The sequence below is a fragment of the Pseudomonas sp. G7(2022) genome (assembly GCF_052660475.1).
Genome location: NZ_CP109659.1, coordinates 344,584 through 1,267,329, shown reverse-complemented (window position 1 = coordinate 1,267,329; position 922,746 = coordinate 344,584). Strand labels below are relative to the sequence as shown.

Annotated in this window: 799 protein-coding genes, 8 tRNA genes, 3 rRNA genes, 1 other RNA gene, 8 pseudogenes and 1 riboswitch (2 of these 820 cut by a window edge); of the genes and pseudogenes, 385 read left to right on the top strand and 434 right to left on the bottom strand. The window is 60.8% G+C overall.

Annotated elements, in window-relative coordinates; all coding sequences use genetic code 11:
• Positions 1-617 carry the 5' portion of a 30S ribosomal protein S2 gene (rpsB, locus tag NE357_RS05600; protein WP_003222119.1) on the bottom strand. The gene continues 121 nt to the left of window position 1, outside the view, so the window shows 617 of its 738 coding nt (coding positions 1-617); it begins with the start codon at positions 615-617; its stop codon lies beyond the left edge, outside the window.
• 373 nt (positions 618-990) lie between these two features.
• On the opposite strand from rpsB, the gene map reads away from it, so the two are divergent.
• The 5 genes from map to NE357_RS05575 all read left to right on the top strand — a co-directional run bounded on the left by map (position 991) and on the right by NE357_RS05575 (position 7,593).
• Positions 991-1,773, top strand: a complete 783-nt coding sequence (map, locus tag NE357_RS05595) for a type I methionyl aminopeptidase (RefSeq protein ID WP_169429060.1) — start codon at positions 991-993, stop codon at positions 1,771-1,773.
• A 40-nt stretch (positions 1,774-1,813) separates the two neighbouring features.
• Positions 1,814-4,516, top strand: a complete 2,703-nt coding sequence (locus tag NE357_RS05590) for a [protein-PII] uridylyltransferase (RefSeq protein ID WP_169429059.1) — start codon at positions 1,814-1,816, stop codon at positions 4,514-4,516.
• Between the two features lie 43 nt (positions 4,517-4,559).
• The gene (dapC, locus tag NE357_RS05585; protein ID WP_085712836.1) at positions 4,560-5,759 is read left to right on the top strand and encodes a succinyldiaminopimelate transaminase; all 1,200 of its coding nucleotides are present in this window, start codon (positions 4,560-4,562) and stop codon (positions 5,757-5,759) included.
• A gap of 168 nt (positions 5,760-5,927) precedes the next feature.
• Positions 5,928-6,659: a M12 family metallopeptidase gene (locus NE357_RS05580; RefSeq protein WP_169429058.1), complete on the top strand. Its 732-nt coding sequence runs from the start codon at positions 5,928-5,930 to the stop codon at positions 6,657-6,659.
• A gap of 343 nt (positions 6,660-7,002) precedes the next feature.
• Positions 7,003-7,593: a hypothetical protein gene (locus NE357_RS05575; protein WP_349306014.1), complete on the top strand. Its 591-nt coding sequence runs from the start codon at positions 7,003-7,005 to the stop codon at positions 7,591-7,593.
• 23 nt (positions 7,594-7,616) lie between these two features.
• Here the strand turns inward: NE357_RS05575 and NE357_RS05570 are convergent, their stop codons facing one another.
• Complete coding sequence (locus NE357_RS05570; protein WP_169429056.1) at positions 7,617-9,248, bottom strand: Na+/H+ antiporter; 1,632 nt, start codon at positions 9,246-9,248, stop codon at positions 7,617-7,619.
• A gap of 237 nt (positions 9,249-9,485) precedes the next feature.
• On the opposite strand from NE357_RS05570, the gene NE357_RS05565 reads away from it, so the two are divergent.
• The 4 genes from NE357_RS05565 to NE357_RS05550 all read left to right on the top strand — a co-directional run bounded on the left by NE357_RS05565 (position 9,486) and on the right by NE357_RS05550 (position 12,615).
• On the top strand, positions 9,486-9,794 hold the full coding sequence (locus NE357_RS05565) for an arsenate reductase (protein WP_042607053.1): 309 nt from the start codon (positions 9,486-9,488) through the stop codon (positions 9,792-9,794).
• 31 nt (positions 9,795-9,825) lie between these two features.
• A complete protein-coding gene (gene dapD, locus NE357_RS05560) occupies positions 9,826-10,860 on the top strand; it encodes a 2,3,4,5-tetrahydropyridine-2,6-dicarboxylate N-succinyltransferase (RefSeq protein ID WP_169429055.1) in 1,035 nt (344 codons plus the stop codon).
• Between the two features lie 148 nt (positions 10,861-11,008).
• A complete protein-coding gene (locus tag NE357_RS05555) occupies positions 11,009-12,214 on the top strand; it encodes an aminotransferase class V-fold PLP-dependent enzyme (protein WP_169429054.1) in 1,206 nt (401 codons plus the stop codon).
• Positions 12,211-12,615 carry a SufE family protein gene (locus tag NE357_RS05550; protein WP_169429053.1) on the top strand — a complete coding sequence of 135 codons (405 nt, stop codon included), beginning with the start codon at positions 12,211-12,213 and terminating at the stop codon, positions 12,613-12,615. The genes NE357_RS05555 and NE357_RS05550 overlap by 4 nt, the downstream gene beginning before the upstream one ends.
• 31 nt (positions 12,616-12,646) lie before the next feature.
• On the opposite strand, the gene tcdA is transcribed toward NE357_RS05550, so the two are convergent.
• Positions 12,647-13,459: a tRNA cyclic N6-threonylcarbamoyladenosine(37) synthase TcdA gene (gene tcdA / locus NE357_RS05545; RefSeq protein WP_169429052.1), complete on the bottom strand. Its 813-nt coding sequence runs from the start codon at positions 13,457-13,459 to the stop codon at positions 12,647-12,649.
• A gap of 273 nt (positions 13,460-13,732) precedes the next feature.
• On the opposite strand from tcdA, the gene NE357_RS05540 reads away from it, so the two are divergent.
• From NE357_RS05540 to NE357_RS05525, 4 genes are all read left to right on the top strand, one after another.
• The gene (locus NE357_RS05540) at positions 13,733-16,324 is read left to right on the top strand and encodes a glycosyltransferase (RefSeq protein WP_169429051.1); all 2,592 of its coding nucleotides are present in this window, start codon (positions 13,733-13,735) and stop codon (positions 16,322-16,324) included.
• A 98-nt stretch (positions 16,325-16,422) separates the two neighbouring features.
• Positions 16,423-17,574 carry a succinyl-diaminopimelate desuccinylase gene (gene dapE / locus NE357_RS05535; RefSeq protein ID WP_169429050.1) on the top strand — a complete coding sequence of 384 codons (1,152 nt, stop codon included), beginning with the start codon at positions 16,423-16,425 and terminating at the stop codon, positions 17,572-17,574.
• Positions 17,574-18,383 (top strand): putative RNA methyltransferase, encoded by an 810-nt coding sequence (locus NE357_RS05530; protein WP_169429049.1) that lies wholly within the window; start codon positions 17,574-17,576, stop codon positions 18,381-18,383. The genes dapE and NE357_RS05530 overlap by 1 nt, the downstream gene beginning before the upstream one ends.
• A gap of 76 nt (positions 18,384-18,459) precedes the next feature.
• Positions 18,460-18,837: a hypothetical protein gene (locus tag NE357_RS05525; RefSeq protein WP_169429048.1), complete on the top strand. Its 378-nt coding sequence runs from the start codon at positions 18,460-18,462 to the stop codon at positions 18,835-18,837.
• A gap of 153 nt (positions 18,838-18,990) precedes the next feature.
• On the opposite strand, the gene NE357_RS05520 is transcribed toward NE357_RS05525, so the two are convergent.
• Positions 18,991-19,200, bottom strand: a complete 210-nt coding sequence (locus tag NE357_RS05520; RefSeq protein WP_007954750.1) for a cold shock domain-containing protein — start codon at positions 19,198-19,200, stop codon at positions 18,991-18,993.
• A gap of 237 nt (positions 19,201-19,437) precedes the next feature.
• On the opposite strand from NE357_RS05520, the gene plsB reads away from it, so the two are divergent.
• The 4 genes from plsB (at position 19,438) to NE357_RS05500 (ending at position 23,871) form a co-directional block, all read left to right on the top strand.
• The gene (gene plsB / locus NE357_RS05515) at positions 19,438-21,936 is read left to right on the top strand and encodes a glycerol-3-phosphate 1-O-acyltransferase PlsB (protein WP_169429047.1); all 2,499 of its coding nucleotides are present in this window, start codon (positions 19,438-19,440) and stop codon (positions 21,934-21,936) included.
• 91 nt (positions 21,937-22,027) lie between these two features.
• Positions 22,028-22,714, top strand: a complete 687-nt coding sequence (locus tag NE357_RS05510) for a hypothetical protein (RefSeq protein WP_169429046.1) — start codon at positions 22,028-22,030, stop codon at positions 22,712-22,714.
• Between the two features lie 45 nt (positions 22,715-22,759).
• Positions 22,760-23,158, top strand: coding sequence for a YbaY family lipoprotein (locus NE357_RS05505; RefSeq protein ID WP_169429045.1), 399 nt, complete (start codon positions 22,760-22,762; stop codon positions 23,156-23,158).
• 23 nt (positions 23,159-23,181) lie between these two features.
• Positions 23,182-23,871, top strand: coding sequence for a DUF4197 domain-containing protein (locus NE357_RS05500; protein ID WP_169429044.1), 690 nt, complete (start codon positions 23,182-23,184; stop codon positions 23,869-23,871).
• On the opposite strand, the gene NE357_RS05495 is transcribed toward NE357_RS05500, so the two are convergent.
• The 3 genes from NE357_RS05495 to NE357_RS05485 form a co-directional block, all read right to left on the bottom strand.
• Positions 23,868-25,259: a Fic family protein gene (locus tag NE357_RS05495; protein ID WP_169429043.1), complete on the bottom strand. Its 1,392-nt coding sequence runs from the start codon at positions 25,257-25,259 to the stop codon at positions 23,868-23,870. The two genes, NE357_RS05500 and NE357_RS05495, sit on opposite strands and share 4 nt — an antisense overlap.
• Positions 25,260-25,749: 490 nt before the next feature.
• Positions 25,750-28,818: an efflux RND transporter permease subunit gene (locus NE357_RS05490; protein WP_169429042.1), complete on the bottom strand. Its 3,069-nt coding sequence runs from the start codon at positions 28,816-28,818 to the stop codon at positions 25,750-25,752.
• Between the two features lie 6 nt (positions 28,819-28,824).
• Positions 28,825-29,925: an efflux RND transporter periplasmic adaptor subunit gene (locus tag NE357_RS05485; protein ID WP_169429041.1), complete on the bottom strand. Its 1,101-nt coding sequence runs from the start codon at positions 29,923-29,925 to the stop codon at positions 28,825-28,827.
• Between the two features lie 94 nt (positions 29,926-30,019).
• On the opposite strand from NE357_RS05485, the gene NE357_RS05480 reads away from it, so the two are divergent.
• Complete coding sequence (locus NE357_RS05480) at positions 30,020-30,655, top strand: TetR/AcrR family transcriptional regulator (protein WP_169429040.1); 636 nt, start codon at positions 30,020-30,022, stop codon at positions 30,653-30,655.
• Positions 30,656-30,760: 105 nt separating this feature from the next.
• Here NE357_RS05480 and NE357_RS05475 read toward each other — a convergent pair whose 3' ends face one another.
• Complete coding sequence (locus tag NE357_RS05475; RefSeq protein WP_243433395.1) at positions 30,761-31,543, bottom strand: class I SAM-dependent methyltransferase; 783 nt, start codon at positions 31,541-31,543, stop codon at positions 30,761-30,763.
• A 93-nt stretch (positions 31,544-31,636) separates the two neighbouring features.
• Between NE357_RS05475 and NE357_RS05470 the strand changes: the two genes are divergently transcribed.
• On the top strand, positions 31,637-32,251 hold the full coding sequence (locus NE357_RS05470) for an energy transducer TonB (protein WP_169429039.1): 615 nt from the start codon (positions 31,637-31,639) through the stop codon (positions 32,249-32,251).
• A gap of 12 nt (positions 32,252-32,263) precedes the next feature.
• Here the strand turns inward: NE357_RS05470 and NE357_RS05465 are convergent, their stop codons facing one another.
• The 6 genes from NE357_RS05465 to ppc form a co-directional block, all read right to left on the bottom strand.
• The gene (locus NE357_RS05465) at positions 32,264-33,100 is read right to left on the bottom strand and encodes an isocitrate lyase/PEP mutase family protein (RefSeq protein ID WP_169429038.1); all 837 of its coding nucleotides are present in this window, start codon (positions 33,098-33,100) and stop codon (positions 32,264-32,266) included.
• A gap of 29 nt (positions 33,101-33,129) precedes the next feature.
• Positions 33,130-33,990, bottom strand: coding sequence for a DUF72 domain-containing protein (locus NE357_RS05460; protein WP_169429037.1), 861 nt, complete (start codon positions 33,988-33,990; stop codon positions 33,130-33,132).
• On the bottom strand, positions 33,990-34,298 hold the full coding sequence (locus tag NE357_RS05455) for a hypothetical protein (protein ID WP_169429036.1): 309 nt from the start codon (positions 34,296-34,298) through the stop codon (positions 33,990-33,992). The genes NE357_RS05460 and NE357_RS05455 overlap by 1 nt, the downstream gene beginning before the upstream one ends.
• A gap of 172 nt (positions 34,299-34,470) precedes the next feature.
• Positions 34,471-35,145: a tRNA (adenosine(37)-N6)-threonylcarbamoyltransferase complex dimerization subunit type 1 TsaB gene (gene tsaB / locus NE357_RS05450; protein ID WP_169429035.1), complete on the bottom strand. Its 675-nt coding sequence runs from the start codon at positions 35,143-35,145 to the stop codon at positions 34,471-34,473.
• A gap of 94 nt (positions 35,146-35,239) precedes the next feature.
• Positions 35,240-35,890 (bottom strand): adenylate kinase, encoded by a 651-nt coding sequence (gene adk, locus NE357_RS05445; protein ID WP_007954716.1) that lies wholly within the window; start codon positions 35,888-35,890, stop codon positions 35,240-35,242.
• 300 nt (positions 35,891-36,190) lie between these two features.
• Positions 36,191-38,821, bottom strand: coding sequence for a phosphoenolpyruvate carboxylase (gene ppc / locus NE357_RS05440; RefSeq protein ID WP_169429034.1), 2,631 nt, complete (start codon positions 38,819-38,821; stop codon positions 36,191-36,193).
• Between the two features lie 214 nt (positions 38,822-39,035).
• Between ppc and NE357_RS05435 the strand changes: the two genes are divergently transcribed.
• The 3 genes from NE357_RS05435 to NE357_RS05425 all read left to right on the top strand — a co-directional run bounded on the left by NE357_RS05435 (position 39,036) and on the right by NE357_RS05425 (position 40,995).
• The gene (locus tag NE357_RS05435; protein ID WP_169429033.1) at positions 39,036-39,380 is read left to right on the top strand and encodes a pilin assembly protein; all 345 of its coding nucleotides are present in this window, start codon (positions 39,036-39,038) and stop codon (positions 39,378-39,380) included.
• 366 nt (positions 39,381-39,746) lie between these two features.
• On the top strand, positions 39,747-40,151 hold the full coding sequence (locus NE357_RS05430; protein ID WP_085697302.1) for a DUF4398 domain-containing protein: 405 nt from the start codon (positions 39,747-39,749) through the stop codon (positions 40,149-40,151).
• A 55-nt stretch (positions 40,152-40,206) separates the two neighbouring features.
• Positions 40,207-40,995: an OmpA family protein gene (locus tag NE357_RS05425; protein ID WP_169429032.1), complete on the top strand. Its 789-nt coding sequence runs from the start codon at positions 40,207-40,209 to the stop codon at positions 40,993-40,995.
• 65 nt (positions 40,996-41,060) lie between these two features.
• On the opposite strand, the gene NE357_RS05420 is transcribed toward NE357_RS05425, so the two are convergent.
• The 7 genes from NE357_RS05420 to prfB form a co-directional block, all read right to left on the bottom strand.
• Positions 41,061-41,390 (bottom strand): hypothetical protein, encoded by a 330-nt coding sequence (locus tag NE357_RS05420; RefSeq protein ID WP_119427141.1) that lies wholly within the window; start codon positions 41,388-41,390, stop codon positions 41,061-41,063.
• The gene (locus NE357_RS05415; protein ID WP_169429031.1) at positions 41,387-42,292 is read right to left on the bottom strand and encodes an alpha/beta hydrolase; all 906 of its coding nucleotides are present in this window, start codon (positions 42,290-42,292) and stop codon (positions 41,387-41,389) included. Before NE357_RS05415 ends, NE357_RS05420 begins: the two co-directional genes overlap by 4 nt.
• A gap of 58 nt (positions 42,293-42,350) precedes the next feature.
• Entirely contained in the window at positions 42,351-43,628 is a 1,278-nt protein-coding gene (locus tag NE357_RS05410; RefSeq protein WP_169429030.1) for a flavohemoglobin expression-modulating QEGLA motif protein, read from the bottom strand.
• A gap of 33 nt (positions 43,629-43,661) precedes the next feature.
• Positions 43,662-44,216 carry a hypothetical protein gene (locus tag NE357_RS05405; protein WP_169429029.1) on the bottom strand — a complete coding sequence of 185 codons (555 nt, stop codon included), beginning with the start codon at positions 44,214-44,216 and terminating at the stop codon, positions 43,662-43,664.
• Positions 44,217-44,271: 55 nt separating this feature from the next.
• Positions 44,272-44,976 (bottom strand): TetR/AcrR family transcriptional regulator, encoded by a 705-nt coding sequence (locus tag NE357_RS05400; protein ID WP_169432599.1) that lies wholly within the window; start codon positions 44,974-44,976, stop codon positions 44,272-44,274.
• 118 nt (positions 44,977-45,094) lie between these two features.
• Positions 45,095-46,597: a lysine--tRNA ligase gene (lysS, locus tag NE357_RS05395; RefSeq protein ID WP_169429028.1), complete on the bottom strand. Its 1,503-nt coding sequence runs from the start codon at positions 46,595-46,597 to the stop codon at positions 45,095-45,097.
• 68 nt (positions 46,598-46,665) lie between these two features.
• Positions 46,666-47,761 (bottom strand): peptide chain release factor 2 gene (gene prfB, locus NE357_RS05390; RefSeq protein ID WP_102621447.1). Its coding sequence is split into 2 segments (ribosomal slippage): positions 46,666-47,688 and positions 47,690-47,761, totalling 1,095 coding nucleotides; the frame shifts between segments, so codons are not numbered across the junction.
• Between the two features lie 107 nt (positions 47,762-47,868).
• Here prfB and NE357_RS05385 point away from each other — a divergent pair.
• Positions 47,869-47,973, top strand: a pseudogene (locus tag NE357_RS05385) (metal ABC transporter ATP-binding protein); the annotation flags it as partial.
• 13 nt (positions 47,974-47,986) lie between these two features.
• Here the strand turns inward: NE357_RS05385 and NE357_RS05380 are convergent.
• The 8 genes from NE357_RS05380 to NE357_RS05345 form a co-directional block, all read right to left on the bottom strand.
• The gene (locus tag NE357_RS05380; protein WP_169429027.1) at positions 47,987-48,988 is read right to left on the bottom strand and encodes a response regulator; all 1,002 of its coding nucleotides are present in this window, start codon (positions 48,986-48,988) and stop codon (positions 47,987-47,989) included.
• Between the two features lie 48 nt (positions 48,989-49,036).
• Positions 49,037-50,047 (bottom strand): chemotaxis response regulator protein-glutamate methylesterase, encoded by a 1,011-nt coding sequence (locus NE357_RS05375; protein WP_169429026.1) that lies wholly within the window; start codon positions 50,045-50,047, stop codon positions 49,037-49,039.
• Positions 50,044-52,338 carry a hybrid sensor histidine kinase/response regulator gene (locus tag NE357_RS05370; protein ID WP_169429025.1) on the bottom strand — a complete coding sequence of 765 codons (2,295 nt, stop codon included), beginning with the start codon at positions 52,336-52,338 and terminating at the stop codon, positions 50,044-50,046. The genes NE357_RS05375 and NE357_RS05370 overlap by 4 nt, the downstream gene beginning before the upstream one ends.
• Positions 52,335-53,018 (bottom strand): chemotaxis protein CheW, encoded by a 684-nt coding sequence (locus tag NE357_RS05365; RefSeq protein ID WP_169429024.1) that lies wholly within the window; start codon positions 53,016-53,018, stop codon positions 52,335-52,337. The genes NE357_RS05370 and NE357_RS05365 overlap by 4 nt, the downstream gene beginning before the upstream one ends.
• Positions 53,015-54,292 (bottom strand): CheR family methyltransferase, encoded by a 1,278-nt coding sequence (locus NE357_RS05360; RefSeq protein WP_169429023.1) that lies wholly within the window; start codon positions 54,290-54,292, stop codon positions 53,015-53,017. Before NE357_RS05360 ends, NE357_RS05365 begins: the two co-directional genes overlap by 4 nt.
• Positions 54,289-54,825, bottom strand: coding sequence for a chemotaxis protein CheW (locus tag NE357_RS05355; protein WP_169429022.1), 537 nt, complete (start codon positions 54,823-54,825; stop codon positions 54,289-54,291). The genes NE357_RS05360 and NE357_RS05355 overlap by 4 nt, the downstream gene beginning before the upstream one ends.
• Complete coding sequence (locus NE357_RS05350) at positions 54,825-56,447, bottom strand: methyl-accepting chemotaxis protein (protein ID WP_169429021.1); 1,623 nt, start codon at positions 56,445-56,447, stop codon at positions 54,825-54,827. Before NE357_RS05350 ends, NE357_RS05355 begins: the two co-directional genes overlap by 1 nt.
• A 304-nt stretch (positions 56,448-56,751) precedes the next feature.
• Positions 56,752-57,474: a tellurite resistance TerB family protein gene (locus tag NE357_RS05345; RefSeq protein ID WP_169429020.1), complete on the bottom strand. Its 723-nt coding sequence runs from the start codon at positions 57,472-57,474 to the stop codon at positions 56,752-56,754.
• A 176-nt stretch (positions 57,475-57,650) separates the two neighbouring features.
• Between NE357_RS05345 and NE357_RS05340 the strand changes: the two genes are divergently transcribed.
• The 8 genes from NE357_RS05340 (at position 57,651) to NE357_RS05305 (ending at position 67,680) form a co-directional block, all read left to right on the top strand.
• Positions 57,651-58,565: a LysR family transcriptional regulator gene (locus tag NE357_RS05340; protein WP_007954670.1), complete on the top strand. Its 915-nt coding sequence runs from the start codon at positions 57,651-57,653 to the stop codon at positions 58,563-58,565.
• A gap of 102 nt (positions 58,566-58,667) precedes the next feature.
• Positions 58,668-60,155: a gamma-aminobutyraldehyde dehydrogenase gene (locus NE357_RS05335; RefSeq protein WP_169429019.1), complete on the top strand. Its 1,488-nt coding sequence runs from the start codon at positions 58,668-58,670 to the stop codon at positions 60,153-60,155.
• A gap of 82 nt (positions 60,156-60,237) precedes the next feature.
• Entirely contained in the window at positions 60,238-61,389 is a 1,152-nt protein-coding gene (ydcS, locus tag NE357_RS05330; protein ID WP_169429018.1) for a putative ABC transporter substrate-binding protein YdcS, read from the top strand.
• A 291-nt stretch (positions 61,390-61,680) separates the two neighbouring features.
• Positions 61,681-62,718: an ABC transporter ATP-binding protein gene (locus NE357_RS05325; protein ID WP_074691239.1), complete on the top strand. Its 1,038-nt coding sequence runs from the start codon at positions 61,681-61,683 to the stop codon at positions 62,716-62,718.
• Between the two features lies 1 nt (position 62,719).
• Positions 62,720-63,655, top strand: a complete 936-nt coding sequence (locus NE357_RS05320) for an ABC transporter permease (RefSeq protein ID WP_169429017.1) — start codon at positions 62,720-62,722, stop codon at positions 63,653-63,655.
• Complete coding sequence (locus NE357_RS05315) at positions 63,645-64,454, top strand: ABC transporter permease (protein WP_102688605.1); 810 nt, start codon at positions 63,645-63,647, stop codon at positions 64,452-64,454. Before NE357_RS05320 ends, NE357_RS05315 begins: the two co-directional genes overlap by 11 nt.
• A gap of 171 nt (positions 64,455-64,625) precedes the next feature.
• Entirely contained in the window at positions 64,626-66,050 is a 1,425-nt protein-coding gene (locus NE357_RS05310; RefSeq protein ID WP_169429016.1) for a gamma-aminobutyraldehyde dehydrogenase, read from the top strand.
• A 145-nt stretch (positions 66,051-66,195) separates the two neighbouring features.
• Entirely contained in the window at positions 66,196-67,680 is a 1,485-nt protein-coding gene (locus NE357_RS05305; RefSeq protein ID WP_169429015.1) for an APC family permease, read from the top strand.
• On the opposite strand, the gene NE357_RS05300 is transcribed toward NE357_RS05305, so the two are convergent.
• Positions 67,670-67,849 (bottom strand): hypothetical protein, encoded by a 180-nt coding sequence (locus NE357_RS05300; protein ID WP_249314378.1) that lies wholly within the window; start codon positions 67,847-67,849, stop codon positions 67,670-67,672. The two genes, NE357_RS05305 and NE357_RS05300, sit on opposite strands and share 11 nt — an antisense overlap.
• Before the next feature lie 447 nt (positions 67,850-68,296).
• Here NE357_RS05300 and NE357_RS05295 point away from each other — a divergent pair, with 447 nt between their 5' ends.
• The 3 genes from NE357_RS05295 (at position 68,297) to NE357_RS05285 (ending at position 69,524) form a co-directional block, all read left to right on the top strand.
• Positions 68,297-68,803: a BRO-N domain-containing protein gene (locus tag NE357_RS05295; RefSeq protein ID WP_169429013.1), complete on the top strand. Its 507-nt coding sequence runs from the start codon at positions 68,297-68,299 to the stop codon at positions 68,801-68,803.
• A gap of 204 nt (positions 68,804-69,007) precedes the next feature.
• Positions 69,008-69,256: a CopG family ribbon-helix-helix protein gene (locus NE357_RS05290; RefSeq protein ID WP_039769579.1), complete on the top strand. Its 249-nt coding sequence runs from the start codon at positions 69,008-69,010 to the stop codon at positions 69,254-69,256.
• A complete protein-coding gene (locus tag NE357_RS05285) occupies positions 69,234-69,524 on the top strand; it encodes a type II toxin-antitoxin system RelE/ParE family toxin (RefSeq protein ID WP_074691233.1) in 291 nt (96 codons plus the stop codon). Before NE357_RS05290 ends, NE357_RS05285 begins: the two co-directional genes overlap by 23 nt.
• A 36-nt stretch (positions 69,525-69,560) precedes the next feature.
• Here the strand turns inward: NE357_RS05285 and NE357_RS05280 are convergent, their stop codons facing one another.
• Entirely contained in the window at positions 69,561-69,746 is a 186-nt protein-coding gene (locus NE357_RS05280) for a hypothetical protein (RefSeq protein ID WP_007954656.1), read from the bottom strand.
• A 403-nt stretch (positions 69,747-70,149) separates the two neighbouring features.
• Between NE357_RS05280 and NE357_RS05275 the strand changes: the two genes are divergently transcribed.
• The gene (locus NE357_RS05275) at positions 70,150-71,778 is read left to right on the top strand and encodes a glucan biosynthesis protein D (RefSeq protein ID WP_169429012.1); all 1,629 of its coding nucleotides are present in this window, start codon (positions 70,150-70,152) and stop codon (positions 71,776-71,778) included.
• A 72-nt stretch (positions 71,779-71,850) separates the two neighbouring features.
• Here NE357_RS05275 and NE357_RS05270 read toward each other — a convergent pair whose 3' ends face one another.
• The 4 genes from NE357_RS05270 to NE357_RS05255 form a co-directional block, all read right to left on the bottom strand.
• The gene (locus NE357_RS05270; RefSeq protein ID WP_169429011.1) at positions 71,851-72,384 is read right to left on the bottom strand and encodes a GNAT family N-acetyltransferase; all 534 of its coding nucleotides are present in this window, start codon (positions 72,382-72,384) and stop codon (positions 71,851-71,853) included.
• A 92-nt stretch (positions 72,385-72,476) separates the two neighbouring features.
• Positions 72,477-73,583 (bottom strand): NADH:flavin oxidoreductase/NADH oxidase, encoded by a 1,107-nt coding sequence (locus NE357_RS05265; RefSeq protein ID WP_169429010.1) that lies wholly within the window; start codon positions 73,581-73,583, stop codon positions 72,477-72,479.
• 216 nt (positions 73,584-73,799) lie between these two features.
• Positions 73,800-75,509 carry a single-stranded-DNA-specific exonuclease RecJ gene (gene recJ / locus NE357_RS05260; protein WP_169429009.1) on the bottom strand — a complete coding sequence of 570 codons (1,710 nt, stop codon included), beginning with the start codon at positions 75,507-75,509 and terminating at the stop codon, positions 73,800-73,802.
• A 54-nt stretch (positions 75,510-75,563) separates the two neighbouring features.
• Entirely contained in the window at positions 75,564-76,106 is a 543-nt protein-coding gene (locus NE357_RS05255; protein WP_011332624.1) for a YaeQ family protein, read from the bottom strand.
• 146 nt (positions 76,107-76,252) lie between these two features.
• Between NE357_RS05255 and NE357_RS05250 the strand changes: the two genes are divergently transcribed.
• Both NE357_RS05250 and NE357_RS05245 read left to right on the top strand, forming a co-directional pair.
• On the top strand, positions 76,253-77,452 hold the full coding sequence (locus NE357_RS05250) for a CaiB/BaiF CoA transferase family protein (RefSeq protein WP_169429008.1): 1,200 nt from the start codon (positions 76,253-76,255) through the stop codon (positions 77,450-77,452).
• 13 nt (positions 77,453-77,465) lie between these two features.
• On the top strand, positions 77,466-78,359 hold the full coding sequence (locus NE357_RS05245) for a TIGR02285 family protein (RefSeq protein WP_169429007.1): 894 nt from the start codon (positions 77,466-77,468) through the stop codon (positions 78,357-78,359).
• A gap of 174 nt (positions 78,360-78,533) precedes the next feature.
• Here the strand turns inward: NE357_RS05245 and NE357_RS05240 are convergent, their stop codons facing one another.
• From NE357_RS05240 to ffh, 13 genes are all read right to left on the bottom strand, one after another.
• Positions 78,534-78,815, bottom strand: coding sequence for a DUF3509 domain-containing protein (locus NE357_RS05240; RefSeq protein ID WP_169429006.1), 282 nt, complete (start codon positions 78,813-78,815; stop codon positions 78,534-78,536).
• Between the two features lie 164 nt (positions 78,816-78,979).
• Positions 78,980-79,387, bottom strand: coding sequence for a DNA-binding protein (locus NE357_RS05235; RefSeq protein ID WP_169429005.1), 408 nt, complete (start codon positions 79,385-79,387; stop codon positions 78,980-78,982).
• A gap of 118 nt (positions 79,388-79,505) precedes the next feature.
• Positions 79,506-80,876 carry a transporter substrate-binding domain-containing protein gene (locus tag NE357_RS05230; RefSeq protein WP_169432598.1) on the bottom strand — a complete coding sequence of 457 codons (1,371 nt, stop codon included), beginning with the start codon at positions 80,874-80,876 and terminating at the stop codon, positions 79,506-79,508.
• A 119-nt stretch (positions 80,877-80,995) separates the two neighbouring features.
• On the bottom strand, positions 80,996-82,405 hold the full coding sequence (gene thrC / locus NE357_RS05225; RefSeq protein ID WP_169429004.1) for a threonine synthase: 1,410 nt from the start codon (positions 82,403-82,405) through the stop codon (positions 80,996-80,998).
• Between the two features lie 66 nt (positions 82,406-82,471).
• Entirely contained in the window at positions 82,472-83,776 is a 1,305-nt protein-coding gene (locus NE357_RS05220; protein WP_011332618.1) for a homoserine dehydrogenase, read from the bottom strand.
• Between the two features lie 131 nt (positions 83,777-83,907).
• On the bottom strand, positions 83,908-84,639 hold the full coding sequence (gene dsbC / locus NE357_RS05215) for a bifunctional protein-disulfide isomerase/oxidoreductase DsbC (protein WP_169429003.1): 732 nt from the start codon (positions 84,637-84,639) through the stop codon (positions 83,908-83,910).
• 143 nt (positions 84,640-84,782) lie between these two features.
• Positions 84,783-85,679, bottom strand: coding sequence for a site-specific tyrosine recombinase XerD (xerD, locus tag NE357_RS05210; RefSeq protein ID WP_169429002.1), 897 nt, complete (start codon positions 85,677-85,679; stop codon positions 84,783-84,785).
• Between the two features lie 61 nt (positions 85,680-85,740).
• Entirely contained in the window at positions 85,741-86,154 is a 414-nt protein-coding gene (locus NE357_RS05205; protein ID WP_169429001.1) for an acyl-CoA thioesterase, read from the bottom strand.
• A 91-nt stretch (positions 86,155-86,245) separates the two neighbouring features.
• Positions 86,246-86,596 (bottom strand): 50S ribosomal protein L19, encoded by a 351-nt coding sequence (gene rplS, locus NE357_RS05200; RefSeq protein WP_009047143.1) that lies wholly within the window; start codon positions 86,594-86,596, stop codon positions 86,246-86,248.
• Between the two features lie 45 nt (positions 86,597-86,641).
• Entirely contained in the window at positions 86,642-87,352 is a 711-nt protein-coding gene (gene trmD, locus NE357_RS05195; protein WP_240789116.1) for a tRNA (guanosine(37)-N1)-methyltransferase TrmD, read from the bottom strand.
• Positions 87,353-87,396: 44 nt separating this feature from the next.
• Positions 87,397-87,933 carry a ribosome maturation factor RimM gene (gene rimM, locus NE357_RS05190; protein WP_085711646.1) on the bottom strand — a complete coding sequence of 179 codons (537 nt, stop codon included), beginning with the start codon at positions 87,931-87,933 and terminating at the stop codon, positions 87,397-87,399.
• Between the two features lie 5 nt (positions 87,934-87,938).
• Positions 87,939-88,190 (bottom strand): 30S ribosomal protein S16, encoded by a 252-nt coding sequence (rpsP, locus tag NE357_RS05185; RefSeq protein WP_003185073.1) that lies wholly within the window; start codon positions 88,188-88,190, stop codon positions 87,939-87,941.
• 248 nt (positions 88,191-88,438) lie between these two features.
• Entirely contained in the window at positions 88,439-89,815 is a 1,377-nt protein-coding gene (gene ffh / locus NE357_RS05180; RefSeq protein WP_169429000.1) for a signal recognition particle protein, read from the bottom strand.
• 209 nt (positions 89,816-90,024) lie between these two features.
• Between ffh and NE357_RS05175 the strand changes: the two genes are divergently transcribed.
• The 3 genes from NE357_RS05175 to NE357_RS05165 all read left to right on the top strand — a co-directional run bounded on the left by NE357_RS05175 (position 90,025) and on the right by NE357_RS05165 (position 93,642).
• Positions 90,025-90,837, top strand: coding sequence for a cytochrome C assembly family protein (locus NE357_RS05175; protein ID WP_169428999.1), 813 nt, complete (start codon positions 90,025-90,027; stop codon positions 90,835-90,837).
• Between the two features lie 12 nt (positions 90,838-90,849).
• The gene (locus NE357_RS05170) at positions 90,850-92,091 is read left to right on the top strand and encodes an HlyC/CorC family transporter (protein WP_169428998.1); all 1,242 of its coding nucleotides are present in this window, start codon (positions 90,850-90,852) and stop codon (positions 92,089-92,091) included.
• Positions 92,092-92,325: 234 nt separating this feature from the next.
• A complete protein-coding gene (locus tag NE357_RS05165; protein ID WP_169428997.1) occupies positions 92,326-93,642 on the top strand; it encodes an MFS transporter in 1,317 nt (438 codons plus the stop codon).
• Positions 93,643-93,689: 47 nt separating this feature from the next.
• Here the strand turns inward: NE357_RS05165 and purT are convergent, their stop codons facing one another.
• The 5 genes from purT to NE357_RS05140 form a co-directional block, all read right to left on the bottom strand.
• Complete coding sequence (purT, locus tag NE357_RS05160; RefSeq protein WP_024011715.1) at positions 93,690-94,871, bottom strand: formate-dependent phosphoribosylglycinamide formyltransferase; 1,182 nt, start codon at positions 94,869-94,871, stop codon at positions 93,690-93,692.
• Between the two features lie 100 nt (positions 94,872-94,971).
• The gene (locus NE357_RS05155) at positions 94,972-95,439 is read right to left on the bottom strand and encodes a preQ0 transporter (protein WP_169428996.1); all 468 of its coding nucleotides are present in this window, start codon (positions 95,437-95,439) and stop codon (positions 94,972-94,974) included.
• Between the two features lie 64 nt (positions 95,440-95,503).
• Entirely contained in the window at positions 95,504-95,719 is a 216-nt protein-coding gene (locus tag NE357_RS05150; RefSeq protein ID WP_169428995.1) for a DUF1289 domain-containing protein, read from the bottom strand.
• Positions 95,716-96,240, bottom strand: coding sequence for a gamma carbonic anhydrase family protein (locus tag NE357_RS05145; protein WP_007954617.1), 525 nt, complete (start codon positions 96,238-96,240; stop codon positions 95,716-95,718). Before NE357_RS05145 ends, NE357_RS05150 begins: the two co-directional genes overlap by 4 nt.
• A gap of 47 nt (positions 96,241-96,287) precedes the next feature.
• Positions 96,288-96,887 carry a CoA pyrophosphatase gene (locus NE357_RS05140; RefSeq protein WP_169428994.1) on the bottom strand — a complete coding sequence of 200 codons (600 nt, stop codon included), beginning with the start codon at positions 96,885-96,887 and terminating at the stop codon, positions 96,288-96,290.
• A gap of 147 nt (positions 96,888-97,034) precedes the next feature.
• Between NE357_RS05140 and NE357_RS05135 the strand changes: the two genes are divergently transcribed.
• From NE357_RS05135 to nagE, 7 genes are all read left to right on the top strand, one after another.
• Positions 97,035-97,586 (top strand): NUDIX hydrolase, encoded by a 552-nt coding sequence (locus tag NE357_RS05135; RefSeq protein WP_169428993.1) that lies wholly within the window; start codon positions 97,035-97,037, stop codon positions 97,584-97,586.
• A gap of 101 nt (positions 97,587-97,687) precedes the next feature.
• Positions 97,688-98,203, top strand: a complete 516-nt coding sequence (locus NE357_RS05130; protein ID WP_169428992.1) for a L,D-transpeptidase family protein — start codon at positions 97,688-97,690, stop codon at positions 98,201-98,203.
• A gap of 330 nt (positions 98,204-98,533) precedes the next feature.
• The gene (locus NE357_RS05125; protein ID WP_007954613.1) at positions 98,534-99,265 is read left to right on the top strand and encodes a GntR family transcriptional regulator; all 732 of its coding nucleotides are present in this window, start codon (positions 98,534-98,536) and stop codon (positions 99,263-99,265) included.
• 30 nt (positions 99,266-99,295) lie between these two features.
• A complete protein-coding gene (gene nagA, locus NE357_RS05120; protein WP_169428990.1) occupies positions 99,296-100,402 on the top strand; it encodes an N-acetylglucosamine-6-phosphate deacetylase in 1,107 nt (368 codons plus the stop codon).
• On the top strand, positions 100,395-101,405 hold the full coding sequence (locus tag NE357_RS05115; protein WP_169432597.1) for an SIS domain-containing protein: 1,011 nt from the start codon (positions 100,395-100,397) through the stop codon (positions 101,403-101,405). The genes nagA and NE357_RS05115 overlap by 8 nt, the downstream gene beginning before the upstream one ends.
• Before the next feature lie 36 nt (positions 101,406-101,441).
• Positions 101,442-103,955 carry a phosphoenolpyruvate--protein phosphotransferase gene (gene ptsP, locus NE357_RS05110; protein ID WP_169428989.1) on the top strand — a complete coding sequence of 838 codons (2,514 nt, stop codon included), beginning with the start codon at positions 101,442-101,444 and terminating at the stop codon, positions 103,953-103,955.
• Between the two features lie 23 nt (positions 103,956-103,978).
• Entirely contained in the window at positions 103,979-105,694 is a 1,716-nt protein-coding gene (nagE, locus tag NE357_RS05105) for an N-acetylglucosamine-specific PTS transporter subunit IIBC (RefSeq protein WP_169428988.1), read from the top strand.
• 652 nt (positions 105,695-106,346) lie between these two features.
• Here nagE and NE357_RS05100 read toward each other — a convergent pair.
• Positions 106,347-106,658: a Nif3-like dinuclear metal center hexameric protein gene (locus tag NE357_RS05100; protein WP_169428987.1), complete on the bottom strand. Its 312-nt coding sequence runs from the start codon at positions 106,656-106,658 to the stop codon at positions 106,347-106,349.
• Positions 106,659-106,663: 5 nt separating this feature from the next.
• Positions 106,664-110,560, bottom strand: a complete 3,897-nt coding sequence (gene purL / locus NE357_RS05095; RefSeq protein ID WP_169428986.1) for a phosphoribosylformylglycinamidine synthase — start codon at positions 110,558-110,560, stop codon at positions 106,664-106,666.
• A 285-nt stretch (positions 110,561-110,845) separates the two neighbouring features.
• On the opposite strand from purL, the gene mltF reads away from it, so the two are divergent.
• On the top strand, positions 110,846-112,306 hold the full coding sequence (gene mltF / locus NE357_RS05090; RefSeq protein ID WP_169428985.1) for a membrane-bound lytic murein transglycosylase MltF: 1,461 nt from the start codon (positions 110,846-110,848) through the stop codon (positions 112,304-112,306).
• 33 nt (positions 112,307-112,339) lie between these two features.
• Here the strand turns inward: mltF and pdxJ are convergent, their stop codons facing one another.
• The 8 genes from pdxJ to lptF all read right to left on the bottom strand — a co-directional run bounded on the left by pdxJ (position 112,340) and on the right by lptF (position 120,766).
• Positions 112,340-113,083 carry a pyridoxine 5'-phosphate synthase gene (gene pdxJ / locus NE357_RS05085; RefSeq protein ID WP_169428984.1) on the bottom strand — a complete coding sequence of 248 codons (744 nt, stop codon included), beginning with the start codon at positions 113,081-113,083 and terminating at the stop codon, positions 112,340-112,342.
• Between the two features lie 47 nt (positions 113,084-113,130).
• A complete protein-coding gene (gene recO, locus NE357_RS05080) occupies positions 113,131-113,820 on the bottom strand; it encodes a DNA repair protein RecO (RefSeq protein ID WP_169428983.1) in 690 nt (229 codons plus the stop codon).
• Between the two features lie 171 nt (positions 113,821-113,991).
• A complete protein-coding gene (era, locus tag NE357_RS05075; protein WP_011332590.1) occupies positions 113,992-114,894 on the bottom strand; it encodes a GTPase Era in 903 nt (300 codons plus the stop codon).
• On the bottom strand, positions 114,887-115,576 hold the full coding sequence (rnc, locus tag NE357_RS05070) for a ribonuclease III (RefSeq protein WP_169428982.1): 690 nt from the start codon (positions 115,574-115,576) through the stop codon (positions 114,887-114,889). Before rnc ends, era begins: the two co-directional genes overlap by 8 nt.
• Before the next feature lie 181 nt (positions 115,577-115,757).
• Entirely contained in the window at positions 115,758-116,612 is an 855-nt protein-coding gene (gene lepB, locus NE357_RS05065; RefSeq protein WP_169428981.1) for a signal peptidase I, read from the bottom strand.
• Positions 116,613-116,621: 9 nt separating this feature from the next.
• Positions 116,622-118,418 carry a translation elongation factor 4 gene (gene lepA / locus NE357_RS05060; protein WP_085608162.1) on the bottom strand — a complete coding sequence of 599 codons (1,797 nt, stop codon included), beginning with the start codon at positions 118,416-118,418 and terminating at the stop codon, positions 116,622-116,624.
• A 172-nt stretch (positions 118,419-118,590) separates the two neighbouring features.
• A complete protein-coding gene (gene lptG, locus NE357_RS05055; protein WP_169428980.1) occupies positions 118,591-119,652 on the bottom strand; it encodes an LPS export ABC transporter permease LptG in 1,062 nt (353 codons plus the stop codon).
• Positions 119,645-120,766, bottom strand: coding sequence for an LPS export ABC transporter permease LptF (gene lptF, locus NE357_RS05050; protein ID WP_169428979.1), 1,122 nt, complete (start codon positions 120,764-120,766; stop codon positions 119,645-119,647). The genes lptG and lptF overlap by 8 nt, the downstream gene beginning before the upstream one ends.
• A gap of 309 nt (positions 120,767-121,075) precedes the next feature.
• Here lptF and NE357_RS05045 point away from each other — a divergent pair, with 309 nt between their 5' ends.
• From NE357_RS05045 to rlmF, 5 genes are all read left to right on the top strand, one after another.
• Positions 121,076-122,566, top strand: a complete 1,491-nt coding sequence (locus tag NE357_RS05045) for a leucyl aminopeptidase (protein ID WP_169428978.1) — start codon at positions 121,076-121,078, stop codon at positions 122,564-122,566.
• A 60-nt stretch (positions 122,567-122,626) separates the two neighbouring features.
• Positions 122,627-123,055 carry a DNA polymerase III subunit chi gene (locus NE357_RS05040; protein WP_169428977.1) on the top strand — a complete coding sequence of 143 codons (429 nt, stop codon included), beginning with the start codon at positions 122,627-122,629 and terminating at the stop codon, positions 123,053-123,055.
• Between the two features lie 8 nt (positions 123,056-123,063).
• Positions 123,064-123,459 (top strand): DNA polymerase III subunit chi, encoded by a 396-nt coding sequence (locus tag NE357_RS05035; RefSeq protein WP_169428976.1) that lies wholly within the window; start codon positions 123,064-123,066, stop codon positions 123,457-123,459.
• Between the two features lie 199 nt (positions 123,460-123,658).
• A complete protein-coding gene (locus tag NE357_RS05030; RefSeq protein ID WP_085697239.1) occupies positions 123,659-126,505 on the top strand; it encodes a valine--tRNA ligase in 2,847 nt (948 codons plus the stop codon).
• Between the two features lie 133 nt (positions 126,506-126,638).
• Positions 126,639-127,661: a 23S rRNA (adenine(1618)-N(6))-methyltransferase RlmF gene (gene rlmF, locus NE357_RS05025; RefSeq protein WP_085747006.1), complete on the top strand. Its 1,023-nt coding sequence runs from the start codon at positions 126,639-126,641 to the stop codon at positions 127,659-127,661.
• A 127-nt stretch (positions 127,662-127,788) separates the two neighbouring features.
• Here the strand turns inward: rlmF and NE357_RS05020 are convergent, their stop codons facing one another.
• The gene (locus NE357_RS05020; RefSeq protein ID WP_003221909.1) at positions 127,789-128,070 is read right to left on the bottom strand and encodes an HU family DNA-binding protein; all 282 of its coding nucleotides are present in this window, start codon (positions 128,068-128,070) and stop codon (positions 127,789-127,791) included.
• A 396-nt stretch (positions 128,071-128,466) separates the two neighbouring features.
• Between NE357_RS05020 and yejK the strand changes: the two genes are divergently transcribed.
• Positions 128,467-129,471: a nucleoid-associated protein YejK gene (gene yejK / locus NE357_RS05015; RefSeq protein ID WP_169428975.1), complete on the top strand. Its 1,005-nt coding sequence runs from the start codon at positions 128,467-128,469 to the stop codon at positions 129,469-129,471.
• A complete protein-coding gene (locus tag NE357_RS05010) occupies positions 129,471-129,821 on the top strand; it encodes a glutaredoxin family protein (RefSeq protein ID WP_007957354.1) in 351 nt (116 codons plus the stop codon). Before yejK ends, NE357_RS05010 begins: the two co-directional genes overlap by 1 nt.
• 31 nt (positions 129,822-129,852) lie before the next feature.
• On the opposite strand, the gene NE357_RS05005 is transcribed toward NE357_RS05010, so the two are convergent.
• From NE357_RS05005 to NE357_RS04965, 9 genes are all read right to left on the bottom strand, one after another.
• Positions 129,853-130,788 carry a glutathione S-transferase family protein gene (locus NE357_RS05005; RefSeq protein ID WP_169428974.1) on the bottom strand — a complete coding sequence of 312 codons (936 nt, stop codon included), beginning with the start codon at positions 130,786-130,788 and terminating at the stop codon, positions 129,853-129,855.
• A gap of 723 nt (positions 130,789-131,511) precedes the next feature.
• Positions 131,512-131,814 (bottom strand): GIY-YIG nuclease family protein, encoded by a 303-nt coding sequence (locus NE357_RS05000; RefSeq protein WP_169428973.1) that lies wholly within the window; start codon positions 131,812-131,814, stop codon positions 131,512-131,514.
• 39 nt (positions 131,815-131,853) lie between these two features.
• Complete coding sequence (locus NE357_RS04995; RefSeq protein ID WP_169428972.1) at positions 131,854-132,327, bottom strand: nuclear transport factor 2 family protein; 474 nt, start codon at positions 132,325-132,327, stop codon at positions 131,854-131,856.
• A 100-nt stretch (positions 132,328-132,427) separates the two neighbouring features.
• Positions 132,428-133,732, bottom strand: a complete 1,305-nt coding sequence (locus NE357_RS04990) for a CynX/NimT family MFS transporter (protein ID WP_169428971.1) — start codon at positions 133,730-133,732, stop codon at positions 132,428-132,430.
• A complete protein-coding gene (locus tag NE357_RS04985) occupies positions 133,722-134,381 on the bottom strand; it encodes a FadR/GntR family transcriptional regulator (RefSeq protein WP_169428970.1) in 660 nt (219 codons plus the stop codon). Before NE357_RS04985 ends, NE357_RS04990 begins: the two co-directional genes overlap by 11 nt.
• Positions 134,382-134,518: 137 nt before the next feature.
• Positions 134,519-135,283 (bottom strand): amino acid ABC transporter ATP-binding protein, encoded by a 765-nt coding sequence (locus tag NE357_RS04980; RefSeq protein ID WP_003221897.1) that lies wholly within the window; start codon positions 135,281-135,283, stop codon positions 134,519-134,521.
• An 11-nt stretch (positions 135,284-135,294) separates the two neighbouring features.
• Complete coding sequence (locus NE357_RS04975; RefSeq protein WP_169428969.1) at positions 135,295-136,392, bottom strand: amino acid ABC transporter permease; 1,098 nt, start codon at positions 136,390-136,392, stop codon at positions 135,295-135,297.
• A gap of 10 nt (positions 136,393-136,402) precedes the next feature.
• Positions 136,403-137,584, bottom strand: a complete 1,182-nt coding sequence (locus NE357_RS04970; RefSeq protein WP_169428968.1) for an amino acid ABC transporter permease — start codon at positions 137,582-137,584, stop codon at positions 136,403-136,405.
• A 65-nt stretch (positions 137,585-137,649) separates the two neighbouring features.
• A complete protein-coding gene (locus NE357_RS04965) occupies positions 137,650-138,681 on the bottom strand; it encodes an amino acid ABC transporter substrate-binding protein (protein ID WP_085729714.1) in 1,032 nt (343 codons plus the stop codon).
• A 467-nt stretch (positions 138,682-139,148) separates the two neighbouring features.
• On the opposite strand from NE357_RS04965, the gene NE357_RS04960 reads away from it, so the two are divergent.
• The 5 genes from NE357_RS04960 to NE357_RS04940 all read left to right on the top strand — a co-directional run bounded on the left by NE357_RS04960 (position 139,149) and on the right by NE357_RS04940 (position 144,340).
• The gene (locus NE357_RS04960; protein ID WP_169428967.1) at positions 139,149-139,805 is read left to right on the top strand and encodes an alpha/beta hydrolase; all 657 of its coding nucleotides are present in this window, start codon (positions 139,149-139,151) and stop codon (positions 139,803-139,805) included.
• Positions 139,806-139,915: 110 nt separating this feature from the next.
• A complete protein-coding gene (gene rhlB, locus NE357_RS04955) occupies positions 139,916-141,394 on the top strand; it encodes an ATP-dependent RNA helicase RhlB (RefSeq protein ID WP_169428966.1) in 1,479 nt (492 codons plus the stop codon).
• Positions 141,395-141,518: 124 nt separating this feature from the next.
• Complete coding sequence (locus NE357_RS04950) at positions 141,519-142,463, top strand: ornithine cyclodeaminase family protein (protein ID WP_169428965.1); 945 nt, start codon at positions 141,519-141,521, stop codon at positions 142,461-142,463.
• A 14-nt stretch (positions 142,464-142,477) separates the two neighbouring features.
• The gene (locus NE357_RS04945) at positions 142,478-143,605 is read left to right on the top strand and encodes an NAD(P)/FAD-dependent oxidoreductase (protein WP_169428964.1); all 1,128 of its coding nucleotides are present in this window, start codon (positions 142,478-142,480) and stop codon (positions 143,603-143,605) included.
• Positions 143,606-143,698: 93 nt separating this feature from the next.
• Complete coding sequence (locus NE357_RS04940) at positions 143,699-144,340, top strand: helix-turn-helix transcriptional regulator (protein ID WP_169428963.1); 642 nt, start codon at positions 143,699-143,701, stop codon at positions 144,338-144,340.
• 37 nt (positions 144,341-144,377) lie between these two features.
• Here the strand turns inward: NE357_RS04940 and NE357_RS04935 are convergent, their stop codons facing one another.
• From NE357_RS04935 to NE357_RS04910, 6 genes are all read right to left on the bottom strand, one after another.
• Complete coding sequence (locus NE357_RS04935) at positions 144,378-145,154, bottom strand: ABC transporter substrate-binding protein (RefSeq protein ID WP_169428962.1); 777 nt, start codon at positions 145,152-145,154, stop codon at positions 144,378-144,380.
• Positions 145,155-145,433: 279 nt separating this feature from the next.
• On the bottom strand, positions 145,434-145,886 hold the full coding sequence (gene moaE / locus NE357_RS04930; RefSeq protein WP_169428961.1) for a molybdopterin synthase catalytic subunit MoaE: 453 nt from the start codon (positions 145,884-145,886) through the stop codon (positions 145,434-145,436).
• A 3-nt stretch (positions 145,887-145,889) separates the two neighbouring features.
• Positions 145,890-146,132, bottom strand: coding sequence for a molybdopterin converting factor subunit 1 (moaD, locus tag NE357_RS04925; RefSeq protein WP_114881486.1), 243 nt, complete (start codon positions 146,130-146,132; stop codon positions 145,890-145,892).
• A complete protein-coding gene (moaC, locus tag NE357_RS04920; protein ID WP_007957321.1) occupies positions 146,129-146,602 on the bottom strand; it encodes a cyclic pyranopterin monophosphate synthase MoaC in 474 nt (157 codons plus the stop codon). Before moaC ends, moaD begins: the two co-directional genes overlap by 4 nt.
• A gap of 102 nt (positions 146,603-146,704) precedes the next feature.
• Positions 146,705-148,099: a PhoH family protein gene (locus NE357_RS04915; RefSeq protein WP_085729706.1), complete on the bottom strand. Its 1,395-nt coding sequence runs from the start codon at positions 148,097-148,099 to the stop codon at positions 146,705-146,707.
• A 349-nt stretch (positions 148,100-148,448) separates the two neighbouring features.
• Positions 148,449-149,525, bottom strand: coding sequence for a polysaccharide deacetylase family protein (locus tag NE357_RS04910; RefSeq protein WP_169432596.1), 1,077 nt, complete (start codon positions 149,523-149,525; stop codon positions 148,449-148,451).
• 186 nt (positions 149,526-149,711) lie between these two features.
• Here NE357_RS04910 and yaaA point away from each other — a divergent pair, with 186 nt between their 5' ends.
• The 13 genes from yaaA (at position 149,712) to NE357_RS04845 (ending at position 167,987) form a co-directional block, all read left to right on the top strand.
• On the top strand, positions 149,712-150,491 hold the full coding sequence (yaaA, locus tag NE357_RS04905) for a peroxide stress protein YaaA (protein WP_169428960.1): 780 nt from the start codon (positions 149,712-149,714) through the stop codon (positions 150,489-150,491).
• Positions 150,492-151,302: 811 nt separating this feature from the next.
• Positions 151,303-152,619: a nucleotide sugar dehydrogenase gene (locus tag NE357_RS04900; RefSeq protein WP_169428959.1), complete on the top strand. Its 1,317-nt coding sequence runs from the start codon at positions 151,303-151,305 to the stop codon at positions 152,617-152,619.
• Positions 152,620-152,702: 83 nt separating this feature from the next.
• A complete protein-coding gene (alg8, locus tag NE357_RS04895) occupies positions 152,703-154,184 on the top strand; it encodes a mannuronan synthase (protein WP_169428958.1) in 1,482 nt (493 codons plus the stop codon).
• A gap of 35 nt (positions 154,185-154,219) precedes the next feature.
• Entirely contained in the window at positions 154,220-155,389 is a 1,170-nt protein-coding gene (locus NE357_RS04890; protein WP_169428957.1) for an alginate biosynthesis protein Alg44, read from the top strand.
• A 15-nt stretch (positions 155,390-155,404) separates the two neighbouring features.
• Positions 155,405-156,910 carry an alginate biosynthesis TPR repeat lipoprotein AlgK gene (gene algK / locus NE357_RS04885; protein WP_169428956.1) on the top strand — a complete coding sequence of 502 codons (1,506 nt, stop codon included), beginning with the start codon at positions 155,405-155,407 and terminating at the stop codon, positions 156,908-156,910.
• A complete protein-coding gene (locus tag NE357_RS04880) occupies positions 156,907-158,388 on the top strand; it encodes an alginate export family protein (RefSeq protein ID WP_169428955.1) in 1,482 nt (493 codons plus the stop codon). The genes algK and NE357_RS04880 overlap by 4 nt, the downstream gene beginning before the upstream one ends.
• Positions 158,389-158,414: 26 nt before the next feature.
• Positions 158,415-160,001, top strand: a complete 1,587-nt coding sequence (gene algG, locus NE357_RS04875) for a mannuronan 5-epimerase AlgG (RefSeq protein ID WP_169428954.1) — start codon at positions 158,415-158,417, stop codon at positions 159,999-160,001.
• Positions 160,002-160,011: 10 nt separating this feature from the next.
• Entirely contained in the window at positions 160,012-161,463 is a 1,452-nt protein-coding gene (locus NE357_RS04870; RefSeq protein ID WP_169428953.1) for an alginate O-acetyltransferase, read from the top strand.
• An 8-nt stretch (positions 161,464-161,471) separates the two neighbouring features.
• Positions 161,472-162,596: a mannuronate-specific alginate lyase gene (locus tag NE357_RS04865; protein WP_169428952.1), complete on the top strand. Its 1,125-nt coding sequence runs from the start codon at positions 161,472-161,474 to the stop codon at positions 162,594-162,596.
• Positions 162,597-162,957: 361 nt separating this feature from the next.
• Positions 162,958-164,523, top strand: a complete 1,566-nt coding sequence (locus NE357_RS04860) for an MBOAT family O-acyltransferase (RefSeq protein WP_169428951.1) — start codon at positions 162,958-162,960, stop codon at positions 164,521-164,523.
• Positions 164,524-164,533: 10 nt separating this feature from the next.
• Positions 164,534-165,709, top strand: a complete 1,176-nt coding sequence (locus tag NE357_RS04855) for an alginate O-acetyltransferase (protein WP_169428950.1) — start codon at positions 164,534-164,536, stop codon at positions 165,707-165,709.
• A gap of 14 nt (positions 165,710-165,723) precedes the next feature.
• A complete protein-coding gene (locus tag NE357_RS04850; RefSeq protein ID WP_085608134.1) occupies positions 165,724-166,380 on the top strand; it encodes an alginate O-acetyltransferase AlgF in 657 nt (218 codons plus the stop codon).
• A gap of 155 nt (positions 166,381-166,535) precedes the next feature.
• Entirely contained in the window at positions 166,536-167,987 is a 1,452-nt protein-coding gene (locus NE357_RS04845; RefSeq protein ID WP_169428949.1) for a mannose-1-phosphate guanylyltransferase/mannose-6-phosphate isomerase, read from the top strand.
• A gap of 76 nt (positions 167,988-168,063) precedes the next feature.
• On the opposite strand, the gene NE357_RS04840 is transcribed toward NE357_RS04845, so the two are convergent.
• Positions 168,064-170,883 carry an RHS repeat domain-containing protein gene (locus NE357_RS04840; RefSeq protein ID WP_249314376.1) on the bottom strand — a complete coding sequence of 940 codons (2,820 nt, stop codon included), beginning with the start codon at positions 170,881-170,883 and terminating at the stop codon, positions 168,064-168,066.
• Positions 170,884-171,066: 183 nt separating this feature from the next.
• Between NE357_RS04840 and NE357_RS04835 the strand changes: the two genes are divergently transcribed.
• Together NE357_RS04835 and NE357_RS04830 are read left to right on the top strand one after the other, a co-directional pair.
• Entirely contained in the window at positions 171,067-171,531 is a 465-nt protein-coding gene (locus tag NE357_RS04835) for a multidrug transporter (protein ID WP_169428948.1), read from the top strand.
• 36 nt (positions 171,532-171,567) lie between these two features.
• Complete coding sequence (locus NE357_RS04830) at positions 171,568-172,392, top strand: SDR family oxidoreductase (RefSeq protein WP_169428947.1); 825 nt, start codon at positions 171,568-171,570, stop codon at positions 172,390-172,392.
• A gap of 100 nt (positions 172,393-172,492) precedes the next feature.
• Here NE357_RS04830 and NE357_RS04825 read toward each other — a convergent pair whose 3' ends face one another.
• Positions 172,493-173,374 carry a LysR family transcriptional regulator gene (locus NE357_RS04825; RefSeq protein WP_169428946.1) on the bottom strand — a complete coding sequence of 294 codons (882 nt, stop codon included), beginning with the start codon at positions 173,372-173,374 and terminating at the stop codon, positions 172,493-172,495.
• 109 nt (positions 173,375-173,483) lie between these two features.
• On the opposite strand from NE357_RS04825, the gene NE357_RS04820 reads away from it, so the two are divergent.
• Positions 173,484-174,854 carry an MFS transporter gene (locus NE357_RS04820; protein WP_169428945.1) on the top strand — a complete coding sequence of 457 codons (1,371 nt, stop codon included), beginning with the start codon at positions 173,484-173,486 and terminating at the stop codon, positions 174,852-174,854.
• Positions 174,851-175,249 (top strand): DUF4440 domain-containing protein, encoded by a 399-nt coding sequence (locus NE357_RS04815; protein WP_169428944.1) that lies wholly within the window; start codon positions 174,851-174,853, stop codon positions 175,247-175,249. The genes NE357_RS04820 and NE357_RS04815 overlap by 4 nt, the downstream gene beginning before the upstream one ends.
• A gap of 43 nt (positions 175,250-175,292) precedes the next feature.
• On the opposite strand, the gene NE357_RS04810 is transcribed toward NE357_RS04815, so the two are convergent.
• The 4 genes from NE357_RS04810 to NE357_RS04795 form a co-directional block, all read right to left on the bottom strand.
• On the bottom strand, positions 175,293-176,156 hold the full coding sequence (locus NE357_RS04810; RefSeq protein WP_085746982.1) for an efflux RND transporter periplasmic adaptor subunit: 864 nt from the start codon (positions 176,154-176,156) through the stop codon (positions 175,293-175,295).
• 17 nt (positions 176,157-176,173) lie between these two features.
• Positions 176,174-176,374 carry a DUF1656 domain-containing protein gene (locus NE357_RS04805; RefSeq protein ID WP_003221811.1) on the bottom strand — a complete coding sequence of 67 codons (201 nt, stop codon included), beginning with the start codon at positions 176,372-176,374 and terminating at the stop codon, positions 176,174-176,176.
• The gene (locus tag NE357_RS04800) at positions 176,364-178,556 is read right to left on the bottom strand and encodes an FUSC family protein (protein ID WP_169428943.1); all 2,193 of its coding nucleotides are present in this window, start codon (positions 178,554-178,556) and stop codon (positions 176,364-176,366) included. Before NE357_RS04800 ends, NE357_RS04805 begins: the two co-directional genes overlap by 11 nt.
• A 139-nt stretch (positions 178,557-178,695) precedes the next feature.
• Positions 178,696-180,195, bottom strand: a complete 1,500-nt coding sequence (locus tag NE357_RS04795) for an efflux transporter outer membrane subunit (protein ID WP_169428942.1) — start codon at positions 180,193-180,195, stop codon at positions 178,696-178,698.
• Positions 180,196-180,377: 182 nt separating this feature from the next.
• Here NE357_RS04795 and NE357_RS04790 point away from each other — a divergent pair, with 182 nt between their 5' ends.
• From NE357_RS04790 to NE357_RS04775, 4 genes are all read left to right on the top strand, one after another.
• On the top strand, positions 180,378-181,346 hold the full coding sequence (locus NE357_RS04790; protein ID WP_169428941.1) for a LysR family transcriptional regulator: 969 nt from the start codon (positions 180,378-180,380) through the stop codon (positions 181,344-181,346).
• A gap of 141 nt (positions 181,347-181,487) precedes the next feature.
• A complete protein-coding gene (locus NE357_RS04785) occupies positions 181,488-181,946 on the top strand; it encodes a hypothetical protein (RefSeq protein WP_169428940.1) in 459 nt (152 codons plus the stop codon).
• Between the two features lie 117 nt (positions 181,947-182,063).
• Complete coding sequence (locus NE357_RS04780; protein ID WP_169428939.1) at positions 182,064-183,038, top strand: 2-hydroxyacid dehydrogenase; 975 nt, start codon at positions 182,064-182,066, stop codon at positions 183,036-183,038.
• Positions 183,039-183,173: 135 nt separating this feature from the next.
• On the top strand, positions 183,174-183,683 hold the full coding sequence (locus NE357_RS04775) for a DUF2165 family protein (protein ID WP_169428938.1): 510 nt from the start codon (positions 183,174-183,176) through the stop codon (positions 183,681-183,683).
• Positions 183,684-183,703: 20 nt separating this feature from the next.
• Here NE357_RS04775 and NE357_RS04770 read toward each other — a convergent pair whose 3' ends face one another.
• Positions 183,704-184,606, bottom strand: coding sequence for a DMT family transporter (locus NE357_RS04770; protein ID WP_169428937.1), 903 nt, complete (start codon positions 184,604-184,606; stop codon positions 183,704-183,706).
• Positions 184,607-184,837: 231 nt separating this feature from the next.
• The gene (locus NE357_RS04765; RefSeq protein WP_169428936.1) at positions 184,838-185,317 is read right to left on the bottom strand and encodes a hypothetical protein; all 480 of its coding nucleotides are present in this window, start codon (positions 185,315-185,317) and stop codon (positions 184,838-184,840) included.
• Positions 185,318-185,537: 220 nt separating this feature from the next.
• Here NE357_RS04765 and NE357_RS04760 point away from each other — a divergent pair, with 220 nt between their 5' ends.
• A complete protein-coding gene (locus NE357_RS04760) occupies positions 185,538-186,413 on the top strand; it encodes a helix-turn-helix domain-containing protein (protein WP_169428935.1) in 876 nt (291 codons plus the stop codon).
• On the opposite strand, the gene NE357_RS04755 is transcribed toward NE357_RS04760, so the two are convergent.
• From NE357_RS04755 to NE357_RS04740, 4 genes are all read right to left on the bottom strand, one after another.
• Positions 186,414-188,843: a TonB-dependent siderophore receptor gene (locus NE357_RS04755; RefSeq protein WP_169428934.1), complete on the bottom strand. Its 2,430-nt coding sequence runs from the start codon at positions 188,841-188,843 to the stop codon at positions 186,414-186,416.
• A gap of 207 nt (positions 188,844-189,050) precedes the next feature.
• Positions 189,051-190,040: a FecR family protein gene (locus NE357_RS04750; protein WP_169428932.1), complete on the bottom strand. Its 990-nt coding sequence runs from the start codon at positions 190,038-190,040 to the stop codon at positions 189,051-189,053.
• Positions 190,037-190,603, bottom strand: coding sequence for an RNA polymerase sigma factor (locus tag NE357_RS04745; RefSeq protein ID WP_119426751.1), 567 nt, complete (start codon positions 190,601-190,603; stop codon positions 190,037-190,039). Before NE357_RS04745 ends, NE357_RS04750 begins: the two co-directional genes overlap by 4 nt.
• A gap of 66 nt (positions 190,604-190,669) precedes the next feature.
• A complete protein-coding gene (locus tag NE357_RS04740) occupies positions 190,670-190,975 on the bottom strand; it encodes a DUF3649 domain-containing protein (protein WP_169428931.1) in 306 nt (101 codons plus the stop codon).
• 174 nt (positions 190,976-191,149) lie between these two features.
• Here NE357_RS04740 and NE357_RS04735 point away from each other — a divergent pair, with 174 nt between their 5' ends.
• From NE357_RS04735 to fecA, 3 genes are all read left to right on the top strand, one after another.
• Positions 191,150-191,638: a sigma-70 family RNA polymerase sigma factor gene (locus tag NE357_RS04735; protein WP_169432595.1), complete on the top strand. Its 489-nt coding sequence runs from the start codon at positions 191,150-191,152 to the stop codon at positions 191,636-191,638.
• Entirely contained in the window at positions 191,635-192,564 is a 930-nt protein-coding gene (locus NE357_RS04730; protein WP_169428930.1) for a DUF4880 domain-containing protein, read from the top strand. Before NE357_RS04735 ends, NE357_RS04730 begins: the two co-directional genes overlap by 4 nt.
• Before the next feature lie 135 nt (positions 192,565-192,699).
• Positions 192,700-195,033, top strand: coding sequence for a TonB-dependent Fe(3+) dicitrate receptor FecA (gene fecA, locus NE357_RS04725; RefSeq protein ID WP_169428928.1), 2,334 nt, complete (start codon positions 192,700-192,702; stop codon positions 195,031-195,033).
• A gap of 70 nt (positions 195,034-195,103) precedes the next feature.
• On the opposite strand, the gene NE357_RS04720 is transcribed toward fecA, so the two are convergent.
• Positions 195,104-195,511 carry an HPF/RaiA family ribosome-associated protein gene (locus NE357_RS04720; protein WP_011332524.1) on the bottom strand — a complete coding sequence of 136 codons (408 nt, stop codon included), beginning with the start codon at positions 195,509-195,511 and terminating at the stop codon, positions 195,104-195,106.
• 200 nt (positions 195,512-195,711) lie between these two features.
• Positions 195,712-196,659: a LysR substrate-binding domain-containing protein gene (locus tag NE357_RS04715; protein ID WP_169428927.1), complete on the bottom strand. Its 948-nt coding sequence runs from the start codon at positions 196,657-196,659 to the stop codon at positions 195,712-195,714.
• Positions 196,660-196,794: 135 nt separating this feature from the next.
• Here NE357_RS04715 and NE357_RS04710 point away from each other — a divergent pair, with 135 nt between their 5' ends.
• The 3 genes from NE357_RS04710 to NE357_RS04700 all read left to right on the top strand — a co-directional run bounded on the left by NE357_RS04710 (position 196,795) and on the right by NE357_RS04700 (position 200,053).
• Positions 196,795-198,171 carry an L-serine ammonia-lyase gene (locus NE357_RS04710; protein WP_169428926.1) on the top strand — a complete coding sequence of 459 codons (1,377 nt, stop codon included), beginning with the start codon at positions 196,795-196,797 and terminating at the stop codon, positions 198,169-198,171.
• A 63-nt stretch (positions 198,172-198,234) separates the two neighbouring features.
• Positions 198,235-199,536, top strand: coding sequence for an HAAAP family serine/threonine permease (locus tag NE357_RS04705; RefSeq protein WP_169428925.1), 1,302 nt, complete (start codon positions 198,235-198,237; stop codon positions 199,534-199,536).
• 199 nt (positions 199,537-199,735) lie between these two features.
• Complete coding sequence (locus NE357_RS04700) at positions 199,736-200,053, top strand: DUF3509 domain-containing protein (RefSeq protein WP_169428924.1); 318 nt, start codon at positions 199,736-199,738, stop codon at positions 200,051-200,053.
• Here the strand turns inward: NE357_RS04700 and NE357_RS04695 are convergent.
• A complete protein-coding gene (locus tag NE357_RS04695; RefSeq protein WP_003221775.1) occupies positions 200,050-200,550 on the bottom strand; it encodes a phosphate-starvation-inducible protein PsiE in 501 nt (166 codons plus the stop codon). The genes NE357_RS04700 and NE357_RS04695 overlap by 4 nt on opposite strands.
• Before the next feature lie 293 nt (positions 200,551-200,843).
• Here NE357_RS04695 and NE357_RS04690 point away from each other — a divergent pair.
• Positions 200,844-201,101: pseudogene (locus NE357_RS04690) on the top strand (YebG family protein); the annotation flags it as partial.
• Positions 201,102-201,268: 167 nt separating this feature from the next.
• Here the strand turns inward: NE357_RS04690 and NE357_RS04685 are convergent.
• A complete protein-coding gene (locus NE357_RS04685) occupies positions 201,269-202,288 on the bottom strand; it encodes a Leu/Phe/Val dehydrogenase (RefSeq protein ID WP_169428922.1) in 1,020 nt (339 codons plus the stop codon).
• A 184-nt stretch (positions 202,289-202,472) separates the two neighbouring features.
• Between NE357_RS04685 and NE357_RS04680 the strand changes: the two genes are divergently transcribed.
• Positions 202,473-203,276 carry a SirB1 family protein gene (locus NE357_RS04680; RefSeq protein ID WP_169428920.1) on the top strand — a complete coding sequence of 268 codons (804 nt, stop codon included), beginning with the start codon at positions 202,473-202,475 and terminating at the stop codon, positions 203,274-203,276.
• On the opposite strand, the gene NE357_RS04675 is transcribed toward NE357_RS04680, so the two are convergent.
• The 4 genes from NE357_RS04675 to hmgA form a co-directional block, all read right to left on the bottom strand.
• Positions 203,200-204,597, bottom strand: a complete 1,398-nt coding sequence (locus NE357_RS04675; RefSeq protein ID WP_169428918.1) for an MFS transporter — start codon at positions 204,595-204,597, stop codon at positions 203,200-203,202. The two genes, NE357_RS04680 and NE357_RS04675, sit on opposite strands and share 77 nt — an antisense overlap.
• A gap of 144 nt (positions 204,598-204,741) precedes the next feature.
• On the bottom strand, positions 204,742-205,377 hold the full coding sequence (gene maiA / locus NE357_RS04670) for a maleylacetoacetate isomerase (RefSeq protein ID WP_169428917.1): 636 nt from the start codon (positions 205,375-205,377) through the stop codon (positions 204,742-204,744).
• 12 nt (positions 205,378-205,389) lie between these two features.
• Positions 205,390-206,694, bottom strand: coding sequence for a fumarylacetoacetase (gene fahA / locus NE357_RS04665; protein WP_169428916.1), 1,305 nt, complete (start codon positions 206,692-206,694; stop codon positions 205,390-205,392).
• Between the two features lie 3 nt (positions 206,695-206,697).
• Positions 206,698-207,993 (bottom strand): homogentisate 1,2-dioxygenase, encoded by a 1,296-nt coding sequence (hmgA, locus tag NE357_RS04660; protein ID WP_169428915.1) that lies wholly within the window; start codon positions 207,991-207,993, stop codon positions 206,698-206,700.
• A 163-nt stretch (positions 207,994-208,156) separates the two neighbouring features.
• On the opposite strand from hmgA, the gene NE357_RS04655 reads away from it, so the two are divergent.
• Entirely contained in the window at positions 208,157-208,942 is a 786-nt protein-coding gene (locus tag NE357_RS04655; protein WP_169428914.1) for an IclR family transcriptional regulator, read from the top strand.
• A gap of 23 nt (positions 208,943-208,965) precedes the next feature.
• Here NE357_RS04655 and NE357_RS04650 read toward each other — a convergent pair whose 3' ends face one another.
• The 10 genes from NE357_RS04650 to NE357_RS04605 all read right to left on the bottom strand — a co-directional run bounded on the left by NE357_RS04650 (position 208,966) and on the right by NE357_RS04605 (position 222,892).
• Entirely contained in the window at positions 208,966-212,397 is a 3,432-nt protein-coding gene (locus NE357_RS04650; protein ID WP_169428913.1) for a hypothetical protein, read from the bottom strand.
• 142 nt (positions 212,398-212,539) lie between these two features.
• Complete coding sequence (locus NE357_RS04645) at positions 212,540-215,092, bottom strand: helix-turn-helix transcriptional regulator (protein WP_169428912.1); 2,553 nt, start codon at positions 215,090-215,092, stop codon at positions 212,540-212,542.
• A 139-nt stretch (positions 215,093-215,231) separates the two neighbouring features.
• Complete coding sequence (locus NE357_RS04640) at positions 215,232-216,599, bottom strand: DUF1329 domain-containing protein (RefSeq protein WP_423815169.1); 1,368 nt, start codon at positions 216,597-216,599, stop codon at positions 215,232-215,234.
• Between the two features lie 23 nt (positions 216,600-216,622).
• Complete coding sequence (locus tag NE357_RS04635; protein WP_169428910.1) at positions 216,623-218,416, bottom strand: DUF1302 domain-containing protein; 1,794 nt, start codon at positions 218,414-218,416, stop codon at positions 216,623-216,625.
• Positions 218,417-218,647: 231 nt separating this feature from the next.
• A complete protein-coding gene (locus NE357_RS04630) occupies positions 218,648-218,887 on the bottom strand; it encodes a hypothetical protein (RefSeq protein WP_169428909.1) in 240 nt (79 codons plus the stop codon).
• A 62-nt stretch (positions 218,888-218,949) separates the two neighbouring features.
• On the bottom strand, positions 218,950-219,861 hold the full coding sequence (locus NE357_RS04625) for an SDR family oxidoreductase (protein WP_169428908.1): 912 nt from the start codon (positions 219,859-219,861) through the stop codon (positions 218,950-218,952).
• A 152-nt stretch (positions 219,862-220,013) separates the two neighbouring features.
• Entirely contained in the window at positions 220,014-220,916 is a 903-nt protein-coding gene (locus NE357_RS04620) for an alpha/beta fold hydrolase (protein ID WP_169428907.1), read from the bottom strand.
• Positions 220,916-221,698 (bottom strand): class II aldolase/adducin family protein, encoded by a 783-nt coding sequence (locus NE357_RS04615; protein ID WP_169428906.1) that lies wholly within the window; start codon positions 221,696-221,698, stop codon positions 220,916-220,918. Before NE357_RS04615 ends, NE357_RS04620 begins: the two co-directional genes overlap by 1 nt.
• A 131-nt stretch (positions 221,699-221,829) precedes the next feature.
• Positions 221,830-222,516 carry an LrgB family protein gene (locus NE357_RS04610; RefSeq protein WP_169428905.1) on the bottom strand — a complete coding sequence of 229 codons (687 nt, stop codon included), beginning with the start codon at positions 222,514-222,516 and terminating at the stop codon, positions 221,830-221,832.
• Entirely contained in the window at positions 222,506-222,892 is a 387-nt protein-coding gene (locus NE357_RS04605) for a CidA/LrgA family protein (RefSeq protein ID WP_169428904.1), read from the bottom strand. The genes NE357_RS04610 and NE357_RS04605 overlap by 11 nt, the downstream gene beginning before the upstream one ends.
• Before the next feature lie 96 nt (positions 222,893-222,988).
• Here NE357_RS04605 and NE357_RS04600 point away from each other — a divergent pair, with 96 nt between their 5' ends.
• The gene (locus tag NE357_RS04600; protein WP_169428903.1) at positions 222,989-223,876 is read left to right on the top strand and encodes a LysR family transcriptional regulator; all 888 of its coding nucleotides are present in this window, start codon (positions 222,989-222,991) and stop codon (positions 223,874-223,876) included.
• Here the strand turns inward: NE357_RS04600 and NE357_RS04595 are convergent.
• Complete coding sequence (locus NE357_RS04595; RefSeq protein WP_169428902.1) at positions 223,866-224,321, bottom strand: flavodoxin; 456 nt, start codon at positions 224,319-224,321, stop codon at positions 223,866-223,868. The two genes, NE357_RS04600 and NE357_RS04595, sit on opposite strands and share 11 nt — an antisense overlap.
• A gap of 153 nt (positions 224,322-224,474) precedes the next feature.
• Here NE357_RS04595 and NE357_RS04590 point away from each other — a divergent pair, with 153 nt between their 5' ends.
• On the top strand, positions 224,475-224,951 hold the full coding sequence (locus tag NE357_RS04590) for a PAS domain-containing protein (RefSeq protein WP_169428901.1): 477 nt from the start codon (positions 224,475-224,477) through the stop codon (positions 224,949-224,951).
• Between the two features lie 54 nt (positions 224,952-225,005).
• Positions 225,006-225,611 (top strand): hypothetical protein, encoded by a 606-nt coding sequence (locus NE357_RS04585; RefSeq protein ID WP_169428900.1) that lies wholly within the window; start codon positions 225,006-225,008, stop codon positions 225,609-225,611.
• 3 nt (positions 225,612-225,614) lie between these two features.
• Here the strand turns inward: NE357_RS04585 and NE357_RS04580 are convergent, their stop codons facing one another.
• Positions 225,615-226,574 (bottom strand): MerR family transcriptional regulator, encoded by a 960-nt coding sequence (locus tag NE357_RS04580; RefSeq protein WP_169428899.1) that lies wholly within the window; start codon positions 226,572-226,574, stop codon positions 225,615-225,617.
• Positions 226,575-226,787: 213 nt separating this feature from the next.
• On the opposite strand from NE357_RS04580, the gene NE357_RS04575 reads away from it, so the two are divergent.
• The 6 genes from NE357_RS04575 to NE357_RS04550 all read left to right on the top strand — a co-directional run bounded on the left by NE357_RS04575 (position 226,788) and on the right by NE357_RS04550 (position 229,775).
• Positions 226,788-227,357, top strand: a complete 570-nt coding sequence (locus NE357_RS04575) for an antibiotic biosynthesis monooxygenase (RefSeq protein WP_169428898.1) — start codon at positions 226,788-226,790, stop codon at positions 227,355-227,357.
• A 56-nt stretch (positions 227,358-227,413) separates the two neighbouring features.
• Complete coding sequence (folM, locus tag NE357_RS04570) at positions 227,414-228,124, top strand: dihydromonapterin reductase (RefSeq protein WP_169428897.1); 711 nt, start codon at positions 227,414-227,416, stop codon at positions 228,122-228,124.
• 22 nt (positions 228,125-228,146) lie between these two features.
• The gene (folE, locus tag NE357_RS04565; RefSeq protein ID WP_169428896.1) at positions 228,147-228,707 is read left to right on the top strand and encodes a GTP cyclohydrolase I FolE; all 561 of its coding nucleotides are present in this window, start codon (positions 228,147-228,149) and stop codon (positions 228,705-228,707) included.
• Complete coding sequence (gene folX / locus NE357_RS04560; protein WP_007957207.1) at positions 228,708-229,079, top strand: dihydroneopterin triphosphate 2'-epimerase; 372 nt, start codon at positions 228,708-228,710, stop codon at positions 229,077-229,079.
• 68 nt (positions 229,080-229,147) lie between these two features.
• Positions 229,148-229,444: a DUF1244 domain-containing protein gene (locus tag NE357_RS04555; RefSeq protein ID WP_169428895.1), complete on the top strand. Its 297-nt coding sequence runs from the start codon at positions 229,148-229,150 to the stop codon at positions 229,442-229,444.
• Positions 229,437-229,775 carry a HopJ type III effector protein gene (locus NE357_RS04550; protein WP_169428894.1) on the top strand — a complete coding sequence of 113 codons (339 nt, stop codon included), beginning with the start codon at positions 229,437-229,439 and terminating at the stop codon, positions 229,773-229,775. The genes NE357_RS04555 and NE357_RS04550 overlap by 8 nt, the downstream gene beginning before the upstream one ends.
• A 63-nt stretch (positions 229,776-229,838) precedes the next feature.
• Here the strand turns inward: NE357_RS04550 and trxB are convergent, their stop codons facing one another.
• Complete coding sequence (trxB, locus tag NE357_RS04545; RefSeq protein ID WP_039769336.1) at positions 229,839-230,801, bottom strand: thioredoxin-disulfide reductase; 963 nt, start codon at positions 230,799-230,801, stop codon at positions 229,839-229,841.
• A 310-nt stretch (positions 230,802-231,111) separates the two neighbouring features.
• Between trxB and cysZ the strand changes: the two genes are divergently transcribed.
• Both cysZ and NE357_RS04535 read left to right on the top strand, forming a co-directional pair.
• Positions 231,112-231,864, top strand: coding sequence for a sulfate transporter CysZ (cysZ, locus tag NE357_RS04540; protein WP_169428893.1), 753 nt, complete (start codon positions 231,112-231,114; stop codon positions 231,862-231,864).
• 42 nt (positions 231,865-231,906) lie between these two features.
• Entirely contained in the window at positions 231,907-233,127 is a 1,221-nt protein-coding gene (locus NE357_RS04535; RefSeq protein ID WP_169428892.1) for a glycosyltransferase family 4 protein, read from the top strand.
• Here the strand turns inward: NE357_RS04535 and NE357_RS04530 are convergent.
• The 3 genes from NE357_RS04530 to NE357_RS04520 all read right to left on the bottom strand — a co-directional run bounded on the left by NE357_RS04530 (position 233,096) and on the right by NE357_RS04520 (position 235,447).
• Positions 233,096-234,199 carry an NADH:flavin oxidoreductase gene (locus NE357_RS04530; protein WP_169428891.1) on the bottom strand — a complete coding sequence of 368 codons (1,104 nt, stop codon included), beginning with the start codon at positions 234,197-234,199 and terminating at the stop codon, positions 233,096-233,098. The genes NE357_RS04535 and NE357_RS04530 overlap by 32 nt on opposite strands.
• Before the next feature lie 157 nt (positions 234,200-234,356).
• On the bottom strand, positions 234,357-234,839 hold the full coding sequence (locus tag NE357_RS04525; protein ID WP_007959082.1) for a glutathione peroxidase: 483 nt from the start codon (positions 234,837-234,839) through the stop codon (positions 234,357-234,359).
• Positions 234,840-234,961: 122 nt separating this feature from the next.
• The gene (locus NE357_RS04520; RefSeq protein WP_169428890.1) at positions 234,962-235,447 is read right to left on the bottom strand and encodes an FKBP-type peptidyl-prolyl cis-trans isomerase; all 486 of its coding nucleotides are present in this window, start codon (positions 235,445-235,447) and stop codon (positions 234,962-234,964) included.
• Here NE357_RS04520 and NE357_RS04515 point away from each other — a divergent pair.
• The 3 genes from NE357_RS04515 to NE357_RS04505 all read left to right on the top strand — a co-directional run bounded on the left by NE357_RS04515 (position 235,416) and on the right by NE357_RS04505 (position 238,813).
• Positions 235,416-235,742 (top strand): DUF3565 domain-containing protein, encoded by a 327-nt coding sequence (locus NE357_RS04515; RefSeq protein ID WP_169428889.1) that lies wholly within the window; start codon positions 235,416-235,418, stop codon positions 235,740-235,742. The genes NE357_RS04520 and NE357_RS04515 overlap by 32 nt on opposite strands.
• A 61-nt stretch (positions 235,743-235,803) precedes the next feature.
• Complete coding sequence (gene pta, locus NE357_RS04510; protein ID WP_169428888.1) at positions 235,804-237,903, top strand: phosphate acetyltransferase; 2,100 nt, start codon at positions 235,804-235,806, stop codon at positions 237,901-237,903.
• A gap of 4 nt (positions 237,904-237,907) precedes the next feature.
• Positions 237,908-238,813, top strand: coding sequence for an acyltransferase (locus NE357_RS04505; protein ID WP_169428887.1), 906 nt, complete (start codon positions 237,908-237,910; stop codon positions 238,811-238,813).
• 557 nt (positions 238,814-239,370) lie between these two features.
• Here NE357_RS04505 and cysN read toward each other — a convergent pair.
• The 3 genes from cysN to NE357_RS04490 form a co-directional block, all read right to left on the bottom strand.
• Positions 239,371-241,269: a sulfate adenylyltransferase subunit CysN gene (gene cysN / locus NE357_RS04500; RefSeq protein ID WP_169428886.1), complete on the bottom strand. Its 1,899-nt coding sequence runs from the start codon at positions 241,267-241,269 to the stop codon at positions 239,371-239,373.
• Between the two features lie 9 nt (positions 241,270-241,278).
• A complete protein-coding gene (cysD, locus tag NE357_RS04495) occupies positions 241,279-242,196 on the bottom strand; it encodes a sulfate adenylyltransferase subunit CysD (RefSeq protein ID WP_119426713.1) in 918 nt (305 codons plus the stop codon).
• 159 nt (positions 242,197-242,355) lie between these two features.
• Positions 242,356-243,114 (bottom strand): Nif3-like dinuclear metal center hexameric protein, encoded by a 759-nt coding sequence (locus NE357_RS04490; protein ID WP_169428885.1) that lies wholly within the window; start codon positions 243,112-243,114, stop codon positions 242,356-242,358.
• 103 nt (positions 243,115-243,217) lie between these two features.
• Here NE357_RS04490 and algW point away from each other — a divergent pair, with 103 nt between their 5' ends.
• Both algW and NE357_RS04480 read left to right on the top strand, forming a co-directional pair.
• Positions 243,218-244,375, top strand: coding sequence for a Do family serine endopeptidase AlgW (gene algW, locus NE357_RS04485; protein WP_169428884.1), 1,158 nt, complete (start codon positions 243,218-243,220; stop codon positions 244,373-244,375).
• Positions 244,376-244,614: 239 nt separating this feature from the next.
• Positions 244,615-245,040, top strand: a complete 426-nt coding sequence (locus tag NE357_RS04480) for a hypothetical protein (RefSeq protein ID WP_169428883.1) — start codon at positions 244,615-244,617, stop codon at positions 245,038-245,040.
• 83 nt (positions 245,041-245,123) lie between these two features.
• Here the strand turns inward: NE357_RS04480 and hisC are convergent, their stop codons facing one another.
• The 10 genes from hisC to NE357_RS04430 all read right to left on the bottom strand — a co-directional run bounded on the left by hisC (position 245,124) and on the right by NE357_RS04430 (position 253,076).
• Complete coding sequence (gene hisC / locus NE357_RS04475; protein WP_169428882.1) at positions 245,124-246,176, bottom strand: histidinol-phosphate transaminase; 1,053 nt, start codon at positions 246,174-246,176, stop codon at positions 245,124-245,126.
• Between the two features lie 2 nt (positions 246,177-246,178).
• Entirely contained in the window at positions 246,179-247,504 is a 1,326-nt protein-coding gene (gene hisD / locus NE357_RS04470) for a histidinol dehydrogenase (protein WP_169428881.1), read from the bottom strand.
• A gap of 125 nt (positions 247,505-247,629) precedes the next feature.
• Positions 247,630-248,265, bottom strand: a complete 636-nt coding sequence (gene hisG / locus NE357_RS04465) for an ATP phosphoribosyltransferase (protein WP_085746934.1) — start codon at positions 248,263-248,265, stop codon at positions 247,630-247,632.
• Positions 248,266-248,392: 127 nt separating this feature from the next.
• Positions 248,393-249,658: a UDP-N-acetylglucosamine 1-carboxyvinyltransferase gene (gene murA / locus NE357_RS04460; RefSeq protein WP_169428880.1), complete on the bottom strand. Its 1,266-nt coding sequence runs from the start codon at positions 249,656-249,658 to the stop codon at positions 248,393-248,395.
• Between the two features lie 22 nt (positions 249,659-249,680).
• Positions 249,681-249,920 (bottom strand): BolA family protein, encoded by a 240-nt coding sequence (locus NE357_RS04455; protein ID WP_169428879.1) that lies wholly within the window; start codon positions 249,918-249,920, stop codon positions 249,681-249,683.
• Positions 249,921-250,035: 115 nt separating this feature from the next.
• On the bottom strand, positions 250,036-250,341 hold the full coding sequence (locus NE357_RS04450; protein WP_169428878.1) for an STAS domain-containing protein: 306 nt from the start codon (positions 250,339-250,341) through the stop codon (positions 250,036-250,038).
• Entirely contained in the window at positions 250,338-250,988 is a 651-nt protein-coding gene (locus tag NE357_RS04445) for an MlaC/ttg2D family ABC transporter substrate-binding protein (RefSeq protein WP_169428877.1), read from the bottom strand. The genes NE357_RS04450 and NE357_RS04445 overlap by 4 nt, the downstream gene beginning before the upstream one ends.
• Positions 250,989-250,999: 11 nt before the next feature.
• The gene (gene mlaD / locus NE357_RS04440) at positions 251,000-251,467 is read right to left on the bottom strand and encodes an outer membrane lipid asymmetry maintenance protein MlaD (protein ID WP_169428876.1); all 468 of its coding nucleotides are present in this window, start codon (positions 251,465-251,467) and stop codon (positions 251,000-251,002) included.
• Complete coding sequence (gene mlaE, locus NE357_RS04435) at positions 251,467-252,264, bottom strand: lipid asymmetry maintenance ABC transporter permease subunit MlaE (protein ID WP_169428875.1); 798 nt, start codon at positions 252,262-252,264, stop codon at positions 251,467-251,469. The genes mlaD and mlaE overlap by 1 nt, the downstream gene beginning before the upstream one ends.
• The gene (locus NE357_RS04430) at positions 252,264-253,076 is read right to left on the bottom strand and encodes an ATP-binding cassette domain-containing protein (protein WP_169428874.1); all 813 of its coding nucleotides are present in this window, start codon (positions 253,074-253,076) and stop codon (positions 252,264-252,266) included. The genes mlaE and NE357_RS04430 overlap by 1 nt, the downstream gene beginning before the upstream one ends.
• Positions 253,077-253,352: 276 nt before the next feature.
• On the opposite strand from NE357_RS04430, the gene NE357_RS04425 reads away from it, so the two are divergent.
• The 10 genes from NE357_RS04425 to NE357_RS04380 all read left to right on the top strand — a co-directional run bounded on the left by NE357_RS04425 (position 253,353) and on the right by NE357_RS04380 (position 260,379).
• Positions 253,353-254,327: a KpsF/GutQ family sugar-phosphate isomerase gene (locus tag NE357_RS04425; protein WP_169428873.1), complete on the top strand. Its 975-nt coding sequence runs from the start codon at positions 253,353-253,355 to the stop codon at positions 254,325-254,327.
• Positions 254,328-254,852, top strand: a complete 525-nt coding sequence (locus NE357_RS04420) for a KdsC family phosphatase (protein ID WP_007953567.1) — start codon at positions 254,328-254,330, stop codon at positions 254,850-254,852.
• Positions 254,853-254,860: 8 nt separating this feature from the next.
• Positions 254,861-255,433: an LPS export ABC transporter periplasmic protein LptC gene (lptC, locus tag NE357_RS04415; protein ID WP_169428872.1), complete on the top strand. Its 573-nt coding sequence runs from the start codon at positions 254,861-254,863 to the stop codon at positions 255,431-255,433.
• A complete protein-coding gene (gene lptA / locus NE357_RS04410) occupies positions 255,420-255,965 on the top strand; it encodes a lipopolysaccharide transport periplasmic protein LptA (RefSeq protein WP_169428871.1) in 546 nt (181 codons plus the stop codon). The genes lptC and lptA overlap by 14 nt, the downstream gene beginning before the upstream one ends.
• Positions 255,965-256,690 (top strand): LPS export ABC transporter ATP-binding protein, encoded by a 726-nt coding sequence (gene lptB, locus NE357_RS04405; RefSeq protein WP_007953572.1) that lies wholly within the window; start codon positions 255,965-255,967, stop codon positions 256,688-256,690. The genes lptA and lptB overlap by 1 nt, the downstream gene beginning before the upstream one ends.
• A 186-nt stretch (positions 256,691-256,876) precedes the next feature.
• Positions 256,877-258,370, top strand: a complete 1,494-nt coding sequence (locus tag NE357_RS04400; RefSeq protein ID WP_169428870.1) for an RNA polymerase factor sigma-54 — start codon at positions 256,877-256,879, stop codon at positions 258,368-258,370.
• 73 nt (positions 258,371-258,443) lie between these two features.
• The gene (gene hpf / locus NE357_RS04395) at positions 258,444-258,752 is read left to right on the top strand and encodes a ribosome hibernation-promoting factor, HPF/YfiA family (protein ID WP_007953578.1); all 309 of its coding nucleotides are present in this window, start codon (positions 258,444-258,446) and stop codon (positions 258,750-258,752) included.
• 11 nt (positions 258,753-258,763) lie between these two features.
• Positions 258,764-259,228, top strand: a complete 465-nt coding sequence (gene ptsN, locus NE357_RS04390) for a PTS IIA-like nitrogen regulatory protein PtsN (protein ID WP_169428869.1) — start codon at positions 258,764-258,766, stop codon at positions 259,226-259,228.
• A 2-nt stretch (positions 259,229-259,230) separates the two neighbouring features.
• A complete protein-coding gene (rapZ, locus tag NE357_RS04385; RefSeq protein WP_169428868.1) occupies positions 259,231-260,088 on the top strand; it encodes an RNase adapter RapZ in 858 nt (285 codons plus the stop codon).
• Positions 260,089-260,103: 15 nt separating this feature from the next.
• On the top strand, positions 260,104-260,379 hold the full coding sequence (locus NE357_RS04380; protein ID WP_169428867.1) for an HPr family phosphocarrier protein: 276 nt from the start codon (positions 260,104-260,106) through the stop codon (positions 260,377-260,379).
• Positions 260,380-260,416: 37 nt separating this feature from the next.
• Here NE357_RS04380 and NE357_RS04375 read toward each other — a convergent pair whose 3' ends face one another.
• From NE357_RS04375 to pmbA, 6 genes are all read right to left on the bottom strand, one after another.
• Positions 260,417-261,310, bottom strand: a complete 894-nt coding sequence (locus NE357_RS04375) for a ZIP family metal transporter (protein WP_169428866.1) — start codon at positions 261,308-261,310, stop codon at positions 260,417-260,419.
• A 29-nt stretch (positions 261,311-261,339) separates the two neighbouring features.
• The gene (locus tag NE357_RS04370; RefSeq protein WP_169432594.1) at positions 261,340-261,951 is read right to left on the bottom strand and encodes a superoxide dismutase; all 612 of its coding nucleotides are present in this window, start codon (positions 261,949-261,951) and stop codon (positions 261,340-261,342) included.
• Position 261,952: 1 nt separating this feature from the next.
• Positions 261,953-262,393 carry a hypothetical protein gene (locus NE357_RS04365; RefSeq protein WP_169428865.1) on the bottom strand — a complete coding sequence of 147 codons (441 nt, stop codon included), beginning with the start codon at positions 262,391-262,393 and terminating at the stop codon, positions 261,953-261,955.
• Positions 262,394-262,420: 27 nt separating this feature from the next.
• The gene (locus tag NE357_RS04360) at positions 262,421-263,797 is read right to left on the bottom strand and encodes a class II fumarate hydratase (RefSeq protein WP_169428864.1); all 1,377 of its coding nucleotides are present in this window, start codon (positions 263,795-263,797) and stop codon (positions 262,421-262,423) included.
• On the bottom strand, positions 263,778-264,185 hold the full coding sequence (locus NE357_RS04355) for a FagA protein (RefSeq protein WP_169428863.1): 408 nt from the start codon (positions 264,183-264,185) through the stop codon (positions 263,778-263,780). Before NE357_RS04355 ends, NE357_RS04360 begins: the two co-directional genes overlap by 20 nt.
• A gap of 161 nt (positions 264,186-264,346) precedes the next feature.
• Positions 264,347-265,693: a metalloprotease PmbA gene (pmbA, locus tag NE357_RS04350; protein ID WP_432760319.1), complete on the bottom strand. Its 1,347-nt coding sequence runs from the start codon at positions 265,691-265,693 to the stop codon at positions 264,347-264,349.
• A gap of 108 nt (positions 265,694-265,801) precedes the next feature.
• Between pmbA and yjgA the strand changes: the two genes are divergently transcribed.
• Entirely contained in the window at positions 265,802-266,326 is a 525-nt protein-coding gene (gene yjgA, locus NE357_RS04345; RefSeq protein WP_007953598.1) for a ribosome biogenesis factor YjgA, read from the top strand.
• Between the two features lie 51 nt (positions 266,327-266,377).
• Here yjgA and tldD read toward each other — a convergent pair whose 3' ends face one another.
• The 8 genes from tldD to mreB form a co-directional block, all read right to left on the bottom strand.
• Positions 266,378-267,820, bottom strand: coding sequence for a metalloprotease TldD (tldD, locus tag NE357_RS04340; protein WP_085711794.1), 1,443 nt, complete (start codon positions 267,818-267,820; stop codon positions 266,378-266,380).
• 5 nt (positions 267,821-267,825) lie between these two features.
• Positions 267,826-268,686, bottom strand: a complete 861-nt coding sequence (locus NE357_RS04335; protein WP_169428861.1) for a carbon-nitrogen hydrolase family protein — start codon at positions 268,684-268,686, stop codon at positions 267,826-267,828.
• A gap of 58 nt (positions 268,687-268,744) precedes the next feature.
• The gene (locus NE357_RS04330; protein WP_169428860.1) at positions 268,745-272,548 is read right to left on the bottom strand and encodes a YhdP family protein; all 3,804 of its coding nucleotides are present in this window, start codon (positions 272,546-272,548) and stop codon (positions 268,745-268,747) included.
• Positions 272,549-272,623: 75 nt separating this feature from the next.
• The gene (rng, locus tag NE357_RS04325; RefSeq protein ID WP_169428859.1) at positions 272,624-274,081 is read right to left on the bottom strand and encodes a ribonuclease G; all 1,458 of its coding nucleotides are present in this window, start codon (positions 274,079-274,081) and stop codon (positions 272,624-272,626) included.
• 58 nt (positions 274,082-274,139) lie between these two features.
• On the bottom strand, positions 274,140-274,736 hold the full coding sequence (locus NE357_RS04320; RefSeq protein WP_169428858.1) for a Maf family protein: 597 nt from the start codon (positions 274,734-274,736) through the stop codon (positions 274,140-274,142).
• Positions 274,737-274,799: 63 nt separating this feature from the next.
• Positions 274,800-275,291 (bottom strand): rod shape-determining protein MreD, encoded by a 492-nt coding sequence (gene mreD / locus NE357_RS04315; RefSeq protein WP_065260837.1) that lies wholly within the window; start codon positions 275,289-275,291, stop codon positions 274,800-274,802.
• Positions 275,291-276,391 carry a rod shape-determining protein MreC gene (gene mreC / locus NE357_RS04310; protein WP_249314374.1) on the bottom strand — a complete coding sequence of 367 codons (1,101 nt, stop codon included), beginning with the start codon at positions 276,389-276,391 and terminating at the stop codon, positions 275,291-275,293. Before mreC ends, mreD begins: the two co-directional genes overlap by 1 nt.
• A gap of 177 nt (positions 276,392-276,568) precedes the next feature.
• The gene (gene mreB / locus NE357_RS04305) at positions 276,569-277,606 is read right to left on the bottom strand and encodes a rod shape-determining protein MreB (RefSeq protein ID WP_002555108.1); all 1,038 of its coding nucleotides are present in this window, start codon (positions 277,604-277,606) and stop codon (positions 276,569-276,571) included.
• A 211-nt stretch (positions 277,607-277,817) separates the two neighbouring features.
• Here mreB and gatC point away from each other — a divergent pair, with 211 nt between their 5' ends.
• From gatC to NE357_RS04275, 6 genes are all read left to right on the top strand, one after another.
• Entirely contained in the window at positions 277,818-278,105 is a 288-nt protein-coding gene (gene gatC / locus NE357_RS04300) for an Asp-tRNA(Asn)/Glu-tRNA(Gln) amidotransferase subunit GatC (protein WP_169428857.1), read from the top strand.
• Positions 278,106-278,121: 16 nt separating this feature from the next.
• On the top strand, positions 278,122-279,573 hold the full coding sequence (gatA, locus tag NE357_RS04295; RefSeq protein WP_169428856.1) for an Asp-tRNA(Asn)/Glu-tRNA(Gln) amidotransferase subunit GatA: 1,452 nt from the start codon (positions 278,122-278,124) through the stop codon (positions 279,571-279,573).
• Between the two features lie 10 nt (positions 279,574-279,583).
• Positions 279,584-281,029, top strand: coding sequence for an Asp-tRNA(Asn)/Glu-tRNA(Gln) amidotransferase subunit GatB (gatB, locus tag NE357_RS04290; protein ID WP_169428855.1), 1,446 nt, complete (start codon positions 279,584-279,586; stop codon positions 281,027-281,029).
• Between the two features lie 164 nt (positions 281,030-281,193).
• Positions 281,194-281,568 carry a septal ring lytic transglycosylase RlpA family protein gene (locus NE357_RS04285; RefSeq protein ID WP_169428854.1) on the top strand — a complete coding sequence of 125 codons (375 nt, stop codon included), beginning with the start codon at positions 281,194-281,196 and terminating at the stop codon, positions 281,566-281,568.
• Positions 281,569-281,614: 46 nt separating this feature from the next.
• Positions 281,615-282,676: a calcium/sodium antiporter gene (locus NE357_RS04280; protein WP_169428853.1), complete on the top strand. Its 1,062-nt coding sequence runs from the start codon at positions 281,615-281,617 to the stop codon at positions 282,674-282,676.
• Entirely contained in the window at positions 282,673-283,053 is a 381-nt protein-coding gene (locus NE357_RS04275; protein WP_169428852.1) for a carboxymuconolactone decarboxylase family protein, read from the top strand. The genes NE357_RS04280 and NE357_RS04275 overlap by 4 nt, the downstream gene beginning before the upstream one ends.
• A gap of 117 nt (positions 283,054-283,170) precedes the next feature.
• Here NE357_RS04275 and NE357_RS04270 read toward each other — a convergent pair whose 3' ends face one another.
• From NE357_RS04270 to kdgD, 5 genes are all read right to left on the bottom strand, one after another.
• On the bottom strand, positions 283,171-284,112 hold the full coding sequence (locus tag NE357_RS04270) for an AEC family transporter (RefSeq protein ID WP_169428851.1): 942 nt from the start codon (positions 284,110-284,112) through the stop codon (positions 283,171-283,173).
• Between the two features lie 332 nt (positions 284,113-284,444).
• Positions 284,445-285,998: a galactarate dehydratase gene (garD, locus tag NE357_RS04265; RefSeq protein ID WP_169428850.1), complete on the bottom strand. Its 1,554-nt coding sequence runs from the start codon at positions 285,996-285,998 to the stop codon at positions 284,445-284,447.
• An 11-nt stretch (positions 285,999-286,009) separates the two neighbouring features.
• Positions 286,010-287,374, bottom strand: coding sequence for an MFS transporter (locus NE357_RS04260; RefSeq protein ID WP_169428849.1), 1,365 nt, complete (start codon positions 287,372-287,374; stop codon positions 286,010-286,012).
• Between the two features lie 98 nt (positions 287,375-287,472).
• Positions 287,473-288,912 (bottom strand): aldehyde dehydrogenase family protein, encoded by a 1,440-nt coding sequence (locus NE357_RS04255; RefSeq protein WP_169428848.1) that lies wholly within the window; start codon positions 288,910-288,912, stop codon positions 287,473-287,475.
• Positions 288,913-288,973: 61 nt separating this feature from the next.
• Entirely contained in the window at positions 288,974-289,885 is a 912-nt protein-coding gene (gene kdgD / locus NE357_RS04250) for a 5-dehydro-4-deoxyglucarate dehydratase (protein WP_169428847.1), read from the bottom strand.
• Positions 289,886-290,119: 234 nt separating this feature from the next.
• Between kdgD and NE357_RS04245 the strand changes: the two genes are divergently transcribed.
• From NE357_RS04245 to NE357_RS04230, 4 genes are all read left to right on the top strand, one after another.
• Positions 290,120-291,418 carry a phospholipase gene (locus NE357_RS04245; protein ID WP_169428846.1) on the top strand — a complete coding sequence of 433 codons (1,299 nt, stop codon included), beginning with the start codon at positions 290,120-290,122 and terminating at the stop codon, positions 291,416-291,418.
• Between the two features lie 11 nt (positions 291,419-291,429).
• Positions 291,430-291,621, top strand: a complete 192-nt coding sequence (locus NE357_RS04240) for a hypothetical protein (protein WP_169428845.1) — start codon at positions 291,430-291,432, stop codon at positions 291,619-291,621.
• Between the two features lie 102 nt (positions 291,622-291,723).
• Positions 291,724-292,098: a hypothetical protein gene (locus tag NE357_RS04235; RefSeq protein ID WP_169428844.1), complete on the top strand. Its 375-nt coding sequence runs from the start codon at positions 291,724-291,726 to the stop codon at positions 292,096-292,098.
• A gap of 136 nt (positions 292,099-292,234) precedes the next feature.
• Positions 292,235-292,606 carry a hypothetical protein gene (locus tag NE357_RS04230; RefSeq protein ID WP_169428843.1) on the top strand — a complete coding sequence of 124 codons (372 nt, stop codon included), beginning with the start codon at positions 292,235-292,237 and terminating at the stop codon, positions 292,604-292,606.
• A 22-nt stretch (positions 292,607-292,628) separates the two neighbouring features.
• Here NE357_RS04230 and NE357_RS04225 read toward each other — a convergent pair whose 3' ends face one another.
• The 4 genes from NE357_RS04225 to NE357_RS04210 form a co-directional block, all read right to left on the bottom strand.
• Positions 292,629-293,375 (bottom strand): FadR/GntR family transcriptional regulator, encoded by a 747-nt coding sequence (locus tag NE357_RS04225; protein ID WP_169428842.1) that lies wholly within the window; start codon positions 293,373-293,375, stop codon positions 292,629-292,631.
• Between the two features lie 104 nt (positions 293,376-293,479).
• Entirely contained in the window at positions 293,480-295,207 is a 1,728-nt protein-coding gene (locus NE357_RS04220) for an ABC transporter ATP-binding protein/permease (protein WP_169428841.1), read from the bottom strand.
• 96 nt (positions 295,208-295,303) lie between these two features.
• Positions 295,304-295,864 carry a response regulator transcription factor gene (locus tag NE357_RS04215; protein WP_003221630.1) on the bottom strand — a complete coding sequence of 187 codons (561 nt, stop codon included), beginning with the start codon at positions 295,862-295,864 and terminating at the stop codon, positions 295,304-295,306.
• Positions 295,857-297,119 carry an ATP-binding protein gene (locus NE357_RS04210; RefSeq protein ID WP_169428840.1) on the bottom strand — a complete coding sequence of 421 codons (1,263 nt, stop codon included), beginning with the start codon at positions 297,117-297,119 and terminating at the stop codon, positions 295,857-295,859. Before NE357_RS04210 ends, NE357_RS04215 begins: the two co-directional genes overlap by 8 nt.
• 226 nt (positions 297,120-297,345) lie before the next feature.
• On the opposite strand from NE357_RS04210, the gene NE357_RS04205 reads away from it, so the two are divergent.
• Positions 297,346-298,062 (top strand): SIMPL domain-containing protein, encoded by a 717-nt coding sequence (locus tag NE357_RS04205; RefSeq protein ID WP_085729587.1) that lies wholly within the window; start codon positions 297,346-297,348, stop codon positions 298,060-298,062.
• Between the two features lie 167 nt (positions 298,063-298,229).
• Here the strand turns inward: NE357_RS04205 and NE357_RS04200 are convergent, their stop codons facing one another.
• Positions 298,230-298,589 carry a DUF6124 family protein gene (locus NE357_RS04200; protein ID WP_169428839.1) on the bottom strand — a complete coding sequence of 120 codons (360 nt, stop codon included), beginning with the start codon at positions 298,587-298,589 and terminating at the stop codon, positions 298,230-298,232.
• A gap of 919 nt (positions 298,590-299,508) precedes the next feature.
• Here NE357_RS04200 and NE357_RS04195 point away from each other — a divergent pair.
• From NE357_RS04195 to NE357_RS04155, 9 genes are all read left to right on the top strand, one after another.
• Positions 299,509-301,110: an ABC transporter substrate-binding protein gene (locus NE357_RS04195; RefSeq protein WP_169428838.1), complete on the top strand. Its 1,602-nt coding sequence runs from the start codon at positions 299,509-299,511 to the stop codon at positions 301,108-301,110.
• Between the two features lie 260 nt (positions 301,111-301,370).
• Positions 301,371-302,993 carry an ABC transporter substrate-binding protein gene (locus tag NE357_RS04190; protein WP_169428837.1) on the top strand — a complete coding sequence of 541 codons (1,623 nt, stop codon included), beginning with the start codon at positions 301,371-301,373 and terminating at the stop codon, positions 302,991-302,993.
• Positions 302,994-303,289: 296 nt separating this feature from the next.
• A complete protein-coding gene (locus NE357_RS04185; protein WP_169428836.1) occupies positions 303,290-304,888 on the top strand; it encodes an ABC transporter substrate-binding protein in 1,599 nt (532 codons plus the stop codon).
• Between the two features lie 178 nt (positions 304,889-305,066).
• Positions 305,067-306,479 (top strand): OprD family porin, encoded by a 1,413-nt coding sequence (locus NE357_RS04180; protein ID WP_169428835.1) that lies wholly within the window; start codon positions 305,067-305,069, stop codon positions 306,477-306,479.
• A 78-nt stretch (positions 306,480-306,557) separates the two neighbouring features.
• Positions 306,558-308,153 carry an ABC transporter substrate-binding protein gene (locus NE357_RS04175; RefSeq protein ID WP_169428834.1) on the top strand — a complete coding sequence of 532 codons (1,596 nt, stop codon included), beginning with the start codon at positions 306,558-306,560 and terminating at the stop codon, positions 308,151-308,153.
• 74 nt (positions 308,154-308,227) lie between these two features.
• On the top strand, positions 308,228-309,238 hold the full coding sequence (locus tag NE357_RS04170; RefSeq protein ID WP_007953665.1) for an ABC transporter permease subunit: 1,011 nt from the start codon (positions 308,228-308,230) through the stop codon (positions 309,236-309,238).
• Between the two features lie 11 nt (positions 309,239-309,249).
• Positions 309,250-310,176, top strand: coding sequence for an ABC transporter permease subunit (locus tag NE357_RS04165; RefSeq protein ID WP_115076533.1), 927 nt, complete (start codon positions 309,250-309,252; stop codon positions 310,174-310,176).
• A gap of 10 nt (positions 310,177-310,186) precedes the next feature.
• Positions 310,187-311,155: an ABC transporter ATP-binding protein gene (locus NE357_RS04160; RefSeq protein ID WP_169428833.1), complete on the top strand. Its 969-nt coding sequence runs from the start codon at positions 310,187-310,189 to the stop codon at positions 311,153-311,155.
• Positions 311,155-312,135, top strand: coding sequence for a peptide ABC transporter ATP-binding protein (locus NE357_RS04155; protein WP_169428832.1), 981 nt, complete (start codon positions 311,155-311,157; stop codon positions 312,133-312,135). The genes NE357_RS04160 and NE357_RS04155 overlap by 1 nt, the downstream gene beginning before the upstream one ends.
• Positions 312,136-312,243: 108 nt before the next feature.
• Here NE357_RS04155 and NE357_RS04150 read toward each other — a convergent pair whose 3' ends face one another.
• The 5 genes from NE357_RS04150 to NE357_RS04130 form a co-directional block, all read right to left on the bottom strand.
• Complete coding sequence (locus tag NE357_RS04150) at positions 312,244-312,459, bottom strand: hypothetical protein (protein WP_249314372.1); 216 nt, start codon at positions 312,457-312,459, stop codon at positions 312,244-312,246.
• A gap of 220 nt (positions 312,460-312,679) precedes the next feature.
• Positions 312,680-313,102, bottom strand: a complete 423-nt coding sequence (locus NE357_RS04145) for a hypothetical protein (RefSeq protein ID WP_169428831.1) — start codon at positions 313,100-313,102, stop codon at positions 312,680-312,682.
• A gap of 330 nt (positions 313,103-313,432) precedes the next feature.
• Complete coding sequence (locus NE357_RS04140) at positions 313,433-313,693, bottom strand: hypothetical protein (RefSeq protein ID WP_169428830.1); 261 nt, start codon at positions 313,691-313,693, stop codon at positions 313,433-313,435.
• Between the two features lie 160 nt (positions 313,694-313,853).
• The gene (locus NE357_RS04135) at positions 313,854-315,062 is read right to left on the bottom strand and encodes an MFS transporter (RefSeq protein ID WP_169428829.1); all 1,209 of its coding nucleotides are present in this window, start codon (positions 315,060-315,062) and stop codon (positions 313,854-313,856) included.
• A gap of 129 nt (positions 315,063-315,191) precedes the next feature.
• Positions 315,192-316,775 carry a peptide chain release factor 3 gene (locus NE357_RS04130; RefSeq protein WP_011332431.1) on the bottom strand — a complete coding sequence of 528 codons (1,584 nt, stop codon included), beginning with the start codon at positions 316,773-316,775 and terminating at the stop codon, positions 315,192-315,194.
• A gap of 357 nt (positions 316,776-317,132) precedes the next feature.
• Between NE357_RS04130 and NE357_RS04125 the strand changes: the two genes are divergently transcribed.
• The 5 genes from NE357_RS04125 (at position 317,133) to NE357_RS04105 (ending at position 322,311) form a co-directional block, all read left to right on the top strand.
• Positions 317,133-317,822, top strand: a complete 690-nt coding sequence (locus NE357_RS04125; protein WP_169432591.1) for an ABC transporter permease — start codon at positions 317,133-317,135, stop codon at positions 317,820-317,822.
• A gap of 21 nt (positions 317,823-317,843) precedes the next feature.
• Entirely contained in the window at positions 317,844-318,737 is an 894-nt protein-coding gene (locus NE357_RS04120; protein WP_169428828.1) for a glycine betaine ABC transporter substrate-binding protein, read from the top strand.
• A gap of 13 nt (positions 318,738-318,750) precedes the next feature.
• On the top strand, positions 318,751-319,404 hold the full coding sequence (locus tag NE357_RS04115; RefSeq protein WP_085729571.1) for an ABC transporter permease: 654 nt from the start codon (positions 318,751-318,753) through the stop codon (positions 319,402-319,404).
• A complete protein-coding gene (locus NE357_RS04110; RefSeq protein WP_169428827.1) occupies positions 319,401-320,555 on the top strand; it encodes an osmoprotectant ABC transporter ATP-binding protein OsmV in 1,155 nt (384 codons plus the stop codon). The genes NE357_RS04115 and NE357_RS04110 overlap by 4 nt, the downstream gene beginning before the upstream one ends.
• Positions 320,556-321,147: 592 nt before the next feature.
• Complete coding sequence (locus tag NE357_RS04105; protein WP_039769212.1) at positions 321,148-322,311, top strand: type III PLP-dependent enzyme; 1,164 nt, start codon at positions 321,148-321,150, stop codon at positions 322,309-322,311.
• Between the two features lie 43 nt (positions 322,312-322,354).
• Here the strand turns inward: NE357_RS04105 and NE357_RS04100 are convergent, their stop codons facing one another.
• The 4 genes from NE357_RS04100 to NE357_RS04085 all read right to left on the bottom strand — a co-directional run bounded on the left by NE357_RS04100 (position 322,355) and on the right by NE357_RS04085 (position 327,172).
• Positions 322,355-323,233 carry a hypothetical protein gene (locus NE357_RS04100; RefSeq protein WP_169428826.1) on the bottom strand — a complete coding sequence of 293 codons (879 nt, stop codon included), beginning with the start codon at positions 323,231-323,233 and terminating at the stop codon, positions 322,355-322,357.
• A 45-nt stretch (positions 323,234-323,278) separates the two neighbouring features.
• Positions 323,279-325,498: an alpha-xenorhabdolysin family binary toxin subunit A gene (locus NE357_RS04095; RefSeq protein WP_169428825.1), complete on the bottom strand. Its 2,220-nt coding sequence runs from the start codon at positions 325,496-325,498 to the stop codon at positions 323,279-323,281.
• A gap of 234 nt (positions 325,499-325,732) precedes the next feature.
• On the bottom strand, positions 325,733-326,491 hold the full coding sequence (locus NE357_RS04090) for a tetratricopeptide repeat protein (RefSeq protein WP_249314370.1): 759 nt from the start codon (positions 326,489-326,491) through the stop codon (positions 325,733-325,735).
• A complete protein-coding gene (locus NE357_RS04085) occupies positions 326,492-327,172 on the bottom strand; it encodes a Fe2+-dependent dioxygenase (RefSeq protein ID WP_011332426.1) in 681 nt (226 codons plus the stop codon).
• Between the two features lie 207 nt (positions 327,173-327,379).
• Here NE357_RS04085 and NE357_RS04080 point away from each other — a divergent pair, with 207 nt between their 5' ends.
• Together NE357_RS04080 and NE357_RS04075 are read left to right on the top strand one after the other, a co-directional pair.
• Positions 327,380-329,701 carry a TonB-dependent receptor gene (locus NE357_RS04080; RefSeq protein WP_169428824.1) on the top strand — a complete coding sequence of 774 codons (2,322 nt, stop codon included), beginning with the start codon at positions 327,380-327,382 and terminating at the stop codon, positions 329,699-329,701.
• A 132-nt stretch (positions 329,702-329,833) separates the two neighbouring features.
• On the top strand, positions 329,834-332,362 hold the full coding sequence (locus NE357_RS04075; protein ID WP_169428823.1) for a PepSY domain-containing protein: 2,529 nt from the start codon (positions 329,834-329,836) through the stop codon (positions 332,360-332,362).
• Between the two features lie 54 nt (positions 332,363-332,416).
• On the opposite strand, the gene NE357_RS04070 is transcribed toward NE357_RS04075, so the two are convergent.
• Genes NE357_RS04070 through ptsP (NE357_RS04055) form a run of 4 tightly spaced genes read right to left on the bottom strand, consistent with a single transcriptional unit; the run spans position 332,417 to position 339,565 of the window.
• Positions 332,417-333,958, bottom strand: a complete 1,542-nt coding sequence (locus NE357_RS04070) for an alkaline phosphatase D family protein (protein ID WP_169428822.1) — start codon at positions 333,956-333,958, stop codon at positions 332,417-332,419.
• 59 nt (positions 333,959-334,017) lie between these two features.
• A complete protein-coding gene (locus NE357_RS04065; RefSeq protein ID WP_169428821.1) occupies positions 334,018-335,751 on the bottom strand; it encodes a PTS fructose-like transporter subunit IIB in 1,734 nt (577 codons plus the stop codon).
• Between the two features lie 11 nt (positions 335,752-335,762).
• Positions 335,763-336,704, bottom strand: a complete 942-nt coding sequence (gene pfkB / locus NE357_RS04060; RefSeq protein ID WP_169428820.1) for a 1-phosphofructokinase — start codon at positions 336,702-336,704, stop codon at positions 335,763-335,765.
• On the bottom strand, positions 336,704-339,565 hold the full coding sequence (gene ptsP / locus NE357_RS04055; protein ID WP_169428819.1) for a phosphoenolpyruvate--protein phosphotransferase: 2,862 nt from the start codon (positions 339,563-339,565) through the stop codon (positions 336,704-336,706). The genes pfkB and ptsP (NE357_RS04055) overlap by 1 nt, the downstream gene beginning before the upstream one ends.
• 306 nt (positions 339,566-339,871) lie before the next feature.
• On the opposite strand from ptsP (NE357_RS04055), the gene cra reads away from it, so the two are divergent.
• Positions 339,872-340,867, top strand: coding sequence for a catabolite repressor/activator (gene cra, locus NE357_RS04050; protein WP_169428818.1), 996 nt, complete (start codon positions 339,872-339,874; stop codon positions 340,865-340,867).
• Between the two features lie 3 nt (positions 340,868-340,870).
• Positions 340,871-341,647, top strand: coding sequence for a TatD family hydrolase (locus NE357_RS04045; RefSeq protein WP_169428817.1), 777 nt, complete (start codon positions 340,871-340,873; stop codon positions 341,645-341,647).
• Here NE357_RS04045 and NE357_RS04040 read toward each other — a convergent pair whose 3' ends face one another.
• From NE357_RS04040 to NE357_RS04020, 5 genes are all read right to left on the bottom strand, one after another.
• Positions 341,648-342,037: a hypothetical protein gene (locus tag NE357_RS04040; protein WP_169428816.1), complete on the bottom strand. Its 390-nt coding sequence runs from the start codon at positions 342,035-342,037 to the stop codon at positions 341,648-341,650.
• A gap of 153 nt (positions 342,038-342,190) precedes the next feature.
• A complete protein-coding gene (locus tag NE357_RS04035; protein ID WP_432760323.1) occupies positions 342,191-342,895 on the bottom strand; it encodes a methyl-accepting chemotaxis protein in 705 nt (234 codons plus the stop codon).
• A gap of 1,510 nt (positions 342,896-344,405) precedes the next feature.
• A complete protein-coding gene (gene ampE, locus NE357_RS04030) occupies positions 344,406-345,242 on the bottom strand; it encodes a regulatory signaling modulator protein AmpE (RefSeq protein ID WP_169428814.1) in 837 nt (278 codons plus the stop codon).
• A complete protein-coding gene (ampD, locus tag NE357_RS04025) occupies positions 345,239-345,799 on the bottom strand; it encodes a 1,6-anhydro-N-acetylmuramyl-L-alanine amidase AmpD (protein ID WP_169428813.1) in 561 nt (186 codons plus the stop codon). The genes ampE and ampD overlap by 4 nt, the downstream gene beginning before the upstream one ends.
• A gap of 64 nt (positions 345,800-345,863) precedes the next feature.
• A complete protein-coding gene (locus NE357_RS04020; RefSeq protein WP_169428812.1) occupies positions 345,864-348,050 on the bottom strand; it encodes a DUF1631 domain-containing protein in 2,187 nt (728 codons plus the stop codon).
• Between the two features lie 253 nt (positions 348,051-348,303).
• Between NE357_RS04020 and nadC the strand changes: the two genes are divergently transcribed.
• Positions 348,304-349,152 carry a carboxylating nicotinate-nucleotide diphosphorylase gene (gene nadC / locus NE357_RS04015; RefSeq protein WP_169428811.1) on the top strand — a complete coding sequence of 283 codons (849 nt, stop codon included), beginning with the start codon at positions 348,304-348,306 and terminating at the stop codon, positions 349,150-349,152.
• 51 nt (positions 349,153-349,203) lie between these two features.
• On the opposite strand, the gene NE357_RS04010 is transcribed toward nadC, so the two are convergent.
• Positions 349,204-349,503: a DUF6388 family protein gene (locus tag NE357_RS04010; RefSeq protein WP_085685841.1), complete on the bottom strand. Its 300-nt coding sequence runs from the start codon at positions 349,501-349,503 to the stop codon at positions 349,204-349,206.
• A gap of 276 nt (positions 349,504-349,779) precedes the next feature.
• Here NE357_RS04010 and NE357_RS04005 point away from each other — a divergent pair, with 276 nt between their 5' ends.
• Complete coding sequence (locus NE357_RS04005; protein WP_169428810.1) at positions 349,780-350,283, top strand: hypothetical protein; 504 nt, start codon at positions 349,780-349,782, stop codon at positions 350,281-350,283.
• Positions 350,284-350,290: 7 nt separating this feature from the next.
• Here the strand turns inward: NE357_RS04005 and NE357_RS04000 are convergent.
• From NE357_RS04000 to rlmE, 16 genes are all read right to left on the bottom strand, one after another.
• Positions 350,291-350,366: transfer RNA gene (locus tag NE357_RS04000), tRNA-Thr, on the bottom strand.
• Positions 350,367-350,492: 126 nt separating this feature from the next.
• Entirely contained in the window at positions 350,493-352,598 is a 2,106-nt protein-coding gene (gene pnp, locus NE357_RS03995) for a polyribonucleotide nucleotidyltransferase (RefSeq protein WP_007953735.1), read from the bottom strand.
• A gap of 193 nt (positions 352,599-352,791) precedes the next feature.
• On the bottom strand, positions 352,792-353,061 hold the full coding sequence (rpsO, locus tag NE357_RS03990; protein ID WP_085698397.1) for a 30S ribosomal protein S15: 270 nt from the start codon (positions 353,059-353,061) through the stop codon (positions 352,792-352,794).
• Between the two features lie 115 nt (positions 353,062-353,176).
• On the bottom strand, positions 353,177-354,094 hold the full coding sequence (truB, locus tag NE357_RS03985) for a tRNA pseudouridine(55) synthase TruB (protein WP_007953739.1): 918 nt from the start codon (positions 354,092-354,094) through the stop codon (positions 353,177-353,179).
• 4 nt (positions 354,095-354,098) lie between these two features.
• Complete coding sequence (rbfA, locus tag NE357_RS03980; protein ID WP_085698395.1) at positions 354,099-354,497, bottom strand: 30S ribosome-binding factor RbfA; 399 nt, start codon at positions 354,495-354,497, stop codon at positions 354,099-354,101.
• A gap of 160 nt (positions 354,498-354,657) precedes the next feature.
• Positions 354,658-357,174, bottom strand: a complete 2,517-nt coding sequence (gene infB, locus NE357_RS03975) for a translation initiation factor IF-2 (protein WP_169428809.1) — start codon at positions 357,172-357,174, stop codon at positions 354,658-354,660.
• A 27-nt stretch (positions 357,175-357,201) separates the two neighbouring features.
• Entirely contained in the window at positions 357,202-358,683 is a 1,482-nt protein-coding gene (gene nusA / locus NE357_RS03970) for a transcription termination factor NusA (protein ID WP_169428808.1), read from the bottom strand.
• 47 nt (positions 358,684-358,730) lie between these two features.
• Positions 358,731-359,189 (bottom strand): ribosome maturation factor RimP, encoded by a 459-nt coding sequence (gene rimP, locus NE357_RS03965; protein WP_039769696.1) that lies wholly within the window; start codon positions 359,187-359,189, stop codon positions 358,731-358,733.
• A 138-nt stretch (positions 359,190-359,327) separates the two neighbouring features.
• Positions 359,328-359,404, bottom strand: a tRNA-Met gene (locus NE357_RS03960).
• A gap of 97 nt (positions 359,405-359,501) precedes the next feature.
• Positions 359,502-359,587, bottom strand: a tRNA-Leu gene (locus tag NE357_RS03955).
• Between the two features lie 22 nt (positions 359,588-359,609).
• Positions 359,610-359,993 carry a preprotein translocase subunit SecG gene (secG, locus tag NE357_RS03950; RefSeq protein ID WP_011332406.1) on the bottom strand — a complete coding sequence of 128 codons (384 nt, stop codon included), beginning with the start codon at positions 359,991-359,993 and terminating at the stop codon, positions 359,610-359,612.
• A gap of 4 nt (positions 359,994-359,997) precedes the next feature.
• Entirely contained in the window at positions 359,998-360,753 is a 756-nt protein-coding gene (gene tpiA, locus NE357_RS03945; RefSeq protein WP_003221542.1) for a triose-phosphate isomerase, read from the bottom strand.
• 65 nt (positions 360,754-360,818) lie between these two features.
• Positions 360,819-362,156 (bottom strand): phosphoglucosamine mutase, encoded by a 1,338-nt coding sequence (glmM, locus tag NE357_RS03940; RefSeq protein ID WP_169428807.1) that lies wholly within the window; start codon positions 362,154-362,156, stop codon positions 360,819-360,821.
• A gap of 16 nt (positions 362,157-362,172) precedes the next feature.
• The gene (gene folP / locus NE357_RS03935) at positions 362,173-363,024 is read right to left on the bottom strand and encodes a dihydropteroate synthase (RefSeq protein ID WP_169428806.1); all 852 of its coding nucleotides are present in this window, start codon (positions 363,022-363,024) and stop codon (positions 362,173-362,175) included.
• 8 nt (positions 363,025-363,032) lie between these two features.
• Complete coding sequence (gene ftsH / locus NE357_RS03930) at positions 363,033-364,937, bottom strand: ATP-dependent zinc metalloprotease FtsH (RefSeq protein ID WP_169428805.1); 1,905 nt, start codon at positions 364,935-364,937, stop codon at positions 363,033-363,035.
• 202 nt (positions 364,938-365,139) lie between these two features.
• On the bottom strand, positions 365,140-365,769 hold the full coding sequence (rlmE, locus tag NE357_RS03925) for a 23S rRNA (uridine(2552)-2'-O)-methyltransferase RlmE (protein ID WP_169428804.1): 630 nt from the start codon (positions 365,767-365,769) through the stop codon (positions 365,140-365,142).
• A gap of 101 nt (positions 365,770-365,870) precedes the next feature.
• Between rlmE and NE357_RS03920 the strand changes: the two genes are divergently transcribed.
• A complete protein-coding gene (locus tag NE357_RS03920; RefSeq protein ID WP_085698388.1) occupies positions 365,871-366,179 on the top strand; it encodes a YhbY family RNA-binding protein in 309 nt (102 codons plus the stop codon).
• Positions 366,180-366,188: 9 nt separating this feature from the next.
• Here the strand turns inward: NE357_RS03920 and NE357_RS03915 are convergent, their stop codons facing one another.
• The 8 genes from NE357_RS03915 to grpE all read right to left on the bottom strand — a co-directional run bounded on the left by NE357_RS03915 (position 366,189) and on the right by grpE (position 376,661).
• The gene (locus NE357_RS03915; RefSeq protein ID WP_169428803.1) at positions 366,189-366,593 is read right to left on the bottom strand and encodes an MFS transporter; all 405 of its coding nucleotides are present in this window, start codon (positions 366,591-366,593) and stop codon (positions 366,189-366,191) included.
• Between the two features lie 28 nt (positions 366,594-366,621).
• Positions 366,622-367,098: a transcription elongation factor GreA gene (gene greA / locus NE357_RS03910; RefSeq protein ID WP_085729545.1), complete on the bottom strand. Its 477-nt coding sequence runs from the start codon at positions 367,096-367,098 to the stop codon at positions 366,622-366,624.
• Positions 367,095-370,316 (bottom strand): carbamoyl-phosphate synthase large subunit, encoded by a 3,222-nt coding sequence (gene carB, locus NE357_RS03905; RefSeq protein WP_085711853.1) that lies wholly within the window; start codon positions 370,314-370,316, stop codon positions 367,095-367,097. Before carB ends, greA begins: the two co-directional genes overlap by 4 nt.
• Before the next feature lie 126 nt (positions 370,317-370,442).
• A complete protein-coding gene (gene carA / locus NE357_RS03900; protein ID WP_169428802.1) occupies positions 370,443-371,579 on the bottom strand; it encodes a glutamine-hydrolyzing carbamoyl-phosphate synthase small subunit in 1,137 nt (378 codons plus the stop codon).
• A 256-nt stretch (positions 371,580-371,835) separates the two neighbouring features.
• Positions 371,836-372,642, bottom strand: a complete 807-nt coding sequence (gene dapB / locus NE357_RS03895; protein WP_169428801.1) for a 4-hydroxy-tetrahydrodipicolinate reductase — start codon at positions 372,640-372,642, stop codon at positions 371,836-371,838.
• A gap of 9 nt (positions 372,643-372,651) precedes the next feature.
• Complete coding sequence (gene dnaJ, locus NE357_RS03890) at positions 372,652-373,776, bottom strand: molecular chaperone DnaJ (protein ID WP_169428800.1); 1,125 nt, start codon at positions 373,774-373,776, stop codon at positions 372,652-372,654.
• A 296-nt stretch (positions 373,777-374,072) separates the two neighbouring features.
• Complete coding sequence (gene dnaK, locus NE357_RS03885) at positions 374,073-375,989, bottom strand: molecular chaperone DnaK (RefSeq protein ID WP_169428799.1); 1,917 nt, start codon at positions 375,987-375,989, stop codon at positions 374,073-374,075.
• Between the two features lie 102 nt (positions 375,990-376,091).
• A complete protein-coding gene (gene grpE / locus NE357_RS03880) occupies positions 376,092-376,661 on the bottom strand; it encodes a nucleotide exchange factor GrpE (protein WP_169428798.1) in 570 nt (189 codons plus the stop codon).
• Positions 376,662-376,901: 240 nt separating this feature from the next.
• Here grpE and recN point away from each other — a divergent pair, with 240 nt between their 5' ends.
• Complete coding sequence (gene recN, locus NE357_RS03875; protein WP_169428797.1) at positions 376,902-378,575, top strand: DNA repair protein RecN; 1,674 nt, start codon at positions 376,902-376,904, stop codon at positions 378,573-378,575.
• A gap of 75 nt (positions 378,576-378,650) precedes the next feature.
• Here the strand turns inward: recN and fur are convergent, their stop codons facing one another.
• Positions 378,651-379,055, bottom strand: a complete 405-nt coding sequence (gene fur / locus NE357_RS03870; protein WP_039769149.1) for a ferric iron uptake transcriptional regulator — start codon at positions 379,053-379,055, stop codon at positions 378,651-378,653.
• A gap of 97 nt (positions 379,056-379,152) precedes the next feature.
• Here fur and NE357_RS03865 point away from each other — a divergent pair, with 97 nt between their 5' ends.
• Complete coding sequence (locus NE357_RS03865; protein ID WP_169428796.1) at positions 379,153-379,680, top strand: outer membrane protein assembly factor BamE; 528 nt, start codon at positions 379,153-379,155, stop codon at positions 379,678-379,680.
• A gap of 61 nt (positions 379,681-379,741) precedes the next feature.
• On the opposite strand, the gene NE357_RS03860 is transcribed toward NE357_RS03865, so the two are convergent.
• The 3 genes from NE357_RS03860 to NE357_RS03850 are packed head-to-tail and all read right to left on the bottom strand — an operon-like array spanning position 379,742 to position 381,894.
• The gene (locus NE357_RS03860; protein WP_169428795.1) at positions 379,742-380,056 is read right to left on the bottom strand and encodes an RnfH family protein; all 315 of its coding nucleotides are present in this window, start codon (positions 380,054-380,056) and stop codon (positions 379,742-379,744) included.
• Positions 380,049-380,483 (bottom strand): type II toxin-antitoxin system RatA family toxin, encoded by a 435-nt coding sequence (locus tag NE357_RS03855; RefSeq protein ID WP_003221509.1) that lies wholly within the window; start codon positions 380,481-380,483, stop codon positions 380,049-380,051. The genes NE357_RS03860 and NE357_RS03855 overlap by 8 nt, the downstream gene beginning before the upstream one ends.
• Positions 380,484-380,490: 7 nt before the next feature.
• Positions 380,491-381,894, bottom strand: coding sequence for a sodium-dependent transporter (locus tag NE357_RS03850; protein ID WP_039769144.1), 1,404 nt, complete (start codon positions 381,892-381,894; stop codon positions 380,491-380,493).
• Between the two features lie 119 nt (positions 381,895-382,013).
• Between NE357_RS03850 and smpB the strand changes: the two genes are divergently transcribed.
• Positions 382,014-382,496 carry an SsrA-binding protein SmpB gene (gene smpB, locus NE357_RS03845; RefSeq protein WP_007953781.1) on the top strand — a complete coding sequence of 161 codons (483 nt, stop codon included), beginning with the start codon at positions 382,014-382,016 and terminating at the stop codon, positions 382,494-382,496.
• A 50-nt stretch (positions 382,497-382,546) separates the two neighbouring features.
• Here the strand turns inward: smpB and NE357_RS03840 are convergent, their stop codons facing one another.
• Positions 382,547-383,314 carry an FCD domain-containing protein gene (locus NE357_RS03840; protein WP_169428794.1) on the bottom strand — a complete coding sequence of 256 codons (768 nt, stop codon included), beginning with the start codon at positions 383,312-383,314 and terminating at the stop codon, positions 382,547-382,549.
• Positions 383,315-383,575: 261 nt separating this feature from the next.
• Between NE357_RS03840 and NE357_RS03835 the strand changes: the two genes are divergently transcribed.
• The 19 genes from NE357_RS03835 to NE357_RS03745 all read left to right on the top strand — a co-directional run bounded on the left by NE357_RS03835 (position 383,576) and on the right by NE357_RS03745 (position 402,981).
• The gene (locus NE357_RS03835) at positions 383,576-385,270 is read left to right on the top strand and encodes a lactate permease LctP family transporter (RefSeq protein ID WP_169428793.1); all 1,695 of its coding nucleotides are present in this window, start codon (positions 383,576-383,578) and stop codon (positions 385,268-385,270) included.
• A 151-nt stretch (positions 385,271-385,421) separates the two neighbouring features.
• Positions 385,422-386,246 carry a (Fe-S)-binding protein gene (locus tag NE357_RS03830; RefSeq protein ID WP_065259955.1) on the top strand — a complete coding sequence of 275 codons (825 nt, stop codon included), beginning with the start codon at positions 385,422-385,424 and terminating at the stop codon, positions 386,244-386,246.
• Complete coding sequence (locus NE357_RS03825; protein WP_169428792.1) at positions 386,243-387,697, top strand: LutB/LldF family L-lactate oxidation iron-sulfur protein; 1,455 nt, start codon at positions 386,243-386,245, stop codon at positions 387,695-387,697. Before NE357_RS03830 ends, NE357_RS03825 begins: the two co-directional genes overlap by 4 nt.
• The gene (locus NE357_RS03820) at positions 387,697-388,368 is read left to right on the top strand and encodes a LutC/YkgG family protein (protein ID WP_102687340.1); all 672 of its coding nucleotides are present in this window, start codon (positions 387,697-387,699) and stop codon (positions 388,366-388,368) included. Before NE357_RS03825 ends, NE357_RS03820 begins: the two co-directional genes overlap by 1 nt.
• Complete coding sequence (locus NE357_RS03815) at positions 388,365-391,187, top strand: FAD-binding and (Fe-S)-binding domain-containing protein (RefSeq protein ID WP_169428791.1); 2,823 nt, start codon at positions 388,365-388,367, stop codon at positions 391,185-391,187. Before NE357_RS03820 ends, NE357_RS03815 begins: the two co-directional genes overlap by 4 nt.
• A gap of 130 nt (positions 391,188-391,317) precedes the next feature.
• Positions 391,318-391,596: a hypothetical protein gene (locus NE357_RS03810; protein ID WP_085711868.1), complete on the top strand. Its 279-nt coding sequence runs from the start codon at positions 391,318-391,320 to the stop codon at positions 391,594-391,596.
• A gap of 95 nt (positions 391,597-391,691) precedes the next feature.
• Positions 391,692-392,081: a transfer-messenger RNA gene (gene ssrA / locus NE357_RS03805) on the top strand.
• Positions 392,082-392,148: 67 nt separating this feature from the next.
• The gene (locus tag NE357_RS03800) at positions 392,149-392,631 is read left to right on the top strand and encodes an isochorismatase family protein (protein WP_169428790.1); all 483 of its coding nucleotides are present in this window, start codon (positions 392,149-392,151) and stop codon (positions 392,629-392,631) included.
• Positions 392,632-392,955: 324 nt separating this feature from the next.
• On the top strand, positions 392,956-393,249 hold the full coding sequence (locus NE357_RS03795) for a transposase (protein WP_169428789.1): 294 nt from the start codon (positions 392,956-392,958) through the stop codon (positions 393,247-393,249).
• Positions 393,246-394,109, top strand: coding sequence for an IS3 family transposase (locus tag NE357_RS03790; RefSeq protein WP_169428788.1), 864 nt, complete (start codon positions 393,246-393,248; stop codon positions 394,107-394,109). Before NE357_RS03795 ends, NE357_RS03790 begins: the two co-directional genes overlap by 4 nt.
• Before the next feature lie 306 nt (positions 394,110-394,415).
• Positions 394,416-394,649, top strand: a complete 234-nt coding sequence (locus NE357_RS03785; RefSeq protein WP_169428787.1) for a hypothetical protein — start codon at positions 394,416-394,418, stop codon at positions 394,647-394,649.
• Positions 394,650-394,718: 69 nt separating this feature from the next.
• Positions 394,719-394,958 carry a hypothetical protein gene (locus NE357_RS03780; RefSeq protein ID WP_169428786.1) on the top strand — a complete coding sequence of 80 codons (240 nt, stop codon included), beginning with the start codon at positions 394,719-394,721 and terminating at the stop codon, positions 394,956-394,958.
• A 60-nt stretch (positions 394,959-395,018) separates the two neighbouring features.
• On the top strand, positions 395,019-395,396 hold the full coding sequence (locus NE357_RS03775) for a hypothetical protein (protein ID WP_169428785.1): 378 nt from the start codon (positions 395,019-395,021) through the stop codon (positions 395,394-395,396).
• Between the two features lie 270 nt (positions 395,397-395,666).
• Positions 395,667-396,683 carry a hypothetical protein gene (locus NE357_RS03770; RefSeq protein ID WP_169428784.1) on the top strand — a complete coding sequence of 339 codons (1,017 nt, stop codon included), beginning with the start codon at positions 395,667-395,669 and terminating at the stop codon, positions 396,681-396,683.
• Between the two features lie 842 nt (positions 396,684-397,525).
• Positions 397,526-397,909, top strand: coding sequence for a nucleotide pyrophosphohydrolase (locus tag NE357_RS03765; protein ID WP_169428783.1), 384 nt, complete (start codon positions 397,526-397,528; stop codon positions 397,907-397,909).
• 24 nt (positions 397,910-397,933) lie between these two features.
• Entirely contained in the window at positions 397,934-399,802 is a 1,869-nt protein-coding gene (locus tag NE357_RS03760; RefSeq protein ID WP_169428782.1) for a DUF2075 domain-containing protein, read from the top strand.
• A 475-nt stretch (positions 399,803-400,277) separates the two neighbouring features.
• Complete coding sequence (locus NE357_RS03755; RefSeq protein ID WP_169428781.1) at positions 400,278-400,643, top strand: DUF6124 family protein; 366 nt, start codon at positions 400,278-400,280, stop codon at positions 400,641-400,643.
• Between the two features lie 238 nt (positions 400,644-400,881).
• A complete protein-coding gene (rimJ, locus tag NE357_RS03750; protein ID WP_169428780.1) occupies positions 400,882-401,469 on the top strand; it encodes a ribosomal protein S5-alanine N-acetyltransferase in 588 nt (195 codons plus the stop codon).
• Between the two features lie 30 nt (positions 401,470-401,499).
• Positions 401,500-402,981 carry an ArnT family glycosyltransferase gene (locus NE357_RS03745; RefSeq protein WP_432760318.1) on the top strand — a complete coding sequence of 494 codons (1,482 nt, stop codon included), beginning with the start codon at positions 401,500-401,502 and terminating at the stop codon, positions 402,979-402,981.
• Between the two features lie 64 nt (positions 402,982-403,045).
• On the opposite strand, the gene NE357_RS03740 is transcribed toward NE357_RS03745, so the two are convergent.
• Together NE357_RS03740 and NE357_RS03735 are read right to left on the bottom strand one after the other, a co-directional pair.
• A complete protein-coding gene (locus tag NE357_RS03740) occupies positions 403,046-403,867 on the bottom strand; it encodes a phosphatase PAP2 family protein (RefSeq protein ID WP_169428779.1) in 822 nt (273 codons plus the stop codon).
• A complete protein-coding gene (locus NE357_RS03735) occupies positions 403,864-404,535 on the bottom strand; it encodes a lipopolysaccharide core heptose(II)-phosphate phosphatase PmrG (protein WP_169428778.1) in 672 nt (223 codons plus the stop codon). Before NE357_RS03735 ends, NE357_RS03740 begins: the two co-directional genes overlap by 4 nt.
• Before the next feature lie 255 nt (positions 404,536-404,790).
• On the opposite strand from NE357_RS03735, the pseudogene NE357_RS03730 reads away from it, so the two are divergent.
• Together NE357_RS03730 and NE357_RS03725 are read left to right on the top strand one after the other, a co-directional pair.
• Positions 404,791-405,804: pseudogene (locus tag NE357_RS03730) on the top strand (methyl-accepting chemotaxis protein); the annotation flags it as partial.
• Positions 405,805-405,846: 42 nt separating this feature from the next.
• Positions 405,847-406,710 carry a methyl-accepting chemotaxis protein gene (locus NE357_RS03725; protein WP_423815275.1) on the top strand — a complete coding sequence of 288 codons (864 nt, stop codon included), beginning with the start codon at positions 405,847-405,849 and terminating at the stop codon, positions 406,708-406,710.
• Between the two features lie 131 nt (positions 406,711-406,841).
• Here NE357_RS03725 and NE357_RS03720 read toward each other — a convergent pair whose 3' ends face one another.
• The 6 genes from NE357_RS03720 to NE357_RS03695 form a co-directional block, all read right to left on the bottom strand.
• The gene (locus NE357_RS03720; RefSeq protein ID WP_169428776.1) at positions 406,842-408,215 is read right to left on the bottom strand and encodes a DUF1329 domain-containing protein; all 1,374 of its coding nucleotides are present in this window, start codon (positions 408,213-408,215) and stop codon (positions 406,842-406,844) included.
• A 160-nt stretch (positions 408,216-408,375) separates the two neighbouring features.
• A complete protein-coding gene (locus tag NE357_RS03715; RefSeq protein ID WP_169428775.1) occupies positions 408,376-410,334 on the bottom strand; it encodes a DUF1302 domain-containing protein in 1,959 nt (652 codons plus the stop codon).
• Positions 410,335-410,379: 45 nt separating this feature from the next.
• Positions 410,380-411,666, bottom strand: coding sequence for a phospholipase (locus NE357_RS03710; protein WP_169428774.1), 1,287 nt, complete (start codon positions 411,664-411,666; stop codon positions 410,380-410,382).
• Positions 411,667-411,907: 241 nt separating this feature from the next.
• Positions 411,908-413,476 carry an FGGY-family carbohydrate kinase gene (locus tag NE357_RS03705; RefSeq protein ID WP_169428773.1) on the bottom strand — a complete coding sequence of 523 codons (1,569 nt, stop codon included), beginning with the start codon at positions 413,474-413,476 and terminating at the stop codon, positions 411,908-411,910.
• 20 nt (positions 413,477-413,496) lie between these two features.
• On the bottom strand, positions 413,497-415,092 hold the full coding sequence (locus NE357_RS03700) for a glycerol-3-phosphate dehydrogenase/oxidase (protein ID WP_169428772.1): 1,596 nt from the start codon (positions 415,090-415,092) through the stop codon (positions 413,497-413,499).
• 5 nt (positions 415,093-415,097) lie between these two features.
• Positions 415,098-416,693: an FAD-binding oxidoreductase gene (locus NE357_RS03695; RefSeq protein ID WP_169428771.1), complete on the bottom strand. Its 1,596-nt coding sequence runs from the start codon at positions 416,691-416,693 to the stop codon at positions 415,098-415,100.
• A 211-nt stretch (positions 416,694-416,904) separates the two neighbouring features.
• On the opposite strand from NE357_RS03695, the gene gliR reads away from it, so the two are divergent.
• Positions 416,905-417,936, top strand: coding sequence for an AraC family transcriptional regulator GliR (gene gliR / locus NE357_RS03690; RefSeq protein WP_169428770.1), 1,032 nt, complete (start codon positions 416,905-416,907; stop codon positions 417,934-417,936).
• Between the two features lie 525 nt (positions 417,937-418,461).
• Entirely contained in the window at positions 418,462-419,604 is a 1,143-nt protein-coding gene (locus NE357_RS03685; protein WP_169428712.1) for an IS481 family transposase, read from the top strand.
• Positions 419,605-419,688: 84 nt separating this feature from the next.
• Here NE357_RS03685 and NE357_RS03680 read toward each other — a convergent pair whose 3' ends face one another.
• The 9 genes from NE357_RS03680 to NE357_RS03640 form a co-directional block, all read right to left on the bottom strand.
• On the bottom strand, positions 419,689-420,057 hold the full coding sequence (locus tag NE357_RS03680; protein ID WP_169428769.1) for a glyoxalase superfamily protein: 369 nt from the start codon (positions 420,055-420,057) through the stop codon (positions 419,689-419,691).
• A 118-nt stretch (positions 420,058-420,175) separates the two neighbouring features.
• A complete protein-coding gene (locus tag NE357_RS03675; protein WP_169428768.1) occupies positions 420,176-421,633 on the bottom strand; it encodes an N-acyl-D-amino-acid deacylase family protein in 1,458 nt (485 codons plus the stop codon).
• 25 nt (positions 421,634-421,658) lie between these two features.
• Positions 421,659-422,297 (bottom strand): YdcF family protein, encoded by a 639-nt coding sequence (locus NE357_RS03670; protein ID WP_169428767.1) that lies wholly within the window; start codon positions 422,295-422,297, stop codon positions 421,659-421,661.
• Positions 422,294-423,001: an HAD family hydrolase gene (locus NE357_RS03665; RefSeq protein WP_169428766.1), complete on the bottom strand. Its 708-nt coding sequence runs from the start codon at positions 422,999-423,001 to the stop codon at positions 422,294-422,296. The genes NE357_RS03670 and NE357_RS03665 overlap by 4 nt, the downstream gene beginning before the upstream one ends.
• Entirely contained in the window at positions 422,967-424,142 is a 1,176-nt protein-coding gene (locus NE357_RS03660) for an MFS transporter (RefSeq protein WP_169428765.1), read from the bottom strand. Before NE357_RS03660 ends, NE357_RS03665 begins: the two co-directional genes overlap by 35 nt.
• Before the next feature lie 64 nt (positions 424,143-424,206).
• Positions 424,207-425,928 (bottom strand): carbamoyltransferase family protein, encoded by a 1,722-nt coding sequence (locus NE357_RS03655; RefSeq protein WP_169428764.1) that lies wholly within the window; start codon positions 425,926-425,928, stop codon positions 424,207-424,209.
• Positions 425,929-426,344: 416 nt separating this feature from the next.
• Positions 426,345-427,238 (bottom strand): NAD-dependent epimerase/dehydratase family protein, encoded by an 894-nt coding sequence (locus NE357_RS03650; RefSeq protein ID WP_169428763.1) that lies wholly within the window; start codon positions 427,236-427,238, stop codon positions 426,345-426,347.
• 103 nt (positions 427,239-427,341) lie between these two features.
• Positions 427,342-428,253 carry a LysR family transcriptional regulator gene (locus NE357_RS03645; protein ID WP_169428762.1) on the bottom strand — a complete coding sequence of 304 codons (912 nt, stop codon included), beginning with the start codon at positions 428,251-428,253 and terminating at the stop codon, positions 427,342-427,344.
• A gap of 58 nt (positions 428,254-428,311) precedes the next feature.
• Entirely contained in the window at positions 428,312-428,902 is a 591-nt protein-coding gene (locus NE357_RS03640) for an NAD(P)H-dependent oxidoreductase (RefSeq protein ID WP_119428084.1), read from the bottom strand.
• Between the two features lie 207 nt (positions 428,903-429,109).
• On the opposite strand from NE357_RS03640, the gene NE357_RS03635 reads away from it, so the two are divergent.
• A complete protein-coding gene (locus NE357_RS03635; RefSeq protein WP_169428761.1) occupies positions 429,110-429,424 on the top strand; it encodes a putative quinol monooxygenase in 315 nt (104 codons plus the stop codon).
• On the opposite strand, the gene NE357_RS03630 is transcribed toward NE357_RS03635, so the two are convergent.
• Positions 429,414-430,178, bottom strand: coding sequence for a sulfite exporter TauE/SafE family protein (locus tag NE357_RS03630; protein ID WP_169428760.1), 765 nt, complete (start codon positions 430,176-430,178; stop codon positions 429,414-429,416). The genes NE357_RS03635 and NE357_RS03630 overlap by 11 nt on opposite strands.
• A 141-nt stretch (positions 430,179-430,319) precedes the next feature.
• Between NE357_RS03630 and NE357_RS03625 the strand changes: the two genes are divergently transcribed.
• From NE357_RS03625 to NE357_RS03615, 3 genes are all read left to right on the top strand, one after another.
• Entirely contained in the window at positions 430,320-431,207 is an 888-nt protein-coding gene (locus NE357_RS03625; RefSeq protein ID WP_169428759.1) for a LysR family transcriptional regulator, read from the top strand.
• Between the two features lie 166 nt (positions 431,208-431,373).
• The gene (locus NE357_RS03620) at positions 431,374-431,883 is read left to right on the top strand and encodes a flavin reductase (RefSeq protein ID WP_007953834.1); all 510 of its coding nucleotides are present in this window, start codon (positions 431,374-431,376) and stop codon (positions 431,881-431,883) included.
• 59 nt (positions 431,884-431,942) lie between these two features.
• Complete coding sequence (locus NE357_RS03615) at positions 431,943-432,218, top strand: helix-turn-helix domain-containing protein (RefSeq protein ID WP_169428758.1); 276 nt, start codon at positions 431,943-431,945, stop codon at positions 432,216-432,218.
• Positions 432,219-432,269: 51 nt separating this feature from the next.
• Here NE357_RS03615 and NE357_RS03610 read toward each other — a convergent pair whose 3' ends face one another.
• From NE357_RS03610 to NE357_RS03580, 7 genes are all read right to left on the bottom strand, one after another.
• On the bottom strand, positions 432,270-432,827 hold the full coding sequence (locus NE357_RS03610; RefSeq protein WP_169428757.1) for a chorismate--pyruvate lyase family protein: 558 nt from the start codon (positions 432,825-432,827) through the stop codon (positions 432,270-432,272).
• 78 nt (positions 432,828-432,905) lie between these two features.
• Positions 432,906-433,271 carry an ArsR/SmtB family transcription factor gene (locus NE357_RS03605; RefSeq protein WP_169428756.1) on the bottom strand — a complete coding sequence of 122 codons (366 nt, stop codon included), beginning with the start codon at positions 433,269-433,271 and terminating at the stop codon, positions 432,906-432,908.
• A 129-nt stretch (positions 433,272-433,400) separates the two neighbouring features.
• The gene (locus tag NE357_RS03600) at positions 433,401-434,852 is read right to left on the bottom strand and encodes an efflux transporter outer membrane subunit (protein ID WP_169428755.1); all 1,452 of its coding nucleotides are present in this window, start codon (positions 434,850-434,852) and stop codon (positions 433,401-433,403) included.
• A 9-nt stretch (positions 434,853-434,861) separates the two neighbouring features.
• On the bottom strand, positions 434,862-437,939 hold the full coding sequence (locus NE357_RS03595) for a MexW/MexI family multidrug efflux RND transporter permease subunit (protein ID WP_169428754.1): 3,078 nt from the start codon (positions 437,937-437,939) through the stop codon (positions 434,862-434,864).
• Positions 437,936-439,036 carry an efflux RND transporter periplasmic adaptor subunit gene (locus NE357_RS03590; RefSeq protein WP_169428753.1) on the bottom strand — a complete coding sequence of 367 codons (1,101 nt, stop codon included), beginning with the start codon at positions 439,034-439,036 and terminating at the stop codon, positions 437,936-437,938. The genes NE357_RS03595 and NE357_RS03590 overlap by 4 nt, the downstream gene beginning before the upstream one ends.
• A gap of 134 nt (positions 439,037-439,170) precedes the next feature.
• Positions 439,171-440,328, bottom strand: a complete 1,158-nt coding sequence (locus NE357_RS03585; protein ID WP_169428752.1) for an oxidoreductase — start codon at positions 440,326-440,328, stop codon at positions 439,171-439,173.
• A 227-nt stretch (positions 440,329-440,555) separates the two neighbouring features.
• Positions 440,556-441,431 carry an NAD(P)-dependent oxidoreductase gene (locus NE357_RS03580; RefSeq protein ID WP_169428751.1) on the bottom strand — a complete coding sequence of 292 codons (876 nt, stop codon included), beginning with the start codon at positions 441,429-441,431 and terminating at the stop codon, positions 440,556-440,558.
• A 155-nt stretch (positions 441,432-441,586) separates the two neighbouring features.
• Between NE357_RS03580 and NE357_RS03575 the strand changes: the two genes are divergently transcribed.
• Entirely contained in the window at positions 441,587-442,723 is a 1,137-nt protein-coding gene (locus NE357_RS03575) for an LLM class flavin-dependent oxidoreductase (RefSeq protein WP_169428750.1), read from the top strand.
• A 98-nt stretch (positions 442,724-442,821) separates the two neighbouring features.
• Here the strand turns inward: NE357_RS03575 and rfbA are convergent, their stop codons facing one another.
• From rfbA to NE357_RS03550, 5 genes are read right to left on the bottom strand one after another with little or no spacing between them, the layout of a single operon-like run.
• Entirely contained in the window at positions 442,822-443,745 is a 924-nt protein-coding gene (gene rfbA / locus NE357_RS03570) for a glucose-1-phosphate thymidylyltransferase RfbA (RefSeq protein WP_169428749.1), read from the bottom strand.
• Between the two features lie 42 nt (positions 443,746-443,787).
• Positions 443,788-444,870 carry a dTDP-glucose 4,6-dehydratase gene (gene rfbB / locus NE357_RS03565; protein WP_169428748.1) on the bottom strand — a complete coding sequence of 361 codons (1,083 nt, stop codon included), beginning with the start codon at positions 444,868-444,870 and terminating at the stop codon, positions 443,788-443,790.
• Positions 444,871-444,924: 54 nt separating this feature from the next.
• Positions 444,925-447,102 (bottom strand): prenyltransferase/squalene oxidase repeat-containing protein, encoded by a 2,178-nt coding sequence (locus NE357_RS03560; RefSeq protein WP_169428747.1) that lies wholly within the window; start codon positions 447,100-447,102, stop codon positions 444,925-444,927.
• A 22-nt stretch (positions 447,103-447,124) separates the two neighbouring features.
• A complete protein-coding gene (locus NE357_RS03555; RefSeq protein ID WP_169428746.1) occupies positions 447,125-448,375 on the bottom strand; it encodes a hypothetical protein in 1,251 nt (416 codons plus the stop codon).
• Positions 448,372-449,289, bottom strand: a complete 918-nt coding sequence (locus NE357_RS03550) for an acyltransferase (RefSeq protein ID WP_249314368.1) — start codon at positions 449,287-449,289, stop codon at positions 448,372-448,374. The genes NE357_RS03555 and NE357_RS03550 overlap by 4 nt, the downstream gene beginning before the upstream one ends.
• A gap of 624 nt (positions 449,290-449,913) precedes the next feature.
• Here NE357_RS03550 and NE357_RS03545 point away from each other — a divergent pair.
• On the top strand, positions 449,914-450,258 hold the full coding sequence (locus NE357_RS03545; RefSeq protein WP_007953863.1) for a cupin domain-containing protein: 345 nt from the start codon (positions 449,914-449,916) through the stop codon (positions 450,256-450,258).
• A gap of 94 nt (positions 450,259-450,352) precedes the next feature.
• On the opposite strand, the gene mmsB is transcribed toward NE357_RS03545, so the two are convergent.
• Together mmsB and NE357_RS03535 are read right to left on the bottom strand one after the other, a co-directional pair.
• Positions 450,353-451,240 carry a 3-hydroxyisobutyrate dehydrogenase gene (mmsB, locus tag NE357_RS03540; protein ID WP_169428744.1) on the bottom strand — a complete coding sequence of 296 codons (888 nt, stop codon included), beginning with the start codon at positions 451,238-451,240 and terminating at the stop codon, positions 450,353-450,355.
• A gap of 9 nt (positions 451,241-451,249) precedes the next feature.
• Positions 451,250-452,776, bottom strand: coding sequence for a CoA-acylating methylmalonate-semialdehyde dehydrogenase (locus tag NE357_RS03535; RefSeq protein WP_169428743.1), 1,527 nt, complete (start codon positions 452,774-452,776; stop codon positions 451,250-451,252).
• Positions 452,777-452,924: 148 nt separating this feature from the next.
• Here NE357_RS03535 and NE357_RS03530 point away from each other — a divergent pair, with 148 nt between their 5' ends.
• Complete coding sequence (locus tag NE357_RS03530) at positions 452,925-453,872, top strand: LysR family transcriptional regulator (RefSeq protein ID WP_169428742.1); 948 nt, start codon at positions 452,925-452,927, stop codon at positions 453,870-453,872.
• Here NE357_RS03530 and NE357_RS03525 read toward each other — a convergent pair.
• From NE357_RS03525 to NE357_RS03465, 13 genes are all read right to left on the bottom strand, one after another.
• Positions 453,869-454,369: an OmpA family protein gene (locus NE357_RS03525; protein WP_432760317.1), complete on the bottom strand. Its 501-nt coding sequence runs from the start codon at positions 454,367-454,369 to the stop codon at positions 453,869-453,871. The genes NE357_RS03530 and NE357_RS03525 overlap by 4 nt on opposite strands.
• Complete coding sequence (locus NE357_RS03520) at positions 454,369-455,637, bottom strand: diguanylate cyclase domain-containing protein (protein ID WP_169428740.1); 1,269 nt, start codon at positions 455,635-455,637, stop codon at positions 454,369-454,371. Before NE357_RS03520 ends, NE357_RS03525 begins: the two co-directional genes overlap by 1 nt.
• Complete coding sequence (locus NE357_RS03515) at positions 455,634-456,209, bottom strand: YfiR family protein (protein ID WP_169428739.1); 576 nt, start codon at positions 456,207-456,209, stop codon at positions 455,634-455,636. The genes NE357_RS03520 and NE357_RS03515 overlap by 4 nt, the downstream gene beginning before the upstream one ends.
• A 118-nt stretch (positions 456,210-456,327) precedes the next feature.
• Positions 456,328-458,436 (bottom strand): exodeoxyribonuclease V subunit alpha, encoded by a 2,109-nt coding sequence (gene recD, locus NE357_RS03510; RefSeq protein WP_169428738.1) that lies wholly within the window; start codon positions 458,434-458,436, stop codon positions 456,328-456,330.
• Complete coding sequence (gene recB / locus NE357_RS03505; protein WP_169428737.1) at positions 458,433-462,122, bottom strand: exodeoxyribonuclease V subunit beta; 3,690 nt, start codon at positions 462,120-462,122, stop codon at positions 458,433-458,435. Before recB ends, recD begins: the two co-directional genes overlap by 4 nt.
• Complete coding sequence (recC, locus tag NE357_RS03500) at positions 462,119-465,571, bottom strand: exodeoxyribonuclease V subunit gamma (protein WP_169428736.1); 3,453 nt, start codon at positions 465,569-465,571, stop codon at positions 462,119-462,121. The genes recB and recC overlap by 4 nt, the downstream gene beginning before the upstream one ends.
• 153 nt (positions 465,572-465,724) lie before the next feature.
• Positions 465,725-465,840, bottom strand: a 5S ribosomal RNA gene (gene rrf / locus NE357_RS03495).
• A gap of 165 nt (positions 465,841-466,005) precedes the next feature.
• Positions 466,006-468,898 (bottom strand): 23S ribosomal RNA (locus tag NE357_RS03490).
• A 247-nt stretch (positions 468,899-469,145) separates the two neighbouring features.
• A tRNA-Ala gene (locus tag NE357_RS03485) sits at positions 469,146-469,221 on the bottom strand.
• Positions 469,222-469,251: 30 nt separating this feature from the next.
• Positions 469,252-469,328: transfer RNA gene (locus NE357_RS03480), tRNA-Ile, on the bottom strand.
• Positions 469,329-469,409: 81 nt separating this feature from the next.
• Positions 469,410-470,946 (bottom strand): 16S ribosomal RNA (locus NE357_RS03475).
• The 16S, 23S and 5S rRNA genes sit together here with 2 tRNA genes alongside, the layout of an rRNA operon.
• A 633-nt stretch (positions 470,947-471,579) precedes the next feature.
• Complete coding sequence (locus NE357_RS03470; RefSeq protein ID WP_169428735.1) at positions 471,580-473,073, bottom strand: CoA-acylating methylmalonate-semialdehyde dehydrogenase; 1,494 nt, start codon at positions 473,071-473,073, stop codon at positions 471,580-471,582.
• A 76-nt stretch (positions 473,074-473,149) separates the two neighbouring features.
• The gene (locus NE357_RS03465; protein WP_127796838.1) at positions 473,150-474,499 is read right to left on the bottom strand and encodes an aspartate aminotransferase family protein; all 1,350 of its coding nucleotides are present in this window, start codon (positions 474,497-474,499) and stop codon (positions 473,150-473,152) included.
• A gap of 139 nt (positions 474,500-474,638) precedes the next feature.
• Here NE357_RS03465 and NE357_RS03460 point away from each other — a divergent pair, with 139 nt between their 5' ends.
• From NE357_RS03460 to NE357_RS03435, 6 genes are all read left to right on the top strand, one after another.
• A complete protein-coding gene (locus NE357_RS03460) occupies positions 474,639-475,559 on the top strand; it encodes a LysR family transcriptional regulator (RefSeq protein ID WP_007958517.1) in 921 nt (306 codons plus the stop codon).
• Between the two features lie 94 nt (positions 475,560-475,653).
• The gene (locus NE357_RS03455; RefSeq protein WP_169428734.1) at positions 475,654-476,304 is read left to right on the top strand and encodes a TetR/AcrR family transcriptional regulator; all 651 of its coding nucleotides are present in this window, start codon (positions 475,654-475,656) and stop codon (positions 476,302-476,304) included.
• Positions 476,305-476,312: 8 nt separating this feature from the next.
• The gene (locus NE357_RS03450; RefSeq protein WP_169428733.1) at positions 476,313-476,894 is read left to right on the top strand and encodes an IMPACT family protein; all 582 of its coding nucleotides are present in this window, start codon (positions 476,313-476,315) and stop codon (positions 476,892-476,894) included.
• 537 nt (positions 476,895-477,431) lie between these two features.
• Positions 477,432-478,982, top strand: a complete 1,551-nt coding sequence (locus NE357_RS03445) for an ABC transporter ATP-binding protein (protein WP_169428732.1) — start codon at positions 477,432-477,434, stop codon at positions 478,980-478,982.
• A gap of 12 nt (positions 478,983-478,994) precedes the next feature.
• Complete coding sequence (locus tag NE357_RS03440; protein ID WP_169428731.1) at positions 478,995-480,101, top strand: ABC transporter permease; 1,107 nt, start codon at positions 478,995-478,997, stop codon at positions 480,099-480,101.
• Positions 480,101-481,027 (top strand): ABC transporter permease, encoded by a 927-nt coding sequence (locus tag NE357_RS03435; RefSeq protein WP_169428730.1) that lies wholly within the window; start codon positions 480,101-480,103, stop codon positions 481,025-481,027. The genes NE357_RS03440 and NE357_RS03435 overlap by 1 nt, the downstream gene beginning before the upstream one ends.
• Here the strand turns inward: NE357_RS03435 and NE357_RS03430 are convergent.
• Entirely contained in the window at positions 481,024-481,440 is a 417-nt protein-coding gene (locus NE357_RS03430; protein ID WP_169428729.1) for a hypothetical protein, read from the bottom strand. The genes NE357_RS03435 and NE357_RS03430 overlap by 4 nt on opposite strands.
• 83 nt (positions 481,441-481,523) lie before the next feature.
• On the opposite strand from NE357_RS03430, the gene NE357_RS03425 reads away from it, so the two are divergent.
• The 3 genes from NE357_RS03425 to NE357_RS03415 all read left to right on the top strand — a co-directional run bounded on the left by NE357_RS03425 (position 481,524) and on the right by NE357_RS03415 (position 484,139).
• On the top strand, positions 481,524-481,874 hold the full coding sequence (locus NE357_RS03425; RefSeq protein WP_169428728.1) for a MerR family transcriptional regulator: 351 nt from the start codon (positions 481,524-481,526) through the stop codon (positions 481,872-481,874).
• A gap of 36 nt (positions 481,875-481,910) precedes the next feature.
• The gene (locus NE357_RS03420; protein ID WP_169432588.1) at positions 481,911-482,597 is read left to right on the top strand and encodes an SDR family oxidoreductase; all 687 of its coding nucleotides are present in this window, start codon (positions 481,911-481,913) and stop codon (positions 482,595-482,597) included.
• 183 nt (positions 482,598-482,780) lie between these two features.
• Entirely contained in the window at positions 482,781-484,139 is a 1,359-nt protein-coding gene (locus NE357_RS03415) for an 8-oxoguanine deaminase (RefSeq protein WP_169428727.1), read from the top strand.
• Positions 484,140-484,199: 60 nt separating this feature from the next.
• On the opposite strand, the gene NE357_RS03410 is transcribed toward NE357_RS03415, so the two are convergent.
• Positions 484,200-485,291, bottom strand: coding sequence for a calcium:proton antiporter (locus NE357_RS03410; protein ID WP_169428726.1), 1,092 nt, complete (start codon positions 485,289-485,291; stop codon positions 484,200-484,202).
• A gap of 286 nt (positions 485,292-485,577) precedes the next feature.
• Between NE357_RS03410 and NE357_RS03405 the strand changes: the two genes are divergently transcribed.
• The 3 genes from NE357_RS03405 to NE357_RS03395 all read left to right on the top strand — a co-directional run bounded on the left by NE357_RS03405 (position 485,578) and on the right by NE357_RS03395 (position 488,782).
• Positions 485,578-486,651, top strand: a complete 1,074-nt coding sequence (locus NE357_RS03405; RefSeq protein WP_169428725.1) for a BMP family ABC transporter substrate-binding protein — start codon at positions 485,578-485,580, stop codon at positions 486,649-486,651.
• A 131-nt stretch (positions 486,652-486,782) separates the two neighbouring features.
• Positions 486,783-487,748 (top strand): isopenicillin N synthase family dioxygenase, encoded by a 966-nt coding sequence (locus NE357_RS03400; RefSeq protein ID WP_169428724.1) that lies wholly within the window; start codon positions 486,783-486,785, stop codon positions 487,746-487,748.
• Between the two features lie 80 nt (positions 487,749-487,828).
• The gene (locus NE357_RS03395; RefSeq protein ID WP_007958502.1) at positions 487,829-488,782 is read left to right on the top strand and encodes an adenosine deaminase; all 954 of its coding nucleotides are present in this window, start codon (positions 487,829-487,831) and stop codon (positions 488,780-488,782) included.
• Between the two features lie 49 nt (positions 488,783-488,831).
• Here the strand turns inward: NE357_RS03395 and NE357_RS03390 are convergent, their stop codons facing one another.
• From NE357_RS03390 to NE357_RS03380, 3 genes are all read right to left on the bottom strand, one after another.
• Complete coding sequence (locus NE357_RS03390) at positions 488,832-490,211, bottom strand: MFS transporter (protein ID WP_169428723.1); 1,380 nt, start codon at positions 490,209-490,211, stop codon at positions 488,832-488,834.
• A 126-nt stretch (positions 490,212-490,337) separates the two neighbouring features.
• Complete coding sequence (locus NE357_RS03385; RefSeq protein WP_169428722.1) at positions 490,338-491,072, bottom strand: ArsR/SmtB family transcription factor; 735 nt, start codon at positions 491,070-491,072, stop codon at positions 490,338-490,340.
• Positions 491,073-491,379: 307 nt separating this feature from the next.
• Entirely contained in the window at positions 491,380-492,309 is a 930-nt protein-coding gene (locus NE357_RS03380) for a LysR family transcriptional regulator (protein WP_169428721.1), read from the bottom strand.
• A gap of 117 nt (positions 492,310-492,426) precedes the next feature.
• Here NE357_RS03380 and NE357_RS03375 point away from each other — a divergent pair, with 117 nt between their 5' ends.
• From NE357_RS03375 to NE357_RS03365, 3 genes are all read left to right on the top strand, one after another.
• A complete protein-coding gene (locus NE357_RS03375; protein ID WP_169428720.1) occupies positions 492,427-492,720 on the top strand; it encodes a putative quinol monooxygenase in 294 nt (97 codons plus the stop codon).
• 32 nt (positions 492,721-492,752) lie between these two features.
• Complete coding sequence (locus NE357_RS03370) at positions 492,753-493,766, top strand: zinc-binding alcohol dehydrogenase family protein (protein WP_169428719.1); 1,014 nt, start codon at positions 492,753-492,755, stop codon at positions 493,764-493,766.
• Positions 493,767-493,931: 165 nt separating this feature from the next.
• Entirely contained in the window at positions 493,932-494,105 is a 174-nt protein-coding gene (locus NE357_RS03365; RefSeq protein ID WP_169428718.1) for a hypothetical protein, read from the top strand.
• A gap of 8 nt (positions 494,106-494,113) precedes the next feature.
• On the opposite strand, the gene NE357_RS03360 is transcribed toward NE357_RS03365, so the two are convergent.
• Positions 494,114-495,319, bottom strand: a complete 1,206-nt coding sequence (locus NE357_RS03360) for a multidrug effflux MFS transporter (RefSeq protein ID WP_169428717.1) — start codon at positions 495,317-495,319, stop codon at positions 494,114-494,116.
• A 105-nt stretch (positions 495,320-495,424) separates the two neighbouring features.
• Positions 495,425-495,622, bottom strand: a complete 198-nt coding sequence (locus NE357_RS03355; RefSeq protein WP_085700947.1) for a heavy-metal-associated domain-containing protein — start codon at positions 495,620-495,622, stop codon at positions 495,425-495,427.
• Positions 495,623-495,770: 148 nt separating this feature from the next.
• On the opposite strand from NE357_RS03355, the gene NE357_RS03350 reads away from it, so the two are divergent.
• The 3 genes from NE357_RS03350 (at position 495,771) to cueR (ending at position 499,066) form a co-directional block, all read left to right on the top strand.
• Positions 495,771-496,154 (top strand): hypothetical protein, encoded by a 384-nt coding sequence (locus NE357_RS03350; protein WP_169428716.1) that lies wholly within the window; start codon positions 495,771-495,773, stop codon positions 496,152-496,154.
• Between the two features lie 111 nt (positions 496,155-496,265).
• A complete protein-coding gene (locus NE357_RS03345; RefSeq protein WP_169428715.1) occupies positions 496,266-498,656 on the top strand; it encodes a heavy metal translocating P-type ATPase in 2,391 nt (796 codons plus the stop codon).
• Positions 498,653-499,066: a Cu(I)-responsive transcriptional regulator gene (gene cueR / locus NE357_RS03340; RefSeq protein WP_007958485.1), complete on the top strand. Its 414-nt coding sequence runs from the start codon at positions 498,653-498,655 to the stop codon at positions 499,064-499,066. Before NE357_RS03345 ends, cueR begins: the two co-directional genes overlap by 4 nt.
• Here cueR and NE357_RS03335 read toward each other — a convergent pair.
• Both NE357_RS03335 and NE357_RS03330 read right to left on the bottom strand, forming a co-directional pair.
• Positions 499,020-500,237, bottom strand: coding sequence for an MFS transporter (locus tag NE357_RS03335; protein WP_169428714.1), 1,218 nt, complete (start codon positions 500,235-500,237; stop codon positions 499,020-499,022). The genes cueR and NE357_RS03335 overlap by 47 nt on opposite strands.
• Before the next feature lie 56 nt (positions 500,238-500,293).
• The gene (locus NE357_RS03330; RefSeq protein ID WP_011332300.1) at positions 500,294-501,190 is read right to left on the bottom strand and encodes a PA4780 family RIO1-like protein kinase; all 897 of its coding nucleotides are present in this window, start codon (positions 501,188-501,190) and stop codon (positions 500,294-500,296) included.
• 444 nt (positions 501,191-501,634) lie between these two features.
• Between NE357_RS03330 and NE357_RS03325 the strand changes: the two are divergent.
• Positions 501,635-502,675, top strand: a pseudogene (locus NE357_RS03325) (cache domain-containing protein); the annotation flags it as partial.
• A 138-nt stretch (positions 502,676-502,813) separates the two neighbouring features.
• Entirely contained in the window at positions 502,814-503,581 is a 768-nt protein-coding gene (locus NE357_RS03320) for a methyl-accepting chemotaxis protein (RefSeq protein ID WP_371850984.1), read from the top strand.
• Between the two features lie 98 nt (positions 503,582-503,679).
• Here the strand turns inward: NE357_RS03320 and NE357_RS03315 are convergent, their stop codons facing one another.
• A complete protein-coding gene (locus NE357_RS03315) occupies positions 503,680-504,822 on the bottom strand; it encodes an IS481 family transposase (protein WP_169428712.1) in 1,143 nt (380 codons plus the stop codon).
• A gap of 266 nt (positions 504,823-505,088) precedes the next feature.
• Positions 505,089-506,366 carry an acetyl-CoA C-acetyltransferase gene (locus NE357_RS03310; protein WP_169428711.1) on the bottom strand — a complete coding sequence of 426 codons (1,278 nt, stop codon included), beginning with the start codon at positions 506,364-506,366 and terminating at the stop codon, positions 505,089-505,091.
• 177 nt (positions 506,367-506,543) lie between these two features.
• Here NE357_RS03310 and NE357_RS03305 point away from each other — a divergent pair, with 177 nt between their 5' ends.
• The 4 genes from NE357_RS03305 (at position 506,544) to NE357_RS03290 (ending at position 512,561) form a co-directional block, all read left to right on the top strand.
• Positions 506,544-507,896 carry a 3-oxoacyl-ACP reductase gene (locus NE357_RS03305; RefSeq protein ID WP_169428710.1) on the top strand — a complete coding sequence of 451 codons (1,353 nt, stop codon included), beginning with the start codon at positions 506,544-506,546 and terminating at the stop codon, positions 507,894-507,896.
• A gap of 2 nt (positions 507,897-507,898) precedes the next feature.
• On the top strand, positions 507,899-508,753 hold the full coding sequence (locus NE357_RS03300; RefSeq protein WP_169428709.1) for a MaoC family dehydratase: 855 nt from the start codon (positions 507,899-507,901) through the stop codon (positions 508,751-508,753).
• A 348-nt stretch (positions 508,754-509,101) separates the two neighbouring features.
• Positions 509,102-510,757, top strand: a complete 1,656-nt coding sequence (locus tag NE357_RS03295; RefSeq protein ID WP_169428708.1) for a collagen-like triple helix repeat-containing protein — start codon at positions 509,102-509,104, stop codon at positions 510,755-510,757.
• A 133-nt stretch (positions 510,758-510,890) separates the two neighbouring features.
• On the top strand, positions 510,891-512,561 hold the full coding sequence (locus NE357_RS03290; protein WP_169428707.1) for a ShlB/FhaC/HecB family hemolysin secretion/activation protein: 1,671 nt from the start codon (positions 510,891-510,893) through the stop codon (positions 512,559-512,561).
• Here the strand turns inward: NE357_RS03290 and NE357_RS03285 are convergent.
• The 3 genes from NE357_RS03285 to NE357_RS03275 form a co-directional block, all read right to left on the bottom strand.
• A complete protein-coding gene (locus NE357_RS03285; protein ID WP_169428706.1) occupies positions 512,552-512,974 on the bottom strand; it encodes a response regulator in 423 nt (140 codons plus the stop codon). The two genes, NE357_RS03290 and NE357_RS03285, sit on opposite strands and share 10 nt — an antisense overlap.
• Before the next feature lie 63 nt (positions 512,975-513,037).
• Positions 513,038-513,250, bottom strand: coding sequence for a Flp family type IVb pilin (locus NE357_RS03280; protein WP_169428705.1), 213 nt, complete (start codon positions 513,248-513,250; stop codon positions 513,038-513,040).
• A 116-nt stretch (positions 513,251-513,366) separates the two neighbouring features.
• A complete protein-coding gene (locus tag NE357_RS03275) occupies positions 513,367-513,576 on the bottom strand; it encodes a Flp family type IVb pilin (RefSeq protein WP_169428704.1) in 210 nt (69 codons plus the stop codon).
• Positions 513,577-513,907: 331 nt separating this feature from the next.
• On the opposite strand from NE357_RS03275, the gene cpaB reads away from it, so the two are divergent.
• From cpaB to NE357_RS03235, 8 genes are read left to right on the top strand one after another with little or no spacing between them, the layout of a single operon-like run.
• The gene (gene cpaB / locus NE357_RS03270) at positions 513,908-514,849 is read left to right on the top strand and encodes a Flp pilus assembly protein CpaB (protein WP_169428703.1); all 942 of its coding nucleotides are present in this window, start codon (positions 513,908-513,910) and stop codon (positions 514,847-514,849) included.
• 20 nt (positions 514,850-514,869) lie between these two features.
• A complete protein-coding gene (locus NE357_RS03265) occupies positions 514,870-516,093 on the top strand; it encodes a type II and III secretion system protein family protein (RefSeq protein ID WP_169428702.1) in 1,224 nt (407 codons plus the stop codon).
• Entirely contained in the window at positions 516,090-517,280 is a 1,191-nt protein-coding gene (locus NE357_RS03260) for a pilus assembly protein (protein WP_169428701.1), read from the top strand. Before NE357_RS03265 ends, NE357_RS03260 begins: the two co-directional genes overlap by 4 nt.
• Positions 517,277-518,545: a CpaF family protein gene (locus NE357_RS03255; RefSeq protein ID WP_169428700.1), complete on the top strand. Its 1,269-nt coding sequence runs from the start codon at positions 517,277-517,279 to the stop codon at positions 518,543-518,545. The genes NE357_RS03260 and NE357_RS03255 overlap by 4 nt, the downstream gene beginning before the upstream one ends.
• A gap of 18 nt (positions 518,546-518,563) precedes the next feature.
• Entirely contained in the window at positions 518,564-519,448 is an 885-nt protein-coding gene (locus NE357_RS03250; RefSeq protein WP_169428699.1) for a type II secretion system F family protein, read from the top strand.
• A gap of 1 nt (position 519,449) precedes the next feature.
• Complete coding sequence (locus tag NE357_RS03245) at positions 519,450-520,334, top strand: type II secretion system F family protein (protein ID WP_169428698.1); 885 nt, start codon at positions 519,450-519,452, stop codon at positions 520,332-520,334.
• Between the two features lie 15 nt (positions 520,335-520,349).
• Complete coding sequence (locus NE357_RS03240) at positions 520,350-521,072, top strand: tetratricopeptide repeat protein (protein WP_169428697.1); 723 nt, start codon at positions 520,350-520,352, stop codon at positions 521,070-521,072.
• 16 nt (positions 521,073-521,088) lie between these two features.
• Positions 521,089-521,361 carry a DUF3613 domain-containing protein gene (locus NE357_RS03235; RefSeq protein WP_169428696.1) on the top strand — a complete coding sequence of 91 codons (273 nt, stop codon included), beginning with the start codon at positions 521,089-521,091 and terminating at the stop codon, positions 521,359-521,361.
• Positions 521,362-521,411: 50 nt separating this feature from the next.
• On the opposite strand, the gene NE357_RS03230 is transcribed toward NE357_RS03235, so the two are convergent.
• Both NE357_RS03230 and NE357_RS03225 read right to left on the bottom strand, forming a co-directional pair.
• A complete protein-coding gene (locus tag NE357_RS03230) occupies positions 521,412-522,188 on the bottom strand; it encodes a response regulator transcription factor (protein ID WP_283241397.1) in 777 nt (258 codons plus the stop codon).
• A gap of 124 nt (positions 522,189-522,312) precedes the next feature.
• A complete protein-coding gene (locus tag NE357_RS03225; protein WP_169428694.1) occupies positions 522,313-522,783 on the bottom strand; it encodes an A24 family peptidase in 471 nt (156 codons plus the stop codon).
• A 75-nt stretch (positions 522,784-522,858) separates the two neighbouring features.
• Here NE357_RS03225 and NE357_RS03220 point away from each other — a divergent pair, with 75 nt between their 5' ends.
• Both NE357_RS03220 and NE357_RS03215 read left to right on the top strand, forming a co-directional pair.
• Positions 522,859-523,305: a TadE/TadG family type IV pilus assembly protein gene (locus tag NE357_RS03220; protein WP_169428693.1), complete on the top strand. Its 447-nt coding sequence runs from the start codon at positions 522,859-522,861 to the stop codon at positions 523,303-523,305.
• Positions 523,302-526,052, top strand: a complete 2,751-nt coding sequence (locus tag NE357_RS03215) for a PAS domain-containing sensor histidine kinase (protein WP_169428692.1) — start codon at positions 523,302-523,304, stop codon at positions 526,050-526,052. The genes NE357_RS03220 and NE357_RS03215 overlap by 4 nt, the downstream gene beginning before the upstream one ends.
• Here the strand turns inward: NE357_RS03215 and NE357_RS03210 are convergent.
• From NE357_RS03210 to NE357_RS03190, 5 genes are all read right to left on the bottom strand, one after another.
• Positions 526,049-528,037, bottom strand: coding sequence for a pilus assembly protein TadG-related protein (locus NE357_RS03210; RefSeq protein WP_169428691.1), 1,989 nt, complete (start codon positions 528,035-528,037; stop codon positions 526,049-526,051). The two genes, NE357_RS03215 and NE357_RS03210, sit on opposite strands and share 4 nt — an antisense overlap.
• Positions 528,038-528,183: 146 nt before the next feature.
• A complete protein-coding gene (locus tag NE357_RS03205) occupies positions 528,184-528,741 on the bottom strand; it encodes a DUF4136 domain-containing protein (RefSeq protein WP_169428690.1) in 558 nt (185 codons plus the stop codon).
• A 54-nt stretch (positions 528,742-528,795) separates the two neighbouring features.
• Positions 528,796-529,407 carry a DUF4136 domain-containing protein gene (locus NE357_RS03200; RefSeq protein WP_085732749.1) on the bottom strand — a complete coding sequence of 204 codons (612 nt, stop codon included), beginning with the start codon at positions 529,405-529,407 and terminating at the stop codon, positions 528,796-528,798.
• Between the two features lie 12 nt (positions 529,408-529,419).
• Positions 529,420-530,169: a methyltransferase gene (locus tag NE357_RS03195; protein WP_169428689.1), complete on the bottom strand. Its 750-nt coding sequence runs from the start codon at positions 530,167-530,169 to the stop codon at positions 529,420-529,422.
• Entirely contained in the window at positions 530,169-530,471 is a 303-nt protein-coding gene (locus NE357_RS03190) for a MazG-like family protein (RefSeq protein ID WP_169428688.1), read from the bottom strand. The genes NE357_RS03195 and NE357_RS03190 overlap by 1 nt, the downstream gene beginning before the upstream one ends.
• 145 nt (positions 530,472-530,616) lie before the next feature.
• On the opposite strand from NE357_RS03190, the gene NE357_RS03185 reads away from it, so the two are divergent.
• Positions 530,617-530,910 (top strand): hypothetical protein, encoded by a 294-nt coding sequence (locus NE357_RS03185; protein WP_085711241.1) that lies wholly within the window; start codon positions 530,617-530,619, stop codon positions 530,908-530,910.
• 37 nt (positions 530,911-530,947) lie between these two features.
• On the top strand, positions 530,948-532,297 hold the full coding sequence (locus tag NE357_RS03180) for an MATE family efflux transporter (RefSeq protein WP_169428687.1): 1,350 nt from the start codon (positions 530,948-530,950) through the stop codon (positions 532,295-532,297).
• Between the two features lie 67 nt (positions 532,298-532,364).
• Here NE357_RS03180 and NE357_RS03175 read toward each other — a convergent pair whose 3' ends face one another.
• The 6 genes from NE357_RS03175 to NE357_RS03150 form a co-directional block, all read right to left on the bottom strand.
• The gene (locus tag NE357_RS03175) at positions 532,365-533,159 is read right to left on the bottom strand and encodes a DUF4123 domain-containing protein (protein WP_169428686.1); all 795 of its coding nucleotides are present in this window, start codon (positions 533,157-533,159) and stop codon (positions 532,365-532,367) included.
• A complete protein-coding gene (locus NE357_RS03170) occupies positions 533,156-534,499 on the bottom strand; it encodes a type VI secretion system Vgr family protein (RefSeq protein ID WP_169428685.1) in 1,344 nt (447 codons plus the stop codon). The genes NE357_RS03175 and NE357_RS03170 overlap by 4 nt, the downstream gene beginning before the upstream one ends.
• A gap of 232 nt (positions 534,500-534,731) precedes the next feature.
• Entirely contained in the window at positions 534,732-536,645 is a 1,914-nt protein-coding gene (gene speA, locus NE357_RS03165; RefSeq protein ID WP_127796803.1) for an arginine decarboxylase, read from the bottom strand.
• Positions 536,646-536,864: 219 nt separating this feature from the next.
• On the bottom strand, positions 536,865-537,236 hold the full coding sequence (locus NE357_RS03160; protein WP_085732741.1) for a translation initiation factor Sui1: 372 nt from the start codon (positions 537,234-537,236) through the stop codon (positions 536,865-536,867).
• A 186-nt stretch (positions 537,237-537,422) separates the two neighbouring features.
• Entirely contained in the window at positions 537,423-537,980 is a 558-nt protein-coding gene (locus NE357_RS03155) for an NUDIX hydrolase (RefSeq protein WP_169428684.1), read from the bottom strand.
• Positions 537,981-537,983: 3 nt separating this feature from the next.
• Positions 537,984-539,051: a DUF2333 family protein gene (locus NE357_RS03150; RefSeq protein ID WP_169428683.1), complete on the bottom strand. Its 1,068-nt coding sequence runs from the start codon at positions 539,049-539,051 to the stop codon at positions 537,984-537,986.
• 416 nt (positions 539,052-539,467) lie between these two features.
• On the opposite strand from NE357_RS03150, the gene gcbA reads away from it, so the two are divergent.
• From gcbA to NE357_RS03085, 13 genes are all read left to right on the top strand, one after another.
• A complete protein-coding gene (gene gcbA / locus NE357_RS03145; RefSeq protein WP_085711233.1) occupies positions 539,468-541,138 on the top strand; it encodes a diguanylate cyclase GcbA in 1,671 nt (556 codons plus the stop codon).
• A 51-nt stretch (positions 541,139-541,189) separates the two neighbouring features.
• Positions 541,190-543,136 (top strand): methyl-accepting chemotaxis protein, encoded by a 1,947-nt coding sequence (locus NE357_RS03140; RefSeq protein ID WP_169428682.1) that lies wholly within the window; start codon positions 541,190-541,192, stop codon positions 543,134-543,136.
• 175 nt (positions 543,137-543,311) lie between these two features.
• A complete protein-coding gene (gene aroQ, locus NE357_RS03135) occupies positions 543,312-543,767 on the top strand; it encodes a type II 3-dehydroquinate dehydratase (RefSeq protein ID WP_169428681.1) in 456 nt (151 codons plus the stop codon).
• A gap of 24 nt (positions 543,768-543,791) precedes the next feature.
• Positions 543,792-544,259: an acetyl-CoA carboxylase biotin carboxyl carrier protein gene (gene accB, locus NE357_RS03130; RefSeq protein WP_007951023.1), complete on the top strand. Its 468-nt coding sequence runs from the start codon at positions 543,792-543,794 to the stop codon at positions 544,257-544,259.
• Between the two features lie 17 nt (positions 544,260-544,276).
• Positions 544,277-545,635 (top strand): acetyl-CoA carboxylase biotin carboxylase subunit, encoded by a 1,359-nt coding sequence (gene accC, locus NE357_RS03125; protein WP_011332264.1) that lies wholly within the window; start codon positions 544,277-544,279, stop codon positions 545,633-545,635.
• A 166-nt stretch (positions 545,636-545,801) separates the two neighbouring features.
• Positions 545,802-546,680: a 50S ribosomal protein L11 methyltransferase gene (gene prmA / locus NE357_RS03120; protein WP_085732735.1), complete on the top strand. Its 879-nt coding sequence runs from the start codon at positions 545,802-545,804 to the stop codon at positions 546,678-546,680.
• Positions 546,681-546,710: 30 nt separating this feature from the next.
• Complete coding sequence (locus NE357_RS03115) at positions 546,711-547,982, top strand: DUF3426 domain-containing protein (RefSeq protein ID WP_169428680.1); 1,272 nt, start codon at positions 546,711-546,713, stop codon at positions 547,980-547,982.
• A 185-nt stretch (positions 547,983-548,167) separates the two neighbouring features.
• Entirely contained in the window at positions 548,168-549,178 is a 1,011-nt protein-coding gene (gene dusB / locus NE357_RS03110) for a tRNA dihydrouridine synthase DusB (RefSeq protein ID WP_085732733.1), read from the top strand.
• Positions 549,175-549,495: a DNA-binding transcriptional regulator Fis gene (fis, locus tag NE357_RS03105; RefSeq protein ID WP_003186237.1), complete on the top strand. Its 321-nt coding sequence runs from the start codon at positions 549,175-549,177 to the stop codon at positions 549,493-549,495. The genes dusB and fis overlap by 4 nt, the downstream gene beginning before the upstream one ends.
• An 82-nt stretch (positions 549,496-549,577) precedes the next feature.
• Positions 549,578-551,185, top strand: coding sequence for a bifunctional phosphoribosylaminoimidazolecarboxamide formyltransferase/IMP cyclohydrolase (gene purH, locus NE357_RS03100; RefSeq protein ID WP_169428679.1), 1,608 nt, complete (start codon positions 549,578-549,580; stop codon positions 551,183-551,185).
• 147 nt (positions 551,186-551,332) lie between these two features.
• Entirely contained in the window at positions 551,333-552,625 is a 1,293-nt protein-coding gene (purD, locus tag NE357_RS03095; protein ID WP_169428678.1) for a phosphoribosylamine--glycine ligase, read from the top strand.
• 102 nt (positions 552,626-552,727) lie between these two features.
• Positions 552,728-555,505, top strand: a complete 2,778-nt coding sequence (locus tag NE357_RS03090) for a hybrid sensor histidine kinase/response regulator (protein WP_169428677.1) — start codon at positions 552,728-552,730, stop codon at positions 555,503-555,505.
• A 97-nt stretch (positions 555,506-555,602) separates the two neighbouring features.
• The gene (locus NE357_RS03085; protein WP_119429392.1) at positions 555,603-556,196 is read left to right on the top strand and encodes a MarC family protein; all 594 of its coding nucleotides are present in this window, start codon (positions 555,603-555,605) and stop codon (positions 556,194-556,196) included.
• Between the two features lie 52 nt (positions 556,197-556,248).
• Here the strand turns inward: NE357_RS03085 and cobJ are convergent, their stop codons facing one another.
• From cobJ to cobG, 4 genes are read right to left on the bottom strand one after another with little or no spacing between them, the layout of a single operon-like run.
• On the bottom strand, positions 556,249-557,952 hold the full coding sequence (gene cobJ, locus NE357_RS03080; protein ID WP_169428676.1) for a precorrin-3B C(17)-methyltransferase: 1,704 nt from the start codon (positions 557,950-557,952) through the stop codon (positions 556,249-556,251).
• Positions 557,952-558,686: a precorrin-2 C(20)-methyltransferase gene (locus tag NE357_RS03075; RefSeq protein WP_372238685.1), complete on the bottom strand. Its 735-nt coding sequence runs from the start codon at positions 558,684-558,686 to the stop codon at positions 557,952-557,954. The genes cobJ and NE357_RS03075 overlap by 1 nt, the downstream gene beginning before the upstream one ends.
• A complete protein-coding gene (locus NE357_RS03070) occupies positions 558,683-559,309 on the bottom strand; it encodes a precorrin-8X methylmutase (RefSeq protein WP_085609238.1) in 627 nt (208 codons plus the stop codon). The genes NE357_RS03075 and NE357_RS03070 overlap by 4 nt, the downstream gene beginning before the upstream one ends.
• Positions 559,302-560,600 (bottom strand): precorrin-3B synthase, encoded by a 1,299-nt coding sequence (gene cobG / locus NE357_RS03065; protein WP_169428675.1) that lies wholly within the window; start codon positions 560,598-560,600, stop codon positions 559,302-559,304. The genes NE357_RS03070 and cobG overlap by 8 nt, the downstream gene beginning before the upstream one ends.
• A 144-nt stretch (positions 560,601-560,744) precedes the next feature.
• On the opposite strand from cobG, the gene cbiE reads away from it, so the two are divergent.
• The 25 genes from cbiE (at position 560,745) to ureC (ending at position 585,286) form a co-directional block, all read left to right on the top strand.
• Positions 560,745-561,956: a precorrin-6y C5,15-methyltransferase (decarboxylating) subunit CbiE gene (gene cbiE, locus NE357_RS03060; RefSeq protein ID WP_169428674.1), complete on the top strand. Its 1,212-nt coding sequence runs from the start codon at positions 560,745-560,747 to the stop codon at positions 561,954-561,956.
• On the top strand, positions 561,949-563,046 hold the full coding sequence (locus NE357_RS03055; RefSeq protein ID WP_169428673.1) for a cobalt-precorrin-5B (C(1))-methyltransferase: 1,098 nt from the start codon (positions 561,949-561,951) through the stop codon (positions 563,044-563,046). Before cbiE ends, NE357_RS03055 begins: the two co-directional genes overlap by 8 nt.
• The gene (locus NE357_RS03050) at positions 563,043-563,771 is read left to right on the top strand and encodes a cobalt-precorrin-6A reductase (RefSeq protein ID WP_169428672.1); all 729 of its coding nucleotides are present in this window, start codon (positions 563,043-563,045) and stop codon (positions 563,769-563,771) included. Before NE357_RS03055 ends, NE357_RS03050 begins: the two co-directional genes overlap by 4 nt.
• A gap of 191 nt (positions 563,772-563,962) precedes the next feature.
• Positions 563,963-564,265: a type II toxin-antitoxin system RelE/ParE family toxin gene (locus tag NE357_RS03045; protein ID WP_085611238.1), complete on the top strand. Its 303-nt coding sequence runs from the start codon at positions 563,963-563,965 to the stop codon at positions 564,263-564,265.
• Between the two features lie 3 nt (positions 564,266-564,268).
• Positions 564,269-564,559, top strand: a complete 291-nt coding sequence (locus NE357_RS03040; protein ID WP_085609233.1) for an addiction module antidote protein — start codon at positions 564,269-564,271, stop codon at positions 564,557-564,559.
• A 97-nt stretch (positions 564,560-564,656) separates the two neighbouring features.
• The gene (locus NE357_RS03035) at positions 564,657-565,058 is read left to right on the top strand and encodes a DUF2946 domain-containing protein (protein WP_169428671.1); all 402 of its coding nucleotides are present in this window, start codon (positions 564,657-564,659) and stop codon (positions 565,056-565,058) included.
• A 48-nt stretch (positions 565,059-565,106) separates the two neighbouring features.
• Positions 565,107-565,586 carry a copper chaperone PCu(A)C gene (locus tag NE357_RS03030; protein WP_169428670.1) on the top strand — a complete coding sequence of 160 codons (480 nt, stop codon included), beginning with the start codon at positions 565,107-565,109 and terminating at the stop codon, positions 565,584-565,586.
• A gap of 21 nt (positions 565,587-565,607) precedes the next feature.
• A complete protein-coding gene (locus NE357_RS03025; protein ID WP_169428669.1) occupies positions 565,608-566,054 on the top strand; it encodes a DUF2946 domain-containing protein in 447 nt (148 codons plus the stop codon).
• 84 nt (positions 566,055-566,138) lie between these two features.
• The gene (locus NE357_RS03020) at positions 566,139-568,259 is read left to right on the top strand and encodes a TonB-dependent copper receptor (protein ID WP_169428668.1); all 2,121 of its coding nucleotides are present in this window, start codon (positions 566,139-566,141) and stop codon (positions 568,257-568,259) included.
• An 80-nt stretch (positions 568,260-568,339) separates the two neighbouring features.
• Positions 568,340-569,719 (top strand): PepSY-associated TM helix domain-containing protein, encoded by a 1,380-nt coding sequence (locus tag NE357_RS03015; protein WP_169428667.1) that lies wholly within the window; start codon positions 568,340-568,342, stop codon positions 569,717-569,719.
• Between the two features lie 162 nt (positions 569,720-569,881).
• Positions 569,882-572,008 carry a TonB-dependent receptor gene (locus NE357_RS03010; RefSeq protein WP_169428666.1) on the top strand — a complete coding sequence of 709 codons (2,127 nt, stop codon included), beginning with the start codon at positions 569,882-569,884 and terminating at the stop codon, positions 572,006-572,008.
• Between the two features lie 12 nt (positions 572,009-572,020).
• Positions 572,021-572,809 (top strand): ABC transporter ATP-binding protein, encoded by a 789-nt coding sequence (locus NE357_RS03005; protein ID WP_169428665.1) that lies wholly within the window; start codon positions 572,021-572,023, stop codon positions 572,807-572,809.
• Positions 572,806-573,753 (top strand): ABC transporter substrate-binding protein, encoded by a 948-nt coding sequence (locus NE357_RS03000; protein WP_169428664.1) that lies wholly within the window; start codon positions 572,806-572,808, stop codon positions 573,751-573,753. Before NE357_RS03005 ends, NE357_RS03000 begins: the two co-directional genes overlap by 4 nt.
• On the top strand, positions 573,750-574,760 hold the full coding sequence (locus tag NE357_RS02995) for a FecCD family ABC transporter permease (RefSeq protein ID WP_169428663.1): 1,011 nt from the start codon (positions 573,750-573,752) through the stop codon (positions 574,758-574,760). Before NE357_RS03000 ends, NE357_RS02995 begins: the two co-directional genes overlap by 4 nt.
• Before the next feature lie 205 nt (positions 574,761-574,965).
• Entirely contained in the window at positions 574,966-576,231 is a 1,266-nt protein-coding gene (gene urtA / locus NE357_RS02990; protein ID WP_169428662.1) for an urea ABC transporter substrate-binding protein, read from the top strand.
• A 215-nt stretch (positions 576,232-576,446) separates the two neighbouring features.
• Positions 576,447-577,949, top strand: a complete 1,503-nt coding sequence (gene urtB, locus NE357_RS02985; protein WP_169428661.1) for an urea ABC transporter permease subunit UrtB — start codon at positions 576,447-576,449, stop codon at positions 577,947-577,949.
• On the top strand, positions 577,949-579,028 hold the full coding sequence (gene urtC / locus NE357_RS02980) for an urea ABC transporter permease subunit UrtC (protein WP_169428660.1): 1,080 nt from the start codon (positions 577,949-577,951) through the stop codon (positions 579,026-579,028). Before urtB ends, urtC begins: the two co-directional genes overlap by 1 nt.
• Positions 579,025-579,894 carry an urea ABC transporter ATP-binding protein UrtD gene (gene urtD / locus NE357_RS02975; RefSeq protein WP_085746541.1) on the top strand — a complete coding sequence of 290 codons (870 nt, stop codon included), beginning with the start codon at positions 579,025-579,027 and terminating at the stop codon, positions 579,892-579,894. The genes urtC and urtD overlap by 4 nt, the downstream gene beginning before the upstream one ends.
• 45 nt (positions 579,895-579,939) lie before the next feature.
• Entirely contained in the window at positions 579,940-580,638 is a 699-nt protein-coding gene (gene urtE, locus NE357_RS02970) for an urea ABC transporter ATP-binding subunit UrtE (RefSeq protein ID WP_169428659.1), read from the top strand.
• A gap of 43 nt (positions 580,639-580,681) precedes the next feature.
• A complete protein-coding gene (locus tag NE357_RS02965) occupies positions 580,682-581,521 on the top strand; it encodes an urease accessory protein UreD (RefSeq protein WP_169428658.1) in 840 nt (279 codons plus the stop codon).
• A gap of 225 nt (positions 581,522-581,746) precedes the next feature.
• On the top strand, positions 581,747-582,049 hold the full coding sequence (gene ureA / locus NE357_RS02960) for an urease subunit gamma (protein ID WP_039766748.1): 303 nt from the start codon (positions 581,747-581,749) through the stop codon (positions 582,047-582,049).
• Between the two features lie 9 nt (positions 582,050-582,058).
• A complete protein-coding gene (locus NE357_RS02955; protein ID WP_169428657.1) occupies positions 582,059-582,592 on the top strand; it encodes a GNAT family N-acetyltransferase in 534 nt (177 codons plus the stop codon).
• 5 nt (positions 582,593-582,597) lie between these two features.
• The gene (locus NE357_RS02950) at positions 582,598-583,131 is read left to right on the top strand and encodes a GNAT family N-acetyltransferase (RefSeq protein WP_169428656.1); all 534 of its coding nucleotides are present in this window, start codon (positions 582,598-582,600) and stop codon (positions 583,129-583,131) included.
• Positions 583,131-583,436 carry an urease subunit beta gene (locus NE357_RS02945; protein ID WP_007915947.1) on the top strand — a complete coding sequence of 102 codons (306 nt, stop codon included), beginning with the start codon at positions 583,131-583,133 and terminating at the stop codon, positions 583,434-583,436. The genes NE357_RS02950 and NE357_RS02945 overlap by 1 nt, the downstream gene beginning before the upstream one ends.
• Positions 583,437-583,585: 149 nt before the next feature.
• On the top strand, positions 583,586-585,286 hold the full coding sequence (gene ureC / locus NE357_RS02940; RefSeq protein ID WP_169428655.1) for an urease subunit alpha: 1,701 nt from the start codon (positions 583,586-583,588) through the stop codon (positions 585,284-585,286).
• 33 nt (positions 585,287-585,319) lie between these two features.
• Here ureC and NE357_RS02935 read toward each other — a convergent pair whose 3' ends face one another.
• Complete coding sequence (locus NE357_RS02935) at positions 585,320-592,366, bottom strand: NEL-type E3 ubiquitin ligase domain-containing protein (RefSeq protein WP_169428654.1); 7,047 nt, start codon at positions 592,364-592,366, stop codon at positions 585,320-585,322.
• 179 nt (positions 592,367-592,545) lie between these two features.
• Between NE357_RS02935 and NE357_RS02930 the strand changes: the two genes are divergently transcribed.
• Positions 592,546-593,673: a sensor histidine kinase gene (locus NE357_RS02930; RefSeq protein WP_169428653.1), complete on the top strand. Its 1,128-nt coding sequence runs from the start codon at positions 592,546-592,548 to the stop codon at positions 593,671-593,673.
• 5 nt (positions 593,674-593,678) lie between these two features.
• Here NE357_RS02930 and NE357_RS02925 read toward each other — a convergent pair whose 3' ends face one another.
• Both NE357_RS02925 and NE357_RS02920 read right to left on the bottom strand, forming a co-directional pair.
• Positions 593,679-593,984, bottom strand: a complete 306-nt coding sequence (locus NE357_RS02925) for a chaperone modulator CbpM (protein WP_169428652.1) — start codon at positions 593,982-593,984, stop codon at positions 593,679-593,681.
• Between the two features lie 23 nt (positions 593,985-594,007).
• The gene (locus NE357_RS02920; protein WP_169428651.1) at positions 594,008-594,958 is read right to left on the bottom strand and encodes a DnaJ C-terminal domain-containing protein; all 951 of its coding nucleotides are present in this window, start codon (positions 594,956-594,958) and stop codon (positions 594,008-594,010) included.
• A 293-nt stretch (positions 594,959-595,251) separates the two neighbouring features.
• Here NE357_RS02920 and NE357_RS02915 point away from each other — a divergent pair, with 293 nt between their 5' ends.
• The gene (locus tag NE357_RS02915) at positions 595,252-596,526 is read left to right on the top strand and encodes an Hsp70 family protein (protein ID WP_169428650.1); all 1,275 of its coding nucleotides are present in this window, start codon (positions 595,252-595,254) and stop codon (positions 596,524-596,526) included.
• Between the two features lie 113 nt (positions 596,527-596,639).
• Here the strand turns inward: NE357_RS02915 and NE357_RS02910 are convergent, their stop codons facing one another.
• The 3 genes from NE357_RS02910 to NE357_RS02900 form a co-directional block, all read right to left on the bottom strand.
• A complete protein-coding gene (locus NE357_RS02910) occupies positions 596,640-597,653 on the bottom strand; it encodes an AI-2E family transporter (protein WP_169428649.1) in 1,014 nt (337 codons plus the stop codon).
• A 336-nt stretch (positions 597,654-597,989) separates the two neighbouring features.
• Positions 597,990-598,295, bottom strand: coding sequence for a PsiF family protein (locus tag NE357_RS02905; protein WP_169428648.1), 306 nt, complete (start codon positions 598,293-598,295; stop codon positions 597,990-597,992).
• Between the two features lie 63 nt (positions 598,296-598,358).
• Positions 598,359-599,153 carry an AraC family transcriptional regulator gene (locus NE357_RS02900; RefSeq protein ID WP_169428647.1) on the bottom strand — a complete coding sequence of 265 codons (795 nt, stop codon included), beginning with the start codon at positions 599,151-599,153 and terminating at the stop codon, positions 598,359-598,361.
• 98 nt (positions 599,154-599,251) lie between these two features.
• Here NE357_RS02900 and NE357_RS02895 point away from each other — a divergent pair, with 98 nt between their 5' ends.
• Positions 599,252-600,145, top strand: a complete 894-nt coding sequence (locus NE357_RS02895; RefSeq protein WP_169428646.1) for a DMT family transporter — start codon at positions 599,252-599,254, stop codon at positions 600,143-600,145.
• Here NE357_RS02895 and NE357_RS02890 read toward each other — a convergent pair.
• From NE357_RS02890 to NE357_RS02880, 3 genes are all read right to left on the bottom strand, one after another.
• Entirely contained in the window at positions 600,142-601,032 is an 891-nt protein-coding gene (locus NE357_RS02890; protein ID WP_169428645.1) for an esterase/lipase family protein, read from the bottom strand. The genes NE357_RS02895 and NE357_RS02890 overlap by 4 nt on opposite strands.
• Positions 601,033-601,123: 91 nt before the next feature.
• Positions 601,124-601,429 carry a DMT family transporter gene (locus NE357_RS02885; RefSeq protein WP_007950617.1) on the bottom strand — a complete coding sequence of 102 codons (306 nt, stop codon included), beginning with the start codon at positions 601,427-601,429 and terminating at the stop codon, positions 601,124-601,126.
• Positions 601,430-602,068: an FMN-dependent NADH-azoreductase gene (locus tag NE357_RS02880; RefSeq protein WP_169428644.1), complete on the bottom strand. Its 639-nt coding sequence runs from the start codon at positions 602,066-602,068 to the stop codon at positions 601,430-601,432.
• Between the two features lie 119 nt (positions 602,069-602,187).
• Here NE357_RS02880 and NE357_RS02875 point away from each other — a divergent pair, with 119 nt between their 5' ends.
• Both NE357_RS02875 and NE357_RS02870 read left to right on the top strand, forming a co-directional pair.
• Complete coding sequence (locus tag NE357_RS02875) at positions 602,188-603,090, top strand: LysR substrate-binding domain-containing protein (RefSeq protein WP_169428643.1); 903 nt, start codon at positions 602,188-602,190, stop codon at positions 603,088-603,090.
• 98 nt (positions 603,091-603,188) lie between these two features.
• Positions 603,189-603,719 carry a ferritin-like domain-containing protein gene (locus NE357_RS02870; protein ID WP_064379129.1) on the top strand — a complete coding sequence of 177 codons (531 nt, stop codon included), beginning with the start codon at positions 603,189-603,191 and terminating at the stop codon, positions 603,717-603,719.
• 111 nt (positions 603,720-603,830) lie between these two features.
• On the opposite strand, the gene NE357_RS02865 is transcribed toward NE357_RS02870, so the two are convergent.
• Positions 603,831-605,906, bottom strand: a complete 2,076-nt coding sequence (locus NE357_RS02865) for an AsmA family protein (RefSeq protein ID WP_169428642.1) — start codon at positions 605,904-605,906, stop codon at positions 603,831-603,833.
• 380 nt (positions 605,907-606,286) lie between these two features.
• On the opposite strand from NE357_RS02865, the gene NE357_RS02860 reads away from it, so the two are divergent.
• From NE357_RS02860 to NE357_RS02830, 7 genes are all read left to right on the top strand, one after another.
• Positions 606,287-606,751: a hypothetical protein gene (locus NE357_RS02860; RefSeq protein ID WP_169428641.1), complete on the top strand. Its 465-nt coding sequence runs from the start codon at positions 606,287-606,289 to the stop codon at positions 606,749-606,751.
• A 185-nt stretch (positions 606,752-606,936) separates the two neighbouring features.
• Positions 606,937-607,569: a TetR family transcriptional regulator gene (locus NE357_RS02855; RefSeq protein WP_007950628.1), complete on the top strand. Its 633-nt coding sequence runs from the start codon at positions 606,937-606,939 to the stop codon at positions 607,567-607,569.
• A 303-nt stretch (positions 607,570-607,872) separates the two neighbouring features.
• The gene (gene ureE / locus NE357_RS02850; RefSeq protein ID WP_169428640.1) at positions 607,873-608,373 is read left to right on the top strand and encodes an urease accessory protein UreE; all 501 of its coding nucleotides are present in this window, start codon (positions 607,873-607,875) and stop codon (positions 608,371-608,373) included.
• Positions 608,370-609,044: an urease accessory protein UreF gene (locus NE357_RS02845; RefSeq protein WP_169428639.1), complete on the top strand. Its 675-nt coding sequence runs from the start codon at positions 608,370-608,372 to the stop codon at positions 609,042-609,044. Before ureE ends, NE357_RS02845 begins: the two co-directional genes overlap by 4 nt.
• A gap of 23 nt (positions 609,045-609,067) precedes the next feature.
• Positions 609,068-609,682, top strand: a complete 615-nt coding sequence (ureG, locus tag NE357_RS02840) for an urease accessory protein UreG (protein ID WP_007950645.1) — start codon at positions 609,068-609,070, stop codon at positions 609,680-609,682.
• A 27-nt stretch (positions 609,683-609,709) separates the two neighbouring features.
• Positions 609,710-610,282, top strand: coding sequence for a HupE/UreJ family protein (locus tag NE357_RS02835; RefSeq protein WP_064379124.1), 573 nt, complete (start codon positions 609,710-609,712; stop codon positions 610,280-610,282).
• 213 nt (positions 610,283-610,495) lie between these two features.
• The gene (locus NE357_RS02830; RefSeq protein ID WP_169428638.1) at positions 610,496-611,623 is read left to right on the top strand and encodes an AGE family epimerase/isomerase; all 1,128 of its coding nucleotides are present in this window, start codon (positions 610,496-610,498) and stop codon (positions 611,621-611,623) included.
• An 82-nt stretch (positions 611,624-611,705) separates the two neighbouring features.
• Here NE357_RS02830 and NE357_RS02825 read toward each other — a convergent pair whose 3' ends face one another.
• The 9 genes from NE357_RS02825 to amaB form a co-directional block, all read right to left on the bottom strand.
• Positions 611,706-612,611 carry a cation diffusion facilitator family transporter gene (locus NE357_RS02825; RefSeq protein ID WP_169428637.1) on the bottom strand — a complete coding sequence of 302 codons (906 nt, stop codon included), beginning with the start codon at positions 612,609-612,611 and terminating at the stop codon, positions 611,706-611,708.
• Between the two features lie 129 nt (positions 612,612-612,740).
• Positions 612,741-613,505 (bottom strand): SDR family oxidoreductase, encoded by a 765-nt coding sequence (locus tag NE357_RS02820; RefSeq protein ID WP_169428636.1) that lies wholly within the window; start codon positions 613,503-613,505, stop codon positions 612,741-612,743.
• 757 nt (positions 613,506-614,262) lie between these two features.
• Entirely contained in the window at positions 614,263-614,979 is a 717-nt protein-coding gene (locus NE357_RS02815) for an ABC transporter ATP-binding protein (protein WP_007950655.1), read from the bottom strand.
• Entirely contained in the window at positions 614,976-615,848 is an 873-nt protein-coding gene (locus NE357_RS02810) for an ATP-binding cassette domain-containing protein (RefSeq protein WP_169428635.1), read from the bottom strand. Before NE357_RS02810 ends, NE357_RS02815 begins: the two co-directional genes overlap by 4 nt.
• Complete coding sequence (livM, locus tag NE357_RS02805; protein ID WP_169428634.1) at positions 615,845-617,146, bottom strand: high-affinity branched-chain amino acid ABC transporter permease LivM; 1,302 nt, start codon at positions 617,144-617,146, stop codon at positions 615,845-615,847. The genes NE357_RS02810 and livM overlap by 4 nt, the downstream gene beginning before the upstream one ends.
• A gap of 3 nt (positions 617,147-617,149) precedes the next feature.
• Positions 617,150-618,064, bottom strand: coding sequence for an ABC transporter permease subunit (locus tag NE357_RS02800; RefSeq protein ID WP_007950661.1), 915 nt, complete (start codon positions 618,062-618,064; stop codon positions 617,150-617,152).
• Between the two features lie 242 nt (positions 618,065-618,306).
• On the bottom strand, positions 618,307-619,440 hold the full coding sequence (locus tag NE357_RS02795; RefSeq protein ID WP_169428633.1) for an ABC transporter substrate-binding protein: 1,134 nt from the start codon (positions 619,438-619,440) through the stop codon (positions 618,307-618,309).
• 364 nt (positions 619,441-619,804) lie between these two features.
• Positions 619,805-621,088, bottom strand: coding sequence for an L-pipecolate oxidase (amaA, locus tag NE357_RS02790; RefSeq protein WP_169428632.1), 1,284 nt, complete (start codon positions 621,086-621,088; stop codon positions 619,805-619,807).
• 170 nt (positions 621,089-621,258) lie between these two features.
• Complete coding sequence (amaB, locus tag NE357_RS02785; protein ID WP_169428631.1) at positions 621,259-622,749, bottom strand: L-piperidine-6-carboxylate dehydrogenase; 1,491 nt, start codon at positions 622,747-622,749, stop codon at positions 621,259-621,261.
• A gap of 161 nt (positions 622,750-622,910) precedes the next feature.
• Between amaB and NE357_RS02780 the strand changes: the two genes are divergently transcribed.
• From NE357_RS02780 to nadE, 3 genes are all read left to right on the top strand, one after another.
• Positions 622,911-623,816 carry a LysR family transcriptional regulator gene (locus NE357_RS02780; RefSeq protein ID WP_169428630.1) on the top strand — a complete coding sequence of 302 codons (906 nt, stop codon included), beginning with the start codon at positions 622,911-622,913 and terminating at the stop codon, positions 623,814-623,816.
• A gap of 107 nt (positions 623,817-623,923) precedes the next feature.
• The gene (gene pncB, locus NE357_RS02775; protein WP_169428629.1) at positions 623,924-625,147 is read left to right on the top strand and encodes a nicotinate phosphoribosyltransferase; all 1,224 of its coding nucleotides are present in this window, start codon (positions 623,924-623,926) and stop codon (positions 625,145-625,147) included.
• 4 nt (positions 625,148-625,151) lie between these two features.
• Positions 625,152-625,979, top strand: coding sequence for an ammonia-dependent NAD(+) synthetase (gene nadE / locus NE357_RS02770; RefSeq protein ID WP_169428628.1), 828 nt, complete (start codon positions 625,152-625,154; stop codon positions 625,977-625,979).
• A 54-nt stretch (positions 625,980-626,033) separates the two neighbouring features.
• On the opposite strand, the gene azu is transcribed toward nadE, so the two are convergent.
• On the bottom strand, positions 626,034-626,480 hold the full coding sequence (azu, locus tag NE357_RS02765; RefSeq protein ID WP_065258792.1) for an azurin: 447 nt from the start codon (positions 626,478-626,480) through the stop codon (positions 626,034-626,036).
• 339 nt (positions 626,481-626,819) lie between these two features.
• Here azu and NE357_RS02760 point away from each other — a divergent pair, with 339 nt between their 5' ends.
• Both NE357_RS02760 and NE357_RS02755 read left to right on the top strand, forming a co-directional pair.
• A complete protein-coding gene (locus NE357_RS02760) occupies positions 626,820-627,407 on the top strand; it encodes an LOG family protein (RefSeq protein ID WP_169428627.1) in 588 nt (195 codons plus the stop codon).
• A 68-nt stretch (positions 627,408-627,475) separates the two neighbouring features.
• A complete protein-coding gene (locus NE357_RS02755; RefSeq protein ID WP_169428626.1) occupies positions 627,476-627,664 on the top strand; it encodes a hypothetical protein in 189 nt (62 codons plus the stop codon).
• Between the two features lie 118 nt (positions 627,665-627,782).
• Here the strand turns inward: NE357_RS02755 and NE357_RS02750 are convergent, their stop codons facing one another.
• The 4 genes from NE357_RS02750 to NE357_RS02735 form a co-directional block, all read right to left on the bottom strand.
• On the bottom strand, positions 627,783-628,676 hold the full coding sequence (locus tag NE357_RS02750; RefSeq protein WP_169428625.1) for a transglutaminase family protein: 894 nt from the start codon (positions 628,674-628,676) through the stop codon (positions 627,783-627,785).
• The gene (locus NE357_RS02745; RefSeq protein WP_169428624.1) at positions 628,676-631,162 is read right to left on the bottom strand and encodes a circularly permuted type 2 ATP-grasp protein; all 2,487 of its coding nucleotides are present in this window, start codon (positions 631,160-631,162) and stop codon (positions 628,676-628,678) included. Before NE357_RS02745 ends, NE357_RS02750 begins: the two co-directional genes overlap by 1 nt.
• An 88-nt stretch (positions 631,163-631,250) precedes the next feature.
• Positions 631,251-634,526, bottom strand: coding sequence for a transglutaminase family protein (locus NE357_RS02740; RefSeq protein WP_169428623.1), 3,276 nt, complete (start codon positions 634,524-634,526; stop codon positions 631,251-631,253).
• Positions 634,527-634,737: 211 nt separating this feature from the next.
• Positions 634,738-637,050: a YgiQ family radical SAM protein gene (locus NE357_RS02735; RefSeq protein WP_169428622.1), complete on the bottom strand. Its 2,313-nt coding sequence runs from the start codon at positions 637,048-637,050 to the stop codon at positions 634,738-634,740.
• A gap of 161 nt (positions 637,051-637,211) precedes the next feature.
• Between NE357_RS02735 and NE357_RS02730 the strand changes: the two genes are divergently transcribed.
• Positions 637,212-639,791 carry a hypothetical protein gene (locus NE357_RS02730; RefSeq protein WP_169428621.1) on the top strand — a complete coding sequence of 860 codons (2,580 nt, stop codon included), beginning with the start codon at positions 637,212-637,214 and terminating at the stop codon, positions 639,789-639,791.
• A gap of 9 nt (positions 639,792-639,800) precedes the next feature.
• Here NE357_RS02730 and dnaB read toward each other — a convergent pair whose 3' ends face one another.
• From dnaB to rnr, 7 genes are all read right to left on the bottom strand, one after another.
• The gene (dnaB, locus tag NE357_RS02725; RefSeq protein WP_085711165.1) at positions 639,801-641,198 is read right to left on the bottom strand and encodes a replicative DNA helicase; all 1,398 of its coding nucleotides are present in this window, start codon (positions 641,196-641,198) and stop codon (positions 639,801-639,803) included.
• Positions 641,199-641,317: 119 nt separating this feature from the next.
• Positions 641,318-641,764, bottom strand: a complete 447-nt coding sequence (gene rplI, locus NE357_RS02720) for a 50S ribosomal protein L9 (RefSeq protein WP_169428620.1) — start codon at positions 641,762-641,764, stop codon at positions 641,318-641,320.
• Positions 641,765-641,783: 19 nt separating this feature from the next.
• Positions 641,784-642,674, bottom strand: a complete 891-nt coding sequence (locus NE357_RS02715; RefSeq protein WP_169428619.1) for a hypothetical protein — start codon at positions 642,672-642,674, stop codon at positions 641,784-641,786.
• 37 nt (positions 642,675-642,711) lie between these two features.
• A complete protein-coding gene (gene rpsR / locus NE357_RS02710) occupies positions 642,712-642,942 on the bottom strand; it encodes a 30S ribosomal protein S18 (protein ID WP_002551829.1) in 231 nt (76 codons plus the stop codon).
• A 28-nt stretch (positions 642,943-642,970) separates the two neighbouring features.
• Positions 642,971-643,399, bottom strand: a complete 429-nt coding sequence (gene rpsF, locus NE357_RS02705; RefSeq protein ID WP_007950702.1) for a 30S ribosomal protein S6 — start codon at positions 643,397-643,399, stop codon at positions 642,971-642,973.
• A gap of 319 nt (positions 643,400-643,718) precedes the next feature.
• A complete protein-coding gene (gene rlmB / locus NE357_RS02700) occupies positions 643,719-644,486 on the bottom strand; it encodes a 23S rRNA (guanosine(2251)-2'-O)-methyltransferase RlmB (RefSeq protein ID WP_169428618.1) in 768 nt (255 codons plus the stop codon).
• Positions 644,483-647,113: a ribonuclease R gene (gene rnr / locus NE357_RS02695; protein ID WP_169428617.1), complete on the bottom strand. Its 2,631-nt coding sequence runs from the start codon at positions 647,111-647,113 to the stop codon at positions 644,483-644,485. The genes rlmB and rnr overlap by 4 nt, the downstream gene beginning before the upstream one ends.
• 225 nt (positions 647,114-647,338) lie before the next feature.
• On the opposite strand from rnr, the gene NE357_RS02690 reads away from it, so the two are divergent.
• The 4 genes from NE357_RS02690 (at position 647,339) to NE357_RS02675 (ending at position 650,462) form a co-directional block, all read left to right on the top strand.
• Positions 647,339-647,425, top strand: a tRNA-Leu gene (locus NE357_RS02690).
• 181 nt (positions 647,426-647,606) lie between these two features.
• Positions 647,607-647,693 (top strand) — tRNA-Leu (locus tag NE357_RS02685).
• A 193-nt stretch (positions 647,694-647,886) separates the two neighbouring features.
• A complete protein-coding gene (locus NE357_RS02680) occupies positions 647,887-648,897 on the top strand; it encodes an extracellular solute-binding protein (RefSeq protein ID WP_169428616.1) in 1,011 nt (336 codons plus the stop codon).
• Positions 648,897-650,462 carry an ABC transporter permease gene (locus NE357_RS02675; RefSeq protein WP_169428615.1) on the top strand — a complete coding sequence of 522 codons (1,566 nt, stop codon included), beginning with the start codon at positions 648,897-648,899 and terminating at the stop codon, positions 650,460-650,462. Before NE357_RS02680 ends, NE357_RS02675 begins: the two co-directional genes overlap by 1 nt.
• Positions 650,463-650,501: 39 nt before the next feature.
• On the opposite strand, the gene NE357_RS02670 is transcribed toward NE357_RS02675, so the two are convergent.
• The 12 genes from NE357_RS02670 to NE357_RS02615 form a co-directional block, all read right to left on the bottom strand.
• Positions 650,502-652,436, bottom strand: coding sequence for a methyl-accepting chemotaxis protein (locus NE357_RS02670; protein WP_169428614.1), 1,935 nt, complete (start codon positions 652,434-652,436; stop codon positions 650,502-650,504).
• Positions 652,437-652,576: 140 nt separating this feature from the next.
• Positions 652,577-653,866, bottom strand: a complete 1,290-nt coding sequence (locus tag NE357_RS02665) for an adenylosuccinate synthase (RefSeq protein WP_169428613.1) — start codon at positions 653,864-653,866, stop codon at positions 652,577-652,579.
• Positions 653,867-653,920: 54 nt separating this feature from the next.
• Complete coding sequence (locus tag NE357_RS02660; protein WP_169428612.1) at positions 653,921-655,108, bottom strand: ATP phosphoribosyltransferase regulatory subunit; 1,188 nt, start codon at positions 655,106-655,108, stop codon at positions 653,921-653,923.
• 313 nt (positions 655,109-655,421) lie between these two features.
• Positions 655,422-656,291 (bottom strand): protease modulator HflC, encoded by an 870-nt coding sequence (gene hflC / locus NE357_RS02655; protein WP_169428611.1) that lies wholly within the window; start codon positions 656,289-656,291, stop codon positions 655,422-655,424.
• A complete protein-coding gene (gene hflK, locus NE357_RS02650) occupies positions 656,291-657,460 on the bottom strand; it encodes an FtsH protease activity modulator HflK (RefSeq protein ID WP_169428610.1) in 1,170 nt (389 codons plus the stop codon). The genes hflC and hflK overlap by 1 nt, the downstream gene beginning before the upstream one ends.
• 96 nt (positions 657,461-657,556) lie before the next feature.
• Positions 657,557-658,858, bottom strand: a complete 1,302-nt coding sequence (gene hflX / locus NE357_RS02645; RefSeq protein ID WP_169428609.1) for a ribosome rescue GTPase HflX — start codon at positions 658,856-658,858, stop codon at positions 657,557-657,559.
• Positions 658,859-658,870: 12 nt separating this feature from the next.
• Positions 658,871-659,131, bottom strand: coding sequence for an RNA chaperone Hfq (gene hfq / locus NE357_RS02640; protein ID WP_007902656.1), 261 nt, complete (start codon positions 659,129-659,131; stop codon positions 658,871-658,873).
• 93 nt (positions 659,132-659,224) lie between these two features.
• Entirely contained in the window at positions 659,225-660,196 is a 972-nt protein-coding gene (gene miaA / locus NE357_RS02635; protein WP_169428608.1) for a tRNA (adenosine(37)-N6)-dimethylallyltransferase MiaA, read from the bottom strand.
• On the bottom strand, positions 660,196-662,103 hold the full coding sequence (mutL, locus tag NE357_RS02630) for a DNA mismatch repair endonuclease MutL (protein WP_169428607.1): 1,908 nt from the start codon (positions 662,101-662,103) through the stop codon (positions 660,196-660,198). The genes miaA and mutL overlap by 1 nt, the downstream gene beginning before the upstream one ends.
• A complete protein-coding gene (locus NE357_RS02625) occupies positions 662,100-663,488 on the bottom strand; it encodes an N-acetylmuramoyl-L-alanine amidase (RefSeq protein WP_423815208.1) in 1,389 nt (462 codons plus the stop codon). The genes mutL and NE357_RS02625 overlap by 4 nt, the downstream gene beginning before the upstream one ends.
• Positions 663,489-663,539: 51 nt before the next feature.
• Complete coding sequence (gene tsaE, locus NE357_RS02620; protein ID WP_169428605.1) at positions 663,540-664,010, bottom strand: tRNA (adenosine(37)-N6)-threonylcarbamoyltransferase complex ATPase subunit type 1 TsaE; 471 nt, start codon at positions 664,008-664,010, stop codon at positions 663,540-663,542.
• The gene (locus NE357_RS02615) at positions 663,998-665,497 is read right to left on the bottom strand and encodes an NAD(P)H-hydrate dehydratase (RefSeq protein ID WP_169428604.1); all 1,500 of its coding nucleotides are present in this window, start codon (positions 665,495-665,497) and stop codon (positions 663,998-664,000) included. Before NE357_RS02615 ends, tsaE begins: the two co-directional genes overlap by 13 nt.
• 63 nt (positions 665,498-665,560) lie before the next feature.
• Here NE357_RS02615 and queG point away from each other — a divergent pair, with 63 nt between their 5' ends.
• Entirely contained in the window at positions 665,561-666,661 is a 1,101-nt protein-coding gene (gene queG, locus NE357_RS02610) for a tRNA epoxyqueuosine(34) reductase QueG (RefSeq protein ID WP_169428603.1), read from the top strand.
• Between the two features lie 58 nt (positions 666,662-666,719).
• Here queG and NE357_RS02605 read toward each other — a convergent pair whose 3' ends face one another.
• From NE357_RS02605 to orn, 6 genes are all read right to left on the bottom strand, one after another.
• Positions 666,720-671,453, bottom strand: a complete 4,734-nt coding sequence (locus tag NE357_RS02605; RefSeq protein ID WP_169428602.1) for an RHS repeat domain-containing protein — start codon at positions 671,451-671,453, stop codon at positions 666,720-666,722.
• A gap of 81 nt (positions 671,454-671,534) precedes the next feature.
• A complete protein-coding gene (locus NE357_RS02600; protein ID WP_169428601.1) occupies positions 671,535-672,521 on the bottom strand; it encodes a hypothetical protein in 987 nt (328 codons plus the stop codon).
• 347 nt (positions 672,522-672,868) lie between these two features.
• A complete protein-coding gene (locus NE357_RS02595) occupies positions 672,869-675,379 on the bottom strand; it encodes a leucine-rich repeat domain-containing protein (RefSeq protein WP_169428600.1) in 2,511 nt (836 codons plus the stop codon).
• A gap of 187 nt (positions 675,380-675,566) precedes the next feature.
• The gene (locus NE357_RS02590) at positions 675,567-676,598 is read right to left on the bottom strand and encodes a hypothetical protein (RefSeq protein WP_169428599.1); all 1,032 of its coding nucleotides are present in this window, start codon (positions 676,596-676,598) and stop codon (positions 675,567-675,569) included.
• Between the two features lie 173 nt (positions 676,599-676,771).
• A complete protein-coding gene (locus NE357_RS02585; protein ID WP_064379088.1) occupies positions 676,772-677,383 on the bottom strand; it encodes a trimeric intracellular cation channel family protein in 612 nt (203 codons plus the stop codon).
• 83 nt (positions 677,384-677,466) lie between these two features.
• Positions 677,467-678,009 (bottom strand): oligoribonuclease, encoded by a 543-nt coding sequence (gene orn / locus NE357_RS02580; protein WP_064593092.1) that lies wholly within the window; start codon positions 678,007-678,009, stop codon positions 677,467-677,469.
• 107 nt (positions 678,010-678,116) lie between these two features.
• Between orn and rsgA the strand changes: the two genes are divergently transcribed.
• Positions 678,117-679,148, top strand: coding sequence for a small ribosomal subunit biogenesis GTPase RsgA (gene rsgA / locus NE357_RS02575; protein WP_169428598.1), 1,032 nt, complete (start codon positions 678,117-678,119; stop codon positions 679,146-679,148).
• 56 nt (positions 679,149-679,204) lie between these two features.
• Here the strand turns inward: rsgA and motB are convergent, their stop codons facing one another.
• Positions 679,205-680,281: a flagellar motor protein MotB gene (gene motB, locus NE357_RS02570; RefSeq protein WP_169428597.1), complete on the bottom strand. Its 1,077-nt coding sequence runs from the start codon at positions 680,279-680,281 to the stop codon at positions 679,205-679,207.
• 3 nt (positions 680,282-680,284) lie between these two features.
• Positions 680,285-681,136 (bottom strand): flagellar motor stator protein MotA, encoded by an 852-nt coding sequence (gene motA / locus NE357_RS02565; RefSeq protein ID WP_169428596.1) that lies wholly within the window; start codon positions 681,134-681,136, stop codon positions 680,285-680,287.
• A gap of 167 nt (positions 681,137-681,303) precedes the next feature.
• Here motA and NE357_RS02560 point away from each other — a divergent pair, with 167 nt between their 5' ends.
• Genes NE357_RS02560 through asd form a run of 3 tightly spaced genes read left to right on the top strand, consistent with a single transcriptional unit; the run spans position 681,304 to position 684,576 of the window.
• Complete coding sequence (locus NE357_RS02560) at positions 681,304-682,842, top strand: HDOD domain-containing protein (protein WP_169428595.1); 1,539 nt, start codon at positions 681,304-681,306, stop codon at positions 682,840-682,842.
• A gap of 39 nt (positions 682,843-682,881) precedes the next feature.
• Positions 682,882-683,697: a rhodanese-like domain-containing protein gene (locus tag NE357_RS02555; protein ID WP_169428594.1), complete on the top strand. Its 816-nt coding sequence runs from the start codon at positions 682,882-682,884 to the stop codon at positions 683,695-683,697.
• 18 nt (positions 683,698-683,715) lie between these two features.
• A complete protein-coding gene (gene asd / locus NE357_RS02550) occupies positions 683,716-684,576 on the top strand; it encodes an archaetidylserine decarboxylase (RefSeq protein WP_169428593.1) in 861 nt (286 codons plus the stop codon).
• A gap of 60 nt (positions 684,577-684,636) precedes the next feature.
• Here the strand turns inward: asd and NE357_RS02545 are convergent, their stop codons facing one another.
• Positions 684,637-685,038 (bottom strand): lectin OAA family protein, encoded by a 402-nt coding sequence (locus NE357_RS02545; protein WP_169428592.1) that lies wholly within the window; start codon positions 685,036-685,038, stop codon positions 684,637-684,639.
• Between the two features lie 222 nt (positions 685,039-685,260).
• On the opposite strand from NE357_RS02545, the gene NE357_RS02540 reads away from it, so the two are divergent.
• Positions 685,261-687,015, top strand: coding sequence for a molecular chaperone (locus NE357_RS02540; RefSeq protein ID WP_169428591.1), 1,755 nt, complete (start codon positions 685,261-685,263; stop codon positions 687,013-687,015).
• A gap of 117 nt (positions 687,016-687,132) precedes the next feature.
• On the opposite strand, the gene serB is transcribed toward NE357_RS02540, so the two are convergent.
• A complete protein-coding gene (gene serB, locus NE357_RS02535) occupies positions 687,133-688,347 on the bottom strand; it encodes a phosphoserine phosphatase SerB (protein ID WP_169428590.1) in 1,215 nt (404 codons plus the stop codon).
• 134 nt (positions 688,348-688,481) lie between these two features.
• Here serB and NE357_RS02530 point away from each other — a divergent pair, with 134 nt between their 5' ends.
• Positions 688,482-689,996, top strand: a complete 1,515-nt coding sequence (locus NE357_RS02530) for an AhpA/YtjB family protein (protein ID WP_169428589.1) — start codon at positions 688,482-688,484, stop codon at positions 689,994-689,996.
• A gap of 372 nt (positions 689,997-690,368) precedes the next feature.
• Here the strand turns inward: NE357_RS02530 and NE357_RS02525 are convergent, their stop codons facing one another.
• The 9 genes from NE357_RS02525 to NE357_RS02485 all read right to left on the bottom strand — a co-directional run bounded on the left by NE357_RS02525 (position 690,369) and on the right by NE357_RS02485 (position 699,749).
• On the bottom strand, positions 690,369-691,079 hold the full coding sequence (locus tag NE357_RS02525) for a PqiC family protein (RefSeq protein ID WP_169428588.1): 711 nt from the start codon (positions 691,077-691,079) through the stop codon (positions 690,369-690,371).
• Positions 691,080-691,310: 231 nt separating this feature from the next.
• Positions 691,311-693,575: a DNA topoisomerase IV subunit A gene (gene parC, locus NE357_RS02520; RefSeq protein ID WP_169428587.1), complete on the bottom strand. Its 2,265-nt coding sequence runs from the start codon at positions 693,573-693,575 to the stop codon at positions 691,311-691,313.
• Between the two features lie 7 nt (positions 693,576-693,582).
• Positions 693,583-694,107: a retropepsin-like aspartic protease family protein gene (locus tag NE357_RS02515; protein ID WP_169428586.1), complete on the bottom strand. Its 525-nt coding sequence runs from the start codon at positions 694,105-694,107 to the stop codon at positions 693,583-693,585.
• Entirely contained in the window at positions 694,104-695,093 is a 990-nt protein-coding gene (locus NE357_RS02510) for an esterase-like activity of phytase family protein (RefSeq protein WP_169428585.1), read from the bottom strand. Before NE357_RS02510 ends, NE357_RS02515 begins: the two co-directional genes overlap by 4 nt.
• A complete protein-coding gene (parE, locus tag NE357_RS02505) occupies positions 695,093-697,000 on the bottom strand; it encodes a DNA topoisomerase IV subunit B (protein WP_169428584.1) in 1,908 nt (635 codons plus the stop codon). The genes NE357_RS02510 and parE overlap by 1 nt, the downstream gene beginning before the upstream one ends.
• Positions 697,001-697,050: 50 nt before the next feature.
• Positions 697,051-697,659 carry a YqiA/YcfP family alpha/beta fold hydrolase gene (locus NE357_RS02500; protein ID WP_169428583.1) on the bottom strand — a complete coding sequence of 203 codons (609 nt, stop codon included), beginning with the start codon at positions 697,657-697,659 and terminating at the stop codon, positions 697,051-697,053.
• A 96-nt stretch (positions 697,660-697,755) separates the two neighbouring features.
• Positions 697,756-698,571 (bottom strand): 3',5'-cyclic-AMP phosphodiesterase, encoded by an 816-nt coding sequence (cpdA, locus tag NE357_RS02495; RefSeq protein WP_169428582.1) that lies wholly within the window; start codon positions 698,569-698,571, stop codon positions 697,756-697,758.
• Between the two features lie 117 nt (positions 698,572-698,688).
• Complete coding sequence (locus NE357_RS02490) at positions 698,689-699,141, bottom strand: DUF1249 domain-containing protein (RefSeq protein WP_169428581.1); 453 nt, start codon at positions 699,139-699,141, stop codon at positions 698,689-698,691.
• Positions 699,132-699,749: an NUDIX domain-containing protein gene (locus NE357_RS02485; protein ID WP_169428580.1), complete on the bottom strand. Its 618-nt coding sequence runs from the start codon at positions 699,747-699,749 to the stop codon at positions 699,132-699,134. Before NE357_RS02485 ends, NE357_RS02490 begins: the two co-directional genes overlap by 10 nt.
• A gap of 229 nt (positions 699,750-699,978) precedes the next feature.
• Here NE357_RS02485 and NE357_RS02480 point away from each other — a divergent pair, with 229 nt between their 5' ends.
• Positions 699,979-700,725 carry an RsiV family protein gene (locus NE357_RS02480; protein WP_169428579.1) on the top strand — a complete coding sequence of 249 codons (747 nt, stop codon included), beginning with the start codon at positions 699,979-699,981 and terminating at the stop codon, positions 700,723-700,725.
• Here NE357_RS02480 and cytX read toward each other — a convergent pair.
• Positions 700,694-701,986, bottom strand: coding sequence for a putative hydroxymethylpyrimidine transporter CytX (cytX, locus tag NE357_RS02475; RefSeq protein WP_169428578.1), 1,293 nt, complete (start codon positions 701,984-701,986; stop codon positions 700,694-700,696). The two genes, NE357_RS02480 and cytX, sit on opposite strands and share 32 nt — an antisense overlap.
• A gap of 114 nt (positions 701,987-702,100) precedes the next feature.
• On the bottom strand, positions 702,101-703,990 hold the full coding sequence (gene thiC / locus NE357_RS02470) for a phosphomethylpyrimidine synthase ThiC (protein WP_085711132.1): 1,890 nt from the start codon (positions 703,988-703,990) through the stop codon (positions 702,101-702,103).
• Between the two features lie 147 nt (positions 703,991-704,137).
• A riboswitch (TPP riboswitch) is annotated at positions 704,138-704,243 on the bottom strand.
• Positions 704,244-704,449: 206 nt separating this feature from the next.
• Between thiC and NE357_RS02465 the strand changes: the two genes are divergently transcribed.
• On the top strand, positions 704,450-705,883 hold the full coding sequence (locus tag NE357_RS02465; RefSeq protein ID WP_169428577.1) for a TolC family outer membrane protein: 1,434 nt from the start codon (positions 704,450-704,452) through the stop codon (positions 705,881-705,883).
• 31 nt (positions 705,884-705,914) lie between these two features.
• Here NE357_RS02465 and waaA read toward each other — a convergent pair whose 3' ends face one another.
• Both waaA and NE357_RS02455 read right to left on the bottom strand, forming a co-directional pair.
• Positions 705,915-707,195, bottom strand: a complete 1,281-nt coding sequence (gene waaA, locus NE357_RS02460; protein ID WP_169428576.1) for a lipid IV(A) 3-deoxy-D-manno-octulosonic acid transferase — start codon at positions 707,193-707,195, stop codon at positions 705,915-705,917.
• An 11-nt stretch (positions 707,196-707,206) separates the two neighbouring features.
• Positions 707,207-708,109: a LysR family transcriptional regulator gene (locus tag NE357_RS02455; RefSeq protein WP_169428575.1), complete on the bottom strand. Its 903-nt coding sequence runs from the start codon at positions 708,107-708,109 to the stop codon at positions 707,207-707,209.
• A gap of 103 nt (positions 708,110-708,212) precedes the next feature.
• Here NE357_RS02455 and NE357_RS02450 point away from each other — a divergent pair, with 103 nt between their 5' ends.
• The 4 genes from NE357_RS02450 to NE357_RS02435 all read left to right on the top strand — a co-directional run bounded on the left by NE357_RS02450 (position 708,213) and on the right by NE357_RS02435 (position 711,734).
• Positions 708,213-708,545, top strand: a complete 333-nt coding sequence (locus NE357_RS02450) for a DMT family transporter (protein WP_085732637.1) — start codon at positions 708,213-708,215, stop codon at positions 708,543-708,545.
• A gap of 204 nt (positions 708,546-708,749) precedes the next feature.
• The gene (locus NE357_RS02445; protein ID WP_169428574.1) at positions 708,750-709,925 is read left to right on the top strand and encodes an NAD(P)/FAD-dependent oxidoreductase; all 1,176 of its coding nucleotides are present in this window, start codon (positions 708,750-708,752) and stop codon (positions 709,923-709,925) included.
• Positions 709,922-710,734 (top strand): aldo/keto reductase, encoded by an 813-nt coding sequence (locus tag NE357_RS02440; protein ID WP_169428573.1) that lies wholly within the window; start codon positions 709,922-709,924, stop codon positions 710,732-710,734. Before NE357_RS02445 ends, NE357_RS02440 begins: the two co-directional genes overlap by 4 nt.
• A 31-nt stretch (positions 710,735-710,765) precedes the next feature.
• Positions 710,766-711,734, top strand: coding sequence for a metal ABC transporter ATPase (locus NE357_RS02435; RefSeq protein ID WP_169428572.1), 969 nt, complete (start codon positions 710,766-710,768; stop codon positions 711,732-711,734).
• A gap of 66 nt (positions 711,735-711,800) precedes the next feature.
• Here the strand turns inward: NE357_RS02435 and hldE are convergent, their stop codons facing one another.
• The 3 genes from hldE to msbA all read right to left on the bottom strand — a co-directional run bounded on the left by hldE (position 711,801) and on the right by msbA (position 716,055).
• Positions 711,801-713,225 (bottom strand): bifunctional D-glycero-beta-D-manno-heptose-7-phosphate kinase/D-glycero-beta-D-manno-heptose 1-phosphate adenylyltransferase HldE, encoded by a 1,425-nt coding sequence (hldE, locus tag NE357_RS02430; RefSeq protein ID WP_169428571.1) that lies wholly within the window; start codon positions 713,223-713,225, stop codon positions 711,801-711,803.
• 158 nt (positions 713,226-713,383) lie between these two features.
• Complete coding sequence (locus NE357_RS02425; RefSeq protein ID WP_169428570.1) at positions 713,384-714,088, bottom strand: sulfotransferase family 2 domain-containing protein; 705 nt, start codon at positions 714,086-714,088, stop codon at positions 713,384-713,386.
• Positions 714,089-714,252: 164 nt separating this feature from the next.
• The gene (gene msbA / locus NE357_RS02420) at positions 714,253-716,055 is read right to left on the bottom strand and encodes a lipid A export permease/ATP-binding protein MsbA (protein ID WP_169428569.1); all 1,803 of its coding nucleotides are present in this window, start codon (positions 716,053-716,055) and stop codon (positions 714,253-714,255) included.
• 154 nt (positions 716,056-716,209) lie between these two features.
• Here msbA and NE357_RS02415 point away from each other — a divergent pair, with 154 nt between their 5' ends.
• Together NE357_RS02415 and NE357_RS02410 are read left to right on the top strand one after the other, a co-directional pair.
• On the top strand, positions 716,210-718,075 hold the full coding sequence (locus NE357_RS02415; protein ID WP_169428568.1) for a bifunctional O-antigen ligase/aminoglycoside phosphotransferase family protein: 1,866 nt from the start codon (positions 716,210-716,212) through the stop codon (positions 718,073-718,075).
• Entirely contained in the window at positions 718,075-719,292 is a 1,218-nt protein-coding gene (locus NE357_RS02410) for an acyltransferase family protein (RefSeq protein WP_169428567.1), read from the top strand. The genes NE357_RS02415 and NE357_RS02410 overlap by 1 nt, the downstream gene beginning before the upstream one ends.
• 18 nt (positions 719,293-719,310) lie before the next feature.
• On the opposite strand, the gene NE357_RS02405 is transcribed toward NE357_RS02410, so the two are convergent.
• From NE357_RS02405 to NE357_RS02325, 17 genes are all read right to left on the bottom strand, one after another.
• The gene (locus tag NE357_RS02405) at positions 719,311-720,195 is read right to left on the bottom strand and encodes a glycosyltransferase (RefSeq protein ID WP_169432586.1); all 885 of its coding nucleotides are present in this window, start codon (positions 720,193-720,195) and stop codon (positions 719,311-719,313) included.
• A 14-nt stretch (positions 720,196-720,209) separates the two neighbouring features.
• The gene (locus tag NE357_RS02400; protein WP_169428566.1) at positions 720,210-721,364 is read right to left on the bottom strand and encodes a glycosyltransferase; all 1,155 of its coding nucleotides are present in this window, start codon (positions 721,362-721,364) and stop codon (positions 720,210-720,212) included.
• Complete coding sequence (locus NE357_RS02395; RefSeq protein ID WP_169428565.1) at positions 721,361-722,806, bottom strand: PIG-L family deacetylase; 1,446 nt, start codon at positions 722,804-722,806, stop codon at positions 721,361-721,363. Before NE357_RS02395 ends, NE357_RS02400 begins: the two co-directional genes overlap by 4 nt.
• Positions 722,807-722,814: 8 nt before the next feature.
• Positions 722,815-723,711, bottom strand: a complete 897-nt coding sequence (locus tag NE357_RS02390; protein WP_169428564.1) for an antimicrobial resistance protein Mig-14 — start codon at positions 723,709-723,711, stop codon at positions 722,815-722,817.
• Complete coding sequence (locus NE357_RS02385; RefSeq protein ID WP_169428563.1) at positions 723,711-724,841, bottom strand: glycosyltransferase; 1,131 nt, start codon at positions 724,839-724,841, stop codon at positions 723,711-723,713. Before NE357_RS02385 ends, NE357_RS02390 begins: the two co-directional genes overlap by 1 nt.
• Positions 724,825-726,582: a carbamoyltransferase family protein gene (locus NE357_RS02380; protein WP_007952261.1), complete on the bottom strand. Its 1,758-nt coding sequence runs from the start codon at positions 726,580-726,582 to the stop codon at positions 724,825-724,827. Before NE357_RS02380 ends, NE357_RS02385 begins: the two co-directional genes overlap by 17 nt.
• A gap of 225 nt (positions 726,583-726,807) precedes the next feature.
• Positions 726,808-727,626 (bottom strand): DUF3800 domain-containing protein, encoded by an 819-nt coding sequence (locus NE357_RS02375; RefSeq protein ID WP_432760316.1) that lies wholly within the window; start codon positions 727,624-727,626, stop codon positions 726,808-726,810.
• Complete coding sequence (locus NE357_RS02370; protein WP_169428561.1) at positions 727,605-727,940, bottom strand: YceK/YidQ family lipoprotein; 336 nt, start codon at positions 727,938-727,940, stop codon at positions 727,605-727,607. Before NE357_RS02370 ends, NE357_RS02375 begins: the two co-directional genes overlap by 22 nt.
• Positions 727,941-728,099: 159 nt before the next feature.
• Positions 728,100-729,551: a lipopolysaccharide kinase InaA family protein gene (locus NE357_RS02365; RefSeq protein WP_169428560.1), complete on the bottom strand. Its 1,452-nt coding sequence runs from the start codon at positions 729,549-729,551 to the stop codon at positions 728,100-728,102.
• Entirely contained in the window at positions 729,551-730,303 is a 753-nt protein-coding gene (locus NE357_RS02360) for a lipopolysaccharide kinase InaA family protein (protein ID WP_169428559.1), read from the bottom strand. The genes NE357_RS02365 and NE357_RS02360 overlap by 1 nt, the downstream gene beginning before the upstream one ends.
• The gene (locus NE357_RS02355; protein ID WP_169428558.1) at positions 730,300-731,034 is read right to left on the bottom strand and encodes a lipopolysaccharide kinase InaA family protein; all 735 of its coding nucleotides are present in this window, start codon (positions 731,032-731,034) and stop codon (positions 730,300-730,302) included. The genes NE357_RS02360 and NE357_RS02355 overlap by 4 nt, the downstream gene beginning before the upstream one ends.
• Positions 731,034-731,840: a lipopolysaccharide core heptose(I) kinase RfaP gene (gene rfaP / locus NE357_RS02350; protein WP_169428557.1), complete on the bottom strand. Its 807-nt coding sequence runs from the start codon at positions 731,838-731,840 to the stop codon at positions 731,034-731,036. Before rfaP ends, NE357_RS02355 begins: the two co-directional genes overlap by 1 nt.
• Positions 731,841-732,962 carry a glycosyltransferase family 4 protein gene (locus NE357_RS02345; RefSeq protein ID WP_169428556.1) on the bottom strand — a complete coding sequence of 374 codons (1,122 nt, stop codon included), beginning with the start codon at positions 732,960-732,962 and terminating at the stop codon, positions 731,841-731,843.
• Complete coding sequence (gene waaC / locus NE357_RS02340; protein ID WP_169428555.1) at positions 732,962-734,023, bottom strand: lipopolysaccharide heptosyltransferase I; 1,062 nt, start codon at positions 734,021-734,023, stop codon at positions 732,962-732,964. Before waaC ends, NE357_RS02345 begins: the two co-directional genes overlap by 1 nt.
• Position 734,024: 1 nt before the next feature.
• The gene (waaF, locus tag NE357_RS02335; RefSeq protein ID WP_039766536.1) at positions 734,025-735,059 is read right to left on the bottom strand and encodes a lipopolysaccharide heptosyltransferase II; all 1,035 of its coding nucleotides are present in this window, start codon (positions 735,057-735,059) and stop codon (positions 734,025-734,027) included.
• 51 nt (positions 735,060-735,110) lie between these two features.
• A complete protein-coding gene (gene glnE / locus NE357_RS02330) occupies positions 735,111-738,050 on the bottom strand; it encodes a bifunctional [glutamate--ammonia ligase]-adenylyl-L-tyrosine phosphorylase/[glutamate--ammonia-ligase] adenylyltransferase (RefSeq protein WP_169428554.1) in 2,940 nt (979 codons plus the stop codon).
• Complete coding sequence (locus NE357_RS02325) at positions 738,047-738,172, bottom strand: hypothetical protein (RefSeq protein WP_255261909.1); 126 nt, start codon at positions 738,170-738,172, stop codon at positions 738,047-738,049. Before NE357_RS02325 ends, glnE begins: the two co-directional genes overlap by 4 nt.
• A 262-nt stretch (positions 738,173-738,434) precedes the next feature.
• Here NE357_RS02325 and aceE point away from each other — a divergent pair, with 262 nt between their 5' ends.
• From aceE to msrA, 5 genes are all read left to right on the top strand, one after another.
• Positions 738,435-741,080 carry a pyruvate dehydrogenase (acetyl-transferring), homodimeric type gene (aceE, locus tag NE357_RS02320; RefSeq protein ID WP_169428553.1) on the top strand — a complete coding sequence of 882 codons (2,646 nt, stop codon included), beginning with the start codon at positions 738,435-738,437 and terminating at the stop codon, positions 741,078-741,080.
• Between the two features lie 11 nt (positions 741,081-741,091).
• Complete coding sequence (gene aceF / locus NE357_RS02315; protein WP_169428552.1) at positions 741,092-743,053, top strand: dihydrolipoyllysine-residue acetyltransferase; 1,962 nt, start codon at positions 741,092-741,094, stop codon at positions 743,051-743,053.
• 278 nt (positions 743,054-743,331) lie between these two features.
• Positions 743,332-744,729, top strand: a complete 1,398-nt coding sequence (locus tag NE357_RS02310) for an alkaline phosphatase D family protein (protein WP_169432585.1) — start codon at positions 743,332-743,334, stop codon at positions 744,727-744,729.
• A gap of 239 nt (positions 744,730-744,968) precedes the next feature.
• A complete protein-coding gene (locus tag NE357_RS02305; RefSeq protein WP_169428551.1) occupies positions 744,969-747,665 on the top strand; it encodes a putative bifunctional diguanylate cyclase/phosphodiesterase in 2,697 nt (898 codons plus the stop codon).
• Between the two features lie 105 nt (positions 747,666-747,770).
• Entirely contained in the window at positions 747,771-748,436 is a 666-nt protein-coding gene (msrA, locus tag NE357_RS02300) for a peptide-methionine (S)-S-oxide reductase MsrA (protein WP_169428550.1), read from the top strand.
• 49 nt (positions 748,437-748,485) lie between these two features.
• Here msrA and NE357_RS02295 read toward each other — a convergent pair whose 3' ends face one another.
• On the bottom strand, positions 748,486-749,325 hold the full coding sequence (locus NE357_RS02295) for a 23S rRNA (adenine(2030)-N(6))-methyltransferase RlmJ (RefSeq protein ID WP_085746455.1): 840 nt from the start codon (positions 749,323-749,325) through the stop codon (positions 748,486-748,488).
• Between the two features lie 232 nt (positions 749,326-749,557).
• Here NE357_RS02295 and NE357_RS02290 point away from each other — a divergent pair, with 232 nt between their 5' ends.
• Genes NE357_RS02290 through NE357_RS02280 form a run of 3 tightly spaced genes read left to right on the top strand, consistent with a single transcriptional unit; the run spans position 749,558 to position 751,127 of the window.
• On the top strand, positions 749,558-750,142 hold the full coding sequence (locus NE357_RS02290) for a PAAR domain-containing protein (RefSeq protein WP_127796711.1): 585 nt from the start codon (positions 749,558-749,560) through the stop codon (positions 750,140-750,142).
• Positions 750,142-750,714 carry a type VI secretion system amidase effector protein Tae4 gene (locus NE357_RS02285; RefSeq protein ID WP_127796710.1) on the top strand — a complete coding sequence of 191 codons (573 nt, stop codon included), beginning with the start codon at positions 750,142-750,144 and terminating at the stop codon, positions 750,712-750,714. The genes NE357_RS02290 and NE357_RS02285 overlap by 1 nt, the downstream gene beginning before the upstream one ends.
• Positions 750,711-751,127: a hypothetical protein gene (locus NE357_RS02280; protein WP_169428549.1), complete on the top strand. Its 417-nt coding sequence runs from the start codon at positions 750,711-750,713 to the stop codon at positions 751,125-751,127. The genes NE357_RS02285 and NE357_RS02280 overlap by 4 nt, the downstream gene beginning before the upstream one ends.
• Positions 751,128-751,304: 177 nt before the next feature.
• On the opposite strand, the gene NE357_RS02275 is transcribed toward NE357_RS02280, so the two are convergent.
• The 5 genes from NE357_RS02275 to putP all read right to left on the bottom strand — a co-directional run bounded on the left by NE357_RS02275 (position 751,305) and on the right by putP (position 757,783).
• Positions 751,305-752,447 carry an IS481 family transposase gene (locus NE357_RS02275; protein ID WP_445576624.1) on the bottom strand — a complete coding sequence of 381 codons (1,143 nt, stop codon included), beginning with the start codon at positions 752,445-752,447 and terminating at the stop codon, positions 751,305-751,307.
• A 274-nt stretch (positions 752,448-752,721) separates the two neighbouring features.
• Positions 752,722-753,039 (bottom strand): hypothetical protein, encoded by a 318-nt coding sequence (locus tag NE357_RS02270; protein WP_102716942.1) that lies wholly within the window; start codon positions 753,037-753,039, stop codon positions 752,722-752,724.
• A gap of 318 nt (positions 753,040-753,357) precedes the next feature.
• Positions 753,358-754,065 carry a DUF4123 domain-containing protein gene (locus tag NE357_RS02265; RefSeq protein WP_169428548.1) on the bottom strand — a complete coding sequence of 236 codons (708 nt, stop codon included), beginning with the start codon at positions 754,063-754,065 and terminating at the stop codon, positions 753,358-753,360.
• Positions 754,055-756,070 carry a type VI secretion system Vgr family protein gene (locus tag NE357_RS02260; protein ID WP_169428547.1) on the bottom strand — a complete coding sequence of 672 codons (2,016 nt, stop codon included), beginning with the start codon at positions 756,068-756,070 and terminating at the stop codon, positions 754,055-754,057. The genes NE357_RS02265 and NE357_RS02260 overlap by 11 nt, the downstream gene beginning before the upstream one ends.
• Positions 756,071-756,298: 228 nt before the next feature.
• Positions 756,299-757,783: a sodium/proline symporter PutP gene (gene putP, locus NE357_RS02255; protein ID WP_169428546.1), complete on the bottom strand. Its 1,485-nt coding sequence runs from the start codon at positions 757,781-757,783 to the stop codon at positions 756,299-756,301.
• 458 nt (positions 757,784-758,241) lie between these two features.
• On the opposite strand from putP, the gene putA reads away from it, so the two are divergent.
• Both putA and NE357_RS02245 read left to right on the top strand, forming a co-directional pair.
• Entirely contained in the window at positions 758,242-762,195 is a 3,954-nt protein-coding gene (gene putA, locus NE357_RS02250) for a trifunctional transcriptional regulator/proline dehydrogenase/L-glutamate gamma-semialdehyde dehydrogenase (protein WP_169428545.1), read from the top strand.
• Between the two features lie 143 nt (positions 762,196-762,338).
• Positions 762,339-764,141: an acyl-CoA dehydrogenase gene (locus NE357_RS02245; protein WP_169428544.1), complete on the top strand. Its 1,803-nt coding sequence runs from the start codon at positions 762,339-762,341 to the stop codon at positions 764,139-764,141.
• A 215-nt stretch (positions 764,142-764,356) separates the two neighbouring features.
• Here NE357_RS02245 and NE357_RS02240 read toward each other — a convergent pair whose 3' ends face one another.
• The 3 genes from NE357_RS02240 to NE357_RS02230 all read right to left on the bottom strand — a co-directional run bounded on the left by NE357_RS02240 (position 764,357) and on the right by NE357_RS02230 (position 766,923).
• Entirely contained in the window at positions 764,357-766,294 is a 1,938-nt protein-coding gene (locus NE357_RS02240; RefSeq protein WP_169428543.1) for a methyl-accepting chemotaxis protein, read from the bottom strand.
• A gap of 99 nt (positions 766,295-766,393) precedes the next feature.
• Entirely contained in the window at positions 766,394-766,696 is a 303-nt protein-coding gene (locus NE357_RS02235; RefSeq protein WP_064592966.1) for a cell division protein ZapA, read from the bottom strand.
• Entirely contained in the window at positions 766,693-766,923 is a 231-nt protein-coding gene (locus NE357_RS02230; RefSeq protein ID WP_169428542.1) for a cell division protein ZapB, read from the bottom strand. Before NE357_RS02230 ends, NE357_RS02235 begins: the two co-directional genes overlap by 4 nt.
• 252 nt (positions 766,924-767,175) lie before the next feature.
• Between NE357_RS02230 and NE357_RS02225 the strand changes: the two are divergent.
• The 7 genes and pseudogenes from NE357_RS02225 to trxC all read left to right on the top strand — a co-directional run.
• A pseudogene (locus tag NE357_RS02225) lies at positions 767,176-767,925 on the top strand (MCP four helix bundle domain-containing protein); the annotation flags it as partial.
• Positions 767,926-767,955: 30 nt separating this feature from the next.
• Positions 767,956-768,828, top strand: a complete 873-nt coding sequence (locus NE357_RS02220) for a methyl-accepting chemotaxis protein (protein WP_371850982.1) — start codon at positions 767,956-767,958, stop codon at positions 768,826-768,828.
• A 261-nt stretch (positions 768,829-769,089) separates the two neighbouring features.
• Positions 769,090-770,232, top strand: coding sequence for an IS481 family transposase (locus tag NE357_RS02215; protein WP_445576624.1), 1,143 nt, complete (start codon positions 769,090-769,092; stop codon positions 770,230-770,232).
• Positions 770,233-770,449: 217 nt separating this feature from the next.
• Positions 770,450-772,192, top strand: coding sequence for a potassium/proton antiporter (locus NE357_RS02210; protein WP_065259501.1), 1,743 nt, complete (start codon positions 770,450-770,452; stop codon positions 772,190-772,192).
• A gap of 34 nt (positions 772,193-772,226) precedes the next feature.
• A complete protein-coding gene (mscK, locus tag NE357_RS02205; RefSeq protein ID WP_169428540.1) occupies positions 772,227-775,580 on the top strand; it encodes a mechanosensitive channel MscK in 3,354 nt (1,117 codons plus the stop codon).
• Positions 775,581-775,628: 48 nt separating this feature from the next.
• Positions 775,629-777,092 (top strand): protein adenylyltransferase SelO, encoded by a 1,464-nt coding sequence (gene selO / locus NE357_RS02200; protein ID WP_169428539.1) that lies wholly within the window; start codon positions 775,629-775,631, stop codon positions 777,090-777,092.
• 81 nt (positions 777,093-777,173) lie between these two features.
• Entirely contained in the window at positions 777,174-777,608 is a 435-nt protein-coding gene (trxC, locus tag NE357_RS02195) for a thioredoxin TrxC (protein WP_169428538.1), read from the top strand.
• A gap of 41 nt (positions 777,609-777,649) precedes the next feature.
• On the opposite strand, the gene NE357_RS02190 is transcribed toward trxC, so the two are convergent.
• Positions 777,650-778,420 (bottom strand): ParA family protein, encoded by a 771-nt coding sequence (locus tag NE357_RS02190; RefSeq protein ID WP_169428537.1) that lies wholly within the window; start codon positions 778,418-778,420, stop codon positions 777,650-777,652.
• Between the two features lie 369 nt (positions 778,421-778,789).
• On the opposite strand from NE357_RS02190, the gene NE357_RS02185 reads away from it, so the two are divergent.
• Genes NE357_RS02185 through NE357_RS02085 form a run of 21 tightly spaced genes read left to right on the top strand, consistent with a single transcriptional unit; the run spans position 778,790 to position 797,225 of the window.
• Complete coding sequence (locus NE357_RS02185) at positions 778,790-779,515, top strand: beta-ketoacyl synthase chain length factor (RefSeq protein WP_169428536.1); 726 nt, start codon at positions 778,790-778,792, stop codon at positions 779,513-779,515.
• Entirely contained in the window at positions 779,491-780,300 is an 810-nt protein-coding gene (locus NE357_RS02180) for a lysophospholipid acyltransferase family protein (protein ID WP_169428535.1), read from the top strand. The genes NE357_RS02185 and NE357_RS02180 overlap by 25 nt, the downstream gene beginning before the upstream one ends.
• Complete coding sequence (locus NE357_RS02175; RefSeq protein ID WP_169428534.1) at positions 780,281-780,541, top strand: phosphopantetheine-binding protein; 261 nt, start codon at positions 780,281-780,283, stop codon at positions 780,539-780,541. Before NE357_RS02180 ends, NE357_RS02175 begins: the two co-directional genes overlap by 20 nt.
• Positions 780,542-780,550: 9 nt before the next feature.
• A complete protein-coding gene (locus tag NE357_RS02170; RefSeq protein ID WP_007947135.1) occupies positions 780,551-780,805 on the top strand; it encodes an acyl carrier protein in 255 nt (84 codons plus the stop codon).
• Positions 780,802-781,347 (top strand): COG4648 family protein, encoded by a 546-nt coding sequence (locus NE357_RS02165; RefSeq protein WP_169428533.1) that lies wholly within the window; start codon positions 780,802-780,804, stop codon positions 781,345-781,347. The genes NE357_RS02170 and NE357_RS02165 overlap by 4 nt, the downstream gene beginning before the upstream one ends.
• Complete coding sequence (locus tag NE357_RS02160) at positions 781,344-783,023, top strand: acyl-CoA synthetase family protein (RefSeq protein WP_169428532.1); 1,680 nt, start codon at positions 781,344-781,346, stop codon at positions 783,021-783,023. The genes NE357_RS02165 and NE357_RS02160 overlap by 4 nt, the downstream gene beginning before the upstream one ends.
• Complete coding sequence (locus tag NE357_RS02155; protein ID WP_169428531.1) at positions 783,016-783,750, top strand: glycosyltransferase family 2 protein; 735 nt, start codon at positions 783,016-783,018, stop codon at positions 783,748-783,750. The genes NE357_RS02160 and NE357_RS02155 overlap by 8 nt, the downstream gene beginning before the upstream one ends.
• A complete protein-coding gene (locus NE357_RS02150; RefSeq protein ID WP_169428530.1) occupies positions 783,747-784,694 on the top strand; it encodes an LpxL/LpxP family acyltransferase in 948 nt (315 codons plus the stop codon). The genes NE357_RS02155 and NE357_RS02150 overlap by 4 nt, the downstream gene beginning before the upstream one ends.
• Positions 784,675-786,219 carry an HAL/PAL/TAL family ammonia-lyase gene (locus NE357_RS02145; protein WP_169428529.1) on the top strand — a complete coding sequence of 515 codons (1,545 nt, stop codon included), beginning with the start codon at positions 784,675-784,677 and terminating at the stop codon, positions 786,217-786,219. Before NE357_RS02150 ends, NE357_RS02145 begins: the two co-directional genes overlap by 20 nt.
• Positions 786,212-786,637, top strand: coding sequence for an acyl-CoA thioesterase (locus NE357_RS02140; protein WP_169428528.1), 426 nt, complete (start codon positions 786,212-786,214; stop codon positions 786,635-786,637). The genes NE357_RS02145 and NE357_RS02140 overlap by 8 nt, the downstream gene beginning before the upstream one ends.
• Complete coding sequence (locus NE357_RS02135; RefSeq protein WP_169428527.1) at positions 786,634-787,236, top strand: outer membrane lipoprotein carrier protein LolA; 603 nt, start codon at positions 786,634-786,636, stop codon at positions 787,234-787,236. The genes NE357_RS02140 and NE357_RS02135 overlap by 4 nt, the downstream gene beginning before the upstream one ends.
• The gene (locus tag NE357_RS02130; RefSeq protein WP_169428526.1) at positions 787,220-789,559 is read left to right on the top strand and encodes an MMPL family transporter; all 2,340 of its coding nucleotides are present in this window, start codon (positions 787,220-787,222) and stop codon (positions 789,557-789,559) included. Before NE357_RS02135 ends, NE357_RS02130 begins: the two co-directional genes overlap by 17 nt.
• Entirely contained in the window at positions 789,556-790,716 is a 1,161-nt protein-coding gene (locus NE357_RS02125; RefSeq protein WP_169428525.1) for a sodium:proton antiporter, read from the top strand. The genes NE357_RS02130 and NE357_RS02125 overlap by 4 nt, the downstream gene beginning before the upstream one ends.
• Positions 790,703-791,950, top strand: coding sequence for an NAD(P)/FAD-dependent oxidoreductase (locus NE357_RS02120; protein WP_169428524.1), 1,248 nt, complete (start codon positions 790,703-790,705; stop codon positions 791,948-791,950). The genes NE357_RS02125 and NE357_RS02120 overlap by 14 nt, the downstream gene beginning before the upstream one ends.
• Positions 791,947-792,672: a class I SAM-dependent methyltransferase gene (locus NE357_RS02115; protein WP_169428523.1), complete on the top strand. Its 726-nt coding sequence runs from the start codon at positions 791,947-791,949 to the stop codon at positions 792,670-792,672. The genes NE357_RS02120 and NE357_RS02115 overlap by 4 nt, the downstream gene beginning before the upstream one ends.
• Positions 792,672-793,154 (top strand): hypothetical protein, encoded by a 483-nt coding sequence (locus tag NE357_RS02110; RefSeq protein WP_169428522.1) that lies wholly within the window; start codon positions 792,672-792,674, stop codon positions 793,152-793,154. The genes NE357_RS02115 and NE357_RS02110 overlap by 1 nt, the downstream gene beginning before the upstream one ends.
• Positions 793,151-794,347 carry a beta-ketoacyl-[acyl-carrier-protein] synthase family protein gene (locus NE357_RS02105; protein ID WP_169428521.1) on the top strand — a complete coding sequence of 399 codons (1,197 nt, stop codon included), beginning with the start codon at positions 793,151-793,153 and terminating at the stop codon, positions 794,345-794,347. The genes NE357_RS02110 and NE357_RS02105 overlap by 4 nt, the downstream gene beginning before the upstream one ends.
• On the top strand, positions 794,344-794,808 hold the full coding sequence (locus NE357_RS02100; RefSeq protein ID WP_169428520.1) for a hotdog family protein: 465 nt from the start codon (positions 794,344-794,346) through the stop codon (positions 794,806-794,808). Before NE357_RS02105 ends, NE357_RS02100 begins: the two co-directional genes overlap by 4 nt.
• Positions 794,801-795,529 (top strand): 3-oxoacyl-ACP reductase FabG, encoded by a 729-nt coding sequence (fabG, locus tag NE357_RS02095; protein WP_169428519.1) that lies wholly within the window; start codon positions 794,801-794,803, stop codon positions 795,527-795,529. Before NE357_RS02100 ends, fabG begins: the two co-directional genes overlap by 8 nt.
• Complete coding sequence (locus tag NE357_RS02090) at positions 795,529-796,764, top strand: beta-ketoacyl-ACP synthase (protein ID WP_169428518.1); 1,236 nt, start codon at positions 795,529-795,531, stop codon at positions 796,762-796,764. The genes fabG and NE357_RS02090 overlap by 1 nt, the downstream gene beginning before the upstream one ends.
• 20 nt (positions 796,765-796,784) lie before the next feature.
• Positions 796,785-797,225 (top strand): excinuclease, encoded by a 441-nt coding sequence (locus NE357_RS02085; protein ID WP_169428517.1) that lies wholly within the window; start codon positions 796,785-796,787, stop codon positions 797,223-797,225.
• Between the two features lie 48 nt (positions 797,226-797,273).
• On the opposite strand, the pseudogene NE357_RS02080 reads toward NE357_RS02085, so the two are convergent.
• Positions 797,274-797,366 (bottom strand): annotated as a pseudogene (locus tag NE357_RS02080) (helix-turn-helix domain-containing transcriptional regulator); the annotation flags it as partial.
• Between the two features lie 55 nt (positions 797,367-797,421).
• Between NE357_RS02080 and NE357_RS02075 the strand changes: the two are divergent.
• Positions 797,422-797,859, top strand: a complete 438-nt coding sequence (locus NE357_RS02075; protein WP_169428516.1) for an excinuclease — start codon at positions 797,422-797,424, stop codon at positions 797,857-797,859.
• Here the strand turns inward: NE357_RS02075 and NE357_RS02070 are convergent, their stop codons facing one another.
• Positions 797,860-798,756, bottom strand: a complete 897-nt coding sequence (locus NE357_RS02070) for a LysR family transcriptional regulator (RefSeq protein WP_169428515.1) — start codon at positions 798,754-798,756, stop codon at positions 797,860-797,862.
• A gap of 118 nt (positions 798,757-798,874) precedes the next feature.
• Here NE357_RS02070 and NE357_RS02065 point away from each other — a divergent pair, with 118 nt between their 5' ends.
• Positions 798,875-800,149 (top strand): MFS transporter, encoded by a 1,275-nt coding sequence (locus NE357_RS02065; RefSeq protein ID WP_169428514.1) that lies wholly within the window; start codon positions 798,875-798,877, stop codon positions 800,147-800,149.
• 70 nt (positions 800,150-800,219) lie between these two features.
• On the opposite strand, the gene hemE is transcribed toward NE357_RS02065, so the two are convergent.
• The 11 genes from hemE to NE357_RS02010 form a co-directional block, all read right to left on the bottom strand.
• Positions 800,220-801,287, bottom strand: coding sequence for a uroporphyrinogen decarboxylase (hemE, locus tag NE357_RS02060; RefSeq protein ID WP_169428513.1), 1,068 nt, complete (start codon positions 801,285-801,287; stop codon positions 800,220-800,222).
• Positions 801,288-801,540: 253 nt separating this feature from the next.
• The gene (locus tag NE357_RS02055) at positions 801,541-802,959 is read right to left on the bottom strand and encodes an FAD-dependent oxidoreductase (protein WP_169428512.1); all 1,419 of its coding nucleotides are present in this window, start codon (positions 802,957-802,959) and stop codon (positions 801,541-801,543) included.
• Positions 802,960-802,992: 33 nt separating this feature from the next.
• Positions 802,993-807,438, bottom strand: coding sequence for a glutamate synthase large subunit (gene gltB, locus NE357_RS02050; RefSeq protein WP_169428511.1), 4,446 nt, complete (start codon positions 807,436-807,438; stop codon positions 802,993-802,995).
• 350 nt (positions 807,439-807,788) lie between these two features.
• The gene (locus NE357_RS02045; protein ID WP_169428510.1) at positions 807,789-809,384 is read right to left on the bottom strand and encodes an AAA family ATPase; all 1,596 of its coding nucleotides are present in this window, start codon (positions 809,382-809,384) and stop codon (positions 807,789-807,791) included.
• A 10-nt stretch (positions 809,385-809,394) separates the two neighbouring features.
• Positions 809,395-810,495, bottom strand: coding sequence for a 3-dehydroquinate synthase (gene aroB / locus NE357_RS02040; protein WP_169428509.1), 1,101 nt, complete (start codon positions 810,493-810,495; stop codon positions 809,395-809,397).
• Positions 810,496-810,637: 142 nt separating this feature from the next.
• Positions 810,638-811,156: a shikimate kinase AroK gene (aroK, locus tag NE357_RS02035; RefSeq protein ID WP_011332081.1), complete on the bottom strand. Its 519-nt coding sequence runs from the start codon at positions 811,154-811,156 to the stop codon at positions 810,638-810,640.
• Positions 811,157-811,160: 4 nt separating this feature from the next.
• Entirely contained in the window at positions 811,161-813,239 is a 2,079-nt protein-coding gene (pilQ, locus tag NE357_RS02030) for a type IV pilus secretin PilQ (protein WP_169428508.1), read from the bottom strand.
• Between the two features lie 13 nt (positions 813,240-813,252).
• Positions 813,253-813,777 (bottom strand): pilus assembly protein PilP, encoded by a 525-nt coding sequence (locus NE357_RS02025; RefSeq protein WP_169428507.1) that lies wholly within the window; start codon positions 813,775-813,777, stop codon positions 813,253-813,255.
• Positions 813,774-814,397 (bottom strand): type 4a pilus biogenesis protein PilO, encoded by a 624-nt coding sequence (gene pilO / locus NE357_RS02020; protein ID WP_169428506.1) that lies wholly within the window; start codon positions 814,395-814,397, stop codon positions 813,774-813,776. Before pilO ends, NE357_RS02025 begins: the two co-directional genes overlap by 4 nt.
• Positions 814,394-814,960 (bottom strand): PilN domain-containing protein, encoded by a 567-nt coding sequence (locus NE357_RS02015; RefSeq protein WP_169428505.1) that lies wholly within the window; start codon positions 814,958-814,960, stop codon positions 814,394-814,396. The genes pilO and NE357_RS02015 overlap by 4 nt, the downstream gene beginning before the upstream one ends.
• A complete protein-coding gene (locus NE357_RS02010) occupies positions 814,960-816,024 on the bottom strand; it encodes a pilus assembly protein PilM (RefSeq protein WP_169428504.1) in 1,065 nt (354 codons plus the stop codon). The genes NE357_RS02015 and NE357_RS02010 overlap by 1 nt, the downstream gene beginning before the upstream one ends.
• Positions 816,025-816,243: 219 nt before the next feature.
• Here NE357_RS02010 and NE357_RS02005 point away from each other — a divergent pair, with 219 nt between their 5' ends.
• A complete protein-coding gene (locus tag NE357_RS02005; RefSeq protein WP_423815192.1) occupies positions 816,244-818,688 on the top strand; it encodes a penicillin-binding protein 1A in 2,445 nt (814 codons plus the stop codon).
• Positions 818,689-818,926: 238 nt separating this feature from the next.
• Here NE357_RS02005 and NE357_RS02000 read toward each other — a convergent pair whose 3' ends face one another.
• The 3 genes from NE357_RS02000 to rpmE all read right to left on the bottom strand — a co-directional run bounded on the left by NE357_RS02000 (position 818,927) and on the right by rpmE (position 821,422).
• The gene (locus NE357_RS02000) at positions 818,927-820,195 is read right to left on the bottom strand and encodes a malic enzyme-like NAD(P)-binding protein (protein ID WP_169428502.1); all 1,269 of its coding nucleotides are present in this window, start codon (positions 820,193-820,195) and stop codon (positions 818,927-818,929) included.
• Between the two features lie 184 nt (positions 820,196-820,379).
• Positions 820,380-821,162 (bottom strand): thermonuclease family protein, encoded by a 783-nt coding sequence (locus tag NE357_RS01995; protein ID WP_169428501.1) that lies wholly within the window; start codon positions 821,160-821,162, stop codon positions 820,380-820,382.
• Between the two features lie 41 nt (positions 821,163-821,203).
• A complete protein-coding gene (gene rpmE / locus NE357_RS01990; protein ID WP_007952398.1) occupies positions 821,204-821,422 on the bottom strand; it encodes a 50S ribosomal protein L31 in 219 nt (72 codons plus the stop codon).
• Between the two features lie 301 nt (positions 821,423-821,723).
• Between rpmE and NE357_RS01985 the strand changes: the two genes are divergently transcribed.
• From NE357_RS01985 to NE357_RS01940, 10 genes are all read left to right on the top strand, one after another.
• Complete coding sequence (locus NE357_RS01985; protein WP_169428500.1) at positions 821,724-823,943, top strand: primosomal protein N'; 2,220 nt, start codon at positions 821,724-821,726, stop codon at positions 823,941-823,943.
• Between the two features lie 142 nt (positions 823,944-824,085).
• Entirely contained in the window at positions 824,086-825,822 is a 1,737-nt protein-coding gene (gene argS / locus NE357_RS01980; protein ID WP_169428499.1) for an arginine--tRNA ligase, read from the top strand.
• Position 825,823: 1 nt separating this feature from the next.
• The gene (locus tag NE357_RS01975) at positions 825,824-826,540 is read left to right on the top strand and encodes an SPOR domain-containing protein (RefSeq protein ID WP_085732564.1); all 717 of its coding nucleotides are present in this window, start codon (positions 825,824-825,826) and stop codon (positions 826,538-826,540) included.
• Between the two features lie 259 nt (positions 826,541-826,799).
• Complete coding sequence (gene hslV, locus NE357_RS01970; protein WP_003220875.1) at positions 826,800-827,336, top strand: ATP-dependent protease subunit HslV; 537 nt, start codon at positions 826,800-826,802, stop codon at positions 827,334-827,336.
• A 49-nt stretch (positions 827,337-827,385) separates the two neighbouring features.
• A complete protein-coding gene (hslU, locus tag NE357_RS01965) occupies positions 827,386-828,723 on the top strand; it encodes an ATP-dependent protease ATPase subunit HslU (protein WP_169428498.1) in 1,338 nt (445 codons plus the stop codon).
• A 76-nt stretch (positions 828,724-828,799) separates the two neighbouring features.
• Entirely contained in the window at positions 828,800-829,177 is a 378-nt protein-coding gene (locus tag NE357_RS01960) for a gamma-butyrobetaine hydroxylase-like domain-containing protein (protein WP_085711048.1), read from the top strand.
• A 257-nt stretch (positions 829,178-829,434) separates the two neighbouring features.
• Entirely contained in the window at positions 829,435-831,114 is a 1,680-nt protein-coding gene (gene phaC, locus NE357_RS01955) for a class II poly(R)-hydroxyalkanoic acid synthase (protein ID WP_169428497.1), read from the top strand.
• Positions 831,115-831,269: 155 nt separating this feature from the next.
• Positions 831,270-832,124 carry a poly(3-hydroxyalkanoate) depolymerase gene (phaZ, locus tag NE357_RS01950; protein WP_169428496.1) on the top strand — a complete coding sequence of 285 codons (855 nt, stop codon included), beginning with the start codon at positions 831,270-831,272 and terminating at the stop codon, positions 832,122-832,124.
• A gap of 150 nt (positions 832,125-832,274) precedes the next feature.
• On the top strand, positions 832,275-833,957 hold the full coding sequence (phaC, locus tag NE357_RS01945; protein ID WP_169428495.1) for a class II poly(R)-hydroxyalkanoic acid synthase: 1,683 nt from the start codon (positions 832,275-832,277) through the stop codon (positions 833,955-833,957).
• Positions 833,958-833,985: 28 nt separating this feature from the next.
• Positions 833,986-834,606 (top strand): TetR/AcrR family transcriptional regulator, encoded by a 621-nt coding sequence (locus tag NE357_RS01940; RefSeq protein ID WP_065259453.1) that lies wholly within the window; start codon positions 833,986-833,988, stop codon positions 834,604-834,606.
• 70 nt (positions 834,607-834,676) lie between these two features.
• On the opposite strand, the gene NE357_RS01935 is transcribed toward NE357_RS01940, so the two are convergent.
• From NE357_RS01935 to NE357_RS01925, 3 genes are all read right to left on the bottom strand, one after another.
• Positions 834,677-835,543: a phasin family protein gene (locus NE357_RS01935; RefSeq protein ID WP_169428494.1), complete on the bottom strand. Its 867-nt coding sequence runs from the start codon at positions 835,541-835,543 to the stop codon at positions 834,677-834,679.
• Between the two features lie 10 nt (positions 835,544-835,553).
• Positions 835,554-835,976, bottom strand: coding sequence for a phasin family protein (locus tag NE357_RS01930; protein WP_039772451.1), 423 nt, complete (start codon positions 835,974-835,976; stop codon positions 835,554-835,556).
• A gap of 179 nt (positions 835,977-836,155) precedes the next feature.
• Positions 836,156-836,431, bottom strand: a complete 276-nt coding sequence (locus NE357_RS01925) for a polyhydroxyalkanoic acid system family protein (protein WP_119429545.1) — start codon at positions 836,429-836,431, stop codon at positions 836,156-836,158.
• Positions 836,432-836,596: 165 nt separating this feature from the next.
• On the opposite strand from NE357_RS01925, the gene ubiE reads away from it, so the two are divergent.
• The 11 genes and pseudogenes from ubiE to NE357_RS01870 all read left to right on the top strand — a co-directional run bounded on the left by ubiE (position 836,597) and on the right by NE357_RS01870 (position 844,685).
• The gene (ubiE, locus tag NE357_RS01920; protein ID WP_007961779.1) at positions 836,597-837,367 is read left to right on the top strand and encodes a bifunctional demethylmenaquinone methyltransferase/2-methoxy-6-polyprenyl-1,4-benzoquinol methylase UbiE; all 771 of its coding nucleotides are present in this window, start codon (positions 836,597-836,599) and stop codon (positions 837,365-837,367) included.
• Complete coding sequence (locus NE357_RS01915) at positions 837,367-837,990, top strand: ubiquinone biosynthesis accessory factor UbiJ (RefSeq protein WP_169428493.1); 624 nt, start codon at positions 837,367-837,369, stop codon at positions 837,988-837,990. Before ubiE ends, NE357_RS01915 begins: the two co-directional genes overlap by 1 nt.
• The gene (gene ubiB, locus NE357_RS01910) at positions 837,987-839,591 is read left to right on the top strand and encodes a ubiquinone biosynthesis regulatory protein kinase UbiB (protein WP_169428492.1); all 1,605 of its coding nucleotides are present in this window, start codon (positions 837,987-837,989) and stop codon (positions 839,589-839,591) included. The genes NE357_RS01915 and ubiB overlap by 4 nt, the downstream gene beginning before the upstream one ends.
• Positions 839,592-839,671: 80 nt before the next feature.
• Positions 839,672-840,073, top strand: coding sequence for a phosphoribosyl-AMP cyclohydrolase (gene hisI, locus NE357_RS01905; RefSeq protein ID WP_007909357.1), 402 nt, complete (start codon positions 839,672-839,674; stop codon positions 840,071-840,073).
• A complete protein-coding gene (locus NE357_RS01900) occupies positions 840,066-840,398 on the top strand; it encodes a phosphoribosyl-ATP diphosphatase (RefSeq protein WP_003220849.1) in 333 nt (110 codons plus the stop codon). Before hisI ends, NE357_RS01900 begins: the two co-directional genes overlap by 8 nt.
• A gap of 25 nt (positions 840,399-840,423) precedes the next feature.
• Positions 840,424-840,702, top strand: coding sequence for a twin-arginine translocase TatA/TatE family subunit (locus NE357_RS01895; RefSeq protein ID WP_007952423.1), 279 nt, complete (start codon positions 840,424-840,426; stop codon positions 840,700-840,702).
• A gap of 10 nt (positions 840,703-840,712) precedes the next feature.
• Positions 840,713-841,174 (top strand): Sec-independent protein translocase protein TatB, encoded by a 462-nt coding sequence (tatB, locus tag NE357_RS01890; RefSeq protein WP_169428491.1) that lies wholly within the window; start codon positions 840,713-840,715, stop codon positions 841,172-841,174.
• A complete protein-coding gene (gene tatC / locus NE357_RS01885; RefSeq protein ID WP_065261773.1) occupies positions 841,171-841,959 on the top strand; it encodes a twin-arginine translocase subunit TatC in 789 nt (262 codons plus the stop codon). Before tatB ends, tatC begins: the two co-directional genes overlap by 4 nt.
• Positions 841,956-842,663 (top strand): 16S rRNA (uracil(1498)-N(3))-methyltransferase, encoded by a 708-nt coding sequence (locus tag NE357_RS01880; RefSeq protein ID WP_169428490.1) that lies wholly within the window; start codon positions 841,956-841,958, stop codon positions 842,661-842,663. Before tatC ends, NE357_RS01880 begins: the two co-directional genes overlap by 4 nt.
• A gap of 105 nt (positions 842,664-842,768) precedes the next feature.
• Positions 842,769-843,782: pseudogene (locus NE357_RS01875) on the top strand (methyl-accepting chemotaxis protein); the annotation flags it as partial.
• Positions 843,783-843,812: 30 nt separating this feature from the next.
• Positions 843,813-844,685: a methyl-accepting chemotaxis protein gene (locus tag NE357_RS01870; RefSeq protein ID WP_423815191.1), complete on the top strand. Its 873-nt coding sequence runs from the start codon at positions 843,813-843,815 to the stop codon at positions 844,683-844,685.
• A gap of 54 nt (positions 844,686-844,739) precedes the next feature.
• Here the strand turns inward: NE357_RS01870 and NE357_RS01865 are convergent, their stop codons facing one another.
• The 20 genes from NE357_RS01865 to hutC all read right to left on the bottom strand — a co-directional run bounded on the left by NE357_RS01865 (position 844,740) and on the right by hutC (position 868,947).
• Positions 844,740-845,474 carry an amino acid ABC transporter ATP-binding protein gene (locus tag NE357_RS01865; RefSeq protein ID WP_169428488.1) on the bottom strand — a complete coding sequence of 245 codons (735 nt, stop codon included), beginning with the start codon at positions 845,472-845,474 and terminating at the stop codon, positions 844,740-844,742.
• Entirely contained in the window at positions 845,467-846,426 is a 960-nt protein-coding gene (locus NE357_RS01860; protein ID WP_169428487.1) for an amino acid ABC transporter permease, read from the bottom strand. The genes NE357_RS01865 and NE357_RS01860 overlap by 8 nt, the downstream gene beginning before the upstream one ends.
• Before the next feature lie 148 nt (positions 846,427-846,574).
• Entirely contained in the window at positions 846,575-847,372 is a 798-nt protein-coding gene (locus tag NE357_RS01855; RefSeq protein WP_169428486.1) for a transporter substrate-binding domain-containing protein, read from the bottom strand.
• Positions 847,373-847,580: 208 nt separating this feature from the next.
• A complete protein-coding gene (gene mdoH, locus NE357_RS01850) occupies positions 847,581-850,151 on the bottom strand; it encodes a glucans biosynthesis glucosyltransferase MdoH (protein ID WP_169428485.1) in 2,571 nt (856 codons plus the stop codon).
• Positions 850,144-851,958: a glucan biosynthesis protein G gene (locus tag NE357_RS01845; RefSeq protein WP_169428484.1), complete on the bottom strand. Its 1,815-nt coding sequence runs from the start codon at positions 851,956-851,958 to the stop codon at positions 850,144-850,146. Before NE357_RS01845 ends, mdoH begins: the two co-directional genes overlap by 8 nt.
• 322 nt (positions 851,959-852,280) lie before the next feature.
• A complete protein-coding gene (dtd, locus tag NE357_RS01840) occupies positions 852,281-852,718 on the bottom strand; it encodes a D-aminoacyl-tRNA deacylase (RefSeq protein ID WP_169428483.1) in 438 nt (145 codons plus the stop codon).
• Positions 852,715-853,686, bottom strand: a complete 972-nt coding sequence (pip, locus tag NE357_RS01835; RefSeq protein WP_169428482.1) for a prolyl aminopeptidase — start codon at positions 853,684-853,686, stop codon at positions 852,715-852,717. The genes dtd and pip overlap by 4 nt, the downstream gene beginning before the upstream one ends.
• Positions 853,687-853,790: 104 nt before the next feature.
• Positions 853,791-854,708 (bottom strand): alpha/beta hydrolase, encoded by a 918-nt coding sequence (locus NE357_RS01830; RefSeq protein WP_169428481.1) that lies wholly within the window; start codon positions 854,706-854,708, stop codon positions 853,791-853,793.
• Positions 854,708-855,655, bottom strand: coding sequence for a choline ABC transporter substrate-binding protein (locus NE357_RS01825; RefSeq protein ID WP_041475116.1), 948 nt, complete (start codon positions 855,653-855,655; stop codon positions 854,708-854,710). The genes NE357_RS01830 and NE357_RS01825 overlap by 1 nt, the downstream gene beginning before the upstream one ends.
• A 196-nt stretch (positions 855,656-855,851) precedes the next feature.
• Positions 855,852-856,655, bottom strand: a complete 804-nt coding sequence (gene hutG, locus NE357_RS01820) for an N-formylglutamate deformylase (RefSeq protein WP_169428480.1) — start codon at positions 856,653-856,655, stop codon at positions 855,852-855,854.
• 10 nt (positions 856,656-856,665) lie between these two features.
• Positions 856,666-857,871 (bottom strand): imidazolonepropionase, encoded by a 1,206-nt coding sequence (gene hutI, locus NE357_RS01815; protein WP_169428479.1) that lies wholly within the window; start codon positions 857,869-857,871, stop codon positions 856,666-856,668.
• A gap of 99 nt (positions 857,872-857,970) precedes the next feature.
• Entirely contained in the window at positions 857,971-859,503 is a 1,533-nt protein-coding gene (gene hutH, locus NE357_RS01810; RefSeq protein WP_169428478.1) for a histidine ammonia-lyase, read from the bottom strand.
• Between the two features lie 116 nt (positions 859,504-859,619).
• Complete coding sequence (gene hutH, locus NE357_RS01805) at positions 859,620-861,143, bottom strand: histidine ammonia-lyase (protein WP_169428477.1); 1,524 nt, start codon at positions 861,141-861,143, stop codon at positions 859,620-859,622.
• Positions 861,144-861,210: 67 nt separating this feature from the next.
• A complete protein-coding gene (locus NE357_RS01800) occupies positions 861,211-862,041 on the bottom strand; it encodes a quaternary amine ABC transporter ATP-binding protein (protein ID WP_169428476.1) in 831 nt (276 codons plus the stop codon).
• On the bottom strand, positions 862,038-862,889 hold the full coding sequence (locus tag NE357_RS01795; protein ID WP_085711027.1) for an ABC transporter permease: 852 nt from the start codon (positions 862,887-862,889) through the stop codon (positions 862,038-862,040). The genes NE357_RS01800 and NE357_RS01795 overlap by 4 nt, the downstream gene beginning before the upstream one ends.
• Positions 862,890-862,959: 70 nt before the next feature.
• A complete protein-coding gene (locus tag NE357_RS01790; protein ID WP_169428475.1) occupies positions 862,960-863,928 on the bottom strand; it encodes an ABC transporter substrate-binding protein in 969 nt (322 codons plus the stop codon).
• 71 nt (positions 863,929-863,999) lie between these two features.
• Complete coding sequence (locus tag NE357_RS01785; RefSeq protein ID WP_169428474.1) at positions 864,000-865,472, bottom strand: purine-cytosine permease family protein; 1,473 nt, start codon at positions 865,470-865,472, stop codon at positions 864,000-864,002.
• 81 nt (positions 865,473-865,553) lie between these two features.
• Complete coding sequence (hutU, locus tag NE357_RS01780) at positions 865,554-867,251, bottom strand: urocanate hydratase (RefSeq protein ID WP_169428473.1); 1,698 nt, start codon at positions 867,249-867,251, stop codon at positions 865,554-865,556.
• A 419-nt stretch (positions 867,252-867,670) separates the two neighbouring features.
• Positions 867,671-868,240: a HutD/Ves family protein gene (locus NE357_RS01775; protein ID WP_169428472.1), complete on the bottom strand. Its 570-nt coding sequence runs from the start codon at positions 868,238-868,240 to the stop codon at positions 867,671-867,673.
• The gene (gene hutC, locus NE357_RS01770) at positions 868,237-868,947 is read right to left on the bottom strand and encodes a histidine utilization repressor (RefSeq protein WP_162803449.1); all 711 of its coding nucleotides are present in this window, start codon (positions 868,945-868,947) and stop codon (positions 868,237-868,239) included. The genes NE357_RS01775 and hutC overlap by 4 nt, the downstream gene beginning before the upstream one ends.
• A gap of 145 nt (positions 868,948-869,092) precedes the next feature.
• On the opposite strand from hutC, the gene NE357_RS01765 reads away from it, so the two are divergent.
• Positions 869,093-870,457, top strand: coding sequence for a formimidoylglutamate deiminase (locus NE357_RS01765; RefSeq protein WP_169428471.1), 1,365 nt, complete (start codon positions 869,093-869,095; stop codon positions 870,455-870,457).
• A gap of 48 nt (positions 870,458-870,505) precedes the next feature.
• On the opposite strand, the gene NE357_RS01760 is transcribed toward NE357_RS01765, so the two are convergent.
• The 3 genes from NE357_RS01760 to NE357_RS01750 all read right to left on the bottom strand — a co-directional run bounded on the left by NE357_RS01760 (position 870,506) and on the right by NE357_RS01750 (position 871,657).
• On the bottom strand, positions 870,506-871,075 hold the full coding sequence (locus tag NE357_RS01760; protein WP_169428470.1) for a lipocalin family protein: 570 nt from the start codon (positions 871,073-871,075) through the stop codon (positions 870,506-870,508).
• Between the two features lie 31 nt (positions 871,076-871,106).
• Positions 871,107-871,361, bottom strand: a complete 255-nt coding sequence (locus NE357_RS01755; protein WP_007952486.1) for a hypothetical protein — start codon at positions 871,359-871,361, stop codon at positions 871,107-871,109.
• 131 nt (positions 871,362-871,492) lie between these two features.
• Positions 871,493-871,657: a hypothetical protein gene (locus NE357_RS01750; protein WP_169428469.1), complete on the bottom strand. Its 165-nt coding sequence runs from the start codon at positions 871,655-871,657 to the stop codon at positions 871,493-871,495.
• Here NE357_RS01750 and NE357_RS01745 point away from each other — a divergent pair.
• Together NE357_RS01745 and NE357_RS01740 are read left to right on the top strand one after the other, a co-directional pair.
• Positions 871,644-872,630, top strand: a pseudogene (locus NE357_RS01745) (cache domain-containing protein); the annotation flags it as partial. The gene NE357_RS01750 and the pseudogene NE357_RS01745 sit on opposite strands and share 14 nt — an antisense overlap.
• A gap of 141 nt (positions 872,631-872,771) precedes the next feature.
• On the top strand, positions 872,772-873,536 hold the full coding sequence (locus NE357_RS01740) for a methyl-accepting chemotaxis protein (protein ID WP_371320915.1): 765 nt from the start codon (positions 872,772-872,774) through the stop codon (positions 873,534-873,536).
• Positions 873,537-873,752: 216 nt separating this feature from the next.
• Here NE357_RS01740 and NE357_RS01735 read toward each other — a convergent pair whose 3' ends face one another.
• From NE357_RS01735 to NE357_RS01715, 5 genes are all read right to left on the bottom strand, one after another.
• Positions 873,753-874,355, bottom strand: a complete 603-nt coding sequence (locus NE357_RS01735; protein ID WP_169428467.1) for a DUF924 family protein — start codon at positions 874,353-874,355, stop codon at positions 873,753-873,755.
• Between the two features lie 3 nt (positions 874,356-874,358).
• The gene (locus NE357_RS01730) at positions 874,359-875,369 is read right to left on the bottom strand and encodes a class 1 fructose-bisphosphatase (RefSeq protein ID WP_065261556.1); all 1,011 of its coding nucleotides are present in this window, start codon (positions 875,367-875,369) and stop codon (positions 874,359-874,361) included.
• Between the two features lie 195 nt (positions 875,370-875,564).
• Complete coding sequence (locus NE357_RS01725; RefSeq protein WP_169428466.1) at positions 875,565-876,929, bottom strand: DUF3999 domain-containing protein; 1,365 nt, start codon at positions 876,927-876,929, stop codon at positions 875,565-875,567.
• Complete coding sequence (locus NE357_RS01720; protein WP_169428465.1) at positions 876,926-880,519, bottom strand: DUF2339 domain-containing protein; 3,594 nt, start codon at positions 880,517-880,519, stop codon at positions 876,926-876,928. The genes NE357_RS01725 and NE357_RS01720 overlap by 4 nt, the downstream gene beginning before the upstream one ends.
• A gap of 102 nt (positions 880,520-880,621) precedes the next feature.
• On the bottom strand, positions 880,622-883,072 hold the full coding sequence (locus NE357_RS01715; RefSeq protein ID WP_169428464.1) for a glycogen/starch/alpha-glucan phosphorylase: 2,451 nt from the start codon (positions 883,070-883,072) through the stop codon (positions 880,622-880,624).
• A gap of 259 nt (positions 883,073-883,331) precedes the next feature.
• Here NE357_RS01715 and NE357_RS01710 point away from each other — a divergent pair, with 259 nt between their 5' ends.
• Positions 883,332-883,769 (top strand): YkgJ family cysteine cluster protein, encoded by a 438-nt coding sequence (locus tag NE357_RS01710; RefSeq protein WP_007961740.1) that lies wholly within the window; start codon positions 883,332-883,334, stop codon positions 883,767-883,769.
• 217 nt (positions 883,770-883,986) lie between these two features.
• On the opposite strand, the gene typA is transcribed toward NE357_RS01710, so the two are convergent.
• Together typA and thiI are read right to left on the bottom strand one after the other, a co-directional pair.
• Positions 883,987-885,807: a translational GTPase TypA gene (typA, locus tag NE357_RS01705; protein WP_169428463.1), complete on the bottom strand. Its 1,821-nt coding sequence runs from the start codon at positions 885,805-885,807 to the stop codon at positions 883,987-883,989.
• 139 nt (positions 885,808-885,946) lie between these two features.
• On the bottom strand, positions 885,947-887,401 hold the full coding sequence (gene thiI, locus NE357_RS01700; RefSeq protein ID WP_085712783.1) for a tRNA uracil 4-sulfurtransferase ThiI: 1,455 nt from the start codon (positions 887,399-887,401) through the stop codon (positions 885,947-885,949).
• Between the two features lie 328 nt (positions 887,402-887,729).
• Here thiI and glnA point away from each other — a divergent pair, with 328 nt between their 5' ends.
• The 6 genes from glnA (at position 887,730) to ntrC (ending at position 893,645) form a co-directional block, all read left to right on the top strand.
• Complete coding sequence (gene glnA, locus NE357_RS01695) at positions 887,730-889,136, top strand: glutamate--ammonia ligase (RefSeq protein ID WP_169428462.1); 1,407 nt, start codon at positions 887,730-887,732, stop codon at positions 889,134-889,136.
• Positions 889,137-889,317: 181 nt separating this feature from the next.
• The gene (locus NE357_RS01690) at positions 889,318-889,740 is read left to right on the top strand and encodes a cupin domain-containing protein (RefSeq protein ID WP_169428461.1); all 423 of its coding nucleotides are present in this window, start codon (positions 889,318-889,320) and stop codon (positions 889,738-889,740) included.
• A 25-nt stretch (positions 889,741-889,765) separates the two neighbouring features.
• Positions 889,766-890,275, top strand: a complete 510-nt coding sequence (locus NE357_RS01685) for a DUF4124 domain-containing protein (protein WP_169428460.1) — start codon at positions 889,766-889,768, stop codon at positions 890,273-890,275.
• Positions 890,272-890,895 (top strand): DUF4124 domain-containing protein, encoded by a 624-nt coding sequence (locus NE357_RS01680; RefSeq protein WP_169428459.1) that lies wholly within the window; start codon positions 890,272-890,274, stop codon positions 890,893-890,895. The genes NE357_RS01685 and NE357_RS01680 overlap by 4 nt, the downstream gene beginning before the upstream one ends.
• A gap of 231 nt (positions 890,896-891,126) precedes the next feature.
• Positions 891,127-892,212 (top strand): nitrogen regulation protein NR(II), encoded by a 1,086-nt coding sequence (gene glnL / locus NE357_RS01675; protein WP_096821967.1) that lies wholly within the window; start codon positions 891,127-891,129, stop codon positions 892,210-892,212.
• Positions 892,209-893,645, top strand: coding sequence for a nitrogen regulation protein NR(I) (ntrC, locus tag NE357_RS01670; RefSeq protein ID WP_056852210.1), 1,437 nt, complete (start codon positions 892,209-892,211; stop codon positions 893,643-893,645). The genes glnL and ntrC overlap by 4 nt, the downstream gene beginning before the upstream one ends.
• Positions 893,646-894,068: 423 nt before the next feature.
• Here ntrC and NE357_RS01665 read toward each other — a convergent pair whose 3' ends face one another.
• On the bottom strand, positions 894,069-894,509 hold the full coding sequence (locus tag NE357_RS01665) for a hypothetical protein (protein ID WP_169428458.1): 441 nt from the start codon (positions 894,507-894,509) through the stop codon (positions 894,069-894,071).
• Here NE357_RS01665 and NE357_RS01660 point away from each other — a divergent pair.
• On the top strand, positions 894,508-894,963 hold the full coding sequence (locus NE357_RS01660) for a tRNA (cytidine(34)-2'-O)-methyltransferase (RefSeq protein ID WP_041071426.1): 456 nt from the start codon (positions 894,508-894,510) through the stop codon (positions 894,961-894,963). The two genes, NE357_RS01665 and NE357_RS01660, sit on opposite strands and share 2 nt — an antisense overlap.
• Before the next feature lie 123 nt (positions 894,964-895,086).
• On the opposite strand, the gene secB is transcribed toward NE357_RS01660, so the two are convergent.
• From secB to NE357_RS01645, 3 genes are read right to left on the bottom strand one after another with little or no spacing between them, the layout of a single operon-like run.
• Positions 895,087-895,572 (bottom strand): protein-export chaperone SecB, encoded by a 486-nt coding sequence (gene secB / locus NE357_RS01655; protein ID WP_169428457.1) that lies wholly within the window; start codon positions 895,570-895,572, stop codon positions 895,087-895,089.
• Positions 895,573-895,625: 53 nt separating this feature from the next.
• Complete coding sequence (gene grxC, locus NE357_RS01650; protein ID WP_169428456.1) at positions 895,626-895,880, bottom strand: glutaredoxin 3; 255 nt, start codon at positions 895,878-895,880, stop codon at positions 895,626-895,628.
• A gap of 1 nt (position 895,881) precedes the next feature.
• The gene (locus NE357_RS01645) at positions 895,882-896,295 is read right to left on the bottom strand and encodes a rhodanese-like domain-containing protein (RefSeq protein WP_169428455.1); all 414 of its coding nucleotides are present in this window, start codon (positions 896,293-896,295) and stop codon (positions 895,882-895,884) included.
• 153 nt (positions 896,296-896,448) lie between these two features.
• Between NE357_RS01645 and gpmI the strand changes: the two genes are divergently transcribed.
• From gpmI to NE357_RS01620, 5 genes are all read left to right on the top strand, one after another.
• Positions 896,449-897,975: a 2,3-bisphosphoglycerate-independent phosphoglycerate mutase gene (gene gpmI, locus NE357_RS01640; RefSeq protein ID WP_169428454.1), complete on the top strand. Its 1,527-nt coding sequence runs from the start codon at positions 896,449-896,451 to the stop codon at positions 897,973-897,975.
• Positions 897,976-898,111: 136 nt separating this feature from the next.
• Positions 898,112-899,416, top strand: coding sequence for a murein hydrolase activator EnvC family protein (locus tag NE357_RS01635; RefSeq protein WP_169428453.1), 1,305 nt, complete (start codon positions 898,112-898,114; stop codon positions 899,414-899,416).
• A 34-nt stretch (positions 899,417-899,450) separates the two neighbouring features.
• Complete coding sequence (locus NE357_RS01630; RefSeq protein ID WP_085712771.1) at positions 899,451-900,770, top strand: S41 family peptidase; 1,320 nt, start codon at positions 899,451-899,453, stop codon at positions 900,768-900,770.
• Between the two features lie 2 nt (positions 900,771-900,772).
• Positions 900,773-901,549, top strand: coding sequence for a divergent polysaccharide deacetylase family protein (locus NE357_RS01625; RefSeq protein ID WP_169428451.1), 777 nt, complete (start codon positions 900,773-900,775; stop codon positions 901,547-901,549).
• A gap of 118 nt (positions 901,550-901,667) precedes the next feature.
• Complete coding sequence (locus NE357_RS01620) at positions 901,668-903,056, top strand: Vps62-related protein (RefSeq protein WP_169428450.1); 1,389 nt, start codon at positions 901,668-901,670, stop codon at positions 903,054-903,056.
• Here NE357_RS01620 and NE357_RS01615 read toward each other — a convergent pair.
• From NE357_RS01615 to NE357_RS01585, 7 genes are all read right to left on the bottom strand, one after another.
• Positions 903,037-903,792, bottom strand: coding sequence for a substrate-binding periplasmic protein (locus tag NE357_RS01615; protein WP_169428449.1), 756 nt, complete (start codon positions 903,790-903,792; stop codon positions 903,037-903,039). The two genes, NE357_RS01620 and NE357_RS01615, sit on opposite strands and share 20 nt — an antisense overlap.
• 217 nt (positions 903,793-904,009) lie before the next feature.
• Positions 904,010-904,780 carry an imidazole glycerol phosphate synthase subunit HisF gene (gene hisF, locus NE357_RS01610; RefSeq protein WP_007897430.1) on the bottom strand — a complete coding sequence of 257 codons (771 nt, stop codon included), beginning with the start codon at positions 904,778-904,780 and terminating at the stop codon, positions 904,010-904,012.
• A 9-nt stretch (positions 904,781-904,789) separates the two neighbouring features.
• A complete protein-coding gene (gene hisA / locus NE357_RS01605) occupies positions 904,790-905,527 on the bottom strand; it encodes a 1-(5-phosphoribosyl)-5-[(5-phosphoribosylamino)methylideneamino]imidazole-4-carboxamide isomerase (RefSeq protein WP_169428448.1) in 738 nt (245 codons plus the stop codon).
• 42 nt (positions 905,528-905,569) lie between these two features.
• Positions 905,570-905,827 (bottom strand): DUF2164 domain-containing protein, encoded by a 258-nt coding sequence (locus tag NE357_RS01600; protein ID WP_169428447.1) that lies wholly within the window; start codon positions 905,825-905,827, stop codon positions 905,570-905,572.
• Entirely contained in the window at positions 905,828-906,466 is a 639-nt protein-coding gene (gene hisH, locus NE357_RS01595) for an imidazole glycerol phosphate synthase subunit HisH (RefSeq protein ID WP_114881092.1), read from the bottom strand.
• Positions 906,466-907,059, bottom strand: a complete 594-nt coding sequence (gene hisB, locus NE357_RS01590) for an imidazoleglycerol-phosphate dehydratase HisB (RefSeq protein ID WP_085712764.1) — start codon at positions 907,057-907,059, stop codon at positions 906,466-906,468. Before hisB ends, hisH begins: the two co-directional genes overlap by 1 nt.
• Before the next feature lie 291 nt (positions 907,060-907,350).
• Positions 907,351-909,015 (bottom strand): OFA family MFS transporter, encoded by a 1,665-nt coding sequence (locus tag NE357_RS01585; protein WP_169428446.1) that lies wholly within the window; start codon positions 909,013-909,015, stop codon positions 907,351-907,353.
• Positions 909,016-909,369: 354 nt separating this feature from the next.
• Between NE357_RS01585 and NE357_RS01580 the strand changes: the two genes are divergently transcribed.
• The 4 genes from NE357_RS01580 (at position 909,370) to NE357_RS01565 (ending at position 913,101) form a co-directional block, all read left to right on the top strand.
• Entirely contained in the window at positions 909,370-911,601 is a 2,232-nt protein-coding gene (locus NE357_RS01580; RefSeq protein WP_169428445.1) for an AsmA family protein, read from the top strand.
• Entirely contained in the window at positions 911,598-912,665 is a 1,068-nt protein-coding gene (gene mutY, locus NE357_RS01575) for an A/G-specific adenine glycosylase (protein ID WP_119428651.1), read from the top strand. The genes NE357_RS01580 and mutY overlap by 4 nt, the downstream gene beginning before the upstream one ends.
• A complete protein-coding gene (locus NE357_RS01570) occupies positions 912,662-912,934 on the top strand; it encodes an oxidative damage protection protein (protein WP_085712761.1) in 273 nt (90 codons plus the stop codon). The genes mutY and NE357_RS01570 overlap by 4 nt, the downstream gene beginning before the upstream one ends.
• Positions 912,935-913,025: 91 nt before the next feature.
• A tRNA-Phe gene (locus NE357_RS01565) sits at positions 913,026-913,101 on the top strand.
• Positions 913,102-913,220: 119 nt separating this feature from the next.
• Here the strand turns inward: NE357_RS01565 and NE357_RS01560 are convergent.
• Complete coding sequence (locus NE357_RS01560) at positions 913,221-913,670, bottom strand: carboxypeptidase regulatory-like domain-containing protein (RefSeq protein WP_169428444.1); 450 nt, start codon at positions 913,668-913,670, stop codon at positions 913,221-913,223.
• Between the two features lie 264 nt (positions 913,671-913,934).
• Here NE357_RS01560 and NE357_RS01555 point away from each other — a divergent pair, with 264 nt between their 5' ends.
• Genes NE357_RS01555 through NE357_RS01545 form a run of 3 tightly spaced genes read left to right on the top strand, consistent with a single transcriptional unit; the run spans position 913,935 to position 915,780 of the window.
• A complete protein-coding gene (locus NE357_RS01555; RefSeq protein ID WP_169428443.1) occupies positions 913,935-914,876 on the top strand; it encodes an alpha/beta hydrolase family protein in 942 nt (313 codons plus the stop codon).
• Positions 914,877-914,907: 31 nt separating this feature from the next.
• A complete protein-coding gene (locus tag NE357_RS01550) occupies positions 914,908-915,321 on the top strand; it encodes a hypothetical protein (protein WP_169428442.1) in 414 nt (137 codons plus the stop codon).
• A gap of 6 nt (positions 915,322-915,327) precedes the next feature.
• Entirely contained in the window at positions 915,328-915,780 is a 453-nt protein-coding gene (locus NE357_RS01545) for a hypothetical protein (protein WP_169428441.1), read from the top strand.
• Between the two features lie 70 nt (positions 915,781-915,850).
• Here the strand turns inward: NE357_RS01545 and gabP are convergent, their stop codons facing one another.
• The gene (gene gabP, locus NE357_RS01540) at positions 915,851-917,242 is read right to left on the bottom strand and encodes a GABA permease (RefSeq protein ID WP_169428440.1); all 1,392 of its coding nucleotides are present in this window, start codon (positions 917,240-917,242) and stop codon (positions 915,851-915,853) included.
• A 552-nt stretch (positions 917,243-917,794) separates the two neighbouring features.
• On the opposite strand from gabP, the gene NE357_RS01535 reads away from it, so the two are divergent.
• The 6 genes from NE357_RS01535 to NE357_RS01510 form a co-directional block, all read left to right on the top strand.
• Entirely contained in the window at positions 917,795-918,568 is a 774-nt protein-coding gene (locus tag NE357_RS01535; RefSeq protein WP_027922189.1) for an ABC transporter ATP-binding protein, read from the top strand.
• 13 nt (positions 918,569-918,581) lie between these two features.
• Positions 918,582-919,331 (top strand): ABC transporter substrate-binding protein, encoded by a 750-nt coding sequence (locus NE357_RS01530; protein ID WP_169428439.1) that lies wholly within the window; start codon positions 918,582-918,584, stop codon positions 919,329-919,331.
• Positions 919,332-919,409: 78 nt separating this feature from the next.
• Positions 919,410-920,105, top strand: a complete 696-nt coding sequence (locus NE357_RS01525) for an ABC transporter permease (RefSeq protein ID WP_169428438.1) — start codon at positions 919,410-919,412, stop codon at positions 920,103-920,105.
• Positions 920,102-920,791, top strand: coding sequence for an ABC transporter permease (locus NE357_RS01520; protein ID WP_169428437.1), 690 nt, complete (start codon positions 920,102-920,104; stop codon positions 920,789-920,791). Before NE357_RS01525 ends, NE357_RS01520 begins: the two co-directional genes overlap by 4 nt.
• Complete coding sequence (locus tag NE357_RS01515; protein WP_169428436.1) at positions 920,772-922,007, top strand: methyltransferase; 1,236 nt, start codon at positions 920,772-920,774, stop codon at positions 922,005-922,007. The genes NE357_RS01520 and NE357_RS01515 overlap by 20 nt, the downstream gene beginning before the upstream one ends.
• 342 nt (positions 922,008-922,349) lie before the next feature.
• A protein-coding gene (locus tag NE357_RS01510) for an FkbM family methyltransferase (RefSeq protein ID WP_169428435.1) crosses the window boundary here: on the top strand, positions 922,350-922,746 show its 5' end (the start). The gene runs 419 nt beyond the window's last position; 397 of the gene's 816 nt are visible here — the first part of the coding sequence; its start codon is at positions 922,350-922,352; its stop codon lies off the right edge, out of view.

The window sequence follows — 922,746 nt, the reverse complement described above, 5'->3', positions numbered from 1 at the left end:
GCGTCATCGTTGCCTGGGATGATGTAGTCAACGCCTTCCGGGCTGCTGTTGGTATCGACAACGCCGATGACCGGGATGCCCAGCTTGTTGGCTTCGGTGATCGCGATGCGCTCGTGGTCAACGTCGATCACGAACAGTGCGTCTGGCAGACCGCCCATGTCCTTGATGCCGCCCAGGGAGCGATCCAGCTTCTCAAGATCACGGGAGCGCATCAGCGCTTCTTTCTTGGTCAGCTTGGCGAAAGTACCGTCTTCGGCTTGTACTTCAAGGTCACGCAGACGCTTGATGGAAGCACGGATGGTCTTGAAGTTGGTCAGCATGCCGCCCAACCAGCGGTGATCGACGTACGGCGAACCGCAACGTGCTGCTTCTTCAGCAACGATCTTGCCAGCGGAACGCTTGGTGCCGACGAACAGAATCTTGTTTTTGCCCTGGGCCAGACGCTCTACGAAAGTCAGAGCTTCGTTGAACATTGGCAGGGTTTTTTCAAGGTTGATGATGTGAATCTTGTTACGCGCGCCGAAAATGTACTTGCCCATTTTCGGATTCCAGTAACGGGTTTGGTGACCGAAGTGCACACCGGCCTTCAGCATATCGCGCATGTTGACTTGGGACATGATAGTTCCTTGATAAGTCGGGTTGGGCCTCCACGTATCCCAATGACCAACCCCCGATCCGAGGATCAAAGGCACCCAGGCCATCGTGTCGACACGTGTGTGGGTTAATGCTCCCGGAGCTATCCCCGGAAAGCGGCGCATTTTATACCACAGCAAGGCCGCAAACGGAACCCGGAATCTTTAATCCCGTCAGGGACATGGATGCCGCCCCCTTGGAATCGGCCTTGCGCGCACTATTGTATAGAGAGAAGCGATGCACGCAGGCGCGGATTTGCGCCTTTGGTCTGTTAGAATCGCGTTTTTCAGGGCTGCCAGGCAAAAACCGCCGCCCTGTCCGTATCAGCAAGCGCCGCCGAGCGCAGAGAGAGCCTGTATGACCGTCACCCTCAAAACTCCCGAGGACATCGCTGGCATGCGTGTCGCCGGCCAACTGGCCGCCGATGTGCTGGAAATGATTGCCGAACACGTCAAGCCGGGCGTGACCACCGATGAGCTGAACCGGATCTGCCACGACTACATCGTCGACGTGCAGAAAGCCATCCCTGCCCCGCTCAACTACAAGGGCTATCCGAAGTCGATCTGCACGTCGATCAACCATGTGGTCTGCCACGGCATCCCGAATGACAAGCCGCTGAAAAACGGCGACACCCTGAACATCGATGTCACGGTGATCAAGGATGGCTACCACGGCGACACCAGCCGCATGTTCCACGTCGGCACCGTACCGGTCTGGGCCGAGCGCCTGTCCCAGGTCACCCAGGAATGCATGTACAAGGCGATCGAAATCGTCAAACCCGGCTGCCGCCTCGGCGACATCGGCGAGATCATCCAGAAGCATGCTGAAAAGAACGGCTTCTCCGTGGTGCGCGAGTTCTGCGGTCACGGCATCGGCAAGGTGTTCCACGAAGAGCCGCAGATCCTGCACTACGGCCGTGCGGGCACGGGCATGGAACTGAAGGCCGGCATGACCTTCACCATCGAACCGATGATCAACCAGGGCAAGGCCGACACCAAGGTGCTGGGCGACGGCTGGACCGCGATCACCAAGGACCGCAAGCTGTCGGCACAGTGGGAGCATACTTTGCTTGTCACTGACACCGGCTACGAGATCTTCACCCTGCGCAGCGACGACACGATCCCGCGCGTATCGGCCTGATCCCGACACTGCTCCCAGCCTATAGAAGGAAAGCCAATCAATGCCGCAGGTGGATCCCGAACTCTTCGACCGCGGCCAGTTCCAGGCTGAACTGGCCCTGAAAGCGAGCCCTATCGCCGCGTTCAAGAAGGCGATCCGCCAGGCCCGTGAAGTGCTCGACGCACGTTTTCGTGCCGGCCGCGATATCCGGCGACTGATCGAAGACCGGGCATGGTTCGTCGACAACATCCTGCAAAAGGCCTGGGACCAGTTCGACTGGAGCGAAGACGCCGACATCGCGCTGGTCGCGGTCGGCGGCTACGGTCGCGGCGAACTGCACCCCTATTCCGACATCGACCTGCTGATCCTGCTGGACAGCGCCGATCACGAAATCTTCCGCGATTCCATCGAACGTTTTCTGACACTGCTGTGGGACATCGGCCTGGAAGTCGGTCAGAGCGTTCGGTCGGTCGACGAATGCGCCGAAGAGGCGCGTGCCGACCTGACGGTCGTCACCAACCTGATGGAAAGCCGCACCATCTGCGGCCCCGAGCGTTTGCGTCAGCGCATGCTCGACGTCACCAGCACCGCCCACATGTGGCCGAGCAAGGAATTCTTCCTGGCCAAGCGTGCCGAACAGAAGGCCCGTCACCACAAGTACAACGATACCGAATACAACCTGGAACCCAACGTCAAAGGCTCGCCCGGTGGTTTGCGGGATATCCAGACGATCCTTTGGGTCGCCCGTCGCCAGTACGGCACCCTGAACCTGCGCGCCCTGGCCGGCGAAGGCTTCCTGGTCGAGAGTGAAAACGCCCTGCTGGCGTCGTCCCAGGAATTCCTGTGGAAAGTGCGCTACGCCCTGCACATGCTGGCCGGCCGCTCAGAAGATCGCCTGCTGTTCGATCATCAGCGCACCATCGCCGGGCTGCTGGGGTTTGAAGGCGACGACGCCAAACAGGCCGTCGAAAACTTCATGCAACAGTATTTCCGCGTCGTGATGAGCATTGCCCAGCTCAGCGACCTGATCATCCAGCACTTCGAGGAAGTCATCCTCGCCCCGGAAGACGAAGCGCCGCCGCAGCCGATCAACTCACGTTTCCAGCTGCACGACGGCTACATCGAGGCACGCAACGACAATGTGTTCCGCCGCACGCCGTTCGCCATGCTCGAGATCTTCGTGCTGATGGCCCAGCAGCCGGAGATCAAAGGTGTGCGCGCCGACACCATTCGTCTGTTGCGGGAAAACCGTCACCTGATCGACGACAACTTCCGCAACGACATCCGCAACACCAGCCTGTTCATCGAGCTGTTCAAGTGCAAGATCGGCATCCACCGCAACCTGCGGCGGATGAACCGCTACGGCATTCTCGGGCGCTACCTGCCGGAATTCGGTTTCATCGTCGGGCAGATGCAGCACGACCTGTTCCACATCTATACGGTCGATGCGCATACGCTGAATCTGATCAAGCACCTGCGCAAGTTGCAGTACACCCAGGTGTCGGAGAAATTCCCGCTGGCCGCCAAGCTCATGGCCAAACTGCCGAAACCCGAGCTCATCTACATGGCGGGCCTGTATCACGACATCGGCAAGGGCCGGCATGGCGATCACTCGGAGATCGGCGCGGTCGATGCCGAGGCGTTCTGCCAGCGCCACCAACTGCCGGTGTGGGACAGCCGCCTGATTGTCTGGCTGGTGCAGAACCACCTGGTGATGTCGACCACCGCCCAGCGCAAGGACTTGTCGGACCCGCAGGTGATCCATGACTTCGCCCTGGCGGTCGGTGATGAGACTCGTCTGGATTACCTGTACGTGCTGACCGTGGCCGACATCAACGCGACCAACCCGACCCTGTGGAACTCCTGGCGCGCCAGCCTGCTGCGCCAGCTCTACACCGAGACCAAGCGCGCCCTGCGCCGCGGCCTGGAAAACCCGGTGGATCGCGAAGAGCAGATCCGCCAGACCCAGAGCGCAGCGCTGGATATTCTGGTGCGCGGCGGCACCGATCCGGACGACGTCGAGCAATTGTGGGCGCAACTGGGCGATGACTATTTCCTGCGCCATACCGCCGGCGATGTGGCCTGGCACAGCGATGCGATTCTCCAGCAGCCGGCCGACGGCGGGCCGCTGGTGCTGATCAAGGAAACCACCCAGCGCGAATTCGAGGGCGGTACGCAGATCTTCATCTATGCCCCGGACCAGCACGATTTCTTTGCCGTGACCGTGGCCGCGATGGACCAGCTCAACCTGAACATTCACGACGCCCGGGTCATCACCTCCAGCAGCCAGTTCACCCTCGACACCTATATCGTGCTCGACACCGATGGCGATTCGATCGGCGACAATCCACTGCGGATCAAGCAGATCCGCGACGGTCTGACCGAAGCTCTGCGCAACCCTGACGACTACCCGACGATCATCCAGCGCCGGGTGCCGCGCCAGCTCAAGCACTTTGCCTTTGCGCCGCAGGTGACGATCCACAACGACGCCCAGCGTCCGGTGACGGTGCTCGAACTCACCGCCCCCGATCGTCCGGGCCTGCTGGCACGGATCGGCGGGATTTTCCTGGAGTTCGACCTGTCGCTGCAGAACGCCAAGATCGCCACGCTGGGCGAGCGGGTGGAAGACGTGTTCTTCATCACCGACGCCCACAATCAGCCGCTGTCCGACCCGCTGCTGTGCAGCCGTTTGCAGGATGCCATCGTCGAGCAGCTCAGCGTCAATCAGGAACCCGATATCAACCTGTCGCGCATCAGCATTTGACTGAGCGCCCGGATTCAACCGCTTTGCACGAGATCCCGCACCGATGAACAACGCTCTGACCCAGTTGCAGCCCTACCCGTTCGAAAAGCTCCGCGCCCTGCTCGGCAGCGTCACGCCGAACCCGGACAAGCGCCCGATCGCGCTGTCCATCGGCGAGCCGAAACACCGCTCGCCAAGCTTTGTCGCCGAGGCGCTGGCGAACAATCTGGATCAGATGGCGGTGTACCCGACCACCCTTGGCATTCCGGCCCTGCGCGAAGCCATTGCCGCCTGGTGCGAACGTCGCTTCAACGTGCCGAGCGGCTGGATCGACCCGGCGCGCAACGTGCTGCCGGTCAACGGCACCCGTGAAGCGCTGTTCGCTTTCACCCAGACCGTGGTCAACCGCGGCGACGATGCATTGGTGGTCAGCCCGAACCCGTTCTATCAGATCTACGAAGGCGCAGCGTTCCTCGCCGGTGCCAAACCGCACTACTTGCCATGCCTGGACGAGAACGGCTTCAACCCGGACTTCGACGCGGTTTCGCCGGACATCTGGAAGCGCTGCCAGATCCTGTTCCTGTGCTCGCCGGGCAACCCGACCGGCGCGCTGATTCCGGTCGACGTGCTGAAAAAACTGATCGCCCTGGCCGACGAATACGACTTTGTGATCGCCGCCGACGAGTGCTACAGCGAGCTGTACTTCGACGAGCAGACCCCGCCGCCGGGCCTGCTCAGCGCTTGCGCCGAACTGGGTCGCAAGGACTTCAAGCGCTGCGTGGTGTTCCACAGCCTGTCCAAGCGTTCGAACCTGCCGGGCCTGCGCTCCGGTTTTGTTGCCGGCGATGCCGACATCCTCAAGGGCTTCCTGCTGTATCGCACCTACCACGGCTGCGCGATGCCGGTTCAGACGCAACTGGCCAGTGTTGCCGCATGGAACGACGAAGTGCATGTACGTGCCAACCGTGCGCTGTATCGGGAGAAGTTCGATGCCGTGCTGGCGATCCTCAGCCCCGTGATGGATGTACAGCGTCCGGATGGCAGCTTCTACCTGTGGCCAAACGTGCAAGGTGATGACGCAGCATTCTGCCGTGATCTGTTTGCCGAGGAACATGTAACTGTGGTGCCGGGTTCGTACCTGTCCCGGGATGTCGACGGGGTCAACCCCGGTGCAGGCCGCGTGCGCATGGCGCTGGTCGCGCCGCTGGCGGAGTGTGTGGAAGCGGCCGAACGCATCCGCGATTTCGTCCTGCGTCACAAGTAATGGCTGAACGTCCGTGCCGGGCAATCCGGCACGGGCACTTCATACATCAGGTTACAGATCCTCCAACTATTTACTCCACTTCCCTGTCGGCCAGACGTTAGTCTTGAACCGCGCACAATCGCGCGCTCAACTGCATTCAAAACTTTAAACTTCAAGGAAGAAGTCGACATGGACACTCTATTGGATTGCCAGCTCGTTCAGTGGCCCGATGATCAAGCCGCCTACACCGCAGCCATCAATGAAAACCCCGCCAATGCCGGTACAAGTTCCGGTACTCGACGTAAACGCTCCATCGTTCACTATTCAAAACTCTGGGCCAACGGGCGAACCCTGAAAGTGGCTTTCATGGATTCACCGGATGCCGACCACAAACAAAAGATTATCGCGGCTGCCAGCCAATGGTTACCGTACATCAACCTTAAATTTGAATTTGTCGATGATTTGAAAGGCGACATCCGGATCGCAACAAAAAACAATAACAACAGCTCGATGCTGGGCACTGACGCCTTGTTGATCCACCCCGACCACCCCACCATGAATCTTGGAGTGAAGCCGCAGCACGAAGACTTCGAGGTCATCGTGATCCACGAATTCGGCCACGCACTGGGCGCGATGCATGAGCACCAGCACCCCAGGGCCAATATTCCGTGGGATAAGCCAAAAGTATACGAGTTCTATAAAACCCGTGAAATGAATCCCCTGACCGAAGAACAGGTGGACAGGAATCTGTTCGCATCTTTCGACACACTGGACGCGATCTACACTTCCTACGATCGAAAATCGATCATGCATCATCCTGTGGCAAATACATTGACTGTGGGCAACTGGGAAATACCGATCAATCGACGAATCAGTAAAAAAGACAAACGGCTCATGCGACTGCTTTACCCGAAACAATAAAAACACCTGTAGTACATCGTTCGCGAGGTGCAACACCTCGCGAACTTTCAACATCACGAAATACCCTTCAACTTCATTCATTCCGCACTCTACATTAACTTATGGCCGCCCCTGCCTTCCGGCTCAACCTGCCCGGAATAAACAGCAGCCCACTGAATCAATATAAGTACGGATAGATAACATGAACGCCACAACACTTTGCCTGACAGAAAAACCGGTGTCTTTCCACCGCGCCCATGAAGTTGCCATCGCCGAAAATCCTGCCAATGCAGGAAACTCGGTATCCGCTCGTAAAAAACGAGCCGTCGGGAAACACACTTACTTCTGGGCGCCAGGCCGGAGCTTGCGTATCGCCTTCCTGAGTGGGGATCAAGCATTCAAGGACGCCGTCAAAGCCGCGGCCAACAACTGGCTGCCCCATATCAACCTGACGTTCAATTTTGTAGAGGGTGAGTCAGGGGATATCCGTATCAGCAGCGAACCCGGCATTTACTGGTCGATGATCGGAACCAACGCGCTGCTGATCGACGAAGGCCCGACCATGCGGCTGTCGCCTGACTTGCGCACCCCGGCATTTTTCGCCGCCAATGTCATGCACGAGTTCGGACATGCGCTGGGGGCCGAACATGAGCACCTTCATCCGGCGTCAAACATTCCGTGGAACAAGCCTGCGGTTTACGCCGCGCACGGGGTGGCCGAAGACGCCGATGAGGGCGATTACGCACGTCGATCTGTCGATGAACGCTACTTCAACCTGCTCGACGCCAGCGATTTCGACTACACGCCTTACGATCCGAAGTCGATCATGCATTACGCCGTGCGCCAGAACTGGACCCTTGGCGACTTCAAGATTGATCTGAATCTGGTGCTCAGCGACAAGGACAAGGCGTTCATGGCGAAGGCCTATCCGTTCCCTGCGGCACAAACGGCGTAACCGCATGGGACAGGTCGACGCGATTATTTGACCTGCCCCAGATTCGCCTCACTCAAATCCAGCTCCCCCAACACTTCACGCAACACGTCATCGCCAATCTGGTGCTGACGACTCAGGCTGTACAACTCAAGGCGTTGCGCGCGCAGCGCTTTGAGGCGCAAACGGCGTTCGAGCAGATCCATCTGGAATGCCAGCGCCTGAGCTTCGGCCGAATCGTTGAACACCTCCAGTTGATGGCGATACTCGGACATGATCCGCGCCTTGAGCTCCGCCGACAACGCCGCTTGCGCAGCGTCCTGCGGGGTGACCTCTTCGATCTCCAGCGCATGAATCGCCGCTTCGGCGGTCTTGCGCCAGGCGTCGTGGACTTCCTGGCGGCGCTTGTCGTCGGGGCTTTTCTGGATTCCGCGCAGCAGCAACGGCAAGGCGATGCAGGCTGCCACCAGCGACATCAGGATCACCCCGGCGGCGATGAAGATCAGCAGATCACGTTCCGGAAAGGCCTCGCTGCCCATCAGCATCGGCACCGACATCACGCCCGCCAGGGTGACTGCACCGCGCACCCCGCCGACGGTCAGCAGCCAGCAGGAACGAGCGGTCGGCACCTGCGTCAGCTCGCCCTTGCCGCGTAACCGTCGCAACAGCACCGACAGACGCCAGATGCTTTGGACCCAGATGAAGCGAAGCAGCACCAGCGCCAGGAAAATAGCCATCACGTCGAGGCAGCGGTAAAGCAGCGTCGGCCACAACGACGTTTCGTGGCTGACCACCGCTTTGATGATGTCCGGCAATTGCAGGCCGAGCAGCAGGAAGATCAATCCGTTGAAGGCAAACTCCAGCAGCGACCACACGCTGCGATTGAGCAGGCGGGTGCTGGTCTGGCGCGGCAGCAGATCAAGCCAGCTCTGCATCATCCCCGCTGCCACCGCCGAGAGAATGCCCGAGGCGCCGAGTCGCTCGGCCAATACGTAAGCGGCAAACGGCAGCAGCAACATGAACACCACATGAGTGGCGGGATCGTCCCAGCCCCGGGCGATCATCCAGGCGCGCAAGCGGCCCACCAGCCAGCTCAGTGCAACACCGACCGCCAGCCCGCCAACCGCCACCAGCACAAACGTCAGGCTCGCATTGGCCAGCGAGAATGCACCGGTGACCGCCGCCGCCAGCGCGAACTTGAAGGTCACCAGACCCGATGCATCATTCATCAACGCTTCGCCTTGCAGCATGTGCATCAACGGTGTCGGCAAGCGGTTCTGCGAAATCGCCGACACAGCCACGGCGTCGGTCGGCGACAGTACCGCCGCCAGCGCGAACGCCACCGGCAATGGAATCGTCGGCAGCAGCCAGTGAATGAAATAGCCGGCACCGACCACGGTGAACAGCACCAGCCCGACCGCCAGCGTCAGCACCGGCCCGCGCAGACGCCACAATTCGCGTTTGGGCATGCGCCAGCCATCAGAGAACAACAGCGGCGGCAGGAACAGAAACAGGAACAGTTCGGGATCCAGAGCCACATGCAGGCCAAGAGTCGGCCAGGCCAGCAAGGCTCCGGCGGCGATCTGCACCAATGGCAGCGGCAACGGGATGACCCGTCCGACCAGACGCGAGACGCTGACCAGCATCAGCAGGATCAGGACGGTATAAGCGGTTTGCATAAAGCGGAAATCCCGGACAATCGACAGCGTTGAACTGCCATATTAGCCGCTTAGGCTCTGCGTGACCGTTGCACCTATGTCGCAGCCCCCGTCCGGGAAATCAACCTCGGCCGCCGCGAAACGGTTTGGTCATGGCATAATCCGACACCATTTTTTTTCAGCACCTGTAAAGGGGGCGATTCCTTGACCGTTTCAAGCAAAACGTTGCACCTTTTCGGCATCAAAGCCTGCGACACCATGAAGAAGGCGCGCACCTGGCTCGATGAACACGCTGTCAGCTACGACTTCCACGATTACAAGACTGCCGGCATTGATCGCGAGCACCTGACCCAATGGTGCGACGAGCATGGCTGGCAAACGGTGTTGAACCGTGCGGGCACGACCTTTCGCAAACTCGACGACGAACGCAAAGCCGATCTCGACCAGTCGAAAGCCATCGAACTGATGCTCGCTCAACCCTCGATGATCAAGCGCCCGGTGCTCGATCTCGGTGACCGAACCCTGATTGGCTTCAAGCCAGATATCTACGCGGCCGCCCTCAAGTAAGCAGCCCGTCACTTTTTGTAGAGGTATTCACATGTCCAACTCTCTGTTCAGTATCGCCTTCGGCGTCGGCACCCAGAACCGTCAAGGGGCGTGGCTTGAAGTGTTCTACGCCCAGCCGCTGTTGAATCCTTCGGCCGAACTCGTCGCCGCTGTTGCACCGATCCTCGGCTACACCGAAGGCAACCAGGCCATCACCTTCACCACCGCACAAGCCGCCCAACTGGCTGAAGCCGTGAAAGGCATCGATGCGGTACAGGGCAAGTTGCTGACCCGTCTGGCCGAAAGCCACAAGCCGCTGGTCGCCACCCTGCTGGCCGAAGACGCGCAACTGACTTCGACCCCTGAGGCGTACCTCAAACTGCACCTGCTGTCCCATCGTCTGGTCAAGCCTCACGGCGTAAGCCTGGCCGGGATCTTCCCGCTGCTGCCGAACGTGGCCTGGACCAGCCAGGGCGCCATCGACCTGAGCGAACTGGCCGAGCTGCAACTCGAAGCCCGTCTGCGCGGCGAGCTGCTGGAAGTGTTCTCGGTGGACAAGTTCCCGAAAATGACCGACTACGTGGTACCGGCCGGCGTGCGTATCGCTGACGCCGCACGTCTGCGTCTGGGCGCCTATGTGGGCGAAGGCACCACCGTGATGCACGAAGGTTTCGTCAACTTCAACGCCGGCACCGAAGGTCCGGGCATGATCGAAGGCCGCGTCTCCGCTGGCGTGTTTGTCGGCAAGGGTTCGGACCTGGGCGGCGGTTGCTCGACCATGGGCACCCTGTCGGGTGGCGGCAACATCGTGATCAAGGTTGGCGAAGGCTGCCTGATCGGCGCCAACGCCGGTATCGGTATCCCGTTGGGCGACCGCAACACCGTCGAGTCGGGCCTGTACGTGACGGCCGGCACCAAGGTGGCTCTGCTGGACGAGCACAACAACCTGGTCAAAGTGGTCAAGGCCCGTGAACTGGCCGGCCAGACTGACCTGCTGTTCCGTCGCAATTCGGAAACCGGTGCCGTGGAATGCAAGACCCACAAATCGGCGATCGAACTGAACGAAGCGCTGCACGCTCACAACTAAGCGCCGCTGTGACCTCCAGTGGGAGCGGGCTTGCTCGCGAAGACGGTGTGTCAGTCACCCTTGATTTCGACTGACACGACGCATTCGCGAGCAAGCCCGCTCCCACAAGGTTCGGTGTATATCCGCCCAAGTTCACAGGGCTGAACAGATGATGATTCCCTCCCCCTGGCGCGCCGACTTCCCGGCCATCGCCGCCCTGCAACGGCAAGACCAGACCTATCTGGACAACGCCGCCACCACGCAAAAACCCCAGGCTCTGCTCGACGCGCTGGCGCATTACTACGCCAATGGCGCGGCCAACGTGCACCGTGCCCAGCACCTGCCCGGCGCCCACGCCACGCAGGCGTTCGAGGACAGTCGCCTGAAGGTTGCCCAGTGGCTGAATGCCGGTGACAGCGGGCAGATCATCTTCACCCACGGCGCCACCAGTGCGCTGAATCTGCTGGCCTATGGCCTGGAACCTCTTTTCCATCCGGGCGATGAAATTGTCATCAGCGCCCTGGAGCATCACGCCAATCTGCTGCCGTGGCAGCAACTGGCACAACGTCGCGACCTGAAACTGGTGATACTGCCGCTGTACGATGACGGCGTGATCGACCTCGCTGCTGCCGTTCACCTGATCGGCCCGCGCACCCGCTTGCTGGCGGTCAGCCAGTTGTCCAACGTGCTTGGCGCGTGGCAACCGTTGCCGGCCCTGCTGGCGATGGCCAAGGCACAAAATGCGTTGACCGTCGTCGATGGCGCTCAAGGCGTGGTCCACGGCCGGCATGACGTGCAGGCACTGGGTTGCGACTTTTACGTGTTTTCCAGCCACAAACTGTACGGCCCCGATGGCCTCGGCGTGCTGTTCGGGCGCAACAGCGCACTTGAGCAACTGCGGCCGTGGCAGTTCGGCGGCGAAATGGTACTGGAAGCCAATTATCACGAATCCCGTTTCCGCCCTGCTCCACTGGGTTTCGAAGCGGGCACGCCGCCGATTGCCAGCGTGATCGGCCTCGGTGCGACCCTCGACTATCTGGCCGGTCTGGATCAGGACGCGGTGGCCGCCCACGAAGCGGCGCTGCACGATTACCTGTTGCGTGGTCTCGCCGCCCGCAACGGCATTCGTCTGTTGGGCAAACCGCAACTGGCGCTGGCCAGTTTTGTCGTCGAAGGCGTACACAACGCCGATCTCGCGCACTTGCTGACCGAACAGGGCATCGCTGTACGTGCCGGGCACCACTGCGCGATGCCGCTGCTCAAGCGATTCGAACTGGCCGGGGCGATTCGCGTGTCGCTGGCGCTGTACAACGATTCCGAAGATCTGGAGCGTTTCTTTGAAGCGCTGGATCAGGCGCTGGAGCTATTGCGATGAGCCTGCCGGTCGAGGCCGCCGAAGCGCTGCAAACGTTTCAGAACGCCGCGGGCTGGGAACAGCGGGCGCGGCTGTTGATGCAGTTGGGTGATCGCCTGCCGCCGTTGAGCGATGCGGACAAATGCGAGGCCAACCGTGTGCACGGCTGTGAAAGTCAGGTGTGGCTGGTTGGCGAATTGCGCGACGGTCACTGGCAGTTCGCGGCGAGCAGCGATGCGCGGATGATTCGCGGATTGGTGGCGTTGCTGCTGTTGCGGGTCAACGGCTTGTCTGCCGCTGAGTTGCAGCAAATCGATCTGCCGGACTGGTTCAATCAACTGGGGCTGTCGCGGCAGTTGTCGCCGTCGCGCAGCAACGGCTTGAATGCCGTGCTGCAGCGGATGAACGAGCTGGCGCAGTAAAAGGGCTGCTGCGCAGCCCTGGGCTTCACGCCTAAGACTTGACCCGATCCGCCGGGCGCCGAACACCCGCCACAATCTTGTCCACGGCCTTGGTCGCCGCGACCATGCCGAATGTCGCCGTCACCATCATCACCGCGCCAAACCCGCCGGCGCAGTCCAGCTTCACGCCATCGCCGACAAAACTCTTCTGCAGGCAGATGCTGCCGTCCGGTTTCGGGTAACGCAATTGTTCGGTGGAGAACACGCACGGCACGCTGTAGTGACGGGTCACAGTGCGCGAGAAGCCGTAATCGCGACGCAGAGTGGAGCGCACTTTCGAGGCCAGAGGATCATTGAAAGTACGGTTGAGGTCGCAGACCTGAATCAGCGTCGGATCGATCTGCCCGCCGGCGCCGCCGGTGGTGATGATCTGGATCTTGCGGCGCTTGCACCAGGCGATCAGCGCGGCTTTTGCGTTGACGGCGTCAATGCAGTCGATCACGCAGTCGATGTTCGGCGTGATGTATTCGGCCATGGTGTCGCGGGTGACGAAGTCCGCCACCGCGTGCACCTTGCAGTCCGGGTTGATCCCGCGCAGACGCTCGGCCATCACCTCGACCTTGGGCTTGCCGACGGTGCTGTCCAGCGCGTGCAACTGGCGGTTGGCGTTGCTGACGCAGACGTCGTCGAGGTCGAACAGCGAAATCTCGCCGACCCCGCAACGGGCCATGGCTTCCGCCGCCCAGGAACCGACGCCGCCAACGCCGACAATCGCCACATGGGCTGCACGCAGGCGCTCGAGGCCCTCGATTCCATACAAACGGGCGATGCCTGCAAACCGCGGATCTTCTGTACTCATGACCATTACCCCAAAAACCGGCGCGCATTATAGGGCCGTCGGCGGCCAAGAGCACCTTTGCGCTATGAACGGCGAACCTGCCTGCTTTAATTAAAGCTGCACGTAACAAAGATTTGCCTTACATGCTGAAACGAAAGAACTTAAGTCGGGTTGGATTGCCCAACGTCCGGCATTTCCCTGTCTGTTGTAGGACTCGGCGAACTGCCGGTGTAGGATGCGCGCCCTCAGGCGTCAACCAGCCGACCCTTCGTTCCACAGACCTTGGAACCCGACACAGCTATGTCATCGCGTAAATTTGGACTCAACCTGGTGGTGGTTCTGGCAATCGCCGCCCTGTTCACCGGTTTCTGGGCGCTGATCAACCGCCCCGTCTCCGCGCCGAACTGGCCGGAGCAGATCTCCGGTTTCTCCTATTCACCGTTCCAGCAAGGACAGTTCCCGCAGAAGGATCAGTATCCGTCCGACGATGAAATGCGCCGCGACCTGGAGATCATGAGCAAGCTGACGGACAACATCCGCATCTACTCGGTCGACGGCTCCCTGCAGGACATCCCGAAACTGGCCGAAGAATTCGGCCTGCGCGTGACGCTGGGGATCTGGATCAGCCCTGACCAGGAGCGCAACGAGCGGGAAATCACCCGCGCCATCGAACTGGCCAACACTTCGCGCAGTGTGGTTCGCGTAGTGGTCGGTAACGAAGCGATCTTCCGCAAGGAAATCACTGCCCAGGAACTCAGCGTGCTGCTCGACCGCGTGCGCGCGGCCGTGAAAGTACCGGTGACCACCTCCGAACAGTGGCACGTCTGGGAAGAGCACCCGGAGCTGGCCAAGCACGTCGACCTGATCGCCGCGCACGTTCTGCCTTACTGGGAATTCATTCCAGTGGACAAGGCCGGGCAGTTCGTTTTCGACCGCGCCCGCGACCTGAAAAAGATGTTCCCGAAAAAGCCGCTGCTGCTGTCCGAAGTGGGCTGGCCGAGCAACGGCCGCATGCGCGGTGGTGCCGATGCTTCGCCGGCGGATCAGGCCATCTACCTGCGCACGCTGGTCAACAAACTCAACCGTCAGGGCTTCAACTACTTCGTGATCGAAGCGTTTGACCAGCCGTGGAAGGCCAGCGACGAAGGTTCGGTCGGCGCCTACTGGGGCGTGTTCAACGCCGCGCGCCAGCAGAAATTCAACTTCGAAGGCCCGGTGGTGGCGATCCCGCAATGGCGCGTGCTGGCCATTGGCTCGGTAGTGCTGGCGCTGTTGTCGCTGACCCTGCTGATGATCGACGGCTCGGCCCTGCGCCAGCGCGGTCGTACCTTCCTGACCTTTATCGCGTTCCTGTGTGGTTCGGTGCTGGTGTGGATCGGTTACGACTACAGCCAGCAATACAGCACGTGGTTCAGCCTGACGGTGGGTTTCCTACTGGCGCTCGGTGCGCTCGGGGTATTCATCGTGTTGCTGACCGAGGCTCACGAACTGGCCGAGGCGGTGTGGATTCACAAGCGTCGCCGTGAATTCCTGCCGGTGGTCGGCGACTCGAACTACCGCCCGAAGGTCTCGATTCACGTGCCTTGCTACAACGAGCCGCCGGAGATGGTCAAACAGACCCTCGACGCCCTGGCCAACCTCGACTATCCGGACTTCGAAGTCCTGATCATCGACAATAACACCAAGGACCCGGCGGTCTGGGAACCGGTGCGCGACTACTGCGAAACCCTCGGTCCACGCTTCAAGTTCTTCCACGTCTCGCCCCTGGCCGGTTTCAAGGGCGGCGCGCTGAACTACCTGATCCCGCACACCGCCAAGGACGCCGAAGTGATCGCGGTGATCGACTCCGACTACTGCGTGCACCCCAACTGGCTCAAACACATGGTGCCGCACTTCGCCGATCCGAAAATCGCCGTGGTGCAGTCGCCGCAGGATTACCGCGATCAGAACGAAAGCACCTTCAAGAAGCTCTGCTACGCCGAATACAAAGGCTTCTTCCACATCGGCATGGTCACCCGCAACGACCGCGACGCGATCATCCAGCACGGCACCATGACCATGACCCGTCGCTCGGTTCTGGAAGAACTGGGCTGGGCCGACTGGTGCATCTGTGAAGACGCCGAACTCGGACTTCGCGTGTTCGAGAAAGGCCTGTCGGCTGCGTATTACCACGACAGTTACGGCAAGGGTCTGATGCCGGACACCTTCATCGACTTCAAGAAGCAGCGTTTCCGCTGGGCCTACGGTGCGATCCAGATCATCAAGCGTCACACCCGCAGCCTGCTGCGCGGCAAGGACACCGAGCTGACTCGCGGCCAGCGTTACCACTTCCTCGCGGGCTGGCTGCCGTGGGTCGCGGACGGCATGAACATCTTCTTCACCGTTGGCGCGCTGTTGTGGTCGGCGGCGATGATCATCGTGCCGCAACGGGTCGATCCGCCGCTGCTGATCTTTGCGATCCCGCCGCTGGCGCTGTTCGTGTTCAAGGTCGGCAAGATCATCTTCCTCTACCGTCGCGCCGTGGGCGTGAACCTCAAGGATGCATTCTGCGCGGCACTGGCCGGTCTGGCGTTGTCGCACACCATCGCCAAAGCGGTGCTGTACGGCTTCTTCACCAGCAGCATTCCGTTCTTCCGCACCCCGAAAAACGCCGACAACCATGGCTTCTGGGTGGCGATTTCCGAGGCCCGGGAAGAGCTGTTCATCATGCTGCTGTTATGGGGCGCGGCGCTGGGGATCTTCCTGGTGCAGGGCATTCCGAGCAACGACATGCGCTTCTGGGTGGCCATGTTGCTGGTGCAGTCGCTGCCGTACGTAGCGGCGCTGATCATGGCGTTCCTGTCGTCGCTGCCAAAACCTTCGGCGACGCCTGAACCGGCACCTGTCGTCTAATTCCTCGACCAAGCACTAAACGGCGGCCAATGGTCGCCGTTTTGCTTTAAGATAACCGCCATTTTGCGCGCCTTGCCCCCCAGCTTTCGGAGTTTTCCATGACGGCCCACGCCGACCTTTCGCCGACCCTCCAACTCGCCATCGACCTGATCCGCCGTCCGTCCGTGACGCCGGTCGACGCCGATTGCCAGAAGCAGATGATGCAGCGCCTGGGCGATGCCGGTTTCCAGCTGGAACCGATGCGCATCGAAGATGTGGATAACTTCTGGGCGACTCACGGCAAAGGCGACGGCCCGGTCCTGTGCTTCGCCGGCCACACCGACGTGGTGCCGACCGGCCCGGTGACCGCCTGGCAGATCGACCCGTTCAACGCGGTGATCGACGAGCACGGCATGCTCTGCGGGCGCGGCGCGGCGGACATGAAAGGCAGCCTGGCCTCGATGACTGTGGCGGCCGAGCGCTTCGTCGCCGATTACCCGGATCACAAGGGCAAGGTCGCGTTCCTGATCACCAGCGACGAAGAAGGCCCGGCCCATCACGGCACCAAGGCCGTGGTCGAGCGTCTGGCCGCCCGTAACGAGCGTCTGGACTGGTGCATCGTCGGCGAACCGTCGAGCACCACGCTGGTGGGCGACGTGGTGAAGAACGGTCGCCGCGGCTCCCTCGGCGCCAAACTGACTGTGCGCGGCGTGCAGGGACACGTGGCCTATCCGCACCTGGCGAAGAACCCGATCCACCTCGCTGCCCCGGCTCTGGCCGAACTGGCCGCCGAGCACTGGGATCACGGCAACGATTTCTTCCCGCCGACCAGTTTCCAGATTTCCAACGTCAATTCCGGCACCGGCGCGACCAACGTGATTCCGGGCGATCTGGTGGCGTTGTTCAACTTCCGTTTCTCCACCGAATCGACGGTTGAAGGCCTGCAGAAACGCGTGGCCGACATTCTCGACAAGCACGGCCTGGACTGGCACATCGACTGGGCGCTGTCCGGTCTGCCGTTCCTCACCGAGCCAGGCGCGCTGCTCGACGCGGTGTCGTCGAGCATCAAGGACATCACCGGTCGCGAGACCAAAGCGTCCACCAGCGGCGGTACCTCCGACGGTCGTTTCATCGCGACCATGGGCACTCAGGTTGTTGAACTGGGCCCGGTCAACGCGACCATCCACCAGGTCAACGAGCGCGTGCTGGCGGCCGATCTCGACGTACTGACCGAGATTTACTACCAGACTCTGATCAAGTTGCTTGCCTGATGCTCGCGTGCCCGATCTGCAGTGAACCGCTGAACGCGGTGGACAACGGCGTGGTCTGCCCCGCCGGCCACCGCTTCGACCGCGCGCGCCAGGGTTACCTGAACCTGTTGCCGGTGCAGCACAAGAACAGCCGCGACCCTGGCGACAATCAGGCGATGGTCGAGGCCCGCCGCGACTTTTTGAACGCCGGGCATTACGCCCCGGTGGCCAAGCGCCTGGCGGAGCTGGCGGCGGGTTATGCGCCGGCGCGCTGGGTCGATATCGGTTGTGGCGAGGGTTACTACACCGCGCAGATCGCCGAGGCCTTGCCGGACGCCGACGGCTACGCGCTGGACATCTCGAAGGAAGCGGTCAAGCGCGCCTGCAAACGCAATCCGGCGCTGACCTGGTTGATTGCGAGCATGGCCCGGGTGCCACTGGCCTCCGGCAGCTGCCAGTTTCTGGCCAGCGTTTTCAGTCCGCTGGATTGGGAAGAAGCCAAGCGCCTGCTCAGTGTCGGCGGCGGCCTGATGAAAGTCGGCCCGACCAGCGGCCACCTGATGGAACTGCGCGAACGCCTGTACGACGAAGTGCGCGAATACACCGACGACAAGCATCTGGCGCTGGTGCCGGAAGGCATGGCGCTGGCCCACAGTGAAACGCTGGAATTCAAACTGACGCTGGACAAGCCCGAGGATCGCGCCAACCTGCTGGCGATGACACCTCACGGCTGGCGCGCCAGTGCCGAACGCCGCAGGGCAGTGATCGAGCAGGCCGAGCCGTTCGTGACCACCGTGTCGATGCGCTACGATTATTTCGTTCTTCAATAACTTTTGGACTCGGGCAAGTAGCCCGGGGCCGGCTAAATCCGCGAATGGATTTTTCAGACCCGCAGTGAGGACATCCATGCGCCAACCGGACATCGAGATTTACCTGAAAGACGCCGACGTCGACCACAAGGCCATTTCCACCTGGTTGGGCGCAGCCCTTGGCCCGTGCAGCGACTGGGTACAAAAAGGCCAGACCTGGAAGTGCAAGGCCGGCAACATCCCGGTGACCTGGCTGCCGAAAGCCGTGGGCAAGTGGAACAGCCTGTACCTGGAAAGCGACCAGACGCCATGGGACGACGACATCGCTTGCGCCCGCGCCGCCTTTGCCGCGCTGAACGTTGAGGTGCGCTGCGCGCCGGGGACGTGGGTCGAGGAAGAAGGTGAGGAAACGGCGGATCGCTGGATTCGGATCAGCGCCGATGGTGAAGAAGAGATCACCTGGAAAACTGCGTAAAACCGGCGACACAGAACCAATGTGAGAGCGGGCTTGCTCGCGAATGCGATGTACCAGTCGATATCAATGCTGACTGACACACCGCATTCGCGAGCAAGTCGAAGCGTCGAACCGCCGCTCCCACAATGATTTTTGGTGTTCTGAAGATTTGCGTTACAAGCCTACAACGTCTTCAGCCTGCAAGCCCTTCTGCCCTTCCACCACCGCGTATTCAACCTGCTGACCCTCGGTCAGCGAACGGTGGCCTTCACCGCGGATCGCGCGGTAGTGCACGAATACGTCCACCCCGTCTTCGCGCTGAATGAAGCCGTAGCCCTTGGCGTCGTTGAACCACTTCACGTTGCCGGTTTCACGTGTTGCCATCTGTTCATACTCCTTTTTTATTATTGAACAGGCTTTTCGCAGGAAAGCCTTTGAGGAACGTCAGCCTGCGTCCGACGTCCATAAAAGGGCCCCGGCGACAGATCGCCGAGTATATGACAGGCGGCAAAACTCTCAACAGGAGATTACTTCGCCGCTTTTTTGCCGATTTTCGAGTAATCCGGCAAACTGTCGCCCTCCCGAGCAAACGCTCGGTTTATCCACTCACGCAGAAGCCGTATGACCCGTTCCCCGTTCCGCCGTCTTGTGTTTGGCACCTTGCGCCGACTGTTGTATCTCTGGGTTCGCTCCGAGACGATCAACCAGTCGTCGTTCACCCTCAACCTCGACCGCAGTCGTCCGGTGTTCTACGTCCTGCAAAACCCATCGCTGACCGATCTGGCGGTGGTCGATACCGAATGCACCAAGGCCGGACTGCCGCGCCCGGTGCTGCCGGTGTCAGTCGGAAATCTGTTGGAGCCGGCGGCGTTCTTCTACCTGACGCCGGACCCGGACTGGCTCGGTCGCCAGGACAAGCGCGGTGCGCCGCCGACCCTGACTCGCTTGGTCAGCGCGCTCACCCAGAACGCCGCCGAAGACGCACAGATCATTCCGGTCAGCGTGTTCTGGGGCCAGTCGCCTGACAGCGAAAACAGCCCGTGGAAGCTGCTGTTCGCCGACAGCTGGGCGGTCACCGGGCGTCTGCGTCGCCTGTTGAGCGTGATTGTCCTCGGGCGCAAGACCCGCGTGCAGTTTTCCGCGCCTATCCACCTGCGCGAACTGATCGAGCACAACAAGGGCCACGAGCGCACCGTGCGCATGGCCCAGCGGATCCTGCGGGTGCACTTTCGCAACCTCAAGGCTGCCGTGATCGGACCGGACATTTCCCACCGCCGCAACCTGGTCAAAGGCCTGCTCAACCAGCCACTGGTCAAGCAAGCGATCCTCGACGAAGCCGAACGCGAAAACATCTCCCTGGAAAAAGCCAAGGCCCAGGCCCTGCGCTACGGCAACGAAATTGCCTCGGACTACACCTACACCGCAATCCGTTTTCTGGAAGTGGTACTGAGCTGGTTCTGGAACAAGATCTACGACGGGATCAAGGTCAACCACATCGAAGGCGTGCAGAAGGTCGCCCAGGGTCACGAAGTGATCTACGTGCCGTGCCACCGCAGCCACATCGACTATCTGCTGCTGTCCTACTTGCTGTTCCGCAACGGCCTGACCCCGCCGCACATCGCCGCCGGGATCAACCTCAACATGCCGGTGATCGGCAGTCTGCTGCGCCGTGGCGGGGCGTTTTTCATGCGCCGCACGTTCAAGGGCAATCCGCTGTACACCTCGGTGTTCAACGAATACCTGCACACGCTGTTCACCAAAGGTTTCCCGGTCGAGTACTTCGTCGAAGGCGGTCGCTCCCGCACCGGGCGTATGCTGCAACCGAAAACCGGGATGCTCGCGATCACCATGCGCAGCTTCCTGCGGTCGTCGCGGATGCCGATCGTGTTCGTGCCGGTGTACATCGGTTATGAGCGCGTGCTCGAAGGCCGCACCTACCTCGGCGAACTGCGCGGCGCGAGCAAGAAGAAGGAATCGATCTTCGACATCTTCAAAGTCATCGGCGCGCTCAAGCAGCGCTTCGGCCAGGTGGCGGTGAACTTCGGCGAGCCAATCAAACTGGCGGAATTCCTCGACAGCGAACAGCCGGGCTGGCGCCAGCAGGAACTGGGCCCGCAGTTCAAACCGGCCTGGCTCAACGAAACCACCAATCGCCTGGGCGAAAAAGTCGCGCAGCATCTGAACGAAGCGGCGGCGATCAACCCGGTCAACCTGGTGGCGCTGGCGTTGCTGTCGACCACCCGCCTGGCACTCGATGACCGGGCCATGGCGCGGGTGCTGGATCTGTACCTGGCGCTGCTGCGCAAGGTTCCGTACTCGCCGCACACCACCTTGCCGGAAGGCGATGGCCGGGCGCTGATCGAGCATGTGAAGGACATGGACCTGCTGTCCGAGCAGAACGATGCGCTGGGCAAGATTCTGTATCTGGACGAGCAGAACGCCGTCCTGATGACCTACTACCGCAACAACGTGCTGCACATCTTTGCCCTGCCGGCGTTGCTGGCGAGTTTCTTCCAGAGCACTTCGCGCATGAGCCGCGAGCAGATCCTGCGCTACACCCGCGCACTGTATCCGTACCTGCAATCGGAGCTGTTCATCCGCTGGACCCTGGACGAACTGGATGCGGTGATCGATCAGTGGCTGGAAGCGTTCGTCGAACAGGGTCTGCTGCGTTTCGAGAAAGACGTCTACCTGCGCCCGGCACCGAGCTCACGACATTTCGTGCTGCTGACCCTGCTGTCGAAAAGCATCGCCCAGACCCTGCAACGCTTCTACATGACCGTATCGTTGCTGCTCAATGCCGGGCAGAACAGCATCAGCGCCGAAGAACTGGAAGACCTGTGCACGGTCATGGCCCAGCGCCTGTCGATCCTGCATGGCCTCAACGCCCCGGAATTCTTCGACAAGAGCCTGTTCCGCCACTTCATCCAGACCCTGCTCGACCTCGACGTGCTGCGTCGCGACGAAGCCGGCAAATTGAGCTATCACGAACTGCTCGGCGAACTGGCCGAAGGTGCAGCGAAACGGGTACTGCCGGCGGAGATTCGATTGTCGATCCGTCAGGTAGCGTTGCATCGTAGTGAAGATGCAGCGGAAACGGCATCCACCCCGCCCCGCTGAAACTTGAAGACAACTAACCGGCGGACCGGATCGTTTTCCGGTTAGTTGTTTTATGAATTAATGGGCTCTTTTAATCGATAAGGAAATCGATATGAGCCAGTTGAATGAATCCCCCCATACCATCAATGTAACGTTCAGTCTTCCACCCGACTTCAACGCCCCTCTCGACGGAAACAATGAAACCGTCGTCGATGTTCAACTGATCAATACACGGCAAACGACAAGCGTCAAACACTGGAGATATCCTTCCATCGTCGACGGTCAGTGGAACTTCCGGTTTCCCCACCGACTCACTGATGTCAGCGTTAAATATCGTGTCACCGTCCAGCTCTTTCACAACGGACAACCCTTGCTGCTGGAGCAGGAACATTTCGTCATTGTTCATCAGGCACCCCACCGTCAGACGCTGCATTTGAGTCCGATCGGTTACTTGTATGTTGAAGTGCAGGAACCCGAAATGATTCCACCCGAACAGGCAATCACTATCAGCCTGCATGAAAAAGAAAGTCCCGATGTCGAACTGGCGCGCGTTTCTCACGATGAGGAAACTGCCATTTCGTTTTATCTTAAATATGATCCAGCGCATGTTGTGCCGGGCAAACGGTATGCACTGACGGGGATAGAAAACAGGTATCACCAACGGCTGTCCGTATTTCCTGAAGCTATCGAACTTGTACCCGCGACACGTCCGCCCCAATCGCGCCTGTTGCGGGCAATCGAGCAGTGGCTGAATGAACCGTTACGTTTGTTCACTGACTCGTTATCCAAAATCCGCTAGATTTCCTTGGGCACCCCTCTGGCGCCCAAGTCTTTTGAGGTCCCCATGAAAAAACTTTCTCTTCTCGCCGCCGCCACCGTGTTGAGTGCTTGCCAGTCCACCACTCCAAGCGGCAAAGCGAGCCTCGACGGCGAAGTGTTCTACCTGCAACGCATCGCCCTGCCGCCAAGCGCGACCTTGAGTGTGAGCCTTCAGGACGTTTCGCTGGCCGATGCGCCCGCGGTAGTGCTCGACGAACAGAAAGGCCCGATCAAGGGACAAGTGCCGCTGCCGTTCCATTTGAGCTACGATCGGACCCAGGTCAAACCCGGCCACCGCTACTCGGTCAGCGCACGCATCGAGGTCAACGGCGAGTTGATGTTCATCACCACCGAAAACCATGCCGTGCAGCTTGATGGCAAGGATCCTCAGCCGCTGAAAGTCCGCGTCGACGCCGCCCGCTAAATCTTTTGAACAAGGAAGCTTTCATGCTCCGCCCTACCCTACGCTTCGCCGGCCTGTGCGCGGGCCTGATGATCTCCGCCAGCGCACTGGCCCTGTCCCTCGGCGACCTGTCGCAAGGCGACGCCACCGGCGGCCTCAAGGATGCCCTGACCCAAGGCGCGCAACTGGCCGTCAAACAACTCGGCACCCCGGGCGGCTTCAGCAACAACCCGGACGTGAAAATCGAACTGCCGGGCAAACTCGGCAAAGTCGCCGGCAAGATGAAAGCGTTCGGCATGGGCGCCCAGGTCGACGAACTGGAAACCGCCATGAACAAGGCCGCGGAAACCGCCGTGACCCAGGCCCAGCCGATCCTCGTCGACGCCGTGAAGAAAATGAGCGTGGCCGACGCCAAAGGCATCCTCAGCGGCGGTAACGACTCCGCCACCCAATACCTGGACAAATCCAGCCGCGAACAGATCCGCGCGAGGTTTCTGCCGATCGTCAAACAGGCGACCGACAAGGTAGGCGTGGCGCAGAAGTACAACGCGTTCGCCGGCCAGGCTGCGACGTTGGGCGTGGTCGACTCCAAGAGCGCCAACATCGAAAGCTACGTGACCGAACAAGCACTGAACGGCCTGTTCGAGATGATCGGCAAACAGGAAGAAACCATCCGCAAGAACCCGGCCGCTGCAGCGACCAGTCTGGCGAAGAAGGTGTTTGGCAGCCTCTAGGCCAACGCTGCACGGGAGCGAGACAACTCGCTCCCGTCCTTCAACACACTGGCTGGACTGCGTAAAAAGAACACCCACTCGCTGCCCATTTTCCTTTTCTCGAAGACCTGCAACTCGACCAGCCCGTTTAACGCTGACATCGCGGTGCTGCAAGAACAACCCAAGTGTTCACTCACGTTGCTCGCCGTAAACTCCTTCGCCACTCCGCTCTTGGCCACCTGATACAGCGCCCGCTGCCTTTGCGTCAGCCGCTCGAAAAAAACCGACGCCATCAGCCAGCGCTCAAAGTCTTCCGTGTACGCCAGGCTTTTGCGGTAGACATCCGTGAAGCGACTGACTGCACGCTGAATCACCGAACACTGAAACTCGATGAAATACGTCAGATCCAGCTCATCGGCCTCGCTATGCAAATACGACCGCCCGTACTTCACCGGCGCATTGCGCAGCAAAGGACTGATCGCAATGTAGCGAAATGCCGAAAATTCGTGCTTGAACATGAACCAGTAGAACAACGCCCTCGCAACCCGTCCGTTGCCATCGCGAAACGGATGTTCGTAGCCCAGAGAAAAATGCAGCGTGATCGCCTTGATCAACGGGTGCAGGAAGTCCTTTTCCTGAGGTGAGCCGAGTGGCTGATTGATCCAGCGTACGAGTCTCTGCAAACGCATCACCACTCCGACAGCGGGCGGCGGTGTATGCACCGTGTTGCCCTCGCCATCCTGTACCACCACTTCATCGTTCGTCCTGAAAAAACCGGGACTGTATTGCTCGTCATTGATCCCCTCGACGCCCACCCGATGCATTGCCGCGATCAAGTCGACACTCAAGGGTTGGTAACGGTTTTCCCAGGCGAAATTCATCATCCTGTAATTGCCCATGACCATGCGCTCATCCGGCGTGCGCGGCTGCCGTTGATACTTGAGCATGTCCTTGGCAACTCGCGTGGTCGTTGCCGCACCTTCCAACTGGCTGCTGGCGATCACTTCGTCTTCGATCAGATCATTGAGCAAATAACTGAAATGCGACCGTTCGCCGATCTGCCCGGTCATGCATTCCAGCGAAGCGGAAGTCGTCTGCAGATCGACGGCCGAAAGGGTTTTCCGGGCCGAGGGTGTCAGCAAATACTTGCCCCACTGCGGCGGCTCACCCAATGGCAGGAGATTGATGTACTGCGCAGCCCTCGCCCTCTTCACCAGCGCCCAACACAAACGAGCGTCCAGCCCCGGCGCCCAGCGATGGCGCAAATCCTCGAAAGGCAAATAACGCCCCCGATCATCGAGGGGCTTGAGCAGCGCCAGATAATCCACCAGATGCTGCTTGTGCGGCGCCCGCGCCAACAAGTCGAACACCGGATCGGACCGTCCTTTCAATACCGGCGGCTTCTTCACAAAAAACCTCCCGATCACTCATAAAAACAGAGAACCGAGTACAACACCCCAGACCGGACCGCCTCAATATCAGAGAATTCTGAAAAAGCTGTAGGAGCCCCCACAGCATGTGGCGCAGCCGCCCCACTCAACACAATGAGCGTTAGCTCGAGTAAAGCTTTTGACGTACCGGCCCCGTTGAGAGGCTGAGTGGAGGGATTTATCCGGGGGTGGGCGCGAAGCGCCGTTTGGCGAAGCCAAACACATCGAGAGGAGGTGCAGCGAAGCAAACCGTAGGCGATGCCCCCGGATGAATCCCGGAGCGAAGGAACACCGAGCCAAAGCGAGGTGCCGAACGCCGGGGCCCAGCGTTTTTGGTTACTTTTTTGGCGTTTGAAAAAAGTGACTCGCCGTAAGGGCGAAACCGCCAGCGGCAACACCCGAAGCAACGGATATTCACAAAAAGCACCCAGAGCATGGCCGGCCCAAAGGCCGCCACGCTCAAACAAAATCAAACCTCCTTGCGAACCCGGAACCAAGCCGCATACAACGCCGGCAAAAACAAAAGCGTCAGAGCAGTCGCCACAATCAACCCCCCCATGATCGCCACCGCCATCGGCCCGAAAAACACACTGCGTGACAGCGGAATCATCGCCAGCACCGCCGCCAGTGCCGTCAACACAATCGGCCGGAACCGACGCACGGTCGCCTCGATGATCGCCTGCCAGGGCTTGAGCCCCGCCGCAATATCCTGCTCGATCTGATCCACCAGAATCACCGAGTTGCGCATGATCATCCCCGACAGCGCGATGGTCCCGAGCATCGCCACAAACCCGAACGGCTGACGGAACACCAGCAGAAACAGCGTCACCCCGATCAACCCCAGCGGCGCCGTCAGAAACACCATCGCCGTGCGCGAGAAACTGCGCAGCTGCACCATCAGCAACGTCAGCACCACGACAATGAACATCGGCACCCCGGCGTTCACCGACTTCTGCCCCCGCTCCGAATCCTCCACCGTACCGCCGACATCCAGCAGATAACCGTCCGGCAATTCGGCGCGGATCGGATCAAGCGTCGGCATGATCTGCTTCACCAGCGTCGCCGGTTGCTCCTTGCCATAGATATCTGCGCGCACGGTTACGTTCGGCAGACGATTGCGGTGCCAGATGATGCCTTCCTCGAAGCCATATTCCAGCGTCGCAATCTGCGACAGCGCAACGCTGCGACCGTTATCGGTCGGCACCGCCAGACTCGGTAGCAGCGACAGTTCGGTGCGCTCATGCACGGTGCCGCGCAGGAGGATTTCGATCAGCTCGTTATCTTCGCGGTACTGGCTGACGCTGGAACCGGTCAGCGAACTCTGGAGGAACTTCGCCAGATTCGCCGTGCTCACCCCCAGGGCCCGGGCGCGATCCTGATCGATGTTCAGGTACACGACCTTGCTCGGCTCTTCCCAGTCCAGATGCACGTTCACCACATGCGGGTTCTCGCGCACCTTGGCCGCGACCTTGCGCGCCAGAGCCCGGACCTCCTCAATGTGCTCGCCGGTGACGCGGAACTGCACCGGATAGCCAACCGGAGGACCGTTCTCCAGCCGCGTGACCCGCGAGCGCAGGGCCGGGAACTGCTCGTTCAAGGTGTCGATCAGCCACGTGCGCAGCGCTTCGCGCTCCTCGATGGTTTTCGCCAACACCACGAACTGGGCGAAGCTCGCCGCCGGCAGTTGCTGATCCAGCGGCAGGTAGAAACGTGGCGATCCGGTGCCGACGTAGGCCACGTAATTGTCGATGCCGGCATGATCCTTGAGCATCGCTTCCAGCCGTTTGACCTCGGCGGTGGTGTTGGCCAGCGAAGCGCCTTCGGCAAGCTTCAGATCGACCATCAATTCCAGTCGCCCGGAAGCCGGGAAGAACTGCTGCGGCACGAACCGGAACAACGCCACCGAAGCCACGAACAGCAGCACAGTGAGCACGATCACGGTTTTGCGCCGACGTACGCACCACTCCACCAGACGCCGTACCCGTTGGTAGAACGGCGTGCCGTAAGGATCGGTCTGGCCGTCAGCCGTGCCGTGTTTGGCCGCGTGAATTTTCGCCAGATCCGGCAGGAGCTTTTCCCCCAGATACGGCACGAACACCACCGCTGCTACCCAGGATGCGAGCAAGGCGATGGTCACCACTTGGAAGATCGAGCGGGTGTATTCGCCGGTACCGGATTGCGCCGTGGCGATCGGCAGGAAGCCTGCGGCAGTGATCAGCGTACCGGTAAGCATCGGAAACGCAGTGCTGGTCCAGGCGTAACTGGCCGCCTTGATCCGGTCGAAGCCCTGCTCCATTTTGATCGCCATCATTTCCACGGCGATGATCGCGTCATCCACCAGCAAGCCCAGTGCGAGCACCAGCGCGCCGAGGGAAATCTTGTGCAGGCCGATGCCGAGGTAATACATGCAGGCGAACGTCATCGCCAGCACCAGCGGAATGGTCAGCGCCACCACCATGCCGGTGCGCACGCCGAGGGAGAAGAAGCTCACCAGCAACACGATAGCCAACGCTTCGACCAGCACCTGGACGAATTCGCCGACACCGGTTTTCACTGCCGCCGGCTGGTCGGAGACCTTGCGCAATTGCATGCCGGCCGGCAGGTTCTTCTGGATCCGGGCGAATTCGATTTCCAGAGCCTTGCCCAGCACCAGAATGTCGCCGCCGTCCTTCATCGCCACCGCAAGACCGATGGCGTCTTCGCCCATGAAGCGCATGCGCGGCGCCGGAGGATCGTTGAAACCACGCCGCACGTCAGCAACATCGGAGATGCGGAACGTACGATCACCGACCCGGATCGGGAAGTTCTTGATTTCGTCGACTGTCTGAAAATTCCCCGAAACCCGTAGCTGCAAACGCTCGCTGCCGGTTTCGAAGAAGCCGGCAGTGGACACCGCGTTCTGTTCCTCCAGCGCCTGCTGCACCGCTGCCAGCGGCAAGCCGAGCGTGGCGAGTTTGACGTTGGACAGTTCGACCCAGATTTTCTCGTCCTGCAAACCGAGCAGGTCGACCTTGCCCACGTCCTTGACCCGTTGCAGCTGGATCTGGATGCGGTCGGCGTAGTCCTTGAGCACCGCGTAGTCAAAACCGTCGCCGGTCAGCGCATAGATATTGCCGAAGGTGGTGCCGAACTCATCGTTGAAAAACGGCCCCTGAATCCCCGGTGGCAAGGTCTGGCGAATGTCGCTGACTTTCTTGCGCACCTGATACCAGAGATCCGGAATCTCCACCGAATGCATGGAGTCGCGGGCAATGAAGGTGACCTGGGATTCACCGGGGCGCGAGAACGAAACAATCCGCTCGTACTCGCCGGTTTCCATCAGCTTCTTTTCGATGCGCTCGGTGACCTGACGGGAGACTTCCTGCGCCGTAGCGCCGGGCCAACGGGTCTGGATGACCATGGCCTTGAAGGTGAACGGCGGGTCTTCGCTCTGGCCGAGCTTGGTGTAGGACAAGGCGCCGACAATCGCCAGCAGAAGCATCAGGAACAGTACGATCTGGCGATTACGCAACGCCCATTCGGAAAGGTTGAAGCGCATCGGGACTTACTCCTTGTCCGCCAGATTGACCACGCGGTTGGAACGATCTACCGGACGCACCTGCTGCCCTTCCAGCAGCACATGCACGCCGGCGGCCACCACCCAGTCGCTGGCGTTGAGGCCTTCGAGCACCGGCACGGTTTTCTCACCGAACGGGCCGACGCGCACCGGCGTCTTTTTCAGGGTGTTGTTGGCGCTGACGACCCAGACGTAGGTCGCGCCGTTTTCGGCCGTCAGCGCCGAAAGCGGTACCGACAGCGGGATGACATCGGCGGTCTGCACGAAGACCCTGGCGCTCTGGCCCAGTTCCGCCGGGACTTTGCCGGCGGTGAATGAAATGCGCGCAGCGAAGGTGCGGGATTTCGGATCGGCGGCCGGCGACAGCTCGCGGATCTGCCCGGCAAAGCGCTGGTTCTGTTGAGTCCACAGCTCCACCGAAACCGGCTGGCCGACCTTGAAGCGGCCGAAGCTTTGCTCCGGCAGGCTGATCAGCACTTCACGTTCACCATCGGTGGCGAGGGTGAAAACGGTCTGCCCGGCGGCGACCACTTGCCCGACTTCCACCGAACGCTTGGCCACCACGCCATCCTGGGGCGCACGCAGCACGGCGTAACTGGCCTGATTGGTCGAGACGTTGAATTCGGCTTTGATCTGTTTGAGGCGGGCTTCGCCGGAACGGTAGAGATTCTCGGCGTTGTCATAGGCCGAGCGGCTGACCATCTGCCGTTCCATCAGGGTCTTGTAACGATCACGCTCGGCACGCACCAGATTCAGATTGGCTTCGGCGGCGGTGACCTGGGCGCGGGTGGCTTCCAGTTGCAGGCGTACGTCTTGCGGATCAAGTTCGGCCAAGGGCTGATCGGCCTTCACCCGCTGGCCTTCCTCGACCAGTCGTCGGCTGACTTTGCCACCGATGCGGAACGCCAGATCGGGCTCGTAACGAGCGCGAACCTCGCCCGGATAGCTTTCCATCGCCTGCGCCGAAGGCTCTGGCTGTACCACCATGGCCGGTCGCACGCTGACTGGCGTCACCTCTTCCTTGCCACATGCCGACAATAAAAACACCAGACTGACTGGCACCGCAAAGGACAACGCATGGCGGAACATGGTGAAGGACCTTTCGCTAAGGAGGCTTGGAATAATTATACTGGCCGGTATGTTATTAATAGCAAACTCACCAGTCCAGTATTAAAAGCGAAGAATGTCGAACAATCTTTCCACTCCAAACGGCCCCGGCCGCCCGAAGGATCCGGCCAAGCGCCAGGCAATTCTCGAAGCGGCGAAAATCCTGTTCCTCAGTCACGGCTACGCCAACACCAGCATGGATGCGGTGGCCGCCGAAGCTGGCGTGTCAAAGCTGACGGTCTACAGCCATTTCAATGACAAGGAGACGCTGTTCTCCGCCGCCGTGGTGGCCAAATGCGAGGAGCAGTTGCCGCCGCTGTTCTTCGAATTGCCGGACGGCATCGCGGTGGAAAATGTGTTGCTGAACATTGCGCGAGGCTTTCATCACCTGATCAACAGCGATGAGTCGGTGAACCTGCATCGCCTGATCATGGCCTTGGGCAGTCAGGATCCCAACCTGTCACTGATCTTCTTCGAGGCCGGCCCTCAGCGCATGGTGCAGGGGATGGAACGTTTGCTGCGGCGGATTCACGAAACCGGCGTGCTGAGCATCGACAACCCGCACAACGCCGCCGAGCACTTCTTCTGCCTGATCAAGGGCGCGGGTAATTTCCGCCTGTTGTACGGCTGCGGTGAGCCGCTGACCGGCGAGGCGGCGGAAAGTCATGTGCAGGAAGTGGTCGGGCTGTTCATGCGGGCGTATCGCCCCTAGAAATTTGGAGTTTGGACTGGCCCCATCGCGAGCAAGCCCGCTCCCACATTTGAAATGCATTCCAATGTGGGAGCGGGCTTGCTCGCGAAGGGCAACAACTCGGCCTCAGGCCTTGAGCGCTTTCTTCGGATAGATATCGTAGCGGCTGGATTTGCCATCCAGCGCATGGCTCGGTTTCGGCCCTTCGATGCACGGCGCCTTGCGCGGGCGCTTGACCACCACCCGGTGCGTGGCCAGTGCCAACGCCGCTTCCAGCAAGGCCGGGGCATCCGGATCGTCGCCCACCAACGGACGGAACAGGCGCATTTCCTTCTTAACCAGCGCAGTTTTCTCACGATGCGGGAACATCGGGTCGAGGTAGATCACCTGCGGCGGCTCGCCCTCCCAATTGCGCATCACGTCGATGGAGTTGCCCTTGAGCAGCTTCATCCGCGCCACGATCGGCGCCACATCGAAGTCTTCCGCCGCTCGGGCCAGACCATCCTCCAGCAAGGCACCGATCAGCGGCTGACGCTCGATCAGGCTCATCTCGCAGCCGAGACTGGCCAGCACGAACGCATCCTTGCCCAGCCCCGCCGTGGCATCCAGCACCCGCGGACGCACGCCCTGGGCGATACCGACAGCCTTGGCGATCATCTGACCACTGCCACCGCCATACAACCGACGATGGGCCGCGCCACCCTCGACAAAGTCCACCCGCACCGGCCCCGGGGCATCCGGCCCCAGCTGTTGCAACTGCAAGCCCTGCTCGCCAACCTGCAAGGCGAATTCGCCGTCGGCCACCTGCAACGGCAGATTCAGGCGCTCGGCCCACTGCTCGGCCTGCGCTTCGAACGCCGGGCCGAGAGCCTGGACATGGATGCGGCAGGCCGCGGGTTGCTCAATCATGGAAAACACGCTCAAAAAAGTTAAGGATCGGCAAAAACCGCCGATAACCCAATCAACGCGCATTTTGCCAGAGCTGAGCGTCGACCGAAAAAAATGTCAGGCATTCTTCCCACATCGATTGGCTACATTTCGCCCAAAGGCGATTTCAGCCGTCATAACACTCAAGCATTGGGCGGCATCAGCCACCTGTGGCAGGATTTCTTCGCCCAGGCACTGACCGAACAATCGAGTGATGTGGTGCCGGCCTGTGGCACCTTCCCACCGGTCGATCTTGAAAGCCCTGAAGAACCCACCATCGGCAGCGAGCTGCACGCCCACATCATCGACCAGCGCGAATGCGATGTGGTGGAAACCGAGGTGCGTCCGCCGGAGCCGCTGTTCCTGCCGATCGCCGAAATCGACATGACACTGGCCGAGCCGTACCCTCCGTTCCCGCCGGAAGAAATCAAGACTCAGCAAAAGCAGCAGGATTTCGACAGCAGCTGGGTTCGTCCGGTCGTGATCAACAACGGCCAGCCGATTCCGGAACCGGGCCCTGCCCCGCAGAAAAAACCGCTGTACCTGCCGATTGCCGAGTTCGATCTGGATCTGCTGCAGCCTTACCCGCCGTTCCCGCCGGAAGCCATCGTCGAGCAGCAGAAAGCCCTGGACTTCGATAACGGCTGGGTGCGCCCGATCGTTCAGCAGAACCTGCGCATCGCCGCCTGATTGCTCCCTGCTTCAGCCCTTGAAAAACTGATTGGCTTTCGCGTACGACATCGACCGCGAGGTGAAACCGAACGTGCCCGACTGCTGGATTTCCTCGGCAGCCCGGAAAAACTCGCCGAACGCCGCCAGTGCCAGCGCCGAACCGGTGCTGATGCGCTTCACGCCCATTTCTTCCAACTGCTGCACGGTGAGTTTCAAGCCGCCGGACATCAACACATTGACCGGTTTCGGCGCCACTGCGCGTACCACCGCCAACACCTCTTCAGCCGTCCTCAGACCTGGAGCATAAAGCACATCGGCGCCTGCTTCGGCGAACGCCTGCAAGCGGCGAATGGTGTCGTTGATATCCGGATTGCCGTGCAGGTAGTTTTCCGCACGAGCCGTCAGCGTGAAGGGAAACGGCAACGTGCGCACTGCGCTGACGGCGGCTTCGATCCGCGCCACAGCGTGGTCGAAGCAGTAGATCGGCGCATCCGGGCGACCGGTGGCATCCTCGATGGAACCGCCCACTGCGCCCGCTTCGGCCGCTCGCAAGAGGCTTTGTGCGGACTCGGCCGGAGCGTCGGCAAAACCGTTTTCCAGATCCACTGCCACCGGTAAATCCGTGGCAGCGGCAATCGCCCGAACGTTGTTCAAGGTTTCTTCGAGGCCAAGTGCACCATCGGGCTTGCCCTGGGAAAACGCATAACCGGCACTGGTGGTCGCCAGCGCCTGGTATCCCAGACTGGCGAGCATCTTCGCCGAACCTGCGTCCCACGGATTGGGAATCACGAAAATCCCGGCACGCTCATGCAGGGCTTTGAAGGTCTCGGCTTTACGGAGTTGTTCTTTGCGGGCTTGGGCATCCATCGGCAGGCTCCTGGGCAGAAAAAACCGCCTCAGAGCAGGCCAAGTTGTTCCGCGGCGGGTTCTCTGTATAGCTCAGGCAGGGGTGGCAAGCCAGGCAAACGTTGCATCAGCTGTGCGTGAAAACGCTGCGCGAGCCTGGCCGCCAGAATGTTATCGGCGGTGTGCAGGAAGATGTACGGCGTACGGCCCTCTTCGATCCACTCGGCGATTTTCGCCACCCACGGCACCAGGAAGGGATCGTTGGCCTCAAGCTCGGGATGGCCGATGAAGCGCACCTGCGGGAACTGCGTGAACGCTGCCGGGCGCGTTGGTACTCGAGGTTTTTTCGATTGGGCGTGGATCACCGAAGACTCGGTGGACAGGCAACTGAACAACGCGCGCGGATCAAGGCAGATGCGCTCCACGCCGCGATCCAGCAGCAGGCGATTGAGCAGGCGTTCACTCTCACCCTTGGCGAAGAACTGCTCATGGCGCACTTCCACCGCCAGCGGTCGATCAAACGCGTCGATGAAGGCTGCCAATTCGGGGAGTCGTTGAGGGGTGAAGCTTTTCGACAGTTGCAGCCACAGCGGCGATACGCGTTCGCCGAGCGGGTTGAGCAATTGAATGAAGGTTTCGGCGGCGGTCAGTTGATCGCGCAAGTCACCGCCGTGGCTGATGTCACCGGGGAATTTGGCGGTGAAGCGAAAGTGTTCGGGCATGACCTCGGCCCAACGCTGCACAGTAGCGGGCGATGGGCTGGCGTAGAAGGTCGTATTGCCTTCCACGGCGTTGAACACTTGCGAATACAGACCGAGGAAATCGGAGGTCTTGGCGTCTACCGGATACAGATACTCGCGCCAGGCGTTTTCACTCCAGGACGGGCAGCCGAGGTAGTAAGGCAGATCCATCAGATGTACAGATCGAGGCCCAGCACATCTGCATCCCAATCGACAAAACCGGCGGTGCTCAGGTAGCTGGCCAGGGCCATGGCCACGCTTTTCTTCATCGCACGGTGATAAATCATGTCTTGTTGGCGGGCGGGCAGATTGCTCAGGCGATGCGCTGCGTTTTTGGCAGCACGGGCGGCCAGTTGCGCCTCGGTGGGGAATTCCAGCTCGCCGTCGATATCGTCGACGGACTCATCCAGCGCCGGATTGCCTTTGCGAGGCTTGCGCTTGATGGGGTAGGACTGAGTGGAAACGCCGTCTATACGCATAAAGTCATGCTCGGTATCGATGATGGCAATTTAGCGGCACCTGACCGACTTAGCAAATCGCCGAGTGATAACTAGAACACATAAAAGACAAAAGGTTTAAAGCGCGGGGTTAGAAACGGACGATTGGCAGGAACGGGAGAACCCTGTGGCGAATGCCACAGGGTGAACGGCCTCAGCGGGCTTTCGGGGTGGCCACTTTATCGCGCAGGTAAACCGGCTGGGCGTCGTCTGCCGGGATCGACTCACCGCGCTCCCAGGCAAATCGCGCCAGGGTCAGCAGGTCTTCGGCATGAGGCAGCATGCCCGCGTCGGTACCGGTCAGGCTCACAGCGATGCGCTCGCCATAGCCCCAACCCGTGCCGGCACCGAACCAATCGCCGGTAGCATCGTCTGCAAGTGCGGCCGCTTCCGGCGGCAACACCGCCTCGGTGCCCACCAGACGCATCTCCCCGGCGGTCTCGCGATAGCAGCCCCAATACACTTCATCCATCCGCGCATCGATGGCGGCTGCGACCTGGCTCACGCCGTGTTCGCGATAAGCACGCTGCGCCAGCACCGCCAGATTCGACACCGGCAACACCGGGCGATCCAGCGCAAAAGCCAGGCCCTGCACCACACCGATGGCGATCCGCACACCGGTGAACGCGCCCGGGCCGCGACCAAAGGCAATCGCGTCCACCGCTTGCAGCGTGGTGCCGGCGTCGGCCAGCAGTTGCTGGATCATCGGCAGCAGTTTCTGCGCGTGCAGGCGCGGGATCACCTCGTAATGGCTCGTGACCTTGCCGTCATGCAGCAAGGCAACGGAGCAAGCTTCAGTCGCGGTGTCCAGGGCCAGCAAGGTGCTCATCGATGTGTCCGTAAATCAGGTGGGGAAAAAGTGCGCCAGTATAAACAACTACGGCCCGCAAGCGGGCCGTGGATGATGCAGCGGATCAGGTTTTTCAGCTCAGCGCTTCAAGCACCTTGGCAGTGATCGCTTCAACCGAACCGACGCCAGGGATATGGCTGTACTTCGGCTTGCCACCGTTTTTGGCGGACAGGTTCTGGTAGAACTCCACCAGCGGCTTGGTCTGCGAGTGGTAGACCGACAGACGATGACGCACGGTTTCTTCGGTGTCGTCCTTGCGCTGTACCAGCTCTTCGCCGGTGATGTCGTCTTTACCGGCAATCTTCGGCGGGTTGTAGACGATGTGGTAAACGCGGCCGCTGGCCTCGTGAACGCGACGACCGGCGATACGTTGAACGATTTCTTCGTCTTCAACGGCGATTTCGACCACGGCGTCCAGCTCGACACCGGCAGTCACCAGCGCTTCAGCCTGAGGAATGGTGCGCGGGAAGCCATCGAACAGGAAACCCTTGGCGCAATCGGCTTGAGCGATACGGTCCTTGACCAGCGCGATGATCAGGTCATCCGACACCAGGCCGCCGGCATCCATGATGCTCTTGGCCTTGATGCCCAGTTCGGTGCCGGCCTTGACCGCAGCACGCAGCATGTCGCCGGTGGAGATTTGCGGAATGCCGAACTTCTCGGTGATGAACTTAGCCTGAGTACCTTTACCGGCCCCGGGAGCTCCCAGCAGAATGACGCGCATTAGATGTGCTCCTCAATTTTTTTATAAAAAGCTTTTGCAAAACAACGGATTCGCCTCATGGGGCGAAATCCTGGAAATAGGGTCGTGACCGCCCAAACGGCCAGAGGCTGACCAAGATACACAGCAGGCTGCGCCCACACAAGACGCCAAAAGTCGGAGAAACCCGCGCCTGCCGCGACCTTGCGACGCGGTTCCCCAAGTCGCAACCCCATCATTAACTGTCGCCTGACCGCATTTTTCCCACGCTCGATAAACAGCACCCGACACGAACCCCGGGTGCCTCGCCCCACGCAGAAAACCTTAGCCGGTATTTCGCAAACCGGCGGCAATCCCCGCCACAGACACCAGCAACGCCTGTTCTACCGGGCTGCCCTGCTCGACATTCTGCTGCCGCGAACGTGCCAGCAGTTCAGCCTGCAATAGATGCAGCGGGTCGAGATAGGTGTTGCGCAGACGGATGAATTCCAGGGTGTCCGGGCTATGTGCCAGCAGCTGCGACTGACCGGTCAGGCCGAGGACCACGGAACACGCCTGCGACAATAGGTCGCGTAAGTGCGCACCCAAAGGCAGCAAGTCCGACTCCACCAGACGCTCGTCGTAGGACAGTGCAATGTCGGCGTCAGCCTTGGCCAGCACCATCTCCAGCATGTCGATGCGGGTGCGGAAAAACGGCCACTGCTCGCGCATCTGCCCCAGCAATTCGCCTTCGCCACGCTCCAGCGCCTTGCTCAGCGCCGTTTCCCAGCCGAGCCACGCTGGCAGCATCAAGCGTGTCTGGGTCCAGCCGAAGATCCACGGAATCGCCCGCAGGCTTTCGATCCCGCCAGCGCGGCGCTTGGCCGGACGGCTGCCCAACGGCAGACGTCCCAGCTCCTGCTCCGGCGTCGACTGACGGAAATACTCGACGAACTGTGGATTCTCCCGCACCACGGCGCGGTAAGCGGCGACACCGTCGGCGGCCAATTCGTCCATCAGATGACGCCACTCCGGCGTCGGTGGCGGCGGTGGCAACAGGGTCGCTTCGAGCACCGCCGCCAGATACAGATTGAGGTTTTGTTCGGCGATGTCCGGCAGGCCGAATTTGAATCGAATCATTTCCCCCTGCTCGGTGGTGCGGAAACGCCCGGCCACCGAACCCGGCGGTTGCGACAAAATCGCCGCGTGCGCCGGGCCGCCGCCACGGCCTACGGTGCCACCGCGACCGTGGAACAGCAGCAGTTCGACTTGCTGCTCACGGCAGATTTCCACCAGCCGCTCTTGGGCACGGTATTGCGCCCAGGCCGCCGCGGTGGTGCCGGCGTCCTTGGCCGAGTCGGAATAACCGATCATCACTTCCTGCGGGCCTTGCAGGCGCGCGCGGTAACCCGGCAACAGCAACAGGCGTTCGATAACAGGTCCTGCGTTGTCGAGGTCTGCCAGGGTTTCGAACAGCGGCACCACGCGCATCGGCCGCAGTACGCCGGACTCTTTCAGCAGCAATTGCACCGCCAGCACATCGGAAGCGGCACCGGCCATGGAGATCACGTAAGAGCCCAGCGAAGCGCCCGGCGCAGCGGCGATTTCCTTGCAGGTGGCGAGCACTTCGGCGGTGTCGGCCGAGGGTTTGAAATGCGCCGGCAGCAACGGTCGACGGTTTTGCAGTTCGCGGGTCAGGAAGCCGATGCGCTGTTCTTCGTCCCACTCCTCGTATTTGCCGAGGCCGAGGTAATCGGTGATTTCAGTCATGGCCGCACTGTGTCGCGACGAGTCCTGACGCACATCGAGGCGCACCAGGAACAGGCCGAACGTCACGGCCCGACGCAGGCAATCGAGCAACGGCCCGTCGGCGATCACGCCCATGCCGCACTCGTGCAGCGAGTTGAAACACAGCTCCAGCGGATCGAGCAGATCGCGATTGTTGTGCAGCACATCGGCAGGCGCCGGGGTGGTCGCCGTCAAAGATGCATGGGCCCAGTTGCGCGTGGCGCGCAGACGTTCGCGTAATTGCTTGAGCACCGCCCGATACGGCTCGGCACTGTCGCCGGCCCGGGCCTTGAGCGCGTCGCTGGCCTGCTGCATCGACAGTTCGGCGGCGAGATGATCGACATCGCGCAGGTACAGATCCGCTGCCATCCAGCGTGCGAGCAGCAAAACTTCGCGAGTCACCGCAGCCGTCACGTTCGGGTTGCCGTCGCGGTCGCCGCCCATCCACGAGGCGAAACGGATCGGCGCAGCTTCCAGCGGCAAGCGCAAACCGGTGGCCGCAAACAGCGCCTGATCGGCCTTGCGCATGTGATTGGGAATCGCCTGCCACAGCGAATGCTCGATCACCGCAAAACCCCACTTGGCTTCGTCCACCGGAGTCGGTCGGGTGCGGCGGATTTCTTCGGTGTGCCAGGCTTCGGCGATCAAGCGTTGCAGGGTGTTGTGGATCTGCTCGCGCTCGGCACTGGTCAGGTCGCGGTGATCCTGAGCGGCCAGTTGCGCGGCAATCGCGTCGTACTTCTGGATCAGCGTGCGCCGGGCCACCTCGGTCGGGTGCGCGGTGAGCACCAGTTCGATTTCCAGCCGCGCCAGTTGCCGGGCAAGAGATTCGGCGCTGTGCCCTTCGTTGCGCAGGCGGGCGAGCAGTTCCGGCAGTACGCGGGACTCGAACGGCGCGGCCTGGGTCTCTTCGCGGCGATGGATGAGCTGGTACTGCTCGGCGATGTTCGCCAGGTTGAGAAACTGGTTGAAGGCCCGCGCCACCGGCAGCAGTTCGTCTTCGCTCAATTGATTGAGGCTGGCGCTCAGTTCGGCGTCCATCGACCCGCGCCGGTCGGCCTTGGCGCCCTTGCGGATCTGCTCGATCTTGTCGAGAAAAGCCTCGCCGTACTGGTCACGAATGGTGTTGCCCAACAGCTCACCGAGCAGGTGAACGTCTTCGCGCAAGCGTGCATCAATATCGGTCATCAGCATCTCTCCAGCAGTAATCGGTGACGGATCGCAAGTGAGTGGATGAACAGAGAGTGCCGCTCTGCAACGCTTCTTACAAGCAGACGACGAAGGGACTTTAAACCTTGAGGGTTGAAGCTAGTCTCAAGAGTAAGCCCCACAACGGCTTGCCGCCGGCTGACGGCGGACACTCACCCAGACCTGCCACGAGCAGGTGCGACATGAGGTCATTATGAAAATCCGTGAACTCGCCCAGCATTGGGAAGAAACCGCCAAGGGTCGCCTGACCGACACCGGCTACACGATTCATCTGGATGTGGAAGCTGCCGCACGGCTGGCAGCGATTACCGAGATGTACCCCAAACGGCATGCCGAAGAACTGCTCGGCGAACTGATCGGCGCCGCCCTCGAAGAGTTCGAAGCGAGTCTGCCGTATGTGAAAGGCCCGACTGTGGTCGCGACCGACGAAGAAGGCGATCCGCTGTATGAAGACGTTGGCCCGACCCCGCGTTTTCTCGCGTTGTCGCGGCGGCATTTGCAGGACTTGTCGGCCGCTGCAGGAAAGCAGAAACACTGATTTTCGGACATCACAAAAACGGTGGGAGCGGGCTTGCCCGCGATGGCGTCAATGGGGTCACAGCCATGTTGAATTTGACGGCCTGATCGCTGGCAAGCCAGCTCCCACATGCACTGTTTCCCCCTCCGGCTCTCTGCCATTTCTGCCCGCGCGTACCTCTGAAAAACGCCAAAGTTCCCGGTTTAGAGCCTTGTCCATTCGGTCAGAATATTTTTTGGCGATAAGCCATCTTTTCTGAACTTTTGAAAAATGCCTTCGGTCGGAACAGGTAACCACGCCTGGAACGAGCGTTTCAAAACGCACTTGCACATGACGGTTGCGGCTCCGCTACCAGGATGGATTTCGAAGCTTCCAAGGAGTTAACCAATGGAGTTGAAGACCATGAAGACCCAAACCTCGTTCTCCCACCTGCGCGGTCTGAAACTGGCCGCCCTGGCCATCGGCACCAGCTTCGTGCTGGCCGGTTGCGCCGGCAATCCACCGACCGAGCAGTACGCCGTGACTCAATCGGCGGTCAACAGCGCAGTCAGTGCCGGCGGTACCGAATTCGCCGCCGTGGAAATGAAGCAGGCACAGGACAAGCTCAAACAAGCCGAAATTGCCATGCACGACAAAAAGTATGACGAGGCCCGTACCCTCGCCGAGCAAGCCGAGTGGGACGCCCGTGTTGCCGAACGCAAGGCCCAGGCGATGAAGGCCGAACAGGCGGTGAAGGACTCCCAGAAAGGTGTTCAGGAACTGCGTCAGGAAAGTCAGCGCACCGTGCAGTAAGCGCGCATCCCGACCGCAAGGCTGAATCTCTTATCGATAGAAAGGACGAACGATTATGCGTAAACAACTGATGATCCCCGCTCTCCTGGCCGCAAGCGTTGCCCTGGCTGCCTGCTCGACGCCGCCGAACCCGAACCTGGAACAGGCACGCACCAACTACGCCGGCCTGCAGGCCAACCCGCAGGCGAGCAAAGTCGCGGCGCTGGAAACCAAGGACGCCAGTGATTACCTGGACAAGGCCGACAAGGCTTATCTGGACAAGGAAGACCAGCACAAGGTCGACCAGCTGGCCTATCTGACCAACCAGCGCGTGGAAGTGGCGAAGCAGACCATCGCCCTGCGCACCGCTGAAGCCAATCTGAAGAACGCCGCCGCCCAACGTGCCCAGGCCCGTCTGGACGCTCGCGATCAGCAGATCAAGCAGCTGCAGGACAGCCTAAACGCCAAGCAGACCGATCGCGGTACGCTGGTGACCTTCGGTGACGTGCTGTTCGCCACCAACAAGGCCGATCTGAAATCCAGCGGTCTGGTGAACATCAACAAACTGGCGCAGTTCCTCCAGGAAAACCCGGACCGCAAAGTGATCGTCGAAGGCTATACCGACAGCACCGGCTCGGCGAGCTACAACCAGTCGCTGTCCGAGCGTCGCGCGACATCGGTACAGGTTGCACTGATCAAAATGGGCGTCGATCCTTCGCGCATCGTGGTGCAGGGTTATGGCAAGGAATATCCGGTCGCGGATAACGGCAGCGTCTCGGGCCGTGCGATGAACCGTCGGGTGGAAGTGACCATTTCCAACGACAACCAGCCAGTGGTGCCGCGTTCGGCAGTAAGCTCGAACTAAGCGTCACACCGTAACGAAAAAGCCCCGCCTGAGTTGATCAGGCGGGGCTTTTGTTTGCCGCAGGTTTACTCTTCCAGCTTCTGCGGCGTCTCCTGCCCCATGCAGCGCACTGCCTTTTTCTGCGCGTTGATGAGCACCCCGGTCAGGCCTTTCTGTTCGGTGTCGAACAGCACCAGCACACCATCGATGCATTGCGCCACTTGCGGCGCCGGGTCCAGGGAGACCTTGTAGTCTTCGCCGGGAATGGTCTTGAGCATGGTGAATTCGTTGAGCAGCAATGCATCCTCGGGTTTGGCGAAGTGCAGGTAGCCGTAGTACCACAGGGCGCCGACGGTGCCGAGGATGCTGCAGATACCGGTGATGATCAGCGGGATGGCGTTGCGTTCTTCACTCATTGCGGACTCTCGTTTTCAGAATTCGGGGGTTGCGGGTAATTCGGGACTTCGCCGAGGCGGCGCAGTCCGTTGAAATGCTCGGGATCGTCGAGATAACGCAGCATGACCTGACGCCACACCGGGTCGCCGAAAGTCTGCACGTGCCCACCGCGAGTCAATTGCAGGACCCGGGGCGGCGGCGCAGCCTGATACAGACGAATGCCATTGGAAAGCGGCACCAGCGGATCGTCGATACTGTGGAAGATCAGTTTCGGCACGCCTTTGAGCTGCGGCATCGAATGGATTGCGCTGTCGCTGTCCGGCACCAGCCACGACAGCGGCACCTGGAATGGCCACGTCATCCACGATGTACTCAGAGCGTATTGGCCAACACTGCGGTAACTGGCCGGAACCCCGTCGAGCACAAAAGCCTTGAGCTGTTTTTGTCTTTCCGGATGTTGCACCAGCCAATGCACTGCCATCGAACCACCAAGACTTTGACCGAGCAGAATCAGTGGCTTGCCTTTGACCTCCGGCGCCTTGTCCAGCCAGGCAAAGGCAGCGTCGATGTCCTGATAGATCGCCGGCAGACTCGGCTCGCCCTCGGACAGACCGTAACCACGATAGTCCACCAGCAGCACCTGATAGCCGTTTTTCGGCAACCACCAGCTGCCGCCCAGGTGCATCGGCAGATTGCCGCCGTTACCGTGCAGATGCAGCACCGTGCCCTTGACCTCGACCCCGGGTTTGGCCGGCAGCCACCAGGCGTTCAGCTTGAGGCCATCGGCGGTGGTCAGGGTGACGGTGCGGTATTCGAGTCTGGCCTTTTCCGGGGTGAAGATCTGACCGGGCTCGGGATAAAACAGCAAGGAGCTGCAACCGCCGAGGGTCAGGAGCAGGCAAAGGATGCCGAGGATTCTCATCCGGTGAAACCTCGCAAGGTTCGGACTCCCGCGCGCCGCGCGGGAATGATCAATGGGCCTACAGGATGTTGGAGTAATCCGCCTCGATCCGGTCCAGGCTCAAGTGATTGAGGAAGTTGGAGAAGCACATCCACGCCGACAACGCATTCATGTCGCGGAACTGGTCCGGCAGGTACTTGGGCGGTACCACCAGGCCTTCGTCCACCAGTTGACGCAGGGTTCGCATGTCTTCCAGTGTGGTCTTGCCACAGAACAACAGCGGGATCTGCTCGAGCTTGCCTTTACGCACGGCCAACTGAATGTAGTTGTAAACCATGATAAAGCCCTTGAGGTAGGACAAGTCTTTGGTGAATGGCAGACCGGTCGGCGTCGATCCGCGGAAAACACGGCTGGCGTTGCCATAGCTTTCCGCCATTTCGAAGCCCTGCTCGCGGAAGAACTCGAAAATCTGCAGGAAGTCCGCCCCCTCCTCCACCATGTGAATGGCGCGGGTGCGGTTGGTCAGTTTGCGCAGGCGGCTCGGGTAAGAGGCGAAGGTGATGATTTCCATCAGGATCGCCAGGCCTTCCTGAGTCACCGTCGACGAGGGCGGGCCCTTGGACAGGAAGGTGCAGATCGGCTGGTTCAAGCCGTTGAGCGTGGTGCCGACGTGCACCAGGCCTTCGTGGACTTCCAGTGCCCGCACGTCGCGGTCGTTGAACATCGCGTCGGTGCGGATCTTGATGTAGTCGGCGCCCGCGGCCGCATCGGCGACGATCCCGTCGGACTCGAACACGCGGATGGTTTCCTCGGCCTCGCCGAACACCTTGTTCAGGCGGGTTTGCAACAGATGCACGGCGTCCTTGGCGGTAAGGGTCTTCGGTTCGTCCTTCAGGTCGCCACGACCATCGATGTTGTTCAGGTAGTCCGACATCATCAAACCGAGGTCGGCCAGCGTCGGGTCGCCGGCGTGGAACGCATCGGACGCGGCGCCGTACAGTTCCTGGGAAATCAGGCCGAAATCCTCGGTGCCGCGCGCTTCGAGCATGCGCACTACCATCCGGTATTCCTTGCACATGCGCCGCATGATCTGGCCGACCGGGTTGAACTGGCCGAGCTGGCGGGTGATGTCCCGTTCGATGTTCTGGAATTCCAGCTTGACCTTGCTCGAATCGAAGGACAGCGGCCGGTTGAGGTAGTAGTCGCGATCCACCGCCGGCAATTCCTTGCCCTTGGCCTTGAGGAACCCCTTGCGGATGTTCTCGTCCCACTTGACCGCGTCGAGCACGCGGATCGGCGTCTGCGCCAGCACTATGCGATCGGACAGCGTGCGTATCGTCTGCTGGTAATCGTCCACCCGAAACTCCTGTAGAAAACGTGACGAACTGAATTATTTGGCTTTGGCCTGATGCTGATAGCGCGCCGCTTCGACGAAAACGTCGGTATTGGCCGGGTCGTCGAGGTAAGCAAAGACCTTTTCAAGCGGGCTGTCGACCTGCACGCCGTCGCCGTCATCGGTCTGGAAGCCCTGGCCGTCGAGGGCTTTCTGGGCGATGGCCTGGTTGATCTGTTCGAGGTCGAGGTTGTAGATCACCAGTTCGCGCTTGTCGGTGATCTCGAAACCGGCGATGGTGAATTGCCCGCCATACTGCGCCGGCACCTTCGCCGACAGGTACCAGCGGCTTCCGTGGCGCGACACCGTGAACGGATAGGCTTCACGCTCATGGGGTCTGGCCTTGAAGTACGCCACCGCCTGATAGCGATCGTTGCCCAGGCGCGTCAGTTCAAGATTCATCGGCTCGCCCCAGGCGTTGGTGCTCGACCATTGGCCGAGCAGGCCTTTGGGCGCCGGCTCACGGGCGGGCAGCGGCTCCTTGAAGGTCACCAGACAACCGCTGAGCAGCAGGAACGACAGCGCGATCAACGCGCCACGCCAGGCTTTCATTCAACACTCCCTAGAACCTGAAACACCTTCCCCTGTGGGAGACCTCCATCGGCTTTCAGACCGACGCGAGTACCAGGTGCATATAGCGCGTCAGAATACCGAGCATGTCCTCTTCGGCCAAAGGCTCGGCGTCGTTGAGCAGGCCCTGATATTCCATCCGTCCGATAATCGCCGTCAACACCTTGGCATCCTGCTGCGGCTCGCGCGAGCCCAATACCTGGAACAACTGGCAGGTGCCCTGCAACAGAATCTGCTGATGGGAACGCACCAGTTCCGCCAGACGCGGGTTGAGCAGCGCTTCCTGACGGAACGCCTGCTCGGCCATCAAATGCTCACGACGATTGACCAGTTGCCGGTGCACGTAATCGGCCATCAATCGGGCGATATCGTCGGCCAGCTGCGAACGCGACTCCAGACTGCCGTCACCGCTGACCACCATCTCGCGCAGCAGGCCTTCGTTGTTGATCCACAGCTTGGCCATGTAAGCCGCGCTGCGTTCGACGTACTGGGCGAAGGTATCGGTGAGCAGGTCATCGATGTCCTTGAAGTAATACGTGGTGGCCGACAGCGGCACACCGGCCTCGGCGGCCACCGCCCGGTGGCGCACGGCCCGCACGCCATCGCGCACGACAATGCGCATCGCCGCATCCAGAATATCCTGCCGACGCTGCTCGCTGCCCTGTCGGCTGGCCTTGCGGCCCTGGTACTGAACACTTTCAGCGACCGCAGTGGCGATTCCCGCTGCACCCTCTTGAGCCATTGCACCGATCACGACAGGACTTCCTCTGTTGTTTTTTTCAAAAGTAACCATTTGATACGTTTGTACCAGACAGGCAATAAAAAGCCGCCCATTTCAGGCGGCTTTTTTATTGAAACACTTACGCTTGCGGCCGCATGTGCGGGAACAGGATCACGTCGCGGATCGACGGCGAGTTGGTCAGCAACATCACCAGACGGTCGATACCGATACCTTCACCGGCCGTTGGCGGCATGCCGTACTCCAGCGCGCGAACGAAGTCGGCGTCGTAGTGCATGGCTTCGTCGTCGCCGGCGTCCTTGTCGGCCACCTGGGCCATGAAGCGCTCGGCCTGGTCTTCCGCGTCGTTCAACTCGGAGTAGGCGTTGGCGATTTCACGGCCGCCGATGAACAGCTCGAAGCGGTCGGTGACGTTCGGGTTGTCGTCGTTGCGACGGGCCAGCGGCGACACTTCGAACGGGTACTGAGTGATGAAGTGCGGCTGTTCCAGCTTGTGCTCGACCAGCTCTTCGAAAATCATCACCTGCAGCTTGCCCAGACCTTCGAAGCCCAGCACCTTGGCGCCGGCCTTCTTGGCGATGGCGCGCGCCTTGTCGATGTCGTTCAGGTCATCGGCGGTCAGCTCAGGGTTGTACTTGAGGATCGAGTCGAACACCGACAGGCGCACGAACGGCTCGCCGAAGTGGAACACCTTGTCGCCGTACGGCACGTCGGTGCTGCCCAGAACCAGCTGCGCCAGTTCACGGAACAGTTCTTCGGTCAGGTCCATGTTGTCTTCGTAGTCGGCGTAAGCCTGGTAGAACTCCAACATGGTGAATTCAGGGTTGTGACGAGTCGAAACGCCTTCGTTGCGGAAGTTGCGGTTGATCTCGAACACTTTTTCGAAACCGCCAACCACCAGACGCTTGAGGTACAGCTCCGGCGCGATACGCAGGAACATTTCCATGTCCAGCGCGTTGTGGTGGGTTTCGAACGGCTTGGCCGCGGCGCCGCCAGGAATGGTCTGCAGCATCGGCGTTTCGACTTCGAGGAAGTCGCGCTTCATCAGGAAGCTGCGGATGTGCGCGATCACTTGCGAACGCACGCGGAAGGTCTGGCGCACGTCTTCGTTGACGATCAGGTCAACGTAGCGCTGACGGTAGCGCTGTTCGGTGTCAGTCAGGCCGTGGTGCTTGTCCGGCAGCGGGCGCAGGGATTTGGTCAGCAGGCGCACGCTGGTCATCTCGACGTACAGGTCGCCCTTGCCGGAACGGGCCAGGGTGCCTTCGGCAGCAATGATGTCGCCCATGTCCCAGGTTTTTACAGCAGCCAGGGTTTCTTCGGACAGGGTCTTGCGGTTGACGTAGACCTGAATGCGACCGGTCATGTCCTGGATCACCATGAACGAGCCACGGTTGAGCATGATGCGACCTGCAACCTTGACCGGGATCGCAGCCTCTGCCAGCTCTTCCTTGGTCTTGTCCGCGTACTGTTTCTGCAGTGCATCGCAGTAGTTGTCGCGGCGGAAGTCGTTCGGGAAGGCATTGCCCTTGGCGCGCTCGGCAGCAAGCTTTTCCTTGCGCAGGGCGATCAGGGAGTTTTCTTCCTGTTGCAGGGCTTGCGAATCGAGTTGTTGGTCGCTCATGTCTTTAAATTTTCCATCACAGGTTCGTTGCCCCCGCCGGTGACGGGGGACTTGAGGTCGGGTGAAGCTTACAGCCCCGATTTCAGGCTGGCTTCCAGGTATTCGTCGATATCGCCGTCGAGTACCTTGTCGCAGTCACTGCGTTCGATGTTGGTACGCAGATCCTTGATCCGCGACGCATCGAGCACGTACGAACGGATCTGGTGACCCCAGCCGATGTCCGACTTGGTGTCTTCCAGGGCCTGGGACGCGGCGTTGCGCTTCTGCATTTCCTGCTCGTACAACTTGGCCCGCAGCATTTTCATGGCGGTGTCCTTGTTGGCGTGCTGGGAACGTTCGTTCTGGCAGCTGACCACGGTGTTGGTCGGTACGTGGGTGATACGTACGGCCGAGTCGGTGGTGTTTACGTGCTGACCACCGGCACCGGAGGAACGATAGGTGTCGATCCGCAGGTCTGCCGGGTTGATTTCGATTTCCACCTTGTCGTCGATCTCTGGCGAGACGAAAACCGCGGAGAACGAGGTGTGACGACGGTTGCCGGAGTCGAACGGGCTCTTGCGCACCAGACGGTGCACGCCGATCTCGGTGCGCAGCCAGCCAAAGGCGTATTCGCCCTTGATGTGCACGGTAGCGCCCTTGATCCCGGCGACTTCACCGGCCGACAGCTCCATGATGGTCGCGTCGAAACCGCGTTTGTCGGCCCAGCGCAGGTACATGCGCAGCAGGATGTTGGCCCAGTCCTGGGCTTCGGTGCCGCCGGAACCGGCCTGGATGTCCAGGTAGGCGTTGTTCGGGTCCATCTCGTGGCTGAACATACGGCGGAATTCGAGCTTGGACAGGGACTCTTCGAGACCTTGAAGAACTTCGACGACGTCGTTGACCGCGCCCTCGTCGTTCTCTTCAACGGCCATGTCCAGCAGCTCGCGGCAATCGGCCAGGCCACCGTTCAGTTCATCGAGGGTATCGACGATCTGCGCCAGCGCAGCGCGCTCGCGGCCCAGTTCCTGGGCGTATTCAGGTTTGTTCCAGACTGCAGGATCTTCAAGCTCGCGATTGACTTCGATCAGACGCTCATGCTTTTGATCGTAGTCAAAGATACCCCCGAATAGTTTCGGAGCGCTCGGACAGGTCCTTGATGGTGTTCAGGATCGGGTTGATTTCCATGACGGGCAGCACTCGTTGGCGAACTTTTGAAAGCCGGCGAGTATAACGTAATCAAGCTGTCACGGCAGCCCGTCTGGCGGCTGTTAAGGCGATTCACTTGACATGGCCTGACACAGATCCCCGTGGGAGCGGGCTTGCTCGCGAAGGCGGAGTATCAATCGACATCATTGCTGAATGATCCACCGCATTCGCGAGCAAGCCCGCTCCCACAAGGGTATCGCGTACCTATTCGATGCCGACCTGATTGCGCCCGTTGTTCTTGGCCAGGTACAGGCCACGGTCCGCCGCCGAGATCAGCAACCGGCAGTCGCTGCCCGACTCCGGCACCATCGTCGCCAGGCCGATGCTGATGGTCAGGCTCGACCCTTCGACCGGAGCATTGTGCGGAATCTTCAGCGCCGCCACGGTCTGGCGCAGCTTCTCCGCCACCAGCCGCGCCCCGCCCGGCGAGGTGTTGGGCAGCACCAGCGCAAACTCTTCGCCGCCATAACGCGCCGGCAAGTCGGACGGCCGGGCACTGGCCTCGCGGATCGCCGTGGCGACCTTGCGCAAGGCTTCGTCGCCTTCGACGTGACCGAAGGTGTCGTTGTAGGACTTGAAGTAATCGACGTCGATCATCAGCAACGACAACTGGCTCTGGTCACGCAGCGAGCGGCGCCATTCCAGCTCCAGGTATTCGTCGAAATGCCGGCGGTTGGACAGCCCGGTCAGCCCGTCTGAGTTCATCAGCCGCTGCAGCACCAGATTGGTGTCGAGCAATTGCTGCTGGCTGACCCGCAAGGCGCGATAGGCCGCGTCCCGCTGCAGCAGGGTCATGTAGGAGCGCGAGTGATAACGGATGCGCGCCACCAGCTCGATGTTGTCCGGCAGCTTCACCAGATAATCATTGGCCCCGGCGGAGAACGCTGCGCTCTTGATCAGCGGGTCTTCCTTGGTCGACAGGACAATGATCGGAATGTCTTTGGTCGCCGGATGGTTGCGGTATTCACGCACCAGACTCAGGCCGTCAAGGCCCGGCATCACCAGATCCTGCAGGATCACGGTCGGCTTGATCCGCACCGCGTGGGCCACGGCAAGATGCGGGTCGGAGCAGAAGTGAAAGTCGATGTTCTCTTCATTCGACAGCCCGCGGCGCACGGCTTCGCCGATCATCGCCTGATCGTCCACCAACAACACCATGGCGGCGTTCTCGTCGGTTTTGATGTCATCGATCTGTAAGTCATTCATGGGCGGTCACCTGAGTGCTGCGGGGGCCAGGATTGCGGATGGATGTGTTCATTTGGGGAAAATCTCCAGCAATCGTGGCGCTATCTTTTCCAGTGGACGGATTTCTACGGCTGCATCGATGGCCGCGGCGGCCTTGGGCATGCCGTACACCGCACTGCTTTGCTGATCCTGCGCGATGGTCAGGTAGCCCTGTTGACGCATGAGCTTAAGCCCTTGCGCCCCGTCGCGTCCCATTCCGGTCAACAAAACCCCTACTGCGTCACCGTTCCAGTAATTGGCGACGCTTTCGAAAAACACGTCGATCGAGGGGCGGTAGATTTCGTTGACCGGCTCGGCGGTGTAGGCCAGCGTGCCGTTCTTGAGCAACCTGATGTGGTGATTGGTGCCGGCCAGCAGCACCGCGCCGGCCTGCGGTGGCTCGCCCTCCCGTGCCAGGCGCACGTCGAGGCCACTGGCACTGGCCAGCCATTCGGCCATGCCGGCGGCGAAAACCTGGTCGACATGCTGCACCAGTACGATCGCTGCCGAAAAGTTGCGCGGCAGGCCTTTGAGCAAGACCTCCAGCGCCGCCGGGCCGCCTGCGGACGAGCCGATCGCCACCAGCCGCTGGCACGATGCCGAACTGCGTGGCGTGGTCTGGGCCGGGCGCGAGCGAGCGGTTTTCTCGCCGATCAGCCAGCCGATATTAAGGATCTTGCGCAGCAGCGGTGCCGCCGCCTGCTGAGCGTTGCCGGCGCCGAGGGCCGGGGTGTCGACTACGTCCAGCGCACCGTGGCCCATGGCTTCGAACACCCGGTGCACGTTCTGCTGGCGGTCGACCGTGACGATGACAATCGCGCAGGGCGTCTCGGCCATGATGCGCCGGGTGGCCTCGACGCCGTCCATCACCGGCATGATCAGGTCCATCAGGATCAGGTCCGGGGTGTTTTCCGCGCACAGGCGCACCGCTTCGGCGCCGTTGCTGGCGACCCACACCACTTGATGCGCCGGCTCGAAAGCCAGCGCCCGGCGCAGGGCCTCCACCGCCATAGGCATGTCGTTGACGATTGCGATCTTCATGCCCGCGCTCCTCCGATGAGCTCAACCACTGCGTCGAGCAGTGCATCGTCATGAAAGCTGGCCTTGGCCAGATAATAGTCCGCCCCGGCATCCAGTCCACGGCGCCTGTCTTCTTCGCGATCCTTGTAAGACACCACCATCACCGGCAGCGATTGCAGGCGATTGTCGCGACGCAGCAGCGTCACCAGTTCGATGCCGTCCATGCGCGGCATGTCGATGTCAGTGATCAGCAGATCGAAATCCTCGGAGCGCAAGGCGTTCCAGCCGTCCATGCCGTCGACCGCAACGGCCACGTCATAGCCGCGATTGAGCAGCAGTTTGCGTTGCAATTCACGCACGGTGAGCGAGTCGTCGACCACCAAAATCCGTTTGCGCGCCGCCTCTGCGGCCTGATTGCCATGGCGGGCGATTCGCTCCAGACGCCCGGTGTTCAGCAACTTGTCCACCGAGCGCAGCATGTCTTCGACATCGACGATCAACACCACCGAACCATCGTCGAGCAACGCCCCGGCGGAAATGTCCTGCACCTTGCCCAGCCGCTCGTCCAGCGGCAACACCACCAGCGTGCGCTCGCCGATGAAACGCTCCACCGCCACACCGTAGATCGCCTCGCGCTCGCGGATCACCACGACTTTCAGGGTATCGCCGCTGTTCTGACTGGCCGGACGCTGCAGCAACTGGCTGGCCGCGACCAGCCCGACATGCCGCCCCTCGTGCCAGAAGTGCTGGCGGCCTTCGACCTGCACGATGTCCTCCGGCGCCAGATCGCACATGCGTTCGATGTGCGCCAGCGGGAACGCATAAGCCTCCTCGCCAACTTCCACCACCAGGCTGCGCACCACAGACAGGGTCAGCGGTACTTCGAGATGGAAGCGACTGCCCTCGCCCGCCGTCTGCTCCAGCACCACCGCACCGCGCAACTGGCGAACCATGTGCTGAACGGCATCGAGGCCGACGCCACGACCGGACACTTCGGTGACCTTGTCCCGCAGACTGAAACCCGGCAGGAACAGGAAGGTCAGCAGCTCTTCTTCGCTCAACTGGGCGGCCGTTTCCGCCGGCGACAGCTGGCGCTCGACGATGCTGCGACGGACCTTTTCCAGATCGACACCATTGCCGTCATCGCTCAATTCCAGCACCAGCAGACCGGCCTGATGCGAGGCGCGCAGACGGATCAGGCCTTCTTCGGGCTTGCCTTTGAGCAGGCGTTCTTCCGGGGTTTCGATGCCGTGATCCACTGCGTTGCGCAGCAGATGCGTCAGCGGTGCTTCGAGTTTTTCCAGCACATCACGGTCGACCTGAGTCTTCTCGCCCTCGATCTCAAGGCGCACTTGCTTGCCAAGACTGCGACCGAGGTCGCGCACCATCCGCACCTGACCGGACAACACATCGGCGAACGGCCGCATGCGGCAGGCCAGCGCGGTGTCATAGAGCACTTGCGCTCGCTGGCTGGCCTGCCAGGCGAACTCGTCGAGCTCGGCGTTTTTCTCTGCCAGCAGTTGCTGAGATTCGGCGAGCAGGCGCCGCGCATCTTCCAGCGCTTCTTGAGCTTCAAGGCTAAGGGCATGTTCCTTGAGATGCACATTGAGACTTTCCAGCGCCCGCAGGCCGTTGTTCTGCATGCGTTTGAGGCGCTGCATGGTGGCCAGGTGCGGCTTGAGGCGCTGGGTTTCCACCAGGGATTTGCTCGACAGATCGAGCAGGCTGTTCAGGCGTTCGGCGGTGACCCGCAGCACCCGCTCGCCGCCCTCCGTGGTGCGTTTGCTCTTGCGCGGCGCGGGTTCCGGCTCGGCAACCTCGACCGGGATGTCAACCGGCGCGGGCTCAACCATCGGCGGTGGCTGAAGTTGCAACTCGGCCATTGATGGCGCACTCGGAGCGGCAGGCACCACGGCTGGTGCCGTCGGATCGAGCAAACCGCCCATCAACGCTACGTAAGCCTCGATATCCGCCGGTTGCGGGCCGTTGGCCGGGGTGGCGATGCGCATCAGCAGGTCGGTACCCTGCAACAGCGCGTCGATATGCTCCGGGCGCAGGAACAACCGCCCTTCCTGGGCGCTGACCAGACAATCTTCCATCACGTGGGCGACGCTGACGCCACTGTCGATGCCGACAATCCGCGCCGCACCTTTCAAGGAGTGCGCAGCACGCATGCAGGACTCGAGCTGATCGGCCTGGGTCGGATTGCGCTCCAGCGCCAGGAGCCCGGCACTCAGCACTTGAGTCTGTGCTTCGGCTTCCAGGCTGAACAGCTCGAGCAGAGAGGCGTCGCGCATTTGCTCGGGGGTCATGTGAGGCTCCGGGTCACGGCGGACAGCAACTGTTCTTCATCCAGCCAGCGCAGGCTGCGGCCTTTGAAGGGCAACACGCCTCGGGTGTATTTGGCACTGGCCTGCGCACCGGATCGGGATGCGGCGTCAAGAATGCGTTCGTCGATGGCGTGAATGCCGTCGACTTCATCCACCGGCACCACCACCGGCCCGCCATTGGCAGCAATGATCAACATGCGCGGCATGATCCGCGCCCCAGTGGGCGCCGCGGCGTTGCTGTCCAGGCCCAACAGTTCGACCAGCGACAGGCACGCCACCAGCGCCCCGCGCACGTTCGCTACACCGAGCAAGGCCCGGGAGCGCTGGTGCGGCAGCGAGTGAATCGCCTGCAACGGCGCGACCTCCACCAGGCTGCGGGTGGCCAGGCCGAGCCATTCTTCGCCGAGGCGGAACATCAGCAACGAACGTGTTTTCAGCTCGGTTTCAACCTGGGTCGCCACCGGGTCGCGCTCATCCTGCTGCAGCGCATAACGGTCAAGCAGGCGCGTGGCCGCGGCGGAATACACCGAGCAATTGCGGCAATGGATGTGTTCTTCCAACAGCGGGCAGGACTTGTCGCCGTGAATGCCGATGCGGTTCCAGCAATCGTCGATGGCCCGGGCGTCTTCGTGGGTGACGTTCAAGGTGTCGGACGGGATCATCGTTTACGCTCACTGTCGGCGGTGCGACCGCTGCGGGCGGCGCGCTCCTGCAATCGTCGGGCACCGGCCGTGTCACCCTGGGCCTGCAGCAACCCGGCCAGGTGCATCAAGGCTTCGGCGTGTTGCGGTTCGAGGTACAAAGCCTTGCGGTAATAACCCTGGGCTTCGAGAGCGCTGCCGGCGACGTCACTGAGCAGGCCAAGCCAGTAGAACACCTGGGCCACCGGCTCATGGCTGCGCAAAAACTGTTCGCATGCAGCGCGGGCTTCGGCGCTTTTGCCTTCGTTGGCCAAAGCGGCGATGTTGGCCAGCAGGGTCGCCGCGTCGGGGGTCGGGCTTTTGGCGGTGGCAGGCAGTGGCGTCACAGCGGCAAATGGACGACTGCGTACCGGTGGCGGCGGCGTGCTGCGCACGGGCTGGCGCACGGGCAACGGAGGCGCAATCGCAACCGGCATCGGCAGCGGTTCGGGTTGCGGGTCGCTGTCGCGACTGAACGCAAAGGACTGTGGAATCCCGATCGAACGCATACCCAGTCGCCCGAGCAGACTGCCCTCGGCGGGGCCGATAAACAACACGCCGTCGACATGGGTCAGGCGTTTGAGCACGGCGAATACCTGTTGCTGGGTCGGCTGATCGAAATAGATCAACAGGTTGCGGCAGAACACGAAATCGAACGGCGGTTCGTTGACCAGCAACGAGGGATCGAGCACGTTGCCCACTTGAAGGCGCACCTGCTCGCGGACAATTTCATTCACCCGATAACCCTCGTCATCGGCGGAAAAGTGCCGCTCGCGAAAATCCAGCTCCTGGCCGCGAAACGAGTTCCTGCCGTACAGCGCCCGCCGCGCCTTGTCCACCGACAAAGGGCTGACGTCCATGCCATCGACCTTGAACTGATGGGGTTTGAGGCCCGCATCGAGCAACGCCATGGCAATCGAATAGGGTTCTTCACCGGTGGAACACGGCAGGCTGAGGATGCGCAGCGCCCGCATGTTGTTCAGCTCGGCCAGGCGTTTGCGGGCCAGTTTGCCCAGGGTGGCGAAGGATTCCGGGTAACGGAAAAACCAGGTCTCCGGGACGATCACCGCTTCGATCAGCGCCTGCTGTTCGTCCCGCGAGACTTGCAGGGTCTGCCAGTACTCGTTGGCATTCACCGTTTGCGACAGGGTGATGCGCTGGCGCACGGCCCGCTCGATGATCGCCGGGCCGACCGAAGCGACATCGAGGCCGATGCGTTCCTTGAGGAAGTCGAAGAAGCGCTGGTCGCTGCTCATGGCTGCTCCTCAAGTCGCTGTGGGTCCAGCGGCGGCGTCGGAAACAGCAGCGTGCGCACCGACTCGTCCAGCAAGTCGTTGACCCGCACCCATTGCACCAGCCCTTGGGCGTCTTCACGCACCGGGCCGAGGTATGGCGCCTGACGATTGTCGAGGCCGTACGGCTGAAAATCATCCGCGTTGCAGCGCAAGGTATCGGTGGCCTGTTCGAGGATCAGGCCTAGCCATTGCGAGGGCTGCGAGTCATCCGCGCGGTAATGCACCAGCACCAGTCGCGTGCTGGTACGCGCCTCGGCAGGATGGCCGAATGTCAGGGCACTGAGGTCGATCACCGGCACCACCGTGCCGCGATAGGCGAACACCCCCGCCACCCAGTGCGGCGCCCGGGCAATCGGCTTCAACGGCAGGCGCGGCAGCACTTCGGCCACTTCCGTGGCGCGCAAGGCGTAGCGTTCGCTGCCGATGCGAAACAGCAGGAACAACGCCTGCTTCGCCACCGGGGCAGCGCTGCGTTTGGCGGTGATTTCGCTCATCAGACTTTGAATCGCGAAACGCCGCTGCGCAGGCCTACGGCCACCTGGCTCAGTTCGTCGATGGCGAAACTGGCCTGACGCAACGACTCGACGGTCTGGCTGCTGGCATCACCCAGTTGCACCAGCGCATGGTTGATCTGCTCGGCTCCGGTGGCCTGGGCCTGCATGCCCTCGTTGACCATCAACACCCGCGGCGCCAGCGCCTGTACCTGATGGATGATCTGCGACAGCTGCTCGCCGACCTGCTGCACTTCGGCCATGCCACGGCGCACTTCCTCGGAGAACTTGTCCATTCCCATCACCCCGGCGGAAACCGCCGACTGGATCTCACGGACCATCTGTTCGATGTCGTAAGTGGCCACGGCGGTCTGATCCGCCAGACGCCGCACTTCGGTGGCGACCACGGCGAAACCACGGCCATACTCGCCGGCCTTTTCCGCTTCGATCGCGGCGTTCAGGGACAGCAGGTTGGTCTGATCGGCGACCTTGACGATAGTCACGACCACCTGATTGATGTTGCCGGCCTTCTCGTTGAGGATCGCCAGTTTGGCGTTCACCAGATCCGCCGCGCCCATCACCGAGTGCATGGTGTCCTCCATGCGCGCCAGGCCTTGCTGCCCGGAACCGGCCAGCACCGAGGCCTGATCGGCGGCGGTGGAAACTTCGGTCATGGTGCGCACCAGGTCGCGTGAGGTTGCCGCGATCTCGCGGGACGTCGCGCCGATTTCAGTCGTGGTCGCCGCGGTTTCGGTAGCCGTCGCCTGTTGCTGCTTGGAAGTGGCGGCGATCTCGGTCACCGAGGTGGTGACCTGCACCGACGAGCGCTGGGCCTGGGACACCAGCGAGGTGAGCTCGGTCATCATGTCGTTGAAGCCGGTTTCCACCGCGCCGAACTCGTCCTTGCGCTCAAGGTTCAAGCGGCTGCTCAGATCGCCCGTGCGCATGATGTCGAGGATCTGCACGATGCGGTTCATTGGCGCCATGATTGCGCGCATCAGCAACAGACCGCAGAAACCGGCGGCCAGCACGGCCACCAGCAGCGAGACGAACATGCTGACCTTGGCTGCCGCCACGGCTTCGTCGATGTTGGCCATGGCCTTGTCGGCGACTTTCTTGTTCTCGCCAATGATGTCGTTGAGCTTCATCCGGCCCGAGTACCAGGTCGGTGTCAGTTGTTCGTGGAACAGCTTTACAGCGTCGGCTTCGAGATTGCGCTTGTGCAGATCCAGTACCGCATCCTGAGTTTTCAGGTAGGCGTCGTGATATTTCTCGAACGCCGCGAATTCCAGCTTGTCCTCGTCCGTGACCACCGTGCCACGGTAATTGGCCATCTGCTCCTGAAGACGAGACTCGAAGGCTTTGTAATCGGCCGCATCTTCGCTGCTGACGCCCTGCCCTTCCTTGAGCCCCAGCAGTTCCTGGGTCTGCAGGTAACTGTCGACCCACGCGCCGCGGATCATCGAGCTGTAATAGACGCCGGGAATCGCGTCGTCACGAACGCTGTTTTCACTGGCTTCGATCTTCAGCAGCCGCGAATACGAGACGACCACCATCAGCAGCATGATGGCGATAATCACCGCAAAGCTCGCCAAAATGCGTTGGCGCAACGTCCAGTTCTTCACAGTCAGTCCTCGGGGCGGGTCGAAATGCGGGGGAGTATAGCTGAGGGCGGTGTTTCATTTATAAGACGGTTTGCCGCGCTCAGGCCTTCCGAGTAAACGGGGTGGGCTCTGGACAGGGACTTTCAAGGAATCGGAGGGTGGCGTGCCAGTGACGCAATGGCAAAAAGGGGCGATGGATTGGCCATTTCCGCTGCAGACGATCTGCCGATACCGTAACGCGCCCTCGCCGGCGATTTTTCAGCCACAACGAAAGAACCCGCCATCCTGTGCGGGATCGCGGGTTCTGATATCGCTGACAGCGGTTTTACTGGGTAGCTACACGGACCTGCTTCTCAAGCTCCACCTTCAACCCCGGCTCCAGCTTCAACTGCCGCGCCAGTTCATCCAGATAGCTCTTCTCCATGAAGTTCTCCTCATCCACCATCATCACGCTCGCCACGTACATCTCGGCGGCCATCTCCGGCGTGCTTGCCGCGCGGGCGACATCGGTGGGGTCGAGGGGCTTATTGAGTTCGGCGTGGAGCCAGTGCTTGAGTTCCTGATCGTTGTCGAGTTTGGTGAATTCGCCTTCGATCAGTTGGCGTTCACGGTCGTCGATGTGGCCGTCGGCCTTGGCGGCGGCGACCAGGGCTCTGAGGATGGCCTGGCTGTGTTGTTCGACTTGCGCCGGTGGCAGGCGGTCGAGGGTCTGCGGTTCGTTTTGCGGGGCGGTGCCTTTCTGGGCGTTCCAGTTGCCATAGGCTTTGTAGGCGATCACGCCCAGCGCGGCGAGGCCGCCGTAAATGGCGACTTTACCGCCAACCTTGCGGGCCTTTTTACTGCCCAGCAGCAGGCCCATGGCGCCGGCCGCCAGGGCACCGCCGCCGGCGCCTGACAGCAAACCGCCGAGTGCGCCATGACTGGAAGATCCGCCCAGCAAGCCGCCCAAACCGCCGGCAGCCGGTTTGTTCTGCGCCCCGCCCGCCTTGTTCTGCAGCAGTTCCTGGCCGGACTTGAGGAGTTGATCGAGCAATCCACGGGTGTTCATGTTCCGCCTCCAAACAGGGGTTATCCGGATCAATAAGGCCCTCAGCCTAGTTCGAAAGTGCCCGCCACTTGGGTGCGAGTGTGCTTCCAGATGTTGCCTGGCCCCCAGCAGCCCTTCGCGAAAATAGATATACACTCGAGGCAATCTATAAAAACCGCCCACCGGGTAAACCTTCCATGATGACCTTGCGTCAGATCCGCCATTTCATCGCTGTGGCCGAGACCGGCTCGATCTCCGCCGCCGCGCAAACCGCTTTCATTTCCCAATCGACCCTGACCCTGGCCATCCAGCAACTGGAGGAAGAAATCGGCGTCAGCCTGTTCAATCGCCACGCCAAGGGCATGACGCTGACGCATCAGGGCCACCAATTCCTGCGCCAGGCACACCTGATTCTGGCCACCGTGGACAACGCCAAACGCAGCCTGCAACAGAGCACCGACCAGGTCGCCGGGCAGTTGATCGTCGGCGTGACCAGTCTGGTGGCCGGTTATTACCTGGCGGATTTGCTCACCCGTTTCCAGCGTGCCTACCCCAATGTCGAGATCCGGGTGATGGAGGACGAACGGCCGTACATCGAGCATCTGCTGGTCAGCGGCGAAATCGATGTCGGCGTGCTGATCCTCTCCAACCTCGAAGACCGCCACGCCTTGCAGACCGAAGTGCTGACCCACTCGCCGCACCGTTTGTGGCTGCCGGCCCAGCACCCGCTGCTGGAACACGACAGCATCAACCTCGCCGATGTCGCCCGGGAGCCGTTGATTCAACTGAACGTCGACGAGATGGATCGCAACGCCCAACGCCTTTGGCGCGGCGCCGGGCTGCAACCGAAGATCACCCTCAGAACCGCTTCCACCGAGGCGGTGCGAAGTCTGGTCGCAGCCGGCCTGGGCGTATCGATCCAACCGGACATGACCTACCGACCGTGGTCGCTGGAAGGCGACATCATCGAAGCGCGGCCGATTGCCGACCTCAACCAGACCCTCGACGTCGGTCTGGCCTGGCGTCGCGGCACGGCGCGACCGGCGCTGGTCGATCCTTTCCTGACCGTGGCCCGCGAACAGCCCCACGGCGGACGCAAGCCATCTATTTAATCGAATGCCACCTTCAGTATTTAGAATTTGTCGACCCCGGAGCCGCGCACTAGTCTTGCTGCATCGATAAGACGGTCGGCTCCCGGATCCACGGGAGCAAAGATGACCACACAAGAAAAGAGATCCCGGAAAATGGCTGGCGCGCAGACCCCCATGCACACCGCGTTGCTGATCGACGGCGAACTGGTCGCAGGCCAGGGTTTTGTCGAACCGATCCTCAACCCGGCCACCGGCGAAGTCCTGACCCAGATTGCCGAAGCCAGCACCGAGCAAGTCGAAGCCGCCATCCTCGCCGCCCACCGCGCCTTTGCCGAGTGGTCGCGCACCACCCCGCAACAACGCTCGAATTTCCTGCTGGAAATCGCCAACGCCGTCGAAAAACACGCCGATCACCTCGCCCGCCTCGAAGCCTTGAACTGCGGCAAGCCGCTGCACCTGGCGCGGCAGGACGATTTGACCGCCACCGTCGATGTGTTTCGTTTCTTTGCCGGCGCCGTGCGTTGCCAGACCGGTCAACTCAGCGGCGAATACGTGCCGGGCTACACCAGCATGGTGCGTCGCGATCCGATTGGCGTCGTCGCGTCGATTGCGCCGTGGAACTACCCGATCATGATGGCCGCGTGGAAGATCGCCCCGGCCCTCGCTGCCGGCAATACGCTGGTGTTCAAACCGTCCGAACACACGCCGCTGTCGATTCTGGCGCTGGCGCCAGCGCTGGCCGAGATCCTGCCGCGTGGGGTGATCAACATCGTCTGCGGTGGCGGTGAAGGCGTTGGCAGTCACTTGGTCGGGCATCCGAAAGTGCGCATGGTGTCGCTGACCGGCGATATCGTCACCGGCCAGAAAATCCTCCAGGCCGCCGCCAAAACCCTCAAACGCACGCACCTTGAACTCGGCGGCAAGGCCCCGGTGATCGTCTGCAACGATGCCGATCTCAAAGCCGTGGTCGAAGGCGTGCGCACTTATGGCTATTACAACGCCGGGCAGGACTGCACGGCGGCTTGCCGGATCTACGCCCAGGCCGGGATTCACGACAAATTGGTCGCCGAGCTCGGTGCGGCGGTCAGCAGCCTGCGCTTCGCCGGCAAACGCGACGCCGACAACGAGATCGGCCCGCTGATCAGCACCCGTCAGCGCGACCGCGTGGCCAGTTTCGTCGAACGCGCCCTCGGTCAGCCGCACATCGAGCGGGTGACCGGTGCAGCGGTGCACTCCGGCGCCGGGTTCTTCTATCAGCCAACGCTGCTGGCCGGTTGCAAACAGAGCGATGAAATCGTCCAGCGCGAAGTGTTCGGCCCGGTGGTCACCGTGACCCGCTTCGATGAACTCGCGCAGGCAGTGGACTGGGCCAATGACTCCGAATACGGCCTCGCCTCGTCGGTCTGGACCCAGAACCTGGACAAGGCGATGCAGGTCGCCGCACGGCTGCAATACGGCTGCACCTGGATCAACAGCCATTTCATGCTGGTCAGCGAAATGCCCCACGGCGGGCTGAAACGCTCCGGTTACGGCAAAGACTTATCCAGCGATTCGCTACAGGACTACAGCGTGGTGCGGCACATCATGGCCCGCCACGGCCAGCATCTCTGACTACGCTAATAACAAGCCGACCACGGCATGCTTCACCGCGTTCACAACTGCCCCGACCATAATTTAAAGAAGAGGGTTCACCATGTTCGTGCACAAGACCGCACTGCTCAGTGCAATCACCACGGCCCTGCTGGCCAGCGCCAGCCTGCAAGCCGCCGAGCCGCTGAAAGCCGTCGGCGCCGGCGAAGGCCAGCTGGATATCGTCGCCTGGCCCGGCTACATCGAACGCGGTGAAAGCGATAAGGCCTACGACTGGGTGACCGGTTTCGAGAAGGAAACCGGCTGCAAGGTGAATGTGAAAACCGCCGCTACCTCCGACGAAATGGTCAGCCTGATGGCCAAGGGCGGCTACGACCTGGTGACGGCGTCGGGCGATGCCTCGCTGCGGTTGATCGTCGGCAAGCGTGTGCAACCGATCAACACCGCGTTGATCCCGAACTGGAAAACCCTCGACCCGCGCCTGAAAGACGCGCCGTGGTACGTGGTCAACAAGCAAACCTACGGCACCCCCTACCAGTGGGGCCCGAACGTGCTGATGTACAACACCAACGTGTTCAAGACCGCGCCGACCAGCTGGAGCGTGGTGTTCGACGCGCAGAACCTGCCTGACGGCAAGCCGAACAAGGGCCGCGTGCAGGCCTACGACGGCCCGATCTACATCGCCGATGCGGCGCTCTATCTGAAGTCCACCAAGCCTGAGCTGGGGATCAAGGATCCGTACCAACTCACTGAAGATCAGTACAAGGCGGTGCTGGAACTGTTGCGCGCCCAGCAGAAGTTGATCCACCGCTACTGGCACGACACCACCGTGCAGATGAGCGACTTCAAGAACGAAGGGGTGGTCGCGTCCAGCGCCTGGCCGTATCAGGTCAACGGCCTGATCAACGAGAAACAACCGATTGCTTCGACCGTGCCGAAAGAAGGCGCCACCGGTTGGGCCGACACCACCATGCTGCACGCCGAGGCCAAGCACCCGAACTGCGCGTACAAGTGGATGGACTGGTCGCTGCAGCCGAAAGTCCAGGGTGACGTGGCGGCCTGGTTCGGCTCGTTGCCGGCGGTTCCGGCGGCTTGCCAGGGCAGTGAATTGCTCGGAGCTGAAGGCTGCAAGACCAACGGGTTTGATCAGTTCGACAAGATCGCTTTCTGGAAAACCCCGCAGGCTGAGGGTGGGAAGTTTGTGCCGTATAGCCGGTGGACGCAGGACTACATTGCGATTATGGGCGGTCGCTGATCTCGAATTCACCTCGGTCGAGCTCCCTTTCCCCCTCTCCCCCTTGGGGGCGGTCCGACGTTTCGGGAGGGCTGGGGTGAGGGGTGGTTTTTGACGTTGTCTTGATTCAGCGAAACCGCTGCCCTCACCCCCCGCCCTCTCCCGGAGGGAGAGGGCGCTAAAAGCAGATCGCGGCGTATCGACCAGATGAGTTAGCCAAAAAACATCGCATACACCGCCAAACGATCCAGTTTTTTCAGAAGTCCAGGCAGGGCCGCTGCGACGGCCCTCGCCTTTTCGGAGCACCGCACCATGACGCTTGCAGTCCAGTTCACCAACGTTTCCCGGCAGTTCGGCGAGGTGAAGGCCGTTGACCGGGTTTCCATCGATATCCAGGACGGCGAGTTCTTTTCCATGCTCGGCCCCTCCGGTTCGGGCAAGACCACGTGCCTGCGCCTGATCGCCGGGTTTGAGCAACCGAGCGCGGGCTCGATCCGCATTCACGGTGCCGAAGCCGCCGGTCTGCCGCCCTATCAACGCGACGTCAACACCGTGTTTCAGGATTACGCGCTGTTCCCGCACATGAACGTGCTGGACAACGTCGCGTACGGTTTGAAAGTCAAAGGCGTAAACAAAACCGAACGCCACAAACGCGCCGAAGAAGCCTTGGACATGGTCGCCCTCGGCGGTTACGGCGCCCGTAAACCGGTGCAATTGTCCGGCGGTCAGCGCCAACGTGTCGCCCTCGCCCGCGCTTTGGTCAATCGCCCACGAGTGCTGTTGCTCGACGAACCGTTGGGCGCCCTCGACCTGAAGCTGCGCGAACAGATGCAAAGCGAGCTGAAGAAGCTGCAACGCCAGCTCGGCATCACCTTCATCTTCGTCACCCACGACCAGACTGAAGCGCTATCGATGTCCGACCGCGTGGCCGTTTTCAACAAGGGGCGCATCGAGCAGGTCGACACCCCGCGCAATCTGTACATGAAACCCACCACCACCTTCGTCGCCGAATTCGTCGGCACTTCGAACGTGATTCGCGGCGATCTGGCGCGTCAGCTCAGCGGTCATCCGCAGCCGTTTTCGATCCGCCCGGAACACGTGCGTTTCGCCGAAGGCCCGCTGGCCAGTCACGAGATCGAAGTCAGCGGCCTGCTTCACGACATTCAATATCAGGGCAGCGCCACGCGCTATGAACTGACCCTGGAAAACGGCCAGACCCTGAGCATCAGCCAGGCCAACAATCAATGGATCGACAGCAGCGCGCAGCACCAGACCGGTCAGCGAATCAGCGCACGCTGGGCGCGGGAAGCGATGATTCCGTTGCACGACACCGTTGCGAGCGGGGTGTGACATGACCACCCTCGCCCTCCCTCAATCGGCGCCGTTGCGCAGGTTTTCCAACCTGCTGTATCGCAAGCCGAACCTGTACCTGTCGATGCTGCTGGTGCCGCCATTGTTGTGGTTCGGCGCGATTTATCTGGGCTCATTGCTGGTGCTGTTGTGGCAAGGTTTCTACACCTTCGACGACTTCACCATGGCGGTCACGCCGGACCTGACCCTGGCCAATTTCGCCGCGCTGTTTCAGCCATCGAATTTCGACATCATCCTGCGCACCCTGAGCATGGCCATCGTGGTGTCGATCGCCAGCGCCATCGTCGCGTTCCCGATTGCCTACTACATGGCGCGCTACACCACCGGCAAGACCAAGGCGTTTTTCTACATCGCGGTGATGATGCCGATGTGGGCCAGTTACATCGTCAAGGCCTACGCCTGGACGCTGCTGCTGGCCAAGGGCGGCGTGGCGCAGTGGTTCGTTCAGCACCTGGGGCTGGAGCCGGTGCTGCAGTTCATTCTGGGGATTCCCGGGGTCGGCGGCAGCACCTTGTCGACCTCGCATCTGGGCCGGTTCATGGTGTTTGTCTACATCTGGCTGCCGTTCATGATCCTGCCGATCCAGGCCTCGCTGGAGCGTCTGCCGCCATCGTTGCTGCAAGCCTCCGCCGACCTCGGGGCCAAGCCGCGCCAGACCTTCATGCAGGTGATTCTGCCGCTGTCGGTGCCGGGGATTGCCGCAGGTTCCATCTTCACGTTTTCGCTGACCTTGGGCGACTTCATCGTGCCGCAACTGGTGGGCCCGCCGGGCTACTTCGTCGGCAGCATGGTTTACGCGCAGCAAGGCGCAATCGGCAACATGCCGATGGCTGCGGCGTTCACGCTGGTGCCGATCGTGCTGATCGCCATTTACCTGTCCATCGTCAAACGACTGGGGGCCTTCGATGCACTCTGAGCGCGCTTCATTGGGCTTGCGTATCGCAGCCTGGGGCGGGTTGGTGTTTCTGCACTTCCCGATCCTGATCATCTTCCTCTACGCCTTCAACACCGAAGACGCGGCGTTCAGCTTTCCACCGAAGGGCTTCACCCTGCACTGGTTCAGCGTGGCGTTTTCCCGGCCGGACGTGCTGGAAGCGATCAAGCTGTCGTTGCAGATCGCGGCCATCGCCACGCTGATCGCGATGGTGCTCGGCACCCTCGCTTCCGCTGCGCTCTATCGCCGGGACTTCTTCGGCAAACAGGGCATTTCGCTGATGCTGATCCTGCCCATCGCGCTGCCGGGGATCATCACCGGGATCGCGCTGCTGGCGACCTTCAAGACGCTGGGCATTGAGCCTGGGATGTTCACCATCATCGTCGGCCACGCGACCTTCTGCGTGGTGATCGTCTACAACAATGTCATCGCCCGTTTGCGCCGCACCTCGCACAGCCTGATCGAGGCGTCGATGGATCTCGGCGCCGACGGCTGGCAGACCTTCCGCTACATCATCCTGCCGAACCTCGGCTCGGCGTTGCTCGCCGGCGGCATGCTCGCGTTCGCGCTGTCGTTCGACGAAATCATCGTCACCACCTTCACCGCCGGCCATGAACGCACCTTGCCGCTGTGGTTGCTCAACCAGTTGAGCCGCCCACGGGACGTGCCGGTGACCAACGTCGTGGCGATGCTCGTGATGCTGGTGACCATGCTGCCGATCCTCGGCGCCTACTACCTGACCCGGGGTGGCGAGAGCGTGGCCGGCAGCGGTGGGAAGTAACCGAATAACTGAAGAAACCGGATCGAAATGTGGGAGCGGGCTTGCTCGCGAAGAGGCAATCAAATTCAGCATTGATGTCGGCTGACCCACCGCTTTCGCGAGCAAGCCCGCTCCCACAATGGAACCCGGTTTCTTCAGAAAAATAACAATTGCTTCGAAGAGGACAATCAAATGCAAACCAAACTCTTGATCAACGGCCAACTGGTCAACGGCGAAGGCCCGGCGCAACCGGTGCTCAACCCGGCGCGCGGTGACGTGCTGGTGGAAATCAACGAAGCCACCGAAGCCCAGGTCGATGCCGCCGTGCGCGCCGCCGACAGTGCCTTCGCCGAATGGTCGCAGACCACGCCGAAAGACCGTTCGCTGTTGCTGCTCAAACTCGCCGACGCCATCGAAGCCCACGGCGAAGAACTGGCCAAACTGGAATCGGACAACTGCGGCAAACCCTACAGCGCTGCGCTGAACGACGAGATCCCAGCGATTGCCGACGTGTTCCGTTTCTTCGCCGGTGCCAGCCGTTGCATGAGTGGTTCGGCCGGTGGCGAATACTTGCCCGGCCACACCTCGATGATCCGCCGCGACCCGGTGGGCGTGATCGCCTCCATCGCGCCGTGGAACTACCCGCTGATGATGGTCGCCTGGAAAATCGCCCCGGCCCTCGCCGCCGGCAATACCGTGGTGCTCAAGCCGTCAGAACAAACCCCGCTGACCGCGTTGCGTCTGGCTGAACTGGCGTCGGATATTTTCCCGGCCGGCGTACTCAATCTGGTGTTCGGGCGTGGGCCGAGCGTGGGCAGTCCGCTGGTGACCCATCCGAAAGTGCGCATGGTGTCGCTGACCGGCTCCATCGCCACCGGTTCGAACATCATTTCCAGCACCGCCGACAGCGTCAAACGCATGCACATGGAATTGGGCGGCAAGGCGCCGGTGATCATCTTCGACGACGCCGACATTGATGCGGCGGTCGAAGGCATTCGCACCTTCGGCTTCTACAACGCTGGCCAGGACTGCACCGCGGCGTGCCGGATCTACGCCCAGCAAGGCATCTACGACAAGTTCGTGGAGAAACTTGGCGCAGCGGTCAGCAGCATCAAGTACGGCTTGCAGGATGATCCGTCGACCGAACTGGGGCCGCTGATCACCGCCCAGCATCGCGACCGGGTGGCCGGGTTTGTCGAACGCGCCGTGGCGCAACCGCACATTCGCTTGATCACTGGCGGCAAGGCTGTCGACGGCAACGGTTTCTTCTTCGAGCCGACCGTTCTGGCCGACGCCCAGCAGGACGACGAAATCGTCCGCCGCGAAGTGTTCGGGCCGGTGGTGTCGGTGACCAAATTCACCGATGAGGCTCAGGCGCTGGAGTGGGCCAACGATTCGGACTACGGCCTGGCGTCCTCGGTGTGGACGGCGGATGTAGGACGTGCGCATCGACTGTCCGCGCGGTTGCAGTACGGCTGCACCTGGGTGAACACGCACTTCATGCTTGTCAGCGAAATGCCCCACGGCGGTCAGAAACTGTCCGGCTACGGCAAGGATATGTCCATGTATGGGCTAGAGGACTACACCACGGTTCGGCATGTGATGTTCAAACACTAAAAGCATCCCCCGGCTTCAAGGCAGAAACCGGTCATCCGCAATACCAGGCATTCAAAACAATAACTACCGATCCGGGCGGCGCTCACCAAGCCCCGCCACGGTTTCGGCCATCCGAAATCTGCCGATTTCACGGAGCAAACACACAATGAGTGCATCACCCGATCTCTCTGCCGTCATTGCCGACAGCGATGCCGAACAACTGCGACGACTGGGCTACACCTCCAACTTCAACCGCAGCATGAGCCTGTGGGAAAACTTCGCGTTGGGCTTCACGTATCTGTCACCGGTCGTAGGGGTTTATACCCTGTTCGGCCTGTGCCTGGCCGCCGGCGGGCCTCCGATGTTCTGGGCCTATTTGCTGGTCGGCTGCGGGCAATTGCTGGTGTGCCTGATCTTCGGCGAAGTGGTGTCGCAGTTCCCGATTTCCGGTGGTGTTTATCCTTGGGCACGTCGCTTGGTGGGCAAGAAATGGGCGTGGATGGTCGGCTGGATCTACTCCATCGCCCTGTGCGTGACCATCGCCGCCGTGGCGGTCGGCGCCGGCCCGTACCTCGCGGCCATGTTGGGTTTTGAGCCGAGTAACAACACCAATATCGTCATCGCCCTGGTGCTGACGCTGTTCGCCACACTGGTGAACCTCAGCGGCACCAAAATGCTGGCGCGGATCGCCATGTTCGGCTTTCTCTGCGAACTGGTGGGCGCGGTAATCGTCGGCGTGTACCTGCTGATTTTCGAGCGTCACCAGCCGATCAGTGTGCTGTTCAACACTTTCGACATCAGCGTCGACGGCTCCTACCTGCCGGCCTTCCTCACTGCGTCGCTGGCCGGGATGTTTCTCTACTACGGCTTCGAAGCCTGCGGCGACGTGGCCGAAGAAACCCCGAATCCGAGCGCAAAAATCCCGGTGGCCATGCGCATGACCATCTACATCGGCGGCATCGCGGCGATGTTCGCCTGCCTCGCGCTGATCCTTGCCGTGCCGGACATGCAGGCGGTGATCAACGGCACCGACAAGGACCCGGTCACCACCATCCTCAACAACGCCTTCGGTCCGATCGGTTCGAAAGTGGTGATGGGCGTGGTAATGATTTCCTTCATCTCCTGCGTCATCAGCCTGCAAGCGGCGGCGAGTCGTCTGCTGTATTCCTACGCCCGCGATGAAATGGTGATCGGCAGCCGACTGCTGAAAAAGATTTCTCCTACGACCCAGGTTCCAGTTGCCGCGCTGTTCGTGTCCGGCGTCCTGCCCGGCCTGATCATCGCCCTCGGCTTCTTCCTGCAAGACGCCGTAGCGACCATCGTCAGCTTCGCCGCCATCGGCATCTACCTCGCATTCCAGATGATCGTCCTCGCCGCCCTGTACGCCCGCAGCAAAGGCTGGAAACCGAACGGCAAATTCACCCTCGGCGCCTGGGGCTGGCCGGTGAACATCGGCGCGCTGGTGTACGGCGTCGGCGCAATCATCAACATGGCCTGGCCACGCACACCCGATGCGGCGTGGTACATCAACTACGCGATGGTGCTGAGTACGGCGATCGTGATTGGTCTGGGGCTGGTTTACATGTGGATTGGCAAGCCGTATGACCATGGGAAGGCGCCGGCTGGGGATGCGTGGAAAGTTAGTCGCTGATACGAATAGCCCCGGAATCGTTGTTTGATTCCGGGGCTTGATCGGCATCGTCTCCGCGAAGCAAAACCATCAAATCGTCGGTACCCCATTTGATATCCGCTTTTCCGCGCACCTTGTCGAAACAATCTTCAGGATCTTTCGGACGGCTGTCCTTGCTGTGTTTGTTCAATGGTCTGCTCCACGTCACCGCAGTAATCGCTTTCAGGTGCATAGATATAGGAAATTCACGGGGAGAAGTGGAGCTTTCGTAAGCTCACGGCAAATACAGGAAACTCCTACAGATCCGCCCTTCTTGAAATAGCTGCAATTCCTACAACATCCGTCGGCAGAGTAGACTTGGCGCCGCTAGCGCCTGACCGATAGGCTTTATCCCGTCGCTGCCCAATCAGCGGCCCGGGGTCGAAGCCGGAAATCTGTCAAAACGGTGCTTGCGTGCCCCCATTGAACTGCGGCTGCTTTGCAACTTCAGTTCTGCGTTATGGCGGGCCGTGTGGCGCGGGCCTTCCGGCTTTTCCGTTTCGACAGGAAGTAACCCGACTTCGAACGCCACTCGGTTCGCCACCCAACTTTTCGAAGAGTTGGTGGCGACTTTCCTACTCGAAACGGAAGTCATCTCATGCCAGCACCTACTCACAATCCGAAGACTGAATATTTCACTCCCACCGTCTTCACCCGCCACAACCGCTTCCTCCACGCCCTCCTGCTCGATCATCAAGCCTGGTTCTGCGCACAGGATCTCGGCCGCATGATGGGCCATCCCTTGAACCTACGCGTCACGCTCAAACTCGACCCTGACCAACGCCGCACCGTCCGGCTGCGCAAGTACGGCAAAGTTGTCGATACGCCGATGGTCAGTGAATCCGGCATGTATGCGCTGCTGGTTCACCATTTCATCCCGGAAAACCGCAACCTGCGCCAATGGCTGAGTAATGAAGTCATTCCCATCCTGCGGGAAACCAGCTCAGCAATAGCGGAAAACTGTCCGAGCCTGAGCTCGATGCATTGGGCGGGCGTCACCGTGCCGCTGCTCCACTGGCAACAACAGGCTTGGGTGAAATGGCGTGATGTGCCTGAATTGGTGCAAGTACAGCAGCCGTATCCAGCGCCTCGCTCTTGCGGCTGACTCTGAAAGCCAGTGGATTTGCCCCAGCGGCGATTAGGTCGCCGGGGCATCAACCAAGCATTTAGCAACACATCCCGTCTTCCAGCCTCGTTCAAGTCCACTAGAGTTTTCCTCAACCTCGCACTCTGACTGGTTGACGCCGATGTTATTGCGGCCTAGGGTGTCTACGTCGTTTACAGCGTATACACACGCAGGAGATCTTCCATGGCCTCGCCCGTTTTATCCTTCCGCGTCGAAGAATTGCTCGCTCAACAATTGGATCAATTGGCCGCGGCCACTGACCGAGACCGCCAGTACCATCTCAAGCGTGCGTTGGTTAGATATGTGGAAGCGGAGTCTTGGCATCTGCAAGCCATCAGCGAGGGGATTGCTGATGCCGATGCTGGAAATCTTACCGATCTGGATGCCGTGAAGGCTAAGTGGGCAAAACGTGCCGAACGTAGTACTGACTGAACGAGCTGAAAACGATCTCGAAACAATTTTTGAGTATTACCAAGGCATCTTGGGTGCCAATCCAGCGTTTGGTGTCGTGAACTCCATTCTTGGAGCGTTTGATCAATTGAAGCAATTTCCGGGTTCAGGCCGGCCTTCAGTCGTACCGGATATACGTGAACTGGTGCTGACCCGTTATCCGTTCATTGCGCCATATCGCCTGGAGGATGGCCAGATCCAGGTCTTGAGAATTCTGCACCAGCGCGCAGAACAACCAGAAAATTGGTAAACCAGCCGTAGCAAGTACGGCTGGCTGTTCACCTCCCTAGAACCGCGAAACACTCCTCATCGCATCCACCAGATACCGCATCGCAATCCGGTCGCTTTCCGACAACTCGCGGTAACGCTCCACCAGTTTCAGTTCGTCAGGACTGAGCCGGCGTCTTCGCCGGACGTTGGTGAGGCAGGGAAAGATGCCCAACATTTCGGTGATGCCTTGTCCTTTTGTCATGGACGATGTCCTTTTCCAGTACGTCAGAAATTTTCGAAAACCGCATCGCCCTGCTCCTTTAAGCAGCGATTTGAGCCCTGCCGGTCGGATGGGTCGTGACCGGCGATACCCATAGAATAGAAATTAAATCGGCGCTGAAAAGCTGTTTTTAGAGTAATTAGTCGAAAAAAGCAGTTATGCCCTGTAAATCAGAAAAGGCTGTGGGATAAGTAACCGTAACGTCTTGTTTCATTGAGACGCTGTCGCCGTGCTATCAATGATTTTTGCAAAATCGGCGAACCGATTAAGCTAGCGGGCATCTGTTACTAGTCCGTAGCGTTTGGCCGAAGGCTTGTCCGAACCGTAATTTCTGATCCAGTACGTGCCAGGAACGGCGCGGGATTGTCCACGACAGGTTGTATTTATGCACCGCAGGAATTTGCTCAAAGCGTCCATGGCCATTGCGGCCTATACCGGTCTTTCGGCCACGGGCCTGCTGGCCTCCCGCGCCTGGGCCGCCTCTGGCGGTGCCGCCGACGGTGAAGCCCAGGCCTTCGACTTCGAAACGCTGAAGCGCCAAGCCAAACAACTGGCCGGCAGCGCGTATCAGGACACCAAACAGGTGCTGCCGCCGACCCTGGCGACCATGACCCCGCAGAATTTCAATGCGATCCGCTACGACGGCGAGCATTCGCTGTGGAAAGAGAACAAGGGTCAGCTCGATGTGCAGTTCTTCCACGTCGGCATGGGTTTCCGCCAACCGGTGCGCATGTACAGCGTCGATCCCAAGACTCGCACAGCCCGCGAGGTGCACTTCCGCCCTCAACTGTTCAACTATGAAAACACTTCGGTCGACACCCAGCAGCTCAAGGGCGACCTGGGTTTTGCCGGCTTCAAGCTGTTCAAGGCGCCGGAGCTGGATCGCCATGACGTGGTGTCCTTCCTCGGCGCCAGCTATTTCCGTGCGGTGGATGCCACTGGCCAATATGGCCTCTCCGCCCGTGGTCTGGCCATCGACACCTACGCCAAGAAGCGCGAAGAATTCCCTGACTTCACCAAATTCTGGTTCGAGACCCCGGATCAGAACGCGACCCGCTTCGTGGTCTACGCCCTGCTCGACTCGCCGAGCGCGACCGGCGCCTATCGCTTCGACATCGATTGCCAGGCCGAACGCGTGGTGATGGAGGTCGACGCCCACGTCAACGCCCGTACCGCCATCGAACAACTGGGCATCGCGCCGATGACCAGCATGTTCAGCTGCGGCACCCACGAGCGCCGGATGTGCGACACCATCCACCCGCAGATCCATGACTCGGATCGCCTGGCCATGTGGCGCGGCAACGGCGAGTGGATCTGCCGTCCGCTGAACAACCCGGCAACCCTGCAATTCAACGCCTTCGCCGACACCGATCCGAAAGGTTTCGGACTGGTGCAGACCGACCACGAATTCGCCAACTACCAGGACACCGTCGACTGGTACAGCAAGCGCCCAAGCCTGTGGGTAGAACCTACAACCGCGTGGGGCGAAGGCTCCATCGATCTGCTGGAAATTCCTACAACCGGCGAAACCCTCGACAACATCGTTGCGTTCTGGACGCCGAAAAAACCGGTGGCTGCCGGTGACTCGCTGAACTACGGCTACAAGCTCTATTGGAGCGCCTTGCCGCCGGTCGGCACGCCCCTGGCGCGAGTGCATGCCACCCGTTCCGGCATGGGTGGATTCGTCGAAGGCTGGGCTCCGGGCGAGCATTACCCGCCGGTCTGGGCCCGTCGCTTTGCTGTGGACTTCACCGGTGGAGGGCTGGATCGCCTGCCACAGGGCACCGGGATCGAGCCGGTGGTCACCTGCTCCAACGGCAAGGTGCAGGATTTCAGCGTGCTGGTGCTGGATGACATCAAGGGTTACCGGATCCTGTTCGACTGGTACCCGACCAATGACAGCGTCGAGCCGGTTGAACTGCGTCTGTTCATCCGCACCAACGACCGCACGCTGAGCGAGACCTGGTTGTACCAGTACTTCCCGCCGGCGCCGGACAAGCGCAAGTACCCTTGATGTTTTGAGGCGCCTGCCCGGGCTTGCTCGCGAAAGCGTCAGAATATTCAACATCGGATTGAAGGCACTGCGTCAGGTCAGTGGGCAATACAGATGAATGTCTTTGGGCTCTTGATCAAACAACTCAGGATCCGGGTGATCAACCAACCGGCAGCCCTGGCGCTGATAGAACTCCACGGTATTGCGCGACTCGGTCGCCGAGACATACAACGCCTCGGCGCCGATCTTCCGGCCATGGGCGCAGGCCAAGGCGAACAACCGCCCGCCCAATCCCTGCCCGCGCCAGGCACGGCTGATGTGCAGGAACTTCAACTGCCGCATCATAAGGCCCTGATTGTGAATAACCCGGTTATCCACAACCACTGCCGCCACCAGTGTCTCACCATCGAAAAGTCCGTGTAGCCACCCGCCGCTGCGCCAGCATTTTTCCAATACCCGCGCATTTTCCTCAGCTTCCCCTTCGGGCCATCCGCGCATGTCAAAACGCGCCGGATACAGAACCAGCTCACCGTTTTCCACGCGATAGCACTCCTCAACCAACTCACTGCGGTCGATCAGCGCCAGCAGCGGCAAATCCGATTCAGTCAGCGCTCGTTCGATCAACATTGCGGCTCATTCCTTTGCAATTTCCGGATAGCGGGCAAGAAAAAACCCGCCGTTTCAATGGCGGGTTTTATAGGCGTTGCGACAGGTCGGAATCAATCCCGCAGATCAGACTCGTGAATCGGCTGATCCCGATGGGTCGCACGTTGATACTGCGCCGGCCACACGGCTTTGCGCCCGCCCAGGTCATCGTCGGCATGCAATGGCCAATACGGATCACGCAGCAGCTCACGGGCGAGGAAGATGATATCGGCCTGGCAGGTTCTCAGGATGTGCTCGGCCTGAGCCGGCTCGGTAATCATTCCCACGGTGCCGGTGGCGATGCCTGACTCCTTGCGCACCCGCTCGGCAAAACGCGTTTGATAACCCGGCCCCACGGGGATTTCCGCGTTGACCGCCGTACCGCCCGAAGACACGTCGATCAAATCAGCCCCCAAGGCTTTCAGGCGTCGCGCCAGCTCCACGGTTTCATCCGGATTCCAGCCGTCCTCGACCCAATCGGTAGCCGACAAACGCACAAACACCGGCAGTTCCTCAGGCCACACCGCGCGCACCGCCTCGGTCACTTGCAGCACGAGACGAATGCGGTTTTCAAACGAGCCGCCGTACTGATCACGACGCTGATTACTCAGCGGCGAAAGAAACTGATGCAGCAGATAACCGTGCGCCGCATGCACCTCGACCACACTGAAACCGGCAGTCAGCGCTCGTTTGGCCGCTGCCACGAAGTCCTGAATGACCTGAGCGATCTGCCCCTCATCCAGTTGTTTCGGTTGCGTGTGTTGCGGGTCAAAGGCAATCGGCGACGGCCCGACCGGCGTCCAGCCACCGTCCTCCGGTTTGACGCTGCCATGTTTGCCGATCCACGGCCGGTGGGTGCTGGCCTTGCGCCCGGCGTGGGCCAGTTGAATGCCGGCCACTGCGCCCTGTGCGTTGATGAAACGGGTGATGCGTTGCAGCGGTGCGATCTGTTCGTCGTTCCACAGGCCCAGGTCTTCGGCGGTGATCCGCCCGTCGGCCGTGATCGCCGTGGCTTCGGTAAAGACCAGACCTGCGCCCCCTACTGCACGGCTGCCGAGGTGCACCAGATGCCAGTCGTTGGCCAGGCCATCGACGCTGGAGTACTGGCACATGGGCGACACGGCGATGCGGTTGGGCAAGGTCAGTTGGCGAAGGGTAAAGGGTTCAAGCAGCAGACTCATGGGGCACCTCTCAAATCAGTGGGCAGGCTCCAGGGTTCTGTTTGAAAAGTCGACGAGTGACAGGAAAAAGGTACAGCACCCGCCCCCGCGGGCAAAAAATTCGACAAGACGTCACAAGGCCAATCAAGCAGTGCTTAGAGCCTAGTCGACATCCGGGGATGAGGGAGGGTTCAGAGTGATTCTGTGTGTGTGTAAGTCCGCTTGCTCGCGAAGGGATCAACGCGGTTCGATGTGGGCAATCATCAGTTGCACGGTTTCATTGCCGCGAAACTCGTTGAGATCGAGTTTGTAGGCCAGTTCGACCCATTTGATCGTCGGGTTCGGCCAGATATCGCGATCAATCCCGAAGGCGATGCCATCAAGCTTTACCGAACCACACTCGGTCTTCAGCACCACTTTGAGGTGCCGCTCACCCACTACGCGCTGCTCGACCAACTGGAACACGCCGTGAAACAGCGGCTCCGGAAAATGCTGGCCCCACGGCCCGGCATGACGCAGGGCGCGAGCCAGCTCCAGATGAAATTCCTCGACTGCCAGCGTGCCGTCCGACAGCAGACGCCCGGTCAAATCTTCTTCGCGAAGCTGCCTGCGCACCTCGGCATCGAAAGCCTCGGCAAACAACGGAAAATGCTCCTGCGGCAAGGTCAGACCGGCCGCCATCGCGTGGCCGCCGTACTTGCTGATCAGGTCCGGATGCTGCGCTGCCACCACGCTCAATGCATCGCGAATATGAAAGCCCTGCACCGAACGCCCCGAGCCCTTGAGCAAACCGTCGCCGGCATCGGCGAAGGCGATGGTCGGGCGGAAATAACGCTCTTTCATCCGCGACGCCAGAATGCCGATGACACCCTGGTGCCATTCCGGGTCGAACAGGCAGAGACCGAACGGCATTGACTCGACCGGCAAGTCCTTGAGCTGGGCCAGCGCCTCACGCTGCATGCCCTGTTCGATGGATTTGCGATCCTGGTTCATGCCGTCCAGTTGCGCGGCCATTTCCCGGGCCAGCACAGCGTCGTGGGTCAGCAGGCATTCGATGCCCAGGCTCATGTCATCCAGACGCCCTGCCGCGTTCAGGCGCGGGCCGACGATAAAGCCAAGATCTGTGGAAGTAATCCGCGAAGCCTCGCGCTTGGCCACTTCAAGGATCGCCTTGATCCCCGGCCGCGCACGTCCGGCGCGAATCCGCTCCAGGCCCTGGTGCACCAGAATCCGGTTGTTGGCATCCAGCGGCACCACGTCGGCAACGCTGCCCAGCGCCACCAGATCCAGCAGTTCGCCGATGTTCGGTTGAGGCTTGCTCTCGTACCAGCCGAGGCTGCGCAGGCGTGCGCGCAAGGCCATCAACACATAGAAAATCACCCCGACCCCGGCCAGCGCCTTGCTCGGAAACTCGCAACCGGGCTGGTTCGGATTGACCAGTGCATCGGCTTGCGGCAATTCATCGCCGGGCAAGTGGTGGTCGGTAATCAAGACCTTCAAACCGTGACGTTTCGCTGCAGCAACGCCTTCGACGCTGGAAATACCGTTGTCGACGGTGATCAACAGTTGCGGCTCGCGGGTCATCGCGACTTCGACAATTTCCGGGGTCAGACCGTAGCCGTATTCGAAGCGGTTAGGCACCAGATAATCGACGTGCGCTGCGCCCAACAGGCGCAAGCCGAGCACGCCGACGGTGCTGGCCGTCGCGCCATCGGCGTCGAAGTCACCGACAATCAGGATCCGCTGACGCTGCTCCAGCGCCGTCACCAGCAGGTCCACCGCCGCATCGATCCCTTTGAGCTGCTGGAACGGAATCAACCGCGCCAGGCTCTTATCCAGCTCTGCCTCGGACTGCACGCCTCGCGCCGCGTACAGGCGGGTCAGCAGCGGTGGCAGGTCACCGAGAAACGGCAGAGTGGCAGGCAACGGGCGAGGATCGATACGCATGGGGTGACAGGAACTTCTCTTGAATACGTGGGATTTTTCGGGAGTAACGCGGACTTAACCGCGCTCGCCTTGCAGCCAGGTGAGCTGGACTTCGTGCTGGCCACGGTCGTCGGTGACGAAGATCGTGCCTTCGCTGATCATCACGTCCCACTTGATGACGCGGGGCATGTCCTTGGCCAGGGTTTCCAGCACTTCCTGCGGAACAGCGGCGATGTTGACGTTCTTCAGGTTTTTGATCGCCGGGATCACCTTGCCTTCCCAGACGCGCAGGCTGCCGTAGGCCAGCAGGCTGGTGCGTTCGGTGCGACGGGAGCACCAGGTCAGACGATCAGCGTCAGGCTGTCCGACTTCGATCCAGTGCAGGACACGGTCGTCCAGGCTCTTTTCCCACAACGCAGGTTCGTCCACGTCCGACAGACCACGACCGAACGACAGTTGCTCGTTGTACCAGAGCGCGTAGGCCAACAGGCGTACGGTCATGCGCTCTTCGGTTTCCGAAGGGTGACGGGCGATGGTCTGCTTCACGTTCTCGTAGACGCTGCGGTCGAGATCGGTGAGGTTCAGTTCGAATTTGTAGGTAGTGGACGGCTGGGCCATGAACGGGCTTCTTGATACGAGGAAAGTCGGCAAGTCTAACCGATGCTGTAGGCAATCCACGAATTGATGGCGATCAACCTTACGCGACTGACAGCCGGCTATGTTAAAACGCTGTATCCGCTCAGCCTTGTCCTACAGGATCTCGCATGCCGTTCGCCAACAAACCGCTCAGCGGTCTGAAAGTCATTGAATTGGGTACTTTGATTGCCGGGCCGTTTGCCTCGCGCATTTGCGGCGAGTTCGGTGCCGAAGTGATCAAGATCGAATCGCCGGACGGCGGCGATCCGCTGCGCAAGTGGCGCAAGCTCTATGAAGGCACTTCGTTGTGGTGGTTCGTCCAGGCGCGCAACAAAAAGTCCCTGACGCTGAACCTCAAACACCCCGACGGTCTGGCGATCCTGAAAAAACTGCTGGGTGAAGCCGACATCCTGATCGAGAACTTCCGCCCCGGCGTGCTGGAAAAACTCGGCCTGAGTTGGGAAACCCTGCATGCGCTGAATCCGAAACTGGTGATGGTGCGCCTGTCCGGGTTCGGCCAGACCGGGCCGATGAAGGATCAGCCTGGGTTCGGCGCGGTCGGCGAATCCATGGGCGGCCTGCGCTATATCACTGGTTTCGAGGACCGGCCACCGGTGCGCACCGGAATTTCCATCGGCGATTCGATTGCGGCTTTGTGGGGTGTGATCGGCGCATTGATGGCTTTGCGTCATCGCGAGGTCAACGGCGGCCTCGGCCAGGTGGTCGATGTGGCACTGTACGAAGCGATCTTCGCCATGATGGAAAGCATGGTGCCGGAGTTCGATGTGTTCGGCTTCATTCGCGAGCGCACCGGCAACATCATGCCGGGCATCACGCCCTCCTCGATCCACACCAGCGCCGACGGCAAACATGTGCAGATCGGCGCCAACGGCGATGCGATCTTCAAGCGTTTCATGTTGATCATCGGCCGTGAGGATCTGGCCAATGATCCGACGCTGGCCAGCAATGACGGGCGCGACACCCGCCGCGACGAGCTGTACGGCGTGATCGACCGCTGGGTCAATTCGCTGCCGCTGCAAACCGTGCAGGACCTGCTGAACCAGGCCGAAGTGCCGGCCAGCCGGATCTTCAGCGCCGAAGACATGTTCAACGATCCGCAGTACCTGGCCCGGGAAATGTTCCTGCACGCCAAACTGCCGGACGGCAAACCTTTCAAGATGCCCGGCATCGTGCCGAAACTCTCTGAAACACCCGGCACGTCCGAATGGGTCGGACCGCAGCTCGGTGAACACAATGCGCAGGTACTCCACGATCTTGGCTACGACGAGAAGCAGATCGCCCGGCTGCGCGAAGACGGAGCCATCTGAGCTGAAGCGCCTGATGCCCTCGGCCTCGAACCGCGCCCACCATTGGTGGACCTGGCGGTTGTTCGGCCTGCTGTTCCTGCTGGTGCTGCCGGCGTGGGCGCAGGCCAAACCGACGTTGATCTGGCTGCTGCGCGACCTGCCGCCGCTGACGATCTTCGAAGGCCCGAAAAAGGGTTTGGGCGTTATCGATCAATTGATGCCGATGCTGATTGCCGGCATGCCGCAATACGAACACACCTTGATGCGAGTCAATCGCGCCCGTGGCATTCAAATGCTGCATGAACATCCCTTCGCCTGCGATCCGTCGCTGGTCTGGAACAAGGAACGGGCACAGTGGATCGCCTTCTCCATTCCCGCGTTTCGCGCGGTCAGCAATGGGCTGGTGGTGCGTCAGAGAGATCGCGAAGTGCTGGAGCCGTTTCTGGTCGACGATGAAGTCGACCTGTCGGCATTTCTGGCCAACGGCAAACGAAAAGTCGGCGTGGTAGCCGAGCGCAGCTATGGCGAGTACATCGATGCATTGCTGCGTCAGGCGCCGAATGGCGCGTTGACACCCCATTACGGTAACGACGCACTCAGCAGCCTGTTGTCGATGCAGCGCCTGGGGCGTTTACAGGTGGTCCTGGGTTACTGGCCGGAAATCCGTTATCAGGCGCGGCAGGCCGAGATAGCCGAGGACGAGTTGCTGTTTTTTCCGATTCGCGGCACGGACAAGTACCTGTCCGGCCATGTCGGCTGTACCGACACTACGGCGGGTCGACAGGCGATCACTGAGATCAATCAACTGTTGCGCTCCCTGCCCCACGAGCATCTTGACCGGCTCTACGCCGACTGGCTTGACCCCGAGAGGCGTCAGGACTATCTGGAACAGGCGCGGATTTTCTTCCAGCAACAAGCCGCGCAGTGAAATCCGGGCAAAAAGAAACCCCGAGAAGTGGGGAGACGACTCGGGGTTAAACGTGGTCTGTATCAAAGACCCGTAGCAGCAAGCGACAAGCACCGGAGCACAATGCTTGCTCCTGCTGTTACGGGTTCTGACTGATCTGGGTGCAGGAAGGTTCCCACAAAATATAAATCAGTTTCAGAGGGTCGGGTGCTTGTCGCGGGCTGCGTTTCGCAACGCGGCGATGACACAGGGTTCCAGCCGGCCTTCGGCAATCAGGATGTCACGGTGCAAGCCGTCAACCACATCCGTGAGTTGGCGTTTGTCGTTCAATTGCGCCTGATTGAATTCTCGCTCCACCACGATCGCGCCGCTGCCGTTCTTCAAGGTCACCAGGCATTCGCCGTGGCGCCCCCGAGGGGTCAACGTCACCTGATACGGGCTCAGAGCCTCACCGAGCAATAGACTGATACTTTCCATCTCGATCTCCACTCAATAGTCCGAAAACACAGTGTCTGGGGCGTATTCACAGTAAATGACCACCGCCCCGAGAGGAAAGTTCTACCAGCCGCCGGCCTCTCCCGGAGCGTCACCGGCCTATCGGAGCATGCAGGTTGAAGATGACAGAAAAAATAACCAGGGGCTCAGGCGTCGACGGAGTGCCGGGGAAGCGCCATGTAAGTATCCAGCAGTGACCTCATCAATACCGCCGAGACCGGCGTGTGCAGGCAGCCAAGCAAGGTGATCCGCTGCTCGCCCAGCAAGGTTTCCAGATCCTCCAGCAGACTGGGTGCCACGGCGCCCAGCAGAATCATCGCCCGCGCGTCCTGCCGGTCGGCCAGATACCGGATCAGCGCTAACCCGTCACCGCTCTGCAATTGTGGATTGCACAGGGTGATGTCGACGGCCCCGCGACGCTCCAATGAGCGCTTTGCCGAACCCAGCGACGGCGCCGTCAACACATCGTAGATACCGATGGCGTTGAGCATCTGGTGCAACGCCATCAGCTGGAACGGATTGGGTTCTAGAATCAGGATCTTGAGCGAGCGCATGGGACGACCTCTGGAGCGACAATCGCGGATTCACGCCGCAGTGGCCTGTCACTCTAGGGCAGTCGTCCTAAGCCTCCCATCAGAAAAGGAATCGCGGCTTATAGGACTTTTCCCATCTTCAATGCAGACATCGACACCCGCTCTCTTTCCGCCGCTGGGTGATGTCCGTCCAGCCTCCGAGCAGGCCACGCAACTTTCCATCGGCGCTGTAAAACGGCACCGTCCACTGATAGATCTGACGAGGCCCGCCCTTGAACAACAGCTGCCGCTTGCTGAAGCGCGTTTTACGGGTGCCCAGCTGCGCCATGAATTCGTCGTGCAGCATCAATGCCGTGGCCTGTGGAAGCGCATCGAACTCGAACAACATCCGGCCCTTCACCTGCTCCTGCCGGACCGACAGCGCATCTTCATAACTACGGTTGGACATGATCAACCGGCCCTGCAGATCACGAACGAACACGGGGTCAGGCATCGCATCGATCAATGCATGTTGAAAGGCCAGTTGATCACCCAGATCCTGCTCGACCGCGCGTCGCTGTTTTATTTCAGCCGCCAGCCGGCGGTTCCACAGCAAGGGCAATAGTCCGAACAAGCCGAGCCCGCCCATCGCCCAGCACCCCCACTTGATCAGGAGCGAGCCGATCGAAGGTGCCGGCGCAGGAGAAACGCCGTCCAGCCATTTCAGGCGCATGGCACGCAGCTCTGCCGCGGAGAAAGCGCCCAATGCCTTATTGAGGATGCTCACCAGCTCAGGCAGCCCTTTGCGTACCGCCAGATGATCGGCCTCCCACTTGCCCTCCACGAGCCCCCCGACCCTGAGCAGGCCGGAGGGAAACAGCTGAGCGCCGATCTCGTTCTCGATGGTGGCGTAGGCCTCGCCACTCTCGACCAGCGCCCGCGCCTCGGCATAGGTCTTGACCGAACGGATCTGGATCAAAGGGTAGTCGCGTCGAATGCTGTCCTCCAGCGCATGGCGGGCTGGCAACACCAGCACCCGCCTGGCAAGCGCTTCGAGCGACTGTATCGCCGGTTCGCCCGAATGACCGACGAACACCCAGCCGGCACCGCCGAACGCGTGACTGAAATCCAGAAACGCCTTGCGTTCTTCGTTCATTGCCAGCGTCGTACTGATGTCGGCCTCGCCACTCTGGAGCCGTTCCAGCATGTGATCGGTGGAAAACGACTCCTGATGGACGAACTGCAGTCCGGTCATGGCGCTGATGTGTTTGAGCACATCGTTGTTCAAACCGCTCCACTGGCCATGTTCGTCCTGAAACAGATACAACGGGTATTGCACCGACGCGACGGTCACCCGGGGGTTATCCCGAATCCACTGACGCTCACGCTCATCCAGCTCGATGAGCTGAACCGTCTCCACCGCATCGGCATGCTTCGCCAGATGGGCTGCTTCGGTCCATTGCGACAACCCGAAGCCCCCCAATAAAAACAACCAGCACAGGGCTGGTTTCAATCCTGAAAAAAACCGCATTGCCACATCCTTCGTCATCGACTCGCCCGTCCTTCGTGGGCGAAACGCGCGCAGTGTGGCATGCAAAAACAAGAAAGCCCGTCAGGAGACGGGCTTCAAAATGTGACAGCTTTGCGAGCTTAAAGAGGCTTGCCGCGGTTGCCATGCTGGCTGACAAAGGCCTGCACGGCTTTGAGCTCGTTCGGCAACACAGTGCAGCGCTCTTCTCTCTCAAACAAATCAGAAAGATGTGCAGGTAGTTCGAGAGCTTTTCCTACACCGGCTTTCTCCACTGCGTCCGGGAACTTGACCGGATGCGCCGTGCCCAGAATCACCATCGGGATGTCCAGGCTGCGGCGGCATTCGCGGGCGGCTTTCACGCCGATGGCGGTGTGTGGATCCAGCACCTCACCGGTCTGCTCGTAGACTTCGGCGATGGTTTCGCAGGTTTGCGCATCGTCGACGGCCAGCGAATCGAACAGCTTGCGTGCTTCGGTCCAGCGTTCCTGTTCGACGCTGAAACCGCCGCCCTGTTTGAACGAATCCATCAGACCGGCAATCGCCGCGCCGTTGCGACCGTGCAGGTCGAACAGCAGGCGTTCGAAGTTGGACGAGACCATGATGTCCATCGATGGCGACAGCGTGGCGTGCAGGGTTTCCTTGACGTACTGGTTGCCGCTCATGAAGCGGTGCAGGATGTCGTTGCGGTTGGTGGCGACAATCAGTTGATTGATCGGCAGGCCCATGTTGCGCGCCAGGTAGCCGGCGAAGATATCGCCGAAGTTGCCGGTCGGCACAGAGAACGACACCGAACGCGCCGGGCCACCCAATTGCAGGGCTGCGTGGAAGTAGTAAACGATCTGCGCCATGATCCGCGCCCAGTTGATCGAGTTCACTGCAACCAGACGGGTGCCCTTGAGGAAGCTCTGGTCGGCGAAGCTGGCCTTGACCATTTCCTGGCAGTCGTCGAAGTTGCCTTCAATGGCAATGTTGTGGATGTTCTCACCGACAATGGTGGTCATCTGCCGACGCTGCACTTCGGACACACGGTTGTGCGGGTGCAGGATGAAGATGTCGACGTTTTCGCAGTGCTTGCAGCCTTCGATGGCGGCCGAACCGGTGTCACCGGAGGTGGCACCGACGATCACCACGCGCTCGCCGCGCTTTTCCAGCACGTAGTCGAGCAGACGGCCGAGCAGTTGCAGGGCAAAGTCCTTGAACGCCAGGGTCGGGCCGTGGAACAGCTCCAGCACCCATTCGTTGCCGTTCAGCTGACGCAGCGGCGCAACGGCGTTGTGCGAAAACACACCGTAGGTCTCTTCAAGAATCTTTTTGAAATCGGCGTCAGGAATGCTGCCGGTGACGAACGGGCGCATGACGCGAAAAGCCAGCTCGTGATACGGCAGGCCGGCCCAGGAAGCGATTTCTTCCTGGGTGAAACGTGGCAGGTTTTCCGGGACGTACAGACCGCCGTCGGTGGCGAGACCGGCCAGCAGGACGTCTTCGAAATTCAGGGCCGGTGCCTGGCCGCGGGTACTGATGTAACGCATGACTGACTCCAATGGACAGTGTTCACGACACCGGCCCCGCTGGCGGGGCCGGTGAAGGAGATCGGCTTAGTTCAAGTGCTCGACGCGGATCCGCACAACCGGACCGACCACACCCGCCAGCGCTTCGAGGGCGGCGATCGCATCGTTGATGTGCTGTTCCAGCACGCGGTGGGTCAGCAGGATCATCGGCACCAGGCCGTCGTGTTCCTCGACTTCCTTCTGCATGATCGACTCGATGTTGATGCCGCGCTCCGAGAGGATGCTCGCCACCTGAGCGAGTACGCCCGGGTGGTCCTTGGCCTGAATGCGCAGGTAGTAGGCGCTTTCGCAGGCTTCGATCGGCAGAATCGGATGGGCCGACAGCGAGTCCGGCTGGAAGGCCAGGTGCGGCACGCGGTTTTCCGGATCGCTGGTCATGGCGCGAACCACGTCCACCAGATCGGCGATCACCGACGAAGCGGTCGGCTCCATGCCGGCGCCAGCGCCGTAGAACAGGGTCGAACCGGCAGCGTCACCGTTGACCATCACCGCGTTCATCACGCCGTTGACGTTGGCGATCAGACGATCGGCCGGGATCAGCGTCGGGTGTACGCGCAACTCGATGCCGGCCGCCGTGCTGCGTGCCACGCCCAGGTGCTTGATGCGGTAACCCAGCGCTTCGGCATAGTTCACGTCGGCGGTAGTCAGCTTGGTGATGCCTTCGGTGTAGGCCTTGTCGAACTGCAGCGGGACACCGAATGCGATGGACGCCAGGATTGTCAGCTTGTGCGCGGCGTCGATGCCTTCGACATCGAAGGTCGGATCGGCTTCGGCGTAGCCCAGCGCTTGCGCCTCGGCCAGTACGTCCTCGAAGGTGCGACCCTTCTCGCGCATTTCGGTGAGGATGAAGTTGCCGGTGCCGTTGATGATGCCGGCGACCCAGTTGATACGGTTGGCAGACAGGCCTTCACGGATCGCCTTGATCACCGGAATGCCGCCGGCTACCGCCGCTTCGAATGCCACGATCACGCCTTTCTCGCGGGCCTTGGCGAAAATTTCATTACCGTGAACGGCAATCAGAGCCTTGTTCGCGGTGACCACATGCTTGCCATTCTCGATGGCCTTGAGTACCAGCTCGCGGGCAACGGTGTAGCCGCCCATCAGCTCTATGACGATGTCGATCTCAGGGTTCGTGGCCACTTCGAAGACATCGTTGGTAATCGCAATACCGGTCGTCTGGAACTGAGGCTTTGGCGTGCGCATGGCAATTTGTGCCACTTCGATTCCACGCCCGGCACGACGAGCAATTTCCTCGGCGTTACGCTGAAGTACGTTGAAGGTACCGCCACCGACGGTCCCTAACCCACAGATGCCTACTTTGACCGGTTTCACTGTGAACTCCCCATAAAACGGCCGACGCGAGGCCGGCCGTGAAAACAACCGCGCAATCGCGGCTCTCTATTGATGGCCCGGCCATGTTGCCGCCGGGCCACGCTCGTCACGCCTGCGCGTGACGATGCGAATTACTTCGCGCCCAGCGCCAGTTTGGCGACTTGTGGCGCAGGCTGGTAGCCCGGAATGACTTGTCCGTCAGCCAAAACGATGGCCGGCGTGCCGTTCACGCCAATCGACTGACCGAGGGCGAACTGCCTGGAAACCGGGTTATCGCACTTGGCGGCCTTGATTTCCTTGCCATCGACCATTTTGTCCATGGCGGCTTTCTTGTCTTTCGAGCACCACACGGCTTGCAGCTGTTCGTCACCCGGCGAGCCCAGCCCCTGACGCGGGAACGCCACGTAACGCACTTCGATGCCGCGCTTGTTCAGCTCCGGCACTTCGGCGTGCAACTTGTGGCAATACGGGCACGTAGTGTCGGTGAATACGGTGATGTGCGACTTGGTTTCACCCACGGCCGGATAGACGACGGTCTCGGCGACCGGAATCCCGTTGATCAGTTTGGAAATGCCCAGTCGTTCGGTTTTCTCGGTCAGGTTGACCGGTTTGCCGTCCTTGAGCTGGAACATGTTGCCCTGAACGATGTACTGGCCATCGGCGCTGGCGTAGAGCACACGGCTGCCCTTGAGCTTGACTTCGTAAAGGCCCGGCAGCGGGCTGGCGGTGATGGTGTCCACCGGAACGTCGAGCTGGAGGTTTTCCAGGCTCTGGCGGATGGCTTTGTCAGCCGCGTCATCGGCGACGGCAAAGGTGCTGACCAACGCAATGGCTGCGGCGGCGAAAATCTGGGTCAGACGCATGAGAACTCCTGAAGGCGGACAAATGGAACGATCAGAACGCCCGTGCCGGAACACCGGGTCATAACCGTCCATCGTGCAAACCGGCAAAGCCTACCACATAAGGCTCGCGTGACCGAATGCGCCTGTCGCAAGACAGAATGCGCTCAGCCTCGCGGGTGATGTTTGGCATGCAGATCCTGCAACCGCGCCCGGGCGACGTGAGTGTAGATCTGTGTGGTCGACAGGTCGCTGTGACCCAGCAACATCTGCACCACCCGCAAGTCGGCGCCATGGTTGAGCAAGTGTGTGGCAAACGCGTGACGCAGAGTATGCGGCGACAGCGACTTGCCGATCCCGGCGACCTTGGCCTGATGCTTGATGCGGTGCCAGAAGGTCTGGCGAGTCATCTGTTCGCCGCGCTGGCTGGGAAACAACACATCGCTGGGACGCCCGCCGAGCAGCTCGCCGCGGCCATCGCGCAGGTAACGCTCAACCCAGACAATCGCTTCCTCGCCCATCGGCACCAGCCGTTCCTTGCTGCCCTTGCCCATCACCCGCAACACGCCCTGACGCAGATTGACCTGTTCCAGGGTCAGGCTGATCAGCTCGGTCACGCGCAGGCCGCAGGCATAAAGGACTTCGAGCATGGCGCGGTCACGCTGGCCGATGGCTTCACTCAGGTCTGGAGCCTTGAGCAACGCTTCGACGTCGGCTTCCGAAAGTGATTTGGGCAATGGCCGACCGAGTTGCGGCATATCCACGCGCAAGGTCGGATCGACCGAAATCAGTTTTTCCCGCAACAGGTAGCGATAAAAGCCACGCACACCGGAGAGGAATCGCGCGGTGGAACGGGGTTTGTAGTTTTGTTCCAGACGCCAGGCCAGGTGATCGAGGATCAACTCACGACCGGCGTTGATCAGCTCGAGATTTTTCTCCTGCAGCCAGCCGTTGAACAATGCGAGATCACTGCGATAGGCGTCGCGAGTATTGTCGGAAAGACCTTTTTCCAACCATAAGGCGTCGAGAAACTGGTCAATCAGCGGGTGGTCGATGGCGGACATAAAAGCTCAGGCAAGACAGGGAGGCGGACAGTCTTTCATAGCCCGCCCACTCACGAAACCGTCAGGCGGCAAAACCTGGCAACACCGGCACCGGGCGCTTGTCGTCATCAATCGCGACGAAGCTGAACTGCCCGTGAATCGCCTTTTCGCGACCATCGCAGCTCATGCTTTCAACGAAGACCTCCACCTCGACCTTGAGGCTGGTATTACCGACTTTAATCACTCGACCGACCAGTTCGACGATGGAACCGGCAGCAATCGCGTGATTGAAGTCGATGCGATCGGTCGACACCGTCACCAGCGGCAAACGGCAAAACCGTGTGGCAGTGATGAAGGACACTTCGTCCATCCAGGCCAGCGCAGTGCCGCCGAACAGGGTGTTGTGGTGGTTGGTCGTCGGCGGGAAAACAGCCTTGGTCACGCGGGTCACCGAGAGTTCGGTACGGCGTTCGATTTCTTGCTCGCGAGATGTCATGGGTACGGCCTGAAGCAATCATGCAGTGGATAAATGGCGGACAACAAAAAAGCAGCCCGTAGGCTGCTTTTTTCTGCATCGGAAGCTGGACTTAAGCCAGTTTTTCCTTGATGCGAGCTGCTTTACCCGACAGGTCGCGCAGGTAGTACAGCTTGGCTTTACGTACGTCACCGCGACGTTTGACAGCCATGCTGTCGATCTGCGGGGAGTAGGTCTGGAAAGTGCGTTCTACGCCAACACCGTTGGAGATTTTACGAACGGTGAACGCACTGTTCACGCCGCGGTTACGCTTGGCGATTACAACGCCTTCGAACGCTTGCAGACGGGAACGATCGCCTTCCTTCACTTTCACCTGAACGACAATGGTGTCGCCTGGGGCAAAGGCAGGGATTTCTTTGGTCATCTGCTCTGCTTCGAGTGCAAGGATGATTTTGTTGGTCATGCTGTGCTCCTAAGGTAAATCGTCTGATCTACCATCGATACGTTGTTAACTATCGTCCCGCTCGCGGATGTATTCCTCGAGCAGCTTCTTCTCTTCTCCAGAAAGCGAGCGGCTTTCCAGAAGATCGGCGCGTCGTTCATAGGTCCGACCAAGGGACTGCTGTAAACGCCAACGCCGGATGTGTGCGTGATTGCCACTTAGCAATACGTCGGGAACACGCTGATCCGCATACACCTCCGGTCGTGTGTAGTGCGGGCAATCCAGCAAACCATCCGTAAAGGAATCTTCCTCCGCGGAGTCCGCATGCCCTAAAGCTCCGGGCAGCAGTCGTGTAACCGCATCTATCAGGACCATCGCCGGCAGCTCGCCGCCAGACAGGACATAGTCCCCAATCGACCACTCTTCATCGACATGAGCATCAATAAATCGCTCGTCAATGCCTTCATAGCGACCGGCAATCAGGATCAATGCATCCGATTTCGCCAGTTCGCGTACCGCCGACTGAGTCAGTTGACGGCCTTGGGGGGACAGGTAAATCACCTTCGCCGCCTCCCCGGCTGCTGCCTTGGCCTGAACCAGAGCATCTTCCAGGGGCTTGATCTTCATCACCATGCCCGGACCACCGCCAAACGGGCGATCGTCCACAGTGTGATGCCGATCCGTCGTGTAATCCCGCGGATTCCAACAGGTCAGCTGCAAGAGCCCCTGTTTGACCGCTCGACTGGTGATGCCGTAGTCGCCGATGGCGGAAAACATCTCGGGAAACAAACTGATCACTTCTACGCGCAAGTTAGCCACGCTTAGAAGTCCGCGTCCCAATCCACCTTCATCTCGCCCGCTGCGAGGTCGACTGCCAACACGCATTGCTCCGTATAGGGCAACAGGCGTTCGCGATCATCCAGGCTGCCAGCGCAAGGCTTGACTACCATTACATCATTGGCGCCGGTTTCCAGAAGATGATCGATTTTCCCGAGCAGTTGCCCAAGCGTATCGATGACCTTCAGACCTTCCAGCTGGTACCAGTAGTACTCGCCTTCGGTCAATTCAGCGAACAGGCTGCGCGGCACGCAGATCTCGTAACCGGCCAGAAGACGAGCTTCTTCACGATCATCAAGACCCTTGAGCTTTGCGACCAGGAACTTGTCGCTCCCGCGTCCACTGACCAGCTCGACCTGTTTGACATTGCCTTCGCGCTTTAGCGTCCAGGTTTTGTACTGCAACAGGTTTTCAGTCGGATCAGTAAAGGAATAAACCTTCACTTCGCCGCGAACGCCGTGAACAGAATAAATTTTGCCAATAACGATCAAATCATCGGCAACAGCAGGCGTCGCGTTCATATTGCTCAGGCCGCAGCCTTAGCCGATTCCTTCAGCAACTGAGCAACACGCTCAGATGGCTGTGCACCAACGCTCAGCCAGTAGGCTACGCGCTCTTGGTTCACGGACAGACGAATTTCCTGACCACGGGCAACAGGGTTGAAGAAACCAACCTGTTCTTTGTGGGAACCGTCACGCGGGTTGCGGGAGTCGGTTACGGTCAGGTGGTAAAACGGGCGCTTTTTGGAGCCGCCAAGGGCAAGACGGATTGTTAGCATGTGAACATCGTTCCTGTAGTCGGTGCTGCAAATCTAAATGCACAGCGGGCATGGGTGCCCGAAAGGCCGCATATTCTAAGGAATATCCGGACTTTTGCAAATGACTTTTTCCGGCGCCTATGGCATGCCGTGCTGATTTGCGGTAGAGCCGTCAATGAAAACGGCCTGTCAGCTCCCGCCGAATGCGGGTTTGCTGTGAATCCCGCCTCCATGCGGGACTGCGCCGGTACGACGACCGGCGAGTTCTTTTACAGTTTCGGCATGCCGCCGCCGGGCAACATTCCGCCCATGCCGCGCATCATTTTCGCCATTCCGCCCTTGGCGGAGAACTTCTTCATCATTTTCTGCATCTGCTTGTGCTGCTTGATCAAGCGACCGATGTCCTGCACTTGGGTGCCGGAACCCATGGCAATCCGACGCTTGCGCGAACCGCTGATCAGCTCAGGGTCGCGGCGCTCGGCCGGGGTCATGGAGTTGATGATGGCTTCCATCTGCTTGAACTGCTTTTCTGCCGCGCTCTGGGCGTTGCCCATCTGCGACAGGTTGACGCCGCCGATGCTCGGCAGCTTGTCCATGAGCCCGCCGAGGCCGCCCATGTTCTTCATCTGTTGCAGCTGATCGCGGAAGTCTTCGAGGTCGAAGCCCTTGCCCTTCTTCAGCTTCTTGGCCAGTTTGTCGGCCTTGTCCTTGTCGAGGGTCGCTTCAGCCTGCTCGATCAGGCTGAGCACGTCGCCCATGCCGAGGATCCGCGAGGCGATCCGCTCAGGATGGAACGGATCGAGCGCTTCGCTCTTCTCGCCCATACCAATGAACTTGATCGGCTTGCCGGTGATCGCGCGAACGGACAGCGCAGCACCGCCACGGGCATCACCGTCGACCTTGGTCAGGATCACGCCGGTCAGCGGCAGTGCATCGCCGAAGGCCTTGGCCGTGTTGGCGGCGTCCTGACCGGTCATGGCATCGACCACGAACAGGGTTTCGACCGGGTTGATCGCGGCGTGCAGCGCCTTGATCTCGCCCATCATCTCTTCGTCGATGTGCAGACGACCGGCGGTATCGACGATGACCACGTCGATGAATTTCAGTTTTGCTTCTTTAATAGCCGCATTGGCGATGTCGACCGGCTTCTGGCTCAGGTCGGACGGGAAAAACGTCACGCCAATGTCGTTGGCCAGGGTTTCCAGCTGTTTGATAGCGGCAGGACGATAGATGTCCGCCGACACGACCATGACCGACTTCTTCTTGCGCTCTTTAAGGAAGCGCGCCAGTTTGCCGGCGGTGGTGGTTTTACCCGCGCCCTGCAGACCGGCCATCAGGATGACGGCGGGCGGCACGGCACTCAGGTTCAAGTCTTCGTTGGCCGCGCCCATCAGGCTTTCGAGTTCGGCCTGGACGATCTTCACGAACGCCTGGCCCGGCGTCAGGCTGCGCGACACCTCGGTGCCGACAGCGCGTTCCTTGACCGAGCTGACGAAGTCCTTGACCACCGGCAGGGCGACATCGGCCTCAAGCAACGCCATGCGCACTTCGCGCAAGGTGTCTTTAATGTTGTCTTCAGTCAGTTTCGCCTTGCCGGTGACATGGCGCAGCGTCTGCGAGAGACGGTCGGTTAAGTTTTCAAACATTGCGCGATCCTTTCAGGCCCTGTGTAGACCGGGATAATGGCGGCCCGGACCGAAATCAACATGTACTCGGCGAGCCTGCGGCGTGGGCAGGTCGCGGATTATAGCGAAGACTGCGTCTGGCGGACACCTCGCTGTCAGCTTGCCGGTCTTTCGTGCGACGACTGTTCTATGCCAAACTCAGCCCCTTTCGGGCTTGCCTAACAGGATTTATGCTCCCCTTGTCACCGAGTTTGCTGACCACCCTCGCCGCCGCCCTTCTCTATGCCGCTGCGACCCTCTATCAGGGCACCCGTCTGGCCACCGGTGCCAAGGCCAACAAGCGCCTGCTGGTCTCGCTTGGCGTCCTCGCCGTGCTGGCCCACAGCGCCAGCCTGCTCACTCATCTGTTGACGCCGATCGGTCTGGGCCTGGACTTCTTCAGTGCTTCGAGCCTGATTGCCGCGGCAGTCATCGCCCTGACCCTACTGGCCTGCTCGCGGATCCCGGTGGAAAACCTGCTGGTCCTGCTGTTCCCGCTGGGGGCGGTCACGGTGTTGCTGGCGCAGTTCGCGCCGACCGGTACCGTGCAGATCATCGACGAAGAGCCGGGCATCCTCGCGCATATCCTGCTGTCGATTCTTGCCTACGGCATGTTCACCATCGCCGTGTTCCAGGCCTTGCTGCTGCTGGTGCAGGATCACCAGCTCAAGAACAAGCACCCGTCCGGGCTGATCAAGAACTTTCCGCCGCTGCAGACCATGGAAAGCCTGCTGTTCGGTTTCCTGTGGGCCGGCTGGACACTGCTGTCGCTGTCGCTGATTTCCGGCTGGCTGTTCGTCGAGAACCTGTTTGCCCAGCATCTTGTGCACAAAACTCTGCTGGCCTGCCTGGCCTGGGTCGTGTTCAGCGTGCTGTTGTGGGGCCGCAATCGCCTCGGCTGGCGCGGCCACAAGGCGATCCGCTGGACCCTCGCCGGTTTCTGCCTGCTGATGTTGGCGTATTTCGGCAGCAAACTGGTCCGTGAATACATTCTGCACATCTGACGGGCGGCATAAATGGACGGTTTGCCCATAGGGCCGATGCTCGCGGTATTTGTCCTGCTGATTCTCTGGTCGGGGTTGTTTACCGCCGTGGAAGTTGCGCAACAGCATCTGCTGGCACAACGTACTGCTTCGCGTGCGAGCGACAAACCGCTGGCGAAGCTCGGTTTTCCCCTCGACAGCCTGATCCTGTGCAACACCCTGTGTCGAGCCCTCGCCGTGGTACTTGCCACGCTGCTGGCGATTTTCCTTTGTGAAGAGAACGGCCCCTGGGCAGCCACTCTGGGCGCCGGCGCCGTATTGCTGGTGTTTGCCGACTACTTCCCGCGCACTCTCGCACAACGCTATCCGGATGCCGTGCTGTCATTCGGCAACACGTTGCTGGCAGTACCGCTGAAAGTGATCTATCCGCTTGCATGGCTGTTCAGCGGCATCAGCAGCTTGCTGATGCGCCCACTGGTGCGCAAGCCTCAGGTCGTGCAGCAGAGCGAAGACGACGTCCCGCCTGAGCGCCATGACGACCCGGAACATCCGTCTCGACCGCACCCGGTTTCCGGCATCCACGCGCTGGACAACATCACGGTCAACGACATCCTGGTGCCCCGCAGTGACGTCGACGGCATCAATCTCGATGACCCCATCGAAGAAATCATTGAGCAGTTGCGCCACAACAAGCGCACCCGCCTACCGGTCTTCCACAGTGACATCAACCAGGTCGAGGCGATCCTCAACACTCGGCAATTCCGTCATTTGCTGGACGATCACAGCCTGACCCGGGAAGCGCTGCTGGCCGCCAGCTACGAGCCGTATTTCGTACCGGAAAGCACTCCGCTGCAACTGCAACTGCTGAATTTCCACAAGCAACAGCGGCGTCTGGGCATGGTGGTGGACGAGTACGGCGAAGTGCTGGGGATTGTCACGCTGGAAGACATTCTCGAAGAGATCGTCGGTGAATTCGAAAGCGAGCACAGCCTCGACAATCCGCACATCCACCCGCAGGCCGATGGACGCATGGTGATCGACGGCGCCGCCTCGATCCGCGAGCTGAACAAATGCCTGGGCTGGCACCTGCCCAGCGATGGCCCCAGGACCCTCAATGGCCTGGTGACCGAAGCGCTGGAAACCATTCCGGAAAGCGCAGTCTGCCTGAAGATCGGGCGTTATCGCCTGGAGATTCTGGAAACGGAGGAGAACCGCGTGAGCAAAGTGCTCATCTGGCACACCAGCTCGGCACCGGCGCTCGCACCTGCCCGCTAGTTCTCCGCTTGTTCAATCGTTAGCCACCTTCCTATAATCAGGGCGCTTACCCAAGCCCCGCCGCCCCCGTGCTTACCCCGCACCTGACAGGTTCCGGCCGGTTCATTGCCGTTTTACGCAGCACACCGACGACTGTTCCTACCTGAAACAGCGCTCGCGCCCTATCCCACATCCCCGGGTAGTCGACCATAATAATTCGCTCCAATGGAGCTCATGACTGTCAGGGATCACCGCATGACGACCAGTACCGCTTACCGCGACTCCGCGCCGGCCCAACCGGCCAACTCTGCCACCCGGGTGGCCACCGCGAGCTTCATCGGCACGGCTATCGAGTTTTATGACTTCTACGTCTACGCCACTGCCGCAGCACTGGTGATCGGGCCCGTGTTCTTTCCGCAGACATCCGGCACCGCACAGATGCTCTCGGCATTCCTCACCTTCGGCATCGCCTTTCTCGCCCGTCCACTGGGTTCCGCGCTGTTCGGCCACTTCGGCGACCGCATCGGGCGCAAGTCGACTCTCGTGGCCTCGCTGTTGCTGATGGGCGTCTGCACCACGCTGATCGGCGTACTGCCGGGTTACGACAGCATTGGGGCGTGGGCGCCGATCCTGCTGTGTGTGCTGCGCTTCGGTCAGGGTCTCGGATTGGGCGGTGAATGGGGCGGCGCGGCGCTGCTGGCCACCGAAAACGCGCCGAAAGGCAAACGGGCATGGTTCGGCATGTTCCCGCAGCTCGGTCCTGCGATCGGCTTTCTGGCGGCCAACGGCCTGTTCCTGACCCTCGCCATGACCCTTGATGATGAACAGTTTCGCAGTTGGGGCTGGCGGATTCCGTTCTTGCTCAGTGCGGTGCTGGTGATGGTCGGGCTGTACGTGCGCCTCAAGCTTCACGAAACCCCGGTGTTCGCCAACGCCATCGCCCGTCAGGAGCGGGTGAAAGTACCGCTGGTCGAGCTGTTCAGCCAGTACTGGGCACCGACGCTCTTGGGCGCAGCCGCCATGGTGGTTTGCTACGCACTGTTCTATATCTCGACCGTGTTTTCCCTGAGCTACGGCGTGTCGACGCTGGGCTACAGCCGCGAGACATTCCTCGGACTGCTGTGTTTCGCGGTGTTGTTCATGGCGGCCGCCACGCCATTGTCGGCCTGGGCCAGTGATCGTTACGGGCGCAAACCCGTATTGATCGTCGGCGGTGTACTGGCGATTCTTTCCGGTTTTCTGATGGAGCCGTTGCTGACGCAGGGGTCGACCTGGGGCGTGGCGCTGTTCCTGTGCATCGAGCTGTTCCTGATGGGGGTGACGTTCGCCCCGATGGGCGCGCTCCTGCCGGAACTGTTTCCGACGCACGTCCGTTATACCGGTGCATCGGCGGCCTACAACCTCGGCGGGATTGTCGGGGCCTCGGCGGCGCCGTTTTTCGCGCAGAAGCTGGTGGCGATGGGTGGTTTGAGTTACGTCGGCGGGTATGTGTCTGCGGCCGCGGTGCTCAGCTTGATCGCTGTGCTGTGCCTGAAGGAAACGCGCAATAACGATTTGAATCAGGTGTCGTAAAGGCTCTGATCGCTCCCGCCCGACGCGGGAGCGATCAGCTTGCGAGGTTACAGCTCTACAACGACCGCCTGAGAAGCACGGGTCGCCTTGGCGCGAGCCGCTTCAATCGACTCGTCACGCGCCAGGGCCACGCCCATGCGACGCTGGCCGTTGACCTCAGGTTTGCCGAACAGGCGCAACGCGGTATCCGGTTCGCTCAGTGCTGCGCCGAGGTTGGCGAATGCCGTCTGGGTCGACTGACCTTCTACCAGAATCACCGCCGAAGCCGATGGACCGAACTGACGGATCAGCGGCACTGGCAAGCCAAGGATTGCCCGGGCGTGCAGGGCGAACTGTGACAGGTCCTGGGAAATCAGGGTCACCAGACCGGTGTCATGCGGACGCGGCGACACTTCGCTGAACCATACCTGATCGCCCTTGATGAACAGCTCGACGCCGAACAGACCACGGCCGCCCAACGCCTCGGTCACCGCTTTGGCAACGCGCTCGGACTCAGCCAGAGCAATCGGGCTCATGGCCTGTGGCTGCCAGGACTCCTGGTAGTCGCCCTTCTCCTGGCGGTGGCCGACCGGAGCACAGAACGTGGTACCGCCGATATGTCGAACGGTCAGCAGAGTGATTTCGTAGTCGAAATCGATGAAGCCTTCGATGATCACGCGACCTTTGCCGGCGCGACCGCCCTCTTGGGCGTAATCCCAGGCTTTCTGCACGTCATCGGCGCTGCGCAGCAGGCTCTGGCCCTTGCCCGACGAACTCATCACCGGTTTTACGACGCATGGGAAACCCAGGTCCTGAACGGCCTTGCTGTAATCCTCGAAGGTGTCGGCGAAGTGGTACGGCGAAGTCGGCAGGTCCAGCTCTTCGGCGGCCAGGCGACGGATGCCTTCGCGGTTCATGGTCAGTTGAGCGGCGCGAGCGGTCGGGATCACGGTGAAGCCTTCGGCTTCCAGCTCCACCAGGGTGGCAGTGGCGATGGCTTCGATTTCCGGCACGATGAAATGCGGTTTCTCGGCTTCGATCACTGCACGCAGGGCGGCGCCGTCGAGCATGTTGATCACGTGGCTGCGATGAGCAACCTGCATGGCCGGCGCATTGGCGTAACGGTCAACGGCGATCACTTCAACGCCCAGGCGTTGCAGCTCGATCACCACTTCCTTGCCCAACTCACCACAGCCACACAGCAATACGCGGGTCGCGGTCGGCGACAATGGAGTTCCGATACGGGTCATCTCAGGTCCTCAAAGAAGCGGATCATCGAGGAAAGCAACGCCAGACGCGCTTTCCATGGGGAGAAAACGCGGCATTTTACATGAACCTGAGGGTTTGGCTTCAGCCGGCGACAGCCTGTTTGCGCTCGCGCCAGGTCATGATCAGCCAGACAGCGGTGACACCGGCAAACTTCGAGGCCAGGGCAGTGATGAGCACTGGCGGCGTCAGCAGGTCGATCATGCCGAAGAAAATGAAGGTGTCGAGGGGAATGCTCAGCGCCGAGCTGATCCACAACCGGTCGCGCAGCGGGCGCTTGGTGATGGTGAACACCAGCCAGTCAATGCACTCGGAGACCGCGAACGCCGTGGCACTGGCCAACGCAATCGACGGATCGGACGTGACATAGGACAGCACCAGCGCCGCCAGCATCGCCACAATCGCGCCGTGGCCAAAACGGATCTGCACCATGTCGCGCAGCACGAACACCAGCCCGCCCCAGGCCGACCAGATGATGTCCAGGTGGGGCGCGGTGGAGAAGGCGAAGTTGATCAGCACGACGCTGCTGATGTAGGCGATGAGGAAGAGCATGGGCGTGACCTGTCAATTTGGCGCACAGGTTACTTCAGCCCTTCGATGACGCCAATCAAATCGGTTATTGCCCTGGCGTTTTGCCGATCATCCAGACCAGGCCGCTGGCCTTCGCCCGCTCATGACAGAGCCCGAGCACCACGCGCCGCTCGTCGTTGGTCATGCGGCTCCAGCGAGTAATTTCCTCGACCGTACGCTGGCAACCGGTGCAAATGTCATCCTCGTCCAGCGCACAAATGCTCACGCACGGCGAAGCGACGGGTCTTTCGGGGGGCGTCATTCTTCCTGCTCAACCAGATCGCGCGCATAGCGCTGGGAGTTATGCACATAGTGCGCGGCGCTGGCTTCGAGCATCTTCTTCTGCGGCTCGGTCAGTTCGCGCACCACCTTGCCCGGAGAGCCCATCACCAGCGAACCATCGGGAATTTCCTTGCCTTCGCCGATCAGCGAGTTGGCACCGATGATGCAGTTTTTGCCGATCTTCGCGCCATTGAGGATGACGGCGTTGATGCCGATCAGACTGTAGTCGCCGACCGTGCAGCCGTGGAGCATCGCGTTGTGGCCGATGGTCACGCCAGTGCCGATGGTCAGCGGATAGCCCATGTCGGTGTGCATCACCGTGCCGTCCTGGACGTTGCTGTTCTTGCCGATCAGGATCAATTCGTTGTCGCCGCGCAGCACGGCGTTGAACCAGACGTTGGCGCCCTCCTCCAGCTTGACCTTGCCCACCAGTACGGCATTGGGGGCGACCCAGCTCTGCGGATGGGTTTCGACGCGGGCGTCGCCCAAGCGGTATTTCATCTTGTTTTCCTCAGGGCTCACGATGGCTGGCCATTCGAGCGATGGCTTCAGGTATTGGTAAAGCTTTTGGGCGGCTGGTGCAGGCTGATTCTGGCGTCATAGAGCAGGTTGATCAACTCGACGATCATGATCGCCGTCAGCCCCCAGATCTTGTATTCGCCGTAACGATAGCTCGGCACGTACCAACTGCGACCCTGATAGTCGATGCGGTGGGTGTGTTCGCGCGGATCCTTGCGGAAGAATTCCAGCGGCACGCTGAACACCGCTGCGATCTCGGCATCGTTGGCCAGGTATTCGACGAAATCGGGAATCACCCCGACATACGGCGTGACCTTGATGCCATGCAGGGAGATCAGCGGACTGAGCGGGCCAATCACTTCGACCAGGCCGGGCGGCAGGCCGATTTCCTCTTCGGCTTCACGCAGGGCGGTGAAGATCAGATCGGGGTCTTCCGGGTCTCGTCTGCCACCGGGAAAGGCGACTTCGCCACCGTGGGTCGAGAGCCCGCTGGCGCGCAAGGTCAGGACAAGCTCCGGTTCGTCACTGCGAGTAATCGGCACCAGGACGGCGGCCTCGGGGAAACGCGTGTCGGTCTCCAGCGTGCGCGGCGTGTGATTGCTTACCCGGTGCAGTAGCTCGTCCAGCATAAGTGTTCTCGATCTGTGCCTTACCCTGCATCATGCACCAATCATTGCGACCGCCCAAGCCCCGGACAGGCGTCATGTCGCGAAACGACAACTTGCCGACAGCCACCGCTGCACGCCAAGATAGGCGCAGCATTCAGGAACCCCAGCATGAAATTTTGCAGCCAGTGCGGCAACCCGGTGACCCAGCGCATTCCCGAAGGCGATTCGCGGCTGCGATTTGTCTGCGACAGCTGTCAGACCATTCACTACCAGAACCCCAATATCGTGGCCGGGTGTGTGGCGACCTGGGGCAGCAAGGTTCTGCTCTGCCGCCGCGCCATCGAACCGCGCCTCGGCTACTGGACCCTGCCCGCCGGCTTCATGGAGAACGGCGAGACCATCGAGCAGGCCGCCATCCGGGAAACCGCCGAGGAAGCCTGCGCCCGGGTGCGCAACCTGAGCATCTACACCCTGATCGATGTGCCACATATCAGTCAGGTGCATGTGTTCTTCCGCGCCGAGCTTGCAGACCTGGATTTTGCCGCCGGCCCCGAGAGCCTCGAAGTACAACTGTTCGACGAAGCGCAGATTCCATGGAACGAGCTGGCTTTCCGCACGGTGGGGCGTACCTTAGAATGCTTCTTCGCTGACCGCCGTGCCGAGGTCTACCCGGTTCGCTCCGAGTCGACTCCGCCGCTCGCCAAGCCAGTCATCACTTGATCTCGCCGGCGCCCGGCCGATACACAAAGCGCGGGGCTGCAACAGCGTCTGCATGACATCTATAAATAAAGTATCGGCTTCATTCCTGGGGAATCGTTTCAATGCGCTGGTTGCTTGCCCTGTTCTGCCTGTCGTTCGTTTCGGTATCGCAAGCGTCTTTCGTGACCACCGTGACACCCTCCAATACACCATTGATCGAAAAAGTACTGGTGCTCAAATCGGCTCATCAACTGCAGTTGATCGCCGACGGCAAGCCCATCAAGACCTATCGCATTTCTCTGGGCAAGGGCGCAAAGAAAGGTCCGAAACTGATTGAAGGCGACAAACGCACACCTGAAGGCTTCTATTGGATCGACTGGCGCAAGACCAGCGACAAATTCAATCTGTCGATGCACATTTCCTACCCGAACATTTCCGACTCCGCCCGCGCCCGCCGGGAAGGCGTCGAACCTGGCGGGATGATCATGATCCACGGCACGCCGGATTCGGAAGAAACACCTGAAGACCTGTTCCACACACTGGACTGGACTGATGGCTGTGTCGCCATGCGCAATGTCGACATGCGCGAAGTGTGGAACCTGGTGCCGGACGGCACGATGGTCGAAATCCGCCCGTGATTCTGTAACCTGGTCACCTGCTCTCTCGTGGCCGCGACGCGGCCCTTTCCCCTGACCACTGGTCGCCCGCAAAAAATAAATGAAAAAGATCGCAGCCTGCGACAACGTCTGAACGGTGATACCACTTTCACCGGCCAGAACTGCCGCAGACTGCGATCTTTTGCTTTCCAGAGCCCATCTCTAATACCACTTGAAACCACCCGCCCTCAAACACCCGATTCCAAAGGACTACAGGACTTTCCGCCGCGTTGACATGGTATTCAAGTGGTATTAGTTTTCGCCCGACAACCGAGCGACAACAATCCTATATCAGCGCCGGAAATGCCTTACATGAACGACCTCCACGCCCTACGTCCCGACGACTCCCAGCCGACGCCGCTGTACCTGCAACTGGCGCGCAATCTGGAAGCGGCGATCCACGCCGGCCAGTGGAAAGCCGAACAGGCGATGCCGTCGGAGCGCAATCTCAGCGAAATGCTGGGGATTTCCCGAGTCACCGCGCGCAAGGCACTGGAGGTTCTGCTCGATCAAGGTTTGATCCGCCGCCTGCAAGGTTCCGGCACCTTCATCACCCCACGCCTTGAACAACCGCTGTCGCGCCTGTCGGGTTTCAGCGAAATGCTCCGTCTCAAGGGCTTCGTGCCCAGCTCGCAATGGCTTGAGCGGGAAATCACCCTGCCAACCCACGAAGAACTGATTCGCCTCGGTCTGTCGCCGAACGACAAGGTTGCGCGCATGAAACGCCTGCGCAAAGCCGACGACACGGTGATGGCCATCGAGATGAGCACCCTGCCCGCCTCGATCATGCCCAAGCCACAAGTGGTGGGCGATTCCCTCTACGAACACCTCGACAGCATCGGTAAACCGATCGTGCGCGCCTTGCAGCACATTCAAGCCATCAACGCCTCGGACGAGTTTGCCGCGCTGGTCGGCATCGCCCCCGGCACCGCGATGCTGCTGATGACCCGGGTCGGCTACCTGGAAGACAACACGCCGATCGAAGTCACCGACACCTATTGCCGCAACGACTACTACGACTTTGTTGCAGAGCTTCGCCGCTGATCAGCAGCCAGGCCAAACGAGAGAAGCGAAATGTCCGAAGACAACATCCTCACCGCTGACGGCTGGGTTCGCGGCCGGCTGATCCACGAACACGGCAGAGTCGTGTCCATCGAAGGCGTGCCGTGCGATCCGGCGGATAACGACCTGCCTTACCTGCTGCCGGGTTTCATCGACCTGCACGTTCACGGCGGTGGCGGCAAAGACATCATGGAAGGCGCCAGCGCCTTCGCGACCATCACCAAGACCCACGTGCGCTTCGGCACCACCTCGCTGCTGGCCACCACCATGACCGCGCCGAGTGCCGAGATTGCCAGCGTGCTCAAGGATGTCGGCGAGTTCTGCGAGCAGCGTCCGAAAGGCGCCGCCCGAGTTCTCGGGGTTCACCTCGAAGGCCCGTACATCAATCCCGGCAAACTCGGCGCCCAGCCGAACTTCGCCCACACCGCGCTGATGGCCGAAGTCGAAGACTATCTGGCACTGGCGCCGATCCGGGTGATCACCATTGCCCCGGAAATCGCCGGCCACGATGGCTTGATTCGTGAACTGAGCGGCCGTGGCATCCGCATGCAGATCGGCCACACCCTCGGCAGTTACGAGGAAGGCGTCGCCGCCCTCGAAGCCGGCGCCACCAGTTTCACCCATTTGTACAACGCCATGAGCCCGCTGCATCACCGCGAGCCGGGCATCGTCGGCGCGGCGCTGGCCCACGCCAAATTCGCCGAGCTGATCCCGGATCTGCTGCATGTGCACCCCGGCGCGATCCGCGTGGCCCTGCGCTCGATTCCGTGCCTGTACTGCGTCACCGACTCGACCGCCGCCGCCGGCATGCCCGATGGCGAGTACAAGCTCGGCAGCCATACCGTCACCAAATGCCTGGGTGGTGTGCGCCTGCCGGACGGCACGCTGGCCGGCAGCACCCTGACCATGGATCAGGCTTTGCGCAATCTGGTGAAGATCGGCCTGCCGATCGCCGAGGCCTCGCAACGTCTTTCGCAATTCCCCGCCGACTACCTCGGCATCACCGAACGCGGGCGCCTGCAACCCGGCGCCTGGGCCGACTGCGTGCGGCTGGATCGCTCACTCACACTGACCGCCGTCATGGTCGAAGGAGAAGACATTGACTTCAAAAATGCTTGAGGAGGCGCTGTCCTCGTTCGAGGCCGTGCAAGCCCAACTGCAACAGCTCGATGGCTCGATGATCGAGATCGCCGGGCGCCTGCGCCGTCAGCCGCCACAAGTGGCGATGACCGTTGCCCGTGGCAGCTCCGATCACGCGGCGAGCTACTTCGCCTACCTGACCATGCAGCAACTAGGCATTCCGGTGGCGTCGCTGCCGATGTCGGTGGTGACCATGCAACAGGCGCCGCTGAAGGTCAGCGGTCAGGTCGCGTTCGCGTTTTCCCAGTCGGGCCAGAGCCCGGATCTGGTCAACAGCCTGCGCCTGCTGCGCAAACGCGGCGCCTTGAGCGTGTCGATGGTCAACGCCGCCGATTCGCCGCTGGAAGCCGCGTGTGAATTCAGCCTGCCATTGCTGGCCGGTACCGAAAGCAGCGTCGCCGCGACCAAGAGTTTCATCGCCACCCTCAGCGCCAGCGCCCGTCTGATCGCCCACTGGAAAGAAGACAGCGAATTGCTGGAAGCGCATAACGCCCTGCCTGAAGGCTTGCGTGATGCTGCGAAACAGGACTGGAGCCCGGCCATCGACGCCCTGCGCAATTGCGAGCGGTTGATGGTGATCGGCCGTGGCGCCGGTTTTGCCATCGCCCAGGAAGCCGCGCTGAAATTCAAGGAAACCTCGGCGATCCAGGCCGAAGCGTTCAGCAGCGCCGAAGTCCGTCACGGCCCCATGGCGCTGATCGACGAAAACTACCCTTTGCTGGTGTTCGCCCCGCGCGGCGCCGAGCAGGCCGGTCTGCTGAGCCTGGCGGCGGAAATGCGTCAGCGTGGTGCCCGTGTATTGCTGGCGGCGCCGGACGATGTGCTCGAACGCGACCTGACCCTGAGCCGTGCCGAACACCCGGCTCTCGACCCGATCCTGGCGATCCAGAGTTTCTACGTGATGGCCGCCAACCTGGCCGTGGCCCGTGGCATGGACCCGGATCAGCCGCGCCACCTGAGCAAAGTCACCCGTACGCACTGAGTGCGAACCGAACGTTTTTCCTGATGAGACCGAGCCATGCACAACAACAATAAAGAGCTGACTTTAAGCGCCCCGCTCAGCGGCCCGGTGCTCACGCTCGCCAAAGTCCCGGACGCGGTGTTCGCCAGCGGCGCCATGGGCGACGGCATTGCCATCGATCCGCTGAACGACACGTTGTACTCGCCCTGCGCCGGTGTGGTGATCCACGTCGCCCGCACCGGGCATGCACTGACCGTGCGCGCCGACAACGGCGCCGAGTTGTTGCTGCACCTGGGCCTGGACACGGTGGAGTTGCAGGGTGAAGGCTTCTCGATGCTGGTCAAGGAAGGCGCGCGGGTCAGCAATGGCCAGCCGCTGCTGCGCTATGACCTGGACAAGGTCGGCCGCCAGTGCAAAAGCCTGGTCAGCCTGCTGATCCTGACCAACAGCCAGGATTTCCAGGCGCGCCCCATCACCCTGAAAACGGTGAAGGTGGGCGAGCCGCTGCTGCACATCGTCGCTCGTCACAATGCCGCGGCAAATACAGAAGAACTCGGCGGCCCGCAAGTTCACGGTCACGTGCAGGTCGCCCATCGCGGCGGTCTGCATGCACGCCCGGCGGCGTTAATCCGCCAGACCGCGCAAGGGTTCAAGAGCCAGTCGCAGCTGCATTTCGCCGGCAAGTCGGCGCCGTGCAACAGCCTCATCGGTTTGATGGGCCTGGCAATTGGCGAACAGGACGAAGTGCAGGTCAGTTGCCAGGGTCCGGACGCACAGGCTGCGTTGCAGGCCTTGCTCACTGCACTGGCCACCGCCCTGCCGGAGGATCATCACGCCGCCGCACCGATTGCTGCCGCCCCACGCAATCGTCCGGTCGAGGCTGGCGTGTTGTACGGTGTTTGCGCCGCACCGGGTCTGGTGGGCGGGCCGCTGTTTCGCTTGAACGCGATCAACCTGCCGGCGGACGCTGGCAATCATCAGCCCGAACAACAATTGCAGATCCTCGACACGGCGCTGAATCAGGTTCGCAGCGAAATCGACAGCACCCTCGCCCAGGCGAAAAAACAGCGCAATGCCGACGAAGAAGCGATCTTTGCTGCGCACCTCGCGTTGCTGGAAGACCCGGCCCTGCTCGACGCCGCCCGGCAATCGATTGAAACCGGCACGGCGGCGACCCACGCCTGGAGCCAGTCCATCGATGCGCAATGCGAAGTGCTGCAAAATACCGGCAGCCCGCTGCTGGCCGAGCGCGCCAACGATCTGCGCGACTTGAAACAACGGGTGCTGCGCGCCCTGCTTGGTGAAGCCTGGCATTACGACGTGCCGGCCGGCGCCATCGTCGCCGCTCACGAACTGACGCCCTCGGACCTGTTGCAACTGAGCGCACAAGGCGTCGCCGGCTTGTGCATGGCCGAGGGTGGCGCGACTTCCCACGTGGCGATTCTGGCCCGGGGCAAAGGCCTGCCGTGCATGGTCGCACTGGGCTCGGCGCTGCTCGATCAGGCGCAAGGTCAATCGGTGGTGCTCGATGCCGACGGTGGCCGCCTCGAACTGACGCCGAATGCCGAGCGTCTGGCCGAAGTCCGGCAGGCGCAGATCGACCGCCAACAACGACGCAACGCCCAGCAAGCCCAGGCCCATCTGCCGGCGGAAACCCGCAACGGCGTGGCCATCGAAGTGGTCGCCAACGTCGCCTCCAGCCACGAAGCGGCGGATGCATTTGCCAACGGCGCTGACGGCGTCGGCCTGTTGCGCACCGAATTTCTGTTCGTCGATCGCAACACCGCGCCGGATGTCGAAGAGCAACGCGCCGCCTATCAAGCCGTGATCGATGCGATGGGCGACAAGTCGGTGATCATCCGCACCATCGACGTCGGCGGCGACAAACAACTCGATTACCTGCCGCTGCCCGTGGAGGCCAACCCGGTGCTCGGCCTGCGCGGCATTCGCCTGGCCCAGGCACGCCCGGAAATCCTCGACCAGCAACTGCGCGCCCTGCTGCAGGTCAGCCCGTTGCAGCGCTGCCGGATCCTGCTGCCGATGGTCACCGAAGTGGACGAACTGCTGCACATCCGCCAACGGGTCGATGCGCTGTGCCTGGAACTGGGCATCAGCCAACGTCCGGAAATCGGCGTGATGATCGAAGTCCCGGCCGCCGCGCTACAAGCCGAACAACTGGCCGAGCACGCCGACTTCCTGTCCATCGGCACCAACGATCTGTCGCAATACACCCTGGCCATGGACCGCGACCACGCCGGCCTCGCCGCACGGGTCGATGCCTTGCACCCGGCGCTGCTGCGCCTGATCGCCATGACTTGCGAAGGCGCGGCGGTGCATAAACGCTGGGTCGGCGTGTGCGGCGCCCTCGCCTCGGATCCGCTGGCGACGCCGGTGTTGATCGGCCTGGGCGTGACCGAACTGTCGGTGAGCCCGGTACAGATCGGCGAAATCAAGGATCGCGTGCGCCAGCTGCACGAAGCCGAATGCCAACGCCTCGCCCGGGACTTGCTCAAGCTGAGCAGCGCCGCTGCGGTGCGTCATGCCTGTCATCAACATTGGCCTCTGCGCTAACAAAAACAACAAGGACAAACGCCATGTACCAACTCTTCATCGAAGGCCTGCAACGCCTCGGCCGGGCACTGATGCTGCCGATCGCGATCCTGCCGATCGCCGGCCTGCTGCTGCGCCTGGGCGACACCGACCTGCTGAACATCGCGATCATCCACGACGCCGGTCAGGTGATCTTCGCCAACCTGGCGATGATCTTCGCCATCGGCATCGCCGTCGGTTTCGCCAAGGACAACAACGGCACCGCCGGCCTCGCCGGGGTGATCGGTTACCTGGTGATGATCTCCACCCTCAAGGTGCTCGATTCGACCATCAACATGGGCATGCTCGCCGGGATCGTCAGCGGCCTGATGGCCGGCGCGCTGTACAACCGCTTCAAAGACATCAAGCTGCCGGAGTACCTGGCATTCTTCGGCGGCCGGCGCTTCGTCCCCATCGTCACCGGTTTCAGCGCGGTCGGCCTGGGCGTACTGTTCGGTTACATCTGGCCGCCGATCCAGCACGGCATCAACAGCTTCGGCACCCTGCTGATGGAAAGCGGCAGCTTCGGCGCGTTCGTCTTCGGCGTGTTCAACCGCCTGCTGATCGTCACCGGCCTGCACCACATCCTCAACAACATGGCGTGGTTCGTGTTCGGCAACTTCACCGACCCGACCACCGGCGCGCTGGTGACCGGTGACCTGTCCCGCTACTTCGCCGGCGACCCGAAAGGCGGCCAGTTCATGACCGGCATGTTCCCGGTCATGATCTTCGGCCTCCCCGCCGCCTGCCTGGCGATGTACCGCAACGCCCTGCCGGAGCGCCGCAAAGTCATGGGCGGGATCTTCCTGTCGATGGCGCTGACGGCGTTCCTCACCGGGGTGACCGAACCGATCGAATTTGCCTTCATGTTCCTCGCACCGCTGCTGTATCTGGTGCATGCGCTGCTGACCGGACTGTCGATGGCAATCACCAACGCATTGAACATCCACTTGGGCTTCACCTTCTCTGGAGGCTTCATCGACATGGTGCTGGGTTGGGGACGTTCCACCAACGGCTGGCTCGTCGTGCCGGTGGGCCTGGCGTATGCCGTCATCTACTACGCGGTGTTCGATTTCTGTATCCGCCGCTTCAACCTGAAAACCCCGGGACGCGAAGACGTCGCCACCGCCGACAAAGCGGTCCTGACCGAAAACGAACGCGCCAGCGCTTACATCAAGGCACTCGGCGGCGCGGAAAATCTGCTCACCGTCGGCGCGTGCACTACGCGTCTGCGACTGGAAATGGTCGATCGCAACAAGGCCTCCGATGCGGACTTGAAAGCACTGGGCGCTATGGCGGTTGTGCGCCCGGGCAAGGGCGGCAGTTTGCAGGTTGTTGTGGGGCCGATGGCCGACAGCATTGCCGATGAGATTCGACTGGCGATGCCGGCGTTGGGCCGAGCCGCAGTGACGGCTCCTGTCGCCGTCGTCGAACCCAGCGAGCCCGTCGCAGTCACCGCACCGCAAGCTCAACAATGGTTGAGCGCTCTGGGCGGCAGCGACAATGTGCTGCAACTCGACTGCATCGCCATGAGCCGGATTCGCCTGCAACTGGCCGATGGCAAGGCGCTCTCGGAAAGCCGGTTGAAAGAGCTTGGATGTCTGGGCGTGAGCGCGCTGGAAGATGGCGTGTGGCACTTGCTGGTGGGTGAGCGGGCGCAGAGTCTGAGTGCGGCGATTGAGGGGTTGGTCAATCGGAGTGAGGTGAGTGCAAAGGTTTAGGGTGACCTCTGAATCGATGGGTGGGGGGGATTCGATGCATCTTTGTACGGTCGCAGAATTCCCCTCACCCTAACCCTCTCCCGGAGGGAGAGGAGACTGACCGCGTTGTTTGGGAGAGGTACGCCGACGTGAAAAACCGAGGTGAACTCGGGTTTGAAACACATGCAACTCGACTCGTGCTTCCTCTGCCTCCTTTGCTTCCTCCCCTTCTTCTGCTCCTGCTCCTGCTCCTGCTTCAACTTCCGCTTCTGCTTTCGCTCCCCACCACTCAACACGATGAGCGTTAGCTCGAGTAAAGCTTTTGACGTGCCGGCCCCATCGGCAGGCTGAGTGGAGGGATTTATCCGGGGGTGGGAGCGCAGCGACCGTGCGGCGCAGCCGCATGCATCGAGAGGAGGTGCAGCGAAGCAAACCGTAGGCGATGCCCCCCGGATGAATCCCGGAACGAAGGAACACCGAGCCACAGCGAGGTGCCGAACGCAGGGGCAAGCCTTTTTGGTTACTTTTGAGGCGTTTGTCAAAAGTGACCCGCCGTAAGGGCGGAACCATAAGCCGCAACACCCGAAGAAACGGATATTCACCCAACCCCAAAAACCAAAAAACCCGCTGAAATCACTCTCAGCGGGTTTCCCGTTTCAGCAGCCAAGGAAGATCAAAAATCCTCCAGCCGCCAAACCTCATAAGCCGGCGTCTCGTAAGGATGGCTAGCCTTCAAAGCCGCCACCACCCCACGAATCAACTCATCGCCAACAACAAGCTCGACCTTCCACTCCTCGACCCGCTCAACCCGCCCCGCCTCGCCAATGAACGGCTGACTACCGTCCAGAGGCCGAAACTGACCCGTACCAAGCACCTGCCACGCACAGTGGTCATAGTCACCGATCCGCCCACCACCGGCAGCGAATAGAGCGTCCTTGACCACCTCGACATGACTGTCGGGAACAAAAAACGCGAGCTTGTACACAGCCCTTAGTTCACCCACACACGAGCATTACGGAACATGCGCATCCAAGGAGCGTCTTCGTTCCAGTCTTCCGAACGCCACGAGTTCTGCACGGCACGGAAAACACGCTCCGGGTGCGGCATCATGATTGTCACGCGACCGTCGCGGCTGGTGAGGCCGGTGATCCCGCGCGGCGAACCGTTCGGGTTGGCCGGGTAGGCTTCGGTGACCTTGCCGTGGTTGTCGACGAATCGCATCGCCACACAACCGGACAGATCGGCTTCAAGCAGTGCCTCTTCGCTTTCGAATTCGGCATGGCCTTCACCGTGAGCGATGGCGATCGGCATGCGCGAACCGGCCATGCCCTGCAGGAAGATCGAGTTCGACTCCTGGATCTGCACCATCGCCACGCGCGCCTCGAACTGCTCGGAGCGGTTGCGCACGAAGTGCGGCCAGAACTCGCTGCCCGGGATCAGCTCGTGCAGGTTGGACATCATCTGGCAACCGTTGCACACGCCGAGCGTGAAGCTGTCGTTACGCTCGAAGAAGCCCTGGAACGCATCGCGGGCACGGCTGTTGAACAGTGCGGACTTGGCCCAGCCTTCACCGGCGCCGAGAACGTCGCCGTAGGAGAAACCACCGCAGGCCACCAGACCTTTGAACTCGTTCAGGTCGACACGGCCGGCCAGAATGTCGCTCATGTGCACGTCGATCGCATTGAAACCGGCGCGGTCGAATGCGGCCGCCATCTCCACCTGACCGTTGACGCCCTGCTCACGCAGCACGGCAACCTGTGGGCGGATGCCTTTCTTGATGTAAGGCGCGGCGATGTCCTGGTTGACGTCGTAGCTCAGCTTGACGCTCAGGCCCGGGTTGTCTTCCTCCAGCAGCGCATCGAACTCTTGCTCGGCGCAGTCGGCGTTGTCGCGCAGACGCTGGATCTGGTAGCTGGTCTCGGCCCACTGGCGTTGCAGCAGACGACGCTGGCCTTCGAACACGGTGTCACCGTTGAAGGTGATGTTGATCTGGCCGTTGTTGATCGGCTGACCGATCACGGAAACGCAGTCGCCCAGACCGGCCGCGCTGAATTGCGCGAGGATGTCCGGGGTGGCGTCCTGACGAACCTGGATCACCGCACCCAGTTCTTCGTTGAACAGGATCGCGGCGATTTCAGCGGAGCTTTCGGCAACGCTGTCCAGGTTCAGGCTCAGACCACAGTGGCCGGCGAAGGCCATTTCCACCACGGAGGTCAGCAGACCACCGTCGGAACGGTCGTGGTACGCCAGCAGGTGACCATCGGCGTTGAGGCCCTGGATCACCGCGAAGAACGCTTTCAGGTCTTCGGCGTCGTCGACGTCCGGCGCCTGCTTGCCGAGCTTGCCGTGAACCTGGGCCAGGATCGAGGCGCCCATGCGGTTCTGGCCGCGACCGAGGTCGATCAGGATCAGATCGGTGGTGCCCTTGTCCATGCGCAGTTCCGGGGTCAGGGTCTGACGGATGTCAGCCACTGGCGCGAAACCGGTCACGATCAGGGACATCGGCGAGGTGACGGTCTTGTCTTCGCCGTTGTCGTTCCAGCGGGTGGCCATGGACATGGAGTCCTTGCCCACCGGAATGGTCAGGCCCAGCTCGGGGCACAGTTCCATGCCGACCGCTTTCACGGTGTCGTACAGGCGCGCGTCTTCACCCGGGTGGCCGGCAGCGGACATCCAGTTCGCCGACAGTTTGATGTCGGAGAGCTTGTTGATGCGCGAGGCGGCGATGTTGGTCAGGGTTTCGCCGATGGCCATGCGGCCCGACGCCGGAGCGTCCAGCAGCGCCAGCGGAGTGCGCTCGCCCATCGCCATCGCTTCACCGGTGTAGACGTCGAAGCTGGTGGCGGTGACGGCCACGTCGGCCACCGGAACCTGCCAAGGGCCGACCATCTGGTCACGGGCCACGAGGCCTGTGATGGTGCGGTCGCCGATGGTGATCAGGAAGCTTTTGCTTGCCACGGCCGGGTGGTGCAGAACGCGTTCGATGCTTTCGCCGATGTCGAGGTTCGACGGATCGAAGTCATCGCCCAGCTCGGCTTCGCGAACCACCGAACGGTGCATGCGCGGCGCCTTGCCCAGCAACACTTCCAGTGGCATGTCCACCGGGTTGTTGCCGAAGTGGCTGTCAGTCACGGTCAGTTGCGGTTCGGCGGTCGCTTCACCGACAACGGCGAACGGGCAACGCTCACGTTCGCAGATCGCCTTGAAGCGCTCGAAGTCGGCCGGGCCGACGGCCAGAACGTAACGCTCCTGGGATTCGTTGGACCAGATTTCGTGCGGGGCCATGCCCGGCTCGTCGTTTGGAATGTTGCGCAGTTCGAAACGGCCACCGCGGTCGCCGTCGTTGACCAGTTCCGGGAAGGCGTTGGACAGACCGCCCGCCCCCACGTCGTGGATGAAGCTGATCGGGTTCTTGTCGCCCAGTTGCCAGCAACGGTCGATGACTTCCTGGCAGCGACGTTCCATTTCAGGGTTTTCACGCTGAACGGAAGCGAAGTCCAGATCCGCCGAGCTGGTGCCGGTGGCCATGGAGGAAGCAGCGCCGCCGCCCAGACCGATCAGCATTGCCGGGCCACCGAGCACGATCAGCTTGGAGCCGACGACGATCTCGCCTTTCTTGACGTGTTCTTCACGGATGTTGCCCATGCCGCCAGCGAGCATGATCGGCTTGTGGTAACCACGAACTTCATCACCATGCGGGGTGCTGATCGATTGTTCGAAGGTACGGAAGTAACCGGTCAGGGCCGGACGACCGAACTCGTTGTTGAACGCGGCGCCGCCCAGCGGGCCTTCGATCATGATGTCCAGCGCGTTGACGATGCGCTCGGGCTTGCCGTACGGCACTTCCCAAGGCTGTTCGAAGCCAGGGATCTGCAGGTTCGACACGGTGAAACCGGTCAGGCCGGCTTTCGGTTTGGCGCCACGGCCGGTTGCGCCTTCGTCGCGGATCTCGCCACCGGAACCGGTGGACGCGCCCGGGAACGGAGCGATCGCGGTCGGGTGGTTGTGGGTTTCGACCTTCATCAGGATGTGCACCGGCTCCTGCACCGCGCCGTACTGGCGGGTTTCCGGATCCGGGAAGAAGCGGCCGGCGACGTTGCCGACGATCACCGAAGCGTTGTCCTTGTAAGCGGACAGCACGCCTTCGCTGTGCATCTGATAGGTGTTCTTGATCATGCCGAACAGGCTTTTTTCCTGGCTCTCGCCGTCAATATCCCAACTGGCGTTGAAGATCTTGTGGCGGCAGTGCTCGGAGTTGGCCTGGGCGAACATCATCAGTTCGATGTCGTGCGGGTTGCGCTTGAGACCGTTGAAGGCGTTGACCAGATAGTCGATCTCGTCTTCGGCCAGGGCCAGGCCCAGCTCGACGTTGGCCTTCTCCAGCGCAGCGCGACCACCGCCGAGGATGTCGATGGCGGTCAGCGGCTTCGGCTCGGCGTGGCTGAACAGACCGGCAGCCTGTTCGAGGTTGCCCAGAACGATCTGGGTCATGCGGTCATGCAGTACGTCGGCGATCTGCTGCGCTTCGGTTTCGCTGAACTGACCGGCCACATAAAACGCGATGCCGCGCTCCAGGCGCTGGATCTTGCTCAGGCCGCAGTTGCGGGCGATGTCGCTGGCCTTGCTCGACCATGGCGAGATGGTGCCGAAACGTGGCAACACCAGGAACAGACGACCGCTCGGCTCTTGAACCGGAACGCTTGGACCGTACTTCAGAAGGCGCGCAAGCACCTGCTGTTCGTCGCCGGTCAGGACGCCGGTGACTTCGGCGAAGTGAGCGAATTCAGCATACAGGCCACTGACAGCTGGAACCTTCTGGCTCAGTTGCTCAAGGAGTTTGCTGTGGCGAAAGGCAGAAAGGGCAGGAGCGCCGCGCAGGATCAACATCTTCGGGACAGCCTCGGGAAGGGGTGTGCTTTGAGGCCGTGCATTCTAGCCTAAACCGACCTCAACATCACCCGAAACGCTACGCACGGTTGCACTCGGACCTCAATCTGTGTTTCTGCCTCTGAAGTCAGATTTCGAGCTTGCGCAAAGGCAGCTTATTTTTTCTGTCACAAAACGCTCTGCGGCCCCGTTCCTGTGGGGTTGCGGGTGCTTTTTCGATCGCTAGCAGACAACCCCTCCACTGTCGAGATATGGCGCCCGTTGCGCTTTGCGTATACTGCGCACATGTTTTCCCCAACGGCTTTGCGTCCGCGGTACGCCAAATGGCTGATCGCTACCGGACTCTTCCTGATGCTCAGTGGCTGTGTTGATAAACCCAACACCCTCGAGCGCGTAAAGGAGGATGGTGTGCTGCGGGTGATCACCCGTAACAGCCCCGCCACCTACTTTCAGGATCGCAGCGGCGAGACCGGCTTCGAATACGAGCTGGTGAAGCGCTTCGCCGACGATTTGGGGGTGGAACTCAAAATCGAGACCGCCGACAACCTCGACGACCTGTTCGATCAGATCGGCAAACCCAACGGCCCGGTGCTGGCCGCCGCTGGCCTGGTCAGCAGCGAACAGCGCAAGAAACAGGTACGGTTCTCCCATTCCTACCTCGAAGTCACCCCGCAGATCATCTATCGCAACGGCCAGTCGCGGCCGACCGACGCCAGTGAGCTGGTCGGCAAGAAAATCATGGTGCTCAAGGGCAGCACCCACGCCGAACAGCTCGCCGAGCTGAAACAGAAATATCCCGGGATTGAATACGAAGAGTCCGACGCCGTTGAAGTGGTCGACCTGCTGCGCATGGTCGATGAGGGCCAGATCGACCTGACTCTGGTCGATTCCAACGAAGTGGCGATGAACCAGGTTTACTTCACCAACATCCGCGTCGCCTTCGACCTTGGCGATGCGCGCAGCCAGAGCTGGGCGGTGGCCTCTGGCGAAGACAACAGCCTGCTCAACGAGATCAACAGTTATCTGGACAAGGTGCAGAAAAACGGCACCCTGCAACGCCTGAAAGACCGCTACTACGGCCACGTCGACGTCCTCGGCTACATGGGCGCCACGACCTTCGCCCAGCATTTGCAGCAGCGCCTGCCCAAGTACGAACAGCACTTCAAGACCTACGCCAAGAAAGAGAAAGTCGACTGGCGCCTGCTCGCGGCCATCGGTTATCAGGAATCGCTGTGGCAACCGGCCGTCACTTCGAAGACCGGCGTGCGCGGCCTGATGATGCTGACCCAGAACACTGCACAGGCCATGGGTGTGTCCAACCGCCTCGATCCGAAGCAGAGCATCATGGGCGGCGCCAAGTACCTGGCCTACATGAAGGATCAACTGGATGACTCGATCCAGGAACCGGATCGTACGTGGTTTGCACTGGCTGCCTACAACGTGGGCAGCGGTCACTTGGATGACGCGCGCAAACTGGCGTCCCGGGAAGGCCTGAATCCGGACAAGTGGCTGGATGTGAAGAAGATGCTGCCGCGCCTGTCGCAGAAGCAGTGGTACAGCAAGACCCGCTACGGCTACGCCCGGGGCGGCGAACCGGTGCATTTCGTGGCGAACATCCGCCGCTACTACGACATCCTGACCTGGGTGACCCAGCCGCAGCTTGAGGGCGATCAGGTCGCCGAAGGCAATCTGCATGTGCCGGGGATCGACAAATCCAAACCGGCGCAGGAAAACCCGCCGCTGTAGTCCACCCCCGCCCACATTATCTTGTGTAGATGTTCAGACCTTTGCCGCCGCCAGGATCAACGCCTTCATCTCCGACACTGCCGACTTGAAGCCGACGAACAACGCATGCGCCACCAGCGCGTGACCGATGTTCAGTTCGTTGATGCCCTTGATCGCCGCCACGGCTTCAACGTTGTGATAGTGCAGACCGTGACCGGCATTGACGATCAGGCCCTGGGCCAGACCGAATGCCACGCCATCCGCCACGCGCTTCAGCTCCTGGGCCACTTCGGTCGGCGTCTCGGCATCGGCATAACGCCCGGTGTGCAGCTCGATGGCCGGCGCACCCACACGTTTAGAGGCAGCGATCTGCCGCTCGTCAGCATCGATGAACAGCGATACTTCGCTGCCGATCTTCGACAGACGCTCCACCGCTGCCTTGATCCGCTCCTCCTGCCCCGCCACGTCCAGACCGCCTTCGGTGGTCAGTTCCTGACGCGTCTCCGGCACCAGACAGATATGGGCCGGACGAATACGCTCGGCAAACACCATCATTTCTTCGGTGACGCCCATTTCGAAGTTCATGCGGGTTTGCAGCACATCCTTGAGCAGCAGCACATCGCGCTCCTGAATGTGGCGACGGTCCTCACGCAGGTGCACGGTGATGCCGTCGGCGCCCGCCTCTTCCGCGTCCAGCGCAGCCTTGACCGGATCCGGGTAGCGCGTGCCACGGGCCTGACGCAGGGTGGCGACGTGGTCGATGTTCACGCCAAGAAGAATGCGATTGCTGGTGGTCACGGATGCGCTCCTGAAGGGAAAGATTCGGCGCACAGCATACGGTGAGATCAGGGCTTGCGAAACAGCTCGCGACTGACAAGGGGACGACCGCCCAAATGCACGGCCAGCGCTTGTCGCATCAGACGCTTGGCGGCAGACAGTGCGCCCGGTGCCGACCAGTCCGCTTCAGCCATGGCCAGCAGCTCGGTGCCGTTGAACAGGCCGGGTTGCAGCAGGTAGACCCGCTCGAGTCCGGCATCCACCTGCAAGCGATAGAGACCGTCCGCAGCAAGGGGCTCGTCGTTGATGTCGGTGTTCAGGGAGAAGCCATAACCGAGGTCGTCGAGCAGACGCCATTCGAAGGAACGCAGCAGAGGCTCCAGTGGCCGGCCTTCAGCCAAAGCCAGCAAGGTGGCAGCGTAATGATCGAATACCGCAGGATGCGGGTCTTCGGCTGGCAGCAGGCGTATCAGCAACTCGTTGAGATAGAGACCGCTGAACAATGCCTCGCCGACCATCCATGTCGCGTTTCCAATACTCTCCATGCGCCCGACATTCTTCAACTCACCTTTGCCGCGCAATTCCACTTCCAGCGGCACGAATGGCCGCGCCAGTGTCCCGGCCTTGCCCCGCGCGCTGCGCAACACCGCCCGCAGCCGACCTTGCGGCGTGAGGAAATCCACCAAGGCGCTGGTTTCGCGATAGGCGCGGGAGTGCAGGACGTAGGCGGGTTGGGCGGGAGGCGGGGTTTGCGACATTGAGTTCTCGATGAAGAAACGCAGTTTTGTAAACAACCCAAAACCAAATGCGGGAGCGGGCTTGCTCGCGAATGCGGTGAATCAGTCAAAGTATAGGCCGACTGACACTGCGCATTCGCGAGCAAGCCCGCTCCCACAGGGGTTTTCTGGCGTATCAGAAAACCGAGATTTTTACAGGTCGCCGTAACCCAGCGAACGCAGCGCACGCTCGTCGTCGGACCAGCCGCCCTTCACCTTGACCCACAGGTTGAGCATGATCTTGGAGTCGAACAGCAGCTCCATGTCCTTGCGCGCCTCGGTGCCGATGCGCTTGATGCGCTCGCCCTTGTCACCAATGATGATTTTCTTCTGGCCGTCACGCTCGACGAGGATCAGCGCATGGATGTGCAGCGTCGCACCCTGCTGCTTGAATTCTTCGATTTCCACGGTGATCTGGTACGGCAGCTCGGCGCCGAGCTGGCGCATGATCTTCTCGCGTACCAGTTCGGCGGCGAGGAAGCGGCTGCTGCGGTCGGTGATCTGGTCTTCCGGGAAGAAGTGATCGTTCTCCGGCAGATGGTCGGCGATGACCTTTTCCAGCGCGTCGAGGTTGTGACCCTGTTGCGCCGAGATCGGAATGATCTGCGCATTCGGCAGCTGTTCCTGCAACCAGGACAGGTGCGGCATCAGCTCGGCCTTGTCCTCGATGCGATCGGTCTTGTTCAGCGCGACGATCAGCGGACCGGTCACGTACTGCACGCGTTCCAGGACCATCTGGTCTTCTTCGGTCCACTTGGTGCGGTCGACCACGAAGATCACCACGTCAACGTCTTTCAACGCCGCCGAAGCCGTCTTGTTCATGTAGCGGTTCAGGGCCTTTTCGCCGCCCTTGTGCATGCCGGGGGTGTCGACGTAGATCGCTTGCACGTCGCCCTCGGTCTTGATCCCGAGCATGTTGTGACGGGTGGTCTGCGGCTTGCGCGAGGTGATCGCGAGCTTCTGGCCGAGGATGTGGTTCAGCAGCGTGGACTTGCCCACGTTCGGACGGCCGACGATGGCAACGTAGCCACAGCGAGTTGCGTTTGTATCAGTCATTGCCATTCTCCACACCCAGGGCAATCAGTGCTGCGGCGGCCGCTACCTGTTCGGCAATGCGACGGCTCACACCCTGACCCCGGCTTTTTTCATTCAAAAGGACAACTTCGCACTCGACGAAGAAGGTACGGCAGTGCGGTTCGCCCTGGATATCCACGACTTCGTAGCGTGGCAGCTCACAACCGCGCGATTGCAGGAATTCCTGCAGTCGGGTCTTCGGATCCTTGTTGGTATCGACCAGCGTCAGGCCTTCGAACTCGCCAGCCAGCCAGGCCAGGACGCGCTCGCGGGCGACTTCCATACCGGCATCGAGGTAGATCGCGCCGATCAGTGCTTCCAGGGCATCGGCCAGAATCGATTCGCGACGGAAACCGCCGCTTTTCAACTCACCCGAGCCCAGGCGCAGGTATTCGCCCAAATCGAAACCACGGGCCAGCACGGCCAAAGTCTCGCCTTTCACCAGACGCGCACGCAAACGCGACAACTGACCTTCACGGGCCAGCGGGAAGCGGTCGAACAGGGCTTCACCGGCAACGAAGTTGAGGATCGCATCGCCGAGAAACTCCAGACGCTCGTTGTTGCGTCCGGCAAAGCTGCGGTGCGTGAGGGCCAGGACCATCAGTTCCTGGTCCTTGAAGGTGTAACCGAGCTGGCGCTCGAGACGGCTTAAAGAAACGCTCACGGTTTACCCACGCTGAGTTCGTGGCTGGATTCCACTGCCATCGCCGGGATGCGGCGCAGGCCTGGGACAATTAACGCTGTGTTCAAAAATGACGTCCTGAATATCGTGGCTTCATGCCCTGGATCGATTGTGCCGACACCAGAAATGCATTCGGCGCTGTGGTCAACAGCGCCGTGATTGTTTACTTGATCAGGCCGACCCGCGAGAAATTCGGCAGGTGGCTGAGTTTCGGTTCCGGCCAGCTCATCCAGACCGCAAAGGCCTTGCCGACGATGTTCTGGTCGGGAACCATGCCCAGCAGATCCTTGGGAATGTTCGGATCATCCCAGTAGCGACTGTCGTTCGAGTTGTCGCGGTTGTCGCCCATCATGAAGTAGTGCCCGGCCGGCACGGTCCAGGTGTGGTCCGGCGTGGCGCGGTAGCGGCTCATTTCCTTGCGGATCAGGTGCTCGGCGGCGCCGAGTTTTTCCTTGTAGAGTTCCGCACTGCCGAGAGTGCCCGGCTCGGAGCCGACCAGTTGCTCGGCAATCGACTCGCCATTGACGAACAGACGCTTGTCGGCGGTGTAACGCACCGTGTCGCCCGGCAGACCGACCACGCGCTTGATGTAGTTGACGTTCGGGTCGCTCGGGTAGCGGAACACCATCACATCGCCGCGTTGCGGATCACCGACTTCGATGATTTTCCTGTCGATCACCGGCAGACGGATCCCGTAAGAAAACTTGTTCACCAGAATGAAGTCGCCGACGTCCAGGGTCGGTTTCATCGAGCCGGATGGAATCTGGAACGGTTCCACCAGGAACGAACGCAGCACCAGCACAATGAACAGCACCGGAAAGAACGACTTGCCGTATTCGACCAGCAGCGGTTCCTTGTTCAGTTTCTCCACCACCAGCACATCCGGCTGGCTGACGCTGCCCTGATAGGAAGCGATGGCGGCGCGCCGACGCGGTGCCAGGATCAACAGATCGAGCAACGCCAACAGGCCGCAGACGAACACGGCGATAACCAGCAACAGCGGGAAATTTAGTGACATAGGACCTGACTATTCCAACCTGAGCACAGCAAGGAAGGCTTCTTGTGGAATTTCCACGTTGCCGACCTGCTTCATGCGTTTCTTACCGGCCTTTTGCTTCTCGAGCAGTTTCTTCTTACGACTGACGTCACCGCCGTAGCATTTGGCCAATACGTTCTTTCTGAGCGCCTTGACGGTTGTCCGGGCAACGATCTGACCGCCAATGGCAGCCTGGATCGCCACGTCGAACATCTGACGAGGAATCAGTTCTTTCATCTTCTCGGTCAGCTGGCGACCTTTGAAGTGCGAGTTGTCACGGTGCACGATCAACGCCAGGGCATCGACCTTGTCGCCGTTGATCAGCACGTCCAGTTTCACCAGATTAGCCGATTGGTAACGATCGAAATGGTAGTCCAGCGAAGCATAGCCGCGGCTGGTGGATTTCAGACGGTCGAAGAAGTCCAGGACCACTTCGTTCATCGGCAGGTCATAGGTCACCTGGACCTGGTTGCCAAGGAACAGCATGTCGACCTGAACACCGCGTTTTTCGATGCACAGGGTGATGACGTTACCCAGGTGCTCCTGCGGTACCAGGATGTTGGCACGCACGATTGGCTCGCGCATGTCTTCGATCGCGGACACGTCCGGAAGCTTCGACGGGTTGTCGACGTAAATCGTTTCACCGGTTTTCAGCACCAGTTCGAAGATTACGGTCGGCGCCGTGGTGATCAGGTCCAGGTCGTATTCACGCTCCAGGCGCTCCTGGATGATCTCCATGTGCAGCATGCCGAGGAAGCCGCAACGGAAGCCGAAGCCCAGTGCGTCGGAGCTTTCCGGGGTGTATTGCAGCGACGAGTCGTTCAGGGTCAGTTTCTGCAGTGCTTCGCGAAAATCCTCGAAGTCGTCGGAGCTGACCGGGAACAGGCCGGCATAAACCTGTGGCTGAATGCGTTTGAAACCTGGCAGCACCGGGACATCCGGGGTGGAGCTCAGGGTCAGGGTGTCACCGACCGGCGCACCGTGAATATCCTTGATGCTGGCGATGATGAAGCCCACTTCGCCGGCCTTCAGGTCCGCGGTGGCGGTGTGTTTCGGGTTGAACACGCCGACGCTGTCGACCAGGTGCACCTTGCCGGTGGACTTCACCAGGATCTTGTCGCCCTTTTTCACGCGGCCATGACGCACGCGCACCAGAGAGACAACGCCCAGGTAGTTGTCGAACCAGGAGTCGATGATCAACGCTTGCAGCGGATCTTCAATGTTGCCGGTCGGCGCAGGAATGGTTGCGACCAGACGCTCAAGCACTTCGTCGACACCCAGGCCGGTCTTGGCGCTGCAGGTGACGGCGTCGGTGGCATCGATGCCGATGATCTTCTCGATCTCGTCCTTGACGCGGTCAGGCTCGGCCTGCGGCAGGTCGATCTTGTTCAGGACCGGCATGACCTCCAGGCCCTGCTCGATGGCGGTGTAGCAGTTGGCCACGGACTGGGCTTCTACGCCCTGACCGGCGTCAACCACCAGCAAGGCACCTTCACACGCGGCCAGGGAACGGCTGACTTCATAGGTAAAGTCGACGTGACCCGGGGTGTCAATGAAGTTCAGCTGGTAGGTAACGCCGTCTTTGGCTTTGTAATAGAGGGTAACGCTGTGGGCCTTGATGGTGATCCCGCGTTCGCGCTCCAGATCCATGGAATCCAGTACCTGGGCTTCCATTTCACGCTCGGCCAGACCACCGCACATCTGGATGAAACGGTCAGCCAGCGTCGACTTGCCATGGTCAATGTGGGCGATGATGGAGAAATTGCGGATATGACTCAAATCACTCACGGATCAACACTCAAAAAGGCTGCAGGCTTGGCCCGCCGAAAAATAGCCGGGAATTGTACCTGATACACGGCGCAAGCGTCACGTTCGCCTGTCACCCGGATTGCATGCAAAAACGCCCCGGTCTGGCGACCGGGGCGTTTTCAAAGCTAAAGCGTGGGTGAAACCTTGTTCATCAACCGGCTCGACGCAGTAACCAGACACCCGCCAGGGCACAGACGCCTGCCGGCACCAGCACCGCGAACAGTGGCGAGAAGCCGAACACCAGGCTGGATGGACCGAGCAGATCCTGGACGATGCGGAAGGTGAACCCCACCAGCACACCGGTGAACACTCGCTGACCGAGGGTCACCGAACGCAGCGGCCCGAAAATGAAGGAGATCGCCATCAGCACCAGAGCGGCGGTCACCAGCGGCTGCAACACCTTGACCCAAAAAGCCAGCCAGTAACGGCCATTGCTCAGTCCCTGATCCGCCAGGTAGTGGATGTAACCCCACAGACCGGTGATCGATAGCGCCTCCGGCGCCATGACCACGGTATTGAGCAGTTGCGGACTGATGGAAACATCCCAGTCCTCGGTCGGCGTGTTGACGACTTCGGTGCTGCGCTCATGGAACAGCGTGGTGGTGACATCGGTAAGCTGCCAGCGGGTGCCATCGAATTCGGCGCGCTTGGCAAAGCTCGAACTCAGCAGATGACGCTCCTTGTCGAAGTGATAGCGAGTCACGCCATACAACAGCCCATCGGGTTGAACGGCGTTGATGTGGATGAACTCGTCGCCCTGACGGTGCCACATACCGTGTTTGGCGCTCTGCGCGTCGCCGCTGCCCTGGGCAAGCGAGCGATTGGCCTGCGCCATGCTCTCGGTGGCCGGCGCAACATATTCGCCGATCAGTACGCCGGCCAGCATCAGCACCAGCATCGGCTTCATGACCGCCCAGACGATACGCCCGATGGACACACCGGCGGCGCGCATCACGGTCAGTTCGCTGCTGCTTGCCAGACTGCCGAGACCGATCAGACAGCCGATCAGCGCCGCCATCGGCAGCATGTCGTAGAGCCGGCGCGGCGCGGTCAGCAGTACGAAGCTCAGCACGTCGACCAGCGTGTAGGTTTCGCTGACGTCGCTCATCTCGTCGATAAAGGCAAACAGGGTGGCCAGGCCAAGAATGATCGCCAGTACCGCGATGATCGCGATGAATACGCTGCTGCCGATATAGCGGTCGAGTTTAACCACGGGCCACCTCCAGCGCAGCGCTGCGACGACTGGCCAGCTTCAGGCGCAGCGGCTCCCAGTACAGCAGGCCGATACCGATGGCCAGGAAGATCGCATGCACCCACCACAGACCCAGGCTCGCCGGGATCTTGCCTTTTTCGAGGGCGCCGCGAGCGGCAATCAGGATGGTCAGGTAAGCCATATAAAGAAGAATCGCCGGCAACAACTTGAGGAAGCGCCCCTGGCGCGGATTGACCCGCGACAGCGGCACCGCCATCAGGGTCACGATAAATACCAGCAGCGGCAGCGACAGACGCCATTGCAGTTCGGTTTTTGCGCGGATGTCGTCGCTGGCCATCAGGGCCGACGTCGGCATGGCGTCACGGTCGGTGACTTCCTCGCTGACATCCGGCTTGGGCAGCAGTACGCCATAGGTTTCGTAATGGATGGCGCGATAGTTGGCCAGCCCAGGGCTGCCGTCATAACGGTAGCCGTTGTGCAGGATCAGGTAGCGGTTGCCGTCGGGGCGGATTTCCTGCCGGCCCTTTTCAGCCACCAGCACGGAAATCCCGCGATCGGCCTGATTGGCACCGAGGTTTTTCTGCGAGATGAACACGCTGCCCAGGTTGACCCGGTCGTCGCTCAAGGTTTCGGTGTAGGTCACCCGGGTGCCATCGCGCAATGCCTGGAAGCGGCCCGGCTCCAGGGTATCGAACTCGGTCAGCGCATCCTGCTTGTTCAGCAGCAGCTGGAACTGGTTGGCACCTTGCGGGGCCAGGCTCAGGCTCAGCCATGCCACCACCAGCGCCACCAGGGTGGCGGGAAACAGGGTCATGCGGAACAGGCGCTGCTGGCTCATGCCAGTGGCCGACAGCACGGTCATTTCGCTTTCCAGGTACAAACGGCCGTACGCCAGAAGGATCCCGAGGAACAGGCCCAATGGCAGGATCAACTGCATGAAGCCCGGCAGACGGTAGCCCATGATCAGGAACAGCGATCCCGGATCGAGCTGGCCCGCGGCGGCCTGGGCAAGGTATTTGATGAAGCGACCGCTCATGATGATGACCAGCAGCACGGCACTTACCGCACTCAGGGTCAACAGGACTTCGCGGGACAGATAACGGAAGACGATCAAACCAGACACTCCAGGGTTGTCAGGCTAAGGCGGCCAAACAAGCAAACGTCTCGACGGGCCCGCAGGGCAGAGCCGTCGAAAAAAGATGCGGCATTATCCTGTGATTGAGGGCGCCTGTCACTGCGCACACTCACCCAAGCGTGCAATCCGTTGAAGATCGTACAACCGAGGGTTGTCAGGCGCAGGGAGCGAGGTTCAAACTGCGGCCCTTGTCGCAGGCGCTGGCCTGCGCCTCTTCTCTCTATATAAGCAGGCGACGGCGGACACGTCGAACGCCTGCGTGTTGACCATTCATTCAGGGATCCGGACATGGAACTGGTTGTAAAAAGCGTTAGCCCAGAAACGTTGAAAACCGCCACCCTGGTGGTTGCCGTCGGCGAAGGCCGCAAACTCGGCGTCGCCGCCAAACAGGTCGACGAACTGAGCGGCGGCGCCATCAGCGCGGTGCTCAAGCGTGGCGACCTGGCCGGCAAGGTCGGCCAGAGCCTGTTGCTGCACAGCCTGCCGAACCTGAAAGCCGAACGCGTGCTGCTGGTCGGCGTGGGCAAGGATGAAGAGTTGGGCGACCGCCCGTTCCGCAAGATCGTCGCCGGCATCCTCAACACCCTTAAAGGCCTGGGCGGCAGTGACGCCGTACTGGCACTCGATGAAATCATCGTCAAGAACCGCGACAGCTACGGCAAGACCCGCCTGCTGGCCGAAACCCTGGTCGACGGCGAATACACCTTCGACCAGTTCAAGAGCCAGAAAGCCGAACCGCGTGCCCTGAAGAAAATCACCCTGCTGACCATCAAGGCCGCTCAGGCCGAAGTGCAACGCGCCGTGAACCACGCCACCGCGATCTCTAACGGCATGGCATTCACCCGCAACCTGGGCAACCTGCCGCCGAACATTTGCCACCCGACGTTCCTCGGCGAGCAAGCCAAGAACCTCGGCAAAGAGTTCAAGGATCTGAAAGTCGAAGTCCTCGACGAGAAGAAGATCAAATCCCTGGGGATGGGTTCGTTCTACGCCGTCGGCCAGGGCAGCGCCCAGCCGCCGCGCCTGATCGTCATGCAATACAACGGCGGCAAGAAATCCGAGAAGCCGTACGCGCTGGTTGGTAAAGGCATCACTTTCGACACCGGGGGCATCAGCCTGAAGCCGGGCGCCGGCATGGACGAAATGAAGTACGACATGGGTGGCGCCGCCAGCGTGTTCGGTACCCTGCGCGCCGTGCTGGAACTGAAACTGCCGATCAACCTGGTGTGCATCCTGGCCTGCGCCGAGAACATGCCGAGCGGCACCGCTTCGCGTCCGGGCGACATCGTGACCACCATGAGCGGCCAGACCGTGGAAATCCTCAACACCGACGCCGAAGGCCGTCTGGTGCTGTGCGATGCCCTGACCTACTCCGAGCGCTTCAAGCCGCAAGCGGTGATCGACATCGCCACCCTGACCGGTGCCTGTGTCGTAGCCCTGGGTGCTCACACCTCCGGCCTGCTGGGCAACAACGACGAACTGATCGAGCAACTGCTGAGCGCCGGCAAGGCTGCCGACGACCGCGCCTGGCAACTGCCGCTGTTCGATGAGTATCAAGAGCAGCTGGACAGCCCGTTCGCCGACATCGCCAACATTGGCGGGCCGAAGGCCGGCACCATCACTGCTGCGTGCTTCCTGTCGCGCTTCACCAAGAACCTGAACTGGGCGCACCTGGACATCGCGGGCACCGCGTGGACCAGCGGCGGCAAGGACAAGGGCGCCACCGGCCGTCCGGTTCCCCTGCTGACCCAGTACCTGCTGGATCGCGCCAAGGCCTGAAACCGATGACTGCGAGCGGCGTCTCTTTAGAGGGGCGCCGCTCGCAGCTCAGGAACCGCAATGACCAAAGTCGACTTTTATATCCTGCCCAGTGCCAATCCCTCGGCGCGTCTGGATTTTGCCTGCAAGCTCACAGAGAAGGCCTGGCGGATGGGCCACCGCATCTACCTGCACTGCAGCGATGCGGCCCAGCGTGATGACCTCGATGCGCGACTGTGGTCCTTCAAGGGCGAAACCTTTGTGCCCCACGGCCCTGCCGAAAATGAACCGGATGGTTTGATCGTGCTTGGACTGGGTGACGACTGCGGCCAGCATCAGGATTTGCTCGTCAACCTGGACCTGAAAGTCCCGGCCTTCGCCAACAAGTTCGCCCGGGTGGCGGAAGTGGTGGTGGAAGATCCGGCGATCCGTTCGGCGGCGCGGGAGAGTTTCCGTTTCTACCGGGAACAGGGCTATCCTCTGCAAGACCACCGTTTACAGCGACTCTGAGTACGCCGATGGACACTCCAAAACCGCTGCAAAAACCCGCGCACCTGCTGGATGACCTCGAGTCGATCCGCCAGCTGCTCGGTGATGACAATCTGCAACCGCCACTGCTGACCGACACGGTCGATGAGGGCGAGCAGGAACAGATTCCGATGCTGTTCGACACGATCGACAACGCACCACAAGCTGTCGAACCGACTCCCGCCCCTGTCGCGAAGCCCGCCACTGCGACCGCCGCGCCTGCGGATAAAGGCCCCGACACCCTGCTGCACCTGGACAGCGAACTGCGCGCCGCCGCACAACTGATCATGCAGGACGTGATCGACGACTTCGCACCGCACATCGAAACCGAAATCAAACGTCGCCTCGAGGCGCGGATGGAACGGCTTCTAGCCCAGTACGAATAATTCCCCGGTCTCCTGCAGGAGCTGGCCTGCCAGCGATAGCATCACCGCGCCTTTCCTGAAAAACCGCGGAGCGTGCATCGCCGGCAGGCCGGCTCCCACATTTAAGTCTCCACCCGGCCCGCCCCGCTCGCCCTGCGCCCCATGCCCCGCTATACTTCCCGGCTTTTCCTGAATAAATGCCAATAGGGTCCCGCCGCGCATGGATAAGACCTACCAGCCGCACGCCATTGAAACTTCCTGGTACAACACCTGGGAGTCCGAGAACTACTTCGCCCCGCAAGGCGCGGGCGACTCCTACACCATCATGATCCCGCCGCCGAACGTCACCGGCAGCCTGCACATGGGTCACGGCTTCAACAACGCGATCATGGACGCCCTGATCCGTTTCCGTCGCATGCAGGGTCGCAACACCCTGTGGCAGCCGGGCACCGACCACGCCGGTATCGCCACGCAGATGCTGGTGGAGCGTCAACTCGAAGCCCAGGGCCAGAACCGCCACGATCTGGGCCGGGAAAAATTCCTCGAGAAAGTCTGGGAATGGAAGGATCAATCCGGCGGCAACATCAGCCGTCAGATCCGCCGCCTCGGTTCGTCCGTGGACTGGAGCCGCGAGCGCTTCACCATGGACGACGGCCTCTCGGAAGCCGTTAAAGAAGCGTTCGTGCGCCTGCACGAAGACGGTCTGATCTATCGCGGCAAGCGTCTGGTCAACTGGGACACCAAGCTGCACACGGCGATTTCCGACCTCGAAGTGGAAAACCACGACGAGAAAGGTTTCCTGTGGAACCTGAAGTACCCGCTGGCCGACGGCGCGAAAACCGCTGAAGGCAACGATTTCCTGATCGTCGCGACCACCCGTCCGGAAACCATGCTCGGCGACTCCGCCGTCGCGGTAAACCCGAACGACGAGCGTTACAAAGCCCTGATCGGCAAGTTTGTCGAGCTGCCGCTGGTCGGCCGCCGCATCCCGATCATCGCCGACGATTACTGCGATCCTGAATTCGGCACCGGCTGCGTGAAAATCACCCCGGCCCACGACTTCAACGACTACGAAGTCGGCAAGCGCCACAACCTGCCGCTGCTGAACATTTTCGACAAGAACGCCAACGTGCTGCCGGCAGCGCAAGTGTTCAACCTCGACGGCACGCTGAACGACAGCATCGACGGCAAGATTCCGGCCGAGTACGCCGGTCTCGAGCGTTTCGAAGCGCGCAAGCAGATCGTGGCTGCGTTCGACGCCGCCGGCCTGCTGGTCAGCGTCGACGATCACAACCTGAAAGTGCCGAAAGGCGACCGCTCCGGCACCGTCATTGAGCCGTGGCTGACCGACCAGTGGTACGTGTCCACCAAGCCGCTGGCCGAGCCTGCGATTGCTGCCGTTGAAGACGGTCGCATCCAGTTCGTGCCGAAGCAGTACGAAAACATGTACTTCTCGTGGATGCGCGACATCCAGGACTGGTGCATCAGCCGTCAGCTGTGGTGGGGCCACCGCATCCCGGCCTGGTACGACGAGTCGGGCAAGGTCTACGTCGGTCGCGACGAAGCCGAAGTACGCGCCAAGCACAACCTCGGCCCGGACGTTGCGCTGCAACAGGACAACGACGTGCTCGACACCTGGTTCAGTTCGGGCCTGTGGACCTTCTCCACCCTGGGCTGGCCGGAAAAAACCGAGTTCCTGAAAAAATTCCACTCCACCGACGTGCTGGTCACCGGTTTCGACATCATTTTCTTCTGGGTTGCCCGGATGATCATGCTGACCATGCACCTGATCAAGAACGAGGACGGCACGCCGCAGGTTCCATTCAAGACCGTTTACGTGCACGGTCTGGTGCGTGATGGCCAGGGCCAGAAGATGTCCAAGTCCAAGGGCAACGTCCTGGACCCGCTGGACATCATCGACGGTATCGAGCTCGAAACCCTGGTGCAGAAACGCACTTCCGGTCTGATGCAGCCGAAACTGGCGAAGAAGATCGAGAAGCAGACCCGCGAAGAGTTCGCCGACGGCATCGCCAGCTACGGCACCGACGCCCTGCGCTTCACCTTCTGCTCCCTGGCGTCCACCGGTCGCGACATCAAGTTCGACATGGGCCGCGTCGAAGGCTATCGCAACTTCTGCAACAAGATCTGGAACGCCGCGCGTTATGTTCTGGACAAGGGCGAAGACTGCGGCCAGAACGGCGAAGCCTACGAGCTGTCGCTGGCGGATCGCTGGATCATCTCGCAACTGCAACGCACCGAAGCCGAAGTGACCCGTCAACTGGATCAGTTCCGTTTCGACCTGGCGGCGCAAGCGCTGTACGAGTTCATCTGGAACCAGTACTGCGACTGGTACCTGGAACTGTCCAAGCCTGTGCTGTGGGACGAAAACGCGCCGGTCGAGCGTCAGCGCGGCACTCGCCGCACGCTGGTTCGCGTACTGGAAGTGGCGCTGCGTCTGGCGCATCCATTCATGCCGTTCATCACTGAAGAAATCTGGCAGCGCATCGCGCCACTGGCCGGCATTCAGGGCAAGACGATCATGCTGCAACCTTGGCCGGTGGCCAACGAAGAGCGCATCGATCCGGCAGCCGAAGACGACATTGAATGGCTCAAGGGCCTGATGCTCGGCACCCGTAACATCCGTGGCGAAATGAACATCGGCCCGGGCAAACCGCTGCCGATCTACCTGAAAAACGTCACTGCTGAAGACCAGCGTCGCCTGACCGAGAACGAAGCGCTGCTGAAGAAGCTGGCGCGTCTGGAATCGATCACCGTGCTGGCGGCCGGCGAAGAAGCACCGCTGTCCGCCACCGCACTGGTTGGCGAGATGGAAGTGCTGGTGCCGATGGCCGGCCTGATCGACAAGAACGCCGAACTGGCGCGTCTGGACAAGGAAATCCTGCGCCTGCAGGGCGAAGTCCAGCGGGTTGGCGGCAAGCTGTCCAACGCCGGTTTCGTTGACAAGGCCCCGGCCGAGGTCATCGAGAAGGAACGCGCCAAACTGGCCGAAGCCGAACAGGCTCTGGCCAAGCTGGCCGAGCAGCACGCGCGGATTGCCAGCCTGTAACGGCAAATCGCACTGAAAATGGGAGGCCCGCAACGGCCTCCCTTTTTTGTGCCCGGCACTTTTCCGGCCAACAACACGGCTCCCTGTGGGACAATAGCCGCCACTTTCAGCCCTACCCGAATCGACCACGCCCATGAACGCCCCACGTACACCGAAACCTGCGCGCAAGAAGCCTGACTCCGCCACCCCGGCCAAGCCCGTGGCGCCGCGTAAAGAGGCCAGCCTGCACCCGCGCAATCGCCATCAGGGTCGTTACGACTTCCCGGCGCTGATCAAGACCACGCCGGAACTGGCGAAGTTCGTGATCACCAACCCGTACGGCAAGGAAAGCATCGACTTCGCCAGTCCCGATGCGGTGCGTGTGTTCAACCGGGCGCTGCTCAAGTCGTTCTACGGTATCCAGCATTGGGATATTCCGGCCGACTATCTGTGCCCGCCGGTGCCGGGCCGCGCCGACTACATCCACTTCCTGGCTGACCTCTTGGCCAGCAACAACGACGGTGTGGTTCCGCGCGGCGCCATCGTCAACGTGCTGGATATCGGCATGGGCGCCAACTGCGTGTATCCGCTGATCGGCAACAGCGAATATCGCTGGCACTTCCTCGGCTCGGAGATCGATCCGACCGCCGTGGCCGCCGCCAGGGCCATCGTCCAGTCCAACGACCTGAACAAGGTCATCCAGCTGCGCCAGCAGGAGAACCGCAAGCACATCCTGATCGGCCTGCTGGAGCCCGGCGAGCGCTTCGACCTGACCATGTGCAATCCGCCGTTCCACGCGTCGATGGAAGAGGCCACCAAGGGCAGTGAGCGTAAATGGCGAGCTTTGGGCAAGGCTGACCCGAAACGCAAACTGCCGGTGCTGAACTTCGGCGGTCAGTCAGCCGAATTGTGGTGTGAAGGCGGCGAAGCGCGCTTCGTGACGCAATTGATCGCCGAAAGTGCGAACTTTGCGCACAAGGTGTTGTGGTTCAGCACCCTGGTCTCGAAAGCCTCGAACCTGCCCGCCATCGAAACCGCGCTGAAAAAGGCCGGCGCGCTGGAAAGCCAGGTGGTGGAAATGTCCCAGGGGCAGAAGCAGAGCCGCTTCGTCGCCTGGACCTTCCAGACCAAGTCCGAGCAGCAGATCTGGCGGCGCGAACGCTGGGTTCGCAAGTAATACGTTTCAACCGGGGCGGCGCGTGATCGCAAAGCAGCCGCCGCTACTGCTGAAACACAAACAGCAGGCATAAAAAAACCGTGCCCGGATCAATCCGGCGCACGGTTTTTTTTTGTATCGCTGCGTCTTACTTGTTCACAGCGTCGGTCAGGCCTTTGGCCACAACCAGCTTGATCACTTTCTTGGCAGGGATTTCGATGGCAGCGCCAGTCGATGGGTTACGGCCAGTGCGGGCAGGACGCTCGGTCACTTTCAGCTTGCCGATACCTGGCAAGGTGATTTCGCCGCCGTTTTCCAGCTGATCGGCAACGATTTGGCCCAGTTGGTCCAGAGCGTTACGCGCGGTGGTTTTCGGCGCGTCGATAGCTTCAGCGATGTCGGCGATCAGTTGGTCTTTAGTAAGAGCCATGTAGTGTTCCTTCCCTATCAAATTCATATGGATTGCAGAGTGCAGTGTCAGCCATCGAGCCCGATCTTCTGGATCTGGCACCCTCGGCGATAACCACGACGAGTCGGGGTTATAGATGCCGAAATCAGGGTTTGGTTCGACCTGACAAATGCTGAATGCACGCTTAACGCAGTGACTACGCGTAAGACCGGGCAAAACTAGCACAGAGACAAGGAAATATCCGCCTCTAGCTAGCCAAATGGTCAGGTTTATTGCGCTAAATCGGTAAATAAATGCATAAGCGCTGCCCCATGACCCCGAATTGCCCTTCACCCCGCGCCAAAACCAGTGGTTGCGGTACACTGAGCGCTTTTTCGGGGGAGCCCGCCCTCCTCCCTTTCACTTGCCGAGAAGCCCATGCCGATCCGTCATTGCATCGTCCACCTGATCGACAAAAAACCCGATGGCACACCCGCCGTCCTGCACGCCCGTGACTCCGAACTGGCTGAATCCGCCGCCATCGAGAACATGCTCGCCGACCTCAACGAGAGCTATAACGCCAAACAGGGCAAAGCCTGGGGGTTGTTTCATCCAGAGTCCGGCGCGTTCCCGTTCAGCGGCTGGCTGAAGGAATACATGGAAGGCGGCAAGGACTTCACCGCGTTCAGCAAAATCGCGGTCGAGCACCTGCAAAAGCTGATGGAAGAATCGAACCTGTCCGTCGGCGGCCATGTGCTGTTCGCCCATTACCAGCAAGGCATGACCGATTACCTGGCCATCGCCCTGCTGCACCACAGCGAAGGCGTGGCGGTGACCGATGAGCTGGACGTGACCCCGTCGCGCCACCTCGACCTCGGTCAACTGCACCTGGCGGCGCGGATCAACGTTTCCGAGTGGCAGAACAACAAGCAGTCCAAGCAGTACATCTCGTTCATCAAGGGCAAGAACGGCAAGAAGGTCTCGGAATATTTCCGTGACTTCATCGGCTGCCAGGAAGGCGTCGACGGCCCGGGCGAGACCCGCACGTTGCTCAAGGCCTTCAGCGACTTCGTCGAGAGCGAAGATCTGCCGGAAGACTCCGCCCGCGAGAAGACCAAGGCCCTGGTCGACTACGCCAGCAGCCAGGCCAAGCTCGGCGAACCGATGGGCCTGGAAGAACTGTCGGAGCTGATCGACGAAGAACGCCCGAAAGCCTTCTACGATCACATCCGCAACAAGGATTACGGCCTGTCGCCGGAGATCCCGGCGGATAAACGCACGCTCAACCAGTTCCGCCGCTTCACCGGTCGCGCCGAAGGCCTGTCGATCAGCTTCGAAGCGCACCTGCTGGGCTCGAAGATCGAATACGACGAAGAAGCCGGGACGCTGGTCATCAAGGGCCTGCCGACCTCGCTCACCGATCAGCTGAAGCGTCGCAACTGATGCTCGGCAATGTGCTGAAAAAGGTTCTGCTGGTTCTGCTGGTGGTTGTGGTCTATCAGAACTGGGGCAAGATCGAGCGGGTGTTCAACCCGTCGCAGATGGCGTCCGAGCAGGTTCGCGCCAATGCCCATGTCGTGCTGTACGCCACGGACTGGTGCGGCTACTGCAAGCAGACCAAACGCTTTCTCGATCAGAAAGGCATTCCGTTCAAGGAATTCGACATCGAGAAGGACGCCGAGGCGCGCAAGGCCTACGAAGCGCTGGGCGGACGCGGGATCCCGCTGATCGACGTCAATGGCACGTTGATTCGCGGGTTTGATCCGGACGAGATTCTCGCGGCACTGAAATGAACGAGGGAGCCAATCGGCTCCCTCGGTTGTTTCAGCGTTTCTCGATACGGAAACCGAAGCGCGGGAAGTGCACATGCACTAAACCGCCACGTTCGTCTTCACGGCGCAGGATCAGCTCTTCACGACCGGCAAACACCAGCTCACCGGCGACCGGGTCAACACCGTAGTCTGTCGCTGCGATCAGCACCTGCTGACCTGCCACGAACCCGTTCGGATCAGTGAATGCTTCGTCCGGCAACGCCGCCGGCGTCGAACTGCGCGCGATTTCCAGTGCTTCCTCCGAGCTCATCTCGCTGGCCGCGCCATGGCCAAAACCGAGCACACGCCCCAGCCACGCCGACACCGCCGGATAAGCATCCACCAAGGGCGCCGTCACGTGCGTGGCCTTGAGGAACCACAGTGGATGAGCCATGGCGAAGTCGGCAATCGACGGCTCGCCAAACAGGAAGTCACCGTCTTCACGCTGCAACTGCTGCTCCAGACGCGTCATGAAGGTCGGCCAATTGTGCCTGGCCTGCTCGGCCGACAGCCTGGTCGCGCTGCCACCGCTGAACAGTCCGGCACGATCGGCGAGGAAGGCCTTGATCGCTTCCGGCGGCAACTTGCCGAAACGCACCGCCACCGACTCCGGCTGGAACACCAGGCTCACCGCGTGCTGGAACACCACCGAATCGGACCAGGCGGCGAAACTGGCGGCGATCATTTCCTGACCTTCCGGGAAGAACGAAGGTTGGGCCTTTTCCTGCTCGAGGCGACGGGCGATCAGCGCGGTATCGCAATAGATGTCGGCGCCGATCTGCAGCACGGGCGTCTTGCGGTAGCCACCGGTCAGGGCCGTCAGATCCGGCTTCGGCATCACCGGCGAGATGTGCACCGAACGCCAGGACAAGCCCTTGAAACCCAACAGCAACCGGGCCTTTTCGGCGAATGGAGAGGTCGGGTAATGATGCAGAATCAACTCGGACATGCTCGGCTCCGCCGTACAGAAAGTGAGCCCGCAGCTTAGCGCGCAATTCGTTCGCGGCCTACGGATCCGGCTGATGGGAAATGATCAGTCAGGTTGATAAGGCACTAAAAAACCGCCTCAGCCAAGGCTGAGACGGCTTCCCACATCAATGACCCTACATCAGGTCATCGAAGTGATCTCGCAGGAACTCGTAAAAGCGAAACGCTTTGAACGACCTCCATACGAGGCTCAGAGTACGTAGCAAAAGCTTCATACGTTTTGGCCTCCGGTTGGGGGCCAAACCTCCAGCGCGCTTACCGGACCACGTACGCCTTCGGAATACACGCTAGTGTGTCCATTGAGGCGGCCGGTTGTGACACCCTCTGAAATATCATTCCGGCGCGGGAGCAACCCCGTGTCAGAGGGCATGAAACCTTTAAGCCCATCGGCCAGACCTCATAGTTGCACTGTCATGCGAGCGGACAGATCGTAATCGGGTTTCTCATCCGACGTTTAAACAAATGAATCAAAATCGCATTTTTCTGAAAAATGTTTTTAGGCTTGCTCGATTGCATAAAGCCGAATAATCTTCGTCCACGCTAGTGTGTCCATTGAGATGCAGTAAACCCGGCCGCAAACCGGCGTTTACAGAAAAAAACCGCCCCGCAAAGGCGGTTTTTTTTCGCCTGTCGTTTGCCTGAGGCAGCGCTTCTACATGCGGGGACTTCTACCGTTCGCACCGGATCAATCAGGCCGATAAGACGCCACCAGACATTCCTTCGCACTTTTCCTGAGCTTCTTGATCAACCGCTCCTGACGCAACGCATCACTCTTGTCGCGGCAACGCTCGGTATAGACCAGCGCCATCGCCGGGCTCGAGAGAAAGAATCGTGCGCCCTTGCCGCTCTGGTGCTTGGCGAAACGGCGCACGGGATCATCGCTGATCCCGCAGTACAGCGAGCCGTTGGCGGCGCGTACGAGGTAGACGAACCAGGATTTGCTCACTGGAACGTCGGCATCGAGAGGATTTTCGCTGAGGCGGGTCACGGGACAATTCAGGCGTAAGGAAAACAGGCCGCGATCTTATCAGCGACTCGCCTGAAATGCCTTCAGCCCTTTCAGCGCCTGGGCGCGGACGGCGTTGCGCACCAGCGGCGTCCAGCCCAGCAGCAGGCCCTTGAAGCCCAGCGCCTGACGCGACCAGCGCCACAGGTCGAAGCGGTCGTGGTGTTCACAGATCTTGCCGTCACGGAAGACGAAGCGTGCCTGGATGTCGTTGATCACGACGTTGCCGGTCTGGCTGAACAGGTAGGTCGCCACCCAGTGGGCACCGCCGCTGCGCTCGTCGGCGCGGACGTTGTCGAAGGTCAGGGAAAAGTCTTTGGCCCGGGTGGTGAGCATGCGCCACATGTCGCCGGCATCACGACCGCGCAGCTCGCCAAAGGCCGGATCGCTGAACACCACGTCGTCGGTGTAGCAGGCGGCCATGGCCTCGGCGTCGAGGCGCTGGAAAGCCTGGTAGAAACGGGTGATCAGGGCGCTGTGGGCTTCTTCACTCATGGGCAATCTCCAGGAAAGGTACAGATTGCCAGCACGATAATCTGCAAACGCCCGAAACACTATCGGCATTCGCTTTCCGAATACCGACAGTGTGTGCGTATCAGACCTTTTCGCTGACCACCTGCACGTACAACGCACGCCCGGCACCGAGGCCGGCGAGGATTGCACCCGCACCAATGATGCCGAAAATCCAGCCCACGGCGTTCCAGCCACCGGTCCAGTCATGCACCACGCCGACCGCGAACGGCCCCATCGACGCGAGGGTGTAACCAAAGCCCTGGGACATGCTCGACAGGTTCGCCGCTACGTGGGAATCCCGCGAGCGCAAGACGATCAGGGTCAACGCCAGGCTGAACGTACCGCCCTGCCCCAGGCCCAGCAGGATCGCCCAGCCCCACAGGCCTTCGATCGGCGCATAGAGGCAACCGAACAGGCCGCCGAGGGTCAGCGCCATCACTATCACGATCGCCAGACGCTGATCCTTGCCGCGCGTGGCCAGCCACGGCGCCGCCAGGGAGCTGGCGAGCTGGATGATCACCGAACCGGACAGCACAAGGCCTGCCTGTGTCGGCGTCAGCCCACGACCGATGAGGATCGACGGCAACCAGCCAAACACGATGTAGGCCAGCGACGATTGCAGGCCCATGTACAAAGTCACTTGCCACGCCAGCGGATCACGCAGCAGACCGCGGACCCGATAGGCAACGTTGTGCGCGCCGTGCTTCTGGCCGATCTGCGGCAGCCAGAACACCGCCGCAACCAGCGCCGGAATCACCCAGAAGCCCAGGCCCATGGCCCAGCTGTGGTCGAAGTGTTCGCTCAACGGCACGCTGGAACCCGCCGCCATTGCGGCACCCAGGCACAGAGCCATGGTGTAGACACCGGTCATGGTTCCGGCGTGTCTGGCGAAGTCGCGCTTGACGATGCCCGGCAGCAAGACGCCGATGATGCCGATACTCGCGCCACCCAGCACGCTGCCGGCGAACAGACCGATTTCGCCGAAGTTGCTGCGCAGGATGATGCCGCCGGCCAGTGTCAGCAGAATCCCCAGCACCACCCGCTCGGCACCGAAACGTCGCGCCAGCACCGGAGCCAGCGGAGCGAACAGACCGAGGCACAACACTGGCAACGTCGTCAGCAACCCCGCCTGCGCGGCGGACAAGCCAAGGCTTTTCGACACGTCACTGAGCAGCGGCGCCATGCTCGACAGCGCCGGACGCAGGTTCAACGCCACCAGAATCAGCCCCAGCAGCAACAGCCACGGGCGACGTACCAATGGATGACTTTGCTGCACCTGCTCGTCATCGGCCTCGGCGTCGATCAACAACTCTTCGAGCTCGGCCTTGCGAACGGGGGCTGGGGAGGCTTCTGGGCGGGACATGGGTTTCTCGGTTTCAAGGTTCATTAATCAACTGCCTCGACAGGGCTTTGGCCCGCTCCGGATCGCGCTGCTCGACGGCCTCAAGCAAGGCGACGTGCAAATCGAAGACTTCCTGTCGACGGGGGACGATGTTCAGGGTCTGGCGCAGTTGCGCGCCGACGATGCTGGAGAAATAGCGATACAGCTCGCTGAGGGTCGGGTTGTGCGCGGCGTCCACCAGACGGCGGTGGAACACCAGGTCACAGGCGATGTAGCTGTCGAGATCACCGTGATAGTGGCTGCCGGCAACGCCAAGTGCCTCGCGAAGGCCCGCCAGATCCTCATCGGTGCGACGCAACGCCGCCAGACCGATGGCCTCGACTTCAAGGATGTGCCGGGTTTCCCGGGCCTGATCCAGCGAGCACTTGGACAGCGCCTTGAGCGTGTCCATCGGGTCCACCACCGCCCGCAGATAGCTGCCGTCACCCTGGCGGATTTCGATCAGCCCGGAGAACGCCAGCACCCGCATGGCTTCACGCACGGTGTTGCGGCTGATGCCGAGCTCGACGCACAGCTCGGGTTCGGTCGGCAGGCGCTGACCGACCTGCCAGGTGCCGTCGGTGATGCGCTGGCGCAATAGATCCAGGGCCTGATCGACCAGGGATCGTTTGATCAATAAAGAGTTTTCAGACATGGAATTCGACCTGTCATCCAATCATGGGATGAATTTGCTGACAGGGTAGTCAGATTCTTCAAACAGGGCAATCGGTAAAATCCGGGCAAAAATAAACCCGGAACTGTGTCCGGGTTTATTTCAAGGCCTGAATCGGATCAATGCAGAATCTGACTCAGGAACAACTTGGTCCGATCATTCTGCGGATTGTCGAAGAAGTCGTTCGGTGCCGCCTGCTCGACGATTTCACCCTTGTCCATGAAGATCACACGGTTGGCCACTGTGCGGGCGAAGCCCATTTCGTGGGTCACGCAGAGCATGGTCATGCCGTCTTCGGCCAGTCCGATCATGGTGTCGAGCACCTCTTTCACCATTTCCGGGTCAAGTGCCGAGGTCGGTTCGTCGAACAGCATGATTTTCGGTTTCATGCACAGCGCGCGGGCAATCGCCACACGCTGCTGCTGGCCGCCGGACAGTTGCCCCGGGAACTTGTGCGCCTGCTCCGGAATGCGTACGCGTTCCAGGTAGTGCATGGCGATTTCTTCGGCCTTGCGCTTGGGCATCTTGCGCACCCACATCGGTGCCAGGGTGCAGTTCTGCAGAATGGTCAGGTGCGGGAACAGGTTGAAATGCTGGAACACCATGCCGACTTCACGACGGATCGCTTCGATCTGCTTGAGGTCGTTGGTCAGCTCCACGCCGTCGACCACGATGCGGCCCTGCTGGTGCTCTTCCAGACGGTTGAGGCAGCGGATGGTGGTGGACTTGCCGGAACCCGACGGGCCGCACAGCACGATACGCTCGCCCTGCTTGACGTTGAGGTTGATGTCTTTCAGCACGTGGAACTGGCCGTACCACTTGTTCACGCCCTGCATCTGAATGATGCCTTCAGGGCCCACTGGCTTTTTGATTGCTTCGCTCATCGAAAAAACTCCTAACGCTTGTGGCCAGTGTCGAGCTTGCGTTCCAGATGCATGGAATAGCGCGACATGCCAAAACAGAAAATCCAGAACACCAGGGCGGCGAACACGTAGCCTTCGGTGGCCATGCCCAGCCATTTCGGATCGGCAGCGGCTTGCTTGACGCTGTTGAGCAGGTCAAAGAGGCCGATGATGATCACCAGGCTGGTGTCCTTGAACAGCGCGATGAAGGTGTTGACGATGCCGGGAATCACCAGTTTCAGGGCTTGCGGCAGAATCACCAGGCCCATGGCGCGCCAGTAACCGAGGCCCATCGCGGCCGCGGCTTCGTACTGACCTTTGGGGATCGCTTGCAGACCGCCGCGCACCACTTCGGCGACGTAGGCTGACTGGAACAGGATCACGCCGATCAGTGCCCGCAGCAGCTTGTCGAAGTTCATGCCTTCGGGCAGGAACAGCGGCAGCATCACCGAAGACATGAACAGCACGGTGATCAGCGGCACGCCACGCCAGAACTCGATGAACGTCACGCAGACCACACGAATGGCCGGCATGTTCGAACGGCGCCCCAGGGCCAGCATGATCCCCAGCGGCAGCGCGCCGGCGATACCGACGGTGGCGATCACCAGGGTCAGCATCAGGCCGCCCCACTGGCTGGTGGCAACGGCGCTCAGGCCGAACACGCCGCCATGCAGCAGGCACCACGCAACGATCGGATAGATCACCAGAAAGCTCAGCCCGTACACCGCTTTACGCGGCACGCGTTTGATGAACAGCGGGGCCACACCGATGACCGCCAGCCACACGGTCAGGTCCACGCGCCAGCGCAGATCTGCCGGGTAGTAGCCGTACATGAACTGGCCGAAACGCTGCTCGATGAACACCCAGCAGGCGCCCGCCTTGGTGCAGTCGGCGCGGGTGGTGCCGACCCAGTTGGCATCGAAGATCGCCCAACTGAGCAGCGGCGGAACCACCAGGTAGATCAGATAGAACGCAAACAGGGTCAGCAGGGTGTTGAGCCAGCTGGAGAACATGTTCGCGCGTATCCACGCCATCGGGCCGAAGACCTTGGCCGGCGGTGGCATGTCGGGTTTGAATGTATGAGTACTCATGCGCTATTCCTTACCGCTCGATCAGCGCAATGCGCTTGTTGTACCAGTTCATCAGCAGGGAAATGCTGATACTGATCGCCAGGTACACGCTCATGGTGATGGCAATGACTTCGATCGCCTGACCGGTCTGGTTCAGCACGGTGCCGGCGAACAGCGAAACCATTTCCGGATAACCGATACCGGCCGCCAGCGAGGAGTTCTTCGCCAGGTTCAGGTATTGGCTGGTCAGCGGTGGAATGATCACGCGCAGCGCTTGCGGAATGATCACCTTGCGCAGGGTCGGACCGTTGCGCAGACCGAGCGAACGGGCCGCTTCGGTCTGGCCGTGGCTGACCGACTTGATCCCCGAACGCACGATTTCGGCGATGAACGCCGCGGTGTACACGGTCAGGGCCAGGGTCAGGGCCAGCAGCTCCGGAATCAGCACCCAGCCGCCGACGAAGTTGAAGCCTTGCAGCTTCGGCATTTCCCAATGCAGCGGCGCGCCGAAGATCAGCGCACATAGCGCCGGGATCACCAGGAATATCGCCAGGCCGACCCAGAACTTGTGGAACGGCTCGCCGGTTTCCTCAAAGCGCTTGTTGGCCCAGCGGCTCATCAGCACGATGGCAACGATCGCCACCACAATGCTGACCACGAATGCCCAGAAGCCGTCGGCCATTTGCGCGGCCGGCATGTTCAGGCCACGGCTGCTGACGAAGAAGGTGTCGCCGAAGTTGTGGCTGTTGCGCGGCCCCGGCATGGTCAGGAACACCGCGAAATACCAGAACAGGATTTGCAGCAGCGGCGGAATGTTGCGGAAGACTTCCACATACACGGTCGCCAGTTTGCTGATGATCCAGTTCGGCGACAGCCGCGCCACACCGATGATGAAGCCCAGCAGGGTCGCCAGGATCACGCCGATGAAAGTCACCAGCAAGGTGTTGAGCAGACCGATCACGAACACGCGGGCATAGCTGTCCGCTTCGGTGTAGGAGATCAGGTGTTGAGCGATGCCGAACCCGGCACTGCGCTCCAGAAAGCTGAACCCGGACGTGATGCCCCGGTGCTGCAGGTTGGTCTGGGTGTTGTCGAACAGATACCAGCCCATGGCGACCACCGCCACGACGGTGATGATCTGAAATAGCCACGCACGCACACGCGGATCGCTGAGGCTGAACCTCTGCTTTGGTGCGCCGATTGAATTTTGCATGAAGTGCCCCGCAAGAAATGGAACAGAACATCACCCGGCGGTTGGCCCGCCGGGTGATAGAACCATTAGCGCACTGGTGGTGCGTACTGAATGCCGCCGTTGTTCCACAGCGCGTTCAGGCCACGGTCGATTTCCAGCGGAGTGCTCTTGCCGAGGTTTTTCTCGAAGATTTCGCCGTAGTTACCCACCTGGGAAACGATTTTCACGACCCAGTCCTTCGGCAGTTTCAGGTCCTTGCCGTACTCGCCGTCGGCACCCAGCAGACGGGCAACGTCCGGGTTCTTGGTGGACTTGGCTTCTTCGAGTACGTTTTTCGAAGTGATGCCGGCTTCTTCAGCGTTGAGCAGCGCGTAGCCGACCCAGCGCACGATGGCCAGCCACTCGTCGTCGCCGTTACGCACGACCGGGCCCAGAGGTTCCTTGGAAATGGTTTCCGGCAGAACCACGTAATCCTTCGGCGAAGCCAGCTTGCTGCGCTGGGCGAACAGCTGGGACTTGTCGGAGGTCAGCACGTCGCAACGACCGGATTCCAGCGACTTGGCGCTTTCATCGGAAGTATCGAAAGTGATCGGGGTGTACTTCAGGCCGTTGGCGCGGAAGTAGTCGGAGACGTTCAGCTCGGTGGTGGTACCGGCTTGAATGCAGATGGTCGCGCCATCCAGTTCTTTGGCACTTTTCACGCCCAGCTTGTTGTTGGCCAGGAAGCCCACGCCGTCGTAGTAAGTGATGAAGCCAGGGAATTTCAGGCCCATGCCCGCGTCACGGGAGCTGGTCATGGTGGTGTTGCGCGACAGAATGTCGATCTCGCCGGACTGCAGCGCGGTGAAGCGCTCCTTGGCGTTCAACTGACTGAACTTGACCTTGGTCGCATCGCCGAACACGGCAGCGGCCACGGCACGGCAGACGTCGGCGTCGATGCCGAGAATCTTGCCGGTCGAATCCGGTACGGAGAAGCCTGGCAGACCGTCGCTCACGCCACACTGCACGAAACCTTTCTTCTGTACCGCATCCAGGGTTGCACCCGCCTGAGCGAACCCGCTGACACCCAGTACTGCAGCAGCAGTCACGATCGCCAGCGTGGATTTCAACATCTTCATTCAAACCTCCAGTTTTGCTCTTGTTGTGTCGGAGCTTGAGTCCAGTCGCACCCTTTTGAGGCGTTGTCGACCCGTGTTGGCTTTTTTTGGGGTCAACCGACGCAGGACCTTCGCTATGAGTCTAGTAGGAGACAATCCACATCATGGACAACTCACTTCTCACCAGTCGGCCGAACGGGCGGTAGCCCTTTCACATTCGCTAAGCCCGTTGCGGCCATTGGCGAACATCCATCACCGGATTCTTTGCTATCCCGTCGCCGGGCGTTCACTGATAGTGTTACCGCCAGGCGCGAGATCGATTGCACGACTTCCTCATAGCAAAGCCCGTACCACACCGCTCGCTGAAGCGATTGAGCGACAGGTCAATAGCAAAACTTGCAGCCTTGCGACATCTTCTTAACGGATCAACCGGGCGCGCACCCCAATCACGCACTTAATGAGAGCGCCCGCACATTTTTGGAGCAGCCATGACCGAGCCCTTGATTCTTCAGCCTGTAAAGGCAGCCGACGCCTGCGTGATCTGGCTGCACGGCCTCGGCGCCGACCGCTATGACTTTCTGCCGGTAGCCGAGGCCTTGCAGGAAAGCCTGCTGAGCACGCGCTTCGTTTTGCCCCAGGCACCGACCCGCCCGGTGACCATAAATGGCGGATATGCCATGCCGAGCTGGTACGACATCAAGGCCATGAGCCCGGCCCGGGCCATCGACCGCGATGAGCTGGAAGCGTCCGCCGATCACGTCATCGAATTGATCGAACAGCAGCGCGCCAGCGGAATAGACGCTTCGCGGATTTTCCTGGCCGGTTTTTCCCAGGGCGGCGCCGTGGTCTACCACACTGCATTTCTGAAATGGCAGGGGCCGTTGGGGGGCGTGCTGGCGTTGTCGACCTACGCGCCGACATTCAGCGACGAACTGGAGTTGTCCGCCAGCCAGCAGCGGATTCCGGTGCTATCGCTGCACGGCCAGTTCGACAACGTGGTGCAAAACTCCATGGGCCGTACGGCGTATGAGTATCTGAAAGCCCATGGTGTCACCGTGACATGGCAGGAATACCCAATGGAGCACGAAGTGTTACCCGAAGAAATTCGCGACATCGGCGTGTGGCTGAGCGAACGCCTGCGCTGATCGTTCGCAGCTCGATTTTCCGGTGGTCGGGCCCCTTTGATCATCCCACTACGCCGCGCCCGTTTCTTGCATTACACTGGCCGGCGTACATTCCTTAACCAATTGATGAGATGACCGTGCTCAAAGCACTCAAGAAGATGTTCGGAAAAAGCGAGGCTGAGCAGCTCGCGCCAACTCCCAGTGCGCCGTCGCACGCCCCCGGCCATCGCAGCGATGCCAGACCGGCGGACCGCCAGGCTCCCGTAGCCACACCGAAACGCGAACCGGCACCCGCTGCTGTTTCAGCTCCCGCTCCAGAAAGCACCCGCAGCGAAACACCAAAACCGGCCAGACCACGCCGCGAGCCGAAGCCCAAGGCGCCGGTCATTCCCTGGAAACTCGAAGATTTCGTCGTCGAGCCCCAGGAAGGCAAGACCCGTTTCCACGATTTCAAGCTCGCCCCGGAACTGATGCACGCCATCCACGACCTGGGTTTCCCGTATTGCACGCCGATCCAGGCCCAGGTGCTGGGTTATACCCTCGCCGGCAAAGACGCCATCGGCCGCGCCCAGACCGGCACCGGCAAGACCGCCGCGTTCCTGATCTCGATCATCACCCAGCTGTTGCAGACCCCGCCGCCGAAAGAGCGCTACATGGGCGAGCCACGGGCGCTGATCATCGCGCCGACCCGTGAGCTGGTGGTGCAGATCGCCAAGGACGCCGCCGACCTGACCAAGTACACCGGCCTCAACGTCATGACGTTCGTCGGCGGGATGGACTTCGACAAGCAGCTCAAGCACCTCGAAGCGCGCCATTGCGACATCCTCGTCGCCACCCCGGGCCGTCTGCTCGACTTCAACCAGCGCGGCGACGTGCATCTGGACATGGTCGAAGTGATGGTGCTCGACGAAGCCGACCGCATGCTCGACATGGGCTTCATCCCGCAGGTACGGCAGATCATTCGCCAGACCCCGCCGAAGAGCGAACGCCAGACCCTGCTGTTCTCCGCGACCTTCACCGATGACGTGATGAACCTCGCCAAACAGTGGACCACCGACCCTGCCATCGTCGAAATCGAGGTCACCAACGTGGCCAACGAAAACGTCGAACAGCACATTTATGCGGTGGCCAGTGCCGACAAGTACAAACTGCTCTTCAACCTGGTCAACGACAACGGCTGGGAGCGGGTCATCGTGTTCGCCAACCGCAAGGACGAAGTGCGCCGCATCGAAGAACGTCTGGTGCGCGACGGCATCAATGCCGCGCAACTGTCCGGCGACGTGCCGCAGCACAAGCGGATCAAGACGCTGGAAGGCTTCCGCGAAGGCAAGATCCGGGTACTGGTCGCCACCGACGTGGCCGGTCGCGGCATCCACATCGACGGCATCAGCCACGTGATCAACTTCACCCTGCCGGAAGTCCCGGACGACTACGTGCACCGCATCGGCCGTACCGGTCGCGCCGGCGCTGATGGCGTATCGATCAGCTTCGCCGGTGAAGACGACTCCTATCAGTTGCCGTCCATCGAAGAAAAACTCGGTCGCAAGATCAGCTGTGAAACGCCGCCGACCCATCTGTTGCGGGCGGTTGAGCGCAAGCGTCCACAGTAAGCGACGCTATAAAGAGAAGCGCAGCCGGCAACGGACTGCGCTTTTTTTTCGCCCGGATATTGTTCAACAAAACTAAAAGTCCATAATGGACAAATTAGTTTAGAAACAACCTCCGGAGTCCGACATGTCCAGTACGCCTTACGTGATTGACCAAACCCAGGCTCGCGAGCTGTTGGCCCGGATCGATGTGCCGCAGATCCTGCGCAAGCTGTTCCGCGATCTGGCGGCCGGGCATGCGGTGCAACCGGCGCAGCAACTGGTGGAATTTCCCCAGGGCGCCGGGGACTTCATCAACTATCTCGGCGTGCTGGCGGAAGATGGCGTGTACGGGGTCAAGACTTCGCCGTATATCGTTCGCGAACAAGGCCCGCTGGTGACGGCATGGACGCTGCTGATGTCGATGCAGACCGGTCAGCCGCTGCTGCTCTGCGATGCCGGCGAGCTGACCACCGCCCGCACCGCGGCAACCACAGCTGTCGCCGTCGATGCCCTGGCCCCGTTGAACGCAAAACGCCTGGCGATCATCGGCAGCGGCAAGGTCGCCCAGGCGCACCTGCATTACGTCAAGACATTGCGCGACTGGCAGAGCATCCGCGTGTACTCGCCCACCCTGAGCGAAGACCCGAAAACCGCCAGCCTGCTGCAAGCCCTCGATCCACGGGTGAGCATCGCCGACAGCCGCGAAGCCGCCATCGCCGAAGCCGACGTCATCATGCTCTGCACCTCCTCCGCAGGACCTGTGATCGACCCGGCAACCTTGAGCAAACCGGCGCTGATCACCTCGATCAGCACCAACGCACCACGCGCTCACGAAGTGCCGCCGCAAAGCCTCAACGACATGCAGGTGTTCTGCGACTATCGTCTGACCACGCCGGGTTCGGCAGGTGAAATGCTGATCGCCAGCGAACGGCATGGCTGGGACAGCAGCGCGATCATCGGTGACCTGGCGGATCTGCTCAGCGAAAAAGTGCAGCGTCCCGATTACAACCGTCACGTATTTTTCCGCTCCATCGGTCTGGGCCTGGAAGACATAGCCCTGGCCAACGCCGTCTATCAATTGCAGCGCTGACACCGGAGATTTTCATGAGTCATGCAGATTTCATCATCATCGGCGGCGGGATTGCCGGCGCGTCCACCGGTTTCTGGCTGTCGCAGCACGGCACGGTCGTGGTGCTGGAACGCGAATCGCACCCGGCCTATCACTCCACCGGGCGCTCGGCTGCGCTGTTCACCGCGGCTTACGGCACGCCGCAGGTTCGGGCGCTGACCCAGGCCAGTCGGGCGTTTTTCGATCACCCGCCCAGCGGCTTCTGTGAACACCCGCTGCTGACTCCACGCGGCGAAATGACCGTGGACTTCACCGGCGATGCCGCCGAGCTGAACAATCAATACCTCAGCGCCAAGGCCACGGTGCCGCAGATGCAACTGCTCAGCGCGGAAGAAGCCTGCGCCCGGCTGCCGATCCTGCGTCGGGAAAAGGTCCACGGTGCGATCTATGACCCCACCGCCAGCGACATCGACACCGACGCCCTGCACCAAGGCTATCTGCGCGGTATCCGTCGCAACAACGGGCAAGTCCTGACCGACTGCGAGGTGCTCGGGCTGAACCGTGATGCCGACAGCATCTGGCAAGTGCAAACCAACGGCCAGACCTTCAGCGCTCCCGTCGTGATCAACGCAGCAGGCGCCTGGGCCGACAAAATCGGTGCCCTCGCGGGTGCCCGGCCGCTGGGCCTGCAACCGAAACGCCGCGCCGCGTTCATCTTCGCCGGCCCCGAAGGCGTGGACATTCATCACTGGCCGATGCTGGTCAGCCTCGACGAATCGTTCTACATGAAGCCTGACGCCGGGATGTTCCTCGGCTCGCCGGCCAACGCCGATCCGGTCGAACCACATGACGTGCAACCCGAAGAACTCGACATCGCCATGGGCATCTACCAGATCGAAGAAGCGACGACCCTGACCATCCGCCGCCCGACCCGCACTTGGGCCGGCCTGCGCAGTTTCGTCGCCGATGGCGATTTGTTGTCCGGATTCGATCCGCAGGTGCCGGGGCTGTTCTGGGTCGCGGCCCAGGGTGGCTACGGTATTCAGACCTCACCGGCCATGGGCATGGCCAGCGCGGCGCTGGTACGCGGTGAATCGTTGCCGGAGCACCTCAAGCAGTTCGGCCTGGACGCCGCCATGCTCGCCCCTGCCCGCCTGGCCTGAGCCCTTGCCCGGATGACGCGCCCAACGGATTGCGGCACACTCGCAACGCCCCCGGATCACGGGGGCGTTGACGTTGCCTGGAGCTCCACAGTTATGACCGCCCCCGAATTATCTTCCGAGCTGAATGACGCCGCGCTGGATAACTACCACGCCATCGCCGACGCCATCGCCACCCTGTTCTTTCCCCACGCCGAAGTGGTGCTGCATGACCTGCGCACACAGAAGGTCGACTACATCGCCAACAACCTGTCGAAGCGGGTGATCGGCGATGAATCGTCGCTGGAAGACATGCTCAGCGACGACGTCAGCGAACGAAACATCGGCCCGTACGAAAAGCTCAACTGGGACGGCCAGAAGATTCGCAGTCTGAGTACCGTGCTGCGCGACAGTGAAGGGCGTCCGCTGGCGGTGCTTTGCATCAACCTGAATATTTCGCTGTTCGAGAACGCCAAGGCTGCACTGGACCTCTTCCTCTCGCCGAGCAAGCTGATCCCGCAACCGGACTCGCTGTTTCGCGATGACTGGCAGGAGCGGATCAACACTTTCCTGCACGCCTGGCTGCGCGAGCGGCAACTGAGCCTGAATCTGCTGACCCGCGACCACAAACGTGAACTGGTGCTGGCGCTGCACGCCGAGGGGGCGTTCAAGGGCAAGAGTGCCTCGAACTATGTGGCCAATGTGCTGAACATGGGGCGGGCGACGGTGTACAAGCATTTGAAGGAATTGAAGGGCTGAAACCGTGCAGCCTGCGAAGGCTGCACGGTTTTCAACATCAGTCGCCGTAGATGTCCGACTTGAAGTACTTCTCGGAAATCTTCTGGTATTCGCCACTGGCACGAATGCCGTCGATGGCGGTATTCAACTGGCTGACCAGTTCGGTGTTGCCCTTGCGCACCGCGATCCCGGCGCCCTCGCCCACGTACTTCGGATCCTTCAGCTCAGGCCCGACAAAGGCGTAACCCTTGCCACGCGGCATCGACAGGAAGTCGTTCAGCGGGATGGTGTCGGCGAAGATCGCGTCGAGACGCCCGGCCGCCAGGTCCATGTAGATTTCTTCGTTGTTGCCATAGCGTTTGACGTTGATGCCCTTGGGCTCGAACACCTCGGTGGCGTAACGGTCGGTGGTGGTCGCACGCTGCACGCCGACGGTCTTGCCCTTGAGGCTGGCGTACTGGTCATCGACGCTCGCGCCTTCCTTCATCACCAGCCGCGATGAGGTGAAATAGTACTTGTGGGTGAAGTCCACGGACTTCTTGCGATCCTCGTTGATGGTCATGGACGACAGCGCCATGTCGATTTTCTTCACTTTCAGGGAAGGAATCAGACCGTCGAACTCGCCCTCGACCCACACGCACTTGACCTGCATCTGCGCGCACAGGGCATTGCCGATGTCGTAGTCGAAACCGACGATTTCACCCTTGTCGGTTTTCGAAGCGAAGGGTGGATAGGCCGCTTCGATACCGATGCGCAGGGTTTTCTCGGCTGCAAACACGCTGCTGCACGCCAACAGGCTCAGCGCCAGACCGGTGATGAGGGGGAGTTTCTTCATGTTCGTTCTCTCGCGGGTTGTTGTTGGTTTGGCAAGACAGAAGAAAAAGCTGAAACAGGGAAAAGACCTTTTGTACTTTTAAATCCATACTGGACTTTTACGTACAAACCGTCAATTGGGCAAAAGAGATTGCTTCCTGCTGTTGGTCAGGTGGGCAATCCATAGCATTTTCGGTGTTGCGGATGGCGCCTTCGCGAGCAAGCCCGCTCCCACATTGGAATGCATTTCCCTGTGGGAGCGGGCTTGCTCGCGAAGCGGGCCGGGAGTACAGCGCGAAATCTACTGCTTCCAGCGATCCGCCGCCGCATGATCGCTGTCACGCCCTTCAACCCAGCGCGGGCCGTCGCTGGTGTTCTCTTTCTTCCAGAACGGCGCGCGGGTCTTCAGGTAATCCATGACAAAGGCGCAGGCGTCGAATGCCGCCTGACGGTGGGCACTGGCGGCGCCGACGAACACGATCGGTTCGCCCGGCTCCAGCGCGCCGATGCGGTGTAACACTTCCAGCTTCAACAACGGCCAGCGCTGCTCGGCCTCCATGGCGATCTTGCCGAGGGCCTTTTCGGTCATGCCCGGATAGTGCTCAAGGAACATCCCGGCGACATCGAGGCCATCGTTGAAGTCGCGTACGTAACCGACAAAGCTCACCACCGCGCCGACGCCGACATTGGCCGCGTGCATCGCGTTGACTTCAGCGCCGGGATCGAACGCCGTGGACTGCACCCGAATCGCCATGGTTCAGCCTCCGGTCACAGTGGGGAAAAACGCCACTTCATCGCCATCGACCACCGGTTCGTCGAGCTGGCAAAGGTCTTCGTTGCGCGCGCACATCAGGTTCTGTTCGCTCAGCACCTCGGCGCCGTCACGCTTGGCGAGCAAGGCGCGTACGTCTTCCACCGTCGCAAAATCGCCCTCGACCTTCACCGAATCCACACCCAGGGCCTCGCGGTAACGGGCAAAAAACTTCACGGTCAGGTTCATGGCTGCTCCGCCTGGAAGTGCCCGCTCTTGCCGCCGACTTTCTCCAGCAGGCGCACGCTTTCGATGGTCATGCCGCGATCCACGGCCTTGCACATGTCGTAGATCGTCAGCGCGGCGACACTGGCGGCAGTCAGCGCTTCCATCTCGACACCGGTCTGCCCGGACAGCTTGCAACGGGCCACGATGCGCACCGCGTCGTCGCCTTCCGCACTGAGTTCAACCTTGACGCCAGTGAGCATCAGCGGATGGCACAGGGGAATCAGGTCACTGGTTTTCTTCGCCGCCTGAATGCCGGCGATGCGCGCCACGGCGAACACGTCGCCCTTGGGATGGCCGCCGCTGACGATCATCTGCAGGGTGTCGGGCAGCATGCGCACCAGGGCTTGGGCCGTCGCCTCGCGGAACGTCACGGCTTTTTCGGTGACGTCGACCATGTTGGCGCGACCTTGGGAATCGAGATGAGTCAGCACGGGATTACTCCTGATCAGGAGCGTCGATTGTAAACCTGGGGGTCAGAATTGCGCACATAAAAAACCGGGCGACGTCGCCGTCGCCCGGTTCCATTTGGCGGGTTACAGATGGGATTCGGCGTATTCGGCCAGAATCGAACGCGGCACCCCTTGCAGGGTGATGTGCACACCGTTGGGGAAATCCTTGAAACGTTCGGTCAGGTAGGTCAGCCCGGAACTGGTCGCGGACAGGTATGGGGTGTCGATCTGTGCCAGGTTGCCCAGGCACACCACTTTGGAACCGGCGCCGGCCCGGGTAATGATGGTTTTCATCTGGTGCGGCGTGAGGTTCTGGCATTCGTCGATCAGGATCAGGCTCTGCTGGAAGCTGCGACCGCGAATGTAGTTGAGCGATTTGAACTGCAACGGCACTTTGCTGAGGATGTAGTCGACGCTGCCATGGGTGTTTTCGTCATCCATGTGCAAGGCTTCGAGGTTGTCGGTAATGGCGCCCAGCCAGGGCTCCATTTTTTCCGCTTCGGTGCCGGGCAGGAAGCCGATTTCCTGGTCCAGGCCCTGTACGCTGCGGGTGGCGATGATACGGCGATAACGCTTGCTGACCATGGTCTGCTCGATCGCAGCCGCCAGCGCCAGGATGGTCTTGCCGGAACCGGCGGCGCCGGACAGGTTGACCAGGTGAATGTCCGGGTCGAGCAAGGCGTACAGCGCCAGGCTCTGATAGATGTCACGCGGCTTGAGGCCCCAGGCTTCCTGATGCAACAGCGGTTCCTGGTGCAGATCCAGAATCAGCAGGCGGTCTTCTTCGATCTCCTTGATCCAGCCGACGAAGCCTTGCTCATCGATGATGAACTCGTTGATGTGCACGGCCGGCAGGTTGTCGATCAACTGCACCTGGTGCCAGGTGCGGCCATGGTCCTGACGGGTTTCGACCTTGCTCACGCGGTCCCAGAAGGAGCCGGTCATGTTGTGATAACCGTTGGGCAGCAGGGACACGTCATCGACCAGTTGGTCGGTGCTGTAGTCCTCGGCGTCGATCCCGCAGGCGCGCGCCTTGAGACGCATATTGATGTCTTTGGTGACCAGCACCACCGGTTTTTTCGGATCGCGGGTGTGCAGATCGATCAACTGATTGATGATTTTGTTGTCGTTCAGGTGCTCGGGCAGAATCAGGTTCGATTCGGCCTGTTTGCTCATCAGAATTGACAGCAAGCCCTTCGGCCCGCTCTTGCCGCGCTGGATCGGTACCCCTTGCTCGACGTCTTCGGGCGAGGCATCGCCCAACGTCTTGTCGATCAGCCGGATCGCCTGACGGCATTCGGCGGCCACGCTGTGATGCCCGCTCTTGAGCTTGTCCAGCTCTTCAAGCACGGTCATCGGAATCGCGACGTGGTGTTCTTCGAAATTCAGCAGGGCATTCGGATCGTGAATCAGTACGTTGGTATCGAGTACATAAAGGATTGGCTGGTTGGAAGAAGGGCTACGTCCGTGATCATCCATACTCGGTCACCTTTGTGGGAGCCATTCGACGCAATACCTGGGCGGTGCTGCGCCTCGAAGTGACTGCCGAATCCACCTGCACAACTTTTGTCGGAATAGCAGGTGAACTGCACACAAAATGGGTCTTGGAAGACGCCACCTGTGTTGCAGGTTTCGGCGGTCTGACTTCGTAATACTCCAAAACCCGTGACAGAAAAAAGCACTTTGACGCTTTTTTGAAGTTTATTTTGCAAAGTGACGAAAAGCCCTTGGCGGACCGCCCTGCCCCCGTTAGAGTCGGAAGTCCGCCTGCATCGAATTTTGCAAAAAATTCACCCCAAGCCCAATGTTTCCGGGCTCTTGCCGTTTGTCAGCGAAAAGCGTCCTGACAGTCTTCCCAGCCGATGCCGCTTTGCGCGGTCTGCGTGATCAGCCACGGCAACGCGGTCTTCACCGCATCCTGCTTCATGTTGAAATTGATCACCCCGTGCCGCCACAGCAGCATCAGGGTCAGCACCCGCTGCGCGCTCGGATTGCCCTTGAGCTTGCCGGCACCGTCCTGTGCATCGATGTCCCAGAGCGCCACTTGCAGGCCCTGATTGTGAAAGAAACTGCCCGCATCGCTGCGACGCTGGCCTTCTGGCGGTCGGAACAGCGGCACGTAGTTCTCCGGCAACTTGCTCTTGACCAGATCGGCACTGCGCCGCACCGAGTCCTGCCAGTCCTGCCAGTGGCTGTGGGAGCGGAATTCCCAGCCTTGCACGCCGACGCACTGCCTGGAAAACGCCACTTGCAGACTGCTCACCGAACGCTCGTTCAACCGCGCCTGAATGTCTTTGCCCAACATGAAGAACGTTCCACTCATGTTCGATTTGCGCAGGTATTCGGCGAGCCATTCAGTGTTGTCCGGCATCAGGTTGGCGGCACTGTCGAAGCTCAACAGGAACAACCGGTCATGCATCTCGTCGCCATTACGCTCGTAGTCACCAAAATGATCGACTTCGCTGGTGGTCTGCGGTGACAGCGCCGCCTTGCGCAGCAGTTCATCCAGGTACTGCTGATGGAAGATCCGGCTCGGCTCGGCCCACTTGGTGTAATAGCTTTCATCGCTGACCACAAACTTGGCCGCCTGCTCGCGCAGGGTCGGCAGATCTTCGACGAGGAAGCAGAAGGAAGCGTCCTGATCGCAGCTCTGCTGGGCGTAGTTGTAGCTGGTCAGCAAACGCTGCCACAGACGCTCGCGCAGGCTGTTGATTGCGTCCAGGTTAACCGTGCGCAGCCCCAGACGCTGGGCCAGCGCGGCCTCATCCAGCGCTTCGCTGCCCAGCAGGCCCCGGGCGAACATCAGGACTTCCGCCCGAGAGGCGACGTCGAACAGGGTCGGGTTGTCGAGTTTCTCCGGCCAGGTGCTGCGATCCAGCGTGGCGATATCGCCCGGTGCCGCCATGGCCCCGACGCTCAACAGCCACGCGGTGAAAAAAAGAACAATGCGCAAAGGGTGTCTCCATAACAAAACCCGCGCGGCACTATAGCCGATCCGGCTCGTAAACCGCCGATCACCTATGGACGCGATAGCTGGAGTCATGCGCCCCAACCCCCTAGAATCGCCCCCACGATTAAAGGAGACGACTTCATGCTGATGGTGATTTCCCCCGCCAAGACCCTCGATTATGAAACACCGCCGGCGACCCAGCGCTTCACCCAGCCGCAATACCTTGACCATTCCCAGGAGCTGATCCAGCAGTTGCGCGAACTGAGCCCGGCGCAGATCAGCGAACTGATGCACGTCTCCGACAAGATCGGCGGCCTGAACGCCGCGCGTTTCGGCAGCTGGACACCGGCGTTCACGCCGGAAAACGCCAAGCAGGCGCTTCTGGCCTTCAAGGGCGACGTCTACACCGGGCTCGACGCCCAGAGCTTCAGCGAAGCCGATTTCGACTACGCGCAACAGCACCTGCGCATGCTCTCCGGCCTTTACGGCCTGCTGCGCCCGCTCGATCTGATGCAGCCGTATCGCCTGGAAATGGGCACCAGACTGGCCAACGCCCGGGGCAAGGACTTGTACGCCTTCTGGGGCACACGCATCAGCGAATGGCTGAACGAAGCGCTGGCCGATCAGGGCGACGACGTGCTGTTGAACCTGGCGTCCAACGAGTACTTCTCGGCGGTCAAGCGCACGGCCCTGAACGCGCGGATCATCAACACCGAGTTCAAGGACCTGAAGAACGGCCAGTACAAGATCATCAGCTTCTACGCCAAGAAAGCCCGAGGCCTGATGAGCCGTTTCGTGATCCAGGAACGCATCAACGATCCGGCGGCCCTCAAACAGTTCGATGTGCAGGGTTATCGCTACAGCGCCGAACAGTCCAAACCGGACAATCTGGTGTTCCTGCGCGACTACGCACCGGAATAAAGCATGCACTTCTGCACGACTCTTTATAGAGAGAGTCGTGCACCTCGCACGACGTCAAAAAAACCTCCCTCCTTTTCGCCGACTTATTGGCGCCATAAAAACAGCACCCTCATTTCTATCTTTTCTTTCACTCGACAGATGTCATTTTTTTCAGTAGTGGCACCTGATTTTTTTCAGAGTAGTGGCACAAAACCATCTAACGCGATTATCTGCCTATTAATAAAGGGCGAAATGGAAAGTGCTATCAATATGAGAGCAGTGCCATCTTTCTCAATATTTCAAGAAATTTCAGAATTCGCGATGGGCGGACTGGAACTATGTCCAAATGCATAGCTCATACCACCGGTAACGATTATCGCCGAGCTTGTACGAGATAACTTACTCAGAGACTGAAACCATGTAACCAAGTTGTCACAGCAACTTGCCTGCATGGATAACAACTCTGGACAACTATCGAAGGACAGGAGATACGCACCATCAATATCCCCTACAAGGCCAAGGCCGCGCCCTTATAAACGTGCTCGCCTGAGCACCCAACCGCCCGATCTACAGGCCTGCGCCTGGCATCGGGCGCGCAAAACGAGATTGCACAAGAGTCCTCTTGCCAGAGGATCAGCTGCATAACGGGGCACGTCACAACAACAAGGCCTGGTTGCGCACATCTTGAGTGCACTTATTTAGACACTCGAAACTTAGTATGCCTGCACACGGCATTGTGACGCCTGCAAGTCACACTTTCGAGTGCACTAAAACCGCTGAACACCATTAACTCCGGCCCTCTAACGGCCTGATATATACAGAGGTAATTGCGATGCGCATCAGCATATTTGGTTTGGGTTACGTCGGCGCAGTGTGTGCCGGTTGCCTGTCTGCACGGGGCCATGACGTGGTTGGCGTCGATGTTGCCAAAGACAAGATCGACATGATCAACGCTGGCAAATCCCCCATTGTCGAACCGGGCCTGGGCGAGTTGCTGGCGCAAGGGATCGAGACCGGTCGTCTGCGCGGCACGACCAACTTCGCCGAAGCGATTCGTGACACCGACCTGTCGATGATCTGCGTCGGCACGCCGAGCAAGAAGAACGGCGACCTGGAGCTGAACTACATCGAAGCGGTGTGCCGCGAGATCGGTTTTGTCCTGCGTGAAAAATCCACCCGCCACACCATCGTGGTGCGCAGCACCGTGCTGCCGGGCACCGTGGCAAACGTTGTCATCCCGATCCTCGAAGACTGCTCCGGCAAGAAGGCCGGCGTCGATTTCGGCGTGGCGGTCAACCCTGAGTTCCTGCGTGAGTCCACCGCGATCGCCGACTACGACCTGCCACCGATGACCGTCATCGGCGAGTTCGACAAGGCCTCGGGTGACGTTCTGCAATCGCTGTACGAAGAACTCGACGCACCGATCATCCGCAAGGACATCGCCGTCGCCGAGATGATCAAGTACACCTGCAACGTCTGGCACGCGACCAAAGTGACCTTCGCCAACGAGATCGGCAACATCGCCAAAGCGGTGGGCGTCGATGGCCGTGAAGTGATGGACGTGGTCTGCCAGGACAAGACCCTCAACCTGTCCCAGTACTACATGCGTCCGGGCTTCGCTTTCGGCGGTTCGTGCCTGCCCAAAGACGTGCGCGCCCTGACCTACCGCGCCGGCTCCCTGGACGTCGAAGCGCCGCTGCTCAACTCGCTGATGCGCAGCAACGAATCGCAAGTGCAGAACGCCTTCGACATCGTTGAAAGCCATGACAAACGCAAAGTCGCCCTGCTGGGCCTGAGCTTCAAGGCCGGCACCGACGACCTGCGCGAAAGCCCGCTGGTGGAATTGGCCGAGATGCTGATCGGCAAGGGTTACGACCTGAGCATCTACGACAGCAACGTCCAGTACGCCCGTGTCCACGGCGCGAACAAGGATTACATCGAGTCGAAGATCCCCCACGTGTCGTCCCTGCTCAATGCGGACTTCGATTCGGTGATCGACAACTCCGACGTGATCATCCTCGGCAACCGCGACGAGAAGTTCCGCGCCCTGGCCGAAGAAGCGCCGCACGGCAAGCAGGTGATCGACCTGGTGGGCTTCATGTCCAAGGCCACCAGTGCCGGTAGCCGCACCGAAGGGATCTGCTGGTAACGCAGCAGCAAGCCTCGAGCTTCAGGCCGCACGCCGTGAATCGGCGGGCGGCTTGAAGCCCCCATCACCTTCGGATGACGGTCATGTCCAAGCTCACACATTTTTTTCTGCAATCCGCCGGCTGGCTTTTGTTTCTGAGCCTGCTGATGGGCCTGGCCCTGATGCTGCCCGTGTCCACATTCGACTCCGAGTCGAAGGACTTCATTTTCCTGATTGGCGCCGTGGGTATCTGGCGCTACTCGATGGGTGCCACGCACTTTGTGCGCGGCATGATTTTTCTCTACATCGTCTACCCGCACCTGCGCCGCAAGGTTCGCAAGCTGGGTAAGGCGGCGGACCCGTCCCATGTGTTTCTGATGGTCACCAGTTTTCGCATCGACGCGTTGACCACCGCGCAGGTCTACAGCTCGGTGATCCGCGAAGCCATCGACTGCGAACTGCCGACCACCGTGGTCTGCTCCATCGTCGAAATGTCCGACGAGCTGCTGGTCAAGGCGCTGTGGGCACGGATGAATCCACCGGACCGGGTCAAACTCGACTTCGTGCGCATTCCCGGCACCGGCAAACGCGATGGCCTGGCTTATGGCTTCCGTGCGATCTCCCGTCACCTGCCGGACGACCGCGCCGTGGTTGCCGTTATCGACGGCGACACCGTGCTCGGCGAAGGCGTGGTACGCAAGACCGTGCCGTGGTTCCAGATGTTCGGCAACGTCGGCGGCCTGACCACCAACGAATTCTGCGAAGTGCGCGGCGGCTACATCATGAGCGAGTGGCACAAGCTGCGTTTCGCCCAGCGCCACATCAACATGTGCTCGATGGCCCTGTCCAAGCGCGTGCTGACCATGACCGGCCGGATGTCGGTGTTCCGTGCTTCCGTGGTCACCAACCCGGACTTCATCGCCGACGTCGAAAGCGACTCGCTGCAACACTGGCGCCTGGGTCGTTTCAAGTTCCTGACCGGCGACGACAAGTCGAGCTGGTTCAGCCTGATGCGCCTGGGCTACGACACCTTCTACGTGCCGGACGCCGCGATCAACACCGTTGAACACCCACCGGAAAAGAGCTTCATCAAGGCCAGTCGCAAACTGATGTTCCGCTGGTACGGCAACAACCTGCGGCAGAACTCCCGGGCGCTGGGCCTGGGTGTGAAACGCCTCGGCGCCTTTACCTCGGTGGTGCTGTTCGACCAGCGCGTATCGATGTGGACCTCGCTGCTCGGCCTGACCGTAGCGATCATCGCCAGCTTCAAGTACGGCGGCGCGTTCATCCTCGCGTACCTGCTGTGGATCGGCATCACCCGCCTGATTCTGACGCTGCTGCTGTCGTGCTCCGGCCACCGTATCGGCCCGGCCTACCCGGTGATTCTCTATTACAACCAGATCGTCGGCGCGCTGGTGAAGATCTACGTGTTCTTCCGCCTCGACCAACAATCCTGGACTCGCCAGCCCACTTCCCTGACCCGTGATCTCGCCAGCTTTCAACGTTGGTTCAACACCTGGTCGTCTCGGACCATGACCTTCTCCGCCGGCAGCATTTTCGTCGCCGTGCTGCTGATGATGGTCTGACCTGCCCCTCTTGAATTAACAAGGAAATCGCCCCCATGAATACCGCCGTCAACGTCAACGTAGTGCATGAATCCGAAGCCCAGCGTCAGCACGCCCGAGTGAAAATCCCGGCCAAACTGCGATTCTTCGGCCCTGACCGCACACCGGTCGAAGCGCGGGTCATCGACCTGTCCGCCGGTGGTCTGGCGTTCAACGCCGGGCAACTGCCACTGACCGTCGGCCAGGTGTACAAGGCGCGCCTGCAATTCGTCATCGACAACCTCGGCATCGCCATGGATGTTGAACTGCAAGTGCGTTCCTACGACCGCCAGACCGGCCGCGCCGGCTGCCAGTTCCAGAACCTCGAACCGCAGGACATTTCCACCCTGCGCCACCTGATCACTTCGCACCTGGCCGGCGACATCGTCACCATCGGCGAAGTGCTGGCAACCCTGCAGCGCGACAACTTCACCAAGGCGCGCAAGGCCAAGGACGGCGGCCACGGCATGACCCCGTTCGGGCGTCTGAAAGCCGTGACCTTCAGTGCCGGTATCTTCGCGATCGGCCTCGTGGCGGCGGGTTTCGTTTTCAAATCGGTGTACAGCATGTACTTCGTCAGCCACGCGCAGGCCGGCCTGGTCAGCGTGCCGGGGATGAACATCACCATGCCTCGCGACGGCACCGTGCAGAGCCTGGTGAAGTCCGACGGCGTCGCCGCCAAGGGCGCACCGCTGGCGACTTTCAGCACCAGCATGCTCGACGTGCTCAAGGGCCATCTGGATGAAGACCAGTTGCAACCGGCCAAGGTTGAAGAACTGTTCGGCAAGCAAATGACCGGCACCCTCACCTCGCCGTGCGATTGCACCGTGGCTCAGCAACTGGTGGCTGACGGTCAATACGCGAGCAAGGGCGATGTGATCTTCACCCTGGTACCGCGCAACACCCAGGCCACCGTCGATGCACGCTTCTCCTATCGCCAGTTCGCCGACGTGCGCCCGGGTACACCCGTGAGCTTCCAGATCGCCGGCGAAGACAAGACCCGCACCGGCAAGATCATCGGCAGCACCAGCCTGAAAAGCGCTGACCTGTCCTCCGATATCCGCGTGCAGATCCAGCCGGACGAGCCGCTGGACAGCACCTTTGCCGGCCGTCCGGTGGAAGTGAACAGCGACCGTGGCCCGAACCTGAACTGGCTGATCGACAAAGCCATGGCTGCCGGTCTTTAAGTCGAGGACATGCCTGTGACTACTCCTACTCTTTTGAACACGCCGCAGCCCTTGTGGGAGCGGGCTTGCTCGCGAATGCGGTTCAACATTCAGAATCAGTGTGGGCTGACACACCGCCTTCGCGAGCAAGCCCGCTCCCACATGGGTCCTCTGTGTGCAGTTGCATTAGCAGTGTCTCTGGCCGGTTGCGCCGGCCTGCCCGACCAGCGTCTGGCCAACGAAGCGCTCAAGCGCGGTGACACCGCGACCGCCGCGCAGAACTACCGTGCACTGGCCGACCTGGGTTACAGCGAAGCCCAGGTCGGCCTCGCCGACATCCAGGTCGACAGCCGCGACCCGGAACAGATGAAACAGGCCGAAGCCACCTACCGCGCCGCCGCCAGTGTTTCGCCGCGCGCCCAGGCCCGACTCGGTCGCTTGCTGGTGGCCAAGCCCGGCTCCACCGAGGCGGAGCATCACGAGGCCGAAACCCTGCTGAAGAAAGCCGCCGCCAGTGGCGAAGGCAACACGCTGATCCCGCTCGCGATGCTGTACCTGCAATACCCGCACAGTTTCCCGAACATCAACGCCCAGCAGCAGATCGACCAGTGGCGCAAGTCGGGCTATCCGGAAGCGGGCCTGGCGCAGGTGCTGCTGTATCGCACCCAGGGCACTTACGACCAACATCTGGATGACGTGGAAAAGATCTGCAAGGCCGCGCTCCACACCACCGACATCTGCTACGTCGAACTGGCCACGGTCTATCAGAAACGCGCCCAGCCAGACCAGCAAGCCGAACTGATCAAGCAAATGCAGGCCGCTTACAGCCGTGGCAGCGTCACGGCCCAGCGTGTGGACTCCGTTGCCCGTGTGCTCGCCGATTCGACCCTCGGCAAGACCGACGAAAAGACTGCACAGGCGCTGCTCGAGCCGATCGCTCCGGGCTACCCGGCATCGTGGGTGACGCTGGCGCAATTGCTCTACGACTTCCCGGAACTGGGCGACGTCGATCAGATGATGAAGTACCTGGACAACGGCCGCGCCGCCGACCAGCCCCGTGCCGAACTGTTGCTGGGCAAGCTCTACTACGAAGGCAAACTGGTACCGGCCGACGCGAAAGTCGCCGAGGAACATTTCCAGAAAGCCGTTGGCCGCGAAGTCGCCGCCGACTACTACCTGGGCCAGATCTACCGCCGTGGCTACCTGGGCAAGGTCTATCCGCAGAAGGCCCTCGACCACCTGCTGACTGCTGCGCGCAACGGCCAGAACAGCGCCGACTTCGCCATCGCCCAGCTGTTCTCCCAGGGCAAGGGCACCAAACCCGATCCGCTCAACGCCTATGTGTTCAGCCAATTGGCCAAGGCGCAGAACACTCCGCAAGCCGATGAGCTGGCGACCACCCTCGCGGCGCAATTGCCCCCCGAGCGCCTGGCCGAAGCCCAGCGCCTGTTGCAACAGGAACAGGCCAGCCGTGGCGCCCTGAACCCGAACGCAATGCAACTGCACGCCCTGCAAGAAGAAGACGGCGAGGAAAAATTATGAAGTTGAATCCATTCGTGAAGGCCGGCATTGGCCTTTCGTTCGCGCTGATCTGGTCTTGCCCGACACTGGCCGCGATGACCGAAACCAAGAACTTCGGCCTCGAAGTGAAGATCACCGGCCAGTCCGAAGACGACCGCGACCTCGGCACCGCCCCGGGTGGCGACGTCAACGGTGTGGGCCTGGATCTGCGCCCCTGGGTCTACGGCGAAAGCGGCGCCTGGAGCGCCTACGCCATGGGGCAGGCCGTGACCTCGACCGACATCATCGAGACCGACACCCTGCAACAGTCCGACGGCGCCGAAACCACCGACAACGGCGACCGCAAGACCAAGAAAAACTACCTGGCGATGCGCGAGTTCTGGGTCGGCTACAGCGGCCTGACGCCCTACCCCGGCGAGATCCTCAAGTTCGGTCGCCAGCGCCTGCGCAACGACGACGGCCAGTGGCGCGACACCAATATCGAAGCGCTGAACTGGACCTTCGACACCACCCTGCTGCGTGCCAATGCCGGTGTCGCCGAGCGCTTCAGCGAATACCGCACCGATCTGAAAGAGCTGGCACCGAAAGACAAGGATCGCCTGCACGCCTACGCCGATGCGGCGTATCAGTGGACACCGGGCAACTGGGTCGGCATACGCGGCCACCACACCCACGATGACGGCAAACTCGATTACGCCGAACCGGGCGTGCCCCGCGACACCCTCGACAAAACCCAGAACGGCGACATCAGCTGGCTCGGTCTGACCGCCGACAGCGACGCCTACAACTGGCGCAACACCAACACCGTCAACTACTGGGGCAGCATCACCGGCATGAGCGGTGACCGCGACACGGTCAACCCGCTGAACGCCGACGGTACCCGCCCGGCACAGGCCAAGCGCAGCGAAGACATCAACGGCTGGGCCACCGACATCGGCGTGCGCCTGCGCCTCGATCCGCAGTGGCAGGTCGGTGCGGCCTATGCCCGCGCCAGTGCCGATTACCAACAGAACGGCCTGGAAAGCAACCGCTCGAACTACACCGGCACCCGCTCGCGGGTGCACCGTTTCGGCGAGGCTTTCCGTGGCGAAATGAACAACATGCAGACCGCCACCCTGTTCGGTTCCTGGATGCTCAACGACCAGTACGACGCCAGCCTGATCTACCACAAGTTCTGGCGCGTGGACGGCAACAAACCGGTGGGCAGCAACGGCATCAACGCCGTGGAAAACAACACCGACGACGTGACCGGCGCGATCCTTTCCAGCACCTCCCTGCCACTGCAGGACGGCAACAAGGATCTGGGCCAGGAAATGGATCTGGTGGTCACCAAGTACTTCAAGCAGGGCCTGCTGCCGGCGGCGCTGAGCCAGTCGATCGACGAGCCTTCGGCGCTGGTGCGTTTGCGTGGCGGTGTGTTCAAGCCGGGTGATGCCTATGGCAGCCAGGTCGATTCGTACATGCACCGCGCGTTCATCGACGTGATCTGGCGCTTCTGATGCAAACCGCGAAGGGAGTGCCCGACATGAACAACCCAAGGAAAGGCTCGCTCAGCCTGTTGGCCGGCGCCCTGTTGCTGGCCTCGACTGGCGCCTTCGCCACGGTCGAACCGGCGGCCCCTCAGCCAGGCAAGCCGGTCACCATCGCCAAGGAACTGCAACAGGCCAAGACCTACACCGTCAGCAGCGCCCCGACCGAGGCGCTGGAACTGGCCAAGCCGAAACTGCCCGACCTCTCCGGCTTCACCGCCGAGGCCGCTGCCGCGAAAATCGTGCGCAGCAAACCGGGCAAGATCAGCGTGCGCCGGATGATGCAGGAAGACGCCCTGAAGGACTTCATCGGCGGCGACAACAAGATGGCCGAATGGGTGGTGCGTCAGCACGGCATCCCGCAGGCGATCTTCGTCGACGACGGCTACATGAACCTGAAGGACCTGGCGCAGAAACTGCCCAAGCAGTACTTCAGTGAAACCTCGCCGGGCGTGTATCTGGCGAAATTGCCCATCGTGGTGGGCCGCAAAGGCATTCTCGACATCGACGGCCAGACCCAGGAACTGCGCCTGTCGCAAGAGGCCGGTTCGTTTCTGGTCAACGACGGTCAGTTGTTTGTGCGTGACACCAAAGTCACTGGCTGGCGCGAGAAGGACAACGGCCCGGCGACCTTCCGTTCGCCGAAGGAATTCCGCCCGTTTCTGCTGGCCTGGGGCGGCACCGAGACTTACATCGTCAACAGCAAGATGGCCAGCTTCGGCTACGCCAACAGTAAGTCGTACGGGGTGAGTATTTCCCAGTACACGCCGAACATGGCCAAGGTGCTCAAGCGTCCCGAGCCGACCGGCTGGATCGTCGGTTCCGAGTTCTCGGACATGTGGTACGGCTTCTACTGCTACGAGACCCGCGACTTTGTGGTCAAGGGCAACACCTACAAGGACAACATCGTCTACGGCATCGACCCCCACGACCGTTCCCACGGCCTGATCATTGCCGAGAACACCGTCCATGGGACGAAGAAGAAGCACGGGATCATCATTTCCCGTGAGGTGAACGACAGCTTCATCTTCAACAACAAGAGTTTCGACAACCACCTCTCGGGACTGGTGATCGACCGTAACAGCGTGAACAACATCGTCGCCTACAACGAGATCTACAAGAACCACACCGACGGCATCACGCTTTACGAGTCCGCCGACAACCTGCTGTGGGGCAACAAGGTCATCAGCAACAAGCGCCACGGCATCCGCATTCGTAACAGCGTGAACATCCGCCTTTACGAAAACATCGCCATGGCCAACGGCCTGACCGGTGTCTACGGCCACATCAAGGACCTGACCGATACCGACCGCGACATCAAGCTCGACCCGTTCGACGCCCAGGTTTCGCTGATCGTGGTCGGCGGAGAACTGGCGGCCAACGGCAGCGGCCCGATGGCCATCGACTCGCCGCTGAGCGTCGAGTTGTACCGCGTGTCGATGCTGGCGCCGACCAAATCCAGCGGCATCAGCTTCAACGGCGTCCTGGGTGACCGTCAGGATGAAATTCTCGACCTGCTGGTGCGCCAGCAGAAAGCCGTGCTGATCGACCCTGTCGAACGCCAGACCGAAATGCGGGACTGAGGATAATTTTATGCACCCACACCTGATCAAATTACTCAGCCTGTCGGCCCTGACCGTAGGCATTCTGGCGGCCAGCAACGGCGTGCGCGCGGATGAAGTCCAGCCGCCGAAGTTCACGGCCGAACCCTGCTGCAGCCTGTGCCCCGCCGCCCATGACGCGAAGAACTACACCACGCGCTATCAGCAGAACTTCACCACACTGGTGCAGGCCCAGGGCGATTGGTTGTTCCGGACCCAGGAAGACCTGCGCACCGAGTTCAACACCACCCCGGCCGGCTACAAACGCCTGCAACAGCTGCACGATGCGTTCAAGGCCAAAGGCGTCGAACTGGTGATCGTCTACCAGCCGACCCGTGGCCTGGTGAACCGCAACAAGCTCAATCCGGCAGAAAAAGCCGCGTTCGATTACGAGAAGGCGCTGGGCAACTACAAGACCATGCTCGGCCGTTTCGCCCAAATGGGTTACGTGGTGCCGGACCTGTCGCCGCTGACCAACGAATCGCTGCCGGACACCCTGCCCGCACACGATTTCTACTTCCGCGGTGACCAGCACTGGACGCCGTACGGTGCGCAGCGCACGGCAAAAATCGTCGCCGAGAAGGTCAAGCAGATCCCGGCCTTCGCCGACATTCCCAAGCGTGAGTTCGAGACCAAACGCTCCGGGCGCATGGGCAAGACCGGCACCCTGCACAACATGGCCGGGCAACTGTGCGGCACCAGTTACGCGATCCAGTACATGGATCAGTTCACCACCGAGCCGAAAGGTGAAGCCGGTGACGGCGATCTGTTCGGCGATTCCGGCAACCCGCAGATCACCCTCGTAGGGACCTCCCACAGCGGCAAGAACTACAACTTCGCAGGCTTCCTCGAAGAAGCCATCGGCGCCGACATCCTCAACGTTGCCTTCCCCGGCGGCGGTCTGGAAGGTTCGATGCTGCAGTACCTGGGCAGCGACGAATTCCAGAAGACGCCGCCGAAAATCCTTATCTGGGAATTCTCGCCGCTGTATCGCCTCGACCAGGAAACCATCTACCGCCAGATGATGGCGCTGCTGGATAACGGTTGCGAAGGCAAGGAAACCCAAATGTCCGCCAGCACCACGCTCAAGCCCGGCGGCAAACAGGAACTGCTGGTCAACAGCAAGAACCTGAACCTGCAGAACAGCGGCCATCAGGTCGACATCCGCTTCGCCGACACCTCGGTGAAAAAACTGCAAGCCACCCTCTGGTACATGAACGGTCGCCACGAGGACATCAAGATCGAGAAACCGGAAACCTCCGACACCGACGGTCGTTTCGCCTTTGAGTTGCGCACGGACGAAGACTGGGCCTCGCAGAACCTGCTGGCCGTCGAAGTCCAGGGCCCGGATGCGGGCACCGCGCCACAGAAAGTCGAAGCGAAAATCTGCAAACGCAACGTATTCCCGGGTGCTGGGCAACAAACCGCTCAGGTCGGGCAATGAGGTCTGCCATGCGAAACCGAACGATCAAACACCTGCTTGCGCCTTCCCTGCTGACACTGGCGATGTTCGCCGGGGCCACTCAGGCCGCCGCGCCATTGCGTCCGCCTCAGGGCTACTTCGCCGCTGTGGATAAATTCAAGACCGGCGACAAGAGCGAAGGCTGCGACGCGATGCCGGCGCCCTACACCGGCCCGCTGCAATTTCGCAGCAAATACGAAGGCTCGGACAAGGCTCGCGCGACGCTGAACGTGCAATCGGAAAAAGCCTTCCGCGACACCACCAAAGACATCACCACGCTGGAGCGCGGCACCGCCAAACGGGTGATGCAGTTCATGCGCGACGGTCGTCCGGAACAGCTCGATTGCACGCTCAACTGGTTGACGGCGTGGGCCAAGGCCGACGCGTTGATGTCCAAGGACTTCAACCACACCGGCAAGTCGATGCGCAAATGGGCGCTGGGCAGCATGGCCTCTTCGTACATTCGCCTGAAGTTTTCGGACTCGCATCCACTGGCGCAGCACCAGCAGGAAGCGCAGGTGATCGAAGCCTGGTTCAGCAAAATGGCCGATCAGGTGGTCAGCGACTGGGACAACCTGCCGCTGGAAAAAACCAACAACCATTCGTACTGGGCGGCGTGGTCAGTGATGGCGACGTCCATCGCCACCAACCGCCGCGACCTGTTCGATTGGGCGGTCAAGGAATACAAGGTCGGCGTCAACCAGATCGATGCCGACGGTTACCTGCCCAACGAACTCAAGCGCCAGCAACGCGCCCTCGCCTACCACAACTACGCCCTGCCGCCGCTGGCGATGATCGCCAGTTTTGCCCAGGTCAACGGTGTCGATCTGCGTCAGGAAAACAACGGCGCGCTGAAGCGTCTGGGTGACCGGGTGCTGGCCGGGGTGAAAGACCCGGATCAGTTCGAGAAGAAGAACGGCAAAGAGCAGGACATGACCGATCTGAAAGAGGACATGAAATTCGCCTGGCTCGAACCGTTCTGCACCCTCTACACCTGTTCGCCGGATGTGCTGGAGAAGAAGCACGGGATGCAGCCGTTCAAGACCTTCCGACTGGGTGGCGACCTGACCAAGGTCTACGACCCGTCCCATGAAAAGGGCAACAAGGGATCGTGAAAAGCGAAAGGCAAAAGCCCCTCACCCTAGCCCTCCCGAAACGTCGGACCGCCCGGAGGGAGAGGGGACTGACCGAGGTGCTTTTGAGAGATCCGCCGACCTGAGCTACCGAGTGGTTCTCAGGTTTTGAAAGCGATCGAAACAAGGGGCCATTGGCTGCAATAGGAAAGACCGAGCCGATCTCAATTTTGGCAACAACTGAGATCAGGCTCCCTCTCCCTCCGGGAGAGGGCGGGGGTGAGGGCTGCGGTCGCAAGGCCACCCACACCCTCGAAGAAACACCGTTTCACCCCTCCAACACCACGGGGGGGTTGGGGGGGCTTTGGCCCTTGACTGTTGGTTCAAACATGGAGAGATCGGGATGGTATTTTCATCCAACGTGTTCCTGTTTCTGTTCTTGCCGATCTTTCTCGGCTTGTACTACCTGAGCGGGCAACGCTATCGCAACCTGCTGCTGTTGATCGCCAGCTACGTGTTCTATGCGTGGTGGCGGGTGGACTTCCTGGCGCTGTTCGCCGGCGTCACCCTGTGGAACTACTGGATCGGCCTGAAAGTCGGTGCCGCCGGCGTGCGCAGCAAACCGGCCCAGCGCTGGCTGTTGCTCGGCGTGGCGGTGGACCTGTGCATCCTCGGCTACTTCAAGTACGCCAACTTCGGCGTGGACAGCATCAACGCGATCATGACCTCGTTCGGTCTCGAGCCGTTCATCCTGACCCATGTGCTGCTGCCGATCGGTATCTCGTTCTACATCTTCGAGTCGATCAGCTACATCATCGACGTCTATCGCGGCGACACCCCGGCCACCCGCAACCTGATCGACTTCGCGGCGTTCGTGGCGATCTTCCCGCACCTGATCGCAGGTCCCGTGCTGCGCTTTCGTGACCTGGCCGACCAGTTCAACAACCGCACCCACACCCTCGACAAATTCTCCGAGGGCTGCACGCGGTTCATGCAGGGTTTCATCAAAAAGGTCTTCATCGCCGACACCCTGGCCGTGGTAGCCGACCATTGCTTCGCCCTGCAAAACCCGACCACGGGCGATGCCTGGCTCGGTGCGCTGGCGTACACCGCGCAGCTGTATTTCGACTTCTCCGGTTACAGCGACATGGCCATCGGCCTGGGCCTGATGATGGGTTTCCGCTTCATGGAAAACTTCAAGCAGCCGTACATCAGCCAGTCGATCACCGAGTTCTGGCGCCGCTGGCACATCAGCCTGTCGACCTGGCTGCGTGACTACCTCTACATCACCCTCGGCGGCAACCGCAAAGGCACGCTGATGACCTATCGCAACCTGTTCCTGACCATGCTGCTCGGTGGTCTGTGGCACGGCGCGAACATCACCTACATCGTCTGGGGTGCCTGGCACGGCATGTGGCTGGCGATCGAAAAAATGCTCGGCCTCAACACCGCGCCGCGCAGCCTCAACCCGATCCGCTGGGCGCTGACATTCCTGTTGGTCGTCATGGGCTGGGTGATCTTCCGCGCCGAGAACCTGCACGTCGCCGGCCGCATGTATGGCGCGATGTTCAGTTTCGGCGACTGGTCGCTCTCGGAACTCAACCGCGCCAGCCTGACCGGTCTGCAAGTGGCGACCCTGGTGGTGGCTTACGTGACCCTGGCGTTCTTCGGTCTGCGTGATCTGTACACCAACCAGCCACCGGTGAAGACCAAACCTGCGGTCAACGTCGAAAGCGACGGCCCTGCCGGTGCGCAACCAGGCCTGATCAAGGCAGCGCCTGGCGAAAACCCGGCAAGCATCCACGAGCCTGGCTACACCGTCGGCGTCGAAGCCCAGGTGCAACCGGCGTACTGGACGGCGGACTGGTCGCGCTACGTGATGCGCGGGCTGATCCTGCTGCTGTTCATCGCCTCGATTTTCAAACTCTCGGCGCAAAGCTTCTCGCCGTTCCTTTACTTCCAGTTCTGAGGGATCTGACATGACCCGCTCATTACGCATCTTCTATGTCGCACTGTTTCTGGTGACCCTGCTGGTGCTCGGTCTGTGGTCGGTGCGCAGCTTCTTCGGCTTCAGTACCAACGCCGACGCGACGGTGCTCAACGGCCGCTGGACCAAAGCCGTGGAAACCCACTACGACGATGAATTCCCGATCAAGCGACTGGGCACCAACCTCTGGGCCGCGCTGGATTTCAAACTGTTCAACGAAGGTCGTCCGGGCGTGGTGCTCGGTCGCGATCAGTGGTTGTACAGCGATGAGGAATTCAACCCGATCGTCAACGAAGAGCTGAACCTGCAAGGCAACTACGCGCTGGTCGAAGGCGTGCGCCAGACCCTGAAAGAGAAAGGCGTGAAACTGGTGATGGCGATCGTGCCGGCCAAGGTTCGCCTGTACCCGGAACACCTGGGTGAAGTGAAACCGGCGAGCATCCACGCCAACCTCTATCAGGACTTCCACGCCCGTGTCGCGGCGGACAAGATCCTCGCCCCCGACCTGCTCGGCCCGCTGCAAACGGCCAAGCAGAACGGTCAGCAAGTGTTCCTGCGCACCGACACCCACTGGACCCCGGAAGGCGCGGAAATCGCCGCCAACACCCTGGCCAAAACCATCGCCGACAAGTTCCCGCTCAGCGGCGAGCCGCAGCGTTTCGTCACCACGCCGGCGGAGAAGGTCACGCACAAGGGCGACCTGCGTCTGTTCCTGCCGCTGGATCCGCTGTTCGAAAACCTGATGCCGGCCAAAGAGCCGCTGCAAAAGCGCAATACCGTGGCCGCCACCGAGCAGCCTGCCGGTGACGACGCGCTGTTCGCCAACAGCGAAGTGCCGGTCGCGCTGATCGGCACCAGCTACAGCGCCAACCCCAACTGGAACTTCGTCGGTGCGCTCAAGCAAGCGCTGCACAGCGACGTCGTCAACTACGCAGAAGACGGCCACGGCCCGATCCTGCCGATGCTCAGCTACCTGAAAAGCGATGACTTCAAGAACAGCCCGCCACAGGTGCTGATCTGGGAGTTTCCTGAACGATATCTGCCTGTGAACAACGAAATCGGCGACGCCGACCCGCAGTGGGTCGCAGAGCTTAAACAAGCCGGCGCGCGCCAACAAAACGTAGCTGTAAACACTAAATCCGAGACGCCCGATCGGGCGCAAAACTGAAAGAGAGGTCCACCATGACTTTCACTACAACTCCTCGTCGTCTCGCCAAACGCTTCGCTCTGGTCGCGGGTCTGAGCGTGCTGTCGGTCCAGGCTTTCGCCGGTGGCGACGCTGCGCTGTACGGCCCGACTGCACCGAAAGGCTCGACCTTCGTACGGGTCTACAACGCCAGCAACGCTGAAGTCAGCGCCACTGTCGGCAGCACCAACCTGAGCGACGTTGCGCCACTGGCCAGCAGCGACTTCAGCTTCATGCCGGGTGGTGACTACAGCGCCAAGGTCGGCAGCCAGACCCTGCCGGTCAAACTCGCCGGTGACCACTACTACACCCTGGTCAACAACGCCTCCGGCGCGCCGCAACTGATCGAAGAACCGCCGTTCAAGAACAAGCAGAAATCCCTGGTGCGCGTGCAGAACCTCAGCGACAAGCCGCTGACCCTGAAGACCGCCGACGGCAAGACCGACGTGGTGCCGAACGTGGCCGCCAAGGGCCGTGGCGAGCGTGAAATCAACCCGGTGAAAGTCAGCCTGGCGCTGTACGAGGGCGACAAGAAAGTCGGCGATGTGAAGCCGGTCGCCCTGGAGCGCGGTGAAGCTGCGGTGCTGTACGTCACCGGCAACGGCAGCAACCTGTCGCCAGTCTGGGTGAAACGCCCGGTGTCGACTCGCTAACAAATTTTCCTGAACTGACGCAGTTCCCCCTGTGGGAGCGGGCTTGCTCGCGAAAGCGGTCTGACATTCAACATTGATGTCACTGAAACACCGCCTTCGGGAGCAAGCCCCCTCCCACAAAAGCCCAAACAAATCGATTTTATGGAGTAAACAATATGATTCCGGTGATCTTGTCAGGTGGTAGCGGTTCACGTCTTTGGCCGCTTTCGCGCAAGCAGTTTCCCAAGCAGTTCCTCGCCCTGACCGGCGAACACACGCTGTTCCAGCAAACCCTCGAGCGTCTGGTGTTCGAAGGCATGGACACCCCGATCGTGGTCTGCAACAAGGATCACCGCTTCATCGTCAACGAGCAGTTGGCCAGCCGCAATCTGGAATGCCAGCGCATCCTGATGGAACCGTTCGGCCGCAACACCGCGCCGGCCGTGGCGCTGACCGCGATGATGCTGGTCAATGAAGGTCGCGACGAACTGATGCTGGTACTGCCGGCCGACCACGTCCTCGAAGACCAGAAAGCCCTGCAACGCGCCCTCGCCCTGGCCACCGTCGCCGCTGAAAATGGCGAGATGGTGCTGTTCGGCGTGCCGGCCACCAAACCGGAAACCGGTTACGGCTACATCAAGTCCACCGGTGATTCGCTGCTGCCCGAAGGCGTGAGCCGCGTCTCGCACTTCGTGGAAAAACCCGACGTCAAACGCGCTACCGAGTTCGTCGAGTCCGGCGGTTACTACTGGAACAGCGGCATGTTCCTGTTCCGCGCCAGCCGCTTCCTCGAAGAACTGAAAAAGCACGATCCGGACATCTACGACACCTGCCTGCTGACCCTCGAGCGCAGCCAGCAGGATGCCGACACCGTCACACTGGACGAAGCCACCTTCGCCTGCTGCCCGGACAACTCCATCGACTACTCCGTGATGGAAAAAACCCAGCGCGCCTGCGTGGTGCCGCTGACCGCCGGCTGGAGCGATGTCGGTTGCTGGTCGTCGCTGTGGGAAGTCAACGAGAAGGACGCCAATGGCAACGTCAGCAAGGGCGATGTGGTGATCCAGGACAGCAAGAACTGCATGATCCACGGCAACGGCAAACTGGTGTCAGTGATCGGCCTGGAGAACATCGTGGTGGTCGAAACCAAGGACGCCATGATGATTGCCCACAAGGACAAGGTTCAGGGCGTCAAGCAGATGGTCAACACGCTCAACGAGCAGGGCCGCAGCGAAACCCAGAACCACTGCGAAGTCTACCGTCCGTGGGGCTCCTACGACTCGGTGGACATGGGCGGGCGCTTCCAGGTCAAGCACATCTCGGTCAAGCCGGGCGCATGCCTGTCGCTGCAGATGCACCACCACCGCGCCGAACACTGGATCGTGGTCAGCGGCACTGCCGAAGTGACCTGCGACGAGAACGTGTTCCTGCTCACTGAAAACCAGTCGACCTACATCCCGATCGCCTCGGTGCATCGCCTGCGCAACCCGGGCAAGATCCCGCTGGAAATCATCGAAGTGCAGTCGGGCTCGTATCTGGGCGAAGACGATATCGAGCGCTTCGAAGACATCTACGGTCGCTCCACTCCGATCGAACGCGGCGTGTCGGTGAAAACCATCGCGCAGTAAGCGTTGCGCAAAACAAGAAGCCCCCGTCCAGCCCGCTGCGTCCCCTATCCGCAGCGGGTTGGGCGGGGGCTTTTTTTCAGCCCGTCTTGCGCCTGTCACTCGGAATGACTGCCCGGCTCATGGTTTTCCTGATACGTGTCTGTGGATAAACCGAAACCGATGCATTGGTTTTCTTGAAAAAGCCGGTGCTGCCAGGGCTGTAACGCTCGATTCCGCTGGAGCCTTGAATGGTCTGATAATGGATGTTCCATTGCTGCTGTTTGCGGTCGTACTTCATGAAAGCGAAACCGGTCGTGAGGTTTTCCTGACGGCCCTGATCATCCGGTGCATAACCGTAATCCTGATATTCCATGGCGGCGGCCTGCCCCATTCCGTGGCCTTCGGAGAGATCGTTGTATTGGGCATTTTCCTTTCCGCCTTCCACATGCCGGACACGAAGCACGTTGTCGTTGAGTTGATCCACCGTCAGTGAGCAACCGCTGAAACCGGGGGTAAATACATAGTCCGGCTGAGTGCCTGTCGGATGCAGCGGAATATCGACATAACCACCCTGAGGCGCCCAATAACCGGATACCGCGTTGTTCTGGTCAGGGATCTCGCCATTGGGAATATCGACGATCCGCAAAGCATTGAATTCCCCACTGCCAGCACCGGAATAAGTCATGCGATCCACACTGAAAATAAACTCTGCGCCACCGTTACGGCGGCTCAACTGCGAGACGGTTTCGTTCGAGTAACGTCCGGGAGCGGGGTCCAGCAGTTGGGTACTGACTTCAATCCTGCCCAGCTCACCAACCTCCAGCGCCTTTCGGATGTTGCCAGAGCTGCCTGTAGCGGGCACTCCGCGCCGAGGTGCGCCGCTTTTCACCTCCAGAGCCCCGGCCATCATTCGATCAGCCCCCGTCGCGATAACAGGTTGCCACAATCCGTTGGCCAGCCTTCTACGCGTGACCGCCCCCTCGTCATCGGTGAAGGTGAGCGGATTGTTGCGAACCATTCGGTAGAGGTTGGCACCGTCGCCATGACCGGCAGGGTCCGCACTGGACCAGCGTTGCAGCCATGGGATGTAGTAACGCAGACCAAAGTAGTCGAACCCGGAGGCATCGCGCTCCTTGCCCGAGTAACGAACGAATTTGCAGCTGAATTCGCCGTCCCGCCATGCGCTGGTACCGAAAGGGTGAAACCTTTCGCGGTTGATCATCGCACCGTCAGCGGCGGTTTCCAGACAGACCGAACCCAGATGATCGACATGTTGGTATCGATACCGATTGTTGATTCCCGAAGGTGGCGGGCTTTCCCAATGCTGTACTTGAGCGTTGTCGGCAATGATGACCTGCAACCGTTCGCCGGTGCCGTTGTCGGTGCGCAATTCCAGTCCAGGTAAATAGCGCACATCGGAAACCAGGGTGCGGGCGTTGGTTCGTAATGAGCGGATTTTGCGTACTCGTTGACTGCCAGACGCGTAGAGATAGACCTCTTGGTCGTTGAGCCGGGAGGCACGCTCCACCGGACTGACCGATTGCAGTTGGTTGCGCAGGTTCCAGTTCAGTATCCGCCCCGGTTCCAGCTGCAACAGGTTGCCTCTGCGGTCGTATGCGGCTTCGATTTGAGCGTCGTCGGGAGGTGCGTCGTCATAAGGCAGAGCGCGGTTGCTGTAACTCGCCGGTTGCAGTTTGCGCCCATGACTTTGTGCGCCTGCATGAGTCAGCCTGCGCAGGTTGCCGGAGGGATCATAATCGTAAGTCTGCTGATAGTTACTGACAGCCGCCGGATCGACGCGCCCCATCGAATGTGGGCCCTGACTGGCACTCCCGGCTTCCCAGCCGGACGCCATGATCAACTGATAAAGACTGTCATAGACAAAGCGGCTGACCGGCTCGATGCGCTGGTTGGCGAAGTAACGGATCGGCAGCGCCTTGTCTTCGATACTCAGGACATTGCCAGTCCTGTCGTATCCATAATGCAAGTGTTGCAGCACTCCACCGTGAGTGTCTTCGTCCCGACGGACCATCAGGCGACCGTCTTCGGGCCGATATACGCGGGTGGTCTGCACACCGTTGCCAGCGGTTTCCTGCTCGATACTGCCATAAGCGTTGTAGTGAATATCGCTGATCAGGATCTGTTCAGGCTCACCCTTCAACTGCAAGCGACGCTCGCGCAAGCGGCCATCGACGGTCAGCGCGAATGTATGTCGGTTGTCTCGGGCGTCCGTCTGCTCCAGTACATCGCCGAGCGCACCATGGCGCCACCGCGATGTCGCACCGGCGCCGGGTTCCAGCAGCCGCAGACGATCCGCTTCCAGCTCCGGCCAGTCGGGTGTCAGCGGATCCAGAGTGAAATGGCGGGTGTCTTCGGTGCACTGACCGCTGATTGCAAACCCGTTGAACAGTACGCTGCCCGCCGGATGGTCATGACGAATCAGCTGACCGTACTGGTTTCGCGACTGATCCCCACTGCCGGGACGACCGTAGGTCATGCGCTCGACACAACGCCGAGGCTCGCTTGCCCCTTGTTCGAACATAGCGACCGGTCGCAGCAGGTCATCGTGTTCGATCTGGCGGCGAGTCTGGCGGCTGTCCCAACTGAACACCGTTTGCGCGGCGAGTCCCTTGAGCTCGATTTGCGTGCCGGCATCGACGCTGTCCGAACGAATCGCCGTGGCGTCCAGAGCAAACAGCTGCGCCAGGTTGGCCGGTGTCAGCGGGTCGCCGGTCTGTGACAGCCAAAGCCGCGGATCCCACTGCTTCACCGCACGCCCCGCGAGGTCATGAAGGACGCGGTTGATCCGTGGCTCGACCGGGCCGCCCTCGATGACCCGACAATAGTCGACCGTGCGGACCGTCAGACCGCGCGGGTCGACTGCAGACATCCTCGGCGTATTGATGTGCAAACTCATGGAGCGCGCTCCCCGCGCGACCGGCATGTCTTTCTGCCTCGGGCATCTGAGCAAGCTCAGCGCTCGTTCGGCCACTGTCAGAAATTACAGTTCCGACCAACGGCACCTTCGCTCAATCCGTGAATGTCCATTCCCGCGCCCCTTCGGTAGGATGGTCATCACGAGTTCAAGGAGCGTTCGAACATGTTCATCGGCGTCTTGCTGGTCATCACCTGGCTGATCCTGCTGTTGCGCTACCCGGCCAAGGCCTTGCCGGTGTCGATGGCTGCCGCTGTGGGCCTCGGGCTGGTGGCGATGTGGGTGGTGTGGCTGGACAACCGCGAGGTCAAGCAACTGGCGCGCCTTGAACTGCGCATCGTCTATGCCCCCGAACAATGCCCTGCCGACCGGCCGCTGCTGCTCAAGATGAACAACGGCAACGACGTGCCGCTGACTGAACTGCGCTGGCGCATCGCAGCGTACGCGCCGGGCGACACCGTGAACCTGGCCGACAATCAGTACGCCGCCCCACGCTATCGCGGCCCAGGCGAATTGCAGGCCGGCGGCAATTGGGAAGACTGTTTGCCGCTGCCACCGCTGCGACCCGGTTATCGCCCTCAAACCCTGGAGTTTCGCGCCGAGCGATTGCAGGGTAGTTTCTCCGACTGATCCCCTCCCCCCACACTTTTGCACAAGGAATGCGCCATGCCCGTTGCGTTGATTACCGGTTGTTCCAGCGGCATCGGCCGCGCGCTCGCCGATGCCTTCAAAAGCGCCGGGTACGAGGTCTGGGCCAGTGCACGCAAGGCTGAAGATGTCGCGGCGCTCAGCGCAGCCGGGTTCACGGCGGTGCAGCTCGACGTCAATGACAACGCAGCGCTGGAACAACTCGCCGAGCGGATCAACCAGCAACACGGCGGCCTCGACGTGCTGATCAACAATGCCGGTTACGGCGCCATGGGCCCGCTGCTCGACGGCGGTGTTGCGGCCATGCAGCGCCAGTTCGAAACCAACGTGTTTTCGATTGTCGGCGTGACCCGCGCGCTGTTCCCGGTGCTGCGCCGGGCCAAGGGCCTGGTGGTGAATGTCGGCAGTGTTTCCGGGGTGCTGGTCACGCCATTTGCCGGCGCCTATTGCGCGTCGAAAGCGGCGGTGCATGCGCTGAGTGATGCGTTGCGCATGGAGCTGGCGCCGTTCGGCATTCGCGTGATGGAAGTGCAGCCGGGGGCGATTCAATCGAGCTTCGCCAAGAATGCCGGGCATGAGGCCGAACAACTGATCAACGAACAATCGCCGTGGTTTCCGTTACGCGAAGGCATTCGGGCGCGGGCCAAGGCCTCGCAGGACAAACCGACCCCGGCCAGCGACTTCGCCGCCGAGTTGCTCAAGGCTGTGCAGCAGAGCAAGCCACCGCGACTGATCCGCATCGGCAATGGCAGCCGGGCATTGCCGTTGCTGGCGACTTTGCTGCCGAAAGGGTTGCTGGAATTAACGTTGATGAAGCGCTTCGGCTTACGCGCAAAGCTCTGAGACCGAGTTGACGCTTTCGCGAGCAAGCCCGCTCCCACAGGGGAATGCATTCCAAATGTGGGAGCGGGCTTGCTCGCGAAGAGGCCAGGCCAGCCAACACTCAGCCCCAGCCCTTCATGAAATCAATGAACGCCCGCACCTTCAGCGGCAGGTGCCGGGTGTCCGGGTACAGTGCGTAAACGCCTTGCTGGGCGAAGCGGTAATCCGGCAACAAGCGCTGTAATCGCCCGGCGTCGAGGTCTTCCTGAATCAGCCATTGCGGCAAAATCGCCACGCCTTGCCCGGTCAGTGCAAAGGCGCGCAGGGTCGCCGAGTTGTCGGCGACGATGGCGGTGGTTCCCGGTTTTGGCTGATAGATATGCTCGGTGCCGGCCGGGTCGCTGACCGTCATTTCCGGCACTCGCCCATGCCCCAGCGTCGGCATCGACTCCAGCACCGCCAGCGTATCGACCGGCACAAATCGCTCGACCAGCCCCGACGCCGCCACGGCAAATACCTCGAACGTCGACAACTGCACTGCCCGCAGATTGGAGTCGTGCATGCGGCCCAGGCGGATCGCCATGTCAAAGCGTTCGGAGATCAGATCGGCATGGGTCGAAGATGTGGACAAGTGAATGTTCAGTTGCGGCTGCTGCTGACGAAACACTTCCAGCGCCGGCACCACCTGAGCCAGCGCGAACTCCACGGTCGTGGTGATGCGCAGGGTGCCCTTGAGCTGCGAGTGCTCTGAACGTGCTTCCTCGATCGCAAGCCGCGCTTCGTCCAGCGTGCGCAGGCAGCGCCGATAAAAACGTTCGCCGGCATCGGTCAGGGCCAGTTGCCGGGTGTTGCGGGTGAGCAAGGTGACGCCCAACTCTTCTTCCAAGCGCTTGAGGTTGAAGCTCACCACCGCCCGCGTTTGCCCCAACGTGTCGGCAGCGGCGGTCAGCGAGCCGGCCTCGACCACGGCTTTGAAGGTATCGAATCGATCCAGGCTGACCATGTTCACAGCGCTCCCTGTCAAAATAATTTTGACAAACTAGCAGCCAAACCAGCGTATTTCTATTGCCATCAGCGCACTACCCTGCACGCCTCATCACAGGAAAGCTGCCATGGCCTATCGCTCGAAAGTCGCGCTGGTGTATCTGATGGGGTTCGCCCTCGACCTGCTGAACATGTTCGCCGCCAGCATTGCCTACCCGGACATTGCCGCACAGCTGCACGCCTCGGTAACGCAACTGGCCTGGATCACCAACGCCTACATGCTCGGGCTGACGCTGATCATTCCGTTGAGCGTGTGGCTGGCTGCACGGGTGGGCGAGCGGCGGCTGATCCTCGGTTCGCTTTTGCTGTTCGGGATCGCCTCCGGACTCATCGCTCAGGCGAGCTCGATTGAAAGCCTGATCGGCTGGCGACTGCTGCAAGGACTGGGTGGCGGGTTGCTGCTTCCGGTCGGTCAGGCCTTGGCCTATCGAGAGTTTCCGACGACACAACGCGCGCACTTCACCGGTGTGGTTTTGCTGGTGACGTTGATGGTGCCGGCCCTGTCGCCGGCGGCGGGTGGCTTGATCGTCGAGGCGTTGTCGTGGCGCTGGATTTTCTACCTGAACATGCCGGTGGCACTTTTCGCTTTCGGTCTGGGCCTGCTCTGGTTGAAAGCGGATCAGGCAACAAGCACACGCCCGACACTGGACGCTCGCGGCCTGCTGCTGGCCGTTTCCGCGCTGAGTCTGTTGTTGATTGCCGTGAGTCTCGCGAGTGCGCCCGCAACCCGACATCTCGCGGGCGGTGTGCTGCTGCTCAGCGTCATCACCTTGTGGATCTACCTGCGAGATGGCTGGAACAGACCGGGTGCAGTCCTTGATCTGCAATTGATCAAGAACCCGTCATTGCGCCTGGCGATGCTGATCTATCTGTTTGTGCCCGGCATCTTTACCGGCACCAACATGATTGCCGTGTTGTATCTGCACGACCTCGGTTTCGGTGCAGCGCAAACCGGGGCGCTGATGCTGGCCTGGGCGGCGGCCTCGGGCGTGGCGATCATGCTTGGCAAACGCAGCTTCAACCGGACCGGTCCCAGGCCGTTGCTGATTGTCGGCATGCTGCTGCAATGCCTTGGCATCGTCGTGCTGATGCAGATCGATCAACCCGCCAGCGGCCCGTTGATCCTCGCCTATGCCCTGATGGGATTGGGCGGCAGTCTGTGCAGCGTCACCGCGCAGACCCTGGCATTTGTCGGCATCACGCCGGAAAAAATGGGCCACTCCAGCGCCCTGTGGAACATCAACCGCCAGCTCGGTTTCTGCCTCGGCGCAGCGCTGCTCAGTTCATTGCTGGGTGCCTTGGGTGCCAACGGATTCAAGTACTGCTTTCTCGCCGCTGCACTGCTCACGCTGTTGCCGATGGCCGCCGTACTGCGTTTCGACTCGACAAAAGTGCTAGCCCTTCTGCGCTCACCTCACCTTCAGGAAAAATCCACATGACTGACTACACCGACTATTTTGACGAAGTGATCCGGGCCCATGAGGCCATCGAACGATGGTTTGCCGTGGAGGAAGAAGAGGCAACGCTTGAACGATTGCTGGCGCGTTTTTCGCCACGGTTTTCCATGGTGACGCCGCTGGGGCGCGTGCTGGATTTCGAGGCCTTGCGTGCGCTGTTTCAAACGGTGGGCGGCAAGAGGAGCGGGTTCAGGATCGAGCTCGACGAGCTTCGCGGGATTGCTTTGCATGAACGCGGCGCGACGGTGAGTTATCGCGAACAGCAGACCGATGCGAGCGGATTGCACACGGATCGACGTTCAACTGTGGTGTTTGAAAAAACCGAATCCGGACGGGTGATCTGGCGGCATCTGCACGAAACGTTTTGCCAGGACTGACACCGTCGGTTATGGCGAGGAAGCCTGCTCCCTCGCCAAAGGATTACTCGGCAGCGTCCTGCTTCACCACCACCGTGCAGGTAATCCCCGCCGCCAGCAGCACACCCTCCGGCACTTCATCGATGTGAATCCGCACCGGTACCCGTTGCGCCAGGCGCACCCAGTTGAAGGTCGGGTTCACATCGGCGATCAGCTCGCGGCTTTCCGGGTTGTCGCGGTCGTAGATGCCGCGGGAAATGCTCTCCACGTGGCCCTTGAGGACTTCGCCGCTCATCAGTTGCATGTCGGCTTTGTCGCCGACGCGCACGTGAGGTAGTTTGGTTTCTTCGAAGAAGCCGTAGACCCAGAACGAATTCATGTCGACCACGGCCATTTTCGCTTCGCCGATACGGGCGTAGTCGCCGCGATGGACATTGAGGTTGGTCACGTAGCCGTCCACCGCCGCCCGCACTTCGGTGCGTTTGAGGTTGAGTTCGGCGGCTTCCAGTTGCGCCTGGGCCTGTTGGTAATCGGCCAGTGCGGAGTCGGCGATGTTGCTGGCGTCGTCGCGGTTTTCCTTGGAGATCACCAGGTTGTCGAGGTCAGCGCGGCGGTGAGCGTTGACCTTGCGCATCTCCCACGTGGCCTTGCGCGAAGCCACCAGCGACTGCGCCTGTTTCACCGCCAGGCGATAGTGTTCGGGGTCGATCTGCATCAGCAGATCACCTTTTTTCACCAACTGGTTGTCACGTACCGGCACGTCCACCACTTCACCGGTGACGTCAGCGGCGACGTTGATGATGTCGGCGCGCACCCGGCCGTCGCGGGTCCACGGGGTGTTCATGTAGTGCTCCCACAACGTACGGCCGATCCACAACGCCAGGGCCAGCACCAGCAGGGTCGCGAGCAGGCTGAAAAACTTTTTCATCGGGACAATTCTCAGACTCAACGGTAGACGGTCAGCGCCATCGCGCCGAACAGACAGGTAAACAGGCTCAGGCGCAGCAGCGCCGGGTGCCAGAAGAAGCGGTACAGATCGAACCCCGAAAGGAACCGGTCCAGCGCCCAGGCCAGTGCCGCGGCGACGAAAAACATCAAGGTCATGGTCGGCATGTACACGCCGTGGAAGGCGATTTCACGAGGCATGGGCAAGTCCTTCGGGCTTGGCGACGGCATAGGCAGCAAGGGGTGATTGCGGGTCGAGCAACGAGGTGCGGATGAAGTGCAGATAGCTTTTCACCCGCCGCAGCGCCGAGGTATCGAAGTGCGGGGCGAACGGTTCATCGGTAGCGGCGACCCGGCTGATCGCGTGATCGACGGCGACCAGGGCGCGCTCCAGATTGCTTGAATTCGGTTGCAGGAACAGCCGCACCAGCGAGCGCCCCATGACCCGGATTGCCTGCCGCCACGGTTGCGATTCGGCATACGCCGGGTGCACCGGCAGGATCGCCTGTTCCTTGCGCAACTCGATGATCGCGTGACCGACTTCCAGCACCACGAACATCCAGCGCAGCAGGTTTTTCTGCACCTGCGGCTGACCGGCCGCCAGGCCGTAAGCCTGATGCATCAAGTCGCGGGTACGGCTTTCGAAACTCGACGCCAGGCCCTTGAGTTTGCCGCTGATCGCGTACACCACTTGCCCGCGCAGATCCTGCTCCAGGCGTCGCCACAACCAGCGGCTGTTCGGCGGCAGAATGATTGCGCCCGCCGCCGCGCAGACCAGCATGCCCATGACCATGGCGATGTAGTCGTTGATGAAGGTGTACGGGTTGTAGATCGTCAGGTTGTCCGGCACCGAACCGGTGCTGAAGAAGATCAGCAGACCGAGACCGACACCGGCGTATTGCGGTCGCGAAGCGAGGAACGAGCCGAGCACGATCACCGGTGCGAGCATCACACACAGCAACGGGAAACCATCGATCCACGGGAAGATGAAAAACATCTCGACGAAGCCGATCAACGCCCCGAGGAATGTGCCGCAGGCCATCTGGAACGCCATGCGTTTCGGGTTCGGCGTGGCGGCGGACAGGCCCACGGTGGCAGCGGCGATCAGGGTCATGGTCGCGCCGCTCGGCCACGCGGTGGCGACCCAGTAACTGCCGAGTACGACGAGGATAAACGCGGCTCGAATCCCTGAAGCCGCGGCCGCCCACCAACTGGTTTGCGGGGTGAACGGTTCGTCCCAGCGTTCGCGCTCGTGGCTGTGATCGGCCAGCGAGGCGTGGGTCTGTGCATAACCGTGCAGGTCATCGACGAAGCGATAGAGCAATTCGTACGCGGTGTGGAAATCCAGCAGCTCGGCGTCGCTCGGATCGCTCTCTTGGAAGGCCGCCCGCAGACTGCGCACCCGCGCCGGCAACCCTTCCTTGTAAGCGGTCAGCGCCGTTACCAGACGCGCCGCATCCGGGCTGGTCAGGGCGCGGCCGCTGAAGCCGTCGAGCACTTCGGCCAGATCCTGCAGACCCGGTTTGATCGCTGCCTCCACATGGTCGGCACCGTTGCGGCGCAGGCGTTCGAGCAACTGATGCAAGGCGTTGAAACGGGTGGTGATACCCATGAATTCGCTGTTCAGGCGACTGAGCCGACCGTTACGGCGACGCATGTGCGGGTCTTCAAACACGGTCACGCTGCGCAGCCCTTCCAGCCCCACCGCTTCAGCGATGAAGCGCACGTTGCTGGCCTCGAACGCCTCCGGTTTGCTGCGCCCGCGCAAGCCGTCGGTGACGAACAACGCGAACACACCGAAGCGCTGATACAAGGCGTTGCGCATGGCTGCGCTGGCGGTCTGCGGCAGGATCGCGGCGCTGACCAGGGTTGAGCAGAGAATCCCCAACGAAATTTCCAGCACCCGCCACACCGCCGCCATGAACGCGCCGTCAGGATGCGCCAGTGCCGGCAGGCCGACCATCGCGGCGGTGTACCCGGCCAGCACAAAACCGTAGGCGCGGAAGTTGCGGCAACGAGCGGCGCCGGCCGAGCAGATCCCGACCCAGATCGCCAGCGAGCCGAGGAACAGTTCAGTGTTCTGGGCGAACAAGGAAATCAGCGTGACCATCATCGCCGACCCGGCCAGAGTGCCGAGGAAGCGATAGAAACTCTTGGCGAACACCTGGCCGCTCTGCGGCTGCATGACGATGAACACGGTGATCATCGCCGTGCGCGGCTGCGGCAGCTCCAGGCGCATCGCCAGCCACAGGGTCAGGAATGCGGCGATCAACACCTTGAAGATGTAGACCCAGGTCACGCCGTCGCTGCGTGCCCAGTCGAAGAAACCCCGGCGCCATTCCAGGGAGTAGAGCCAGCGCAAAGGTGCGGGCAGGTGAGTCATTTGGTCTTGCTCAAAAAGTCAGTCGAACCGGAGAAACTGTGGGAGCGGGCTTGCTCGCGAATGCGCTGTGTCAGACAACAAATGGGCTGTCTGACACTCCCTCTTCGCGAGCAAGCCCGCTCCCACAGGGGTTGTGTGTTCAACGCAGGAGGGCCGGGGTTTTCGGTGCGGCGGTCTGCTCAAAAGTCGGGACGTCTTTACCCGCACCAAGGCCGCCGCCCAATGCCGTCACCAGTTCCGCATGGGCACTCAAGCGCGCCGCCTGCACCTGCTGCTGCACTTGCTGCTGCTTGAACAGCAGGGTCTGCGCATTGAGCACGTTGAGGTAATCGGTGAGCCCGCGCTGGTAGGCGATCATTGCGATGTCGTAAGTCTTCTGCGCCGTAGCCACCGATTCGGCGGCGAACGTCTGCTGCTTGTCCATCGACTCGCGGCGGATCAACTGATCCGAGATGTTCTTCAGCGCATTGACCAGGGTCTGGTTGTAATGCGCCACGGCGATGTCATAACCCGCTGACGCTTCACCGAGTTCGGCACGCAGTCGACCACCGTCAAAGATCGGCAGCGAGATCGCCGGCCCGACGTTGTAGTTGAGCTTCTTGCCGGTCAGAAACTCCAGCGCCCCGCCACCGGTGGCCATGTAGCCGAGGCTGCCGACCAGATCGACGTTGGGGTAGAACCCGGCGTGCGCCACATCGATCCCGCGAGCCTGCGCCGCCACTTGCCAGCGACTGGCGACCACGTCCGGACGCTGGCCGAGCAGTTCGGCAGGCAGTGCCGACGGTAACTTCAGCGCCGCACCGAGGGACAGGGTCGGCCGTTGCAACTGCGCGCCAGCGCCCGGCCCTTTGCCGGCCAGTGCAGCGATCTGGTTGCGGCTCAGGGCGATTTCTTCGTCCAGCGCATCCAGTTGCCGATGGGTTTCCGGCAGCGGGGTTTCGGCCTGGCTGACTTCGAAGTGGGTGCCGATCCCGCCGTCCAGACGTTTCTGTGCCAGCTCGAGAATCTGCTGTTGCTGCTTGAGCGTCGCCGCGACGATGTCGCGCTGGGCGTAGTGCAGTGACAGTTCGATGTAGGCGCGCACGATGTTGTTCTGCAATTCGAGCTGCGCCTGACGCGCCTCGGCAGCGCTCATGTGCGCCAGATCGACGGCCCGCTCGGTGCTGTTGCTTTCACGGCCCCAGAGGTCGAGGGCGTAACTGAAACCCAGCGCGGCGTTGTTGTCCCAGGTGGTGCTGTTGGCCAGCTCACCGGGACCGTAGAACTGGTCGGTCGGCCAGTTGTGGCGCTTGAGGGTCGACTCGCCATTGATCTGCAACGACTCGGCGGCTTCGGCGACACCGGCCATGGATCTCGCCTGACGCACTCGCGCGGCGGCCATCGCCATCGTCGGGCTGCCTTGCACGGCCAGGTCGATCCAGCGGTTGAGTTGCGGGTCGCCATAGGCCTGCCACCATTGGGCGGTGGGCCAGTTTGCGTCACGGGCGGCGTGGGCGATGGCCTCGTCGGTGGCCAGTTCATTGGCCTCCAGAGCCTTGCCCTGCGGAGCAATGCCTCCGGTTCCGATGCAGCCGCTGAGACCTAACGAAATAGCCAGAACACTGAGCGATAAAAGCGCTCTGTTGATGCGACGCGGCACTGCTGCGAATTCCTGAGGTGGGGGATGTTTCGAGGTGTGCGCAATTCTAGGGGGCGCCCTGAACGGCGATAAGCTGGGTTTTCTGCGAATCTTTGTTACGGTTAACGAGATAATCCCTTGGTCGGGGGTCTCAGCCCCTGAAACTTCGTGTCACAATTTGCCATCTCCCTTGAGAGCACCCCATGGACACTTTGCAAAACATGCGCGCCTTCAGTTGTGTGGCCGAAGCGGGCAGCTTCACCGCCGCGGCCGTGCAACTCGACACCACCACCGCCAACGTCTCGCGCGCGGTCTCCAACCTTGAGGCCCACCTGCAAACCCGCCTGCTGAACCGCACGACCCGGCGCATCGCCCTCACCGAAGCCGGCAAGCGCTACCTGCTGCGCTGCGAGCAGATCCTCGCCTACGTCGAAGAGGCCGAAGCCGAAGCCAGCGAGGCCCACGCCCGCCCGGCCGGACAATTGAAAGTGCACACCATGACCGGCATCGGCCAGCACTTCGTGATCGACGCCATCGCCCGCTATCGCAAGACCCACCCGGACGTGACCTTCGACCTGACCATGGCCAACCGCGTGCCGGACCTGCTCGACGAAGGCTACGACGTGTCCATCGTCCTGGCCCGCGAACTGCCGGATTCGGGTTTCGTTTCGCAACGCCTGGGCATCACCTACAGCATCGTCTGCGCCTCCCCGGCCTATGTGAAGGCAAACGGCTGCGCACAAAAACCCAGTGACCTGCTGAACCACGCCTGCCTGCGCCTGGTGAGCCCGGTGATCCCCCTGGAAAAATGGGCTTTCGACGGCCCTGAAGGCCAGGAAATGGTCACCATCAACAGCTCCCCCTTCCTGGTGAACTCCGCCGACGCGATGAAAACCGCGATCACCAGCGGCATGGGGGTGGGTGTGTTGCCGGTGTATGCGGCGATCGAAGGCTTGCGCAACGGCACACTGGTGCGAGTGATGCCGAACTACCGCTCGCAAGAGCTGAACCTGTATGCGATCTACCCCTCGCGGCAATATCTGGATGCGAAGATCAAGACGTGGGTTGAGTACTTGCGTGGTTCGTTGCCGGAGATTCTGGCGGGGCATCAGGCGGAATTGGCGGCTTATGAAATGAGTGGGAGTATCGCGGGGGTGCGGGTGGCCAACTGATTCATGGCCACACGATATGAAATGGTAGCCCGACTATAGCAATTTGTTCTGAAAAACTGTCATTTATGACAGTGGTCAAAAAACTCCTTCGAATTAAAGCTCTGTGACGTCAGTTCACAGTTCATTCGAAGGAGCACTACCATGTTCGCTGATATCAAAACAGTTGCAGACGTTGGCACACTTGACGCCAAGATTCATGGTTTCAAGTTTCCCGATTTCGAAGGTCGCGTCACGTTCTTCTTCGATGGCAGTTCCATTGGGGGAATTTACTTAATTTCCAAGCAGGAAATCAGCGATACCGAATGGAATGAATTCAGCCTCGTGGTATCTCCGGACATCCAAGCTAAACGCTATGAGCTGCCCAACGCTGCCGTTCCTATCGTCCCTAACTTTCGAGAAGTGTGGATTGATGAGCACGGTGAAACGTACAGCAGGAACTACGTGACCGACCAGAAATCAGGACATTTCACTGTCGAAAAAATTGATATCAAAACAGGTGAATTCAAAGCAGAGTTCAACGTCGGTATTCGGGATGAAGGCAAACGCCATCAGGCAGTTGGCAAAATCAATGTCACTGGATGGAGTGAGGTAAAAAATTAATACCGCAATCGCAGCGCCTTGCTGCCGCCCTAAGGGGTAGGCAGCGAGGTACTCGCCTAACCCTCGACAAGAATGTTAGCTTGCTTGGCATCCAGCCGCCCGACGAGCTCTCCTTCAATGAAAAAAACCGTCCTCGCCTTCAGCCGCATCACCCCCCCCATGATCGAACGCCTGCAACAGGACTTCGACGTCATCGTCCCCAACCCGAAAAACGGCGACATCAACGCCCAGTTCAACGAAGCCCTGCCCCACGCCCACGGTCTGATCGGCGTCGGTCGCAAACTCGGCAAGGCCCAACTGGAAAATGCCGCAAAACTTGAAGTCGTCTCCAGCGTCTCCGTCGGCTACGACAACTACGACCTCGCCTACTTCAACGAACGCGGGATCATGCTCACCAACACCCCGGACGTCCTCACCGAAAGCACCGCCGACCTGGCCTTCGCCCTGATCATGAGCAGCGCCCGCCGCGTCGCCGAACTGGACGCCTGGACCAAGGCCGGCCAGTGGCAAGCCAGCGTCGGCGCACCACTGTTCGGCTGCGACGTACACGGCAAGACCCTGGGCATCGTCGGCATGGGCAATATCGGCGCGGCCGTCGCCCGTCGCGGACGCTTCGGCTTCAACATGCCGATTATCTACAGCGGCAACAGCCGCAAGACCGAACAGGAACAGGAACTCGGCGCACAATTTCGCAGCCTTGACCAACTGCTGGCTGAAGCCGACTTCGTCTGCCTGGTCGTGCCACTCAGCGACAAGACCCGCCACCTGATCAGCCATCGCGAACTGGCACTGATGAAGCCGAGCGCCATTCTGGTGAACATTTCCCGTGGCCCGGTGGTCGACGAGCCAGCCTTGATCGAAGCGTTGCAGAACAACCGCATACGCGGCGCCGGTCTCGACGTCTACGAAAAAGAGCCGCTGGCCGAGTCGCCGCTGTTCCAGCTGAAAAATGCAGTGACCTTGCCGCACATCGGCTCGGCGACCAATGAAACCCGCGAAGCCATGGCCAACCGTGCACTGGCCAATCTGCGCAGCGCCCTGCTTGGCGAACGGCCGCAGGATCTGGTCAATCCGCAAGTCTGGCGCGGATAATAAATCGGGCAAGTACTGTGCAGTACTTGCCCGATCACTGATCTGACGCACATAACTTGCAATTGAACTGAATAACTGACCAGTTCCTTCCGCTATAGAATCTCCAAAAATTAAAACTTTCTGGAGACATTAACCTTGAGAAACCTCGGCACCGACCAACTCATCCGCTACAGCAAAGTCATCTTGATGGCTTACATCAGTTTTTTCGGCATTCTAGTGATGTACAGCAACTTCACCGACTATCCATCAAACTATGAATATGTCGGGCACATCCTCAGCATGGACACCACTCAGATCAACGAAAACATACGACATCGGGCAATTACCTCGCCCATGCTGCACCACCGTATTTACTGGTTGATCATTACCCTTGAAGTGATTTACACCATTTGTTGCCTGCTGGGCACTTACCACCTTTATCGAAAAATCAACGAATCGGCAGACGCCTTCCACGAAGCCAAGAAACTCTCGATCATTGGTTTGATGATCGCCATGTTTGTTTATTATGTCGGTCTGCAAACCATTGGCGTTGAATGGTTCGACATGGATACTTCACAAACATGGAATGCCAAGGACTGGGCCCGACACATTGTCGACTTTATATTTCCATTATTGATTTACATCGCCATAAAAATTGAGCGCTGAATATCCGGCGCCCAATAACCTCAGGCCAGTTTGCCTTGAGTCGGCCGTATCGGTGCGCGGGGTTTGCGGAACACCAACACATTGCCCAACATCACCAGCACCAACCCCGCCAACGCCGGCGCCGTCCATTGGTAGCCCTCGGCAAATGCCGAAACATTAAGCGCCACGACCGGGAACAGCACCGTGCAATAGGCTGCGCGCTCCGGCCCCATGCGACCGACCAGGGTCAGGTAAGCGGTGAAGCCGATCACCGAACCGGGGATGACCAGGTACAGCAGCGCACCGATGTAGCGCGACGTCCATTCCATTTCGAACGGAATGCCTTTGATCAGGCACCACACCGACAGCATCGCCGCGCCGTAGGCCATGCCCCAGGCATTGGTGGTCAACGGTTTGAGGCCGGCCTTCTGTTGCAGGCTGGAGAGCATGTTGCCCGCCGAGAAACACAAAGTGCCGCAAAGCGCCAGACCGAGGCCGAGCAAGGTTTGCGGACTGGCGTGATGCCCGGCCAGTTCCGGCCAGAACAACAGGCCCAGTCCGCCCAGCCCCAGCGCCCCGCCCATCAGCACATTGCGCGCGATGCGTTGACCGAAGAACACCCGTGCATTCAGCGCGTTCCACAAGGTCGCGGTGGAAAACACCACCGCCACCAGACCGCTGGGAATCCATTGGCTGGCAGTCAGGAAGCACATGAAGTTGACGCAGAACAGGCACAAGCCCTGCGCCACGCAGATCAGATGCCCGCGCCGGTTCATCGGTTGCAGACGACGGCTGAGCAGCAACAGCGCAAACAGCACCAGCGCGGCAAGGCCGAAGCGATAGACGATTGACACCGGAATCGCCACCACGCCCAGTTGCCACTTCAGGGCAATCCAGGTGGTGCCCCAGATCAGCACGGTCAACAAATACAACGACAGGTTCATGGCAGACACTCCTCGATTGGGTTTCAGTGTCTGCTGAGGACGAGCTTTCACGCTTGCAAAAAATTGCTCTTTTTAACTACCCGCACGGCACGAAGTATTCAAGACTGCGGGGATGTGAGAACAGGCGGTGAGTCTCAACGAGAACATCACCAGAAAGCCCGGTACCAATACAATTTGCGCAACAACGTTGCAGACCGACTGGATCTGCAACGTTCTGGGCCATCCGAAAAACTATACTTTCCACGTATAACCTTCAAAACCATCGACAGTGGGGCCGGAATAATCGAGTGTGTAAAACATAGACAACCAACCAATGCTGTCCCACTGACTATCACGAATTGAGTAATCGAACTGACCGTCACTCACGTTGATTTCATCCACAAATCGACCATCCTGATTGAAAATCTGGACAACTGCGTTGAACGTGGAAATCAATTTGCATCTGATGCGCAGAATTCGCTCCTCCGATTTCAGGGTAACCTTCATTTGTGCGCGCACACCTTCGGACATGGAGTCACCAGAAAACTCAAGCACATTGCCTAGGAATCCAGCGTCAGTTTCCGTCGGTGTAGCACTACGACAGTTCAATGGAACATCTGCAGTTCCCCATGTCGTTTTTAGTTCAATATCAAAATGGGCAAGCTTGAGGGTCTGATGCCGGCCTGGAGTAACGCCTTCAAATCCTTCCTCCCACAATTTTTCTTCCGCCATGACGTTTCACCTTTTAGACTTGGGTCGTGAGCACACATCTAATACTTATTCACCACATCTACCAACTGTCAGTTCTAACAGTCTTAAAGAACTAAACGCACTTAAAAACCAACCGTTGATACTTTTTTCATGACTTGCGAAAACTTGCGGTTTTTAAGAGGCACTGGCTGGCAGCGCGAATTCTGCGGAGTAGGATGCAAGGCGTTGAAGAGAACCGATCATGGCCGCCATCGATACCCTGCAAGTCTTTCAAGCCCTCAACAGCTCGCCCAATGCACGCCTTGTGCACAGCGCCGAGTTGGGTGACGGCTTGTCCGCGGCCTTGTGGACCAATCACCACGACGCCCAGGAATACGAAGCGCCGAGTCATCACACCCTTTCCTGCTACATCGCCGGCGGCACCGGCACCTTCCGTCGTGGCGAGCCCGGCAACAAGGGCGGTCCGGACAAGCTGTGCATCCTGCCCGCCGATCACGAATCAGGTTGGGTCATCAACGGTGATATTCGCCTGGCTCACCTGTACTTCAGCGCCGAACAATTTGCCTTGGGTTGCGTCACGCTGCTGGATCGCGAGCCTCGGGAAATGCAGCTGCGCGAACAGACTTTCCTCGAAGATCCGCAACAGGCCCACCGGTTTCGCCAGTTGCTGACCCTGAACTGGGACGAACCCGGCGAGCGTCTGCTGACCAGCAGCCTGGCCCACGAACTGATCAGCCACACCCTGCTGAGTCAGGTCGGCGTACGTCAGGGTTTGCGCCTCAAGGGTGGACTGGCGCCGCATCAACGTCGGCAACTGGTGGAGTTCATCGACAGCCAGTTGGCAGAGCCGATCAGCCTTGGCCAATTGGCGGGGTTGTGTGCGCTGTCGGAATACCACTTTGCGCGGATGTTCCGGGTGAGCTTCGGCCTGCCGCCGCATCAGTATGTGCTGGCACGGCGCTTGAACCGGGCGCGGGAGTTGTTGCGGGGCACGGCGTTGCCGTTGGGGGAGATTGCCTTGGCATGCGGATTTGCCAGTGCCAGCCACTTCACCAACCGCTTTCGCCAGGTGCTGGGTGGAACGCCCGGCGAGTATCGCCAGGCGTTTTTGCGCTGATCAGAACTCCAGCGTGCTGGACAACGAAATCTGCCGCGAATCGCCCATCGACACGAAGAACCGGCTGGCCGCCGAGGTGTAATAGGTGCGGTCGAACAAGTTCTTCACGTTAAGCTGAAACTTGACCTTCTGCCCTTCCACTTTGGTGTCGTAGGTGGCGAACGCGTCGGCCACGGTGTAGCTCGGCAGTTCGAAATCATTCACCGCGTTACCCGCTCGCTCGCCGACATACCGCGCGCCGGCGCCGACACGCAGTTGATCACCGCCGATCACGCTGCCGAAGTCATAGACCGCCGACAGCGAGCCGGTGTTCTTCGCCACGTTTTGCAGCTTGTTGCCTTTGTAGTCCGGGTCTTCGGTGACCTCGGCGTCGGTGTAGGCGTAGCTGCCGATCATGCTCCAGCGGTCGCTGAGCTGGCCGGTCAGGTCCACTTCCAGACCGCGGGAACGTACTTCACCGGCGGCGCTGTAGATCGTGGTCGGACCTTCGGCATTGGCCACCAGCACGTTGCGTTTCTTGATGTCGAACAGCGCGATGTTGCCGGTGACGCGGCCCGGAATGTCGAGGCGTGCGCCCAGCTCCCAGGACTTGGCTTCTTCCGGAGCGATGCTGCCGTCGAGCACGGTGCTGCTGCCGCTGAGCGGAGCGATGGTCGAGTTCGGTTTGAACGACTCGGTGTAGCTGCCGTAGAACGACAACGCGTCGGTATAGCGATACACCAGACCGGCACGCGGCACCCACTTCTGCCCGTTGCTGTCGGTGTTGGCCTTGAACGGCACGCCTTTGCCGGCGTACTGGTCGTACTCCTGGAACCGCCCGCCGGCCACCAGAATCCACTGGTCGTTGAGGTGGATCGAGTCCTGCAGGAACACCGAATCACTGCGCAGCAGATCGGTCTGCGCGCTGTCCGCCGGGCTGACGGTGGTACCTTCGACTTCGCGGCCATAGACCGGATTGACGTAACTGAAGGTGCTCAGGCTTTTCTGGCGGATCAGGTCGGCACGGTAGATCTTGCGGTACTCGTCGTCGACGCCGAACACCAGGTCATGCTGCATGCCCAGCACCTTGACCTTGCCTTCGAGGCTGGCAGTGGTGAAACGGTCGGTACTGATCGCGCCCTGGGTGCCGTCCATGCTGCGGGTCAGGGTGCCTTTTTTGGTGTCGATGGCGGTTACGCGGACCTGGCTGGCGTCATAGGTTTCGCGGTTCCAGCTGTAGCCGAAATGGGCTTTCCAGTCATCGTTGAGTTCGTGGTCGGCCTCGAAGTGGTAGAGGTCCGAACGCCCTTCCATGTCGTTGAATTTCTCGTCGAGACGTTCGTTGCGCGAAATGTCCAACGGATGGTTGGTGCGTGGATCGATCAGCGTGCCACGGTCGAACGGCGTCAGGAATTCCCGATGCTCATACGCGAACAACAGCTTGGTGCGCTCGCCGTACCAGGCCAGCGACGGCGCGATCAGCGATTCACGGTGCGTACCGAAGTTGCGCCAGTAATCCTCGTCCTCGTGATCCAGCACCATGCGATAGGCCAGGCCGGAATCACCCAGCGCACCGGTGCTGTCGAACGAACCGCCGCTGCCGTTCTTGCCGTCGCCGTAAGTCGAGCCCCGCAGGGTCAGGGCGTTGTACTGCTCAAGTTCGGGTTTCTTGCTGACCATGTTGACCACGCCGCCCGGGTCCTGAATCCCGTACAGCAGCGAGGCCGGGCCCTTGAGCACTTCGACGCGATCCACGGTGGCGTTCATGCCACGGCCCTGCACTACCGGCATGCCGTCGCGCATGATCGAGCCGTTGCGGTTATCGCCGAAGCCACGGGTCATCACCGAATCCTGGGTGCTGCCCAAGGTGTTGCCCTGGGTGATGCCGCTGACGTTGGCCAGGGCGTCATCGAGATTGCGCGGCGCCTGGTCGCGAATGACCTGGGTCGGGATCACGTTGACGGTCTGCGGGATTTCCTGAAGCGAAGCGGAGGAGCGCATCACCGAACTGGTTTCCGGTGGCTGGTAACTCAGCGGCTGATTTTCCATCGAGGTGATAGTGGTCGCACCGAGGTTCAGTGCGCCCTCGATGGGCTGCGGTTCGAGCATCAACGTATGACTGTCGGTGCGACGGAAGGTCAGGCCGGAACCGCTGAGCAGACGTTGCAGCGCCTGTTCGGCACTCATCTGGCCATTGATTGCCGGCGCGTCGAGGCCGTAAGGCGCTTCGACGGTGTAGACCACGCTCTGACCGGTCACGCGACTGAAATCGCTCAAGGCCTGCGGCAGCGGTTTGGCGGTCAGGGAAAAACTGAATTGTTTCTGAGGCTGGCTGCTGTTGCTTTCAGCGGCTTGCGCCACGCTCATCGGCAGTAATGCCAACGCCGCAAAACTCAGCGCCGAGGCGCCGAACCACTGTTTGACCGAACCCGATTTTGCCCTGGACTTCATTGCTCATGACCTGTGTAGAACCGCAACGGATGCGAATGACTCGCAGTTTCAGTCACTACACGGATGGCATCGGGATTTACCTCACCACAAAATTGAAAATATTTTCAGAATGAGATTTTGTCAGTGCCGACGCCTTCGCGAGCAAGCTCGCTCTCACCCTGAAATGCACTTCCCTGTGCGAGCTTGCTCACGAAAGGGCCAGTGAGATCAGCGAAGAATTATCAGATTTCCCGGCAATTGATGCTGCTCGAATCCCAACACCCCTTGCAGCGAGTTCAGCACCGCTTGCGGGTCCTTGCTCGGAAAGCTGCCGCTGACTTTGCGTGCGCCCAGTTCGTCGTTGAGCAACACGATCCGTCCGGGAAAATAGCGCCGCAGATCCTGCACCACATCGGCCAGTGTCGACTTGTAGTAAGTCAGCCAGCCCTGACGCCAGGCCAGTTGCGCTTCGCTATCCACGGCGTGCAGTTTTTGCGCCGAACCTTCGCCATACGCAACCTGTTGGCCAGCAGTGAGAATCTGTTGTTCGGCGTCTCTTGCCGCCGTCACACCGACGCGTCCGGACAACACGGTGACCTGAGCCCCACGAGGTTGCAGGCGTACTTCGAACTGAGTACCGAGCACCCGCGCCTGGCCCCTCTCGGCCTCGACCACGAACGACTCGCCGGTGTGAGTCACGCTGAAAAATCCGGCGCCGCGGCGCAATTGCACATGCCGCTCGCCGTGACTGAAATCCACGGCGATAGCGCTGTCGGCGTCCAGCGTCACCTGCGATTGATCGGCCAGGATCACGGTGCGGATTTCGCCGGGAGCCGAAACATAATCGGCGCCCAGATCATCGACCCAACGCTGCGGCTGCCAACCGGTGCCGAGGCTGATCATCAGCAACAGACAGGCCGCCATGGCCAGTCCACCGGCCCAGCGTCGAAGGGGCGTACGGCGCGGTCGGTTCATCGCATTGAGCAATCCCTGCAACGCCAGAGCGTCTTCATCGGCCAGAGTACGCGCCGGCCCTTCGCTCAACTCCCAGATGACCTGCGCCTGGGCGTATGCCTCGGCATGCGCGGGATCGGCATGCAGCCATTGACTGAAGGTCAGTTGATCACCGGTGCTGGGGCGGTCATGCAACAGGCTCAGCCAGGCAAAAGCCGCCTGCTCCTGAGCGGGCGTCGGGGTGACGCGGTCAGTGTGGTTCACGGTGCTTTCCCTGGCAGGCGTGGCGCGGGTTCGCGCAGGCTGGCCTTGCAGGCCTCGAGGGCGCGCATCATATGTTTTTCCACGGCGCTTTGGGACAGGCCCATGGCCTTGGCGATCTCGGCGTACTTGCGCCCGTGGATGCGATTGAGCAAAAAGATCTGCCGCGTGCGCTCGGGCAAGGCGCGCAACGCTGCTTCGACGTGGCGCAGATCATTACCCGCTTCGAGCGCGGCCTGTGGCTCGCTGGCGCTACTGTCGGGTTCGTCCGGTTGCCAGCCTTCATTGACCCGAACCCGCGTGCCTTCACTGCGCAAGTGGTCGATCGCAATGTTGCCGGCGCAGCGCAGAAGATAAGTGCTGAGCTCTTCCACCTGAACGAGCGGCCGGCGCCAGAAACGCAGGAACAGATCCTGCACCAGATCCGCTGCCGTCGCCCTGCAACCGACGCGCCGGTTCACCAGCGCTTCCATTTGCGAACGTTGGGACAGAAACACCTGCAGAAAGTGCGCGCGGGCGCCGTGGGGCTCGTCGTCGCGGGACTCGGGCGGATGGCTGATCAGCATCTCAGTTCAAGAACCCTGCGACAGTGAGCGGTAGTGGGCCGGTCATTGCCTGCCTTGAATCCTCTTTCATGCGTAACCCAGCCCCCGAGCAGCGCCGGAGATCGTCGCCAGAATCACACTCGGCACCAGCAGCCCGACCCACGCGGCCCACGCGCTGCGGCAGGCGAAACACCAGAGCACGGCCACCAGGTAAACCAGAAACGAAACGGTCATCCCGGTAACGACTGCTTCGGCGCGGTTCAGCGGTAACCACAGGGTCAGCGTGACACTGGCCAGCGCCGCGACCAGATAGCCGCCAAACACCGCCGCGAGCACCCGCGACGTGACAGCCAGACGATAGGACATGGGAAGTGCGGCGAGTTTGGCTTTCATGTTTCGACCCTGAAACGGTTAACGCCCGGCCAACAGCCAGACGACAGGCAAACAATATTAATGATAAATATTCTCATACGCAAAAGAGTCTGATTGCCGGCACTTACGCGCAGCCCTACAATGCGAACCATTCTTGTTCTCTAACGCATCCTGCATGCGCCCGGAGTGATGCCGTTGTCGTCCGCCCATCCTGTCGAATCGCTCTACCAGGCCCATCACAGCTGGCTCACCGGCTGGCTGCGGCGCAAACTCGGCTGCCCGGACAGCGCCGCCGATCTGGCCCAGGACACCTTCATCCGCGTCCTGACCGCCCGCGAGCCGCCGGTGATCATCGAACCCCGTGCGTTCCTCACCACTCTGGCCAAGCGCGTGCTGTTCAACCATTACCGCCGTCAGGACCTGGAGCGCGCCTACCTCGACACCCTCGCGCAGATGCCGGAAATGGTCGCACCTTCGGAAGAGGAGAAAGCGATCATCCTGCAATCCCTGATGGAGCTGGATCAGTTGCTCGACGGTCTTTCGCGCGTCGTCAAACGCGCATTTCTGCTGGCACAAGTGGATGGCCTGACCTATCCACAGATCGCCGCTGAACTGGGTATCTCCGTGGCCACGGTCAAACGTCATCTGAATAAAGCGGCGATGCGCTGCTATTTCGCCCGGTGAACCCGCCGATGGATTTTTCCGCGCAGGTCGCCGAGCAGGCGGTGCACTGGTTGCTGGAAATGCAGCAGGGCCCATTGAATCCGCGCCAGCAACAAGCCTGGCAACAATGGATCAACGCCCACAGCGAACACCGCCGTGCGTGGGAACACATTCAGCGGGTCAATTCGCGGCTGCGCGGATTGTCGTCGCCACTGGCCCACGCCGCGTTGAATGCGCCGAAATCCGCCAGCCGGCGTCAGGCGCTGAAGTTGTTGCTGATTCTCGGCGCCGGCTCGGCGGTCACCTGGGGAATGCGCAAGCACAATCCGTTGCCGTCGCTGCTGGCCGATTACCGCAGCCCGGTCGGTCAGCGACGCAAGATATCGCTCGGCGCGGACGGTCAATTGCAGCTCAACACCGCGAGTGCGGCGGATGTCCGGGGCGATGGTCTGATTCGCTTGCTCGAAGGCGAAATGCTGCTGACCGCCACACAATCCTTCGAAGTACAAACCGCCCAGGGCCTTCTGAAAACCCAGGGCGCGCGAATAAACGTGCGGCAGTTTGCCGACCGCACGCAGGTTGCGCTGTTTGAAGGTCGGGTCGAATTGAATGCGCAAGGTCGCGCGCCGATGCTGCTGCCGGTCGCCCGACAACTGAGTTTCAGCTCCACCGACGTCAGTGCGGCAAAACCGCTGGACGCCAACAGCGGCGCCTGGGCCGACGGCATGCTGGTGGCCGCGCACATGCGCCTTGGCGACTTCCTCGACGAACTGGGTCGCTACCGTCGCGGGCAGCTCAATTGCGATGTGAAAGTGGCTGACCTGCTGATATCAGGGACTTATCCACTGGACGACAGCGAGCGGATTCTCGACCTGCTGGCAATCAGCCTGCCAGTGAACGTGAAGCGTTTTACTCGCTATTGGGTGACGGTCGAAGCCAGAGCCTGATCGCTCCCACGCTCTGCGTGGGAGCTCAACCCCGGGGGCTCCGCGTCCCCTGTAAAAATAAATGAGCCGTTTTTCAGATCTGGTGTGACAGAGAAGGAAAGCCCCCTTGATTCAACCTTCTCAGGACCGTCCTCCATGCACCCCACCCGCCTCACGCCGTTGGCCCGAACCCTGCGCAACCTCGTCCTCGGCGCCAGCCTGAGCTTCAGCGCCCTGCCCCTCGCGCAGGCCGCTGAAACCAAGGCTTATCACATCGCCCCGTCATCGCTGGAAAACGCCCTTAACCAGTTCGGTCGTGAGGCCGGTGTGCTGATCTCGTTCGGCTCGCAAGTCACCCGCGGCGTGCAGAGCCGCGGCCTGGAAGGCAGCTATACCGCGGAACAAGGCCTGAACGCGCTGCTCGAAGGCACCGGCCTGCGGGCCCGGGCCGAAGGCGGCAACGCTTTCAGCCTGCAACCGTCGAGCGATACGGCGCTCGAGCTGGACACTTCGACAGTGGTTGGCGACTGGCTCGGTGAAGCCGAACAGGTCAACGTTTTCGAGCACCCCGGCGCCCGTGACGTGATCCGTCGCGAAGAATTCGAACGCCAGGGCGCGACCCAGGCCCGCGATGTGCTCAACCGCATTCCCGGGGTCAATGCCCCGGAAAACAACGGCACCGGCAGCCACGACATGGCGCTGAACTTCGGCATTCGCGGCCTCAACCCGCGCCTGGCTGCACGCTCGACGGTATTGATGGACGGCATTCCGGTGCCGTTCGCGCCTTACGGCCAGCCGCAGTTGTCCTTCGCACCGATCAGCATGGGCAACATGGATGCGGTGGACGTGGTGCGTGGCGGCGGTGCCGTGCGTTACGGCCCGCAGAACGTCGGCGGCGTGGTCAACTTCGTAACCCGGGCGATCCCTGACGAGCCGACCGTCAAGGGCGGCTTCCAGACTGAAACCAGTCCATCGTCCAGCCATGACGGCTTCAAGACCAGCGCCAACCTGCTGGCCGGCGGCACCAATGCCAATGGTCTGGGCGGCGCGTTGCTGTACTCCGGCACGCGCGGTGGCGACTGGCGTGAACACAGCGACACGGAAATCGACGACCTGATCCTCAAGGGCAAATACCAGCTCGACGAAGCCAACAGCTTCAACGCCATGGCCCAGTATTACGAAGGCAAGGCCGACATGCCCGGCGGCCTGAATGTCGCCGACTACGATGCCGACCCGTACCAGTCTACCCGGCCAAAAGACCAGTTCTGGGGCCGTCGCACGATGTTCAATGTCGGCTATCGCTACCAGGAAGATCGCCGCGAATTCACCGCCAACACCTTCTTTACCAAGACCCTGCGCAGCGGTTATCTGGATCAGGGCACGTTCCTGTCGCTGTCGCCACGTGAATACTGGGTTCGCGGTCTGGAAACCCGATTCGCCCAAGGCTTCGACCTTGGCCCGACCGCCCATGAAGTCGGCGTCGGCTATCGCTATATCAACGAGGCCGGTCACGAGTTGCGCTATCGCACCCCGATCGCCAGCAACGAATACCCGACCACCAACAGCCGCAACGACCGTGACACTCGCGGCGGCACCGAGGCCAATGCGTTCTTCGTCGATGACCGCATCGACATCGGCAAGTGGACGATCACCCCGGGCGTGCGCTACGAAATGATCGAGTCGCAGCAGACCAACAACCTGACCAACGTCAAATACAAGGGCGACTACAACACCGCGCTGCCGGCGTTGAACGTGCTGTATCACCTGACCGACAGCTGGAACCTGTACGCCAACACCGAGGGCTCCTTCGGCAGCGTGCAATACAGCCAGATGCCCAACCGCGTCAGCAGCGGCGAAGTGAAACCGGAGAAGGCCCGCACGTGGGAAGTCGGCACCCGCTACGACAACGGTGCACTGCGAGCGGAGATCGGCGCGTTCCTGATCAACTTCGACAACCAGTACGAAAGCAACCAGACCAACGATTCGGTGATCGCCCGTGGCGAAACCCGGCATCAGGGCATCGAAACCAGCGTCAACTACGCTCTCGACGACTTGAGCCCGGCGCTGGCCGGCTTCGATGTCTACGCCACTTACGCCTATGTCGACGCAACCATCCGTGAAGATGGGCCGAACAAGGGCAATCGTGTGCCGTTCTCGTCGAAACACAAAGGCACGATCGGCGTCGGTTACACCGAAGGGCCGTGGAAACTGAACCTGGACAGCAGCTTCCAGAGCGACCAGTTCGCCGACAACGCCAACACCTCGAAAGAAAGCGCCGACGGCAGCACCGGCAAGATCCCCGGCTACATGCTGTTCAGCAGCCGTGCCGGTTATGACTTCGGCCCGCAGCTGTCGGACCTGAACGTGGCGGTGGGGGTGAAAAACATCTTCAACACGCAATACTTCACCCGCTCGTTCGATGACAACAACAAGGGCAAGTATGTCGGTGAGCCGCGCACGGTGTACGTGCAGACCTCCGTGGCTTTCTGATCCTGCTGAAAACAGAAAGGGCCTGCAATTGCAGGCCCTTTCTCATTGGGTGGCTTGGAAAATCAGCGCATCAACTGTTGATCGCTGCCTGTTCGTTCTCGTCAAACTCTTCCGCCAATAGCTTGTCATTGGCCTTGCTTGTGAATGGCACCACAGCGGCTCGCGGTTTGCCGCGCAGTTTGCCAAACAGGTGCTCCAGCGCGTGCTCCAGTTTTTCGGCTGCACCATCGATCGCCTGTTCCAGCGAATCGGCTTTGTGGGTGACGGAAATCGGTTGATGGCCTTTCGGCCGCGCTTCCAGTTGGCAGCGCAGGTCATGGGGACCCGGCTTGTCACCGTTCTCGTCGCTCAGATGGACTTCGACACGGGTCAGGTCTTCCTCATAACGGTCGAGCGTGCTCTCAATTGTGGTGCGTACCCACTCCTCCAGTCGTTTGCTGCTTTGAATATGGTTGTCGCTGTTGACTTGGATTTGCATAGTTCATCCCTTATTTCAGCTAGCTCGCAAGAGGCCTGGAACAGGATTTCGTGACCTCTTGATTACAACAATCGGCCCGCTTGACGAACATTTCAACCCCTGAAAAAAGATAAATATTCATACGCAAAAAAAGCCGGACAACCGAGTAAAGCGCTGGTAAGGTCGGGAGTTGGGTCGCCCCGGCACCCCGTAAAATCTGCTCACAATTGGCCATCACGCAGCGGGTGAAGGCTGCGAAAAATTCCCGCCTCCTCCACCAGCCAATCATGCACCGCCCGCACACCCGGATGGCTCAACGCCCCCGGCGCATAAAGCAAGACATAGCGCTTGTGATTGGGCACTGAAATCCCGAATGGCACGATCAACGTCCCCCGCTCCAGCTCGTCGTTGAGCAACGTGCGCCGGGCAATCGCCACGCCCATACCGGCAATCGCCGCTTCGATGGTCAAGTGGTTGCGATTGAACGTGTGCCCGCGCCGCACATCGGCGCCCTCGAAACCGATGGCATTCAGATAAAACTCCCACTCCGCGTATTCATAGCTGCCGCGCCAGGCGGTGATGTCGTGCAGCAGCGGGAAATGCACCAGATCCGCCGGCCCGTGCAGCGGCGGCCGCCCACGCAGCAGGCCCGGCGCGCACACCGGAAAAATCTGCTCGTCGAGCAAGGCTGTGGATAACAGGCCCGGATAACTGCCGTCATTCAAGTCGATGGCCAGGTCGAAGTCCCCTTCATGCAACGGCACGCTGCTGTCCTCGGCCACCAGTCGCAACTGGATGTCCGGGTAACGCTGTTGCAGGCGCGGCAAACGCGGGGTCAGCCATTTGCTGAGGAACGACGGAATCGAACGCACCCGCAGAATCCCGCTGATCATTCCCGCATCCAGGCGCCGCAATTCTGCATCGATGCTGCCGTAGGCCTCATTCACCGTGATCGCCAGTCGCTGCCCTTCCGCGCTCAACTCCACGCCCCTGGCGCGGCGGTGAAACAAGCGAAACCCCAGCCGCTCTTCCAGCTGTCGGATTTGCTGACTCACCGCCCCCGGCGTGATGTGCAGTTCCTCGGCACAGCGAGTGAATGACAAGTGCCGTGCGGCACAGGAAAACACCTGCAGCCAGACGTAAGTCTGGGCATGCAATTGACGGCTCATGGTTTAGTCCTGCTAAAGGCTTACTTAGGAAGTTTCGTTAGTCACGTTGAAGCGAGGTAGGCAGTATCGCCGACATTGCGCTTGTCCTACAAAAAATGGCAGCGATTCCTACTCCATCGCTTGTAAGGGTTTAGCATGGCTATCAGTGTTTTCGATCTATTCAAAGTCGGCATCGGCCCGTCCAGTTCCCACACCGTCGGCCCGATGCGCGCCGCCGCGACCTTCGCCCAGGCGCTGATCGACCAGCATTTGCTGAACGATGTGCAGCGGGTGGAAATCCGTTTGTACGGCTCGCTTTCGGCCACCGGCGTCGGCCATGCCACTGACCGCGCGACGGTCATGGGTTTGATGGGCGAATGGCCGGACAGCATCGATCCGTCGACCATCGAGCCTCGCATCCAGCAACTGCGCGAGACCGGCCAACTGTCTCTGGCCGGTAAACGCTCGATTGCCTTCAACTGGCAGCACGATCTCCTGCTGCTGGACGAGAGCCTGCCCTACCACCCGAACGCCATGTCGCTGACAGCCTTTGGCGCATCCGGCCAACTGTTCGAGCAGACGTACTACTCCGTCGGCGGCGGTTTCATCATCGAAGCGGCCGAAGCCGAATCCGGTGTAGCGCCGGCCAGCGACGTCGAGTTGCCCTACGAATTCTCCAGCGCCGTCGAACTGCTGGCGCTGTGCAAGCAGCACAACCTGCGGGTTTCCGAACTGATGATGGCCAACGAACGGGCCTGGCGTAGCGACGCCGAGATCCGTCAGGGCCTGCTGCACATCTGGTCGGTAATGCGCGAATGCGTCGAGCAAGGCCTGCGTCACGAAGGCGTCCTGCCCGGCGGTCTGAATGTTCCGCGTCGTGCAGCAAAATTGCACCGCAGCCTGTTGGAAATCGGCAAGCCGAACGTCATCAGTTCGACCCTGTCGGCGATGGAGTGGGTCAACCTGTTCGCCCTCGCCGTCAACGAAGAAAACGCCGCCGGCGGGCGCATGGTCACTGCACCGACCAACGGCGCCGCCGGGATCATTCCGGCCGTCCTGCACTACTACATGAAATTCAATCCGGATGCGTCGGACGATGACGTGGTTGCGTTCTTTCTGGGCGCTGCCGCCGTCGGCATTCTGTGCAAGAAAAACGCTTCGATCTCCGGCGCCGAAGTCGGCTGTCAGGGCGAAGTCGGTTCCGCTTGTGCGATGGCCGCTGCGGGTCTGGCCGATGTGCTTGGCGCCACACCGGAGCAGCTGGAAAACGCCGCCGAAATCGGTCTGGAACACAACCTCGGCCTGACCTGCGATCCCGTCGGCGGCCTCGTGCAAGTGCCTTGCATCGAGCGCAACGCCATCGCGGCGGTGAAGGCGATCAACGCCACGCAAATGGCCTTGCGCGGCGACGGCAAACATTTCATCTCCCTCGACCGGGTGATCCGCACCATGCGCGATACCGGCGCCGACATGCATGACAAATACAAAGAGACTTCACGGGGCGGCCTGGCCGTGAGCTGGGTGGAGTGCTGAGGAGCGCTCCCCGACCGCCCGTAACACGTGAGCCCGAGCAATAATAAAAACGAGGCAAAAACGATGACCGATGTACGCACACCTGCTGCCGAAAATCCTGCTGTAGACCGCACACGCAATAACGAAACCGCCCACAAGGGCTGGAGCAAATTCGACACCACCTGGATGCTCGGCCTGTACGGCACGGCCATCGGTGCCGGCACCTTGTTCCTGCCGATCAACGCCGGTGTCGGCGGCTTCTGGCCGTTGCTGATCCTGGCGTTGCTGGCGTTCCCGATGACCTTCTTCGCGCACCGGGGCCTGACCCGCTTCGTGCTGTCGGGCCGTTCCGGTGACATCACCGAAGTGGTGGAAGAACACTTCGGCATCGGTGCCGGCAAACTGATCACGTTGCTGTATTTCTTCGCGATCTTCCCGATCCTGCTGGTGTACAGCGTGGCGCTGACCAACACCCTGAGCAGCTTCCTCGAACATCAGCTGCACATCGTCCCGCCGCCGCGCGCGGTGCTGTCTCTGGTGCTGATCCTCGGGCTGATGACCATCGTCCGTTGCGGTCAGAGCGTGATCGTCAAAGCCATGAGCGTGCTGGTGTACCCGTTCGTCGCCGCGTTGCTGTTGCTCGGCATCAGCCTGATTCCGAACTGGAACGGCGCATTCTTCGCCAGCGCCCAGGAAGCCATGCCGATGTCGGTGTTCCTCAAGACCCTGTGGCTGGCCATCCCGGTGATGGTGTTCTCCTTCAACCATTCGCCGATCATCTCCGCCTTCGCCGTCGAGCAAAAACAACGCTACGGCGATCAGGCCGAACGCAAGAGCAGCGGCATCCTCGCCATGGCTCACGGCATGATGGTGGTAACCGTGATGTTCTTCTGCTTCAGTTGCGTGCTGGCGCTGTCGCCGGCGGATCTGGCAGCAGCCAAGGCACAGAACATTTCTATCCTGTCGTACCTGGCCAACCACTTCCAGACCCCGGTCATCGCTTACGCCGCGCCATTGATTGCGCTGGTGGCAATCACCAAATCCTTCCTCGGCCACTACATCGGCGCCAGCGAAGGCTTCCAGGGCATGATCGTCAAAAGCCTGCGCAGCCGTGGCCGGGTGATGTCGGCGAGCTGGCTGAACCGTGCGACCGCACTGTTCATGATCCTCAGCTGCTGGGCCGTGGCGACCTTCAATCCGAGCATTCTCGGCATGATCGAAACCCTCGGCGGGCCGGTGATTGCCTGTCTGCTGTTCCTGATGCCGATGTACGCGATCCGCCGCGTGCCGGCCTTGCGCCAGTATTCGGGCCAGGCGTCCAACGTGTTCGTGGTGCTGATCGGCCTGATTGCACTGTCAGCGATCATCTACTCGGTTCTGCCCTGAAACGGGCCGCAAACCAAGAAGGCGAGCCATGGGCTCGCCTTCTTTTTGGCTGGTTTCATTGTTCGACAATATTCCCGGCATGTCCCTTGCTACATCGCTGAAGGAGACAGGACCACGGAAGGGCCGATGGTCAGTTTTGGCGAACCAACCCGATCAAGGCCGGTCAACAACTGCACGTTCAATCAGGCGGTGACGCATCATGGACAATCCTTTTCAGATCATTACCGATGCCTTCGCGCCGGACTATCAGATCAACCTGAGCATTCAGGGCCTCGACGGCAGCATCATGCTGACCCTCTCCAATGGCGGCCGGATCGTCGCCAAACGGATGATCAGCGCCGAACAACGCAACGACCCCAAGCGCCTCAAGCGCCTGGTGCAAAGCATTCAGTTCGGCATCGCCATCGAACAGGGCCACAGCGCCATGGCGATCCTTGAAGCCATGACCCGCGGCGACGGAATCACCCCGCCACCGCGCCAGATCAAGGCCCGGCACCCGTCATCGATCGGCCTTTAAAGCTCGCCCTTCTCGATCTCGGGGTGTTCACCGGAACCCGCCCCGAGCTTGCGTTGCGGCTTCTCGATTTTCACCGAAGGGAATTGCGACGAGGCGTAACGCACCACCAGAATCGAGAACGCCAGCAACAGAATCCCGCCGCACAGGTAGATGATGCCCATGTCCGGCGGGTTGTGGTGCGAGACGTTGGAGATCAGCAGGCGCGTCAGTGCGGTGATCGCCACGTAGATCAGGAAGCGCACCGGCATGTGGTTGGTCTTGAAGTAAATCCCGACCATCGCCCCCAGTTCCAGATAGATGAACAGCAACAGAATGTCATCGATCTTGATGTGCCCTTCCTCGAGCATCCCGAGAAATTCCATCACCGCCGCCCACGCGGTCACCGCACCGATGGCGAACAGCGCCAGGTAATGGAAGGTCTCGACGAACAGATTGCCCAGGGACTCGGCCAGTTGATGCACGTTTTGCCGCAGTTTCTCGGCCCAGTTGATTTTCACGATGAAGATTCCTTAGCCCGGTTCGAGCGGATGTTGCGTGCTGGACGTGACAGTTATTGCGCACGTACGCAGATGCATGCAGAAAAGAGGCCACGCCATCATGGCGAGCCCCCGCGAAACCCGCGCCGTGGCGTTTGGTCGCACCTGCACGCAGGCACCGGGCTGACAAACTCCGAATCCGGTCTACATTAAAAAGCCACTACCCAAAGCGCAGGGATTCGCTTATCCTTTTCGCTGTATATAGATACAGTAGTCGCAAAGACAACTTAATGTGAAGGCATGTGAGGTGGTGAATGGCCGTCGAAGTGGTATACCGCAGCAGCCGAGATCTGGAGCGCTTGTTCATGGATAAAGCCGAAGCTGACCGTCATGACAAAATGCTCGAACTGGCCGAACTGTTGGCCGAAGTGCTGGAAAAAGCCGTTCCTTCGTTGAGCGAGCAGCAAGTGGAAGAAGTCGGGATCTTCATGGCGAAGAACCGCGATGTATTTGCCCGGGCGTTCAAGAGCCAGCCCGATGCCCTGTCGGAACTGATCAACGCACCGGCTGCACCGGTTGTGGCAACCGAGCCGGCAGACGTGGCTGAACCGGTAGAAGCGCCAGCCAAACCCGCCAAGACGGCGAAGGCTGCGAAGTAATCGGCATCTGAATTGAAGCCTCTGAATTGAATGGCCCCTGAGTTGAAAGACTCAGGGGCTTTTTCATGTCCGGACAAACCTCAGCGGTACAACACCTTCTCCGCCAGTTCATCCGCTACCCTCGCTGGCGAGCGCTTTTCCGCCTGGGCGTGGGCAAACACTTCGGTCAGCCGCGAACTGATCTTCGACAGGTGGGCGGTGATCGTGGTCAGCTCTTCGCCCCGGTGCTTGAGGGAAACGTAGATCAGCCCACCGGCATTGATCACGTAATCCGGCGCATACAGAATGCCGCGCCGCTCCAGTTGATCGGCGACGTCCAGATGCGTCAGCTGATTGTTGGCCGATCCCGCCACCGCCGAACAGCGCAACTGTGTGACAGTGTGGCTGTTGAGCACACCGCCCAGACCGCACGGTGCGAGGATGTCGCACGGCGTACTGAGTAAGGCGTCGTTGGCGATCGGGTGGGCGTTGAGCTGTTCCATCGCCAGTTGCACTTTGCCGTGATCAATGTCGCTGACCAGCAGTTCGGCACCGGCGGCGTGCAGCTGTTCAGCGAGGGCATAACCCACATTGCCCAGCCCCTGAATCGCCACGCGCAAGCCTTCAAGGTTGTCGCTGCCCAGCCGCGCCATGGCGGTGGCGCGTATTCCGGTGAACACCCCCATTGCCGCATGGGGCGCCGGGTCGCCAGCGGATGTGGTGCTGGTGACATGTTGGGTCTGCTGGGCGATGCAATCCATGTCCGCCACCGAGGTGCCGCTGTCGATGGCGGTGATGTAGCGCCCGTCGAGCTGATCGATGCAACGGCCGAAGGCTTCGAACAGGGCGGCGCGGTTTTCCACATGGGGCGGCCGCACGATCACGGCGACACCACCGCCCTGGGCCAGACCGGCCAACGCAGCCTTGTAGCTCATGCCCTGGGCCAGGCGTACGGCGTCCTCGACCGCGGATTCGTCGTTCGGGTAGGCAAGATAACGACACCCGCCCAGGGCTGGCCCCAGGCGACTGTTATGGATGGCAATGACCGCCTTCAATCCGGACACCGGATCAACGCTAAGGTGCAGCGATTCCAGGCGAGTGCTTTGCATGAGAGCGAACATCGGCAGGCTCCCGAATCACTTCTGGTAGTCGCCAGTATAGGCTTGCGCCCAAAAATTGCTGAAGCGCACGGGAATAAGGCCCGACAGCGACCAATGCGTTGCGGCATAACCCGATGGCAGAGCGGCGCGATACTGGACGAATGACAGAGACGGGGCTAAAACGAGGCATTCTCCGGAGATTTTGATGAGTCCGCGCCAACGTTTTTTCGACTGTCTGCACCGTTCACCGCCTGCGCTGCTGGAGGCAGCGTTGTGGATGGCCGCCGAACACGATAAACATGTCGAGCCCCAAGCACTGTTGCAGGACTTCATCGAGCTGCAACAACGGGTCAGCTACGGCTTGCCGCTGTTGCCGGTCAGCGAGCTGGCGCAACCGTTGCTTCGACGCATGGTAGAACTGGGATTCGCGCAGGACGATTTTGTGCCGCTGCGCCCGCAGGCTGCGATGGTCAACAAGGTGTTGCACACTCGACGCGGCCAACCGCTGGCTCTGGCGCTGATTGCTCTTGAGCTGGCCCGAGGCCTGGAGATTCCGCTGGTGGGTGTGAACTTCCCCGGGCATTTCCTGCTGAAGGTTCCCGGCGCCGATCACTTGCTCGATCCGTGCGGTGGACGGCGCCTGTATCCGAACGATTGCCGCGAACTGCTGCATCGCCAATACGGCCACCAGATGCAACTCAATGCCGACCACCTGCTGACCGCCACACCGCTGCAGATGCTGCAGCGCCTGTCGCGCAATCTGCGCCAGCTGCACGTCACCCACGATGACTTCATCGCGGCGCTGATCGATGCCGAGCGCGTGCTCGAACTGGGCAATGCCAATGCCGCCGACTATCTGGCCCGGGCCAGTCTGTATCAGCGCCTCGACTGCCCGAACGCCGAGCGCTTCGATCTGGAGCACGCGCTACTGCTCAGTGACGATCCGATTCAGCGGCTTCGCCTGACGGAACGGCTGGGTCATCTGCCGCCCAATTCGGTGGTGCACTGACTGACGCCGCTGAAGGCGAACGCACCTGAATGATCAACAACGCCGCAATCACCGCCGGGATCGCGCAGAAGAAGAAAATCTGCTGCACCGGAATGTGCATCGCCAGCAACAGACTGCCGAACAATGGTCCGAGAATCGACCCGAAGCGCCCTACTCCCAAGGCCCAACCGGTGCCAGTAGCGCGCACGTGTGCCGGATAGAAGTTGCTGGCGAAGGCATTGAGCGTCAGTTGCCCGCCAATGATGCAAAACCCCGCCGCAAACACACAGGCCACCAGATAACGCGGATTGTCGTGGTTCAGGCCCAGCAGGATCGTGCACACCGCCGCGCCGGCCAGCACAGCGGACAGCAGGCGCACCTTGCTCTTCAGCCGGTCGGCGAACCACGCCATGCAGATCGCGCCCAGCGTGCCGGCGAACAGGAACATCGACGTCACCAGATTCGCTTCATTGAGCTTCAGGCCACTTTCCAGCAGCAGCGACGGCAGCCAGCTGATCATGAAATACAGCAGGATCAGGCTGACGAAAAACGTCGACCAGATCAGCAAGGTCGGGCGTGCGTAACCATTGCGGAACAACTCCACCACAGTCAACTTGCTGCCCTGCTCGCGTTCGTTCTGCTCGACCGATGCTGCAGGGGGTTGCCAGCCCGGCAGCATCCGCGCGGTGACCTTGCGCAGGCGCGCATAGGGCGGCGCATCCCGCAGCAGTCGCGGCAAGGATTCCGGCAGCATCCACCAGAGAAACGGGAACAACAGCAGCGGTGTAACACCGCCGGCGAGGAACACCGCTTGCCAGCCGAATCGGTCGATAAAACCCGCCGCGACAAAACCACCCGCCGCACCGCCGAAAGAGAAGCCGCAGGCCGCCAGCGTCACCATCAGCGTACGCAAGCGCGGCGGTGAATATTCCGACATCAACGCCATGGCGCTGGGCATCGCACCACCCATGCCGATGCCGCAGATGAAGCGCGCGATCATCAGGGTGTTCAGGGAATCGGCGAACACCATCAGCACGGTGAGGCTGGCGTAGATCAGCACGCAGGCGAGCAGAATCCGCCGCACGCCGAAGCGGTCGGCCAGTGGCGTCACGGCGAGCGAACCGAGGGTCAGCCCCAGCAGGTTGGCGCTGAAGACCGGACCGAACGCGGATTTTTCCAGGCCCCAGTCCTGCGCCAGCGCCGGCACCACGTAACCGAGCACCTGGGCGTCATAGCCGTCGGTGACCAGCAGCAAGGCGAGCAGGATCAGGAGCAACCACTGAAAGCGGGACACAGGACGGGCGTCGAGTGCCGCCCGAAAGCTGGCAATCTGGTTGTGCATCGCAAGGTACCTGTTTTGTTTTTATGATTTTTGGTGCCGCAACGAAAGCCTTGTGGGAGCGAGCCTGCTCGCGATGACGGCGGCACATCCACGATCGATGTGACAGAGATACCGCTATCGCGAGCAGGCTCGCTCCCACAGGGGTTACGGGGTGTCCGGCTGATTCGCCGGATGCGCCGCAATGAACGCCGGATGTTCAGCGGCCAACGCGGCCACCCGACGAATCCGTGGATACGACTCCAGCGAAACGTTGAACCGTTCGGCCGCGTACAGCTGTGGAATCAGGTACACGTCCGCCACGCACGGCCACTCACCGAAACAGAAGCCGCTGTCACCGATCAACTGCTCCACCGTCGCCAGCCCCTGACTGATCCAGTGGCCGATCCACTCGTTCACCTGCGCCTCGTCGTGGCCCAAACCGCGCAGGCGATTGAGCACACTGACGTTGTGCAGCGGATGCACGTCGCAGCCGATCACCGCCGCCACACCACGCACCCGGGCGCGGGCAACGAGGTCTTCGGGGAGCAACGGCACCTGTGGATAACGTTCTTCCAGGTACTCGATGATCGCCGGCGACTGAATCAGCAACTTGCCTTCGTCAGTGCGCAGCGCCGGCACCCGGCCCTGGGGATTGATCGCCAGGTACGCCGGTTGCCGATGCTCGCCACCGGGCGGTGCAATCAGGTTGACCGGCAACGCCTGATAGTCGAGGCCCTTGAGTGCCAGCGCGATCCGCACCCGGTACGACGAGGTGGAACGGTAGTAGGTGTAGAGGTCCATGAGCCGCTCCCGTCAGCGTGCCGCCAGCACAGTGCCCCGGCATTCGCCGAAGCCGATTGAGGCAAAACCCTCGCGGGCGCAGCGGGCGCGCAGGATGATTTCGTCGCCGTCTTCAAGGAATTTGCGCACTTCACCGGACGCCAGTTCGATCGGCTTTTTGCCGCCCTCGGTGATTTCCAGCAGGCTGCCGAACTGACCGTTTTCCGGCCCGGACAAGGTGCCCGAACCGAACAGGTCACCGGCTTGCAACTGGCAGCCGTTGACGCTGTGGTGCGCGACCATTTGCGCGACAGTCCAGTACATGTAGCGGGTGTTGCTCAAGGTCAGGCGATGGGCCGGCAGGTTCTGCTCGCGCATTTTCTCGGTGAGCAGCAGCACCTCCAGCTCGATGTCGAAGGCTCCGCCATCCTGATCGCGCTTGTCGAGCAGGTACGGCAACGGCTGCGGATCACCTTGCGGACGCGCCGGTTGCGCGGTACGGAATGGCGCCAGCGCTTCGGCGGTCACCACCCACGGCGAAACACTGGTGATGAAACTCTTGGACAGGAACGGGCCGAGCGGCTGGTATTCCCAGGCCTGGATATCACGGGCCGACCAGTCGTTGAGCAGGCAGAAACCGGCGATGTGTTCAGCGGCGTCACCAATGGCGATCGGCTCGCCCATCTCGTTGCCCTGACCGATCCAGATCCCCAGTTCCAATTCATAGTCCAGTCGAGCGCACGGACCGAAGGTCGGCTCGGTCGCACCGGCCGGCAGGGTCTGGCCTTTCGGACGGCGTACGTCGGTACCCGACGCGCGCACAGTGGAGGCGCGACCGTGGTAACCGATCGGCACGTGTTTGTAGTTCGGCAGCAGCGGGTTGTCCGGGCGGAACAGTTTGCCGACGTTCTGCGCGTGTTCGATGCCGACGTAGAAGTCGGTGTAGTCGCTGATGCGCGCCGGCAGGTGCAGCTGGCAATCGGCGGCCAGCGGCAGCAGTTTCGCGCCCTGGGCCTCGATGTTGCCGCGGTGGGTGCTGCCTTCGCTGAACAGTTCCAGCAGGCGCTCGCGCAGGGCAACGCGGGCGTCGCGGCCGAGCTCGAAGAAGGCGTTCAACTGGCCGCTGCGCATGGCTTCGACGGCACTGCGCGCGACGCCGTCGAACAGCCCGGCCTCCAGCGCCACTTGCAGATCGAAGATGTGCTCACCAATCGCCACGCCCGCGCGCGGCGCCGAGCCGTTGAGGCTGAATACGCCCAGCGGCAGGTTCTGCAGCGGGAAATCGGTGTGGCCGTTGGCCGAAGCGACCCAACTGCGGGTGATGGAATTCTGAGTCATGGATTATCTCCGGGTCGGGTCGAACGTGGCGGGCAGCGTGGCCCAGCAGGCGTCGTAAGTGGATTGCAATTGCGGACATTCGAGGGCGAAGCGGCTTGGGCGCAACACCTGGCTGGTCTCGAACATGAAGGCCATGGTGTTGTCGATCTTCGCTGGTTTCAGCTCCGCGTTAATGGCTCTGGTGCAGGTCTCGCCGTCCGGACCATGGGCGCTCATGCAGCTGTGCAGGGACGCGCCGCCAGGCACGAAACCTTCCGCTTTGGCGTCGTACTCGCCCTGGATCAGGCCCATGAATTCGTTCATCAGGTTGCGATGGAACCACGGCGGACGGAAGGTGTTCTCGGCCACCATCCAGCGCGGCGGGAAGATCACGAAGTCGAGGTTGGCCAGACCGTGGACGCTGGTCGGCGAGGTCAGCACGGTGAAGATCGACGGATCCGGGTGGTCGAAGCTGACGGTGCCGATGGTGTTGAAGCGGCGCAGGTCATATTTGTACGGCACGTTGTTGCCGTGCCAGGCGACCACGTTCAGCGGCGAGTGATTGAGTTCGGTGCCCCACAACTGGCCGAGGAATTTCTGCACCAGGGTGGTCGGTTGTTGCAGGTTTTCATAGGCGGCGACCGGGGTCAGGAAGTCCCGCGGATTGGCCAGGCCGTTGCTGCCGATCGGCCCCAGATCCGGAAGACGCAACGGCGCGCCATGGTTCTCGGCGACGTAACCGCGCGCTTGCGAATCGAGCAGTTCGACGCGGAATTTCAGGCCCCGTGGCAGCACGGCGATTTCCAGCGGCGCCACTTCCAGCACACCCAGTTCGGTGGCGATGCGCAGGCGACCCAGTTGCGGCACCAGCAGCAGCTCGCCGTCGGCGTTGAAAAATACCCGCTCCATCGAACGGTTGGCGCAGTAGTGATAGATGCTGATGCCAGCGGGTTTGTCGGCGCCGGAGTTGGCGGCCATGCTCACCAGACCGTCGATGAAATCGGTCGGTTCGGCCGGAATGTCCAACGGGTTCCAGCGCAGGCGATTGGGGGTCACTTCACCCAACGGGCCGCCCGCCAGTTGCCGCTCCAGCTTGACGAATGCCGGGTGATTGGCCGACGGCTGGATCCGGTACATCCACGTACGCCGCGCTTCGCTGCGGGTCATGGTGAACGCGGTGCCGGAGAACAGTTCGGTGTACAGACCGTAAGGGGCTTTCTGCGGGGAGTTCTGGCCGACAGGCAGTGCGCCGGGCAACGCTTCGGAGCTGAATTCGTTGCCGAAACCGGACTGGTAAGCCAGGGCTGAATCGAGGTTCATGGAGCCTCCTGAACAGGGAGTCGGCATGGCCGGACGCTCTGGATCAGAGGTCTTGGCACGCCGGGGTTATTTTTATCGTAATTCAATTACGCATAACGTAATTTGCTCGCTATCGAGCGTCAAGCTATAAAGACGCCCATTCGTTCCGGGACACGGCAGCACCATGGAAAAAACCAGCGACAGCAACGGCAAACAGAAAGTCCGCTCCGCCGAAGTCGGCACCGACATCCTCAAGGCCCTGGCCGAGTTGTCGCCGTCCACTTCGCTGTCGCGTCTGGCCGAACATGTGCAGATGCCGGCGAGCAAGGTTCACCGTTATCTGCAGGCGTTGATCGCCAGCGGTTTCGCCGAACAGAACACCGCCACCAACCACTACGGCCTCGGCCGTGAAGCGCTGCGCGTGGGCCTGGCCGCACTCAACAGTATGGACGTGCTGAAAGTCGCCGCCCTGCCGCTGGCCGAGTTGCGCGACGAACTCAACGAAACCTGTTTCCTGGCGGTGTGGGGCAATCAGGGCGCGACCGTGGTGCACATCGAACCGGCGGTGCGCGCGGTGACGGTGGTGACGCAACTGGGCTCGGTGTTGCCGCTGCTCAGCTCATCCACCGGACTGGTTTTCGGCGCGTACTTGCCGCATCGGGAAACCGATGAATTGCGCGAACAGGAAATCGCCAGCGGCGGCCATCCGCTGGCGGACGAAAAAGCCTATGCGGCGTTGTGCGAACAGATCCGCGAACGCGGTCTGCATCATGTCCACGGTTTGCTGATGCCCGGCGTCGACGCATTGTCGGCACCGGTGTTCAACGCCCTCGGGCAGGTCGCTGCGGTATTGACCATCGTCGGCCCGACGTCGCTGTTTCACGCCGACGAAAACGGCCCGGCGGCGCAGCGGTTGCTGGCGGCGACACGGGCCGTGAGTTGGCGAATGGGCCATGAGCCCCAAGCCTGAACGCTTGAGGCTCGATCGCTTTATCAGTGCACTGTGGTCTGACTGCTGCGACTCTGATTATCCTTCATCAATTGCTCGATGATTTCGACCAGACGCTTTTCTCCCAGCGTCTGCCCCGTGGCCTTGGACATCCAGCCCACCACAGTCCTGGCATCCTTGCCCAGGTCAAACAAGGTCTTTTGAGCAGGCGTGACCTTGACCGGCTTGCCGGCTGCTGCTGCTTTTCCAAGACTCACCAGTCCGATCAGCGCGGATTTTCCATGATCAAGGGCGGCCGAGTAATTACCCAGATCATACGCTCTGGCACCGTCGTAAAGGCTCTTGAATACCTCCACGGCGGTGACGGCGACGCCGATCGGAGGAATCACCAGACTGATGATGTTGGCGGCAAAAATCACATTGTCATACACCAGACCGGCTATCACCTCATTCAGGCTTGTGGTCCGTGCATCGATGTCGCTCAGAACGCGATAGATCCTGTCGTCATGAAGCGTAGCAAAGCCCAGCATCCGCAGAGGGCCTTCCGGTTGAGGAGGAGCGACGGTGTTGACCGTGGCAACCAGATTGTCGAAGTAATCATTCACAACCTTTTGTTCTTCAATCTTCACCCGCGCGATGTAGTAATCCCGGAACGGCCCGTAGCGGAAACGAATGGAACCGACAAATTCCTCGACCGGACGGAAAGCCACATCGTCAGGCGCGTTCGGCGTGTAAAGATAGTCATAGAATTTTCCATAAATGGAAATCCGGAAAATATAGACACCTTCGACAATTCGACGGCTTTGCAAGCGGAGCTTGTAGATCCCTTCGTTTGTATTCGATGCAAACGGAGAAGCGTCATTGCCTGCAGTCTGGCTCAGGTTGTCGACCAGGCGTTGAATCCCTTTGAAAACTTCCGTGGAAAGTTGCCCGGAGAAATACTGATGACAGGCGTCGTAGTGCATCTCACAGCGGATTTTCGTGGCATGCACCGCCCGCTTGAACTCATAGCCCGGGTGTTTGCGATCCAGGTAATCGTTTCGTAAAAACCGGGTGTAGTGGTCCCCGGGACGCAAGGTTTTCGACCAACTGGAAAGATCCCTGATATCCAGTTTTTCAATCGACGGATGCCCACCCGTCACGTAGAACTTCGGATTGTCATCGATCGACCGGCCCGGCGTCGCCGGCACTTCAAAGTAACGGCCTTCAATCAGCACAGTGGTCAAATCCAGATGGAAATCGTCGGTCTGAATCATGATTTTGTCGGGATCGACCTGAACCTTCTGGCCCCGAGTCAATAACAATTCTTCAATCCGCTGCTTGACCAGATCACGGGAAAACTGCTCGAAAGTCGGATAGCCGTTCTCCCGGGAGTCCACCATCGACAATGCTTTGAGTTCAGTACTGAGGCGGGCGTATCTTTGCCGCGCCTGTGACCCGACAAAGGAGTAGGTAACCGGCGCCAACGCTCGGACACGGGCGACCTCACCCGCGTAAGCCACTTCACTATGACTGAACAACGGCTCACCGGCATTCAACGCCATGAGTCCCGGCACCGAATCCAATTCATACATGTAGTGTAACGGGGTAGCGCCTCCCCCCCTCAATACACCGACAGTGGCCAGTTCGTCAGGCGGGATCAACGATTCGGCATAAGCACGATTATCGGACAGCATGGACTCCATCCAACGATTGAACTGGTAGATGTCGGCGAATTTCACATAGTCGAACTGGCCGTCGGGCATCTTCATCAGCGCATAACGAGTTGCTGCTGTGCGCGGCGTGAACAACAGTACGTTTTGCAATACCGATGGCCGGTATTTCAGTTTCACTCCCCGTATTTCCACGGAGGGATCACCTTCCAGGGTGCGTTTGATCAACGCAACATCTGCTGCATTGAAACGTGCAGAATGTTGAGCAACGAACAGTGCAAACTCCGCCTGACTATGCAGATAGTTGAAATAAGCCTCGCGAAACTCCTGCGGAGTACTGGAAGGCAAGGATCTGCTGAATTCCACACGCAGATCCCGGTTGGCCAGCCAACCCTCCAGTTTGGCAACGGTCAACCCACTGTCCGCCGGGGCACCTTCGATACGCAGGGTCGCGCGATTGTCTGCATCATGCAGGCCGATCACGATGAACTCGGTCAGCGTGCGAATATCTTCCTGCTTGATCGTACGTCCGCCGACTTCTATCTGGTACAGGCTATGGACCTTGATTGCATCCGGGTCAAGCCGCATTCCCAAAGCGCTGTCACACCACAGACCGAAACGCTCCACGACAAAGTCGTGCAGCGAAAACAGCCGATCGGATACCTGGGCATATTCGAACTCATACCCCTCTTTCGAAGCCTCAAGGAATTCGTAAGTATTGCGTATCGACTCACCGGCCGATTTTAACCAGTCTGGCCACTCCAGGCGCTTGACCAATATGCGCAGCGCCCTGATCCGCTGGTACAGGTCAGAGTGCATCGCAAAAACCTGATGAATATTGTCCAGTTCGCGGACAAATCCCTCTTCGCGTGGCTCACCGGATCTGATTCGCGCAGCAAATTGTGCCTCCTGATCCTTGAGCCGGCTGCCCACACAGTGCGAGAACACGCTGACCGACAATGCCGGATACCTGATTGCATCGGGAGCAACAGCCAGTCGGCTGCACATTGCTGCATGCAGGTCGGCACTGCTGGAGAAATATTCAAAACCGTTGGCCGGCGTGTAAAGGAACCAGCCGTAAGCATCGCCGGATAACTTGATTTCGGAAGTTGTGTTGTTCGAATAGGGCATGACAAAAGCGGATACCATATCCCGCTCAATGCCAGACGCCTGACGGAGACTGATTTTGTAGCCCCCGGATAACTTCGCCTTCAGCAACTCGCTGGCGCGCAGAGCCTGGAAGCTTTTAAGCGAACCCGCCACTTCCGTCAAAGCCAACTCGGCCTGCAATGCTTCGGCAAAGGCAACTTCCAACAATGCCTTTTGAGTTGTCGATTCCCCGGATTCGCTGCGGGCCGGGCTGTGCCAGTATTGACGAAGTGCACTCGCCTGATCAGTTGCCACCTCCTGCAACGCCTGAATCAAAACATCCTCGACATCTGAAATTTTGATATTGTCGACTTTCAAGCGCGCATCTGTTGTACCCGGACGCAAATAGACAAAATCAAGACCCTGTACATAAGAGGTATAAGTACCGCGCCCCAGACAATCAAAAAAAACATCAAGTATCGAACCGGACGGCCTGTTCTCGACTTCATGCGGGGCATCACCGACATTGATATAAAGCCCCTCTACATCAATAGACTTTCCCCGTCGCTCGAATCGCTCCGAGAGCTTTTTCCGTAAAACATCCCTCAAGGATGGAGAACGCTCCAGCATCGCTCTCAACTCATCCCCCGCACGCTGCACATTTTCCAGCGCTACCCGACCATCCGCACTTTTCAGAACAGCACCGGCCATTAAAGTTTTAAACATCATACCCATTGGACACATCCTGTAGGTTCGTCAACGCGGAAACGGCTTCATGCCACTTCCTTTACAGGACCAACAATTACTCATTTGATTTAAAAGCGGAAGACACTGGTTATTTCAATATATCTGAACAGTAACACCCAGCCTTAATCACTCAACACAAATTCAGCAACTTTGCCCTGGCCACCGCCTGAGTTCGGCGTTCAACCCCCAACTTCCCATGTATGCGTCGAACATGAGTTTTAACCGTATGCAATGAAATGAACAACTTCTCGGCAATTTGCTGATTGGAATCGCCGGACGCAATCAACTCCAGAACTTTAAGTTCTCGCTGACTGAGGGGATTGAGCGGTGTACTTTGTTCTTCCACATGTACCGCTGTTTCAGCAACACGCCAGTGCGAGGGAATCTCCGTGCATCGGGCGTATAGCTCGGCCAACATTTGCTGCAGGTTGCAACGCTTGATGATCTGGCAGCCCTGTTCGAAGAACTTTCTGGCCTGTGCCGGCTCGCCGAGGACCAGCGCCACTTCGGTCAGCGTCAACAGCAACTCGGCCTCCAGTCTGGTCAGACCGCGAGCCTGAGCCGACGCCAGCAAGGTACCCAGCCGAATCAGAGGCGCTTGCATTTGATCCAATCGGGTCTCGGCCAGAACCAGCAGACATTCGATACGTGGAATCAGCTCCAGCGTCGCCGGCGGTGCCTGCCGAGCACGTGGGCCACGATAATGTCTGAGCACCCGGCTCAACGCCTCGTGAGCCAGTTCGGGTCGCCCTTGTTGCAACCAGAATTGGCTGCTGACCTGCAACAGGACACCGCGATAAACCGTGTCCGGAATCTGTCGCTGTTGCATCAATCGTTCGGCGTCCCGCAGTCGCATGAAGGCTTGAGCGTAATCCCCCTGATTGGCGGCCAGTTGCGCCTGTCCGATAAAGCCGTAAAGCACGCGCTTGTCAAAGCTTCGCAGGCAGTCGTCGAGCCCTTGTTGAAAGAGCTCGGCCGCCCGCCCCTGTTGCCCCATGCTCAGTGCCAGCTGCCCCCGGCGCAGGGCGATACGCCCCAGCAGCGGCGTCGGTCGCTCGACGGACGAAGCGAGCATTTCGCAAAGATTGGCCAGCAATGCTTCGGCGCGAGCCGACGCCCCTCGCTGTTCCAGCAATTGGGCGTGATCAAGTTCCAGCAACGCCTCGAACAGCAATGAGCCCTCTGCCCGGGCCAGACACAGCGCTTCACGATTGATCGAATGCGCCAACTCCAGCTCACCGCACAGCAACGCCTGTTGTGTACGTCCCGAGAGGCACAGCAGACGCGCAGTCCAGGCCTTCGGCGACAGATCGCTCAAGGCTTGTTCAAAGTGATCACGCGCCTCCTCCATCCGCCCTTGAAGATGCAACAGCCAGCCTTGCTGAGCCTGCCAGCGCGCGATCAATTGCCGTTGCTGGCCAGCCGACGGTGGCGGCAAAAAACGCGACAGTTGCCCGATGCAATCCGCCGCCTGCGCAAATCGTCCGGCGAACAACAGCGCTGCCGTGATCAACCCGACCAGCTGTGCCGAACTGAGCAACAGCTCCTCGCCGCGTTGTTCATAGAGACGCAGTAACAGCACGACGGTCTGCTCCTCGAACAGATGCTCGAAACTGAAGTGTTGCAACAGGCTCACCGCGACCTCGTACTCCTCGGCCAGCAACGCCTGCTCAAAGGCGCATTTCCAATGCTGTCCGGCGGCAAACCACTGACAGGCCCGGCGATGCCAGGAGCGTCCGGCCGGCCAGGGTTCATCACGCATCAAGCGCGACAGTGGAGCACATACCTGCAACCAGTCCGGAGATTGATGCCAGGGTTCGATGAAACACCCGAGGGTTTGCAGACTGCGCATCCATTGCGCCCCGTCCCCGGCACCGAACAGGTGATCGCACAGGCTGGCATTGAAGCGCGGCAAATGCGCCAGCACCCGCCAGGCTTCGGCCAGTTCCGGACTCAGGCTGCTGAACAGTTCGTGTTGCAGGTAGTCCAGCAAAGTGTCCATGCGCTGCTGCGGCCAGGTCTTTTGCGACCAGTCGCATTTTTGCATCATCAGCATCCGCACTCCGGCGCACCAGCCTGCGCTGCGCTGATGAATACGAGCAGCCACGCTGTCGGCCTGGGCTGGCGGCAAGTGATGCAACACTTGGGCGATCTCGCTCTGGGTCAACGCCAGCGTTGCGCCTTCACATTCGTACAGTGCGTCATCAAGCAGCAGGCGCGGCCAGTTGCAGGGTGGACGGCGCCGCGTACCGATCCACCACGTCAGGGCAGGACTGCTGACCGCCAGCAGCCGGTCGAGCAATGCGTCCAGCGCCGGCTGCGGATTGCGGCAGTAATCGTCGATAAACACCCAGGTTGCAGAGGACCGCCGTGCCACCTCATGAAGCAGCGACGCTTCATCCGCGACCGCCAGCCCGATCGCGCGCCCGAGCCGCTCGCAGAACTCACCGACGTTCAGAGAGGCACCTGCCATCGGTAACCAGCAGACCGTGCAATTGACCGGCGCCTGCAGCAGGCATTCGGTGAGCAGCGCAGTCTTGCCACTGCCGGGAGGCGCGCAGATCAATCGGACCCGGGCCATTGACTCGAGCAACACCTCGCAAAGGCGCGGACGCGGCAAATGATGGGGAGACAGTCTCGGGAAAAAATCCGGTCGATCCAGACAGGGGGTCATGGCGGTCATCGGCTGCGCCTTTTTATCGTTGTACGCTCACCCTAGCCCTCTCCCCGACGCTTGTTGACGAGTATTCAGTACGTTGATTGCGACCCATAAAAAAGGCGACCGCACGGTCGCCTTTTGTCTTGCCGGTGCATCGAAAACCCTAGCGCACGCCCTCGGCACGCAGGGCTGAAGGCGTGAAATCGGCGACCTTGGCTTCGAAGCCGAATTCGAAGCTGTGCTTCTCCTCGTTTTTCATTCCGAGGGCGATGTAGCGACCGGCGATGATGTCGTAGAGCGCTTCCAGCGTGTAGGCCTGAGTCTGGTGATCGTAGTAGTACTGGGCATGCCCTTCGGCGACCCGCCACAGCTGCCCGCGACCGTCGTAGTGATCGGCCAGCGCCACTTGCCAGCTGTCCTCGTCGAGGTACATGTGGCGCTTGGCGTAGATGTGCCGTTCGCTCGGCTTGACCGTGCCGATCACCTCCCAGACCCGGTGCAATTCATAACGGGTCAGATCCTGATTGATGTGCCCGGCCTTGACGATGTCGTCGTACTTGAGCTTCGGCGAATCGAGCTTGTAGCTGTTGTACGGAATGTACATTTCCTTTTTGCCGATCAGCTTCCAGTCATAACGGTCCGGTGCGCCGGAGAACATGTCGAAGTTATCCGAAGTCCGCAGGCCATCGGCGGCGGTACCAGGTCCGTCATACGCCACTTGAGGCGCACGGCGAACCCGACGCTGGCCGGCGTTGTAAATCCACGCCAGACGCGGTTCCTTCACCTGGTCGAGGGTTTCGTGCACCAGCAGCACGTTGCCGGCCAGACGTGCGGGGGCGGTCACCGACTGTTTGAAGAAGGTCAGTACGTTGGCCGCCTGCTGCGGGTCCAGGTCCTTCATCAACTGCGGCACGGCGATCTCTTCCTCGAAGCGGATCGGCGTGTAGCTGCCATTGGTCTGCGGTGTCACCTGAGTGATGATCCGTCGCAGATTGCCACCGTGATAACGCGTGATGTGGTTCCACAACACCTCGACGCCGTTCTTCGGAATCGGGAAGGCGTAGTAGCGATTGCCGGTGAAATTGGCCAGGCCGTTGCCGTCATTGATCGTGGTGACGTTCAACGCGCTGCGCTTGGCCGATTCGTAGATTTCCGGTGGAACGGCGACGGTGCGGTGTGTGGGGTAGACCGGAATTTTGTAGGTTTGCGGATAGCGTTTGAACATCGCCACCTGTCCCTCGGACAGCTTGTCCTTGTACTGATCGACGTTGGCGGCGGTGATGGTGAACAGCGGCTTTTCATTGGCGAACGGGTCAGCCAGAAAGCCCTTGCTGTCCACCGCCCCGGCATTCTTCGGAATGCCGCCGGTCCAGGCCGGAATCGAGCCATCGGCGTTACCGGCCTTCTCGGCGCCGAGTGGCGTCAGGCTGGTGCCGAGCTTGTCGGCCTCTTGCGGCGACACCGCCGCAATCACGTTGGCAGCCAGCAGGCTCAGGGCCAGGACACCGCATTGCAGAATCATCTTGCGCATGGATTTCATCCTTCTCGGGCAGATCAGAAGTTCACGCCGAAGCTCAGGGCCACGAAGTCACGGTCAGTGAGAACGTTGTAATCGCCGCCAAAAAAATCGGTGTAACTGAGGCTGGCGGTGTAGGTGTTGCGGTAGTCGGCATCGACGCCGACGCTGATGGCCTTGGCGCCTTCGTTGAACAAACCGTTGGGCCCGTAACCGGAGACGTCGTGGGACCAGGACAGGTTGGGCTTGAGGTTGATCCCGCCGATCACGTTGGCGTAGTCGAGGATGGCCCGGGCGCGATAGCCCCACGAAGTCGAAGTAACGAAGCCGCCGGTGTCACCACCGAAACCGTACTGGCCGTACACCGAGTCGCGGCCGTAACGCAGCTTGCTGCGCGACTCCAGTCCGCCGACCCGCACCACCGCAGCCTCGCCGACCACGGTCAGGCGTTCGGCGCCCAGCACCTGATCGAAGAAGTGCGTGAGGGTGCTCTGCAGTTGCGTCACTTCCTTGCGCCGATAGCCTTTGTTGTCGGCGCCTGGCGACGTGGTCAGCGGCGACGCCGCGCCGCCGGCGATCGGATTGAGCAAGGCCAGGGTCAGGTCGTTGGTGTTGACCTGCACCGGAGCATTGGGCCGGTAGCTGAGTTCGCCGGTCCACGCGGTGCCGGTGGGCAGTGTGGTGGCGAAACTCGCGCCATACAGACGGATGTCTTCCGGGTATTCGAGGTAGTACTGACCGCGCCCGAGCATCACGCTTTGCGCCAGCCCGGACCCGCTGCCGGGTGCAAGGCGATTGGCGGTACTGACCATCCCCGGGAGTGCCGCCAGGGTCGACAACCCGGCTGTGGTGGTGCCGACCGTGGGCGTACGGCTGTGGTAATTGATGAAGTACAGGCCATATTCGGTATCGTCGCCGAGCCAGCGCAACGCCGTACCCCATTGCCCGGAATCCCGCGCATCTCGGTCACCGCCACGGGGCACGACCACGCCTTCGCGAGTGACCTGGATGGGTTGCCCGAAGGCAGCGGCCAACGGCGCCAGCGGTGCAATCGCGGGACTGCCGACGGTGTAACCGTTGTTGCAACCGTCCGCCGCCACGTCGACACCGAAGAAGGTGCCGCAGTTGTCGAGAACGGTCTGGTCCCATTCCAGTTGATAGAAGCCCTCGACCGAGAGTTTGTCCGTCAGGCTTTGGGAGCCGAACAGCATGTTCACCGGAATCAGGCCTTCCTTGATCTCCGCGCCGGGCCGGCGAAATGCCGAGACGTCGATCGGGTTGATGCTGTTGATCGAGTTGCCGATGAAGGTGCTTTCGCCCCAGCTCACCACCTGCTTGCCGGCGCGCACGGTGCCCGGCAGATCGGCGATGGAGTAGTTGTGATAGACGAACGCATCGAGAATCTGCCCGCCGGAAGACTTGGCGCCCTCCTTGCGGCCCTTGTCGCTGATGGGTTTGAACTCGCGGTCTTCGTCCTTGAGTTCGAAGTCGTACCAGTATTTGCCGCGCACGAACACACCGGTGTCACCGTACTTGAGTTCAAGGTCGTGAATGCCTTTGAAGATCTTGGAAAAGGTCTCGCCCTTCTTGAAGTTCAAGCGCCCGTCATCACCGGTCGAAGACTGGCCCTTACCGCCATTGACCGTGCCGACCAGCGACTTGTCCGCATCACGCATGCCCCAGCTCGCGCCGACCGAGAGTGATGAGTCGAACGTGCCTTCGATTTCGCCGATGTTGAAATCGACCGCATGGGCCTGGGCGCAACAGCCCAAGGCGACCGCAGCCGCCAGTGCCTGCGGTTTGAAGATGGCGCGCATTGTTGTTTTTGTCATGCGTCTTCCCCGGTGAGTGACAGAAGGCCTCACCCTACTGCCGCCACACGGGGACGATAAGCGCACCAAGGAGGTATTCGCGCTGTCGCTCGAAAGGATGAATCGCCGCCTGCAGCAAGGCTTTGCGCCGCCCATGAGCCGGCTGGATGACCTGCGATCAATGGAACGCATGATGGCGCCACTGCACCCGCACACTGTTACATGCCCGGTAACAGTGCATGTCCGGAATCGCTATTTTTCCTTGGGCCCCGGACGCTTATTCTGAGCGGGCTTTAACGGCACGGCGCCGCGAAGCACGAAGTCCACGACCGAGTCGTCGGCAACCGATTTCTGATGGATTGAAGCGTTTTTCGCTCCATCGCCCAGGTGTTCACTGACGTTGATTTGTAGCTCCTTGATCCAACGTCTTACCTTGGCCGCTGCGTTTGCAGCGGCCTTTTTTATGGGCGGTGTTTTTTGCAGGAACGCCAAGGCGGGGATATTCGGCGGGAACGGCAGGACTCGGACGAGTCCTGCCAGACGACTCAAAGGCGTCAGAGCGAATGTTTCTGCAGATTCGCCATCATTTCTTTCAGCGCTTCGATATTGTCCTTCGGATGCGCCGCCCCTTCGAAATCACAAATCTGCTGCCAGTGCGCCGCGACATCTTCCGGTGAAAACCCCACCCGTGGATCGAACCCGGCGCCCAGACTGCGCTCCCAGCGCACCTTGCCCATCCAGCCGCCGCCGACTTCGAACAGGCCCGAGGTTTCCTGGCATTGCTCGCTGGCCAGATACACCACCAGCGGGCTGACCAGTTCCGGTTTGAGTTGCTCGAACACTTGCGGCGGGATCAGGCCTTCGGTCATGCGCGTGCCGCCGGTGGGAGCGATGGCGTTGACCAGGATGTTGTTCTTGCGACCTTCGATGGCCAGGGTGCGGGTCAGGCCGTAAAGACCGAGTTTGGCCATGCCGTAGTTGGACTGGCCGAAGTTGCCGTAGATGCCCGAGGTCGATGCGGTGAAGATCACTCGCCCGTAGTTTTGCTCACGCAGGTGCGGCCATGCGGCGCGCGTCACCTTGTAGGCGCCTTCGACGTGGACGCGATAGACCAGATCCCAGTCGGCGTCTTCCATTTTGTGGAAGGTCTTGTCGCGCAGGATCCCGGCGTTGTTGACCACCACATCGACGCGGCCGAACACATCGAGAGCGTTCTGCACCAGTTTGTCGCCGTCGGTCACCGAGTCATGGTTGGCTTCGGCAATGCCGCCGGCCTCGCGAATTTCCGCCACCACGCGGTCGGCGGCCGAAGCGTTGGCGCCTTCGCCCTGGGTCGAGCCGCCAAGGTCGTTGACCAGCACCCTGGCGCCCTGCTTGGCGAACAGCAAGGCATGAGCGCGCCCCAGGCCACCACCGGCTCCGGTGACGATCACGACTTTATCTTCGAAACGCACAGACTCATTCATCGGGGCAACTCCAGCAGGCCTGAGGGACAGTGTCCCCGAGTGTCAGGCACGACGCGCTCGGTCACAACGAACACGGCTGGGGCTGAATGGTGCGCGATAAGGCTGGGGGATGATGAAAACGTGCCGAGGCGCCAGGCGCCTGCGGCACTCACTCAAGAGCACGCCACCTTGCGCGGCGGCAACACGAAGTGATCGCGAAATTCGAGGTAGTGCTTGAGCACCTGCACCGGCGCTTCACTTTGCGGGTAATGACCGATGCCGGGCAACAGCACGGTGTCCGCGTCGGGTATCAACTCGCAATAACGCTCGACCATGTGCGCGCCGGAGATCGGATCGACCTCGCCATCGATCACCCGCAACGGCACCTCGCCGCGCTGCATCGCCGCGACCCAACGATCACGCTGCACCCTGCGTTCGGGAATGTAGGTGATCAGCTTGTGCATGATTCGCGGCCCGCGGTTGCACTCGATCAGGCTCCAGAAATCATCCATTTCACTTTCACTGGGCCGGGTGTCCGGACCGAAGATCTGCCGGAAGCTTTTCACCAGCGCATCGCGGGTAAACGCGCGGCCGATCATCCAGCCCAACGGGCTGAGCAACAGTTTTTGCGCCAGCAGTGGCCGATGGGTTTCCGGGAACAGCCCGCCATTGAGGAACACGCAACTGGCGACGTCGATCTTCTCTTCGTAATGCCGGGCCAGCAGCTCCTGGGCAACGCTGTCGCCGTAATCGTGGGCCAGAATGTGCACCGGTTGTTCGACCTGCAGATGCGCCAGCAAGGCCTGTTGCAGATCGGCCTGCTCCAGCAGGCTGTAGGTGTGGTTCAGCGGTTTGGCCGAGTCGCCGAAGCCGAGCATGTCGCAGGCGATTACCCGAAAGCGCTGGGCCAGCGGCTGCCACAGGTAATGCCAGTCCCAACTGGCCGTCGGAAAGCCATGGATCAACAGCAGGGGTTCGCCCTGCCCGGCCGTCCAGTAGCGGATCGGCTGACCATGGAAGACAAACGTCTGGCCGCGTTTGCGCCAGACACTCAGAGGGATCTCGGCGAGAGGCATTAGAGTCTATACCCCGGGTCTTGTTTATCGAGTTTGCGCAGCAGCGCCGGCCAGGCCAGCGCGCCACCCATGCCTTGAGCACTTTTGGTGACGCCGGCGATCATCGCCTTGGCGCCTGCCAGTATCTGCGGTTCGATGGCGATCAGTTCGGCACCGCCGGTCTGCGCCATGACCTGGATGTCGCAGGCGCGCTGAAAGGTGAACATCATCAGGAACGTGTCGGCGATGGTGCCGCCACAGGTCAGCAGACCGTGGTTGTGCAACATCAGAAAATTGCAGTCACCAAGATCGGCCTGCAACCGCGCTTTCTCTTCATGATTCAGGGCCACACCTTCATACGCATGAAAGGCCAGGCTCGAGAGCACGAACAACGATTGCTGACTGATCGGCAACACGCCCTGCTTCTGCGCCGACACCGCGACACCGGAGGCGGTGTGGGTATGCAGCACGCAGGCTACGTCGTGCCGCACTTCGTGCACGGCGCTGTGGATGGTGTAGCCGGCGGGATTGATTTCGTAAGGGCTGTCCATGAGTTTGTTGCCGGCCTGGTCGACCTTCACCAGGCTCGAGGCCGTGATCTCATGGAACATCATTCCGAACGGGTTGATCAGGAAATCTTCGGTGCCGGGCACCTTGGCGGAAATGTGGGTGAAGATCAAATCGTCCCAGCCATGCAGGGCGACCAGTCGATAGCAGGCGGCCAGATCGACCCGGGTCTGCCACTCCGCGGCACTGACCTGGTCTTTGACACTCAAGGAAGAAGAGACGGGGGCTACGCTCACTGTATGCACCTCTGTTTTTGTTTTTTTCGGCAGGTGTCAGCAGTCTAGTCAGCCCCGGGGTTTCGCGTAGTTGCATTGGCAGCCAGCTTGATGACTGTGCGAGTCAGCGGCGCAAACCGCTTGGATCCATGTCAAAGCAACGACGCCAACAATGGGGCGGCGAACAGATTGAGCAGTCCGGTGAGCACCATGACCAGCCCTGCAACCGAGCCTTCTTCGCCACCCACTTCATGGGCGCGACTGACGCCCGCGCCATGGGCGCCGACACCAAACAACGCGCCACGTGCCAGGGCGCTGCGCAGTGGCAGCCATTTGAGCAGCACCCCGCCCAGCATCGCGCCGAACACCCCGGTGACCATCACGAACACCGCTGTCAGCTCGGGTACGCCACCCAGGTCCTGCGCCAGCGGCATGGCAAACGGCGTGGTGATCGAGCGCGGCACCAGCGACAGCGTCACCGAGCTGTCCAGCGCCAAAGCTCTGGCCAGACCGAACGAGGTGGCAATCGATGCAACACTGCCGGCCAGCATGCCCAGCAGCAACGCCGACCAGTGCCGGACCAGCAACCGTCGCTGTTGCCAGATCGGCACTGCAAACGCGACGGTGACCGGGCCGAGTACCAGCATCAGCCAGTGGGTGTTGCTGGAGTACTCGGCATAAGCCGTGTGCATCGGCACTGCGAGCGCCAACAGCAAGGCGGGGACCAGAATCAGCGGCGACAGCACGTAACGCCCGGTACGGCGATACAGCCAGCGACTGAGCAGGTAGGCCAGCAAGGTGAACGCCAGCCAGAACATCGGCATCAGTTCAAGCTTCATGGGACCGCCTCAGGCGCACGGCCAGTTCAACGGTGAACGCCGTCACCAGCATCACCATCAGCGTGCTCGCCGCGATCACCAGCAGAATCCGCCAGCCGTCATCACGCAGCAAGGCGCCGTAATCCAGCAGGCTCATCAGCGCCGGAATGAAGAACAGCAGCATCTCGGCCATCAACAGTCCTGCGCCCATTTGCAGCGCCGCCGGCTTGATCCAGCCGAACGCAAAAGCCAACAGCAGCAACGCCATGCCGATCACGCCGCCGGGGATCGGCCATGCCAGCCATGCGGCCAACTGGCAGCCGAGCAGATAGAGACCCAGTAGCATGGCCAGTTCGGCCAGCAGGCGAGAGAGATATTTGAGGGTCGTGGCTTTCATAGGTGGGCTCCTTGTCAGGTGCCTATTTTACGAACCCGACTGCCATCTCCGAAGCGAATTGTTAGACTCAAAGCCATTCCAATCAGGAATCAGGCCATGGAATTCAAACAGCTCAAAAGCTTCGTCGAAGTCATGCATCAGGGCGGTTTCACCCAAGCCGCGAAAACTTTGCACATCAGTCAGTCCGCCGTGAGCAAGCAGATCGCCCAGCTCGAACAGAGCCTCGGCACGCCGCTGCTCGATCGCCTGGGCTCGCAGATACGCCTGACCGCCGCCGGCAGTGTGGTGCTGCAACGGGCCGAAGGCATGCTGCGCCTGCGTGATGAATTGCTCACGGAACTGGACGATCTCAGCCATCTGGCACGTGGCGAGTTGCGTCTGGGTTTGCCCTTGCTGGGCAGCGATGCGTTGTTTGCCGGGTTGTTCGCCGAGTACCGACGGCGATACCCGAACATCAGCGTGCAGTTGCTTGAAGGCGGCAGCCGTAATATCGAACAGGCGGTGCTCAGTGGGGAGCTGGAGTTGGGTGGCAGCCTGCTGCCGAAAGATCCGCAGTTCGACTTTCAGCCGTTCTGTGATGAACCGCTGGATGCGCTGCTTCCGGTGGATCACCCGCTGGCGGCAAAAGGCGAAATCGGTCTGGAGGAACTGGCCGATACCCCGTTCCTTTTATATCAGCGCAGTTTCGTGCTCAACGATCGTTTGCTTCAGGCGTGCCAGCAGATGGGCTTCACTCCGAAAGAAGGTGGCCGCAGCGGTCAGGCGGATTTTCTCGCGGCACTGGTTGCCGCCGGGCAAGGCGTGGTGCTGCTGCCCCGCGTGGTGGCCCGCGGTCTGGTGCGGCCAGGCGTGGTGCGCCTGACCTTGAACGCGCCGGACTATTTGCGCTGGGACATCGCCTTCATCTGGCGCCGGGGCGCCTATCTGTCGAAGGCTGCGCAGGCCTGGCTCGCACTGTTGCGCGAGCGTGGGATCAGCCCTTGAGGGTGGCGATCAACTGTTCCAGCCAAGGCTCGGCGTCGGTTTCCGGAGTGACGCTTTCACTGGCGTCGATGCGCAGCATGTCCTGCACTTCCCGTACGCCCAGTTCGCCGAACAATTCACGCATCTGCTCACCGCCGCCGCAAAAGGTGTCGCCGTAACTGGCGTCACCCAAGGCGATCACTGCGCCAGGCAGACCACGCCAGGCAGCGGGCAACTGATCACGGAGGGTCGAGTACAGGGGTTGCAGGTTGTCCGGCAACTCGCCCATGCCCGTAGTCGAAGTCACGGCGAGCAAGGCGTCAGGGCCAAAGGCCTGGAGATCGGCGAGGCTGGCGCGCGAGTTGTAGAAGGTTTCAAAACCGGCGGCTTTCAGCAGGCTTTGCGCGTGGCGAGCGACTTCTTCGGCCGTGCCGTACACCGAGCCGGAGAGGATGGCGACTTTCATCAATCTGATCCTGAAACTGAAAAAAAGAGCGGCGATAGTAACAGCCGCCGCTGCAATGTTGCGATTGGCTCTCGATACGCATTGATGGCCTGTAGACAGCGCCGATTGATCTTCTAGAATGCCAGACACCGACAACCTTGACGGGATTCAAAGATGATCAATGCCAGCCTCCTGCAAATGGTGATCAATGCGTCGAACGACGGAATTGTGGTGGCCGAGCGAGAAGGCAAGGAAGACAACATCCTGATTTACGTGAACCCGGCTTTCGAGCGCCTGACGGGCTACACCAGCGAGGAAATCCTCTATCAGGATTGCCGTTTTCTGCAGGCCGGAGACCGGGACCAGGAAAATCTGTCGCTGATTCGCGAAGCTTTGCACAGCAACGGTTCGTGTCGGGAAATCATTCGTAACTATCGCAAGGACGGCACACCGTTCTGGAACGAACTGTCGCTGTCGACGGTAAAAAACGCTGATGACGGACAGACATACTTTGTTGGCGTGCAGAAGGATGTCACCGTTCAGGTAAAGGCGCAGCAGCGGGTTGCACAGCTGGAGGCCCAGGTCACGGCACTCGAAGCCGAGCTTGCCGCCCTGAAAGCGACGAACGGCGCAAACAAAACTGCGAACTAAGTGTCAGTAACTACAATCACCAATGACTTTGTAATTATTTATTTCGAGCTAGCCATGCAACGCGACGCCCTCCTGACCCAGGATGAGCTGGATTTCATCCAGACCATGCAACACAACCCGCAACTCAATGTGCGGGATGCGACGTCGAGCCTGTTGGTCAATGGTGGTTCGCAGATCCGTGACCTGCTCACGCGACTGGCGGCCCACGAACAGATCACCATCCAGGCCAGTTTCGAAAACCAGCAGATGACTTTTCCGTTGCATCTGGTGGAAGACGAATTCCACGCGCTGCATCTGCGTCTGGGCGTACCAAGCATCTATGAAGACGGGCCGATGGTGCGCCCGTGGCGTCTGACCCTGGAAGAACCGGTAGCCCTGGAGAATGCCAAAGGGCAACCGGGCATGTTGTGGGTTCACGAGGTTTCGCACAAAGGCGTATTGCTGGAAATGCGCAACAAGACCAAACCGCCCCGGCATTTTGCCCTGTGGTTCAGCCCTTCAGGCTATGAGCGGATTTCCCTGCGCGGCACTTTCGAACGGGAAACCGAAAGCGGTTTCTTCGCCTACGATTTGAGCCAGAGTGATGCCGACGAAACCGAACGTCTGCGCCAGTTCATCCTGCAACAGCATCGTCTTACCCACCCTGCCCTGCACGCCTGAGTCTCAGGTATCCAGCGTGCCTGCGAGGAACTGATTCATGCGCTGACGCATGGTCGATCCTTCATTGCCCAGACAGCCCACCGATGATCCGGCCAGGCTGTCCTGCGCCAGATCGGCGGCATCGCCCGCCAGCATCAACTGACAATCAAGACTCAAGGCCAGACGATTCAGACGTCGTGGCAGCTCTGCGGTCGGCGCGTGATTGGAAAACAGCACCAGCGCCTCGGGCCTGGTCTTTTCGCACACCAGCGTCAGCTCATCGAACGGCTGGCCGGTGGTGAGCACTCGAACACCTGCGTCATTGCCGCTGAGAAACAGCGCCGCCACCAGCAATTCAAGCTCACGACACTGACCGGCCAGCGCGCTGACGATCACTTTGCGCGGTTGCGAGCCGCGCAACACAACGATGCGCTGCAGCACCTTCGCTCTCAGAAAACCATCGAAGAACAGCCACTCACTGGTCTGCCCGAATGCGTCCTGACGCTGAAGCATTTGCAGCCACAGCGGCATCAGGATGTCCTGAAATACCACGGGCAAGGCATAGGAGGAGAAAATCTGGCCGTAGACCTGGTCGAGCAACTGATCGTCGAATGAGCTGATTGCCTGCCGAACCTGCTCCTGCCACTGAACGTAGTCCGCCTGTACCAGGTCATCGGGGATGAGATGGGACAGCACTTTCATCGGTTCGGTCTTGGCCAGGATCTTGCCGACCTTGCTCACCGCCACACCACGATCAATCCAGTCGACGATACTGCGAACACGCTCGATATCGGTCATCGAATACAACCGATGCCCACTTTCGGTGCGTGTTGGCTGGATCAAACCATAGCGCCGTTCCCATGCGCGCAACGTGACAGGGTTGACCCCGGTCAGACGCGCCACTTCACGTATCGGGAAAAGTTCTTCGCGCTCCAGCGCAACAGATAACGGCGAAGCAGGACGAACTTCTGTAATGACAGGCATTGGGGCGGACACTTCCTTGGTGGCGAAGTTGGATCCCATTCTACCCCGGATGCACCTCCCCGGTTCAACCGACGAAATGGGACGAAAGTCTCTGGTTTTGTCACGATAATCAGGAATAATCCTTGCTTGTCGAAAAGCGCAGCCCTCTACCCCGGCGCTGCGTGAGGCGAAGTTCCTACCCGGAGCGACGCAAATGCAATACGGAGATACACAATGTCTACTTCCCCCGTCACGCTGATGGTTGCACGTCGCGTCGCCGATGGCCGCTATCAGGACCTGATCGCCTGGCTGCGCGAAGGCGAACAACTGGCCACCGATTTTCCCGGCTATCTCGGGTCCGGCGTCCTGGCTCCGCCTCCCGGCGATAATGAATTCCAGATCATTTTCCGCTTTGTCGACGAACAGACTCTGCATGCCTGGGAGCATTCTGCATCGCGCACCGCGTGGCTGTCCCGTGGCAGTGATCTGTTCGCCCATCCGAAGGAACATCGGGTCAGCGGCATCGAGGGCTGGTTCGGCGCAGCAGGTATCCGCCCACCGCGCTGGAAACAGGCCGTGGCGATCTGGCTGGCGTTCTTTCCGGTGTCGCTGCTGTTCAACTTCGTACTGGGCCCGCTGCTCGGTGAAATGAGCCTGCTGCCTCGCGTGTTCGCCAGCACGCTGTGCCTGACCCCCCTGATGGTCTACTTCTTCATCCCGCTGTCGACGCGTCTGCTGGCCGGCTGGCTCAACAGCGCCCCGGCCCGTCCACTGCCTGGCGCGGCATCCACGCAAAATCGCTGAAACCATCGCTCGCGTCGCTGTTATAGTTTTTGCTCAGACTTCGACGCGAGCCGTTCATGACCACTTCCGCCGCTCCCATTCTTATCACTGGCGCCGGCCAGCGCGTCGGGCTGCATTGTGCGCAGCGTTTGCTGGAGGACGGCCACCGCGTCATCTTCACTTACCGCAACGAACGTCCGGGCGTGAAGATGCTGAGGGATCTGGGCGCCATCGCCTTGTTCGCGGACTTTTCCAGTGAAGCCTCCATCCTGGCGTTTATCGCCGAACTGAAAACCCACACCGACAGCCTGCGGGCCATCGTCCACAACGCCTCCGAATGGCTGGCGGAAAACGAGGACGGTGAAGCCGCAGCCTTCACCCGCATGTTCAACATCCACATGCTGGCGCCGTACCTGATCAATCTGCATTGCGCCAATCTGCTGCAACGTTCGAGCCCCGCCGACATCATCCACATCAGCGACGACGTCACGCGCAAGGGCAGCAGCAGACACATCGGTTACTGCGCCAGCAAGGCCGGGCTCGACAGCCTCACGCTATCCTTCGCTGCGCGCTACGCCCCATCAATCAAGGTCAACGGCATTGCCCCGGCCCTGCTATTGTTCAATCCCGATGATGACGCAGCGTACCGCGCCAAGGCGCTGGCCAAGTCCGCGCTGGGCATCGAGCCCGGCAGCGAAGTGATCTATCAGAGCCTGCGCTACCTGCTCGACAACCCCTACGTGACCGGCACCACCCTGACCGTCAACGGCGGGCGACACGTCAAGTAATACGCCCCCGCGAGGATGCTCCATGAGCCGTTCACTGCCCGAAAACTACCGCGAGATCCTGATCGGCCTCGGTGAAGATCCCGACCGCGAAGGCTTGCTCGACACACCGGTGCGCGCGGCCAAGGCCATGCAGTATCTGTGTCACGGCTATGGGCAAAGTGTCGACGAGATCGTCAATGGTGCACTGTTCGCTTCCGACAGCGACGAGATGATCATCGTCGCCGACATCGAGTTGTACTCGTTGTGCGAACATCACCTGCTGCCCTTCATCGGTAAGGCCCATGTGGCTTATATTCCGACAGGCAAGGTACTGGGACTGTCGAAGATCGCGCGTCTGGTGGACATGTTCGCCCGCCGCCTGCAGATCCAGGAAAACCTCACCCGGCAGATCGCCGAGGCGGTCCAGCAAGTCACCGATGCCGCCGGTGTCGCGGTGGTGATCGAAGCCCGGCACATGTGCATGATGATGCGCGGTGTCGAGAAACAGAATTCGACCATGAACACCTCGGTCATGCTCGGCGCCTTCCGCGAGTCGAGCAACACCCGCCAGGAGTTCCTGCAATTGATTGGACGGAGCAAGTAAATGCCACAACTTCAACCGGGAATGGCGCGCATCCGGGTCAAGGATCTGCGCCTGCGCACCTTTATCGGGATCAACGAGGACGAAATCCTCAACAAGCAGGATGTGCTGATCAATCTGACCATCCTGTACGCCGCGCAGGAAGCGGTGCGTGACAACGACATCGACCACGCGCTGAACTACCGCACCATCACCAAGGCGATCATCGCCCATGTGGAGGGCAATCGCTTCGCGCTGCTCGAACGCCTGACCCAGGAACTGCTGGATCTGGTAATGGCCAATGAATCGGTGCTCTACGCCGAGGTCGAGGTTGACAAGCCTCACGCGTTGCGTTTTGCCGAGTCGGTGTCGATCACCCTCGCCGCCAGCCGCTGAGTGCGTCTGGCGCTCCGGGCGTCAGACTTTTATCATCCGCGCCACGATTTGACTGCACAGAGCCCATCATGACCGAGCAACAACGCCTCGAACTCGAAGCCGCCGCCTTCCGCCGGCTGGTCGCCCACCTGGACAGCCGCAAGGACGTGCAGAACATCGACCTGATGAACCTTTCCGGGTTCTGTCGCAACTGCCTGTCCAAGTGGTACAAGGCTGCCGCCGACGAGCGCCAGATCGAGGTCAGCCTCGACGAAGCTCGCGAAGTGGTTTACGGCATGCCGTACGCCGAGTGGAAAGCCCAATATCAGCAAGAAGCCAGCGCCGAACAACAAGCGGCGTTCGCCAAAGGAAAACCCAATGAGTGATCTGAACACCCTGCGCACCAGCCTCAAGAGCGGCGAACACGTTTTTGCCGACACCCTGTCCTTCATCGCCGCCGGTTACGACTACCAGCCTCAGGCGTTCAACAACGGCGGTGTGGAAAACGCGGCCGGGCAGAACGAAGGCTCGTGCAAGACCCTGGGTCTGGCGCTGTTGGAAGGCCTGAGCGATGAGGAAGCGCTGCTGGCGTTCGGCGAACACTACCGCTCGGTCGTGGCAACGCCTGAAGGCAGCGATCACGGCAATATCCGCGCCTTGATCGCCCACGGTCTGGCAGGCGTGAAATTCACCGCGCAGCCGCTGACCCGCCGCTGATTTAGAGCGAATCGCAGGCATGAAAAAACCGGCCAATTGGCCGGTTTTTTCATGCCTGCGTTCTTAGAACGAAGCGTTCTGCAAACCGTCCAGGTAACGCTCGGTGTCCAGTGCCGCCATGCAGCCGGCGCCGGCCGAGGTGATGGCCTGACGGTAAACGTGGTCGGCCACGTCACCGGCAGCGAAGATGCCTTCGACGCTGGTCGCGGTGGCGTTGCCTTCACGGCCGCCCTGAACGACGAGGTAGCCGTCCTTCAGCTCCAACTGACCTTCGAACAGCGAGGTGTTCGGGGTATGGCCGATGGCGATGAACACGCCGTCGACCTTGATTTCGTCGAAGCTGCCGTCGTTGTTCTTCAGACGCGCACCGGTCACGCCCATGTTGTCGCCCAGCACTTCGTCCAGGGTCGCGTTCAGTTTCAGCTCGATCTTGCCTTCGGCCACACGGGCGTTGAGCTTGTCGATCAGGATCTTCTCGGCGCGGAAGGTTTCGCGACGGTGGATCAGGGTGACCTTGCTGGCGATGTTGGCCAGGTACAGGGCTTCTTCGACAGCGGTGTTACCGCCACCGACTACAGCTACCGGCTTGTTGCGATAGAAGAAACCGTCGCAGGTCGCGCAGGCCGAAACGCCTTTGCCCATGAACGCTTCTTCCGACGGCAGGCCCAGGTAACGAGCGCTGGCGCCAGTGGCGATGATCAGCGCGTCGCAGGTGTAGGTGCCGCTGTCGCCGGTCAGGCTGTATGGCTTGGAAGCGAAGTCCACGGCGTTGATGTGATCGAAGACGATCTCGGTTTCAAAACGCTCGGCGTGCTCGCGCATGCGCTCCATCAGCACCGGACCGGTCAGACCGTGGACGTCGCCCGGCCAGTTGTCGACTTCGGTGGTGGTGGTCAGTTGACCGCCGGCCTGCATGCCGGTGATCAGCAGCGGCTTGAGGTTGGCACGGGCAGCGTAGACAGCAGCGCTGTAACCGGCAGGGCCGGAACCGAGGATGATCACTCGCGAATGACGGACTTCAGACATGAACCTGCTCCTGTTGACCGGCCAAGACACCTGGCCGGACGCCGGACTGCCGGCGGGAATAAAAAAGGACTGTGGATAACCTTGGGGAAGGCGTGAGCTCGACAGTCCTGTAAAAAGTTGGGTGCAGCGTATCGAGGGGGGCAAGATTAAGGAAATACGGTTTAACAATCCAGCTCATAGGTGGTCTCTATGCCGACACACTGACGAGATGGACGTCTTTGTTACAGTGAATGTCGATCCCGCTGCTGCGCTTTCACAGGTTGTGCAAAGTCGGTAAGGTCGGCGCGTTTTCCCTTGCTCGGAGCACCTTATGCCCGCCCCTGTTCTGTCCGGCCCGCAATACCTGCGCGAAGGCCTCAAACTGGTCTTGAGCCCGGGCCTGCGCCTGTTCGTGCTGCTGCCGCTGGCCATCAACCTGGTGCTGTTCGTCGGATTGATCTATTTCGCCGGACACCAGTTCAGCCTGTGGGTCGACTCCCTGATGCCATCGCTCCCCGACTGGCTGAGCTTTCTGAGCTACATCCTGTGGCCGCTGTTCGTGGTGCTGGTGGCGTTGATGGTGTTCTTCACCTTCACCCTGCTGGCCAACGTCATCGCGGCGCCGTTCAACGGCTTCCTCGCGGAAAAGGTTGAAGTGGTGGTGCGCGGCACCGACGACTTCCCGGCCTTCAGCTGGGGCGAACTGATCGCCATGATCCCGCGCACCCTGGCCCGGGAAATGCGCAAGCTCGGTTACTTCCTGCCCCGGGCGATCGGCCTGTTCATCCTGTCGTTCATCCCGATGGTGAACATTATCGCCGCGCCGCTGTGGCTGCTGTTCGGCGTATGGATGATGGCGATCCAGTACATCGACTACCCGGCCGACAACCACAAACTGGGCTGGAATGAGATGCTCGCCTGGCTGCGCCAGAAGCGCTGGCAGAGCATGAGCTTCGGCGGGATCGTCTACCTGGCGCTGCTGATTCCGGTGGTCAACATCCTGATGATGCCTGCCGCCGTGGCCGGAGCGACGTTGTTCTGGGTGCGCGAACGCGGGGCCGAAAATCTTGTGACGCAACGCTGAGTCCGCGTCACAAATCCATCATCCGAACGTCACAAGCGCGACATGGCCTCAGCCGACACTGAGGCCATGACGACAGCTCTACATATCACCCTGATCAGCGAAACCTTCCCACCGGAAATCAACGGGGTGGCCAATACCCTTGGCCGCTTGTGCGACGGTTTGCGCGCACGCGGGCATCGGGTGGAACTGGTGCGGCCGCGTCAAGGTGACGATCCGCAGCGCAGTGAAGACGATGCGCTGCTGTTGTGCCGGGGCTGGCCGTTGCCGGGCTATCCGGGATTGCAGTGGGGTCAGTCGTCGATGCACAAGTTGCTGCGACGCTGGACTCGCCAACGCCCGGACGTGCTCTACATCGCCACCGAAGGCCCCCTCGGGTTGTCTGCACTGCGAGCCGCACGCCGCCTGGGTATTGCCGTGGTCAGCGGCTTCCACACCAATTTTCAGCAGTACACCAACCAGTACGGCCTCGGCTTGCTGACGCGTTTGCTGACCCACTATCTGCGCTGGTTTCACAATCGTTCGGCCCTGACCCTGGTGCCGAGCGTCAGCCAGCGCCTGGAGCTGGAGCGGCGGCATTTCGATCGTCTGGCACTGCTGTCCCGAGGGGTCGACAGCCAGTTGTTTCACCCGACCAAACGGCTGAACGCTTTGCGCGAGCAATGGGGACTGAACGAGCAGGACATTGCGGTGATTCATGTCGGACGCCTTGCCCCCGAAAAAAATCTTGCCCTGCTCAAACGTTGCTTCGACAAACTCGCCGGCGCGTACCCGCAACGTAATCTGAAACTGATCATCGTCGGTGACGGACCGCAGCGCGCAGCCCTGGAAAAGGAATTGCCCAACGCGATTTTCTGCGGCTCGCAACGCGGCGAAGCATTGGCGGCGCACTATGCGTCCGGTGATCTGTTCCTGTTTCCGAGCATGACCGAAACCTTCGGCAACGTCGTGCTGGAGGCACTGGCTTCAGGCCTTGGCGTGGTGGCCTACGATCAGGCAGCGGCGGCACAACATATCCGCCATGGCTACAACGGCGTGCTGGCGATGCCGGGGGATGAAGAAGCGTTTTGCGATGCAGCGCAGTGGCTGCTTGAAGAGGATGAAACCTTGCGTTGCGTCAGGTTGAACGCCCGCCAGCATGCCAGTCGCCAAGGCTGGGCGGCGATCATCGAGCAGTTTGAAAACCATCTGCAGGGAGCTTGCCGCGACCTGCGCGACAAGCCCCCCACTGCGATCAAACCAGCGTCATCAACGCCTCACGGCTGAATGGCAGAATGTCCTGCTCGCGGCCTTCGCGCACTTTCTGCGCCCAGTCCGGATCCACCAGCAGCGCACGCCCCACTGCCACCAGATCGAACTCATCGTTGTTCAGACGCTCCAGCAGTTTTTCCAGACTGGCCGGTTGTGCCACCTTGTCGGTGTTGACCATGAACTGCAGGAACTCGCCATCGAGGCCGACGCTGCCAACGGTGATGGTCGGTTTACCGGTCAGTTTGCGGGTCCAGCCGGCCAGGTTCAGTTCGGAACCATCGAATTCCGGCTCCCAGAAACGGCGCGTCGAGCAGTGGAAAATATCCACACCGGCGTCGGACAATGGCTGGAGAAACTCGCCCAACGCCTCCGGGGTCTGCACCAGACGTGCGGTGTAGTCCTGCTGCTTCCACTGGGAGAAGCGGAAGATGATCGGGAAACCTTCGCCAACAGCTGCGCGTACAGCCTGAATCAGCTCGATGGCAAAACGCGAACGGTTGGCCAGGCTGCCGCCGTATTCGTCGGTGCGCTGGTTGCTGCCTTCCCAGAAGAACTGGTCGATCAGGTAACCGTGGGCGCCGTGGATTTCCACGCCGTCCATGCCGATGCTCTTGGCATCTTTGGCAGCCTGGGCGAAGGCTGCGATCACGTCCTGAATATCCTGCTTCGTCATGCCGTGCACCACGACCTGACCGTCCTTGAGTTTTTTCGACGGGCCGTAACCCGGCACGCTCGCGTCCGGCTCGGTGCCCAGACGGCGCACATTGCCGACGTGCCACAGCTGCGGAACGATCTTGCCGCCTTCGGCATGCACCGCGTCGACGACTTTCTTCCAGCCGGCCAGTGCCGCTTCACCGAAAAACTGCGGCACATTCGGGTAACCATTGGAGGCTTGATGGCCAACGGTGGTGCCCTCGGTGATGATCAGGCCGACGCCCGCTGCCGCGCGACGACGGTAGTACTCGATCACTTTGGAATTGGGTACGCCGCCCGGAGAGAACGAACGGGTCATCGGCGCCATGACCACGCGGGTCGGCAGTTCGAGGGCACCGAGCTGGAACGGTTTGAACAGGGCTTGCACGGGCATGGGAGGCTCCACGAAAAATTGATCGACGGGCATGCGATTCATATGACGACGATAATATGCGGAGTTTCAACCCATCGATAGCACTATTGATCTGAATGATTAAGGGTCAAAAGGCAGGCGAAAAAAATCGCAGCTCGAGGGCTGCGATTTTTGTGTTTCAGCTCAGGGCTTTTTCGATCGCCGTGATCACCGAAGGATCATCCGGCGCCGTGCGCGGCGAGAAGCGCGCCAGCACGCGACCGTCCTTGCCGAGCAGGAATTTCTCGAAATTCCAGGTGATGTCACCGGGAAATTCGGCCCCCTCGCCCGCCAGCAGCCGGTACAGCTGATGGCGATCGTGACCGTTGACTTCGAGCTTTTTCGACAACGGAAAACTCACGCCATAGTTGAGGCTGCAGAATTCCTGAATCTCCTGCTCGCTGCCCGGTTCCTGACCGGCAAACTGGTTGCACGGCAGGCCCAGCACACTGAAACCTTTGCCCTTGTATTGCTGATAGAGGTTTTCCAGCGCCGCGTACTGTGGGGTCAAGCCGCATTTGGAGGCGACGTTGACCACCAGCACGACTTGGCCCTTGAAGGGTGCCAGCGGTAGCTCCTGACCATCCAGGGCTGTCAACTTAAGGTCGTGAAAAGCACTCATGACGAACTCCAGATTCCCGTGTTCTACTCGAAACAGCCACTTGGCGAGACCACCAAGGACAGCCGCGGACTAAAAAGGCGCCCTCGGGCGCCTCTCCAGTTCTCTGAGCTTAGCGCAGAAAATCAGTGGTGATGGCCACCTTCGCCATGGACGTGACCATGAGCGACTTCTTCCTGGCTGGCGTCACGGATGGCAACGACCTTCACTTTGAAGTTCAGGCGCTGACCGGCCAAAGGGTGGTTGCCGTCGACGGTGACGTCGTCGCCGTCCAGATCACGGATGGTGACGATCTGCATCTGACCGTCCGGCGCCGACGCGTGGAACTGCATGCCGACTTCCAGTTCGTCGACACCTTCGAACATGCTGCGGCTCAGGGTGCTGACCAGTTCGGCCGAGTACTCGCCGTAGGCATCTTCCGGCTCGACGGAAACTTCCAGATCGTTGCCGACTTCCTTGCCTTCCAGGGCTTTTTCAAGGCCCGGGATGATGTTGCCTGCGCCATGCAGGTAAACCAGCGGAGCGCCGCCGGCGGAGCTGTCGATGACCTCACCAGCGTCGTTGGTCAGGGTATAGTCGATGGAGACAGCCTTATTGGCGGCGATCAGCATGGGGCGAGACCTTTTGCATAAGAATATAGAAAGGCCAAGTTTAGCGAAGCAATCGCTCGAAAGCGACCACAACCCTGACAAACGGGACTCGACGATTACAGGCTTCCATCAGGACGAGGACGGTCACTGGGTGGCCGAGCTCTCCTGCGGCCACACCCAGCATCTGCGCCACCAACCACCCTGGCAGTCGCGGGCATGGGTGCTGGACGCAACGCAACGTATTGAAAAAATAGGCCAACCCTTTGCTTGCGGTTGGTGCGCTCAAGGCTCGGTTAGCGCTAACCTTGACGCCTGAAAAACCGGTGGAAGGCCAGCCATAGGCCCACGCCCTTGCCATGCACCCTTAGAGAATCCGCATGCAAACTTTTTTTATCGCGCCCACCGATTTTGGTGTGGGTCTGACCTCCATCAGCCTCGGGCTGGTGCGTACGCTGGAACGGGCCGGGCTGAAAGTCGGCTTCTTCAAACCGATTGCCCAGCCCCATCCAGGCGACACCGGCCCCGAGCGCTCCACCGAACTGGTGGCCCGCACCCATGGCCTGAAACCGCCGCAGCCACTGGGCCTGGCCCATGTCGAGCGGATGCTTGGCGACGGACAACTCGACGAGTTGCTCGAAGAAATCATCGCTCTCTACCAACAGGCTGCCGTCGGCAAGGACGTACTGGTCGTCGAAGGTATGGTGCCGACCCGCAGCGCCAGCTATGCCGCGCGGGTCAACCTGCACCTGGCCAAGAGCCTGGACGCCGAAGTGATTCTGGTCTCGGCGCCGGAAAACGAAGTGCTCACCGAACTGTCCGGCCGCGTCGAGTTGCAGGCGCAACTGTTCGGTGGGCCGAAAGACCCGAAAGTCCTCGGCGTGATCCTCAACAAGGTCAAGACCGACGAGAGCATGGACGCCTTCGCCGCGCGTCTGAAAGAGCATTCGCCGTTGCTGCGCACGGGGGATTTCCGTCTGCTCGGCTGCATCCCGTTCCAGCCGGAACTTAACGCTCCGCGCACCCGCGACGTCGCCGACCTGATGGGCGCCCAGGTGCTCAACGCCGGCGACTACGAAACCCGGCGCATGACCAAGACCATCATTTGCGCACGCACCATGCGCAACACCGTGGACCTGCTCAAGCCCGGCGTGCTGGTGGTGACCCCCGGCGATCGCGACGACATCATCCTCGCGGTCAGCCTCGCGGCCATCAACGGCGTGCCGCTGGCCGGCCTGCTGCTGACCAGCGATACCCTGCCGGATCCGCGCATCATGGACTTGTGCCGTGGCGCGTTGCAGGCCGGTCTGCCGGTGCTGTCGGTGAGCACCGGCTCCTACGACACCGCCAACCTGCTCAACGGCCTGAACAAGGAAATCCCCGTCGATGACCGCGAGCGGGCGGAAATCATCACCGATTTCGTCGCCAGTCATCTGGATGCCAACTGGCTGCATCAGCGCTGCGGTACGCCGCGAGAAATGCGCCTGTCGCCAGCCGTGTTCCGCTATCAATTGATTCAACGCGCGCAGGCCGCCAACAAACGCATCGTCCTGCCCGAAGGCAGCGAGCCGTTCACCGTGCAAGCGGCGGCGATCTGTCAGGAACGCGGGATTGCCCGTTGCGTGCTGTTGGCCAAACCGGCAGACGTCGAAGCCGTCGCCCGGGCCCAGGGCATCGTGCTGCCGCCGGGGCTGGAAATTCTCGATCCGGATCTGATCCGCGAGCGCTACGTCGAGCCGATGGTCGCCTTGCGCAAGAGCAAAAGCCTCAATGCGCCGATGGCCGAGCAGCAACTGGAAGACACCGTGGTGATCGGCACCATGATGCTGGCGCTGGATGAGGTCGACGGACTGGTCTCCGGCATCATCAACACCACCGCCAATACCATCCGCCCGGCGCTTCAACTGATCAAGACCGCGCCGGGCTGCACGCTGGTGTCGTCGGTGTTCTTCATGCTCTTCCCGGAGGAAGTGCTGGTCTACGGCGACTGCGTGATGAACCCGCACCCGAGCGCCGCCGAACTGGCCGAGATCGCCCTGCAAAGCGCCGACTCGGCCGCCGCGTTCGGCATCACCCCGCGTGTGGCAATGATCAGCTATTCCAGCGGCGAATCGGCCACCGGCGAGGAAGTCGAGAAAGTCCGCGAAGCCACCCTGCTCGCCCACGAACAACAGCACTCGCTGCTGATCGACGGGCCGTTGCAGTACGACGCCGCCGCCAACGAAACCGTGGCCCGGCAACTGGCACCGAACAGCCAGGTGGCCGGTCGCGCCACGGTGTTCGTATTCCCCGACCTGAACACCGGCAACACCACCCACAAAGCCGTGCAACGCAGCGCCGATTGCGTCAGCCTCGGCCCGATGCTGCAAGGCCTGCGCAAACCGGTGAACGATCTGCCGCGCGGCGCGCAGGTCGACGACATCGTCTACACCATTGCCCTGACCGCGATTCAGGCTGCCAACCGACCTCTGGATATCTGACCCGATGCTGGCTTTTCTCCCTGCCCCCCTGCGCGGCGTGATCGCCGCGCTGCTGTTGGCGCTGAACACGATCCTGCTGTGCTCGTTCCTGTTCCTCGTGGCACTGATCAAAGTGCTGCCGTTCGACCTCGCACGCCGCGCTTCGCGCTGGCTGATGAGCCACACCCACGAAGCCTGGATCAGCAACAACAAAGGCTGGATGAACCTGGTGCGCCGCACCCGCTGGCACCTCAGCGGCCTGCAAGGCCTGGACTACCAGCACTCGTACCTGATCACCAGTAACCATCAAAGCTGGGTCGACATTCTGGTGTTGCAATACGTGCTCAACCGGCGCATCCAGCCGCTGAAGTTCTTTCTCAAGCAGGAACTGATCTGGGTGCCGGTGATCGGTCTGGCGTGGTGGACGCTGGGCTTTCCGTTCATGAAGCGCTATTCAAAAGCCTATCTGGCAAAACACCCGGAAAAGAAAGGCAAAGACCTGGAAACCACCCGCAAGACCTGTGCGAAATTCCGCGACAACCCGGTAGGCATCTTCAACTTTGTCGAAGGCACACGCTTCACCGAAGGCAAGCACGCGCAGCAGCAATCACCGTTCAAATACCTGCTCAAACCCAAGGCAGGCGGCATTGCGTTCGTGCTCGATGCCATGGGTGAACAACTGGAGTCGATCGTCAACGTGACCATCCACTATCCGGGTGGACGTCCAGGTTTCTGGGATCTTCTGTGCGGCAACGTGCGGGACGTGGTTGTGCATTTTGAAGAATTGAATATCCCGCCACAGTTCATCGGCAAGAACTACGACCAGGACGGCGAATACCGCCTGCAATTCCAGGGCTGGATCAATCAGCTGTGGCAGGACAAGGATGCGTTGCTTGCACAGATGCACCGCGAATATCCCAACCGACGCTGATCCCCCTGTGGGAACACCTGAAAGAAATTGATCGCCTGTCAGGCCGCCATCGCCAGCAGGCTGGCTCCCACAGGAAAACAGTTCGCTTTTAGCTTTTAGCTTCCCACCACTCACCACAATGAGCGTTAGCTCGAGTACCGCTTTTGACGTGCCGGCCCCTTCGGCCGGCTGAGTGGAGGGATTCATCCGGGGGAGGGAGCGCAGCGACCGTGCGGCGCAGCCGCATGCATCGAGAGGAGGTGCAGCGAAGCAAACCGTAGGCGATGCCCCCGGATGAATCCCGGAACGAAGGAACACCGAGCCAAAGCGAGGTGCCGAACGCAGGGGCCAAGCCTTTTGCTTACTTTTCGGCGTTTGGAAAAGTGAGCCGCTGTAAGAGCGGAACCGCCAGCGGCAACACCCGCAGAAACGGATATTCACCCAAAACTCCAAGAGCCTGATCGGCCCAAAGGCCGTCATCGCTAGCAGGCTAGCTCCCACAATCGACCGAATTGGCCCGAAATAAAAAGCCCGCCGATAATCACTCACCGGCGGGCTTTTTCATTCTCAGCGAACGCTTAAATCGCGGCACGCTTGCGCAGCAGATCCAGCACTTGCTTGACGCTTTCATCCAGCGACAACGATTGGGTGTCGATCACCAGATCAGCATCCAGCGGCACGTCATACGGGAAGGATTCGCCCGGGATGTTGTCGCCACCGGCAGCATACAGCCCCTGCGGATCACGTTCGGCACACACGGCCGGCGAAGCCTGGACGTAGACCGTCAGCAGACGTTCCTTGCCGATCAGATCCCTGGCCTTCTCGCGACCTTCCGCACTCGGCGCCACGAATGCTGCCAGCGTCAGCAGACCGGCTTCGTTGAACTGACGGGCAACGTGCGCCGCACGGCTCCAGTTTTCGGTGCGACCTGCGCGATCCTGTGGCAAGCCTTTGTTCAGGTCATGACGCAGATTTTGACCATCCAGCACGAACACCGCACGGCCCATGTCGAACAGTTTGCGCTCGACCGCATAGGCCAACGTGCTCTTGCCCGCGCCCGACAGACCGCTGAACAGCACGGTGGCCGGCTGCTGGCCGAAACGCTGGGCGCGTTCTTCGGTGGCTACATGGGCCAGTTTGCCGTGGTGCGTGGCAGCGCCATGGGTCACCGGCTGGGCGACGATCATGCCGGCGCCGACGGTGCCGTTGGTCAAACGGTCGATGACGATGAACGCGCCAGTGGTGCGGTTGCTGTCGTAACCGTCGAGGGCGATCGGTGCGTCGAGCGCGATCTTGACCTTGCCGATTTCGTTGAGCTGCAACGCACTCGCCGGGCCTTCTTCGAGGGTGTTGACGTCGACCTTGTTGACGATGCTGGCGATGGAGCCCGGCACGTAACTGGTGGCACGTTTGATGTCGTACTTCTTGCCCGGCAGCATCGGCTCTTCAGCCATCCACACCAGCATCGCTTCGAAGCTGTCGGTGACCGGTGGCACGTTGTCGGCATGCACCAGCAGGTCGCCACGGGAGATGTCGATTTCGTCTTCCATGGTCAGTGTCACGGCCTGACCCGGGCCTGCATGCTCCAGCTCACCTTCGAAGGTAACGATGGATTTCACGCGGCTGCTCTTGCCCGACGGCAAGACCACGACTTCGTCACCCTTGTGCACGATGCCGCTGGCCAGGGTGCCGGCGAAACCACGGAAGTTCAGGTTCGGGCGGTTGACGTACTGCACCGGGAAACGCAGATCGGTGAAGTTGCGGTCGCCCGCCACTTCCACGGTCTCGAGGATTTCCATCAGCGACTGGCCGGTGTACCACGGCGAGCGCTCGGACTTGTTCACCACGTTGTCGCCCTTGAGAGCGGACATCGGCACGAAGTGCATGCTGGTCGGCTTCATCTTCAAGCCTTCGGCGAACTTCAGGTAGTCGGCCTTGATCGACTCGAAAACGCCCTGGTCGAAGCCTTTGAGGTCCATCTTGTTGATGGCGACAACGATGTGCTTGATGCCCAGCAACGAGGCGATGAAGCTGTGGCGACGGGTCTGGGTCTGCACGCCGTAGCGGGCGTCGACCAGAATGATCGCCAGGTCACAGGTGGACGCACCGGTGGCCATGTTGCGGGTGTACTGCTCATGGCCTGGGGTGTCGGCGATGATGAATTTGCGCTTGGCGGTGGAGAAATAGCGGTAGGCGACATCAATGGTGATGCCCTGCTCACGCTCGGCCTGCAGGCCGTCGACCAGCAACGCCAGGTCGATGTCGTCGCCGGTGGTGCCGACTTTCTTCGAGTCACGGGTAATCGCTTCGAGGTGATCTTCGTAGATCATCTTCGAGTCGTGCAGCAGGCGCCCGATCAGGGTGCTCTTGCCGTCGTCGACGTTACCGCAGGTCAAAAAGCGCAGCAGCTCTTTACGTTCGTGCTGGCCCAGGTAGGCGAGGATGTCCTCGCTGATCAAATCAGATGCGTGCGACATGACAGCCCCTTAGAAATAGCCTTGACGTTTCTTGTCTTCCATCGAGCCTGCGCCATCGTGGTCGATGACACGGCCCTGGCGCTCGGAAGTTCGCGTCAGGAGCATTTCCTGAATGATGTCCGTCAGGCTTTCGGCCTCGGACTCCACCGCGCCCGTCAACGGGTAGCAGCCAAGGGTACGGAAACGCACTTTCTTTTTGACGATGCGCGCCTTGTCCTCGTCGGACAGGTGCTCGAGGATGCGCTCGTCGTCGATCATGATCAGCGTGCCGTTCTTCTCGATCACTTCGCGTTCGGCGGCGAAGTACAGCGGTACGATCGGGATGCCTTCGAGGTAGATGTACTGCCAGATGTCCAGCTCGGTCCAGTTCGACAGCGGGAACACGCGGATGGATTCGCCCTTGTTGACCTTGCCGTTGTAGACGTTCCACAGCTCCGGACGCTGGTTCTTCGGATCCCAGCGGTGCTTGCTGTCGCGGAACGAGTAGACGCGCTCCTTGGCGCGGGACTTCTCTTCATCGCGACGGGCACCGCCGAACGCGGCGTCGAAACCATACTTGTCGAGTGCCTGCTTCAGGCCCTCGGTCTTCATGATGTCGGTGTGTTTGGCGCTGCCGTGGGTGAACGGGTTGATGCCCTGCGCAACGCCATCCGGGTTGACATGGGTGATCAGGTCCAGGCCCAGCTCTTCGACCATCTTGTCGCGGAACTTGTACATCTCCTGGAATTTCCAGCGGGTGTCGACGTGCATCACCGGAAACGGCAGTTTGCCCGGGAAGAACGCCTTGCGTGCCAGATGCAGCATCACGGCGGAGTCTTTACCGATGGAGTACAGCATCACCGGGTTGTCAAACTCGGCGGCCACCTCGCGGATGATGTGGATGCTTTCCGCCTCCAGCTGTTTCAGATGCGTCAGTTTGTCGACCATGGCTACTCACGAAAGCTTTCTTATGAACGGCCAGCGGGCCGTGTTCGAGCGGGGAATCCTAGCACAGCGTCCCTCTTCTAATCAGGGCGCGAACTAGAACGAAAGAGCATATGAATATGCTCGTGCGTTTGGCCGCTCCCCCAAGGAACCCGGGCCGACTCAGATCGGGTTGGGGCAGTCGATGAAGATATGTTCGAGCGCGAATCGCTTCGCCAGATAATCGCCCAGCGCCTGCACGCCGTAACGCTCCGTGGCATGGTGGCCGGCGGCAATGAAGCTGATGCCGTTTTCCCGGGCGCTGTGGAAAGTCTGCTCGGAAGCTTCACCACTGAGAAACAGATCGACGCCGGCCGCGATGGCATTGTCGATGTAGCCCTGCCCGCCGCCGGTACACCAGCCGACCCGACGTATCATCGCGCTGCCTTCGACCAGAAGGGGTTCACGGCCCATGCGCTCCTGTACCCGGCGGGCGAAATCCCGGGCGGTCACCGGCTCGTCCAGCGAACCGACCAGGCCGACGATCTTCAGATTGTCCGGATCCAGCGGCCCCTCGACGGTGATGTCGAGCTGGCGGGCAAGTTGCACGTTGTTGCCGACGTCCGGGTGCAGATCCAGCGGCAGGTGATAGGCCAGCAGACTGATGTCGTGTTTGAGCAGGGTCTTCAGGCGCCGCTGCTTCATGCCGGTGATGCACGGGTTCTCGCCCTTCCAGAAATAGCCGTGATGCACCAGCACCAGATCCGCCTCGGCTTCGACGGCGGCATCGAGCAATGCCTGGCTGGCGGTGACGCCGCTGACGATGCGCATCACCTGCGGACGGCCCTCGACCTGCAGGCCGTTGGGGCAATAATCGGCAATTTTTGCACTGCCGAGGTAGCGGTCGGCTTCTTCGACCAGGGTGCTGAGGGCAACGGCCATGAAAGACTCCTGAAAATCCCGTTCAGAGGCGCGCGCGGCCTCGTATAATGCGCGACATTATGGGCGGTCTGACCCCGCCTGCAACTTTTCCAGGACGTGCTTAATGCTCAAGGCGCTGCGTTTTTTCGGCTGGCCGCTGTTGGCCGGTGTGCTTATCGCTCTGTTGATAATTCAGCGTTACCCGCAGTGGGTCGGGCTTCCGAGCCTCGACGTCAACCTGCAACAGGCCCCGCAGACCACCAGCACACAGCAGGGGCCAGTGTCCTATGCCGACGCGGTGGTCATCGCCGCGCCATCGGTGGTCAATCTCTACACCACCAAAGTCATCAACAAACCGAGCCATCCGCTGTTCGAGGACCCGCAGTTCCGCCGCTTCTTCGGGGACAACTCGCCGAAGCAGAAACGCATGGAGTCGAGCCTCGGTTCCGGCGTGATCATGAGCCCCGAAGGCTACATCCTGACCAACAACCACGTCACCACCGGTGCCGACCAGATCGTTGTGGCACTCAAGGATGGCCGTGAAACCCTGGCCCGCGTGATCGGCAGCGACCCGGAAACCGACCTGGCGGTGCTGAAGATCGACCTGAAAAACCTACCGGCGATCACCGTCGGGCGCTCTGACAACATCCGCATCGGCGACGTCGCACTGGCCATCGGCAACCCGTTCGGCGTCGGCCAGACCGTGACCATGGGCATCATCAGCGCTACCGGCCGCAACCAGCTGGGCCTGAACAACTATGAAGACTTCATCCAGACCGACGCGGCGATCAACCCGGGCAACTCCGGCGGCGCGCTGGTCGACGCCAACGGCAATCTCACCGGCATCAACACCGCGATCTTCTCCAAGTCCGGCGGCTCGCAAGGCATCGGCTTCGCGATCCCGGTGAAGCTGGCGATGGAAGTGATGAAGTCGATCATCGAGCACGGTCAGGTCATTCGCGGCTGGCTGGGCATCGAAGTACAACCGCTGACTCAGGAGCTGGCGGAGTCGTTTGGTCTGTCCGGGCGTCCGGGGATCGTGGTGGCGGGGATTTTCCGCGACGGCCCGGCACAGAAGGCCGGCCTGCAACTGGGTGACGTGATCCTCAGCATCGACGGCGAACCGGCCGGTGATGGCCGCAAATCCATGAACCAGGTGGCGCGGATCAAGCCGACTGACAAGGTCACGATTCAGGTGATGCGCAACGGCAAGGAGTTGAAGCTGACCGCCGAGATCGGTCTGCGTCCGCCGCCGGCGCCGGTTCAGGAAAAAGAAGAGTAAGCGTCGCCACAACTGACTGTAAGAGCGGAGGCGGTCGCCCCGCTCCCTCCCCCAGACATGCAACATGTCTGAATGCCCATTTACTTGTGTTCGCGATAACTCTCCAAACCAATGAATCTACCTCACCTGTCAGATATGACAGGTGAGTTCAGTCTGTCTGTAGATTAATGTTGATCTCCCTCAGCCACGACATCAGAAACCGAGTTGTCGATCAAACCTGGTTTCTGCAAGGAAAAACCATGACGACTCAGAAAATTTATAACTTCGAGCCTCAACCAGACTTCGATGATGGTGATGTAACAATCAAATGGAGAGGGGTCACTCTCACATCAACAATCGTATTTTTTACATCAGGCTTGATTACTGCAAGTTACTTGAAGCCGGTTAGCACCTCGAAGTCTAAGGGCGGAACACAGCACGACACCTTTGTTGTATCGCTGCTAGAAGGCCCATATCACAACTTTCAACAGTCCTACGAACGAGGCGTTACTGAACACCATTTTCAGTGGGCATTAAACTATGACAGTGTCATGCACTATCCAGACACAGGCACAGTTACTGGGAAATTCACAACAGGGTACGCAGGCATTGAGGCGACAATCCACATGATTTTCGCCGACAGGTCGGTGGCCGAAATAACATTCAAGGCCAGAAAAAGAACTTAGTTACTCCAATCCGGCACAGGGTTGATGAGCAACATCGAACAACAGTTCCCGGTGATAAACCGGGAACTGTGCTCATTCAACAATCACAAATCGCCAAGTCCCTCAATCAACGCCTGATTCTGCTCCGGCGTACCGATCGAGATCCGCAGGAACTGGGCAATCCGTTCCTGTTTGAAGTGGCGCACGATCACGCCCTGCTCACGCAGTTTCGCCGCCAGCCCTGCCGCATCATGCTGCGGATGCCGGGCGAAGATGAAATTCGCCGCTGACGGCAGCACTTCAAAGCCCTTGGCCTGCAACTGCGCAACCACCCACTCACGACTCTCGATGACCAATGCGCAGGTCTTGTCGAAGTATTCGCGATCCTCGAATGCTGCCGCCGCACCGACATTCGCCATGCGATCGATCGGGTAGGAGTTGAAACTGTTCTTGATCCGCTCCAGTGCCTCGATCAGGTCCGGATGGCCGACCGCCAGCCCCACCCGCAGGCCCGCCAGCGAACGGGATTTGGACAGGGTCTGGGTCACCAGCAGGTTCGGATAACGGTCCACCAGGCTGATCGCGGTTTCACCGCCGAAGTCGATGTAGGCCTCATCGACCACCACCACCGAATCCGGGCTGGCCTTGAGAATCTGCTCGACCGCTTCCAGCGCCAACAGGCAACCGGTCGGTGCGTTCGGGTTGGGGAAGATGATCCCGCCGTTCGGCTTGGCGTAGTCCGCCGGATTGATCCGGAACTGCGCGTCCAGCGGCACCGCGTCGAATTTGATGCCGTAGAGACCGCAGTAAACCGGATAGAAGCTGTAGCTGATGTCCGGGAACAGCACCGGCCGATCGTGTTGCAGCAGGCCGTGGAAGATGTGCGCCAGCACTTCGTCCGAACCGTTGCCGAGGAACACCTGATTGCTCTGCACGCCGTAGTAGTTGGCGACGGCGTTTTTCAGCAGGTCGCTGTTCGGATCCGGGTACAGACGCAGGTTGTCGTTGAGTTCGGCCTGCATCGCCGCCAGGGCTTTTGGCGACGGGCCGTACGGGTTTTCGTTGGTGTTGAGTTTGACCAGACGGGTCAGCTTCGGCTGCTCGCCCGGTACATAAGGCACCAGATCCTTGACGAACGGGCTCCAGAATTTACTCATGTTCAGTTCCCCTTCACTTCGTCTTTGATGCGGTACTCGGCGCTGCGAGCGTGGGCGCTCAGCGATTCGCCACGGGCCAGGATCGATGCGGTCTTGCCAAGTTCCGAAGCACCGGCCTCGGAGCAGAAGATGATCGACGAGCGTTTCTGGAAGTCATACACACCCAGCGGCGAAGAGAAACGCGCGGTGCCGGAGGTCGGCAATACGTGGTTCGGTCCGGCGCAGTAGTCACCCAGCGCTTCGGAGGTGTGACGGCCCATGAAGATCGCGCCGGCGTGGCGGATCTGCGGCAGCCAGGCCTGCGGGTCGGCGACCGACAGCTCCAGGTGTTCCGGGGCAATGCGGTTGGCGACTTCGATGGCCTGGGCCATGTCACGCACGTGGATCAAGGCACCGCGACCATTGATCGAGGTTTCAATGATGGTGGCGCGATCCATGGTCGGCAGCAGCTTGTCGATGCTCGCGGCGACCTTGTCGAGGAACCCGGCGTCCGGGCTGACCAGGATCGCCTGGGCGTCTTCGTCGTGCTCGGCCTGGGAGAACAGGTCCATGGCGATCCAGTCCGGATCGGTCTGGCCGTCGCACACCACGAGGATTTCCGACGGGCCGGCGATCATATCGATGCCGACCTGACCGAACACGTGACGCTTGGCCGTGGCGACATAGATGTTGCCCGGGCCGACGACCTTGTCCACCTGCGGCACGCTTTCAGTGCCATAAGCCAACGCGGCAACGGCCTGGGCGCCACCGATGGTGAACACCCGGTCGACGCCGGCGATGCACGCCGCCGCCAGCACCAGTTCGTTGACCTCGCCACGCGGCGTCGGCACCACCATCACCACTTCGGTCACGCCGGCAACCTTGGCCGGAATCGCGTTCATCAGTACCGACGACGGGTACGACGCCTTGCCGCCCGGCACGTACAGGCCGGCGCGATCCAGCGGCGTGACTTTCTGGCCCAGCACCGTGCCGTCGGCTTCGGTGTAGCTCCAGGAATCCTGCTTCTGTTTTTCGTGGTAGCTGCGCACCCGGGCGGCGGCTTTTTCCAGCGCTTCGCGTTGCGGCACGGTGATGCGGGTCAGGGCCAGTTCCAGACGCTCGCGCGGCAGGATCAGGTCTGCCATGGAGGCGACTTCGAGGCCGTCGAATTTCTGGGTGAACTCGACCAGCGCCGCGTCACCGCGCTCGCGCACAGCCTTGATGATGTCCAGCACCCGCTGATTGACCGAGTCGTCAGACACACTTTCCCAGCTCAGCAGATGATCCAGATGATGCGCGAAATCCGGGTCAGCAGCGTTGAGTCGGCGAATTGCAGTCGGTGCGGTCATAGCGAGAGCCTCATAGGAATGGCAAAAACTCAGGCGCCCTAACTTAGCAGTCGTTTCCGCTTGGGCACCTGAGATTCTGGCTATGAGGCGGATAGACGGGCGCGACTCAAGGTCGCGCAGGTACATCAGCCGCGGTGTCGAGACTCCACTGCCTTGCGCAGGGTGTCGATCAACGCCTGGATTCGGGCGTGTTGCATTTTCATCGAAGCTTTATTGACCACCAGACGCGAGCTGATCGTGGCGATCAGTTCCTGAGGTTCCAGGCCATTGGCACGCAGGGTGTTGCCGGTGTCGACCACGTCGATGATCTTGTCGGCCAGACCGATCAGCGGCGCCAGTTCCATCGAGCCATAGAGCTTGATGATGTCGACCTGACGACCCTGCTCGGCGTAGTAACGCTTGGCAACGTTGACGAACTTGGTGGCCACGCGCAGGCGACCCTTGGGCTCGACCGCGCCGACCTTGCCGGCGGTCATTAGCTTGCACTGGGCGATCTGCAGATCCAGCGGCTCGTACAGGCCCTGACCGCTGTATTCCATCAACACATCTTTACCGGCAACGCCGAGGTCGGCCGCGCCATGCTCGACATAAGTCGGCACGTCGGTGGCACGCACGATCAACAGGCGTACGTCTTCCTGGGTCGTGGGGATGATCAGCTTGCGGCTCTTGTCCGGATTCTCGGTCGGCACGATGCCCGCTTCGGCGAGAAGCGGCAGGGTGTCGTCAAGGATGCGGCCCTTGGACAGTGCGATGGTCAACATGGGAAACGTCAGTCCTTATCAAGGTACTCATGCCCGGTCGCAATCGGCGCCGAACATACTTCGAGGGCGTCACCACCCCCGATCAAAACGAATTCAACGGACACTTCCCTGTGTCCCGATGCAGCGACTAGCCCGGAACGCGACGGATCTTGGCGCCCAGCATCTGCAGTTTTTCCTCGATGCACTCGTAACCACGGTCGATGTGGTAGATGCGGTCGATCAGGGTATCGCCTTCGGCCATCAGGGCCGAGATTACCAGGCTGGCAGAAGCCCGCAGGTCGGTTGCCATCACTGGCGCGCCCTTGAGGATTTCAGTGCCGGTCACGATGGCCGTGTTGCCTTCGACCTGGATCTTGGCGCCCATGCGGTGCAGTTCGTACACGTGCATGAAACGGTTTTCGAAGATCGTCTCGATCACGGCACCGGTGCCTTCGGCAATGGCGTTGAGCGAGATGAACTGCGCCTGCATGTCGGTGGGGAACGCCGGGTACGGGGCGGTGCGCACATTGACCGCTTTCGGGCGCTTGCCGTGCATGTTCAGCTCGATCCAGTCTTCACCGGTAGTGATTTCTGCACCGGCTTCACGGAGCTTTTCCAGAACGGCTTCGAGGATGGTCGGATCGGTGTCCTTGACCTTCACACGACCGCCGGTGACCGCGGCGGCCACCAGGTAGGTGCCGGTTTCGATACGGTCAGGCATGACCTTGTAGAAGGCCGAACCCAGACGCTCGACGCCATCGATGGTGATGGTGTCGGTGCCGGCGCCGGATACCTTGGCACCCATGGCGTTCAGGAAGTTCGCCAGGTCGACCACTTCAGGTTCGCGGGCGGCGTTTTGCAGCACGCTGCGACCCTTGGCCAGAGCAGCGGCCATCATGATGTTTTCGGTACCGGTCACGCTGACGGTATCGAAGAAGAAGTGCGCACCGCGCAGGCCACCTTCAGGCGCCTTGGCCTTGATGTAGCCGCCTTCGACGTCGATGATCGCACCCATGGCCTCCAGGCCGCGGATGTGCAGGTCGACCGGACGCGAGCCGATGGCGCAACCGCCAGGCAGGGCGACTTCGGCTTCACCGAAGCGCGCGACCATCGGGCCCAGCACCAGGATCGAGGCACGCATGGTTTTCACCAGCTCGTACGGGGCGATCAGGGTCTTGATGGTGCGTGGGTCGATTTCGACGCTGAGCTTTTCGTCGATCACAGGCTCGATGCCCATGCGACCGAACAGCTCGATCATGGTGGTGATGTCGTGCAGGTGCGGCAGGTTGCCAACAGTCACCGGGCCATCGCACAGCAGAGTGGCGGCCAGGATCGGCAGGGCGGAGTTCTTCGCCCCGGAGATGCGGATCTCGCCATCAAGACGAGCGCCACCGGTAATAATCAATTTATCCATAAGAATCTCGACGCCCTAGGGCTCAGGTGCGCTCGGCCCAGGCCGCGCTGCTGAAAAATTTCATAGTGACCGCGTGGATGCTGCCATCGGCGATCCATGGGTTCAAATGGGCATAGATGCTTTGCTGACGCTTGACCGGGCTCAACACCGCCAGTTCATCACTAATCACGTTCAGCTGAAAGTTGCAGCCTTCGCCTTCAACTTCCACCAGCGTTCCTGGCAGCTTTCCTTCAAGGAAGCTCTTCACTTCTACGGCCTGCATGCTCAACCTCAATCGGCGCCCTGTGCGCACGGGTCGGACATCATACAAAAAAGCCCCGCGCCTGCGAACCCCGCTGCGCAGGACTCTGACGGGGGGCTTCCCTGTAGATGCGGGTTCAGGGTTGCGCCAACAGCTCGGTCAGCTCGCTGACCTGAGCGATTTCGCGCATGTCTTCCGGCATCTCGCGGATACTGACGGCCTTGCCGGCAGCTTTCGCGTCGCGAATGAAGCACAGCAGCAACGACAGACCGACACTGCTGGACTTCTCCACCGCCGAGCAGTCGATGACCAATGCCGGAGCATTGCACGACTTGATCAGCGCCCGCCCCTGCTCCCGAAGACCGGGCCCGGTGCGGTAATCCAGCACGCCAGTGAGCTGCAGCACACTGGCTTCGTCCAGACGAACGGCCGACTCGGTCATTGGGCTGGCTTCTCTTGTTTCTCGGCGGTCTGCTTGGCCTTGGCCACTTCGCCGGCCCAGCCGTTGATGGTCTTGTCCAGGTCGTTGCCGTTGCGCTGCATCGCGTCGGCGAACTGGTCACGGAACAGCTTGCCGATGTTGATGCCGTTGATGATCACGTTACGCAGCTTCCACTCGCCGTTGATCTTCTCCAGCGTGTACTGAACCGGATAGATCGCGCCGTTGTTGCCCTTGACGGTCATGCCGACGCTGGTGCGATCGCCCGACTCATCCTTCGGCGCATCGACGGTGATGCCCTGGTTGTTGTATTCCAGCAAGGCGTTGCCATAGAACTGGAACAGGCCACGCTTGAAGTTTTCCTGGAAGGTCTGCATCTGCGCCGGCGTGGCCTTGCGCGAATACTTGACCGTCATGATGCTTTTGGAAATGCCTTCGGCATCCACCACCGGACCCACGATGTTGTTCAGCGCGGTGTAGAAATCCTGCGGATCCTGCTTGTACTTCTCTTTATTGGCCGACAGATCGGCGAGCATCCGGTTGGTAGTGTCCTGAACCAGATCGTGCGCCGACTGCCCGGGCGCAGCGTTCGCCAGCAATGGCAGTGTCGCGAGCAACACCAACAGGCCACGTCGCAAGGTAGAGATCATTCAAAAGCTCCTCATTTGGCGTCTTTGCTAACGGTATTGAGCAGGAATTTACCGATCAGGTCTTCCAGTACCAGTGACGACTGGGTGTCGTGAATGGTTCCACCATCCTTGAGCCGGGTGTCTTCCCCGCCCACGCTGATACCGATGTACTTCTCGCCCAACAGGCCAGCGGTCAGGATAGACGCTGTGGAGTCGGTCGGCAGGTTGTCGACCTTCTTGTCCACCAACAGGGTAACGCGGCCGGTGAAGCTGTCGCGGTCCAGATCGATCGCCGTGACCTTGCCGATGGTCACACCGGCCATGGTCACTTTGGCTCTGACCGTCAAACCGGCGATATTGTCGAAGTAGGCATATAGCTTGTAGGTATCGGTGGTCGAAGTCGGAGACAGGCCACTGACCCGCAGGGCAAGCAGCAACAAGGCCAGGATCCCTGCCAGCAGGAACAGGCCGACACCGATTTCCAGGGTGCGGTTTTGCATCAGAAATCTCCAAACATCAAAGCGGTCAGAATAAAGTCCAGGCCCAGCACTGCCAGCGAGGCAAACACTACGGTCTTGGTGGTGGCACGACTGATTCCCTCGGAAGTGGGTTCACAGTCGTAGCCTTGGAATACGGCGATCCAGGTCACGACAAAGGCGAATACGATACTTTTGATCACGCCATTGAGCACATCGCTGGAGAAGTTCACGCTGTTCTGCATGTTCGCCCAGTAGGAGCCTTCATAGACGCCCAGCCAGTCGACCGCGACCCAGGAACCGCCCCAGATGCCGACCACGCTGAAGATCATCGCCAGCACCGGCAGGGAAATGAAACCGGCCCACAGGCGCGGAGCAATGATGTACTTGAGTGGATCGACACCGATCATTTCCAGGCTGGACAACTGCTCGGTGGACTTCATGTTGCCGATTTCCGCCGTCAGTGCCGAACCGGCACGACCGGCGAACAGCAGCGCCGTCACCACCGGTCCCAGCTCACGCAGCAGGGTCAAGGCAACCATCTGCCCCACCGCCTGCTCCGAGCCATAGCTCGACAGGATGTTGAACCCCTGCAGCGCCAGCACCATGCCGATAAAAATCCCGGAGACCACAATGATCACCAGCGACATCACACCGACCGAATGCAGTTGCTTGACCAGCAGGCCAAAGCTGCCACCGATGCTGCCTCGACCGAGCAAGGCATGAAACAGGAACAGGGTCGAACGCCCGAATACCGCGACGGTGTCGATCCCCGCCTGGCCAAACCGACGCACACGCTCCATTAATGTAATTCTGCGCATCAGCGGCGCTTCCCCAGAAGATCTGCGCGGTAATCCGTCGCTGGAAAATGATATGGCACCGGCCCGTCGGGATCACCGGTCATGAATTGACGGATTCGCGGCTCGTCCGAGTTCATCAGCTCATCCGGCGTGCCCTGCCCCAGCACCTGACCATCGCCCACGACATAAATGTAATCGGCAATGCTCGCGGTTTCGGCGAGATCGTGGGAAACCACGATACTGGTGATCCCCAATGCATCGTTGAGCAGGCGAATCAGGCGCACCAGAACGCCCATGGCGATCGGGTCCTGGCCGACGAACGGTTCGTCGTACATGAGAATCTGCGGATCAAGTGCAATCGCCCGGGCCAGAGCCACGCGACGCTTCATGCCGCCGGACAGCTCATCGGGCATCAGCTCGATGGCCCCCCGCAGACCCACGGCCTGCAATTTCAGCAGGACGATGTCGCGGATCATTTCTTCCGGCAACTCGGTATGAACGCGCAGGGGAAAGGCGACGTTCTCGAACACGTCGAGATCAGTGAACAGGGCGCCGCTCTGAAACAGCACGCCCATGTGCTTGCGCGCGTCGAACAGATCGCTGCGCGACAGCGCAGGCAGGTTCTGGCCATTGACCCAGACCTCGCCCTTCGATGGACGCAACTGGGCCCCCATCAGGCGCAGCAGCGTAGTCTTGCCACACCCGGAAGGCCCCATGATTCCGGTGACCTTGCCGCGCGGGATGCGGATATCGACGTTATTGAAAATGCTCCGCGCACCGCGCTTGAAGGAGACTCCCTTCAGCTCGACCGCGTAGGCGTTATCGGCACTCATCTAAACTCCTTGCGATGCAGCCTCTCACTCGGACGCCTGGCTTTCTGGAGAAAGCCCTTACATCCCGGGCAGGCCGAACTGGCGGCGAACTATATCACTGCAAAGGGCAAGCGCCCAAGGCCTCTCCCCGGCCACGTTCAGCGATATGACAGGCCGCAAGCGTTTAACTGAAGGCTTTTGTTAACAAGGAATGACAAAGCACGACGAACTTGCGTGAGGCTTTTCAACATAACCGCTATAATCGCCGCCTTTTCATCGGGCTATACGATTTCTGACATGAGCCAAACCAGCGACCTGATTCAATCGGCACAACGCACCATCCGCCTCGAAGTGGAAGCCGTACAAGGCTTGTTGCCCCATATCGACGCCGATTTCGTACGCGCTTGCGAGATGATTCTGGCCAGCAAGGGCCGTGTAGTCGTGGTCGGCATGGGCAAATCCGGGCACATCGGCAACAAGATTGCCGCGACCCTGGCCAGCACCGGCACCCCGGCATTTTTCGTGCACCCGGCCGAAGCCAGTCACGGCGACATGGGCATGATCACCCGTGATGACGTGATCCTGGCCCTGTCGAACTCCGGCTCCACCAACGAGATTGTTACCCTGCTGCCGCTGATCAAGCGCCTGGGCATCCAGCTGATCAGCGTGACCGGCAACCCGCAATCGCCACTGGCCAAAGCCGCAGAGGTCAATCTCAACGTTCACGTCGAGCACGAAGCCTGCCCGCTGAACCTGGCGCCGACCTCCTCGACCACTGCCGCCCTGGTCATGGGCGATGCCCTGGCCGTCGCGTTGCTGGAAGCCCGCGGCTTCACCGCCGAAGATTTCGCCTTTTCCCACCCGGGTGGCGCACTCGGCCGTCGCCTGCTGCTGAAAGTGGAAAACGTCATGCACGCAGGTCAAGAGCTGCCGCAGGTACAGCGCGGCACCCTGCTCAAGGACGCCCTGATGGAAATGACCCGCAAGGGTCTGGGCATGACCGTCATTCTCGAAGCCGACGGCAGGCTTGCCGGGATCTTCACCGACGGCGACCTGCGCCGCACGCTGGATCGCAGCATTGATGTACACAGCGCGACCATCGACCAGGTGATGACCGTACATGGCAAGACCGCCCGCGCCGAAATGCTCGCTGCCGAAGCCCTTAAAATCATGGAAGACCATCGAATCAACGCACTTGTCGTCGTGGACGAGGACGATCGCCCGATCGGCGCCTTCAACCTCTCCGACCTGCTGCGCGCAGGAGTGATGTAAATGAGCAACGATCTGCTGCAACGCGGCAAAGCCATCAAACTGGCGGTTTTCGACGTCGACGGTGTTCTCACCGACGGGCGCCTGTACTTCCTTGAAGACGGTAGCGAATTCAAGACGTTCAATACCCTCGATGGCCAGGGCATCAAGATGTTGATGAACGCCGGCGTACAGACCGCCATTATCAGCGGTCGCAAGACTCCGGTGGTCGAGCGTCGGGCAAAGAACCTGGGTATCCCGCACTTGTTTCAGGGTCGTGAAGACAAACTGGTGGTTCTCGACGGTCTTCTGGAGCAACTGGGCCTAAGCTATGAACAAGTGGCTTACCTCGGCGACGACTTGCCCGACCTGCCGGTGATCCGTCGAGTGGGACTCGGCATGGCTGTAGCCAACGCCGCGGCCTTTGTGCGCGAGCACGCTCACGGCGTCACTCAGGCCCGCGGTGGCGAAGGTGCCGCCCGCGAATTCTGCGAACTGATCCTGCGCGCCCAGGGCAGCCTCGATGCCGCCAACAACGCGTACCTGTGAGTCAAACCATGTTTAGCAAAAAAATTCGCAACATACTGCTGTTCGGTTGCATCGCTGCGATTTTCGGCGCAGTCGGCTACTGGAACATCAGCCCGGAACGCTTCCTCGACAAGCCTCCTGTCTCCGCAGCAGAAAGCCCGATCGACTGGTACGCGACCAACACCCACACCTTGCAGTATCTGGAAGATGGCAAGGTGCAGTACGAAATGACGTCCGAGAAGGCCGAGCACGTCAAGGCGACCGACATTACACTGGTCACCCGGCCCGACCTGAACATGTACCGCGGCACCGACTTCCCGTGGCACGTGACCAGCGAGCGCGGCGAAGTGAACTCCGGAGGCACCGAAGTCGAACTGATCGACTCGGTCCGGATCAAGCGTACCGACGAAAAGAACCGCGACACCCTGATCACCAGCACCCGAATGACGGTGTTCCCTCAGCAGCAATATGCGCAGACCCAGCAACCCGTTAGAATCGACGGCGCTGGCGGTGTATCGACCGGCGTGGGAATGAAAGCGTATTTGAAGGAAAGCAGGATACACCTGCTATCGAACGTAAGAGGACAGTATGAGGCTCGTTAAAACCCTCCCTATTTTGCTCAGTCTGGGCGCAGCACTGGGAAGCGTGAGCGCCTGGGCTCTGCCGAACGATAGTCAGCAACCGATCCGCATCCAGGCTGACGACGCTCAGCTCGATGACAAGAATGGCATCGCGACCTATAAGGGCGATGTGATCATCACCCAGGGTTCGATGATCGTCAAAGGCAACACCGTGACCATGACCCGCGCGCCTAACGGTGACATCGACGTCGTGACTTCGGTGGGCAACCTCGCCTACTTCGAGCAGCTGCAGACTGCCGGTGATGCCAAACCCGTCCAGGGCTGGGGCGTGACGATTCAGTACCACGCTGCGCAGAACCGCGTCGTGCTGATCGACAAGGCAAAAGTCGTCGACAAGGACAACAACACCACTCAGGGCGAGAAAATCGTCTATGACACGGTGAAAAAACTGGCCAGCGCCGGTCGAGCCACTGGCAGCAAGGTCACCGAAGCGCGTCCGCGCATCGACATGGTGATCCAGCCGAAGAAGAAAACCGACGAGAAAACCCAGTAATGGCAACTCTGAAAGCTCAGCACCTGGCCAAGGCCTATAAAAGCCGCCAGGTCGTGCGCGACGTCAGCCTGTCGATTGACAGCGGTCAGATCGTCGGTCTGCTCGGCCCGAACGGCGCCGGCAAGACCACGTGCTTCTACATGATCGTCGGCCTGGTTCAGGCCGATCAGGGTCGCGTACTGATCGACGACCTGGACGTCAGTCACCAGCCCATGCACGGTCGCGCGAAAGCCGGTATCGGTTATCTGCCGCAGGAAGCGTCGATCTTTCGCAAACTGTCGGTCGCCGACAACATCATGGCCATCCTCGAAACCCGTCAGGAGCTCGACAAGGCCGGTCGTCGCAAGGAGCTGGAAAGCCTGCTGCAGGAATTCCACATCAGCCACATTCGCGACAACCTCGGCATGAGCCTGTCCGGTGGTGAGCGCCGCCGCGTGGAGATCGCTCGCGCACTGGCTACGGCGCCGAAGTTCATTCTGCTCGACGAACCATTCGCCGGTGTCGACCCGATCTCCGTGGGCGACATCAAGCAGATCATCCACCACCTCAAGGCCAAGGGCATCGGTGTGCTGATCACCGACCACAACGTCCGCGAGACGCTGGATATTTGCGAAACAGCCTACATCGTCAACGACGGCCAACTGATTGCCGAAGGCGACTCCGCGACCATCCTCGCCAACGATCTGGTGAAGGAAGTGTACCTGGGTCACGAGTTCCGCCTGTAAGCGCGACGGTATTCGAGCGGCCGTCCGGGTGCTGTAACGTTGAAGCGCATTTTTATAGGCTTTTATTGTTACAGCGCTCTAGGCAAACACGACAGTTTCAGGCATATAATTTGCTTAAGTTTGGCGCTCCGGCGCCCTGTAGTGGATGGCGCATAGCGCCGGCGAATAAGGTGTTAAGCCCCTGCCATGAAACCATCGCTAGTCTTGAGAATGGGCCAGCAGCTGACGATGACACCGCAGCTGCAACAGGCCATCCGCCTGCTCCAATTGTCGACCCTGGATCTGCAACAGGAAATCCAGGAGGCGCTGGAATCCAACCCGATGCTCGAACGCCAGGAAGACGGCGACGACTTCGACAATTCCGACCCGCTGGCCGACAACGCCGAACAGAAACCCAACACCGAGATCCAGGAACCTTCCTATCAGGAAACCGCGCCGACGGTCGACAATCTCGAGGACGGCGAATGGAACGAGCGCATCCCCAACGAACTCCCTGTGGACACCGCCTGGGAAGATGTCTACCAGACCAGCGCCAGCAGCCTGCCCAGCAGCGATGACGACGAGTGGGATTTCACCACCCGCACCTCTGCCGGTGAAAGCCTGCAAAGCCACTTGCTGTGGCAACTGAACCTGGCGCCGATGTCCGACACCGACCGCCTGATCGCTGTCACCCTGATCGACTGCATCAACAATCAGGGCTACCTCGATGAAACCCTCGAAGAAATTCTCGACGCATTCGATCCGGAACTCGACATCGAGCTGGACGAGATCGAAGCCGTCCTGCACCGCATCCAGCAGTTTGAACCCGCCGGCATCGGCGCCCGCAACCTGAGTGAATGCCTGCTGCTGCAATTGCGCCAGCTATCGACCAAGACCCCCTGGCTGGCGGAAGCCAAGCGTCTGGTCACCGATTACATCGACCTGCTCGGCAGCCGCGACTACAGCCAGTTGATGCGGCGCATGAAGCTCAAGGAAGATGAACTGCGCCAGGTCATCGAACTGGTCCAGAGCCTCAACCCGCGCCCCGGCTCGCAAATCGAGTCCACCGAAGCCGAATACGTGGTACCCGACGTGATCGTGCGCAAGGACAACGAGCGCTGGCTCGTCGAGCTGAACCAGGAATCCGTGCCACGCCTGCGGGTCAACGCCCAATACGCCGGTTTCGTGCGCCGCGCCGACACCAGCGCCGACAATACCTTCATGCGCAATCAGTTGCAGGAAGCCCGCTGGTTCATCAAGAGTCTGCAGAGTCGCAACGAAACCCTGATGAAGGTAGCCACTCAGATCGTCGAACATCAGCGCGGATTCCTGGAGTACGGCGACGAAGCCATGAAGCCACTGGTGCTGCACGACATCGCTGAAGCGGTGGGTATGCACGAGTCGACGATTTCCCGGGTGACCACGCAAAAATTCATGCATACCCCGCGGGGCATATATGAACTGAAATACTTTTTCTCCAGCCATGTCAGCACCTCCGAAGGCGGCGAATGCTCGTCCACGGCGATCCGCGCGATCATCAAGAAACTGGTCGCCGCGGAAAATCAGAAAAAGCCGTTGAGTGACAGCAAGATCGCTGGTTTACTGGAGGCACAAGGCATTCAGGTGGCTCGCCGCACCGTCGCCAAGTACCGCGAATCCCTGGGAATCGCGCCTTCGAGCGAACGCAAGCGGTTGATGTAAGCCACGTTACAGCGTTCCAGTGGCAGGCTCTTCGGCCTGCCGCTTTATGCACTGGCAACGAAGGAGAAGCTGTATGCAAGTCAACATCAGTGGACACCAACTGGAAGTTACCCAACCTCTCCGTGAGTACGTTGAGCAAAAGCTCAAGAGGCTTGAGGGACATTTCGACAAGATCACCAACGTGCAAGTCACGATGTGCGTCGAAAAGCTGAAGCAGAAAATCGAAGCCACGCTGCATATTCCCGGCAACGAGGTCGTCGCAAACGCGGAACATACCGATATGTACGCAGCGATCGACGCGCTGACCGACAAGCTTGATAAACAACTCAAAAAGCATAAGGAAAAGACCCAGAGCCTGCTCCAGGGCGCTACCGGTCGATAACCCCCACCCCCATGATCCGACTTGAAAGCATCCTGACCCCCGGCCGTTCCCTGGTGAACGTGCCGGGCGGCAGTAAAAAGAAAGCCCTCGAACAAATTGCCAACCTGATCGCCCGGGAAGTCCCGGATCTGGAGATGCAAGATGTCTTCGAGGCGCTGATTGCCCGTGAAAAACTCGGCTCGACGGGTTTTGGCAACGGCATCGCCATTCCCCACTGTCGCCTCAAGGGCTGTGAATCGCCCATCAGTGCCCTGATGCACCTGGAAGCCCCAATAGATTTCGATGCCATCGATGGCGCACCGGTCGACCTGCTGTTCGTGTTGCTGGTCCCGGAAGCTGCCACCGATGCGCACCTGGAGCTGCTGCGCCAGATAGCCAGCATGCTCGACCGCAAGGAAGTGCGCGAGAAACTGCGTCGCGCCACGACTAACGAAGCCTTGTATCAGGTTGTCCTGGACGAGCAAAACGGGCACTAAACATGCGCTTGATCATCGTCAGTGGCCGTTCCGGCTCGGGCAAAAGCACCGCACTGGATGTCCTTGAGGACAACGGTTACTACTGCATCGACAATCTGCCGGCCGGCCTGTTGCCGGAGCTGGCGGAGCGCGCGCTGATTCATACTGAACTGTCTCAACCACTGGTCGCGGTGTCGATCGATGCACGCAACCTGCCAAGCCACCTCTCGCGCTTCCCGGAATTGCTTGAAGAAGTTCGCAGTCGACACATCCAGTGCGACGTTCTGTACCTGGACGCCGACGAAGAAACCCTGCTCAAGCGTTTCTCGGAAACCCGTCGCCGTCACCCGCTGAGCAGCGCCAACCGTTCGCTGGCCGAGGCAATCGACGATGAAACCGCCCTGCTGGGCCCCATCGCCGATCTGGCCGACCTGAAGGTCAATACCACCAATCTGAACCTGTATCAGTTGCGCGACACCATCAAGCTGCGGCTGCTGAACCAGCCTGAGCCGGGCACGGCATTTCTGGTGGAGTCGTTCGGTTTCAAACGCGGCATGCCGGTGGATGCGGATCTGGTGTTCGATGTACGCTGCCTGCCCAACCCGTACTGGAAACCGGAGCTGCGCGCACAGTCCGGGCTCGATGAGCCGGTGGCCGAGTATCTGGCGGCGCAGCCGGAAGTCGAAGAGATGTTTCAGGACATCTACGCCTATCTGTTCAAATGGCTGCCGCGCTTCGCTGCGAGCAATCGTGCCTACGTGACCATTGCCATTGGCTGCACCGGCGGGCATCACCGCTCCGTCTACCTGACCGAACGTCTGGGTCAGGCCCTGCAGAAAACCCTGAAAAACGTCCAGGTCCGCCACCGCGACCTCAGCTAAAGGATTCACACCGCGATGCCTGCTCTGGAAATCGAAATCATCAACAAACTGGGACTGCATGCCCGGGCGTCGGCAAAGTTCGTGGGCGTGGCGGGTCAGTATCCCGACTGCACGATCAGAGTAGGTCGCACCCCCGAAACCACGGTTGATGGCAAAAGCATCATGGCGATGATGATGCTCGCGGCCGGCAAGGGCACCAAAATCTACCTGAGTACCGAGGGTCATCAGGAACAGGAAGCCATGGATGCACTCGTCGCCCTGATCAACAACTACTTCGACGAAGGCGGCTGAAAGTCCATTGTGGCGAGAGCGGTCTCTCTCGCCATACTTATCCCAACGCCGTATCCATCACCATCATCAGACAGAAACCCATCAGCAATCCCAGACTCGCCAGCTTGTCGTGACCATTGCGTCGCGACTCCGGGATCACTTCGTGGGTCACCACCAGCAACATTGCCCCGGCCGCCAGCGCCAATCCCAGGGGCAACAACAATTCCGCCAGGCTGACCAGCCACGCACACAGCAGGGCGAACACCGGTTCGACCAGACCTGAGGCCGCCCCGATCAGAAACGCATTGACCCGCGACATCCCTGCCCCGGCCAGCACCAGCGCAATCACCAGCCCTTCCGGCACGTCCTGCAAGGCGATACCCATCGCCAGGCTGTCAGCGTCCTGCATGCCGCCGCCAGCGCTGACGCCGACGGCCATGCCTTCCGGAATGTTATGGGCAATGATGGCAAACACGAACAGCCAGATCCGCGGGGGAATCACCGGATGCTCGACACTGCCGATCAGCATCTCCGGTGACGCGCCGGACAACTTGCGGTCCACCAGATACAGGCCGAAAGCACCGAGCATGATGCCGAAACAGATCAGACCACTGGCGCCCCAAGGGCTCAGCCCCAGGCCTTCTGCGGCGGCAATCCCCGGCACGATCAGCGAAAACGCGGTCGCCGCCAGCATCACGCCAGCGCCAAACCCCAACAGCGTATCGCCTAACACCTGAGGCATGTTGCGGATCACCAGCACCGGAACCGCCCCGAGTGCCGTACCAAGAGCGCAGATCGCACCGCCCTGCAATGCCCGGGACAGTTTCGGCTCCAGGTTCAGCCATTCGAGTCCGTGAGCCACCAGCAAGGTCATGCCCGCCAACAGCAGCAGCGACCCGAATGCGTAACGGAACATACGCCCACTTCCGATCGCCAGTGTTTCAGTGCCCATAGTCAGCCCTGGAGTGTTTTATAGACGACCTAAACCAGCGCAGCCTGATAACGCGCAGCGACTTCAGGCCAATTGATCACGTTGTAGAACGCGCTGATGTATTCCGGGCGGCGATTCTGATAACGCAGGTAGTAGGCGTGTTCCCACACGTCGAGTCCGAGAATCGGCGTGTGGCCGCTCATCAGCGGGCTGTCCTGGTTACCGCTGCTTTCCACCACCAGCTTCTTGTCCGCAGTGACACTGAGCCACGCCCAGCCGCTGCCGAAGCGGGTCAGCGCAGCTTTGGTGAAGGCTTCCTTGAAGCTGTCGAGACCACCCAGTTGCTCATCGATCGCCCTGGCCAGCGCTCCGTTCGGCTTGCCCCCACCGTTGGGCACCATCACTTCCCAGAACAGCGAATGGTTGGCATGCCCCCCGCCCTGGTTGATGACCGCCGCACGCAACGTTTCCGGCAGTTGCTGAACGCTGGCCACCAGCTTTTCCACCGGCCACTCGGCGTATTCAGTGCCCTCGACTGCGGCGTTCAGGTTGTTGATGTAGGTCTGGTGATGCTTGGTGTAATGAATCTCCATGGTCTGCGCATCGATGTGCGGTTCCAGTGCGTCGTAGGCATAAGGCAGTGCTGGCAGGGTAAAGGCCATATCAGTGGACTCCATGGTGATATTGAGCAGGCACGCGGCGTGCATTGCCGGTATCCGGGTGCAGCAGACGCTGGGTGCGCGGGTATTCGCCGTGCTCGCTGATGAAGTTGAGCAGCTCGACATAGGTCTTGCTGCTCTGGCGCAGCGCCGCTTCACGCAGCGCCGGGCGCAGACGCTCATCCTGCATGGTCTGCAACAGGCGCTGGTGGATCGCGCACAGGTATTCGGCGCTCTCCTCCGGCTGGTTCAGGCGCAGATGCAGGTCGGCCAGGTTGTGATGGGAAATAACGCAGGCCGCTACCGCTTCGTCGGCATCGCCCCAGCGCTCGAACAGCACCTGGGCCAGGGCCAGCGCTTGCAGATAGGCCTCGCGGGCGTCGATCAGTTCGCCCAGCATGAAGCAGCGATTGGCCCGTTCGATCGTGCGTTTCCAGTGCTCCATGGTGAACCTCCAAAGCGATTGCGGTGCTTACACGCCGCCGGCGGTGAGTTTCTCGGGATTGAGCAACTCTTCCAGCTGGCTGCGCGACAGGTCGGTGTGTTCCAGCGCAACGTCAATCACCGGACGGCCCTGTTTGTAGGCCTGCTTCGCGATTTCCGCGGCTTTCTGGTAACCGATGATCGGGTTGAGCGCTGTGACCAGAATCGGGTTGCGCGACAGCGCTTCCTTGAGGCGCGACTCGTTGACCTTGAAACTGGCGATGGCCTTGTCGGCCAACAGACGGCTGGCGTTGGCCAGCAATTCGATGCTGCTCAACAGGTTCTGAGCGATGATCGGCAGCATCACGTTCAGTTCAAAGTTGCCTGACTGACCGGCGATGGTGATCACCGAATCGTTGCCGATGACTTGCGCCGCCACCATCGCAGTGGCTTCCGGAATCACCGGATTGACCTTGCCCGGCATGATCGACGAGCCCGGCTGCAAGCCTTCCAGTTCGATTTCGCCAAGGCCGGCGAGCGGGCCGGAGTTCATCCAGCGCAGGTCGTTGGCGATTTTCATCAGCGAGACGGCGGTGGCCTTGAGCTGACCCGACACGGCCACGGCTGTGTCCTGCGAGCCGATCAGCGCGAACAGGTCCTTGCCCGGGGTGAATTGCACGTTGGTCAGTTGGCTCAATTGGCGGCTGAAACGCGCAGCGAATTCCGGATGCGCGTTGATTCCGGTGCCGACCGCCGTGCCGCCCTGAGCCAGGGATTGCAGGCTTGGCAGCAAATCCTGCAGGTGACTGATATTGGCCTTGAGCTGCTGCGCCCAACCGTTGAGTACCTGGCTCATGCGCACCGGCATGGCGTCCATCAAGTGAGTACGGCCGGTCTTGACGTGGTGATGCACCTGTTCGGCCTTGCGCTCGATGACTTGTACCAGATGCAGCAGGGCCGGCAGCAACTGCTCGTGCAGCGCCAGTGCGGCGCTGACGTGGATGGTGGTCGGGATGATGTCGTTGCTGCTCTGCCCGCAGTTGACGTGATCGTTAGGATTGATTGGCTCGTCGAGCAGGCGACTGGACAGGGTGGCGATCACTTCGTTGGCGTTCATGTTGGAGCTGGTGCCGGAACCGGTCTGGAAGATATCCACCGGGAAATGCTGCATGAAGTCGCCTTCGAGCAGACCCTGGGCGGCATCGCTGATGGCTTTGCCTTGAGCGGCGCTGAGCTGGCTGAGTTCGACGTTGGCCCGTGCGGCAGCGGCTTTTGCCAGAATCAGCGCACGGATGAACGAGGTCGGCATCGGTTTGCCGCTGATCGGGAAGTTATCCACTGCACGCTGGGTCTGCGCGCCGTAGAGAGCGTCCACCGGCACCTGCAGTTCGCCCATGCTGTCGCGCTCAATACGTGTCTTGGTCATCTGAAAATCCTTGCACCAGTTCAATAAGGGGAATCGAGGGTTGCAACTCGCAAGTGGCGAGTTGCCAGGCGTAGCTTTGCCAGCGTTTGAGCCGGCATTTGCACAGCGTCAGGCGCTCCATTTCACGCAATGGGCGCCAGGCCTGATCGAGACAGAGACTGCGCCAGTGCCACGGCAGAGCGATGTCGGTGGCCGTGTCGAGCAGCAGGCGGAAAGAGGTTTCAGCGACAGTCCAGGGCGAGGTCGCCGTGCAGCAGGCCAGATACCGGCCTTCGGCCAGGTAGTGCTCGATCAGGCGCGGTTCGTCCGGGTCCATCGCGCAACGGATCTGGCGACTCATCCAGCGCCAGCTTTCGAGGTACGGCTGCTCGTGCAAGGCAGAACTCATGATCCTGGGCTCATCCGATAATGAGATTTATTATTAGATGATAATGAGAACCAAAACAAGCGTAGCTTTTCAGCGGCCTTGTCCATCCGAAAAAATTTGCAGACACAAAAAAGGCGCGCCACCGGATTGGGTGGCGCGCCTTTTGTTTGCCTGTCGGAAACTTAGCTGCCCGCGACAGTCATCTTCTCGATCAACACCGAACCGGTGCGAATGTTGCTGCGCAGCTCCAGATCATTACCGACTGCGACGATCTGCTTGAACATGTCGCGCATGTTGCCGGCGATGGTCACTTCCTGCACCGCGAACTGGATCTCACCGTTCTCGACCCAGAAACCCGCCGCACCGCGCGAGTAATCACCGGTCACCATGTTCAAACCATGGCCCATCAACTCGGTGACCAGCAGTCCACGCCCCATACGCCGCAGCAAGGCAGCCTGGTCTTCATCACCATGAGTGACGAACAGGTTGTGTACGCCGCCCGCGTTGGCGGTGCTCGGCATACCGAGTTTACGACCGGAATAGGTGCCAAGGATGTACGACACCAGCTCGCCTTTCTCGACGAACGGTTTGGCATAGGTCGCCAGACCGTCACCATCGTAGGAAGCACTGCCCATGGCACGCATCAGGTGCGGGCGTTCGTCGATGGTCAGCCATTCCGGGAACAGCTTCTGGCCCAGGGTGCCTTCGAGGAACGACGATTTGCGGTACAGACTGCCGCCGGAAATGGCCGACAGGAAGCTGCCGAACAACCCACCCGCCAATTCCGCCGAAAACAGTACAGGCACTTCGCAGGTCGGTACCGGACGCGCGCCCAGACGGCTCGCCGCTCGCTGTGCCGCACGCTGACCAATGCTCACCGGATCCGCCAGCAAACTGCCCTGGCGGTTCACGTCATACCAATAATCGCGCTGCATCTGGCCATCGGCCTCGGCGATCATCACGCAGCTCAGGCTGTGTCGGGTCGAAGCATAACCGCCGATGAAACCGTGGCTGTTGCCATACACACGGCAGCCCTGATGAGTGCTCAACGTGGTGCCATCGGCATTCTTGATGCGGGCATCGGCGTCGAACGCCGCCGCTTCACAGAGCAACGCCTTTTCGATGGCCTGCTCCGGAGTGATGTCCCATTGGTGGAACAGGTCGAAATCCTGAATATCCCGGGCCATCAGGGCGGCATCCGCCAGCCCCGAGGCTTCATCTTCCGAGGTGTGCCTGGCAATCGCCAGCGCCGCGGCGACAGTCTCGCGAATCGCATCCGGCCCGGTGGCAGACGTGCTGGCAGACCCCTTGCGCTGGCCGACGTACAACGTGATGCCAAAGCCCTGATCGCGGTTGAACTCGACCGTTTCTACCTCACGTTGACGCACGGAGGTTGACAGCCCCTGCTCCAGCGACACCGCCACTTCGCAGGCACTGGCGCCCTGACGCCTGGCTTCGGCGATGATCTGCTCGACCTGTTCCTGCAGTGCCGGCAATGCCTGTGGGCCGACGCTTTCAACTGCACTCATGCTCATCTCCACTCAAATTCTGCTTTCGGCTGGGGCCTTCGAGCGACCGGGCCGGACAAGCGGCCCCCGACTGGTTATCATGGCGGCGTTTCTTTGCGGACTGCCACCATGGTTGATTCTTACGACGACTCCCTCGATACGGGAGAAAAAAGCAAATCCCAGGTCAAACGCGAGCTGCATGCTCTGGTTGACCTTGGCGAGCGCCTTACAACGCTCAAGCCCGACTTGCAGGCGAAACTGCCATTGACCGACGCTTTGCGCCGGGCCCTGGCCGATGCGCCCAAGCACACCGCGAACATCGCGCGTAAACGGCACTTGCAGTTCATCGGCAAACTGATGCGCGATCAGGACACTGACGCCATTCTCACCTTGCTCGATCAACTCGATGCCTCGACCCGTCAGTACAACGAGCGTTTCCACAACCTCGAACGCTGGCGTGACCGCCTGATCGCCGGTGACGATGCCGTGCTGGAGAAATTCGTCGTCGATTACCCGGACGCCGACCGCCAGCAACTGCGTTCCCTGATCCGTCAGGCCCAGCACGAGGTTGCGCAAAACAAACCTCCTGCCTCGAGCCGCAAGATCTTCAAGTACATCCGTGAGCTGGACGAGACTCAACGCGGTCTGCGCTGATATTCGCCACCGGGTGGCCGCACTGCGCGCCACCCGAAGCTCCATCCCTTCTTATGCGCCCGTGCCACCCACGGTGATCGCATCGATTTTCAGGGTCGGCTGACCGACACCCACCGGCACCGACTGCCCGTCCTTGCCGCATGTGCCCACACCGCTGTCCAGCGCCAGATCGTTACCGACCATCGACACCCGGCTCATCGCTTCCGGACCATTGCCGATCAACGTCGCGCCTTTGACCGGCGCGGTGATCTTGCCGTCCTCGATCAGGTAAGCCTCGCTGGTGGAAAACACGAACTTGCCGCTGGTGATGTCGACCTGACCGCCACCGAGGTTGGCGCAGTAGATGCCTTTCTTCACCGACGCGATGATTTCCGCCGGATCGCTCTGGCCGCCGAGCATGTAGGTATTGGTCATCCGCGGCATCGGCAGGTGCGCGTAGGATTCGCGGCGACCGTTGCCCGTGCGGGCTACGCCCATCAGGCGCGCATTGAGCTTGTCCTGCATGTAGCCCTTGAGCACGCCGTTTTCGATCAGCGTAGTGCACTCGGTCGGGGTACCTTCGTCGTCGACGCTCAGGGAACCACGACGACCGGCCAACGTGCCGTCATCGACGATGGTGCAAAGTTTGGATGCAACCATTTCGCCCATGCGACCGCTGTAGGCCGAACTGCCCTTGCGATTGAAATCGCCTTCCAGACCATGGCCGACCGCTTCGTGCAGCAGCACACCGGACCAGCCCGACCCCAGAACCACCGGCAAGGTGCCGGCCGGTGCCGGAATCGCTTCCAGATTCACCAGCGCCTGGCGCAACGCTTCACGGGCATAGCCCATGGCGCGGTCTTCGGCGAGGAAATAACGGTAGTCGGTACGCCCGCCACCGCCGTGTCCGCCGCGCTCGCGACGGCCATTCTGCTCGACGATCACACTGACGTTGAAACGCACCAGCGGCCGCACGTCGGCAGCCAGACCGCCATCGGTTGAAGCCACCAGAATCCGCTCCCAGACCCCGGCCATGCTCACGCTGACCTGTTGGATACGCGGGTCGAGGGCGCGAGTCGCCACGTCGATGCGCTTGAGCAGTTCAACTTTTTCAGCGCGGCTCAGCACTTCCAACGGGTTGTCCGGCGCATACAACTGGGCGACGTCCTGGGTGCTGAACGCCTGCACCGTTCCGTTCTGCCCGGCGCGAGAAATCGAACGAGCCGCACGGGCCGCCGCGCCGAGCGCTTCGAGGGTGATCGCGTTGCTGTAGGCAAAACCGGTTTTCTCCCCGGACTGGGCCCGCACGCCGACACCCTGGTCGAGGTTGAAACTGCCTTCCTTGACGATGCCGTCTTCCAGCGACCAGGACTCGGAAATCTGCCCCTGGAAATACAGGTCGGCCGCATCGATGCCTGGACCCGCCAGATCACCGAGCACGCCTTGCAGGCTCTCGATCGTCACGCCGCCGGGCGCCAACAGGTGATCACTGACTGAGGACAACAACTCGCTCATAGGTTTTACGCCTTAAATTCGTGTTCTGAAGCAGGTCGCTGGGCGCCCTGCGAAAAAAACCGCCGATGATTCGTCACCGGCATGCGCGCCCGGATGGACGCCTGTTCGTCACTGTCACGCTCGGCCAGCAACACGGCTTCGCCTTGTTCCTGCTGCGCCAGCACGCGCCCCCACGGATCGACAATCGCCCCGTGGCCAAAGGTTTCCCGCGGCCCTGGATGTGTCCCGCCTTGAGCGGCCGCCAGCACATAGCACTGGGTTTCAATAGCCCGTGCGCGAATCAACACATCCCAGTGCGCCGCCCCTGTCACAGCGGTGAAAGCCGACGGCGCGGTAATCAGCTCAGCCCCGGCAGCCCGCAGCTCACTGTACAACTCCGGGAAACGCAGGTCGTAACACACCGTCAGGCCGAGCCGGCCGACCGGGGTATCCGCCAAGACCACACCACTGCCGTAAGCATAGTCATCGGATTCGCGGTAACGGCCGCGATTGTCCGCCACGTCCACATCGAACAGGTGCAACTTGTCATAGCGGGCAACAAATTCGCCCTGATCGTCTACCAACAACGAGCAGGCATGAGACTTGGCTTCGGGCTGCCCCACGGGCGGCAACGGCAAGGTGCCGGCCACTATCCATAACTTGAGGTCGCGGGCGGTCTGTTTCAACCACGGCAGGATCGGGCCTTCACCGAGGGCTTCGGCGCGGCCGATATCGGCGATGTCGCGACGGCCCATGGCGGCGAAGTTTTCCGGCAGTACCGCCAGCTTCGCGCCAGCGTTGGCCGCTTGTTCGAGCAAACGTCGGGCATCGCGCAGATTGGCCAGCACATCGCTCTGGCTGACCATTTGAATCACCGCTAAAGACATGGCGCACTCCGCAAGAGGTATGCGGCCATGCTACTCCATCGGTTCAGGGGCTGGCTGTTCAAAAAGGCTTGTCGAAGGTGATTTTCGGCTCTTTCCACGGGCCTTTGACGGTGTATTTGACGCTGGCGAACCGCGCCACGCGGTCACCGATCAGCTTGTCGATCAGGAACAGCGCCCCACCGACCGCCGGAGCACCGACGATCAGCGCGGCGATCGGCAGGTTGTTGGTCACCGGCAAGGTCACCAACAATTTGGCGTCGACCTGATCGCCGACCAGATCCAGCGTGCCATTGAGTTCCAGATTGCTCGACGGCCCGGTGAGCTTGATCGGCTCCTGCGTCACGTAAACGCCATTGTTCGCTACCAGCAATCCCTTGACCCGGTCATAGCTCAAGCCTTTGCCGAACAGGTCGGAAAAGTCCAGACGCAACCGGCGACCGATGGAGTTGAAATTGAGCAGACCGAACACTCGCAACGCCTGGGCACCGCCCTCGACTTCGACGAACTGGCCCTTGTTCAGCGACGCATCGAGCGAGCCGGAGAAACGCTTGGTGGCCAGCCATGCCGGCGAACCCGGCCAACGTCCGTCGACGTCCATGTGGAATTCTTCGCTGGTCACGCTTGGCGCAAAGCCCCAGCCCTTGAGCACATCGGCGAGGTTCTTGCCGCCGATCCGGCCCTTGTACCAACTGGTCGTGGCACCGGGCGTCCCTTCCCAGCCGCCGTTGCCCTGCAACAGGATGCCTTTGAGGCCCAGATCGAGATTGTTCAAGGCAATGCCTTTGGCGGTCGGTCGCACTTTCAGTGACCAGCCACCGACCAGATCCGGCCCCAGAAACAGCTGATTGACGGTGATGTCCAGCGCCGGGATTTTGGTTGGATCGACCGAGACTAACGGGTCCGGTGAATTTTCGTCGGCCTGGACCGATGGATCCGGCGCCGGCAGTCGCACGTATTGCAGATTGACGGCAATCGGCGCGCCCTTGGCATCGGGCAAGCTCGCCGTGCCTTTGGCTTGCTGACTGTCGAGCGCCAGGGCCCAGGCATCGGGCTTGCGGTTCAATTGCACCGCCGCCTGATCCAGTGTTGTGCCGAACGCCGTGAGCTTGCCGACCTTGAAGTCCGCACTGCTGAGCAATTGCTTGGCACTGCCGCCGGGATCCTGTCCGGCGTATTTTTCCACCAGATCCTGCCAGGGTTTGACGTCCAGCTCGGATAACACGCCGCGCACCCGCAAGCCTTTGTTGCCAGGCAGTACCGCCTCGCCGACACCGAGAAACAACTCGCCTCGACCATCGGCGAAACTGTTCGGTGGCGCCGCAAAGGTGAAGTTGGCCAATTGATCGTAGTTGACCCAGTAGCGCCGCTCCTGCCCTTGCAGCGTCATGCGGAACACCGTGTCACGCCCGGTGCTGGCGTTCAGGCCGAACGGAGCGGGCAGGTCCACCGCCACCCCTTTCAGATTGGAACTGACCATCAATTGACTGTCGGCACCGTCAAGATTCACTTGCAGCTGATAAGGAATCGTCCCGGATACCGGCAACGGCTGAGTCACACTCAGCCAGTCCGTGAGTTTCTTGACCTCGACCTGCCCTGACGCCGCCACGCGAGTCTTGAGCTTGCCGGGGCCGCCATCGGCGAAAATCTGTGCGGTGACCGGTTTGTCGAAGGCCCGGGCACTGATGTTCTGGCCGCTCAGGCCCTTGGTGCTGTCAAAACGGAAATCGCCCTTGAGCTGGCTAAGCTCCAGCTTCGGCTCGGCCAGTTTCAATCGCGCATTGGCCGTTTTGAAGTCCACAAGAATTTTCGGCTGATCGCCCTTGGCCAACGGTACATCCAGTTTGAGCTTGCCTTGCAGATCGCCATCGCCTTCCCAGCCAGCGAAAGTGTCGGCAGTGCCGATCGGCGCTTCCTGAAGAATCTTCAGGCCGTCGCCCAGGCCTCCGGCGAACCCGCCATCGAGGAACAGGTGGCTGTGCTCGCCGCTCGGCACATGGGGGATGTTGACGAAGACATCGTTGACCCGGGTGTCGAGCAACTGGCCTTCGCTGGCGACGATCCGTACCCCGCTGTCTTCGATGAACACGTCGCCGCTGACCTTGCTCACGTGCGGCCAGCCTGGCTGGAACGCCAGCTCGGCGTCGTGCACCTTGAAAAACAGGCTGATGCTGCGGTCCGCGTCTCCGGCCCCCTTGTTCAGTGAGCCCTGGTACTGGAAGAACCCCTGTTCCACCGAGCCTTTGAGAATCGCCGAGCGCAGCCACTCGTCGAGGGCCGGGCTCAAGACTTCGGGCAGGTACTTGGCGGTGTAACGACCATCACCGTCCACCAGACCGACCCGCAGGTCCATGTAGTCTTCCTGGGTATGATCGAAATGCAGACGGATCAGGAAATCGCCGGCAATCTTGCCCTCTTCGCCGAGCACCTTCAGGTACGGCGCGATCAGGGTGAAACCTTCTTTGTCGAGCTTCCAGGTCAACCGGGCGTTGGCCTGAATGTATTGCCACGGCTTGGCGAAAATCGGATCGAGGTGCAGGACGAAATCCTTGCTGTCCATGCGCAGCTCGCCGCCGCCGAGATTGCCGGTAAGGCTGCCGCTGACATTCCGTGCCGCCGGCGCGCCGTGGTAGGCGTCGAAGCCGACTTGATCGAGGTTGGCGGCGAAGCTGAATTTGCTGTCGTCGGTGGCATTCGGACGGAAATCCAGCAGCACGTTACGCAGACCGCCGGTCACTTTCAGGCGCTCGACCACGGTGGCGAAGCCTTGGGGCAAAGGTCCGAGGGCATTGAGCAAAGGTGTGATCGGGGTCAGGTCGAGGCGGTCAGCCTGCAGATGCCAGAGTTCTTCGGTTTTGTCGGTGGCGGCGGTCTGTTTGATCTGGACATGGGATTCCCAGCGGGTTTCACCGACATTCATCGCCAGCGAATCAAGCGTGACAGTGGCCCCCTCGGGACCGCGCTGGAAGTAGCCGTTGAGCGCCAGATTGTGGATCTGGATCGGCTTGCGCTCAGCGTAGGCACCGGTCAATTGCGGCGCATTGAGACGGATCGCAGCGCTCTGCAACGCCCCCTCGCGCCAGTCGACCCACAGCTCGCCACCGGCCTTGATCTCGGAGAAATTCCATTGCTGGGTTATGCGCTCGGGCAGCCATTTCGACCAGTCGCTCTGCGGCAGGCTGACATAACCTTCCACTTCGCTGTTCTGCCACTGACTCGGACGAATCCGCGTGCGCAGGCTCAGCGCCACGGGGTGTCCGTCGGGCAATGTCAGCCGAGCGTCGAGGCGTTGCCGATTGGCACCTGTCTTGAGATTGAGTCCGACATAAGTGAGCGTCAGCGGCGCCTGGTCCAGCGGCAGCAAGGTCACCTGACTGTCGAGCACCGACAGTTGCTGGACCATTTGCATGCGATTGAACAGTTGCTCGGGATCCATCGGCTGATCCTGCTGCACCGGCAGGCCTTCCAGCGCCCAATGACCATCCTCGCCTTCCTTGAGGCTGATCTTCAGGCCGTTGAGTTCAAGATGAGCGATGCGCACTTCACGGGCCAGCAGACTGGCCCACAGATCCGGCACCGCGCGCACCCGGTCCAGGCGCAAGGCATTGGCGCCGTCGCCGACCATGACATCGTGAGCCAACAGGATCGGTGCAAATCCGCTCCAGTTGCCTTCAAGCTCTCCGATCTGCAACGGCATACCCAGAGCGGCGCTGGCCTTGTCTTCGATGTCGGCGCGATATTCGGCCACGAGCGGTGCGAGTTCCCGGCCGAGGCTGACGTACAACGCCATCAACACCAGAATCAACGCGCACAGGCCCAGACCCCAGCGGGTCAGTGCGGCCAGAATGCGTGTCAGACGTTCCATGTCAGTTGGCTCCCATGGCAAAAATGCTGCAAAAAGCTGAGGCCAGCCGTTTCAGGAAAAAGGTGACGCAGGGGATCAGAGCAGCACCACGTCATATTGTTCCTGGGAATACATGGTTTCCACCTGGAAGCGTATGGTGCGGCCAATAAACCCTTCAAGCTCGGCAACGTTGCCGGATTCTTCATCGAGCAAACGGTCGACGACTTTCTGGTTCGCCAGCACGCGGTAACCCTCGGCCTGATAGGCCCGGGCTTCGCGCAGGATCTCGCGGAAGATCTCGTAACAGATGGTTTCCGGGGTTTTCAGCTTGCCCCGGCCCTGGCAACTGCTGCAAGGCTCACACAGTACCTGTTCGAGGCTTTCACGGGTGCGCTTGCGGGTCATCTGCACCAGACCGAGCTCGGTGATGCCGATGATGTTGGTCTTGGCGTGATCGCGCTCCAGCTGTTTTTCCAGGGTTCGCAGAACCTGACGCTGGTGTTCTTCATCTTCCATGTCGATGAAGTCGATGATGATGATCCCGCCCAGATTGCGCAGGCGCATCTGCCGGGCAATCGCGGTGGCGGCTTCGAGGTTGGTCTTGAAGATTGTTTCTTCGAGGTTGCGATGTCCGACGAACGCCCCGGTGTTCACGTCGATGGTGGTCATGGCTTCTGCCGGATCCACCACCAGATAACCGCCGGACTTCAGCGGCACCTTGCGCTCAAGGGCCTTCTGGATTTCGTCTTCGACGCCATACAGGTCGAAGATCGGCCGCTCGCCCGGGTAGTGTTCCAGACGATCGGCGATTTCCGGCATCAGTTCGGCGACGAACTGCGTGGTTTTCTGAAAGGTTTCCCGGGAGTCGATGCGGATCTTCTCGATCTTGGGGCTGACCAGATCCCGCAGGGTGCGCAGGGCCAGGCCGAGGTCTTCGTAGATCACACTCGGTGCGCCGACGGTCTTGATCTGCTCGTTGATCTGATCCCACAGGCGTCGCAGGTAGCGGATGTCCATCAGGATCTCATCGGCCCCGGCACCTTCGGCGGCGGTACGCAGGATGAAGCCGCCCGCCTCCTTGATCCCTTCCTTGGCCACACAATCGCTGACCACCTGCTTCAAGCGCTCTCGTTCGGCTTCGTCTTCGATCTTCAGGGAAATGCCAACGTGGGCCGTGCGCGGCATGTAGACCAGATAGCGCGAAGGAATCGACAGCTGAGTGGTCAGACGCGCCCCTTTGGAGCCGATCGGGTCCTTGGTCACCTGCACCACCAGGCTTTGGCCCTCATGCACCAGCGCGCTGATGCTTTCCACTGCCGGGCCTTCACGCAGGGAGATTTCCGAGGCGTGAATGAATGCCGCACGATCCAGGCCGATGTCGACAAATGCCGCCTGCATGCCCGGCAGTACCCGCACGACCTTGCCTTTATAGATGTTGCCGACGATCCCGCGTTTTTGCGTGCGCTCGACATGCACTTCTTGCAGCACACCGTTTTCGACCACCGCCACGCGCGATTCCATCGGCGTGATGTTGATCAGAATCTCTTCACTCATGGCAGGGTCTCGTTCAGGCATGTTCACAATGATGGCCGCATCTTGATCTGTTCGACGGTTACTGCGCACTCGGTTTTTGCCAACAGGGTATGCCGAAATGACCGAGCAGTTCTGCGCTTTCGCACACCGGCAAACCGACCACGGCCGAATAACTGCCGTTGAGACCGGCAACGAACACCGCGCCGAGCCCCTGAATGCCGTAACCGCCGGCCTTGTCCCGAGGTTCGCCACTGGCCCAGTAGGCCGCGGCTTCTTCACGGCTGATCGCCCGGAACCGTACCAGGCTGCGCACCACTTGAGACTCGCAACGGTCCCCGTCGAGCACGGAGATGGCGGTGAGCACTTCGTGTTCCTTGCCGGACAACATCATCAGCATGGCGCATGCGTCGGCTTCGTCCACCGGTTTGCCAAGAATTTTGCCGTCCAGCACCACTGCAGTGTCGGCGCCCAACACACAAAATGGCGTGTCGCAGACGACAGAGCGCCGCCCGGCCTCGGCCTTGCCACGCGCGAGGCGCTCGACATAGGCCGACGGGGATTCATTGGCAAGAGGAGTCTCATCGATATCCGCGCTGATGGCGGTAAACGGGACGCCGATCTGCGTGAGCAACTCACGCCGACGCGGCGATCCTGAGGCGAGATAAAGCGGCTTCATCCAAACATCTCCCTGTTGAGTGCCCTGCCTCATGGCACCGGTACGGGCCCATGCCTGACCGAATCAGTTGATTTTGTAGCGTCGGCGCAATCCGCGCAAAGCGAAGCTGACCCAGGGCCAGAGCAAGGCACTGACCAGCGCCGGCAGGACCAGCGCCAGGGTCGGCTGACGATTGCCAGTCAAGGCGCTGAGCCAGAGCTGTACAAGTTGAGCGAGGCCGAAGATCACCAGGATCACCAGGCTCTGCTGCCACATCGGGAACATCCGCAGGCGCTGTTGCAACGAGAGCACCAGGAATGTGATCAAGGTCAGGATCAAGGCGTTCTGCCCCAGCAACGTGCCATAAAGCACGTCCTCGGCCAGCCCCAGGCAGAAAGCCGTCACCATGCCGATCATCTGCGGCATGTACAGCGCCCAGAATGCGAGGAGCAACGCCAGCCACAGCGGGCGGAGGATTTCCATGAACTGCGGCAACGGCGACACACTGAGCAGCATGCCGATCAGAAAGGTCAGCCAGACGATCCAGCCGTTTCGGGAGGCTTTGACACCGACCATTATTCTCGTCCCCCGGTGGTGGCCGGTGCAGTGACCGGCGGTTTGGCGGCCGGCCGAGCGCTGGCAGGCTGAGCGGCCGGTGGCTTGCTGGCCGCTGCGGGCGGTTTGGCCGGCGTCGCTGGCGGCTTGCCTGCAGCAGGTTTGGCTGGCGTGGCGCTGGCGGGTGCTGCGGCAGGTGTGGCCGTCGTTGCTGCAGGCGTCGCAGTCTGGGTATTCACCGTTTTCGGCACGGTCGCCGGAACAACCGGCCCACCACCAAATGCATCAAGATTTTCCTGAGCCTGCGCCGCATCGTTGGCACGCTCTTCAGCCGTACGGTTGTCACTGAACACCAGCAGCAAGTAGCGGCTGCGGTTCAAGGCGGCAGTCGGTACGGCGCGGACAATGGCAAATGGCTGGCCGGAATCGTGGATCACTTCCTTGACCGTCGCCACCGGGTAGCCGGCCGGGAAGCGCTGACCCAGGCCGGAGCTGACCAGCAGATCGCCTTCCTTGACATCGGCGGTATCGGCCACATGGCGCAGTTCCAGACGTTCAGGGTTACCGGTGCCGCTGGCAATCGCCCGCAGACCGTTACGGTTCACCTGCACAGGAATACTGTGGGTCGAGTCGGTCAGCAGCAATACACGGGAGGTGTACGGCATCAGTTCGACCACCTGCCCCATCAGGCCACGTGCATCGAGCACCGGCTGACCGAGCACCACGCCGTCGCGCTCACCTTTATTGATGATGATGCGATGGGTGAAGGGGTTCGGGTCCATGCCGATCAGCTCGGCCACTTCGACCTTCTCGTTGACCAGCGCGGAGGAATTGAGCAACTCGCGCAGACGAACGTTCTGCTCGGTGAGGGCGGCAAGCTTTTGCATGCGCCCCTGCAACAGCAGGTTCTCGGTCTTGAGTTTTTCGTTTTCGGCGACAAGCTCGGTGCGGCTGCCGAACTGACTGGCGACACCTTCCCACAGCCTGCCGGGCAGATCTGTGATCCAGTAAGCGTCCATCAGCACCAGCGACATCTGGCTGCGGGCAGGCTTGAGCAGGCTGAAACGGGCATCGACCACCATCAGTGCGACCGACAGCACGGCCAGCACCAACAGGCGCACGCCCAGTGAGGGGCCCTTGGCGAAAAGCGGTTTAATAAGCCGCTCCTCCCAGGCAAATGTTCTGTTTATTCATACGGCATCAAACCGGCCTGGATGAAGACTGACAGAAGATAAACGCCAACAGGCAGCACTGCAAAGTGCTGCCTGTGCGCTCACCCACGTATTGCACCCGGCGACTTATTCGCTGGAGAGCAGGTCCATGGTGTGCTTGTCCATCATTTCCAGTGCACGGCCACCGCCGCGGGCAACACAGGTCAGCGGATCTTCGGCAACGATCACCGGCAGACCGGTTTCCTGGGCCAGCAGCTTGTCGAGGTCACGCAGCAGTGCGCCACCACCGGTCAGCACCAGGCCACGCTCGGCGATATCGGAAGCCAGTTCCGGCGGCGATTGTTCCAGGGCGCTTTTCACGGCCTGAACGATGGTGGCCAGGGACTCTTGCAGAGCTTCCAGCACTTCGTTGGAGTTCAGGGTGAATGCGCGTGGAACGCCTTCGGCCAGGTTGCGACCGCGAACGTCGACTTCGCGCACTTCGCCGCCCGGGTAGGCCGTGCCGATTTCCTGCTTGATGCGCTCGGCGGTGGATTCGCCGATCAGGCTGCCGTAGTTGCGGCGCACGTAGGTGATGATCGCTTCGTCGAAGCGGTCGCCGCCAACGCGGACGGATTCGGCATAGACCACACCGTTCAGGGAGATCAGTGCGATTTCGGTGGTACCGCCACCGATATCCACGACCATCGAACCGCGCGCTTCTTCAACCGGCAGGCCGGCACCGATCGCAGCAGCCATCGGCTCTTCGATCAGGAATACTTCACGGGCACCGGCGCCAAGGGCCGATTCACGGATGGCGCGACGCTCAACCTGGGTGGACTTGCATGGAACGCAGATCAGCACACGAGGGCTGGGCTGCAGAAAGCTGTTTTCGTGAACCTTGTTGATAAAGTATTGCAGCATCTTTTCGCAGACGCTGAAGTCGGCGATCACACCGTCCTTCATCGGACGAATGGCAGCAATGTTGCCCGGCGTACGGCCGAGCATGCGCTTGGCCTCGGTGCCGACAGCAACGACACTTTTCTGGTTACCGTGTGTCCGAATGGCCACAACCGATGGCTCATTCAGGACGATACCGCGCTCGCGCACGTAAATAAGGGTGTTGGCAGTGCCCAGGTCAATGGAAAGATCGCTGGAAAACATGCCACGCAGTTTCTTGAACATGGGAAAGGGACCCTAGGCAACGCGTGGGTAAAAAAGTGCGGCAAACTCTAACAACGACAGGGATTTTGGGCAAGGCGCCAATATGTTAAATTGGCCGCTTTTCTGTGCACCAAGCCCCACAATCGCGGCCTTATGACCGTAGAAGTGCGGTAGTGTTCCGACAATCTAACACACGGACGCCGTCCGTCCTGTTTTCCACTGGAGAAACCCGATGGCGCTAGAACGCTCCGACGTGGAAAAAATCGCTCATCTGGCCAGCCTTGGCCTCAATGACGCCGATCTTCCACAAATCACTTCGGCCCTCAACAGCATTCTTGGGCTGGTCGACGAAATGCAGGCGGTCAATACCGACGGTATCGAGCCGCTGGCCCACCCGCTGGAAGCCAGTCAGCGCCTGCGCGCCGACGTCGTGACCGAAAGCAATCACCGCGAGGCTTATCAGTCCATCGCACCAGCGGTCGAAAACGGCCTGTACCTGGTTCCGAAAGTCATCGACTAAAGGGAAAGAGCCTGCAATGCATCAAATGACTCTGGCCGAGATCGCCCGCGGTCTCGCCGATAAAAAGTTTTCTTCCGAAGAACTGACCAAGGTCCTGCTGGCGCGCATTACCCAGCTCGACCCGCAGATCAACAGTTTCATCAGCCTCACCGAAGAGCTGGCCCTCGAGCAGGCGAAAGCCGCCGACGTGCGCCGGGCCAACGGTGAGAGCGGCGCCCTGCTCGGCGCGCCGATCGCCCACAAGGACCTGTTCTGCACCCAGGGCATTCGCACCAGCTGCGGCTCGAAGATGCTCGACAACTTCAAGGCTCCGTACGACGCCACCGTGGTGTCGAAGCTGGCCGCCGCGGGCACCGTGACCCTGGGCAAGACCAACATGGACGAATTCGCCATGGGCTCGGCCAACGAGTCGAGCTGGTACGGTGCGGTGAAAAACCCGTGGAACCTGGAACACGTGCCGGGCGGTTCGTCCGGTGGTTCGGCGGCGGCAGTTGCCGCTCGTCTGTTGCCAGCCGCCACGGCCACCGACACCGGCGGCTCGATCCGTCAACCGGCCGCGTTCACCAACCTCACCGGCCTGAAACCGACCTACGGTCGTGTTTCGCGCTGGGGCATGATCGCTTACGCCTCCAGCCTCGATCAGGGCGGCCCACTGGCTCGCACCGCCGAAGACTGCGCGATTTTGTTGCAAGGTATGGCCGGCTTCGATCCGAACGACTCCACCAGCATCGATGAGCCAGTGCCGGACTACGCCGCCGGTCTGAATGGCTCGCTTCAAGGCCTGCGCATCGGCGTGCCGAAGGAATACTTCGGTGCCGGTCTCGACCCGCGCATCGCCGACCTGATCCAGAACAGCATCAAAGAGCTGCAGAAACTCGGTGCCGTGATCAAGGACATCAGCCTGCCGAACATGCAGCACGCGATTCCTGCGTACTACGTGATCGCCCCGGCGGAAGCTTCTTCCAACCTGTCGCGTTTCGACGGCGTGCGCTTCGGCCACCGCTGCGCAGACCCGAAGAACCTGGAAGATCTGTACAAGCGCTCCCGTGGCGAAGGCTTCGGGCCTGAAGTACAGCGCCGGATCATGGTCGGTGCCTACGCGCTGTCCGCCGGTTACTACGACGCCTACTACCTGAAAGCGCAGAAGATCCGTCGCCTGGTGAAAAACGACTTCATGACGGCATTTAATGAAGTCGACATAATCCTCGGCCCGACCACGCCGAACCCGGCCTGGAAACTCGGCGCCAAGAACAGCGACCCGGTCGCTGCCTACCTGGAAGACGTCTACACCATCACCGCCAACCTCGCGGGCCTGCCGGGCCTGTCGATGCCGGCCGGTTTCGTCGACGGCCTGCCGGTCGGCGTGCAACTGCTCGCTCCGTATTTCCAGGAAGGCCGTTTGCTCAACGTTGCGCACCAGTATCAGTTGAACACTGACTGGCACACCCGCACCCCAACCGGCTTCTGAGGAGACACACATGCAATGGGAAGTCGTGATCGGGCTGGAGATTCACACCCAGCTCACCACCCGGTCGAAAATCTTTTCCGGTAGTTCCACCCAGTTCGGTTCCGAGCCGAACACCCAGGCCAGCCTGATCGACCTGGGCATGCCCGGTGTGCTGCCGGTGCTGAACCAGGAAGCGGTGCGCATGGCAGTGATGTTCGGTCTGGCGATTGACGCCGAGATCGGTCAGCACAACGTGTTCGCCCGCAAGAACTACTTCTACCCGGACCTGCCGAAGGGCTACCAGATCAGCCAGATGGAATTGCCGATTGTCGGCAAGGGCCACCTGGACATCGCTCTCGAAGACGGCACGGTCAAACGCGTCGGCATCACCCGTGCGCACCTGGAAGAAGACGCCGGCAAGAGCCTGCACGAAGAATTCAGCGGTGCCACCGGCATCGACCTGAACCGTGCCGGCACGCCGCTGCTGGAAATCGTGTCCGAGCCTGACATGCGCAGCGCCAAGGAAGCCGTGGCCTACGTCAAGGCGATCCACGCGCTGGTGCGTTACCTGGGCATCTGCGACGGCAACATGGCCGAAGGCTCGCTGCGTTGCGACTGCAACGTGTCGGTGCGTCCGAAAGGTCAGGTCGAGTTCGGCACTCGCTGCGAGATCAAGAACGTCAACTCGTTCCGTTTCATCGAGAAGGCGATCAACTCCGAGATCCAGCGTCAGATCGACCTGATCGAAGACGGCGGCAAAGTGATCCAGCAGACCCGTCTGTACGATCCGAACAAGGACGAGACCCGTCCGATGCGCAGCAAGGAAGAAGCCAACGACTACCGTTACTTCCCCGATCCGGACCTGCTGCCGGTGGTCATCGAGGACTCGTTCCTCAATGACGTGCGCGCCACCCTGCCGGAGCTGCCACCGCAGAAACGCGAGCGCTTCCAGAGTGCCTTCGGTCTGTCGGCCTACGACGCCAACGTGCTGGCCACCAGCCGTGAACAGGCAGACTACTTCGAAAAAGTCGCAAGCATCGGCGGCGACGCCAAACTGGCGGCGAACTGGGTAATGGTCGAGTTGGGCAGCCTGCTCAACAAGCAGAACCTGGATATCGAGAATTCGCCGGTTTCGGCCGAGCAGTTGGGCGGCATGCTGTTGCGCATCAAGGACAACACCATCTCCGGCAAGATTGCCAAAGTGGTGTTCGAAGCGATGGCCAACGGCGAAGGCAGTGCGGACGAGATCATCGAGAAACGCGGCCTGAAGCAGGTGACCGACACCGGCGCGATCTCGGCGGTGCTGGACGAAATGCTCGCGGCCAACGCCGAGCAGGTCGAGCAATACCGTGCGGCAGACGAAGCCAAGCGCGGCAAGATGTTCGGCTTCTTCGTCGGTCAGGCCATGAAAGCCTCCAAGGGCAAGGCCAACCCGCAGCAAGTGAACGAACTGCTCAAAAGCAAGCTCGAAGGCTGATGCAAACGGAGCCAGATCCAAAGCCTGGCTCCATTCCCTGTGGGAGCGGGCTTGCTCGCGAAAGCGGCGTAACAGTCAGCAGATATGTTGAATGTGAGCCCCCCTTCGCGAGCAAGTCGGAGCGCCGAACCGCCGCTCCCACATTTGTTTTCGGGACCTCTTGAATGAAGCGTCTGTTCAGCCTTTGCGCCCTGCTCTCCTTGCTGGCCGGTTGCGCCAGCACCGATGTCATCGACCCGCACGGTTACGACCAGACCGGCGTCGCCTCCTATTACGGTGCCAAACACCACGGTAAACGCACCGCCAGCGGCGAAGCGTTCAACCAGAATTCCCTGACCGCCGCCCATCGCCAGTTGCCGTTCGGCACGCGGGTGAAGGTCACCAACCTGAAAAACGACAAATCCTGCGTGGTGCGTATCAACGACCGCGGGCCGCACACCCGTGGGCGCATCATCGATGTTTCACGGGAAGCCGCCGAACGCCTCGGCATGATTGGCAGCGGCACGGCGCGGGTTCGCGTGCAGGCCCTCGACGACTGACGGAGCGTCCACCATTTTTGGACTGACCGATTTACCGCTGATCAAAGTGATTGAGCTGCTCTGCGGATTGTTCCTGCTGATCGCCGGTGCCGAACTGATGGTACGCGCCGCCGTGCGCCTGGCCGCGCGGCTGCATGTACGGCCGCTGATCATCGGTCTGACCATCGTCGCCCTCGGCAGCAGCGCCCCGCAAATGGCGGTCAGTCTGCAGGCAACCCTGACGCACAATCCCGACATCGCGGTCGGCAGCGTGATCGGCAGCAGCATTTTCAACATCCTCGTAACCCTCGGCCTGTCGGCGCTGATCATTCCATTGCGCGTCTCACGGCAACTGGTACGCCTCGACATCCCGTTGATGATCGGCGCCAGCCTGCTGGTGTTCGTGCTGGCCTGGAACGAAGAGATCGGCCGATTCGACGGCATCCTGCTGCTGGCGGCCCTGGGGTTGTACCTCGGTTTGCTGTTGCGCCAGTCGCGCCACTCGGCCCGGCCACATTCCGGTCATCCTCAAACTCAGCCAGCGCCTTGGTTCACCAGCCTGCTGATGATCGTCGCCGGGTTGGCCATGCTGATATTCGCCGGACATCTGCTGCTGGGCGCCGCTGTCGCAGTGGCCACGGATCTGGGCTTTTCCGAGCGAGTCATCGGCCTGACCGTGGTCGCGGTCGGTACCTCGCTGCCTGAACTCGCCACCTCACTGATCGCCGCCCTGCGCGGGCAGCGCGACATTGCCGTGGGCAACGTGATCGGCGCCAACCTGTTCAACCTGCTCGGTGTGCTCGGCGTTACCGCGTTGATCGCGCCAACGCCCCTGTCAGTGTCGCCGAACGCGCTGGGTTTCGACCTGCCGGTGATGCTGGGCGTGGCCACGCTGTGCCTGCCGGTGTTCTACTCCGGCTATCGCGTGACCCGCGCCGAAGGCCTGTTGCTGCTCGGCTTGTACCTGGCGTACGGGCTGCACGTGGTGTCGTTCACCACCGGCATGCCACTGGCCGGCAAGCTTGAACGGTTGATGCTGTTTTATGTGCTGCCGACACTGCTGACGTTTCTGTTTTTCACGTCCGTACGCGCCTGGCGCCGCCAACACCACAAGAGGGATGTGCCATGACCGAATCGAAGAAATCCGGGGTTGAAGTCCGCCGTCAGGTAATGGGCGACGCGTTTGTCGACCGCGCACTGGGCAATGCCACCGAGTTCACCCAACCCTTGCAGGATTTCGTCAACGAACACGCCTGGGGCGGTGTGTGGAATCGCGAAGGTTTGCCGCTGAAGACCCGCAGCCTGATTACCCTCGCCGCGCTGACCGCGTTGAAGTGCCCTCAAGAGTTGAAGGGCCACGTGCGCGGCGCGCTGAACAACGGTTGCACGGTCGACGAGATCCGTGAGGCGCTGCTGCATTGCGCGGTGTACGCCGGGGTGCCGGCGGCGATCGATGCGTTTCGGGCGGCGCAGGAAGTGATCGACACCTATCAGAAAGCTGAGTGACAGATCGACCCCTTCGCGAGCAAGCCCGCTCCCGCAGGGGATTTGTGATCGCCACAGATCCAATGTGGGAGCGGGCTTGCTCGCGAAGAGGCCCGAACGTTCAAACCCGGTCTCAGGCTAGATCCATCCGCCCCATTGCAACAGAAAGATCCCGACGTTGGTGGTCACTGCCGCCATCAACGTGGTCAACACAATGATCGCCGCCGCCAGTTCATGGTTACCCTGGGCCGCCCGGGCCATGACAAAACTGGCGGCCGCCGTCGGGCTGCCGAAGTAGAGAAACAGAATCCCCAGCTCCGCCCCGCGAAAGCCCCACAGCCAAGCACCTAGCGTGGCGAACACCGGCAGACCGATCATCTTCACCAGGCTCGAGCTGAGCGCCAGGCTGCCGCTTTTGCGCAGCGCCGCCAGCGACAGCGTGCCACCGATGCAGATCAATGCCAGCGGCAGCGTGGTCTGCGCCAGGTACTGGCCGGACGTTTCCAGCCATCCCGGCAGACCGATCTTGAACCAGGCAAACGGCGCTGCCGCGATCACGCTGATGATCAGCGGATTGCTGAACACGCTTTTGCAGATGCTCCACGGGTCGGACTTGATCACCGGGCTGTAGACCGCCAGCACGATGGTCGACAGGGTGTTGTAGAAGAGGATCACCAGCGCCGCGAGAATCGCCCCGAGGGAAATCCCGTAGTCGCCATACATGCTCGCCGCCAGCGCCAGCCCGATGACCCCGTTGTTGCCGCGAAACGCGCCCTGGGTGTAGATGCCGCGATCTTCCCGCGGGCAGCGGAGAATCGCCCAGCCCCAGGCCAGGGCAAAACTGGCCAGCGTGGCGAGGGCGAAGTAGATCAGCAGCGCCGGTTGCAGCGCGGCGTGCAGGTCGGCATGCAGGATGCCGAGAAACAGCAGCGCCGGCATGCTGACGTTGAATACCAGTGAAGAGGCTGTGTGGATGAAGTTGTCGTTGATCCAGTCGATGCGCTTGAGCAGCACACCCAGAAACAGCATGGCAAACACCGGCGCGGTGATGTTCAGGGTTTCGAGGAAGATTGCCAGCATGCCGGGGAGCCTTGGAGGTGAGCGTCGTTAGGGGGCTAATGATAAGCCACTTCGGGCCGTTTTAACCTCAAAAGCCAAAAGCCCCTCACCCCAGCCCTCTCCCGGAGGGAGAGGGAGCCGACCGAGGTGATTTACGTCATCCATCGACCTGGAAGACCGAGTCGACTATCGATTCCCATCGAACCGAATCAACCAGTCGATTTGGGATTCAGCCTGAAATTTTCAGGTCGATAATTTTCTAAAGCATCCCCAGATCAGTCCCCTCTCCCTCCGGGCGGTCCGACGTTTCGGGAGGGTTAGGGTGAGGGCAGCTTTTGATCCTCCCGAGATCATCAAGTAATCGGCGCCGGATTGAACAACGTAATGTCGTTGTGCAGCTTGTGCTTCTCCGCCCACGTCTGCTGCTTGCCGCTCGCCACATCCAGGTAGTAGTGGAACAACTCCCAGCCCAATTCCTCGATGCTCGCCCGTCCGGTAGCAATCCGCCCGGCATCGATGTCGATCAGATCCGGCCAGCGCTGCGCCAGCTCGGTACGGGTCGACACCTTGACCACCGGCGCCATGGCCAGACCATAAGGCGTACCACGCCCGGTAGTGAACACGTGCAGGTTCATCCCCGCCGCCAGTTGCAACGTACCGCAGACAAAATCACTCGCCGGCGTCGCACAGAAGATCAAACCCTTCTGCTTGAACCGCTCCCCGGGGCCAAGCACACCGCTGATGGCGCTACTGCCGGATTTGACGATCGAGCCCAACGACTTCTCGACAATGTTCGACAACCCGCCCTTCTTGTTGCCCGGCGTGGTGTTGGCGCTGCGATCCGCCTCGCCCTTGGCCAGGTAACGGTCGTACCAGTCCATCTCACGTACCAGCTCTTCGGCAACGGTTTTGGTCTGCGCCCGTGAGGTCAGCAGGTAAATTGCGTCACGCACTTCAGTGACTTCGGAAAACATCACCGTCGCCCCTGCCCGCAGCAGCAAGTCAGAGGCATAACCGAGCGCCGGGTTGGCGGTGATCCCGGAAAACGCATCGCTGCCGCCGCACTGCATGCCGAGGATCAGCTCGGACGCCGGCACTGTTTCCCGACGGCGCAGGTCGAGCTTCTTCAGGCGGGTTTCGGCCAGTGCCATGATCTGCTCGATCATCTCGGTGAAACCGTGACTGGAATCCTGCAAGCGATACAGCCATGGCTCGCTCAAGTCCACCGATGCATCGTCCTCGTGCATCACCTGCCCGGCCTGCAATTTCTCGCAGCCCAGGCTGATCACCAGCGCCTCGCCACCGAGATTCGGGTTGCGCGCCAGATTGCGCACGGTGCGGATCGGGATGTAGGCGTCGGTGGCCGTAATGGCCACGCCGCAACCGTAACTGTGGGTCAGCGCCACCACATCATCGACGTGGGGGTACTTCGGCAACAGTTCATCCTTGATGCGTTTTACCGCGTGATCCAGCACCCCGGTGACGCATTGCACGGTGGTGGTGATCCCGAGGATGTTACGCGTGCCGACGGTGCCGTCGGCGTTGCGATAACCCTCGAACGTGAAGCCCTCCAGCGGCGCCTGGGCGGCCGGCACATCGGTGGACAGCGGCAGGCTGTCCAGCGGTGGCGCGGTCGGCATGCGCAGTTGATCTTCCTTGACCCAACTGCCACGGGGAATCGGCTGCAAGGCGTAGCCAATGATCTGGCCGTAGCGAATCACCGTGCCACCCTCGGGGATGTCCACGAGGCTGACCTTGTGACTCTGCGGCACAAAATCCACCGTCACCAGGCCATCGGCAAATGCGGTGCCGGCCGGCACGCCCTGGTCATTGACCACAACCACTACGTTGTCCCGCTCGTGCAGGCGGATGTAGCGCGGCGAGTCGGAATGTTCAATCAACTGCATGGCGCCGCTCCTCAGGAATGCGCTTGAGACAATTTACCGGTGGCTTCGGAACCACCGTTGGTTGGCGGTTCTTTCAGGACCACACGCTTGATCGGGCCGACGATCACCAGGTAGCTGAACACCGCCACCAGCGCATTGGCGCCAACGAACACCAGCGCCCATTTGAACGAGCCGGTGGAGCTGATGATGTAGCCGATGACGATTGGCGTGGTGATCGAGGCGATATTGCCGAAGGTGTTGAACAGGCCGCCACTGAGACCGGCGATCTGTTTCGGCGAGGTGTCGGACACCACCGCCCAACCCAGCGCGCCCACGCCTTTGCCGAAGAAGGCCAGGGCCATGAAGCCCACCACCATCCATTCAACGTCGACATAGTTGCAGGCCACGATGCTGCTGGAGACCAACAGACCGGCAATGATCGGCGCCTTGCGGGCGAAGGTCAGCGAATGCCCCTTGCGCAGCAGGTAATCGGAAATCACCCCGCCGAGGACACCGCCGATAAAGCCGCAGATCGCCGGCAACGAGGCGATGAAACCGGCCTTGAGGATGGTCATGCCGCGCTCCTGCACCAGGTACACCGGGAACCAGGTCAGGAAGAAATAGGTGATACCGTTGATGCAGTACTGGCCCAGATACACGCCGAGCATCATGCGGTTGGTCAGCAACTGACGGATGTAATCCCACTTCGGGCCGTCAGCCTTTTTGCCTTGCTTCTGGTCCATGTCGACCATACCGCCGTTGTCGGCGATGAACTTCACTTCCGCTTCGTTGGCCATCGGGTGCTGGCGCGGGCTGTGGATAACCTTCAGCCAGATCAGCGAGAACAGGATGCCGAACACGCCCATGACAATGAACACGTGTTCCCAGCCAAAGGCATAGACGATCCAGCCCATCAGCGGAGCGAACAGCACGGTGGCAAAGTATTGCGCCGAGTTGAAAATCGCCGAAGCGGTACCGCGTTCGGCAGTCGGGAACCAGGCCGCCACAATGCGTGCGTTGCCGGGGAACGATGGCGCCTCGGCCAGACCGACCAGAAAGCGCAGCATGAACAGCGCGACGATGGCCGTGGACATGCCGAACTCACCGACGAAGCCTTGCAGCACGGTGAACAGCGACCAGGTGAAGATGCTCAGGGCATAGACTTTTTTCGAGCCGAAGCGATCGAGCAGCCAGCCGCCGGGAATTTGCCCGGCCACGTAGGCCCAACCGAAAGCAGAGAAGATGTAGCCGAGGGTGACCGCGTCGATGCCGAGGTCTTTTTGCAAACTGGAACCGGCGATCGCGATAGTGGCGCGGTCGGCGTAGTTGATCGTGGTCACCAGAAACAGCATGAGCAAGATCAAATAGCGGACGTGAGTCGGCTTGGACGATTGCATGTAGATGTACTCCCACTGATTATTTTTATGCGGGTAAAACATTCTTTGGTCTTGTACCGCGCAGGGCCTTGGCAATAACCCTGCGCGGGTGCAGCGACTTACGAACCGATGTAGGCGGTTTTCACCACGGTATAGAACTCTTGCGCATAGCGGCCTTGCTCACGTGAGCCATAGGATGAACCCTTACGGCCCCCGAACGGAACGTGGTAATCGACACCGGCGGTCGGCAGGTTGACCATCACCATCCCGGCCTGGGAATGACGCTTGAAGTGGTTGGCGTACTTCAGCGATGTGGTGGCAATGCCCGCCGACAGACCGAATTCAGTGTCGTTGGCCATGGCCAGTGCAGCCTCGTAATCGGCCACGCGAACGATGTTGGCCACCGGGCCGAAGATCTCTTCGCGGCTGATGCGCATCGACGCTTCGCTGTCGGCGAACAGGGTCGGCGCAAGGAAGTAACCCTCGGTGTCGCAGGTCACCAGACCGCCGCCGCTGACTACGCGCGCTCCTTCGGACTGACCGATGTCGATGTACTTCAGGTCTTGCTCAAGCTGTGCTTGCGAGACCACCGGACCGATGTCGGTGCCGGCCTTCAGCGCGTGACCGACCTTGATCGACTTCATGCGCTCGGCCATGGCCTCGACGAACTTGTCGTGAATCCCGGCGGTGACGATCAGTCGGCTCGATGCCGTGCAACGCTGGCCGGTGGAGTAGAACGCGCTCTGCACCGACAGCTCGACCGCCTGCTTGAGGTCGGCGTCGTCGAGAATGATCTGCGGATTCTTGCCGCCCATCTCCAGCTGAACCTTGGCCTGGCGCGACACGCAGTTGACGGCGATCTGACGGCCCACACCGACGGAGCCGGTAAAGCTGATGCCGTCGACTTTCGGACTGTTGACCAGCGCTTCACCGACCACACGACCGCTGCCCATCACCAGGTTGAACACGCCGGCCGGGAAGCCTGCGCGGGAGATGATTTCGGCCAGCGCCCAGGCGCAACCCGGCACCAGATCCGCCGGTTTCAACACCACGCAGTTGCCGTAGGCCAGAGCCGGGGCGATTTTCCACGACGGAATCGCAATCGGGAAATTCCACGGGGTGATTAGGCCGACCACGCCGAGGGCTTCGCGAGTGACTTCGACGTTGACGCCCGGACGCACCGACGGCACGTACTCGCCGGACAGACGCAGGCACTCGCCAGCGAAGAACTTGAAGATGTTGCCGGCGCGGGTCACTTCGCCGATGGCTTCGGGCAGGGTCTTGCCCTCTTCCCGGGCCAGCAGGGTACCGAGCTCTTCGCGGCGGGCGAGGATTTCGGTGCCGACTTTATCGAGCGAGTCGTGGCGGGCCTGAATGCCCGAAGTCGACCACGCCGGGAACGCGGCGCGAGCGGCGTCGATGGCGGCGTTGACCTGAGCCAGGTCAGCCTTGGCGTAATCGCCGATGGTGTCGCTCAGCTCGGACGGGTTGATGTTGACCGAGTAATCGTTGCCGGCGACCCATTCACCGTTGATGTAGTTGTCATAGCGCTTGGTCACGAATCATTCTCCTGACGCAAAAGGCCGCTGATTGCTCAGCGGCCTCGTTTATAGAGTTGGGTTACTGCGCACCTTGCTTGTCGATCAGCGCGGCGAGCATCTCGTACTCTTCGCGGGTCAGGTCGGTCAGCGGCGCCCGCACCGGGCCTGCGTCATAGCCGGCGATTTTGGCGCCGGCCTTGACGATGCTCACGGCGTAACCGGCCTTGCGGTTGCGGATGTCCAGGTACGGCAGGAAGAAGTCGTCGATGATCTTGCCGACGGTGACGTGATCTTCGCGGGCAATCGCGTGGTAGAAGTCCATCGCGGTTTTCGGGATGAAGTTGAACACCGCCGACGAGTAGACCGGCACGCCCAGGGCCTTGTAGGCCGCGGCGTAGACTTCGGCGGTCGGCAGACCACCGAGGTAGCTGAAGCGATCGCCGAGGCGACGACGGATCGACACCATCAGTTCGATATCGCCCAGACCGTCCTTGTAACCGATCAGGTTCGGGCAGCGCTCGGCCAGGCGTTCCAGCAGCGGCGCGGTCAGGCGGCAGACGTTGCGGTTGTAGACCACCACACCGATGTTGACCGATTTGCACACTGCTTCAACGTGGGCCGCTACGCCGTCCTGGCTGGCTTCGGTCAGGTAGTGTGGCAGCAACAGCAGGCCTTTGGCGCCCAGACGCTCGGCTTCCTGTGCGTATTCGATGGCCTGGCGGGTCGAACCACCGACACCGGCGAGGATTGGCACGCTGCTGGCGCAGGTGTCGACGGCAGTCTTGATGATTTCCGAGTATTCGCTGGCAGCCAGGGAGAAGAACTCACCGGTGCCACCGGCGGCGAACAGGGCTGAAGCACCGTACGGGGCCAGCCATTCCAGGCGTTTGATGTAGCCAGCGCGATTGAAATCGCCCTGAGCATTGAAATCGGTCACCGGGAACGAGAGCAGGCCGGCGGAGAGGATGGACTTCAGTTCTTGTGGATTCATTATTCGAACACCCTGGTAACAACGTTTTTTGTGAGTGGACCGTTCAGCCTTCGCCGAAGTTGTAGGTCATCGTACAACTTAAAAGATAACCGTCAACTGCATTTCATCGCTGGGGGGCATTTTTTGTCGGACAAGATTTCTTTTTGACGTAGGAGATTTCTCGACTAGGCTCGATTTAACTGTATATGCATACAGTCAAATAAAACCTGCCGACGACATATCAAGGAGAAAGAAATGTCCGGTCTTCAAACCACATGCGTTGAAAAAACCACACCGGTCATCGCCCGTTTCGATGATCTTTTTGCCCCCGGCGGCATCGCCTTCAGTGCTGATTACCCACACCTGTTACTGCACATCGCCGACTCCCACAGTGATGTCGAACCCGCCCTCGCCCTGCCCGGCAAAGCCATGAAAGGCAAACCGCCGCTGCGCTTTGAAGGCGCGGAACACACGGCTGTCGGCGATAACACCCGGCTGCGCTTCGTTGAAGGTGCCGAGCCAGTGCTCGCGCAAAACGTGCCTTTGCATTTGCCGAACGGGTTAGCGCTGACCTACGGCCAGGTGCTGGCGCTGGGCGGTGACTTCTACGGAATCGTCGACCGGCCGATCAACGAGGGATCGACCCCGGCTGATCGTCTTCAGCGCTACACGGCGGCCTTCGACAGCCTCGCCGCGTTGCCCGCTTCAAAGGCCGAAGCGACACAGGTTCTCGCGATCATGCAAAAGGAGATCGACGCGGTTAAACAGGCGATCAAGGATGGCAAGCAACCCCACGAGGCTTATGACGCTTTAGGAGATACGTTGTCGGAAGAGTGGAACAAGATCACTGGCGGCGGCAGTTTTGCCTCGGCGCTGTTCCCGCTCGGTCGCTATCTTAAACTGGCGGCGAACAACGCCGACCACTTCGGCGAATGGGCTCGCCAGGCGTATATCGCCGGACACACCGCCGCCCTGCAAACCGCTGCAGCCGCCCATGCCAGTCAGGACGAACTGCAACTGGAGCGGGCCTACGCGATGAACGCGTTCGCTGACCACTACCTCACCGACCTGTTCTCTTCGGGGCATTTGCGAGTGCCGCGCAAGGCCATGGCCGCAGCGGTGACTCCAAGCGACCTGGGTTCACTCATCACTCGTTTCATGCACGACGAAGACAGCAAGTTCGGGCTCAAGGTGCGCAACGGCCATGGCGAGCAATGGCGGGCATTCGGGGACAAGCGCTACTTCGACACCACGGACGCCGACAACCGAAATCAGGTGAATCAGGCAGTGCAGGATTCGGCGGACGAGGTGTATGCCGCGTATTCCAGCGGCAACGTGCCGACCACTTTCAACGCGCTGCAACGGTTGCCGGATCTGACTTTCGTGATGAATCCGGCCAACAACTTCTCGCCCCTGTTCCGCGTCCAGGACAACAAAGTCCTGCGGCGCAAGGACGTCAACAACCTCAACGATACCGCCACCGTCGACGACTGGTGGGGCTGGAGCACTTACCTGCTGCTCAAGGACTATCACCCGACCGGCAACACGAATTAAGGAGCGATTCGATGACCCTCAAATTGAAACTGGAACTGGCCTCGGGCCAATCGATGAAAGGTGCGCCGCTGCAATTGCTGCGCGACGGCGTGGCTATCGCCCGGGCGTCGGTGGATGCCCGGGGGCAGGCGACGTTCGACATCACGCCTGGCCCGGGCAAACTGGCGGTCAGGGTGGATCGTTCGATTCTGCCCAAGAGCTGAAATGCCCGGACAAGATTGCCCCGGCGCGCCTCACCGATTCGCCGGGTAAAGTGCGACCACTGCCGCGAAGGATCGCGGCAGATCTTTCAAGGAGAACGAACCATGACGTTTGCCGCTGCACACCTTCCGCAATTCCCCGACCACGCCAGCGACTCGATCATTCTGCGGTTGTCGACTCTGGATGATGACTTGATCGTTCGTGTGCCCGATGGGCAGAACACACCGCCGAACTGGGATGTGTACCCGATCCTCGGCGAGGACCCGGAAGAGCCTGAATGGCAGGGTCTGTCGGAGCCGACCGGCGTCTGGGACGACACGCTCGACGACATGGTCGGCCTGACCGGAATCGAGTTGAGCATCCCGAGATTCGAGCTGGAAAAGTACCTGAACAGCACCGTTGAGCTGCGCTACAAGTTTGCCGATGAATCCAGTCTGGAGCCGTGTTCCGAACCGATGAAACTGTACATCGAAGCTTGATCGTCACGCATGACGGGATCAATGACGACCGTTTGTCGCCACTGTCATTTCTGACAGTGGCGCACCGGCACACAAAGAAGCTCAACTGGCGGGGTGCAATAAGATTGCACTCACCCCGACTCAAGGAGAGTTTGTCATGCAGACACTGCAAGTATCACCTTTAAATCTACTTGCCCCAGCGGAAGCACCTCAGGCGCCAAATGGAGTGCTGGACACCCAAAAACTGGATGGCGTTTTTCTGCTCGATTTCTTTTATGAGGGGAAAGCAGCAAACCAACAGATCGACATAACAATTGCAGTCAAGCCCGACCGCTTTAGCCCCCCTATTCCATGGGGCACCAGATTTACGACCTCGACAGCCGGAAAGGAACAGGTCTCTCTGAATTCAAGAAGCCTTTTCGGCTATCAATTCAAAAGTGGGTCCGTAGTAATCAGCTACCTCGCAACGATAGACGGCCCCCCGCAACCATCAGAGGCATTACCGTTATCTATCGTCGACACCGCATGACGTTTTCCCGCCCTTCCAGAGTTCAACCCTGTGCCTGCGCCTCTTCATGCGCCTGACGCAGCCGTTCGCGGCTGTTGGTCAGGTGCAGACGCATGGCCGCTCGGGCGGCATCGGAATCCTGACGGGCAATCGCGTCATAGATTTCCTCGTGCTCGCGACTCAGGCGACTCATGTAGTGCTGCTGATCGTCATGGGCCAGTCGCGCCGAATTCAGGCGAGTACGCGGAATGATGCTGGTGCCCAGGTGGGTCATGATGTCGGTGAAGTAGCGGTTGCCGGTGGACAGCGCGATTTGCAGGTGGAACTGGAAATCCGACGCCACCGCATCGCTGGCGTGGGCCACGCTTTCGTTCAGCGCATCGAGGGCGGCGCGCATGGCGGCCAGTTGTTCGGCGCTGCGACGTTGTGCGGCGAGGCCGGCGGATTCGACTTCGAGGCTGATACGAAACTCGAGAATCGCCAGTACGTCACGCAGGGTGACCACAGTGGCCGGGTCGATGCGGAAACCGCTCGGGCTCGGCGTGTCGAGAACGAAGGTGCCGATGCCGTGGCGGGTTTCGACTTGCCCTGCAGCCTGCAGCCGGGAAATCGCCTCGCGCACTACGGTGCGGCTGACGCCATGGGATTCCATGATTGCCGACTCGGTAGGCAACTTGTCGCCACGCTTGAGCAGACCGTCGCGGATCTGCTCGGTCAGCACCGTCACCAGTTCCTGTGCCAGGCTGCGGCGCTTGCGAGGGAGGCGCGGGGTGTCGATCGGGTTTTCCATGGTCTGGGGTTATCTCGAATTTCGGCTAGAGAGGCATCATAGCCCAAGGAAGTTGTACGATCACCGTCCTCTGTGGGAGCAGGCTCCCACAGATTCAGTGCACATCAGGCCGTGACGGTCTGCTCGACCAGATGCCCGCCATCGATCCGCACGTGCCGTGGATGGAAGCGCTTGAGGCTGCTGCGGTGGCCGACGCTGACGATGCTCAAGCCCGGCAACTGATCGATCAGCGCCTGATACAGCGTGGCCTCGTCTTCTTCGTCCATCGCCGACGTCGCTTCGTCCATGTACAGCCAGTGCGGTGCGTAGAGCAGCGCACGAGCAAAGGCCAGTCGTTGCTGCTCACCCGGCGAGAGCATGCGCTGCCAGTGATTGGCTTCGTCCAGTCGCGCCACCAGATGCGGCAGACGGCAGGTTTCCAGCACTTGTGCATAACGCTCTGGCGCGTAGGTATCGCCCGGTTGTGGATAGTTCAAGGCTTCGCGCAGTGTGCCGATCGGCAAATACGGCTTTTGCGGCAGGAACAGATAACGTGCCGCCGGCAAGCGGATACTGCCGTGCCCTGCCGGCCACAGATGCCCCATCGCCCGCAACAGCGTCGACTTGCCGCTGCCGGAGCGGCCGCTGAGCATTACCCGGTCGCCCGCCTCCACGGTCATGTGGGCGCTGGTCAGCAAATGACGACCATCGGCCAGATCGAGCCCGAGGTTGTGTACCTTCAATTCGCTGCCCTGATTCTGCACATCGATGGCCGGTGCCCGGTCTTCGTTTTCACTCATGGCCTGACGGAAGCTCAGCAGACGATCACAAGTGGCGCGCCAGGCCGCCAGATCCGAATACGCGCTGATGAACCAGCTGAAGTTCTCCTGCACATTGCCGAACGCCGAGTTGATCTGCATCAGCTCGCCCAGCTCGATCTTGCCTGCCAGGTAGCGCGGTGCCGCGACGATGAACGGAAAAATGATCGCGATCTGGCCATAACCCGAGGTGAAGAACGTCAGGCGCTTGGACACCCGCATGATGTCCCAGAAGTTGTGCCAGACCAGACCGAAGCGGCTGCTCAGACGACGGTTTTCGTTGGGCTCGCCGTTGTACAAGGCGATGCTCTCGGCGTTCTCACGCACTCGCACCATGGAGAAACGCAGGTCGGCTTCGAAGCGTTGTTGTTGGTTGTTCAGGCCGATCAGACGTCGACCGATCAGGTGGGTCAGCCAACTGCCGACCGCCGCGTACAGCAGCGCACACCAGAACATGTAGCCGGGAATTTCGATGCCGAACACTTCGATGCTGCCGGACACACCCCACAGAATGATCGAGAACGACACCAGGCTGACCACCGTGCGGATCAGTCCCAGCCCGAGGCTCAGGGTGTTGGCGGTGAAGGTGTTGAGGTCTTCGGAAATCCGCTGGTCAGGGTTGTCGGTATAACCGCCCTGCTCCAGCTGGTAGTAATTCTTGTGCCCGAGCCAGCGCTTGAAGTGGTTCTCGGTGAGCCATGCCCGCCAGCGGATCGTCAGCATCTGCGTCAGGTACAGGCGATACACCGCGCCGAGGATAGCCACCGTGGCAATACCGCAGAAATACAGGATCAGTTGCCAGAACGCAGCCTCATCCTTCTTTTGCAGTGCGTTGTAGAAATCCTTGTACCAACTGTTGATCCACACCGAGATCGCCACGCTGAACAGCGAAAGCGCAATCACGGCAATCAGCAATGTCCAGGCCTTGCCCTTCTCTTCGCTGCGCCAGTAAGGCGTGGTCATGGCCCACACCTTGCGAAAAAACTGCCCGCGCACAGCATCGTTGACCGCGGAATATTCAGCGTTCTGATTCATGGATAAGGCTCGATAAAGAAAAGAACAGACACGCACCGATCATAGTTGATCGGTGCGCTTTATCGCGAGGGCTGGCGATGGCCGTTCAGCGCAGGTTCAGCGACGAACCGGGCGCTTCTGCAGTTTGCGCTGCAGCGTGCGGCGGTGCATGCCCAGGGCACGGGCAGTGGCGGAGATATTGCCTTCGTGCTCGGTCAGCACGCGCTGGATGTGTTCCCACTGCAGGCGGTCCACCGACATCGGGTTTTCCGGCACCAGGCTGTCGAGGTCGGCGTGCTCGGACAGCAGCGCCGCCAGCACGTCGTCGGCGTCCGCCGGTTTGCACAGGTAATTGCAGGCGCCTCGCTTGATCGCTTCGACGGCCGTGGCAATGCTCGAGTAACCGGTGAGGATCACCACGCGCATTTCCGGGTCCAGCTCCAGCAGCTTCGGCAGCAGGACCAGACCGGAGTCGCCGTCCATTTTCAGGTCCAGCGCGGCATAGTCCGGCAGATCGGCCTGGGCGATGGTCAGACCTTCCTCGGCGGAACCGGCGGTGCTGACGCGAAAGCCACGGCGGGCCATGGCACGGGCCATCACCCGAGTGAAGGTCGCGTCGTCATCGACCAACAGCAAATGCGGCAGTTCTTCGCCTTCGACTTGGATTTCGTCACTCATGTTGCTCTCCTCGGACGCCGTGGGGCAGGCGCAGCTCGGTGAGCGTGCCGCCTTCCTCATGACTATAGAGTTTCACTGAGCCGCCGGCGCGTGTCACGCTGGCCTTGCTCAAAAACAGGCCCAGGCCGAAGCCTTTGCCCTTGGTGGTAAAAAACGGTTTGCCGATCTGCTCGGCGATGGCCAGCGGCACACCGGCACCATGATCGCGGATGCTGATAGTCAGGTCTTCGGCGGTCCAGTCCAGGGTCACCTGAAGGTTTTCCGGGCAGGCGTCGGCGGCGTTGTTCAACAGATTCAACAAGGCCTGGGTCAGATCCGGGGGCGGCGCCACACGAGGCAGCGGGCCCTGGCCCAGGCGCTGGAAGCGGTAACTGGCCTCGGGACGCATCAGGTGCCAGCGATTGAGCGCTTCGTCGAGCCAGTCGGTAACGTCCTGCATCTCCACCGCCATCCGGCGATTGGCCTCGGCGGCGCGCACCAGTTGCTGCAGGGTCTCCTTGCAGAGCTTCACCTGATCCTTCAGCACCTTCAGGTCTTCCTGAAGCATCGGGTCGTGATGATCCTGCTGCATTTCGTTGAGCAACACGCTCATGGTCGCCAGCGGCGTACCCAATTCATGGGCGGCACCGGCGGCCTGAGTCGCCACGGCCAGCAACTGCTGATCGCGCAGACCTTCTTCGCGGCGGATTGCCCGCAATTCTTCCTGACGGCGCAGCTCTTCGGCCATCCGTGCGGCGAAGAAGGTGATCACCGCTGCCGCGAGGGCAAAACTCAGCCACATGCCGTAGATCTGCAGGTTCTCCCGGGCCACGGGCAGGGTTTCCAGCGGATAGAAATGCGTCAGCATCAGGGTGTACAAAGCCAGCGCAATACCGGACAGCACCACCGAATAACGCCACGGCAGCGTCACCGCAGCGATGGTCAGCGGCACCAGATAATACGAAACGAACGGGTTGGTCGAACCACCGGAGAAATACAGCAAGGCACTGTGGATAACCAGATCGCAGGCCAATTGCAGCGCGTATTCGAGCTCGGTCACCGGCCACGAAGTGCGCAGACGCACGGCGGTGAACACACACAGCAGAATCGAACAGCCGAGGGTCATCACCAGTTGCACCCACGGCAACGGCAACAGATCCAGCCAGTAGGCCAGGCCCACGGAACCGGCCTGCGCGGCGAGCACCAGGGTGCGGATGAAAGTCAGCCGCCAGAGGTTCTGGCGAGTGGCGGAAGTCAGTTGTACGGGGGCGAGCATGAGCTCTCCTGATGAGCGCTCCAGGCGGATCGCACGGAGTATAACCAAGGCGCGGGCTTGAGAGGCGAAAGTGCGGCAAACGACCACATGGCAAAAAGCGTCGCGGCGGCTATAAGGCCCATCTGTATAGAAGTTGTAACTGGGCGAACCGGATCATAGACGCTAGAGTCTGATGGTTTCACGCAGGCCCCCGAACCATCACCTGCGCCCTCATCAAGGAGCTTTCATGCACACATTTCGCCGCAGCGCCGCCCTTCTCGCCCTGACCGTCGGCAGTGTCGCCAGCCTTCCGGCCCTGGCTGCCGATGAGCTGCACTACAACCAGATTTCCCTGCGCGCCGAAGTCAGCCAGGAAGTGGCCCGCGACCTGATGATCGTGACCCTCTACACCGAAGAACAGAATACTGACCCGGCCAAACTCGCCGCCGACGTCAGCACCACCATGAACAAGGCCCTGGCCCAGGCCAAGCAGGTCAAAGACATCACCCTGCGCCAGGGCAGCCGCAACAGCTACCCGATCTACGACACCAAGGGCCAGAAAATCACCGGCTGGCGCGAACGCGCCGAACTGCGTCTGGAAAGCGCCGACTTCGCCGCCCTGTCCAAACTCACCGGCGAACTGCTGACCGACCTGAAAATGGGCGGCATGGACTTCGCCATCGCCGACCCGACCCGCAAGGCCAGCGAAGACAAACTGCTGAAAGAAGCCGTCACCGCCTTCAAGGCCCGCGCCCAACTGGCCACCGACGCCCTGGGCGGCAAGGGCTACAAAATCGTCAACCTGAACCTCAACAGCAACGGCTTCCCACAACCGTACATGCGCGCCCCGATGATGATGAAAGCCGCCGGCATGGATTCGGCGCCCGTCACGCCTGAAGTCGAAGCCGGCACCAGCCAGGTCAGCCTGACCGCTGATGGCTCGATTGAAGTATTGATGCAGTGATTGAGTGACGGCTGAATGAAAACCGGCGATCAGTGATGATCGCCGGTTTTTTTGTGCCCGGCATTTGGGTTGTCAGCTCCGCCGTCATCGCTAGCAAGCTAGCTCCCACATTTGGAATGCGGACTCCTGTGGGAGCCAGCCTGCTGGCGATGAACGATGACACGGTCTCAGGTTTGCGGATCAACCCGATCCAGCGCCCGGTTCACCGCCAGCTCGGCCAGCATGATGATCTGCTGGATCCCGAGCGCCGTACTGCGCTGCGAACCGCTGAGCTCATTGGCGAAATTGCTGGCGATGGTACTGGCCGACGCCAGGGATTCGCAGGCATTGGCCAGCAGGCTTTCGGTGTCGACGTTGGGCGTGACCATGTACATCGTGCTCGGGCTCGGTTTGGAAGGATTGGGGCACAGGTAATAGTCGAGGGCGCGTTTGATGGCTTCGCGGTTGCGGGCGAGGTCTTCGGCGCGCATGGCTTCTTCGAGGGGGGTGGGTGATTCGAAGGGTGGGTCGGGTACGGGCTTGTTCATGGAGCATTTCCTTATGAATTTGCGCCACTCATTTCCGATCTCACTCGTGAAATGAGGTGGCAACTATGTACGGAGTGAGATTACCGGTAAGGAAACCAACCCGGCCGGACCGAAGTCCGCCCGTACATAGCCGCCATAAAGAACTGCCGACAGCATGAACTGGCGGCGATTATGGGGTGGCTTGCGCTGGTTTCCAAATTCAGTAACCGGGAATCTCACCTCCCGATCGCAGATTGTTCTGCGACAACCAAAGACTAGAGAGCGTGCTTCCGACGGACAACCTGAAAACCTTGTGGGAAGGATCCGGTGTTGTTGTTGAGATTTAAACAGCTTCAAAAGCTGCCCTCACCCTAGCCCTCTCCCGGAGGGAGAGGGGACTGACCGCGGTGCTTGGGGGAGGTACGCCGACGTGAGATATCGAGGTGAACTCGGGTTTAAAACGCATACAACTCCACTCCGGCTTTGGCTTTGGCTTTGGCTTCCACCACTCAACACAATGAGCGTTAGCTCGAGTACCGCTTTTGATCTTCGGGCGACGTCGGAAGGCTGAGTGGAGGGATTTATCCGGGGGTGGGAGCGCAGCGACCGTTTGGCGAAGCCAAACACATCGAGAGGAGGTGCAGCGAAGCAAACCGTAGGCGATGCCCCCGGATGAATCCCGGAGCGAAGGAACCCCGAGCCCTAGCGAGCGGGCCGAACGCAGGAGCAAGCGTTTTTGGTTACTTTTTAGGCGTTTGTAAAAAGTGACCCGCCGTAAGGGCGGAACCATAAGCCGCAGCACCCGAAAAAACGGTTATGTTCACAACCTCCCCAGATATACCGAGATAGACACCTCACCTAGAAAAACGATATTTCCGCACCCACCGAAACCCCGGCTACCCTCCTCCCCACAACTACCTCCAATACACTCGGGGACTCCATGGATCGATTCACCCTCAAACCACTTCTAATAACCCTGGCCCTGACCGCCATCACCCCAATCGCCAACGCAGCCACAACCCTCGTCTACTGCTCCGAAGCCAGCCCCGCCGGCTTCGACCCCAGCCAATACACCAGCGGCACCGACTTCGACGCCTCCGCCGAAACCGTCTTCAACCGCCTCACCCAATTCAAACGCGGCGGCACCGACATCGAACCCGGCCTGGCCACAAGCTGGGACGTCAGCCCGGACGGCCTCCAGTACACCTTCCACCTGCGCCAAAACGTAAAATTCCACACCACCGACTACTTCACCCCGAGCCGCACCTTCAACGCCGACGACGTGCTGTTCACCTTCCAGCGTCTGCTTGACCCGGACAACGCCTTTCGCAAGGCCTACCCCGCCGAGTCCCCGTACTTCACCGACATGGACCTGAACACCACGATCAAATCCGTGGAAAAACTCGACGAAAACACCGTGCGCTTCAACCTGAACAACGTCGACGCCGCGTTCGTGCAAAACCTCGCCATGAGCTTCGCTTCAGTGCAATCGGCCGAATATGCCGCGCAGTTGCTGAAGGAAGGCAAAGCGGCGGATATCAACCAGAAACCGGTCGGCACCGGCCCATTCGTGTTCAAGCGCTACCAGAAGGACTCGCAGATCCGCTACGCGGCGAACAAGGACTACTGGACACCCGAAGACGTGAAAATCGACAACCTGGTGTTCTCGATCACCCCGGACGCCGCTGTCCGTCTGCAGAAGCTCAAGACCGGCGAATGCCAGGTCAGTGGCTACCCACGCCCGGCCGACATCGAAGTGATGGAAAAAGACCCGAACCTGCGCGTGTTGAAGCAGGCCGGTTTCAACCTCGGTTTCCTCGCCTACAACACCACCCATCCACCACTGGACCAGCTCAAGGTGCGTCAGGCACTGGACATGGCCATCGACAAACCGGCGATCATCAAGGCGGTTTACCAGAGTGCTGGGCAGTTGGCGCAAAACGCCTTGCCGCCCGCGCAATGGTCGTTCGATCCGAACATAAAAGACGCGCCGCACGACCCTGCAAAAGCCAGGGCGCTACTCAAGGAGGCAGGGGTTGCACCTGGTACAACCATCAACCTCTGGGCCATGACCGTGCAACGCGCTTCAAACCCCAATGCGCGAATGTCGGCACAGATGATCCAGCAGGATTGGGAGAAGATCGGTATCAAGGCCAACATCGTCAGCTATGAATGGGGCGAGTACATCAAGCGCGCCAAGAATGGCGAACACGACGCGATGATCTACGGCTGGACCGGTGACAACGGCGACCCGGACAACTGGCTGGGCGTGCTTTACAGTTGCGCGGCGGTGAAAGGCAGCAACTACGCCAAGTGGTGCGATCCGGCCTACGACAAACTGGTGCAGCAGGCCAAGGTGTCCACGGATAAATCGCAACGGGTAAAACTGTATCAACAGGCGCAACTGATCCTTAAACAGCAGGTGCCGATCACGCCGATCGCCAACTCCACGGTGTTCCAGCCGCTGCGCAAGGAAGTCACCGACTTCAGGATCAGCCCGTTCGGTCTAACCCCCTTCTATGGCGTGGGTATAAATAAGTAACACCGGGCCCCGATTCGGCGCGCAAAACGTGACCAATGCACCGTTTTGGGGCTTCGTTTGCACCGTAAAAACCGACCGCAAACGGTCAAATGCGTCAGAAGTTATACAGATGCGACATTAAGGTACGTTCGTGCCACCGTTTGATGCCGCCGGGCGCTCTGGATCTTGCATTGGGTATGGGCCCTGCATAAGTATCCGCAGGCACGACTCACGAGGTCGTACCTCAATATTAAAAAATGACAACAAATCATGAGGCCAACATGCTTAAACACGCGGTCATTCCGTTTTTAGTCGGCGCAGGCTTGTTTGCCTCCGCACCTTTCGCCACCGCTGCGACTAACCTGGTGTTCTGCTCCGAAGGCAGCCCGGCCGGTTTCGATCCAGGCCAGTACACCACCGGAACCGACTTCGACGCCTCAGCCGAAACCATGTTCAACCGTCTGACCCAGTTCGAGCGTGGCGGCACCGCCGTTGTTCCTGGGCTGGCGACCAGCTGGGACATTTCCCCGGACGGCCTGACCTACACCTTCCACCTGCGTGAAGGCGTGAAGTTCCACACCACCCCGTATTTCAAGCCGACTCGTGAGTTCAACGCCGACGACGTGCTGTTCACCTTCAATCGCATGATTAACAAGGATGACCCGTTCCGTAAGGCGTACCCGACCGAATTCCCGTACTTCACCGACATGGGGATGGATACCAACATCACCAAGATCGATAAAGTCGACGACCACACCGTCAAGTTCACCCTCAAAGAAGTCGACGCCGCGTTCATCCAGAACATGGCCATGAGCTTCGCGTCGATTCAGTCCGCCGAGTACGCAGCCCAGCTGCTGAAACAAGGCAAGGCTGCCGACATCAACCAGAAGCCGGTCGGCACTGGTCCGTTCGTGTTCAAGAGCTACCAGAAAGACTCCAACATCCGTTACACCGGCAACAAGGATTACTGGAAGCCTGAAGACGTGAAGATCGACAACCTGATCTTCGCCATCACCACCGACCCGTCGGTCCGTATCCAGAAGCTGAAAAAGAACGAGTGCCAGGTCACCCTGTTCCCGCGTCCGGCCGACCTCGCTGCACTGAAAGCCGACCCTGCGCTGAAGATGCCTGACCAGGCCGGCTTCAACCTGGGCTACATCGCCTACAACGTGATGGACAAGGTCAAAGGCAGCAACGAGCCGAACCCGCTGGCCGACCTGCGTGTTCGCCAGGCGCTGGACATGGCCGTCAACAAGCCACAGATCATCGACTCGGTTTACCAGGGCGCGGGCCAGCTGGCCGTCAACGCCATGCCGCCGACCCAGTGGTCCTACGACACCACCATCAAGGACGCCAAGTACGATCCTGAGAAAGCCAAGCAGCTGCTCAAGGAAGCCGGCGTCAAGGAAGGTACCGAGATCGTCCTGTGGGCGATGCCGGTTCAGCGTCCGTACAACCCGAACGCCAAGCTGATGGCCGAAATGCTCCAGTCCGACTGGAAGAAGATCGGTCTGAACGTGAAGATCACCAGCTACGAGTGGGGCGAGTACATCAAGCGTTCCAAAGGTGGCGAGAACCAGGCCATGATCATTGGCTGGAGCGGTGACAATGGTGATCCGGACAACTGGCTCAACGTGTTGTTTGGTTGCGACTCCCTGAGTGGCAACAACTTCTCCAAATGGTGCGACAAGAAATTCGACGGCCTCGTGAAAGAAGCCAAGCGCACCACCGACCAGGCCAAGCGCACCGAACTCTACAAAGAGGCGCAACACGTCCTCAAAGATGCAGTCCCTATGACACCTATCGCTCACTCGACGGTGTATCAACCCATGCGCGCCAACGTGCAGGACTTCAAGATCAGCCCATTCGGCTTGAACTCCTTCTACGGCGTCAGCATCAAGTAAAAAAGCCGGCGGCGACGTTTTCAGCGTCGCCGCTGTTTTTTTCTGCCGATTAGTCAGGAATTTGCCTACATCCATTTCCACCTGGCCCTACCAGGTTGGTTTAGGACGCGTCGCCTTTTCCTACGAGTCTTTAGGACTCTGCGCATTTACTGCCAGACCTGCGGTCCCTACCGTCAGGTTCTGACCAGTGACTGCGTGGGCTATCGGTTTGCTGTGGGTTTGAGCTCAATGCAGCCACAACTTCCCTGGAAGGGATCACGGCGCATTGAAAAACACTGAGATAAAGAGGGAGCGTCATGCGCCATACCTTGGTTTTTTCCGCATTGCTGGGCGCCGGCCTGCTGGCCGCCACGTCCGCGACTTTTGCCGCCAGCGACAGCCTGGTGTTCTGTTCCGAAGGCAGTCCGGCCGGTTTCGATACCGCGCAGTACACGACGGCCACCGATAACGACGCCGCCGAACCGCTGTACAACCGCCTGGCTGAATTCGAAAAAGGCGCGACCAATGTCGTACCGGGTCTGGCAACGAGCTGGGATATTTCCGAGGATGGTCTCAAGTACACCTTTCACCTGCGTGAAGGGGTGAAGTTTCATTCAACGGCGTACTTCAAACCTACCCGCGATTTCAACGCCGACGACGTGCTGTTCACGTTTAACCGCATGCTCGATCCGCAACAGCCCTTCCGTAAGGCTTATCCGACCGAGTTCCCGTATTTCAACGGGATGAGCCTCAACAAGAACATCGCCAAGGTCGAAAAGACCGGGCCGCTGACCGTGGTGTTCACGCTCAACAGCGTCGACGCCGCGTTCATCCAGAACATCGCCATGAGCTTCGCCGCCATTCTGTCTGCCGAATACGCCGACAAATTGCTGGCCGAAGGCAAGCCGAGCGACATCAACCAGAAGCCGATCGGCACAGGGCCGTTCGTGTTCAAGAGCTATCAGAAAGACTCGAACATCCGCTACACCGGCAACCCGCATTACTGGGATCAGAGCCGGGTGAAGCTGAAGAACCTGATTTTCGCGATCAATACCGACGCCTCGGTTCGCGTGCAGAAGCTCAAGGCCGGCGAGTGCCAGGTCACACTGCATCCACGCCCGGCGGATGTGCCGGCACTGAAGAACGACCCGAAACTGCAATTGATCGAAAAGCCGGGCTTCAACCTCGGCTACATCGCCTACAACGTGCGCCATAAACCGTTCGACCAGCTCGAAGTGCGGCAGGCGCTGGACATGGCGGTGAATAAACAAGGGATTCTCAACGCTGTTTATCAAGGCGCCGGTCAACTGGCCGTCAACGCCATGCCACCGACCCAGTGGGCCTACGACGACACCATCAAGGAAACCGCCTACAACCCGGAAAAAGCCAAGGCACTGCTCAAGGCTGCCGGCGTCAAGGAGGGCACAGAAATCAACCTGTGGGCCATGCCGGTGCAGCGTCCGTACAACCCGAACGCCAAGCTGATGGCCGAAATGCTCCAGGCTGACTGGGCCAAGATCGGTCTGAAAGTGAAGATCGTCAGTTACGAATGGGGCGAGTACATCAAGCGCACCAAGAATGGCGAACACGACATCAGCCTGATCGGCTGGACCGGTGACAACGGGGACCCGGACAACTGGCTCGGCACGCTGTACAGCTGCGACGCCATTGGCGGCAACAACTACTCCATGTGGTGCGACCCGGCTTACGACAAGCTGATCAAGGAGGCCAAGGTGGTCACCGACCGTGAGCAGCGCACCGTGCTCTACAAACAGGCCCAGCAGTTGCTTAAGCAGCAAGTGCCGATCACGCCTGTCGCCCACTCGACGGTCAACCAGCCGCTGAGCGCGAGAGTCGAGGGGTTCAAGGTGAGCCCGTTCGGTCGCAACGTGTTTTCGGGTGTCAGCATCGATTAAACAAAAAACCGACTAGCCGCATCGCTGAGGAGGCCGTCTACCTCCTCACGCAAGCGCTTTGCCGAAATTCGCCAATCAGGCCTTTTGCAAACGTTTGCGATGTGTGAATGAGTTCTAAAACCAAAAACCGGCCCTATAAAAAAAGCCGGCATAAAAAGAAAGTAAAGGAGCTTCACCCATGAAACTGAGCAGCACCGCGATACTGGCCCTGGCCATCAGCAGCATCACCGCCACGGCTTATGCCGAGGAACAGAGCCAGGCGTTCACCCCGGTTACCGTCAACGAGCAGAGCGCCCAGGCTGAAGCCACCGGTTTCCTCGAAGGCTCCAAGATCAGCGGCACGACCCGTAACTGGTACGCCAACGAGCAACTGAAACGTGGCGGCAAGTTCACCTACCGCAAAGACGGCGTTGCAACCCCGACCGATCGTCGTATCAACTGGGTGCAGGGCACCATCGTCAACTACACCTCCGGCTTCACTCAGGGCACCGTCGGTGTCAGCACTGAAGTGGCCGCGTACAACGCCGTTGCCCTGGAGCGCGACCGCAAGGATCTGGCCTCCAACAATGGTGGCGCACCGGGCTCGCGTCCAGGCGCAGGCAACAACCGTACCCTGACCAAAGAAGGCGGTGATGCCGAAGGTCAGTGGAGCAAACTGGGCCTGGCCAACGTCAAGTTCCGCGTTTCCAACACCACCCTGACCGCCGGTCGCCAGAACTTCAGCACCCCCATCGTCGACACCATCGGCAACCGTGCGCTGCCTTCGAGCTTTGAAGGTGTCAGCCTGCACAGCGAAGAGCTGAACAACCTGTCGTTCGACGCCGGCAGCTTCGACCGCGTATCGCCGCGTACCGAAGAAAGCCTGTCGAAATTCCGCTCCGAGTACACCAACAACAATGCCGAAACCGATCGCGTGAGCATCGTCGGCCTGAACTACCAGCCGCTGAAAAGCCTGAAGACCAGCCTGTACGCTTCCAAGGTTGAAGACTTCTGGAACCAGTACTACTTCGGCGCCACCCACGAGTTGGGTGACAGCAATGTCGTGAGCCTGACCACCGGCCTGAACTACTACAAGACGGTCGATACCGGCAAAAAAGAGATGGGCAACATCGACAACGACACCTACTCCCTGTCGTTCGGCCTGACCCACCAGGCACACAGCCTGACCTTCTCGTACCAGGAAATTAACGGTAACGAGTACTTCGACTACCTGCACGAAACCAACGGCATCTACCTGGCCAACTCCCTGCTGTCCGACTTCAACGGCCCGAACGAGAAGTCCTTCCAGGTCGCCTACGGTCTGAACATGGCCGAGTACGGCGTACCAGGCCTGAAGTTCAACATCTACCAGGCTCGCGGCTGGGGCATCGACGGTACTCACTACACCGGCACTGCGTATGACGTGAAAAACATGGACGGCGAACACCACTACGAATACGGCATCGGTGCCACCTACGCGGTACAGAGCGGTCCGCTCAAGGCGACCACCGTGCGCGCCACCTACACCGCTCACCGTGCCAGCGAAAACCAGGCTGACGGCAGCATCAACGAGTTCCGTCTCGTGACCACCGTACCATTCAACATTCTGTAAAAACGCGTGCCGACGGCTGACTCAGTGACGAGTCGGCCGTTCGGCTTTTTGTCTTCAACCGATTGCAGAGGGTTAACGATGAAAATGCTTCCCCTACGTGCGGCCGTCGCTGCCGCCTTGTTGAGCGCCGCCATCGGCGTCTCGGCCAAACCCTTGGTGGTCTGCACCGAAGCCAGTCCGGAAGGCTTCGATATGGTCCAGTACACGACTGCAGTCACTGCCGACGCGGTGGCCGAAACCATCTTCAACCGTCTGGCGGACTTCAAGCCCGGCACCACCGAAGTGATTCCGGCGCTGGCCGAGTCCTGGGACATCAGCGAAGACGGCCTGACCTACACGTTCCACCTGCGCAAAGGCGTCAAGTTTCACACCACCGACTATTTCAAGCCGACCCGCGACATGAATGCCGACGACGTGGTCTGGAGCTTCCAGCGTCAGCTGGACCCGAATCACCCGTGGCACAAGCTGTCGAGCGTGGGCTTCCCGTACTTTGAAAGCATGGGCTTCAAGGAACTGCTCAAAAGCGTCGAGAAAGTCGACGACAACACGGTCAAGTTCACCCTGACCCGCCGCGAAGCGCCGTTCCTGGCCGACATCGCCATGGCGTTCTCCTCGATCTATCCGGCCGAATACGCCGACCAGTTGCTCAAGGCCAACAAGACCGGCGACCTGAACAGCAAACCGATCGGCACCGGGCCGTTCATCTTCCAGCGCTACAACAAGGACGCCCAGGTACGCTTCAAGGCCAACCCGGACTACTTCCGTGGCAAGCCTCCGGCTGACGCGCTGATCCTGGCGATCGCCACCGACAACAACGTGCGTTTGCAGAAGCTCAAGGCCAACGAGTGCCAGATCGCGCTGTATCCGAAACCGGATGACATCCCGAGCATCAAGAAAGACAGCAACCTGAAAGTCGACGAACTGGATGCGATGACCGTCTCGTATGTCGCCATGAACACCCAGCACAAGTACATGAGCGACGTGCGGGTGCGCAAAGCCATCGACATCGCCTTCGACAAGGAAGCCTACGTCAACGCGCTGTTCGGCAAAGGCAACGCGACCGTTGCGGTCAACCCGTACCCGCCGACCCTGCTGGGCTACAACCACGAGTTGAAGAACCCGCCACGTGACCTCGACAAGGCCCGCGCCCTGCTCAAGGAAGCCGGCGTGCCGGAAGGCACCGTGTTCACCCTGTTCACCCGCAATGGCGGCGGCCCGACCAACCCGAACCCGATGCTCGGCGCACAAATGATGCAGGCTGACCTGGCGAAAGTCGGGATCAAGATCGACATCCGTGTGATGGAATGGGGTGAGATGCTCAAGCGCGCCAAGGCCGGCGAACACGATATGGTGTCGGCCGGATGGGCGGGCGACAACGGCGACCCGGATAACTTCCTGACGCCTATGCTCAGTTGCGAAGCCGCCAAGAACGGCGAAAACTACGCTCGCTGGTGCAACGAAAAATTCCAGACACTGCTCGACGAAGCACGGGCTAAAGTAGATCCGGCCGAACGCGCCAAGCTGTATGAACAAGCCCAGGTGCTGTTCAATCAGGACCAACCGTGGATCAGCATGGCCCACACCCGGATGTTCACTGCAATGCGCAACAACGTTGAGGGTTATCACATCAGCCCTCTGACAACCAATAACTTCGCCACCACCCAGGTGAAGTAGATAAGAAAACTCCCGGTTTCCCTGACCCCAGGGAAACCGGGCACGCCTAACCGGCTGATGAGGTACCACACACGATGTTTAGTTTTATTGCCCGCCGACTGGGGTTATTGATCCCCACGTTTTTCGGCATCACCTTGCTGACTTTCGCGTTGATTCGCATGATTCCCGGCGACCCCGTGGAAGTGATGATGGGCGAACGTCGGGTCGACCCCGAAATGCACGCTCAGGCAATGGAACGCCTCGGTCTGAACAAACCGCTGTACGCCCAGTATCTGGACTACATCGGCAAACTGGCCCACGGCGACCTCGGTGAATCCCTGCGCACCCGCGAGAGCGTATGGACCGAGTTCACCTCCCTCTTCCCGGCGACCCTGGAACTGTCCATGGCCGCCCTGCTGTTCGCCGGCATCCTGGGCCTGTTGGCCGGGGTGATTGCGGCCCTCAAGCGAGGATCCCTGTTCGACCACGGGGTGATGGGCATCTCCCTGGCGGGGTACTCGATGCCGATTTTCTGGTGGGGCCTGATCCTCATCATGTTCTTCTCCGTGAGCCTGGGCTGGACCCCGGTATCCGGACGGATCGACCTGCTTTACGACATCGAGCCGCGCACCGGTTTCATGCTGATCGACACCCTGCTGGCCGATGACATGGGTGCGTTCCTCGATGCCCTGCACCACCTGATCCTGCCGGCCATCGTGCTGGGCACAATTCCGCTGGCGGTGATCGCGCGGATGACCCGTTCGTCGATGCTCGAAGTATTGCGTGAAGACTACATCCGTACCGCCAAGGCCAAAGGCCTGTCGCCGTCGCGCGTGGTGTTCGTGCACGGTCTGCGCAACGCGCTGATCCCGGTGTTGACCGTGGTCGGCCTGCAAGTCGGCACCCTGCTGGCCGGTGCGGTTCTGACCGAAACCATCTTCTCCTGGCCCGGCATCGGTAAATGGCTGATCGAAGCCATCGGCGCCCGGGACTACCCGGTTGTGCAAAACGGCATCCTGTTAATCGCCTGCCTGGTGATTCTGGTCAACTTCGTGGTGGACATCCTCTACGGCTTTGCCAACCCACGCATCCGTCATCAGCGCTGAGGTCAATACCCATGAGCACTCCAACTTCCTCAGTAGTCACCGCCGCCACCGCCGTGGATCAAAGTCTGCTGTACCCGTCACCGTACAAAGAGTTCTGGCAGGCCTTTGCCAAGAACAAGGGCGCCGTCGCCGGTCTGCTGTTCATGCTGCTGGTAATTTTCTGCGCGATTTTCGCGCCGTGGGTCGCCCCGCATAACCCGAGCGAGCAATACCGTGACTTCCTGCTGACGCCGCCGGCGTGGCTCGAAGGCGGGCAAATGCAATTCCTGCTCGGTACCGACGAACTGGGTCGCGACCTGCTGTCGCGTCTGATCCAGGGTTCGCGTCTTTCGCTGCTGATCGGCCTGTCGTCGGTGGTGATGTCGCTGATCCCGGGGATTCTGCTGGGCCTGTTCGCCGGCTTCTTCCCGAAAATGATTGGCCCGACCATCATGCGTCTGATGGACATCATGCTGGCCCTGCCGTCGCTGCTGCTGGCCGTGGCGATCGTCGCCATCCTCGGCCCAGGCCTGATCAACACCGTGATCGCCATTGCCGTGGTGTCCTTGCCGTCCTACGTGCGTCTGACCCGTGCCGCGGTGATGGGCGAACTGAACCGCGACTACGTGACCGCTGCGCGCCTGGCCGGTGCCGGTCTGCCACGCCTGATGTTCATCACCGTGCTGCCCAACTGCATGGCACCGCTGATCGTCCAGGCGACCCTGAGCTTCTCTTCGGCGATCCTCGATGCCGCCGCCCTGGGCTTCCTCGGCCTCGGCGTCCAGCCGCCAACCCCTGAGTGGGGCACCATGCTGGCTTCGGCCCGCGACTACATCGAACGCGCCTGGTGGGTCGTGAGTCTGCCTGGTTTGACCATTTTGCTCAGCGTGCTGGCAATCAACTTGATGGGCGACGGTCTGCGCGATGCGCTGGACCCGAAACTCAAGAACGCCGCCTGAGGAGATTCCCATGTCACTGCTAGAAATCAAGAATCTCAACGTTCGCTTCGGCGACAAGAACGCCACACCCGTGGTCGACGGCCTCGACCTGAAAGTCGACAAGGGCGAAGTCCTGGCGATCGTGGGCGAGTCGGGTTCCGGCAAGTCCGTGACCATGATGGCGCTGATGGGCCTGATCGAACACCCGGGGATCGTCACTGCCGATTCCCTGAGCTTCGACGGTAAAGACATGCTCAAACTGAGCAATCGCCAGCGTCGGCAGATCGTCGGTAAAGACCTGTCCATGGTGTTCCAGGATCCGATGACCGCGCTGAACCCGAGCTATACCGTCGGTTTCCAGATCGAGGAAGTGCTGCGCCTGCACCTGAAAATGTCCGGCAAGGCCGCCCGCAAGCGCGCCATCGAACTGCTGGAAAAGGTTGAAATCCCGGGCGCCGCGAACCGTATGGACGCCTACCCGCATCAACTGTCCGGCGGCATGAGCCAGCGCGTGGCAATTGCCATGGCGATTGCCGGCGAGCCGAAACTGCTGATCGCCGACGAACCGACCACAGCACTCGACGTGACGATTCAGGCGCAGATCATGGACCTGCTGCTGGCGTTGCAGAAAGAGCAGAACATGGGCCTGGTGCTGATCACCCACGACCTCGCCGTGGTGGCTGAAACCGCCCAGCGCGTGTGCGTGATGTACGCAGGGCAAGCCGTTGAAGTCGGTCAGGTGCCGCAACTGTTCGACATCCCAGCGCACCCGTACAGCGAAGCGCTGCTCAAGGCGATTCCGGAGCACAGCCAGGGTGCCGAGCGTCTGGCCACTCTGCCGGGCATCGTTCCGGGCCGTTACGACCGTCCGCAAGGCTGCCTGTTGTCACCGCGCTGCCCGTACGTGCAGGACAGCTGCCGCGCACAGCGTCCGACCCTTGACCCGAAAAGCCACAGCCTCGCCCGCTGCTTCTACCCGCTGAACCAGGAGGTGGCGTAATGGCCGTCGTACTTACCGCCCGCGACCTGACCCGTCACTACGAAGTCTCCCGTGGCCTGTTCAAGGGCCACGCGACCGTGCGCGCCCTCAACGGCGTGTCGTTCGAACTGGAAGCCGGCAAGACCCTCGCCGTTGTGGGCGAATCGGGCTGCGGCAAATCCACCCTGGCCCGTGCCCTGACCCTGATCGAGGAGCCGTCGTCCGGCTCCCTGAAAATCGCCGGGCAAGAAGTGGCCGGCGCCGACAAGGCCCAGCGCAAGCAACTGCGCAAAGACGTGCAGATGGTGTTCCAGAGCCCATACGCCTCGTTGAACCCACGGCAGAAGATCGGTGATCAACTGGCCGAGCCGCTGCTGATCAACACCAACCTGTCGGCCGCCGAACGTCGCGAGAAAGTCCAGGCGATGATGAAGCAGGTCGGCTTGCGTCCCGAGCATTATCAGCGCTATCCGCACATGTTCTCCGGCGGTCAGCGTCAGCGTATCGCGCTGGCCCGAGCGATGATGCTGCAACCGAAAGTGCTGGTGGCGGACGAACCGACCTCGGCGCTCGATGTGTCGATCCAGGCCCAGGTACTGAACCTGTTCATGGATCTGCAGCAGGAGTTCAACACCGCCTATGTGTTCATCTCGCACAACCTCGCGGTGGTGCAACACGTGGCCGATGACGTGATGGTGATGTACCTCGGCCGCCCCGTGGAAATGGGTCCGAAGAACGACATCTATGAACGCCCGCTGCACCCGTACACCCAGGCGCTGCTGTCGGCGACCCCGACCATCCATCCGGACCCGAACAAGCCGAAAATCAAGATCGTCGGCGAGTTGCCTAACCCGCTGAACCCGCCACCGGGCTGTGCTTTCCACAAGCGCTGCCCGTACGCGACCGAGCGTTGCAGTACTGAAGAACCGGCGTTGCGCCACCTCGACAATCGGCAGGTGGCTTGCCACTACGCCGAACAGTTCCTCGACGGCGCGGCATGAAAAAACCCGCCCGGTTTCCTGGGGCGGGTTGTTGATGATGTTGACCAAACCCCTTCTGCCTCGATTGCGCATCAGTCGAGAAAGAAGGGGTTTTCTTTTGTCCGGAATTTACGTCTGGCTATCGCCTTCATCCGGATCATCGGAGTCCGGCTCGTCGGTGGTCGAGTCGTCATCGTCGGCGCTGCCGCCCTGGCCCTGATCGCCCGGCTCGGACTCGGACTTGGCCAGCATCAGCGCGCTGTGCCCCACCTGCCCGCTGGACGCCTGGGTATCGTGATCCTCGCACTCGGCCCAGGCCGTCGCGGTGCCGAGCAACTCCTCCACGGCGTGGCAAAGTAAACGCTCATGTAATTGTGGCGGTATTCAAACAATCAGCCAAACCGCTTTCTTCCAAAACGACAATTGGAAGAAAGCGGTTGTTCAGCGAGCATCACAAAGATACAGAAGACCTTTTTTCCAAACCACAACAAAAGCCCCCCTCCCTTTCGCCAATAACTCCAGACAATTTAAAAATCAAACAAAAGCCTAACCCATGAATTAAGGATTACGGTCCCTCAAACCCCACAAATTCACCTAGAACCACGACTTTATCCTTAACATCACCTGTAGCACTTTCCAACTTCAACCTAGCTTCAAATTCGGCACTTTCAGAAAAATCATCGAACTTTTTAAACACGATAGTTCCTGAAACACCGTCATAGGCAACCCCCTCAGCGCTCTTATAATAAGCTAACGCAGTTTCCTTCTCTCCGGACCAAGCCGTTTGTATATCGTAATTTACGTTCTCTTTAACATCTAAAGTTCGTATAAAAAAACCCAGTTGCTCCGTTGCCATTCTGCCGTCCAAGGAATAGCCTTTATCCGATAGATTTTGCTTAAAAGAAACATCAGTCGTCGAAAAACCTGGCACTGAAGTTCCAGTAGCCTGCAATTTCCCGGTAGTATTCTTGCTTTCGTCAGTACTCATCATACGATTCCTTTTAGTAATTAAAAGCATCCAACTGCACGAATACTTATAAGGAGCAAACAACACGACGTCTACTGTCATTTCTGACAGGTCTGGAACAATCAATGTGAAATTCCGACAAACGGCTCGCATTGCAAGCAGGAGATTTTCAAGCAGAGCCGACAACTTTGCGGATCCGCGGGAAACATAGAGGAAGGATAGTCCGCACTAAAGCCTGAAGTATTTTAGTCTTCGGTAACTTCAAACTGTTTTCTCGTTTACTCCCCCTCTTCCACCTCGATTGCGATTGCACATCAGTCGAGGCAGAAGAGGTTTTCTATTGTCTGCAATCTACGTCTGGCTGTCGCCTTCATCCGGATCATCGGAGTCCGGCTCGTCGGTGGTCGAGTCGTCATCGTCGGCGCTGCCGCCCTGGCCCTGATCGCCCGGCTCGGACTCGGACTTGGCCAGCATCAGCGCGCTGTGCCCCACCTGCCCGCTGGACGCCTGGGTATCGTGATCCTCGCACTCGGCCCAGGCCGTCGCGGTGCCGAGGGACAGCATCACCATCACTTTCAACAGCAGCAAAACCCGTAGCAACCTGCTTTTCATAGCCGAGTCCATCCTGTTCCAAGTGAAAATTCATGCCTGACCTGACGCTGATTGAAATCTAGTTCCGATCCGCCGGGTTCACCAGATAGGACGCTGCCCCATGCCCGAAAATGCCATGCGTGGACAGACCACTTTCGAATAACGCCTATAACCGGATCGGCTAAGCATTTGCGCATTGCGTGGTTCGAATACGGGTGGCCTGATAAATCAGCGGTACTGACAGCGAGGCCAGCACGGCACTCGCCAGCCAGACACTGTGGCCACCGAACTGGCCGTAGAGCTGCCCACCCAGCACCGGCGACAACAGGGAACTCGCACTCCAGGCCATGAAGAACAGACCGAAGTAACGGCCGCTTTTTCCGGTTTGTGCATGCTGCATTACCAGCACGTTCAACGGTGGCATGAACAACGCTTCCCCCAGCGTCCAGATGACTGTCGAGAGACAGGCATAAAACAAGCCGGAACCCAGCGGCAACATGCCGAGTCCGACCGCCAGCAGCACACAACCGGCGATCAATGGCCGACGCGCGCCCCAGCGTTCCCCCCAGTGCGACATGGGAATCTGCAGCGCTACCACCAGAATCGCGTTGATCGCGAACTGCCAGCCGATGGCCTCGGTGCTCAAACGGTAATAGTCGCGAAGATAGTTGCCCAAGGTGCTGTAGACCGTGTCGAACGACATGCCAAGAAGGACGGTCGCCGCCAGCAACCAGAGAAATGGTTTGTCGCGATAGGGAAGGCCCGAACCCGATTGCGCCGGTGGCGCCTCGTCAGCGATCAGCACCGGCCGGCGCCAGGTCGTGCGGATGAACCAGAGCAGCGCCAGCAGCGTGAGCCCGGCACTGATGAAAAACACCCAGCGAAAATCCACCTGTGCCAGAACACCGCCCGCTACACCGGCAGCGGCCATCCCGAGGTTCCGGGCGATGCGACTCAACGCCTGCGCCCGTGGGCGCTGCGCAACCTCGCAATACTCCATGATCAGTCGCTGATGCAGGGTGCGAATCGCGCCATCGAGAGTGCCGCTGAGCAATAGCAACCCGGCCAGCAACGGCACTTGCGTAACCAGACCCAGCAAGACCAGAACCCACGCAGAGACAAAGAACAGCGCCGCCGTCAGGCGCGCCGTGCGGACGTGGTCACTGAGCCATCCGCCGAGCATCGAGCCGATCAGCAGACCACCGCCATATGCCGACAGCAGCCAGCCGACGGTTTCAATCGCCAGCCCCAGCTCCTGGCGCAAGTACAACGCCATGAACAGCTTGACCATGCTGCTCAGGCGATTAATGAAGAGCAACGCCGCCAGCACCCAGGCCATCAGGCTGAAATAACCATTGGGCCGAAGCAGATAAGCGAGCCTCCCTGTCATTCGATCGCTCCCTTATTGATGGGACCAGATGCACTGCGCCCGACTTGAATGAGTTCGCATACTTAATCAACACGCAAAAAAAACCCACTGTTATATCAGTGGGCTTTTTCGGGTGTCGCCAGTCAGCGCTTAATGGTGCTCACGCGTCGCACGGAATTTCACGTCCGGCCAGCGCTCTTCCATCAGGGCCAGGTTGACCCGGGTCGGCGCGAGGTAAGTCAGGTGACCGCCGCCGTCCAGCGCCAGGTTTTCCACCGCCTTGTTGGAGAATTCCTCGAGCTTCTTCTTGTCGCTGCATTCGATCCAACGCGCGGAATAGACGGTGATCGGCTCGTAGGAGCACTCGACCTTGTATTCCTCTTTCAGGCGGCTGGCGACCACATCGAACTGCAGCACACCGACGGCGCCGAGGATGATGTCGTTGCTGCGCTCCGGGAAGAACACCTGGGTCGCGCCTTCTTCGGCCAGCTGTTGCAGGCCCTGGCGCAGTTGCTTGGATTTCAGCGGATCGCGCAGGCGTACGCGGCGGAACAGTTCCGGGGCGAAGTGCGGGATACCGGTGAAGCCCAGGGTTTCGCCTTCGCTGAAGGTGTCACCGATCTGGATCGTGCCGTGGTTGTGCAGACCGATGATATCGCCGGCGTACGCTTCTTCGAGCTGTTCACGCTCGGAGGAGAAGAACGTCAGGGCGTCGCCGATGCGCACGTCCTTGCCGGTACGCACGTGACGCATCTTCATGCCTTTCTCGTACTTGCCCGAGCAAATGCGCATGAAGGCGATGCGGTCACGGTGTTTCGGGTCCATGTTCGCCTGGATCTTGAAGATGAAGCCCGAGAACTTTTCTTCCACCGGCTCCACGGTACGCTCGTTGGCCACACGTGGCAGCGGACGCGGTGCCCAGTCGACCACGGCGTCGAGTACGTGGTCGACACCGAAGTTGCCCAGTGCGGTACCGAAGAACACCGGGGTCAGCTGACCGTCGAGGAACTCCTGCTGGTTGAACTCGTGGCAGGCGCCCTGCACCAGTTCCAGCTGTTCGAGGAAGCGCTCGTACTCGTCGCCCAGGTGGGCGCGGGCTTCGTCGGAATCAAGCTTTTCGATGATCTTGGTTTCGGTGCGTTCGTGACCGTGACCGGCGGTGTAGACAATGATGTAGTCGTCGGCCAGGTGGTAAACGCCCTTGAAGTCGCGGTAGCAACCGATCGGCCAGGTGATCGGCGCGGCCTTGATCTTCAGAACGGCTTCGATTTCGTCGAGCAGTTCGATCGGGTCACGGATGTCACGGTCGAGTTTGTTGATGAAGCTGACGATCGGCGTGTCACGCAGACGGCAGACGTCCATCAGCGCAATGGTACGTGGCTCGACACCTTTACCGCCGTCGAGGACCATCAAGGCCGAGTCCACCGCGGTCAGGGTGCGGTAGGTGTCTTCGGAGAAGTCTTCGTGGCCCGGGGTGTCGAGCAGGTTGATCATATGTTCGCGATACGGGAACTGCATGACCGACGTGGTAATGGAAATACCCCGCTGCTTCTCCATCTCCATCCAGTCGGATGTCGCATGGCGGTCGGATTTACGGGATTTCACCGTACCGGCCACTGCAATCGCCTTGCCCATCAACAGGAGCTTTTCGGTGATCGTGGTTTTACCGGCATCGGGGTGGGAAATAATGGCGAAAGTGCGGCGTTTCGCGACTTCGGCGGCCTGTCTGGTCATGGGAAATCGCCTGGCGGTGATTCAAAAAAGGGCCGCGATTATAGCCCAAGTCAAGACAATAACCGAACCGTTGAGCACATTAAGGGTGGCCAAATGCTGCCTCAGATGGGAACCTTTTAAAGCACGGAGACGTCCATCCCCTGTTACGACTTTTCGTCAGGGGCTGAAAAATCAGCAAGTTAGCCTGACGAGGCTGCGCTCATGGCTCACTTTCAGACCGCTTTTGGCCGGTGCTGGGGGAGCTGCTTCTCGCGAACGTTCACGCCCGGCAGCCAGGCATGGCATGCCACTCGGGACAGCGTCCGCCGACTATAAAAAAGGAGTCCGCCTGTGGCTATCCGCTATGGCAAAGGGCTGATGGGAGGTGCGGTGGTAATCGCGCTCCTGGCCCTGCTGGTCCACTGGATCGGCATCAACACGATCGAACACTACCGCGACGATTTGTTGTTTTACCTGCAAGCTCATCTGATTCTCGTCCTCGCTTCAATGCTGGCCGCCCTTGTCGTGGGCATCCCCGCCGGTATCTTCCTGAGCCGCCCGACCATGGTCGGCCGCGCCGAACGCTTCATGCAAATCTTCAACATCGGCAACACCGTGCCACCGCTGGCCGTACTGGCGATTGCCCTGGGGATACTCGGCATCGGCAGTGGTCCGGCGATCTTCGCGTTGTTCCTCGCCTCGCTTTTGCCGATTGTGCGCAACACCTATGAAGGCCTGAAAAACGTCCAGGGTTCGCTGAAAGAAGCCGCAGTCGGCATCGGCATGACTCCGCGCCAGGTGTTGTGGCAGGTCGAATTGCCCAACGCCGTGCCGATCATCGTTGGCGGTGTGCGGGTGGCCCTGGCGATCAACGTCGGTACAGCGCCGCTGGCCTTCCTGATCGGCGCCAACAGCCTCGGCAGCCTGATCTTCCCCGGCATCGCCCTGAACAATCAGCCGCAACTGCTGCTCGGCGCCGCGTGCACCGCGCTGTTGGCGTTGCTGCTCGATGGCGTGGTCACCCTCGCCAGCCGTCTCTGGCTGGAACGCGGTTTGCGCCCGTCTTAAGGCTTCGGCAAAGGAATATTCATGAAACGACTTAGCTTGATTCTAGGCTGCGCCCTGCTGTTCGCAGGATTTGCCCAGGCGGCGGAAAAGCCGCTCATCCGCCTCGGTGCCCGGGTGTTCACCGAGCAAACCCTGCTCGCGGAAATCACTGCGCAATACCTGCGCAGCAAAGGCTACGACGCGCAGATTACCGGTGGCCTGGGCAGCAACCTGGCCCGCAGCGCCCATGAGAGTGGGCAACTCGACATGCTCTGGGAATACACCGGCGTGTCGCTGGTGGCCTACAACCATGTCACCGAAAAACTCGACAGCGAACAGTCCTACGCCCGAGTAAAAGAACTCGACGCGAAAAAAGGCCTGGTCTGGCTGACGCCGTCGAAATTCAGCAACACCTACGCCCTCGCCCTGCCGAAAAAGGTCGCCGAGCAATATCCGCAGATCAGCAACATCAGCCAGTTGAACGACGTGCTGCGCAGCGAGGCCAGCAGCAATCATCTGGTGGCGCTGGACACTGAGTTCGCCAACCGCTCCGACGGTCTGGACGGCATGGTCAAGCTGTACGACATGAACCTGACCCGCCAAAACATCCGGCAGATGGACGCAGGACTGGTCTACACCGCCCTGCGTAACGGCCAGGTGTTTGCCGGTCTTGTCTACACCACTGACGGTCGCCTCAATGCGTTCGGGCTGAAGCTGCTGGAAGACGACAAGCATTACTTCCCGGACTACACCGCCGCGCCAGTGGTGCGTCAGGCCTACCTCGACGCTCACCCGCAACTGGCGGAACAGCTCAAACCCCTGGCCGAGCTGTTCGACGACGAAACCATGCGCCAGCTCAATGCGCGGGTCGATGTCGATCACGAAAGCCCGTCGAAAGTCGCTGCCGATTTCCTGCGCCAGCATCCACTGAACTAAAGGAGGAAAAGTCATGGAATTTTTGAACGCCTTTTCCCACCTCGACTGGCAGCAGGTGATGCACCTGACCTGGCAGCACATCACGCTGGTCGGCATCGCCGTCAGTCTGGCGATTCTCATCGGCGTGCCGCTGGGCATTCTGATGACTCGCTTCCCGAGCCTCGCCGGCCCTTTGCAGGCCAGCGCCACAGTGCTGCTGACCGTGCCGTCGATTGCGCTGTTCGGCCTGCTGCTGCCGTTCTACTCGAAATTCGGTCAGGGCCTCGGCCCGATGCCGGCGATCACCGCCGTGTTCCTTTATTCACTGCTGCCGATCATGCGCAACACCTACCTCGCCCTGACCGGCGTCGAGCCGGGCATCCGCGAAGCCGCACGCGGCATCGGCATGACCTTCGGCCAGCGCCTGCGCATGGTCGAGCTACCGATCGCGGTGCCGGTGATCCTGGCCGGCGTGCGCACGGCCGTGGTGATGAACATCGGCGTGATGACCATCGCCGCAACCATCGGTGCCGGCGGCCTCGGCGTGCTGATCCTCGCCTCCATCAGCCGCAGCGACATGTCGATGCTGATCGTCGGCGCGCTGCTGGTCAGTCTTCTGGCGATCTTCGCCGACCTGTTTTTGCAGTGGCTGCAACGCTCTTTGACTCCAAAAGGATTACTCAAATGATCGAACTTCAAAACCTCAGCAAGACCTTCCAAAGCAACGGCAAAGATGTGAAAGCCGTGGACTCGGTAAGCCTGACCGTCAATGAAGGCGAAATCTGCGTATTCCTCGGGCCATCGGGCTGCGGCAAAAGCACCACGCTGAAAATGATCAACCGCCTGATCAAACCGACGTCGGGCAAGATCCTGATCAACGGCGAAGACACCACCGACCTCGACGAAGTGACCCTGCGCCGAAACATCGGCTACGTGATCCAGCAGATCGGCCTGTTCCCCAACATGACCATCGAAGAGAACATCGTGGTGGTGCCGAAGCTGCTCGGCTGGGACAAACAGAAATGCCACGACCGCGCCCGCGAACTGATGAGCATGATCAAGCTTGAGCCCAAACAGTATCTGCATCGTTATCCGCGCGAATTGTCCGGCGGCCAGCAGCAACGGATCGGCGTGATCCGCGCACTGGCGGCAGATGCACCGCTGTTGCTGATGGACGAACCGTTCGGTGCGGTCGATCCGATCAACCGCGAGATGATCCAGAACGAGTTTTTCGAGATGCAGCGGGCACTGAACAAGACCGTGATCATGGTCAGCCACGACATCGACGAAGCGATCAAGCTCGGCGACAAGATCGCGATTTTCCGCGCCGGCAAACTGCTGCAGATCGACCATCCGGACACCCTGCTCGCCCATCCGGCGGATGACTTCGTCAGCAACTTCGTCGGCCAGGACAGCACCCTCAAACGCCTGCTGTTGGTCAAAGCCGAAGATGCGGCGGACAACGCGCCGTCGGTCAGCCCACAAACCCCGGTGGCCGATGCGCTGGAGTTGATGGACGAGCATGACCGTCGCTATGTCGTCGTGACTGACGCTGAGAACAAGGCACTGGGTTATGTGCGCCGTCGCGATCTTCACCGTCAGACCGGTACATGCGCGCAATTCCTGCGCGAGTTCAACGCCACGGCCGCCTATGACGAACACCTGCGCATTCTGTTGTCGCGCATGTACGAGTTCAATCGGGCGTGGCTGCCAGTGATGGATGCCGAGCGGGTTTTCCTTGGCGAAGTCACCCAGGAGTCGATTGCGGCGTACCTGAGTTCGGGTCGTTCACGCGGAATGAAGACCAATATCGTGTCGCCGGCCGAAGCGGTGGCCTGATCAAAAGCAAAAGGGCTGTTCGACAGCCCTTTTTTCGACCGCCGGAAACTCAAGGCCGGGATTTTCCTACCGACGATGAGCCGGCAAGAAATATCAACACACCCGAGAGCCGAACCCGGCCGATTTTGCCAGCCTGAACCAGCAACTTCCCCCTCACCTGCCTTTCTCGCCGCCAACGTCGCCGATGTTGAAGTGATCGTAGTTATCCATGACTTGGCACACATCAGCATCGAACGTGCAGGTATTTTTAACACCTGAAAATTATTGCGGAACATCTGACCGTCATCTCGGTCGGGTACAAAGAGTGATATCCGCGACGTACGTCAGAAGCGTGCAAAAACGCGACATTTTTAGTTGATCTCAGGCCCCTCACGCCCTAAAGTTCGCGCCGAACGTCCATGCTGGAAACGATCCATCCGGCTCAAGTACTGACGACGAGACAGCAAGGCCAAGGGAAAGAAAGACTACATTTCCCATGGCCTTTTTGCTTTCGGCGACATGCCTTGGGAAGTAGGCGAACCAAAGTGGGGATACGGAGGGCGTTCATTTGCACCCATTGATTTCACGAGTTTGCCCATAGGAGCTCCCAAGTATGTCGATCCAGGTCGAAGACTATTTCGCGCGCGAAACCTTTCAGAAAATGAAGGCGTTCGCCGACAAACAGGAAACCCCGTTCGTGGTGATCGACACCGCGATGATCGCCCAGGCCTACGATGACCTGCGCGCCGGTTTCGAATTCGCCAAGGTCTACTACGCGGTCAAGGCCAACCCGGCCGTCGAGATCATCGACCTGCTTAAGGAGAAAGGCTCGAGCTTCGACATCGCCTCGATCTATGAGCTGGACAAAGTGCTGAGCCGTGGCGTCAGCCCGGACCAGATCAGCTACGGCAACACCATCAAGAAATCCAAGGACATCCGCTACTTCTATGAGAAGGGCGTGCGTCTGTTCGCCACCGACTCCGAAGCCGACCTGCGCAACATCGCCAAGGCCGCACCGGGCGCCAAAGTCTATGTGCGCATCCTGACCGAAGGCTCGACTACAGCCGACTGGCCACTGTCGCGCAAATTCGGCTGCCAGACCGACATGGCCATGGACCTGCTGATCCTCGCCCGTGACCTGGGCCTGGTGCCTTACGGCATCTCGTTCCACGTCGGTTCGCAACAGCGCGACATCAGCGTCTGGGACGCGGCGATCGCCAAGGTCAAAGTGATCTTCGAGCGCCTGAAGGAAGAAGACGGCATCCACCTCAAGCTGATCAACATGGGCGGTGGCTTCCCGGCCAACTACATCACCCGCACCAACAGCCTGGAAACCTACGCCGAAGAAATCATTCGCTTCCTGAAGGAAGACTTCGGTGATGACCTGCCGGAAATCATTCTGGAACCGGGCCGTTCGCTGATTGCCAACGCCGGTATCCTGGTCAGCGAAGTGGTACTGGTTGCGCGTAAATCCCGTACCGCCGTCGAGCGTTGGGTTTATACCGACGTGGGCAAGTTCTCCGGCCTGATCGAAACCATGGACGAAGCCATCAAGTTCCCGATCTGGACCGAGAAGAAAGGCGAAATGGAAGAAGTCGTGATCGCCGGCCCGACCTGCGACAGCGCCGATATCATGTACGAAAACTACAAGTACGGCCTGCCACTGAACCTGGCGATCGGTGATCGCCTGTACTGGCTGTCGACCGGTGCGTACACCACCAGCTACAGCGCCGTAGAGTTCAATGGCTTCCCGCCGCTGAAGTCGTTCTACGTTTAAGCGACGCTTCAAATGGAAAGGCCCATGCATGCATGGGCCTTTTTTATTTGCGCAGCCATGCCTCAAGATGATTGATCATCGCCATGAACTCGTCAGCGCCCTCCTTCGCAGCAGCCAATTGGAAATTCAACTCGCCGAGTTTCGACGCGCGCTCTGCCTTCAATAATTCATTGAACACCGTGTCGATGCGCAAGCCCGTTTCTTCGAGAAACACGCTGATGTGCGAACTCACGGAAGCCAATCCGTTAAACAAGCCGGCTATATCCGTTTTGTATTCGGCGCCTCTGACAAGCGGATCCGCTGACGAATAAGCCACGTCCCAAACCGGCGTAGTGCGCGCTTCGCGAAACAACTCCTCGACCACTGTCGGCTGGGTATGGCACTGGCACGTACGATGATCCATTGCCCTGACAAACACCGACTTGAGACCGAACGACTCGTCATGCACCTCGACGATTGTGTATTTCAGTTGGCGAATCGCCGCCCTTAACGAGCAGAACCGAAGCGCCAGCTCGTGAACAAGATCCGGGACATCGGTGGGGGGAAACAGCTTCCAGGTCGGCGACCTGGATAAGCTGTACAGATTGAAATCCACCTGACTGAGAGGCTCGTTCCTTGAAGTGTTCCGGGTGATTTCCAGCGTTTCGGCGGTGAACGTAGCGAGATCCGCGACGAAAGTGCTGCAGAGGCGCCGAGCCTCTTCGGTGCGCTGCCAGAACTCCTGCAAATAGCGCGCATTGAAACTGGCGTTGTTCAAACGCGAATCGCTGGCCAGTACCGCCAATTGATGACCGCTGGTTCTGCGGCGCTCAAACACCAAAGGGATGTTGTTGAAAGTGGGATGAAGTGAACTCAGGAAATTTGTGTATCGGTCCAGTGTCCGCCGTTGTGCTGCGCCAAGTTCATAGGCAAGTGTATTCATGACTGATCAGGAGACGATGGGCGGGGCGCCCACCGCCTCGACTCCTTATTGCTGAACCGTTTTCAAATACTGCCGGACGTCGGCAATCCGGGCGATTGCAGCAGTCGTTCGTTGCTCGACAGGCTGTAACTTGTCTTGCCTGAAGTCTCGGGCATATGACTCGAATCGGGCCACCAGATTCGAGAATTCATTCACGTAACTCCAACGCTCTTCGTCCAGTTGATCGAGGATCTGAACCAGGTGAATCTTTCCATCGATCTGGGCGATCTCGTTGACGTACTTCTTCAACTGCGTCCTCAGATCAGCCACCTTATCCTTGAGCTGGTTGTAACCCGCCAGCATGTTCAGATAGGAAATGGCTTCACCGATACCCGCGATCATTTTTTTCAAGGTATCAATGGCGAACAATGCAATCTGGACCTGCGGTGGTGCCAGCCCCAGTGCTTTCAGGTTATCCAGCGTCAGTTGGGCTTCCTGACCGATTTTCTCCACCCCGGCTTTCGCGATCAGCTCGAGCGCTTCAGACACCGATTTCATCTGCTTTTCGAAATCGACGACTTTTTCTTCCGATGTGACCTTCAGTGCTTCCGTGAAGGCCCGGTCCTGCTGCAGCGTCACGATCCATTGCGCCGAAGCCGATCGGTCGTAAGCGGTAGTCAGGCCGTTGTGCGTCATCTTCAAATCGTCCGCGTGCTCGGAGATTTTCATCGATACATTCTTGAGTTCGCTTTCCATTTCCTCGTGAATTTCATCCGCATCATCCGGATACTCGAGAAGTTCGTCCTGAGATGTTTTCAACTTCTTCTGCGCACGCTCCAGATTGATCCCCGTCGTCTGGGCCTGATTACGAAGTTCAAAGGTGGCTTTCTGGATAGCCATCGTCAGCCCATTCATTGTGCGGACCGTACCCGGCATGTAATTGAACTCCTCACCGAGCATCTGTGCAGTGACATTGCTTGTTTGAACAGCTGCAGCGCAGGAGCGCAAGGCAGCGATGTCAAAATCCGAAACGGCTGGATGATTGTTGAGCGTCAACATAGTTCTTTTACTCCCGAATACTGCAAAGCTGTTTCCATACTCTTTATCTGCCGCAGCGAAGACGCCCAACAGCTGATCGGAACTCACCTTGATCTGCTCCCACGGATCAACAATACCGAGAATCTGGTTCTTGAACTTCCTCAGGGAAGTTGCCTCTTTAAGCAGATCCACTTCTTTGACAGAGGCATTGATATAAGTGCTTAGTGCATTCCATACCAGCATCAGGTTTTGCGTGGCGACTTCGGCTTCAATCGCTACATAACTCAGGTTCTGCAAGTCATCGCGCACTTTGTTCAGGGAACTCAGCGTCTGGTTTTTGCTGGCCATTACTTGGTTGGAGGCCTGTTGCTCTGCCTTCAACCGGTTTCGCTCCTTGCGGATTTTTTCGGCCTTGACGCCCTGATAGATGCCGAGAATCAAACCACCGACATTCAATGTCGCTGCCGACCGGATCGCTTCTTGAACCAACTGATCATATTGCTTGTTCAGTTCATCGATTTCTTTCGAGCGCTGGTCGATTTCGCCCTGCAGGACCTGAATGTCTGCCTGATAGGTATTGCGCGACACGAACTCCAGTCGCAGCTTGATCTCCGGCAGCACGGTCTCGCGCATATCAGCGCCGAAACTGTCGAGTTCTGACCTGACATGCTCGGCCTTCGCATGGCACTGCATGACTTTGGCCAGCATGTCATTGAGATAGGCCTTGATTTCCGGCACATCCCCGGACGGCAAGCCCAGGTCTGGAAGATCCGGAATCGTGCGTTTCAGCTCCAGATACTCTTGCGGCGTATTGATATCGTATTCCTCCAGATACCTGGAGGCTTTCAGGTCTTCGTAGATCTCTACGATTCCCTTACCCGTACGAATGATGCTGCCGGCAAAAATTTTCAGATCAGTACCGGTGAGCATGATTTTTTCACGCAACGGCGACCAGCGTTTCGCATGGTCGTAGGTGCAGGTGAATGTCCGCAGGAAGTCTGTTGCCTTGAGGCCAACGCCCCCGGCATCCCCGGCGCCGTAGTTCAGATAGGCAACAACGTCCGCCAGCCGAACAGGAAGCGACAGCCCCAGCACCTCATACTTGCGCAGGCTGATGATCTGTTCTTTGGTTAATTGAATACCGGTTTCCCGATTGTATTCTTCACCTTCACCGAGCGAAGCACTTACAAATACCCGAGGCGCCTTCTCGGCGGCCTCGACAACCTTGCTGTCCATTTTTAATTCCATAAGAGACTCCTTGTCTTCTTCGGATATTCAATAAAAGTCATTTGGGATATACGACATTATCAAGCGAGTCATTCCAACTTGATCATCGATATCGCAAAACAACCTTAGGCCAGCAGGAAAACAACTAACAAGCACTTAAATATTAGTAATCAAGACAAAGCAATCACTCACCCACACTACTGCCTGACAACAGCCCCTCAACTTGATAAAAGCAACTAACAACCGAATAAATAATTACAAACCCGTCAACTCTGCCAGCCTCAACTTATAAGCATCGGCTATCGCACGAATTTGCGGATGTTGTGCATTCAACAAAGACACACTGGCGACTCGCAGGAAATTCAGATTACCGACGGCCAATGCTTTCTCCAGCCAGACCAACGCGTCATCAATGCGGCCCTCAGCCGCCAGCACCGCCGCATAACTGAACTGCCCGCGAAAATCCCCGCCCTCGGCCGAACGTCGATACCAGTCACGGGCCGCTGCCGGATTCGCCGGGCACACTTGCCCTTCTTCCAGATAACGCCCGAGCAGGTTCATCGACTTGGCATGCCCGGCTTCGGCCGCACGTTCATACAACGCCATTGCCTGAAGATGATCGACAACCACACCACGCCCGGTCGCGAGCAGATTGGCCAGGTTGTACATTGCCCAATCCAGACCGGATTCGGCTGCGATTCGATAGTGCTGCGCGGCAATCGACGTATCTGCTGCACATCCCCAGCCATGTTCATGGCAGCGACCAAGCATGTTGCGCGCCATCAGATGACCTTGCTCTGCGGCAATTTCAAACCAGCGCAATGCCAGCGGCTGATCCTGAGCAATCCCGTGACCATCGAGCAGGATCTGCCCGAGCAGCGCCTGCGCTTCCAGCACGCCCTCACCCGCCGCCAGCAGAATTGCCTGAGCTGCGCGGGCCGGGCTTTCTTCGAGCATGGCGGTGAGGCGTTCGCCGTCGAGGACTTCTTCGCGACGCAACCGAAAGTCCGCCACTCAGACCTCGACCCAACGACGCAACAGGTTGTGGTAAGTGCCCGTGAGGCGGATCAGCGAAGGGTGATCGGGCATGTCGTGGGTGAGTTGCTGGATCGCACCGTCCATCTCGAACAGCAACGCGCGCTGGCTGTCTTCGCGCACCAGGCTCTGGGTCCAGAAGAACGAGGCATAACGCGCACCGCGAGTCACCGCGTTGACCTTGTGCAGGCTGGTGCCGGGGTACAGCACCATGTCGCCGGCGGGCAGTTTCACGCGCTGGGTGCCGAAAGTGTCCTGGATCTCAAGCTCGCCGCCGTCGTAGTCCTCCGGCTCGCTGAAGAACAGCGTGGCCGACAGATCGGTGCGCACCCGCTCGATGCTGCCCTTGGGCTGGCGCACCGCGTTGTCGATGTGGAAATCGAAACTGCCGCCCGCCGTGTAGCAGTTGAGTAACGGCGGGAATACCTTGTGCGGCAGCGCGGCGGACATGAACAGCGGATTTTTCCACAGGCGCTCAAGCATCGCCGCGCCGATTTCCTTGGCCAGTGGATGGCCTTCCGGCAGTTGCAGATTGTGCTTGGCCTTGGCCGATTGATAGCCGGCGGTGATCTTGCCATCGGCCCAGTCGGCCTGTTCCAGAGCCTCGCGGATGCGCCGCACTTCGTCTTTTTCGAACAGCGCAGGGATGTGCAGCAGCATGGCAATGTCACCTGATGGCAAAGAGGCGGCAATGGTATTGATTCTTATTGACTGTGTAAAACCCGCTAGACGAATGAATCGGTAAAAACCGTAAGGCTAAATTGTAAAGAATGTAAATTCGTCGCGAATAGCAATGTTTCGCAATTGATACGAATACCTGTTTACCCTATATTCCGCCGCCTCAAATCCTTGGGGAGGGGAATAAAAATGTCACGTCAACCAGCACAACTACCCGTCAGTTCACCACGTCTGCTCGCCTCTGCCATCGGCGTTGCACTGACCGCCGGCTCCGCAGGCCACATGGTGTTCGCGGCTGAAAAGACCGACAGCAAAGCCTCCGGCAATGCCATTGCCCTGGACGCCACCGCCATCACCGGCGAAGCCCAGGACTCGACGTCCTACCAGGTCGAGAAAGCCTCCTCACCCAAGTACACCGCGCCGCTGGTCGACACGCCGCGCTCGGTCACCGTGATTCCACAACAAGTGCTGAAAGACACCGGCGCCCTGAACATGCAGGACGCGCTGCGCACCGTACCGGGCATCACCTTCGGTGCCGGTGAAGGCGGCAACCCGCAGGGCGACCGTCCGTTCATCCGTGGTTTCGACGCCCAGGGCGACACCTACCTCGACGGCGTGCGAGACACCGGCTCCCAGAGCCGCGAGATCTTCGCCGTTGAAAACATCGAAGTCAGCAAGGGCCCGAACTCCGCCATCGGCGGTCGCGGCGCGGCGGGCGGCAGCATCAACCTGGTGAGCAAGAAAGCGCACCTGGGCAACTCGTTCGACGGTGGCTTCACCTGGGGCTCCGACCAGACCCAGCGTTACACCATGGATGGCAACTACCAGTTCAGCGACACCGCTGCCGGTCGTCTGAACCTGATGAGCCACGAGAGCAACGTCGCCGGTCGCGACAAGGTCGACTACGACCGTTGGGGCATCGCGCCATCCCTGGCCTTCGGCCTGGGCACCGACACCCGCGTCAACCTCGACTACTACCATCTCGAAAGCAACGACACGCCGGATTCGGGCATCCCTTACACGATTCCGGCCGGTGGCTCGGCGGCGCGCACAAAGTCCAATCCGGACAAGCCCTATGCCGGCGGCGATCACAGCAACTTCTACGGTCTGGACCGCGACTTCCGCAAGGGCCGCACCGACACCGCGACCTTCGCCATCGAGCATGACCTGAGCGACTCGCTGACCCTCAAGAACACCCTGCGTCACGGCACCAGCATGCAGGATTACATCCTGACCCAGCCGGACGACAGCAAAGGCAACGTGAACAACGGCAGCGTCTGGCGTCGTGCGAACACTCGCGTGAGCAACACCGAGACCACCACCAACCAGACCGATCTGTTCGGCAACTTCTACGTCGCCGGTTTCAAGAACAGCTTCTCCACCGGTGTCGAATACACCCGTGAGGAAAGCAGCAAATCCTCGTACAACGTCAACACCGACACCACGCCGCGCACCTCGGCCGTGACCACCAACTGCAACCCGGGCCTGATTGGCGCCGCCAGCGGCTACAACTGCACCTCGCTGTCGAACCCGACCCCGAACGATCCGTGGAACGGCGCCATTTCGCGCAATTACGCCGGCACCGACACCCAGTCCGATACCTACGCGCTGTATGCGTTCGACACCCTGGAGCTGTCCGAGCAATGGCTGGTCAACATGGGCCTGCGTTACGACCACTTCGAAACCGGCTACAAGACGTACACCAACGCAGGCACCACCACCTCCAAAGGTTCGGACACCAGCGAGTTCGTCACCGGGCAGTTCGGCATCGTCTACAAACCGGCAGAGAACGGCAGCATCTATGCGTCCTACGCCACCTCCGCCACACCGCCGGGCAACACTCTGGGTGAAGGTCAGGAAGGCAACCCGCTGGGTGGCACGCCGGATCGCAACGGCAACCTGCTCAAGAGCGACATGGAGCCGGAAACCACCAGGAACTACGAAATCGGTACCAAGTGGGATCTGCTGAACGATCGCCTGTCGCTGACCGCCGACATCTTCCGCACCGAGAAAGAAAACGCCCGCGTCCAGGTGGATACCACCTCGTACGAAAACGCCGGCAAGACCCGTGTGCAAGGTATCGAGCTGTCGGCCAGCGGCAAGATCACCGACAAGTGGCAAGTGTTCGCCGGCTACGCCTACATGGACAGCGAGCAAGTGGACGGTGGTGACCTGCCGGCCAACAAGGCCAACAACGGCAACGAACTGCCGAACACCCCGAAAAACAGCGCCAGCCTGTGGACCACTTACCAGGTCACGCCGAAGCTGACCATCGGTGGCGGTGCGTTCTACGTGGATGACGTATTCGGCAACGTGGCCAACACCACCATGGTCGACTCCTACGTTCGCTACGACGCGATGGCAGCGTACAAGCTGAGCAAGAACGTCGATCTGCAACTGAACGTGCAGAACCTGACCAACGAAACCTACTACGACAAGGCCTTCTCGACTCACTTCGCCAACCAGGCGGCGGGTCGTACGGCATTGCTGAGCACCAACTTCCACTTCTGACAGAAGCCGGAAGCCTCGGGCCCCGTTCATTCACGTGAACGGGGCTTTTGTGCGTAATAAAGAACGTTTCTCGATAAGCCACGGCATAATGCACGCCGTGAACACAATTTCCGAACGGACAAGGCAAGCGACGTGTTGAAGAAAACCCTGTTCCAGTTGCACTGGTTTTTTGGCATCACTGCCGGGCTGGTGCTGGCCCTGATGGGCATCACCGGCGCCGCCTATTCGTTTCAGGACGAGATTCTGAAGGCGCTCAATCCGTCGGTCCTGCAGGTGGAAAAGCAGGTCGCCGGCGTCCTGCCGCCCGCCGAACTGGTGGAACGCATCGAAGCGGCGGCGGGCAAGACCGTTTCAATGCTCACGGTCGAAACCGACAGCGGCAACGCCGCGCGAGTCTGGTTCACCCCGCCAAAGGGTGAGCGCCGTGGCGAGATGCGCTACTTCGACCCCTACACCGCCGAGTTCAAGGGCGACGCCACCGGTCAGGACTTCTTCGGCCTGATGCTGCAACTGCACCGTTTCCTCGCCATGGGCGACACCGGTCGCAGCATCACCGGCGCCTGCACCCTGATGCTGCTGTTCTTCTGCCTGTCCGGCCTGTACCTGCGCTGGCCGCGCCAGTGGAACAGCTGGCGCGTGTGGCTGACCCTGGACTGGAAGAAAAAGGGCCGCAGCTTCAACTGGGATCTGCACTCGGTGTTCGGTACCTGGTGCATGCTGGTGTATCTGTTGCTGGCACTGACCGGACTGTCCTGGTCCTACGAGTGGTACAACAAGGGATTGACGAAACTACTGTCGGATGCACCGCAGAACGAGCGCGTGCGCGGCGGTCGTGGTCCGGCTCCCGAAGGTCCGGCGCCGACCGCCGATTACGCCGCGATGTGGAGCAGCATCTACAGCGCCGCAGGTCCGGGCCTCGCCTCCTACAACATCCGCATGCCCCCTGTGGCCGGCCAACCGGCGACCGTGTTCTATCTGCTCGACAACTCGCCCCATGAGCGCGCGCTGAACCAGATCACCCTTGACCCGGCCACCGGCGTTGTCAAACGCGTCGACCGCTACGCCGACAAGAGCTTCAAGGCGCAATTGCTGACCAGCATTTATGCGCTGCACGTCGGCAGCTATTTCGGCTTGGTCGGGCGGATCATCGTCACCGTCGCGGCGGTGTTGATGCCGCTGTTCTTCATCACCGGCTGGCTTCTGTACCTGGATCGCCGACGCAAGAAAAAGCAGATCAAGGATGCCCGCGAAGGTCTCGAACAACCTGCCGGCGATACGCCCGCGTGGCTGATCGGTTTCGCCAGCCAGAGCGGTTTTGCCGAACAACTGGCGTGGCAGACCGCCGGCCAGTTGCAGGCCGCCGGATTGCCGGTGAAGGTGCAGCCGCTGGCGAATGTCAGCGAGCAGGATCTGCAGGAATCGAACAACGCGCTGTTCGTGGTCAGCACCTTCGGCGACGGCGAGGCGCCGGACAGCGCTCGCGGTTTCGAGCGCAAAGTGCTGACCCGTGCCTCGGCTCTCGACAACCTCAACTACTCGGTGCTCGGCCTCGGCGACCGTCAGTATCAGCACTTCTGCGGTTTCGCCCGACGCCTGCATCAATGGCTGGGCGAACACGGCGGCAAGACGCTGTTCGCTCCGGTGGAAGTCGACAGCGGCGATCCTTATGCACTGCGGCACTGGCAGACCCAGCTTGGCCTGATCACCGGCCAGGCGCCGGTCGATACCTGGCAGGCACCGAGCTACAGCAACTGGACGCTGGTCCGTCGCGAGTTGATGAACCCTGACAGCAGCGGCTCGCCGGTGTTTCTGCTGGGTCTTCGCGCACCGGACACCAGCAGCTGGCTCGCTGGCGATCTGGTGGAAGTGTTGCCACGCAACTGCCCGTGGGTCATCGAACATTTCCTCGACGGCCTCGGCATTCGTGGCGAAACCAGCGTAAAGGTCAACGGTCTGGAAGAATCGCTGGAAGTGGCCCTCGCCACCCGCCAGTTGCCCGAGCACCGCGCCCATCTGGTCGGTCTGCACGCTCAGGCGCTGGTCGATGCGATGGTGCCGCTGGCCATGCGTGAATACTCGATCGCCTCGATTGCCGCCGACGGCGTGCTGGAGCTGATCGTGCGTCAGGAACAACACAGCGACGGCACCCTCGGCATCGGCTCCGGCTGGCTGACCGAGCATGCTCCGGTCGGCGGCAGCATCAGCCTGCGGGTACGCCGCAACAGCGGTTTCCATCTGCCAAATGCGCCGGTGCCGATGATCCTGCTGGGCAACGGCACCGGACTTGCCGGGCTGCGCAGCTTGCTCAAGGCGCGGATTGCCGACGGCCAACAGCGTCATTGGCTGCTGTTTGGCGAGCGCAATCGCGAGCACGATTTCCTCTGCCGCGAGGAGCTGGAAGAGTGGTTGATCAATGGTGATCTGGCGCGACTGGACCTGGCGTTCTCGCGGGATCAGGCCGAGAAGATTTACGTGCAGGACCGCCTGCGCGAATCAGCCGGCGAGTTGAAGAAATGGCTGGCGGACGGTGCGGTGATCTACATCTGCGGCAGCCTTCAAGGCATGGCGTCAGGTGTGGATCAAGTGCTCAATGAAGTGCTGGGCGCCGCCGAAGTCGAACGCCTGATCGAACAGGGTCGCTATCGTCGCGACGTCTACTGATTCACCTTGGGCAACTGTGGGAGCAACCCTGCTCCCACAGGTTCAGCAATGGATTCAGACCGGCTGCAACTTCTGCTCAAACACCGCCACACCGTTCAGATCCCGCAGTACCACACTCATCTCCCCGCTCTGCCCCTCGATGTTCACCTCACCGAAAAACTGAAACCCGGCAAACGGCGAGGCGTTCTGCGTCGGCGGTGCTTTCTGGAACACCACTTGCGGGCCAAAGGTCTTGTCCAGCGGATTGGGCCCGAAGCTGCCGGCGTTCAGCGGCCCTGCGACAAACTCCCAGAACGGTTCGAAATCCTGAAACGCCGCGCGATCCGGGTGATAGTGATGTGCCGCGCAGTAATGCACGTCCGCCGTCAGGAACACGAAATTGCGCACCTGATGTGCCCGCAGGAATCCGAGCAATTCGGCCACTTCCAGCTCACGGCCCTGAGCCGGGCCGGGATCACCGTTGGCCACCGCTTCCCAGCGCGGCACACCGGGGCTGACTTCACCGTCCGGCACACCAAGACCGATCGGCATGTCCGCAGCGATGACCTTCCACTGGGCTTTCGACGCCTTCAATCCGCGCTTGAGCCAGTTCAGTTGCTCACGTCCGAGGAACGGTTTTTCCGCCCCGAGGTTGTCGTCGTTGGCGCCGCGATAGCTGCGCATGTCGAGCACGAACACATCGAGCATCGGCCCGTAGCTCAGCTTGCGATAAATCCGCCCGCCACCGTCCGCTGCCTGCCGGCGCATCGGCGAATATTCAAGCCACGCCTGGCGCGCACGTCCGACCAGGGTGTGGATATCTTTTTCCTGATAGCGCTCGTCGAGCTGTTTGCCCGGCGACCAGTTGTTGACCACTTCATGGTCGTCCCATTGCCAGATCTGCGGCACTTCGGCGTTGAAGCGGCGGATGTTTTCATCCATCAGGTTGTAGCGGTAATTGCCGCGATAATCGTCGAGGGTCTGCGCGACTTTGCTTTTGGCTTCCGTGGTGAGGTTGCGCCACACGCGGCCACCTTCGGTGGTCAGTTGCGCCGGCACCGGGCCGTCGGCGTAGATGGTGTCGCCGCTGTGGATAAAGAAGTCCGGCAGGCGCAGGCGCATGGATTCGTAGATGCGCATGCCGCCGATATCGGGGTTGATGCCGAAGCCTTGGCCGACGGTGTCGCCGCTCCAGACAAAACGGAGATTGCGCCGCGCCGTCGGTGCACTGCGCAAGTGGCCGAGCCACGGCTCGCTGGCAACGCCGGTGCGGGCGTCCTTGAAGTACACGCGATAGAAAATCGCCTGATCGGCGGGCAACCCGGTGAGTTCGACGCGAGCGGTGAAATCGCTACGGGCATCGGCCACCGCCGAGACGACCCGGCGCGGATGACGGAACTGGCTGCGGGTGTCCCACTCCACCACCATTTGCGCCGGACGATCGCTGCGACTCCAGATCATCGCCCGGTCGCCTTGCAGATCGCCGGACTGCACGCCGTCGGTGAGTTGCGGCCGATCCTTGACCGAAGCGATCACGGCCGGCGCCAGCCCTGGCATCAGCAAACCGGCGCCGACCACTTGCATCACGCGCCGGCGACCGAGGTTGAAATCGCTCATGGTGTTCTCCCTGAAAAAAGGAAAACTTAAGCACCGCTAGATGAAAGGGGTGTGACACCTCACGCCTTCGCGGGCTCCAGCGCCAGTTCCACAGCCTCCGGCCGCTTGACCAGCGCATACACCACCGCTGTCAGCAAACTGCCCGCGACGATGGCCAGCAGATACAACAACGCATGGTTGATCGCATTCGGGATCGCCAGCACGAACAGACCACCGTGCGGTGCCATCAGCTTGCAGCCGAAATACATCGACAGCGCACCGGTCAGCGCACCGCCGGCAATGCTCGCCGGGATCACCCGCAACGGGTCTTTTGCGGCAAACGGAATTGCCCCTTCGGAGATGAAGCACAACCCGAGCACCAGCGCCGCTTTACCGGCTTCGCGTTCGGTCTGGGCGAACTTGCGTCGGGCGATGAACGTGGCGATGCCCAGACCAATCGGCGGCACCATGCCGGCGGCCATGGTCGCGGCCATCGGTGCGTAACTCTGCGACGCCAGCAGCCCCACCGAGAACGCATACGCAGCCTTGTTGATCGGCCCTCCGAGGTCGACGCACATCATCCCGCCCAGCAGCACACCGAGCAGGATCGCGTTGGTGGTGCCCATGCTGTCGAGAAAATGCGTGAGCGCTGCGAGCATCCCCGCCACCGGTTTGCCAACCACGTAAATCATCACCAGCCCGGTGATCAGACTGGCGAACAGCGGGATGATCAGAATCGGTTTCAGCGCTTCCAGACTTTGCGGCAACGCCACATACCGACTGATCGCCTTGGCCGCGTAGCCTGCGATAAATCCGGCGACGATCCCGCCGATGAAGCCGGCGCCCAGGGTGCTCGCCAGCAAGCCGCCGATCATTCCCGGCGCCAGACCCGGACGGTCGGCAATCGAGTAGGCGATGTAACCGGCCAGCAACGGCACCATCAACTTGAACGCGGTCTCGCCACCGATTTGCATCAATGCCGCCGCCAGCGTGCCTTCTTCCTTGAATGCGGTGATGCCGAACACGAACGACAAGGCGATCATCAGACCGCCCGCCACCACCATCGGCAACATGAACGACACACCGGTCAGCAGGTGTTTGTAGATGCCGGTTTTCTCTTGTTTGGCCGGTACTTTTCCGTCGCCGGCAGCGCTTTCAACGACACCTTCGGCCAGGGCTTTTTTCAGCGTGGCTTCGGATTGCTTCAACGCGATCCCGGTACCGCAGCGATAGATTTTCTTGCCGGCGAACCGCTCGGTAGCGACTTCGATATCCGCCGCCAGCAGCACCACGTCGGCCTCGGCAATCGCTGTCGCGCTCAAGGGATTTTTCGCCCCTACCGAACCCTGGGTTTCCACCTGGAACTCATAACCCAGACGCTTGGCCGTTTGCTGCAAGGCTTCGGCGGCCATAAAGGTGTGCGCGACACCGGTCGGGCACGCGGTGACGGCAACGATGCGTGGTGCGGTCTGCGTGACTGCAGCCGGGGCAACGTCGCTGGCGACATGAACTTCGGCCTCTTCGACACCGCGACGCAGCACCGCTTCGACATCCTGCAGCGCTTGCGCCGGCGCGATCCGGAACACGCGTTTGCCGATGAAACGCGTCATGTCGATGTCGCCGGTGGCCACCAGCAACACCCACTCCGCCGCCTCGATGGTGGCCGCCGAAAGCGCTCGTTCCGGGTGCGCTGCGTCCACCACTTCGACGCTGGTGCTCCAGCCCTGACGCTGGGCTGCGGCATCCAGCAGCCGGGCACACAGCACACTGGTGACCATGCCGTTCGGGCAGGCCGTGACAATGGCTAACTTCATGACAAACCCTCTTATTGTTCTGTCAGGGGACGCACGCGCACGCCCTGTTCAAGCCGCGCCAGTTGCGCAGCATCATGAATACCGAAACCGATCTGGGTCACCGCCTGCGCCGCAATCGCCGTGGCCGTGCGCAGGGTTTGTTCCGGCGTGTCAGCGCTGAGCAGACCGTGCAGCATGCCGGCCAGCAACGAATCGCCGGCACCGACCGTGCTGGCGACGCTGACCTTCGGTGGCGTGGCATGTAACGCCGAGCCGACGCTGAACCAGTTCACGCCTTCGGCGCCGTGGGAAATCACCACATGCTCGATGCCCTGAGCGTGCAGCCGATCGGCCGCTTCGGCCTGTGACGCGTGGGACACCACTTCACAGCCCAGCGCATCGGCCAGCTCTTCGGCATTCGGCTTGATCAGCCACGGACCGGCCTTGAGCGCCGTGCGCAACGCTTCGCCGCTGGTGTCCAGCGCGACTTTCAGGCCCAGCCCCTTCAGGCGCTCAATCAACTCCCGCAACCATTTCGCACTGACTCCGCGCGGCAGGCTGCCGGCCACCACCACTGCGTCATGCCCCGGCGCGATCTGCACCAGACGATCCAGCAACGCCTGTTGTGCCACCACGTCCACTACCGGCCCCGGGCCGTTGATGTCGGTGATACGGCCGTTCTGTTCGGCGACCTTGATGTTGCTGCGAGTCTCGCCGGGCACACGGATGAAAGCGTCGACGAAACCGCGTTTGACGAACAGGTTTTCGAATGCCTGCAGGTTGTCTTCACCGAGAAAACCGCTGACCGTCAGTTGATGACCGAGATCGGCGAGCACCTGCGCGACGTTCACGCCTTTACCAGCGGCGTGGGTGTGCATCTCGTCGCTGCGATTGACCTGACCGACTTCCAGAAGCGGCAGCTGCACCGTCAGGTCCAGCGCCGGGTTGAGGGTCAGGGTAAGAATCTTGGCCATTACAGGGCCTCCACTAATGCGCGCACTTCGTTGGCGCTGCCCACGGCCAGGGCTTGTTGAGCAAGGGTTTGAGCCTGGGTCAGGCTGAGTTCGCGGATGCGCGCCTTGACCTCGGCAATGCTGCGCCCGGACACACTCAGTTCATCCACACCGAGGCCGACCAGTACCGGCACCGCCAGCGGATCCGCCGCCAGCTCGCCGCACACACCGACCCATTTGCCATGGGCATGGGCCGCGCGCACGGTGATGTCGATCAGTTGCAGCACCGCCGGGTGCAGGCCGTCCGCCTGGGCGGAGAGGGTCGGATGACCACGGTCGATGGCCAGGGTGTATTGGGTCAGGTCGTTGGTGCCGACGCTGAAGAAGTCCACCTCTTTGGCCAGCACCGGCGCCAGCAACGCGGCGGACGGCACTTCGATCATGATCCCCAGTTGCAGGTCGGCGACCGGAATTTCCAGGCGCAGGCGTTCGGTCATGTCGCGGGCCTGACGCCACTCTTCGACGCTGCCGACCATCGGGAACATGATCCGCAATGGTCGGTTGTCCGCCGAACGCAGCAAGGCGCGCAACTGCGCTTCCATGATTTGCGGACGCTGCAAAGTCAGGCGAATGCCGCGTACGCCGAGGAACGGGTTTTCTTCCTTGGCGATCGGCCAATACGGCAGCGGTTTGTCGCCGCCGACATCGAGGGTACGCACCACCAGCGGCCGACCGGCGAGACCATCAAGGACACGGCGGTATTCGGCTTCCTGAGTCGCCTCGTCCGGCGCCTGCGGGTGGGCCATGAAAATCAGCTCGGTGCGCAGCAAACCGATACCTTCGGCGCCCTGCTCCACCGCGCTGATCACACCGGCGCTTTCACCGATGTTGGCGAACACTTCCACGGCGTGGCCGTCGGTGGTGTGCGCCGGTTGATGACGTTGTTCGGCGGCGGCTTTCAGACGTTGTTCGCGGGTGTCGCGCTCTTCGCTGGCGCGTTGCAGGGTCGCGGCATCCGCGTCCACATGCAGGCGACCGCGCTGGCCGTCGAGCAGCAACGGCGTGCCCGGTTTCAGCAGCAACACCGCAGCGCCCGCACCGACCAGCGCCGGAATCCCCAGCGCGCGGGCCACGATGGCGCTGTGAGCGGTGGCGCCACCACGGGCGGTGAGAATCCCCGCGACCCGCGCCGGATCAAGACGCGCCACGTCGGACGGGCCGACTTCATCCATCACCAGAATGTACGGTTGCTCGGGCTCGGCGGGCGTCTGCACGCCGCACAGTTGCGCCAGCACCCGGCGCCCGATATCACGCAGGTCGGCAGCACGTTCGGCGAGCAACGCGTCCTGCAACGCTTCCTGCTGTTTCGCGGCGGCCTCGATCACAGCCATCCACGCCGCTTCGGCGCTTTCGCCCTGCTTGAGGCGGGTGTCGACTTCGTCGGTGAGTTCCGGGTCGTCGAGCATTTCCTGGTGGGTGATGAAAATCTCGCGAATCGCCTTGGCCTTGCTGCGTTCGATCAGGCCTTGAATATCCTGACGCACGTCGGCCAGCGCCTGCTTGAGACGCTCGCGCTCGATGGCGGCGGACTCGCCGCGCAACGGGTAATCGATGGCTTGCTGGACCTGAATGTGCGCCGGGCCGATGGCGATGCCGGGGGCGGCGGGAATCGCTTGCAGCAAGCTGCCGGAGGCCGGGGCGATGATGACTTCAGCTATGTCGGTGATCACTTCGGGTTGTTGGCTGACGGCCGGCAGCGGTTCGACTTCTTCACCGAGGCCTTCCTCGATCGCCGCCAACAACGCCGGCAACGCATCGGCGGCGATACTCGGCTCGGCGATGATTTCCAGCACCTGGCCACGACGGGCACCAAGGCTCAACAGCTTGCTCAAGCTCTTCACCGATACGGCGCTGTCCTGACCATCGACGATGCGCACACGAATTTCACCGTCAAAGCTCTTGGCCAGTTGCGCCAGAATCTTCGCCGGCCGCGCGTGCAGACCATGAGCGTTGGCCAGTGCAATCCGCGCATTTGGCCAGTCGGCCGGCAACTCGCCGCCGAGCACTTCGAGGACTTTACGGCTGCTGGTGGCGCGGCCCAGTTCATGACCGCGACCTTCGATCAGCAACGCGCACAACCGCTCGAGCAACGCCTGATGCGCTTCACCGAGGCTGGCCAGACAGAACAGACCGCTGAGCGGCTGACCGAGGTAACGCATTGGTTTGTCCGGCGTGACGAATGCCAAACCTGGACGCTTCACGGTCTGTTCGCTGTGCAGCCACCACAGGCCATCGCCCAGCGGCAGCGCTTCGACTTGCTGCAACACCCCGGCAAAACCGTTGCTCACGCAATCGGCCTGACGCAGCAGACGCGCACCGCGCCAGACCAGCTCTTCGAAATCGTCGGCAGAGACCCCGAGGCCGATCATCTGTGCATCCAGCGCCAGCTCCTGTGGCGCGCCTTGCAGCAGTTTCAGCAGCGCTTCGGGCGAACTGGCACGGCGCAGCGCCTGGCCCAGATCGGTCTCGCCGAGGGCGCGGGTCAGCAGTTGCAGCAGGCGCAGGTGTTCGTCGGATTTGGCCGCGATGCCGATGGCCAGATAGACGATCTGGCCGTCGCCCCAATCCACGCCGTCGGGAAACTGCATCAAGCGCACGCCGGTCGCGAACACCTGGTCACGGGTTTCGGGCGTGCCGTGGGGAATCGCAATGCCTTGACCGAGGAAGGTCGAGCCCTGAGCCTCCCGGGCCTGCAGGCCGGCGAGGTATCCATCGGCGACGAGGCCATCGGCGACCAGATGACTGGCCAGCAATTGCAAAGCGGCGGGTTTATCCACAGCCGACTGGCCCATGGATATCTGCTCTACAGTGAGCTCGAGCATGCGATCTCCTTTTTGACGCGTTGATGCGCCAGGTATTGTTTTGAATGGTTGCAGCTTAGGCGCTTGTAGGCTTCCCTTTCAGGAGGCAGTTTTGGCGGTTTCACGGCAGAACCGGCCAAAGGCGTCTAAAACGTAGAAAATACGCTTGCTGAAACGTTTAATCTAGATTGATCGGCACGTTACTCGATAATGTCCCATCCTTGAAGTCCAACTTGTCGGATGCGCTGAGACAATGGTCGCCTGCCTGAATCGGGTAGGATTGGCGAAAATGTCGCGGCAAGCTCGAAAAAACAAGGAAATCCCGGGTTGAAACTCAGTGATATCGCGCGGTTGGCCGGAGTGTCCGTGACCACCGCCAGCTACGTCATCAACGGCAAGGCCGAACAGCAACGCATCAGCACCGCGACTGTCGAGCGGGTGCGGGCGGTGGTCGATCAGCACGGCTTTACGCCCAATCCACAGGCGGCCGGGCTGCGCAGCCGGCATACCCGGACCCTGGGTTTTATCCTGCCGGATCTGGAAAACCCCAGTTACGCGCGGATCGCCAAGCTGTTGGAACAAGGTGCCCGGGCTCGCGGTTATCAGTTGCTGATCGCCAGTTCCGACGATGCACCGGACAGCGAGCGGCAACTGCTGCAACTGTTCCGCGCCCGGCGTTGCGATGCGCTGATCGTCGCCAGTTGCCTGCCGGCCGGTGATGACAGCTACCGCCAGTTGCAGGCCAAGGGTTTGCCGGTCATCGCCATCGACCGAGTGATGGACCCCGAGCATTTCTGCTCGGTGGTCAGCGACGACCGCGAGGCCAGCCTGCACCTGACCGAAAGCCTGCTCGACCCGCAACCGAAACAGATCGTGCTGCTGGGTGCCCGCCCGGAACTGAGCATCAGCCAGGAACGTGCCGCCGGCTTTAAACAGGCCCTCGCCGGATTCAAGGGCGAAGTGCTGATCGAGCACGCCGAGTCCTTCAGCCGCGAATGCGGCAAGCAATTGATGGAAGAACTCCTGCAACGTCTCGGGCATTTGCCGGATGCGCTGGTGACCACGTCCTACGTGCTGTTGCAGGGTGTGTTCGACGCGTTGCATGACTTCCCGCTCAAATCCCGCCCGCTGCGCCTCGGCACATTTGGCGACACCCAATTGCTGGACTTCCTGCCGCTGCCGGTCAACGCCATGGCCCAGCAGCACCAGTTGATCGCCGACAAGGCCCTGGCACTGGCGCTGGCAGCGGTCGAGCAATCGGATTACCAGCCTGGCGTGCAGGCCATCGCCCGTACCTTCAAGCAGCGTATTCACCGGGACTGAACCGTGGAGCTGATCGACAGCCACACCCATCTGGACTTTCCCGACTTCGACGCCGACCGAGCGGCGTTGCTGGCCGAGAGCCGTGCCCTCGGCGTGCGGCGGATGGTGGTGCTGGGAGTCTGCGAAGGCAACTGGCAGCGGGTGTGGGATCTGGTGCAAAGCGATCCCGACCTGTACGCGGCTTTCGGACTGCACCCGGTGTATCTGGATCAGCATCGGCCGCAAGACTTGCTTGCGCTGGGCGATTGGCTGACACGGCTGCGCGGTCATCGACAGCTGTGCGCCGTCGGCGAAATCGGACTGGATTACTTCATCGAAACCCTAGACCGCGAACGCCAGCAAGCACTGTTCGACGCGCAACTGCAGTTGGCGGCGGATTTCGAGTTACCGGCGTTGATCCACGTGCGGCGCAGCCATGCGGCGGTGATTGCCACGCTCAAGCGATTCAAACTCAAACGCGCCGGCATCATCCACGCTTTCGCCGGCAGCCGTGAAGAGGCGCGGGAATACATCAAACTCGGTTTCAGACTGGGTCTCGGCGGCGCGCCGACCTGGCCTCAGGCCTTGCGTATGCATCGAGTACTGGCGGATTTACCGCTGGGCTCGGTGGTGCTGGAAACCGACTCACCGGACATGGCACCCGCCATGTACCCTGGCCTGCGCAACACACCGGCGCATCTGCCGGCGATCTGCAACGCGCTTGCGGGATTGATGAGTATCAGCGCAGAACAACTTGCCGAGGCCAGCACCGCCAACTGCCGCGAAGTGTTCGGCTGGTAGTCATTCGCCGTGGGCCTTCACCGCGTCGAGCGTCAGGGTCATATGCTGGCGATGGTGAACAAAACGCATCAGCGCGAAGTAGACGAAAACCACGATCAGTGAAGCATTCAACTGCTCGGTCACGTTGAGCAGCCCGATCCATTCCATCACCAGCGCCACCAGCAACGCAGTACACACCGTCAACGAAGCACTGAAGCGCAACCAGCCCAGCGAATCGAGGGATCTGAAACGTCTGATCTGTTTCGGGCAGCGCAGCTCCAGGGCTTTCTCGCAGTGAGCACAGGTGAACGGTTCATTGATCGCGATGGCATTGAGTTGCCAGGGTTTGAGCAGCAACGTGGTCTGGCAATGGGCACAGCGGCCCTGGACTCCCAGGGTTGCAACAGACATGTGTGGCCTCCTCCAAACGGTCAGTTGGTGTGATCTTGATCCATTGAAGACGAAAAATCAGGGCACGGAGGAAATCAGGAAATTGCTTACAAATGTAAGCAAAGAAGTACTACAAATTATTCCGACAAACCTGCCTCGCGAGAGGCAGGCTGATTAAACCCGGAAGGCGCTGATCAACTGCTTCAACTCAACCACCTGAGCCGACAGGGCGCGACTGGCGTTTTCGGTCTGACAGGCCCCTTCGGCCGTGCGTTCACCGGCGCGGTTGATCTCGACAATGTTCTGGTCGATGTCATGGGCCACAGCGGTCTGCTGCTCTACGGCTGCGGCGATCTGCTGGTTCTGGTCGACGATCATTCCTACCGCACCGAGGATGTTTTCCAGCGCCTGCTGGACCTTTTCCGACTGTCCGACCGTACCGTTGGCCATCGAATGACTGACACCCATGGCCTTCACTGCTGCGCCGACTCCGCCGTGAAGCCTGGCGATCATCTGCTCGATTTCTTCGGTCGATTGCTGAGTGCGTTTGGCCAGCGTCCGTACTTCGTCCGCCACCACCGCAAAACCCCGGCCCTGCTCACCGGCCCGCGCCGCTTCGATCGCCGCGTTGAGGGCCAGCAGATTGGTCTGCTCGGCGATGCTCTTGATCACCTCCAGCACCCGGCTGATCGACTGACTGTCGCTGGCCAACTGATTGATCACCCGCACCGACTGATCGATCTCACTGGCCAGTGCCGCGATGCTGCCCTGCTGCGACTCCACCAGACCACGTCCGTTGATGGTTTCGTCGTTGACGCTGTGGGCGCTGCTCACTGCAGCCGCCGCACTGCGTGCCACTTCCTGCGAGGTCGCCGACATCTGGTTCATGGCCGTGGCCACCTGCTCGATCTGGCTGCGCTGTCCGGCCACCGCCTGATTGCTTTGCGCCGAAACGTTTTCCACTTGCCCGGCCTGACGCTCGACCTCGCCGACGGTATGACCGACCCGCTCGATCAAGTCATGGATCTTGCGCACCGTGCCATTGAACACCTCGCCCAGTTCGCCCAGTTCATCGCGGCTATGGGCCACGAAGTTGACCGTCATATCCCCGGCCGCGACTCTGTCCATCATCGCGCCAAGACGTTTTAGCGTATTGCGGGTCGAGGCGTAGAAGCCGCCATAGAGGTAGAAGATCAGCACGAATACCACCGACAGCGCCACGGCTTGCAACACCATGTGCGTACGGTTCTGCGCCAGACGTTGCTGCAACTGGGTATCGAGAAATTTCAGGGTGGCTTCGTTGAACTGATAGGTGCGATCCATCAGCCCGGTGATCTGATCGTAGAAAGCCTGCCATGGGGCATCGAGTGTCTCGGCCACCACCACTTGTTCTTCAAACACTTCGCTGGCCTGTTTCAGCGACGCCTTGCTGGCATCGGCCGCGGGGCTCAGCGAGTCACGCGCAGCCTTGCTCGAACCCAGCGCGTCCTGCAGTTTCAGCCCGTATTCGCCCTGAAGCTTTTCGATCTGCGCCAGCAGTTCATCGAACCGAGTGCTGGAGGAACTGTTGAGAAACCCCTGCCCCAACGAGAAGGAGCCCATGGCCCGGCCTTCGCCGAGGGTCTGAGTGATGGCTGGTGTGATGGCTGTGACCAGCTCGCTGAGTTGGCGGATGTCGCTCTGAGTGTCGCGGCTCAGGCCGGCCTGGCTGGCGATGATCTGGCTGAAGATCTGTGCACTGCCCAGCAGCTTGCCGATCAGCGCGCTTTTGCTTTGCAGGGAGTTTTCAGCTTGCTGGGCCTTGAACGCGGCAATCATTTCATCGCGCTTGGCATCGAAGACCTTGATTTGCTCGGGGTCGTCGGTCATGGCCGCGAGCCCCTGCAGGCGCGTCAGGACGCTTTGCTCCAGACCGGTGATTTGCGACTCGACATTGCCGGCCTTGCCCGACTGGCCAAGGGTGACGTTGATCTGCACCAGGTTATTGAGGGTTTCCAGATCCCGACGCAGGGTCAGGCTGCTGCCCAGCAGGTCGAGGCTTTGCAACTCCACCCGGGTGCCCTGGAATTCGCGATAGGAATCGCGAACCAGATAGAAATTGGTCACCAGCATCGGTACCAGGAACAGCACGCTGATCAGGCTGAACTTCATGCCGAAGCTCAGACGGTTCATCAGCGAGACGGCGGGATAGAGCAAGCTCTTCACTGGAAGTCTCCCTTGGTTTTTTCTTGTTTTTATTGGCAGGCGCGGGGCGACAGCAGATAGCCACTATCGGGCGCTATCTCTGTATAGCTCAAATCGAAGGGAGGTTTTGTAACTTAAGGTTAACGGCAAAGGATCGCCCGGACGCGGGCTGCGTTCGGGCGACATATTGATCTTCAGGCAGGCATCAGTGGATCAGGACGGTCCACAGGGCAAACCCGGCGTACCACAACACCGCAGCACGCAGCAGCAGCTCCCACAGGCAATCGAGGGTGTTGATGCCTTCCGGGCCGACGACGGCAGGCGGAATCTCTCCGGCGGCCAGGCCGACCTTGTTGATCAGTTGCGCGGCGCTGATGTTCCAGTTCAACAGCTCATGCAGCATGATCCGGCTGACCGCGACAAAGTTGCCGACCAGCGCGAGACTTGCCGCCAACAGGCGCACCGGCACCCAGTCGAAGGCGTGCCGCAATTGCCCTGCCCGCTCGGCCAGCGCCGGGTTCTGCGCGTTCTCTTCTGCCAGGGCCAGCAGGCGATAGCTCAGGGCGGCGACCGGACCGAGCAGGAAGTACCAGAAAATCACTGCGAAAAAACTCTGGTACGCCTGCCACAACAGATGCTGCTGTACCTGCTCCAGCAGTTGCTCGCCGCTCTCGGCGCAGATATCCAGATCGCGCTTGGCCACATGTGCAGCGGCTTGCAGATCCTCACGGCGCCAGGCGTCACGGAACGGTCCAAGACCGCCGAGCAGATCTCCCCGCCCCAGGCTGTAAATCACCACCAGCAAATGCACCGGCAGGGCCAACAGGCCATAGGCAACCGGCTCCAGCACCAACAGCAGCAGCCCCAGCAAGGCCACCGGCAACAACACCAGAATGACCAGCACCAGCCATGGCCGTTTTGCCAGATTGCCGCTTTCAAGCTTGTGCAGTTCGCGGATCCATCCGCCATCGCGTTGAACCCGATGGCGCAGGGCCGAAAACTTCTCGACCCAGACCGCCAGCAGTAACACCAGAAAACTCATTGTCCTTCCTCTTGTGCCAGGGCTGCGCGGTAGCGTGCCCAATCGAATGCCGGGCCAGGATCGGTCTTGCGCCCGGGTGCGATGTCGCTGTGCCCGCAGATACGAGCGCCGGTGATAGCCGGAAATGCTGTTTGCAACTGACGGGTCAGCGTGATCAAGGCCTGATACTGCGCATCGGTAAATGGCAGATCATCAGTGCCTTCGAGCTCGATGCCCACGGAAAAATCGTTACAGGTTTCGCGGCCTTCAAAAATCGATACACCCGCATGCCACGCCCGCTCGAGACAGGAGACAAACTGGGTGACCTTGCCGTCACGTTCGATCAGGAAATGCGCGGAGACGCGCAGGTCGGCAATCCCGGCAAAGTAAGGATGCTCCGTGACATCCAGACGATTCTGGAAAAATTCCTGCACCTTACCGGTGGCGAACTGCGCCGGCGGCAGGCTGATGTTGTGGATGACCAACAGCGAAACTTCGCCCGCCGGGCGCTCATTGAAGTTGGGCGATGGGCAGACCTGCACCCCATGACACCACCCGCTTGCGGGATCCAACTGCATACCGATTCCTTCAACGCCGACTGTGTTGGCGCCCAGTATGCCGCGATCGACCCCCGACGCGCGATCACTTGCCGTTATTGAGCCGTCGCAGATTGCCGAGCACCGACTCCAGCGCGCGGTCGAACAGCAAGGTATCGTCCAGAGCCCGCACCGTGCCCCGGCGGAACTCCATGGCCAGGGCGAGCCGGTTGCGCTCCTGGACCTTCATCCCGGTGCGATCGACGAATACGTACTTGCCAGTGGCCTGAACGATCGCCGCCAGTTTGCAGCGCAAGACGTGCTCGTCATCCTCCTCGAACGCCACCCAGCTGCCCAGACGCAGCTGATCGACCTGGCGCAGGCTCGCGTCGTCGGCCGGCAAGCGCTCCGGGGTCAGGGTGAGGGCGGCCTCGTCAGCGGTCTGCAAAACGATGGCCCGGGAAACCTCGATCATCGGTGGCAATTCGCACTGATCCACTGCCGGCGTTTCGAGCAAGCGCACATGCAGCCCCTCCAGCTCACTGAAAAACTCGCTGGTGGCAAACGGGTCGAAGGCCGAGCTGCTCAACCCGTCACGCAACGATTTGAGCAACCCCGGCACCAGCGTCAGCAAGCGCAGGCCCGCGTCAGCCTCGGCGTGACGCTGCACACTCCAGATCAATTGTTCCATGGTCTGCACATCGGCCTGCCATTCGGCGGACTGATCGCCGTGCTTGAGACAGGTCAGCAGCAACACTTTGCTCCAGGCAGTCTGCACGAAGGCTACCACCGACGGTGGCAGGACTTTGCCCAGCAGCGCCCGGGTCATCGCTTGTTCGACGCAGACACGCGCCAGCTCGGTTTTCGCCCGACCCTCTTCAGCGTCGCGCAGGCGTTGCTCAAGCAGTTCACTGCGGCGACGTTCATCGCTGGTGAACGTTAGGAAGTCCGCCAGCAGTTCGGAGAAGATCGCCGGGTCATCAACGAAATCCGTCAGCAGCCGCTGTACCACTTGCTCGATCCGCAAGTACAGGCTGCCCCGTGCATCGCCGTCGCACTCGCCCCAGCCCATGGCCGCTTCGGCGATTTCATTGAGCAGGCGGCGTGCCGGATGACTGCTGCGGCTGAAAAAGCTCTTGTCGATCACTGCGACTTTCAACATGGGAATCTGCAGCCGGGCGATCAACGCCTTGAGGGAGTCCGGCAGATTGCGATCGTCGAGAATGCAGTCGAAGACCATGGCGACGAGGTTGATCACATCCTCGTCGGCCTCTCCGACGACCCGGGATTTGCCGCTTTTCACACTGACCCGGGTCAGCAGTTGTTCAAGCTGGTTGCGCAGGTCGAAGTCTTCCTGCCCCGCCAGCGCCGGCACGTATTGCTGCAAGTGCGACAGCAGGCGCAACAGATCGCGGGTGGAAATCGGCAGGGTCGCCGCGCTGGGCTCCAGAGTCGGCGCCACACTGCCGCGCAGGTGTGACAACAGTTCCTGAAGTGCGGCAAAAACCTCCTGTACACCGGCGTCCGCTGGCGCCTGATCGAGATCGTCAAACTCGCCGTCCACGCTGGCCACAGCATGATCCCCGACCCGGCGCGAAGGGGCCGGTTTCAGTTCGGGCAACACACCGGTAGCCACCAGCAGTTGATTGGCTTCGGCGAACAACTGAGCGGTATCAGCCAGTACATAGCGCTCGAACAGTTTGAGCAGAATCAGCTTGACCTTGATCTCCACCCCCAGATTGCGCCCGGCCTGGAGGAAATACTCACAGAGCATCGCCGGCCCCAGCGGGTTGTGGCGATCATCGAGGGATTTACCCAGCAATGCATTGAGCCGAGCGGTCAACTGATCGAGTGCAAGACCGTCGCGGTTGAGCACCCGACCCACCATGGTCTCGATGGCTACGTTGCGCTCCATGTCGTCGGTACGCGGCGTGGCGTCTTCGTACTGCAATGCATGCGAAACGACGTTTTGGGCAGGATCCGATTGAATGAGACCGACAAAGGCCTCGAAGTATTGCTCGAGAAAGCCGCGCTCGATGTTCTTGCGCTTGAGGCGCAGGTCGCGCATGGCTTCGAAAAAGATGTTCTGCTCGACGTCGTTGCGCGCCCGGTCGGCCATTTCGAACAGAGTGTCGTCGGCGTTATCGAACAGTTCCTGCAGGCCGTTGCGCAGGCGTTGTGCAGCCTTGTCGCGAACCTGAAGCAGAATCACAGGCAGGCGGGCGAGCGGCGAGTGGTTCGCCTGATCGGTAGCAGCCTTGTGCAAAGGCACTACGTTCCCGTCGTTGTGCATCCAAGCCTCCTGAAACGGTGATTTGCCGACGTCAAAGACATGGCGTCAAATGCAAGGCGGATTATCTTGCAAAAGTTGTCTCCGGCGCCAGAGGCGTCAGGGTTTCCCCTAGACGGGCGCACCCTTGAGTGACCGCCGCCCAACGGCTTTCGCTCCATGGAATCGACCAGATGCAGGCAGCCACGCGGTTCTCGCCTTGGGTTGGCCCGTGCCATACCCCTATAATCGGGCCACTTAGTTTGTGGAGCCCGTTATGCCGAATCTACGTCTCGCCGATTTGACCGCCGAAATCGAAGCCAATGTGCGCCGTGCGTTGCTCGAAGACATCGGCAGCGGCGACATCACCGCGCAATTGATCCCGGCCGAACGCCTGGCCAAAGCCACCATCATCACCCGTGACGCCGCCGTGATCTGCGGGACAGCCTGGGTCGATACGGTGTTCCGTCAGCTCGATCCGCGAGTCGCGGTGCACTGGCAGGTGCGCGATGGCGAACGGGTTTCGCCCAATCAGCCGTTGTTTCACCTGGAAGGCCCGGCCCGCTCGCTGCTGACCGGTGAACGCAGCGCTCTGAACTTCCTGCAATTGCTGTCCGGTGTGGCCACCCGCGCGCAATACCTTGCTGACTTCGTGGGCGAAACCGGGGTGAAACTGCTCGATACCCGCAAGACCCTGCCGGGTCTGCGTCTGGCACAGAAATACGCGGTGACTTGCGGCGGTTGCCATAACCATCGCATCGGTCTCTATGACGCGTTCCTGATCAAGGAAAACCACATCGCCGCCAGCGGCGGAATTCCTCAGGCCATTGCGGCAGCGCACAAGATCGCACCGGGCAAACCGGTGGAAGTCGAAGTGGAAAGCCTGGAAGAGTTGAAGGAGGCCCTGGCGGCCGGCGCCGACATCATCATGCTCGACGAACTGAGCCTGGACGACATGCGCGAAGCCGTGCGCCTGAACGGCGGCAAGGCGAAACTGGAAGCCAGCGGCGGCATCAACGAAAGCACGCTGTTGCCGATTGCACAGACCGGGGTGGATTACATCTCGATAGGTGCGATGACCAAGGACGTGAAGGCCGTCGACCTGTCGATGCGCCTGAGCCTCTGATTCGAGCGCGCAATAAAAAACGCCAGCCCTTTCGAGGCTGGCGTTTTTGTTTCAGACCACCAGATTGTTCATCTCGCAATATTCATCCCACTCGACGCCCAACACTTCGGCCGCTTCCTTGTGCAGTTCCAGGCGTTTGGCCTCGAACTCCTCAGGCGTGCTGGTGTACTTGAGGGTCAACTCCCAAGGTTGCAGGCCCTGGGCTTCGGCTTCGTCTTCGAACGCCCACTGAATCTGGTCCTTCTGATCATCGGGACTGAGATCCTTGATCTCGTCCATCAGCTCAGGCGCATCAAGCTTGTACTTTTCCAGCGCTTGTTCGTGGCGTTGCTCTTGAGTTAACTCGGTCATGGCGTTCTCGCTGATCGTAAGAATGGAAGATGGATGTGGATCATCAAGGATCTCTCTGACGCGGATTGTCCGGCCTTCGGAACCATTCGGGATCATCTGAAAACTGCTGGGCGATGCTCATGCAGACAGCGAATATAGGACGTTTGGCGAGCGAATTACACGGGTCTTTACATCTCTCCCACAAAAAGTTGACCGGGGGAACATAAATCGCCTTTCCAAGTCATAGCCATGTGCCACATCGGCACTCACCTTCGCTGTTCACAAGGAAACCCAGTGATGCGCAGCTTTTCGAAGATTTCTTCTGTTGTGTCCGCCACCGCTTTGACTGTCCTCTTGGGCACCCTCGCCCCTCTGACCAGTGCAATGGCAGTTGAACTCAGTGGCAGCAGCCCTTCCTATGGCGACGAGATCTCCGCTATTCACAACGATTTCGGCAAAGACGTGGTAATCAAGAGCGGTATCGGTGTCGATGAACTGAAAAAGATGCGCGACACCGTCAACGATCAGTCGCGTCAGATCGAAGAGCTCAAACGCAGCAGCGGTTCCAGGTCGAGTTCCAGCGGCAGAGAGATTGATGATCTGAAGAGCAAGGTCAAGGAACAGGAGCGCCAGCTCGATACGCTCGGCCGTCAGGTCGAAGACCTCAAGCGCAACAGTGGCTCCAGCTCCAGCTCAAGCAACAGCGAAATCTCCAGCCTGAAGCAGAAGCTCAACGATCAGGATCGCGCGATGGATCAGCTCAAGCGGACCGTCGAGGAGTTGAGCCGCAAGGTGAAATAAGGGGAAGTGGTGCCCGAGACAGGAATCGAACCTGCGACCTTCGCGTTACGAGTGCGCTGCTCTACCGACTGAGCTACACGGGCGGTGGGCTAAACCTAGCACTGGTCTTGCAGGTCGGCAACTTCGCCGAATGACTCGATATTTCACGGACAAAATGCCCCGCCGTTTTCACGGCGGGGCATTTTCATTGCGCTAAAGCTATGGGGTGATTAAACGCCCGAAGCCTTGGCCGCTGCCACGTCTTTGATGGACAGTTTGATACGGCCGCGGTTGTCCACGTCCAGTACCAGCACTTCCACTTCCTGGCCTTCTTTCAGGATGTCGGTCACTTTCTCAACGCGAGCGTCGCTCAGCATCGAGATGTGAACCAGACCATCCTTGCCTGGCAGGATGTTGACGAATGCGCCGAAGTCGACGATGCGCTCAACCTTGCCGACGTAGATCTTGCCGATCTCGGCTTCTGCGGTGATACCCAGAACGCGCTGACGTGCTGCTTCAGCCGCTTCCTTGGTTTCGCCGAAGATCTTGATCGAGCCGTCGTCTTCGATGTCGATCGAAGCCTTGGTCTCTTCGCAGATCGCACGGATGGTCGCGCCACCTTTACCGATAACGTCACGGATCTTGTCGGTGTCGATCTTCATCGCGATCATGGTCGGAGCGTTGGCCGACAGTTCGGTACGCGACTGGCCGATGATCTGGTTCATCTGACCGAGGATGTTCAGGCGCGCTTCCAGGGCTTGGCCCAGAGCGATTTCCATGATCTCTTCGGTGATGCCCTTGATCTTGATGTCCATCTGCAGCGCGGTCACACCTTTGGCGGTACCGGCCACTTTGAAGTCCATGTCGCCCAGGTGGTCTTCGTCACCCAGGATGTCGGTCAGAACAGCGAATTTCTCGCCTTCTTTAACCAGACCCATGGCGATACCGGCAACCGGTGCCTTCATCGGAACGCCGGCGTCCATCAGGGCCAGGGAAGCACCACAAACGGAAGCCATCGAGCTCGAACCGTTGGATTCGGTGATTTCCGATACCACACGGATGGTGTACGGGAATACGTCAGCGGCTGGCAGCATGGCCGAAACCGAGCGACGGGCCAGACGGCCGTGACCGATTTCGCGACGACCGGCGCCCCCCATGCGACCACACTCGCCCACCGAGAACGGAGGGAAGTTGTAGTGCAGCATGAACGGGTCTTTCTTCTCGCCTTCCAGAGTGTCCAGCAGTTGTGCGTCACGGGCGGTGCCCAGCGTCGCGACCACCAGAGCCTGGGTTTCGCCACGGGTGAACAGTGCCGAACCGTGAGTCTTCGGCAGAACGCCGACTTCGATGTTCAGCGGACGTACGGTGCGGGTGTCACGACCGTCGATACGTGGCTTGCCGTTAACGATGTTTTCGCGAACGGTGCGGTATTCGATTTCGCCGAAAGCGGCTTTGACGTCGGAAGCCGAAGGCTGGCCTTCTTCACCGGACAGCTTGGCAACGACCTGGTCACGCAGCTCGCCCAGACGCGCATAACGGTCGGCCTTGATGGTGATGGTGTAAGCCTGGGAGATCGCTTCGCCGAACTCGGAGCGGATAGCGGCCAGCAGCTCGGTGGCCTCTGGAGCCGGTGCCCAGGTCCAGGTTGGCTTGGCAGCTTCGGCAGCCAGTTCTTTTACAGCGTTGATCACGACCTGGAACTCGTCGTGAGCAAACAGTACCGCGCCCAGCATCTGATCTTCGGTCAGCTCTTTGGCTTCCGATTCAACCATCAGTACAGCGTCCGAAGTACCGGCAACGACCATGTCCAGGCTCGAGGCAGCTTGCTGCTCGTAAGTCGGGTTCAGCAGGTAACCGGTGCTTTCGTGGAAAGCAACGCGAGCGGCGCCGATCGGGCCGTCGAACGGAATGCCGGAGATCGCCAGGGCAGCCGAGGTACCGATCATCGCAGCGATGTCCGGATCGGTCTTCTTGCTGGTGGAAACCACGGTGCAGACAACCTGCACTTCGTTCATGAAGCCTTCAGGGAACAGCGGACGGATCGGACGGTCGATCAGTCGGGAAGTCAGGGTTTCTTTCTCGGAAGGACGGCCTTCACGCTTGAAGAAACCGCCAGGGATCTTGCCGGCAGCGTAAGTCTTTTCCTGGTAATGAACGGACAGAGGGAAGAAGCCCTTGCCCGGATCGGCTTGCTTGGCACCGACTACGGTCACCAACACGCTGACGTCGTCGTCAACGGTGACCAATACTGCGCCGGAGGCCTGACGGGCGATACGGCCAGTCTCGAGGGTAACGGTCGACTGACCGAACTGGAATTTTTTGATTACCGGGTTCACGGTGTCCTACCTTCTTTGTGGCTCTTGGGGGAACTGGTTTCTTGCGAAATTCTTGGGCAACGTCGGGAATCGGCCCGCTGATTGTCCGGGTAAAACGGTAGTTCAGATAAAACTTGAGGCTGGGAGCCTGCCATGCGCCAGCGGGAATCCCGTTGACGCAAGACAGACAACCAACCTCTAGCGCAATCGCTGATTAGCGACGCAGACCCAGGCGAGCGATCAGAGCGCTGTAACGGCTCAGGTCCTTGCCTTTCAGGTAGTCCAGCAGCTTGCGACGCTGGTTAACCATGCGGATCAGACCACGACGGGAGTGGTGGTCTTTACCGTTGGCCTTGAAGTGACCTTGCAGTTTGTTGATGTTGGCGGTCAGCAGTGCAACTTGCACTTCTGGCGAACCAGTGTCACCAACAGCTTGCTGGTAGTCAGCTACGATTTGGGCTTTTTCTTGAACGTCGAGAGCCATGAGGCAATCCTTTTATCAGGAAACCGTTTCAGAAACGGTTTCAACAGGCCAGGGACAAATCCCTGTATCTATAAATGAGTAGTGACCGTGCCTGTTAACAGCCACACTCGTTCGGTCATTCTGACCGAATCAGTCGACGCGGCGCGATCCGCCCGTCTTCGCTCACTTCACCGATACCGATGAAGCGACCGTTATGATCCTGTACCCGCACCATGCCGAACTTCGGAGCATCCGGGGCACGTACCGGCTGGCCGTTGAGCCAGTAGAACGCGCTCGCTTCCGAGAACTGCAGCAGTGGCCAATCCTGCAGGCCGCTGTCCGATGGCATCAGGAAGCGGTCGACCGCTTCGTTGCCGCCTTCGGCATGTACCGCTTCAAGCTCTTCGAGGGTCACGGTCTGCGCCAGGGTGAAAGGCCCGGCCTGGGTACGGCGCAATTCAGCGACGTATGCACCACAACCGAGTTGCTCACCGATATCCTCCACCAGGGTACGAATATAGGTGCCCTTGCTGCAATCCACCGCCAGACGCGCAGTATCGCCTTCGAAGGCCAGCAATTCCAAGCGCGCAATAGTAACAGAACGCGGTTCGCGCTCCACTACTTCGCCTGCACGGGCCAGCTTGTACAGCGGCTGGCCATCACGCTTGAGAGCGGAGTACATCGGCGGTATCTGACTGATTTGACCGCGAAATTTCGGCAGGACCGCTTCAATGTCGGCCTGACCAACGGTCACCGGACGCTCCTGCAAAACCTCGCCTTCGGCGTCTGCCGTGGTGGTGGTCTTGCCCAGTTGCGCCAGGGTTTCGTAACCCTTGTCGGAATCAAGCAGATACTGCGAGAACTTGGTCGCCTCGCCAAAGCACAGCGGCAACACGCCGGTAGCCAGTGGGTCGAGACTGCCGGTGTGACCGGCCTTCTCGGCGTTGAGCAGCCAGCGAACCTTCTGCAACGCGGCGTTGGAGGTAAACCCCAGCGGCTTGTCGAGCAGGATGATGCCACTGACGTTACGACGGATACGTTTGACCTGAGCCACCGAGTTACTCCTTGGTGTCTTCGGGTGCAGCAGTTTCGTGCTGACTGTCTTCGGCCACCGCTCGCTCGATCAGAGCCGACAGGTGCGCGCCACGGGCGACACTTTCGTCGTAGTGGAAGTGCAATTGAGGCACGCTGCGCAGCTTCATTTCACGAGCCAGCTGCATGCGCAGGAAACCGGCGGCAGCATTGAGCACCTTGATGCTTTGCGCGATGTCTTCGGCGTTGTCCTGCCCCATCACGGTGATGAAGATCTTCGCGTGACCAACGTCACGGCTGACATCAACAGCGGTAATGGTGACCAGGCCGACACGCGGATCTTTGACTTCACGACGGATCAGTTGGGCCAGCTCACGCTGCATCTGATCGCCGATTCGTTGGGTACGGCTGTATTCTTTTGCCATGATTTGTTACCTGTTACTGCCCCGCGGTGAAACCCGCAAGGTCTGAAAGCGGCAAACGCCCGGCCTGACAAAAAGCCAGACCGGGCGTTGCGTTTAGAGTCCTGACGCCGTGCCGCGCATTTTCATGCGGCGGCCCGACGTGGCCCTTGAAGTGCACGAGTCAGAGGCTGCGAGCAACCTGAACCTTCTCGAAGACTTCGATCTTGTCACCGACTTTGACGTCGTTGTAGCTCTTCACGCCAATACCGCATTCCATGCCGGCACGCACTTCGGAAGCGTCATCCTTGAAGCGACGCAAGGATTCCAGCTCGCCTTCGAAGATAACGATGTCTTCACGCAGTACGCGGATCGGACGGTTACGGTGAACGGTACCCTCGATCACCATGCAGCCGGCGATAGCGCCGAACTTAGGCGAACGGAACACGTCACGTACTTCGGCCACACCGAGGATGTTCTCGCGAACATCGCTGCCAAGCATACCGGTCAGGGCTTTCTTGACGTCTTCGATGATGTCGTAGATTACGTTGTAGTAACGCATGTCCAGACCTTCCTGCTCGACGATCTTCCGTGCGCCGGCATCGGCACGCACGTTGAAGCCGAACAGTACAGCGTTGGAAGCCAGTGCCAGGTTGGCGTCGGATTCGGTGATACCACCGACACCGCCACCGACCACACGCACTTGCACTTCGTCGTTGCCCAGGCCGTTCAGAGCACCCTGCAAAGCTTCCAGCGAGCCACGGACGTCGGATTTGAGGACGATGTTGAGCGTCTTCTTCTCTTCCTGACCCATGCTTTCGAAGATGTTTTCCAGCTTGCCGGCGTGAGCGCGAGCCAGTTTGACTTCGCGGAACTTGCCTTGACGGAACAGAGCCACTTCACGGGCTTTCTTCTCGTCGGCAACCACGCTCATCTCGTCGCCAGCGTCAGGCGTACCGTCCAGGCCGAGGATCTCGACCGGAATGGCCGGGCCCGCTTCCTTGATCGGCTTGCCGTTCTCGTCGAGCATGGCGCGTACACGGCCGTAGTTCGAGCCGACCAGCACCATGTCGCCTTGACGCAGCGTACCGTCCTGAACCAGAACAGTCGCTACCGGGCCACGGCCCTTGTCCAGACGCGATTCAACCACGACACCACGGCCAGGGGCCGATGGAGTGGCAGTCAGTTCGAGAACTTCGGCTTGCAGCAGAACAGCTTCAAGCAGTTCGTCGACGCCGGTACCCATCTTCGCCGAGACCGGAACGAATGGAGTGTCGCCACCCCACTCTTCGGAGGTCACACCGTGAGCCGACAGTTCGCTGCGGATGCGATCGAGATCAGCACCCGGCTTGTCGATCTTGTTCACCGCAACCACCAGAGGAACGCCAGCCGCCTGAGCATGCTGAACAGCTTCGATGGTTTGTGGCATCACGCCGTCGTCCGCCGCAACCACCAGGATCACGATGTCGGTCGCCTTGGCACCACGGGCACGCATTGCGGTAAACGCGGCGTGACCCGGGGTGTCGAGGAAGGTGACCATGCCGCGTTCGGTTTCAACGTGGTAAGCACCGATGTGCTGGGTGATACCGCCGGCTTCGCCAGCAGCAACTTTGGCACGACGGATGTAGTCGAGCAGCGAGGTCTTGCCGTGGTCAACGTGACCCATTACGGTCACGACCGGCGCACGAGGAACCGCTTCACCTTCAAACTTCAGGGACTCGGCCAGGGAATCTTCAAGGGCAGTGTCGCTGACCAGGGTCACTTTGTGGCCCAGTTCTTCGGCTACCAGCTGAGCAGTTTCCTGATCAAGCACCTGGTTGATGGTCGCTGGAGTACCCAGTTTGAACATGAACTTGATGATTTCAGCAGCCTTCACCGACATCTGCTGAGCGAGATCGCCAACAGTGATGGTTTCGCCGATCTTCACTTCACGCACGACAGGGCCGGTCGGGCTCTGGAAACCGTGGGCGTTGCGTTTCTTCAGCTTGGCCTTGCCGCGACCGCCGCGACGGAAGCCATCGCTTTCTTCGTCGGTGGTGCGTGGCGCCACACGTGGAGCCGGTGCCTTTTCCTTGACCGAAGCGCGATGCGGAGCATTCTTGCGCTCGCCATCACCACCCCCACGACGGTTGTTATCGTCGGCACGTGGTTTGTCCGGACGGCGCTGTTCGTCACGCTTGCGAGTGTCGGCAGCGGGCGCAGCAGCCACAACCGGCGCAGCTTCGCGCACAGGTTCAGCGGCTGGCGCAGGCGCAGCAACAGGCTCGGCAGAAGCGGTCGGTGCAGCAGGCTGGCGACGCGCTTCTTCTTCAGCGCGAACACGGGCTTCTTCTTCAGCCTTTTGACGGGCAGCATTCTCTACTGCGCGACGCTCATCCAGTTCACGCTTGCGCTCGGCTTCGATTTCTTCCGGGCTACGCTGTACGAAAACTTTCTTCTTGCGGACTTCAACGCTGATGCTTTTGCTGCCAGCCACACGCAGGGTGCTGGTGGTTTTACGCTGCAGCGTGATCTTGCGTGGTTCTTCCACTTTCGCCTTGTGGCTGCTCTTCAAGTGAGTCAGCAGGGATTGCTTCTCACTGTCAGTCACATGTTCTTCGGCGGCGGTGTGCGGCAGACCTGCCTCACGCATCTGCTGCAACAGGCGCTCTACCGGTGTTTTGACCTCATCGGCCAGTTGTTTCACCGTGACTTGCGTCATGCATTTCTCTCCTCAGGCCGCGCCTAATTACTCGAACCAGTGGGCTCGGGCGGCCATGATCAACTTGCCGGCACGATCATCGTCAATGCCGTCGATGTCGAGCAGGTCGTCAATAGACTGCTCGGCCAGGTCTTCGCGGGTAATTACGCCGCGCACCGCCAGTTCCATCGCCAAATCCTTGTCCATACCCTCAAGCGAGAGCAGGTCTTCGGCCGGATGGGCGTCTGCCAGCTTTTCCTCAGTAGCGATGGCTTTGGTCAACAAGCGATCCTTGGCACGAGCGCGAAGCTCGTTGACGATCTCCTCGTCAAAGCCGTCGATGTTGAGCATTTCTTCCAACGGTACGTAGGCAATCTCTTCCAGGCTGGTGAAGCCTTCGTCTACCAGCACCTGAGCCAGCTCTTCGTCGACTTCCAGCTCGTCGATGAAGTTGCGCAGGATGTCGCCGGTTTCCGCTTGTTGCTTAGCCTGGATGTCCGATTCGGTCATCACGTTCAGGGTCCAGCCAGTCAGCTGGCTCGCCAGACGCACGTTCTGACCACCACGACCGATGGCCTGAGCCAGATTGTCTGCGCCAACGGCGATGTCCATGGCGTGGGCATCTTCGTCAACGATGATGGCCGCCACTTCTGCCGGCGACATGGCATTGATCACGAACTGCGCCGGGTTGTCGTCCCACAGGACGATATCGACACGCTCGCCACCCAACTCGCCCGACACGGCCTGGACGCGCGAACCGCGCATACCGATGCACGCGCCCTGCGGGTCGATGCGTTTGTCCTTGGAACGGACGGCAATCTTGGCCCGCGAACCCGGATCACGGGAAGCGGCCATGACTTCGATGAGGCCTTCAGCGATTTCCGGCACTTCGATACGGAACAGCTCGATCAGCATTTCCGGCGCGGTACGCGACAGGATCAGCTGAGGGCCACGGTTCTCGGTGCGGATTTCCTTGAGCAGCGCACGCAGACGCACGCCAACACGGAAGGTTTCGCGAGAAATGATGTCTTCACGGGCCAGCAACGCCTCGGCGTTATTACCCAGGTCGACGATCACGTTGTCGCGGGTCACTTTCTTCACGGTGCCGGAGATGATTTCTCCCAGGCGCTCGCGATAGGCGTCAACCACTTGAGCGCGCTCGGCTTCGCGCACTTTCTGCACGATGACCTGCTTGGCGGTCTGCGCAGCGATGCGGCCGAACTCGATGGATTCGATCTTTTCTTCAACGACGTCACCAACCTTGGCGCCAGGATGCGTTTCGGCAACCTTGCTTGGCCAGGTTTCAATGGCCGGATCATCGAGATCATTCTCTTCGACGACCGTCCAGCGACGGAAAGTTTCGTAAGAACCGGTGTGGCGATTGATTTCCACACGCAGATCAACTTCGTCTTCAAAACGCTTTTTGGTAGCAGTGGCCAGAGCCAGCTCCAGCGCTTCAAAAATTACGCTTGCCGGTACGCCCTTTTCATTGGATACCGACTCAACAACCAGCAGTACTTCTTTGCTCATCGTACGCCTCGCCTTTCGCAAGCCATTGGATCCGCGGGATCCGCGTCTCAGTCAAAACTGGGAATAATGTTGGCCTTGTCGATCATATCGATCGGCAACAGGAACTCATGGTCATCTACCTGCACCACGACATCCTGTTCTTCTACACCGCGCAGAAGGCCCTGAAAGTTGCGTCGTCCTTCAAAAGGCGAGCGCAGCTTGATCTTCACTTGTTCACCGACATATTTGGCAAACTGCTCAAGAGTGAACAGTGGGCGTTCCATGCCTGGCGAGGAAACTTCAAGGGTGTATTCAACGGATATCGGATCTTCAACATCCAGCACACCGCTGATCTGACGGCTGACGATGGCGCAATCGTCCACCAGCACGCCGCCTTCCTTATCGATATAAACGCGCAACATTGAGTGGCGACCTTGAGCCGAAAACTCAATACCCCAGCATTCATAGCCCAGGGCCACGACCACCGGGGCCAACAAGGCCTGCAACTCTTCTAGCTTGCTCGACACCTGAACCCCCTCGTGCATGTATGTGCATGCTTTGCAAAATAAAAAAATGGGCGAAACGCCCATCCTTGAAACGCCGTCGAACAGCGGCGTTGAAAGTGTCCAGCTAACAAAAAGCCCCTTAAAAGGGGCTCCTTAAACTGGTTGCGGGGGCCGGATTTGAACCGACGACCTTCGGGTTATGAGCCCGACGAGCTACCAGACTGCTCCACCCCGCGACAAAGCTGGGGCGGAAGTATACGACCGATCCCTGAAAGGGTCAATGTAACCTTCCACCTGCAAGAAAGCCCGCAACAGCGGGCTCTCCTGACTAATTGGTACCGAGAAGGGGACTCGAACCCCTACACCCTATGGGCACAACCACCTCAAGGTTGCGTGTCTACCAATTCCACCACCTCGGCAAAACTACGTTTGAAACCCTTCTTACTTCTGCTCTTGAGCTGGAGGTACGTCAGTCGCTGGAGTAGCCGACTTTTGCTCTTGAAGCACCGGGACATCATCAGAAGCCGGTTGTTGCTTTGGAACTTCCAACACTGCCGGGTTTGGCAAACCTGCCTGAGTCAGCTGATGAGCTTTCTCTTTAGCAAAGTATCCTAACCCCAAGCTGGTTATGAAGAAACCGGCGGCAAGTATAGCAGTAAACTTACTAAGAAAGGTAGAGGAACCTTGGCTTCCGAACACAGTATTTGAAGCACCTGCTCCGAAAGACGCGCCAGCATCCGCACCTTTACCCTGCTGCAGCAAAACCAGAGCAACTACGCCCAATGCACCCAGCAGATGAAAAACGACTACGACTGTTTCCAGCATTTTTTCAGTTTCCCGCGGCGCGACAAATCGCACCGAACTCATCTGCATTCAGGGAAGCTCCACCAATGAGCCCCCCATCGATATCCGGCATGCCGAACAGTTCGACCGCATTGGCCGCCTTCACGCTGCCGCCGTATAGAAGCCGCACGCCTCGTGCGACTTCAGAATTCTCTGCCGCCAACTGCTCACGAATGGCCTTATGCACATCCTGAGCCTGTTGCGGCGTTGCAGTCAGCCCGGTGCCAATGGCCCAGACCGGCTCGTATGCGATCACTGCATTGGCAAAGGCACCAACGCCCAACTCCTCAATAATGCTGCCCAGCTGACGCCCGACAACTTCAAGAGTTTTTCCGGCTTCACGCTGCTCCAGGGTCTCCCCCACACACAACACCGGAATCAAGCCACATGCCTGCGCCGCTGCGAACTTGCGATTCAGCATCCCGTCTCGCTCGCCCATGATCTGGCGGCGTTCGGAGTGCCCTACAAGCACCAGGGAACATCCTGCATCCACCAACTGACTCGGTGCAATTTCACCTGTCAGCGCACCTTGCATCGACTCCACCGCAGAGTTCTGCGCGCCGACCGAAATCGACTTTCCTTTCAAGCCATCAATCACTTGATTGATATGCAGGCAAGGCGGGAATACCGCGACATCAACACCGCTTGGCAAGGCCAGATGACGAAGGCCGTTGATCAGCTCAGCGACGCTGGCGCGGGTACCGTGCATCTTCCAGTTACCAGCTACCATAGGGCGACGCATGCTGTACCTCGTCGGTCAAAGTGGGCGCAGATGTTACCCAACACAATCACGACTGGCAAGCCGTATCAGGCAGAAACTTCAGTTACCAGTTTTGCCAGTTCTTCGGCATAGCCGCGAACCTGGGTTTGATCCTCACCCTCGACCATGACGCGCACCAGAGGCTCTGTCCCGGACTTGCGCAGAAGCACACGCCCACGACCCGCCATCGCCTCGGTTACTCGCTTGCTGGCTTCCTTGACAGCCGGGTGCTCGAGCGGACTGTCGCCACCGCCAAATCGGACATTGATCAGCACTTGCGGACACTTGCGCAGGGCCTGTCGGGTTTGAGCAAGACCTTCATTGCGAGTCTTGAGTGCCATCAACACCTGCAATGCAGCGATGATCGCATCCCCCGTAGTGGTGTGATTAAAGCAGACGACATGCCCCGAGTTCTCGCCACCAACCTGCCAGTTGCGCTCCAGCAATTCGGCAATCACATAACGGTCGCCGACATTGGCACGCACGAAAGGAATACCCAGATCCGCCAGAGCCAGCTCCAGGCCAAGGTTGCTCATCAGCGTGCCGACCACGCCGCCCTGCAGCTTGCCACGCTCATGCAGATCGCGGGCGATGATGAAGATCAGTTCGTCACCGTCGACTATCGCACCGGTATGGTCGACCATCAGCACGCGGTCACCGTCACCATCGAACGCAATCCCCAAATCAGCGTGCTCGGCAAGCACCGCCGCCTGCAACGGCCCCATATGGGTCGAACCACAGTTGTCGTTGATGTTCAGCCCGTTGGGCTGCGCGGACAACACGACGACCTCAGCACCCAGTTCGCGGAACACACTTGGCGCGACCTTGTAGGTCGCACCGTGCGCACAGTCGATCACGACCTTGAGACCGGCAAAGCTGGTGTTGGTCGGTACACTGCTCTTGCAGAATTCGATATAACGGCCGGAGGCATCGTTGATTCGCGATACCTTGCCGATCTTGCTCGACTCGACAACGGTCATTGGCGTATCGAGCAGTTCCTCGATCATCAGCTCCAACTCGTCCGGCAACTTGGTGCCCCTGCCGGAGAAAAACTTGATGCCATTGTCATCGTGAGGATTGTGCGAAGCACTGATCACAATACCGGCTTCAGCCTGGAAGGTACGCGCCAGGTAAGCAATGGCAGGTGTCGGCATCGGGCCGAGCAACATTACATCGGCGCCGGCCGATGTCAGACCGGCTTCCAGCGCCGATTCGAACATGTAACCGGAAATTCGCGTGTCTTTGCCGACGAGCACCTTGCAGGCGCCCATTTTTCGGAAGGCCATGCCGGCAGCCCAGCCGAGCTTGAGCATGAAGTCCGGAGTGATCGGGTACTCACCGACGCGACCACGAATACCGTCGGTACCAAAGTATTTCTTGCTCATAAGTGCTCCATCATTCTTATTCGGCTGATTCCACGGCCGCGATCATGCGCACGACATCCACCGTTTCTGCCACATCATGGACGCGCAATATACGTGCACCTTTGACTGATGCCAGTGCGGCCAGTGCCAGACCACCATACAGACGCTCACCCACGGGGCGATTCAGGGCCTGTCCGATCATGCTTTTTCGCGAAACACCCACCAGCAGAGGTCGACCCAATGCATGGAGGGCTTCCATGTGCCTGAACAAGCTTAGATTGTGCTGAAGGGTTTTTGCGAAACCGAAGCCAGGATCAAGGATGATCCGTTCGGCGGGTATGCCGACCGAAGCGCATCGCTCCATACGCTCGGCGAGAAACTCACCCACTTCACGAGTGACATCCTGATAGTGCGGATTGTCCTGCATGTTGCCGGGCTCTCCCAGCATATGCATCAGGCAGACCGGCAACCCGGTGGCCGCCGCTGCATCCAGCGCACCATCACGCTGCAACGATCGCACATCATTGATCAGGCCGGCCCCCAGACGCGCGGTTTCCCGCATGACAGCCGGAGTGGATGTATCGACCGAAATGATCACATCGAGTTCGCGATTGATCAGCTCGACGATCGGCGCCACTCGCTCAAGCTCCTCGAGAGGAGAAACCGCACGAGCACCCGGACGGGTTGACTCACCGCCAACGTCAATCAGCGTTGCACCGGCAGACACCATTGCCTCGGCATGACGCAAGGCTGCATCAAGCTGACTGTATCGACCGCCATCGGAAAAGGAATCGGGAGTGACATTGAGAATGCCCATGACATGCGTCCGGGCCAAATCAAGAACCCGGTTGCCGCAAGGCAACCGGGTCAGGGACTGTACAGAAGTCATTTCAAACCTTAAACGTCAGCAGCCGGACCGCCAATCGGTGTTTCCGGACGCTCATCCTGAACGACCGGAGGAGGCGTACCAGTACCACCCGACCAGTCGCGCGGCTCGCGCGGCGTACGACCCGCCATGATGTCGTCGATCTGTTCGGCATCGATGGTCTCGTACTTCATCAAGGCATCAGCCATGGCGTCGAGCTTGTCACGGTTGTCCGTGAGGATCTGCTTGGCGGTGCCGTAGCACTGATCGATGATGCTGCGCACTTCCGAGTCGATCAGTTTGGCCGTTTCGCCCGAGAAGCTGGCGTTCTGACCGCCACCGCCACGACCGAGGAACACCTCGCCTTCTTCTTCCGCATACATCAACGGACCGAGTTTTTCAGACAGACCCCACTTGGTCACCATGTTCCGCGCAATCTGACTGGCACGCATGATGTCGTTGGAGGCGCCTGTAGTCACCCCGTCGAAGCCCAATGTCATTTCTTCGGCGATACGGCCGCCGTACAGCGAGCAGATCTGACTGATCAACGCACGCTTGGACAGGCTGTAGCGATCCTCTTCCGGCAGGAACATGGTCACACCCAGCGCACGTCCGCGAGGAATGATCGACACTTTGTAGACCGGATCATGCTCGGGCACGACGCGACCGACGATAGCGTGGCCGGCTTCGTGATAAGCGGTGTTCTGCTTTTCTTTCTCGGACATGACCATGGATTTGCGCTCGGCACCCATCATGATCTTGTCTTTCGCCAGTTCGAACTCTTTCATCTCGACGATGCGCTTGCCGGCACGAGCAGCGAACAGTGAAGCCTCGTTGACCAGGTTAGCCAGGTCAGCACCGGAGAAGCCCGGAGTACCACGTGCGATAACGGCCGGAGCTACGTCATCACCCATTGGCACTTTACGCATGTGGACCTTGAGGATCTGTTCGCGACCACGGATGTCCGGCAGACCGACCACCACCTGGCGGTCGAAACGACCAGGACGCAGCAGAGCCGGGTCCAGCACATCAGGACGGTTGGTTGCGGCGATGACGATGATGCCGTCATTCATTTCGAAGCCGTCCATCTCGACCAGCAACTGGTTGAGGGTCTGCTCGCGCTCGTCGTGACCGCCACCCATGCCAGCGCCACGATGGCGACCAACGGCGTCGATCTCGTCGATGAAAATAATGCAGGGTGCGTGTTTCTTGGCCTGTTCGAACATGTCACGAACGCGGCTGGCACCGACGCCGACGAACATTTCAACGAAGTCGGAACCGGAAATGGTGAAGAACGGCACTTTGGCTTCGCCGGCAATCGCCTTGGCCAGCAAGGTTTTACCAGTACCCGGGGGACCAACCATCAGTACACCGCGCGGGATGCGGCCACCGAGACGCTGGAACTTGCCCGGATCACGAAGGAACTCGACCAGCTCGCCAACCTCTTCCTTGGCTTCGTCGCAACCGGCAACGTCAGCCAGCGTGGTTTTTACCTGATCTTCGGACAGCAGGCGCGCCTTGCTCTTGCCAAAGCTCATCGGCCCACCCTTGCCGCCCGCACCGCCTTGCATCTGGCGCATGAAGAACATGAACACCGCGATGATGACCAGGATCGGGAAGCTGGCCACCAGAAGCTGGGTCCAGATGCTTTGCTGTTCAGGCTGCTTGCCTTCGACCACGACGTGGTTGTCGACCAGGTCGCCGATCAGGCCATTGTCCTGAATTGCCGGACGAATGGTCTTGAAGCTGTCGCCATCGTTGCGCTTGCCGGTAATCACGTAGCCATCGACGGCCACGCGCTCGACCTTGCCATCCTTGACCTGCTGGATGAAGTCGGAATAGTTGAGGGTCTGCGGCTCGTTAGGGCTGGAGAAGTTGTTCATCACCGTCACCAGGACTGCCGCGATGATCAACCACAGGATCAGATTCTTTGCCATATCGTTCAATTAACTACCCTCTGAAGCAAGCTCCGCTACTGGCGCGCGCTTCGCATGATATTCACCGGCCTAACTTACTACATTACCTACAGCTCTGGCAGGCGCCGTCTGTAACCCTTTGTGAAACACTTTCTACACAATATTCGCTAATGCACGCGGGGCGAAATACGAAAAACCTATCACCCCGCCAAAAAACCTCGTTTTACTCGCCACCGCCGCGGTAGCCCCAAGCCAGCATGTATTGCTCGCGGGAGCTGTCGCGGGAAGAGTCCGGCTTGATCATCTGGATCTTGTCGAACTTCTTGCGAGCGTCCTTCAGGTAAGTATCGAACCCTTCTCCCTGAAAAATCTTGATCAGAAAATTGCCGCCCGGCTTTAGTATCCGCTCTGCCAGATCAAGAGCCAGCTCGCAAAGAAACATGGCTTTGGGCATATCTACGGCAGGCGTACCACTCATATTGGGGGCCATATCGGAAATCACAAGGTCCACCTGCGAATTACCCACAGCCTCAAGGATTCGAGCGAGTACTTCGTCCTGAGTGAAATCCCCCTGAATGAAGGTCACGTCCGGAATGCTGTCCATTTCCAGGATGTCCGAGGCGATCAGGCGCCCCTGGCCACCGATCAGCCGACTGGTGACCTGCGACCAGCCACCGGGCGCCGCGCCCAGGTCGACCACGCTCATGCCTGGGCGGATCAATTTGTATTTTTCCTGGACTTCCAGAAGCTTGTAACTCGCACGCGAGCGGTAGCCATCCTTCTGCGCCTGCTTCACATAAGGATCGTTGACATGTCGTTTCAGCCAACCAAGGCTTGTCTTGGAACGCGCCATTGGGCACCTCGTTGATTAGGGTCGTGATTAATTGGGCGGATCCACGAGCCCTCGGGTAAAATGGCCGCCATTTTACAGAATCCAGACGAAAGGGTCAGATTATGCCGCTCACTCCAGAGCAGAAGAAACAGTACAAATCCATTGGCCACCACCTCAAACCAGTTTTGACTGTGGCTGACAACGGTTTGACTGAGGGTGTTTTAGCCGAACTCGAACGCGCGCTGGCGGACCACGAGCTGATCAAGATCAAGCTCAACATCCTCGATCGTGAGGCGCGCCTGGCGTCCATTGCGGAGCTGTGCAAGGTCGGCAAGGCCGATCTGGTTCAGGTCATCGGCAAAATGGCCCTGATCTACCGCAAGAACTTCAGCGTCAACAAGCAGCTGTCGAACGTTCATCGCTTCAAGTGATGAAAAGGGTCAAGGGTGTGCTTCGCGCACCCTGCCACTCCACCCCGGCACCGGCTGCATCACCAGAACCAGCCCGGAAAAGCCCAGAACAAGATAGCTGAACACTTGCCAGCGCTGCGCATCCGGCCAGCCGACACGCACTGCGACATACATCGCACTCGCATACAACGCCATCAGCAGCACCTGTCCGCGAAAATCCCGCCATAGACTGCCCAGGCCTTCGGTCCGTACCAGCACCAAAGCCTGAAAAATCACGCACGCGGCAGCAAAACCCACCACCGGCACTTCAAATGCACTGGCGACCTCGTCGATCAGCAGCGGTGCGAGACCTATCTGGCCCAACACCGGCCGCAGACCGAGGTGCACCAGCCATAAACCGCCGACCCACAACATCTGGGTCAGCTGCCAGAGCATGGCGCCCGCATGCAGCGGGCGCCCTGTTTCAGATGTGACGGACTTCGACAATCTCATACTCGATATCGCCGCCGGGCGTTTTCACGACGACCGTGTCGCCCTCTTCCTTGGCAATCAAGGCGCGGGCGATCGGCGAGCCGACCGAAATCTTGCCGAGCTTGATGTCCGCCTCGTCTTCACCAACGATCTGGTAAGTCACGCTTTCATCAGTCTCGACGTTGGCGATCTCGACGGTAGTGCCGAAAATCACTTTGCCGGTGTGCGCAATGGTCGTCACGTCGATGATCACCGCGTTCTGCATGCGACCTTCGATGTCACGGATCCGCGCCTCGACCATGCCCTGCTGTTCGCGGGCGGCATGGTATTCGGCGTTTTCCTTCAAGTCACCCAACTCGCGGGCCGTACCGATGTCCTGGCTGAGCTTCGGACGAACGACCTTGGTCAGATGAGCGTGTTCTTCTTCCAGGGCTTTCGCGCCCTGGACGGTCATTGGGTATTTATTCATGCCTTCAATCCTGCGTGTAGATCCTGCAAGCGGCGCACGGTCTTCTCGGGACCGAACTTCAGCGCTTCGCAGATGGCTTCGCCAGCAGCAATGGTGGTGGTGCAGTAGATCTTGTGCTGCAAGGCGTTACGACGAATGGAGTAAGAGTCGGCGATCGACTGACGACCTTCAGTGGTGTTGATGATCAGCGTGACTTCGTCATTCTTGATCATGTCGACCACGTGCGGACGCCCCTCGGTCACCTTGTTCACACGACGCACTTTCAGGCCAGCCGCTTCGATGAGCTTGGCAGTCCCGGCAGTGGCGACCACTTCGAAGCCCAAGTTGATCAGATCGCGGGCCACACCTGCAACCAGTGGCTTGTCGTCGTCACGCACGCTGATGAATGCGGTACCGCCGGTCGGCAGCACTTCGCTGGCGCCCATCTGGGCTTTGGCAAAGGCTTCGCCGAAGGTGTCGCCGACGCCCATCACTTCACCGGTGGACTTCATCTCTGGGCCGAGGATCGGGTCAACACCAGGGAATTTGGCGAACGGGAACACCGCCTCTTTCACGCTGTAGAAGTTCGGAATGATTTCCTTGGTGAAGCCGATTTCCTTCAGAGTCTTGCCAGCCATCACGCGGGCAGCAATCATCGCCAGGGAAACACCGATGCACTTCGACACGAACGGTACGGTACGGGAAGCACGCGGGTTGACTTCGATGACGTAGATGTCTTCGCCTTGCAGCGCCAGCTGAACGTTCATCAAACCGACCACGCCCAGTTCCAGGGCCATTTTCTTGACCTGCTCGCGCATCTCGTCCTGGATGTGCGCCGGCAGCGAGTACGGCGGCAACGAGCACGCGGAGTCACCGGAGTGAACGCCCGCTTGCTCGATGTGCTGCATGATCGCGCCGATCACTACGTCTTTGCCGTCGCAGACCGCATCCACGTCCATCTCGATGGCGCAGTTGAGGAAGTGGTCGAGCAGCACCGGGCTGTCGTTCGACACTTGCACCGCGTCACGCAGGTAGCGCTTGAGCTCTTCTTCCTTGTAGACGATTTCCATCGCCCGGCCGCCCAGTACGTAGGACGGACGCACCACCAGCGGGTAACCGATCTTCGCGGCAGCGCGAACAGCTTCGTCTTCGCTGCGCACGGTAGCGTTTGGCGGCTGACGCAGGTTCAGGCGCTCAACCATCTGCTGGAAGCGCTCACGATCTTCGGCACGGTCGATGGCGTCAGGGCTGGTGCCGATGATCGGCACGCCGGCTGCTTCCAGGGCGCGAGCCAGCTTCAGAGGCGTCTGGCCGCCGTACTGGACGATCACGCCTTTCGGCTTCTCGACGCGGCAGATCTCCAGCACGTCTTCCAGAGTCACCGGCTCGAAGTACAGACGGTCGGAAGTGTCGTAGTCAGTGGAAACGGTTTCCGGGTTGCAGTTGACCATGATGGTTTCGTAGCCGTCTTCGCGCAGGGCAAGAGCGGCGTGTACGCAGCAGTAGTCGAACTCGATGCCCTGACCGATACGGTTTGGACCACCACCCAGAATCATGATCTTGTCGCGACCGGACGGCGCCGCTTCGCACTCTTCCTCGTAAGTCGAGTACAGGTAAGCGGTGTCGGTGGCGAACTCGGCGGCGCAGGTATCGACGCGCTTGTAGACCGGGAACACTTCCAGTTTTTGACGATGAGTGCGCAGGTTCTTCTCGGTGACGCCCAGCAGCTTGGCCAGACGCTGATCGGAGAAACCTTTACGCTTGAGCTTGAACATCAGGTCGCGGTCGATAGCGGACAGACCGAGGGTCTTGACCTTTTCTTCATCCTTGATGAGATCTTCGATCTGCACCAGGAACCACGGGTCGATCATGTTCATGCCGAAGATTTCTTCGACGGTCATGCCGGCGCGGAAAGCGTCCGCCACGTACCAGATACGCTCGGCACCCGGCACGGTCAGCTCGCGCTTGAGCACGCTCATGCTTTCCGGATTGCTCAGGTCGACTTTCTCGTCCAGACCGCAAACGCCCACTTCCAGACCGCGCAGGGCTTTCTGCAGAGATTCCTGGAAGGTACGGCCGATGGCCATGACTTCACCGACCGACTTCATCTGAGTGGTCAGGCGCGCGTCAGCGTTGGCGAACTTCTCGAAAGCGAAGCGCGGCAGCTTGGTCACAACGTAGTCGATGGAAGGTTCGAAGGACGCCGGGGTCTTGCCGCCGGTGATGTCGTTCGACAGCTCGTCAAGGGTGTAGCCGACCGCCAGTTTGGCCGCGACCTTGGCAATCGGGAAACCGGTGGCTTTCGAAGCCAGGGCCGACGAACGCGATACACGCGGGTTCATTTCGATCACAACCATGCGGCCGGTGTCCGGGCAGATACCGAACTGGACGTTGGAACCGCCAGTCTCGACGCCGATCTCGCGCAGTACCGCCAGCGAGGCGTTACGCAGGATCTGATATTCCTTGTCGGTCAGGGTCTGGGCCGGAGCGACAGTGATCGAGTCGCCGGTGTGCACGCCCATCGGGTCGAAGTTTTCGATCGAGCAGACGATGATGCAGTTGTCCTTTTTGTCGCGGACAACTTCCATTTCATATTCTTTCCAGCCGATCAGGGATTCGTCGATCAGCAGTTCCTTGGTTGGCGACAGGTCCAGACCACGGGCGCAGATTTCTTCGAATTCTTCACGGTTGTAAGCGATACCGCCACCGGTGCCGCCCATGGTGAAGGACGGACGGATGATGCACGGGAAGCCCAGGCGCTCGAGCACCGCGTTGGCTTCTTCCATGCTGTGGGCGATACCGGAACGCGGGCATTCCAGGCCGATGGCTTTCATCGCCTTGTCGAAACGCGAACGGTCTTCAGCCTTGTCGATGGTGTCGGCGTTGGCGCCGATCATCTCTACGCCGAATTTCTCCAGAACGCCTTCGCGCTCCAGGTCCAGGGCGCAGTTCAGAGCGGTCTGGCCGCCCATGGTTGGCAGCACCGCATCCGGACGCTCTTTTTCGATGATCTTGGCAACGGTCTGCCACTTGATCGGCTCGATGTAGGTGGCGTCGGCCATGTCCGGGTCGGTCATGATGGTGGCCGGGTTGGAGTTCACCAGGATGACGCGGTAACCCTCTTCGCGCAGGGCTTTACAGGCCTGGGCGCCGGAGTAGTCGAATTCGCAGGCCTGGCCGATAACGATCGGGCCAGCGCCGAGAATCAGGATGCTTTTAATGTCTGTACGTTTTGGCATGGGTTTGTCACTCAAATCCGCAGGTCAGTCGGCAAGCCGTCTTGATCGATTTCTGAAGTCCCGAGGGGGCCGCCGGTTCCGGGGCCGCCCTCGAGGGGCTTCTCGCTACAGTCTCAAGGCGAGCGCTTAGCGTCGCTTGGCCATCTCGTTGATGAAGCGGTCAAACAGAGGGGCCACATCGTTCGGGCCCGGGCTCGCTTCAGGGTGACCCTGGAAGCTGAACGCGCTCTTGTCGGTGCGCTCGATACCTTGCAGGGTGCCGTCGAACAGCGATTTGTGAATCGCGCGGACGTTGGCTGGCAGGGTCGCTTCGTCAACCGCAAAACCGTGGTTCTGGCTGGTGATCATCACAACACCCGTGTCCAGATCCTGAACCGGGTGGTTGGCACCGTGGTGGCCGTGGCCCATTTTCAGGGTCTTGGCGCCGGAGGCCAGAGCCAACAGCTGGTGACCGAGGCAGATGCCGAAGACCGGAATTTCGGTTTCCAGCACTTCCTTGATGGCCTTGATTGCGTAGTCGCAAGGCTCCGGATCACCAGGGCCGTTGGACAGGAACACGCCGTCCGGCTTCAGGGCCAGTACGTCGGCAGCCGGAGTTTGTGCAGGAACGACAGTAACGCGGCAGCCGCGCTCGACCAGCATGCGCAGGATGTTGACCTTGACGCCGTAATCGTAGGCAACCACGTGGTATGGCAGCTCGGAGGCTTCGATGGTCGCGTGGCTGTCGGTTTTCAGATCCCAGACAGTGGAGCGCCATTCGTATTGGGTCTTGGTGCTGACGACTTTCGCCAGGTCCATGCCCTTCAGGCCCGGGAAGCCTTGCGCCGCGGCGATGGCCGCTTCTTCGGTAATGTTGTCGCCGGCCATGATGCAGCCGTTCTGCGCGCCTTTTTCACGCAGGATGCGGGTCAGGCGGCGGGTGTCGATACCGGCAATTGCCACGACGTTGTTGGCTTTCAGGTAATCAGACAGGGACATCGTGTTACGCCAGTTGCTCGCTACCAGCGGCAGGTCACGGATAACCAGGCCAGCGGACCAGACGCGGTCAGACTCGGCGTCTTCCGGCGTGGTGCCAGTGTTGCCGATGTGCGGGTAAGTCAGGGTAACGATCTGTTGGGCGTAGGAAGGATCGGTAAGGATTTCCTGATAGCCGGTCATTGCGGTGTTGAACACCACCTCACCAACGGTCTGACCGTCGGCTCCAATGGCTTCGCCGCGAAAAATGCTGCCATCAGCAAGGGCGAGTATGGCTGGCTTAGTCAAGAAGACCTCCCGTAAATAACGCATGAAAGGGCAATCGCAGGTTGTAAAAAAGCGGAGTGACGTATGGACACGTCACCCCGCTTCTTCACTGAATTATTCTGCGCGCTTTTAGTGGACACACTAAAGCTGTAGCTTACAGAAAAAGGGATTTTTGGTCTACCGCCAATGAGGCCGAAAGGCCGGAGAATGCGACAGGGCGTCGCTCGGCGGAGTAAAACCGGCACAAACAGGGCGTTTGCGCCGGCTTCGGAACCTCTCAATGCAGGTCGAGCACGTCCTGCATGTCGTACAAACCAGGCTCGCGACCGTCCAGCCACAACGCCGCACGCACCGCACCTTTGGCGAACGTCATGCGACTCGAAGCCTTGTGCGTGATCTCCAGTCGCTCGCCTTCGCAGGCAAACAGCACCGTGTGATCGCCCACCACATCACCACCGCGAACAGTGGCGAAACCGATGGTTTCACGCTCACGCACACCGGTGTGGCCTTCACGACCATAGACCGCGACTTTCTGCAGATCACGATCCAGTGCATTGGCAATCACTTCACCCATGCGCAGGGCCGTACCCGACGGTGCATCGATCTTGTGCCGGTGATGGGCTTCGATGATTTCGATGTCCGCATCTTCCGCCAACACCCGCGCCGCCATGTCGAGCAGCTTCAGCGACAGGTTGACGCCGACACTGAAATTGGCGGCGAACACGATCGGAATATCCTTGCCCGCCTCGGCCAGCAACTGCTTCTGCGCAGCGTCCAGCCCGGTCGTGCCGATCACCATCGCCTTGCCGGCCTTGCGACAGAAAGCCAGGTTTTTCAGCATGACTTCCGGCAGGGTGAAGTCGATCAATACATCGAACTCTTGCGCCACAGACTCCAGATTCCCGGACAGCGGCACGCCGATTCGACCCAGCGAAGCCAGCTCACCGGCATCCACCCCGATCAGCGTACTGCCAGGGCGAACGATGGCAGCCGTCAAACCGGTCAGCGGCGCGCGCTGCTGCACCGCCTCGACCAGAATCTTGCCCATGCGCCCGGCAGCGCCCATCACAGCTATACGTCGCATGCCGACTCCTTACAGATCGCCGAAGAAGCGTTTTACACCGTCAAACCAACCGGTGGTTTTCGGCGAGTGACTGTTGTCGTCGGCCAGGGAGCTGCGGAACTCTTCGAGCAACTCACGTTGACGACGGTTCAGATTGACCGGCGTTTCGACGGCCACACGGCACATCAGATCGCCCGCACCACCGCCACGCACTGGCGCCACGCCCTTGCCGCGTACGCGGAACTGCTTGCCGGTCTGAGTCCCTTCCGGAATCTTCAGTTTGACGCGACCGTCAAGGGTCGGAATTTCCAGCTCGCCACCCAGGGCTGCGTCGACGAAGCTGATCGGCACTTCGCAGAACAGGTGCTTGCCGTCACGCTGGAAGATGTCGTGCTCGCGAACGTTGATCACCACGTACAGGTCGCCGGTCGGACCACCCTGAGTGCCCGCCTCGCCTTCGCCGGACAGGCGAATGCGGTCACCGGTATCGACACCGGCCGGCACTTTGACGGAAAGGGTTTTGTACTCTTCGACGCGACCGTCGCCGTGGCAGGAGTCGCACGGATCGGAAATGATCTTGCCCTGGCCATGGCAGCGCGGGCAGGTTTGCTGTACAGAGAAGAAGCCCTGCTGCATGCGCACCTGGCCGATGCCGCCGCAAGTCGGGCACGTCGACGGGGACGAACCTTTCTTGGCACCCGAACCGTCGCATGGTTTGCAATTGACCAGTGTCGGAACGCGGATATTCACGGTCGTACCGCGTACCGCTTCCTCCAGGTTCAGCTCCAGGGTGTAGCGCAGATCGCTACCGCGCTGAGCGCCGCCACGGGAACCACCGCGACCGCCACCAAAGAAGTCACTGAAGACATCACCGAAAATATCGGAGAAGTTCTGACCGCCGAAACCGGCACCGCCGCCACCCATACTTGGGTCCACGCCGGCATGGCCGTACTGATCGTAGGCCGCGCGCTTGCTGGAATCGGACAATACTTCGTAGGCCTCGTTGGCCTCTTTGAACATTTCTTCCGATGCTTTGTCATCGGGATTACGGTCCGGGTGATGCTTCATCGCCAGACGGCGATAGGCCTTCTTCAGGTCTGCGTCGCTTGCGCCACGCTCAACACCCAACACTTCGTAATAGTCACGCTTTGCCATAAGTCTTTGCACTCTTAAGGACGTTCGGCAAACCCCTCCTGAGCTTCGCCAAACTCGTTGAGCCCCAATGCAGGCCCGGACCCAACTCACGTCAATTCAACGATCCTGGTCTTTGGTTCATGCGGTATTTGCGGCGCGAAAAGCAGGAGCATTCCCGGCCATACCGCTAACACACGAAGCTTGTCGCATGCTGTAAAAATTCGCGTATTCCAGATACGCCAACGCGGGAGCAAGCTCCCGCGCGGCGACATCCTACCAGTCACCGCCGCAAGGCAGTCAACCGGGCGACCAACAACTTACTTGTGGTCTTTGACTTCTTCGAACTCGGCATCGACAACATCGTCAGCCTTTTCAGCTTTCTCGTCGTGCGGTGCCGCGCCTTCAGCAGGCTGAGCCTGTTCGGCGTACATCTTCTGGGCAACCGGCGCAGAGACTTTCGACAGTTCTTCAACCTTGGCGTCGATGGCAGCCTTGTCGTCGCCTTTGACGGCGGCTTCCAGGGCAACCACGGCCGCTTCGATTGCAGTCTTCTCTTCTGCAGTCACTTTGTCGCCAGCGTCAGCGATCATCTTGCGAGTCGAGTGAACCAGTGCATCACCCTGGTTACGGGCAGCGGCCAGCTCTTCGAACTTGCGGTCTTCCTCGGCGTTCAGCTCGGCGTCGCGCACCATCTTCTGGATTTCTTCATCCGACAGACCAGAGTTGGCCTTGATGGTGATCTTCTGCTCTTTGCCAGTAGCCTTGTCCTTCGCACCTACGTGCAGGATGCCGTTGGCGTCGATGTCGAAGGTCACTTCGATCTGCGGCACACCACGTGGAGCAGGTGGAATGTCGGCCAGGTCGAACTTGCCCAGGGACTTGTTCTGTGCGGCTTGCTTGCGCTCGCCTTGCAGGACGTGAATGGTCACGGCGCCCTGGTTGTCGTCGGCCGTCGAGAACACTTGCGATTTCTTGGTAGGAATCGTGGTGTTTTTCTCGATCAGCGCGGTCATCACGCCACCCATGGTTTCGATACCCAGGGTCAGCGGGCTGACGTCGAGCAGCAGAACGTCTTTCACGTCACCGGCCAGAACGGCGCCCTGGATCGCAGCACCCATGGCAACAGCTTCGTCCGGGTTCACGTCTTTACGGGCTTCTTTACCGAAGAAGTCGGAAACAGCCTTCTGCACCATTGGCATGCGGGTCTGACCGCCGACCAGGATCACGTCGTCAATCTTGCTGGCGTCGATGCCGGCGTCTTTCAGAGCAATGCGGCATGGCTCGATGGTACGAGTCACCAGATCTTCGACCAGCGATTCGAGCTTGGCACGGGAGATCTTCACATTCAGATGCTTCGGACCGGTCGCGTCTGCAGTAATGTACGGCAGGTTGACGTCGGTCGACTGAGAGGAAGACAGCTCGATCTTGGCTTTCTCAGCGGCTTCTTTCAGACGCTGCAGGGCCAGTGGATCGTTCTTCAGGTCCATGCCGGACTCTTTCTTGAACTCGTCGACGAGGTAGTCGATCAGGCGCATGTCGAAGTCTTCGCCACCCAGGAAGGTGTCACCGTTGGTGGCCAGTACTTCGAACTGGTGCTCGCCGTCGACTTCAGCGATTTCGATCACGGAAACGTCGAAGGTACCACCACCCAGGTCGTAAACGATCACGGTGTGATCGCCCTTGGCCTTGTCCATACCGTAAGCCAGAGCGGCCGCGGTTGGTTCGTTGATGATACGTTTTACGTCCAGACCGGCGATGCGGCCAGCATCTTTAGTTGCCTGACGCTGACTGTCGTTGAAGTAGGCCGGAACGGTGATCACCGCTTCGGTCACAGCTTCACCGAGGTAGTCTTCGGCGGTCTTCTTCATCTTTTTCAGAACTTCGGCGCTGATTTGCGGCGGAGCCATCTGCTTGCCGGAGGCCTCGACCCAGGCGTCACCATTGTTGGCCTTGACGATCTTGTAAGGCACCAGCTTGATGTCTTTCTGTACAACGTCTTCTTCGAAGCGGCGACCGATCAGACGCTTCACTGCGAAAAGGGTGTTGTGCGGGTTGGTCACAGCCTGACGCTTGGCCGACTGACCGACCAGGATTTCGCCATCGTTGGCGTAAGCGATGATCGACGGCGTGGTGCGCGCGCCTTCAGCGTTTTCAATAACCTTGGCTTTACCGTTTTCCAGCACGGAGACGCAGGAGTTGGTAGTCCCCAGGTCGATACCGATAATTTTGCCCATGTTCACTCTCCCGAAACTTTGGATTTTTTTGCCGCAGCAGTGGTGGCTGACTGCGGTAATTCTTAAACGCTTGACTTGTAAATGGGGGCCTTGCGGCTAATTTCAAGCCTTCTCGTCAATCGAAGGCGAAACGGGCGCCGGTGCCTTGCTGACCACGACCATCGCCGGACGCAACAGGCGGCCATTGAGCTGGTAGCCCTTCTGGAACACCTTCAGAACGCTGTTCGGCTCCAGGTCAGCACTTTCCTGCATGGCCATTGCCTGATGTTCCACGGCGTTGAACGGTTCACCTTCCTGCGGGCTGACAGCTACAAGCTGATAGCGCGTGAGGGTGTCGTGAAACATTTTCAGGGTCAGCTCGATGCCTTCGCGCATCGGACGGATGCTTTCGTCATCAGGGCTCGACAGCTCGAGACCGCGCTCCAGGCTGTCGACGATCGGCAACAGGTCGCCGGCGAATTTTTCCAGTGCAAACTTGTGAGCCTTTTCGACGTCCTGCTCGGCACGGCGGCGGACGTTCTGCAGATCGGCAGCTACGCGCAGCGATTGATCCTGCGCGGCGGCCAATTGCTCTTCGAGCACTTGTACACGGGTCGCCAGGTCATCACCCGAATTCTCGGGCGCCTGATTGGCTTCTGGATTTTGCGTATCTACTGTCTGTTCGTCAGCCATAGAATTCTCCTTTCAATATCGTCCGCGAGTTCGATTCGCGCTTCTGCCCCGGTATATGGGGCCGCAAAATCAGGCTTCAAGGGCTGCCGATGATTAACCCTACAAAAAAGTGCTGCATTGTCATTCCCGGGTGCGATAAGCATTTGATCGGATCAAGCCAATCGAGCTAAGCGAGGGCATTGTCAGGCCGAAACAAAACACTGTATAAATAACCAGACCTAAAGCCTGGGAGCGGCCTTTATGCTGGTGCACCTGTCCGTACACAACTACGCCATCGTTGAACATCTCGATCTCGAACTCGATCGCGGGATGAGCGTGATTACCGGGGAAACCGGTGCCGGCAAGTCGATCATGCTCGACGCGCTGGGCCTGACCCTTGGCGACCGCGCCGACAGCGGCGTGGTTCGCCCGGGTGCCGACAAGGCCGATATCCTGGCGACCTTCGACCTGGCCGACATTCCCGAAGCCAGCGCCTGGCTGGCCGAGCGCGACCTGGAAATCGACGGCCCGTGCATCCTGCGTCGGGTCATCACTTCCGAAGGTCGTTCACGCGGCTATATAAATGGCACACCCTGCCCGCTCGGCGACCTCAAGGCCCTCGGCGAGCTGCTGATCGATATCCACAGCCAGCACGAACACCAATCCCTGCTCAAGACCGACACCCACCGGCGTCTGCTCGACGAATACGCCGGGGCTACCGATCTGGCGCGGCAGGTTCATCTGGCCGCCCAGCGCTGGCGTCAGACCCGTCAGGAGCTGGAACGCCTTTCCAACTCCGGCGACGAACAGCGCGCGCGGCATCAACTGCTCAGCTACCAGCTCGAAGAACTGGAAAACCTCGGCCTCGGGGAAAACGAGCTGGAAGAACTGGAGCAGGAACACAAAAACCTGACCAACGCCGAAACCCTGCTCGGCATTTGCCGACAAGTGGTCGAACAATGCAGCGAAAGTGATTCCGGCAACGTGCTGAATGCCCTGACGGCCAGCCTCAATCGACTGTCGAGCGTGAACAACTCGGTCGGCGCGCTGGGTGAGGCGAGCAGCCTGCTGACCAGTGCGCAGATCCAGGTCGAAGAGGCCGTCGGCGAGCTCAATCGCTTTCTCGACAACTTCGACGCCGATCCGGCGCGCCTGCAGTATCTGGAAGAACGTCTGGATTCCATTTACACGCTGGCACGCAAACACCGCATTCAGCCGACGGAAGTTGCGGAGATGCAGCAGAAGCTGCTCGACGAAATCGAAGCCCTGGACGCCAATGATGAATCCATCGAGCGCCTCGCCGAAGAACTCGCATCCTATGCCCGCCACTATCAGGAAAAGGCCCGGGAACTGAGCGAGCTGCGTCATCAGGCGGCCGGCAACCTGGCCAGCGCGGTGGAGCAGGAGATCCAGCGCCTGGGTATGCCCGGCGGTCGCTTCACCATCGAATTGCGCGACAACAACAGCAGCGAACTGCAGCCCAATGGCCTGGAACAAGTCGAGCTGCTGGTCAGCGCCAACCCGGGCCAGCCTTTGAAGGCCCTGGCCAAAGTGGCGTCCGGCGGTGAGCTGTCACGGATCAGCCTGGCAATCCAGGTGATTACCGCCCAGACCTCTCGCGTACCGACGCTGGTGTTCGATGAAGTGGACGTGGGGATTGGCGGTCCGACGGCCGAAATCGTCGGCCAGTTGTTGCGCCGTCTCGGGGATCGCGGACAGGTACTGACAGTCACGCACCTGCCGCAAGTCGCGGCTCAGGGGCATCAGCATCTGTTCGTGCACAAGGTGCGAGGCGAGCAGGCGACTCACACCGCCGTTTCGAAACTGAGCAAGAATGACCGAATAGAAGAAGTCGCGCGGATGCTTGGCGGCATCGATCTGACCAAAGAGTCTTTGGCGCACGCGAAAAAGATGGTCGTTACCGCAAAGGCTTAAGTACACCAGAAAGCACGAAGGCGACCCTTGGGTCGCCTTCGTTCGTTTCGCGAATCAGAAATTCGCGCGACATGCTTATTTTTTGTTGCGTACGTACAGCACCAGATTGTGATCCACCATCTCGTAACCGTGCTTCTCGACGATCGCCTTCTGAAGCTTTTCGATTTCTTCGTCGAAGAATTCGATGACTTCGCCCGACTCCACGTTAACCATATGGTCGTGGTGGCCACCGTCGGCCAATTCGAATACCGCGTGGCCGCCGTCGAAGTTGTGACGGACCACGAGGCCAGCCGCTTCGAACTGGGTCAGAACACGGTAAACCGTGGCCAGACCGACGTCCTCGCCAGCTTCCATCAACGCCTTGTAGACGTCCTCGGCACTCATGTGACGCTGCTCTGTAGAGTCGAGCATTTGCAGGATCTTGACCCGTGGCAGGGTCACTTTGAGGCCGGCTTTGCGTAGTTCGCTATTTTCAACCATGGTCAGCTTTCTCGCGATGCTGCTTCGCAGCTTCTCTTAATGCGGGTATGATCGGCGTTTACGTTGTCCCAGCCAAGATAGTGGAAGTCGCCCACCGATGCAAAACACCAAGCTCTTGCTAACCAGTTTCACCTTTGTGGGACTGCTCGCACTCGCCGGTTGTTCATTCCCCGGGGTTTACAAAATCGACATCCAGCAGGGCAATGTCGTCACGCAGGACATGATAGACCAGTTACGCCCGGGAATGACCCGGCCGCAAGTACGGTTTATCATGGGCAACCCTCTGCTCGTCGACACGTTCCATGCCAATCGCTGGGATTATCTGTACAGCCTGCAACCTGGTGGCGGTGAACGTCAGCAGGAACGCATGAGTGTCATTTTCGACTCTAACGACCGCCTTGTCAGCCTGTCCGGTGACTTCATGCCGGGCGTGAGCCGTGACGAAGCCATTCTCGGCAAGGACAGTGACACCAGCGTGACCGCTCCTGCCGAAAACGCCGAGAAGCCAAAACCGGAAAAACCCGTCAAGCCAGGCTCCTTGCTGGATCAGATCCAGAAGGACGTCGATGGTGTGCAAACCGTTCCGGTTCCTACACCAGAACCGCTGGACACCTCGCCGCAATAATTTGCGACGCAATAAAAAACCCGGAAATTCCGGGTTTTTTATTGCCTGCATATCGGCGCAATCATTGATTTCTGGCTTTAGCCTCGGCGGCTTTGGCAGCCCGCAATCGACGCACCTCTTTCGGATCGGCCAGTAGAGGGCGGTAGATTTCGAGGCGATCCCCCGCCTGGACAACCCGCACATCCGGATCGGCAATCACCTTACCGAAAATCCCGATTGGACAACCCGCCAAATCCAGCTCGGGAAAATCGGCATCGATGCCGCTGGCCAACAGCGCAGCACGGACCGTCGAACCGTCTACCACACTGATCGTACGCAACACCTGACGATCAACCGCCGCGTACACCACTTCTATTTCGATCACCGGCTCAACCATGCATCTGCTTGGCGCGCTGGCAGAATGCATCCACCAGTGTGTTGGCCGCCTGATTGAACAGCGGCCCGAGCGTGGCGCGCACCAGCGGGCCGGCATAATCGAAGGACAGATCGAGGCTGATCTTGCAGGCCTTCTCGTTCAGCGCCTTGAACACCCAGACCCCATGCAACTGATTGAACGGACCTTCCTCAAGGTTCATCTCGATCGACTGCCCCGGCACCAGCGTATTGCGCGTCACGAAGTGCTGGCTGAGGCCGCCCTTGGCCACGCCGACACTGGCGCGCATATGTTCAGGCGAGCTTTCCAGAACCTCAGCAGACGAGCACCACGGCAAAAACTCCGGGTAACGCGCCACGTCATTGACCAGGTCGTAGAGAAATTGCGCCGGGTAAGGCAGCAGCGCCGATCGTTGAATATGTGTCGTCATGTAAGCGTCACTTCCAGAGCTGGGCGGCAAACACTACAAGAATGCCGATGGGCGCCACATAGCGCATCAAGAACAGAGACAGGGCGAACAGCGCCGGGCTGCGAATAGACAATTCGTCACGCACCGCTTCACGCCCCATCACCCAACCGGCAAACAGCACGAAGCACAGCCCGCCGAGCGGCAACATGATCCGCGAGGTGAAGAAGTCGATCACCCCAAAGAAGTCCAGGCCACCGGCTGCACCCCATTGGTAGAGATGGAACACTCCGCCATCGTTCACGAAAAATTTGGCTTCCTTCCAGATATTGAAAGAAAACACGGTACCCAGACCGACGAACCAGCAGGTGAACGCCAGCCAGAACGTCACCCAGGCACGACTGATTTTAGTCCGCTCGACCAGATAGGCGACCATCGGCTCCAGCAGGGAAATCGCCGAGCTCCAGGCAGCAATGGCCACCAGAACGAAGAACACCACGCCCATCAACTGGCCGAAAAGCACGTTACCGAAAGCAAATGGCAGGCTGACGAACATCAGCCCCGGGCCTTCGCTCGGGTTCAAACCACCGGCGAACACAATCGGAAACAATGCCAGCCCGGCCACCAGCGAAACAAAGGTATCGAGCAGCGCCACACCCACGACGGTGCCGGACAGCGAGGCTTCCTTCGTCATGTAAGCGCCGTAGATCATGATCGAGCCCACGCCCACGCTCAGCGAGAAGAACGCGTGCCCCATGGCCGGCAGCAAGCCGTCGAGGACTTTTTCCGGGTGGAAGTCGAACATGAAATGCACGCCTTCCATGAAGTGCCCGGTGGTCATGCTGTAACCCAGCAGGACGAGGACCATCACGAACAGCAGCGGCATCATGATCCGCAGGCTGCGTTCAAGCCCGGCAACCACGCCTTTGGCGATCACCACCGCCGACAACAACATGAAAACCGTATGCCACAGCGTGATGCGCCATGGGTCGGCGATGACATTACCGAAGTACGCCCCGACCTGATCGGCCGTCGCGCCCTGGAAATCCCCGCGCCCCATATCAATGATGTAATCCAGCGACCAGCCGCCGACCACGCTGTAGAAAGACAGGATCAGCAACGCCGTGATCATCCCGGCGAACGCGCCCCACGACCATTTGCCCGAGTGCCCGGCTTCCCGCGCCAGCACCTTCAGGGCATTCGCCGGACTCTGACGGGCACGCCGGCCGATCAGGGTTTCAGCGAGCATTACCGGGATGCCGATCAGCGCGATACACGCCAGAAACATCAGCACGAAGGCGCCGCCACCGTAGACCCCGACCATGTAGGGGAATTTCCAGATGCTGCCCAATCCCACGGCCGAACCGGTCGCGGCGAATATGAAAACCCAGCGGCTAGCCCAACTGCCGTGGACAGAAACCTTGTCTGTCGACATCGTTTATCACGCCCAAGCGTTAGAAAAAGAGGCCGCATTGTCCGGGATTCACTCAACCTGCTCAAGCACGCAGCATCACCGTAGCCGACAGCCGTTTATCTCCATATAATGCCGCCCCTATGGCTAAACAGAAGAAACACCCAACAGGGACCATCGCGCAAAACAAAAAGGCGCGACACGATTACTTCATCGAGCACAAGTTCGAGGCTGGTCTGGTCCTGGCCGGCTGGGAAGTAAAAAGTCTGCGGGCAAGCAAGCTGCAACTGGTCGACAGTTACGTCCTGCTCAAGGATGGCGAAGCCTGGCTGCTCGGCAGTCACATCACGCCGTTGATGACTGCCAGCACCCACGTCATCGCCGACCCGGTCCGCACCCGCAAACTGCTGCTCAACCGCCGCGAGCTGGACAAGCTGGCCGCCGCCGTGCAGCAGAAGGGTTATGCCTGCGTGTGCCTGTCCTGGTACTGGAGCAAGCACATGGTCAAGTGCGAAATCGCTCTGGGCAAAGGCAAGAAGGAATACGACAAGCGTGATACCGAACGCGAACGCGACGCCGGTCGCGAGTTGCAGCGTGCGGTGCGCAACAAGGGCAAGGAAGACTGATTCCTCTGCCTGAATGACCGTTCCCGCGCCCGGCGCGGGAATGGTCATGCTTACATCCCTTTGCGCCGCTCGGCCCGAGCCACGCGCTGTACTTCCTGTCGCACTTCTTCCAGCACTTCCTGTACATACAGAATGTGTCGACTGGAAACCTCTCGCGCCTGCTCCGCACGCCCCTCGATAATCGCCAGATACAATTCCCGATGCTGCGTGATCAGCATGTCGCGGGTTTCCGTGCGCTGCTTGTACATGCCACCGATGTTGGTCACCACGTTGCGCTTGAGCAGATCGAACAGCCCGCGAATGGTGTGCAGCAGCACGGCGTTGTGACTGGCCTCGGCGATAGCCAGGTGAAATTTCGCGTCCGCCGCGCCCTCCTCGGCCCGACTCACTTCGTCATGGCGCGAGTAGCAATCCTGTAGTTCTTCGAACGCTGCGGTCAGCCGCTCGCGATCCACATCAGTGGCGCGCAATGCCGCGTAATAGGCGCACGATGCCTCCAGCGTGTGGCGAAACTCCAGCAGATCGCGCTGAGCCTCGGGATTACTTTCCAGCAGTTGCAACAAGGGATCGCTGAAGGTCGAGCCCAGGCTTTCCACCACGTAATTGCCGCCGCCCTGCTTGCTGACCAACAACCCCTTGGCCGCCAGTTTCTGGATTGCCTCGCGCAACGAAGGCCGGGACACGCCGAACTGCTCCGCCAATGTGCGCTCGGCCGGCAGGCGCTCGCCAGACTTCAGCGTGCCCTCGAGGATCATCCCCTCGAGCCGCTCGACAATATCGTCAGACAAACGGCGCTGACGTATCTGATCAAACCCCATCACTCAATTCTCCACGATCCCGACCACTCGCCGGGCTCTCTATTCTGGCCTATCGGCGCCTTGCCGACACCTGCCAGATAAAACGCCCCGGACCGGATCAGATCGGTTCTGCACCGGTCATTCGACAAAAGTTTCAGGGCGACAAATTGACACACCGACATCAAGGCTTTTACCCTAGCCAACAGCGATTGTAAATTGGTATTACCAATTAACCAAGAACGCTGACAGTGCCTGACCAACAACAATTAGGGGCCACCCCATATGCAAACCTGGCAACAGCTCTACAGCCCGCTCGGCAGTCTCGGCGTGTCCGCACTCGCGGCCGTCATCCCCATCGTTTTTTTCTTTCTCGCCTTGGCGGTGTTCCGCCTCAAAGGTCATGTCGCCGGCAGCATCACGCTGGCCCTGGCGATCCTTGTGGCAATCTTTGCGTTCCAGATGCCGGTCGACATGGCGTTCGCCGCCGCTGGCTATGGTTTCGCCTATGGTCTGTGGCCGATTGCCTGGATCATTGTCGCGGCGGTGTTCCTGTACAAACTGACGGTCAAGAGCGGTCAGTTCGAAGTCATCCGCAGTTCGGTGCTGTCGATCACCGATGACCAGCGTTTGCAGGTGCTGCTGATCGGCTTCTGCTTCGGTGCCTTCCTCGAAGGTGCAGCCGGTTTCGGCGCGCCAGTGGCGATTACCGCCGCGCTGCTCGTAGGACTGGGCTTCAATCCGCTGTATGCCGCAGGCTTGTGCCTGATTGCCAATACCGCGCCGGTCGCGTTCGGTGCCTTGGGGATTCCGATCATCGTCGCCGGGCAGGTCACCGGTATCGACGCGTTCAAGATCGGCGCCATGACCGGCCGCCAACTGCCGCTGCTGTCGCTGTTCGTGCCGTTCTGGCTGGTATTCATGATGGACGGCCTGCGCGGGGTGCGTGAAACCTGGCCAGCCGCGCTGGTTGCCGGCCTGAGCTTCGCCGTGACCCAATACTTCACGTCGAACTTCATCGGACCGGAATTGCCGGACATCACCTCGGCCCTGGCCAGCCTGATCGCGCTGACCCTGTTCCTGAAAGTCTGGCAACCAAGACGCACCGCAGGTGCACAGATCGCTGGTGCGACCTCGAACGTGGCGATCACCGCCAGCGCCGGCGGTTTCGGCCAGAAACGCACCACCATCGAATCCCCCTACAGCCTTGGGGAAATCTTCAAGGCCTGGTCGCCGTTCCTGATCCTCACCGTGCTGGTGACGATATGGACCCTCAAACCGTTCAAGGCGATGTTCGCCGCTGGCGGTTCGATGTACGCCTGGGTGTTCAACTTCGCGATCCCGCACCTGGATCAGTTGGTGATCAAGACTGCACCGATCGTCGCGACGCCGACCGCCATTCCGGCCGTGTTCAAACTCGACCCGATCTCCGCCACCGGCACGGCGATTTTCTTCTCCGCGCTGATCTCGATGATCATCCTGAAGATCAATTTCAAAATTGGTCTGACCACTCTCAAAGAGACCTTCTACGAACTGCGCTGGCCCATTCTGTCGATCGGCATGGTGCTGGCGTTCGCCTTCGTGACCAACTATTCCGGCATGTCTTCGACCATGGCTTTGGTGCTGGCCGCGACCGGCGCGGCGTTCCCGTTCTTCTCGCCGTTCCTTGGCTGGCTGGGCGTGTTCCTCACCGGTTCCGATACCTCGTCCAACGCGCTGTTCAGTTCGCTGCAAGCGACCACCGCGCACCAGATCGGGGTCAACGACACCCTGCTGGTGGCGGCCAATACCAGCGGCGGCGTAACCGGCAAGATGATTTCGCCGCAGTCGATCGCCGTGGCCTGCGCAGCAACCGGGCTGGTGGGCAAGGAATCGGATCTGTTCCGCTTCACCCTCAAGCACAGCCTATTCTTTGCCACGATTGTCGGCCTGATCACCCTGGCCCAGGCCTACTGGTTCACCGGCATGCTGGTTCACTGATACCTGCAAGAAGCATGGAAATAACCGACGCCGGTTCGTGATTCCGGCGTCAGCAATTCACGACCCGGTCTGTAAGGCTGCTGAAAGCAAGGCGCTCTATATTCGGCAGCCTCGACAGACGGATAACCGGGCCCACCCGGAGACACGCCTGATGAGCGAGCTTTTTTACAACGCTGTGCCCAACGCCACTCGCGTTGCACCGCCCCTGCCCGAACCCCGGCAATACCCGAGCGAGAAACCGTCGCGGGTCTACCTGTTCGGTACCTGCGTGGTTGACCTGTTTTATCCGGAAGCCGGGATGGACGCGATCCACTTGCTGGAACGCGAAGGCATCCGGGTCGATTACCCGCAAGGGCAGAGCTGCTGCGGACAACCGGCCTACACCTCGGGTTACACCGAGCAGGCGCGGACAGTGGCGCGCTCGCAACTGGCGCTGTTTGCCGGGGATTATCCGGTGGTGGTGCCGTCGGGCTCCTGCGCAGGAATGATCCGTGAACATTACGCCGACTTGTTCAAGGACGAGCCGCAAACGTTGAAACAGGTTCAGGCCCTCGCAGCCCGCACCTATGAACTGGCCGAGTTCCTGCTGTTCGTCTGCAAGGTGCAGCTCAAGGACAGCGGCGAGCCGGTCAAAGTGGCGCTGCACACTTCGTGTTCGGCGCGACGGGAAATGAACACCCACCTGCACGGCCGCGAGTTGTTGGCGCAGTTGAGCAACGTGGAACGAGTCAATCACGATCACGAAAGCGAATGCTGTGGCTTCGGTGGGACATTCAGCGTCCGTATGCCAGACATTTCCGGCGCGATGGTGGCTGACAAGACCCGGGCGTTGAAGGAATCCGGCGCGCATCAGGTACTCAGTGCCGACTGCGGCTGCCTGATGAACATCAACGGCTCGCTGGAAAAACAGAAGGAAGCGCTGCGCGGGCAACACCTGGCGAGTTTCCTCTGGCAACGAACCGGAGGTGCCCGATGAGCACTTCCACGATTATTCCTACGGTTGCCGTAGAAGAAGATTTCCGCACCCGGGCACACAACGCCCTGGGCGATTCGCAGTTGCGGAACAACTTCCGCACTGCGATGGATTCACTGATGACCAAGCGGGCAGCGGCTTTCAGCGATGCCCACGAAAGAGAACACCTGCGCGAGCTGGGCAATGCAATCCGTGCCCGCGCGCTCTCCAAGTTGCCCGACCTGCTCGAGCAACTGGAACAGAACCTGACCCGCAACGGTGTGACAGTGCACTGGGCGGAAACGGTGGACGAGGCCAATGGCATCGTCCTTTCGATCATCCGCGCTCACGAGGCGCGGCAAGTGATCAAGGGCAAATCGATGGTCAGCGAAGAGATGGAGATGAACCATTTCCTCGAGGCTCGGGACATTGAATGTCTTGAGTCCGACATGGGGGAGTACATCGTCCAGCTCGACCACGAGAAGCCTTCACACATAATCATGCCGGCAATCCACAAGAATGCCGGTCAGGTCGCGTCCTTGTTCCACGACAAACTCGGCGTGGAATACACCAAGGACGTTGACCAACTCATTCAGATCGGTCGCAGGGTCCTGCGGCAGAAATTCTTCGAAGCGGACATCGGCGTTTCCGGTGTCAACTTCGCCGTGGCCGAAACCGGCACCCTGCTGCTGGTGGAAAACGAAGGCAACGGCCGCATGACCACCACCGTGCCGCCGGTGCACATCGCCGTCACCGGCATCGAAAAAGTCGTGGAAAACCTGCGTGACGTAGTGCCACTGCTGTCGCTGCTGACCCGCTCGGCGCTGGGCATTCCGATCACCACTTACGTCAACATGATCTCCGGCCCGCGCAAGGAGCATGAACTCGACGGCCCGCAGGAAGTGCATCTGGTGCTGCTCGACAACGGTCGCAGCCAGGCTTTCGCCGACAGCGAACTGCGCCAGACCTTGAACTGCATCCGCTGCGGCGCCTGCATGAACCATTGCCCGGTCTACACCCGCGTCGGCGGCCACACCTACGGCGAGGTTTACCCTGGCCCGATCGGCAAAATCATCACCCCGCACATGGTCGGCCTGGCGAAAGTCCCGGATCACCCGAGCGCCTCGTCGCTGTGCGGCGCCTGTGGTGAAGTGTGCCCGGTGAAGATTCCGATCCCGGCGCTGCTGCGCCGTCTGCGCGAAGAGAACGTCAAGGCTCCGGACTCACCGCACCAAGTGATGCGCGGCCAGGGCAGCAAGTATTCGCGCAAGGAACGCTTTATCTGGAATGCCTGGGCGAAGCTCAACAGCTCGCCGACTTTGTATCGATTGTTTGCGTTTTTCGCCACGCGCCTGCGCGCCCTGACGCCAGACAACGTCGGCCCGTGGACGCAGAACCACAGCGCGCCGAAACCTGCCGCCCGCTCACTGCATGACATGGCTCGCGAACATCTGGCCAAACAAGGAGACCGTTGATGAGCGCCAAGCAAAACATCCTCGGCAAGTTGCGCAAAAGTCTGACCGGCACCACACCGATTGCCGACAACTTCGATGTCGATCTGGTGACCCAGCCTTACACCTACAGCGCCGAACAGCGCATCCCGCAACTGCGCAAACTGATGGAAGCGGTGCATACCGAAATCCATCTGACGTCCGCTGATGCGTGGCCCGCGCTGCTGGCGCAATTGCTGCGCGACCGCCAGCTCCCGAGCCTGTTGATAGCACCGACGACGCCCCACGGGCAGCGCATCACACAGCACTGGGCGAACAATCCTGATCTACCGGCGCTGAAATCCTACGACCGACCGATGGAAGAGTGGAAAGCCGAGCTGTTCAACGACACTCCGGCCAGCCTCACCGGCACCCTCGGCGCCATCGCCGCCACCGGCAGCCTGATTCTCTGGCCGACCCGCGAAGAACCACGGCTGATGAGCCTGGTTCCGCCGGTGCATTTCGCCCTGCTCAAGGCCAGCCAGATCCGCGACAACTTCTATCAGGTACAGCAGGAGTTCGAATGGGCGCAAGGCATGCCGACCAATGCATTGCTGGTGTCCGGTCCGTCGAAAACCGCCGACATCGAACAAGTGCTGGCCTACGGCGCCCATGGCCCGAAAGACCTGGTGGTATTGATTCTGGAGGACCAATGACCTTACCGGCGACTTTCCTGCGCGATGCGCAGCAACTGATTCCGGCCGAGCGCCGCTTCGACGATCCGCTGTCGACTTTGGCCTTCGGCACCGACGCCAGTTTCTACCGGTTGATTCCGCAACTGGTGATCCGCGTCGAATCCGAAGATGAAGTGGTGGCGCTGCTGAAACTGGCTCAGCGCGATCAGGTCCCGGTGACCTTTCGTGCCGCCGGCACCAGCCTGTCGGGCCAGGCGATCAGCGACTCGGTGCTGATCGTGCTTGGGGATAACTGGAACGCCCGGGAGATCCGCGGCCAGGGTGCGCAGATCCGTCTGCAACCGGGCGTGATCGGCGCCCAGGCCAACGCGTGGCTCGCGCCATTCGGGCGCAAGATCGGTCCGGATCCGGCCTCGATCAACGCCTGCAAGATTGGTGGCATCGTCGCCAACAACGCCAGCGGCATGTGTTGCGGCACCGCGCAAAACACCTATCACACGCTGGCCGGGATTCGTCTCGTGCTGGCCGACGGCACGCGCCTGGATACCGAAGACGCTGCCAGCGTCGCGGCGTTTCGCGCAAGCCACGGTGAGTTGTTGGAGCGCCTGGCAACATTGGGCCGCGAGACCCGCGCCAATGCCGAACTGGCCGCACGAATCCGCCACAAATACCGTCTGAAAAATACCACCGGCCTGTCGCTCAACGCCCTGGTGGATTTCGATGAGCCTGTGGATATCTTGAGTCACCTGTTGGTAGGCTCCGAAGGCACGCTAGGTTTCATCAGTGCGGTGACCTACGACACGGTGATCGACCACCCGAACAAGGCGTCGGCGCTGATCGTTTTCCCCGACGTGGAAACCTGCTGCAACGCCGTCACTGTGCTGAAAAGTCAGCCCGTTTCCGCCGTGGAACTGCTCGACCGCCGCAGTCTGCGCTCGGTGCAGGACAAACCCGGCATGCCGGGTTTCGTACAGCACCTGTCGAACAATGCCTGCGCACTGCTGATCGAATCCCGCGCCGCCTCTTCCACGTTGCTGCAGGAACAACTGGCGCAGATCATGGCGTCGCTCAACGGTTTCCCGGTGGAAAAACAGGTCGACTTCACCGAAGACCCGGTCGAAAACGCCCGCCTCTGGGCGATTCGCAAGGACACCTTCCCCGCCGTCGGCGCCGTGCGCAAGACCGGCACCACGGTGATCATCGAAGACGTCACGTTCCCAGTGGAACAACTGGCGATCGGTGTGAACCGTCTGATCGAGCTGTTCGACAAACATTACTACGACGAAGCGATCCTTTTCGGACACGCGCTGGAAGGCAATCTGCACTTCGTCTTCACACAAGGCTTCAACAGCCCGGAAGAAGTCGCACGCTATCAGGCGTTCATGGACGACGTGGCGCAACTGGTGGCCGTGGAGTTCGGCGGTTCGCTTAAGGCCGAACACGGCACCGGGCGCAACATGGCGCCGTTTGTCGAACTGGAATGGGGCAGCGACGCTTATCAATTGATGTGGCAGCTCAAGCGCTTGCTCGATCCTCAAGGCATTCTCAATCCGGACGTGGTGCTCAGCGAAGATCCGCAGATCCACCTCAAGCACCTGAAGCCGCTGCCGGCGGCCGACGAGATTGTGGATAAGTGCATCGAATGCGGTTTCTGTGAGCCGGTTTGCCCATCGAAAGGCCTGACCCTGAGCCCACGCCAGCGCATCGTGATCTGGCGCGATATTCAGGCGCGAAAACGCGCCGGGATCGACACCACCGAACTGGAAAAAGCCTACGAGTACCAAGGCATCGACACCTGCGCCGCGACCGGTTTGTGTGCGCAACGTTGCCCTGTAGGCATCAATACCGGCGAGCTGGTGAAAAAACTTCGCAGCCGTCACGCCACGCATACGAAAGCTGCCAACTGGATCGAAGGAAATTTCGCCACCACCCTGCAAGGCGCACGATTCACCCTGCACGTGGCCAACGGTGCGCGAATGCTGCTGGGAGCGCCGCGTCTGGCGAAGCTTTCGGCGACGCTGACGCGCCTGTCCAAGGGTCAGGTGCCGCAGTGGACCAACGCAATGCCGCAGCCGGAAAAGGCCATTCGTCTCAGTCCGACAGTCTCGGACGAACGCCCGCGTGTGGTGTATCTGGCGGCTTGCGTGTCGCGGGTAATGGGACCGGCGGCGGGCGACAAGGAGCAAATGTCGCTGTACGACAAAACCCGGGGTCTGCTGGAAAAGGCCGGTTATCAGGTGGTCTTCCCGGACAATCTGGACAACCTCTGCTGCGGCCAGCCGTTCGCGTCCAAAGGCTATGCAGAACAGGCCGAGCACAAGCGTCAGGAGCTGATCGGTGCCTTGCTGCACGCCAGCCGTGGCGGGCTCGATCCGATCTATTGCGACACCAGTCCCTGCACCTTGCGACTGGTGCAGGATGTGGGAAATGTTCGCCTGGATCTGTATGACCCTGTGCGATTCATTCGTACGCATCTGATGGATCGTCTCGAATTCACCCCGCAGGAAGCACCGATTGCCGTTCACGTGACCTGCAGCACTCAGCATCTGGGGGAAAGCCAGGCGCTGATCGACCTCGCACGCATGTGCAGCAATAACGTGGTGATCCCGGAAGGCATTCATTGCTGTGGGTTTGCCGGGGACAAGGGATTCACTACACCGGAACTCAACGGCCATTCGCTGCGAACCCTCAAGGATGCGGTGCAGCATTGCAGCGAAGGGATCTCCACCAGCCGGACCTGTGAGATCGGTCTGACACAACATGGCGGCATCGACTACCACGGCTTGGTCTATCTGGTGGATCGAGTGACCCGGGCCAAACCCCGTGAAACCGCCAGCTGAAGAAAAATAGAACCCCTGCGAACGACCGCAGTCCACAGAACAGGCCCCGAACAATCGGGGCTTTTCCTCCATTCGGTTGCCCGTCCTGACGGCCAGCGAAGTCGGGATCCCTCAGTTCAAGGAGACTCATATGAAACGTTCTGTACTGTTAGGTCTGTTCGTTACTGCCTCGATGATGGCTTCCACGTCCTTTGCTGCAGACAAGCCTGCCGACCTGTGCGACGCCAATATCCAGACCATCAACAATGCCAAGGGGCAGCTGTCATCTTCGCCGGAGCTGAGTCAGCGTGCTGAAACCAGCGTGCAAAAGGCTCAGGCGCTCAAGGCCCAGGGCAAGATCGATGACTGTGTTGCGGAAACCTCGCAAACCATTCTGGAACTGCGTAAATCCACCGGCACCAACAATTGATCCAGGCCCGGCCAACCTTCGGGTTGGCCTTGCGGGCCGTTTGGCGTACACTGCACATGCTTGTTGCTCGAACAGATGTACCGGGCAATGAGTTCGGGGCCGTTTAGGATTCGACGCCGGTTGCGAAACTCTAGGTGCATGCCGACTTGGTAACAGAAGTCGTAAATCCACTGTTGCAACTACTTATAGTTGCCAATGACGACCAATACGGTGCTGCTCTCGCTGCTTAATTGCAGCTGACATGCACTCCTGGTACCTTCGGGTCCAGCAATCATCAGGGGATGTCTGTAAACCCGAAATGATTGTCATATAGAACAGAATCGCCGTGCAGTACGTTGTGGACGAAGCGGCTAAAACTTACACAACTCGCCCAAAGCACCCTGCCCGTCGGGTCGCTGAGGGTTAACTTAATAGACACGGCTACGCATGTAGTACCGACAGCGGAGTACTGGCGGACGGGGGTTCAAATCCCCCCGGCTCCACCAACTCTCAACGACAAGGCCCGCCCAGTGCGGGCCTTGTCGCATCTGGGGATTCATGTCCGGAGAGCCCATGCGCCAAGCCCCGCTGATCATCGACGTACAACCCTGCTTTTTCCCGCCGCCATGGCTGCTCGAAGACATCCGGTCGCTCATCGGCACGCTGCCCAGCGTCGCCACGATCGAACGTCACGACGAAAGCCGCACGCCTTTCCAGCGACAACTCGGCTGGCACCCCACGCCGGACGATGACAGCCTGATCGCCGCAGACCGCATCTTCATCAAATACGGCTACGCGCCCTCCCCGGACACAATCGAATACCTGAAAAGCCTGAATCTGGATCGCGTTCTGGTCTGCGGCCTGCAAACCGAAACCTGCTGCCTTGATGCCGGGTTTGCGCTGTTGGATGCTGGCTTGCAGCCGACGTTGCTCACGGATCTGACGGTGGGTTCGTCGCTGGATCGCTCGGGCGGGCTGGGGGTGCGGTTGTGGGAACATCACTTTAAGCACACGCTGATGTCGGACGAACGTCTCTCATGCCTGCAAGTGTCCTAGAAAATTTCCCGCAGCACGCGTCGACTTACATGAATTGGTTCAAGATGCTTCCGAGCGCTGGTCTTCGCGCTCCGCTGCAACCCGGCAGATGGTTTACCAAAGGAATTCGCCGAGAGCCTGAAATCATGGAGCCTCGTCATGAGAAAGACACTCGAAGACAAATGAAAAAGGGGACAGGTTGATTTCCTTCAAAATAAATCTGTCCCCTTTTTCCTTTGTCCCCTTTTTCCTTATAAGCCTCCTACTTCGGAGGTTTTTATTGGACCTGTCCCGTGACAACGGACGCCAAGAAGCGATACTTAAATCGCTATCTTGGAGGTTGCCATGTACCCAAGCACTCGCCGTAACTACACCGATGAGTTCAAGGCTCAAGCTATCGCACTCGCGGAAAGCGTTGGTAGAACCGAAGCCGCACGTCAGCTCGAGATGTCCGTGAAAACGCTCGATAACTGGGTTGATGCTGCGCGCAAGGGATTACCGTTGAGTTCTCCAGAACGCAAAGCCATCACCAAAGAAGACAGCGAGCTTGCGCGTTTGCGAGCGGAGGTGGCCGAACTCAAGATGGAGCGCGAAATCCTAAAAAAGGCGGCGGTATTCTTTGCCAGAGAGTCCAGGTGAGATACGCCTTCGTCGCTGCTGAACGGGCTCACTTCCTGGTGCGCATGCTGTGTCGGGTGATGGATGTTTCGATTTCAGGTTTTTACGACTACCAGCATCGCGAGGAGCGTCCAGATCGGGATGCGCAGATTCGCGTTGATTTGCGTAAGGTTTATATGGCCAGCCGAAATACATATGGCCGACCACGGCTGGTCGAGGCCTTACGGCGAAAAGCGCATACAGTGGGCCACAAGCGAGTGAGCCGGCTGATGCACGAAGAACGCATACGCGGTAGATCCAAAGGCGGTTTCAAGCCCCGTACCACCGACAGTCACCACTACTTGCCTGTTGCGAGAAATTTGCTCGCTCGTCAGTTTTCCATCGATAACCCCACACCGACTTGGGTCAGTGATATCACCTATATCTCAACCAAAGAAGGTTGGTTGTATCTCGCAGTGGTTTTGAGCATCCAGACGCGCCAAATATTGGGCTATAGCCTGTCGGATCGGATGCCCGACGATTTGGTCGAGAATGCCTTCCTGAATGCCTGGAGCGCCTGTTCCGGCTCTAGTGGTGTGGTTTTTCATTCCGACCAAGGGCGTCAGTATGCGAGTAGCAAATTCCGACTGGCCTTGGCCAAGAAAGACTTCACGCAAAGCATGAGTCGAAAGGGAAATTGTTGGGATAACGCAGTGGCTGAGAGCTTTTTCGCTACTCTGAAAAGGGAGGAGGCGTATGGCGTCTATCCCAGCAAGAGGCTGGCTCAACTATCAATCGCTAACTACATCCATGGGTTTTATAACAGCAGCCGACTGCACTCTGCCTTGGGGTACCGTTCTCCGAACAAATACGCCAGGGTCTTAAGGCAGGCGGCTAAATAGCCAGCTTCTTGGCGTCCGTTGTGATGGGGCAGGTCCATTATAAATTGGTGGACGAATTCTTGGGATCATCTGCTGTAAAGAAAGATCGCCGCCAGTAAAAGATGAGCTCTCGATTGACTGATCCGTTTTCGCCACCCAAAAACAGCAGGAGTTTGGGCTGGAACACTGCGTAGGCCACGTGCTGCGTGGCTTTCGGTGTTTTCTATCTAAAATTCTTCGGTCATTTGAGTGGATATACCCCTAGTAAAGCCGGGATGGAGTGAGCTAGTTTTAGACAGGTTTACGTCACAGAAAGGATTCCAAAAAATGCAGATCGATCCCGAGCTGTACAAGCAGATAAAAGACACCATTGATAATTTCCCTCCGTACCCGGATCTTGATGCTTTGATCGCAAATGGCGACATCAAAAAGGTGCGCGCGGGCTACAACGTACTCTCTGAGGCTGGAATGGAGGCAATAAAAAAATACCTGATTTCTGTCACTGCCCCCCATAACGGAAAGCCCGCAATCTTCCAGATCTCCCGTAAGAGAAAGCGATAAGGCAGGACTCACCAACCACAGTGCTATCAATCAACCATTGGTTCGGAACGCTTTGATTGAGGAATAAAAATGTCAATTGACCGTTACAGTATTGACTACGTCCTAACTGACAAAGGCTGGGTGGAGTTAGTTAACTTCAAAGGAGACCCTGACGACGTCATTGAAGAGTGGTCTGCCAACTGTCGGCAGGCTTCTGCGTTTTCAGAGGTTGAAGTGAGTTGGCAACTGACGCGCCGAGCAGCACCGGACAAAGAAGATCTCGCGAAATCACTGCACGCCAAGCACAAAAAACCAGCTGATTTTTTTTGAGGCTATCCTTGGCAAAAGCAGGATGTCTGGCTACTGGGCAAAAATACGGAGATGTGACGAATGCTTACTGACGAGCAGATTAACGCAGCTAAGAAAACCACTCGCTATTCTACGACTGAGAAGCCGCTCCACGAGCACAACGACTGTATTCGTTTTGCTTTTGAATGGCTGGACGCCCAGGTAAAGACGAAGGGTTGCACAAAAAAACCGCACCAACTTAAGCATCTCATCGAGCGATGGGCCGGGCGCTATGTCTCAACCCACGATGTTGACGTTGCCGCCCAAATGCACCCGGATATTCATGGTGATTATCCCTACTTCAACATCAGCTCAAAGCTTACCAACCCATCATTCACAAGGATATCTGGTCTCGGCGAGACCTACAGCCACAACCACGGCGACCGGCACGATTTGGGGAAATACTCCAAGTCTGAGTAATTCAGCAAAAAGACGCAAAAAGGGAACTGATTTATTTCCTTCATAATAAACCAGTCCCCTTTTCCAATTCACAACATTGGGCGGATAGCGCGAGCATTGGCCGTAGCACCAGAAGTATTGCTTTGACGAAACTTTGATTGATGGATGGCGTAGCGGGTGAAATGCCCCCTGTACGCAGGCGCCTGTGATGGCTATGTTTTCCTAGAGCGGGCGTACCATGATTACGCCGCTACAATTAGACGGCGAAATAAATAATAGGGAGGCAGTTTCTTGGCTAGGATCGTAATGCCACAAAACCTATCGCTCACCGAGGCGATCAATTTCTGTAACCGGCTTTGGGAAACGCCCCCAGACACGAGGTACGAATTCGATTTCTACAGAATGGGAATGGTGGAGCCTTTCACAATGGCCTATGTGGCGAATGAGCTGAAGCGCTTTCGCCAGAGCAAAGAAGCAGCCCATTTTACTGCGCTCAACTACAGAAACCACACATACCCATCCCATATGGGCTTTTTCCAAGCCTTTGGCCTCAACCACGGAAATGCACCTGGGCAAGCTAGCGGAAGTAGCACGTACATTCCCCTAACGCTGCTCAACGTTGCTGATATTGAGCAAGAAGCTATCGAGCGAGCGCTGAATCCTGGGGATGTACTTGAGGAAAAAGCTTCGCAGATAGCTCAGCTGCTGATCAGGCAGTCCGAGGGTAACTTGGTGGATACCCTTACGTTTTCCATCCGAGAAATTATGCGCAATGTAGTCGAGCACTCCGGATCGGAGTTCATCGAGTACTGTGGTCAGTACTGGCCAAGCCGGAGCATGGTTGAGGTGGCAATTCTCGATGTAGGGCACGGTGTCCGTTACGGCTTGAGAAACAATCCAGACCTAAACATCGCTTGCGACCGCGACGCCCTACATTTGGCATTGTTACCAGGAATTTCTGGGAAAATGTATCGGGGAGTGCGGAGACGCTCCAATGATGCGTGGCAGAACTCCGGCTTCGGTCTGTACATGACGAGTCGTATTTGCCGCGCAGGAGGGAGCTTTTTTATCGCGAGTAATGGTGCAGGCATACTACTTGACGCCGAAGGCAAACATGACCGTACGACCTCCTATCAAGGAACTGCCTTAAGGCTGAGATTCGATACCCAGACGCTTACCAACTATGACGAAATGCTAGCGCGGTTTCGCAGGGAAGGTTATGCGGCGGCTCGCCAATTTTCGGGCGATCAGGCAATTGAGCCATCTATGGCGTCAACGATGCTTGCTCGTGATTTTCAAGATCCCTGATCAAGAGGCCTCTTAGGAGCAGGTTCAAATCCTTACACTCTCCTCCTCCTGCTACTGAAAGGATCGCTGTGTAAGGTTTGGTGAATCATCAACTAACCCCATCAGGGTGTGACACCTAAGTGCTGGTGCTGGACATCAAGCGTACGTATTTAGAGGCTTGTGCAGGGGTATATGATGTGATTGACCATCCCCCCCGGCTCCACCAAATAGACAAAAAAGACGTCCTTGGACGTCTTTTTTTGTGCCTGCGATTTGGTGCTGATTTTGGGATTCTCAAATCAGCACCTGTTTTTTTCGGCCGAAGAGGCTTTTTACACAGGCACATAAAAATACTCAACGGCTCTCCGAATCGGTAGCCGGGTAATGCGCAATCAATGTGCGAACCAGTTCATCTAGCGTCCACATAGTCAGATGGACATGGGCCTCTCTCCCTCGTAAAGCGCCTCTGTAAGGAGTGCGCCGGTGCTGACTTACCGCCCGCGATCACCTTTGTGCTTGCTGAAATGGTCACCAACTTCCGGCGACTGCTCTCCTCATACGGCCAGCAAACTGGCGGCAAATAGACAGCGGCAACTGCCACTGAAAAGCGCTGTTCTTCGATGTGAAAACAACCGAGCAGGGTTAGGACAAGTAAAGGACGTGAAGGTCGCCTCGAAAAAAGAGCTACGTCCTCCTACTCCCAGCACCCCTCAAAAGATATAGCGAACGCTGGCAAGCAATTCTGTCTGAAGACAGGTGTGAGAGAAAAACAAAAGATCTGCGCAGACAGAGAAAACCCTTACAATCCCAGGCCAGACTTCCTACACGCTTTTACCCCCTACCGATCCCCAAGAGATAGCCCCGTGAGTGACTCAGACAGCTCATCCGCGCCACTGGTTGACGTAGTGAAGCTTGCCGCCTCCCTTCAGCAATTCGCAGATGATCGCGACTGGCAGCAGTTCCACTCCCCGAAAAATCTCATCTTGGCACTCACTGGCGAGGTAGGAGAGCTGTGCGAGATTTTCCAATGGATGAGCGATGCCGATTCGCTCTCCGTAGCTAAAGATCCCGAAATCGGCCTAGCAGTAAAAGACGAATTGGCGGACGTACTGATGTACCTAGTTCGTCTGAGCAGCGTGCTCGGCATCGACCTTAACGACGCGGTGACACGGAAACTCGCCTTGAACGGCCAGAAGTACCCCGTGGATAAAGCCAAAAGTAACAGTAAAAAGTACGACCGACTCTGAACAACTCGAATCTAAGGACAGCCCGTGATCGTTTACGCTGCGACCAAACAGCAATTTCTAAAAGACAACGATAACGATGACATCGAGGAGGTGATCCTCAGGCACTACAAGGAAGCTACCGGCAAGAACGTTGGCAGTTCGGAAATCAGGTCGTGGCAAGGATCCCTCACGTACATGGCCAAGGTCCTAAGAGATGAAGGCTTGCCGAACGACGCAGGTTTGGCCATCGAGTTGCACATTCCACAGTCGTCGAAACGGATCGACTTTCTGCTCACTGGTCGCGACGAAAACCAGGCAAAAAAAGCCATACTGATCGAGTTGAAGCAATGGAGTAAGGCCAACGCCACAACCAAGGATGCCATCGTCAAAACGGCCTTGGGTGGGGGCCTCATTGAGACCATTCACCCGTCCTATCAAGTATGGTCATATGCAGCGCTGCTGGAAGGCTTCAACGAGGCGGTGTATGACAAAAGCATCGAAATCCGCCCGTGTGCCTACCTCCATAACTACGTCAGCGACGGCATCATAGATTCAGCTCACTATGAGCCCCACATCAGCAAAGCTCCGCTATTTCTGAAAGGCCCGGAAGAACTCAGCAAACTCAGAAGCTTTCTGAAAAAGCATATAAGTCATGGCGACAACAAAGAGATTCTTTACGAGCTGTCCGATGGAAAAATTCGCCCGTCCAAGGCGCTAGCCGAAGCCCTCGGTGGGTTGATGAAAGGCAAACCAGAATTCGTATTGATTGACGATCAGAAAGCAATTTTTGAGTCGGCGCTGGCGGCGGCAATCGAGGCGGCGGACCAAGCCCCCAAGGTGATAATAATTGAAGGTGGACCGGGAACCGGGAAAACCGTCCTGGCTATCAATCTGCTCGTGAAGCTCACCGAATTGAAGTTGATGAGCAAATACGTCTCCAAAAACGCAGCCCCGCGCAAGGTCTACGAGAGCAAACTGGTTGGCACCATCAAACGCAGCCACTTCTCGAACTTCTTTTCAGGCTCTGGGGCGTTCATCGACACTGAGCCCAACACATTCGATGCGCTTATCGTGGACGAAGCTCACCGGCTGAATGAGAAAAGCGGGCTTTACGGAAACCTTGGGGAGAACCAGATCAAAGAGCTGATTGACTCAGCGAAATGCTCAATTTTCTTCATTGATGAAGACCAGCGTGTAACTTTGAGCGATATCGGCAGCAAGCAGGCGATACGCGCCTTTGCAAAAGCAAAGGGTGCCGTGGTTGAAGAACACGTCCTGTCTTCGCAGTTTCGCTGCAGTGGCTCTGACGGTTACCTGGCATGGCTGGATGACACCCTAGGCATCCGCTCGACGGCAAATCCGACGCTTGAGACTCAAGAGTACGAATTTAAGGTGTTCGACTCACCTCAGGCGATGCATGAAGCAATCAACGAAAAAAACCACGGAAATAAAGCTCGGGTGGTCGCGGGCTATTGTTGGCCTTGGTTGAGCAAGAAAGACCCTACCGCTGCTGATATCGTCATTGGTGACTACAAACGCCAATGGAACCTGGATCAGGATGGCAGCCTATGGATCATCGCTGAGAACTCCATCGAGCAGGTTGGCTGCATTCATACCTGCCAAGGTTTGGAAGTCGACTACATCGGGGTGATCATCGGGCCGGACCTAGTCATACGTGACGGTAAGGTAGTGACATCCCCGAATGAGCGCGACAAGCACGATAAATCGATTCGCGGCTGGAAAAAAATGATGAAAGAGCAACCTACCCTCGCGAAAAATGAAACAGACCTGATCATCAAGAATACATACCGAACCCTGATGACACGCGGGATGAAGGGTTGCTATCTGTACTGCACCGACAAAGAGACTGCGCAATACTTCGAGAGTCGGCTTAGCCAACACTGCAATCATTGACGGTATCGTTTGCTAGGAGCCCCTGTACCGGCAAGCGCAGGGGCAACGATCAACGGTGCGACCATTTGCTTGAAAGATTAAGCCCCGATTCATTTTTGGGGGCGGTTCTCAAAAAGCACCGTCCATCGGAATCCAGACCAAGCAGCGCTCCAACTGGTATTCCAAGCAGGTTGACCAAACATTTGTTTACCAGCCAAAACGAATAGATACCGACCTGTTTCAAATTACCCCGGCCCACCAACTCTCAACGACAAGGCCCGCCAAGTGCGGGCCTTGTCGCATCTGGGGATTTTTATCGGGAGAGCGAGCTTCAACTTTCTCCGCCAGCATCCTAGGAAATTTCCCTCAACCCGCGTCGACTTCCATGAACTAGCCCCCCCTTCCCCACCCGGTTACCCTCCACTCCTCGCAACAAACAGGTGAACGGCACTACCCCGCCGAAGCGCAAGGATCACCCCTCACATGGAGTCCGGTCATGAAAAAAGACACCCCCGATCCATCCGAACATTCCCCGGTTACCGAGTCCAGGACGGTCTCGGCTTCCGAACGCCCCATTACCGTAGCCCGCAGGCGCAACTCCCGGCTTCTTCCGGTCGATCAGATCCTCAGCGTGCGTCCCGACGTCGACCTGATCACTCTGTTGACCCACGCCAGCCAGAATCTCGCGGCGCTCAATATGATGGCGCATGATCTCGTCCACCGACCGGACGAGGTGCAACGGGCGCGGATCGTCGCGATGCATCAGTTGGCGGGGTTGGCGGAGATGCTGGTCAGCAGCGCCCTGAGCAAGCTTGACCCACTGCAGCAGACGACCGAGCCGAAGCCGGCTCTCTGCCACTGAGCTTCTTGAAAGAGCCGAAATCAGGGGACCTGGCGTCTTGAGCCAAGGCGCAGGGAGATGAATTTTTCTTCACTGCCCCGCTTCCGCCAAAGCTGTAAAGTCCGCTCGCTCATTCAAGAAACTACGGTTCGCCCGCGCTCCTGCGGGCTTTTTTTTGCCCGGGATTTGGCCACGCGTTTGTATTTTCCCGCCCACCGCGCAATTCTGTTGATCAACCCCGCCCCCCCCGGAGCCCCCGATGCCGCTGTTGACCCTGCCCTGCCAACGCCTGACGCTCGCGGTGCTCGACCCGGACCAAGCGCCTCTGGAAAGCGATTTCTATCAACGCAACCAGCGCCATCTCGCCCCGTGGTCACCGATTCGCACCACCGATTATTTCTCCACCGAACAGATCCGCCGCCGTCTCGAAGTCCAGGCCAGCGCCTTCGAAGCCGGACTGGCCGTGCACCTTGCGCTGCTGACTCCGGACAGCCATCAAATGATCGGCGCGTGCAACTTCAGCGGAATCATTCGCGGCGCGTTCCAGGCCTGTTATCTGGGTTATCACATTGATGCGGCCCATCAGGGTCAGGGCCTGATGCAGGAAGCGCTGGAATCCGCGATCGCCTACATGTTCGAAACCCAGAACCTGCACCGGATCATGGCCAACTACATTCCCGGCAACGAACGCAGTGCACGGTTGCTTGAGCGCCTGGGGTTCGAGAAAGAAGGCTACGCCAAGGCGTACCTGAACATTGCCGGGCGCTGGCAGGATCATGTGCTGACGGCGCTGGTCAATCCGGCATTCGAAGCGCCGGATCAGCGCTGGTCGCGACGACTCGCGTGAGTTTCACAATTTGTTAAGCATTGGCGAAGTATGCTCACGCCTCTCGCCCCTTCCGGTTATCTGAAACCTATGTCGTCGCGTGCCGCCACTTCACTGTTCCTGCTTGCCGCCCTGCTGTTTTTCTTCGCACTGGGCAACCATCAACTGCAAGGCTCTACCGAAGCCCGCGTCGCCGGCATCGCCATGGAGATGCATCTGGACGATGACTGGGTGACGCCCCGATTGTTCGGTGAACCGTTTCTGGAAAAACCGCCGCTGAGTCTGTGGCTGGACGCCGGCGCCATGCGCGTGTTCGGCGTGTCTCCGTGGGCGGTGCGGCTGGCGTCGGCGGTGGCCGGACTGCTCAGCGTGATGATTCTGTACGGCATGCTGCGGCGCTTCGGACGACCGAAAGCGATCGCGTGGACAGCAGGCATTCTGTTGGCAACCATGGCCAGTTACTGGAGCAACGTGCGCGGGGTCGGCGAGGATGCGTTGCTTGCACTCGGCGTGACCACCGCACTGCTGGCGTTCTTCCAGGCGCAGCGGGCCTCGACGCCGGGTAATTCACTGCTGTTTATCGTCGGGATTGCGATCGCCACCCTGAGCAAAGGCGTGCTCGGTCTGGCGATGCCGGGGGTGGTGATTTTCGCTTACCTGCTGGCCGACAACCTGATGGACAAGCGCTTCAAACTGACCGAGTGGTTGCGGCCCGGTCTGTTGACAGCGCTCGGGCTGATTCCGCTGTTGATCTGGCTCGCGGTGCTCTATCAGCACGGCGGCGCCCAGGCCGTCAGAGAGGTCTTGCTGACCAACAGCGTCGGGCGCTTCAGCGGTTCCTTCGTCGAAGCCGGGCACTATGAGCCGTTCTACTACTACATCGCCAAACTGCCCGAAGCGTTCCTGCCCTGGAACATTCTGGTGTATCTGGGGCTGTGGCATTTCCGTAAACAATTGAAGGCCAATCGTTACCTGCTGTTCTTCAGCCTGTGGATCGTTGCGCAGTTCATCATGCTGACCCTGGCCTCGAGCAAGCGCACGGTGTACCTGATGTCGATGACGCCGGCCGCAGCGGTGATTGCGGCGGAGTATGCGGGGGTATTGTTCGAGCGTTTGAGGGGCCGCGAAACCTCCGAACGTCTTGTCGGACGGATCGCCCGTCATCGTCAGGGATTGGCGGCAGGGATCCTGACGGTGGTGATCGCCAGCTACCTCGGTGCCGCGCAATGGGCCCTGCCGAACGCAGACAAGGAACTGTCGTTCCTGCCCCTGACCGAACACATCCAGAGCCTGCAAGCCACCGGCCACCAGGTCGCCCTGTTCCAGGCCAACGAACGGGTCGGCGGCGCCAGCGTGTTCTACACCCAGCGCGTCCTCAAGGGGCTGGACACCGATGCGCAATTGAAGGATTTCCTCAGTGCCTCGCCTTCGAACATCGCGGTAATGTCAGGGGACAGCGAGCCCGCCGCCCCGCTGAAAGTGCTCAAGACCATGATGGTCGGACGCCAGGCGTACTACTTCGTAGGCTATTGATACAGCGATGCACAAATGAAAAACCCGCCGGTGATGGCGGGTTTTTCGTTTCAATCGCGACGCTTCAGAGAGCAGCCTCAGGCTGTGCACTGAACACCTGTCGCTCACGCTTGCTCAACACCGGCAGTTCCAGACGAGCCCGCCCATAAAACGCCAGCGCAGTGAGCAAACACGCCAGCCACACGAAGATACCGGCCCAGAACGTGTGGGACATGTAGTGCCAGCCCTGCAGGACGCGTGTGGTGCCGTAGACGAAACCGAGCAGCAGCGAGCCCCACAACAACGCGCTGGAGAAGCGCCACTGATAACGCCGCGCCACAAAATACAGCGCCAGCATGGTGAATCCGCCGGAGGCGTGTCCGCCCGGCCAGCAACGACCGTCACCGGCTTCATGGAACAGCTGGAAATTGTTGTACCACTCGACGTGAGCCATTTTGCCGCCGTACAGCGTCGTCTCGATCGGGCAGTAAACGCTGGTATGGGCCTTGAGGAAGTGAATCACGCCGGTACACACCGCGAAGGCCACCACCACAAACAGAAAATCCCGACGATGCTCAGCCGCAAAACGCAGGACCGGAGCGACTTTGCTGCGCTCCAGAAACTCGCCGAGGCGCGGGCGCTTCTGCGGAGTGACCAACGGCCAGACCACCGACAGCATCGCGCCGATCAGGGCGATTTCCGCGGTCCAGTTCGGGATGATCCGCGCCCACTTGTGGGTCAGCTTTTCAAAGAAGTGAATCTTGTCGAGGGGGAAGGTATGGGTCAGCGGATCGAACAGCAGATTACTGAAGGCGATGTCGATGTTCGTCATGTCGAACATCAGAAAAACCACAGCAGCACAAAACAGCGGGATGCCAAAGTTGTAAGCGTAAAAACGAGAAGTCATCGGGTGGTCACCGTGCGCCAGTCGGAGGCTTCGATGAAGCCGAGCATTTTGGGAGCCGCCGGGTTGGCAGCCGAAACGAACAGCGAGGATCCGTATCCGAGGGTCGAGGCCGGCATCTTGAGGTCTTTTTCCAGCTGCGCCATGCATTCGCTGTGGGTGACCAGGATCAGGTTACGCCCCGCAACCTTGTGTGCGAGCGCATCCTGCAGCATGCGACCCTTGCAGCTGATCAGCCAGTCTTCGCCGGCCGTCGCCCGGTTGAACATATAACCGGCGGTCTGCACGGTGCGGGTCATCGGGCTGTTGTAGATGTCGGCATGGTGCAGGCCCAGGTGCTCGAATTGTGCGCCGACGGCGACCGCGACACTGCGCGAACGGTCGGTGATGCCGTCATTGCCGCTCAGGCATGGCGCCGGGGAATGATCACAGCGCTCGACATGACGCACCAGCACGATCATGTCGCCCTTGGCCCAACCGGCCGTCAACGCCCGGGCACCGGCCACATTGCCGTGGGCCAGATCAGGCAACGCCGCCGGGGCAAGCAGCCACAGGGTCAATGGCACCACCAGCGCCAACGTCGCCAGAACAACCCCGGCGTTCCGAAAACGGGCCAGGCCCCTCAGGTCGATCGAGCGTTTGACGCCGAACAGACTCAGTCTCAATTCCACAAAAATCCGCCTTGCCAGTTCGCAGCACTGTCATTTGATCCGGCGAAGGTACAGAGGCCCCTGTGGGCAGCCAGTGAAAGTCATGTGAAAAAAGTCTTGGGATCCGTTGTTACAAAATCCGTCGGACAAAATCCTTTCAGCTCTCGGATTTGCGGCCGATACAGTCCTGTTAACACCCTTGCTGGCTCAAAAAAACAACAATCTTCCAGCCTGACCGACGATCAAGATGCACAACGTTTTTCTGGAGGATTTTTGATGAATAGCTGGTTCGGCAACATCAGCGTGAACCTGAAACTGGGGCTCGGATTCGGCCTCGTCCTGGCCCTGACCTGCATCCTGGCGCTCACCGGCTGGACTAGCCTGGGCGGTCTGATTGACCGCAGCAACTGGATGAGCGACATCACTCAGCTCAACGCTGGCCTGACCAAACTGCGCGTGGTGCGCCTGCAATACATGCTGACCAACGGCGACGAAGCCGCCGCGCAGAACGTGCAGACCACCCTCGACGGTTTCGTTGCACAGCAGCAGAACCTGATCAGCACTTTCAAGAGTCCCGAAAACGTCAAACTGCTCAAGCAGCAGGCGGCGACCATCGCCGAGTACCAGACGTCGCTGAACAAAATGCGTAACGCCTACCGCACTGGCAACACCGCGCGCGACTCGATGGCCACCAACGCCGCGACGGCTTACGGCCTGATCGAAGCGCTGAGCAACCGCGTCCAGCAAATGCCGCTGAGCGATGAGCGTTTCGAGCAGTTCCAGGCTGTCACCGCCGCCAAGGAAGCGTTCATCCTGGCGCGCTACGAAGTGCGCGGCTACACCGCCACCGCCAATGCCGACACCGAGCAGAAAGCCGTCGGCCAACTGGATGTGGCCATCGCCAGCCTGAAACAACTGAACGTGCATTTCTCCGGCACCCAGCAGGACGCCATGCGTCAGCTGGAAACCGCCCTGACCAACTACCGCAGCGCCTTGCAGGCGTTCAAGAACGCCAACAGCGAGGCGGTGCAGGCACGCAAGGAAATGACCGACCAGGGCGCGACCATCGTGACCCTGAGCGAGCAGCTGTATCAGATCCAGCTGGACCGTCGTGACATCGAAAGCGCCCAGGCCCGCACCCTGCAACTGATCAGCACCCTGCTGGCCTTGCTGGTGGGAGTCATCGCTGCGTTCATCATCACCCGCCAGATCACCCGTCCGCTGCAGGAAACCATGGCCGTGGTCGACCGCATCGCCAGCGGCGACCTGAGCCACAACGTGATCGTCACCCGCCGCGACGAACTCGGCGTGCTGCAACAAGGCATCGCGCGCATGGGCGTGACCCTGCGCGACCTGATCAGCGGCATCCGCGACGGCGTGACCCAGATCGCCAGCGCCGCCGAAGAACTGTCGGCCGTGACCGAACAGACCAGCGCCGGCGTGAACAGCCAGAAGGTCGAGACCGATCAGGTTGCGACCGCGATGCACGAGATGACCGCCACCGTGCAGGAAGTTGCGCGCAACGCCGAGGAAGCCTCGCAAGCCGCAGCCGCCGCTGACGGCGAAGCCCGTGAAGGCGACAAAGTGGTGAACGAAGCCATCGCCCAGATCGAGCGTCTGGCCAGCGAAGTGGTGCGTTCCACCGAAGCCATGAGCGTGCTGCAACAGGAAAGCGACAAGATCGGCAGCGTCATGGACGTGATCAAGGCTGTGGCCGAACAGACCAACCTGCTGGCCCTCAACGCCGCCATCGAAGCCGCCCGTGCCGGTGAAGCCGGTCGCGGTTTTGCCGTGGTCGCCGACGAAGTCCGTGGCCTGGCCCAGCGCACCCAGAAATCCACCGAGGAAATCGAAGGCCTGGTGGCCGGTCTGCAGAACGGCACACAACAGGTTTCGGCCGTGATGAATAACAGCCGCGCCCTGACCGACAGCAGCGTCGCCCTGACCCGAAAGGCCGGCGAATCCCTGGAAAACATCACCCGCACGGTGTCGAACATCCAGTCGATGAACCAGCAGATCGCCGCTGCCGCCGAACAGCAAAGTGCCGTGGCCGAAGAAATCAGCCGCAGCATCATCAACGTCCGCGACGTGTCGGAGCAGACTGCTGCGGCGAGTGATGAGACGGCCAAGTCGAGTGTTGAACTGGCGCGGTTGGGTGGACAGTTGCAGCAAATGGTTAGCCACTTCCGCGTCTGACCTACAGTCAGCGCTGAAGCGAATTTCAATCGCGGGCAAGCCCGCTCCCACAAGGTTCTGAGGCGTGCACAGATACTGTGTTCGACTCTTTACCTGTGGGAGCGGGCTTGCCCGCGATTGCGTCAGGCCACTTAACGCGTCCCCCGCTGCCGCAACGCCGACGGCATGAAATACGAATCCTCCGGCACCGGTTGCGAGAAGTCGACGGTGGAGGCCTCTTCGTTATCCAGGTTCTGCACGTAGTACCGACGGGCCTGCAAGTCGTGGAAGACGTCGAGAGCGCTCCAGGTGGTGGGCAGGTCGTAGAAGTTTTTCAGGTAGGCCATCGACACGCGCCACAGCTCTCCTCGCCCGTCGTATTGATCCACGAGTGCGGCGCCCCAGCTGTCTTCGTCGAGGAACAGCACGCGTTTGGAGTAGATGTGCCGCGCCCCCGGCTTGAGTGTGCCTTCGACCACCCAGACACGGTGAAGCTCGTAGCGGGTGTATTGCGGGTTGAGGTGGCCGGGGGTGAGCAGTTGGGCGTATTTCACGTCGGGGCTGCCGACTTTGTAGTTGTTGTAGGGGATGTAGATTTCCTGCTTGCCCTTGAGCTTCCAGTCGAAGCGATCCGGCGAGCCGTTGAACAGGTCGGTGTCGTCGGCGGTGCGCAGGCCATCGGAGGAGGCGATCGGCGTGTCATACGCAAGGTTTGGTGCGCGGCGGACGCGGCGTTGGCCGGCGTCGTAGATCCAGGCCTGGCGGGCGTCCTTGAGCTGGTCCAGGGTCTCGTGCACCAGCGCGGCACCACCGGCGAGGCGCGCCGGGCTTTTCACGAAGGCGAGGTAGTAGAACAGGATGTTTTTCAGGTCGGCGAACTGGCCGCCCGGGCGGTAGTAGTTGAAGAAACCTTCCTGTTGCGAGGTCACCAGCGCGAAGCTGCCGTTGCGTTGCACCGGTGTTTCGGAAGCGCGACGGACCACGTATATGCCGCGATAGCGAGTGATGTGATTCCACAGCACTTCGACCCCGTCCTTGGGCACCGGAAACGGCACGCCGCCATAGGCATCGGCGAATCCGCTGCCGCCCTCCAGTAACTTGGCCGAGGTCGCATTCTTCAGGGTGTTGTCATACAGCCACTGCGGCGCGGAGCCGGATCGGCGCGAGGGATAGACCGGCATCTGGAAAGTGTCGGGGTAGCTGTTGAACAGGGCGATCTGGCCGGGGCTCAGATGCGCCTTGTATTGGTCGAGGTTGGCCTTGGTGATGGTGAACAGCGGTTTGTCCGCCGCGTACGGGTCGGGGTGATGCTGACCGGGTTTGTAGCCGGCCGGCGCCTGGGTGATGCCGCCGGTCCAGGCCGGGATGGTGCCGGCAGCGTTGCCGGCGCGCTCGGCGCCCATGGGGGTGAGCGAGGTTTTCAGTTGTTCGGCTTGCTGGGGCGAGATGGCGGCCAGCGTACTTGTGGCGGTGAGGCTCAAAAGCAGCGCCAGTGTGGTCTTGGTCAGTCGTGATGCAGGAAACATGTTCGTTCTCCGAAATAAAACCAGGTCTGCGTAGCCAGCAAATCGCCTGTGGGAGCCAGCCTGCTGGCGATGGCGGTGAGTCAGGCAACACAACTTCTGGATGTGCCGTCCTCATCGCGAGCAGGCTCGCTCCCACAGGGGGACGCCGGTGTTCTGGATATCAAAGGAAATACTTGAGGTTGAACCCGACGTTGTCGCGGTCGCGAATGCCGTTGTTCTGTCCGCCGCCCCAGAACTCGGTGTATTGCAGTTCGGCTTCGAGCTTGTTCTGGTAGTTGGCCTTGACCCCCAGGGTGTAGGCCTTGCGCCCGTCGATGGCGTTGCCGGCCTGGTAGCTGTTGCCTTTGAAGTCGTCCTTGTAGACGACGTAAGGCGAGACGTTGATCCCGGCGTACACGTCGTTCCAGGTGCCGTTGAACATCACCGTGTAGCTGTAGGAATTGCGGTTGACCTGATCGTCACGATCGCCGCCGGACACGTACGAAGTGTTGCCGGTGCCGGCGTAGTAACGGGTGCTGCCGTCGTAGGCGGTGTATTGCAGGCTGCTGCCGCGCAGGTGCTCGGAGGCCAGTTCGAAGATGCCGAACATCGAGTCGAACGACAGCGTCGGGCCGAAGTTGTAGATGCTGCCCAACGAGGTGTTGAACGCTTCCACCCGCTCGGCGTTGTTGATCTGGCTGTCGAGGGTGACCATTTGCCCGCCGACGTTGATGGCCTTGCCGGACACCGCTGCCGCAGCGCCATTGGCCAGGTCGCCGATCAGATCGTTGGTGGCCGCGATGCCGATGGGCAGGTTCGGCCGATAGGCCAGTTCACCGAACACCGAAGCATTGCCCAGCGTGGTGTTGAAACTGAAACCGTACATGCGGATGTCTTCGGCATAACGCCGATGGGCCTGGATGTTGCCCATCACATCGGCAGTCGCCAGACCGTTGGCGAGGGCCCCGGCCTGACTGCCGGCCACGCTGGAGAGCATGTTGGTCAGGGCATTCATGTCGATGCCCTTGTAGCCACCAAGATCGGCGGCGATGGTCGGTTCCTTGGCGTGGTAGTTGACCATGTACAGGCCGAATTCGGTGCTGTTGAGTTCTTCGGCGATGTAGCGAAACGCAAAGCCGAACTGGCCGTCGTTGCGCGCGTTGTAGTCCTTGCCGATCGACGCCACCTTGAGGGTGTTGCCGTAGGCAGGAGTCACGCCGTTGGCATAGAGGCCGGTGGATTTCAGCGCCGGGCCGAGCAACGGGTTGTTGCCCAGTGCGCCGTACAGGCCGATGACATTGCCGAACCCCGGCACCGGCGTATCAAGCGCGGTGCCGCTGAAGTTGTTGTAAGCGGTGTTGCCGCCGTCGGCGAACAGGTCGGTCTGCGAGTAGAAGGTACCGACCGGGTCGATGCGGGTTTCTTTCCAGTTGGTCTGGTAGAAGCTCTCCATCGTCAGGTTGTCGCTCAGGCCGATGTTGAAGCTGACCGCCTCCACCGGCATCAGCACTTCCTTGACCTCGGCGCCCGGCAAACGATATTTCGCCGCATCCACCGGGTTGGTGGTGTTGACCCCGCCGCGATAGAAAATCCCCTCGCCCCAGTTGAACACCTGACGCCCCACCCGCGCCGTGACCGGCATTTGCGCGACGTCCCAGCTGCCATGAACGTAGGCGTCGAGCATCTCGATCCGGCTGCCGGCAATGTCGCGGGTCTGGCCGGTGAAACGGTCGTCCTGGGGATAACTCTGGCTCGGCTGCGACGGGCTGTTGTTGCGGTAGTAGTCGTTGCGCTTGTCCATCAACTGGGTGTCGTAGAACGCGGTACCGCGCAGGAACATTCCGTAGTTCTGGTAGTTGGCCTCCAGCTCCGAAGTGATCTTGTACACCTCGGAAACCAGCCCGGTATCGAAGTTGCGATTGCCGTCGTTGGTGTTGACGTCATCGTTGTTCTTGTCCCGGCCCTGAACCCGCCACAGGCGGCCATAGGACAAGGTCGTGTCGAGCGAGCCGGTGACCTGATTGTCCAGCACGCTGAACTCGGCGGCCTGCACCGCATCGACTGCGCAGAGTTGCAGCAGCCCTGCCAAACCGACACCGGGGAGCGCTACGCCGGACAGGCGCAATCGAGTGTTGATCATCTGTTCCTCCTTCCCTGTTCTTATTGTTGTGTGTTGCCGCGATGCTTAGGGCGCCAGCCCCGCGCTGACATAAATCCGGCTGTGGGCGCCGAAATGGCCGAGCAGTTTGAGCAGTTGTTGATTGAGTTCCGGATGCTCGAAAGTCTCGCGCTGCAACTGATTGCCCGCGCTGAAATCGCTGGTAACCGGCGCCGTTTCCAGCCATTGGTCGATGGCTTCATCGAAGGCGGCGGAGTCGTCGACCGACTCGGCACTCACCACTTCGCGCAGGTAATCCACCGAGTACGGCGGGTAATGCGCGTCCCCGGTGGCATCGGCATAAGCGTCGAGCATCGGATGCGGCTGACCGGCGCGCAGCACGCGGCGTAGCCAGGTCGATTGGTATTTCTCGACTTCCATGTGGCGGGTCGCGACCCGTTCGATGGACGCCTGTTTGTCCTCCGCAAAACCAGCCAGGGCCTTGCCTTCCAGCAGCAGAAGGCTCGGCAATTCGACGCCCGGCAACGGCTTGGCGTGATACGGCTGGGTCAGGTCCTGCACGTGGTGCAGGCCCCAACCGAGAAAGCGATAACCCCAGTAGGAATGGCCGCTGGCAAACGCCAGTCGCGCCAGCCCCATGTACTGATACGCACGCCAGTCCGGCCAGCTGCGCTCGAGAAATCCGGCGGCCGCGTACACCACCGGGCTCTCATGGAAGAAGCCCATGTGGAACGGTGCCTGGGAGCTGTACTGGAAGCGCTCATCGCCAAACGGCTGCGGGCCGAAGCCGTACAACGCGGCGACTTCGCCGGGGTTGTCGCTGAACAGGTTGATGTCGTGGCCGTAGTCCGGCTCATCGGCGGCGCTCGCCAGCACGGCCAGGGGCGCGACTGTTTCGTGATCGGTCACGCGAATGAATCGCTGGCGATTCCACGGTGAAAGCGTCTGCTCGACCATGACCTGATCGGCCTGCAGATGCTCGCGCTCGGGCAGGTCTTTGCCCGGCAACGGCTGGATGACCATTGCCAGATGAATCAGCGGATTGATCCGCAACGCGGTGAGGAAGTCGTGGCGCAGATTGTCGCTCGGCACGGCGGGCAACCTGAGGTTGTCGGGGCGCCGCGGGTACTGCTTGAAGTGCTCGCGGGCGAAGCGTTCCTGCTCATCGAGCAACGCGACGATGGCCGGGTATTGCTCGGAGAGAAACTGCTCCAGCGGTTCGACTACGACGGGCGGTGCATCGCGCAACGCCGGCAGATCCTGCAACGCCAGGTAGCTGCCCACCGTATGGTTCGACCAGCCCCACGCCGTCGGGGCCATTGCGCAAAGCAGCAGGAGGGAGATCAGCTTCATTGCTTCTGGTTCTTGTTATATGTGCCGTGGGGATCGAGCCTAACAACCGACCCCGCCCCTGACACTGTCCGATCTCACCAGAAAAGTTCTCCGATAGCGCCACGTGCATGGCGCAAAAAAGCGCCTCCGTCTCCTGTGGGAGCGGGCTTGCTCGCGAAGGCGGTGGGTCATTGAAACAATCGGTGACTGATACTCCGCTTTCACGAGCAAGCCCGCTCCCACAAGGGAATGTGTAGTTTTTCTAGGCCGGATAACCGGTGATCTTGCGGATACTCTGGTACAACGGTTTGAGCTGCCGATACATGCGCAGATAAACGTCCTTGTACAGTCGCTCATAGACCTTTTGCGCCTCGGGCTGCGGCTGAAACACCGCGCCGACCCGGGTCATCGCCGCTATCGCCGTGGGAAAATCTGCGTGCAATCCCAGCCCCACCGCGCAGCAAATCGCTGCACCCAGACCGGACGCCTCATAGACATGCGGACGCTCCGCCGCCAGGCCGAAGATGTTCGCCGTCAGTTGCATCGCCGCATCACTTTGCGAGCCACCGCCAGCAACCCGCAAACGGGTGACGGAGATCTTCGAGCGCTTCTCGATTTTCTCCATGCCCTGGCGCAACGCATAAGCCAGGCCTTCGAGGATCGCCCGGTAAATGTGCGCGCGGGTGTGCACGTCACCGAACCCGATCATTGCGCCTTTGGCTTCCACGCCCGGTTCGCGAATACCGGGCGACCAATAGGGCTGCAACATCAACCCCATGGAACCCGGCGGCACCGCATCGACCAGCGCATCGAACAGTTGCTCGGGCTCGATGCCCTGCGCTTTGGCCTGCTGCATTTCCCGCAGGCCGAACTCGTTCTTGAACCAGCTGACCATCCAGTAGCCGCGATAGATCATCACCTCGCAGTTGTACTGATCCGGCACCGCCGACGGGTACGGCGGAATCAACGGGACGATTTCCAGATAGCGCGAGCGGGTGCTGGTGATCGTCGCCGTGGTGCCGTAGGACAGGCACACCGTGCCCGAGTCGACGACGCCGGAACCGAGCACTTCACAGGCTTTGTCGGCCCCCGCCGCAATCAGTGGAATCCCCTCGGGGATGCCGGTGTGACGACTGGCTTCGGCGCTGATATGGCCGAGGGTTTCACCGGGTTTGTACAAGGTTGGCAGTTGCTCGGGACGCACCGCCAGCGCCTGCCATTTCCAGTCACGCGGCGCGGCCCAGCGCAGACGTTTGAAATCGAACGGCAGGTAGCCGACGCAACAGCCCACCGAGTCGACGAAACGCCCGCACAGGCGATGCGTGAGAAACCCCGAGAGCAGCAGAAACTTGTCGGTCGCCGCCCACACATCCGGTTGATGACGGGCGATCCAGTTAGCCTCGGCCTGGGCGCGAAAGTAATCCACCGTGGCCTGTGCGCCGACCAGTTTGAACAGCCAGCCCCACGGGCCCTTGATCGCGCCTTCGACTTCGCTCTGGCGTTGGTCGAGCCAGAGAATCGCCGGGCGCAGCGGCTTGCCCTGAGCGTCGACGTTGATCACCGTGCCGCGCTGGGTAGTCAGGGAAACGCCGGCAATCTGCGAGCGATCGATGCCGGTCTGCTGCCACAGCTGCTGACAGGCCTCGCCCAGTTTCGCCCAGTAATATTCCGGATCCTGTTCGGCCCAGCCCGGTTGCGTCGAGTAATAGGCCTGCAATTCAACCTTGCCCTTGCCGAGCAGATTGCCCTGCAAATCGAAGAGCAGCGCGCGCACGCTCTGGGTGCCATTGTCGATGGCCAGCAGGTAACGCTTGTTCGGGTGGTTGTCCATGGAGCTCTCTTCGAGGGGCATCACTGCGCGATATCCGGCAGGCCGTGATGACGTTGCCATAACGCCTGGTAGCGTTGCTGTTCCTGTTGCCAGCGTTCGTCGTCCCAGCCAAGCCGTGGCTGGCAGAGTTGGCGAATGGCCGGGAAATACTCCGCACCGCCATGGGGCAACAACAGGCCGAGACGGGTTCGGCGCAGCAGCAGGTCGTCCAGGTGCAAGACCATTTCCGCTTCGCAGGCGAAGGCCAATTCTGCCCACAAGGTGTCGGTGGCACCGACCGTTTCATGGCCCAGTTCGGTGAGCAGTTGCGCCAGCCTCGGCAGGTCCCGGCCATGTCGCCCGGCCAGCCGTCGCCATTGACCGGGACTGAGTCCGGGAATCGTCAGTGGCGGTACCGCAGCAAACACCGGCGCGGCATCATCGTCAAAAGAACGGCCGAGCATGTCGGCGCAGGCCTTGAGCACTTCGATGGCTTGCGGGCGGAACGTCGTGAGCTTGCCGCCGGCCAACGTGACGCAACCCGGCTCCTGCCACAGCACATGTTCCCGGGTTTCATTCGACGGCGTGTCCTGATGCTCGCCCGCCGCACTGCCCACCACCGGACGCACGCCGGACCAGGTTGAAAGCACATCGGCCGCTCTCACTTCAGCGCCGGGAAACTGCTGTCGGCAGGCGGCCAGCAGATAGTCGAGTTCTTCGGCGCTGATGCTCGCGCTCTGGTCCAGATTCTCGCGGTGATCGAGGTCCGTGGTGCCGACCACCGTGGCGCCTTCCCACGGAAAAACAAACACCGGACGCCGATCCCGCTCATGCAAAAACGTGAACGCCTGCGCCACCGGCAAGCGCCAGCCCGGCAGCAGCAAATGACTGCCGCGCAGCGGGCGCAACTGACGCGGCGCCTCTGGTGGGCGCAAGCGTTCGGCCCAGGCCCCGGTGGCCACCGCCAGTACACCACATCGCAATTGCAGCGATACGCCCGCTTCGCAGTCCTCGACCTGAACCCCGCACACCCGACCGTTTTCCCGCAGCAGATGTTCGACACGCATGCCGTTGAGCACCACCGCGCCGTCGGCCCGTGCTTCGCTCAACACGCGCATGACCAACCGAGCGTCATCGGTCAGCGCATCGACAAAACAGGTGCCACCCAGCAGGTCATGTTCTTTCACGCCCGGAGCGAGATAACGCAGTTGCTGCGCGTCATGGAAACGATGATCACGGCGCCCGGCCAATGCGTCGTAGATCGACAACAGACCACCCAGCACCCGCGGCCCGGGAAAGCCGCCGCGATAGTGCGGCATCATGAAGCTCATCGGTTCCACCAGACCCGGCGCTTCGTCAAGCAGACGCTGGCGCTCACGCACCGAATCGCGGGTCAGCCGCCACTGACCTTTGGCGATGTAGCGCAAACCGCCATGGACCATTTTCGAGGATCGGCTGGAGGTGCCCCAGGCGAAATCACGCTGTTCCAGCAGCAGGCAACGCCAGCCACGACGCGCGGCTTCACGCAGGATGCCGGCGCCGCTGATGCCGCCGCCGATCACGATCAGATCCCAGGTTTCAGCCGCCAGTGTCGGCAGGACTTGCTGGCGCCATTCGGCGTTCCAGTCCGCGCTCATGGCGGTCACTCCTGCAATAGCGTGCCGGGGTTCAGGCGCCCGGCCGGGTCGAAGTGCCGGCTCAGCGCCTGCAGGGTGTCCATCGCCAGCGCGCCTTTTTCGCCCGGCAAGTACGGTGCATGATCCTTGCCCACGCCGTGCTGGTGGCTGATGGTGCCGTGGTTGTCGACGATGGTCTGGCTGGCGGCGTGCTTGAGGGTCTTCCAGCGAGCGAGCGTCGCGGGATAGTCCGCCGCCGGACGAAACACGTAGGTGGTGTAGATGCTCGATCCTTCGCCGTAGACGTGGGACAGATGGGTGAACACATGCACCCGCTCACCCTCCGCCGCCAAGGCATCGCGCAGGCTGTTTTCGATCAGGTTGAGCAGGTTGTCGACGTTGCTCCAGTCGGTGGCAGTTTCGAGAGTGTCGACCACATAACCGGCGTTCCACAGGTTCTCCCGCAGGTACGGAAAACGAAAGCGGTTCTGCGCCCACTTCTTGCCCAGCAGGGTGCCGGTGAACACACCGCCGAACGCCTTCAGATGCTGACGGGCCTGGCTCAGGGACAACGCATTCTGCTTGCGATTGCCGGTCACGCCGAACGTCAGCAGGCACTTGCCCTGCCCGGCGCCGCGCAGGTTCAGGTACTTCTCCAGCCAGGCGATCTGTTGCGGATGGCCGGCCAGCGCCAGTTGGGTTTCAGTTTCCACCGCGTTGGACAGACGCAGCATCGACAGCGGCACCCGCGCCTGGGCCAGTTGCTGAATGGCTTGCAGCGCCTTGCTCCAGCTGGGCAGAAACACACCGTAAAAACGCTCATCGGCCGGCAGCGCGCTGACCCGCACCTTGACCTCGGAAATGATCCCGAAACGCCCCTCGCAACCCAGCACCACTTCGCGCAGATCCGGGCCGGCCGCCGAGGCCGGGAAGGTTGGAATCTGCAGCGGCCCGGCGAAGGTTTCCAGGGTTCCGCCGGCGAACAGTTGCTCAATCCGCCCATAACGCAACGACTGCTGGCCGCTGGAACGACTGGCCACCCAACCGCCCAGCGTCGACAGCTCCCACGACTGCGGGAAATGCCCCAGCGTGTAGCCACGGGCGCGCAATTGACTTTCCACCTGCGGCCCACTGGCGCCGGGACCGAAAGTCGCGAGCAAGCTTTGCTCATCGAGGTCGAGCAGACGATTCATCCGCGCCAGCGACACCGTCACCACCGGCCGCGCGGAGTCTGGCGGGTTGATGTGTCCGGCCACCGACGTGCCGCCGCCGTAGGGAATCAGGCACAGATCCTGGGCCTGGGCGAGCGCCAGCAACTGGCGGATGTGCTCGGCGGTTTCCGGGAACGCCACAGCGTCGGGATAGTGACCCAGCGCCCCCTCGCGCAACGCCAGCCAGTCCGGCAGGCTCTGGCCCCGGGCATGCAGCAAGCGATCATGGGCATCGATGCTGTACAAGGCGTGCTCTGCCAGCCGCGAGACCGGCACGCGGGCCAGCGCCGCTTCGAGTGTCGCATCGGGCAGCGCTCGCCCCTGCCCCAGTCGCTCATGGAGAAAACCTGCGCCCTGGGCCGGCAGTTCGACCACCGTGGTTGCATCTCCCCAGCCGTTCCAGCGTCGCATGCGTGTGTCCTTCTGTGCAGTCTGATCAGTGAGATTTCAGGCCCTCATACTAGTCAGCCGGCCGCAAGTGTCACGGTCGCATCCGGCCAGTTCGAGTAGCCAATTGAGTCAAACGTCGCGCAAGCGTCAGCCATTTACTTTAGTCGTGGATTCAAATTACCTTTCAGGGCGTTCATCCGCCCGTGGCGGCCTCGATCAAGGGAATTCGGTCATGCAATCGCTCGGCTTCACCTCCGTTCCGCCGCTGCTCAAGTACCTGCGCCATGCCGAACACCTGGGCCTGGCCATCGAGCCTGCGTTGGCGGCGGCCGGTTTGCAGGCGCAGCAGTTGAGCGACAACAGCCTGCGCCTGCCGGGTGAAACCCATGAGCGGTTGCTCGATTATTTCTGCGAGCACTCGGGTGATCCGTTGTTCGGTCTCAACGCCGCCAATTTTGTGCTGCCCAACTCCTGGAGCGTGCTCGGTTACATCACCATGAATTGCGCAACACTGGGCGACGCCATGAGCCGCATCATGCCGTTCGAAAAACTGGTGGGCGACATGGGCGTCAGTCGCGCCGAGGTGCAGGACAGCCACGTGCACCTGATCTGGAGCTGCCGCTTCGAACGCCCACGGATTCGCCGGCATCTGGTGGAAAACGTGCTCGGCTCCTGGCTGCAATACGCCCGCTGGATCGCCGACACCCAACTGTCGCCGGCCGCGGTGTGGCTGGAGCACTCACGTCCGGCGGACACGACGCTGACGCAGTACGAGCAGTTTTTCGAATGCCCGGTGCTGTTCGATCAACCGTATTCCGCGCTGATCGTGCCGTTGCCATATCTGCAGTTGCCGCTGCGCCAGGCCGATGCGCATTTGCTGCGCACGCTGGAGGAACACGCCCAGAGTCTGATGGCGACGCTGGAGGATGCGTCGCTGGAGCAGCGGGTCAAAAGCATCCTGCGCCAGTTGCTCAAGGAAGGTCTGCCGCGCAAGGAACAGGTGGCCGAACATCTCGCCGTCTCGGTGCGCACGCTGCAACGCCAGTTGCATCAGGCCGGCACCTCGTATCAGCAGATCCTCGATGACTTGCGCCAGGAGCTGGCCGAGCATTACCTGCTCAACAGCACCTTGCCGATTCAGGATATTGCGCAGTATCTGGGCTTCACCGAACCGCGCTCGTTTCACCGCACGTTCAAGAGCCGGCGCGGGATGCCGCCCGGTGAGTTTCGGCAGACTCACCGGGTCAGTGGTGGTGCCGAATGAGTGTGCGACTCACAGCCCCTCACCCCAGCCCTCTCCCAGAGGGAGAGGGAGCCGACCGCAATATGCTCACGATCTATGCCGACCTGAAAACGCTTCTGTGAATCCATAATCGCCACGATCTTTCAGGTCGATGTATGACGATAGACACCTCGGTCAGTCCCCTCGACCTTTGGAGAGGGAGCCGACCGCGAATTACTCACGATTTACGCCGACCTGAAAGAAATTCTGTGAATCCATAATCGCCACGATCTTTCAGGTCGATGTATGGCGATAAACACCTCGGTCAGTCCCCTCTCCACTGAGAGAGGGAGCCGACCGCAATATGCTCACGATCTATGCCGACCTGAAAACGCTTCTGTGAATCCATAATCGTCACGGTCTTTCAGGTCGGTGTATGACGATAGACACCTCGGTCAGTCCCCTCTCCCCTGGGAGTGTATGTACCGGAGACATGGTGGACAGGTGTTCGGAGACATGGTGGACACTTTTAAATAGACACATTGCTCATCGCGAAGGAGATGGCCTGTGTCTTGGGAAGAGGTGTCTACCGTGCAGCTACGTACAGAATTCGTGCTTTTGGCTCGGCAAGAAGGGGCCAATGTTCGGCAGCTTTGCCGTCGATTCAACATCAGCCCAAGCACTGCCTACAAATGGCTCAGCAGGTTTGAAAAATCAGGGGCCGAGGGGCTGAACAATCAGTCACGACGACCGAAGACGTCCCCCAAACGTTGTGCTGACGAGGTGGAGAAGCAGATTCTGATCGTGAGTCAGGAGTACGCGGCTTGGGGCGCTCGCAAGCTCAAACGCGTGCTGGAAGACAAAGGTTTAGCGATGCCTTCCGTCAGTACTGTGCATGCAGTTTTACAGCGTCATTCGCGCGTTGATCCAAAGGCTGCTGAGATCAAACCGTTTATCCGGTTCGAGCATGAAGCGCCCAACGATCTCTGGCAGATGGACTTCAAGGGCCATTTCAGCCTGAGTCAGGGGCGTTGCCATCCATTGACGATACTGGACGATCACTCGCGGTTTTCGATGTGTATCGCCGCGTGCGCCAATGAGCAGCGCGACACCGTCCAGGAGCATCTAATCCGGGTCTTTCGGCGTTACGGCTTGCCTTTGCGCATAACGATGGACAACGGTTCGCCCTGGGGTGACCAGACTGGGGTTTATACCGCGCTGGAAGTCTGGCTGATGGGGCAGGGCATCAAGGTAGGTCACTCCCGGCCTTATCATCCGCAGACCCAGGGAAAACTGGAGCGTTTCCACCGCAGCCTGAAGAGTGAAGTGCTGCAAGGTCGGCACTTCACGGACCTCAACAGCGCACAACAGGCATTTGATATCTGGCGTGATGTCTACAACCAGAAACGTCCTCATCAAGCGCTGGATATGCAGGTGCCGGCGACTCGCTACAGCAGCAGCCCTCGGGAGTATCAGGAGCAGCAAATGGCGCCGGAATACGCCGACGGAGATGTGGTCAGAAAGGTCCAGGTGAAGGGCGAGATTTACTGGAGGAACCGTGAATACTCAATCGGAAAAGCATTTCACGGGCTGTCGATAGCGATCAGGGAAACAGCGGAGGATGGCATCCACGATGTCTACTGGAGTAGACATCGTATCGCCCGAATCGACTTGAACTTGCAGATTGTTACGGCAGGTAAGAGGATCTAAAAACCGTCCACCATGTCTCCGAACATGTGTTCACCATGTCTCCGGTACATACAGGGAGAGGGTTAGGGTGAGGGGGCTTTTGGCTCAGAGGCTGATCGCGTTGGTAAACACCAGACGATTGCCGAACGGATCGGCGATGGTCATGTCCTGGCTGCCCCACGGCATGGCCTGGATGCCCGGGTGCGAAAACTTGTAGTTCTTCGCCAGCAGTTGCTGCTGGAACGCCTCCAGCTCATCTGTCTCGATCCGCAGGGCCGAACCCGGTGTCGCATCCCCGTGGTGTTCGGACAAATGCAGCACACACTCACCGCGCGAGACTTGCAGGTACAACGGGAAACCAGGCTCGAAGCGGTGCTGCCAGTCGATCTTGAAGCCGAGGAAGTCGACGTAGAATTCCACGGCCTTGGCTTCATCGAAGATCCGCAGGATCGGGGTGGTTTTGCCGAAGCTCATGGGGGTGCTCCCTGACTGATGGGCCCCGCCATGCAGCCGGGGTAGATGTCAGCAATTCGGCTTGGTGACCACTTTCTTTAGTCGCAATGTGCCATCACTGTGACGCAATCCGCGAAACTCAGTGAAAGTTGTCACGCAGATCACCCTCACGCGCCAGAAACCGCCCTGCCCTTTGCCCGTTGACCTGCCCCTCTCGATAACTCAAAACGCCGTTGATCCACACGCCATCGATGCCTTGCGCGGCACGTTGCGGGTCGGTGAAGTCCGCCACGTCATGCACGGTTGCCGGGTCGAACAACACCAGGTCCGCCCAGTGTCCTTCGCGGATCTCGCCCCGCTCCTTCAAGCCGAAGCGCGCCGCCGACAGACCGGTCATCTTGTGCACGGCGGTGTGCAGCGGAAATAGCCCGACATCGCGACTGAAATGGCCGAGCACCCGTGGGAAAGCCCCCCACAGGCGCGGATGGGGGAACGGGTCTTCCGGCAGGCCATCGGAACCAACCATCGACAGCGGATGGGCGAGGATCCGGCGCACGTCACTCTCGTCCATGCCGTAATACACCGCGCCGGCCGGTTGCAGGCGTCTGGCCGCGTCGAGCAGTGGCATCGTCCATTCGGCAGCGATGGCGGTCAGGTCGCGACCGCTGACTTCCGGATGAGGCGTCGACCAGGTGATGGTGATGCGGTGGGCGTCGGTGACCTGCTTCAGATCCAGCGTCGAAGAACTGGCCGCGTAGGGGTAGCAATCACAGCCGACCGGGTGGGTTTTCGCCGCCTCTTCCAGCGACGCGAGCAACTGCGCACTGCGTCCCCAGTTGCCCACGCCGGCACATTTGAGGTGGGAAACGATCACCGGCGAACGGGCGTGGCGGCCAATGCGAAACGCTTCGTCCATGGCCTCCAGCACCGGTTCGAATTCACTGCGCAAATGAGTGGTGTACACCGCGCCAAACGCATTCAATTCTTCGGTCAGTTGCATGACTTCATCGGTGGATGCAGAAAACGCACTCGCATACGCCAGCCCTGTGGATAAACCAAGGGCGCCCGCTTCCAGGCTTTCACGCAACTGCTCGCGCATCGCGGCGATTTCAGCGTCGGTGGCGGTGCGAAAAAGATCATCGAGGTGATTGCTGCGCAGCGCCGTATGCCCGACCAGCGCCGCGACGTTCAAAGTGGTGTTGGCCGCTTCGACCGCCGCGCGGTAATCGCTGAAACGTGGATAGACGAATGCGGCGGCAGTGCCGAGCAGGTTCATCGGATCCGGTGGATCACCCTTGAGACTGACCGGCGCCGCACTGATCCCGCAGTTGCCGACAATTACCGTGGTCACTCCCTGGCTGAGCTTGGGCAGCATCTGCGGCTGGCGGATCACCACGGTGTCGTCGTGGGTGTGCACGTCGATGAAGCCCGGCGCCAGCACACGGCCCGCGGCGTCGATCTCTTCCGTGGCGCGGGCATCGCCCGGATCGCCGATGCGCGCGATGCGGCCATCGAGGATTGCCACGTCAGCGGCGTAACCGGGAGTGTTGCTGCCGTCGATGACCAGGGCGTTGCGAATCAGTGTGTCGTACAGCATGTCAGTCTCCGGCGGCAGCGCGGCGTCAGTGTCTGCCTTTGATCAGATGGTGATCGAATCCTTGTTCGATCAGGTAGCGCCAGGCCACCTCGACTTCCTCGGGAATCACTTGCTCGACCTGAAAGCCCAGCGAAGGGTAAACCATGATCCGGTGGATATCGCCGACCATTTCGTCGATCAGTCCCAGGACCCCGATCAGGTTGCTGACCTCCCCCGGAAAACCGAACGACGGCGCATCCACCCAGGCCTCAAGCCCTGGCCATTGAACCGGCAAGGTCAACGCCACGCGCCGGATCGAATTCGGCTTGGTCAGGAACGTCGCCCGACGCACCTGCGGGAACAACGCTCGGGCAAACGCGATGTTCTCGGCGAAGTTGGTGGCGCGGGATTCGAGGGTGAACTGATCCGGCGAAACACCCTGCACCATGGCCCGTTGGGCAAAAATATCGGCTTCGGTGCGTTCCCACAAATGCTTCGTCCAGTTGCCGGTGTTGCCGGTAAACAACAGATGCGGGGCGACGCCTTTTTTCAGCAACTTACAGGCGTAATCACAGACCCGCAGGTCGTAGGAGCCGCACACCACAATCAGCTCGCACTCACTGTGTTGGCGTCCTGCTCCCAGGAAATTCCACAGGACGGTCGCGTGTCGCAAGGTCGGCGTCATGAGCGTGCGAACCTCTGGGCAACCTGCCCGCTGATAAACAGCCCGCCGTCGGCATAGAGGTGCGTATCCACCCCGCCCGGCGAGACCGGGAGCGCCGTGAAATCCGCGTACGTACGCAGTGCCCCGTGAGCGCTCAGCGTCGGATCGTCGCCGATACCGATGCACAGCGCGCCGCTGCTGACCGCTGATTGCACACCGCTGACGGAGTCTTCGAAGACCAGGCATTCATCGCTCTGACGCTCCAGTCGGGCGGCGGCCAGGCGATAAGGATCGGGAGCCGGTTTGCCGCTGCGCACATCGTCGCGGCAGACGATGCAGTCGAAAACCGACGTCAGGCCGTGCTGCTGCAGGACGTGGTCGACTCGCGCTCGCCAACTGCTGGTCACCAGCGCCAGCGGCACGCGCCCATTCAATTGGGCGATGAACGCAGCGACACCCGGCACCAGCGCACAGATCGAAACTTCTTCGAGGGCGTCGACTTCTTTCTTGATGGCCACACGCGTCTGTTCGTCGAACTGACCGAACAGGGCCTGCAGGGTGTAACCGCCCGGGCGGCCGTGAATGTGATCGTCGATGAACGCCTGATCGACGGCAACACCGTAGTTGCGCGCCACCGTGGTCCAGGCGAATTCGATGACCTCGCGAGACTGGATCAGCACACCGTCCATATCAAAGCAGACGGCTGTAAACGTTCGTTGTGTCATCGGTTGCACTTCGCATTTTCTGGTGAGCAATGAAGGCCAGCACGGTTCCCATCAGGGCAAACAACGCCATGACATACCAGGACCATTGTGGCTGCGTCTCGTACAGATACCCGGCAAATGGCGTGGCCAGGCCCATGGGCAAGGCAACCGCCAGCGAGTAATAGACACCCTGGGTAAAGACCTGGATATCGGGCGGGGCGTGATCGCGAATGCAGCGCATGATCGCCGAGTGATACGCCGCGAAACTCAGGGCGTGCAGACATTGCCCCAACAGGATCACCGGGACTGCATCGCTGTCGGAAAACAGCGCCCAGCGCGCCGCCGCACAGACACTGGAAAACATTACGATAGACAACGGTGAACAGAACGACAGGATTTTGTTGGAGAACGCGAAATAGGTGATTTCCGCGATCACCGCCACTGACCAGAACACCCCGATGGCGGTTGAAGAATAGCCTTTCACGCCCCAGCCAATCGACGCCGTGGAAAAGTACAGGGTGTGACTCAGCTGAATGAAACTGGCGGCGGCAATCGCAATCAACAGGCCCTTTTGAGCGAACAGCGCCTTCCAGTCGGGCCGCTTCGTCCCACGCTCGGCTGGTTGCAGATGCGCCAGCGTGACCTGACGCTTCAGCCACAGACACGCCAGCGCGGTGAGCAACATGCACACGGCAATCACCACCGGCACCCACGACTGGCTGTACTGCGCAAACAACAGACCGCCGAGGGTCGATGTCAGGATAAAGGCCGAAGAGCCCACCGCGCGGACCCAGCCATAGTTCTGCAGGGCTTGCTTGTCACGCTTGAGCAGATAGGACTCGGACAGCGGCAACACCACCATCCACAGCCCGCCAAACAGAATGCTCAGGCACACGAATCCCCACAGGTGCACCGGCAGGAAATAGAACAGCAACGTACACAACGCCGCCGAAAATCCGAGAATGGCCGCCAGCCGCAGTTGATCCACGCGCCAGTCGGCTACGTAGGTGATCAACACGCCGGTCACGACCTGGGGCCAATAGACCGCTGCGATCAGCAGGCCGATCTGGCTGGCGCTGAAGCCCAGCGAATTCAGCCAGGTCGGCCAGAACGGATAGATGATGCCTTCCGCGGCAAAGAACCCGAAAAAGATCAGATACATGGGTCAACCATACGCTCGATGCTCCTGAGCAGGGCTCCAGCGGAGCCCTGTAACCATCCGTCCATTATTCGAAGCGTTGCTGGGTGAAGCTGTTTTTGCCTTTGCGCCAGACAATCAGCGATTCACTCATCACCACCAGATCGACCATCCCGTCTTTCAGTGCATCCAGTGCATCCTGCGGCGAACAGACAATCGGCTCTTCATGGCGGTTGAACGAGGTGTTGATCAACGCCGCCTGACCGGTCCGCTCATGCCAGGCATTCAACAGACGATGCATGAATGCATCGCGCTGCGGGCGAATGATCTGCGGCCGCGCCGTGCCATCGATGTGCACGACTGCCGGACTGGCCTCGCTGAACTGCGGATGACAATCGTAGGTCATGGTCATGGTATCTGCCGCCACCTGGTCCTCGTCCCACCCGACATAGCAGGCCGCCGCGTGTTCGATGGCGGTGACCGGACCGAACGGCATGAACTCGGTACGGTGCATGCGCTTGTTCAGCCAGTCGTTCACTTCGCCATCCTGCGCGTGATAGACGATGCTGCGGTTACACAGTGAACGTGGCCCGAACTCCATCTTGCCCTTGAACATGCCCAGCACCTGATTCTCCATCAGTGCGTCGGTCAACACGTCGATGATGTTCGACGGGGTGTGGTAACCGAGCTCGGGATAGTTGCGATGGATCAGGTTGATGTTCTGCGAAACGCTGCGCGAGTCCGGCCCCAGGGTCATTGCCGGGTTCCTGAAACGGGTGCCGTTCTCCAGGTACGCCGCCCCGACGGCAGCCGCCAGCGCCAGCCCGCCATCGCCCATGCATGGCAGCACATAGACGTTTTTCACGCCGGGAATCTCGCGCAGGCGCTGGTTGAGTTTGACGTTGCCAAACACGCCGCCGGCCAGGCACAGGTTGGTGCTGCCGCGTTGTTCCAGATGATGTTTGACGATCGCCACCAGCAAGTCTTCGCTATGGCGCTGTACCGCAGCGGCGATGTCCTCCGGGGTTTCTTGGGAGAACAGGGTCTCCAGAGATTCGCTGTAATTGTTGTAGGACGGCACGAACAAGTCGCCGCAACTCGCCTTGATGCGCCCGTCTTCGAAACGGATCATCTGCTGCATCACCCCCAGCAACTTCTGCGGATCGCCGAACGCGGCCAGACCCGTGACTTTGCCTTCATGACGGTTCGGCTTGTAGCCCAGCAAGTGGGTGATCCGGCCGTAGAAGTAACCCAGGCTGTCGATGCTGGTTTCGCGTTGCAAAACCGTGGTTTCGGTCGGGCTGTACCAGGTCACGGTCAGGGACTGGAAGTCGCCGCGCCCGTCACAGGTCAGGGTCAAGGCCTCATCGAACGGCGAACAGACATAAGCACCGAGGGCATGGCATTCATGGTGATCGATGTAATACGCCTTGCCGGCCAGGCCATTGGCGGCAATGTACCGGTCGAATTCGGCGCGCTTCTCTTTATCGTTTCGGACTTCATCGGTGACACGCTGGCGGAACTGCGCCAGGCCCTCGGGGTTGTTCCGGACCTCTTCGACGATCCGGTCGAAATACAACTCAAGGTGTTTATCGGCGTTGAAACCGGCATTCCATCCGTAAGCCACGTAGTCGAGATCTTCCAGTGACACGCCAGCCTGGCTCAACACAAACTCGATGGACCTGGCGGGCCAGATCTTGTGGTCCTTGATACGGGTGAAACGCTCTTCGCTGACCGCCGAGAGAATCTGACCATCGCGTACCAGGCAAGCGCCCGACAAATCGTTATTGGTAATGCCCAAAATGACCATAACTACTCCTTGTTCTTGCCAATTTCGCGGATGAGTGTGCCCACGACCCAAGAGCGCAATGCTCCGGCCAGGGCGCTTGGCGCCGTGTCATGAACCGTGAGGAGGCGAAATCGTCTGATTCGCCCGGGATATGCCTTTACGAGCAGGCAGCAGAGGTGCGTATTGCCATCGCAAATTCCTTTTGCAAAAAAATTCCACGGGCGTTACCCACCGACCTGGCCTCATGGCCAGACAACCAGTGGGTGCCCGCTGTCCTACAAACCGGCCAGCTGCGTTGGCCATGCCTGTGCGGGAATCAGACTAGTAGGAAATGTCTGAACGCTTCGATGAGCCTCGGCGCCCTGTCCTTCTTTTCCGGGGCATAAAAAAACCTGTGGGAGCCGGTGAGCTCCAACAGGTTCAAGTGTGGTGCGGGCTCACACCATTTCGTGGCGAATCCACTCGACCACCGACGTGCGCTTCGGCGCCCAACCCAGCAATTCGCGGGCGTGCTTGCCGCGAACCCTGCTGTTGGAGCCCAGGCCGTAGTTGGCCATTTCGTAGCCCCACTCGGCTTCGGCGTCTTTCAGCGGCCAGTCCTGTGGCTGGCCCAGGTTCAGGGCTTCGGCCATGGCGGTAGTCATGTCGATGAACGACGCTTCGCCGCTTTCGACAAAGTAGAAGGTGCCCGGAACGTTTTTGGTCAGGGCCAGCAGGTACAGCGCCACCACGTCTTCGATGTGCACGTTGGACCAGATGTTCCGGCCGGTGCCGACGTGACGCACAACGCCGCTTTTGCATGCCTGTTTCAGCAGGCGCGGCAGTTGCACGCTGTCGCGATGGACGCCCAGGCTGTGGCCGTAGATCAGGGTATTACAGATGACGGCCGAGTTAACGCCGTCCTTCGCTGCCGCGAGGATCAGGTTGTCGATGGCCACCCGTGCGGCCTTGTCGACGGTCGGCTCAGGCAGGTTGTCTTCGAAGTAGATGATGTCGCTGGATTTTCCGCCCGAAGCATCGCCGACGATGCTCGAACCGCTGGTGTGCAGGAACACTTTGTTCGAGCCGCGCAAGGCATCGAGCAAGGCTTCGACCGCGCCGCGATGATCGCTGCTGGCGGCGTTGATCACCGCGTCGGCGGCACGGGCCTGTTCGGCCAGCAGCGCCTTGTCGTCGAGGGTGCCGATCACCGGGGTGATGCCCAGTGCTTTCAACTCATCGGCCTGTTCGGCGCTGCGCACCAGACCGGTGACGGTGTGGCCGGCCTGGACCAGACCGGTGGCGATGGAGCCGCCGATAAAACCGGCAGCGCCGGTGACGAATACGTTCATGGAGAAACTCCCTGCGTGAATAAGTGATGCAACGAGTATCGACCGCCAAGCCCGGTGGAAAAACCCGCCCTCAACCAATTCACTCTTGCGCAGGGATCACGAATCAGCCCTTGAAATCGGCACTGGCGTAAGCCGCCAGTTTGCTCTGGATGAAGTCGAGGAAGCACTGGATGCGCAGTGCCAGCTGCGAGTTGCGGTAGTACACCGCGTTGATCGGCTGGCGATAACCGCTGTTGAATTCCGCCAGCAACACCTTGAGACGCCCGGCGCGGATGTCGTCGATGGTCATGAAGTGCGAAAGACAGGCAATGCCCTGGCCTTCGAGCGCCAGATGGCGAACCGTCTCGCCGCTGGAGGCGCTGATCGCCGGGGTGATCGGCCAGCGGTCGCCGTGCACGTAACGCAGCGGCCACTGATTAAGGCCTTCGTTCTGGGTGAAGCCGAGCAAGGTGTGCGCGCTCAGGTCAGCCACTTCCAGCGGCGCGCCGTGTTTTTCCAGATACGCGGGACTGGCGACGATCAGCAGCGGACTGCAACCGAGCGAGCGGGCATGCAACGTCGAATCGGCGAGGGTGCCGATGCGGATGGCGACGTCGGTGCTTTGTTCCAGCAGGTCAATGATCAGGTCGTTGCTGTTGAGTTCGAGCTGGATGTCCGGGTACAGCTGCCGGAATTCGTCGATGTACGGCACGATGGCGTGGAGCATGAACGGCGACGCGGCGTTGATGCGCAGCCGTCCTGATGGCGTCTGCTGGCGCGAGGACAGGCGCTCTTCGAGCTGGTCCATCTGGTCGAGGATCAGCTTGGCCTGTTCGAAGAAATACTTGCCCTCCTCGGTCAGGTCCATGCGCCGCGTGGTGCGGTTGATCAGCGTGGTGTCGAGCTTGGCTTCCAGCCGCGACAGCGTGCGACTGACCGCCGACGGCGTCTGTCCGACCTGCTCGGCGGCGGCGGAGATTGAACCGCATTCGATCACGCAGACGAAAATCTGCAACTCATCGGATCTGGCTTTCACGGGTGTCCTCGAATCGAAAGGCCTGCTGGAGGCTCAGGCCTTCGATAGTAGCCGAGCGTCAGGCTTTGAGGCCAAACACCTCGCTCAGATGCTGCTCGTAACGCGCCACGTCGGCCTCGATGTTCGGGCGCTTCATCACGTCCACGCAGAGGAAGGTTGGCAGGCCGGTCATGCCGAGGAACTGGTTGGCCTTGTGGAACGGGAAGTACACAGCGTCCACGCCTTTGGCTTCAAAGAAATCGGTCGGATCATCGAACGCCTGCTGCGGTGCGTTCCAGGTCAGCGACAGCATGTACTGCTTGCCCTGGATCAGACCGCCGCTGCCGTACTTCTGCGAGGAGTCGGAACGAGTGCGGCCGTCGCTGGCATAGAGGCTGCCGTGGCCTTCGGTGAAGACTTCGTCGATGTACTTTTTCACGGTCCACGGTGCGCCCATCCACCAGCCCGGCATCTGATAAATGATCACGTCGGCCCAGAGGAATTTGGCGACTTCTTCAGCGATGTCGTAACCCTCGTCGATGAAGGTGGTCTTGACGTCGACACCGCCGCGATCCAGCACACTCAGCGCCGCTTCGTGCAGGGTGGTGTTGTAACGACCGTCGGAGTGGGCGAATTTTTTACCGCCGTTGAGCAACAGCACTTTCTTCATGGGGGAGCCTCGATCGGATTCCGATGCGCAGCGCAGAGCGCTAGCAGGATGGAGAAGGGGAAAAATTGAATGGCGGCAGATTAGCGATCCGCCTCGCGCGGAATAAGCACCGGTTGCGCAAAATTCATTTGAGTAAAACGCACGAATCGAATGCTGATTCTTGCCGTAGGATTGGCCGCCATCTGAATTTGAATGGAGTTTTTTGCGATGAGCGAACGCCAGGGTTTCATCCTGCACGCCAAGACCCGCCCGGAAAAAGCCGAGGCTTTCGAAGCGTTTTTCCGCGCCTACGTCGAACCGAGCCGCGCCGAACCCGGCTGCATCGAGTACCACATGCTGCGCGACAAGGAAGACCCGACGCTGTTTATCTTCTACGAGATCTGGGAAACCCAGGCGCATCTGGACGTGCACTCGAACCTGCCGCACATGCAGCAGTTCCTGGCCCAGCGCATGGAGTATCTGGAACGGGATTTTGATATCCGCCCGATTGAAATGCTCAGCGCGTCGTCCGCTAGCCGCTGATCAGCAGATGGGCGCCGAGCGCGCCCAGACCGATGAAGAACACCCGCCTGAACAGCACGGCGCTGATACGCTGGCGCAGCCACTGGCCGAGCAGCATGCCGAGCAACGCCGGGATCAGCGCCAGCAACGAAGCGCTCAACTCCGCACCGCCGAGCGACCCACGCCAGAGCAATCCACCGGCCAGCGCCAGGGTCGACACGGTGAAGGACAGGCCCAGCGCCTGCACCAGTTCATCACGGCGCAAACCCAGTGCCTGCATGTACGGGACGGCGGGAATCACGAACACTCCGGTGGCCGACGTGATGACGCCGGTGATCACACCACAGATCGGCCCCAGCCACGGTTCATGGCGGCGACTGACACTCAGCGTCGGCAGGAACAATCCGCTCAGCGCATAGAGCAACAGCGCCGCGCCGAGCCCGCGCACCACCCAATGCCCGCCTGCCATGCCGATCCACAAGGTGCCGATGGCCGTGCCGAGGAAGATCGCCAGCAACATCGGCCACAAGCGTTTCACCAGCCCCTGCAAATGCCCGCCGAACGCCAGTTGCCAGACGTTGGTGAGCGTCGCCGGAATGATCAACAACGCGGCAGCCTGCGACGGCGCCATAGCCAGACCGAGCAACCCCATGGCGACAGTGGGCAGGCCCAGACCGATCACGCCCTTGATCATGCCGGCGACGACAAAGGTCGCAATCACCAGCAATGACAGAGCCAGACCGAGGTTTTGATAGAAATCTGCGAGTGCGTTCATGGCGATACTGTGCGCCTGCGCGGATGAACTGAAAATCTGTCATACACTGAGACTGCCTCTCGCTCTGCCTGAGGCTAGTAGATTTTTTGCGGCCACTGGCCTCTTCGTCGGGGCTGACACCACTGATATTGAGGCTGCCCCATGCACTTCGACCTCACCGACCTGCGCCTGTACCTGCACATCCTCGACAGCGGCAACATCACCGCCGGCGCCGCACGCAGTCATCTTTCACTGGCGGCGGCCAGTGCGCGGATCCGGGCGATGGAAGCGTCGCTGGGCACCGAGTTTCTTGAGCGTGGACGTCGTGGTGTCACGCCGACGCCGGCCGGCAAAGCCCTGGCGCAACATGCGCGAGTGTTGCTGCAACAGGCCGAACGTCTGCAACAGGATCTGGCCGAGTACGCGCGCGGCGTCAAAGGCCAGGTGCGCTTGCTGTGCAACACCACGGCACTCAGCGAATACCTGCCGGAGGTGCTGGCGGATTTTCTGCGTGGGCATCCCAATCTCGATATCGATCTGCAGGAGTTACCCAGCGCCCGCATCACGCATGCATTACGCCAAGGGGCGGCGGATCTGGGCATTGTGTCCGACGCGATCGACACCACCGACTTGCAGACCCGAGCCTTTCGCGACGACCCATTGGTGCTGATTCTGCCTCTGGACCATCCGCTGTCTGACGCGACCGAAGTCAGTTTCAACGACGCCTTGCGTCACGACTTCGTCGGCCTCGACGCCGACAGCGCGCTGGCGGTGTATCTGGAGGAACAGGCACTACACAGCGGCTCGCGAATGCAGATCCGCATCCGCGCCGATGGTTTCGATGGCGTAATGCGCATGGTCGCTCGGGGTGCCGGCATTGGCATCGTTCCGCTGGCGGCAGTTCAGCGGTCCGCATCGCGGGGCTTCAAGACCCTGCCGATGAATGAAGGCTGGGCCGTTCGCAAACTGTTGCTGTGTGCCCGGGATTTCACCACGTTGCCAAGCTACGCCACAGCCTTGTTGCAAGCCTTGGCCCTCCCCGGGGATTGATCTTTTCATCCGCAAAATAAGCTCAAGGAATAGCTTGCAAGGTACGTATACATACGTACTATATCGCCAGAGCGAACGTGTTGCCCGATACCCGTTTTCGCCCAACGACAACGGACAAGGAAGAACGGATCGGCTCCATTAAACCTACATGGAATGAGGTGACGCGATGGTTGATTCAACGGAGTTTCGTAATGCAATGGCGATGCTGGGGAGTGCTGTCACCATCGTCACGACCGATGGCCCTGCGGGGCGTTTCGGCTTTACCGCGTCGGCGGTGTGCAGCGTGACGGATTCACCGCCAACGCTGCTGGTGTGCGTCAATCGCTCGTCGTCCAATCACGAGCATTTCAAGACCAATGGCGTGCTGTGCGTGAACGTCCTGACCGGCGATCATCAGTCGACATCAGGGGCGTTCGCCAATCGGCAGTTGAGCATGCAGGAGCGTTTTTCCAGCGTGAATTGCCAGACGCTCAAGACCGGTTCACCGGTGATCGAAGAGGCACTGGTCAGCCTCGATTGCCGGGTCAGCAAGGTCGACGAGGTCGGCACCCACAGCATCTTCTACTGTGAAATTCTCGAACTGCAGCAACACAGCGAGGCCACGGAAGGCCTGGTCTACTTCAACCGCAGTTACTACCGTCTGAACGACGAACTGCGCCTGGCACCCGAGCAGTGATCCAGACACCCGCCGGCTTCGGCTGAAGCCGGCCGGCGGGTCATGACAGGGATGTAACCATGCTATTCAATGAAGACAACTTCGCGGATATCGACCTGAACCTGATCATCATTTTCCTGGTGCTGTTTCGCGAACGCAGCGTGTCACGCACGGCCGAGCGCCTGCACGTCAAACAACCCGCCATCAGCGGATCGCTGGCACGGCTGCGCAAGCGGTTCGATGATCCTCTGTTTCTGCGCTCATCCAGAACCATGCGCCCGACCTCGAAAGCCGAGGAACTGGCGCAGGCCCTGACACCGGCGATCAGGCAGATCGAAGCGGTGATCCGGCTCTGAACAAACGGCGAAAAAAACCTGCGGGAGATTGCTCCAGCAGGTTTCATTGCATCAGGCCGATTTGAGCGCCTGAGCGTACTCGACCCGGGCCCAGAACGCCGGCAGGAAGCACTCACTGACCAGCAGCGCCGAGCCATTGCGGGTGAAGCGCGAACGCCGGGCCAACAGACGCTTGGCCTGCGGCGCGTAGCGATGGGACAGCGCCGCCAATGGTGCGCCGGGGGGCAGCAAGGCGCACTGGAAGGGTTCGCGCAGGGTCTGGTCCGACGTGTAGAGAATCTCGGCCAGCGGTCGACGACCGTAGCCGTTCAGATCCGCCCAGTCGCCGCTCAGCGCCGGCACGCTGGTCAAGCTGCGCGCAGTGACGCAGGCCTCGCCATCCAGTTTCATCACCACCTCGCGCACCCAGCCAATGGTCATCGGCGGCACGTTCAGCGCTTGCGCTTCTTCAGGATTGAGCGGGCCATGGGACTGCTCGACCACTTCGATTGAATAGTCGCCCATGGCTTTCAGACGCGGGGTCAGTGCCCCGGGCAAAAACAGCCAGTGATGCTCGGAGCCGGTCAGTTCCGACAGGGGTCGCGACGACCAGTAATGACTTGTATCCATACCGCCCACACCTTCCTGGTGATTGTGAATTGATGGAATGCCATGGAGCGCCAACCTTTCACAGGCGGTTCGCCACGGTCACTCGCTTGCGTTTTCTTCTGTGACTTCGTGCTTGCTGATCACACTGATGGTCTGTTCATCGGTCTTGACCGCCGAGAGCAGCGAATCGAGCAGGCCAGGGAAACGCACGTCCATGTCTTCGCGACGCAGGGACAACAGGTTTTCCCGACCATACGGACGCTGCCAGATCAGACCGCTGTCGCGCAGGACCCGCCAGTGGTGAGTCATGGTCGACTTCGATGCGCCCTTGAGGATCCGGCCGCATGGATGTTCCTGGCCATCGGACAACACTTTCAACACAGTCAGGCGTAGCGGGCTTCCCAATGCGTTCAGCACATTTTCCAGAAGGATCTGATCCTGATTGGGGTGATTCGGGACGTTCATAGGTAGGTACCCTTGATGATATAGGCGGGAAAAATCCGTCTTGTATTCGTCTATACGAGAACAGTAAGACTATACACAAGATGCCTTTTCCCCGCGACAGCCGCCCCGAAGGCGGCGTCCCGAAAAACACTACAGAGCACTGCTCTGTGCCGTCTCCAGCGAGGGCGCCTGGAACCCGCCGCCCAGCGCTGCCATCAACGAAACCGAGCTGTCGATGTGCTTGCTGCTGAGGAAGGCCAGGCGCATTTCGTCCTGAATCAATTGTTGCTCGATGTTCAGCGCATCGAGGAACGTGTCTTCCCCGGCCTTGTAGCGCGACTGCGACAGATCGTAAGACGACTGGGCAATCGCACAGGCATCGCGCTGCACGAGAATCTGCTGCTCGAAAGAACGCAACTGCGTCACCGAAATCGCCACCTCGTGCAGTGCCGAATTCAACACCCGGTTGTACTGTGCAATCGAACTGTCGAGTTCAGCATTGCCGGCCTTCAAATCGGAGCGCAGACGACCCGCATCGAAGATCGGCAGCGACACCGTCGGCGCCACGTTCCAGAACTTGCTGACCCCGGCGAACATCGCATCCCCCGTCAGTGCATGAGAGCCCGCCGCCGCCACCAGATTGATGTTCGGGTAGAACGTGGTCTTCACCGCCTCGACGTTTTTAGTCTCGGCCTCTACGCGCCAACGTGCGGCGACGATGTCCGGACGACGGCCGAGCAACTGGGCCGGCAACTGCGCCGGCAATGCCACGACGCTGGCCTGCAGATTCGATGGCCGCTCGAGCGTGTGTGCACGATCGACGCCCTTGCCGATCAGCGCCGACAATTGCAGCCGGGCGATTTCGATGTCTTCGTTGGCGCCGATCAGCGTCGATTCCGAACGCGCCTTGAGGCTCTGCACCTGCTTGAGTTGCGACAGGTTGTCGAGCCCCGAGCCGTATCGTGAATCCGTCAGGTCCACCAGTTTGCTCAAGCGTTCGAGATCGCGCTGATTGAGCTCCGACACCTGCCAGGCATACGCCAGCTGGTTGTAGGCCTTGGCCACGTTGACCGCCAGAATCAGCCGCGACGATTGCAGGTCGACCTCCGCGGCTCGTGCGCTGTTGAGCGCCGACTCCCAGGCGGCGCGCTGGCCGCCCCAGAGGTCGAAGGTGTAGCTGAAATTCACGGCCAGATTACGCGCGGTGAAGTATTTGTGGCCCTCGCCGCTGTAGTCCTCGAAGCGCGACAGTCGGCCACGGGTGACACCTGCCGATGCATCCATTTCCGGGTAGCGCTCGGCATCGCGCAGATCAAGAAATGCGTTGGCCTTTGCGACCCGGGCAGCGACTTCCTGCAAGTCCGGATTGCTGGCATACGCCTCTTCGATCAACGCGCCCAGACGCGGATCGCCCAATGACGTCCACCAGTCTGCACGCGGCCACTGGGCCGCTGGCAACTTGTCTTTCAGGCTGTCGGACGGCGCATCGCCGACCGCCAGCAATTTGCCCTGATGATCGATCCCGGCGTAGTTCACACAACCGGCCGCCAACAGGATGGACGCCGCCAGCGGCGCCAGCATCAAACGTGTAATCGAATACATGTCACGTCCTCACAGGATGGGTTGCGGCACACCGGCCGGCTCGGCTTCGGGTGCGTGGCTCGGTTGCTTGATCGAACTGAGCAGCGTGTACACCGACGGCAGAATGAACAGGGTGAACAAGGTGCCGATCAGCATCCCCACCACAATCACCAGGCCCAGGCCGAAGCGGCTGTTGGCGCCGGCGCCGCTGGCGAACAATAGCGGCGCGAGGCCGACCACCATGGCAGCGGTGGTCATCAGGATCGGCCGCAGACGTACCTGCGCGGCATGCTGAATGGCTTGCACGCGGTCCATGCCTTGCTGACGCTGCAACTCGTTGGCGAACGCGACCATCAGGATCCCGTGCTTACTGATCAGACCGATCAGCGTGATCAGGCCGATCTGGGTGTAGATGTTCATCGACGTCATGCCCAGCGCCAGCGGCACCAGGGCCCCGCATATCGACAGCGGCACGCTGATCAGAATGATGAACGGGTCGCGGAAGCTCTCGTACTGCACGCTCAGCACCAGATAAATGATCACCAGGGCCAGGCCGAAGGTGAACGCCAAGCTGTTGCCTTCCTGCACGTATTGGCGGGCATCGGACTGCCAGTCGAAACTGAAGCCGGCCGGGAAGTTTTCCGATTGCATCTGCAGGAAGCCCACCGCATCACCCAAGGTCACGCCCGGCGCCGGAATGGCCTGGAACGTGGCGGAGTTCTGCTGGTTGAACTGGGTCAGGCGATTCGGCTCGACCTTGACGCTGAGGGTGGCCAGCGTCGACAACGGCACCGGGTTGCCCTTCTGGTCCTTCACGTAATACAGCTTCAGGGTTTCCGGGGTCAGGCGATCCGCCGACACCGACTGCGGGATCACGTCATAGGAACGACCGTGGAACGAGAACCGGTTGACGTACTTCTCGCCGATCAGGCTGTTGAGCGTCTCGCCGATGTCCTGCATGCGGATGCCCAGGGCGTTGGCCTTGGCCCGGTCAACCTGGATTTCCACCACCGGGTTGTTGAAGTCCAGATCGCTGTCGACCACCGCGAACAGGCCACTGGCCTGCGCAGCCTGCTTGAGCTGATCCATCACGTTGTACAGCGCCAGGTATTCCTGATCGCTGCGGATCACCATCTGCACCGGCAGACCACCGGTGGAACCGGGCAGGGGCGGCATCTGGAACACGAAAATGCTCGTGCCTTCGATCTGATTCACCCGCGCCTGCAAGTCAGGCTGGATGGTGTTGGCGTCGCGGCCGCGTTTTTCCCAGTCCACCAGGTTGATCCCGCCGACGCTGTTGGACAGACCGTCGGAACCGTTCGCCACCCAGTTGCTGTAACCCTCGGGGATTTCGTTGAAGGTCTTGTACAGTTCGTGGGCGTAGGCTTCGAGGTAATTCAGGTTGGCGTGCTGCGGCGCCTTGATGGCGGTCAGCAGGATGTTCTGGTCTTCCAGCGGCGCCAGTTCGGTCTGCGCCGAGCGATAGAGGAAAGGCAGGCTGAAGAAAATCACCAGCGCCACGCTCAGGCTGATCCAGCGCCGTGCCAGCGAACCGCCGAGCAATGCGCCATAACGACGGGACAGGTACTGGAAGAAACGATCGGCCTTGACGGCCATGAAGCCTTCGCTGGTTTTCGCGTCCAGCAGACGAGTACTCATGATCGGCGACAGGGTCAGGGCGACGATGCCGGAAATCACCACGGCACCGGCCAGGGTCAGTGCGAACTCCTTGAACAGCGTGCCGGTGAGGCCGCCCATCAGACCGATCGGCGCGTACACCGCCGCCAGGGTAAAGGTCATCGCCACCACCGGCCCGGCTACTTCACGGGCGCCGATCAGTGCAGCGTCGAACGGTGTCTTGCCCTCTTCGATGTGACGATGGACGTTTTCCACCACGACAATGGCATCGTCCACCACCAACCCGATGGCGAGCACCATGGCGAGCAGAGTCAGCAGGTTGAGGCTGAAGCCGAACATCTGCATCAGCATCGCCGCGCCGAGCATCGACAGCGGAATGGTCACCAGCGGAATCAGCACGGTGCGGAACGTGCCCAGGCACAGGTAAATCACCAGCACCACGATCACCAGCGCTTCGAGCAGGGTGTAGCTCACCTCGTCGATCGACGACTGAATGAAGTGCGCCACTTCGAACGGGATCTGCACGGTCACGCCCGGTGGCAGGGTTTCCTGGATCTGCGGCAGCAATTCGCGCACGCGCTTCACGATCACCAGCGGGTTGCCGGTCGGTGCCGCGTCCAGACCGAGGAACAGCGCCGGTACGTCGCTCATCGCGCCGCTGGTGTCGGTGGAAGCCGCGTTCAGTTCTACAGTGCCAAGGTCACGCACACGGATGATGTGGCCGTTGTCGTTGCGCAGCACCATGTCACGGAAGTCTTCGACGCTGTTCAGGTCAGTGTTGACCCGCAGGTTGCTGACCACGTACAGGCCTTTGACCTGACCGGGAGCCGCCTGGAAGTTGTTGCCTTCGATGGCCGCCGACACGTCCTGCCCGGTCATGCCGTAGCCGGCCAGACGCTGCGGGTCGAGCCACAGGCGCATGGACAGTTTCTGCTCGCCCATGATGTTGATCTTGGCCACGCCTTCAATGCCGGCAAACATCGGCTCGACGACGCGGGAGATGTAATCCGACATCTCCGGAATGGTCAGGTTGGAGCTGGCGAACGCGACGTAGGCCACACTGGTGAAGCCGCCGGAAGTGCGCTCCACCACCGGGTCGTAAGCGTCCTTCGGCAGGCGGTATTTGATCTGGTTGACCTTGGCCATGACCTCGGTCAGCGCCGCGATGGAGTCACTGTTGAGTGCCATGCGGATCGTCACCTGGCTGCGGCCCTGGGTCGAGGCCGACGACAGATAGTCGATGCCCTCGACCGAAGCCACGGCCTGGCTGATCGGTTGGGTGACGAAGCCTTGCATCAGTTCCGAAGAGGCGCCGGGGTACTGGGTCGTGACCGTGATGGTCGACGTCTCCAGCATCGGGTACTGGCGGATCGGCAAGTTCATCAGCGCACGCACCCCGAACAACAGGATCAGCGTGCTGACCACCACGGCCAGCACCGGGCGGCGAAGAAAGAGGTCGGTGAAATTCATTTTTCCAGCCCACTGAGTTTAAGAGCAATCGTGTCCGGCACGCCTTCCACCGCCACGCCGTCGTGGAGCTTGAGCTGACCGGACGTCACCACTTGCACACCTTCGCTCAAGCCCTTGTCGACCACCGCCCAACCATTGCGGCGCTCGCCGACCTTGATGCTTTCACGCTTGACCTTCTGCACGCCGGCCTCGTCGGTGTAGACCGAGAACACGCTCTCGCCGTAGGCGTTGTAAGTGATCGCGGTTTCCGGAATCAGCAGCTCGGCGGTCTGCGGCAGGGTCACCGAGACCCGTGCATACATGCCGGGACGCAGGCGTTTCTGCGTGTCGGTGATGACCGCTTGCACATTGATGGTGTGGGACTGGTTGATCTGCGGATCGACCGCGACGATTTTGCCGGCGAAGGTCACATCCCCCCAGGCATCGACCTTGGCCTGCACAGTCTGGCCCAGTTGCACTTGCGAGCCATCGCGCTCGGCGAGGGTGAAGTTGACGCGCAGCACGCCCGGATCTGTCAGGGTCGCCACCGCGCTGCCGGCTTGCAGGTATTGGCCAAGGTGCGCCTGGCGAATGCCGAGGGTGCCGGCGAACGGCGCGCGAATGTGCCGCTGAGCGATCTGCGCCTGCATGCGCTCCATGTCGCCTTTGGCGGCGTCGTATTGAGCGCGGGCACTGTCGAAGGCGCGACGGCTTTCGGCGCCGGTCTTGGCCAGTTCCTGGACCCGGGCGAACTGGGCCTTGGCCGATTCGTACTCGCCTTTCAGGCGCACCAGTTCACCTTGCTCGGGTGCGTCGTTGAGCTTTAGCAGCACCTGCCCCGCCTTCACTTCATCGCCGGACTCGAAATCGATGTCCACCACTTTGCCGCTGACTTCGGCCGAGACCAGCACCTGACGCTGCGCCTCGAGTTTGCCGATGGCTTCGAGGTAGTAGGTGTACGGTTGTTTCTTGACCACGGCCAGACCGACCCGGGTGCTGGGAATCCGTTGTTCGGCCGCTGCCGGTGGCGGCGACCAGAAGCGCCAGCCCAGGGCGGCGGACAACACCACGACCAGAATAATAAACACCAGCGACTTAACAATATTTCGAGCAAGCATGTGGCACTCCCTTGACTCTTTACTGCGAGCACAAAAGTTTGAGATTTAAGAAAATAAAGGTGCAACTTGAAACGGGCGCGTTATTGATCCCTGTGAACACTCACTGATAACGCGCCCGTTTTATTTATCCGCTATTACGCCGCGGCCAGTACGTTGGTTTTATCCAGGTAATACTTGCCGATACCGTGCAAGTTCAAAGGCGACAGGGTGAAGTGCTTGGAACCGGTATGAATATCGCGGAAACAACGTTCCAGGAAGTGCGACTTGTAGACAGCTTTTGAGCCGGCCATCGAGTAGAGCTGGTTGACCGCATTGACCGAGTTCTCGGTCAGCACCGAGGCTGCCAGGCCGACACGGGCGCTGACCGGTTCGCCGATGGTTTCACCACGGCTGATCACCTGGTGAATTGCATCTTCCAGCAACAGCTGTGCGGTATGGACTGAGGAGATGGCGCGACCGGTCTTCTCGAAGATCACCCCTTCCAGACCCGGATCGGTGTTCACGGCGCGATCGTTACGGAAATGATCGACCGCAGCGCGGGCCACGCCCAGCACGGTGGACATCGCCGCCAGGGTGCCGAACTCGTAGTAACCGGTGGCGTAGGCGCGGGAGCTGCGTGCTTCGGGGGATTTCTTCAGGGTTTCGACGTCCAGCGAATACGACTTGTGGACGATGACGTTGGAGCACTGAAAGTGGTGGCTGCCGGTGCCGCGCATGCCCAGAGTGTCCCAGGTCGGCAGGATGGTGCACTGGCTGGCGGGCACGAAGAACATCCGCACTTCCGGTGTAGTGTTGTTTTCGGTGCCTTTGACGGTAGCGGTGCAGACCAGCCAGTCGGCGTGGGCCGAGCCGCTGGCGAACGCCCATTTGCCGCTCAGCAGGTACTCGTCGCCCATCGGCAGCGCTTCGCCACCGGAGTGGATGGCGCCGATCACGAAACCGTCACAGTGGTTGTAGATCGCTTCGGAAGTGGCTTCCGGCAGGTAGTCGGACAGGCGCCCCATCGCCACTTGCACCGCCAGTTGCCAGGACAGCGAAGCGTCGTACCGGGCAAATTCCAGCACCAGCGCGGAGGTGGTCTGGATATCGACCTGGGAGCCGCCGAACGCTCGGGACACCGACGTACGGCCGAAACCGTCCTTGAAGAATCGGGACATCACATCCTTGTGAGTCGCATTTGTCTGCTCGCTGTAATCGCGGTGCTGAACAATCAGCGGATTCAGTGCACGCACCTTCTCGAGCCATTCATTGGATTCGGAGGGAAGGCTGTTCCATTGCATTAGATTTTTCATAACGGCTCCTAGCTATTATTTATTTACGATCAGCAGACGAAAAAACAGACAAAAGTTTTGTTGTTAAACCCCGATAAAAATGTACGACTACAGTCGTACATTTGACAAGCACTATTATCAGACTTCTTTCATTTCCCAATAAAAGAACAATCACTGTCCGACAATAACGCAAGGCGCAAGAGGCCCACGTAACTTGCGAACAAGTTACGTTACTTGAATCTTTTTGATTACTTCACGCCGGCGCGCCGGTCACTGACTTTCGACAGTGACGCCCAGTCCTGATCGGCCTGACCATGAGCCATGCCGTCCAGCAGGTTGTCCTTCAACACACTGGCAAACGGCAGCGGCACCTGCGCCGCTTCACCGGCCTCCAGCGCCAGGCGTACATCCTTGAGACCCAGCGACAATTTGAAGCCGGCCGGCTCAAATATGTCATCGGCCATCTGCTTGCCGTAACCCTGATACACCGGCACCGGAAACAGCGTCGAAGTGATCATGTCGATGAACGACGCACGACTCACGCCGTAACCGCCGGCCAGGGTCGAGGCTTCAGCCATGGACTCGATCGCCGAGGCGATCATCAGATTGGCCGACAGCTTGGCGGCGCAGGCCACTTCAGCCGTGTCGCCGAGCGTCCAGGTCTTGCGCCCCAACACATCGAACAGCGGTTGTACCCGAGCCAGTGCATCGGCAGGCCCGGAGGCGAGAATGTTCAGATTGCCGGCAGCCGCCACATCGACCCGCCCCAGCACCGGTGCCGACACGTAATCGACGCCGCGTGCTTCATGCACGGCCGCCAGTTCCCTGGCCAGCGCCACGGACACCGTGGACATGTTGATGTGAACGCTGCCGGCCTGCAGACCGTCCAGCGCCTTGGCGTCGAAGAACACCGAACGGATCGCCGTGTCATCGCCGAGCATCGAGATCAGCACCTCGGCCTGCGCCGCCAGCGCCGGTGTCTCGACGGCTTCGGCGCCGGCCTTGGCCAGTGCTTGCAGCGGTGCTGTCGAACGATTCCACACGCGGACCCGATGTCCGGCTTTCAGCAGGTTCAGCACCATCGGTGCGCCCATCGTGCCCAGACCGATAAATCCCAGTTGCATGTCGCGTTCCTCTCTCGATGAGGTGTTCAAAGCCGTTTGGACGATGATGCAGAATTGCGATTGTACGTGTACAGGCGTACATTTCAAGTGCCGCGATGATTCATTCTTCACGGCAAGGGTTTCAAACGCACCTTTACCCAAGGCAAGGAGGCTTTATGCAATTCGGGATCTACACCGTTGGCGACGTCACGCAAGACCCTACCAACGCCCGTACCCCCAGTGAATCCGAGCGCATCCAGGCCACCCTGCAAATTGCGCAGAAGGCCGAAGACATCGGACTGGACGTGTTCGCCACCGGCGAGCACCACAATCCCCCGTTCATCACCTCCTCTCCCACCACCCTGCTGGCCTACATCGCAGCGAAGACTCAACGCATCATTCTTTCGACGTCCACCACCCTGATCAGCACCAACGATCCGGTGCGGCTGGCCGAAGAATATTCACTGCTGCAAAACCTCTGCGGCGGACGCATGGACCTGATGCTCGGCCGTGGCAACACCGCGCCGGTCTATCCCTGGTTCGGCAAGAGCATCGCCGACGCCCTGCCGCTGGCGATGGAAAACTATCGCCTGCTGCACCGGCTCTGGCGCGAGGAAGACATCAACTGGAGCGGACGCTTTCGTACACCGCTGAACCACTTCACCTCGATCCCGCGACCGCTGGACGACCTGCCGCCCTTCGTCTGGCACGGCTCGATCCGTACCCCGGAAATCGCCGAGCAGGCGGCTTATTACGGCGACGGTTTTTTCGCCAGCCACATCCTCTGGCCACGGGAGCATTTCATGGCGCTGGTGGAGTTCTACCGCACGCGTTTTGCCCATTACGGCCATGGTACGCCGGAGCAGGCGATCGTCGGCCTTGGCGGGCACATCTTCATGCGCCGCAACTCCCAGGATGCGCGCCGGGAGTTCCGCCCTTACTTCGATAACGCCCCGGTATATGGCCACGGCCCGTCCCTGGAAGAGTTCATGGAGATGACCCCGCTGGCGGTCGGCAGCCCTCAGGAAATCATCGACAAGACCCTGACCTTCCGCGAGCACTTCGGCGACTATCAGCGCCAGTTGTTCCTGTTCGACCACGGCGGTATTCCGCTCAAGACCGTACTGGAACAACTCGACATGTTCGGCAAGGAAGTCTTGCCGGTGCTGCGTGAAGAAACCCGCAAACGCCGCTCGCCGCTGGCGGCCGAAGCGCCGACTCACGCCAATCGCCTGGCCCGGTTGCAAACCCTCTCGGCCGAACCGAGCGCCACGGTCAAAGCTGCCCAACTCGACAGCGTGACCGGCCACTGACCCTGTGGGAGCGAGCCTGCTCGCGATTGCGGACATACATTCAACACCTTCAGTGAATGTTAAGCCCTCATCGCGAGCAGGCTCGCTCCCACATTTAGTCAGGCAACGTCCTTCAGCGGGCGCTGCGTATCCATCGCAACCACCACATCATCGTTGATCAGCCGCGCCAGATACTGACCATAACCGGTCTTGCTCATGCTGCCCGCGTGCACCAGCAACTGCGCATCGTCGATCCAGCCCTTGTTGTAGGCGATCTCTTCGAGGCAGGCGATTTTCAGGCCCTGGCGTTTCTCGATGGCCTGCACGAAGTTGCCGGCTTCCATCAAGGCATCGTGGGTGCCGGTGTCCAGCCAGGCCATACCACGGCCCATCACCGATACATTCAACTTGCCGCGTTGCAGGTAGACGTTGTTGACGTCGGTAATCTCCAGCTCGCCGCGCGGCGACGGCTTGATGTCGGCGGCAATCTGCAGCACTTCGTTGTCGTAGAAATACAGGCCGGTGACGGCGTAGTTCGACTTCGGATCACTCGGTTTTTCACAGATGCTCAGAGCCTTGCCGGCGGCATCGAACTCCACCACACCAAAGCGCTCGGGATCGGCCACGTAGTAACCGAACACCGTGGCCCCCTCGTCACGAGACGCGGCCTGCACCAGGGTTTCACCGAAACCGGCGCCGTAGAAAATGTTGTCGCCGAGCACCAGACACACATTGTCTTCACCGACAAATTCGCGACCTATGATGAACGCCTGGGCGAGGCCGTCCGGGCTTGGCTGCACCGCGTAGCTCAAGCTCAGGCCCAACTGGCTGCCGTCGCCGAGCATGCGCTGGAAACCCGGCAGATCTTCCGGGGTGGAGATGATCAGGATCTCGCGGATTTCCGCCAGCATCAGCACCGACAGCGGGTAGTAGATCATCGGTTTGTCATACACCGGCAGCGACTGTTTCGAGACGCCCAGGGTGATCGGGTGCAGACGCGAACCGGCGCCGCCTGCCAGCAGAATTCCTTTGTACTTGGCCATGCTTTTTTCCTTTCAAGCAGTGAGATTTGAATGACTGAATGTTCAGGCCACGAGGGCTTCGTCGCGTTGCTCGCCGAGGCGCTCCAGCGCGTAGGCGCCGGACATCACCCGCAACCACCAGGCGCGGTTGTCGAGGTACCAGTCGACGGTTTTCTTCATGCCGCTTTCGAAGGTTTCCTCTGGCGTCCACCCCAGCGTCGCGTGGATTTTTCCGGCATCGACGGCGTAGCGTTTGTCGTGGCCCGGACGATCCTTGACGAAGGTGATCAGGTCGCGGAAGTGCGCGACACCTGCCGGCTTTTCTGCACCGCGTGCTTCGAGCAGATCGCACAGGGTGTGCACCACTTCCAGGTTGGTCTTCTCGTTGTGGCCGCCGATGTTGTAGGTCTGCCCGACCTCACCGCGCGTGACCACCGCATACAGTGCGCGGGCGTGATCCTCGACGAACAGCCAGTCGCGGATCTGCGCGCCGTCGCCGTACACCGGCAACGGCTTGCCTTGCAGCGCATTGAGAATGACGTGGGGAATCAGCTTTTCCGGGAAGTGATAAGGCCCGTAATTGTTCGAGCAATTGCTCATCACCACCGGCAGGCCGAAGGTGCGATGCCAGGCGCGAACCAGATGATCGGAGCCGGCCTTGGTCGCCGAATACGGCGAACTTGGCGCATACGGCGTGCGCTCGGTGAACGCCGGATCTTCGGGTTCCAGATCGCCGTACACTTCGTCGGTGGAAATGTGATGGAAACGGAACGCCGACTGACGCGCCGCGTCCAGCCGGTTCCAGTAACCGCGCGCCGCTTCGAGCATCGTGTAGGTGCCGACGATGTTGGTTTCGATAAAGGCTTGCGGGCCATCGATCGAACGGTCCACGTGGGACTCGGCGGCCAGGTGCATCACCGCATCCGGTTGCAGGCGTGTGAACAGTTCGTCCAGCGCCGGCTTGTCGCAGATGTCGACCTGACAGAACCGGTAACGCGGCGAGTCGGACACTTCGGCCAGCGACTCGAGATTGCCGGCGTAGGTCAGTTTGTCGACGTTGATCACTTCGCATTCGGTCTCTTCGATCAGAAACCGCACCACGGCCGAGCCAATGAAGCCCGCGCCCCCTGTCACTAAAATTTTCATCAGCGCCTCCCCTGGCAAAATGATGATTGAACGTCCTTCGATGCTGTGTGCGGGTCAGTTCAACAACGCGACCCAGTATTGCGACAGCCCCTGTTCGAGAATCAGCAGCGTCTGAATGCAGACGAAGCTTTCGTCGGTAGTCGCCGAGGTCGCATTGAGCGGGCCGAAACCACCGTCCTGCTTCTGATGGGCAGCGATCCAGTCTTTCGACTCCTGCAGATACGTCGGCTGCGCGTCGAGCAGATACATCGCCGCGATGGCCATGTAAGTGCCCACCAGGCTGACCGCTTTGCCCGGCCGGTAGTGGAACGAGCCGTTGGCCAGTTGCAGCTTTTGCAGCCACGCGACGGTCTGCTCGGCATCGACGATGCGTCGGTTGAGAATGAACAGCGTCGACACCACGCGGTACACCGAGAAGGCATCCGGCGGATAGCCGGGCTTGTTGGCGAAACCACCGTCGGCCGAGCGGCAGCGCAAGGCGAACGCCATCACGCCCTGCTCGTCCGGCGCCTTGGCTTCAAGGGCATGCAGCGACAGCACCGCCAGGTTGGTGTGCCAAATGTCCGAGCCGAAACCCGGCACATCACCGAAACCGCCGTCGGGGTTCTGGCACGCTTGCAGGTAACGCACACAAGCGCCGATATCGTTCGGCAACGCGCCCAGCACCCGCAGCGACAACACCGCGCAGTAGGTGGCGAACACATCGCTCAAGTGCCCGGGCTGCTCGGCAAATCCACCGTCGGTGTTTTGCGAAGCCCTGATGCAGTCGATCAGGCTGGCCTTGTTTTCGATTTGCAACCCCAGGGCATGCAAGTCCGAAATCACGTGCAATCCGGAAAACACCTGCCAGGTCTTGTCGGCACGGAAGCCCAGCGGCGTGGTTTCGGCGGTCAGTCCGTAAGGCGTCTGATTCGACGCCCGGGCCTTGGCCAGCCAGGCGAGATAACGCTGCAGATCGACATTGATGGTCGGCACGCCATTCGGGTGAATGCGCTGGACGTCGCCACCGCCATCGATCACTTGCAACTCACGGCTGACCAACGCCGCGTCGTCATGATGAGCAACGGCAGCGGCCGGTTCGATGGACTGCAAGGCGTGGGCCGCGGCGAGCTGGGTTTTCAGGCTTTTCAGGTGCAGCGGCAGGTACGTCAGGTTGCCGATGCTGAAAATCCCCGGCTGACGCGGCGGCGCCCAGAACTGTCGAATGAACGGCACGGTCGGGTCATCCGGCGTCGACCAGAAGTAGCCCTTGCCCATGAACAACCCACCATTGCGGGCGTCATGAAACTCCAGCAAAGCGGCAGTCACCGAAGCGCGGTCAGCGTCGCTCGCACCGGACGGCAAGGCCTGAATCGCCTGCAACAGCAACGCCACGTCGTAGGCCGTCTTGATCGGGAATGGCGACTCGTGATGCTTGTACGAAGTGTGCCAGTCGCAACGTACTTTGCCGTTGATCCCGACCCGGTCCCAGTACCCGCCATAGGCCGGATCGCGGAACAGCGCCAGGGTTTGCAGCAGGAATGAACGAGCCAGGTTCGACAGCGCATTGTCGTCCCGCACATCGGCCAGACGCGCCAGCACCAGGCTGACCTGAGCGCGCACGGCGCAACGGGTCAGCGCCACATCGACACAGGATGCGCTGTCGCTGCCAGCCACACGGCCGATCAGATTTTCTGCGTGAATCTGCAAGTGCCCGACCAGCCCCAGACCCAACGGCTCGTTACCGATGCGTGCCAGCAACGCCGTGGCGCTGATATCGAGCTCGATCGAGGTCGCCAGCTCCAGCGGCGTCGACCAGTCGCTGCTGTACAGGCCGGCGACCGTGGAACGGGCGTAGAGCGCTTCGACCTTTTCCAGCAGCCCGTGGATCGCGGCATTGTTCGCCGCGTCCTGCGGCACTCGACGCTGATAGGCAATCAATGCCGCCAGCGCGTCCAGTTGCAGCGCCAGCGTGCGGCAGCGCCCGGAGCCGTGTGGCGTCCAGTAGCGGTCGGCCAGTTCGTGGAAACCGCCATTCGACGCATCATGCAAACGCATCAGCCCGTCATGGGCAAAACGCAGGTCGACATCGTCGCCGTGCTCGGCCTGGTAGAGCGTCGCGGCAACCTGATCCTGCAACTGCTTGTCACTGGAAATCGCAACCTCGCCACTGGTATCGGTCACAGCAAAAAAACCGCCGTACTCAATGTCCTTGAGGCCTTTATCAAATACAAACTGCGGATGCAGCGGCATGGTGAATCCCTCTTCCTTGAGGTTAAGCAGCTTTGCTTTCGGTCAGCGATACAACACGGCCGTGGCACAAATCGATGATGCGCGTCGCGGCGCGAGCGGCACCCTCGCCGTCCGGTGCGGCCACTTGCTGATGAGGTGCGTAGTAAGTCGATGACCGGGTATCTTTCTGCAGTTCGCCCTGAATCAGCTCGACGATTCGGTCACGGTCGTATCCGATATGCGTCGGGAAACCCAGCAATTCCAGACGTCGCAAAGCTTCCAGTTCGTGGTATTCAGACTTCGACGACAACAGGAACAGAGTCGGAATATTCATTGCCGCAATTTCGGTCACGGTGATCCAGCCCGGCGCCGAAATCAGCAGGCTGGCTTCGCGCAGCAGGCCCATCCAGTCCGGGTAGTACGGCACACAAACCACACCGTCCTGCTCCTCGATATCCTTGCGGCCCAGCAGCACCATTTTCAGATCCGGATTGCGTTCGCGCAGGATCTTGAAACTGTCCAGATACGCGGCAAGCAATGCGTCCTTGTTCTCCGCAAACATGGTCGTGCCGCTGATGGAGGCGACAATGAACGGCGCGTCACCCAGGTTGAGTTGCTCACGCACGTTCAATCCGCTCTGCACCGTGATGTCCCGGATCATCGGACCGACAAAATGTGCCTTGCCACTGGCCAGCGCTTCGGCGACCGGTGTGCCTTGGTCAAGAGCGGCAATGAACGGTTTGTCGGTCAGCACCAGCTGTGCCTGACTGATCATCCAGCTGAACTGACTGTGCAGCGCCGTCCGTGCCCGGGACATCTCCAGAGCATTCACCTCGAAGCCGCCTTCAGCCAGGTCGTGATCCTGCAGTTGGCAAAGCGTGAAGTCATAGCGTTCGGTCACGAACACCAACGGTGTGCCTGTGAAGATCGCTGCCAGGCAGGCAGCCATGTTGTAGTCCGACACCAGCACACTCGGCTTGTGTTCGGCGATCAACGCCAGGTAAGACAGGATCCGCTCACCGGACAGGAAGGTAGTCGCAATATAACTGCCGATGTAAGTAGCCCAATCAAGCTGTTTCGACAAGTTGCTCTTTTTCGAATAGTCGACCAGTCGTCCGGCAATATCCACGACTTCGATGCCAGACTTTTCGAATAAAGGAGTAAACGTCGGCTGTAAAGAAGCCAGTGCAACCGTCAGAGGCATATCCGGGCGTTGCTTCTTGATCGCCTGAGCGATGGACAGCACGCGCATGTTATGGCCGGAACCGGTCGGATTAGGGGCAAATAAAATCATTCTTGAATCTCCATTAGTTGAACAACGCCATGAACCACAGTGTTTTCCAATACATCCCTTATCACCACCGAATACGGTTTTATAACTGCACCGTCACCAATATTCAGTGGACCTACCAAGATGGCGCCCTCGCCAATAACGCAACGACTTCCAATGCGCACAGGTGCCTCCTCCCAAGGCAGTGAGCGGAACGAATGATCATGAGTAGAAGCGACAATCGTGACGCCTTCGGCCAGCTCGCTGAAGGCGCCGATGGTCACACCGCCAGCGGCTTCGATGACCACACCGGCAGCCAGTCGCACGCCTGTCCCCAGTGCAATGCCGCCCAGTTGCGACATCCCCCCCTGGCGGGAGCTGCGCCCGATCAGAATGCAGTCACGGGCGATTTCCACCGAAGCACCACCGCTCAACTCGGCATCAATCAAGGTTTCGTCGCTGATGTCCCAGGTCGAGGTGTCGGGGTTCATTGCCTTGAGTCGCGGCACCGATTGCGTGGACCGATCGAGCATCGACGGCAAGCCCCGGCAAGCACGGTCACGGACTTTGGCCAGCACGGGCGCCGGGCTCGGCAGGCCGTCCTCGACCACCGTGCGCCGGGCAATGACCCGCGCCGGGCGACCGACCACAATGGCATCGGCGGGTACATCCGCAGTCACCAGTGCCCCAGCGGCCACCACCGCTCCCGCGCCGATGGAAACGCCAGCCACTACAGTGGCCTTGGCGCCCAGCCAGACGTTCTCGGCAATGCGTACCGGTGATTGCGCCGTTCCCAGGCAGCTTGCGCCCGTGGCCAGCATGCTGGAGGCGCCAAGGGAGGCGAATTGCAGATCACACTTGAACCCGATGAAACAATCATCGGCGACCTGAACGTTCTGCAGGCGACTGCCGGCACGAATCCAGACATGCCGGCCCAACTTACTCTCGTTATTCACCGTCGTCGAAACTTCAACTACATTTATGTCGTCCACAATAAAGCCTCATTCCATTGATGCCGGGCACATAAGAATCCGAAAGGCGTGCGTATCCCGCAGATATAATTCCGCCGATGCACAAATAATAATCAACTGTTTATTTATGGCTTCCATTCAAAGCACGCACAACATTGCGTCTGCGCAACTTATTAACTGACTGGTTCACTCAATTGCCGTTATTCATTAACAACAGGTAGAGGTTCACGCTTGAGCCAAAGGCCAAGTCAGTTTCATGTGAAAAAAAGCCGATTCAAGTCTGTCCGTGACTCTTGTGTAGCTCCATCAGGGTGAGATTGTCCTTTAGTACGAATGTTATAGTACAGACGATTTTGTTTTGCAATAGGTGTCCGAATGGTTATCTCGTTTTAGTCTAAAAATTGATTGAACTTTTACGGTACGCGATTGTATTAAAACCGTCATATTTGCACAGCATTGGTGAAGATCCCCGGTTTTACGGGGCTCTTCCCGTTCAGCGCTAACAGGCATATGGAGGTCGAACCCAGACATTCCGACGGTGTTCACCCACGTTACGGTGGCGACTCAAACTGCCTTTGGCCTGGAGCCGTCATGCCTGCACCTATCACCGTTCTGCGCGACACACACCCGCTGCCAGTACTCGACGCCTGCAAATGGGAGAAGCTCGAGGGCGATCCCCACACCGTCAACCTCAACGCCTACACCAGCGAAGACGGCAGCAAGATCATGGGCACCTGGATCTGCACGCCGGGCAAATGGCGAGTGGATTACGTGAAGTGGGAGTACTGCCATTTCCAGGAAGGCTACTGCGTGATCACCCCGGACGGCATGGAGCCGATTCACCTGCGCGCCGGCGACATCTTCGTCGTCGAACCGGGCATGAAGGGCACCTGGGAAGTGGTCGAGACCGTGCGTAAATATTTCGTGTTCGCCTGATACAAAAAAGCCGGGAAACCACCCGATGTGATTTCCCGGCAACACCTACTGCATCTGAATTGCAGACCTGCGACGAGCGCAGGTCTGACGACGATTACTGCGGTTTACGATAGCTGTTGATGATCGCCGAGAAATCCTTGCCACCTTCCCCACGCTGACTCATCGCCTGATACAACTGCTGCGCCACCGCGCCCAGCACCACCGGCTGATGGGCCTGACGCGCCGCTTCGGTAGCCAGCCCCAGATCCTTGAGCATCAGCTCCGCGCCAAAGCCACCTGTGTAACCACGCGAGGCCGGCGCGGTTTCGACGATGCCCGGCCACGGGTTGTACATTTCCGAGCTCCAGCAACGCCCGGTCGAGCTGTTGATGATCCCGGCAAGCACCGTGGTGTCGATGCCCAGCGCATCGCCCAGCGCCATCGCCTCGCTGACGCCGACCATGGAAATGGCGAGCAACAGGTTGTTGCAGATTTTGGCGATCTGGCCGGTGCCGACCTCACCGCAATGCACGATGTTGCGGCCCATCTGCGCCAGCACCGGTTGCAGGGTGGCGAACAGTTCCGGGGTGGCGCCGACCATGAAGGTCAGCGTCCCGGCCGTGGCGCCGCCGGTGCCGCCGGATACCGGTGCATCAGCCATCGCCACGCCTTGCTTGGCGGCCGCCGCCGCCACATCGCGCGCCGTCTGCGGATCGATGGTGCTGCAATCCACGGCCGGCACGCCTTTGCCGATCCCGGCCAGCACGCCGTCCTCACCGAGCCAGACGCTGCGCACATGCACGGCGGCAGGCAGCATGGTGATCACCAATTCAGCATCTGCAGCAGCTTCGCGAGCCGAGGCACGGATGGTGCCGCCCAGTTGCTCGAGTTCCGCCAGCACGGTTTTGTTCAGGTCCACCAGGTTCAGCGAATGCCCGGCCTTGATCAGGTTGCGCGCCATCGGTGCGCCCATGTTGCCCAGACCGATAAATGCGATTTTCATGGCCATTCCTCAGCGCAGGTTGATGGTGGTGTTCACGCCGTCATTGACGCTGTCGTCATCGAACCAGCGCGCCGTGACCGTTTTGGTCTGGGTGTAGAACTGCACCACTTGCTTGCCGTACGGGCCGAGGTCGCCGAGTTTCGAACCCCGCGAACCGGTGAAGCTGAAGAACGGCACCGGCACCGGAATCGGAATGTTGATGCCGACCTGGCCGACGTCGATTTCAGTCTGGAACTTACGCGCCGCCGCACCGCTCTGGGTGAACAGGCCCGTGCCGTTGCCGAACGGGTTGGCGTTGACCAGCGCGATGGCCTGGTCGAGGGTGTCGACTTCCAGCACCACCAGCACCGGGCCGAAGATTTCCTGGGTGTAGATCTGCATGTCGGTGGTCACCCCGGAGAACAGGGTCGGGCCGACGAAGTTGCCGTTCTCGTAACCCGGCACGCTGATGTCGCGACCGTCCAGCTCGAGTTTCGCGCCTTCCTTGATGCCGCTTTCGATCAGATCGAGAATCCGCGCCTTGGCCTTTTTCGAAATGACCGGGCCGACATCAGTGCCTGGCTCGCTGCCGGCGTTGACCTTGAGTTTCTGCGCCAGCGCTTTCAGATCCGGCAACCACTGCTTGGCCGCACCCACCAGCACCACCACCGAAGTGGCCATGCAACGCTGACCGGCCGCACCGAAACCGGCGCCGACCAAGGCATTGAGCGCTTGCTCGCGATTGGCATCCGGCAGCACTACGGCGTGGTTCTTTGCACCCATCATCGATTGCACGCGCTTGCCGTGTTTACCGGCCAGGTCATAAACGTGAGTGCCGACGGCGGTCGAACCGACGAACGAAACCGCCTTGATGTCCTTGTGGGTGCACAGGCCATCGACCACGTCCTTGCCACCATGGACGACGTTGAGCACACCGGCCGGAATGCCGGCTTCGATCGCCAGCTCCACCAGCAGCATGGTCGACAGCGGATCCTGTTCGGACGGTTTGAGCACGAAGGTGTTGCCGCAGGCGATGGCCATCGGGAACATCCACAACGGAATCATTGCCGGGAAGTTGAACGGCGTGATGCCGGCGCAAACGCCGATCGGCTGGCGCAAGGTGTAGGTATCGACACCGCCGGCGACGTTCTCGGCGAACTCGCCCATTTGCAGACTGCCGATGGAGCAGGCGTGTTCGACCACTTCCAGGCCACGGAAAATATCGCCCTCGGCATCGGCAATGGTCTTGCCCTGCTCGGCGCTCAGCACCACGGCAATACGCTTGGAATGCTCGCGGATCAATGCCTGCAGCTTGAGCATGATGCGCATGCGCGCGCCGATCGGGGTCAGCTTCCAGGTCTGGAAGGCGCGCTGGGCGGCGCTGACGGCAGCGTCGACTTCAGCGGCGGTGGCGAACGGGACTTTGGCCAGTACCTGTTGGGTCGCCGGGTTGACGATGTCGTGCCACTCGGAGGTCTGCGACTCGACCCACTCGCCGTCGATCAGCAGCTTGACCTTCTGGACCGTGGTTTCGTTGGGCGTAAGCGATGCGTTCATGCTGGTCTCCAGAAATTGTTTTTATCTTGGGAGCCAAGGCGAAGGTTCGCCTTGAGATGAGGCGTGTGTCACGAATTGGTTGTCGGGCTGTTTTTGGAGTATAGATGTGCAAACTTCTAATAAGAACGCACATATAAGCCCGTCCATCATGCAAAAAAACATCACGTCTCTAGGTTCGCTGAACTGGGACGACCTCAAGTTTTTCCTCGAAGTCGCCCGTACCCGCAAGGCCAGCACAGCGGCCAAACGCCTGGCGGTGGACTACACCACCGTGTCGCGGCGGATCAGTTCGCTGGAAGCGGCGCTCGGCACCTTGCTGTTCGAAAAGTCGCGCACCAGCGGTTTCGTGCTGACTGCCGAAGGCCAGCGTCTGCTGAGCTATGCCGAATCGATCGAAAGCACACTGCACATGGCCTGCGAGCAGGTGTCCGGCTCTGGCGTCGCGCTGTCCGGGCATGTGCGGATGGGCTGCACCGAAGGTTTCGGCAGCTTCTTCATCACCCCGCAGTTAAGCCACTTCGTCGACGCCTACCCGGCAATCTCGGTGGACATCCTGCCGCTGCCACACTTCATCAGCCTGTCCAAACGCGAGGCGGACATCGTCATCGCCCTCGAACGCCCGGAGCACGGGCCGTATGTGTGCTGCAAACTCTGCGACTACCGCTTGCAGCTCTACGCGACCCAGGAATATCTGGACAAACACCCGCCGATCCGCCGCCCCGCCGACCTGGGCAAGCATCAATTCATCAGTTACGTGGATGACCTGGCGTTCAGCTCGGAGCTGCTCTATCTGGCAAACGTGCTGCCCGGCGCCAGCGCCAATTTGCGCAGCACCAGCGTGATCGCGCAATTCGTGGCGGCGCAGCAGGGGCGCTCACTGGCGATTCTGCCGTGCTTCCTCGCGGCCCAGGACCCGCGCCTGTTGCCGGTATTGCCGGAGGAAATCGACATTACCCGGCAGTTCTGGATGTACTGCCGGGAGGATTTGCGCAAGCTCAAGCGGATCACCCTGTTGTGGGATTACATCCGCGAAGTGACCGAGCGCAATCAGTCGCTGTTGATGGGGCAAACGCGGGAGATGCAGTTTGCCGACTAGTCGGCGCTGACCACGATCGACACCCGGCGGTTTTCGGTGCGGCCGGCGGCGGTGTCGTTGGAGGCCACCGGTTCGCGGCTGCCAAGGCCTTGCAGCTGGATGTTCTCTTCCTTCATGCCGACCGACGTCAGCACTTTGCCGACACTTTTTGCCCGGCGCAAAGACAGCTGCTGGTTGTAGGATTCCTTGCCCGAGGCATCGGTGTGGCCATCCACCCGTACCCGTTCGATGCCGACACCCAGCAACGCTTTGCCGATACGCTCGACGATTTCGGTACTTTGCTTGTTCAGGCTTTCGACATCGCTGCCAAACAACACTTTGCCCGACAGGCCGAACTCCCAGCCGTCATCGGTCAGCTCAAAGCCTTGCTGCTTGAGCACAGCAATCTGCGCCGGTGTCAGGCCTTTTTGCGGAGCGGTCTGGCATCCGGTCAGGGCCAGCATGGCCGTCAGCAATAGAGTGGAAAACAGTCGAACGGCAATCGAGAACACGGGCATCAGCTCCTGGTTTGAACGGAATCGACCGGGTGCTCCGACCCGGAGGTGAATTGGGCGCCACGGGACAGGCGCTTGGCTTGATACATCGCGGCGTCGGCCGCATCGAGCAAGGTGCCGGGCGTGGCGCCATGATCGGGGTAAACCGCAATACCGATACTGAGCGAGGTCACCACAAGGGTGTCGCCCGGTACCGCAATGGGGGTGTCCATGCTGGCGAGAATCTTGTCGGCAATGCGCTCTGCATCTTCGGTCTTGTGCAACGGTGTCAGCAGAACGGCAAATTCATCACCGCCCAGACGCGCTACCAAATCCTCTTCACGCAACTGCGCCCGCACCCGGTTCGCTACCGCTACCAAGACCGCATCGCCGGCCGCGTGGCCAAAATTGTCATTGATTTCCTTGAAACGATCACTGTCCAGAAACAGCACCGCTACGCGCTCGTTGAGTTTGCTGGCGCTGCGCAATGCACGAATCAGGCGGCCCTCGAAAAACGCCCGGTTGGGCAGTCCCGTGAGGCTGTCGTGTGTCGCTTGGTGGGCAAGGGTTTCGTTCTCGTTTTGCAGGTGGGTCTGCCACGATTCCAGCTCATCGAGCAGAGCATTGAAGTCGTTGCCGAGGTTGTCGAGTTCGGCGATTTTCGCCGGTGGTACGCGCCGGTCCAGCGCACGTTCGCTGCGGGCGGCGTGGGCCACTGCGGCGAGGCTGTGCAATGGCCCAGTAATTCCGTGCAACTGGCGACGCGCCAGAAAGAGCGCGACCCAGGCGCTGATCGCGGTGCAGAGTACGATCCCCGCCAGTCCGCTCAACAAAAAGCGCATCAGGCTGCCACCGTGGCCGGTCAGCAAAATCCGGCCGATCTCATGATCCTGATGCAGGATCGGCAGACTGATCGGCTTTTCCAGGATTGCCCCCGTCACTTGCATTTCCAACGCGGAAAACAGGCCGTTCTCCGGACGCTGCCAGTGCGCCAGCACTTGACCCTGACTGTCCAGCACCTGAGCGTCTGCCACCTCTTCGGTCGAGGCGATCAGCGCCAGCGCTTCCGTCGCGGCGGCCTTGTCGTTGAATACCACCGCGGCTTCCACGGTGTAATTGATCGAGCGGGCGATGAGGTGCAGGTTGTGATCGGCATAGACCCGCAGCGCCAGGACGCCGAGCAGGGTCAACGACACACTGGCCATCGCCACCGCCACCAGCGCGACAATCAAATGCCCGCGACCGATGACCGAGCCCAGGGTCGGACGTCCAGTGGAAGGGTCACGTCTCATGGGGCCGCCGGCTTGCGGCGCGACAACTGCAGCACGCTTGGATGAATACGAACACCACTACGGGCGACGGAATCGAGATTGACTTCGAAAGACACCTGCTCGTCGCCAACCCGCAGGCAGAACAGGCTGCCGACCGTGCACTGATCGCCGCCCTCGCTGATGCTCAGTACAGGATGGCCAATCAGCGACGCGAACAATCGGCTGCGTTCATCGGCGGTAAGTTTGCCGATATAGACGGCGTCGCATTCACTGACGACCGAGGGGTTGTCTGCCAGCAGACGACGCACGGTGACAGGCCGTCCTGTCGCCTGTGTCGTGCCTTTCACCAGATCATCCGTGTATTCGGTGGGACCGACGATGCACAGACGCAACTGTGCAGGTTCGACCGGCCAGCGCGCATAACTGAGAATGCCCAGCACCACTTGAGTGACCGACCTGGCCCTTTGCTCAGCCATACCCACTGGCGTTTCCGGCTGGGCAGCCGCTACACCCGTGAGCAAACAGAGCAGAACGGCAAGCAACGCTCGCTTGCTGCCAACTACGCGCTCTGTCGCCCAGACAGCCAGCTTCATGCAGGGATTCTCTTGGATCGTTACGAAATGATGCCGCAACGATAGCACAGCGTTGGAACGCCAGCGATACAGCCCCTCTGACCGGTCGGTCAGATAACGCCGGCAATCATTGGCAGCTTCACCCTCGGAGCGTCGCCCCCTCCTCCAGTTCCAGCATCAGACCGCTCAAGCGCTTGACCTTGCGCTGCACCGCTTCCTCGAATACCCCGGCTCGCGGTTCGATCAAGGTGAACCAGTGTTTGGCTCGGGTAATGCCGGTGTAGATCAGCTCTTTGGTCATTACCGGATTCAGGGCGTCGGGAAGGATCAACGCGGTATGAGCAAACTCCGAGCCTTGCGACTTGTGCACCGTCATGGCGTACACGGTTTCCACATCATTGAGCCGGCTCGGCAACACGAACCGCACCCCACCGCGCCCATCGTTACGCGGGAACGCCACCCGCAGCACCTGTTCACCGGCGTTCGGCCCCTCTCGTTCAGGCAGTTTGAGAGCAATGCCGATGTCACCGTTCATCAGCCCCAGGCCATAGTCATTGCGGGTCATCAGGACCGGACGACCTTCATACCATTGCTGGTCACGGTCAATCAGCCGCGCCTTGATCAGCGCGTCGGTGATGCGCTGGTTCAGCCCCTCGACGCCCCACGGCCCTTTACGCACCGCGCACAGTAGCTGGAAGGTATCGAACGCCTGCAAGACCTCACGCGCCCAATCGAGCCAACCGGGATGCTCAAGGGGAGCTCCGGCAGGCGGGCGCTGATTGCGCAGAACGCTCAAGTAATGCCGATAACCACAAGGGCCCTCGCCATGCCCTTCCAGAACAAGACGCTCCAGTGCGTGGTCCTGCTCACCTTTGAGCGCCAGTGAATACACATCGTCATGGCTTCGTGCAGCCAACAGTTGGCGGGCCTCATCCGGCAATTGCTGATTCACCCGTCGCGCAAGCTGACCGATGCCACTGCCCTCGCCGAAACGCCGCGAGTGACGCAACATCACCACTTGCTGCGCCAATGGGTGCGTACCGTCGCTGTCCTCGTGCAAACCGGCGTCCTGCAAGGATTCCCCGCTCACGGACTCCAGCCACTGACGTGTCTGCGGACTGTACCAACCCGCCTCGGCATCGCGGCACAAATCCCCCAGCACCGCACCGGCCTCGACAGAGGCCAGTTGATCCTTGTCGCCCAACAACACCAGGCGAGCATGTGACGGCAACGCATCAAGCAGGTTGGCCATCATTTCCAGGTCGATCATGGATGCTTCGTCGACCACCAACACATCCAGCGGCAAGCGGTTGCCCGCATGATGACGAAAGTGCCGGGTACCGGGACGACTGCCCAGCAAGCGGTGCACGGTCGTTACCTCGGAAGGGATTTTTTCCCGAACGGCCTCGGCGACTTTCAGCGATTGCACTTGCTGGCTGATGGACTCGGTCAACCGCGCAGCCGCTTTACCCGTGGGCGCGGCCAGACGAATACGCAAAGGCTGGCCGGCTTCGACGGCGGGAGCCTGAAGCAAGGCCAGCAAACGCACCACGGTGGTGGTCTTGCCGGTGCCCGGCCCGCCCGTGACGATGCTGAAAGCACCTCGAGTCGCCAGTGCGCAGGCGAGTTTCTGCCAGTCGATCACCCCGGTTTTCATTGCCGCCCCGAACAACTCGTCAAGACGCTGCGACAGGTCGCTCGGCGTCGATTCATGCTCCGCGAGGCGCTGACGCAGTGCCGTGTCGATGCGTCGCTCATAGGCCCAGTATCGCCGCAGGTACAGGCGTTTGCCGGACAGCACCAGGGGACATTGCCGTGCAGACTCACTCTCGTCGGCAGCCAGCGCCACCAGCGAACTGCCGGCCAGCACCTTGCACCAGTGCGCCCCTTCCAGGGTTTCAAGCAATTGCGATGGCAGCAACAACACACCCGATTGCACGTCCCCCTCCGGCGGCAGGGACAGGGCGAAGTCCGGAGCCTTGAGGGTTTCAAACAGATCCAGGCACACATGACCATGACCGAGCTGGTGACTGGTCAAAGCGGCGGCAAGCAGAACCAGCGGATCGGCGTCTGGCACCAACTCATGAAGAAACGTCACGAATGCCTTGTCCAGAGCCCGCAGCCATCCTCGTTCTACCCAGTGGGTCAGCAACTGCAGCAAGTCCTCGGCTCGCAACAGGGGCGTCAGTTGGGCAAGACTGTCTGCATCCAGCGCAATCGGCGACAAATGCGCAAAGGTGCGGCTCATAGCAACTCTCCCTGTTCCCATACCGGCTCGGATTTCGGTTCCGGTTTGCCCTGGAACATCCGGTCCAGACGCTCGATCAGCTCCCGCGGCGGTCGCACGAAATACACACCACCGCTGTCGGCACGTGTGCCCCGCAGGAACAGATACAGCGCACCGCCAACATGCCGGTCGTAATCGTAATCGGCGAGGCGGGCCTTGAGCTGACGATGCAGAGCCAGCAGATACAACACATATTGCAGATCGTAGCGATTTTCCAGAATCGACTGTTCCATGGCCTGTTCGGTGTAGGCGGCGTCATCGACGCCCAGCCAGTTGGATTTGTAGTCCGCCACGTAATAACGACCGTCATGTTCGAAGGTCAGGTCGATGAAGCCTTTGAACATGCCGTTGAGTTGCACCGCTTCGGCGGCGACCCGGGCAACACCGCCGTGGGTGAACTTGCGAACCTGTTCGTCGAGTCTGACGACATCGACCTTGTGGCTGGCGAACCAGAACTCCATCTCGACCCGATACCGTTTCAATTGCTCCAATACGACCGGTGGTCGGCCGGTACCTGCGGGCATCGGCGACTTGAGCAGATGCTGCAGCCAGTCACTGAGGGTCGTGATCCAGCCTTCCCAGCCGCGACGATTGCAGCGTCGGCCGATCGCGTCTTCCAGTGCCTCGCGTGAAACCGCGAAACCTTCATCACCGGCCCATTCGAGCAGTCCGTGGAGAAATGTTCCCGGATTCGGTCCACGAGGGAAGCGGTGAATATCAGCGCCTCCCGGGATGATCTCCCGGGGGGCGTCGGGTTCAAGGCGCTCGTCGTCGAACAGTTTCTGCGCTTGCGGACTGTCCGGCGCGTCCTCACTGCCCATACTCAACACATCACTGATCCGCAAAGCACTGTAGGAGGCGATCCACCAGTTTTCGCTGGCCTTGCGTTTGGGTACCAACGTGGCACTGAGGGTTGCTTCGTTGCGCGGTGGCCGGTAGTGGTCACTGGTCGCCAGTGGCATTTCAACGATGCTCAGCGCAGGACAGTGCTGTTGCAGATCATCGAGCCAACGAATCAAACCGCTGGACTCACTCAGTGACGCACCACCACCCAGCAAATAGCCAAGTGCTGAAAGATGCAGGACCGAACTGCTGTTATTACCGCGCTTGAGGTCCGTCACGCCAAGCCAGCATGCATGTTGTGCCCTGGTCAGCGCGACATAGAGCAAACGCAGATCCTCCGCCAGACGCTCATTGTCGGCCAGGGCAATCAGCTCGGCATCAGGCTTGAGACTGACCCGAGCGTTGCCGGATGCATCGTGGTAATGCAACGGCAGCCGACTGCCATCCACGGGTTTGGCCGAGCAGATGAAGGGCAAAAACACCAGCGGATACTCAAGTCCCTTGGACTTGTGAATGGTCACGACCTTGACCAGTTGCTCGTCGCTTTCAAGGCGCAGGATCTGCTCCTCACCGGCTTGACCAGACAACGCCAGGTGCTCGGACAAATGCCGGATCAGCGCCTGCTCTCCATCCAGTTCCGAGGCCGCTTGTTGCAGCAGCTCCGACAAGTGCAGCAAGTTGGTCAGCACCCGATCACCGTCACTGCGTGCAATCAAGGTTCGAGGCAAATGGAAGTCATGCAGAAAGCGCCGCAACATCGGCAGCACACCTTGTTTGCGCCAGATCTCGCGATAGGCTCGGAACTGCATGACGCGTGCCTCCCAGACCAGTTCGTCCTGATTCAGGCGCTCCAGCTCTGTCAACGGCAGATTCAACGTGGTGCAGGCCAGGGCTGCTTTCAACGAGCGCTCGACATCCGGTTCGGCACAGGCCTTGAGCCAGGCCAACAGGTCATGGGCCTCTTGAGCCGCGAAGACAGAATCCTTGTCCGACAGGTAAACACTGCGCACCCCTCGGGCTGCAAGCTCACCGCGTATCGCTTGAGCCTCTTTGCCGTCGCGCACAAGAATTGCGATGTCCGCCGGTTGCAGCCCGCGAAAATCCCCGCCGTCCTGCGCGAAACCAGCGCTGCCCGTTTGTCCGCCATTGAGCAGGGCAGTGATTTCACTGGCGCAGGCCGCCGCCAACTGCTGGCGATAGACCGCACCGGAGACTGGTTGCTCGGTAGATAAACGCCAGACATTCAGCGCCGGCACGTCTTGCCCGCAAATCAGTAAATGTTCCTTGCGCCCCTGAGAATCCACCGGCTGAAACGGCACCGGGTTATCACCGTTTGGCTCTCGAAACAGGAACGCGCCGCGTCCCTGTTCACGGGACTCCGCACGCTCGAACACCTGATTTACCGCCTTGACCATCCCGTGACTGGAGCGAAAGTTCGTGCCCAACGTATGTAGCCGCCCGGCGGTTGCTATTCGCGCACGCAGGTAGGTGTAGATGTCCGCACCACGGAAGGCATAGATCGCCTGCTTCGGGTCCCCGATCAGAAACAGACCGGTCTCGGGTTGGTTTTCCTCGATGCGATAAATGCTCTCGAAGATCCGGTACTGCACCGGATCCGTGTCCTGGAACTCGTCGATCATGGCGACCGGAAACTGCTCGCGGATAAGCGTGGCGAGTCGCTCGCCGCCTTCGGATTGCAAGGCTGCGTCGAGTCGCAGCAGCATGTCGTCGAAACCCATTTCGGCACGTCGACGCTTTTCTTCCTCAAAGCGCTCGCCCACCCATTTGGCGGCGTGCTGCAGCACCGCGGCATCGGGGGTTGGCAGCCCGTCGAGGCTCGACTTGAGTACCTGCATGGCGTCCAGCCCCGGATGGCTCGGTGGCTCGCCTTTCCAGGCTTCGGCCATGCCCTCAGGCGTCAGCCGGGTAAATCCGGTTCCGATATCCAGTTGTTCCTCAGACTCGTCTCCGGCCCAGGTCTTGAGCTTTTCGAACCAAGACTCGAAGTACCGGGCCTGAATCTTGCGCCCGTCGACTGTCTTGCTGGCGACGCCCTGATGACAAATGGCAAGCAGCTCATCCGCCCACTGCTGCCACGGCTTTTTCAATTCAACCAATGCAGCCCGGCGCTCTTGCAGGCACTCTTCGATCAATTCAGCCGGAGATCTGCCTTGCGCTCCATTACGTTCAGTACCGAAGAGAGCACGTACACGAGGCAACAGAGCGGCCGGCCCTCCCCAGTGACTGCGGACCCAATTCAGGGCATCCCCCTGCATCGGATAACAGAACAGGCGCCAGTAATCGCGGAGCACTTCGCCCAGCAGATCGCTGTGATCGGTTTCGAGGGTCTGGGTAAACAGGCTGCCGCTGTCGAATGCGTGTTCGCGAAGCATGCGCTGACACCAACTGTGGATCGTCGAGACGGCAGCCTCGTCCATCCATTGCGCGGCGATATCCAGTCGGTTGGCGCAAACGGGCCATTGCTGAGGGTCGAACTGCGCGCGCAGCTCGTCGATCAACGTATCAGGGGGCGGCGTCTCGTCACGGAAGAAGCGTGCGGCCTCGGCCAGGCGTGTGCGAATGCGCTCGCGTAACTCCTTGGTCGCCGCATCGGTGAAGGTCACCACAAGAATCTGCGGTGGCAGCAGCTCGCGACCGAAGCCACTCGCATCACCTCCGTGACCAAGGATCAAGCGCAGATACAACGCAGAGATCGTGAACGTCTTGCCAGTACCTGCGCTGGCCTCGATCAGTTGACTGCCCTTCAACGGAAACGACAGGGCAAGTGGCTGCCTTGCACTCATGAACGTACCCCCGCGCTGGCCAAGGATTGCCAAGGGGCTTCGATCACTGGGCGGTATAAAGCGTTGCACCAATCGGGGAAGGTCTCCTCGGCCAACAACGCATCGAAATCCGGGAACTGTCGCGCCAGGGCGGGGCTTTCGCGTCGCTCACCTTCGCTGGTCTGACCATCCCCCTCGTAGGCTTTGCGGGCAGCGGCTTCAGCCTTCAGCGAGTCATTCTGACCCAGCCATGCAAAAGCGGTTTTCACCACAACCGGGAGCGGTTGACGCATTCCTGACTGCCAGGCGAGCAGCAGATCTTCGAGTATTCTCCAGGCCCGATCCTGTTCCATTGGTTCAAGTAAAAGGGTGTCGTCACTGGCGACCAGCGCAGTCGTCAAAGCAAGCCCACTTGCACAAGCGACCAGATGACTGACCCATGGTTTGGTCAGACGGTGCCATTTGCGGTTTTTGATCGAACCGATGCTGTTGGGGATCGTCGTCACCGACAACACCCCGCCATCGGCGCGTTGGTGCAGACCTCCAAGCCACCCTTCCAGCCGTAATCCCTGCCATTGAAGATTGATCGGGGTGGCACCGGTCAACGGAGTTGGCCAAAGCGTCAGCAGTTGATGATAGCGGTGCAGCAAGTCAGGAAGCGGTTCGATCAACTCTCGCTGCAGGCACTCACCGAAACCCGCCATGGGCAGCAGCCCGCTGTTTTGCAGGCGCCGCGCTTGAGCTTCAAGCGCCTGATCGACATTCTCCGGTTGTCTCAAGGCTGCTTCCAGAAGGCTGTCGCTCAGTGAGTATCGTTGCAATGCGTCCAGCACAAAGGGTTCTTCATCCGCCTGAGGTGCCTGCGCCGCTTCGAAGTAAACCTTCAGTCGCTGGGTAAAAAAGTGTCGAACCGGGTTACGCAGAAAGTCCTGCAGCAATGCGAGACTCAGGGGCTCTTCCTGAACATGGGGTCCAAGCTTACTTGCCACCTCAGTAGGTTCATGATGCTGGTGCAGCACCTGCCATTCGCTGGCATAACTGAACAGCTCGTTGCCTTCATGAAAGTAGCGTGAGCTGAATGGCTGGAGTGGATGCTCCTGAGTCAGGACTTCCAGAATATTGGCCTTTTCATCCGTTGTTCGCCAACCACTGGCGAGATGATCACGCAACTGACCGATAAGTACCGAGGGTGGTCGTTCACTGTTGTCACGGATACTGCGCCCGACCCAACTGATGTAAAGCTGATGGCGAGCAGACAGCAGCGCTTCCAGCAACAGATAGCGATCATCCTCACGACGGGAGCGATCTCCCGGCCGGTAATCACTGCCCATGAGGTCGAAGTCCAGCGGTGGTTGTGCCCGGGGATAATCGCCATCGTTCATGCCCAGAAGACAAACCAGCTTGAATGGAATCGCCCGCATCGGCATCAGGGTACAGAAGTTCACTGCACCGGCCAGGAATCGCTGGGACAAACGCCCCTGATCCAGCCCTGCCAGCCATGCCTCGCGAACAACGGTCAGCGGTAACTCGTCTTCAAGTCCGACGGACTCGCAGGTCTCCAGCCATGTCTCGCGCAGCTCCTCGAGCTGAGTCAGCAAGTAGTCGTCATGCTCATTGCTGGCCTTGAAAAACAACTGCATCAGTACCTGTAACCGACTCCCCCACTCTTGAGGTTTCGCAGGCTTCAGTAATTGCTGGTGCGAATACTCCAAGGCATCCAGCAAGGCGACCAGAGGACCGATCAACGCAGCATCGAGACCGCCAATTTCATCGTAGGGCTCGATGCCCGCGCAGGCACTGGAATCGCCAACTGCATATCCGAGGAGCATCCGTCTCAGGCCAAAACGCCAGCTGTTTTGCTCCAGTTCATTTGGCAATCCCAGTCCGGCACGTTGGTCAGCGTCCATCCCCCAACGCACACCGGCGCCTTCGATCCAGCGATGCAGAGTCGGCAAATCCCTCTCCTCCACACCGAACCGTGCGCGTAACGCCGGAACATCGAGCAAGTCGAGGATTTCGCTGACGGGAAAACGACTGTCTGGCAGTTTGAGCAGGTGCTCGACAGCGATCAGTAATGGATCCCGACCCCGTTGCCCCTGGTCTGCCAGCGTGAAAGGAATGAACCGAGGATCCTGACGGTCCAGTTGTCCGAACACCGCACGGACATGCGGTGCATAACTATCGATGTCAGGCACCATCACGATCACGTCGCGAGGGCGTAATTGCGGATTGGCGCTGAAGCGGGCCAGAAGCTGGTCGTGGAGAATCTCTACTTCGCGCTGCGCACTATGGGCTATGTGGAATCGAATCGATTGGTCCTGCTTCAAATCGACCTCAGGCCAGAGCTCACGGGTCTCGCTGAGTGGACGCAGCTCCAGAATGTCATCCTGCAACTGGTTGAGCATGTTTTGTGGAAGAGTGTCACTGAACAGGTCGATACGGCCGTTGCGAAATGCCGCCCGATAGCTGCCGGGGTCGTCATAGCTGTCCAGCAGATTAATGTAGTCACGGCCTTGCTTGCCCCAGGCGGCAAGCAGCGGATGGGCGTGTTGATGCAGTGACTCTGGATCCAGCACCACGGGCATGCCGTTCTTGCGAGCCTGACGCTTGTATTGATGACGCAACAGATCCTTGTCGGCAACGATATCGGCCCAATGATAACGGCAAGGGTTGTGCACGCAGAGCAGAACCTGGCTGAAACGGGCCAGCCCTGCCAATGCTTCCAATACTTGCGCGGGCAGCGAAGAAATTCCGAAAACGATTACCCGAGACGGCAAGCCTGTCGGTGCATGTTCAAGATTGTTGATGCGCTCGATGAATCGCTGGTGCACGCCTGCCCGACTTTGAGCCATGCCCTGCTCACCGACATCTTCAAGCAATGCACGCCATAGCTCTGCCTGCCAGCAACTGGTGCTGGGAAGTGCTTTCACTTCCCCCCTGACATTTCGTAGCTGATGGCGCCCCTCGGCCCAATCCTCAAGCCAGTCGGCACGGTATACCTGATATTGATCGAACAGATCCGCCAATCGCTCGGACAACTGGTAGCGCTTGCGCAAGTCGGTGTCATGGGTCAGGAATCGTTGCAGTGGTTCGAAATACGGCAGGTTGATGAGCTGCGGCAGCAAGCGCATCAGTCGCCAGGTCAGAGGGGCCTTGTCGAGCAAGGACTTGGCCGGAATCTCATCTCGCCCCAGCACCATGCGGTAAAGCTGCCACATGAAGCTGCCCGGCAATTGCACATCAATTGCGGCGGCAATGCCGCAGCCGCCAAGGTCATCCTCTTCAGGATCCTCGGCTAACGCGAGCTTGAGCCATTGGGCTATGCCGTTGCTCTGCACGAGCGCAATTTCGTTCTCCAAGGGAGCCAACGGATAACGCCGCATTATGCCGATCACAAGGCTGCGCAGTTCGTCCAGGCTGTTGCTCTGAACCACCATGAATGCAGCATTGAGGGACTGTGTGTCCGGCATAAGGCTTCCTTGGAAAAATACAAAAGCTAGGGCTGAACCTTAGCATTGTCGGCCGGCGAGGACAGCCGCAAGGCGGCTGAGAATGCTGTAAGAACTTTCCTGCGGGCAAAACAAAACCCCAACTGCTTTCGCAGTTGGGGTTTCGGAATTTAATCTTGACGATGACCTACTCTCACATGGGGAAACCCCACACTACCATCGGCGATGCATCGTTTCACTTCTGAGTTCGGGATGGGATCAGGTGGTTCCAACGCTCTATGGTCGTCAAGAAATTCGGGTACTGACTCGTGACCGGACGGCCTCGCTTCAGCAAATTGGGTATGGGATAGTTTTCGGTGCTTTGTGAACATCGAACTTTCGGTTCATTGCGTCTTCACACACCGCAATCTGGTTGCTCTGGTTTAGAGAGCCGACGCAAATTGCTTGGGTGTTATATGGTCAAGCCTCACGGGCAATTAGTATTGGTTAGCTCAACGCCTCACAGCGCTTACACACCCAACCTATCAACGTCGTAGTCTTCGACGGCCCTTCAGGGAACTCAAGGTTCCAGTGAGATCTCATCTTGAGGCAAGTTTCCCGCTTAGATGCTTTCAGCGGTTATCTTTTCCGAACATAGCTACCCGGCAATGCCACTGGCGTGACAACCGGAACACCAGAGGTTCGTCCACTCCGGTCCTCTCGTACTAGGAGCAGCCCCTCTCAAATCTCAAACGTCCACGGCAGATAGGGACCGAACTGTCTCACGACGTTCTAAACCCAGCTCGCGTACCACTTTAAATGGCGAACAGCCATACCCTTGGGACCGGCTTCAGCCCCAGGATGTGATGAGCCGACATCGAGGTGCCAAACACCGCCGTCGATATGAACTCTTGGGCGGTATCAGCCTGTTATCCCCGGAGTACCTTTTATCCGTTGAGCGATGGCCCTTCCATACAGAACCACCGGATCACTAAGACCTACTTTCGTACCTGCTCGACGTGTCTGTCTCGCAGTCAAGCGCGCTTTTGCCTTTATACTCTACGACCGATTTCCGACCGGTCTGAGCGCACCTTCGTACTCCTCCGTTACTCTTTAGGAGGAGACCGCCCCAGTCAAACTACCCACCATACACTGTCCTCGATCCGGATAACGGACCTGAGTTAGAACCTCAAAGTTGCCAGGGTGGTATTTCAAGGATGGCTCCACGCGAACTGGCGTCCACGCTTCAAAGCCTCCCACCTATCCTACACAAGCAAATTCAAAGTCCAGTGCAAAGCTATAGTAAAGGTTCACGGGGTCTTTCCGTCTAGCCGCGGATACACTGCATCTTCACAGCGATTTCAATTTCACTGAGTCTCGGGTGGAGACAGCGCCGCCATCGTTACGCCATTCGTGCAGGTCGGAACTTACCCGACAAGGAATTTCGCTACCTTAGGACCGTTATAGTTACGGCCGCCGTTTACCGGGGCTTCGATCAAGAGCTTCGCGTTAGCTAACCCCATCAATTAACCTTCCGGCACCGGGCAGGCGTCACACCCTATACGTCCACTTTCGTGTTTGCAGAGTGCTGTGTTTTAATAAACAGTCGCAGCGGCCTGGTATCTTCGACCGGCATGAGCTTACGGAGCAAGTCCTTCACCCTCACCGGCGCACCTTCTCCCGAAGTTACGGTGCCATTTTGCCTAGTTCCTTCACCCGAGTTCTCTCAAGCGCCTTGGTATTCTCTACCCAACCACCTGTGTCGGTTTGGGGTACGGTTCCTGGTTATCTGAAGCTTAGAAGCTTTTCTTGGAAGCATGGCATCAACCACTTCGTGTTCTAAAAGAACACTCGTCATCAGCTCTCGGCCTTAAGATCCCGGATTTACCTAAGATCTCAGCCTACCACCTTAAACTTGGACAACCAACGCCAAGCTGGCCTAGCCTTCTCCGTCCCTCCATCGCAATAACCAGAAGTACAGGAATATTAACCTGTTTTCCATCGACTACGCTTTTCAGCCTCGCCTTAGGGACCGACTAACCCTGCGTCGATTAACGTTGCGCAGGAAACCTTGGTCTTTCGGCGTGGGTGTTTTTCACACCCATTGTCGTTACTCATGTCAGCATTCGCACTTCTGATACCTCCAGCAAGCTTCTCAACTCACCTTCACAGGCTTACAGAACGCTCCTCTACCGCATCACTTACGTGATACCCGTAGCTTCGGTGTATGGTTTGAGCCCCGTTACATCTTCCGCGCAGGCCGACTCGACTAGTGAGCTATTACGCTTTCTTTAAAGGGTGGCTGCTTCTAAGCCAACCTCCTAGCTGTCTAAGCCTTCCCACATCGTTTCCCACTTAACCATAACTTTGGGACCTTAGCTGACGGTCTGGGTTGTTTCCCTTTTCACGACGGACGTTAGCACCCGCCGTGTGTCTCCCATGCTCGGCACTTGTAGGTATTCGGAGTTTGCATCGGTTTGGTAAGTCGGGATGACCCCCTAGCCGAAACAGTGCTCTACCCCCTACAGTGATACATGAGGCGCTACCTAAATAGCTTTCGAGGAGAACCAGCTATCTCCGAGCTTGATTAGCCTTTCACTCCGATCCACAGGTCATCCGCTAACTTTTCAACGGTAGTCGGTTCGGTCCTCCAGTCAGTGTTACCTAACCTTCAACCTGCCCATGGATAGATCGCCCGGTTTCGGGTCTATTCCCAGCGACTAGACGCCCTATTAAGACTCGCTTTCGCTACGCCTCCCCCTATTCGGTTAAGCTCGCCACTGAAAATAAGTCGCTGACCCATTATACAAAAGGTACGCAGTCACAGAACAAAGTCTGCTCCCACTGCTTGTACGCATACGGTTTCAGGATCTATTTCACTCCCCTCTCCGGGGTTCTTTTCGCCTTTCCCTCACGGTACTAGTTCACTATCGGTCAGTCAGTAGTATTTAGCCTTGGAGGATGGTCCCCCCATATTCAGACAAAGTTTCTCGTGCTCCGTCCTACTCGATTTCATGACCAAGAGATTTTCGCGTACAGGGCTATCACCCACTATGGCCGCACTTTCCAGAGCGTTCCGCTAATCTCAAAGCCACTTAAGGGCTAGTCCCCGTTCGCTCGCCACTACTAAGGGAATCTCGGTTGATTTCTTTTCCTCAGGGTACTTAGATGTTTCAGTTCCCCTGGTTCGCCTCTTGCACCTATGTATTCAGTACAAGATAACCATCTTGTGATGGCTGGGTTCCCCCCATTCAGACATCTCCGGATCAAAGTCTGTTTGCCGACTCCCCGAAGCTTTTCGCAGGCTACCACGTCTTTCATCGCCTCTGACTGCCAAGGCATCCACCGTATGCGCTTCTTCACTTGACCATATAACCCCAAGCAATCTGGTTATACTGTGAAGACGACATTCGCCGAAAATTCGAATTTCTCAATTAAGAGAACTCACAAATTTTACCTTAGCCTGATCCGTTACCAGTGAAAGTAACGTTCAGTCTATCTTTCTATCACATACCCAAATTTTTAAAGAACGATCCAGTCAAAGACTAGAAATCAACATTCATCATCACACTGATGGAATGCTCATTTCTAAGCTTTCAAACTTCAGAAGCAGTAGTGGTGGAGCCAAGCGGGATCGAACCGCTGACCTCCTGCGTGCAAGGCAGGCGCTCTCCCAGCTGAGCTATGGCCCCGTATTTCTACAGGCGTTTCCCACACAAAATTGGTGGGTCTGGGCAGATTCGAACTGCCGACCTCACCCTTATCAGGGGTGCGCTCTAACCAACTGAGCTACAGACCCAATTTCGGGCTGCTTCTATCGTCTTCTTCAATGAATCAAGCAATTCGTGTGGGAACTTATGGAGCAGCTGATGTCGTCGATTAAGGAGGTGATCCAGCCGCAGGTTCCCCTACGGCTACCTTGTTACGACTTCACCCCAGTCATGAATCACACCGTGGTAACCGTCCTCCCGAAGGTTAGACTAGCTACTTCTGGTGCAACCCACTCCCATGGTGTGACGGGCGGTGTGTACAAGGCCCGGGAACGTATTCACCGCGACATTCTGATTCGCGATTACTAGCGATTCCGACTTCACGCAGTCGAGTTGCAGACTGCGATCCGGACTACGATCGGTTTTATGGGATTAGCTCCACCTCGCGGCTTGGCAACCCTTTGTACCGACCATTGTAGCACGTGTGTAGCCCAGGCCGTAAGGGCCATGATGACTTGACGTCATCCCCACCTTCCTCCGGTTTGTCACCGGCAGTCTCCTTAGAGTGCCCACCATTACGTGCTGGTAACTAAGGACAAGGGTTGCGCTCGTTACGGGACTTAACCCAACATCTCACGACACGAGCTGACGACAGCCATGCAGCACCTGTCTCAATGTTCCCGAAGGCACCAATCCATCTCTGGAAAGTTCATTGGATGTCAAGGCCTGGTAAGGTTCTTCGCGTTGCTTCGAATTAAACCACATGCTCCACCGCTTGTGCGGGCCCCCGTCAATTCATTTGAGTTTTAACCTTGCGGCCGTACTCCCCAGGCGGTCAACTTAATGCGTTAGCTGCGCCACTAAGAGCTCAAGGCTCCCAACGGCTAGTTGACATCGTTTACGGCGTGGACTACCAGGGTATCTAATCCTGTTTGCTCCCCACGCTTTCGCACCTCAGTGTCAGTATCAGTCCAGGTGGTCGCCTTCGCCACTGGTGTTCCTTCCTATATCTACGCATTTCACCGCTACACAGGAAATTCCACCACCCTCTACCATACTCTAGCTCGCCAGTTTTGGATGCAGTTCCCAGGTTGAGCCCGGGGATTTCACATCCAACTTAACGAACCACCTACGCGCGCTTTACGCCCAGTAATTCCGATTAACGCTTGCACCCTCTGTATTACCGCGGCTGCTGGCACAGAGTTAGCCGGTGCTTATTCTGTCGGTAACGTCAAAATTGCAGAGTATTAATCTACAACCCTTCCTCCCAACTTAAAGTGCTTTACAATCCGAAGACCTTCTTCACACACGCGGCATGGCTGGATCAGGCTTTCGCCCATTGTCCAATATTCCCCACTGCTGCCTCCCGTAGGAGTCTGGACCGTGTCTCAGTTCCAGTGTGACTGATCATCCTCTCAGACCAGTTACGGATCGTCGCCTTGGTGAGCCATTACCTCACCAACTAGCTAATCCGACCTAGGCTCATCTGATAGCGCAAGGCCCGAAGGTCCCCTGCTTTCTCCCGTAGGACGTATGCGGTATTAGCGTTCCTTTCGAAACGTTGTCCCCCACTACCAGGCAGATTCCTAGGCATTACTCACCCGTCCGCCGCTGAATCCGGGAGCAAGCTCCCTTCATCCGCTCGACTTGCATGTGTTAGGCCTGCCGCCAGCGTTCAATCTGAGCCATGATCAAACTCTTCAGTTCAAACATCTTTGGGTTTTTAAGAAACCCTAAACTTGGCTCAGCAATCGTTGGTTACATCTTTGATTTCTCGCGGAGTAACTTGTGATGCTGATAATCTTGTTGACTATCAGTCTGACTCCACAAGCACCCACACGAATTGCTTGATTCAGTTGTTAAAGAGCGGTTGGTTAAGAGCTTTCGTCTCAACCGAGGCGCGCATTCTACAGCAGCCTCATTTGCTGTCAAGTGATTATTTTCAGAAGTTTTCGAAGATTTCTTCAACAACTTCAACCACTTGCGCTTCCGATCTCTCGTCAGCGGGAGGCGAATTCTACAGCGTTACACGCTGCTGTCAACACCTCTTTTTCTCCGCTTTCGACCGAGAAGATCGAACCGTTGAAAGCGCCAGAAAAACCGGCATTTTCAACCCCCTCCAGGCTTCGATGATCTGAAGCAAACCGCTATCGAAAACCGTGTAACTCATTGAATCTCAAGGAGTTTTCCGTTTCGACTGCGCCGGAAGTGGGGCGAATTATAGACCTCCAGAATCTGCCGTCAACACTTAATTTCACAAATCTGTCATATCAGTCAAAAAAGCCCGAAAACGAGAAGGCCGACCTTAAAAGGTCGGCCTTCTCTGCGTTGCCCTTCTACTTACAAGCTAGGGAATGCGAACTGCGAAGCTTCATGACTCGCACGCTGTGGCCAGCGCTGGGTGATCGCCTTACGACGCGTGTAGAAACGCACACCATCCGGGCCATAGGCATGCAGGTCGCCGAACAGTGAACGCTTCCAGCCACCGAAGCTGTGGTAAGCCACCGGTACCGGCAATGGAACGTTGACGCCGACCATGCCGACTTCAATCTCGTCGCAGAACAGACGCGCCGCTTCACCATCACGGGTGAAGATGCAGGTACCGTTGCCGTATTCGTGATCGTTGATCAGTTGCATCGCCTCTTCCAGGCTGTTCACCCGAACGACGCACAACACTGGCCCGAAGATCTCTTCTTTATAGATGCGCATCTCAGGGGTGACGTTGTCGAACAGGCAGCCACCCAGGAAGAAGCCTTCTTCATGACCGGCAACGCTCAGACCACGACCATCGACCACCAGGGTCGCGCCCGCCGCCACGCCGTCTTCGACATAACCACTGACTTTGTCGCGGGCCTGACCGGTAACCAGCGGCCCCATGTCCAGACCGCAAGAAGTACCGGCACCGATCTTCAGCGCCTTGATCTGTGGAACCAGTTTGGCGACCAGTGCGTCCGCTACCTGGTCGCCCACACACACGGCCACCGAAATCGCCATGCAGCGCTCACCGCAGGAGCCGTAAGCCGCGCCCATCAGTGCGCTGACCGCGTTGTCCAGATCCGCATCCGGCATCAGCACCGCGTGGTTCTTCGCGCCACCCAGTGCCTGAACGCGTTTGCCACGCTTGGTACCTTCGGCATAGATGTATTCAGCAATCGGCGTCGAGCCAACAAAACTCAGCGCTTTGACTTCCGGCGCTTCGATCAGCGCGTCCACCGCAGTCTTGTCACCGTGCACCACGCTCAGTACACCTTTCGGCAAACCCGCTTCCAGCAACAATTGAGCGATCAGCAGCGTCGAGCTTGGATCACGCTCGGACGGTTTGAGGATGAAGCAGTTACCGCAAACGATCGCCAGCGGATACATCCACAGCGGCACCATGGCCGGGAAGTTGAACGGAGTGATACCGGCCACAACGCCCAGCGGCTGGAAGTCCGACCAGGCATCGATGTTCGGGCCGACGTTACGGCTGTACTCGCCCTTGAGGATTTCCGGCGCGGCACAGGCGAACTCGACGTTCTCGATACCGCGCTTCAGCTCACCGGCGGCATCTTCCAGGGTCTTGCCATGTTCTTCACTGATCAACTGTGCGATGCGCGCTTCGTTCTGCTCCAGCAGTTGCTTGAAACGGAACATCACCTGGGCACGTTTGGCCGGTGGCGTATTGCGCCAGGCCGGGAACGCAGCCTTGGCGGCATCAATGGCTTTCTGGATGGTTTCCTGGCTGGCCAGCGGCAGCTTGTGGATAGCCTGACCGGTGGACGGGTTGAACACATCGACCGCGCGACCGTTCTCGGTCACCAGTTCGCCATTGATCAAATGCGGGATAACGCTCATCGAAAACTCCTGAATTCTTGTGCGCAGGCGCCCGCAAGGGGCACCTGCTATTGGCGTATCTATATAGAAGGAAAAATCAGTCGAGCTTGTTCAGCACTTCGCCGACCGCGTCGAACAGACGATCAAGGTCCTGCGGCTTGCTGTTGAAGGTTGGGCCGAACTGCAGGGTGTCGCCGCCGAAGCGCACGTAGAACCCTGCTTTCCACAACGCCATGCCGGCTTCGAACGGACGCACGATGGCGTCGCCGTCACGGCCCGCGATCTGGATCGCACCGGCCAGACCGAAGTTACGAATGTCGATGACGTTCTTCGCACCTTTCAGACCATGCAAAGCGTTTTCGAAATGCGGTGCGACCTCGGCCACGCTCTGTACCAGGTTTTCCTTCTGCAGCAGATCGAGGGCTGCCAGACCTGCGGCGCAAGCCACCGGGTGCGCCGAGTAGGTGTAGCCGTGCGGGAATTCCACGGCGTATTCCGGGGTCGGCTGGTTCATGAAGGTCTGGTAGATCTCGGAGCTGGCAATCACCGCGCCCATCGGGATCGCGCCGTTGGTGACTTGCTTGGCGATGCACATCAGGTCCGGGGTCACCCCGAAAGTAGTGGCGCCGAACATGGTGCCGGTACGGCCGAAACCGGTGATCACTTCGTCGAACACCAGCAGGATGTTGTGCTGATCGCAGATTTCACGCAGGCGCTTGAGGTAGCCCTGTGGCGGAACCAGCACGCCAGCGGAACCGGCCATCGGCTCAACGAACACCGCTGCGATGTTCGAAGCATCGTGCAGCTCGATCAGCTTCAGCAGTTCATCGGCCAGTGCGATACCGCCTTGCTCCGGCATGCCACGGGAGAAGGCATTGCTCGCCAGCAGAGTGTGCGGCAGGTGATCGACATCCATCATCGCCTGACCGAACAGTTTGCGGTTGCCATTGACACCACCAAGGCTGGTGCCGGCGATGTTCACACCATGGTAGCCACGTGCACGGCCGATCATTTTGGTCTTGGTCGACTGGCCTTTCAGGCGCCAGTAAGCGCGGACCATTTTCACTGCGGTGTCGGCGCACTCGGAGCCCGAGTCAGTGAAGAACACGTGATTCAGGTTGCCCGGCGTCAGGTCGGTGATTTTCTCCGCCAGCTGGAACGACAGCGGGTGGCCGTACTGGAAGCCCGGCGAGTAATCGAGGGTGCCCAACTGCTTGGCCACCGCTTCCTGGATTTCCTTGCGGGTATGCCCGGCGCCGCAGGTCCACAGACCGGACAGCGAGTCGTACACCTTGCGGCCCTTGTCGTCGATCAGCCAGCTGCCTTCGGCGCCAACGATCAAACGCGGGTCGCGCTGGAAGTTACGGTTGGCGGTGTACGGCATCCAGTGCGCGTCCAGCTTCAGTTGGCTGGCCAGTGGCGACGACGCGTTTTCAGGCATGTTCATCGGGCAAAACCTCGCAGGGCAATAAGCTTCAGGGAGATAGAAAGCGTTGTTGCAGCTAAATTGCCACGGGGATAAAGTCGGTGAAATCCAACTCTTCTAACCTTCAGTTAGAACTCTGCTAAACAATGAGAACAACAGCATGAGCAGTCGTCGCCCCGATCCACTGGCCCAGGTCAGTGACTTTGACATTCGCCTGTTGCGGATTTTTCGCAGCGTGGTGGAGTGCGGCGGCTTCTCGGCAGCAGAAACCGTGCTCGGCATCGGTCGCTCTGCGATCAGCCAGCAGATGAGCGATCTGGAGCAACGCCTCGGCCTGCGTCTTTGCCAGCGCGGGCGCGCCGGTTTCTCCCTGACCGAAGAGGGCCGCGAGGTTTATCAGTCGGCGTTGCAACTGTTGAGTGCACTGGAAAGTTTCCGCACCGAGGTCAACGGCCTGCATCAGCACCTGCGCGGCGAGTTGATCATCGGCCTGACCGATAACCTCGTCACCCTCCCCCACATGCGTATCACCCATGCACTGGCGCAGTTGAAGGAGCGCGGGCCGGACGTGCAGATCCAGATCCGCATGATTGCCCCCAATGAAGTCGAACAAGGCGTGCTCGACGGCCGTCTGCATGTCGGTGTGGTGCCGCAGGCCAGTGCGCTGTCGGGACTGGAGTATCAGCCGCTGTACAGCGAACGTTCGCTGCTTTATTGCGCGGTCGGCCATCCGCTGTTTTACGTCGATGACAAACAACTGGATGACGAACGCTTGAACAGCCAGGACGCCATCGCCCCGACCTTCCGTTTGCCGGCAGAGATCCAGGCGCACTATCAGGCGCTCAATTGCACCGCCAGCGCTTCCGACCGAGAAGGCATGGCATTCCTGATTCTGACCGGGCGTTACATCGGTTATCTGCCGGATCACTACGCCAGTCTCTGGGTGCAACAGGGACGGCTGCGTGCGCTCAAGGCCAGCACGCGGTTCTATGATTTGAGCCTGGCCTCGGTCACCCGCAAGGGCCGGCGTCCGCATCTGGTGCTGGAAAGTTTTCTCGAAAGCCTGGCCGCGACCCGCTGATGAGCGGCGTTTTATTGCCCGGGGCTTGTCGCAGGCCGATGGTTGCGCTATCAACGCAACTGGTTGCACCCCACAGACAAACCCGGAAGTGCCTATGACCTTTGAAGTCCCTGCCCACGGCGGAAAACCTGCCAGCCGCATTCGTCAGAAGAACGAAGAGACCATCATCAAAGCCGCCGAAGACGAATTCGCCCGTCACGGTTACAAAGGCACCAGCATGAATACCATCGCCACCAAGGCCGGGCTGCCCAAGGCGAACCTGCATTACTACTTCACCAACAAGCTCGGGTTGTACGTGGCGGTACTGAGCAACATCCTTGAGCTGTGGGACAGCACCTTCAACTCCCTCACGGCCGAGGACGATCCGGCCGAAGCGCTGACCCGCTACATCCGCGCGAAAATGGAGTTTTCCCGTCGCCAGCCACAAGCGTCGCGGATCTTCGCGATGGAGGTGATCAGCGGCGGCGAATGCCTGACCGAGTATTTCAACCAGGACTATCGCACCTGGTTCCAGGGCCGGGCCGCCGTATTCCAGGCGTGGATCGACGCCGGCAAGATGGACCCGGTGGATCCGGTGCACCTGATCTTCCTGCTGTGGGGCAGCACCCAGCACTACGCCGACTTCGCCAACCAGATCTGCCGGGTGACCGGTCGCAGCAAGTTGACCAAACAGGACATGGAAGACGCCGGCAACAACCTGATCCGCATCATCCTCAAAGGCTGCGGCCTCACTTCTTCTATATAAGTCGTTTTATGCCATTCACCCTCAGCGGCTTTTGCGAATTCCGCGAAGAGATTCGCAAAAGCCGTTTCATCACCTTCGCCGCGCCGATCGGCAGCCCTGCCGAGGCGCAAGCCTTCATCGAGCAGTACAGCGACTTGAACGCTTCGCACAATTGCTGGGCGTGGAAACTCGGCGATCAATACCGCAGCAACGACGACGGCGAACCCGGTGGCACTGCCGGGCGGCCGATTCTCGCGGCCATCGAAGCGCAGGATTGCGATCAGGTCGCGGTGCTGGTGATCCGCTGGTATGGCGGCATTCAACTGGGCACCGGTGGCCTGGCCCGGGCCTATGGCGGCGGTGCAAACAAGTGCCTGCAGGCAGCGCCGAAGATCGAGTTGATCAGTCGCGTGCCCGTGCGTTGCGCCTGCGCTTTCAGCGAGCTGGCACTGGTGAAGTTGCGGGTGGCGGATCTCGGCGGTCTGGTGTTGGAGGAAAACTTCACCGCCAATGGTGTCGAGCTGCAACTGGCCGTGGGCGAAGCGCACATCGAGCTGTTGCAGAATCAGTTGGCCGACCTGAGCCGTGGGCGAATCCTGCTGCAGCGTTGAACCCTCGCCACGTTTTAGGGCACAAGCCGATTGGCTCATACCCGGGACTTGCCCACATCCGCTGTGCACCCGGCTGTGGATAACCTGAGCACAGGAGGCTGTAACCCTTCTGTCACGTGGCTTTGCGGGATTTGTTCACTTTTCATCCAATCGCCTGGCACAACGAACAATTTCACATGAAAACAATCGCTTAGCGTTGTTTATCGCCTTTAGAAGAAAGCCCGGCAGTGCTTATGCCCGGGATTTTGTCTTGCGCACAAATACTGTGGAGCAACCTGTGGATAAGCCGTTCATGGCTGGCGCAGTCGCAGGTTCTGCATGGCTCCGGCGGGACTGGTCGTTTTTTGATCAGCCGGTTGCGGGCAAAACTGGAGCCTGATCAAAGGCTTTGCCCTCAAGTGGTGCCTCGCAAAACGTCGAAATCATTTCACCGGCTCTACGCCACAGGCTGGCAAACAGCGGCCTTCCGCGTTCCTGACTCAATGGCCAGGAAATTGCTTTATCCACAGGCACAACTCCAAGCGACCCGAGCCTGTCATGCCAAACCCCACGTCCACACCGCGCCTGCAACTGCGCCACATCAGCAAACGTTATCCCGGTTGCCTCGCCAATGACGCCATCGACCTGAGCATCGCCCCCGGTGAAATCCACGCGCTGCTCGGTGAAAACGGCGCAGGTAAAAGCACGTTGATGAAGATCATCTACGGCGTCATCCAGGCCGATTCGGGCGAGATGCTGTGGCAGGGGCAACCGGTGATCATGCGCAATCCGGCCCAGGCGCGGCAGTTGGGCATCGGCATGGTGTTCCAGCATTTCTCGCTGTTCGAGACCTTGAGCGTGGCGCAGAACATCGCACTGGCGATGGGCCCGGCGGCCGGTTCGCCGAAACGACTTGAGGCGAAAATCCGTGACGTGTCCCGCCGATATGGCATGGCGCTGGAACCCCAGCGACTTGTCCACAGCCTGTCGATCGGCGAGCGGCAACGGGTCGAGATCGTTCGTTGCCTGATGCAAGACATTCGCCTGCTGATTCTCGATGAGCCGACCTCGGTGCTCACGCCGCAGGAAGCCGACGAGTTGTTCATCACCCTGCGCCGGCTCGCGGCCGAGGGCTGCAGCATTCTGTTCATCAGCCACAAACTCGGCGAGGTACGCGCCTTGTGTCACAGCGCCACGGTATTGCGCGGTGGTCGGGTGGCCGGGCATTGCGTACCGGCGCAATGCACCGACCAACAACTGGCGCAGTTGATGGTCGGCGAGTCGGCGGCGCTGAACGGCGAGTACCCGAAAGTCAGGGGCGGCGCAGCATTTCTGCAAGTCAGCGGATTGAACTGGCACAACCCCGATCCGTTCGGCTGCTCGTTGACCGACATCGACTTGCAGGTGCGCAGCGGTGAAATCGTCGGCATCGCGGGAGTGGCCGGCAACGGTCAGGACGAGTTGCTGGCATTGCTCAGCGGCGAGCAGACACTGCCCCGCGAATCAGCGGCAACCATCCATCTTCGAGAACACGCCGTCGCCGATCGGCGCCCGGATGCGCGACGCAGACTCGGCCTGGCGTTCGTCCCCGCCGAACGCCTCGGGCATGGCGCGGTGCCGGACATGAGCCTGGCGGACAACGCCCTGCTCACCGCCTTTCAACAAGGCCTGGTCAGCCACGGTTTGATCGAGCGCGGCAAGGTCGAAGCCCTCGCCCAAACGATCATCCAGCGCTTCGGCGTGAAAACCCCGGACACCCAGACCGCCGCCCGCAGCCTGTCGGGCGGCAACCTGCAGAAATTCATTCTCGGCCGGGAAATCCTCCAGCAACCGAAACTGCTGATCGCCGCGCACCCCACCTGGGGCGTGGACGTCGGCGCGGCAGCGGTGATTCATCGCGCCCTGATTGCCTTGCGCGATGCCGGTGCGGCGATCCTGGTGATTTCCGAAGACCTCGACGAACTGTTCCGGATCAGCGACCGCCTCGGCGCGCTCTGCGGCGGGCGCCTGTCGGCGTTGCAGGACACGGCGCTGACCCGCCTCAGCGACGTTGGCGGCTGGATGGCCGGTCAGTTCGACACCCCTCAATCACAACCGGCCACGGTTTAACGGAGTTTTCCCATGTTGCTTTCCCTCGAACCCCGTGGTCGCCAATCGCGCCTGATGTTGTGGTGCTCGCCGGTGCTGGCGGCGGTGCTGACGCTGGTCTGCGGATCGTTGCTGTTCGTCGCCCTCGGCCATGATCCGCTGAAAACTTTGCATACCTTGCTGATCGCCCCGGTCAGCGACCTGTATGGCGTCTCCGAGCTGCTGGTCAAAACCTTGCCGATCCTCTTGTGTGCGCTGGGGCTGGCGGTGGCCTATCAGGCGCGGATCTGGAACATCGGCGCCGAAGGTCAACTGTTGCTCGGTGCGTTGGCCGGCAGTGCGCTGGCGGTGAACATCATCGATCTGCAAAGCCGCTGGGCGCTGGTACTGATCCTGCTCACCGGCACCCTCGCCGGCGCCGCGTGGGCCGGGCTCACCGCCTGGTTGCGCACGCGCTTCAACGCCAACGAAATCCTCACCAGCATCATGCTCAATTACATCGCGCTGAACCTGTTGCTGTTCTGCGTACACGGGCCGCTGAAGGATCCGGCCGGATTCAATTTTCCCGAGTCAGCAATGTTCAGCGATGCCAGCCGCCTGCCGCTGTTGATGGAGGACGGTCGGGCACACATCGGTGTGTATTTCGCCTTGCTTGCGCTGGTCGCGGTGTGGGTGTTGCTGCAGAAAAGCTTCGTCGGTTTCCAGATAAAAGTGTTGGGTCTGGACAAGCGCGCGGCGGGATTTGCCGGTTTTCGCGAGAAGCGGCTGATCTGGCTCGCGCTGTTGATCAGCGGCGCACTGGCCGGGCTGGCCGGTGTCTGCGAAGTCACCGGCCCGATCGGCCAACTGGTGCCGCAGGTCTCGCCGGGCTACGGCTATGCGGCGATCACCGTGGCGTTTCTCGGGCGGCTTCACCCCATCGGCATTCTGTTTTCAAGCCTGTTGATGGCGCTGCTGTACATCGGTGGCGAGAGCGCACAGATGACGCTGAATCTGCCCCAGGCGATCACCCAGTTGTTTCAAGGAATGATGCTGTTTTTCCTGCTGGCTTGTGACGTGCTGATCCTCTACCGACCACGCCTGAACCTGCGCTGGGTGCGGCGCACCTCAACCACCGCCGTAACTGCCGGAGCGCTGTGATGGATATCGATCTGCTGAGCAATATTTTCTACGCCATGGTGCGTTGCGGCACGCCACTGCTGCTGGTGGCGCTGGGTGAACTGATCTGCGAAAAGAGCGGCGTACTCAACCTCGGGCAGGAAGGCATGATGCTGTTTGGCGCGGTGATCGGTTTCATCGTCGCGTTCAACAGCGGCAACCTGTGGTTGGGCGTGGTGCTGGCGATGCTCGCCGGGATGCTGTTGTCGTCGCTCTTTGCGCTGGTGGCGCTGGTGTTCAACGCCAATCAGGTGGCGACCGGGTTGGCATTGACGATTTTTGGCGTCGGCCTGTCGACCTTTGTCGGCGCGGCGTGGGTCGGCAAACCGCTGGCCGGTTTCGAGCCGCTGGCCATTCCCTACCTGAGCGAAATCCCGCTGATCGGTCGCATGCTGTTTGCCCAGGATCTGCTGGTGTACCTGTCGTTCGCGCTGTTTGCGCTGGTGGCGTGGGTGATCGTGAAAAGCCGTGTCGGGCTGGTCATTCAAGCGGTCGGCGAGAACCCGGACGCGGCCAGTGCCATGGGCTTGCCGGTGTTGATCGTGCGCACACTGGCGGTGCTGTTTGGCGGCGCAATGGCCGGGTTGGCCGGCGCATATCTGTCACTGGCGTATACGCCGATGTGGGCCGAGAACATGACCGCCGGCCGCGGCTGGATCGCGCTGGCGCTGGTGGTGTTCGCCAGTTGGCGGGTGTGGCGACTATTGCTCGGGGCGTATCTGTTCGGACTTGCCAGCATCCTGCACCTGGTGGCGCAGGGGTTGGGGCTGGCGATTCCTTCGAGCTTGCTGGCGATGCTGCCGTATGTCGCGACCATTCTGGTGCTGGTGGTGTTGTCGCGAGATGCGCTGCGTACACGGTTGTATGCGCCGGTATCACTGGGGCAGCCGTGGCAGGCCGGTCATTAAGCCGTGACGGCTCGCGACAGCGGCCGAACCGGCAACGCCTGAGCAATGCCCCACGCCACTTCGAGAACCAGAAAACCCACCACCAACGAACTGGCGCCGTGGGCCAGGGCATACGTCATCCACGCGGCGAACAGAAACCGGGTCACCGCGTCGTAGCGCCCATAAACCGGCTGCGGATCACGAATCCGCAGCACCGCCCACATGCACACCACCGAACCGAACAGATTCACAATCAACAAATGCGCAGGTTCGAACGGCGGCAGCTCGCCGGGCAGCTCCAGCGCCTGACTCAGCGCCGTCAACAACCCATGCAAAACAGCAAAACTCCACGGCGTGACAAACGCCGCCGTCACGATCAGGTCATACCAGGCACTGCCGCGCACCAACTGCCGATACTGCGTTGAAGTCCACATCATCCTTGCTCCGAAAATTCAGGGAGCAACCACGGTAAAGCCTGGAGTATGCTCCAGGGTCAAACACTTTCGAGACCTGCAAGATGCGCATCGGTGAGTTGGCCCAGGCCTGCGATGTCAGTCGTGACACGCTGCGATTTTACGAGGAGCGCGGATTGATCGCGGCGCAACGCAGCGCCAACGGTTATCGCAACTATCCGCCGGAGATGGTGCAACTGGTGCTGTACATCAAGACGGCGCAGCGTCTGGGCTTTACCCTTGGCGAGATCGGCAGCAGCGTTGGCGCGCTGTGGCAATCGCCAAACCCCGACACCACCGTCACGCAACTGCTGCAAGACAAGCTCAAGCTGGTCGAAACCCGCATGGCCGAACTCGGCGAGCTGCGCCACGAATTGCAGCATCGGCTCGGTCAACGCTGTCCATTGAACCCGTGATCTTTCAACTTTCAAGGAAAGCCCGTCATGTCCGCACTGAATCCTGCCAAGCACGCACTGATCATTGGCGCCTCCCGGGGCCTGGGTCTGGGCCTGGTGAAAACCCTGCTGGCCGACGGCTGGCAAGTCACCGCCACGGTTCGCAACCCTTCGAATGCCGAGGCGCTGAAAGCACTGGGCAACGTACAGATCGAAAAACTCGACATGGACGACCAGCAAGCGGTGATCGCTCTGAGCCAGAAGCTCAAGGGCGAGACGTTTGACCTGCTGTTCGTCAACGCCGGGGTCAAAGGCCCTGAAGTGCAGACCCCGGGCGGCGCAACGCTGGCCGAAGTCGGTCAACTGTTCTTCACCAACGCCGTGGCTCCGATCAACCTGGCCCAGCGCTTCGTCGGGCAGATCCGCGATGGCAGCGGCGTGCTGGCGTTCATGAGTTCGGTGCTCGGCAGCGTGACCATGCCCGACGCGCCGGAACTGGCGCTGTACAAGGCCAGCAAGGCAGCACTGAACTCGATGACCAACAGCTTCGTCACTCAGTTGGGCGAGCAGAAACTCACCGTGCTGTCGCTGCATCCGGGATGGGTGAAAACCGATATGGGCGGCGAAGGTGCCGACATCGACGTGGAGACCAGCACCCGAGGCCTGGTGGATCAAGTGGACGCGTTTGCCGGCAAGGGCGGCCATCACTTTGTGAACTACAAGGGTGAAACCATTCCCTGGTAATCACTGGACCCTGTGGGGGCTGGCTCCCACAGGGTTATCCCGGTGTCTGGTCGGGTTGGGCTTGCCCGTCGCAACATTTTGTTCGAAACTCCGCACCTCGCCCTTCGCGGCGACCCTGGATCAGCAGACAGGGCAACACTGAGCTGGCAACCCTGAACCCCACTTTCAGAGGAGCCGGCCACAATGCCTGCGACCCGTATCTGGTTAAAAAATCCCCTCGCCATTTTCACGGCCAACGGTCTCGATGCCCGTGGCGGTCTGGTGCTGCAAGACGGTGTGATCACCGAAGTGCTCGGCGCCGGCCAGCAACCATCGACACCGTGCAATGAAGTGTTCGACGCCCGTGAACACGTGATCCTGCCGGGCCTGATCAACACCCATCACCACTTCTACCAGACCCTGACCCGCGCCTGGGCGCCGGTGGTCAATCAGCCGTTGTTCCCGTGGCTGAAAACCCTGTACCCGGTCTGGGCGCGCCTGACGCCTGAAAAACTCGCCCTCGCCAGCAAAGTCGCGCTGGCCGAGTTGCTGTTGTCGGGTTGCACCACCGCCGCCGATCACCATTACCTGTTCCCGGATGGCCTGGAAAACGCCATCGACGTGCAAGTCGAAACCGTGCGCGAACTGGGCATGCGCGCCATGCTCACCCGTGGTTCGATGAGCCTCGGCGAGAAGGACGGCGGCCTGCCTCCGCAGCAGACCGTGCAGGAAGGTCAGGTGATTCTCGACGACAGCCAGCGCCTGATTCACGAGTACCACGAACGTGGCGACGGCGCGCAAATCCAGATCGCCCTGGCGCCGTGCTCGCCGTTCTCGGTGACCCCGGAAATCATGTCCGCCAGCGCCGAACTGGCGAACAAGCTTGATGTGCGCCTGCACACTCACCTGGCCGAAACCCTCGACGAAGAAGACTTCTGCCTGCAACGCTTCGGCCTTCGCACCGTGGATTATCTGGACAGCGTCGGCTGGCTCGGCCCGCGCACCTGGCTGGCCCACGGCATCCATTTCAACCCCGACGAAATCGCCCGCCTCGGCGCGGCCGGCACCGGCATCTGCCACTGCCCGAGTTCGAACATGCGCCTGGCATCCGGCATCTGCCCGAGCATCGAACTGACCGATGCCGGCGCACTTTTCGGTCTCGGTGTGGATGGCTCGGCGTCCAACGATGCGTCGAACATGATCCTCGAAGCCCGTCAGGCCCTGTACATCCAGCGTCTGCGTTATGGCGCCGAGAAAATCACCCCGGAACGCGTGCTGGGCTGGGCGACCAAAGGATCGGCGAGTCTGCTGGGCCGTACCGACATCGGCGAACTGGCGGTGGGCAAACAGGCGGATCTGGCGTTGTTCAAACTGGATGAACTGCGCTTCTCCGGCAGTCATGACCCGATTTCCGCATTGCTGCTATGCGGTGCGGACCGAGCGGATAGAGTGATGATCGGCGGCAAGTGGCGCGTGATTGACGGGCAGGTTGAAGGGCTGGATCTCAAAGGCCTGATTGCCGATCACAGCCAGGCAGCTCGGCAGTTGATCGCCGGCACCTGATCCAAGCGGAAGTCTGAATGTGGGAGCGGGCTTGCTCCCACATTTGGTTTTGTGATCGGCTCAGAGGCCCAGCAGCGACAACATGATGAACGTCGCAAACAGCACGAAGTGGGTCATGCCCTCGATGGCATTGGTCTCACCGTCATTGAGGTTGATCGCGCTGACGATCAGCGTGATGAAGATCATCACCGTCTGCACCGGCGTCATCGCCATCTGAAACGGCTGCCCCGTATAGAGCGCCATCGCCTCCATCACCGGTACCGTCAGAATCACCGTCGACAGAGAAGCGCCCATCGCAATGTTGACCACCGACTGCATGCGGTTGGCCAACGCCGCACGCAACGCGGTCAGAATCTCCGGCGCTGCCGAGATCGCTGCCACCAGAATCGCCGTGATCACCGGCGGAGCCCCCGTCCCTTCCAGGCCCAGATCGAGGGTCTTGGACATCACCTCGGCCAGTGCGCCAATCACCACTACACCGAACACCAGAATGCCGATCGACAGCGCCAGGCTGGCCGGTTTCGGCTCCTGCTCCACGGGCTCTTTCCTGCGGCGCTTGTCCGGGTAGCTATAGCTGAAAAAATAACTGTGCGGCCCGACCTGCATCCGCAGGAACAACGCGTAAAGCAGCACCATCGCGCCGATGGTGAACGCCGAATAAATTTTCCAGTTGGCCTCGGGAATGAACTCCGGCACCACCATCGACACACCCATGGCGGTGAGGATCATCACGCTGTAACTGCGGGCCGAATCGTCGTTGTAGGACTGCTCGCCATGTTTGATCCCGCCCATCAGCGCGGCGAGGCCGAGGATGCCATTGATGTCGAGCATCACCGCCGAGTAGATCGTGTCGCGCACCAGCGTGGCCGAGGCTTCGTTGCGCATCATGATCGCCAGGATCACCACTTCCACCAGCACGGCGGCGAGGGTCAGGATCATCGTGCCGTAAGGGTCGCCGACTTTTTCCGCGAGCAGTTCGGCCTGATGGGCGACGCGCATCGAGGCGGCAACGATGAAGGCGATCAACACCAGCCCTGCTGTCAGGGCGACGACCTGGCCGCTGTGCAGCAACCAGTGCTCCATCGGATACGCGACGAGGGCGGCGATCAGGGCCAGCAGCAGAAAGCTTTCTTGCTTGAAGATCGTGAGCATGGCGGGCCTTCGGGCGCTGAGGTCGAATGAGCTACTGACTGCGGGGCGGCGCTAATGGTTCGTTACACCTTAGCGCACCAGTGGATGGCGTCCTTGTACGGACATGCACTTTTATTGGCCTTTACGGCCTCTTCGCGAGCAAGCCCGCTCCCACAGGGATCGCGGCGTTTTTGTGGGAGCGGGCTTGCCCGCGATGGGCGCGCCTCGGTTTCAAGCCAGATTGTTGTCCGCTTGGTCAGCCTTTTGCATTGCTCTCCCCACACACAACAAAAGGGAGTTCGCGTTCATGCAAAAACGTCCACTGCAAACACTGCTGTGCATCGCCATGGGCCTTGGCCTCAGCCTGAGCGCCAGTGCCGCCGATCCACTGAAAGTCGGCTTCGTCTACATCGGCCCCATCGGCGACCACGGCTGGACGTATCAGCATGAACAGGGGCGCAAGGCACTGGCGGAAAAACTCGGCACACAGATCACCACCAACTACGTGGAAAACGTCGCCGAAGGCGCCGATGCCGAGCGGGTGATCCGCAACATGGCCAAGGACAACTACGACCTGATCTTCACCACCTCTTTCGGCTACATGAACCCGACGGTGAAAGTCGCCAAACAGTTTCCCAAGGTGACCTTCGAGCACGCCACCGGCTACAAGCAGGACAAGAACCTCGGCACCTATCTCGCACGCACCTACGAGGGCCGTTATGTCGGTGGTTTCCTCGCGGCGAAGATGACCAAGAGCAAAAAGATCGGCTACGTCGCCTCGTTCCCGATCCCGGAAGTGATCCGCGACATCAACGCCATTCAGCTGGCCCTGAACAAGTACAACCCCGGCACGGAAATCAAAGTGGTGTGGGTCAACTCGTGGTTCGATCCGGGCAAGGAAGCCGACGCCGCCAACGCGCTGATCGACCAGGGCGTGGACGTGGTGTTCCAGCACACCGACAGCCCGGCACCGATCCAGGCCGCCGAACGGCGAGGTGTTTACGCCGTGGGCTACGCTTCGGACATGGCGCACTTCGGTCCGAAAGCGGTGCTGACTTCGATCGTCAACGACTGGGCGCCGCACTACATTCAGGCGACCCAGAGCGTGATCGACCACAGCTGGAAATCCCAGGATTACTGGGGCGGGTTGAAAGAAGGCACAGTCGAACTGCCGATCAGCGATCTGGTGCCGGCACCGGTGAAGGCCGAAGCCGAGCAGATCATCGCCGACATCAAGAGCGGTGCCCTGCAACCATTCACCGGGCCGATCAAGGATCAGGCCGGGGTCGAGAAAATCCCGGCGGGGGTCAGCGCCACCAACGCGGAACTGGCGTCGATGAATTACTACGTCGAAGGCATGAAGGCCGAGATGCCGAAATAACGCCTGCCCGCCATAAAACCCTGTGGGAGCCAGCCTGCTGGCGATAGCGCACTTTCAGTCGATACCGTTCTGGCCTCATCGCCAGCAGGCTGGCTCCCACACTGGATCTCACATGACTCCAAGGATTGTGCATGAACAGCCTTCCGATCATCGACATCTCTGCGCTCTACTCCGACGACCAGAACGCCTGGCCCGCCGTCGCCGAACAGATCGACCACGCCTGCCGCGAATGGGGCTTCTTCTATATCAAGGGCCATCCGATTTCTGCGCAGCGCATCGAATCCCTGCTCGATCACGCCCGGCACTTCTTCGAATTGCCGGCAGCGGAAAAACTCAAGATCGACATTACCCGGACCGTCCATCACCGCGGCTACGGCGCCATCGCCACCGAGCAGCTCGACCCGGACAAACCCAGCGATCTCAAGGAAACCTTCGACATGGGCCTGCACCTGCCGGCCGACCATTCGGAGGTGCTGGCGGAAAAACCCTTGCGCGGCCCCAATCGTCACCCGGCCATTCCAGGCTGGGAAGCGCTGATGGAACAGCACTACCGCGACATGCAGGCCCTGGCGCAAACCCTGTTGCGGGCCATGACCCTGGCACTGGGCATCGAGCGCGATTTCTTCGACAAACGCTTCAATGAGCCGGTCAGCGTGCTGCGGATGATTCATTACCCGCCGCGCCACACCGCCAGTTCCGCCGAACAGCAAGGCGCCGGCGCGCACACCGATTACGGCTGCATCACGCTGTTGTATCAGGACACCGCCGGCGGTTTGCAGGTGAAAAACGTCAAAGGCCAGTGGATCGACGCACCGCCCATCGACGGTACCTTCGTGGTGAACCTCGGCGACATGATGGCGCGCTGGAGCAATGATCGTTATCGCTCGACCCCGCACCGGGTCATCAGCCCGCTGGGCGTGGATCGCTATTCGATGCCGTTTTTCGCCGAGCCGCACCCGGACACACGCATCGAGTGCCTGCCCGGTTGCCAGGACGCACAGCATCCGGCGAAATATCCGACCACCACCTGCGCCGAATTCCTGCTGTCGCGCTTTGCCGATACCTACGCCTATCGACGGGAACAGGAAGCGGTGTGATGGATCGGTTGGTCAGGTTTTGCCAATTGTTTCGGCGCGCATCTGTAGAATGCCGTCATTGCACCTGATGAGAAAAGAATATGTACGACTGGCTCAACGCCCTGCCCAAGGCTGAACTGCACCTGCATCTGGAAGGCTCGCTGGAGCCCGAGCTGCTGTTCGCCCTGGCCGAACGCAACAAGATCGCCCTGCCGTGGAGCGATGTCGAAACCCTGCGCAAGGCTTACGCTTTCAACAACCTGCAGGAATTCCTCGACCTGTATTACCAGGGCGCCGACGTGCTGCGCACCTCCCAGGACTTCTACGACCTGACCTGGGCCTATCTGCTGCGCTGCAAAGAGCAGAACGTGATTCACACCGAGCCGTTCTTCGACCCGCAGACTCACACTGACCGTGGTATCCCGTTCGAAGTGGTGCTCAACGGCATTGCCGCCGCGCTGAAGGATGGCGAACAGCAACTGGGCATCACCAGCGGTTTGATCCTGAGCTTCCTGCGCCACCTCAGCGAAGACGAAGCGCAGAAAACCCTCGACCAGGCGCTGCCGTTCCGTGATGCGTTCGTCGCCGTGGGTCTGGACAGTTCCGAGATGGGTCACCCGCCGAGCAAGTTCCAGCGCGTGTTCGATCGTGCCCGTCACGAAGGCTTCCTGACCGTCGCTCACGCCGGTGAAGAAGGCCCGCCGGAGTACATCTGGGAAGCCATCGACCTGCTGAAAATCCAGCGCATCGACCATGGCGTGCGCGCCATCGAAGACGAGCGCCTGATGCAGCGGATCATCGACGAGCAGATCCCGCTGACCGTGTGCCCGCTGTCGAACACCAAACTCTGCGTGTTCGATCACATGTCGCAGCACAACATCCTCGACATGCTCGAGCGCGGCGTGAAGGTCACGGTGAACTCCGATGACCCGGCGTACTTCGGCGGTTATGTCACCGAGAACTTCCATGCGCTGCACACTCACCTGGGCATGACTCAGGATCAGGCCAAGCGCCTGGCGCAGAACAGCCTGGATGCACGGTTGGTAAAACCGTAACAGCACAAAGCCGTTCGAACACTCCCGTGTTCGAACGGCTTTTCAGGTGTCAACGCACAACCGCTTCCGTCAACTCTTCCAGCGTCTTGCCCCGGGTTTCCATCCCGAACAGCCACACCACCCCCGCCGCCACCGCAAAGCACAACGCCCCCAACGCAAATACCCCGCCCTGCCCGGTGATCGGAAACACCAGACCGGTAACCAACGGCCCGAGCAGCGAGCCCACGCGCCCGATGGCCGAAGCGAACCCCGAGCCCGTCGCCCGCGCCGATGTCGGGTACAACTCCGGCGTGTAGGTGTAGAGCACCGCCCACATGCCGAACAGGAAAAACTGCATCAACAGACCCGTACCGATCAGCAGCGCCACGTTGCCGCCAAACACCGCGCTCTGGCCGTACAGAAACGCCATCACCCCGCCGCCGAGCAACGTGACGATGCACACCGGCTTGCGTCCCCAGCGCTCCACCAGCCAGGCCGCCATCAGGAAGCCGGGAATCCCGCCGAGGGAAATCAGCACCGTGTAATACACCGACTGGGTGACCGCGAACCCCGACTGTTGCAGCAACGCGCTGAGCCAGGAGGTCAGGCCGTAGAACCCGAGCAGCGCGAAGAACCACAGGCTCCAGATCATCATGGTGCGCTGTCGGTACAGCGGCGACCAGATCTGCCCAAGGGCCGACAGGAAGTTGCCCGGAGGCGTGATCATCCGAGGCAGGCGAACCGGCTCCGGCAACGCGACCCCGCCCAGCGACTTCCGTACCCGGTCCTCGATCGCGCACAACACCTTGTCCGCCGCTTCGTGCTTGCCCGCCTGTTCCAGCCAGCGCGGCGACTCGGGAATGAAAAAGCGGATCGCCAGCACAAACACCGCCGGCACCGCCAGCACCAGAAAGATGTCGCGCCAGCCAATCAGTGGCAGCAGGAAGTACGACAGCACCCCGGCAGCGACAAAGCCCAGCGGCCAGAAACCGTCCATCAAGGCGATGTATCGCCCGCGACGTTGTGCGGGGATCAGCTCCGACAGCATCGACTGGGCGATCGGAAACTCCATGCCCATGCCGACTCCCAGCAAGATGCGGAACAGCGTCAGACTCTCGACCGTTTGCGCCGTGGAACACAGGTAACTGGCCAGCCCCCACAACACAATGCTCCACTGAAACACCGGTTTGCGCCCGAAACGATCGGCCAGCAGCCCGGAGAGCGACGCCCCCAGCACCATGCCGAAAAAGCTCGAACTGGCGAGCAACCCGGCTTCGGCGCTGCTCAGGCCGAACTCGGTTTTGATCGAGCCAAGCAGGAAGGTCATCATCGCCAGATCCATGGAGTCGAAGAAAAACGCCAGGGCGATGATGATGAAAATGATCCGGTGATAACCGCTCACCGGCAGCCGTTCCAGTCGATCGGCCGCGCTGTAGCTTGCCGTGTCCATGCCACCTCCTCTATCCGAAATGTCCGCAGATCGAGTGTGCGCGATAGACGTCAGGCGTTTGTGCCAGATGCGACCTGATCACAGTCGTGGGCGACGCCAGTCATCAGGACAATGACAACGAGGGCTCTACAACGCCATTTCCAGCTCGGTTTCCCGGGCAAACCGGTGAATCTCCCGCTGCCCCGCCGCCGTCAACTGCAAGGCGCGGGAATCGTTGGGCAGCATCAACCAGCCGGATTGCATGAACAGCTGCAGCAACGCCGCGCCCAGCGAGCCGCCCATGTGCGGCCGACGCTCGCTCCAGTCCGGGCAAGCGCAGGCCACCTGGACATTGCGATGAGCCAGGGCCTGGATGAAGACCCCGCGACTGGCCAGTTGCGTCGCCCCCTTGTGGGTGACGACCACACGGTGTTCAAGCTGTTCGATCCATCCGGCATCGAGCAGGCGTTGATACAGGTCGGCCGCCAGCGTACCGCCCAGATGATCATCACAAAAACGCGCACGCAGCAGGGAAGACGGGGCGGCCTGTGGTCTGGCAATCGGTGTCGAGCGCTTGAACACGTCGGGAATTTTCTGCGGAGCGCTGGCGATCGAGGCACTGGCCAGTGCCTCGATCGCCGCGCCGACTTCGGGAGCGGCGAGGCGGAAGAAACGTTTGCGCCCACGGACCTCGACCTTCAACAGACCGCCAGCGGACAAGCGCCCCAGATGTGCGCTGGCCGACGAGGGCGAAAGCCCCGCCAGCAGCGCCAGTTCCTCGGTCTGCCGGGCCGAGCCATCCATCAGCGCCCACATCATTGCGCTGCGTTTGGGATCGGCCAGCAACGTGGCGATCTGGCTGATGCAAGGTGCATGTTCCATGTATTCACTCCCTGTTGAATCGTATCGTCTACTGCCCGCAGACATCTTGACCCGTAATCAGTCGTCGGCCAAACCGCGCAAAATGCCCTGAGCAAAAGGCAAGGCAACAACCCCGGCCACCGGCATTCGCTGCATTTGGCGCAGCCACCACCGCCACCGGTCAGTGACGATCTGATCGTGCCTGTGCCAGCGCGCCGGTGCAGGCTTCAGGCGGACGCTAGTATAAGCGGGTTGATAGCGGCGTCCTGCGCTGGAGCGGGTGCGGCTGGTGATTGTTCCTGACAGAAATTTCGCTATTTACCTGCGACTAATGATCAACCTGCGGAAAAACGGGAAATCGGCTACTCAATTCGGCGCAACGACTGGCGAGCATCTCCCTCAACAGGTTCACCGGCTTACTCAATTGAGCGCGATGGGCGCACAGCAGATTCAGCGGAGCCCGTTCGCAGAGCAAACCTGGCAACAGCACTTTCAAGCGTCCGGCGAGCACATCGTCGGCCACATCCAGCCACGACTTGTAGGCGATGCCCGCCCCCGCAACCGCCCACAGACGCACCACGTCGGCGTCATCGCTGAAGCGGTCACCACTGACGGTCAGGCCGACTTCGCGCTTGCCATCGTGAAAGCTCCAATGGTCATGCACCCGGCTGCCCAGCATGTACAGCAGGCAATTGTGCTGCGCGAGCTGTTCCAGTTGTGTCGGTTCACCGTGTTTCGCCAGGTAGCCAGGGGAGGCGCACAGAACTCGCCGGTTGTTTGCCGCAATGGGCAGCGCCACCAGACTGGAATCTTCCGGTTCGCCATAACGAAGGGCGATGTCCACGGGCTGACGAAACAGGTCAGCAATGCGGTCGCCCAGCAACAGACGCACCGTCAGCCTCGGATGTTCACGCTGAAACTCGTCGAGCCACGGCAGCAGCAGGTTGCGGCCGAAATCCGAGGGCGCCGACAGTTGCAGGATCCCGCTCACCTGATCCTGCCCGCTGGCCAACAAGCGGCGTCCTTCATCCAGATTGCTCAACGCCGCCCGGGCATATTCGAGAAAGCCCTCGCCCTCGGAGGTCAACCGCAGACTGCGGGTCGAGCGCGCCAGCAATCGTGCACCGAGCTGTTGCTCGATGCGCTTGAGCGCCGCGCTGGCCACGGCGGCGGACATGTCCATCACCCGTGCCGCCGCCGACAGACTGCCCAGGTCCGCCGCCCGGACAAATAACTGCAAGTCATCGAACCGCAACATCATCAGCCTCGATTATCAAAAAAATATTGAAAGAGACTGCTCTTTTAGCCGGTTTTATCTCGTACAGAAATAGCCAATCATGCCTCCCATCGAATTCATCCCCTTTCGGAGCCGACCATGTCCCAACCCTTCACCGCCATCGCCACCCTGATCGCCAGACCGGGTCAGCAGGACGCTCTAGAGCAGCACCTGCGCGCACTGATCGAACCGACCCGCGCGGAAGCCGGTTGCGGCCAATATGACCTGCACCAGGATCTGGCCAACCCGCTGGCTTTTTACATGATCGAACAGTGGGCCAGCGACGAAGCCCTCCAGGCCCATGACGCCAGCGCGCATATCCAGCATTTCCGGGCGCAGGCCGCCGGGTTCCTCGAGCATTTCGAACTCAAGCGTCTGCGCGCCATCGCCTGAATCCTTCCTGACATTCACTTTCGGAGTTCTCCATGAAAGCCATCGCCTATTACGCGTCCCTGCCGATCAGCGACGAAAAAGCCCTGCAAGACATCGAACTGCCGGAGCCGGTTGCCGGCCCGCGCGATCTGTTGGTGGAAGTCAAAGCCATTTCGGTCAACCCGGTCGACACCAAGGTTCGCCAGAACGTCGCACCTGAAGGTGGCTCGGCCAAGGTGTTGGGCTGGGACGTGGCCGGCGTGGTGAAGTCGGTCGGAAGTGAAGTGACGCTGTTCAAGGCCGGCGACAAGGTTTTTTACGCCGGCTCCATCGCCCGGGCCGGTGGCAACAGTGAACTGCACGTGGTGGATGAGCGGATCGTCGGCCACATGCCGAAAACCCTCGGCTTCGCCGAAGCCGCCGCCCTGCCGCTGACCGCTATCACCGCGTGGGAGCTGTTGTTCGAGCGCCTGCAGATCCGTGAAGGCAATACCGACGAAGGTCAGAGTCTGCTGATCGTCGGCGCGGCCGGCGGCGTGGGTTCGATCCTCACTCAACTGGCCAGCCAACTGACCGGGCTCAACGTGATCGGCACCGCTTCTCGCCCACAAACCCGCGACTGGGTGACCGCGCTCGGCGCCGACCGGGTGATCGATCACAGCCAGCCGTTGAGCGAAGAACTGAAGCGCACCGGCATCGACAACGTGACTCACGTCGCCAGCCTGACCCAGACCGACCAGCATCTGGACCAACTGGTCGAGGTCCTGGCGCCGCAAGGCAAACTGGCTTTGATCGACGATCCGAAAGCGCTGGACGTGACCAAGCTCAAGCGCAAGAGCCTGTCGCTGCACTGGGAGTTCATGTACACCCGCTCGCTGTTCGAAACCGCGGACATGATCGAGCAGCACAAACTGCTCAACCGCGTGGCCGCGCTGATCGACAGCGGAACGCTGAAAACCACCGTCGGCGAGCATTTCGGCACGATTAACGCGAGCAACCTGCGCCGCGCCCATGAACTGCTCGAAAGTGGCAAAGCCAAGGGAAAAATTGTTTTAGAAGGTTTCTAAAACTCGAAAAACCGCAGCCTTCGTCAGCGCCGGATGTGGCTGGCTCGGGGCTGCGGTGTTTTTTTGCCGTCAGTCAGATGCTTGAGCCTTGTCACAATTGCGATCGTATTCAGGTCTACAATCGAAACCTCTGCGAGGCAATCTTTTACGTACGGGAGGTCAGCAATGAAGATCCTGATAAAAGAAGTGGCAAAGTCCCAATGGCAAGTTCGCCTTGACCAGCACGCCGTGACCTTCCGCAGTGAGGCCGAAGCTCGCGCCTTCACTCGCACCCTCGAAGCGCGTCTGCACGCGCCCCATCAGATTCCCGATCCCGGCCAGCAACGCGCTGTCGGCTGAGGCTTTCGTTACTGGATTTCAGCCTGCGCCTTTGCCAGCGCCCGGGCATTCTGCATGCGTCGGGTGAGCGTCGCCGCGCAGACGACCAACAGACCGCACAGGCTGATGACCATGGCCATCGGCACGGCGGTGCCATCGTGCAGAATTCCCACCAGCGCCGAAGCCCCGGCGGCGACGCTGAATTGCATACTGCCGAGCAAGGCGGAAGCACTGCCGGCGCGACCGCCCTGCCCGTTCATCGCACACGCCGCCGCATTGGGGCTGATGCAGCCAAGGCTGGCCACGCAGACGAACAACGGAATCAGCAGTGGCCACAGGGCTTCGGTATGCAAGGCGCTGACCGCGAGCAGCGTCAGCCCGGCGCCCAGGTAAACCCAGACCGCCCGCGACAGCAGGAAGGCCGGACCACGTTTGGCCAACAGTCGCGCATTGACCTGGGCCACCAGAATGAACCCGGCCGCGTTGGTGCCGAACAGCCAGCCGAAATGCTCGGCCGGTACGCCATACAACTTGATGAAAATGAAAGGCGAGCCAGCAATGTAGGCAAACATCCCGGCGATGGCGATACCGCCAGTCAGGGCATGGCCCATGTAGACCGGGTCGGTCAGCAATCGACCGTACTGACGCAGGGCACCGGACAACGGCTGACGCGGAACATGCGCCGGCAGACTTTCCGGCAGGCCGAGCGCCACCGCCAGTCCGGCGAGGGCACTGAACGCCGTCAGCACCAGGAAGATCGACTGCCAGCCCGTGGTGTTGACCAGCAGACCGCCGAGCATCGGCGCCAGAATCGGTGCCAGCCCCATCACCAGCATCAGCTGCGAGAAGACTTTCGCCGAACCCACCGCGTCGCACTTGTCGCTGACCACCGCCCGGGCAATCACCATCCCCGCACAACCACCCAGCGCCTGCACGAGCCGCGCTCCGATCAGCCACTCCAGATTCGGTGCATAGGCGCAGGCCACTGACGCCAGCGTGAACAGCGTCAGGCCAATGAGCAGCGGAATCCGCCGGCCGAAGCGATCCGCCACCGGGCCGTAAGCCAGTTGGCCGATGGACAGGCCGAAGAAGTAAGCCGACAGCGTCAGCTGAACGTCTTTCTCGTCGGTACCGAACGCCAGCGCCATGGTGGGAAAAGCGGGTAGATAGAAGTCGATCGCCAACGGACCGAAAGCGGTCAGGGCACCGAGAATCAGAAGGGTACGGAAGTTCATCAGGCGTCCAGGTCGGGCAGACAATCGGGTTGAGTGTGCAGCCCGACAGTCTAGCCGCGCGAGGACGCCTTGAACATTCCGGTAGCTCGCTAACTATTAAAAAGATCAGGCGAGTTTGATCGCATATCCTTCTTCGCTGATCGCTTCGATGACCTGCTCGGCACTCAGCGCACTTTCGACACCGACTTCCTTCGCAGCCAGATCGACCCGCACGCTGGCGGTCGGATCTTTGCTCTGCACCGCCTGGGTGACGGCTTTGACACAGTGACCGCAGGACATGCCTTCAACAGTGAACACTTGCATGGAATGACTCCTTTGAGTGAGGTTGCCGGCAGTGTCGAGCTTGCCACGATGGCAAGGTCAAGTTCTGCAAACAACTGCCGGGCTGGCAATCGGCGCCGCGCTCGGCCAAGCTGCGTGCATCAATGACATGAATTCAGGAGATTCAGCCATGCGCTGGTCAGCTTTCAGCCTGTTTGGCGTACTCAGCCTTTTTGCCTGCCTGCCCCAGGCCAACGCAACCGGCGAGGATTACGCCGTTCTGATCATCTCCCGCGAGCGTCTGGAAGTGCCGACCTCCTGCGAGATCGGCGTGTACATCCAGGATCAGTTCGCCGGGCGACTCCTTCAGGAGCAGTCCACCTCGTTCAACCTGCCCCACGGCACGTTCTCCCTTCGTCTGAAGCTGGAACCGGGCCAGGTGCCGGGTTGCCAGCCGGGCATGCTGGCACCGCCGGCGCAGGAAATCTCGCTCAAGGCCGGGGATGTGGTGAAGTACCGGATCGCGGCAAACGCCAAAGGGTTGTACCTGCGGCCGGCCGCTCTCGAATACTGAGCGTTTCGAAAATGGGGGGAGCAGGTTTGCTCCCCCCATTTTTTTTGGCGCTTGACCTTGCCAGCATGGCAAGGTTGATCCTGTAGGCATCCACTACAGGGAGTACGACCGATGTCCGATTCCATCACGTTCGATCTGCCCATCAGCGGCATGACCTGCGCCAGTTGCGCCGGCCGCGTCGAGCGCGCCTTGAGCAAAGTCAGCGGCGCCAGCGCCGTCAGCGTCAACCTCGCCACCGAACAGGCCCGCGTACTGGCACCCGGCGACAGCCTGCCGGCACTGATGGAGGCGGTCGAACGCGCCGGTTACAGCGTGCCGCAGCACACCGTGGAATTGAACATCGACGGCATGACCTGCGCCTCGTGCGTCGGTCGTGTCGAACGCGCGCTGAACAAAGTCCCGGGAGTAAAAAGTGTCAGCGTCAACCTCGCCAATGAACGCGCTCATCTTGAGCTGCTTGGCGCGGTCGACCCGCAAACCCTGATCGCCGCCGTGAGCAAGGCCGGCTATTCGGCCAGCCTCTTCGAACTTGAACACCAGACCGACAATCATCAGCAACGCCTCAACCACGAGCGTTGGGCGTTGATCTGCGCCATCGCCCTCGCCTTGCCGCTGGTGCTGCCGATGCTGCTGCAACCATTCGGCATTCACTGGATGCTGCCGGCCTGGGTGCAATTTGCCCTCGCCACTCCGGTGCAATTCATTTTCGGCGCACGGTTTTATGTGGCCGCGTGGAAAGCCGTCCGCGCCGGGGCCGGCAACATGGACTTGCTGGTAGCGCTGGGCACCAGCGCCGGTTACGGCCTGAGTCTCTATGAATGGGCGACCGCCGCCGGGCGCATGCCGCATCTGTATTTCGAGGCCTCGGCGGTGGTCATCGCGCTGGTGCTGCTCGGCAAATATCTGGAAAGCCGCGCCAAACGCCAGACCGCCAGCGCCATCCGCGCCCTGGAGGCGTTGCGGCCGGAGCGGGCGATTCAAGTCATCGATGGCCGCGAACAGGACGTTGCCATCAGTGCTCTGCGCCTCGGCGATCTTGTACTGGTCAAACCCGGTGAGCGCTTCCCGGTGGATGGCGAAGTGCTGGAAGGTCAGAGCCACGCCGACGAAGCACTGATCAGCGGCGAAAGCCTGCCGGTGCCCAAGCAGCCGGGCGACAAGGTCACCGGCGGCGCGATCAACGGCGAAGGCCGCTTGCTGGTAAGCACTACGGCGCTCGGCGCGGAAAGCGTGCTGGCGCGGATCATCCGTCTGGTGGAAGACGCACAGGCGGCGAAGGCACCGATCCAGAAACTGGTGGATAAAGTCAGTCAGGTGTTCGTGCCGACCGTGTTGCTGCTGGCCCTGGCCACGCTGATCGGCTGGTGGCTGTACGGCGCGCCACTGGAAACCGCGTTGATCAACGCCGTCGCGGTACTGGTGATCGCCTGCCCCTGTGCCCTCGGCCTGGCAACACCCACTGCGATCATGGCCGGCACCGGCGTGGCCGCGCGGCACGGGATTCTGATCAAGGACGCCGAAGCACTGGAACGTGCCCATGAAGTCAGCGCCGTGGTGTTCGACAAGACCGGCACCCTGACCTCCGGCACGCCGCGCATCGCGCATTTCAGTGCGATCGATGGTGACGAAAACGCCCTGCTGACAGCCGCCGGCGCGCTGCAACGCGGCAGCGAACATCCGCTGGCCAAAGCGGTGCTGGACGCCTGTGCCGAACGCCATCTGAGCGTGCCGGATGTCAGCGACAGTCAGTCCCTGACCGGCCGAGGCATCGCCGGCCATCTCGACGGTCGACGTCTGGCGCTGGGCAATCGTCGGCTGCTGGACGAAACCGGTCTGGACGCCGGCACACTGGCGGCGTCCGCCAAGGCCTGGGAAAACGAAGGCCGCACGCTGTCGTGGTTGATCGAGCAAAGTCCGGCGCCCCGCGTACTCGGTCTGTTCGCCTTCGGCGACACCCTCAAGCCCGGCGCGCTGCACGCGGTGCAACAACTGGCGGCGCGAAATATCCACAGCCACCTGCTGACCGGCGACAACCGAGGCAGCGCTCGCGTCGTCGCCGAAGCGCTGGGCATCGAAAACGTCCACGCCGAAGTGCTGCCGGCAGACAAAGCCGCCACCGTCGCCGAACTGAAAAAAACCGGGGTCGTGGCCATGGTCGGCGACGGCATCAACGACGCTCCGGCACTGGCCGCTGCCGACATCGGCATCGCCATGGGCGGCGGCACCGACGTGGCCATGCACGCCGCCGGCATCACCCTGATGCGCGGTGATCCACGGCTGGTGCCGGCCGCGCTGGAGATCAGCCGCAAGACCTACGCGAAGATCCGCCAGAACCTGTTCTGGGCCTTCGTCTACAACCTGATCGGCATTCCGCTGGCGGCGTTCGGCTTCCTCAATCCGGTGCTGGCCGGTGCGGCGATGGCCCTGTCGAGCGTCAGCGTGGTGAGCAATGCGCTACTGTTGAAAACCTGGAAACCCGAGGATCTGGAGGACAACCGATGAACATCGGCCAAGCGGCCCGCCACAGCGGCCTGAGCGCGAAGATGATCCGTTACTACGAGTCGATCGGCCTGCTCAAGGCCGCCCATCGCACCGACAGCGGCTATCGCGTCTACGGCGACGATGACCTGCACACACTGGCGTTCATCAAGCGCTCGCGGGACCTGGGTTTTTCGCTGGAGGAAGTCGGCAAGCTGCTGACCCTCTGGCAGGACCGCCAGCGCGCCAGCGCCGATGTGAAGGCTTTGGCCCGCCAGCACATCGACGAGCTGAATCAGAAGATCCGCGAACTCGGCGAACTGCGCGACACCCTGCAGGATCTGGTCGAACACTGCCACGGCGACCACCGCCCGGACTGCCCGATCCTCAAGGAACTGGCGTCGGGCTGCTGCGCGCAACCCGCCCGCGCCTGAGCAGCAGGAGTTTCATCGACAGCACTGTGGCGAGGGGAATGCCGTGGAACAACAGCACCACGGCACCCGGCGCCCACCACGCATAGAACGGTGCGGCGATCAGCATGCCGACGCCGAACCCGGTCATCTGCAACAGCGTCAGGAAACTGAAAATCGGCAGGCGCAGGGGCTCCGGCTCCCGTTGCAAGCGCGACATCAGGCCGACTTCCGAGAACCCGTCACCCAATCCGGCCGGCAGCGAAAACAGCAACAGACCGACGACGCTGTGCTGCTGGAACATCAGGATGAACCCGCAAGACATCAGCAGCACGCCGCCGAAATAGCGGCGCTCGAGATGGATGTTTTCCGAGCCGTTGAGGCGGCTGGCGATGCGCGCGCCGAGCAGTTTGCCGGCGGCCCACACCGCGAGCATCAGGCCCAGCGTGGTGCTGGCTGAATCCGGCGTGAGCAGTCTGGAAATGATCGGGAAGCCGACGTTGTGCGCAGCGCTGCCAAGAGTGTCGGCCATGGTCACCGCCAACATCGCCGCCACCACCGGAGCGCTGCGCAGGCCTTGCAACAACGCCGACCATTCACCTTGTTTAACACTGGATTCAACCACTGGCTCAGGTGCACTGAACCGCAGCGGCACGATCAACGCCGCCGCCAACAAATAGGTCAGCGCATTCAGCGCGAACACCGTTTCAAAACCAAATCCCGCGACCAGCAACCCGGACACCAGACTGCCGCCGACCATCGCCATGGACGAGGCGGACGTGATCCAGGCATTGGTCTTGAGCAACTGCGCCGACTCGATCAAGCGCGACAACTGACTGTTGAGGCCGATGGCGAACATCGAATTACCGAAGCCCAGACCGAACGCAATCAGCGGCAGCAACAACGCCTGCTGACTGACCGGAACGATCAGCAACAGCCCGAGCACAGCGGCGCGCAGCAGATCGAAGGCAATCAACGGCAAGCGGCCGCTGCATCGGCGATAGAGCGCGGTGCCGATCAGGCTGGCGAAAATCCCGCCGCCCACGCGACTGGCGAGAAAAATCCCCACGCTCATCGCGCTGTTGCTCAGCAGATAGACATAAGTGGCCAGCGCCACCATGTTGAGGAACGCGCCGAAATCGGAAATCAGCCGGGCCGTGATGATCAGCCGGGCATTGCGGGACGTGGTGCTCACAATCAATCCTTGAATGTGTAAAACCCGGCCGAAGCCGGGTTTTCTTTTTCAGATGCTCACTGCATCCACGGTGGCGGAGGCGGTTCGTCGGACTTGCCCTTGGGCTCGTCGTCCGCCGCGCGGATGGCTTGCTTGCGCTCCTCATCCAGACGCGCCGCTTCGATCTCGCGCAGTACCCCGCCGACATCGGCCAGGTCCTCGGGATCGTCGAACTCGCCGGTCAGCACGCTGGCCGGGTGCAATGTCCCCGCTTCGTACAACGCCCACATTTCCTTGGCGTATTTGGTTTTCTTCAACTCCGGGGCGAAGCGGCCGAAGTACGACGCCATGTTGCCCACGTCACGCTCCAGCATGCTGAACGCGTGATTGTTGCCGGCGGCGTCCACCGCCTGCGGCAGGTCGATGATGACCGGGCCGGTCGGTGTCAGCAGCACGTTGAACTCCGAGAGGTCACCGTGCACCAGACCGGTACACAACATCAGCACGATCTGCGAAATCAGGAACGCGTGGTATTCGCGGGCCTGATCCGGTTCCAGCACCACGTCGTTCAGACGCGGCGCGGCATCGCCGTATTCGTCGGCCACCAACTCCATCAGCAGCACGCCTTCAAGGAAGTCGTACGGCTTGGGCACTCGCACCCCGGCATTGGCCAGGCGGAACAGCGCCGCGACTTCGGCGTTCTGCCAGGCATCTTCGGCTTCCTTGCGCCCGAACTTGGACCCCTTGGCCATCGCCCGGGCCTGTCGGCTGTTGCGAACCTTGCGGCCTTCCTGATACTCGGCCGCCTGGCGGAAACTGCGTTTGTTCGCCTCCTTGTAGACCTTTGCGCAACGTAACTGATTGCCGCAGCGCACCACATAAACAGCTGCTTCTTTGCCACTCATGAGTGGACGCAGCACTTCGTCGACCAGACCGTCCTCGATCAGGGGTTCAATGCGTTTTGGAGTCTTCATCAGCTTTTATTGTGGGTCCTTTATTACCAAACACGCGAATGTCACTCGTTATACGGCAATCCTCGCATCACGGGGAGGGGTTGCCGACCTGTGAACCTGTGGATGCACACACTGTGCCGGATCAAATACGTCAATCCATCACCCTTGTATCGACCGCTGCGAATCATAGCCGAGCCCACCGAACTTGTTGTCGCAAGGACTTGAGGGCATTTGCGACAGAATCTGACATCCCGCCGCACACAGCTCGTAAGAATTTTCTCTTCCGGCCTCAATTTCCCTCTCGTGCGGCCGAATTCCTCTGTGACAGAGGAATTTGTCCGACAATCGTTCCCAAAAAAATGTTGATGTCGCACCCAAGGAAACGGGTGAGAAATAGGTTTTTCGGCTGCCAATAACCGCGAGTCATCTGCACTGCGTGGGCCTACAAGAAAATCTGGAGCGCGGATGAACATCAAACAGAAGTTGACCTGGGCGTTTGCAATCATCGCCTGCTTGCCCGTGGTGCTGGTCGCCACGCTGGTGGTACTGAACCTGCGCAGCGATGCCCGGGACGATTTTGTCGACAGCAGCGGGCGCGAGATCCGTCAGGTCAGCAATGCCATGCAGCTTTTTTTCGACGGCATCAGCCAGAACGTCGATTACCTGGCGGCGCAACCATTGGTCAAAAACGCCGACGGCAGCGTGCGCAGCCGCATGAGCGCCAACGCTTCCGACACCTCGGATGGCGAGATCGACAAACAACTGTTTGCACTGTTCGAGGGGCTGGCCAAAGCCCACCCTGCCTACTCCTACGTTTCTTATGGATTGAACAGCGGCGGCTATGCCTTCTGGCCGGGCGATCCGAAGATGGCCAACTACGACCCGCGCACCCGCCCGTGGTACAAGACCGCCATGGCCAACCCGGGCAAGACCCTGCGCACCGAAGCCTATTACTGGGCCGGCGACGACGCGGTTCTGGTCAGCACCGTGCGCGCGGTCGCCAACCAGTTGGGCGCCCAGGGTGGCGTGGTCAACATTGACGTGTCGCTCAAGCAACTGACCGAGATCGTTAAACAGATCAAGCTCGGTGAAAGCGGTTACCTGATGCTGATGGAAAACACCGGCACGGTGCTGGTCGATCCGAAGCAACCGGAGCACAACTTCAAGCGACTCGACAGCCTCGGCGACGGCTACGCGCAACTGGCCAAGGCCGGCAAAGGCCTGGTTGACATCGAGCTCAACGGCGAGCGCTACATGGCCAATGTCTGGCCATCGGAGCAACTGGGCTGGACCTTCATCGGCCTGATCAAACAGAACGAAGTGATGAGCTCGGCGACCCGCCTGACCTGGCTGATCGCAATCATAGCCGCGGTGCTGGCGGTGTTCTTCGCCGTGGTCGGCGCCAGTTTCGCCAGCCTGATCGTGCGCCCGATCCGCAGCGTGGCCAATGGTCTGGAAGGCATCGCCCAGGGCGAAGGCGATCTGACCAAGAACCTCGACATCCGTGGCAGCGACGAAACCGCGCAACTGGCCAACTGGTTCAACCAGTTCCTCACCGCGATTCGCAGCCTGATCCAGCACATCGGCGGCGCGGCCGGGAAAATCCTTGCCACTTCGCAGAGCTCGACCCGAGTCTCCGGCGACATGGCTGAAGCCGCCGGCCGTCAGCGCGAAGCGGTGGACATGGTGTCGACTGCGTTTCACGAAATGGTCGCCACCGCTAACGAAGTCGCCCGCTCGTGCAGCCAGGCGGCGGAGTCGGCCGACAGTGGTCAGCGCCAGGCCCGCGAAGGTCAGCAACAGATCGATGCGGCGGTGCACAGCGTCGATCAACTGAGCCAGGAGCTGGAACAGTCGGCACAGTCGATGCAGCAACTGGAGCGTGACAGCAATGACATCCAGTCGATCCTCGGCACCATTCGTTCCATTGCCGAACAGACCAACCTGCTGGCGCTCAACGCCGCCATCGAGGCGGCGCGGGCCGGTGAGCAGGGGCGTGGTTTTGCGGTGGTGGCCGACGAGGTTCGCGCACTGGCCAAACGCACGGCGGATTCGACGGCGGAAATCGACGGCCTGCTGGGCAACCTCGCCAAACGCACCAGCGCGGTGACCCAGCAGATGCGGGCCAGCCTCGACGTGTCACAGCAATCGGTGGCACGCATTGGCGAGGCGCGGGAAAGCTTTGGGCAGATTCGGGAATCGGTGGATGTGATTCGTGACATGAACACGCAGATCGCGACGGCGGCGGAAGAGCAGCATCAGGTGGCCGAGGACATCAATCGGCACATCAGCCAGATTCATGGTGATGCGCAACTGGTGGCCGAGCTGGCCAATTCGGCGCGGCTGGATTCGCAGAGTCTGGCGGGTTTGTCGAATGAGCTGGATGGGTTGGTGCGCAGGTTCCGGACTTGAGATTGGCGGGCATCCTGAAAAGCGCCCTCACCCCAGCCCTCTCCCTGTATGTACCGGAGACATGGTGAACACATGTTCGGAGACATGGTGGACGGTTTTTAGATCCTCTTACCTGCCGTAACAATCTGCAAGTTCAAGTCGATTCGGGCGATACGATGTCTACTCCAGTAGACATCGTGGATGCCATCCTCCGCTGTTTCCCTGATCGCTATCGACAGCCCGTGAAATGCTTTTCCGATTGAGTATTCACGGTTCCTCCAGTAAATCTCGCCCTTCACCTGGACCTTTCTGACCACATCTCCGTCGGCGTATTCCGGCGCCATTTGCTGCTCCTGATACTCCCGAGGGCTGCTGCTGTAGCGAGTCGCCGGCACCTGCATATCCAGCGCTTGATGAGGACGTTTCTGGTTGTAGACATCACGCCAGATATCAAATGCCTGTTGTGCGCTGTTGAGGTCCGTGAAGTGCCGACCTTGCAGCACTTCACTCTTCAGGCTGCGGTGGAAACGCTCCAGTTTTCCCTGGGTCTGCGGATGATAAGGCCGGGAGTGACCTACCTTGATGCCCTGCCCCATCAGCCAGACTTCCAGCGCGGTATAAACCCCAGTCTGGTCACCCCAGGGCGAACCGTTGTCCATCGTTATGCGCAAAGGCAAGCCGTAACGCCGAAAGACCCGGATTAGATGCTCCTGGACGGTGTCGCGCTGCTCATTGGCGCACGCGGCGATACACATCGAAAACCGCGAGTGATCGTCCAGTATCGTCAATGGATGGCAACGCCCCTGACTCAGGCTGAAATGGCCCTTGAAGTCCATCTGCCAGAGATCGTTGGGCGCTTCATGCTCGAACCGGATAAACGGTTTGATCTCAGCAGCCTTTGGATCAACGCGCGAATGACGCTGTAAAACTGCATGCACAGTACTGACGGAAGGCATCGCTAAACCTTTGTCTTCCAGCACGCGTTTGAGCTTGCGAGCGCCCCAAGCCGCGTACTCCTGACTCACGATCAGAATCTGCTTCTCCACCTCGTCAGCACAACGTTTGGGGGACGTCTTCGGTCGTCGTGACTGATTGTTCAGCCCCTCGGCCCCTGATTTTTCAAACCTGCTGAGCCATTTGTAGGCAGTGCTTGGGCTGATGTTGAATCGACGGCAAAGCTGCCGAACATTGGCCCCTTCTTGCCGAGCCAAAAGCACGAATTCTGTACGTAGCTGCACGGTAGACACCTCTTCCCAAGACACAGGCCATCTCCTTCGCGATGAGCAATGTGTCTATTTAAAAGTGTCCACCATGTCTCCGAACACCTGTCCACCATGTCTCCGGTACATACACTCCCGGGGGGAGAGGGAGCCGAATCGGGGATGCTTTAGAAATCCGCCGACATGAAAGAACGTTGTTGAATCCATAATCGACACCGATCTTTCAGGTCGATGTATAACGCCAGACACCTCGGTCAGTCCCCTCTCCCTCCGGGAGAGGGTTAGGGTGAGGGCAAGCTTTTGCTCTTCTAGCGCTCGATGATCGCCGTCACACCCTGTCCGCCAGCCGCACAAATCGAAATCAACCCCCGCCCCTGCCCTGCCGCATCCAGCAACTTCGCCAGGTTCGCCACAATCCTCCCGCCCGTCGCGGCAAACGGATGCCCCGCCGCCAGCGAGCTGCCCTTGACGTTCAAGCGGCTGCGGTCAATCGACCCCAACGGCGCATCCAGCCCCAGTCGGGTCTTGCAGTACTCCGGATCCTCCCAGGCCTTCAACGTGCACAACACCTGCGCGGCAAATGCTTCGTGGATTTCGTAGTAGTCGAAGTCCTGCAAGGTCAGCCCATTGCGCGCCAGCAAACGCGGCACCGCATACACCGGCGCCATCAACAGCCCTTCGGCGCCGTTGACGAAATCCACCGCCGCCGCTTCGCCGTCACGCAAGTAAGCGAGAATCGGCAGGCCACGTTCTTTCGCCCACGCCTCACTGCCCAGCAACACCACCGATGCGCCATCGGTCAGTGGCGTGGAGTTGCCGGCGGTCAGCGTGCCCTTGGCGCTTTTCTCGAAGGCCGGCTTCAGGGTCGCGAGTTTTTCCAGGGTCAGGTCCGGGCGCAGGTTGTTGTCGCGGGTCAGGCCGAGGAATGGGGTCATCAGGTCGTTGTGCCAGCCTTCGCTGTAGGACGCGGCGAGTTTGTGGTGGCTTTCGAGTGCCAGTTGATCCTGTTCTTCGCGAGGAATATTCCAGGTCTGCGCCATCAGCTCGCAGTGCTGGCCCATCGACAGGCCGGTGCGCGGTTCGCCGTTGCGCGGGAATTCGGGGATCAGGTGTTTCGGACGCAATTGCAGGAAAGTCTTGAGCTTGTCGCCAGTGGTTTTCGCGCGGTTGGCTTGCAGAAGAATCTTGCGCAGGCCCTCGCTGACGCTGATCGGCGCGTCCGACGTGGTGTCGACGCCGCCGGCAATGCCGCAATCGATCTGGCCGAGGGCGATCTTGTTCGCCACCAGCAACGCCGCCTCCAGGCCGGTGCCGCACGCCTGCTGTATGTCATAGGCCGGCGTGGCCGGCGACAGGCGCGAGCCGAGCACGCATTCGCGGGTCAGGTTCATATCCCGTGACAATTTCAGCACCGCCCCCGCGACCACTTCGCCCATGCGCTGGCCGTGCAGATTGTAGCGTTCGATCAGACCTTCGAGGGCGGCGGTGAGCATCACCTGATTGCTCGCGGTGGCGTATGGGCCGTTGGAACGGGCGAACGGAATACGGTTGCCACCTATGATCGCGACGCGGCGCAGCTGACTCATGAAAAACTCCTTGTGAAATATCCAGTCTGAAAATCGGGCACTGAAAACCCTGCCGGGCCCCAAAAACACCGGGGGCAAACTACTCTGCTGTTCTAGCGTAGGCCTTATTGCGTGGATCGAACGATTGATTGCCCTTCGCAGTCCACACTTTGAACCCCATCTTCTGGAGAGCGTTCCATGTCTGACCGCTATATCGACTTCGCCAACTCGTCCATCGGCCATCGTCTGGTCGGGGCCCTGGGCCTGCCGTCGCCGGTGCGGCTGGAACGCTGGCAGGCCGGGCGCCTGCGGCCGGTGGACGGTGCGCTGCTGATCGGCGGCGGGCCGCTGGCCGAACGGGTCAGCGCATTCGCCAATCGCCTGACTGACTCGATTTACCGTTACGGCGACCAGCCGGCAACTGCCACCCAATGGATTCCCGGCCATGGCCCGAAACTCAAGGCCGTGGTGTTCGATGCCAGCGATTTGCAGCACACCGACCAGCTAAAGCAGCTGCGCGAGTTCTTCCAGCCGCTGATGAAGAACCTCGACAGCAGCGCGCATCTGGTAATCCTCGGCCGCGCCCCGGAAACCCTGCGCGAACCGTTTGCCGCCAGTGCCCAGCGAGCGCTCGAAGGTTTCTCTCGCTCGCTGGCCAAGGAGTTGCGCAGCGGCGGCACGCTGCAACTGATCTACGTCGGCGAAGGTGCCGAGGATCAGCTCGAAGGGCCGCTGCGGTTTTTCCTTTCGCCGAAAAGTGCGTTCGTCTCCGGGCAGGTGATCAGGCTGACAGCCTGCGCTACCCAGGTCACCGACTGGACGCGCCCATTGGCCGGGCGCAAGGCGCTGGTCACTGGCGCGGCGCGGGGCATCGGTGCCTCCATCGCCGAAACCCTTGCGCGGGACGGCGCCGAGGTGATTCTGCTCGACGTGCCGCCCGCGAAAACCGATCTGGAAGCCCTGGCCGCCCGACTCGGCGGGCGCGCCATCACCCTCGATATCTGCGCCGAAGACGCCGCCGCGCAGCTGATCGAACAGTTGCCGGACGGCCTCGACATTCTGGTGCACAACGCCGGCATCACCCGCGACAAGACCCTGGCCAACTTGACGCCCGAGTTCTGGGACGCGGTGCTGGCGGTCAATCTCAACGCCCCGCAAGTACTGACCAAGGCCCTGCTCGACAGCGGCACCCTGCGCGACAACGCACGCATGATTTTGCTGGCCTCGATCAGCGGCATCGCCGGCAATCGCGGGCAGACCAATTATGCGGCGAGCAAGGCCGGATTGATCGGCCTCGCCCAAGCCTGGGCGCCGACGCTGCTGGAGCGCGGCATCAGCATCAACGCCGTGGCGCCGGGATTCATCGAGACCCAGATGACAGCGCACATTCCGTTCGGCCTGCGTGAAGCCGGCCGGCGCATGAGTTCGCTGGGCCAGGGCGGCCTGCCGCAAGACGTCGCCGAAGCCGTGGCCTGGCTGGCACAACCGGGCACCGGCGCGTTCACCGGGCAGGCGCTGCGGGTCTGTGGACAAAGTGTTCTGGGGGCTTAGGCATGAGCATCGAATGGCATACGTTGCACCAGGAACCGAGCCTGCCAGGACTGTATGTCCGGGCGGCGACCCGGCGCAAAATCACCGGCACCACCTTGCCCGACAGCGGCTTGCGCTGCGCCGTCGAGGTAAATGGCAAACGTCTGGCGGCCTACCGCAAGGTCTGCGGTTTTGCCGATGACGGCCTGCTGCCGCCAACTTATCCACACGTCCTGGCGTTTGCGTTGCAGATGCAATTGCTCACGGCCAAAGACTTTCCATTCCCGCTGCTGGGGCTGATTCATCTGAGCAACCGCATTCGCGTACTGCGGCCGATGGGCGGGATCGGTCGGGCGCAGGTCAGCGTTCGGGTCCACAACCTGCAACCGCATCCGAAAGGCGCGACGTTCGAGCTGCTGACCACCCTCGACGATCAGCTTGGCCCACTCTGGGAGGCCGAAAGCCAGATGCTCTGCCGAGGCGTGAGGCTGGAGGGCGAAGCGCTCGAACAGACGTGGGAACCCACACTGCCACTGATGCAGGTGGCGCAGTGGAAAGCCCCGGCGGACATTGGCCGGCAGTACGCCAAAGTCTCCGGCGACTACAACCCGATCCACCTGAGTGCCGCCAGTGCCAGGCTGTTCGGCTTCCCCACCGCCATCGCCCACGGCTTGTGGAACAAGGCCCGTACGCTGGCTGCACTGGCTGATCATCTGCCACGGGCCAACCTGGAAATTGCTGTGTACTTTCGCAAGCCGGTGCGCCTGCCGAGCGAAGTATCGCTGTTCGCCAGCGCTGCGGGATCCAGCGGTGAATTACGTCTGATCGGTGCCGGGGATCTGGAACATATGGTCGGCCACTGGCAACCGATTGCCTGAGTCGACGCACCGCGCCAGTCGCTACCCCGCTCCTGGCGGGGTGCGATCCGCCCCGCGAAACATGATTAATTGTGTGTATATAACTTAAGTTTTTTTCCCCGCCATCCACTTCCTTGCCAAACACCCGGCCTTGATTCTCAAGGCTTTTTTTGCGCGCTTATATCCTCGGCATTAGTCGCTAAGCTGCAGATTCACCCCTCTATATAAAGGCATTAATACCAACTCGAGAATGGCATGAATCCAACCTTGCGATTGATATGAGCACAACGGGCGAAGGCATTGCCGACAACAGAATCGGTGAGCCATCGAAGACAACGAACGTTGTGACAGGTGCAAGGAATTACCCTCATGAAAACTCAAATGTGGTGCAAATCGGCAACAGCGCTGGCATTGATTCTCTCTCTTGGACTGACGGGCTGCAGCAGCGGCGGTGGCGGTCATCACAGCAGTTCCGGCAGCTCTTCACCGGACAGCTCCACCGCAGGCACTGGCGGAACAGGCGGAACATCAGGCACCGGGACCGGCACTGCCGGCACTGATAACGGAACGGGAACAGGTACCGGAACTGGAACTGGAACTGGAACTGGAGCTGGAACTGGAACTGGAACCGGAACCGGGGCGGGCAATGGCGGCACTGCGGGCACCGGCGGGACCGGCGGGACCGGCACAACGAATCCGACCAATCCCACGGACCCGACCAACCCGACGAATCCAACCGATCCGACCAATCCCACCAACCCGAGTACTCCTTCACCCCTGGTCACCTCGACCCTGGTGCAAGACGTTGGCAACACCGTCGCAGGCGTCGGCAGCGGCGTCGGCCAGGTCGGTGACTCGCTCAGTGGCGTACCTGTGGTCGGCGGGGTTGTGCAAAGCGCTGCCAAAACCGCCGGCAACGTCGTGACCACACTGGGTGACGGCGTAGCCAACGGAATCGGCAAACTGGGTACGACCGATAATGGCCTGGGCGTGACAGCGTCGGCCGTCGGCGGCGTGGTGCAGGATGTCGGCAACGGTGTGTCCGACCTGAGCGGCCAACTGGCGAATGCCACAGGCAGCGTTCCGGTAGTCGGCGGCGTGGTCACCAAGGTCGCGCCGCTGCTCGGTGGTGTCGGTGAAAAAGTCACCATGATCGGCGACACCCTCAGCACAGCGACCACCACCGGCCCCCTCGGTTCGCTGACCAAAAACGTCGGCAACAACCTGGTGCCGGTGATCGCCATGGTCGAAAGCACCACCGACAGAATCGGCAGCACCACGGGCCTGGGTGTGCCGTTGAACGGGATCGTTCAGAAAGTCGGCAGCACCGTCAACGGCGTGGGCAACAATGTCACCGCGGCCGGCAATGGCAATGCCTTGACCAACACCGTCGGCGGTGCACTGAGCAACGTCGGCACCACGGTTGGCAAGGTCGGCGGTGTAGTCGACAACGGCACCGGATCGGGAACCGGCGCCGGTAGCGGCCTGGGCAACAATGGCCTGCTGCAGACTGTCGGCGGCGCGGTGGCCAATGTCGGCACCGGGCTGACGGCCGGCAACGGCACACTCAGCGCACCCGGCGGCGTACTCGCATCGACTGGCAACACCGTGGCGTCGCTCAACACCGTGCTCGGCGGTTCGGGCACACCGATCACCGCACCCACCACACCACTGGCAACCCTGGGCAACAACGTCGGCAGCGGGATCGCTCCCGTCACTACCGCCGTCACCGGTCTGACCCAGAACGTCGGCAGTACCACCGGGCTCGGCGCTCCGGTCGCCAGCGTCACCAGTCAGGTGGGCGGCGCGGTCGGCAATCTGGGCAGCACCCTTGCGAGCACCAACAGTAACCCGGTCGTGACCGCTGTCGGCAACACCGTAACCACCGTGGGCAACACCGTCACCGCCGTCGGCGGACTGGTCAACGGCGGCACAGCGACCGGCGGCACTGGCACAGGCGTGGGCGCAGGCCTGGGCGGTGTTCTCGGTGGCCTGACCGGCGCCCTGGGCGGCAACAAACCCTGAATTGCACCTGGCCGATTCGACGGCCTAACCTACAGCGCCTACGCTTGGTTGAGGGCGGAAGATTCCCACGAGTCTTCCGCTTTTTTCTCAGGAAAACCCTGCCTGGTGCTGCGGTTTGAACATGGAGTGTCCTATGCGCGTAATGGCATCCCTGCTGTTCCTCAGTCTCAGTTCCTCTGCCCTCGCCGACACCCTGCCCAGCTTTCTCAACAGCAATGAAACCATTCGCAATTTGCCGGTGCCGAATCTGCCGGCCGATGCTTACCGGCCGAACGCTGCGCCGCTGCAAGTCCCGGAGCCCGGTGCCGCAGCGACCGAACCGCTGAAGATGGGCACGAAGATCAAACTGAAAACCGTGCAGATCGAAGGGGGCACGCTCTACCCGCTCAACGAACTGGCGGAAGTCTTCAAACCCCTGATCGGTCACGAACCCAGCCTTGCCGATCTGATCGAAGCCACCCGCACCATCACCCGGCGCTACCAGAACGACGGCTACCTGTTGTCCTATGCCTTCTTGCCGCAACAGACTTTCGAGGGCGGAGTGGCGCGGGTGGTGCTGGTAGAAGGCTACGTGCGGGACGTTGAGGTTCAGGGCGATATCGGCCGGGTCAAAGGCCTGATCGATAGACTGGCAGCGAAAATCCAGGCTGAACGCCCGCTGACCCGCAAGACCTTCGAACGCTATACCACGCTGATGACCCGCATCCCTGGCGTCACGCTCCAGGCCCAGGTGCCGCCACCCGGCACCACCGACGGCGCGACCACGCTGCTCGCCCAGGCCAGCCGCAAACCGTTCACCAGCACCCTGAGTACCACCGAAGACAACCGCAACGGCACTCAGGCCTTGTTGGGCGTAAGCAGCAACTCCCAGACGTCGATGGGCGAACAATTGACCCTCAGCGGATTGTTTCCGCCCGGGAAGGACCACGAGCATTACTACCGTCTGGACTACAGCCAGTTCCTCGATGACGAAGGCACGCAACTGAGCCTGTCGGCTTCACGCTATCGCGCCGACCCCGGCACCAACGTGCTGCTGAACAACGGCCTGGAACTCAAGCCCCACCGTGAGAACGACCGTTACTCGATCGGTTTCAGCCTGCCGCTGATTGCCGCCTCGAATGAACTGCTGACGGCCGGAGCCCGTCTGTACGCGGTCAATGACAAGACCCGCTACAACGTCATCGGCTACCCGCTGAGTGTTGAAGAACGCACCGATGTCCGCGCCCTCGCCTTCGAAAGCGACTGGCGCAAGGCCGACGCCCGGCAACTGCGGATTCTCAGCGGTGGTGTGTATCAGGGGCTGGACAGCATGGGGGCGCACACCAACAACAGCGCCATCGATCTCAACTTCCTGCGCCTGCGGCTTTCCGGGGTGCAGAGCGACAAGTTCTTCGACAACTGGCAAGGCGTGCTTTCGGGTGCACTGTACTGGACCGACGACACCCTGCCCGACAGCGAGCGCGCGGTGTTCGGCGGGCAGAATTTCGGCCGCGGCTACCCGGACGATCAGGCATCCGGCGACAAGGGCTGGGGCGTGGCCTACGAGATCAACTACAGTTTCAACCGCGACGGCAACTGGGTGCGCATCCTGCAGCCCTATGTCGTGCTCGACCGCTCCCGCAGCTGGTTCAATCAATTGCCGGTGCAGGCCAACAGCTTGTCCTCGGCGGCCGTGGGTCTGAGGTTCGGCGATGCCAAGTACTACAACATCGCCCTGGAAGCGGCCAAACCGATGTCGGATGAAGCGCTGGACACGTTCAATCGCCGGCCGCGCTACAGCGTCAGTTTCAGTTATCAGCTGTAGTCGGCCGGCTTCGCATTCACCCAGGGCTTGGGAAACAGGTTGTCGAGGGTTTCCAGCAACCGCACGTGATAGATCGGCTTGCGAAACAGGTCCAGCACCTGCAACCGCAGCATGTCGCTGACATCCTCCATGTCCGCATGCCCCGAGGTCACGATCACCGGCAAGTGCTGGCGCGAAGTGTGTTCGCGCAGCCGCTTGATCAGCGACATGCCGCTCTCCTCCGGCATGCGCAGGTCGGTGATCACCAGGGCGATATCGGGATGACGGGTCAGGTGATGCAGGGCGAGTTTCACCGACGTCGCGGTATGACAGACGAAGCCCTCGCCCTCCAGCAACTCCGCCAACTCCAGCAACGCATCCTCTTCATCGTCAACCAGAAGCAACTGTTGGCGGGGCAGCGAGGAAGCAGTCATGGGTCAATCCCTGAAAAACTGAAGGTGGAATCGAGTGTAGTGCGAGATTCGCCACCCATCGAGTCAGGGTAACTGCGTCGGCGCAGTCTGTGCCGTGCCACCCAAGGCCACGAGGATGTTGTTGAAGATCGCCAGCACCTTGGCGCCTACCGACGTCACGAACACCACCACCACAATGGCGACCATTGCCACCACAATTGCATACTCGATGGCCGACGCGGCTTCGGTGCTTGCCAGGAACGAGCGGGCACGCAACATCAGGTATTCGAAGAACATGGACATTCTCCTTCATGCCCGGGTCTTCCGGGCACCGGAAAGCCAATGATCAGGGCAATGCCTGCGCGCTTTCTCTCAGCGCCAGACAGGCATCGACAGAGGGAAGGGAAATTCGGTCAAGGTATGCCGGGTTTGGTCGGGGCCGTGCCACCCAGCGAGGTCAGTATCGCGCTGAAAATGTTGAAGACCTTGGTGCCCATTGGCGTCACGAACACCACGACCACCACCGCTACCATCGCCACCACGATCGCGTACTCGATAGCCGAAGCCCCTTCGTCACTTTTGAAAAACAGTCGTGCCCTGGCCAGCAGATAATCGAGAATCATACGTCCACTCCTTTGCGCTCCTGGCGCCGATGTCGCTACAGCGGCAAAGCTTCCACCGTGCCATCTGAGCATTGTCAACAAAGCCCCCGTCAACAACTGTAAGAACGGATTAATCACAAAGGATTAATTGCATCGTCGCTTCCCTCATTTCGACTGCTAATTGGCCAACCCCCATACTTTCGTAGGTTATTTGCCCGCCAGTAATGGCGTTTTGGCTTGTTTCAGCTAGCGTGGAAATAGCGAAATAGTTGGATGTTCATAGCTGCCTGATTGCGATGTTCCCTTGGTAGGAAGTGCGGGCTGGTAGTGCAGCAGGAAAGGGAGAGCCGTCATGAACAGTCGTGTCACCATGGGCCTTGCCGCCGTGCTTCTGCTGGGGGCCATCATTGTCGGCTACTGGGGCCTGGTGCTCAGCCGGCAACCGGCGCCAGTTGCCGAGGCACCTGCGCCAGCGGTGGTCACCGTCGAAAAAACCGTCGCCGCCGCTGAAGACCAGACCCGCCAACCCGTCGTGGTGCTGGTGCGCGATGTCCCTCCATTCACGCCCCTCACTGCTGCCGACCTGGCCGTTGAAAAACTGCGCAGTGCACCTGCCGGCAGCCTCGGCACAATCGAACAGGCCGTGGGTCGCACACCGTGGCGCCATCTGAGTGCCGGAACCTGGCTCAACGATGAAAGCTTCGAGGCCGGCGGAACGCTGGCGCGCATGATCCACAAAGATGAACGCGCACTGGCAGTGTCGGTCGATGAAGTCATTGGCGCGGCCGGACAATTGATTCCCGGTGATTACGTCGATGTGCTGTTGTTCCTGCGCCAGGACGCCAGCAACCCGCAGCAGTCGGCGCAGATTGTGGTGCCGGCCATGCGCGTGCTGGGTGTCGGCGAGCAATACGGCCTGACCAATGATGGGCAACCGTCTGCTCCCGCGTTGAGTGCCGACGACAAGCTCAAACAGGATCAGCGCCGGCTCACGGCGCGCACGGTGGTGCTGGCAGTACCGGAACAACTGCTGAGCCGGATGATGCTCGCCACCCAGGTCGGCACCTTGCGCCTGGCTGTGCGCAGCAGTGAAGAACAGCGCCTGGCCAAGTATTGGGCCGGCGAAAATCAGGCTCCGGACAAACTGGTCGCCGCCAACAGCCAACTCTTCCAGTTCACCCAGCTTGCGCTGGGCGCTGCGCCGAAAGTCCCGTCCGGCGGCGAGCACAGCGGCGCAGCGCGGCCTGCGGTGGAAGTGATTCGCGGCAATCAGATCACCCAACAGAATCCATGACTGAGCAAGGATCCAAGTGCATGCAGAGTCGTTCCTGGCCGACCTTCAATCCCCTGCTCCGGGCCTTGCTGCTGATGGGACTGTCGATCAATGCCGCGCAGGCGGCGACCGGCAATTGCTCGGCCCTCGGCCGCTTGCCACCGGTGATCGAAGTCAACGAAGGCTGGCAAAAGGATCTGCAATCGCCGGTGGCAATCACGCGCCTGGCCATCGGCGATCCGAAAATCGCCGACGTGCACGCCACCGGCAACGCGTCGTTCCTGGTCACCGGTATGGCCCCCGGCGCCACCAGCCTGATGGTCTGGACCGGCTGCTCCAGCGAGCCGCGTCAGAGCATGGTGTTTGTCCAGGGCGCCGCCACCGGGGCGCTGACCGGCACGGGCTCACCGCCTGCGGAGGATGCGCTGCTGCCTTCGCAAGTGCAGACCGATATCCGCTTCGTCGAAGTCAGCCGCACCAAACTCAAGCAGGCCTCGGCCAAACTGATCGGCACCCGCGGTAATTTCCTGTTCGGCTCCCCCGGGACACTGCCGCCCATCGATGGCGTGCCGCAGCCGCGACTGCCGGTGGATAACTCGCTGTTCAACTTCTCCTGGATCGGCGGCAATACCATGGCGATCATCAACGCCCTGGAGGGCAGCGGCTTCGCCTACACCCTGGCGCGGCCAAGTCTGGTGGCGCTGAACGGGCAGAGCGCGAGCTTCCTCGCCGGTGGCCAGATCCCGATCCCGGTACCCAGTTCCGGCAGCGACAGCGTATCCATCGAATACAAGGAGTTCGGCATCCGCCTGACCCTGACGCCGACCATCATCAGCCACGACCGCATCGCCCTGAAAGTCGCGCCGGAAGTCAGCGAACTGGACTTCAGCAATTCCGTGCAGATCGCCGGAACCACGGTACCGGCCCTGACCATCCGCCGCACCGACACCAGCATCTCCCTCGCCGATGGCGAGAGCTTCGTCATCAGCGGACTGATCAGCACCAGCAACAGCTCCCAGGTCGACAAGTTTCCGGGGCTCGGCGATATCCCGGTGCTCGGGGCGTTTTTCAAGAGTTCACAGATCAAACGCGAAGAGCGTGAACTGTTGATGATCGTCACCCCGCATCTGGTGCGTCCACTGTCGGCGGAAGCGCAACTGCCTTCGCTGCCGGGAGAAAAACTGCGCAACTACGACCCGAACTTCTATCGCATGTTCTTCATGGAAAACGGCAACTTCGACAAGCGCAGCGGGTTGTCCCAATGAGCCAGAGCATGAGCCAGACCTTTCTCGCCATCACCCGCAACAGCACCGATCTGGAATGGCTGCAAAGCGCTCTCGCGCCCCTGGGGCAAGTAGTCAGCGCCGGTACGGGCAGCCTCGATGAATTGCTCGCGCTGGTGGATGTCACCTTCGCCAGCCTGGTGTTCGTCGGCCTCGACCGTGAACACGTGGTGGCCCAGAGCGCGCTGATCGAAGGTGCGCTGGAGGCCAAGCCGATGCTGGCGATCGTCGCCCTCGGCGACGGCATGGACAATCAGTTGGTGCTCAACGCCATGCGCGCCGGGGCACGGGATTTTGTCGCCTACGGTTCGCGCTCCAGCGAAGTCGCGGGGCTGGTACGCCGCTTGAGCAAACGCATGCCGCCGGTGACCCACACCACGCAGTCGGGCGGGCTGACGGTTCTGTACGGTGTGCAGAGCAGTTCCGACGGCGCGTTGCTGTCCAACCATATGGCGCTGGTGGTGCAAAAGAGCGGGCAACAGACGCTGCTGCTGGACCTCGGCCTGCCCCGTGGCGACAGCCTGGCGCTGTTGGGTCTGGAAAGTTCGTTCCACTTCGGCGATGCCCTGCGCCACTTGCGCAGGCTCGACGCGACGCTGATCGACAGCGCCTTCACCAGCGCCGAAGCGGGTCTGCGGATTCTGGCCTATGCCGACACTGACGAGCCACTGGAGAGCACCAGCGCCGCCGAGCTGTACATGTTGCTCAGTGCCTTGCGCCAGCACTTCCAGCACATTGTCGTGAACCTCACCGGCCAGCCTGACAGCGAAGCCTTGCGCACCTTTGTCAGCCATTGCGACAAGCTGATCTGGTACACCGACCAGAATGTGCTCGATTGCCGGCGCAACCTGGCGGTGTTCAATCTGTGGCGGGAAAAAGGCATGAAACTCGATCACGGACGGCTGTTGGTCGACCGCTATCTGAGCAACGTCGCGCCGGATGCGGACACCCTCGGCAAGACCTTCAATCTGGAAGTGATCGCGGTGCTGGCCCTGAGCCCGGAGCTGCGCATGAACGCCAAGAACCAGGGTGTGAGCCTGTTTGAACTGGCCCCCCGGGAGAAACTCACCCAGAGCCTGCGGGCGCTTGGCGAGCGTCTGGCCAAACGCTCCGAAGGCCTGACCAAACCCAGAATCACCTGGTTCGACCGGTTGCGAGGCAGCTCATGAGTCCGGAAAAACTCTTCGGTGCCCCTGCTCGCGGTCAGTCGGGCAACACCGACCACGAAGGTCTGAAACTGGTCCTGCATCGCTACATCATCGATGCCATCGAGGAGTCCGGGAAAAACCTGCTGGAAGGTTCTCGGCAGTTGCTGGCGCAGTTCGTCACCGACAAGGTCGCTGAGTACATCGCCCGTCTGCACCTGGCGATTTCCCGTTACGAGATGGAGCGCCTGGCGGAAGAGATCGTCGATGAACTGACCGGTTTCGGCCCGCTGGAGGTGTTGCTGCGCGACAGTGCCGTGACCGAGATCCTGGTCAACGGCCCGCATCGGGTATTCGTCGAACGCGACGGCGTACTGCACCAGAGCGACTTGCGCTTCATCGACGCGCACCACGTCGAACGGGTCATGCAACGCATTCTGGCGCCGCTCGGGCGACGGCTGGACGAGTCGTCGCCGATGGTCGACGCACGCCTGCCCGACGGTAGCCGGGTCAACGCGATCATCCCGCCGATCGCCCTCGACGGGCCGTGTCTGTCGATTCGGAAATTCCGCAAGGACATGCTCAAGAGCAGCGACCTGATCGCCATGCAGACCATCGACCTGGCGATCTTCGATTGCCTGCAGGACGCGGTAGGCAAGCGCTGCAACATTTTGATCAGCGGCGGTACCGGTACCGGCAAGACCACGCTGTTGAACATTCTCAGTCAGTTGATCAACCCCCACGAGCGCCTGGTGACCATCGAGGACGTCGCCGAATTGCAGCTCGGTCATCCGCACGTGGTGCGTCTGGAAACCCGGCCGCCGAACGCCGAAGGTCATGGCGAGGTCAAGGCCAGCGACCTGATCCGCAACGCCCTGCGGATGCGCCCGGACCGGATCATTCTCGGCGAAATCCGCGGCGTCGAAGTGCTCGACGTGCTCACGGCAATGAACACCGGTCACGACGGTTCGATGAGCACGGTCCACGCCAATAACGCCCAGGATGCGTTGCTGCGGCTGGAAACTTTGGTCGGCCTGACCGGGCGCACCGTGGCCGAACGCACCCTGCGGCAGATGATCTGCGCGGCGCTCGACGTGATCATTCAGCTGACCCGCATGCCCGACGGCCGGCGCTGTGTCAGTGAAGTGGTGGAAGTGGTCGGCGTGCGCGAAGACGTCTACGTCACCAACACTTTGTTCCGCCTCGATCGACGCACCGGGTTCGGCTTCCTGCGCGAAGCGGTCAATCCGGCCGGCGACAAGTTGCGGCACGAGTCGAGTCTGGGCTGAGCGCATGGAGCCTTCGTCATGATCGGACCGGTGATTCTCATCGTCATTTGCCTGATGCTGCTGGTGCTGTCCATCCGTCTGTTCCTGCAGGGTGTACGCAAGACCGCCAACGAACGAGTGCTCAAGCGACTGGCTGCCGGGCAACCGCAGACAGCGCCCGGCAAAACTTCGTGGACAGGGCTCGAACGCATGTTCCTGAAGGCCGGCCTGGGCCGCCCCGGCGAGCGTCTGGGGTTATGGCTGGCGTTGTGGGCCATCGCGATGATGCTGGGTTATCTGATCGCCGACTGGATCGGCCTGCTGATCCTGACGCTGGCGCCGCCCCTGGTGTTGCGCCTGTACATCGCCTGGCTGTATCACCGCCGGCTCAATCGCATGATCGAGCAACTGCCGCAGCTGCTGGACCACTCGGTGCGCAGCCTCAAATCCGGGCGCACCCTGAGCGACGCCGTGCTGGGCGGCATCGATTCCTGCGAGGATCCGTTGAAGACTGCGATGGGCCGGGTGCAGCGCAACGTGCAACTGGGGGTGAACCTGCCCGATGCGGTGAGCGACTTCGCCGAGCTCTACGAACAGGACGAACTGCGCATGTTTGCCCTCGGCCTGAAGGTCAATCACCGCTACGGCGGCAATGCCAGCGAACTGCTGGAAAACCTGATCAAGCTGATCCGCGAACGCGATCAGGGCGCCCGTCAGCTGCGCGCCCTGACCGGCGAAACCCGCTTGACCGCGTGGGTGCTCGGATCACTGCCTGTGATCCTGGTGAGCTACTTCATGCTGACCAATCCCGGCTACATGCTTGGCATGTGGAAAGACCCCGGCGGCCAGACCATGCTGATCGTCGCGGTGGTGCTGCAGGTGATCGGCAGCCTGGCGCTGTGGCGCATGTTGAGGAGTGTCTGAGATGGTGATCCTGGCCAGTCTCATGCTGCTGCTCGGGGCGCTGCTGCTGGTCGGCAATCATTTGCTGAGCGAACGTCGCCGGGTGCGTCAGGTCAACCAGCGCCTGCTGGGCCATCTGGTGCGAGAGAGCCGCTTGCGCACCTTGCTGCGGGCGCTGGGCAACAGCCGGTTCGGCCAGCGTTCGGTGAGCATGGACAGCGAAACCCAGACCTTGCTCAACCGCCTCGGCTGGCGCCGGACCAGTGAACGCTCGCTGTTTGCCGCGTGCCAGATCGGTACACCGTTGCTGGCGCTGGGTATCGGTTTGTTTCTGCAGGAAGTGTTCTTTCCCCAGGCGCCCAAGGGCTGGCTGGTGCCGATGCTCGCCACCGGCACCGGTTACCTGCTGCCCAAGCGCCTGCTGGCGTATGCCGCCGCCCGACGGCAGAAAATCATTTCGGTGGAGGTTTCGACGTTCATTCCTCTGCTGCGCATCCTGTTCGAGTCCGGCATGGCGGTCGAACAGGCACTGCGCGTGTTGAGCATCGAAGGACAGAAACTGCTGCCGGAACTGACCAGCGAATTGCGCCTGATCCTTGCCCGCGTCGACTCGGGGCTGGAGCTCGGCCAGGAATTGAACAAGTCGGCGGTGATGCTGGCGGTGGATGAATTCACCGACACCTGCGTGATCCTGCAACAACTGATTCAACAGGGTGGCGGCGCGATGAAATCGCTGCTGGCGCTCAAGCAACTGCTCGATGACCGACGCCTGACGCGCTTGCAGGAATACATCTCGAAGATGTCGGCGAAGATGTCGGTGGTCATGATGCTGTTCCTGTTTCCGGCCTTGCTGATCGTACTGGCGGGCCCCGGATTTACCGCAATCACCCGGGCGTTTGCGTCCTGACATGGAGAGCGTTTGATGAAAGCACTGATGGTGGTGGCAAGCCTGTTGCTGCTGGGCGGTTGCGCAACGGACGGTCAGGCGCCGTGGACCGCCATGCTGGCGCCGAGCAGTTGCAGCAAGCTGAGCGCCGAGCAGGAGCTGTCGCTGAATCTGGTGGACGACCTGGCCAACGACGGCAAGCTGCACGCCAGTCTGGCCAACCTGCAAGGCCTGCCCGACAACCTCGTGGAGGTGCGTCTGCGCAAGGCCAAGGTCTATCGTCTGCTGGGGCGCAGTGAAGCCGAACCGCTGTATCGCGGCCTGCTCGGCACCTGTCTGAGTGCCGACGCCGAACACGGTCTGGGTCAGCTGTATGCCGCCCGTGGCGACAACGGCCAGGCCCAGGCGCACCTGCAGCGCGCCGTGCGACTGGCGCCGACCAATGAAAACATTCACAACGATCTGGGCGTGGTGTACCTCAATCAGTTGCGGCTCGAAGACGCGCGCTTCGAGTTCCTCACGGCCATCGAGCTCAAGCAGAACAATCAATTGGCGACGCTGAATCTGATCACCCTGCTGATCTACCAGAACAACTGGCAGCAGGCTGCCGAAATCGTCAGTCGCGCACACCTGACTCCGGAACAGTTCACCGACGCTCAAGAGCGGGCAGAAAAACTCAAGTCGCCCGTCAAGGCGAAAGCCGCCGCGGGCAATCAGGTCGCGGTAGTGGCTGACCCGCAACCGGCGACCATCAAGTGATCCTCAAGGAGGTGCCATGAACATCGTCAAGACACTGTGCTGCGTGGGGCTGCTGAGCCTGCCGCTCGGCGCACAGGCCATCGACGCCGGCCCCGCCTCGGCCCAGCAGCAGGAAACCGAGGGCTGGCTGTTGCTGCAAAGCCGCAACAAGGCCGCGTCCCCCGATCCGCAGGCAGCCACGGCCACCGAACGTGAACTGGCCATGCAGCGCTGGCTGAAGAAATACAAATATGACATCCCCGACTTCTATGACCCCGATGCCGGGGGCAAGATCGAGAGGAAGAACTGACTGGAGGTGTCGACGTTCCTGGCCGCCCGATGGCGGCCAGGAGCAACGAGCTAGTGCGCGGTAACCCGCTGACGTAAAGCCGCAGCACGCGGCGTAAGCGCCAGCGCCAGTTGGGTGCGGTTGTGCATGTGGGTCAGGCGCAGCACCTGCGAGACGTAAAGTTTCACGGTGTTTTCGGTGATGCCCAGCTCGCAGGCGATCTGGTAATTGGTCTGCCCCTTGCCCACCAGGCGCGCCACGTCCAGTTGCCGCGGCGACAGCTGATTGAAAATGGCCGGGATCTCCAGCACGTCGGTGTCACCCGATGCCTGCTCACTGACGGGGGCCGGCCCGCGGCGCACTTTGTCCAGATCCTGATACAGATCATCGATGGACGACGACAGGTCCTGCAGTTTCTGATTCAACTGCCCCAGTTGCAGGGTTTTGTGCCGCTCCTGCAGAACGGTCTCCTGACGCTGCAGGCCTTCGAGCAGTTCATCCAGATTGACCGGCTTCTGGTAGTAGTCGGCAATCCCGGCACGCAGCGCCTTGATCACATCCTGTTTGTCGGCGCGGCCAGTGAGCATGATCGCTTCGAACACTCGCTGCTTGCCGGCCTGGCGCTGCAGCTCCTGCACCAGCTGGATGCCGTCCAGGTCCGGCATGTGCAGGTCGCACAGCACCAGACCGATCGCCGGATCCTCGGCAAAACGCTCGACCGCCTCTTTGCCGGACCCGCAGGGGACACAGCGATAGCCGCTGCTCTCGAGAAACTCACAGAGTTCCTCGACGATCAGTGCCTGATCATCGACCACAAGAACTTTTACCGCAGATGTAAGCTTGTTCACGTGCCACTCCATGCCCGGGCCAAACCTGACCGTTCCTGTACTGTCAGCCGTTGGCTGTATAACCAGTACATTGAAAGTAGACGCACTTTCCGACTATGTACATAAGACTAGTGGCGTTTGGCGACTAATGGATCCAAGGTAGTGCGAGTAAAAAACCGATCAGCACGAACGGCGCAAATGGCAGCTTTTTTGACATCGATGGCGCCATATATCGAAGACGTTGCCTAACCCCTTGACTCATATGAAGCCAGAGTCTTGGCGCCAGCAGGATCCAGACAAGGCTCGCAACGCCGGCGCCGATAAATATCCCGAGCAGCGATGTACCGTCCGTCGCAAGGCCAAGGGCTGTCATTAATTTCACATCCCCGGCCCCCATGCGCCCCATGAAATACCCCGGCAGGGTGAACGCCAGCGCCACCAGGCAGGCCCAGCCGCCCTGTTCCGCTGCGGCGCCCATCCAGGTGGTTCCGCAATACAGCAGATAAACCAGTGCCAGGGCGCCAACGCCCAATGTCAGGAGGTTGGCGATTCTCCGTTGCCGGGCATCCTGGGCTGCACACAAGCCCAACCAGATCAGAAGAACAAGGCTTTGCATCCGGTAAAAACCGTCCGTTTTGGCTGAATGATTCTATGCTGATACTACGCAGTGACTGTCAGGGTAGACGCACGGATGAAAACCGGCTCTCGCAAGGCACAAAAAGGTGCGGTGGCGATCGAATTCGCCCTGGTGTTCGTGATCTTTTTCGCGGTGTTTTACGGCCTGGTCAGCTATGCCCTGCCGTTCGTGCTGATGCAGACGTTCAATCAGGCCACGGCCGAAGCGGTCCGCCGCAGCGTCGCCGTCGACCCTGCGACGCCCAACTACTCGACGGTTGTCGTCAACACCGCCAATGCCGCTCTGACGCAGCAGTTTTCAGGCTTGCCAACGTCCCTGAACGTGGTAGTAGGCGTGGACACTTCAGCAACCTATGACTCAACGCTGGGCACGCTCACCGTCAGCGTCAATTACCCCGTCAGCAAACTCAATCAGGTCATTCCGTTTCTGGTGTTGCCAGGCATCGGCGCCGTACCCAGCCTGCCCACCAACCTGACCGCCAGCTCGAGCCTGAAATTTTGACGGCCGGGGACAATCTGTTCGGCCGTCTGCTCAAGCGCGCCCCGCTCGCCGGGGACTTGCCGGACGTGCTCGGCTCACCCGCGACGGGCCTGCATCTGCACCTCGATGGCGAAGGCGCCGTGTTGCAAATGGCCGGCCCCTTGCGCCTGTTGCTGGCGCAGCAGATACCCCATGACAAACCGTTGCCACTGCACAACTTACTGCTACCCCACAGCACCCTGGCGATCGAAGGCCGGCCGCAGGAATGGCAAGGGCAACTGCTGGACCTGGACTTCACCGGTCTGGGCGAACAGACCCTGCACCTGCGCGGCTGGGCCCAGCCTCTGGGCCACGGCTGGCTGCTGCAACTGATCGACATTGCCGACCTGCTGTCCGAACGCCGGCAAGCGCATCAACGCGAGGCGTGCCACGGGATTGCCGAGCAGATCAGCAAGCAGTTGCGCAGTTGCAGCCTGGGACGACTGCCGATGGTCGTCAGCGATCAACTGCAGATAATCGCGCAGCGCTGGCAGATCCCGTGTGTGGCACTCGCCTTGCTCAATGAGCAGGAACAGGTGTGGCAGATTCACTGCCAGTTCCACGCCCACGATGCGCCCGCGCTATGGCAGGACGGCCAGCGCCTCGGCACGCCGCTGGACAGCCTCAATGGCGCCGGCCCGCAGCGCCTCGGGGCGCATTACGGTCAGTATGAACACACACGGGTGCAGGGGCTGTTCGGCAATGCCGAGGGGTTCGCCGTGCCCTACAGCGATGATCGTGGCGTGATGGCGTGGCTGCTCTGCGGCTTTTATGCGGTGGACAAGACCGCGCCGTATCTGACCGACCGTGACTGGCTGATGCTGGCCGGGGCGCTGGCAGGTCCGTTGCTCGGGCGATTGCGTGAGCAGCAGCATCAACTGCAGCTGGAACGACTGGAGTCGTTGCAGACATTGCTGGGCACCGGCTGGTGGGAAATCGGCAGCAGTGGCGAACACATCCAGCTGGCCCCGACACTGGCCGCCATCCTGCAACGGGACAGCTCGACGCTGACCCTGGAAAACTGGCTGAATCTGATCCACCCCGCTGACCGCGAGGAAGTGCGCAGCCGCCTGCAGGACCTGCAGGTGCACGGCGAAATCCTTGACCTGTGCGTGCGCCTGCAGCTTCGCGACAGCAGTCAGCCCCCGGCGTGGTATCGCCTTCAGGGGCAGGTCAGCGGCACCGGCGATCACCGTCGGCTGGCAGGCTTCATGCTGGACATCAGCGACATCAAGAATCAGCAGCAACTGGCCGCTGCGGCCCATGCGCGACTGAACAATCTGATCGCCAGTTCACCGGCGGTCATCTATGTCCAGCACTACGTCGAGGGCGCGTTGCTGCCGGCGTTTTTCAGCGCCAGTCTGCAACCGTTGCTGGGCTGGAGCCTGGAAGACTGCGATGCCGGCGCACTGGTGGAGCGGATACACCCGGAGGACCGGGCCCTGTATTTCGAACGCACCCGCCAGCTGTTGCGCGAAGGGTTGGTACGTGCCCGCTATCGCTTGCGCGACAGTCGCGGTGATTACCACTGGCTGCTCGACGAGGCCCGCCTGCTGCGCAATGACCTCGGCCTGCCGGTGGAAGCCGTCGGCTTGTGGCTGGACGTCACCGAGGCGACGCTGGCTGCCGAACAAGTCAGACAGAGTGAAGAGCGCTACCGGATTCTGGTGGAGGACTCGCCGGCGATGATCTGCCGTTATCGTCCGGACCTGATCCTGACGTTCGGCAACCAGCCGTTGGCGAAGTATCTGGAATGCGCTCCCGAAGATTTACCGGGGGTCAATCTGGGCAGCTGGATGTCGGACGTACAACGCGCAGACTTCGTCGAGCGCCTGGCGTTGTTGACCCCGGAATCCCCCGTCAGCACCGCCGAAATCAACCTGCAATTGCCGGGGCGCGAGCATGCGTGGTGGGTGTGGTCGGATCGGGGCGTGTTCGATGAGCACGGGAAACTGATCGAAGTACAAGCCGTTGGCCGCGACAACACCGAAGTGCGCCGCTCCCAACTACAACTCACCCAGAGCGCAAAAATGGCCACCCTCGGCGAAATGGCCACAGGTCTCGCCCACGAAATCAACCAGCCGCTGAATGTCATGCGCATGGCCATCGTCAACGTGCAAAAACGCCTGAGCAACGGCGATGTGCAGATCGACTACCTGACCGACAAACTCAACCGCATCGACGCCCAGGTCCAGCGTGCCGCGAAAGTGGTGGATCACATGCGGGTGTTCGGCCGTCGCTCGGAAATCGAACAACAGTTGTTCAACCCCGCCAGCGCCATCGAAGGCACGCTGTCACTGCTGGCCGAAGGCATGCGCGGCAAAGGCGTGGATTTGCGCATCAGTGAAACCGCGTTCGAGGTTCAGGTGCGCGGATACGTCGATCAGCTTGAACAGGTGCTGATCAACCTGATGGTCAACGCCCGGGATGCGCTGCTGGGCAAACGCGAGTCCGATCCGGCGTTCAAGCCGTGGATCTCGATCTACGCCGAACGGGATGAAGAAAAGGTGCGCCTGTGGGTCGAGGACAATGGCGGCGGCATCGACCCGCGTCTGCTGGAGCGGATTTTCGAGCCGTTCTTCACCACCAAACCGGTGGGCATCGGTACCGGTCTGGGGTTGTCGGTGAGTTACGGAATCATCGAAAACATGGGCGGCCATCTGAGCGTGTGCAACTCGGCGGACGGTGCGCGGTTCTGCATCGAACTGCCGATTGCACCCGATGACTAGATGACGAGATACGCCTTGCCGGTCTGGCCGCAGGTCATGTTGGCGCCGACATCAACATCCATCAGGTTGATCCCCAGCCCCTTGAGAAGGTTATTGAGCAACGGGTCGAGCAGCGGGCTGACCAGGTTGGTGATCAGCGGTTGCAGGATTGTCGTGACGCTACTGATCAGGCCCGCCACACCCGCTACAACGGAGCCCAGCGGATTGCTGCCAATCGGTTGGTAGACAATCAGATTGATTCCGGCGAGCGTGCTCGACAGGCTGTTGACGATGTTGCTGGTGGGTACGACGGAAATCACGCTCGGCGGCTGTTTCAGGTTGGGTGGCGTGGCGAACGGTGTGCTGCTGGAAAACACCAGATCCTGAGTGTTCTGCGCCACGCTGGTATCGACCATGATCGCGATACCGCCGGCGCCGTATTGCACGTGGGTACTCGAGTCACAGCTGCCAATACCTAAAATCGTATGGCAGGTCACAATGCCCAGGTCCACCAGCGGCAACGGGGTGACCGTGGGTTCGGCAGAGGATGAAAACGCGTTGGTCGGGTCAATCTTGCCCAGTTTGAGGTCGGCAATCGAGGTGATGGTGTGGGCCGTCAGGCTTTTGGTGCCGGTATTGCCGGTCGGGCAGCTGTAGTCGGTGACGTAGCTGATGGCGCCGCCGGCATCCAGGCTGATGTCGATTTCCGGTGACGGCAACAATAACGGGTCCATCCGTTGGCAACTGAGGCAAAGGAGTGAGTTGGCCAACGAGACCAGATTCAGGGTCAACAGCTGATTGACAGTCGTGCTCAGAGTGCCGACCAACCCCAATACCGCGTTGCTCAGCCCGGCCACCCCGGTCAACACCGGCAGATTCACCGAGAGCATCGTGCGAATCTGCGCAGTGCGCACATAAATCCGGTTCGGCCCCAGAGGATTGGCCTTGGCCAGCGCCGGATCACCAATCGCCGAGAACTGCGGCGGCTCGATCACCTTGACCCGCACCGTAACATTCGCCAACCCCAGCACGCTGATTGGCAGGGTCGCGGCCACCGCACTTTTGCTGTTGGCCAGTTGAATCACGCCCTGAACCAGTTGTAACAGTTGCAGATTGGCATCCAGCCCGGCCGCCGTGGTGCCGGTCTGCAGTTGCAGGATGTCGCCGAGTTTTACCGGCGCAGCATTGATCGCCGCCACTTGCAACTGACCGAGCGCCGTAATCACATCGGCGGTGGCACCGTTGAGTTGCACCACGGTAGCCGCAGCCTGGATCAATTGGGTCACCGTGGCCTGGGTATTGAGCAACTGGCTGTAATTGCCGGCGGCCACGTTGAGGTTGATTGCCAGTTGATTCAGGTAGCTGAGCAGATTGATGTCGGTGTTGAGCAAGCCGTTCCAGCCCAGGGCCGTCAGATTGACGTTGCCGCCGAGCAATCCGGAAAACAGCGGGTTGAGGATGTTCGATTGCGCGGTGTCGATACTGGCCAGATTACTGCGGATGTTCAATTGAGCGACGGTCGGCTTGGGCTTGGCCGCCACCGCCGAAGCGTAGAGCACGGTATTGAGACTGACCGGTGCGGCACTGAACAGCGCCTGCACGCCGCCGGCAAAACTGGTGGTCACGGTGCGGTTGGCCGCGACCTTGACCGCCTCTGATTGCGTCGCGTCAACCGTAAACGTGCGCAGGCCGGTGGCGGCTGTCACCAACTTTCCGCAATCGATCACAAGGACGTTATTGGCATCGGCGACAAACCCGTTGCGTGTCGCACTTTGCCCGGCGTAGCTGGCGGCAGTGAGGCCCGGCAGGCAATTGCCGCCACGGCTGACCGCCTCCAGTGCCGCGTTATCCACCAGCCGCTGCAATTTGCGCTGTTCCATGTACAGACGGCCGGTGTCCACCACCAGCAACATCAGGATCAGCGCGAGGCTGAGGGTGGCAGCCGCCATCAAGCCGATGGCCCCGCGCTGCCGGGCGGGGCCGCGACACTGCGAAAGACGCGACATGGCGCACTCCTTTGCCGGCGCACGGCCGGGCGCAAGCTCCATTGGTGGATGTCAGTGTAGACGCGGCGTGACGACACGGCTGGCAACACGCCAGCCGTCCCTTCAGAAAAAACGGGAGCTCCTGGGCTCCCGTTCAAGGCGCTCACTTAGCGCGGAGGGTAGTTCGACAGGATACGCGTCACCGTTTCATGGATGGCGCTGCTGCGATCCGCAGGGTTCGGCGTGCGGCTGAGCATCTGCTCGTCGCTGCCTCGCCACACCAGTTTGCCGTCCTTGCCGTCGAGCAGGTCGATCTGAATGGTCGCCACCTTGTAGGTGACGTTGCGGGTTTCGTTGTACATCGGCCCGCCCCAATAACCGTTCCATGGACCACCCCAGCCACCGCCGTAATTGGTGGTGACCTGTTGCTGGCGATCCTCGACGATCAGGTAGGCCTGCACACTCAAGTCACCTTTGCGGCCCGCCGTGGCCGGGCGCAGGCCGCGCTGGTCCAGTTGATCGGCGACCGACTGGCGGATCCGCTGTTCCGTCAGGTCGCTCTTGATCCGAGGATCGTCGGGGCGGTACTGCAGGGCAGGCTCTTTCCAGCTCCAGCTGCGGTAGGCGGCGAAGTCGCGGCTGGCGTCAAAGTCATGATTGACCTGGTTGGTGGCGCAGGCACTGAGCAGCGCGGCCACAGCCAGTAAAGCAAAACGGCGGAACATGGTTTTTCTCCGGTGGAAAACATGAACCTGAGGGAGCTTCCGGTTCACGGGAAGCTAACTGGGAGGATACGCCGACATGGCCTTTTCGACAGCCTCCCGGATCGCATCGGCACGGTCACTCTGGTTGCCCTGAGTGCCGGTTTCGGCGCTGGCACTCCAGACCGGCTGGCCGGTGCCGGCGTCGAAAAGATCGACCCGCACCACCACGACCTGCTCCTGATAGGTGCGGACAATGGGCACCGTGTTGTACATCCCGTAACCCCGGCCGTAACGGTCATAACCGCCGTATCCACCGTAGTAACCGTAGTCGTCCTGGACCTGACGCAGGCGGGTTTCCAGGCTCAGGTTGGCGCTGACGAACAAGTCGGCCGGGCGATTGTCGTGCAGCGGGCGCAAGCCGCGCTGGTCCAGTGCACTGCTGACGGCCTCGGCCACTTGTGCCGAATCCGCCCAGGCACTCCCCGGCGGCAGGCGCCCGTTGAGCCACGCCCAACTGCGGTAGCGCCCGTAATCCCGCGGTGGCGCGGGATAAGCGCTGCGGTCGAAGGTGGTCGCAGCTTGCGGTGGCGCCGGCGGCAAGGGCCGCGACTGCGCCACATAAGGGTTGCTGCCCTGGCAGGCGGCCAACCCCAGACAGATCAGCAATAACCCTGAATGACCTTTCATTTCATGCTCCGATCAGATCGGCCGGCAGATCCAGTGCAAGTAGCGCCCAAGCCCGGCGAAGCTTGGGTGACGACGGTGGGCGAGTTCCATCTCGAGCAAATCAATCAACTCGGCGCGGGCCTGGAATTCCACCGGCATGTAATCGTGGAAAACCCGCACCCCGCTCTGGGTTTCGACCTGCCACAACCCTTCGAGTTGCGTGGCCAGCTCCCGAGGATCCAGGGGCTGCTGCGGGGTCAGGCTCTGCTTCTCGCCGGCCATGTCGTTCTTGCGCATCTTCTTGAAATGGCCTTTGAGCAGGTTGCGATAGACCAGCGCATCACGGTTATAGAACGCCAGCGACAGCCACCCGCCAGGTCTGGTCAGTTGATGCAGCACCGGCAGGATCGCGTGGGGTTCGGCGAGCCATTCGAGCACCGCGTGACAGATCACCACGTCATAGGGTTCGGTGAGTTGACCGAGCAACGCCTGCCACGGCGCCTGAATGAACGTCGCTGTCTGCCCGGCCTCGGCAAAACGCTGACGCGCGCCTTCAAGCATCGGTTCGGCCGGCTCGGTGAAGGTCACGTCGTGCCCACGCTCGGCCAGCCACAGAGACATGTGGCCCAGGCCGCCACCGATGTCCAGCACCCGCAACGGACGATCCGGCAAGGCTTCTGCAAGATCGGCCTGCAGCACCGCGAGGCGGATCGCGCCTTTGGCACCGCCATAGATTTTTTCGGCGAAACGGGTCGCCAACTGATCGAAATGACGGTCGCTCATCAGCTGAACCGCCGTTCGCTGTCGGCGAGTTTGCTACGCACCACTTCATTCATGTCCAGCCCCAGTTCGCTGCACAGCAGCAACAGATAAAGGACGATGTCCCCGACTTCCTGGCCGGCGTGGGCCAGTTTTTCGGCGGGCAGTTCGCGGGACTGGTCTTCGCTCAGCCACTGGAAGATTTCCACCAGCTCGGCCATTTCCACGCTGGCCGCCATGGCCAGGTTTTTCGGGCTGTGAAATTGCCGCCAGTCATTACGGTCGCGAATGGCGTGCAGGCGTTCGGTCAGTTCAACAAGGTTCATCGTTTTCTCCTGAAGGCGTATAGCTTCGAGGGGATGCTGCGCGAAGGCAAGGGGCAGCCACCACCCGGCAAACCCTCTATGCTTGCAGGGAACTCGACCGCCCCTGCCGCGGCCCAAGGCTCAGCTCTTTCATCAGGATGAAAACATGCAGGTAGAAAGCTTCTTCGAATGGCTGGGCCAGGCGCTCGGCTCGATCATCCGCTTCATCGTCGACGGCCTGAGTGGCCTGTTCAACGTGCTGAGCCATGCCGGCGGCAACTTCGTCGACGGGCTGGCGAAGGCCCTGGGCATGGACACTTCGATCATCAGCATCATCGCGTTGATCGTTGGCCTGATGCTGCTGTGGTCGGCGATCCGCGCCTTCATGAATGCGTCGATCATTGCCGGGATCATCTGGTTGCTGCTGGGGCTGTGGCTGCTGAGCTGGATCATTCACTGACACCTCCCGCTACAATGCCGCTCCCCAAGGAGCCCGCATGTCCAACCTGATCGCCGACTGGCGCGACCGCCCGACCCATCGCCGGGTCTGGGCCCTCGCCGCCCCCATGATTCTCTCCAACCTCTCTGTGCCGCTGGTGGCGCTGGTCGACAGCACCGTCATCGGTCACCTGCCCCATGCCCACCAACTGGGCGCCGTAGCGGTAGGCGCGAGCCTGTACACCGTTCTGGCCTGGGCCATGGGTTTCCTGCGCATGGGCACCACCGGGTTCGCCGCGCAGGCGGCCGGGCGCAGCGATGGTGCGGCACTGCGGCAGATTCTGCTGCAAGGCTTGTTGCTGGCAATGGGGCTGGCGCTGCTGCTGGGGGCCGTGGGCGTGCCGCTCAGCGGCGTCGCCCTGCATTTCATGCAACCGTCGCCGGAACTCAATGAACTGACCCGCGACTTCTTCTACACCCGCCTGTTCGGGCTGCCGGCGGCGCTGGCCAGTTATGCACTGGTCGGCTGGTTTCTTGGCACCCAGAACGCCCGGGCGCCGCTGGCGATTCTGCTGACCACCAACCTGATCAACATCGTGCTGAACCTGTGGTTCGTCATCGGTCTGGACTGGGGCGTGGTCGGCTCGGCCCGGGCCTCGGTGGTCGCCGAATGGTGCGGCGCCCTGCTCGGCCTGGCACTCACCCACAAGGCCTTGCGCGCTTACCCCGGGCATATCGTCTGGGCGGCATTGAGGGTGTGGCAGAGCTGGCGACCGCTGCTGGGGGTCAACCGCGACATTTTCATCCGCAGCCTGGCGCTGCAATCGGTATTTTTCCTGATCACCGTGCAGGGCGCCCGACTGGGTGATGCCACGGTGGCAGCCAACGCGCTGCTGCTCAACGGCCTGCTGCTGACCGCCCATGCGCTGGACGGCCTGGCCCACGCGGTCGAGGCTTTGTGCGGACACGCCATCGGCGCCCGTGATCGCCTTGCGCTGCGTCGTTCGCTGGTGGTCGCCGGTGGCTGGTCGTTGCTGGCAAGCCTGGGTTTTGCTGTGTTGTTTCTGTTCGCCGGGCACTTGTTCATCGAAATGCAGACCGATATTCAGAGCGTGCGCGAGACCGCGTTCATCTATCTGCCCTACCTCGCCGTGCTGCCGTTGATTGCGGTGTGGAGCTACTTGCTCGACGGCCTGTTCATCGGCGCTACCCGCGCCCGGGAAATGCGCAACGGCATGCTGCTGACCGTCGCTTTGCTGCTGCCGTTCGCCTGGGCGTTGAGCGGGCTGGGCAATCACGGACTGTGGATTTCATTCCTGCTGTTCATGGTGCTGCGCAGCCTGACCCTCGGCACATTGGCGTGGCGACTGCGGCGCAACGACGGCTGGCTTGCCGGCGGTGCTCATTGAGGCGGCGTGTGCCGGATAAACTCGTCGATCTGATCGAGCACCGGCAGGATGCGCGCGAAACCTCGTGTCAGGGTGGGTCGTTCTGCCAGCGTCGACGCAGATGATCGAGCCGCTCTTGCTGGGTCAATCCTTGCGGCGGTTGCATCAGTTCTGCACGCGGATGCAGCAGACGTAGCCACAACCAGTCGTCCAGCACGGCCCGCTCGCTGAAACCCAATGTCAGGCCTTGTTCGACGTGGGAGGACAACGCGCGGTAATCGGTTCCCGTCGATTGGCTCCAGCGCCAGATATGTTGTTCCAGCAGGCAGCGGTGCAAGTGTTCACGCTGATGACGGGTCAGGGACTGCTCGATGTTGAGTGGCTCGACGTCCAGCCCAGGATTGCGCAGTTGCTGCCAGCCCTGGATGCCGCTCGCCCGGTCGGCCCAGGTACCGCCGAACCAGCGCAGCCAACCGATCGGCCCGAGCCAGCGGCTCAACTGGCGCGCATCGCAGGCGTCGAAAAAGTAGCTGGCCGTCTGCCGGTCGTAGTAATTGAGCAGCGCACGATGATTCAGACCGACAGAAACCGTCAGCATCCGTTGCAAATGTTCACGCAGCGATTCGCTCGAGGCATCGCTGCCCAGCAACAGCCCGCACCAGATCTGCGGGTCTGTATGACATAACGCCGACAGCATCGGACAATCGCGCAGATCGACCAGCAACGGCCCCTGCTCGCACACGGGCTGAAACTCCGTACCCTCGAACAGCTTCAGGCTCGGCACATCCGGGAAACCCTGGCGCAATACACTCAAGGCCTGCGCCGCATGCGCAACGTCCAGCAACAGCCACTGCGCACGTTGCCCCGGCGCTGCACCGCTCATCGTCCATCGCCAGGTTTGCGCCCCGCGAGCAGCCGGCAACTGCACACGGCCTCCCGACAGTGATGATAGCTGCCGCCCCCCGGCATCAGGCACAGCAGCAACAGGGGTTCGGCGCCATGCAGCCATTGTGCGATTCCTTCACTGGCCAGCGTCTCGGGCAATGGCGGCGGTTCATCCTCCTCATAGCTGCCGTCGTATGCCGGTGGCTGCAGGACTCCGCTGATGACCGGCTGCTCGGGATCACCCTCAAGAAAACTGACCACCACTTCGACACCCTCGCGCAATGCCTTTGTCGCCGTGTCGGCCAATGCCGGAGCCAGTGGCAGCCAGCAGTGGCTGGGCGCTGCGCCCTCGCCCTGGTAGAGCCAGTCGAACTGCACCGCAACGGGCCTCGAACGGTCAGGTCGGGGCTCATCGACCGCCACGACCCAGGCGCGTTGCAGACTGCTCATGCTCAACGCCGGGCGTTCGACGGCCGGCGCATTGACCTGCAAGTGTTCGACGGCACAGATTCGGTTGCTGTAAGTGGGCTCGAGCAACTGATCGGCGCGATGCTCGACTCGGGTCAGCAACCAGTTCGTACCGCATTGCGCAAATGGCTGCGACGACAGGCTCAGCCATTGACCGCAGCGCAGGGTCGGCACGTCGGAGTGCCCCTGCGCCGATCGAATCCGCCGGGCATGTTCACCGGAGCCACAAGCCTGTTCCCCGGTCGCCCAGCGGCGCACCGCCGGCGCCTGCCCCTCAACGTCGAATCGCACCGCCTCTGATGGCGGCAGCAACGCCGGATCATCGCCGAACACCAGGCAGTGGCTGTCCTGCCCATGCTCGAAGTGATAGTGAATCCGTGCCTGTGCACACAGGCGCTGCACCAGTTGCAGATCCGATTCGCCGTATTGGGTGCAGAATCTGCGGGCCGGATGCTCGACCTGCAATTCGAAGCGGCGCCGGGAACCGGTGATTCCATGCTCCCTGAGCACTTGGTCCAGAATCTGTGGAACAGACCGGCCACTGAAAATCCGCTGGCTGTGACGCAGCCCCAGGCAACTCAGCCGGGGCCCCAGCCGCGCTCGGCACAATCTGGGCCCATGGCCATGTTCGTGCTGGACAAGCCCCTGCAACTGACCGTGAACGCCGTTGCCCGACGGCCCGAAGGACAGGCGTGCCGAGCGATAGAGCAGGCCGGCAAGGTCCAGATGAGGATCGTCGATCAACACATCGATTTCGAACGCAAAAGGCTCGCTGATGGCCTCGCTCCCCGTAAAGGCCAGGACTTCGAACGGGGCAGACAGACCCGCTACATCGAGGCGAAACGACGGCTCGTCGGCTGGATCGAACATGGATGATTCTCTACAGGAGGGGCGGGCGGGGATTCTCGCCGAGAGCCATGGCCGAGTAGAGAGCCGAAGTACAAATTAGGAAATGACCTACGTGAAAAGCAGACGACATCACTTTTCTCGTGAGGACGACAGTCAATTCGCTAGTCGAAAAAGACAAGTCTCACCAGGTTGTCTGAAAACTCCGATTAATACGGAACAATTTCAGACAACCTGATGGATTCGGAACCTGCCGTCAGGAAGACAGGTAGGAGGAACGAGTCAGCCCCAGGCGCAGTGCATCGAGGAACTGGGTACGCTCACTGGCGCTGATGCGGGCACTGGCGCACTTGTCGCGGTAGTGGGTCATCAGCTCTTCCGGCGACAGGTGTACGTAACGCAGCATGTCTTCGATGGTGTCGTGGGTTTCGATCCCGGCGTGGTACACACTGCCGTCGGCGTTCTGGTAGATGTTCACCGAGTCGGTGTCACCGAACAGGTTGTGCATGTCGCCAAGAATTTCCTGATAGGCGCCGACCAGGAACACGCCCAGCAAGTAATCTTCACCTTCGTTCAGCGCATGCACAGGCAGGCTGGTCTCGATGCTCTGCTCGTCGACGTACTGGTTGATCTTGCCGTCGGAGTCGCAGGTCAGATCCTGCAGCACCGCGCGACGCAGCGGCTCTTCATCGAGACGGTGCAGCGGGATGATCGGCAGCACCTGATCGATGGCCCAGGTATCCGGCAGGCTCTGGAACACCGAGAAGTTGCAGATGTACTTGTCGGCCAGCTTGTCGTTGAGTTCGTCCAGCACCTGGCGGTGCGAACGCTGGCGCGCCTTCAGCGAGTTGTGCAGGCGACGGCATACGGCGAAGTAGCATTGTTCGGCCAAGGCTTTTTCAGCCAGGGTCAGTTTGCCGTCGGCGTACTGGGCGGCCACGTCGCTCATGTAGTGGGTGGCGCGCCAGTAGGTTTCGGTGACCATTTCGATATCGGTCGGGCCGAGCAGGTCAACCAGCCACTGCACGGTTTCCGGCAGCGCGTCCTTGTTCTCGATCTGCGGCACGTCGTCGTTGTGTTTCTCGACGTCGGTCACCTGCACCACCAGCATCGCGTGGTGCGCGGTCAGCGAACGGCCGCTTTCGGAGAAGATGTGCGGATGCGGCAAGGCCTGCGCGTCGCAGAACTCCTTGAGCATGCCGACCACGACACCGGCGTAGTCATCCATGTCGTAGTTGATCGAGCTGGCATTGCGCGAGTGAGTACCGTCGTAGTCCACACCCAGACCACCGCCGACGTCGATGTGATCGACCGGCAGGCCCAGATTGCGCAACTCACCGTAATAACGGATCGCTTCCTTGAAGCCGTGCTGGTAGTCGGCCAGGTTGGCGATCTGCGAACCCATGTGGAAGTGCAGCAGGCGGATGCCCTGATCCAGGCCCGCCGCGCGGAAGCGCTCGACCACCGACAGCAGTTGCGCCGCCGACAGACCGAACTTGGACTTCTCGCCACCGGTGTCCGCCCACTTCGACGAAGCCAGCGAGGACAGGCGAACACGCAGGCCGACCTGTGGCTTGACCTTCAGCGAAGCCGCTTCTTCGATCACCAGGCCGACTTCGGATTCTTTCTCGATCACGATGAACACGTTGTGGCCGAGCTTCTGGCCCATCAGCGCCAGACGGATGAACTCGCGGTCCTTGTACCCGTTGCAGACGATGGTGCCGCCCTTCGGCGCCAGTGCCAGCACTGCCAGCAGCTCGGGCTTCGAACCGGCTTCCAGACCGATGGAAACGTTCTGGGTGGCGATGATGTTCTCGATCACCGCTTCCTGCTGGTTGACCTTGATCGGGTACAGCGCGGTGTACTTGCTCTGGTATTCCAGACGCTCGATGTTGGCATCGAACGCACCGGTCAGCTGACGGACGCGGTCTTGCAGGATGTCGGGAAAACGCACCAGCAGCGGCAGGGACAAGCCACTCTTGCGCAACTGGTCGACTTGTTCGAACAGATCGATAGGCGAACTGCTCGGGCCGTTCGGACGAACTTCGACGCGACCGGCGTCATTGATCGCGAAATACCCGGCCCCCCAATGGCGAATCCCGTAAACACTGCGGCTGTCCGCAACTGTCCATTGGCTGCCATCGTCTTTGCGTGTGCGTCGTACGGACATCGAAGTCCCCTATAAAGAAGTCATAGTGCGTCGCCTGATCTCAGGCCGGCGCAGTCTAAAGAATGAAAATGACGGTTCGTCAGCGGGGCGGTAGACCGCGCTGACAGCGTTGAGTTTAGAAACCGGTCATGAACAGGCTCTGTGAAAACCATGGAAACGACGCCGGAACCGATGACGATCAGTGCCGGATCAAGCCGCAGGTGGTTTTCACAGAGGCTGCTAGCCGCCGGACTTCTTCGCCTTGAAACCGTGCTTGATCAACTCGGCCAGGAGCAACTCGACATGATCGCCCTGGATCTCGATGACCCCGTCCTTCAACGCACCGCCGGTGCCGCAACGTTTCTTCAACGTTGTCGCCAGCTCCTTGAGTGCGTCTTCGGCCAGGGGCACGCCGGTGATGGTGGTCACCGTCTTGCCGCCACGGCCCTTGCTCTCGCGACGCACGCGGGCAATGCCGTCACCGGCCGGGATCACGGTTTGTCTGCAGATACAGGCGTCCACCGGCTTGCTGCATTCCGGGCAATGACGACCTGCGTCGGTGGAAAATACCAGGCCGCCCAGGGCGGCGAAGGATGCGGCTTTTTTGGCCACCGGCAATCCTCTTGGGAGGACAAAGACTGATCGCAGCCTTGGGCAAGGCTATCGACCGCGAAGCCCCACTCAGGCAGGGGCAGCGCTACTGCACCGGTTGCTCCTGAAAACAGGCCGGCACAGCTTGAAAAGGTCGCGCAGTGTAACGGCAAAAACGCCGATTGCTAAGTGCCAATCGGCGCCAATTTATGAGTTCTTTGCGACGTCGCTTTGCTGAGCCTTCAGATAGCGTTTCAACGCTGCCAGAGAGTCCGGGCAATAAGGCTTCAGCTTGATTTCGCGCATCACCTGATCGACCGGAATGAAGCGCGCTTCGAGCACCTCTTCCGGTTGCAGGATCAACGGCCCGTCCCACACCGCCGAAAACGCCGAACACCACAGGCGATTGCCGGTGTCTTCGAAGTAGAAATGGTCGTGGGCCGTCAGCTCGACGCCGCTCACCCCCAACTCTTCCTCCAGTTCACGGGCCGCCGACTCGGCGTAGGTCTCGTTCGCCTGCACCATGCCGCCTGCCGCCACGTCCCAGTAACCGGGATAAATGGCTTTGCTCAACGTGCGCCGATGCACGCAAAGTTCACCGGCGGAGTTGAACAGCATGATGTAGGTGCCACGGCCGATCAGCCCGCGCTCGCGCAGGTCGGAACGTACCAGGGCGCCGAGCAGGTTGTCCTGCTCGTCGACCCAGGCGATCTGTTCGGCATCCGAGGCGGCGCGGTGGGCCGCCTCTCTGGCGCTCTCGTCCATGACTCAGCCCTGATTGAGCAGTTGACGCAAATCGATCACGGCGGCGTTGGCCCGGGAAATATAGTTGGCCATGACCAGCGAGTGGTTGGCCAGCACACCAAAGCCGCTGCCGTTGAGGATCATCGGGCTCCAGATCGGCTCCTGAGACGCCTCCAGTTCACGAATGATCTGACGCACGCTGACGGTCGCGTTCTTCTTCGCCAGCACATCGGCGAAATCGACTTCGATGGCGCGCAGCAGGTGCGACAGCGCCCAGGCCTGACCACGGGCTTCGTAGAACACGTTGTCGATCTGCATCCACGGAGTCTCGACGACTTCCTCGTCGACCTGCGGCACTTCACCCACCGCCGGCACTTCGGTTTTCAGCGCGGTGTTGAGCTTGACCCGGCCAACACTGGCGGACAGCCGTTGCGACAGCGAACCGAGACGCGTCCCGACGTCGCCCAGCCAGTTGTTCAGGTTGTCGGCGCGGGCGTAGAACAAGGCGTTTTTCTGGGTAGGGTCAGACAGGCGCGCCTGATAACGGCTCAGGGAATTGATGCCTTCCTGGTATTCCGACTCGCTGGACGGCAGGATCCAGCTCTTGTTGTCGAAGTTGAAGCGTGGTTCGGCCTTGGCCAGATCGGCATCTTCAGCCGACTGCGACTGCGAGCGGGCAAAGTCCTTGCGCAAGGCACGGGTCAGGTCGCGCACCTGGACCAGCACGCCGTATTCCCAGCTGGGCATGTTGTCCATCCACAGGCCTGGCGGGAAGCGGTCGTTGGAAATGTAGCCGCCCGGTTTGTTCAGCAGAGTACTGGCGACGGTCTTGAGGGTTTCGACGGTGGTGTAGCCGACCACCATCTGCTTGCCTTCCTTCTCGGCAGCCAGCTGGGCGTTCTGCGCCACGGGAAACAGGGCCGGTTCCTCGCTCCAGTACCAGCCCAGGGCGATGGTCACCAACAGATAAATACCGACCAGCGTGGCCAGCGCGCGGCTGAACAACAGGCCGCCCACATAGCTGCGGGCGGCGGATTTCGGCTCGGCGGCACGTTCGGGCGCACTGCTCGCGCGATTCTTCCAGTCCAGCATGGCGATATCCTTTCAATCTTGGGTTCAACGGTTCGACAGCAACCATACAACAACGTGCCTCTGGCCCGCACCCGTCAATAATGACAGGGGGTGACTCTTTGGACCGGGCGTCGTGCACTAAGGGATTCCCTGATGCCCGTCACCCCGAGAAATGCTTGCCGATACCCACGGAAAAACTCGTGTTCCCTCAGGTTTTCGTTACGCGTTTTCGGCAGAAACTGCTTCTCGACACGCCACTAAGTGCCCTGTTCACGGGGCCTCTACCGACGACCCGGTTCGAAGCAAAACCCGCCGGTCAGAAACTGAATGGTGACGCACCGCAGATTATTGACGTACGACACTGATGTAACCGGAAAGAGGTGCTAGCATAGAGCCACCAGTCGATCTCAGCATGCACCCTAACTAGTAGTCAGGATATGACCGAGCCAGAAGACCCCAGCCGCGAGCGCCTCAAGCACCACTTTGCCCAGCGGGTAATTCATCAGGCACGTCAGATTCTTGAGATATGGCAACGCCTGCAACGCAGTGAGTGGTCCACTGCCGACCTCGCCGAACTGAGCGAGGCCAATCTGCGCCTGCTGCGTTTTGCCGAGCGCTTCGAACAGCCCGAGCACACCCAACTGGCCCATCACATCAGCCAGTCGCTGGAAGCCGTCGACGCCAATCGCGGGCGCCTGAGCAGCGGCCTGATCACCGATCTCAACCGTTTGATGCAGCGTCTGTCGCGCACCGGCCTGCGCCATGGTGATCAACTCGACCAGACCTTTCTGCCGCCCCTGCGCAAACCGATCTACGTGATGCTTCAGGATCACGACCGCGCCGAACGACTGGCCAAACAACTGGAGTTCTTCGGTCTCAGCGCCCAGGCGCTGGACAGTGTGTCGGCGTTTCGCTCCTCGATGGTCGAGCGTCTGCCCGCCGCCATCGTCATGGACGTGGACTTCAGCGGCGCCGGCGTCGGCCTGAAACTCGCCGCCGAAGCCCAGCAGGGTCTGGAAGAGCCGTTGCCACTGCTGTTCTTCAGCCTGCATGAAACCGACACCCCGACCCGCCTCGCCGCCGTGCGCGCCGGCGGTCAGGAGTTCCTTACCGGCACCCTCGAAGCCTCGAGCTTGCTGGAGAAAATCGAAGTCCTGACCTGCGTCGCTCAGTACGAACCTTATAAAGTGCTGATCATCGACGACTCCCGCGCCCAGGCGATGCACACCGAGCGCCTCCTCAACAGCGCCGGGATTGTCACCCGTACCCTGATCGAGCCGATTCAGGCGATGGCCGAGCTGGCGGATTTCCAGCCGGACCTGATCATCCTCGACATGTACATGCCGGCCTGCACCGGCACCGAGCTGGCCAAGGTCATCCGCCACAACGACCGTTACGTCAGCGTGCCGATCATTTATCTGTCGGCCGAAGACGACCTCGACAAGCAGCTCGACGCCATGAGCGAGGGCGGCGATGACTTCCTGACCAAGCCGATCAAACCGCGCCACCTGATCACCACGGTGCGCAACCGCGCCGCCCGTGCGCGCAACCTGAAAGCACGGATGGTCCGCGACAGCCTCACCGGTCTGTACAACCACACGCACATTCTTCAGTTGCTGGAAGACTGCTCGTTCCGCGCCCGCCGCGAAAACAAGCCGCTGAGTTTTGCGATGCTCGACATCGACCATTTCAAACGGGTCAACGACAGCCATGGCCACCCCATGGGCGACCGGGTGATCAAGAGCCTGGCGCTGTTCCTCAAGCAGCGTCTGCGCAAGACCGACTTCATCGGACGTTACGGCGGCGAAGAATTCGCCATCGTCATGCCTGACACCGATATAGAAGCCGCGCACAAAGTGCTCGACGAAATTCGCCAGCGCTTCGCTGAAATCCATTACCCGGCCCAGCCACAGGATCTTTGGTGCACCTTCAGCGCCGGGGTAGTGGAGATGCACGACGACTCCGACAGCCTGATGATGGCCAGCCAGGCCGACGAGGCGCTTTACCGCGCCAAGGGTGAAGGCCGCAATCGGGTGCAGACCGCGCGAGACTCAAAGCAAAGTGCCACTTTTTCACCGGAATCCACCGATTCGGTCATAACCTTGTAACAGAACAGAAATAAATTCAGGCACTTACCATTTCTGCCGTTGGTAGCCGTCATGCGCCTGAAGTTGCTCACCAATCTCAACACGCTGTTGCTGGTCGCCGTCTGCGTGGCCCTCGGTGCCACGCTGTGGTGGTCGCAAAAAGCCCTCGAACGCCCGTATCTGCTGATGGAGCGCTACCTCGGGCTGTCACAGCAATTTCAGAATGAAGTCGCGCGCAACGTCGAGGACTACCTCGGCAGCGGCGATGCCTTGCGCCTGAGCAGCGCCAGCCAGGCCATCGACAGCCTGCAGAAAGAACTCGGCGAGCTGCCGCCCGCCCTGGCCGACACTCTGCGCCCGAGCCTCACCAGCCTCGATGAATTCAGCAAGACCGACCTGCTGGCCGCCGGCAAACTGGCCGGCGATCCGCAGGCGCTGCTGTTGCAGGCCGAGCGCGAATTGAGTGCCAGCCTCGATCAGCTCAACACCTATGCCGGCGGCAACTCGACCTATCTGGCGCCGTTGCTTGGCGCCTCTCAGCATCTGGGCAAGTTGTCGCTGGCCCGCGACAAACTGGTCAGCAGCGGGCGCAGTGAACTGGCTGCCGATGTCGAGCGCGAGATCACCAACATCCGCACCCAGGCCCAGGCAATCGATGCCCTGCCCTTGCTCGGCGTGGTCACCCGTAGCGAATCCGGCAGCGACGATTTCGCCTCGATGATGGGCATTGAAAGCACTGAAAAAGCCGTCGCCGAAGACGCCGGCGTCGGTCTCAAACGCGAACTCAACAGCTTGCTTGGCCGCTATCCGGCAGAACTGGCCCGCACCCGCGACCAGATCCAGAAACGCACCGAACTCAGCACCGCGACCCACCAGAAAATCGCCGCCGTTCAACAAGCCATCGCTGGCCTTGAGCCAGTGGTACGTGCCCAACACGGGCAGATCCAGAGCGAAGTGCGCCTGATGCAAGGTGTGATGATCGGCTTGATCCTGTTGATCGCCCTGCTGATCGACACCCTGCAGCGACGTCTGGCTCGTACCCTGACCAATCTCGCGCCCGCATTGTCGACTTGGGCCGAGGGTGATTTCAGCCGTGACATTCATCTGGGCAAGACCAACCTCGAACTGCACGACATCGAAGCCTCGCTCAATCGCCTGCGTGCCTATCTGGTGGATCTGGTCGGGACGATTCGCGGCAATGCCGAACAAGTGGCGGGCAGCAGCCGCACCCTGGCCGAACTGAGCAACGACCTGCACAGCGGCGCCGAGCATCAGGCCGGCGATACCGCGCTGATCCGTGACTCCCTGAGCGAACTGGAAGCGACCATCCAGCAGGTGGCCGGCGATGCCCGTCAGGCTGCGGACGCCAGCCGTCACGCGGGACAGGCCGTCGAGCATGGGCAAAAGGTCATCGGCCTGAGCCTCACCGGCCTGCATGCGCTGGTCGGAGAAGTGCAAGGCAATGCGCAGATGATCGAACATCTGGCGCAAGAGTCGGCCACCATTGGCGGCGTACTGACAGTGATCCGTTCGATTGCCGACCAGACCAATCTGCTGGCCCTGAATGCCGCGATCGAAGCCGCCCGCGCCGGAGAAATGGGCCGCGGGTTTGCCGTGGTGGCCGAGGAAGTCCGCTCATTGGCACAACGCACCGCCGGCGCCACCGCAGAAATCCAGACCTTGATCGCCGGCCTGCAAACCGCCGCCCGACAATCGGTCGAAGGCATGCGCGCCCAGGTGGAACACGCCGAAGCCACGGCCAATCAGGCGCAATCGGCGGACGGTGCGCTGGACAAGATCGTCGGCGCGATCCAGACCATTTCCGACACGGCAGTGCGCATCGCCGAGGTCACCGCGCAGCAAAGCGGCGCGGTCAGCGAAATCCGCGATCACAGCGAACGCATTCATCAATTGGGTGGGGATAACTTGTTGCGCATCGGTGAAGGACGCGAACAGGGGGAGAATCTGCTGGTATTGGGCGGGCAACTGCATACAGCGGTGCAGGCATTCCGCGTCTGATCGCGATTGTGCCGGGTTTGGCCGCGTGAATGACCGGATCTGATCACTCAGTCACATATTTCGCGCAAACATCGGAGATCGTGCTGGCTATTGCAGAGAACTGGACAGTCACAAAGTCTTTGCGGCATAGTCGCCGGGTTCTGATGAAGGCTCACCCATAACAAGGAACACGCAGATGGCAACGCTACTGGTGCTGCACGGCCCCAACCTGAACCTGCTCGGCACCCGGGAACCCGGGACCTACGGGTCGACCACCCTGGCGCAGATCAATCAGGATCTGGAGCGCCGCGCCCGTGACGCCGGCCATCATCTGCTGTATCTGCAAAGCAATGCCGAGTACGAATTGATCGACCGCATCCACGCCGCGCGCGGCGAAGGTGTGGACTTCATTCTGATCAACCCAGCAGCTTTTACACACACAAGTGTCGCATTACGTGACGCGCTGCTGGCGGTGAGCATCCCATTCATCGAAGTGCATTTGTCCAACGTGCACAAACGCGAACCTTTCCGCCATCACTCTTACTTCTCCGACGTAGCGGTGGGAGTGATCTGCGGCCTTGGCGCCAGCGGTTATCGACTGGCCCTGGAGGCTGCACTAGAGCAGCTTGAACAACAAGCTATACGCCCCTGACCGACCCTTGGGAGTTGATGATTCATGGATATCCGTAAAGTTAAGAAACTGATCGAATTGCTGGAAGAGTCCGGCATCGACGAGCTCGAGATCAAGGAAGGCGAAGAGTCCGTACGCATCAGCCGTCACAGCAAGACCCCGGCGCAGCAGTACTACGCACCGGCTCCGATGCAGGCTCCGGCCGCTGCACCTGCCGCGGCTGCCGCTCCGGTTGCTGCTGCAGCCGCTCCAGCAGCCGCTGCTGCTCCAGCGCTGAACGGCACCGTTGCCCGTTCGCCGATGGTCGGCACCTTCTATCGCAAATCTTCGCCAACCTCGCCGTCCTTCGTTGAAGTCGGCCAGACCGTGAAGAAAGGCGACACCCTGTGCATCGTCGAAGCCATGAAGATGATGAACCACATCGAAGCTGAAACCAGCGGTGTGATCGAGTCCATCCTCGTCGAAGACGGCCAGCCGGTTGAGTACGACCAACCGCTGTTCACCATCGTTTGAACTGCGGAGAGCCTTTGATGACTGCGAAGTTGGAAAAAGTTCTGATCGCTAACCGCGGTGAGATCGCCCTGCGGATTCTGCGTGCCTGCAAAGAGATGGGCATCAAGACCGTCGCCGTTTACTCCAAGGCCGACAAAGAGCTGATGCACCTGGGTCTGGCAGACGAATCCGTCTGCATCGGCCCGGCTTCTGCCGCGCACTCTTACCTGCACATCCCGGCAATCATCGCGGCCGCTGAAGTGACTGGCGCTACCGCCATTCACCCAGGCTACGGCTTCCTCGCGGAAAACGCCGACTTTGCCGAGCAGGTCGAGAACTCCGGCTTCGCGTTCATCGGCCCGAAAGCCGAGACCATTCGCCTGATGGGCGACAAGGTATCGGCCAAGCACGCGATGATCGAAGCGGGCGTTCCCACCGTTCCAGGTTCTGACGGCCCGCTGCCGGAAGACGAAGAAACGGCGCTGCGCATCGGTCGCGAAGTCGGCTACCCGGTGATCATCAAGGCCGCCGGTGGCGGCGGTGGTCGCGGCATGCGCGTGGTGCACAAGGAAGAAGACCTGATCGCCTCGGCGAAACTGACCCGCTCCGAAGCCGGCGCGGCGTTCGGCAACCCGATGGTCTATCTGGAAAAGTTCCTGACCAACCCGCGTCACGTCGAAGTGCAGGTTCTGTCCGACGGCCAGGGCAACGCCATCCATCTGGGCGACCGCGATTGCTCGCTGCAACGCCGTCACCAGAAAGTTCTCGAAGAAGCGCCGGCTCCGGGCATCGACGAGAACGCGCGCAAGGAAGTCCTGGCTCGCTGCGTCAAGGCGTGCATCGACATCGGCTACCGTGGCGCCGGCACTTTCGAGTTCCTGTACGAGAACGGTCGTTTCTACTTCATCGAAATGAACACCCGTGTTCAGGTGGAGCACCCGGTTTCGGAAATGGTCACCGGTATCGATATCGTCAAGGAGATGCTCAGCATCGCCGCTGGCAACAAGCTGTCGTATACCCAGGATGATGTGGTCATCCGCGGTCACTCGCTGGAATGCCGGATCAACGCCGAAGACCCGAAAACCTTCATGCCGAGCCCGGGCACGGTCAAGCATTTCCACGCACCAGGCGGCAACGGCGTTCGCGTCGATTCGCACCTGTACAGCGGTTATGCCGTTCCGCCGAACTACGACTCGCTGATCGGCAAGCTGATCACTTACGGCGCCACCCGCGACGAAGCCATGGCCCGCATGCGCAATGCCCTGGACGAAATCGTGGTCGACGGGATCAAGACCAACATCCCGCTGCACCGTGATCTGACCCGCGACGAAGGCTTCTGCAAAGGGGGCGTGAACATTCACTACCTCGAGCACAAGCTGGCTGGCGAGAAGCACTAAGCTTCAGCCCGCACCTGACAAAGCCGCCTTCGGGCGGCTTTGTTGTTTCCGAAGGTTTCATCTGCTCATACATTCCCCGCTCCCACAAAAGCGTCGAGCTCGCGTAAACTTGCGCGCTTCTCGCAGGCCGCTAGGCTGCAATCAATCTTTTTCACAGGTGCCCGCCATGCCTTGGCTGCAAGTACGTCTGGCCATCAGCCCGGAACAAGCCGAAACCTACGAAGACGCTTTCCTTGAAGTCGGCGCCGTTTCGGTGACCTTCATGGACGCTGAAGATCAGCCGATCTTCGAACCGGAACTCAATACCACCCCGCTGTGGGCACACACCCACCTGCTGGCCCTGTTCGAGGGCGGCACCGAAGCGGCGCCGGTACTGGCCCATCTCGAACTGCTGACCGGCAGCCCGCTGCCCGAGCACCACAGCGAAGTGATCGAAGACCAGGACTGGGAACGCAGCTGGATGGACGGCTTTCAGCCGATGCAATTCGGCCAGCGTCTGTGGATCGTGCCGAGCTGGCACGCCGCACCGCAACCCGATGCAGTCAACCTGCTGCTGGATCCGGGCCTTGCCTTCGGCACCGGCACCCACCCGACCACCGCCCTGTGCCTGGAATGGCTCGACGGCCAGGATCTGAAAGACTGCAACGTGCTGGACTTCGGCTGCGGCTCGGGGATTCTGGCCATCGCCGCCCTGCTGCTCGGCGCGAAAGAAGCCGTCGGCACCGACATCGACGTGCAGGCGCTGGAAGCTTCGCGCGACAACGCCGGGCGCAACGGCATTGCCGACGAACTGTTCCCGCTGTATCTGCCGGAAGACCTGCCACAGGTCAAAGCCGACGTACTGGTGGCCAACATCCTGGCCGGCCCGCTGGTATCCCTGGCGCCGCAGCTGTCAGGCCTGGTCAAGTCCGGCGGGCGCCTGGCGCTGTCCGGGATCCTCGCCGAACAAGGCGAAGAAGTCGCCGCCGCCTACGCGCAGGACTTCGATCTCGACCCGATCGCCAATCGCGATGGCTGGGTGCGCATCACTGGCCGTCGGCGCTAGAATGACCGCCTGCTCAATCCGGATCGCCGCATGACCGACAGCTTCGTCACCCAGTGCCCGCATTGCCAAACCAGTTTCCGCGTCAGCCATACTCAATTGAGCGTGGCCCGCGGGGTGGTTCGTTGCGGCTCCTGCCTGCAAGTGTTCAACGCCGCCAAACAGCTGCTCGAACAACGCGCAGGCAAGGAAGCAGTCACGCCGACGGCGCCAGCCATCGCAGAACCGGCACCGGCAACCGAAGCACCGGTCGTCGCCAGACAACCCGAGCCCATCGAACCACCTGAACCTCGCGCCATCAGCCAGAAGCAGTGGAGCGCTGCCGAGCTGGATCTCGACAGCCTGGATCTCGATGAAGAGCTGGCTCGTCTCGAGCAGCGGGAAATCCAGCCGACCACCGAATTCGGCGGTGCGCGCCAAGAGTCCCTCAGCGCTCGCCGTGACGACCACGAGCCGGATGACGAGCCTTGGTCGGACAGCCTGTTCAGCAAACCGGCAAATGAACGGATCGTCGAGCCTGAACACGCCAGCGATCCCGCCGATTTCGAACCGGTGAAACCGGAACGCACCGAACCTTCACTGTCGCTGGAGCCGGTCGACCTCGATGACGAGCCAGCCATTCCGCAGTTGCGCCTGCATGACCCGATCGATCCGGCAGCGCGCCACGAGCGCCTGTCGGCGAGCACGGAAATCGATGACGATCTGCCGGCGGTCGAACCATCCCGCAAAAAGCGCGAACGTGACGAATCCGGCGTACGTGCCGAAGTCCTGCAGGATCTGACCGACGATCCGCTGCAACTGGACTGGCAGAAGCGTCGCTCGCCCTGGGGCCGGCGCCTGCTCTGGCTGTTGCTGGTGCTACTGGCCGCCGGCGGTCTCGCCGGCCAGTACATCAGCTATCACTTCGACGAACTGGCCCGCCAGGACCAGTACCGCCCGTGGTTCCAGCAACTGTGCCCGCAGATCGGCTGCACGGTGCCGTCCAAGGTCGATATCGCCAAGATCAAGAGCAGCAACCTGGTGGTGCGCAGCCACCCGGAATTCAGCGGTGCGCTGGTGGTGGATGCGATCATTTATAACCGCGCACCCTTCTCGCAGCCTTTTCCGTTGCTGGAGTTGCGCTTTGCCGACCTCAACGGACACCTGATCGCCAGCCGGCGCTTCAAGCCCGGCGAGTACCTCAATGGCGATCTCGAAGGCATGGCGGAAATGCCCCCGCAGACGCCCATCCACATCGCCCTGGACATCCTCGATCCCGGACCGAAAGCGGTGAACTACAGTCTGAGTTTCCACTCCCCCGAGTAGAACGCTCCACTGCTTCAGGATTGACGGCAGTTTTCTGACTTTGCCCGGCACGACCAAACCGTCGGCAATAACGAAATGGCTGTTCAGATTTTGTTCAATTCAGCCTTTATCCAGTCATCGAGAGCGGGTATCATGCCAACCCTTTTTCGAACTCTCATGATCCGGCCCCACTTCAGGGAAGTCCTATGTCGGCGGTACGCATCGGCCCATATACATTGCAGAACGGCTTGATCCTCGCCCCCATGGCGGGTGTCACCGACCAGCCCTTTCGTCAGTTGTGCAAGCGTTTGGGCGCAGGGCTTGTAGTCTCGGAAATGGTCACCAGTGACATGAGCTTGTGGAATACCCGCAAGTCGCGCATGCGCATGATCCACGAAGGCGATCCCGAGCCACGCTCGGTGCAGATTGCCGGTGGCGACGCGCAGATGCTGGCGGATGCAGCCCGGGCCAACGTCGAACTGGGCGCACAGATTATCGACATCAACATGGGTTGCCCGGCGAAAAAGGTCTGCAACAAGGCTGCCGGCTCCGCGTTGCTGAAGGATGAAGCACTGGTTACCGAGATCCTGCACGCCGTCGTGGCTGCGGTTGATGTGCCGGTAACCCTGAAGATCCGCACCGGATGGGATCGCGACAACAAGAACGGCCTGACCGTGGCGAAGATCGCCGAGCAGGCCGGGATCACGGCGCTGGCGGTGCATGGCCGCACCCGCGCCGACCTGTACACCGGCGAAGCCGAGTACGACACCATTGCCGCGATCAAGCAGGCGGTGTCGATTCCGGTCTTTGCCAACGGCGACATCGTATCGCCGGAAAAGGCCCGCTACGTGCTCGACGCGACCGGTGCCGATGGCCTGTTGATCGGCCGGGCTGCCCAGGGGCGGCCATGGATTTTTCGTGAGATCGAACACTTCCTGCGTACCGGCGAGAAATTGCCGGCACCGGAGCTGATCGAGGTGGAACGCATTCTGCTTGAGCATCTGGCTGCCCTCCACGCCTTTTATGGGGATGTGATGGGCGTACGCATTGCCCGAAAGCATGTGGGCTGGTATCTCGCAACCTTGCCGGGCGCCAAGGAGTTTCGCGCCCGTTTCAATCGTTTGGATGGTACGGAAACACAATGCGCCAACGTTCGGGAGTTCTTCGCCGAACGTTACAAGAGCCTGACAGGGGACGGAGAAGGGGTGGCCGCATGACGATGATGACCGAGACTTTAGTGAGTGGAACAACACCCGTGAGCGACAACGTGAATTTGAAACAGCACCTCAATACCCCGAGCGAAGAAGGCCAGACCCTTCGCGGGAGTGTCGAGAAGGCGCTGCACAATTATTTCGCCCACCTTGAGGGCGCAGCCGTCACGGACGTGTACAACCTGGTGCTCTCCGAAGTCGAGGCTCCCCTGCTCGAAAGCGTGATGAACTACGTCAAGGGCAACCAGACCAAGGCCAGCGAGCTGCTCGGACTCAACCGCGGCACGCTGCGCAAGAAACTCAAGCAGTACGACCTGCTGTAAGCATTCAATCCAACCAGAAAGGCGCCCGCGTAAAACCGGTCGCCTTTTTTGCTGACTTCCCTTGCTTTTGATGGAAATTGAGATGACCGACCAGACTACCCGCCTGCCGATCCGCCGCGCCTTGATCAGTGTTTCCGACAAGACCGGGATCCTCGAATTCGCCAGGGAGCTGGAAGCCCTGGGTGTGGAAATCCTTTCCACCGGCGGGACCTTCAAACTGCTGCAGGACAACGGCGTGGCCGCAGTGGAAGTCGCGGATTACACCGGTTTCGCAGAAATGATGGACGGTCGGGTGAAAACCCTGCACCCGAAAATCCACGGCGGGATCCTCGGTCGTCGCGGTATCGATGACGCCATCATGAACGAGCACGGCATCAAGCCGATCGATCTGGTAGCCGTCAACCTGTACCCGTTCGAAGCCACCATCAGCAAGCCAGGCTGCGACCTGCCGACCGCCATCGAGAACATCGACATCGGCGGCCCGACCATGGTCCGTTCGGCAGCGAAAAACCACAAAGACGTGGCCATCGTGGTGAATGCCAGCGACTACGCCAACGTTCTGGAAAACCTCAAGGCCGGCGGCCTGACCTACGCTCAGCGTTTCGACCTGATGCTCAAGGCATTCGAACACACTGCCGCCTACGACGGCATGATCGCCAACTACATGGGCACCGTGAACCAGGCTGCCGAGACCCTGAGCACCGAAGGTCGCAGCGAATTCCCACGCACCTTCAACAGCCAGTTCATCAAGGCCCAGGAAATGCGCTACGGCGAGAACCCGCACCAGAGCGCGGCGTTCTACGTTGAAGCCAAGCCTGCCGAAGTCGGCATCGCCACCGCCACCCAGCTGCAAGGCAAGGAACTGTCGTACAACAACGTGGCCGACACCGACGCCGCGCTGGAATGTGTGAAGAGCTTCGTCAAACCGGCCTGCGTGATCGTCAAGCACGCCAACCCGTGCGGCGTGGCCGTGAGCCCGGACGCCGAAGGCGGCATCCGTCAGGCCTACGAACTGGCCTACGCCACTGACACCGAATCGGCGTTCGGCGGCATCATCGCCTTCAACCGTGAACTGGATGCCGAAACCGCCAAGGCGATCGTCGAGCGTCAGTTCGTTGAAGTGATCATCGCACCCAGCGTCAGCGAAGAAGCCCGCGCCATCGTTGCTGCCAAGGCCAACGTACGCCTGCTGGCCTGCGGCGAGTGGTCGGCCGATCGCGTTCCGGCCTGGGACTACAAGCGCGTCAACGGCGGCCTGCTGGTACAGAGCCGCGACATCGGCATGATCGGCGCCGACGACCTGAAAGTGGTGACCAAGCGCGCCCCGACCGAACAGGAAATCAACGATCTGATCTTCGCCTGGAAAGTCGCCAAGTACGTTAAATCCAACGCCATCGTCTACGCCAAGAACCGTCAGACCATCGGTGTCGGCGCCGGCCAGATGAGCCGCGTGAACTCGGCGCGTATCGCTGCGATCAAGGCTGAGCACGCCGGTCTGCAAGTGGCTGGTTCGGTGATGGCGTCCGACGCGTTCTTCCCGTTCCGCGACGGTCTGGACAATGCGGCCAAGGTCGGCATCACTGCAGTGATCCAGCCGGGTGGCTCGATGCGTGATGCCGAAGTGATTGCTGCTGCCGACGAAGCCGGTATCGCCATGGTATTCACCGGCATGCGCCATTTCCGTCACTGATACACAGATTCAAATGTGGGAGCGAGCCTGCTCGCGAATGCAATCTGCCAGCGACGTTGACGTTGACTGACACACCGCTTTCGCGAGCAGGCTCGCTCCCACATAAAGCGCTCCAACAGCGCCTGACAGAATTTTGAGGTTTTTGAAATGAATGTTTTGATCATTGGCAGCGGTGGCCGCGAACACGCCCTGGCCTGGAAAGTGGCTCAGGATCCGCGTGTGCAGAAAGTTTTCGTCGCACCGGGCAACGCCGGCACCGCGATTGAAGCCAAGTGCGAGAACGTCGCCATCGACGTGCTGGCCCTTGAGCAACTCGCTGACTTCGCCGAGAAGAACGTTTCCCTGACCATCGTCGGCCCGGAAGTCCCGCTGGTCGCCGGCGTCGTCGATCTGTTCCGCTCCCGTGGCCTTGACTGCTTCGGACCGACGGCGGGTGCCGCACAGCTGGAAGGCTCGAAAGCCTTCACCAAGGATTTCCTGGCTCGCCACAAGATCCCGACCGCCGACTACCAGAACTTCACCGAGATCGAGCCGGCCCTGGCTTACCTGCGTGAAAAAGGCGCACCGATCGTGATCAAGGCCGACGGCCTGGCCGCCGGTAAAGGCGTGATCGTCGCCATGACCCTGGCCGAAGCCGAAGACGCCGTGCGCGACATGCTCGCCGGCAACGCTTTCGGCGACGCCGGTTCCCGCGTCGTGATCGAGGAATTCCTCGACGGCGAAGAAGCCAGCTTCATTGTCATGGTCGACGGCAAGAACGTCCTGCCGATGGCCACCAGCCAGGACCACAAACGCGTCGGCGACGGCGACAGCGGCCCGAACACCGGCGGCATGGGCGCCTACTCCCCGGCCCCGGTGGTCACCGCCGACGTGCACCAGCGCGTGATGGACCAGGTGATCTGGCCGACCGTGCGCGGCATGGCCGACGAAGGCAACGTCTACACCGGTTTCCTGTACGCCGGTCTGATGATCGACAAGGCCGGCAATCCGAAGGTCATCGAGTTCAACTGCCGTTTCGGCGATCCGGAAACCCAACCGGTGATGCTGCGTCTGCAGTCGAGCCTGGTGTTGCTGGTCGAAGCAGCGCTGGCCCAGGCCCTGGACAAGGTCGAAGCCCAGTGGGATCCACGCCCGAGCGTCGGCATTGTGCTGGCGGCCGGCGGTTACCCGGGCGATTACGCCAAGGGCTCGACGATCAACGGCCTGGACGCGGCAGCGGCTCTGGAAGGCAAGGTCTTCCATGCCGGCACCGCGCTCAAGGACGGCAACGTCGTGACAGCCGGCGGTCGGGTGCTGTGCGCTACCGCCATGGGCGCCAGCGTAGGTGCCGCTCAGGAGCAAGCCTACAAGCTGGCCAAGGCCATCGACTGGGAAGGCTGCTTCTACCGCACCGACATTGGCTACCGCGCCATTGCCCGTGAACGCGGCGAAACCCGCTAATAAGCTACGCTGTGTTTCCGGCAGGGGCTCATCGCCCTTGCCGGACTGTTCCGACGCTGCGCATCGTTATATTCTGGCATCAACCTACGAAGGGATTTCGCCGTGCGCTGGCTCAGGATTGCCATAGGCTTCACCGTCACCTTGCTGACCTTGCTCTGCATGCTTGCGGCCCAGGCCGCGCAAGGCAGTGGCTGGTCGATATTGCTCGACGATCAGGGCAACCTCCAGCTGAGCGATATCCGCTCCTCCCGCTACACCAATCAATTCAGCCCCATCGAGCTTGACCGCCTCACCGCGGCCGAACCCGATGGCGCACTATGGCTGCGCTTCAAACTGGCCCCCGGCAAGCACGAACAAGTGCTGCGAATCTTTGCCCCCGACCTGTCGCACCTCAGTCTGTACGTCCTGGACGGCGAGCGACTGATCGAACAACGGGAAACCGGGACCGGGCAGGCCCAGGCCGAACGTCCGCTGCCCAGCACTGACTTTCTGTTGCCATTGCCGCAAAGCGACAAGACTCTCGACATCTACCTGCGAATGGTCTCCGATCACCAGTTGCGTCCGTACATCACTCTGCAATCGGCGGTGATGGGCGCGGCCAATCATAACCAGACGCTGATCTACGGCTTGCTGTTCGGCTGCCTCGGCATGCTGATCCTGCACAACCTGATCCGCTACGCCTACACCCGCTCGCGCAGCAGTCTGTGGCTGGCAGTGTGTGAAGGCCTGCTGACCCTGAGCCTGTTGCTGTTGCTCAACCTGGCCGGCCCATGGCTGCCGAACTGGCACGCGATCCAGACCCCCGGCGCCTATCTGGCCCTGCTGCTGACCGCCCCGTCCGGACTGATGTTCGCCTACCGATTTTTCGCTCCGCTCGGCGAACATCCGCTGAACAAGCTGTTGCTGGGCGACATTCTGTTCATCGTGATTTGCAGCCTGCTGCTGTTGTTCGTCAACACCTTGCCGCTGAACATCATTACCTATGCACTGGTGGCCCTGGCGGGCCTGAGCATGTTGCTGGTGGGGTTCTACCACTGGCAGAAAGGCTACCGCCCTGCCCGGTTGTTCGTCGCCGCGATGGTGGTGTTCAACATCGGTACGCTGATCATCCTCCCGGCCTTGTTGGGGTTGACCCTGGTGGCGCCGCAAGGCCTGATCATGACGCTGATGGGGTTCATCTGCATCAGCGGGCTGCTGATGAGCATCGCCCTGGGCGAACGCCAGCGCAGCATCACCGAAAGCCGTTTCAGCATCAGCCGCGATCTCGCCGCGAGCAACGCCGAAATCAACGCCAAAGCCGAATTCCTGGCCAAGATCAGCCACGAAATCCGCACCCCGATGAACGGCGTGCTGGGCATGACCGAACTGCTGCTCGGCACGCCGCTGTCGGTCAAGCAACGGGACTACGTGCAGACCATCCACAGCGCCGGCAACGAACTGCTGACCCTGATCAACGAGATCCTCGACATCTCCCGGCTCGAATCTGGCCAGATCGAGCTGGACGACGTGCAGTTCGACCTCAACGCCTTGATCGACGATTGCCTGAGCATCTATCGGGCGAAGGCCGAACAGCAGAGCGTCGAATTGATCAGCTTCATCCAGCCGCAGGTGCCCCGGGTCATCAGCGGTGATCCGACGCGCCTGCGCCAGACTTTGCTGAGCCTGCTGGAAAACGCCCTGAAGAAAACCGAGGAAGGCGAAGTACTGGTCGTGGTCGCCCTCGATGAGCGCAGGGCCGGGCCACGCCTGCGCATTGCCGTGCAGGACAGCGGTCAGCCGATGGATCAGGAAGAGCGCGATGCGCTGATGCACGCCGAGCTCCACAGCAAGCATTTCCTGTCGGCCAACCGACTGGGCGGCAATCTCGGGCTGGTGATCGCACGGCAACTGATTCGCCTGATGCACGGCGAGTTCGGCATCAAGAGCGGTGGCACTCAGGGCAGCACACTGTGGCTGACCCTGCCGCTGGATCCCGATCGCCTGGAGCACCCGACCTCCGATCTCGACAGCCCGCTGCAAGGGGCGCGGGTGCTGGTGGTCGACGACAACGAAACCTGTCGCAAGGTGCTGGTGCAACAGTGCAGCGCCTGGGGCCTGAACGTCAGCGCCGTGCCGTCAGGCAAGGAAGCGCTGGCCCTGCTGCGTACCAAGGCGCATCTGCGCGACTATTTCGACGTGGTCCTGCTGGACCAGAACATGCCCGGCATGACCGGCATGCAACTGGCCGCCAAGATCAAGGAAGACCCGAGCCTGAACCACGACATCCTGCTGATCATGCTCACCGGCATCAGCAATGCGCCGAGCAAGATCATCGCGCGCAACTCGGGGATCAAGCGCATCCTGGCCAAACCGGTGGCCGGTTATACCCTCAAGACCACGCTGGCCGACGAGCTGAACCAGCGCAACCGCGGCCAGGCGGTGTTCCAGCCACAAGCGACCGGCCCGGCCACGGCCGTCAAGGTTCCGAGCGACTTCCGCATCCTCGTCGCCGAAGACAATACGATTTCCACCAAGGTGATCCGAGGCATGCTCGGCAAGCTCAACCTGCAACCGGACACCGCCAGCAATGGCGAAGAAGCCTTGCAGGCCATGAAGGCCCAGCGCTACGACCTGGTGCTGATGGATTGCGAAATGCCGATCCTCGATGGCTTCTCCGCCACCCAGCAACTGCGGGCCTGGGAGGTCGGCAATCAGCGTATCCGTACGCCGATCGTCGCGCTGACCGCGCACATCCTTGCCGAACACAAGGAGCGTGCGCGCCAGGCCGGCATGGACGGGCACATGGCCAAACCGGTGGAACTGTCGCAACTGCGCGAGCTGATCGAGCACTGGGTAGCTCAGCGTGATCAACACAATCGCACGGCGGCACGAACGCCCTGAACCTGGCGAGCGCTCACTTTCTCAACGGATCTTGCCGTGATGACGCCAGATCCGCCTGATAGACTCCGTTCAACTTTCGTCGGCGCGAGTTTCAATCATGCTCCATGTGTTGTTCAGCGTTTACCTGAAGATGCTGGTGCTCTACAGCCCGTTCTTCGTGTTGTCCTGCTTCATCAGCCTGACCCGGGGTTATTCGCGCAAGGAACAACGGCGCCTGGCCTGGAAAGTTGCGATCGCCACCCTGGTATCGAGCGTGTTGCTGTACCTGTTCGGGCGAGTGATCTTCGACGTGTTCGGCATCACCGTGGATGCTTTCCGCATCGGTGCCGGCAGCGTGCTCTTCATCTCGGCGCTGGGCATGGCGCAGGGCAAGTCGGCGGTGCAGGCCGACAATGTGCAGCAGGACGTGACCATCGTCCCGCTGACCATCCCGCTGACCGTCGGCCCCGGCACGATCGGTGCGCTGCTGGTGATGGGCGTCAGCCAGCCGCACTGGGATGACAAGCTGATCGCGATCATGAGCATCGCACTCGCCAGTTTTACCGTCGGCGTGGTGTTGTATCTGTCGAATCGAATCGAGCGGATTCTCGGCGATCAGGGGTTGCAGATCGTCAGCCGGCTCATGGGATTGTTTGTCTGTGCCCTGGCTGCGCAGATCATCTTTACCGGGGTGAAGGGTTATCTTGGCTGACCTGCCACCCCGCAAATGAAAAAGCGGCTCCGAAGGGCCGCTTTTTCATTTCTCAGCTATCGGGTTTCTCGCCATACCAGCGCGGCGTGTACACCCACTCCCCACCGGCAGCCCGTGGAAAAGTGCAGGTCGTGGAGGATCCCACCAGCACCATGGTGCGCATGTCCACCTGATCCGGTGTCAATGCGCCGAGTGTCGTCACCCGCAACGTCTGCCCCGGACGACCGATATCACGGCCCAGCACCACCGGTGTCTGCGGCACACGGTGTTGCGCGACGATTTCCAGTGCGCGCCCCAACTGCCATGGCCGGGCGCGGGAGATCGGGTTGTAGAACGCCAATGCCAGATCGGCTTCGGCGGCCAGATCCAGACGCTTTTCGATGATCGACCACGGCTTGAGGTTGTCCGACAGCGACATCACGCAGAAGTCGTGGCCCAGCGGCGCACCGGCCTGAGCAGCGGTGGCCAGCGAGGCGGAAACACCCGGCAGGATTTCCAGATCGACGCTGTGCCACGCCGGATCCGTCGACTCGTGCAACGCTTCGAGCACCGCCGCCGCCATGGCGAACACGCCCGGATCGCCCGAAGAAACGACGATCACCGAACGGCCCTCAGCGGCCAGCCTGAAGGCATGACGGGCACGCTGCATTTCTTCGCGATTGTCGGTGCAATGCTGAACCTGATCGTCGCGGAACGGACCGGCCATGCGCACGTAGGTTTCGTAGCCGAGCACATCGGTGGCTCGAGCGAGCTCGGCTTTCACCGCCGGCACCATCAGCTCCGCCGCACCAGGGCCAAGGCCGATGACAGCCAGACGTCCGCGCGGACGACCGATCTGCGAAACATCCAGCGGCTGTTCGGCCACGGCGATGGCTATATCGTGGGATGTTGTGATGATTCGAGCGTCAGGGACTGCATCGCGAGCCAGCTCACCGATGTCATTCGCTGGCGCAACAAAGCGCAGCGGCACCGCCAGCTCGAGCGCAGCTTCACGTAATGCCGGGCTGGCCATCTGAACGTCAGCCGCCACCAGACAGGCCAGCGATTGAATCGCCACCCCGGCCTGCTGCAACGCACCGCGAATCGTGCCCGGCAGGTCAGTCACGTCTGAACCGACCGCCACCGCCACGCTGCGCGGATAAATCAGCAACTCACTGGCGCTCGCCATGCGGGCATCGCTGCTCACATGAATCGAACGCTGTGCCAGGGGATCTTCCGGCAGTTGCGCCTGCTCAAGCCACGGCGCAGCACCGTCGATGCGCACACTGTGGCCGGCGAGCAGATCAGAGACAAAACGTTTGCCCTGCTCCAGATCGCCTAGCGCGTAACCGCCGGGCGGGTTGAGCAGGCAAGTGCCGAAACGCAATTCGCCGCTGGTGGTGATCGCCGCTGCGACTTCAAGTGCTGCTGCGATCTCGCGGGCCATGACGTTCACCCCGCCGAGGCCGCCGAGCAACGGCACCACGGCGCTGCCGTCTTCAGCCACGGCGAGCACCGGCGGCTCGACGCCTTTTTCCAGCAACAGCGGCGCCAGGGTTCGAATGACAATGCCGGCCGCGCACAGGGCAATGATCGGCGTGTCCTGTTGATACAGCTCACGCAGGGTCGTGCCGAACTCGCTGTAAGTCTGATCGGCGCCTTCGACGCGTCCGCAGAGGCCGTGAATCTGCGCAGCCGGATAAACCTGTTGCAGGCGACGGGCCGTGGCCAGTGCGCCCTGGCCGAGAATGACGATGGCCGGTGTGGAATGAGTCATCAGCCTTGCCACCGTTCGCCGGGCACAATGATCAGCGAGAAGTACGGCGACGACATCGGCTCGACCTCATCCAGCGGCACGATCTTCTGGTTGGCCATGGTCGCGCGCTCGACGTACAGCGCACGCTCGGCCAGACCCAGTTCTGCCAACACGTCGCGTACTTTCGGGAAGTTGCGCCCCAGCTTCATGATCACCGCCGCGTCAGCATCGGCCAGACGCCGCTTGAGCTCGTCATGAGGCAGCACGCCGGACAGCACTGACAGGCTCTGATTGCGATACACCAGCGGCGCGCCCAGCACCGAAGCGCCGCCGAGCATCGAGCAGACGCCCGGCACCACTTCGGCTTCGTAACGGCTGGCCAGGCGATCGTGCAGGTACATGTAGGAGCCGTAGAAGAACGGGTCACCTTCGCAGATCACCGCCACATCGCGACCGGCGTCCAGGTGCGCGGCCACTTCCTCGGCAGCGTCATCGTAGAAATCGCTGATCACCTGTTCGTAGGACAGCGGCGCCGGCAGCACTTCGGTGGTCACCGGGTACACCAGCGGCAGCAGATTCTGCGCGTCCTGCAGATGCGCTTCGATGATGCCGAACGCGTTGCCCTTCTTGCCCTTGGCCACGAAGTACGCCACCACCGGCGATTCGCGCAGCAGGCGCAGGGCCTTGACGGTAATCAGTTCCGGATCACCGGGACCGACGCCCAGACCAATCAAACGTCCTTTAGCCTGCATCATTCGATCTCCGTGGCGAGGGCATTGACCGCAGCGGCGGCCATGGCGCTGCCGCCGAGGCGGCCCTGCATGATCACGAACGGCACGCCACGGCTGTTGGCGGCCAGCTCGGCCTTGGATTCGGCAGCGCCGACGAAGCCCACCGGGAAGCCGAGGATCAGCGCCGGTTTCGGAGCGCCGGCGTCGAGCATTTCCAGCAGATAGAACAGCGCGGTCGGCGCGTTGCCGATCACCACCACGCTGCCTTCCAGATGCGGGCGCCACAGTTCCAGCGCCGCTGCCGAGCGAGTGTTGCCCAGTTCACGCGCCAGCTCCGGCACGCTGTCATCGCGCAGGGTGCAGATCACTTCGTTGTTGGCCGGCAGGCGCGCACGGGTCACGCCCTCGGAAACCATTCGCGCATCACACAGGATCGGCGCGCCAGCGGCCAGCGCGTCGCGACCGGCCTTGCCGGCGCCTTCGGAGAATTGCAGCCCGTCGATGGCCTCGACCATGCCGCAGGCGTGGATCACCCGCACCGCGAGTTTTTCCAGATCGGCCGGGATGCGCGCCAGGTTGGCCTCGCTGCGAATGATCGCGAAGGAGTTGCGATAGATCTCCTGACCGTCGCGGATGTAATCAAGCATCAAGGGGGCTCCGTGAGCGGGCGGCGAGCAGGGCCGCGGCCGCTTCGATAGTAAGGTTGTGGGCGTGCAGCGCGCCAAAACCCGGCAGCGCTGCATCGCGAAAATAGAGATCGTAGTGACCGGGGCCCACCGCCAGCAGAGTCACCGCAGCCCGGTGTGCGGCGGCGCAGGAGCGCGAGCAGCCGGACAGGTGCACATCCACGGCGTGCGGCAACAGCGTAGCCAGACGGCGGGCATCGTGTTTGGTGTCGGCAAGACCTTTGCCGCAGCCGTTGGCGCCGGTGCAGGCGATCAGGCGCGTCAAAGGATCTTCGACATGGGTCAGCAGGTTCAGCCTGCCCAATTCGTCGAGCACTTGAACCGCATCGGTTTCCCGCACAGCGGGCAGCAACAGACTCTGCCAAGGGGTGAAACGCAGGCTGCCGTCGCCAAAGGCTCTGGCCAATTGCGCGGCGCCACGCAGCATGTCCGGATCGAGGCGGCCGAGCGCCGGTGTGGCACCGACATAGACCTGACCGGCCGATTGCTGAGGATGAATGCCGATGTGCAAGCCCTCCGGCACGGTTTCACGTTGCCAGTCGGCGACGTTTTGCAGACTGATCCGCTGACCGAGTTTTTCGAGGAACTCCGGTGCCGGACATTCGTCCAGCAGATGCCGCATTCGCGTCTGCTCCGGTCGGGCCAGATCGAGGAAAAGTTCCAGCACCGCGAGCACCAGTGCGTGTCCGTCCGCAAGCGCCACGGCGGCCAGCGGTCGATCCGTCGGGCAACCCGCCAGGCCGAACGCCAGCAGCGTATCGCCGTGATCTTCGAATGCCGACAACCACAGATCGTGGGGATGTTCGAGCATCGCCAGTGCCTCGCCACCGTCCAGTTGCACGGCGAACTTGGCACTCAGCTCGTGGAAGCGCGGATGGCTTTGCAGGGTCTCGAGAATCTGCCCGGCCAATGGGCGGGTATCGAAGCGCAACTGCGGGTCGATGCCGGCGGCGGGGCTGAGCATCAGGTTGCGCACGTCGTCGCCCGCTGCGGTTCGCGGCCCGAGACCGGCAGCCAGCAGGCTGTCGATCAGCGCAGCGGACTGCTCGCCGATCCCGCGAATCTGCAGATTGCCCCGGTTGGTCGCCTCGATCGCCCCGCCGGCAAACCGCTCGGCGGCATTGGCCACCGCATCGGCCTGGTCGGCCGTGATCGAACCGCCATCGAGCTTGATCCGGCAGATGCCACCATCCAGCGCCTGGACGATACGCAGCAACCCCGGACAGGCCGAGGGGCGTATGGCATTGGACATCGGACGTTCGTTCAAGGGCTGGCAGCTCTGTGGGAAAGGCGCTTCGCGGGCGAAGGCGCGGTATTATGCCTGCTTTGTCCGACGGCATGAAAAGTCTGCCCGTCGGAACGGCGCGTTTGCGGACACTTTTTTGAGAGGCTACAGATGTCACCCTGGCTGACAGTAGTAGGAATCGGTGAAGACGGCTTCAAGGGCCTGGGCAAGAATGCCCGGCGCGCCCTGATGGGCGCTTCGCGGATCATCGGCGGTCAGCGTCAGCTGGATCTGTTGCCGGTGTGCATCCGTGGCGAGCGTCAGTTGTGGCCGAGCCCGTTTTCCCTGGCCCCGGTGCTCGAGCGTCGCGGCGAAGCGATGTGCGTGCTGGCCAGCGGTGATCCGATGTTCTACGGCGTTGGCGCGAGTCTGGCGCGGCAGGTGCCGGGGGCCGAGATGCTGGTTCTGCCGGCGCCGTCTTCGTGCTCGCTGGCGGCTGCCCGACTGGGCTGGCCGTTGCAGGAGGTGGTGATCGTGTCCTTGGTGGCACGACCGTTGGCCGCCCTGAATGCACAGTTGTCCAGCGGCGTGCGCCTGTTGCTGCTGAGCAATGACGGTCAGAGCCCGGCCGCCGTTGCGGCATCGCTGCGCGAGCGTGGATTCGGCGCCAGTCGCCTGAGTGTTCTGGAACATCTGGGCGGCAACGCCGAGCGCCGGATCGACGGCACCGCCAACGACTGGAACGACCCGCTCATTGCCGACCTCAACGTGATCGCCATCGAATGCCTGGCCGATCCGCAGACACCACGCCTGTCCCGCCTCGCCGGTCTGCCGGACTCGGCCTTCCAGCATGACGGCCAACTGACCAAACGCGACGTGCGCGCGATCACCCTCGCCCGCCTCGCCCCGACACCGGGCGAACTGCTGTGGGACGTCGGCGCCGGCAGCGGCTCGATCGGTATCGAGTGGATGCGTGCTCATCCAAGTTGCCGCGCGCTGGCCATCGAGGCCGATGACGGCCGACAGCAGTTGATCGAACACAACCGCGACGCCTTGGGTGTTCCCGGCCTGCAACTGATTCGCGGCAGCGCACCACAGGCCCTTGTCGGGCTGGAACGTCCGGACGCCATTTTCATCGGCGGCGGCGTGACCCGCGAAGGCGTGCTCGACACCTGCTGGGAGCAACTCAAACCCGGTGGCCGGCTGGTCGCCAACGCCGTGACCCTGCAAAGCGAAATGACCTTGATGAGCTGGCGCGAACGCCATGGCGGCGAGCTGACCCGCATCCACATCGCCCAGGCGCAACCGCTGGGCGAGTTCGACACCTGGCGCCAGGCGTTGCCGATCACCCTGCTCGATCTGGTCAAACCCCTCGATGCGTGACGAAACCGCCGAACAACCCGCGCCCCTGCGCAGCGGCCTGACCACCGGCAGCTGCGCCACGGCCACCAGCCTTGCTGCCGCCCGCCTGCTGCTCGGCGGAGCGGTGGCGGACGCCGTGCAGATCGTGTTGCCCAAGGGCAAGCAGGTGCAGATGCGTCTGGAGTTCTGCCGGCTGACCGATGACGGCGCGGAAGCCGGGACGATCAAAGATGCGGGCGATGATCCGGACGTGACTCACGGCGCCCTGCTCTACTCCCGTGTGCAACTGATCGACGAGCCGGGAATTCGCTTCATCGCCGGTAAAGGTGTCGGCACCGTCACCCGCCCGGGACTGGTGCTGGCCGTCGGCGAACCGGCGATCAACCCGGTGCCGCGCAAGATGATCAGCGATCACCTGACGCTGCTCGCCGAAGAAACCGGCTATAACGGCGGTTTCGAAGTGACGGTCAACGTCGAGGGCGGCGAAGCCCTGGCGCTGAAAACCATGAACCCGCGCCTGGGGATTCTCGGCGGGCTGTCGATCCTCGGCACCAGCGGCATCGTCCGGCCGTTTTCCTGCGCGGCGTACATCGCCTCGATCCATCAAGGCATCGACGTGGCGAAAACCAACGGCTACCTGCACATCGCCGCCTGCACCGGCAACGCCAGCGAAGACACCATGCGCCGGGTCTACAACCTGCCGGAAATCGCCCTGATCGAAATGGGCGACTTCGTCGGCGCCGTGCTCAAGCACCTGCGCAAAGTGCCTGTGGATAAACTCAGCCTGTGCGGCGGCTTCGGCAAGATCAGCAAACTGGCAGCCGGGCACATGGACCTGCACTCGCGCCACTCGAGCATCGACCTGCCGCAACTGGCCGAGTGGGCGGCGGCGATTGGCGCCGACGACACCTTGCAGCAAGCCATACGCGGGGCGAACACCAGTCAGCAGGCATTGGCGATGGCCAGTGCGGCGGGTGTTGCCCTTGGCGATGAAGTTTGCCGCCATGCTCTGGAATTCGCCCGCAGCGTGGTGCCGGCTCAGGTGCAGGTCGAGGTGTTTGCGATTGATCGTCAGGGCGGCATCGTTGGCCATGCGGGGGCTTTTACATGAAACGGATTTTGTTGCTCGGCGGTGTGACTGAAGCGCTAGCCATCGCGCGCACGTTGGGGCCGGAACACATTTACAGCCTGGCGGGCGTCGGCCGGGTCCCGACCGATCTGACATGTCAGGTGCGCGTCGGCGGCTACGGTGGCGCCGAAGGTCTGGCGCAGTTCATTCGCGACGAGGGCATCGATCTGCTGCTCGACGCGACCCATCCCTACGCCGCACAAATCAGCCGGAACGCCGCCACCGCTGCAAAACTCACCGACATCCCCTGCTGGGCCCTGCGCCGCCCGGCGTGGCAACCGCAACCGGGCGATGACTGGCGCGAAGTCGCCGACTGGGCCGAACTGATCACCGCCCTCGAACCCTTCCGTCGCCCCCTGTTCACCCTTGGCCGCGAACCGCTGCAACACCTCGATGAAATCCCCGCGCACCAGTTCTGGACCCTGCGCGCCCTCGACGTCTACCCCGGCAACGAACGCTGCGAAGTCATCGGCGCCCGTGGCCCCTTTCTGCTGGAAGATGAGCGAGCACTGTTCGAACGGCGGCAGATCGACGTGCTGATCAGCAAGAACAGCGGCAGCACCGCGACCGAGCCGAAACTGGACGTGGCGCGGGAGCTTGGGGTACCGGTGATGGTGTTGAAGCGGCCGGTGTTGGCGGGGGTTGATCGGGAGTTCAAGTGTACGTCTGAAGTCCTGGAAGCCCTCTCTACGTCAGATAATTCCTGATTTCGAGCTAATCCTTGATTTGACCGGCAGAATTTCAGGAACCAGCCGACTGTTCGCCCCTGCCACCTCACGCCAAGATTTCGATTCCTTTAATCCACACAGATTTGCAGCGAGCAAATTCTTGAAGCGCACTGCTGCCTTCAAGAAAAACGCGCCTTGTCAGTCTGTATCCCAAGGAATACGATTTCGACATGATCGAATTTGAACGATCCCCTGCATTTGCCGATTGGCTCGACTCGATGAAAGACACCAACGGCAAAGCTCGCATCATCGCCAGAATTCGAGGTGCAGAGCATGGAAATATGGGTGATTGCGAGTTCGTTGGCAGTGCCGTTTATGAAATGCGCGTTCATTACGGTCCCGGCTACAGGATGTACTTCACACGTAAAGGTAACGTGATTTATCTGCTACTGCTGGGGGGCGACAAGTCGACACAAAAACGAGATATCAAACGCGCCATCCGGATGGCGCAAAGCATCGGTAATGAGGAGTAAGTCATGACCGAAAAATTCACCCGCTTCGACGCTGCAGAGTTTCTTAAAACGCCGGAGGAAATGGCGGCTTACCTGGACGCCTGTTTTGACGAAGATGCTGGCGATGGCGTTCTCATCCGTGCAGCGCTTAATGACATTGCCCGCGCCCAAGGCATGACTCAGGTTGCGCGGGATGCAGGTCTGGGTCGTGAAAGCCTTTATAAAGCGCTGAGCAGCACTGGAAATCCGGAATTCGCGACTATCATGAAAGTCATGAAGGCGCTGGGTTTGCGGTTGCATGCCGTAGCAGGCTGAATCCTCTGCGACACCAAACCGCACGACGCTTTTTTACTTATCGGCCCTGATCAGGCTAAATAGCCGCGCCTGATCGCCCACCCTACGGATCTGTCCCATGAACCGACACCGGCTCGCATTTGCCTGGATCGCCTGCTTTGCAGTGCTGTTCAACATGCTCGCCATGCCGTTGACGGGAGCGATGGCGCAGGCGGCGCAGACGCCGGCCGAGCAGTTGCTGTGGAGCAGTTTCTGCACCGGCAGCGGGACGAAGATGGTGGCGATCGACATCGGCAGCCTCGATCAGAAAGCGCCGCAAAGCGGTGACCATCATTCGACCATGCAGCATTGCTGGTGCTGTTCCGGATCGGCGCCGGTGATGGCGTTGCCGGGGCATTCGCCGCAGCTGTATTTCGCCCGATACGAAAGCAATCGCAGCGTGGCGCCCGCCTTGCTGCAGACTCCGACACCGCGCCAGCAATGGCCGAGCCTCAATCCCCGCGCCTCTCCTCTGGTTTGATTTGTTCCCGCATTTGACCTGCGTTTCAAATCGTTCTGGAGAACTGCCATGTTGAACAAATTCATCGTCATCGCTGCGCTGTTGCTGCCTGCGTGCTTCGCCCATGCCCACGAATACAAGGCCGGCGAGCTGGAAATCGCCCACCCGTGGTCGCAGGAACTGCCGCCGAACGCGCCGACCGTTGCCGCGTATTTCATCATTCACAACGCCGGCAAAACCGCTGACCGGTTGCTCAGCGTCGATTCGCCCATCGCCCCGACAGCCGAACTGCACGAACACGTGATGCAGGGCGACCTGATGAAGATGCAACAGGTGCCGAACGTGGCGATCCCGGCCGGTGGCAACGTGACCTTTGCGCCGATGGCCTATCACGTGATGCTGATGAATCCGAGCGACCGCAGTCTGCTCACCGACGGCAAGCGCTTCCCGCTGACCCTGCACTTCGAAAAGGCCGGTAACGTGACCGTCGAAGTCGCCGTGCAGAAGAAGCCACCGCAAGACATGCCGGAACACGCGCACGCCCAGTAACCCCTTCGGCAGACTCCGCCCATGCGCCCGCGCAGCGCCAGGTCGTCCGTGCAACGCCGTCAGACTGAACACCTGACCCGCGGCAGCTGGATCGCCCTGTTCGCCATGTTGATGATCTTCATCGGCCCGCTGATTTCCCAGTCGATGCCGATGGATCAGCACGCCTCGACCTCCATGCCGATGAGCATGGACATGTCGATGGACATGCCGGGCATGGATCATGCCGGGCACGGTGCACAGCCCTCGGCGGAACACTGCCCGCCGCAATCCTCGCACCACGTGCTGTGGGAAAAGTGCGGCTATTGCAGCCTGCTGTTCAATTGCCCGGCGCTGACCAGCGGCGGCAGCTTTGCCACTTTCAGCATTCCACTCGTCAACACCTTCACCCCACCCTCCCCGCGTCTGGGCCATGCCCGGCAGACCTTCTTCCCCGGCGCCCGCACCCGCGCCCCGCCCGTCGCAGCGTAAACACCTACCTCTGATTGCACACGGTTGAGAAGACAGCTTCAGGCTGCCGGCCGTGTCGTTTACGACTGTTTGATGGAAATTGTCATGTCCAGGTTTTCTGCTGTCCCACGCCCGGGTTGTGCCCCGGCGTCCTTTGCCCTGAACGAATCCCGCGTTCGTTTCAGGCACGCTACCGCCGTCCTTTGCGGCGTCCTGCTTTCCCCGCTGGTTCACGCCGATGAACACACCGGCCATGCTGACGAACTGAGCCCGACGGTGATCACCGCCATCGCCCCGAGCTCGCCGCTGACCATCGTCACCAATCCGAAAGATCCGCGCCAACCGGTGCCGGCCAGCGACGGTGGCGACTACCTGAAGACCATTCCCGGCTTCGCCCTGGTGCGCAACGGCGGCACCAACGGTGATCCGGTGCTGCGCGGGATGTTCGGTTCGCGTCTTAACATTCTCACCAACGGCAGCATGATGCTCGGTGCCTGCCCCGGCCGGATGGACGCGCCGACCTCGTACATATCGCCCGAGACCTACGACAAACTCACCGTGATCAAAGGCCCGCAAACCGTGCTCTACGGACCGGGCGCCTCGGCCGGCACGATCCTGTTCGACCGCGAGCCGGAAAGCTTCGGCGAACTCGGTACCCGCGTGAATGCCAGCGTGCTGGCGGGCTCCCACGGCCGCTTCGACAAAGTCGTCGATGCGGCGGCCGGCGGATCGCTGGGCTATGTGCGGGTGATCGGCAACACCGCGCAGTCCGACGACTACCGCGACGGCAACAACGACATCGTTGCCTCGCGTTATGACAAGTGGAACGGCGACGTGGCGCTGGGTTGGACTCCCGATGCCGACACCCTGATCGAACTCACCGCCGGCAAGGGCGACGGCGAAGCGCGCTACGCCGGACGCGGCATGGACGGCTCACAGTTCCTGCGCGAAAGCCTCGGTCTGCGCTTCGAGAAATCCAACATCACCGATGTACTGGAGAAGCTCGAAGCCCAGGTCTACTACAACTACGCCGACCACGTGATGGACAACTACACCCTGCGCACGCCGTCCGGCACCGGGATGATGGCAGGTCCCATGGCGTCCAACGTCGACCGTCGCACCCTCGGCGCACGGATCAAGGCCACCTGGCGCTGGGCCGACATCCAGCTGATCACCGGGCTCGATGCGCAGACCAACGAACACCGTCAGCGCAGCGGCATGGGCATCGATACCTACAAGGATCAGCCGTACACCAAGGACGCCGACTTCCATAACTACGGGGTGTTCAGCGAGATGACCTGGTACGCCGCCGACCGCGACCGGCTGATTACCGGCGCCCGGGTCGACCGAGCCTCGGCCAAGGATTACCGCCAGACCACCGGCTCGGGAATGATGTCTCGCCCGAATCCGACTGCCGGCGATACCCGAGCCGACACCCTGCCCAGTGGCTTCATCCGTTACGAGCATGACCTCGCCGACAGCCCGACCACGCTCTACGCCGGCCTCGGCCACGCACAACGATTCCCCGATTACTGGGAACTGTTTTCGCCCAAGTCCGGCCCGGCGGGTTCGGTCAATGCGTTCGATTCGATCAAACCGGAAAAGACCACTCAGCTGGACTTCGGCGTGAACTACAAGGACGCCGATCTCGAAGCCTGGGCCTCAGGCTACATCGGCGTGGTGCGCGACTACATCCTGTTCGACTACACCCCGACGATGATGGGCATGAGCACCTCCCGCGCCGAGAACATTGACGCGCGGATCATGGGCGGTGAACTCGGCGCCGCCTACAAACTCACCGACAACTGGAAAGCCGATGCGACCCTGGCCTACGCCTGGGGCAAGAACAGCAGCGACGGCAAGGCCCTGCCGCAGATGCCGCCGCTGGATGCACGTTTCGGCCTCACCTACAGCGAAGACAACTGGAGCGCCGGCGCACTGTGGAGGGTGGTTGCCGCGCAAAACCGGATCGACCAGAACAAGGGCAACGTGGTCGGCAAGGATTACGACAAGAGTTCGGGCTTCGGCGTGTTCTCGCTCAACGGTGCCTACCGGATCAACAAGAACTGGAAGGTCAGTACCGGCGTCGACAACCTGTTCGGCAAGGCTTACGCCGAACACCTCAACCTGGCAGGCAACGCCGGGTTCGGCTATCCGGCCAACGACCCGCAAGCCATCAACGAGCCGGGGCGCACGCTCTGGACCAAGGTGGACATGAGTTTCTAACCCTCAAGGGCACTCGCTCCTCTTGAGGGAGCGAGTGACAACAGACAACTAGAAGATCCAAGCCAAGCGGAGCACTCGTGATGACACAGCCCAAACCGAATTTCTACAACCTGGCCTGGCGTTGGCATTTTTATGCCGGACTGTTCGTCGCGCCATTCATGGTGATGCTGGCCCTGACCGGCATCATTTACCTGTTCAAGCCGCAGCTCGATTCACTGATGTACAGCAGCCTGCTGAACGTCCCCGCCGGACATCACACCGTGCCGGCCGACGACCTGCTGCAAAAGGTCAGAAGCGCTTATCCACAAGGCCAGGTCACCCAGTACCTGCCACCGGCGAACGCCGAGCGCAGTGCGCAATTCGTGGTGAAGAATGCCGGCCATGAGCTGAACGTGTTCGTTGATCCGTACCACGGCGACATCCTCGGCGAGCAGGATGCCAAGCAGAACCTGCAGGCGCTCGCCCGGGCGATCCACGGCGAACTGATGATCGGCACCGTCGGTGACCGGCTGATCGAACTGGCCGCCGGGTGGGGCGTGGTGCTGGTGGTGTCCGGGGTTTTCCTGTGGTGGCCGCGAGGTCAGGCAGCGGGGATTCTGTGGCCACGCCTGAACAGTCGCGGTCGCGTGCTGTGGCGTGACCTTCACGCGGTCACCGGGTTCTGGGGCGCGGCACTGCTGCTGGTGATGCTGCTCAGCGGCATGACCTGGACCGGCTTCTGGGGCAAGCAGTACGCCCAGGTGTGGAACGTGTTCCCGGCGGCGATGTGGAACAACGTGCCGACCTCCGACGTCGAGGCCGGCAGCCTGAACAACGCCGCGCGCCAGACCGTGCCGTGGGCGATGGAAAACACGCCAATGCCGATGTCCGGTGACCACGCCGAACACATGGCCCACGGCGGCATGCAACACGGCCCCGCCGCGCCGAGCATCCGCCTGCAGGATGTGCAGAACATCGCCATCGAGCGCAAGGTCGAGCCGGGCTACAGCATCACCCTGCCGACTACTTCCACCGGTGTGTTCACCATTGCGGTGTTCGCCGACGACCCGCGCAACGACGCGACCCTGCACGTCGATCAGTACACCGGCAAGGTGTTGGCCGACGTGCGTTTCGAGCAGTACGGCGCGGTTGCCCGGGCCACCGAGATCGGCGTGATGCTCCACGAAGGCAAGATGTTCGGCACCTTCAACCAGATCATCGTGTTGCTGATCTGCCTGATGATCCTGCTCAGCGCCGTCAGCGGCGTGGTGATCTGGTGGAAGCGTCGGCCCCAGGGCAAATTCGGCGTGCCGCCGCTGCGCCACGATCTGCCGAAGTGGAAAACCGGCGTGGCGATCATGCTGGTGCTGGCGGTGGTGTTTCCGCTGGTGGGGGCTTCGCTGGTGGTGGTGTGGTTGCTGGATCGGCTGCTGCTGTCGCGCCTGGGCCGACAAACTGAATCTGCCTCAACTTCATCATGAAACAGGCGAGATGCGCGAGCCAGACAGACCTTTAAACTGCCGGGGCTTAAACTCCGGCAATTTTTAGTGTTACTGTATAACGCAAATTTGCTGCTCTGCCCGCAGCCATGCACTGTCATGAGCCTGCGGGCTTTTCTTTTGAAGAAGTGATTCACCGCCCCGATGAACAAGTACCTCTTGTCCAGCCTCTGTCTGTTCGCCTTGAACAACAGCGCCCACGCCGACAACGCCCCGCTGACGCTGCCCACCGGCACCATCACCGCCCTGGCCAATGACGACCAGACTGTCAGCCTGACCACGCCGACCAGTGCCGGCTCGCGCCTGAACCTCAGCGCGATGGAAACCCCAGCCAGTGTCGAAAGCCTGAGCGGCGAACAAGTCCGCACCCGTGGCGACCGCAGCGTGCAGGACGCGGTGTCGCGCAGCACCGGCATCAGCCGCACCGGCACGCCGGGCGATGGCGGCACTTCGTTGCAGGCCCGGGGTTTTACCGGACAGAGTTCCGTGATGCAGTTGTATGACGGCAACCGCATGTACACCGGCATGGGCACCGTGACCTTCCCGGTCGACACCTGGTCGGTGGAGCGCGTCGACGTGCTGCGCGGCCCGGCCTCGGTGCTGTACGGCGAAGGCGCGACCGGCGCGGTGGTCAACATGATCCCGAAGAAGCCGTTCGCAGGCGAAATCGAAAACCATGTGCGGGTCGGCTACGGCTCGTTCGACAGCCAGCAACAGTCGTTCGACAGCGGCGGCTCGCTGACCGATACCCTGAGCTATCGCCTCAACCTCAATCGCCTGCGCAGCAACGGCTGGGTTGATCGCGGCGACTCGTCCAGCGACTTCATCAGCGCCGCCCTGCGCTGGCAGGCCACTGACGACCTGATCTTCACCCTTGCCCACGATTACGGCGATCAGCGCCCGCAGAACGACTTCGGCACACCGCTGATCAACGGCCAGTTGAAAGACAGCCTGCGCAACAAGAACTACAACGTGCGCGACGACAAGCAGCACTACAACGATCAATGGACGCGCCTGACCACCGATTGGCAGATCAACGACGCGGTCAGCGCCAGCAACGAGCTGTACTACCTGAAAGCCCAGCGCCGTTGGCAGAACGCCGAAAACTACAACTTCGACGCTGACAGTCAGCAGCTCAGCCGCAGCGGCTACTTTGGCATCGGCCACAAACAGGAGCAGGTCGGCGACCGCCAGACCTTCACCTTCAAGCATTCGCTGTTTGGTCTCGACAGCCAGACCGTGACCGGCGTCGATTACAACCGCATCCGCTTTCAGCTCGACAGCAATTCGCCGTTCAACGATGTATTGCCGAGCGGCAAGCCGCTGGATCGGTATCACCCGCAGATTGGCTATTTCGAGAGCGCCGACCCCTATCGCGATCAGTTCGACAGCACCACCAGACAGATGTCGGTGTTCGCCGAAAACCGCACGCAACTGAGCGAGCGCTGGTCGCTGGTGACCGGTGTGCGCCGCGACTACGTGCACGTGGATCGCAACAACCTGGTCGACGGCAGCCAGAGCGACAAGACCCTGACCGGCAACAACTGGAAGGCCGGGCTGGTGTTCGCGCTGACGCAGGACACCTCGTTCTACGGCCAGGTCGCCACCAGCACCGACGGCGTCGGCGGCCTGATTTCCCTGAGCCCGAGTCAGCAGCAATACGACCTGTCCACCGCGCGGCAAACCGAGATCGGCCTGAAGCAGCTGTTCTGGGATCAGCGCGGCGAGTTCACGTTGGCGGCATATCGCATCGTGAAGAAGAAGCTGCTGACTGACGACCCGGGCAACCCGACGCTCAAGCAACAGGTCGGCCAGCAATCGTCGAACGGCCTGGAGGCCAGCCTCGATCTGCAACTGCCGAACGCCTGGCAACTGCAGGCCAACGCCGCAATCGTGAAGGCCAAGTACGACGATTTCGAAGAAGTGATCGGCGGCGTGCCGGTGTCGCGTAATGGCAATCGCCCGGTGGACGTGCCACGGCGCACTGCCAATCTGTGGCTGAGCAAGGCGCTGACCGATGATCTGAAAGCCGGCGCCGGTGTGCGTTATGTCGATGCGCGTTATGCCGACATGGCCAATCGCAACGAGCTGCCGAGTTACACCGTGGTCGATGCGACGCTGTCGTGGAAAGCCCTGCGCAACACCACGCTGGGGTTGCAGGTGAACAATCTGTTTGACCGGACGTATGCACAAAGCCAATACAATGAGGGGCAGCAGTGGATTCTGGGTGAGCCTCGTTCGTTCTTTGTCACGGCTGACTACACCTTCTAGAACAGGAACGAAATGACCTCACTGTCCCTCACCGATCTCGCCTGGACACCCCTGGGCCACGGCCACTGCCATCACCAGTTCCAGCTGCGTGACGCCTCGCTGCAAGTGGCCGCCGGTGAGTTCGTCGGGCTGATCGGGCCCAATGGCAGCGGCAAGACCAGCCTGTTGCGCTGCGCCTACCGCTTCAGCCAGCCGGAACGCGGTGAGGTCAAACTCGACCACCACAACGTCTGGAAACAATCTTCACGCTGGTGTGCGCAACGCATCGCCGTGGTGCTGCAGGAATTCCCCGACGCCTTCGGCCTGACGGTCGAAGAAGTGGTCGCCATGGGCCGCACGCCGCACAAGGGTCTGTTCGATGGCGACACACTGGAAGACCGCCAGCTCGCCACCCAGGCCCTCAAATCCGTGGGCCTCGACGGCTTCGAAGACCACGCGTTCGCCACCCTTTCCGGTGGTGAAAAACAGCGTGTGATTCTGGCCCGCGCCCTGACCCAGCAACCGCAACTGCTGATCCTCGACGAGCCGACCAACCACCTCGACCCGCGCTATCAGCTGGAACTGCTGCAACTGGTCAAGCGTTTGCAGATCGGCACGTTGGCGAGCATCCACGACCTGAACCTGGCCGCCGCGTTCTGCGACCGTTTGTATGTGATCAACCACGGTCGCATCGTCGCCAGCGGCACCCCGCAACAAGTCCTGACCGTCGAACTGCTGCGCGACGTGTTCGGCGTCGAAGCACTGATCGATTCCCACCCCCTCCACGGCTACCCGCGAATCACCTGGATAACCCGACCATGACTGCGCGCTCCCTGCTTTGCCTCGCTCTGTTGCTGGGCACCACTCAAGCCTTTGCCGAGGCCACGAAGTACCCGCTGACGATCCAGAGCTGCAACCGCGAAGTGACCTTCGAGCAAGCGCCGAAACACGCGGTCAGTCACGACATCAATATGACCCAGATGATGCTCGCCCTCGGCCTCAAGTCGAAGATGGCCGGTTACAGCGGCGTCAGTGGCTGGAAATCGGTAACGCCTGAAATGCAGAGCCTGCTCGACGGTCTGCCGGAACTGGCAGCCAAGTACCCGTCGGTGGAAACCCTGCTCAACGCCAACGTCGATTTCTTCTTCGCCGGCTGGGATTACGGCATGCGCGTCGGCGGTGATCTCACGCCGCAGACCCTGCAACCGCTGGGCATCAACGTCTATGAACTGACCGAATCCTGCGCCTTCGTGATGAAGCGCCCGGCCGCCACGCTGGACGACACTTACAACGATCTGCGCAACCTCGGAAAGATTTTCGACGTGCAGGACCGCGCCAACGCGCTGATCGCCGACATGCAAAGTCAGGTCGCGGAAATCCGCAAAAACCTGCCCGCTGAAAAACCACGGGTGTTCCTGTACGACAGCGGCGAAGACCGCGCCATGACCTCCGGCCGCCTCGGCATGCCGCAGGCGCTGATCGACGCCGCCGGCGGGCGCAACGTGCTCGATGACGTAGAAGCGAGCTGGACCCGGGTCAACTGGGAAACCGTGGTCGAGCGCAATCCGCAGGTGATCGTGATCGTCGACTACAGCGAAATCACCGCCGAGCAGAAGATCGAATTCCTGCTGAAGAACAAGGCACTGCAATCGGTGGACGCGATCAAGAACCAGCGTTTCATCGTCATCCCTTACGTGCAGGCCACGCCGGGGATCGACAACGTGCTCGCAGTTGAAACCCTGGCCAAAGGGTTCCACGGCGAATGATCGATCGTCGCTATGCGCTGCTGCTGATCGCCCTCGGTGCCGTGCTGCTGGTGTCGTGCGTGGTGTCGCTGGGCTTCGGCCCGGCGCGGGTGCCGGTGGACGTGGTGTGGCGGATTCTGCAGCACAAACTGTTCGGCCTCGGCGTGCCGGACTGGAGCGCCGGCCAGGAGCTCATCGTCTGGCTGATCCGCGTGCCGCGCATGTTGCTCGGTGCATTGGTGGGTGCAGGGCTGGCGTTGATCGGCGCGGTGCTGCAAGCGGTGACGCGCAATCCGCTGGCCGATCCGCACTTGCTCGGCGTCACCTCCGGTGCCACCCTCGGTGCAGTGATCGTGGTGCTGCACGTCGGTGAAATCGTCGGCCTGCTGACCTTGCCGATCGCCGCATTCATCGGCGCATTGTTGAGCATGTTTCTGGTGCTGGGCATCGCCAACCGTCAGGGGCGGCTGGACAGTGATCGTCTGCTGCTGTGCGGCGTGGCCGTGTCGTTCGTGATGATGGCGATCGCCAACCTGCTGCTGTTCATGGGCGATCACCGGGCAAGTTCAGCGGTGATGTTCTGGATGCTCGGCGGACTCGGTCTGGCGCGCTGGGAATTGTTGGCGGTGCCGGCGCTCAGCGTGTTGCTCGGACTGATTCTGCTGATCGGCATGGCCCGTCCGCTGAACGCCTTGATGGCCGGCGAACAGACCGCCGTCACCCTCGGCCTGAATGCCCGGGCGGTGCGTCTGCGGGTGTTCGTGATTGCTTCGTTGATGACCGGGGTACTGGTGTCGATCAGTGGTTCCATCGGCTTTGTCGGGCTGATGGTGCCGCACATTGCCCGGCGTTTGATCGGTGCAGAGCACCGGCGTCTGCTGCCGGTGTGCGTGTTGCTCGGCAGCGTATTCCTCGTCTGGGTCGACGTCGCCGCACGCACGCTGATTGCTCCCGAAGACCTGCCCATCGGCGTCGCCACCGCGGCCCTCGGCGGGCTGTTCTTCATCGGCCTGATGCGCCGTCGCTGACTCCTCGGGGCGCGCCCCATTCTGGCGCACCCCGCTGCACCTTTGCATGCAACACGTCCTCCGATGGTGCGCGGACTTTGCGCGCAACCGCTCTAAACCGACATTTCCCTGCTCAAACACGACCGGGCACAGCCCTTGCAAAACACCCTTCAGTCGTTCGCATCTGCCAACCATAAAAAACTTTAACGTTCATGGAGATCGCACAATGAAGCGTCGCAGTTTGATCAAGGCTTTCACACTCACGGCATCGATTGCCGCGATGGGCATGACCTGGACGGTACAGGCCGCCGAGACCATCAAGGTCGGGATTCTGCATTCGTTGTCCGGCACCATGGCGATCTCCGAAACATCGCTCAAGGACATGGCGTTGATGACCATCGACGAGATCAACGCCAAGGGCGGCGTGAACGGCAAGATGCTTGAACCGGTGGTGGTCGACCCGGCGTCGAACTGGCCGCTGTTCGCAGAGAAGGGCCGGCAGTTGCTGACCCAGGACAAGGTCGCGGTGGTGTTCGGCTGCTGGACTTCGGTGTCGCGCAAATCGGTGCTGCCGGTGTTCGAAGAACTCAACGGCCTGCTGTTCTACCCGGTGCAATATGAAGGCGAAGAGATGTCGCCGAACGTGTTCTACACCGGCGCCGCGCCGAACCAGCAAGCGATCCCGGCGGTTGAATACCTGATGAGCGAAGAAGGTGGCGGCGCCAAGCGCTACTTCCTGCTCGGCACCGACTACGTCTACCCGCGCACCACCAACAAGATCCTGCGTTCGTTCCTCCATTCCAAAGGCGTCGCGGATAAAGACATCGAAGAGGTCTACACCCCGTTCGGCCACAGCGACTATCAAACCATCGTCGCCAACATCAAAAAATTCTCGGCCGGCGGCAAGACCGCTGTGATCTCCACCGTGAATGGCGACTCCAACGTGCCGTTCTACAAAGAGCTGGCCAACCAGGGCCTGAAGGCGACCGACGTACCGGTGGTGGCGTTCTCGGTGGGTGAAGAAGAATTGCGCGGCATCGACACCAAGCCGCTGGTGGGCAACCTCGCAGCGTGGAACTACTTCGAGTCGGTGGAGAACCCGGTGAACAAGAAATTCGTCGCCGACTGGAAAGCCTACGCGAAGAAACACAACCTGCCGGGCGCCGACAAAGCGGTGACCAACGACCCGATGGAAGCCACCTACGTCGGTATCCACATGTGGGCGCAGGCGGCGGAGAAAGCCAAATCCACCGACGTCGACAAGGTCCGCGAAGCCCTCGGCGGCCAGACCTTCGCCGCGCCGTCCGGCTACACCCTGACCATGGACAAGACCAACCACCACCTGCACAAACCGGTGATGATCGGCGAGATCCAGGCCGACGGTCAGTTCAACGTGGTGTGGCAGACCGAGGGGCCGATTCGGGCACAGCCTTGGAGCCCGTTCATTCAGGGCAACGACAAGAAGCCGGATTATGCGGTGAAGAGCAACTGAGGCGGGTTCCGAAACTGAGGTGGACCTGACACTTCCCCCTCACCCCAACCCTCTCCCTCAGGGAGAGGGGGAAAGGGAGCCGATCTTCAAGCCTTTCAAAGCCTGAGATCGACTCGAATCTGCAAGTTGCAGCACATCGCTCAAGCACCTCGGTCAGTCCCCTCTCCCTCCGGGAGAGGGTTAGGGTGAGGGGGCGGTTGAACAGGACACCACCAATGCCAACTGCCATCTACCGCTTTATCTGCGCCATCGCACTTTTGCTACCGATGGCCGCCCACGCCAGCGACGCCGAAGACTTCGTCGCCGCCAACCCGACGCAACAGGCCAAACTGCTGGAAGCCTGGGCCGCGCAGCCCGATCCGGCGCGTGTCGAACTGATCAACGCCCTGCAACAAGGCGAACTGACCGTCGACGGCCAACCCAAAACCCTGCGCCTGAACAACCGCCTGCGGGGTCTGATCGACACCGCACTGGCCAGCCACCAATTGCTCGCCGCCGACGCCAAAACCCGTCTGAGCGCCGCGCAGCAATTGCAGAAAAGCGCCAAACCGGCGCAGCTGAAATTCCTCGACCAGCAACTGGCTGGCGAACAAGATGAAAACGTCCACGCCGCCCTGAGCCTGGCGCTGGCCAACCTGCAACTGGTCGACACTGACCCGGCGGTGCGCCTCGCGGCCGTGCGTCTGCTCGGTGAAACCGGCGACCCATTGGCTCGCACCCGACTTGAAGGCCTGCTCGAACCCGGCATCGAAGCCGACGCCAACGTGCGCACCGCTGCTGAAACCAGCCTCGCCCAGGTCAAACGCAAATTGCTGGTTGGCGAACTGCTCGGTCAGGCGTTCAGCGGCATGTCCCTCGGTTCGATTCTGTTGCTCGCAGCCCTGGGGCTGGCGATCACTTTCGGCCTGCTCGGCGTGATCAACATGGCCCACGGCGAAATGTTGATGCTCGGCGCCTACTCGACCTACGTCGTGCAGTTGATGTTCCAGCGCTACGCCCCGCAGGCCATCGAGTTCTATCCGCTGATCGCGCTGCCGGTGGCGTTCTTCGTCACGGCCGCCATCGGCATGGCCCTGGAGCGCACGGTGATTCGTCACCTCTACGGCCGGCCACTGGAAACCCTGCTCGCCACCTGGGGCATCAGCCTGATGCTGATCCAGTTGGTGCGTCTGGTGTTCGGTGCGCAGAACGTTGAAGTGGCGAACCCCGCGTGGCTGTCCGGCGGGATTCAGGTGTTGCCGAATCTGGTGCTGCCGTACAACCGCATCGTGATCATCGCTTTTGCGTTGTTCGTGGTGGCGCTGACCTGGCTGCTGTTGAACAAGACCCGCCTCGGTCTGAACGTGCGCGCCGTTACCCAGAACCGCAACATGGCAGCCTGCTGCGGCGTGCCGACCGGACGCGTCGACATGCTCGCCTTTGGCCTCGGTTCGGGCATCGCCGGGCTCGGCGGCGTGGCCCTGAGTCAGATCGGCAACGTCGGCCCGGACCTGGGTCAGAGCTACATCATCGACTCGTTCCTGGTGGTGGTGCTCGGCGGTGTCGGCCAACTGGCCGGCAGCGTGTTCGCCGCGTTCGGCCTGGGCATCGCCAACAAGATTCTCGAACCGCAGATCGGTGCGGTGCTCGGCAAGATCCTGATCCTCGCGCTGATCATTCTGTTCATCCAGAAACGTCCGCAAGGCCTCTTCGCACTGAAAGGACGGGTGATCGACTGATGAACCAGCCTCTACTAGTCACGGCCACACAAAAGGCCGGCCCGAAAGTCACCCTCGCTGTCGGCGCGGTGGTTCTCGCCTTGCTGATCGCCCTGCCGCTGCTGTCGCTGTTGCCGGCGGACAATGCGCTGCACGTTTCCGCTTACACCCTGACGCTGGTCGGCAAGATTCTCTGCTACGCCATCGTCGCCCTGGCGCTGGATCTGGTCTGGGGGTACGCAGGTCTCCTGTCGTTGGGCCACGGCCTCTTCTTCGCCCTCGGCGGTTATGCGATGGGCATGTACCTGATGCGTCAGGCCGCCGGTGATGGTCTGCCGGCGTTCATGACCTTCCTGTCGTGGACCGAGTTGCCGTGGTACTGGAGCGGCACCGGCAGCTTCCTCTGGGCGATGTGCCTGGTGGTGTTGGCGCCGGGGTTGCTGGCGCTGGTGTTCGGTTTCTTCGCGTTCCGTTCACGGATCAAGGGCGTGTATTTCTCGATCATGACCCAGGCCCTGACCTTCGCCGGCATGCTGCTGTTTTTCCGCAACGAGACCGGTTTCGGCGGCAACAACGGTTTCACCAATTTCCGCACGATCCTCGGTTTCGGCATCACCGAACCCGGCACTCGTGCGGTGCTGTTTCTGGCGACGGTGCTGTTGCTGGTGGCGAGCCTGTTCATCGGCTGGCGCCTGGCCCGCAGCAAGTTCGGCCGGGTGCTGACGGCGTTGCGCGATGCGGAAAACCGTTTGATGTTCTGCGGCTACGATCCGCGCGGCTTCAAGCTGTTCGTCTGGGTGTTGAGCGCGGTGTTGTGTGGTCTGGCCGGTGCGCTGTACGTGCCGCAGGTGGGGATCATCAACCCCAGCGAAATGTCGCCGACCAACTCGATCGAAGCCGCCGTGTGGGTGGCCCTCGGCGGGCGCGGCACCCTGATCGGCCCGCTGCTCGGCGCCGGTGTGGTCAACGGCATGAAGAGCTGGTTCACCGTGGCCTTCCCCGAATACTGGCTGTTCTTCCTCGGCGCGCTGTTCATCGTCGTGACGTTGTACCTGCCCAAAGGCGTGATCGGTCTGCTGAAGAAACGAGGTGAATCATGAGAGTCACGGCGAGCGCTGAATTCATGCTGGAACCGGCCTTTTTCCCGGTGGAGCCCAACAAGGACGAAGGCACCAGTCGCGACTCGATCGGCCTCGGGCAACGCGTCGGTCCGGGCCTCGACACCCGTCACGGCACGATCCTGACCCTGGAAGACATCAGCGTCAGCTTCGACGGCTTCCGGGCGCTGAACAATCTGAATCTGTACATCGGCGTCGGCGAACTGCGCTGCATCATCGGTCCCAACGGCGCGGGCAAGACCACGCTGATGGACGTGATCACCGGCAAGACCCGCCCGAGCCATGGCAAGGCGTGGTTCGGCGAAACCCTCGACCTGACGCAGATGAGCGAAGTGCAGATCGCCCAGGCCGGCATCGGTCGCAAGTTCCAGAAACCGACGGTGTTCGAAGCGTTGAGCGTGTTCGAGAACCTGGAGCTGGCGCAGAAAACCGACAAGTCGGTGTGGGCCAGTCTGCGGGCGCGGTTGAGCGGCGAGCAGAAAGACCGGATCAGCGAAGTGCTCGACACCATTCGCCTGACCACCTCGGTCAATCGCCCGGCGGGGTTGCTGTCCCACGGGCAGAAACAGTTTCTGGAAATCGGCATGTTGCTGATGCAGGACCCGCAATTGCTGTTGCTCGATGAACCGGTGGCGGGCATGACCGACGCCGAAACCGAGTTCACCGCCGAGCTGTTCAAGTCGCTCGCCGGCAAACATTCGCTGATGGTGGTGGAACACGACATGGGCTTCGTCGGCTCGATTGCCGACCACGTCACCGTGTTGCATCAGGGTAGCGTGCTGGCCGAGGGGTCGCTGGAACAGGTGCAGGACAACGAGCGCGTGATCGAGGTTTACCTCGGCCGCTGAAACTGCAAACACCTTTCCAATGCGGGGATTTGAGGAGATCTGGAAATGCTGCAAGTCGACAAGCTGCACCAGTATTACGGCGGAAGCCACATCCTGCGTGGCCTGAGCTTTGACGTGAAGGTCGGCGAAGTGACCTGCCTGCTCGGCCGTAACGGCGTGGGCAAGACCACGCTGCTCAAATGCCTGATGGGCCTGTTGCCGGCCAAGGAAGGCGCGGTGAACTGGGAAGGCCAACCGATCACCACGTTCAAGCCGCATCAACGGGTACACGCCGGGATCGCCTACGTGCCGCAGGGCCGGGAGATTTTCGGCCGGCTGACCGTGGAAGAGAACCTGCTGATGGGCCTGTCGCGTTTTCCCGGCAGCCAGGCCAAAGAGGTTCCGGCGTTCATCTACGAGCTGTTTCCGGTGCTGCTGCAAATGAAACAGCGGCGCGGTGGTGACTTGTCCGGCGGTCAGCAGCAACAACTCGCCATCGGCCGCGCACTGGCCAGCCGTCCACGACTGCTGATCCTCGACGAGCCCACCGAAGGCATCCAGCCGTCGGTGATCAAGGAAATCGGCGCAGTGATCAAGAAGCTCGCCGCCCGTGGTGACATGGCGATTCTGCTGGTGGAGCAGTTCTACGATTTCGCCGCCGAGCTGGCCGATCAGTACCTGGTGATGTCCCGGGGCGAGATCGTGCAGCAGGGCCGTGGAGAAAATATGGAAGCCGAAGGTGTGCGCGGGCTGGTGACTATTTAAGGTTACGGTCTAATCTGTAGCGTCCTAACGATAATCAGAAAACATGAACTTACCTGTTGCGACTGCCCTGTTTACCCCGAGCTGGCACGCCGAGCTTGAGCTGGCCTACGCCCGCTTCGGCGATTGCACACGACCGACCCGACGCCGGCACCTCGGCCCGCTGCGGGTGCAAAAGCACCTGTACGCCGAAGGGCCCGAGGTCTGCCAGCACATTATCGTCCACCCGCCGGGCGGGATTGCCGGCGGTGACCGGCTCGACATCAGCGCCCGCGTCGAACAGGGCGCCTGGGCACAGATCACCAGCCCCGGCGCGGCCAAGTGGTATCGCGCGGCGGGGCCCGCTTATCAGTCGCTGAACCTGCATGTCGCTGATGGCGCGACACTGGAATGGCTGCCCCAGGAAACCATCGTCTACAGCGCCGCCCAGGCTGAACTCACGACCGCGATCGACCTTGAAGGCGATGCGCGGCTGTTCTACTGGGACGTGGTGGCGCTCGGTCGTCCGGCCAGCGGCGAGCGTTTCGACCTCGGGCATTTCCAGGCGCATCTGGATATTCGCCGTGATGGCCGGTTGTTGTGGCATGAGCGTCAGCGCATCGTCGGTGATGACGGCTTGCTGGATTCGCCGATCGGGCTGGATGGCAATCCGGTGTTTGCGACGTTGCTGGTCACCGGTGAAGTCGACGCTGAATTGCTGGAGCGCTGCCGCTCGCTGGAGCACGAAGTGCGCGGGGATCTGACGCAATTGCCCGGTCTTTTGGTCGCCCGTTGCCTGGCCAGTGAAGCGTTGCTGGCGCGGGCGTGGCTTATTGAGTTGTGGCGATTGTTGCGGCCGAAATTGATGGGACGCGAGGCAGTACCGCCAAGAATATGGAACACCTGAAAACCAGCCCTCACCCCCCGCCCTCTCCCGGAGGGAGAGGGAGCCTGACCGAGGTGCCCTGAAAAGAAATTTTTTAACTCAAAAATGTTGCTGACTGAACTGGCCATTGCAAACGACAGCGATCTGTCCCCTCTCCCCCCGGGAGAGGGCTAGGGTGAGGGGCGGTTCCAACTGACACCCCCTCACCACAAGAACCACACAAACTGCCCAAATGGATTTAAAACGATGGACCTGACCCCACGCGAAAAAGACAAGCTGCTGATCTTCACCGCCGGCCTCGTGGCCGAACGGCGACTGGCCCGTGGCGTGAAGCTCAACTACCCGGAAGCCATGGCCTACATCTCGGCGGCGCTGCTCGAAGGTGCACGTGACGGCCAGACCGTGGCCGAGCTGATGCACTACGGCACCACCCTGCTGACCCGCGATCAGGTGATGGAAGGCATCCCGGAAATGATCCCGGAGATCCAGGTCGAAGCGACGTTTCCCGACGGCACCAAACTGGTCACCGTCCACCAACCGATCGTCTGAGGCCGCGCCATGACTTACACCATCCGCGATGCACTGCACGCCGACCTGCCGGCGATCCGCGACATTTACAACGACGCCGTGCTCAACACCACGGCGATCTGGAATGAATCCGCCGTCGACCTCGGCAACCGTCAGGCGTGGTTCAGCGCGCGCCAGGCCCAGGGGTATCCGATCCTGGTGATCGTCGACGCCGACAACACCACCTTCGGCTACGCTTCGTTCGGTGACTGGCGACCGTTCGACGGTTTCCGCCACACCGTCGAGCACTCGGTCTACGTGCGCAGCGACCAGCGCGGCAACGGCCTCGGCCCGCAACTGATGACCGCGCTGATCGAACGCGCGAAAACCTGTGGCAAGCACGTCATGGTCGCCGCCATCGAAAGCGGCAACGCGGCGTCGATCCGCCTGCACGAGCGTGCCGGTTTCATCACCACCGGGCAGATGCCGCAAGTCGGCACCAAGTTCGGCCGCTGGCTCGACCTGACCTTCATGCAACTGACCCTCAATCCTGGCGCGGAGCCACCGCCCGCCAACAAGGAGTGACACCGATGAACCCCGCCCAACTGCGACGCGTCAATGCTGAAAGTTTTGCGCACTATCGTCAGGGCCTGATCGACCTGCTGCTCGACGCCGTGGGGTATGGCGCCAGCGTCGGCTTCATGGCCGACCTCGATGCCGCGCAGGCCCGTGCCTATTTCGACGAAGTGCAGGACAACCTGAACAAGGGCAGCGTCTTGCTGTGGGTGGTGGTCAAGGACGAGCAGGTGCAGGCCAGCGTCCAGTTGAGCCTGTGCCAGAAAGCCAACGGCCTGAACCGTGCCGAGGTGCAGAAACTGCTGGTGCGCGAACACGCCCGGCGGCGCGGCCTCGGTCAGCAATTGATGGAAGCGCTGGAGCTGACGGCCCGCCAGTACAAGCGCGGCATGCTCTACCTCGACACCGAGGCCGGCTCCCCTGCCGAAGATTTCTACAAGGCCCTGGGTTACACCCGCGCCGGGGAAATCCCCGACTACGCCTGCGACCCGAGTGGCACCTATCGCCCGACGGCCCTCTATTACAAAGTCCTGCAAGGAGCGAACTGATGATTCCCGGCGAATACCAGATCCAGCCCGGCGACATCGAACTCAACGTCGGTCGCCGCACCGTCAGCCTGAAGGTAGCGAACAGCGGCGACCGGCCGATTCAGGTCGGCTCGCACTACCATTTCTTCGAAACCAACGACGCCCTGACCTTCGACCGCGCCGCCAGTCGCGGCATGCGCCTGAACATCCCGGCAGGCACCGCCGTGCGCTTCGAACCGGGCCAGAGCCGCGAGGTGGAACTGGTGGATTACGCCGGTCACCGGCGGGTGTTCGGGTTTGCCGGACGGGTCATGGGTGACCTCTGAATTTTGCGGCGCCTCCATCGCGAGCAGGCTCGCTCCCACATTAAACCGAGTTCCTCCAGCTGGAATCCGATCCCCTGTGGGAGCGAGCCTGCTCGCGAAAGTGAGCGCAGCGAACGATCTCAAAACCAATTGAATTCCAAGGCGAACACATGAAGATCTCGCGTCAAGCCTACGCCGACATGTTCGGCCCCACCGTCGGCGACAAGGTGCGCCTGGCCGACACCGAGCTGTGGATCGAGGTCGAACAGGACTTCACCACCTACGGCGAAGAAGTGAAATTTGGCGGCGGCAAAGTGATCCGCGACGGTCAGGGCCAGAGCCAGTTGCTGGCCGCTGAAGTGGTCGACACCGTCATCACCAACGCGCTGATCATCGACCACTGGGGCATCGTCAAGGCTGACGTCGGCCTCAAGGACGGGCGCATCGCCGCCATCGGCAAGGCCGGCAACCCGGACGTGCAGCCCGGCGTGACCATCGCCATCGGCGCCAGCAGCGAAGTGATCGCCGGTGAGGGCATGATCCTCACCGCCGGCGGCATCGACACCCACATCCACTTCATCTGCCCGCAACAGATCGAAGAAGCGCTGATGAGCGGCGTCACCACCATGATCGGCGGCGGCACCGGCCCGGCCACCGGTACCAACGCCACCACTTGCACTTCGGGGCCGTGGCATCTGGCGCGGATGCTCCAGGCCGCCGATGCGTTCCCGATGAACATCGGCCTCACCGGCAAGGGCAACGCCAGCCTGCCGGAGCCATTGATCGAACAGGTCAAGGCCGGCGCCATCGGCCTCAAGTTGCACGAAGACTGGGGCACCACCCCGGCGAGCATCGACAACTGCCTGAGCGTCGCCGACCAGTACGATGTGCAGGTGGCGATCCACACCGACACCCTCAACGAGTCCGGTTTCGTCGAAACCACTCTCGGTGCATTCAAGGGCCGCACCATCCACACCTATCACACCGAAGGTGCCGGTGGCGGCCACGCGCCGGACATCATCAAGGCCTGTGGTTTCGCCAACGTGCTGCCGAGTTCGACCAATCCAACCCGGCCGTTTACCCGCAACACCATCGACGAACACCTCGACATGCTGATGGTCTGCCACCACCTCGACCCGAGCATTGCCGAAGACGTGGCGTTCGCCGAAAGCCGTATCCGCCGCGAAACGATTGCCGCCGAAGACATCCTCCACGACCTCGGCGCGTTCTCGATGATCAGCTCCGACAGCCAGGCCATGGGCCGCGTCGGCGAAGTCATCACGCGCACCTGGCAGACCGCCGACAAGATGAAAAAACAGCGTGGCCCGCTGCCGCAGGATGGCGAAGGCAACGACAACTTCCGCGCCAAACGCTACATCGCCAAGTACACGATCAACCCGGCGATCACCCACGGCATCAGCCATGAAGTGGGTTCGGTGGAAGTCGGCAAGTGGGCGGATCTGGTGCTCTGGCGCCCGGCCTTTTTCGGCGTGAAGCCGACGCTGATCCTCAAGGGCGGCGCCATCGCCGCGAGCCTGATGGGCGACGCCAACGCCTCGATCCCGACCCCGCAACCGGTGCATTACCGTCCGATGTTTGCCAGTTACGGTGGCTCGCTGCACGCCACCAGCCTGACCTTCATCAGCCAGGCAGCACAGGAATCGGGACTGCCCGAAGCGTTGGGCCTGAAGAAGAAAATCGCCGTGGTCAAAGGTTGTCGCGACGTGCAGAAAACCGACTTGATCCACAACGATTACCTGCCGACTATCGACGTCGATCCGCAGACCTATCAGGTCAAGGCTGACGGTGTACTGCTCTGGTGCGAGCCAGCGGAGACCCTGCCGATGGCGCAGCGTTATTTTCTGTTCTGAAGAAAAACCCCGGTCGCCCGGGGCTGTCTCTGGCTAGCGAGCAGAGGTGTCCACCAAGTCCCGCGAGGTGCGTGGGTGAGCACCATCGGTTTCGACCGGTGCGGGCTCACCCGTTTCCAGCCGGGATAACTCAATCAGTTTCAGATTGCGCTTCAGTTCCCGCTCGATCTCGAGCATCTGCACGGCCTCCTGATAATCCGCACTGTGCAGGTCGTCCTCGAACCGGCCCTCGATGTCCGACTGTTTCTCTCTCATACGCTGATCCAGATCGCTGAAGGCCTGAGGATATTTCTCCTCGAGGTACTGTACCCAGTAATCGCGGCTGATCAGATCCTCATAGAACTGTGCGCTTTTTTCTGCGTTCACTACCGCGGCACGTGCAGCCGCCAGTTCTTCGCCCCGGATCGGCCGGGCAAACCGCATGTGGCTGGGTTGCCCCGGCAGACGCAGACCGTCTTCCCAGCCGGAGGTCAGAGCAATTCGATACTGCAGGCGTACTTCAGCCGGATCCGCGTGGCGCCCCATGCTGCGGGTGGCGAGTTTTTCCACCTCGCCCAGGCGGAACAATTGCCGCGACAAGTCGAGCAAGGCGCGCCCCTTGTTCGCAAGACCGGGCTGCAAATGGCGCAAGGCGTTGTACTCGAACACCTTGACCTCGATTTCACTCAACGCCAGGGTTCGCCCGTCGACGCAGGTCGTGTGCGTGGTGGCCATGGAAAACAGGGTGTCACGCAGCTCCTGGCTGCCATCGGCGGCTTCGACGATTTCCCAGACCCGACGGGTCAGGTCGGCGCGAAATACGCGGAATTCTTCGGTGTCCGGCATCCGCGACAGCAGGTGAAAGAACGCCGCGTTGTCGGGTTCGGCAGCCAGTCGCTGCCACATCGCCCGATAGCGTGCAGAGTCCTCCTCGGGCAAGTTTTCAATCCACGGTGTCACTTGCTGCTCAAGGACCGTTTCGGGGAGTGCCGGAATAACCTCGTCGGGTTCACTTTCGACCTCCAGGTCTTCGGCATCACTTTCGGTGGTGCTGTACATGTCATGGATCATCCGGTCGATGTCGGCATACGTCAGACCCAGCAGGTCGCGCCGGCCATGGGCATCGGCGTATTCACGCAGTCTCAGCAGACTCTGCTGCGATATTTCGTAGTTCTCCGCCAGATTGCTGCCGGCCAGTAACGCCGTATGGCTGCCGTCAAACAGCTCAGGGGGGATCGATGCAATTTCATTGTTGCTCAAGTCAATCGCCTGCAAGCGTGGGGCTTGCAATGCGCCCTCCGGCCAGGCAGTCAGCAGGTTATCGCGCAGATCCAGCCGCACCAGCTGCCCGAAACCCGTGACGTTGAACGAACGCAGGCTGTTATGGCTGAGGTCCAGCCACTGCAACTGCGTCAGCCTCTGCAGCGCTTGCCCCGTAGCTGCGGAATCCGCAAGACCGGTAAGCGACAGCTCCAGCCGCTCGAGCCGATGCATTTGTGCCACCGGTTCGGGCACTGCAGGCAAGTGATTGCCGCTGAGGTTGAGCCGACGTACCTGCGTGAACGCCCTGAGGAAACCACTGGAACCTTGTGAAGTGAGCTTGACGCCCCCCAGGTTCAAGCTACTCACTGCCGCAAACGTCGTACCCGGCTCCGGCAGGTTGCCCACCTGCAGACCGTTGAGATCCAGCTCTCGATCCGGGACGCCATTCCAGTCGACGGTGCCTTCGCGCCAGCACTCCATGATGCGCTGCGCGGCGAGCTGACGGGTGCGCGATGACACGACCCAATCCATGCCCCGGGTTTCATGGGTGAACAGCCAATCGTTCAGACGCCGCGTCAGGGACTCGAAGTCGCGGTCCCATGCGTCGATTTGCGCGCCGATCTGCACCTCGGTCAGGCCCGCGTCCTGCATCCGCTCGATGGCCTGTTGCGCCCGAGCGTTGTCGTATTGCGGGCGCAGACGCCGGACTCGGGCGATCCAGCCCGCCGGTCCCTCGCCTGCCAGCGGCGGCGGTAACGGCAGCAGTCGTCGGGCGATCACTGAGCCACTTTCGATGGGCGGGGTTCGATGGCGCGGTTCTTCCAGCGCAAAGCGCTGCAACGATCCGGGCAACAGACCTCTGGCTGTTTCGATGCGCTGGCGCGCTGTGAGCAGCGACGCTTTGGCCTGTGCAGTCAGCGGCGTACCGCTCAGGCTGGTATCGAGCAACAACGCGTCACGCGCCAGCAACGCGTCCGGCAGCGAGGTCAACCGGCTGTCACTCAGGTCCAGCCAGGTCAGTTCCGGCAGCTGCTCCGCACCCGTCGGCCATTCACGCAGGGCCGTTGCGCTGAGGTCCAGCGACTTCAGGCGATTCATTCCGCGCACATCGATACTGCTCAATGGGTTGTCATGCAGATTGAGCGTTTCAAGCGCCGGCAGATCCGCTGACTCCAGCGGCAGCGCAGACAAACCGCAATGGCTCAGGTCCAGTGTATCGACACCGCTGAAGGTACGAAGAAAACCACGCAGCTGTTCGAGCGGAACCTGCAGCCCTGCCAGATGCAGGCTTCTGACGTGGGTGAAGCCCTCGGCGGACAAGCTCGGAAGGCTGTCCATCGGCGAGCCGAGAATAGCCAGCACCGAAGCATCGTTGGGCGGGCTGACATAGAGGTTGTAGAACAGGCTTTCGGTACGTGCGCCATAGCGCTGGAACAACCCGCTGCGCCAACTGCTTCGCAACGCTTCGGCCACCGCCGCGCGTGCTGCACCGCCATTGAATACCGTCGGATCGGAACCGACCCATTCCTGAAGCCGGTTCAGTTCACTGAACTGCTCACTCAAGGTTTCGATCGCGGCAAAACGACTGCCGACGTCCGTCCACTGGGCCTTGAACCCCGGGCTCAAGACATCGAACAGGTTCGCTTCCATATCGACAAAACGCTTGAGTTCACCGCGACAATAATCCGCAACCATTTCGTCCAGATCGAGCAGATGCCGAGGTTGACTGCGGACAAACTCATAGATCGGCTTGAACACCCGACGCGGAAATTTCGACCAGTCCAGTGACAGGCCGGACAACAATCGCTGATGGCCTTCATAGATTTCCACCGGCAGAGTATTGATCGCGGTCGCTCGCAGATTCAGACGCTCGAGTCGCGGCAAATCCAGAACGCCCTGCGGCCACTGGTACATCTGCGGACTGACGACTTCGAGCCTGCGCAATTGGCGCATGCCAGCGACGTCGAGCGTCATGGGCACCACCGGATTCACCCCGCCGGCGGTACAGTGCAGCTCCAGCTCTTCCAGCCGGGTCAGCACACGCAGACGTGACGCCACCTGGCCGGTGATCGGCGTGGAGAGTTTCAGGCGGGTCATGTGTCGCAGCGTCTTCAATGTCGCGAGCACTTTGTCGAACTCCGCCACGCTTGCGCTCAGGACCAGTTTCTCTACATTGGGAAACGCGGCAAGCGTATCGCCGACCACCGGGGTGTGCAGCGTCAGTTCGCGAACGTGGGCAAATTCCGCCGGCAATGAGGGCAACGGCACGTCACTTATGAGTGTCAGGCGTGCCGCTTGCCAATTGTGCTCGGCCAACGGTGCATTGCGCCAGCAGTCCTTGATGCTTTGCACCACGCTGACTGACTCGCCACGGGGAGCGCGCAGGGGCAGGCTCTGCGACACCAGCCATTGATCGAGTGTCGTTTCCAGCCTCTGCCACTCGCTCAACCGGTTGTTGAGCAAATGAAAAATCTGTTGATCGCTCCTGCCCAACCGCCACTGCTCAAGAATAAAGCCTCGGGCCTGGGCGTCATTCAATCCCCGGTAAACGTTCTGCACGTGAACGGTCAACGCCGGGCTCGGCCCCGGCCCGTCACCACTGGCGGGATAGCCGAGCACGCCGGGCGCGATGCGTTGCGGCGGTTTGAACCATGGTTTTTCGGCGGTGCCTTCCCGCAGAATCCGGGCCGACTGGCCGCGTTCGGCGAGCGCCCGTTCGATGATCGTGCGCTGCAGATCATTGCTCTGCCAGACATTCGGCAGGCCCAGCCCATGACGAGCCTCATCGGGCAAGGCATGCATCAACGAAGCGTAAAAATTGTCGCCTTTGTGCGGAATGCTGTTGAGCGGTTCATCGCGCTCATTGACAGCCTGATAGGCATCCCCGTACTTGACGAGGTACTTGCGCGTCGAGGCGGTTTCGCTGCCGATGGCGTCCAGCATCGGCCCGTCAATGCTGCCCTCGCGGATTTCCAGACGCACGTCATTGGACCAGCCTGGCAGTCGTCCCAATGTCTGCAATGCGAGATGGCGGCTGTCGGCAGATGCCATGGTTTCACTGCGCAACCCGGCCATAGCTCGGGTCAGGCGACCCGTCTGGCCATACCAGCGACCGAGTTCCTGCAAATGCAACGGAACCTTCGCCGTACTGTCCAGCCTCGCCAGTTCTCCGGCATTCGCCTGACTCAGGACGGCGCTGGCCGCTCGCTCGGTCAGGCCGGGGATGATCCGTTGCAGCTTCGCCGTCCGGGGATCCACGGGGGCAGTACCTTTGAGCAGGCTTTCGAACAGCGCCGACTGCTGCGCGCTGGCAAAATCGGCCATCTGTGCGGCGAGCTCCCGGGGCCGTGCATCCCGAACGCGCGCCGGCTCGCCACCCAACAGACGAACCGTCTCGGCTTCATCCAGTGCCGCGAGAATGCGCGCAGGCAACGCACCGCCAAGTACCTCGTCCCGACTGATGCGGATCGGCGCCTTGCCCCCGCGCTTCACCCCGTAGCCGCGCGCGGTGCCCGACAGATCGGCCGCATCGTAGACCTTCAACTGCCGCCCCCACGGCCAGCGTGGCATGTCGGGCAGCAGTGGCAGCACCTGCAGATAACGATCGTCAATGGCCTGTCGCCCTGCAATCTGCTCGACGATCAGCCCGGCATCCCGCTCGGTGTTGAGCAGACGCATGGCATCCGCCAGTTCCGGAGGGGGCAAGGCATTGTCCAGATGCATCCTGCGCAAGGCGTCGTCGCTGACACCGGCCATATCGGCAAGGGTCAGCAGCTGCTCGTCAGTGAACGCATCGGTGCTGTAGCCGATGCGCCGCAAGAGTGTCAGCCGGTCCCAGTTCTGCGCACGCTCGAGCGTATGTCGCCAGGCGCCGGCGCCGTTGTGTGTCAGCAGCGGTTGATAAGCCTGTGGATCGTTTGGGTGATTGATTCGCCATGCCCTGAGCGACTCGTCATAAGTCTGCCGGTACGTCTTGCCTTCAAGCCGAATGTAGTGGTTTTGCCCGACCTCGTACTGCCCCAATGCATTCGGCACTGCACGCGAGTCCAGCGTGACCGGACTCGCGTAGTCACTCAGATCCGGCCTCCACAAGCGGGTCGTGCCATCGGGCATTTGCACCTGATGCAGGTTCTCGATGACCGGTGTCGGTCTGGCTGCGGTCAGCCGGGCGAGCCCTTTGCCGGCACCCGCCATCAGAGCCACCAATGCGAGGTTTTGCGCGACATCGATCAGGTGTGCCTTTGCAGCCTTGCGATCCCCCTCACTCCACTCGATGGCGCCTTCAAAGGTTTCTTCGAGCAGTTGCCCTGCCATCACCACCATCATCACTTCGCCCAGCACCGGCACGAACATCGAAACGCCAGTCAGCACCAGCATGCCGATGTTCAGCAGCGAGGAGAGCTTTTCCGAGCGTACTCTGGCATCGACATCCGCCGTGGGCACGGCATGGCTGCGAGCATCGGTAATCAAGCGGTCGCGATGCTGTTCGAACAGGTAATTCCATAGATCGACGTTATCCGCCCAGATCCCGTGGCCCTTGCGGGAAAGGTCCACAGGATTCAGATACGGATCCGCATTCGGCACCTGCGCGACCGGTGACGCCGGCGGCAACTCGCGAATCCCGACAAGCGCCCCGCTGAGGGGATTGAAGGCCTTGAGAATCTCATTGAGCAGCGAACTGTAAGGCTCCAGTCTCTGTGCGAATGTCCGGTCGGGTGTGTCTTCGGTGAACTGACTGAAAAAGTGTGGTCGGTCCGCATAGGCGACAAACTGACTGAAAAAGCGCTGGTAGGCATTCGGTTCTGCAGGATGAACCTGACTGGCGTCGCGAGCGGTGAAGCGCTGCTTGAACATCGCTTCGATTTCCCGGCCCTTGTAGCGTTTGAGCGGGTGATAGGGATCGCCCGGGATATACAGCATCGAATCGTCGCTGTAGCGGTACTTCTCGCAGATCGTGAACATCACACAACCGGTCATGCGCCGCCCCATCAGGCCCAGATCGCAGAACCAGATCTGCCGCTTGCCCTGACGCGGCGCCAGTTCGCCATTGAGGACCGAGCGAATCGATGCATAGTCTTCGCGCCCGATGTCGCCTTTGACCAGGGCCAGTTCGGCTGCCGCACGCAGGGCGGTCTTGTGCGCGTCGATGAATGTGTCGCGCAATGCATCCTCGGCCGCCGCGTCTTTGGGGTGCAGGAAATCCTTGAGATACGCCTGATATTTCGCCCCGATGTCCAGCGTACGACACAGACCGATGAACTGTTCGACAGTCAAACGGGTACTCAACGGCTGCAGAATGCCTGGCTTCGAGGTTTCAACGCGAAATCCCGACGTTTGATGAAACTCTCCACGTTTACCTTCACGGGCTTCGAAGTTGTGCAATGCAGCTTGCAGCAGAGGCAGTTTCATGACTTCGAAAAAATCGATTTCGATGGCAAAAATCCCCATCTCCACCGGTTTGTTCAGTACCAGCCAGGTCTTGTTGACGTCCAGCGTCACATTGAAACGGTCCTTGAGGGCCTGGGTCAGCAATGGCGCGGCGAAGCGGTCGATGTCCTGGAAGGTCGACATGGCCTTGTCTAGGCGCGACCGGGCAGCGAGGCTGTCGGCCGCAGCGTCACCCACGGCCTTGCGTTGCTCGCGGGAAGCGCGCCTGTACCAGTCCGGCGGGGCGGAGTCGGCATTCTTCAAGGCCTCGCGCTGGCGCAACGGTGCATTGACCAGCCACTGCGGGCTGGATTGCCGAAGAAAATCGGCGTGCAGACTCTGCGTCACGACCGGTCCCGGCGGCGGTGCGACGTTGTCCGGCGAAAGTGAATTGACGGGTGTGTCGGACATGGTTTCGCTCCTTGAAATGGAGCGAAAAGCAGACCATGGCGCACTGCTGTGGCTGCGGTACATAGGTATCGCAGCAGGGTAACTTGTCAGCGGGAATTGCTGGCTCGAACGGCGCTTTCATTCCCGCATAAAGGGGCTAATATTCGAACGCCCCGCCTTGAATTTCCAGGAACCCGGACATGCGTTTATCCGAATTCATCCGGCAACACACGGATCACATCGTCGAGGAGTGGGAACAGTTCGCCAGGACCATCACCCCGGCGGCCGACACCATGGATCGGGCAGCGCTGCGCGATCATGCCCGGGCGATTCTGCTGGCCGCCGCGCGCGACATGGAAACCGCACAGACCGCCAGCGAGCAGCTCGCCAAGGCCAAGGGCGAAGGCCCGGAGAAAACCCCGAGCCTGGACGAGGCCGGCGCCAGCCACGGTGAGTTGCGTCATACCGTGGGCTTCGACTTGGTGCAGATGACGTCGGAGTTCCGCCATTTGCGTGCCTGTGTGATCCGCCTCTGGGTCGGCAGTCTGGAATCCCCGGACATGGCGTACTTTCAGGACATGATCCGCTTCAACGAAGCCATCGATGAAGCCCTCGCCGAATCGACGGCGGCCTACGCCGAACAGGTCAATCGTTCGCGGGACATCTTTCTCGCCATTCTTGGCCATGACCTGCGCGCCCCCTTGCAGGCGGTGAGCATGTCCAACGAATTGCTGATGCGCAAAACCACGCTTGAGGGCGATGCGCTGACTTGCGCACTCAACATCAAGCACAGCGCCCGGCACATGGCGGCGATGGTCAGCGACCTGCTGGAACTGGTGCGCAGCCGCCTCGGCAGGAGCCTGCCCATCGAACCGGCGCCGATGGATCTGGCCGACACGACGCGGGCAGCGATCGCCGAAGCCTGCGCTGCCAATCCCGAGTGCGACCCGATGCTGAAAATCGAAGGGGACACCCGAGGTGTCTGGGATGCGGGACGGCTGGATCAGTTGCTGCAGAACCTGATCGGCAACGCCCTGCAACATGGTTCGAACCCGCGCGAAGTGATCGTGACCCTGCGTGGCGAGAACGACGCGGTGCATTTGTCGGTGCACAACTATGGCGAACCGATCCCGGATGAGGCGATCGGCACGATATTCGATCCGCTGGTACGCAGCGCCGATGAAGAACTCGGACAACCGTCCACCAGCCTTGGCCTTGGGCTGTTCATCGTCAAGGAGGTGGTGACCGCCCACGGCGGGACGATCGAGGTCAGCTCAAGCGAAACCGACGGAACGCTGTTCAGCGTGATGCTGCCAAGGAAGACCTGAAGCGGTCACTCGATCACCAGCCGCGCCAGACGCTGGCGAAGCATACGGTTCTCGGCCCGCAGCTCCTGCACCTCTTCCAGCAGGTCCAGCGCCAGGGCGACGCCTTCCCATTCCAGCTCCAGGTCGCGCCGCAACTTGGCGGCGCGCTTGGCCAGGACCAGTTCGTAGTCGGTGAAACGCCATTCCCGGGGCTGCGTGCCCTGAGGTTCGAGGATGCCGTGTTCGACGATTTCGATCACGTAGACGTCCGACAGATCGGCCGCCTCACAGAATTCTGCCATGTCCAGTTGAACGATCAGGGGGCTGCTCATGATGGGCTACTCCGTCGTCAGTATCAGAAGTTCTCTCGCGGATTGAAGGCGGCCTTCTTCGCCAGTTCCTGCCACAGTGCCTTGACGTCATCGCCGTTGGCTTTCGGCATCACGGCCTTGAGCTGGACAAACAGATAACCGCGCTCGCCGGCCTTGTTCTGCAGGCCGTGGCCCTTGGCGCGCATGCGCTGACCGTTCTGGCTGCCCGCCGGCACCTTCAGGTTGATCTTGCCGGTCAGGGTCGGTACGGCCACTTCGGTGCCCAGCGCCAGTTCCCACGGTGCCAGCGGCAAGGTGATGATCAGGTTTTCGCCTTCAACGTCGAATTTCGGGTGCGGTGCGAAACGGATGGTCAGGTACAGATCGCCATTGGCGCCGCCACCGATGCCCGGTGCGCCCTGGCCCTTGAGGCGGATGCGCTCGCCGTCGGTCACGCCCGCCGGGATCTTCACGTTCAGGCTCTTGCTGGTGTTGCTGATGTGCTGACCGTTGGCGTTGTATTGCGGTACCTGGAAGCTGATCTTTTTCGATTCGTTCGACAGGGTTTCTTCCAGGAAAATCGGCAGTTCCAGTTCCACGTCTTGCCCTCGGCGCCCGGCGCTGCGAGATTGCCGGCCAGCGCCGCCACCGAAACCGGGACCGCGATTGCCGAAGATCGAACTGAAGAAGTCCGAGAAGTCACCGGTGTCGCCACCGCCGCCGCCAAAACCGCCACGGCTCTGCCAGCCCGGCGGGCCCTGGAACGGCTGACCGTGCTGGCCATAACGACGCAGTTCGTCGTATTCGGCGCGCTTGTCAGCGCTTTTCAGCGCTTCATAGGCTTCCGAGGCGTCCTTGAACTTGGCCTCGGCGTCCTTTTCCTTGCTGACATCGGGGTGATATTTGCGCGCGAGCTTGCGATAGGCCGCCTTGATCGCCTTGTCGTCAGCCGTTGGCTCCACGCCGAGTATCTTGTAATAGTCTTTGAAGTCCATCGAAGGAGTCACCATCCGTTATCGATTTCGCGCCATCTTCAGCATGCGCCGATTTGCGCGTGCCGGGTTGACCGATCTCAAGTTTGTGACCGGGTGGCGCAGCAGAAGTTTATCGGCAGTGGACGGCGGTTCTTGCGACCACCGGTGTGTCTGCCGGCCCATGCCAGCAAGTTTGGGGCAAAGCGCCGACTTTCAAGCAAGCTTAGTCGCTAAATAGCAGATGACCGGCCTTCGAATCTGTCGCGCACTGACATACACTGCGCGGCCGTTTTTTTGACCGGAACCGAAAGACCATGAAAGACGCCTCTCCAGCCCGTGCCTGCGGCATCGACTTCGGCACGTCCAACTCCACCGTCGGCTGGCTGCGCCCCGGCATGGAAACGATGATCGCGCTGGAAGACGACAAGATCACCCTGCCGTCGGTGGTCTTTTTCAACATCGAAGAGCGCCGCCCGGTGTACGGACGTCTGGCGTTGCACGAGTACCTGGAAGGCTACGAAGGCCGGCTGATGCGCTCGCTCAAGAGCCTGCTCGGTTCCAAGCTGATCAAGCACGACACCAGCGTCCTTGGCACCGCGATGCCGTTCAAGGACTTGCTCGGACTGTTCATCGGTCAGCTCAAGAGCCGCGCCGAAGCTGCCGCCGGTCGTGAATTCGAGCAGGTTGTACTGGGCCGTCCGGTGTTCTTCGTCGACGACGATCCGCTGGCCGACCAGGAAGCCGAAGACACCCTGGTGGAAGTGGCACGCAAGCTCGGTTTCAAGGACGTGTCGTTCCAGTACGAACCGATTGCCGCGGCCTTCGACTACGAGTCGACCATCGAAAAGGAAGAACTGGTACTGATCGTCGACATCGGCGGTGGTACCTCGGACTTCTCGCTGGTGCGCCTGTCGCCCGAGCGTCGGGGGATGGACAACCGTCACGACGATATCCTCGCCACCGGCGGCGTACACATCGGCGGGACCGATTTCGACAAGCAATTGAGCCTGCAAGGCCTGATGCCGCTGTTCGGCTATGGCAGCCGCATGAAGAGCGGTGCGCTCATGCCGACCAGTCACCACATGAACCTGGCAACGTGGCACACCATCAACTCGGTGTACTCGCAGAAATCCACCCTGGCCCTGGGCAGCATGCGCTACGACATCGAGGACACCGGCGGCATCGACCGTCTGTTCAAACTGATCGAACAGCGCGCCGGACACTGGCTGGCGATGGAAGTGGAAGAAACCAAGATCCACCTGACCCACAACGACAGCCGTCACGTGCCGCTGGATCGCATCGAGCCGGGGCTGAGCGTGGAACTGAGCCGCGCCCTGTTCGAAGCGGCGATCGATGCGCAACTGGAGCGGGTACGTGGCAGCGTTACGCAATTGCTGGCGGACGCCAACGTGGCGGTGGGTCAGGTCGATACGGTGTTCTTCACCGGTGGTTCGAGCGGCATCCCGGCGTTGCGCAACAGCGTTTCGGCGATGTTGCCGACCGCACGGCATGTGGAAGGGAACATCTTCGGCAGCATTGGCAGCGGTCTGGCGATTGAAGCCATGAAACGCTATGGCTCGGTGAACTGATCCAAAAGCGGCGCTGCGCCCTTCGCGAGCAAGCCCGCTCCCACAGGTTCAGTGTGATCCTGTGGGAGCGGGCTTGCTCGCGAAAGGGCCAGTTCAGACGCTGGAAGTCTGGATCAAACCATCCCGCCCAGCTTCAACTCACTCTTCAGGTACGCGTAATAGATCGGCCCCGCCACCACCCCCGGCAGGCCGAACGCGGCCTCGAACACCAGCATCGCCAGCAGCAACTCCCAGGACTTGGCACTGATCTGCCCGCCGACAATGCGCGCGTTGAGGAAGTATTCGAGCTTGTGGATAAAGATCAGGTAACCCAGCGCGGCAACCGCCACCCAGATCGACAGTGACAGGCCGACGATGGTGATCAGCGTGTTCGACATCAGGTTGCCGATCACCGGCAGCAGACCGAGCAGGAAGGTCAGCACGATCAGGGTCTTGGTCAGCGGCAGCTTGATCCCGAACAGCGGCAGGATCACCGCCAGGAAGATCCCGGTGAAAAAGGTGTTGAGCAGGGAAATCTTGATCTGCGCGAAGACGATATTGCGAAACGCCTGAACCAGCAGGTGCAGACGGTCGAACAACGCAGCCGCCAGCGGCTTGCGCTTGGTGACGTCCGGCACGCGCTGCAAGGCGATGATCGCGCCGAGCACCATGCCGATCAGCAGCGTCACGAACATGTGCGCCGCGTCCTTGCCCACCAGTTGCAGGTCGGCCAGGTGTTTGCTCATCCAGTCGCCGATGGCCACCCGGAACTCGGCAGCGCTGGCCGGCAGGTAGGCGTCGATGAACGGCGGCAACTGCCCGCGCGCGCGGTCGACCACGCCCATGAATTTGTCGAGGGAAGCGCCGGGGTTTTCCGCCTCGTGCAGCAGGAAACTGATGGCCCCGGCAAAGATCAGCGCCAGCACACTCACCACCAGCGTGCCCAGCAACGCCACCGCCAGCCAGCGTGCGCGGCGACCTTCGATCAGCCGCTGCAGTTGCGGGGTGAGCATGTTGACCAGCTCGAACACCAGCAACCCGGCCAGCAGACTGGGCAGCAGACGCAATGGCAACACCAGCAACAGACCGCCGAAAATGATGATGCAACTGACCCAGAACACAACATGACGCTCAGAAAACGTTGGCATACAGCCTCAAAACGAACGGCGTAAAAGGATTGGCAGTCTGCCAGCGATCCTTGGGGAGCACTAGGGATATGCGGTATATGTGGGTTTGGTGCCTGACTTGCGGCCCAGCCCTCACCCTAGCCCTCCCGAAACGTCGGACCGCCCGTAGGGAGAGGGAACTGACCGAGTAGATTTAGAGAATTCCCGCAACCTGACAGACCCGGTCGATTTCGGATTCAGCACCGCACATTCAGGTCGACATAAATACCAGCCATCCCCAAATCGGTCCCCTCTCCCTCTGGGAGAGGGTTAGGGTGAGGGTTGGTTCTCAAGTCGAACCCATCCCGCCGAGCCACCTCATTTTTTCTTCAGACAATCACTCATGAACGTCTTGCGCGCATCGCCCGTCAGCGCCTTGGTCTTGGCATCGGCATTACAGGTCTTCATCTTTTCCTGCTGCGGGGTCAGGGTCTTGGCGTCATTGGCGGCCGGCGCGGCCTTGAGGCAAGTGCTCATGAAGGCTTTGCGCTCGTCACCCTTGAGGCTCTTGGCCGTGGCGTCGGCGTTACACGTAGTCATCTTGTTCTGTTGCGCCGTGGCGGCGAAACCCTGGGAGCACAGCAGCAGACCGATCATCAACAAAGGGACACGCAACATCTTCATGGAGTTTTCTCCTTGTCGCCGCATCGATGGATACGGCCTCCGGCTGAGTGTAGTCAAAGCTTGTTACACCTTCCTAGCCTCAAGGTGACTGCGCCGGTATTGTTCCGGCGTACATCCGGCCTGCCGCGCAAACATGGCAATGAACGCCGAGCCGCTGCTGTAGCCGAGATCGAAGGCGATTTCCTGCACGCTACGCGTACTTTCCAGCGCCTCGATGGCCGCGAGATAGCGCAGCCGCTGACGCCATTCGCCGAAACTCATCCCCAACTCCCGCACGAATTGCCGGGCCAGCGTGCGCTCGCTGACATGCACCTGCGCCGCCCAGTGCGCCAGCGGCTCATTGTTGCCGGGCTCGGCCTGCAGGGTTTCGAGGATCGTCAGCAACCCGGGGCTGCTGGCGTATGGCAGATAACACTGATGAACCGGCGCCTGGCGCAGTTGATCCACCAACACCTGGGCCAATCTCTGGTCGGCCTCGAGCGCGGGGATTTTCACATCGCGGGCGGCGAAGTCCTTGAGGATGGCCTTGAGAATATCGCTGATCGCCAGGGTGCAGGCCTGCGCCGGCAAGTCGCAACAGACATCCGGCGCCAGGCAAACCGCCCGATAATTGACCGGCTGATGGCTGTAGAAACTGTGCTCGACCTGCGGCGGCACCCACACCGCGTATTGCGGCGGTGACATGAAACGACTGCCGTCGACATCCATGTGCAGCACGCCGTGGGCCGCGTACTCCAGCGTGCCCCACGGATGGCGGTGCGGCGCGGCGTATTCGTGAGCGTTGAAGTCGGCGTAGCGGAAATACACAGCCGATGGCAGTTCGCTGAAATCCAGCAGATCGATGTGTTTACTGTTCATGCTGTCCGGAATCAGAGGCAGGTTGTCCGGTTCGCAGTATAGGCCTGCATCCAGACAGGGGATAATCGCCGTTCATCAACGTACTGGTTTCTCCTCCCATGCAATACGCGTTTCCCCTGCTGGCGATTTTCATCTGGGCCGGCAACACCGTGATCAACAAACTGGCCGTCGGTGCGATCTTCCCCGCCGAGATCGGCTTCTACCGCTGGCTGCTTGCCGGCCTGCTGTTTACCCCGTTCATGCTCAAGAAAGTGATCGCGCACTGGCCGCAGATTCGCCCGAATCTCGGCAAGATCTTCATCCTCGGCGTGCTGGGCATGGCGGTCTATCAGAGCCTGGCCTACTTCGCCGCGACCCTGACCAGCGCCACCAACATGGGCATCATCCTGTCGCTGATGCCGTTGATGTCGCTGGCCATGGCGATCATCAGCCTCGGCCAGCGCCTGACCGCCGGCGCGCTGGTCGGTGCGGTGCTGTCGTTCGCCGGCGTGCTGGTGGTGGTGTCGTCCGGCAGTCTCGGCGCACTGCTGCAACACGGGGTGAACCTGGGGGACGCAATGATGCTGATCGCCACCCTCGCCTACGCGATCTACAGCACCCTGCTGAAAAAATGGCAGCTGCGCCTGCCGCCGCTGGTGTTGCTGTATTTGCAGGTGCTGGTGGCGGTGGTGGTGCTGTTTCCGCTGTATGCCGCGTCGCCGAAAACCGGCCTGACCCTGCAGAACATTCCGCTGGTGCTGTACGCGTGCCTGCTGGCCTCGATGCTCGCGCCGCTGGCGTGGATGCAGGCCGTACAGCGTCTGGGGCCGAGCCGGACCACGCTGTTCTTCAACCTGCTGCCGTTGATCACCGCGCTGATTGCAGCGGTGGTGCTGAAGGAACAACTGGCGATGTATCACCTGGTCGGTGGTTTGCTGACGCTGGGCGGGGTAATTCTTTCCGAACGCTGGACCACCGTCCTCGGTCGCTCCCGCACTCCGAGCGCCGCCTAGACCCCGGCGGCTTTCAAACGCGCCGCATGCTCGACGAACAGCCGCACCGGATCCGCCCCTTTGCCGACCAGTCCCAGCGACTGGTTGACGATGTCGAAGTGATCCATCGGGTAGTCATCGCCGATGACCGTGCCCAGGTGCGAGCTGTAGCGTCCGACCATGCCGTCGCACTGCCCCGGCTCGCGCACGAAGGTTTTGGCAAACAAACGACAGCTGCGGTTGGTGCCGTCGAACAGGTTGCCACCACGGTCGGTCTTGCCCGGTTGCAAGGTGCCGGACCACGAGTAATAACGCACCCCGTTGACCTCTTCCGGCCCGTGCCCGCCCCAGGTTTGCGGCAGACCCTGTGGATAACGCTGGTTGAACAGCGCCACGCCTTCGCTGGTCAGGGAATGGTGCGAGGCGTGGATATCCACCGGCAGTTTCGGCCCGTGATAACCGGTTTCCAGCAGCGCCATCAGCCAGCCGACAAAACGCAACAGCGCCTCGAGGATTCGGCCCTTGGCGCTGTCCGCCGGATAGTGTTTCGCCAGATAGTCGGCCAGTTCCGAACCGTGATTGGGCCCGGCCACCGATGTGACCGACGCCACCAGGTCCGGACGCTTGGCCGCCGCGTAACGCGCCGTCAGAGAACCCTGGCTATGGCCGAACAGATTGACCTTGGCCGCGCCGGTCTCGCGCAGGATTTCATCGATGCGCGTCAGCAACTGCTCGCCGCGCACCTCGGTGGAATTGAGCGGCGAAACCTGCACCGCGATCACCGTCGCGCCACCCCGGCGCAACGCTTTGATGATCCCGTACCAGTACGGGTACAGCACCAGACGAATGAAACCGAGCATTCCCGGCACCAGCACCAGTGGATAACGTGTGGCCGATTCCTGCGACATGGGCAGACATCCCTGTGGTCGGTGGGTGGAGGCATGACGTGCAAAACGCCCGCCAAGCATCCTCCTCGATGATGACAACTCCACGACCAGCCTACTTCAGCCCCACCACCCCCGCCACAATCAGCCCCACCGACAGCAACTTCACCAGCGTCAGGCTCTCGCCCAGCAGGGCGAAACCGAGAAACACCGTGCCGAGCGAACCGATGGCGGTCCAGATCGGGTAGGCGATGCTCACCGGCAACTCGCGCATTGCCAGGGTCAGGAAGTAAATCCCGCCCACCGCCGCGACCACGGTGATCAGCGACGGCCAGAGCCGGGTGAAACCCTCGGCGTATTTCATGCCCATGGCGAAGGTGACTTCAAATCCTGCCGCGATCAGCAGAAACAGCCAGGCCACCTAGAACTCCCGGGCGAGATCGAGCAAGCGCTGCTCGGCCTCGGCCACCGACACCGCGAAGGTGCGCTCGGCGGACTCCTCGCCCTCGGCGGCGACCACCGTGACGTCGTTGATGCCGATGAACCCCAATGCCGTGCGCAGCCATGGATCGGCGTGGTTCAGTGCCTCCAGCTCGCCGCCCGGGCCGAAACCGAAACCGCCGCGACTGGTGACGATCAGCGCCTTTTTGCCGTGCAGCAGCGGCGTGTACTGGGCGATGCCGTTGTCGAGGGTGTGATCGAACGTGAGGCCCAGACGCACGATCTGATCGACCCAGGCCTTGAGGCCGCTGGGCACGTTGAAGTTGTACATCGGCGTGGAAATCAGCAGCAGGTCGTGATCGAACAGCTCGCCCACCAGTTGATCGCTGAGCGCCAGATCGGCCTGCATCGTCAGCGGCCGTGCCTCGGGCTCCGGGTAAAACGCTGCCGCGACAAACGCTTCATTCACTGCCGGAATCAACGCACGCCCAACCTCGCGGCGGGTGACTTGCGCCTGTGGATGACGGACCTGCCAGGCGCTGAGAAAACTTTCCGCCAAACGCCGCGAATTGGAACGCTCACCGCGAGGGCTGGCATGGATCACAAGAATCTTGCTCATCTGAATCTCCTTGGGACTAGACTTGAATGACTGTGTGGCGCCAGATTGCAGGCATCACTTCATCGCCTCAAATGAGCAAAAATCAGTCTGGATGAATTGATTTCATCCATGGAGTTTTCATGTTCGCAGCCTTGCCCCTGACCGCCCTGCGCGCGTTCGAATCCGCCTCACGCCTGCTTAGTTTCAAGGCGGCCGCCGAAGAACTGGCGGTGACGCCGACGGCGATTTCCCATCAGATCCGCTCGCTGGAGGACTGGCTCGGCGTCGCCCTGTTTGAACGTCTGCCGCGTCAGGTGCGCCTGACCGAGGGTGGCGAGCGGCTGTTCCGCAGCCTGCATGGGGCGTTTCTGGAGGTAGCGCAAAGCGTCGACACCCTGCGCCCGCAACGCAGCGGCAGCAGCCTGACGCTGTCGACCACCGCCGCGTTCGCCGCGCTGTGGCTGGTGCCGCGCCTGGGGCGTTTTTACGCGAAGCATCCGAACATCAATGTGCGTCTGGACACCCACTGCGAAGTGATCGATCTGCACCAGGACGCCAGCGTCGATCTGGTGTTGCGCTACAGCCTCGACGATTACCCGAACCTCTATGGGTTGTGCCTGTTCGATGAATCGTTCGGCGTGTACGGCTCGCCGGAACAGGTGGCGCTGGCCGCCCGCCGCACCCCGGCGCTGATCAGCGTGCATTGGCACAATTCGAAGCTCTACGCTCACGGTTGGGAGGCGTGGTGCGCGCAGTCGGGCGAAAACTGGTTGAATCAACACCCGGCCGTCCGCGAATACGACGAAGAGCATTACGCCCTGCAAGCGGCCATTGCCGGACAGGGGCTGGTGCTGGCGAGCAACATCCTGGTGTCGCAAAGCGTCGCCAGCGGTCTGCTGGTGCCGTACAAGGGCGAGGTACAGGTCGATGGCGCCGGATACAGCGCACTTTGCGTACCGGGCCGCGAGCGGCATCCGCCGGTGAAGGCGTTTTTTGCCTGGCTGCGCGAAGAGGCGCAGCTTTCCGGGCATGTCCCGCGCTGAATCCGACAAAACTTTTTGCCGCGTTCATCACTCACAACCAGGTAACGATCACGTCAGCAGAACGTGACGCCAATCGGATTAGCCTCCAGGAGACTGAAATGAGTGACCTGCATTTGTCTGATGTTCAAACCCTGCGCGAGCGCGCCCGCCAGCACGTGGAAAACGGCGCGGTGACCGAAAGCTACAGCGCCAACCGTGAAGAAGTGCTGCGCCTGCTCAACGAATCGCTGGCCACTGAACTGGTCTGCGTCTTGCGCTACAAGCGCCACTACTTCATGGCCAACGGCCTGAAAGCCAACGTCGCCGCCGACGAGTTCCTCGAGCACGCCACTCAGGAAGCCGAACACGCCGACCGTCTCGCCGAGCGCATCGTGCAACTGGGCGGCGAGCCTGAATTCAACCCTGACCTGCTGTCGAAGATGTCCCACGCGCAATACGTGGCCGGCAACACCTTGAAGGAAATGGTCTACGAAGACCTGGTGGCCGAGCGGATTGCCATCGACAGCTACCGCGAAATCATCCAGTACATCGGCGAAAAGGATCCGACCACGCGCCGGATCTTCGAAGACATCCTGGCTCAGGAAGAAGAGCATGCGGATGACATGGCGGATATCCTGAAAGACCTCTGAGTCCTCCAGATCCCATCGCGGGCAAGCCCGCTCCCACAGGTTCAGTGAAACCCTGTGGGAGCGGGCTTGGTCCGGGCGGTGATCCGACGAAGAGGCCCTGTCAATCACCGATCATTTTGTAGGTTTCACTGTGACGGGTGCCTTGCCCGCCTTCATCTGCTCCAACAGCGGCGCGCACTGGTTCGGCTCGCCACCGCTCGGCGCCACCAGCGCCAGCAGCCCCGCCGCCGGCGCGGCGATCACGCCCAAGGCCACCATTCCCGCCCCGCGCAACATCAGCGGCACAGCTTTGACCCCGGCATCCGGCTTGATGAACTTGCCACGCACGTACAAGGGTGAGCGCAGGGAAATCAGGCGCCAGCCCTTGGATTCCGGCGTCACCGTCAGATCCAGTTGCTCGGTGGCCATGTTCGCTGTGCCGTCGATGTAGATGATCGCGTTCTCGGTATCGAAGACGAACAGCCGCGTGGTCGCCAGGCCGGTTTTGATGTCGAAGTCCGCCGCCGCGCAGTTGATCTTCACTTCCTTGTCGCCAAAGACTTTGCCGACCACGTAGTTACCGACGTTGAGCCCTGCCAGCTCCATCAGCTCACGACTGATGGCGCCGTCGTTGATCAGCATCTTCAGGTTGCCGTTGGCACCGCCCAGCAGTTTGGCCACCGAGTTGCCGCGACCGGCGATGTCGGCGTCGCCGTTGAGCTCGCCGAAACTGGTCTTCATCGGTTCAAAGGTCGGGAACAACTGCTTGAGCTTGAACTTGCGCGCGGTCAGTTTGGCCCGGCCTTCCAGCGGCTCGGTGCGACCGTTGAGGCGAATCTGCGCATCGAGGTTGCCGCCGGCTACGCCGAAACGCAGCGGCTCCAGGCTCAGTTCGCCGTCGTTGAGTTTCAGGTGGGTATAGAGGTCGGTAAACGGCAGTTCTTCGCTGTGAACGATGCGCTTGCCGGTGAATTCGACGTCGGCGTCCATATCGCGCCAGCGCTCGGTCTTGAACTCTTCCACCGGCAGTACCTTGTCTGCCGGCTGCTTGCTTTCGCCGCCACGGGCCTTCTGCTTGGCGTTGGAGTCGGCACCGATCAATGGCGCGAGGTCGGCGAACAACAGTTGATTGGACAGCAGCGCGCCACTCAGCTTGGGTCGCGGCTGGCTGGCGACGTAAGCCAGATCACCATGGATGTCGCTGCTGCCGATCTTGCCGTTGAACTGTTCATAACGAAATTGCGCGCCGCCCGGCTCATGCAGCTTGGCGATCAAATGGCCGTCAGTGGCATAAGGCGGGGTGTCAGGCAGGGTCACGCCGGTCAGCGGATACAGATTGCCGAGGCTGGCACCCGCCAGTTTCAGGCGCAGATCGAGCGCACCGAGATTCAACGGATCGGTCAGGGTGCCGGCGAGTTCGATGCTGGTGTCGCCGATCTTCGCCTGGGCCTGCAACGGGAACGGCTTGCTCGCATCCTGCAGGGCCAGCAGACCGCCGATCTTGCCTTGGCCGGCGAGTTTCTGGCCGTGGTACTGGCCGGTGACTTTCAGGCCGAAGGCGTAATCCTGCGGTGCACCGCCCTTGTCCTGCGCGGTTTTCGCGGCTTTGTCGCCGACGATGTCGCTGAACGGAATCGGTTTGCCCAGCGGATCGATCAACAGGTCGAGGTTGGTCTTGAGGGTCTGGTCATCCAGAGTGACGTGGCCCTTGTCGAAGCCGATGGCACCGATGTCGACCACCCAGTTCGAGGGCTCGGCATTCGGATCCTTGGGATCGAACTTGAAGGTCCAGTTGGCGCGGCCATCGGCCAGGCGCTGCAATTGCGCATTGGGTTCGGTCAGGTCGATGCGCGGGATCGTCACCCGTTGTGCCAGCAAGGCCAATGGCGAGATGCGCAGCTCGACCTTTTTGAGGGTGACCATCTGCGGCTGCTTCGACCAGTCCGGGTTGCCCAGCGTCAGGTCTTCGGCCACCACATGCGGCCACGGCACCCAGGCGCGCCAGCCGCCCTCGTCGAGTTCGCGCCGCCAGACCACCGTCAGGTTGCCGTTGATGGCGAACGGTCGGTGCAATTCTTCCGAGACTTTGGCGTTGAGCGGCGGTTTGATCCGGTTCCAATCGAAAAACACGATGATCAACACCAGCACCGCCAGAAGCAGCACAAGGGTGGCGAAGGTCCAGGCGAAGATTTTACGCGTGCGCGTCATGCACAAAGCTCCTGAAAACGACTGCATCCATTGGCACGACGCAGCTGAAACGGCAGGCCATGATGGCCCTCATGAAATCTGTGACTGACAAACAGTCCGCAGGTTTAATCCAAAGCCCTCATAGAGGGAAAAACGGTCGCCATTCTGACCGATCGGTCGAGCAGGCGTTACCGGCCCCGCACATTTGCGGAGCGCGAGTGGGTGGAAAATACCCACCGCAGTGCAAAACCGCCCGCCTGAAACGCCCGAGCTAGAGCCTCCCAAGCGAACAATCAATTCTGTTGATTATTACCATTGTGTTTATGAACTTTTATATCGACTTATCGAGAGTAGCATTGCCCTCGTACCCACTTTATCGCCCTCCCAAGGAGCAACCCATCATGAAACGCCAACTTCTGTTCAGTCTTACCCTCTCGATGCTGGCCAGCACCGCTTTCGCTCTGCCAGCTGCCGATCAAGCGACTCCGCAAGTCAAAACCAGCCACTCGGTGTTCAGCCAGACCGTTGCTGCTGATGGCTCGGACCGCACTCCACAAGGCCAGACCCTGGCTGAAAACGGTCGCAACCGTCTGGAAGAAAAAGGTCTGGTTCAAGATGGCTATGACAAAACCCCACAAGGCCAAACCTTAGCCGAAGGCGGCCGTGATCGTCTGGAAGAAAAAGGTCTGGTCCAGGACGGTTATGACAAGACTCCACAAGGTCAAACCCTGGCTTCCGACGGCTACGACAAGACTCCACAAGGCCAGACCCTGGCTTCTGATGGCTACGACAAAACCCCACAAGGCCAAATCCTGGCCGAAGGTGGTGGTGACCGTGTGATCGAACGCAACAGTGCTTTGAGCTAAGCCCATGGCGGCCTGGAAAAAAAGCCCAATCCCCGGATTGGGCTTTTGACTTTTCAGAAGCTGGTAAAGAAGAGTCCTGTATAAAGCAGTCGCGATTCCCTCCTGCATCCCCGCTGCCGTTCGACGCCGACAAAGCCGATTTGCTAGAGTGCGGCGCTTGTCTTGCCTAAGAACACACCCTTGCGATGCTGCCCCGCGCCGAACAGAAACAACAGACCCGCAACGCCCTGATGGACGCTGCCCGCCACTTGATGGAAAGCGGCCGAGGATTCGGCAGCCTGAGCCTGCGTGAAGTGACGAAAACCGCCGGCATCGTGCCCACCGGTTTCTACCGGCATTTCGCCGACATGGATGAACTCGGCCTGGTACTGGTCAGCGAAGTCGGCCAGACCTTCCGCGAAACCATCCGCCTGGTGCGCCACAACGAATTCGTCATGGGCGGCATCATCGATGCCTCGGTGCGGATCTTCCTCGACGTCGTCAGCGCCAACCGTTCGCAGTTCCTGTTTCTGGCTCGTGAGCAGTACGGTGGATCATTGCCGGTGCGTCAGGCCATCGGCCGTCTACGGGAGGACATCAGCTCCGACCTGGCGGCGGACCTGGCCTTGATGCCCAAGCTCCAGCACCTCAATCGCGAAGGCCTCAGCGTAATGGCCGACCTGATCGTCAAATCGGTGTTCGCCACCCTGCCGGACATCATCGACCCGCCGGCCGAAGCCCTGCCGGAACATCTGACGCCACAGGCCAAGATCACCCAGCAGTTGCGCTTCATCTTTATCGGACTCAAGCACTGGCAAGGGCTCGGCAGCACCGAGTAGCTCCCTGTTATTAAGCACACAACACATTTCCCCCTGTGGGAGCGGGCTTGCTCGCGAAGGCATTGTGTCAGTCACCTGATTCGTTAACTGACCCTATGCCTTCGCGAGCAAGCCCGCTCCCACATGGGCCATGCATCACGGCTCCGATTTGGTGCATGCAAAAAATTTCATGCACCAAAACACCTCACAATCCTGCAACATCTTGAAACATCCACTACGCTCCGACAGGGTTTTCCTACGTCTCGTCCGATTGGCAAGCCCCTTGCTCTAGCCTGAGCATTGTCCATTGCTGGAAGCTTTCCGATGCTGGTGATTCATCGCAGAATCGACCCCCAACCCGTCTGGGCCGCCGAGTTGCACCTGACCTTCGAGGCCCGGAGCAAAAGTCGCCTGCGCTGTTTCAGTGCCGAAGGCGAAGACGTCGGGTTGTTTCTGGAGCGCGGCCAGCCGCCGTTACATGACGGCGAATGCCTGCAAGCCGAAGATGGCCGGATCGTCCGAGTCTGTGCCCGCCCTGAACAATTGCTGCACGTCACCTGCGCCAACACCTTCGAACTGACCCGTGCGGCCTATCACCTGGGCAATCGCCACGTCGCGCTGCAGGTCGGTGACGGCTGGTTGCGCCTGCTCGACGATTACGTGCTCAAGGCGATGCTTGAACAACTGGGTGCGCAGGTCGAATCGATCGAAGCCCCGTTCCAGCCGGAACACGGCGCCTACGGTGGCGGCCATCACCATTCGCGGCACGGTGACGAAGACTTCAACTACGCGCCGAAACTCCATCAGTTCGGCGTCCGTTTGTGAACCCGGCCTGGGCGCTGCTGCGCCTGGCCAGTCCGCAGTTGCCGATTGGCGGCTACAGCTATTCCCAGGGCCTGGAAATGGCGGTGGATAACGGCCGCGTCGACAGCCCGGACAGCGCTCGCCGCTGGATCAGCGATCAATTGCTGCTCAACCTTGCGCGGTTTGAAGCCCCCATGCTGCTCGCCCATTGCCAGGCCGCAGCGGACGAAAATTGGGATGAGCTGCTGCGTATCTGCGAAAGCCACCGCGCCAGCCGCGAAACCCGCGAGCTGCATCTGGAGAGCCGGCAGATGGGCTACTCATTGCAGCAATTGCTCAACGGTTTGCCCGAGCTCGACGCACCGGCCCGCGATTTTCTTGAGCAATGCACCGAACCGCACCTGGCCCTGTGCTGGGCATTGGCAGCCCGCGCCTGGCAGATCAGCCCGCAGGACGCCCTCGCCGCGTGGCTGTGGAGCTGGCTGGAAAACCAGCTCGCGGTGCTGATGAAAACCCTGCCGCTGGGCCAGCAAGCCGCCCAGCGCCTGACCAGCGAACTGCTGCCGCTGCTGCAACAGGCCCAGCAGGACGCCACCCGAATCAATCCCGAACACCTCGGCAGTGTCGCGTTCGGTCTGTCCCTGGCGTGCATGGCCCATGAGCGCCAGTACAGCCGCCTGTTCCGTTCCTAGGGCCTATTTATCTGGAGAATCACATGAACACACAACCCCTGCGCGTCGGCATCGGCGGCCCGGTCGGTTCCGGCAAGACCGCGTTGACCCTGGCCCTGTGCCTGGCGCTGCGCGAGCGCTACAACCTGGCCGTGGTGACCAACGACATCTACACCCGCGAAGACGCCGACTTTCTGGTGCGCAACGAAGCCCTGGCGCCGGAACGCATCATCGGCGTGGAAACCGGTGGCTGCCCGCACACCGCGATCCGCGAAGACGCCTCGATCAACCTCGAAGCGGTGGATCAACTGAACCGGCGTTTTCCGGGGCTGGACCTGATTCTGGTGGAGTCCGGTGGCGACAACCTTTCCGCGACCTTCAGTCCGGAACTGTCCGACCTGACCATCTACGTGATCGACGTTTCGGCCGGCGACAAGCTGCCACGCAAGGGCGGGCCCGGCATTTGCAAATCCGACCTGCTGGTGATCAACAAGATCGACCTCGCGCCGCTGGTCGGCGCCTCGCTGGAGATGATGAACAGCGACACCCAACGCATGCGCAACGGCAAGCCGTTCGTGTTCAGCAACCAGAAAACCGGTCAGGGCCTGGAAGACATCATCGCCTTCATCGAACGCCAGGGCCTGCTGACTGCAGCCTGATTCACTGCTCAACAAGGAAGCTTATCCATGACACTCAAACGTATTCTCGGCGCCGTCGCGCTGCTGCTGACACCGGCCCTGGCCTTCGCCCACCCCGGCCATGGCGACTCGGGTCTGGTGGCCGGCATCAGCCACCCGATCGGCGGCCTCGACCATTTATTGGCGATGGTGGCCGTCGGTCTGTGGGCCGCGCAGCAGCAAGGCGCCGCGCGTTGGGCGCTGCCGTGCACCTTCGTCGGCACCATGCTGATCGGTGGTTTGCTCGGATTTGAAGGGCTGGAGTTGCCGGCGCTGGAAAGCGGGATTGCCGCCTCGGTGCTGGCGCTCGGTCTGGCGGTCGCATTGGCGGTGCGTCCACCGCTGGTGATGGCGGTGGCGGCGACGGCGCTGTTTGCGCTGTTCCACGGTGTGGCTCATGGCCTGGAGTTGCCGGACATGTCGAGCCCTTGGGCCTATGCCGCCGGTTTCGTGGTCGCGACCGCGGCCCTGCATGCGGCGGGTTATGCCGTCGTGCGTTTTCTGCCTCAGGCGGCCGCGCCGCTGGTTCGCTTGGCCGGAGCCGCTTCGGCGGTGACCGGCGCGTGGTTGCTGGCCGGTTGAACTCTATCGCCTGATCAGGCCTCTTCGCGAGCAAGCCCGCTCCCACAGTTGTTCTGTGTTGTTCACAAGTATTGTGTTCGGCGTGACCATTGTGGGAGCAGGCTTGGTCCGGGAGGCGATCCGACGAAAGGGGACTGACAGACACCGCGTCTCTAAGGCCGGTCGCTCTGTTAACATGTCGCGCAATCGCCCCTGCCGTGACGACGTCCGCCCATGCCCCACGCTTCCCGCTCCACCTCCCTGCCTGAACTGACCGCCCTGTTCGGTGCAGTGCAACAGCACTTTCTGAACGTGATCGTGCCCCTCTGGCAAGGACCGGGCTGGAATGCCGACATGGCATTGCCTTACGAGGCGCTGGACGCCGCGCATCAGCCGCTGGCACCGCAGCGCTATCGGGCCATGGCCTGCGCACGGCAGCTGTACCTGTTTTCCAGCCTGATCGGGGTTGTGGATAACGCCGAAGTCCGGGCGGCTGCGTTGTTCCGTTCCCTGCAACGGCACTTCCACGATGCCGAACACGGCGGCTGGTTCTACAGCATCGATCCCCAGGGCAAACCGCTGGATCAGCGCAAGGACCTCTACACCCACGCCTTCATCCTGTTCGCCTGCGCCCACTATTGGGACAAGTCTCGCGAGCCGTTGGTTGAATCGACCCTCAACGCCGCGCTGGAAGTTATCGGTCGGCGCTTCGCAACGGGCGACGGCCTCTACGAAGCCTGCCTGGACCGCGACTGGATCACGCTGGAAACCGGCCCGCTGCAAAACCCGCTGATGCACCTGGCCGAAGCGTTCCTGGCAACGCTGGCCGTGCGCGAAGATCCCCAGACCCAGCAGGCGCTGAGCGAGTTATGCACAGCCATGCACAAGCGCTTCATCGAACCGCAACACGGCGTGTTGATGGAAAAACCGCTGGGGGCTGTGGATAACTGGTTTGAGCCGGGGCATCAGTTCGAATGGTATTTCCTGCTGGAATCCTCACCGCTGCTGCGCGGCTCGAAACTGCACGCGGCACTGGATCGTACGTTTTCCTTCACCGAACAACAGGGCGTCGAGGCCGACACCGGTGCGGTGCTGGCCATGCTTGATCCGCAAGGACACGGGAAGGATTCGACCCAGCGCATCTGGGCCCAGGCCGAATACCTACGCGCCCTGACGTTGCGTCCGGGCAGTGAAAGCGCGGTGTTGCGCCAGTTGCAGGCGCTGCAACAGCGCTTCCTGCATGCCGGCGGCTGGCACGAGTGCCGTGACGATCAGGGCGAGGTCAGCCGCAAGGACATGCCGTCGACCACGCCGTATCACTTGGCGACCTGCTATGCCGGTCTGACTGAATATCTACGCTAACTGACCCTCCGCCATCGCCAGCAGGCTGGCTCCCACAGGATGTGCATTCCAATGTGGGAGCCAGCCTGCTGGCGATTGGTCCTCAGGTAATCCACTTCCTGTCGCCAGTGAAGCTGATGGTCAGCCAGCGCGCCGCGTCCGGCTTGCCCAGCTTCGCGGAAATCTCCTCACGCAGCGCATCCAGCTGGCCGACGTTCTGCAGCCGGTAATCCGCCGGCAACACCACATGAATCTCGATGAACCGCGCCCGCCCGTGCTTCTGCACGTAGGACACGTAATCGTCGAAACCATGCTCGGCCTTGGCCGCGTCCATTACCTGGCGTACCTGATCGTCCAGCGTGTCCGGCGCAATGCCGAGCACATCCTGCAGCGCCGGGCCGAGGATCTTGAAGGCCGGCGGCAGCATGGTCATGGCCAGCACGATAAGGATCAGCGGGTCGACAAATTTCGCCCACTCGCCATAACCCTGGGACTTGAGCAGCAACGCCGCGAGGAAACTGATCAACAGGCCCACGGACAACATCGCGTCCACCAGCCAGCTGATGTTGTCGAACTGGATCAGACTCGATTTGAGCTTGCGATTGCGGTGGCGCACGTAGAAGAAGTAGGCGAACTCGACAACGGTGAACACCGCCGCGTAGATGATCACCAGGCCCAGCTCGATTTCACGACCGCCATTGATAATGCCGAACACGCCATTGAGAAACGCGTAAATGGCGATCAACAACAGGAAACTGCCCTCGATCAGCAACACCATCGGCTCCAAGTGCCAGAAGCCGAACTGGAATCGGTGATTGCTTTGTTTGGCGATCAGCTTCGCGGTGATCAGCATCAGGACTTTGATGAAGGTTGCAATCAGCGAAAAAAAGCCATCGAACAGGATGGACTGGGAACCCGAAACAAAACCGGTGGCGATCCCGGCGATCGACACGGCGAACATCAGGATGGTCGATTGTTTGAGCAGAGACTGCTCACCTCGGTTACTCACTTTGACTCCTCGAAAAACCTTGAAAACCGCGAGATGCGGCGGGTTGTTGAGGAGTGAGTCTACCTTACTGCCAGATTCTGGCCGATTTGCCCTCTTCGCCAGCCCGCTGGCGAAGAGGGCAAAACCGTATCAAGCCTTGTTACGCTCGATGGCGAAACCGGCCCAGGACTGGCTCACCGGCATCAGCTCCAGGCTATTGATATTGATGTGCGCCGGTGCATTCAGCACCCAGAAAATCGTCTCGGCGATGTCCTGCGGCTGAATCGGCTCGGCACCGGCGTAGGTGGCGTCGTAACGCGCCTGATCACCGGCGAAACGCACCAGCGAGAACTCGCTCTCGCACAGACCCGGCTCGATGTTGCTGACGCGAACGCCAGTGCCCTGCAGGTCACAACGCAGGTTCAGCGAGAACTGTTTGACGAACGCTTTGGTCGCGCCGTAAACGTGGCTGCCCGGGTACGGGTAGTTACCGGCGATGGAACCAAGGTTGACGATGCCGGCGCCGCGACCGTGGGCGATCAGACGCGGCAGCAACAGGCGAGTGCTGTACATCAGGCCTTTGACGTTGGTGTCGACCATGGTGTCCCAATCGTCGAGATCGCACTTCGGTGCCGGGTCCACGCCCAGCGCCAGCCCGGCGTTGTTGATCAGGCCGCGCAATTTGGCGAACGACGGCGGCAGGTTGGCAATCGCCTCCTCCATCGCCTTGCGATCACGCACGTCCAGCACCAGGCCATGCACTTCGGTCTGCTTCGACAGCTCGGCGCACAGCGCGTTGAGGCGTTCTTCACGACGACCGGTCAGCACCAGTTTCCAGCCGGCCACGGCAAAACGACGGGCACAGGCTTCACCAAAACCGGACGTCGCGCCGGTGATAAACAGGGTGTTGGACATCGTGTTCTCCTTGCTTCGACCACCCGGGGCAGCCATTGGAATAGAAAATCAGCGGGCAGCATGCCCGGCCCTGCATTCACGAGCAACCACCGGCGGGCGTGGATTTCTGCTCAAAATTTGATCAACCCTCGCAACGCCTTGACGGGCGTGGCCTGTAGCCACATGCACGCACGTTATCCACAGTCCCTTCCACAGTTTCCGGGGGCAAGTGGAAATGCGCAAAGCCGCGCCACACAAGGCTTTGCGCCGCAAAAGCAAAGTTTTTCGCTTGACCCTGATCTGCCGATTATGCCGGGCAAGGCATTTTGCACGACCGGCCGATTACGGCGGTGATTGCGCAGGGCCAGTAATCACGGCCCTTAGCGGAGTCTTTCCAGAGTTTAATCACAGACTTATCCACAGGCTTGCCCACATGCAATCGCCTGTTCTGCCGCGGCTATAAAAAGGTTGACAAACGGGTACCCTGCAACAGTGAAAAGCCCTGATCAAAAAACAACCATGCGCCCGCAAGCCACGGTTTTAAAGGCTCTCAGCCAGCTACTCCCACGTTATTCACAGCCGGTTCCACAGCAAACGGGGACAAGTCAAAACTGTGGAAAAACAGCGATTTGCAGCGTCTATATGTCGCGCTTTGGCAGGTTGGGGATTTTGTTTTCCACAATTTCGGGAATGGCGTGGATCGTCATGAATTGTGGATACAAAAAAGCCCCGAGACTCGCGCCCCGGGGCTCTGTATATCTATGGCAAACCTGAAAACTCAGTGCCCGCCGAGATAGGCGTTACGCACCTCCTCGTTCACCAGCAGCTCCTTGCCGGTGCCCGTCAGGCGAATCTCACCGTTGACCATCACGTATGCCCGGTCGGACAGTTTCAACGCATGGTTGGCGTTCTGCTCGACGAGGAAAATGGTCATGCCGGTTTTCGCCAGTTCCCGCAGGGTGGCGAAGATCTGTTTCACCACGATCGGCGCCAGACCCAAGCTCGGCTCGTCCAGCAGCAACAGCTTGGGCCGGCTCATCAGCGCCCGGGCGATGGCGAGCATCTGCTGCTCGCCGCCGGACATGGTCATGGCACGCTGGGTACGGCGCTCTTCGAGCCGCGGGAACAGCTCGAACATGCGCTGCATGTCTTCCTTGGCGTACTTGTCGCCGATCGGAATGGTGCCCATCAGCAGGTTTTCCTCGACGGTCATGTCGGGGAACACCCGCCGTCCTTCCGGCGACTGCGCGATGCCGTTGGAAGCGATGTAGTGCGATGACTTGTGGGTAATGTCCACGCCCTGATACAGGATCTGCCCGCCCGCCGCCCGTGGCTGGCCGAAGATCGACATCAGCAGAGTGGATTTGCCGGCACCGTTGGAGCCGATCAGGCTGACGGTTTCCCCTTCGTTGATCTGCAGCGAAACGCCTTTGAGGGCCTGGATCGGGCCGTAGAACACGTCCAGATCCTTGAGTTCGAGGATGGGTTGCGTCATACGACTTCCTCTTCGTCGGCGCCCAGGTAGGCAGCGATCACTTTCGGATCGTTACGAATGGCATCCGGACCGCCCTCGGCGATGACGATGCCGTGGTCCAGCACCACAATGTGATCGGAAATGCTCATTACCATGCCCATGTCGTGTTCGATCAGCACCACGGTCAGATCATGCTCGTCGCGCAGCAGCCGGATCATCGCGCTCAGCGCTTCGGTTTCCTGAGGGTTGAGGCCGGCGGCCGGTTCGTCGAGGCAGATGATCTGCGGCCGCGTGCACATGGCCCGGGCGATCTCCAGCCGGCGTTGCTGGCCGTAGGACAGTTCACCGGCCAGACGGTTGGCGCAGTCCACCAGATCCACCACTTCCAGCCAGTAGAACGCGCAGTCCAGCGCATCACTTTCGGCCTTGCGATAGCCCTTGGTGTTGAGGATGCCGGCCAGCATATTGCGGTTGACCCACATGTGCTGGGCCACCAGCAGGTTTTCCAGCACCGACATTTCCTTGAACAGACGAATGTTCTGGAACGTCCGGGCCAGGCCCGCGCGGTTCACCAGGTGGGTGCCGCCGAACATCTTGTAGTACAGACGACTGGCGAAGTTTTTCGGCGAGACGAAGTCGGTCGGTTTGAAGGACTCGCCCAGCAGTTTGATGACGTTGGTCTGCTGACCGCGCACGTTGAGTTCGATCTTGCCGCCGGAGGCCTTGTAGAACCCGGTCAGGCAGTTGAACACCGTGGTCTTGCCGGCCCCGTTGGGGCCGATCAGGGCGAAGATCGAATTGCGTTTGACCTTCAGGCTGACATCGCTCAAGGCCTTGATGCCACCGAAGTGCATCATCAGTTTTTCAACAGAGAGTACGACTTCACTCATGGCGCAGTCCTCTCATAGTGAATGGCACCTTTGCGTGGAGTGACCCCGGTACGGCTGATGCGGATCAGCCCGCGAGGTCGCCAGATCATCATCAACACCATCAGGATCCCGAACAGCAGCACGCGGTATTCGGCAAAGCCGCGCAGCAGTTCCGGGGCAACGGTCAACACGAACGCTGCGATCACCACGCCGATGGTCGAGCCCATGCCGCCGAGCACGACGATCGCGAGGATCAGCGCCGATTCGAAGAAGGTGAACGAGGTCGGGTTGACGAAGCCTTGATAAGTGGCGAAGAACACACCTGCCAGACCCGCGGTGGACGCACCGATGGTGAACGCCGAGAGCTTGACCAGCACGTGATTGAGGCCCATCGAGCGGCAGGCGATCTCGTCTTCACGCAGGGCTTCCCAGGCGCGGCCGACCGGCATCTTCACCAGACGATGCTTGATGTACAGCACGGCCAGCACCACCAGGAACAGCACCGCATAGATGAAGTAATACTTCACGTCCGGGTTGTAGGCGATACCGAAGAACTCGTGAAACGGTACCCCGCCATCCTTCGCCCGCTTGCCGAACTCCAGACCGAAGAACGTCGGCAGCGGGGCCGGCATACCGTTCGGACCGCCGGTCAGGGACAGCCAGTTGTTGAGAATCAGACGGATGATTTCACCGAAACCCAGGGTCACGATCGCCAGGTAGTCGCCGTGCAGGCGCAGCACCGGGAAACCGAGGATGCAACCGGCAAGGCCAGCCGTGATCGCCGCCAGCGGCAGCACCGTCCAGAAACCCAGGCCGAGGTACTGATAACCGAGCGCCAGACCGTAGGCGCCGATGGCGTAGAACGCCACGTAACCCAAGTCGAGCAGGCCGGCCAGACCGACCACGATGTTCAGCCCCAGCCCCAGCAGCACGTAGATCAACCCGAGGATGACCACGCCCAGCAGGTAGGAGTTGGACACGAACGGCACGGCCACGGCCAGTACGATCAGCAGCGGGATGATCCAGCGCAGGCGGGATTTGTGATCGGCGGGCAGCACATGTACGCCGGATCCGGTGCTCTCGAATCCTTCGAGAATGCGCAGGCCCTTGGGGGTTTGCAGGAACAGGCTGAGGGCAAAGCGGCCGGCCATGACGATGGCGATGATCCACGCCACGCGGGTCGGTTCGAGGTTGAAGCTGTAGCCGTCGAGTACCACGCCGACAATCGGCCCGAACACGATCAGGGCGATCAGTCCGGCGAGAATCGCCTCAACCAGGCTTTTTTTGACATCAATGGATTTTGTAGTGGTTGAAGACATCGCTTACACCTTCGACACAAGAGGACGGCCCAGCAGGCCCTGAGGCCGGAAGACCAGAACAAGTACGAGCAGCGAGAAGCTGAACACGTCTTTGTAGTCGGAGTTGACCAGGCCCGAGAACAGCGACTCGGAGATCCCGAGGATGATCCCGCCCAACATGGCGCCAGGCAGCGAGCCGATCCCGCCGAGCACCGCGGCAGTGAACGCCTTGATCCCGATGACGAAGCCTGCGTAGAAGTCGAACGTGCCGTAGTTCATGGTGATCAGCACGCCGGCCAGGGCCGCCATCGCTGCACCGATGATGAACACATAGGAAATCACCCGGTCGGTGTTGATCCCCAGAATCGAAGCCATCTTGCGGTCTTGCTGGGTCGCGCGGCACATGCGGCCGAGCTTGGTGTACTTGATCACGTAGGTCAGCAGGCCCATCCCGACGAACGCCGCGACGAGAATGAAGATCTTGGTGTAGGTCAGCTGGACGAAGCCCGAGCCGACGTCGATGCGCCAGGCGCCGGTGAGCAGCGTCGGAACACCCTGTTGACGGGCGCCCTGGCTGATCTGGGCATAGTTTTGCAGGATCAGGGAGATACCGATGGCGCTGATCAGCGGTGCCAGTCGGGTGGAGTTGCGCAGTGGTTTGTAGGCGATGCGTTCGATGACCCAGCCATACACCCCCGTGACGACGATGGTGAAGACCAGTGTGCCGAGCATCAGCAGCGGGAAGGATTCGATACCGAAGTAAGCCAGCAGAGCCAGACTGATTGCCGCCAGGTAAGCGGAAATCATGTAAACCTCGCCATGGGCGAAGTTGATCATGCCGATGATGCCGTAGACCATTGTGTAGCCGATGGCGATCAGGCCATAGACCGACCCGAGGGTCAGGCCGTTGACCAGTTGCTGCAGGAAAATACCATCCATAACGCAATCTCACGCAGTGAGAACCTGCACGCCCTGGGGCGCGCGGTTCTTCTAGGAAAAATACAGATTTACGTCGGAGCAATGTCAGAGCGCATTCAGCCCGACCACCACAGGATCCTGTGGGAGCGAGCCTGCTCGCGAAAGCGGTTGATCATTCAACAGCGATGTTGCCTGTCAGTCCGTCTTCGCGAGCAGGCTCGCTCCCACATGGAACAGTGGAGGTCAGCCGATCGCGTCAGCCCTTACTTCTGTTTTTCCAGCTGGTGATATTTGCCATCCTTGTCCCACTGGTAGACCACGTAGTCGGAGACCTTCAGGTCGCCTTTGGAGTCCCAGGTCTTCTCGCCCATGACGGTCTTGACCGGGTTTTTCTTCAGCCAGGCAGCGGCCTCCTCGCCCTTGTTCGACTTGGCGCCATTGAAGGCGGCGGCCAGTGCCTGAACCGAAGCGTAGGCGTACAGGGTGTAGCCTTCAGGCTCGGTGCCGGCCTTGCGGAAGGCATCCACGACAGTCTTGCTTTCCGGCAGCAGACGCGGGTCGGCGCCGAAGGTCATCAGCACGCCGTCGACGTATTGCGGGCCGCCAGCGGTGGTCACCAGTTCGTCGGTCACGATGCCGTCGTCAGACATGAACTTCACGTCTTTCAGGCCTTCGGTACGCAGTTGCTTGACCAGTGGACCGGCTTCCGGGTGCAGGCCGCCGAAGTAGACCACGTCGGCACCGGCCGCACGGATCTTGGTGACCACGGCGCTGAAGTCTTTCTCGCCACGGGTCAGGCCTTCGTACAGCACCGGCTTCACGCCGCGTTTTTCCAGCTGAGCCTTGGTCGCATCGGCCAAGCCCTGACCGTAGGTGTCCTTGTCGTGCAGCACGGCCACTTTCTTGCCCTTGAGCACGTCGACGATGTAATCGCCGGCAACGATGCCTTGCTGGTCGTCACGGCCGCACATACGGAACATGGCGCTCAGGCCGCGCTCGGTCACTTGCGGGTTGGTGGAACCCGGAGTGATGGCGATGATCCCGGCTTCGTCGTAGATCTCGGACGCAGGAATGGTGGAGGACGAACAGAAGTGACCGACCACACCGGCGACTTTCTGGTTGGTGAGGTCCTTGGCGACCGTCACCGCCTGTTTCGGTTCGCAGGCGTCATCGCCTTTGACCAGGACGATTTTCTCCCCGTTGACGCCGCCCGCCGCGTTGACCGCATCGGCCGCCGCTTGGGCTCCCTTCATGTACTGCTCGCCAAATGCCGCGTTGGCGCCGGTCATGGGGCCCGCCACACCGATTTTCACATCAGCTTGTGCAAACGCAGAAACACCCAGCGCAGTAGCGACTGCGAGGGCCAGAAAGCCTTTCTTGTAAAACGTCTGGGACATGAGGTGGTGCTCCAAGGTTTTTTTTAGTTGGCACTGCGACTTCACTGGATTGCTCAGAGCAAGGGCCGTGCCATCGGTTTTTTATTCTTCAAAAAGTCGCTGCTTTCTTGTTATTTCGACTGTTTCGTTCCCATTTTCATTGGGCGTGCAACCGTCTAAACCGCGGAAGGTGAAACCATTTGTTTTTTCAGGCGCAACCCGCACGCGCCATCATTGCAACCGCGGCGCCAAACGATGTGCAACCAGCCTGTAACAGCCCGCGTCACCGAACTGCACACTGCTGGTGCGGGACTGCTACAACCCGCACCATTACAGGCTAGTCGCTACATCGAAAAGCGCCGCTTCCGGCAACATATTTCAACACTCAGATAACGATGCGCAGGCACTGGCCCGCGTGATACAGCGAGAACCCGGCCTCGTACAGACAACTGCGCAAGCCCACACCTGTCAGGGGCTGCATCGGTGCGAAAGGAATCGGCAATGCCTGAGGATTTCCGTTACACAGGTAGTCGGCGAAGGCCTTGCCGACCACAGTGCCGGTGGTCACGCCACGGCCGTTGTACCCGGTGACGGCCACCAATCCGGGGGCCGGTTCGAACAAGCGCATCAAGTGATCGGGGGTGAACGCGATGCGCCCGGTCCAGGTGCATTCCCATTCGACGGGCTTGAGGTTGGGAAAATAATGCTGCTGTACCCGGTCGGCCCAGGCCTTGAGAAACCAGGTCGGTTTCTGATTGCCGTTACCGAGGCTGCCCAGTAACAGACGTCCGTCCTTGTCGCGGCGGATGCTGCTCAGCACCTGGCGGGTATCCCACGAGCCCTGCCCGCCGGGGAGGATTTCCTGGGCGGCATCTTCAGTCAGCGGCACCGAAGCGACCTGATAGTAGTAACCGGGGAAGAAATTGCGCTTGAGTTCGGTCCAGTCGCCTTCGGTGTAGGCGTTGGAGGCAATCACCACTTGTTCGGCCAGCACCGAACCCTGCCCGGTCTGCACCGACCATTGCTGGCCCTGACGTTCAAGGCGGGTGACCGGGGAATGATCGAACATTTGCCCGCCGAGACTCGCCACGGATTTCGCCAGCCCGGTGACATACGCCATCGGGTTGAGCGTACCGGCACGCCGGTCGAGCAGCGCGGCGGCAATCTTTTGCGTACCGGTCGCCTGTTCACAGGCCTTGCCGGTCAGCAGTTCGACCGGTGCCCCCCGGCGTTTCCACTGTTCCTCGCGACTGCGCAGATCCGCCTCGCCCTTGGCGTTGTGCGCCATGTGCAGGGTGCCTTCGCGGCGTAACTGGCAATCGATGTTGTATTTATCCACAAGGCTGAACACCAGCGCCGGCGCCGCCCCGAGCATGCGGTTGAGCTGGCTGCCGACGGCCTCGCCGAACCCGGCCTCGATCTCGTCCGGTGGAATCCACATCCCGGCGTTGACCAGCCCGACGTTGCGCCCCGACCCGCCATGCCCGGCGCGATGGGCTTCGAGCACGCAGACGCTTTTGCCCTTTTCCAACAGATGCAGCGCCGCCGACAACCCGGTGAACCCGGCGCCGATCACGCAGACATCAACCTTGACCTCGCCCCTGAGCGCCGCGTTATCCGGTCGTTGCGGCGTGAGTTTTTCCCACAGACATTCTTCGCGTAACGGCATTGCCAGACTCCAACAGAAACCTAACAAACACTGCATACCCTGTGGGAGCGGGCTTGCCCGCGAAAGCGGTATATCAGCCAATATCCATGCTGACTGACCCAGCGCTTTCGTCGGAACGCCGCCCGGAGCAAACCCGCTCCCACATGGGGATCTCCACTTGACCGAAGGGATCAGTCGAACGTAATGCCCTGCGCCAGCGGCAACTCCAGCGAGTAGTTCACGGTATTGGTCTGCCGGCGCATGTACGCGCGCCACGCATCCGAGCCCGACTCACGACCACCACCGGTTTCTTTTTCACCGCCAAACGCCCCGCCGATTTCCGCGCCGCTCGGGCCGATGTTGACGTTGGCGATGCCGCAGTCGCTGCCGACCGCCGACATGAATTTCTCGGCCTCGCGCACATCGGTGGTGAAGATGCACGACGACAGGCCTTGCGGCACGGCGTTGTTCAGGCGCAGCGCCTCTTCGAAGTCGCTGTAGCCAACCACGTACAGGATCGGCGCGAAAGTCTCGCTGCACACCACGTCGCTCTGCTCCGGCATTTCAACGATGGCCGGCGACACGTAGTAGGCATTCGGGAATTGATCTTCCAGTTGACGCTTGCCGCCGAACACCCGGCCGCCCTCACTGAGCGCCTGCTCCAGCGCATCCTGCATGTTTTCGAAGCTGTGTTTGTCGATCAGCGGGCCGATCAGGTTGCCTTCCAGCGGGTGACCGATACGGACCTTGGAGTACGCGGCTTTGAGGCGGGTGACGATTTCTTCTTTCACTGATTCATGGGCGATCAGGCGACGCAACGTGGTGCAACGCTGGCCGGCGGTGCCGACGGCGCTGAACAGAATGGCGCGCACGGCCATGTCCAGATCGGCGCTCGGGCCGAGGATCATCGCGTTGTTGCCGCCCAGCTCGAGAATGCTGCGGGCAAAGCGTGCGGCGACTTTCGGCGCCACTTCGCGCCCCATGCGAGTGCTGCCGGTGGCGCTGATCAGCGCGATACGCGGGTCATCCACCAGCGCTTCGCCGGCATCGCGACCGCCGATGATTACCTGGCTCAGGTGCGCCGGGGCATCGCTGAAATTCTTCAGTACGCGCTCGAACAGCGCCTGGCAGGCCAGCGCGGTCAGCGGAGTCTTTTCCGACGGCTTCCACACCACCGGGTTGCCGCAGACCAGCGCCAGCGTGGTGTTCCACGCCCACACCGCGACCGGGAAGTTGAACGCACTGATCACACCGACCACGCCCAGCGGATGCCAGGTTTCACGCATGTGGTGGCCCGGACGCTCGGAGGCGATGGTCAAGCCGTACAACTGGCGGGACAGGCCGACGGCGAAGTCGCAGATGTCGATCATCTCCTGCACTTCACCGAGGCCTTCCTGCGTGATCTTGCCCGCTTCCCACGACACCAGTTCGCCGAGGTCGGCCTTGTATTCACGCAACACTTCACCGAACTGACGCACCAGCTCACCACGACGCGGCGCCGGCACCTTGCGCCATTGTTCGAACGCATGATCTGCGCGACTGATGTGCTGCTCCACTTCGGCCGGGCCTTCCCAGTTCACGGCGCCGATGCGGCTGCCGTCGATGGGCGAATGCACCGGCACTTTGCCGTTCTGGTACAGGGCCGGGTTCACACCAAGACGATCAAGCAATGCGGCAACCATGGGTCACTCCTCAAGCAAAAAACTGAATGTGTGCGGGCGCGTTTTCACGACCGGGCAGGCCTTTAGTTGTAGCGTCAGGAAGGCTGTGCAACAAACGACCTTTACGCGAGATATCATTCCGTTTATTCATGCTGCGCAGAAAGACAAGAAAAGGATCGCCCATGCTGAACAAACGCCACTTGCCGTCGATCACCGCGTTGCAGTGCTTCGAGGCCGTGACCCGGCACCTGAGTTTCACCCGGGCCGCCGAGGAACTGAACCTGACCCAGAGCGCCGTCAGCAAGCAGGTGGCGCAGCTCGAAGAATTGTTGCAACACTTGTTGTTCCGCCGGGTGCGCCGCCGTTTGCAGATGACCCCGGCCGGCGATCTGTATCTGGTGGAAGTCAGAAAAATCCTGACCCAGGTCGAGATGTCGACCCATTACCTGCGTTCCTACGGTGGCGAGACCGAAGTCCTGCGCGTCTCCACGCCCTCGACCTTCGGCGCCCGCTGGCTGGTGCCGCGCCTCAAGGGCTGGCGCCTGCGCCATCCGTCGATTCATCTGGACCTGTGCAACGAGCAGGAGGCCGATGACCTGCTGCAAGGGCGCAGCGACCTGGCATTCTATTTCGGCCAGGGTTCACGCCCCGGTACTGAATGCCTGAAGTTGTTCGGCGAAGAGCTTGTGCCGGTCTGCGCGCCGAGCAGCCTGCCCGATACGCCGTTGACTGATCCAACGCAACTCACCGATCTGGTCCTGCTGCAGAATGCTTCGCGCCCGCAAGCGTGGCACGACTGGTTCGACAGCCAGGGTTTCCAAACCGAACACAGCTACCACGGCCCGCGTTTCGAAACCTTTTATATGTGCATCCGCGCCGCTCAGGTCGGCTGCGGCGTCGCCCTGCTGCCCAGGTTTCTGGTGGAAGAGGAATTGGCCGACGGCAAACTGGTCATTCCCTGGCAGCACGCCATGCCCAGCACCGACGCGTATTACCTGGCCTACCCGGAACACGCGGCGGAAGTGCCCAAGGTGCGGGATTTCGTGAAGTGGATGCTGGAGCAGATCGACAGTCCTGATGCGGTCTGAGGCGCTGTGCCGGGATAAAAATCACTGGCAATCCCCACCCCGGATATGCGCCACTAGCGCCATTGATTGATACCGCGCCAACGCGCGGCCCGCCTGGAGACCCCGTTATGAGCGAGAGTGTGTTTGCCGATCGCATCGTGCAGAACCTGCTCGACACCGACTTCTACAAGCTGACGATGATGCAGGCGGTGCTGCACAACTACCCCAACGTCGAAGTCGAATGGGAGTTTCGTTGCCGCAATGCCGAGGATCTGCGCCCGTATCTGGCGGAGATCCGCTTCCAGGTCGAGCGTCTGGCCGAGTTGAGCCTGAGCGCCGATCAGTTGAGTTTTCTCGAGCGCATCTCGTTCCTCAAGCCGGATTTCCTGCGCTTCCTCGGTCTGTTCCGTTTCAACCTGCGCTACCTGCACACCGGCATCGAGAACGGCGAGCTGTTCATCCGCCTGCGCGGACCGTGGCTGCATGTGATTCTGTTTGAAGTGCCGCTGCTGGCGATCGTCAGCGAAGTGCGCAACCGCTATCGCTACCGCGAAACGGTTCTGGAACAGGCCCGCGAACAGCTTTACCGCAAGTTCGACTGGCTCACCGCCAACGCCTCGGCCGAAGAACTGTCGCAGTTGCAGGTCGCCGATTTCGGCACACGTCGCCGTTTTTCCTACCGCGTGCAAGAAGAAGTGGTGAACGTGCTCAAGCACGATTTCCCCGGCCGTTTCGTCGGCACCAGTAACGTGCACCTGTCCCGCGAACTGGACATGAAACCCCTGGGCACCATGGCCCACGAATGGATCATGGCCCACCAGCAACTCGGCCCGCGATTGATCGACAGCCAGATCGCCGCCCTCGATTGCTGGGTCCGCGAGTATCGCGGCCTGCTGGGGATCGCCCTGACCGACTGCATCACTACCGACGCGTTCCTCGGTGATTTCGATCTGTTCTTCGCCAAGCTGTTCGACGGTCTGCGCCACGATTCCGGGGACCCGGTGCTGTGGGGCGAAAAATGCATCGCCCACTATCACAAGCTCGGCATCGACCCGATGAGCAAGACTCTGGTGTTCTCCGACAGCCTGACGCTGCCCAAGTCGCTGGAGATCTTCCGGGCGCTGCGGGGCCGGATCAATGTCAGCTTCGGTATCGGCACCAACCTGACCTGCGACATTCCGGGTGTCGAGCCGATGAGCATCGTGCTTAAAATGACCGCGTGCAACGGCCAACCGGTGGCGAAGATCTCCGACGAGCCGGGCAAGACCCACTGCAAAGACCCGAATTTCGTCGCCTATTTGCGACACGTTTTCCAGGTTCCTGCCGTTTCCAGCCTATCTAGCAAGGAGTGAATTCATGCAAGCCGTACAGCGTGAGATTGCTGAACAGCTCAAGGTCCAGCCGCCATTCGCCGACTACCATGCCCTTCAGGCCGAAGTCGCCCGGCGCATCACCTTCATCCAGGATTGCCTGGTCAACTCCGGCCTCAAGACCCTGGTGCTGGGCATCAGCGGCGGTGTCGACTCGCTGACTGCAGGCCTGCTGGCCCAGCGCGCCATGCGTGAACTGCGCGAGCGCACTGGCGACAGCGCCTACAAGTTCATCGCCGTGCGCCTGCCGTACGACGTGCAGTTCGACGAACACGACGCCCAGGCTTCGGTGGACTTCATCGCCCCGGACGAGCGCCATACCGTCAACATCGGCCCGGCGGTCAAATCCCTGGCCGGCGAAGTCGCAGCCTTCGAAGGCAAGCACGCGGTGTCGGTGGATTTCGTGCTCGGCAACACCAAGGCGCGGATGCGCATGGTCGCCCAGTACACCATCGCCGGCGCAGCCCATGGCCTGGTAATCGGCACCGACCACGCGGCGGAAGCGGTGATGGGTTTCTTCACCAAGTTCGGTGACGGCGCCTGCGACCTGGCCCCGCTCAGCGGTCTGGTGAAAAACCAGGTCCGGGCCATCGCCCGCAGCTTCGGCGCACCGGAATCGCTGGTGGAAAAAGTGCCGACGGCGGATCTGGAAGACCTGTCGCCGGGCAAACCGGACGAAGCCTCCCACGGCGTGACCTACGCCGAGATCGACGCCTTCCTGCACGGCGAGCCGGTGCGTCAGGAAGCGTTCGACATCATCGTCAACACCTACAAAAAGACTCATCACAAGCGGGTCATGCCGTTTGCGCCCTGAATTTCAGGCATGAAAAAAGCGTCCTTCGGGACGCTTTTTTTGCCTGCGGCTTTCTTACTTCACAACCACTGTGCCTTTCATCATCGAGATGTGGCCAGGGAACGAGCAGAAGAAACCATAATCGGTGCCGGCTGCCAGTTTCGATACATCGATGGTCAGCGAGTCTTTCTCGCCGGCGCCGATGATTTTGGTGTGGGCGATAACGCGCTCGTCACCGTCCTTCAGGTAGTTCTTGTCGATGCCGGCGGCCAGGCCGTCGGTGGCGATCGGCTGCATGTCAGCGGTCTTGCTGACCACCAGGTTGTGGCCCATGACATTCTTCGGCAGGCTGCCGGAGTGGGTCAGTTCGACGGTGAAGGTCTTGCAGCTCTTGTCGATCACGATCTCCTTGGTGTTGAAGGACATCTGGTCGGTGGAATCGACGGTGGTTTTGCACTCGGCAGCCATCAATTGGCTGCTGGCCAGCGCCAGCAGGGATACCGCAACAACTTTGGAAAACATGGTGAATCTCCAAGGCAGGGTTAACAAAAACACGAGTGGTGGAAAGACTGCCTGAAATCTTCGCAAGTTCCTATGACTTGAGTCAAAAATTGTATACAACTTTCAGGCTATGACACTCATCGAAACAATCTAACAGCCAGACGTTTGGCCGGGACGTATCTTCAGGGCTCAACTCAACTGGAGCATCAGTCATGTCCCTCAACAGCCTGTTGTACAGTCTGCTCGCCGCCTACGCCTGTGGCGCCAGCGGCACCTATGAAACCCCGAAACGCGAAGTCTAGCCCTTGGATCAAGGCGTGCCAGCCATTACCCTGTGACGGATTGACCCAGGAGGAAGGCATGTCTCTCACATCCGTTTGTGTATTTTGCGGTGCCAACGCCGGCACCACCCCGGCGTACACCGAAGCCGCCATCGCCCTCGGCACAGCCATTGCCGAGCGCAAACTGACCCTGGTCTACGGCGGTGGCGCTGTCGGCCTCATGGGGATCGTCGCGGATGCCGCACTGGCGGCCGGTGGCGAAGTGATCGGCATCATTCCGCAGAGCCTGATGGACAAGGAAATCGGCCACAAGAGCCTGACGCGCCTGGAAGTGGTCGACGGCATGCACGCGCGCAAGGCGCGGATGGCTGAACTCAGCGATGCGTTCATCGCCCTGCCCGGCGGCCTCGGCACGCTTGAAGAGCTGTTCGAAGTCTGGACCTGGGGCCAGCTCGGTTACCACGGCAAGCCGCTGGGCCTGCTGGAAGTGAACGGTTTCTACAGCAAACTCACGGCATTTCTCGATCACATCGTCGGCGAAGGCTTCGTTCGCGCACCGCACCGTGACATGCTGCAAGTAAGCGAATCGCCGCAAACGCTGCTCGATGCCCTCGATCAGTGGCAGCCGACCGTCACGCCAAAGTGGGTCGACCAGAAACCCGGTTAACCCCCGGGCACCGATACAGGGCAGAATACGCGCCGCTCAACCTCACCTTCGACCCCAGAGGATCGCCCATGGCCAAACCCAATTACTCCTTCGCCAAGCGTCAACGTGACCTGGCCAAGGAACAGAAGAAAGAGGAAAAGCTTCAGCGCAAGAAACAGATGGCTGAAGAAGCGGCACTGAACCCTGACGGTGAAGTGGCGACCGATGATGATGCAATTGATGTTGATGCACCGAAAGATCAGACGCCAGACGCCTGAGCACATTGCTGAAACCTTGAACACAATCCCTGTGGGAGCGGGCTTGCTCGCGAAAGCGTCGTGACATTCATGACTGAACAATTGCTTTCGCGAGCAAGCCCGCTCCCACATTTGATCTTCACTCCTCCAATGGCAACACGGTGACGCGGACTTCCGGGTCGTGATTGCCACCGCCCAGAATCACCCCGCGCAACGGCGACACATCGGAGAAATCCCGGCCCCAGGCCAGGGTGATGTGTTCCAGTGCCGGCTGCACATTGTTGGTCGGATCGAAATCCACCCAGCCGAGCACCGGGCAAAACACCGAAACCCACGCATGAGACGCATCGGCGCCAATCAATCGCGGTTGCCCCGGTGGCGGCCGTGTCAGCAGGTAGCCGCTGATGTAGCGCGCCGCCAATCCTCGGGAACGCACGCAGGCCAGCATCAGGTGAGCGAAGTCCTGACAGACCCCGCGCCGGCGCTCCAGCACCTCGACCAACGGTGTCGCGACCTGCGTGGCCTCGGCATCGAAGGTGAATTCATCGAAGATCTTTTCCATCAACGCCTGTACGCCCAGCAGCAGCGGTCGCCCGGGCGGGAAACAGCTTTCGGAAAACTCGACAAAGCTGCGTTTCAAATGAACGTAGGGGGATTGAAACCGGTAACGGCAAGCTTCCAGCAGCTCGGTGGACAATGGCTGGCTGGTGTAGGTCAGCGAATTGCAGGTCTGCTCCCAGGCCGGGGACAGATTGAAATCCAGCGCCGGCCGCGCCAGCACCTCGACCGTCAGCCGGGCGTTGACCTGCAATTCATCGTGAGGCCGTTCGAACGCCAGGCGTGTCAGCGGATTGCCAAACACATCCTGCTCGTCACGCCGGGCGGTCGGTTCCGGACTGATCAGCAATTGCTGTTCGGTACAGCGCTGCCAGGCGCACTCACGGGGCCACAGGTGCGCCAGTTGCTGCGCCAGGGAGACCGGGCTGTCGTAGTGATAGCAGGTATCGTGAAGAATCTGGTAGTGGGCATTCATCAGACGGACACCGTGCGTTGGCTGACATCATCGACATGGGCGAAATGACGCAGGGCCAGTCGATCGGACACCTGGCCGCTGGCGTCGGCGATGTCTTGCAGCAGATCCGCCAGACCATCGAGGGCCGCGCGCACGCTGGATTCGCCGAACAGGGGGTTTTCCAGGCACCCCAGATCGAAGCGCGCCAGACGCTCGACCAGTTGCGGCAACCCGGCCTCCCGAGGCGCATCAAAATCGTCGCTCAAACGCTTGAGCGTGCGCGTCACCAGTTTCAACTGGAACAACACCGCATGGGGGTTCTGCTCGTCCAGCAGCAACAGGTCGAGCACCGGGATCAACTGCGCCACCGCCAGATAACGCGAGCGATAGGTGATGCTGCTGTTGCCCAGCTCCAGCAACCACTCAAGTCCCGCTTGATCGAACGCCCCGGCGCCGCGCAGGAAACCCGCAAGACTGCTGCTGAGAAACTGCAGGCGCTCGATCCGCCGGCCAATCATCAGGAAACGCCAGCCTTCGTCGCGGGTCATGTCATCGAGGGCAAACCCGGACAGCGCCGCCAGTGACATCACCAGCCGATTGAGAAAATCCAGCAACTCGCCAAAGTCCGGCTCATCGGTGTCCAGCTCCGTCGCCTCGCGCTGCAATTCCACCAGCGCCTGCCAGTTCTCCCGCGAGAGCTTGCCGCGCACCTGCGACGCCGCCCACTGCAAGCGTTGCAGGTTGGAGCGCAGGCTGAACGACCAGTCCTCGCCAAGCAGGGCCGCGAGCAGGCGCTCTGGCAGCTCTCCTTCGTCCGGCAGCAGCATCAGGCGCTCGCCGAGCTCCACGGCAGCCTGCAAGGCTTGCGGATCATCCCCGTCGATGTAACGCGCCAGCATGATCCGCAGCAGCCGCGCGCTGTCGTCGCAGCGCTCGCAATAACGGCCGAACCAGAACAGGTTTTCCACCACCCGCGACGGAAGATAGGGATCGCGCCGCACCAGATCATGCACGCCGATGTTGCGCTGGGTCTTCCACTGCTCGCCGCTTGGCGACCGGTCTCCCAGCACCCAAGTGTCCTTGCTCGCGCCACCACGCTGCATCGACACCACTTCGGCGTCGGCTTCGGCCGCCACCCGGGTCAGGCCACCGGGCAACACCCGATAACCATCATGACTGGCCACCGCATACATGCGCATGCCAATGGCACGCGGTTGCAACTGGCCGTCCTCGGGCTGCCAGATCGGCGCGTGGGACAGTTGCGCAAGTTCTTGCGCGACATAGGCATAAGGCCGGGCCTGCATGCGCTCGGCGAGACTCTGGCGCTGTTTCTCACTCAGATCACGCCCGAAAACGGGTGCAAAACTCTGGGACGGAAACGCCGGCTTGATCAGCAACTCCGGCAGTTTTTCCAACGCCTGGGCCAGCACCGGTGCCTCCCCGCACCACCAGGTGGCGATGGAGGGCAGGATCAGTTCTTCGCCGAACAAGTACTGATTGATCTTCGGCAAAAAACCCAAGAGCCCCGGCGACTCCAGCACGCCGCTGCCCAGAGCATTGGCCACCAGCACTCGGCCCTGACGCACGGCCTCGAGCAATCCGGGAACGCCCAGCGCCGAATCCGTACGCAGTTCCAGCGGATCGCAGAAATCATCGTCGAGCCGACGCATGATCGCGTGGACCCGACGCAGACCGCTGAGGGTTTTCAGGTAGACCGTGGCATCACGCACCGTCAGGTCGCCGCCCTCCACCAGTGGATAGCCGAGCTGACGGGCGAGATAAAGATGTTCGAAATAGCTTTCGTTGAAACGCCCCGGGGTCAGCAACACCACCAGCGGCGCGTCATCGTCGCAGGGGGCCTGACGGGCCAGGGTTTCCTGCAAGGTGCGGAAGAATCCGGCCAGGTGCTGCACCTTCAGATCCCGGTACAACTCGGGGAAGGCCCGGGACACAATGGTGCGGTTTTCCAGTGCATAACCGGCACCGGATGGCGCCTGGGTACGATCCGCAGTCACCCACCAGCGACCGTCCGGCGTGCGCGCCAGATCCACCGCATACAGGTGCAGAAAGGCCCCGTCCGGCGGCGCGATGCCCTGACAGGGCCAGAGGAAGTTGTTGTGGCCAAACACCAGTTCTGCCGGCAGCAGCCCTTCGCGGATCAACTGTTGCGGGCCGTACAGATCCGCCAGCACCGCATTGAGCAAGCGTGCGCGCTGGGCGATCCCGGCCGACAGTTGTTGCCACTCGTCAGCGGCGATCACGTGGGGCAGCAGATCCAGCTCCCAGGGACGATCCGCCCCCTTGGGATCGGCATAGACGTTGTAGGTGACGCCGTTTTCCTGAATCTGTCGGGTCAGCAGCGCCTGACGCTGCACCAGTTGCGCCGGGGTGCTGCGCTGCAATTGGTCGAACAGCCGCTGCCAGTGCGGACGCACCGCTCCGCTGTCGTCGAGCAGTTCGTGATAGGTGCCCGCCGTCAGCGGGTAGCGGTCAAGCAGGTCAGGCATGGAAAGCTCGGCAGCCAGCAAGGAACGGTCAGACTAACGCAGGCACATGACGCCCGGATATACGAAAAATCCGGGCGTCGTGCCTGATTCAGAAACGTCGTAAATCGAGTGTCATCGGTAGTTCGTCGTTCGTTTCGACATTGGGTATCGGAAGTTTCCCCGGCGTATGTCCGATGCGGAAGAAACGCGCCATGCGCCGGCTCTCCGCTTCGTTGGCGTTGACCGGCAGTGTCTCGTAATTGCGTCCGCCCGGATGGGCAACGTGGTACTGGCAGCCGCCCAGCGAGCGCTGCATCCAGGTATCGAGCAGGTCGAACACCAGCGGCGCATGCACCGGGATCGTCGGTTGCAGGCAGTTGGCCGGCTGCCAGGCGCGGAAACGCACGCCGGCGACAAACTCGCCGACCCGCCCGGTCGGTTGCAGCGGCACCGGGATACCGTTGCAGGTCAGCAGATAGCGCTGCGGCGGCAGCCCCGTAAGCTTGACCTGCAAACGCTCCAGCGATGAATCGACGTAGCGCACCGTGCCGCCCGCCGCGCCCTCCTCACCCAGCACATGCCAGGGCTCAAGGGCCTGGCGCAACTCCAGTTCGATACCGTTGACGGCGTAATCACCGACCTTGGGGAAGCGAAACTCCAGATGCGCCGCAAACCATTCGGCACGCAGGGGGTAACCGGCGTTGTTGAGCTCGACGATGACGTCGGCGAAGTCCTGCTCGATGAAATGCGGCAGCAGGAAACGGTCATGCAACTCGGTACCCCAGCGCGCCAGTTTCGGCGGTGCATAAGGCTCGCGCCAGAACCGCGCCACCAGCGCCCGCAACAACAGCTGCTGAGCCAGACTCATGCGCGCATGGGGCGGCATCTCGAACGCGCGCAACTCCAGCAGACCGAGGCGCCCGGTGGCGCCGTCCGGTGAATACAGCTTGTCGATGCAGAACTCGGCGCGGTGGGTGTTGCCGGTGACGTCGATCAGCAGATTGCGCAACAGCCGATCCACCAGCCATGGCGCGCACTCTTCTCCCGGTGCGGGCATTTGCGCGAAGGCGATTTCCAGCTCATACAGTGCGTCGTTGCGCGCTTCATCGACTCGCGGCGCCTGCGAAGTCGGGCCGATGAACAGACCGGAAAACAGGTAGGACAGCGATGGATGGTTGTGCCAGTAGCTGATCAGGCTGCGCAGCAGATCCGGGCGGCGCAAAAACGGTGAGTCCGCCGGCGTCGCGCCGCCGAGCACGAAATGGTTTCCGCCGCCCGTACCGGTGTGGCGCCCGTCGATCATGAACTTCTCGGTGGACAGCCGGGTCTGGCGCGCTTCTTCGTACAGAAACTCTGTGCGTTCGACCAACTCGTCCCAGGTCGCCGACGGCTGCACGTTGACCTCGATCACGCCAGGATCCGGGGTGATGCGGAAGTTGCTCAGACGCGGATCGCTCGGCGGCTCATAGCCTTCCAGCAATACCGGGCAATGCAGCTCCTCGGCGGTGGCTTCGATGGCCGCGACCAGTTCCAGATAATCCTCGACCCGCTCCAGCGGCGGCATGAACAGGTACAACCGGCCTTCCCGGGCCTCGGCGCAGAAGGCGGTGCGGGTCAGCCAATCAGCGGACTCGTCGATCTTCGGTGCACGTTCGTCCACCGGAGCCGGCTCACGGTGATCGTTGAGCTGCGTCGTTTCGGGCAACTCGGGGAAATCCTGATTCGGATCGTTCGGATGAATGAACGGATACTCCGTCGCCTTCACCCAGGGCTGTGAACCCAACGGCAGGCGATAGCCCAGCGGTGAATCCCCCGGCACCAGCCGGCAATGCTCATCGCGCAGATACCAGCGCCCGCTCTGCCACTGATCGCCCTTGGCGGTGCGCGCCAGCGGCAGCACCTGGCCGATGATCTTGTCCAGGCCCTGACTGAACACCTTGCGCAGTCGCGCACGTTCCAGTGGTTCCTCCAGACGCGAGTCTTCAGCGCTGACGTTGCTCGGCAAGGCGCCCTCGCGCCAGAGATAATAGAAATTGTCTTCGTAGGCCGGGAACACAAAACGTGTCGGCAGTTTCAGGCGCTCGGCGACACTCGCCAGAAAGCGTCCGGCCAGTGCGCCATCGGCGCCGTAATCCTGCTGCTCGTCGGCGATCAGTGCGTTGTTGTGCCAGATCGGCACGCCGTCGCGGCGCCAGTAGCAATTGAGCGACCAGCGCGGCAGTTGTTCTCCGGGATACCACTTGCCCTGACCGAAATGCACCAGCCCTTTTGGCGCGTAGTGTTTGCGCATGCGCTGGAACAGCTCGGCGGAAAGCCGGCGCTTGTCTGGGCCGAGCGCAGCGGTGTTCCATTCGGCGCCGTCCGGGTCGTCGATGGACACGAAGGTCGGTTCGCCGCCCATGGTCAGGCGCACGTCGCCTTCCAGCAGGTCGGCATCGATCTGCCGGCCCAGGGCCTGGATCGCCAGCCACTGTTCATCGGTGTAAGGCTTGGTCACCCGTGGCGCTTCCCAGACCCGCTCCACGGACATTTCGTGGCTGAACTCGCATTCGCAAGGCTCCACCAGACCGCTGATCGGCGCCGCGGAGGACGGATCGGGACTGCAGGCCAACGGGATATGCCCTTCCCCGGCGAACAGCCCCGACGTCGCATCGAGACCGATCCAGCCCGCTCCCGGCAGATACACCTCGCACCACGCGTGCAGGTCGGTGAAATCCACTTCGGTGCCGGACGGGCCGTCGAGGCTTTTCACGTCGGCGGTCAGCTGAATCAGGTAACCGGAAACGAAACGCGCTGCCAGCCCGAGATTGCGCAGCAGTTGCACCAGCAGCCACGCCGAATCGCGGCAGGAACCGGAGGCGTGTTCGAGGGTATGTTCCGGGGTCTGTACACCCGGCTCCATGCGGATCAGGTAATTGATGTCTTCGCTCAGACGCTGGTTGAGCGCTACCAGGAAATCCACGGCCGGCAGCGGCGTACGGTCGATGGCGTCCAGATAGGCCTTGAATGTCGGCGTCAGCGGCAGGGTTTCGAGGTACGGCGCCAGTTCCTTGCGCTCATCGGCGGCGTAGGCAAAGGGGATTTTCTCGGCATAGGGTTCAAGGAAAAAGTCGAACGGGTTGAACACCGCCATCTCGGCCAGCAGGTCGACCTCGATCCGCAGCTCGGCGGTTTTCTCGGGGAACACCAGCCGTGCAAGGTAGTTGCCCTGAGGGTCCTGCTGCCAATTGATGAAGTGCTGCTCGGGGGAGACTTTCAGTGAATAAGACAAAATCCGCGTGCGGCTGTGGGCAGCCGGGCGCAGACGCACGATCTGCGGGCCGAGTTCGACAGCGCGGTCGTAGCGGTAATGCGTGACGTGATGCAATGCGACATGAATCGACACGGCGTGCCTCCTGCGAGCCCAAGCGTATTCGAAAGCGCGCAAGACTTATGCCATGCAGAGGCTTGGGCGCTTTCCCGGAATGCTCAGGGCAGTACAGCACCAAAATCGGGCGATGCGGTGAAATGGTTTGGCACAGTTGCACGCAAATGTTGCGAGGCACAACGCAGAACGCCAACCCGAAGGTTGGCGTTCTGTTCAGCTCAAGTGCGTTTTAGCGCGGTACGACCGGCTTGCGTGCCGGTTTCGGTCCCTTGCCTTTCGCGGCTTCCTTGCGCTCCTTGGCGGCCTGCTGGTTGCGGGCGAATGCCGCGGCCTTGGCCTGTTCACGCTTGTCCCAGGGATTGCCGCCGTCGCTGGCGCGCGGTGGCAGGCCGTTGTGCTGGGTGAGGATCCTGGTGGTCTTCTCTTTTACGTCCTTCGCCACTTTATGGCTGCCGGCCGGCGTCGAGTTCTTGCGACGGGCACTCTGGTAGCTGTCGGTGGCCGGTTGATGCGTCGGGATCAACTGGTGCTTGCCGGGCCCGATCAGGTCGGCGCGGCCCATGCGGATCAGCGCTTCACGCAGCATCGGCCAGCCTTTCGGGTCGTGATAACGCAGGAACGCCTTGTGCAGACGGCGCTGCTCCTCGCTCTTGACGATGGTCACGCCGTCGCTCTTGTAGGTGACCTTGCGCAGCGGGTTCTTGCCCGAGTGGTACATCGCGGTGGCGGTGGCCATCGGCGACGGATAGAACGCCTGGACCTGGTCGGCACGGAAGCCGTTGCCCTTGAGCCACAGGGCCAGGTTCATCATGTCTTCGTCGGTGGTGCCCGGGTGCGCGGCGATGAAGTACGGAATCAGGTACTGCTCTTTCCCCGCTTCCTTGGTGTACTTCTCGAACATGCGCTTGAAGCGATCGTAGGTGCCGATCCCCGGTTTCATCATCTGGTTGAGCGGACCTTCCTCGGTGTGTTCCGGGGCGATCTTCAGGTAACCACCGACGTGGTGCGTCACCAGCTCCTTGACGTACTCCGGCGACTCGACCGCAAGGTCGTAACGCAGGCCGGAGGCGATCAGGATCTTCTTCACACCCGGCAACGCACGGGCGCTGCGGTACAGCTGAATCAGCGACGAGTGGTCGGTGTTCAGGTTCGGGCAAATGCCCGGGAACACGCAGGACGGCTTGCGGCACGCGGATTCGATTTCCGGGCTCTTGCAGGCGATGCGGTACATGTTCGCGGTCGGGCCGCCGAGGTCGGAAATGACGCCGGTGAAACCCGGCACCTTGTCGCGGATCTCTTCGATTTCACGAATGATCGACTCTTCGGAACGGTTCTGGATGATCCGGCCTTCATGCTCGGTGATCGAGCAGAAGGTGCAGCCACCGAAGCAGCCCCGCATGATGTTCACCGAGAAACGGATCATGTCGTAGGCCGGGATCTTTTCCTTGCCGTACGCAGGGTGCGGAACACGTGCGTAAGGCATGCCGAACACGTAGTCCATTTCTTCAGTGGTCATCGGAATCGGCGGCGGGTTGAACCAGACGTCGATCTCGCCATGCTTCTGGACCAGCGCACGGGCGTTGCCCGGGTTGGTTTCCAGGTGCAGCACGCGGTTGGCATGGGCATACAGGACCGGGTCGTTGCGCACCTTTTCCATCGACGGCAGGCGGATCACGGTCTTGTCGCGAGTCATTTTCGGGCTGGCCAGGATCTGCACGACCTTGGCTTCCTGCGGGTCTTCAACCGGGCCCTTCTCCTGCTCGATCGCGCAAGCCTGAGTGTCCTGGGTGTTGACGTACGGGTTGATGATCTTGTCGATCTTGCCCGGACGGTCGATGCGCGTGGAGTCGACTTCGTACCAGCCTGCCGGCGTATCACGGCGGATGAATGCGGTACCGCGCACATCGGTGATGTCTTCAATCTTGTGACCGTAGGACAGACGCTGGGCGACTTCAACGATCGCCCGCTCGGCGTTGCCGTACAGCAGGATGTCGGCGCTGGCGTCGATCAGGATCGAGTTGCGCACGCGATCCTGCCAGTAGTCGTAGTGGGCGATGCGGCGCAGGGAGGCTTCGATGCCGCCGAGCACGATCGGCACGTGCTTGTAGGCTTCCTTGCAGCGCTGGCTGTAGACCAGGCTCGCGCGATCCGGACGCTTGCCGGCCATGCCACCCGGGGTATAGGCGTCGTCGGAACGGATTTTCTTGTCCGCGGTGTAGCGGTTGATCATCGAGTCCATGTTGCCGGCCGCGACGCCGAAGAACAGATTCGGCTCGCCGAGCTTCATGAAGTCGTCTTTGGACTGCCAGTTCGGCTGCGCGATGATCCCGACGCGGAAGCCTTGCGACTCCAGCAGCCGGCCGATGATCGCCATGCCGAACGACGGGTGATCGACGTAGGCATCTCCCGTCACAATGATGATGTCGCAGGAATCCCAGCCGAGCTGATCCATCTCCTCCCTGCTCATCGGCAGGAACGGCGCTGGCCCGAAACATTCGGCCCAATATTTTGGATAGTCAAATAACGGCTTGGCTGCTTGCATGTCGATAACCGGTGTTGGCTTTCATTGAATTTCGCGGGCGCGGAATATAGCACAAATTTTGACCAATTCCGACGGCCGTGGTCGGTTTCTCTCCCCTTTGTCCCACCGGCCACACACCGGCTCCAAAAGATGCCCTTCAACTTATTCAAGGATGAATAAAGATGCCTGCAAAACCACCGTCAAGAAGCGTAACCACCGTCGAGGTGCATAACCCGCCTTTGCGATCAAACCATGACCACCTGCCACGGCACGACGCCTCGCACGCTATCCGTCCTGCCGAGCACAGCCTCATCAATGGACAGACATCGGACAGAATCCCGGACAGCACAGACCCGGACATGATCTCTCAAGCGCCTTCGGTGAGTGTCAGCGAAACTCATTCATACCCGACCGCAATACCCGCACCACCCTTACTTGAAGCCTACAGGGTCGGCCCGAACATCCGATTGCCGGTCGCCGACGCATCAGGATTCAGAAGGTTGAAGGGCCGGCAGTTCGTCGATATGCACGATGGCAGCATCCTGCAGATCAGCCTGGATCCCGACACTGCCCTCTACCGGGCCAGACTGGGAAGTGAATCAAGGCCCTCCGGCCCGATTCTCTTCCATGATCCCGATAGCAACCGATGGCATCCGCTGATCGACTTCGAAAAGAGCCCACTCCCACTCTCCGCCAGCCGGCTGGCGAATTTCAGGACGCCTCTGGACTTCTCCGGAGCAGACCCGGACAGCGACGGCCTGCATCGTTTTGAAGGCAAGCGCTACGTCATCATCGAGAACCATGCCCATCAGGTGATGCGCGACGTTGACGCTTCATCTCCCCAGCGCAATGTCTGGCGCGTCGTCAATCCGAAGGACCCGGTCGCCGCCGACAGCGAAAATATCTATCGCGCAAGCCGATCCGGTGAAACGCTGGCCATCACCCGCAATTCCGATGGCATCTGGACAACAAGTCTGGATGGACTCAAGGGAGGCATGCGTCGTACTGCACAGACTCAGGACAGCAAAGCCTATTTGCTTCAAAAATATGAGCCCATCAGAAACGCCTTCGAGGCGTTAGTCACATCCAACAAGCGCTATGGAGAACTCTGGGACAGTGCCCGAGATCTTCCTGAGGGAAGCCAGGCAGAGAAAGAGGCGATGATCAGGCTTGAAGTGCACATCATCAAGCACACAAGAATGCAAGCCGAATACGTCAAGTCACTGATCGACAACAAGGACTGGTTGATCCTGCTGAAGGCCGGCGGGCTCTACAAAAGCGAACTGCATACTCAACAGTTGAACAGAGTCGACTACCTCAACAAGCTGATTGCCGCGATGGATCACAGGGCCTATCCGACCAGACATCCAATAACGGTCGAGTCGCTAAAGAGCAATTTTGCCCATCTCAACAAAAAGCTGAAGATCATGAATGACCGCCAGGATGTCATGGATCAGATTCGCAAAGCCGACCGTAGTGCAACATCAGATCTGGACGATATGAACCGTGGAGTACCCACCGTAGATCAGATCCATTCCAATCAATACAACATCTGCCTGCGCCTGATTTCCGACGACCCCGAAAATCCGTCGCCTCTCGGCATGCGCAGTGCAATGGCCTTGCACCTGTTGAAAAAGGATTTGCCCGAAGTCTATGGTGACTCCGAAGCGCTGGCGCTGCATTTGACGCTGGAAAACATCAGGAGTGACAGAGCCTGGTTCGAATCTCTGGATACTTCAGCGGATCCGGTCAAGGCGCAATATGTCAGCCATGCATTGTCCCTGATGCATGTGTTCGAAACGAAAATCGACAACCGCCTGAACGCAATCCATGAACAGGTCGACAGCAACAGCCAATTACCTCTTTACGATCAGGACATCGATTTCGATTTTCTTCCGGAGCAGTCCGCTGCGGGGGCCGAGGCAACCGCCCCGCGAAAACTGTTCCGGACACGCCACCATGGCACTTACCGGGTTCTGGTGGGGGAGCAGGACACAGCAGCGGATGGCAGCATTACTCTCAAGGTTCCCGATCTTTTCAAGCCGCACCAGCCACCTCAACGCTACGAGAACATCGAAGGTGAGTGGCAACAGGTTCGCCCCGCCGTCGCGCTCACACCCAGACCACAACTTGTGAGCGACGCGACTGAATCCCTTCAACGCGTGAATGAATACGTAACCCAGGCCCGGATCATGGAAGCCCGCAAAGCCAATCCGACCAATATCGTCGAATTTTTGGGCGCAGAGACGGATCGTTTCAGGGATCTGGCGCAACGTCTGGAGGCCACTGATCGGGTGACAGAAGACGCCGAGGTCAGCGGATTGATCAGTCGGCTCAGAACCGCCGCGACATCAATGGAGACCGAAGGACAGTCCATTCTGATACGGATGTACAAAAACAAGGATGTCCTGGATGTACTGCGCCTGAACTTCCTGCTCGATCACTCACAGCTGACAGTCGTGAAAACGGTAGAACGCAAACAAATGGGCAAGGGAAGGGACAAGTCATTCCTCGATGTCTACTCGATCAACGACCGTTCAGACAATTCGCAATTGTGGGAGGCCCACTTTCACTACGACAGGCAAGATCGCGCGGCGCTGGACTACACGCTCAAGGGTGCACACATGAAAACCCTGGGACAAAGCAAGCTCGGCAGCGCGTTTCAACAGCGCGAAGCACAGGCTGGCCGACCCCACCAGCGGATCTGGCGGGAACTCATCAGTCCGCGAGTTGCCCAGAAACTGTTTGATCACCTGACGTGATCAATCGCGTTACTCATCGTCGTCGAAGTTGTAACTGCCCGGCGCGAGGTTTTCGAAGCGCGTGTACTTGCCGATAAAGGCAAGACGGATGAAGCCGATCGGGCCGTTCCGCTGTTTGCCGATGATGATTTCGGCGATGCCTTTGTGCTCGGTTTCCGGGTGATACACCTCGTCCCGGTACACGAACATGATCACGTCGGCGTCCTGCTCGATCGCTCCGGATTCCCGCAAGTCGGAGTTCACCGGGCGCTTGTTGGGGCGCTGTTCCAGGGAGCGGTTGAGCTGCGACAGAGCCACCACCGGGCAGTTGAATTCCTTGGCCAGGGCTTTCAGCGATCGGGAGATCTCGGAAATCTCGTTGGTCCGGTTGTCACCGCTGGAGCCAGGGATCTGCATCAGCTGCAGGTAGTCGATCATGATCAGGCCGATGTCGCCGTGCTCGCGCACCAGACGCCGGGTCCGGGCACGCATCTCCGACGGGCTGATACCGGCGGTGTCATCGATGAACAGTTTACGGTCGTTGAGCAGGTTGACCGCCGAAGTCAGACGCGGCCAGTCGTCGTCTTCCAGTTGGCCGGAACGCACTTTGGTCTGGTCGATACGCCCAAGGGACGACAGCATACGCATGATCAGCGATTCGCCTGGCATCTCGAGGGAGTACACCAGCACCACCTTGTCGCTGCGCAACACGGCGTTTTCCACCAGGTTCATCGCAAAAGTCGTCTTACCCATCGACGGACGACCGGCGACGATGATCAGGTCGGCCGGTTGCAGGCCGCTGGTCTTCTCGTCCAGATCGGTGTAACCGGTGGACAGGCCCGTGATCGAGTCAGCGGTGTTGAACAGGGTGTCGATACGGTCGATGGCCTTGGTCAACAGGTCATTCACGCCCACCGGGCCGCCGGTTTTTGGCCGGGCCTCGGCAATCGCGAAAATCTGCCGTTCGGCTTCGTCGAGGATTTCCTCGGCGGTACGACCTTCAGGGTTGAAGGCGCTGTCGGCAATTTCGGTGCTGATGCCGATCAACTGACGCAACGTCGCACGCTGGCGGACGATCTGCGCATAGGCCTTGATGTTGGCGACGGACGGCGTGTTCTTCGCCAGTTCGCCGAGGTAGCCCAGGCCGCCGACTTGCGAGGTCTGACCTTCCTTGTCCAGTTGCTCGGCAAGGGTCACGACGTCGATCGGCGAGTTCTGATCGGCCAGCTTGGCGATCGCACGGAAAATCAGACGGTGGTCATGCCGGTAGAAATCGCCGTCGGAGACTTGATCGAGCACGCGCTCCCAGGCGTTGTTGTCCAGCATCAGACCACCGAGCACGGCCTGTTCGGCCTCGATGGAATGCGGCGGCACCTTCAGCGCGGCGGTTTGCAGATCGTATTGCTCGGGAGCGGATATTTCGTTCATGGCCACTTTTTATTCAGGAAAAGCAGGGATTGCAGAAAGACAAAGGGCACGACCTGAAGACAGGATCGTGCCCGATGTTAACCGTCTGGCGAACAAGCCGCCAGTCGATCAGGTGTTGCTTAAGCTGCTACCACGACAACGCGCACGGTGGCTTCAACTTCGGCGTGCAGGTGCACAGCCACGTCGAATTCACCCACGTTGCGGATGGTGCCGTTCGGCAGACGAACTTCGCTTTTCGCCACTTCAACGCCGGAGGCGGTCAGTGCGTCAGCGATGTCGTGAGTACCGATCGAACCGAACAGCTTGCCTTCGTCGCCAGCGGTGGCAGTGATGGTCACTTCCAGCTCGGCCAGGTGGGCAGCGCGGCTTTCAGCCGATGCTTTACGGTCTGCGGCAGCTTTTTCCAGCTCAGCACGACGCTCTTCGAACGCAGCCAGGTTGGCAGCGGTCGCAGCGGTGGCTTTGCCGAAAGGCAGCAGGTAGTTACGGCCGTAACCGGCCTTAACGTTTACTTTGTCGCCCAGGTTGCCCAGGTTGGCGATTTTTTCCAGAAGGATCAGTTGCATGTGGAAATCCTCTTAACTTTTAACCTTCACCGTTCGCGTTATCGGTGTCTTTCGACACGTGACGACCGCGAAAATCAATCAGGCTGTCGACAATGGCCAAGACCACAAGCAACGGACCGAGCAAGTGCATGAAAGGCACGAGCGTGACGTATATCCCCACCAGCCAGAAACCGGCCAGCCGTTTCTGCGCCACCAGCCCGTGAACCAGAGCCAGACCAGCGAAGAACAGCGGCACACTGCACAACGGCAACAGAACCAGTGCGTGCAGACCGAAGAACGGTGCCACACACATGACGGCCAGAAGCGACAGCGCAACGCCTTTCGGCAGTCGGATGGCGCGAAACTCGCGACCGAAACCGCCGGGGTTATACAACAACGCCTGCCAGTAGCGCCCAAGAATCAGGCACAGCACGCTAAAAACCTGCAACGACACCGCTGTCGAGATGATCGACAGTGGAACCGCCAATCCCGTGAGAATCGCCTTCTGGTCTGCCGAGAATTTCTCGTAGACCTCACCCATCGCCAGCGGCAAGACTTGTTCAAACGTCTGCGCCAGCGCTTCGGTGAAGGAACCGAAAACGGATCCCAGGCTCACGGCAATCAACAATCCCACGGCCACGCTGACCAGCAGCACGCGATTCCAGGTGTGTTCGGCGCGTAAAACCAGCGCCAGACCGCAAGCCCCGAGCAGCACAATCAGTGCCGTCGGGTCTTTCAGGTAGTACCAGCTCACCAACGCTGACAGCACTCCCACACCCAGGACGCTCAAGGCGTCCGAACCGCGCCGCAGGAGCACAAGGCAACCTGCAGCGGCACTCAACCAGAACAACAGCGGCAATGCCGCAGATCCGGCCACGACCAGCGTGGCCTGCATACGCCCCCGCATGATGAATTCAGCCAAGGCACGCATGCATTCGATCCCTTACTTACTTGTCGACTACCCGGTCTCAGCGGCCGTGGCTGTCGGTGTAGGCCAGCAGGGCCAGGAAGCGGGCGCGCTTGATAGCGGTGGCCAGCTGACGCTGATAACGAGCTTTGGTACCGGTGATGCGGCTTGGAACGATTTTGCCGGTCTCGGATACGTAGGCTTTCAGAGTGTTGAGATCTTTGTAATCGATCTCCTTCACGTCTTCAGCGGTGAAGCGGCAGAATTTACGACGACGGAAGAAACGTGCCATTTGATAGGCTCCTTAAAAGGTCCGTGGATTACTCGTCAGCGTTATCGCTGTTGTCGCTGTCGCTATCGCTGTCATCGCCATCGGCGCTGCCATCGTGCTCAGGACGTTCGCGACGCTCACGGCGCTCACTGCGGTTTTCTTCAGCCTTGAGCATCTCGGACTGGCCGGTAACGGCTTCGTCGCGACGGATGACCAGGTTACGGATCACAGCATCGTTGTAGCGGAAGTTGTCTTCCAGCTCGGCCAGGGCCTTGCCGGTGCACTCAACGTTCAGCATCACGTAGTGAGCCTTGTGAACATTGTTGATTGCGTAGGCCAGTTGACGACGGCCCCAGTCTTCCAGACGGTGGATTTTGCCGCCGTCTTCTTCGATCAGCTTGGTGTAACGCTCAACCATGCCGCCGACTTGCTCGCTCTGGTCAGGGTGGACCAGAAAGATGATTTCGTAATGACGCATGAATGCTCCTTACGGGTTGTAGCCTGCCGCTCAAAAACGGTCAGACAAGGAGTGAATGACACTTATGGACTTGCCGGCGCGGGGCACATGCGTGCCTGCCGTCACAGCAAGGGGCGCAATTGTAGAGAAGGGACTGAAGAGGTGCAAGGCAATTGGTGATTATTTGAACAGTTCATTCACTTTACCAATCTGCACCTTTGCGCAGAACCAATGTGGGAGCGGGCTTGCTCGCGAATGCGGCATCACATCCAACATTTTTGCTGAATGACACACCGCTTTCGCGAGCAAGCCCGCTCCCACATTTGAATCGGCGTAAGGCTTAAGGCTTCTTGGCAGCCGCCTTGGCCTTGGCACCGCGCTGGCGCTGGGCCTCGAACAGGCACACACCGGTCGCAACCGATACGTTGAGGCTGCTGACGCTACCGGCCATCGGCAGGTTCACCAGGTAGTCGCAGTGCTCACGGGTCAGGCGACGCATGCCTTTGCCTTCGGCCCCCATGATCAGGATGGTCGGGCCGGTCAGGTCCTGGTCATAGATGCTGACCTCGGCCTCACCCGCCGTGCCGACAACCCACAGACCACGCTGCTGAAGTTTTTCCAGGGTGCGCGCAAGGTTGGTCACGGCCACCAGCGGAATCACTTCCGCCGCGCCGCAAGCCACTTTACGCACGACCGGCGTCAGGGTGGCCGACTTGTCTTTCGGCACGATGACCGCCAGCGCACCGGCAGCGTCCGCCGAACGCAGGCAAGCGCCGAGGTTGTGCGGATCGGTCACGCCGTCGAGCACCAGCAGCAGCGGCGCGCCTTCGGTGCGATCGAGCAGCTCGTCGAGCATCGCCTCGCCCCAGACCTGGCTCGGGCTGACGTCCGCCACCACGCCCTGGTGCACGCCTTCGACCCAGGCGTCCATTTCGCGGCGCTCGGCCTGACCGACCTGAACGCGGTTTTCGTTGGCCAGCTCGATCAGCGTCTGTACCCGTGGATCGTTGCGGCTTTCAGCCAGCCAGATCTGCTTGACGCGTTTTGGGTGGTGACGCAGCAACGCTTCTACCGCGTGAACGCCGTAGATTTTTTCCAACTGACTCATGACTTCGCCTTCGGTTTACGTGCCCCGCCGCTTTTGGCTGGAGCGGAACCCGCTTTTGGCGGGCCCTTGCGGTGTTTGCTCGGTTTGGCTGGCTTGCCGCCGGAAGCCTTGTCAGGCGCCGACCGTCCGGTCTTTCCCCCGGACGCCGCTTTACCACCGTTTTTGGCGTCGGCCAGCAAGGCCTTCTTCATCTCACGGCTTTTGCGCAGCTCGGCGTTTTTCGCCACGGCATCGCTTGGACGATAGGCCTCGACGGCCTTTTCCTTGGCCGGACGACGGCTGGCGGATTTTGCCGGAGCCTTCTCTTCCACAACCTTGGCCGCTGGAGCGGTCGGCTCGGCGCCACGCTTTTTGCGGCCGATCGGCGCGCTGATGGTTTTTTCAGCCATCTCGAAGTCGATCTTGCGCTCGTCGAGATCGACACGCATGACGCGCACTTCAACGGTATCGCCAAGACGGAAGCTGCGACCGGTGCGTTCGCCTGCCAGACGATGGTGCACAGGGTCGAAGTGGTAGTAATCGCCCGGCAGCGCCGTCACGTGTACCAGACCTTCGACGTAAATATCGGTCAGTTCGACGAACAGACCGAAACCGGTCACGGCAGTGATTACACCAGGGAACGATTCGCCCACGCGATCCTTCATGAACTCGCACTTGAGCCAGTTCACCACGTCACGGGTCGCTTCGTCGGCACGGCGCTCGCTCATCGAGCACTGCTCGCCGAGTTGCTCCAGCGCCGCTTCGTCGTACGGGTAGATGCGCGCCTTCGGAATGGTCATCGCACCGGCACGGCGAACGTGCGGGGTGTCCTGTTTCGAATGGATCACGCTGCGAATCGCCCGGTGCGTGAGCAGGTCAGGGTAACGACGGATCGGCGAAGTGAAGTGGGTATAGGCTTCGTAGTTCAGGCCGAAGTGGCCTTCGTTCTGGGCGCTGTACACCGCCTGGCTCAGGGAGCGCAGCATCACGGTCTGGATCAGGTGGAAATCCGGACGGTCCTTGATGCTCGCCAACAGGGCCTGATAGTCCTTCGGCGACGGGCCGTCCTTGCCTTTATGCAGCGACAGGCCGAGCTCGCCGAGGAACGCACGGAGTTTTTCCAGACGCTCCGGGGGCGGGCCGTCGTGGACGCGGTACAGCGCAGGGATTTCGTGCTTCTTCAGGAATTCAGCGGTGGCCACGTTGGCCGCCAGCATGCATTCCTCGATCAACTTGTGCGCGTCGTTACGGGTGGTCGGACGGATTTCGGCAATCTTGCGCTCGGAACCGAAGATGATCCGGGTTTCCTGGGTTTCGAAATCGATCGCGCCACGCACGTGACGGGCGGCCAGCAACACTTTGTACAGCGCGTAGAGCTGCTTGAGATGCGGCAGGACGTCGGTGTATTCGCCGCGAAGCTTGCGCCCCTCGGTAGCCTTCGGCGTTTCCAGCATCGCGCTGACCTTGTTGTAGGTCAGGCGGGCGTGGGAGTGGATCACCGCTTCATAGAAGCAGTAGTCGGTCATTTCGCCGGACTTGGAGATGGTCATCTCGCAAACCATGGCCAGACGATCGACATGCGGATTCAGCGAGCACAGGCCGTTGGAGAGTTGCTCCGGCAGCATCGGCACCACGCGCTCGGGGAAGTACACCGAGTTGCCGCGCACCTGGGCTTCGTTGTCCAGAGCCGAGCCGATCTTCACATAGCTGGAAACGTCGGCAATCGCCACGTACAACTTCCAGCCACCGGAGAACAGGCGCAGCTTGCCTGGCTTGGATTCGCAGTAGACCGCATCGTCGAAATCCCGGGCATCTTCGCCGTCGATGGTGACGAACGGCAGATGGCGCAGGTCGATGCGCTTCTCTTTGTCTTTCTCTTCGACTTCCGGCTTGAGCTTGCCGGCTTCCTTCAGAACGGCTTCAGGCCAGACGTGCGGAATGTCATAGGTGCGCAGGGCGACATCGATTTCCATGCCCGGCGCCATGTAGTTGCCGACGACTTCGATCACATCGCCTTGCGGCTGGAAGCGCGGAGTCGGCCAGTGGGTGATCTTCACCTCGACGAACTGACCGATCTGGGCGTTGGCGTTGCGGCCGGGAGTGACCAGCACTTCCTGCTGGATTTTCGGGTTGTCCGCAACGACGAAGCCGATGCCGCCCTCTTCGAAGTAGCGTCCGACGATGCTTTCGTGGGCACGGGACACCACTTCGACGATCACGCCTTCACGGCGACCACGGCGATCCAGGCCGGAAACACGAGCCAGGGCACGGTCGCCATCGAACACCAGACGCATCTGCGCCGGGCTCATGAACAGGTCGTCGGAACCGTCATCCGGCACCAGGAAGCCGAAACCGTCGCGGTGACCGCTGATGCGACCGAGGATCAGGTCGAGCTTGTCCACCGGCGCATACGTGCCACGGCGGGTGTAGATCAATTGAGCGTCGCGCTCCATGGCGCGCAGGCGGCGGCGCAGGGCTTCGATCTGGTCTTCTGTGGTCAGACCAAACTCTTCGACCAGTTGCTCGCGGGCAGCAGGCGAACCCCGGTCAGCAAGGTGCTGAAGGATCAGTTCGCGGCTGGGAATAGGGTTTTCATATTTTTCCGCTTCACGAGCGGCCTCGGGATCGAGGGACTGCCAATCGGCCATTAGAGAGTTTTCACCTTGTCTATATGCGGGTTAGTTTGGCATAGGCGCCATCAAACGGGAAATTTCCGACTCTATAAGGGACATCTGAGGCCTTGTATCGACGTCTGAAAGGCGTTTTGAACACCGCTGGTAAAAAAAACCATTTTTTTTGCTGGCAGGGGTTTACAGTTAAAAAGGCGCTCCGTATAGTGCGCGCCATCGACGACGTACACACGTTGCCGAGATGCCCAGATGGTGAAATTGGTAGACACGCCAGCTTCAGGTGCTGGTGACCTTACGGTCGTGGAAGTTCGAGTCTTCTTCTGGGCACCAATTTCGAGTTTGAGACTAGATCAGTTTCAAGACTCACACAAAAACCCGCGAAAGCGGGTTTTTTGCATTCTACGCCCCGCCTTTTTCTGAAAATGATTTATTAAAATCAAATCAGGGGTTTACAGATCAAAAGGTGCTCCGTATAGTGCGCCACATCAACAGCGGTAACGCTGAAGATGAAGCCCAGATGGTGAAATTGGTAGACACGCCAGCTTCAGGTGCTGGTGACCTTACGGTCGTGGAAGTTCGAGTCTTCTTCTGGGCACCAATTCAAATTCAAGGTCACGATCTTGAATCTCACAAAAACCCGCGAAAGCGGGTTTTTGCGTTTCCGGGGTTTGGAAAAACTCGAGAAACAGCGCCTACCAGACACACCTTCTCCCCCGCAAGGCGCACTTGAGAAACGATATCGTTTATCATTGTTGCAAGTTTTTGCAATGCGACAGTGAGGAACCCTGCGAATGATGTTTCGAAATACCCTGCGCCGCGGCTTGACCTTCACCCTGCTCGGCCTGGCACTCGCCACTCCCCTCACCCAGGCTGCCGACGCGGTTTCCCTGACGCTCTACAACGGTCAACACAAGGAAGTCGGCGACGCGATCGCCAAAGCCTTCGAAGCCAAGACCGGCATTCACGTCAATGTGCGCAAGGGCAGCAGCAACCAGCTCGCCAGCCAGATCATCGAAGAAGGCGACCGCTCTCCCGCCGACGTCATCTACACCGAAGAATCCCCACCACTGAACAACCTCGGAGAACTCGGCCTGCTGGCCAGGACCGACGATGCCACTCTGGCAGTCCTGCCGAAAAAATATGTCGCAGGCAATGGCACCTGGATCGGCGTCACTGCACGGGTTCGCGTAGTCGCCTTCAACCCGAAGCTGGTCGATGAAAAAGACCTGCCCAAGTCGGTCCTGGATTTCGCCGATCCGCAGTGGCAAGGCAAGGTCGGTTTCGTGCCCACCAGCGGTGCCTTCCAGGAACAGGCCGTCGCCATCATCAAAAAGCATGGCCGTGAAGCCGCCGAAGAATGGCTGACCGGCCTGCGCGCCTTCGGCAAGACCTACAGCAACAACATGGTTGCCCTCAAGGCTGTCGAAAACGGCGAAGTCGCCACCGTACTGGTGAACAACTACTACTGGTTCGCCCTGCAACGGGAGAAAGGCAAGCTCGACTCCAAACTGCATTACTTCACCGGCGGCGACGTGGGCGGCTTGATCACCGTCTCCAGCGCAGCCGTGCTGAAATCCAGCAAGCATCCAAAAGAAGCCCAGCAATTTCTTGCCTACATGGCCAGTGAAGAAGGCCAGCGGGTAATCACCCAGACCACCGCCGAGTATCCGTTGCACAACGGCATGGAATCGGATCGCGGCCTCAAGCCTTTCAGTGAGCTGGAAGCGCCGGATGTTACCCCGGCCGATCTGGGCAATGCCGAGGAAGCGCTGGATCTGGAACGCGAAGTTGGCCTGAACTGATGAGCGCCTCGTTATCCGCCCCCGTCACGCGCGGGGGTTACGTGCCACGGCGCAAGCGGCCGTCGATCTGGCTGGTACTGCCGGTATTGCTGCTGGTGGTGATGAGCCTGTTGCCACTGGCCTACGTCGGCCTTAAAGCCTGGCAGGCGGGCTGGTCCGAGGCGCTGCATTTGCTGTGGCGCCCTTACGTGTTCGGCCTGCTGCGCAACACACTGGCGTTGATGGTCGGGGTAACGGTCACTTGCGGCGTGATCGGTCTGTCACTGGCCTGGCTGCTGGAACGCAGTAATCTGCCGGGCCGGCGCCTGTGGGGTGTGGTTCTTTGCCTGCCGTTCGCGGTACCGGCATTCGTCAGCAGTTTTACCTGGGTATCGCTCAGCGCGCAGTTCGAAGGACTCGGCGGAGCGATTCTGGTGATGAGCCTGTCGAAATATCCGCTGATCTTCCTGCCGGTGGCAGCCACGCTGCGCAATCTCGATCCATCCCTTGAGGAGTCCGCCCGAACGCTGGGACAGAATCGCCGGGGCGTGTTTTTCCGCGTCACCCTGCCCCTGCTCTGGCCTTCGTTGCTGGCCGGTTCGCTGCTGATTGCGCTGCACATGCTGGTGGAATTCGGCGCACTGTCGATCATTGGTCTGCAAACCTTCACCACCGCGATCTATCAGCAATTCGAACTGGAATTCAGCAATGCCAATGCGGCAATGCTGTCGGCGGTGCTGCTGGCGCTGTGTTTGATGCTGCTGTGGCTGGAACTGCGGGTACGCGGCAAGGGCCGCCATGTGCGGACCGGCCAGGGCGCGGCACGCCGGGCCGAACAAGTGCAACTGGGGCCTTGGGCGATTGCCGGCCAACTGTATTGCCTGATGCTGGCGATTGTCGGCAGCGGCATTCCACTGGGGATGCTGGCGTACTGGCTCGCCGTGGGATCGTCAGCGGCATTCCCGGTTGCAGCGATCACTGAAGCTTTGCTGTCTTCATTGGCGCTGTCGCTGGGTGGCGCGGGACTGTGTCTGGTGCTGGCGGTGCCGGTCGGGTTGCTGGTCGTACGCTACAAAGGCCAATTGGCGATCTGGGCCGAGCGCCTGCCCTATCTGCTGCACGCCCTGCCGGGATTGGTGATCGCACTGACGCTGGTGTATTTCGCCCTGCATTACCTGCCGGCGCTGTATCAGACCTCCGCGCTGTTGCTGATCGCTTATGCGTTGCTGTTTCTGCCGCTGGCTCAGGCACCGATCCGCACGGCACTGAACAAGGCCGCACCGCAACTGGAGGAAGCCGCACGCACCCTCGGCGCATCGTCGTTCACGGCATTTTGTCGAGTAACCCTGCCAATCATTTTCCCGGCACTGGGCGCAGCGTTTGCTCTGGTGTTTTTGGATGCCATGAAGGAGCTGACGGCGACACTGTTGCTGAGTCCGACCGGCCTCAACACCTTGGCGACCGAGGTGTGGGCACACACCGCGAACGTCGAGTTTGCCGCAGCGGCGCCTTATGCGGCGTTGTTGATTGTGGTGTCGGGGCTGCCCGTCTACCTGCTGACAACCCGAATGTATTTGAGCCGATAAAAAATCGCAGCCGAAGCTGCGATTTTTTTACCCGCACTATCAGGCCCGGAACTGCCCCAGGCTCGCCTTGAGTTGCGCCGCCAGACCATCCAGCACTTTGCCGCTGGCCGTGGTTTCAACCACTGCCTGAGCGGCTTTCTCGGCTTGGGCATGGATCGTCTCGACTCGCCCACGCACAGCCTGCGCGCCCTGCGCCTGATGCGCCGCGGCCTGGGTCGCCAAACCAATCGCCGCGTGCACCTGCTCGACCGACGCCTGTACCGATTGCTGCAGCCGTGCACTGTCACGCAGCACCAGCAAGCCTTCGCTGGCCTGACGCCCGGCCTGACCGATCGCCTCCACCGCCTCACGGGCGCCCTGCTGCAACGCCACGATGTGCGCCTGAATGTCACCGGTGGAGCTTTGAGTCTTGCTCGCCAGTGCGCGCACTTCATCCGCCACCACCGCAAAGCCTCGTCCGGTTTCACCGGCTCGAGCTGCTTCGATCGCAGCGTTGAGCGCCAGCAGGTTGGTCTGCTCGGCGATACCGTGAATCACGGTCAGCACCACTTCAATCTGTTCACTCTGCTGCGCCAGCCGCTCGATGACTTTCGCGCCGGTATCGACCTGCCCCGCCAGCGCCTCGATCAGGCTGCCGACCTTCGCCGAGGTGCGAGTATTTTCGTCGGTGGCTTGGCGAATATCCACAACCTGCTTCAACGCCGCCTGCATCGCATGACTTTCCGACTGCGCCTCATCAGCCATTTGCGACAACGCGCGCAGGCTTTCAGCCACTTCATCGCGCTGCATCCCGGCCGCTGCATCAGCGCCAGCATTGCGCAGGGTCATAGCACCAATTTCCTCACCGGTACGCTGAGCCACATCCCCGGCCTCGCGCACGATCGGCTGCAACTTATCCACAAAGCGGTTGACTGCCGAAGCCATGTCGCCAATTTCGTCCTTGCTGTTGATCTGTACGCGCTTGGTCAAGTCGCCCTCGCCTGCCGCCAGGTCATCCATCGCAGCATTGAGCATCTTCAGGCGGTTGACCACGCGATGGCCGAGCACCACCGCCAACAGCAACAGCACGCCGGCACCCACCAGCGCCAGGCCCATGCCGATGCGCCAACGCAGGGTTGCTGCAGCGTCCTGCACGGTATTGGAGGTGTTGGCCTTCATTTCGGCCGCCGTGGACTGCGCCGATTGCAGGCGCGCACGCATGGCGGTGGCACTGTCGGCAGCAGCACCTTTGAGGCTGTCGCCAACCAGCTGGTCGCTGCTGGCAATCAGCGCCGTGAAGCGCTGATCGAGCGCCGCCAGATCGGTTTCGACCGAGGCGGTCGAGACCCCCATCAGCACCTTGCCGATTTCCACGCCATTGGGGTTGATCGAGGCTTCGAGGTAGTAGACCGACGGATCGTTCTTCGCCGCATCCAGCACTTTGTCCAGCGCTCGCTCACCCTGACCCTTTTCCAAAAGGGTCTTGTTGATCGGGTTTTCGCGGTTGAGGTAGCGGGTCAGATGCTGGCCGGTGGCGTCGTCATACACCACGAACAGCACGTTGGGATTGCGTTGGGCCCGGCGGGCGAATTCGGACAGGGTCGGCACGTCGCTGTCCCACATGGCACGAGGCGCCACCGAGGCCAGCAACTGGGCCATATCATTGGCCGAATCCTTCAGGTCTTTTTCCAGAGTCGCACGCAGCTGCGCCTGCTCTTCCTTCAGACGCGAGGAAAGACCGGCGGTAAGACGCTGACGGGTACTTGAAGAGAGGTTGTCGAGGCTCGACGTGACTTCACGCCCGGCCTGCTCCAGCTCACCGGAGAGCTTCTGGCTGTCGGCGCCCAGGCGAGTGCCCAGGTCGGCTTCCAGCGCGGTGACGGTGCTCCGCGTCAGGGCAACGGCCACCAACACCTGCACCAAAAGGGCGATACCAAGGGTAACGAATACGGGCCGCAACAAACGGCTTTGTAACAGTGAGAGAACGGCCGACACTGTGAATCCCTCTACTTCTGACGCCATTAATTTGATGGCACTCTTGTAGACAGATTCACAGCAAAGGTCATGCCGTCCAACAGGCATAAACGACAAAGGCCCCGATAAAGGGGCCTTTGTGTTTTTACATCAACGACTTATCAAGCGAACGGATGACGCAGAACGATGGTTTCGTTGCGGTCCGGGCCCGTCGAAATAATGTCGATCGGCGCGCCGATCAATTCTTCAACGCGTTTGATGTAGGCACGAGCGTTGACCGGCAGCTCTTCCAGGGTCTTGGCACCCACGGTCGATTCGGTCCAGCCTGGCACTTCTTCGTACACAGGCTGCAGGCCTACGTAGCTGTCAGCGTCAGTCGGAGCAACGGCATTGCCTTGCGCATCTTTGTAGCCGGTACAGATGTTGATGGTTTCCAGGCCGTCGAGTACGTCCAGCTTGGTCAGGCAGATGCCCGAGATGCTGTTCACATCGATAGCGCGACGCAGGATAACGGCGTCGAACCAGCCGCAACGGCGGGCACGGCCAGTGGTCGCACCGAATTCGTGACCTTGCTTGGCCAGGTGCGCACCGACTTCGTCGAACAGCTCGGTCGGGAACGGACCGGAACCTACGCGAGTGGTGTAAGCCTTGGTGATGCCCAGGATGTAGTCCAGGAACATCGGGCCAACGCCCGAACCGGTCGCCACGCCACCGGCGGTGGTGTTGGAGCTGGTCACGTACGGATAGGTACCGTGGTCGATGTCGAGCAACGAACCCTGGGCACCTTCGAACATGATGTCTTTGCCGGCGCGACGCAGGTCGTGCAGCTCAGCCGTCACGTCCAGCATCAACGGCTTGAGCAGCTCGGCGTATTCCTTGCACTCGGCCAGGGTCTTTTCGAACTCGATGGCAGGCTCTTTGTAGTAACCGACCAGCATGAAGTTGTGGTAGTCCACCAGTTCACGCAGCTTGTCTTCGAAGCGCGGCATGTTGAGCAGGTCGCCAACGCGCAGGCCTCGACGTGCAACCTTGTCTTCGTACGCCGGGCCGATGCCGCGACCGGTGGTGCCGATCTTCAGCTCGCCACGGGCCTTTTCACGGGCCTGGTCCAGCGCCACGTGGAAGGACAGGATCAGCGGGCAGGACGGGCTGATACGCAGACGCTCGCGCACCGGTACGCCTTTCTCTTCCAGCTTGGTGATCTCACGCAGCAGGGCATCGGGCGCAACCACCACGCCATTGCCGATCAGGCACTGCACGCCTTCGCGCAGCACGCCCGACGGGATCAGGTGCAGGACGGTTTTTTCACCGTCGATCACCAGTGTGTGGCCAGCGTTGTGGCCACCTTGGTAGCGCACTACGGCGGCAGCATGTTCGGTCAGCAGATCAACGATCTTGCCTTTGCCCTCATCACCCCACTGGGTGCCCAGGACTACGACATTCTTACCCATAACACTTGTCCTCATTCGCGCAAACTTGGTGCCGGCGGTGGCCGGCAGGAAAACTCAAGAAGCCAGTGGCGATACTTGCCAAAGCCCGTTCTGCTGGATCAATTGCCGGTCGCAGTCCGCATCACGGGCGGCGGCCAAAGGTTGTCCAGGCAACGCCTGAACGACACGCTGACCCTCACTGCGCAACTGGCAAACCTGCTGCCAGAGTGCCGCATCCGTACTGTCAGGCATCCAGATACCGCCAGACGGTAGCTCGACCTCAGCACGCCCCAGGGTCACCAGGGTTTTCAAATCGGTGGAAAAGCCGGTTGCCGGACGGGCGCGACCGAAGTCGGCACCGATGTCGTCATAGCGACCGCCCTGAGCGATGGACTGGCCAACACCCGGCACGAACACCGCGAACACCACACCGGTGTGGTAGTGGTAACCGCGCAACTCGCCCAGATCGAAGTACAGCGGCAGTTCCGGGAAGCGCGCCGACAGTCGCTCGGCGATCGCCAGCAAATCTTCCAGCGCAGCCAATACCGGCGCCGGCGCATTGGCCAGACGCTCACGGGCAGCACTCAGCACTTCACGGTCGCCGCACAGGTCGACCAGCGCACGCAGCATGCCGGACAGATCGGCCGGCAGGCCTTCGGTCAAGGTAATGACCTCGTCGATGGCCTTGCGTTGCAACGCATCGAACAACTGCTGCTCGACTTCACCCGACAGACCGGCCGCCTGAGCCAGACCGCGGTAAATGCCGACATGCCCCAGATCCATGTGCACATCCGGCACGTCGGCCAGTTGCAGCATGGCCAGCATCAGGCTGATGACTTCAACGTCGCTGCTCGGGCTCGCATCGCCGTACAACTCGGCACCCAACTGGATCGGGCTGCGCGAGGACGACAAGGCACGCGGCTGGGCATGCAGCACGCTGCCGGCGTAGCACAGACGGCTCGGACCTTCGCGACGCAGAGTGTGCGCATCGATGCGCGCCACCTGCGGCGTGATGTCGGCACGGAACCCCATCTGCCGGCCCGATTGCGGGTCGATGACCTTGAAGGTACGCAGATCCAGGTCCTGGCCCGCGCCGGTCAGCAGGGATTCCAGGTACTCGATATGGGGAGTCACGACAAACTCGTAACCCCAGCTCTGGAACAGATCCAACACCTGACGACGCGCAACTTCAATGCGCGCCGCTTCCGGTGGCAGTACTTCTTCGATGCCATCTGGCAGCAGCCAGCGGTCTACCGTTGCCATTACGCCATTCCCCTTAGATCCGGGCGGCCAGCCCGAGGGCGAGCCTTGAGTGAAGCAGAAAATGACCGGCTCGTTCAAAACGCACGCGCATGAACGACGCGGCGAAAGGCCTGTTACCGGCTTCGCCCATCACTTTCCTCGAAAAACTGTCGGGCCATTCAACCCGTTCTTCTGCAACAAAAACAGCAATCAAACATGCAGACGCAAAAAAGCCGGGAATTTCCCGGCTGCCGCATCATACACACGTTTTCCCAAAGGATCACCCCGCCCGAGGTTTTAGCCGCCGGGCGGAATGATTCAGGTCAACGTTGTATCAAGGCTTGGACTTTTCCAGGTAACGGAAGAAGTCGCTGCTTGGGTCGAGGACCATGACGTCGGATTTGTTCGCGAAGCTTTCACGGTAGGCACGCAGGCTACGGTAGAAACCGTAGAACTCCTGATCCTGACTGTAGGCCTTGGAGTAGATCGCAGCAGCCTGGGCGTCACCGTCACCGCGAATCTCTTCGGATTCACGATAGGCTTCAGCCAGCAGCACGCGGCGTTGACGATCGGCGTCGGCACGGATGCCTTCGGCCAGTTCGTTACCCTTGGCGCGGTGCTCGCGAGCTTCACGCTCACGCTCTGTGCTCATACGTTCGAACACGCTGCGGTTCACTTCCTTCGGCAGGTCGATGGCCTTGACCCGGACATCGACCACTTCGATACCCAGCTCTTTTTCCGCCATCTTGTTCAGCGATGCGGTGATGTCAGCCATCAGCGCATCACGCTCACCCGACACCACTTCGTGCAGGGTGCGCTTGCCGAACTGGTCACGCAGGCCCGACTCCAGACGACGGGACAAACGCTCGTCAGCAATCTGCTTGAGGCCGGAAGTCGCGGTGTAGAAGCGCTCGGCATCTTTCACGCGCCACTTGGCGTAGGCATCGACCATCACGGCTTTCTTTTCCAGGGTCAGGAAGCGTTGTGTCGGTGCGTCCAGCGTCATCAGGCGTGCGTCGAATTTACGCACCTGGTTAACGTAAGGCACTTTCACATGCAGACCTGGCTGAACATCGGCCTGAACCACACGACCGAACTGCAGCAACACCGCTCGCTCGGTCTGAGCCACGATGTAGAAGCAGTTCCAGCCAACCAGAACCACAACAACGCCAACGATCAGGGCGATCAGCGATTTATTGCTCATCAGCGGGTCTCCCTTGTACGCGTTTGCGGCAGGTCAGTGACATGCGGCGTGACGTCCGTGTTGTTGCTGGCGGCAGCCGAACCGGTGACCGGTGAATTGCTGCCCGAACTGTTTTGAATCATCTTGTCCAGCGGCAGGTAAAGCAGGTTGCTCTGGCCGTTCTTGTTACCGGTCACGAGCACCTTGCTGGTGCTGCTGAAGACTTCCTGCATGGTGTCCAGGTACAGACGCTGACGAGTAACCTCGGGCGCCTTGCGGTATTCGGCTACCAGCTTGGTGAAACGATCAGCCTCACCCTTGGCGCGCGAGACTGTTTCGTCGCGATAACCGTTGGCATCTTCAAGGATGCGCTGGGCCTGACCACGGGCTTCCGGCACCACACCGTTGGCGTAGGTTTCAGCCTGGTTGCGCGAACGCTGCTCGTCTTCACGGGCACGGATCACGTCATCGAAGGCTTCCTGCACCTCACGCGGTGCCGCTGCGCTCTGTACGTTGACCTGGGTGACGGTGATACCGGTGCGATAGGTATCGAGGAAGCGTTGCAGACGCTCCTTGATCTCGCTGGCCATCAGCTCACGACCCTCGGTCAGCACCTGGTCCATCGCGGTGGAACCCACCACATGGCGCAGCGCACTGTCGGTCGCGTGTTGCAGGCTGATTTCCGGCTGGTCGACGTTCAGCACGAAGTCCTGCAGGTTGCTGATCTTGTACTGCACGGTCAGCGGCACTTCGACGATGTTCTCGTCTTCGGTCAGCATCTGGCCCTGCTTGGTGTAGGCACGCTCGCGCGTGACGTTCTCCATGTACTTCTTGTCGATCGGCGGGAAGTAGATGTTCAGGCCCGGGCCGACGGTTTCGTAGTACTTGCCGAAGCGCAGCACCACGGCCTGCTCCTGCTCGTCCACCACGTACACCGCGCTGTACAGCCACACGGCCGCAAGCACGACGAGGCCAATGCCGAGCAGGCCGCCGAAGCCGCCACTCTTGCCCGGACCACCACCATCGTCACCACGTTTCTTTCCACCACCGAACAACCCGTTCAGGCTTTCCTGCAGCTTTCGGAAGGCCTCGTCGAGATCCGGCGGCCCCTTGCGGTCGCCATTGTTGCGACGCTTGCCACCCCAGGGATCCTGATTGTTCGAGTTGCCACCCGGCTCATTCCAAGCCATAGCGCTCTCCATCTGATAAAGCAAAGACGCACCCACGGCGCGCCGACCAATGCTACAGAATGCCTGCCGTTGCGGCACAACCGCTTTTTCAGGCTTTTATTGCAAAGTGTGTTGCTCGATGAACTCCGTCGGCACAACGCCTTCACGGCTGACCAGTCGATTGAGCTCCGAGCGCGGCAATCGAATGGCCAGCAAGCTGACACCTTCTTCGTCGTATTCTTCTTTCTGTACCGCGCCCAGCTCGAAGAACTGTGCACGCAGACGCGCAAACCGCTGGGGCAAACGCAAGGTTCCGACAAACAAATCACTGCCCAGCAATTCGGCAATGGCTTGCTCAAGCAATTCCAGACCAGTGCCATCACGCGCCGACAACCAGACCCGTTGAGGCTTGCCGTTCTCGTCGCGCTGGATTTGTGGCTCAACGCCTTCAAGCAAATCGAGTTTGTTATAGACCTCGAGGATCGGCAAGTCCTGAGCACCAATCTCGCCCAGCACCACCATCACCTGCTCGATCTGCAACATGCGATCCGGTTCGGCCGCATCGATCACGTGCAACAGCAGGTCGGAATTGCTCGACTCTTCGAGCGTAGACCGAAATGCCTCGACCAGCTTGTGGGGCAGATGACGAATGAAACCCACGGTGTCGGCCAGGACAATCGGCCCCAGGTCGTCCAGTTCCAGACGGCGCAGGGTCGGGTCCAGCGTGGCGAACAGTTGGTCGGCCGCGTACACCTCGGATTTCGTCACGTTATTGAACAGCGTGGATTTGCCGGCGTTGGTATAGCCCACAAGAGACACGGTAGGAATATCCGCGCGGGAGCGGCCACGACGCGACTGCTCGCGCTGACTGCGAACCTTTTCCAGCCGGCCCTTGATCTGGCGCAGGCGAACCCGCAGCAGACGGCGGTCGGTTTCGAGCTGGGTTTCACCCGGACCGCGCATGCCGATACCACCACCCTGACGCTCAAGGTGAGTCCAGCCACGAACCAGCCGGGTGCTCATATGGTCAAGCTGGGCCAGTTCTACCTGGAGCTTGCCCTCATGGGTACGGGCGCGTTGGGCGAAAATATCGAGAATCAGACCGGTACGGTCGATCACGCGACACTCGAAGACACGTTCGAGGTTGCGTTCCTGACTGGGCGTAAGGACGTGATTGAAGATCACCAGATCGGCTTCTTCGGCGTGTACCAGGTCGCGCAGTTCCTCGACCTTGCCGCTGCCGATCAGGTATTTGGCGGTTGGCCGATGACGCGGCACGTTAAAAAACGCAACGGTCTCGGCGCCTGCCGAATTTGCCAGTTCCTGAAACTCCTGCGGATCTTCGCGCGCCTCAGGGTCCTGTCCATCCAAGTGAACGAGGATGACTCGTTCACCACCACCGTGGCGCTCAAAGAACAAAGGAGACTCCTATTAGGCGTTACCTGGCTCAGCGTCACCTGCTTCGGATTCGGTTGCGCTTGGCAGACGAATTGGACGAACCGGCACGACTGTAGAGATAGCGTGTTTGTAAACCATCTGGCTGACGGTGTTCTTCAGCAGGATAACGAACTGGTCGAACGATTCGATCGTGCCTTGCAGTTTGATACCGTTGACCAGGTAGATGGAAACCCCCACTTTCTCTTTACGTAAAGTATTCAAGTAAGGGTCTTGTAGCGAATGCCCTTTTGACATGTGCCGCACTCCTTTAAGGATTCAATATAAAAAATAGGTAATCAGATGGCTTTTGCCGCCACACCCCCAAGGATAGACGGCAATTGCAAGGACTCAGCCCAATATGGAGATGGTCCCAAGGTATTTCAAGGTGCGTGGCAGATTGTCGCAATCCAGACTGTCGAGCCAGTGCAAATCGTCCCAGCTGCGCAGCCAGGTAAACTGGCGTTTGGCCAATTGGCGCGTGGCGATGATGCCCCGCTCCTGCATTTCGGCCGCCGTCAGCTTGCCATCCAGGTAATCCCAGACCTGGCGGTAGCCTACCGCACGTATAGACGGCAACCCGGCATGCAGGTCACTTCTATTACGCAGGGCTACGACCTCGTCGATGAATCCCTGTTCCAGCATATTTGTGAATCTTTGTTTAATGCGGTCGTGCAGTACCTGACGATTTGCCGGAGCAATGGCCAAGTTCGCGACAGTATAGGGCAATTGTTGCCGTCCCGATGCCGCCGCTTCAGTACTTTGTACAGATTGTTTCAGCCGAAGTTCAGTCATGCTCTGACCGCTGACCCGATAGACTTCCAGCGCACGACTCAGGCGCTGTGGATCGTTCGGATGAATACGCGCCGCCGACTCCGGATCGATTGCCGCCAGTTGATCGTGCAGGGCTTGCCAGCCAAGGCGTGCAGCCTCTTCTTCAATCTGCGCGCGAATCTCGGGATCCGCCGCCGGCATATCGGCCAGACCTTCGACCAAAGCCTTGTAATAGAGCATCGTGCCGCCCACCAGCAGCGGAATTTTTCCGCGTGCGGTGATTTCGGCCATCGCCTGCAAAGCGTCGCGGCGGAAATCCGCAGCCGAATAAGCCTCGGCCGGGTCGAGAATGTCGATCAGGCGGTGGGGGTACTCGGCCAGCAGCTCTTTCGACGGTTTGGCCGTGCCAATGTCCATGCCGCGATAAACCAGCGCCGAATCGACACTGATCAGCTCGCACGGCAGTACCTTGGTCAGCTCGATGGCCAGGTCGGTCTTGCCCGCAGCGGTCGGGCCCATCAGGAAAATCGCTGGAGGAAGCTGGCTCATCAACGACCGCGCAGGAACAGTTTGTCCAGATCGTCCAGGCCCAGTTGGGTCCAGGTCGGCCGGCCATGGTTGCATTGACCGCTGCGCTCGGTGTTTTCCATGTCGCGCAGCAGGCCGTTCATTTCCGGCAAGGCCAGGCGGCGGTTGGCGCGGATCGCGCCGTGGCAGGCCATGGTGCCGAGCAGTTCATTCAAATGCGCCTGGATTCGGTCGCTGGTGCCGTACTCCATCAAGTCCGACAACACGTCGCCCACCAGACGGTTGGCCTCGGCCTGTTTGAGCAGGGCCGGGATCTGACGGATCGCCAGGGTTTCCGGGCCCAGACGCTGCAATTCGAAACCGAGACGCTGGAACCACGCCGCATGCTCTTCGGCACAATCGGCCTCGCGCTGACTGACCGCCAGCGACTCCGGCACCAGCAGCGGCTGACCGCTGAGGCCTTCGCTGGCCATGGCGATCTTCAGGCGCTCGTACATGATCCGCTCGTGAGCGGCGTGCATGTCCACCAAAACCAGGCCCTGGGCGTTCTCGGAAAGAATGTAGATGCCCTTGAGCTGCGCCAGTGCGTACCCCAGCGGCGGAATGTCTTCCTGACCAGCCGGCAGCGCGTTGGCATTGGCCTCGGGCAGCGGCGCGAAAAACTCGCGGTACGCGGCCTGAGCCTCGGCAACCGGCACGGTCGATTGCGGACGCGGCGTGTATTGATACTGATAAGCACCGCCAGCACTGGCGCTCGACGAGGTATTGAACGTCGGTTGTGCCTGCGGTTGCTCCAGCAGCGCGTTGGCGGCCAGGCGCATCTCGCCCTGCGGCCCGAATTCGCCGGCTTCGAGACCGGTTGGCCGCACGACCGCGGTAGTGACCGAACCGGCCAACTGATCTTCCGGCCGCACATCCCCCAAGGCACGGTGCAAGGTGCCATAAAGAAAATCATGCACCATGCGCCCGTCACGGAAGCGCACTTCATGCTTGGTCGGGTGCACGTTGACGTCGACCGCTGCCGGATCGACCTCGAAGAACAGCGCGAACGTCGGATGCCGGCCATTGAACAACACATCGCGATAAGCCTGACGCACCGCGTGGGCCACCAGTTTGTCGCGCACCGCACGGCCGTTGACGAAGAAATACTGCAAATCCGCCTGACTGCGGTTGAAGGTCGGCAGACCGACCCAGCCCCACAGGTGCAAGCCATTGCGCTCGATCTCGATCGGCAACGCCTGCTCAAGGAAGCCCGAACCGCAGATCGCCGCCACACGCCGGGCGCGAGCCGCGTCATCGTGAGCTTCGTGCAGGCTGAGGATGGTCTTGCCGTTGTGGCGCAGGTGAAACGCCACGTCGAAACGCGCCAGCGCCAGACGCTTGATCACTTCCTGCAGGTGATCGAATTCGGTTTTTTCAGTCTTGAGGAATTTGCGTCGTGCCGGGGTGTTGAAGAACAGGTCACGCACTTCCACCGAAGTGCCGACCGGATGGGCTGCCGGTTGTACCCGGGGCGCCATGTCACGGCCTTCGGTTTCGACCTGCCAGGCCTGATCGGCGTCACGGGTGCGGGAAGTCAGGGTAAGACGTGCCACGGAGCTGATCGACGCCAGTGCCTCGCCCCGGAAACCCAGGCTCATCACCTGCTCGAGGTCTTCGAGGTTGCGGATCTTGCTGGTGGCGTGGCGGGCCAGTGCCAGCGGCAGGTCATCGGCGGAAATTCCGCTGCCATCGTCGCGCACCCGCAACAGTTTGACGCCGCCCTGCTCGACATCGACGTCGATGCGTCTGGCGCCGGAGTCTAGGCTGTTTTCCAGCAACTCCTTGATCACCGAGGCCGGGCGCTCCACCACCTCACCGGCGGCGATCTGGTTCGCCAGCCTCGGGCTGAGCAGTTCGATACGGGCAGCGTTCAGAACCTGATTCATTCTTTGGACGCCAGTTCAGTGCCCGGAATGGTCAGGTGCTGACCGACCTTCAACTCATCGCTGCTCAGGTTGTTGGCACTGCGCAACGTGGCGGCCGACACCTGATAGCGCACGGCAATCATCGCCAGGGTCTCACCCGGGCTGACCCGATGATCACGTGGCCCCTGGGCGATCTTGCCCGAATCACGCAGCCAGGCAATGTAGGTGCCCGGTGGCGGGTTCTGCTGGAAGAACTGACGCACGCCGCTGCTGATCGAACGCGCCAGCGCCTGCTGGTGGCTCGAAGCAGAGAGTTTGTTCGCTTCGTTGGCGTTGGAGATAAAGCCGGTTTCCACCAGGATCGACGGAATGTCCGGCGACTTCAACACCATGAACCCGGCCTGTTCTACGCGCTGCTTGTGCAACGGCGTGACCCGGCCGATGTTGCTCAGGACTTTCTGGCCGACGTTGAGACTGGAGGTCAGCGAGGCGGTCATCGACAGGTCGAGCAACACGCCGGCGAGCATCCGGTCCTTGTCGTCGAGGCTGACGTTGCCGGCACCACCGATCAGGTCGGAACGGTTTTCGCTGTCGGCCAGCCAACGGGCGGTCTCCGACGTTGCGCCACGGTCGGACAACGCAAACACCGAAGCCCCGAAGGCCGCCGCAGACGGCGCGGCGTCGGCGTGGATCGAGACGAACAGGTCGGCGCCCTTCTTGCGGGCGATTTCGGTTCGACCGCGCAGCGGGATGAAGTAGTCGCCTGTACGGGTCAGTTCGGCGCGGAAGCCTTTCATGCCGTTGACCTGGCGTTGCAATTCACGGGCGATCTGCAGCACCACGTCTTTTTCGCGCTGACCACGTGAGCCGGACGCACCCGGGTCTTCGCCGCCGTGGCCGGCGTCGATCACCACAATGATGTCGCGTTTGCCGGCCGGGGCCGGAGGCAGTTTGATCGCAGGTTCTGTCGGGGTTACCGGTACGGCCGGAACGGTCGCTACCGTTGGTGCGGGCGCAGGTGTCGGAGGTGGAGGCGCGGCATCGGCCGGGTTATCGAACAGGTCGACCACCAGACGGTTGCCGTACTGCGCGTTCGGCGCCAGCGAGAAGCTTTTCGGGGTGACGGCTTTCTTCAGGTCAATGACCACCCGCAAATCGGTCGGCGTACGCTGTGCCGAACGCATGGCGGTGATCGGCGTATTGGCCGTGGAGACTTTCAACGGCGCGCCAAGGGTGGCGCCATTGATGTCGATCACCAGTCGATCCGGTGCAGTGAGGGTAAAGACGCTGTGTTGCACCGGACCGGTCAGGTCGAACACCAGGCGCGTGTTGTCCGGCGCCCGCCACAGGCGCACGCTGTTGACCTTCGTTTCGGCCACAGCGTTGACGGTTACTGCCATCAACATCAGTCCAGCGGCAGCCACCAACGCGCGAAAGCGCATACCTAACCCCATCATTTAATTGGTTTCCAATGCCAAAGCGGCACACCAGGCCTCGCCACGCGAGCCCTGGGACAAAATAGTCAGCGAACGCCCGCTGTCTTGCGGGCTAATGGTAATGGTCAGGTCAGGCTTTGGCAAAAAGCCTGCACCTTTATCGGGCCACTCGATCAGGCACAGGGCGTCGTCTTCGAAATAGTCGCGAATGCCGAGAAACTCCAACTCTTCCGGATCGACCAGACGATACAGATCAAAGTGAAAGGCGCGGACGTCACCGATCTCGTAGGGCTCGACCAGCGTGAAGGTCGGACTTTTCACCGCGCCCACGTGCCCCAGCCCGCGAATGATGCCCCGCGACAGCGTGGTTTTGCCCATGCCGAGGTTGCCTTCAAGGAAGATCAGGCCATGCCCCCCGGTTACGCGGGCGATCCGTGCGCCAAAGTCGCTCATTGCCTGTTCATCGGCCACGTACAGGGTTACTTCAGACACGGTGCATGCTCCTCCAACAACTGACGAATGGCTGGAATGAGATCACTGGCCGCCAGCCCACGGCCGAATTTACCTTGTTGCGCTCCGGCGTTGGCGTGCAGCCAGACCGCCAGGCAAGCCGCATCGAAGACGTCCATGCCTTGAGCCAGTAACGCTCCGACCAGACCGGCCAGCACATCGCCGAGCCCCGCAGTGGCCATCGCCGGATGGCCTTGATGACACAACGCCAGACGCCCGTCGGGATGAGCGATCAGACTGCCGGCGCCCTTGAGCACCACCACCGCTGTATATTTTTTGCTCAACGCCAGCGCGGCGGCCGGACGATCCACTTGCACTTCTGCCGTGCTGATCCCAAGCAAGCGCGCCGCTTCACCCGGATGCGGTGTGATCACGCAATCCCTGGGCAGAGTAACGAAGCCGGACGCCAGCAGATTCAACGCATCGGCATCCCACACTTGCGGCAGCGGTGCATTGGCGGCGGCCGACAGCAGTGCCCGGCCCCAACTGGCCTGCCCAAGCCCCGGGCCGACCACCAATACGGACACCTTTTCCAGCAGCCCCATCAATTGATTGGCCGAAGAAGCGCCCAGCGCCATGGCTTCCGGCACCCGGCTCAACGCCGCCGGCACATGTTCCGGGCGGGTCGCCAGCGACACCATCCCGGCCCCGCTGCGCAAGGCGCTTTCGGTGCTGAGCAGAATTGCCCCGCCAAAACCGTGATCGCCGCCGATCAGCAGCACATGACCGAAACGCCCCTTGTGCGCAGCCGGCGCACGGGCAGCCAGATGCGGAAGGTTAGCCACGTTGAGCCGGCGAGCGGCGACAGGAATGTCACTGAAGGTTTCGGTCGAAGCCTGCAGATCGTTAAACAGCAGTTCGCCGACGTGATCCGCTGCCGCGCCCGTAAACAGCCCGAGTTTCAGGCCGATGAAGGTCACGGTGAGGTCGGCGCGCACTGCATCACCCAGCGCATGACCGGTATCAGCACACAACCCGGAAGGGATATCGACCGCCACCACCGGCAGTCCGCTGCCATTGATCGCCGCAATCGCGCAGGCATAAGGCTCACGCACGTCACCGCTCAGGCCGGTGCCGAGCAACGCGTCAACGACGATACCGCGCAACTCGCAGGACACATCCCACGGGGCAATCGAGACGCCGTCAGCCACGGCTTCGGCGTGTGCCACCGCGGCATCGCCCTTCAGACGCTGCGGCTCGCCGACAGCCAGCACCTGAACCTGCCAACCCGCCCGGTGGGCCAGCGCCGCCACCAGATAGCCATCGCCGGCGTTGTTGCCGTGCCCGGCCAGCACCGTCATTTGATTCGCGGCCGGCCATTGGCGCACCAGCGCGCGCCAGGTGGCATGGGCGGCACGCTGCATCAATTCGAAGCCCGGCGTGCCGGCGGCGATCAGCCGTGCGTCGAGTTCGCGCACCTGCGCGGCGCGGTACAGCGCGTCGGGTAATTGATCTTTAGTGTGCGGCATGCGTCTTCGGGCTCCGATGTCTGGCAGAATTATACGCACCTCAGCTCCGGTTTCTCTCGCCTCATGTCTGCCATCACCACAGATCTGCCTGCCCTCGCCCAATCCATCAAGGACTGGGGCCGCGAGCTGGGCTTCCAGCAAGTCGGCATCAGCGGTCTGGACCTGGCCGAGCATGAGCAGCACCTGCAACGCTGGCTCGAGGCCGGCTACCACGGCGAAATGGATTACATGGGTGCCCACGGCAGCAAACGCTCGCACCCCGAAGAACTGGTGCCGGGCACCTTGCGTGTCGTTTCCCTGCGCATGGACTACCTGCCGGGCGACACGCAAATGGCACAATTGCTGGCCAAACCGGAAAAGGCCTACATCTCGCGTTATGCCTTGGGCCGCGATTATCACAAGTTGATCCGTAAACGCGTTCAACAACTGGCGGACAGGATTCAATCCGAGATCGGTCCGTTCGGCTTCCGCGCCTTCGTCGACAGCGCTCCGGTGCTGGAAAAAGCCATCGCCGAACAGGCCGGCCTGGGCTGGATCGGCAAAAACACTCTGGTGCTCAACCGCAAGGCCGGCAGTTACTTCTTTCTCAGCGAACTGTTCGTCGACCTGCCCTTGCCGGTGGATGAACCCCACAGCAGCGAACATTGCGGGCGCTGCACCGCGTGCCTCGACATCTGCCCGACCAACGCCTTCGTCGGCCCGTATGTGCTGGATGCGCGACGCTGCATTTCCTACCTGACCATCGAGTTGAAGAACGCTATTCCCGAAGACCTGCGACCGCTGATCGGCAACCGGGTGTTCGGCTGCGACGACTGCCAGATCTGCTGCCCGTGGAACCGCTTCGCCCGCCCCTCCGGCGAAAGCGATTTCAAGCCACGGCACAATCTGGACAATGCCGAACTCGCCGAGCTGTTTCTGTGGGATGAAGACAAGTTTTTGAGCAGTACCGAAGGCTCGCCGTTGCGCCGGGCGGGTTACGAACGCTGGCTGCGCAATCTGGCGGTGGGTCTGGGGAATGCGCCTTCAACGATTCCGGTGCTGGAAGCGTTGAAGGCGCGACGGGATTATCCGTCAGAGTTGGTGAGAGAGCATGTGGAATGGGCGCTTGAACAACACTCACGATCAGCACAGGCAAAACCTGCAGACACGGTGCTCAAGCCGTAGTCTGGACATTGAGTGTCGTTGCCTCATGCCCGTCGCTGTCCGGGTGCGTTATTCGCACCTATTTTTTTTCGTTGTAGTGGCCACCCACCTGCTTGATGGTGACAATCTTGTGCTTGGTGTCTTCCGTCAGATAAATGCGATCCCCCTGCGATAAGTAAAGATGCATCGGCTTTGCCCCGGAACTGGCCGGACCATACATTGGCGTATAGTCGGCGTGTATGAGCGCGGCGGCGGAGGTCGGGGAATTACCCGCCTCGATATGTTTCATGAACAGTTCAGCTCTGTCTTCCGTGGCCTTGCGCGCTTCTATTCTGACAATATTCATCTTGTCTTTGGGCCTGACCAGTGTCCACTTCACTTCTTCGGCAACCGGCTCAGCGGCTTTCCTGGCTTTTGCTGCAGCCTTGGCTCCTTTTCCCTTGATCATTCCTTTGGCCATCTCTTTGCCCGCAGCGCCTGCCCCCTTGCCACTCGCCCCTTGCGCCCAGGCGCCAGCGAGTTTCCTGCCCGCATTAATGCCCGCTCTGGCACCCGCCCCCAGCCCAGCCCCGAACGAAGCCAGTCCAAGACCAAAGGTGATCCAGCCCAATATATTCCCCGCTTGAGATTCCGGCTCCAGCTCATTGACCACCTCGCTGGCAATACTCGACAAGCCCGAAGTAACGGCCAGCCCCAAGGCCGCCACTGCCCAGGGCGTCGCCGCTCCCATCGTCAATACGCTGGCAACAATCCCGAAAACACTCAATCCAACGCCCAGGATGGTTTGCCAGGAGATGTGTCCAGTGGGGTCAATACGATTGACAGGATCGCCCAGGCAATAGGCGTAGGCATTCAATCCGCCTTCACCAAACGGACTCATGCTGTCGGGGCTGAGAAAGCGCATCAAGGTCGGGCTATAGGCTCGGTATCCATTGCCCAACAGATACAGACCGGTAGCCGGGTCCAGTTGCTCGCCGTTAAAGCCCGCCAGACTGAACAAGCCACCTTCGGCGGGACGGTGCCCATAAGGGCTGTAAGCGCAATCGGTCAGATGCTCCTCACCCAGTTGAGCCAACACACTTTGCTGCTGATCGGTGCCGAACAGCTGAATACCGGAGCTCAATCCGAGTTGTTGCTGCCCTACAAGCAATCCACCGTGACGCACGACGCTGGATGAACGATTACCGCTGACTTCATGGGTGATCCGGCCTTCATGGTAATAACGCTGGGTAGTTACCGTATCCGGTTGCGCCAGTTCAACCAGTTGGTCGAACCCGTCGTAATGGTAGCCGCGAATGACCTTGCCTCCTGCACCGGTCAATTGCTCGAGTCGCCCGAACGCGTCATAGGCCAGGGTTCGCGCCTGATCATCCTTGATCATCCTGCCGTTGGCGTCATATTCCAGGGTCACTGCCGAGGGATAGTCGACGTGTGAATGCTTGACCGAGCTGAGTTGCGCAGGGTCCGGGTTGTCATAACCAAAGGTAGTCAGGTTCACACCCAGCGGGAACCGCGTCTGTACGGTGAGCAGGTTATCCAGCGCATCGAATGTGAACGCCTGCTGAACAATCTCCTTGCCATAGGGATCCCGGGGCTTGTGGGTTCCGGCGCAGTCGTACTGGATCAGACGCCCCCGCCTGTCGTAGGAAAACTGTTCATCGCGCAACACTTGCGTACCGCGGCTGGACACCTTCCGCGCCAGTTTGCCAGCCAGTGTATAGGTCGACACCAGCGTCTGATCGGGCTGGCCCTTGACCTCGAAAGTACGGCATGTTTCACGACCGATATCATCGTAGGCAAACCGGGTGATCATTTGACGCTTGAGCGAAGTCTCTTCGGTCATTGTCCATTCCAGCAACCCGGTCTGAAGGTTGTAGTGGAATTCGGTTTTCAGTGACCCCTGCAAGGTTGATAGCAGACGACCGTGATCATCGTATTCGGATCTGCGCTCCGTCCCCAGCACATCGATATAGGTGAGCGGTCGCCCCTCAAGAGAATAGGTAAAGGAAGTTGATTTACTGATCACCCCGTAAGTGGTCGTTTCGGATTTGATACGCCCGGAAGGGTAATACGTAAAACGACGCTCTCTGCCGTTTTCACTGCAGGTCAGGGGATGACCATTGACCGGGTCGTAAGTCATGGTTGTGAGCAACGCACCCGCCTTGCGCTCCGTCAGTAAACCGCCCAGCTCACGCAAATAGGTGAATTCGGTTTTCTTGCCATCGGGACTCTTGTGCCACTGCGGCTGACGGAAGCCCGCTTCATAACCGGCTTCGGACTTGCGCCCGCCCACTGTGCTTTGCGTGAGACGATTCAAGCCGTCATAGGTTTGCCGGCCCAACATTTTGCCGTCGACCTGGATGCAGGCCGGCAGCGCTTCGTCACTGTGATCGGCGTAATCGGTTACCACCTCGCTGGCATCGGGCAGGACGCTGCGGGTCATCCGGTCGAAGACGTCATATTCATAGCGTGTGGTATTGCCGGCAGGATCGGTCTCGGTGGTCGTGCGCCCGAGGCCGTCATAGGTGTAAACCGTTTTGCCCAGACTGCTGTTCTTAAGGTTGAAGCTCTCGACACTCAGAGGCTTTCCGAACGAGTTGACGAGGGTGACTGTCTTGCCCATCCCTTGAAGCCAATTCGTTTGCTGGCGAGCAACCGGATCGACCTCGCTGTGTTCGATGCGCCCATCGGCATGGAGCGTCTTGCAGACCTGGCCCCAGTCATCGAATTCGTAGCGAGTCACCACTGGACAAGGTTTGCCGTCGCGCCAATCGGTCAGTGTCACTTGTATCCTGTTACCCGCCGAATCATGAACCGCGGAATAAAGGGTGCGAGTCTGAATAAGTCCCTCCTTGTCCGGACGGTCACAGTCCTTTTCCGCAACGGTGATCACCCGTTCCAGGCCGTCAACACTTACGCGTTGCTCGCCGCCGGCGGGATTCGTTCCCACTATTGTGGCCGGCAGTTTCTGGCTGGCGGATATATAAGACCACTGAGTAGAGCTCGCGAAGGGCGTTCCAGGGGCAACCGTCTTGCATACTGCCCGGCCGATTGCGTCGTACTCATACTCGATGTGCTCGCCATCGACACCGATTTCCGAGACCTGTAATCCAGTCAGTGTCGAAAGCACTTTCTCACTGGTCTGCAGCGTTCCATCAAATCCGTATGTACTGGACTTTACTTCCAGCCGGGTGTCCTTGAGCTCATAGGAAAATTCAGTACGGGTCTTTTTATCGTTACGGGTGACACTTTGCTCTTGCGTGGCCCCATGTTTGAACGGGTCCTGCGGCGTATTCAGGTAACTTTTTTCGGTTTTCGACCGCTGGATCTCAACCCCCTCCACAAGCTCGAAAAAACGCTCCTCAACTGGCAGGACGAAGGCCAGCTCTGCACCTTCCAGCGCAGGATGCAGGGCATAGTCGTAGTAGGTAACAGTCGAGTTCCCTCCCCCGTCTGCCGGGATGACTGTCCTCTTTTTCTGGAACCTGGCGAAGCCCATCGGATCCTCTGGACACTTGTCCCCACCGCTTGCCGGATAAAACTCCGACAAAGTGGTCATTCCATTCGGCTCGACAAGTTTGAGCAAGTTGCCTTCACCATCGAACTCAGTGACGGTGGTTTCCTGACGCGTCTGTTGGGTGCGCCGGTCGAGATAAGTCACCGTCTGAATCTTTGGCATGCGGAACTGAGCCGGCTGCTCATTGAATGGCTTGGTGACGGAACAATGGTATTCGGTGGCGACTGAGGTCTTGGCATCACCTCTTGTAGTGACCTCTGCGGTCAACAAATGGAACTTGTTGTAAGTGCGGTTGACAAGGGTGTGCACCGCCCCCTTGACCACCAACCGCTCGGTCGAGGAATAGACGTAGTTGGCGGGCGCCAGGTAGAGAGGATCTCCGTCATTACTTCTGGTCGGGATGAGGCCCTGCCCGAGAAAGTTATGGTCGGAATACGAGTATTCCTTGCAGAGCCTGGGTTGGTGGTGCCCCGGATAAATATCGTGAGCGATGACAAATGGCAGTGACCGCTCCACGCCGTTTACGAAGAGGTGACCCTGGCGCTTGTAGCGAATGAATTCGACACCGCGCAACGGATTGACGACGCGCCACAAATAGATGGCCTGATCAATGACCTCATATTCCAGCTCCCAGCCTTTGCCGACCGGAAGCTCGATGGCCGTTACCCGACTATTTTTCAGGACCAGTCCGTAATCGGTAGCGGCCGAAGTACCAGGATGCCGGGTCAGTATCACCTGACCTGCCTTGCGTGTGATTTTCAGCAGGCATCGCTGGGTGTCATTGACTTCAACCAACATGGGAAACTGATTGAACAACACATGCTTCAGCGTGATGCTCACACCGTTCGGGGCAATGATTTTTTCTACTACCGCGACCTGGGTGCCGGCCTGAACCTTGAGCAACTCACGCCGACCATCCTTGTACCGGACTTCATAGCGTCCGCCCCCCGTCTCCAGCACCTTGGCGGTTTGCAGTTTCATTTCCCTGAACTTCAGGCCGGCAGACGTCTCCACAGCCTTATAGCGTTCACCGTTTGCCAGCGTCATGACCTTGCTGCGCAAGTCGTAATGCGTCATGGACAAAGACCAGCCGACGCCGAACCCGGTATCCACTTGATTCAGTGGATTGAAACCCAATGTCAGTGCAAGCTCAGGGCCATTGAGACCCGCCGAGTGCAACTTGCCCAGCGAAAATGAACACGTATACATTCCGGTGCGAGGGTCAACGCCTCCAGAAACAAACTCACCGAAGTTGAAAGCATTGGAGTGAGCATTGGAAGATGAATTACTTTCCATTGAAAAAGACGTCCTTTATTTCCATATTCAGATATTGGGAAATCAAGTGACCAGTGAACACTGGCTGGCCACCTGACAAAATCAGGCAAGCTGTTTCATTGACCGCCGGGACTCGCCCAAAATAAAGGTACGCTGTTCCTTGTCACCATCGAGCGAAAGCCTGTGTTCCGAGCCGAACTCATCAAGCACTGCAAACTCGAATGCACTTTCATTTTCCCGTGCCACTTGAAAGTCAGCGGAAATATACTGAACAAGTGTCAACTGGCCGGGCACTTTGTTAATAGGTACGGTCACATAGCCCAGCGGACTGCGAAACGTTGTTTTCTGCCCATAAATCGGCGCCATGTAACCGTAAAAGTTTCTGCGTCCGTCCCGTGTATCGGGAATATTTCCGGACACGTAGACCAGCGCCGCCATTTCAGAATCATAAGGATCAAGCTTGACCTCACTGCTGTACCAGTCGAGGAGATGAACCTGCCTGCCCTCTGCGTGCAGTCCAATATGGTAAAGCTGGATCCAGTCGTAAGAGGCCCTCTGCTGCTTCTCTTCATATTTATTCAGCGAAAAACTGTTCAGCGAATACACTCTCGGCGGAATAGCTTCCAGCGTGACACTGCTATCGAAGCCAATTCCGTTCGTTCGCAGCGTCACGTTATCCATGGTTATTTCGGCAGCCACTTCCATGATTCCAGGCCGGGAAGCGGAAACCCAAAATTCAAATACTTGCACAGGATCGGAATCATCACTGATTCGATTGTCCTTGACTTGGCGAACTTCTGTAACGCGCGGCGCCCCACCCGACATTTCGTGGGCAAACCGGTTCTCCTGCCTGGATACACTCCAGTCACCTTCCAGAGGCCGAGCACCGTTGTAGGCAATCAGCCGCAGTGTCTGCAAGGCGGGATGCCCGTACAGTGACACGCCATCACCATTGCTATCGGCTCCTTGTACAAGCACCAACACACGCACTTGCATGCGACCGTTGGCGTAAAGCACTTTGTGCTGGCCAGACTTGGTAGCGTCGAGTTTAACTTCGATACGGGAAATACTAAGTTGTTCGTCAGACATTCAATAACACCTTGGCTAATAAATACATGACGTCCATACAAGGACGCGCCCAAGTATTGACGCATGACTAAAACAACAATAACAGCCAAGACACTCGACAAATTATGAACAGGCCATCCGAGGAAATACCTTAACATCAAACCCGGCACAGCAAACAAACATTCAAAAAGGGAAACTCCAAATTACGAAATTCAAGCTTTCCATCCGTGCCCCTTTCGTTTCGGCATTCCCCGCAGCGCTTCTCTCCTTTATTCTGGCTTTACCGATAACAGAAGATGAAGCGCTACGTTATTCATTCGTATCAGATCGTGTTAGAAAAATACGCAGAACGTTACGCTTATCAACAGTCAGCTACTGCTTGAGTCTGTCCCGAACCCACTTTCTGAAGAGTCACTTTCGTACTCCGAGTCTGAAAAAGACTCTTCCACTTTTATTTCTATTTTTCTATCCATGCTGGAACGGTCAAGATATTGGTCAATTCGCTCCCTGGAAGCGTTATTCAAGGGGTTGCCCACCAGACCGATGAATAGATTCTGTGTATCCAGAATATCGAATAACTCATCCCCCACATCGACAATATTATTGTTCTGCAACGTCAATATCTCGAGCTCCTTGAGTGTTCCTACTCCCGAAGGCACATTTGAAAGATTGGCGTCATGCAGCATCAACTCAGTCAGATCCTGCATGAAGCCTACATGCGGAGCCACCGTCAAAGGGTTCTGTGACAGATTCAACAGTGTCAGCGTTTCTATTCTCCCCAGCCCCTCAGCCGTTGCTTCAGAAAGTCTGAGCGAGCACCCGTTCAAGGTAAGTTGACGCAACTCACGCATTTGGAAGATCCCTGGCGCAAGGTCCTCCATTTTTACGCCGTTCACCATCAAATATTGAACGTTGGGAAAACTGTCGAGAAATGGACCGATCCGTGCCTCCGGATTTTTTGCGGTTAATATTAACTCTGTTACATATTCGAATCGGGTGGATAACCTTGGTAACTCGCCAGAAAAATCGACATCAGCAGAAAAATGATAGTCACCATATTCCCATCTCGAAATCGACTTGCGCTGCCAGATATCCTGCAGCAACTTGCTGAATTGCTCGCGGGCCTGGCGCTGTTCGACAAGTGTCGGCGCTGACGACCATCCCGACGATTGCGAATGAGGTGATGACTCACCGGCACTCCATATCGCCAGTTCTTCACGCAGCATCGCGAACTCTTTTTCAAGCCGCTGTATCACGCCGGATGGATCATTCTTCAATCGCCGGTTGATAAACGCCGTCACCTCCTCATCCTTGAGTTGCGGATAAAGCTCACGCACGCTGTCTACAACTGACTTTGCCGATGTCGGATCGTTATCGGCTCCACCTCGCAATCCTCCCGTTTGCGCGTATTGCAAGGCAGCGGGATCGACAGAAACCGGCCGTGGAGCCATTTCCAGAACTTCGCTCACGACTTGGCGCGAGGGCAACGGCTGTAAACGCACCAATTGCCGTAACGCTTGCCCTCCTCCATCCAGGACACCGAGCGCCTGACGCTGAACGGGCAATAACCGCAACCAGACTGACGAATAGAGATCGTTCATATCTTTGGCAGACGCGCCCTCGGGGCTGTCGATGACATACCCGGAGTCCTGTCTGACCAGTACATGAAGGAACGGCGCCTGAACATCGCCAACAGCGGTCGCGACTTTCGCGTTGTGACGAATTTCGATACGAACTGTCGATGGCCACTGCGCAAGGAGGCCGATCATGTGCAACGCCAGCCGATCACTATCGAAACTGGATACCGAATCAAGGTAAATCCCTTCACAGGCTCTTGCCAGACGCACATCGCGCATTGCCAGCTGCGCGTCTTCTGCCATTTGTCGTGTCATTCCCGGATGACTATGCACATACAGACGATCGGAGGCGCTTGCGTCCTGCCACAGCGCCTCGGCCACCGTTTTGGTCAGTTCCGGAAAACTGCGTCGCATCTGCAACGTGTTTTCGTCACAGTCGAGTTCAAACGCACGCTCATGATCCTGGAAGAGCAGAGCCCGGTCCCTCTCGGCAAGATCGCCCTTGCGCGACTTCAGCAGCGCCAGCAGTTGTGGATCGAGCTGGGCGCGAACCAGCGGATCGGGATGCTGCAGTTGTGTGAAGAAAATCTGGATTTTCCGATCGAGGCTGAAACGCCTGAGAGTTTCCTGGAGCACCGCGAGGGAACGAGAATGAATGGGGAAATCACGCGCCAACGCTTCATCCATTCCACTCACCGCAAGGACACGTGTCATTGTAATTTCAGAGAAGTCGTCCACCGAATACCCCACGCGGTGAACCAGTTCAGCCGTCCGTCTGTGTATCGAATCCGTCCTTGCGAGACGATTGCGCGAATCACTGCTGTCCAGTGCGAGCCAGAACCGGCCCTCACCATCGGGCTTCAATAGCGGACCGGAAGGGTTGAGCTCTCTGGCTTGCGTGGCGCGAAGCAGACCACTCCCGGCATCCAGGACCACTTGCACGAAATGGCCGTCGGCGACTGCCACAAACTGACGCCCCTTGTACATCCGGATGCCCTGAGCATCGGCGTCGCCGAGGAGTGTTGAAGCAGGTATCCGGTAATCTGCCAGGGAGCGGGGCGCGGAAAGCATCGCAAGCTCGTCGATCGCAAAAGCAACCGGGTTCGCACTCACATTGCTCTCCTGCATCAATGCACCCACCTCTAGCCGGACGAAAGGGTTCGACGGTTCCAGTCGATTCGGCATGGATACCTGCGGTGCTACTGGAATGGGGGAGGTTGGTCGATGTGAAACATTGATGCTGAAATCGGGTGAATGGTTTGGGGCAGGAACAGTTTTGACCTTTGGCGTTTTGTCAGCCATTGAGTTCTCATCCTTGAGGAGTAGTTTACGCTGGCCCCCGCAGAACCAAGGGGCCAACACAAGTCATAAGTACTGCACTTTTTATGCGAATACCCGACAATTGAACATCACAGAGTATCGATATCCGCCGTTAAAAGAGCATATATACCTACTACTCCTGCCGAATGTGCATCAGCAGAAAATGCTATCAACCTCGCTCAAGCGTGAAGTTGCGCGTATAAAAATCCAGCCTCAACGCTAAACTATGCTCGGTACCGTGTTGATCAATGGCGCGAAAGTGAAATATTTCGCCGTGCCTGGAACCAGGTGCAATTTCAGAATATTCGGACAGCGCCTGCACAACCGTCAGCTCTCCGTTGTGATCATTGACCCTTACAGAGTATGTTTTTGACTCTCTTGTAATGGCATCGGGGAAAAGATACGCAATGGGATCGCCATTAAATGGCAGTTTCACCTCCAAAGTATTCCGTTCCGGGCGGACAAAAGTGGCCCGCATAAAATTGGTTCTCGGCTCCTCTAACTTGTTCCCCCCAGCAAAAGCGTGGTCTTTCCCCGCTTCAGCTCCGTCTGCGATCCAATCAACCAGCTTGATCTGCTGCCCCTGCGGATAAAGCCCCAGATAATAGTTGAAGATGCGATTACCGGGTTGCTCATTGCCGCGCCGGGCTTGATACCAGCGGAACTGTTCAATGGCATAAGCCGGAGGCGTTTGGGATTCGATCGTAATGCTGCTGTCATGGACGCTGGACAGCGTGGTTCCGTTACTGAGAATTCTCAACCCGTTCAGAGACAGGCGCGCAGCGATCCTGGTCGTCCCGGCGACCGATGAGGATACCCAGAAGGTGCGAACCTGAGGATGAACGCTGTCATTTTCAGCATCGTCGTCGTAAACGACCTCACCTGTCGCCGACGTTTGCGTCTCAAGCGTATAACGCCCTTGTTCGGTGCTCGCCGCCCAGCCGTCACGTAACGTCCTGCCGGTACTGTAATGAATGAGTTCTATGCTATCCATTACACTTTCCGGCACGTGCATGAAGTTGCCGTTGGCATCCACTCCGGACACCAGAACTTGCACTTTCACCTGCATGCGGCCATTGCCGTATAGTGATTTGCTGCTGGTGCTGTCGCCAGCATCAAACTTTACCTTGAAGCTGGCAAGGCCTTCGAGAACAGGTGCGATGGTTTGCCCGCCCTGTGTTTCGCTCACATCTTCATTCATGTTGCATTTCCTTTGAGGAGTTTTATTCAAGGATTGGCATTGAACAATCCATCAACAAAAGAAATAACATGACCTTAAAACAATCAGCAAAGCGAAAAATGTAAGAAACATACACTTGCAAACCGCCGGAAGGCTGCAAATGGTCGTTTATTAAACCGTGACTGCAACAACTATCAATGCTCGTCGTTATAGACAAACTTTGGCATTTCCCAATGAAAACGAATCGCCAGCAATCGCAACAGAAAACCGCCAAACAAGGTAATCAGGATTGCCTGCTCACTCGGCACATTGAGATACAGGCACAACATGTAACACCAGGCCGCTGCAAAAGAGACGCTGGCATACAACTCACGGCGAAAGATCAGCGGAATGTCGTTGCAGAAGATGTCGCGCAGGATGCCGCCGAATACCCCGGTGATCACGCCGCTGACCGAAGCCACCAGCATGCCGTGGCCCATTTCCAGGGCGGTCATGCAGCCGATCAGCGTAAACGCCACCAGGCCGACCGCATCGAGCACCAGAAACAGCGAACGCAGGTGACGCATCCAGCGCGCCGTGAACACGGTGATCATCGCCGCGACCGTGGTCAGCACCAGGTATTCCGGGTGTTTGACCCAGGTCAGTGGGTAGTGCCCGAGCAACACGTCGCGCACCGAACCGCCGCCCAATGCCGTGACGCAGGCAATCAGCACCACGCCAAACCAGTCCATGCCGCGACGGCCCGCAGACAGGGCGCCGGTCATGGCTTCGGCAGTAATGGCAACGAGGTAGAGCATCAGCAACATGGTGGCGATCCTGGCAGGAAGGCGCGCAGTCTACTCACTTCGCCGAGGCACCAAAAGAGGGCGCCCCGGCGTGGGTGCCGATCTCAGAACTTGATGAAATGCTTGCGGTAGTGCTGCAGCTCGGCGATGGATTCGCGGATGTCGTCCAGCGCCAGGTGAGTGCTGCCTTTCTTGAAGCTGTCACGCACGTCCGGCGCCCAGCGCGCGGCCAGTTCCTTGAGCGTGGAGACGTCGAGGTTGCGGTAGTGGAAGTAGCTTTCCAGCGACTTCATGTGGGTATAAAGGAAGCGGCGATCCTGACAGATGCTGTTGCCGCAGATCGGCGACTTGCCCTTCGGCACCCACTTTTCGAGGAAGGCGATGGTTTCGGCTTCCGCTTCGGCCATGCTGATGCGGCTATCGCGCACGCGCTGGGTCAGGCCGGAGTTGCCGTGGGTGCGAGTGTTCCACTCGTCCATCCGGGCGAGGACTTCGTCGCTGTGGTGGATGGCGATCACCGGGCCTTCGGCCAAGGTGTTGAGATCGCTGTCGGTGACGATGGTGGCCATTTCGATGATCACGTCGTTTTCCGGATCCAGACCGGTCATTTCCAGGTCGATCCAGATCAGATTCTGCGGGTTTTGCATATTTCGGCTCCTGAGCAATGCTGCGCAGTTTAGCCTAGGGCGATGCCCGGGCGTGCTAAACTCGCGGCCGTTTTACCTAATCGCTGCATTCTTCAGACGGAACACCCATGGCCAAACGCCAACTCAATCGTCGTCAAAACTGGCGCATCGAAAAGATTCAGGGCGAGCGCGCCGCCCGCGCCGCCAAACGCGAGTCCTCGGCTGTCGAGGCGCTCGAAGGCGGCGACCTGGGCCCGGAACAGCATGGCCTGGTGATCGCCCACTTCGGTGTGCAGGTCGAGGTCGAGGCCGTTGACGGCGAACTGGCCGGCCAGGTCTTCCGCTGCCACTTGCGGGCCAACCTGCCAGCGCTGGTAACCGGCGACCGCGTCGTCTGGCGCGCCGGCAACCAGGGCATCGGCGTGATCGTCGCGCAACTGCCGCGCACCACCGAGCTGTGCCGTCCGGACAGCCGTGGTCAGCTCAAACCGGTGGCCGCCAACGTCGACATGATCGTCATCGTCTTCGCCCCGCTGCCCGAGCCCCATGCCAACCTGATCGACCGTTATCTGGTCGCCGCCGAACACGCCGGCATCCGCCCGCTGTTGCTGCTGAACAAGTTCGACCTGATCGACGAGCAGAACGCCCCGGCCCTGAACGCGCTGCTGGCGGTGTACCGGACCCTGGGTTATCCGGTGCTGGAAGTCTCGGCGCACCATGGCAACGGCATGGAGCAGTTGCAGAAACAGCTCGACGGGCGCATCAGCGTGTTCGTCGGTCAGTCCGGTGTCGGCAAGTCGTCCCTTGTCAACAGCCTGCTGCCCGACGTGGAAACCCGTGTCGGCCCGCTGTCCGAACTGTCCGGCCAGGGCACCCACACCACGACCACCGCACGGCTGTTCCACTTCCCCGGCGGCGGTGAACTGATCGACTCCCCGGGCATCCGCGAATTCGGCCTCGGCCATGTCAGCCGTGCCGATGTCGAAGCCGGTTTCATCGAGTTCGACGACCTGCTCGGCACCTGCCGCTTCCGCGACTGCAAGCACGACCGCGAACCGGGCTGTGCCTTGCTCAAGGCACTTGAGGACGGACGCATCCAGCAGCAGCGGATGAACAGCTACCGCTCGATCATCGCCAGCCTGCCGGAAAACGGTTACTGAGCGTTCAAGTAGCCAGACACAAAAAAGCCGCGATCATCTCGCGGCTTTTTTGTGGATCACTGTTTCGGCGCGGGCGCCGGAGCAGTGGCCGGTGCAGCAGGCGCCGGGGCAGGCGCCGCGCTGCCCGGCTCGACCGGTTTCGGCAGCGGGTCGTCAAACAGATTCAACCGTTCGCGCAACTCGTGGGCCGGCACTGGCTGCTGATCCGCCGGCAAGGCATTCGGGTCGACCGGTTTGGCTGGATCGGCACCGTTCTGCCCTTCAGCCGGTTTCGCCGGCTCGGCACCTTGCGAACCTTCGATGGCGGCCTGGGCCTTCTTGGTCAGGACCACGATGTCGATGCGGCGGTTGACCGGGTTGAACGGGTTCTCCTTGTCGAACAGCGCCGACGAGGCGTAACCCACCACACGCGCCACTTGCGAGTCCGGATAACTGCCCGCCACCAGCGCACGCCGGGCGGCGTTGGCACGGTTGGCCGAGAGTTCCCAGTTGCCGAAGTCGCCAGTGCCGGTGTACGGCTTGGCGTCGGTGTGGCCGCTGATGCTGATCTTGTTCGGCACCGCTTTGATGGTGTCGGCCATGGCCAGCAGGATGTCTTCGAAGTACGGCTTCAGGCGCGCAGAACCGGAGTCGAACATTGGCCGGTTCTCGGCGTCCATGATCTGGATGCGCAAGCCGTTCGGCGTGATTTCGAACAGGATCTGGTCCTTGAACTTCTGCAGTTGCGGGTTCTCGTCGACCTTGTTCTGCAGTTCTTGCAGCAACAGTTCCAGGCGTTCCTTCTCGACCTGCTCGGCCATGCCTTCAACCTGTTCAGTATCGACTGTGACCTTGTCCGGTTGCGGCTGAGACTTCACTTCAGGGTTGAGGGTGTTTTCCGGCGCCAGGGTCGGCGTGCCGCCCAGATCGATGATGTACGGCGTGCCGCTCTCGGAGAAACCGACCGGGTCCTTGAAGTAACCGGCGATGGCGATCTTCTGCTCCGGGGTCGCGGTGGACAGCAGCCACAACACCAGGAAGAACGCCATCATCGCCGTCGCGAAGTCGGCGAAGGCGATCTTCCACGCCCCGCCGTGATGCCCGCCGGCGATGCGCTTGACGCGCTTGATGATTATCGGCTGGTTATTTTCCATGACTTAGCGACCGCGAACGGCTTGTTCCAGCTCGGCAAAGCTTGGACGGTGAGCCGGGTACAGAACCTTGCGACCGAACTCGACAGCCAGCGACGGCGGCATGCCGGAAGCCGAAGCCACCAGCGAGGCCTTGATGGCTTCGTAGACGTTCAGCTCTTCCTTGGCATCGTGGGCCAGGGAGTGCGCCAACGGACCGAAGAAACCGTACGCCGCGAGAATACCGAAGAAGGTACCTACCAGTGCCGCACCGACGTGCAGACCGATGGACTTCTGATCGCCTTCACCCAGGGAGGCCATGGTCACCACGATACCCAGTACCGCCGCGACGATACCGAAACCCGGCATGGCGTCGGCGATGCCGTTCACCGCGTGGGACGGATGCTCGAGGTCTTCCTTGAGGCTGTACAGTTCCATGTCGAACAGGCCTTCCAGCTCGTGGGGAGCCATGTTGCCGGACGACATGATGCGCAGGTAATCGCAGATGAACGCGGTCATGCGTTCGTCCTTCAGCACCGCCGGGTACTTGGCGAAGATCGGGCTCGCGGCGGCATCTTCGATGTCGCCTTCAATGGCCATCATGCCTTCGCGGCGGCTCTTGTTGAGGATCTCGTAGATCAGGCCCAGCACTTCCAGATAGAACGTGTGGCTGAAACGCGAACTGAACATGCCCAGGGATTTCTTGAGCACATGCATCGTCATGTAACCGGGGTTGGCCTGGAGGAAGGCTCCGAGTGCCGCACCGCCGATGATCATCACCTCGAAGGGCTGGATCAGGGCGGCAATCTTGCCGTGGGAGAGCACGTATCCGCCGAGCACGCTCGCGAATACGACGATGATGCCGATAATTTTAGCCATAGGTAGAAAGGTACTTGTTTAAGTCGGGTTCAAGGTCATATTCGGAAGTTAAAAAATCTCTTCTTCTACTTATCGGCAAAACTGCGCCAGACTATAGCCAGTTCAGGCGAAAAGCCAATTTAGCCCATGCCGGGCGCGTCTACAGTCAGTGAAGATCTCGTCCAGACATGGCTAATGAAACGAACGTCCCACACGCAAGACCGACCACACTCGATGGCTGGGTGAAGCTGCTCGACGGCGTGCGCCTGCCGGTACCGCAAGAAGCACACGACCGCGTTTGCCGTGCCATCCGCGACAATCGCAGCTCGTTGCGCGACATTGCCGAGCTGATGCAGGACAGCCCGGCACTGGCCCTGAGCATCATCCGCGAAGCCAACCGTCACACCCTGGGCAGCATGACTGCGCCGGCGGAAAACCTTGAAGTGGCGATCAATCGTCTTGGTCTGGCCCGCACCGAAGAACTGCTGGCACGCCTGCCCGCCGAACCCCAGGCACAAATCCCCCAGGCCTTGCGCCAGATACAGATGATCAGCCAGCACGCGACCCAACAGGCCAACGGCTTTTTTGCCAGTCGCCTGGCGCGACTGTGGCAGGACATTCATTGGGGCAGCCTGCTGTTTCTGTCGCCGCTGTGGCCGTTGGCACTGACCTTTCCCAAATTGCTTGAAGAGTGGGAAGTGCGGGTTATCCACAAGGGCGAATCAGCGCGAGTCGTTGAAAAGCAGCTGTTCGGCGTGCGCCTGCTGAAAATCGGCGAAGCGCTTGTGCAAGCCTGGCGTCTGCCGATCTGGGTGCAGCAAGGTTACCGACTGCTGCTGACCGAGCAGCGCGAACTGGTCAAGGTCCTGCGCATTGCCCGCGACGTCGATCATCCGCTGCGCCAACAGAATCGCCTCGATGACGACCCGACCTTGCGCCGCTGGCTCAACCAGCCAGCCAACACCGTGCTGCTGGCCAACGGTCTGGCACTCTCGGCGCAACAGGCCTGGGACAGTCCGCACAGCGAGCGCTGGCAATACCTGACCAGCCTTTACCTGCAAATCTCGATGGACGAGGTGCAACAGCAGTTGCACCAACAGGCCGCTGTCAGCGCTCGCCATCACTTCATGCCCGACCTCTGGCACCCGGCGGTCTCGCTGCTGTGGCCGTGGGGCACCCGTCGTCTGCCCGCCGGAATGCTGCCGGCTGCGGCGCCGTCCGCTGAAGATCTGACCCGGTGGCGCCGGCAATGCGCCGAGCTGCTGGCCGTGCCAAGCCGCTTCACCAACGCCATGAGCCTGACCGTCGCCGCCCGCGATGCGCTGGTCGCCAGCGGCATGCGTCGGGTGATGATCCTGATGGCCGACCGCAGCCACGCCAATCTGCGCGTCCATCAAACCTCGGGGTTGCCGAAGGAAGCTGCTGCGCTCAATTTTGTCGTCAGCCAGAGCACCGTGCTGCAACGATTGCTCGCGCAGCAGGCGCAGGTGCGGATCACCCCGGACAACAACGCCCAGTTTTCCGCCCTGCTGCCGCCCTCGCTACGCGCCCTGTTTCGTGGCGAACACCTGTTCCTGCGCTCGCTGGTGAACAACGGCCGGGTGATCATGATCGTGGTCGCCGACCAGGGCGGCGGGCCGTTCGCCGACATCACCGTACAAGCCTTCGGCAAAACCGCGCAGTGCATCGAGAAAGCACTGCACAGCTTTAGCCAGCGCGGCCAATGACAGCTACAATCCTTCCCCTTTGTGCTCTGGAGACCTCACATGCCTGACTTCTCTGGCCTGGCGCTGGTGATCGAGCCGAGCGACCTGCTCCCGCGCCTCGACGACCGCAATCTGATTCTGGTGGATCTGACCAGTGCCGCCCGCTATGCCGAGGGTCACCTTCCCGGCGCACGCTTCGTCGATCCGAAGCGCACCCAGCTGGGCCTGGCACCGGCTCCGGGCTTGCTGCCGACAAAGGAAAAACTCGAAGAGCTGTTCGGCGAACTGGGCCACAACAAGGACGCGGTCTACGTGGTCTATGACGACGAAGGCGGCGGTTGGGCCGGACGCTTCATCTGGCTGCTCGACGTGATCGGTCACGACAAATATCACTACCTCGACGGCGGTCTGACGGCGTGGCTGGCGGAAGGTTCGCCAATGTCGATCCAGGTTCCTCCAGCGGTGGGCGGCCCGGTAGCCCTGACCCTGCACGACGAGCCGACCGCCACCCGTGAATACTTGCAAAGCCGTCTCGGCGCCGCTGACCTGGCAATCTGGGACGCTCGCGGGCCGCTGGAGTATTCCGGCGAGAAAGTCCTCGCAGCCAAAGGTGGACACATCCCCGGCGCGGTCAATTTCGAATGGACGGCGGGCATGGACCAGGCGCGTCAACTGCGCATCCGTACCGACATGCCGCAGATCCTGGAAAACCTCGGGATCACCAAGGACAAAGAAGTCATTACCCACTGCCAGACCCATCACCGGTCCGGTTTCACTTATCTGGTGGCCAAGGCCCTCGGTTATCCGCGGGTCAAGGGCTACGCCGGTTCCTGGGGCGAATGGGGCAACCACCCCGACACCCCCGTCGAGCTTTAAGGATTTTTAAGGACAGTCATGAAAGAGCGTTTGTTTATCATCAGCCAGTACCTGCTGCCGCATCACTTGCTGTCGCGCCTGGCCGGCTGCATTGCCGAGTGCCGCGTGCGCTGGTTCAAGAATGCCTTCACCACCTGGTTCGCCAAGCGTTATCAGGTGGACATGTCGCAGGCACTGGTTGAAGACGTCACCGCTTACGAGCACTTCAATGCCTTCTTCACCCGTGCCCTGAAAGACGGCGCACGTCCACTGGACCCGACCCCGGGCGCGATCCTCAGCCCGGCCGACGGTGCGATCAGTCAGCTCGGCCCGATCGAGCACGGTCGCATCTTCCAGGCCAAGGGCCACAGCTTCAGCGTGCTGGAACTGCTGGGTGGCGACGCGGCCAATGCGGCGCCGTTCATGGGCGGTGAATTCGCCACCGTTTACCTGTCGCCCAAGGACTACCACCGCGTGCACATGCCGCTGGCCGGCACCCTGCGCGAAATGGTCTACATCCCGGGGCGGATCTTCTCGGTCAACCAGACCACCGCGGAAAACGTTCCGGAACTGTTTGCCCGCAACGAGCGCGTAGCGTGCATCTTCGACACCGAGCGCGGACCGATGGCCGTGGTGCTGGTGGGCGCGATGATCGTGGCCTCGATCGAAACCGTCTGGGCCGGGCTGGTGACGCCGCCGAAGCGTGAGCTGAAAACCTTCCGTTACGACGAAGCCGCCCGTGCGCCGATTCATCTGGAAAAAGGTGCGGAATTGGGGCGCTTCAAGCTGGGTTCGACCGCGATCGTGCTGTTCGGGCCGGATCAGGTGAAGTGGGTTGAAGAACTGAAAGCCGGCTCGCCGGTACAGATGGGTCAGGCCCTGGCACTGTCGAACGCCTGAACCTGCTGATCCGCCCCTGCGCACGTCTGCGAAGGGGCGGACACGACCTGAGTAGCGCCGTTACTCTATCTGCCCACGGAAGCCGATCGGCCCTTCGTTGGCGTAGGTATTGGTGCCGCTGAGGTTTTTCCCGCCGTCACTCGACGTGACACTCAACGCGATAACGTTCTGGTTATCCCGACCGCCGATCACCCATTTGCCACCCGGATGCCAAGGGGCATCGTTGCCACCCCACTGGTTCTCGACGTTGTACTGGTTCTGGCCAGTGCGCTGAGCCTTGAAGCCAATAGGGCCTTCGCCGGCGTAAGTCATGGTGCCGGTGAAGCTTTTGCCGCCATCGCCAGACTTGATGTCGATGGCGACGACGTTCTGGTTGTCCCGCGCGCCCAGGACCCAGGTTCCACCCGGATGCCAAGGTGCCGAACTACCGCCCCATTGGTTTGCCACTGCGTATTTAGACATGAACCTCATCTCCTTGAAGTTTTTCAGAGACCTGCCCGACGTTGGCGGCAAGCCGTGCAACCGTGCGTTTCCGATCGCACGCCAGAGAGCCTAGTAGCGCCAGCCGAAATGGCACCAGGCCAGCAGACCAATGGTAAAAAAGCCGGATAAACGCCTGCGAAACAGACCACAACTGCTAAAGTTTTTGGCATTGCCCTATTCGCCGCCGGAGCTGGTCACGGCATGAGTGAGCCTCGATCCCAACCACAACTGAGCGCCCCGATCCCGGCGCTGTTGCGCCTGTCATTCTGTGAAGCCACCCCGCGCGACCTCAAGCGCTGGATCGCCGGTCTGCCCAAGGCCAACATCGGCGAAACCGCGCGCCAGCTCTATCAGGGGCTTGGTGAACTCAATCAATTGCTGACACCCAGCGACAACCGCCTGCACCTGCTGGAGCTGTTGCGGCCCGAGGTGTATTTCGTCTGCCAGCACCTTGAGCGACATTTTCTGCATCAGGCGATCATGCTCGATGAGCGCTCGCGCAAGATCAGCAACCTGTGCCAGGCCCTGCAAAGCCATCTGGCCATCGGCTACAAACAGATCGTTCTGCGCATCGCCCCCAAATACACAAGGGATCGGGCAGCCTTGTTGAGCGTAGCGCTGCAACGTGCAACCCACGCGCTGAAAGGACAACTGCTGCGCGCCACGCAGCTGTACAGCCCGGCGCCGGAACAGCTGTGGTTTGAACTGCACCAATTGTTTCGCTGCGCCTGCGACTTGCAGCTGCAGCATCGCCGGGTCCGCGATGACCTGGCCAGCCTGGCCGGCGAACTGAGCGTCGAACAGACTTATATCGCCGCCCTGCTGCTGGGCAGCGCTCGCTGCAATCAGTTGCGGCAGAATCCGATCGCCCAACTCGCGCAGGTGCTCGAGCCCTGGAGCGCCTGGCTGAAACTGCATCCCGGTGCCCCGGGCGAGGGATTGTTCGCCATTTCTGCAGAGATCGACGCCGGCCCGCGTTATCGCAGCAAGTTTCGCGGCGAACAACAGCCCGACCTGCTCGGCTTCGATCCGCAACCGCTGGTGAAGGCCATCGAGGCTCACCTGCTGCATCAGGAGACTTCGACGCCGCTGCCCGTCCCATCCGGCCTGACCCTCGACACCCTGCAACATCTGCTCGCCACTTGGGGCGAGGCCGCCGAGCGCAGTTTTCAGCGCACCGTCGGCCAGGGCAACCTGACTGTGTGCGTCGGCATGAGCGCCCTGCACTTCTATCTTGGGGGCGAACGCACATTCAGCGAATTGCTCAAACACCCGGGCTCACGCGCCGCCAATTTCAGCCAGGCGGTGGCTCAAGGTGAAAAGGACAGCTGGAGCCAGGCCTTCGACGCCGCTCCGCAGAGCAAGGCCGACGAATTCCTGCCCTACGAGGAAATCCGCTACGAACCGCTGGCCGACGACGAAGGCGACGCTGACAGCCCGCCGCATTACCCGACCTATGCGTTGCCGGTCATCAACCACAGTCCGGGCGGTTACTGCCTGGCGTGGCCAAAAGAAGTGCCCGCCGAATTGCAGACCGGGGAAATGGTCGGCATCCAGGACACCACGAATCAGGGCTGGAGCATTGCCGTGGTGCGCTGGATCCGTCAGGTGCGTGGTGCCGGGACACAAATGGGTATCGAGCTGGTGGCCCCATACGCCCAGCCCTGCGGCCTGCAACTGGTGCGCACCCGGGACGATCACAGCCATTACCTGCGAGGTTTGCTGTTGCCGGAAATCAGCGCCATCGACTTGCCCGCAACGCTATTGGCGCCGCGACTGCCGTTTCAGGAAGGCAACAAAGTGCTGATCAACACCCAGGGCGAAGAGCACCGCGCCGGGCTGGATCGGCGAGTAGCGAGCACACACAGTTTCAATCAGTTCGCTTATCGCTCATTGGAGACCGCGCAGAATGGCGGGAGCGAGGAGGATTTCGACTCGTTGTGGAAATCCCTTTGAGTACAACCAGGTAATCCAGGGCGCTCCATTCGCGAGCAAGCCCGCTCCCACATTGGAATGCATTTCAAATGTGGGAGCGGGCTTGCTCGCGAAGGGGCAGCTCAGGCGGCAGAGCTTTCAGAGCTGCCCGTCGCGATCCCGGAAGCCCAACAGGTACAGCACGCCATCCAGACCGAGCGTCGAGATCGCCTGCTTCGCCGATTGCTTGACCAGCGGCTTGGCGCGGAACGCCACACCCAGGCCGGCAATCGCCAGCATTGGCAGGTCGTTGGCGCCGTCGCCCACGGCAATGGTCTGCTCCAGACGCAAACCTTCTTTTTCAGCCAGCTGTTTCAGCAGATCGGCCTTGCGCTGGGCATCGACGATCGGCTCGATAGCCACGCCGGTGCACTTGCCGTCGACCACTTCCAGCTCGTTGGCGAACACGTAGTCGATGCCGAGTCTGGCCTGCAATTGCTTGGCGAAGTAAGTGAAGCCGCCCGACAGGATCGCGGTCTTGTAGCCCAGGCGCTTGAGTTCGGCGAACAGGGTTTCAGCGCCTTCGGTCAGGCGCAGCGAGGCACCGATCGAATCGAGCACGCTGACATCCAGCCCCTTGAGCAGTGCCAGGCGCTCCTTGAAGCTGGCGCGGAAGTCCAGCTCGCCGGCCATCGCCCGCTCGGTGATTTGCGAAACCTGGTCGCCGACACCGGCGGCCTTGGCCAGCTCGTCGATGACTTCGGCTTCGATCAGGGTCGAGTCCATGTCGAACACCGCCAGGCGACGATTGCGACGGAACAGCGAATCTTCCTGGAAGGCGATATCGACGTTCAGTTCCTGGGCCACGCTGAGGAACTCGGCGCGCAGGGCCTGCGGATCGGCGGCTTCGCCACGCACGGAGAACTCGATGCAACCCTTGCCCTTGTCGGCGGGAGTGTCCAGCGGCATGCGCCCCGACAGACGGTCGATGTGGTCGATGTTCAGGCCATATTTGGCGGTGATCGAACTCACGGCCTGCAACTGGCCGGCGGTGACCTTGCGGGTCAGCAGTGTGACGATGTGGCGTTTCTTGCCCTGATTGCCCACCCATTGCTGGTAATCCTCTTCGGATACCGGGGTGAAGCGCACCTGCTGGTCGAGCTCGTAGCCCTTGAACAGGATGTCCTTGAGCACAGAATTGCCTGGCTCGGAGTCGGGGATTTCCACGAGGATGCCGAACGACAGCATGTCATGGATCACCGCCTGACCGATGTCGAGGATATTCACACCACCCTGGGCCAGAACGCCGGTAATGGCCGCAGTCAGACCGGGACGGTCGACTCCCGTGATGTTAATCAGGACGATTTCGCGCAACGCGCACCCCCGCAACTGGAAAAAAACCGCATTCTACCCACTTTCAGTGACCATCGGGCACCGCCAGCGCTTTGCCGGTCTAGGGCCTGTCGCTATACTGCGCGTCAACTTCACGGACAAAAGAGCCGAGCTCAGTGAACCGGCCCACGCCAGTTAAAACCGATAACTTCTTCCTGCTGATCTTCCGTGCACTGCGCCACCGCCGTGTACCGATTGCATTGCGCATTGCCAGCCATAACGTGATCCTGGTCGCCCTGGCCCTGGTGATCTATGCCTGCGTGATGGGCTTGCAGTTCAAGCAGGCCATGCACGAGCAGGCCGATGCCCTGGGCGAAAGCCTGACCACGCAGACCGCCACCTCCGCGACCGAGCTGCTGGTGTCCAACGACATCCTCAGCCTCAACGTGCTGCTCAACAACCTGACCAAGAACAAGCTGGTGGCCCACGCCGCCATCTACAGCGTGGACAACCGCATCCTCGCCGAGTCCGGTCAGCGGCCCAAGCACAGCCTGCTGGGCGAAGCCGAGGGCATGTACGAGAGCAAGATCACCTTCCAGGACGTGACCGCCGGGCAATTGCGCATCAGCCTGGACATGGACCAGTTCCAGCAGCCGATGACCATCAGTCTGCAGAGCATGGGCATTTTGAGTGCGATCCTGCTGGCACTGTCCCTGGCCCTGAGCCTGCGTCTTGGCCGGCACATCTCCACGCCGTTGCTGCAATTGCGTGTGTGGCTGCGCCGGATCGACGAATACACGCCGGGGATTGACCGTCAGGACGAGATCGGCGATCTGGCCCGTCAACTGCACGCCAGTTACGCTCCGGAGCCAAGCATTCCCGAGCCTGAGCCGGAACCCGAGTTCGAGGACGATGACGTCGGGCCGGAATTCGAGGTGCGCAACCTGCGCGATCCGAGTTTTGACGAGAGCCGCCCGATGGCCGCGCAGAAACCTGCGCCACGCCATGTGGTCAGCACCGTTGAAGACGACGATGACGAAGACCCGTTTGCTGACCTGCGTGACGAATCCCTGAACGACGTCGCGCAACCGGCGGTGCGCCGCCCGACGCCGAGCGTTCCGCAACACACCGCGGTGCTGGCCGTGCAACTTGGCTCGCAAGAACAATTGCGCCGCTTGCCACGGGCACGTCTGGAAGAGCTGCAGGAGCGCTATCGCGACTGTCTGGAGCAGGCGGCTTCGCTGTACCAGGGTGAAATCGAAACCCTGAATGACGGCAGCACGCTGATGCTGTTCCACACCGAAGACAGCGGCGACGATTACCTGACCAACGCCATCTGCTGCGGCGAGCTGCTGCGGGCACTGGGCCATCAACTGCAGATCGAAGTCGCCGACAGCGGCATCACCCTGCAATTGCAGTTGGGCCTGACCCTGGGCGACGAACTGTTCGGACTGAGCCAGATCGACTTGCTGCTGACCGACTCAGCCCAGGACGCCCTGGCGCTGTCGCAACACAGCCGCAACCTGCTGCTGGTGGAGCGCAAGATCGGTGATGACGCGCTGATACGCCAACGTGCACGGATCCGGCCGATTGCCAGCCCTGAGGGTGCCTGCTGTGTTGAGCGCTTGATGGAGCCTTACCCGTCGATGCTCGAGCGGCAACTGGCGCGGATGCATGAGCGTCGGGCCTGAGGCCTTGATGTAAAGAAGCCCGCAGACGAGTGATTGTCTGCGGGCTTTTTTGTGCGCGGTGGTTTCGTGATTGCGCCAGACTTTGGAGCCCCCTCACCCTACGATTGGGGGATGTTCGGGATCTACACCGACCTGAAAGAACAAGACCGAATCCATAATCCAGACAAGCAACCGAACACGATTTCACAAATCCATAATCGACTCGAGCTTTCAGGTCGATGGATAGCGGCAGACGCCTCGGTCAGTCCCCTCTCCCTTTGGGCGGTCCGACGTTTCGGGAGGGTTAGGGTGAGGGGCTTTTGATCGTCTACTCAGAACCCCAGACACAACAGAGCCCGCACAAGGCGGGCTCTGTCTTGACTCGTTCCAGCCTCAGAAGCGAAACACTTCCATATCGGTGCGAATCGGCGAAGCCATCGGAATCTTCGGCTGTTTCTCGGCTTCCGCCGCCGGCGCGGCCGGTTTCGGTGCCGGTTTGCGCGGTGCTTCGGCAACCGGTGGCTGGTTGGCCAGCGGTTTGAGCGCGACCGATAGTTGCTCGGCCAGGCGCTGCAGCAGGATACCTTGTGCCTGAACCTGCGAAGCCGTGCCACCACTGTGCAGCTCTTGCAGATGAACGATGCGGTTGTCCCGAACCTGACCACGACGGTCGATCAGGCGCCACTGTGCGTCGAGAATCGCCGGCTGCTTGGCACCGGAGTCCAGGCGAGTGATGGTCAACAGCACCTGTACATCCGGGGTGAAGCCTGAGGTGGCCGGTGCCAGCACCACGCGCTGACTGTCCAGACGACCGGCGACCTGACGCAGCAGCAATTGATCGATATCCGACGAAAGGCTGCCAGCCCAACGACCATCGACCGCTGCCTGCAGGCTGCCGTCCGGTTGACGCTGCAGCAGGGTTTCACGTTGCAGGTAGTCGGCAACGACCACAGGGCCCAGCAAAACCGCCATGCCCGCGCTTTGCGCAGGCTGAGCCGGACTTCCGCTGTCCAGCTGATACAGCGACACCGGCTGGTGAACGCTGCAACCCGCCAGGCCAAGAACGCCGGCGAGCAGGAAAATAAGGGGGCGCAGAGAAGTCATCATCCCGTCCAGGTGGCCGCCACAAGGCTGACCACAGTGAAAATACTCAACATTTGTGAAGAACGCTCGGCCACGCCGGCGCTTGGAAAGGCCATATCATCCGTGAATATGCGTTCCGACTCCAGCGCCAAAGCGCCGATCTACGGGTTAAATCGTAGATCGGGCGCTCTAGAGAGGCGTTATCACTTGTTTTCTCCGCCGGAGAAGACAGAGCGAATGCCCCCTGGCCGCTTAATTGAGGTTTTCGACGAGCAGCGCGTCCACCCGCTGGAAGCCCCGTGGCAGTTTATTGCCACGACGACCACGCTCACCCTTGTAGTGTTCGAGGTCGTCGGCTTTCAGCGACAAGGTACGTTTTCCGGCCTGCAGCACCAGCGTGGCGCCTTCCGGAAGAACGGCGATGTCCGTGACATATTCTTCGCGACTGGCCACACGTTCACCGGAGATACCGATGATCTTGTTGCCTTTGCCCTTCCCTAATTGTGGCAGATCGCTGATTTTGAAGATCAGCAGGCGACCCTCGGTCGTCACCGAGGCCAGCCAGTTCTGTTCGCGGTCGGCCACAGGGCGCGGCGTGATCACCTTGGCGTTGTTCGGCAGGCTCAACAGGGCCTTGCCGGCCTTGTTCTTGGCTTGCAGGTCTTCGCCTTTCACCACGAAACCGTAGCCGGCGTCGGAGGCGATCACGTACAGCGCGTCGTCTTCCGGCATCAGTACGCATTCGAACGTAGCGCCAGGCGGTGGCGTCAGACGACCGGTCAACGGCTCGCCCTGGCCCCGTGCAGAAGGCAAGGTGTGCGCGGCCACCGAGTAACTGCGGCCCGTGGAGTCGATGACCACGGCTGACTGGTTGGAACGCCCCGCCGCCGAGGTCTTGAAGCCGTCGCCGGCCTTGTACGACAGGCCGGTGGCGTCGATCTCGTGGCCCTTGGCCGAACGGATCCAGCCTTTTTCCGACAGCACTACAGTCACTTTCTCGTTCGGCAGCAGATCGTGTTCAGTCAGCGCCTTGGCTTCGGCGCGCTCGACGATTGGCGACCGACGGTCGTCGCCGTAGGTTTCGGCATCTTTCAGCAGTTCGCTGCGAACCAGTTTTTTCAGCTTGGCTTCACTGCTCAGCAGGGCTTGCAGCTTGGCCTGCTCCTTGAGCAATTCGTCCTGCTCGTCGCGCAGTTTCATCTCTTCCAGACGCGCCAACTGACGCAGACGGGTGTCGAGGATGTAGTCGGCCTGGATTTCGCTCAGGGCGAAGCGTTCGATCAGCTTGGCTTTCGGGTGCTCCTCGGTGCGGATGATGTGGATCACTTCATCCAGGTTGAGGTAGGCAATCAGCAAACCGTCCAACAGGTGCAGGCGACGCTCGACCTTGTCGAGGCGGAATTGCAGGCGGCGACGCACGGTCAGCACGCGGAATTCCAGCCACTCCACCAGCAACGTACGAAGGTTTTTCAGCTGCGGCTTGCCATCCAGACCGATGATGTTGACGTTGACCCGGTAGGTCGACTCCAGCTCGGTGCTGGCAAAAAGGTGTTGCATCAGCGCTTCGTGATCGACGCGGCTGTTGACCGGGATGATTACGATGCGGCACGGGTTCTCGTGGTCGGATTCGTCACGCAGGTCAGCGATCTGCGGCGCTTTCGACGGCTTGGCCTGCATCAGCGCGGCGATCTGCTCCAGCACCTTGGCCCCGGAGACCTGGTGCGGCAGCGCGGTGACGATGATGTCGCCGTCCTCGACGTGGTACACGGCGCGCATGCGCACCGAGCCCTTGCCGGTTTCGTACATTTTCAGCAGGTCAGCGCGCGGGGTGATGATTTCCGCTTCGGTCGGATAGTCCGGGCCCTGAATGTGTTCGCAGAGCTGCTCGACCGTGGCTTTCGGCTCGTCGAGCAGACGCACGCAAGCGGTGGCGACTTCGCGCAGGTTGTGTGGCGGCACGTCAGTGGCCATGCCCACGGCGATACCGGTGGTGCCGTTGAGCAGGATGTTCGGAAGGCGCGCAGGGAGAACCAGCGGTTCCTGCAGGGTGCCGTCGAAGTTCGGGCCCCAGTCTGCGGTGCCTTGGCCCAGCTCGCTGAGCAACACTTCGGAATAACGTGACAGCCGCGCTTCGGTGTATCGCATGGCGGCGAAGGACTTCGGATCGTCCGGCGCACCCCAGTTACCCTGGCCGTCCACCAGCGTGTAGCGGTAGCTGAACGGCTGGGCCATCAACACCATCGCTTCGTAGCACGCCGAGTCGCCGTGCGGGTGGAACTTGCCGAGCACGTCGCCGACGGTACGCGCCGACTTCTTGTGCTTGGAATCGGCATCCAGCCCCAGCTCGCTCATGGCGTAGACGATACGCCGCTGTACCGGTTTCAGACCGTCGCCGATATGCGGCAGGGCACGGTCCATGATCACGTACATGGAGTAGTTGAGGTAGGCATTTTCGGTGAAGTCAGCCAGCGACCGGCGTTCTACACCGTCCAGGCTGAGATCAAGGGAGTCGCTCATGCGGGCCTCATCGGTTCGTTGTCTGGCGCAGCAGCATGGTGCCACCGCGCTGGGTAAATTCAAGTTTGTTCAGGGCGCTCATGCCGAGCAGCACCTGATCGCCATGCAGCCCCGGCGCCACCAGTGCGCGGACGTCCCGCAGCACGATGTCGCCCAGTTGCAGGCGGTCGATACGGGTGCGATAGCCCTGGCTCAGGCCATTGGCCGTGCTCAGGGTCACACCGAAACCTTCTTCCAGCCGGAGGTCTTTAGCGACCTGCGCCGGGATTGCCACGTCGGTCGCGCCGGTGTCGAGCATGAACTCCACCGGCCGACCGTTGATCAGGCCGCTGGCGACAAAATGTCCCTGGGTGTTGCCGATCAGTTTCACTTCGATCACGCCGCCCACCTGCTCCGAGCTGACCACCACATTGGGATTGCGTTGACGCTCTTCCCACTGGCCGAAAAACCGCGTGGCCAGAAACAGCGCCGCGCACCAGGCCAGAATCATCAACACCCGACCGGCGCGCTTGCCTGGCGGTTGCTGGCTCAAGGCTTGGCACTCCATCCACCCTCGGGTGCGGCGAAACGCCAGACGATCGGGCGGACTTCGCCATCGGCGCGGGGGCCGAAATTGTTGTCGACACCGATCCAGGCGCCTTGAGCATCGACCACCAGCGCCTCTTCCAGCCCGAAGTTCTGCGAATAACGCCGATTGGCCTGCAACAGCTCGTCCGCATACGACCAGCAGAGCTCGACCTTGGCCGTCTGCGCATCACGACGACAGATCTGGTAGGCGTTGCGTTCAAGGGTAAACAGTTTGCCGTCGAACAGGGACACGTCGGAAAAATCCCGATTGACCGGTCGGGCCTTGGGAAACTGCGGCGGTTGCATTTCCATCCCGCCTTCACTGAGCAGCACGCAGCGGCCGTCACAGTCCCATACCGTTTGCTGACGCTTGATCATCAACAGGCCACGGTTTTGCCGTTCGGCGGCGAGCCACATCTGATCGCCCGCCGGGTTGATCGCCAGACCTTCGAAGATCGCATTGAACTGCAGCAACATCCCGCTGGCCCGAGCTTCGCGAACCATCATCGGCGAGATTTTCAGCCACGCCGACGGCCCCTGCGCAGGCACTTGGAGCACCGCTGCATGACCTTCGCTGACAATGTAGCGATTGCCGGCGCTGTCGCAGGTGATCCCTTCGAAATCCAGATCGCCACCACGGACGAACGAGGCCGCCCAGGTCCGCGATTTGATGCCCCACGGCAAGCCGCTGTCGGGCACCGGCGGCGGATCGATGCGCACGGCCGTGGCCTGCCAGACCGGATCGCGGGTATCGAGTCGATAGATTTGGTCATCGTCCCGATCCGAAACCGTCCACAGCGCGTTGCCGCACAAGGCCAGCCCCGAGAGGTTGCCGCCACGCATGCCTTCGACCGGGTGTTCGGCGAGCACGCGCAGTTCTTGCGCAGGCTCTGCCGACACCGTCATCGAACCCAGCAGCAAGGCACCCGCCAAGGCCCAGCCAAACCGCATCAGGCCAGAACCTCGGCGAGGTTGCCCTTGGATTCAAGCCAGGTCTTGCGGTCGCCGGCGCGTTTCTTCGCCAGCAGCATGTCCATCATTTCCGAGGTCTGGGCGAAGTCTTCGCCGAGGGTCAGTTGCACCAGGCGCCGGGTGTTCGGGTCCATGGTGGTTTCACGCAGTTGCGGCGGGTTCATTTCACCCAGGCCCTTGAATCGGGTGACCTGCGGCTTGCCGCGTTTCTTCTCGGCCACCAGACGATCGAGGATCCCGTCGCGCTCGGCTTCGTCGAGGGCGTAGTAGATCTCTTTGCCCAGGTCGATGCGGTACAGCGGTGGCATCGCCACGTAGACGTGACCGGCGTCCACCAGCGGACGGAAATGCTGGACGAACAGGGCGCAGAGCAACGTTGCGATGTGCAGGCCGTCGGAGTCGGCGTCGGCGAGGATGCAGATCTTGCCGTAGCGCAGCTGGCTCATGTCTTCGGCACCCGGATCGACACCGATGGCCACGGCAATGTTGTGCACTTCCTGGCTGGCCAGCACTTCGCTGCCGTCGACTTCCCAGGTGTTGAGGATCTTGCCGCGCAACGGCAGGATCGCCTGGAACTCCTTGTCCCGCGCCTGCTTGGCCGAACCGCCGGCGGAATCACCTTCCACCAGGAACAGTTCGGAACGCATCGGGTCCTGCCCGGCGCAGTCCGCCAGTTTGCCCGGCAGCGCCGGCCCCTGGGTGATGCGCTTGCGCTCGACTTTCTTGCTCGCTTTCAGACGCCGGCCAGCGTTGCTGATCGCCAGTTCTGCCAGGGCCAGACCGGTTTCCGGGTTGGCGTTGAGCCACAGGCTGAACGCGTCCTTGACCACACCGGAAACAAACGCCGCCGCCTCACGGGACGACAGACGTTCCTTGGTCTGGCCGGAGAATTGCGGCTCCTGCATTTTCATCGACAGGACGAAAGCGATGCGCTCCCAGACGTCTTCCGGCGCCAGCTTCACGCCACGCGGCAGCAGGCTGCGGAATTCGCAGAACTCGCGCATCGCATCGAGCAGGCCCTGACGCAGACCGTTGACGTGGGTGCCGCCCTGCTCCGTCGGGATCAGGTTGACGTAGCTCTCAGTGACCGAGGTGCCGCCTTCCGGCAGCCACAGCAGCGCCCACTCGACCGCTTCCTTGGTGCCGGCCAGATTGCCGCAGAACGGCGCGTCCGGCAGACGCTCGAATTCGCTGACCGCGTCTACCAGGTAGGAGCGCAAGCCATCTTCGTAGTGCCACTCGACCTTTTCGCCGGTGCCTTTGTCTTCGAAGCTGATCAGCAGCCCCGGGCACAGAACGGCCTTGGCCTTGAGCACGTGCTTGAGGCGGCTGATGGAGAATTTCGGCGAATCGAAGTATTTCGGGTCCGGCGCGAAGTACACACTGGTCCCGGTATTGCGCTTGCCGACGGTGCCAATCACTTGCAGATCGGTGGCCTTGAAGCCGTCGGCGAAGGTCATTTCATATTCGTTGCCGTCACGCTTGACCCGCACCCGTACCTGGGTCGACAAGGCGTTGACCACGGAAATACCCACCCCGTGCAGACCGCCGGAGAACTGGTAGTTCTTGTTGGAAAACTTGCCGCCCGCATGGAGCTTGGTCAGGATCAGTTCAACGCCCGACACACCCTCTTCCGGGTGGATGTCGACCGGCATGCCACGACCGTCGTCGCAGACTTCCAGCGAGTGGTCGGCGTGGAGGATGACCTGGATCGATTTGGCATGGCCGGCCAGGGCTTCGTCGACGCTGTTGTCGATGACTTCCTGGGCGAGGTGGTTCGGCCGACTGGTGTCGGTATACATGCCGGGGCGTTTGCGCACCGGGTCGAGGCCCGAGAGGACTTCGATGGCGTCGGCGTTATAGGAGCTAGCGCTGGGAGTGGCCATAAGTTCTCGTCGTCAGTGTTCGGTGAATAAGGAATTAATGGGGCAACCGCTCACAGCGCGGTGAAATCGATTGCCTGAAACAAATCGGCGCCAATGCCGGCAAAACTCAGCAACGCCGGCAACTGCCCGGCAAACCCCTGGAAACTGTGGTCGCCGCCAGCCTGAATGCGCAAGGCACAGGCCCGGTAATACTGCTGGGCGTAGCGATAGTCCAGCGTTTCGTCCCCGGTCTGCAACCACACCTGATACCGCTGCGGATCCTGCGGTGCCGGCACTTCCAGTTCGGCCAGGGCCGTCACGTGGTCGTGGGTCAACTCCCAGGTTTCGTCGGTGTACAGGTTTTTCTGCGTCCCCAGGTATCCGTCGAACATCCGGTGCGGACTGACGGCCGGGTTGACCAGCAGGGCTTTCAGGCCGTGGCGCTCGGCCAGGTGAGTCGCATAGTAGCCGCCGAGCGAGCTTCCCACCAGCAACGGCCGGCCCAGCTCGGCGATTGCCTGCTCCAGCTGACCGATGGCTTCACGGGGGTGGTGATGCAGCGCCGGGACACGCAGTTGATCGCTCAAACCCAGTCGTTCCATCACCTCGACCAGCTGACAGGCCTTCTTCGAGGCCGGCGCACTGTTGAAGCCGTGGATATAGAGGATCGAACCGGACATTTGAGCTCCCTGGGTGTCGGCTAAAGAAAGCGGAGTTTACAGGGAGTCGGGGGGTGTTGGGCCAGCACCCGAGGAAATCAGCGCTGCGCCCCTGAATCAATAGCCGTTCGAGCCGTAATCCACCTGAAAATCGAACCCCGTGACACGCGCCACACCCGTCTCGATCCGCCCATCCGGCAGAAGACGCAACCAGCGATACCCCGGCGCCTGCTCGCCGACCTTGAAGTCGGCACTGCGCGGCTCGAACTGAATACAGGTCGACGGCGAGGCAATCAGCCGTACACCGTTGCGCTCTCGATCGATCTCTTGATGCACATGTCCCCACAACACGGCTCGGACCTGTGGGAAACGGTCGAGCACGTCGAAAAAAGCTTCGGGATTGCGCAAGCCGATCGGCTCCATCCAGGCACAATCGATCGATACGGGATGATGATGCAAGCACACAAGATGATGCCGCTCCGGCGCTTCGCTCAGGGCGCGGGCGAGCAATTGCAGCTGTTCATCCTGCAAATACCCCGGCACCGAGCCCGGCACCGCCGAATCGAGCAGGGTCACGCGCCAGTTGCCGATGTCCACCACCGGCTCCAGCAGCGCACTCTGCACAGCGGCCATTTGCATGATCTGCGGTTCGTCGTGGTTGCCGGGGATCCAGCGAGCGGGCGCGTCGATCTGCGCGGTCATCTGACGAAACTGCTGGTAGGACGCCAGCGTGCCGTCCTGTGACAGGTCGCCCGTGGCGATCATCAGGTCGATTTGCGGCTGCTGCTCGAGCACCAGCTCGATGACCTTTTGCAGGCTCTCGCAAGTTTTCATGCCCAGCAGCGCACCGTCCGCCTCGGCGAACAAATGACTGTCGGACAGTTGCACCAGCAACGCCGCATCGGCGGTGGTCAGAGTCGATACGCTCGGCAAGGCGTTCTCCCAGGGCTGGATCGCCGGGTCGGAAAGGTTCGCAATTATGCTGGGGGAAGGCCCCGGGATGAAACCGCCGAACCGGACGCAGTTCACAACTTGCCGCTGTTATAGACGCTATCGAACAGCGGCGTACTCGTGACCGCAGGCCAGGCAATGACTCAGCCACTCTCCGAGAAACAGATTGAGCTGGGCCTTTTCGTCCGGCTGATGCATGGCCGCGTTGGGGTAAGGATAGATGCCGCGAAAGCGTCGCGCATGTTCGGCGCTGATCACTTCGGCCATGCGCGCGTCGTGGTAGACCTGCACTTCCAGTTGCGGCACCGGCAGCCACGGCAGGCTGTGTTCCTGGCGTACTTGCAGGGTCGTGGTGTACGGGCAGGTCTGCAACACTTCGATGGCCAGCACGCCGAGCATCTGGTCGCCCTGGGTCACGGCGATGCGCCGCGCTTCGGGGTCGCGGCGCATGTCCGGCAACAGTCGCATCAGGCGCGCGTAGTTGGCCTCGCAGGCGGCTTGCAGGCCCGCGAGGTCGACACGATAGCGATCGCGCAGTTTGTTTACGACCATAACCCCCTCACTTCGGCGCGATTGAGCGCCAGCCACTGCAAGGCGATGATGCTCGCCGCATTGGCAATCCGACCGTCGCGTACGGCCTGCAGGGCATCCTCGAATGCCCAGACCGTAACGCGGATATCTTCAGCCTCTTCCTCCAGCCCATGCAGGCCGCCGACGCCTTCGGTGCTGCAACGCCCCAGAAACAAATGCACGAATTCGTTGCTGCCCCCCGGCGACGGGAAATATTGCATCATCGGCCACAACGCCTTGATGTCGAGTCCAGCTTCCTCCTGCGCTTCGCGGTGAGCAACTTCTTCCGGCACTTCTTCCTTGTCGATCAGACCGGCGACCAGCTCCACCAGCCAGGGGTTGGCGGTCTTGCCCATGGCACCGACGCGGAACTGTTCGATCAGTACCACCTCATCGCGTTGCGCGTCGTAGGGCAGCAGGCATACCGCATCGTGGCGCACGAACACTTCACGATTGATTTCGCGGCTCATACCACCAGCGAACAGTTCATGACGCAAATGCACGCGATCGAGCTTGTAGAAACCCTCGTAGCATTGCACCCGCTGCACGATATCGACGGCGGTTGGAATGGCGTTGGCAAAATCGGTCATGGGCATCCTCGTCTACTGCAGATTCCAATACGAGGTTCGTCTTGTTAATGGCGACCTCGACTTCGCGCCATCCTAACGCGCCCGTGACGTTTGATGCAGCCCCTTTGCTGTCAGCGGGATGGACGGTGGAAGCGAAACCAACTCTAATTAGCTTAGTGGCGAACTGACCGCTTCGTTGAGAGTCGAAGCGGTAACTTTTTGCCTTCCCCCTGCTTCAGAAAGGACGCCCATGTCGCTTTTCAAAATTGCCTCCGTGGCCGCCATCGCCCTGACCCTGGGCGCCTGCGCCAGCCTGTTCCAGCCCAACTACCGCACGCCGCTGGAAGCCACCCGCGACGCCTCGGAAACCCTGAAACCCGGTTGTTCCAACCCTGACTGCCCGCTGGTGAACATTGACACCCTGCACTTCCCGGCGGAGCCTGCGCTGGACGGCATCATCGAAAAACGCCTGCTGCAATTCACCCGCACCGAACCCGACGCACCGGTGGCGCCGACCCTGGCGGCTTATCGCGAGCAATTCCTGCGCACTGCCGGGCCGCGCAACAGCAGCTATTTGCAGGCCAAAGTACGCGAGCAGCATGACGGTCTGGTGATTGTCGAAGTGTCGAGCTACCTGGACACCGGCGGCGCCCATGGCACGCCGGGCCGCGGTTTCATCAACTATTCGCGCCAGCAGCACAAGGTGCTGAGCCTGTCGGACATGCTGGTGCCAGGTCAGGAAGAAGCGTTCTGGAAAGCGGCGCAAGTGGCGCACAACAGCTGGCTGATCAGCACCAAGCTCGATCAGGAAGCGGAGTTCGTGAAGAACTGGCCGTTCGTCAAAACCCCGCATGTGGCGCTGACCTACGGCGGCGTGATCCTCAAGTACGACGTGAGCACCCTCGCGCCTTATGCACTGGGCCACGTCGAACTGAAGATCCCTTACCCGCGCCTGAACGGCATCATCAAGCCCGAGCTGTTTCCCGGCCGTAACTGAAGGCCCGGCCCAGCACGAGTTGCAGCAACCCTGCCAGGACCAGCGCCGGCAGGGTTGCGCCGACATCCGGATACAGATTGGCCAGCAGATGGTAGGTGCTGATGCCACCCAGCCAGGCCAGCAGCGCCGGCCAGCGCAACGCGGCCGAAGCCACCTGGCCACTGCGTTTGCGCAGGATGAAGTGATCCACCAGCACCACGCCGAACAGCGGCGCAAATACCGAGCCGATCAGCAGCAGGAAATTCTGGTATTGCGCCAGGGGCGCAAGCAGCGCGATCAAGGTGCAAATCACGCCGATGGCCAGCGCCAGATGCTCGACCTTCAGACGTAGCAGAATCCCGCTGGAGACCGCAGCCGAGTGAATGTCGGCAAAAGCGTTTTCCGACTCGTCCAGCAGAATCAGCAACAGCGGAATCCCCAGGCCGGCACCGGCCAGCGCCAGCAGCAGCGCATTGACTTCACCACTCGGCGCGAAGGCCAGGGTGTAGGCGACGCCCAGGCTCATCAGCCAGAAGTTGCCGATGAAGAAACCGATGGCGGTGCCACCGAATACGTTCTTCGCCTTCTTGCCGAAACGCGAGTAGTCGGCGATCAGCGGCAGCCACGACAGCGGCATCGCAATGGCGATGTCAAAACCCACGGCGAACGGCATCGAACCATCCCCGGCCTGTGCCCACAAGGCGCCCAGATCAGCCTTGGCGAACAGGTTCCAGGTCAGCCAGATGCAGGCGGCCAGAATCAGCCAGATACCCCATTTGCGCAGGATCTTGCGCACAAATGTCAGAGGCCCGCTGACGGCGAGCAAGGTCGCCAGTGCACCAAAGCACAACGTCCACAACATCGGACTGGCCCACAGCGAACCTTCGCTGAACGCACGGCTGCCGAGCAGGCTGGCCGCATCGCGCATGACGATGATTTCGAACGAACCCCAACCGATCAGTTGCAGCAGGTTGAGCAGCGCCGGCAGGCTCGCACCTTGTCGGCCCAGGCTGAGTTTCAGTGCAGCCATCGACGACAGACCGGTGTCGCTGCCGATCACGCCAACGGCGGCCAGCAGCAGGACGCCGACCAGGGTGCCGAGGAAAATCGCCAGCAGCGATCCCGACAGGCCCAGCCCCGGTGCCAGCAGCGCGCCGGTCTGCAAGACCATCAGACCGATACCGAGGGAAAACCACAGGGAAAACAGATCGCGACCGCCGAATACACGCTTGTCGGCGGGCACGGCGAGGTCGGGGGAATAAGTACCGGGTTGAATGCTCAAGGGTGTTATCTCAGAGGGACATTTGTTGTTGTGTCGATCAATCGCCAGCAGGCTGGCTCCCACAGGGGACTTGTGGCGATGGGGCCTGCACAGGCCCCACCCTTTCAGGTCAGATCAAACCTTCTTGTACAGCTGACTGCCTTCCTTCTTGAACCGCTCGGCCTGTTCGGCCAGGCCTTGGGCGACGTCCACGTCGACCGCGTCGATCCGCTGGTTGGCCGCGTATTCACGGACTTCCTGAGTGATCTTCATCGAGCAGAATTTCGGCCCGCACATCGAACAGAAATGCGCGACCTTCGCCGAGTCCTTCGGCAGGGTTTCATCGTGATACGAACGGGCGGTGTCCGGGTCCAGACCGAGGTTGAACTGATCCTCCCAACGGAATTCGAACCGTGCCTTGCTCAAGGCGTTGTCGCGGATTTGCGCGCCCGGATGCCCCTTGGCCAGATCCGCGGCGTGCGCCGCGATCTTGTAGGTGATGATCCCGGTCTTCACATCATCCTTGTTCGGCAGGCCCAGGTGTTCCTTCGGCGTCACGTAGCAGAGCATCGCGCAACCGAACCAGCCGATCATCGCCGCACCGATACCGGAGGTGATGTGGTCGTAGCCCGGCGCGATGTCGGTGGTCAGCGGACCGAGGGTGTAGAACGGCGCCTCGTCGCAGCACTCCAGCTGCTTGTCCATGTTCTCTTTGATCAACTGCATCGGCACGTGGCCCGGGCCTTCGATCATGCACTGCACGTCGTGCTTCCAGGCGATCTTGGTCAGCTCGCCGAGGGTTTCCAGTTCGCCGAATTGCGCTTCGTCGTTGGCATCGGCAATCGAGCCCGGACGCAGGCCGTCGCCCAGCGAGAAGCTGACGTCGTAGGCCTTCATGATTTCGCAGATTTCGTCGAAGTGGGTGTAGAGGAAGTTCTCTTTGTGATGCGCCAGGCACCACTTGGCCATGATCGAACCGCCACGGGAAACGATGCCGGTCACGCGCTTGGCGGTCAGCGGCACGTAGCGCAGCAACACGCCGGCGTGGATGGTGAAGTAGTCGACGCCCTGCTCCGCCTGCTCGATCAGCGTGTCGCGAAACAGCTCCCAGGTCAGATCTTCGGCAACACCGTTAACTTTTTCCAGTGCCTGATAGATCGGCACGGTGCCGATCGGTACCGGCGAGTTGCGGATGATCCACTCGCGGGTTTCGTGGATGTGCTTGCCGGTGGACAAGTCCATCACCGTGTCCGAACCCCAGCGAATGCCCCAGGTCAGTTTCGCCACTTCTTCTTCGATGGACGAACCCAGTGCGCTGTTGCCGATGTTGCCGTTGATCTTCACCAGGAAGTTACGGCCGATGATCATCGGTTCCAGTTCGACGTGGTTGATGTTGGCCGGGATGATCGCGCGACCACGGGCGATTTCTTCGCGGACGAATTCCGGGGTAATTTCTTTCGGAATGCTCGCGCCGAAACTGTGGCCGGCATGCTGCTGGTTCAGCAGGCCGGCAGCCCGGGCCTCCTGCAGCTTCATGTTTTCGCGGATGGCGACGTATTCCATCTCGGCGGTGATGATGCCTTTACGGGCGTAGTGCATCTGGCTGACGTTGGCCCCGGCCTTGGCACGGCGCGGGTTGTTGACGTGGGCAAAGCGCAGCTTGGTCAGCTCCGGATCGGCCAGGCGCTCCTGACCGAAATTCGAGCTCAGGCCTGGCAGGCGCTCGGTGTCGCCACGGTCGTCGATCCACGCCGAACGCACGTCGCCCAGACCTTTGCGCACGTCGATCACCACGTTCGGATCGGTGTACGGGCCCGAGGTGTCGTAGACGGTGACCGGCGCATTGATTTCGCCGCCAAAGTCGGTCGGGGTCACATCGAGGGTGATTTCGCGCATCGGCACGCGGATGTCCGGGCGGGAGCCCTGAACGTAGACTTTTTGCGAACGGGTGAACGGTTGAACCGACTGCTCGTCGACCTTGGCCGAGTCACTCAGGTTGATCGCGTTTTTGGATTTTGTAGTCATCACGGGCTCTCCAGACAGCATCCAGGCAGTGAATTGTCGGAGCAGAACCTGAAAGGCACGGACGCACCCAGAACGGGTGCTGTGCATCGTCGTCGAGCGTTCGATTGTCGAACAATTTCCCGGACGAAGCACAAGAGGACTCGCCGGGTGACGAGAAATCTTGTTCCCTACGCAGGCGCTAACCTGATCAGGTTCAACGGGATCCGAAATTATTCGATCTCAGCCTCATAGCAAGGCACCCCGACAAGAACCTGGCCAGTCTAGACACAACCGGCAAAGAACGCCAACACCGTGGCAAACACCATGATGAATGGCGCAATTGCGGCGGCCGACAGGATTGTGAGGGCCTCAATGCGCAACTACACTCGCCTTGCCCTGCTGCGCCTTGACGCTATGCGGCCCGCGCCTTACCTTTGGCGCCCGGATTATTTCCATAATATTCATGCTAGGGATCGCCTCATGCTGCGCAAACTCTCACTGGCTGTTGCCGTGTCTTGTGCGTCCAACGCAATGGTCTGGGCAGCAGAAGCGCCCTTGTCGACCAAGACCGATCTGGTCAGCGTCTATCAGGAAGCGGTCGACAACAACGCCGATCTGGCCGCCGCCCGCGCCCAGTACGGCGCACAGAAAGAAGTGGTGCCGCAGGCCCGCGCCGGGTTGCTGCCGAACCTGTCCGGTGGCGCTGAAGTCGCCAACGTGCGCACTTCGATCGACCAACCCTCGGCCATCGCCAACCGCAGCGCGCACTCCTATCAGGCGACCCTGGCCCAGCCACTGTTCCGCGCCGATCGCTGGTTCCAGTACCAGGCCGCCAAGGACGTCAACGAGCAGGCCGCGCTGCAACTCTCGGCCACCGAGCAGAACCTGATCCTGCAAACCGCCGAAAGCTACTTCAACGTGCTGCGCAGTCAGGACAACCTGGCCTCGACCAAGGCTGAAGAAGCGGCGTTCAAGCGCCAGCTCGACCAGTCCAACGAGCGCTTCGACGTGGGCCTGTCGGACAAGACCGACGTGCTGCAATCGCAAGCCAGTTACGACACCGCCCGGGCCAACCGGATCGTCGCTCAGCGGCAGGTCGATGATGCGTTCGAAGCCCTGATCACCCTGACCAACCGCCAGTACAACTCGATCCAGGGCATCGTCCACACGTTGCCGATCCTGCCGCCGGCGCCGAACGACGCCAAGGCCTGGGTCGACACCGCCGCGAAACAGAACCTCAATCTGCTGGCCAGCAACTATGCCGTCAGCTCCGCCGAACAGACCCTCAAACAACGCAAGGCCGGCCACCTGCCGACCCTCGACGCCGTAGCCAAATACGAAAAAGGCGACAACGACGCCCTCGGGTTCGCCAACCCGAATGCCTTCGGTACGCCGTACAGTGGCAACGTCGAGCAGAGCACCGTGGGCCTGCAACTGAACATCCCGATCTACAGCGGCGGGCTGACCAGCTCCCAAGTGCGCCAGTCTTACGCGCAACTGGACCAGACCGAACAGCAGCGTGAAGGCCTGCGTCGGCAGGTGGTGGAGAACACCCGCAACCTGCACCGCGCGGTGAACACCGACGTCGAGCAGGTGCAGGCGCGCCGCCAGTCGATCATCTCCAACCAGAGCGCGGTGGAAGCCACGGAAATCGGTTATCAGGTGGGGACGCGCAACATCGTCGACGTGCTCGACGCCCAGCGTCAGCTCTACACCTCGGTGCGCAACTACAACAACACCCGCTACGACTACATCCTCGACAACCTGCGCCTGAAACAGGCGGCGGGGACGTTGAACCCGGGGGACTTGCAGGATCTGACGCGTTATCTGAAAGCCGACTACAACCCGGACAAGGATTTCCTCCCGCCGGATCTGGCCAAGGCCGCCGAAGCACAGCTCAAGGCCCGGCCTTAAACAAAAAACGCAGCCCTGAGGCTGCGTTTTTTCATGCGCGTTCGATCAACCTTCCCAGGCCATCAAGCAAGCGCTGCAACGCGCCCTGATTGCGGCGCATCACGCTCAGCCCGGCTTCCGCCATGCGCTGTGCATCGCGCGGCAATTCGAACAGCCGCTGCACTTCGGTCGCCAGACCTTCGGCGTCATCGACCTCGACCAACGCTCCGGCGCTGCGCAGTTGCGCGGCGATGTCGAGGAAGTTGAACAGGTGCGGGCCGCTGATCACCGGTTTCGCCAGGGCCGCCGGCTCCAGCAGATTGTGGCCGCCGTTGGCCACCAGACTGCCGCCGACGAACGCGCTGTCGGCCAGGGCGTAAAGAAACAGCAACTCGCCCATGGTGTCGCCGAGCAGCACCGACGTTGCGGAATCGACGTTGACGCCGGTCGAACGGCGTACCGTGGCGAAACCTTCGCGTTGGCACAGTTCGAACACGGAATTGAAACGTTCCGGATGGCGCGGCACCAGAATCAGCAGCGCATCGGGGTGACTGGCCAGCAAACGGCGATGAGCATCCAGCACCACCTCGTCTTCGCCTTCATGGGTGCTGGCGGCGATCCACACCGGACGCTCCTGCGCCTGCCATTGGCCACGCAGTTCAGCGGCGCGTTGCAACAATTGCGGGTCGATGGTCAGGTCAAACTTGATCGAACCGGTGACTTCGACTGTCTCAGGGCGTGCGCCCAAATCACGGAAACGCTGGGCTTCAACCTCGGTCTGCACGGCGAACAGGCTCATCTCCGCCAGCATCGGTGCGGTCAGTTTGTTGAACCGGCCATAGCCCTTGGCGGAGCGCTCGGACAGGCGTCCGTTGGCCAGCGCCACCGGAATCCCGCGTTTGGCGCATTGGTGAATGTGGTTGGGCCACAGTTCGGTTTCCATGATCACCGCCAGTTTCGGCTGCACGCGATCCAGAAAACGCGCCGCCGCGCAGGGCAAATCGTAAGGCAGGTAGCAATGCTGGATACGCGGCTCGTTGGCGAACAGCGCTTGAATCCGCTCCGAACCCGTCGGCGTCATGCAGGTCACGGTGATCGGCAGCTGTGGATAACGTTGCAGCAGTGCGCGGATCATCGGCGCGGCGGCGATGCTTTCCCCCACCGAGACGGCGTGAACCCAGATGCCGCCCGGTTGCAGGATCGGCATGCCATAGGAGAAACGTTCGCCAATCCGCTTGGCATACGCCGGCGCCTTGCGCGAACGCAGCCATAGCCGAATCGCCACCAATGGCAGCCCCAGGTAAAACAGCGCGGTGTAGAGAGTTCTATTCATGGCGGCGGAGTTTATCGGCTTTTGCCGCCGATCGCCCGCAGGTGTATGGCAAATCGCTCCGCAAGCCAACGCGCCGCCGGACCCAGCGGTTCGTCACGACGCCAGACCAGTTCCACCACCAGCGCCGGCGGCGTCCATTCGCTGTCGAGCTCCACCATCAGGCCCTGATAGGCCGAGTACTGCACCACGTGACGCGGCAGCCAGGCCCAGCCGAGGTCGCGCACCAGCCATTCGGCCATCACGTAGAAACTGTCAGCGCGCCAGACCTGCGGACTGGCCGGTTCGTTGCCGGGATAGAGGCTGGTCTGGGTCGACATCAACAACTGCCGATGCTGCGCCAGTTGCTGACAGGTGACGTAAGCCTGGGATGCCAGGGGATGGTTGACACCGCAGACCGTGACCATTTCCACGCTGCCCAACACCCGGCGCTCCAGCGCTTCGGGGATTTCATCGTGATAGAACAGCAACCCGAGATCGGCCCGACGCTCCACCAGTTTGCGCGAGACCTCGCCCTGGGCGGCGCTGGTCAGCTGGACTTCCAGACTGGGAAACTGCTCGGCCAGGGCGGCGAAGCTTTCCACCAGCGCCTGATAGGGCATCGCCTCGTCCTGGGCCACCCGCAACTGCGCTTCCTGCCCGCGCATCATCGCCATGGCCCGGCCGTTCAGGCGTTCGCATTGACGCAACACTTCCCGCGCCTCTTCCAGCAGCGCCTCCCCGGCCTCGGTGAGAAGCGGCTGACGACCGCTGCTACGCTCGAACAGACTGACACCGAGGTCGTCCTCCAGCATCGCGATCGCGCTGCTAATCGCTGACTGAGCCTTGCGCTGCTGACGTGCCACGGCAGAGAACGAACGTTGTTCGGCGACCGCCACGAACGCGCGCAACTGATCCAGATTCCACTGCATGTCCATCGACAAACCCATCTTCAAAACAGATAGGTAATGACTTTACCCCATCTGGGAAGCCACTAGAATCGCGCCTCAGAAAGCAACGCTTCACACGAGGATTTTGAACATGAACGCTTACGTCTATCTGGCCATTGCCATTTGCGCCGAAGTGATCGCCACCGTTTCGATGAAAGCCGTCAAAGGCATCAGCACGCCTCTGCCCTTGGTGCTGGTCATCGTCGGCTACGCCATCGCGTTCTGGATGCTGACCCTGGTGGTGCGCAGCGTGCCGGTGGGCGTGGCCTACGCGGTATGGGCCGGCATGGGCATCGTGATGGTCAGCGTGGCGGCGCTGTTCATCTATGGGCAGAAGCTGGACGTGCCGGCGATGCTTGGCATGGCGCTGATCGTGCTCGGAGTGGTGGTGATTCAGCTGTTCTCGAAAACCGCAGGCCATTAACTGATTAATGCATAACCCCCTGTGGGAGCGGGCTTGCTCGCGAAGACGGTGTCTCAGGCAACATTGTTGTTGACTGATAGACCGATTTCGCGAGCAAGCCCGCTCCCACATTGCCCGACACCTTCCCCTCTGTTGATCATCGACAAATCCCCTTTTCCCCGAGTCTGTATACTGCGCCCTCGTCTTGAACACTGAGGTCGTTGCATGCCATCTCCCATTTCCACCGACGTGCTGATTGTCGGCGCAGGTGTCGCCGGCCTCTGGCTGAACGCGCGCCTGCGTCGCCAGGGTTTTTCGACCGTGCTGGTGGAAAGCGCCAGCCTCGGCGGCGGACAGAGCGTGAAGTCCCAAGGCATCATTCACGGCGGCGCCAAGTACGCGCTGCATGGCGCGCTGACCGGGGCCTCGGAAGCCATCGCCGACATGCCACGCCGCTGGCGCGAAGCCTTGGCCGGCAACGGTGAACTGGATCTGACCGGCGTGCGCCTGCTGTCCGAAGCTCATTACCTGTGGTCGCCGGGCACCCTCGCGGGCAACCTCACCAGTTTCTTCGCCAGCAAAGCGGTGCGCGGCCGGGTCGATCAGGTCAAGGGCGACCAATTGCCGCCAGCGCTGCAGGACAAGCGTTTCAAGGGCAAGGTCTACCGCCTCGCCGAGCTGGTGGTCGACGTGCCAAGCGTGATCCAGCGCCTGGCTGATCTCGCCGGTGACGGTCTGCTGGCCGGTCAGAACATCGAGCCATTGCTGCAAAGCGGTGTATTGGTCGGCCTGAAGGTCGACGGTCGCGAGATCCGCGCCCAGCGCATCGTCCTCAGCGCCGGTGCCGGTACTGCGGCGCTGCTGGAAACCCTCGGTCTGACGCAACCGGCCATGCAACGCCGGCCGCTGCACATGATCCTCGCCAAGGGCCCGGGGCTGAAGCCGCTCTATGCGCACTGCCTGGGCGGTGGCACCAAGCCGCGAATCACCGTGACCACACATCCGGCCGCCGACGGCCAGTGGGTCTGGTACATGGGCGGCGACATTGCCGAATCCGAAGGCGTGGCCCGTGAGCCCGCCGAACAGATCGCCACCGCGCAAAAAGAAATCGGCCAGTTGTTGCCGTGGATCGACCTGAGCAACGTGCAATGGGCCACCCTGCGCGTCGACCGCGCCGAACCGCTGCAAACCGGACTGACCCGCCCGGACAATGCGTTCCTCGCCGAAGAAGGTCGTCTGCTGGTCGGCTGGCCTACCAAACTGGCCCTGGCGCCGGACTTTGCCGACCGGGTGATCGCGTCCCTCGAACGCGACGGCATCCAGCCAAGCCACCCGGCTCCGCTGCCCGAGTTGCCGAAACCTCCGATGGGCGTTCCGGCCTGGGAGCAACTGCTGCCATGAGCCTGCCGACCCTGCACGATTTGCATCGCCCGCTGGGCAGCACCGGCCTGCTGGTTTCGCCGTTGGGCCTGGGCACCGTCAAACTCGGTCGCGACCAGGGCGTGAAATACCCCAACGGCTTCCAGATCCCCGATGACGACGCCGCGCGCATGCTGCTCAAGCAGGCGCGGGAACTGGGGATCAACCTGATCGACACTGCGCCGGCCTATGGCCGCAGCGAAGAGCGTCTCGGCCCGCTGCTGCGCGGCCAGCGTCAGGATTGGGTGATCGTCAGCAAGGTCGGCGAAGAATTTGTCGACGGCCAGTCAACCCACGACTTCAGCGCCGCTCACACGCGAATGTCGGTGGAGCGCAGCCTGCAACGTCTTGAAACCGATTTTATCGACCTGGTGCTGGTGCACTCCGATGGCAACGACCTGGCGATTCTCAATGACAGCGAAGTCTATGCAACCCTCGCGGCGCTCAAGGCCGAAGGCAAGATTCGCGGCTTCGGTTTCTCCGGCAAGACCGTCGACGGCGGCCTCAAAGCACTGGAGCAAGGCGACTGCGCGATGGTCACCTACAATCTGAACGAACAAAACGAGAAGGCGGTCATTGACTATGCTGCTGCCCACGGCAAAGCCATTCTGGTGAAGAAGGCGCTGGCCAGTGGTCATGTGTGCCTGAGCCCCGGCGTGGATCCGGTGCGCGCCAGCTTCGAGTTGCTGTTCGCCGGGCCTGGCGTAACCAGCGCCATTGTCGGAACAATCAATCCGCTGCACCTCGCCCATAACGTTGCGACCGTTGCCCAGGTCCTTCGTGGTCACTGACGCCGCCCCGCGGCCTTAAGCAGGAGCCGACATGCCGCGCACGCTCATCAGAAAGAACCCGAGCAACTTCAAGACACTGCCGCTGTTCGTCGAAGCGACGCCCGAAGGCCTGACGTATCAGAGCGTCGGCATGCCGCTGAATTTCGCCCAGACCCTGCAGCGGCGCAAACCGGTCAGCGTGGCCGACGCCGAACGCTTTGCGCTGGAACTGGCCAATCTCGGCGTCTCGGTGCGCCTGACCCTGCACTGGCAGAATCGCGATTACTGGGTGCTGGTGCGCCAGCGGCGGCAGGATCGTGGTGACGTCGTCCTCAAACTGATTTCCGGCTACGTGCCGGCGCACGAATTGAATATCCCGTTGCACACGGCGATCCAGGAGATCGCCGAAGAATGCCTGCTGGAAACTCCGGAAGGCTGGCTCGGCGGGCGCTTCAACGACACCTGGCTGCCGGCGCCGTACGCATCGGCGCTGCATTATCGCGAGGCCCTGCCCTTTCGCCTGACGCCGCTGTCCGGTTCGGCGCGGCCGGTACGTTGCGCCAATCTGCAATTGCTCGAACGGCCACGCGCCTACGTGCACTTGCCGACCGCGTCTCTGCAATTGATCTACGACCTGCGACTGGACGTGCCCAAGGAAGCCAAGAACCTGAGCCTGTTCCATGTCGACGAACGACTTGAGGGCGATCAACTCGTCGCCCGGCTCGACCGCAAGCGCCCCGATCTGTACTTGATGCCACTACAGGACGGCGGACCGCTCCCCGAGCTGTATACGCTGAAGAAAGGTCAGTTGTCCCCGGCCGGCACCCGAGGTCTGTATCTGGCGGAAAGCTTCGCCAGACAGGACGGCTGGCTGGTGCGCGATGAGCGGATTCGCTGGAAAGACTGGCTGCGTCAGCAGGGTTTGACGCCGCCGTCCAAGGACACGGGGCTGGCGCGGTTGCGCGGCAAGGCGAAGCAACTGCTGAAGAAGATCGTGCCGCGCAAGAAAGTGAACTCCTGAACGGCAAAAGACCGCGCCTGCGAGCGACTCCAGAGAGTCGTCGCAGGCGCGGTCTTTATGTTTGCATCACTCGGATTTGCGGATTTTTTCCACAATCGCCGTGGTCGAGCTGTTTTCCACCAGCCCCAGCACCTTCACGGTGCCGCCGTAGGCCTTGACGATGTCGGCGCCGACAACCTGGTCGATGCCATAGTCGCCGCCCTTCACCAGCACGTCCGGTTTGACCTCGCGCAGCAGGTTTTCCGGGGTACCTTCGGCGAAGCTGATCACCCAGTCCACCGCACCGAGACCGGCGAGAACCGCCATGCGCCGGTCAACGCTGTTGATCGGCCGGCCCGGGCCTTTCAAGCGACTGACCGAGGCATCGTCGTTGATCGCGACGATCAGACGATCACCCTGGGCCCGTGCCTGCTCGAGGTAGGTCACGTGCCCGGCGTGGAGGATGTCGAAGCAGCCGTTGGTGAACACGATCCGCTCGTTGTGCGCCCGGGCATCGGCCACCGCCAGAATCAGCTGCTCCAGACCCAACACACCGCGTTCCGAACCTTCCTCGCGCTGAATCGCGCGACGCAGTTCCGGGGCGCTGATCGCCGCCGTACCGAGTTTGCCGACCACGATGCCGGCCGCCAGGTTGGCCAGCGCCACCGCGTGGGGCAGCTCTTCGCCTGCGGCAATCGCGGCCGCCAGGGTGGAAATCACGGTGTCGCCGGCACCGGTCACGTCAAACACTTCACGAGCCCGGGCCGGCAGGTGCAGCGCCGGATGATCCGGGCGCAGCAGGGTCATGCCGTGTTCGCCGCGAGTCACCAGCAACGCGCCGAGCTCGAGGTCGTGCATCAGTTTCGCGCCCTTGCTCACCAGTTCGTGCTCATCGGCGCAACCGCCGACGATGGCTTCGAACTCGCTAAGGTTCGGGGTGATCAGGCTCGCGCCACGGTAGATCGAGAAATCCTTGCCCTTCGGGTCGGCCAGCACCGGAATGCCTTTGGCACGCGCGGCCTGGATCAGTGCCTGATGGTTTTTCAGGGCGCCTTTGCCGTAGTCGGACAACACCAGCACCTTGATACCTTCCAGCAGGTCGTCGACCTGGGAAGCAAGGGCCAGGGCATCAGTGGCGAACGGTTCTTCGAAGTCGATACGCAGCAGTTGCTGGTGCCGGCTCATGACCCGCAGCTTGACGATGGTCGGCTGGTGCGCGATGCGCTGGAACAAGGCTCGCACGCCCGCGCCCTTGAGGCTGTTGCTCAGGCTGTCGGCGGCTTCGTCGTCACCGGTCACACCGACCAGCGACGCCGGCGCACCCAGCGCGGCAATGTTCAAGGCAACGTTGGCGGCACCGCCCGGGCGGTCTTCGATTTGCTCGACCTTTACAACCGGTACCGGCGCCTCAGGGGAGATCCGTGAGGTACCACCATGCCAGTAACGGTCGAGCATGACATCGCCGACCACCAAGACAGGGGCTTGATCGAATCGCGGCATGGACAACTTCATGGAGCAACCCACATACAAAATGAACAGGGGCGCGATATTAACACAGGGTTGGCGAAGGCTTGTGCGGCGGCTGCAACAGGATGAAACGACGGGGTTTTTTGCTCATTTTTTGTACAGGAACGCTGCCCATTGATGGCAGGCACAGACCCGGGGGTACCTCATTCATAACCGAGCATCTCGTAGTCACGTGCATAGACCCGCCGCACCAGGCGTCGGGTACGCAAGGAGCAGAATTCCCGGGCCGGCAGTGGACGCCGCTCCCGGGAACAGTTGACGTATTGCAATCGGCTGGTCAGGCCCAGGTGCTCGCACACCAGGTGGAAATCCCGCTCCAGATGTTCCTGATAACCGATGAAGTCCAGCGCCAGACGGCCCAGAGAGTCGGTGAGAAAGTCGGTTTGCGCAGCGAAGTGCAATTGTCGCGCGATGTTTTCCGCATGCAGCCAGCGCGCAACGAAGTCATCGAAGTCGCGGTAATGCCTGACCAGTTGCTGCGCGGCGTGATCGCGTCCGCTCAGCTCGTTGCCCCGCAGAAAAGCGTATGCCGAATAGGCACGTTCCAGCGGATCGCGGACGAAAGCGAATTTGTATGCAGCGGCGAACTGCGCGGGAAACTGCTCTTCATACCAGTACAACGGCAGATGGCCGGGCCGCCAACCATCGAACATCGCGGTACACACGCTGCTGCCGGCGCATTTAGGCACATGAATGAACAGGCAGGAACGCTGTTCGAAGGCTTCGGGAAAGCGCAGGTTGGCCGACATTGACTTGTTCACCGCCTGTCTATCGACCACCGACAGACGCCCGAGCAGAAAAGCCCGCTGCGGCTTGGGCAGCAGCTTCCACAGATAGCGTTGCAACATGAAGATACCCGCGCGACGGGGATGGCCCCCTCGATGGAAGTCAAAGTTCGTTCAGGAACCTTAACAAGCGCGGTGTCGGGTTTTATGCAGGTTTGGTCAAGAACGGTAAAGTTCCGGATACAAACCGCCGGGCGCATTGCGTGCCCGGCATTTGCAAGGCGGGCTCAGGCGATGTCTTCGGCCGGAGCATCGAGGCCCATGGCATTGAGGCGCGCGTAGTAGCCGTTCTGGGCCAGCAGCTCGCCGTGAGTGCCACGCTCGACGATACGCCCCTGATCCATGACCAGAATCAGGTCGGCCTTCTCGATGGTCGAGAGACGGTGGGCGATCACCAGCGTGGTGCGGCCCTTCATCACCTGATCCAGCGCAGCCTGGATGTGTCGCTCGGATTCGGTATCGAGGGCCGAGGTGGCCTCGTCGAGAATCAACACCGGCGCGTTCTTGAGCAGGGCACGGGCAATCGCCAGGCGCTGGCGCTGACCGCCGGAAAGCAGCACGCCGTTCTCGCCGACCTGGGTGTCCAGGCCTTCCGGCAGTTGCGCGATGAAGTCCATGGCATAGGCATCACGCGCGGCCTTCTCGATGTCTTCACGTGGCGCGCCGGCCAGATCGCCGTAGGCAATATTGTTGGCCACCGTGTCGCTGAACAGCGTGACGTGCTGGGTCACCTGGGCGATGTGACGACGCAGATTCAGCAGTTTGTACTGCTCGATCTCCACACCGTCGATCAGGATCTCGCCCTTGTCGTGGTGATAGAAACGCGGGATCAGGTTGGCGAGGGTCGACTTGCCGCTGCCGGACCGTCCCACCAGCGCCACCATCTGCCCCGGCTCGACCGAGAAGGTGATGTTGTCGAGTACCTGACGCTCGGTGCCCGGGTAGGTGAAGCTCAGGTTGCGTACTTCGAGGCGACCGGTGACCACATCACGCTCGACCGTACCGGTATCGACCTCCGGCTCGACGTCCAGTTGCTCGAAAATGCTTTCGGCACCGGCCACGCCTTTCTGGATGGTCGAGCTGACTTCGGACAACTGACGGATCGGCTTGGGCAGCAGGCCCGCCAGGGTGATGTAGGCCACCATGTCACCTGCCGAGGCATCACCGCGAAGAAACAGCACCAGGAACATCAGCACCGCCATCGCGGTGTAGATCACCAGTTGCAGCATCGGCGTGTAGATCGCACCGGTGCGGGTCATGCGCAGTTGCTTGTCAGTGTTGCTCTGACTGGCATCGAGAAAGCGTTTTTCTTCATAGGCTTCGCCACCGAAGCTGCGCACCACGCGATAGCCCTGGATGGTTTCCGAGGCAACATGGGTCACGTCGCCCATGGCCAACTGGATCTTTTTGCTCTGCTTGCGGAATTTCTTGCTGGCGGTACGCACCATCATGGCGATGAGCGGCAGGATCGCAACCATCACCAGCGTCAGCTTCCAGTTCATGAACAGCAGGGAAGCGAACAGGAAGATCACCGTCATACCCTCACGGATTACGACCTTGATCGCATCTGTTGCCGCCCCCGTGACCATGGTGACGTTGAACGTGATGCGTGAAATCAGGTGACCGGAGTTATGCTTGTCGAAATAACGGTTCGGCAGCACCAGCAGGTTGTTGAACAACTGCACCCGAAGATCATGCACCAGGCCCAGGGAAACCTTGGCCAGGAAATAGTTGCCCAGATAGGAGCCCAGGCCCTGCCAGGCCGCAATGAGGATGATCAACAGCGGTACGGCCTGCAGCAGTTGCAGGTCGCGCAGGTAAGGCACGGTGGGGAACAGTACTGCCTCTGGATTGGACAGACCGTCGACGAAATACTTGAGAATGTAACCGAGCATCGGCTGGGTCGATGCGAAAATCAGAAAACCGACGATGCTGATCAGAAACAGACTGATATACGGCCGGACGTAGCCGAGCAGGCGGAAGTAGATTTTCAAGCTCGAAGGGCTTGCGGCGGGACTGGAGTCGGTCATATCACGCGAAAGTCGATAAAAAGGACGCTGACTTTAGCACAGCTTCTTCAGGGTTCTGGCAATCGGGCAAAGGCTGTTATTGTTATGCGTCTTTTTCAGCATCAAATAGCCATCAACGTAATGGCCGATCAACTTCAGGATTGAATCTCACAGCATGCAACTTCGCGGCTTCAGCAGTACGTCCAGTCGAATATTCGATTTCATCAGCCTGTGGATACTTCCCGTCGGCTACTTCCTGCTCCTGTGTGCGCTGTTCTTCCTGCCTGGCCGCAGCCTGCATCACAAACTGTTTTATGGCCTGTTCAGCATTCCGGCGCTGATCGCCCTGTGCCTGCGTCCGCGGGAGTGCCGGGAACTGCTGCGCGAGCCGATGATTGTCGCGCTGCTGGTGTTCGTCGCCTGGGCATTGCTCAGTCTCGCCTGGGGACCGCCGGATGGCGAATCGTTCGGCGGCATGCTCAAGCCTCCCTTGCACACCCTGATGCTGTTCGTCGGCTGCTACCTGCTGGTGCGTTACCGCAGTGACATTCTGGCGCCGATGCTGTTCGTCGCAGCCATGGTCGCGCTGATCGCCACCCTCTGTTTCCTCATCCCGTTCATCCGTCATTACGAGCCGGGCGCACGCCTGATCGGGGGTGGCGCCTTCGATAACCCGCTGCTCAGCTCCCACCTGTTCGGATTCTTCTGTGCCTATTGGCTCAGTATCAGCATGTCCTGCAAGCATGGCCGCCTGCTCTGGCTCAGCCTGCCGGCCATGCTGATCATGTTCGCAGCGGTGATCGCGACCGGGTCCAGAACACCGCTGGTCGCCTTGACCCTGGCCGCATTCTGGCTGGCCTTCATTTGTTGGAACCGACGCTCGGTGGTGCTTTTGAGCGCACTGTCGGCCATTGGCATCACCGTGATCGCCCTGTTTTCGAAGATGATCACCGAACGCGGCGACTCCTACCGTTTCGAAATCTGGCAGATTGCCCTGCAAAAGATTGCCGAACACCCGTGGATCGGTCATGGCTATAACGCCGGCCTGGCGATCGACCCCGGTGTTGGCTACAACTTCCAGGAACCCCACAGTTTTGCCCTGGGGGTCCTTTATTATGTCGGTATTCTGGGCCTGTTGCCGTGGCTGTTTTTCCAGGCCTGGGGACTGCTGAGCAGCTGGCGCCAGCGCGTTCAGCCGCTGCTGATCATCGCCTCCACCTGGCTGGTGTTCGGTATCGGCGCCGGCCTGACAGAGGGCGGCGGTATCATCTCGCGGCCCAAGGAGCACTGGTTCCTGCTGTGGATTCCCCTGGCACTGATCGCCGCCTTGAGCATCAATCAGCGAGCCCGCCGCCTGTTGACCGTTCCCGTGCAGAAACTGTCGGCCACCGGCCTGCAACAGCTGGGCGCCAATGCCCAGGTGATTGAAGAGGACGGCCTCGGCCCCAAGGTCCTGCGCCTGACCGATGGCAGCTTCCTCAAGCTGTTCCGCCGCCGTCGCTGGTACACCTCCGGCAACTTCAACCCTTACTCCGAACGCTTCGCCATCAATAGCGAACAATTGCGCCGGATGGGCATCCCCACCCCGCAGGTACTGAACCTGTATCGCCTCGACGATGGCAGCAGTGCAGTGCACTACGCGCCACTGCCAGGCCATACCTTGCGCCAGGTGCTGCAAGGCATCACCGCGCCAGCAGTACGACAGGCCCTGGTCGAACGTTTCGGCAAATTCATGGCCCGGCTGCATGAGCAAGGCGTCTATTTCCGCTCGCTGCATCTGGGCAATGTGCTGGTGCTGGAGGACGGCGAGTTCGGGTTGATCGATCTGGCAGACCTGCGGATCTACCCTTCGCCACTGACTCTTTCGTTGCGCCAGCGCAATCTGCGACACATGCAACGCTACACCGTCGACAAGCGCTGGCTGTTCGAGGATCACCTCGACGCGCTGCTTCAGGGGTACGCTGTGACGGCGCCGAAATCCGCCGTAGACAACCTGCACAGGCAAGTGCTGGCCACCACCACTGCGGCCCGGGTTCAATGATGACCGCAACCAATCTTCTTATTGCACCGGCCGCTTATCTGCTGGCCATCGCAACCGCCGCGCTGTTGTTGCGCGCGGTTCCGAAAATAGCCCGCCATCTGCAGCATTCCGGTGAGAGCCGTTACGCCAGCATCGATGGCTTGCGCGGTTACCTGGCGTTTGGCGTGTTTGTTCATCACTCGATCATCACCTGGATCTTTCTGCGCACGGGCGTGATCGATTTTCCACCGAGCGCGTTCTATTCGATGCTTGGCCAGGGCAGCGTCGCGCTGTTCTTCATGATCACCGGATTCCTGTTCTGGGGCCGCCTGCTGGCCCAGGGTCGCGAGTTCGACTGGACGGCTTTCGGCGTCTCTCGGGTCTTTCGCCTGTATCCGCTGTACTTGCCGCTGATGCTGATCGTGTTCATCACGGTGTTCCAGCTACAGGGCTGGGAACTGAAAGTATCCACTGTAGAGCTGCTCAAGCAGACCCTGGCCTGGCTGACCTTTGACCGGCCGGACGTCAACTTGTACCCGCACACCGGCATGCTCATCTCCAACGTCACCTGGACGCTGGCCTACGAAGTGTTCTTCTACCTGGCGCTGCCACTGGCTGGCATGGTGTTCATCTTCCGAAGCAACTGGCGCCAGGTGGTGCTGTGTCTGCTCGGTATTTATGCGCTGTATCAAGTGGTCGGCTGGGAGCACTCGCTCAAGAAGCACTTCCTGGCCAGTTTCCTCGGCGGAATCGCTGCTGCGTACTGGGTACGTCGACCGCAACTGGTAGCCTGGAGCAAGACCCCTCTGGCCGGAGTCGTCGCCCTGGTTGCGCTGGCGATTGCCTTCACCGCCTTCAACAGGGCCTTCAAGACCCAGCCACTGTTTCTGCTGTCGCTGTTCTTCGTGATCGTGGCTTCTGGCAACACTCTGTTCGGTGCCCTCAAGCCACGCAGCATCCGTTGGCTGGGAGAGATCAGTTACAGCACCTATCTGCTGCATGGTTTCGTGCTGTGGCTGATGGTCCAGCGCCTGCCGCCGGCACTGCACCTCGATGGCCGGGAGGCCTGGGTCTACCTGCCATTGCTGGCAGCGTGCACCTGCCTGCTGATCCTGATCAGCAGCGCGACATTCCTGTACATCGAACAGCCGGGAATGAGCGCAGGCAGGAAGGTCGTGCAGTGGCTTCGCCAGCGCCAGCAGGGCAACAAGCGCATCGCAGAAAAAGCCGCCCGCTGATCACGGGCGGCCGCGGCCTCAGTCCTTTTCCAGTGGTGAAAACAGCAACCGGCCCAGACCGCGCCAGGTTTTCTTGTTCCACGCCTTGAACGGAATCTGCGCCAGCAGCTCCCGCGCCAGTTTGCGGTCGCGGTTGGCGGTTTTCAGGAACATCGAATTGAGCGACTTGTAGCGCACCTCGTCGTACAGCGGATGATCGCTGAACAGCGCGTAGGTGCGCAGGATGTTTTCGATCATGAAGCGATGGTTCTTGTAGGAGTTGGTGGCGTGCTTGCGGTAGCGAGCCATCACCACGTTCAAACCATCGATGAAATACCCGGCGCGTGTCACCTTCAGCTCGATGTACAGGTCTTCGAGGCGAATCGTCGGATCGAATCCACCCACCTTGTCCAGTGCTTCACGACGGATCATCAGGGTCGGCGCCGGCGGATAAGGCTTGCGCTCCAGGAACATGTCATCGAAGTCCAGACGACGGAACGGCACATCCCGGCGCTGGCGCTTTTCCGGGTAGAGGTTGCCATCGGCGTCCATCAACTCGATGTTGCCGGCGCAGATGCCGACCTCAGGCTTACCGTCCATGTAGGCGACCTGGGTGGCGATGCGGTCCGGGTACATGATGTCGTCGGAGCCGAACGGGACGATCAGGCTGCCCCTGGCCCGCGCAATGGCACCATTGAGCGTATTGGTCAGGCCCTGGTTCTGCTGCACACGGAAGTCAAAACCGTGCTTTGCCTGCAAGGCATTGATGCGCTCGACGCTGTCATCCTTCGAGCCGTCGTCGACCACCAGCAGCTCGATGTTTTTGTAGCTCTGGTTGATGACGCTGAGGATGCTTTCCTCGATGTACGGGCCGTGGTTATACGACGCGATGATCACGGTGACGATGGGTTGTGCATCACTCAGGGCGGTGACCTCACTCATGGCTGTTCCTTGCGGGCCTGTTCCAGGCCGGAGTCGATCAGGTTCAGGTATTCCTGGCGGAAGACCTCGATATCGTGCTGTTCCTGCAAATAGCGATAAGCCTGCTCACCCTTGGCCTTGAGCTCGTCATCCGACAGCCCGAGGTAGGCATCCAGCGCCGCGACCAGGCTCGGCACGTCCCTGGGCGTGATCGACAGGCCACCGGCACCTTCGATCAGCGGCAGCATGGCCGGCACGTTCGAGGCGATCACCGGCAGATGCCCGCTCATGCCTTCCAGCAAGGCCAGGCCCAGACCTTCGGCCAGCGACGGCATGGTCCAGATATCGAACGCACGCACGTATTGCAGAGCGTTTTCCTTGAACCCCAGCAGGTGGGCGCGACCGCTCAGGCCGAGTTGCTCGATCTCGGCGGCCAGCGGTGCTTGCAGGCGTCCGGCACCGATAATTGCCAGTTGGGTGTTCGGGTATTTGTCTTTCAGTTGGGCGAACGCCTGCAACAGGTAGGTATGGCCCTTGACCGATACCAGCCGTCCCAGAGCGCCGATCAGGCGCACCTTCGGATCGATGCCCAGCAACTCCCGTGCACGCTCGCGACTGTGCTGCAGGCCTTCAGCCTGTTCGATGTCGATGGCGTTGGTGATGGCGTAGGTATTCCGGTCAGTGAAACCGCAATCGCAATCCAGCAGGTATTGCTTGACCGCCGGCGACACGCCGACGAAACGCCAGTGCCGGTCGATCAGGCGCTGAGTCTGACGACGGCGATAGAAGCGGTCGTACTCGCCGAAACCGTGGGAAATACCGATGCACAACGGCACCTTCAACCAGCGATTGAGCGTCAGCATCATGTTCACCGGTTTGAAGCGGTTGCAGATCACCACGTCGAACTTTTCCCGCCGGCAGAATTTGTACAGCTGCCACATCGCCCGCAGGCGCATGCCTTTGAGGGACTTGTCGGAAAACTCGAAATACACCGAACGGTCGGCCCGGCTGACGGCTTCGCCGGGACCGGGCTTACCGCGCAGAAACGCAGCGGTCACCTCGTAACGATCCGTCGGCAAGGCCTTGACGATCTGCTCGGCGAGGTCGGCGAAATCATGGGATTTGACGTTGTAGTCGGGCTGCAGCTGCAGCACCTTTGCGCGTTGACTCATGACTCTCCCCGGTGCGATCCCGTCGCGCCTGTTTCACTCTGCTTCAGCAGCCAGAACAGCTCCTGGCGCCTGACCGCTTTGCGGAAAAATTCGTTTTCGCCGTAGACCGAAGGCACTCGACCGGCCAGCACTCGCTGAACCAGTCGGCGCAGACGACGCTTGAACGGCGCCGGCGGCTGCAGGTCATGCATCATGCCCAGTGCCATGGCCTTGTCCCGCTGCAACTCGATCGGCAGTGGCAGACACAGCGGCTGCATTGCGAGCGTTGCATCGAACGTCGGCGGCAACGCAATGCCCTGCCCGCTGTCGCCCATCGGCCAGCGATCGTTGTCGTGCAAGTGGTTGGCGTAGCCGAGCAGGGTCGGCTGCCAGTCCAGGCCGTGCAAGGCTTCCATCACGGCTTCCTGGGCGCAGATATGGTCGGGATGTGGATCGAGTGTCGGGTGTGGCAACACGATCACATCCGGCCGCGCACGGGACAGAACGTCACGCAGGTCGGCCAGCAGGTTGTTCCAGGTCGGCGCGCCGTCGGCATCGCCGGGCAGGGCAAACGGATTCAACTGACGAAAAATCCGCGTGTCGTTCAGATCGGCTTCCCGCGAGCCCACCGGTTGATTCGGCGCAGCCTGCATCGCCGCCAGTTGCAGACAGAAGTAACCGAGCTGCACGCAATGTTCCTGCGGCACGCCGGCCCAGCGCGGCACGGCGAGGCTGTCCCAGGCCCGCAAGCGACCCTTGAGCCGCGACGCCTCGACCTTGTTCAGGCCCATCTGCCGATAGTGTTCGGCTTCTATCTCGCCGGCGGTCAGGGTGACGATCCAGGCCTCGTCGGCCTGACTGTACAAACCGTAAGCGGCCAGCTCGGCATCGTCGGCGTGCGGCGCAATCACCATCACCCGCTGACGCCGGTAATCCGGCTGCTCCAGCGCCCACAGCACCGGCTCGCCGGACACCCGGCAAAAACGCCCGCGCAGACGCAGCAAGCCCTGAGACAGGGTCTGCGCCTGACCGCTGAGGTTCAGAAAACGCAGGCCGTTGACGCCACGTTCGAAAGTCTGGGCATCCGGATTCGATCCACCCGCCAGCTCGACCCGTGGATCGAAGAAACGCCCCAGCCAGCTACTTTTCACCCGCACGGCGAGAATCAGCGTTGCGTCATCCGGCAGCATCACGCCCTCATCGAGGCGCAATTGTTCGCCGTGCAAATGCACTTTTGGCTGCGGTGTGAATGGTGGAAAGCTGTACTGGTAATCGTCTTTCGGCGAATAGAACAAGTGGTCGGCGAACCATGCTTCATGGGCAATCCAGCCAATCACCGCCAGCACCAGCGGCAACCACCAGGCCACCAGCACGCCGAGGGCGATCAACACGATCAATGCGATCAACAAACCGATGCGTTTATTGCGCCGGTGACGCTTGAGCAGTTGCTGTTTGCGGCTCATGGGCTGACTCATACGGTGAAGACCGGCACAGGATTGCACCAGCGATCCTTGTATTCACGGTCGGCACGACCGAAGGAAAAGCGCAGCGGCTTGTTCAGTGCCCGGGCATGTTCCCAGGCACTTTGCGTATTGAGGAAACTCAGGACGCTGCCGGGGCTGAATTCACGGGTTTCGGGATCGACGCCGCCGTTGATGTACTCGACGCTGATCCACTCCGGCGCTTCGACGCGATACACCAGTTGAATGGCGATCGGCGCGTCATTGAGGAAGATCACCGAGCCGATCAACAGCTCGCGCAACAGCTCGATGACTTCGGCCATGCGTGCTGCGCCAGTGGCCGGGAAACCCCAGCGGCGCTGGAACAGGTCGCAATAAATGGCTGCCAGTTCGGCACTGGAAAAGTCGCTGACCGGCCGCACCACCCCGCCCGCCTCTTCCAGCAGGCGCAGTTCGCGGCGCTGGTTATAGCGAAACTTCTTCGACAGTTCTTCCGGGGTACGGGCCATGGCCAGTTGCTCGGTCTGCAACTTGAGGCCGCTGAAGCGGTTTTCGTTGAGCGCCGACAGGTAGCGTCCGCGATGGCGCAGCGGGGCCCGGGCATCGGCGGCGGCCGGCAGGATCAGCTCGGCGTTGCCGAGGTCGAACAGGCCTTTCTTGCCGTTGCGCTTGAGCACGTCCTTGGACAAGGCCAGGTCGCGGCCCCAGGTCGGGATCGCCGCTTTGATCTCACCCTGCTGTTCCCAGGCCAGATAGCGCACCGCAATGCCGGCCAGATTCGCCAGCCGCTCGACGACCATCGGATGAGTCGCGACGCTGCCGCCGAAACGTTGCCAGGCCTGTGCATAAGTTGAGGCGTCAACGGGCGACCAGCCACGTTCGCGCCAGCCTTGAAATCGGTTGAGCATCAGCCCCTCGGTGCCAGATCGGTAACTTGCGGCAAATGCCAGAAGGTGTCGCGTACGGCGCGGTCGGAGAAACGCTCGCGCAGGCGATCGAACATCATTTCGGCGCACTGGCGACGCTGCTGCTCGTCCATGCTGGCCAGATGTTTCAAGCCCTGGGCCAGATGTTCGGCATCGCCCAGCGGGAACAGAATGCCCACGCCTTCGACTACTTCCTTTGCCCCGCCGCATGCCGTGGCCAGCAACGGCACGCCGGCGGCCATGGCCTCCAGCAGCACCATGCCGAACGGTTCGTGATCGGAGCTCAGGGCAAACACATCGAATGCGCGGAAGTAATTGCGCGCGTCCGGCACCTGACCGAGAAACAGCACGCGATCACCAACGCCCAGCTCACGGGCCAGGGCCTTGAGTTCATCCTCAAGACGACCCTTGCCGAGAATCACCAGTTGGCTGTTGGCCGGCAGACCAGGCAATGCCGCGGCAAACCCGTGCAGCAACGTGGCCTGATCCTTGTCCGGGTGCAGGCGACCGACGTTGCCGACAATGAATGCATCCGCCGACAGACCGAGGGTCTCGCGAGCTTCACGGGCGGACACCTGACTCATCTGCAACGCCGAGACATCGATGCGGTTATAGAGGGTCTGGATACGCGCCGCCGGCCATTTCGGCAGGCAACGGCGCATGTCGTCGCGCACCGCATCGGACACGCCGAGCAGGCTCAGACGCTTGCGGAAAATGTGTGCAAAGAGTTTGCGCGAACCGCGTTTGTAATCGCCAAACGCGTGGTGCACGCCAATCACCGGCAGTGAAGTGCCGAGCAAAGCGATGTAGATCGGCTTGAAACGATGGGCGATGCAGAAACTGAAATTGCGTGAAGCGGCGATCTTGCGCAGATCGCCGATGGCGCCCAGCTTCAGGCCACGAATGGCCTTGGAGCTGTACTCCATGAACAACACTTCATCGGAGGCGCAGGCCGCGGCCACCTCGCTATCGGCGACCCCGGTCAGAAAGACCGTGGTGACCCGATAACCGGTGCCCGCGAACAGGCTGGCGTACTGCCGCGCGCAGTCGAGGAACGGCCCGTCATAGCCGTGACAGAACTGCAGCACATGGCGTTCAGCCGAGCGTGTCATAAGCGTTTGCGCCTTCTTTGACCACCAGGATGTCTTCCATGATCAGGTACTGCAGATCCGAGCCGAAGAACATGTTCAGGGCGTCGGTCGGCGAGCAGATCATCGGTTCGCCACGGCGGTTGAGCGAGGTGTTCAGGGACACGCCGTTGCCGGTCAGCACTTCCAGCGCCTTCATCATGTCGTAGTAGCGCGGGTTGTATTCGCGCTTGAGCACTTGGGCACGGGACGTGCCGTCTTCGTGGACGACTTCCGGCACGCGGGTCTTCCACTCTTCCGCCACTTCGAAGGTGAAGGTCATGAACGGCGCCGGGTGATCGATCTTGATCATCTGTGGCGCAACGGTGTCGAGCATCGACGGGCAGAAAGGCCTCCAGCGCTCGCGGAACTTGATCTGGTGGTTGATGCGGTCAGCCACGCCAGCCACGCTCGGGCAACCGATGATCGAACGACCACCCAGTGCACGCGGACCGAACTCCATGCGGCCCTGGAACCAGGCCACCGGGTTGCCATCGACCATGATTTTGGCGATCTGCTCCGGCATGTTGTCAAGCTTGCGCCAGGTCGGCTTGTTCTCGTGACGGGCACATGCGGCGATCACGTCTTCGTTGCTGTACGACGGGCCGAGGTAGACGTGTTCCATCTTCTCGACCGGCACGCCACGGGCGTTGGACACATAGGCCGCGGCGCCGACTGCGGTGCCGGCATCGCCGGAGGCAGGCTGAACGAACAGCTCCTTGACGTCGTCGCGGGCGATGATTTTCTGGTTGAGCTTGACGTTCAACGCACAGCCACCGGCATAGGCCAGTTTGCCGGTTTCCTTGAGCACGTCGCCCAGGTAGTAGTCGATCATCTGCAGCGCGATTTTTTCGAACAGCGCTTGAATGCTGGCGGCGTAGTGGATGTACGGCTCGTCGGCGATGTCACCTTCGCGCTTCGGACCCAGCCACTCGATCAGCTTCGGCGAGAAGTAGTAACCCTTGCCCTTCTCTTTGTAGCGACGCAGGCCGATCACGTTGGCGTAGTCGGTGTTGATCACCAGCTCGCCGTTCTCGAACGAGGCCAGACGCGAGAAATCGTATTTGCTGGCATCGCCGTACGGCGCCATGCCCATGACCTTGAACTCACCGTCCAGCATGTCGAAACCGAGGAACTCGGTGATCGCGCCGTACAGGCCGCCGAGGGAGTCCGGATCGAAGAATTCCTTGATCTTGTGGATCTTGCCGTTTTCGCCATAACCGAAGAAGGTCGTGGCGTACTCGCCCTTGCCGTCGATGCCGAGGATCGCGGTTTTCTCTTTGAAACCCGAGCAGTGGTAGGCGCTGGAAGCGTGGGCCAGGTGGTGTTCAACCGGTTCGATCTTGATTTTCTTCGGATCGAAGCCCAGTTGCTCCAGGCACCAGACGATTTTGTTGCGATAGCGCTTGTAGCGACGGTTGCCCATCAGGATCGCGTCGAGTGCGCGGTCCGGGGCGTACCAGTAACGCTTGGCGTACTGCCAGCGGGCCTTGCCGAAAATGCTGATCGGGGCGAACGGAATCGCGACCACGTCAACGTCGGACGGCTTGATGCCAGCCTGCTCCAGGCAGAACTTCGCCGATTCGTAGGGCATGCGGTTCTTTGCATGTTTATCGCGTACGAAGCGCTCTTCCTCAGCCGCCGCGACCAGCTTGCCGTCGATGTACAAGGCTGCTGAAGGATCATGGCTAAGGGCGCCGGACAGGCCAAGAATCGTCAATGCCACAGGGGTCTAGCCTCTTTAGTCTGCATTCAGGCGCGATGCGCCTTGAAAAATGATGTGCCCTCGCACCGGGCGAGAGACAGCTAAAGGGCGGGATTATAGCTTAAAAGCGTCGACAAACCTCTAGCGGAACTGGCCGGCCGGTGCGTTGACACTCGAGTAGCATCGACATAGACTCCAGCGCAAACGGACTGGGAGATCCCGGTCGGCGCTAATGCCTCGGTGAGATCATCGGGGCTTTTCGCTTTCTGGGGATGGGAAAATCTTCAAACCCCAATTCTCGAAACCCTCTCCAACTTTGCTCCGTCCCCCGCTGCAATAGAACTTGCGCTTGAGCACGTCAAAAGCACGGTTTCCCTGATCCGCCCTCAAAACGCTCATGCCAATGGGCCTCGCAACAAGGTCGGCTAGCTGCAGGCCTGTGGAATTCACCTGTTTGGTTGCAAAAACGATGTCAAACGGCAGTTGAATACCCCATCGATTCGCCCCACCACACATCCTGCGAAACTCCAACTCAAGCTCGTTATCTTCTCGCTTTCCTCGGCGCTCGAAAATCACGTGCGTCAGTGCTCGTTGTTGATTCTTCTCCTGCAAAAACTCATAGAGCGTTTCCAGACAAAAGCCGAGAGCGAGGTGATAAGGATTGTGTCCTGTGCCTTGTTTTTCACGAAGGGAAGCCTTGTCTACGACGCAACTGATCAGAACGAAGTTGCTGGCTTCAATGATGCAGGTCAGCTCCTCAAGAAAGGCATTCTTGTGCTCTCTCGACATGAAGAGGCCAGAAAACGCTCCTTTTTCTTTACGAATTTCGAGTTCATGCAGGCCGATCAGATCGTGTCCCATATGGGCAAACTTGAATTTCTGTAGAGCAGGAATGACTTGCTCGCAGTAATACCTTTTATGAAAGGCACAAAAGGCGAGCACGAAGACTGGATAGTTGGGATCGAGTGTCTGCATCCCATGATCACCGCTCTCATCGACATAAACGACGACATCGCTGTATTCACTGGTTGGGGGCAAAGTAGTTACCCGCGGCTCGGCCGCCAATAAACACCGATATTCCCGTCCACCGCCTGACGATAGATCGTATAAGGCAGGCAAGCCGTATCGAATACCCCGGAAAGAGTCATGTCGAGCAGGACGACCGGCACCAGAATGCCAGTGGGATCAGGGGGCGCGTGCAACAGGCAGAAGTCGTGGGCGAGCCCGCTGTAGATGCGCGGAATGGACTGGCAGTAGGTCTTCTGTTTGCGCAGGCTGCGCGTAGCAGCCTCGTCGCCCTGCAGCACAGTGACGGCGGTGCCGCAGCCAGACAATGCCAGGGAAAATGCGCCAATGGTAATAGCCGTTTTGATGGTCAAGATTTGCCCTCCGGGAACGTCGGGGCAAACTAGCATCGGAGGCTTATACGGGGCAGTTCATGGGTTCTGGTAAGGCCGTAGGACAAATCACAAGAATTTGTCGTCACATGCCTTACCCGATTTCCATTGCAGAAACGCCTTACCGGCTTGCGAAATAAATCACACAGCGCCCAATGCATCCTTGGGCAAACGCTGATCGATCACCTGATACAGCGCACTGCTCTCGGGCCAGTTGCGCATGAACCGCGCGCGATCCCGGGCATAGGCTGGAGCAAAGCTGCCCGCCGAACCGTGCTGGCACATCGAATCCAGATCGATCAGCGCCCAGCGATCCTCATGCCAGAACAGGTTGTGGCCCTTGAAATCGCCATGACTGATGCGCTCGGCAATCAACCGCGCAAACAGCTGATCCAGCGCCTGCAACTCGGCTTCCGGCGCTGCGCCGCTCTCAACATACGGCGCAAAGCGCTCGATGATGTCAGGCCCGGGCAGGTACTCGGTGATCAGATACGCCTTGCTGCGCAGCCAGAAAAACCGGGTTTCCAGCACCGCCAGCGGTTTGGGCGTGGCGATACCGAGGAACGCGAGGCGATTACCCTCGCGCCAGGAATGCCAGGCGCGGCTCGGGCGCCAGAAGCGCTTGAGCCAATGAGCAAACCCTTTGATGTTGTAACGTTTGATCACCAGCGCACGCCCGGCCACTTCGATCTTGCCGACGCTCGCCGCGCCGCCGGTCTTGTACAAATGACCCTGATCGAGCAAGGCATCGGCCTGCTCCAGCACCGGCAGCATCGCGGACTCTTCCTCGCGACGGATCGACCGCAGACCGAAGGCCCCGCGCCGCACGCTGAACAGCGTGCATTCACGACCGACCTTGATCAGGAAATCCTTGAGCCGCCAGGCGCGCACCTTGTCGATCTGCTTCTGCAAGGCTTCCAGCGGCAACGCGTGCTCGCTGTTGCTCAGCAGGTAATACACCAGCAATTCTTCGGTGAACGGCTCCAGCGACTTGGGCAGCTGGGCGAAGAACACCCCGAGGTTTTCCAGCACTTTCTGACGGGACAACGGCTGGCCGGCATTTTCCGCACAGATGCCGGCGCCATCGATCAGATACAACTGGCCACCGTGGCGCAGCAGGTTGTCCAGGTGCAGGTCTTCCTGCCACAGGCCTTTGCCGTGTAACTGGCCAATGGCGCCGAGCGCTTCGGCCAGCACTGCCGATTGCTCATCCGCCAGCACCGGCAAGGATTCGACCTTGTTCCAGGCATCGCCCAGACTTTCAGCACCTTCGAGGAACTCGAACAGCAGCCAGCCACCCTCGCCGTCCTTCAAGCCATCGGCCAGCAGCAACGGCGTGGTCATGCCTTGGGCAGCGAGCAGCTTCACGCCTTCCAGTTCACGCTGAAAATGTCGCGCCGCCTTGCTGCCGACCAACAACTTTGCCAGCACCGGACGACCGCGCCACACGCCCGCACCGACATAACGCTGCCCCGGCAACACCCGCAACAGACTGAGCAATTGCAGATCGGCCGGGCCCGCCGCATCAGCCAGCCCAACGGTCAGAGGCAGGCTCGGCGTGCGTCCGGCGTTTTTCAGTTCGGACAACTGCATCAACGCGTCTCCTTGCGACTGCGCCGCGCGGTCAGCCGCGTGACCCAGCTGTCGACCAGCGAACTGTCGACCGACTGATCGAGATACGCCGCCAGCAACTCGCGCAACTGGGCATCGCTCCATTCCGGAGCACGACGCAGCAGCGGCTCCAGGTCCTTGACCCGATCCCGCTGACCGAACAGCAGAGGGCGGGTCTTTTCCAGATCAATCAGTTGCGCCTGATAACCGGCGCCTTCGGCCCGCAGGAAAATATGCTTCGGATAGAAGCAGCCGTGCACCTGACGCACACCGTGCAGATGCCGGGCCAGCTGACCGCAGGCCTTGAGAATCGCCGACTGCTGCGATGCCTCAAGGTCCGACCAGCGCTGCAACAGCGAATCCAGATCATCCCAACCGTCGAGCGCCCGGGTCAGCAGGAGCGCGCGCACTTCGCCCGCGACGTTGCGCTGACCGAAAAACGCCGCCTGCAGCGCCGGAATCCCGAGCGAGCGGTAGCGGCTGATATTGCGAAATTCCCGGGCAAACGTCGGCTCGCCAAACGGCGCATGCAGCGTGCGGGTCAGGTAATTGCTCTGACGCTTGAGGTAATAACCATGACCTTCGAGTTCGAGGCGGAACACGCTGCTCCAACCGCCGCCGTCGGTGTTCGGCTCATCCACCGCGTCGAGCTGTTTGGCCCACAGCGCGTCGAAAGTACCGAGGCCGTGGCGCTCCAACAGCGCACGGTCTTCAGCGGCGAGAAAATCAGTCATTCGCGTCCCTCGAAAAATCTCACCACGTGACGAATCCGTTTCTTGTCGGCGGCATTGAGCCGGTCACGCTGGCGGTATTGCAGGTAGAAGCGCAGGCGCTGGGTGTTCGACAGGTGATATTTGGCAACCTTGTCGAGACAGGCCAGGTCCTTGGTGATCCGGTACTTGAGCCAGAAACCGCGCCAGAAATCGCCGTTCGGGCAATCGATGAGAAACAGCTGTGCCTGATCGTCGATCAGCAGGTTGCGCCATTTCAGATCGTTATGGGTAAAGCGATGATCGTGCATCGTCCGGGTATAGACGGCCAGTTGCCGACTGATGCCGTCGACCCAACTGTGATTTCTCAGCTTGGGGTCATTGCGCTCGGCCAATGCCGAGAGGTCCTCGGTGCGGGGCAGCTCACGGGTGATCATCGCCCCGCGATCGTAGGCTATGCCGTTGCGCTCCAGCCCCCAGGCCACCACTTCGGCGGTGGGAATGCCCCACTTGGCGAAGCGCTTGAGGTTCTGCCACTCCATCTTCACCCGGGGCTTGCCCAGGTAACGGCGCAAGCCCTTGCCGGCGCCGGAGTAGCGTTTGACGTAATAGTTGACGCCGTTGCGCTGCACGCGAATGACTTCGGACAACGGGTCGCGGGTCAGACGCTCGCCTTCAAGCGCAAACACCGCTTCAAGGCTGCCGAAATCCGCTGCGAGATCGTTGTATTCGGGCTCAAGATTCCAACCCGCCATCAGAGCGCATCCCCGTATCGCTGCTTGCGCTCGTAGAGCTTGTTGGCCTTGCCTTCGAGCCAGCTCAGCAACGGTGCTTCTTCAGCCAGGATCCGGCACAGCGGTTGCTGGAAATAGCCCTTGAGGAAGCGCAGCTTGTCGCGGCGGGTCAGGCCGATGTCCAGCGCGGAAAAATACAGCGCCGCCAGATCCTTGTCGCGCCAGCGCCGGGTGATCGCCGGACGGGTCTGGGCGCGGTGCAGGTCGATGACCGAGAGTTTGAAATCTTCCGGGGTCACCGGCTTGTCGGTGTGCAGCAGAAAGTGGCAGATGTAGCAGTCGCGGTGGTTGACCCCGGCGCGGTGCATCATGCCGGTCATGCGCGCGACCTCGGCGATCAGCGCCCGCTTGAGCTTGGGCTGCGGTGGCTGTTTGACCCAGTCGATGCTGAAGTCTTCAAGACTGATGGTCGGCGCCAGCTCTTCGGTGACGATGAATGAATGCTGATCTGCCGGATTGCTGCCCTTCTCGCCGTACGCAACAGCGGTCATGGTCGGCACACCGACCTCCTGCAGACGCTGGATAGCCTTCCATTCCTGGCCCGCACCGAGCACCGGCAGCTTGGCGGTGAGCAGATTCTTGAAAATCTCGCTCCAGCCAATGCCACGGTGGATCTTGACGAAAAATCCGTTGCCGTCGACTTCCGTGCGCAAAGTCCGGCGGGCTTCCAGCTCGCGGTACACCTCGCCCTGCAAGCCCTCGACTTCCGCGAATGCATCGCGGCCAGCCCAGAGGCTCTTGAACGGTTCAGCCAGCATCAACTTCATTTATGCGTGCTCCGCCAGAATCACATCGGCCGCGTGCTGCGGCATGCTGTAGAGGTCGGCCGTCTCGGCGAAGGCCAGACCGTTGCGGCTCCAGGCCGCCCGTGCAGCGTCGTCGTTCAACATGTCAGTCAGGTACTGCGTCAGTTGCGTCTGATCGAACGGTTCGTCCAGCACTCGCCCGGCATCGGCCTCGGCAATGTAATGGGCGTAGCCGCAGACCGCGCTGACCAGCACCGGCAACCCGGCGACCAGCGCTTCAAGCAGCACCGTACCGGTGTTTTCGTTGTACGCCGGGTGAATCAACAGATCGGCGCCGAGCAGGAAACGCGGGATATCACTGCGCCCCTTGAGGAACGTCACGTTATCGCCCAGACCCAATGTTGCACTCTGCATCTGGAACAATTTGGGGTCATCCTGGCCGATTACAAACAGCCGGGTACGTTTCTTCAGCTCGGCGGGCAACGCGGCCAGCGCTTTCAGGCTGCGATCGACGCCCTTGGTCTTGAACCCGGAGCCGATCTGCACCAGCAGCAGTTCGTCGTCCTTCAGATTGAATTCGGCGCGGAAACCGGCGCGAATCTGGTCGGCATCCGCCGGACGGCGGCGATCCTGGGCGATGCCCGGCGGCAGCAGGTGGAAGCGCTCCAGCGGTGTGTCGTAATACTTGATGAACAGCGGCTGCTGCACTTCGGAAATCATCAGCACTTCGGTCTTCGCGTCTTTGGCGAACACTGCACGCTCGTATTCGGCGAAGTGGCGGTAGCGGCCCCAGCGGCGATACAGCGAATGGCGCAGGTTCTGCGCCTTGTCTTCGAAGCAGCCGTCGGCGGCGTAGTAGACGTCCAGCCCCGGCATCTTGTTGAAGCCGATCAGGCGATCCACCGGTCGCTTGGCCAGGTCCGCCTCCATCCACGCGCTGAGCTTTTCGTTGCGGCGGTGATTGAAGAACGCCTTGACCGGCGCCACCAGCACTTCGAAACCGGGCGGCACGTCGCCTTCCCAGATCAGGGTGTAGACGCGGATCTTGTGGCCACGCTTCTGGCATTCGAGGGCGATGCGCAGGAAGTCGCGCTGCAAGCCGCCGAACGGGAAATATTTGTACAGGACAAAAGCCAATTGCATCAGCGCAGCTCCTCAGCCATCAACAACGTGCTCAGTCGGCTGGCAACACGCTCGGGATTCAGACGCGTGAAGCACAGGGGCCACTCGCGTTTCAGGTCAAACTGACGGGCATCCTGCGCGGTCGGTTGATACGTACATTTCTTTTGCAGGCACGGCGCGCACGGGAAATCGCTGCCGAGGTGAATCTGCAGCTTGCCGTAGGCGCCGGTCAGGCCCGGATTGGTCGGGCCGAACAGGGAAATCGTCGGCACGTCCAGCGCCGCAGCGAGATGGCCCAGACCGGTGTCCACCGCAACGCAGGCCTGGGCGCCGGCCAGCACCTTGCCGACCCCGGCCAGGTTCAGTTTCGGCAGCACTTCGGCGTGTTTGAAACCGGCGGCGATGCGCTCGGCCCGGGCTTTCTCCAGCGGGTTGCCCCACGGCAGCCTGATCCCGACACCGAGATAACCGACACGCTCGGTCAGCTCGCGCCAGTAGGCTTCCGGCCAGTGCTTGGTGTCCCAGGTGGTGCCATGGAGGAACACCACGTAGGCATTCTTGCGTGGCAATTCGACCAGACGCTCGACGTTGAGGCCGTAATCGCCCAGGCCTTTGGGCAAGTCGTAACCCAAGGCAATGGCAAACAACTGGCGCACACGCTCGACGGCGTGCTGCCCACGGGCCACCGCCAGTTTGCGGTCATAAAAACGCGCGGCGATCGGTTCCCGGGCGGAACCTTTGTCGAGACCGGCCACCGGGGCCTTGACGTAGCGGGTCAGCCAGGCGCTTTTCAGCAAACCTTGGGCGTCGATCACCAGGTCATATTTGTTCGCCCGAACGGACTGCTTGAAGCGCTTCCATTCGCCACTGGTGATGGTTTTCCAGATATTTTTGCGCCAGCGGCGGATCGCCACCGGAATCACGTTGCCCACGGCCGGGTGCCAGGTCGGAATCTCGGCGAAACCTTCCTCCACCACCCAGTCGAACTTGATCCCGGGAATCGCCCGGGCGGCGTCGGTCAGCGCCGGCAACGCGTGAATGACGTCGCCCAGCGATGAAGTCTTGATCAGCAATACCCGCAACTTAATGAACCTCGACCACAGAGCCCTGCAAACGCTGCAAGGCATCGTTGACCGCGTCCGGCATCAGCTGGCGCAGGCAGTTGTAATGGCCGAAACGGCAGGTGCGGTCAAAGCAGGGGCTGCAATCGAGGCCCAGACGGACGATTTCCACGTGCTCGGCCAGCGGCGGGGTGAAACCCGGCGAGGTCGAACCGTAGACCGCCACCAACGGGCGATTCAATGCAGCGGCCACGTGCATCAGGCCGGAATCGTTGGAGACCACCGAGTCGGCGCAGGACATCAAATCGATGGCCTCGGCCAGCGACGTGCCGCCGCTCAGATTCACGGATTCTTCGCGCAGGCCCGGAATCAGCCGCGCGCGGATGTCTTCACCCACCGCGTGATCGTTCTTCGAACCGAACAGCCAGACCTGCCAGCCCTCGCGAATCCGCGCCTCGGCGACCTTGGCGTAGTGCTCGGACGGCCAGCGTTTGGCCTCACCGAATTCAGCGCCGGGGCACAGCACCAACACCGGGCGATCGAGGGTCAAACCGAACTTGGCCAATGCGGCCTCGCGGGTGACCGGGTCGATTTGCAGGCTCGGGCGCGGATAAGGTTTCGGCAGTTCGGCGTTCGGCTCGTAGGCCAGTGCCATGAAACGTTCGATCATCAGCGGATAACGTTCTTTATCCAGCGTGCGCACATCATTGAGCAGGCCGTAGCGGAATTCGCCACGCCAGCCGGTGCGTTTCGGGATGCCGGCGAAAAACGGCACCAGTGCCGACTTCAGCGAGTTCGGCAGCAGGATCGCCTGGTCGTACTGGCCGGCCAGGGATTTGCCGATCCGCCGGCGGGTCGCCAGCTCCAGCGCGCCGTGGCCGAGCGGAAAGCTCAAGGCCTTGCGCACTTCGGGCATGCGTTCGAGGATCGGCCGGCTCCACTCGGGGGCCAGCACGTCGATTTCGCACTGCGGGTGGCGCTGTTTGAGACACTGAAACAGTGTCTGCGCCATCACCATGTCACCGACCCAACTGGGCCCAACGATCAGAATATTCATGTGGTTTCCATAAACGAACCGGGGAGGCCTTACGCCTCCCCGTCTCGAGAATCAGCTTAGCCCCAGCTCTCGCCAGATCCGCATCACCTGCCGCCGTTCGTCCGCGAACTGGTCGCCCGGTATCACTCCGGCGTCCTTCTGCAAAGCCTGCCGGTGGGCTGCGGAACGGTAGGCCTTGTAGGCCTCGCGCAACAGGCTGGCGTCTTCGACGGGCATCAACCCTTCGTGTTCCAGCTCTTCCAGAATGCGGATATTGTCCGTCCAGCGCAGCAGCGGCGGATGGCTTTGCGACCACGCCAGGGCCGCGTATTGCACCATAAATTCAATATCGACGATACCTCCGGCGTCCTGCTTGAGGTCGAACGGCGCCGTGGCCTCGAAGGCATTCGCCCCCGTACCGGCGGCCGTGCTCTTGCTGCCGAGGTTGTCGCGCATCTTGGCGCGCATCTCGCTCACTTCCTGTTGCAGCTTCGCCAGATCCCGCGTCTTGCCCAATACCTGGGCCCGTACTTTCTCGAACGCCTGGCCGACATCCTGACTGCCCACCAGCACCCGCGCCCGCACCAGGGCCTGATGCTCCCACGTCCACGCTTCATTTTCTTGATAGCGGGCGAACGCGCCAAGCGAACTCACCAACAGCCCGGATGCACCGGATGGCCGCAGACGCATGTCCACTTCATACAGCTGGCCGGAGTTGGTCTGCGCCGTCAGCAAGTGAATGATCCGCTGGCCGAGCCGGGTAAAGAACTGCGCACCATCAATCGGTTTCGCCCCGTCGGTTTCCGCCTGTGGATCGCCGTCGTGGATGAACACCAGGTCCAGGTCCGAACCATGCCCCAACTCGATCCCGCCGACTTTCCCATAACCGACAATGATGAAGCCGGGATCGCACAACGTGCCGTCAGTGCGCAGCGGCGTGCCGTACTTGGCCACGGTCTGGCGCCAGGCCAGGGCCAGCACTTGCTCCAGAATCGCTTCGGCGAGCCAGGTCAGGTAGTCGCTGACTTTCATCAACGGCAGGCTGCCGGCGATTTCCGAGGCGGCGACCCGCAAGCGATGCGCCAGTTTGAAATGGCGCAGGGCTTCCATCTGTTGTTCGAGGTCGTCTTCCGGAATGCGGGTCAGGCGCTCGCGCAGCTCGGCGGCCAGCTCCGGTGCCAGCGGTGGCTTGAACAGGCGACCTTCGTTGAGCAATTCGTCGAGCAGCAACGGGAAACGGGTGATCTGCTCGGCGATCCACGGGCTCGCGGCACACAGCGTCAGCAAGCGTCGCAGCGCGCCGGGGTTTTCCGTCAGCAACACCAGATAAGCCGAGCGCCGGGCCACCGCTTCGACCAGCGGCAGGACCCGCTCGAGCACCAGATCCGGATTGTCATGCTCCACTGCCTGAGCGAGCAGGCGCGGAATAAAGGCGTCGAGGCGTTCGCGCCCCAGACGCTGCATCGCCCGCAGTTGCGGACTGCTGCGCAGACCGGCCAGTGCTTTCAAGGCTTTGGTGGCGTCGGCAAAACCGCCCTCTTCCAGTTGGCGGCAGGCGGCTTCTTCGTCCTGCGCCTCTTCCCACAGCGGCAGCCATTCGCCGCCGACCACCACTTCGCAATCGGCGCCCTCTTCTTCATCAGGGTCCGCGATCACTTGCGCAAAGTGCCAGGCCACCCGGCCTCGCCAGAACATCAGCTTTTCATGGAAAGCGTCCCAGTCGGCGAAACCGAGCATGAAAGCGATGCGTGCCTGATCCTGCGCAGTGTCAGGCAACATTTGAGTCTGGCGGTCGGCAATCGCCTGGATCGCGTGTTCGGTGTAGCGCAGGAATTCGTAACCTTCGCGCAACTCGCTGATCACCGCAGGCGGCAGATAACCCTGCCCTTCCAGCGTGCCCAACACCTTTAATAGAGGACGCTGTTGCAGACTCAGGTCGCGTCCGCCGTGAATCAACTGGAAAGCCTGGGCGATGAACTCAACCTCGCGGATGCCGCCGGAGCCCAGCTTGATGTTGTCGGCCATGCCCTTGCGCCGCACTTCCTGCTGGATCAGCTGCTTCATGGTGCGCAGCGCTTCGATCGCCGAGAAGTCCAGATAACGCCGGTACACGAACGGCCGCAGCATTTCCTGCAACTGCGCACCGGCCACTTGATCGCCGGCCACCACTCGCGATTTGATCATCGCGTAGCGCTCCCAGTCCCGGCCCTGATCCTGGTAATACTGCTCCAGCGCATTGAAGCTCAGTACCAGCGCGCCGGACGAGCCGTAAGGGCGCAGACGCATATCGACGCGGAACACGAAACCGTCGACGGTCATCGGGTCGAGGGCCTTGATCAGGCGCTGGCCGAGACGGATGAAGAATTCCTGGTTGTCCAGCGCACGCTTCACGCCGACGGTTTCGCCGCCCTCGGGGTAGGCGAAGATCAGGTCGATGTCCGAGGACAGGTTCAGCTCGACCGCACCGAGCTTGCCCATGCCCAGGATGACCATTTGCTGCGGCAGGCCGCTGCGCCGGCCGGTGGGCGTGCCGAATTGCTGACAATGGCGGCTATATAACCATTGATAAGCCTGGTCGATGCTGGCGTCGGCCATGTCGGAAAGGTCGCGGCAGGTCTGCACCAGATCGGCCTGGCGGGTCAGGTCGCGCCAGATAATTCGCACCTGATGCCGGGCGCGCTGGCGACGCAGGACGCGGCCCAGCTCATCGTCAGTCTGCGCCGCCGTCGCCGCAGCAGCGATCTGCGCACATAACTCGCCGGGGGCGAACGGCCGGTCGAGTTCGCCGGACTGCACCAGCGACAGCAACATCAAAGGGTCACGAACACTCTGTTCAATCACGAAATCGCTGGCGGCGGTAACGCGGGCGAACTGCGCCCAGCGCTCCGGGGTCCAGGTGGAGAAGCCGTGATCGTCTTCAAGCTGAGCGACGGCCGTACGGAACGACTGCTCGGATCGGCTGACCAACGGCAGGAGAATGGCGGGCAGTTCGGCAAGCGCGGGCAGGGTCATGGTCTATCCTTGATCGGCGTGTAAATGGCCGCTTGTAGTGATGATTGAAAAACCGCTACGCGAAGGACTGTCGAACAAAAGTGAGAAATAGCTGAAATTTCTTTTTCTTTGGCAGCCAGCATCAAACTTTCACCTTTTTAGGATGGCCAAAGACCAACCTTAACGATTATTCTCACAACGCAGCCGGAGGCCACAAGCCTTTCATCTGTAGTTTTACTACTCGTCTATACATTCGAAAGGCTGAAATGCCGGATGATTTGTAGTAAAACTACACGCCGCCGGAACAACCTGTCGGCAATCCAAGAATTTTAAATCGTCTGCCCACAAGGCCAGTCGCAAACTCAGGCAACCGATTCTGGAAGCCTTTCCGCCCTGGAGCAAGCCATGCAAGACCTCGATCCCGTCGAAACCCAGGAATGGCTGGACGCCCTGGAATCGGTTCTCGACAAAGAAGGCGAAGACCGTGCTCACTATCTGATGACCCGTATGGGTGAACTGGCGACCCGCAGCGGTTCGCAGCTCCCTTACGCCATCACCACGCCTTACCGCAACACGATCCCCGTTACCCACGAAGCACGCATGCCTGGCGACCTGTTCATGGAACGCCGCATTCGCTCGCTGGTACGCTGGAACGCGATGGCCATGGTAATGCGTACGAACCTGAAAGATTCTGACCTGGGCGGTCACATCTCCAGCTTCGCCTCCAGCGCGACCCTGTACGACATCGGCTTCAACTACTTCTTCCAGGCCCCGACCGACGAACACGGCGGCGACCTGATCTACTTCCAGGGCCACACCTCGCCAGGCGTTTACGCCCGTGCATTCATGGAAGGCCGCATCTCCGAAGACCAGATGAACAACTTCCGCCAGGAAGTCGACGGTCAGGGCCTGTCGTCCTATCCGCACCCTTGGCTGATGCCTGACTTCTGGCAGTTCCCGACCGTATCCATGGGTCTGGGCCCGATCCAGGCGATCTACCAGGCGCGCTTCATGAAGTACCTGGAACACCGCGGTTTCATCCAGCCGGGCAAACAGAAAGTCTGGTGCTTCCTGGGCGACGGCGAGTGCGACGAGCCGGAATCCCTGGGCGCCATCTCCCTGGCCGGCCGCGAGAAGCTGGACAACCTGATCTTCGTCATCAACTGCAACCTGCAGCGCCTCGACGGCCCGGTTCGCGGCAACGGCAAGATCATCCAGGAACTCGAAGGCGTGTTCCGCGGTGCTCAGTGGAACGTGACCAAAGTCATCTGGGGCCGTTTCTGGGACCCACTGCTGGCCAAGGACGTCGACGGCATCCTGCAACGTCGCATGGACGAAGTCATCGACGGCGAGTACCAGAACTACAAAGCCAAAGACGGCGCGTTCGTGCGTGAACACTTCTTCAACACGCCTGAACTCAAGGCGATGGTTGCAGACCTGTCCGACGACGAGATCTGGAAACTCAACCGTGGCGGCCACGACCCGTACAAGGTCTACGCGGCGTACCACGAAGCGGTCAACCACAAGGAACAACCGACCGTCATCCTGGCCAAGACCATCAAGGGTTACGGTACCGGTGCGGGCGAAGCGAAGAACACCGCGCACAACACCAAGAAAGTCGACGTCGACAGCCTGAAGCTGTTCCGCGACCGCTTCGACATCCCGGTGAAAGACGAAGAGCTGGAAAACCTGCCGTTCTTCAAGCCTGAGCCAAACAGCGCCGAAGCCCGTTACCTGGCCGAGCGTCGCGCCGCACTGGGTGGCTTCGTCCCTCAGCGTCGCGCACAGAGCTTCAGCGTGCCGACTCCGGATCTGGACACCCTCAAGGCAATCCTCGACGGCTCCGGCGACCGTGAAATTTCCACCACCATGGCCTTCGTGCGAATTCTCGCGCAACTGGTCAAGGACAAGGAAATCGGCCCGCGCATCGTTCCGATCATCCCGGACGAAGCCCGTACCTTCGGTATGGAAGGCATGTTCCGTCAGCTGGGCATCTACTCGTCCGTCGGCCAGCTCTACGAGCCAGTCGATAAAGACCAGGTGATGTTCTACAAGGAAGACCAGAAAGGTCAGATCCTTGAAGAAGGCATCAACGAAGCAGGTGCCATGAGCTCCTTCATCGCCGCTGGTACTTCGTACTCCAGCCACAACCAGCCAATGCTGCCGTTCTACATCTTCTACTCGATGTTCGGCTTCCAGCGTATCGGCGATCTGGCCTGGGCTGCCGGCGACAGCCGCACCCGTGGCTTCCTGATCGGCGGCACCGCCGGCCGTACCACCCTGAACGGTGAAGGCCTGCAGCACGAAGACGGTCACAGCCACCTGCTGGCTGCCACCATCCCGAACTGCCGCACCTACGATCCGACCTACGGCTACGAGCTGGCGGTGATCATTCAGGACGGCATGAAGAAGATGACCGAAGAGCAACAGGACATCTTCTATTACATCACCGTGATGAACGAGTCCTACCAGCAGCCAGCCATGCCGGCCGGTGCCGAAGAAGGCATCAAGAAAGGCATGTACCTGCTGGAAGAAGACACCCGCGAAGCGGCGCACCACGTCCAGCTGATGGGCTCCGGCACCATCCTGCGTGAAGTCCGTGAAGCGGCGAAGATCCTGCGTGAAGAGTTCAACGTCGGTGCCGACGTGTGGAGCGTCACCAGCTTCAACGAACTGCGTCGCGACGGCCTGGCCGTAGAGCGCAGCAACCGTCTGAAACCAGGCCAGAAGCCTAAGCGCAGCTACGTCGAAGAGTGCCTGAGCGGCCGCAAGGGTCCGGTCATCGCCTCTACCGACTACATGAAACTGTTCGCCGAGCAGATCCGTCAGTGGGTCCCGTCCAAGGAATTCAAAGTCCTGGGCACCGACGGTTTCGGCCGCAGCGACAGCCGCAAGAAACTGCGTCATTTCTTCGAAGTCGACCGTCATTTCGTGGTGTTGGCAGCCCTGGAAGCACTGGCTGACCGTGGCGATATCGAACCTAAAGTCGTGGCCGAGGCCATTACCAAGTTCGGCATCGACCCGGAAAAACGCAACCCACTGGACTGCTGAGGAGAAACTCTGTGAGCGAACTCATTCGCGTACCTGACATCGGCAGCGGTGAAGGTGAAGTAATCGAACTGTTTGTGAAGGTCGGCGACCGTATCGAAGCCGACCAGAGCATCCTGACTCTGGAATCGGACAAGGCCAGCATGGAAGTGCCGGCCCCGAAGGCCGGCGTCATCAAGAGCCTGAAAGTGAAGCTGGGCGACCGCCTGAAAGAAGGCGACGAACTGTTGGAGCTGGAAGTCGAGGGCGCCGCGCAAGCGGCCCCTGCTCCGGCTGCCGCTCCTGCCGCCAAGGCTGAAGCTGCACCGGCCGCCGCGCCTGCACCGGCTGCGCCTGCCGCTGCCCCTGCTGCCGCTTCGGTTCAGCAAGTGCACGTGCCGGACATCGGTTCGTCGGGCAAGGCCCAGATCATCGAGATCCAGGTCAAGGTCGGCGACACCGTCGAGGCTGATCAGTCGCTGATCACCCTGGAATCCGACAAGGCGAGCATGGAAATCCCGTCGCCTGCCGCTGGCGTGGTCAAGGCCATCAGCGTCAAGTTGAACGACGAAGTCGGCACTGGCGACCTGATCCTGGATCTGGAAGTGGCGGGTGCTGCGGCCCCTGCGGCTGCCGCTCCGGCCCAGGCTGCTGCTCCAGCCGCTGCTGCTCCGGCGCCTGCCGCCGCGCCGGCTGCACCGGTTGCCGACAGCGTTCAGGACATCCACGTTCCGGACATCGGCTCGGCCGGCAAGGCCAAGATCATCGAAGTGCTGGTCAAGGCTGGCGACAGCGTTGAAGCCGACCAGTCGCTGATCACCCTGGAATCCGACAAGGCGAGCATGGAAATCCCGTCGCCTGCCGCCGGCGTGGTGGAAAGCGTTTCCATCAAGCTGGACGACGAAGTCGGCACCGGCGATCTGATCCTCAAGCTGAAAGTCAAAGGCGCCGCTCCGGCTGCTGCCCCGGCTCCGGCGGCCGCTGCTGCCCCGAGCGCTCCGGCACCGGCCGCTGCTGCTCCGGCGGCCGCTGCACCTGCTGCTGCCGCTCCGGCCGCTGCTCCAGCCAAGCCTGGTGCGAAAGTTCACGCCGGTCCTGCCGTGCGTCAACTGGCTCGCGAATTCGGCGTCGAGCTGAGCGCTGTCGGCGCCAGCGGTCCGCACGGTCGCATCCTGAAAGAAGACGTGCAGGTTTACGTCAAAGCCATGATGCAGAAGGCCAAGGAAGCACCGGCCGCTGCCGCTGGCGCAACCGGTGGCGCGGGCATCCCGCCGATTCCGGTCGTCGACTTCAGCCGTTTCGGCGAAATCGAAGAAGTGCCGATGACCCGCCTGATGCAGGTCGGCGCTGCCAACCTGCACCGCAGCTGGCTGAACGTGCCGCACGTGACGCAATTCGACTCGGCGGATATCACCGAGCTGGAAGCGTTCCGCACCGCACAGAAAGCTGTTGCAGAGAAGGCCGGCGTCAAGCTGACCATCCTGCCGCTGCTGCTCAAGTCCTGCGCGCACCTGCTCAAGGAGCTGCCGGACTTCAACAGCTCGCTGGCACCAAGCGGCAAGGCGATCATCCGCAAGAAGTACGTGAACATCGGCTTCGCCGTCGACACCCCGGATGGCCTGCTGGTACCGGTCATCAAGAACGTCGACCAGAAGAGCCTGCTGCAACTGGCCGCCGAGGCCGCTTCCCTGGCTGAAAAAGCCCGGACCAAGAAGCTCTCGTCGGACGAGATGCAAGGCGCCTGCTTCACCATTTCCAGCCTCGGCCACATTGGCGGCACCGGCTTCACGCCGATCGTCAACGCGCCGGAAGTGGCGATCCTCGGTGTTTCCAAGGCAACCATCCAGCCAGTCTGGGACGGCAAAGCCTTCCAGCCGAAACTGATGCTGCCACTGTCGCTGTCCTACGATCACCGTGTGATCAACGGCGCCGCTGCTGCACGCTTCACCAAGCGTCTGAGCGATCTGCTGGCGGACATCCGCACCATCCTGCTGTAAAGCGCTCGGCCCTCCGGCAGCGGAGGGCCGACCGCGTTCCACGTTTTCGAGCGCCACACGCTCGTACCTCAACCCCGTCAACCTGGCGGGGCTTTTTTTGCCTGAAATATCCGACAGCCGTATTTTTCCCACAAGCCTTGCTGATTTCAGCCACGAGCCAAGTCCCCTTCCTGTCGATATTTTTTATACACAGGCAACTAATCTTTGCGCACCAAAGTTAGCCAATAAAAGTCAGTGCGCTTTCTTTTCAATTAACACTCATTCGAATGGATTCGAAAATGCAGAAGCCGACTGTCGGCCCCATCATGGGTCACGCAACAACTAACCAGACCCGCATTTTTATACGCGGCGAATTTCAAAGTAATGCTGCAGTATTTGCCGGCATTCGTTATCGACCCACCGATTCGAAACAATGGCACACGGGAGGATTCATCAAACTGGACGCGAGACGTGATATGTCTGGCGTACTGGTTCTGGATAACTTGAGCGCCGACACCGATTACGAGTACCAGACCGGATGGTTCAGCCCGATGAGTCCGGCCCACACCACCGAAAGCGTGGCGGAGTTGCCGCTGCAATGGCCGCGGGAGACTTACCGTCTGCGTACCCGCAGCGATCAGGCCTTACAGCCACGCGCCTATATCCTCGGTTCGTGTCGCTACCTGCGCCTGACCGCCGGCATCCCCGTATTGCCGCAGCTGGGTGACCGGATCTTCGCCTCGATCAGCCAACTGATCGAAGGCGCACAACCACCGGTCAGCGCAATCATGATGAGCGGTGACCAGATTTACGCCGATGACTTGAACCTGATTGCACCCGACCGCGAATATAACGAGATCATTGCAAAGTATCGCGCGGCTTTTTCCCAGCCCAATATTCAACGACTGATGTCTGGCACTTCGACTTACATGATTCTCGACGACCATGAAATAGAAGATAACTGGCCAAGTCATGCCGACCCAGCCGATGAAACACTGTTTCGCAATGCAATGGCGGCTTACGAAATCTATCAAACCAGTCACAGTCCGGCCTGTTCACTCACAACTAACGGCCAAGTAGAGCATTCTTCGCTGAAGCACTATTGGTATCAATTCAGCGATGGCGATATCGAATGGTTTGTGACCGATAGTCGAACCCGTCGCCACTTATCCAGCGACAACCGCCGCGTTCTGGATGAAGAGCAGGAACACGCCTTGTGCAAGTGGCTGATCGAAAGCACCGCACGGGTCAAGTTTGTGGTTACCAGTGTCATGTTCTATCCGGATCGCAGAATGAACGGCGAGGACGCCTGGATGGGCTTCCCGCAACAGCGCTTGCGGCTGCTGGAAACCATCCGCCGGCATCGAATCAGGAACGTGGTGTTCATCTCCGGCGACGTGCACGGTTCGCTGACCTCGCGCCTGACCCACAGCGAGGACCCGGAATTCGAAATCCACACCATCGTCTCTTCGCCGCTGCACAACAGCAAACTGCTGCCCTATGCCACGGCCGCGACGTTCATCCTCGATCAGCCGCTGGTTCGTACCGACACGGGAGACTATCGGCACGAACTGACCAGCCAGGTCATCAGCCAGGACAATTTTGCGCACATGGTGGTCGAGCCCGGGCACATCCAGGTCAACTACCACGACCGGGATGGCAGACACCTGCAAACGATCGACATTCCACTTCGCTGAAATGCAGCGGCATTACCGTTCCGGTCGCCAGAGAGCTCTGGAGCGGTACTTTCAGAGCGATCCCGCATTACTTTCCACCACCCTCTGGAGAAATGCCCACAGTTGCCGACATATTCTTATAGCACTTGGCCTTCATGTCTCTTGTCAGTCGGTGCCGCAATGATGCAACCTTGCCGCAGGCAACAGTAAAGAGGGCGAGAGCCCGGCGCGTTCAGCAAATTTCCAAGCGAGTTCCCTTCATGAAGAGCCAACCCGATGCCGCCAGCCGTATGGCGGCCGAGGTAGTGACGCAGTTGCCTGTGCCCTCGCGGCTCGGCATGCTGCGTTTCGAGCGCCTGAATGAAGCCAGTTGGGCGATGCTGTTTCTCGATCCCAGCTGCGAACGCCAGTTCGGCCAGCCGGCCGTCGAACTCTGCGCCCTGGTCGGCTCGCCCTACGCCAGCCTGATGGAGCCCGAAGCGCGCTATCAGCTGCACGACGCGATCCAGCAACAGCTTGGCCAAAGCCCGCATTATATGGTGCGCTACACCCTGCACACCGCCGCCGGTGTCCTGAGCATTCTCGAACTCGGCGAGGCCTACAAACAGCACAACCGTCATTTGCTGCGCGGTTACCTGCTGGCGGTCGACGATGTATTTGACGAAGCGCCAGCGCTGCCGTGCGTCGACCTCGAAACCCAGAACTCGCGCCTGCAGATCGCCCTTGAGCTCAACCAGCGCGCCCAGCAGGAGCAATTGCAGCACCTGGAGCGGGTGCGCGCCCAGCAGGACCTGATCCTGCTGCTGGCCCGCCAGCGCTACAGCAGCCAGAACTCCCTGCAGGAAGCCGCCGAACTGATCACCCGCTGCGCCTGCGATATCTACGAAATCGACTGCGCCAGCCTGTGGAACCTCGAAGGTCAGAAGCTGGTGCCGATTTCCGCCTATCACCGCGCCACCCAGGAATACATCCTGCCGGAGGTGCTCGACGTCAGCGGCTTCCCCGATTACATGGACGCGTTGCACGGCAGCCGCGCCATCGACGCGCACAACGCGATGCGCGACCCGCGTACCCGCGAGATGGCCGAAGCGCTGCGCCCCCGCGACGTCAACGCCATGCTCGACGCCAGCATCCGCGTCGACGGCCAGGTGGTCGGCGTGCTGTGTCTGGAGCAGACCGGCGTCACCCGCGCCTGGCAGTCCGACGAAATCGCCTTTGCCGGTGAACTGGCCGACCAGTTCGCCCAGGTCATCAACAATCACAACCGCCGCATCGCCACCAGCGCCCTGCACCTGTTCCAGCGTGCGGTCGAGCAAAGCGCCAACGCCTTCCTGCTGGTCAATTGCGACGGCGTGGTCGAGTACGTCAACCCGAGCTTCACCGCGATCACCCAGTACACCACTGAGGAAGTCCACGGCCAGCGCCTCTCGGAGCTGCCGGCCCTGGAAAACCTCAGCGAGTTGCTGTTCGACGCGCCCTCCGCGCTGGCCAAAAGCAATAGCTGGCAAGGCGAATTCAAGAGCCGCCGCAAGAACCTCGAACCCTACTGGGGCCAGTTGTCGATCTCCAAGGTCTACGGCGACAACCGTGAGCTGACGCATTACATCGGCATCTACGAAGACATCACCCAGACCAAGCTGGCGCAGCAGCGCATTGAGCGCCTGGCCTACACCGACAACCTGACCAACCTCGGTAACCGGCCTGCATTTATCCGCAATCTGGATGAACGCTTCGCCCGAGACAGCGATACCCCGATCAGCCTGCTGCTGGTGGATATCGACAACTTCAAGCGGATCAACGACAGCCTCGGCCACCAGACCGGCGACAAACTGTTGATCAGTCTGGCCCGGCGCCTGCGCAACAGCCTGAGCCCGAGCGGCAGCCTGGCGCGGTTCGCCAGTAATGAATTCGCGGTATTGCTCGACAACACCGCCCTTGAGGCCGGCCAACAGATTGCCAGTCAGTTGCTGATGACCCTCGACAAACCGATGTTCGTCGACAACCAACTCATCAGCGTCACCGGCTCCGTGGGCCTGGCCTGCGCGCCGCTGCACGGCCGCGACCCGCAGACCCTGATGCGCAACGCCGGCCTGGCCCTGCACAAGGCCAAGGCCAACGGCAAACACCAGGTGCAGGTGTTCACCGAGGCGCTGAACGCCGAGGCCAGTTACAAGCTGTTCGTCGAAAACAACCTGCGCCGCGCCCTGACCCAGAACGAACTGGACGTGTTCTACCAGCCCAAGCTGTGCCTGCGCAGCGGGCGCCTGCTGGGCATGGAGGCGCTGCTGCGCTGGAACCATCCGGAACGCGGCATGATCCGCCCGGATCAGTTCATCAGCGTCGCCGAGGAAACCGGCCTGATCATTCCGATCGGCAAGTGGATCGCCCGCCAGGCCTGCCGCATGAGCAAGGCGCTGACCGCCGCCGGCATGGGCAATCTGCAGGTGGCGATCAACCTGTCGCCCAAGCAGTTCTCCGACCCGGACCTGGTGGCGTCGATCGCCAACATCCTCAAGGAAGAAGCGCTGCCGGCCAATCTGCTGGAACTGGAGCTGACCGAAGGCCTGCTGCTGGAAGCCACCGAAGACACCCACTTGCAGCTCGACCAGCTCAAGCGCCTGGGCCTGACCCTGGCCATGGACGACTTCGGCACCGGCTACTCGTCGCTCAGCTACCTGAAGAAATTCCCGATCGACATCATCAAGATCGATCGCAGCTTCATCCACGAAATCCCGGACAACCAGGACGACATGGAAATCACCTCCGCCGTGATCGCCATGGCCCACAACCTGAAACTCAAGGTCGTGGCCGAAGGCATCGAGACCGCCGAGCAGCTGGCGTTCCTGCGCCGTCACCGCTGCGACGTCGGCCAGGGCTACCTGTTCGACCGGCCGATTCCGGGCGGCGAGCTGATCCAGGCGCTCAAGCGCTACCCCCGCGGCCCGCTCTGCCTGTAACTCACAGGGCACTATCCGCACACTTTGCCAGGTGATTAACTGGGCATCATTGGGCACACTGGCGGTCAGACTTTTTACATCCCATCCTGACTGAGAGGAACGATCATGGTTCTGCGCTCGGAAATTCTGGTGAACAAAAACGTGCTACCGACTAAAGAACAAGCTCTGCCCGGCCGCGAAACCCCGATGGCCCTGCCTGAAAAACACTTTGTTTTCACCGAGACGCCGTTGCTGGGCCCGTTCTTTCAGGACGTCGATTTCGCGATCTTCGGCCTCGGCTGCTTCTGGGGTGCGGAACGCCGCTTCTGGCAGCGCGAAGGCGTGGTCAGCACCGTGGTCGGTTACGCCGGCGGTTACACGCCGAACCCGACCTACGAAGAAGTCTGCTCGGGCCTGACCGGCCACGCTGAAGTGGTGCTGGTGGTGTTCGACAAGGCCAAGGTCAGCTACGAAGAGCTGCTGGCAATGTTCTGGGAATTGCACAACCCGACGCAGGGCATGCGTCAGGGCAATGACATCGGCACCCAGTACCGTTCGGTGATCTACGCGACCCACCCGGAGCAACTGGAGGCGGCGCTGAAGAGCAAGGCTGTTTATCAGGCTGAGTTGTCGAAGGCGGGTCTGGGTGAAATCAGCACCGAGATTGAACAGGCGCCGACCGTTTACTTCGCCGAGACCTATCACCAGCAGTATCTGGCGAAAAATCCGGAAGGCTACTGCGGGATTGGCGGCACTGGCGTTTGCATGCCACCGAGTCTGGCAGGTAACTAAGCCCACCCTGATCGCTCCCGCGCTTAGCGTGGGAGCGATTGACGGCTGATCAGCTTTCGGCGATCAACCAATCCATCTGCCACCCACCCTGGGTCTGGCCCAGCTTCTTGGACAGCCACGGCAGCAGCTCACGCAACTCTTCCTCCAGCCCCCACGGTGGATTGGCAATCGCCAGCCCGGAACCGTTCAGGCTGTTCGGCGTGTCCAGCGGATGCACCAGCAGCTCCACACGCAGCAGTTTCGGCGCACCGGTGCCGGCCAGATCCTGATAGAAACGACGCAGTGCGCGCTGGTCCTTCACCGGATACCAGATGGCCGCCACAGTCTGGCGCATCCGACCGATTGCCTCTTTCATCGACGCCGCACAACGCTGCATTTCATCGAGCTGTTCGAACGGCGGATCAATCAACATCACCGCGCGCTTCTCCTGCACCGGCAACATGGCGCGGGCGACATGCCAGCCCTCACCCAGATGCACCTTTACCCGACGGTCACCGGCCATGTTCTCCTTGAGCTGCACGCCGTCTTCGGGGTGCTTCTCGTTGAGCATCACCCGATCCTGCGGTCGGGTCAGACGCCGCGCCAGCTCCGGCGAGCCCGGGTAATAGCGCAGCTGGCCATCCGGGTTCATCTCGTGCAGCACTTTCATGTAGTCAGCGGTCAGCGCCGGCAGATCCGGCTGATCCCACAACCGCGCGATGCCTTCCAGGTACTCGCCGGTACGGTTGGCCTGATCGCCCTGCAGGTCATACAGACCAATGCCGGCGTGGCTGTCGAGATAGGCAAACGGCTGCTCCTTGCGCGACATCAGAGCGATGAGGCGGGTCAAAGTCAGGTGTTTGAACACATCGGCGTGATTGCCGGCATGGAAGGCGTGACGATAATTCATGGCTGCTCCTGCGAGGGCCGTGAAGTTTACCTTTTACCGGGCGGCAAGTCAGGGGTTGGGGGCTGAGTGGGTGGTCTTGCTGTCGGGTACATCCTTGAGAGCCAGCTGAGGCAGATGGGATCGAAGGCAAAAGCAACATCAAGAAACAACTCGCCATAGATACTCTTCGTCCCTTGAACAAAGGGAATGCGAAGATCGGTCGCACTTAAAACCTGTAAAGAGGGACATTTACATGGGAAGAAAGGTGATCGGAATCGGCGCTCCGACCTCAACCGGCGGCGCAGTCCTGGAAGGGAACGCCGGAATCAACATTGATTACGCCGTAAGCACATCCTCCATCGGCCACATGGCCAGTTGTCCGGCATGCAGTGCAGGCAAAGGCCCTATCGTTGCAGTGGGCCCTCGAACAGTTACATTACCCGCCGGGCCAGTTGCACTCGAAGGTGATTACATCGCCTGCGGGTGTCCACCAAAATCCAACACGCTCTTGTTCGGTCAATCGTCTGTTTATGGTGGCGGTGAACATAGTGCTGCGAGCTTCTCTGCGATAAGTAGCCTTATTCCAAAGCCCAAAACGATACAACGGATAACCTTCTCGTACGGGGAAAGCCAAACTCCCGTGGATTCAGTGTCGCGCTTCTATACCGACCTGAATATTCATGTAAAAACATCCGGCTATTCACCCGGTGAAACGGTAACTGTCACGATCAGTGGCGCGACAGAAAAGACGTTGTCGGGCACTGTCGGAGCGAAAGGAATCGCGATCATCCCGAATGCTTTTCAAGGGGAAGCATTTGATATGGAAGGAGAGATCTAATGGCCCAGGTCAATATCAGTTCAGGCGGCGTAAGCTCCAACATCGTCGTCAAAAGACCAAAATTCAGCACGCTGTGGACTGCCTACGCAGAGGTCGGTCTTAAAAGCTCAATAGATGTTTATGCGCTTGTCGGGGGCAATGTCGAGGCTGCCAGAGCAGAAAAACCGGACGCCTATGCAAACGCCTGCGCTCTGAGAATAAGCAGAGGATTCAACTACGGCGGTTACAAAATCCCGAAAGGAACGATCATTCCCAGCAAATCCATCTATCGTCTGGCCGGCGCGGATCAGCTCCCCTACATCATGAAAGTCGCGGACTTTCTGGCTTTCCTGAAACACAATTGGGGGGCTCCCGATCACGAGTTGACGCTGAGCAACGCAGACTTCATCAATGGCAAGAAGGGCGTCATTATCATGGAGATCACTGGATGGAGCGATGCGACGGGCCATGCGACTTTATGGAATGGTAGCGCCACCGGAGACAACAGCGACTACCATCGTCCCGATAGCCATACCTATGACCGGCCAGACGTAAAGCTGGAAAAAATCAACTTCTGGGAGTTAAAGGGATGAAATTCCAGCTACTCATCGCACTAGGAATTCTGGGTATTTCCGGAAGTGCCCTTTCAGGTGAGGCCGAAATAAACAGTGCAAGAATCTCACTTAAGAATTATGGCCTCGCCAACTGCATATCGAGTCAATTCAAGTCTGAGTCCGACATAAAATCGGATCTTGGACTCGCGATTGGCGCCTACTCGGCCATGGGCAAGGGGCAACACGTGATACTGCAGAATGAAGATACGCTGGAGGTCACGCATGATCCGTATGCTGAGACTGAGAAATACATGGCAAGCGCCTACCTCAAAACGTCCTCTACCAGCAAACAGACTGGTAAAAACATAGTGTTTTATTCTTGCCTGGAAATTTATAACTCCCCGGAGTTTGACGCTTTCATCAAGTCGCAGGATCAGTATCTGCAAAACTGAAATCTTCTCGCCTGACTAAATGATCTTTCCAAAACGGATGTTGGAAGGATCTTTGGAAAGGGGTGAGTGGGCAGTCTAGCTGTCGGGTACATCCGTGAGAGCCCCCTCACCCTAGCCCTCTCCCTGTATGTACCGGAGACATGGTGAACACATGTTCGGAGACATGGTGGACGGTTTTTAGATCCTCTTACCTGCCGTAACAATCTGCAAGTTCAAGTCGATTCGGGCGATACGATGTCTACTCCAGTAGACATCGTGGATGCCATCCTCCGCTGTTTCCCTGATCGCTATCGACAGCCCGTGAAATGCTTTTCCGATTGAGTATTCACGGTTCCTCCAGTAAATCTCGCCCTTCACCTGGACCTTTCTGACCACATCTCCGTCGGCGTATTCCGGCGCCATTTGCTGCTCCTGATACTCCCGAGGGCTGCTGCTGTAGCGAGTCGCCGGCACCTGCATATCCAGCGCTTGATGAGGACGTTTCTGGTTGTAGACATCACGCCAGATATCAAATGCCTGTTGTGCGCTGTTGAGGTCCGTGAAGTGCCGACCTTGCAGCACTTCACTCTTCAGGCTGCGGTGGAAACGCTCCAGTTTTCCCTGGGTCTGCGGATGATAAGGCCGGGAGTGACCTACCTTGATGCCCTGACCCATCAGCCAGACTTCCAGCGCGGTATAAACCCCAGTCTGGTCACCCCAGGGCGAACCGTTGTCCATCGTTATGCGCAAAGGCAAGCCGTAACGCCGAAAGACCCGGATTAGATGCTCCTGGACGGTGTCGCGCTGCTCATTGGCGCACGCGGCGATACACATCGAAAACCGCGAGTGATCGTCCAGTATCGTCAATGGATGGCAACGCCCCTGACTCAGGCTGAAATGGCCCTTGAAGTCCATCTGCCAGAGATCGTTGGGCGCTTCATGCTCGAACCGGATAAACGGTTTGATCTCAGCAGCCTTTGGATCAACGCGCGAATGACGCTGTAAAACTGCATGCACAGTACTGACGGAAGGCATCGCTAAACCTTTGTCTTCCAGCACGCGTTTGAGCTTGCGAGCGCCCCAAGCCGCGTACTCCTGACTCACGGTCAGAATCTGCTTCTCCACCTCGTCAGCACAACGTTTGGGGGACGTCTTCGGTCGTCGTGACTGATTGTTCAGCCCCTCGGCCCCTGATTTTTCAAACCTGCTGAGCCATTTGTAGGCAGTGCTTGGGCTGATGTTGAATCGACGGCAAAGCTGCCGAACATTGGCCCCTTCTTGCCGAGCCAAAAGCACGAATTCTGTACGTAGCTGCACGGTAGACACCTCTTCCCAAGACACAGGCCATCTCCTTCGCGATGAGCAATGTGTCTATTTAAAAGTGTCCACCATGTCTCCGAACACCTGTCCACCATGTCTCCGGTACATACACTCCCGGAGGGAGAGGGGACTGACCGAGGTGATCTTTCGGTTTGCATCGACCTGAAAAATCACCGCGACCTAAGGCTTGGCCAAGCCAAGTTCACCACCGAAGTTGCAGGTCGGCGTACGTCACCCATTCACCTCGGTCGGTCCCCTCTCCCTCGGGGAGAGGGCTAGGGTGAGGGGATGGGATCTAAGGCCGGTCACGCAACCTGCGGCCAATCACATCCAAGACATCACAGCCATCACGCAACGGAATCACGCAGAGCTGGGCGAAGTCGCTGAGGATGACGGAGTCGCACTCGACTGAGCCGCGCATGCACATGTTTTCCAGGACCTGGATCACGGCGCGGATACGGTAGTTGGCGGCGTCCATCAGGATGTCGAGCGGGGCGTGGGTGTCGATGAACAGGGTGGGCATGTCGTTGCAGTTGCTGGTCAGCGCCATGAGGCGGTTGTCGGGGTGGGGGATGAAGGGCTCGTAGGGTGGATCGGGTTTCAATGTTGGCACTGGAATGACTCCTAACGTATTGGGTGGAGCCGCCAACTCTCACTTCCACGCATTAGGTGGCGGCTGTACGCAGGTGTGGAAGACCGGGACGTTAGGCACCCGGCGCACTCGAAAGCGCCCCGCGCACAGCCACCAAAAACTCAAACGACAAAAACGTCTGACTGGTGCAGCTTGACGCGCCTAACGATAAAAGGGCTTCCACGCCCTGTCACCGATTTTGCGGTGACAACCAAAGACTATCCCCGCACCACCGCGCCCACCAGTTCACGCAAACCGCCGCAACTCGCAGGAAACGTCCGAAGCATTTGCCCGGAAATTTCACTCTGACTCGTCCCGCAAGTAGTCCAGCAAAGCCGAAGCCGACGACTCGTCCGACGCCGAAACCGCAAAAAACCTGACAACCTTGCAACGCAAAACGTCGGCGGGAAACGCCTCGAACAACGCCGGCTGCTCCTCGCTCAACCACTGCAAGGTGTTGTTGATCCGGGCATCACCGCCGAATTGCGCCAGCTGTTTTTCCGGCACCGACCACCAGGGAAACTCTCGACCCGAGACCTGCGCCCTACCCCCGATCTCGACGGCCTGACCGTTGATCAAGCCTCGCGTGAGAACCGGCAGCAATTGCCCGGCATCCACCTCGGACGACTCAAGGATCGGCAACAAAAACCGCCCATCCCAGAACCGGAAGAACACCGCTTTTCCGTCCGGCATCAGCACCTGAGTCAAACTGCGAAAGTGCTCGACCACCGCCTCAAGCCCCGCCGAAGAAACCGCCAGCCAACCCCAGTCGCGAGACTCCGTGGTCGCCACCCAATCCAGAAACTGACTGTCAGCGTCGACGATTCCCACGTAGGGCATCACCGCATCCCACTCGGCGTAGATCGTTTCCGCCCAGATCGGCTTCGGCATCTGTGCATTCGAAGGCCAGGCTTTCAGCGGTTCTACCGCACTGGCGCTGCTGAAAATCGCAAACAACTGCTCCGACGGTTTCAGCGGCTCATCCTTCAACCATTGATCAGGCTGCACAGACACCGTCCTTGCAGCGCTCGCATTCTTCGCAGAACGGCGCGTCTCCTTTAAGGCTCATGATTTGCGCGGCAGTCAGAATCGCAGCCGGTGCCGCCACCAGTGTTTCCGGCAACCCCGGCACTGTCGGCGCTGCGCTCATCGCCGCCATCGGCGCACCACCCACCACAATCGGCACGCTGCTGAAGATCCCGCCGGGGCCGATGTTGATCCACTGCCCGCCCGCCTGAATCGTTGCGCTCGCCCCGCCGTCGATCACCACCTGCTGGCCGGCGCTGACGTGAAATTGAGCACTGGCGTTGATCGCCTGATTGCTCACGCGAATGTGCCGGTCGCCGGTCACCGTGAGGTGGTCGTCCTGCTTCACTTCAGTCTGGCGCTGGCCGTGGGTGATGTGCTGCTCATCGGCCTTCAGTTCATGCCTGGCAAGGCCCGTGACAACGACGCTGCGCTGGTTATCCACCTGCACCTGCTGATCATTCAGCACATGCTGCGTCCAGTTTCGCTGGGCCCGCAGGTAGATTTCCTCGGCCCCCTGGCGATCCTCGATGCGCAATTCGTTGTAGCCCCCACCGCCGGGACTGCTCTGGCTGCGGAAAATACTGCGGGTCTTGTCGGCCGGCAGATCAAGCGGCACCGGCGTGGCGGCGTTCGGCAGGCAACCCATGACCAGCGGTTTGTCGGCATCCGAATCGATGAACCCCACCAGCACTTCCATGCCGACCCGGGGAATCAGCACGCTGCCATAACGGTCATGAGCCCAACCGCTGGCAACCCGCAGCCAGCAACTGGAATGCTCGTTGAGTTCACCGTCGCGATCCCAGGCCAGTTGCACCTTGACCCGGCCGTACTCGTCGCAATGGATTTCACTGTCTTTCGGGCCGGTGACCACGGCCGGTTGATAGCCGAGCATCCGTGGTTTTTCCGGGCCCATCGGCGGGCGAAAGAACACGTCCCACGGCGTGGCGAGAAAGGTATTACGGTAACCCTGGAATTCATCACCTTCGCTGGTCACCGATTCCTCCAGCACTTGCGGCTGTCGGCCATGGTGTTCGAGCGAGGTCAGCAGCCAGAGGTCATTCAAATCCTGGCGCGGATGCTTGGTCAGTTGCAGGAAATGTCCACTGACCAAGGCAGATTGATCGCTGCGCCCCTCGGCCTGACGGTAGTCGGCGACATGGCGCTCAAGCGTGCGTCGGGCCAGTTGCTTGCCGGTTTCGCGCTCGGTGAACTGGCCGGGAAAGTGGTAATCCTCCAGCACCGGACGCTGTTCGCTTTCGGCGCGACCTTGCAGCGCCAGCCGGGGTTTGGTGAAGTCGTAATCTCGTCGGGTGACCACGCTGGTGCGGGTTTCAACGCGTACGGTGAAACGCTTGATCGCCGGTGCCGCCGCAGCCATGCCGCTGCCCGGCAGGTACAGCGTCGGCTCGGCCAGACGCGGGAACACCGTTTGATCGTCGCCGAACACCAACAGATGCCCGTCCGGACTGTGCTGAAAATGGAAATGAATGCCGACTTCGGCACACAGACGCTGGATAAACGCCAGATCGCTCTCGGCGTACTGCACGCAATACTCACGCGGCGGGTAATCGCTGCCGAGGCGAAATTCGAAGGCATCGCGCAGGATCGCGTGATCCTTGAGGATCCGCGTCACGATCTGCGGCACGCTTTGATGCTGGAAGATGCGCTGATTGATCCGGTGGCCAAGATAAGCCAGGCGCGGAACAAGACTGACGTGATAGCGAGTCAGACGCTTGCCGGAATCCCCCTGCCCGACCCGATAGATCTGACCGTGAATACCGGAACCCTCTTCATCAAAACTCAGAAACGCCTGACAGTGCAGCAGGCTCTCCAGATCCAGATCCGGCCGCTCGCTGACCAGTTCCAGGTCGAAGCGAAAGGGTTGGCTGATGGCTTCCTTGCCCGTGAACTCAAGGACTTTGAGATCAAACTGGGCGCCTTCGACGGTCAACGTGAAACGCGGTTGATTGGCAGGCGCGAACATCCGATGTCTCTCTGCAGAATGAGGGCGGGCGATTCTGCATGAGGGGCAAGGGGTGCAGGACGGGTGACTGAAAAATCAGATTTCCCCTACTTGAAACTTCGATCTCCCCTTCAAGAATCAAAGCATTCGACTACAGACTTTCCTTTCAAAAAAAAATCGCAGGCACAAAAAAGGCCCGCTTCCGGGTAGGAAACGGGCCGTTTTCTTGTGAGCCTCAGCTCATTCCCATCACTTGTTCAGATGGAAATCCTTCTCGGCCGCTTCAAAGCGCTGAACCATGCCGGCGCTCGGCTGGCCCATCAGGCTGACGAAGTAGATCGCCAGGCTGGCGAAGATGAAGCCCGGGATGATTTCGTACAGACCCAGCAGCTCGAAATGCTTCCACACGATCACGGTGATCGCGCCGACCAGGATGCCGGCCAGTGCGCCGTCACGGGTCATTTTCTTCCAGATCACCGAGATCAGCACCACAGGACCGAAGGCTGCACCGAAACCGGCCCAAGCGTAGGACACCAGACCCAGTACACGGTTGTCCGGGTTGGCGGCCAGAGCAATGGCGACCAGCGCAACCAACAGCACCATGGCACGACCGACCCACACCAGCTCAACCTGAGAAGCGCTCTTGCGCAGGAAAGCCTTGTAGAAGTCTTCGGTCAGGGCGCTCGAGCACACCAGCAACTGGCAGCTCAGGGTGCTCATAACCGCCGCGAGAATCGCCGACAACAGCACGCCTGCAATCCACGGGTTGAACAGGATTTTCGCCAGTTCGATGAACACACGCTCGTGGTTCTCGGTCACTGGACCCGCGACTTCCGGGTGCGCCGAGAAGTAGGCGATACCGAAGAAGCCCACGGCCACGGTGCCACCCAGGCACAGGATCATCCAGGTCATGGAGATGCGACGGGCGTTGGCGATCGACTTCACCGAATCAGCGGCCATGAAGCGCGCCAGGATGTGCGGCTGGCCGAAGTAGCCCAGTCCCCAGCCCATCAGCGAAATGATGCCGATGAAGGTGGTGCCCTTGAGCATGTCGAAGTTGCTTGGGTCCTGTGCTTCGATGGCCAGGAACGTGGTGTCCACACCGCCGGTGGCCAGCAGCACGATGATCGGCGTCAGCAGCAGGGCGAAGATCATCAGGGTGGCTTGTACAGTATCGGTCCAGCTCACCGCGAGGAAACCGCCGACGAAGGTGTAGGCAATCGTCGCCGCAGCACCGGCCCACAGCGCGGTCTCGTAGGACATGCCGAAGGTGCTTTCGAACAGACGGGCGCCGGCCACGATGCCGGAAGCGCAGTAGATGGTGAAGAACACCAGAATCACGACTGCCGAAATGATACGCAGCAGACCGCTTTTGTCTTCGAAACGGCTGGAGAAGTAGTCCGGCAGGGTCAGCGCATCGCCGTTGTGCTCGGTTTGAACACGCAGACGGCCGGCGACGAACAGCCAGTTCAGGTAAGCACCGACGATCAGGCCGATGGCGATCCAGCTTTCGGACAGACCGGACATGTAGATGGCGCCCGGCAGGCCCATCAGCAGCCAGCCGCTCATGTCGGAAGCGCCGGCGGACAATGCGGTCACCACGCTGCCCAGGCTGCGGCCGCCCAGAATATAGTCGGAAAGGTTGTTGGTGGAGCGATAGGCCATGAAGCCGATCAGCACCATTGCTGCGATGTAGATCACGAACGTGATCAGGGTTGGATTGCTTGCGCTCATTACGTACGTGCCCTGGCTTTGTTTTTATGTAGCGGCGGCAGTTGCACCGTTTACAGACTGACGTCTGACAGACGATTCGCACGGCCGCGCATTTATGACCAATGTTTCCCCAGGAAAGCCATTGGCCGGTAAACCGGTTTTCCCGGTTGCACCTTGGGCGCGAATCCTATGCAACAAAGCAAAAGAGGTGCAACCAGTTTCTTGGGAATTAGTTGCACCTGCGTCGGATTTTCCACCGAAAACTGCCGATTTTGCGCGACTCCGGTGCATTAACACCCGTTCATCTGCCTTGAAAGCACCGATCTAGAGCGGCCATCGAAAAGCTGAAATTTATTCCTGACAAGCTGCCGAATATTCCGACAAAAAAAGGGTTGCACCCGGTTGCACCTCTTTCGGCTCGCAGCTAATCTTGCCGCCAGCTGTTGTCGCGCAACTGCGGCACCTATGAGGATAAAAATATGGCTACCACCACCCTTGGGGTCAAACTTGACGACCCGACCCGCGAGCGCCTGAAGGCCGCCGCAACCTCGATTGATCGCACACCGCACTGGCTGATCAAGCAGGCAATTTTCAATTACCTGGAAAAACTCGAGGGTGGTGCAACCCTGACCGAGCTGAACGGTTTGACCGCCAAGGACGCCGACGACGCGGGCGAAGTCCACACCGATCACGCTCACCAATGCTTCCTCGAATTCGCCGAAAGCATCCTGCCGCAATCGGTGCTGCGCGCTTCGATCACTGCCGCTTACCGTCGCCCTGAGCCGGAAGTGGTGCCGATGCTGATCGAGCAGGCTCGCCTGCCGGCACCGATGGCCGAAGCCACCAACAAACTCGCCGCGACCATCGCGGAAAAACTGCGTAACCAGAAGAGTGCCGGCGGTCGTGCAGGCATTGTTCAGGGTCTATTGCAGGAATTTTCCCTGTCGTCCCAGGAAGGCGTGGCGCTGATGTGCCTGGCCGAAGCGCTGCTGCGTATCCCGGACAAAGGCACTCGCGATGCGCTGATCCGCGACAAGATCAGCACCGGCAACTGGCAGCCACACCTGGGCAACAGCCCGTCGCTGTTCGTCAACGCCGCGACCTGGGGCCTGCTGCTGACCGGCAAACTGGTGTCGACCCACAACGAAGCCGGCCTGACTTCGTCCCTGAGCCGCATCATCGGCAAGAGCGGCGAACCGATGATCCGCAAGGGCGTCGACATGGCCATGCGCCTGATGGGCGAGCAGTTCGTGACCGGCGAAACCATCGCCGAGGCCTTGGCCAATGCGAGCAAGTTCGAAGCCAAGGGCTTCCGCTATTCCTACGACATGCTCGGTGAAGCGGCGCTGACCGAACACGACGCCCAGAAGTACCTGGCCTCGTACGAACAAGCCATTCACTCGATCGGTAAAGCGTCCCATGGCCGTGGGATTTATGAAGGCCCGGGCATCTCGATCAAGCTGTCAGCCCTGCACCCGCGTTACAGCCGCGCCCAGTACGAGCGCGTGATGGACGAGCTGTACCCGCGCCTGCTGTCGCTGACCCTGCTGGCCAAGCAATACGACATCGGCCTGAACATCGACGCCGAAGAAGCCGACCGCCTGGAGCTGTCGCTGGATCTGCTCGAGCGCCTGTGCTTCGAGCCGCAACTGACTGGCTGGAACGGTATCGGTTTCGTGATCCAGGCCTACCAGAAGCGTTGCCCGTACGTGATCGACTACGTGATCGACCTGGCGCGCCGCAGCCGTCATCGCCTGATGATCCGCTTGGTGAAAGGCGCGTACTGGGACAGCGAAATCAAGCGCGCCCAGGTCGAAGGTCTGGAAGGCTATCCGGTCTACACCCGCAAGGTGTACACCGACGTTTCCTACATCGCCTGCGCCCGCAAACTGCTGTCGGTACCGGAAGTCATCTACCCGCAGTTCGCCACGCACAACGCCCACACCCTGTCGGCGATTTATCACATTGCCGGTCAGAACTATTACCCGGGCCAGTACGAATTCCAGTGCCTGCACGGCATGGGCGAACCCTTGTACGAGCAGGTTGTAGGCAAGGTTTCCGAAGGCAAGCTGAACCGTCCGTGCCGCGTGTACGCTCCGGTCGGCACCCACGAGACCCTGCTGGCGTATCTCGTACGTCGTCTGCTGGAAAACGGCGCCAACACCTCGTTCGTCAACCGTATCGCCGACCAGTCGATTTCGATTCAGGAGCTGGTGGCCGATCCGGTGGCACAGATCGAGCAGATGGCAACCGTGGAAGGTGGCTTCGGCCTGCCGCACCCGCGCATCCCGCTGCCGCGTGACCTGTATGGCTCCGAGCGCGCCAACTCTGCCGGCATCGACATGGCCAACGAACATCGTCTGGCGTCGCTGTCCTGCGCCCTGCTGGCCACCGCGCACAACAACTGGAAAGCCGCGCCGATGCTCGGTTGCGCCTCCAGCAACGAAGCGCCGGCACCGGTGCTGAACCCGTCCGATCTGCGTGACGTGGTCGGCCATGTGCAGGAAGCCACGGTCGAAGACGTCGACAACGCCATTCAATGCGCCCTGAACGCCGCACCGATCTGGCAGGCCACCCCACCCGCCGAACGTGCGGCGATTCTGGAACGCGCCGCTGACCTGATGGAAGGCGAGATCCAGCCGCTGATGGGCCTGCTGGCTCGCGAAGCCGGCAAGACCTTCGCCAACGCCATCGCCGAAGTCCGCGAAGCCGTCGACTTCCTGCGTTACTACGCGGTGCAGGCGCGCAACGATTTCAGCAACGACGCCCACCGCCCACTGGGTCCGGTGGTGTGCATCAGCCCGTGGAACTTCCCGCTGGCCATCTTCAGCGGTCAAGTCGCCGCCGCACTGGCCGCCGGTAACCCGGTACTGGCCAAACCGGCCGAACAGACTCCGCTGGTCGCCGCACAAGCCGTGCGTCTGTTGCTCGAAGCCGGGATTCCGGAAGGCGTGCTGCAACTACTGCCGGGTCGCGGTGAAACCGTCGGCGCCGGCCTGGTGGGTGACGAGCGCGTCAAAGGCGTGATGTTCACCGGTTCCACCGAAGTAGCCCGCCTGTTGCAACGCAACATTGCTGGTCGCCTCGACAACCAGGGCCGTCCGATTCCGCTGATCGCCGAAACCGGTGGCCAGAACGCGATGATCGTCGACTCTTCGGCCCTGACCGAACAAGTAGTGATTGACGTGGTGTCGTCGGCCTTCGACAGCGCCGGTCAGCGTTGCTCGGCCTTGCGCGTCCTATGCTTGCAGGAAGACTCCGCTGATCGCGTCATCGAAATGCTCAAAGGCGCGATGGCTGAAAGCCGCCTCGGCAACCCGGAGCGTCTGTCCGTAGACATTGGCCCGGTGATCGACGCCGAAGCCAAGGCCGGTATCGAGAAGCACATCCAGGGCATGCGCGACAAAGGTCGCAGCGTGTACCAGGTGGCCATTGCCGATGCCGAGGAAATCAAACGCGGCACCTTCGTCATGCCGACCCTGATCGAACTGGAAAGCTTCGACGAACTGCAACGCGAGATCTTCGGCCCGGTGCTGCACGTGGTGCGCTACAAGCGTAAAGAGATCGACCAGTTGATCGCCCAGATCAACGCCTCCGGTTATGGCCTGACCCTCGGTGTGCACACCCGCATCGACGAGACCATCGCCAAGGTGATCGACAACGTCAACGCCGGTAACGTCTACGTCAACCGCAACATCGTCGGCGCGGTGGTCGGCGTCCAGCCGTTTGGTGGCGAAGGCCTGTCGGGTACCGGTCCGAAGGCCGGTGGCCCGCTGTACCTGTACCGTCTGCTGTCGACGCGTCCTGCCGATGCCATCGAACAATCCTTCGCTCGCGGTGATGCTGCCGCAGCACCGGACGTTCGTCTGCGCGACGCCATGAGCAAACCGCTGACCGCCCTGAAAGCATGGGCCGACAGCAACAAGTTCGCCGACCTGAGCACCCTGTGCGTGCAGTACGCAGCGCAGTCGCAAAGCGGTATCACCCGCGTACTGGCCGGCCCGACCGGCGAGAAGAACAGCTACGCGATCCTGCCGCGCGAGCACGTGCTGTGCCTGGCGGACATCGAAGGTGATCTGCTGCCCCAACTCGCTGCAGTACTGGCGGTAGGCGGTTCGGCAGTCTGGCCGGAATCCGACACCAGCAAGGCATTGTTCGCACGCCTGCCGAAGGAAATTCAGGCGCGGATCAAACTGGTTTCCGACTGGAACAAGGACGACGTGGTGTTCGATGCGGTTCTGCATCACGGCCATTCCGACCAGTTGCGTGCGGTCTGCCAGCAGATCGCCAAGCGTGCCGGCGCCATTGTCGGGGTTCAGGGCCTGTCCCAGGGCGAAACCAACATTGCGCTGGAGCGCCTGGTGATCGAGCGCGCGTTGAGCGTCAACACCGCAGCGGCGGGTGGTAACGCCAGCCTGATGACCATCGGTTAATCAGCGACTCTGCCAGCCACCTGAAAATGGGCGCCCTCACCAGCGCCCATTTTTTTGGCCTCTCCATCACCGTTATCAATCTTCCTGTTCAGCCTTTATTCGCACGCCTAGACTCGGCCCATTCCAAAAAAAGGTAGGCCGCCATGTCCGAGACGTTGCTCAGTTCCCGCAATCTGGCTTTCGAGCTGTACGAAGTCCTCGATGCCGAGGGCCTGACCCGGCGCGAGCGGTTTGCCGAGCACAACCGCGAAACCTTCGATGCCGCCATCGGCACGGCGCGCAACATCGCCGAGAAGTACTTCGCGCCGCACAACCGCAAGGGCGACGAGAACGAGCCGCGCTACGAGAACGGTCAGGCAATTCTGATTCCCGAGGTGAAACCGGCGGTGGATGCCTTCCTCGAAGCCGGATTCCTCAACGCTGCACGCAGTTTCGACGCCGGCGGCATGCAACTTCCTACGCTGTTGTCCCAGGCCTGCTTCGCCCACTTCCAGTCGGCGAACGCGGCTTCGACGTCGTATCCGTTCCTGACCATGGGTGCGGCCAATCTGATCGAAAGCTTCGGCACCGAAGAGCAGAAACAGCGCTTCCTGCAACCGATGATCGACGGCCGCTTCTTCGGCACCATGGCCCTGACCGAACCTCATGCCGGTTCGTCGCTGTCGGATATTCGTACACGCGCAGAACCAGCGTCCGACGGCACTTATCGCCTCAAGGGCAACAAGATCTTCATTTCCGGCGGCGATCACCCGCTCTCGGAAAACATCGTGCACATGGTGCTGGCCAAACTGCCCGATGCGCCGGCCGGGGTGAAGGGCATTTCGCTGTTCATCGTGCCCAAGTTCCTGGTCAACGATGACGGCAGTCTCGGCAAGCGCAACGACGTGCTGCTGGCCGGGCTGTTCCACAAGATGGGCTGGCGCGGGACGACGTCCACAGCGCTGAACTTCGGCGATAACGGCGAGTGCATCGGCTATCTGGTGGGCAAGCCGCACCACGGTTTGAGCTACATGTTCCAGATGATGAATGAGGCGCGGATTGGCGTCGGCATGGGCGCGGTGATGCTCGGTTACGCCGGTTACCTGTACTCGCTGGAGTACGCTCGCGAGCGTCCACAGGGCCGGGTGCCGGACAGCAAGGACCCGACGACGGCACCGGTGGCGATCATCCAGCACGCGGATGTCAGACGCATGCTGCTGACGCAGAAGTCCTACGTTGAAGGGGCGTTCGATCTCGGTCTGTATGCGGCGCGACTGTTCGATGACACCACCACGCTTGAGTCCGAAGCGGAGCGCAAACAGGCCCACGAACTGCTGGACTTGCTGACCCCGATCGTCAAATCCTGGCCGTCGGAGTTCTGCCTGAAGGCCAACGAACTGGCGATCCAGATTCTCGGCGGCCACGGTTACACCCGCGAGTACCCGGTGGAGCAGTACTACCGCGACAATCGCCTGAACCCGATCCACGAAGGCACTCACGGCATTCAGTCGCTGGACTTGCTGGGACGCAAACTGGCGCAGAACGGTGGCGCTGGGCTCAAGCAGCTGATTCGCCTGATCGCCGACACGAGCGAACGCGCGGTGGCGTACGCATCGTTGACCGCATTGCGTGAGCCGCTGGAGAAACTGGTGGCACGCCTGCAGAGCGTGACCATCGGTCTGCTGACCGATCTGGCACAGGGCAAGGTCAACAGCAGTCTGGCGAATTCGGCGCTGTACCTGAAAGTGTTCGGGCATGCGGTGATTGGCTGGCGCTGGCTGGAGCAGGCAATTCGGGCCCAGGAAGGCTTGGCCAAGGGGAATGCGGCGGATGTCGACTTCTATAAGGGCAAGTTGCAGGCGGCGCGGTATTTCCTGACCTGGGAAGTGCCGGGTTGCCAGCATGAGCTGACGTTGCTGGAGGCGCGGGATGATACGTGTCTGGCGATGCAGGATGCGTGGCTCTAAAGCCGGCCCTCACCCCAGCCCTCCCGAAACGTCGGACCGCCCGGAGGGAGAGGGAGCCGACCGCATAGTTTTGCGAGGTACATCGACCTGAACGACCGAGTCGATTATGGATTCAAAACCGATATTTCAAGTCGGTGAACCTCTTCAATATCCCCCTATCCGTCCCCTCTCCCTCCGGGAGAGGGCTAGGGTGAGGGGCTTTTCAGATCCAGCACTCAACTCAACTTGAACCCACCCATCTGCCGCGCCAGGTCATCCGCCAACCGCTGCAACATCTGACAATCCTCACGACACGCCCGAACCTCCCCCGCCGTCGCCCGGGCCAGATCGGAAATCCCCTGCACGTTGCGGTTGATCTCCTCGGTCACCGCCGACTGCTCCTCGGTCGCCGTCGCCACCTGGTGGTTCATGTCACTGATGCGCTCGACCTGCCCGGTAATCGCAGTCAAAGAGGCCCCGGTACGCTGGCTCGACTCAACCCCAGTCCCCGTCGCGGCCTGCCCGGTGCGCATCGAAGACACCGCATTCTCCGCGCCCTGCTTGAGGCTGCCGATCATCTGCTGGATCTCGTCGGTTGAAGCCTGGGTGCGGCGCGCCAAGGTGCGCACTTCATCGGCCACCACCGCAAAACCACGCCCCATATCGCCGGCTCGAGCAGCCTCGATGGCAGCGTTTAACGCCAGCAGGTTGGTCTGCTCCGACACCCCGCGAATCACCGCCAGCACCTGATCGATCGACGCCACTTGATGCGCCAATTCACCCACTGCTCCCGCCGCGACGCCGATTTCATCGGACATGCTTTCTATATGGCGAATCGAGCCGCCAACCACTTCCCGCGCCTGCATCGCTTCATCGCGCGCAGTTTGCGAGGCGAGCGCGGCATTGCCGGCGTTCTGGGCGATTTCCTGCACGGTCAGACCCATTTCGTGGACGGCGGTGGCAACCATGTCGGTCATTTCCTGCTGCCGGCCGGAGCGTTCGGCGGTGTTATCCACAACCCTGGCCACCTGACCGACGGCAACGCGCAGTCGCTCGCTGGTGGTCAGCACTTCGCCGATCATCCCGCGCTGGCTGTCGAGGAAACGGTTGAAGCCCCGAGCGAGGTCGCCCAGTTCATCGGCGCGGCTGGAATCTAACCGGTGAGTCAAATCTCCACCACCGCTACCGATTGCTACCAGTGCAGCTGTTACCTGACGAATCGGCCTTACCAACCCTTGGGCCAGCCAGATCACCAGCGCCAGGCAAACCAGCGCCACCGCCAGACCAATGCCGCTGCTCATCCACATCGCCCGGCGAGCTTCGGCGTAGATCTGCGACTGTGGCACTTCGGCCACCAGGGTCCAGCCGAGGTCGCGCAAAGGCAGGCTGAAGGCGAGGAAGTCTTCGCCGTCGCGCTGGAAGCTACTGTTGGTCGCCACCTTATGGCCCAAGACCGCTTGTGCAGCGCTGGCGCCAATCTGCTCCGTGAGGGTGCGCTTACCGCTGAACTGCGCCTCGGGATGGACCTGGATCAATCCGTCGGAACGCACAAGATAGACCTTCCCTCGCTCGCCGAAGCTGAAGTTGTGAATCAGCTCGGACAGCTCTTTCATGCTCAATCCAAGACCCGCCACGCCGACCACTTTGCCGGCCTGCTCCACCTTCAAATCAATGAACAGCGCCAGCTCTCCGGTAGCCCCGTCGTTGTCGATGTTCAGGGTTCGTGGCTGATTGCTGTCGAGGAAAGAGTAGAACCACGCATCGGCCGGTTTGTCGCGACTGAGGGTCCGATCCAGGCCTTTTTCGGTGATGTAGTGATTGGATTCGGTGCCGATGATCAGCGCGGTAAACGCCTTGTGTTCGGCGCGGATGCCTTCCAGATACTGCGCGAAGCCCGCCGTTTTGGTGGAGTCCTCACCATTGGCCAGCCAGTCGCGGACCATGGTGTTGCTGGCGATGTCTTTGGCGGCGGTCAGGGGTTGAACGAGGATTCGTTCGATGTCGTTGCGCGTCGCTTCGATGCTCGACGGCAGGGCCTGTTCGACCAGATAGCTCTGGGCGAGGCGGTTGACCACCAGGGTATAAATGCCAACCACGATCAGAATGCTGACCAGCAGGGCGGTGCCCATGCCGAGGATCAACTGCCATTGAATACTGCGACGCCAGAACTGCATGGAGCACCCCCAAAGAATAAGAGGCTGAAACACTGCAACAGCCGTGCCGATTGTATACAGCGCAATCGACAATCTTATTCTTTGGTTGTGCGCAACCCATCAACCCTGATTGATGGTCTTGGCGATGGTCTCGACCGTGGCGCTGACTTGCTCTTGGTAACGCTCGAGTTCTTCCTGATGCTGCTTCTTCATTTCAATCTGCTGGGAGCACAGATTCATCGCCGCCAGCACCAGCAGGCGGTCGCCGATCAGCGTCGGGTATTTCTTCTTGGTGTCGGCCAGTGCGGCCTTGAGCATCAATGCGGCGTCCAGCAGGGTCTGTTCTTCCCCGGCCGGTGCCTTGATCGAATAGTCCTCCCCCATGATGGAGATGACTTTTACCCCTGCTGTACCGTGGTTCATGCGCTGACAGGACCTGTGTTGACGCGATCAACCAGGGCCTGGATGCGCGCGGCAGTGGCGCCGTGCTTTTCTTCCTGTTCCATCAGGCTCAGTTGCAGGCTTTCGTTTTCATCCTTGGCCTGGGCCAGTTCCATGGACAGGGTCTGGTTGGTTTCCGACAGGGTCTGGTTCTGTTGCACCAGGTCGCTGACGAGCTGTTCCAATTGGCTGAGGGATGCTTCCAACATTTTGATCTTCCAGGGCTTTTTCAAAGGGCGCGTACGATAAAGAAAAGTCGTCGTTGACGCCAGGGTTAAACCGGCGCAAGGCCTTGATTTTCCTGGCGGCTCGACCGTTCTCGCGAGTCTTAGAGACTGTGATCTGCCGATCTGGTTCCTGCACTTCGTCGCCCGCCCCCTCATGCGACAAATACGCGCACCGCCTCAAGACTTTAGTCGTATGACCGATAAGTCATCCAACAGCAGTCTCAGCCCGCATGGATGCGGCCCTTCCTGGTATACGCCCCCATGTCCCTTCGCAATATGAATATCGCCCCCCGGGCGTTCACCGGCTTCGCCCTGATCGGCGGCCTGATGCTGATTCTCGGCGTGTTCGCCCTGAACCAGATGAGCAAAATCCGCGGCGCCGCCGAGGACATTTCCTCCAGCAGCGTGCCAAGCATCAAAAACCTTGACGAATTCACCCAGCTGACCTTGCGTCTGCGGGTGCTGTCGTACCGTTTGCTGGTGAACCGCGAGCCGGACGTCCAGCAGAAAACCATCGAGCTGCTGGAGATGCGCAACCAGCAGATCCGCAAGGCTCAGACCGATTACGAGCCGCTGATCGGCAGCCCCGAAGAGCGTGCGGCCTACGACCAATACGTGCAGTTGCTGGGCCAGTACCGCCAGATCGAAGACCGGATGAAAACCCTGTCGCGCAACAATCAGTTCGATGAGCTGCGCAACCTGCTGAACACCCAGTTGCTCGACAACTCCGAAGCGATGAACACCGTGCTCAACCGCTTGATGCAGATCAACGGCCAGCAGATCAGCGAAACCAACCAGCAGGCCGCCGACCAGTATTCCTCGGCCTTCAATCTGGTGGTAACCCTGCTGGTGATCGCCACCGGCCTGACCTTCCTGTTCGCCTGGTTGCTGACCGCCAGCATCACCAAGCCGATCGCCAAGGCACTGGACGCGGCGGAAACCATCGCCGAAGGCAACCTGACCCAGCCGATCCACGTCGACGGCACCGACGAAGCCGGTCGCCTGCTGGCGGCCATGGCCAAGATGCAATCGAAGCTGCGCGACACTCTGCAGCGGATTTCCGGCTCGGCCACCCAACTGGCCTCCGCCGCTGAAGAGCTGAACAGCGTCACCGACGAGAGCGCCCGTGGCCTGACCCAGCAGAACAACGAAATCGAACAGGCCGCCACCGCGGTCAACGAGATGACCAGCGCCGTGGAAGAAGTTGCGCGTAACGCAGTCAGCACCTCGGAAGCCTCGAAGAACGCCACCACCTCCGCCGGCGACGGTCGCGATCTGGTGCAGGAAACCGTCAGCGCCATCGAACGCATGAGCGCCGACGTGCAGAGCACCGCGACCCTGATCGGCGATCTGGCCAACGAATCCCGCGACATCGGCAAAGTGCTGGACGTGATTCGCGGCCTGGCTGACCAGACCAACCTGCTGGCCCTCAACGCTGCAATTGAAGCGGCCCGCGCCGGTGAAGCCGGCCGTGGTTTTGCCGTGGTGGCCGACGAAGTCCGTGCCTTGGCGCACCGCACCCAGCAGTCGACCAGCGAAATCGAACGCATGATCGGCAGCATTCAGAGCGGCACCGAACACGCCGTGGACTCGATGCGCAACAGCACCGAGCGTGCCGAGTCGACATTGAACATCGCCCGTGGCGCCGGTCTGTCGCTGGACACCATCAACACCGCCATCGTCGAGATCAACGAGCGCAACCTGGTGATCGCCAGCGCCGCCGAAGAGCAGGCACAGGTGGCGCGGGAAGTGGACCGCAACCTGGTGAACATCCGCGATCTGTCGGTGCAATCGGCGACCGGCGCGAATCAGACCAGTGCGGCGAGCAACGAGCTGTCGCGCCTGGCGCTGGATCTGAACAATATGGTTGGGCGGTTCAGCCTGTAATTTTGAGATCAAGATCAAAAGCTACCCCCTCACCCCAGCCCTCTCCCCCTAAAGGTGGCGAGGGGGAAAGGGAGCAGATCTTCGTGCGTTTCAAGACCTGAGTTCGACTCGCTATTTCAGGTCGATGTAACTCGAGAGAGCCACTCGGTCAGTCCCCTCTCCCTCCGGGAGTGTATGTACCGGAGACATGGTGGACAGGTGTTCGGAGACATGGTGGACACTTTTAAATAGACACATTGCTCATCGCGAAGGAGATGGCCTGTGTCTTGGGAAGAGGTGTCTACCGTGCAGCTACGTACAGAATTCGTGCTTTTGGCTCGGCAAGAAGGGGCCAATGTTCGGCAGCTTTGCCGTCGATTCAACATCAGCCCAAGCACTGCCTACAAATGGCTCAGCAGGTTTGAAAAATCAGGGGCCGAGGGGCTGAACAATCAGTCACGACGACCGAAGACGTCCCCCAAACGTTGTGCTGACGAGGTGGAGAAGCAGATTCTGACCGTGAGTCAGGAGTACGCGGCTTGGGGCGCTCGCAAGCTCAAACGCGTGCTGGAAGACAAAGGTTTAGCGATGCCTTCCGTCAGTACTGTGCATGCAGTTTTACAGCGTCATTCGCGCGTTGATCCAAAGGCTGCTGAGATCAAACCGTTTATCCGGTTCGAGCATGAAGCGCCCAACGATCTCTGGCAGATGGACTTCAAGGGCCATTTCAGCCTGAGTCAGGGGCGTTGCCATCCATTGACGATACTGGACGATCACTCGCGGTTTTCGATGTGTATCGCCGCGTGCGCCAATGAGCAGCGCGACACCGTCCAGGAGCATCTAATCCGGGTCTTTCGGCGTTACGGCTTGCCTTTGCGCATAACGATGGACAACGGTTCGCCCTGGGGTGACCAGACTGGGGTTTATACCGCGCTGGAAGTCTGGCTGATGGGTCAGGGCATCAAGGTAGGTCACTCCCGGCCTTATCATCCGCAGACCCAGGGAAAACTGGAGCGTTTCCACCGCAGCCTGAAGAGTGAAGTGCTGCAAGGTCGGCACTTCACGGACCTCAACAGCGCACAACAGGCATTTGATATCTGGCGTGATGTCTACAACCAGAAACGTCCTCATCAAGCGCTGGATATGCAGGTGCCGGCGACTCGCTACAGCAGCAGCCCTCGGGAGTATCAGGAGCAGCAAATGGCGCCGGAATACGCCGACGGAGATGTGGTCAGAAAGGTCCAGGTGAAGGGCGAGATTTACTGGAGGAACCGTGAATACTCAATCGGAAAAGCATTTCACGGGCTGTCGATAGCAATCAGGGAAACAGCGGAGGATGGCATCCACGATGTCTACTGGAGTAGACATCGTATCGCCCGAATCGACTTGAACTTGCAGATTGTTACGGCAGGTAAGAGGATCTAAAAACCGTCCACCATGTCTCCGAACATGTGTTCACCATGTCTCCGGTACATACAGGGAGAGGGCTAGGGTGAGGGCAGCGATCGCAAGCCGAATCCAAATCCCGAATCCCCCGCTGAAAAACCTTTTTGACAGCATCACATTTCAACAGGTTAGAATCGCTGGCACGCAGACTGCATGGTCAGTTTGTGCCCGTCTTTCCGCTTCTGGAGTACTGCCTTTGAATGCGACGACCATCAACAGCCTGTTCTTGATCGGCGCGTTGCTGGTAGGTGCAAGCATTCTTGTCAGTTCCCTTTCGTCGCGTCTCGGCATCCCGATTCTGGTAATCATCCTCGCAGTCGGCATGACTGCCGGGGTCGATGGTGGCGGCATCATTTTCGATAACTACCCGACGGCCTATCTGGTCGGCAACCTCGCGCTGGCGGTGATCCTGCTCGACGGCGGCTTGCGCACCCGGGTGTCCAGTTTCCGCGTGGCCCTGTGGCCGGCCTTGTCGCTGGCCACGGTGGGCGTCCTTATCACCACCGGCCTCACCGGCATGGCCGCCGCCTGGCTGTTCGACCTCAACCTGATTCAAGGCCTGCTGATCGGCGCCATCGTCGGCTCCACGGACGCCGCGGCGGTGTTCTCGCTGCTCGGCGGCAAGGGCCTGAACGAACGGGTAACCGCCAGCCTGGAAATCGAATCCGGCAGCAACGACCCGATGGCGGTGTTCCTCACCGTGACCTTGATCGACATGCTCGCCAGCGGCCAGACCGGCCTGCACTGGAGCCTGCTGACCCACCTGATCCGCGAGTTCGGCATCGGTGGCGTGATCGGCCTCGGCGGCGGCTGGCTGATGCTGCAACTGGTCAACCGGATCAACCTCGCCACCGGCCTTTATCCGATCCTGGTAATCGCCGGCGGTCTGGTGGTGTTCGCCCTGACCAACGCCCTGCACGGCAGCGGCTTCCTTGCCGTCTACTTGTGTGGTCTGGTGATCGGCAACCGTCCGGTGCGCAGTCGCCACGGCATCCTGCACATGCTCGACGGCATGGCGTGGCTGGCGCAGATCGGCATGTTCCTGGTGCTGGGGCTGCTGGTCACTCCGCATGACCTGCTGCCGATCGCCTTGCCTGCTCTGGGTCTGGCGCTGTGGATGATTCTGTTCGCGCGGCCGCTGTCGGTGGTGGTCGGGCTGCTGCCGTTCAAGGCTTTCCATGGTCGCGAGAAGGCCTTCATTTCCTGGGTCGGCCTGCGTGGCGCAGTACCGATCATTCTGGCGGTGTTCCCGTTGATGGCCGGGCTGCCGAATGCGCAGCTGTACTTCAACCTCGCGTTCTTCATCGTGCTGGTGTCGCTGCTGGTGCAGGGCACGAGTCTGCCGTGGGTGGCCAGACTGCTCAAGGTGACGGTGCCGCCGGAGCCGGCGCCGATCTCCCGCTCGGCCCTGGAAGTGCACATCACCAGCGAATGGGAGCTGTTCGTTTACAAGCTCGGTGCGGAGAAATGGTGCATCGGTTCGCCCCTGCGCGAGCTGAAAATGCCCGAAGGCACGCGTATCGCGGCCCTGTTTCGTGGTCAGCAACTGCTCCATCCGTCGGGTAGTACGGTGCTGGAAGTCGATGATTTGCTGTGTGTTATCGGCCATGAACACAACCTTCCGGCCCTCGGAAAGCTCTTCAGCCAGGCGCCGCAGCGCGGCCTCGATCTGCGCTTCTTCGGCGACTTCGTGCTCGAAGGAGACGCCCAGCTCAAAGCGGTTGCCGCCCTTTACGGCCTGTCGGCCGATGGCATCGATCCGGACATGACCCTGGGCCACTTCATCGCCCAGAAAGTCGGCGGTGCGCCGATCGTTGGCGACCAGGTGGAGTGGAACAACACCCACTGGACGGTTGCGGTCATGGACGGGAACAAGATCGCCAAAGTGGGCGTCAGATTCCCCGAAGGAAGTCGCCCGGGCCCCGGGCTCTTCCTCTAAACTGCGTCCACTCTCACTTGCTTGACCGGTCTCTATGCCTACCCTGCGCTCCTTTTTCGTCGCGGCCCTGCTGGGCCTGAGTCTCACTGTCGGCCCACTGCAGGCCGCCGAACCGCCGTCCAGCGACGCCGTACAGGCCAATCTGGACAAGATCGCCGACAGCAAACTGCCCGAGGCCGATAAAAAGACCCTGCAGACGATCCTGCAAAACACGCTGAACCAGCTCAACAACAAGCGTGACTACGAGCAGAAACTGGTCGATCTCAAGCAACAACTGGCCACCGCGCCGAAGCAGACCATCGAGAACACACGTGAACTGACGCGACTCAAAGCCACCCCTGCGGTGCCGGTGGCGCAGCGTTTTACCAAGGAAAACATCCAGCAGCTGGAACAGATGCTCACCGAGCGCTCGACCCAGCAAAGCGACCTGCAAAAAGCGCTGGCGGACGCCAACAGTCTGATTATCACTGCCCAGACCCGCCCGGAGCGTGCCCAGGCCGAAATTTCCACCAGCCAGACGCGCATCCAGCAGATCAACAGCATCCTCAAGACCGGCAAGGACAGCGGCAAGACCCTGAGCGCCGAGCAGCGCGACCTGCTCAATGCCGAGCTGGCAGCGCTCAATGCACTGATCCCTTTGCGTCGCCAGGAACTGGCCGGCAACAACCAGTTGCAGGATCTGGGCAACAGCCAGCATGACCTGCTCACGGAAAAATCCGATCGCCTGGACCATGAGATTCAGGAACTGCAAACCCTGATCAACCAGAAGCGCCTGGCCCAGTCTCAGGAGACCGTCACCCAGCAGTCCATCGAAGCGCAAAAGGCCGGCGGCAGCAGCCTGCTGGCCACCGAAAGTGCGGCCAACCTCAAACTCTCGGACTACCTGCTCAAAAGCACCGACCGCCTCAACGAAGTCACCCAGCAGAACCTGCAGACCAAGCAGCAACTGGACAGCGTGACCCAGAGCGACTCGGCCCTCGACGAACAGATCAACGTGCTCAAGGGCAGCCTGCTGCTGTCGAAGATTCTCTATAAACAGAAACAGTCGCTGCCGCGTCTCAAGGTCGACCGTGACCTGGCGGACCAGATCGCCGATATTCGCCTGTATCAGTTCGAAGTCAGCCAGCAACGGGAACTGCTGAGCAACCCGGCGGCCTACGTCGACAACCTGCTGTCCACTCAGCCGCCGGAGCAGGTCACGCCACAACTGCGCAAGAGCCTGCTGGAGCTGGCCAACACTCGCGCCGACCTGCTCGAGCGCCTGAACCGCGAGCTGAGCGCGGTCCTCAACGAATCGATCACCCTGCAACTGAACCAGAAGCAACTGCTGAGCACCGCGCAAAGCCTGCGCGCAACCCTCGATGAACAGATGTTCTGGATTCCCAGCAACAAGCCGCTGGACGCCGAGTGGATACGCGGTGTGCCAGAACGCCTCAAGCGCCAGATCGACACGCTGCCCATGGCGTCGAGCCTCAGTGAACTGACCGACGGCCTGACCCAGCGCCCGTTGCTGTTCCTGCCACTGGCGCTGCTGATCGGTGCCTTGCTGTGGCGTCGCAAGCAGCTGTATGCACGCCTGAACAAGGTTCACCAGGACATCGGCCACTTCAAGCGCGACAGCCAGTGGCACACGCCGCAGGCGATCCTGATCAACATCCTGCTGGCGATGCCGGTGGCGCTGGGGCTGGCGCTGTGCGGGCTGGCGCTGCAGATCGACGCCCGGGGTCAGAACGCCAACATGGGCGCCGCCCTGCTGCAAATGGGCCAGGCGTGGCTGGTGTTCTACACCGCTTACCGGATCCTTGCGCCGGGTGGCGTGGCCGAATTGCACTTCCGCTGGGAGAAACCGCAGGTCGAATTCCTCCAGGGCTGGGTGCGTCGCCTCGGCCTGGTGGTCATGGCCCTCGTGGCGGTGGTGGCGGTTGCCGAGCTGCAACCGGCGGCACTGGCCGATGACGTGCTGGGCATGCCGGTGGTGCTGACCTGCTACGCCCTGATGGCATGGCTGCTCAGTCGCCTGCTGATCAGCAGCCCGACTCACGAAAACGCCTCGCTGTTCCGCAAGGCCGTGGGGATCATGTTCACGCTGCTGCCCATCGCCCTGTTCGTCGCGGTGTGCTTCGGTTACTACTACACCGCGCTGAAACTCAGCGACCGCTTGATCAACACGCTGTACCTGCTGATGTTCTGGCTGGTGATCGAAGCCACTTTCGTTCGTGGCCTGGCCGTTGCGGCTCGACGTCTGGCCTACCAACGCGCCCTGGCCAAACGTCAGGCAGCGAAAGAGGCCGGCGACGGCGAGGCGGTGATCGAAGAACCGACCCTGGACATCGAAAAGGTCAACGAACAGTCCCTGCGCCTGATCCGTCTGGCACTGCTCGGCGGCTTCATCGCGGCGCTTTACTGGGTCTGGTCGGACCTGATCTCGGTGTTCTCGTACCTCGACAACATCACCCTCTACGAATACACCAGCGGCACCGGCGCCAACATGAGCATGGTGCCGATCAGCATCGGCGACATGCTCGGCGCGTTGATCATCATCGGCATCACCTTCGCCCTGGCACGCAACCTGCCAGGTCTGCTCGAAGTGTTCGTGCTGTCGAAACTCAATCTGGCCCAGGGCAGCGCCTACGCGACGACCACGTTGCTGTCCTACGTGATCGCCGGGGTCGGTTTCGTCTCGACCCTGTCGACACTCGGTGTGAGCTGGGACAAGTTGCAATGGCTGGTGGCGGCGCTGTCGGTGGGTCTCGGCTTCGGCATGCAGGAGATCTTCGCGAACTTCATCTCCGGCATCATGATCCTGTTCGAACGCCCGGTTCGGATCGGCGACACCATCACCATCGGCAACCTGTCGGGCACGGTGAGCAAGATCCGCATCCGCGCCACGACCATCACCGACTTCGACCGCAAGGACATCATTGTTCCGAACAAAACGTTCATCACCGGTCAACTGATCAACTGGTCGCTGACCGACACCATCACCCGGGTCACGCTGAAACTGGGCGTGGATTACGGTTCGGATCTGGATCTGGTCAAGGAACTGCTGCTCAAGGCCGCCCGGGAAAACCCGCGCGTGCTGAAAGAACCCGAGCCGCACGTGTACTTCCTCAATTTCGGCGAGAGCACCCTCGACCACGAGCTGCGCATGCACGTGCGCGACCTCGGTGACCGCAACCCGGTGATCGACGAGGTCAACCGCTTCATCAACCGCGAGTTCAAGAAACAGCACATCAACATCTCGTTCCGGCAGATGGAGGTGTACCTGAAGAACCTTCACGGCCAGGAGTACAAACTGGTGCCGATCGAAGACGACAGCAAAACCATCGTGCCCGTCAACGGCGAGCAAAAACCGCTGCAAGAGCCGCCGCCCGCCAAACTCGACTAACCCGGTCATTCCCAGCAGAATGCTCGGACATTCTGCTGGAGCCGGCCCTTGAAAGCCCTCGACGAACTGACCTTCGACAACCGCTTCGCCCGCCTGGGCGACGCGTTCTCGGCCCATGTGCTGCCCGAACCGATCGACAACCCGCGACTGGTCGTCGCCAGTCCTGCGGCGTTGGCGCTGCTGGATCTGGAACCGGCGACGGCCGACACCCAGGAATTCGCTGAACTGTTCGGCGGCCACAAGTTGTGGGCCGATGCCGAGCCGCGGGCGATGGTCTATTCCGGACATCAGTTCGGCGGCTACACCCCGCAACTGGGCGATGGTCGCGGGTTGTTGCTGGGCGAGGTCTATAACGAGGCCGGCGAGCACTGGGACTTGCACCTGAAGGGCGCCGGACAGACACCGTTCTCGCGCATGGGTGATGGCCGCGCGGTGCTGCGTTCGTCGATTCGCGAGTTTCTCGCATCCGAAGCGCTGTATGCGCTGAACATCCCGTCTTCACGCGCCGCGTGCGTGATCGGCTCCGACACCCCGGTGTGGCGCGAAAAACAGGAACGTGCCGCGATGGTGCTGCGCCTGGCGCCGAGCCACGTTCGCTTCGGGCATTTCGAATATTTCTATTACACCAAGCGTCCCGAGCAGCAGAAGCTGCTCGGCGAGCATGTGCTGGCGATGCACTTCCCAGGGTGCCTGGAGCAGCCGGAGCCGTATCTGGCGATGTTCCGCGAAATCGTCGAGCGCAACGCCGAACTGATCGCCAAGTGGCAGGCCTACGGTTTCTGCCACGGGGTGATGAACACCGACAACATGTCGATCCTCGGCATCACCTTCGACTTCGGCCCGTTCGCCTTCCTCGATGACTTCGACGCGAACTTCATCTGCAACCACTCCGACGATCAGGGCCGCTACTCGTTCAGCAATCAGGTGCCGGTCGGTCAGTGGAACCTCAGCGCCCTGGCCCAGGCCCTGACGCCGTTCATCAGCGTCGAAGCCCTGCGCGAAACCCTCGGTCTGTATCTGCCGCTGTTCCAGGCCCATTACCTCGACCTGATGCGCCGCCGCTTCGGCTTCACCACGGCAGAGGACGAGGACCAGCAATTGCTGGAGCAACTGCTGCAATTGATGCAGAACAGCGGCGTCGACTACACCTTGTTCTTCCGTCGCCTGGGCGAAGAGTCAGCCGGACAGGCCGTCGCCCAGTTGCGCGATGACTTCGTCGATATCAAGGGTTTCGATGCCTGGGGCGAGCGTTATGTCGCCCGTGTCGCGCGCGATGGCGCGACCGATCAGGAACAACGCCGGGCGCGGATGCATGCGGTGAACCCGCTGTACATCCTGCGCAATTACCTGGCGCAAAAGGCGATTGATGCTGCCGAGCAGGGTGACTATTCAGAAGTGCGCCGGTTGCACGCGGTGCTGAGCAATCCATTCGAGGAACAGCCTGGAATGGAAAGCTATGCGGAACGGCCGCCGGAGTGGGGCAAGCATCTGGAGATCAGTTGCTCGTCGTAAGCGGGAACGACTGAACCTTGATAATCGATCCGTACGGCTCCAGATCAGTCGTACGATCCCGTTTTATTCATTGAGCTGATCATGACCGACCCACTCCTCATCCCCTGCCCCTCCTGCAACGGCCTCAACCGCATTCCCGCCGAACGCCTCAGCGACCACCCAAAATGCGGGCGCTGCAAGTCAGAGGTGCTGTTGAACAAGCCGTTCGAACTCAAGCAAGGCGATTACGCCAGCCAGATCAAGGGCGATCTGCCGTTACTGGTGGACGTGTGGGCGGACTGGTGCGGGCCGTGCAAGTCGTTTGCGCCGGTGTTCGAGCAGGCCGCTGGGCAATTGGCAGGCAAGTGCCGGCTGGCCAAGCTCGACAGCGAGGCCAATCAGCAGTTGTCGGCGCAATTGGGGATTCGCTCGATTCCGAGCCTGATCCTGTTCAAAAACGGCCGTGAGGTGGCGCGGCAGAGCGGCGCGTTTCCATTGCCGCAACTGATGGCGTGGTTGCGCAGCCAAGGCATCTGACACACCACCCCATGTGAGAGCTTGCTCTCACATGGGTTTATTCAGGCGTCTTCGAGCAGGTTGTGCAGCTCGACGAACTGTTGCGTCAGCTTGTGCCGTGGATCGAGGTGGATCAGCGGCATGCTGGCCTGATGCGATTCGCGCATGCGCACTGAACTGGCGAGGTAGACCGGCAGCACCGGCAGGCCCTCGGCGATCAGTTCGTCGAGGATCTGCTGCGGCAGGCTGGCTCGGGCCTGGAACTGGTTGACCACGATGCCTTCGACCTCAAGGCCTTCGTTGTGGTCCTCCTTCAACTCGTCGATCTCGGCGATCAGACCGTACAGGGCCTGACGCGAGAAGCTGTCGCAGTCAAAGGGAATCAGTACCCGATCAGCAGCAATCAGCGCCGAAACCGCATAAAAGTTCAGCGCCGGCGGCGTATCCAGATAGATCCGGTCGTAATCTTCCGACAGCTCGTCGAGCAGCTTCCGCAGCTTGTTGATCTTGTGTTTGGCCTCAAGCTTGGGCTGCAAGTCGGCCAGCTCCGCCGTGGCGGTGATGATGTGCAGGTTGTCGAACGGCGTTTCGTAGATATCCGCCTGATTCTTTTTCGAGAACGGCCCGGAAGACAGGGTCTGCTTGAAGAAGTCGGCAATGCCCATCGGAATGTCATTACCGGTGAGCCCGGTCAGGTACTGAGTGGAGTTGGCCTGGGCATCGAGGTCCACCAACAGCGTGCGATAGCCCTCGCTGGCGCTGACCGCCGCCAGATTGCAGGCGATGCTGGATTTGCCCACGCCACCTTTCTGATTGAACACCACGCGCCGCATGACAAAACCTCCGTGTATCAAAGAATGACCGAGTGTAGTGTCGCCCAGCCCCGCTTCGCTACCTTCATGGACGCGGACTACAGAGTCAGACGCCAATATCTCAATGAACACGGCGCAAAGACTGCAACGGACTGCTGATCCGCCTGACAGAAAAAACCGGCGTGTTCTGGATAATGGCCAAGTGACATTTTTTACAATGTACCCTTCGGTCCATTTCAGCGCGCAAAATGTAACCAGCATTTGCTACACACTCGTCACACCGGGATAATGCGCACCACTCGGGGCCAAGCGCCACGCCACTTCCGGCAGGGTCAGCGCAACTGCGACGCTGGCAAAACAGCGTCACTTTAGCCCGCAGGGGCGGGATGAATGTCCGTGATCAACTTCAACATCGCCCAATGGCGCGCGTGGGCTCCCGGGCTCGACAGCGTGGACGCCTGGCAGGCCTGGAGCCGACAACCGGTCGTGCTCCCGAGCAGCGATGCCGCGCCCGATGTGTCGTTTCTTGCGGCCATGCAGCGACGCCGTCTCAGTCGCCTGGCGCGCATGGCCTTCAGTGTTGGCTGGCCGTTGGCCGAGGGGCGGGAAAACCTGCCGCTGGTGTTCATTTCACGCCACGGTGAAACCCCGCGTACGTTCGATATTCTCAGTGATCTGGCCAGCGAGCAGCCGCTGTCACCGACTCAGTTCAGCCTCTCCGTACACAACGCGATCATCGGTCTGTGGTCGATCATGCGCGGAGAAACCAGCGAGATGACGGCCCTTGCCGCCGCCGGCGACGGCCTCGAACACGGCATGCTGGAGGCCGCCGCGCTGTTGGACGAAGGCGCCCCGGCCGTACTGCTGGTGATCACCGAAGAACAACCTCCCGCGGCCTATTCGGCCTGGATCGATGACGTGCCGTTCCCATACGCGGTCGGCTTGCTGCTGACCCCCGGTACCGACTGGCGGCTGACCCTGAACAGCGCCCCGCCGGCACTGTCCAAAGCGCAATGGCCCCATGCATTGAGCCTGTTGCTAACCCTGCTCGGCCAGCAACCCCTTTGCCAACATGCCTGGAAAAATCGTGTATGGACCTGGCAACGCAACCCGTGACCGAAAAGCACCGCGACGCCTATTACTGGCGCTTGCTGGCCACCGCCCTCAGCTTTGCCCTGTTCGGGGTCGGTGGGCTGTGCCTGCGTTTGCTGGTGTTTCCGCTGCTGGGCTGCCTGCCCGGCAACGCGAAAGCCCATCGGGAGCGGGCACGACAGACCGTCAGTCGGCTGTTCTGGTTTTTCGTCCGGTTCATGGCCCGTACCGGTGTGCTGACCTATGACATCCAGGGCGCCGAACGCCTTGGCCGCCCGGGGCAGATGATCATCGCCAACCACCCGTCGCTCATCGATGTGGTGTTTCTGATCGGTCTGGTACGCCACGCCAATTGCGTGGTGAAGAAAAGCCTGTGGGAAAACCCTTTCACCCGCGGCCCGCTGCGCAGTACCGAATACATCAGCAACGACGGCAGCATGGACATGCTCGATGCCGCCGCCGACGCACTTCGAGACGGCCAGACCCTGATCATTTTTCCCGAAGGCACCCGCACCCAGCCCGGACAGGCACCGGCCTTTCATCGGGGCGCGGCGGCCATTGCACTGCGGGGTGCGAAAATCCTCACACCGGTCATCATCAAGGTCAGTCCGACCACTCTGACCAAAGCTGAACCCTGGTACCGCATCCCCAGGCGCCGTGTTCATTTCAGTTTTCGCGTCGGGGCCGATATAGACCCACAGACGTTTGTCGCGCAGGGCCCCGCACCACAGGCCTCGCGCAAGCTCAACGACTTTCTGCACCATTTTTTTATCAAGGAGCTCGCCGAAGATGAGCGATCTGCACCGTGAGATAAAACTGCTGATCATCGACGCCCTGGGCCTCGAAGACATCAGCGTCGACGACATCGGCGACAATCAGACGCTGTTTGGCGAGGGCCTGGGCCTGGATTCCGTCGACGCACTGGAACTCGGCCTGGCGATCCAGAAAAAGTACGGCATCAAGATCGACGCCGACGCCAAGGACACCCGCAACCATTTCACCAACGTGGCGAGCCTCGCGGCGTTCGTCACGGCAAAACAGGCAGCTTGAGACCGGACCATGCAAACTCGTGACGACATTTTCAACACCCTGCGCGATGCCCTGGTCGAGCTGTTCGAACTGGACCCGGCTCGCGTGAGCCTGGAATCGAACCTGTATCAGGACCTGGAAATCGACAGCATCGACGCCGTCGACCTGATCGACCACATCAAACGCCAGACCGGCAAGAAAATCGCCGCCGAGGAATTCAAGTCGGTGCGTACCGTCAGTGACGTGGTCGAGGCGGTCTACCGTCTGGTTCAACCGGCCGCATGAGCCGACTGATCGGCCTCGGCCTGCTGCTGGCGGGCCTGCTTTATCCCTTTGCGGTGTATTTCGGCATGGAGCACTTTGCGCCGTGGCAGTTCGGTCTGCTGCTGGGCAGCCTGTGGCTGGCCCGCGCGCTGACCGGCGAGCGCAAGCCCGGCAGCCTGTGGATGGCCTGCGTGGCCATCGTGTTCTGCCTGCTGCTGGCGCTGTTCGACAGCCCGCTGTTGCTGCGCTGGTATCCGGTGCTGATCAGCGGTTTCATGCTGGTGCTGTTCAGTCTGAGCCTGAAATACGGGCCGCCGATGGTTGAACGCCTGGCGCGGATTCGCGAGCCGCAGTTGCCGCCCGAAGCGATCCGCTACACCCGCCAGGTCACCGTGGCCTGGAGCGTGTTTTTCTTCTGCAACGGTCTGTGCGCCGCGCTGCTGACCCTTTGGGCGCCGCTGCACTGGTGGATGTTGTACACCGGCCTGATCTCCTACGGATTGATCGGCCTGATGTTTGCCATTGAATGGCTGGTACGACAACGGGTAAGAGGTCGCCCATGAACTGGATAAGACTTGAGCAACTGTTGCTCAAGGATCTGCCGGGACGCGCAGTCACTGTCGCGCCGGCACTCGATCACGGACATCTGCGCGAGCAGGCCCTGCGCCTGGCCGCCGGCCTGCAGGCCAAAGGCGTGCAACGCCTGGCCGTGCACCTGGAAGATGCCGCGGAACTGGCGATCGCCCTGCTGGGTGCCTGGCGAGCGGGCGCCAGCGTGTTGCTGCCTTCGGATCTGCAGGCCCAGACCCGCCAGCGCTGGTCGAGCGAAGTCGACCTGTGGCTGACCGATCACGCAGACGACGCGAACCTGAGCGACTTGCAGCACACCGCACTGACGGGCGCCGAACTGGATCTCGACCAGTGCCGCCTGAGTCTGTGCACCTCCGGCTCCAGCGGTGAACCCAAGCGCATCGACAAATCCCTGCGGCAACTGGCCAACGAAGTCCAAGCCCTGGAGCAACTGTGGGGAGCGGATCTCGGCGAGGCCTGCATCATCGGCAGCGTTGCCACTCAACACATTTACGGCCTGTTGTTCCGTGTGTTGTGGCCGCTGTGCGCCGGGCGCCCGTTCCTGCGCAAACAACTGGCCTTTCCCGAAGACCTGCAGCGCGCCAGCCGCGAACACCCGGCATTCGCCTGGGTCGCCAGCCCTGCACTGCTCAAGCGCATGGGCGACAACCTCGACTGGCCGGCCCTGAGCGCCGTGCGCCGGGTGTTTTCCTCCGGTGGCGCGCTGCCGGCAGATGCTGCGCAGAGTCTGCACCAGCGCTTGCAGCAGTGGCCGACGGAGATCCTCGGCAGCTCGGAGACCGGCGGCATCGCCTGGCGTCAGGGCCAACAGCTATGGCAGCCGTTTGCCGGTGTCGAGCTGAGCCAGGACGGCGACGGCGCACTGCTGATCGCGTCACCGTACCTGCCCGCCGGACACGTCGAACACACCGCCGATGCGGCACGCATTGCTGCCGATGGTCGCTTCGAACTGCTCGGGCGACTCGACCGGATCGTCAAACTCGAAGAAAAACGTATTTCCCTGCCGATGCTTGAACAGGCGCTGGTGGCCCACGACTGGGTCAGCGAAGCGCGTCTGGGCGTAGTACAGGAAAACCGTGCGTCCCTCGGCGCCTTGCTGGTGCTCAGCGAATCCGGCCTGTTTGCCCTGCGCGAACATGGCCGGCGCAGCCTCACCGAAACCCTGCGCCGTCACCTCGGCGAACATTGCGAAGCCCTCGCCCTGCCCCGGCGCTGGCGCCTGTTGCGACAACTGCCGCTGAACCCTCAGGGCAAGCTGCCCCAGGCCGAGGTCGAAGCCTTGCTGCTGGCGCCGCGTCCGAAGGCTCCGGAGGTTCTGGAACAGACCGAAACCGAGGGCGAGTGGAGCCTGCAACTGAGCGTGCCGCCAGACCTCGCTTACTTCAGCGGCCACTTCCCCAAGGCCCCGGTACTGCCCGGCGTGGTGCAGGTCGAGTGGGCGCTGAACCTGGGTCGGAAACTGCTGAACCTGTCCGGTGCATTCGCCGGGATGGAAGTGCTGAAGTTCCAGCAACTGGTGCGCCCAGGCGATGAAATCCAGTTGCACCTGCGCTTCGACCCCGAACGCGGCAAGCTGTATTTCGCCTACCGCAACGACACCGCGACCTGCTCCAGCGGGCGGATTCTGCTGGGGACTGTCAATGCATAATCCTTGCGCAGTCATCCCGGTCTACAACCACGAAACCGCGATCTCCGCGGTGGTCGACGCCCTGCTCGCCCAAGGCTTGCCGTGCATTCTGGTGGACGACGCCAGCAGCAAATCCTGCGCAGCCGTGCTGGATGTGCTGGCCGAACGCGAGCGGGTGTATCTGGTGCGCCTCACCACCAATCAGGGCAAGGGCGGCGCGGTGATGACCGGCCTGCGTGAAGCAGCGCGACTGGGCTTCAGCCACGCCTTGCAGGTCGATGCCGACGGTCAGCACGACTTGCAGGACGTCAGCCGTTTCGTCGAAGAATCCCGCGCCCATCCGCGAGCGCTGATCTGCGGTTATCCACTGTACGACGCCAGCGTGCCCAAGGGTCGCCTGTACGCCCGCTACCTGACTCACGTGATGGTGTGGATCAACACCCTGTCGCTGCAGATCCGCGACTCGATGTGCGGTTTCCGGGTGTATCCGCTGGAGCCGACCCTGGCGCTGATCGACTCGGCCCGGATCGGCAAGCGCATGGATTTCGACTCGGACATCCTCGTGCGCCTGTCCTGGCGCAACCAGCCGATGCGTTGGCTGCAAACCGGCGTGCATTACCCGCTGGACGGCGTGTCGCACTTTCGGATGATCCACGACAACGTGCTGATTTCGAGCATGCACACGCGCCTGTTCTTCGGCATGTTGCTGCGCTCGCCCGCCATCCTCTGGCGACGGTGGCGCGCATGACCGTCGAAACCGACAAGAAGCACTGGGCCGACCGCGAAGAACGCGGCAGCTTTGTGCTGATGAAATTCACCGCGTTCGCCGCCAGGGTTCTTGGCCGACGCCTGCTGAGCCCGCTGTTGTACGGCATCGTCCTGTACTTTTTCCTGTTCGGCCGCACGGCCCGGCGCAGTGCCTGGCAGTATCAGCAGCGCCTGGCCGACTGGAGCGGTCGCGGCGAATTGCGCCCAAGCCTGTGGCGCGTGTTCGGCCAGTTCATGGCGTTCGCCGATTCACTGCTCGACAAGCTCGACGTGTGGAACCGCAAGTTGCGCATCGAACAGATCGAAATCATCGACCCCGCGCTGCTGCGCAATCAGTTGCGTGGCAGTCGCGGGCAAATGCTGGTGGGCGCGCATCTGGGCAACCTCGAAGTGTGCCGGGCGCTGGCGGAGATCGGCGAAAAGGTCACCATGAATGTGTTGGTGCACACCAAGCACGCCGAACAATTCAATCGGCTGCTGGGTGAAGCCGGGGCGACCAATCTGCGGCTGATCCAGGTCAGCGAGCTGGACCCGGTGATCATGCTGCAACTGCACGAACGCCTGGAGCGCGGCGAATGGCTGGCGATTGCCGGCGACCGGGTGCCGCTGCACGGCGGGCGCAGCGTGACCGTGGACTTCCTCGGCCATCCGGCGCGGTTCCCGCAAGGCCCGTGGCTGCTGGCCGGCCTGCTGAAATGCCCGGTCAATCTGCTGATGTGCCTCAAGCAACCTGACGGACACTATCGCCTGACCCTCGAGCCGTTCACCGATGCCGTGACGTGGACGCGCCGCGATCGCGAACAGGTCATTCATCAGTGGGCGAGTCGCTACGCCGAACGCCTGAGTCACTATTGTCTTGAAGCACCGAAGCAATGGTTCAACTTTTACCCTTTCTGGAAGACCGATGACGACGCCAACCCATGAGCCGGTAACCTTCGGCGAACGCCCTTTGCGCATCGAAGACGTGCTGGCCCTGGCCAATCGTCAGGCGCCCGTGCAGTTGCAGAGCGACGCCGACTACCGTGAGCGCATCGCCAAAGGTGCGCGGTTCCTCGACTCGCTGCTGGACAAGGAAGGCGTGATTTACGGCGTGACCACCGGTTACGGCGACTCCTGCGTGGTTGCGGTGCCGCTGCATCACGTCGAAGCATTGCCACAGCATCTCTACACGTTCCATGGCTGCGGGCTGGGCAAACTGCTCGACGCCCAGGCTACCCGCGCGGTGCTGGCGGCGCGTTTGCAGTCGCTGTGCCACGGCGTGTCCGGGGTGCGCATCGAACTGCTGGAGCGCCTGCATGCGTTTCTTGAACACGACATCCTGCCGCTGATCCCCGAAGAGGGTTCGGTGGGCGCCAGCGGCGATCTGACGCCGCTGTCCTACGTCGCCGCGACCCTGTCCGGCGAGCGTGAAGTGATGTTCCAAGGTCAGCGCCGCCAGTCCGCCGATGTGCATCGTGAACTGGGCTGGACCCCGCTGGTGCTGCGCCCGAAAGAAGCGCTGGCACTGATGAACGGCACCGCCGTGATGACCGGCCTCGCTTGCCTGGCTTACGCCCGCGCCGATTACCTGCTGCAACTGGCCACCCGCATCACCGCGTTGAACGTGGTGGCGCTGCAAGGCAATCCGGAGCACTTCGACGAGCGCCTGTTCGCCGCCAAACCGCATCCGGGTCAGATGCAGGTGGCCGCGTGGCTGCGCAAGGATCTGGCGATCGACGCGCCGACCGCGCCGCTGCACCGGTTGCAGGATCGTTATTCCCTGCGCTGCGCACCGCATGTGCTTGGCGTATTGGCCGACAGCCTGAGCTGGCTGCGCTCGTTCATCGAGACCGAACTCAACAGCGCCAACGACAATCCGATCATCGACGCCGAAGCCGAGCGCGTGCTGCACGGCGGGCACTTCTATGGCGGGCATATCGCGTTCGCCATGGACAGCCTGAAAAACCTCGTGGCCAACGTCGCCGACCTGCTCGACCGACAACTCGCGCTGCTGGTGGACGAGCGTTACAACCACGGTTTGCCGAGCAACCTGTCCGGCGCCAGCGCTGATCGGGCGATGCTCAACCACGGTTTCAAGGCTGTGCAGATCGGTGCCAGCGCCTGGACCGCCGAAGCGTTGAAAAACACCATGCCCGCCAGCGTGTTCTCGCGCTCTACCGAGTGCCACAACCAGGACAAGGTAAGCATGGGCACCATCGCCGCCCGCGACGCCATTCGTGTGCTGGAGCTGACCGAACAGGTCGCCGCCGCCACCTTGCTCGCGGCCAATCAGGGCGTGTGGCTGCGCAGCCGTGATGAGGACGCGCGAGCGCTGCCATCGTCCCTGGCCGCCATGCACGAAGAGCTGGCCCAAGACTTCCCGCCAGTGATCGAAGACCGCGCTCTGGAAGGCGAACTGCGCCTGTGCCTGCAACGCATCGCCGAACAACACTGGAGGCTGCATGCGTAGCGCCGGAGTGCTTCACGCCGATACGGAAATCCTCGTGCCGTTCTTTGACGTCGACACCATGCACGTCGTCTGGCACGGCCATTACGTGAAATACCTGGAAGTGGCGCGCTGCGCGTTGCTCGACAAGATCGGCCACAACTACAACCAGATGGTCGACTCGGGCTACGCCTGGCCGGTGATCGACCTGCAATTGCGCTACGTGCGCGGCGCGGTGTTCGGTCAGCGGCTGAACGTGCGCGCCAGTCTGGTGGAATGGGAAAACCGCCTGAAGATTCACTACCTGATCACCGACGCCCGGACCGGCGAACGCCTGACCCGCGCCAGCTCCGTACAGGTCGCCGTCGAGGTGAGCAGCCGCGAGATGCAACTGGCCTCGCCGAAAGTCTTCACCGATGCCGTGGAAAGGATGCTGCGATGAATGTGTTCGTGAAATCCCTTGGGGTCCTGGCGCTGCTGACGCTGTCGTCGCTGGCCAACGCCTTCGACCTGCAACAGTTGGGCGATCAACTGGCGAAGCCGGACGTGATCCACGGCCAGTTCATCCAGGAAAAGCACCTGCGCGCCCTGCCCCAGCCGCTGATCAGCAAGGGCAGCTTCGTGCTGGCGAAAAACCACGGCCTGCTCTGGCTGCTGAAAACCCCGTTGCAGCAGGATTACCGCATCAGCGCCAAAGGCATCGCCCGTCGTGACGTAAACGGTTGGCAACTGTTGCCCGACAAGAGTGCCGGCGCCGAGCAGAACCGCTTGTTCCTCGCCGTGCTGCAAGGCGACAGCAGCGGTCTGCAACGGGATTTCGAACTGGCCCTGAGCGGTGATGCGCAGCAATGGCATCTGACACTGACCCCGCGCTCGGTGCTGCTCAAGCAGGTTTTCAATCAGATCAACATCACCGGCGGCACGCTGGTGAATACCATCGAACTGCTGGAAACCCAAGGCGACAGCACCGTGCTGCGCATGCAGGACAGCACCGCCGACCAACCGTTGAGCGACGCGGAGCAACATGACTTTGCCGAGTGAACGCAGGCTGCCCTGGCTGTTCCTGATTCTGCTGCTGGCGGTTGTCGCATTGGGCGCCTGGCAGTGGCGCGACGGCGCACCACTGTCGGCCAACCTGATGGAGCTGGTGCCCGGCACCCACCCGGACGCCGTCGAGCAGCGGGCCGAACAACGCATGCAGGATCCGCTCAACCGGGAAATGCTGGTGCTGGTCGGTCACACCGATCGCCAGCAAGCCGTTGCCATGGCCCAGACCCTGGGCGAGCAGTGGCAGGCCAGTGGACTGTTCGAAAAGGTCCAGTGGAATCTGCAAGCCGATTTGCCCGCGCTGCGCACGCAGTTGCTGCAAGGGCGGCTGGCGATGCTCTCGGCGGATGATCGGCAACTGCTGATCGAACACCCGGACGCCTTTATCCAGCAACGGGTGCAGGCGCTGTTCGATCCGTTCACCGGTTTCAGTCTGGTACCGAGTCAGGACGACTGGCTGGGCCTGACCGGACGCATCCAGAACAGCCAGCCACAACATGGCGCGGTGCAACTGGACATCGGCAGCGGTGCATTGATCGCCGATGCCGACGGCAAGAGCTGGGTGCTGCTGCGCGCACGCACCACCGGCAACGCCTTCGACATGAGCCTGCCGCTGCAAGTCGCCACGCTGCTGCAACACAGCCGCGAACAAGCAGCGAAATCCGACGTGCAACTGCTGGCCGCCAGCGGCCTGCTGTACGCCGCCAACGGTCAGCAGCAGGCGACCCGGGAAATGACCTGGGTCGGCGGCGGCGCCACGGTCGGCATTCTGCTGCTGTTGCTGCTCGCCTTCCGCCGCTGGCGGGTGCTGCTGGCGTTCATTCCGGTGCTGGTCGGCATGCTGTTCGGTGCAGTGGCCTGCGTGGCGCTGTTCGGGCACATGCACGTGATGACATTGGTGCTCGGCTCCAGCCTGATCGGCGTAGCCGTGGATTACCCGCTGCACTACCTGTCCAAGAGCTGGAGCCTCAAGCCATGGCGCAGTTGGCCGGCGCTGCGCCTGACAGTGTCAGGCCTGACCCTGAGCCTGATCACCAGCGCCATCGGCTATCTGGCGCTGGCCTGGACACCGTTCCCGGCCCTGACCCAGATCGCCGTGTTTTCCGCCGCTGGGCTGCTGGGTGCCTACCTGTCGGCGGTGTGCCTGCTGCCGGCGCTGCTGAGCGGCGTCGAGCTGCGCCCGGCGCAGTGGCCGCTGAGGCTGGCCGAACGCATGGTCAACCTTCGGGAAACCCTGCTGGAGCACGTGCGCACGCCGATTCTGTTCGCCCTGTTGATCGCCTTCTGCGCCGGCGGTCTGGTGCAACTGCAAAGCAAGAACGACATCCGCCAGTGGGTCGGCGCGCCGCAGCACCTGACCGATGAGGCGCAGGCCATCGCCCGCATCACCGGTTATCAACCGACCAGCCAGTTCTTCCTGGTGCGCGCAGAAAACCAGGAGCAACTGCTGGAACGTCAGGCAGCGCTGAGTGAGCGACTGGAGCAACTGGTCAACCTCGACAAGTTGCAGGGTTTTCTGGCGCTCAACCAATTGGTCAGTCCGCCCAGCCAGCAGCAACAGGTGCGCGAAGCCCTGAACAAGTTGCCGCAGTTCTGGCAGCCGCTGCTTGAAGTCGGCGTACCGCTGGCAGCCCTGCAAACCGAACTGACGCAATTGCAATCCCTGCCCGCCGAAGACATCGATGCCGCACTCGTCGGCCCTCTCGGCGAGCCTTACCGCACCTTGTGGCTCGGCCCGACCGAGGGCGGTGTGGCGGCGATGGTCAGCCTGCAAGGCCTGAACAACCCGGCACTGCTGCGGGTGCAGGCACTGGACTTGCCCGGCGTGGAGCTGGTGGATCGACTCGGTGACCTGAACCGGGTATTTGCCGAAACCCAGATCAGCGCCGCCGAACTGAAACTCGCCTCCTGCGTGCTGATCGTGCTGGTGCTGATCCTGCCGTTCGGCCTTGGCGGCGCGTTGCGCATCGTTTCCCTACCGCTGCTCGCGGCGCTCTGCAGTCTGGCCAGCCTCGGCTGGCTCGGTCAGCCGCTGACGCTGTTCAGTCTGTTCGGCCTGCTGCTGGTGACCGCGATCAGCGTCGATTACGCGATCCTCATGCGCGAACAGGTCGGCGGCGCGGCGGTCAGTCTGCTCGGTACTTTGCTGGCGGCGCTGACGACCTGGCTGTCGTTCGGCCTGCTGGCAGTGTCAAGTACGCCGGCGGTGAGCAATTTCGGGTTGTCGGTAAGCCTCGGGCTGGCCTTCAGTTTCATGCTGGCACCCTGGGCCGGGCGTCATGCTCATGCGGCGACAGTCGCGGAGCCGGCAGCATGATGGTCGTGGTCTTCTGGCTGATGGCGCTGGCGTTGTTCGCCGTGGCCACCCGCGTCGGCCGGCATTTCGGGTTGATTCCGATTGTCAGCCAGTTGCTGCTGGCCAGCTTCGTGCTGCCGCTGTTGATGTATTTCTGGATCGAACCGGGCTGGCAGCTCAGCGGCGCCGACCTGATTGCGCCGGCCTGGCTGAAGAATCTCTACAGCCTGAGTTTTGCGCTGTTGCTGGGGCACATTCTCAGCGACGTGATCGACCTGCGCCTGGATCGCCAGAGCGTGAAAATCGCCGTGCCGAGTTTCGCCGTGCCGTTCGCCTGCGGACTCGCAACGACGTACTGGCTGCTGCCAGCGCAACCATGGATCACCTCGTTGGCGATCGGTCTGGTGTTCGCCATCACCGCGATCCCGGTGTTGTACCTGTACCTGCGCCACATCGACTACCCGCCCGCCGCCACCCGGCGTCTGGTGCAGACCGCGATCCTGATCGACCTGACCTGCTGGACCCTGTTCGGCCTCGCCCAGGGCAGCCTGCACCTGAGCAGTCTGTTGCTGCCGCTGGGGCTGGCCTGTGTGCCATTGCTGCTACGGGTGTTCGGCATCCTCCGGCCGCTGACTTACAGCCTGGTTTTTTTTGCGCTGTTGGTGCTGGCCGAGCACTACAAGCTCAATGCACTGATTTTCGGCATCGGCTACCTGCTGTGCATGGCCGCACTGAAGGTGCCGTTGGTGTTGCCGCTGCCGGCACGCTGGATGAACCGTTTGCAGACGTCGATTGCGATCCCGCTGATCCTGACGTTCGGCATTGTGCAGATCGATGTGCACAGCGTCCTCGCCAGCCTCGGCGTTGTGCAATGGACAGCACTGCTGCTGTTGCCGATCGCCAGCAAACTGCTCGGCAACTGGCTGGGTCTTGGCTGGGCCGGCGCATCGTTCGAAGGCGCCAGTCGCTGGCGCGAAAGCGTGCTGCTGAACATTCGCGGCTTGAGCGAAATCGTTTTTCTCAACCTGCTGTTGCAACAACAGATCATCAGCCCGGCGCTGTACTTTGCGCTGATGCTGATGGGGCTGATCGCGACGCTGTTGCCGGCCTTCATCGGCCTGCACCGCAGGTCACTGAACCCTATTGCCGTACCCGGGAGCTCCCGTGCCAATCGTTGAAATGGAATCCCGTCAGGTCGTGATCATCGGCGCCGGCCCGTCGGGCGCCATCGCCGCCGCGTTGCTCAAGCGCAAGGGGCACGACGTGCTGGTCATCGAGCGCCAGCATTTTCCGCGGTTTTCCATTGGCGAAAGCCTGCTCAGTCATTGCCTGGATTTCGTCGAAGAAGCGGGAATGCTCGACGCCGTGAACGCCGCTGGGTTCCAGCGCAAGACCGGCGCGGCATTTGCCTGGGGCGAGCACTACAGCGCGTTCGATTTCGGCGATACATTCACCGGCGGCAAACCGACCACCTTCCAGGTACAACGCGCCGACTTCGACAAACTGCTGGCCGATCAGGCAGCGTTGCAAGGCGTGGAAATCCGTTATGGCGACGCCATTGTCAGCGTCGACTTCGAGCGTCCGCGTCCGCAACTCGATGTGCGTCGCGAAGACGGCAGCGAGTACCGTGTCGAGGCTGATTTCGTGCTCGATGCCAGCGGCTACGGCCGGGTGCTGTCTCGCTTGCTCGATCTGGAAGCACCGTCGAATTTCCCGGTGCGCCAGGCTGTGTTCACCCATGTCGAAGATCACATCGACCACCCGGCCTTCGACCGCGAGAAAATCCTCGTCACCACCCACCCGCAGCATCGCGACATCTGGTTCTGGACAATCCCGTTCAGCAACGGTCGCTGCTCGGTGGGCGTTGTCGCTGCCGCTGAACATTTCAACGGTCGCGACGCCGATCTCGATGCCTGCCTGCGCGGTTTCATCGCTGAAACCCCGAGTCTGGCCAAAGTGCTGAACAACGCCGTGTGGGACACCCCGGCGCGTACCCTTGGCGGTTATGCAGCCAACGTCAAAACCCTGCACGGCCCAGGTTTCGCGCTGCTGGGCAACGCGGCGGAGTTTCTCGATCCGGTGTTTTCTTCCGGCGTGACCATCGCCATGCGCTCGGCGAGTATGGCCGCCGGCGTGCTGCATCGGCAGTTGCAGGGCGAAACCGTGGATTGGCAAAGCGAGTTCGCCGAACCGCTCAAGCGCGGCGTCGATACCTTCCGCTGCTATGTCGAGGGCTGGTACGCCGGCACCTTCCAGGACGTGATTTTCCACGAGCAAGGCTCGGCGCAAATCCGTCGCATGATCTGCTCGATCCTCGCCGGTTACGCCTGGGACGAACGCAACCCGTTCGTCAGCGAAGCGCGTCGCCGGCTGAAGATGATCTCCGAACTCTGTGCAAAGGACGCCCCATGAATTACTTGAGCGACAGCTACGTCGAGGAAACCCGTTTCGGCTTCTGGTTCCTGCGCAGCCACACCTGGCAGCACCATGTGTTGCGCGTGGCGATCAACGACTTGCGCGGGTTGTTCAGCGAATCGCTGCCGGCCAGTCCGGTGCTGCTGGATGCGGGATGCGGTCAGGGCAAGTCGTTCGGCCACCTGCGCCAGACCTTCGCACCACAGCGTTTGATCGGCGTCGATGCCGACCCGCACAGCCTGGAATTGAGCGCCGCCGAAGCAGCGCGCCAGGGGTTTGCCGTCGAGCTGATCGGCAGCGACTGCGCGACACTCAATGTCCCGGATGCGAGCGTCGACCTGCTGTTCTGTCACCAGACCTTTCATCACCTCGTGGAACAGGAAAAAGCCCTGGCCGAGTTCTATCGGGTGCTCAAACCCGGAGGTTATCTGCTGTTCGCCGAGTCCACCGAGGCATACATTGATACGTGGGTCATCCGCTGGTTGTTCCGTCATCCGATGCACGTGCAGAAGAGTGCGGCGCAATATCTGGAGATGATCCGCCAGCAGGGATTCGAGTTCGCCGAGCGGAATGTTTCCTATCCGTACCTGTGGTGGAGCCGTGCAAAGGATTTTGGCCTGCTGGAACGTTTTGGCCTGCGCAAACCGAAGCCGTTTGGCCAGCGTGAAGAAACCCTGGTCAATGTCGTGGCGCGCAAACCGCTGGAAGAGGTCGTCTGATGCTGCGTGTTCTGCTGCTCGCCTGCGTCCTGCTGCTGACCGCTTGCGCCAGCCAGGCGCCGCTGCCTGTGGATAACCCTACGCTGCCCTTGCCGCTGCAACTGCACATCGAGCGCCAGCAAGCCGGGCAGCGTCAGGACTGGTTGCTGGTGATCCAGCGCGAGGGCCCGGGCATCCGCTGGTCGATGATGGATCCGCTGGGCATCCCCCAGGCCCGTCAGCAACTGATCGACGGACGCTGGCAGGCTGACGGCCTGCTGCCGCCGAATCCGGAGGCCCGGGAGTTGTTCGCCGCGCTGTTGTTCGCCCTGACACCTGCCGGCGAGCTGTCGCGCAATTACCCCGCGGCGCAACAGCACGACGGGCAACGTTCCCTGCCGGCACGCTGGAACATCCGATATTCACAACCGTCGAGCTTCGAATTGAATCTGCCACAAGGCCCGCACTATCGCGTGTCTCCCTTAGGTGAATCGACGCCATGACCGCCTACCTCAACGCCCTCGGCGTGATCTGTGCCCTGGGCCGTGACAAGCAGCAAATCGCACACCACCTGTTCGCCGGCAATTGCTCGGGCATACGCCACGAGGCTGGCTGGGTGCCGGAGCGCGAGCTGCCGGTGGCCGCCGTGCGCGGTGATCTGGCGCTCATTCCGCCGCAGATGGCCGCGCATAAAAGCCGCAACAATCAGCTGCTGCTGGAAGCCGCGTTGCAGATTCGCGACGACATCGACGCCGCCATTCAGGCCTACGGCCCGGAGCGTATCGGTGTGGTGCTCGGCACCAGCACTTCGGGCATCGACGAGGCCAGCCGGGGTCTGGCGCATTACATTCGCGACCAGCAGTTCCCGGCCGATTACGACTATCGGCAACAGGAACTCGGCGCCCCGGCGACCTTCCTCGCCGACTGGCTGCAACTGAGCGGCCCGGCCTACGTGATTTCCACCGCATGCACCTCCAGCGCCCGGGCCTTGATGAGTGCACGACGCCTGCTGGATCTGGGGCTGTGCGATGCGGTGCTGTGCGGTGGTGTCGACAGTCTTTGCAAACTGACCCTCAACGGCTTCTCGTCGCTGGAAGCGGTATCCGACCAGCGTTGCAATCCGTTCTCCGCCAACCGCAACGGCATCAACATCGGCGAGGCGGCGGTGCTGTTCGTGATGAGCAGACAGCGCGGCGAGGGCCCGGCCATTGCCCTGCTGGGCGCCGGCGCCAGTTCCGACGCGCACCACATTTCCGCGCCGGAACCGTCGGGTCGTGGCGCGTTGCAAGCCATGCAACAGGCGCTGGATCGCGCACAACTGCAAGCCGCGCAAATCAGTTACCTGAACCTGCACGGCACCGCCACCCAACACAACGACGCCATGGAAAGCCTGGCCGTTGCCACCCTGTTCCCGCAGGGCGTGGCCTGTTCCTCGACCAAACCCATGACCGGCCACACCCTCGGGGCTGCCGGAGCGCTGGAGGCCGCGTTCTGCTGGCTGAGCCTGAGTGCCGACAACCCCGACCGCGCCTTGCCGCCCCACGTCTGGGACGGCCAGGCCGACCCCGACCTGCCAGCGCTGAAGTGGGTGACCGCGAGCGAGCGCCTGGCGTCCATTGCACCCCGCTACCTGATGAGCAATTCGTTTGCCTTCGGTGGCAATAACGTCAGCCTGATTATCGGAGATGCACCATGAATGACTGGCCGCTCGCCGAATTGCTGCCCCACGCTGGCGACATGATTCTGATCGACCGGATCCTCGGCTTCGACGACGAGCAGATCCACACCACCCTCACGGTCAAGCCCGATGGCCCGTTCAACCTGCCCGACGGCAGCCTGCCGGCATGGGTCGGCGTCGAATTGATGGCGCAGAGCGTCGCTGCATTTGCTGGCTGCCATGCACGGCAGAAAGGCAATACGGTGGAGCTGGGCTTTCTGCTTGGCACCCGCAAGTTCGAATGCAATGTCGAGGCATTCCCCGTCGGCTGTGAACTGACCGTCCATGGCATCCGCTCGCTGGAAGACGACAACGGCATGGGCGTGTTCGAATGCCATATCACTGCGCCCGGCATCGAAGCCAGCGCCCGGCTGAACGTGTTCCGCCCGCCGCAGGCCGACCAATATCTTCAACAATCCAGGGAGTCGAACGATGACTGAATCCGTACTGGTCACCGGCTCCAGCCGTGGCATCGGCCGCGCCATCGCACTGCGTCTGGCCAGGGCCGGCCACGATATCGTCGTGCATTGCCGCAGTGGCTTGAGCGACGCACAAGCCGTGCAGGCCGAAATCGAAGCCTTGGGCCGCCATGCGCGCATCCTGCAATTCGACGTGGCTGAGCGCGAAACCTGCAAAGCCATCCTCGAAGCCGACGTCGAAACTCACGGCGCCTATTACGGCGTGGTGCTGAACGCCGGTCTGACCCGCGACGGCGCGTTTCCGGCCCTGAGCGATGACGACTGGGACGTGGTATTGCGTACCAACCTCGACGGCTTCTACAACGTCCTGCACCCGGTGATGATGCCGATGATCCGCCGCCGCGCCGCCGGTCGCATCGTTTGCATCACCTCGGTCTCCGGGTTGATCGGCAACCGTGGCCAGGTCAACTACAGCGCTTCGAAGGCCGGCGTGATCGGCGCCGCAAAAGCGTTGGCGATCGAACTGGCCAAGCGCAAAATTACAGTCAACTGTGTCGCGCCGGGCCTGATCGACACGGCCATGCTCGACGAAAACGTGCCAGTGGAAGAACTGATGAAAATGATCCCGGCACAACGCATGGGCACCCCTGAAGAGGTGGCCGGTGCGGTGAATTTCCTGATGTCGGCGGAAGCGTCATACATCACCCGCCAGGTCCTGGCGGTCAACGGAGGCTTGTGCTGATGAAGCGCGTTGTCGTCACCGGCATGGCCGGCATTACCTCGCTGGGCAGCGACTGGGACACCATCGCCGGCAATTTTGCGGCCAACCGCAGTGGCATCCGCCGGATGGACGAGTGGGATCGTTTCAGCGAACTCAACACCCGACTGGCCGGGCCGATCGATGATTTTCTGGTGCCGGCGCACTGGACCCGCAAGCAACTGCGCAGCATGGGTCGGGTTTCGCGGCTGGCCGTCGGCGCTGCCGAAAAGGCACTGGCCGATGCCGGCCTGCTGGGCGACGAATCGATCAAGGACGGGCGCATGGGCGTGGCCTGCGGCTCGTCCACCGGCAGCACCGACGAGATCAAGGCGTTCGGCAACATGCTGCTGAACTCGGTGGCCGAAGGCCTGAACGCCAACTCCTATGTGCGGATGATGCCGCACACCACCGCGGCGAACATCAGTATCTTCTTCGGCCTCACCGGCCGCCTGATCCCGACCTCCAGCGCCTGTACCAGCGGCAGCCAGGGCATCGGTTACGCCTACGAGGCGATCAAGTTCGGACGCCTGCCGCTGATGCTCGCCGGTGGTGCCGAAGAGCTGTGTCCGACTGAGGCCATGGTGTTCGACGCGCTGTATGCCACCAGCCTGAAAAACGATGCGCCGCAAACCTCGCCACGCCCGTACGACAAGGGCCGCGATGGTCTGGTGATCGGTGAAGGCGGCGGCATGCTGGTGCTCGAAGAGCTCGAACACGCCCTCGCGCGCGGTGCGCACATTCACGCCGAAATCGTCGGTTTCGGCAGCAATGCCGACGGCCAGCACACGACCCGGCCGGAACAGATCACCATGCGCCGCGCCATGGAGCTGGCGCTGGAAGACGCCAGTCTGGAACCCGACGCCATCGGTTACGTGAACGGTCACGGCACCGCCACCGAACAGGGCGATATCGCCGAAACCCTGGCCACCAGCAGTCTGTTCGGCGAACACATGCCGATCAGCTCGCAGAAAAGCTTCCTCGGTCACACCCTGGGTGCCTGCGGTGCGCTGGAGTCATGGTTCAGCATCGAAATGCTCAACCGTGACTTGTACGTACACACGCTCAACCTCGACGAGGTCGATCCGCACTGCGGCAAGCTCGACTACCTGCGCGGCGAATTCCGCCAGATGCACCACGACTACGTGATGAACAACAACTTCGCGTTTGGCGGGGTCAACACCTCGCTGATCTTCCGCCGCTGGACGCCACCGAATTAATCCAGGTCAAGGAGACCTCCATGCGTTTGAACAAACTCGCTGCCGCCCTGCTCATCTGCGCGCTGCCAGCCGTCAGCCAGGCCCGTGACACGGCGGTGTACCTGCCGTTCGACAAGGCGGTCGCAGAAGCAACCCGTACCGGCAAGATCGACGGCAGCGTGAAGTTCTATCTGGCAGGGAACGCCCCGGCCGGCAAAGTCAGCGTCGTCAGCCCTGGCGCGGTGACCAACAAGAAGACCAACGCCTTCAACAAGTCCGACCAGGAAGCCTGCGAGTGGGTCGTGCAATCGGCCATCATCAGCCTGCACCAGGCGGCGAAAAACGCCGGCGCCAACGCCGTGACCAACATCGTCAGCTTCTACAAGAGCAACGAGCGCAAGGATGCGAAGAACTATGAGTGCCACGCGGGCGCGATCATGGCCGGCGTTGCCTTGAAGGGTGATCTGGCGACGGTTCAGTAACTGTCGGAAACGACAAAGGGCGCCTTTCGGCGCCCTTCGTCGTTCAGCTCATGTGCTGGCGTGCAACTTCAGCCCCAGCGCTTTCATGACTTTCAGGATCGTTCCAAACTCGGGTTTTACCTCGCCTGACAGTGCGCGGTGGCGTCTACACTCGTCATACCCATGATTTGCTGCGCGTTACGTCAAGGAGATGACCATGCAAGCAAAAGCCCTGATCGCCGCCGCCCTTTTCAGCCTGCTCCCCAGTGCCAGCCACGCCACCAATCTGATGTACATGCCGTTCGAAACCGTGCTGTCGGATGCGATTCGTGCCGGGCGGCTGGATGGCAGTGTGAAGTTTTATCTGATCGGCAACGGGCCCCAGGGCACACAGCAGTTGTTGAAGCGCGGGGTGGTCAGCGACTTGAAGACCAACGGCTTCAACAAGAGCGATCACGACTCCTGCGAGTGGGTCTTGCAGTCGAACCTGATTGCGCTGCAGGCCGAGGCCAAGCGCGTCGGGGCCAATGCGGTGACCAACATCGTCAGCTATTACGACCAGCATGTGCGCAAGGATCTGAACACATACGAATGTCGGGCCGGGGTGTTTGTGACGCGGGTGGCGTTGAAGGGCGATCTGGTGCGGCTGCCCTGATCAACCGGTTTCGACCTTGCGCGTGAGCAGCTCGACAAAGGCCTTGGCCATCGGCGATTTCTGATCCTTGCGCTGCACCAGCCACACCGCCGTCACCGCCTCGGGATCGAGCAGCGGTCGGTAGACCACGCCGTCAATGCGCATCCGCTGATACGAGGCCGGCATGACCGAGACGCCCAGGCCCGCCGCCACCAGGCCGATGATCGTCATCGCCTCCCCCGCTTCTTGGGCGAAGTGCGGACTGAACCCGGCGTCACGGGCCAGGCTGATCAATTGCGAGTACAGACCGCTGCCATAGCTGCGTGGGAAGAACACGAACGGCTCCAGAGCCAACGCCGAGAGAAACAGACCTTCCTCACTGCCTTGGGCCAGAGGATGCTTGGAACTGAGCACCGCCACCAGAGGCTCGCGCGTCAACTCGACCACGCTCAGCGAATCAGGCAAACCCAGCGGGCGCATGATGCCGACCTCGATCGACTCGTCCACCAGTGCGTCGGCCACCATGGTGCTGCTCATCTCCCGCAGGTTCAGGTGCACGGCCGGGAAACGCTGGCGAAAGGAAAAGATCGCCTGGGGAATGGTCGAGTTGAACGGTGCCGACGAGGTGAAGCCGATCTTCAGTTCACCCAGCTCGCCGAGTTGCGCACGGCGGGCCACGTCGGCCGCTTTATCGACCTGGGCCAGCACCAGCCGCGCTTCCTCCAGAAACAGTCGCCCGGCTTCGCTCAGTTCAACCCGACGATTGGTACGCTCGAAAAGCCGTGCGCCGACTTCCTGTTCCAGCGCCTGAATCTGCTGGCTCAGCGGTGGCTGGGAGATGCCCAGCACCTGTGCGGCGCGGCCGAAGTGCAGTTCTTCGGCGACGGCGATGAAGTAGCGCAAGTGACGCAATTCCATGGACACCCCATTAAGTCGTTAAAGCTATCAAACAGGTCGAACAATATATTGGATAGAAACATTAGCCAGCTATATGATTTTTTCATTGCCTGCCTGCCCGCGCCCTCCGAGGTCTGATGTGAAAACCGCCGTCGCTCCACTGGCCCATGAAGTCCCGCCCGCTGCGGCGGACGATGTGCTGACCGAACTGCAAGAGATCTACATCGAGAAAGGCACGCCCGCGTTCATGCGCACGGTACTCGCGCTGTTCAGCGGCGGCTTCGCGACGTTCGCCCTGCTGTACTGCGTGCAGCCGATGATGCCGCTGCTGTCTCACGAATATTCGATCAACGCGGCGCAGAGCAGCCTGATCCTGTCGGTGGCCACCGGCATGCTGGCGTTCGGTCTGCTGATCACTGGTCCGATTTCCGATCGGGTCGGGCGTAAACCGGTGATGGTCGCCGCGCTGTTTGCTGCAGCCCTGTGCACCATCGCCAGTTCGATGATGCCGAGCTGGCACGGCGTATTGATCATGCGTGCGCTGATCGGGTTGTCGCTCAGCGGTCTGGCGGCGGTGGCGATGACGTACCTGAGCGAGGAAATCCATCCGCAACACATCGGTCTGGCGATGGGCCTGTATATCGGCGGCAACGCGATTGGCGGGATGAGCGGGCGGTTGATCACCGGCGTACTGATCGACTTCGTCAGCTGGCACACGGCGATGCTGGTGATCGGCGGTCTGGCGCTGATCGCGGCGGCGGTGTTCTGGAAAATCCTGCCGGAGTCGCGCAACTTCCGCTCCCGCTCGCTGCATCCACGCAGCCTGCTCGATGGTTTCACCATGCACTTTCGTGATGCCGGCCTGCCGCTGCTGTTCCTTGAGGCGTTCGTGCTGATGGGCGCGTTCGTCACGCTGTTCAACTACATCGGATATCGCCTGCTCGCCGAGCCGTACCACATGGATCAAGTGTTTGTGGGGCTGTTGTCGGTGGTCTACCTGTCGGGTATCTACAGCTCGGCCAAAATCGGTTCGCTGGCCGACAAACTGGGTCGCCGCAAAGTGCTGTGGGCCACCATCGCCCTGATGTTCGCCGGCCTCGCGCTGACGATGCTCACCCCGCTGCCACTGGTGATCATCGGCATGCTGATCTTCACTTTCGGTTTCTTCGCCGCACACTCGGTGGCCAGCAGCTGGATCGGCCGTCGGGCGCTCAAGGCCAAGGGCCAGGCGTCGTCGCTGTACCTGTTCAGCTATTACGCCGGGTCGAGCATCGCCGGGACGGCGGGCGGGGTGTTCTGGCACATGGCCGGGTGGAACGGGATTGGCCTGTTTATCGGCGCGCTGCTGCTGGTGGCGCTGTTGGTGGCGTTGAAGCTGGCGAAGCTGCCGCCGCTGGGTGGCGTCAAAGCTTGATTCACGCCCACAAAAAACGCCCGGCATAAGCCGGGCGTTTTTGTTTTCTAACATTAGAGCTGAGCGCCGATCACTCGTGATACTGCGCCGACAACTCGTGCACCGCGCGCAGGAACGCGCCGGCGTGTTCCGGATCGACTTCCGGCGTGATGCCGTGGCCGAGGTTGAACACGTGGCCGCTGCCTTTGCCGTAGCTGGCGAGGATGCGCCCGACTTCGGTGCGGATCGCTTCAGGCTTGGCGTACAGCACGGTCGGGTCCATGTTGCCTTGCAGGGCGACCTTGTCGCCGACGCGAGCGCGGGCGTTGCCGATGTCGCAGGTCCAGTCCAGGCCCAGTGCGTCGGCGCCGGCGTCGGCGATGCTTTCCAGCCACAGGCCGCCGTTCTTGGTGAACAGGATCACCGGTACCTTGCGACCGTCGTGCTCGCGGATCAGGCCGCTGACGATTTTCTTCATGTAGGCCAGGGAGAACTCCTGATACGCCGCCGCCGACAGGTTGCCGCCCCAGGTATCGAAGATCTGCACCGCTTGCGCGCCGGCCTTGATCTGGCCATTGAGGTACGAGGTCACCGACTGCGCCAGCTTGTCCAGCAGCAGGTGCATGGCTTGCGGGTTGTCGTAGAGCATCGCCTTGGTCTTGCGGAAGTCTTTCGACGAGCCGCCTTCGACCATGTACGTGGCGAGGGTCCAAGGGCTGCCGGAGAAACCGATCAGCGGCACACGACCGTTCAGTTCGCGGCGGATGGTGCTGACCGCGTCCATCACGTAACCGAGGTCTTTGTGCGGATCCGGGATCGGCAGGGCTTCGATGTCGGCCAGGGTGCTGACGACTTTCTTGAAGCGCGGACCTTCACCGGTCTCGAAGTACAGGCCCTGGCCCATGGCATCGGGAATGGTGAGGATGTCGGAGAACAGGATCGCCGCGTCCAGTTGCGGATAGCGGTCCAGCGGTTGCAGCGTGACTTCGCAGGCGAATTCCGGATTCATGCACAGGCTCATGAAATCACCGGCCTGGGCACGACTGGCGCGGTATTCCGGCAGGTAGCGGCCGGCCTGGCGCATCATCCACACAGGGGTGACGTCTACGGGTTGCTTGAGCAGGGCGCGGAGGAAACGGTCGTTCTTCAGGGCAGTCATGTCGGCATCCGGAAAAAAAGTGCGGGCATTTTCTCAGAGCGCGACGCAAAAGGCACGGATGCAGGTCAGCCTTTTGTCTATCGGGTCAATTTGTCGCAATAAATACGGGGCATCAGCAACAGCGAGAAACAACTGTGGGAGCGAGCCTGCTCGCGATAGCGGATTGTCAGCCAATACTTCTGGTGACTGATTTACCGCTATCGCGAGCAGGCTCGCTCCCACAGGGTTATTGCTTTTGGCTCAGGATCCGGGTTTAGACGCCCAGGTAATCCAGGATCCCTTCCGCCGCATTGCGGCCTTCGAAGATCGCCGTCACCACCAGGTCGGAACCGCGCACCATGTCGCCACCGGCGAAGATTTTCGGGTTGCTGGTCTGGTGCTTGTACTGACCTTGCTCGGGCGCAACGACGCGGCCCTGGCTGTCGGTCTGGATTTCGAACTGTTCGAACCACGGCGCCGGGCTCGGGCGGAAGCCGAAGGCGATGACCACGGCGTCGGCCGGGATGATCTCTTCGGAGCCCGGGATCGGCTCGGGGCTGCGACGGCCACGGGCGTCCGGTTCGCCGAGACGGGTCTCGACCACTTTCACGCCTTCGACCCTGTCTTCACCAACGATGGCGATCGGCTGGCGGTTATAGAGGAACTTCACGCCTTCTTCCTTGGCGTTTTTCACCTCTTTGCGCGAGCCGGGCATGTTCGCTTCGTCACGACGATAGGCGCAGGTCACCGACTTGGCGCCCTGGCGGATCGACGTGCGGTTGCAGTCCATCGCCGTGTCGCCACCGCCCAGCACCACGACCTTCTTGCCTTTCATGTCGACGAAATCTTCCGGCGACTTTTCAAAGCCCAGGTTGCGGTTGACGTTGGCGATCAGGAAATCCAGCGCGTCATAAACGCCCGGCAGGTCCTCACCGGCAAAACCGCCCTTCATGTAGGTGTAGGTGCCCATGCCCATGAACACGGCATCGTATTCGGCGAGCAGTTGCTCCATGGTCACGTCCTTGCCGACCTCGGTGTTGAGGCGGAACTCGATGCCCATGCCGGTGAAGACTTCGCGGCGATTGCTCAGCACGGTCTTCTCGAGCTTGAACTCGGGGATGCCGAAGGTCAGCAGACCGCCGATTTCCGGGTTCTTGTCGAACACCACCGGGGTCACGCCACCGCGCACCAGCACATCGGCACAACCGAGGCCCGCCGGGCCTGCGCCGATGATCGCGACACGCTTGCCGGTCGGTTTGACCTTGGACATGTCCGGGCGCCAGCCCATGGCGAATGCGGTGTCGGTGATGTACTTCTCGACCGAACCGATGGTCACCGCACCGAAGCCGTCGTTGAGGGTGCAGGCACCCTCGCACAGACGATCCTGCGGGCACACCCGGCCGCAGACTTCCGGCAGAGTGTTGGTCTGGTGCGACAGCTCGGCGGCCTGGAGGATGTTGCCCTCGGCCACCAGTTTCAGCCAGTTGGGAATGAAGTTGTGCACCGGGCACTTCCATTCGCAATACGGGTTGCCGCAACCCAGGCAGCGGTGGGCCTGGTCGGCCGACTGCTGGGGTTTGAACGGTTCGTAGATTTCCACGAACTCTTTCTTGCGTTGACGCAACAGTTTCTTCTTCGGATCTTTGCGCCCGACATCGATGAACTGGAAGTCGTTATTCAGACGTTCAGCCATTGTTAAAACCTCATCAAACTCTTCAGGCGCATATCACTGCGGGTTGGCACGGGTGCTGGAAAGCAACGACTTCAGGTTGGCAGCCTTCGGCTTGACCAGCCAGAAACGACGCAAGTAGTCATCGAGGTTCTCGGCGAGCTCACGACCCCACTCGCTGTCGGTTTCCGCGACGTACTCGTTCAGCACGTTCTGCAGGTGGCTGCGATAGGCTTCCATCGCCTCGCCGCTGATCCGCTGGATCTCCACCAGTTCGTGGTTGACCCGGTCAACGAAGGTGTTGTCCTGGTCGAGCACGTAGGCGAAACCGCCGGTCATGCCAGAGCCGAAGTTGTAACCGGTCTTGCCCAGGACGCAGACAAAACCACCGGTCATGTACTCGCAGCAGTGATCGCCGGTGCCTTCCACGACCGTGTGGGCACCGGAGTTGCGCACGGCGAAACGCTCGCCTGCGGTGCCAGCGGCGAACAGCTTGCCGCCGGTGGCGCCGTACAGGCAGGTGTTGCCGATGATGGCGCTGTTCTGAGTCTGATAAACGCTGCCCTTCGGCGGCACGATGACCAGTTTGCCGCCCGTCATGCCTTTGCCGACGTAGTCGTTGGCATCGCCTTCCAGGTACAGGTTCAGACCGCCGGCGTTCCACACGCCGAAGCTCTGACCGGCAGTGCCCTTGAAGCGGAAGGTGATCGGCGCTTTCGCCATTCCCTGGTTGCCGTGCTTGCGCGCGATTTCGCCGGAGATCCTTGCGCCGATCGAACGGTCGCAGTTGCAGATATCCAGGTCGAACTCGGCGCCGCTGAGGTCGTTGATCGCCGATGTCGCCATCTCGACCATTTTCTCGGCCAACAGGCCCTGGTCGAACGGCGGGTTGCGCTCGACGCCGCAGAACTGAGGCTTGTCCGCCGGGATGTGATCGCTGCCCAGCAGCGGGGTCAGATCCAGGTGATGCTGCTTGGCGGTCTGGCCTTCGAGGACTTCCAGCAGATCGGTGCGGCCGATCAGCTCTTCGAGGGAACGCACGCCCAGCTTGGCCAGCCACTCACGGGTTTCTTCGGCGACGTAGGTGAAGAAATTCACCACCATGTCGACGGTGCCGATGTAGTGATCCTTGCGCAGCTTCTCGTTCTGGGTCGCGACGCCGGTGGCGCAGTTGTTCAGGTGGCAGATACGCAGGTATTTGCAGCCCAGCGCGATCATCGGCGCAGTACCGAAGCCGAAGCTTTCGGCGCCGAGGATCGCGGCCTTGATCACGTCGAGGCCGGTTTTCAGGCCGCCGTCGGTCTGCACCCGGACCTTGCCGCGCAGGTCGTTGCCACGCAGGGTCTGGTGGGTTTCGGCCAGGCCGAGTTCCCACGGTGCGCCAGCGTATTTGATCGAGGTCAGCGGCGAAGCACCGGTGCCACCGTCGTAGCCGGAGATGGTGATCAAGTCCGCATAGGCCTTGGCCACACCGGCGGCGATGGTGCCGACGCCTGCTTCAGCCACGAGCTTCACCGAAACCAGCGCCTTCGGGTTGACCTGTTTCAGGTCGAAGATCAGCTGCGACAAGTCTTCGATGGAATAGATGTCGTGGTGCGGCGGTGGCGAAATCAGGGTCACGCCCGGTACTGCGTAACGCAGCTTGGCGATCAGCCCGTTCACCTTGCCGCCCGGCAGTTGCCCGCCCTCGCCCGGCTTGGCGCCTTGGGCGACCTTGATCTGCAGCACTTCGGCATTGACCAGGTATTCCGGGGTCACCCCGAAACGGCCGGTCGCGACCTGTTTGATTTTCGAACTCTTGATGGTGCCGTAGCGCGCCGGGTCTTCGCCGCCTTCGCCGGAGTTGGAACGCGCACCGAGGCGGTTCATGGCTTCGGCCAGGGCTTCGTGCGCTTCCGGCGACAGGGCGCCCAGCGAGATACCGGCGGAGTCGAAGCGCTTGAGCACCGATTCCAGCGGCTCGACTTCACTGATGTCCAGCGGCGTGTCGAGGGTCTTGACCTTGAACAGGTCGCGAATCATCGACACCGGACGGTTGTCCACCAGTGAGGTGTATTCCTTGAATTTGGCGTAGTCGCCCTGCTGCACGGCGGCTTGCAGGGTGTTGACCACGTCCGGGTTGTACGCGTGGTACTCACCACCGTGGACGAACTTCAGCAGACCGCCCTGCTGGATCGGCTTGCGCGGACTCCAGGCTTCGGTGGCCAGTGCTTTCTGTTCGGCTTCGATGTCGACAAAACGCGCCCCTTTGATGCGGCTCGGCACGCCACGGAAGCTCAGGTTGCAGACTTCTTCGGACAGACCGATGGCTTCGAACAGCTGCGCACCGCGATACGAGGCGATGGTCGAGATGCCCATCTTCGACAGGATCTTCAACAGACCTTTGGTGATGCCTTTGCGGTAGTTCTTGAACACCTCGTAGAGGTCGCCCAGTACTTCACCGGTGCGGATCAGGTCGCCCAGCACTTCGTAGGCCAGGAACGGATACACCGCCGAGGCGCCGAAACCGATCAGCACCGCAAAGTGATGCGGATCGCGCGCGGTGGCGGTTTCCACCAGGATGTTGGAGTCGCAACGCAAGCCTTTTTCGGTCAGACGGTGGTGTACCGCGCCGGTGGCCATCGAGGCGTGGATCGGCAGTTTGCCCGGCGCGATATGGCGGTCGCTCAGGACAATCTGGGTACGACCGGCACGCACGGCTTCTTCAGCCTGATCGGCCACATTGCGGATCGCCGCTTCGAGGCCGACGCTTTCGTCGTAGTTGAGGTCGATGATCTGCCGCTCGAAACCCGGGCGGTCGAGGTTCATCAGCGAGCGCCACTTGGCCGGGGAAATCACCGGCGAGCTGAGGATTACGCGCGACGCGTGTTCCGGCGATTCCTGGAAGATGTTGCGCTCGGCACCGAGACAGATTTCCAGCGACATCACGATCGCTTCACGCAGCGGGTCGATCGGCGGGTTGGTCACCTGCGCGAACTGCTGACGGAAATAGTCGTACGGCGTGCGCACGCGCTGGGACAGCACGGCCATCGGCGTGTCGTCGCCCATCGAGCCGACGGCTTCGTAGCCTTGCTCGCCGAGCGGACGCAGTACCTGATCACGCTCTTCGAACGTGACCTGATACATCTTCATGTATTGCTTGAGCTGATCGACGTCGTAGAAAGCCGAACCGTGATCGTTGTCTTCCATGGTCGCCTGGATGCGCAGGGCATTCTTGCGCAGCCATTGCTTGTACGGATGACGGGATTTCAGGCGGTTGTCGATCGCGTCGGTGTCGAGGATCTGACCGGTCTCGGTGTCCACGGCGAGGATCTGGCCAGGACCGACGCGGCCCTTGGCGATCACGTCCTGCGGCTGGTAGTTCCAGACGCCGATTTCCGAAGCGACAGTGATGAAACCGTTGGTGGTGGTAACCCAGCGCGCCGGGCGCAGACCGTTACGGTCGAGCAGGCACACCGCGTAGCGACCGTCGGTCATCACAACGCCGGCCGGGCCGTCCCACGGTTCCATGTGCATCGAGTTGTACTCGTAGAACGCACGCAGATCCGGGTCCATGGTTTCGACGTTCTGCCACGCAGGCGGAATGATCATCCGCACGCCACGGAACAGGTCGATGCCGCCGGTGACCATCAGTTCGAGCATGTTGTCCATGCTCGAAGAGTCGGAGCCAACGCGGTTCACCAGCGGGCCGAGTTCTTCCAGATCCATCAGATCGTTGGTGAACTTGGTGCGACGGGCCTGAGCCCAGTTGCGGTTGCCGGTGATGGTGTTGATCTCGCCGTTGTGGGCGAGGAAGCGGAATGGCTGGGCCAGCGGCCATTTCGGCAGGGTGTTGGTGGAAAAGCGCTGGTGGAACACACAAATTGCGGTTTGCAGGCGCTGGTCACCCAGGTCCGGATAGAAAGCGGCCAGATCGGCCGGCATCATCAGGCCTTTATAGATGATGGTCTTGTGGGAAAAGCTGCAGATGTAGTGGTCGGTGTCGGCGGCGTTGGCCACCGACGAACGACGACGGGCGCTGAACAGCTTGACCGCCATGTCCTGATCGCTCAGGCCTTCGCCACCGATGTACACCTGCTCGATCTGCGGCAGGCGCTCAAGGGCGAGGCGGCCGAGGACGCTGGTGTCGATCGGTACTTTGCGCCAGCCGATCAGTTGCAGGCCTTCGGCCAGGATCTCGCGGTTCATGTTCTCGCGAGCGGCTTCGGCCTTGGCCGGATCCTGATTGAAGAAGACCATGCCCACGGCGTATTGCTTGGGCAGCTCGACGCTGAAGGCTTCCTGGGCAATGGCACGCAGGAAGGCGTCGGGTTTTTGAATCAGCAGACCGCAACCGTCACCGGTCTTGCCGTCGGCATTAATCCCACCGCGGTGGGTCATGCAGGTCAGGGCCTCGATGGCCGTTTGCAAAAGGGTATGACTGGGTTCGCCCTGCATATGGGCTATCAGGCCGAAACCGCAGTTATCCTTGAATTCATCTGGTTGGTACAGACCTGCTTTCATAGACACTTTCTCACCAGGCTGCCTCTTTTCGAGGCAAATTTCTTTTCAATTCAACCACTTGCACCTAGCGCCGAACGTACGCCGGCTTTGCGGGGGCAAAAGGGTGGTCATTGTACACAGCGACACAGAGGCTCACAAATTTGACGACGAAATGTCGCAAATCCATGTCGCATTTGTGAAAGGTTTAAAACGATCTGCTGTGCTAGTCAAAACTTTTTTAATTTTGACCGCAACGACTCAAAGACTACTGTGACGCAGACACCACAAGGCACGCGGCCCGTAAGGGCGGCGCGCACTTGTAGAAATTTTGAGGTGCTTGGAGAGGCGGCCTGGGTAAGGCCGCCGAATCTTCAGCGAGTTGTTGCCAGTTCCTGTTGGACGCTGGCGACAGTGCGAGGCCAAGGTTTACCAGCCTGAACCTTCGCTGGCAAGGCCTTGATGGCAGAAACGGCCGCATCACGATTGGCGAAGCTGCCATAGGTGATCACGTAGAGCGGCTTGCCGTTGAGGACTTTCTTGAAATAGCGGTACTCGCCGCCCTGCTCCTTGACGAAGTTTTGCGCGGCGGCTTCAGAGCTGGTGCCGAGGATCTGCACCACGTAGTTGCCCGGTGCTTGACCTGCATACCAGCTACCGCCGGCGGCTTTGGCGACGGCAACCGGCTTCTCGGCGGCTTTCTCGGCCGGTTTGGCCGCTGCCGCAGGCTTGGCAGGCGCCGGGGCCGGCTTGGCCACCGGAGCAGGTGCTGGCTTGGCGGTAGCCACCTGGGTCGGAGCCGGTGTCGGTTTGGCCGCAGGGACAGGGACAGGAACCGGCGTCGGTGCAGGACCGGCCGGCACACCGACCGGCGGCGCAGAAGTGGTCACGGTTGGCGGCGTATTGCTGGAACCTTCCAGCGGCACACCGTCGTCACCTTCGGTGATCCCGCCGGCCGCTTCGGCCAAGGGCTTGCGCATGACCGGCTGCGAATTGCCGACCAGCGGCAAGGGCATCGGCTGGGTGTTACCGGCGAACTCCACGTTCGGCGCACCACCCTGACCCAGTGGCAGTTGTGCCTGTTCATTGGCCGGTGTGCCGGTGGTCGGCGCCTTGTTGCGACCGGGCATCAGCCAGGCGGCAGCGACCGCCACCACGACAACGGCGGAAATCGCCAATACGTGTTTCTTCGGCATGTTGAACCCCATACTTGGACGCTTCACCGCAGAGCGGCTGGCAATCATGACTTCGATCAGTGCATCGCGAGCGACCTGGTTGATGTTGCCGGGCCAACCCTCGGAGCTTTCGTGAATATCAGAGATCTGATCCGCGGTGAAAAGTTCGACGCCCCGGCCGGCGCCTTCGAGCCGCTGGTCGAGATATTCGCGGGTTTCTTCTTCGGTGTACGGCTGCAATTCGATGACGTGGAAACGCTCTTCCTCAAGGTGCAGCGCCTCAAGCTGTGCAATCAGCGACGACTCACCGAACAGGAACACGTGCGGACGGCCTTCCGGCGCGCCGGCCCCCAAAGCCATCAGGGCTTCGAGCGCGGATTCGTCGAGCTGTTCGGCGTCATCCACCAGCAGATAGACCTCCTGACCAGTCAGCGCCAGCTGTACGACCTGATCGAGGATCGCCCCGACCTCGGCCTGGGCGACATCCAGCCCCTGAGCAACCTGACGCAGCACACCGGCCGCATCGCCGGCGCCACGAGCGGAGACGACAACACTTTGAACCGACTGCTTGTTGGTGCTGGCCACCAAAGCCTGGCGCAGCAACGTCTTGCCGCTGCCCTGAGGGCCGGTGACCACCAGCAGCAACTGGCTGTAACGCGCCAGGTGGTGCAGTTGACCCAGCACCGGTTTGCGCTGGGCCGGGAAGAATTTGAAGCCCGGGACCCGTGGTGCGAAAGGGTCGTGACTTAACTGGAAATGGCCGAGGAACGCCTCGTCGGCATGCAAACTAGTCATCGGAATCTTATTAACCTTTAAGCTGAGCCAGAGCGCGGTAATCCGCTCCCAGCGTGGCCTGTAGAACCTCTTTCGGATAATCGTCGGTCACCACCGCTTCGCCCATCCGGCGCAGCAGCACCAGGCGCAAACGACCGTCGATCACTTTTTTGTCAATTGCCATGTGTTCGAGAAAATCGGCCTCGGTCATCTCTTCCGGCGGAATCACCGGCAGACCGGCCCGCTGGAACAGTCGGATGCCGCGATCACGCTCCTGCTCGCTGATCCAGCCAAGGCGCGCGGACATTTCCATCGCCATTACCGTGCCAGCAGCGACCGCTTCACCGTGCAACCAGACACCATAGCCCATGTGGGTCTCGATGGCGTGGCCAAAGGTGTGGCCAAGATTGAGCGTGGCGCGCACACCGGTTTCTTTCTCATCGGCGCCGACCACCGCCGCCTTGGCGGCGCAGGAACGCTCGATGGCATAGGTCAGGGCCTTCTGATCCAGTGCACGCAGGGCGTCGACGTTGTCTTCGAGCCAGGTCAGGAACGGCTCGTCGCAGATCAGGCCGTACTTGATGACTTCCGCCAGGCCGGCCGACAGTTCACGCGCTGGCAGGGTTTTCAGGGAGGCCGTATCGATCAGCACCACGTTCGGCTGGTAGAAGGCGCCGACCATGTTCTTGCCCAGCGGATGGTTGATGCCGGTCTTGCCGCCCACCGACGAATCGACCTGGGACAGCAGCGTGGTAGGAATCTGGATGAAATCGACGCCGCGCTGGTAGCAGGCGGCTGCAAAACCGGCCATGTCGCCGATCACACCGCCACCGAGGGCGATCACCGTGGTGCGACGGTCATGACGGGCGGTCAGCAGGCCGTCGAAGATCAGTTGCAGGGTTTCCCAGTTCTTGAAGGCTTCGCCGTCTGGCAGCACCACGGAAATTACCGAGTACTGCGCCAGGCTGCGGGTCAGACGCTCGAGATAGAGCGGCGCAACGGTCTCGTTGGAGATGATCGCCACCTGCCGCCCATGGATATGCGGAGCCAGCAGTTCAGGCTGATCCAACAGGCCTTCGCCAATATGAATCGGGTAGCTGCGCTCGCCTAGATCGACCTTGAGTGTCTGCATGTGTCCCCACAGTGAAGATGGAAGCAGGCGTCCTGCCTTGAATTATCGGATGTCCCCGGTCTTGAGTGATGTGACGCCGCTTGCGTGCGATCCGCCACAACCCTCGACAGGACGCCGAGGATAGCGCATTTCGGGCGGCGCTTTAACGGGGCGGAAGTTGCGCCAGGCGGTCAAGAATGTCGAGCACCACCATGCGTGGCGGCCGCTCGTCGGTTTCCACCACCAGATCGGCGATTTCCCGATACAGCGGATCACGAATCGCCAGCAGGTCGCGCAGGGTTTTCTCGGGATTGGCCGTGCGCAACAGCGGGCGATTGCGGTCGCGGGAGGTGCGGCCGACCTGCTGTTCGACGGAGGCGTGCAGATACACCACCCGCCCGCCCTCGTGCAGGGCCTTGCGATTGGCGTCACGCATCACCGCGCCGCCGCCCGTCGCCAGCACCACGCCGTCGAACGCGCACAGCTCGGCGATCATCGCCTGCTCACGATCACGAAAACCGGGCTCGCCTTCCTTGTCGAAGATCCACGGGATATTGGCGCCCGTACGCAGCTCAATTTCCTTGTCGGAATCCTTGAACGGCAGGCGCAGCTCTTTGGCCAGTAATCGGCCGATGGTGCTTTTTCCAGCCCCCATCGGTCCTACAAGAATCAAATTTCGCACAGAATCAACGACTCACAGCAATCGCCTGGTTATTCATGATACGCGGAGTGAGGAATACCAGCAGCTCGGATTTTTTCTCCGAAACCACATCACGCCGGAAAAGGCGGCCAAGATACGGCACATCGCCAAGAAATGGCACCTTATCTACGACCTTGCTTTGAGTATTTGAGAAAACGCCCCCGATCACGATGGTCTCGCCGTCGTTCACCAGCACCTTGGCATTGACCTCGTTTTTCTTGATCGGTGGTACATCCTGCACTTTGTTCAGGTAGTCCGGTTCGTCCTTGGTGACCTTGACCTCCATGATGATGCGGTTGTCCGGGGTGATCTGCGGCGTGACCTCCAGCGACAGCGAGGCCTCCTTGAACGACACCGACGTAGCGCCGCTGGAACTGGCTTCCTGATACGGAATCTCGGTGCCCTTGAGGATCTTCGCGGTCTCTTTGTCCGAGGTGACCACCTTGGGCTGCGAGACGATTTCGCCGTTGCCGGTCTTTTCCATCGCCGTCAGCTCAAGGTCCAGCAAGACGTTGTCGGTGATGAACGCAATGCCGATCCCGGACGTGTTGTTGACCGTGCCCATGTCGACGAACGGCGAGTTGGTGCTGGTGCTCCCCGGCGTGCCGATGGTGGTCGACGAACCGTTGCTGACCCCGGAAGTGTTCCAGTTGCCCTTGTTCTGGATCGATCCGCCCCAGCGCACGCCCAGGCTCTTGTCGTAATCGACGTTGGCCTCGACGATCCGCGCCTCGATCATCACCTGACGCACCGGAATATCCAGCTGCGCCACGATCCGCCGCAGTTCATCGAGCCGATCCTGGGTCTGGTAGGCGATGATGTTGTTGGTGCGCTCGTCGACGGTGATCGAACCCCGTTCGTCGACCTTGGCCTCAGCACTGGTGACCGACTGGAACAGCTTGGCGATGTCCGCCGCCTTGGCGTAGTTCACTTGCAGCAGTTCACGACGCAGTGGCGCCAGCTCGGCGATCTGCTTCTGCGACTCCAGCTCCTGCCGTTCGCGGGCGGCGATTTCATCCGCCGGCGCGACCAGCAACACGTTGCCGACCTTGCGCTTGTCCAGGCCTTTGGTCTTGAGCACCAGATCCAGCGCCTGATCCCACGGCACGTTTTGCAGGCGCAAGGTGATTCCGCCCTGCACTGTGTCGCTGGCCACCAGATTGAGATTGGTGAAGTCGGCGATCAGTTGCAGCACCGAACGCACGTCGATGTCCTGAAAGTTGAGGGACAGTTTCTCGCCGCTGTAGCTGTTGCGGTCGGCATTGCGTTTTTGCAGGTCGTCGATCGTCAGCGGCCGGATGCTCACGGTCAGCTTGTTGTCGGTCTGGTAGGTGGAATAGTCGAACGTGCCGCCGGGCTCAACGGTAATGGTCGCCCGATCCCCACTGACGCCGGCATTGACGAACTGCACCGGGGTGGCGAAATCCTTGACGTCGAGACGCACCCGCAATGGCTCTGGCAATTGGGTGCGGGCAAAGTTGAGGATGATTTTGCCGTCGTGTTCCTGGATGTCCGGCGCGATGGTCGGGTCGGACAGGTCGATGACCACATTGCCCTCACCCGCCGTGCCGCGCTGGAAGTCCACACCACGAATGGCCCTGGCGACGGGTGCGTAAGTCCGCGCCGGCGCTGCCACCGGCGTGGAGCGCGGTGTCTTGGCGGCAGGTCGCGGCGCGGTGGCCTTGGTGCCTTGCCCGACCACCACGAACAGCGTGTTGCCCTCCACCCGGGCGTCATACGGCGCCAGTTGCGTCAGATTGATGATCAACCGGGTGCGGTCATTGGCCTCGACCACCGTGGCAGAGCGCGCATTGCCGCTACCGAGGTCGCGGGTCTTGGTCGCGAGCTGGCTGGCTACTCCCGGCAGGTCGAGGGCGATGCGCGCCGGCGAGTCGGTGGTGTAACCCTTGGGCTGCGGCGGCGGGCCGTCGAACGACAGCTTCAGCTCGACGCGATCACCCGGCAGCGCGGCAACATCCAGCGTCTTCAGGTTGGCCGCTTGAACCATCGGTGAAAGCAGCGCTATCCATAGCGAAAAACCGAGGGTGGAGAAAATCCTGTTCATTGTTCGACTTCCACTATGAGTGCTCTTTCAAAGGAATGGTGCGCGGCCGCTCCAGCCAGGCGCCTTCGCCGTCGGGAACGATTTCGACCACATCGACCTGGGAGGCGCTGATCGCGACGATGCGCCCGTCGTTGCGCCCCAGGTAATCGCCGACCTTCAGCCGGTGCACTCCGCCCGCCCCGCGCAGCAGCGCAAAGGAACCGGAGGCATTGGAAATCGTGCCGACCATCTCGAACTGCTCGATGTTGAAACCTTCGAGGTATTGCTTGATCCGGTTCGGATCCGGTTTGACGTTGCGCGAGCCGTGCTGCTGCCCGGCCAGATCCACCCGCACCTGACGCGAGAACGGGCTGCGCAGGTTCGCGGCGCTGTAGGTGAACGTCGGGTAGGAACGAAAGGTTGGCGTCGGCTCGATCCTGCCCGGTGGTCGCAGACGCACTTCATTCATGTAGGCGTCGAGATCGCCGAAGTCGGTGCCGCCGCAACCGCTCAGCCCCAGCATCAATGCCGACAACAGAAGAAAACGGATCGGGCTCATTTTTGCAGCCCCTTGTCGTTATAGCGGTACGTCTTGGCGAGGATGCTCATGCGCAGCTTCGTCCCGCCTTCCGGGTTGGCCGGCGCCAGCTCGAAGTCGTGCAGGGTCACGATTCGCGGCAATCCGGCCACGCCGCTGACGAATGTGGCGAGGTCGTGATAGGCGCCCGTGACGGTGATCTGGATCGGCAATTCGATGTAGAACTGCTGCGTTACTTCCGGCAACAGCTTGATCTCTTCGAACTCAAGGCCACTTCCCAGTCCGGTGCGCGTGATGTCCTCCAGCAACCCGGGCACTTCGGTATCGCTGGGCAATTGCCGCAGCAACACGCCGAACGAGTTTTCCATCTCCTTCATCTGCTGGGTGTACAGCTCCAGATTGGCCGCCATGTGCGCCTTGCTGGAGAACTGCTCCTTGAGCGTGGCTTCTTCCGCACGTTTGGTTTCGAGCTCGCTTTCCATGTCGCTGACGAAAAAGTTGTAGCCCAGCGCCAGTACCAGAATCATCAGCAGCACTCCGGCCAGGCCTTTTACTGCCGGTGGCCACGAGCCGATGTTGCCGGTATCCAGCTCGTTGAAGTCGATACTGCGCAGGCTGGCCAGCCATTCGGACGGTTTCATGGCTCGTCCTCCAGGTTCTTCGGCCGGGTCTGATGCACAGTCAACTGGAACATGTTGGCCTGATCCAGCTGCCCCGCCGTGGTTGCCTTGACTTCGTTCAGGGTCGGGGCATCGAACCAGTCGGACGCTTCGAGATTGCGCATCAGGTCGGACACCCGATTGTTCGACTCCGCTGCACCACTGATCGACAGTGTCTTGCCGACCATCTTCACGCTGGTGAAATAGACGCCGTCGGGAAGGGTCCGCGCCAGTTGATCGAAGATCCGCCCGCTGACCTGCCGGTTGCCCTGCAGGTCCTGGATGATGCGCATGCGCTCCACCAGTTGCTGGCGACGTGCCTTGAGCTCACTGATCTGCTTGATGCGCTCATCAACTACAGCGATCTGCTTGCCGATGTAATCGTTACGCGCCCGTTGATGCTCGATGGCGGTGCTGAAAACCTGCGCGGCAATGAACAGCGCGCCGACGGAACCGACCACCACGCCGGTCAGGGCCAGCAGGAAGCGTTTGCGCCGTTCTTCGCGGCGCTCCTCGCGCCAGGGGAGAAGGTTGATCCGCGCCATCAGTCGAAACTCCTGAGCGCGAGCCCGCAGGCAATCATCAGGGCCGGCGCGTCACTCGCCAGGGCTCCGGCGTTGACCTTGTTGCTCAAGGACATGTCGGAAAACGGATTGGCGACCTGGGTCGGTGTGCCCAGTCGCTCTTCGATCAGCCGGTCCAGCCCCGGCACCGAGGCCGTGCCGCCGGCCAGCAGAATGTGATCGACCGCGTTGTACTGGCCGGAGGCGAAGAAGAACTGCAGTGAACGTGAAACCTGCTGTACCAGCGCCTCGCGAAACGGTTGCAGGACTTCGCTGACGTAATCGTCCGGCAGCCCGCCCTGCTTCTTGGCCAGCCCGGCCTGCTCGAGGGTCAGGCCATAGCGGCGCTGGATTTCCTCGGTCAGCTGGCGACCGCCGAACAGTTGCTCCCGGGTATAGATGATCCGCCCGTTATGCAGGACGCTGAGGGTGGTCATGGTCGCGCCGATGTCGACCACCGCGACCGTCAGGCGCTCCTGGGAGGCCGCCAGTTGCGTGGCCAGCAGGCCGAAGGAGCGTTCCAGCGCATAGGCCTCGACGTCTACCACCCGCGCAGTCAAGCCGGCAAGGGCCAGGGCCGCCTCACGGACTTCGACGTTTTCCTTGCGACAGGCGGCCAGCAGCACGTTGACGCGCTCGGGGTTGCGCGGCGAAATGCCCTGGACTTCAAAATCGATGGCGACTTCGTCCAGCGGATAGGGAATGTACTGGTCGGCTTCGATCTTGAGCTGGTTTTCCAGCTCGTCCTCGGACAAGCCGGCGTCCATCTCGATGACCTTGGTGATCACGGCAGAACCGGCTACCGCCACTGCGACGGTTTTCAGCCCGGTGCGGGCCTTGACCAGCACCCGGGACAGGGCGTGCCCGACGCCTTCGAGTTCGGCGATGTTCTTTTCGACCACGGCATTGGCCGGCAACGGCTCCACCGCGTACGCCTCGACCCGGTAGCGCTCGCCCTGACGGCTCAGCTCCAGCAGCTTCACCGAAGTGGAGCTGATATCGATCCCCAGCAACGTATTGGTCTTTTTATTGAAGAGTCCTAGCACTACCAATTCCCTATGACTTTCCGTGAGTTACGGACTCTGTAATGCGCATTGCGTTCCCTCGCCCCGTCTTGACAGAAGCGCAAATGACGCCCCCAGCGGAAAAGTGCTTATAATGCCCAGCGATTTTTTCCGCTTTTTACTGCCGGCGCGGGCCGTTCTGTGTGTTCCCGGAACCCTGTCGCCCAATTCATTCTTTGCCCTGGATGTCCAAAAGCCTTGATTCGTCTGCTGAAATTCTTCGGTTGGTCCATCGTCGCCGTTTTCTGCGGACTGCTTTTAGTTCTCAGTGGCGCGTTTCTTTACCTTAGTCCGGGTTTGCCATCTGTGGAGGCGCTGAGAAGCATTCAGTTGCAGATTCCGCTCCGGGTGTACAGCAGCGACAACAAGTTGATCGCAGAATTTGGCGAAATGCGCCGCACACCGATCCGTTTCGCCGACATTCCCCCCAATTTCATCAATGCGTTACTAAGTGCTGAAGACGACAACTTCGCCAACCACTATGGCGTCGATCCGAGCAGCCTGATGCGTGCCGCGACCCAACTGGTCAAGAGCGGGCACATCCAGTCAGGCGGCAGCACCATCACCATGCAGGTGGCGAAGAACTTCTTCCTGACCAGCGAACGCAGCTTCTCGCGCAAGACCACGGAAATCCTCCTGGCCCTGCAGATCGAACGCCAGCTGACCAAGGACGAGATCCTTGAGCTGTACGTGAACAAGATCTATCTGGGCAACCGCGCCTACGGCATCGAAGCAGCGGCGCAGGTGTATTACGGCAAGTCGATCCGCGAAGTCAGCCTGGCGCAGATGGCGATGATCGCCGGCCTGCCGAAAGCCCCGTCGCGCTTCAACCCGCTGGCCAACCCGGCGCGCAGCAAGGAGCGTCGCGACTGGATCCTCGGGCGCATGTACAAGCTCGGCAAGATCACCGAGGCCGACTACACCGCCGCGATCAACGAGCCACTGAACGCCAGCTACCACGTGCCGACCCCGGAAGTGAACGCGCCGTACATCGCCGAGATGGCCCGTGCGGAAATGGTCGGCCGCTACGGCAGCGACGCCTATACCGAAGGTTTCCGCGTCACCACCACGGTGCCGAGCAATCTGCAGGAAATGGCCAACACCGCGCTGCACGAAGGCCTGATGACCTACGATCAGCGTCATGGCTACCGTGGCCCTGAATCGCGCCTGCCGGGCAAGACCCGCGAAGCCTGGGCCACCGAGCTGACCAAGCAACGCACCATCAGCAGCCTGGAGCCGGCCATCGTCACCCAGGTCGACAAGAACGGCCTGCAGGTGCTGACCCGCACCGGTGAAGAACACGTTGCCTGGGACACCATGAAGTGGGCCCGCCCGTTCCTCAATACCAACAGCATGGGCGCAGCTCCGCGTCAGCCATCGGATGTGGCGCAGGTCGGCGATCTGGTGCGCGTGCAGCGCCAGCCGAACAATTCGCTGAAGTTCAGCCAGATTCCGCAGGCCCAGGGCGCGCTGGTATCGCTGGACCCGCAGAACGGCGCGATCCGCTCGCTGGTCGGCGGTTTCGCCTTCGAGCAGAGCAACTACAACCGTGCCATGCAGGCCAAGCGTCAGCCGGGTTCGAGCTTCAAGCCATTCGTTTACAGTGCCGCGCTGGATAACGGCTACACCGCTGCCACGCTGGTCAACGACGCGCCGATCGTGTTCGTCGACGAGTACCTGGACAAGGTCTGGCGCCCGAAGAACGACACCAACACCTTCCTCGGCCCGATCCGCCTGCGTGAAGCGCTGTACAAGTCGCGCAACCTGGTTTCGATCCGCCTGCTGCAAGCCATGGGCGTGGGCAAGACCATCGACTACATCACCCGCTTCGGCTTCAACAAGCAGGACCTGCCGCCAAACCTGTCCCTGGCACTGGGCACCGCGACCCTGACACCGATGGAAATCGCCACCGGCTGGAGCACCTTTGCCAACGGCGGTTACAAGATCACCCCGTACATCATCGACAAAATCGAAAGCCGCAATGGCGACACGCTGTTCGTCGCCAATCCGCCGACCGTGCCACAAGGCGCCTCGGCCACTGACGGCATCGCGGCGCCGGCCAGCCAGTCGTTCACCGTCAACGCCGCACCGGTGCCGGGCGAAGCGCCGGGCGCTGCAGCGGTGCCACAAGCGCCGGCAGTCGCCGAGCGCATCGTCGATGGCCGCACCACTTACATCCTCAACAGCATGTTGCAGGACGTGATCAAGCTCGGCACCGGTCGTCGCGCACTGGCCATGGGCCGCAGCGACATCGCCGGCAAGACCGGTACGACCAACGAATCCAAGGATGCATGGTTCTCCGGTTACAACGCCGATTACGTGACCACGGTCTGGACCGGTTTCGACCAGCCGGAAAGCCTCGGTCGCCGGGAGTTCGGCGGCACCGTGGCGCTGCCGATCTGGATGAACTACATGAGCGCAGCGCTCAAGGACAAGCCGCCGCATGTCCAGCCGGAACCGGAAGGCATCCTCAGTCTGCGGGTGGACCCGGTCAGCGGCCGCGCAGCGTCGCCGAGCACGCCAGGCGCCTACTTCGAGCTGTTCAAGGCTGAGGACACTCCACCGTCGGTCAACGAGATCGGCAACGGCACGGCACCGGGCAGCCCGCTGCCGGCGGATGAACAGGCGCCGATCGACCTGTTCTGATCCTGATCCGCAAAAAGCCCCGCCTTCGTGAGAAGTGCGGGGCTTTTTTATGCCTGCCAGATTTGTATTGCATGGACTGACCCCTTCGCGAGCAAGCCCGCTCCCACATTGGAATGCATTTCACCTGTGGGAGCGGGTCTGCTCGCGAAGAGGCCCTCGCCGACAACACAGAATTCATAGGCACAAAAAAGCCCCGACTCTCGCGAGCCGGGGCTTTCGGTTGAAGCACTACAACGACTTAGCCGTTGAACACATCATCCACGCTTTTCAGCGGGTAGTTCTTCGGATACGGCAGGGTTGCTACGCCGGTCTCGATCGCAGCCTTGGCCACGGCGTCGGAGATCACGGTGATCAGGCGCTTGTCCATTGGCTTCGGAATGATGTACTCACGACCGAATTCCAGGGAGATGCCGCCGTAGGCGTCGCACACTTCCTGAGGGACCGGCAGCTTGGCCAGTTCGCGCAGGGCGTTGGCGGCAGCGATCTTCATTTCTTCGTTGATGCGCTTGGCGCGAACGTCCAGGGCACCGCGGAAGATGAACGGGAAGCCCAGCACGTTGTTGACCTGGTTCGGGTAGTCCGAACGGCCGGTGGCCATGATCACATCGTTGCGGGTGGCGTGAGCCAGTTCCGGGGAGATTTCCGGATCCGGGTTGGAGCAGGCGAAGACGATCGGGTTGGCCGCCATGCGCTTGAGTTGCTCGGCGCTCAGCAGGTTCGGGCCCGACAGGCCGACGAATACGTCAGCGCCTTCGATGGCGTCGTCCAGGGTGCGCTTCTCGGTAGGATGAGCGAACACGGCCTTGTACTGGTTCAGGTCGTCACGGCCAGCGTGGATCACGCCGGTACGGTCAACCATGAAGATGTTCTCGACCTTGGCGCCCATGCTCACCAGCAACTTCATGCAGGAGATGGCGGCTGCGCCAGCGCCCAGGCAGACGATCTTGGCGTCGGCCAGGGTTTTGCCAGCGATTTCCAGGGCGTTGATCATGCCCGCAGCGGTCACGATCGCGGTGCCGTGCTGGTCATCGTGGAACACCGGAATGTCGCACTGCTCGATCAGGGCGCGTTCGATCTCGAAGCACTCCGGAGCCTTGATGTCTTCCAGGTTGATGCCGCCGAACGTGATGGAAATGCGTTTTACGGTGTCGATGAAGGCTTGCGGGCTTTCGGAATCGACTTCGATGTCGAATACGTCGATACCGGCGAAGCGCTTGAACAGTACACCTTTACCCTCCATCACTGGCTTGGAAGCCAGTGGGCCGAGGTTACCCAGGCCCAGAATCGCGGTGCCATCGGAAATGACTGCAACCAGGTTGCCCTTGCCGGTGTACTTGTAGGCCAGTTCAGGATCGCGGGCGATCTCGCGCACTGGTTCAGCTACGCCGGGGCTGTAGGCCAGCGACAGGTCGCGGGCGGTAGCAGTGGCCTTGGTGAGCTCGACACTCAGCTTCCCTGGACGAGGATGGGCATGATATTCGAGAGCGGCAGTTTTCAGATCAGACATTTTGGCATTCCGCTTTTTACTGTTGGACAGACTGGTCAGCGAGGATACGCGCCTCGCAAAGTCCCCACAAGACTGCCCGGTCACCCCTGTCAAGCGCCCTGCCCTACGACTTTGGGCCAAGAGCCACGGCGCACAAGGGCTAGACTGTTCACAATCGACTGAAAAAATGTCTACAATTTTTTCTTCAGCGGGACGGCTGGAGCATCGAAGGATCGGTCAGCGGCAACAGCCAGCGCGCCTGGCCAGATTTCAATCCACCGCGCCGAGAACGGTCGACCACCCAGCCACGGGCCTCGATCTGCTTGCCCTTCAACGCTTGCAGAGAGGCACCATCGAAACGATCCAGCAGATTGGGTGCAACGCGCAGTACAAGCTTGTCCTGCAACTCGATCCAGATTCCGCCGCGATTGCGCTGAACCTTGCTCACACGCCCGCTGACCAGCGCGAACCCCGAACGCTCGATCTGCTCCGCTTTCAGTACAGGTGAGCGCTTCCACAGGCCAAGCCCGCCCTCTCGCGCGCGGCGTTCGGCGGCTTGCTGGCAATCGACCAGATCGACATTCGGCGCCACCGCGACCTGGAAACCGAGGCCATCGGCGAGCATCTGCGCTTCGAGGTTCTCACCCCTGGCGCTGAAAACATGGGCCAGGGTGCGGCCGTAATGGTCTTTGGGCTGGGCGCCGAGTCGCAGGCCAACCCGCCCGTCGCTCTCGGCGACCAGGGCTTCGAGACGCTTGCGCGCGGCAACCGCAAACGGCTCGTCGCTGCGGCCCTGCTTGCCGAGTTCGGGCGTATTGAGACCGATCATCCGCACATTGCGCCCGTCGCTCAGGCGCAGGGTGTCGCCGTCGACCACTCGCTGCACGGTGGCGCTGTCCAGCCCGGACGGCGCCGGGCAGAAGGCCTGGGCGGCGGAGAGCCAAATCGCGGACACAAAAAAGGCGCCCGCAAGGGACGCCTTTTTCATCAGACCGGAAAAGCCGCTGAGGTTTTCCAGAATGAAGGGCCTTAGGCCTTTTTCGCGCCGAAAGCACCGAAACGGTCGGCGAACTTCTGAACGCGACCACCGGTGTCCAGAGTCTTCTGCTTACCGGTGTAGAACGGGTGGCACTCGTTGCAAACGTCGATCGCCAGGGCTTTGCCGAAGGTCGAACGGGTTTCGAACTTGTTGCCGCAGCTGCAAGTTACTGCAACTTCTGGGTAATTCGGGTGGATATCGGCTTTCATGGTGTTTTCCTCAGCTGGCGTGCCGCCATCCAACACGATTGTTGAATACCGCACGTAATTAGGCCGCGGATTCTACCAGACAATCCCGATCACGCAAGCTGTCACTGAGACCGACCGTCTGCTAGGCTCGCGCCCCAAATGCTGATCATCTGCGCGCAAACCTGTGGGAGCGGGCTTGCCCGCGAAGAGTCGCATAAAGTCGGCATCTTCATCGACTGTCAGGACGCTTTCGCGGGCAAGCCCGCTCCCACAGGGTTCGCGCTCAGCCTTTCTTACTGCCCGCTCACAGAGAATCCCCCGCGTGCCCGACGCCATTCTGCGCCTCGCCCTGCCTTCGCCCCTGCGCCGCCTGTTCGACTACCGGGCCCCGGCCGGCGTGCTGCGTTCGCAGTTGCAACCGGGCATGCGCCTGCGGGTGCCGTTTGGCCGGAGGGAGATGATCGGGATTCTGGTGGAAGTCACTGACACCAGCGAAGTGCCGGTGGAAAAACTCAAACCGGCGCTGGCCCTGCTCGATGCCACCGCACCGCTGCCGCCGGCGCTGTTCAAGCTGTGCCTGTGGACGGCTCAGTATTATCAGCACAGCCTCGGCGACACTCTGAGCTGGGCGTTGCCGGTGCTGTTGCGTCAGGGCGAACTGGCCGAGGCCCGCCAGGAACGCTTCTGGTCCGCCGCCCCCGGCGCCAGCCTCGATGACCCGCGCATCGCCCGCGCCCCGCGCCAGCGTGAAGCCTTGGCAACTTTGGCCCAGCACCCTCACGGCGTCGCCCATCAGTTGCTGAGCAAACTGATGCTGAGCAAGGACAGCCTCGACCTGCTGCTGGCCAAGAATCTGGTGCAGGTCGAAGTGCGCCGCCACGCTCCCGGCGCGCGCCATGAACACTGGCTGGCCCAGCCCGAGCTGCCGCTCAACAGCGAACAGCGCGCCGCGTACGAGGCGATTCGCGCCGGTTTCGACAGTTATCACGCGTTCCTGCTCGCCGGGGTCACTGGCAGCGGCAAGACCGAAGTCTATTTGCAGTTGATCCGCGAAACCCTCGAGGCCGGCAAGCAGGCGCTGGTGCTGATTCCGGAGATCAACCTCGGCCCGCAGACCCTCGCCCGTTTCGAACAACGTTTCAATGCGCGCATCGCCCTGCTGCACTCGGCGGTCAACGATCGTGATCGTCTGGATGCCTGGCTCGCCGCCCGTGACGGTGAGGCCGACATTATTATCGGCACTCGTTCAGCGCTGTTCACCCCGATGAAAAATCCGGGGCTGATCATCATCGACGAAGAACACGACGGCTCTTATAAACAGCAGGAGGGCCTGCGTTACCACGCGCGGGATCTGGCGCTGGTGCGGGCGCGGCAGGAAAACATCCCGATCGTGCTCGGCTCAGCGACGCCATCGCTGGAAAGCCTGCACAACGCCTACACCGGTCGTTACGGGCTCCTGCGCCTGAACGAACGGGCCGGCGGTGCCAAGCAACCACGATTCCTGCGCCTGGATGTGAAAAGCCGTCCGCTGGACAGCGGCATTTCCGGGCCGATGCAGCAAGCCATCGGCCAGACCCTCGCCGCCGGCCAGCAGGTGCTGGTATTCCTCAACCGCCGGGGGTTTGCCCCGACCCTGCTGTGTCACGATTGCGGCTGGATGTCCGAGTGCCAGCGTTGCGATGCGCGGATGACCGTGCACCAGCGTTACGGCGAACTGCGCTGCCACCACTGCGGTTACGTCGAGCGCGTGCCGCGCCAGTGCCCGAAGTGCAACAAGGTCGATCTGCGGCCGGTGGGCGCCGGCACCGAGCGGGCCGAGGAACGGCTGGCGATTCTGTTCCCGGACTATCCGGTGCTACGCGTCGACCGTGACAGCACCTCGCGCAAGGACGCGATGAACCAGTTGTTCGCCACGATCCAGAAAGGCCAGCCATGCATTCTGGTCGGCACCCAGATGTTGGCCAAGGGTCACCACTTCCCCCGGGTCACCCTGGTGTCGATCCTCGACGCCGACGGCGGGCTGTTTTCCGGCGACTTCCGCGCCAGCGAGCGCATGGCGCAATTGATCGTGCAGGTCGCCGGCCGTGCCGGGCGGGCGGAAGAACCGGGCAAGGTGATCATCCAGACGCATCTGGCCGACCATCCTTTATTGGTGCAGTTGACCGAGCAGGGTTACTTCGCCTTCGCCGAGCAGGCCCTTAGCGAACGCCGCGCCGCCGGCCTGCCGCCGTTCGCCCACCTCGCCCTGCTGCGCGCCGAAGCGCACAAGCCGGGACAGGCCGAAGGCTTTCTCGATGAAGCCTGCAGCGAGGCCGAGCGTTTGCTGGCCGAACAGAACCTGAGCGGAATCGAATTGCTGGGCCCCGTGCCGGCGCCGATGGAACGCCGGGCCGGACGCTTCCGCGCGCAGCTGCTGTTGCAGGCCACGGCCCGGGCGCCGCTGCACCGATTGCTGGCGAGCTGGCTGCTGGCGCTGGAACAGATGCCGAGCGGCCGGGCGGTGCGCTGGTCGCTGGATGTCGACCCGGTGGATCTGTACTGACCGGGCAAAACCGGCCGAATTGTCACCACACATCCACATCCTGCCTGCTAAGGTTGGCAAGCCCGTCTTCGCAACGGATAATGCCCAGTTTTTCCACCCGCGCATCGATGCGCCGCCGCGCTTGCGGTCGAAAGAGAAGACCATGAAAGACACCATTCGCCAGCTGATCCAACAAGCCCTCACCCAACTCGTCAACGAAGGTGTGTTGCCTGAAGGCCTGACGCCGGCGATCCAGGTGGAAAACGCCCGGGACAAGACCCACGGCGACTTCGCCAGCAACATCGCGATGATGCTGGCCAAGCCTGCCGGCATGAAACCGCGTGATCTGGCGGAAAAAATCATCGCCGCCCTGCCGGCTGACGAAAACGTCACCAAGGCCGAAATCGCCGGTCCCGGTTTCATCAACTTCTTCCAGAACACTCAAGCACTGGCCTCGCGCCTCGACGCCGCCCTGGCCGACGATCACGTTGGCGTGCGCAAGGCCGGTCCGGCGCAACGCACCGTGGTCGACCTGTCGGCACCGAACCTGGCCAAAGAGATGCACGTCGGCCACTTGCGCTCGACCATCATTGGCGACGGCGTGGCGCGGGTACTCGAATTCCTCGGCGACACCGTCATCCGTCAGAACCACGTCGGCGACTGGGGCACCCAGTTCGGCATGCTGATGGCTTATCTGCAGGAAAACCCGATCACCAGCGACGAGCTGTCGGACCTGGAAAACTTCTACCGCGCCGCCAAGCAACGCTTCGACGAGTCAGCGGAATTCGCCGACCGCGCCCGTGGCCTGGTGGTCAAGCTGCAGGCCGGCGATGCCGAGTGTCTGGCACTGTGGACCAAGTTCAAGGACATCTCGCTGTCGCACTGCCAGAAGATCTACGAACTGCTCAACGTCAAACTGACCATGGCCGACGTGATGGGCGAAAGCGCCTACAACGACGACCTGATCAACGTGGTCAACGACCTGAAAGCCGCCGGCATGCTGGTCGAAAGCAACGGCGCCCAGTGCGTGTTCCTCGACGAATTCAAGAACGCCGAAGGCGAGCCGCTGCCGGTGATCATCGTCAAGGCTGACGGCGGCTACCTGTACGCCACCACCGACCTGGCGGCCGTGCGCTACCGCAGCGGCAAGCTGAAGGCCGACCGTGCGCTGTACTTCGTCGACCAGCGTCAGGCCCTGCACTTCCAGCAAGTGTTCGCCGTGGCGCGCAAGGCCGGCTTCGTGACCCATCCGATGGAAATGGAACACATGGGCTTCGGCACCATGAACGGCGCCGACGGCCGTCCGTTCAAGACCCGTGACGGAGGCACCGTGAAGCTGATCGATCTGCTGACTGAAGCTCAGGAACGCGCTTACACCCTGGTGAAAGACAAGAATCCGGAACTGGCGGAAGACGAACTGCGCAACATCGCCAAAGTCGTGGGCATCGGCGCGGTGAAATACGCCGACCTGTCGAAGCACCGCACCAGCGACTACAGCTTCAACTTCGACCTGATGCTCAACTTCGAAGGCAACACCGCGCCGTACCTGCTGTACGCCTACACTCGTGTGGCTGGTGTGTTCCGCAAACTGGGCAAGGATTTCAGCGAAGTTGACGGCCAGATCGTCCTCGAAGCGGCGCACGAACAGGAACTGGCGGCCAAACTGGCGCAGTTCGGTGAAGTGCTGAACAACGTTGCGGAAAAGGGCACGCCACACACCCTGTGCACCTACCTGTACGACGTGGCCGGCCTGTTCTCCAGCTTCTACGAGAACTGCCCGATCCTCGCCGCCGAGACCCCGGCACAAATGCAAAGCCGTCTGCGCCTTGCCGCGCTGACCGGCCGTACCCTCAAGCAAGGCCTGGAACTGCTCGGCCTGGAAACCCTGGAGCGTATGTAAGTTGGCTGCCAAGAAAAAACCTGCACCCAAGCGTGGCGCCAGCCGTTACCAAGCTCCTGCGAAGCAACCGATTCCGGGTTGGCTGTGGATGGCCATCGGCCTGACGGTCGGCGCGTTCATCGTGTTCCTGATGAAACTGGAGCCGGGCAAGGGCAGCGACACGGTCAAGCGCGAGAAGGTCGAACAACAGCAACAACAGAAGGCCACCAAGATAGCCGAGGCCAACAAGACCCCGCCGAGCCCGACGCAACCGGTGAAGCCGAAGTACGACTTCTACACCCTGCTGCCGGAATCGGAAGTGATCGTGCCGCCTGATGCGGTGCCGGAGAAAACCCTGCCGACGCCACAGGTGCCGGCGATCCCGACCACGCCGGTGACCCCGGCGGAAGCGGCGAAGATCGACACGGCGCGGGCGCAGGCTGCACTGGCCGGGATCACCCCGCCGCCAGCGCCACCGGTGACCAAGGCTGCGCCGGTGACCAAGTTCTTCCTCCAGGCCGGCTCGTTCCGCAAAGAGGCCGATGCCGACAAGGTGCGCGCGCAGATCATTCTGCTCGGCCAGGCGGTAGCGGTTGAATCCGGGACGGTGAAGGATGAAACCTGGTATCGCGTACTGGTCGGCCCGTTCAGCAACCGCGAACAACTGACCACCGCCCAGAAACAACTGGCGGGCGCAGGTTTCAGCAACCTGTTGTTACAACAACGCCAGAGCCGCTAACAACTCCCCACCGATCGTTCCCACGCTCTGCGTGGGGAATGCAGCCCGGGACGCTCCGCGTCCCTTGCCGCAGGGACGCGGAGCGTCCATTGAGGCATTCCCGCGCGGAGCGTGGGAGCGATCACGTTGCTTTGCGTGAGAACGACCCCGCGCAAACCACCGCTCGTCCCCTCTCCCTCCCCGCAGTTGAAATCCTCTCCACCACCCCCATATGAATGGGCATAAGGCATTTTCGCCCCGCAGTGTGGAGACTCTTCCCTTGACCACCATCGTTTCAGTCCGCCGCCACGGCAAAGTCGTCATGGGCGGCGACGGCCAGGTTTCTCTCGGCAACACCGTGATGAAAGGCAACGCGAAGAAAGTTCGTCGCCTGTACCACGGTCAGGTCATCGCCGGTTTCGCCGGTGCCACCGCCGACGCCTTCACCCTGTTCGAACGTTTCGAAGGCCAGCTCGAGAAACATCAGGGCCATCTGATCCGCGCCGCCGTCGAACTCGCCAAAGAATGGCGCACCGACCGCTCCCTGAGCCGCCTCGAAGCGATGCTCGCGGTCGCCAACAAGGACGCTTCACTGATCATCACCGGCAATGGTGACGTGGTCGAACCCGAGAATGGCCTGATCGCCATGGGTTCCGGTGGCGGTTACGCCCAGGCTGCAGCCAGCGCGCTATTGAAAAAGACCGACCTGTCGGCCCGTGAAATCGTCGAAACCGCACTGGGCATCGCTGCCGACATCTGCGTATTCACCAACCACACTCAGACCATTGAGGAGCAGGATCTCGCTGAAGAAGCCTGATACGGCCCCTGTGCCACGGCTTGTTTCTGCTTGAGGACCGTCAATTATTATGTCCATGACTCCCCGCGAAATCGTCCACGAACTCAACCGCCATATCATCGGCCAGGACGATGCCAAGCGCGCCGTCGCGATTGCCCTGCGCAACCGCTGGCGTCGCATGCAGCTGCCTGAAGAGCTGCGCGTTGAAGTGACCCCGAAGAACATCCTGATGATCGGTCCGACCGGTGTCGGTAAAACCGAGATCGCCCGTCGCCTGGCCAAGCTGGCCAATGCGCCGTTCATCAAGGTCGAAGCGACCAAGTTCACCGAAGTCGGCTACGTCGGCCGCGACGTCGAATCGATCATCCGTGATCTGGCCGATGCCGCGATCAAGATGCTGCGCGAGCAGGAAATGACCCGCGTTCGCCACCGTGCCGAAGACGCCGCCGAGGACCGCATCCTCGACGCCCTGCTGCCACCGGCACGCATGGGTTTCAGCAACGAAGAAGCGCCGACCCAGGATTCCAATACCCGCCAGCTGTTCCGCAAGCGCCTGCGCGAAGGTCAGCTGGACGACAAGGAAATCGAGATCGAAGTCGCCGAAATGGCCGGCATCGAGATCGCCACGCCGCCGGGCATGGAAGAGATGACCAACCAGCTTCAGTCCCTGTTCGCCAACATGGGCAAGGGCAAGAAGAAGTCCCGCAAGCTCAAGGTCAAGGAAGCGCTGAAGCTGGTGCGCGATGAAGAAGCCGGTCGCCTGGTCAACGAAGAAGAGTTGAAGGCCAAGGCCCTGGAAGCGGTCGAGCAGCACGGCATCGTGTTCATCGACGAAATCGACAAGGTCGCCAAACGCGGCAATGTCGGCGGCGCCGATGTGTCCCGTGAAGGCGTGCAACGCGACCTGCTGCCGCTGATCGAGGGCTGCACCGTCAACACCAAGCTGGGCATGGTCAAGACCGACCACATCCTGTTCATCGCCTCCGGCGCGTTCCATCTGAGCAAGCCGAGCGATCTGGTGCCGGAGCTGCAAGGCCGTCTGCCGATCCGCGTCGAACTCAAGGCCCTGAGCCCGGAAGACTTCGAGCGCATCCTCAGCGAACCGCATGCCTCGCTCACCGAGCAATACTGCGCGCTGCTGAAGACCGAAGGCCTGAACATCCAGTTCCAGCCTGAAGGCATCAAGCGTCTGGCGGAGATCGCCTGGCAGGTCAACGAGAAGACCGAGAACATCGGTGCCCGTCGCCTGCACACGTTGCTCGAGCGCCTGCTGGAAGAGGTGTCGTTCAGTGCCGGCGATCTGGCCAGCGCCCACGACGACAAGGCGATCCTGATCGACGCCGAGTACGTCAACAGCCACCTGGGCGAATTGGCGCAGAACGAAGACCTGTCCCGTTATATCCTGTAAGCCATACTTACAGTGGTCGTGAAACTGTGGGAGCCATCGGCTCCCACAATTTTTTCCACCTGACGGAACGCCGGCGATGACCCAACTCCCTACCGACATCAAACTGCACAAAGCCTCGAAAACCCTGTCGCTCAAATACGCGTCCGGCGAGGAATACACCCTGCCCGCCGAATTCCTGCGTGTGCATTCCCCCTCCGCCGAGGTCCAGGGCCACGGCAAACCGATCCTGCAATTCGGCAAGCTGCACGTCGGCCTGACCAAGGTAGAACCGGCCGGTCAGTACGCACTGAAACTGACCTTCGACGACGGTCACGACAGCGGCCTGTTCACCTGGGATTACCTCTACGAACTGGGGCGACGTTATGACGCACTCTGGGCGGATTATCTGGCCGAGCTCAAAGCCGCCGGCAAAACCCGCGACCCGGACGAGTCTGTCGTCAAGCTGATGCTCTAGTCCGCGCCTCGTACTGTTTAGAGGGCATTTTCTAGATTCATCTGTTTGAATGCTCCGCTAAAGCGGCCCGGGATCGGCTGCTTGCGAAAAAAATCAATCTCGGGTAACCAATGGAACTGGCAAGTTCCCTGCAGTGCTCTACGACTGTAAAGCAGCTATGCAGAATCAACGGTCACCCGAGCAGTAGTACCTGGCATTGGCTGTGGAACTGCACAGCAGAAACCGGGTACTCGTCTCAGGACAATGGAGCGTCGTAGATGAGTAACAAGAATAACGATGATTTGAAGTACCAGGCCTCGGAAAACACCCTGGGGCTGAATCCTGTCGTTGGGCTTCGCGGAAAGGATCTGCTGGCCTCTGCTCGAATGGTGCTGACCCAGGCCATCAAACAACCGATCCATAGCGTCAAGCACGTCACCCATTTCGGTCTCGAATTGAAGAACGTGTTGTTCGGCAAATCAGAACTGCAACCGGCCAGCGATGACCGTCGCTTCGTCGATCCGGCGTGGAGTCAGAACCCGCTGTACAAACGTTACCTGCAAACCTACCTGGCATGGCGCAAGGAACTCCATGCCTGGATCGACGACAGCAGCCTCTCGCCCAAGGACATTGCGCGCGGCCACTTCGTGATCAACCTGATGACCGAAGCCATGGCGCCGACCAACACGGCGGCCAACCCCGCGGCGGTCAAACGCTTCTTCGAGACCGGCGGCAAGAGCCTGCTCGACGGCCTCTCGCATCTGGCCAAGGATCTGGTGCACAACGGCGGCATGCCGAGCCAGGTCAACATGGGCGCGTTCGAGGTCGGCAAGAGCCTGGGCGTGACCGAAGGCGCGGTGGTGTTTCGCAACGACGTGCTGGAGCTGATCCAGTACAAGCCGATCACCGAGCAAGTGCACGAGCGCCCGCTGCTGGTGGTGCCGCCGCAGATCAACAAGTTCTATGTATTCGACCTGAGCCCGGACAAGAGCCTGGCGCGCTTCTGCCTGCGCAACAATGTGCAGACCTTCATCGTCAGCTGGCGCAACCCGACCAAGGAACAGCGCGAGTGGGGCCTCTCGACCTACATCGAAGCCCTGAAGGAAGCGGTCGACGTGGTCACCGCGATCACCGGCAGCAAGGACGTCAACATGCTCGGCGCCTGCTCCGGCGGCATCACCTGCACCGCCCTGCTCGGCCACTACGCCGCCACCGGTGAAAACAAGGTCAATGCCCTGACCCTGCTGGTCAGCGTGCTCGATACAACGCTGGACAGCGACGTCGCGCTGTTCGTCGACGAGCAGACCCTGGAGATGGCCAAGCGTCATTCGTATCAGGCCGGCGTGCTGGAAGGCAAAGACATGGCCAAGGTCTTCGCCTGGATGCGCCCCAACGACCTGATCTGGAACTACTGGGTCAACAACTACCTGCTCGGCAACGAGCCGCCAGTGTTCGACATCCTGTTCTGGAACAACGATACGACTCGACTGCCGGCCGCGTTCCACGGCGACCTGATCGAGATGTTCAAAAACAACCCACTGATTCGCCCCAATGCACTGGAAGTGTGCGGCACGCCGATCGACCTCAAGCAGGTGACCGCCGACATCTTCTCGCTGGCCGGCACCAACGACCACATCACCCCGTGGAAGTCCTGCTACAAGTCGGCGCAGCTGTTTGGCGGCAAGGTGGAATTCGTGCTGTCCAGCAGCGGGCATATCCAGAGCATCCTGAACCCGCCGGGCAACCCGAAATCACGCTACATGACCAGCGATGAAATGACCGCCAATGCCGATGACTGGCAGGAAAACTCGACCAAGCACGCCGACTCCTGGTGGCTGTACTGGCAGGCGTGGCAGGCCGCGCGTTCGGGCGAGCTGAAAAAGGCGCCGACCAAACTGGGCAACAAGGCGTATCCGGCAGGTGAAGCCTCGCCGGGCACTTACGTACACGAGCGGTAACCGACACACCTCACCCCACAATGTGGGAGCGAGCCTGCTCGCGATGGCGTCGGCAGCCGTAACAATGTGCTGACTGACACACCGCTATCGCGAGCAGGCTCGCTCCCACAGGGGATCGAGGCTGATACTGAGATCGACCCATAGGGCCTTGAAGCATGCCGCACCCGTTCATCTTTCGAACTGTCGAGCTGGATGGCCAGACCATCCGCACGGCGGTCCGCCCCGGCAAGCCACACTTGACGCCCTTGCTGATTTTCAACGGCATCGGCGCCAACCTGGAGCTGGTGTTTCCTTTTGTCGCGGCGCTGGATCCGGACCTGGAAGTGATCGCCTTCGATGTGCCCGGTGTCGGGGGTTCTTCGACGCCGAGCCGGCCGTATCGCTTTCCGGGGCTGGCGAAGCTGACGGCACGGATGCTCGATTACCTCGACTACGGCCAGGTCAATGTGATCGGCGTGTCCTGGGGTGGCGCGCTGGCGCAGCAGTTCGCCCATGACTATCCCGAGCGCTGCAAGAAGCTGGTACTGGCCGCCACGGCGGCGGGTGCGGTGATGGTGCCGGGCAAGCCTAAGGTGCTATGGATGATGGCCAGCCCACGCCGCTACATCCAGCCGTCCCATGTGATCCGCATCGCCCCGATGATTTACGGTGGCTCGTTCCGACGCGACCCGACGCTCGCCGCCAGTCACGCGGCCAAGGTGCGTTCGGCGGGCAAGCTCGGATACTACTGGCAACTGTTCGCGGGCCTGGGCTGGACCAGCATTCACTGGCTGCACAAGATCCATCAGCCGACCCTGGTGCTGGCCGGTGATGACGATCCGCTGATCCCGCTGATCAACATGCGCCTGCTCGCCTGGCGAATTCCCAACGCGCAATTGCACATCATCGATGACGGGCATCTGTTCCTGATCACCCGGGCCGAAGCCGTGGCGCCGATCATCATGAAATTCCTGCAGGAGGAACGTCTTCGTGCCGTGATGCACCCCCACCCGACACCGCTGGGCGGATAACCGGCCCGATCCGGTTTTCTGGACAGCTCCTTGCAGAGCGCTTTGCAAGTGCGTGGCAGGACGCCGCGCAGGCAACAACCCACAACAGCGTCTATGGTGTTCTGGTTCGGTGTGTTTGTTTTTGACCTGAAGACGAAGGAGTGTTGAGTCATGCGCGACAAACCAGCGACGGGCGGAGTGCCCAGTCCTGCCGTGTTCATCAATGCACAGAGTGCAATGACCGGCCTGCGTGGCCGCGATCTGATTTCGACGTTGCGCAGCGTCGCCGCCCATGGCCTGCGCAACCCGATCCACAGTGCGAAACACGCATTGAAACTCGGCGGTGCGCTCGGACGCGTGCTGCTGGGTGAAACCCTGCACCCGACCAACCCCAATGACAGCCGTTTCGCCGACCCGGCCTGGAGCCTCAATCCGTTCTACCGCCGGGGCCTGCAGGCCTATCTGAGCTGGCAGAAACAGGTCAGGAGCTGGATCGACGAAAGCAGCATGAGCGACGACGATCGCGCCCGTGCGCACTTCGCTTTTTCCCTGATCAACGACGCCGTGGCGCCCTCCAACACGCTGCTCAATCCGCTGGCGATCAAGGAGCTGTTCAACTCCGGCGGCCACAGCCTGGTGCGCGGCCTGAGCCATCTGCTCGATGACCTGCTGCACAACGACGGCCTGCCGCGCCAGGTGACCAAACAGGCCTTCGAGATCGGCAAGACCGTTGCCACCACCACCGGCTCGGTGGTGTTTCGCAACGAACTGCTCGAGCTGATCCAGTACAAGCCAATGAGCGAAAAGCAGTATTCGAAACCGCTGCTGGTGGTGCCGCCGCAAATCAACAAGTACTACATTTTCGATCTGAGCCCGAACAACAGTTTCGTCCAGTACGCCCTGAAGAACAGCTTGCAGACCTTCATGATCAGTTGGCGCAACCCGGACGTGCGCCATCGCGAATGGGGCCTTTCGACCTACGTCGAGGCCGTGGAGGAAGCGATGAACGTCTGCCGGGCGATTACCGGCGCTCGGGAGGTCAACCTGATGGGAGCCTGCGCCGGCGGGCTGACCATCGCCGCACTGCAAGGGCACTTGCAGGCCAAGCGGCAGTTGCGGCGGGTCTCCAGCGCGACCTATCTGGTGAGCCTGCTCGACAGTCAGATCGACTCCCCGGCGACGCTGTTCGCCGACGAACAGACCCTCGAAGCGGCCAAGCGCCGTTCCTATCAGAAAGGCGTGCTGGACGGTCGCGACATGGCCAGGGTGTTCGCCTGGATGCGGCCCAACGATCTGATCTGGAGCTACTTCGTCAACAACTACCTGCTGGGCAAGGAGCCGCCGGCGTTCGACATCCTCTACTGGAACAACGACAGCACCCGCCTGCCAGCCGCGTTTCATGGCGACCTGCTGGACTTCTTCAAGCACAACCCGCTGATTCATTCGGGAGGCCTGGAAGTCTGCGGCACACCGATCGACCTGCAGAAAGTCACGGTCGACAGTTTCAGCGTGGCCGGCATGAACGACCACATCACGCCATGGGACGCGGTGTATCGCTCGACCCTGCTGCTGGGCGGCGAGCGACGCTTCGTACTGTCCAACAGCGGCCACGTACAGAGCATTCTCAACCCGCCGAGCAACCCCAAAGCCACTTACGTCGAGAACGGCAAGCTGAGCAGCGACCCGCGCGCCTGGTACTACGACGCGAAAAAGGTCGACGGCAGTTGGTGGCCGCAATGGCTGGAATGGGTCCAGCAGCGTTCCGGCACCCTGCGCGAAACCCAGATGTCTCTGGGCAACGCCAATTATCCACCGATGGAGGCAGCACCCGGCACCTACGTGCGCGTGCGCTGACCGGCCTCAATCCCTTTAAGAAGACTGGATGAAAACAAGCGAACGGATCCTCGAATGTGCCCTGCAGTTGTTCAATGAAAAGGGCGAGCCGAACGTCTCCACCATGGAAGTTGCCAATGAAATGGGGATCAGCCCCGGCAACCTCTACTATCACTTTCACGGCAAGGAACCGCTGATCCTCGGGCTGTTCGAGCGCTTCCAGAACGAACTGGCGCCACTGCTCGACCCACCCGCCGATGTCGAACTGGCACCGGAGGATTACTGGCTGTTCCTGCATTTGATCGTCGAGCGGCTGGCGCAGTACCGGTTCCTGTTCCAGGACCTGTCGAACCTGGCCGGACGCCTGCCGAAACTGGCCAAGGGCATTCGCCAGTTCCTCAACGTGCTCAAGCGTACGCTGGCGTCACTGCTGGCACGGTTGAAGGCCTCGGGGCAGTTGGTCAGCGATACCCAGGCGCTGGGGCAGCTGGTGGAACAGATCACCATGACCTTGCTGTTCTCGCTGGACTATCAGCGGATTCTCGATCGCGAAGGGGAAGTGCGGCTGGTGGTGTACCAGATCATGATGCTGGTGGCGCCGCATTTGTTGCCGCCGGTGAAGGTGGCGACGGAGCGGATGGCTTTGCAGTATCTCGAAGATCACGAGTAACCCGACGGCTTTTACCCAAACAAAAACGCCCGACCTTCACAGGCCGGGCGTTTTCTTGAGCCCTGAAAAATCAGGACTGACTGGTCGGCGTCGACGGCGTCGGTGCAACAGTCGAAGCTGGCGCCGGGGTTGGAGCCGAGGCGGAGTTCGACGTGCTGGCCAGTGCTTGCGGTGTGGTCACCGGTTTTGGAGCAGCAGCTTTCGGCGCAGCGGCTTTCGGTGCGGCCGGTTTTTTCACTGCTGGTTTTTTCGCCGCAGCCGGTTTGGCGGCAGGCTTGGCAGCGGGTTTGGCGGCAGCGGTTTTCGCTGCTGGCTTGGCCGCAGGTTTGGCAGCTGATTTTGTTGCCGGCTTGGCGGCGGCCTTGGCGGCAACCGGTTTGGCCGCGGCCTTCGCTGCAGGCTTGGCGGCTGCGGTTTTGGCTGCTGGTTTTGCTGCCGGTTTGGCGGCGGCTTTAGCCAGTGGCTTGGCAGCGGTTTTGGCCGCAGGCTTGGCTGCTGCGGTTTTCGCCGCGACAGGCTGAGCTTTCAGGCCGGTGAGTTTTTCGATCTGCTTGGTCAGGGTATCGACCTTCTTGTGCAGATCCTTCACCTCGTTGCGGCTCGGTACGCCCAGGCGCGAAATCGCACTGTTCAGGCGCTTGTCGAAAGCCCCTTCCAGCTGATCCCAGGTGCCCAGTGCGCGATCTTTCACGCCGCTGATGCGCGATTTTGCCGAGCTTGCAGAATCCTTGGCAGCATCGACTTTCTTGCCGACTGCAGCCTTGGTGAGCTTCTCGGCTTTCTCGCCGTCTTTGACCAATGTATCGAAGAGCTTGCTGCCGTCAGTGTCGATCTTCGAGTACACGCCTAAACCAGCCAGCCAGATCTTGCGGGAATAGTCTTCGACTTTTCCGATCCACGAGCTGCCTTCTTTATCGGTGTTCTTTTTACCAGCCATCCCGTTCTCCTTAAGATTTACGCGCGACGCGTTCGAGCAATGCCGTCAGCTCATCGAGCTTAGCAGAGAGTGTCTCAACGTCATGTTTAGACGGAATGCCGATACGATTCAAGGCACTGGCGACACGCGTGTCGAACGCCTTCTCGACCTTGTCGAGCTGAACTTCGACCCGGCCTTTGAAAGAGCTGACTTCGCTCTTGGCTTCATCGATCTCGGCGTTGGCCGCTTCGAGTTTTTCGGTGACGGCTTTTTTGCCTTTCTTTTCAACAGTTTGACCAGCCTTGATCAACTCCTGAAAGTACTCGCTGCCCTCCTGACCGACCTTGGTGTAGGCACCCAGGCCTGCCAGCCAGATCTTGCGGGCATAGGATTTGACGTCGCTCAGAGCGGAAGTCGAAGCGTCGATTTTTTTCTTCAAAATGACTTTGGCCATGGTGCACCTCACGCGCAGAAGGTTTGAGGAACTGCCCTGACGAGTGTCGGGCTCAGGCACAAAGTAGGGAGAAAAATTAGAAACGGCACCCTAACAACTGACATAAACAGCTGGGCACACCACAAAACAAATGTGGGAGCGGGCTTGCTCCCACAGGGGGATTTCATTTCAGGCAGAAATCAGACCAGCGCTTTATCCAGCGCCTTTTCGATCTCGGCTTTGATCATGCCGCTCATGGCCGACATCATCAGGCCCAGTTCCACGTCAACCCGGATCGAATCCTCGGCCACATGTACTGCGCCCTTCACACCCGAACGCTTGAGGTTCAGGGTGTCACCCGCCCATTGCGGCTCCAGGCCATATTGATCGGAGAGTTTCTGCGCCAGTTTGTCGGCTTTCTCGCGGGCCGCTTCCTTGCCCAGGCTGTGGGCACGCTCAACACTGATATGGGCCATTGAATGACTCCTGCTTTTTGAATGGGGCTATGAATGCCTGCAACGAATCTTGACCGCCACTGCGGCAAATCGTCCTGAAGGTTGCCCATCTTACCTTTAGCCATTCCAAGACAAAGCATGGCTTGGGGATTAGAATGTCGCGCATTCTCTTTTGGTGACAGCGATATGACTGATCAGCGCAAAGGCAGCGATGCCGAACCCACCACTCACTTCGGCTTCAAAAACGTTCCGGAAAGCCAGAAAGCGGAAAAAGTCGCTGAGGTGTTCCACTCCGTGGCCGCCAAGTATGACCTGATGAACGACCTTCTGTCGGGCGGCATGCACCGTCTGTGGAAGCGTTTCGCGATCGAACTGTCGGGCGTGCGCGCCGGCAACCGCGTGCTGGACATCGCCGGCGGTACGGGTGACCTGACCAAGAAATTCTCGCACCTGGTCGGCCCGACCGGTCAGGTGGTGCTGGCGGACATCAACGAATCCATGCTCAAGGTCGGTCGCGACCGCCTGCTGGACCTGGGTGTGTCGGGCAACGTCGAGTTCGTTCAGGCGGACGCCGAAAAGCTGCCGTTCCCGGACAATCACTTCGACTGCGTGACCATCGCCTTCGGCCTGCGCAACGTGACGCACAAGGAAGACGCCCTGCGCTCGATGCTGCGCGTACTCAAGCCGGGCGGCCGTCTGCTGGTGCTGGAATTCTCCAAGCCGACCAACGCCCTGATGTCCAAGGCCTACGACGCCTACTCGTTCGCCTTCATGCCGCTGATGGGCAAGCTGATCACCAATGACTCGGAAAGCTATCGCTACCTGGCCGAATCGATCCGCATGCACCCGAATCAGGAAACCCTGAAGTCGATGATGGTCGACGCCGGTTTCGATCGCGTGACCTATCACAACATGACCGCAGGCATCGTTGCCCTGCACCGTGGCATCAAGCCCTGATGCTGCTGACCGGGCTGCTGGCCAGCGTCGAACTCGGCCTTAACCGCGTGCTGCGTCTCGACAGCACGGCGCTGCCGCGACTGGCGCATTTGACCGGCAAAGTGATTGCCGTGGATTGCCGCAGCCCGGCGCTGCAATTGTTTATCCTGCCGAGCGATGAAGGCCTGATGCTGGCGTCCCACTGGGAAACCGGCGTCGACTGCACCCTGCGTGCGCCGGCCTCGAGCCTGATCAAACTGGCCGTGAGCAAAGACAAGACGGCGGTGCTGCACGCCCCGGAGGTCGAGCTCGACGGCGACAGCGGCGTGCTGCTGGAACTGGCGGGTGTGCTGCAGGATCTTGAGCTGGACTGGGAGTACGAACTCTCACGCTGGATCGGCCCGGTCGCCACGCAACTGGTCGGCGGTCACCTGCGCAGCCGCGCCCGCTGGTATCAACAAGGATTTGCCAGCCTCAACCAGAACCTCGCCGAATACCTGGCCGAAGAATCGCGCACCCTCGTCGGGCAGCGCGAAGCCGAAGCCCGTTTCAGCGAACTGGACCGGATCAAACTCGATCTGGAACGTCTCGAGGCGCGCTTCGAGCGCCTTTCCCGATCCCTCGACCCAAGCGATAACGCATGAAGCTGCTCGCCGTCCGCCGTCTGTTGCGCATCCAGCGCGTCGTGATCCGCTACCGCCTCGATGACCTGCTGTTCGATCTGCCTTTGCCGTGGTTCCTGCTGGCGCTGCGCTACGTCCTGCCGTGGCGCTGGTTCCCGCGCAAGCCGCTGGACCTGAGCCGTGGCGCACGCCTGCGCCTGGCCTTGCAGGACCTGGGGCCGATCTTCATCAAGTTCGGGCAGATCCTCTCGACCCGCCGCGACTTGCTGCCGGAAGACATCGCCGATGAGCTGATGCTGTTGCAGGACCGCGTGCCGCCGTTCGATTCGCAGCTGTCGGTCAAATTGATCGAAGAACAGCTGGGCAAGAAGATCAGCGAAGTGTTCAGCCGCTTCGACGTCGAACCGCTGGCCTCGGCCTCGGTGGCGCAAGTGCATGCCGCGCAACTGAAGACCGGCGAAGAAGTGGTGGTCAAGGTGATCCGCCCGGGCCTGAAACCGATCATCGCGCAGGATCTGGCGTGGCTGTTCATTCTCGCCCGCGCTGCCGAAAAGGTCTCCGCCGACGCCCGACTGCTGCACCCGGTGGACGTGGTCAGCGACTACGAAAAGACCATCTACGACGAACTCGACCTGTTGCGCGAAGCGGCCAACGCCAGCCAGTTGAAGCGCAACTTCGAAGGCTCGCCACTGCTCTACGTACCGCAAGTCTATTGGGACTGGTGCCGGCCGAAAGTGCTGGTGATGGAGCGCATCTACGGGATTCAGGTGACGGATCTGGCGACCCTCGCCGACCAGCGCACCGACATGAAGATGCTCGCCGAACGCGGCGTGGAGATCTTCTTCACCCAGGTGTTCCGCGACAGTTTCTTTCACGCCGACATGCACCCGGGCAACATCTTCGTCAGCACCGTCAATCCGTGGAGCCCTCAGTACATCGCGATCGACTGCGGCATCGTCGGCAGCCTGACCCCGGAAGACCAGGACTATCTGGCGCGCAACCTGTTCGCTTTCTTCAAGCGCGACTACCGCCGTGTGGCGCAATTGCACATCGACTCGGGCTGGGTGCCGGCGGAAACCAAGCTCAACGAATTCGAAGCAGCGATCCGTACCGTGTGCGAACCGATCTTCGAAAAACCGTTAAAAGATATTTCATTTGGCCAGGTGCTGATGCGCCTGTTCCAGACTGCGCGTCGCTTCAACATGGAAGTGCAGCCGCAACTCGTCCTGCTGCAAAAGACCCTGCTGAACATCGAAGGCCTGGGCCGTCAGCTGTACCCGGACCTGGATCTGTGGAACACCGCGCAGCCGTTCCTCGAGCGCTGGATGCGCGAACGCGTCAGCCCGAAAGCCTTGATCGGCAACGTGCAGAGCCAGTTCGAACAACTGCCGCACCTGGCCAACATGGCCCGCGATTTGCTCGAACGCATGTCCCAACCGCACGCCAACGACCCGCCGCCCCCGTGGCAGAAACGCAAGGACGACTGGTTCCTGCGCCTGCTTGGCAGCGCGCATCTGGCGGGCGGCACGATCCTCGCCGCCGGTGGCCCGCTGCATGAGCTGGGGCATTGGCCCGCCGGGATAATGGTAGCAGTCGGCTTGTATCTGGTCGTTCGCCGATAGCCAGTTGCGTGATCGACTGGCACACTGTTTCAACGCCTGAACCCGACTATTGAAGTGTGGGTTCGCTGTCGGAGTCGAAGATGAAAAACTGGCTGGACGAGATCAAGTGGGACGCCGATGGCCTGGTGCCGGCGATTGCCCAGGATCACAAGACCGGACGCGTGCTGATGATGGCCTGGATGAACCGCGAAGCCCTGGAGCTGACCGCGGCGGAAAACCGTGCCATCTATTGGTCACGTTCCCGTGGCAAGCTGTGGCGCAAGGGCGAAGAGTCCGGCCACGTACAGACGCTGCATGAAATGCGTCTGGACTGCGACGCCGACGTCATCATCCTGATGGTCGAACAGATCGGCGACATCGCTTGCCATACCGGCCGTCAAAGTTGCTTCTACCGCGTCTTCGAAAACGGCGACTGGAAAACGGTCGACCCGGTCCTGAAAGACCCGCACGCTATTTATTCCGCAGGACACAAACATGAGTGACACCCTGACTCGTCTGGCCCAGGTGCTCGAAGAGCGCAAAGGCGCAGCGGCCGACAGCTCATATGTAGCCAGTCTGTATCACAAGGGCCTGAACAAGATTCTGGAAAAGGTCGGCGAAGAGTCGGTCGAAACGATCATTGCCGCCAAGGACGCCGCCATCAGCGGTGACTGCAGCGACGTGATCTACGAGACCGCCGACTTGTGGTTCCACAGCATGGTCATGCTCGCCCAGCTGGGGCAGCATCCGCAGGCTGTACTCGACGAGCTGGATCGTCGCTTCGGCCTGTCCGGACACGTCGAGAAAGCCTCGCGCCCGTCCGCCTGAACAACTTCAAGAGAGGAACAGCAACATGGGCATTTTTGACTGGAAACACTGGATCGTCATTCTGGTTGTCGTGGTGCTGGTGTTCGGCACCAAGAAACTGAAAAACCTCGGCACCGACGTCGGCGAGTCGATCAAGGGCTTTCGCAAGGCCATGAACGACGACGAGAAACCGGCCGATCCGACCGTCACGCCTGCGCAGCCGGTGCCACCGGTTCAGCCGCAAGCCACCGCTCAGGCCAACCCGCCGCACACCATCGACGTGCAGGCGCAGAAAGTCGAAGAGCCGATCCGCAAAGACGTGTGAGCACTGACTAATGTTTGGTATCAGCTTCTCTGAACTGCTGCTCGTCGGCCTCGTTGCCCTGCTGGTGCTGGGCCCCGAGCGTCTGCCGGGCGCTGCACGCACGGCCGGCCTGTGGGTCGGACGGCTGAAGCGCAGCTTCAACGCGATCAAACAGGAAGTTGAACGTGAAATCGGTGCCGACGAAATCCGTCGACAACTGCACAACGAGCACATCCTGTCGCTGGAACAGGAGGCGCGGAAGATTTTCACGCCGGTTCAGCAGGAGCCGACGCCCGTGCAGCCGGCGGCAGACCAGACGCCAACACCGCCTGTCGCTGAACAAACGATTCATGCACCGGCGAGCGTCGAACACGTCTCTGCCGCAAGCGCTGAAGCTGCTCCGGTCATGAAACCGATCGAACCCGTTGCTCCAGCCGCCGCGCCAACCACGCCGGCCCCTCACGACCCAACATTGCCGCCGCGAGCCCCATGAGCGATCTCCCCGAAAACGACCAGCACATGCCGCTGGTTTCGCACCTCACCGAGTTGCGCACCCGCCTGCTGCGTTGCGTGGCGGCGATCTTCATCATCTTCGCCGGGCTGTTTGCCTTCACCCAGCAGATCTACACCTTCGTCTCGACACCGCTGCGTCAGTACCTGCCGGCCGGCGCGACGATGATTGCCACCGACGTGTCGTCGCCCTTCCTGACGCCGCTGAAGCTGACGATGATGGTGTCGCTGTTCCTCGCGATCCCGGTGATCCTGCACCAGATCTGGGGCTTCATCGCGCCAGGCCTGTACAAGCATGAAAAGCGCGTTGCAGTCCCGTTGCTGATCTCCAGCATCCTGCTGTTCTACACCGGCATGGCGTTCGCCTACTTCTTCGTGTTCCCGCTGATCTTCAAATTCTTCGCCTCCGCCACCCCGGCCGGCGTGGAAATGATGACCGACATTACCAGTTACCTCGATTTCGTCATGACGCTGTTCTTCGCCTTCGGCGTGGCGTTCGAAATCCCGGTGGCCGTGGTGCTGCTGGTGTGGATCGGCGTGGTCGACGTCAAATACCTGAAGAAGATCCGGCCATACGTGATCATCGGTTGCTTCGTGGTCGGCATGATCCTGACCCCGCCGGACATCTTCTCCCAGACCCTGCTGGCCGTGCCGATGTGGATGCTGTTTGAAGTCGGCATCCTGTTCGGCAGCCTGGTCAGCAAGCGCGAGCGCCCGGACGAAACCGTCGACGACCACAACGACCAGCCGCCAGCGACCCAGCCATGAACCTGCTGCTGCTCGAAGAAGCCGATTTCATTGCGGCCGACCGCGTCGTGCTGCGTGATCGGCGCCTGACCCACATGCAGGAAGTCCACCGCTCGGAAGTCGGCGACAGCTTGCGGGTCGGGCGCATCAACGGCTTGATGGGCTCGGCCGAGCTGCTGCGTCTGGACGCGGGCGAAGCCGAGCTGCGAGTCACCCTCGATCAACCGCCGCCGGCCAAACTGCCGCTGACCCTGGTGCTCGCCCTGCCCCGCCCGAAGATGCTGCGCCGGGTGTTCCAGACCGTAGCGACCATGGGTGTGTCGAAGGTGATTCTGGTCAACAGCTATCGCGTCGAGAAGAGCTTCTGGCAGACACCCTTTCTCGAGCCGGAAGCGATCCGCGAGAATTTGATCCTCGGCCTCGAACAGGCCCGCGATACCGTGCTGCCGGAAATCATCATCGAGAAGCGCTTCAAGCCGTTCGTCGAAGATCGGCTGCCGGCCATCACCGACGGCACTCTCGGTCTGGTCGGTCATCCCGGCAATTTCCCGCCCTGCCCTCGCGCCCTGAGCGAACCGGTGACCCTGGCCATCGGCCCGGAAGGTGGCTGGATTCCCTACGAAATCGATCTGCTGGCCAAATCCGGCCTGCAACCGGTGCAACTGGGCGATCGCATCCTTCGGGTCGAAACCGCCGTCACCGCCCTGCTCGCACGCCTGTTTTGAACCTGCCGGCGCCATTGAGCGCCGGACAAATCGCGTTACAGATTGCGATCATCCAGCCGATACAGTCTCCATAAGTCCAATTAGTGGTCCGAGGGGAGTCGTCGCATGTACCGTTGGTTAGCCGAGAGTCTTGGAAATGTCAGTGTCAAACGCAAGCTGGGCATCGGTTTCGGCCTGGTGCTGCTACTGACGCTGTTGATCACCTTTACCGGCTGGACCGGCATGAGCGGCATCATCAGCCGCGGTGACAAACTCGGCTTCATCTCCAGCCTCAACGAGCTGACCAAGGACCTGCGTCTGGCGCGCCTGGACTACGAAATGCGTCGTGGCGAACAAGGCCCGGGCGCGGTCAATGACCTGCTCGGCAAGCTCGACAGCGGCCTGCAGACCGCTCGCAACCTGATCGAACAACCCGCCGACGCGGCGAAAGTCGACCAACAACTGGCGGCCATCGCCGAGTACAAGCGCGCCTTCGCCGACATGGTGCAGGCCGGCGCCAACCGCGAAGATGCCCGCAGCAAACTCGGCGCCACTGCCGACAACGCCGTGGCCAAGGTTGCCGAAGTCGAGAAATCCATGCTGCAGGGTGACAGCGTTGCCCAGTTCAACGCGGTGATCGATCTGAGCAAGTTGATCCAGCAGGCCCGCTTCCAGGTGCGCGGCTACACCTACAGCGGCAAGACCGAAGCCGAGCAACCGGCCCTCGACGCCATCGACAACGCCCTGAAAAACCTCGAGACCCTGCCGGCCAAACTGCCTGAGCAACACATCGCCAACCTGCAACAGGCCACCGATTCGCTGAAAGCCTATCGGGCCGCCGTCAGCCAGTTCCGCGACTCGCAAGTTGCCAGCGCCAAGGCCCTGGCCCGCATGGCGGCTCAGGGTGACATTCTGTTCGACGTCAGCCGCCAGCTCACCGAGTCCCAGACCATCGTCCGCGATACCGATGCCGCCAGCGCCAAGAACCTGTTGCTGATCGCCACCCTGCTGGCCGTGGCGTTCGGCCTGCTCGCCGCCTGGGCAATCACCCGACAGATCATCATCCCGCTGGAGCAGACCCTGAAAGTCGCCGAGCGCGTGGCTGCCGGCGACCTGACTCACAACCTGGTATCGCTGCGTCGCGACGAACTCGGCCAGTTGCAGCGGTCGATGCAGAGCATGACCCAGGGGCTGCGCGAACTGATCGTCGGCATCAGCGACGGCGTCACCCAGATCGCCAGTGCCGCCGAAGAACTGTCAGCCGTGACCGAGCAAACCAGCGCCGGCGTGAACAATCAGAAAATCGAGACCGACCAGGTCGCGACCGCCATGAACGAAATGGCCGCCACCGTGCAGGAAGTCGCGCGCAACGCCGAGGAAGCTTCGGAAGCCGCCGTCGCCGCCGACCAGCAAGCCCGTGAAGGCGACAAGGTGGTTGGCGAGGCCATCGCCCAGATTGAACGTCTGGCCGCTGAAGTCGGCCATTCCACCGAGGCCATGGGCGAGCTCAAGCGCGAAAGCGACAAGATCGGCAGCGTGCTCGACGTGATCAAGTCCGTGGCCCAGCAAACCAACCTGCTGGCCCTCAACGCCGCCATCGAAGCGGCCCGTGCCGGTGAAGCGGGCCGTGGTTTTGCGGTGGTCGCCGATGAAGTGCGCAGCCTTGCCCAGCGCACCCAGAAGTCCACCGAAGAGATCGAAGAGCTGATCGTCGGCCTGCAGAACGGCACCCAGCAAGTGTCGACGATCATGGACAACAGCCGCACCCTGACCGACAGCAGCGTCGAGCTGACCCGTCGCGCCGGTGGCTCGCTGGAAAGCATCACCCGCACCGTTTCGGCGATTCAGGCGATGAACCAGCAGATCGCCGCAGCGGCCGAGCAGCAGAGCGCCGTGGCCGAAGAGATCAATCGCAGCGTGCTGAACGTGCGGGATGTGTCGGACCAGACGTCGGCAGCGAGTGAAGAGACGGCGGCCTCCAGCGTCGAGCTGGCGCGCCTGGGCACTCACCTGCAAACGCTGGTGGGCCGGTTCAAGGTTTAAACCGCGCAAACAAAAAAATCGCAGCCATTGGCTGCGATTTTTTTTGTCCTGCGTTTAGAGGACTTGGCGCAGGAACGCCTGGGCTCGCGGATCCTTCGGCGCATCGAAGAATTCGGCCGGTGAGGCATCTTCCAGCAGTTTGCCGTGATCGAAGAACAGCACCCGATCCGCCACTTCCCGGGCAAAGCCCATTTCGTGGGTCACGCAGACCATGGTCATGCCTTCCACAGCCAGGTTCTTCATCACGTCCAGCACTTCACCGACCATTTCCGGATCGAGGGCCGAGGTCGGTTCATCGAACAGCATGACCTTCGGATCCATCGCCAGCGCCCGGGCGATCGCCACGCGCTGCTGCTGCCCGCCGGACAGACGCGAAGGGTATTCGCGGGCCTTCTGCGCAATACCGACTTTCTCCAGCAGCGCCAGGGCCTTGGCTTCGCTTTCTTTCTGGCCGCGCTTGCGCACGACTTTCTGCGCCAGACAGAGATTTTCCAGCACGGTCATGTGCGGGAACAGGTTGAAGTGCTGGAACACCATGCCGACTTCGCGGCGGTAGGCGTTGACGTCGGTTTTCGGGTCGGCCAGCTGCAGGCCGTCGATGCTCACCGAACCGGAATCGAATTCTTCCAGACCATTGAGACAACGCAGGAAGGTCGACTTGCCGGAACCGGACGGGCCGAGCACCACCAGCACTTCGCCCTTGGCCACGTTCGTACTGACGTGATCCACCGCGCGCACTACCTGGCCGCGGGTGTCGAAGACTTTTACCAGATCGCGGACTTCAATCACTTTGCGCGAGCCTCCGCTCGAGCCGGCTGGCGATTTTCGACAGCGGCAGGTTGATCAACAGGTACAGGCCGGCAACGCAGAACAGGATTTCGAATGGCGAAAACGACGTGGTGATGACTTCACGGCCGCTTTTCAGCAGCTCAGTGATGGCGATCACCGACACCAGCGAGGTGTCCTTCACCAGGCTGATGAACTGCCCGGCCAGCGGCGGCAGCACGCGCTTGAACGCTTGCGGCAGCACCACGTGGCGCATCGACTGGCCAGCGCTCAAACCCAGCGAGCGGGCCGCTTCATTCTGCCCACGGGCAATCGACTGCACACCGGAACGGATGATTTCTGCCACGTAGGCGCCGGTGAACAGCGACAGCGCGGCGATCCCGGCGAACTCCCGGGACAGGTTCATCACCGTGCCGATGAAGAAATAGAAAATGAAGATCTGCACCAGCAGCGGCGTACCGCGCACCAGCTCGACATAGATCGTCGACAGGTCGCGCAGGGTCGGGTTGCTCGACAACCGGCACAATCCGGTCGCCAGACCGATCAGCAGTCCCAGCACGCCGGACACCGCCGACAGCCAAAGCGTTGTCCACAGGCCCCACAGCAGCGGACCCGCCGCCCAATGCCGGGTCACGCCCACGACGTCGCCTTCGGCCACATCGTCGCCCTGAGCGAATTGCAGGCTGTTTTCGTCGACGGTCAGATGCTGCTCGTCACCGGCATCGTTGCGCAGGGTGACCTGCGCGCTGCCGCCCTTGCGCACCAGTTCGCTGACGGTGGAAATGTCGGTCGCGCGCTGGGTTTCCTCGGCCTGGTAGGCGAAGTACTGCGGCACGCGGTTCCAGCGCCATTCGTAGGACATCAGCGACGTGGCGTAATACAGCGCGCCAGCCAGGCCGACCAGCACCAGCACAGTCAGCACGTGCCAGGGCCATTGGGCTTTTTTCTGTTTCATGGGTTTAGCGAAATCCGAAAGTTGTGTCGCCGGGGAGGCCGCCTTCGCGGGCAAGTCGAATCGTCGTACCGCCGCTCCCACAGGGAACGCATTCCAATGTGGGAGCGGGCTTGCTCGCGAATGGGGCGACTCGGTCTATATGACCGAGTTATTCCATGTCCTTGAGCCACTCGGTGCTCTTGAACCACTTGTCATGGATGCGATCGTAGGTGCCGTCTTCGTGGATCTGGTGCAGGAAGTTGTTGATGAAGTTGAGGCTGTCGTAGTCACCCTTCTTCAGGCCGAAGGCCAGTGGCTCGTAGGTGAACGGCTTGTCGAGGAACACCAGTTTGCCGGCACCGACCTTGTTCACGGCAACGACGTTGTACGGGGCGTCGTAGATGAAGGCGTCAGCCTTGCCGTTGACCACGTCGAGCACGGCTTCCTGCTCGTTGTCGTAGCCGTGGTACTTGGCCTTGGCGATCAACTTCTTGGCGACCATCTCGCCGGTGGTGCCGAGCTTGGAGGTGATGCGGTAGTCGGCGGTGTTCAGGTCTTTATAAGACTTGATGGTGCCTTCCAGCTCCTTGCGGATCAGCAGGGTCTGGCCGACCACGATGAACGGTTCGCTGAAGTTCAGGCGCAGGTTGCGTTCCTGGGTCAGGGTCATGCCGCTGCCGATCATGTCGAACTTGTCGGTCATCAGCGCCGGGATAATGCCGTCGTAACCGGTCGAAACCAGCTCCAGCTTGACGCCCATGGCCTTGGTCATGGCTTTGAGGATGTCGACTTCGAAGCCGATGATTTCGCCGCGCTTGTTGGTCATCTCGAACGGCATGTAGGTCGGGTCCATGCCGACTTTCAAGGTGCCGCGCTTGACCGCGTCATCGATTGCGCCGGCCTGCGCCGCATTGACTGCAACCAGTGCCGTGACGCCGACCAGCAGCATCGACAGATACTTCTTCATCTTCAAGTCCCCAAAACCATTGCGTTTGCGGCGCGAAAACCGACAGAGATGGACAAAATTGTCCGGGGGCGCCAATTCGGGGACGGATGCTAACGCACTCGATTTTTTGCACAAGGTTTAATGGACGATTTGTTTAACAATCAAGGGCCGGGCCGAGAGGCTCCTTTATCGAGATCAAAAAAAACCCCGCTTTCGCGGGGTTTCTTCATCAGGCCGGTTGCGCCTGCAAGCTCACAGGCTTGAGCGGCAGCAGCGGCGCATGGGGGTCGGCTTTCACCGAAGCCCGCCAGGCGTCCAGCCACTCGGCGTGACCTTCGGCCCACACCTGCTCGTGCAAACGGGCCAGGGCGACCGGATCGCTCAGCAGTTGCAGGCGATCATGGTTGTTCAGCCCGGCCGGGCCAACCTTGATCGCGTGACGCACACGCTCCTGACGCAGCCATTCGATCGGCTCGGCCTCACCGTGACGCGAAGTCGCCAGCGAGCACGCCAGGGCGTTCTGCTGCGGATCGACCACGGCGCGGACGAAGCCGTCGTTCAGCGCGTGCCAGCGGTTTTCGTGGGTGTACTGATCAGTGGCCAGCAGCGCCTGTGGCGGATTGTATTCCTCGGGGATGAGGAACAGGCTCTCGTCACGGGATTTGAGGCCCAGCCCCACACGGCTGGAAATCACCGACACCGGAATCGACAGCATCAGCGAACCGACGATCGGCACCAGCCACCACAGGAAGCTCGGGTTCAGCCAGATCACCAGCAGCGCCCAGAAGAAGCCCAGTAGCGTCTGCGGACCGTGGCGCTTGACCGCCTCGCTCCATGGCGTGGAGTCGTCGTCACGCTGCGGCGAGTTCCAGGTCGCAGCCCAGCCGAGGAACGCGGCCAGGACAAAACGGGTGTGGAAAATCATCCGCACCGGCGCCAGCAGCATGGAGAACAGCATCTCCAGCAGCATCGACAGGGTCACCTTGAACTTGCCGCCGAACTCTTTCGCACCCTTGGCCCAGATCAGGATGATGCTCAACAGTTTCGGCAGGAACAGCAGCACGATGGTCGTCGAGAACAGCGCGATCGCCTTGTCCGGGTGCCATTGCGGCCACAGCGGATAGAGCTGACGCGGTTCGAGGAAGTACTGCGGCTCCATCAGCGTGTTCACCGCCAGCAGCGCGGTGGACAGCACGAGGAAGAAGAACCACAGCGGCGCCGACAGGTAAGACATCACGCCGGTCAGGAACACCGCGCGGTGCACCGGGTGCATGCCTTTGACCAGGAACAGACGGAAGTTCATCAGGTTGCCGTGGCACCAGCGACGGTCACGCTTGAGTTCGTCGAGCAGGTTCGGTGGCAGTTCTTCGTAGCTGCCCGGCAGATCGTAGGCAATCCACACGCCCCAGCCGGCACGGCGCATCAGCGCGGCTTCAACGAAGTCGTGAGAGAGGATCGCACCGGAGAACGCCCCCTTGCCTGGCAACGGCGCCAGGGCGCAGTGGTCGATGAACGGCTTCATGCGGATGATCGCGTTGTGACCCCAGTAGTGGGATTCACCCAGTTGCCAGAAGTGCAGGCCGGCGGTGAATAGCGGACCGTACACACGAGTGGCGAACTGCTGCATGCGTGCATACAGCGTGTCCATGCCCGAAGCACGCGGCGCGGTCTGAATAATGCCGGCGTCCGGAGTGGCCTCCATCAGGCGCACCAGACTGGTCAGGCACTCGCCGCTCATCACCGAGTCGGCGTCGAGCACGACCATGTACTTGTAATCACCGCCCCAGCGACGGCAGAAGTCGTCGAGGTTGCCGCTCTTGCGTTTGACGCGGCGACGGCGGCGGCGATAGAAGATCTTGCCGAAGCCCTTGGCTTCACGGCAGACGTCCAGCCAGGCCTGCTGCTCAGCAACACAGATGTCGGTGTCGTTACTGTCGCTGAGGACGAAGAAGTCGAAACGATCCAGGTCACCGGTAGCGGCGACCGACTCGAAGGTCGCACGCAGACCGGCGAACACTCGCGGCACGTCTTCGTTGCAGATCGGCATCACCAGTGCGGTGCGCGCATCTTTCGGAATCGGTTCGTTGCCAGCGCTTTTACCGGAGATCCGGTATTTATCGTGACCGGTGAGCAATTCGAGGAAGCCCATCAGCGCGGTCCAGAAACCGGCCGACACCCAGCAGAACAGAATCCCGAACATGATCAGGATGCTGGTCTGCAGCGCATACGGCAGCACTTGTGTGGCGGTCTGCAGCAGCGGTTGATGCAGGACTTCTTCCAGATCGACGAACGACCAGCCCTGGTACGGCATGATGCCTTTCATGTACCAGCCGGCGACGATGGTCTGGCCGAGCATCAGGATCAGCAGGATGTAGCGACGGATCGAACCGACGGTGCGCCAGCGTGCGGCCGGCAGCACGTTCTGGTCCTTCGGCGGCTGCGGCGGGTTGGTCCGGCCGGTCATACGACGCCAGCCACGCACCAGGATATTGGTGCGCCACGGCTCCGGCACGACCTTGGTCCGACGGATCGGCGGCGTAGCCTTGAGGCTGACCCGGCCACTGGCATCGAGCACCAGCATTTCCGCGTCTTCCAGCTCTTCGGCGGTGCTCAGGGTCAGGCGCTTGCCGACCGAAGCCTGGGCGGCTTCGGTCGGCGCGTCGAACGTCGAGGACGACAGGCGTTGATGCAATTCGCTGAAGGACTGGCAGCCCGCGAGTTCCGCGCGCTGTTCGTCGGTCATCGGCAGATGCGCCAGATACTCGGACAGAGTCTCTGGCTGTACTTGAGAATTACTCATCGGCAGGCAACTGATAGCTCCAGGTCTCGGTCAGGACTTCTTCAGTCGAGGCCGGTTCCGGTGTGGCTGGGGCCGCGTCCGCAGCCGCTGGCTGCTTGGCGTCTTTGTTGGCCTTGTCCTTGGCGTCTGTCGCTGGCTTGGCGTCGGCCTGTTTGGCTTCGGCGGCCTTGGCTTCCTTGTCGGCTTTCTCTTGCTGCTTGGCGGCGATCTTGTCGGCCTTCGCAACCGAGGAATTGGAAGCCGGCAGCGAGGTCTTGGCCAGATCGGCCGGGACGATGTTCTGCACCAGTGCGGCACGCATCTCGGTCGACTTGCTCGCGTCCTTGATCTTCATCCGCAGGGTCAGGCGCCAGCCCTTGGTTTCAGGGTTGTAGCGCACGCTGTTTTCGACCAGTTCGGCGTTGTCGCCGACGCTGACCTGGCTGCGAACGTCCGCATCCGGGGCCAGGGCCGCCAGAGACGGGCCTTCGAAGTCGACCAGATAGGCAACGCTGCCATCCGGCTGACGGATCAGGTTCGATTGCTTGACGTCACCGGTCGAACGCAGGGTCTGCTTGACCCAGGCGCTGTCCGGCGCGTGAATCGCCGGTTCGTCCATGGTCCAGTGCATGCGATAGGCGAAGTCCAGCGGCTTGCCTGGCTCCGGCAGTTTTTCCGGGTTCCAGAACGCAACGATGTTGTCGTTGGTTTCGTCGGCGGTCGGGATCTCGACCAGATCGACGGTACCTTTGCCCCAGTCACCCTTCGGCTCGATCCAGGCGCTTGGACGCTTGTCGTAGCGGTCATCGAGATCTTCGTAGTGGCTGAAGTCACGGCCACGTTGCAGCAGACCGAAACCACGCGGGTTTTCGACGCTGAACTGGCTCACGGCCAGATGTTTAGGGTTGTTCAGAGGGCGCCAGATCCATTCGCCGTTGCCGGCATGGATCGACAGACCGCTGGAGTCGTGCAGTTCACGACGGTAGTTGAGCACTTTCGACGGCTGGTTGGCGCCGAACAGGAACATGCTGGTCAGCGGCGCGATGCCGAGCTTGCCGACCTTGTCACGCAGGTACATCTGGCCCTTGACGTCAACGATGGTGTCGCTGCCCGGACGCAGGATCAGGCGGTAGGCGCCGGTCGCACGTGGCGAATCCAGCAGGGCGAAGATCACCAGATGCTTGTCACCCGGCTTCGGCTGTTGAATCCAGAACTCGCGAAAACGCGGGAATTCTTCGCCGGACGGCAAAGCGGTATCGATCGCCAGGCCACGGGCCGACAGACCGTAGGTGTGACCCTTGCCGACAACGCGGAAGTAGCTCGCGCCCAGCATGGTCATGATTTCGTCTTGCTTGTCAGCCTTGTTGATCGGGTACAGCACACGGAAACCGGCGTAGCCCAGCTGTTCGGTGGCCTTGGGATCGAACTGCAGATCGCCGAAATCGAAACGGCTCGGATCGTATTTGATCTCTTCGACGGTGTTCGCGGTGATTTCGTTGATTTTCACCGGCGTATCGAAGTGCATGCCCTGATGGTAGAAGGACAGCTTGAACGGGGTCTTCTGGTCGGCCCATTCGGCTTTTTCGGTGCGGAAACGAATCTTCTGATAGTCCGCGAACTTCATCTCACGGAATTCGTTCGGCAGGTTGCTGCGCGGGGCTTCGAACTTCTGCCCGGCCAGCTCTTTGGCCTTGGCCGACACATCGTCAAGATTGAATGCCCAAAGCTGGCCGGCGCTGAGCAGGCAGAGAACTGCCGAGCCCGCTACCAGAGCGCTGCGCAAGCGTTTGGCAGACAATTTTGCTGCATAACAGGGACTAACAATCACGAGCAACCCTCGCCGAAAACAGATCAATAAACCAACGGCCAGATGAAGCGCCTGTGAGGTATTCGGTACAAAAATAACCGACCTTGCAGGACACCCTTGCCAAGTTGGCGAGCATTGTTCCGACTCCGCTGGGTCGAAATGATTCCCCAATCGGATCCGGACAAGTCTCTACCTAAGTCAAAATGGACCAACGAACGCTGATCCCCGTAGCGCGCGATTATCTAGTAGCCCGCGTGACAACGCATCAGGGGTAACAAAGTATTTATCGCGAAAATTCCCTGTTTTCAGTCGAAAAGCCCTTAAAAACGTGTTTCAAGCACTTTCATGTCTGTAACAGGAAGGTTACCGGGCCGTCATTGACCAGGTGAACCTGCATATCCGCGCCGAATCTACCTGATGCCACAGTGCCATGCATCTGTTTCGCTTTGCTGAATAGATAGTCGAACAATTCCTCGCCCAGCGCCGGAGGGGCGGCGGTCGAGAAACTCGGACGCAACCCGCTTCTGGTGTCGGCAGCCAGGGTGAACTGAGAGACCAGCAGCAGCCCGCCGCCCACATCCGCCAAAGACAGATTCATCTTGCCTACGGCGTCACCGAATACTCGATAGTTAAGCAGTTTATGCAGAAGTTTGTCGGCGCTGGCCTGCGTGTCGTCGGGTTCGACCGCCACCAGCACCAGCAATCCCTGATCGACGCTGCCGACCACCTCCCCCGCCACTTCGACTCGCGCGCCTTTCACGCGCTGCAATAGCCCCTTCATGCTTCTTCGGGCGGCAGGTCGAGCAGGCGCCGGGCCATGTTGCTGGCGGCGCGTACCAGCGCATCGGTGATACCCGGTTCCGAGGCCGCGTGACCGGCATCGCGGATCACCTGCAGCTCGCTGTTCGGCCAGGCCTGATGCAGTTCCCAGGCATTGTCGAGCGGGCAGATCACGTCGTAGCGGCCGTGGATGATCACGCCGGGCAGATGGGCGATCTTGCCCATGTCGCGGATCAACTGGTTCGGTTCCAGGAAAGCGTTATTGGTGAAGTAGTGGCATTCGATCCGCGCGATCGACAAGGCACGCTGCGGCTCGGAGAACCGGTCGACCACCAGCGGGTTCGGGCGCAGGGTCGCGGTGCGCCCTTCCCAGGTCGACCAGGCCTTGGCCGCGTGCATCTGGGCGATCTGATCGTTGCCGGTCAGGCGTTTGTGGAAAGCGCTGAGCAGGTCGTCGCGCTCATCCAGCGGGATCGGCGCGAGGTAGTCCTGCCAGTAATCGGGGAACAGACGGCTGGCCCCGGCCTGGTAGAACCATTCGATTTCCTGCGGGCGGCAGAGAAAGATCCCACGCAGGATCAGACCATGCACGCGCTCCGGGTGAGTTTGCGCGTAGGCCAGCGCCAGGGTCGAACCCCAGGAACCGCCGAACAGCACCCATTTGTCGATGCCCAGGTGTTTGCGGATACGCTCGAGGTCTTCGACCAGATCCCAGGTGGTGTTGTTTTCCAGGCTGGCGTGGGGGGTGGAACGTCCGCAGCCACGCTGGTCGAAGGTGACGATGCGATACAGATTCGGATCGAAGTAGCGGCGACTCTGGGCATCACACCCCGCGCCCGGGCCACCATGGATGAAGACCACCGGCAAACCTTCCGGTGAACCGCTTTCGTCGACGTACAGCGTATGGGTGTCATCGACGGCCAGATCGTGCCGTGCGTGAGGTTTGATCTGCGGAAACAAAGTCTGCATTGCGCGCTCCGTAAGGGGTAGAGGTCATCCCTGGGGGGACTTCTATTATTCTGCCGTCCGGCATCATAAACCCGATTTACGTCAATGAGCATGCCCGCGCGCTGTCACATTTTGTCAGTCATGAACCCCAGCAGGTTCTCAAAGAGACGATCGACCTCGGCGACCTGATGCCGCGCCCGCAGGCAACCGTGAACCAGCCCTTCGCCGTAGTACAGCGCCGCGTCGACGCCCGCCGCGTTAAGCCGTTCGGCGTAGCACACGCCGTCGTCACGCAGCGGATCGAACTGCGCCACGGCAATCCAGGCCGGGGGCAAACCACTGAAGTCATCGGCCAGCAACGGCATCGCATAAGCATTCGGATTCGCGGTGCCGCGCAGGTACAAGGCGTGATAACAATCGACATCGCTGCTGGCGAGCAGCGGCGCATCGGCGCATTCGCTGCGCGACGGTAACTCTGTGTCGCCTCCCAGCCCCGGATAGATCAAGACCTGCGCGCCCGGCAGCGGCTGGCCGGCATCGCGCAAGGCCAGGCACAACGCCGCCGCCAGATTGCCGCCTGCGCTGTCGCCGGCTACCAGCATCCGCTCGGCGTCGAACCAGAACGGCCCGCTGCGCAACGCGCGCCACACGGTCAGGCAATCCTCGAAACCGGCCGGGAACGGATGCTCCGGCGCCAGCCGGTAATCCACCGCCACCACCATTGCCCCGAGCGAGATGGACAGTTCACAGCAGATGAAGTCATGGGAATCCAGCCCGCCGACCACCCAACCGCCGCCGTGCAGATACAACACGCACGGCCAGCCACTGACCGATGGCCGGACGGGCGGGCGATACGAACGCACCGCCACCCCGCTCAACTGGAAATCCACCACCTCCAGACCCGCCGGTCGCTCGGGCGCGAAGGCCCGGCACATGTCGTCATAGGATTTGCGCAAACCCGCGAGGCTGCCGTCATCACTGGCGAAGCTTTCGGTTCTGGCGACAAACGCCGCCATCGCCGGTGAAAGTGGATAAGTGCTCATCAGTTTTTCAGGCTGGCCTGGACTGTGGCCACGCCGTCCTTGCCGTCAAAACTGCTGACACCCGCCAGCCAGCGTTGCAAGTCTTCGGGATGCTCACGCAGCCAGGTTTTCGCCACTTCCTGAGGTGTCTTGCGCTCCATGATCGGCACCATCAACTGGCTTTCCTGGGCGGCGGTGAAGGTCAGGTTTTCCAGCAGTCGATGGACGTTCGGGCAGCGCTCGGCGTAGTCCGGCGCGGTGACGGTGGAAACGGTGGCGGCGCCTTCGTTGGGGCCGTAAACGTCTTCGCTGCCGGTCAGGTAGGTGATTTTCATGTTGATGTTCATCGGATGCGGGGTCCAGCCGACGAACACCACGAATTCCTTGCGGTTCACCGCCCGCTGCACGGCGGCGAGCATGCCGGCCTCACCGGATTCGATGATCTTGAAGTCCTTCAGGCCGAAATGGTTGGTCTCGATCATGGTCTTGATCGTGGTGTTGGCGCCGCTGCCGGGCTCGATACCGTAGATCTTGCCGCCGAGCTGATCCTTGAATTTCGCGATGTCGCCGAAGGTTTTCAGCCCCGCCGCCGCAACATAGTCCGGCACTGCCAGCGTGGCCTGGGCATCGGCCAGGCTTGGCTTGTCCATCACCTTGACCTGATTGGCGGCGAGGAACGGCGCGATGTTCTTGTCCATCGCCGGTTTCCAATAGCCGAGGAAAATATCCAGACGCTTGTCGCGGATGCCGGCAAAGATGATTTGCTGCACGGCGCTGGTCTGCTTGCTCTCGTAGCCCAGGCCGTTGAGCAGCACGTCGGCCATGCCGCTGGTGGCGATCACGTCGGTCCAGTTGACCACGCCCATGCGCACGGTTTTGCAGGATGCATCGTCGGAAGCCATGGCGCCGGCGCTGAGCAGCGCACTGCCGGTCAGGATTAACGCACAACGAGTGAACAGTTTTTTCATGTGGGATCGTCTCGTGCGGCAGCGGTTTATTGTTCGGATCGGTGTCTTCTTGCACCGTGGCCAAAACATTACGCAGTAGGCGAGACGGAAAAGCGAACTGTGGCGACCGGGATTTGCACGGTGGCGACTGTCGGCCCCTTACTTGTGATCACCAAAAACTGTGGGAGCGAGCCTGCTCGCTCCCACAGGGGGAACCTTATGCGCTGTAGTGGGATTTGCCCCAGGCGAGCAGCCCTTGCAGCAACTCCTTGAGCACCACCCGCGTCGGCTCCGCCAGATCGGCGCGGTAGCGGAACGGTTCGAACTCTTCCATGTAGGTGCACTGGCCCAGTTCCAGCTGCACGGCGTGGATGTTCTCGGCCGGGTTGCCGTAGTGACGGGTGATGTGGCCGCCCTTGAAGCGTCCGTTCAGCACATGGCTGTAATCGCCATGGCGGGCACAGATCGCCTCCAGTTGCGTGGCCAGTTGTGGATCGCAACTGGCGCCGTTGAAGGTGCCGAGATTGAAGTCCGGCAGCTTGCCGTCGAACAAGTGCGGGATCACCGAACGGATCGAGTGCGCATCGAACAGCAGCGCGTAACCGAACTCGGCCTTCAGCCGCGCCAGCTCTTCCTGCAAGGTGCGGTGGTACGGCGTCCAGATCTGCTCCAGATAGGTCGCACGCTCTTGTTTCGACGGCTCCTGGCCTTCCTTGAACAACGGAATGCCATCGAACAGCGTCGCCGGGTACAGGCCGGTGGTGGCGCCGGCGTACAGCGGTTTGTCGTCTGACGGCCGGTTCAGGTCGATGACGAACCGCGAGTACTCGGCCGCCAGGGTGCTGGCGCCCAGTTCGGCGGCAAAGTCGTAGAGCTGCGGAATATGCCAGTCGGTGTCCGGCAGGCTTTTCGCGTCCGGGATCAATCCGGCCTCGACCGCCGGAGTCAGGCGCACACCGGCGTGAGGCATGCTGATCAGCAGCGGCACGCGACCTTGTTTGAAGTTCAGAACCTTATCCACAACCACTCTCCTACAGACTTGATTCAACGCCGTGACGCACGACGCGTTTGTCCAGTTCACCACCCAGCCAGTACGCCAGATCCGCCGGCCGGTCGATCTGCCAGGCGACAAAATCCGCGACCTTGCCGGCTTCCAGCGAACCGTGGGTCTCGGCCATGCCCAGGGCTTGCGCCGCGTGAATCGTGGCGCCGGCCAGCGCCTCTTCCGGGGTCATGCGGAAACAGGTGCAGGCCATATTCAGCATCAGGCGCAACGACAGCGCCGGCGAAGTGCCGGGGTTGAGGTCGCTGGCGATGGCGATTTTCACCTTGTGTTTGCGCAGGGCTTCCATCGGCGGCAACTGGGTTTCGCGCAGGAAGTAGAACGCGCCCGGCAACAACACCGCGACGGTGTCGGATTCGGCCATGGCGATGGCGTCGGCTTCGTCCATGAACTCCAGGTGATCGGCGGACAATGCGTGATAACGCGCGGCCAGGCTGGAGCCGTGCAGCGACGACAATTGCTCGGCATGCAGCTTCACCGGCAGACCGAGTTTTTGCGCGGCGATGAACACCCGCTCGACTTGCTCCGGGGAGAACGCCAGGTATTCGCAAAACGCATCCACCGCGTCCACCAGACCTTCGGCGGCCAGGGCGGGGAGCATCTCGGCGCAGATGTGATCGATGTAGTCGTCGGCGCGATCCTTGTATTCCGGCGGCAAGGCATGGGCGGCCAGGCAGGTGCTGCGCACGCTGATCGGCAACTCGGCGGCGAGACGACGGATGACCCGCAGGATCTTGCGCTCGCTGGCCAGATCGAGGCCGTAGCCGGATTTCATTTCGACCGTGGTCACGCCATCACGCATCAGGCTTTTCAGGCGTTTGGCGGCGCTGGCGAACAGTTCGTCTTCCGACGCTTCACGCGTGGCGCGCACGGTGCTGGCGATGCCGCCGCCGGCGGCTGCGATCTCGGCGTAGCTGACGCCTTGCAGGCGTTTCTCGAACTCACCGCTGCGGTTGCCACCGAACACGGTGTGGGTGTGGCAGTCGATCAGGCCGGGGGTGACCCACGCGCCTTGCAGATCATTGACCGCCGGATATTCGCCGGACGGCAATTGGCTGCGCGGGCCGATCCACTCGATAAGTGCGCCGGACGTCACGATGGCCGCATCCTCGATGATCGAGTAGACGCCTTGCGCCATGGTTGCGACGTGGCAGTGTTGCCAGAGGGTTTTCATCCCTAGTCTCCACAGTATTCGTAATCGAATCGCCAGCAGGCTGGCTCCCACAGGTTGCGCGGTGCTCTTGTGGGAGCCAGCCTGCTGGCGATGAGTGCATCACAGGCTCGGCAGCAACTTAGCCGGAACCAGCTCAGTCAGAACCCGCGAAGCCAGCAATTCGGTCGCCGCATTGATGTCCGGTGCGAAGAAACGGTCCTTCTCGTAGAACGGCACTTCGCGACGCAGAATGCCCCGGGCTTTTTCCAGTTTGCTCGAGGTCTTCAGGCCGTTGCGCAGGTCCAGCCCCTGCACCGCCGCCAGCCATTCCACCGCGAGAATCCCGCGCGTGTTCTCGGCCATCTCCCACAGGCGCTTGCCGGCGGCCGGGGCCATCGACACGTGGTCTTCCTGGTTGGCGGAGGTCGGCAGGCTGTCCACCGAATGCGGATGGGACAGCGCCTTGTTCTCGCTGGCCAGGGCCGCAGCGGTCACCTGGGCGATCATGAAGCCGGAGTTCACGCCACCGTTGGCGACGAGGAACGGCGGCAGTTGCGACATGTGCTTGTCCATCATCAGCGAGATGCGGCGCTCGCTGAGGGAGCCGATTTCGGCGATGGCCAAAGCCATGTTGTCAGCCGCCATGGCCACCGGTTCGGCGTGGAAGTTGCCACCGGAAATCACGTCGCCTTCGGCCGCGAACACCAACGGGTTGTCGGACACGGCGTTGGCCTCGATGACCAGCACCTCGGCGGCCTGACGGAACTGGGTCAGGCACGCGCCCATGACTTGTGGCTGGCAACGCAGCGAGTACGGGTCCTGGACCTTTTCGCAGTTCTGGTGCGAGTCGGAGACTTCGCTGCGCTCGCCCAGCAGATCGCGATAAGCGGCGGCGGTGTCGATCTGCCCTTTCTGGCCACGGGCGGCGTGGATACGGGCATCGAACGGCGAGCGCGAGCCCAATACCGCTTCAACTGTAAGCCCGCCCAGCGCCAGCGCGCCGGCGAACAGGTCTTCACCTTCGAACAGACCGCGCAAAGCGAATGCGGTAGAAACCTGCGTGCCGTTGAGCAGCGCCAGACCTTCTTTGGCCGCCAGCGTCAGCGGGGCCAGACCGGCGACTTTCAGCGCCTCGGTCGCTTCCATCCACTCGCCCTTGTAGCGCGCCTTGCCTTCGCCCAGCAGCACCAGCGACATGTGCGCCAGCGGTGCCAGGTCGCCGGAAGCACCGACCGAACCTTTCAACGGAATGTGCGGATAAACCTCGGCGTTGATCAGCGCAATCAGCGCGTCGATCACCACGCGACGGATCCCGGAGAAACCACGGCTGAGGCTGTTGACCTTGAGCACCATGATCAGGCGCACCAGCTCATCGCTGATCGGCTGGCCGACGCCGGCGGCGTGGGACAACACCAGCGAACGCTGCAGGTTTTCCAGGTCTTCGCTGGCGATGCGGGTCGAGGCCAGCAGGCCGAAACCGGTGTTGATGCCGTAGGCGGTGCGGTTCTCGGCGAGGATCTGCTCGACGCAGGCGACGCTGGCTTCGATCTGGGCGCTGGCGCTGTTGTCGAGGGTCAGTTTGACCGAGTTCTGATAGATGTCACGCAGTTGGGACAGGCTCAGTTGGCCCGGGATCAGGTTCAGCGCAGTCATTTTGTGCTCCTTTTGAGAGTTTATTGTTAACTCGCCAGACGCTCCGGAGATGTCCGTTGTCCGTCGCGTCTGCCCTTTTGGGGAGCCGCGCCTTGGCACGCTGGCGTGGGTAGTTTTCAGTGCAAATTCGGTAAGGCGTTGTGCAACAGGTTCGAGTCTTTCAGAACACTTGCAGCAGCGGCGATATCCGGCGCCAGCCAACGGTCCTGATCGTAGGCCGGGACCTTCTCGCGCAGCAGTCGCCACGCCACATCGGTGCCCGCGCCGAAGCGCTGGTCCTTGAGAAATTCAAAAGCCTGGGCCGCCAGCAGGTACTCGATGGCGAGGATCTGCGTGCAGTTTTCCAGCGCACGGTGCAGCTTCAGCGCGGCGTTGGTGCCCATGCTCAAATGGTCTTCCTGCAGGCCCGAAGTGACGTAGTTGTCGAGCACCGCCGGTTGCGCCAACTGGCGGTTTTCCGCACACAGCGACGCGGCGACGTATTGCACGATCATCATCCCGGAGTTCACCCCCGGGTTGGCAACCAGAAACGCTGGCAGACCACTGACGTGCGGGTTGATCAGACGATCCAGACGTCGCTCGGCAATCGAGCCGATTTCGGCCATCGCAATCGCCAGCAAGTCCGCCGCGAGCGCCACCGATTGCCCGTGCGGGTTGGCCTGGGACATCACCCGGAAGTCGTCCGGCGTGCCCAGCAGCAACGGGTTGTCGGTGCAGCCGTTGAGTTCGGTTTCGATCTGTTTGATCGCGTGCTCCAGTTGATCGCGTGCGGCGCCATGCACCTGCGGGATCGAGCGGATGCTCAAGGCATCCTGAGTGCGAATGCCTTTGCTCTTCGCGATCACTTCACTGCCATCGAGCAGCGCCCGTAGATTGACGCCGACCTGTTGCATGCCCGGGTGCGGCTTGAGCGCGATGATCTCGGCATCGAATGCGGCGATCTGGCCGCGCTGGGCTTCGAAGCTCATGGCGCCGATCACGTCCGCCCATTGCAGCAGACGCGTGGCGTCGGCAATCGCCAGGCAACCGAGGCCGGTCATGCACGGCGTGCCATTGACCAGACACAAACCGTCCTTCGCCCCGAGCTGCACCGGTTGCAGGCCCTCTTCGGTCAGCGCCTGCTGTGCGGACACCACTTGCCCGCGATAGCTGACATTGCCCACGCCCAGCAGCGCGATGCCGACGTGGGCCATGTGGGTCAGATAACCCACCGAACCCTGGGACGGCACCTGCGGGGTGATACCGCGATTGAGCAGCGCCAGCAGCGCTTCGACCACCCGGCGATGAATGCCGGACTTGCCGTGGCTGTAGTTGCGGATCGCGGCGCACATGATGGCGCGGGTCTGCTCGTCAGCCAGTACCGGGCCGACGCCGCAGGCATGGCTGAGCAAGGTGTTACGCGACAACTGGCTGAGCTGTTCGCCCTGCAGCGAAACGTTGGACAGACCGCCCAACCCGGTGTTGACGCCATAGGCGCGTTCGCCGCTGGCGACGATGCGCTGGACGATGCCCTGGGCGTTTTCAATGCGCGCCCAGGTCTGGGCCGACAGCTCGAGCGGCGCGCCGTGACGGGCGACTGCGACCACATCCTGCCAACGCATCGGGGCGTCGGCGATAACGATTTTTTCAGCCTGGGACATCTAAAACCTCATCCGAACATTGATGCAGCTTTGCCGACGCTTTCGGGGCCGGCCCAGCCAACACAACTTAAACCACCGCCGCCCGCCGCTGCACGAAGCGGTCGACATACTCGTCCGCCGGCGAGTGCAGGATCTCTTTCGGCGTACCGACCTGGATCAGGCGACCGTCCTTGAGGATCGCGATGCGGTTGCCGATGCGCACGGCCTCGTCGAGGTCGTGGGTGATGAAGACGATGGTCTTGTGCAGGGTCTTTTGCAGCTCCAGCAACTGGTCCTGCATCTCGGCGCGGATCAGAGGGTCGAGGGCGCTGAACGCTTCGTCCATCAGGATGATGTCGGTGTCCGCCGCCAGGGCGCGGGCCAGGCCGACACGCTGGCGCATGCCGCCGGAGAGCTGGTGCGGGTATTTGTTTTCGTAGCCCTTGAGGCCCACGGTGTTGATCCAGTGCAGCGCGCGTTCGGCGCACAGCTGCTTGCTCTCGCCGCGCACTTTCAGGCCGTAGGCGACGTTGTCGAGCACGGTCTTGTGCGGCAGCAGGCCGAAGCTCTGGAACACCATGCTGATCTTGTGCCGACGAAATTCGCGCAAGGCGTCCATGTCGTATTGCAGGATGTCCACGCCGTCCACCAGGATCGCGCCGCTGGTCGGGTCGATCAGGCGGTTGAAGTGGCGTACCAGTGTCGATTTGCCGGATCCGGACAGGCCCATGATCACGAAGATCTCGCCGGTGCCGATGCTCAGGGACAAGTCGTTGACCCCGACCACACAACCGGTTTCGTTCAGCACCTGCTCCTTGGTCTTGCCCTGGCCGACCATGGCCAGCGCATCCTTGGAACGGTTACCGAAAATCTTGAAGACGTTTTTGACTTCGATCTTGCTCACGGTTGCGTTGTTCATTTGCTCACCTCATGCCGTGGCCGACCATACGCCTGGGTAATGCGGTCGATGACCACTGCGAGAATCACGATCGCCAGACCGGCTTCCAGGCCGCGTCCGACGTTGAGGGTCTGAATGCCGACCAGTACATCTTCACCCAGGCCACGGGCGCCGATCATCGAGGCGATCACCACCATCGACAGAGCCATCATGGTGGTCTGGTTGATCCCGGCCATGATGCTCGGCAGGGCCAGCGGCAATTGCACGCCGAACAGTTGCTGCCAGCGGTTGGCACCAAAGGCGTTGATCGCTTCCATCACTTCGCCGTCGACCTGGCGGATGCCCAGATCGGTCAGGCGGATCAGCGGCGGCGCGGCGTAGATCACGGTGGCGAAAATCGCCGGCACCTTGCCCAGGCCGAACAGCATCAGCACCGGAATCAGGTACACGAAGCTGGGCATCGTCTGCATGATGTCGAGCAGCGGCATCAGGAACGAACGCAGGCGATTGCTGCGCGCCGAGAGAATCCCCAGCGGCACCCCGATCAGCACCGAAATGACCGTGGCGACCATCATCAGCGCCAGTGTCTGCATCAATTTGTCCCACAGGCCGACGGCGCCGACCAGGAACAGCAGACCGACGATCACGGCGGTGGTCACGACTTTGCGGGTGGCGTGCCAGGCAACGCCTGCAACGATGGCCAGCATCAGCCACCACGGTGCAGCGCGTAACAGGCCTTCAAGGTTGACGATGGCCCACAGCAGGGTGTCGGAGATGTGGCGGAACACGTCACCGTAGTTGGTGACCAGTGCATCGACCCAACCGTTGACCCAGTCGGCGATGGAAAACGTAAAGCGTTCGGGAAACATAAGAGACTCTCAATCAAGGGGTTGCGATCAAGCGTCCGACTGCCGTTGCCGGCAGCCGGTGAAGCTCGACCTACAAGGCCGCGTCGATTTTCTTGGCTGCGTCGTCGCTCACCCATTTGTGCCAGACTTCAGGATGTTCCTTGAGGAAGATTTTCGCCAGTTTCGGCGACTCGATCCGCTCCTTGGTCATGCGACCCAGGTTCTGGTTCAGCAGATCGATCGGCAGGTTGACCTTTTCCAGCACGGCCACCAGCTCCGGGGCTTGCTCGTGGAAGGCCTTGGACAGGCCGACCTTGATGGTCACGCGCTTGTCGACGCCCGGTTTCTCTTCCAGTTTGACGGCGTCGATCTGGCCCATCAGCGGGGTTGGCGACCAGTAGTAGAACAGGATCGGCTCGCCACGCTTGTAGCTCGACAGCACCGCAGCATCCAGCGCCGGGCCGGTGCCCGGGCGGAAGTTGGTGTAGCTGTTTTCCAGGCCGTAGCTTTTCAGCATTTCGCTGTTGTCCAGCTCGCAGGTCCAGCCGGCCGGACAGTTGTAGAAGCGGCCCTTGGACGGTTCTTCGGCATCCTTGAAGATCGCCGAGTATTTGCCCAGGTCAGCGATGTTTTTCAGGTCTGGCGCCTTGGCTTCGATCTTGCGCTTGGCGTCGCCTTCGATCACGTAGCGCGGCACATACCAGCCTTCAACCGCACCGACGACCGGCGCGCCGACACCGACGACCTTGCCGGCCTTCTCGGCCTTGTTCCAGACCTCGCTGCGGCCGACCCACTCTTCGGCGAACACTTGAATATCGTTGCTGCTCAGCGCGTTTTCCATGGTGATGGAGTTGCCTGGCAGGCTGTCGGTCTTGCAGTCGTAACCTTTCTCCAGCACGACCTGCAGTACGTCGGTGAGCAACATCGCGCTTTCCCAGTTCAAACCGGCGAATTTCACTGGTTTGCCGGACTCGCACCAACCGGCGGCCTGGGTGGCACCGGCACTGGCCAGCAGGCCCATGGACAGCAATGTGGTCAGCAGGGTCTTGTTCGATTTCATTGTTGTGACGCTCCTAATCATGAATTGGCTTACGGCAGTTCAAGAGGCATCCAGCCCTGTCCACGTCCAGATCAGGCCTGTGCCGCAGCGCGGCCGGTCCCGTTTGCTTCAGGTTGTACAACGCTGTTCTGCTCGACCGGCAGAATCAGGTGATCGGGCACGCTGCCGTGCCATTTCATTGCGCACAGGTAGTAAAGCGCAGCGGGCAGCACCAGACCGATGATCCACGAGATATCCACATCCCCCAGCGCGGCAACCAGCGGACCGGTATAGAACTTGGTGGAGATGAACGGCAGCTGCACCAGCACACCGAACACGTAGACGCTGATCCCGAGAATGTTCCAGCGACCGTAGCGACCGTTCGGATCCGCCAGCGCCGGTACGTCATAGCGCTCGCGAGTGATGCAGTAGTAGTCCACCAGGTTGATCGCGCTCCACGGCGTGAAGAACGCCAGCAGGAACAGGATGAAAGACTTGAACGCCCCGAGGAACGAGTGCTGGCCGAGCAGCGCCATCAGAGTCGCCGCTCCAACGATGACCAGCACGAACACCAGACGCTGCATGCGCGTTACTTTCAGGTCACCACGGAAACCGCTGATGATGGTCGCGATGCACATGAAGCTGCCGTAGGAGTTCAGCGTCGAGATGGTCACCTTGCCGAACGCGATGCTGAAATACAGCAGCGCAGCGGTGGCACCGGTGCCGCCCAGACCGACGATGTAAGCCACTTCATGGCCGGCAAACTGGCCGTTGGCCGAAGCCGCCGCGAACACACCGAGAATCATCGCTACCTGCGCGCCGATTACCGAACCGGCACCGGCGGCGAAAAAGGTTTTCACCGAGGAAACCTTGCTCGGCAGGTAACGCGAGTAGTCCGCCACGTAAGGGCCGAAGGCGATCTGCCAGGACGCTGCGAGCGACACCGCCAGCAGGAAACTGCTCCAGCTGAAGTGGCGAATTTGCAGGAGTGCGCCGACGTCCACCTGACTCATCAGACGGCTGAACAGATAAACAAAAGCAATCACGCCAATGACACTGGCGATACGACCGATCCAGTGGATCACCCGATAGCCGAGCACCGTGACCACCACGATGACGCTGGCGAAAAGCAGGATGCCGACGGTGTCACTGACACCAAACAGCTGGCCCAGCGCCTGACCGGACAGCACAGTCCCGGTGGCGGTGAAGCCCAGGTACATCAGGCACACCAGCACGATCGGGATGGCTGCGCCGTAAACCCCGAACTGCACACGGCTTGAGATCATCTGCGGCAGGCCCAGCTTCGGACCCTGCGCCGCGTGCAACGCCATGACGCCGCCGCCTAGCAGTTGACCGATCAACAGACCGATCAGCGACCAGAACACATCGCCGCCCAGCACCACGGCCAGGGCCCCGGTGACAATCGCAGTGATTTGCAGGTTGGCACCCATCCACAGGGTGAACTGACTGAATAGACGACCGTGTCTTTCCGCTTCCGGGATGTAGTCGATCGAACGCCTTTCGATCAACGGTTTACTGCCTGCACGATCGGTGTTGCCCGCCATGATTCAACCTCTGTGGATTGTTCTGGGTTGTGTTGCTGTATTGGCTTGAGCGGGAGCGAGCGCGCTCGCTCCCGCCGTTTTTTATTTGCCGGTGATCATCGGCAGGTTCAGCCCCTGCTCCTTGGCGCAGTCGATGGCGATCTGGTAACCGGCGTCGGCGTGACGCATCACACCGGTACCCGGGTCGTTGTGCAGCACGCGAGCGATACGCTCGGCCGCCTCGTCCGTACCGTCGCAGACGATCACCATGCCCGAGTGTTGCGAGAAGCCCATGCCGACGCCGCCACCGTGGTGCAGCGACACCCAGGTCGCGCCGCTGGCGGTGTTGAGCAAAGCGTTGAGCAGTGGCCAGTCGGAGACGGCATCCGAGCCGTCCTGCATCGATTCGGTTTCGCGGTTCGGGCTGGACACCGAGCCCGAATCGAGGTGGTCGCGACCGATCACGATCGGTGCCGACAGCTCGCCGCGACGGACCATTTCGTTGAACGCCAGACCCAGCTTGGCGCGCTGGCCCAGGCCGACCCAGCAGATCCGCGCCGGCAGACCCTGGAAGCTGATGCGCTCGCGAGCCATGTCCAGCCAGTTGTGCAGGTGGGCGTCGTCCGGGATCAGTTCTTTGACTTTGGCGTCGGTCTTGTAGATATCCTGCGGATCACCCGACAGCGCCGCCCAGCGGAACGGGCCGATGCCACGGCAGAACAGCGGACGGATATAAGCCGGCACGAAACCCGGGAAATCGAAGGCGTTTTCCACGCCCTCTTCCTGGGCCATCTGACGGATGTTGTTGCCGTAGTCGAAGGTCGGGATGCCTTGCTTCTGGAAATCCAGCATGGCTTTGACGTGCACGGCCATCGACTGCTTGGCAGCCTTGATCACCGCCGCCGGTTCGGTCTTGGCGCGGGCGCGGTATTCTTCCCAGGTCCAGCCGGCCGGCAGGTAGCCATTGAGCGGGTCGTGGGCGCTGGTCTGGTCGGTGACCATGTCCGGGCGCACGCCACGACGGACCAGCTCCGGAAGGATTTCGGCGGCGTTGCCGAGCAGCGCGATGGAGATCGCCTTGCCTTCTTTTGTGTACTTTTCAATGCGCGCCAGGGCGTCGTCGAGGTCTTTGGCCTGTTCGTCGACGTAACGGCTTTTCAGGCGGAAATCGATGCTCACCTGCTGGCATTCGATGTTCAGCGAGCAGGCTCCGGCCAATGTGGCAGCCAGCGGCTGGGCGCCGCCCATGCCGCCGAGGCCGGCGGTCAGAACCCAGCGGCCCTTCAGGTTGGAATCGTAATGCTGGCGACCGGCCTCAACGAAAGTTTCGTAAGTGCCCTGGACGATGCCCTGGCTGCCGATGTAGATCCAGCTGCCGGCGGTCATCTGGCCGTACATCGCCAAACCTTTCGCGTCGAGTTCGTTGAAGTGTTCCCAGGTCGCCCAGTGCGGTACCAGGTTGGAGTTGGCGATCAGCACGCGCGGCGCATTGCTGTGGGTCTTGAACACGCCGACCGGTTTGCCGGACTGCACCAGCAGGGTCTCGTCGTCGTTCAGGTTGGTCAGGCTCTCGACGATCTTGTCGTAGCACTCCCAGTTGCGCGCGGCGCGGCCGATGCCACCGTAAACCACCAGCTCTTTCGGGTTCTCGGCCACTTCCGGGTCGAGGTTGTTCATCAGCATGCGCAGCGGCGCTTCGGTCAGCCAGCTCTTGGCGGTCAGCTTGTTGCCGCGGGCGGCGCGGATCTCAACATCACGTCTCTTTGTATAAACGGCAGTTGTAGGCTTATTGTCAGTCACGAAAAAGACTCCTCAGCGATCAATTCAAACCAACCCTGGCGGTGGGCAAGCGGCTTGTGCGCTTCAATGCGCGACAAGCGAATCAGTGGACGCTGCGGAGAACCTCTAACGACTCATACGCATACGTCTTTACTTGTACATACAAGCATATGCAATCGAGCGGCCAACTTGTTGGAGGGCTGTTCAACAAAAATGCCGGACACGACTGGAGGACGCCTATATCAAGGGCTGTGGCGTGTATGAATTTTTTCGCGAGGTGGGTCTGCGCGAGCAGTGAGCTGTTACAGAAGCGTGGTTTTGCGCCACGCTGGGGCGTTCGGTAACAAGTTGGTGCGCGTTCGGGAACGTCGGGATGAAAAAACCGCCGCTTTCAACAGCCCTGCCGGGACTGTTCGAAGCGGCGGTTTTTCAAGGGTCGATCAGCGTGCAGTCAGTTCGATCACACAGCAGCCGGCATTCACGGCAACTTCCACCAGACCGATGTTGCCGTCCAGTTGCAGGCAATCATGCCGCCCAAGTTGCGCAGCACTGTCACCGACCTGCACTTGCAGCAACTCGCTGACGCTGAAAACCAGAACGGTGCCGGCGGAGCTGAAAAACCGTTGCTCGCCGTCCAGCCACTGCAAGCGCGCGCTGTAACGCTGCGGCGCATAAATCAAATTGAAGTCGCGGATCGCCCCGCCGAGCAAGGTGCAAGACACCTGGCTTTCACCGCTGAAGGCAAACGGGTCGAGAGGTAACAGCGGTCGGGTGTCGTCACCGTCGACGCACAAGGTCATGCCGTCGCCCTGCAACACCGTGATCACCCGTTGATAACCGGTGAATGTCGAGAAACCGCCGGATTCTGCAATGTCGGCAATCGACAGGCGCCAGCCGAAACCGTCGAGGCCGGCACCGGCGTCACGGGTGATTTCTTCGGTGCTGCCACCGCCGTTTTTCCACGGCATGCGCGGGTAGCCTTCGGCGCGTAAAACCTTCACTTCACTCATTTATGAAAGCGTCCTTCCAGACGATGACGGGAACCGGGATGGATCAGGCGCGCCGCCGTCACCGGCTGACGGCCAGACCAGGTACGGCGACGGATCAGCAGGCACGGCTCGCCCTTTTCAATCTGCAGCAATTTGCATTCGGACGGCTCGGCCAGGATCGCTTCGACCACGTGTTCGCCTTCGGTCAACGGCGCAACCTGGTTCAGATAGGCGTATGGCGTTTGCAGGGTGAAGTCCTGCTTGAGGTATTCCGGGGCGACGAGCGCGTTGACGAAACGGTCTTCGATTTGCACCGGAATGTCGTTTTCGTAATGCACGATCAGCGAGTGGAACACCTTCTGCCCTTCGCGCATGTCCAGCGCCAGGGCGCGCTCGGAACCGGCGGCCTCTTCTTCCAGGGTGATCACCTGGCAGGTGTGGCGATGGCCACGGGAGGCGATTTCGTCGGCGATGTTGTGCACTTCGAACAGCGCGGATTGGCTCTTCGGCTCGGCGACGAAGGTGCCGACGCCCTGCATGCGTACCAAAAGACCGTCGGCGGTCATCTCGCGCAGCGCGCGGTTGATGGTCATGCGGCTGAAGCCCAGCTGGCTGACCAGCTCGCTTTCCGACGGTACGCGGTAATGCGGCGGCCAGTTACCACTGTCGATCTGCTGGGTGATCATCTGTTTGACGCGGGCGTACAAGGGCGCCGGACTGTCGCCCATGTTCGCGGCCAACGGAGAAACTGGAGGCGGAGTCGGCACGATGGATCCCTGTTCATTGGATAAGGTTGCTAGCTTGCCGGAGTTTACCGGGCAGGCAAACGTCTGTATATGTATATACAAATAACACACGATGGGGTGCTGAACCATGTCCGCCTTCTTTGCCGAACGCGCGCTGCTGCCTAACGGATGGGCCAACAATGTACGTCTCGAGGTCAGCGCCGACGGCGTATTGACCCGAATCCAGGCCAACTCCACCGCAGATGGCGCCGAACGGCTGAGCGGTCCGCTGCTGCCGGGCATGCCGAATCTGCACTCCCACGCGTTCCAGCGAGCGATGGCCGGGCTGGCGGAAGTGGCCGGCAACCCCAACGACAGTTTCTGGACCTGGCGCGATCTGATGTACCGGCTCGTCGGAAAAATCAGCCCCGACCAGCTCGGCGTGATCGCCCGTCAGCTGTACATCGAGATGCTCAAGGCCGGCTACACCTCGGTCGCCGAATTCCATTACGTTCACCACGATCACAACGGTCAGCCGTACGCCGATCCGGCCGAGCTGGCGTTGCGCATCAGCCAGGCCGCCAGCTCCGCCGGCATCGGCCTGACGTTGTTGCCGGTGCTCTACAGCCACAGCGGATTTGGCGGCCAGTCGCCGAACGAAGGTCAGCGCCGCTTCATCAACAGCACCGAAAACTACCTGAAGCTGCAATCGCGCCTGCAACCGCTGCTGGCTCAGCAGAAGGCTCAGTCGCTGGGCCTGTGCTTCCACTCGTTGCGCGCAGTCACGCCGCAACAGATCAGCGAAGTGCTGGCGGCCAGCGACACGCAATGCCCGGTGCACATCCACATCGCCGAACAACAGAAGGAAGTCGACGACTGCCTGAGCTGGAGCGGTCGCCGCCCGCTGCAATGGCTGTACGAAAACACCGAAGTCGATCAGCGCTGGTGCCTGGTGCACGCGACCCACGCCAATCCGGAAGAAGTCACGCTGATGGCCAAGAGTCGCGCCATCGCCGGCTTGTGCCTGACCACCGAGGCCAACCTCGGCGACGGGATTTTCCCGGCGGTGGATTTCCTCGCTCAGGGCGGACGCATGGGCATCGGTTCCGACAGCCATGTGTCGCTGAGCGTGGTGGAAGAGTTGCGCTGGCTGGAATACGGCCAGCGTCTGCGCGACCAGCGACGCAATCGCTTGTATGGCGCGGATCAGCCGATGGTTGGCCGCACGTTGTATGACGCCGCACTGGACGGTGGCGCTCAGGCACTGGGCCAGCCGATCGGCGCGCTGGAGGTCGGCAAGCGTGCAGACTGGATTGTGCTCGATGGCAACGATCCGTACCTGGCCACGGCCAGCGGTGACGGGATCCTGAATCGCTGGCTGTTTGCCGGTGGCGACCGTCAGGTGCGCGATGTGCTGGTCAACGGTCAGTGGGTCGTCCGTGATGGCCGGCATGCCGGGGAAGAGGACAGCAATCGCGCCTTCACCCAGGTCTTGCGAGACCTTTTGGGCTGACACAAAAAAACCTGTGGAGGGCAACCTCCACAGGTTTTTTGTTGCGCGTCAGTTGGACGTCTTGGCCATCTGCTGATCCGACGTTCGCCAGATCAACCGCGTGGTGTCGTAACCCTGCTGGCGCGCCTTGCTCAGCAGTTCTTCGCGCACCACACCGTTGACGGTCGGTGTACGCGACAACAGCCACAGGTAGCGGCGGCTCGGATCGCCAACGATGGCGGTCTTGTAGTCGTCGCTGACGTACAGCACCCAGTATTGGCCCTTCGCCGATCCCGGAATCAGTCGCGAAAACCAGGTATCGAACTCGACCCACAATTTGTCGGTCTTGCCCGGCACCTGGGGATAAGCCGTGCCCTTGACCTCTTCCCATTGCCAGTCCTTGGTCAGGCAACGGTTGAACACGCCCAGGTTGCCGTCCGATTCGAGCGTGTAACGGGCTTCGGATTGCGCGCAGTTGCGCTGGAAATACATTGGCAACCGCGCCAGCTCGTACCAGGTGCCCTGGTAACGTTTGAGGTTGACGCTGTTGACTGTCTTGGGCGCCAGCGGATCTTCACCGGTCGTGGCGCAGCCGGCCAGTACCAGGCCGGCGAAAAGGATAAGCAATAACCGCTTCATTGTTTTTCTCCCGTGGGCGCGTAGCCCCGGTTTACTTCAGGCCTTGGCCGGAAAACATCAACACTTTGTCACCGGCGTACTGCACGCTGATAAAGCTGTTCTTGTCGCCCCAGGTGCAACTGGACATGCCGAGCGCACCCGAGCAGTCGGTAGGCTTGCCGAGCAGCGTCTCCACTTCAGCCTTGGCCATGCCGGCCGAGAGCTTCGAGTAGTTTTCCTGATTGACCTTGCTGCATGCGGCCAACAGCACACAAAACGACAGAAGGGCGATAGATCGCAGCGACATGGTGTAACTCCTGGAACGGAAGGGGGATGGCCTGGCGCCAACCAGAAGCTTAGAAGAGAAAACCCCTGTCTGGTTCCCTCGGCGGGCGGCTATTTATTGACCCGCTCGTCCGGCTTTCATCGGTAAATCAGTCACTTTGTAGGGCTATTGAGCATTTCGTCGCCTTTAACAAAAGCGTTCTCATCTTTGTCGCGCGGCGGTCGAAATAAGAGCAGCGCAAAGCCCGAGAGTGTGGCAAATTGCCGCCCTTTCTTGACCAGCCCCTTCGCGGTAGCTTCCTTAATGACCAGAAACATGAAATTCAGCCACAAAATCTTGTTGGCTGCCGCCCTCGTGGTGGCCGTTGCGTTCGCCTGTTTCATTTTGTTCAACGACTATCGCCAGCGCGAAGCCCTGCAAAGCAGCACCGAAGCGTCGATGCAGGAACTGGGCAGCCTGACCACCAGCAACATCCAGACCTGGCTGGAAAGTCGCATTCAGTTGCTGCAATCGATGGCCCAGCAGGTTGTCGCCGACGGCAACGCCCCGGCCAGCCTGAAGCGCATCATTGATCTGCCCGCCTACACCGGCAATTTCCAGCTCAGCTATTTCGGCGGCGCCGACGGCGTGATGTTCTCGGTCCCTGCCGGCAACCGCGCACCGGATTACGATCCCCGCGCCCGTGGCTGGTACAAAGCGGCGAACAGCGCCCAGCAGACCATCGTCACCGAACCGTACATCGCCGCTTCGTCCGGCAAACTGGTGATCACCGTCGCCACCCCGGTGCAGCGTCAGGGCCAGATGATCGGTGTGGCCGGCGCCGACATCGATCTCACCAGCGTCAGCGCGATCATCAACTCGCTGAACTTCGGCGGCCACGGCCACGCGTTCATCGTCAGTGCCGACGGCAAGATCCTGATCCACCCGGACAGCAAGCTGGTGCTCAAGACTCTGGCCGAGGCCTATCCCACCGGTGCGCCGAAAGTCACCCCGGGCCTGAAAGAGGTCGAGTTCGACGGCAAGACCCAACTGATCTCCTTCACTCGCGTCAACGGCGTGCCGTCGGCCGACTGGTACGTGGCGCTGGTGCTGGACAAGGACACCGCGTTCTCAATGCTCAGCGAGTTCCGCACCTCGGCGCTGATCGCCATGGTCATCGCCGTCGTCATCATCATCGCCCTGCTCGGCATGCTCATTCGCGTGCTGATGCAACCGCTGCTGACAATGGGCCGCGCCATGCATGACATCGCCGAAGGCGAAGGCGACCTGACCAAACGGCTGACCATTCATGGCCACGACGAATTCGGCGCGCTGGGGCTGTCGTTCAATCGTTTTGTCGAGCGTATCCATACCTCGATCCGCGAAGTGTCCTCGGCCACCGGGCAGGTCAACGAAGTCGCCCTGCGCGTGGTCGCGGCATCGAACTCGTCGATGTTCAACTCCGACCAGCAAGCCTCGCGCACCAACAGCGTGGCCGCTGCAATCAACCAGCTCGGCGCCGCCGCCCAGGAAATCGCCCAGAACGCCGCGCTCGCCTCGCAACACTCCAGCGACGCGCGCAGCCTGGCAGTCGACGGCCAGCAGGTTGTGGATAAAACCATCCACGCGATGCAGCAACTGTCGGCGAAGATCAGCGACTCCTGCGGCAACATCGAAACCCTGAACAGCAACACCGTGAATATCGGGCAGATTCTGGAAGTGATCACCAGCATCTCCCAGCAGACCAACCTGCTGGCGCTCAACGCAGCCATTGAAGCAGCCCGCGCCGGGGAGGCCGGTCGCGGTTTCGCCGTGGTGGCCGACGAAGTCCGCAACCTGGCACACCGCACCCAGGATTCGGCGCAGCAAGTGCAGAGCATGATCGAAGAGCTGCAGGTTGGCGCGCGTCAGGCGGTCGGCATCATGACCGAGAGCCAGCGCGAGAGCGAAAGCAGCGTCGGCATCGCCAACCAGGCCGGCGAACGCCTGGAAAGCGTGACCCAGCGCATCGGCGAGATCGACGGCATGAACCAGTCGGTGGCAACCGCGACGGAAGAGCAGACGGCGGTGGTTGAATCGATCAACGTTGATATCAATGAGATCAACACGCTGAACCAGGAAGGGGTGGAGAACTTGCAGGCTACTTTGCGGGCTTGTGCGGATCTTGAGCAGCAGGCTGCGCGGTTGAAGCAGTTGGTGGGTAGCTTCAGAATCTGAAGATCAAGAGCTTACCCCCTCATCGGAACGCCGCCCGCCCAACCCTCTCCCCCAAGGGGGCGAGGGGAAAGGGAGCCGATCTCTGTCGCTTTCCAGACCTGAGTTCAACTCGGTATTTCAAGTCAGCGTAACTCGAACATCCAACTCGGTCAGTCCCCTCTCCCTCCGGGAGAGGGTTAGGGTGAGGGCTGGTTTTTGAGATTGCCGAAAATCGCCCTAAAAACGCGAACCCGGCTCTCTCAAAAACGCCAACTCCTCAGCCGTAGACTCCCTCCCCAACACCGCATTGCGATGCGGAAACCGTCCAAACCGCGCAATCACCTTCTGATGCCGCTCGGCATAATCCAGGTTGTCGGCAAACACCCCGCGCTCCGCCTCCGGCTGTTCAGCCACCAGTTCGATGAATCGCGAGACCGCTTCATTCTGCACCGCGAGGTTTTCGCAGTGTTCGAAGACGAGGTAGATGAAAACCCGCTGGATCGGTTTCAACTGCCGATCGAAGTCTGCAGCAATCCCCTGAGCAACCAGCTTCTGCGCTCGCAGATCACCGGAAAAAGCCTTGGGCGTATCGCGAAAAATCATGCGCGGAAGCTGATCGAGTAGCAGCACCACTGCCAGCCAGCCTTCGGGACATTGCGTCCATTCGGTCAATTCGCCAGCGAGGGCCTGATCGACAAAGACCCCGAAACGCTCTCGCGCCTCGAGGTCCTGGCTGTCTTGCTTGCCAAACCAAAACTTGCCCTGTCGCGCCGAAACTTCACTGGCTGATTCGGCATGACCGAACCACCAATCGAGCAACGGCTGCCAGGGCGCGGTCATGGTTTATTCCTTGTGGTAGGCCGTGGCGCGGGCGACTTCTTCTTTCGAGCCGAGGAACACCGCTACGCGCTGGTGCAGGCCTTCAGGCTGGATGTCGAGGATGCGCTGGTGACCGTCGGTGGAAGCGCCGCCCGCCTGTTCCACCAGGAACGACATCGGGTTGGCTTCGTACATCAGGCGCAGTTTGCCTGGCTTGGAAGGCTCGCGGCTGTCGCGCGGGTACATGAACAGACCGCCACGGGTCAGGATGCGGTGCACGTCGGCAACCATAGCCGCGACCCAACGCATGTTGTAGTTCTTTTTCAGCGGGCCTTCTTCACCGGCCAGCAGTTCCGAAACGTAGCGCTGTACCGGGGCTTCCCAGTGACGCTGGTTGGACATGTTGATGGCGAATTCCTGGGTGCTCTCAGGAATGGTGATGTCTTCGTGGGTCAGGACGAAGCTGCCCATTTCGCGATCCAGGGTGAAACCCTTCACGCCGTTGCCCAAGGTCAGGATCAGCATGGTCTGCGGACCGTAGATCGCGTAACCGGCAGCCACCTGCTGGGTGCCTGGCTGCAGGAAGGCCTTTTCGTTCAGGGCTTCGTTCTGGCTCAGGTATTCGTTCGGGCAGCGCAGCACGGAGAAGATGGTGCCGACCGGGGCGTTGATGTCGATGTTCGACGAACCGTCCAGCGGGTCGAATACCAGCAGGTAGGCGCCTTTCGGGTATTTGCCCGGGATCTGGTAGGCGTTGTCCATTTCTTCGGACGCCATGCCGGCCAGGTGACCGCCCCACTCGTTGGCTTCGAGCAGGATTTCGTTCGACAGCACGTCGAGCTTCTTCTGCACTTCGCCTTGCACGTTTTCCGTACCCATGCTGCCCAGAACGCCGCCCAGGGCGCCTTTGGATACGGCGTGGCTGATTTCCTTACAGGCGCGCGCCACCACTTCGATCAGGAAACGCAGATCGGCAGGAGTGTTGTTGCTGCGGGTCTGCTCAATCAAATAGCGACTCAGGGTAACGCGGGACATGGACGGCTCCGGTGGAATGGGGGGCTAAAAACCCGCGCAGTTTACAGGGAGTCTGAAACCGTAGCGAGCAATGACGCCCGGTAACGTGCGTCGGGTGCAATTCCTGCTATCAGACGTGATGAATCCGGGAGAGTTCAGGCACCGGATTCAGCGTAGTTGGAAACCCGACGGGTGTAGAGGCCACACCCGTCATATTCAGGACTTGGCCGGCGGTTTGCGCAGCAGACTGAAGGCCATCGCCGCCAGAAACAGCACACTGAGCAGCAACACCGCCCACAGGCCGAACTTCTTCCAGTTGGTATCGGTGGTCGCCGCTGTGGTGGCCGTCGAAGTCTGGGGCGCGACTGCTTCACCCTGCACCGCGGCCTTGCCCAGCGTGGCCAGTTTCTCCGGTTTGAAGTCGGGGATCAGCGTACTCAGTGGCAGGTTTGCCGTTCTCACCGTCGGATTGCCCAGCGCCAGGCTGTAGGGGCCTTCGCCACGGGCAAGGAAGATGACTTGTGTGGCGCGCACCGCGTATTTCACGCTCGGCGCCTGTTCGCCGAGACCGCCACCGCGTTCGTCGACCGTCAGCTTCAACTGCTGCACGGTCTGCCCGTAGAGCTGCAATTCGTTCTGCACCACGTCCTGGCCGTTCTGGGTCAGTCGGTAGAGCAAGCCGCTGCTCAACGGCTGCCACGGCAGACTGGTTTCCCGGCGTCCCGAGAGCGTCACTGGCGCCAGGCTGTTGGGCTGTTTCAACTCGACCTGGACCCGCTCGACATTCAGCCCCATCGGCAACTGCCAGGTGTATTCCCCGGCCTTGGTGCTGCTGCCGGCCAGCGCCGGCGACCAGACCAGCGGTAACGGCAGGTTTTGCGGGTCACTGCTTTTCAATTGCGCCGACGTCAGATTGGGTGCCGCGTTGGGCGAATCCCACAACAGCCGCAGGTAACGCGCCGATTGCCCCGGCAGCGCGACTTCATGCTGTTCGATGCGCTCATCGGAAAAAGTCAGGCGCGCAACCTGCCCTTCGCCCCAGGCCTGCCAGTGCTGCAAGTCGTCACTGGCCTCGATGCTGAAACGCTGGAAGCCGTCGCGCTCGCTGGTCCAGTCGAGGATCAGTTGCTGCAACGGCGCCTTGATCGCACTGGCATCGAGCAGCCAGCCGCGCAGCACTTCTTCACCGGCTTCGAGCTGACTGGACGGCTGCACCTCCACCAGCGTGCCGGTGGTGGTGGATTGCACGCGAACGCTCGGCGCGCGCTCGGTGGCATCCGCCGAGTTGTACAGCGGGAACCACTTCACCTCATGCAACTGGCCGTCGTCGCGGGTCTGCGCCGACTCCCGGGCCAGCGCATAGGCCTGCGGTTGTCCGGCGGCGTTGAACACCCGCAGATCGCTGAGATCAGTCTGGCGCGCCTGCAACTGCACGCTCAGCGGCAGTTCGAGGCGATACCACGGGCCGGAACCACTGACCGACAACGGCACCTGCGCGGCGAAGTCCGCCGGTTTTTCCTGAGCGCCGGCCGTCATGGCCACGCCCAGCAACAGCCACCCGAGATTAAGCTTGCGACTCAAGACGACACTCCTTCGGTTTCCGGGGCCGGCTTGTCCGCCTCCGGTGCAGCTTCGACGCGTTTGGGCGGCAGCGGCGCAAAGTAGCCCACCACCAGCAGCAACACACCGACGCCGATAAACGAGACGATCCGCGCCAGCCCGCCACGGTTGCTCAATTCGACAAAAATCAGTTTGGCCACCACCAGCGCAATCAGCGCCGCGCCGATCAACCACACTTCGCGGCGATGGCGCAGGTGCCCGCCGATCATCAGGCCGAGCGCCATCAGCGTCCAGACGATGGACAACCCGGCCTGCACCAGCATCGATTCGAGCAACAGGTCCAGCTCGAACGGAATCCCCGCCCAATGGTGCGCGGCGCGGGTCACCAACGCGGTGCAGAACGCGAACAGCGAAACGCCGGCGATCAGTTGCGAGGCGTGAGCGGCGTAGTCCTTGCGGATCGACAGCTCGGTTACCGCGTTGCGCGACCAGGCATAAACGCTGAACAACGCGATCAGCAGGCCCAGCTCCAGCGGGTTGATCAGCGGCACGTAAGGCAGCGGTTCGGCGTTGCCGTCGCTCACCCCGTTCGCCAGCCAGAACCAGACCAGCATCAACACCGCCAGCGGCAACGCCGCGTACAAACGGTACTCACGGGGGAACGCCGCCACCGGCCACGGCCAGGTGCGCGGTGCGGCCATCAGCAACAGATACACGCTCGGCAGAAGCGCCCAGCCCAGCCAGCGCCAGGCATTGTATTGCTCGGACAACAGCAGCAGGCCGTAGCGCAGTTCCAGCGCCAGCACGCCGATCAGCAGCCAGCAACCGAGCACATGCGCCGTGCTCAAGGCCCGCGCCGGCAGCATTGGCACCAGACGCCGCAGGCTGATGAAGTGCACGACGAACACCGCCGTCCAGGCCAGCCAGCCGAAGTTGGCCGCCGGGTGATAACGCGAGTGCCACGCGGCCAGCAACACCAATCCGGCCGCCGGAATCAGTAAAGTGCAGAGCAACCCGAGCGACGGCCATTTCAGACGCAAGGCCAACAGCGTCCACAACGCGACGCTCAGCGCGGCGACCAGCAGCAACAACGTCGCCTGCAGATTCAGCGGCGCAAACCGCAGCACTTCGCTGACCCACGCCAGCGACCACCAACCGGCGCCCCACACCAGCAACACTTCGGACAGCCGCTGCAGACTCAGTACATCGAACGCCGAAGCGTGATTGCCCAGTTGCAGGCGCCACGCCCCGATCATCGCCGCCAGGCCCAGCACCAGCGGCGTCCAGAATCCGCCATGGGACAGCGGTCGCAGACCTTCGCTGGACAGCGGCCCGAGCAACTCGGGGCCGGCCAGCAAAAACGCCGCGCCACCGATCAACTGCAACAACAGACCAAAGACAAAACTCACGCGCTGCCTGAGGTACAGGCTGAGCCAGATGATCAGCAAGCCACTGGCCGCCCACACCGCACTCGCGGTTTGCCACGGCAGTACGAACAACACCGCCAGATTGATCAGCACCAGCCCCGCCAGCAGCACCACCGACAAGCCGCGCAGCAACCGAACATCGCTGCGCACCATCTCGTCACGCGCCGCCAGGAGCATGCCGGCGATCAGCGCCAGACCGATCAGGGAGGCGCTGAGCAGACCGCTCCAGCCGGCGCTGAACACGGCTGCCGAATCCTCGCCCGCCCCTTGCAGGCGCAACAGGAACAGCGCCCCGCCGAGCAGTTGCACGGCAAACGCAGTGAACAGGAAGGTGCGCGATTGCAGGGGCAAGCCGACGAACAAGGTCACCAGCCCGGCCAATGCCCAACTGATCGCCGTGCCCTGAGTGAAGAAGAACAATGGCGCCAGCAGATAGAGAAAGGTCAGACCGAGACTCGCCAACACCGGCAGGCCTTGGCGCTCCCATGGTGAAACCTGTTCCGGCAACGCCTTGCGCAATTGATAGAAGCTGAACAACAACGCCGCGCCGAGCATCAGTGCGCCCAGCGGCGCTCCGTCGAGCAGGCTGCTTTCGCCAATGCGCAACTCGCTGAGAAACGCCAGCGCCGAGCCCAGTTGCAACAGCAATGCGAAGGCCCGGGCCAACGGCCGTTGCTGACGCAAGCCCAGCCAGAAAATCCCCGCCCCCTCCACCGCCCAGGCCGCGGACGTCCAGCGCGCATCCAGGCCCAATGGAATCGCCAGGCTGGCGAAAATCACCCCGAGCGCCAGACAGGTCTCGCCCAGCAGCAGCGCCCGGCCGCCCATCAGCACTTTGGCGAGAGCCATGTAAATCATGCCCAGCGCCAGCGCACTGAACGCGGCGGCAAATTCCAGAGGCTGCACCAGCGCCAATTGCAGGCCGAAACCCACCAGCGGCGGGCCGAACAGCATCGTGCCGTCAACGTAGTCGCCCTTGCGCGCCGACCAGTGCAGCAGCGCTTCGCGATCGCTCTCTGCCGGTGCATCCGGCATGTCCAGCAACTTGCGTCGGGCGAACAGCAGGCCGATGGCGAGGTACATCAGGAAGAACAGAATCAGGAACGGCTCGGTGCTCCACAACAGTTCCGGCGCATACGAACGCACGCCCCAGGCGAAACCGATGCCGAAAGTGCCGGCGAAACCGATCAGGTTGAGCAGACGCCAGGCCTTGAACCACGCAATGGCGAGAATGCCGGCGTTGAGCAACGCGAAATAGCTGAACAGCGCGACATGGTTGCCGCTGCCGGTGGAGGTCAGGATCGGCGCGGCGAAACCGCCCAATGCGGCGACGCAGGCCAGGGCCAGGGAATCCTGGGTGATGGCCAGAATCGCCGAAAACACCGTCACCGCCACCAGCAAACCCAGCGCGGCGGACGGATCCAGCAGCGGGTGCAGGCGCATCGCCGCAAACACCGTCAGGTACAGCACCGCGATCCCGGTGCCTTGCAGCATCAAGGCGTAGCTTGTGTTGCGATGGCGCAACCACCAGCCCAGCGCCAGCAATCCCAGCGCTGCCGCCGCGACCCCGGCGTAACGCAACTCGATCGGCACCACCATGCCTTCGGTGGCGTAACGCAACAGAAAGGCCAGGCCGAAGAACAAAAGCACCACGCCCACCCGCAGCACGGTGTTGCCACCGAACAGCCAGTTTCGCGCCGCGCTGATGCCGCGCTCGATGAAGTTCGGGCCACGGGGTTCGGCGGGCTGTCGGGGTTCCGGGGTTTCAGGGGTAACGGCGTCGAGACGCCAGACATCGGCCGGCAACGGCTGACTGGTTTCGCTGACGACGACTGAGAGAGGTTCGAGTTCGGGCGGCAGCTCCCAGACCAGTTCGGGGGGCGCAGCATCTTCGGCGACCTCGGCGGGCTCGACCAAAGGCTCGGGGACCGGTTCCACGCCTGACGTCGGCACCGCGTGCGAAGGCGATCCCTCCAGCAGATACAGACGCTGCGCAACGCCTTGCAAAGCCACCTTCGTCTGTTCAAGTTGCCGCTGTTGCTCCGCCACCTGCGAGCCAAGCCGCATGATGCGGATCGTCTGCCCGATTGCCAGGCCCAGCAGCGCGCCCAATAGCGAAGAACTGAACGACTCGTCGAGCAGCCAACCGAGCAGCAGCCCGATCAACATGAACATCCATTGCATGGTCGATATCCCTGAGCAGCCCCGGAACGGGGCGGAACCAAGGCTCAGTATATCGGCCCGGCCCAACAAGCGTGGGGCCGGGCGCACATTTGTCGCTAAAAGTTACTCCAGTGCCTTCCAGATATCCGTGGCGTACTCGCGGATCGTCCGGTCCGACGAGAACCAGCCCATCCGCGAGGTGTTCAGCACCGCCGAACGCCACCAGTTGTTGGAATCATGCCAGAGCGCATCCACGCGCATCTGCGCTTCCCAGTACGAGTCAAAGTCGGCGCAGACCAGGAAGCGGTCGTAGTCCACCAGCGAATCGATCAACCCGGTGTAGCGCGACGTGTCGTCCGGCGAGAACACCCCGCTGCGGATCGCCTGCAACACATCGTTCAAACGATGGGACGCCGCGATGTCCGGCACCGCGCTGAACTCGTGGTTCTGCTTGCGCGCTTCGACCTGCTGGGCACTGAGGCCGAAGATGAACATGTGCTCGGCGCCGATGCTTTCGCACATTTCCACGTTGGCACCGTCGAGGGTGCCGATGGTCAGCGCGCCGTTGAGGCCGAACTTCATGTTGCTGGTGCCCGAGGCCTCGAAACCGGCAGTGGAGATCTGCTCCGACAGGTCCGCCGCCGGAATGATGCTTTCCGCCAGACTGACGTTGTAGTTAGGCAGGAACACCACTTTGAGCAGGCCGCGCACGGTCGGGTCGTTGTTCACCACCCGGGCGATGTCGTTGGTCAGTTTGATGATGAGTTTGGCCTGGTGATAACTGGCCGCTGCCTTGCCGGCGAAGATCTTCACCCGCGGCACCCAGTCGGTTTCCGGCTCGGCGCGGATCGCCTGATACAGCGCGACCGTGTGCATCAGGTTGAGCAACTGGCGCTTGTATTCGTGGATCCGTTTGACCTGCACGTCGAACATCGCCGCCGGGTTGACCGCGATCCCCAGCCGCTCGTGAATCAGGTAGGCCAGCGCTTTTTTGCTGTGCAGCCGTTGCTCGGCGAAGGCTTTGCGGAAGGCTGGTTTTTCGGCGAACGGCTCAAGATCGAGCAGACGCTGTTCCGGGTTATCCAGAACGTCCGGGCCGAGGGAGTCGACCAGCATCGACGTCAACTCAGGGTTGGCCTGGTACAGCCAGCGGCGGAACGTGATGCCGTTAGTCTTGTTGTTGATCCGCTCTGGATACAGCTTGTGCAACTCGGCGAACACGGTTTTGCGCATCAACTGCGTGTGCAGCCCGGACACGCCGTTGACGCTGTGGGAGCCGAGGAACGCGAGGTTGCCCATGCGCACCCGGCGGCCGTTGTCTTCCTCGATCAGCGACACCGCGCGCAGCACGTCAAAATCGTGGATACCCTTGGCTCGCAGCGAATCGATGTGCTGGGCGTTGATCAGATAGATGATCTGCATGTGCCGCGGCAGCATGCGCTCCATCAGCCCCACCGGCCAGGTTTCCAGCGCTTCGGGCAGCAGCGTGTGGTTGGTGTACGACAGCGTATCGACGGTGACTTGCCACGCCGCGTCCCAAGCCACGTCATAGACATCGACCAGTTGGCGCATCAGTTCGGCGACGGCAATCGAGGGGTGCGTGTCGTTGAGCTGGATCGCCGCGTGATCGCCGAGGGTCAGCACCGAGGTGTGCATGTTGCGGTGACGGCGCAGCAAGTCCTGAAGCGAGGCGGCGACGAAGAAGTATTCCTGACGCAGACGCAGTTCCTGCCCGGCTTCGGTGCTGTCCGCCGGGTAGAGCACGCGGGAAATACTCTCGGCCCGGGCCACTTCGGCGACGGCGCCCAGGTGGTCACCGGCGTTGAAGCGCTCCAGGTGCAAGTCTTCCATCGCTCGGGCCCGCCACAGGCGCAAGGTGTTGACGCTCGCCCCGCGCCAGCCGACCACCGGTGTGTCGTAGGCAATGGCCCGGACGGTTTCCGCCGGTTGCCAGACTTGCCGTGACTTGCCGCTGGCGTCGGTGACGGTTTCGACACTGCCGCCAAAGCCGATCGGATAGACCACCTCTGGCCGCTCGAACTCCCAGGGGTTGCCGAAATCCAGCCAGTGCTCGGTCTGTTCCTGCTGCCAGCCATCGACGATGGCCTGACGAAACAGCCCGTGCTCATAACGAATGCCGTAGCCGTGACCAGCGATACCGAGGGTCGACATGCTTTCCATGAAGCACGCCGCCAGCCGCCCAAGGCCACCGTTGCCCAGCGCCGCATCCGGCTCCAGGATGCGGATGCGCTCCAGATCGACGCCCAACTCGGTCAGTGCTTCACGAGCAACATCCAGCAGGCCGAGGTTGCTCAGGCTGTCGTAGAGCAAGCGGCCGATGAGAAATTCCAGCGAGAGGTAATACACCCGCTTCTGACCTTTGCGGTAGATCTGCCGGGTGTGGTCCATCCAGTGCTCGACCATGTGATCGCGCGCCGCCAGGGCGATGGCTTCGAACCAGTCATGGTCAAAGGCGTGATCCGGGTCTTTGCCCACCGCGTAGGTGAGTTTGGTCAGGACGGCGTCGCGGAATGCGGCCACCTCTGCTTCGCGAACTAGTGGTTCTTGAGTCATCGATAGGACCTCGAGCGAGCGGGGGAGTTGTCAGAGCCTAGACGGTCTGACCGACGGTAAGGGCTCTGGTTCGGCAGTTTTTACCGAGAGTGTGAGATCGACCGGCAATACTCTGGCGAATGCCTCAATGAATGCAGGGGCCGTGCCGAGTTGTCGGACGATGCGGGTGCATGAAGAAAAAATCTGGCGAAAGGTTGTTCAAAAATCCACCCGTCCCGGTATGATCGCGCGCCCTGATGCACACGCCTGGTAAACCCCGATGATGAAGCCCAACCTGATCGCCGCAGCCGAGATCGACCGTCTCGATACCTGGGCCAAATATTCAGCCCCGATGTGCGGCTCGTGCGTTTCCAGCTGCTGCACGCTGCCGGTCGAGGTCAAGATCAAGGACCTGGTACGCATCGGCGTGGTCGACGAGTTCGAACTGGGCGACCCGCCGAAGAACATCGCCAAGCGTCTACAAAAGGAAGGGCTGGTGGAGCGCTTCAACCAGAAGTCGGGGATCTTCACCCTGCAGCGCATGAGCAACAACGATTGCTACTACCTGGATCGCAAGAGCCGCCTGTGCACCATTTATGACAAGCGCCCGGACACTTGCCGCAACCACCCGAAGATCGGCCCGCGGCCGGGGTATTGCGCGTACAAGCCGAAGGAAGTGGAGCGGGTGCAGAATTCGCGGTCGATCGAGAAGTTCTGATCTGCCCTGAGATGTTCGGCGGCTGATCGGCCGCCTTCGCTGGCAAGCCAGCTCCCACAGTGATTTTTGCTGTACACAAACTTTTGGTACGACTGAAAACACTGTGGGAGCGGGCTTGCCCGCGATAGCGCCGGAACAGACACCGCGCAAATCCCGGACAAACAAAAACGCCCCCGGTCTCTCGACCGGGGGCGTTTTTTTCAAGCCTGGCTAAATCTTACGCCTTGGCTTTCTTGGCAGCGCGGGTACGCTCGCTTTCGTCCAGGATCTTCTTGCGAAGACGGATGGACTTAGGAGTGACTTCGCACAGCTCGTCTTCCTGGATGTATTCCAGAGCCTGTTCCAGGGTGAAGCGAACAGGTGGAACCAGAGCGATGGTTTCGTCTTTACCCGAAGCACGCATGTTGTCGAGCTTCTTGCCTTTGGTCGGGTTTACACCCAGGTCGTTGTCGCGGGAGTTCTGACCAACGATCTGACCGTTGTAGATCTCCTGGCCGTGTTCTACGAACAGCTTGCCACGAGCCTGCAGGGTTTCCAGGGAGTAGGTCAGCGCCTTGCCGGTTTCAACCGAAACCAGAACGCCGTTCTGACGGCCGGACATGTGGCCCGACTTCACTGGAGCGTAACGGTCGAAGATCGAGGTCAGGATGCCAGCACCGTTGGTCAGGGTCAGGAACTGGTTACGGAAACCGATCAGACCGCGAGCAGGGATGTTGTATTCCAGACGAACACGGCCTTTGCCATCCGGCACCATGTTGCTCAGGTCGCCTTTACGCAGACCCATTTCTTCCATGACCTTGCCCTGGGATTCTTCAGGGATGTCGATGGTGACGTTTTCGAACGGTTCCTGCTTCACGCCGTCAACTTCACGGATGATCACTTCAGGACGGCCCAGGGCCAGCTCGAAGCCTTCGCGACGCATGGTTTCGATCAGTACCGAGAGGTGCAGCTCACCACGGCCGGAAACCTTGAACTTGTCAGCCGAGTCGCCTTCTTCAACGCGCAGTGCAACGTTGTACAGCAGCTCTTTGTCCAGACGATCCTTGATGTTACGGGAAGTCACGAACTTGCCTTCTTTACCGCAGAATGGCGAGTCGTTTACCTGGAAGGTCATGGAAACGGTTGGCTCGTCAACGGTCAGAGGCTTCATCGCCTCGACGGTGTTGATGTCGCACAGGGTGTCGGAGATGAACAGCTCGTCGAAACCGCTGATGCAGACGATGTCGCCAGCTGCAGCTTCTTCAACGTCAACGCGGTGCAGACCGTGGTGACCCATCAGCTTCAGGATACGACCGTTGCGGCGCTTGCCATCGGCGCTGATAGCGACAACCGGAGTGTTCGGCTTGACGCGACCACGAGCGATACGGCCAACACCGATAACACCCAGGAAGCTGTTGTAGTCCAGAGCGGAGACCTGCATCTGGAACGGACCGTCACGGTCAACAGCCGGAGGCGGAACGTGGTCGACTACCGCCTGGTACAGCGCGGTCATGTCTTCGCCCATGGCGGTGTGGTCCAGACCGGCGATGCCGTTCAGGGCCGAAGCGTAAACAACCTGGAAGTCCAGTTGTTCTTCGGTAGCGCCCAGGTTGTCGAACAGATCGAAGATCTGGTCCAGAACCCAGTCAGGACGCGCGCCCGGACGGTCAACCTTGTTGATGACCACGATTGGACGCAGGCCGGCTTCGAAAGCCTTCTTGGTCACGAAACGGGTTTGCGGCATAGGGCCGTCTTGAGCGTCGACCAGCAGCAGCACGGAGTCAACCATGGACATTACGCGCTCGACTTCGCCGCCGAAGTCGGCGTGGCCCGGGGTGTCCACGATGTTGATGTGGTAGCCGTTCCAGTTGATGGCGGTGTTTTTCGCCAGAATGGTAATGCCGCGCTCTTTTTCCTGGTCGTTGGAGTCCATCACGCGCTCGTCGTTGAGCTCGTTGCGCTCCAGGGTGCCGGATTGACGCAGGAGTTTGTCTACCAGGGTGGTCTTACCATGGTCAACGTGGGCAATGATGGCGATGTTGCGTAGATTTTCGATCACTTGTGTATCTCGATCAGAGGATTCGGTTTGCTGACAAGTCTTGGCAGCGATTAGCAGTAGTGTCCGGCATGGCCGTTACAGCTTGACGGCGGTGTCGGGGGGCCGGTGACGCAGGCCACAGGCAAACAGCCCCGGGCACTTAGCTCGGTCGATAAACGCGCACATTGGCATGCCCCTCACTGAGCAAATGGTGAGCATGCAGGCGACTCATCACGCCTTTGTCGCAATACAGCAGGTACTGGCGAGTAGGGTCCAGTTCCTTGAAACGTGCGTTCACTGCATAGAACGGCATCGTCTGTACTTCTATGCCCTCGAGCTCCAGCGGCTCATCCTCGGCGGCATCCGGGTGACGGATGTCGATGACGATCTGGCCGGCCAGTGCCTCGCTGACTTCTTCGATTTGCAAATCCTGGCCCAATTCGTCGATCACCCGATCAATCGGCACCAGTCTGGCGTTTGCGAGCGCACGCTCGAGCACCGCCATGTCGAATTCCTGCTCTTCGTGCTCAACGCGACCACGCTTGGCGGCTGTCTTCGGATTGACCGAAATGACCCCGCAGTACTCCGGCATGTGCCGGGCGAAATCGGCGGTGCCGATCTCGTTGGCCGTGTCGATGATATCTTGCTTGTGGGCGACGATCAGTGGACGCAGGACCAGCTTATCGGTCACGCAGTCAATCACCGACAGGTTCGGCAGCGTCTGGCTCGACACCTGGGAGATCGCCTCGCCGGTGACCAGCGCATCAATATGCAGGCGCTCGGCGATGGCCGAGGAGGCGCGCAACATCATACGCTTCAATACGACGCCCATATGACTGTTATCGACCTTGCCGAGAATTTCGCCCAGCACTTCTTCGAACGGAACACTGACAAATAGCACGCGTTGCGAGCTGCCGTACTTCTTCCAGATGAAATGCGCGACTTCCATTACGCCCAATTCGTGGGCACGACCGCCCAGATTGAAGAAGCAGAAGTGCGCCATCAGACCGCGACGCATGATCTGGTAGGCCGCAACCGTCGAGTCGAAGCCGCCGGACATCAATACCAGCGTCTGCTCCAGCGCACCGAGCGGGTAGCCGCCGATGCCATTGTGCTGGCTGTGGATGACAAACAACCGTTTGTCGCGAACCTCGATGCGGACTTCGATTTCCGGCGCTTTCAGGTCGATACCGGCGGCACCGCACTCACGGCGCAGCTTGCTGCCGACGTATTTTTCGACGTCCATCGAGCTGAAGGCATGCTTGCCCGCACGCTTGCAGCGCACCGAGAAAATCTTCCCGGCCAGTGCATCGCCATAGTGCTGTTTGCACTTCTCGGTGATGTCGTCGAAGTCACCCAGCGGGTACTCGTCGATCTGCAGAAAGTGCGCGATGCCCGGCATGCAGGTCAGGCGTTCGCCCATCTCTTTCAGGGCCTTGGGATCGGTCACGCGGGTTTCCAGCTCGAGATTGTCCCACACACCGTTCACCACCACGGCCGGGTCCAGGTCGCGGAGCACGGTGCGGATGTTCTTGGCCAGCTGGCGGATGAATTTCGTCCGGACAGGTCGGCTTTTGATGGTGATCTCGGGGAAGACTTTTACGATTAGTTTCATGAAAACAGCGCGCGCTGGGCCAGCCGAAAAAGGGGGGCGCGGATTATAGCGGAAATTGCTCAAGGTTTAACCAGTTAATGTGCAGAAGGTTTTGCATGCACCAAAACGGGTCATTTTCGACTTATAGCGCTACATTAGAGGGCGAGATTTTCTCTCTTTCTGCGCTTTGCACCTTTATAAGCGTGAATTTGGGGCAAAAAACCCATGCTGGGGCACTGGCATGCAATTTGCTCCCTTGTGAGGCAGGTTGCCTTGGCAGAGTATTCGCGCCGGCATCACCAACATTTAAGGGCATCCACTACCAGCCCTAAGCCACCCGGAGGACACTATGTCGAAGTCGGTTCAACTCATCAAAGATCATGACGTCAAGTGGATTGATCTGCGCTTCACGGACACCAAAGGCACTCAGCACCACGTGACCATGCCGGCTCGCGATGCGCTGGAAGACGACTTCTTCGAAGTTGGCAAGATGTTCGACGGTTCCTCCATCGCTGGCTGGAAAGGCATCGAAGCCTCCGACATGATCCTGCTGCCGGACGACGAAACTGCCGTTCTGGACCCGTTCACCGAAGAGCCGACCCTGATCCTGGTTTGCGACATCATCGAACCTTCGACCATGCAAGGTTACGATCGCGACCCGCGCGCCATTGCCCACCGCGCCGAGGAATACCTGAAGACCACCGGTATCGGTGACACCGTATTCGCCGGTCCAGAGCCTGAGTTCTTCATCTTCGACGAAGTGAAGTTCAAGTCCGACATCTCCGGCTCGATGTTCAAGATCTACTCCGAGCAAGGCTCGTGGATGTCCGATCAGGACGTGGAAGGCGGCAACAAGGGCCACCGTCCAGGTATCAAGGGCGGCTACTTCCCGGTTCCGCCGTTCGACCACGACCACGAAATCCGTACCGCCATGTGCAACGCACTGGAAGAGATGGGTCAGACCGTTGAAGTTCACCACCACGAAGTGGCGACTGCCGGTCAGAACGAAATTGGTGTCAAGTTCAACACCCTGGTGAAGAAAGCTGACGAAGTTCAGACTCTGAAATACGTTGTACACAACGTTGCTGACGCTTACGGCCGCACCGCGACCTTCATGCCGAAGCCACTGTACGGCGACAACGGCTCGGGCATGCACGTCCACATGTCCATCGCCAAAGACGGCAAGAACACCTTCGCTGGCGAAGGCTATGCCGGCCTGTCCGAAACCGCCCTGTACTTCATCGGCGGTATCATCAAGCACGGTAAGGCCCTGAACGGCTTCACCAACCCGGCCACCAACTCCTACAAGCGTCTGGTGCCAGGTTTCGAAGCTCCGGTGATGCTGGCCTACTCGGCTCGCAACCGTTCCGCCTCGATCCGTATTCCTTACGTCAACAGCCCACGCGGCCGTCGTATCGAAGCACGTTTCCCGGATCCGGCTGCCAACCCGTACCTGGCTTTCGCAGCACTGCTGATGGCCGGCCTGGACGGTATCCAGAACAAGATCCACCCAGGCGATGCTGCTGACAAAAACCTGTACGACCTGCCGCCTGAAGAGGCGAAAGAGATCCCGCAAGTTTGCGGCAGCCTGAAAGAAGCCCTGGAAGAGCTGGACAAGGGCCGTGCGTTCCTGACCAAGGGCGGCGTATTCTCCGACGACTTCATCGATGCCTACATCGCGCTGAAATCCGAAGAAGAAATCAAGGTCCGCACCTTCGTACACCCACTGGAATATGAGCTGTACTACAGCTGCTGATCCGGTAGCGCTGCGCTACGCGGCATGACAAAAGAGAGGCCTCCTTCGGGAGGCCTTTTTTTTGAGGTTATTTCCGACAACATCAATCCAGAAATCCGAAAGCAACTGACACATCGTCCGGCATCAATCCCTTTGAGCGGCCCGTAGCTTTCCTCCTTACGGCCACTTGAGGAATACAACGATGAAGCAATGTCTTATCCAGATTCTGCTTGCCACTCTGGCAACTCTGACCCTGCAAGGCTGTGCCTCGCCACAGGAATCAAGACAGATAGAGCGCAATCTGTTGCTCGAAAGCACCACGTCGTGGGATGGGACCTCCTATTCAAACTACCCCGACGCCAAACCCGAACTGTCGGTGCTCCGGCTCAGTATTCCTGCCAACACACAGCTCCAGTGGCACACTCACCCTATTCCCAACGCTGCCTACATTCTCTCCGGCGAACTGACTATCGAAAGCAGGGACGATGGCCGCAGCAAACGTTTTAAACAGGGAGAAGCCGTCGCTGAAATGGTGAACCGCAGTCATCGCGGGATCACTGGAGACAAACCTGTGGAGCTGGTTGTGTTCTATGCTGGCGGCGAGGGTATTCCATTGTCGGAGTGATATCCGCTACTCACAGGACGTCCGAATGCGGCCATTGCTGCCAATTCTGTTGCTGGCTTGCGCGTACGACGCGTCAGCGCAGATCTACAAATACACCGACGCCAACGGCAACACGGTCTACAGCGATCACTCGCCGGACGGCGTGAAGGCGCAGCCGGTGGAGTTGCCGCCGCTCAACAGCGTCCAGCCTCAGGCACCGAGCGCGCCGTCGTCGGACACGGCCAGCCGGGCGCCTGCGCGCAATGCCTATGACGTGCTGGAACTGACCGGCCTGCCCACCGAAGAGGCCCTGCGCGCCAACAACGGCACGTTCACCGTCAGCGTGCAGATCAAGCCGCGCCTGCAACCGCCGCACCAACTGCGCCTGCTGCTGGACGACGCGCCTTATGGCCAGCCGAGCAACGTGCCGATCCTGCAACTGGTGAACGTCGACCGGGGTGAGCATCGGCTGGCGGTTCAGGTGATCGATGGCGAGGCGATCATTCAACAGAGTCCGGCAGTGGTCTTCACTGTGCAGCGAGTGCACAAGCCGTGACTCGCGGACTGATCGCTGCGTGTCTGGCCCTGTTCGCGCTCGGTGCGTCCGCCGAAGTCTTCACTTATGTCGATGCGCAGGGCAATCGCGTCTACACCGATCAACCCCGAGGCAACGCCAAGCGTGTGCCGCTGGCCACCAGCAATCGCATGGCCTCCAACCCGACCGGGGCGGCGCCCATCACCACGGCCAAAAAATCACCGGAGCAACCGCTGTTCCGCTACGACATGCTGCGGGTGCTGGTACCCGAGCCGGACGCCACCATTCGCAGCAGCGCCGGCGAGCTGATCGTCAGCGTCACCAGCGAACCCGGCCTGCAAAAGGGACATCGCTATCGCCTGCTGCTGGATGGCCAGGCCACCGGCGAACCCGGCCTGAGCCCGGTGTTTCCACTGAACAATATCGATCGCGGCAGTCACAGTCTGTCAGTAGAGATCCTCGATGCACAGGATCGCATCGTCGAACGAACGGCCAATCAACCGTTCCACATGCAGCGCATTTCGCTGGCACAAAAGCGCCAGGTCAAACCCTGCACCACCGATGACTACGGCGTTCGACCGGAATGCCCGCTGAAAGACAAACCCGCCGAACCGAAAAATCCCTTCCTGCGTTTCTTTTAGCGCCGTTCAGCTTTGCGCACTATATTGGTGCAACAGTCTGCACCGTACCCACAATCCAACCCATTTTGGTTCGAAAGTACCCGCGAGGGCCGGCCAATCGCTGCGCAAACGGGCGTCAAACGCCTGTTTCAGGCGCCGAACGCTTCTTTTCGGAGCCTTGGTTTGGTTTTTGCATTTTCCTCGCACCGGCGCTTGGTTTCTTGCGCACGCCTTGCTCCAAAAGAGGTCCTGATGACCATAAGCGACGCACTCCACCGTTTGCTGCTCGACAACCTGACCACCGCCACCATCCTGCTCGATGCCGAATTGCGCCTCGAGTACATGAACCCGGCGGCGGAGATGCTGCTGGCCATCAGTGGTCAGCGCAGCCATGGGCAGTTCATCAGCGAGCTGTTTACCGAATCCACCGAAGCGCTCAACTCGTTGCGCCAGGCGGTTGAACAGGCGCACCCGTTCACCAAGCGTGAAGCGATGCTCACCGCCCTCACCGGCCAGACCCTGACGGTGGATTACGCGGTGACGCCCATCCTCAGCAATGGCGCGACCCTGCTGTTGCTGGAGGTTCACCCTCGCGACCGCCTGCTGCGGATCACCAAGGAAGAGGCGCAACTGTCCAAGCAGGAAACCAGCAAGATGCTGGTGCGCGGCCTCGCCCACGAGATCAAGAACCCGCTGGGCGGCATCCGTGGCGCCGCGCAATTGCTGGCCCGGGAGCTACCGGAAGACAGCCTGCGCGACTACACCAACGTGATCATCGAAGAAGCCGACCGCCTGCGCAATCTGGTCGACCGCATGCTCGGCTCGAACAAACTGCCGTCGCTGGCCCTGTGCAACGTCCACGAAGTGCTGGAGCGCGTCTGCCAACTGGTCGAGGCCGAAAGCCAGGGCTGCATCACGCTGGTGCGCGATTACGACCCGAGTATTCCCGACGTACTGATCGACCGTGAACAAATGATTCAGGCCGTGCTGAACATCGTGCGCAACGCCATGCAAGCGATCAGCAGCCAGAACGAGCTGCGCCTGGGCCGCATCAGCCTGCGCACCCGCGCCATGCGCCAATTCACCATCGGCCATATCCGCCATCGCCTGGTGACCAAGATCGAGATCATCGACAACGGCCCGGGGATTCCGGCGGAACTCCAGGAAACCATTTTCTTTCCCATGGTCAGCGGCCGTCCGGACGGTACCGGACTCGGCCTGGCCATCACCCAGAACATCATCAGCCAGCACCAGGGCCTGATCGAGTGTGACAGCCACCCAGGCCACACCACGTTCTCGATCTTTCTGCCACTGGAACAAGGAGCCACATCGACATGAGCCGTAGTGAAACCGTGTGGATCGTCGATGACGACCGTTCTATCCGTTGGGTTCTGGAAAAAGCCCTGCAACAGGAAGGCATGACCACCCAGAGCTTCGACAGTGCCGATGGCGTGATGAGCCGCCTGGCCCGCCAGCAGCCGGACGTGATCATCTCCGACATCCGCATGCCGGGTGCCAGTGGCCTGGATCTTCTGGCGCGGATTCGCGAGCAACACCCACGACTGCCGGTCATCATCATGACCGCTCACTCCGATCTGGACAGCGCTGTCGCCTCCTATCAGGGCGGTGCCTTCGAATACCTGCCAAAACCGTTCGATGTCGACGAAGCGGTGTCGCTGGTCAAACGCGCCAATCAGCACGCCCAGGAACAACAGGGCCTGGAAGTCGCGCCAACCCTGACCCGCACCCCGGAAATCATCGGCGAAGCACCGGCGATGCAGGAAGTGTTTCGCGCCATCGGACGCCTGAGCCACTCCAACATCACCGTATTGATCAACGGCGAATCCGGCACCGGCAAAGAGCTGGTAGCCCATGCCCTGCACCGCCACAGCCCGCGTGCGGCCTCCCCGTTCATTGCGCTGAACATGGCGGCGATTCCGAAAGACCTGATGGAGTCCGAGCTGTTCGGCCACGAGAAAGGCGCGTTCACCGGCGCAGCGAACCTTCGTCGCGGACGTTTCGAGCAAGCTGACGGCGGCACGCTGTTCCTCGATGAAATCGGCGACATGCCGGCGGACACCCAGACCCGGCTGCTGCGGGTATTGGCCGATGGCGAGTTCTATCGCGTCGGCGGGCATGTGCCGGTCAAGGTTGATGTGCGGATCATCGCCGCGACTCACCAGAATCTGGAAACCCTGGTCCACGCCGGGAAATTCCGTGAGGACTTGTTCCACCGCCTCAACGTGATCCGCATCCACATCCCGCGCCTGTCGGACCGTCGCGAAGACATCCCGACCCTGGCCAAGCACTTCCTCAGCCGCGCCGCGCAAGAGCTGGCGGTCGAGCCGAAGCTGCTGAAAAGCGAGACCGAGGAATACCTGAAAAACCTGCCGTGGCCGGGCAACGTGCGTCAGCTGGAAAACACTTGCCGCTGGATCACGGTGATGGCGTCGGGGCGCGAAGTTCACATCGGCGACCTGCCACCGGAACTGCTGAGCCTGCCTCAGGATTCAGCGCCGGTGACCAACTGGGAACAGGCGCTGCGCCAGTGGGCCGATCAGGCGCTCGCACGCGGTCAGTCGAGCCTGCTCGACAGCGCGGTGCCGGCGTTCGAGCGGATCATGATCGAGACCGCCTTGAAGCACACCGCCGGACGTCGTCGCGACGCGGCCGTGCTGCTGGGCTGGGGCCGGAACACCTTGACCCGCAAGATCAAGGAACTTGGCATGAAGGTCGATGGCGGGGATGACGATGAGGGCGATGAAGGCTGAGCTTCGGCGCCAGCCTGCACCGCCGCAAGGCAGCGTGACCCTTAATCGGGCACGGCCACTGGCTCAGGTTTGTCCTGTAAACCGCTGAAAATCCCACCCTGTGAAAAGACGAAGGCCCCGTATTACGGGGCCTTCGTCATTGTGTCGGGCTTTTTTGTTTCAAAACGATAAAAACTGGCACGCCCCCTGCAATAACCCAATCAGGTGATTCGATTCACCCACCCTTTCGGGGGCCTTGGTACAGGCAGGCCGGGGATTCCCCTCTTTACACCAGGCTCACACCACAAACGTGATGAGCCCACCCTTTTGGGGCCCTTGATACAGGCAGGTCAGGGGTTCCCTCTTTACACCGGCTCAGAACGCGATGCGATGAGCCCGCCCGTTTCGGGAACCTTGGTACAGGCAGGCCGGGGATTCCCTCTTTTATTGCTCCCGGAGATGGATCTCCAGCCGCCAGCGGTCATCGACCGCCTGGCCGGCCCAGTCGCCCTGCAGCGGCCGCGCCGCCACCAGCGTCAGCAACAATCCCCCGTCACTCAAACGCGTCCGCCAGTTCACGTCCTTGCCGTTGAGCTTGAGCTGACCTTTCTGCGCCTTGCCTTCGGCCTCGAACAGCAACGCGATGCTGCCATCGACGATCTCGCCATGCAGCTTCGGCTCATTGTTGAACCAGACCGCCAGACCACCCTCGATCACTTCGACCTGCTGCAAAACGCTTGGGTCGGGGGTGGTCAAACGGCCGATCATCATTCCGACCATCAGGCCGAAAATTGCCAGCGACCCCATGACTCGCGGGAATAGTTTCGAACGCGGGTCGGCTGGCGGCGTAGAATGCGCGTCATCTTTACCTTCGGAGCCGTGCATGTTTCACGTCATCCTTTTTCAACCGGAAATTCCACCGAACACCGGTAACGTTATCAGGCTGTGCGCCAACAGCGGCTGCCACCTGCATTTGATCGAACCGCTGGGCTTCGAGATGGACGACAAGCGGCTGCGTCGCGCCGGTCTCGACTATCACGAGTATGCCACTCTGCAACGCCACGCCGACCTCGCCAGTTGCCTGGAAAGCCTCGGCCATCCGCGGCTGTTCGCCTTCACCACCAAGGGTTCGCGGCCGTTTCACGATGCCGCGTTCGTCCCGGGCGATGCGTTCATCTTCGGCCCGGAAAGCCGTGGCCTGCCGCCGGAAGTGCTCGACGCCCTGCCCGCCGAACAGCGCCTGCGTCTGCCGATGCGCGAAGGCTGCCGCAGCTTGAACCTGTCCAACACCGTAGCAGTGGCCGTGTACGAAGCGTGGCGGCAGAACGACTTCAAGTAACACCCGAAAACAACTGTGGGAGCGAGCCTGCTCGCGATAGCGGTGCGTCAGACGACATCGATGTCATCTGACCCTCCGTAATCGCGAGCAGGCTCGCTCCCACATTGGGTGGAGCCAGACCGCTTACTGAACGGTCGGAGTCTCGCCGGCTTCCTGCATGCGCTGCAGCTCTTGCGCGTACAGGGCGTCGAAGTTCACCGGGGCCAGCATCAGGGCCGGGAACGAACCACGGGTCACCAGGCTGTCCAGGGTTTCGCGAGCATACGGGAACAGGATGTTCGGGCAGAACGCACCCAGGGTGTGGCTCATCGAGCCCGCGTCCAGGTTCTTGATCAGGAAGATACCGGCCTGTTGCACTTCAGCGATGAAGGCCACTTCTTCACCGTTTTTCACGGTGACGGACAGGGTCAGCACGACTTCGTAGAAATCACCTTCCAGGGCTTTCTGGCGGGTGTTCAGATCCAGAGCGACCGCCGGATCCCATTGCTGACGGAAAATCGCCGGGCTTTTCGGAGCTTCGAAGGACAGGTCGCGTACATAGATGCGCTGCAAGGAGAATTGCGGTGCGGTTTCTTCTTCGCTGGCTGCAGTGTTCTGTTGGTCAGTCATCTCAGATCCTTTCTGATCTTGGGTCTTTTGGGTTCTTGGTGAGGTGCAGCAGTTCAGGCCTTGAGCAGCGCGTCCAGCTTGCCGGCGCGCTCCAGGGCGTACAAATCGTCACATCCGCCGACGTGGGTGTCGCCGATCCAGATCTGCGGCACGGACGTACGTCCAGCCTTCTGGGCCATGGCGGCGCGCACCTGCGGCTTGCCATCGACCTTGATCTCTTCGAAGGCCACACCTTTTTTCGCGAGCAGGTACTTGGCGCGCGAGCAGTAAGGGCAGTAATCGCTGGAATAGACGATGACGTCGTTCATATCACTTCACCAGTGGCAGGTTGTCGCCTTTCCAGCTGGAGATCCCGCCGGACAGCTTGGCGGCGGTAAAGCCGGATTTCATCAGCTCGCGGGCATGGGTGCCGGCAGTCTGACCCAGGGCGTCGACCAGAATGATGGTCTTGGCCTTGTGTTTTTCCAGCTCGCCGATACGGGCGGCCAGTTTGTCCTGGGGAATGTTCACCGCGCCAACGATGTGACCGGCGGCGTATTCCTTGCTCGGACGGATGTCCACCACCACGCCGGCGTCCTTGTTGACCAGTGCGGTCAGCTCGCCGGTACTCAGGCTTTTACCGCCGCCCTGCACCGTATGCGCCAGCAGCAAAGCCAGCAGTACGACGAAGATACCGACAAGAATGTAGTGGTTAGTGGCAAATTCAATCAGGTGAGCAACCATCGAAGGAGGTTCCAGGGCGTTAAAATGTCGGCCAGTATACACAGCCACTATGGTGGGCCAAACCCCGTCCGGCGGTGACGCCGCCGGAACTTCGCTTTAAACTCCAACTCCCTTTTCCATCGCCCTCTTCTTTATTAGCCACGAGTGGATTCCATGACTACCACGCCTAAACCTTTGGTCCTGATGATTCTCGACGGCTTCGGTCACAGCGACAGCCCCGAATCCAACGCCGTCTATGCGGCCAAAAAGCCTGTGCTGGATCGCCTGTGGGCCACCGTGCCGAACGGCTTGATCTCGGGCAGCGGCATGGACGTCGGTCTGCCGGACGGCCAGATGGGCAACTCCGAAGTCGGCCACATGAACCTCGGCGCCGGGCGCGTGGTGTATCAGGACTTCACGCGTGTGACCAAAGCGATCCGCGACGGCGAGTTCTTCGAGAACCCGACCATCTGCGCCGCCGTGGACAAGGCCGTGGCCGCCGGCAAGGCCGTGCACTTCATGGGCCTGCTGTCGGATGGCGGCGTTCACAGCCATCAGGATCACCTGATCGCCATGGCCGAACTGGCCTTCAAGCGCGGCGCCGAAAAAATCTACCTGCACGCCTTCCTCGACGGCCGTGACACGCCGCCGAAAAGCGCCGCATCGTCGATCGAACTGCTCGACGCGACCTTCCAGGCCCTCGGCAAGGGCCGCATCGCCAGCCTGATCGGCCGCTACTACGCCATGGACCGCGACAACCGTTGGGATCGCGTGGCCCAGGCCTACAACCTGATCGTTGATGGCAAGGGCGAATTCAACGCCGCCACCGCCCAGGAAGGTCTGGAGGCCGCTTACGCCCGTGGCGAGAGCGACGAGTTCGTCAAGGCCACCAGCATCGGTGAGCCGGTGAAGGTCGAAGACGGCGACGCCGTGGTGTTCATGAACTTCCGCGCCGACCGCGCACGCGAGCTGAGCCGCGTGTTTGTCGAAGACGGTTTCAAGGAATTCGAGCGCGCACGCCAGCCAAAAGTGCAGTACGTGGGCCTGACTCAATACGCCGCCAGCATCCCGGCCCCCGCCGCCTTCGCGCCGGGCAGCCTGGAAAACGTGCTCGGCGACTACCTGGCGAAAAACGGCAAGACCCAGCTGCGCATCGCCGAAACCGAAAAATACGCCCACGTGACCTTCTTCTTCTCCGGTGGTCGCGAAGAGCCGTTCCCGGGCGAAGAGCGCATCCTGATCCCGTCGCCGAAAGTCGCCACTTATGACTTGCAGCCGGAAATGAGCGCGCCGGAAGTCACCGACCGCATCGTCGAGGCCATCGAGAACCAGCGCTATGACGTGATCGTGGTCAACTACGCCAACGGCGACATGGTCGGCCACAGCGGCGTGTTCGAAGCGGCAGTGAAAGCCGTTGAATGCCTGGACACCTGCGTCGGCCGGATCGTCGATGCCCTGGAAAAAGTCGGCGGCGAAGCGCTGATCACCGCCGACCACGGCAACGTCGAGCAAATGGCCGACGAAGCCACCGGCCAGGCGCACACCGCGCACACCACCGAGCCGGTGCCGTTCATTTATGTCGGCAAACGCGACCTCAAGGTCCGTGAAGGCGGCGTGCTGGCGGACGTGGCACCGACCATGCTCAAACTGCTGGGTCTGGAAAAACCGGTGGAAATGACTGGCACTTCGATTCTGGTCTGATATCAAAAACGCCCTGTAATCAGCCTGAAACGGCTTTTTATGACGAACGCCTCAAAGCAGTTGGCTTTGAGGCGTTTTTTTTGCCGCGTGGGGCGGGCATACTAGGCCGTCCCTTACCCTGGTACCGCCCGCCCTTATGCTTCGCGTCCTGATCGCCCTCGCTCTGACATGCCTGCTCCAACCGGCCTTCGCTGACGAGCGTGCGCAAACCCAACAACAGTTGGACGCCACGCGTCAGGACATCGCCGAGCTGAAAAAACTGCTGGGCAAGCTCCAGGAGGAAAAATCCGGCGTCCAGAAAGAGCTCAAGGGCACCGAAACCGAGATGGGCAAGCTCGAGAAACAGGTCGACGCCCTGCAAAAAGAGCTGAAGAAGAGTGAATCCGAGCTGCAGCGGCTCGATGCAGAGAAAAAAAAACTCCAGAGCGCGCGCACTGAACAGCAACGACTGATCGCCATCCAGGCCCGCGCGGCCTATCAGAACGGCCGGCAGGAATACCTCAAGCTGCTGCTCAACCAGCAGAATCCCGAGAAATTCGCCCGTACCCTCACCTATTACGACTACCTGAGCCAGGCCCGCCTGGAGCAGCTGAAAAACTTCAACGAAACCCTGCGTCAGCTGGCCAATGTCGAAAAGGACATCTCCTCCCAGCAAGCCCAGTTGCTGGTGCAGAAAAGCGACCTCGACACCCAGCGCGACGCCCTCGAAAAGGTTCGCAAGGAGCGCCAGCAAGTGCTGGCCAGGCTCAACGACGACGTAAAAGCGCGCGACCAGAAACTGGCCGCCCGCGAGCAGGATCAGGCAGACCTGTCTAAAGTCCTTAAAACCATTGAAGAAACCCTGGCCCGCCAGGCCCGTGAGGCAGAAGAAGCGCGGCAGAAAGCGCTCATCGCCCAGCAGGAAGCCGAAAAAAAGCGTTTGCGTGAGGCCCAGGCCCGTGCCGACGCGGACTCGGACACCAGCGACGCCCCGCGAAAACAAGTCAGACCCACACCTGGCGCGCTGGTTTCCAGCAGCGGCGAGACGTTCGGCGGCCCTTTTGCTGCCACCCGGGGAAAACTTCCATGGCCGGTTGATGGTCGACTGCTGGCACGTTTCGGTGAAACCCGTGGCGACGATGCCCGCACCAAGTGGGATGGCGTGATGATCAGCGCCTCCGCCGGCAGCCAGGTGCACGCCGTACATGGCGGGCGCGTGGTGTTTGCCGACTGGTTGCGCGGTGCCGGGCTATTGGTGATCCTCGATCATGGCAATGGTTTTCTGAGTCTTTACGGTCATAACCAGACGCTGCTGAAGTCGGCTGGTGACGTGGTAAAAGCCGGTGAGTCCATCTCCACTGTCGGTAACAGTGGCGGGCAGGACACACCAGCGCTGTATTTCGCAATTCGTCAGCAGGGTCACCCGAGTGATCCGGCGCAATGGTGCCGCGCGCAAGGATAGGCGTTGAGTCACCAACTTTAGGAGTTCGTTCGACATGCTGCATTTGTCCCGTCTTACCTCGCTGGCCCTGACGATCGCCCTGGTGATCGGCGCGCCTCTGGCGTTTGCCGCTCAACCGGCTCCGGCTGTCGCTCCGGCAGGCACTGCCGCGACGTCCAAGGCCCCGCTGCCGCTGGAAGAGCTGCGCACCTTTGCCGAGGTCATGGACCGGATCAAGGCCGCGTATGTCGAACCGGTGGACGACAAGACCCTGCTGGAAAACGCCATCAAGGGCATGCTCAGCAATCTCGACCCGCACTCGGCCTACCTCGGCCCGGAAGACTTCACCGAGCTGCAGGAAAGCACCAGCGGTGAGTTCGGCGGCCTGGGTATCGAAGTCGGCTCGGAAGACGGCTTCATCAAAGTCGTGTCGCCAATCGACGATACGCCAGCATCGAAGGCCGGCATCCAGGCCGGTGACTTCATCGTCAAGATCAATGGCGCGCCGACCCGCGGCCAGACCATGACCGAAGCCGTGGACAAGATGCGCGGCAAGATCGGCCAGAAAATCACCCTGACCCTGGTCCGTGACGGCGGTACGCCGTTCGACGTAACCCTGGCCCGCGCAGTGATCCAGGTGAAGAGCGTCAAGGCGCAATTGCTCGAATCGGGTTATGGCCTGATCCGCATCACCCAGTTCCAGGTCAAGACCGGCGAGGAAGTCTCCAAGGCCCTGGCCAAGCTGCGCAAGGACAACGGCAAGAAGCTCAACGGCATCATCCTCGACTTGCGCAACAATCCGGGCGGCGTGCTGCAGGCAGCGGTGGAAGTGGTCGACCACTTCATCACCAAGGGCCTGATCGTCTACACCAAGGGCCGGATTGCCAACTCCGAACTGCGCTTCTCCGCCACCGGCAAGGACGAAAGCGAAGCCGTGCCGATGGTCGTGCTGATCAACGGGGGCAGTGCCTCGGCCTCGGAAATCGTCGCCGGCGCCCTGCAAGACCAGAAACGCGCCGTGGTCATGGGCACCACCAGTTTCGGCAAGGGTTCGGTGCAGACCGTGCTGCCGCTGAACAACGACCGTGCGCTGAAGATCACCACCGCGTTGTACTTCACGCCGAACGGCCGCTCGATCCAGGCCCAGGGTATCGTCCCGGACATCGAAGTGCGCAAGGCCAAGATTACCAACGAAGCGGACGGCGACTACTTCAAGGAAGCCGACCTGCAGGGTCACCTGGGCAACGGCAACGGCGGCGCGGACAAACCGACCGGCTCCGGCGGCAAGCCGAAAGCCATGCCGCAGGATGACGATTACCAGTTGGCCCAGGCCCTGAGCCTGCTCAAAGGCCTGAGCATCACGTCCGGCCGTTGAGGATGTCTTTGCGTTTCGTCTTTGTCCTGCTGTGCTGTCTGGCGGGTGCTGCTCACGCAGAGCCTGCCAGACCGACACCACAAAAAGCCTACCTGACACTGATCATCGACGACCTGGGGCAGAACCTGCCCCGGGATCGCCGCGTGCTGGCCCTGCCGGGGCCGGTCACCACGGCAATCATGCCCGATACCCCGCACGCCACCGAATTCGCCCGCGAAGCCCATCGTGCCGGCAAGATCGTGATCCTGCACATGCCGATGGACCCGGCCACCGGTCCATTCGCCTGGCATCCCGAACTGCCCATCGAAGAGCTTGAGAAGCGTCTCGACGCCGCGTTCAAAATGGTCCCCTACACCGCCGGCATCAACAACCACATGGGCAGCCGCATGACGGCGCAACCGGTGGCGATGGCTTGGTTGATGGGTGAACTGCAGCGCCGTCACAAGTTCTTCGTCGACAGCCGCACCAGTGCCCAGACCGTCGCTGCGCAACAGGCACAGAAGATCGATCTGGCAAGTGTTTCCCGGGACGTGTTTCTCGATGACGAGCGCACCGAAGCGGCGATCTACACCCAGTTGCAGACCGCAATCAATCTGGCGCGCAAACAGGGTTCGGCGGTAATGATCGGCCATCCTTATCCACAGACCCTGGCCGTGCTGGAGCGAGAACTGCCTAAGTTGAAAGCTCAAGGCATCGAGTGGATCGACATCAAGCAGATGATCAGCGTGCGCAGCAATCGCGCTACGACCGCGCACGGCAAAAACGGTGTCTACCGATAAACGCCCTGATACAACCGCTACACATAGTTATTGCCTGACGACTCGCCCGCGTCTGGATAGTCAGCCCTGCAATGGTTAGCGACTCTTGTGAGTCGCCTTTCAAACTTCAGGACTGACTATGACAGGCATCGACAGCAACACATTACCCGCGCAGCGAATGGAACCGATCCGGTTCGGCAATCTGCTGATCAATTTCACCAGCGAATTCCATCGGATCTGGGACAGCCGAGGCTCCGGCTCCTCGGTTGGAAGCTTTTGGCGCCCGACCCCCGCCCCTGACCTGCTGCCGGGGTACTTCCCGCTTGGGGATCTGGCCGTGACCGGATATGAAAATATCAACGGAAACAGAATCGTGGCCGTCGTCTGTGAAGGTGAGCTGCAAGGTGACGACGCCTCCCGAAGCAAAGCACTCAGCCCGCCCACGGACTATGAAAAAGTCTGGAGGGACTCCAACTCCGGAGCCGCCGCCGACTGCACGGTGTGGCGCCCGATCCCTCCTTCCGGCTACGTGGCCATGGGACTTGTCTGCTCCAATGGTCGCGACAAGCCATTACTCAATGCGATCCGCTGCGTGCGGGAAGATCTGGTCATCGCCACGACCGTCGGCCATTTGATCTGGGACGATAAAGGCAGTGGCGCAAGACAGAACTTCAGCGCCTGGCACATCGATCCTCCGCAGGCAGCCGAAGGCGAAATCTATTTTGCTCCGGGCACATTCTTCGGTGTCCAGAGCCACTCCAGACCTGTGAACTCCATCGCCTATGCGTTGCGAATGCAGATTCCCCGGCAGTCAGTACCGGCACCCGAGGCTCCGAAACTCTCGGGGTATGGAGCGCCCCCGGAACTGGCACCGGCCAAGGTCACACAGACCGTGCGAATTCCGTGGTTCGCGGTAACCGATCATCTGTCTCCTGGCGAGCAATTATCTACCTCCCCGTTCTACCATCTGGAACGCTCGGATCAGTATGTACTGGTGGGACACGGTCACAACACGAGTGATCTGCCACGGCCGTTCAAGTGGAAAGCAATTCGTGCCCAGAACCCGCAGATGCAGCAGATTTTCAGTCGCCTCACCTCTATCGAAGTGTCGAAAGCGTGGCCAGCGATGCCTTCGGGCGCAGGCCGTGCCATCCGCTACTCGGCGCATTTGTACAAGGACTTTACCTACTGCGAGACATCACCCGACGGCTGGAATGAATCCCGCCCACTGGACATCGTCGCCATGGCTGCCAAAAACAAGGCCGTGGCGATCTACCAGGTACAAAGTCTCTATACGTTGAGGCGCACGGACGGCACTCATGTAGCGGTGAGCATGAGTTACACCGATGATGAAAGCCTTTACTTGACCGAGTATCCGCCAGAAACCGACAGCACGCTGACCTTCACTCCGCAATTGGCGACAGAGCCACCTTCAAGCGAAAGCCATTCAGACCGTGACAGCCACGATATCGGTCTCGCCCCACAGCCGACGACAGAGGAAGGAGTCGTTACAAATACTGCCCCATGATCTCGTCGACCACGCCTTCCTTGCGCATCTGATCCAGCTCAGCCTGCAACCGGGCAACGGTTGCATCCGGCACGTCCTTGTTCAGCGCCAGGTACAGCTCGGCGCTGTTGAAGCGAAGCACGGTTTTCAATCCGGTCACGCCATCCTGTCGAGCCAGATAGCGCCCGGCAGGATCACCAGTGGCCCACAGGTCAATCTGGCCGCTGACAAGCTTTCTGGCGTTGTCCTGATCACGCAGCACCACCACCGGCTTCAGCCCCTGTTTGGTCAACGTCTCGGCAATCGCATCGCCTTTGTAGGCGCCGATCTTGTACTTGCGCGCATCATTGAGGGTTTCGAGGGTGATCTTGCTGTCGGCCTTGGCCAGCATGACCCAGTCGTCCGGGCCGATCGGGCCGACCCACTTGAACAGTTTTTCGCGATCCGGCAGCCGCGCCATGACGAACGCACCGTAACCGGGATTCTCCAGCGCCAGCTTGTAGACCCGCTCCCAGGGGAAGCGCAGAGTCAGGCTGTAGGTGATGCCGGCACGTTTGAACATCTCGCGCACGATGTCCGTGGCAATGCCATTGATGTTTTCGTCCTGGGCGAAATTCTTGCCGTTCTTCGCCATGTTGTACGGCGGGAAGTTTTCGGTGAGGAGCACCAGATCGGTGTCGGGACTTTCTTCGGCGTACCCGGTGTTGATCAACAACACGGAGGCACTGGCGAGGACGAGAAGCAGGCGTTTGATCATGTCGGGCTACCGAAATCCATGGCGTGCCCAAGAGTGCCTTGGGTACGCCATGCTGTCCACTGGCCTGTATTGTTTTGGGTCTGCGTGAAAACTCGCCGAGCGGCGATCAGGCAAGGCAAAAACAGGCGAGGAAGCGGAGTGTAGGGGACCTACATGAGCATTCCGAGCCTGTTTTTAACGCAGCATGATCGTCGCGCAGGCAGTTTTCGCGCAGAGCCTAACGCATTACGATGCCGCGGTGAGCCATATAGGCCTTGGCTTCTTGAACGGTGTATTCGCCGAAGTGGAAAATACTCGCCGCCAGCACCGCGCTGGCGTGACCTTCGAGGATGCCGTCAGCCAGGTGCTGCAGGTTGCCGACGCCGCCGGATGCGATCACCGGAATGCCCAGCGCATCGCTGATGGCGCGGGTCACGCCGAGGTCGAAGCCGTTTTTCATGCCGTCCTGATCCATGCTGGTCAGGAGGATTTCACCGGCACCCAGGCCTTCCATTTTCTTTGCCCACTCGACGGCGTCGAGACCGGTCGGCTTGCGACCGCCGTGGGTGAAGATCTCCCAGCGCGGGGTTTCGCCCGGGCCGGAGACCTTCTTCGCGTCGATGGCGACGACGATGCATTGCGAGCCGAAATGCTGCGCCGCTTCGCCGACGAATTCAGGATTGAACACGGCAGCGGTGTTGATCGACACCTTGTCCGCACCGGCATTGAGCAGGTTGCGGATGTCCTGCACGGTCCGCACGCCGCCGCCGACGGTCAGCGGGATGAACACCTGGCTGGCCATGCGCTCGACGGTGTGCAGTGTGGTGTCACGGCCATCGACGCTGGCGGTGATGTCGAGAAAGGTAATCTCGTCGGCACCCTGCTCGTCATAGCGACGGGCAATTTCCACCGGATCGCCGGCGTCACGGATGTTCTCGAACTTCACACCTTTGACGACCCGGCCGTTGTCCACGTCCAGGCAAGGGATGATGCGTTTGGCCAGCGCCATGGTCAGTCCTCAGCCTTGGTACGAGTCGCAGAAAGCTTGCGCTTCGGCGACGTCGAGAGTGCCTTCGTAGATCGCCCGGCCGGTGATGGCGCCGATGATGCCCGGCGCCTTGGCGTCGAGCAGCGACTTGATGTCACCCAGGTTGTGAATGCCGCCGGAAGCGATCACCGGGATCTTCGTGGCAGCAGCCAGCGCAGCGGTGAACGGTACGTTGCAGCCCTGCATCATGCCGTCTTTGGCAATGTCGGTATAAACGATCGAGGACACACCGTCGGCTTCGAACTGCTTGGCCAGGTCGATGACCTGCACTTTGCTGATTTCAGCCCAGCCGTCGGTGGCGACAAAACCGTCCTTGGCGTCGAGGCCGACGATGATCTTGCCCGGGAAGGCGCGGCAGGCCTCGGCGACGAACGCAGGCTCTTTCACCGCTTTGGTGCCGATGATCACGTAGCTCACGCCCGCCTTGACGTAGTGCTCGATGGTCTCCAGCGAACGGATGCCGCCGCCGATCTGGATCGGCAGGGTCGGGTAGCGCTTGGCGATCGCGGTCACCACTTCACCGTTGACCGGCTGGCCTTCGAAAGCGCCGTTCAGATCGACCAGATGCAGACGGCGGCAACCGCCCTCCACCCACTTGGCAGCCATGCTCACCGGATCATCGGAGAACACTGTGGAATCTTCCATGCGGCCCTGGCGCAGACGTACGCAGGCACCGTCTTTGAGATCGATAGCGGGAATAATCAGCATCTGGCAAACCTTCAAATTTGAATGTTCAGCTTGGCTCGGAAATCAGTTTTTCTCGAGCGCCCACAGGTCGCTTTCGATGCTTTCAAACCGCTCCTTGAGGTGGGTCTGCACATCGAAAATCGCCCTGTTGTAATAGTGCGGAGCAATTTCGCGGGTAAACAGCTCAAGAATTTCCGCCGCCTCGAATGAACCCAGGTCCAGTTCGAAACGATCCTCCATGAACCGCTGGATCTTGCGGCTGGCCTCGCTTTCCTGCTCGGGTGTGAGGGTCAGGATCGGCGGTTTTTTCTTGGCAGCCATTTACCAGCGACCGTCCCACGCCGCGAAGTTCTGCAGCAATTGCAGGCCATGGGTATGGCTCTTCTCCGGGTGGAACTGCACGGCGAAACGCGAACCTTCGGCCAGCGCCGCGGCAAAATCGACGCCGTAATGACCGCTGCCGACCACCTGCCGCGGATTACCCGCGGCGATGTAGTAACTGTGCACGAAGTAGAAACGCGCCAGGTCCGGAATGTTGTGCCACAGCGGGTGATCCACCGACTGCTTCACTTCGTTCCAGCCCATGTGCGGGACTTTCAGGTGCTCGCCGTCTTCATGCAGGTCTTTGCCGAAGAACTTCACCGCGCCCGGGAACAGGCCGATGCAGTCGACGCCGTCGTTCTCTTCGCTGCTGTCGAGCAAGGCTTGCATGCCGACGCAGATGCCGAGGAACGGACGATCCTGGCTGACTTCACGTACCAGCGAGTCGAAACCGAGGCGACGGATCTCCGCCATGCAATCGCGAATCGCCCCGACACCGGGGAAAACCACACGGTCGGCTTCGCGGATCACGTCCGCATCGCTGGTGATCAGCACCTTGCCGGCGCCAACGTGCTCGAGGGCCTTGGCCACCGAGTGCAAGTTGCCCATGCCGTAATCGATTACCGCGACGGTCTGCATTACAGCACGCCCTTGGTCGAAGGCATCTGGCCGGCCATGCGGTCATCCAGCTCGACGGCCATGCGCAGCGCGCGGCCGAAAGCCTTGAACACGGTTTCGATCTGGTGGTGAGTGTTGGTGCCGCGCAGGTTGTCGATGTGCAGGCTGACCAGCGCGTGGTTGACGAAGCCCTGGAAGAATTCCTGGAACAGGTCGACGTCGAAGCCACCAACGGTGGCGCGAGTGTACGGCACATGCATCTGCAGGCCCGGGCGGCCGGAGAAGTCGATGACCACACGCGACAGCGCTTCGTCGAGCGGCACGTAGGCGTGGCCGTAGCGACGGATGCCTTTTTTGTCGCCGATGGCTTGCGCGAAGGCCTGGCCGAGGGTGATACCGACGTCTTCCACGGTATGGTGGTCGTCGATATGCAGATCGCCCTTGCATTGGATATCCAGGTCGATCAACCCGTGACGGGCGATCTGATCCAGCATGTGCTCAAGAAAAGGAACACCGATATCGAATCGGGCCTTTCCGGTGCCATCAAGGTTGATCGAGGCTTTGATCTGGGTTTCCAGAGTGTCGCGCTCGACAGACGCCTTACGTTCGGCCATCACCAGCTCCGCAAAATCATTGGGCGAAAAAGGCAGCCATTATAGGGGCGCGGGGCCGAAACAGAAACACGAGAGGTGGAATGACTGACGGATAGAACCCCGTGCTGTCGGGGATAGACATGTGCATACAAGCTATTTCGGACAGCACAAAACAAATGTGGGAGCGAGCCTGCTCGCGATGAGGGCCGTACATTCAACATCACTGTCGACTGTCAGACCGCCATCGCGAGCAGGCTCGCTCCCACAGGATTTGGTGCCGGCCTGAGATTTCAGGCCGGCAACTTTAGCGTCTTAGTGGAAAAGAACCGCCGTCTTCTGCAGGGTCACCCACACACCCCACGCCAACGGAATCCCCACCACCAGCCACGCAGCGATTGCCAACGGCTTGCTGCCCGGCGCGGCTTTCCACTCCAGCACAGTGCTGCTGTCAGCACCCTTGTCGTGACCCAGCGCCTGTTCGGCGGCCAGTTCGGCGTCGGTCATGAAGTACTTGTCCGCCACCGGACGCACCAGCAGGTTGCACAGGAAACCCAGCACCAGCAGGCCGGCGAGGATGTACAAAGTGATGTCGTAAGCGGCGGCGCGTTCAACGCCGATGCTCAGTTGATACTCACGCAGGTAGTTCACCAGCACCGGACCCAGCACGCCAGCGGCAGCCCAGGCAGTCAGCAGACGACCGTGGATCGCACCGACCATTTGCGTGCCGAACAGGTCGGCCAGGTACGCTGGAACGGTCGCAAAACCACCGCCGTACATCGACAGGATGATGCAGAACGCCGCCACGAACAGCGCAACGTTGCCCAGGTGACCGAGGTTCGGGATCAGTGCGTACAGCGCAAAACCCAGTGCAAAGAACACAAAGTAAGTGTTCTTGCGACCCAGGTAGTCCGAGAACGACGCCCAGAAGAACCGACCGCCGATGTTGAACAGGCTCAGCAGACCGGTGAAGCCTGCCGCAATCGCAGCGATGGACGCCAGTTGACCGGCGTCCAGCTGACCGAACGGCAGATCGTTGCCCAGCAGCTTGCCGCCGAACACTTCCTGCAACAGGGGCGATGCCATGCCGAGGATGCCGATACCCGCCGACACGTTCAGGCACAGCACCAGCCACACCAGACGGAATTGCGGGGTTTTCCACGCCACATTCACGTGAACGTGACGGTGGGTGATCATCGCATTCGAGGCTTTCTTCGCCGGCGCGGCCCAGCCTTCAGGCTTCCAGCCGGTCGGCGGCACGCGGTAAGCCAGCGCACCACCGATCATGAACACAAAGTAGATCGCGGCCATGGCGACGAAGCTCTGCCATACGCCCACGCCCGTCGGCGAAGCGAAATGGCTCATCAAAGCGGTTGCCAGCGGCGCACCGACCATCGCGCCGCCACCGAAGCCCATGATCGCCATGCCGGTGGCCATGCCGCGCTTGTCCGGGAACCACTTGATCAGGGTCGAGACCGGCGAGATGTAGCCCAGGCCCAGACCGATACCGCCGATCACGCCGGAGCCGATCCACATCAGCCATATCTGGTGGGTATAAATACCCAACGCCGAAATCAGCAGACCGCCGCACCAGCACAGTGCCGATACCACACCGGCCTTGCGTGGTCCTGCGTGTTCGAGCCAGCCACCCCAGATTGCAGCCGAGCAGCCGAGGAAGATGAAGAACAGGGTGTAGATCCAGCCGAGCATGGAGATCGGCCAGTCGCATTGCGACGAGAAGACTTGTGCGATGAAGCTCATGTCCGGTGCGCAAGCCACCGGAGCGGTCACGCCCAGCGCCTTGGACAGCGGCAACCAGAACACCGAGAAGCCATAGGCCATGCCGATGCACAGGTGAATGGCCAGTGCGGCCGGTGGGACCAGCCAGCGGTTGAAACCGGGCTTGGCGATGATGCGTTCCTTGGACAGGAACGCAGGCTGGGCGGCGCTGAGGCCGTCCGCCGTGATGCTCGTGCTCATTGTGTATCCCCCAATTATTAGTATGCGTTCGCCAGCCACTGCTCACCCCCGGCCTTTATGCACGCAGGCATGACCGTGTTGGTGGGTGGAGCTCCTTGAAGCGCGACCAAAAGTCGCAGAGGGACGGACGAACGGGCGAAGGTTACCATCTGCACGTGACAGAAAAACCAAACTGATATCACCTTTTTTGAGTCATCTGATCTCAGATGACCGGGGAACCCTCCCGCCGACCGTTGTCGAAGCGCTGCACGCCGCGGATCGACAGGTTCCTCTGGACACCGCACCAGCACAGGGTCATGCAGCGCTATACTCCCCGGCTAAATTATGAATTCGACTAACTACAAGGACTCGCCCATGAAAGCGTTCGGCAAAATCCTGGGTCTGGTACTTCTCGGGCTGTTGCTGATCATTGTGGCGGCGGGCTTCGCCCTGACCCACTTCTTCGATCCCAACGACTACAAAGACGAGATCCGCCAGATAGCCCGCGACAAGGCCCACATCGAGCTGACGCTCAATGGCGATATCGGCTGGAGCCTGTTCCCATGGCTCGGCCTGGAATTGCACGAGGCCAGCGTCGCCACCCTGATCAAGCCTGACGAACCGTATGCCGATCTGCAGATGCTCGGCCTGTCGGTACGCGTGCTGCCGTTGCTGCGCCGTGAAGTGCAGATGAGTGATGTGCGTGTCGAAGGTCTGAACCTGCGCCTGAACCGTGACAAGAACGGTCACGGCAACTGGGAAGACATCGGCAAGCTGCCGGCTGCAGCGCCCGCGCCGGGCAGCACCCCGCCTGTTGCCGCTGGCGAACCGGTCGCCGAAACACCTGCCCAGCCGGAAAAACCGCCGCAGCCGATTCGCCTCGACATCGACAGCCTGACCGTCAACAACGCCCGCGTTGAATACAACGACGAGCAGACCGGCAAGCAGTTCAGCGCCGAAAGCATCCAGTTGAGCACCGGCGCGGTACACGACTCGACCAACATTCCGCTCAAAGCCACGGCATTCCTCAGCACCAATCAGCCCGTGCTGCGAGTGCGCACCGAGCTCAATGGTGAGCTGCGCATCGAGCGCGCCCTGCAACGTTACAAGTTCGAAGACCTGAAGCTGTCCGGCGAACTGACCGGTGATCCCCTGCAGGGCAAAGCCATGACGTTCTCCGCCCAGGGGCAGATGTTGCTCGACAAGGCTGCAAACGTCGCCGAATGGACCGGGATCAAGATTTCCGCCAACCAGTTGCGCGCCTTGGGCGAGCTGAAGGCCAACGATCTCGACAAGACGCCGCAGATCACTGGCGCGATTTCCATCGCCCAGTTCGATCTGGCGAAGTTCGTCGACAGCATCGGCCAGACCCTGCCGGCCATGGCCGAAGGCAGCCTGAGCAAGGTCGAGCTGGTCAGCCGTGTCGCTGCCACACCGACCAGCCTGGCGCTGGACAACATCAACCTGAAACTCGACGACAGCAACTTCAGCGGCCGCATCGCCGTCGAAGACTTCGCCAGGCAATCGCTGCGAGCGATCCTCAAGGCCGACACCTTCAACGTCGACCGCTACCTGCCGCCGAAATCGGAAAAAGCCGCCAGCGCCACTCAGGCACGCCAGACCGAAGTCGCCAGCACCGAAGCCGATGCCATGGCCGGCGCCGGCAGCACCCCGCTGCCGGACAAACCGAGCAAAAGTGCCTGGAGCACCGAGCGACTGTTCCCGGTGGAGCGCCTGAGCAAACTGGACGTGAACGCCGACCTGACCTTCGGCCAGTTGACCCTCGATAAATTACCGATCCAGAACGCCGCACTGAAAGCCACCGGCCAGGGCGGCCTGCTGACTCTGGAGAACCTGCGCGGCGAGCTGTACAACGGCGACTTCGAATCCAAGGGCACGCTGGACGTGCGCCAGACCGCGCCGGTACTGAATCTGCAAACCCGGATCAACCGCGTGCCGGTGGAAAAAATCCTCGAAAGCCAGGGCAAGAACCCGCCGGTCAAAGGCCTGGTGAACCTCACCAGCACCGTCACCGGTAGCGGGAACAGCCAGCAGGCGCTGATCGACACCCTCAACGGCAACGCCAGTTTCGTGATCAACAACGGCGTGTTGCTCAATGCCAACCTCGAACAGCAACTGTGCAAAGGCATCGCCACCCTCAACCGCAAATCCCTGAGCGGCGAACCGCGGGGCAAGGACACGCCGTTCCAGGAACTCAAGGGCAACCTGACCTTGCGCAACGGTGTGGCCAACAACCCGGACCTGAAAGTGCGCATCCCTGGCATGACCGTCAACGGTGACGGCGACATCGACCTGAAAGTGCTGGGTATGGACTATCGCGTCGGCATCATCGTCGAAGGCGATACCAGCGCCATGCCGGACCCGGCCTGCCAGGTCGGCGAGAAATTCGTCGGCATCGAGTGGCCGCTGCGCTGCCGTGGCCCGCTGGAGCTCGGCGCCAAGGCTTGTCGTGTGGATAACGAGCGCCTCGGCCAGGTCGCGACCAAATTGGCCGGCGACAAGCTCAGCGAAAAAATCGACGAGAAACTGGGCGACAAAGTCAGCCCTGAATTGAAAAACGCATTGAAGGGGCTGTTCAAGCGATGAGAGCGGAGCAGTTTTCCACGGCGGTGCTGGAATGGTTCGACCGTCACGGCCGCCATGATTTGCCCTGGCAACAGAACATCAACCCGTATCGGGTGTGGGTGTCCGAGATCATGTTGCAGCAGACCCAGGTCAGCACCGTGCTCAATTACTTCGACCGGTTCATGGCCGCGCTGCCGACGGTCGAAGCCCTGGCCGAAGCGCCGGAGGACGAAGTGCTGCACCTGTGGACGGGCCTGGGTTACTACACCCGCGCGCGCAATCTGCAGAAGACCGCGAAGATCGTCGTCAGCCAGTACGGCGGCGAATTTCCCCGCGATGTCGAGAAACTCACGGATCTTCCGGGCATCGGCCTGTCCACTGCTGGCGCGATTGCCAGCATCAGCATGGGCCTGCGCGCGCCAATCCTCGACGGCAACGTCAAACGGGTGCTCGCGCGCTTTACCGCACAGGAAGGCTACCCCGGCGAGCCGAAGGTCGCCAAACAACTGTGGGCCAACGCCGAGCGCTTCACGCCGCAGGATCGGGTCAACGCCTACACCCAGGCGATGATGGATCTGGGTGCCACGCTGTGCACCCGCAGCAAGCCGAGCTGCCTGCTGTGTCCGCTGAAGAAGGGCTGCGAAGCGCACATGCTCGGCCTGGAAACGCGTTACCCGATCCCCAAGCCGCGCAAGGCCATCCCGCAGAAGCGCACGCTGATGCCGCTGCTGGCCAACGAGGACGGCGCGATTCTGCTTTATCGTCGCCCATCCAGCGGATTGTGGGGCGGTTTGTGGAGCCTGCCGGAACTCGACGACCTCGACGACCTGCAACACCTCGCCGCGCAGCACTCGCTGGAACTGGGCGAGCAGCAGGCGCTGCCGAGCCTTGTCCACACCTTCAGCCATTTCCAGCTGTCCATCGAACCCTGGCTGGTTCAGGTGCAGGAAGCCGGCGGTCACGTGGCCGAGGCCGACTGGCTCTGGTATAACCTCGCCACCCCGCCGCGCCTGGGCCTCGCCGCCCCGGTCAAGACCTTGCTCGAACGCGCGGCCGCCGTCTTGAATGCAGGAGAGTCGACATGACCCGCACCGTAATGTGCCGCAAGTACAAAGAACAACTCGAAGGTCTGGAGCGCCCGCCGTACCCGGGCGCCAAGGGCCAGGACATCTTCGAACACGTCTCGGCCAAGGCCTGGGCCGACTGGCAGAAACACCAGACCCTGCTGATCAACGAAAAACGCCTGAACATGATGAACGCCGAAGACCGCAAATATCTGCAGGGCGAAATGGACAAGTACTTCTCCGGCGAGGAATACGCCCAGGCCGAAGGCTACGTTCCACCGGCCGAATAACCCCCGGATTTCGTAAGCGACGGAATTAATTTAAGAAATTTTAAAAAAGTCGTTGACGTAAATCCGAAAAACCCTTTTAATGCGCCCCGTTGCCCAGATAGCTCAGTCGGTAGAGCAGGGGATTGAAAATCCCCGTGTCGGCGGTTCGATTCCGTCTCTGGGCACCAAATACCGAAAACCCTGAATCGCAAGATTCAGGGTTTTTTTATGCCTGCGATTTGATGACGGCCTGATTCAGGGACGCATCGGCAACGGTCGCGCCATCCCGGCGCGACCGGCAACGTCCCTAGCTGTTGTCGTTCCAGTGGAACACCAGATTGCGCGCTGCACCGCCGCCTATTTCGGCCGCATCCCGACGCGTTTCACCATTGCGGGTAGCGACGACCGTGTACTTGCCGGGCGGTAACTGCACATACACCAATGGCCCGGTCTGATTCAGCGTCAGCACGGTTTGGCCGGGGGCTTTCTGGATCATCACATCGACATCGGCGGTGTACAGGTTTTGCATGCCGACGGCGAAGGTCATGTGCAGGTTGTAGCCAGCGGATTGCTGAATGGCTTTCGACTCATCCAGGCCAATCCCGCCGGCCAGATAGCGAATACCGTTTTGCTCTTGCTGCTGAGCCTGCACAGCGGAATTGTCGATCGGCTCCAGACTTGCAGCCTGCGTCATGAGCGGAAACAGCAACACCGCCGCAGCGGCAACGGGCAGCACGAATTTAAGAACGCGTTTCATGAGGACGACTCCCGGGCTCTCGCGGAACCCAATCGTTACCTCTTTTTAGATTTTGTCTCGTGAGGTGAGTTTTAGAACGATTGGGAGTTGCGGTAGATACGAAAAGGACTACAGAAAACTCCACCAACGATTCGCGCCGCATTGCGTCTCGAATTAGCGATTGCCTGATCAACCTGCACATTTGGTACTCACTGCGTTCCGATTCGTTGCATACCCACCCGCTTGAAGTTCATCCTCGAACCGTCCCCGAAAGTCTGGATCGCCATGAACCTACAAAGCGCGACACTGCCACTCAGTCAGCTGTCAGCGGAAAGCGAGCCCTTCCACGAGCCCGCCGCCGACGGCTATTTGCTCGGCGGTTTCACCTGGCGTCACGCGTCTCCTGATCCACAGCGCCCGCTGGTGATCATCAACGCCGCCACGTCCGTGCGCTGCCGCCACTACTCGCGCTTCGCGGCGTATCTGTTCGCCAACGGCTTCGACGTGATCATTTACGACTACCGGGGCATTGGTGAGTCGCGGCCAAAGTCGATGAGGCATTTGCAGGCTTCATGGACGGATTGGGGCGCGCTGGATTTCGAGGCGATTCTCAAACGAGCACAGCGGGAGTTTCCCGGTCAGCCGATCGATGTGGTCGGGCACAGTTTCGGTGGCTGTGCAGCAGGCCTGGGGGCATCCGGACATCTGATCCGACGACTGGTGACGGTCGGCGCGCAGTTCGCTTACTGGCGCGATTACGCGCCCGAGCACCGCTGGCGGATGTTCGGCAAATGGCACCTGCTGATGCCGCTGGTCACGCTGTTCTGTGGCTATTTTCCGGGCAAGCGACTTGGCTGGCTGGAAGACACGCCCGCTGGCGTGGTCCGCGACTGGAGCACGCCCGACGCACGTTATGAGCGGCGCCCGAGCGGTAGAACAATCGCCGACTTGCCCTTCGCCAACGTCCGGGCCAAAGCCCTGGCAATCAGCATCAGCGACGATCCCTACGGCACGATTCCCGCCATCGAACGCCTGCTCGATTACTTCCACAACGCGCAAAAGACCCACCTGCGAATCGAGCCGCAGGACATCGGCGAACAAGAAGTCGGACATTTCGCCTTTTTTCGCAGCGCATACCAAGCCACACTATGGCCCATCGCGCTGACCTGGCTGCAGACCGGCGCACTGGCCCCCGATACACCGGGGCGGCAAGTGCCGCGCAGTTGAGTCCCCTCCAACGCATCACGGAACACACACCATGGCTTCCGCCAACAAGCAGCAAAAACGCGCCGCCCGGGCCAAGACCAAGGCCAGGCAGAACCGCACCAAACGCGCCGAGGCACCGGTCGAACTGGACCCGAACGACGACCGCATCGATTTCGAGTCGGTGGACCTGACCGAACTGTTCAAGAAAATGATCGACGCCGAGAAGATCAGCCAGCAGGCCATGTGCACGGCATTCCTTGAGGACCCGCTGCTGGAGCTGGTGTATGAACAGGAAGGTGAAGAAGGCGCGATGGATTTCATCCTCGCCGCACTGATCGAGTACCGCCAGTGGTCCACCGAGACCGACGAGGCCGGTGCCCTGGCGTGGATCGAGTCGCCTGACTTCCAGAAAGACTATGTGGCCGCGTCCGACGCGATCGCCGCACAAACCCAACAGAAAGACTGAGTTCCCATGGCATCCCTGAACAAGCAACAGAAACGCGCCAAACGCGCCAAGGCCAAGGCCAAGCAGATCCGCATGGTCGGCCGCAAACCCCTGGCCCTGGACGATGACCTCGGTCACCTGGCCGAGCCGATCCCGGAATACACCCTGGCGATGTTCAGCAAGATGCGCGACGCCGAAGCCGTCAGCCGCAACGACATGCTGCTGACCCTGCTGCGCGAGCTGGCGTTCATCATCGTCGACCATCCTGAACTGCTGGACATGGAAAACGCCGACGACGAAGGCATGGCCGCCACCCACCTGGCCGCCGACATGCTGATCGACTATCGCATGTGGGCCGATGGCATGGATCGCGAGACAGCCCAGGCCTGGTTGAGCGAGCCGCAGTTCATCACCGATTTCGGGATGGCACTGGATACTTACGGCCAGTCGCTCGAAGCGCCTGAAGAGAAGAGCGAATAAACCTCGCCCGCAAACAAAAACGGCCGCTTGTCATCGCTGACAGCGGCCGTTTTGCATTACGCGATCCGGATCAGTTCAACACCACCGCACCACGCTTTTCTGCCTTGCGACGACGCGCCACGAGCATGCCGGTCGCAACAACTACCAGGCTCAGCAGGCCCGTCGCGAGGATTTCCACGCGGTGGGCGTCCTGGAACAACATGATGGTCAGGGCCGCCACGATGAACACGATCACCGCGTAGGTCAGGCCCGGGAACAGCCACATGCTGAAGACGATTTTTTCACCGCGAGCCATGCGCTGCTTACGCATGCGCAGTTGCGAAATCGCGATCACCAGGTACACCAGCAGCGCGATGGCGCCGGAGCTGGCCAACAGGAACTCGAACACCGCAGCCGGAGCCACGTAGTTGGCGAAGGTGCACAGGAACGCTGCGCCTGTGGACAGCATCACCGCCCAGTAAGGGGTGCCGCTCTTGTTGGTGCGGGTCGCCATGGCCGGGGCATCGCCACGTTTGCCGAGGGAGAACAGCATGCGCGAAGAGGTGTACAGCGCCGAGTTCAGGCAACTGGTCACAGCGACCAGCACCACGATATCGACGATCATCTTGGCGTTCGGGATGCCCATGCGCTCAAGCACAGTCTGGTAGGAGCCAAGGCTGGCCAGCGCTGGATCGTTCCATGGCACCAGGGCCACGACGATGAAAATCGATACGAGGTAGAACAAACCGATCCGCCAGATCACCGAGTTGGTGGCCTTGGAAATCTGCTTGCCAGGGTTCTTCGATTCCGCGGCCGCGATGGTCACGATCTCGGTACCCATGAAGGAAAACATGGTGGTCAGGATCGCGCCCAATACAGCGCCCAGGCCGTTTGGCAGGAAGCCCTGGGTGTCAAAAATGTGCGACACACCGCTCACCTGGCTGTTCGGCAGGAAACCGAAAATCGCCGCCACACCCAGAATGATGAAACCGATGATCGCCACGACTTTGAGCAGGGCGAACCAGAATTCGAACTCACCGTAGTTTTTTACGCTGAACAGGTTGGTCACCGTCAGCAGCATGGTGATGATCAGCGCGAAGGCCCAGATCTCCACGCTCGGGAACCAGGCATGCAGGATGGTCGCGGCGGCGTTGGCCTCCAGCGGGATCACCAGAACCCAGAACCACCAGTACAACCAGCCGATGGTAAAACCGGCCCAATGACCGATGGCGCGGTCGGCATAAGTCGAGAAGGAGCCGGTATCCGGCGAGGCAACGGCCATTTCGCCGAGCATGCGCATGACCAGCACAACCAGCATGCCGGCAGCGGCGTAGGCCAGCAGCACGGCCGGGCCGGCGGCGGCGATCGCGTGGCCGGAGCCGACGAACAGACCTGCACCGATCACACCGGCGATCGACAGCATGGTCACATGACGCGGTTTGAGCCCCTGTTCGAGGCCATTGGAGCTTTGGGTACTGCTCATTGGAACTACCTTTGCGAGGAAAGCGATTGCGTCCGGCCCGTCTGGCGTTCCTTCTCGTAAAAAGAATCCAACGGGGCGTTCCAGATTCTGCACGCAATAATTGCGCCAAAATGTTTCAAAGTCTTCTGGCCCGCGGTTTTCAGTACGACCGGACAGTCATCGCAAGTCCTTGAGAATACTGGCCTTTCGCCAAAGCGTTACCCTGCGACTCACTTTTCAAAACGAACGGGCGCACCAGAAACACACTGAAAAAGTGCGGGATGCACAATAAAAGGGCGAATGAGGAACGTTCGGCCGGATAGCGCTTCCAACACCCCGCCAAAGGTGGCAACATCGCGCCTTTTTTTACGCGACACCCACGGGAATCAACGTCAAACGCCCGTTCGGTTGTTGACGGGGCGACAGTCTGCTGCGCTGATGCGACAACCTGCCACACGCCATCCGTTTACCGCTCGTAGCGCTGTTGGCTGCCATTGAAACGCTATGCTAGCTTGGCCGCCTCGCCAGGAAGGCCAACCAACAGCTGGAGCGCAACATATATGAGGAACGCACATGGCTGAGGCCACGCCCGCGCTTGAAATCCGCAACCTGCACAAACGCTACGGACAGCTTGAGGTGCTCAAAGGCATCTCGCTGACCGCCCGCGACGGCGATGTGATCTCGATCCTCGGTTCCTCCGGTTCCGGCAAGTCCACGTTCCTGCGTTGCATCAACCTGTTGGAAAACCCGCACCAGGGCCAGATCCTGGTCGCCGGCGAAGAACTCAAGCTCAAGGCCGCCAAGAATGGCGAACTGGTTGCCGCCGACGGCAAGCAGATCAATCGCCTGCGCTCCGAGATTGGTTTTGTATTTCAAAACTTTAATCTGTGGCCGCACATGAGTGTGCTCGACAACATCATCGAAGCCCCGCGCCGCGTGCTCGGCCAGAGCAAGGCCGAAGCCATCGAAGTCGCCGAAGCCCTGCTGGCCAAGGTCGGCATCGCCGACAAGCGCCACGCCTACCCGGCGCAGCTGTCCGGCGGCCAGCAACAGCGCGCGGCGATTGCCCGCACACTGGCGATGCAGCCCAAGGTGATCCTGTTCGACGAGCCCACCTCCGCCCTTGACCCGGAAATGGTCCAGGAAGTACTTAATGTCATCCGCGCATTGGCCGAAGAAGGCCGCACCATGCTGCTCGTGACCCACGAAATGGGGTTCGCCCGTCAGGTGTCCAGTGAAGTGGTATTCCTCCACCAGGGCCTGGTCGAAGAGCAAGGATCGCCACAGCAGGTGTTCGACAACCCGCTTTCGGCGCGCTGCAAACAATTCATGTCCAGCAACCGCTAACGGAGCTACCCGCATGCAGAACTACAAAAAGGTCTTCCTGGCCGCCGCCGTCTCCCTGGCGTTCAGCGCCGGCGCCATGGCCGAGACCCTGAAGATGGGCATCGAAGCCGCTTACCCGCCGTTCAACAATAAAGACGCCAGTGGCCAGGTCGTCGGTTTCGACAAAGACATCGGCGACGCCCTGTGCGCCAAGATGAAAGTCGAATGCAGCGTCGTGACTTCCGACTGGGACGGCATCATCCCGGCCCTGAACGCCAAGAAGTTCGACTTCCTGATTTCCTCGCTGTCGATCACCGACGAGCGCAAGGGCGCGGTGGACTTCACCGACCCGTACTACTCGAACAAGCTGCAGTTCATCGCGCCGAAAAACGTCGATTTCAAAACCGACAAGGACTCGCTCAAAGGCAAGATCATCGGTACGCAACGCGCGACCCTGGCCGGCACCTGGCTTGAAGACACTTACGGTAGCGATATCGAAGTCAAGCTCTATGACACTCAGGAAAACGCCTACCTGGACCTGACGTCCGGTCGTGTCGACGCGATTCTGGCCGACAAGTACGCCAACTATGACTGGCTGAAAACCGACGCAGGCAAGAACTACGAGTTCAAGGGCAACGCGGTCGTGGAAAGCGACAAGATCGGCATCGCCGTGCGCAAAGGTGACCCGCTGCGCGAGAAGCTGAACGCCGCATTGAAGGAAATCGTTGCCGACGGTACCTACAAGAAGATCAACGACAAGTACTTCCCGTTCAGCATCTACTGATCCTGACCTGCGGGACCTGCACCGTGCTCTGACGGTGCAGGCTCCCGGCCTTGCCTGCCGCGATTTGAAAAGAAATCCATGATTATCGACCTCTACGGATTCGGCCCGGCGCTCGCCGCCGGTGCGCTGATGACCGTCAAACTGGCACTTACGGCTCTGTGTCTCGGGCTGGTGCTCGGTCTGCTCGGCGCCCTGGCCAAGACTTCCCCGTACAAGCCGCTGCAATGGCTTGGCGGCACTTATTCGACCCTGGTACGCGGCGTCCCGGAATTGCTCTGGGTATTGCTGATCTACTTCGGTACGGTCAATGCGATGCGCGCGCTCGGGGAGTTCTTCGGCAATCCCGATCTGGAACTCAGCGCCTTCGCCGCCGGCGTCATCGCGCTGGGCCTGTGCTTCGGCGCCTACGCCACGGAAGTGTTTCGTGGTGCGATTCTCGCCATTCCCAAAGGGCACCGTGAGGCTGGTGTGGCCCTGGGCCTGTCGAAATGGCGGATCTTCACCAAGCTGATCATGCCGCAGATGTGGCGCATCGCCCTGCCCGGTCTGGGTAACCTGTTCATGATCCTGATGAAGGACACCGCCCTGGTGTCGGTCATCGGCCTGGAAGAAATCATGCGTCACGCACAGATCGGCGTGACCGTGTCCAAACAGCCGTTCACCTTTTATATGGTCGCCGCCCTCATGTACCTGTGCCTGACGGTGCTGGCGATGACAGGCATGCACTTCCTGGAAAAACGCGCCGCACGCGGCTTCGCGAGGAGCGCTCAATGAACTGGGAAGTCATTATCAAGTGGCTGCCGAAACTGGCGCAGGGCGCGACCCTGACTCTGGAACTGGTGGCCATCGCAGTCATCGCCGGTCTGCTGCTGGCGATCCCGCTGGGCATCGCCCGCTCTTCGAAGCTGTGGTACGTGCGCGCTTTGCCCTACGCCTACATCTTCTTTTTCCGTGGCACGCCGTTGCTGGTTCAACTGTTCCTGGTCTATTACGGCCTGGCGCAGTTCGACGCGGTACGCAGCAGCTCGCTGTGGCCGTACCTGCGTGATCCGTTCTGGTGCGCGACCGCGACCATGACGCTGCACACCGCGGCGTACATCGCCGAGATCCTGCGCGGCGCAATCCAGGCCATTCCGCCGGGTGAAATCGAAGCGGCGCGGGCTCTGGGCATGTCCCGGCCGAAAGCGCTGTTCTACATCATCCTGCCGCGTGCTGCGCGCATCGGCCTGCCGGCCTACAGCAACGAAGTGATTCTGATGCTCAAGGCCAGCGCCCTGGCCAGCACCGTGACGCTGCTGGAACTGACCGGCATGGCGCGCACGATCATTGCCCGTACTTACCTGCCGGTGGAGATCTTCTTCGCTGCCGGCTTGTTCTACCTGGTGATGGCCTACGTGCTGGTTCGCGGTTTCAAACTGCTGGAACGCTGGCTGCGCGTCGATGCGTGCCAGGGACGCTGACTCTTCTTACGTGCTGACGGGCGAGGACTTACTCGCCCGCTTCACCGCACTGGATACATTTCTCACAACGCATCAGGCGCTGTGGAAACCCCGCCCGTTTACTCATCTGCATCTACCCTGGGAAGCATCCTGCCCGGAGCTGGCTTCGTGGCTACGCGGACGATCGCTGGAAGAGGCGGAAAACGCCCACAACAACCCTGCCGAACTTTTGGATGCACCCGAGCCCTTTGCTTCATTGGCAGCGTTGTCGCTTGAACTGAGTGCGGTGGGTGAGTTGCCTGCACACTCACTGGAAGCTGCCGGCCATCGCCTGAATGTCGATGTACCGGGGCGCAAATGGCAGCAGATCGAGGCCTTCGCCAGCCGCTTGTCGTTTGCCGCGCAACCGAAGCACTGGCTGGACTGGTGTTCGGGTAAAGGCCATTTGGGGCGGCGTCTGCTCGGTGCCGATCAGCAGCTCACTTGCCTGGAATATGATCCAGCGCTGGTCGCGAGCGGTCAGGCACTGAGTCAGCGTCATCAGTTGCACGCACTGCATGTCGAGCAGGATGTACTCGCCGCGAACACCGCTTTATTGCTGAACGCCGAACACACACCTGTTGCCCTGCACGCTTGTGGTGATCTGCATGTGCGGCTGATGCAACTGGCCAGCGCCGCAGGTTGCCGACAGTTGGCAATCGCTCCGTGCTGCTATAACCGGATCAATCGAGCGGAGTATCAGGCGTTATCTTCCGCCGGCTCGCACTCTGCCCTACAGCTGTCGCTGGAAGATCTGTCCCTGCCGATGAGCGAAACCGTCACCGCCGGTGCCCGTGTCCGACGTCAGCGCGACACTTCCATGGCCCGCCGGCTGGCTTTCGATTTGCTGCAGCGGCAAGTACGCGGCACCGACGAATACCTGCCGACGCCGTCGCTGCCGAGCGCATGGCTGGACAAACCGTTCGCCGATTACTGCTGCGACCTGGCAGCGTTGAAAGAGTTATCCACAATCGGCTCGCCGGATTGGGTAGCTCTCGAAGCCGCCGGTTGTCAGCGGTTGGCCGAAGTTCGCAACCTGGAATTGCTGCGCGGACTGTTCCGACGCCCGCTGGAGCTTTGGCTGAATCTTGATCGGGCACTTTTCCTCACCGAACAGGGATACGTCGTACGTCTCGGCACCTTCTGCGAAACGCCGCTCACACCGCGTAATTTACTGCTGCTGGCCGAGCGCCCGTAATTTTACAGCCTGTGGATAACTCTGTTGATGGATTTCTCTTGGATCCCATATCCGCGCCTGTTTCAGGCCACTAACAGCCTTGGTCATTTTTTGTTCACATGAATAAAAAACCGATAAAACAGGGATTTGCGCACCAAATGAGAACCCTTTCACAAAATCCCCTCTAAGCCCGCCCTCTTCAAAGCCTGTTGTGCATAAGCCCCCAAGCAAAAGGACATATCCGCCGAATCATGGACGCAGGGAACGGAAAATTGCGCCGGCCAGCCACCCTTGCTATACAGACCTACGCCGTGCAGGTAGCGCAGGCCCGAACAAGAAAAAATCGACCGACAGGAAGCGACCGTGACGTTCATTTCTTACGCACAGAATTTCGAGGACGTTCGCCTTTGGCGCGCCCTGCAGTATTTTGAAAACGGGTTTTATATCGACGTCGGCGCCAATGACCCGATCCACGACTCGGTCACCAAAGCCTTTTATGATCGCGGCTGGCAGGGCATCAATGTCGAACCGATGCAGAACTATTACGACGCGCTCCGCCACCATCGCCCCCGCGACACCACGCTGCAATGCGTGGCCAGCGACCAGCCGGGCCAACTGACCTTCTACGGCATTCCCGACACCGGCCTGTCCACCGCTGACCCGGTCGTTGCGCAACAGCGCAAAAACCTCGGCATGGACGTGCAAAGCCTCACCGTCACCGCACGCACACTGACCTCGATCTGCGAAGAACACGCCGCCG

Excerpts from the sequence above, each read along its gene's own strand:
- map (WP_169429060.1), top strand. The coding sequence starts at position 991 with ATGACCGTCACCCTCAAAACTCCCGAGGACATCGCTGGCATGCGTGTC.
- NE357_RS05590 (WP_169429059.1), top strand. The coding sequence starts at position 1,814 with ATGCCGCAGGTGGATCCCGAACTCTTCGACCGCGGCCAGTTCCAGGCT.
- dapC (WP_085712836.1), top strand. The coding sequence starts at position 4,560 with ATGAACAACGCTCTGACCCAGTTGCAGCCCTACCCGTTCGAAAAGCTC.
- NE357_RS05580 (WP_169429058.1), top strand. The coding sequence starts at position 5,928 with ATGGACACTCTATTGGATTGCCAGCTCGTTCAGTGGCCCGATGATCAA.
- NE357_RS05570 (WP_169429056.1), bottom strand. The coding sequence starts at position 9,248 with ATGCAAACCGCTTATACCGTCCTGATCCTGCTGATGCTGGTCAGCGTC.
- NE357_RS05565 (WP_042607053.1), top strand. The coding sequence starts at position 9,486 with ATGAAGAAGGCGCGCACCTGGCTCGATGAACACGCTGTCAGCTACGAC.
- dapD (WP_169429055.1), top strand. The coding sequence starts at position 9,826 with ATGTCCAACTCTCTGTTCAGTATCGCCTTCGGCGTCGGCACCCAGAAC.
- NE357_RS05555 (WP_169429054.1), top strand. The coding sequence starts at position 11,009 with ATGATGATTCCCTCCCCCTGGCGCGCCGACTTCCCGGCCATCGCCGCC.
- NE357_RS05550 (WP_169429053.1), top strand. The coding sequence starts at position 12,211 with ATGAGCCTGCCGGTCGAGGCCGCCGAAGCGCTGCAAACGTTTCAGAAC.
- tcdA (WP_169429052.1), bottom strand. The coding sequence starts at position 13,459 with ATGGTCATGAGTACAGAAGATCCGCGGTTTGCAGGCATCGCCCGTTTG.
- NE357_RS05540 (WP_169429051.1), top strand. The coding sequence starts at position 13,733 with ATGTCATCGCGTAAATTTGGACTCAACCTGGTGGTGGTTCTGGCAATC.
- dapE (WP_169429050.1), top strand. The coding sequence starts at position 16,423 with ATGACGGCCCACGCCGACCTTTCGCCGACCCTCCAACTCGCCATCGAC.
- NE357_RS05530 (WP_169429049.1), top strand. The coding sequence starts at position 17,574 with ATGCTCGCGTGCCCGATCTGCAGTGAACCGCTGAACGCGGTGGACAAC.
- NE357_RS05525 (WP_169429048.1), top strand. The coding sequence starts at position 18,460 with ATGCGCCAACCGGACATCGAGATTTACCTGAAAGACGCCGACGTCGAC.
- NE357_RS05520 (WP_007954750.1), bottom strand. The coding sequence starts at position 19,200 with ATGGCAACACGTGAAACCGGCAACGTGAAGTGGTTCAACGACGCCAAG.
- plsB (WP_169429047.1), top strand. The coding sequence starts at position 19,438 with ATGACCCGTTCCCCGTTCCGCCGTCTTGTGTTTGGCACCTTGCGCCGA.
- NE357_RS05510 (WP_169429046.1), top strand. The coding sequence starts at position 22,028 with ATGAGCCAGTTGAATGAATCCCCCCATACCATCAATGTAACGTTCAGT.
- NE357_RS05505 (WP_169429045.1), top strand. The coding sequence starts at position 22,760 with ATGAAAAAACTTTCTCTTCTCGCCGCCGCCACCGTGTTGAGTGCTTGC.
- NE357_RS05500 (WP_169429044.1), top strand. The coding sequence starts at position 23,182 with ATGCTCCGCCCTACCCTACGCTTCGCCGGCCTGTGCGCGGGCCTGATG.
- NE357_RS05490 (WP_169429042.1), bottom strand. The coding sequence starts at position 28,818 with ATGCGCTTCAACCTTTCCGAATGGGCGTTGCGTAATCGCCAGATCGTA.
- NE357_RS05485 (WP_169429041.1), bottom strand. The coding sequence starts at position 29,925 with ATGTTCCGCCATGCGTTGTCCTTTGCGGTGCCAGTCAGTCTGGTGTTT.
- NE357_RS05480 (WP_169429040.1), top strand. The coding sequence starts at position 30,020 with ATGTCGAACAATCTTTCCACTCCAAACGGCCCCGGCCGCCCGAAGGAT.
- NE357_RS05475 (WP_243433395.1), bottom strand. The coding sequence starts at position 31,543 with ATGATTGAGCAACCCGCGGCCTGCCGCATCCATGTCCAGGCTCTCGGC.
- NE357_RS05470 (WP_169429039.1), top strand. The coding sequence starts at position 31,637 with ATGTCAGGCATTCTTCCCACATCGATTGGCTACATTTCGCCCAAAGGC.
- NE357_RS05465 (WP_169429038.1), bottom strand. The coding sequence starts at position 33,100 with ATGGATGCCCAAGCCCGCAAAGAACAACTCCGTAAAGCCGAGACCTTC.
- NE357_RS05460 (WP_169429037.1), bottom strand. The coding sequence starts at position 33,990 with ATGGATCTGCCTTACTACCTCGGCTGCCCGTCCTGGAGTGAAAACGCC.
- NE357_RS05455 (WP_169429036.1), bottom strand. The coding sequence starts at position 34,298 with ATGCGTATAGACGGCGTTTCCACTCAGTCCTACCCCATCAAGCGCAAG.
- tsaB (WP_169429035.1), bottom strand. The coding sequence starts at position 35,145 with ATGAGCACCTTGCTGGCCCTGGACACCGCGACTGAAGCTTGCTCCGTT.
- adk (WP_007954716.1), bottom strand. The coding sequence starts at position 35,890 with ATGCGCGTCATTCTGCTGGGAGCTCCCGGGGCCGGTAAAGGTACTCAG.
- ppc (WP_169429034.1), bottom strand. The coding sequence starts at position 38,821 with ATGACCGATATTGATGCACGCTTGCGCGAAGACGTTCACCTGCTCGGT.
- NE357_RS05435 (WP_169429033.1), top strand. The coding sequence starts at position 39,036 with ATGAAAATCCGTGAACTCGCCCAGCATTGGGAAGAAACCGCCAAGGGT.
- NE357_RS05430 (WP_085697302.1), top strand. The coding sequence starts at position 39,747 with ATGGAGTTGAAGACCATGAAGACCCAAACCTCGTTCTCCCACCTGCGC.
- NE357_RS05425 (WP_169429032.1), top strand. The coding sequence starts at position 40,207 with ATGCGTAAACAACTGATGATCCCCGCTCTCCTGGCCGCAAGCGTTGCC.
- NE357_RS05420 (WP_119427141.1), bottom strand. The coding sequence starts at position 41,390 with ATGAGTGAAGAACGCAACGCCATCCCGCTGATCATCACCGGTATCTGC.
- NE357_RS05415 (WP_169429031.1), bottom strand. The coding sequence starts at position 42,292 with ATGAGAATCCTCGGCATCCTTTGCCTGCTCCTGACCCTCGGCGGTTGC.
- NE357_RS05405 (WP_169429029.1), bottom strand. The coding sequence starts at position 44,216 with ATGAAAGCCTGGCGTGGCGCGTTGATCGCGCTGTCGTTCCTGCTGCTC.
- NE357_RS05400 (WP_169432599.1), bottom strand. The coding sequence starts at position 44,976 with ATGGCTCAAGAGGGTGCAGCGGGAATCGCCACTGCGGTCGCTGAAAGT.
- lysS (WP_169429028.1), bottom strand. The coding sequence starts at position 46,597 with ATGAGCGACCAACAACTCGATTCGCAAGCCCTGCAACAGGAAGAAAAC.
- NE357_RS05380 (WP_169429027.1), bottom strand. The coding sequence starts at position 48,988 with ATGAATGACTTACAGATCGATGACATCAAAACCGACGAGAACGCCGCC.
- NE357_RS05375 (WP_169429026.1), bottom strand. The coding sequence starts at position 50,047 with ATGAAGATCGCAATCGTCAACGACATGCCTATGGCGGTGGAGGCCCTG.
- NE357_RS05370 (WP_169429025.1), bottom strand. The coding sequence starts at position 52,338 with ATGACCCCCGAGCAAATGCGCGACGCCTCTCTGCTCGAGCTGTTCAGC.
- NE357_RS05365 (WP_169429024.1), bottom strand. The coding sequence starts at position 53,018 with ATGATCCCGTCCGACACCTTGAACGTCACCCACGAAGACGCCCGGGCC.
- NE357_RS05360 (WP_169429023.1), bottom strand. The coding sequence starts at position 54,292 with ATGAGCAGCGACCAGCGCTTCTTCGACTTCCTCAAGGAACGCATCGGC.
- NE357_RS05355 (WP_169429022.1), bottom strand. The coding sequence starts at position 54,825 with ATGAGCGAAATCACCGCCAAACGCAGCGCTGCCCCGGTGGCGAAGCAG.
- NE357_RS05345 (WP_169429020.1), bottom strand. The coding sequence starts at position 57,474 with ATGAACACCCGTGGATTGCTCGATCAACTCCTCAAGTCCGGCCAGGAA.
- NE357_RS05340 (WP_007954670.1), top strand. The coding sequence starts at position 57,651 with ATGATGACCTTGCGTCAGATCCGCCATTTCATCGCTGTGGCCGAGACC.
- NE357_RS05335 (WP_169429019.1), top strand. The coding sequence starts at position 58,668 with ATGACCACACAAGAAAAGAGATCCCGGAAAATGGCTGGCGCGCAGACC.
- ydcS (WP_169429018.1), top strand. The coding sequence starts at position 60,238 with ATGTTCGTGCACAAGACCGCACTGCTCAGTGCAATCACCACGGCCCTG.
- NE357_RS05325 (WP_074691239.1), top strand. The coding sequence starts at position 61,681 with ATGACGCTTGCAGTCCAGTTCACCAACGTTTCCCGGCAGTTCGGCGAG.
- NE357_RS05320 (WP_169429017.1), top strand. The coding sequence starts at position 62,720 with ATGACCACCCTCGCCCTCCCTCAATCGGCGCCGTTGCGCAGGTTTTCC.
- NE357_RS05315 (WP_102688605.1), top strand. The coding sequence starts at position 63,645 with ATGCACTCTGAGCGCGCTTCATTGGGCTTGCGTATCGCAGCCTGGGGC.
- NE357_RS05310 (WP_169429016.1), top strand. The coding sequence starts at position 64,626 with ATGCAAACCAAACTCTTGATCAACGGCCAACTGGTCAACGGCGAAGGC.
- NE357_RS05305 (WP_169429015.1), top strand. The coding sequence starts at position 66,196 with ATGAGTGCATCACCCGATCTCTCTGCCGTCATTGCCGACAGCGATGCC.
- NE357_RS05295 (WP_169429013.1), top strand. The coding sequence starts at position 68,297 with ATGCCAGCACCTACTCACAATCCGAAGACTGAATATTTCACTCCCACC.
- NE357_RS05290 (WP_039769579.1), top strand. The coding sequence starts at position 69,008 with ATGGCCTCGCCCGTTTTATCCTTCCGCGTCGAAGAATTGCTCGCTCAA.
- NE357_RS05280 (WP_007954656.1), bottom strand. The coding sequence starts at position 69,746 with ATGACAAAAGGACAAGGCATCACCGAAATGTTGGGCATCTTTCCCTGC.
- NE357_RS05275 (WP_169429012.1), top strand. The coding sequence starts at position 70,150 with ATGCACCGCAGGAATTTGCTCAAAGCGTCCATGGCCATTGCGGCCTAT.
- NE357_RS05270 (WP_169429011.1), bottom strand. The coding sequence starts at position 72,384 with ATGTTGATCGAACGAGCGCTGACTGAATCGGATTTGCCGCTGCTGGCG.
- NE357_RS05265 (WP_169429010.1), bottom strand. The coding sequence starts at position 73,583 with ATGAGTCTGCTGCTTGAACCCTTTACCCTTCGCCAACTGACCTTGCCC.
- recJ (WP_169429009.1), bottom strand. The coding sequence starts at position 75,509 with ATGCGTATCGATCCTCGCCCGTTGCCTGCCACTCTGCCGTTTCTCGGT.
- NE357_RS05255 (WP_011332624.1), bottom strand. The coding sequence starts at position 76,106 with ATGGCCCAGCCGTCCACTACCTACAAATTCGAACTGAACCTCACCGAT.
- NE357_RS05250 (WP_169429008.1), top strand. The coding sequence starts at position 76,253 with ATGCCGTTCGCCAACAAACCGCTCAGCGGTCTGAAAGTCATTGAATTG.
- NE357_RS05245 (WP_169429007.1), top strand. The coding sequence starts at position 77,466 with ATGCCCTCGGCCTCGAACCGCGCCCACCATTGGTGGACCTGGCGGTTG.
- NE357_RS05240 (WP_169429006.1), bottom strand. The coding sequence starts at position 78,815 with ATGGAAAGTATCAGTCTATTGCTCGGTGAGGCTCTGAGCCCGTATCAG.
- NE357_RS05235 (WP_169429005.1), bottom strand. The coding sequence starts at position 79,387 with ATGCGCTCGCTCAAGATCCTGATTCTAGAACCCAATCCGTTCCAGCTG.
- NE357_RS05230 (WP_169432598.1), bottom strand. The coding sequence starts at position 80,876 with ATGCGGTTTTTTTCAGGATTGAAACCAGCCCTGTGCTGGTTGTTTTTA.
- thrC (WP_169429004.1), bottom strand. The coding sequence starts at position 82,405 with ATGCGTTACATCAGTACCCGCGGCCAGGCACCGGCCCTGAATTTCGAA.
- dsbC (WP_169429003.1), bottom strand. The coding sequence starts at position 84,639 with ATGCGTCTGACCCAGATTTTCGCCGCCGCAGCCATTGCGTTGGTCAGC.
- xerD (WP_169429002.1), bottom strand. The coding sequence starts at position 85,679 with ATGTCCGCCATCGACCACCCGCTGATTGACCAGTTTCTCGACGCCTTA.
- NE357_RS05205 (WP_169429001.1), bottom strand. The coding sequence starts at position 86,154 with ATGACATCTCGCGAGCAAGAAATCGAACGCCGTACCGAACTCTCGGTG.
- rplS (WP_009047143.1), bottom strand. The coding sequence starts at position 86,596 with ATGACCAACAAAATCATCCTTGCACTCGAAGCAGAGCAGATGACCAAA.
- trmD (WP_240789116.1), bottom strand. The coding sequence starts at position 87,352 with ATGTTTTCCGCCATCGGCGACTACGGCATCACCAGTCGAGCGGTCAAA.
- rimM (WP_085711646.1), bottom strand. The coding sequence starts at position 87,933 with ATGAACGCGACGCCTGCTGTTGCCGATGATTTGATCGTTATTGGCAAA.
- rpsP (WP_003185073.1), bottom strand. The coding sequence starts at position 88,190 with ATGCTAACAATCCGTCTTGCCCTTGGCGGCTCCAAAAAGCGCCCGTTT.
- ffh (WP_169429000.1), bottom strand. The coding sequence starts at position 89,815 with ATGTTTGAAAACTTAACCGACCGTCTCTCGCAGACGCTGCGCCATGTC.
- NE357_RS05175 (WP_169428999.1), top strand. The coding sequence starts at position 90,025 with ATGCTCCCCTTGTCACCGAGTTTGCTGACCACCCTCGCCGCCGCCCTT.
- NE357_RS05170 (WP_169428998.1), top strand. The coding sequence starts at position 90,850 with ATGGACGGTTTGCCCATAGGGCCGATGCTCGCGGTATTTGTCCTGCTG.
- NE357_RS05165 (WP_169428997.1), top strand. The coding sequence starts at position 92,326 with ATGACGACCAGTACCGCTTACCGCGACTCCGCGCCGGCCCAACCGGCC.
- purT (WP_024011715.1), bottom strand. The coding sequence starts at position 94,871 with ATGACCCGTATCGGAACTCCATTGTCGCCGACCGCGACCCGCGTATTG.
- NE357_RS05155 (WP_169428996.1), bottom strand. The coding sequence starts at position 95,439 with ATGCTCTTCCTCATCGCCTACATCAGCAGCGTCGTGCTGATCAACTTC.
- NE357_RS05150 (WP_169428995.1), bottom strand. The coding sequence starts at position 95,719 with ATGACGCCCCCCGAAAGACCCGTCGCTTCGCCGTGCGTGAGCATTTGT.
- NE357_RS05145 (WP_007954617.1), bottom strand. The coding sequence starts at position 96,240 with ATGAAATACCGCTTGGGCGACGCCCGCGTCGAAACCCATCCGCAGAGC.
- NE357_RS05140 (WP_169428994.1), bottom strand. The coding sequence starts at position 96,887 with ATGCTGGACGAGCTACTGCACCGGGTAAGCAATCACACGCCGCGCACG.
- NE357_RS05135 (WP_169428993.1), top strand. The coding sequence starts at position 97,035 with ATGAAATTTTGCAGCCAGTGCGGCAACCCGGTGACCCAGCGCATTCCC.
- NE357_RS05130 (WP_169428992.1), top strand. The coding sequence starts at position 97,688 with ATGCGCTGGTTGCTTGCCCTGTTCTGCCTGTCGTTCGTTTCGGTATCG.
- NE357_RS05125 (WP_007954613.1), top strand. The coding sequence starts at position 98,534 with ATGAACGACCTCCACGCCCTACGTCCCGACGACTCCCAGCCGACGCCG.
- nagA (WP_169428990.1), top strand. The coding sequence starts at position 99,296 with ATGTCCGAAGACAACATCCTCACCGCTGACGGCTGGGTTCGCGGCCGG.
- NE357_RS05115 (WP_169432597.1), top strand. The coding sequence starts at position 100,395 with ATGCTTGAGGAGGCGCTGTCCTCGTTCGAGGCCGTGCAAGCCCAACTG.
- ptsP (WP_169428989.1), top strand. The coding sequence starts at position 101,442 with ATGCACAACAACAATAAAGAGCTGACTTTAAGCGCCCCGCTCAGCGGC.
- nagE (WP_169428988.1), top strand. The coding sequence starts at position 103,979 with ATGTACCAACTCTTCATCGAAGGCCTGCAACGCCTCGGCCGGGCACTG.
- purL (WP_169428986.1), bottom strand. The coding sequence starts at position 110,560 with ATGTTGATCCTGCGCGGCGCTCCTGCCCTTTCTGCCTTTCGCCACAGC.
- mltF (WP_169428985.1), top strand. The coding sequence starts at position 110,846 with ATGTTTTCCCCAACGGCTTTGCGTCCGCGGTACGCCAAATGGCTGATC.
- recO (WP_169428983.1), bottom strand. The coding sequence starts at position 113,820 with ATGTCGCAAACCCCGCCTCCCGCCCAACCCGCCTACGTCCTGCACTCC.
- era (WP_011332590.1), bottom strand. The coding sequence starts at position 114,894 with ATGACTGATACAAACGCAACTCGCTGTGGCTACGTTGCCATCGTCGGC.
- lepB (WP_169428981.1), bottom strand. The coding sequence starts at position 116,612 with ATGTCACTAAATTTCCCGCTGTTGCTGGTTATCGCCGTGTTCGTCTGC.
- NE357_RS05045 (WP_169428978.1), top strand. The coding sequence starts at position 121,076 with ATGGAACTGGTTGTAAAAAGCGTTAGCCCAGAAACGTTGAAAACCGCC.
- NE357_RS05040 (WP_169428977.1), top strand. The coding sequence starts at position 122,627 with ATGACCAAAGTCGACTTTTATATCCTGCCCAGTGCCAATCCCTCGGCG.
- NE357_RS05035 (WP_169428976.1), top strand. The coding sequence starts at position 123,064 with ATGGACACTCCAAAACCGCTGCAAAAACCCGCGCACCTGCTGGATGAC.
- NE357_RS05030 (WP_085697239.1), top strand. The coding sequence starts at position 123,659 with ATGGATAAGACCTACCAGCCGCACGCCATTGAAACTTCCTGGTACAAC.
- rlmF (WP_085747006.1), top strand. The coding sequence starts at position 126,639 with ATGAACGCCCCACGTACACCGAAACCTGCGCGCAAGAAGCCTGACTCC.
- NE357_RS05020 (WP_003221909.1), bottom strand. The coding sequence starts at position 128,070 with ATGGCTCTTACTAAAGACCAACTGATCGCCGACATCGCTGAAGCTATC.
- yejK (WP_169428975.1), top strand. The coding sequence starts at position 128,467 with ATGCCGATCCGTCATTGCATCGTCCACCTGATCGACAAAAAACCCGAT.
- NE357_RS05010 (WP_007957354.1), top strand. The coding sequence starts at position 129,471 with ATGCTCGGCAATGTGCTGAAAAAGGTTCTGCTGGTTCTGCTGGTGGTT.
- NE357_RS05005 (WP_169428974.1), bottom strand. The coding sequence starts at position 130,788 with ATGTCCGAGTTGATTCTGCATCATTACCCGACCTCTCCATTCGCCGAA.
- NE357_RS04995 (WP_169428972.1), bottom strand. The coding sequence starts at position 132,327 with ATGAGTGAAGAAGCCCACAGCGCCCTGATCACCCGTTTCTACCAGGCT.
- NE357_RS04990 (WP_169428971.1), bottom strand. The coding sequence starts at position 133,732 with ATGAACCTTGAAACCGAGAAACCCATGTCCCGCCCAGAAGCCTCCCCA.
- NE357_RS04985 (WP_169428970.1), bottom strand. The coding sequence starts at position 134,381 with ATGTCTGAAAACTCTTTATTGATCAAACGATCCCTGGTCGATCAGGCC.
- NE357_RS04980 (WP_003221897.1), bottom strand. The coding sequence starts at position 135,283 with ATGAGCGAAGCAATCAAAAAGCCAGTGGGCCCTGAAGGCATCATTCAG.
- NE357_RS04975 (WP_169428969.1), bottom strand. The coding sequence starts at position 136,392 with ATGAGTACTCATACATTCAAACCCGACATGCCACCGCCGGCCAAGGTC.
- NE357_RS04970 (WP_169428968.1), bottom strand. The coding sequence starts at position 137,584 with ATGCAAAATTCAATCGGCGCACCAAAGCAGAGGTTCAGCCTCAGCGAT.
- NE357_RS04965 (WP_085729714.1), bottom strand. The coding sequence starts at position 138,681 with ATGAAGATGTTGAAATCCACGCTGGCGATCGTGACTGCTGCTGCAGTA.
- NE357_RS04960 (WP_169428967.1), top strand. The coding sequence starts at position 139,149 with ATGACCGAGCCCTTGATTCTTCAGCCTGTAAAGGCAGCCGACGCCTGC.
- rhlB (WP_169428966.1), top strand. The coding sequence starts at position 139,916 with ATGACCGTGCTCAAAGCACTCAAGAAGATGTTCGGAAAAAGCGAGGCT.
- NE357_RS04950 (WP_169428965.1), top strand. The coding sequence starts at position 141,519 with ATGTCCAGTACGCCTTACGTGATTGACCAAACCCAGGCTCGCGAGCTG.
- NE357_RS04945 (WP_169428964.1), top strand. The coding sequence starts at position 142,478 with ATGAGTCATGCAGATTTCATCATCATCGGCGGCGGGATTGCCGGCGCG.
- NE357_RS04940 (WP_169428963.1), top strand. The coding sequence starts at position 143,699 with ATGACCGCCCCCGAATTATCTTCCGAGCTGAATGACGCCGCGCTGGAT.
- NE357_RS04935 (WP_169428962.1), bottom strand. The coding sequence starts at position 145,154 with ATGAAGAAACTCCCCCTCATCACCGGTCTGGCGCTGAGCCTGTTGGCG.
- moaE (WP_169428961.1), bottom strand. The coding sequence starts at position 145,886 with ATGGCGATTCGGGTGCAGTCCACGGCGTTCGATCCCGGCGCTGAAGTC.
- moaD (WP_114881486.1), bottom strand. The coding sequence starts at position 146,132 with ATGAACCTGACCGTGAAGTTTTTTGCCCGTTACCGCGAGGCCCTGGGT.
- NE357_RS04915 (WP_085729706.1), bottom strand. The coding sequence starts at position 148,099 with ATGGATGATCACGGACGTAGCCCTTCTTCCAACCAGCCAATCCTTTAT.
- NE357_RS04910 (WP_169432596.1), bottom strand. The coding sequence starts at position 149,525 with ATGGCGGCACCGGGCGATATCGCCACGCTGGATCGCAGCACCTGGCCG.
- yaaA (WP_169428960.1), top strand. The coding sequence starts at position 149,712 with ATGCTGATGGTGATTTCCCCCGCCAAGACCCTCGATTATGAAACACCG.
- NE357_RS04900 (WP_169428959.1), top strand. The coding sequence starts at position 151,303 with ATGCGCATCAGCATATTTGGTTTGGGTTACGTCGGCGCAGTGTGTGCC.
- alg8 (WP_169428958.1), top strand. The coding sequence starts at position 152,703 with ATGTCCAAGCTCACACATTTTTTTCTGCAATCCGCCGGCTGGCTTTTG.
- NE357_RS04890 (WP_169428957.1), top strand. The coding sequence starts at position 154,220 with ATGAATACCGCCGTCAACGTCAACGTAGTGCATGAATCCGAAGCCCAG.
- NE357_RS04880 (WP_169428955.1), top strand. The coding sequence starts at position 156,907 with ATGAAGTTGAATCCATTCGTGAAGGCCGGCATTGGCCTTTCGTTCGCG.
- algG (WP_169428954.1), top strand. The coding sequence starts at position 158,415 with ATGAACAACCCAAGGAAAGGCTCGCTCAGCCTGTTGGCCGGCGCCCTG.
- NE357_RS04870 (WP_169428953.1), top strand. The coding sequence starts at position 160,012 with ATGCACCCACACCTGATCAAATTACTCAGCCTGTCGGCCCTGACCGTA.
- NE357_RS04865 (WP_169428952.1), top strand. The coding sequence starts at position 161,472 with ATGCGAAACCGAACGATCAAACACCTGCTTGCGCCTTCCCTGCTGACA.
- NE357_RS04860 (WP_169428951.1), top strand. The coding sequence starts at position 162,958 with ATGGTATTTTCATCCAACGTGTTCCTGTTTCTGTTCTTGCCGATCTTT.
- NE357_RS04855 (WP_169428950.1), top strand. The coding sequence starts at position 164,534 with ATGACCCGCTCATTACGCATCTTCTATGTCGCACTGTTTCTGGTGACC.
- NE357_RS04850 (WP_085608134.1), top strand. The coding sequence starts at position 165,724 with ATGACTTTCACTACAACTCCTCGTCGTCTCGCCAAACGCTTCGCTCTG.
- NE357_RS04845 (WP_169428949.1), top strand. The coding sequence starts at position 166,536 with ATGATTCCGGTGATCTTGTCAGGTGGTAGCGGTTCACGTCTTTGGCCG.
- NE357_RS04840 (WP_249314376.1), bottom strand. The coding sequence starts at position 170,883 with ATGAGTTTGCACATCAATACGCCGAGGATGTCTGCAGTCGACCCGCGC.
- NE357_RS04835 (WP_169428948.1), top strand. The coding sequence starts at position 171,067 with ATGTTCATCGGCGTCTTGCTGGTCATCACCTGGCTGATCCTGCTGTTG.
- NE357_RS04830 (WP_169428947.1), top strand. The coding sequence starts at position 171,568 with ATGCCCGTTGCGTTGATTACCGGTTGTTCCAGCGGCATCGGCCGCGCG.
- NE357_RS04825 (WP_169428946.1), bottom strand. The coding sequence starts at position 173,374 with ATGGTCAGCCTGGATCGATTCGATACCTTCAAAGCCGTGGTCGAGGCC.
- NE357_RS04820 (WP_169428945.1), top strand. The coding sequence starts at position 173,484 with ATGGCCTATCGCTCGAAAGTCGCGCTGGTGTATCTGATGGGGTTCGCC.
- NE357_RS04815 (WP_169428944.1), top strand. The coding sequence starts at position 174,851 with ATGACTGACTACACCGACTATTTTGACGAAGTGATCCGGGCCCATGAG.
- NE357_RS04810 (WP_085746982.1), bottom strand. The coding sequence starts at position 176,156 with ATGAAAAAGTTTTTCAGCCTGCTCGCGACCCTGCTGGTGCTGGCCCTG.
- NE357_RS04805 (WP_003221811.1), bottom strand. The coding sequence starts at position 176,374 with ATGCCTCGTGAAATCGCCTTCCACGGCGTGTACATGCCGACCATGACC.
- NE357_RS04800 (WP_169428943.1), bottom strand. The coding sequence starts at position 178,556 with ATGACTCACCTGCCCGCACCTTTGCGCTGGCTCTACTCCCTGGAATGG.
- NE357_RS04790 (WP_169428941.1), top strand. The coding sequence starts at position 180,378 with ATGGACACTTTGCAAAACATGCGCGCCTTCAGTTGTGTGGCCGAAGCG.
- NE357_RS04785 (WP_169428940.1), top strand. The coding sequence starts at position 181,488 with ATGTTCGCTGATATCAAAACAGTTGCAGACGTTGGCACACTTGACGCC.
- NE357_RS04780 (WP_169428939.1), top strand. The coding sequence starts at position 182,064 with ATGAAAAAAACCGTCCTCGCCTTCAGCCGCATCACCCCCCCCATGATC.
- NE357_RS04770 (WP_169428937.1), bottom strand. The coding sequence starts at position 184,606 with ATGAACCTGTCGTTGTATTTGTTGACCGTGCTGATCTGGGGCACCACC.
- NE357_RS04765 (WP_169428936.1), bottom strand. The coding sequence starts at position 185,317 with ATGGCGGAAGAAAAATTGTGGGAGGAAGGATTTGAAGGCGTTACTCCA.
- NE357_RS04760 (WP_169428935.1), top strand. The coding sequence starts at position 185,538 with ATGGCCGCCATCGATACCCTGCAAGTCTTTCAAGCCCTCAACAGCTCG.
- NE357_RS04755 (WP_169428934.1), bottom strand. The coding sequence starts at position 188,843 with ATGAAGTCCAGGGCAAAATCGGGTTCGGTCAAACAGTGGTTCGGCGCC.
- NE357_RS04745 (WP_119426751.1), bottom strand. The coding sequence starts at position 190,603 with ATGCTGATCAGCCATCCGCCCGAGTCCCGCGACGACGAGCCCCACGGC.
- NE357_RS04740 (WP_169428931.1), bottom strand. The coding sequence starts at position 190,975 with ATGAAAGCCAAACTCGCCGCACTTCCCATGTCCTATCGTCTGGCTGTC.
- fecA (WP_169428928.1), top strand. The coding sequence starts at position 192,700 with ATGCACCCCACCCGCCTCACGCCGTTGGCCCGAACCCTGCGCAACCTC.
- NE357_RS04720 (WP_011332524.1), bottom strand. The coding sequence starts at position 195,511 with ATGCAAATCCAAGTCAACAGCGACAACCATATTCAAAGCAGCAAACGA.
- NE357_RS04715 (WP_169428927.1), bottom strand. The coding sequence starts at position 196,659 with ATGAGCCGTCAATTGCATGCCCAGACTTACGTCTGGCTGCAGGTGTTT.
- NE357_RS04710 (WP_169428926.1), top strand. The coding sequence starts at position 196,795 with ATGGCTATCAGTGTTTTCGATCTATTCAAAGTCGGCATCGGCCCGTCC.
- NE357_RS04705 (WP_169428925.1), top strand. The coding sequence starts at position 198,235 with ATGACCGATGTACGCACACCTGCTGCCGAAAATCCTGCTGTAGACCGC.
- NE357_RS04700 (WP_169428924.1), top strand. The coding sequence starts at position 199,736 with ATGGACAATCCTTTTCAGATCATTACCGATGCCTTCGCGCCGGACTAT.
- NE357_RS04685 (WP_169428922.1), bottom strand. The coding sequence starts at position 202,288 with ATGTTCGCTCTCATGCAAAGCACTCGCCTGGAATCGCTGCACCTTAGC.
- NE357_RS04680 (WP_169428920.1), top strand. The coding sequence starts at position 202,473 with ATGAGTCCGCGCCAACGTTTTTTCGACTGTCTGCACCGTTCACCGCCT.
- NE357_RS04675 (WP_169428918.1), bottom strand. The coding sequence starts at position 204,597 with ATGCACAACCAGATTGCCAGCTTTCGGGCGGCACTCGACGCCCGTCCT.
- maiA (WP_169428917.1), bottom strand. The coding sequence starts at position 205,377 with ATGGACCTCTACACCTACTACCGTTCCACCTCGTCGTACCGGGTGCGG.
- fahA (WP_169428916.1), bottom strand. The coding sequence starts at position 206,694 with ATGACTCAGAATTCCATCACCCGCAGTTGGGTCGCTTCGGCCAACGGC.
- hmgA (WP_169428915.1), bottom strand. The coding sequence starts at position 207,993 with ATGAACCTCGATTCAGCCCTGGCTTACCAGTCCGGTTTCGGCAACGAA.
- NE357_RS04655 (WP_169428914.1), top strand. The coding sequence starts at position 208,157 with ATGGAAAAAACCAGCGACAGCAACGGCAAACAGAAAGTCCGCTCCGCC.
- NE357_RS04650 (WP_169428913.1), bottom strand. The coding sequence starts at position 212,397 with ATGGGTATGATGTTTAAAACTTTAATGGCCGGTGCTGTTCTGAAAAGT.
- NE357_RS04645 (WP_169428912.1), bottom strand. The coding sequence starts at position 215,092 with ATGACCGCCATGACCCCCTGTCTGGATCGACCGGATTTTTTCCCGAGA.
- NE357_RS04640 (WP_423815169.1), bottom strand. The coding sequence starts at position 216,599 with ATGCGCAAGATGATTCTGCAATGCGGTGTCCTGGCCCTGAGCCTGCTG.
- NE357_RS04635 (WP_169428910.1), bottom strand. The coding sequence starts at position 218,416 with ATGACAAAAACAACAATGCGCGCCATCTTCAAACCGCAGGCACTGGCG.
- NE357_RS04625 (WP_169428908.1), bottom strand. The coding sequence starts at position 219,861 with ATGAATGAGTCTGTGCGTTTCGAAGATAAAGTCGTGATCGTCACCGGA.
- NE357_RS04620 (WP_169428907.1), bottom strand. The coding sequence starts at position 220,916 with ATGCCTCTCGCCGAGATCCCTCTGAGTGTCTGGCGCAAACGCGGCCAG.
- NE357_RS04610 (WP_169428905.1), bottom strand. The coding sequence starts at position 222,516 with ATGAAGCTTGAACTGATGCCGATGTTCTGGCTGGCGTTCACCTTGCTG.
- NE357_RS04605 (WP_169428904.1), bottom strand. The coding sequence starts at position 222,892 with ATGAAAGCCACGACCCTCAAATATCTCTCTCGCCTGCTGGCCGAACTG.
- NE357_RS04600 (WP_169428903.1), top strand. The coding sequence starts at position 222,989 with ATGGAATTCAAACAGCTCAAAAGCTTCGTCGAAGTCATGCATCAGGGC.
- NE357_RS04595 (WP_169428902.1), bottom strand. The coding sequence starts at position 224,321 with ATGAAAGTCGCCATCCTCTCCGGCTCGGTGTACGGCACGGCCGAAGAA.
- NE357_RS04590 (WP_169428901.1), top strand. The coding sequence starts at position 224,475 with ATGATCAATGCCAGCCTCCTGCAAATGGTGATCAATGCGTCGAACGAC.
- NE357_RS04585 (WP_169428900.1), top strand. The coding sequence starts at position 225,006 with ATGCAACGCGACGCCCTCCTGACCCAGGATGAGCTGGATTTCATCCAG.
- NE357_RS04580 (WP_169428899.1), bottom strand. The coding sequence starts at position 226,574 with ATGCCTGTCATTACAGAAGTTCGTCCTGCTTCGCCGTTATCTGTTGCG.
- NE357_RS04575 (WP_169428898.1), top strand. The coding sequence starts at position 226,788 with ATGTCTACTTCCCCCGTCACGCTGATGGTTGCACGTCGCGTCGCCGAT.
- folM (WP_169428897.1), top strand. The coding sequence starts at position 227,414 with ATGACCACTTCCGCCGCTCCCATTCTTATCACTGGCGCCGGCCAGCGC.
- folE (WP_169428896.1), top strand. The coding sequence starts at position 228,147 with ATGAGCCGTTCACTGCCCGAAAACTACCGCGAGATCCTGATCGGCCTC.
- folX (WP_007957207.1), top strand. The coding sequence starts at position 228,708 with ATGCCACAACTTCAACCGGGAATGGCGCGCATCCGGGTCAAGGATCTG.
- NE357_RS04555 (WP_169428895.1), top strand. The coding sequence starts at position 229,148 with ATGACCGAGCAACAACGCCTCGAACTCGAAGCCGCCGCCTTCCGCCGG.
- NE357_RS04550 (WP_169428894.1), top strand. The coding sequence starts at position 229,437 with ATGAGTGATCTGAACACCCTGCGCACCAGCCTCAAGAGCGGCGAACAC.
- trxB (WP_039769336.1), bottom strand. The coding sequence starts at position 230,801 with ATGTCTGAAGTCCGTCATTCGCGAGTGATCATCCTCGGTTCCGGCCCT.
- cysZ (WP_169428893.1), top strand. The coding sequence starts at position 231,112 with ATGCCCGCCCCTGTTCTGTCCGGCCCGCAATACCTGCGCGAAGGCCTC.
- NE357_RS04535 (WP_169428892.1), top strand. The coding sequence starts at position 231,907 with ATGGCCTCAGCCGACACTGAGGCCATGACGACAGCTCTACATATCACC.
- NE357_RS04530 (WP_169428891.1), bottom strand. The coding sequence starts at position 234,199 with ATGCCCGTGCAAGCCCTGTTCAAACCGTTCCAGCTCGGTGCCCTCGAA.
- NE357_RS04525 (WP_007959082.1), bottom strand. The coding sequence starts at position 234,839 with ATGAGTGCTTTTCACGACCTTAAGTTGACAGCCCTGGATGGTCAGGAG.
- NE357_RS04515 (WP_169428889.1), top strand. The coding sequence starts at position 235,416 with ATGGAGACAGCCTTATTGGCGGCGATCAGCATGGGGCGAGACCTTTTG.
- NE357_RS04520 (WP_169428890.1), bottom strand. The coding sequence starts at position 235,447 with ATGCTGATCGCCGCCAATAAGGCTGTCTCCATCGACTATACCCTGACC.
- pta (WP_169428888.1), top strand. The coding sequence starts at position 235,804 with ATGCAAACTTTTTTTATCGCGCCCACCGATTTTGGTGTGGGTCTGACC.
- NE357_RS04505 (WP_169428887.1), top strand. The coding sequence starts at position 237,908 with ATGCTGGCTTTTCTCCCTGCCCCCCTGCGCGGCGTGATCGCCGCGCTG.
- cysN (WP_169428886.1), bottom strand. The coding sequence starts at position 241,269 with ATGTCGCACGCATCTGATTTGATCAGCGAGGACATCCTCGCCTACCTG.
- cysD (WP_119426713.1), bottom strand. The coding sequence starts at position 242,196 with ATGGTCGACAAACTGACGCATCTGAAACAGCTGGAGGCGGAAAGCATC.
- NE357_RS04490 (WP_169428885.1), bottom strand. The coding sequence starts at position 243,114 with ATGGCCGTTGCCCTCAGCACCCTGGTCGAAGAAGCCGACCGCTACCTC.
- algW (WP_169428884.1), top strand. The coding sequence starts at position 243,218 with ATGCTCAAGGCGCTGCGTTTTTTCGGCTGGCCGCTGTTGGCCGGTGTG.
- NE357_RS04480 (WP_169428883.1), top strand. The coding sequence starts at position 244,615 with ATGACGACTCAGAAAATTTATAACTTCGAGCCTCAACCAGACTTCGAT.
- hisC (WP_169428882.1), bottom strand. The coding sequence starts at position 246,176 with ATGAGTAAATTCTGGAGCCCGTTCGTCAAGGATCTGGTGCCTTATGTA.
- hisD (WP_169428881.1), bottom strand. The coding sequence starts at position 247,504 with ATGACCGCACCGACTGCAATTCGCCGACTCAACGCTGCTGACCCGGAT.
- hisG (WP_085746934.1), bottom strand. The coding sequence starts at position 248,265 with ATGTTGACCATCGCACTGTCCAAGGGCCGCATCCTTGACGACACCCTG.
- murA (WP_169428880.1), bottom strand. The coding sequence starts at position 249,658 with ATGGATAAATTGATTATTACCGGTGGCGCTCGTCTTGATGGCGAGATC.
- NE357_RS04455 (WP_169428879.1), bottom strand. The coding sequence starts at position 249,920 with ATGCAGGCCGTAGAAGTGAAGAGCTTCCTTGAAGGAAAGCTGCCAGGA.
- NE357_RS04450 (WP_169428878.1), bottom strand. The coding sequence starts at position 250,341 with ATGACCGAGTCGGCCGTTCGTCTGGACGAAGCCAGTGTGCTGCAGCTC.
- NE357_RS04445 (WP_169428877.1), bottom strand. The coding sequence starts at position 250,988 with ATGATCTCTACCTTGCGACGTGGCCTGTTGGTGTTGCTCGCGACACTG.
- mlaD (WP_169428876.1), bottom strand. The coding sequence starts at position 251,467 with ATGCAAAACCGCACCCTGGAAATCGGTGTCGGCCTGTTCCTGCTGGCA.
- mlaE (WP_169428875.1), bottom strand. The coding sequence starts at position 252,264 with ATGCGCAGAATTACATTAATGGAGCGTGTGCGTCGGTTTGGCCAGGCG.
- NE357_RS04430 (WP_169428874.1), bottom strand. The coding sequence starts at position 253,076 with ATGAGTGCCGATAACGCCTACGCGGTCGAGCTGAAGGGAGTCTCCTTC.
- NE357_RS04425 (WP_169428873.1), top strand. The coding sequence starts at position 253,353 with ATGAGCCAAACCAGCGACCTGATTCAATCGGCACAACGCACCATCCGC.
- NE357_RS04420 (WP_007953567.1), top strand. The coding sequence starts at position 254,328 with ATGAGCAACGATCTGCTGCAACGCGGCAAAGCCATCAAACTGGCGGTT.
- lptC (WP_169428872.1), top strand. The coding sequence starts at position 254,861 with ATGTTTAGCAAAAAAATTCGCAACATACTGCTGTTCGGTTGCATCGCT.
- lptA (WP_169428871.1), top strand. The coding sequence starts at position 255,420 with ATGAGGCTCGTTAAAACCCTCCCTATTTTGCTCAGTCTGGGCGCAGCA.
- lptB (WP_007953572.1), top strand. The coding sequence starts at position 255,965 with ATGGCAACTCTGAAAGCTCAGCACCTGGCCAAGGCCTATAAAAGCCGC.
- NE357_RS04400 (WP_169428870.1), top strand. The coding sequence starts at position 256,877 with ATGAAACCATCGCTAGTCTTGAGAATGGGCCAGCAGCTGACGATGACA.
- hpf (WP_007953578.1), top strand. The coding sequence starts at position 258,444 with ATGCAAGTCAACATCAGTGGACACCAACTGGAAGTTACCCAACCTCTC.
- ptsN (WP_169428869.1), top strand. The coding sequence starts at position 258,764 with ATGATCCGACTTGAAAGCATCCTGACCCCCGGCCGTTCCCTGGTGAAC.
- rapZ (WP_169428868.1), top strand. The coding sequence starts at position 259,231 with ATGCGCTTGATCATCGTCAGTGGCCGTTCCGGCTCGGGCAAAAGCACC.
- NE357_RS04380 (WP_169428867.1), top strand. The coding sequence starts at position 260,104 with ATGCCTGCTCTGGAAATCGAAATCATCAACAAACTGGGACTGCATGCC.
- NE357_RS04375 (WP_169428866.1), bottom strand. The coding sequence starts at position 261,310 with ATGGGCACTGAAACACTGGCGATCGGAAGTGGGCGTATGTTCCGTTAC.
- NE357_RS04370 (WP_169432594.1), bottom strand. The coding sequence starts at position 261,951 with ATGGCCTTTACCCTGCCAGCACTGCCTTATGCCTACGACGCACTGGAA.
- NE357_RS04365 (WP_169428865.1), bottom strand. The coding sequence starts at position 262,393 with ATGGAGCACTGGAAACGCACGATCGAACGGGCCAATCGCTGCTTCATG.
- NE357_RS04360 (WP_169428864.1), bottom strand. The coding sequence starts at position 263,797 with ATGACCAAGACACGTATTGAGCGCGACAGCATGGGCGAACTGCAGGTG.
- NE357_RS04355 (WP_169428863.1), bottom strand. The coding sequence starts at position 264,185 with ATGAGTTCTGCCTTGCACGAGCAGCCGTACCTCGAAAGCTGGCGCTGG.
- pmbA (WP_432760319.1), bottom strand. The coding sequence starts at position 265,693 with ATGAGTGCAGTTGAAAGCGTCGGCCCACAGGCATTGCCGGCACTGCAG.
- yjgA (WP_007953598.1), top strand. The coding sequence starts at position 265,802 with ATGGTTGATTCTTACGACGACTCCCTCGATACGGGAGAAAAAAGCAAA.
- tldD (WP_085711794.1), bottom strand. The coding sequence starts at position 267,820 with ATGAGCGAGTTGTTGTCCTCAGTCAGTGATCACCTGTTGGCGCCCGGC.
- NE357_RS04335 (WP_169428861.1), bottom strand. The coding sequence starts at position 268,686 with ATGTCTTTAGCGGTGATTCAAATGGTCAGCCAGAGCGATGTGCTGGCC.
- NE357_RS04330 (WP_169428860.1), bottom strand. The coding sequence starts at position 272,548 with ATGGAACGTCTGACACGCATTCTGGCCGCACTGACCCGCTGGGGTCTG.
- rng (WP_169428859.1), bottom strand. The coding sequence starts at position 274,081 with ATGAGTGAAGAGATTCTGATCAACATCACGCCGATGGAATCGCGCGTG.
- NE357_RS04320 (WP_169428858.1), bottom strand. The coding sequence starts at position 274,736 with ATGAAGCCGCTTTATCTCGCCTCAGGATCGCCGCGTCGGCGTGAGTTG.
- mreD (WP_065260837.1), bottom strand. The coding sequence starts at position 275,291 with ATGGTCGGTGTCAAAGCCTCCCGAAACGGCTGGATCGTCTGGCTGACC.
- mreB (WP_002555108.1), bottom strand. The coding sequence starts at position 277,606 with ATGTTCAAGAAACTGCGTGGCATGTTTTCCAGCGATCTTTCCATTGAC.
- gatC (WP_169428857.1), top strand. The coding sequence starts at position 277,818 with ATGGCGCTAGAACGCTCCGACGTGGAAAAAATCGCTCATCTGGCCAGC.
- gatA (WP_169428856.1), top strand. The coding sequence starts at position 278,122 with ATGCATCAAATGACTCTGGCCGAGATCGCCCGCGGTCTCGCCGATAAA.
- gatB (WP_169428855.1), top strand. The coding sequence starts at position 279,584 with ATGCAATGGGAAGTCGTGATCGGGCTGGAGATTCACACCCAGCTCACC.
- NE357_RS04285 (WP_169428854.1), top strand. The coding sequence starts at position 281,194 with ATGAAGCGTCTGTTCAGCCTTTGCGCCCTGCTCTCCTTGCTGGCCGGT.
- NE357_RS04275 (WP_169428852.1), top strand. The coding sequence starts at position 282,673 with ATGACCGAATCGAAGAAATCCGGGGTTGAAGTCCGCCGTCAGGTAATG.
- NE357_RS04270 (WP_169428851.1), bottom strand. The coding sequence starts at position 284,112 with ATGCTGGCAATCTTCCTCGAAACCCTGAACATCACCGCGCCGGTGTTT.
- garD (WP_169428850.1), bottom strand. The coding sequence starts at position 285,998 with ATGCAGTTGATTGAACATTCCGACTCGCCGCGCTACATCCGCCTGCAC.
- NE357_RS04260 (WP_169428849.1), bottom strand. The coding sequence starts at position 287,374 with ATGCAATCGTCCAAGCCGACTCACGTCCGCTATTTGATCTTGCTCATG.
- kdgD (WP_169428847.1), bottom strand. The coding sequence starts at position 289,885 with ATGAATCCACAAGAACTGAAGTCCATCCTCTCCGCCGGCCTGCTCTCG.
- NE357_RS04245 (WP_169428846.1), top strand. The coding sequence starts at position 290,120 with ATGTCCGGTCTTCAAACCACATGCGTTGAAAAAACCACACCGGTCATC.
- NE357_RS04240 (WP_169428845.1), top strand. The coding sequence starts at position 291,430 with ATGACCCTCAAATTGAAACTGGAACTGGCCTCGGGCCAATCGATGAAA.
- NE357_RS04235 (WP_169428844.1), top strand. The coding sequence starts at position 291,724 with ATGACGTTTGCCGCTGCACACCTTCCGCAATTCCCCGACCACGCCAGC.
- NE357_RS04230 (WP_169428843.1), top strand. The coding sequence starts at position 292,235 with ATGCAGACACTGCAAGTATCACCTTTAAATCTACTTGCCCCAGCGGAA.
- NE357_RS04225 (WP_169428842.1), bottom strand. The coding sequence starts at position 293,375 with ATGGAAAACCCGATCGACACCCCGCGCCTCCCTCGCAAGCGCCGCAGC.
- NE357_RS04220 (WP_169428841.1), bottom strand. The coding sequence starts at position 295,207 with ATGAATCAGAACGCTGAATATTCCGCGGTCAACGATGCTGTGCGCGGG.
- NE357_RS04215 (WP_003221630.1), bottom strand. The coding sequence starts at position 295,864 with ATGAGTGACGAAATCCAAGTCGAAGGCGAAGAACTGCCGCATTTGCTG.
- NE357_RS04210 (WP_169428840.1), bottom strand. The coding sequence starts at position 297,119 with ATGCTCGCCCCCGTACAACTGACTTCCGCCACTCGCCAGAACCTCTGG.
- NE357_RS04205 (WP_085729587.1), top strand. The coding sequence starts at position 297,346 with ATGCACACATTTCGCCGCAGCGCCGCCCTTCTCGCCCTGACCGTCGGC.
- NE357_RS04200 (WP_169428839.1), bottom strand. The coding sequence starts at position 298,589 with ATGAACAAGCCCGTACCCGACCCACCCTTCGAATCACCCACCCCCCTC.
- NE357_RS04195 (WP_169428838.1), top strand. The coding sequence starts at position 299,509 with ATGGATCGATTCACCCTCAAACCACTTCTAATAACCCTGGCCCTGACC.
- NE357_RS04190 (WP_169428837.1), top strand. The coding sequence starts at position 301,371 with ATGCTTAAACACGCGGTCATTCCGTTTTTAGTCGGCGCAGGCTTGTTT.
- NE357_RS04185 (WP_169428836.1), top strand. The coding sequence starts at position 303,290 with ATGCGCCATACCTTGGTTTTTTCCGCATTGCTGGGCGCCGGCCTGCTG.
- NE357_RS04180 (WP_169428835.1), top strand. The coding sequence starts at position 305,067 with ATGAAACTGAGCAGCACCGCGATACTGGCCCTGGCCATCAGCAGCATC.
- NE357_RS04175 (WP_169428834.1), top strand. The coding sequence starts at position 306,558 with ATGAAAATGCTTCCCCTACGTGCGGCCGTCGCTGCCGCCTTGTTGAGC.
- NE357_RS04170 (WP_007953665.1), top strand. The coding sequence starts at position 308,228 with ATGTTTAGTTTTATTGCCCGCCGACTGGGGTTATTGATCCCCACGTTT.
- NE357_RS04165 (WP_115076533.1), top strand. The coding sequence starts at position 309,250 with ATGAGCACTCCAACTTCCTCAGTAGTCACCGCCGCCACCGCCGTGGAT.
- NE357_RS04160 (WP_169428833.1), top strand. The coding sequence starts at position 310,187 with ATGTCACTGCTAGAAATCAAGAATCTCAACGTTCGCTTCGGCGACAAG.
- NE357_RS04155 (WP_169428832.1), top strand. The coding sequence starts at position 311,155 with ATGGCCGTCGTACTTACCGCCCGCGACCTGACCCGTCACTACGAAGTC.
- NE357_RS04145 (WP_169428831.1), bottom strand. The coding sequence starts at position 313,102 with ATGAGTACTGACGAAAGCAAGAATACTACCGGGAAATTGCAGGCTACT.
- NE357_RS04140 (WP_169428830.1), bottom strand. The coding sequence starts at position 313,693 with ATGAAAAGCAGGTTGCTACGGGTTTTGCTGCTGTTGAAAGTGATGGTG.
- NE357_RS04135 (WP_169428829.1), bottom strand. The coding sequence starts at position 315,062 with ATGACAGGGAGGCTCGCTTATCTGCTTCGGCCCAATGGTTATTTCAGC.
- NE357_RS04130 (WP_011332431.1), bottom strand. The coding sequence starts at position 316,775 with ATGACCAGACAGGCCGCCGAAGTCGCGAAACGCCGCACTTTCGCCATT.
- NE357_RS04125 (WP_169432591.1), top strand. The coding sequence starts at position 317,133 with ATGGGAGGTGCGGTGGTAATCGCGCTCCTGGCCCTGCTGGTCCACTGG.
- NE357_RS04120 (WP_169428828.1), top strand. The coding sequence starts at position 317,844 with ATGAAACGACTTAGCTTGATTCTAGGCTGCGCCCTGCTGTTCGCAGGA.
- NE357_RS04115 (WP_085729571.1), top strand. The coding sequence starts at position 318,751 with ATGGAATTTTTGAACGCCTTTTCCCACCTCGACTGGCAGCAGGTGATG.
- NE357_RS04110 (WP_169428827.1), top strand. The coding sequence starts at position 319,401 with ATGATCGAACTTCAAAACCTCAGCAAGACCTTCCAAAGCAACGGCAAA.
- NE357_RS04105 (WP_039769212.1), top strand. The coding sequence starts at position 321,148 with ATGTCGATCCAGGTCGAAGACTATTTCGCGCGCGAAACCTTTCAGAAA.
- NE357_RS04100 (WP_169428826.1), bottom strand. The coding sequence starts at position 323,233 with ATGAATACACTTGCCTATGAACTTGGCGCAGCACAACGGCGGACACTG.
- NE357_RS04095 (WP_169428825.1), bottom strand. The coding sequence starts at position 325,498 with ATGGAATTAAAAATGGACAGCAAGGTTGTCGAGGCCGCCGAGAAGGCG.
- NE357_RS04085 (WP_011332426.1), bottom strand. The coding sequence starts at position 327,172 with ATGCTGCTGCACATCCCTGCGCTGTTCGAAAAAGACGAAGTGCGGCGC.
- NE357_RS04080 (WP_169428824.1), top strand. The coding sequence starts at position 327,380 with ATGTCACGTCAACCAGCACAACTACCCGTCAGTTCACCACGTCTGCTC.
- NE357_RS04070 (WP_169428822.1), bottom strand. The coding sequence starts at position 333,958 with ATGAGCGATTTCAACCTCGGTCGCCGGCGCGTGATGCAAGTGGTCGGC.
- NE357_RS04065 (WP_169428821.1), bottom strand. The coding sequence starts at position 335,751 with ATGAAGTTAGCCATTGTCACGGCCTGCCCGAACGGCATGGTCACCAGT.
- pfkB (WP_169428820.1), bottom strand. The coding sequence starts at position 336,704 with ATGGCCAAGATTCTTACCCTGACCCTCAACCCGGCGCTGGACCTGACG.
- ptsP (WP_169428819.1), bottom strand. The coding sequence starts at position 339,565 with ATGCTCGAGCTCACTGTAGAGCAGATATCCATGGGCCAGTCGGCTGTG.
- NE357_RS04040 (WP_169428816.1), bottom strand. The coding sequence starts at position 342,037 with ATGTCTGTTGCAACCCTGGGAGTCCAGGGCCGCTGTGCCCATTGCCAG.
- NE357_RS04035 (WP_432760323.1), bottom strand. The coding sequence starts at position 342,895 with ATGTCGGCGACCTCGCAGGAAGTGGCACGCAGTGCGGCGGCTGCAGTG.
- ampE (WP_169428814.1), bottom strand. The coding sequence starts at position 345,242 with ATGAGTTTTCTGGTGTTACTGCTGGCGGTCTGGGTCGAGAAGTTTTCG.
- ampD (WP_169428813.1), bottom strand. The coding sequence starts at position 345,799 with ATGCAGTTGGATCCCGCAAGCGGGTGGTGTCATGGGGTGCAGGTCTGC.
- NE357_RS04020 (WP_169428812.1), bottom strand. The coding sequence starts at position 348,050 with ATGCACAACGACGGGAACGTAGTGCCTTTGCACAAGGCTGCTACCGAT.
- nadC (WP_169428811.1), top strand. The coding sequence starts at position 348,304 with ATGCCGAATCTACGTCTCGCCGATTTGACCGCCGAAATCGAAGCCAAT.
- NE357_RS04010 (WP_085685841.1), bottom strand. The coding sequence starts at position 349,503 with ATGACCGAGTTAACTCAAGAGCAACGCCACGAACAAGCGCTGGAAAAG.
- NE357_RS04005 (WP_169428810.1), top strand. The coding sequence starts at position 349,780 with ATGCGCAGCTTTTCGAAGATTTCTTCTGTTGTGTCCGCCACCGCTTTG.
- rpsO (WP_085698397.1), bottom strand. The coding sequence starts at position 353,061 with ATGGCTCTCGACGTTCAAGAAAAAGCCCAAATCGTAGCTGACTACCAG.
- rbfA (WP_085698395.1), bottom strand. The coding sequence starts at position 354,497 with ATGGCAAAAGAATACAGCCGTACCCAACGAATCGGCGATCAGATGCAG.
- infB (WP_169428809.1), bottom strand. The coding sequence starts at position 357,174 with ATGACGCAAGTCACGGTGAAACAACTGGCCGATGAGGTCAAAACACCG.
- nusA (WP_169428808.1), bottom strand. The coding sequence starts at position 358,683 with ATGAGCAAAGAAGTACTGCTGGTTGTTGAGTCGGTATCCAATGAAAAG.
- secG (WP_011332406.1), bottom strand. The coding sequence starts at position 359,993 with ATGCTGGAAACAGTCGTAGTCGTTTTTCATCTGCTGGGTGCATTGGGC.
- tpiA (WP_003221542.1), bottom strand. The coding sequence starts at position 360,753 with ATGCGTCGCCCTATGGTAGCTGGTAACTGGAAGATGCACGGTACCCGC.
- glmM (WP_169428807.1), bottom strand. The coding sequence starts at position 362,156 with ATGAGCAAGAAATACTTTGGTACCGACGGTATTCGTGGTCGCGTCGGT.
- folP (WP_169428806.1), bottom strand. The coding sequence starts at position 363,024 with ATGACTTCTGTACAGTCCCTGACCCGGTTGCCTTGCGGCAACCGGGTT.
- ftsH (WP_169428805.1), bottom strand. The coding sequence starts at position 364,937 with ATGGCAAAGAATCTGATCCTGTGGTTGATCATCGCGGCAGTCCTGGTG.
- rlmE (WP_169428804.1), bottom strand. The coding sequence starts at position 365,769 with ATGGCGCGTTCCAAGACAAGCCTTGGTTGGCTGAAACGACATGTCAAC.
- NE357_RS03920 (WP_085698388.1), top strand. The coding sequence starts at position 365,871 with ATGCCGCTCACTCCAGAGCAGAAGAAACAGTACAAATCCATTGGCCAC.
- NE357_RS03915 (WP_169428803.1), bottom strand. The coding sequence starts at position 366,593 with ATGCTCTGGCAGCTGACCCAGATGTTGTGGGTCGGCGGTTTATGGCTG.
- greA (WP_085729545.1), bottom strand. The coding sequence starts at position 367,098 with ATGAATAAATACCCAATGACCGTCCAGGGCGCGAAAGCCCTGGAAGAA.
- carB (WP_085711853.1), bottom strand. The coding sequence starts at position 370,316 with ATGCCAAAACGTACAGACATTAAAAGCATCCTGATTCTCGGCGCTGGC.
- dapB (WP_169428801.1), bottom strand. The coding sequence starts at position 372,642 with ATGCGACGTATAGCTGTGATGGGCGCTGCCGGGCGCATGGGCAAGATT.
- dnaJ (WP_169428800.1), bottom strand. The coding sequence starts at position 373,776 with ATGGCAAAGCGTGACTATTACGAAGTGTTGGGTGTTGAGCGTGGCGCA.
- dnaK (WP_169428799.1), bottom strand. The coding sequence starts at position 375,989 with ATGGGCAAAATTATCGGTATCGACCTGGGGACTACCAACTCCTGCGTC.
- grpE (WP_169428798.1), bottom strand. The coding sequence starts at position 376,661 with ATGGCTGACGAACAGACAGTAGATACGCAAAATCCAGAAGCCAATCAG.
- recN (WP_169428797.1), top strand. The coding sequence starts at position 376,902 with ATGCTGGTGCACCTGTCCGTACACAACTACGCCATCGTTGAACATCTC.
- fur (WP_039769149.1), bottom strand. The coding sequence starts at position 379,055 with ATGGTTGAAAATAGCGAACTACGCAAAGCCGGCCTCAAAGTGACCCTG.
- NE357_RS03865 (WP_169428796.1), top strand. The coding sequence starts at position 379,153 with ATGCAAAACACCAAGCTCTTGCTAACCAGTTTCACCTTTGTGGGACTG.
- NE357_RS03860 (WP_169428795.1), bottom strand. The coding sequence starts at position 380,056 with ATGGTTGAGCCGGTGATCGAAATAGAAGTGGTGTACGCGGCGGTTGAT.
- NE357_RS03855 (WP_003221509.1), bottom strand. The coding sequence starts at position 380,483 with ATGACGACACATATTCAACGATCGGCGCTGCTGCCTTACCCGGCGCAA.
- NE357_RS03850 (WP_039769144.1), bottom strand. The coding sequence starts at position 381,894 with ATGTCGACAGACAAGGTTTCTGTCCACGGCAGTTGGGCTAGCCGCTGG.
- smpB (WP_007953781.1), top strand. The coding sequence starts at position 382,014 with ATGGCTAAACAGAAGAAACACCCAACAGGGACCATCGCGCAAAACAAA.
- NE357_RS03840 (WP_169428794.1), bottom strand. The coding sequence starts at position 383,314 with ATGGGGTTTGATCAGATACGTCAGCGCCGTTTGTCTGACGATATTGTC.
- NE357_RS03835 (WP_169428793.1), top strand. The coding sequence starts at position 383,576 with ATGCAAACCTGGCAACAGCTCTACAGCCCGCTCGGCAGTCTCGGCGTG.
- NE357_RS03830 (WP_065259955.1), top strand. The coding sequence starts at position 385,422 with ATGAGCGAGCTTTTTTACAACGCTGTGCCCAACGCCACTCGCGTTGCA.
- NE357_RS03825 (WP_169428792.1), top strand. The coding sequence starts at position 386,243 with ATGAGCACTTCCACGATTATTCCTACGGTTGCCGTAGAAGAAGATTTC.
- NE357_RS03820 (WP_102687340.1), top strand. The coding sequence starts at position 387,697 with ATGAGCGCCAAGCAAAACATCCTCGGCAAGTTGCGCAAAAGTCTGACC.
- NE357_RS03815 (WP_169428791.1), top strand. The coding sequence starts at position 388,365 with ATGACCTTACCGGCGACTTTCCTGCGCGATGCGCAGCAACTGATTCCG.
- NE357_RS03810 (WP_085711868.1), top strand. The coding sequence starts at position 391,318 with ATGAAACGTTCTGTACTGTTAGGTCTGTTCGTTACTGCCTCGATGATG.
- NE357_RS03800 (WP_169428790.1), top strand. The coding sequence starts at position 392,149 with ATGCGCCAAGCCCCGCTGATCATCGACGTACAACCCTGCTTTTTCCCG.
- NE357_RS03795 (WP_169428789.1), top strand. The coding sequence starts at position 392,956 with ATGTACCCAAGCACTCGCCGTAACTACACCGATGAGTTCAAGGCTCAA.
- NE357_RS03785 (WP_169428787.1), top strand. The coding sequence starts at position 394,416 with ATGCAGATCGATCCCGAGCTGTACAAGCAGATAAAAGACACCATTGAT.
- NE357_RS03780 (WP_169428786.1), top strand. The coding sequence starts at position 394,719 with ATGTCAATTGACCGTTACAGTATTGACTACGTCCTAACTGACAAAGGC.
- NE357_RS03775 (WP_169428785.1), top strand. The coding sequence starts at position 395,019 with ATGCTTACTGACGAGCAGATTAACGCAGCTAAGAAAACCACTCGCTAT.
- NE357_RS03755 (WP_169428781.1), top strand. The coding sequence starts at position 400,278 with ATGAAAAAAGACACCCCCGATCCATCCGAACATTCCCCGGTTACCGAG.
- rimJ (WP_169428780.1), top strand. The coding sequence starts at position 400,882 with ATGCCGCTGTTGACCCTGCCCTGCCAACGCCTGACGCTCGCGGTGCTC.
- NE357_RS03745 (WP_432760318.1), top strand. The coding sequence starts at position 401,500 with ATGCTCACGCCTCTCGCCCCTTCCGGTTATCTGAAACCTATGTCGTCG.
- NE357_RS03740 (WP_169428779.1), bottom strand. The coding sequence starts at position 403,867 with ATGACTTCTCGTTTTTACGCTTACAACTTTGGCATCCCGCTGTTTTGT.
- NE357_RS03725 (WP_423815275.1), top strand. The coding sequence starts at position 405,847 with ATGGGCGTGACCCTGCGCGACCTGATCAGCGGCATCCGCGACGGCGTG.
- NE357_RS03720 (WP_169428776.1), bottom strand. The coding sequence starts at position 408,215 with ATGTTTCCTGCATCACGACTGACCAAGACCACACTGGCGCTGCTTTTG.
- NE357_RS03715 (WP_169428775.1), bottom strand. The coding sequence starts at position 410,334 with ATGATCAACACTCGATTGCGCCTGTCCGGCGTAGCGCTCCCCGGTGTC.
- NE357_RS03710 (WP_169428774.1), bottom strand. The coding sequence starts at position 411,666 with ATGAAGCTGATCTCCCTCCTGCTGCTTTGCGCAATGGCCCCGACGGCG.
- NE357_RS03705 (WP_169428773.1), bottom strand. The coding sequence starts at position 413,476 with ATGGACAACCACCCGAACAAGCGTTACCTGCTGGCCATCGACAATGGC.
- NE357_RS03700 (WP_169428772.1), bottom strand. The coding sequence starts at position 415,092 with ATGAGCGCGGACTGGAACGCCGAATGGCGCCAGCAAGTCCTGCCGACA.
- NE357_RS03695 (WP_169428771.1), bottom strand. The coding sequence starts at position 416,693 with ATGCGACGCTGGAACGGCTGGGGAGATGCAACCACGGTGGTCGAACTG.
- gliR (WP_169428770.1), top strand. The coding sequence starts at position 416,905 with ATGCAATCGCTCGGCTTCACCTCCGTTCCGCCGCTGCTCAAGTACCTG.
- NE357_RS03680 (WP_169428769.1), bottom strand. The coding sequence starts at position 420,057 with ATGAGCTTCGGCAAAACCACCCCGATCCTGCGGATCTTCGATGAAGCC.
- NE357_RS03675 (WP_169428768.1), bottom strand. The coding sequence starts at position 421,633 with ATGCTGTACGACACACTGATTCGCAACGCCCTGGTCATCGACGGCAGC.
- NE357_RS03670 (WP_169428767.1), bottom strand. The coding sequence starts at position 422,297 with ATGACGCCGACCTTGCGACACGCGACCGTCCTGTGGAATTTCCTGGGA.
- NE357_RS03665 (WP_169428766.1), bottom strand. The coding sequence starts at position 423,001 with ATGACACAACGAACGTTTACAGCCGTCTGCTTTGATATGGACGGTGTG.
- NE357_RS03660 (WP_169428765.1), bottom strand. The coding sequence starts at position 424,142 with ATGTATCTGATCTTTTTCGGGTTCTTTGCCGCGGAAGGCATCATCTAT.
- NE357_RS03655 (WP_169428764.1), bottom strand. The coding sequence starts at position 425,928 with ATGGTCATTTTGGGCATTACCAATAACGATTTGTCGGGCGCTTGCCTG.
- NE357_RS03650 (WP_169428763.1), bottom strand. The coding sequence starts at position 427,238 with ATGAACGTATTCGTCACCGGCGCTGCCGGTTTTATCGGCGGCTCCATC.
- NE357_RS03640 (WP_119428084.1), bottom strand. The coding sequence starts at position 428,902 with ATGAAGAAAGTGCTGTTGCTCAACGGCGGTAAAAAATTCGCCCACTCC.
- NE357_RS03635 (WP_169428761.1), top strand. The coding sequence starts at position 429,110 with ATGAGCGAACGCCAGGGTTTCATCCTGCACGCCAAGACCCGCCCGGAA.
- NE357_RS03630 (WP_169428760.1), bottom strand. The coding sequence starts at position 430,178 with ATGAACGCACTCGCAGATTTCTATCAAAACCTCGGTCTGGCTCTGTCA.
- NE357_RS03625 (WP_169428759.1), top strand. The coding sequence starts at position 430,320 with ATGCACTTCGACCTCACCGACCTGCGCCTGTACCTGCACATCCTCGAC.
- NE357_RS03620 (WP_007953834.1), top strand. The coding sequence starts at position 431,374 with ATGGTTGATTCAACGGAGTTTCGTAATGCAATGGCGATGCTGGGGAGT.
- NE357_RS03615 (WP_169428758.1), top strand. The coding sequence starts at position 431,943 with ATGCTATTCAATGAAGACAACTTCGCGGATATCGACCTGAACCTGATC.
- NE357_RS03610 (WP_169428757.1), bottom strand. The coding sequence starts at position 432,827 with ATGGATACAAGTCATTACTGGTCGTCGCGACCCCTGTCGGAACTGACC.
- NE357_RS03605 (WP_169428756.1), bottom strand. The coding sequence starts at position 433,271 with ATGAACGTCCCGAATCACCCCAATCAGGATCAGATCCTTCTGGAAAAT.
- NE357_RS03600 (WP_169428755.1), bottom strand. The coding sequence starts at position 434,852 with ATGTATTCGATTACACGTTTGATGCTGGCGCCGCTGGCGGCGTCCATC.
- NE357_RS03595 (WP_169428754.1), bottom strand. The coding sequence starts at position 437,939 with ATGAATTTCACCGACCTCTTTCTTCGCCGCCCGGTGCTGGCCGTGGTG.
- NE357_RS03590 (WP_169428753.1), bottom strand. The coding sequence starts at position 439,036 with ATGCTTGCTCGAAATATTGTTAAGTCGCTGGTGTTTATTATTCTGGTC.
- NE357_RS03585 (WP_169428752.1), bottom strand. The coding sequence starts at position 440,328 with ATGAAAAATCTAATGCAATGGAACAGCCTTCCCTCCGAATCCAATGAA.
- NE357_RS03580 (WP_169428751.1), bottom strand. The coding sequence starts at position 441,431 with ATGCAACTGGGATTTATCGGTCTGGGCACGATGGGCGCACCGATGGTG.
- NE357_RS03575 (WP_169428750.1), top strand. The coding sequence starts at position 441,587 with ATGCAATTCGGGATCTACACCGTTGGCGACGTCACGCAAGACCCTACC.
- rfbA (WP_169428749.1), bottom strand. The coding sequence starts at position 443,745 with ATGGCCAAGTACAAAGGAATTCTGCTGGCAGGCGGCGCCGGTTCGCGT.
- rfbB (WP_169428748.1), bottom strand. The coding sequence starts at position 444,870 with ATGAAAATTTTAGTGACAGGGGGCGCGGGCTTCATTGGCTCGGCCGTG.
- NE357_RS03560 (WP_169428747.1), bottom strand. The coding sequence starts at position 447,102 with ATGCCGCTGCATCCGCAGTTTGTATTTGATAAAGGCCTCAAGGACATT.
- NE357_RS03555 (WP_169428746.1), bottom strand. The coding sequence starts at position 448,375 with ATGATTTTATTTGCCCCTAATCCGACCGGTTCCGGCCATAACATGCGC.
- NE357_RS03545 (WP_007953863.1), top strand. The coding sequence starts at position 449,914 with ATGCCTGCACCTATCACCGTTCTGCGCGACACACACCCGCTGCCAGTA.
- mmsB (WP_169428744.1), bottom strand. The coding sequence starts at position 451,240 with ATGAAAATCGCATTTATCGGTCTGGGCAACATGGGCGCACCGATGGCG.
- NE357_RS03535 (WP_169428743.1), bottom strand. The coding sequence starts at position 452,776 with ATGAACGCATCGCTTACGCCCAACGAAACCACGGTCCAGAAGGTCAAG.
- NE357_RS03530 (WP_169428742.1), top strand. The coding sequence starts at position 452,925 with ATGCAAAAAAACATCACGTCTCTAGGTTCGCTGAACTGGGACGACCTC.
- NE357_RS03525 (WP_432760317.1), bottom strand. The coding sequence starts at position 454,369 with ATGCCCGTGTTCTCGATTGCCGTTCGACTGTTTTCCACTCTATTGCTG.
- NE357_RS03520 (WP_169428740.1), bottom strand. The coding sequence starts at position 455,637 with ATGAGACGTGACCCTTCCACTGGACGTCCGACCCTGGGCTCGGTCATC.
- NE357_RS03515 (WP_169428739.1), bottom strand. The coding sequence starts at position 456,209 with ATGAAGCTGGCTGTCTGGGCGACAGAGCGCGTAGTTGGCAGCAAGCGA.
- recD (WP_169428738.1), bottom strand. The coding sequence starts at position 458,436 with ATGAGCCGCACCTTTGCGCATTTGTCGCCGATTGCGCTGGATGCAGAC.
- recB (WP_169428737.1), bottom strand. The coding sequence starts at position 462,122 with ATGAGTGCAAGGCAGCCACTTGCCCTGTCGTTTCCGTTGAAGGGCAGT.
- recC (WP_169428736.1), bottom strand. The coding sequence starts at position 465,571 with ATGCCGGACACACAGTCCCTCAATGCTGCATTCATGGTGGTTCAGAGC.
- NE357_RS03470 (WP_169428735.1), bottom strand. The coding sequence starts at position 473,073 with ATGAGCGTTATCCCGCATTTGATCAATGGCGAACTGGTGACCGAGAAC.
- NE357_RS03465 (WP_127796838.1), bottom strand. The coding sequence starts at position 474,499 with ATGAACATGCCTGAAAACGCGTCGTCGCCACTGGCCAGCCAACTGAAG.
- NE357_RS03460 (WP_007958517.1), top strand. The coding sequence starts at position 474,639 with ATGAGCAGTCGTCGCCCCGATCCACTGGCCCAGGTCAGTGACTTTGAC.
- NE357_RS03455 (WP_169428734.1), top strand. The coding sequence starts at position 475,654 with ATGACCTTTGAAGTCCCTGCCCACGGCGGAAAACCTGCCAGCCGCATT.
- NE357_RS03450 (WP_169428733.1), top strand. The coding sequence starts at position 476,313 with ATGCCATTCACCCTCAGCGGCTTTTGCGAATTCCGCGAAGAGATTCGC.
- NE357_RS03445 (WP_169428732.1), top strand. The coding sequence starts at position 477,432 with ATGCCAAACCCCACGTCCACACCGCGCCTGCAACTGCGCCACATCAGC.
- NE357_RS03440 (WP_169428731.1), top strand. The coding sequence starts at position 478,995 with ATGTTGCTTTCCCTCGAACCCCGTGGTCGCCAATCGCGCCTGATGTTG.
- NE357_RS03435 (WP_169428730.1), top strand. The coding sequence starts at position 480,101 with ATGGATATCGATCTGCTGAGCAATATTTTCTACGCCATGGTGCGTTGC.
- NE357_RS03430 (WP_169428729.1), bottom strand. The coding sequence starts at position 481,440 with ATGTGGACTTCAACGCAGTATCGGCAGTTGGTGCGCGGCAGTGCCTGG.
- NE357_RS03425 (WP_169428728.1), top strand. The coding sequence starts at position 481,524 with ATGCGCATCGGTGAGTTGGCCCAGGCCTGCGATGTCAGTCGTGACACG.
- NE357_RS03415 (WP_169428727.1), top strand. The coding sequence starts at position 482,781 with ATGCCTGCGACCCGTATCTGGTTAAAAAATCCCCTCGCCATTTTCACG.
- NE357_RS03410 (WP_169428726.1), bottom strand. The coding sequence starts at position 485,291 with ATGCTCACGATCTTCAAGCAAGAAAGCTTTCTGCTGCTGGCCCTGATC.
- NE357_RS03405 (WP_169428725.1), top strand. The coding sequence starts at position 485,578 with ATGCAAAAACGTCCACTGCAAACACTGCTGTGCATCGCCATGGGCCTT.
- NE357_RS03400 (WP_169428724.1), top strand. The coding sequence starts at position 486,783 with ATGAACAGCCTTCCGATCATCGACATCTCTGCGCTCTACTCCGACGAC.
- NE357_RS03395 (WP_007958502.1), top strand. The coding sequence starts at position 487,829 with ATGTACGACTGGCTCAACGCCCTGCCCAAGGCTGAACTGCACCTGCAT.
- NE357_RS03390 (WP_169428723.1), bottom strand. The coding sequence starts at position 490,211 with ATGGACACGGCAAGCTACAGCGCGGCCGATCGACTGGAACGGCTGCCG.
- NE357_RS03385 (WP_169428722.1), bottom strand. The coding sequence starts at position 491,072 with ATGGAACATGCACCTTGCATCAGCCAGATCGCCACGTTGCTGGCCGAT.
- NE357_RS03380 (WP_169428721.1), bottom strand. The coding sequence starts at position 492,309 with ATGTTGCGGTTCGATGACTTGCAGTTATTTGTCCGGGCGGCGGACCTG.
- NE357_RS03375 (WP_169428720.1), top strand. The coding sequence starts at position 492,427 with ATGTCCCAACCCTTCACCGCCATCGCCACCCTGATCGCCAGACCGGGT.
- NE357_RS03370 (WP_169428719.1), top strand. The coding sequence starts at position 492,753 with ATGAAAGCCATCGCCTATTACGCGTCCCTGCCGATCAGCGACGAAAAA.
- NE357_RS03365 (WP_169428718.1), top strand. The coding sequence starts at position 493,932 with ATGAAGATCCTGATAAAAGAAGTGGCAAAGTCCCAATGGCAAGTTCGC.
- NE357_RS03360 (WP_169428717.1), bottom strand. The coding sequence starts at position 495,319 with ATGAACTTCCGTACCCTTCTGATTCTCGGTGCCCTGACCGCTTTCGGT.
- NE357_RS03355 (WP_085700947.1), bottom strand. The coding sequence starts at position 495,622 with ATGCAAGTGTTCACTGTTGAAGGCATGTCCTGCGGTCACTGTGTCAAA.
- NE357_RS03350 (WP_169428716.1), top strand. The coding sequence starts at position 495,771 with ATGCGCTGGTCAGCTTTCAGCCTGTTTGGCGTACTCAGCCTTTTTGCC.
- NE357_RS03345 (WP_169428715.1), top strand. The coding sequence starts at position 496,266 with ATGTCCGATTCCATCACGTTCGATCTGCCCATCAGCGGCATGACCTGC.
- cueR (WP_007958485.1), top strand. The coding sequence starts at position 498,653 with ATGAACATCGGCCAAGCGGCCCGCCACAGCGGCCTGAGCGCGAAGATG.
- NE357_RS03330 (WP_011332300.1), bottom strand. The coding sequence starts at position 501,190 with ATGAAGACTCCAAAACGCATTGAACCCCTGATCGAGGACGGTCTGGTC.
- NE357_RS03320 (WP_371850984.1), top strand. The coding sequence starts at position 502,814 with ATGGCTGAAGCCGCCGGCCGTCAGCGCGAAGCGGTGGACATGGTGTCG.
- NE357_RS03310 (WP_169428711.1), bottom strand. The coding sequence starts at position 506,366 with ATGAGTCAGCTGCGCCGCGTCGCGATCATAGGTGGCAACCGTATTCCG.
- NE357_RS03305 (WP_169428710.1), top strand. The coding sequence starts at position 506,544 with ATGTCTGACCGCTATATCGACTTCGCCAACTCGTCCATCGGCCATCGT.
- NE357_RS03300 (WP_169428709.1), top strand. The coding sequence starts at position 507,899 with ATGAGCATCGAATGGCATACGTTGCACCAGGAACCGAGCCTGCCAGGA.
- NE357_RS03295 (WP_169428708.1), top strand. The coding sequence starts at position 509,102 with ATGAAAACTCAAATGTGGTGCAAATCGGCAACAGCGCTGGCATTGATT.
- NE357_RS03290 (WP_169428707.1), top strand. The coding sequence starts at position 510,891 with ATGCGCGTAATGGCATCCCTGCTGTTCCTCAGTCTCAGTTCCTCTGCC.
- NE357_RS03285 (WP_169428706.1), bottom strand. The coding sequence starts at position 512,974 with ATGACTGCTTCCTCGCTGCCCCGCCAACAGTTGCTTCTGGTTGACGAT.
- NE357_RS03280 (WP_169428705.1), bottom strand. The coding sequence starts at position 513,250 with ATGTTCTTCGAATACCTGATGTTGCGTGCCCGCTCGTTCCTGGCAAGC.
- NE357_RS03275 (WP_169428704.1), bottom strand. The coding sequence starts at position 513,576 with ATGATTCTCGATTATCTGCTGGCCAGGGCACGACTGTTTTTCAAAAGT.
- cpaB (WP_169428703.1), top strand. The coding sequence starts at position 513,908 with ATGAACAGTCGTGTCACCATGGGCCTTGCCGCCGTGCTTCTGCTGGGG.
- NE357_RS03265 (WP_169428702.1), top strand. The coding sequence starts at position 514,870 with ATGCAGAGTCGTTCCTGGCCGACCTTCAATCCCCTGCTCCGGGCCTTG.
- NE357_RS03260 (WP_169428701.1), top strand. The coding sequence starts at position 516,090 with ATGAGCCAGAGCATGAGCCAGACCTTTCTCGCCATCACCCGCAACAGC.
- NE357_RS03255 (WP_169428700.1), top strand. The coding sequence starts at position 517,277 with ATGAGTCCGGAAAAACTCTTCGGTGCCCCTGCTCGCGGTCAGTCGGGC.
- NE357_RS03250 (WP_169428699.1), top strand. The coding sequence starts at position 518,564 with ATGATCGGACCGGTGATTCTCATCGTCATTTGCCTGATGCTGCTGGTG.
- NE357_RS03245 (WP_169428698.1), top strand. The coding sequence starts at position 519,450 with ATGGTGATCCTGGCCAGTCTCATGCTGCTGCTCGGGGCGCTGCTGCTG.
- NE357_RS03240 (WP_169428697.1), top strand. The coding sequence starts at position 520,350 with ATGAAAGCACTGATGGTGGTGGCAAGCCTGTTGCTGCTGGGCGGTTGC.
- NE357_RS03235 (WP_169428696.1), top strand. The coding sequence starts at position 521,089 with ATGAACATCGTCAAGACACTGTGCTGCGTGGGGCTGCTGAGCCTGCCG.
- NE357_RS03225 (WP_169428694.1), bottom strand. The coding sequence starts at position 522,783 with ATGCAAAGCCTTGTTCTTCTGATCTGGTTGGGCTTGTGTGCAGCCCAG.
- NE357_RS03220 (WP_169428693.1), top strand. The coding sequence starts at position 522,859 with ATGAAAACCGGCTCTCGCAAGGCACAAAAAGGTGCGGTGGCGATCGAA.
- NE357_RS03210 (WP_169428691.1), bottom strand. The coding sequence starts at position 528,037 with ATGTCGCGTCTTTCGCAGTGTCGCGGCCCCGCCCGGCAGCGCGGGGCC.
- NE357_RS03205 (WP_169428690.1), bottom strand. The coding sequence starts at position 528,741 with ATGTTCCGCCGTTTTGCTTTACTGGCTGTGGCCGCGCTGCTCAGTGCC.
- NE357_RS03200 (WP_085732749.1), bottom strand. The coding sequence starts at position 529,407 with ATGAAAGGTCATTCAGGGTTATTGCTGATCTGTCTGGGGTTGGCCGCC.
- NE357_RS03195 (WP_169428689.1), bottom strand. The coding sequence starts at position 530,169 with ATGAGCGACCGTCATTTCGATCAGTTGGCGACCCGTTTCGCCGAAAAA.
- NE357_RS03190 (WP_169428688.1), bottom strand. The coding sequence starts at position 530,471 with ATGAACCTTGTTGAACTGACCGAACGCCTGCACGCCATTCGCGACCGT.
- NE357_RS03185 (WP_085711241.1), top strand. The coding sequence starts at position 530,617 with ATGCAGGTAGAAAGCTTCTTCGAATGGCTGGGCCAGGCGCTCGGCTCG.
- NE357_RS03180 (WP_169428687.1), top strand. The coding sequence starts at position 530,948 with ATGTCCAACCTGATCGCCGACTGGCGCGACCGCCCGACCCATCGCCGG.
- NE357_RS03175 (WP_169428686.1), bottom strand. The coding sequence starts at position 533,159 with ATGAGCGGTGCAGCGCCGGGGCAACGTGCGCAGTGGCTGTTGCTGGAC.
- NE357_RS03170 (WP_169428685.1), bottom strand. The coding sequence starts at position 534,499 with ATGTTCGATCCAGCCGACGAGCCGTCGTTTCGCCTCGATGTAGCGGGT.
- speA (WP_127796803.1), bottom strand. The coding sequence starts at position 536,645 with ATGTCCGTACGACGCACACGCAAAGACGATGGCAGCCAATGGACAGTT.
- NE357_RS03155 (WP_169428684.1), bottom strand. The coding sequence starts at position 537,980 with ATGGACGAGAGCGCCAGAGAGGCGGCCCACCGCGCCGCCTCGGATGCC.
- NE357_RS03150 (WP_169428683.1), bottom strand. The coding sequence starts at position 539,051 with ATGCTGGACTGGAAGAATCGCGCGAGCAGTGCGCCCGAACGTGCCGCC.
- gcbA (WP_085711233.1), top strand. The coding sequence starts at position 539,468 with ATGACCGAGCCAGAAGACCCCAGCCGCGAGCGCCTCAAGCACCACTTT.
- NE357_RS03140 (WP_169428682.1), top strand. The coding sequence starts at position 541,190 with ATGCGCCTGAAGTTGCTCACCAATCTCAACACGCTGTTGCTGGTCGCC.
- aroQ (WP_169428681.1), top strand. The coding sequence starts at position 543,312 with ATGGCAACGCTACTGGTGCTGCACGGCCCCAACCTGAACCTGCTCGGC.
- accB (WP_007951023.1), top strand. The coding sequence starts at position 543,792 with ATGGATATCCGTAAAGTTAAGAAACTGATCGAATTGCTGGAAGAGTCC.
- accC (WP_011332264.1), top strand. The coding sequence starts at position 544,277 with ATGACTGCGAAGTTGGAAAAAGTTCTGATCGCTAACCGCGGTGAGATC.
- prmA (WP_085732735.1), top strand. The coding sequence starts at position 545,802 with ATGCCTTGGCTGCAAGTACGTCTGGCCATCAGCCCGGAACAAGCCGAA.
- NE357_RS03115 (WP_169428680.1), top strand. The coding sequence starts at position 546,711 with ATGACCGACAGCTTCGTCACCCAGTGCCCGCATTGCCAAACCAGTTTC.
- dusB (WP_085732733.1), top strand. The coding sequence starts at position 548,168 with ATGTCGGCGGTACGCATCGGCCCATATACATTGCAGAACGGCTTGATC.
- fis (WP_003186237.1), top strand. The coding sequence starts at position 549,175 with ATGACGATGATGACCGAGACTTTAGTGAGTGGAACAACACCCGTGAGC.
- purH (WP_169428679.1), top strand. The coding sequence starts at position 549,578 with ATGACCGACCAGACTACCCGCCTGCCGATCCGCCGCGCCTTGATCAGT.
- purD (WP_169428678.1), top strand. The coding sequence starts at position 551,333 with ATGAATGTTTTGATCATTGGCAGCGGTGGCCGCGAACACGCCCTGGCC.
- NE357_RS03085 (WP_119429392.1), top strand. The coding sequence starts at position 555,603 with ATGCTCCATGTGTTGTTCAGCGTTTACCTGAAGATGCTGGTGCTCTAC.
- cobJ (WP_169428676.1), bottom strand. The coding sequence starts at position 557,952 with ATGACTCATTCCACACCGGCCATCGTCATTCTCGGCCAGGGCGCACTG.
- NE357_RS03075 (WP_372238685.1), bottom strand. The coding sequence starts at position 558,686 with ATGATGCAGGCTAAAGGACGTTTGATTGGTCTGGGCGTCGGTCCCGGT.
- NE357_RS03070 (WP_085609238.1), bottom strand. The coding sequence starts at position 559,309 with ATGCTTGATTACATCCGCGACGGTCAGGAGATCTATCGCAACTCCTTC.
- cobG (WP_169428675.1), bottom strand. The coding sequence starts at position 560,600 with ATGTCCAATGCCATACGCCCCTCGGCCTGTCCGGGGTTGCTGCGTATC.
- cbiE (WP_169428674.1), top strand. The coding sequence starts at position 560,745 with ATGTCACCCTGGCTGACAGTAGTAGGAATCGGTGAAGACGGCTTCAAG.
- NE357_RS03055 (WP_169428673.1), top strand. The coding sequence starts at position 561,949 with ATGCGTGACGAAACCGCCGAACAACCCGCGCCCCTGCGCAGCGGCCTG.
- NE357_RS03050 (WP_169428672.1), top strand. The coding sequence starts at position 563,043 with ATGAAACGGATTTTGTTGCTCGGCGGTGTGACTGAAGCGCTAGCCATC.
- NE357_RS03045 (WP_085611238.1), top strand. The coding sequence starts at position 563,963 with ATGATCGAATTTGAACGATCCCCTGCATTTGCCGATTGGCTCGACTCG.
- NE357_RS03040 (WP_085609233.1), top strand. The coding sequence starts at position 564,269 with ATGACCGAAAAATTCACCCGCTTCGACGCTGCAGAGTTTCTTAAAACG.
- NE357_RS03035 (WP_169428671.1), top strand. The coding sequence starts at position 564,657 with ATGAACCGACACCGGCTCGCATTTGCCTGGATCGCCTGCTTTGCAGTG.
- NE357_RS03030 (WP_169428670.1), top strand. The coding sequence starts at position 565,107 with ATGTTGAACAAATTCATCGTCATCGCTGCGCTGTTGCTGCCTGCGTGC.
- NE357_RS03025 (WP_169428669.1), top strand. The coding sequence starts at position 565,608 with ATGCGCCCGCGCAGCGCCAGGTCGTCCGTGCAACGCCGTCAGACTGAA.
- NE357_RS03020 (WP_169428668.1), top strand. The coding sequence starts at position 566,139 with ATGTCCAGGTTTTCTGCTGTCCCACGCCCGGGTTGTGCCCCGGCGTCC.
- NE357_RS03015 (WP_169428667.1), top strand. The coding sequence starts at position 568,340 with ATGACACAGCCCAAACCGAATTTCTACAACCTGGCCTGGCGTTGGCAT.
- NE357_RS03010 (WP_169428666.1), top strand. The coding sequence starts at position 569,882 with ATGAACAAGTACCTCTTGTCCAGCCTCTGTCTGTTCGCCTTGAACAAC.
- NE357_RS03005 (WP_169428665.1), top strand. The coding sequence starts at position 572,021 with ATGACCTCACTGTCCCTCACCGATCTCGCCTGGACACCCCTGGGCCAC.
- NE357_RS03000 (WP_169428664.1), top strand. The coding sequence starts at position 572,806 with ATGACTGCGCGCTCCCTGCTTTGCCTCGCTCTGTTGCTGGGCACCACT.
- NE357_RS02995 (WP_169428663.1), top strand. The coding sequence starts at position 573,750 with ATGATCGATCGTCGCTATGCGCTGCTGCTGATCGCCCTCGGTGCCGTG.
- urtA (WP_169428662.1), top strand. The coding sequence starts at position 574,966 with ATGAAGCGTCGCAGTTTGATCAAGGCTTTCACACTCACGGCATCGATT.
- urtB (WP_169428661.1), top strand. The coding sequence starts at position 576,447 with ATGCCAACTGCCATCTACCGCTTTATCTGCGCCATCGCACTTTTGCTA.
- urtC (WP_169428660.1), top strand. The coding sequence starts at position 577,949 with ATGAACCAGCCTCTACTAGTCACGGCCACACAAAAGGCCGGCCCGAAA.
- urtD (WP_085746541.1), top strand. The coding sequence starts at position 579,025 with ATGAGAGTCACGGCGAGCGCTGAATTCATGCTGGAACCGGCCTTTTTC.
- urtE (WP_169428659.1), top strand. The coding sequence starts at position 579,940 with ATGCTGCAAGTCGACAAGCTGCACCAGTATTACGGCGGAAGCCACATC.
- NE357_RS02965 (WP_169428658.1), top strand. The coding sequence starts at position 580,682 with ATGAACTTACCTGTTGCGACTGCCCTGTTTACCCCGAGCTGGCACGCC.
- ureA (WP_039766748.1), top strand. The coding sequence starts at position 581,747 with ATGGACCTGACCCCACGCGAAAAAGACAAGCTGCTGATCTTCACCGCC.
- NE357_RS02955 (WP_169428657.1), top strand. The coding sequence starts at position 582,059 with ATGACTTACACCATCCGCGATGCACTGCACGCCGACCTGCCGGCGATC.
- NE357_RS02950 (WP_169428656.1), top strand. The coding sequence starts at position 582,598 with ATGAACCCCGCCCAACTGCGACGCGTCAATGCTGAAAGTTTTGCGCAC.
- NE357_RS02945 (WP_007915947.1), top strand. The coding sequence starts at position 583,131 with ATGATTCCCGGCGAATACCAGATCCAGCCCGGCGACATCGAACTCAAC.
- ureC (WP_169428655.1), top strand. The coding sequence starts at position 583,586 with ATGAAGATCTCGCGTCAAGCCTACGCCGACATGTTCGGCCCCACCGTC.
- NE357_RS02935 (WP_169428654.1), bottom strand. The coding sequence starts at position 592,366 with ATGTCCGACACACCCGTCAATTCACTTTCGCCGGACAACGTCGCACCG.
- NE357_RS02930 (WP_169428653.1), top strand. The coding sequence starts at position 592,546 with ATGCGTTTATCCGAATTCATCCGGCAACACACGGATCACATCGTCGAG.
- NE357_RS02925 (WP_169428652.1), bottom strand. The coding sequence starts at position 593,984 with ATGAGCAGCCCCCTGATCGTTCAACTGGACATGGCAGAATTCTGTGAG.
- NE357_RS02920 (WP_169428651.1), bottom strand. The coding sequence starts at position 594,958 with ATGGACTTCAAAGACTATTACAAGATACTCGGCGTGGAGCCAACGGCT.
- NE357_RS02915 (WP_169428650.1), top strand. The coding sequence starts at position 595,252 with ATGAAAGACGCCTCTCCAGCCCGTGCCTGCGGCATCGACTTCGGCACG.
- NE357_RS02910 (WP_169428649.1), bottom strand. The coding sequence starts at position 597,653 with ATGCCAACGTTTTCTGAGCGTCATGTTGTGTTCTGGGTCAGTTGCATC.
- NE357_RS02905 (WP_169428648.1), bottom strand. The coding sequence starts at position 598,295 with ATGAAGATGTTGCGTGTCCCTTTGTTGATGATCGGTCTGCTGCTGTGC.
- NE357_RS02900 (WP_169428647.1), bottom strand. The coding sequence starts at position 599,153 with ATGAACAGTAAACACATCGATCTGCTGGATTTCAGCGAACTGCCATCG.
- NE357_RS02895 (WP_169428646.1), top strand. The coding sequence starts at position 599,252 with ATGCAATACGCGTTTCCCCTGCTGGCGATTTTCATCTGGGCCGGCAAC.
- NE357_RS02890 (WP_169428645.1), bottom strand. The coding sequence starts at position 601,032 with ATGTCGCAGGAATCGGCCACACGTTATCCACTGGTGCTGGTGCCGGGA.
- NE357_RS02880 (WP_169428644.1), bottom strand. The coding sequence starts at position 602,068 with ATGAGCAAGATTCTTGTGATCCATGCCAGCCCTCGCGGTGAGCGTTCC.
- NE357_RS02875 (WP_169428643.1), top strand. The coding sequence starts at position 602,188 with ATGTTCGCAGCCTTGCCCCTGACCGCCCTGCGCGCGTTCGAATCCGCC.
- NE357_RS02870 (WP_064379129.1), top strand. The coding sequence starts at position 603,189 with ATGAGTGACCTGCATTTGTCTGATGTTCAAACCCTGCGCGAGCGCGCC.
- NE357_RS02865 (WP_169428642.1), bottom strand. The coding sequence starts at position 605,906 with ATGACGCGCACGCGTAAAATCTTCGCCTGGACCTTCGCCACCCTTGTG.
- NE357_RS02860 (WP_169428641.1), top strand. The coding sequence starts at position 606,287 with ATGAAACGCCAACTTCTGTTCAGTCTTACCCTCTCGATGCTGGCCAGC.
- NE357_RS02855 (WP_007950628.1), top strand. The coding sequence starts at position 606,937 with ATGCTGCCCCGCGCCGAACAGAAACAACAGACCCGCAACGCCCTGATG.
- ureE (WP_169428640.1), top strand. The coding sequence starts at position 607,873 with ATGCTGGTGATTCATCGCAGAATCGACCCCCAACCCGTCTGGGCCGCC.
- ureG (WP_007950645.1), top strand. The coding sequence starts at position 609,068 with ATGAACACACAACCCCTGCGCGTCGGCATCGGCGGCCCGGTCGGTTCC.
- NE357_RS02835 (WP_064379124.1), top strand. The coding sequence starts at position 609,710 with ATGACACTCAAACGTATTCTCGGCGCCGTCGCGCTGCTGCTGACACCG.
- NE357_RS02830 (WP_169428638.1), top strand. The coding sequence starts at position 610,496 with ATGCCCCACGCTTCCCGCTCCACCTCCCTGCCTGAACTGACCGCCCTG.
- NE357_RS02820 (WP_169428636.1), bottom strand. The coding sequence starts at position 613,505 with ATGTCCAACACCCTGTTTATCACCGGCGCGACGTCCGGTTTTGGTGAA.
- NE357_RS02815 (WP_007950655.1), bottom strand. The coding sequence starts at position 614,979 with ATGACGCAACCCATCCTCGAACTCAAGGATCTGGACGTGTTCTACGGC.
- NE357_RS02810 (WP_169428635.1), bottom strand. The coding sequence starts at position 615,848 with ATGAGTGAAGTCGTACTCTCTGTTGAAAAACTGATGATGCACTTCGGT.
- livM (WP_169428634.1), bottom strand. The coding sequence starts at position 617,146 with ATGTCTTCAACCACTACAAAATCCATTGATGTCAAAAAAAGCCTGGTT.
- NE357_RS02800 (WP_007950661.1), bottom strand. The coding sequence starts at position 618,064 with ATGGATGGTATTTTCCTGCAGCAACTGGTCAACGGCCTGACCCTCGGG.
- NE357_RS02795 (WP_169428633.1), bottom strand. The coding sequence starts at position 619,440 with ATGTCCCAGACGTTTTACAAGAAAGGCTTTCTGGCCCTCGCAGTCGCT.
- amaA (WP_169428632.1), bottom strand. The coding sequence starts at position 621,088 with ATGCCGTTACGCGAAGAATGTCTGTGGGAAAAACTCACGCCGCAACGA.
- amaB (WP_169428631.1), bottom strand. The coding sequence starts at position 622,749 with ATGGTTGCCGCATTGCTTGATCGTCTTGGTGTGAACCCGGCCCTGTAC.
- NE357_RS02780 (WP_169428630.1), top strand. The coding sequence starts at position 622,911 with ATGCTGAACAAACGCCACTTGCCGTCGATCACCGCGTTGCAGTGCTTC.
- pncB (WP_169428629.1), top strand. The coding sequence starts at position 623,924 with ATGAGCGAGAGTGTGTTTGCCGATCGCATCGTGCAGAACCTGCTCGAC.
- nadE (WP_169428628.1), top strand. The coding sequence starts at position 625,152 with ATGCAAGCCGTACAGCGTGAGATTGCTGAACAGCTCAAGGTCCAGCCG.
- azu (WP_065258792.1), bottom strand. The coding sequence starts at position 626,480 with ATGTTTTCCAAAGTTGTTGCGGTATCCCTGCTGGCGCTGGCCAGCAGC.
- NE357_RS02760 (WP_169428627.1), top strand. The coding sequence starts at position 626,820 with ATGTCTCTCACATCCGTTTGTGTATTTTGCGGTGCCAACGCCGGCACC.
- NE357_RS02755 (WP_169428626.1), top strand. The coding sequence starts at position 627,476 with ATGGCCAAACCCAATTACTCCTTCGCCAAGCGTCAACGTGACCTGGCC.
- NE357_RS02750 (WP_169428625.1), bottom strand. The coding sequence starts at position 628,676 with ATGAATGCCCACTACCAGATTCTTCACGATACCTGCTATCACTACGAC.
- NE357_RS02745 (WP_169428624.1), bottom strand. The coding sequence starts at position 631,162 with ATGCCTGACCTGCTTGACCGCTACCCGCTGACGGCGGGCACCTATCAC.
- NE357_RS02735 (WP_169428622.1), bottom strand. The coding sequence starts at position 637,050 with ATGCAAGCAGCCAAGCCGTTATTTGACTATCCAAAATATTGGGCCGAA.
- NE357_RS02730 (WP_169428621.1), top strand. The coding sequence starts at position 637,212 with ATGCCTGCAAAACCACCGTCAAGAAGCGTAACCACCGTCGAGGTGCAT.
- dnaB (WP_085711165.1), bottom strand. The coding sequence starts at position 641,198 with ATGAACGAAATATCCGCTCCCGAGCAATACGATCTGCAAACCGCCGCG.
- rplI (WP_169428620.1), bottom strand. The coding sequence starts at position 641,764 with ATGCAACTGATCCTTCTGGAAAAAATCGCCAACCTGGGCAACCTGGGC.
- NE357_RS02715 (WP_169428619.1), bottom strand. The coding sequence starts at position 642,674 with ATGCGTGCCTTGGCTGAATTCATCATGCGGGGGCGTATGCAGGCCACG.
- rpsR (WP_002551829.1), bottom strand. The coding sequence starts at position 642,942 with ATGGCACGTTTCTTCCGTCGTCGTAAATTCTGCCGCTTCACCGCTGAA.
- rpsF (WP_007950702.1), bottom strand. The coding sequence starts at position 643,399 with ATGCGTCATTACGAAATCATCTTTCTGGTCCACCCTGACCAGAGCGAG.
- rlmB (WP_169428618.1), bottom strand. The coding sequence starts at position 644,486 with ATGAGTCAGTTGGAAAAAATCTACGGCGTTCACGCGGTAGAAGCGTTG.
- rnr (WP_169428617.1), bottom strand. The coding sequence starts at position 647,113 with ATGGCCGATTGGCAGTCCCTCGATCCCGAGGCCGCTCGTGAAGCGGAA.
- NE357_RS02680 (WP_169428616.1), top strand. The coding sequence starts at position 647,887 with ATGATGTTTCGAAATACCCTGCGCCGCGGCTTGACCTTCACCCTGCTC.
- NE357_RS02675 (WP_169428615.1), top strand. The coding sequence starts at position 648,897 with ATGAGCGCCTCGTTATCCGCCCCCGTCACGCGCGGGGGTTACGTGCCA.
- NE357_RS02665 (WP_169428613.1), bottom strand. The coding sequence starts at position 653,866 with ATGGGTAAGAATGTCGTAGTCCTGGGCACCCAGTGGGGTGATGAGGGC.
- NE357_RS02660 (WP_169428612.1), bottom strand. The coding sequence starts at position 655,108 with ATGGCAACGGTAGACCGCTGGCTGCTGCCAGATGGCATCGAAGAAGTA.
- hflC (WP_169428611.1), bottom strand. The coding sequence starts at position 656,291 with ATGAGCAATAAATCGCTGATCGCCCTGATCGTTGGCGTTGTTGTGGTT.
- hflK (WP_169428610.1), bottom strand. The coding sequence starts at position 657,460 with ATGGCTTGGAATGAGCCGGGTGGCAACTCGAACAATCAGGATCCCTGG.
- hfq (WP_007902656.1), bottom strand. The coding sequence starts at position 659,131 with ATGTCAAAAGGGCATTCGCTACAAGACCCTTACTTGAATACTTTACGT.
- miaA (WP_169428608.1), bottom strand. The coding sequence starts at position 660,196 with ATGAGCCAGCTTCCTCCAGCGATTTTCCTGATGGGCCCGACCGCTGCG.
- mutL (WP_169428607.1), bottom strand. The coding sequence starts at position 662,103 with ATGAATCAGGTTCTGAACGCTGCCCGTATCGAACTGCTCAGCCCGAGG.
- NE357_RS02625 (WP_423815208.1), bottom strand. The coding sequence starts at position 663,488 with ATGTTGATGGCAGTAACCGTCAACGCTGTGGCCGAAACGAAGGTCAAC.
- NE357_RS02615 (WP_169428604.1), bottom strand. The coding sequence starts at position 665,497 with ATGCCGCACACTAAAGATCAATTACCCGACGCGCTGTACCGCGCCGCG.
- queG (WP_169428603.1), top strand. The coding sequence starts at position 665,561 with ATGTCTGCCATCACCACAGATCTGCCTGCCCTCGCCCAATCCATCAAG.
- NE357_RS02605 (WP_169428602.1), bottom strand. The coding sequence starts at position 671,453 with ATGGAAAGTAATTCATCTTCCAATGCTCACTCCAATGCTTTCAACTTC.
- NE357_RS02600 (WP_169428601.1), bottom strand. The coding sequence starts at position 672,521 with ATGTCTGACGAACAACTTAGTATTTCCCGTATCGAAGTTAAACTCGAC.
- NE357_RS02595 (WP_169428600.1), bottom strand. The coding sequence starts at position 675,379 with ATGGCTGACAAAACGCCAAAGGTCAAAACTGTTCCTGCCCCAAACCAT.
- NE357_RS02590 (WP_169428599.1), bottom strand. The coding sequence starts at position 676,598 with ATGAATGAAGATGTGAGCGAAACACAGGGCGGGCAAACCATCGCACCT.
- NE357_RS02585 (WP_064379088.1), bottom strand. The coding sequence starts at position 677,383 with ATGTTGCTGATGCTCTACCTCGTTGCCATTACTGCCGAAGCCATGACC.
- orn (WP_064593092.1), bottom strand. The coding sequence starts at position 678,009 with ATGCAAAACCCGCAGAATCTGATCTGGATCGACCTGGAAATGACCGGT.
- rsgA (WP_169428598.1), top strand. The coding sequence starts at position 678,117 with ATGGCCAAACGCCAACTCAATCGTCGTCAAAACTGGCGCATCGAAAAG.
- motB (WP_169428597.1), bottom strand. The coding sequence starts at position 680,281 with ATGGAAAATAACCAGCCGATAATCATCAAGCGCGTCAAGCGCATCGCC.
- motA (WP_169428596.1), bottom strand. The coding sequence starts at position 681,136 with ATGGCTAAAATTATCGGCATCATCGTCGTATTCGCGAGCGTGCTCGGC.
- NE357_RS02560 (WP_169428595.1), top strand. The coding sequence starts at position 681,304 with ATGGCTAATGAAACGAACGTCCCACACGCAAGACCGACCACACTCGAT.
- NE357_RS02555 (WP_169428594.1), top strand. The coding sequence starts at position 682,882 with ATGCCTGACTTCTCTGGCCTGGCGCTGGTGATCGAGCCGAGCGACCTG.
- asd (WP_169428593.1), top strand. The coding sequence starts at position 683,716 with ATGAAAGAGCGTTTGTTTATCATCAGCCAGTACCTGCTGCCGCATCAC.
- NE357_RS02545 (WP_169428592.1), bottom strand. The coding sequence starts at position 685,038 with ATGTCTAAATACGCAGTGGCAAACCAATGGGGCGGTAGTTCGGCACCT.
- NE357_RS02540 (WP_169428591.1), top strand. The coding sequence starts at position 685,261 with ATGAGTGAGCCTCGATCCCAACCACAACTGAGCGCCCCGATCCCGGCG.
- NE357_RS02525 (WP_169428588.1), bottom strand. The coding sequence starts at position 691,079 with ATGACTTCTCTGCGCCCCCTTATTTTCCTGCTCGCCGGCGTTCTTGGC.
- parC (WP_169428587.1), bottom strand. The coding sequence starts at position 693,575 with ATGAGCGACTCCCTTGATCTCAGCCTGGACGGTGTAGAACGCCGGTCG.
- NE357_RS02510 (WP_169428585.1), bottom strand. The coding sequence starts at position 695,093 with ATGCGGTTTGGCTGGGCCTTGGCGGGTGCCTTGCTGCTGGGTTCGATG.
- parE (WP_169428584.1), bottom strand. The coding sequence starts at position 697,000 with ATGGCCACTCCCAGCGCTAGCTCCTATAACGCCGACGCCATCGAAGTC.
- NE357_RS02500 (WP_169428583.1), bottom strand. The coding sequence starts at position 697,659 with ATGTCCGGTTCGATCCTCTATATCCACGGCTTCAACAGTGCGCCGGCC.
- NE357_RS02490 (WP_169428581.1), bottom strand. The coding sequence starts at position 699,141 with ATGGTCGTAAACAAACTGCGCGATCGCTATCGTGTCGACCTCGCGGGC.
- NE357_RS02485 (WP_169428580.1), bottom strand. The coding sequence starts at position 699,749 with ATGACCGATTTTGCCAACGCCATTCCAACCGCCGTCGATATCGTGCAG.
- NE357_RS02480 (WP_169428579.1), top strand. The coding sequence starts at position 699,979 with ATGTCGCTTTTCAAAATTGCCTCCGTGGCCGCCATCGCCCTGACCCTG.
- thiC (WP_085711132.1), bottom strand. The coding sequence starts at position 703,990 with ATGACTACAAAATCCAAAAACGCGATCAACCTGAGTGACTCGGCCAAG.
- NE357_RS02465 (WP_169428577.1), top strand. The coding sequence starts at position 704,450 with ATGCTGCGCAAACTCTCACTGGCTGTTGCCGTGTCTTGTGCGTCCAAC.
- waaA (WP_169428576.1), bottom strand. The coding sequence starts at position 707,195 with ATGAATAGAACTCTCTACACCGCGCTGTTTTACCTGGGGCTGCCATTG.
- NE357_RS02455 (WP_169428575.1), bottom strand. The coding sequence starts at position 708,109 with ATGGACATGCAGTGGAATCTGGATCAGTTGCGCGCGTTCGTGGCGGTC.
- NE357_RS02450 (WP_085732637.1), top strand. The coding sequence starts at position 708,213 with ATGAACGCTTACGTCTATCTGGCCATTGCCATTTGCGCCGAAGTGATC.
- NE357_RS02445 (WP_169428574.1), top strand. The coding sequence starts at position 708,750 with ATGCCATCTCCCATTTCCACCGACGTGCTGATTGTCGGCGCAGGTGTC.
- NE357_RS02440 (WP_169428573.1), top strand. The coding sequence starts at position 709,922 with ATGAGCCTGCCGACCCTGCACGATTTGCATCGCCCGCTGGGCAGCACC.
- NE357_RS02435 (WP_169428572.1), top strand. The coding sequence starts at position 710,766 with ATGCCGCGCACGCTCATCAGAAAGAACCCGAGCAACTTCAAGACACTG.
- hldE (WP_169428571.1), bottom strand. The coding sequence starts at position 713,225 with ATGAAGTTGTCCATGCCGCGATTCGATCAAGCCCCTGTCTTGGTGGTC.
- NE357_RS02425 (WP_169428570.1), bottom strand. The coding sequence starts at position 714,088 with ATGTTGCAACGCTATCTGTGGAAGCTGCTGCCCAAGCCGCAGCGGGCT.
- msbA (WP_169428569.1), bottom strand. The coding sequence starts at position 716,055 with ATGACCGACTCCAGTCCCGCCGCAAGCCCTTCGAGCTTGAAAATCTAC.
- NE357_RS02415 (WP_169428568.1), top strand. The coding sequence starts at position 716,210 with ATGCAACTTCGCGGCTTCAGCAGTACGTCCAGTCGAATATTCGATTTC.
- NE357_RS02410 (WP_169428567.1), top strand. The coding sequence starts at position 718,075 with ATGACCGCAACCAATCTTCTTATTGCACCGGCCGCTTATCTGCTGGCC.
- NE357_RS02400 (WP_169428566.1), bottom strand. The coding sequence starts at position 721,364 with ATGAGTCAACGCGCAAAGGTGCTGCAGCTGCAGCCCGACTACAACGTC.
- NE357_RS02395 (WP_169428565.1), bottom strand. The coding sequence starts at position 722,806 with ATGAGCCGCAAACAGCAACTGCTCAAGCGTCACCGGCGCAATAAACGC.
- NE357_RS02390 (WP_169428564.1), bottom strand. The coding sequence starts at position 723,711 with ATGCTCAACCGATTTCAAGGCTGGCGCGAACGTGGCTGGTCGCCCGTT.
- NE357_RS02385 (WP_169428563.1), bottom strand. The coding sequence starts at position 724,841 with ATGACACGCTCGGCTGAACGCCATGTGCTGCAGTTCTGTCACGGCTAT.
- NE357_RS02365 (WP_169428560.1), bottom strand. The coding sequence starts at position 729,551 with ATGCAGTTGTCCGAACTGAAAAACGCCGGACGCACGCCGAGCCTGCCT.
- NE357_RS02360 (WP_169428559.1), bottom strand. The coding sequence starts at position 730,303 with ATGACTGATTTTCTCGCCGCTGAAGACCGTGCGCTGTTGGAGCGCCAC.
- NE357_RS02355 (WP_169428558.1), bottom strand. The coding sequence starts at position 731,034 with ATGGCGGGTTGGAATCTTGAGCCCGAATACAACGATCTCGCAGCGGAT.
- rfaP (WP_169428557.1), bottom strand. The coding sequence starts at position 731,840 with ATGAAGTTGATGCTGGCTGAACCGTTCAAGAGCCTCTGGGCTGGCCGC.
- NE357_RS02345 (WP_169428556.1), bottom strand. The coding sequence starts at position 732,962 with ATGCAATTGGCTTTTGTCCTGTACAAATATTTCCCGTTCGGCGGCTTG.
- waaF (WP_039766536.1), bottom strand. The coding sequence starts at position 735,059 with ATGAATATTCTGATCGTTGGGCCCAGTTGGGTCGGTGACATGGTGATG.
- glnE (WP_169428554.1), bottom strand. The coding sequence starts at position 738,050 with ATGACCCTGCCCGCGCTTGCCGAACTGCCCGCCATTCTCCTGCCGTTG.
- NE357_RS02325 (WP_255261909.1), bottom strand. The coding sequence starts at position 738,172 with ATGCTGGCTGCCAAAGAAAAAGAAATTTCAGCTATTTCTCACTTTTGT.
- aceE (WP_169428553.1), top strand. The coding sequence starts at position 738,435 with ATGCAAGACCTCGATCCCGTCGAAACCCAGGAATGGCTGGACGCCCTG.
- NE357_RS02310 (WP_169432585.1), top strand. The coding sequence starts at position 743,332 with ATGCAGAAGCCGACTGTCGGCCCCATCATGGGTCACGCAACAACTAAC.
- NE357_RS02305 (WP_169428551.1), top strand. The coding sequence starts at position 744,969 with ATGAAGAGCCAACCCGATGCCGCCAGCCGTATGGCGGCCGAGGTAGTG.
- msrA (WP_169428550.1), top strand. The coding sequence starts at position 747,771 with ATGGTTCTGCGCTCGGAAATTCTGGTGAACAAAAACGTGCTACCGACT.
- NE357_RS02295 (WP_085746455.1), bottom strand. The coding sequence starts at position 749,325 with ATGAATTATCGTCACGCCTTCCATGCCGGCAATCACGCCGATGTGTTC.
- NE357_RS02290 (WP_127796711.1), top strand. The coding sequence starts at position 749,558 with ATGGGAAGAAAGGTGATCGGAATCGGCGCTCCGACCTCAACCGGCGGC.
- NE357_RS02285 (WP_127796710.1), top strand. The coding sequence starts at position 750,142 with ATGGCCCAGGTCAATATCAGTTCAGGCGGCGTAAGCTCCAACATCGTC.
- NE357_RS02280 (WP_169428549.1), top strand. The coding sequence starts at position 750,711 with ATGAAATTCCAGCTACTCATCGCACTAGGAATTCTGGGTATTTCCGGA.
- NE357_RS02260 (WP_169428547.1), bottom strand. The coding sequence starts at position 756,070 with ATGTTCGCGCCTGCCAATCAACCGCGTTTCACGTTGACCGTCGAAGGC.
- putP (WP_169428546.1), bottom strand. The coding sequence starts at position 757,783 with ATGAGCGCAAGCAATCCAACCCTGATCACGTTCGTGATCTACATCGCA.
- putA (WP_169428545.1), top strand. The coding sequence starts at position 758,242 with ATGGCTACCACCACCCTTGGGGTCAAACTTGACGACCCGACCCGCGAG.
- NE357_RS02245 (WP_169428544.1), top strand. The coding sequence starts at position 762,339 with ATGTCCGAGACGTTGCTCAGTTCCCGCAATCTGGCTTTCGAGCTGTAC.
- NE357_RS02240 (WP_169428543.1), bottom strand. The coding sequence starts at position 766,294 with ATGCAGTTCTGGCGTCGCAGTATTCAATGGCAGTTGATCCTCGGCATG.
- NE357_RS02235 (WP_064592966.1), bottom strand. The coding sequence starts at position 766,696 with ATGAACCACGGTACAGCAGGGGTAAAAGTCATCTCCATCATGGGGGAG.
- NE357_RS02230 (WP_169428542.1), bottom strand. The coding sequence starts at position 766,923 with ATGTTGGAAGCATCCCTCAGCCAATTGGAACAGCTCGTCAGCGACCTG.
- NE357_RS02220 (WP_371850982.1), top strand. The coding sequence starts at position 767,956 with ATGGCCAAGATGCAATCGAAGCTGCGCGACACTCTGCAGCGGATTTCC.
- mscK (WP_169428540.1), top strand. The coding sequence starts at position 772,227 with ATGCCTACCCTGCGCTCCTTTTTCGTCGCGGCCCTGCTGGGCCTGAGT.
- trxC (WP_169428538.1), top strand. The coding sequence starts at position 777,174 with ATGACCGACCCACTCCTCATCCCCTGCCCCTCCTGCAACGGCCTCAAC.
- NE357_RS02190 (WP_169428537.1), bottom strand. The coding sequence starts at position 778,420 with ATGCGGCGCGTGGTGTTCAATCAGAAAGGTGGCGTGGGCAAATCCAGC.
- NE357_RS02185 (WP_169428536.1), top strand. The coding sequence starts at position 778,790 with ATGTCCGTGATCAACTTCAACATCGCCCAATGGCGCGCGTGGGCTCCC.
- NE357_RS02180 (WP_169428535.1), top strand. The coding sequence starts at position 779,491 with ATGGACCTGGCAACGCAACCCGTGACCGAAAAGCACCGCGACGCCTAT.
- NE357_RS02175 (WP_169428534.1), top strand. The coding sequence starts at position 780,281 with ATGAGCGATCTGCACCGTGAGATAAAACTGCTGATCATCGACGCCCTG.
- NE357_RS02170 (WP_007947135.1), top strand. The coding sequence starts at position 780,551 with ATGCAAACTCGTGACGACATTTTCAACACCCTGCGCGATGCCCTGGTC.
- NE357_RS02165 (WP_169428533.1), top strand. The coding sequence starts at position 780,802 with ATGAGCCGACTGATCGGCCTCGGCCTGCTGCTGGCGGGCCTGCTTTAT.
- NE357_RS02160 (WP_169428532.1), top strand. The coding sequence starts at position 781,344 with ATGAACTGGATAAGACTTGAGCAACTGTTGCTCAAGGATCTGCCGGGA.
- NE357_RS02155 (WP_169428531.1), top strand. The coding sequence starts at position 783,016 with ATGCATAATCCTTGCGCAGTCATCCCGGTCTACAACCACGAAACCGCG.
- NE357_RS02150 (WP_169428530.1), top strand. The coding sequence starts at position 783,747 with ATGACCGTCGAAACCGACAAGAAGCACTGGGCCGACCGCGAAGAACGC.
- NE357_RS02145 (WP_169428529.1), top strand. The coding sequence starts at position 784,675 with ATGACGACGCCAACCCATGAGCCGGTAACCTTCGGCGAACGCCCTTTG.
- NE357_RS02140 (WP_169428528.1), top strand. The coding sequence starts at position 786,212 with ATGCGTAGCGCCGGAGTGCTTCACGCCGATACGGAAATCCTCGTGCCG.
- NE357_RS02135 (WP_169428527.1), top strand. The coding sequence starts at position 786,634 with ATGAATGTGTTCGTGAAATCCCTTGGGGTCCTGGCGCTGCTGACGCTG.
- NE357_RS02130 (WP_169428526.1), top strand. The coding sequence starts at position 787,220 with ATGACTTTGCCGAGTGAACGCAGGCTGCCCTGGCTGTTCCTGATTCTG.
- NE357_RS02125 (WP_169428525.1), top strand. The coding sequence starts at position 789,556 with ATGATGGTCGTGGTCTTCTGGCTGATGGCGCTGGCGTTGTTCGCCGTG.
- NE357_RS02115 (WP_169428523.1), top strand. The coding sequence starts at position 791,947 with ATGAATTACTTGAGCGACAGCTACGTCGAGGAAACCCGTTTCGGCTTC.
- NE357_RS02110 (WP_169428522.1), top strand. The coding sequence starts at position 792,672 with ATGCTGCGTGTTCTGCTGCTCGCCTGCGTCCTGCTGCTGACCGCTTGC.
- NE357_RS02105 (WP_169428521.1), top strand. The coding sequence starts at position 793,151 with ATGACCGCCTACCTCAACGCCCTCGGCGTGATCTGTGCCCTGGGCCGT.
- NE357_RS02100 (WP_169428520.1), top strand. The coding sequence starts at position 794,344 with ATGAATGACTGGCCGCTCGCCGAATTGCTGCCCCACGCTGGCGACATG.
- fabG (WP_169428519.1), top strand. The coding sequence starts at position 794,801 with ATGACTGAATCCGTACTGGTCACCGGCTCCAGCCGTGGCATCGGCCGC.
- NE357_RS02090 (WP_169428518.1), top strand. The coding sequence starts at position 795,529 with ATGAAGCGCGTTGTCGTCACCGGCATGGCCGGCATTACCTCGCTGGGC.
- NE357_RS02085 (WP_169428517.1), top strand. The coding sequence starts at position 796,785 with ATGCGTTTGAACAAACTCGCTGCCGCCCTGCTCATCTGCGCGCTGCCA.
- NE357_RS02075 (WP_169428516.1), top strand. The coding sequence starts at position 797,422 with ATGCAAGCAAAAGCCCTGATCGCCGCCGCCCTTTTCAGCCTGCTCCCC.
- NE357_RS02070 (WP_169428515.1), bottom strand. The coding sequence starts at position 798,756 with ATGGAATTGCGTCACTTGCGCTACTTCATCGCCGTCGCCGAAGAACTG.
- hemE (WP_169428513.1), bottom strand. The coding sequence starts at position 801,287 with ATGACTGCCCTGAAGAACGACCGTTTCCTCCGCGCCCTGCTCAAGCAA.
- NE357_RS02055 (WP_169428512.1), bottom strand. The coding sequence starts at position 802,959 with ATGGCTGAACGTCTGAATAACGACTTCCAGTTCATCGATGTCGGGCGC.
- gltB (WP_169428511.1), bottom strand. The coding sequence starts at position 807,438 with ATGAAAGCAGGTCTGTACCAACCAGATGAATTCAAGGATAACTGCGGT.
- NE357_RS02045 (WP_169428510.1), bottom strand. The coding sequence starts at position 809,384 with ATGACTAGTTTGCATGCCGACGAGGCGTTCCTCGGCCATTTCCAGTTA.
- aroB (WP_169428509.1), bottom strand. The coding sequence starts at position 810,495 with ATGCAGACACTCAAGGTCGATCTAGGCGAGCGCAGCTACCCGATTCAT.
- pilQ (WP_169428508.1), bottom strand. The coding sequence starts at position 813,239 with ATGAACAGGATTTTCTCCACCCTCGGTTTTTCGCTATGGATAGCGCTG.
- NE357_RS02025 (WP_169428507.1), bottom strand. The coding sequence starts at position 813,777 with ATGAGCCCGATCCGTTTTCTTCTGTTGTCGGCATTGATGCTGGGGCTG.
- pilO (WP_169428506.1), bottom strand. The coding sequence starts at position 814,397 with ATGAAACCGTCCGAATGGCTGGCCAGCCTGCGCAGTATCGACTTCAAC.
- NE357_RS02015 (WP_169428505.1), bottom strand. The coding sequence starts at position 814,960 with ATGGCGCGGATCAACCTTCTCCCCTGGCGCGAGGAGCGCCGCGAAGAA.
- NE357_RS02000 (WP_169428502.1), bottom strand. The coding sequence starts at position 820,195 with ATGTCTGATCTGAAAACTGCCGCTCTCGAATATCATGCCCATCCTCGT.
- NE357_RS01995 (WP_169428501.1), bottom strand. The coding sequence starts at position 821,162 with ATGAAAAAGGCGTCCCTTGCGGGCGCCTTTTTTGTGTCCGCGATTTGG.
- rpmE (WP_007952398.1), bottom strand. The coding sequence starts at position 821,422 with ATGAAAGCCGATATCCACCCGAATTACCCAGAAGTTGCAGTAACTTGC.
- argS (WP_169428499.1), top strand. The coding sequence starts at position 824,086 with ATGAAAGACACCATTCGCCAGCTGATCCAACAAGCCCTCACCCAACTC.
- hslU (WP_169428498.1), top strand. The coding sequence starts at position 827,386 with ATGTCCATGACTCCCCGCGAAATCGTCCACGAACTCAACCGCCATATC.
- NE357_RS01960 (WP_085711048.1), top strand. The coding sequence starts at position 828,800 with ATGACCCAACTCCCTACCGACATCAAACTGCACAAAGCCTCGAAAACC.
- phaC (WP_169428497.1), top strand. The coding sequence starts at position 829,435 with ATGAGTAACAAGAATAACGATGATTTGAAGTACCAGGCCTCGGAAAAC.
- phaZ (WP_169428496.1), top strand. The coding sequence starts at position 831,270 with ATGCCGCACCCGTTCATCTTTCGAACTGTCGAGCTGGATGGCCAGACC.
- phaC (WP_169428495.1), top strand. The coding sequence starts at position 832,275 with ATGCGCGACAAACCAGCGACGGGCGGAGTGCCCAGTCCTGCCGTGTTC.
- NE357_RS01940 (WP_065259453.1), top strand. The coding sequence starts at position 833,986 with ATGAAAACAAGCGAACGGATCCTCGAATGTGCCCTGCAGTTGTTCAAT.
- NE357_RS01935 (WP_169428494.1), bottom strand. The coding sequence starts at position 835,543 with ATGGCTGGTAAAAAGAACACCGATAAAGAAGGCAGCTCGTGGATCGGA.
- NE357_RS01930 (WP_039772451.1), bottom strand. The coding sequence starts at position 835,976 with ATGGCCAAAGTCATTTTGAAGAAAAAAATCGACGCTTCGACTTCCGCT.
- NE357_RS01925 (WP_119429545.1), bottom strand. The coding sequence starts at position 836,431 with ATGGCCCATATCAGTGTTGAGCGTGCCCACAGCCTGGGCAAGGAAGCG.
- ubiE (WP_007961779.1), top strand. The coding sequence starts at position 836,597 with ATGACTGATCAGCGCAAAGGCAGCGATGCCGAACCCACCACTCACTTC.
- NE357_RS01915 (WP_169428493.1), top strand. The coding sequence starts at position 837,367 with ATGCTGCTGACCGGGCTGCTGGCCAGCGTCGAACTCGGCCTTAACCGC.
- ubiB (WP_169428492.1), top strand. The coding sequence starts at position 837,987 with ATGAAGCTGCTCGCCGTCCGCCGTCTGTTGCGCATCCAGCGCGTCGTG.
- hisI (WP_007909357.1), top strand. The coding sequence starts at position 839,672 with ATGAAAAACTGGCTGGACGAGATCAAGTGGGACGCCGATGGCCTGGTG.
- NE357_RS01900 (WP_003220849.1), top strand. The coding sequence starts at position 840,066 with ATGAGTGACACCCTGACTCGTCTGGCCCAGGTGCTCGAAGAGCGCAAA.
- NE357_RS01895 (WP_007952423.1), top strand. The coding sequence starts at position 840,424 with ATGGGCATTTTTGACTGGAAACACTGGATCGTCATTCTGGTTGTCGTG.
- tatB (WP_169428491.1), top strand. The coding sequence starts at position 840,713 with ATGTTTGGTATCAGCTTCTCTGAACTGCTGCTCGTCGGCCTCGTTGCC.
- tatC (WP_065261773.1), top strand. The coding sequence starts at position 841,171 with ATGAGCGATCTCCCCGAAAACGACCAGCACATGCCGCTGGTTTCGCAC.
- NE357_RS01880 (WP_169428490.1), top strand. The coding sequence starts at position 841,956 with ATGAACCTGCTGCTGCTCGAAGAAGCCGATTTCATTGCGGCCGACCGC.
- NE357_RS01870 (WP_423815191.1), top strand. The coding sequence starts at position 843,813 with ATGCAGAGCATGACCCAGGGGCTGCGCGAACTGATCGTCGGCATCAGC.
- NE357_RS01860 (WP_169428487.1), bottom strand. The coding sequence starts at position 846,426 with ATGAAACAGAAAAAAGCCCAATGGCCCTGGCACGTGCTGACTGTGCTG.
- NE357_RS01855 (WP_169428486.1), bottom strand. The coding sequence starts at position 847,372 with ATGAAGAAGTATCTGTCGATGCTGCTGGTCGGCGTCACGGCACTGGTT.
- mdoH (WP_169428485.1), bottom strand. The coding sequence starts at position 850,151 with ATGAGTAATTCTCAAGTACAGCCAGAGACTCTGTCCGAGTATCTGGCG.
- dtd (WP_169428483.1), bottom strand. The coding sequence starts at position 852,718 with ATGAAGGGGCTATTGCAGCGCGTGAAAGGCGCGCGAGTCGAAGTGGCG.
- pip (WP_169428482.1), bottom strand. The coding sequence starts at position 853,686 with ATGCAGACTTTGTTTCCGCAGATCAAACCTCACGCACGGCACGATCTG.
- NE357_RS01830 (WP_169428481.1), bottom strand. The coding sequence starts at position 854,708 with ATGAGCACTTATCCACTTTCACCGGCGATGGCGGCGTTTGTCGCCAGA.
- NE357_RS01825 (WP_041475116.1), bottom strand. The coding sequence starts at position 855,655 with ATGAAAAAACTGTTCACTCGTTGTGCGTTAATCCTGACCGGCAGTGCG.
- hutI (WP_169428479.1), bottom strand. The coding sequence starts at position 857,871 with ATGAAAACCCTCTGGCAACACTGCCACGTCGCAACCATGGCGCAAGGC.
- hutH (WP_169428478.1), bottom strand. The coding sequence starts at position 859,503 with ATGACTGCGCTGAACCTGATCCCGGGCCAACTGAGCCTGTCCCAACTG.
- hutH (WP_169428477.1), bottom strand. The coding sequence starts at position 861,143 with ATGTCCCAGGCTGAAAAAATCGTTATCGCCGACGCCCCGATGCGTTGG.
- NE357_RS01800 (WP_169428476.1), bottom strand. The coding sequence starts at position 862,041 with ATGAACAACGCAACCGTGAGCAAGATCGAAGTCAAAAACGTCTTCAAG.
- NE357_RS01795 (WP_085711027.1), bottom strand. The coding sequence starts at position 862,889 with ATGTTTCCCGAACGCTTTACGTTTTCCATCGCCGACTGGGTCAACGGT.
- NE357_RS01790 (WP_169428475.1), bottom strand. The coding sequence starts at position 863,928 with ATGAAATCGAACAAGACCCTGCTGACCACATTGCTGTCCATGGGCCTG.
- NE357_RS01785 (WP_169428474.1), bottom strand. The coding sequence starts at position 865,472 with ATGGCGGGCAACACCGATCGTGCAGGCAGTAAACCGTTGATCGAAAGG.
- NE357_RS01775 (WP_169428472.1), bottom strand. The coding sequence starts at position 868,240 with ATGAGTGAAGTGAAGGTTTTACGCGCCGAAGGCTACCCGCGCATGCCG.
- hutC (WP_162803449.1), bottom strand. The coding sequence starts at position 868,947 with ATGGGCGACAGTCCGGCGCCCTTGTACGCCCGCGTCAAACAGATGATC.
- NE357_RS01765 (WP_169428471.1), top strand. The coding sequence starts at position 869,093 with ATGTCCGCCTTCTTTGCCGAACGCGCGCTGCTGCCTAACGGATGGGCC.
- NE357_RS01760 (WP_169428470.1), bottom strand. The coding sequence starts at position 871,075 with ATGAAGCGGTTATTGCTTATCCTTTTCGCCGGCCTGGTACTGGCCGGC.
- NE357_RS01755 (WP_007952486.1), bottom strand. The coding sequence starts at position 871,361 with ATGTCGCTGCGATCTATCGCCCTTCTGTCGTTTTGTGTGCTGTTGGCC.
- NE357_RS01750 (WP_169428469.1), bottom strand. The coding sequence starts at position 871,657 with ATGTTTCTGGTCATTAAGGAAGCTACCGCGAAGGGGCTGGTCAAGAAA.
- NE357_RS01740 (WP_371320915.1), top strand. The coding sequence starts at position 872,772 with ATGTTCAACTCCGACCAGCAAGCCTCGCGCACCAACAGCGTGGCCGCT.
- NE357_RS01735 (WP_169428467.1), bottom strand. The coding sequence starts at position 874,355 with ATGACCGCGCCCTGGCAGCCGTTGCTCGATTGGTGGTTCGGTCATGCC.
- NE357_RS01730 (WP_065261556.1), bottom strand. The coding sequence starts at position 875,369 with ATGTCCCGCGTTACCCTGAGTCGCTATTTGATTGAGCAGACCCGCAGC.
- NE357_RS01720 (WP_169428465.1), bottom strand. The coding sequence starts at position 880,519 with ATGCAATGGATGTTCATGTTGATCGGGCTGCTGCTCGGTTGGCTGCTC.
- NE357_RS01715 (WP_169428464.1), bottom strand. The coding sequence starts at position 883,072 with ATGACTCAAGAACCACTAGTTCGCGAAGCAGAGGTGGCCGCATTCCGC.
- NE357_RS01710 (WP_007961740.1), top strand. The coding sequence starts at position 883,332 with ATGATGAAGCCCAACCTGATCGCCGCAGCCGAGATCGACCGTCTCGAT.
- thiI (WP_085712783.1), bottom strand. The coding sequence starts at position 887,401 with ATGAAACTAATCGTAAAAGTCTTCCCCGAGATCACCATCAAAAGCCGA.
- glnA (WP_169428462.1), top strand. The coding sequence starts at position 887,730 with ATGTCGAAGTCGGTTCAACTCATCAAAGATCATGACGTCAAGTGGATT.
- NE357_RS01690 (WP_169428461.1), top strand. The coding sequence starts at position 889,318 with ATGAAGCAATGTCTTATCCAGATTCTGCTTGCCACTCTGGCAACTCTG.
- NE357_RS01685 (WP_169428460.1), top strand. The coding sequence starts at position 889,766 with ATGCGGCCATTGCTGCCAATTCTGTTGCTGGCTTGCGCGTACGACGCG.
- glnL (WP_096821967.1), top strand. The coding sequence starts at position 891,127 with ATGACCATAAGCGACGCACTCCACCGTTTGCTGCTCGACAACCTGACC.
- ntrC (WP_056852210.1), top strand. The coding sequence starts at position 892,209 with ATGAGCCGTAGTGAAACCGTGTGGATCGTCGATGACGACCGTTCTATC.
- NE357_RS01660 (WP_041071426.1), top strand. The coding sequence starts at position 894,508 with ATGTTTCACGTCATCCTTTTTCAACCGGAAATTCCACCGAACACCGGT.
- NE357_RS01665 (WP_169428458.1), bottom strand. The coding sequence starts at position 894,509 with ATGCACGGCTCCGAAGGTAAAGATGACGCGCATTCTACGCCGCCAGCC.
- secB (WP_169428457.1), bottom strand. The coding sequence starts at position 895,572 with ATGACTGACCAACAGAACACTGCAGCCAGCGAAGAAGAAACCGCACCG.
- grxC (WP_169428456.1), bottom strand. The coding sequence starts at position 895,880 with ATGAACGACGTCATCGTCTATTCCAGCGATTACTGCCCTTACTGCTCG.
- NE357_RS01645 (WP_169428455.1), bottom strand. The coding sequence starts at position 896,295 with ATGGTTGCTCACCTGATTGAATTTGCCACTAACCACTACATTCTTGTC.
- gpmI (WP_169428454.1), top strand. The coding sequence starts at position 896,449 with ATGACTACCACGCCTAAACCTTTGGTCCTGATGATTCTCGACGGCTTC.
- NE357_RS01635 (WP_169428453.1), top strand. The coding sequence starts at position 898,112 with ATGCTTCGCGTCCTGATCGCCCTCGCTCTGACATGCCTGCTCCAACCG.
- NE357_RS01630 (WP_085712771.1), top strand. The coding sequence starts at position 899,451 with ATGCTGCATTTGTCCCGTCTTACCTCGCTGGCCCTGACGATCGCCCTG.
- NE357_RS01625 (WP_169428451.1), top strand. The coding sequence starts at position 900,773 with ATGTCTTTGCGTTTCGTCTTTGTCCTGCTGTGCTGTCTGGCGGGTGCT.
- NE357_RS01620 (WP_169428450.1), top strand. The coding sequence starts at position 901,668 with ATGACAGGCATCGACAGCAACACATTACCCGCGCAGCGAATGGAACCG.
- NE357_RS01615 (WP_169428449.1), bottom strand. The coding sequence starts at position 903,792 with ATGATCAAACGCCTGCTTCTCGTCCTCGCCAGTGCCTCCGTGTTGTTG.
- hisF (WP_007897430.1), bottom strand. The coding sequence starts at position 904,780 with ATGGCGCTGGCCAAACGCATCATCCCTTGCCTGGACGTGGACAACGGC.
- hisA (WP_169428448.1), bottom strand. The coding sequence starts at position 905,527 with ATGCTGATTATTCCCGCTATCGATCTCAAAGACGGTGCCTGCGTACGT.
- NE357_RS01600 (WP_169428447.1), bottom strand. The coding sequence starts at position 905,827 with ATGGCTGCCAAGAAAAAACCGCCGATCCTGACCCTCACACCCGAGCAG.
- hisH (WP_114881092.1), bottom strand. The coding sequence starts at position 906,466 with ATGCAGACCGTCGCGGTAATCGATTACGGCATGGGCAACTTGCACTCG.
- hisB (WP_085712764.1), bottom strand. The coding sequence starts at position 907,059 with ATGGCCGAACGTAAGGCGTCTGTCGAGCGCGACACTCTGGAAACCCAG.
- NE357_RS01585 (WP_169428446.1), bottom strand. The coding sequence starts at position 909,015 with ATGAGCACGAGCATCACGGCGGACGGCCTCAGCGCCGCCCAGCCTGCG.
- NE357_RS01580 (WP_169428445.1), top strand. The coding sequence starts at position 909,370 with ATGAAAGCGTTCGGCAAAATCCTGGGTCTGGTACTTCTCGGGCTGTTG.
- mutY (WP_119428651.1), top strand. The coding sequence starts at position 911,598 with ATGAGAGCGGAGCAGTTTTCCACGGCGGTGCTGGAATGGTTCGACCGT.
- NE357_RS01570 (WP_085712761.1), top strand. The coding sequence starts at position 912,662 with ATGACCCGCACCGTAATGTGCCGCAAGTACAAAGAACAACTCGAAGGT.
- NE357_RS01560 (WP_169428444.1), bottom strand. The coding sequence starts at position 913,670 with ATGAAACGCGTTCTTAAATTCGTGCTGCCCGTTGCCGCTGCGGCGGTG.
- NE357_RS01555 (WP_169428443.1), top strand. The coding sequence starts at position 913,935 with ATGAACCTACAAAGCGCGACACTGCCACTCAGTCAGCTGTCAGCGGAA.
- NE357_RS01550 (WP_169428442.1), top strand. The coding sequence starts at position 914,908 with ATGGCTTCCGCCAACAAGCAGCAAAAACGCGCCGCCCGGGCCAAGACC.
- NE357_RS01545 (WP_169428441.1), top strand. The coding sequence starts at position 915,328 with ATGGCATCCCTGAACAAGCAACAGAAACGCGCCAAACGCGCCAAGGCC.
- gabP (WP_169428440.1), bottom strand. The coding sequence starts at position 917,242 with ATGAGCAGTACCCAAAGCTCCAATGGCCTCGAACAGGGGCTCAAACCG.
- NE357_RS01535 (WP_027922189.1), top strand. The coding sequence starts at position 917,795 with ATGGCTGAGGCCACGCCCGCGCTTGAAATCCGCAACCTGCACAAACGC.
- NE357_RS01530 (WP_169428439.1), top strand. The coding sequence starts at position 918,582 with ATGCAGAACTACAAAAAGGTCTTCCTGGCCGCCGCCGTCTCCCTGGCG.
- NE357_RS01525 (WP_169428438.1), top strand. The coding sequence starts at position 919,410 with ATGATTATCGACCTCTACGGATTCGGCCCGGCGCTCGCCGCCGGTGCG.
- NE357_RS01520 (WP_169428437.1), top strand. The coding sequence starts at position 920,102 with ATGAACTGGGAAGTCATTATCAAGTGGCTGCCGAAACTGGCGCAGGGC.
- NE357_RS01515 (WP_169428436.1), top strand. The coding sequence starts at position 920,772 with ATGCGTGCCAGGGACGCTGACTCTTCTTACGTGCTGACGGGCGAGGAC.